The following is a 922,746-nucleotide window of genomic DNA, read 5'->3' as shown; positions in this document are numbered from 1 at the left end:
TTTCATTCGTAAAATGTCGGGCTTTGCCCCCAAACGTTCCCTGCCTGGTATGCATACCATTACCTTACGGAAATGGTTCTACGAAAAATGGCCTAAAGAAATGAAGGGACCTAAAGGAAAACAGCCGGTATATCTTTTCTGTGATGAGTTTACCAATTACAATGATACCCAGATCGGCATTAAAGCGGTACAGCTGCTGCACCGCCTGGGGTATGATGTAAAGATGACCGCTCACCCGGAAAGCGCCCGCGCGTATATGTCCAAGGGACTGTTGCGTAAGGCACGTGAAATTGCCGAACAGAATGTTCGTATATTCAGTACCGTTATAAACGAAAATATTCCTCTGCTGGGAGTAGAACCTTCTGCTATCCTGAGCTTCCGGGACGAGTATCCGGACCTGGTAAGAGAAGGGTTACGGCAGCAGGCCAAAGACCTGGCCCGGCACGTATACCTGATAGATGAATTCCTGGCCAAAGAAGCCGATAAAGGACATATCACCGCGGCCCAGTTTACCAGTCAGCCGCAGCATATTAAACTGCATGGCCACTGTCAGCAAAAGGCATTGTCTTCTGCATTGCACAGTAAAAAAATGCTGTCGCTGCCACAACACTATACCGTAGAAGTGATTCCTTCCGGCTGCTGCGGAATGGCCGGCTCTTTCGGGTATGAAAAAGAACACTATGACCTGAGTATGCAAATCGGTGAAATGGTATTGTTCCCGGCGGTACGCAATGCACCGGCAGATACCCTGATAGCAGCTCCCGGTACGAGCTGCCGGCATCAGGTAAAGGATGGTACCGGCGTAAAAGCCCTGCATCCGATTGAGATCTTATATAACAGCCTGGCATAAACCAGGTAGCTCACGCATATATTTTGCCCGTTTTTTCGGAACAGACAACAGGAAAATACCTGTAATCATCTCCGGAAAAACGGGCAAAAAATTTTCAGACACGGCCGGTATACAACTGTGTTTCATAATGAAACTGTACCGTACCGTTGGCCTGGTATTGCTCAAACAATTCCTGCAAACCTTTCATCATCGGCGCATGTGCCGGTTCACCAGCTTCCGGCACATAGGAAGAAGATAACAACCGGCCTTTCAGTCCGGCGAAATCAAACGTCTGTACATTCTGGATAGTATGCTGCAACATTTCATGTGGCGCAAAAAACGAGGCTAACTCCAACGTACCTACGTTTCTGTGCTGCATACCTTTATAGTTATTGCCATACTGATGTAACAACTGCTCATAGGCTTTTTCGAAGGGCAGTTCAGACCGGCGTACATTCCACATCAGCACGGTATAGGCACCCTTTCGGGCAATCCGCCGGAACTCTGTTTTGGTGGCCTGCTGATCGAACCAGTGAAAAGCGGTACCTGCGATAATCAGGTCTATAGACGCATCCGGCAGGGAAGTACGTTCTGCCGTTCCCGTTATTTGTTTATAGTTCGGATAACGCTGCATGGCTACCGTTCCCGCTTCCTGCATCGCTGCATTGGGTTCTACCGCGAACACGGTATTGCCATTGTCCAGGAAAGGCAGGGCAGCCATACCGGTGCCCGCACCAATATCCGCCACAATAGATGCTCTTGATAAACCGGTCGTCTTTTCCAGATAGGCGATCATAGCAACCGGATAATGGGGCCGGTACTTTACATAATTATCAGCCCGGCTACTGAAACGTTCCGTGTTTTTCATACCATGAAGTTAACTTATTCTCCGAGACCCTGCGGACGTTTCTGTTCACTGCCATGTGCCTCCAGGTCGGCCAGTTTCTTTTTACCATAGGCGAGCCGGGTAATGAGTACATACAACACCGGCACACTGAATATCGCCAGTACGGTAGCTGCCAGCATCCCGCCTACTACGGTGAAGCCTATATTTACCCGGGAAGCCGCACCCGCACCTTTTGCCAGGCACAGCGGCACCACCCCGAGAATGAAAGCGAATGAAGTCATGAGAATTGGCCGGAAACGCAGTTTTACTGCTTCCAGTGTAGCTTCCAGCAAAGGCATACCTTTATCTACCCGCTCTTTACAGAACTCCACAATAAGAATCGCATTTTTGGCGGCCAGCCCGATGAGTGTAATCAATCCAATCTGAGAGTACACACTGTTGGCCTGTTTCGTTAGTACCAACGCCACAATGGAACCAAACAACGCAATAGGCACCGCCAGCAATACGGAGAACGGCACCGACCAGCTTTCGTACAAGGCGGTGAGCAGGAGAAATACAAACAGGATCGACAGTCCGAAGATCAGCACACTTTTATTACCCGCTTCAATTTCCTGCAAGGATACGTTGGCCCACTCATACCCGAAGTTATCCGGTAAGGTCTGCGCCGCCACTTCCTTGAGGGCTTCGATGGCATCACCACTACTGTAACCGGCTTTACTGTCGCCGTCTATTTCCACGGAGCGGTACAGGTTGAAGTGATTGATTACCGGGGCGCCGGCAGATTTCTGCGAGGTAATGAGTGCACTGAGCGGCACCATTTCCCCATTGGCATTTCTGACGTAATAGGTGTTCAGGTTATCGATACTCGTCCGGTACAACGAATCGGCCTGCAATACCACCCGGAAGCTGCGACTGAACTTTGTAAAGTCGTTGACATAAAGTCCGCCCAGGAAAGTCTGCAGGGCATTAAACACATCGCTGACGGCTACACCCAGCTGTTTACATTTATCCCTGTCTACCTCCACATTAAACTGCGGCGTATTGGCGCTGAAGAAAGCGTAGGCACGGGCAATCTCCGGCCGCTGATTGGCGGCCATCAGGAACTGTCCCATTACCTGCATAAACTGTTTGATATCGGGATTACTTTTTTGCTCCAGGATAAAGGAGAACCCGCCGGAAGTACCCAGCCCCCGCAAGGTAGGCGATGGAATACAGATAATATTGGCCCCGATGATACGGCTCACCGCGCCCTGAATACGTCCCAGTACTTTGTTCATATCATCACCGTGGGCATATCGTTCGTCCCAGGGTTTGAGGCTCACAAAAAAGGTTCCGGAGTTAGGTTTGGTGGCATTGGCCACAAAGTTGATCCCCGTGATGCCAAAGAAATGTATCACGGCGCTGTCTTTCAGCAGAATATCGCTGACCTGCCGCACCACCTCCTTCGTTCTTTCCGTAGAAGAAGCCTCCGGTAATTCCAGGGCAATATAGAGTGCGCCCATATCTTCCTGGGGCACAAAAGTAGTAGGTGTTTTCTTAAATAAATAAAAGGCGGCGGCAAAGAGGATACCCAGTATTATCAATACAATCGGCGTCTGGCGGATGGAAAACATGACGCCTTTGCCATACCGGTTGGTGACCCTTGCAAACCATTCGTTGAATTTAAAAAAGAGTTTATTGAGGCCATGTGATTTTTGGGTGAGATGTGCCGGCTTTAACAAGATGGCGGTGAGTGCAGGCGTAAACGTTAGTGCCAGGAATGCAGACAGCAACACCGAAAAGGCAATGGTTAAGGCAAACTGCTGATACAGGCGGCCACTTACACCCGGGATAAATGCCACAGGCACAAATACAGCAGCCAGAATCAGGGCGATGGCAATTACCGGGGCCTGTACCTCCGACATGGCTTTATAGGTAGCGTCGCGCGGCGACATCAGGTTTTCATCGATGTGATGCTGCACCGCCTCTACTACCACAATCGCATCATCCACCACAATACCGATGGCCAGTACAAAACCGAAGAGGGTCAGGGTATTGATGGAGAATCCCAGTAACTGGAAGAAGATAAAAGTACCGATCAGGGAGATAGGAATAACGAGGATGGGAATCAGGGTAGCGCGCCAGTTCTGCAGGAATATAAATACCACCACTACCACCAGTGCCAGTGCTTCCAGGAAAGTATGGATTACTTCATTGATGGAAATTTTCACAAAAGAGGTGGTTTCAAAAGGCACCAGCCAGTTGACATCTTCCGGAAATGATTTGGATAGTTCTGCCAGGCGGGCAATCACGCGGTCGTTTACATCCAGTGCGTTGGCGCCGGGCGCCAGGTAAATGGCCATTCCACTCCCTGTTTTACCATCTGCCTTGGCTTCAATGGCGTAGGTAAAAGATCCCAGATTAATACGGGCTACATCTCTCAAACGTACCAGGCCGGAGCCGGGTTTGTTGGCCACTACAATGTTGCCAAATTCTTCTGAGGTAGCCAGTCGTCCTCTCACACTCACGGTATATTCAAAGGCCTGCGAATTGGACATCGGCGGTGCGCCGATGCTACCGGCAGGTACCTGTTGGTTCTGTTCTGAAATAGCCCGGGCAATGTCTCCGGCCGTTAATCCCAGGGCAGCCATTTTATCGGGATTCAGCCAGATACGCATGCTGTAATCCTGTGAAAAAGCGGTTACATCCCCTACGCCTGGTAAACGTGCCAGTTCCGGTTTCAGGTAGATGTTCAGGTAGTTGTCGAGAAATTCCCGGGTATGTTTTCCCTGGGGAGAATTCAGCGCAATTACCATCAGCATATCATTGGAACGCTTCTTAACGGTAACGCCCACACGACGAACTTCATCGGGCGTACTGGGCAACGCGAGGCTCACCCGGTTTTGTACATCCAGAGTAGCAATATCCGGATTGGTGCCCAGTTTGAAGGTGACTGTAATACTCATGGACCCGTCATTGGCACTTACGGATTGTATATACATGGCGCCGGGGGTACCATTCACCTGGTTTTCGATGGGCGTGGTCACGGTTTCTTCCACGGTGGTGGAGTTGGCGCCCACATAGTTGGCCCTCACGTCTGTTACCGGTGGTGCAATATCAGGCAATTGTGCAATGGGCAGGTTAAACATACAGATGAGCCCTACAATCACAATGATGATGGCAATAACGATCGTGGTATTCTTGCGCTCTATAAATGTTTTTGAGATCATACTGTGCTAACGATTAAGGATTTATTGTTTGCCTGCGGCAGCTCCTGCCACATTCACCGTATCTCCTGGTTTAATCTTCTGAATGCCATCCACTACTACCCTATCTCCTGCCTTGAGGCCGCTGGTAATCAGCAGCATGGTATCCGTTACTGCGCCGGGCACAATATCTGCGGGTTTTACCACATTGTCTTTCGTTAACGTATAAACGCTGGTTTCAGAGAGGTTCTGGATAATGGCTTTTGCCGGAATAGCCAGCTGGGTGGCAGGTGTGGCATACTGCATGATAATCACACAGCTCATACCCGATTTCAATGTTTCATCCTGGTTCTGAAACACCAGCCTTACCCGGATGGTACCGGTTTGCTGATCTACAATATTATTAATGGTCAGTATTTTACCGGTTTCTGCATAGCGTTCTCCGTTGCCAAACTGTATATAAAACCGGTTCTCCGTTTTACCGCCTTCTATGCGGATAAATTCGGGTAGCCGTGCCTGTGGGATATCAATATCAGCATAAATGGGCCGTTCGTTGACGATGGTATTGATCAGTGTCTGACCGGCATTTACGATATCTCCTACTTTGATTTGCACGATGCCTATTCTGCCGGAGAGCGGCGCGCGCAGGAGTGCATGGTTCACATCCGTACCGGCTCTGGCTACCGAAGCTTTGGCGGCTGCCAGATTAGCTTTGGAGGTGAGTACGGCAGTATAGGCCTGGTCTACGGTTTGTTTGGAAATCGCATCGTGATCCAGCAGGGTTTTATACCGTTCGTAGTCGCGTTGTTTCTGGGCCAGGTCGGCTTCTGCCTGTTGCTGGGTAGCAGCTACCTGTCCGTATGCCGCGGAGTAACGGCTCTTATCTATCTCATATAATATTTGTCCTTTGCTTACCCTGCTGCCATCTTTCACCCGGATGCCTTCCAGGAAACCGGTAACATCCGACCGCAGTTGCACGATATCCTGGGCCATCAGGGTAGCCGGAAATTTTTCCACCACTGTATAGGAAGTGGGAACGACTTCTGCTGCCACTACCGTTGCTTTCATTTTGCCTGCCATCATTGCTGCCTGCTGTTGTTTTTTGCTGTTTCCACAGGCAACACATAATACCAGTCCTGCTGCATAAAAGGTCCGCTTGTAATTTCTTAGATGCATATGAAAAATTAATTGCGAATGACGAATTGCGATTAGTTATCTGATTCTGCCCATTGCCTTATCCAGGTCTGTTTTGCTGGTCAGGGTATTGAGCATCGCTTTCACATACTCCACCTGTGCGTCTTTCAGGTCTTTCTCTGCCGACGTAACATCCAGGCTGGTAGCTACTCCCTGTTCAAACTTCATAACAATGCGGTCATAAATGCCCTGGGTTAATTCCATATTGGTTTTCTGTGTCAGGTACTGCGCGCGGTAGTTCTGATAGGCAGTATTGGCATTGGTTACCTCCAGGCTGATTTGTTCCGACAGATAACTTAGGTCATTGTGTGACTTTTCCAGGGTGATCCGGTTTTGCCGGATCTGATGTAATCTTTCTGTACCGGTGAAAATAGGCCATGCGAGGGTTACCCCGAGGGCGGATGCTCCAAAACCGGTTTTATACAGGTCGCCGAACTTAGTAGAGAAATAATTGAAGCCATAATTCACGTACGCCGATAAGGAAGGGAGGTACCCCATCCTTTTACTTTTCAGGCTCAATTCATTCAGGGCAATCTGGGTGAGTTGTATATTGTATTCCACCCGGTCCTGCACCCGGTAGGTAGTATCTGTTATGGCAAGTGCCGTTACATTGAGGTCCTGGATTGATTCTTTCAGCTCCAGCTTACTTTGCTGCGGCATGCCCATCTGGAATTTCAATAACTGCACCGTATATACGAGTACCCGGATCTGGGTGGCAATGTCGGTGATGATATTATTGTAGGAAACGGTGATCCTGTCTACATCAATTCTTTCTGCTACGCCCACGTCATACCTGGCCCGGGTATCTGAAAGGGTTTTCTTTAATTGTTCCATGGTGGATTTCGCCAGGCGGATATTTTCCTCATTGGTCAATACAGCGTAGTAAGCCTTGGTAATGGCTACCCTGGTATCGATAGCGGTGCGGTTGTAGGTTTTTTCGGCCAGACCGCCATACACGCGCGCTGCTTTCAGTCCGAGGAAGTAATCGCTGTTAAAGAGCGTCTGGTTTACCTGTCCGGTTACTGCGGAAGCGAAGCGGGTACCAAACTGTACAGGAATTTTACGGTTGAAGTCACCGCCGGCAATATCGGGGATCAGGGAAGTGGCCAGCTTCATATTATCTGTAAAACTGGCGTTGATGTCGGCATGTGGCAGCAGCTTGCCGGTCGCTTCTTTTACCTGTTCCCTCGAAAAGTTGATATCCAGCCGGGCATTCACTACATCGCGCTGGTGGGCGAGTCCGTATTGTACACATTCTTCCAGGTTGAAGGCATAAGTTCCGGGCAGCGTTGTGTCTACCTGCCCGTAAACGCTTGATATTCCAGACAATAAAACAATTGTAAACAGATTTCGGGTACAACGCATACTTATTACTTTGAAAGTATATGATGATTGATAAGTATTTAACAAAAGTTCCGGCAAAAGGTTCTGGAAAGCTGTGAATAGCTTATCACCAAATGCTGACAGCTATTTTGTATCTTGCTGCAAAAGCTATCGGTATCTATTATGTCAATGTCTGTTATCAAGGAATCCAAACCCGCTCACAGGGAATTTGAACTGGAACGACTCATATTATTCAGCGATGCGGTATTTGCGATCGCCATTACCTTACTGATCATTGAAATTAAACTGCCTCATATCCCAGCCAATACGCCGGTTGCCAATTACGGGGAGATTTTTAAACCACTGATAGGAGAATTTATTGCCTTTGCAGCCAGTTTTATGTTTATCGGTAATTTCTGGGTACGGCATTTACAACTGTGCCGCTTTCTCCAAAATTACAACGAAGGATTGATTATCCGTAATCTGCTTTTTCTGTTTTTTATTGTGGCCTTCCCTTTTTCTGCTTCTGCCATGATGGAGGTGTCCGTACATTTCATGCTGCCCCTGTTCATTTACCTGTGTAACCTGGCGGGTTGTATGGCTACCCTGTTTTTACTTTCCTATTATATTTTTCAACGGAATCCGAACCTGACGATTCCGGGACATGCAACAGAAAAAGAGTTGCTGTACCAACGTTACAAGTATAATTTTCTGACTATGGCCACCGGATTTACGGTGATTGCCATGGTGTATTTTATGTTTCCTGAAAACCTGATGTACCAGCGGATCAGCTACTTCATTATTCCTGTACTGGCTTTATTCAACCATTTTCGTATCAAAATCAAAAAGCGCAATACCCTTCGCCTGGTACACAAGGGTGATAAAAATAATTAGACATGCTGGAAGTAGATAAGCGGGAAGCAGCCTTGCTGCGCAGTGCCATTCATACCTGGCAACAGGAAAAACTCATCACCGAGGAGCAGGCTACTGCCATGCACCAACGTGTTACCGTTCGCAGTACCGACTGGCAAACCATTTCCTTTTACATCTTTATTGCCGCTATCTCCTGTGCCCTGATGGCGTTTGGATCGCTGGTACTGGATGAAAAATGGATTGAAGTGATCCGCAAAAAGCTATCTCTTACCGATGGTATTATTGCCATCATCTTTGCAGGGATCAGTACGTTACTATGCTACCAGGGATGGCGCAGAAGCCGGCACCAGGCGCTCTATTCGCTGAACCGTGAATTATTCTGGCTGCTGCCCGTACTTAGTATAGGCGTTAGCGTAGTCTACCTGGGTAAAAGTGTTGCTTACCTGAACGGCAACTATGGTGCATTCTGGTTGCTGGCCGGCGGCATTTATGCCGCTTTGGGTATCCGCCTGCATTCCAGGCTACTATGGGTGAGTATGTTGCTTTGTCTCATCCCGGCTTATGTAAAACTCACTTATTATCTCACCCAAAACGGCCCCTGGTTCCTGGGTATGAACCTGCCCTGCCGTATGGCGCTGCTGGCACTGTTGCTGATTGCGGCTGCAGCTATTATGCGGCGTACGCGGGTCTATACACCGGTAAAAGAAATTACCTGGAGTGGCGGCTGGCTGCTTTTTATGATAGCGGGGTGGTTGATTTCTATTTTCGGTAATTGTGGTACGTGGCAGGAATGGCAGGATCTCCGGCAGGTACACCTGCTGCTGTGGGTAGTTATCTTCACAGCCCAATGTGCCGCTACCCTCCTGCTGGGTCTTCGGCTTAAAGACAATCTGCTTCGCGATCTGGGCGTCATCTTCCTGTTGCTGGACCTCTATACCCGTTACTTTGAATACCTGTGGGATCATACCAATAAAGGCCTTTTCTTCGGTATCCTGGCACTGTCATTCTGGTGGACAGGCAAATGGCTGGAGAAAAGATTGAAACGGAAAGCGGAAGCTCCCCGTTGATCATTGCAGGCAGCAGATCTTCCGAAAAAGATCTGCTGCAGCAAACATATCCGGTGAGGGCATCACACCGCGGCTTCTTCTTTCATCATGGCACCATAACGTTTGGTGTCTTTCAGACTCCAGTCAAAGTTACCCGAGATCCAGGAGCGTAATACCGCTACATAACGCAGTAATTCATAGTCGGTTTCGCTACCGGTTAATGGCAACAGTTTTTCCAGGGTCAGGAAAATGGCCAGTTCTTCGTTGTGCATACGTACGGCTTCTTCTACGGCCTCCTGCAGGGTGTATTGGTGCGCATGTTGCAATACCAGCACCAGGTTGTGTACATCGCCCTGTATACTTTCCTTATCACAGGAAAACAGGTCGTTGGACCAGCAAACGATATTGTTGCAGGCCAATATCATTCGCTTCAACAAGGCATGCTCCAGTAATTCTTCCGGCAGATAAATTTTCTCTATGATATCGATGGCCACCACGTCGGCAAATAATGCCCCGGTGAAAGGACGCATCTTTACATAGTCGGTAACGGAAGGTACTACGCCGGCTTCCCTGTTTTCGGCCTCCCACAGGCAGGAAGTAAAATAATCATCCATACTGCGGACAAACCTAAGCCGCCAGGCAGGAGAACCCAGGGCGCGCATCCGTTCCCAGATACAGCTCAGCGCGGCCGGCAACGGGCCTCCATCTGCCAGGGTTACTTTTTTGTTCGAGTACAGGATGTCCATCAATCCTGCCATAATACTCTTTAAATAAGCCGTTTTTTTACCGGTCTCCGCTTCATCGCATTGATCATCCAATATAAACAACCAGGTATTGAAATCAGCAATCAGGCACAACTCGTGTAAAGCCGCATCCGGGAAAGCCCTGGCAGCCAGCCAGGCAAATTTGGATTTGTTGAACCGGTTGATGGCTTTTTCCGATTGCAACAGATCAAACGATTTAGCCCACGTTGTGATGTGTTCTTGCGCTTCCAATACATGTTGATTAACGCTGGAGGAAAACGGATACTTAATCCGTGGAAATTGGATCTTTGTCATGGTCTTTGAGGATTTTGAGGGTTCAAGAGTTAACTATTCTGATAATAAATAACACGGGTGTTACCGGGGAATACCGGTAAAACATCTTTATGCAGGCACGCAGAAAGCCTGCCGGACGAAGCAGCTAAGCAGGTGTCAATAGTAGTTTAAACATTAAAACAGCTTCCGGGTAACAGTAATAATCATCCAGCCATACACAACGTACTTCATTGCGATAAAACTATACTTCCGATGTATCGGACTTTGTACGCAGATAGGGTAACACCATCGGTAATGCACGCTGAAACCAGCTGGTAAAGCGGGTTGGGTCTTTTGCAATCAAATCCGGTATCAGACCGGCGGGTATATAGCGATAGTCGTGTACTTCTGTCCTGTCGGGGATTATAGCGCTATTATAAGTACCTAAAAATACGTGGTCATACTCATGTTCCGTAAGTCCGTTATCAAATACGGTCTTGTAGGTAAAAGAAAAGATTTCCCGAAGCTCACAATCAAATCCCATTTCTTCCTGCAACCGTCTGTGAGCAGCCGCTACTGTTGTTTCTCCCGGTGAAGGATGACTACAGCAGGCATTTGTCCACAGGCCACCGGAATGGTATTTATCCAGCGCCCGTTGCTGCAATAACATCTCCCCGGCATCATTCACAATGAATACCGAAAATGCCCGGTGTAATATGCCCTTGAGATGGGCTTCCATCTTCTCCATAGCACCTACTGCTTCATCCAATTCGTTTACTAAAATCACTTCAGGTTTCATAGTGTGACAAAGGTATTTTAATTAAATTTCAGGCCGACGGAAATCAGGACGAAAAATAAAATATTCCGTCAGCATACAGCAAAACTGATTAATTAAGTGGTGATCCGGTTATGTCTTAATGGCTACATTACTAATATACATAATAACGACGAAAGTTTAATTTAAATTATATAGATTCCTTTTAACAAAAAACCAGTACTATTACTACCCGTTGGTGTATAAAGCACCCGGTGAATGTATCGTCTTAATTGTTTTTGAGCTATTTTTACAGTTCCGGTAACACGGAAAAATAACAGGCACTTTATTATTTTAATCCTGTTACCAATATTTTATGGCAGAAGACTTACAAATTGCACAAGGCGATAAAACCGCACAATATACTTCCCTGATTCCGCAGATTAAAGGACTGCTGGAAGGAGAACCGGATCTGGTAGCTAATCTGGCGAATGTGGCTGCAGCATTAAAAGAGCAGTTTAACTGGTTCTGGGTAGGGTTTTACGTGGTAAAAGCATCAGAGCTGGTACTCGGTCCTTTCCAGGGACCCGTAGCGTGTACCCGTATCCGTAAAGGCAAAGGCGTTTGCGGCACCAGCTGGGAGCAGGCTACTACCCTGATTGTACCGGATGTAGCGGCCTTTCCGGGACACATTGCCTGCAGCAGCCTTTCCCAATCTGAAATTGTGGTACCGCTGATCCGCAACGGCATAGTACAAGCAGTGCTGGACGTAGACAGTGAGCACCTCGCCCACTTCGATGAAACCGATAAAAAATATCTGGAAGAGATTGTCGCCCTGATTAACATTTAACCAGGGATCTTTTTTATACCATTATTTATTCGAGATACCTGTATGTTTTTTTTCCGTAGACGTACATCTGCTACTGAATTGCCGGCACAGTTACTGGCTTTTATGGGAACGGATATCCATTCCCACCTGGTACCCGGTATAGACGACGGGGTACAGGAAACCGCAACCGCCGTACATTTCATTGAGCAATTACAGGCAATGGGGATCAACAAGATCATTACCACTCCACATGCCATGATGGACCGCTATCCGAATTCAGCGGACACCATCCGGGCGCCTTTTGCGGAAGTAGCAGCAGCCCTGCAGGCCAAAGGGAATAACATCCCTTTTCACTTTGCGGCAGAATATTACCTGGACGAACAGTTTGCGCCCCTGATGGCCCAACCCCTGCTCACCCTTACGGGTAACCTGGTATTGGTGGAAATCTCTTTTATGGCGCCGCCACCACAACTGCATCAATGGTTGTTTGATTTGCAGGCAGCCGGCTATCAGCCGGTCATGGCCCATCCCGAACGGTATCCTTACTACCACGGGAATATGGAGTATTATCAGCAATTAAAAAATATTGGCTGCCTGTTACAGGTCAACCTGCTGTCGCTGACGGGGTATTACGGCAAACACGTGCAACAGGCCGCACAGCAGCTCCTGCAGGCTGGCCTGGCAGATCTGACAGGCACAGATCTGCATCACGAAAAACACCTGCGCGCCATTACCGGCATCGGCCAGGATAAAAAATTACGGCAGCTCCTGGAGAAATATCCTTTTAAAAATAACAGCCTGTAGTTACCGGATCAACAGAATAGTTCCCTGCTGACGGCGGGCCTGTTGTTTACTGTCGATATAGGTAACCACCCACATATAGGTACCCGTTGGCAGATCCCTGCCATCCCATCCGGCTGCCGGATCCTGGCTTTGAAAAACCGGCCGGCCCCACCGGCTGTATACCATCATTTTATAGTCCCGGATGTCGTCATTGATTTTAGCCCGGAATACATCATTCAATCCATCGCCATTCGGACTGAAAGCATTGGGAATATATACGGCACATACTCTCTCATTCCGGATGATTTCACTGGAACCGCTTACCTCACAATTATTTTTATCCTTTACCCGGTAATAATATTTTCCCTGCTCCAGCTGTGCCCACACACTATCTGACTGCCAGTTGGTACCTTCCAGCTGATAGGCATACGGCCGGGTACCACCGGAAACCTGCAGGGCAATACTGCCATCACGGGTATCACTACAGCTGATATCATGTGTTTTTGCCGAAGCAATACGCAGGAGTGCCGGCTCTGTTACCTTTATATCATTGAGCTGCTCCTTACATTCTGCCTCGTCCTTTACCAATACATCATAATAACCCGGATGTAGCTTTTTAAAGGCAGGGGTATAGGTACTGTGTGTGGAGCCATCAAAATAATAACGATAAGGCGGCGTGCCACCCGTAGTGGTCAGGAGAATCTGGTTTTCGTTGTCGCCGTAACAGGGCGAAGGGATCGTTGTCACTTCACTTTTCACTTCCATGGGTTTCACCGTAGCGGTAGCCGTGGCGGTAGTTCCATTGGGGTGGGTGACCGTCAACGTATAGGTACCCGCCGCCAACCCGCTGATACTGGGGGTGGTTTGTCCGCCCGGGCTCCACAGATAAGTACAGGCAACTGCCACTCCTTTCACGGTGGCGGTAACGGCGCCTTTACTTTCTCCTTTACAGGTAGACGTAGCCGTTAGCGTTACCTGCGGCATTTCCCGGATAGTGGCCGACAGATTATCCATCAGCAAGGCAGAACCATAAATACTTTGATCGCAGGGCGCTGCTGCATCTGCCCAAAAAGAAATATAATCATAGTCGGCAGCGGCTTTAAAAACGGCGGTATATCTTTTCCATTCGGTATGATAGAAAATACCGGAGGTCCAAAACCGCTGGATCGTATCTGTAGCCCGGTTACCGCCATATAGGGCCAGGTTACCGTAACAGGCCTTAAAAGCATAGGAAGGCGCATACGCCAGATCAAAGGAGATGGTATACATTTTTCCTTTCACCAGTGCGGCTTCCTGGGCAATCGCTTCCGGCCAGGTTGGGCCGCTGTGTAAGCCGATATAGGTGGTTCCATCGGAGGGCGGCTGGGTAATCTGCAATACGCCCGGTTGAATATCCGGTGTATTTTTCGCCCGCCAGGGAGGCGGTACTTTCCCCTGTCCCGGTACCCCTTCCAGGGAGGGATTCTGCACGGGAATATCCTGTGCAAAAAGAACATTGCTGCTGACCATCACGAGTACAAACACCCCTCTCAGATAAAAAGAAATTCGTTCACACAACAAACAATGACGCCAACATCCAATACCAATTAACATCCACTGTATTTTTTTCATGGATAGCATGTATTTGCCGGTTAAGCAAAAGGTTTCACAGATAATAACATCGCTACAAATCCGACGTATAAACGCATGGCTATCCCGGCCTGTCTATCAATAACAGACATATACAGGACATACCTGTCCTATTGACTTAGGGCAAAAGATAGTCATCCGTCTAAAAAAAATTCTACTTATATATTTAAGTCACCTACAATTAAGCTCATAACATTCATCTCACGACTATACTGCTTCACATCCGGCAGGTAAGGGAATATGATTCTTCACAGGTATCACAGGAATGGTAAGACACCGACCGTCCTATTGTTTTACAACAACGTGACGGCCGGTTATTTTATTTCCAGCAGGCTTTTATTTTCTCCGCAATCAATATCAGCTGCTCCTGCTGCAGGTTGGAACCGCTGGGTAAACAAAGACCATCTGCAAACAGTTTTTCAGACACCCCGTTCAGATAGGCAGGGGCCTGTTCAAATACTGGCTGCTGATGCATGGGTTTCCACAACGGTCTTGATTCGATATTATCTTTTTCCAAAGTGAGACGTACCGATTCTCTGGTGACGCCGCCACTTTTTTCCGGGTCGATCAATACAGTGGTCAGCCACCGGTTGCTGAAACTACCTGGTAACTCTTTTACAAAAGTCAGTCCGGGTAATCCCGCCAGTTCTTCCACATAGAAGTTGAAATTAGCTCTCCGCTGGGCTACGCGATCGTTCAATACCTGCATCTGCCCACGGCCGATAGCAGCACATACATTGCTCATCCGGTAATTATATCCGATGTGGCTATGCTGGTAGTGCGGCGCCGGGTCGCGGGCCTGGGTGGCCAGGAAACGGGTTTTCTGTACCGCCGCTTCGTCATCGCTGATTAATGCGCCGCCCCCGCTGGTGGTAATGATTTTATTACCGTTAAAACTCAGGATGCCATACTTTCCGAAAGTGCCACAAGCTTTTCCGTCATACGTTGATCCCAGGGCTTCTGCCGCATCTTCAATCACAGGAATATCGTATTCCTGTGCAATCGCCAGTATTTCCTTCATTTTAGCCGGCATACCATACAAATGAACCGGAATAATAGCCTTAGGCTTTTTTCCGGCTGCCAGCCGGTCTTTAATGGCTTTTTCCAGCAGCGCAGGATCCATGTTCCAGGTATCTGCTTCGCTGTCTACAAACACCGGCACCCCGCCCAGGTAGGCAATCGGATTGGCGGAGGCGGAAAAGGTCATACTCTGACAAATTACCTCATCTCCTTTATCTACGCCTGCCAGAATCAGTGCCAGGTGTAATGCCGCCGTACCGGACGACAATACCGCCACATGTTTGCTACCGGTAAAATCAGACAGGTCCTGCTCAAATCCATCTACATGCGGCCCTAAAGGTGCAATCCAGTTAGAATCAAAAACATCTTTTACAAATCCTAATTCTCCCTGTCCCATGTGAGGAGATGATAACCATATCTTAGTACTCATTACAGTATAATTTAAATATTTTTTAAGATGCGGGCAGGATTTCCCACCACGGTAACCTGATCGGGTATATCCCGTATCACCACAGCGCCGGCGCCAATAACAGCCCAGCGACCAATGGTAATACCAGGTATCACAACGGCGCCGGCGCCGATTTGTGTTCCCTCTCCTATTTTTACGTCGCCGCAAAGCGTTGCATGCGGAGAAATGTGTACATAATCTCCCAATACACAGTCGTGATCCACCGAAGCATTGGTATTGATAATACAATGCCGGCCTATCACCGCGTCTGCATTGATGGTGGCGCCGGCCATCACCACGGTACCGCCATCCAGTGTTGCGGTGGGCGATACGGTAGCCCGGGTATGCACCGCCAGCCCGAAACGGGCCGCTGCTTTTTCTGCCAGCTTTTTGCGGATCGCATTGCTGCCAATGGCAATAATCACTTCGTCGGTCCCGCTGTTAAAATCAGCGGGCAATACGGTAACCGGATATTGCCACAGGCGTTGTTTGCTGGTATCATCATCAAACAATCCCTTGACGGTGATCCCCTGTGATACCAGGATTTCGATAATAACTTTTGCATGTCCGCTTGCGCCGTACAAATACATCATATCTTTTTTAATTACCTAAGAAACGTTCCATGGTAGCTGTGGTAGCTGAACTGATACCTTCCGAACGGATCACTTTCTGCAGGGTCATCCCTATAATTTTCAGGTCCAGTCCCAGGCTGATATGATCTACATACCATACATCCAGTTCAAATTTCTGTTTCCAGCTGATGGCATTGCGGCCATTCACCTGCGCCCAGCCAGTGATGCCTGGCCTAACTTCATGCCGCCGTTGCTGTATGGCATCGTACAATGGCAGGTAATCTACCAGTAACGGGCGGGGACCAATCAGGCTCATATCTCCTTTCAGCACATTGATCAGCTGGGGTAATTCATCCAGGGATGTTTTCCGGATAAATTTTCCCACCGGGGTTAACCGGACATCGTCTGGCAAAAACTCCCCGTTGCTGTCGCGCCGGTCGTTCATGGTTTTAAATTTAATGACCCGGAAAACGCGGTCATCTTTACCCGGACGTGGTTGCAGAAAAAACGCCTTTCCATTGTTGGCAATCAGCAGCAACAACGTCAGCAGCACCATTACCGGTGAAAACAGCAATAATGCTACCAGGGCTACGCCGGCATCTATTACGGGTTTAAATATGTTCCTGTACCACTGCATTGTTAATCGGGATTTCTTTGGTAATCTTTTGTCTGATAAAATTCAGGTACCGTACTGCCAGTACCTGCCGGTCGAAATTGGCTTTGGCATACCGGAAACCATTTTCGCCTTCCCGTTGCAGGCGGGTTTCGTCCTGCAGGTATTCACGGATAATCCGGTTGTATTCCGCTATATTCTCGGGTTCCACATAACAGCCGGCTTCGGCAGTTTCTACCAGCTCACGGGACACCCCATCTATCGCCATCAATATAGGCGTTTTGCAAGCCATATAGTCGAAGGTTTTATTGGAGTAAACCGTTTTAAATGTATCGACGCGCTTTAATACAGAAGCCCCCATGTCGGAAGCTAAAATATATTTAAAAACATCCTGTTTCGGCACCGCATCCAGGAAACGCACATTCCGGATATTACGGGAAGCCACCAGCTGTTGCAACCGGGGCTTTTCCATTCCCTGACCTATCAGCAGAAACAGCACCCTCGTATCTTCCAGCGCTTTGCCGGCGTCGATAACCTGCTCCAGGTGATTGGCTACGCCGTGTGCACCTACATACGTAATGACAAAACGTCCTTCCAGGTCATGTTCCCGGCGGAAAGCTTCTCTATTGAAAGACTGCAGCAGGTGATCCGATAAAGAAAAATCAGCCGCATTCGGAATGAAGATGAGTTTTTCTTCCGGCACCTTTTTCTTTTCTTTCAGGGTGTTATAGAAAGCCGGTGTGAGTACATTGATCAGGGCTGCTTTTTTATAAATGAAGTTTTCAAACCAGTAGGCCAGTTTGATAATCAGTTTATTTTTCAGCACGCCGGTATCAATGGCAGATTCCGGCCACAGGTCGCGTACTTCAAATACCAGCGGCATTCTTTTGAAACGCGACAACAGGTACCCCGAAAAGCCCACGAATAAAGGCGGCGAGGTGACAATCACCACATCAAATGAACCTTTCACTTTGGTGAGGCCCGCCCATAAAGAGGAAAACATAAAGGAAAAATACCCCCACAGCCGGCCCATAAAGTTTTTGTTATACGACTCGGACACGTGACAGCGCCATACGTTCACCTGGCCCTGTTGTTTTTTCACAAAATGTTTGCCTTTATACTCGGCCCGCTTTTCGGCGCCATTGGCATGCATCATGCCTGCCAGCACCGTAACGTCTGCGCCCTGGTCGGTCCAGGACCGGGTTATTTCGTTCCATCTGGAACCTCCCGGATCATCTTCTTCCAAAAAATATTGATGAATCAATAAAATCTTCATGACTGCTTAAATTAAACTGATCTCTGTTGTAATGCTATCTGCTGTTGTTGTAAAAATGATTTCTTCCTGTACTTCCTTCACCCCATACAGGGAAGAATACATACCATGTTGCTTTTGTGCGTGCAGTAATATTCCTTCCCGGTCTACTGTTTTCCAGCGGAACTTTTCCGGTACGCAGGTATGCCAGCGTTGCTGTATCATTCTGCCAAAAGGTTTATGCTGCAGGTAATCCCGGACAACCCATACCGGCTCGCCTTTCTTTTTTCTTACCTGCCGGTAGTGCGTAATATCCGGCGCTACATGCTGAAAGGCGCTGATCGTACCTTCCCAGATAATTTCATCTGCCGTTTCGTATAGCTTTGCCCGTGAGGACATGGTCCAGTTGTACCAGATAAACCGCGGACCTTTCTCCATCTGGTCGTAGTCTTCCAGCATCACGGTGTTGTGCGAGGCCGTACCCATGAAGTAACGCAGGGTTTGTTCATCGGTATTGTATTTATAGCTGCCGGCATCCATCAGCACATTTTCTCCTTTGTACCAAACATCCAGGTGCAGGTTATCTGCCTGGGAAGGCCGGTCGTGGTGACTGCCGCAACGCAGGAAGGTGAGGGTATCCGGCTCCCGGCAAACATAGTAACCACCTGCGGGAAACTCATATAATGATTTCCCTTTTTCCAGCACGGGCGCCAGGGTAGCGGTTTGTTTTTTACCGTACCAGTATACATCTTCGTAGGTCTCCGGAAATTCTGCCTCCATGTCCAGCAACACCGCCAGCGCCTGCAACTGCGGGCGGTAATCGCGGTAATGCTGATCACTCAGCCGGAAAAACAAGGCCCCATCATTGGCGCCATAGTTAGGCAACCAACCGTTACTATCGTTCATGCATACACGCAGGAAGCGCAGCGACTTCGCTGCCTTTTCCTTCACGCCAGGCACAAAGGTTTCGTTGTTCAGGGAAGCCAGCCGCAATGCCCAGGTCAGCAGTTGTATAACTACCCGGTGGTAGTTCATGGAAAACTGTAAAAAGGTGCCATCTTCATACACCTGATAATTGATTTCCTGTTCAAACCAACGCTTTCCGGCGGCTTTCCAGGTAGCGGCATCCGGCAGCGACGGATACAGCAGGCCCCCTAAATACAGGGCCAGTGTTTCCGTAATCGCGTGGTTATTCCGGACAGCGATACGCGAGAAATTGATATTGTGATACACATGGTGCAGCTGCCAGTAAATAGCATACTGGATATGATCAAAAACGTCTTCGGTGAGCACCGGGGAATCGCGGTAGTAATACAGCGCAAATGTCCAGTTCAGTACCCGCAGACTTATCTCCTGACTACATTTATAATGCGGACCGCAGTTCACAGCATTGGCTTTGATCCAGGACAGGATATCTGCAAATACCATCTCTGCACAGTCTTCCTTAAAATGATAATCGTAACGGATGATATCATACAGGTAAGCGAAACGGGCTTTTTCCCACACAAATTTAATATCGCCGGCCTCCCGCGAATAGTCATTGATTTCTGTCCAGTGCCGTTTTCCTTCGTATTCGAAACCGGTATCCGGATTCTTCATCCAGTTATTTTCTTTCCCTACCGAAAAAGTAGCGCCGTTAAAGAAAGACAGCTGTCCTGCCTTGATCTGGTTAAAACGGGCAGCCAGTGCGTCCGACGGGTGACGGGGCACGGTGATATCTTCTTTTCGCTGAAAGAAAAAGCGCGCAGGCTGTTCTTTCCAGGTTCTCAAAGAAAGGTATCGCTGAAAAGGCGGCGCCTGGGGGAAACGTTTTTTCAGGCGTCCCGTGCGTTTATTCAGTTCGTGTACCGAACGGAATGCCATATAGCGCCATCCCATATTCCGGGCCACTTTGATACCTTTCATCATTGTATTCAGACTACTCATAAAACCGGTACAGATTGTTGCTTGACTGCAAATATTTCGATCAGTTTGTCTACGATTCGCTGAGAAGTTTTACCATCCCATAATGGCGGAATGCCTCCTTTTTTCCATTCGCCGGCAAACAGCTTTTTCATCGCCGGCGCCAGCGCACGGGGATCAATACCCAGCAGCTCATTGGTACCTACGGTGCAGGTTTCCGGTCTTTCGGTAGAATCCCGCAGTGTCATGCAGGGCACGCCCATCACCGTGGTTTCTTCCGTGATGCCACCGGAGTCGGTAATCACAGCTTTCGCCTGTTCTACGAGGTAGTTGAACTCCAGGTATCCCAATGGTTCTACCAGGAACAACTGCGGATGTTTAACGGCGATCTTCTCCAGGTTTTTAGCGGTACGGGGATGTACGGGGAAGATGACCGGCAGACCGTGACTGTTCTGCATGATTTCATTGATCAGCAGGGCCAGGTTATCTTCTTCGTCTACATTGGCGGGCCTGTGTAAGGTCATCACCAGGTATTGCTGCGGCTGCAGGCCTGCCTCCTGCCATATCGGTGGCGGCGTAAAACGGCTGCGTTGCTTCAGCAAGGTGTCTATCATGGTGTTGCCTACAAAATGAATCTGTGCGGCACTTTTCCCTTCTCTTACCAGGTGTTCTCCGGCGTATGTAGTGGTAATAAAAAAATAGTCGGTGATGGCATCCGTTACCAACCGGTTGATTTCTTCCGGCATGGTAATATCTCCGGAGCGGATACCCGCTTCCACATGCGCTACTTTGATTTTTAATTTCTTCGCTACCACCGAGCAAGCCAGGGTGGAAGTCACATCTCCTACTACCAGCAGCAGGTCGCAGGGGTGTTCTATCAGTTCTTTTTCAAAACGCACCATGATATTGGCTGTTTGCTCTGCCTGTGAGCCACCACCAGATTCCAGATTTGCGTCTGGTTCCGGTATACCCAGCTGTTCAAAGAAAGAGCCACTCATATTTTTATCGTAATGCTGACCGGTATGTACCAGACGGTAACGGATGGCATATCCCTGTTGTTGCTTGTCCTGTATGGCAGCAATGATCGGGGCTATTTTCATAAAGTTGGGTCTGGCACCCGCTATGATGGTTATCTTCATGTTGATATGGTTTATATCGTTTAACTTTTACTATTTCCGGTGATATGGGCTTTCGTTCCTTTCGTTTATAATAACGGGGTACTATATACGATTTCCTCTTTTGTATGCTGCAACGGGCCTTCCAAACAAAAGGTATGCGCTGACGACTACGGTCAGGCTTCTACGGCTAATTTTTCATACAAACGCAACATCGCTTCTCCTCCATGTTTGATATCATGCGCATGCACCCTGTTACCCGTGGGTTGCAGCGCCTGTATGGCTGTCCTGATTTTCTCTTCCTGCAACGGCACCAGTGTTACCCCCGCCGGCCGGCTGATCACATCTGTTGCCAGTACCTGTTTGTGCAGGTACAACGCTTCTTTCACAGACAATGAATCGCCATCTGTAGTGGTAATCCGTAACAACACATCCGACCCTTTCAGGATCTCATAAAAACTATGCGCTTCACTGATCAGCAGGATGTTGGGCGTCATGGTACACCCGGTTTGCTGCAGGAACTTTTTATAATTGCCGGAGGGGTCGGAGATAATCAGTCCTGCCTGCGGCAGCTGCTGAAAGATCTTTATTAACAAAGAAATCTGATAGGTTTCCCGACCTTCCTTGTCTACCGTGTAGTTAGATGCATTGGTAGCACACACTAACCGGCAGGATGCTTTCCATTGCTGAATGCGGTGTTGCAATTCCGGCGACAGGTGTTCTTCCTGCTGCGGCGGAATAAAAGCCGGAGCCAGGCAGGTCCGGGCATTCAGGCGGCGCCCCTGCTCCATGCTTTGCTCATTCAATACAATCGGCATATACGCCATCCGGAAGGCCAGTTTGTCCAGCTGGTTTTTCCAGAAGTTATGACGTCCCAGATTGCCGTGCAGGGTAAAGAGCATCTTTTTACCCAGTAACCGGCCCAGCACCACAGCAGCCAGCCGTACTACGGGGCTGTATATATGAAAATGAATATACCGGTGCCGTCGTATCTGTTGCCACAGGGCTCCTTTACCGGTTCTTCTGATATCCACAAAGGAATAGGCATAGCCATGATGATCCAGGTATTGCTTTAAGCGCTGAATATGAATCGTTACGCCACCGATCGGCGGTGGCATGGTGGCTAATATCAAAAGTTTCGGTGTTCCCATCATTACTTACCTGTTGAATGTTTTGATCATCTTTTCCCGGGCTGCCGCAGCCGCCACAGGGTCATTGGTATTCCGCAATACGTCTGCACAAAGTGCAGCAGCCGCCTGTTGCCCGTTTTTCTTTGCATAGGCTGCCAGCAGCATATAATCTTCCACACCAGCCCGGAAAGCCTCCCAGCGGCGGCTGGGGATGATGCGGTTACCCTCGTCGTAGACCACCGCGAAATCGGCCGAACTGCCGTCGAAGTCGTCCCATACTGATCCCGTTTCTTTGCCATGACCGATATCGGCGTACTGCCAGAAACCGAATCCGGTAGTACCGGCAGCAAATGCCTTCCAGCCCATCAAACGGTAATAGCTATACGGCGACAGCGACTTCGTTGGTTTCTTGGTATCATACATCCATACCTGACAGGCGGATGGTTTATTTTTTCGGTACTCCCGCAATACATTATCATTATAAAATAACTGGCAGGCGTTCAGCTGACCAATGACGCCTTCATATACCGGCGGGTTGGATACAGTGGCAAAAAGGCGCGCTTCTTTCCTGGCGGATTTTATCCAGGTGGAAAAATTGTTCAACGCAGCTACCTGACCAGCTTTCACTTCATCAAACGGATACAGATATACGTTGTCGGAAGCGATACCCTGACTTTTCAATGCCACGAGCATGTCATCATACCATTTCAGGAACGCCTGTTTCCAGGAAGCATCCATAAAAGAAGCCTGTTGCCGGGCTACAGGTGCAGAAAAATCCAGGAACAGCAATACCTTGCTGAACCCTTTTACATAAGGCAGCATGGCGGCCAGTTTCTTATTATCTGCTACCGGTATATTCGGCAACAATATTCCCGGATGGAATACAAACGTGTTTACATAATGCTGCAATAAATCCTGCCGCGCACTTTCTTCTTTTCCTTTCAGCAACGGCTCGTTCAGGTATGCCCATACATTGATGTCCGGGCGCCCGCCCTGCAAGGCAGACAACGCATTGTCCAGCACCTGTATGGTCACTGGTTTGCTGACAGTAGCACTGCCATCTTTCGCCTGTAAGGTATATTTGAAACTGCCGGCCTGTTTACCGGTTATTTTCACCAGCAACAAGCGGGACTCATTTCCTTTTAAAGAGAGGGAACTACCCTCTTTGATTGTGGTGAGCGCATCGGGTACTACTTTAAAGTCGCGGCTTTTCACCGGCTTCGCCCAATACAACTGGCTGCTAACACCGGCCCCTTCGCCGTCGAGCTGAATATTTTTTTCCGTTGCGCTGTTATTGGCCACCACAAAAGCGGCATATTCCGTTAATCCTTTGAGGGTAGTAATATGGGTGCTTTCTTCACCGGGTGTCAGTGCTTCTCCAAAGGCAGATGACAGGGGTGTCAGGTTAATGCCCCCACTGCCGGTACTTTTGGCCGCCATCGTACTACTGGCTGCTGCCATCGGCAGACTTTTCTGATCGGCCCCTGAAAAACGTTTGTTGATAGCCGCTTCCCGGCTGGATTTCACCATGGCCGGCAACGAGGCTTCCGTATATTGTTTGCCGGATGCCGCCGCACGGTTAGCACTCCCCTGCCCCGTTAATACCTGTATTTCATCTGTAAAGAAATAACTGCCATCCGGTACTACTACCAGCTTGATATAACGGGCCGATTGTCCGATGTTTTTCAACGACACCGGGGTGATACGGTAATAATCATTTTTCACCGGCTGCTGTTCCATCAGGTCACCCACAAATTGCCAGTCCTGCTGGTTGTTGCTGACAAAAGCCAGCACATTCAGCGGCAGGTTTACCTGGGCTTTCTGACCGGTTACGGTGTTCAGGTTAATCTGCGCTACCGGCAACGAACGGTCCAGCGCGATGTTAAACGTAATCTTGTCTGCATTCTGCCAGCCCAGTGTACCCGGATCTTTCCAGAAAGAAGGGCCGGTAGTGTATTTACCATCGGTGAGCGAGGATAGCTTGCTCTGGTCTTTCGTCAGCGAATAGTTGGGGTCCGGCGTTACTTTTATATCGAGCCCCGTCACCGCACGCTGCGCCCGGGTGGGAGACATGATTCCCAGCAACAGGCAACAGCCCAGCAAGGTGCTGTTCAGGCAATATCTAATATTCAGATAATTCGTCATCGTGTTGATTTTACTTGATGAAAGCATAAATAAATACCAATCCGAAATATCCCAGTAAGGAAGCGCCAATGAGCTGCTTCCTTTTCAGTTTGGGTAACGATAAAATTCCGCCGCAAAAAATGACATATATCACCGGATAAACGGCCATAATCCTTCTGGTATCTGCATTGGAGCTGGCTCCCAGAATCAGCAGCACAGCAATCAGGAACAATACCCTTAATTCCTTGATCTGGAAAAAAGGATTGCGTGGTTTGAAAGCGGAGGTATAAATAAGCACCACCCACACCACAAACCAGAACAGCGCCGCCAATGCCCAGAAAATAAAAAACGGATTCTCTTCCAGCACCGCATAAAAAGGGAATGGCAAGGTCTGGGAGAATAAACCCACAGCCACATGCCGTACGCCGAAAGGGAGCTTGAGCAGCATACTGCCGAAAGAACCCAGTCCTGCGTTGGACATGGAAGAATCATAGTAGTTTTCACTGGTGCTTTGGATGGTATTGAACCCTTGTTGCAACACCACGATCTGCGTCAATGCCGGCAACGTCAGCAACACCAGAATGGGTATTTTGAATTTATTGGCCGTTACATTGTTTTTATCTGTTACAAACAGGTATACGTAGGCCAGCAGGAATGTTACCGAGAAATACCCATGCTCCGGCCGGAACAAATAAATCAATACCGTCAGCAGGATACCGTACAGGATGCCCCAGAAGCCTTTCCTGAAAATCAGTAATAACGCGTATAATCCAAACAACAGACCGATATGCACATCTCTCAGATATACTGCCGAGAAGAAAAAATTATAGGATAACAACGCATAGATCACGGTCAGTTGCACACTGATCTCATTTACGATATAGTGTGATAAGATCTTGAACAGGATCACCAGGATAAAGGCAGAACAAAATACGATCTGCAGTTTCTGCAGGATGAGGTTATTGGTATCGATACCTTTGGCCCAGAAGCCCAGCACACTGGAGAGATAGGCGAAGCCTTTCCAGTCGCCCGCAAAAAAATCATCTTTATAATAATTACCGATTTCAGATATGCTGTTCATACCGGCAATTTTATCGATGTACGTATAGAAGAGCACCGAATCCTTGGCATAGAAAATATCCTTGAACGGGTCCTGTACATAAGTCTGATTGGTGATCAACATAAAACAGCCATATACCAGGAAAAATACCAGGTACAGGATACCGGCATACTGTCGTTGGGTTTTATCTTTAAACAGTACATTAATCCATAGTAATCCGCCTCCTGTCAGCAAAGCTGCCAGCAGGAAAGTCGTCAGGCTCATAGAGAGCAGGCCTGCGGTACAAGCGAATATAAAATTCAGCAGGAACAGTAAATTAATATTGACACTTTTAGACTTCATCCACTCAGATATTGATTAATTTTTCTGCCATCCTGACGTTGGAGAATTCCTCCACCGTTCTGTTAAAGGCACTGGTCTGCAGGTTTTGCCGCAGCTGTTCATCCTGTAACACCTGTAATACCTTATCTATAATTTCATCTTTGGATACCGGGTTTACGAGAAAACCGGTTACCTGGTCTACGATCGCTTCATTGGTACCGCCCCGGTTACCGGCAATCGCCGTTTTACCACAGGCGGCTGCTTCGAGGTATACCAATCCGAATGATTCATAAAACTGGCTGGGTAATACAAACAGGTCGCAGATAGCGAGGTATTCTGATAATACCGTTCTGTCTACACCGCCGGCAAACAATACATTTTTCTGCAGCCCCCGTTCGTTCACCATGGCTTCCAGCACTTCCTGATGCGGGCCACCGCCTACAATGATATAAAGCAGATCCGGCAGCGCCTTCACCATTTCCGGCAATCCTTCTACGACAACCTCCTGTCCTTTTTGTTTGATGAGGCGGGAAGCACTAAGGAGGATAGGCCGGGTACTGCTGATGCCCAGTCGTTTTTTGATGGCATCAATTTCAGCGGGGTTGCGCCGGTGAAAAATATCGGTATCGATACCATGGGTGATCAGGTGCAGTTTTTCTTTCAGGGAAGTTTTGTTCCACATTTCATGTTCTGCCCGGCTCACTACCACAATTTTTTTCTGCTGCATAAAAAACTGCAGCATCTTATCCTTCATGCCGAAGGTGCGGAGCAGAAAAGAAGGTTTATCAAAGAAACTGTTTTGTTCTCCGCCATGAAATATAGATACAGAGCGACTGAGCAGTTGCTTCAATGATGCCTGGAAGAAGGTACCCATCTTTTTGGAGCGGGCATCGCTGAAGATAATGGTATCATAATGTTGCTGTTTTACCAGCTTCTTTAACTGCCGGAAGAAGAGGTAAAAATGCAGGTATTTCTGATTGGGGATAGTATAACAAGTTACCTGGTATTGCTGTGCGAAACGCTTCAGGAAATCGGTGTTCTCCGGCGAACGGTACGTAAGCAGGCTTACCCGGTGCCCGTTTTTCACGAGCCCGATCGCCAGGTCATGTGCGTATACACCAGCTCCTCCAATGATAGGAGGAAATTCATAAGATAATATCAGTACATTTTTCATAGTCAAGATGCATTACATATATATCCTTCTACTCCTTTTCCTACTGTGATCACAGCAGGATTACCCTTCACCAGCGACCCGGCCGGTACATCCGTGGTGACATAAGCACCCGGGGCTATCAATACATCGTCGCCGATGTTAATGTTGCCCACTATAATGGCATTGGAGCCTATCCATACCCGGTTACCGATAGTTGGTACGCCCTGGGTACGTCCCCGGCTCACCTGGCCAATCACCACTCCCGGGGAGATATTCACGTTATCGCCTATACGGGCATTGCCGTTGATAACAATGTTGCCGAAGTGGCCTATATAAAAACCTTTCCCGATACGGGTCGTAAAAGGTATCTGAAATCCGTATTTATAGGAATAATGCCGTAGCAATACCCGATAAAACACCCTGGAAAAACGGTTAGCACCGGCACACAGTCTCAGGAAAAACATATAGCGGAATCCTTCGATCAACCAGAATGATCTCAGTAAACTCCCCCTATCGGTTCTTCCGTGGTAGCGGTGCAGATCCGATTTGATAAAGTCCCAGCTTTTCATTGCACTATAATTTTATTTGATCGCGTAGCAGCTTATTGAAAGTACCGCTGATCTCTTCGCTGTATTCGCTCACGGGTTTCCCGGAATCGATATACTCCTCCTGAAAGGATTTTAATTTCTGTGAGATCAGGTAGGCTTTCACAGTACACCTGTGTTTCATCGCCAGTATCAAGGCATGCATCCTGCCGGAATAAACGTCGGAAGCCGACACGTATAACTTTTTGAGATCTTCTACAGATGCCAGCCGGGCCACGGGTAAAGTGATCCGGTGTTTACTTTTCACATAATCGCGGAAAGCGATTGTTTCCGCCGCATCTGTAATAGTGGTATAAAAAAGTTCCACGGGCAGCTTCCTGTTCAGATACCGTTGTACCTGCAGGAACCATTCTTCATAATAATCCTCTCTGGACTTAGACGATTTATTGTACTTCGCAAATACTTCCCGGTAGCAGGTAATACCAATGAGGGCTTTCCCTGCACTGGCAGCTGCCGGGGTATGATTGCGGCCATTATAAAAAGCGACGTCCGGTGTCACCACAGCACGGTGTTTGAACTTTTCATACAAACTGCTGCGGGAAAATTCATCCCGGACCCAAATAAAATCAACCCTGGAAAGGGCTTTCCCAAAAAGATAATTTTCCTTTTTGTTAAAGGTGGTACCCACTCCTACCCCAATGACATAAATGCGTGCTTTCGTCATGGTTTTGATGAGCAGCGTCCACCAATATAAAGCAATAGCAAAGCGGCTGGGATAGTCTTTGCCGGATGATTCCAGCAATTGACCGCCTCCTATTACCACGATATCGTAACGATGTTTTTTCAGTTTCTGCCGGATGTGGCGATAGTTGATGCCCATCCAGTAAAAAAATGCCAGTTTCAATCTGGCCTTTGTACGATAGGACAAAGGCTGTTCTACTTTATCTCCTACGGCAGTATCCAGGTATTGATAGGCCGGTAAACCCGGCACACCCGGGTTGGTGAAATAGGCAAAGTCGGTAACAAAGCCGCTGTCCTGTAACAGGCTGGTCATACTCTCACGTATAGCCTGATCTCCCAGGTTATTGGAGAAACCTTCATTAATAATTAGCGCCTTTTTCATTACCTTCTTCTTATAATTTTTCCGATTAATACTCTTTGTTCTTTATTCAGGGTCACAAACCAGGCAAACGGTATGCTGCAACCACCAATGATAACAGCCGATACAAACAATCCTGCCCAGGAGCCCGGCGTTTGCAGATGCCGGCAACACCAGGACACCAGTAATACCCATACAAAGAGTGCACATCCGCGTAAAATACTGGGATAATAAAACCAGTTGGACTGATTCAGTATCCGGGCCGCGTAGGTGGGTGAAAACACCAGGTTTTTCAATGTCAGCAACACCGCCGACGCAATGGCCACACTATAGATACCCAGATCAAAAAAGCGGATGATCAGTACCCCTAATACCAGGTTCAGAATACCACACAGGAAAGAAGTAATCCCGGGGATCTTTACCTTGTTGTATACGGAGTTGATGGATAATATCGGTAACACGGACAGGTTAAAAATCAAATGTCCGGTCAGCAATATCATCAACGGATAAAAACGTACAAACTGCTCTCCTACCCACAACCGCAGGATGATATCGGCATAGCCGACGATAATCCCGATGGGTATAGCCAGCACAACGCCCATCGCCACCACGGTATAACGCGAGAATTTCAGCAGGTTGCTGAAATCATTATCCGCGTAATACTTGTATACCACCGGCGTGAAGATGGCCACAAAAACGCCTGCAAATGCCCGTAACAACGTGTGCCACTGGGCTACCGTGCTGAACTCTCCTGTGGCGGTGGCGCCATAATAATAGTTCAGCAGGATGATATCAATATTGATGAACAGCAGCGTCCCGATCTGGTTAATGATGAGCCAGAAACTCATGGAGGCCACATACTGTACAATACTTTTATCGTAATGCGCCGCTTTCAGTTTCAGGAAAGGGAACTTACGCCAGATCCACACCAGGGCCACCACAAAGGATAACAAAGAGGCCGCAAAAAAAGCCCATCCGATCATGCCCAGTTGTACAGATGCATTCAGTAATAAAAATATCAGCGCCGTTCTTACTACAATATCCAGGATCGCAATAATGCGCTGTATATAAATCTTATTGGAAGCAAATGCCGGCACCAGAAAAAGTCCTCTGATAAACGTGAGTATAAAAGAGGTGATGATCGATAAAAACACCCATCTGATCTCTGGTACCGTATAGCCCTGATAACTGATAAAATCATCTATCCGGTATAAAAAATAACCAATGAGCGGCAGCAGCCCCAGAATCAGCACGCTGGCCGCAATGATGGAAGATGAATAAATGGCACTGGACGACTGGTGGTCTTCTTTCCGCATCGCCAGGGTAAAATTCCTGCCTACAGCAGCGTCGATGGCAATCGTAATAATAGACAGGTAGGAACTGAAAGAAGTGGCCAATGCTATTAAACCATATCCATCTACGCCTATCTTGGAAATGTAGAAAGGCACTACCACCAGTCCCAATAAAATATTTAACAGCAACGCCAGAAAATTAGTCCCTAAGTTCAGCGACATTTCATAGCTAATCCCTTTCCTTGACATCAATCAAATCTGAGTTAATAAAAAATACGGTCATCGTGTTTTACTATCGTTTGCTATAACCTGCCATCTACCAGGTTCCGGTCGAGGCATGCTTTTGTATCGAAGATGACACCGTTGTTACGCTTATATTTCTGGTAATCAAAATTCAGGAACTCATTGTGCGCCACGGCCACGACAATGGCATCATACACCCCGCCTTTATCGAGGCTGTTGATGATATCCACGCCATACTCTTCTTTCACTTCGTGCGGATCTGCCCATGGATCATAGATATCTACTTCCAGCCCAAACTGGGTCAGCTCATGGTAGATATCGACCACCCGGGTATTACGTACATCCGGACAGTTTTCCTTGAAGGTGATGCCCATGATGAGGGTACGGGAACCTTTGATTTTGTGGTCTTTCGCAATCATCAGTTTTACCACCTTATTGGCCACAAAATGACCGATATGATCATTGACCCGACGGCCGGATAAGATTACCTGCGGATGATATCCCAGCGACTCTGCTTTGTGTGCCAGGTAGTAAGGGTCTACACCGATGCAGTGACCACCTACCAATCCTGGTTTGTATTTCAGAAAGTTCCATTTTGTGCCTGCAGCTTCAATGACATCCTGCGTATCAATACCGATGCGGTCAAAAATCAGTGCCAGTTCATTTACAAATGAAATGTTCACATCCCGCTGGGCATTTTCAATGGCCTTGGAAGCTTCCGCTACTTTCAGGCTGGGCGCTTTGTGCGTACCTGCTTCAATAATGGAACCATACAACGCATCCACTTTATCAGCTATCTCCGGCGTAGAACCACTGGTTACTTTCCGGATTTTAGTCAGGGTATTTACTTTATCACCGGGGTTGATACGTTCCGGAGAATAGCCCACAAAAAAGTCTTTGTTAAACCGCAGTCCGGATGATTTTTCCAATACCGGTACACAGTCTTCTTCCGTACAACCCGGATATACCGTAGATTCGTAGATCACGATATCTCCTTTTTTCAGTACGCCACCCAGCATCTCGGATGCTTTCAGCAACGGACGCAGGTCCGGCGCCTTGAACGTATCAATGGGGGTAGGTACGGTTACGATGAATACATTATATTTTTTCAGGTCTTCTGTCTGATGAGAAAAACCCAGTCCTTTACCTGATTTATTTTCTGCTTTCAGCTTGATGACATGGGCCAGATCTTCCAGGCTGGCTTCTTTTGTACGGTCTGTTCCTCCTGCCAGTTCTTTTACCCGTTCTTTGTTGATATCAAATCCGAGTACGTCATATTTTTTTCCAAACTCTACGGCCAGTGGCAGGCCTACATAACCCAATCCGATAACTGCAATATGGATATTCTCTACGCTGGTACTGATTTTAGTCATAAATCAAATGATCTTTCTTTTTACTGATATTTTTAATAATACAGAGATGTTTGTTGTTGGCTTATCTGACAGTTGTTTTATTGACGGGTAAGCGCTCTTTTTTTCAGGCCGGGTAATACACTTTTGCGTTTGGGTTCATTATAACCGTAACCATAGCCATATCCGTAGCCGTAACCATAACCGCCTTTGGTATTCACATCATTGATTACGATGTTCATTTTAGGCAGTTTCCGCTGCAGGTACAGTTCTTTCGGCAGCTGCAGCTGTTGTTTGAACGTAACGCCCTGACGTACGAGGTACAGGGTTGCATCCGCAAAACGGGCCAGCACCTGGGCATCTGTTACCAGTCCGATAGGCGCCGTATCAATAATGATATAATCGAAACGGCTGTTCAGTTCATGGAACAGGGTGGCTGTGCGTTCGAGTAAAAACAGTTCGGTCGGATTCGGCGGTATAGGTCCGGAGCTGATCAGCCAGCAGTTTTCGTGTATGCCGGAAGGTTTGATCAGTGCGTCGATGGAGGTTTTGCCGATGGCGTAGGTGCTAAACCCTTCGTGGTTGGCAAGCCCCAGTTTATCAGAGATCTTAGGCTTTCTCAGATCCAGCTCCATCAGTACTACCTTTTTGCCGGACAACGCCAGGATAGCTGCCAGGTTGGTAGCTACGAAAGACTTTCCTTCCCCACTCATGCTGGAAGTGGTGATAATCACCTTACTGCCGCTATCGGACAGCACAAACTGCAAATTGGTTCTCAGTGCCCGGAACTGTTCCGCTACTACATTACGTGCATCCGTTTGGGTGATGAGGAGGTTATCTGCACTATGGCCGATTTCTCCCAGTACGGGTACCGGATTATTATTGGTGATGTCAAACTTGTTCAGTACGCGTTTGCTCAGCAGTTCCCGCAGGTACAGCCAGGAAGCCGGGAAAGCAATGCCCAGTATCAGGCCCAGTAACAGGATGAGGGAACGTTTCGGAGAAAAGGGTTTCGCATCGCTTTTACCGGCATCAATGATGCGGGCAATCGCCAGATTGGACGATTTGCTGATGGCAGATTCTTCCCGCTTTTTCAGCAGAAACAGGTACAGTTCCTGTTTGATGGCCTGCTGGCGCGAGATATCCAGGAATACCCTTTCCTTGCCGGGTACTTCCCTGATCTTCTGATTGAGGGAGCTGGCATTACGTTGCAGCTCACTGATGCCGATCTGTACGCCTCTTTTGAGAGAAGCCAGGTTGCTGACCAGGTCATTGCGGATACCAGCCAGTTGCTGATCCAGGTTTACGACCACCGGATTGCTCAGGGTGCTGGATAACAGCAGGCGTTCCCGTTCCAGTTGCAGGGTATTATATTTCTGCACCAGCCCAACGAACGTAGGGTCTTGCACCAGCAGCGAGGAAGGCACTACCCGTTTGCTGTTTTCCGCATCGCGGATATATTCTTCGAGCGACTGTACCACATTCAGTTGTACCTGTTGCTCCATCAGTCGTTTTTTGGAATCGCCGGTACCTTCAATCAGCAGTTTAGACTGTGATTCCAGATCAGCCAGTTCATTCTGTTGTTTGAACTGCTGGATATTTTTTTCCACGCCGGATAATTCCTGCGTAACGATCACGAGGCGGTTATCGATGAAGGCGATGGTGCTGTCGGCAATACGGTTGCGGTCTTCTACGCTGGCACGCAGGTAGGTATCCAGCAGGTCGTTGAGCACCTGTTCTCCTTTCTCTGGTATTTTGGCCGACAAGCTGAGATCGATGGTACTTACCTGTTTGTTCGGAATGCGTACATCCACCAGTTTCTGGTAGTTGGCCACGGTTTCATCTACGGCGGCAATTTTGATGAGATAGGCTGGTTTGCTGAAAGGCAGTCCTGTTTTTGTAAATTTCACGAGGCCTTCCGGCAGGCTTACCGTATCATTCCAGGCAGCGGTTTTAGACACCTTGGCGCCGGAAACCCGGAATTGTTCCGTGCCGGCAGGTTCAAAGGTATATGTTGCCCTGTTGAGGGAATCTTTCAGGTAGATCCATTGTACAGCAAAAGGCAGGTTACCGAATTGTTCGGTTTCCTTGATGCGTCCTTCCACAAAAATGGTGGTATACAGTTGCAGGTTACGCACCACTTTTTCCATTAAGGTGCGGGACTTTAGTATTTCCACTTCATTGTCTACACTGCTCTTATTGGAAAACACTTCCAGTTGCTGCAGTATTTCCTGACCGGGAATATCGCCCCCTTTCTGATCATCCTTTACGAGAATCTTGGCGTTTACTTTATAGACGGGCGTGGTATATCTTAAATATAACCATGCCGTAAAAACGCCTGCAATTACGAAGATCAGGAACAGGTACCAGTTACTGATAAAACGGTCGAGGATATAGTTGGGCGTGGTGGTGCCGCCAACGGTAACCGTTTCTGGCTTATGATCATGCATTCCGTTTCCATTCAGATGAGTCGCATTCTTTGTAAAAATATACTCTGGCATATGCGCTGGTATTGTAAATTTTAAAAATTAACTCTTGATACCAATACAATCAAAAGCGATAAGGCCGAGGCTATTATTGAAATCCGTTTTACCTGTGCCATATCTGTGTTGGCCACTTTGGATTTGGCAGGTTCCACATATACAACATCTCCCTGACGTAAGTAGAAGTAGGGAGAAGTAAACAGGTTACTTTCATTCAGGTTAAATCTGACAAATTCTTTTTTTCCTTCCTTGTCCCGGATCAGTAATACATTTTCCCGTTTGCCGTAGATGGTCAGGTCACCTGCCACGCCGATCGCATCCAGCAGGGTTACTTTCTCATTGGGCATGATATAGGTGGAAGGCTTGGCGACTTCCCCCAATACGGTAATTTTGAAATTGCTGAACCGCACAGTGACTACAGGATCTCTATAGTACTGTGCTGCTTTGGCAGTTATTTCATCTCTCACCACATCTGTTGTTTTTCCTTTCACGGGTATTTTACCGATAACGGGTAATACCACATTCCCATCTTTATCTACGAGGTACCCCGTTACACCTGCGGCGGCCGGTGTTGCCGGGCCGCTGCCGTTTACGGGCCAGGAGCTGCCACCTTGCTGATTCAGCAGGGCGGAAGCAGCAGGATCCAGTGTCTGTATATTTACCTGCAGGATATCATCTACCTGAATCACAGGTGTATAATAGGCTGCCTGTGTGATTTCTCTTAATTTAACGGTATCCGGTACGTCTTTAAAATAAGTGATGTTTTTAGAAGTAGAGCAGGAAGACATGTTGATACATATGATCGCTCCGCAAACAAAAAATAAGAGTTTAAAATTTCTGATAAATCGCTCACACATGTTTAATGACTTGATTATAGTTTATAGCTGATTGTTTGAAATAAAATCATGGGATACCCGTTCACCGGATAAAGGAAAATCCTTTCAGCCCGGTGTTGCCAGTTGTTGCAGCGATTAGCCTACATGGCTATTTTATCCTTATCCAGTTCTTCGTAAGCCGAATTTTTACTGATGAATTCAGGCACCAGTTGTTTCATCCGGGCTACTGTTGGTGTGATATAATGTTTTCTGGCAGACTCTATCAGTTGGTTTACTTTGTCGTTTACCTCCATAAAGTCGTAACTGCGTACCTGAGCGATCATGATTTTATCATTGTAAGTCGGCAGCGTGTTTTCAGAATTATTCAACAGTTCTTCGTATAATTTTTCTCCGGGGCGTAAACCAGTGTATACGATATGAATATCTTTCCCTGGCTCCTTGCCTACCATGCGGATCATTTTACGTGCCAGCTCTGCTATCTTCATGGGCTGTCCCATATCAAACACGAATATTTCCCCGCCCTGGCCCATCGCGCCGGCTTCCAGTACGAGCTGGCAGGCTTCCGGGATGGTCATGAAGTAACGGGTAATTTCGGGGTGGGTAACCGTCAGCGGACCACCTTTTTCCAGTTGTTGTTTAAAGCGGGGTATTACGGAACCGTTGGAACCGAGTACGTTGCCAAAACGGGTGGTGATAAAGCGGGTCGGTGGAGGCGCGCCATACACCGGACCCAGTTTTTTATATTGGTCGTTGAGGTAGTCGTTATAGGACTGAGAAAAGATTTCAGCAATGCGTTTGGAAGCGCCCATTACATTGGTAGGGTTTACGGCTTTATCCGTAGATACCATGACAAACTTTTCCACGCCAAATTCGGCCGAAAGTTCTGCCATGATTTTGGTACCCTGCACGTTGTTCATGACCGCGATGGAAGGATTTTTTTCCATCATCGGTACATGTTTGTAGGCGGCTGCATGATATACAATGGCAGGCGCATATACTTCAAACAGTTGTTGCATACGTACATGATCGCATACGCTACCGATGTAGGGAATGATAGAGACGCCACTGTACTTTTCCGTGATCTCCAGTTCCAGTTCATGCAGGGGTGATTCTGCCTTGTCGCACAATACGATTACAGTAGGTTCATACTTCACCAGCTGCCGTACAATTTCACTGCCGATGGAGCCGGCAGCGCCGGTCACCAGTACGCTCTTGCCACGGATCTCTTCAATGAGCTGCTGGTTGCGGATGTCGATAACAGATCTTTCCAGGAGATCTTCGATATTAATGTCTTTCAACTGAACCATTTTATTATGTGTACCATCTGTCCATTGATTCACGGGAACGATTTTCTGTACCCGGATGTTTAAGGCCATACATTCTTCTACCAGTTCATTGAGATGGGCAGCATCCATATAATCGTCTGGTATCAGCAGCAGAGAGATGCGGCCTTCTTTTACCATTTTATACAGCTGTCCTTTACGATAGGCATATACCGGCAGGCCTTCAATAGATTTGCCTGCATGGGATTTTGTATCGGCCAGGAAACCTACTATACGGATGGTAGATTTCGGATCATCGCTGATAGCCTTACTGAGCATGCGGCTGGAGTGTCCGGTATGATAAATGGCGGCGCGGGTGTTACTTACTGCGCGGAAATTGTTGTAGTACTTGAAAGTCCATTTCACCACCAGGCGATAGGATAACAGTAAAAAGGAGGCAATAAAAAAGTTGATGAGGATAATGGAAAGCGGAAACAGATTGGTTTCAGCATTCAGGGCCCATACACTGCCATAGCCGATAGACAGCAGCAGGGCGCTGGCAATAATATTGAGGCAGGCTATACGTCCAATGTCGGCAAAACTGGTAAACCTTACAATTCCGCGGTAAGAATGCAGCAATACGGACAACACCAGGTTAACCGTCAACACGATCAGTGCAATTTTTTCCAGCGGGTAAGGCGTAATGGCCTCTATATCAAAATTCAGCCTAAGCAGAAAGGCCAGATTGATAGCGATAATGGAGCACCCTAAGTCTAGCAGCAAAATCAGCCATGACGGGGTAATCCATGATGATCTACGCACCATAGGTTTCAATAATAAGATATGATATAATATATAATGTCTATTTCCGTTCAATAATAATTGCGCTGTCACTTGGTTTTCATAAGTCTCGCTATTATTATATAATCAGATCGGAAACAATTTGGTTTGCACTCCTTACGGTTTTCAAAGTTAATACAAAGTAAACATTAAAAATAATAAGTTCTGTTATCAAAAAGTAAACAGTTCCAAAATTTTATGACGCTTACCTGCACCTTTGCATGATCTCTTCACAGCATGTCCGAACCGTATATTAATAAACGGTTATGAAAATCAGATACCCCACTTTCATTTTATAGCATACATCACTATTGGCCAGACATCTCAGCTATATAACTACTGTGGACAAACGAAAAAATTACAGGATCAGCAACAACAATTGCTCAAACAGGATGCAGGTGATAATCTCACTGCGATATTGACGTTCCGGTGCTGCTGCGTTAGTGCATTTCCCCTTTCGGCTTTTACACCGACAGGTATTTTTAAATTACTCTTACGATGATACATGGTTCTTCAAATTTATCTTTTTCTGGTTAACTAAATTCTCTAAATAAAATTCTCTAAATGGTTAAAATCTCCGTTCGCATATTTCAACGGTCGATATTGAACAAACTCTATACCAAGTTTCACTAAAACATCAGTCGACGGCAGTAAAGTTAGTGAAGTATTTATTAAATGAGTAGATTTTTTAAAAAATAACAAAAAAGAAGATCTGATAAGTATATGATCTCTATAGGGAAATCCAGCACCAGCAAGGAGGAGAGGAAATACCGGTATCGCAGTTTTTATCACTGCCATACCGGTCAATACTGGTCATAAAAAGAAGACTAACTTCAACGAATCTACGTTAACAGCCAAGGGTGCTGCTAAATCGCCTCACCACTGCATTACAGCCGCTCCGCATTACGGTTGTTCCCCGGTCGTAACAAACACCACCAGGCTCCTGGCGCCATGTGCACCGAGCACCAACGACTGCTCTATATCTGCAGTCTTCGACGGCCCTGCTATAAACACCCCAAAACCGGAAGAAGGCCCTCCAATTTTTGCATAGGCATCATGCATCGTTGCCAGGATACGTTCCTTCGGTAATACAATTGCCAGGTGCTGACAAATAAACGGTAATACCCGCACCCGGATATCGGCTTCCGTTACCCATATCGCTCCATTCTCCGCGATCCCCCATTGACCGGGTATAATCGCCATGTCTACATCCTCCAGTTCGTGCGGATCTGCTGTTACCCAGGCATCCGGCTCCGCAGCCGTAACTATACGTTGCAACGCCGGATAGTGCGTGGCCAGCAATGCTGGTATCTCCCGGCTATCCGTAATTTCAAAAAGCCGCCCGCCCAGGCTTTCCAACACCTTTCCGAAAGCGGCCAATGTATCCGGCATATTACCGGCCAACCCGGTCAGCTCCGGCAACGCGGCAGCTTCCGGTTGATTACTTTTAATGGCGGCTAATATTTTTTCCCTGCTGCTCATGTTGACTGTTTATTTTTTGCATACCATTCAGAAAAAGACTGTGCCGGCGGCGCAGGCATATCCCGCTGCTTATACCAGGGGTTCATCCGGTTATTGACCATACCCGGAAATGCCCGCATCACCCAACGGCCTATTTTACCGGCGGCCCGGAATTTACGTGGCCCCGACAACACGGCACGCATGGCCTGCATACCTGCTGTTTTTGCCGTGGTAGTATGTCCTTCCTGCACCAATACCTGCCGCCATTTATATAACTGCTGGTGAATATCAATTTTCACCGGGCATACATTGGAACAGGACCCGCATAGCGTGGAGGCGAAAGGCAGGTCTGCATACTGCTTCATATCCAGGTTAGGCGCCAGAATAGCACCAATAGGCCCCGCTACCGCCGTGTGGTAGCTATGCCCTCCGCTGCGACGATACACCGGACAGGTATTCATACAGGCCCCACAGCGGATGCATTTCAGCGAATGCCGGAAATCTTCCCGCCCCAGCTGCCGCGAACGGCCATTGTCTACAATTACAATGTGCAGCTCCTGTCCTTTCCGGGGCTGCCGGAAATGACTGGAATAAGTAGTAATCGGTTGCCCCGTGGCACTCCTGGCCAGCAGTCGCAGGAACACCCCCAGGTGTGCCCGGCGCGGTATTATTTTTTCAATGCCCATACAGGCAATATGTACATCTGCCAGGTGCGCACCCATATCAGCATTCCCTTCGTTGGTACACACCACCATCTCCCCGGTAGCCGCTACGGCGAAATTCACCCCCGTAATCGCTGCTTTCGATTCCAGGAAGGCCGTCCGGAGATGCAGCCGTGCGGCATGCGTCAGCAACTGCGGATCCGCGTTACCGGCTGGCGTGCCCAGGTGCTCATGGAACAATGCTCCGATTTCTTCCTTCTTCTTATGAATACAAGGCAATACGATATGACTGGGTGGCTCTTTGGCCAGTTGTACAATACGTTCTCCCAGGTCTGTATCTATTACTTCAATACCATTGGCTTCCAGGTAAGGGTTCAGGTGACATTCTTCCGTAAGCATGGATTTACTCTTCACGATCTTCTTCACCCCATGCTGCTGTAATATGTCATTTACGATGCGGTTATGTTCCGCTGCATCGGCCGCCCAGTGCACGATAGCCCCATTTTGTATGGCCTGTTCCTCAAATTGTAACAGGTAGTTGTGGAGATTACCCAGTACATTTAATTTTATCTGCGAAGCGGCTGCACGCAACTGTTCCCACTCCGGCAGGGTCCATGCCATGCGGTCGCGTTTCGCCCTTACCCACCATAACGTTTCATCGTGCCAGTTTACCCGCGGTTCATTTTCATTGAACTTTTCCGCCAGGGTGGCGTGATCAGCTGTTTGCCTGTTCATGCAAGTTTTGATTGAGGATTTCTGCAATGTGCATTACTTTAACCGGTTGCTGCTGCCGCCGCAGTATACCTTCGAGGTGCATGAGGCAACTGACATCCGTACCGGTTATTACTGTAGCACCGTGTTTAACGTGATCGGCTACACGATCTTTTCCCATCTTCACGGAAACGGCTTCCTCTGTCACACAGAAAGTACCGCCAAAACCGCAGCATTCATCTTTCCGGTCCAGTGCTACCAGCTCTACTCCTTCCACCATTTGCAGCAGCTGTTCCGGCTTGGAAAACGGCGGCGCCACCAGCTCACTCATCTGCGCCAGGCCCAGGCCCCGCTGGCCGTGGCAACTCTGGTGCAACCCTACCTTACAGGGAAAGCGGGCCGGCAGGGAGGTTACTTTCAGTACATCCGTCAGGAACTCCGTTAATTCGTATATCCGCGACCGTATACCGGCAGCGGCGGTAGCCGCAGCCGGATCGTGTAAATGCTCCCGGATATGCAGTACACAGCTGCCGGATGGCCCTACGATATAATCAAAGTCCGCAAAGTTTTTGGTAAACAGCTGGTTGCAATCGTGTGTCAGGTGTTCATATCCGGAGTTGGCCATCGGCTGGCCGCAACAGGTCTGCCCCTGCGGATACACGACCTCGCAGCCCAGCTTCTGCAGCAGTTCCAGGGTGGCAATACCCACCTGCGGATAAAACTGATCAATATAACAAGGAATAAATAATCCTACTCTCACGGGTTAAGTATTTATACAGTGATGCTAACCTGCAAAGGTAGCGGCACGCCCGACAGTATTCCTTCCTCTTTTTTACCGGTTCCTGGATGATTCTTCACTGAAAAAAAGAACGCATGAGATACGGTGCTACCCGATACCTCATGCGTTCCTTTCCTATTGGCTGGTGATGTGTTAGTCGTTCATAATCTGTGCTTCCTGCTGCTTTTTCAGGTACCACTGTACAATCCTGATTTCCGCAAAGCTGGCGGCATCTCCTACCCTTTCCTTGATAGGTCCGGCAGCAGTAGCACCCAATGCCCGGATATGATCTGTGATCAGTTTTACTTTTGCGTCAGAAATAAAGCGGGACATATCCATTTCACCGGCTTCAATACATTGCGCCAGGTGGCTTTCCACGGTACCGATGGCCAGTTGCCTTTCTTTGGCGATGTCTTGAATGGTTTTACCGCCCAGGTACAGCTCGAGGGTGCCCCGGCGACTACTCCCCTTTTCCACTTTTCCTTTGGCCGGCGCTTTCACGGCTGGTGTGGCCGCAGCGGTGGCGGTATCGGTATGCCGCAGTTGCAGATAATCTTTTAACCCGCTGGTAAATACCACGTCGCCATACGACACTTCCCATACCTGCCGTAACTTATTCCAGCAGTCAGACTCGATGGCCATCAACTGCAGGTGGTATTTCTTGGAGCGGGATTTTTTCACATCTTCTATATGCGCCTGTAAAGGTTTGATCAGGTCTTCATAAATACTCTGGGTAAAATAACCGATCGCTTTATTCATGCGCTCCACCAGCTGGGCTGTTTCTCCGGTTTGCACCACAGTATCCAGTATCTGATTCAGCTGACTGACAAATTTATTGGCGACTTCCTGTTGCTGTTCTGTTTTCAGCACCAGGGTACGGCTTAGCTGCAGGGTGGCATCGAAGTCGGGTACTTTTTTATCCTGTATCCATACGGCATGACTGCGCATCATGGCCTGCATGCGGTACCAGTCGAACAGTTGCAGCAAAGAAGACGCCTGGAATTTTTTCCGTTCTATTTCCAGCAATACCACCAGTTCGTTAGCTTCATTTTCCTTTTGAGCAAACTCAATCACCTGCCGGTCTGTTTTAATGCTGCCATACCCGATGCGGGAGTGCAGCACCAGCCCTTCCAGGGAAGTACAGCGGCTGAGGGCTACATATACCTGACCAGGTGCAAAAGCGTAACCAGCATCAATAATAGCCCGTTCAAAAGTAAGCCCCTGGCTTTTATGGATGGTGATGGCCCAGGCCAGCCGGATCGGAAACTGGGTAAAGCTGCCGATTTCTTCTTCTTCAATACTGTTTTCTTCTGCATTGAAGGAATAGCGGATATTACGCCAGGTTTCCTTGCCCAGTTTCAGCTCTTCATGTGAGCCGGCCAGCACGAGGGTAATTTCTTCGTCGTCGATTTCTTTTACGGTCGCAATCTTACCATTATAATAACGGCGGGGTTGCGCGAGGTCATTTTTCAGGAACATCACCTGTGCGCCGATTTTCAGTTGCAGCAGCAACTCCGTCGGCAAGGCCTTATCACTGAAATCGCCTTCTATCTTGCCTTCAAAGCGATATACTTTTCCGGGCATGGCCGCCAGGCGGCGGGTATTGATTTCGTCTGCTTTCCGGTTGTGGGTGGTCAGTACGATATATTCTTCATCTGCTCCGGTAAACTCCGGCTGATAGTGGTCATTGAGTAACTGCAGGTCATTGTGGGTGACTTCATTATTACGTACCCGGTTGAGCACATCAATGAAAGTCTGTTCATTTTGCCGGTATATTTTTTTCAGCTCGATGTATAAAGGAGGCGCCTGTTCAATCACTTTTGCATCGAAGAAAAAATTACTGTTGTAATACTCCTGCAGCATCTGCCATTCTGCATCGGGTACTACTGGCGGCAACTGAAAAAGATCACCGATAAAAAGTACCTGTACGCCACCAAAAGGCAACAAAGGTTTGTTACGGAAGTGACGCAGGATGGTATCGATGGCATCCAGCATATCGCAGCGTACCATACTCACCTCATCGATGATCAGCAATTCCATTTCCTGCAACAATACTTTTTTGTCGTTCGTAAAACGAATGTTGCGAAACAAGGTATGTTTATCTGTAGTACTGATTTCATCCATTCCAAATCCCCGTTTGCTCCCGGGAATAAAGGGACCAAAAGGCAGCTGAAAAAAAGAGTGCATGGTTACACCACCTGCATTGATCGCCGCTACACCTGTAGGTGCTACTACTACCGTATTTTTACGGGTATGTTCCTTGATATATTTCAGGAACGTAGTTTTCCCTGTTCCCGCCTTACCTGTCAGGAAGATGTGGCGGTGTGTCTGGTTAATGAAATCTGCCGCCAGGTGAAAGATGATATTTGTATTATCCGGTTGGGGCATTTTAATGTAAATTGAAATGGCGAATATACAGAAAACCGGCGAAACCATAGTCTTCCAGCGAGTAATGACAAATGCCACGTATCTTCGTTTTCAACAGTGAAATAAAAAACTTGAGATATGGAAAACATCAGAATTGCCACGGCGCAATTTGAAAACAAGAGTGGCGACAAGGCACATAATCTTGCCGTGATCCGGCAGTTAACTGCACAGGCAGCTGCACAGGGCGCACAGGCAGTTGCCTTTCATGAATGTTCTATAACCGGTTACACCTTTGCCCGTCATTTATCGGAAGCAGACATGCTGGCGCTGGCGGAACCTATTCCGGACGGGCCTTCCATAAAAGCATTACAAGAGATTGCAGCGGAATATGACATCGCCGTCCTCGCCGGATTATTTGAGAAAGATGCCGACAATCAGCTGTTCAAAGCGTATGTATGTGTAGATAAAAACGGATTGGTGGCGAAATACCGGAAGCTGCATCCTTTCATCAATCCGCATTTAAAACCAGGTACTGAATATGTGGTATTTAATCTGGGGAAATGGAAATGCGGCATCTTAATCTGTTATGATAATAATGTGATTGAAAATGTAAGAGCCACTGCTTTACTGGGAGCGGAAATTATCTTCATGCCACACGTTACCATGTGCACGCCTTCTCCCCGGCCCGGTGCAGGATTTGTAGATCCGCAGCTGTGGCAAAACCGCCAGGAAGATCCCACGCCGCTGCGCCTGGAATTTGATGGCATGAAAGGACGTTCCTGGCTCATGAAATGGTTGCCTGCACGGGCGTATGACAACGGTATTTATGCCGTGTTTTCCAACCCGATCGGCATGGACGATGATCAGCTGAAAAACGGTTGTTCTATGATTGTAGATCCGTTTGGAGATGTGATTGCAGAATGCCGGCAACTGGACAACCAGGTGGTTACTGCTACCCTCACCCGCGATAAACTGGAAAAGGCCGGTGGTCACCGTTACCGGGAAGCCAGACGCCCTGATTTATATGGTAATATTATTGCGGCGCCCCACGAAGCCGTGCAGAAAGTAGTATGGCTCCAGGAAAAAGAACAGTAATCAATCTGTGTTGTTAAATATCTTCCTGAAAATATCCTGTTCCATCGGGTACGATGTGTACAGGATATTTTCAGGAAGATGACTGTATATCATTAATTTTTCGGAAGATGCCCACCTATTGATTTATTCGGGGGATGTAAGCCATATGGCTATCTTTGATCCGGCCTTCCTTATTTGCTGTTTTGGAATAAAAAATGTTTAATTTCATAGCCTCTCGTCACAGCACATTTTTCCTCCCGACACCCATCTGATGATATTATTTTACCCAAAAAATCCGAAGGCATTCCTGGTGTTAAGGTGGATCATTCGTTTTAGTAAGGTAGTAGTAAGCATTACTGGTAATATCCTATCATTCCTGCGCTATTTCTGTGCTTTACATGGGCCATCCTTACCACGTATATAGATAGTTTTGCAGGCTTGCTTCAGATAGCACGACTTCTTTTCGCCATCATGATTACCCAATAATTTTCCCGGAGAGAGAGATAAATAGCAGACAATTATTTACCGGGATGATGAACAGGGTTTACAGCTGTTTTTTGAAGATATCACGCGGGTGGTTTTTCCGGGAATACTTTTATCCAACAGCCTTTCTTCCTCTTTTGAAAAGATTTTTACAAAGATGACCAACAGGCATTCCGCTCACTTTTTGAGACAGGCCTACCTGTACTGCTTTAAAAAAATGAATAAAAAAAACCGTCCTGGCTAAGCCAGGACGGTTTGTAACAAAACTATTTATAAAATAAGTTATGCCAGTCTTACGTTAACAGCATTCGGGCCTTTTCTGCCTTCTTCCACGTCGAATACTACGCGGTCATTTTCGCCGATGCTTTCTTTAATACCAGATACGTGAACAAAAATTTCTTGTCCAGAACCTTCGATTTTAATGAATCCAAAACCTTTAGCTTCATTAAAAAATTTTACTACACCTGTTTGCATTATATTTAATATTTAATTGTGAACGTGTTCTCGCCATTTTTATGCAGGCGGCTACCTGTGCGACCAGAAGAAGAAGTGTAAATAAAAAGCTGAATGTGAGAGGTGATCTAACTACAGAATTGAAATACAATATTCTTAAGAGGCGAAACGAAGATAGGGGTTTTTCAGTATACAACCCTAATTTATTTTAAGATTTCTCGCTTTCAGTGGGCATACGCACATTATCCGGGATTAAAGTATATTTTTGTCTGTTATATGACTCAACCAGAAACCTGGCGTATTAAAGCCATCCTGACCGGATCTGCCGGCAATCTTGTAGAATGGTATGACTGGTACGTTTATACCACGTTTTCCTTGTATTTCGCGCCTGTTTTTTTCCCGAAAGGCAACTACACAGCGCAATTGCTCAATACGGCGGCCATTTTTGCCGTGGGTTTTCTGATGCGCCCCATTGGCGGCTGGCTTTTTGGCTGGCTGGCAGACCAACGCGGCCGGAAAGCTTCCATGACGTTATCTGTATTACTCATGTCATTAGGGTCCTTACTGATTGCCTTCACCCCTTCTTTTAACAGCATCGGAGTGGCCTCTCCCATCCTCCTGCTCTTTGCCCGGCTGCTACAGGGGCTGAGCGTAGGCGGCGAATACGGCACTTCCGCTACTTACCTGAGTGAAGTAGCCACGGCAGACCGCCGGGGCTTTTACTCCAGTTTCCAGTATGTAACCCTGATTGGTGGCCAGCTGACGGCCCTGGGGGTACAGATGCTGCTGCAACGGGTATTTCTTACGCCCGCTGAGCTGCAGGCGTGGGGCTGGCGCATTCCTTTTGCCATCGGGGCTGTACTGGCCGTACTGGTGCTCTATCTGCGGCAGCATATGCAGGAATCATCTTCCTATGAAAAAAACGCCGGAACGGCGCAAAAAGGCTCCATCAAAATACTGTTCAAACAATATCCCCGGGCAGTACTGACGGTGGTAGGCCTTACCATGGGCGGCACCCTCGCCTTTTACACCTATACTACCTATATGCAGAAATTCCTTGTGAATACGGTGCATATGACCATAGAACGCTCTACCACCATCACGTTCTTCCTGATGCTGATCTACGCCTGCCTGCAGCCGTTATTCGGCTGGCTGTCTGATAAATATGGCCGGAAACCTTTATTACTGGGATTTGGCATATTCGGCACCCTGCTCACGGTACCGCTGCTTAGCGCTATCAGCCACGCTACTACTGAATGGACGGCCTTCTGGCTCATCCTGTTGGCCCTGGTGATTGTTAGTGGCTATACATCTATTAATGCGGTGGTAAAGGCGGAAATGTTCCCAACTGCCGTTCGTGCGCTGGGCGTGGGGTTCCCCTATGCGGTTACGGTGGCGTTGTTTGGCGGCACGGCAGAACCGATCGCCCTGTATTTTAAGAAGATCGGGCATGAGCCTTATTACTACTGGTATGTTACGGGCTGTATCTTCATTTCCCTGCTGGTATATGCCACTTCCCGGGATACTAAAAAGACCTCCTTGCTGGACCGTGGCGAATAATTTCCTTCACTGTACCATCTGCATAGCCAATAATCAGTTTAACGGCGTAGTGGAGAAATAAACCATTCTCCACTACGCCGGGAATACTATTCAGCTGTGTTTCCACCACGGCTGCATCGCGGATCTGCCGGTAGTGGCAGTCCAGTATATAATTACCATTATCTGTTATAAAAGGCTGCCCTTCCTGCTCCCTCCTCACCGGAGCGGCGCCGATAGCTGCCAGTTGTTTGAAGGTCAGCTCCCATGCAAAAGGAATCACCTCCACCGGCAGGGGAAAACGCCCCAGTTGTTTGACCAGCTTGGATTCATCTATCACTACCAACATTTCGCCGGCGGCGGCCGCAATAATCTTTTCCCGCAACAACGCTCCGCCACCACCTTTGATCAGCCGCAGCTGCTCGTCGGCTTCATCTGCCCCGTCGATATCCAGGTCGATGCCCTGTACTTCGGCAAAAGGCACCAGGGGAATCTGCTGTTCCCGCGCCAGTTGTTCCGAATCCGCCGAAGTAGCGACGGCCTGCAATGCCATTCCTCCCCTCACCAGCTCGCCTATACGCAATATGGTGTAATAGGCTGTGCTGCCTGTTCCCAGGCCAACCGTCATGCCCGGCTGAATGTATGCAGCAGCCTTTTCACCAGCTGCTTTTTTAGCGATATTTACTTGCATGAAACAAATATAAGGGGATTACAGGGAATCCAGCACGGCATCCAAATGATGCAGCAAGGCATCCGTATTCGCCTTATTAAATACCATTGGCGGCTTGATTTTCAGCACATTGTGCAAAGGACCATCGGTACTCAGCAAGAAGCCCCGTTGTTTCATCGCTTCTACAATCACGTCGATTTCCGGCACGGCTGGTTCCAGGGTTTCCCGGTCGCGTACCAGCTCTGCACCGATGAAGAAACCATGTCCGCGCACATCGCCGATAATGGCATGTTTTGCTTTCAGTTTCCGCAGGCCTTCCATAAAATAGTTACCGGTCACCCGGGCATGCTCCTGCAGCCCTTCTTCGCGGATGACCTGTAATACGGCCAGTCCTGTTGCCATAGATACCGGATTACCGCCAAAGGTGTTGAAGTATTCCATACCATTATTAAAGGCATCGGCTACTGCGCGGGTAGTGACCACGGCAGCCAGCGGATGGCCATTCCCGATCGGTTTTCCCATCACCACAATATCCGGTGTAACGCCCTGCAGTTCAAATCCCCAGAAGGCGTCTCCTACCCGGCCGAAACCTACCTGTACTTCATCGGCGATACATAATCCACCGGCGGCACGCACCGCAGCATATGCTTCCTGCAGGTATCCCGGCGGTAAAGGTATCTGGCCACCTACGCCCAGTAAGGTTTCACAGATATAAGCGGCTACGCCTTTGCCATTTGCCTGCAACCGGCTGATAATATCCTGCACATCGGCAGCATAACGCGGGCCGGCCTGCGCATCGTCATACCGGTAAGCCCCTCTGTATTGATCCGGATTCAGTGCTTTATGGGTGTGAGCCGGTTGTCCGAAACCACCTTTTCCATCGAATTTATACGGACTTAACTGCATCGCTACCGTAGAGGTGCCATGGTAGGCATGATCCAGTACAATTACATCCTGTTGCTGCGTATAATGACGGCTCATGCGGATCGCAAGGTCATTGGCTTCACTGCCGGAATTGGTGAAATAACATACTTCCAGCGAAGGCGGTAAAGTGCTGATCAGACTATTGGCATAATCTACCAGATGATCGTGCAGGTAACGGGTATTGGTATTGAGGGTAGCAATCTGTTGTTGCATGGCACGAACTACCGTAGGATGGCAATGCCCCACATGACTGGGATTATTGACACAGTCGATGAACGTACGGCCTTTATCATCATAGAGATACTGCAAAGCACCCCGTACTATTTTAAGCGGCTCCTGGTAGCTGATACTCAGGTTCCGGCCAATATGTGCTTTTCTGTCGGCCAGCAAACCTGCATAATCCGCCTCGGCATTGATCAGCGGCGTGAAACCACAGGCCCTGCGGAAAGCATCCTGGGCAGCCAGCGGATTGATAGTAATCAGGTGGGATAATAGCTGCCATGCCGGCGCTTCGGTTACAAAGTGGTAGGCATTGTCGCTGCCTGCCGCTGCCTGGGCGGCGGAGGTAGTAACGCTGATGCATAAACGTGCTGCCACCAGGTAATACAACAAGTCGGTTTCGGCTACCGTCAACGGGTATACGGCATGATAGGCCGCCACCGTTTCTACAGCTGCTGCCAACGGATCTTTGGCCGACAGCATCACATAGGTACAGGCAATCGCCAGGTTATTCACCAGCTGCGTGTACACCATGTCGCCGAAGTCAATCAGGCCGGAGATCTCCGTCTGCCTGATGAGAATATTGTAGTCATTGGCATCGTTGTGAATATAGGCTTTGCGCAGCTGCGGCAATGCAGGCGCTACGACGGTATCGAACTGCAGGAGAAAGTAGCCTGCCAGGCGGCGGTGTTCCGGATCTTTGATATGTACCAGCTGCTGCCCGGCGATAGCCGCCTGCGCCAGGTCCCAGGCATAATGCCGGTGCATGGCCGGGTGACTGAATCCTGCCAGCGCGGCGTCCATCTTCCCCAGGAATTCACCCAATGCGGTATTCAATGCAGTGGCTGGCGGCACGGTGGCCATCGGCTCCCCTTCCAGCCAGGTCAGTACCCGCAGGTGATATAAGTCTCCGTCTATTTCGATCCGGGTAATCCCTTCGCCCCGGGTATTTTTTACTACCTGCTGCAGTTGTTTACCAACAGCACTTGCTGCCAGGTGCTCCAGTATTTTCACCTGCGCATCCAGGAAAGCCACCTGATGGGAAGCATCTGCTATCTTACAGATATAGGCGTTTCCGTTATCTTCCCGCACCAGAAAATTAGCTTCATCATATCCGGTTAATTCCTTTACGGATACAGCGAGGTTAAAGTGCTGCTGCATTAATTCCTTTACCTGGGTGGCTGAAAAAGTATATGACATAGCTATCAATATTATTGTTGTGCGGCCAGCAGCATCAGTACATGTGCGGCTGTCCAGCTGAAATTAGGTGCATTTAATCCTTTACCGGTATGTGGATGGTAGTTTTCATACAAAGGCCTTTTGCCTTGCATTCCTTCTGCATGTTGCCACAGCTTGGTACTCAGGGCTACCGCCTGTTGATGGGCGCCATAGGTCTGTAATCCTGCAATCGCAAAATAGAACTGATCCAGCCATACCGGTCCGCGCCAGTATCCTCTTTGCGGGTCAAATGCTTTTTCGCTTGCATCCAATACCGGCAGGGGCACTAAAGTATTAAAAACAGCGGTATCTTTCAGTTGTTTTGTAACACCGGCCGCCTGTTCTTTGGTGGCAATACCGGCCCACAAAGGAATCCAGGCCTCCGGACCTTTCACCCGGATCAGGTTACCCGCCAGCGTACGGTCGTAATAATAAGCGGTAGTGGCGTCATAAAAAGCCTGGTTGGTTTTCTTTTTCAGGACTACTGCCTGTTGCTGCCATTGCTGCGCGGCTTTGCGTAACCCTAATTGCCGGGCTATCTGTGCCAGTATCATTTTTTCTTTATAGAGATAGCTGTTCAGGTCTACCGACTCCTGGTTCAATGACCAGGCACCCGGATGATTCTGCAACATAGCCGCTTTGTCGAAACGTACGGCGTTGTCCATACCGCTTTCCCAGGCTGCCGCGATGCGGGTACCATCTGTTGCACCATATTCACACAGGCCGTTGCCATCGTGGTCGCGGTCTTTGTACCACCATTCGTGGTAGCGGCATAAGGGGTCGTACATGCTCCGCAGGAATGCGGTATCGCCCGCGGTTTTAAAGACTTCCCATACCGCCCATGCTGCCAACGGGGGTTTGGTATCGCGGTGATTGTTCTCACTGCTATCTGTATAAATACAATCCGGGATCATGCCGTCCGGCTGCTGGTAGGCAAACAGGGTGCGGATATTGGATGCCGCCAGGGCCGGCTCAAAGTAAGCCAGGGCCACGGCTTGTTTCCAGCTATCCCATGACCAGAAGCCATAGAAACCCTGGTAGGAAGCAGACGGGAATACGCCGTCGTGCAGCAGCTGCCGGGCTGCACTGCGCCAGTTGGTGATCAGGGTGACCATACTTTTCACGGCCAGACGGCTGCGCAAAGTATCACTTACGGGAAAGGGCATACGTTGCCAGAGTCGCTGCAGGTAACCATTCCACCGCTGCTCATTGGCGGCCAGTGTGCGGGCGGCATCCGGCATAGTAATCGTTGCCGGTACTTCTTTATTTTCCAGGTAGTAAGACTGCGTCTGCGTTTCCAGTATATGTCCGTTGGCGGGTATGGTCACGGTTTTAACAGCTTTATAGCTGTTGCCGGCCAGGGTAATCTGCCAGGGCTGCGCGGCGCCGTAACGGATCTGCAGCTGTTGTGCCGTACCGTTGATGGTTACCTGCAATCCATTTTCCTGCGGGTGTAATACCGCACGTTTCAAAGCCGCACTGCCCTCCCACTGCAAGGTCAGCTGCCGATGGCGGGGTTGGGTATTGTGCACCAACGCCTGCAACATTGCCTGCCGGTTGTCGGAGAAAACCAGCTGCAACTGCACCTGTATCCCTTCCGCACTACTCACCAGTTGCAGCATACCCGGATAATAACGGGTAGCCGTATCCGTTTGCTGTAATAACAATTCCCGGCCCTCTTCATATATCCGTAACCGTGCCATCATATCAGACAGCCACTCTCCTTTCATATCCATCAGCAAAGGCCCCGTGAATCCGGTGACCTGCCGGTTCACCGGCAATGCATAGGCATGCCAGGCGCCCTGGTCGGAAAAGAAAGTAGCGGTTACATTTCCTGTATCTTTCACGGCATACCTGACATCCAGTACATCGGGAAACTGCTGCCGTTGTGCCTGGGCGCTGCTGTATGCCAGCAACAGCCCCACTATCCATTTAAATTTATTCATAGTTCACTTTCGCTTTATCTGCCGCCTGATCGGTTGCTTGTAAAGGTCTTAAGGTAAAATGATAACTGTAATCGCGGTATGGCAAGGTATAAGGCGCATGTGGTTTTGCTCCCCAGCTGTTGTCGCCGCCTAATCCGGCCTGCTGATAGTCTATATTCCACCAGATCAGGGGATCATTATACATAGAGCCGCCATGGCGGTTTTGCTGACGGTTAAAGTCCAACCGGTGCATATCAAAATGCAGCACGCCCATATTCAATAAGCTGTCTGTACGGGCCATCCAGCCCGCGCCAGCTGCATTACGCAGCGCCATCCACTGTACATCCGACCGGTAGCCGCTTTCCTGGGCACGCGGATAGGGATGAAACAGGGAGTCTGCCGGCAGGGTATACAAGTCTATATCTGCAGCATACTTGCGATCGGCATAGTTATCGAAAGGACCACGTCCCAGCCAGGACACAGTGTTAAAGTCCGGCTGCAGCAACAACCGCATGCCCATACGGGGCAGCTCCGGCAATACGGTATCTCCGGCTATGAACCGTACCTGTACCTGTATATCACCGTTGGATAAAATCGTATAGTCTACGCCGTAGTGTGTTTTCACCAGCGGCAGGTAATACTGTGTTTTCATGATCACCCGCTGGCTATCCGGCCGGGTCACTTCCCAGGACAGGAGTTGCATACTGTCTGCGGCATGCTGCCATACGGCGCAACGCAGCTGGGCACTGTTGCCGATATCATTATCGGTAGCAGCCCGCCAGAAGCTGGGCTGCAAAGATGCTTGCATATAATCCACTCCCTTCACGGTATACTGTTGCAGCCAGCCATTGTTAAATACTGCCCGGAAGGCTGCATTGCCTACTTCTTTGGTATGTTCCGAAGATTTCACCTGTAAGGTGGACTGTGGCAGTTTCGCTACCGGCGCCGGTATAAAACCAGGCAGTTCATATTGTTCGGTGGCAATGGTAAAGCCGGCAGGCAGCAATGCTTCCGCTGTTTTCAGCTGTGCCCGCAGGTGCAGGTAATAATGGGTACCCGGTACTTTGTTGATCACCGGCAAGGGTATACGTACCGTATCTGCCTGATGTGGCAATAATGCCAGCTCCGGCAAAATACCCGTGGCAATGGTTTTCCCATCTCCTTTTACTTCCCAGGAGAGGCGAACATTACGGAGGTCATTAAAATCGTAGCCGTTGCGGATACGCAGCAAATCAGCAGACAACGTTACCGGCGACCACTGTAAAGGCTGGTATACTTTTCTTACCTCAAATGCCTGCGGGTGAGGCGTACGGTCGGCAGCCAGCATCCCGTCTGCACAGAAGCTGGTATCGCTGGTAGCCCCCACGGTTCCCATATCGGCGCCGTAGGCCCAGATAGCTCTTCCCAGAGAATCGCGTTGCGGGAACGTCTGATCGGAGAAGTCCCAGATAAAACCGCCCTGCAGCTGCTCATGCTGCTGTATCAGTTGCCAGTCGTCGTACAGGTTCCCGCCACTGTTTCCCATCATATGTGCATATTCACATTGAATGAGGGGACGGTCGCGGTATTCTTTCACATAGTCCAGCATATACCCGATGGATTTATACATCGGGCAAACGATATCGGTATAGGGATTGTTACGCGCCGCTTCATATTGTACCGGCCGGGTATTGTCCCTGTTTTTTGTCCATTGATAGGTAGCCTTGAAATTATCCCCGAACTGACTTTCGTTGCCCAGCGACCAGGTAATAATGCTGCAATAGTTTTTATCGCGTTCCACCATCCGGCGGGTACGGTCCAGATAGGCCGCCTTCCATTCCGGCTTGTCAGACAAGGTTTGCAACGGGTGCATACTCATGCCGTCGCACTCTATATTGGCTTCATCCACTACATAGATACCATAGCGGTTGCAGAGGGTATACCATTCTTCCCGGTTGGGATAGTGGCTGTTGCGTACCGCATTGATGTTATATAGTTTCATGGTACGGATATCGTTTAACATCCCTTCCATGGTGACTACTTTTGCGGTATGCATTTCATGCTCGTGCCGGTTGACGCCTTTGATTTTAATCGGCATCCCATTTACCAGCAATAAACCACTTTTGATTTCCACGTTCCGGAAACCGATTTCCTGTGCCAGGCTTTCGATGTCGTTGCCTTTTTCATCCTGCAGGGTGAGCAACAGGGTGTACAGGTTGGGTTGTTCTGCGTTCCAGCTGCGGATGTCCGGCAGTTGCTCTGTCAGCCGGTATATACTATCCTGTTGCAGTGGCAATGTGCGGGTGAAGCGGATCTTATCCCCGTCCAGCAACTGCACTTGTATCCTTTTCTGCCGGTCGGCCGGCGCTGGTATTTTGTTCAATGCCAGTTCCAATTGCAGCACACCATCTTTGTAGTGGTTGGTCAGGCCTGCCTTTGCAAAAAAATCGTATAGGCATAACTGTGGTCTTGCCACCAGGTATACACTTCTCTCAATACCGCTGAGTTTCCACATATCCTGTCCTTCCAGGTAAGAGCCGTCGCTGAAACGGAATACCTGCAGGGCAATCACGTTTTTTCCTTTTTTCACATAGGGGGTGATGTCAAATTCAGCAGGTGTTTTACTGTCTTTGCTAAAACCCACATACTGCCCGTTGATCCAGGCATAGAAAAAGGCATTGACCGCACCGAGGTGCAGCCACACCTGTTTGCCGTTCCAATTGGCCGGCAGTTCAAAATCGCGCCGGTAGGATCCTACCGGGTTATCGTCTTTAGGTACAAAAGGCGGATTGGGCGGAAAAGGATATTCCACATCCGTAAAAATATAGGGGGCATAGCCCTGTGGCTGCCAGTTGCCCGGCACCTGGATGGTTTTCCAGTTTTTAACAGAAAAGGCAGGTTGGTGAAATCCGGCCGGACGCAGGCCGGGATGTTTTACCAGCTGAAACTGCCAGGTACCATCGAGTGATAACTGTAATGGCGAAGCAGCCTGTTTCCGGGCTGCTGCAGTAGTAGGATAAGGTATGAAATGCGCGTGCGGTGCTAACGTATGTTCCGATACTTTCGATGGATTTTCCCAGTCATTGGTTTGAGAAAATAACGCCAACGGGAACAACAAAACAGCAAGGAAAATAATTCTCATCATGGTTGCCTGTATAAAACATCCTGCCGGCAGCCGTGCTTACCGGCAGGATAAATGATTATTGTGCCAATGGGTTGTTCAGTGTTTCCTTTTGTGGCAAAGGATAGAAGCTCTTATCTGCCGAGAACTGGCGTTTGGCTGCCTGCATCTGCTGCACCAGCAATCCCCAGCGACGCAGGTCATAAAACCGGCTGCCTTCGAGGGTAAACTCCATTACGCGTTCATGTATCAGCTGATCGAAGATGGCTTGTTTGCCACTTAACGCCAATGCCGGCATACCAGCGCGGGCCCGTACCTCGTTGATCTGAGTCACGGCCTTACCTGGTTCTCCTGCTTCATTCTGTGCTTCTGCATACAACAGTTTCACATCTGCCAAACGCATCAACGGTACGTTGATGGCTACGGCATTACCCAGCTGATTTAACTTAGCAGGTATCCATTTGCGGAAAGCGATGGCGTTCTTATTGTTCTTGAATACGCTATCGAACACCTTTCCGTATACACGCGGATTAGTAGCTTCATTGAAATAAGGATCTTTAAAAAAGATGGTATTATACAAGCGGTGGTCGTAACGCTTGTCCGTAGCCACTTCTCCTTCTTTCTTCATTTCCGTCACCAGGCGCGGCGTACCATAGATTTCTCCGTAACCACCCAGTTCGTAGGCTGCTACCCAGTCGCTCAACTGCGATTTGAAGTAGGCGCCGTTGGACTGATCCATGGTTTGCTGCAGTTCAAATACCGACTCTTTCGAATTACTCGTAGAACCGTCGAACAAACCGAGGTAGTTTTCTACCAGGCCGTATTCATTGGACAGGATTACTTTTTCGAGCCAGGCCGCTGCTTCGGTAAACAACGCCTTGCTATTCGCTTTTTCTTCTCCGGCACGATACATCAGGGCTTTACCCAGGTAAGCCTGCGCTGCGCCTTTGGTGATACGTCCCAATTCTGATGCCGGTCTTTTACTGCGCAATGGTAATACCGGTTCTGCTGCGCGCAGATCTGCCAGGATAAAGTCCCATACTTCCGCACGGGTAGCGGGTGCTTTAGGCAGGTCTGTTTCCTGCTGGGGTACTTTATCGCGGATGATTACCTTTTCAAAGTTGGTCAGCAGCTTAAAGTTGTAATAGGCACGCAGAAAATGAGCTTCCGCCAGGATGGCGTTTTTGCTGGAGTCATCAATCTGCGCCGGTGTCATGATGCTTACATTTTCCAACACCTGATTACTGAAGTTAATCCCCCGGTAATTATCACGCCATAATAGCTCAATGGCATAATTGCTGGCGTCGTAGTTGAAATTGTAAATCTGCATCCACCAGGCATAGTTATAGGCATCGGTGCCTGGCTGTGCAAAGTCTTCGCGGTAAAAATCCCGGCAGGAACGGGCTTCCACATAGTTGTCCCAGTCTACGAAACTTTCCAGCTGGGAATAGGCGGCGGCAAGACCTGTCAATGCACGCTCCTTATTGGTCCAGAAGTTATCGGACGTCAGTTTGTCCGGCGAATTCTGTTCCAGTAATTCCTTTTTACAGCCGGTGCCGGCACATAACGAGAAAAATAAAAACGAAGTATATAACCAAGATTTTTTCATAACCATTTTTTTGAATAGTAAATACGCTTAGAATTCCAGCTGCAGGCCGGCCATAAACACTTTATTCTGTGGATACATCCATAAGTCCAGGCCGGTGTTCAATACTTCCGCGCGACCTACTTCCGGATCCATACCGGAATACTTTGTGAAGGTGAGCAGGTTCTGTGCGCTGGCGTAGATCCTCAACCGGTTGATGCTGGCTCTTTGCAGTAAATGTGGCGCAAAGGCATAGCCCAGCTGCAGGGTTTTCAGGCGCAGGTAATCGCCTTTTTCCAGGAAGCGGGTAGATTCGCGGGTATTACCATTCGGATCACCCAATACCGCACGTGGTACGTCTGTATTGCGATTGTCTGGTGTCCAGGCACGCAGGGTACTTACATCAAAGTTGCGGCCTGCATCCATGCCCTGTTGTTCGTATTTATTACCATTATAGATTTTGTTGCCGGCAACACCTTGCCAGAATAACTGGAGGTCGAAACCTTTGTAGCTGAAATTCATATTCAGGCCATATTCGAGTTTAGGGAACCCGCTGCCTTTATAGGTTTTATCCTTAGCATTGATAATACCATCTCCATTGCTGTCTATAAAACGGATATCTCCTGCTTTGGCATCCGGCTGGTAAGCAACACCATTCGCATTTTTATAGTTGGCAGCTTCTTCGTCAGACTGGAAAATGCCATCTGCTGTATAGAGATAGAAAGCACCTATTTCTGTACCTACCATGGTGGTATTAGGAATGGGGCCGCTGCCGTATTTCAATCCAACACCGTTTATTTTTTGTCCTTCGTTGGCCAGTGCCAGCACCTTATTTTTCACCTGACTAACGGTACCGGTTACACTATAATTAAAATCTTTATGATGATCGCTATAGGTTAATTCCAGTTCCCAGCCTTTATTACTGATACGGCCTACGTTCATCACCGGATTATTTAATCCGGCACTTGGCGCCAGTTCTTTCCGGATCAGCAGATCATTGGTTACGTTGTTAAAATAGTTAAAGGAACCGGTGAGGTTTTTCAACACACCAAAGTCGATCCCGATATTTTTAGATACACTTGTTTCCCAGCGCAGGTCTTTATTTTTCAGTTCCCATGCAGCACCACCGGGCCATACGGTACCACCGCCCTGTACGGAGCCACCACCCATATAGTTATAGATATCAATCAATGCCTGGTGATCGTACTCTTTCAGGGAAATTTCATTACCTAACTCACCATAGCTGGCACGTACTTTCAGTAAATCCAGCCAGGTAAAGCGCTGCATAAAGCTTTCGCTGTGCATATTCCAGCCTACGGATGCAGAAGGGAATACACCATAGCGGCGGTTTTCACCGAATTTGGAAGAACCGTCGCGGCGTACCGACAATTGCACCAGGTATTTGTTATCGTAGGAATAGTTAACACGGCCCAGTGTAGACAGGCGGTTGTATTGCGGCCGGGAGCCGGTAGCATTGAACAAACCTCCTTTAGCACCGTCCATGGTGGTAAAATTAGGATCCAGGAAACCACCCGGTACTTCGGAAATATCTACTTGTCCGTTCTTTACTGTGTATACATTGGATTTTCCGTCTGCAATGGTAATTACCCGGTTACGGATAATTTCCTGTGCAGTATAACCCGCCAGCAGGTTGAGGCTATGTTTACCAAAACTCCGGTCGTAGTACAACAGGTTTTCCATCAGGCGTTCACGTCTGTTGGTACGGCCGTCTGTTAAACGGGCGAAAGGTTGTACCGGATCATTCTGATTGGCACGGTATGGCGGATGATAAGCGTAATCAAAGCTGTTGCTGTTGGCCAGACTCAGGTTGGTCACGAACTTCATGCCTTTGATCAGCTGTACCGACATCCGGGCATTCCCGCTGAAATACTGTGTTTTGTTGTAGTTGTCGTTATAAAAACTAGCGCCTACCGGATTCTGAAACTTAGGCAATTCATTGATCTGCAGGGCGTATCCGTACTTCTCTTTGCTATCATACACCGGTAACAAAGGTGATTGGAAATAAGCATCTTTCAGGCTGAAACGCATTTCGCGGAGCTGTGTTTCTGCATATACCAGGTTGGTTTCTATCGTGAGGCGGCCTTTTTTATATTCGTTCCGGGCACGTAATGATTTCTTGCGGAAATCAGTACCGATCATGGTACCTATTTCTTTGGTGATATTACCACTCAGGCCATAGTTAAAATACTCGCCGCCGCCAGTTACGTTCAGGCTGTAGTTTTCTGCACTTCCCTGCTGTGTTACCTCGTCGCGCCAGTTGGTGTTGGCTGTAACCGGTTGCGTTAAATAAGCCGGTTTTTCAGAAGGATCTATGTCTGGTGCATTATCGTACATCATGCGGTGTACTTTCAGGTATCCTTCTCCATCGAGCAGGTGCATTTTGCCTACGGGATTCACCACGCTGTAATAGCTGTTGAACTCCATTTTAGGTGCGCCTTTTTTCCCTTTTTTGGTAGTAACCAGGATAACACCGTTGGCACTCTGGGAACCGTAGATAGAAGCTGCCGCCCCATCTTTCAGCACTTCAATGGAAGCAATGTCATTATTATTCAGGTAATAAGGATCACCCGGTACCCCGTCTATCACAAACAAAGGCTGATGTTCTCCAAAAGTGCTGACACCTCTTAATTTGATATCTGCCATCGCACCTGGTGCGCCACCTGAGTTTACGACTGTTAAACCCGCTACCCTACCTTGCAGGGCATTTACCGGGTTGTTGCTGGGTACATTCGCAATTTCACTACCTTTTACAGAGGTAATGGCACTGCTGACATTCCGTTTGCTTTGTGTGCCATAACCTACTACCACTACCTGATCCAGTACTTTGGTAGATGTTTCCAGCGTAACAGACAACACGGATTGTCCGTTCACGGCTACTTCCTGGCTATTGAAGCCAATGAAGGAGATTTCGAGTATGGCATCTTTCGGCAGGTCTGTAAACCGGAAAGCACCGGAGGCATCTGTAAGTACGCCTTTGGTGCTACCTTTTACTTTCACGCTTACACCTGGCAATTTTTCACCGGTGGCAGATTGTATCACACCGGTTACCGGTTTTTCCTGTTGTGGTGCTGCCGGCTGCTGTGTTGTAACGATGGCCGATGGTACCTTTACCAGGATGATTTCATCTGTAATTTTAAACTGTAACGTAGTAATGTGGCTGATTTCCTGTAACAGGGTTTCCACGGTACGTTCTTTTTTGTCGATGGTGAGTGGTTTTAATTGTTCCAGGTCATCCAGGTTGTAAGAAAATTTCAGCCGGGTATTTTTTTCCAGGTATTGTAATACCTGCAATACTTTGGTTTGTCTGAAACCTACGTCGATTTTATCTTTCAACCCTTCTGCCACCTGCACCCAGCTTAACAAAAGGAATGATAAGAGCACGGCGAAGCATGCCCCCATAAGGGATATTCTTTTCATAACGGTTGATTTAACTTTACCTAATGTTTGGTTGATTGTATATACAGTGTGTCATTTTTTTCCGTGGTTGAAAGTCCGTTTACAAAACAGATGGCTGTTAATACTTCCTGCAGTGTTTTGTTGGTGAAGGTGCCGTTAAACCGTATGGGCTTATATTTCCCCGGTTGCACCACTACTTTTACGCCATACCAGTACTCCAGTGTATGTGCTACTTCGGCCAGCGTAGCTTTATCAAAAGACAACCGGCCGCTACGCCAGGCTGTTTCCCTGTTTATATCAAAAGTGTGTTTATCAAATGCAGCGCCTTCTTTACGGGTCGTTATCTGTTCGCCCGGCAATAATAACATACTGTCGCCCGCCTGTGCCACCTGTACGCGGCCATTCAGCAGCGATACGGCCATCGTGGTATCAAAGGTGTAAGCCCGGACTTTAAAGGCCGTTCCCAGTGCCTGTATATGCAGGTTACCGGAGGATACAATAAATGGCTGGCCTGCGGCCGCGGCTACCTCAAACAGTGCTTCCCCATTCAGTTCCAGCTGACGTTGTCCGGCATTATAAGTAGCAGGAACTTTCAGGGTGCTGCGGGCGTTCAGTAAAACGGCTGAACCATCCGGCAGCTGAATGTGCCGGCGCATGCTGTCGCCTGCCTGGTATATGGTATAGGCAGCAGCTATGGGACGGGGAGCATGACGCAGGAAAAAACTACCTGCCGCCGCGCCCAGCAGCAGGGTAACCGCAGCGGCTATACGCAATAATCGTTTCCGGTTGCGGGTACGTGGTATAGGGATAATGGGAGTAAGATTGTTTTCGGTGGCAATAGCCGTTTGTAATTCGAGGAAAGCGGCTGTTTTTTCTTCGGGTGTAAGACGGAGATTCAGCTTAAACAACCAGCTTTGTGCTTTGGCTGCTTCGGCCTGTTTATGCGGATGTTTATTCAGCCAGCTTTCCCAGAACTGTACATCAGCATCGTTCGTGCGTAAACAATAACGCACAAAGGAATCGTTTAAAATAAAATCTTCTGCCTTATACTGCTGTAAGTCCATACCGGCCATTTTTAATAAAGAGGCCGGGGTGTCTGTTCTTTTACCAAATTTTTCAGGAATTTTTTTCCATATCTACCAAAAGCAGTAGCAGCGCAATGAAAGAGGCATCTGTATATACTTCCCGGATACGTACCAGGGCATTGTGAATGGTATTGTAAATAGTACGCGGAGTAGCCGCTGTTTTAGCGGCTATCTCTTCTATACTTAAATTATCATAAAACCGCAGGCGGATAAATTCTTTCTGTCGCCAGGTGAGCAGGTCCAGCATACGTTCCAGCTTTTGCTTCACCTGCTGATCCGTTTCCTGCCGGATCAGTATTTCCTCGTACGGCCGCTCCTCCGGCTCTATAAAGAGCAGGCTGTCTTCCTGGCTGGCTGTCTTGTTGTGTTTACTGAGAATTTTATACAACCGGCGTTTAAAACAGATAAAAAGATATCCGTTGATGTTATCCGGCATTTCCAGCTGCTGTCTTTTCCGCCAGATCTCCACAAACACATCGTTGATGGCTTCTTTGACCATAGCCTTATCCAGCACTACCGACACACCGTAATGGTACAGGTTATCATACACCTCGTGGTATATTTTATACAAACCCTGTTCATTATCCTGTTGCATCTCGTGCCAGAAAACGGCATAGTCTTTTTCTTCACGGGCACCATATTCTGCGGAACATTTTGCTTTTAGCATCTGGCTTACTGTTATCAGTGATTGGTTGATTTACATCATTATTTCTTATACATGCACAGGTGAATTCATAGGTGTAGTCACTTATAAGAAACGGCTAGTAGCCCAATACCAACAGCTAATAACCTCAACGAAACCGTGCCGGGGAGAAAGCTTTCAAACTCACGCTGGTAGGCTGTTGACCGGCCAGTTGCGCCAGCAACTTTCCGGTAGCAGGTCCCAGACTTAATCCCATCATTGCATGTCCTCCGGCGAGCAGCAAATTACTATATTGTTGCGAATATCCGATAAAAGGTAATCCGTCGGGAGAGCAAGGTCTGCATCCACTCCATACTGCTTCCTTTTCCGGCATGGTTACCGGCAGGTTCGGAAAATATTGCTGTACAGAATCAACGATACCCGCTACCCGGTTCATATTGATGCGATCATTGACGGCGGCCACTTCCATGGTACCACCATAACGCAGCTGCTGCCGCATAGGTGTAAGGGCTACCCTGGCTTCACATAAAATGGCCGGAATATTTAAATTTAATTTCGGTGCATCCAGCGTTACAGAATATCCTTTCCCTGGCATCATAGGAATACGGATGCCGGCCAGCTGCGCTACTTCCGGTGTCCAGGAACCTGCTGCCAGCACAAAGAGATCCGACTCATAGGCTGTTGTACCGGCCATCACGGTTTTTATTTTTCCCTGTGCCGTTTTAATACCTGTTACTTTTGTATTTGGCAGAAACTGTACGCCTTTTCTTTGCAGGTGTGTAATCAGTTGCGGCATCAGTTCATGCGGGCTCAGGTGAGCGTCACATCGGTAATGCACACCGCCCAGTACATCCATCTCTATTTGTGGTTCCAGTGCCTGTAAGTCTGCCCGGTTCAATACCGCAGCATCCAGCCCCATAGCGGCGGCCTTTTCCGCAAGATGGGCCTCTTCTTCCCCAACGGCAGCTGTTTTGTAATACATGATAATGCCCTTACGTTCCAATCCGAAACCAAAGCCCGGCTGTTTCGCCAGCTGTTCATACAGATGGCGGCTGAGGAGGTTGAGATCCCGCAAGGGCACCGCTGATGCGGCCACGTGTGCAGCATTGGCATTTTTGATAAACTGCAGGCCCCAGCTTATTAGCTGTCTGTTCAATGCTGGTTTTACATAAAAAGGACTCCTGCCGTTGAACATCCAGCGAATGCCCTGTGAAATAATACCCGGCGCAGCCAGCGGCACAAAATGACTGGGCACAATCATGCCCATGTTGCCATAGGAACAGTTCTGCCGGAAATCACCGGTATCCATAACCGTTACCTTCCACCCGCTTTCCTGCAGGTAGTAGGCTGCACAAAGACCAATAATACCGCCTCCTATAATGGTTGTATTCATTTTACAATTACGAATGATGAATAGTACGGAAATAGTTTCCGTTGATTTATATTACCTGAAACCCGTGTACATATGGATCGGCATCGTCCAGCAGAATCGTATTGTATCCTGTTACCATTGCCCAACCTTCGATACCCGGTACAATAGCGGGTTTGCCGGCGACAGTAGCCGTTGCTTCTATCGTGCCGGTAAAGGCAGAGCCAATGATACTTTCATGAATAAAACGATCGCCGGCTTTCAGTTTACCTTTCGCATACCACTGCGCCATCCTGGCGGAAGTGCCGGTACCACAGGGAGAGCGGTCGATGGCCTTATCGCCGTAAAACACGGCGTTGCGGGCCGTTGCCTCCGGATTCAGCGGGGTACCGGTCCATAAAATATGGCTCAGTCCTTTGATATGTTCATTTTCCGGATGTACGAAGGTGTAATTTTCGTTTAGCCGTTTACGTAATTCCCGGCTCCAGGTTACCAGTTGCCCGGCAGTATAGTGTTCCAGGCCAGGAAAATTTTCCTGCGGATCTACGATGGCGTAAAAATTGCCGCCATAGGAAACATCTACCTGCAGCGTACCCAGGTCCGGGCATTCTACAGATAGATTTTCTGCTGCCAGGAAGGATTTTACGTTTGTCAGTTTTACTGATTTCACTTTCTTACCTTCCTGTACGTAATTTATAAGCACCAGGCCAGCCGGTGTTTCCAACCTTAACTGACCTGGTATTTTGGGGGTAATAAGCCCTTGTTCAATTGCAATAGTGACGGTGCCGATGGTACCATGTCCGCACATCGGCAGGCAACCACTGGTTTCGATATATAATACACCTGTGTCATTGGCTTCATCAACGGGTGGATAGAGGATACTGCCACTCATCATATCGTGTCCTCTGGGTTCAAACATCAACCCTTTTCTGATCCAGTCATATTCTGCCAGAAAGTGCAGGCGTCTTTCCATCATGCTGTTTCCTTTCAGCACAGGACCGCCGCCGGCGACCAGCCTTACCGGATTACCACAGGTGTGGGCATCTATACAAAAAAAAGTTTTGGTGGACATCTGCTAAAAAATAAATAGTAAAACCTTATGGATGAACTGCGTCCTGAGTAAGTGTTCCTTTAATACGCCGCCAGATACCTAAAGGGTTGTGATCTTTCAATGCATCCGGCAACAGGTTCTGCGGCCAGTTCTGGAAACACAGGGGTCTGGCAAAACGATCTATCGCCGACGCCCCTACGGAGGTGCTGCGGATATCGGTTGTTGCCGGGAATGGGCCGCCATGATGCATGGCATAGCCTACTTCCACCCCGGTAGGCACCTGGTTGAAAATGATTCTGCCGGCTTTTTCCGCCAGCAGCGGTATCAACTGGCTGTAGGTATCCAGGTCTTCCTGCAATCCCATCACCGAGCCTGTGAGCTGGCCGTGCAAGGAGGTCAGTACCTCCACCAGTTCTGCTGTATCCTTACATACCACCAATAAGGAGGCAGGGCCGAATACTTCCTGTTGCAAGGCTGCCTGTTGCAAGAACCGGCTGCCGCTGACACGGTACAAGGCCGGTGAACCTTTGGTAGCCTCCAGTCCTGAATCACCGGCGAACAGGGTTTCTACCCCTTCTCCGCGGGCCAGCTGTTCCCGGTTTTCGTAATAGTGATAACAGATGCCCTGATTCAGCATGGTAGCTGCCGGCACTGTTGCCAGTTCTTGTTGCAGTCTATCGGCAAATGCTTCGGTGCCAGGACCTTCCAGCGCCAGCAATAGTCCGGGACTGGTACAAAACTGACCTACTCCCTGGGTAATGGACGCCGCATATTGCTGCGCCACCGTTGTGGCTTCGGCCGCCAGCTTACCTGGCAACAGCAGCACCGGATTGATGCTCCCCATTTCCGCATACACGGGAACAGGCTCCGGACGTTGGTTCACGGCATCGAAAATGGCCATACCGGCTTTATAGGAGCCGGTAAAGCCAATGGCTTTAATACCGGGGTGTTTCACCAGCTGCTGGCCCAGTGCGGCACCGGAACCTGTCAGACTGGAAAACACACCATCCGGCATACCGCACTGCTGCGCGGCTTTTTGTATGGCTCGGGCAATGAGTTCGTTGGTACCCAGGTGAGAGGCGTGCGCCTTTACAATCACCGGGTTGCCGGCTGCCAGGGCAGCGGCGGTATCTCCACCTGCGGTAGAGAAGGCGAGCGGGAAATTGCTGGCCGGGAATACCAGTACGGGCCCCAGGGGCACCAGCATTTTACGGATATCTGCTTTGGGCACAGGTGTTGTTGCCTGCGCCGGATCGATAACCGCCTGCACCCACGAACCTTCGCGCAGCACGGTGGCAAACAGCTGCAACTGAGCGATAGTACGACCACGTTCGCCGGTAATACGTGCCAGCGGCAGGCCGGATTCAGCTACCGCTCTCGCTGGCAGCAGATCCCCCATATTCATGATCTCCGTTGCAATAGCTTCCAGAAAGGTGGCCCGGTCTGCCGGCGTGGTATGCCGGTAGGTGCGGAAAGCGGTAGCCGCTTTTTCCACCGCCCTGTTTACTTCCGTGGCGGTTGCAATGGTAAATGTTTCCGCCAGCTGGGTATTACTCACGGGATCGTATGCACGTAATACTTCCAGCCCCGTAGCGGAGGTAGTATAACCTATAATATTTTCTCCTGTTATTTTCATCCTGGCAGATTTAAGTATTCGGGTAATGCCGGGCGTTTAGCCAGTGCATCCTGTATGATTTTAGTTACCCTGTCCAGTTCTGCTCCTGCCAGTTCCAGACGAGGTGCTCTCACCGTAGCACTGCCGATACCGGTAGCGGTAGCAGCCAGTTTGATATACTGTACCAGTTTAGCGTCGATATCCAGTTCGAGTAATGGCATAAACCAACGGTAGATGGCTACTGCTTCCGCAACACGGCCCGCTTTGGCCAACCGGAAAATAGCTACTGTTTCGCGGGGGAAAGCATCTACCAGACCAGCTACCCAACCCTGGGCGCCCATCAGCAGGCTTTCCAACGCCAGCGTATCTACGCCGGTTAAAATATGGAAGCGATCCCCGAAGCGGTTAATCATACGGGTAACGTTGGTAATATCGCGGGTGGATTCTTTCACTGCCTGTATATTCGGCGCTGCTGCCAGTGCTTCGAACATATCGAGGGTCACCAGTATTTTATAGTCTACCGGATTATTGTAGATCATTATCGGCAGGGAAGTATTATTGGCTACAGCCAGAAAATAGGCAACGGTTTCGGCATCATCTGCCTTATAGCGCATGGGGGGTAATAACATCAGACCGGAAGCACCGGCTTTCTCCGCTTCTTTAGCGTTGGCGATGGCCGCGGCAGTAGTTTGTTCCGCAATGTTCATGATCACCGGCAGCTTACCTTCCAGGCGGGCCACACTATGTCTTACCAGCGCGTACTTTTCTTCATTTAACAAACTGCTGGCTTCTCCCAGCGTACCGCCCAGGATAATACCACTTGCACCAGCGGATACCTGTGCAGCCAGGTTCCTGTCAAACATATCATAATCAATATGATCATCGCCTGTAAAAGGCGTCAGCAATGCGGGAAATACGCCTTGCCAGCTGAATTGTACCATTTTCCTCTCTGTTTTTATGTCAACAAAAATAGGCGGCCCTCCCCTATGCCATGCTACTGGAATTAATCAATTATGCACGGATTTTAACCTATAGGTACCCTTTTTGGGGTCCAGGTGTATTAATAATTAAGCAATAAGTGCCGGTAGCAGGTACGCCGGCTTTATCCCGTGGAATTCTTAATTCTTTCTGTAATTTTAGTTTGAATCTAAACCTAAGTCAAATTGAAACGAATCAGTATACTCACTTTTCTAGGCTCTCTCCTGCTGCAGGGATTACAAGCCCAGGACTCCACGGCTATAAAAGCCATCCATGCGGAGAGCTTTGCCGCCCGTATCCGGGTGCTGGCGTCTGATGCCTTTGAAGGCAGAAAACCCTTTACAAGAGGAGAAGACAGCACCATCCAATACCTGGCTGCTCAGTTTAAACAACTGGGATTAAAACCCGGCAACGGCAATAGTTATTTTCAGCAGGTACCCATGGTATCCATCGGTTCCCGGCCTGCCGGCAACCTGGTTATCAAAGGTGCAGGCGGGGAAGTATCGCTGCAATACCTGGATGATTTTGTAGCGGCGACCCGCCGGGTACAGGAACAGGTGCGCATTGATCAGTCGCCACTGGTATTTGCCGGCTACGGCATTGTGGCGCCGGAATATAACTGGAACGACTATGCCGGACTGGATGTAAAAGGTAAAACGGTGGTGGTACTCATCAATGATCCTGGTTTTTCCGACAGTACCCTGTTCAAAGGCCGCACCATGACCTATTACGGCCGGTGGACCTATAAATTTGAAGAAGCTTCCCGCCAGGGCGCTACCGGCGTGATCATCATCCACGAAACAGCGCCTGCCAGCTATCCCTGGAAAGTAGTACGCAGCGGCTGGTCTAATTCCAAACTGCACCTGCAGACACCAGACAACAACCAGCATCGTACCGCCCTGGAAGGCTGGATTACCCGGGATGCGGCCAACAAAATCTTTCAACTGGCCGGGGTGTCGCCAGACATCATGGAAAAGGCCCGGACCAAAGGTTTCCGGCCGGTAGACCTGCACCTGCAAACCTCCGTGGTGCTGAACAATACCATTAAAAAATCGACCTCCCACAACGTGCTGGCCATTTTACCAGGTGCACTCCGTCCGCAGGAATGCGTTGTATATTCAGCACATTGGGATCACTTTGGGATAGGCGAGCCCGTTAATGGCGACTCTATTTACAACGGCGCCGTAGACAATGCCAGTGGCACTGCCGGTTTACTGGAACTGGCCACTGCTTTCACCCGGCTGCCGCAAAAGCCCGCCCGTTCCGTACTGTTCCTCTCTGTCACCGGGGAAGAACAAGGCTTGCTGGGGTCCGAATATTATGCTGCGCATCCGGTATTCCGTCATGAAAAAACGGTAGCAGATATTAACCTGGATGTGATGAATACTTTTGGCCGGACCAAAGACATTACCGTTATCGGCTATGGCCAGTCTGAACTGGACGCCTATGCGCAACAGGCAGCGGCCAAACAAAACAGGATCGTTGTACCGGAGGCCAATCCGGAAGGTGGCTGGTTCTTCCGCTCCGACCATTTTAACTTTGCCAAAAAAGGCGTGCCTGGCCTGTATATCGGCCCGGGTACCCAGGTTACCGGTAAAGCTGCCGGCTGGGGAAAAGAACAGATTGCCACGTATAACCGTTTACGTTACCACTCCCCTAAAGACGAATTCGATCCGGCTACCTGGGTGATGGATGGTATGGTAGAAGATGTACGTTTATTATTTGAAGTAGGCTACCGGTTAAGCAATGAACAAAGTTTTCCCAAATGGAAACCTGGTTCAGAGTTTAAAATTTACCGGAAATAATTTTTTGTAAGATGGTTTTATTTGGATTGATAGCGATCGGATTGATTCTGTTTTTATATTTTAAAAACCTGTATATCCGCCGCCGGCTGAAGCGGTCAGCTGTGCCGGAAGAATACCGGGAGCTGTTGCAGACACATGTACGTTATTACCAGCAGCTGAGCGATACCGACAAGCTGCGCTTTCAGCAAATGGTACAACGTTTTTTGAAAAGAACACATATTGAAGGCGTAGGTACGCTGGTAGAACCGCTGGACCGTACATTGGTAGCCGCCAGTGCTATCATTCCCATCTTTGGATTCAAAGACTGGGAGTACTTTAATCTCACCAATGTGATCCTGTATCCGGATACGTTCAACGAAACATACCAGTTTGAAGGTAATCAGCGCAACATCCTGGGGATGGTAGGCAGTGGTGCTTTGCACGGGCAGATGATTCTTTCCCGCAATGCACTGCGGGAAGGTTTTGCCAATGTAACCGATAAAAGCAATACGGCCATTCATGAATTTGTACACCTGCTGGACAAAACCGATGGTGTTATTGACGGTATGCCTACCAAACTGATGGAGCACAGTTACAGTATTCCATGGATGCAGCTCGTACACAAAACCATTCAGCAGATGTATGAAGGACATACGGATATTAATCCCTACGGGGCTACCAGCCAGGCGGAGTTCTTTGCCGTCATCTCAGAATACTTCTTTGAGCGGCCCGATCTGCTGGCAGAAAATCATCCGGAATTGTATGAGATGCTCACTAAGATATTCCGGCAAAAGCCGATATGAGACAGCGATGCATCCGGCAACAATATAACTAAAAAAGACAGCAGCGATATGATACCGCTGCTGTCTTTTTTTTATCGTCTGCTGAAAAGATAATTAATAAGCTTCCTGTTCGTGCCAGATGCTGGCAGCGCCCAGTATGGCTGCTTTTTCGCCCAGTACGGCGGTTACTACCGGTACCTGCATCTGTTTAGCAGCCAGTTGTGCCGTTACTTCCGGCAGAAACAGTGCTGCTGCATTGGCAATGTTGCCCCCCAGCACTACTACTTCCGGTGATTCCGCTGCTACAAAATCTTCCAGGAAAGCAGCCAGATTCACGGCGAATTCATGGAATATTTTTGTAACCCTATCGTCAACGGCTATACGTTCTACCAGCGCCTTTACATCGGCTACTGTTTCACCACTGATTTCGTGGTAACGTTTCACAAACCACCGGGTAGACAAATAATCTTCTGCCATGCCATCCAGGAAAGGCGTACACCAGAGGTCTGCGTCTTTGGCCAACCCACCGTGATATACGGCAGATCCCAGGCCGGTACCCAGTGTGAGGCCTATTACATGCTGACGGCCGGCCGCTGCGCCACTGAAGGTTTCCCCTTGCAGGAAACAACCTGCATCATTGATAAAGCGGATATGGGTGGCATCCATACCCAGTTTGGCAGCCAGCAACGCTTTTACGTTCAGGCCATATAACGCATCATATTTGTGCTGGTCTTTCATGAGACTGATACCCTGCTCATAATCAAAGGGACCGGGCATACCGATGCCCATATACCGGGAGTCGGTGTTGGTGGCGGCAAATACCTCATTGATAACAGCTGCCCATTCGTCGATGATGTCTGCAGCACTCCCCTGCGAGTTAATACGTTTACGGTTCCACGAACCTTCTTTGATAGCTCTTGTTTCCAGATCTACCAGCGCCGCGGTGATATGCGATCCTCCTATATCAATTCCTAATGCCATGGAACTTCTCATAAATAGATTAAAAAGTGCTTACGCTAAATCGTTTTAGCCTCGACAAATATAAAGATTGTTTGGTTGATTACAGCATAATTAAATCGATTTAGCGCTAAAAATGCAGATAAAACTGCCTCAATATAACATGTTTTTCCAAAAATCAAAATGACGCCGGCAACTTTTCCTGTATAATTATCTTCCTAAATATATTTTGACAGATAAAAAATTATTATCACTTTTACACCGTAATTCATTACATCAAATGGACTCAGATCATTGCTCCGGCAACCAACTTACTACTTTTATCGCTACCAACTACAATACTTCTCCCCCCACTGCCTGAATACAGACATGTAATCTTTTTGCCTGACATCGCGGAACTTATCAGCATGCCTTGCTGTGCCTGTACCTGGCTGTCGGCCACCTAAACCACTCACATAAACAACAACACCCAAATGGAAAACACAGTTTTAAGATGGGCATTGCTCATTGGCGTGCCCCTGCTATGCCTCGTCCTGTACAAGGTTATTCTTCGTATATGCTTCGGCGTAGTCATTGTTCCTGAAGACCGTATTGGTCTGGTTACCAAAAAGTTTGTCCTGATGGGCAAACAGGAACTGCCGGAAGGCCGTATCATTGCTACCGGCGGAGAAGCCGGATTCCAGGGCCAGACCCTGGCGCCAGGCGTTTATTTCTGGAAATGGATGTGGCAATACAGCATTACCTTCCAGCCGTTCACCATCATCCCTACCGGTAAAATCGGACTGGTACTGGCGAAAGACGGTGCGGAACTGGAAACCGGCGCCATCCTGGCCCGGAAAGTACCTTGCGACTCCTTCCAGGACGCGGCCGCATTCCTGCAAAATGGCGGCAGAAAAGGCCGGCAGACAGGCATCATCACGCCCGGGTCTTATCGTATCAACACCTTCCTGTTTGAAATAGAAATTACCGACATGCTGTCCATCCCGGAAAATGCAGTAGGTATTGTTACCACTTTGGAAGGTAAGGCCATCGAAGCCGGCTCCATTGCCGGTAAAATCATTGATCAGCACAACAACTTCCAGGATGTGGATGCCTTCCTGCAGAAAGGCGGCTATAAAGGCTTGCAGGAACAGGTTATCCTGGCCGGCTCCTACTTTATCAACCCCTGGTTTGCCAAACTGGAAATGGTACGCATGACCGAAATCGCCATCGGCCATGTAGGCGTAGTCATCTCCTTCGTAGGTAACGACGGCGTAGACCTCAGCGGTGCAGAATTCAAACATGGTAACATTGTAGCCAAAGGCACCAAGGGCGTGTGGGCAGAACCATTAGGCCCAGGTAAATATCCGGTGAATCCCTATATCATGAAAGTAGAACTGGTACCTACCACCAACCTGGTACTGAACTGGGCCTCTGCCAGAAGTGAAGCCCACCAGCTGGATAAAAACCTGTCGACCATTACCGTGAGAAGCCGCGACGGTTTTACCTTTAACCTGGATGTGGCCCAGATCATCCACATCCCGACCACGGAAGCACCCAAAGTGATTGCGCGTTTCGGTAACATGAGCAACCTGGTTACGCAGGTGCTGGAACCTACCATCGGTAACTATTTCCGTAACTCCGCCCAGGGCTCAGATGTGATCAGCTTCCTGACCAGCCGTAAGGAAAGACAGAACTCTGCCAAGGAACACATCGGCCACGTACTGGATCAGTACAATGTATTTGGCGTAGATACCCTGATCGGGGACATTGTGCCGCCGGACAGTCTGATGAAAACCCTCACCGACCGTAAGATTGCGGAAGAGCAAAAGATCACCTACGATACCGAAAGGCTGGCGCAGGAAACCCGGCAAACGCTGGAAAAAGAAACCGCTATTGCAGAAATGCAACGGGAAATCGTGAAAGCCGATCAAGGTGTACTGATTGCCGAGAGAATTGCCGATGCGGCAGTTAAAAAAGCAACCGGTGATGCCAACAGCGTACGGTTACAAGCCAACGCAGAAAGTGAAAGAATGAAATTGCTGGCAGGTGGTGAAGCAGAAAAGGTACGGTTACTGGCCAAAGCAGAAGCAGAAAAAACCGAATGGATTGCCAAAGCAGATGCGGAAAAAATATCCCTCACCGGTAAGGCAGAAGCGGAAAAGATCCTGGCGATTGGTGAATCCAGTGCAGCGTCGTATAAACTGGCCGTGGAAGCAATGGGTGGCAACAACTTCACCCAACTGAAAATCATGGAATCCATCGGCGCCCAGCAGGTACGTATCATGCCGGACATCCTGATCGGCGGTGGAACTGATGGCCCGAACGGCCCTATCAGCGGGCTGCTGGGCTTAAAGATGCTGGAAGAACTAGCGAAGAAAAAAGAAGCATAACTGCTGATGGTTACGCGTGCAAAGGCCCTCGCAGGATGCGGGGGCCTTATACTTTATTTTCCTTTGTTGTCTATACTGTAGGGACCAGCGCCGAAATAGGTCAGCAATAAGGCGCCACCCAGCATCGATACATTTTTCATAAACATTGCCATCTGCATCTGTGCAGCTCCCGGATCTTTCTCCGTCCAAAACGGATGCAGGTAATAACTGACCGGCACCAGGAAAATAACCAGCAGCCAGGCCCCCCATTTCGTTTTATATCCCAGCAGCACACTTAGCCCTCCCACCAGGGACAATAACCCGGCAAAAGGCACCAGGAATGCAGGAGACGGCACCCCGGCAGCGGCAGCATAGGCCACCCCATCGCCCGTTAAATGATGAAAACCGGAAAGCACGAAGATGAGCGCGAAGAAAATACGGCCCAGTAATGCAAAAATTTTCATAGCCGATAACTTTAATTTTACCTAGAACAATTATTTCCCCCTTTATGTTGCGGGAAACAGGCGGTACAGAAAGCAACGCATTCGCTATCTTTACATAGCAAAGTAAAAACTGAGGGTATGCGAAAAGAGAACTCCACCAATGCCATCAATGAGCGAAAACTGCGGGGCGACTGCGGTACCGCCTATACGCTGCAACTGATAGGGGGGCGCTGGAAACCCACCATATTATGGCGTTTGCTGGATGGCAAACTACGTTACAATGAATTAAAGAAAAGCATCAGCGGTATCTCTGAGCGCGTATTGGTATTGCAGCTGCGTGAACTGGAGAAAGATAACCTGATCAAAAGAATTATATATCCGGAAGTGCCGCCACGGGTAGAATATGAGCTGACGCCCCTGGGATTTTCGATGGAGGCGTTGCTGCAGCATATAGCGGATTGGGGATACACCCACATGCACGCCGATACCAGCGCCCCTGCTGAAACGGCTGCTACACCGGATGCCCCTTCCCTGCCACCGGCCAGGGAAAGAAAGACACGGCGTCTGGCGCCGGCCTATAAAGGTTAATGTTTCCCGGATAAAGGCGGGTACAGCGCACCTGATCTCTATCCGGGAAACAGCTCCTATAATCCTGCGTCTTCTCTGGCTCCGCCAGACAATGCCGTCCAGTCAGCCTCTTTCAATCCTTTAGCGATCACCGTTGTTAACCGGGACTGTACCAGGTTTGCCAATGGCAGCGGGGTATGTGACTTCCGGCCGGTTTGTAATACCAGGTCCATATCCTTTAATCCCAGTGTTGCGCTGAAAGACGGGTTCTCTGTAAACTGCCGGTCGAGGATAATACCGCCATAATTCCGGAAAATAGGCGCTGCAAACAACGTGGTTGTCAGCATCTCATAAGCCAGCCGCGGATCTACATTATTTTTCTCTCCCAGCGTAAACGCTTCTGCCATCATTTCAATAGCGCCGGCAATCATGAAGTTGCCCATCAGCTTTAATACATTCGCACTGCCTGCATCTTCACCCAGGTCGAAGATGTTTTTGGCAAAACCTGCAGACAGCATCGGTTTGATGCGCTCTTTGGCCGCTGCATGACCGGAGATCACCGCTGTACCTACTTTAGCAGCTGCCGCTTCCGGCCGGGCAAAGATGGGGGCTGTTACATAATGTACTCCTTGTTCCAGGTGCTGCGCTGCCAGTGTCCGGGACGTATCCGGCGAAATGGTGCTCATAGACACGTGAATACCATCTTTACCTAATGCCTGCAACAATGCTGCTGTAGCCACCGCTTCCACCGCCTTGTCATCAGACACCAGTGAAAATACAATGCCGCCCGGTGTGGCCGTTTCTTCCGGCGTATTCACCAGTATAGCGCCCTGTGCTTCCAGCGGCAGTGCCTTGTCGCGCGTACGGTTGTAAATTTTTACGGTGTAACCGGCAGCAATCAGGTTAGCTGCAATAGGATAACCGAGATGCCCGGTTCCAATAAATCCAATGGTTTCCATTTTCGAACAGATATATGTGAATAATGGCACAAAGGTATTACTTTACACCCACCGTTGGTGCCGGGAGATAACAGTACTCACGCTGTAGCCTACACGAAGCTGCCAGCCGGCAGCAGCAACGCTTTTCTGCAACTTTACCACCACCGGTGCGAAGCCGGCAACAAGCCCGTCATTTCCAGTTGCTTATATCATCTCCATAAAGAAACATGGTTATTCACAACAAATAAGTTATATTTAAATACACGAAAAACCGCGTCCACGATGAAAACAATACATCAATGGCTGGATGAATATGGCAGCAGCCACCGTAACCATACCAACAAATTGATTCACTGGATCTGTGTGCCCGCTATCTTCTTCAGCATTGTTGGTTTCCTGTATGCCATTGTACTACCGATCAATGGATTACCCGTAGTACTCACCGCAGCACATATCGCGTTACTGCTGCTGATTATTTACTATGCCCGTCTTTCGGCCTCCCTATCCGGAGGTATGCTGATTATTGGAGTCCTGTGCCTTTGGTGCTGGCACCTGATTTCCGTTGCCGGCCTCGTCATCTGGCAGACAGCCCTGGTTATTTTTGTGCTGGCATGGATCGGACAATTCATCGGGCATAAAATAGAAGGCGCCAAACCCTCCTTCTTCAAGGACCTGCAATTCCTGCTGATAGGTCCTGCATGGCTGATGAGTTTTATTTACAGGAAAGCAGGTATTCCCCTGTAAGTCCACCCCGGAAACAGGCGCCCCTCGGGCAAACAACCCGCAGATATCCCGCACCACACGGGTATGTCTGCTGTTATCTTCATCTATTACTCACATAAATACCTGCGTATGTACCTCAAACTTCTACCCTGCATAGTATGTATGCTGCTATGCTACGCTTTCACGTTTGCACAAACCCAGCCCATTAGCGGTAAGGTCACCGACCAGACTACCGGCGCGCCTTTGGAAGGCATCACCATCCGGGTGGTATCGGCCCCTAAAGGCACCCAAACTACCAAAGATGGTATTTACGCTTTAACAGCAACCGCCAGCGATGTACTTGAAATCAGTGCCATTGGCTATAAAACCCAGCAGGTGCATATCAACGGGCGTACCCGGATAGATATACAACTGCAGCCCATGGTAGCGGAACTCACCCAGATTGTGCTGGTAGGCAGCCGCAGCGGCGGACGCGCCAAAACAGAAACACCGGTGCCGGTAGACGTCATCAGCGTCAACCAGGCCGGGCTTCCCAGCGCTAAAATGGAGCTGACTTCCCTGCTCAATGCCGCCGCCCCTTCCTTCAACTACAACAAACAAAGCGGCAGCGATGGCGCCGATCAGATTGACCTCGCTACCCTGAGAGGCCTCGGCCCCGACCAGACCCTGGTACTCGTCAATGGGAAACGCCGCCATCAGACCGCCTTCGTATCTGTATTCGGAACCCGTGGCCGGGGCAATTCCGGCACCGACCTCAATGCCATCCCCGAAGCGGCCATCGATCGTGTGGAAATTCTCCGCGACGGCGCTTCCGCACAATACGGTTCAGATGCGATCGCAGGGGTCATCAACCTGATCCTGAAAAAAGAAGTACATAAACTAAACATCACCGCCGGATATGCCGGCTACTATGACCGCAAGTACAACCCCTACTACAACAAAGACCTGCAGCAATATGAACATGGCGGCGGCATCGATGGGAATGCCCTCTCCATCGGCGCCAGCTATGGGGTACCGATCGGGAAACACAACGGCTTCATTAATTTCGCCGGTAACTTCCTCACGCAAGGCAAAACATTCCGGCAGGTAACAGACACCAACCTGCTACATGCAGGCGGCATGCCTATCAATACCGGTCGCCGGGCCCACGGCGACGGCTCCGTTACCAGCGGCGGCGGTATGGTAAACCTGGAAATCCCCATTGGCAGCAGCCGCACCACCGTTTATGCTTTTGGCGGCTACAACTATAAATCGTCTGACGCCTACGCCTATACGAGAACCTTCCACGGCTTCAATCCATCATCCAGCGCGCACCCGGACCGCTTCCCTACCCGCCCCGACGGTAGCCTGATCTTTTATCCGGATATTATGAAAAGTGTGCCTACGCCTGGTGGCGGACGCGCAGATACCATTTTTGATCCGCACATACAAACCCGTATCAGCGACCTGTCTGTGGCAGCCGGTATAAAAGGCAGCACCAACAACAACTGGAAATGGGACCTCAGTAATACTTTCGGCAGAAATGATTTTCATTTCTACGGCGATAAAACCTTCAATGCTTCCATGGGCGCTGCAACGCCCACCCACTTTGACAATGGCGGCTTCTCCTTTGCACAGAATACCACCAATCTGACCTTCTCCAAAGAGATTCCCGGCATCGGCGCCGGCTTCAACCTGGCACTGGGCGCAGAATACCGGTATGAAAACTACCGCATCTATGCCGGCGATGAAAGTTCCTACACCAACTATGACCCTACTTTCTTCAAAGCTACCGGTGCGCAGGGATTTCCCGGCTACCGCCCTACGGATGCCGTAAAAGCCAATCGTTCCAATATCGCCGGGTATGTAGATGCAGAATGGGATATTACCACCCGCTTCCTGCTGGGCGGCGCGGTGCGTGTAGAGAATTACAGCGACTTTGGCTTCACCAGCAACTATAAACTGGCAGCCCGTTTTAAGGTGGCACCTACTTTTAATATACGCGGTTCCGTTAGTAGCGGTTACCGGGCACCTTCCCTGCAGCAGATCAACTACAGCTCCCAGTTTACCAACGTACAGGGCGGCCGCATCACTGAGGTGAAGATCGCCCCCAACAGTAACGAAATCACCCAGGCTGCCGGTATTCCGGCCCTGAAACAGGAAAAATCCCTGAATGCCAGCCTGGGCTTTTCCTGGAAACCGGTATCCGGACTTACTATAACAGTAGACGGTTATATGGTGAAAGTGAAAGACAGGATTGTATTATCCGGTCAGTTCAATGCCGGCGACACCACACTGGATGCCGCTTTCCTGGCCAAACTCAAAGCCTTGCACATCGACAATGCCCAGTTCTTTGCCAATGCCGTGAACACCACCAACACCGGTATTGACCTCGTGATTGACTACCAGCATAAATGGCAGCAACAACGCGTCCGGGTGTTGTTTACCGGCAATGTGCAACACATGAACCTCGACCAGATCAATGTGCCGGATAAGCTGAATGACAGCTACCTGCACAGGGGTGAATTTTTCAGCGAACGGGAACAACATTTTGTACTCGCTTCTGCTCCTCCGGTGAAGATGGGCTTAAACCTGGAATATGGTGTGCGCTCCTTCACGGTAGGTACCCGCCTGAGTTACTATGGTAAGATAAAATTACTGGGATACGGTTTTACCGGCGATCCGGCGAAAACCGGCAGCGGTCTTCCCGGCGATCCCAATCTGGCCGGTACGGGTATCAGCCCGTTGGTAGCCCTGGATAGCGATGGTACGCTGGTACCGGAAGCTTTCAACTACCGGGGAAAGGTAGTAACGGATCTGTATACCAGCTATCGTATTACCCCGCAAATCAGCTGGTTCCTGGGAGCGGATAATATCTTTAATGTACACCCGGATCTGGGTTATGTGCCGGGCGCCAAATTATCGGCCTACGACGGTGAAACCGGTGGCCCCTGGGATGCCGTGCAAATGGGCTTCAACGGCATCCGTCTGTTTACCAAAGTATCGCTGACCTTCTGATCATCTCCTTACCAACAGGAGCAAAAGCGTTTGCTTTTGCTCCTGTTTTTGGGTAGTTTGCCCTGCTTTAGTAGCTTTACCCACCAACTAATTTTCAGATCCTGCAAATATCCTGGTAAGATGATACAGTTAATCAGAACCGATGCCGGGCATCCCGACTTTCATCAGCTGGTGGCCGCATTAAATAGTTTTATACGCATCCGCGACGGAGAAGAATTACATACCTTTTACGCTCCCTTCAATCAGTTAGATCAGATTAAACAGGTAGTGGTGGCGTATGTAGCAGGTGTACCAGCCGGGTGTGGCGCCTTCAAGCCCTTTGCAGCAGGCGTGGCAGAAATCAAAAGAATGTTTACCGATCCGGCTTTCCGGGGCCAGGGGGTGGCCTTTCGGGTATTGGCAGAACTGGAGCAATGGGCAGCTTCCCTGGGGTATCACACCTGTGTACTGGAAACCGGCGTTGTATTGCCGGAAGCCGTTGCCCTGTATGAGAAAGCCGGTTATACCCGTATTCCCAACTACGGGCAATATGTTGGGGTCGACAACAGCATTTGTATGCAAAAAACAATCGCACCAAGTATCTCTCCCGAAAACTAAACCGTTGTAAAAAAATTAAAGCCCCGATGAATATCGGGGCTTATTTACCTAAACCTACAACTGTTACACTGTTATTGCAACAATATTTTTATGTTGACACCGGATGTTAGTGCATGGCAGAAGCATCCAGCTTACCTTGTTGTTTATTACCTTTTACCATCAATACAAAGGGCACACAGATGAGGAACAGGATACCGAGGTAGAGGAATACGTCCATATAGGACAGTACTGCCGCCTGTTTGCTCACACTGTAATCCAGCATTTTATAGCCTGAATTCAACGCGGTGTGCGGGTCCATACCTTTGGCCACAAAACTGCGTTGCAGGCCATGTACCCTGTTGATGACATCCGGGTTGTTGGTATCGAGTTTGGATACCAGGTCGTTGCGGTGCAGCATGTTCTGGCGCGACATAAAGGTGGTGATCAACGCCACCCCAAAAGATCCACCCAACTGCCGCATCATACCGGTAAATGCAGCTCCCTGCCCGATCTGCTGTCCTTTCAGGGAAGAAAGCGACAATGTTGTAATCGGGATGAAGAGTAAACCCATACCAATACCACGTACGATCAGCATCCAGAAGAAAGCATCGGAGCCGGTATCTGCCGGGGTGATGATCAGATATCCCCAGAAGCAGAAACCAAAGAACAATAACATACCGGCAGCTACCAGGTATTGCTGAGGTACCCCTTTCTCCAATAGTTTACCGATGATCGGCATCATAAACGCTGTGGTCAGCGCCGCCGGAATCATCAGCATCCCGGATTGGGTAGCGGTCCAGCCCAATGAACCCTGGGTGTACAGCGGAATGATAAATGTAGAGCCATATAAACCAAATCCCATGATAAAGGAGAGGATGGTTCCTACCCGCAGGTTCCCGTTTTTGAGTACCCGCAGCTCCACAATCGGGTTTTTATATGTCAGTTCACGCCATACAAAGAAAAAGAGCGCCAGTACACTGGTTACGGTTAATGCCGTGATGGTGGTATCATTAAACCAGTCATCTTCCTGTCCGCGTTCCAATACAAACTGTAAGCAGCCTACTGTGATGGCCAGGAGACCAATACCCAGGAAGTCGACTTCACTGATGGATCTTTTTTCTCCGTATTTAGGGCTGCGCACATATTGCAGGGTGAGCAGCGTAGCGACAACGCCAATGGGTATATTAATGTAGAAGATATACGGCCAGGAGTAGTTATCTGTGATAAAACCTCCTAATGGCGGACCCAGTGTCGGGCCGATGATTACCCCCAGTCCATAGATTGCCTGTGCAATACCCCGTTTTTCAGGTGGATAGCTTTCTGTAATAATGGTTTGGGAAGTTACCAGCAATGCACCGCCTCCGAGGCCCTGGATAAAACGGAATATGATCAGTTCCCACATCACGGTGGCATTACCACAAAGGAAAGACGACACCGTAAATATGATAATAGAAGCCGCAAAATAGTTACGACGGCCGAACTGCTGGGATAACCAGCTGGTCATCGGTACAATGATTACGTTACCGATCGCGTAGGCCGTGATCACCCAGCCGATTTCGCTGAGGGTAGCGCCCATATTACCACGCATGTCATTCAACGCCACATTCACGATCGTGGTATCCACGATTTCCAGCAAGGCGCAGAAGATAGCGGTGATCGTGATGATCACCCTGCGCGAGCCGTATTCTATCAATGATTCTTGTTGCATGCAGCACTTTATATTTTGAATGAAAGCCTCATCACCTGGAGTTAATAATTAATGCCGGGTTAATAAATTCCTTACTTATTTCAAGTTGCCTGATACTAATGGTTTCCGCCTGACGATCCTGCATGGTTCCCATTAATTATTAACTCCGGGCAGTGAAGCTGTTCATGTATGATTAGTTGAGATGCACGTCTACCAGTACGTTCATACCCGGGCGCAGTTGTTTTACCAATTCATTAGCCGGATCTGTGAACTCGATTTTTACCGGTAAGCGCTGTACTACTTTTACGAAGTTACCGGAAGCGTTATCCGGCGGCAGCAGTGCGAATTTGGAACCGGTAGCAGGAGAAAAGGACGTTACTTTTGCTTCCAGGGCTTTACCCGGGTAAGCATCAATGTGCACGGTTACTTTCTGTCCCAGTTTCATTCTGTCCAGCTGTGTTTCCTTGAAGTTGGCGACTACCCATGGGGTGTTGTCCAGTACCACGCTGAAGAGTGACTGACCGGCAGCTACAAACTGTCCTGGCTGTACAAAGATTTTAGACAGTACGCCATTTTCCGGAGCGGTAATCACGGTATAAGAGAGGTTCAGTTTAGCATCTGCCACATCTGTTTCTCTTTGTTTGATACCGGCGTTAGCCAGGTTGATCTGCTTGGAAGTAGCGCTGCTCTGGGAAGTCACTACAGAAGTCTGGCGGCTGGCCGCAGCTTTCTGACGGGCCAATACATCCAGCTGACGTTCTGCAGATTGTTTTGCAGCCAGTGCCTGTTCGTATTGTTGTTGTGTGATAGAGTGATCTTTAATGAGGTTATTGTAACGCTCATAGTCCTGAGATGCTCTCCACAGATTTACTTTAGCGGCTTCAATCTGCGCATCGATGGTACCGATGTTGGCCTGCGCCGTGCTGATACCTGCTTCTGCAGCGAGGGTGGTTGCTTCTGCAGAACCCAGATTAGCCTGGGCAGCATAGAGACCATTTTCTGCCTGTTGTACTTTAATGGCCAGGTCGCGGTCGTCCAGGATCACCAGGGTGTCTCCTTTTTTCACGAACTGGTTATCTTTTACCCGTACTTCTTTTACATAACCGGATACGCGGGGTATTACGGGGCTTACATTTGCATCGATCTGCGCGTTATCTGTTTCCTCGTGGCCCTGGCTATGGATATATTTAGAGATACCGAAAGCACCGCCTCCCAGTACCAGTACCGCCAGTACGATGACGAACCCTTTGCTGCGCTTTTTAGGCGCGGATGTTTCCTGCATGGTTATATTGTTAGTAGGTTTTGTTTGTGTTTGCGTTTCCACAGCTTTGCTATTTATTGGTTTGGTATTTATTTATTGTTCGTATCCAGGACGCCTGCAGCTTTCAACAGTTTCTTGTAAGCTACCAGTGCATCTGCTTTCGCGAAAGCGTAGTTCAGGTGCGACTGCAGGTTGGCTACGTCTGCGTCCAGTAAGTCGGTCGTAGTAGCCAGGTTATTGACCTGTTTGTTTTTAGTGATACGGTAATTTTCTTCTGATTGTTCTATCGCCTTTACGTAAGTATCCATTTTCTTATGGCTCAGGAGATAGTTTTCGTAAGATTGGTATACATCGAGGTGAATGGCATCTGTGAGCTGTGCTTCACTCGCCTGTACCTGTGCCAGCTGTGCTTTGGCGCCGGCTACCTTAGAACCTGTTTTCCACAGGGACGACAGGTTGTATTTGAGTCCCAGTCCGGCATTCACGGCGTTGGTGATGGTCACTACATTGGGTATGTAAGCGGCCACATAACCACCGGTAAAGGCTACAGCAGGGTAATATTCTCCTTTGGCTCCTTTTACACCTGCATTGGCAGCTCTTTCGCGGGCATTTACGGCAGCAATATCTTTCCGGTTGTGGTAAGCCAGCTGTTCGAAATCAGCGGCAGAACGGGCATCGACATTGTTATCTGTAGCAAATACTGTGGTGTCCAGGGCCAGCGGGGTGTTGTCCGGTAATCCGAGCATGATGTTCATGTTCAGGGAGGCTACCTTCAGGCTGTTTTCTGCATCCATGAGGGCCAGTTCGTAGTTGGACTGCTGTAGTTCTGCTTTTAACAGGTCGTTGCGGGCGAGTAAACCATTCTTTTCCAGGTTGGTGAAATCGAATACGCGCTGGGTAGATTGTTTCAGGTTTTCTTTCATCAGTACCACTGCTGCCTGGGCCTTGTACAGGTTACTGTAGGCGGCAATAGTATTCTGCATGATGTCTTCCCGGTCTTTGTCTACATCCAGTTTGGCGGCCTGCTCGAGGTAACGGGCAGCTTCTTTGCCGCTTTGTATCATCATACCTGCAAAGATGGGTACGGATACGCTGGCGATGCCATAAGCAGCGGAATTTACTTCCGGTCCGGCGCCTTTTCCACCGCCTTCTCCTTCACTCTTGCCCAGTTTCAGATCAATATTGGGTTGTGTGAGGCGCAGGTAGGAACCTGATACTTTTACATCCGGCAATTGTTTTTCGTTGGCTTCTTTCAGGGATGCGTTAGCGGCTGCAACTTTGGCCTGACTAACCTTTAACTGTTTGCTGTTTTGTATACTCAGCGATATGGCTTCATTGAGCGAAAGTGGTTTTTCCTGCTGCTGTGCGGAGGCTGTCAGAAAAAACAGCGTCAGCATGACTCCCGATGCAAGCGCATATAATCGTGTGTATATGCTTTTAGAATTCATGTGTAAGGATTGCTTTGAACAATTTTTTTAAATGTTTACTTAATCTTTCTCTCAGGTATTCCCGGAAATCAACATCGCTCATGTTTTGATAAGCGGGATCGGTTCTGAGTATAAACTGAGCTGGTATAACCTGATGAATGGTCCCGAACAATGTTGTCATCATCATCATTACATCCACATCTTTATGAAAAGCACCCGTTTTCTGGGCATTGGTAATAATAGGTTCCATCAACCCCAGCATTTCTCTTTTCAACTGCCATATCAGGTCACGTACCGGACTTTTATCCTTGTTCAGCTGCTCCCGGCTCATAATGCACTGGAAGTACTGTTCTGCCATCATCTTGTTCACAAAACGGTCTATCAGGCTGTATATCTTGTCCAGGGGCGACATGACTTCGTTCTCCACCAGTTCATTGATAAATTTCCGGGAGGCTTCCATTCTGAATCTGAATACCGCTTCCAGTAGTTTATCTTTTGAACCGAAATAATAGGATATCATGGCAATGTTTACATCCGCTTCCTGCGCTATGTCTCTTACTGAAGTGCCATGAAAGCCATGGTCGGCAAACAACCGTTCCGCTACCATTATAATCGAGAGTTGTTTCTCACTATAGTCTTCCATGTTCCTTTTTAATTTGACGAAGCAAAGTTAAACAAACGTTTAATTTAAACAAACGTTTATTCGCAACCTTGTTTAAATTTAATTTTAAAATTTCCCTAATTCACTTATAATCAATAATTTATCAATTTATTTTAATGATTTTTTAATATTTGTTAATGAAACGTTAACAGAAAAAGGGGCTTTTTACGCCTGGCAGCGCTCCTTAAATAGATAGAGAATCCCGTTGGCAACAGCCGGCATACTTTATACCTTGCAGGCAATATACCTACCCTCCTGCCATTTTCGTGCAGGCATGTACGTTATCAACGTCCATGTTGTTTCAACAAATCATTATCAGGAAAAGCAGCGAAGAAAAAAAGCGGCGCAGGGATCGGATTAATTTCGTATATCCTTTCACGTTATCATATAAAAAAAGGGCGGGCGCTACAAGTGCTAAGGCCCGCCCTTGCACATCCTGAACCATTACAGGATGTTCAACCTGTTTATCAACCGTATCTTAAAGTATGTATAGGTAGGAATCTCCGGGAAAAAGAAAGGAGTCTACAGCCATTACTGCCATCATTCTTCATCCGGGTTTTCATGGTGTTACTATCATATTAACAGGTGCGACTGCAAAAAGTTTAATCACCCCACAGGAAAAACGATACCTCATTTCTTATTCGTACATTGTAGCTGTTTACTCACTGTTGTATGCAGGCCATCGAATTAATAGATCAGCAACATTTCTCCCGGGAATACCAGTTCATGGCGCCTTCGCCTGACCTGGCAGAACATGTATTGTTCTACTGGCTGCTGGATCTGCGCAGCCCCCAGCGGCAGGACTGCACTTTTGAAGAAATACTGCTGGCCAATATGTATTCTTCCCTGGTACTGAACCTGGGCGCCCCTTTTGCCATTCATGACCAGACAGATACCTGGGTGCATACCTGCCATACCAGTGAATTAATCGGCTATCATGCCGCCCCCGTAACGTATCGCCATGGCTTCAACAATTTTCTGGTGGGCATCAAGTTCAAACCTGCTTCCCTGAATTATCTGTTTCAGATCAAAGGCGCGGATATTAACCGGCAAACATTGAATGCCCGGGATGTACTGCCCCGTATAGACCGGCTGGAATCGGCCATCTATGAATCCCGCAACCTGGAAGCCATTAAAACATTACTGGAAACGTTTCTGCGGGAACAAGCCCCACTACCCGGAGCGGCCAGGCATTTCCGGTATGTACGGCAATCACTGAATAGTCCGGCCTTACTGGAGTCCGGCTATCAGCTCAAAAAACTGGCCGGACTGCTGTACCTCTCCCCCCGTACGCTGGAACGCTACTTTGCAGATTCGCTGGACATCTCTCCCAAAAAATGCCTCTCTATCCTCCGTTTCCGGCAGGCACTGGAGCACTACGCCCGATTTGGCCACAAAGCCGACTGGGAAGAACTGGGCTATTATGATTTCTCTCACTTCCGCAAGGAATGGCGCCGGTTTACCGGCTAAAACTGTCGCGTTTTTACACCACTTTTCCGGCGTGTGCCTCCTAAGTTTGTAAGGCAATAAAAACACGTCGTACTATGTTTTCCGATCATCGTAAAAATCTGTGCAGCCAGCTGCCAGCCAACTCCGTGGCGATCCTTACCGCCAACGATCTTATGCCTACCAACGCAGATGGTACCATGCGTTATGTTCCCAATGTCAATATCTATTACCTGACCGGTATCAAAGAAGAAGATGCCATGCTGGTGCTTTGCCCCGACCATCCGGACGAAACACTGCGGGAAATACTTTTTATCAAACGGGTAGACCAACTGTTTGTTAAATGGCTGGGAAACCGCCATACCAAAGCAGAAGCGGCCACTATCTCCGGCATTGCCACTGTGTTATATGTGGATGAATTCTGGAGCACGATGAAAAAAGTCATCCCCCGTTGCCGGGAAATCATGCTGCATACCAATGAGCATGCCCGCTCAGAAAGTGAAACACAAACACGGGAAGACCGGCTGATACTGGATCTCCAGCGCCTGTATCCCCTGCATCAATACGGCCGCCTGTATCCTATCATCGCCCGGCTGCGCAATGCCAAAACACCAGCAGAAATTGCCCTGCTCAAAAAGGCCTGCGACATTACGGAGGCTGGTTTCCGCCGGGTACTCTCCTTTGTAAAACCCGGCCAGACCGGCCACCAGATTGCGGCAGAAATGATTCATGAATACCTGCAGCACAATGCCACCTGGGCCGGCTACGAGGCGATTGTAGCCGCCGGCGCCGATACCTGTATACTACATTACCGGGCCAATGAAAAGACATGCAAAGACGGAGACCTGCTATTAATTGATGCCGCCGCGGGCTGGCAATACTACAATGCGGATTGTACCCGTACCATTCCTGCCAATGGCCGCTATACACCCCGGCAGAAAGCATACTATGCAGCGGTATTGCGGGTACATAAAAAAGTAAGGCAACAAGTTCGCGCCGGCATCTATATGCAAGATCTGTGGGCTGCTTCCAATCAGTTTATCCTGGAAGAACTGGTAGGACTGGGTATTTGCAGTACTGCCGACATCCGTGAAAACGGAGAGGCATACTACCTGAACAAATACAGCTACCACAATGTATCCCATTTCCTGGGACTCGATGTACATGATACCGGCGATTTCCGGGAACCGCTGCCAGCGGGCGCTGTACTGACCAACGAACCGGGTATTTACAATGCCGAAGAAGGCATCGGCATCCGGATAGAAAACGATCTGCTGGTTACTACTACCGGCTATGAAGACCTGATGGCTACCATGCCGATAGAGATCGAAGAAATAGAAGACCTGATGCAAGGTCGTTAACAAATTACCCGATATACTGTCACCCACTTTCCGGCAACGGGCCCCTCTCCCTGTTGCCCGGAAAGTGTTGTTTTATTTCAGGCCAAAGGCTGCCAGTGCTTTTAACGTAGTGGGGTAGTCTACATGACAAATACCATTGATACCAAGCCCGTTAGCCACATCCACAAACATGGAGCGGTCTTCCAGGTATACGACTTCTTCCGGCGCCACCTGCGCAATGTCCAGCGCTATCCGGTAAATATCGGCGTCTGGTTTCCGGAAATGTACAAAGCAGGAAGAGATGTAAAAATCTACAAACCGGTTGATTCCAAACTGTCGTATCCGGTGTTCATTCAACTCGCGCCCTTCATTATTTACGATCGCGATTTTCAGCTGATAGGTCGTTTTCAGGCGGCTTACCAGCTCCAGCATTTCCGGGTAGGGCGCTGACTGCGCAAACATAAACTCCTTGAAGGTTTCGCGGGTAAAGGATCTTTCTGTGTAAAAAACCACCCGGCTCAGGTATTCATCCAATGTAAGTTTACCTACTTCATAGGTGTCGAAGGTAAGGTGATGCCGTTCGTCTGTTTCGGCAGCATCCAGATTAAATGTTTGCACGGCCAGCTTGCGGGCCGCTCTGTCCCAGCCATTTGTCAGCAATACGCCGCCTATATCCAGGAACAACGTCGTGATAGCAGTTTGTGTATTCATCTCCCAAAAATTAATTATTTTACTGTATGTAAGTATATCCACCTATCATTCCTTATCCTTCATGCAGATATGAATAGCTACTCCTGATGATATGCCCTGGTTAAAAGACCTTTATTATAATACCATTACACCTATCAATGTCCGCGATTACAATGCAGCGCAGATTGCCGCCTGGGCCAGTACTGCTGAACGTGTAGATGCTCTCCGCCAAAGGATAGAGGACCAGTATTTTTATGTAGCCGAAAATGACGCCAGGCAAATCATCGGGTTTGCTTCTCTCACATCGGATGGCGAAATAGATATGCTGTATGTTCACAAAGACTTTCAGGGCTGCGGCGTGGCTTCCCGGTTACTGCAACGTCTCCTCGATCAGGCCACCGAACTGGGATTATCCGAACTCGTCACCTATGCCAGTATTACCGCCCGGCCTTTCTTTGAAAAAAGAGGTTTTACCGTAGTAGAGCTATACCCTGTCACCATCAACGACGTTACCTGGAATACGTATGAAATGAAACGGTCATGACTGTACGATATTAGTCATCATCAACGTCCGTTTTTCTTTTTCTCAGGTGGTGTTTCCGTGACGTATCCGTTGAAGCTGATCGGTGTGCGATTGGTGCTGATGACCTGTAAAGACGCATATCCGCTGCTGGTTACAGAGAGGCTCAGTGACTGGATTTCCCGCTGATCTTTTGGTTTTACCGTAATCTCCCAGCCGTCTTTTTTGCCGGGCGTTGCGGTGTAAACAAAATCTTTCGTTTTAAAATCCAGCGGTGATTTTGTTTCCCCGATCGTAGCCACAAAGGCACGTCCGAAATAAGGCAGGTAGCTGACGATGGAGTCCGTGGTAACCGTGATGCCATAATCGGGTGTTATCTGACGGGAACGCCCGTTCATCGGCAAGGCCGTCTGCGCTACAAAAACGTAGCTGCGGGCATCTATGAGCGACTTCACCCGGGCGGTTTGGGCCGCTCTTTTTGCTACCTTTGTGTCCTGGGCAACCAGCCCGGCAGGTGATACTGTAGCTGCTAAAAAGCAACACACGATGGCGAATGCAAAGGAACTTTTCATAATACACAATTTTATCCGGAGAACGACAGAAGTTACAGTATTTTGTTCAGCCGGCCAAAATACCGCGCATTGATCAGGGTCAATTGCTTTACCATATATAATTCTTTATTTCGGCTTCCTGATATATAATGTATATTTCACCCATATTTTAAACCCGGAAATCATGTCTAATCCGTATCTATCCTTACTCAAGACAGCCTGGCACTACGCGCACCGGGAACGAAAAAAATACCTGCTGGTATACATCCTGTTTTTCATTGCCAATATCGCCTTTTCGCTCAACCCCGTGTTATTTGGCTGGTTTGTTGGCAAGATCCAGCAGGATCCTGCGCACATCCCCCGCTATACCCTATGGTTTGCAGCAGCCTACGTGGGGCTACGCTTAGTGGAATGGTGCTTTCATGGCCCTGCCCGGGTGATGGAAAGACACCTGGCATTTAACCTCAGTCGTAATTTCCTGCAGGAAAAATATCACCAGGCCCTGCACCTGCCGGTGAAATGGCACCAGGATAATCACAGTGGCGCAGTGATTAACCGTATCCGGAAGGCTTATGAGGCGTTAAAGAATTTTTTTGAACATGGATTCATGTACCTCTATGCCTTTACCAAATTATTTTTTTCCGTAATTGCCATGTTGTATTTCTCTCCTTTGTATGGCGGTATCGGTATCCTGCTGGGCATTTTCTGCATCTGGATCATTCTCCGTTTCGACAAGCCTTTTATTCGTACGCTGGATGAGATCAATGAACGCGAACACGTGGTATCTGCGACCTTATTTGACAGTCTGTCCAATATCATGACTGTGATCACCCTTCGGCTGGAAAGAAGTATGGAAAACGGTTTGATGGCCAAGGTACAACGTATCTGGCGACCGTTCCGGCAGAATACCCTGATCAATGAGTGGAAATGGTTTGTGGCAGATATGCTGGTAGCGCTGATTTATTGCGTGATTGCCGTGGGGTATGTTTTTCAGCACTGGGAGCCCGGCGCTGTATTTTATGTGGCCGGCCTCATCACCCTGCTGGGCTATGTAAACCAGTTCACCAGCGTGTTTCACGATATCGCGTGGCAGTATACCGACATCGTACAATACAATACATCTATAGAAACCGCCCGTAATATCGGGGAAGCCTATACGGAGCATCACCGTGCAGACACCACAGAAAACCTGCCGGTTTCCTGGCAGACGGTCCGGATACAGGACCTCAACTTTTCTCATCTGCCTACCTATGATAATACGCATGCGCCGCAAAGTCTGCATCAGTTGGCCATTGACATTGGTAAAGGAAAAAAGATTGCGCTGATTGGGGAAAGCGGTAGTGGTAAAAGTACCCTGCTGGCTATTCTGCGTGGGTTGTATGAACCAGAGGAACAGGTACAGCTTACGGTAGACGGGGCGCCGTTGTCGCTGGCAACACTCAACGAAACCGTCACCCTGTTTCCGCAGGAACCGGAGATCTTTGAAAATACCATCGCCTACAATGTAACGCTGGGGCTACCTTTCCCGGATGAAGAGATCCTGGAGGTATGTAACAGCGCACACTTTACAGAGGTGATCGACATGTTGCCGCAGGGGCTGGAATCCGATATCCGGGAGAAAGGCGTGAACCTGTCCGGCGGTCAGAAACAGCGGCTGGCACTGGCTCGCGGTATACTGGCAGCCCGCGACAGCCAGATCATTCTGCTGGATGAACCTACCAGCAGCGTAGATCCTAAAACAGAAGCCATGATCTATGATAAGATGTTCCGGACGTTCCACGACAAAGCCATTATATCCTCGATGCACCGGCTACACCTGTTACCGCAGTTCGATTATATCTACGTATTGCACCAGGGACGTATAGCCGCTGCCGGTACCTTTACGGAGCTGCGTGCCCATAGTTCGGTATTTCAGGAGTTGTGGAAACACCAGGAAAACAAATAATTTTTTTAACTAATATTTATGTATCATTGCAGCCGCGTTTTTCATCCGATGGAATGGTTCCCTCCCATTTAATACAATCACACAGGACGCTATATGCAAAAAATTTCTCTGTACGACCTGCGGCGCAAACTAAGAACCAGCCAAGATCCGGACGAAATCATCACTTATCTGAGATTTAACCTGGCCTTTTTTACGCAGCTGGAATTATCAGCATTGCTTTGCGACTTGCTGGAATACCAGGAAATATTTTTTGAAGCAGCGGAACTATTGATTACAGAAGGCGGTGCAGATATTCATTATAAGAAGGAAGACATCATTCCGATTATATTTTGTGCAATCGGGGCCAACAAACCACAGGCTGTACAGTATGCGCTGACAAAAGGCGCCCGGCTGGTGGTAGACAGCCCCGACTATCTTTTTGCCGTAGCCTATATCTTCAAACATTACCGGCTGTCGGCCATCACCGATATGCTGCTGATTCTCATTGAGCACAACATTCATTTCAATTTTGTACTGGATAGCCTGGATACCCCGTTGTTACTGGCTACCCGGCATAACAACAACCACGAAGTGGTGCAGTTTCTGCTGGGCGAAGAAGTGAATAAATATGTGTATGATGAAGATGGTTTTACGGCCATCCACTATGTACCTTTTGCCAAAGCCCCCAACCTGTACAAGATCATGATAACCTGTATGGCCGACATACAGGTAAGACCCCGGTTTGCCACCAGTATGGAGCCGGTATTTGAATGTGTGATCCGGGTAAATGAGCAGCACACCTTTGAAGAATTTATTTATGAGGCCCTGAATGCTTTTCTGGAAAACCGGCACCGTATGTACGACGACATCTTTGAGAAATATTATTACCGGCTGCATCTTATTGCAGAGCATATTTCCCGGATTCGCGCCAATGCCGGGCATCTGCCATGACCCGTCCGTTATTCCCCCCGTTTCCCGGCTGTCCTTTTTTGGGAAGATCCGCCACCAGACTGCCTATATCCGTACCGACCGCCCGCGGTGCTATGATCCGGCAGACTGCAGGACAGTTTCATCAAAAAGTAAGCTTATACATATAAAATTGTTGTCTAAGCAAAAAGGAAATAGTATTTTAGTTTAAGACACCATTTCCTAACCTAAATTAACCATTATGTTTGCGACATTAACCCTCTTGGCGGTCGTATTTTTTGTTGCCCATGTGTACCTTTTATTTACCTCTTTCGGGAAAAAAGGATTTCAGAAAACCAAGTACCTGTGGTCTCACATTACCTTGTGGATAACTGGTTTACTGGCCTGTCTGATTACAGTTATTTATGCCGGCCAGTCTGTGTCCGGTGTGATTGACGTATTTGACACCCCGCTGAAATCCGCCCTGCTGGTGGTAATTGCCCTGGTTTTGTCGGCGGCAGCCCATACAATTGTAAAGTTGTTTGTACTGCCCAAAACCTCCGGTGTAAAGTACTAAACAAGAAAATTTAAGCACGGCGCATTATGCAGCAGAAATTTTTTTGCAAAAAGATGCTGCATAATGCTTATCTTTCCGCCGTAATTCTTCTCCTGAAATTTTCTGATGAATTCGTGATCCATCTTTCATTATTCTTCCTAAATTAGTTAGACGTTAAGAAGTGAACGGATTACTGCATCAGGTAGCAGCGAAATTTGCAGCACTAAAAGTTTCAACGCATTGCCGTTGGCAGGAAGACATACATGAGAACCATCTGTTAAATGCTACTGCGCCAGGCGTAATGCTGAACACCTAATTCTTAATGCTTTCTTTGTAAACCTTCTTAAATTAGTAGACTTTTAACAAGTACTATGCAGGAAGATGGCTAATTTAGCTAGCAAGTAACCGGAGTAATTACGATTTACCATTTACGGATTAACCCAAACGAATTTTGTAGAAGATATCTGCGAAGTTATTTTGCATTTGTCTGTTACACGATACGTTATTTCTGATTTGTAATGTGTAATGCTTAAAAGAGATATAGTTTTATTATGAATAAGAAAGATATCTGGAGATATAAATCTTTAGAGCAATTAGAGAACAAAAGTTGGGGAACTGCTACAGAAGAGGATTCGGGATTGACTAAAAAATGTATTGCCTTAAGTAAAGTACCACTCGCCAAGTTAACCGCAGGCGAATTAAGGATTTTAATCGGACAATCATTTAACCCCACCTACCTGGTACCACTGGCCATCGAAAAGTTAAAGGATGATGTTTTGGTAGAAGCAGGGCTTTATCCCGGAGATCTGTTGAAGAATGTATTGGATGTACCGGCTACTTTCTGGGAAGCACACCAGGATTTGCAAAAAGATGTGAAAGTGATGCTGCAGGAAAGAAGCGTAGAGATTGAAACGGAAATTGATTTACCGGGATACTGGCGCGGGGCTTAACCTGGCTAAAAAAAGGCCAGACGGCGATACGCCGCCTGACCGGAAATAGTCTGCTCTTACAGTATTTCTTTTAGTTTGTTTACCAGGGCATCTCCACGCAGATTTTTTGCGACAATCTTTCCCTGTGGGTCCAGCAGGAAGTTCTGAGGTATACCACTTACGCCGTAAAGCCGTGCCACCTCATTACCCCATGATTTCAGGTCGGATACCTGTAGCCAGTTCAGCTGATCAGTAGCAATGGCACTGAGCCAGTTTTCCTTTTTGGAATCCAGGGATACGCCCAGGATCATGAACCCTTTGTCTTTGTATTGCTCAAAAGCTTTTACCACATTCGGGTTTTCCGCGCGACAAGGTCCGCACCAGCTGGCCCAGAAATCGATCAGCAGGTATTTGCCGCGCAGTGATGACAGACGGACTTCTTTGCCGCTGGTATCTGCCTGCGCAAAGTCAGGTGCTATTGCTCCCACAGCAGTACGCTTGCCTGTTTCAATACTTTTTGCCAGTCGTTTACCTGCCGGTGATTCTTTCAGCGGGGCAGACAGGCCATTGAATGCTTTCTCTACTATATAGGGATCAGCATCATTCATCAATGCATCTGACAAAATTCGTGTAGCGATGCCCGTAGCCGGATGTGCAGCCACAAACTTAATGGAAGCGGCATCTTTTTCTGCCTGCAGTGCCATATATTTTTTCACGAAGCGTTCCTGCTCTGCCCCGTCTTCCCGCTGTGCTTCCGGCAAAGCGCTGTTTTCACGGCGCAGCTGCTCCAGTTTTGCATCTATCGGCCGGGTGATTACCTGCAGCTGTGCATAGTCTGCCTGCGCTTTGGAACCCGTCATGGTCGCGTTTTTCGCGGAATCACGTGATACAATATTCAGTTTACCGCTTTCTATATAAAAACCCTGAAAGTCTCTTGGTTTACTGTAATCACGGCTGTCGTTACCGGTATAATCAAATAAAAGATAGGCCATCGCCGGTGATTCTTTTATTTTTCCGTTAAAGCTGAACGTGCCGTTTTTTACTACCGATGAATCCATTTTCCGGTTCATATCCAGGAAAACTTTTACCGGCGGTGTTTTACCGGTAATACGACCGGTAATGGTAAAGGTGCTGTCTGATGACTGCGCAAAGAGTTGTGCGGCAGGCAACAGGCACAGGAAAGCCAACTGTTTCTTCATAATGCTGTTTATTTGCTTTTATAAATGATATCTGAAATGCGGCCAAAGCCGGTAAATTTATTTTTATACGTACCTCCCTGCAGATCGCCGGTACCCAGCAGTTTAAAAAAGTATACGGAGCCTGCATCCCCTTCATTCACCCCTACTGTCAGTAAGGTATTATCGTCCACATGGCGCCATTCCTTCAACATCCTGATCACAGACACTGTGGCATTACCCGGAAAATCATACAGCTTCTTTGCCGTATTGGCATAGATATCATACATGTAAAGACTATGTCCGCTGGTGAAATATGCCATAGGCAAGGCACCGGATATCACCACCGCAGAAAGCTGCTGCATTTCTGCCGGCTCAATGGCTTGCGTCATCCCCGCAGGTATATCGTTACTACCCGTGTTTAATCCGTATAGCTGCAGCTTCCCGTCGGCATTGCGGAAGATGTGATACGTATAATCGGAGCCCCGTTCAACAAACAACAAGGTTCCTTTTACATTATTCACATCAAATACCGGATCGGGTTTTAATTCCGTGAAAGCCTCCATGGTCACAGCATTGGTACGAGCCGGAAATTTGAGGAAACGGCCATTCTTTTTATCATAGATCGCTGAATAAGCACCACCGGATGCCACAAAAGGCGCCGCTTCATAATTACCTACCAGCGGCAGGCTATATTTACCATTGTTGAGTGTAGCCGCTACAAATATCTGCCCGTTGCTGATGAGATACCGCTGGGTAGCCATATCATTGATGGTGAGTACCTGTGGTTTGACTACACCCGGCATGCTATAGAACATACTAGCTGCATCGCGCAGATAAGTAAATTCCGGATTACGTATCTGCAGAATATTGTTGTCTGTCTGGATATACAATTCATCCTTACCGTTTAAAGAGCCGGTGAGGCTTAACCGCAGCCCATGATCTGTCATGGGTTTTCCGTTGACATTCTCATAAATCCGGCTGTGCACATCTCCGTCCGGTGTTACAATGTCTACATCCGATACATGATTGCGATCGCTCAGTACCAGCCATCCGCTGGCATACGGACTGCTGATGGTGAGCTGAAACCGGCGGAAAACACTTACGCCGGTGGCCTTATCAATGACCCGCAGCACCATGATATACGGGAACTCCCTGGATTCTTTCTTAATCTGTATCCGCAGTACCCGTGTGTTGGCGATCACTTCCGGCTCTGATGGCAATGGTTCAAACACACCGGTCGTAGGCATCATACTCCATTCAAAATCCAATTCATTGAAGTCCCCTTTATCTACTGTAATCACCGGCTCTATAATCAGGGAATCCATGTAGTAACGTTTCACATCCAGGATGGAGTCGATCGTAATTTTTTTCAATGACAAATAATCGTAATTGCCTTTGTCTTTATAACATGCTATCAGCCCCAGGAACAGCAGGGATAATAATATATATTTTTTCATATCTAGCTGGTTAAAGTAAAAGATGAGCATCACGCAGGGAAAAACACCTGGTTACCGGTTTCTGCATCGATCAGCGGCCCGTGTATTTTTTCATAGGCTGCCAGTGCTTCCGCCAGTTTTATTTTATAGTACAGCAGCTGCCCGTTACGTACCATATCATAAGGGAAATCAGACATCCCCAACGTATCGATAATAAAACGGTATTTAGCTTTGCTGTAAACACCCAGGTAAGATGCCAGGTAAGATTCCCAGGAAGAAGGTTTGGTGAGCATGTCATTTATCACCAGCCGGATGACTTTACCATTGCGGCCAAAACCAGGCGTATAGCTACCATTGTCTTCCAGTCTTAATACCAGTACTGCCGCTTTCGTAGCAATTTCCGGCGTCCTTTTTACGAGAATCCGCAAGGTATCGGAGAAATATCCAACGGGTACTGCAAAATTAGCCGGCAGTTCATAATCCTTTCCTGCTTTGGCGGTAGAGGTATCTGCTACGGAGAATTTTACCGGCAAGGCCTGTCGCAACGTCAGCCCGCTATAATTGATACGTACTTTAAAGGTATCTGTGAGCTGTGTGGACGGACGGATCGCAAAAGTAAAAGTGGATTCCTCTCCGTTAAAATATATGCGTGGTTCATCCTTGTATGTTTCCAGCGGTTCTTTGCTGCAGCCGGCAAAAGCCGCTGCCAGGAATAATAGATGATATAGTTTCCAGTTCTTCATGCTAAGTTGATTTGGTTGATTACATCCGTTATCGCAGATCGATCTCGTTGTCTGGTAACGGTAACACATATACGTTTTCAGGCTTTACCGGCACTTCACTGATTTTATTAAGATTCAGCCGTTTGCAGTAGTAGAAGAATTGCCCTTCGCTGTAAAATTCCTTCTGGTATTCTTTACGGATCTCATCCTGCAGCTGCGCGGGATTCAGGTCTTCCGGCAGGCTGGGAATACCGCGGTTGAAACGGATCTTATTCAGTAAAGTAATGGCCGTATTCAGATCCGGCGCCGTTTCCGCTGCGATGTAATACATTTCTGAAATCTTGATCAGCGGCATCAGGTAGCGGAACTTAATATTATAGTTGGATTCATCTTCCTGCCAGAATTTGATATGGTATTGCTGCCCTGTTTGTTCTTTAAACAGATACAGATAACGATAATCGGTACTACCGCCGCTGTTGGTTTCAAACACCCGCTGCGTTACACTTCTGTCGTTTTTCAGTTCATATTGTGTCCGGCCGCTGTTATAAGCTTCGTCTTCATGGTATTTAAAATACTTGTTGACGATATCTTTGATATTCATTACCTGCAGGGCGAAAATATGTTCTCCGGAAAAAGTATAGTCGGTACGGTTAATAATGTCATTGCTGGTGATAAACGTATGTTTACCGGCATCAATCACTTCCTTCGCCCGCTTATAGGCATTCACCTTATCGCCTTTAAAGAGATATACCCGTGCCAGCAATGCCTTCACCGCCAGATAGTTCATACGACCTTTCCGGTTTTTCAGGAACTGGCTGCCATCGTCGGGACCACCATTCAGCGGATCCAGCTTTTCCAGCAACGGCAATGCTTCTTCCAGATCGGCCAGCACCTTTGTGACCACTTCGCCTGTTGTAGACAACTCCGTAGGCACCTGGGTAACTTTTGTTACATAGGGAATAGCAGGCGCACCGGCGCCCAGCTGGTAGTTCTTACCAAACATACGCAACAGATCGAAGTGCATGAATGCCCTTAACGCCAGGGCTTCTCCCTTGATCAGGCCATACCGGGATTTCCCCAGCGCACTTTGGTTTTCTTCGAGATACCGGAGGATATTGTTATTATTTACCAGCGTACTATACATAGAGCGCCAGATATCTGCGATATGTGTTTTTACGGTTTGGTTTTTATACAGGAATACCGCATCGTCCTTAAAGAAATGATAATAGTTGGTGGGCGCATACCGCTGCGCCAGTACGTCCAGGAAACTCATGGTCAGGTAATCGCCATATAACTGCGGACTTACCATTTTCACATAGATGCCGGCCAGGGCATCTTCGAAGCCTCTTTCATTGGTAAAGAACTGGTCTTCCCTGATCTGGGAACGGGGTGTTACGTCGAGCCATTTATTACAGCCTGTACTCCCCAGCAACAGCATACAAATAACGGCTAAGCTTAAACGAAATTTCATAGCACCAGGTTTGGTTGATTAAAACTGAGTTTTTAGAGAGAAGGAGAATGATCTGGCGAACGGATAATCCAGTCCCCGCTCCTGCTCTACTGTTGACAGCCGGAATACTTCATTCATATACAGTGATAAACGCAGGTTCTGCATACGCAGGAAACTGATTTGTCTGCGGTTAAAGTCATATGATAAGGATATTGATTCCAGCGACAGCGTATTTTCATTTTGTACAAAGCGGGAAGAAGGTTTGGTCGTTTCCCGGCTGGCTACGTTTTTAAAGAAGGTAACGTCGCCCGGTCTACGCCAGCGCTGTTCGTATACGCGGCGATCCACGTTCTTGCTGACGTCGGCGTTTTCCACCCGGTCGAGCAGCGTAGCATTGAAAATCTGTCCGCCGTAACGGTAACGCATCAACGCGTTTAAGTTAAATCCTTTGTATCCTACAAATGTGCCAAAAGTACCTTCGTATTGCGGATCCATATTACCTACGGCCTGTTTGTCGGTAGCACTCCAGGCAGTGGTAACGGTACCGTCGGCACGGCGGAATATTTCGGAGCCGGTACCCGGATCAATACCCAGGGAAGGCACTGCCCAGATGGTATTTAACGGATAACCATCCACGAGCAGGGTAACCGGACCGGTTTGCGGTTTGGTATTCTGGTCGGAGTTGAATTTACGGAAGCGATCAGCGATATTGGATACAATGGTGCGGTTACGCACCACAGAGGCATTGATATTCCAGTAGAGATTCTTTTTATTATCGCGGATGATCATGTAACGCAGGTATACTTCTAACCCTTTTCCTTTCAGTTCACCGAAGTTGGTTTTATTCATCTCGAAACCGATGGAAGGTGGCGTACTGATGTCAGCGATGGCATTTTTGGTCACATCACGGTAGTAGTTGACCTCTATGTTCAGGCGGCTGTTGAACAAGGACATATCTGCCCCGATGTTGGCTGTGAGGCGATTCTGCCAGCTCAGCTCCTTGTTGCCCAGCGACATCATATAGGCGCCCAGCATGTCATAGTAGTACACATCATTGTAATAGTTGTAGGTAGCCAGTGCCTGATAGGCCGGTACATTCAGGGAACCACGCGCACCATAGCTGGCACGGAGTTTCAGCAGGTTGATGATTTTGCTGCCCTGCAGAAAAGATTCTTTGTGCATGTTCCAGCCGATACCGGCAGACCAGAATTCACCGAAACGTTTGTTGGCGCCAAACTGAGAAGAACCGTCGATACGATAGGAGAGATCGATCAGGTATTTCTGATAGTAGGCATAGTTGACGTTGGCCAGCACCCCTACCCTGCGGGTAATGGATTCACTACCGGTGGGGTGGCCATTTTTTTCGTATTGTTTGGCGAACCAGCTGGCATCCATCCGGTCGTTCGGGAAACCTTCCACCTTATAGCCGTTGTTATCATCGCGGCTGCCTGCCAGATTGAAACCACCGGAAGCGTAGAGAGACGAACCATTTACCGCACGGCCATAGTTCAGCGTCAGGCTGGTTTCATAGTTGGTTCTTTTACCATGCTGAATCGTATAGGAACCCCGGCGTGTTTTTTCTTCTGCACTATATCCGGAGAAGGCAGTATGTTCTGCCGGCAGGAATTGTTCGCTGCCATTGTCCTGCTTCATCAAACTGAAACTACCGATCACGCGGAACGGCTGGGAAATCTGCCATTCTGCGGAGAAGTTATTGATAAACTCCGTATAGGTACTTTCGTCTTTCACAAACATGGTACCGTTGTACAACGGGTTATCCAGGCCTTCGTCCAGTTTCCGCTTCATACGGCCTTCGTCGTCGTAGATGCTGTAGTAAGGATTCAGCAGGCCGAACTGGCTGAAGCTGCCGAAAGGTGAGTTGGTACTTTTGTTATAGTTAACAGTGAGCGCATTCCGGAAACGCAGTTGTTTGTACTGGTAAGCCAGGGATACTTCTCCCGAATAGTTACTTCTGCCGGAGCCTTTCATTACCCCTTGTTCATTACCTGCAGCCAGTTGTAAGCCATATCTTACATAATCATCTCCTCCTTCTGCATACAGGGAATGGCGATCGTATACGCCGGTACGCACCGGCTGCGACAGCCAGTAGGTGTTCACCCCGCGGCGTACTTCAATCTGCCGGGCCGCATACAATTCTTTCAGGCGTTGAGACTCTTCCGGTTTAGGATAAGGAATAGAAAAACCGGGACCGCTGGTGATATAGGTATAGAGGCCTGCATCTTTTTCCAGCTGCAGTTTTTCTTCTGCATTCAGCAGGTTGTATACGTTCAGATCGGGCGCTGCTACTTTAAAGTCGTTGGTATAGCTAAGGCGCAACCGGCCTTTTTCCGGTCTTACGGTTTCAATGACCAGTACGCCGTTGGCGCCTCTGGAACCATAGATGGCGGTAGCCGCCGCATCTTTGAGCAGGGTTACTGCCGCAATGCGGTTCATGTCCAGGTCGAATACCCGCTGCAGAGAGGCTTCAAAACCATCCAGGATAAACAGCGGCAGGTTGGGACTGGACGTGTAGTCGCCCTTCATATTGGGCAAACTCGCCGCCCCCCTTACCTGGATATCCGGCAAGCGGTTGGGATCTGAGCCGAACTGCAGGTTATCGGGCATTTTGAAAGACGGGTCCAGTGCTTTCAGCGCTTCCAGTACGTTTTTGTTGCTGACCTGTTTCAGCTGTTCTGCCGTAATGGTCGTAGCCGCACCGGTATAGCTGGAAGTCGGGCGTTTATAGACCCCGGCATTCACTTCTACCTGCTGTATCTGACTTACATTTCGTTTAAGCTTTACCGTTAGGACTTCTACTCCTTTTACCGCCATCTTCTGCGACAGGTATCCTACGCTGGTGATCAGTAAAGGCGCTGTATGCGTCCCCGGCAGCATCAGGGTAAAAGCTCCCGACGCATTGCTTGTAGCGCCGATGGAAGTACCCGGCAGCGTAATGGTGGCGCCGGGAATAGGGGAACCATCTTCCTCTGTAATGGTTCCCCTGATGAGGCGGCGGTCTATTACGGTATCCGCCGATAATGGTGAAGGTTGGTTTCCACCTGCTTTTTGCAGGGGTAAAGCAGCAGCCGGCGCGTTGTTAGGCGCGATGATATCATCTGGTTGGTTTTTGGCTGCCGGCTGTGCAATGATGGCAAACTGGCTGTCATCTACTTTAATAAACCGCAGATTGGAAGCGGACAAAATACTACTCAGTACTTCTTCAATACGGGGCTTGTGTTGTGGTGGTTTTACATAAGGTCTTGCATCCGCCATACTCGTTTCATATACCAGCCTTACTTTGTACTGCGTAGCAATTTCTTCCAGTGTATGCCGGAATGTTTTACCTGATTTAGCCTGTACATTGTTGAACGAATTAGCCGGTTCTGTCTGTGTGATGGCGCTGGCATCCACTGTAAAATGCAGCAACAGGATTCCCGCAGACAGCACTTGCAAACAGTGCCGCCTACACGAAAACATCATTTTCATGTTACGAATTTTGGTTAATAAAAAAACTGGTTAATCGTGGCGCGAAGCGCACATTTACCGGGGGGCTACCACTACAACAGAATCCTTCATGCTGATATCCAGGTTAAATACTGCAGCAATTGTTTGCAGTAACATCGTGTCGCTTTTGGCCAGCAAGCGTCCACTGATGGTGCGGTTAGCGGTCGTACTATCGGCTATCCGCACTTTGTACCCGTATATATCTTCTATTTTATTGCCCATTTCACGGAGGGACATATTATTAAAGACGAGTTCCCGGTGTTGCCAGCTGCTATACTCAGCGGGATTTACCCGGCTGGCCTGCAGCTTACGTTGCCTGGAAGTATATTCAATCATATCGCCGGGCTGCATCATCACCGGTGCTTTCCTGGCATCCGGGAAGCCGATACTGATTTTACCGCTGTTTAAGGATACCCTGGTAATACCTCTGCGGGTATTTACATTAAAGGTAGTGCCCCATACCAATACATCGAGGTCGTTGGTATGCACGGTAAACTTCGTACGTTGCTGCCGGGTATTGTACTGATGTGCTACCGTAAAGTAACCTTCTCCCTTCATCCACACCTCTCTGTCCTGGCTGTTATTCCAGTCAGTCGGGTATTCCAGTGAAGAATTGGCATTCAACACCACGATAGTACTATCCGGGAGGGTTAATGTTTTTATTTCCCCATTCTTAGTAAAGAACTTAGCACGTACGGGGGTAGCTTGCTGCAATCGCCACCAGCCGGCAACGAGCAGCATTACTAACAGTACAGCGGCTACCTGATATAACCAGCGATAACTGCGGCGCCGCAGGGTTATCACGGGTGTTGCTTCCTCTTCCAGCAGTTGCTCCAGCGCTTCCCGGCGAACCGTTTTACGGTGTTCCGGGAATACGGTTGTTTTGAACTGCAGCTGCTGCAGGGTGGCTTTTGCATTCATTGCCAGGATACGTTTTTCCGGATATACGGCGAATACAGCTTCCCACAGCGCTTCCTCCTCAGCACCAGGACGCAATGCCCAGCGCTGAAAATCCACATCTGCCAACATAGCAGCCGTATCGTAACTTTCGTATTTACGTATATCCATAACCGTTTTTTCCCGGCAATTACAGGTATGCCTTTAACTTAATTACGCAGGTAATTAAGTTTTTACCCCACGGGAACAATAAATTTATTTATTTTTTTTTAAAATGCCTGTAATGCCTTGCTACCAGCCCGGTTACAGGGGTTGTCCGAGCTGTTCGTGGAGGGCATCCAGGGCCCTGGCCATAATTTTATAGGTAGCCTTAATGGTAATAGAGAGGATCTCCGAAATATCCTCGTACGACATATCTTCATAAAACCGCAGAAATACGGCTTCTTTCTGGCGCGGGGTGAGGTTTTCCAGGGCTGATTTCAGTTGCAGGGAACGCTGGGCAGCCTGCTCATTCGCCATGCGGATATGTTCGGGCGACAGCTCCAGCATAAAGCTGTAATTGCTTTCTTCCAGTTCATCCGGTGCATGCCGTTGTGCCGTCGTAATTTTTCTGATGAGTAAACCCCGCAGTGATTTCAACAGGTAATTCTTTACAGAAGCAGGCTGCCCCAGGTTTTCCCGGTTTTTCCAGAGTTTCAGAAAAAGGTCTTGTATGGTATCTTCTACCAGGGTAGTATCTGCAGTGAACTTACAGCCATAGTTATACAGATAATCGGCATAAGTGTTATAACACGCTGACAGGGCACGTTTGTCGCCCTGCTGAAAGGACAACCAGTCGGCTGTTTCGGCGTTATAATGGTTGGACATCTATTCGGTAAAAGTTGTGAAATCAGGGACAAAGGTAACAGAAATCATTATTCATCAAAATCAAAAAGCGATAACTGCGCCGGATGCTGGTATTTATCCGGAACCGATAGCTCTCCGAAGTTGGATAAAGTAATACCCAACAGCCGGATACGCTTATCTTCCGGCCAGGTGGCCGCCAGCAATTGTTTCGCCGTACTGATAATTGTTTCCAGGTCGCCTACCGGTTGTGCAAAAGATTGATTACGGGTGATCTGTCTGAAATCACTGTACTTTATTTTCAGTGTCACTGTGCGCCCTTTCAGCTGGTACCGCTGTAAACGTTCGTATACAATGCGGGCGATCTTTTCCAGCTCGGCATGCATCTCTCCTGTTTCAGTCAGGTCATACGGAAAGGTATCTTCTGCTCCCAACGATTTTGTTTCCCGGTGTGGCTGTACTTCGCGGTCATCTATTCCTCTTACAATACGATAATAAAAAGCGCCTGTTTTACCGAAATGGGATTTCAGTTCCTGTTCTGATAATTGCTTCAGATCCTTTCCTGTAAACAATCCCATCCGCTTCATCTTATCTGCTGTGACTTTTCCTACCCCATGAAATTTTTCCACCGGCAGCTGCTCCATAAAAGCTTCAATAGCAGAAGGACCTATAAAAGTAAGGCCATCCGGCTTGTTCAGATCAGAAGCTATTTTTGCGACAAATTTATTGACAGATACCCCGGCAGATGCCGTCAGTTGCAGTTCATCCCGGATTGCCTGTTTAATTAATTTTGCAATTTCGATGGCAGACCTGATCTGTTGTTTATCTGTGGTGACGTCCAGATAAGCTTCATCCAGTGACAGTGGTTCTATCAGGTCTGTATAACGGGCAAATATTTCCCGTATTTTCCGCGATGCCTCTTTATAGGCATCAAATCTGGGCCGCACAAAAATCAGGTGCGGACATAACTGCAACGCTCTTTTGGATGGCATCGCCGACCGCACACCAAACTTACGTGCTTCATAACTGGCCGTTGCTACCACACCACCCCTTCCTTCCGGCGAGCCTCCTACTACAATGGCTTTCCCACGGTATTCCGGATGATCCCGTTGCTCCACGGATGCATAGAATGCATCCATATCGATATGAATAATTTTACGTTGTGTACTATTATGCTTGTTCTCCATGTAACCTCGCTGCAACCAGTATAAAGATACATATAAACCCAATGTGCAGTAAGCCTTTTATCAATTTTACCCACGATCTTCCTGATTTAAAAATCGCAGGGTCATGAATACCGGAAAGACTGCTATACAATGCTTTGCCTTTACTCATAGCAGTGATTTTTAATAGATGGATACCCCGTTCATCCGCTGGCTACCGGGGAACAAGATACCGCCACTATCCTTATTACTGCAGGCCTGTAGCTGGCCCTCCAGCCATAAAACACCGGGCCTGAGATAGCTACTGCTACCTCAGGCCCGGTGCCTGATAATGGATGGTATTATATTATTTTATCGGCTTGATCCAATAACTGTATTCCTGATTGCTGAAAGGAATCCGGTATTGTTTCATGGGCATGGAGCCCCAGCTGTCAATACCTTGTACACCCGTCTGCTGCAGGTCGATGTGCATGTAAATGGTTTTACGCGGTACCAGTTCGCCGGAGTGATATTGTTTTTTATCAGCTTCCGGATCCAGGTCATTCAGGCTGTAAGGCAATGCGGAGAAGTTGAGCAGGCTATCGGCATATTCGAAACGCAGGCCTTTGCCTTTTTTATTGGTCATGGTTACCCAGCGTACATCGGATTTGTTGCCGCTTTCCTGCGGGCGGGCATAAGGATAATACTGGTTGTCGACGGTTTGCTGATAGATACCAATCAGGGCAGCCGCTTTACGATCCCAATAATTCTCCCACGGGCCACGGCCGTAGTAGCTGATCTGGCTGAACTGCTGCGCCAGTTGTACATCGTTGCCGACACGTAACAACAACGGATGTTGTCCTTTGATTGCCGTGAAACGGTTGTTGACTTTCACGGTGCCATCGCCATAAATGGTAAAGGTTTGCGTGATGGTGGCATCGCCGTTGAGCAGTGCTTTGGTGATGATCACGTCGTAGTGATCTCCTGTTTGCTGCACTTTTGCTTCCACCAGTTTACCGGCTGCAAAAGCATCCCGCCATGGACGCAGGGAATGGTTAAAGCCGGCGCCGATATCGTTATCGGTAGGTGCACGCCAGAAAGCAGGCTGCGGGCCTTCTTCCAGTAACTGTTCGCCCTGCAGTACATAGCTGCTCATGATGCCTTTCTGCAGGTCAAATGCGAGGCTGAATTGTTTGCCGGTGATCAGTGCCTTACCGGGTGTTTCCTGTACCGTTAAAGCGCCATTGCCAGGATTTACTGCAGGTGCAGCCATACTGCCATGAAGGGCAAACTGGTCGGCTGCCACTTCATAACCTGCCGGCAAAAACGGTTCGGGTTGTTTCAGGAGGTAATGTACATTGAGGAAACGTTCTACCCCTGGTTTTGCCGTGGTTTTAACGGGAAGGGTTATACGCAGTGATTGCTGCGGCGCTACTTTCAGGTCTTTGATGGTACCGGTTTCCACCACTTTTCCTGCTTCCAGGATTTCCCAGTTCAGCTGGTAGTTGGCCAGGTCGCGGAAGAAATAGGTATTGTGTACGGTGATATCCTGATTACCTTCCCAGGTGGTATGGATATACTGATAAATCTGTTTTACTTCTACGGCCATCGGTGTTAAACCACGGTGCGCGGTTACCACGCCTTTTACGCAGAAGTTATTATCGCTAAACGCTTCATTTACCGGGCCACTCAGCGGGAAGTCGCCGCCATAGGCCAGGATACGCTTACCATTTTTAACGGTGTCGATGCCCTGGTCTATCCATTCCCAGATGAAGCCTCCTTGCAGATAAGGATGGTTTTCTATCGCCGTCCAGTATTCGCGGAAGTTACCCAGGCTATTACCCATGATATGTGCGTATTCGCTCATGATCAGCGGCCGGTCGGGGTTAGACTTTGCATATTCTTTCAGCCAGTCCGGATCCGGATACTGTGGCACAATGATGTCGGTGTTATAATCTTCTTCTGCACGTTCGTATTGTACCGGGCGGGTATCATGTACTTTCAGCCAGTCGTAGGCCTCGTAGAAGTTGGTACCGTTACCAGCTTCATTACCCAATGACCAGGTAACTACTGCCGGATGGTTTTTATCTCTTTCATACATCCGCAATACGCGTTGCAGGTGTGGTACACGCCATTGTTTATCATTTGCCAGCGTGTAGCCGAGATCGTAGTAACGGCCATGTGATTCGATGTTGGCTTCATCGATGACGTACAGGCCATACTCATCGCACAGTTGCATCCAGTAAGGATCCGGCGGATAGTGTGAGTGGCGTACGGCATTGACGTTGAGTTTTTTCATCATTTCCATATCCTTCCGCATGTCTTCGCGGGTGAGGGTATGGCCCTGGGTAGCATTGTGTTCATGGCGGTTCACTCCTTTCAGGAATACCCTTTTGCCATTGACGAGGAAGTTGCGGTCTTTGATTTCTACGGAACGGAAACCTACTTTTTGTGGAATCACCTGCAGGATGTTGCCTGCTTTATCTTTCAGGGTGATGTACAACGTATACAGATAAGGCGTTTCGGCAGACCAGGTTTTTACCTGTGGAATTTCCTTTTCGAAATGCAGGTCTGTTTTATAGTTGCCGAGCACTTTTTGTACGCCCTTTGTTTCGTCTTTGAAAATGGTTTTACCATTGGCATCGGTCAGTTCAATCGCTACCGCAAAAGTATCCGGTTTGCTATGATTGGTTTTGCGATCCATCCGGTAGTTATTGACTTCCATGTTCACCTGAAAAACCCCGTTGGTATAGGTTTTATCAAGACCGGACATTACTTTAAAATCCCTTACATCCAGTTTGGGGGTCGCATACAGGTATACTTCCCTTTCGATACCGGAGATACGCCACATGTCCTGGCATTCCAGGTAGGAGCCATCACTCCAGCGGTATACCTGTAAAGCGATCAGGTTTTCGCCTGGCTTCACATATTTGGTGATATCAAATTCAGCGGCCAGTTTACTGTCTTCACTGTAACCTACCTTTTCGCCATTCACCCAAATGTAAAATGCGGATTTCACGGCGCCGAGGTGAATGAATACCTGCCTTCCATCCCAGTTTTGCGGGAGGGTGATTTTTTTACGGTAAGAACCTACCGGGTTATTATCTACCGGAATATCGTAAGGTGGTTTCAGGGCAGCGCCCATTTTGGTACGGCCGGTAAATTCATAGGGATGATTGACGTAGATAGGTAAACCATACCCATTTACTTCCCAGTTGGCCGGCACTTTGAAGGTAGTCCAGGCGGCGTCATTAAAATCTGTTTTGTAGAAATCGGCCGGCCGTTTGCGCGGATCCTGTACCCAGTTGAATTTCCAGGCGCCGTTGAGAGACAGGAAAAAAGTGGATTTCTCCTTTTCCTGTTGCTGTGCGAGTGGCAGATTTTCATACGCGAAAGAAGATGCCCGCATCGGCATCCTGTTGACAGACACCACTTCCGGCGTCTGTAGCTCCGCAGGTAATTCCTGCGCCCACCCCTTTAAGCATAAAGCAGTGAGGGTTGCTAATAATACTTTTGCTTTCATTGTTCAGTTCAAGATTTATATACAGGCTGGCTGATATATTGATAATAAGCGTATAAAGAACGCGTATTTTTTTTGAAAATGCAAATCATGCTCCCGGAAAAATAAGGAATAAAAAAAGCCGCCGGGTACAATGGCTGCCAATGCAGACCCATCGTACCCGGCAGCCGGATATCGTAGATTATTGTTGTACAGGGGGCACGGTTACTTTGGTCCGGGCAATTCTTCTGCCCCGGAAAAAGAGGTACAGGTTCAGGAATAGCATGAGGCCCAGGTATACACAGAAGCCGCCTATTTTAGCACTGAGTATTTCCAGCATAATACGGCCATCCGCCACATCCCGGACTATTTCCATGATCCAGAGTGCGAAGCCGAGATTTAGCAGGTAAAAGCCGGTTTCAAACAGTTTGTTGGTGGCTGCCGCAATATCTTCCTTACCATGGAAAATATCCAGCATAAATACTTTACTGTTTTTAAACAGGGTGTGTGCCACAAACCAGGTCAGCACAATTACAACAGGCAGGTAAATCAGGTAGGCAGTGAAGTTGAAGTTGGGATACATATACTACTGTTTTAAATGATGGAATGTGGTTGTTTTTTTACTGATCAGGTAGATGACCAGCATATTAAAAAAATGCATGAGCGCCAGGGTGAGCAGGATAGTACCTGTCATGGTAATAATACTTTCCAGCAATGCCGTCCAGGTGATGATGGTGTGCCAGGTGCTGATCATCAGGGTAGTGTAGCCCAGGTTGAGTAAATAATAACCTGTGAGCAACAATTTGTTGATAGCATCTGTGAGCGGAACATTTTGCCGGAGTAAAGTGAGGATAAAGATCCGGCCGTTGCGGTAAAAAAGCCAGCCTACCCTGACGGTAATGATATAGGTGATGAAAAGGTAAATAAAGTAAGCAAGGATGTTCATATCAAGGCGTTTACTTTCGGTGTAAAATTATTCAAACTTTCCGAATTTTCAAAATTTATTGAAAGTTTAAATAGTTAAAAACTTTTTTTTGATAGGTCTGGCCACCTTTTTATATTGGGGTTCATAACCTACAACCATGCAAATGAGATCCTTACTGGGCCTGCTTTTTAGCGTTTCATTAACAGCAGGCGCACAAGACAAAAAGGCGTCATTTAAAAATTTATTTGACTCCCTCGAGCACCGCCAAAACTTTAATGGCAGTGTATTAGTGGCCGAAAACGGACGGCCTGTTTATCAACGTTCTATCGGGTATGCCAACCAGGAAAAAAAGACACCTTTAAATGCGCAGACGCTTTTTGAGATAGCGTCTGTTGCCAAACAGTTTACCGCCGTAGCGATCATGCAACTCAAAGAAAAAGGGAAGCTGCAATATGATGACTCGCTGCGGCATTATTTTCCGGAGCTGCCGTTTCCGGGGGTGACCATCCGGCACCTGCTGACACACACCAGTGGTATCCCGGATTTTCTGGCCTGGAACAGCAGCCAGATGGATCCCGGCTTTATCCATCACAATGCGGATATCCGGAAACTATTGCGGAATAAAGGCGGCAACATAGCGTTTGCACCGGGTACCGCCTACCAGTATTCCAACAGCAACTATCTGCTGCTGGCCGACATTGTGGAACAGGTATCGCAGCAATCCTTTGCCACCTACCTGCAACAACATCTTTTTAAACCGGCAGGTATGACTACAACACAGGTATATTCCCGGCGCAGCGCCGCAAAGCCACTCCCCAACTATGCCCTGAGCTATGCCTGGAATCCGGATATCAATGCCTTTCAGGAACCGGATAGTACCGACAACCGGTATTCTTTTATCATGGATGGCATAGCAGGGCCTTATGGCATCAGCAGTAATGTTATAGATCTGCTGAAATGGGATGATGCGCTGTATACGGAACAACTATTAAAGCAAAGTACGCTGCAGGAAGCGTTTGCACCGGTTACCCTGAAAGAAGGCTTCAGCAATGTGAAGGAATTTTTCAAATACGGCTTTGGCTGGATCATCTCTCCTACTACCGGCAACCGGATCAACGTCTGGCATAACGGCGGGCTGGGTGGCTATGTACATCTGATGGTACGATACCCCGATAAAAAGCAGGTCACCATTTTGCTGACCAACCATACCCCGCAGGCGGATATCAATCAGGTAGCAGTAGCCGTGGAAAACATCCTGGAAGGCCGGCCCTACACCTTACCTCCGCTGGTTACCCACCCACGTACCGCAGCGGTACCGGAAACAGCCTTGCAACAACTGGAAGGGGTATACGAAGTAGACGGGCATCCGGCATTCAGCATGACGGTGGTACTAAAACAACAGCATCTGCAGGCCCAACTGACCGGACAGGATTTTTTCCGCATCTATCCTTCTTCCGCAGATACCTTCTTTTATACAACCGTAGATGCACGCTTAACGTTTACACGGGATGCTACCGGCCGCGGGGTAAAACTCACCTTGCACCAAAACGGCAACAGCACGCCGATGACGCGTAAGTAAATCCATCCGGGAACTGATAATACTACATAAAAAATCCCCCATCGCACCGTTACGATGGGGGATTTGCTATACCGGCGTACCGGTTATTATATTACCACCAACGACCCCGGTCGGGATATTGGCGTATATCGGTCATGTTATTGACAACAACGGCAATAAGAAGCATGATAGCCACTCCGCTGGCTACAGGAGATAATACATACCAGTAACCCAGTTTGCTGATGGCAGGCGATCCTGCAATGGCCAGCAAAGCGGTAGCGCCGCCGGGCGGATGTACGGTTTTGGTGATCTGCATCACGATCAGCGATAAGGCCACAGCGATGGCGCAGGCCAGCCACTGCCACTCCGGCCACGGTACCAGGTAGCGGATAGTAACGCCTACCAGCGCACTTAAGATATGCCCCCCTACCAGATTACGTGGCTGCGCCAGCGGACTTTGGGTATGCCCGTAAATCAGTACCGCAGAAGCGCCGAAAGAGCCGATCAGGAAAAGATTATCCTTTACTGCCAGGTAGTAGTGACTGAGCAGGCCTATACTGGCGATTCCAATAAAGGCGCCTATGAAAGACCAATAGATATTTTTTTTATCGATGAGTGTTTCCCGGTACATGACGTAACGTGCCACCCGGAAAGTACGTTTGATTTTATGTTTCATCCTTTTGATTTCAGCGCCGCAAAAGTAATCAATCCTTATTTATATCTGGCGGCAGCCTGTTCCAGTCTTTTTTGTATACGTGTTGCCAGCGAACGCGGCGAAAGCACTTTGATATAATCGCCGAAACCCAGTATTTCCCGCTCCAGTTCATAGTTACAGATCACTTCAATACGGATAATAATATGTTCCGGTGTTTCTGCCAGCAGCTCCTGAGAAGCATGCAGCGGCTTGGTTAATACATAGGGAGCATGCGGCTGGTCTATTTGCAGGACTACTTTGTGCGGTACTTCTTTTTCTGATTTTGTGACGCCGATAACATTTGCATAATACTGTTCGAAGTCTACGCCGTCATAATCCATGAACTTTTCGCGGGGTAATTCCTGAAAGCTGATAATCCTGTCGAGCGCCATGGTTTGCAGTTGCGGCGCATTTTTGGTGCGAGCGAGCAAGAACCAGCGGTTACGGTATTCTTTCAGCAGATAGGGATAACAGATATGTTCCTTTGCCTTCGCCGCTTTGAAAGATTTATATTCCAGCAGCAACGCTTTGCGATGCAAGGCCGCCTGATATAATCCATTGATGTGCTCCAGGCCCTGCAGCCGGTGATTGTTCTCCAGCTGGATACAGCTCCGGTGCTGCGGCCCTGATTTGTACAGGTTATTCTCCAGGCGGGCAATCATATCGCTCATTTCATCGAAATAATGAAAGCCATTGAACTGTTTCAACACCGATACTATTTCTTTCATCTTATCTACATCTCCACTGTTGATAGGCGCATTGGTAATACTAAAATCAGTATCGCTGTAGGTATAGTATTTACGTTCTTTCACGATAATGGGGGCATTGTAGCCCAGCTTATCGCTGCGCATCAGCTGAATGTCGGCCTGAATGGTACGTTTGCTCACCCCGGAGTCGATGCCTTCGTAATTATATAATACCGTCGCTACTTTATCAATCAGGTCTTCCAGTGTCCACTTACGGTAACGGTTACGCAGGCACTCATCGATGGTTTTATAGCGGATCAGGGCGAGTTTATTGATAGACATACATCTTTTTTCTGCAATAAAAATAAAACACTACGCAATATATCTGCGCACTTTTATTCCGACAATAAAATATTTCTTCATAAATATTTGATATTCATCAGTTTAAAAAATATTAAAAATATTTTTTAAACTACGCAGTTGTACTGCGCAGTATCAGGGACATCTTTGAATCATCGGAACGGTCAGGTAAAAGTTACTTCCACTTTAGTTGTTCACTTCTGCGATTACCGAACCGATAAAAAATGTACATCAGGTATAACAAAGGTCAATGGCGGCTTACTTCTTTTGATTTAAAACAGCTACCACATTATCTGGTTATACTTTACGATACCGAAAAACCGTAGTGAAACAGGTATCATATCAGCCTTCAAAGTTCTAATATTACCCGTCAGGGTCAATTAAAACTTACTACTGAGTTCCAGGCTGGCGTTGTTGGTTCGGGTCCAACCGGTTTTTCAAATATCAGGGTCAATGGCGACTTACTTCTTTTGATAACAGTTGCCACATTATCCGATAGCTCTTTATCATATTGGCAAAAGCAGTAGCGAAATGGTGAACGCGCCGGTCATAAAGTTTTAACATTACCTTCCAGGTCAATTAAAACTTATTTCTAACCAGGGGGCCGGAAATGTTGGTTCGAATCCAACCTGCTTTGCAAACATCCGGGTCAATGGTGGCTTACTTCTCTTTTGGAATAAGCAGCTACCACATTACCCGATGGTTCTTTATTTTTTATTAAAGCAGTAGTGTAACGGTAAACACACCAGTAGTTTTAACATTACCTACCCGGTCAATTAATACTTACTTCCAGCATTTGGGCCTGGGACTGTTGGTTCGAATCCAACCTGCTTTACCAAATCGAGGTCAATGGTTGCTTACTTCCTTTTACTTTTAATAAAACAGCAACCGCATTATCTGATTATTTATATCAATATCGTATGAAACAGTTATTAACCGTAAGTTTAAGACAGCAAGCCATCTTTATTCCAGCGTCTTCCACGACAGCTGCCACACATACCCTGACCCCTACTACCAGCCTGCTGGTGGCCAATATGGCTAAACTCGGCTTTGGTGCTACGGAGCCCCTGTTACATGCCCTGAACCATACCACACCTGCCTTTCAGCTGAACATCCTGGAACAACTCCGGGAAGTGATGGGCGTCAGTAAAAACTGGACACCTCTGGTAAAAAACTGGAGCATCCCTACCAACGAATCCATCACGGATCATATCATTACCTTTTTCGTGAATACGTTCAAAGGGAAAGGTACGTCTCTTCCTTGCGGACATATCATTCCCGCTGATACCTTTCCGCTGGAAAGATATAATGGTTGTCCTTTCTGCGGAACTCCTTTCCAGGCCGGTGAGCTGGAAAACTTCGGGCAGGGAAGTAAAATCAAAATGCTGCAGCTGTGGCATATGTCGGATGCGGAGCAATATTTCCGCGACCTGTTAACTTCCAAAACAGCCCTGGACGCCAGCCAGGCAGACAGCCTGAAAATATTACTGGTAGCCTTACCGCTGCCACAGGTAACCATCGGGATGAAAGAAACCCTGATGCTGGTTGTTGACACCCTGATGGCGGCCGACCGGGCACAGGATGCGCAACACCTGTTTACTACGCCAACGGATATACTCCGTTACCTGTGGTATAAACATACCGGCTTCCTGCAGCTGCTGGCGCCTAAAACCATCATTCAGCGCACCACCCGGAACCAGCAGGGAATCTATGGTAAACCAGCTGCTGCGCGGCTGAAAGCCATTGCCGACCTGAAACTGAAATACAACCGTAAAACCGGGATCATTGTGGCTACGTGGTTGAACAACCTGCCAATGGACGTATCGAAAATGTGTGAAACCATGCATCCGAAACGTAACATGTGGGTACGTTTTATCCGTGCCCTGCGCCTGGCCGAATTCAGCAAACGCGCCGGATTTGAACAACTGCGTACATTGATGGATACCTTCTACCGCGAAGATTATGAAGTATGGCAGGGACGTGTAGAGCACTACCGCCTGCGGTATGATGCCGACCAGACCTTAGCGTTGTTGCAGCAACGTCCGGGATTGTTTGCCCGCTCCCTTTTCGCCAACATGCTGTGGTTTGGGGAAGCACCGGTAACGGCGGCCTTTGAAAAGATAGCGGATAAGATACCTGCGCGGTTGTTATTAACCATACAGATGTATGCCGCGTATTATTTCGACCACCAGGCTACCCGTGCGGTAAAGCCACTGGGAGGTGTCAATAAAACCATTCCAGCCAACCGGCTGTTACAGCTGTACGACGAAAAACAATTACAGGAAATGCAGCAGGCAGTCGCCAATCTGTGTCTGGCCAATATCAAACAGCGTTTTGCCCGGGTAACCACCACGGCGACCTCTATTTATATTGATCCGGCCCTGTATAAAATACCGATGGCCATTGGCGACCGGAGTGAACAAATCCAGGACCTGCCTGCGGCCCTGATGGGAACCCGCTTCCCTGTGGAAGGAGATAAGGTACGCCTGTTTATGCAATGGGGAAAAGGATTGCCGGCGCAACACCTGGATATGGACCTGAGCTGCCGGATCGCGTACGACCATACCGTGGACTTCTGTTCCTATTCCCGTCTGTCGCCTACCGGTTGTCAGCATAGCGGAGATATCCGGTCTATTCCGAACAAGATAGGCACTGCAGAATACATCGACATCGATATACCTGCGCTGGCAAAAGCAGGCGCCCGTTATGTAGCCTTCACCTGCAATGCCTTCATCAACGGCGCCATCACGCCTAACCTGGTGGTAGGATGGATGAGCAGCGCCCATCGGATGACCATCTCCGAAAAAACCGGCGTGGCCTATGATCCTTCCTGTGTACAACACCAGGTACGTATCACGGCCGGCCTGGCCAAAGGGCTGGTATTCGGTATACTGGATGTGGCAGCCCGCGAAATCATCTGGCTGGAAATGGCCTTCGACGGCCAGGTGGTACAACAGCTGGATATCAGGAACGTTTCCTCTTTGCTGAAAAAGCTGGATGAAAAAATCACCATCGGCCAGTTGCTGGCAGCAAAAGCGGAAGCACAGCAACTGCAATTGCTGGATCATACCGGCGCAGATGAAGTATATACCATGGAATGGGCGCTGAATACCGCGGCCGTTACCCAATTGCTGATAGATTAATCACGACGGCGTTAACCCCAAATTACTTTCCCGGAAGATGACTGTAGCTGCCCGCTGCTGTTGTCTTTCCGGGAAATGTTTTGCTACCGGAATCCCCATTTTTGGCCAACCCCGCTAAAATCCATATCTTTTAGCCTAAAACTGTTTTAAACGAAGGTTGTTATAGTGGCCGGGTAGCAAACACATGGTAAGAAGTATATTCATTTTTCTATTGATTGGCAGTACGCTCCCCTTGCGGGCGCAAGAACCGGCACCGGCCGATTCGCTGCGGAAAAAACCTTCCGGCGGATTGTACAACCGCATTCTCTACTACCTGGAACATACCCACGAAGAAAAGAAAAAAAGACCTTTCGATGTGAGCTTTATCGGCGGGCCGGTATATACACCGGAAACCAGTGCGGGCATTGCCGTGATGGCGGCCGCCCGTTACAGCACCGACCGGAAAGATTCCCTGTTGCCGGTATCCAGTGCCGCCATATATGCGTCGGGATCTCTCACCGGATTTTACGGTATTGGTCTCAACAGCACCACCATCTTTCCCCGCGACCGTTTCCGCCTGGCCGTCAAAGCATCTTTCAGCTCCAGACCCAACAAGTACTGGGGCATCGGCTACGACGCCGGCAGTAACAAAGACGGCTATACGGAGTTTGTACAGGTAACCGAGAAAATACAGGCAGATATCAGCTATCGCCTGGCTCCCCGGTTGTTTGCGGGTGTCAGTACCTTTCTTCAAAATGTAAAAGCCAATAACATAGATACCGCCGGTGGCGGCAAACCTTATCCTATACCGGAGCAGCGGGCTGGTTTCGGGGCAGGACCTTTTGTGGTATTCGACTCCCGCGATTTCATTCCCAATGCCTACAAGGGCATTTATGTACGCCTGGGCTATAAATACTTCCCCTCCTTCCTGGGGAATAAAACACAGTTCTCCCGGTTCGACCTGCAATTCGACTGGTACCGGCAGCTATGGCAAGGCGCCGTACTGGCCACGGACCTCTATGCAGAAGAACACAGTGGCGACGTGCCCTGGAGCTTCCTCGCCGAAGCAGGCGGCAACCGCCTGCGCGGCTATTACGAAGGCCGCTTCCGGGATAAAAACTTTGTAGCTGTACAGGCAGAACTCCGGCAGAAGATCTATCGCCGCAGCGGTGCTGTTGTATGGATTGGCGCCGGCAATGTGGCCCCATCCTTCCGGGAATGGACATTGCGGCAATCGCTGATCAGCTACGGTATCGGTTACCGGTGGGAGTTTAAAAAACGAATTAATATCCGCCTGGATTATGGCAGGGGTAAAGACCAGAACGGTTTTTACTTCGGCATCAATGAAGTATTCTGATTCGTCGATTATAACAAAATTTTATCATTTTTGCCGGTTATCTTAGTATAAACGGGCATATCATTTATGAAGACCTTCCCCTTTTTTCTCTTATTGGTACTTTGTTCCATGCGGCTCTTCGCGCAGAAAACAATGACGGGTGTTATTGTCAATGACTCCTCTCACCTGCCGCTATCCGGCGCCACGATTATCAATCTGTCGACCCGCCAGACGGTGGTCAGCGATTACCAGGGTGCTTTTACCATTCATTGCCAGCCCGGCGACACGCTACGCTTTTCCATGATTGGTTACTCCCCGCAACTACAGATAATTTCCCGGGAACAGCTATCCCTTTCCAACCTGCGTATTTACATGCGCTCCTATGTACTGAATTTACGGCAACAACTGGTGAGAGGAAAAAATTATACGGCAGACTCCCTGAATTTCCGGGAACAATATGCCCGTTACCTGAATAAAAAGAAAACACCCCTGTTTAAACTTCCCAACAGTAAAGAACCGCTGTTAAGAGATCAGGTACACACCGTAAGCGGCATAAAAAGCATCAATGATATCTATGGGAAATTATCTTTCAAAAAAAACAAACGGATGGCCGCCTTCCGGAAAGTACTGCTGGAACATGAAGCAGATGCCTATGTGCAATACCGTTATGATCCGGAACTGGTACAGCAGGCCACAGGACTGAAAGGAGATAGTCTCGATTTTTTTATGCTTCATTATCGCCCCACTCCTGCCATGCTGCGCAACAGCAGCACGTATGATCTCATGGTGTATATCAAAAGCATGTATCTCCATTACCGCGACAGCGTTCATCATGCTGCCCCGCCGGCGGAGAAATAGGCCGGTACTTATTTTTCCGTGCCCTTGTTGTTTTCCATCTGTTTGATGATGTTATTGACTTCTGTTTCCGTAGCCCGTAATTTCTGCTGACAGAATTCGATCAGTACGGCAGCACGTTTTACTTTTTCAGCCAGTACATCTACCGATACGGCTTCGTGTTCTATTTCCTCGGCAATCAGCTGCAATTCATTATAAGCGGCTTCATATGTTAGCTCCTGGCTCATGGGTATTATTTTTTGCGGTAATAGTGGCATCCAGTAATGCATCCTGCAGGTGGATCTGTACCTGGCTGCCGGGTGAAAGGGTTTGTGCATCCCGTAATATTTTTCCGTCGAGAGAGATCATGGCAAATCCCCTTTTCAGGATGTTATCCGGGCTCATAATTTTAAAGAGGGTATCATAGTGCGCCAGTTGTGCCGCCTTATTCTGCAGGAACATCCTGCTGAAAGAACGCAGCCGGCCCGCCTGATGATCCAGGTCCTGTAATCTGCCTGCCACCAGTGCGCGGGGTTTCGACAACACCATTCCCGACAACGTCATCAACCGCCGCTGGTGCTGCGACAAGGTAGCCGATGCTGTATGCAGGATCACCTGGTTGAAATTATTCAGCTCTTCTTTATGAGAAGCCACCAGGGTTCTTGCCTGGTTAATGACGCTGGCATTCAAAAAGGATAATGCCTGAAAATGTGCCGCACACAATTGCTGCGAACGGATCAGGATCATCTGCTGCAGGTTGGTCACAGATTCTTCAAAGGCCCTGTTGTGGGCGATGATCAGCTCCGCCACCCGCGTCGGCGTTTTGGTGGCTGTATGCGCCATCAGATCGGTGATGGTTTCATTTTTCTGATGCCCGATACCCGTGAGCACCGGTACCGGAAATTTAGCCACCGCCCTGCCCAGGATGAAAGTATCGAAGATAAGAAAGTCTGTTTGTGCGCCACCGCCTCTAATCATCACTACTACATCGTAAGTCTTGCCCGACTGATAGATATTGATCAGTTGCTGCTGAATCAGTTCTGCTTTTGCTTCGCCCTGTACCACGGTAAAATACCCTTCCACCTGAAACGTATAGCCGAAATGGTTATGTTCCAGCGTATGCAGAAAATCCTGGTAGCCGGCGGAATTATTGGAAGTCACCACGGCAATCCGTTGTATGACCGGAGGTAAGGGCAGCTGATTATTACGGGTAATATACCGGTCGCCTGCTTTCCGGATAAAATCCGCACATTCCGTGAGCAGGCGGGCCAGGGTTTGTTGCTTCTGTTGTTCCAGCAGGCCGATGGTAAAGCTGGTATCGATATCCAGCAGGGTTATCCGCAGCCCATGTACCGGGTGATAACTGACGGATACCTTCACCAATACATGAATATCGTTGCGGAACATCTGCCCCGTTACGATTTCAAACTCCTTGATCCGGGTAGCTCCGTTGCCCCATGCCACGCCTGACACCTTAGCTACCATGCCGCCAGCCTGCGTGTCTTTCTCCACCAGGTCGAAGTAGTGATAGCCTTTTTGCGCGTAGTAGGAATAACTGGTTACATCCGCCATCACCCAATATGTTTGTTCTTCAAACACTGTTGCCAGTGCCTGTTGAATCCTGCTGGTGAGTACGGATAGCTTTATGGCGGGAGATGCATGCATGATAAGCCATAAAGGTAAGGAAAAGCAGAAAAACGGCCATTCGCCCTGGCGGGGAAATTTCGTCCCTTTATCGCATACAAATGTTTTAATTAAAAATATCCATTTTTATTAATTCCGTATCAAGTAGCAAATGTTTTGAAGGAAAATATCTTGTGTGCATACAGCTGCTATCGGAATACATTTCCCATGAAGGATATTACAGATACATTGAAAGTTGAACTAACCCTTAACCAATAGTAAAGGCTCACGGCATCCGATCCCTGTAATCAAAAAATCAGACTGTGGCATCAAAGAAAAAGATCGAAAACCCGCAAAGTTAACCAGACAGGTCACACGTTTAAGCGCACTATCATATATACTAATACCAAAGTCTTCTTAATCACTTAAATATTAACAACTATGAAAAAAGCAAAATTCGTATTGCTGCTAGGCATTGCTACCTGCGTTTATTCCGTCATGTCCATCGCTTCCAATAAAACAAATGCCAGTGCAAAGAACATGGGACTTGCCAGGGCGGATAAGATTGAAATAAACAAAGTAGATCTCGCCAGACAAGCCGCTTTTACACCAGTAGCCCTCGCACTGGCTTGTCCTGGAGTAGCTATGGCTGTGGGAACGGCTGTCCTGGCTACAGCCGGGTTGGTTGGCAGGTCTGAACCGGAGAATACAAATCTCAGTCATCCGGAAATTGTAAATGTACAACTGTCTGCGCTCGATTGACCTCCTACAAAATGAAAGGAGGCGGTAAGGGAACCCCGTACAGCCTCCTCCCTATGGTATTTTTTATTGGCCATATCAGCCTTTCTGCATGAATGCCAATATCATCTTAACTATTTAAATACCATCATTATGAAAAAAGTAAAATTCGTATGGTTATCAGGCATTGCCATATTTGTCTATAGTGTGCTATCTGTAGCCTCCGCAAAAACAAATGATCATGTAAAGAACATTGGTTTCGCCAGCGCCGATACCGATTTTAATACCTCCATGTTTACGACATCCGCCATTGCAGCGGTCAGCAGAGATACTGTAATTGAGGTCTCCGTGATAGCGAGCGCAATGTACATGCCACAAGTATCAGTGTTTGTAGCCGGCACAATTACGCTGATTGGACTATCCGGCGAACAAGATCCGGACAGGATACGCACCGGCAAGAGAGAAGCCGTCAAAAATATAAGGCTGTCTTCTCTGGACTGACTGTTAATGATATAAGGCTACAGGAAGGAGTTCGTATTTACTACTTCCTGTAACCTTACACGATTCACCATCACCCGTCGAATAACACATGTTATGAAAAAATTATATCTATATACTATACTTTCCTTTTTCCTGTTTTATTGGGTGAGTACCACGTTATTCAATATGCCCGAGAATTATTTCAAGATCGGGTTTGGAGAACAGTATACCTTCTTTCACCGGCTATTCTATCAGCGCTGGTCGTTCTTTGCGCCACCACCTCAGTTCAACGACCGGTTATACTATATTATCAGGGATAAAAAATCACACCAACAGCGCACATTTGAAGTAATCGGGCAAATAACCCAGCAGAAACAATTAAAAGCCCCCTTTAACCAGGAAGAAAACCTGCTGGATTATGCCGTCAATAATTCTGTGCTGGGAATGAAAAACATTCAGCAGGAAAACATAAAACTGATCAGGTATTTACATCCTGACTCGTCGGATAGTTTTATCAGCAAAGCAACCCTGGCGATGACCTGGCAACATAACAACACCAGTGAGGCGATCAGAACATTGAAGCGATATGGCGCACTGGTGGCTTTAAAAAACAACCTTCCGCCGGCAGACCAGGAATTTAAAATGGTACTCTCTCAAAAGCAAATACCCAAGTTTAAAGACCGAAATAATAAGGATGTCCAAACAGCAGAAGCAGTGGTTTTTGAATCACCTTTCTATTCCGCTTCATTAAATAATTAGCACGATCATGCATACCCTGTTTCATCATCTTACGCAAACAAATACCAGATCTATTTATCTGTCTATCCTTCGTGTCGCACTTTGCCTGTGGCTATTGAAGGAATTGACTATTAACTGGACCAGCCTGGAATTACTGTACGGCACACACAGTTTTCTGGTTGCACAGAATGATATACTGCTAACCAGCATCGGCGTCAATATCCAATACCTGCGCGAGCATTACTTTGTGCTGATCATCCTATATACTACACTGGTCATCCTTTACCTGCTGGGCATCGGCAGGAATCTTACAGCTATTTTTGTTTTCCTTCTGGTAGAGTTGTTCCAGCGGATGAATAACATCAACCTTAATGGCGGCGATAACCTACTCAAGTTTATGTTGCTGTATCTCAGCTTTGCCAATACATTTCAGTACCTGGTGCTTTTCAACAGCCATAAAGTGAAAAAAGATCCGGCCGTCTGCAATATGCTGACTAACCTCGCCGCTTATTCCATTATGTTTCATCTTTGCCTGGCCTATTTTATTTCCGGTATTTCCAAAGCACATGCAGACGTCTGGTATAATGGGGTAGCCACTTATTACACGTTTTCGCTGGAACGTTTCAAAGGCACTTCCTATAACGAAGCAATTGTGTCCAACGGATGGATTGTACTGATTACCACCTATGCGACCCTCCTTTTTGAGCTGTACTTCCCGGTGCTTATCTGGGTCCGGAAGTTAAGAATACCGCTGATAATAGTGGGCATCTGTCTGCATATGGGGATTTATATTTTCATGATGATCTACGGTTTCCAGATTATATTTATCCTCACCTACGGCCTGTTTTTTACCAATGAGGAATACAGCAAGTTATTCGCATTTGTAAAACAACGGCATCCGGCTATCGCTGACTTTGAGATGAAGTACAGACGTTTCCTGGCATAACCGGGAGGGATACCCTCAGGGTGAGAAAGAACAGCCATTCCTCGCCCTATGGAAATTTCTTTAGTTCATCGCGCTCAAATATCCATTCCGGTGTTATCAGCCGGCCGGTAAAACTGGTCGGGTACCAGGGAGTAGCATGCATAGGATTTTTCAGTATATGGATGTTCTGGGCAGGCATATAACTTTGTGCCAGCAGGAATATTTTATGGCCGGCATCATTCTGTGCCACATCCATCACGATCACCGCATGACCGGGGGAACCGCCCCTGATAAATACATCACCCGGCATCAATTCACGTATAGCCGTTACCGGTTGCAGTTCGCGGCTGAGGCTTTGGGTACCGGCATACATAAATACCGTTTGCAGGTATGCCGAAAAACCGGCGGCACTCTTATCCGGCTTTGTCTGTTGTATCCGTTGCAGGCGGCCCTGTTTCAATACAAAACGAATCCCTTGCTGCCAGCTGTGATAATCCATACGGGTGCCATCCGTGGCCTTAAAGGCGATTTTATCTGATTGTCCGGAACTGTACTGGTATTCGGCATACAACCGGATGACCGCGTCCGCGCATTGCTGCAGGTCTTTATCTCCCACGGAGATATCCAGTACCGCATACTGGGCTTCCTGGTTCCGTTTCGGGCGGCCATCAAACAGGTAAACCGTGTGATCTGCTTTCAGCGCGCGTTGACGCAACCAGGCGCCGAAAGATCCGGCCGGCTGCGGCACCCGCCGGTAGCCTGCCGGCAATGGAATATCTTTCACGAAGGTAGCCGGGGGCATAACGGTGGCCGGGCTATCCGGCGGAGGTGTGGTATTTACTTTTCCGTTCGAACAATGACTCCCTAAAAATAGGCTGCTGGTCAATAATAACATCCGGATCATGCGCTGCTGATTTTAGGAGTAGATGCAGCAACGGCATTTTTCCATACATTTTTTTCAACGCTTAGTGGCCGGTTGCAGGATACGCTGTATGGTAGCTGATTTGAGATCTTTGCCGATAAATACCAGGGTGGAAGCCGGCGTTTCCTCTCCCCAGCTGCCCACGGCTGTGATGTGCAGGTATTTTCCGGTAGACTGCACCAGGAATTTTTCGTCACTATCCTGTATGCTTACATACCCTTTGATACGATATAACTGGTCCGGATATACGTTGCAGTGAAAATCGAGTACATATACCAGCATATTGAGGTTAAAAGCATCAGGCGTCGTAAACAATACCGTATTTATTTTATGGAGATGTTCCACTGGTGCGGGTGTATAGGGAATAGGTGACCGCGTTACCGGGGCGTGCAGGTCCCGCAGTTTCAGCTCCCCGCTTTCGGTAGCCGTTACGAATGCCAACGGGTTAATCGCTTCCAGCATTTCGTATACACTTACCAGTTCGGGTACGGTTAATGCCATGATTTTATTGATCACCAATACATCTGCACAGGCAATCTGTTTTCCGGGTTCCGGTTGCTGTACCAGGCGATCCTGTATATTTTCCGCGTCTACCACACATACCGTACGTACCAGCTCATAGTGTGCCGTTACTTCCGGCAGCTGCAACATACCGATGATGTTACCGGTATCTGCAATGCCGGTGGTTTCAATGAAAACGTGATCGGGGGTGTCTTCCATCCGTAACACGTCTCCCAATACTTCCAGCAGTTCATTGTCCAGTGAGCAGCAGATGCAACCACTGGTTAATTCGTACAGGTTATCGATTTTACCGGCGATCAGGGTAGCATCAATATTCACTTTTCCGAATTCATTTTCGATCACTATATTTTTACTGGCCGACAGCTGTTGCAATAAACTGTTTAACACGGTGGTTTTACCGGCACCCAGAAACCCCGTGATGATATATACTTTAATCCGGTTCTCTTTTTCCATATTTTCTTTTAGCATGATATAAGCAATAGATACCGATAGCGATCAACGGTATACTCAACAGCTGGCCCATATTCAGGAGATGACCGTTTTCAAAGGCTGCCTGGTTTTCTTTTATAAACTCCAGCCCGAAACGTACACTGAAAACCGCCATCAGTAACCAGCCGAATATAGTTCCCGGGCGGGACAAGGCTTGTTTGTAGCGGTAGGCATACCACAACCATCCGCCAATGACCGCATAACATAATGCTTCATACAATTGCGCCGGATGACGCGGGATGTTATCTACCCGCGTGAATATAACTGCCCAGGGTAATTGGGTAGGGATACCGATGATTTCTGCATTAAAAAAATTACCGATACGGATCAGGCAACCGGCAAATGGTACTGCCAGTGCCAGCCGGTCCAGCAGCCAGCTGTAAGGCACCTGGTACCGGCGACAGAAAAGCGCGGCCGCCAGTAAAATGCCGATGGCGCCACCATGACTGGCCAGTCCCTGATAGCCGGTAAATACCCAGCCTTGTTCATTGTGCGTAACCGGAAGGATGATTTCCCACAGATGATACCGGTAATAGTCGAAGTCATAAAACAGGCAATGCCCCAGCCGGGCTCCTGCCAGCGTACCCACGAAAATGTATATGGTTAGTTTCTCCAGTAACGCAGGCGGTGTTCCCTCCCGCCGGAAAACAACCGACAGCAATACATAAGACACCAGGAAGGCTGCCATAAACGCCACACTGTAATACCGCAGGGCAAAACTGCCGATATGAAAAATTTCCGGCGCTACCCGCCATTGTAGATATAACATCATCATCTCCTGAAAAACTAAATCGCTGGTGTGCAAACATAACCAAAATATAATTTGCAACAATGTTGCATTTGTTAATTATTTTTTATTTTGCCGCCGCAATTAAACCGACATATGAAAAGAAGGGATTTTTTCCGCAACACCTCTCTAGGTCTGCTGGGTACTGCCATGGTAGCACCAGTACGCACCTTTGCCCGGCAAATCAGCAGCCAGGGACATCATGCCCGCAACATCATCTTTCTCGTGAGCGACGGCATGAGCACCGGCACCTTAAACATGGCCAGCCTGTTGCTGCAGCGCAAAGAAGGGCGGCAAAGCCACTGGCTGCAACTATATGAAACCAACCAGGTCGCCCGTGCGCTGATGAGTACCGCATCTGCCAGCTCCCTGGTCACCGACTCTGCAGCGGCCAGTTCTGCCTGGGGAGGCGGTGTGCGGGTACACAATGGCTCCCTGAATGTTGGCCCTGACGGCACCCACTATACCCCCATCCTGCAAAAATTCAAGGCAGCCGGTAAAGCAGTGGGCTGCGTCACCACCGTACCCATCACCCATGCCACGCCGGCGGGCTTCTGTATCAGTAACAGCCACCGGGGCGATATGGGTGAAATTGCGACCCAATACCTGCCCTTACAGTTTGATGTGATGATGGGTGGCGGCGCCCATTACTTCCGGGCGGATAAACGTAAGGATCAGACGGATCTCTTTGCCCGGTATAGCACCGCCGGCTATACGGTTGTGCGGGAACGCACTTCCCTGCTGGCATTGCCGGAGCAGCACACCCGCCCCCTGCTGGGCGTATTCGACGACGAGGGGCTGCCCTATTCGCTGGACCGGCAGCAGGATACCCGGTTACAGCAACAGGTGCCGACGCTGGCAGAAATGACCCGGCAGGCCATCCGGCAACTCCGGCGTAACAAAAACGGCTTCGTCATGCAGGTGGAAGGCGGAAAAGTAGACTGGGCTGCCCATGCCAACGATGCCGGTGCCTTGCTGTACGACCAGATCGCCTTTGATGAAGCCATAAAAGTTGCGGTTGATTTTGCAGAACAGGATAAACATACCCTCGTGATCATCACCACCGATCATGGCAATGCCAATCCCGGCCTGTATTATGGCGATAACACCGATGTATCCTTCGATCGCCTGCAGCATTACCGGCATACCAATGAATGGATCTTAAATGGCATCACCCGCAACGATACCCCGGCTAAGGTAGCAGAACGCATCGCCTATGCCCAGGGGTTTACCATCTCTCCTACGGATGCCGCTGCCCTGCTGCAACACTACACCCATCTGGACGAAGGAGGCTTGTATAACCCGCGTAAGCTGCCCTATAAAGCGCTGGCGGCGCTGCAAACGACCGCCACAGCCATTGCCTGGGGTGGTATGGATCATACCGCCGATTATGTAGAACTGGCCATGCTGGGGCCTGGCAGCGAACTGCTGCCTGCCTTTGTAAAAAATACCGACCTGCATACCCTGATGCTACGCGCCACAGGCCTGTAACCGATTCACTTTCCGGGTTCCGGCGGGCAGGAATCCGGAAAGGAATGGTTATCTTTGACCGCATGTCATTGTTTATTACATCATTGAATTCGGGAAGCAACGGTAACTGTTATTATATTGGTAATGATACCGAAGCTGTGCTGGTAGATGCAGGGATTTCCTGCCGCGAAACAGAAAAAAGGATGCTCCGTCTCGGGCTTTCCATGCACCTGGTGAAAGCCATTTTTGTATCACACGAACATATTGATCATATCCGCGGCATTACGGTGCTGGCAAAGAAATATCAGCTGCCGGTATATATTACTGCCGGTACCTTGTCGCACGGTGGCCTCGCCCTGAGTGAGCACCTGGTGATGTCTTTCACAGCCTACACACCGGTACAGATTGGCGGCCTTTCTGTTACCGCTTTTCCCAAACTGCACGATGCCGCAGAACCACACAGCTTTATCGTAGCCAATGATGTGGTGAAAATCGGCGTATTTACCGATATCGGTGCGCCCTGTGAACATGTGATCCGCCATTTCCAGCAATGCCATGCTGCTTTCCTGGAAGCCAACTACGATGAAACCATGCTGGATCAGGGACGTTATCCCTACTACCTGAAAAATCGTATCCGTGGTGGCAAAGGGCACCTTTCCAACAAACAGGCGCTGGAGATCTTTACCCTTCACCGGCCGGCTTTCATGAGTCATCTGCTCTTATCTCACCTGTCACAGGATAACAATAATCCTACCCTGGTACAGGAATTATTTGCGCCACATGCCAATGGTACGGAGATTATAGTAGCCTCCCGGTATGCGGAAACACCAGTGTATAAAATTATCGCCTGATCTTTTGTAATTTGCAAGGATTAAAAGCAACTGTATGGGATACGAATTACCCGCTTTTTATGAACGCCTGATGAAAAAATACCCGGTAGTATCACAAGCCGAATGGCAGCTGCTGGATAGTATTGCTACTGTTAAGCACATTAAAAAAGGGGATACTTTTCTGAGATATGGCAAAATAGCCCGTTATTCAGCCTTTGTCATATCCGGGATGTTTAAATTTTCGATACTGGATGATGAAGGCAACGAAAAAATACTGCGGTTCGGATTTGCGGATGATTTTCTCGCCAATTGTGAAAGCTATAATAAGCGGGTGCCGTCTGCCATCAGTATTACTGCTATTGAAGATGCCGTGATCCTGAAAATGAATATTAAAAGGCTGCAGCCCCTGTACGACCTGCATCTCAGTCTCCTGCATGTAAACCTGCAGCTGTACCAGGAACTACTGGAGCAACAGGCAGAACATCAGCAAATACTATCTTTTAAAAGTCCGCTGCAACGTTACCGTTTCCTGTTGGAACGCCGGCCGGCTATCATACAAAAAATATCCCTCACCAACATCGCCCGGTATCTGTATACCAGCCGCGAAGCCTTGAGCAGAGCCAGGTTGCTGCTGATTGACCAGGCCCGCAACTTTTGTGATTGAGATCACAGCCATGCTCCCGGCGAAGCAATAGTTTTGTATCAAAAAAGATATGCGACAACCGATATTGCTTCTGCATGGGCTTTTTGGTGGCTTAAGCAACTGGAAGGATGTAGTCACTCACTTTAACGGCACCTATGATGTCCGTATTCCTCCCCTGCCCATTTATGACCAGTACAGAGGAGACCCGCTGGATTACCTGGTAGGCTTCCTCGAAAACTACATCGAACAACTGAACTGTGAAAAAGTAGTACTGATCGGCAATTCGCTCGGTGGCCATGTAGCCATTCTGTATACACACCGGCATCCTGAAAAGGTAGCTCAACTGATTCTCACCGGCAGCTCCGGACTATATGAAAACACAGGTATAGGCAGCTATCCCAAACGCGGTAATTATGCGTATATCCGTGAACGTGTGGCCTATACTTTTTATGATCCGGCAGTAGCTACCGATACACTGGTAGATGAAGTGTATCGTATTACGACCAACGCCCTCAAATGTTTGAATATCATTCGTACTGCCAAATCCGCCCAGCGGAACTATGTGACCGCTTTGCTGCCAGCTATTACCACGCCTGTATTGCTGCTATGGGGAGAAGATGATAAAATATCGCCACCGGATGTAGCACACGATTTCCTGCGACTCCTGCCCAATGCTGAACTGGTGATGATTCCACATTGCGGCCATGCGCCCATGATGGAAAGACCGGATATATTTAACCGGGAAACCGAGCGCTTCTTAGCTACGGCAATCCCTGCGTAAATACAAAGGATAATGACTGTATAACTTTCCCTATAAACCGCCTGACGGGTTAAAGTTATATCGGTGTGCAGCCGCGATGAACGGCCGCACACCGATAACTTATGCCTGCTTTTTTAATCCGGTCCATTTCCGGTAACCGAAATAGGCCGCACCTATTATCAGCCAGACAGGCCAGATTTCAATCACGAAAAGAATGAGCCCACGAAACAATCCGCCGCCACTACGGAAGGCGGTCAGCAAGGCGGTGCCAAAGCTTGCCTGGCTTACCTGCGCCGGGTTTACCACAATCTGAATATCCGCCACTTCCGGCTGAAAAAGTTGTACATCCAGTGTAGCATAAGCCACATTATCCAATATTTCCAGGTTGTTCATTTTCCGGTCTATTGCCTGCTCCTGCCGCGTTGCTTTATAATCTGCCACATCCAGTGCTGTAGCCGTTTTACCAGGCACTATTTTTCCCGTATCCATTTTTTGCGCCTGGTTTTTTAACGCATTTCCCAGATACAACAGTGTCATATCCTGGTCTTTCAGCAATCGTGAATCAATAAAAGACGACATATCCGTGAGGGCACGCACCACCGCATCCAGCTTATCAGCCGGCACTTTCAGGGTAAGGCCTGCAGTGGGCGTATACAATTGTACTTTCTTTAAAGAGTCTGCCGAATAAGGCAGTTCCTGCTCCCGTACATAGGCGTTCTGCAGGTTGCTTTCTACCACTACACCCGATACTTCCTGCACCAGTTGTTCCAAGCGGGAAGTAGCCTGAAATACATTATTGACGCGGCATTTGATCGTTGCTGTACGTACTCTTTTGCGGGAGGCGCCATTAATCGCCTGCATGTTGTGAGAGAAACCGGTGGAGTCGGCGGAAGCCAGGTACTCCGCTGCATTGGCTCCGGATGTCGTTTGTGCATCTTCTGCATTGTTGACACGGGCGCTACAGGCGAACAGTGCGACCATAGGTACGAGGTAAAAAAAGGTATAACGCATAACAGGAAATTTATGTTTTATACTGCCTGCTGCGAAAAGGTAACCTTGTCAAAATGTTAAAATAAAAAAACAGCCTGCACTTCAATTAAATACTGCTGCCGCATACCCCGATTAATTCAGTAACTTCACGATATAGTATTTGCATGATGACAGTTCCGCAAAAATATCAGTCCCGGCAGGCTGAGATCACCCAGCAGTTTATTACAGCCGTGAACAAACATATCGACAGTATCCTGGATGGCAGTACAGATCATATGTATCACATCAAGGATATTGCCCGCATTATGTTTATCCATCCGGTACATCTCAGTAATACCATCAAGCTGCATACCGGTCATGCACCCTGTTATTATTTTGAAAAAAAATTGATGGAGGAGGCAAAAAATATGCTGGCAGATGACCAGCTGACGATCACGGATATAGCTACCCGGCTTACTTTCGACAATTCAAATTTCACTAAGTTCTTCAAACGGTTTGAAGGGGTTACCCCATCGGCTTACCGGCAGCAGCAGGCTGCCATCGCTGCCCATTTATAGGTATCGTTGTATATAAATCGGTTTCAGAAAAAAATAATTGGCCAGGAATTTATTATCAAACAAATCGCCGTCATCAAAATAAAATCCATTGGTAAACTCTGTTTTTGAGTTGAGGCGTACGATACCGGAAGCATGTTCCACAATATAGTATACGGGAATAATCACGATGTACTTGCCGTTTTTACCTGTCAGTTTCGCCCATTTGATAGGTAATCCCGTCAATGCAGACAACCGGGGCTTCAATGTTCCTGCCACATTGGTGGAAAAGTCGAGCTGTGTGATTTCACCATTTACGCCGATAGCCGCCTTAATGGTAAAAGCCAGGCTCTCGCTGTTCCCTTTGGACGGGGTCATAATCGTATCCAGAAACCGGGAGAGTTGTTGATAAGCACCGTTATTTGCCATCGATTGCTGCGCATAGCTATTCCAGCCTAAAAATACCAATAGTAAGATCAGCAGGGTTGTTTTGGAGCATTTTGATCTCATAGTATCTGTTTTATATACAATCGCATAACGATGACGCCTATACTCTTTTCAATAGTTAAGTTACGACATCTCTTCACTAAAAAGATAGGTCGTGCATAATTTTCCGCATAAAAAAAATGGCGGCAGTCAGTGCTGCCTGCGCATCTACCGCAGCACAGCACTATCATTTTATTGAAAGGTATCTGATTGCATATAATATCAATTCCTTATTTATATATTTTGCCTTCCTTATTAAATTCCCGGATCAGTCCTTCTTCCAGGTCCTGTTTTGTAATAGGCTGCATCTGCCCGTCGGGCTGTATATTTTTAAGGAAACAATACTGCGCCACATTGATAATGGATGCGCCGGAGATCTCGTGAGCGGCAGCTACCTGCTCCAGCATGCCGGGCGTAGCCAGTAATTCGTCTTCCAGGATCATTTTCCAAAGCTTCAGCCTTTCCGGAGGGGTAGGCATCGGAAACTGGATCATCGCCTGAAAACGGCGCGAAAAAGCGGGATCTATGTTATTCTTGAAATTGGATGCCAGTATCACCAGGCCATTATAGTTTTCAATCCGCTGCAACAGGTAAGCGATTTCCTGGTTCGCATATTTATCGTGCGCATCCCGGATGTTCGTTCTTTTTCCGAACAAGGCATCTGCTTCATCAAAAAAGAGTATCCAGTTTTTATGTTCCGCCCGGTCGAATAACCGCGACAGGTTCTTTTCCGTTTCTCCGATAAACTTGGATACTACCTGCGACAGGTCTATCCGGAATACATCGATCCCTTCCTGCGTGGCTGCATCTGCCGGATCAGGCTTTCCCAGCAGACAGGCCGATAAGGTTTTACCGGTTCCCGGCGGGCCATAAAACAGGGCCCGGTAACCGGGTTTCAGGCGTTTATTTTTAGCAGCCAGTTTATCTTTTACGCGTAGCCACTTTTTAAGCTCCTGCAGCTGTTCCATTGTCTGCGCACTTAACACGAGGTCTTCCCAGTCCAGCGGCGTGGTAATACTTTCTGCCGGAAAATCATTACCAAAACGGGGCTTCGCATGTTTACCGGTCAGAAAAAGGTCAATGTATTCCTGCGACAATACGATCTTTCCACTCATGGCTGGTTCTCCTTCCGGTGGCTGTTCCAGCCATAACACCTGCCGCTGTGCAAAAAAATGTTTTTCACTCAGCAATGCCATCGCATTGATGCGGGCTTCCAGGTCTTCCCCTGCCAGTAAAAACAGCAGGGTTTCTCCGGTAGCCAGCATGCCCCGAAACTGTGTACCTTTCACACAGCCAATCAGGGGAAAATCGCCTTTGCTGATCAGATAATCCTGGATGGTTTCTTCAAAGAAAACCGGATTTACATGGGGGGCCAGTGCCAACAGCAGTAATAACTGTTCTTCTCCGTTCAAGTTATTTTTCCGGATAAAATCTGCCAGCGGCATTTCCGGCGAGGCATCTCCTGGTGCATGACTGCCCACCTCCATCGTTGCGGTTTCATCGGCATCCGCTATCTTGAAATAGGTGGCCAGTCTTTTCCGCATTTCCTGCTGCAGCCAGGTTAAGTATTCCTGCAGTACTATAGCATTTTTGTTATTGTTGTTATACATCATCTTAAATCGGGGCTATCAGGTAATCCGGCTATAGGCCGCTTATTTTACATTTGTAGCAGCGGGCGTGGGAACAGGATCTGTGACATCATCTGTCTTCGCTTTACTCAGTGCCTGCATCTTATCGTAATAGGCATTAAACTGCAGCTGCCATTCCGCTAATAACTTATTATACTCCGCCACAGTGACCGGGGCCGCTATGACAATTTCCGGGAAAGGGGTATTTTTTACGTAGTCAATAAAGTCGGTGCCATGGTTGCCTTCATGGAAACCCAACGAGCTGTTACCCGCTGCCTTATCTGTTTCCAGCGCTCCCCGGCCATAGCTGGAATCCATCTGCGCATGAGCACTGGCGCCATACACTGTTTCTACTTCCAGTTTTTTCGTGAAGGTAACCGCAGCTACTTTCTTATCCTTCCAGGTAAGTACCGGCACCGGATGCATATTCCCATAGGTTCTGGCAGCATTGGCTTTTATACCTTCTCCTTTACGCGCTTTTCGGTCCGGCTTTACCACCACGGTAAAAGCACCGGATGGAAAAGTAGCCACCCGTGATTTTTCGTCCGGATGTACACCTGCCGGCAATGGCGTGGATATTTCCCGCTGTACGGCTGGTGCAGCAGATGTAGGGGTTGCGGCAGCCTGTTGCTCCGGCATCGCCGGTGCCGCACCCTGTTGTACCACGTGGGTCAGTTCATGTGCCAGCAAATGTTTACCGGTGGCTCCTGCCGGATCGTATTTACCGCTGTTGAAATAAACATCGTTGCCATGGGTAAAAGCCTGCGCGCCCAGTTCATTGCTGAGTTGCACCGCTGTCGTATCCGTGTGTATTTTTACGTTCCGGAAATCGGCGCCAATCGCGTTACTCATTTCAGCACACGTCTCCGGCGACATATGATCACCTTGTTGTTGCTGCGCTTTCAACTGACCCGATAAGTCACGGCTATCGCCGCCCTTAGCCGTGTCGTTGGGCTGAGCTTTTGTCATCACCAGCGGCTTTCCTCTTTTTTCTTTTTCATCGATTTCTTCTTTGAGGACTTCATCTGCCGGCAACTTTTTTTCCGGTTCTTCTTTCTTTTGTATTTTCTCTTCTTCTTTTTTTCCGGAGATGTCTTTTTTCTGCACTTTTTTCTCTTCCTCGTTTTTATCCGGTGATCCTTTCTTTTGAAGTTTCTTTTCCTCTTCCTTCTTTTCCGGCATGCCTTTCTGCTGCACCATTTTTTCTTCCTCTTTCTTTTCCGGGCTGTCTTTTTTTTGCAGCTTCTTTTCTTCTTCTTTTTTCTCCGGCATCCCTTTCCGCTGTACTTTTTTTTCTTCTTCTTTTTTATCCGGTAATGATTTCTCCTGCACCGCTTCCTCTTCCGGTGCCGCTTTCCGCTGTACAGCAGATATCTCTTTCCGTTGCAGGGCATTTCCTTTCACGCCCTGCCGGCTCACTACTTTACCCGCCACGGCATCCGCTTCTTTTTCATAAGGATCTCCTTCCTGACCAAAAGTCAGTTTAGGCTGAAAAAAAGGATCCTGTTTTGTTTGTATGTTTTGCTGTACGGGATTAAAAAAGGAAGCATCCTGCTGCTCCGCTGTTTCGGGGTTACGATGCCGCCGGTACCGGCGGCTACTGCTTGTTTTCATGACTGTGCGTTTTAGGGGTATATCACGCTGCTTTCCGGCGGCCGTTATGCATAAAACCTGGCCGCCACTTCTGTTGCCAGCCGGTAATAATCTTTGGCTCCATTTGCCTGGCTATCGTAGGTAAATATATCGGAGGCTTCTTCCCGGGCTCTGGCCAGTGCGACATTACTGCGAATTTCTGCAGACAGTACCAGCTCCGGATACATTTTCTCCAGGGCGATACGTACCGAACGATGCATACTTTTATGTTCATCATATTGGGTAAGCACCAGGCCCGCCATTTTCAGTTTTTTATTGAGTTGTTGCCGGATCTGCTGCAGGTTTTTCATAAACTGCTGTACGCCTTTAAAAGGCAGCAACGCGGTCTGTAACGGCAACAATACGTAGTCGCTGGCCGTTAAGGCGTTCACCGTCAGCATACCCAATGCAGGCGGACAGTCCACCACCACAATATCGAATTGCGCCCATACCTGTTTCAGTACCTGCTTCAGGAGTTGCTCCCGGCCGTAGACATTGACCAGCTCCAGCTCTGCACCCGCCAATTCCAGGTTGGCCGGAATCAGCGGCAATACGCCCGTCCGGACAATTGCCTGCTCCACTGCTATGGTTTCGCCGGCCGCTGCCTGCTTCAATAATTCGTATATGCTTAATGGTGAGTCGTCTGTAACACCCATGGATTGGGTCAGGTTGGCCTGCGGGTCGAGGTCTACCAACAGCACCTGCTTTCCTGCACGATGCAGGGCAGCGGCGAGGTTCAAGGCGGTGGTAGTTTTACCTGAACCGCCTTTCTGTATGGCAATGGAGAGGATGAGCATATTTTGGGGGTTATAGTACTTGTTAATTAAAGCGAATCTTCTTTTCTATGCAAAAACCCATCGCTATCGACTTCAAAACTATCGCCTTTCAGATCGGTATCAAATGCGTCCAGCCAATCAAAGAAAGAGGTATAGTCTGTGGCAATAGGTCCCTGTTCCATTAAACGAATAATGATTTGTCCCGGCACCCCTTCCGGCCCCGGATCCATATCAATACAAACCGTATCACCTGCGCTATTCATCGCTATAGGCACCCATTTCTCATGCCAGCCTACCTTTTTTATCCGTGGATCTCCGGACATATTTTTTGTCATTTTATCAAAAGTCCCTGCTTTATTCAATCGATTCATGTCATTTCTTTCCTGTATAATACCTTCCGCATCAAACATATCATACGTACCTAAACTGATACCTTCCTGTTGTATGTTAAAGGATGCTTTAAAATCCAGCGGCAATGTAAAGCCGAGTTCTTTTTCCAATGCGGTGGCAGGCGCTTCACTTCCGGCTGCTTCCAGCTGTCTATTTAAGTCATCGGCTGTATGGACTCCATTTTCCTGAAACCATTCTGCAATCCCACTCCAGGTATTCAACATGGCCTGATAAACAATGTTTTCTGGTTCCCGGGCAGGATCTGCAAATACAATATCCGATCTCCAGATTATCTTCTCTCTTAACTCAGGTACTAACTGCTGTAGCTGATCGGCTTCCTGCTCAAACAATGCAATTACATTTATCAGGCGCCCGGTTGCCTGCTCATCATCTAACCATTGTGCAGATAAATAACCTTTATCCATGATTAATAGGTGCTTCATCCTATCAAACCCGGGAAGCGTTATTTGCTTGTAGATACTTCCTGAAACCAGTTCTTCTCCTGCAATTACTTTATTAAACAGTTGGTAATAAAAATTACCCGTTTCCAATGCCTTTTGTTCTGAAACAGCTCCCATCACCTCTATACTAAATTCAATATCCCATTCTTTCTCTCCTTCCAGCACCGACAAACCCAGAGAAGTGATGGTATTAGATTCATCATCTATCTCCGACTGATTTACTCCCACCTGAAAGGTGCTATTTTTTTTAGTTGCGGGCAGTGTCACCAATAAATCGGGCTTGCCAAAAAAGTCCTCGTAGGCGTTCAGTAAATTTTCCATTATTTTTATTTTTTAAAGTAATCTTTATGATTAACATCATACCACCATGGCTTACTACCCTCATCTTTAGACGGTTCCAAATAAGATTCTGATTCGCTGGCACTCTGGGAAGACACGGTCTTGTCTTCTATACCATGAAAATTATTAGGATCCCGATTCCACTCCAGATTCTGCTTTCTTGTTTGTTTGTGTCCATATCTGTTCCAATGTTCGGATGCCCCCATTTTGATATGATGCCCGAGTACAATACGGTCATAAGGTACCAACAATCTTTCGCCTTTTACAATTCTTGTTCTGGCACATTCATACCGTGCCTGGGCTGAAGATAAATATGCAATATCAAACTCTTTCCCGGGTGCATAACCATATTTATACTTGCTGGGATCTGTTTCATCTTTCTCCATTATCAAACTTTTTCTTAATACAATCAACCCACCTGCACTGGTTTTATCAAAGTTATCGTACCCGTATGCCCTTCGTTTATCAAAATCAACATCCCGCTTTCCTTCTTCCAACAAACTCTTATCAAAGCTTAGTTTACGATAAGAATCTTTTCTATCTGCAATGGAGGAGAACGAAAACAATACCTTCTTCTTTTCCTCCCAAATCCCGGTCCATGTACTGATGGTTGTTTTTTGATAACCCGTTACCGCTTTTAAAAAATCATTTAACTCGGCAATTTCAAATACCTTTCCTTTAAAATGAGCTTGCGCAAGCGCTAAGGCATTCTTTTCTGCTTCTTCTTTAGGTTTACCTGTTTTAGGACTTGCCTGAATATATTCATAATCCCAGGAATCTTTCCCATCAACCACCGTTATAGACTTAAATACCGGGTGTTCTACCTTCACCGTTGCAGCTACCTGCTGCGCTTCGTCTTTCAATATCTCTCCATTGGTAAGATACTTTTTTTCTTCTTTATCAATCGCCTTCAACCCTTTGGCCAACTGATTTTTCTTATCTTTCTCCTTCGCCTTTTCCTCTTTACTTTTGGGTTTATTATCCCCCGGCTTCATGAGGGCCTTTACCTTCACAGTCTGCTTGTTCGGCCGGCCATCCATCACACCGGTTACCACCCATATGTTGTTGCCTTTCGGTGCAATGGTAATACCAGGAACGCTGTATTTCTTTTTAATATTTTCTACCGCGGCATTGATTTCTTCCCGCGTCATCGGTTTATGGCTTTCCAGTACCCGCAGTTCTTTCATGGCCTGGCCAAAGTTGAGGACGGCATCCTTCTTGCCTTTTCCCTTATCATCTTTTTCCTTGCCTTTGCCACCACCTTTACCAGCAGGTGCCGGAACCGGTTTACCTCCTCCAGGCGCTTTTCCTCCCGGAGCTTTGCCGCCCGGCGTGCCACCAGCCGGCGCTTTACCACCAGCAGGGGCTTTATCGCCTCCCGGTGGCGGCGCAGCTGCACCACCGTCTACAAATTTACCTTGTTTTTCGCCTTTATCGCCACCACCTTTCTTCGGTACATGATCCTCTACCAGATCTGTCATAAACTTGGTACCATCGAATTTGGCTTCGCTGAAAGATACTTCCGGTACTTTTTTGGAACCCAGTACATATTCCATATCGGCGCCGATACCAAATTCTCCCGGCAACGGATATTCCAGGGAGCCAATAGGCCAGGTCCATTTTTTATCCGGCAATGGCGACCACCATGGACTATCTACTTCTACAAAGAGATCGCCGCTGAGGCCCAGGAATGGCTGCGCTGCAATTTCCATATGACCTTTGAAGAAGAATTCACCCGGATCGCGGTAACCGATGGTAGGTCGTGCATCAATATATCCTTTTACGCCGGCGTCGGCATTTACACCTACGCCTACTTTTACGTCGTGACCCAGTAATTCCAGACCAGCCCCTCCTTCTGCCCGCAGCCGCAAACCAGCATAGGCAGACATGTTCAGGGAACCGGACAAAGAAATGTTTTTGGCAATATCCGGGTTAGTGGAGTAAGTACCGTTTACTTCTATGTTGTATATCTTGGCAGGTCCTACTTTCGCCAGGGCAATGAGCGCAAGGTTCGCAAATACAAATACATTGCCTATGACCGGCACACCATAGGTGGCGCGGGCTTCCAGCTTAAAGAGTTCCTTGCTGTAATCTTTTTGCGGGAACAGGATAATTTCTTTCGGCGGCGCAATTTTACCCACCACCGTTACGGTGCCTTTGCCATCTACGATCACGGTGACCGTACCCGCAAACCATTCCGTCATGTTGAAGGTGAGCGTACCCATACCAGCCAATGCCCGCGGACCTTTGCCGGTAGCCGGCGGTACCTCTGCCGGTGGTACCACTTCGTCTGCTTTGGCGCCGCCTACCTGGTCTGTTGCAAAGCGGTCGGCCGTTGCTTTGTCGGTCATCACCAGGGTAATGGAACCGCTCAGCTTATCGCCTTCATAACCAACCGATCCTTTTACATCCAGTATGCCTTCCGCGAACTTCGCTTCCACCTTGCCGGAGAAAGATTTATAGCTAACATCCAGCGATCCTTCGCCGGATAATTTTTCTTCTTTCAGTGTAATATTCAGCTGACTCTTTACAACGCCTTTGATATCGATGTCGGCATCTACTTTCGCCGTAGGCTGCATATTAATGAAGCCCATATCCAGTGTGGCGTCTGCAAATCCACCTACCTTTACTTTTGCCCCGTTCAGGGTAAAGGTAAAGGCACCTGCTTCGAAAGTATTGGTAACGTGTGCTGCTGCTTTTTCCACATCAATGCCGGTTAACCAGCCGATCGCCTTGTCGTTGCTGCGTAACCATTTAGGAATAGCATCCGGCAGGTTACTTTTACCAATGGTCGCAAATCCACTGATTTGCCCATTGGACAGTTTTACTGCCAGCACCGGGTTAGCGGCCTGCAGGAAAGGCATATTCATCGGCAGCCAGGCATTGTTTATACTTTCCAGGGCGCCATCTTTTTCCCGTACTGTGAAGGAGCCCGCTCCTGCCAGATTGCCGGCGGTAACGTTTACCTCCATGCCTTCGTTTTTCGCATTGCGGATCGCTTCTTTCAAAGTAGCGGAAGGATTGAATGCACCGGAAGATATGTTTACCACTTCTCCCATGGCCGCAGCCGGCGGCGCACTGGCGGCCGGTTTAGCTGGTGCCGGCGTAGCGGGCTTCGTTTGTACTTCTTCCTGTGGCGCCGGGGTAATGGCCGGTGGTTGTTTTGTTTCCTGCTCTGTAGCCGGCTCCCGCTGTACTTCCGGGGTTGCCTGCTTCTGTACAGCCGCGCCCTGTTGTACCGTATGGGTTAACTCATGTGCCAGCAGGTGTTGTCCGGAACTGCTGCCGGTATTGTATTTTCCATCATTGAAATAAATATCATTGCCGTGGGTAAAGGCCTGTGCCTGCAGATCATTACTCAGGGAAGTGGCTTCACTGCCTGTATGTATTCTCACACCGCTGAAGTCAGCACCTATGGAAGACTCCATAGCAGCGCGGGTATCGGGAGGCAGGGAGGAGCCCGCGCCTTTGCTGCTTTTCAGACGGTGCTCGAGGTTGGCATTACTATTTTCTGTTGCCGGCGGAGCGGTATCATCGTTTGTTTTCCGTTGCAGCTTATCTTCCGGCGGATCGCCCATACTATCGAATATGGGTTTCCGTTGTATTTTTTCTTCCTCTCCGGATTTTTCTTCCTCCACCACTTCTTTTTCCTTCTTTTGTGCGGTAACCGGCGCAGGTGCTGTCACAGGTGTAATACCGGGTAATGCTTTCAGCTGTACCGGTGCAGGAGATTGCATCCGTTGAACCGTCTGATCGGCCACCTGGTCTGCCTGTTTCTCAAAATGATCATCCGGCTTGCCAATGGTTAATTTCCGTTGGACAAAAAACGGGGCAGGCTCCGGGCCTGCGTCGGCATTATATGCCTGATCACTTTCTTTATTGAAGAAAGTAGTTCCCGGTTGCTGTTGCTGCGGCTGTCGGGCCGCCCGGGATGTGCTCTTTGTATCCGCGGCTTTTATCATGATATTATACCCATACAGTTTTGATCAGCCAGGGTGTCCACGACAATGCAACTACACCAAAGCCCCATGGCAAACGATCCAATAAAATATCGTAGGATTGTTGCGATACGCGTAAGTGCCATTCTTCATTTGTCCATTCCAGCTTTCCTTCCCGCAACAGGAAGTTAGCCCGTAAACCATCCGGAGAAGTGTTCCCCAGTGCGTTCCAGTTGGTAATCACTGCTTCCAGCAGTTCTTCTGCGCCTGCTTTTTCTTCCGCAGACAAGGTCACAAACCGGCTAACCGGCTGTGAAGGCGGTATCCCACACAATATTTTGGGGAGTACCAGTTCATATTCCGGCAATTCCATATCACCGGCAGCCAGGTATCCCAACAGGTGTACTGCTTTCTCTCTGGCTGCTTCATCTGTAAAGTGTGCGCCGGTTTTAAGACCCAGCGAATCGAATAAAATACCGATATAGGGATGTAATAGGATCAGCCCCGCCTGCTCCACGTACAAGACCGTACCATCAGCCGGTAGCGGCGCTTCCTCAACAGGAGGTTCCGACGTGTTGTCTTTAGCCCCTGCGGCCGGCTGCGCGGCTGCCGGTGATGACGTAGCAGCAGTCGGTGTACTTGCCGGCTGATCTTCTGCAGCAGTCGTGTCCGGTGAATGTCGTTTAACCGTTTCCGATATAGGTGGAATATTACCAGCCGTTTGTTGGGGTATTTCCTGGGGCGGCGTACGGAGCTCTTTGTCTTTTTCCGGTGGCGATTGCGGTATCTGTTTTTCCAGTTGATGATCTGTTGACAACGAGGTTTCCTGTGGTGGTATACGGCGTTCCTTATCTTTCTCCGGTGACGATTGCGGTATTTGATTCTCCGGTTGTTTTTCCTGTTGTTTTTCCGGTTGATGATCCTCTTTATGATCCGGTTGATGATCCGGCGACGAGGATGTTGCGGTATTGTTGGACAGCTGTTCTGCTGCCGCATCGCGTACAGCCGCCGGAGGTAATAATCTTTCGCTGTGACTGCGCAGTGCCGCAATACCAGTGGCATAATAGCCGGTCAGTGTTTTCAGGGACTGATGAAATACACTACCTGTTTTGATCGCCAGCGTTTCCGGCAGTTGTTGAAAAACGTATAACAAACGTACCACCAGTGGCGCTGTAAAAAACAGGCGGATCATTTTATCCAGTAAATCTGCCGGCCGGATATTTGGTTTCACCAAAATCACTTCCCGGATCAGCCATTCTTTCAGTTGCAGCCGGAAAGCTGTGCGTTCCGGTAAAATGGTATACAATCCTGACCATTGCTGCGACAGTATCTGCTGTACGGTAGGATGGAAACAACAACGTTCCAGCTCATCGCCCAGCGTGTCGGCAAACTGGAAGGCGCCTGCATCGCAGGCCCGCATCCACTGCTGCTGAAAGACGGATGAAAACTGCCGCAGCAATCGTTTGATGGCCACCGGATGCTGTGTCAGCACCTCCCGGCATTTCTCCAGCGCTTTACTGTCGGTAGCCAGCGTTTCCAGTACTCCGGATTCCCAGTCACCGGACTCCCATTCCTGCGGCGACCACCTGGCACTGGTATGCGGCAAGGTACCCTGTTCCAGGAAGTATAACCAGCTGTTGAAATAGCTTTGGGCCAGCGGCAGGCGGGATACTCCTTTTTCGGTCCATAGCGGCTGCTCTGCTATCGGGTAATGTTGATGCATATACGTAATCACCGTATCCGGTATGTCATGCAGGATTTCCAGGGTGCAGGTATCCAGGTTTATTTCCAGCTGGTCTATCTGCAACAGGACGTCTTCATCGGCCCAATCATCAAAAAGGCCGGCCAGCAATGGTAGCAGTTCATGCCGGCACATCGCCGCAATACGGGCATACCAGGCAGGCGCCTCTTCTCTCGAAGGCAGCTGGAGTTCCACGATCAGTTTTCCTATGACATGTTGTTGTATCATGGTTTGAATATGTCGTTGTAAGCAGCAATGGTTGCTTCATTATCCGGCCGGGTAATTTCTACAGTGGTCCATACTGCATTCCATTTCACCAAATCCTTATCATAGCCCTTCATCATGACAGCAGCATCTGCCAATGGTTTTTTCGCAGCAGGAAATATCTCTCCAGGTACGCTCGTCAGCAACTGGTCTATATAATAGGCTGTGGCATTGTACAAGAGCAACTCTAATGGAGATGTTGCCGCGGCGGCCTTTTGTTTTTTGGGAGGTGTTGTTGGCGTCAGTACTTTTAGTAAGGTAGTATAATCAGTAGTCAACACCGTATCTGAGCCTTTTTTATCCAGGAATTTTTTTGTTTCAACAAACCAAGGTTCGGTGCTCGAACCAGCAGCCTCTTTTACTACATCACGATAACGCTTTATACGGGTGTCCATGATGGCGGTATCTACTACGACAGTCACAGTTAATGTTGCTTTAGCTGTACAGTCGGTAATATCCGGGAAGGAATATTCCAGGTTGTAATTGCCGATCTCCGGCTTTTTCACCTGTAGCTTACCGGTTAACAGTCCTTCGTCCCAGGAAATATGGTATTGATCCGCCGGTATTTTAGTTATACCTGCGGTTGTTTCTTTATACAGATGGAATACACCGCCTAATACCAAGCGTTCCAGTGGTAATTCCAGGTCCCCCTCCTTCCATTTCCATTCGGCAGTATCTTCACCGCTACTGGTCAGCATATGTCCTATCCCCTGTGGGCAGATGTCGATTGTTTGCTCGTAGGTACTGTTAAGGGATTCTTTGGAGGCAGTCAGTTTGACTTTATAAGTTACACCCTGGCTCAATGATATAGGGAAGGTCACTTGCTCGCTGACCAATGTCGTATCTTTCTCCTCCAGCAACACACCGTTGTAATCATACAATTCCCAGTGGAAAGCAGTTGCATACAGCGATTGGTTATCCAATTCCAGTTGATAGGAAGTACCTGCTTTAGCATCTGATGGCTCACTGATACGTATCGCCTCCATCTTAAAATAGGCCTGTGGTACCAACTGTTCAAAGACAACCTGTATGGCCGGTACTTTCGAGCAGCAGGTATAAGGCAAACAGAAATCAGCTACTACTTTATAATCCAGCAACGCTGCTGCTTTTTCTTGTCCTGTTGCCCGTTCCTGGTCATCCTGGCTGGCTACCAACTTTACGATATCCATCATTTCGGAAGAGGCTACCGTATCCTTGATGTTCTGGTCGCACACCAATACCAGGGTGCCTCCTTTGGGCACGCCTCCGGTGTGTTCCAGTCCCGGATGTTTTTTGGCGAAATGGGTAAAGAGCAGGTTATTCAGCAATTCGCTTTTGCGGCGTACGTATTCTTCACTTACGGCATTGAGGCCACTCATAAAGTTGATACAACTTGGGCGCTTTTTCTCATCACAGAGTTGATCACACAGCTTTTTTTCCCAACCTACTCCCTGCCCTGAAATATAGCTGGCCAGGTTTTCAAACATCTGTCCTATTTGTGCTCTGTTAAATCCACCCGGGAATATTTTATCTTCCCAGGTATTCGCACAATTCCAGCCAGCACGCAAATCATACACAATATCTTCCAGCATCACACCCAGATCTGTAAAGTGAGCAGACTTATCCTTAATAAGTTCCTGCATAGACTCCGGTGTTCCCAGGTAGACAATTTTTATATCAAAAGGGAGATGATACTTCTTCCGCTCTGCCGCAATATCTTCCTCTATCTTCATCGCTGCCACACCATGATGTCCCTGTATCCGAAAAAACGTATAGGCGTTGATGTCATTCCACATCAATTTATTATCTACCGTATCAACCATACCTGGTATCACCGGCACCCTGCCACGTCTCATCACAGCAGGATTCCAGAAACGCGGCCAATCCGTTGTCTTTACGTAGTAATAGGGAATAGATCTTCTGCTCAATGGCAAATGAATACCTTCATCCGGAATGATATGTACCTTATCAGGGAACTTTACAGTTGCACTAAATACTGTGTTGGACTGTAATACCAGTTGTTTCATACGTGTAATAAACAACCGGGCCGTTTCGATTATAGCACTGTTGACATCAGCAGAAGGCAGGTGGAATAATCCCATACGGTAGTCGTTAATGTCTATCCTTCCATCTGCAGGACTATCTGTATTTGCAGGGCCTAAAGCGATGTAGCCGGGGAATGCTTTTTTATCGGGAAAACTTACCAGTACGGTATTAAAGAAGTCGGAGTTGGCAAATTCTTCATAGGCGCTCACCAGCTCTTTACAATAGTCGTACCACCAGGGCAACCATTTATCATTGTTATCCAATTGTTGCCGTACAGCTGCCAAGGAAGCTGCCAGTCCATCAAAAGGATTGTCTGTATTATCCGGTAACAACAACGGTTGCACCAATGCATATAATTTACGGTAAGCCTCTCCAATACCGGCTTCTGCTTCGGTGCATACCCGTTTAAAACCGTCAGCCACAGTACTCCAGTTAATAAACGAATCGAAAGTAATACCAGCATTTTCGTTCTGATAACCGAAACGATGTACCGCAGGGCCGTCGCCTTCCAACACAGGTGTGATTTGCGGAAACCATTTCTGCCGATCAAATTTATCCAGTTCTGTTTTCGCTATCAATACTGCTTCTGCCTGCACTTCCCGGGTAATTTCGTTACTGTTGTAACCATATAAACAGCTCGACTGAGGCGAATCCTTCCGGGTACTTACCAATACCACGATATAGTCTTTTTCCGCCAATACCGTTGCCAGCGGTTCTCCTTCCGTATTACCGGTGACCAGTCGGCGGATGTTTACCTGTTGGCCCGATAGCGGCAATTGCTCTTCCGTTTTGGCACGGCTGAAAGTGAGGGCATCATCCAATACAAACAACAAGCCATCTGAGGTGACCGCTGTTCCCGGTAATAACCGAAGCGTGTTTGAGGTCTCCTGCCAGTCCAGTGTCAGTCCGTAAAAAACACCGCGTCCCTCCAGGTATATCCGGGTATCCTCACTCTCCTGTTCTGCATAATTAACGATACCGGTCAGGCTGGTGCTTTTCAACTGTTGTCCCTTTGAAAAGAACGGGTAAGGAGAAGAAGTATTAACTATCATTTTATGTAGAATTTATAAGTTGAAATTATCCCAACATCGTCTCATCGAGCATGATCAGGGGTCTATCACCTCCTCCTTCATCATCATACAGATAAGCAGCCGGATATATGTTTTCGAGTGCCAATATTATTTTATTCAGTTGCTGCAGGCTATCGGTGTAATCACAGCTGTTGTCCCTTGACAAGGCGCTGAGCCATTGTTGCCAGGCTTTTTCAAATTGCGACATCTGCTTTGCCCCTATCCACACAATATTGAGTCGTATGTGTGCCGGTGCTTCCTTTCGTAAATTGTCTTCAAAAAACTGCCGGAAACGGGCTAACCGGAAACGTTGCGGCCAGCCGGGTAATACTACGGTAGCGCGGAACGAATAGGGATCTGCTTTAAAGATGGTATTACATAAAGGGTCCTCCTGTTTGGTGAGATCCGCAGGCTGGTTGTCGCAATCACACAAACATTCGTCTACACATGTCTGTAATACACCTTCTTCGCCTGTCGTACAACCCGTTCCCTGTTCACCCGGGCGCAGGAGAATATGTTCCAGCAAGTGGAAACCTTCTGCACTGATGGCCGATTCTACCAGATCCATGGCGGCTTTTCGTGCCTTCATACTTGTATAGGAAAATGGGTGTGTTGCCAGCAAACCATTCGGATCTGTTAATACAATACCAAAGGGGCCACAGGCATCTTCATCGCCGCGTTCATATTGCTGCAGATCTGGTAACAGTTGTCCGCAAACGCCTTTCAATGCTTCAAAAGCCAGATCCGGCGTTTCATACAATTGTATGGCATCCCAGATGGTGGTATAGGTATAGGTGCTTTTATTACCTTCCTGTTCCTGGATCACGTTATTGATTTCAAACGTATAGCCGTCACCGTTTTGCATCACGGGATACATGATTGCATTGCAGATTCTTGTGGCCTGATCATTTTCCAGGATGTCTGCTGTGATACACTCCGGTGCTATCGCGATGATATTTCCATCGATGTCTTTCAGCGACAGCCGGTAAGTATCTTTTTTACCCAGTACCGGTTCATAATGATAAGCTGTAGCAGCACGGGCCATCTCTAACAGATACACGTAGAAGTATTGTTGTTCTTTTTGCGCCAGCGCAGCAGAGGCATAGCGGTTTACACTTTCCCACACCACTTTACTATTTTTGCCGATCAGCTGATAGTAGTACAGGGTAATGTTTCCGGAGAGCGTTTCAGATACCTGTTTCCAGGAGATCTGTTCCTTGGCAAAGCTCCACCACAGATCTGTTGCATTCACCCGTTCCGGATGTTCGAAATAGGCGCCCAGCAATTCCTGTGTAGCCGGTTTTGTGGGCTGTACATACCAGCCATACAGGCGTTTCTTACAAACGATATCCGCCAGTAACTGCAGGCGTGCTGCTTCTCTTTTCTCCATACTTTGATACCAGCTGGCATGGCGGGCTACCCGGTATATATTTTTATCGATCAGCCGGAAGGTATAGCGGCACTCATCTTTGTAATCTGTATAGGGGAAAAACATATCAGCACCTGGTTCCAGGCTATCCAGGAATGATTGTAATCTGTTCCAGGCTTCATCCTGTGGTGGTACTTCCGGTTCTGCTGTATCCTGGGTAGCGGTGTTATCACATTCTTTGGTAACCCGTTGCAGGTCCAGTAATACCCGCCCCAGTGTAATGGGATAATGGCCGGTCTCATTCTTTTCATCGAGGCAATAGTTGCCCCGATAGCGCAGCAGGCGTAAAAATTCCCGCAAAGCTTTGATCGCTTGCTCCGGATCGGGATAGGTATGCACACTGTCCCAATCGCACCGCCCGGCAGTGGTGTTGTAGATGCGGAAAGCATATTCGCCGTTATTGCGCAGGTATATACCGTGGCTTTTCGCAAACCGTAGCCGGGCACGAATGGCTGCGATATAGTGATCATAGGACTCAAAATCTTCTTTATACGACGCTACCTGATTTCCTTTCTTGTCCAGAAGATACAGATACCCGGCGCCTTCCTGCCATTCGCTGTAATGGGTGTTATCCGCAGACAACTCCAGCAATCCCCACACGTCTTTTTCAAAAGCCGTCATGGCAGTTGCGGCATCCGGATAAGCGGCGATGCTTTGCCATAGTACCAGGCGATTACCACGCAACTGATAATAGTATTGTCTGTTCTGTTCTACAATAGCGGCATTTCCTCGTTCTATCAGGGTATATACCGGTGCTTTACGCTGATAATGCAGGAGCATTTCCTCCAGGGCAGCGGCTCTTTTATCTTCCTTGTCAAACAAAGGGCAATAGCGCGCCATGCGGAAAGTACGGTCCCACAGGCGATAGCCGATGGATTTGATGGAAGTACCGTCTGCAGGTGTCAGCAGCCGGCCATTGAACGTGATGTCTCTTTTCAGGAAAGCTTTTTCCAGTTGGTATTTTGCCCAGGCAACCAACCGGTCGGTTGTTATTTCCGCCTGGCCGCGGGTGGAAAAAATCCGGGGATGCAGGGCCACACGTACGGCTCCATTTGTCAGAAAGATCCTGAATTCTTCCCCCTCTCCTTCTACTTTAAAGCTATCCTTTCCTTTTGCTGCCAGGTCCAACAGCTCTTTCAGGGCCGCGGTCGCGGCCTCGTCGTCTTGCTGGTCTTCCAGCCCTTCCAGTGCCGTTTCCGGCCTGAATGCACAGGATAACCACTCCCAGCTATAGCGCCAGGCGCCAGGCATTTTCAGCTGGGAGACTACCTGCCCGTGGTCCTGCAGAAAACGCATGACACGTACAATAGCTATCTCCCGTTCTTCTTCTGTCACATACTCCCGGGGATGTACTGCTATCACTACACCCGCATCATCCACGATTTGAAAACCATAGGTACATTGATGCTGATCATATAGCTGGTAGTATTCTCTTTTTTTGCCAAACTTCACCGTATTGTAAAAGGCAGTACGTACTTCGTGTAAGCTGTTGTAGTAGCGTGGTTCTTCCAACAACAGCCACCCAGATGCTTCTTTTATTTTAAAATAATAGTGTTCGGTGGTAGTGGTCATCCATACGATATTAGCTGTTAGCAGCCGCCATTCTTCTTTTATCAGCTGAATGATGGCATCCCTTTCTGCAGCGGTCTCATACCATTTTACCTGCCGGGCAAAGCGCCTCTTTCCGGCATATACCGTATAACCATATCCGTTACCTTGTTTATAAACCGGTTCCAGGTGCAGGCCATCCGGATGTGAGAGTGCCTGCAAGAGTGCATGCGCCACTTCACCGGCTGTATGCCATACATCGGTACTTTGTAACAAGGCTGTGCAACTGCGCTCCTCCTTCCATACAAAGCGATATACCGTAGCGGTATTTCCTTTGACGCACCAGAGTTCATCTGCAGCCGCCTTTTGCTGAATTTTCTCCAGCAACCGGATAGCTTCTTCCCGGGTAGCTACTGCCGGACTTTCTGCCAGCAATATTCCTTCCGGACTGCGAAGCTGTACTACATACAGGCAGCTGGCGGTGTCTGTCACGCTGTAATTCACGGATAAGTTTTGCGGGTCGGCGGCATAGCGGATAATACTACGGGTAAAAGGCGCTACTTCCGGACCATCCGGCACAGGTTGCAGGGTGGTCAACACCGTTTCACCAGCTCCTTCGCAGCCATCGATATCCTGAAAAATATACCAGGCTGCTGTAACTGCCTCCGGTGTACGACTAACAGTCATCCATAAACGATTGAACAACCCCACATAGTACGCTACCGCATCCTGTACCGCTGCCAGGGAAGCATATCCGGCTACATGCGTAGCCATTACCAATGGCTGTGCGTCCGGTTCTGCAGTAGTACGTACTACTTCCAGGTGGTATATCTCTTCGGCATCTTTCCTCCACTTATAATTAGCTGCATCTGCCGCCAGTTCTACAAAACTGCTCCAGTTCACCGGCAACTGTGTGCGATCATTAAAAGTGAATGCACTTACCCAGGCCGGCAGCTCCTGTTCCAGGGTTTGCCAGCTGTGAACGGTGGTATACTCCCGGGTATATACCAGGTATTTCTTCCGGAAATATTGTTGCAGCTGTATCAACGCTTTATCAGCGTCTGCTTTGCTGTTAAAATTTCTGGGATGTTTTGCCAGTAATACAACAGGTTGTTGCCGGGTATCCAATATCACGATGCTGTAATTAGCAGCAGTCGCATCATAACGGATTTCCCAGGCCTGTCCGTCCTGCAGTATATCGAGGCAGTCGTAACCGGCATCCAGTGCGGCGATATCCGTATCATATCCTACTGTGCTTTTCAGCAAAGTATTACCCTTATCATCCGGCAATAAAAAGTAATGCCCTTCCTGTGATCGGGTAATCAGTTTGTATTGGCCATTGTCCTCGAAGAACTTTACCAGCCAATCGATCAGGGCATCCCTGTCGGCAGCCTGATTACATTCAATGGTGCACTTTGCTTCGATCCATATTTCACTATCCTGCGGTGAACGAACGGTGAAGCCAAAGACGCCTTCACCAGGACAGCCATACGGCCGGTAGTTATGTTTAGCGGCGGCTATTTCCCGGAACAACGTCGTTACTGTCTCAAATTCCGTCTCTTCGTATAAACTGGTACTGATGAACAGCGGTGTATTGAGTCCGGGTAAACTGCAGGCAAATGCTTTTTGTCTGACGGCCTGCACCAGGTCAAAATTATTCAGGGAAGCAGCAGGTTCCTGGCGGATACCCATCAGTCCCGCCATCCGCTGTTGCAGACCGCATACCGGGAAGCCGGCGGCAGGCTGCGTATGGTCGAATGCTTTGGCGCGGTTGGCACTGGTTTCCGGATAGGTGGCCAGGAATGCGGCTTTATCGGCAATGTTGCGGGCCGGATCATTTTGTTTGCCGCTGATGTTATACATCATCAGCGCATAATCCGTAAAATCTTCGGCAAATCTGGCGAGTAAATGGTTCTGGAATTTTTCTTTCCGTTCATTGTACTCTTCTGCTGTTTCATACAGGGCTGCCAGCATTTCCGTATAGCCGGTATTGTTATATATCACATCGAAGCTGTATTCGTCTTCCTCCCGGTTGTTGATGCGGCTATAGCTGCCCTCCAGCCCAGCAAGGAATATAATATCCCGCACCGCCTGCTGGGCCAATTGTTCTGATTCAAAATAGATGGCGCCTTCCAGCAACAGGTCACCTGCCATATCCGTCAGCTGCAGGTACCAGTTACCACTGTCTTCCTGCTGTTCTACAATCCTTTTTACGGTATTATTATTACAGGCTTTCGTGATACGGCGAATCGCTTCATCGCGCTGAAACAGGGAAGGGTATGTTTTTCTGCCGGAGCCGTCAGGCGCTGGTTCATAGGCCAGCCGGGCGCCGGGCGCTACATTACCTGCTGTGGTAACCGGCAGTTTTTTTTCATAGCGGAGTAAGGCCGGTAGTTGGGGCACATGGCTGATATCCGCCGCGAAATAGGTTTGCTGTGTGGCGGGCGTTATTTTGCCCAGCGAAAACAGTTTGCGGATATTGGCCAGCTGGGCAAAATAGTCTGCCAGCAACCGGTCGTAAAACAGCAGGTAGGCCTGTAACTGCAGCGACTGCGCTTTTCTGGCGGCTGTTGCCTTCGTAGGTACTTCATTTTTACCTACCAGGTATACCTGTGGAAATTCATACTGTACAGAGTTGTACTGTGCCAGGTTGAGCTGTCGGCCTTCCGGAATAACGGTATCCAGGGCGGTATTCGATTTGGGAGATTTATTATAATCTGAAATCGCTTTTACATACCGCTGTTTTACTTTTTGCAAATCGGCCGTAAAAGGCACATTATTCCGATAGAAGATGACGTTGGATAGTTCCGGGGACAATACCGGGCGATGGAAATCTTTCAGTTTCAGGCACCACTCTTCTCCATCGTTGGGGATGGGTACATCATTGATATCTATCTGCTCAAAACTATCTTCATCTGCATCTTTCATCAGCAACCGGGTAATACCGGCCACACCGTCTACGGTCATGATAATACGATACAGGTCTGAGGCGTGGATCTCTGTAATGCGTTGCAGGTTTTCCAGTTCTTTGGTATCGATAAACCCATTCTGTTGCAGGGCTTTATTACCTTTGAAATCATAGGGTCTGCCTTCAAAGATTTCTTCCATGGTACGACCTTTCTCCAACAATTCCTGCAGGGTATAAAAGGCCGGCGCCGGTGAAAAGTAGTCCTGTATTTTACTATAGATATTTACCAATACATCTTCCGGATCAAAGTTGGCTTTGAGTTCCACATGCAGACATAAAGAGATCAGTTCTTTCGGCAATACCTTTATTTCTGCAAAATCTTCACACAGGTTACGATGCTGATGCAGTCGTTCCTTTATAGTGGTGAGTATTTTATCGATGGGAAATACATCATTGCCACAGGCATCTTTTTCATAGGCAGCGGCGTATACATCGTCTGGTTCTATGCAAACTTTGTATAGTCCTTTCAGGGGAACCGGGGTATCGTGTGTACCTGTCGGCGGGAGGTTTTGTAATTTACCGGCTTCACAATTCCAGGAGAGGGTATATTCTCCTTTCTGCGGCAGTTCCAGCCAGGCGTTCCGGACACCTTTTATATCTATGAGTATTTTACGTATATCCGTTATCGTGAGTGGATTATTTCCCAGTATCTGCGCAGCGGTAAAAAAGTTCTCTCCGGTATCCTCCTCAGTGGCCGGTGCTGCTACCAGATCTTTGAAATCCAGCCGGGTACGGTAATCCAGGTCGGTCAGCACATAACAAAGCGCTTCCAGCATCGTGATGCCCGGGTCGTGCAGGTTATGGTCCGTCCATATTTTGCCTGAAAAATCAGCGATATGCTGAATCCCTGCTTTACGCAAGGTGGCAAAATCCAGGTATTCCGGGAAGCCACTATTTTTATCTGTCGTTATAAACTTAAGTTCAGGCATGTTGAAATGGTGCTAGGTAAGAGGTATGATGCATCACGGATGATGCAGATGATTCCTGTATCAGGCGTCCTTACTACCTTCCAGCTGAGCCAGTCTGCTTTCCAGTGTGGAGATCTGCACCTGCTGCTCCTGGATAGCTTTGGTAAGAACCGCTACCAGATTAGCATATGCCAGTGTTTTGGTGCCATCTTCATCTGTATTGACCAGTTCCGGAAAATATTCCTGTACCTGATGTGGCAGGAAACCTATCTGTTTTTCTCCTTCCGGGACATTTGCTTTTTTGTTGAAGGTGAAAGATACCGGGTTGAGATTTTTCACTTTATCGAGCACACTATCCAGGGTGGCGTGTTCTTTGATCTTCTTCACATCCGTATCCAGGTATAAACCGAATGCGCGCATCTTTCCTTTTACCTGCAGGTCATATCCTTTGTCGGACAGGCCGCCGATGGTAGTTTTACCTGCTGCTGTAATCGTGATCAGGTCATCGCCCTGATTTACTTCCCGCTCGTTGCCATTACCATATTCCTTCCCTCTTCTGAATACAAATCCTTTACTGGCATCTGTTATAAAAATACTGGTATCGTTATCGGCTCCCAGTGTGAGATAATTTCTCAGGTCTTCCGCATTCGGCCGGTTATTGATAATGGAGAAAGCAGGGTTGGTATTATCCAGGCACATCTGAAAAGCGCCGGCGCCACCGGTTCGGGTGATTTCCACATCGGTCACCGGTGACTCGGTACCGATACCTACGCGGCCTTCGGGTTTGATGGCTACCAGCGTTACACCATTAGCGGTATCTGCTTTTTTCAGGTAGTTTTTGGCGTTATCCAATAACTTACGGAAATAAAATCCTTCCGGTGCATTGGTGGTGAATTTAACCGCCTCGCTGTCCAGTTCTGTCACCAGTCCTGTTACGGGGCTATCTTCACCTTTGTATAGCCATACTGCCTGCGGTGTTACTGCTCCTACGGGATTCAGTGCCAGATGAGAGCCGCTCCGGGTTTGTATATCCAATGCTGCCTGAGGCAGGGTTGTACCTATACCGATCGCTGGTCCTGAATAAGGGGTGGTAATAAATACCTGTCTGCTCCGCACACTCTCTCCCTTATCCTTTTCATTTTCCTGACGCGTAGGATCAAACTGTGCATTGAAAAGAAATCCTTCCGTATTGGTGGTAAACCGGACTTTACTGTTTGTTACAGTTTGAGAAAAATCGCGGCGCTGTCCTTCTCCATTGCGCTCGATTACAAACTCAGGGTCATTGGCCCCATCCGGGCTGAATAAGAAACCCGCATTTAAGTTATCATCCTGAATATGTACCCGTGCCGCGGGATCCTGTGTACCCATTCCTATTTTGCCGAATACTTTGGCATACATGATCACCGGTACCTCTGCCGCATCCCGGATAATTTCCCAATCCTCATCTGTGGCATCAATATCCAGCATGATCCAGTTATCCTTATCTTTTTCGGGATTATCCACAGAACAATGTCCGACCGGACCACCCGGGTCAGTTCCTTTTCCAGCGGTACTGCTCTCGCCTTCACAGCCACAGGGGTGTTGCTGATCGGGGACACAACTATACAGGGCATTATTATACAACACCACATCACCTTCATAATAACAGGTGCCGCTTTGCCATTTACCGAAGAAGGCATCATCCCTTCTTACGAGGGCAGAATCAATCAGATTGATAAAATCCTGTGGGGTGGGTATGGCTCCTGATTTAAACCGGCCTTTCAGCGCGTCTCTTGTTGTTATAGACATGGGAATATCTTTTAGTTTTTTTAGAATGAATGATTGTCTGCTTTAATTTTAAATACGGGTTGCCGGCGGGTACCCGGACAGGCTGTAATCGGGGTATAGGTTTGTTTTCCTGCAATCAGTACCGACCAGGGAGTATCTGCTGTAATCGCTTTCAATGGCGGTCCGTTCACCCCATCCGTAATGACGTACATGGTGAAGTCGGTTACAAAGTCCACGTAACTCAGCTGTTCGATGAATTGCAGTACAGACGACATCATGAGGGTACCTCCAAATACAATATCCTGTGAGCCGGAGTTGATCCACGGCGACATATATTCCTGTACGGCCCTGATCAGGCGGGCCTGATAGTATACCACATCCACTCCTTCCGTAAACCGGATATTACCGCTGAAATTGATGGCCTGGTATTCGGGATTAATCACCTGTACATTGGCAAAAACGGTCGTACGTTCCTGCAGGTAAGCCGCTACTTTTTCCAAGGTAATGCGACTTACTTTCGGGGTAAATTTTTCATCGGCCGGGTAGTCACTAATCCGGGGAATGGCTGCCAGGGTGACCCATCCCGGTGACAACAGCCAGGTAATTTTCCCGGTCTGATCCCGGCACATTTTGGAATGCGGAATACATTTTATTTTGTAGATCGCCGGAAAAGCCTGCAATACGATCCGTTCATAGTCGAATACATTGATGGCTCTTCCTTTATGCCGCAAGCGTTCACTGATGCGTATGTAGAAGTCCTCTTCCACTTCGGGTCTTCTGCCACCAAAAGAAGGCCAGGGCTGCGAAATTTTATTGATCATGGCATCTGGTATCACCAGTCCGCTGATGGTATTGGGTGGTAATCCCGGTACAACGCGGTTGCCATCATTATCTTCATTATGAAAAACGGCGATGGCAGCCTGTGCTACTACATCCACGGCTTCACACACCGCCGCTGTATTGGCTGCAGCGCTTACCCGCAGCCAGTGATAACCGGCAGGCAGTATCGTATGTGTTTTATCTGCCTCCCAGGGTAATGCCAGTGTTACAATACCTGATACCAGCAATTGCTGTGTGGCATCACTGAGGATCTGTGAATTATTCAGCAACGGATGCCACTCATTACCAACCAGGTAATCCCAGGTGACGGTGGCTTTAGGGACATCGGGGTTAGCGGTAAATTCAGATAACTGAAACAGTAAGTTGATATTTGTACCCGGTACAGCATCCTGCAGGCCTATATACAAGTTTCCTTCCTGCGTGAATACCGGCATGAAAGTGGTTCGTTCACCAGCGGGCAACAACTTATAATTACTTTCTTCATAGGGATATTTATGTAACAGCGTGATATCTCCTGTCGTGGTGGCGGCCACATAATCTATCATCACAGATTTGATGGTAGGCGTATAAGGCTGTGGCGGCAATACTCCACCATCGGGTAAACTACCATTAACGTAGTCTGACAGACTGTTCACATTCGTTCTGACGCTATACGTTTTACCTACTGTATCACTAGCGCTGGTTCTCAGATCATCAAACTGTTGATCAGAGCTACCCTTATTGACGGTCCATGCCCAATTATTTGTCACCAATGCTCTACCAACTGTCTCTTCTGCGGCTTTCCTTAACCCCTCATTACCTGATCGTCCTAACTTATCTTTTAACCCATCAAGGAAATTTACTGAGCCGATTTGTAGCACCTGTGCTGCCAGCACCTGTGCATATTCATCGTGATAGAAATCTTTTTGCAGGTTGAGTTTCAGGAAACCATATAAGGACGCATTGCTGTAAGGCGCCAGCGGAGCAGATTGCAACAGACGTGCGATATTTCCGGCTACCGGCTGCAGATTCCACGTCTGTGTGTTATATAGTGTATTGCTACCATCCCAACGGAATAATGACTGATTATTCTCCGGGACAAAGGGTACCCATTTTCCATTATTCAATTGTTGCAGGGTTGCCTTAAAACTCTCATTAGTAACACTCGCATCATACAACTTATAATGTTGTTTAAAATCCGCCGGCAGGCCATCCCATTCCACATTAATTTTCAGATCGGTGAGTCTTTTTCTGAACACCTCATCGCTGCCTATGATAAAACTACTGCCTACAGTAGGGATGGCGGTGAAAGGCAGGAATTTTTTATTGGCATCCAAGCCACCTTCCTCATTACTCAGCAACAATTGTTTGACATTTTTCACAGCTACCTGTATCGCTGGTTGGGTAATGACCAGTTGACTCAGTATATCATACACGCCCTTCTCTTTTAATACGGTTTCGAAGTGCAGCTGATGATTAAAGGTGATACGCAGCAACGGATCGGTTACCGGATAGGTAACCTGCAACACGTCTGCCGGCGCCGGTACGATCGCCGGGGCGTCTGCTGCCAGCGTGCATACTACTTTCAGCTGATTACCGGCAATGGTAAACTGGGGCTTGTACAGCGGATACCATCCTTTCTCCGTTGTCACCGACAGTTGCAGCAATGCCACATAGGCTATTACAAATGCCGGTTTCAATGCGGTGGTATCGTTACCTCCTATGAGGGAGATGAATTCATTTTCCGGGAACCATTTTTCTTTGACACCCGCTCCCGCCAGATGTTTACGTATAGCCGCCACCGTTAATTTATCGATACCTGCTTTTTCAAAATCGGCCAGTATGCCTTCATTCACCCGGTGCCAGGGGCTATTCAACACGGCGGCCAGTCCCAGGCTGGCATTACCGGCAGCCAAGCCTTCCAGCTCCAGGGTGAGGGTTACTTCCCGGGTCCCTTCTTTCAGCAGCAACACCGGTGATGATAAGATCAGACCAGTAGCCGCAAAGGGAAAATGTACGGCCGTTTGTAACGGATTATTTTTGCTGGCATAGGCGCCGGTACCCAATACCGGCCAGCTGTTAAAAGCGGGATTCCGGAATGCTTCGCCCTGTCCGTCGGCACTGTTGGCCACCGGGGCGGCAAACAGGTTGGCCTGCGGATCTTTGAACAGGGTACGTAACTGGTTAACTTTGGCTTTGTTGAGGACCACATCTTTTTCTACCTGGAAAGTAACGGTTTTACCCAGGGCATCTTTACCTGCCTTCAGGCCGGTATCTGCTGCCAGCAGGTAGTCCGGTAATTGCCGTGCCAGTTCGGATACCAGGTGTACGTGATCTGGTATTAACGGCAGCAGTTTCAGCTGCAGTACTTCTTTATAAAAGAAATTCAGGTGCTGGCGGGCGAGGGTATTCAATTGTGTTTTCACCTGTGAAAACAGCAGCAGGAAAGCATATAACAATCCCAGGTGGGGTTGGTGTTTCTGTGCTCCTTTCAATACGGTTTCAAAATCACGCAGGGCAAATGCCTGTACCTGTTGCATCCCCTTAAAGAAAATCACAAAGAGTTCTTCCAGTTGCGCCAGCATTTTCACGCGTTGACGACGGGGATAATCAGCCAGTTTCAGCAGGTATACATCCTGTGCCATCAGGTTATCCATGGTGAGGCCCCATGCCTTGTTCTTTATCAGGATAGCGATACTCGCGGCTACTTCATCCGGGCGGTCGCCGAACGTATTGGCCATGGCGAGGAGGCGATACAGCGCTTTGCTGAAATCGGATTTCACCAGTGTATCCAGCATGCCCTTCAAGCCGGTACCATCATCCAGTTGGGTGTGCCACGTATTTAGTTGCAGCACCATATCGAGGATACGGTAAAACAGTGACCAGAACTGATCTTCGGGTTGCTGTTGCAATAAATCGGCCAGGGCCTGCCGGTAACTGGTGTTAAAACTACCTGTATCAAACTGCTGTACAATGGCATATTGGAAAGGCGGGTTATTACGGAAGAAATCCTGCCAGTCTCCCTGCGCCATTAAAAGTTGATTGTCCTGCTGGTCCGGCTGACGGTCGTCGTAATACAATACATATTTTGCATAACGGAACAGGAATCCCAGCAGTGCTGCGGTACTGCGGCCATCTATGGGCAGGTTGTCCGCATTCAGCGCAGCCATTTTCCGTTGCGCCTGGCTGATGCCATCCCGGACCAGGTTGTTCGATATTTTATCTGTAGCACTCATTATTTTGTGGCTGTCATTGCGTTTACACCATCTGTATTTCCTTCCCGGATATAGAAATCATATACATAGTTGTAGCGGGAGTTGGTGGTTCTGACGGTATAGTCAATGTTGATACGTAAATAACCTTGTATCGCATCCCAGGAATCCGGTTCGGTTACGGTAATACTATCTACCAGTATCCGGGCTTCATAATACAGGATCGCATTTTCTACGAGATCGATGATAAACCCTACCAGGGTGTTACTCATGGATTCAAACTGGTAGTCGGATAGATTACAGCCGTACTGTGGTTGCATCACCCGTTCTCCGAGGCTGGTAGACAGGAGGATGTACAAGCTTTGGTTGATATCCTCTCTTCCTGCTGCCAGTACAGGGTAACAGTCTTCATCCTCATTTTCTTTCCGGAAGGTGGGCGGGAATCCCCAGCCGCTGCCCAGGAAATCATTAGCGTCTGCCATATGCGTTTGTTTTAAGAGGGTTTTATCAACCAATCAGCACTGTGGGACAACCTGCTACGATCACGCCACCGTGAGCGGTACTATCGCCCATTCTGGCGGCAGGTTTTCCACCAATCAATACCGTGACAGAACCACCTACCACCGTATCCGGCGGGCCTACACACATGAGCAGGTCTCCCTTTACGCCGGCGGGGGCTCCTCCGATCAACACCGTAGGTACGCCAGGTCCCAGCAACTGGCCGCCCACATGAGGGACCAGTGCGGTCACCATCGGGCAGAGATGGAAGTCGGTCAATCGTGCTGCAAAAGGCATATAAAACGTTTTTATGATCAGTTAATTTTAACAATACCGCCCTTCATTTCCATCATGGCAGATGCGGTAAACTTCGCCGTAGACTGCGCACTCAGCTCTATTGAAGTATTGGATTTTCCGGCGATGGTCATTCCTTCCAGTGTTACGTCTGTTTTGGCTTTCAGGGAGAACAAACCACTGGCTTCCATCGTGATATCTTTGGCGCTTTTGATGGTGATGCCACCGGCTTCCATTTTGATCATGTTGTTGTGCTGATCTGTAATGGTAATGGCCTTATCTTTTTCACTCAGCTCAATGGAATTGCCCGCGGGTGTTTCCATGCGCATTACCTTATTTTCATCATCAAACATGGTCTTCATCTTGCTGCGGGTAACCAGGCCTTTGATATGATTGGTATCTTTTGCCTGTACCGGTGCCGGTTTGGCACTGCTGTGCAACATGCCCAGCACCACAGCAAAACGGGGGTCGCCATTTACGAAACCAACAATCACTTCATCATTCAGTTCCGGGCGGAAAAAATAGCCCCGTTCCTTACCGGCATCGAGTGATGCCACTCTGGCCCAGGTACCTTTTTCGCGGTTGTCTACCAACGGCATTTTTACGAGGATGCGGTCTTCTCCGTCGGGATCATTTTCCAGCTGTACAACGATGCCTATCTGTAATCCGCTGACAGCGGGCAACAGACCGGCGGCCGGGGTTTCCATCACCTCCGGTTTATGGTGAAACCATTCCGGAGAGATGCCAAACTGCAGGTGGGTGGTCCAGATACCATCGTGGTATTCGTGCCGTACCCCGCTGACATATACCAGGCCGTTGAATCGTTTCCCGAGGCCTTTCAGCTCAATGGTATCACCGGGTTTGGTAGCGGGGGAACCTTTTATTTTAGCACGGCCTCTGATTTTCGCCATCCGGCTTTTCAGGAGGAAGGCGTCGGTCCATGCTTTCAATTCCGGTTCACTTACCTGACCGCTGTGACGTAGTTCCAGCTTCGCCGGCGATACAATACCTGCCAGGGTGCTGCCTTTTAAATTGCCGGCTTCTTTGAATGAGGAGCTGCTGGTGCTGGCTTCTTTCAGGGCCTGGTCTTTATAACTCCAGGCACTGGCATTTACTTCCTGCCATTGTGTACGGGCATCTATCTCTGCTTCAAACTCATCGATGGTAGCGCCGTACACGAGGGTGAGTGCAGGAGATCCGGCCAGTGCGGGTTTGATCATGTTAACCTTTCCTGCATCCGCCAGCAACAGGCAGCCATTCATTTCTGCGCGGCTCATGGCAAAATCCCAGTCCGTGCAGTAATACTGTACGAGTTCCTTATGTTTCACCGCGGTCGCTTCCAGTTTACCGGCGATGGCGCCGAGTACTGTTTTCAGCGCATCCGTGTCGGTAACGTTGGTGAAGTACCTGTTCTTCCTGCCCAATGTCAGCTTTACACATTCATCGCGGCAGTCGATCTGCAGGCAGGCTTCTCCGTTTTCACCGGCTTTGATGCCATGTTTCACGATTACGCCTTTAAATACGCTGGCCTCCTGACCATCCCTGCCTACTTTCACTTCTATCTTGTTGCCGGGAATAAAATCGGCTGCTTCACTTACCGCAAACTTTTCGTCTGCCACATCTCCATCGAGTACGGTAATCCGGGCAAACGGAATCATATTCATTTCCCTGACAACGGTAATGGTGCGCAGGTTATAAGCCGGATTATCCAGCTTGTTGCCATTGATCAGGACCTGCACCTGTGTATAATCGTATACACCTGGTGTGGGAATGATCCGTTCATCTTTGGAGGAGGTTATATCCGGCATATGCAGGGAGTTTTATTGTTCGCCCGTATTTCTCAACGGCGGGAAAATCAGTTCATCATCGGTGTGCAGGTTTCTTACACTGGTCAGCTGATTAAAGTAAGCTACCTGCGTATAGAGGGCCGGATCGCCATAGTTCCGGTAGCAAAGCAGTGGTAATGTATCACCGTCTGCTATCCGGATACTGCGGGTAAGATCGGGAGAACGTTTATCCTCTTTTGCGACCCTTTTTACCGGCTCCACGTACTGGGTGAAGGTGGCGCTGACCTTTGCCCTCAAAGGCTCGCCATTGGGCTTAAAAAGCACATAGCTGATGTCCAGGTTAGCCAGGATACAATCGAAGGTATACAGGCCCCATTTGATTTTCAGTATGGGCGGTTTATGCGCCTCTCCTTTCATCTTGTACACCGTTTCCAGGAGCTGGGTTACCTGTTCATTTACGGGGGTACCATCCAGTATATTACCTTCTATGGTACCGGTATTGTCCAGGGTAAAATCCAGTTTCAGCTGTTCCGGATTGGTGAATTTGTATTCGGGGGCGCTGCCCTGGTTACCACCAGTAGCCTTTTGTTTTGCTTCCACCTTGAAGGCCTGGGCATAACTTTCGGGGTTAATGGGGATAACGAAATCTTTTCCGGCAGGTTTATCCTGTTTTTGATTCAGAAAGGGCCGGATCACGATTTTCTCTACGTTCGCCGTTTCTTTACTCTTTGCCATCAGCGTTCTCTTTGATCTTTCAGGATTTCCATTACTTTTTCCACGCAGGTTTTAATAATGGCTTCCGGGGTATTATCCTGGCTTTCGCCGGCACCGGTATTTCCTTTTCCGGCGGCATCATCTACCGTCATTCGGATCACCAGTTCTCTTATTTCTACGGGCATGGGTATGGTTTTTTCCGGGGTTATTCCAATGTGAAATAGTTGTAATTCAGTTCAAAGGTTTCGATTACTACCTCTCCCTTGTCTGCATTGAAATCAGCTATCTTCCAGTTTTTAGGCCAGGCGCGGTGTACTTTCCAGGTCATGAGCGGCTGATGGGTTTCATTCAGCAGGTTCACGATCAGGTCTACCGGCGAGAAGGTAAATTCCCGGAAAGCTTCCAGACACCATCCGGAGATGGCCGAATCTGCCGGCCGGAAGATGCCCCTTTTCAGGACGAGGTCCGTACATTTGCTTCTCACCGGTATGACATGTTCAAAGCGGTTCTCACCTCCTTCTTTCAGGGTATCTGTTTGCATCTGATAGTTCAGACCTGATACTGACTGAAACAGGATATCATTATCCGTTTGCTGCTGCGTACCGGTTTTACTGAAAAGGAATTCTACCTTAAAATGAAATCCAACGGGGGGATAATAGCTGTTCGCCATGATTATTTGTTTTCTACCACCAGACCTTCATGCACCAGCTCCACGGTTTCTACCGCAATTTCGCCGGCATCTGCTTTTAAGTCGGCACCCTGTACTTTAATAGGCCATGCGTTTTTAATCTTCCATACAACAACGGGTTTATGCATTTCATCCAGCAGACTAATGGTAATGTTGCGACGGTATTTACCATTCTGTTCCTGGAAGAAAACGGTTTCTTTCCACCAGTCGAAGTATTCGTTATCTGACTGAAAAGTGCCGCGTTTCAGGGTGATGTTGCTGTATTTCTGTAAGCCGGGTTGTTTGGTTTTGTGATACTCCGGACTGGCGCCCTGGCGGTACTCGATGGCTTCTGTTTCTACGGTAAGTCCGGTTACTTCTTGAAAGCCTATGTTTTTTCCACCCCATTCTACCTGGAAGTGAAACTTAGGTAACGGATAATTTGCCATTGTAATGATTTTATTCGGTTATGATTGAATACGGATAATGTTTAACTACTTTTTAGTGTCACAGCTTTTGGCAGCAATAGCCGCATCATATGCATTTTTCAGGGCATCATTTTTAGCCTGTGCAAATTCGCGGCGGCAGCTGGCGAGGTCCAGTTCCCGCTGGATTTCTTTCAGGAGTGCGATCACCCTTTCATACTCTTCTTTAGTATGCGTATAGAAATCACAGGTATTGGCATCCATCGGGAAGATGGGCTTCTTGCGGGGATGACAGGAGGCGCATGCTTCCAGATCTGGTTTTACCCCATCGGTCAGGAGTATATACATGCCCGTTACCTGGTATAATAATCCTCTTTCACCGGCTATCTGTTCCAGCAGTTCTTCTTCCAGGTGATATACTGCCAGCAAAGCATTGACTACTTCTTTCACGGCTGTCAGCGCCTCCTCAACGGCTGTTTTCAACGCTGCCAGTACTGCCATGATGGAGTTCGTTCCTTTGGAAGGAATTTTGCAATCGATGCGGTCGGACAAGGTTTTAATCAACCCTTTGAATACTTCGGTACAGTCCAGCACCTTGCGGGTTTCGCAAAGGAGGATTTTGATGGCATCCACACTGAGGGAAGCATTGTGCCCGAGTTTTTCATTTTGTTTCCGGGTGCGTTCCAATGTTCCCATGTAGATGACACCCAGGCGATTGGTTTCGCTGATCAGCGAAAACATGTTGCTCAATACGCCGGCCCATTTTTTGTTTTTATCCAGCTCTCCCTGCTTTTTCAGCTCTTCTGCTTTGGCATTGGTGAGCTCACGGGCTGCCTCCGTATATTCCTGCAACAGGCGGTCGATGTATTGTTGAACGGTATCTTTATTGGTGGCCATAATTATTTAGTTGTAAATGGTACAGTAATGATGTTGAAGGAAGCTCAGTCTGTTGTGCCATCGTCGCCTCCGCAATGCGAGCAGTCATAGGTAGCTTCTGCCTCTTCTGCGATATCATCCAGTGCGTGGCAGTCGTTATGACAGTTTTTCTCTTTCACAAATGCAGTTACTTCTTCCACTGCTTCGATGAGATTAGCCGTTTCATATTTATTGACCATGGCTGTACTGAGTTTTTTCAATGCATCCCCCAGATCCTTGCGGCTGTCGTCATACTTTTTCAGGGAATCTTTCACATTCGCTTCCACATCATTGATGAGGCTCGTTCCCGCAAGTTTGGCGGTAATAGCCAGTCCTTCGAAGCTGTCTACATTTACAAAAGAATTGATACCGGCTACTTTTACTGCTGCCTGGGCCACATTATCAATCTGGTCGTTGATATGATAACCATATTGTACAAATTCCTGTACGCTGTTTTCCAGGTTTCTATTTTCCGGGCTGCTTTTATCTACATGGCCTTTCTGGAGGCATTCCCGGATCTGTTTCAGTTCTTCTGAGTTACAGGAATCTGCTACTGCTTCTTTTAATTTTACTGAGAGGGTGGCCGCCTGGCCGATTTTTTGTTTAGCCGCTTTAATAGCTGCGACGGCCTTATCGAAGGCAGCTTTCACATCACCTTTCTTGGGCTTTACTTTCCCGGTAATGGTTTTAGTGAGTTCTTCCAGATCCTGGCCGCTGTAAACAGTGATACAGTTACTCAGGAAATTATATTGTTTAACTGCCTGGTTGTATTTGTCATTGATTTTACGTTCAATGCATACTGCGTTGCTGGCAGTATCTGCCTGGGTGGATCTGGCCTGGTATTCAGCCTGGCCGGCCTGCAGCTCGGTGGCAAGTATCCCTTCATACTCCTTCAGCAGGACATCAAACTGGGAGGGTGAGGTGGGCGTACAAACACAAGGTCTGTCAACTGGAGGTGTGTAATCAGTCATATCAAAATGTTTTTGGGGGTGAAAATGGGAATATCAGTGGTCACTGGTGATCAGGATTCCTGCATCTTGTGGCTGAACCGCAGGATGATAAATTCTGCCGGTCTTACTACTGCCAGTCCTATTTCCACAATCATTCTGCCTTCCAGGATATCAAATGCTGTCATCGTTTCATTGATACCTATTTTCACATAAAAAGCATGTTCCGGTTTGGCGCCGGCCAGGGCACCTGCCCGCCATTGGTTGATCAGGAAGTTTTCAATCATGGCTTTAACCTTCACCCAGGTATTGGCGTCATTGGGTTCAAATACAAATCCTTCAGAAGCCTTTTTGGTAGATTCTTCCACCATGTTAAAATAACGGCGAACGGATACATAGCGCCATTCATTGGAGTTACCGTCGAGGGTACGGGCGCCCCAGATTTTAATGCCTTTTCCGGAGAAGAAGCGGATAGCGTTCACGGATTTACCGGCGTTGGTATCCACATTCAGGTTTGCCTGGATGCTATCGCTGATATCGCAGGTCACTCCGGAAACAGACAACAGTCCTTCATTGGCAGGCGCCTTCCACACACCTCTCGCATTATCTACGCGGGCGTATACACCAGCTACTGCAGATGATGGCGGGAGTATAATGGAGAAATTGGAGATAGCCAGTTTTACGTTTGCTTTCTCCAGGTTATTCAGCCCCGGGAAGGTTGCTGCGCTACCATTTACGATTTTGATTTTTGTTTCATCATAATCATAATCGAAAGTAGAGCGGATATTCGGGAAATACACGGCGCCATAGCTCAGGTGTTGTTGCGGGCTGCTGATTTTGTTTCTGAATTCATTGGCTGCTTCAAGGATAGCAGCTTCTGTTTTCAGTGTCAGCCCATTGTCGAACAGGTCCATGATGACGAAACGGTCTTTCAGCTCAAAGCACTGTTTCAGTGCGGCTTCCAGCAGTGACTGATAAGTATCCTTAGGCATATTCTGCCCTTCCGGAAAGATGATCAGTGTAGGTTCATCCAGTTTGCGCAGCTCCGTGAGTGCATCTGTAAATGGTTCCTGATCAACAATAGGGAAACCCAGATCCAGGTATTTGCCTACGGAAATGATGTAGCAGGGCCCCCCACCGTTGGCATAGAACTGCTGCAGGGAATAGTACAAAATATGCCGGGAAAGGCCTTTGTCCGGAGCCGTGTCGTAACTCACGGTGTAACGGGTACCGGATTGGTCGGTGCTCAACGTTACAATCAGGTTCTCTTCTTTCTGCGCTTTCCCGAAAATGTTTTCGTATTCCAGCAAAGAGCTGATACGCACCGGCGTACCAATTACTTCCTTGCCGTCATTTACTGCCTGCTGGGTAAAACCAATAAATACAGGGATTGCTGTTTCTACCGCCGTAATGGAAGGCGGGAACTTGGAGACTTCTTCAACATACACACCGGGTGTATAGTATGTGTTTGCCATAGTTGTTTAAATTTATAATTTCACTTTGGTTAGCAATATTTCAGAGCAAATCCGGTTACCATCCCTGGAAAGGGTTTCTCCGTCGGGGTTGGGGAGTGCGATGGTGGCGTAGCTTACATTTCTGAAAGCCTGTGTGAGCGGATAAGGTTGTTTACTGATGATGACCTTTTTCATGCCCACGGGTACCGGTTCAATGTTGTCCCAGGTGGCATCTGTGCCAGGTGGCTCTCCTTTCTGCAGATAGTACTTCCAGTAGGTAGTTCTGTTGAGGAAGCGCAGGTCGAATACCGGCGGATCCGGCAGGGGCAGGGTATTATCTGCATGCATCAACCGGAATGCAGGATCTGCAGTGTACAGTACCAGGTCCAGTACGCCCCAGGCATTGGGTTGATAGAGCTGTGGATTCAGGTATACGGTATATGAACGCTGGTAGTCATTATCACCAACTACCGTCAACGTATATACGCCATTAGCTACCGGTACCTGGTTGTTGCCTGTGGAGAAGTCCAGTTGTAGTTGATCCAGGCCAGCTGCCTCCTGTGCCGCTATCGTTTTGATAACGGCACCGTTTTGCAGCAGCTGAAAAGTAGCAAGGGTAATACCCGGCTTATCAAAGGTATAGGTAAAACGGAGTGGCAGCAATATGCGGTCGTATTCACTGATACAGTGGTAATCCTGTGGCAGGGTTGTCCAACCGGTAGCGGCAGTGCTGGTGCGGGTAATGGCCTGTGAGAGCACCCCGTTTATCAGGGCGGTTTCTCCCATTTCATAGGTATGGCCTTCTATGATGTCGCGGGTAGCGGCAGCCAGGGAAGGATATACTTTACCGGCTGAAAGCTGATCATTGGTGAAGTAAAAATTGGCCGGCAGTACCGGATTGATACGGACATTGCTACGTGTTACCAGTGCTGCATTTTTTAACCGGATGGTAAATTGTAAGCGCAACGTGGTGCTTACCGGCGCTTCCGGCCGCAGGGTATTTCCGGTGCCTGGTGTAGTAGCGATGCCTATAATCAATCCGGTGGCTATCTGACGGTATAGGATTTTATTACCATGCAACACTGCTGCCGTAGCAGGTAATGGTTCAATCGTCACTTCTTCCATCAGCGGATATTGCCGGTCCAGTAACAGCTGTAGGATTTTAGCTGTTTTATCTTCCGGTGACAACCCGTAAAAGATGCTGCTTTCCTCATCGAGATAATAGCTATGCAACAAATTAACGGTTGCCAGTCGCCTGTATGTGATTTGAAATGCCATAATAATAAATACTGGCTATAGATGAATAGTATGGTGTTTCGGGGTGTTGTATCAGGGGAAATAGATACTGTCTTTTGATTGAATTTCTTCGATAACGGTACCTAATCCGATGGTTCTGTTTTCGGTGATTTTCACCAGTCTTATTTTATAGAGTGCAGAAGGCATTTGTTTACCTCCCAGTGCGCCCCACAAGTGATTCAGTTGTTCGAAGGAAAGCGAAAACAACTCCAGGTTCAAACGTAGTTCGCTCACGTCAGGGGTGTTTTGCAGCGGCAGGTCGGGAGAGTTTTTCATCGTAAAAACATTCTTACCCTGAAAGAACTGTATCACCTGCGACAGCCGCGTGAGTGAATGTTCATAGTTCGTATAGTGTGCCGACACCAGCATGTACAGATTCAGGTATATAGGCGGATGCTGATATACGATACCTTGTACATTCCTGACGTAATGCGTGGTATTTTTCAGCGTTGCTTCTTCCTCAATATTCACCATACTGAGTATAATTTTTTCTTCTGCACCGGGCGGTCTGTCCGGTGTTTCCAGTGTTGCAACGTTGTCGAGTACCACATGTCCTTCGGGATCGTTCCCCATAGGATTAAATGACTGGATATACGCGTCCAGCTGGTCTCTCAGTAGTCTAAAAGCCGTGAAAATCATTGTTGATGATTTTAATACAGATCATGTTGTCCGTAAAATGTATTGACAGGGGGGCCTGTTACCGGCACTTTTATGCGCAGTAAGGGGCAAATCATAGGTATAGGGCATTAAGTGCCTTACATCAAACAAACAATCTGATCTTTAAATGGAATACAGCACACAGTAGGCCTATTGGTATCTATACATGATACCGGATGCTTCGGTTAAAGTGTAACAAATCACACTCATTAAGCATGTCATAGGGAGATACTGGTTAACTATGACGATTAATTTTATTGAAATTTACAACGGAAAAATGCTATCTATTAAATCCTGGGGTACATTACTTCTACTTCTTTGAGGTGCTTCATCTGTGCTAATCTTTGTACTTTTTTTGGAGTTGCTAAACTGTTACTATAGTGGAATAAAGCTAAAGAATAATTCGGAAATAAAAAATTATTCAATCCTGATTTAGAAAATTACGTAGAAATACGGAAGAGGGAAATTACTACCTACAAAACGGGTATAACATAGTCATTATCTGTCTATATCATACCCGTTAAACGTTCTCTTTTTATTGCATTTAATTTAATCCTACTGCTATAGGACGCGCCTCATTCCTGCGGCGACAATTCGCTACAACTATCTCCAGCAAAGGGATTGACAGTATGATCAGAAACGTAATCAATACGCCCTGCTGCAAGCCTTTTAAGAAATAATCCGTCTGCAACAACAGCACCTTCACAAAGAAACCGGCACTCACTATTTCGCTGACCTGCGTCTGTAACAATGCATGGCTGATAGTGGGCGCCACGCCCAATTTCTCTTTCAGTATTTTACGGATTTGTTTTTTAACAAACGTGGCCACACCTTTTCCCATCATCCTGTTCTGTACAAAATTGATTAACTGCCCTTGTACACCAGGTTTTGCCGCCTGCTCACTTAACGTACTACCGTATACGTTATACACGACCGTACTTACGGTATCGATCAGCTGACTTCCTGTGAGATGTTCCATCCCGTTTTCTCCGGAACCCGACCCGGTTAAAAGCGACTGCAAAGCCGCTGTCGTTTCTTTTTCTATCCCAGCGGGAAACTGTTGCGCATAATTACCTGCATGGCTTTTAATATCCTGGCGCAGGCTATGGAAGAAACCCCATTTAAAGCCGAAGAAAGCAGCCAGCAATGGCAATACTATAAAATAGGAATAAGCGATCCATTTCATGACCGGGGAAGCCCGGTATACCAGTATAAACCGGCGTAACAGAATAATAAGCACCAGCATGGCAGCAAAGGAAAGCAGGCCGCTGATAACAGCGCCGGCTACAAACCGGGAAGGATTGGTAAACTGTCCGGCAAAATGAAAGTATTCAACAATGGTTTTCATAGATACGTTAATTTGGATAAACAGGTGGAACGTGAAATATTAAAAACGGATACCACAGCACATCATAACGGTGACCTATATACGATTATGAACAAATTCCTCCGGGAATGCAGCCTATGCTATACTGTCATTCCCGGAGGGATTTGCTTATCTTCCGGCATAGCAGACAATACTGCGGGCTTTTACTGCACGCGGATCTTCATCACTACCTTCTTCACAGCTACCGGATCAGTTACTTTGATATTAGGCATATGCAGGTCTTCCGGAAAGAACACGGCAAACATCCCCTGTTGCAGTTTAGAGAAAAATGCCGGCGTTTCAGCAAACAACATGTAGTCATCCGCTTCATCATATGCGCGGGAAGGTTGTTTGTCCTGCTTAAAATCATGGCCAATCAACTCCTCCCCTTTTACGATATACTGTACATCTATATACTTTTTATGGGATTCCATCTGCTCACCGGTAGTGGCAATGGTATCGTATTCGTTGACGATCGCAAAAATATCGTCGCCCGCTACTGCATACTTCCCTTTTTCCAGGGTTGTAAAATCGGTTTGTGTCAGGTATTCAAAAGCCCTGACAAATGCAGGCCCCAATCCATAATAAAGGGGGGCGTTCTGTAGTGTATCGAGTATCATGATGTATATAAAATAAATAAATCTGAGTAGCAAGATACTCAGAAAATATAATTAACCTACTGCATCCTGGCAAAACGGCCCCCCGCATGTTCACCATAGCGATTCCTATTTTATCATGCCGGCTCCGGTGTAGCAGCAGGCCTACTCCACACCGGCTGGTATCTTCCTGTTATTCCCGGGCACCAGCAGACACTAAAAAGCCCCGCCGGTTACCGATGATAACCAGCGGGGCTTTCCACCTATAAAAGTGCGTTTATCTCGGTTCCAGCAGATAGGGTTTCACGGCTGCTTCCCAGATAGCATATCCTTTCCGGTTCATGTGCAGCATATCCCCTACAAACAGTTCTTTCCGCGGCCGTTTGCTTTTATCCAGCATCAGGGAATACAGGTCCAGGAACCGGGTATTTTGTTCGCCGGCCAGAAAACCTGCAATCAGTTTGTTGGCTGCCTGTGCTTTTTCAAAGAAACGTTCCCTCACCGGGCTGGGTTTAATGGAAATATACACAATCGGCACTACCGGCAGTTTAGCGCGGATGCAGGCATACAGGTTTTTAAACCGTGCCAGCACACTGTCGGCCGTAGTGACTTCATCCGGCAAGTCATTTTCACCGGCATAGATGATGATCTGACGGGGATGATAAGGGAAGATGATGTCTTCCGCAAAGTAAGTGACATCGTTTAATTCCGCGCCGCCAAAGCCCCGGTTCAATACTACATAATGACTGAATACTCTTTCCAGGTCATCCCATTTCCGGATAGAGGAGCTACCAATAAAAAGGATGGGATTTTCCGGCGGTGCATAGATTTTATCATAGTTGCGGATCGTTCCGATGTCTTCCTGATAGCTATGCTGGGTCTGTGCCTGCAATACATTGAAAAAGCCTGCTGTCAGCAGTAAAAAGAACGCAAAACATTTATTCATGGCTGTTACTTCATTATCCTGTTTATGCCGGATACGGTTGCTATCCGGCCGGAAAGATTTAATATACCCGTTTCATCATGACATCCCGTTGTACCGATGTACCGAGGGTGAAATAATGTTCATCAAAAGGAACAAATCCGTTTTTTTCATAGAAGCGCATCGCCCGTTGGTTATTTTCCCATACCCCCAGCCAGCTGTATGCGCAACCCTGTTCCGCACCTGCCTGAATCGCCTTGTCCAGTAACAGCTGTCCCACCCCTTTGCCTAACCAGGCGGCCGCCACATAAATCCGCTCCACTTCCATCCCCGTAGCTTCCTTCAGCTCTGTCTGGGCAGTATTAAAATTGACTTTCAGATAGCCGGCAGGGTTACCCTCCTCCAGAACGAACCAGAACCGGGAATCCGGGTTTGCCAGCTCCTGTTGTAATTTAGCAGTAGTAAAAGCCCGATCCAGGTAGTCCTGCATATCTTCGGGTGTATTATGTTGCCGGAATGTTTCTTCAAAGGTTTGTGTGGCCAATACCTGCAACGCAGTCACATCTGCGGTCGTCAGCGCTTTAAATGTAATATGGGTCATTGTAAAATCCTGTTTTATCCTACCAACCCGATAAAGATAACTTTTCTGCAGGGCATTACACAGTCCGGATGAAGGGATTAAAATTTCCGCTCCTGGAAAGGTAACCCCTGTCCTTCTTCACAATAGGATTTCAGGCTGAATAAAAACATGGCCCAGTTATAATTGCAATACCGGTAAAAGGTCGTCAGTTCCCGCCAATATAAATGCCGCAGTAAAACGGTTGTCACCCCGTTTTTTTCCGACAATTCAAAAGTAACCTGGGTACCTACCCATTCCGGATCTGACGCGATACATTCCCACCAGATTCTTTTGTTTTCCACCAACTCCAGTATCTTCATCCGGGTGGCATAGTTATCATTAAAATCAAATGTATTGACAAAACCTACCCGCGGTTCTACCTCCAGTTTATTTGTCCATACTGCTGCCAGGCCGGCAGCGGTGGTCAGTACTTCATAGACTTTTCCTATCGGAGCTTTCAGATAATTAATGTGTTCAATATTTTCCATTGGTAAATTTTTCGGGTAAACAGTTATATGATGATATGGTGGTTATGTTGTCTGTACCGGTTAGCTGGCATGCCGGTTATTGGATGAATGACAGTATTTTCCGGTTATGCAGCTGCTCTAATTTACCGCTTTCTATGGTAATCCTGTTTTATTTTTCCATTGATTTTTGCAGACAACAGCCTATCCTTTACCAGCAGCTGTTATGCTGCTATATAACTGCTATGGCAGACATACTGACGGGTCACATCATTGTATTAAAAACCGTATTTTTGCGCTTTGCGAACCATGCCCGGAATACCATTTTGTTAATACCCGGCTTCACTTTATCTAATAATTATCACACATGAATAATTGGGTTGAAACCATTGCCAACGATATTACCGCTACTGTAAAATCCCTGCTGGAAAAGATGCTGCAGAAAAACCTGGAAGACATCACCGGCAGAACTACCCTGCAGATCGGCGTATATGATACTATTTTCTTCAAATATGTTGCAGGTAAAGTCAAAGGCTATACGGAGGAATGGAACAGTAGCCGGCCGGACCTGCTCACGGAAGGTACCCTTATAGATCCGATGCCTTCACAGGCAGCGATCACATCGGAATTATTGCCTTATCTGCAATCGCAGCTACAGGAGCTGATAGCTACCTGCGACCACCATCCGGTACTGGAATACCGGTTCCGCATCAGCGGTACCATTCAGGCGGCAGATGGTATCTGCAGAGTGGTGGTACTGGATCATATCAATACCAATAAAAAAGCGACGCTGCTGAAAAGAATAACGGAATATGTCACCCATAAAATTGATGAACTGAATTATCCTACGAGAGACCTGGACACCCATTTTCTGGCCAGGCACCTGGTAGATAACCGGCTCTATCCTACCCCCGACATTCCCTGGATCATCCGCATTTTTGACCGGATACAGGAACTGAATAAAAACAACCGGGAGAAACTGGCCGCACACCGGCAGGCAATCCGGTATCAGCTGCAGCAATGGGCAGAAAATACCTTTCTGCCCGTTTACTTCGACATCACGCCGCTTAACTTCGGTCAGAAAACCTATCAGCTGAAAACAGGCGCCCAGGCAGCGAATGACCCGCAAACAGACCTGCTCATTTACACGGCGGTGATGATCATCAAATATGAACCTAACTACAGCCGCCCAACCGGCATCGGTTTTATGGAAAGAGCGCAGGAACTGGGCAGCACACGTGCCGCAGCTATCCTGCAACACGGCAGCGAAAGTTTTCTGCCGGCAGACCGGCAATACAGCGACGAGCATCTTACCGCGGCAGCCAATGATATCTTTGGGACCGTTCATCTTACTATAAAAAAAGAAAGTGCCATCGCCTACAGCGAAGCACTGGACTTCATCATCCGCTTATTACAAAAAGGCTTTCCGCTCAGCTATGCCATCAAGCTGAAATCGGCCACTAAAAATGTATTGCCGCTAAAAGGTATTGGCAAATCAGGTACACATATTTTCTTTGCCAATGCCCTGCAATATCCGGAGCTGCACGAAAAAACAGCACAATATGCCCGCCTGGCTATACGGGAGCAGTATGAATGGTATACGGATGTAGAGGCGGAACAATGCGCCATGCCCGGCACCTATGCCGTATTCGGACTGGCCCTGGCCTCCCCTGAATGGTTCCCTTTACTCACGGAATACATGGCGGTAGTAGATGCGGAACATCAGTCTGTACAAAATGCTTTCATCGGCCGTTTCATAGAACAATACGGCATCGACGCCTCCACTATTCCAGTACTGGTACTTTGCCTGCTACGGGCACAGGACAACAAACCCTTTAAGCAGCTGGCAGCGATAGACACGCCGCCTTATCTGGAAATATTACTGCCCCTGCTGCAGGGTATGGAATCATACGAAGTGGAACATGTAGCCTGGTTTATCTGGGGCGGCAAAGATAAACTGACTACTGTCGCCAAAAAACATCCTGACCGGCAAACCTATCTGGAAGCCATTCTGAAGATGATCGGCTAAAAAACAAAGCACCTCAACGGATACGTCTATCCGTTGAGGTGGCCCAGCTTTGTAACCGTTACTTTAACGGTTGCTCACACACCGATGTTTGGTGACACCCGCCGCCCCGCGAAAATGCGAAACGCAGCAGTATTATATTTACGGCAATAAATGCCACGATCACCGTAATGGTCGCTATTTTAGTCCATTTTGTCAGGCCTGGCTTTTTTGAAAAGCCGCCGAAAACATACCCGATAATAAATACCATAGAGGCGCCAAACAAGACCCTCAACAGCATCAGTAATGCAAATCCCATGATCCAGAATTTTAGCGGTTTACTTATTTATATTTCTCCAACAAACGCAGGTCTTCTGCTTTTCCCCAATGGGGCGTAATACCCGTAGCAGGCACTTTCTCCAGCAGCTGCAGGCTTTGCGTAGCCAGCTGCCGGCCCAGTTGTTTATCGCCGCCCCATAACCGGGGAGTATTACACTTCACCCATGCTTCCAGGTACAAGGTTCTGGGATTGGCAGCATCCAGCTGTTTAGCCTGTTGCATGACCTGTTGCGACAAGGTGCCGAACTTACGCCCGTAAGTCATGGGATTGATGAATACCCGCGTACGGTATACCATGCTTAACACAGTATATATCTCTGCCAGCTCCTTTTTGTGTGTTGCCGTATCCAGCAGGGATATGGCTTTCTTTGCCTGTTCTTCTCCCCGCAGGCTATAAGGCTCTATCTTTTCGCCATCGTCCTGATACAGAAAGCCAATCTGCGCATTGCATAAGGCAGCGTAATAATAAGGCAGCCAGCCAGCCTTCGGCGTAGCAGCGATATGGAGGAATGTTTTTTCCAGCGCCTCATAATCCGCCGCGGTTTTGGTACCATCCAGGCGGGCAACGGCATCCAGCATTTCAGCACCCTGTGCCACCGCTGCCATTTGCCCACCCAATACTGCTATCAGCAGTAACATCAATACTTTTTTCATGTTGTTTTGTTTTTAATTTTAAGCAGTGATCTATAAATTATTATTTAGAAAATCGTCTGTCCGGTCTATTCCCAGGCTGATGAAAACCCCCACGAAGAAACTACGGGTAGCCGGCAGCGTTACCGGCACTTTGTTTTGTCCGTTTACACTGTAGCGGTATCCGAATACCTGTTCCGTTCCCAGCAGGTTATTGACCCCCAATGCTATTCCGGAGAAGTCCTTTCTTTTCCAGTGTTTGAAAAAGGAAGTCAGGTAGGCTACGTGCAGGTTCACTACGCTGTATCCTTTGGTCGTTCCTTCATCCGCCACATATGTATGGCCGGGGGCATCATACCGGATATCGTAATAAGGCCGGCCGGCTGCCAGGGCATAGGATACATTCACGTTGGTGCTGATGGCCCGGAAAAATTTCTTTACAGCTACCGTAGCCGTATGCGGTGCGGCAAAAGCCGGGCGCAGGCTATAGGGATAATCGGCAAAATCCCGTTTGGTATCCAGGTAGGTGTAGGTGACCCAGTAGTCGAGATCCCGTATGGATTTTTTATCCCGCCAGAACAGCTCTATCCCCTGCGCATAGCCGTTACCGTTATTACTCAGTGCCGGTGTTGTTTTCACCAGGTTGGCATACTGTTTATAATAGGCCTCTACGCGGAAAAAGCGGTTACTGAATCGTTGCGTGTAATTCAGGATATAGTGGGTGGCCGCTGAAAACGCTGGCAGCTCCGGCTTGTACAGCCATTCCGCTGCCGGTTGCTGGTAGAAAATGCCATAGGCCAGGTTGAACTGCCCTCCGTGCGGCAACCGGTAAGCCAGGCTGATACGGGGTGCGGTGACTGCCTGCCGCAACAGGGCGGCATATTCCATACGCACGCCTGCTTTGGCCGCCAGGCGGCGCGTGAGGTAAATATCTGCTTCTGCAAAAACGGCGGTCAGCTGATCGGTAAACCCTTTTGCACTATCGTTGGATACACTTTTTTCCCGTGTATAAAAATGTTCCGCGCCCCATCGCAATACCGGGCCGGCAGGGAAAAAATGGGTGAGCACCAGTCTTGCCTGGGCGAAGTGCGTTTGGGTGCCGGTGGCCCTGTTTTTACCGGCATACGGTACGGTGGGCAGTACGACCCGTTGGCCGGCGGTCGTTTGCAGGGATGTATTTTCCTCGTTCTGGTTATAGGTGTAGGCAGCTCCGGCCTCTATCTTCCAGTTATCTGCCAGATAGCTGCGGTAACTGAGGTTGTTGTAAATATTTTGTCCTTTTACCTGCCAGGCAGCTCGTAAAGCCAGGCTGTCGATATCCGGATTTTTCGTCCCCACATCGCTGCTGCTCCAATTGGTATAGAACTTCAGCATGCCCCGCCTGCCTGTTTTCAGGCGAAAGTTGGCCGTACCATCGAGATAGCGGGGACCGCTGAAGTAATCTGGTTGCTGAGGGATGATTTTATTGTATAATGCCTGGTTGCTGTAGCTCAGGTTTACGCCATAACTGCTGCGGTTATTACGGGCAAGGTGTTGCCATCCTGCCCCCAGGTTGGCCGGAAAAATGCTGAAAGAAGCGGAAGTTTTTTCCGGCAGGTCTACACTCTCCAATATCAGGGCGCTGCTCATCGCGGAGCCATACAAAGCAGAATATCCGCCGGAACTGAACAATATACCTTTAAACAGAAAGGGATTTACGCGGGCATATTGCGTAATACCAGGTACCGACGGATAGTTGGGGTATTTCAGCAGGGTTCCGTCTATGAATTGTTTGGTTTCATCGCTGGTGCCGCCTCTCACAAAAAGGCCTTCCTGTTCACCGATTTGCTGGGCTCCCGGCAGGGAACGCAGCGCCTGGGTAATATCGGCATAGCTACCGGCTACGGTTACCGCGTCAATAGGTGTCAATGCCGCGCCTTTGGCTTTATCGCTGGCTTCAAAGGTACCGGCATTCACGACTACTTCCTGTAAGGCACGTGGGTCTGATGGTAATACAATCGCCAACACCAGGGTGGTATCTGCCAGCAGAATGGTTTGCTTAAAAGAACGATAGCCAATAGCGGAAACAGACAGTTGCTGTTTGCCATGCGCACCGGTTTCCAGGGCGAAAGCGCCGGAAACATCGGCTGTGGTACCACCGCCCGTGGCCGGCAGCGTGATGCTGGCTCCTGTTATTGCCTCCCCTTTGCTGTTTTTAACCGTACCGGTGATTTTGTATTGTGCAACAGCCAGCTGACTGCAACAGAGTATACAAAGTAGTGGCCAGCCAAAAGATACCATCGTGTTTTTCATGACCTGTACTATCATTTACAGGCAAAACTATCCGGAAATGGGACCGCTTTTTTACAGAATAGACAACAGGGGAAAGTGTCGCGACAACACCGGAAATTGTGGGTCATCAGTGCGCAGGCTACTGTAGCAGCCGCGTAACATTTTCTTTATAAAATTCACTGACAGGAATATCGAGGGTACCGATAGATACAAAGTCACGCTTGATACGGGTTACTTTGCGGGCGGCTACCAGAAAGGATTTATGGGTACGAATAAATGCCGGCGGCGGCAATTTTTCTTCGATGGCTTTGAGGCTCATACGGGTCAGCACCGGATGGGGCTGACCGGATAAATAGATTTTGATATAATCTTTTAGTCCCTCCACATATTCCACATCTGCCACTACTATTTTCACCTGCGTATATTCCACATACACGAAAAAATCAGGTATCTCAGGAGTAGTGGTTGTAACACCCCGTTGCAACCGCAGCAAATCATTCGCGCGATTACAGGCTTTGAGGAATCTTTCAAATGTAAAGGGTTTCAGCAGGTAGTCTACCGCCTGCAGGTTAAATCCTTCCAGGGCATATTGTTCATAGGCAGTCACAAAAATCACCAGGGGTGGTTGCGACAGGGATTGTACTAACTGTAATCCGCTTAAACGGGGCATTTGTATATCCAGAAACAGGAGATCGATGGAACCGGCTTGTAATGCCTCGCAGGTTTCCATGGCATTCCGGCAGGTTTTTATCAGCTGCAGGAAAGGCACTTCACGAATGTAGTCTTCCAACAATTCGCGCACCAGCTGTTCATCATCGGTGGCAATACAACGTATCATGTTAATATCATGGTTAAAGCTACGTGAAACACCGGATAATCATCGCGTACGACCAGTGTATATTTATTTTTGTAGAGCAGATCCAGCCGGGACTGTACGTTCGCCAGGCCGATGCCGGAGCTTTCGTCTGCACTGGCTGCTGCTGCTTTGGCATACCGGTTGCCTACTTCAAATATCAACCGGTTATCCTTAATGGCTATACGAATGGTGATATGCGGCTGTAAAGCGCCGGCCGTACCATGTTTAAAAGCATTCTCCACAAAAGGAATCAGCAACATCGGTTCAATTGTATACGCCTCTGCTGCGGCATTTGCAGCGGTAAAATACTCAATTTCTATATCACTCCGGAACCGCAGCCGCTGTAACTCTATGTAAGAATTGAGATACCCCAGTTCTTTGGTCAGCGGCACCTTTTCCCAGCGCGCGTCATAAATCATATAACGCAGGAGCTCCGACAGCATGATCAGTGCAGGTTCCAGCTGATCAGACTTTTTTCGGGCCAGGGCTACCAGGTTGGTCAGCACATTAAACAGGAAATGCGGGCTGATTTGCGAACGCAGGAATTTTAGTTCTGAAGCCAATTGGGCTGTTTTCTTTTCTTTCTGATCTCTTTCCTGCCGGATCCTATCCGTTACTTTACAGTATATGAAACTGATAACAAATACGACAATGGAAGGCGCAAATACAAACCGATAGGCAATCGGATCTTTTAATACATCCGGATACCAGGCCGACAGCAGGTAATATTTCAGCTGAAAGGAACCGATGATCAGTACCGCTGTAAGGAAGAGGTATAACCACCACCAACGCCGGTTCAGGAATGTTGGATACAACCAGCCGGCATGGCCGTAAAAGATGCCCATGTGAATGATGCCCGTTACAGTGAAGAACGGCCCGGGCACAGGACCTATTTTATACTGATTACCTGCCGAAGCAACAAAGTAAGGCAATAACAACAGGCTGCTCCAGATCAGTACGTGAAGCGAAACAATAATATAGCGGGATGTACGCATGGCTCTCATCAGCAATAAAGCTAGGCATTTACGATGAATCAACCGGACATGTATATACCAAACGGGAATTTCCTGCTACAAAACCTGCGGTTATCACGCAGTAAGATGATCAGCGGGTACTAAAATATGCAGATATTGTTTATTTTCGCCGGTAAATAATTATACCGGATATGCACACCCGTCACCTCTTCATTTTATCTAACACACCTCCGCCTTCCTATACTATTCTGCAGGCATAAACACCCGTCAGATCAGCTATACGGAGATTTCCCCGGAAGGCGCATACGTCTGTTTATTTTTTGTTGCCCATGGCTAACAAAGCGGGTCTTGATGAGTATGCCTGAATGTAATGCGGGAGATGTTAAAGTTTCCCGATTGTTCCCGTTTTAAGCAGCCTTTAATTATCATGACTAAATATATTTTACTGGTATTTGCCGGAGCATGCAGCTTTGGTATTCTCTCCACTTTTGTTAAACTTTCCTACCGGTCCGGTTATACCGCCGCTGAAATATCCGGTTCCCAGGCTTTTACGGGCATGCTGGTGCTTTGGCTACTCTACCTGTTGCTGGAACGAAAAAAAGTGCCGCAGCAGGTTCCTAAGCGGCAGTACTGGCAAATGCTGCTGACCGGCGCCACCATCGGCATCACTACCTTTGTTTATTATCTTTCTGTTCATTGGATACCGGCATCGGTGGCCATTGTGCTGATGATGCAGTTCAGCTGGATCGGCTTATTGCTGGAATGGATTTTCTTCCGGCAAAAACCGCAACCGGTTCAATTGCTGGCGATTTTACTGATATTAGCCGGTACAGCGCTGGCCAGTGGATTTTCATTTACACACCTGCCGGCATTACCGCTCATCGGTGTGCTCACGGCCTTTGGTTCCGGGGTTTTATATGCGGTATATATTGTGGCCAATGGCCGGATCCGGCATGACCTGCCGTTGTTCAAACGCAGTGCGCTGATGATGACCGGTTCCGCAGCGGCTATTTTTCTTGTCAACAGTCCGGCCCTGATACATAGTACCCATGCAGATGCCGGTTTGCTGAAATGGGCCTTATTTCTCTCGTTCTTTGGCACCATCATTCCGCCTGTGCTTTTTTCAAAAGGCATTCCGAAGATCGGTGCTACCATGAGTGCTATTATTATGACAGTAGAGCTCCCGGTAGCCGTATTGTGTGCACATTTTATTTTACACGAACCCATTGCACCCCTGCAATGGGCCGGTATCGCGCTGATGTTGTTGTCGATTGCACTGGTGAACCTACGGCGAAAACAACCGGCCGCCGGTGAAGGATAAAAATTAGGGTATGTTTTTTACAGGCAGGTCATCTCCGGAGATGACCTGCCTATTTTTTTTCCTGCCTTTTTTGTTTCGGAATGACAGCAGTTGCTTCTATTTCCACCCATACATCTTCCCGGAAAAGTTTACTGACTTCCACGGCTGTACTGGCAGGTGGTTGCTGGGTATTAATAAAGGCATCCCGCACTTTCCTTACTGCCTGAATCTGCGAAATATCGGTTAAAAAATAACCCAGCTTCACAATATCATGCATCGTACCGCCGGCAGCTTCTACTGCCGTTTTTATATTGGTAAATGTTTGCCGGAGCTGCAGGGTCATATCTCCTTTTCCCACCAGATTTCCTTGCTGATCCAATGGTACCTGGCCTGAAAAGATGACCATTACCGCCTGTCCCAGGTCTATTTCCACAAACTGGGAATAGCCTGCCGGCGACGGGTTACGAAATTTTATCATAGCAGTTGAAGGGGATGTTTGTGCAAAACTATTAATGGTAAAACAAAGCAAGCATAAGGTTAAATAATTTTTCATATACTTTTTGAAGATCAATTTACGATTTAAAAGCACAGTTACAGTATCTCTTACACATTACCTTATTGTGATCAGGGTATCGTAACTACTACCTAATTACTGGCAAAAATCTTATGTTTGTATCTACTTAACTGAAAGCCATATGATACAGATAGGTGTTCTGCTTACCCATCAGTACAAACTCTTAAGTCTGGCTGCTATGCTGGAAGTTTTTGAAACGGTCAACAAACTTTATCAGCAAAGTGGCGAAACGATCCCCTACAACATTCAAATACTTTATGCCAGCGAATTTCCACCTACTGATGCTGCTCCTTTTTTCGGTCATGCCATACAGCCGATGCAGACAGCGGAACTACAAAACCTGATACTCATTCCTTCCTTTACCACGGAAGACATGTCGCAAACCATTGCCGCCAACCGGGTATTCATTCCCTGGCTGGCCGAACAGTATCAGGCCGGTGCGGAAATAGCCAGCTTTTGTACGGGCGCCTTTTTGCTGGGTGCAACCGGTCTGCTGAACGGCCGGGTAGCCACTACGCACGTAGATGCCTGTCCTGCTTTTGCAGCGTTGTTTCCGGCAGTACAGCTGCGGCCCGACAAAACCGTTACCCAGGATGGCAGGCTGTATACCAGCGGTGGCGCCACCTCACTGTTTCACCTGTTGCTGCATCTCATACAACTGCATTGCGGAAAGAGTATGGCCATCAGAACGGCTAAAATATTTGCGATCGACATGGACCGGGACAAACAATCCTATTTCAGTACGTTCCAGCCTTCCCGGAATCACAGTGACCTGCTCGTGGCCACTGCCCAGCAAAAGATAGAAAGCAGCTACCACGATAAAGGTACCATTGAAGAAATGATCAAGGATATTCCGTCGAGCAGAAGAAATATTGTGCGGAGATTTAAGCAGGTAACGGGCATCACCCCGATCGAATACCTGCAGCAGACCCGTATGGAAGCCGCCAAAAAAATGCTGGAACAAACCGATTTGCAAATGACGGAAGTCATTATCAATTCCGGCTACAACGACCTGAAAGCCTTCCGGAAAGTGTTTCGTAAAACCGTAGGCATGACTCCCTCCGAATATCGGGATAAGTTTAACATCACTAAATAAAAAAACGGCGCTTTTCAGATCATGCTGAAAAGCGCCGTTTCTATATACTTCTACTGTTATTGCATCATTATCTTTTCTGTCTGCTTCTCTCCTTTTGTATTGGTAAGGGTAATAAAGTAAACACCTTGTGGCAATGATACGGTTTGTTTAGAGATGCCGGAAGGCACACCCCACGTTTTATGCTGCACTTCTTTTCCATTCAGATCCGTAATTAGCAATCGCAGGGGTTGTTCTTTCCAGCTGTTGATTTCCAGCTGAAAGGTATTCCCACTGGCCGGATTCGGATATGCCCGGTAGGAGAAGGAAGCCGCGCCATTTTTAGCCTCGCTGATATTTTGCATTTCTGCTAACGGAGACGCTGCTACGACGTTGAAGGTATCACGCAGACACTGGCCACTGGCTGTAGCATTATCGGTTACCGTAAACACTGTGGTACCGGCCGACGGTGTAACCGTAATGGAACGGGTGGTAGCACCGGTATTCCATTGATACTTACCGATCCATGATGCAGTGAGTGTCAACGGCTGACCCGGCGTTACCGGCAGGGTTGTTTTTTTGTTGGCATCTTTCACGATGGTGAACTGATCTTTGATGGTTTTATCTGCTGCCACAAATTTCGCATCCAGGCGGCTGCCTTCCACTTCCAATACCAGGGAACCACCGGTAGTGGCATTGGCGTAATAGCTGATGGCATGTGGGAAAGAAGAAGACGTACCTCCTACCTGTCCGGCAGATCCGGCCACTACGTATATGGTACCATGATCGGTTTTAGCCGATGTGGTTACATAGGGACAGGAGTTTGCAGAACCATCATATTTAGCACTGCTGTTGCTCAGGGCATGCTGAGAAAAAGAGAACGTATTCTCCAGACCAAAATGACCATGAATCAGGAAAGAACGCTCATAGTCATGGCTATGGCCATTCAGGATGAGATCTACTCCATAACGCTCCAGGATACGGATCAGATTTTTACGTACAGATACCAGCTCACTTTCTGAATCGGAATTATGACTACCCATGGTATACGGAGGATGATGCCAGTAGGCAATGGTCCATTTACGCGTATTGGCTGCCAGGTCTTTTTTCAACCAGATGACCTGTGCACTGGAAGTATCATAAAACCGTTTGCTGCTCTCTTTTCCATAGGAATCGAGGCTGATGAAGTGAATATCGCCGTAATCAAAAGAATAGTATTCTTCTTTTCCGGAAGCCAGGCCACCACATTCTCCGTTTTTCGGCAAACTGAAGTTAGCCAGGTACGGAATGTTGTGGTCATCCTGCCGGGTGGAGTTATTATCGTAATCGTGGTTGCCCGGTGAAGGGAACAACAGGATATTTTTCAGCAGGTTGTCTTTATAGATATTAAAGAAGTTGGTCTGAAACTCTGCATCCTTACCGTCGTCATAGGCATTATCCCCGAGGAGCAGCCACACATCGGTATGGTTGGCGCCCACATAATTGAGGTAAGCGTCTCTTACATTTTTCTGATTGGTAGAATTATTACCGCAATCCCCATAGGCAGCGATCCGTATTTTACGCGGCGTGTTGGTCAATGGCGCCGTATTAAAGTAGTTTTTTTCGCCGGCTTCAATAACGCCTGCGGAAGTACCCACACTGTAGTAGTATTTGGTATCCGGCTGCAATCCGGTAATCCGGACTTCATGTTCCGTTACTACATCTGTATGTACCACACTGTCGGTGAGGTTACCCAACACTGTGCCGTACTTTACTTTACCATTGGCGGCAATGCCGGTACGCCAGCGAACAGATACCGCGGTTTGATTACCCATCTGCAGATAAGGGCCACGGCTGATTACCGGCAGGTTGCTGCTGGAACTGCCTTTCACCTGCAGGTCGAAGGAAATATCGCTGCTGCTTTTATCTGACTGGTGAATTTCCACGGCAATGGTATTACTACCTTCCACGAAATTGCCGGCATTAAGGGTCGCTGTCTGGATATCATCTCCATCATCACTGGCGTCGCTGGCCAGTGTGGTATAAGATACCGTACCGGAAGAGATGTTATCTCTTTTTACTTCCGTACCATTTACATAAATAACAATTCCATCATCACGCAGGTATTCCAATATGAAATTATTGTAATTATTTACGCCTGTGATGTTGAAGGTTTTTCTGAAATAGGTGGTCACATACTTACTGGAAGAACTGCTGCCATAGCTGACTACCGTAGCTTCGTCGCCATCGCCGTAACCCAGCTTTCCGGGACCGGACTTCCAGGATCCATCATTGAAGGAAACTGCGCGCCAGGAAGTACCTTGATTGGAACCATTATCCAGGTATTTCCAGGAAGATCCGAACGGTAGAAGTGTGGTTTGCGCCACAGTGGTCAATACAGGGCCCGCGCTAAACGCAAGTATAGCAAAGAGCTTTTTGAGTTGGGGATTCATGGGATCAGATTTAAGGTTTAGGGTGAAAATAATTTAAAAAAAACTATCTTTTAGCATTATTATCCTGATTTAATACACCCTTAAAACAAACACTATGAAAACCAGGATCATAGCTGCCTGGATCCTCTGGATGACTGCTGTTAACCTGTACTCCGCCCCCGCTCCGATCACCGGAAAAGAAGCCGGTTTACTGGAAATACAATTCCGGCAACAACTGCATACAGTTGCAGACAGTCTTGCAATGCTGCAACAGGCATTGCGTGCAAAGGCTGCACCACAGCACATCCGGCAACGATTTGCAGCCAGCAGACGAGCATATAAGCACACGGAATTTCTGATCGAATATTATTATCCGCATCTTATCCGCGTGATCAATGGTCCTGCACTTCCTTTTGCTGACGGCGAAAATTCACGGGCAGTATTGCCACCGGAAGGGTTTCAGCTGATAGAAGAAAAACTGTTCAGTGGCGGCAATAGCATTGATCATCGGCAGGTGCTGGCATTAACCACCGCATTGCGGGAACAGGTGTTATCGCTGCAGGAAGAATCCGATCCATACGGATTTATGGACCCGTATATTTTTGATGCCATGCGCTTTGAAATTTACCGGATCATTGCGTTGGGCATCAGTGGTTATGACTCCCCGATCGCTTTACATAGTATGTCCGAAGCTGCCGCCGCGCTACAAGGCGTTGCCACCGCACTGCAACTATATGCCTCCCGGCTCAACGATCCGCAACTGTTGCAACAAACGGTCAGTCGCTTTCAGGCTGCACGGGCGTATCTGTTGCAACCCACTGCATTCAATCAGTTCGACCGTTTGCATTTCATTACGCACCATGCCAATCCACTGAGTACCCTGTTACTGCAATGGCAGCAACAACTATCCCTGCAGGTACCCGCTGAACGACGCATTCTATCTCCGGATGCGCCGCATTTATTTGCCATGGCCTATTATAACGCCAATGGGTATACGCCCAACAAGGAATCGGATCCTACACCGGAAAAAACGGCGCTGGGAAAAAAGTTATTCTATGATCCGTTATTATCCGGTAACCGGCAACGTTCCTGCGCGTCGTGCCATCAGCCGGAGCGCGCCTTTACAGATGGCCTGGCCAAAAGCCCGGCGCTGGATGGCGGCGGTACCATTGCCCGTAATACGCCGACCCTGCTCAATGTGGGTTTTCAGTCGCAGTTATTCTACGACTCCCGTTCCATGTTTATAGAAAGCCAGGTAGCAGATGTGGTACACAATAAAAAAGAAATGGGTGGGTCGCTGGAACTGGCCGTACAACAATTGAAAAAGGATACGGCATATACGGCGCTTTTTGAGCGTGCCTTTAATTATACTCCTTCCGCCGTGAGTGAAGAAAATATTACCAATGCCATTGCCTCCTACCTGCGGTCGCTGACCAGCCTGGAGTCGCGGTTTGACCGTTATATGAACGGCGATACCACTACCCTGACGGCAACAGAGAAAAAAGGATTCAATATTTTTATGGGTAAAGGCAAATGCGGCACCTGTCATTTTGCACCGTTGTTCAACGGCGTGGCGCCACCTTATTTTGCAGAACCGGAATCAGAAGTGCTGGGCGTACCGGTGAACGACCACCCCAAAACCAGGCTGGATGATGATCCCGGCAAATATGTATTATACCGGGTACCGATACAACGGTATGCGTTTAAAACGCAGAGTGTACGCAATAGTATGCTGACGGCGCCTTACATGCATAACGGCGTATTTCGTACGATGGAACAGGTGATAGACTTCTACGATAAGGGAGGGGGAGCCGGGCTGGGGATTGCACCGGATAATCAGACATTACCGACAGATCAGTTACGGTTGAACCGCCAGGAAAAACAGGCGCTGATAGCGTTTATGCATTCCCTGACGGATACGACCAGCTATAAAAAGCAGACAGGATCTTATTAACCTTGTGGTACAGCAGTAGGGTCCATGTAAACAAATTCCCAGAGGTGGCCATCGAGGTCTTCAAAACCATTCTGGTACATGAAACCCTGGTCCATTGCTTCTTTAGATGAAGTAGCGCCGGCAGCCAGGGCCTGTGCGATGATGTTATCCACTTCGGCTTTGCTGTCGGCCGACAGCGATACAATTACTTCCGTAGTTTTGGTGGCATCACTGATGTCTTTTTTTGTAAAGAAACGGAAGAAGGGTTCTGTCAGGAGCATGACCAGAATGTCGTCGCTCACGATCATACATGCTGCGTTTTCATCGGAAAAATCCGGATTAAAGGTAAAACCGAGCTGCTTAAAAAATGTGGTGGATTTGTTCAGGTCTTTAACGGGAAGATTCACAAAAATTTTCTTTGCCATGTCTGTAAGTTTTTAAATTTGATACTGCAAACATAGGGTGAATCCCGCTATACAAGGCTGTCCAAAGACGACAATCTCAGGGGCTGTTTCCGACAATTATTTTATACCACTTCCGGTGGCGTACTTTTATCTTCAAACCGATCGCGATAGCAGCGCCCCCAGCTTTCCATGGCATCTACAACTCCCCCGAGCTCTTCGCCGAATGGCGTGAGATAATATTCTACTTTGGGTGGCATCACCGGATAAATGGTTTTGGCCACAATATCATGTTCTTCCAGTTCTTTCAGCTGTTGGTTCAATACTCTTCTGTTGGCGTCCGGAATCAGCTTCTGCAGCTCGCTGGGCCTTTTCACCCCTTTCCGCAAATAACAGATAATATAGGATTTCCATTTACCTCCCAGTACATCCATCGTTACTTCCAGTGCGCAATTATACTTTCTGGGTATTTTCCTGTTATACATTTGAGCTTGTTTATAGGGGTAAAATTATCACTATTCGATTAATTCACCCGTACTTGTTTTGCTGCATAGCTCCGCTCAACTTTGTGGTGTAAAAAATCAATAGGATGAAAGCAGTAAGAACAGCACAGACAGGGATCGCTCATTTAGCCGTAACAGACCTCCCCAAGCCCGTGCCACAGGAACATGAAGTACTCATTCGGATCAAAGCCGTTTCGCTCAATTACCTGGATATTATTTTAGCCAACGGCGATTTCGGCGCAGCGTTACCCATGCCTTATACACCAGCCTCTGATGGCGCCGGGATTGTGGAAGCAGTGGGGACACAGGTAACTACCTGGCAGCCGGGCGACCGCGTAGCCATTCACTATGTACAACGGTGGATCAGTGGCAACGTCAACGCCTATACCAATGCTGTGCGCGTGGCCTGGCAAACACAGGGCGTGCTGGCCGAATATGTATGTATTCCGGCATACGGACTGGTAAAAATACCGGCCTACCTCACCTATGAAGAGGCGGCGACCTTACCCATTGCAGGCCTCACGGCCTGGGAAGCGCTCATCAACCAGGCCGGCCTCCGTATTGGTCAGACCGTGCTGACACAAGGTACCGGCGGCGTTTCCATCTTTGCCCTGCAACTGGCCAAAGCGGCAGGTGCACGCGTCATAGCCACCACCAGCTCCGATCAGAAAGCGGAACGGTTGCTGCAACTGGGAGCAGACCACGTGATCAACTACCATACCTATCCGGAGTGGCCCGATGAAGTAAAAAAATTAACGGCCGGGGAAGGAGTGGATATTACCCTGGATATTGCCGGTACAGCTACAATAGATCGTTCCATCCGGTCTGTTAAACCACATGGCTTTGTTGGTACCGCCGGATTTATTGGTGGCAGTACGATTACCCTGGACATTACCCGGCACCTGAATCTGAATTTCACGCGCATACAAGGCTTTGCGGTAGGCAACCGGGAGAGTTTTGAAGCAATGATAAAGGCAATGGAAGTCACACAATTGCATCCTGTTATAGACCGTGTATTTGCCCTGGAGGAGGTGCAGGCCGCCTATCAGTATGTAGCGGATGGTAAACATCTGGGAAAAGTAGTGATTACCTTGTAACCAACGGGGTATTTATACAAAAGGTGAAAACAGACCGCAGCCTGCTTTCACCTTTGTACTTATTTTTATCGGATCGATTATGCTTCTTCGATCACTTCGATAGATAAAATTTTATCGCCCTGACGGATATCATCCACTACGTCTACGTTCTCGATTACTTTACCAAAGCAGGTATGATTACGATCCAGGTGAGCAGTGTTTTTGCGGCTGTGGCAAATGAAGAACTGGGAGCTCCCGGTATCACGACCCGCATGCGCCATAGACAATACGCCACGATCGTGGTACTGGTTGTCGCCGGTCAGTTCACATTTGATTCTTGTGCCGGAACCACCTGCGCCAGTGCCGGTAGGATCGCCACCCTGTACTACGAAATCAGGAATCACCCGGTGAAAAGTTACGTTATTGTAGAATCCTTCTTTGGCTAATTTGAGGAAGTTAGCTACTGTATTTGGTGCGTCTTTATCAAAGAACTGCACGGTCATATCCCCTTTCTCGGTTTTTATAATTGCTTTACTCATGGGTATTATTTTAAAACGGAGCAAATGTAAGTATTTTTTTCAAAGTCCGGCTACCCCTGATTTTTCAGGCAGATGCCCAACAGGTATATCTTAGCACGCGATCGGGCGGATGACAACACCCGGTATTCATCTACCTAAAAACAAATACATTACACCAAATAAAAATATTATATAATCGGCGCCGGTTTGCCACATCGGATACGGCACCCATCAGCCCGTAAGCCCCCTTTATTGTTCATAGGCACGCTCCAGCGCTGCAATGTCTATTTTCGTCATTTGCATCATGGCTGCCATCACGCGGCCGGAACGTTCCCCGCCCCCCTGCAGCAACGCGCCCAGTGCTGTGGGAATTACCTGCCACGACAGGCCAAACCTGTCTTTCAGCCAGCCACAACGCCCTTCTTCCCCACCGGCAGACAGCTGTGTCCAAAGATGATCTACTTCATCCTGGGTTTCGCAGCTGATGAAAAACGAAACAGCCGGGGTAAAACTAAAAACCGGACCGCCATTCAGCACCATAAATTTCTGGCCATTGAGCAGGAAGGTGGCGGTCATAACGGTATTTTTAGGCCCGGGACCATTGTCGCCGCTACGGATTACATTCAGGATCTGCGCATCTTCAAAAACGGAAGTATAAAAATTCATCGCTTCCTCTGCATTGTTATCAAACCACAAAAACGGTGTGATCGTTTGCATATGATTGTATTTGTTGTAAAGAAATAATGATTCCCGTAATACCTTTACGGCTATACGTATTTCGCCGTAAAAGGTACCGGTTTTTGCCGGTATTCTGCAAATCTTCACCCAAGATTTATTCCTGCTGTCCCCCTGCAATTTATCCTGTTTCAAAAATAACATTTCCTGTTTTGGGCTTAACAGCCCTTTAACGCGGCGCCGGTTATTTTTGAAAAAAAACATTACATGCATAAACTGCTACTCTCCCTTGCCTGCCTGTTTTTCACGTATGGATCATCTGCACAAAAAGCCCTCACCCGCACCTATACACCGGCCCAATGCAGCACGGTGATCCACAAAGCCACCCGCCTGCTGAGTCGTTATCAACCAGGTGTTTACCGCTATCATTCAAAAGCTTCCTTTGACCAGTATGCCGATTCCCTGCTTGGCACGATAAAAACACCGCTTTCAGAACTGGCATTATACCGGAAACTGAAACCGCTGGTGTCGCGCATCGGCTGCCTGCATACAGACCTGACCAGTGCCGTACACTATAAACATAGCCTGCGCAACTCTCCCAGCCTTATTCCCCTGCAATTATACTTTGAAGGCAACCGCGCTTTTGTGATTAAAAACTATAGTGCTGATAAGACGATTATACCAGGTGATGAAATCACGCATATCAACGGACAAAGCATACCTGCCCTGCTACAAATACTGTTGCCGGCCATTCCATCTGATGGTTACAACCTTACCATGAAATACCTCGCGCTGTATCATCAGTTTCCTTCCTGGTACCGGTCTTTCGTGGCAGTAGATACCAGCTTTACCCTCACGGCTATACGCCGGTCGCAATCCTTCACCAGCAAGCTGGCCGGCGTATTGGAAAAGGATCTCGTCAGCGATGGCTTCCTGCGTCCCTTCCGGTATCCGCAGCAACTGGCTTTTCAGATCACAGATCAAACCGGCTACCTGACTATACATACCTTTGCGCAGTCCGACATCAAAAAAGGCGGGCAGGATTTCCATCGCTTCCTCCAACAGGCATTTGATAGCCTGCAGGCGCAAAATATCCGGGACCTGGTGATAGACCTCCGTTACAATACCGGTGGGTCCGACACACATGCTGCTTATTTCAGCCGTTACTTCTTTACGCAACCCTATCGTTACTGGGACCGGATTGAAGTGACGCCGCAACTGGCCAAAAAAATCAAAGGCCTGGCCCGTATCTGGTACCGGTCACCGGTACTACAGGACAGTACCTGGCGCTGGCAAAAGGCGAAGACGGTACACGATTTCGACTTTTATGAATGGCAATCACCGGCAGCACATCCTTATGCCGGTAAAGTATATGTGTTGATAAACGGATTTTGTATGTCGTCCTGTGCAGACCTGACGGCTATTTTAAGCCATCATAAAAAAGCGGTTTTTATTGGCGAAGAAACCGGTGGCGGGTATCAGGGTAACAACAGCGGTATCATGCCGGGTGAAAATCTACGGCCTTCCGGCTTGGTGCTGACGCTGCCTTTACAACAATATTTCAATGCAGTAGATCCCACGATCAATATTGGCAGGGGCACCTTGCCGGACTATCCGGCGCCGATGACGGTGGCCGCGCTGCTGAACGGACAAGATCCGGCCATGGAAACGGCACGGTCCCTGATCCAGGCCAGCCGCACAAAAGCCAGCCATTGATTATGCCGGCGCTGATACCGGACGTATAATCATTACCGTTATACGTCCGGTATATTTTACGGAATTAACCGGTTTTCCTGTAACTGCCGGAATGTAGTCAGCATCAGCGCCACACTGTTACCCTGCATGTCAGCAAAACCATATCTTCTGGCTTTGTTGACATCAAAGAAGGCATCGTGTTTTACACCAAAAATGGCATCTCCGAAATGCCACTGTACCAGGCGTTCAAAGGGAATATCCTGCAGGTCATGCTTTGCTATGATTGCTTTCCATACGGGTGCTTTATCCGCCATGTAGGCAGCCAGTGAAAAAGGTTGCGGATCTTCGCAGGCAACGTCGAAGAAGCGGGCGAATACCGGCCATACCTGACTCCATCTGAACACATCCCCATTGGTGACATTAAATACCTCGTTCTTCGTATTGGTTGCTGTAGCAGCCCATTCCATGGCTTTGGCCAGCAAGGTGGCATCGGTTACATTGATGAGGGCATGGTACGCCTCCGGCGTACCCGGGAAACGGAATGGCACCTCCAATGTTTTACATAAGGTTGCATATACCGCAATGATGCTGGCCAGGTTCATAGGATTACCTACTGCCAGGCCAAATACGATATCGGGGCGTAAAGCGGTCCAGCTCCAGGCCTTCCCGGCAGCTTGTTTCCGGAGATAATCTTCCTGTGTGTAGTAAAAATTAGGGGGAAAATGTCTGGCATCGGTTTCCAGTGCCGGTGTTTTATAAATACCCAGATGAGCGCCGTATGCTTTGCACCCTGTACAAATGTGATGTGTTCCAGATGGGGCGCTATTGCTTCCATACCTGTTACCAGGTTTTCCAGCAAGGCCGTATTGACGGCGGTTTGTTCCGCCAGTGTGGTGCATTCCACGTAGGCGGCAAAAAAGATATGCGTCACATTGCGGAGAACAGCTGCCTGCTGTTGTACCGCACCCGGCTCCAACAGATTCATCTGCACATATTGTGCGGCCGAAGTATATCCCAGTTCAGACTGAGAAGTAATGATGACCTGCCAGTTACCGGATGCAAGCAGGTGCTGTGCCAGGGTACGACCGGTAATGCCGTTGCCGCCCACCACGAGTGCGGTCTGCTGTTTAGGTGTTGTTTCCATGCTGTTTTTTATTATTGTATTGATTTGGATATGCAAGATTAGCACTATCCCCCACAGGCATGAAATAGGTTGATTTATCGTTTCGTATAAATAAATTTATAGTTTTTCAGCTGACGGCCGGCAGACAGATCGCCTGCTTTTTTGTCCTTTCTGGCTATCCGTTTCGGACTTATACCGGGGAAAATCCCGGTACTTAATTACGCATAAAGGGTTTAATATTGTACTCACATGGATGCAGCAGATTAATCCATTCCGCTGCGCCCGGATGTTCATCAAAAAGAGATGATCCGCCTGTAGAAAAAAGTTATACAACGGCTGTCTCTTGCATCATAATGATAGTTAAAGGAAAAACAAAGTAATACAAACCCTCAAAATAACCGTTTATTGATGCGCAACAGTATTCCGGTCGCTTTGTCTTTTTCTGCGCAACACACTGATCCGTCTCTTCTCCCGCCTGGTAAGGCGGTAAAAGGCATTCTCCGCTGCTGATCGCCTTACTTTTCTTATCCGGTTCTATTCCCGGGTTAATCATTATTACCTGTCCGTTTATCCCTATTTCTTTCACACTTCTCACTGCGGCCTGTTTGCCTCAAATCCCCGCTGCTGCCTGCTTATCCCTATTCCTCCTCTCCCGCTGTTATTTTTTTATGTTGGATTAATCAGATAAATCCTACATTTAGGTAAATATTTACGTAAATACTTACCTAAATGAATGCAAATATCATCAACGAACTGGGAGCACTGGCAACAGGGGCACGCATGCGGCGCCTTTACGACAACCTGGCGAAAGATGCTGCCCGCATTTATGCCGCCAATGAACTGGAGTTTGAGATTAAATACTTCACCCTCTTCTACCTTATCAGCAAACGCAAACAAATTGCCATCATGGACATTGCAGCAGAGCTGAGTCTCACTCATCCTGCCATCATCCACCTGGCAAAAGAGCTGGAGAAAAAAGGCTATATCGAATCGGTCAAATCGCCGGATGACAACCGGAAACGCATGCTGCAGCTTTCTGCCAAAGGCAAAAAAAGCCTGCCTGCCTTTGAGAAGGTGTGGAAAAAAATGAGTCTCCTGAATGAGCAGCTCTTCCGGCAACAGCACCAGCTGTTGCAAACACTCGAAGCACTGGAACAGGAACTGGAGGAGAAGTCCTATTACAAACGATTCCAGGATTTATAAACACGCATATTTTCTATTTACAGTAAGTCAACTGAGTATATGACACAGCACCCGCTTCAACTACTGGACAATCCCGTATGGCACGCATTACAAACTACCCATCAGCACTTTGCCCTGGGCACGCCTGCCTGTAAAAGGTACCCCGCCACGGTTTTACCTTTTATGGGATATGATCCCGCTGCACCACAGGCACTGAACGATATGGCTCCCTGGATGCAACCCGATGAAAAAGTATTTATTGTAGGCGACCTGCCACCAATGCCTGCCAGCTGGGAGGTCACCAATCAGCTGGCCTGTTTACAGATGGTATGTGAACACCCCATCAGCAGGCCCGTTAAACATCCGGCGGATATGGTGCTGTTGTCCGAAGCAGACCGCCCGGAGATGTATGCTCTGATTAATCTGGTACAACCGGGCTACTTCAAAACCGATACGCCTTCACTGGGAGACTACTATGGTATCCGGCAGGACGGCAAACTGGTAGCCATGGCCGGACAAAGACTCCGGCTGACCGGTTGCGGTGAAATCAGTGCCGTATGTACACATCCTGATTATACCGGCAAAGGCCTCGCACAACAGCTATTGCAGCACCTGTGCTATCAATTATCAGCGCAAGGTATCCTTCCTTTCCTGCATGTACTGGCCAGCAATACGAGAGCCGTAGGATTATACGAATGGCTGGGATTTGTGACCAGAAGAGATATATTTTTTACACATGTACAATACCACGCCTCCACCGGCGGGTAAAACCAGGCATTTGCCTGTCTGCATCATGACCGGGAGCGATGCAGACAGGCAACAAATCCTGTCGTCAGGGGGCGGCCTCCGCATAGGTAGCGGCTATCTTCAACGCACCTACGTAATTGGTCATTGCCATAGCATCTGCGCCATAGATCCCCCATTTCGGATCACAGTAATCAGCATCCAACGTACGGGCATAATATCGTTTGGTACCATTGCTAAGGGTTTGCGGTACTCCATTGTACCAAAATTCAATAAAGCCAACGGTATCATCCCGCGATACTTTTATCCGCAGCACATAGCTTTGCCATGCATTCACCGTCAACGGTGTATTCCATAATTCTGTCCCGATTTTGCCGGGGGCAAAATGAAACAACCGCAATTTTCCGCCGATAGATTTAATGACAATCGGGAAATTCTGTTGCATATTACTACCATAGGCCTTCCACTGAAACACCGCATTGGTGGTCACATTCACGGGCATCACCACCTTGGAGCGCCAGCCCAGGTAAATATCACTTCCTTCCGCCGACTGATAGCCTTTGGCGCCATGTCCTTCGGTACGATGACTGCCGGATGGTTTATCAAATTTCCACACTTTGCCATAAGCAGGATCTGTTACGGCCGTAATAGATCCGCTGCCTTCAATATTCTGCACCTTCCATACCTTGCTGCTGCCCAGGGCGGCATCGCCATCCCATAGCCATGCGGCGGCGTTGACGGCAGCAGCGGTATTTTCTGTGGTGACAGTGGTGGTGTGTAATAAGTCTGTGTTGTTTTTGGTGCAACTGTTCGTTGTTAGTATACAACTGCAACAGGCGAGTGCCATCAGCACGTGGTTTGTTTTCATCGTTTGAAACGGGTTTAAAAGGGTTAAAAAAAGAAGGGGTCTACGAATATAATCAACCCTGCTTCCCAAACAGATATGATCTTACCCTATCCCGCTGCAATCTTCGCTTTTCCCGGAAAACCTGATGGCAACAGGCTTCCCGGGCACTATTCCTCCTTCACCATTCTTAAAAAGGCCACCATTTTTTTCTTTTGCGCCCAACATTATAATGTGCCGCAGCATTAACAGGGCGATGTTCAAATACACCGCCTTCCGGATGTAACAGCTGCCAGATATACTCCCATCCCGGGAAACCGCCTACGTTCCGGTCATCAATAAAAATATCTGCATGGATCTTCCGGCTGTAATGCCCGGCCTGTATCTCACCGGGATAATTCTCATTCACGGCATCAAACACAACGCCATGCTGCCGGCAATGTGCCACAGCTGCTTCCAGCGGTTTGCCCGTGCGCCATGTCCAGAGAATGAGGCGATGACCTTTCTGCTGCAAGGCCCGCAGCGTCGCGAATGCAAACAACATCTCCGGACCTATAGCCGGATAGGCATGTTCTACAATGGTTCCATCGAAATCTACCGCAATCATCTGCGGCCTGGCTGCAGTACGCATGTTGTTACAAAGTATAGATTATTGTACACCAGCGGCAGTCAGCTGCGCCGTAAGTGTTTGCTCACCTGGCTTCCAGCCACAGGGGGTGAGATCCGTGGTTTGCAGCGCATCCAATACGCGTAACACCTCTTCCACGTTGCGGCCTACCTGCATATCGTGGATACTCAGCCAGCGGATCACGCCTGCAGGATCAATGATGTAGGTAGCGCGGTAAGCTACTTTCTCTGCTTTATCCAGTATCCCCATGTCGGTAGCGAGCGACTTCGACGTATCTGCCAGCAAAGGAATACGCAGGGCCTTTAAGCCGGGATGGTGCGCCAGCCAGGCCAGGTGTACGTGTTCGGTGTCGGTGGATGCTCCCATCACCAGGCAGGATCGTTCCTGAAAGTGACCGGTTGCCGCATTAAAAGCGATAATTTCTGTCGGACATACAAACGTAAAATCCTTTGGCCACCAGAAGAGCACCAGCCACTTTTCTTTCGCCGCAGCAAACTGCTGATCTATACTGATCACTTCATAGCCATTTTCTCCGGGCACTACTGCTTTTTTACAGAAAGCGGGTAATTTGTCGCCTATATTCAGCGGACCTTGTCGTTCGGGGGTATTATATTCTTTCATCAGCGACTTCATGGAGTTGCACATAGTAGGTTACGATTTAAAAGATGAAGGATGATGGGAAGGCGGTATATCCGGTAGTCCCCAGCCAGCCAGCGGCAAGGCTGTACAACAGGGCCGGCCTGACTTTTTACAGAAATCCAGGTAAGCTACCGCCACGCGTGTAAGTTCCCGTAATGCTTTATGTTGTACGTACTGGCTCACCTGTTTGCTTTTCGACAGGGCTTCCATTTTTTCCAATGATTGCAGGAAATAACTTTCACTGCTTTCCAGGTCATTCAATTCCCAATAGCAATAAGCGATATTGTTGCAGGAGATGATATACAGTTCAATCACCGGTATTTCCGCCACCTGATACACAGTATCTATTTCCGTCAGTAATGTTTCAGCGGTTGCCAACGCCTGTTCATAATACGGAATACCTTCGGGGTACCGGTGGAGCTGACATAACCTGTTGCCCGCATCGGTATGCGTTTTCCAGGTATCTTCCTGTTGCAGGAATCTTTTTCTCATGGTGTTACAGATTTAGTTGCTGATGGCAGAAATCCCAGTTGACTACTTCCCAGAAGCCATCAATGAATTTGTTGCGGGCATTCCGGTAGTCAATGTAATAGGCATGTTCCCATACGTCGATGGTTAGCAAGGGTGTTTTACCGGCTGTCAATGGTGTATGTGCATCTTTCAGCGGTAATATTTCCAGGGCACCTTGCTGATTAAGTGCAAGCCACGCCCAGCCTGCTCCAAACAGTTTTACGGCGGCCGTAGAAAACTGTGTTTTAAACTGGTCAAAGCTGCCGAAGTCACGGTTGATCAATGTTTGTAACTGACCGGCTGGCTGGCCGCCGCCATCCGGCGACAAACAATGCCAGAAGAAAGTATGGTTCCAATGTTGTGCAGCATTGTTAAAAACCGCTGCGTCCTGCCGATCGAAACCTGTCTGGATGAGCTGCGGCACCGTCATCTCCGACAGGGCCGTATCTTTTACCAGGCCGGCGAGGTTATTAACATAGGTGGCATGGTGCTTACCATAATGATAATCGAATGTTTCTGCAGTAATGAATGGTCGTAAGGCATCTTTGGAATAAGGCAATTCCGGTAATTGTAAAGTAATATCCATGTTATTTGTTTTATTGCTTCGCTGGCGTACTGATGACATACGGTTGTTATAAATCGCCGGGACTAACCCGGCGATCTTTACCGTCATGTTACTGATTGGTGCAGTAACGGCAAAGCTCCGCCAACACGGCCAGACAAGCCTTGCATTACTTAACACTTATTAAAAATTCATCTCTACAAAAGTATAAAGTTAGATCAATCTAACAAAAATATTTTCCAGAATAGAACCTGGAAACAAAGAGGGATAATATTTGTATTTTTGTTGTATGTATTCCAAGACAGAAGAAAATTATTTAAAGGCCCTGTTTAATCTGGCTGGCAAAAACGGTGAAGTGAATGTGAATGAGCTGGGCAAGAAGTTAAACATCAAGATGCCTACTGTCAACAGTATGGTAAAAAAGCTGGCGGAAAAAAAACTGGTACATTACGAAAGCTATAAGCCTGTACGGCTGACAGAGAAAGGCAAAAAAGCCGCTGCGCTGATCATCCGTAAACACCGGCTCACTGAGATGTACCTGGTAGAAAAAATGGGCTTCGGCTGGGAGGAAGTACATGAAATCGCCGAACAGCTGGAACACATACAATCCCCTGAACTGTTTGAAAAAATGGATGAGCTGCTGGGCTTCCCCGGTGTAGATCCACATGGCTCTCCTATTCCTGATAAAAACGGTAAAATCACCTGGCCCAAAAGCAGCCGGCTCAGTGAAGTGCCCGCAGGAACGGTGGTAACACTAACCGCCGTGGCAGATTCTTCTGATGAATTCCTGAAATTCCTCAACAGCCGGGAACTAAAGCTGGGAATCAAACTAACGGTAACCGCCATTGAAAACTTTGATGGCACCATGACTGTACATTATCACCAACATAAAGGTGTTACACTCAGCCGGGTGGTATGCGATAAACTATTGGTAGCAGCCGTATAATGTATGAAATCAGGAACGGGCAACACTACCGCCATAGGCTGTCGCAGTGTTGGCCCGATTGAGGATAAACAGGTTCCGTCCATTTCTTTTAAAAAAGTTCGCCCGTTATATACACAGATAATTTAAAATTATTGTTGGCATCTGCTTTCGCATTCAGGATATCTACCGTGACGGTATGTGTTGTACCGGCTTCAATATTGCCGCTGATACTGAATGCATGCGACGGTACAACTTCCGAAGGACACCAGTTACGCGGACTCGAAGAAATATCATAACTCCGCATTGTATTAGGGCCACAGGCTACCTTAGATGAAAAAGTACCTACCTGCGTATTATCCCAGCTCACCTGATGCGTGCGATAAGTATACTCCTCTCCTCCCGAACCGGCGCCCCATGCCTGAGAGATGACCACGATCTTTGCATTCTTCAGACGCCGGGGTACTGTAATGGTTTTGTTCAGTGTACGTATATTGTTCCCTGCCGCATCGGCTATCCGGCCAAACTGTACCGCCTGTACGTAGGTCGGATTGTTGTTAACCGTGCCATTATCTGCCGTAATACTAAAATCTGCTGAAAAAGACCGGGGTTCATTCTTACCCACCCAGTCTGACTGATCCAGGTGTGTACCCCAGGCGCTCACGCCCACCCAGCAGGAATCATTACCAGTGAGCAATGCTGCCACATCTTTCAGATCGAACGTATAAGGTACTGACTTGATGGACTGATACCAATAAAAGAAAGGCGTTACATACAGGTAGCCAGTTTTAGGCGCATAGGCGTCTATCTTTGCTTTGGCGGCATCATCAAAAGTTACCTGGTTATTCAGGATGGCTTTCACCACAGAATCCCGCAGGAAAAATACCTGCCCATCGCGGTCATAACCATCTCCCTGCTGATATATCCGCAACTGTCCTTTGAGTGTAGCCGTAGCATCGGCCTTGCCTTTCAGGGATATCTTTTTTATGGCCACAGTGTTATTCAGGTAAATGACCCCGTTGCCATCTGTAAACTGCGCATTGGCATAACCATTGTAAAAATCAAGGCGGGAAAATACGGTTTCCTCATAGGTACCTGTGAGTTGCTTTGTGGTGGCTGCCACAGCACCGGTATCGGGGCGCAGACTTTCCATCCCTTTTTGTGTACATCCCGTGAGGAACAGGCCCACCGCCAGCCAGGAAAACAAACGAATACTTTTCATGATTTATATTTTGGTTAGAAAATAAAAATGGGAATAACCGTAGTGCTATCCGATGGATAACGGTCAACAATCAATATTTACCTTATAAGACAGATTGGAAAAACTAATAGACAAACCGGGTTACTGTTTCATTGTGCTCACCTGTTCTTACAAGATAACCAGGAAAAGTAAAATGCTGAAGAGATGTGAAAATAGTCCTGATAAAGGTGAAAAAAGTATAACCGCCTCTATGCGTTGCTAACGCACGGCAAGGCAAGCTTTGCGGGAAATGAGCGGCAATTTTTATTTTATTTTACGGGATAAAAAGTAACGTATACACTTATACGTTATTCCCTGCAAGTTGGATATATATGCTTGTATCGCCCTGTTACCGCTGGTGAAAAATCTCCTACCGTTCCTTCATTTTCTGCAGGATGCTTGTGATTTGGTTTTAATTTAGGAATAAATGTGCAGCCCTATACTGTACAACACGTTTCACCTGTAATTTAAACCCACATGAAAAAACAAAAACTCGATCTGAGCAAAAAGCTGTTACTTCAGAAGGAAGTACTTATTTCCCTCAATGCTGAAGCCAGCCAGGGAGTATTGGGCGGAGCTGCTTCCGTTCAGGAAATCTGCGTAGCACCATCCCGTCTGCGTCCCTGTGAGCCTGTCAGTCAACTCTCATCGCCTCGTTGCGGCCTTTGCCCGGTGTCTTTTGCTTCACCGGTACAGACAGATCCTTGCATTTGTATTCTCTAAGCTGTCGCTAAAATTGTTCTAGTCGGTGATGCCGCCTGCACTATTCGTGTAGGTTGCATCACTGATTTTGCATATCTACCATAACAACAAGCCTGTTTCCTACCCACTCTTTTTTACTATTCTCTCAGCTTTCCAGGCAGGATACCAAACCGCTTCTTGAAAGCCGCTGTAAAATGTTGCTGGTGCTTATACCCAATCATATCCGACACTTCCCCTACATACATTTTATGATCCAGCAGTAATTGCCGGGCCGTTATCATACGTAACTCCGTGAGGTAGTCGAACACGGTTGTATTAAAAAGCGCTTTGAAGCCACGGGTCAGCTTTCGCTCATTGATACCGACAGCAGCAGCAATCGTTGCAATTGTACAACCCGTATGGTAATGTGTGTCTATATAAGCTTTGGCGGCATACAAACAATCGATATCCGCTTGCTTCAATTGATGAGCAGTCTGGCCATAAGGCGCGTCAAATGCCGCTACCTGCAGCAATAACAACTCCAGCATCTTGGCTTCCAGGTGCAACGATTTCAGGTGGCCGCTATAAGGTGAATGACTCATCGCCTGAATAATATCCTGCATAGCCGGGGTAACCGGTAAATGATAGCCGGGCCATACATGTGCTTTCTTAGTTATCTGTTGCAGAAATAATTGCTGAAAGGTATTGCCTTCCGCAAACAAGTGGGTGAACTGTTCCCGGTTCATCCTGATTTCCAGAAAAGCGCCAGGGGCATCTGTCGGGTCAAAGGCTACTGTTGTCTGAAACCCATCATGATAACAGATGCTATGTTGCTGACTGTTCAGCCGAACGGTTTCTCCTTCAAATCTGTGTGCCGTTGCACCGGCCAGCCGGAAATGCATTTCAAATACTTCTTCCCGGATATCCAAGGCTACCTGTTCCTGTCCGGTCAAGGTATAGTCACAGCGGATAAACTGTAAATTCCGGAACGATACTTCCTGAAAACACATACGATTACCCCTGGCAGCGTAGGCCGACACGTCGTTGCTGATTTCGCGGTAGGCATCAAAAGCGGATTCCCGCAAGTCATTTCGTTGGATGTGTATCTTGGTAAATTCCATGTCCCGATTACGTCAGTTTTAGTCCCTGTTGCGTTAACACCCCCTGTTGTTTAAATCTTTCCTTTGTTCAAAATTACTTAAAAAGATGCTGCAGGAAATGAAGAATATACCCGACGTTATTGTCATCGGAGGCGGACATGCAGGTCTCTCCATCAGCTACCATCTACAACAACAGCAGATCAGTCATATGGTATTGGAACGCGGACAAATCGGTGAATCGTGGCACTCCCAGCGCTGGGATTCCTTTACCCTCAATACGCCGAACTGGATGAATCTCCTGCCCGGCGAAACAGCAGACAGCTACACAGATCCCGATGCCTTCCTCAGCCGGCAGGCCTTCCTCCGGAAGCTGCAGCAATATGTTCAACGGTACCGTCTACCCGTACATACCGGCTGCAACGTTACCCGGGTGCATCCATTACCGGAAGGTTTGTTTCATGTCCAGTATCAGCATATGCGCATTACCTGTGAAGTGGTGTGCCGGCAACTGGTGATTGCCTCGGGTATGATGAGCCGCGGGCAAACACAGGACACTACTTTTTTCCCGCCTGCCATCACCCCATACCATGCCGCTACTTACCGCCATCCGGCGCAATTGCCGGCGGGTAACGTACTGGTTATCGGCAGCGGACAATCCGGTTGTCAGATAACAGAAGAACTGGCGGCTGCCGGCAAAAAAGTATTTCTGGCTACCAGCAAAGTAGGGCGTTCGCCACGTTGGTATAAAGGCAGGGATATGATGCATTGGATGGTTCAAACCGGCTATATGGATATGCCCACTGCTGCCGTGCAGGATAGCAACATGCTGCACGCCCGGCAACCGCAGGTATCCGGTATTGGTGCTTACGGCCATACTATCAGCCTCCAATGGCTGCATGGGAAAGGCGTGGCTATCATGGGTAAATTTACCGGTGCAGATGCCACCCAGCTGTATTTCGATCAACAAGCTGCCGCGCACGTACACTATGCCGATGAGCGCTCGGCCCTGATGAAACAAATGGCAGATCATTACATCGCCAGCCAGGCACTTCCCGATGCCACGATCTTACCAGATGAAGCAGACCTTCCCGATCCGGGTGCGGCTTGTGTGGATGGCCGAACCGCGTTGCATATCGGAGACGAGAACATTACGGCGGTTATCCGCACCACCGGATTTGATACTGATTTTAGCTGGCTGCAATTGCCTATATTGAATGCACAGGGGCAATTGATACATACCAATGGTATTACGCCATTGCCCGGCATATATGCCCTGGGATTTCCCTGGTTGCGCAAGAGGAAGTCGGGGATTATTTATGGGATTGCGGAAGATGCGGCGTTTATTGCGGGAGAGATATTGAAAAACAGGTCATAAACGATCTGTATAGACCTTGTCCGCCTGTTAGAGAGGTGGACAGGGTTGTTATTGTATTTAACATTTATGATGCAATAGGAGCACTCCCATCATTATATTACCTGCTACTTTTTCTTATTGATGATTGCTGTATCAGATCTTCTCGCTAAAAAAATTACTTTACTGCACACCCAACAGTATCTGTTATTTTTGCGGGGCGATATCCATCGTATCTTCCATTAAAAACCGCTGCTGTAGTAACTGTGCGTTATATTTACTTTCTGCAGATTGTTCACCGGCGATTTTCTTTCTCCATATCCGAAACTCCGCCAGCATAGCCCCCCGGATCTCCGGATCAGTGGGTCCCGGGAAAACAGTGGATGCTGCGATTTCTTCGGAAGTATATTGCTTACTCATTTTCTCATATAATTCCATACGATATCGTTCTCTTTATTTAAACAGCATACTAAAAGCGGTACAGGGACCCGGTATCTTTTTCCCAACAGGCATTTATACTAAAAAAGACAATCTTTTACATACGGATAAAGGTGTGAAAAAAATTGACGACCTGTATGATTATTACAAAATTGTAACTGAATAGACCTGTCACTTTCCCCCACTAAAAAGTCGCGTTACCACCTGTTCCTCCTCCCCGATTCCGCCTACCTTTACCCTGTCTCATCCATTCAATACTTCGTTATGAAAAAGACATCCGCTCCCAGTCATTTACTACCTCAATCATTCACCGCTACTTTACAAAAAAGTCCGCAGCCAGGTGGCTGGATTTACCTGGTATGGCCCGAATCTGTTGCTTTCTTTGGTACCCGGGGCCTGGTGAAAGTACGTGGCACCATAGACGGCTATCCTTTCCGCAGTGCTTTTATGGCGCTGGGCGACGGCACGCATAAGCTGCCTGTAAAAGCCACCTTGCGTAAAGCCATTGGCAAAGCAGCCGGCGATACCGTTACCGTGCAATTGGAAGAACGACTATAAAGCTGATGGTTGTAGTGCCATCTGCGGGGTATATCCGGCCTGGAAAGCGTTGACCACCGATGCCGGTGTCAGTACGGTCACTTGCCCGCTTACAGGACGCGGCAGTCCAGGCAGATAACCGGCCGGCGTCCAGGGGTACACCCAATCACCTGCCACGAGACAAGGTTGTTGTTGCCATAGGATAAAGCAACCATCGGGTAAATCCCCCGCGCTATCTTCGTGTAAGATTTTTTCACCGGCTTTATTGATCCGTTCTGCATGCAGGATGTTATCTATTACCGGAAAAGCTACCTTTTCCGGTAATGCATATTGCGGATTGCCCTGTACCCAGCAAGACCGGAAACGGATAGCATCCTGACGACGGCATTCAAAACAGGGTCGATGTCCGGCGGCAAAAGCGGTGGCTTCATCCAGGAAAAACAATTCGGTATACCGGTTCGGCAACATAACGGTTCTTCTCCGTTCCTTGAATGCCAGCACACAGGTGATCCATGCTTTCAGCTTAAAAGCACGGCGTATATTTTTATGTTCATCATGCAACAAACCCCGGTTCCCCATCCAGGCGCCCCGCGCCGGTGTACGGATGATATTCCCCCAGGGATCTACCCGGTTTTGCAACATCAGTGACTGGATTTTAAAGCAGAAAAATAACGTATCTCTCCCGTAAAAAAAATACGGATTGCCCTTTTATTATCTTATTTTCGGGTATCACCAACTGTGAGGTGGTGATAGACCTGTTCATTAACCTAAAACATCGTAACCCACCCATAAAACCTTTTGCCACAGGTAGTTTCAACAGCGCAGCACATTCGCTTATCATCAGCAGACTACCGTTATTTGTTGAAGAGAAACAGCCGGTATGATCCTGCATCACATCGCAACAACCTTATCCTGCGGCAACCGGTGGCATTATCTATTGACGAATCATATTTCAACAGCCACATATGGAAACACACTATCAAACCGCGAAACATCTGGATTTCAGTCTTTTTTACTTTGGCAATGCAGATGTCTATGAAGATGAAAATGAGAAGTATAAATTATTAATTGATGGCGCAAAATACGGTGACCAACACGGCTTCACGGCAGTGTGGACGCCTGAAAGACATTTCAGCGAATTTGCGGGGCTATATCCCAGTCCGGCTGTACTGGGCGCCACACTGGCCGCCCATACAAAACACATTGGTATCCGGGCCGGCAGCGTGGTGATTCCGTTACATCACCCATTGCGTGTAGCGGAAGACTGGTCTGTAGTAGACAACCTATCCGGCGGCCGGGCAGGTATTGCCTGTGCCTCCGGCTGGCAAGCCAATGATTTCGTACTGGCCGCAGACAACTACGCCAACCGCTATGAGGTGATGTATAAAAATATCGCCAGCATTCAGCAATTGTGGAAAGGCGATGCCATTCCAGTCGCCAATGGCAACGGAGAGATCAAAGCTACCCGCATATTCCCCAAACCCTTGCAGCCTAAATTGCCGATGTGGATTACCACCAATGGTAATCCGGCATCCTTCCGTTATGCCGGAAAAGAAGGCTACAACATCCTCACCAACTTCTGGGGCAGCTCACCGGATGAACTGGGCGCCAACATTGCCTTATACCGGGAAGCTTACCAGGCAAACGGTCACCCGGAAGGACAAGGAAAAATTGTACTGATGCTGCACGCCTATATTGCAGCCAGCCGGGAAGCCGCCTATGAAAAGGCAAGAGAGCCGCTGATCCGCTATCTGCGGTCTTCCGTTGGCTTACTCAAACACAATGCCGCCAGCGGTGGCAGCGCTACCACTGCCGCAGCGCTTACACCGGAAGAAGAAGATAAAATGCTGGAATATTCTTTTTACAGATATGCATCCGGCTCCAGCCTGGTAGGCTCCCATGCCGATGCACTGGAGGTATTACACAAGGTGAGTCAGCTTGGGGTGGATGAAATTGCCTGTCTGCTTGATTTTGGCATTGATTACACCGCCATCATGGAAAGCCTGGATCACCTGACCGCTGTTAAAAACGCCTATCAGGACAAAGTGACTGCAAGCGTATCTTCCTCCATTGATTTTGATATACCCGCAGGTTTTTGATATAACGCCAACGGCTATATGCAATAACATTAAAAAAGCAGCTAAACCGGCTATTGGTTTAGCTGCTTTTTATTTCCCGGACGGCTGTTATACCATATACAGCTGCCGTTCATTAATCTTCGCCATACAGTGCCGGATCAATGCTTCCAGGTGCCGGATATAAGCAGCACTCAACATTTTAATCGTCGCCTGCTGGAAGTGATGCGTACTATACAACCAGTCTATTACCAGTTCGTTGTCTGTCACGGTACCATCGATGAACAGTTTAAAGCGCATGGTATAATCCCCGATGAGTTTCAGTTCGGCTGATGTATGGGCGATCGCAATCCATTTGTGGCTGTTGCTGATGTAGTCTATCTGGCCGTGATAATTGAAGATCACATCCCATGGATCTTTACCCTGCAAGCCTGCTTCCTGATTGATATATTTCAATACCCCGAAGCCGATTCCTTTATCCGGTATCGCGTTCAGCTGATCCCGGATACTTTTCAGCAGAAGTCCCGTATCACTGGCCATCCCTGCATCCAGTAAAACCGGCGACAAGGTCGTAAACCAACCGGTAGTATGACTGATGTCCACATCCTGTGCAATATCTTCCCGGCCATGTTTTTCAAAACCGACAGATACCTTACTGCTTTGCATCCACTCAGACAGTGTTAATGACAGTGCTGCCAGCAACAGATCTTTTACGTCTGTACGGTATGCCTGTGATACTTCCAGCAACAGTTGCTGTGTGAGGTTCGCGTCTAACCGTACGCGCCAGGCTGTCATTTCACTGATACGTACCAGGCTATCATATGTTTTATCGGTACGCAATGGCTGGTATTGATCCATTGCCTGCTGCCAGTAGTTCCGTTGTGATAGTAAGCGGTCGCTTTGGCTATACCGGGCAAGTGCCTGATACCATTCCCGTACAGAGCTGCTTTTAGTCGTTAATCCAATAGGCCTGCCGCTTTGCAGATCCTGCAGGATATTATCCAGATCATCCAGCAAAATACGCCAGGAGACTACATCCACACCCATGTGATGAACTGTTATCATCAGGCGGTTGGACGGAACAGCAGCCGGTGTGAGGAATAATACCGCACACACCAGTTTACCTGCCCGCATATCCAGGCTATGGTTATAGTGGTTTTCATACGCTGCAATTTCCACGGCCAGATTATCTACCGGTACCGATTGTAAATCCACTACCACCACTGTACCTTTTTCGTTGCCATACCATTGTTTCCACGAACCCGACGCATTGCTATACGCAAAACGAAGACTATCATGGAAGGACACCAGGTATTCGACAGCCGTGGTGATGATCTCTACCGGTATTGTTTTTTTAATTTCCAAAGGCACACTTTGAATCATGTGATCGGAAACATTGCTTTCATCTCCCAGGTACCATTGTTGCACCGGTAACAGTCCGCTCTCTCCGCTCAGGTATCCCTGCTCCCCTGCCTGGCGCTGTGGTTGCTGGTCTGCCAGTACTGCGGCCAGGCCGGCAATGGTAGGATGAATAAACACATTTTTCGGATGCAGCTGGTAACCGGCATGTTTGGCCCGGTTAACCACCTGAATGGTGACAATAGAGTCGCCGCCCAGTTCAAAGAAATTATCGTGTATGCTTATCGGTGATACTCCCAGCAATTCCTGCCAGATAGCTGCCAGGGTACGCTCCGCCTCATTCCGGGGGCCCTCGTATACCCTATTGGCTGCATTGGTCAAATCGTAATCCGGTAAGGCTTTCCGATCTATTTTTCCATTGGCTGTCAAAGGCAGGTTTGTCAGTTCCACCAGCTGTGCCGGTATCATATACTCCGGCAAACGCGATGTGAGGAAAGATAAAATCACTTCCCGGAGGAAGGCGCCTTCACACAATACATATCCTATGAGCCGTTTGTTACCGCTGTCGTCTGTTTTCACCACTACTACCGCGCGATTCACCAGGATATGTTCTTCCAGCACACTTTCTATTTCTCCCAGCTCAATTCTGTGGCCCCTGATTTTTACCTGTTCATCTGTACGCCCCAGGTATACCAGGTTTCCGTCCGGCAACCAGCGAACCAGGTCGCCGGTTTTGTACAAACGATCTCCTGCAACACCGGTAAAAGGATTAGCGATAAAGCGTGCTGCGGTTAATGTTTCCCTGTTCAGGTAACCACGGGCCACCTGTATGCCGCCCACACACAACTCACCTACGCCTCCTATCGGCGCCAGCCCATTGGCCGCGTCGAGAACATACAAGGAGGTATTGGCCACCGGTTTTCCGATTACGACCGTATTATCGGCCAGCACCGGTGTATCCGTGAGACTTGCACATACAGTTGTTTCCGTAGGGCCGTAAGCGTTAATGAGCCGGATGCCCTGTGCCTGGATATAGGCTGCCAGATTCCTGTTCAGCGCTTCACCGGCAGACACAATGGTTTTCAGACATCCCAGCGTATCTTTCATCGCATGCAGATAGGAAGGCGGTAATACTGCCAAAGTTATCTGATGCTGCAGGATCAACGCTTCCAGCAGCGCACCGGAGAGCAATGTTTCTTTGGCGGCCATCACCAGACACCCTCCACTCAGCAGGGTATTGAATATTTCAAAGCAGGCCGCATCAAATCCAATGGAGGCAAACTGCAGGGTTTTCATTCCCGGCTGCAGCGCCAGCTCTTCCTGCATGCTCAACGCCAGGTTGATCACCCCATCGTGTTGTACCATCACCCCTTTCGGCGTACCGGTAGAACCAGAGGTATAAATCAGGTAAGCCAGCTGCGATGCCTTTACTACCGGATTTCCCCCGTCTGCCGGTGGCAAGGTGTCGATACCTGCCATCATTACACTTGTTTCAACAACTGTCATCTGCTGTTGTACCGGCAAGTGGTCTTTTACATCCTGGCTGCTTACCACGATGCGGGCAGCGGTATCTTCCAGGATATAGGCAATGCGTTCTTCCGGATATTCCGTATCCACCGGTACATAAGCCCCACCTGCTTTTAAGATGGCCAATATTGTTACGATCAGTGCTGCGGAGCGTCCCACAAATACCGGTACCAGCGTGCCGGTGGTTACCCCCACCTGCGTGAGATAATGGGCTGCTACACCAGATAATCTATCCAGCTCCTGATAACTGAGTATCGTATCTCCGAATATCACCGCCGTGGCATCCGGCGTACGGGCCGCCTGTGCTTCAAACACCGCAACGATGGTTTTACCCGCATGGATATCATACTGTCGTTGTTTTTGATTGAATGCCACCAGCAGCTGTTGCCGTTCGGCTTCGCCCAGCATGTCCAGTGCCGCGATCTGTTGTGCCGGCATGTCTGCCACCGCCTGCAGCAGGTGTTCGTAATATCCCAGCAGTCGCTCCATAGTGGATACCTTGAACAGCTCCGTACAATACTCTACATCCAGTTGTAAACCATCCGCCTGTTCTGTCACAAAAAAGCTCATATCGAATAGACTGGTGGTATGTCTGAACGAGGCCGTGGATAGTTCCACGCCACCCAGATCCAGGGCAGGCGCCGCCGGCGTATTCTGTAACAGGAATACTACCTGAAACAGCGGGTTTACGCTCAGGTCGCGGGTATCCAGTACCGCTTCCACCACTCTTTCAAAAGGTGCATCCTGATTCGTATAGGCGTTTAAGGTAGTTTCCTTTACCTGTTGCAGGAAATCGGTGAAAGGCATATCTGCGCGGAGATGACTCCGTATCACCAGGGTATTCACAAAGAAGCCGATCATCTCTTCCGTTTCTTCCTGTGTTCTACCGGCTACGCCACTTCCAACCGCAATATCTTCCTGGCCGGCATAACGGTACAGCAATACCTTAAAGGCTGCCAGCAGCGTCATAAAAAGGGTTACTCCCTGTTGTTGCGACAGTACATTTAACCGGTCGATGAGTGCTTTATCTATCCGGTATGCAATGGCAGCACCCTGGGTACTTTGTACCGGCGGCCGCTCATAGTCTGTGGGTAATGCCAGCTGTGGACAATCTTCCAGTTGTTTTTTCCAATATTCCAGCTGGGTATCGATCACTTTTCCTTCCAGGTGTTTTCGTTGCCACAGGGCATAGTCGGCGTATTGCAGCGCCAACGGTGGCAAAGGCACTGGTACTCCTGTGGTAAAGGCATGGTACAAAACTATCAGCTCATTGATGAGATTAGCGATTGACCAGCCATCGGAGGAAATATGATGTATCGTGAGTACCAGGATATGTTCGTTGTCCTGCAATTGCAGGAGACATGCCCGCATCATATGATCTGTTGCCAGTTCAAAAGGACGGGTAATACATGTCTCCATGGCTGCCTGCAGTGCGGCTGCATCGCCGGCTATACCAGATAGATCCTGCAGCTGTAACTGCCAGGTATCTTTTTCCAGGATGTACTGATACCCTTGCCCGGTGGCTTCATTGATACGGATCACTGTACGCAGTGCTTCATGCCGGTTAACGATGTGTTGCAAAGCTGCTGCCAGTGCTGTTTTATCCAGGTTACCTGTCAGCCGCAACGTAGCCGGCATATGGTATTGCACACTTCCCTGCAACCGGTCAATGAACCAAAGGCGTTCCTGTCCGAAAGACAGGGGCAGGTATTCCGGCCGGACTGCCTTACTGATTTCCGGTAATACTGCGCTGCCTTGTAATCCCTGCAGATAAACAGCGAGACCTTCGATGGTGGGATAGACGAAAAAGTCTTTTACCGTCAGCTGTACTTCCAGCTGTTTCCGAATCGCTGATACGACGCGGGTAGCCAGCAGGGAATGTCCGCCCAGTTCAAAGAAATTGTCTTTTACGCCTACTTTCTCCACGCCCAGTAACCGTTGCCAGATTTCTGCCAGCTGTATCGCAACCGGTGTTGCCGGCGCCTCGTAGGCAGCTGTTCCTTGCCGTGTTCCTTCTTCCCAGGTGCTCAGGAACCGCCGGTCTGTTTTTCCGTTGCTGGTCAGCGGCAGGTGCGATAAGGCAATCAGTTCTGCTGGTATCATGTATGCCGGCAACCGGTGCTGCAACTGTACCAACATGTCTTTTTGCAGTACATTACAGATGTCGCGGAACAACGGGATGTTGGCAGTAGTCGTATGGATACGGTCCGCCTCGGGCAGTACGATAAAATCTTCCGTGGGTATACGTTCCAACAGGATATGAACCTTGAGGGGATCTTCTGCCAACAGGAAACGGCAGTGGTAACCTGCTTCCCGCGCTGATTGCAATAGACCATTTATGGTGATGGTTACTGCATCAGGTTCAACCATCGCATCCGCGAGGTCCCGCGTATACAATACCTGCGCATTTTTCAAACCGGCTTCCATCAGGCGCTCCTGCCACAGACGTGGATGTGGTACGTCCTGTAAGGCTATCACAGGCACTTCCTGCTGCAATTGTTCATACAGGGTATGCGTGTCCGTGATGCTTTCCCAAGGCTGCCAGCCGGGTACAAAAATTGCCTGCGGCTTACCGATCTGCAGCACCACCGTATAACGATATGAAGTAAGTTCATTGATATATGTACTCTGTTTCCATTGTATGGCTACCTGTGTGATGGCAGGATATTTTTCCTGGAGCTGATAGAAATAAGCAGGTGCAAAACACAATTCTTCTTCCCGCACTACTTCCTGATCCGCCTGCCATAAGAAATCTTTGATACCAATACGGTCAGACATTTTATCCAGCAGCAGCCTGCGTTTGAAAGCCGGCAGCAATCGCAGATCCCGTACATCACCGATAACGACACGCCCTTGCCCTTTTAACAGGCCAATAGCATTTTCCATTACGACAGACATATATTGCGCGCCCGGGAAATATTGCACAATGGAATTCAGGATCACCAGGTCAATGTTTTCCGTTGATGGCAAGGTAACTTCATGCGCAGCACATACCTGCAATACCGTTTCCGGATATGGCCGGCTTTGTTTTTGGATATGTTCCTGCAGCTGCCCGGTAGAAACAGGTGAAAAGTCGGCGCCGATATATTTTTCAATATGTGCGGCCAGTTGGTAGTAGATCAATCCGGTACCACAGCCTATTTCCAATACCCGTTTGGGTTGCAGCGATAAGATCAGGCCGGCAATATCATCCAGCCAATCGCGCATTTCCACTGCCGGGATAGCGTCGCCGGTGAAACTATCGTTCCATCCGGTGATATCAAATTCCGGATCTGCGATGATTACCTCCGCAGGTTTACTGAAAGCTTCTTCATACAGTTCTTTCCAGTTGGCCACCTGTTGCAGAAACAATTGTTCCTCCTGCCGGGCCACCTGTGCGGTATCCGGTACATAGCAGGCCACCAGTCGTTTATCGCCGGTGGAGGTTTCCTTCACCACCACACTTACGGTGCCGACCATTTCCAAATCCAGCATCACCCGTTCTATTTCTCCCGGTTCAATACGGTAGCCACGGATTTTCACCTGGTCGTCGACACGGCCGGTATATACGATGTTGCCATCGGGCTGCCAGCGGCAAAGGTCACCGCTGCGGTACCAGCGGCCGGCATGCCCTTTCAGGGTAACAAATTTTTCTGCTGATAGCGCGGCATTATTGATATAGCCATTGGAAACGCCATCGCCGCCAATATACAATTCACCACTTATGCCGATGGGTACCAAGGCGCCTTGCGGATCCAGGATAAGGGCCCGGGTATTGGCCAGCGGACGGCCAATCGGAATCGCGATATCCGTTGCCGCTACTCCATCCACCGGATATGCCAATGCATACACTGTGGTTTCTGTAGGCCCGTATACGTGTACCAGCTTACCTGTCCCCAAGGCCATCAAAGCATTTTGCACATGCGATACGGAAGCTTTTTCTCCACCAAACAACAACTTACGCAACGGACGTAAACCATTGATATCATGATCCACAAAATTGTTGAACAGTGCAGTTGTCATAAAACAAACCGTGATATTTTCTGTGGATATGATACGCGATAACATCTCTACATCTGCCGCTGCATTATCTGGTATCATACACAAACAGGCACCCTGTAGCAACGTACTAAAGATATCATAGGTAGAGCCGTCGAAGGAATAATTAGACCATTGCAACACGCGGTCCGCTGGTTTCACGGCAATCGCGCCGGGATCATACACCAGCTTCACGATATTGCTATGCGTCACAACAATGCCTTTCGGCCGGCCGGTGGTGCCGGAAGTATACATGATATTGACAGGTGTTGTCACTACCGGTACTACCCCTGTAGGGGTTGCAGGATAATGCAGGGCATCTCCCAGCCACCATCCGGTATTATCCGGTAATGCGATGGTAGCAAACAGCTGTTGATCTGTGTATACAACTTTGGTCACACCGGCATCTTCCATCATCAGCTGGATACGTTCTGCCGGGAAGCCGGTATGAAACGGTACATAGGCCGCACCGCTTTTCAGGATACCCCATATCGCGATCAGCATATCGATACCACGATACGATAACAGCCCAATATGCTCACCGGGTTTTACACCAGCTGTAAGCAGCCAGTGTGCTACCTGGTTGGCTTTTTCATTCAGTGTCCGATACGTCAGTTGTACTTCTCCAAAAGTAATGGCCGTTGCATCCGGTGTAGCCGCCACCTGTTCTTCAAATAGCGTCACTACTGTTTTATCAGCCGGATATACCTGAGCAGTATCGTTAAAAGTATATCGCAGCTGTTGTTGTTCTTCTTCCCGGAGCATTGGCAGCGCGCCTACCGGCATAGCAGGGTTTTGTACCACTGCCTCCAATAAGGTAATATAGTGCGCCATCATTTTACGTATAGTCGTTTCCGTAAAAAGATCGGTGCAATATTCCATGGCCACTTCCATATGATCCGGCCGCACGCGGATAGACCAGAACAGATCAAATAAGCTGGTCGTATGCGTAACCGGGTGACCATTCAGTATCACGTCGCCCAGTTGCAGCGTGGGTATTTCCGGTATGTTCTGCAAGGCAAACATCACCTGGAACAGGGGATTGGCGCTGCGGTCCCTTTCTCCTACGGTTACTTCCACTACTTTTTCGAAGGGTACCTCCTGGTGTTCATAGGCATCGAGCATGGTTTGGCGGACTTCCTGTAAAAACCGGGTAAAGGCCGGGTTGCCACCCAGGTTACTGCGCAGCACCAGGGTATTTACAAAGAAGCCGATCAGGGATTCTATCTCTGCCTGCAGCCTGCCCGCGATACCACCTCCTACTGCAATATCTTCCTGTCCGCTGTATCGGAACATCAATACTTTAAAGACTGCCAGCAGCAGCATATACAATGTGCATCCCTGTTCCCGCGCCAGTTGTTCCAGGCGGCCGGTCAGCGTTTTATCGATATGGAATATCAGCAGTTCGCCACGGGTGCTTTTCACCAACGGTCTTTCAAAGTCTGTCGGCAACTGCAACACCGTTACGCCTGCCAGCTGGTGCTTCCAGTAGTTCAGTTTTTTACCGGACGTTTCGCTGTTCAGGTAGGTGCGTTGCCATACTGCAAAGTCGGCATATTGTACCGGCAATGCTTCCAGCTCCGGTTCCTGGTTTCGGGAACGGGCGTTGTACAACGCTACCAGCTCCCTTATTATTACAGACAGAGACCAGCCATCAGCGGCAATGTGGTGCATGCACAGCACCATGATATGTTCCTCCGGCGACAGGGTAATCAGCTGCACCCGCAGCATATGGTCTGTTGTCAGATCAAAAGGTACGCGGATAAGGTCGTCGATGAGGTCCAGCAAGGCCAGTCTGTCGCGGCGATAGCGGCTGCCTTCGATCCGTTGCAGCTGCCAGCCATCTTTATCCATGATACGCTGGCGTGGCGCGCCATTTTCCTGCAGGAATACGGTTCGCAACACTTCATGGCGGTTTACAATCTGTCTCCAGGCATATTCCAGGGCCACCGTATCCAATGCGCCTTTCAAGGTGAAAGCCTCCGGCATGTGATACTGTACAGAACCTTCCAGCTGATCGATAAACCACAAACGTTCCTGGCTATACGATAATGGCAGCGGCGCTGTACGCGGCGCCAACGTTACCGGTGGCAGTAATAAACCGGGCTGTTGCTGTTCCAGATAAGCAGCGAGTTGCGCAATGGTGTTATAATGAAACAGGTCTCTCACCATCAGTTCTACGTTCAGTTCCTGGCGCACAGCGGATACTACCCGGGTCACCAGCAGGGAATGTCCTCCCAGTGCAAAAAAACTATCGTAGATGCCTACACGTTCTACTTTCAGGAAACGCTCCCAGATAGCGGCCAGCTGTTGCTGTACCGGCGTTACCGGTGGTACGTATGCCTGTTGGCTATTGCGCAGTGCTGTTTCCAGACTGGCCAGCAACTTGCGGTCTGTCTTACCGTTAACCGTCAGCGGCAGATAGGGAATGGCTGTTAAAACAACCGGAATCATATAATCCGGTAAACGTTCCTGTAAGGCACGGCGGATCTCCTTTTCTCTGATTTCGCTGATAGCTGCATATAACGGCATGTTGGTATATGCTGTAACAGGCAGGTGTATACGCTGTTGTTCCGGTAGTAACACGGCTACATCACCGGGTGTTTTTTCCAGTAGTATGTTTATGGTCAGCGGATCATGCCCGGTGAGGCAACGTACCTGATAACCCGCCGTTGTTGCGGATTCCAGCAGATTTTGTATAGCTACAATGGTTATATCAGGGGTACTGATTTTCGCTATCACGGCTTCTGTAGTACCTGTCAGCGGTTGTTGCAGGATGTCTGCCAGCAATCGTTCTTTCCATAAACGGGGATGTGGTACCTCCTGCAGGGCAATGACAGCTTTACCAGCAGCCAGCCATTGCATTACCAGGCCGGATTCCTGCCATGGCTGCCAGTCTGGTTGCAGCAGCACTGGCATATGTCCTACATATATAACTACGTCATAAGTAGTTCCTGCCTGTTCTCCGGCGGGTGCCTGTATTTCCACATGTGTAACCGCAGGATACAAGGCCGGCAACTGATAGAAGTAGGCCGGGTCCACAAACAAAGCAGGTTCCTGTCCGGCTTCCACGTCTGCCTGCCAGCTCCACTGCTTCACCGGTGTGCTGCCCTGCAGTTTATTCAGCAGCTGCAGGTGTTTACCCAGGGATAATACACGCAGATCGGGTACACCGGGAATCAGGATGCGGCCTTTTTCTTTCAACAAGGCGATACTGCTTTCCAGGGCGGTAGTCAGGTCTTGTGTCGTGGTCAGCGTCTGCATCTGGTTTAACACTACTTCCTGTTCGTTCAACAGCACCGGGGCAACATTATTTTCGTTTGCCCGTTGCCGTGACAATTCTTCCTCCTGTTGCCGGAGTGCCGTCATATCCATTACATAATATCCGGCTAGTTGTTTATCTCCTGTAATTTGTTCTTTTACGATGATACCAGCGTTGGCAATTCCTTCCAGCTGATTCATCTGCTGTTCTATTTCTCCCGGTTCTATACGGTAGCCGCGGATTTTCACCTGGTCGTCGACACGGCCGGTATATACGATGTTGCCATCGGGCTGCCAGTGACAAAGGTCACCACTACGGTACCAGCGGCCGGCATGTCCTTTGAGGGTAACAAATTTTTCTGCTGAAAGCGCGGCATTATTGATATAGCCATTGGAGACGCCGTCGCCGCCAATATATAATTCACCGCTTATGCCGATGGGCACCAAGGCGCCTTGCTGATCCAGGATAAGGACCCGGGTATTGGCCAACGGACGCCCAATCGGGATAGACATATCTGTTGCCCCTACTTCGTCCACCGGATAAACCAATGCATAGACTGTTGTTTCCGTAGGTCCGTATACGTTTACCAGCTTACCTGCTCCCAATGCCATCAAGGCTTTTTGCACATGCGATATGGAGGCTTTTTCTCCTCCAAACAACAACTTACGCAATGGGCGTAAGGCATTGATATCATGGTCTACAAAATTGTTGAATAACGCGGCTGTCATAAAACAAACCGTGATGTTTTCTGTGGATATGATACGCGACAACGCCTCTACATCTGCTGCAGCATTATCCGGTATCATACACAAACAGGCACCCTGTAACAACGTATTAAAGATATCATAGGTAGATCCGTCGAAAGAATAATTAGACCATTGCAATACGCGGTCTGTTGGTTTCACGGCAATCGCGCCAGGATCATACGCCAGCTTTACGATGTTGCTGTGCGTCACAACAATGCCTTTCGGCCTGCCGGTGGTACCGGAAGTATACATGATGTTGACTGGTGCCGTTACCAGCGGTACCACTCCTGTAGCAGTTACAGGATAATGCAGGGCATCTCCCAGCCATAAACCGGTATTATCCGGTAAGGTGATGGTAGCAGTCAGTTGTTTATCTGTGTATATCACTTTGGTCACACCAGCATCCGCCATCATCAATTGAATACGTTCTGCCGGGAAACCTGTATGAAACGGTACATAAGCCGCGCCGCTTTTCAGGATACCCCATATTGCGATCAGCATATCGAGGCCACGATACGCCAACAACCCAACATGCTCACCGGGCTTTACACCGGCTGCCAGCAGCCAGTGTGCTACCTGGTTGGCTTTTTCATCCAGTGTCCGGTAAGTGAGTGCTACTTCTCCAAAAGTAACAGCCGGTGCATCCGGTGTCGCGGCCACCTGTGCTTCAAACAATGCCACCACCGTTTTATCCGACGGATAAGCCAGTGCCGTATCGTTAAATGTATACAGCAGCTGTTGTTGTTCAGCTTCCCGGAGCATCGGCAGCGCCCCCACGGGGATAGCAGCGTTTTCTACCACTGCCTCCAGTAAGGAAACATAGTGTGCCATCATTTTACGTATAGTCGTTTCCGTGAAAATGTCGGTGCAATACTCCAGCGCGACTTCCGTATGATCTGTCCGTACCTGAATAGACCAGAACATATCAAACAAACTGGTGCTGTGTGTAACCGGATGACTACTCAACGTAACATCGCCCAATTGTAACGCCGGTATTTCCGGTATGTTCTGTAAGGCAAACATCACCTGGAACAGCGGATTTTTGCTACGATCCCTTTCTCCCACTGTCATTTCCACTACTTTTTCAAAAGGCACCTCCTGGTGTTCATAGGCATCGAGCGTGGTTTGGCGAACCGTCTGTAAAAACCGGGTAAAAGCCGGATTCCCCTCCAGGTTGCTACGCAGCACCAGGGTATTTATAAAGAAGCCGATCAGCGACTCTGTTTCAGCCTGCAACCTGCCTGCAATGGGGCTTCCCACCGCAATATCTTCCTGTCCGCTGTATCGGAACAGCAATACTTTAAAGACTGCCAGCAGCAGCATATACAGCGTGCATCCCTGTTCCTGCGCCAGTTGTTCCAGGCGGTTGGTGAGGGCTTTGTCTATCCGGAATACCAGCTGATCGCCCCGGTTACTTTTCACCAACGGCCTTTCAAAGTCTGTTGGCAGTTGCAACGTTGCTACGTCTGCCAGTTGCTGTTTCCAATAGTCCGGATTTTTACCGGACGTATTACTGTCCAGGTAAGTACGCTGCCATACAGCAAAGTCGGCATATTGTACCGGCAATGTTTCCAATTCCGGTTCCTCATTCCGGGAACGGGCATTGTACAGTGTTACCAGTTCTTTTATTATTACCGACAGGGACCAGCCGTCGGCGGCAATGTGGTGCATGCACAGCGCCATGATATGTTCTTCCGGCGACAGCGTAATCAGCCGAATACGCAACATATGATCTTTGGTCAGGTCAAAAGGCACGCGGTTAAGCTCGTCGATAAGCGTCAATAAAGCCTGCTTGTCGTGACGATAGCGGCTGCCTTCGATCTGTTGCAGCTGCCAGCCGTCTTTATTCATGATACGCTGCCAGGGGGTACCATTTTCCTCCAGGAATACGGTTCGCAACACTTCATGCCGGTTCACAATCTGTCTCCAGGCATATTCCAGGGCGGCGGTATCCAATGCTCCTTTCAGGGTGAAAGCCACCGACATATGGTATTCTACGGAACCTTCCAGCTGATCAATAAACCATAGACGTTCCTGGCTATACGATAACGGCAGCGGCGCTGTACGTAATGCCAGCGTTACCGGTGGCAGCAATAAACCGGGCTGTTGTTCTTCCAGATAAGTGGCCAGTTGCGCAATGGTATTATGCTGAAACAGGACTCTTACGGTCAGTTCGGCACTCAGTTCCCGGCGAACAGCTGATACAACCCGGGTAGCCAATAAGGAATGTCCTCCCAATGCAAAGAAACTATCGTGGATGCCTACACGTTCTACTTCCAGCAACCGCTCCCAGATAGTGGCCAGTCGTTGCTGCACCGACGTTACCGGCGCCACATACGACTGTTTGCTATTGCGCTGCGTTGTTTCCAGGCTGGCCAGCAACTTACGGTCTGTCTTACCGTTAACGGTCAGTGGCAGATAGGGGATGGCGGTTAAAACAACCGGAATCATATAATCCGGTAAACGTTCCTGTAAGGCGCGGCGGATTTCATCTTCCCTGATGTCACTGATAGCCGTATACAGCGGGATATTGGTATAGGTAGTAACGGGCAGGTGTATACGCTGTTGTTCCGGCAATAATACACCGGCATCGCCAGCTGCTTTTTCCAGTAGTATATTTATGGTCAGCGGATCCTGCCCGGCGAAACAACGTACCTGGTAACCCGCTGTTGTTGCGGCTTCCAGCAAGCCTTGTATGGCCTCGGTATTGGTATCCGGCGTACTGATCTGTGTCTTCACTGCGTCCGTAGTACCTGTGAGTGGCTGTTGCAGGATGTCCGCCAGCAACCGTTCTTTCCATAGGCGGGGATGTGGTACCTCCTGCAGGGCAATGACTGCTTGCTCAGCAGCCAGCCATTGCGTTACCTGGCCGGATTCCTGCCATAGCTGCCAGGCTGGTTGCAGCAAAGCTGGCATATATCCTACATATATCACTACATCATAAGTACCGCCTGTCTGTTCGCCGGCGTGTGCCTGTATTTCCACATGTGTAACCGCAGGATACAAGGCCGGTAACTGATAGAAGCAGGCCGGATCTACAAACAAATTGGGTTCCTGTGCGGCTGCTACATCTGCCTGCCAGCTCCACTCCTTCACTGGTGTGCGTGCCGGCAGTTTGTCCAGCAGCTGCAGGTGTTTATCCAGGGATAACAACCGCAGGTCGGGTACGCCAGGAATCAGGATGCGGCCTTTTCCTTTCAACGAGGCGATACTTTTTTCCAGGGTGGCCGTCAGGTGTTGTGCGTCTGTCAAGGTCCGGAGCTGGTCCAGCACTACTTCCTGTTCGTGCAGCAACAACGGAGTAACGGTATTTTCGTTTAGCCGGCGCCGGGATAAATCCTGTGCTGTCTGCTGCACCGTTGCCCTATCTATCACATAATATCCGGTCAGTTGTTTATCTCCCGAAGTTTGTTCTTTTACTACGATACCAGCGGCTGTAATGCCTTCCAGCTGGTTCATTACCCGTTCAATCTCTCCCGGTTCTATACGGTAGCCACGGATTTTCACCTGATCGTCGGCTCTGCCTGTATAAACAATGTTGCCATCCGGCTGCCAGCGGCAAAGGTCACCGCTACGATACCAGCGACCCACATGTCCTTCCAGGGTAATAAATTTTTCCGCGGTAAGTACGGCATTGTTAATATATCCGTTGGTGACGCCATCGCCGCCAATATATAATTCACCACTTACTCCGATGGGTACCAACAGGCCTTGCTGATCCAGGATGAGGGCGCGGGTATTGGCCTGTGGCCGGCCAATCGGAATGGCCATATCGGTTGCCGCTACTTCATCCACCGGATAAGCCAATGCATACACTGTGGTTTCCGTAGGGCCATATAAATGTATCAGTTTACCGGCACCCAATGCCGCCAATGCATTTTGTACATGCGATACAGATGCTTTTTCTCCACCAAACAACAACTTACGCAACGGGCGTAAACCATTGATATCTGTATCTACAAAATTGTTGAACAATGCCGTTGTCATAAAACAGACCGTCATCTTTTCTGTCTGTATGATTTGGGACAATGCCCCTACATCTGCAACAGCGGCCTCTTTTATCGTATACAGGCAAGCGCCGCATAACAACGCACCAAAGATATCAAACGTAGATCCGTCGAAGGAATAGTTAGACCACTGCAATACGCGGTCTTCCGGCCTGATGATAATTATTCCGGGATCGGACACCATATTCACGATGTTGCGATGCGTCACTACAATACCTTTCGGCCGGCCGGTTGTACCGGAAGTATACATGATGTTGACAGGCGCAGTTACTGCAGTTATAATCCCGGTAGACGTCGTAGGGAAATGCGTGGCCTCCCCTATCCATAAACCGGTATTTTCCGGTAAGGCAATGGTGGCTGCCAGCTGTTTATCCGTATACACCACTTTGGTAACACCGGCATCTTCCATCATCAGCTGGATACGTTCTGCCGGGAAACCGGTATGAAACGGCACATAGGCCGCGCCGCTTTTCAGGATACCCCATATCGCGATCAGCATATCGATACCACGATACGATAACAATCCGACATGCTCACCGGGCTTTACACCGGCTGTCAGCAGCCAGTGTGCCACCTGATTGGCTTTTTCATGCAAGCCACGATAAGTCAGCTGTTGCTCACCAAAAGCAACAGCCGGAGCATCCGGTCTGGCCGCCACCTGTTCTTCAAACAGCGTCACCACTGTTTTATCTACCGGATACGGGTATACGGTATTATTAAAGCCATGTACCAGTTTTTGTTGCTCTGTGTCCGGCAACAGCTTCAACTGTTGTACCTGTGCAGCCGGTTGCTCCACAGCAGCCTGCAGCAAGGTCTCGTAGTGTTGCAACAGCTGTTGGATAGTAGCTGCCGTAAACAGGTCGGTGGCATATTCCACCATAATGGCAATACCTTCCGGCAGGTCTTCCACTACCCAGGTAATATCTGCAATACTGGTTTGCCGTATCACCGGCTCGTAAGATAAGGTAGCAGCTCCCAACCGGATATCCCGGGCTACGGGAATCTGCTGCTGGGTAAACATGATATGGAGCAACGGATTATCTGCCAGACTCTTGTTACTGATCACCGCATCGGATACTTTATTGAAAGGCACCTCCTGGTAATCATGTGCATCCAGTACCACGTTGCTCACTTTTTTCAACAAGCTGCTAAACGAGGTAGTACCATGTACTTCTGTCCGCAACGCCAGGGTATTGGCAAAGAAGCCCAATAAAGGCGCTACTTCGCGCTGTATTCTGCCAGCAACGGCACAGGCTACCACAATATCTTCCTGACCGCTGTAACGCGCCAACAGCACTTTAAATGCGGTTAATAAAGTGGTGAACAGGGTTACCCCTTCCTGCCGGCCCAGCTGATGAATTTTCGTCGTCAGGGTTTTATCCAGCTGCCACGCAGCCATGGAACCGCGGGTACTTCTGGTTAATGGCCGTTCAAAATCTGTTGGTAACAGCAATGGCGCAGCGCCATCGAGCCTGTTTTTCCACCACGCCAGCTTTTCCCGGAAAGCGGCACTTTCGAGGTAATGCTGCTGCCACACGGCGTAATCTTTATATTGTATTTCCAGTACCGGTATCTGAGCAGTAGTATGATCGATGGCTGCATTATATAGCGCTATCAGCTCTCCAAACAACATTCTTACCGACCAGTCATCTGATACAATATGATGTACCGTCAGTAACAATACATGTTCTTCTTCACCGGCCTGAATCAGATTGGCCCGAAGCATATTATCTCCGGAGAAATCAAAAGGTGTATATATCTGCGCAGAAACATAAGCCGCTAATGCTGCCGGATCATTTTGCAGGTGTATATCATTTGTTATTTTCAGCTGCCATTTACCATTATCGCGGATATGCTGATAAGGCCTGCCGTCTGTTTGTGCCACCACTGTCCGCAATATTTCATGCCTGCTGATGATCTCCTGAAAGGCCTGTTGCAAAGCCTGTTTATCCAACACTCCTTTCAGGCGCAGTGCAATCGGAATGTTATATTGAATACTGCCTTCCAGCTGATCAATAAACCACATTCTTTCCTGGTTGGGAGACAACGGAATCTTGTCCGGTATCGTCAGCTGTCCGATGGCTACCCGGAGGCTTTCCGGTGCGGTTGTATGTTTGCCGGATGGTGGTATATCTTCACCACCGGGCAGGAAACCGCCCTTTTTCAATGCGATGACCGACTCCCGGAATGCCTGTTCTATCCATGCGATATCCGCCGTTGTATGTGCGGTAGACAAGAAACAACTTCTTCCCTCCCAGATGTAAACACCTCTTTCTATCAGGTGATAGAAGAGTAAATCCATATTGCCTGTTACTGCGAAATAAAACAAGGAACCGAAACGCTGTACTTTAACCGGTACCTGATATTGTTCAAACAAGGCATTGATGGTGCTGACAAGACGGGTGGTAAGTGCGGTCAGCTCTTGTTGTAAAGCCGGCCCACGTTGTTCCAGCTCCGTCAGTATTGCCAAAGCAGCTGCCATACTCACCGGATGTTTGCAGAACGTACCTGCCAGGAAAGTAGGTTCTCCCTGCGGACAGGAATCATCTCCATATTTCCACACCCCACCGTCAACTGCCTGCATACACCAATCACGGCCAGCTATGACCCCAATAGGGAAACCACCACCGATGATTTTTCCATAGGTAGCCATATCTGCAGCTATGCCAAAGTGTGCCTGCGCGCCGCCGGGATGAATACGAAAACCGGTAATCATCTCATCAAAAATCAGGATAATTTTTTCTGCAGTTGTCATTGCCCGCAAGGCCTGCAGCAATGCTTTGGGCTGATAATCCGGACGCCGGCTCTGCACCGGTTCCACCAATACGGCGGCCAGTTCATCGGCATGCGCCTGTATTTGTTGTACCACATCCGGATGCTGATAATCAAATACCAGTACATCTGCTACCATGTTGGGTAATACCCCTGGCGCCACCGGTACGCCCTGGGGATGGGTATCTACATCTTCTGCCAGGGCCAGAGTACCATCAAAGTAACCATGATAGGAACCCTGGAAGATGGCTATTTTGGATTTGCCTGTCAGTGTACGTGCTATGCGCAGGGCCGACATCACGGCTTCGGTACCGGAGTTATGAAAGCTCACGCGGTCCATACCGGTCAGCGCTGCTATCTTCGTAGCCACTTCACCTGTCAGCGGTGATTGCGGGCCTAACTGATATCCTTTTTCCAGTTGCCGGTATACTGCTGCCGTTACGATGTCCGGCTGGTGTCCCAGCAGGTTCACGCCAAACCCCATCGTCAGGTCCACGTATTCATTTCCATCTGCATCCGTCATACGGGCGCCTTTGGAAGTATTCACCACAATAGGGTACACCATTTCCTTGGTCATAAAACGGAAGCCTGCCGCAGCACGGATATCCGCCAGTACCGGACGGTATTTTTCCGCGAGGGCTTTGGATGCCCGGGTTTTCGTTGTATAACGTTTGATAAAGGCATCCAGGTAATGTTGTTGCTGTGGCGGTAATAACTGATCGCCCTTTTGGGTTTCTATTTTTGGGAAGATGGTCACCGTTTGTTTACCAGGTGCTGATAGTTGTTTCTTTATTAACGGCGCCTGTTGCGGGGCCACCGTTACCGGCGTATAGCGCGACAGCCCCTGTAATTGTTGCGACATCAGCTGGAACTGCTGTGCCATCACCTCAAACTGTCCTTGTAATACCTGAAAGGGATCAGCTGCCACCGGTGAGCCATTTAATACCGGCGCTATCGCTGGTGCGGCGGCTATCGGTATGGAGGTGGGTACCGCTGGTACTGCCACCGGGACAGCTGCTACCGGCACTTCCTCCACGGGTGTAACGATCGGTGTTTTCGTCGCATGTGTGGCAATATACTGCGCCATCTTGTCTACCGTGGTCAGCTCCTCAAACAAGAGCCGCATGGAGAAATTCAGGCCGTAATCATTTTCTATTTTTCTTACTACACTCGCAAGGACCAGTGAGTCTGCTCCCTGTGAGAGAAAAGGCGTATGTATGTTGACATCTGCGGGAGATATTTTCAGTAACCGGCTCAGGGTTTCTACCAGCACCCCGGTAATATCCGTTGCCGGATGCGCTGCTGATGGTGTAACGGCAGCTGGCAGGATTTCTGGCAGCGGCACAGGTGCTGCTATCTGTTCCCTGACTACTTTTGGTGTGGCCGGTTTATCTGCGTGTATCCAGTACCGTTGGCGCTGGAAAGCATACACCGGCAGCTGTATTTTACGATAATCTGCGTCTGCATAAAACCCGTGCCACCCGATAGGTATCCCCTTCACCTGCAAGGCCATCAGGCTTTGCAGCAGCGTACTCCAGGCAGACTGTCCTTCGCGCATGCTGGGCAATAACGCACCGTCTTCAAAAGACATGGTCAGCTGCGCCATCGATAACAGGTTGGGCTGTGGTCCCAGTTCCAGCCAGATATGGGCGTCCAACGCCCGGATGGCCTGTACGCTGGCCGCAAACTGCACCGGCGCCAGGATATGATGACACCAGTAATCCGCCGTAGTAATATCCGTGGTAATCATACCACCGGTTACATTGGATACCAGCGGAATAACCGGTTCCTGATAACGGATGCTTTCCGCTATCTGCCGGAACTTTGTTATCATCGGCTCCATCAATGGTGAATGGAAAGCGTGTGATACCGCCAGTTCCCGGCTACCTATGCCTGTTTGTTTCAGGGAAGCCAGCACGGTAGCAATGGCTTCTTTTTTACCGGAGATAACGATCAGCGAAGGACCATTGATAGCTGCTACCGACAAAGCATGGCCATAGGGCCGGATAGCTTCCGCTACCACTGCTTCCGATGCAAACACCATTGCCATACTGCCCGGTTCTTCGATCGCATGCATCAGCCGGGCCCGGGCCGTGATTAACTGCAGTCCGTCGTCCAGGCTGAATACCCCGGCTGCGTAGGCTGCTGCAAATTCGCCGACGCTATGTCCGGCTACAACAGCAGGCGTAATACCCCATGACTTCCAGAGTTCTGCCAGCGCGCAGCCAATGGCAAACAATGCCGGCTGGGTATACCTGGTTTCCCGCAGCAACGCATTACCCGTTGCCTTGTTCTCGCCGTACAATAACGTCAGGAGGGAAAACTCCCACTCTTTTTTCAGCCATGCATCGCAATAATCTATCACCTTCCGGAATACCTCACTGTGCTCATACAGTTCTTTCCCCATCTGCCAATACTGAGAGCCCTGGCCGGTAAACAGCCACGCTATTTTATCCGGCGCTACGGTTACGTGTCCCTGCAGGATTTCTTTCCGGGCCTTACCCGCTGCATAGTCCTGCAGCAAGGTACGGGCTGTAGTCATGTCACTCACTTCAAAGGCTATACGATAAGGAAAACTATCCCGTGCAAGCGCAGTACTATATCCCAGTTCCGCAGGCGACGTATGCGCAGGCAGCTGTGCATAACGCGCAGCCAATGCCTGTAAAGCGGCGGCGGATTTAGCAGACAGCAGTACCGGATACGACGGCTTCGCCGGAGGTACCGCCACCGGTTTACGGGCTGGCGCTTCTTCCAGAATTACATGTGCATTGGTACCACTCAATCCAAAGGCGCTTACTGCCGCATAACGTTTACCCTGAACCGGTGGCCAGGCGGTGAGTTTATCTACCACCCGCACGGACATGTTCTGCCAGGGAATAAAACGATTGGGCGTATGCTGGTGGATACTGGCCGGTATCTGGCGATGCTGCAGACACAGCACGGCTTTGATGAGCCCTGCTACCCCTGCTGCTGCTTCCAGGTGGCCGATATTACTTTTCACCGCGCCCAGTAATAAAGGCGCGTCTTTGGTACGATGGCTGGCATACACGGCATGCAAGGCCTGTACTTCCACCGGATCACCCAGGCGGGTGCCCGTACCATGTGTTTCGATATATTGTACGGCGTTGGCGCTGATACCTGCCCGCCGCAACGCTTTGCCAATCAGCTGCTGCTGGGCTACGCCGTTGGGAGCAGAAATACCATTGCTTAAACCATCGTGATTAATCGCCGAACCGCTGATAACAGCGAGTATATTATCGCCGGCAGCTTCCGCATCTGCCAGTCTTTTGAGCACAACAATACCGACCCCTTCACTTCTGACATATCCATCTGCCGCATCATCGAAAGTTTTGCAGGCACCGGACGGAGAGAGCGCCTGCATCTGACACAGTTTCACCGTACCTTCCGGCGACAGCATCAAAGTGATGCCTCCTGCCAATGCCAGCGAACAGTCGTCGTGCAATAAACTCTGACAAGCCTGGTGTATACTCACCAGGGAAGAAGAACAAGCGGTATCCAGCTGCATCACCGGGCCGTGGAAATCCAGCAGGTAAGCGATTCTGCCGGCAGCAATACTTCTTTCTGTACCCAGGCTTGTAAAAGCATCTTCATAATAGGCTGCTGCTTGTTGTTCCAGGATTATATGCTGGTAATCATCGGTACCGAACCCTATAAATACGCCGCTATCACTGCCTCTCAGGTCGGTGGGCCGCAGACCGGCATGTTCCAGGGCTTCCCACGCTACTTCCAGCAATAGGCGCTGTTGCGGGTCCATTGCTTCCGCTTCTTTCGGAGAGATCCCAAAAAACAGGGGATCGAATTTATCTGCATCCGCGATAAAGCCTCCCTGTCGGGTATACATTTTACCGCGGGCACCCACGTTTGTATCAAAATAATCTGCCGTATTCCAGCGATCATCCGGAATAGCAGTAATGGCATTTCTTTCCGCCACCAGCAATTCCCAGAAAGCGGCAGGCGTACTAACGTTGCCGGGTAAACGACAACCCATACCCACAATCGCAATCTTATCGCGGGTAGCTGCAGGTGGCGCTACCGGTATTTTTTCCTGCGGCGGCGCAGCCACGCCGGCTACGTGTGCCGCCAGGCTATTCACATTGGGATAATTATAAATAACGGTATTGTCTACCTCCTGCTGTAAAAAGGTTTCCAGGTCTGCCGCCAGCGACACCGCCAGCATAGAGGTAATACCATACTCCATGAAGGTTTTATGCATGGCCAGTTCTGCAACGGATACCTGCAGCTGTTGTTGCAGCCACGTTTCCAGCCAGCGGCGTACCCTCACTTCCTGCTGCCGTCCGGCCTGTTCCTGGCTGCGTGCCGCCTGCAGTGCGGCGGCTGTCCGCAACTGCTCTTCAATCGCTGCGAGTGCTGCAATGGCTTCGTTGTATACACCGTTGCGGTATTCTTCTGCAAACAGGTATCGTTTCACTTTACCGCTCGTGGTTTTGGCTATTTTCCGTACCGGCAGCACCTGTTTCACCTCCAGCCCCAAACGTGCGGCCACCAAGCGTTTCACCGCAGTCGCCAACGGCGCAAATTTTTCTATCGCCAGTTTAAACACCACAAAGATGACAATCGACTCAGATGCCGCTCCTTCTTCCCTTACCCCACAGGCCAGTACCCGTCCGGTTTCAATCCCATCAATTGCCTCCACGGCCTGTTCTATATCGTGCGGATATACGTTTAATCCGTTGACAATAATAATATCTTTCACCCGGCCTACCGCATACAGGTAGCCATCCCGCATAAAGCCGGTATCACCGGTATTCAGCCAGCCCTCTTTGATGACAGCCTGCGTAGCGGTGGTGTTGTTATAATATTGCTCCGTAACACTCGGACCGTTAACCCAGATGATACCCACTCCGCCATCTTCCATCGGCTGGCCGGCTTCATCCAGTATCCGGATACCCGTATCCGCCACAATTTTACCGACGTTCATTATTTCCACATGCTCCGGTGCAGGTGCTGTTCCCAGCATCCCGGGTTCTGTGATATACCGGCCCACTGTGAGCGTTTCGCGGCGAACGAAAACACTCTCCATCAAGGCGGTCGCAAAGGAAACAATCAAGGTACTTTCTGCCAGGCCGTAAGCCGGACACATCGCGCTGCGGCGCAGGTTATATTTCGACAGCGTATCCATAAACTGCTGGCACAAAGCGCCAGAGATAGGTTCCGCCGCATTGACAATCACTTCCAGGGAAGAAAGATCCAGTCCTGCTACTTTCTCTTCCTTAAACTGATTCAGATAATATTTAAAACCGAAGTTGGGCGATCCGGTAATGGTGACCTTGTGTTCGGCGATCTTCTGCAGCCATAGTAATGGATGGCGGATAAACAGATCCGTAGGCATCAGGAAATGCTGTGCGCCGATGGCTATCGGATACAGGTGAAAAAAGATGAGGCCCAGGTCATGTGTGAGTGGCATCCAGCTTAAGCGGCGATCAATATCACATTCATGCATCGCCAGCGTGGATTTGGTATTGGCGAGCAGGTTACTATGTTTCAGCACCACGCCTTTCGGGTTACCGGTAGAACCGGATGAGAATTGCAGGAAAGCAATATCATCACCCGTAACCGGAAATACGGTACCAGCTGCGGTGTGTGCGTATAAATCTTCCGTAAAGAAAGTATAGTCTGCAAACGGCAGGGTATCATTCGTTTTACGGTCGTCCAGTTTTTCGTAAATGGCCCGGGTAGTCACCAGGTACGGCCGGTGCAGGAACTGCCAGATACGAAATAGTTTCCCGGCGTTTTCTCCCTGATAAGTCACTGCGGCAGGTACCGGTATAATTCCTCCCATAATACAGGCCCAGAAAACCTGGATAAACGTTTTATTATCATCTATCTGGAATACGACTTCATTACCAGGCTGCACACCTTTCTCCTGCAGATATCCCAACATAGACAAGGCGCTGTTATACAGTTCCTGATACGAAACGTATTCTTCCTTGCTGGCGCCGGAAATAAAAGTAATGCCTTTCTCCTGATTGTCTTTCTGTGCAGTCAGCAATGCTGATAACGTTTGAGGGAACGATACTTTTCTCATAACATGATGCTGTTAACTTGATTTACTTTTATTGGTAACCATGGCAGGCAATCATTAGCCGCCGCATTTAATATTATATGGAATCAATGACCCTGTTTAGCGATCATTCCATTGATACATTCCCATTATATCACAAGGCTTGTCTGATATCGGGAGAAAACATTTCCCGATAACACATAGCAAGGCCATTACGGTCAGTGATTAGTTGAACCGATTACAAAAGTGCATAGCATAATTAGCGGTCTGGCTTAATTATTATTTATATACACATTCCCATTTTAGTATACGATTGATTCGTGGTTAAGAAGCAATCTATCCGTATTAATTAATTATCTATAACAAAGTGACATGAACCGGGTACAAAACTGAACAGCATCTCAAATACCGTGTGATCAAGTATTCCGGATCCGTGTTCCATCAGACAGATGAATGCGGCAGGAAAACAAACATAATGATGTATTATATCCGCCGGAAATTTCCGTTCAAAGTGTAATTATTTATTGCCGCTTTATCATCTAATACCTTTCTCTCCATTATTCCTGTCTATCTGTTTACACTTTATCCGGGAAATCATTTTCCTGCCTGCATTCATGTTTTTATATGAAAAGAATATTACTATCGTTTTATCTGCTATACCATATGTTGCCACTGTTTGCAGCCTGGATAGCTATCCTTGAATGAATATTTTATCTGTTTATCCGGGGATGATGGCTCCCCTGTTGACATGATGGATTACTAACAATTGGTTTCCCTTTCTCTTTTACACGAGTTTCTCTAAAAGTTGTTTTAACATAGTGTTTACGGTTATGCTACTATTACTTTAGTTTCCTGCTGCCATCGTTCGTTATTCCTGCTTTCCGCTCTATCAGCTGTATCAAACAGTGATATCCTACCTCAACGGGTCTATTGCTGTATAGTAAAGCAGGATTGTTTTTTAAACGCATTAGCTGGTCACTAAATTATAGTACGGTTCTTTTTCCAGATACATTTTTCACGTGGCAAACAGCGTTACACATCCCGTTCGGGCAAAGATTTTCCGGCTTTCATCATGTTTATTTTGTCATACATGATGAACAGTATACATTTACTATTTTCCGGGCTATCTCACCTGGCAACAAAATGATGATCGGCTATTAACCGTGATACTTCTAAGTTGACAATGTTCTGATTAAAATTTCTGGTCTGATAACAAAGTGGTTTTTAAGCATCTACTAATCATCCAGCATTCATAAAAACTACAGCCAAATCCTGCGGACTCTTATCTATCGCTGATACCGGACATAGGTTCCCTTGTTAAAGGCAAATTCGGATAGCATTCGGATACAACAAACTCCCGGGTTTACAACTGTATTCTTATCAGAATACCTACTTTTCTCACGCAACACCTGACTTTTGTTTTTCATACGCGTTGGTCATCGTTTTTTAAAGAAGGAGGCAGCAGTCAGTAAGCTGCATTTCTTTTCCTTTTTACGGGTTCTTCGATGTTCTTTTTTTTAAAACCTGACAAACAACTAGTTATTAGGGTCTAGGATAATCGGGTTGCGTTGGGTCAACCTTTTAGTTCGTCATATCGCCATACTTTCCAATCAATAGCTGAAAAATATTTGCGTCGTAAAATAAGCAAATAAAAACGAAACAACCAAAAGTCTTCCGTGAACGGAATAAAAACGACCACACTTTCGATAAGTGTCACAACCAGGTCCGATAGTGCTTCCTACATGGTTAAAAAAGTGTATGCATACGGTATACGTACAACTACGTATTTTATGGCATCCGTATTTGGTCCGTTATGTCTGTTTTCGTGATGATCCTTTTTGGGAGCGAGTCTATTAAATCATTGGGCAGCCAATAACAAGTGTATAATCATAAAAAATATACTTTTTATCTCTTTTGGGAATGTGTAAATTAAGATACGTTTTGTTAACCTTAAAATACCCTATGCGGATACCTATGTATAGTAAGCAATCCAGCGGGCATATTAGCCGGCTGTAATCCGTGTAACAAAATCCACCATACACCTACACACGTCCAACAAGATGATAATAATGAAGGAAAGGCGCCATTTTTAACGCTCGTAAAAAATCTACCTTTCCAATATAAAAAACGGATCAAATAATACTGGCTAAACTGTAAATCCCAGATGGATAATTGGCTCAATTAATCAGCATTTTTTGAGTATAATGAATGCAGCAGGCATATTATTCACTCCCCTAACTCTAGCAGGTGTACACCGTCAAATAAAAAACAGCAAAAACAAAAAGCGTATTTTCTACCGAACAGACATCGCTAAAATTGATATATTTAGTCTTTAAAAATATCAGCAAAAAATGCGCAATTCCCATCCACAATCGGGGAAGTAGATTTTTAAGAACTTTATATTAAATTTGGTGATCGGCTATTGAAAGAAAACAACAACTTTTGAGAAGCATTAATTTGAACAATGACACAGTTCACGTTACACTTCCACTCAATACCGCTTTATTGTTCAAATATCTTTAAGGATATCTTCCGACCATATTGGTAGCGGTTTAGGCTTATCCATCGTTCAGGAAATATGCAGGTTTCACAGGTGTAACGTAAAATATAGTTTTGGAAATAAGCACATATCTTTTCCGTTACCTTTTAATACGTATAACAATGGATATTCATAATAATGAATTTCAACCCAAATATTCGGAAAAGTCAGAGAGCGTGACTTTTATGGTGAAAATAGTTGTGTATATGCTGTTTACAATAACGATTATTGCCATAAGTGTCTTTACAATAGCCACCCTCTCTTCAAATAAGATAAATTTTCTTATAAAATTTTCAACAGTAGTAGTCGTCATACTTCTTTTGTTTTTTTTGATAAGAACATTTCTTCAGCAGCTTAGTGAAAATAAAAACAATAAAATCACACATGTAGTTGTTGACAGCAATGGGTTTCATCATTTTCAAAACTTAGAAATTGTTAAATCCATAACTTTTGATTTATTGCGTCCAAACCCTGATAAAAAATATGACATCGACCTGTCGGACGGCGATGATGTACCAATAGACTTACTTGTTCACTATTATAATGCTACATTGAATCAAATAGAATGTAAAGCGATTACCTTTGCTACAACATTTAGCATAAAAAATGGCCGGGAGTTAAAAGTATATTTTATTCAGGGTATCATAAGGTTTCGCCCTGACCTTAGCATTTCACCAGGCGTTTTTGATTTTTTCAGTTTTAAACATGAATAGCTACTGAAAAAAAATAACAAATTTTGAGAAACATTAATTTAAATAATAACACAGTTCACATTACACTCTCAAAAAAAACGCCGGTAACCCCGGCGTTTTTTGGTAGCTCATCAGGTCATTCCACTTCTAAAAAACCAATGGCAATTTTCTCAGCCCACGTATCAGCATATTATTCCGCCATTCCAATACATCTACTGCCGGATCGAATTGTAAGTCTGGAAACCGTTGCAACATGGCGGCAATGGCGATTTCCGCTTCCAGCCGGGCCAGTGAGGCGCCAATGCAAAAGTGCGCGCCAAAGCCAAAGGCGATATGCTTGTTATACTCCCGTTTGATATCAAATACCTGCGGGTCTGTAAATTTGGTGGCATCCATGTTGGCGGAAGAGAGCACCACCAATACGCCATCTCCTTCTTTCATCGTAACACCGCCCCAAACGATATCCGTACTGGCACGGCGCATGGTACTGGTTAATACCGGTCCGCTATGCCGTAACATTTCATCTACCGCAGGTACAATCAATGCAGGATCATTGCGTAGCATGGCCAGTTGGTCCGGGTTGGCCAGTAAGGTATACATGCTGTTACCCAGCAGGTGGGCGGTGGTTTCGTGGCCCGCCACAATCAGCAGGAATACCATGGCATACAATTCTTCCTCACTTAGTTTATCTGTACCGTTCCTCGCTTCGAGCAGGGCGGTCACCAAATCATCACCGGGTTGCTCCCGTCTTAATACAAATACTTCTTTCAAATAATTTCTCAGGCCAATGGAAGCATCTTCCAATGCCTGCCGGTTACTATCAGTGATTCTCAGTTCCATCATCACTTCCGACCAGATACGTAATTTTTCCCGGTCGTGATGCGGTAGCCCCAACAGTTCTGCCAGTACAACAATCGGCAATGGATAGGCATATTCTTCTACAAAATCCATTTGCCCGGTACCTTTTGCCTGGATTTTGTCCAGCAGTTCGTCGGCGACCTGCTGTATACGGGCGCGGAATCCCTGAATATACCGCGGTGCAAAAGCACTTTGTACCAGGGAACGTAAACGGGAATGTTCCGGTGCGTCCCTCGACAACATATTTTCTTCTGTCATTCTGTAAATCGGCGCTTCGTTCTCCGGATCGTACGTGGGACTGGTACGATCCCGGGCGTCTGCAGGTACTTTTGTAAAACGGGGATCTTTCAATACCTGTTGGGCATCATCAAATTTTGTAATTAACCAGACCGGAAAGTTTCCTTCCATGGTAATCTGGCATAGGTTTTCCTGTTGTCTTAATTGTTCAAAAAAGTTGGCCGGGTTGGTCGTAAACACCTTGCTATAGGGTTCATCTTCAGGACGAAGATCAGCTATCACCGGACATTTGGAGATTTTGCTAACTGTCATAAGTGTTGTTCATTTTGAGGGTTAATACTAGCGTTAACTGGGTTATTCATCTCATTGTACAGGCATGGAAACAAGTAGCCATACCAGCTAATATAAACGTAACAGGTACGTTCACTATTGCGGGTATTCTTATAAACGGAACATATAAACCTGGCTTGTATTTCCGGTACACTGCACATAATAATGCCATTAACCGGAAGCGGGTTTTCACCAGGACCTGGTGCCAGAGAGCCGTAGCCTGTTGATAATATAAATGAACTTATTCCGATCGCATATGATGCCGTATGGGGGTTATCTTATTTTATCATTACTCAGAAGATCAGCGGGAGTTTTTTCAAACCGCGTATAAGAATATTACTCCGCCATTCCAGCACATCCACCTCCGGATCAAATTGCAGATCAGGGAGTCGTTCCAGGAGGGTACCGATGGCAATTTCCGCTTCCATTCGCGCCAGTGCCGCCCCGAGGCAAAAGTGTGCCCCATAGCCGAAAGTAATATGCCGGTTATCGGTACGCCTGATATCGAATGTTTCCGGCTCGTGGAATTTGTTTTCATCCATGTTGGCGGAAGCAATCACGACCAGTACCCCATCTCCGGCCGGAATGGTCACCCCATCGACTTCCACATCCACCAATGCTCTTCTCATGGAAGATGTCAGTACCGGACCGCTGTGACGAAGCATTTCTTCTACCGCAGCACCGATTAACTGCGGCTCCTGTTGCAGCAGTTCCAGTTGCTCCGGATTTGTTAACAGGGTGAATATACTGTTACTGATCAGATGCGCTGTCGTTTCATGACCTGCAATCAGCAGCAGGAATATCATCGCATACAGTTCTTCATCCGTCAGGCTGTCGCCCTGGTCCCGCTGGCGGAGCATTTCGCTGATCAGGTCATCGCCGGGATTGGCTCTTCTGTAGTCAAATGCTTCTTTTAAATAGGCAACGAAGTGAGTAGACGCTATTTCCGTCACATTCCGGTTGCCATCTGATACGTGGATGGTCACCAGGTCTGCAGACCATTGTTTTACTTTTTCCCGGTCTTTTACCGGCAGGCCTAATAATTCGGAGATCACACTAATGGGAAGCGGATAAGAAAATTCTTCTACCAATTCTATCTTTCCGCGATGTTGTACTTTATCCAGCAGTTCGTCTGCAATCTGCTGAATACGGGGGCGCAACGACTGTACCAACCGGGGCGTAAAGGCATTTTGTACCAGCGTCCGCAGCCGGGTATGGTCAGGCGCATCTTTTGATAACATGTGATCTTCCCTCAGTTTATAAATAGGGGCTTCTTCTTCCTGACCGGCATCAGGATTGGTTTTGCGTTGATCTACCGGTACTTTGGTAAAGCGGGGGTCCCGTAACACTTTAATGACATCATCATAACGGGTCACCAGCCAAACCGGGAAACCATCTTCAAATGCTACGCGGTGTACAGGTCCCTCTTGCCGCAATTGTTTAAAAAAATGATCCGGATTTGCTGTAAGCACGTTGAAGTTAGGATCTTCACTTTGATTGGAACCGGATAAGACAGGGCATTTTGATCTGTTAACAACTGACATATGATTATCTATTTTGAGGGTGGAAAATAACTGCTGTCAGGGCTATCCTTTTGACGGGGTTCGTTCGTCAGTATCTGTTTTATGGTGTTCCGTTAATACGCCAGGATAATGGTTATTGCTACTGATGATTTCCGTTTAAACGCTACTGCTAATGTACCATTTATTGCGTTAAAAAAACCACCCGCCTTGTGGTCAAAGATGCAGATCAGTCCATGCCCGATTATCTCGGATAGAGGATTCTGATAGCTGTGATGTCACCGGAGGTGAAAGTGCTCCATGGCAATACAGTAGAGTTCATCACGGAGTTAGGATCAGAAGCAGGTGTACCCTGAATAAACACACCCTGGTTCTGATTGGTATGCAGCAAGCCAATGTTGTGGCCCAGTTCATGGGTCAGTGCGAATACTTTCTGGCTTTGGCTGAGACCATCGTGATAACGGTTGATTTCTACGGTAGCTCCTGGTCTGCCATTGGAAGTAGGCAGGTAAGCGCGGGCAATCCAGTTGGATGGTTCATTGGACAGGTCGGTAATGGTAATATGCGCACCGGTAGAAGCAAAAACAAATCTCAGTTTGGATACGCTGCTGATATTGCTGGCATTCCAGTTACCAATTGCAGTTACCACGGCATTGGACCAGGCCGTGTTACTTACCCGGTTATTTACCCGTACTTCGGTAATGATGGAATTGGACACCAGATAGGTACCCCGGTAATGTTCAGTCGTAACGCCGCCGGCTGGTTGTTTGTCATAGTGTTTCTGCAGTTCGTCTTTGTTGATCAGGATGTCGCCATTGGCCGTAAATAATTGTTTCTGCTCATCATAACTGATGTTGGATTTATCAGCGCCGGTAGTTTTGCTCAAAAATTCTGTCAGGGCGGTAACATCTGCTGCAGGTTTGGCCGGAGTCGTTTCGCTTGCTTCGCGTTTACATCCGGTGATAAAAAGTGCTGTTGAAAGTGCTGCTATACAGAAGGTAGATTTGAAATTGGTGATAACATGTTTCATATGGTTAACAGATTTGATTGTAATGAAAAAAGAAATGGTTGTTCATTCAATAAAATAAAAAGGCGGGTGGTTAACTGCATTAAGATATGATAATTTTTTGAGACTATAAAAAACAAAAAGCGGGGCTACCTTACCGGCAGCCCCGCTCTGATACCCTGCTATCACTATAACTTAATCACATTCATTGTTTTCCTCTTACTTCCCTGTATCACTTCCACGATATAGGTACCCGGTATACACCGCTCTCCAAACCGGATTACCCGATCCGCACTGCTGATTTCTTCCAGTCTTTTCCCCTGCATATCATATACCCGGACCGTTACCAACGCTCCACCTTCGGGCAACGTAACGGTAAAATACTGTGTTGCCGGGTTGGGACTGATGGTTACCACCCATCCGGTTTCGTTTTCAGATACCGGCATTTCTTTTCCGGATATATCTCCCCGGTTGCAACTACCCAATCGACAGCCTGCTGCCAGGTGCGCAGGTACTGCCATGGCAGGAATACACAACTCTTTTCCGTTGTCGCCGCAGCCTTTATAATGACATACCCTCACCTTACGGCTACTACAACGTATATCCATGACCGTAACATCCACCGCAGTGTTGGCAGTACAACCATTGGCATCTGTAACGGTAACGTCATAACGATATACGCCCGGTATAGCCGGACTTACCCGTACTGCGGCCGTTGTACCACCGGCAGACCAGCGGAAAGTATAAGGCGCCCTGCCACCGGCTACCTGCGCGGCCAGCCTGATGACACCCGGGCCATAGCCCAGATAAATCGTATGGGCATTCCCGCCGGGACTTACCGTATACGCTGCCGGTATACTCACCGCCAGCTGTCCGCTGTTTACTGTGAGTGTATACTGACATACTGCCTTATTCCCGCAGACATCTTTTGCTGTCCAGGTAATCGTGGTGGCACCGGCATTGAAAGCAACCCCGTTCAAGGTACCGGCGCCGCTGCCTTGCGTAGCACCCTGCAACGTATAGGCATAGCCGATGGCACTGCAATTATCAGTAGCCGTTACATCCAGCTCATTACCTGCCGCCCGGTATGTACAACCGCCACTACCGGCACTCCGTTGCATCGCTGTTTTACAACGTATCAACGGTGCGGTGGTATCTTTCCCGGTGATACGCTGCACCTGTGTAGCCGTTCTGCCGGCATGGTCTGTCACCTGCCAGGTACGGGCGATCACGTCTTCACCGGCACAGGTACCGGCGATCCTGTTATCGATATAACGTATCAGCGGCAAGGTATCCGTGTCATCTTTTACCTGTTGCGGCACACCTGTTTGTGCCGGGTCTGCCTGATAGCGACAGCTATCATCTTTCACTACGACCCTATCTGCCGGCACGGTAAATACCGGGGCTGCATTGTTGGTGGCCACCAGCACCAGCTGGCTGTTACGGATATCGGTGGTCGGACCTGTTACCACCACGCCGGTTGCTGTATCCGGCCGGCCATATCCGCCAGCCTGCCAGGTACCTGTTGCCAGAAAACTACGCTGTTGCAGCTGTTGATTCAGGAGGCTGTCTGCCACACCAGGCCACGTTATCGCTGCAATGGCCGCCGCTGCACTATCCCCGTAATTCCGTACGACCCAATAACCGGCAACCGGCTTATCTCCTACCGGCGCGGCATACGGTGTTGCCTGTAAACGGCTCACTACCACTTCGCCCTTCGGATAACTGCCGGTAGCGGCATAATCCAATACCAGCCCGGTCTGATCAAATACATAACGACCTGCCTGCTGCACGGTTGCCGACCGGCTTACGCCCATCGCTACCGGCACTGCCGACGCTTCCCGTTTTACATCACTGTCTGCCACCACCATATAGGCATTGGGCGATACTTCTGTAAAATAGCCGGCGCCTGGCTGGCCCTGTCCCTGCAGATAAGCCTTCAGGCCCGGTGTACCAGCAGCCACCGGATGGTACATATTTTCACGGATCTCTGTAACCGTACGGGCCGTGCTCCAGATACGGAATTCATCCAACGCCCCGTCAATACCATCTCCCTCCTGGCCGCTTACGTAAAAGCCGGTCCAGCGTGCCGGGAAGGCGGATGCTGTTTGGGTACCGGCCAGTATCCCATCGCGGTAAACATTCACTTTACCCTGATCGAACGTATAGGCATAGTGGTGCCAGGTGTCGAGGTCATTGAATGCACCAGGAATTTCAATGCGGGAAGCCGCATTATTGGCTACGCCCAGGCTCATGCTACCATCGTTATTGGCATGCATCAGAAAACTTCCCCAGCCATTGCCTATCTGCTGGTTCCAATCTCTTGCCGTACGGGCTTTCAGCCACCATTCAATAGTAAATACAGTTGGTTGCCAGCTGAGGTCTTGTAGCTTTAATCCGGTATTGCTACCCTGGAAGGCATAGGCCTGTCCGGCTACCGTATCTACCTGCGACTGGCCACTGATACGGTTGATCGCCAGCTGCCCGAAGACAACGGCAGCATCGGCTGCCGTGAAGGTATACGTTACCTGATGGCCGGCAGCATCCGGCGTACGGCCCTGCAGCTGCCAGGTAGCGCCATCCGCATTAAACGGACGACGATACAACCGGTAGCTGGCCGGCCCTGTAGTTGACAGTCCATCTATATGATACAACGTCAGTTTATTTAATCCGGTAAACGTAGCATTGCTGCCATAATTATTGATAATCCAGTAACTGCTGTCGATAGCCGCAGGTATCAGATTATCCGCAGGCGCCGCGTACAACCGGCTCACCACCACATCGCCGTTGGGAACAGTACCCGTGGCGGCCATCTCCAGGCGTACACCGGTGCGGGTAAAGTCTGTCACGCCGGCAGCGGTGATCGCCTGGGTTTCACTCACCCCTGCGGCTACAGGCGCTGTAGACGCCACTCTTACTGCATTGTACAACCGTACCGGGTAACCATTATTGGAAATATCCACTACGCCCCGCTGTGCCTCCTGGAACTGCAGACATAACTTCAGGTCCGGTTCCGCCCCCGTAAGGGTGAGGTGCATGCCTTCCCGTATCTGTTGCTGTGTTCTGGCCGTTGTCCACATACGGAACTCTTCCAGCTCCCCATCTATGGCATCGCCGGTATTAGCGCCGATACGGAAGATGGACCAGTTGGGCGGCGCCGCCGACCCGGTTTTGCTATCCATCAGTTTACCATCGCGGTAAATTTTCGCCGCACCGTTTTTAAACGTATAGGCGTAATGGTGCCAGGTATTCAGCGCGGTATAGGCGCCTGCCACCTGTAAGCGGGAAGCTGCATTATTGGCCACGCCGATATTCAGCCCGCCACTATTGTCGGCATGCGCCAGGAACGATCCCCAGCCGTTTCCGATGCTTTGATTATAATTCTTGAAGGACTTCGGTTTCAGCCACCACTCAATGGTGAATTCGGTAGGTTGCCAGTTCAGGTTTTGTATCTCCAGGTAATCGCCATTTCCATCAAAGGCAAGGGCCTTACCCGCTGTTGTTTCTACGGCCACGGCTTCCTGTTTCAGGAAGATGCTGTCCAATACGGTAGTACCTGCGAGGATCTGTAACGCCCCTTCATAGCTACCGCCGGCTGCCGGCGCAAAACGCACGAATACTTTCGTGTCTTTCAATGCCCCGCCGGTAGTAGCCAGGCGGAGCGTTTCCGCGGCGTGCATATAGGCGGTATCGTTAGCAGACAGCTGGTAGCCCGCTGGCACTTTCACCTGTATGGTATCCGGCAGGTTGGCGCCGGACAGGCTGAAGTACTGGGACCCCGTCACTGCACCTGCTCTTGCATCAGCCAATACCAGTGAATCTACCGTAGCATATGCAAAAGGATGATCATCTCTCATCAACAGGTATTGCCAATAAGCGGATTGCCGTTGTAGCGTTACTGTATTGGTGATACTGTCTGCGGCATCCGCCGTACCGGTATACTGCCATTGGCCGGCAGCATAAGGTTTACGGGTAAACAATAATATCTTCCCCGGCCGGTATTCGGGCAGCGTATCTTTTAGCTTAAACGTAAGCGCCATCTCCAGTGGTCCGGCGGTAGTTGCATAACGATGACCGATCCAGAAGCTGCTGTCGATGCGTGAAGATGTAGCGGAAAATCCGTTCAGTGGTGCGGAGGTAAGCGCTATTTTGGTGAAAGACACCTGTTGGGCATCCTGTGTTTTGTATGCGGCGGTGACATCCACCCCTGCTCCGAATACCTGACTACCCGCGGCTTCCAATCCGGTGACCGTCTGACCGATACCAAAAGGATAACTGGTTTTTATTTTCTGCAAAGCACCCGTTTGTGCCAGTTCTTTTTTACTGACGATATCATAGCTGAACAACTCCGGGTTATCAAAATTAAGGTAACTCACCAACCCTGACTCTGTACCTGTCAGCGGGTGATGCATATGTTCCCGGATTTCTGCCGCCGTACGTACGGTACGCCAGATCCGGACTTCATCTACTTCTCCGTTGTAATAAAAGGCGCTGCCATTGGAACGCGTACCCAGTCTCATATTGCCGGGTAAGGTAGTCAGCGGGCCACCAGTATTCCAGGTATCCCACAGGATGCCATCGTAATACAGGATAGCCGTCGTATTGGCCGGATCGTAGGTAATGGCCATATGGTGCCATTCGTTTTTGTTGTCCGGCAGTGTATACGTACGCGTTACACTCCACAGCGACAACTTCCACTGGTTATCGGCGCCATTGGTAGCCAGGGTAAAATCGCCCCGGGTGGTACCCGTGCTTCCCGGCAGGGTAATCACCCCTCCATCGGCATTATATACACTTGTTTTTACCCAGCATTCGATGGTTCTGGGTTTGTTGCCATTTACCGCATCATTGGAGCCGAGGGTGATGGTTTCAGCCCCGTTGAACTTCATGGCATTACCCGGCGCCGGCTGGAACGTGCGGTCTTCGCCATACACTGCCTCTCCGTTCAGGGCGCCTTTCAGGCGATAGTGCCAGGTGTCACCGGAGCGTAGCTGTATGGGAACCTGTTGTTCCAATGGGACGAAACTGGTTCCCGTAAACGTTCCCGGTATCGCAAAGGTCTGGCCATATGCAGTAGTAGGGCCATATTCAAACGCCACCTGCGTGAGCGTTTTACCCAGGGCGTTCACTCTACCCGTCAGCAATACCGAATCTTTTCTTACCCCGAAAGCCGTACCGGTAATTACACTGTTGCACTTAAACAACCCTGTACTTTTTTTGACGGCGTTACAACGCAGCCCTACTACACCGCCGGTACCCACCGCCCTTACCGCATACCATTCTTCTGCTGCGGCATCGGGCGCATTGACGCCAAAAATGGTATCCGTGGTGGTACCTATCTGCTCCATGTATTTTTCTCCCAGCTTAAATATTTCGTATTGTACACCGGTCTGCGGCAATTTATTCCACGACAGCTGCAAGGCATTATCACAAACCCAGTCTATTTTAAAACTGGCGGGTACCGGCATTACACTCACGGCGCCGGATACACTGTGCTGGCTCCCTCTTTTTATGCGCACCAGCACCTTTCCGGCCAGCTCAGGAACCGTCCATTTCCATTGGCGGCGGCCGGCGGCAATACCGGTAGCAATGGTATCCCAGGTATTGCCGTTGTTAACGGAATACTCGAGGTCAAAGGTTCCGGGCGTACCAAATGCATCCCAGCGGATATATTCTTCCTGCCCGGCGCCCATGGATTCACCTCCCAGCGGATAACTCAGTACTACTTCTTCCTGCAGGAATTCGTATACCACATAAAATTCCTGTGGTCCCTGCGGCACGTTAAATCCATCTACATATAAAGTATAAGTACCCGCTACCGGCTGATCGATGGTCACCTGTTCTTCGTTGTTGATATGATCTGCTTTTCTCGTGGGTAGTGCATTCAGGCGTATAGCCGTAGCAGTGGTATCCAGGCCCCAGGGTAACGCTACATTGCCACCAGGATCTTCCACCGTCAGATCCAGGTCGTTGACCAATGCCTGCGCAGCGCCAGGCGTAGCTTCATAGTCGTGCCAATAGAGCAATACCCTTACCTGCGTGGTACCTGCTGGTACCGTGATCGGAAAACTTTTCTGTCCGCCCTGGGTGATCTTCTCCGTAGCATATTGCCTGTTTTTGATGGTCTGATAGGCACGGCGCACATTCGGGCGGCCAAACCCCGTTTTATAATCGATACCGGGGTTGTATATATCATCTGCCGTATTCAGTAAGATGGCTTTTATCAGGGCGGCCGGCGCAGTAGCAGCCGCCGTTTCCGTTTTAAACGCCTGGTGCAGGATGGCAAAGATACCCGATACTTTAGGGGCTGCAAATGAAGTACCGCCGACGCCTTCAATGGTCAGCTCCGGTTTGATACGGCCATCATAGGCCGGGCCTTTACAGGTCCATTCCAGGAAATTATCTTCATAGTCGGTACCACTTACTGTGAGCAGGTTTTTCGCATGTTTCGGCATACCTGTGATATTGGCCCAGCCGATTAATCCATTGTATTTGCCGCCAATAGCTGTGTCGCCGCCATCGTTGCCGGAAGAATATACCAACATCGCTTCCGGCCGGGTACGGATGAAATTGTCGTGCTCCGCAGACAGGCTGCTGTAGCTGGCGGCATCATTCGTCCAGCCATAGGACATATTTGTTACGCGGATTTTTTTGGCGGGATCATCATACAACGTATAGGTATTTTGCCCGGATATGCCCAGGATATTGGCGCCCCAGGCATTGGAGCGATCCCGCGGATTGATATTGCCGGCACTGCCCAGATAGCCGGCCACGCCGGAGGAATGGGAAGTGGGTTCTCCTGGCTGATTGGAGCCATCCATCACCCGGCCCTGCAGATCCGGGCCTTTGTGCATGCCGTTTTCACGTACCATTACATTTACGCCGGCGCCATTGTACAATAAGCCACCAAAGCCGGAATTGAGGAAGTTGGAGCGGCCGTGATCATTACTGAAAATGTCTTCCGGCTTTATTTCCTTGTTGTCTTTTTCCGGTTCCGGTGCGGCAGCCACAGGTTCTATATACTTGATGGCCTTTATGCCTGCCAGTTCCGTCAGTTGCTCGGGCGATACCAGCACGGTCCATTGCAAAGCAGTGGGTTTGCCGGTAATGGTACCATAGCGCCCCAATGCCGGTTCTACTTCCTTCGCTACTGCATTGGCATATGACATCACTGTGACTTCTACCTGCCGGCCTTTTTTAGCATGCGAGGGAATCCTGCCAGTATACAGGTCTTCCGCGAGTTTAAAGCTTTCATCTATTGGCAGAATCGTTCTGACGCCGAAGTTGCGCAACCGATCAGAGCGAATTTCCCTGCGAAAGTGTGCATAATAGGCGAGGTTGGGAAAATAATCCAGCAGGGTAATGCCCATTTGCTGTAACTGTTCCCTTTGGCCAGCTGTGGGCAACTGTTCAAACTGTACCAGGAAATACTGATCGCCGGTAAATTGTACCCCGCCGGTACCGGCAGCGCGGATATCTACATCGTTGGCAGTATATCCTTTCGGAGGGGTAAACTTTTTATTGACATGGAGAATACGGTAGTCCTTCTCCCGGGGACCGGGTAGCTGTGCGTGTAACAACAGGGTACACATACAACACCCGAAAAATAATAGTAGCATTTTTTTCATAACGACGTTACTTTTTGATGAGATAAGACTGATAGTGGTGGTACTTCCGGGCAATACCTTTCCTTTTCCGGAAGCGGCTTCCGGAGCAAACACCTGTTACTGACCATTTATTTCAACGGCCGGATAACAGCGGTATAATAGTATCGGTAACGCATACACGAAAAGTACCGGTTACAGGGGCATGTTACTTACATACAGTTTGTTTTTGTGGTGATGAGATACGGATATTTGGTTGACTACAATAAAAAATACCGGCTGCCAATGCACTGGCAACACTACTTCCGACGGGTTTCATGACGACGATATACCACACAGTACCGGGAAATACACGATGATCGGGAATAGGATGTTACAGTAAACAGATCCGGAAAAACAAAAAAGATTCGCTCAAAAAACGTTCATGGACAATGGTACAAATATTTCATGTTCACTTTAATAATAACGGGCTACTACTATTCAAACATCTGCTGTTATCAAAAATAAAGCTTTTCGGGAGAAATAAAACAGGGGAATCAATTTTCCGGAGAAAATACCAACCGTTACTTTTCACTGTACCTGTTAATCAAACGGTATAACGGGGTATAGACAGAATTTTCAGCTTTTGCCGGGGAGCGGCCATTCAAATGCTACCGGGTTCATATAAGGATCTACCACCTGCAACACACAGATGCGATCCGCTTCATATTCCTTTAAAGCCGTCCGTATTTCATCCAGCGAAGTACCTGTTGCTTCACATTCAACCAGGTCATCTATACTAAAAGTACAAGTGTATAGCTGCTGTGCTATTTTTTCTGCTGCCTGCTCTGCTTCCCAGGCAGCGGCAGCAGTGGCTGCGTGCGAGACCAATACATCCAGTTCCCCCTGCAATACCGCCGGATAGGATTGTAATAAGCGCGCCATCCCTTCGAGGTAAGTATGGTTCAATTGGCGGCCACCTTGTTCATATTGCTCCCCGAGGTAATCTATACCGCAAGCGTCTTTTGTGGTATTATCGGCAGGGGGCTCATATAACTCCTGCAATGTTCGTGCATATTGTTCAAACAGCGGATGTTCGGGCTCCAGCAGCTGAATATGATATCCATTAATGGTTACCCAGATAGGTGTGGAATAAATAAACTCAAACCAGACATCTACTTTTACATATTCATTTTTCGCCTCAAAGTGCGTCTCAAAAGCTATTTGCTGTTCTTCAAAATCGGTGAAACCCGCTGCTTTCAAAAAAGCAAAAGCACTTTCCACACTTTCTTTTATATCTGTATACAGGTTCATCAAACGGAGATTTATACGTAAGATAAGCGGAATACTTTATTATGGCAATAGCAACCAGCGCCCTTCCGCTCATGGTATAATTTTTGTGCCTGGCGGGCTACTATGATTTATATTTATACCATTACAGAAAAACCACTGGCTGAAAAAAGTATTACGATAACATTACCAGACAATGCCGGTAGTACACAACAACACCTGGTAGTTGTACAAAGTTATATTTCCTGGCTGGGTCCCTGGTTTCCGGCCAGTTTCAAAACCGTAAAAGTATACGACAACAACAACGTACAGGTTCCAAAGAAAAAATGGACCGCTGCCGTAAAACAGGAAGCTACCGCCTTAAAAGCAACGGTACCCTTTCAGATAGGCTTTTTCAGGAACACCATTATCCTGGCCGTGGTATTGGGTATATTATCCTTAGTGATGCCCCGCATCAATAAACAACGTGCCGCACAGGCGCAGGCCAACATCACCGCACTCAACGAAAAAATGAAACACCTCGCACCGGGCGATATGCTACGGGTATCTTTTATAAAGATGATTAACGAAAATACAGCCGGTGGTGAGATCGGACTGGCTAAAGTAACCCGGATATCGAACGATACGTTGTTTATTGTTCGTAGTACCAACATGGCAGAGAATACCATCGATAATAAAAAAGCGCCTTTCACGGCAACAGGTTTTTCGGCAATAGCGGAAAAGATTAACCTGCAGACACTCATTATCAGTGATGCGGATCGTATCCTGCAAACATATCCGGCACCCGGTGAAAGTTCCGGTAATACCATTGGTACCGTAATTGGTCTGGAAAACTAATATTAATCGCATTTTTTATATACAATAAGGGCCGCGTGTATGCGGCCCTTATTTTTATCACACTTATCAGTTTACCAGTTGCTATTCCCGTGTACCCATACTGGTTATGATCCGGCAAAAGCATTAGCATGATCTCAGCATATTGCCGCCGGATCAACATCAACAGCTGCACATGAGGCTATGCACACATGATAAAAATATCCGGATACACCTCAAAAAAAGCCGAACATGCGTTTAAATATCAGGTGCATTTGCTATTAGGATGCCTCTATATCTGTGGGATCCGGGATCCATTACCTGATAAATACGACTATACCAACACTAACAGTGTATCTGAAAAAAAGCCTGGATATACTGGTATATTTATACTAAAAAAAACTTAAAAAAAATGGTAGTATAGTTGGTACTTTATGGCTGTTGAAACGACCTATAACAACAACAAAATAATGTGTACCTGAATAACTGTTATAACGAAATACTGATACCCCTATACTGACCAACACCTGAGCACTGGTATCCTTTCCGGTACTTTATGGAGGTAAAAAAAACAATACTATGAGCACCTGAAAACTGTAACGAAAGAATACGGGCACACTTATACTGATGAATACCTGAATGACGGTAAGCTATCCGCTACTTCATGGATTTAAAAAAGACCTATACCCCAAAACAACACCATTATGAAAATACCTCCATAACTGTAATGAAAGAATATGCGCACACCTATACTGATGAATACCTGAATGACGGTAGGCTAACCGATACTTCATGTATTTAAAAGCTACCTATACCCCAAAACAACACCATTATGAGAACACCTCCATAACTGTAATGAAAGAATATGCGCACACCTATACTGATGAATACCTGAATGACGGTAGGCTAACCGATACTTCATGGATTTAAAAACTACCTATACCCCAAAACAACACCATTATGAAAACACCTCCATAACTGTAATAAAGGAATATGGGCACACCTCAACTGATGAATACCTGAATGACGGTAAGCTATCCGATACTTCATGGATTTAAAAATAAACCTATGCCCATCAACAATACCATCATGAGCGCCTGAATAATCGTAAAACAGCTGAAATAACTGACACATCTGATTATCAATGACCCCAAAATCTGAGCCTTTGTACCACGTATCGCATAGCCGACATACCATCGCTTCAGCTGTCTGTACAGCCAAATACACCTTACCTCACATCCCGATTATCAAACCCCATTTCAACACCCCAAAAACCTATTTTTATGTTAGTAAAAATGTTAATCACCATCGTAAAATGGACCATCCTGAGCCTCGCTTTACTCCTGCTTGCCGGATTTACCTATGAGCAATATTCCCGTTGGAGCCTTGAAAAAAATCTATACCATGGAAAAACATTTGCAGACGTCAATGGCGACCGGATTCATTATGTCAAAAAAGGAAGCGGCCCGTATACTGTTGTTTTTGTATCCGGTTTAGGCAGCAATTCCTTTATCTGGAAAGAGATCCAGGATAACATTTCCCCTTATGCCGTCACCATTGCCTATGACCGGATTGGTTTATTCCTGAGTCAACCTGGAAAAGACTCGCTCACAAATGCATCCGTTACAGCGGAACTGACTACCCTGCTGGAAAAAACGAATTGTCCCAAACCTTATATCCTCGTGGGACATTCGATGGCCGGCATCTATCTGCGCCCGTTTATTCAGCAGCATGAAAAGGATATCGCGGGTATTGTATTTGTGGATTCCTCGCATCCGCTGATGGTGAAAAAAATGCCGCCGGCGCTGTTTGAATCCCTTACCGCAGAACCGGCATGGCAGGTTTCTTTATCCGTAGCACTGGGATGGTACCGGCTTAAACATATCTGGGAGCCGATTGCTACCGATATTCCTGTCACGCATCCGGTACATATCCATGCCAGGAACTACTTCTACAAATCCTGCAAAACTACTTTGATGGAAGGCCTCAGTGACCTGAATAACATGGAGGATGGAGAGCGCTATACCTCTTTCGGTAATATACCGCTTACCCTGATCATGGGTACCGGCACGATCCGCTATGCAGGTATGTCTGACGAAGCAGCAGCACAGTACCGCGTACTTTGGGAGGATTTACAACACGATCTGCTGAAACTATCTACCAACAGCCGCCTGATAAAAGCAGACAAAAGCGGGCATGTCATTCAGGTAACAGAGCCAAATGTTATCATTGATGCCGTCCGGCAAACGATCGCCGCGGTGCAGTAAGCCTCCGCTGTTATCATCCTGTAAAAGCCGCTGCCGGGACGGCGGCTTTTACTTTCTTTTCCGTAAAAATATCTTCCGTTAACGCATATATTTTTACGGATAGCCTAACTTGTGCCCCGTCTGTTTCAAAAATACCGGCTGCATCTCTATATGAAATCAATCTTTGTTGTTGTTCTGTTATGTCTATTTTGTTATCAATTACCTGCACAACACCTGTATTCCCGGGCATTCGGTAATCCCCGGCATACACCTGTTATTTTCATCCATGGCGGTCCCCGGGGAAATTCCGTACTCTTTGAGGCCACCACGGCAGCACAACTGGCCGATAAAGGGTTTTATGTAATCGTATACGACCGAAGAGGTGAAGGCAGGTCTTCCTACGAAAATGCGACCCTCACCTATCAGGAAGCATTTGATGACCTCCACCGGATCTATCAACAATATCAGCTGCAACGGGCCAACCTCATCGGGTTCAGCTTCGGTGGATTGGTCACCACGCTTTTTGCAGCAAAGTATCCTGAAAAAATACAGTCTATCATATTAACCAGTGCCTTGTTTTCACAACAGGAAACGTATGACCACATTCTTGATTCCGTTCAACAGATTTATCAGCAACGCCACGACACCCTGGAGCTGAACAACGTTGCACTGGTAAAAAAATCCGATCGGAATACCGCCAGCTACAGAAGTGCCTGTTTTACCCTCGCCGGCAAAAACGGATTTTTCAAAGTACCGCAGCCGGATGCTGCAGCCCGGCACCTTTACCAGGCATACGATACCAGCTCCTGGCGCAAGCAGGATATCCGGCATGATGAGGCACCGGCGCTTTTTTATCAGCATGAAAAGCGAAACAATATCAATGTAAAACCACCACTTATTTCCCTGGTACGCCGGCATATACCGGTATATGCCCTGTATGGCAAACAGGATGGTATCTTCTCCTCTAAAATGATTATTGATCTCAAAAATATTGTTGGCGCAAAAAATTTCAGGTACCTGGATAATTGTTCCCATTATCTTTTTGCCGATCAGCAAGCGCTATTCCTGCAATATATGCAGCAGTTCCTCCAATAGCCTCCTATACACTGCATCCGGTAATACTGACAGTCAGGAATATCTTTTCTTGCTTTCCGGATGCAGTTGTTTTATATAAATTACAGTGAGTTTTATCATCAGACGACCCACTTTTACTGCATACTTTATTGCTTTAACAGACAGGCCTTCTCTTTTAACGCCATGCTTCCGGATTCCCTCTCCGGCATGTACCTACCGGGGATATATACCATGAGTGGAAATACCCGCTGCAGTGAATGATACGCCTGAATAACTTTCCTGACCATTTCAACCCAAACAGGTATGGATCTTCCCATAACAGCACTCCTGCAGGAGATTTGCCCTCCAAAACTGCATCCACTGGCTGCGGATGCCGAACAACAAGTACAGGAATGGATAAACGCTATGACTGGTCTCCCTCCGTCTTTTCTCGAAAAATACAGGCATGCCGCTTTTGGCATACTTACCGCAGGCTTGTATCCACAGTGTACGGCAGCCCAGTTGATGATGTTCAGCAGGTATATCCTCTGGATTTTCATGCACGATGATTTTTTTGGTCCCATGCCTCCCGCTGCCATTCAGGCATCATCCGAGGAAGCTATCCGGATATTACGGGGCGCCTCCTCCTTGGACCATCCCATTATGCAGCAGCTGGCAATACTCCAGCAAGAACTGGTACCCTATGTGGATGCAGCCTGGCAAGAGCGGTTTATTCAGCATATGAGCGATTTTTTCACGTCAATAGCCATAGAGCGGGGATACAATTATAACCCATCGCTTACCTATCCGTCTCTTGACACTTATTTAGCCCTCCGGCTACAATCCACGGCCTCCTTCACGCTGATAGACCTGGCACAGGTAGCGGCAGCACAACTGATGCCGGATGCGTTGCTGCATCATCCGGACATCAGTCGTTTAACCATACTGGCCAACAAGGCCACCGGCTGGACCAATGATTATTTTTCCTTTGCGAAAGAAGAAAATCTGGAAACAACCAATCTCATTTTTGTACTCCAGCATACCTGTCAATACTCCCGGGAAGAAGCACTGGCGGCGACGATCCGGCAATACAACGAGGTGATCCTGGAGTTCAAGTCGGTACTGAACCGGTTACCTGATTTCGGCGACCAGCAATCGCTGGTGGAAAACTATATACAAGGATTGAAATGGGTGATTTCCGGTCATCTTAACTGGTACAGCTATACGAAACGTTACCAGATGAATCCCTTTTCTACCACACCCCATCAATAAAATCCTGTTTTGTGCTAATTATACATAAAAGCGGCGCCCAATGCCTGTATCCGGGCTTGCAGATATTTTTTAACGACATTGGTTTCAGCCGCCAGGTCAAAACAATGCGGTACACCTGCCTGAAAATATAGTTCTGTAGACACCCCGGCAGCCATCAGCTGTTGGGCATACTGGATATCTTCATCGCGGAAGAGATCCAGGGAGCCTACGGCCATAAAAGCCGGCGGCAAACCACTTAAATCACTGGCCACAGCAGGAGCTGCATAATAAGGAAGACCGGCGCCTGCCGCTGATAAACTGCCCAGGTAGGCATTCCATGCCCGTTGGTTGATATCCCGGTCCCAGATACCCAGGTCGGTGATTTCATAACTGGAATGCGTGATACTTCTGTAATCCAGCATCGGATAAGCCAATGACTGGTGTATCAGGGCCGGGCCGTTTTTATCCCGTGCCAGCAAGGTGGTGGCAGCAGCCAGTCCGGCGCCGGCACTGTTGCCGCCAATCGCCAGCCGGGCGGCATCTATTCCCAACTCTTTTGCATGGGCGGCTACCCACAGCAACCCGTCATAACAATCTTCCAACGCAGCCGGATAGGGATGTTCCGGGGCGAGGCGGTAATCTACCGCTACCACCACACATCCCAGCGTGGCTACCACAGATTTCAGGAATCCTTCATCCTGTTCCGGAATACCTATTATTAAGCCGCCGCCATGTATCCAATACAAGGCTGGTACCGGTTCGGTGATGGTGGCAGGGGAATAGATACGCAACCGTATATGCCCGCCGGGGTGGTCTGCCGGGATCAGCCGGTCTGTTGCACGTACCTGTTCATCGTACGGCGTAGGCTGCTGTATACCCGCCAGCACCAACTGATTCCAGTTGGCACGGAAGGTATCCAGGTTATCAAAATCTATATCAAATGACTGTTGACGCATGATATCATCCAACACCGCTTTTACTTCCACATGGGGCTCCAGACTGAATTTCATTGTTACTCTTTTTTAAAGTGATAATTTTACAGGGCGAAAGTAAATACGCAAGTGACACAGATCATCAACTTACAAAATTGTAATGCATGCGAAAACAGTCATCCACCAACTTTGAAAACCAGCAGCTGCTGCATGGTTTATGTGATGGAGCGCTCACCTTATCCCTGCTCAGCGGCCGGTGGAAAATTACCATACTGGGACATATCCTGCAGGGAGTCACCCGGTTTTCTGCACTTAAAACCGCTATTCCGGGCATTACAGACCGGATCCTGGCCTTACAGCTCCAGGAGCTGGTAGCTGACGGCATCATTGAAAAAACAGGCCCGCAGGCCGAAAACAATGTACCTGGCTATACCCTTTCCGGGTTAGGCGTGTCACTGCAACCGGTCATCGAGGCTTTAGCGGCATGGGGGAAACAAAACAGAGAACAGATACTACACACCGATTAAATGCCCCCATGCAGACAGGTATCCTACTCCATCCGGACCAGGCAGGACGTGGATAGCTACATCCGGCATTACCATCCATCGTTGCGTATGAAAAAAGCGGTTTATCTTATCAAAGACCGGCAGCTTTATACACCGGAGGCAGGCTACCAGCCAGGGTTTACGAATCCCTGCCATTTCACCGGATTTTTTGCCCGACACGTGAGGCCCCCATACCATGACGGTTTAACCGTAGGCTTATTCCTCTATCCGTAGTGAAAGATTAAAATCTTCCTTGTATCTTGCCGCCATTTCAGTACGTAATTTTAAGGCAGCAGTGAACAAGCAACTATTCCAACCAGATCCGTTAAAGACCAAACAACATTTTGAAATTCTCGACGGCTTAAGAGGTATCGCGGCATTGACCGTGGTGGTTTTCCATTTTATGGAGATGGTGTATGAGCCCAGCAAAAATTTTGTCGGCCATGGTTTTCTGGCAGTAGACTTCTTTTTCTGTTTATCCGGATTCGTCATCGGATACGCTTACGATCAGCGCATGGGCCAAATGGGCCTTACGGCATTTTTCAAATCCAGGATTATCCGCTTACATCCCCTTGTCATCCTGGGTTCCGTGCTGGGATTACTGGCTTTTCTCTTTGACCCTTTTGGTGATCAGGCGACGTTATACAGTGGGGGAAAAGTATTATTACTTTTTTTAGCATCGGCATTAATGATCCCTTTTCCCGTCATGCCTGAACGTAGTTTTAATCTGTTCTCTTTAAATGCTCCTGCCTGGTCGCTCTTCTGGGAGTATGTAGCCAATATCGTATATGCATTTGTACTGGTTAAAATCAGCCGGCGATGGCTGGTGGGGCTGACAATATGTGCGGCAGCCATCCTTAGCGCAGTAGCTTATCGCGCCGGCAATGTAATGGGCGGCTGGGGAAAAGAGAGCTTCCCGGATGGAGGCGCCCGTATTTTTTATTCGTTCCTCGCGGGGCTGCTGATATTCCGTTTTAATCTGATCATCAAAAACAAACTGGGCTTTGTAGGTTTAACGGTATTATTATTAATGGCTTTTATGATGCCTTATGGCGCCTATAACTGGCTGGCCGAGTTATTAGTAGTCCTCTGTTATTTCCCGCTGCTCATTTCCCTGGGTGCCGGCGCGATACTTACGCCGGGATTAAAAAACATATGCGAGTTTTCAGGGAAGATCTCCTACCCCATCTACATGACCCATTATGCCGTCATCTGGATATTCTCCAACTATTACAACAGCCACCATCCGAACACCACACAGCTTACTGTTATAATTATAACAGGTACCCTGCTGTTGATAGGATTTGCCTATGCAGCGATGATCGCATTTGATATACCCGTGCGAAAATATCTGCAAAAGAGGTGGTTAAAAAAGTAACGGCGACGACAAAAAATAAAACACCCATAGATGGGAAGTCCTGCTGACAAAGACTTCTGCAGGATGGCCCCCTACCTGCATCTCTAATAACGGAAAGAGCAGTGTTCGAAATCGGACACTGCTCTTTCCATTCCGCCAATCATCCATCCCCGAAAAGCACTTACTATATAATATACTACAATACCTCACCACAGGGCATTTCAGCCGAATACAAATAGGTCGTAAATACCTGATCACTAACGATAACAGTCCATATAACGATCAAAAAATCAGTAGCCCCTCACAAGACATGTTGGATATATAAGCAGTACTAACTACCATTTCAAAAAAAATAAAATCCTAAAACACTTGCTGCTATTATATTTCCAGCGATTATTTAAAAAATCATCTCAAAAAAATATAAATTTATTTCTCCGGCTCTTGTTTTTTTTATTTTTATTTATTAATATTGATACATCATCATTTAATTATAAATAAAGCTCTTTACTATAATTCCCGTTTATAATGGTATGATAAGTGAATTATGAAAAAGTCAACTAAAGTCTAATCACTTATACCTTATTGTAAGTAACAGTATTAACTCGTGTAACAATAACTCGTGTCAAGGCAAATCAAGTAGAATCAGAATTTAACAAGCCCAACAACCCAAAGAGTATTAACCTAAAAATCAGACCCAGTACAATTATCAAGCATAAAAGATTTTCTTATCCGAAAATTTAACCCATGATAGTTATGAAATGTAGTTTCATCGTGTAAAATACCCTTAATAGTCAGGCAACCTGTGCGATCAGCTGGTAGACAGTTTGAGTAACTTTATTTATATTTTTTTTTCTTCCCGGACATCTAAGAACGGTACCTCATCCCATCAGCAAGTATTATGCGGATGTTGTTCCTATAGTATCTGTATGGCATACACCTTTGCAAAACAGCCAGGGATATAGCTGCTATGGATCTTATCGGATATCCTGTCTGAATAAATTTGTCAGCGGCATATTAAAAATGCCCAGGTGGAGAAACTGTGTCCTATAAAATAAGTACGATCACCCATATCTGTATAGCTGCTATACGGGAAGGGATAGTATTATCCGAACATCAACGACAACAACATGTATTTGCTTAGTAAAAAACACTGCATAAGGCTATTACTGTTACTTTGGGGGCTGTTTCCCAACAAAGGAAATAGTCAGACGATCGCCTACTATTATGTACAGAAGGCAGATACTGTATTTTCTTTATGGCAACAACAACACCTCAATAAAGTCAGCAGTTATTTTCCTTCATACGGCGAACATCCGCTCCTACAGCATGGTGTATTGGTAACTGACAACAGTGTATTTCCTGTTACCAACAGCTATCGCACGGATACTTCCCGCAACATGGTGTTTTTCACGAGGTATAAAACGGAAAATATCAGCAGAATAAAATTCTTGCTACGCACGCACCAGGACACAGTGCTCATTAAGGAAATATCCTTACGGGGAGATGGTATACAAGCCCCACTGACACAGTCCTTTGACAAAATAAAACCAATACCTGCAGGAGATAAATGCACGATGCTCATCGACTATGAGCCGAAAGACAGTAGCAGACCCAGTCAGTTGATTGCGGGAGAAATCTGGATCAGTGATATTCAATATGAGAAAAAAAGTTCGCCGGCTACCTACTTTCAACAAAGGCCTTTTGCCAATGCCTTATTGACTGAAAAATCCGCCCGCAGCAGGTTTGACGCGTATGATGTGTATGCTCACTTTCCCGCAAATGAATACGAAGAAGACTTCAAAGGTACGCTGTTGATTGAAGATAGTATTAAATCCACGCAGCAACTGGTGAGCGAAATTATGCAGTCGTTACTACAGCATTATCCTTTCTATCAGGAAAGAAAACTAAACAAAAAAAATATCCTGCAAGATGCGACAGCGCTGTTGAAAAAATATCAATCCGCCAGCGTGTGTGAACTGGTAGATACGCTCAATAATTTTTTACTCCGCCGGATACAGGACCCACATTTCCTGATCAGATCCAAGTGTCATCCTGAAATCCGCCGGACGCCCGTATACACCTACCGTATCCATGGCAAACACTTTATTGCGGCGGTTGTGGACAACGAATTATCCGACAAAATACCGCTGGGTACAGAAATCATCAGTATCAACCATTCAATGTTAACAGCGCAGATCAGTGATAAAAAAGCAGATGAATGGCTGAGAAATAAAATCAATGATTCCGTATGGCTCCGGTTGCGCCTTCCAAATGACAGCATCTATACCATCGGATACCGGATTAAGCAAAACTATACGATTGCCAAATCCTACAAGCCATTGGATTACGACTACAAAGTCATCAATGATTCTACTATCTATTATAAAGTCAATCAGATATCAGCAGAGTTGCCGGTAAATTTTCTGAACAGAATAGACAGTATCAATCTCCGGAAAAAACTCATCCTGGATTTACGGGGCAATGGTGGGGGTGATTTTTTTGCAGCAGCACAGTTTGCCTCCTGCTTTGTAAAGAAGCCTTTCACCTATTTCAACACGATCAATAATACCAGTGGCCAGATAGATTCCGTGCGGGTTTCCATACCAGGCAATAAAGCAGCTTACCGGCAGGATGGCGCCATCATTATACTGGTAGATAACAATACCGTATGTGTGGCAGAATTGCTGGCCAAGGTTTTAAAATCAAGCTACCCACACGTAAAAATTGTAGGGAAGGAAGCTACCCGGGGAGCATTGGCCTTTACACAGGAAATAAGACTACCACGGGATCAGGTCAGCATTGTTACCAACAGTATGAATACGATCAAAATACAATTCAACAGGTCCTCTATTGAAGGAACGGGATTAACACCCGATGTGCGCGTCAGCATTGAGTCGGTACAGGACCTCCAGCCTTACAATGATAAGGTACTCCACATCGCTATTTCGAAATAGACATACCAATTTATTAACTCTAAACATCTGAAACATGAAAAAAGATCAATTAAAATCAGAACTGCAACAGAAAGAACTGCTGAAAGCAACTGTTACCGAAGCTAGATTAGCAAAAGAAGTTGAAACCTTATGTACTTATTCCCAGAGCGGTGGTGTTAACACTGCCAGAACTTCTGGTGATGTTATTGAGGAAAATGATATCCTGTTTTAATTTCCTCTTCCACAAAAAGGAATTAGGTTAGCCTGCTAACCTAATTCCTTTATCCTTCTTTTTTGTTTGTACATTTTCAATAACATAATATTCTCCTTATGTTAAAACCTAACCCTTACAACGTTTTGATGTACGTTGATGAATACGATGAATTTTTGTTGTTTAATACGTTAAGTGGAGGCATGATGGTATTAAACAAACAAGAGGGTATTATCTTATCTGAACTAATGACCCTTAATCATTTTTCTGCCACCGACTGCCAGGGCATTGAACACCTCTACGACTATCTCACAGAAAAAGAATATCTCCTGAACCGGGAAGTAGATATCATCTCCCTGCTGGACAAACATACGGCATCCAACCAGTTCAGGGATACCGGCACCATTTACCTGACGATTGGTACTACGATCACCTGTAATATGGGTTGCGCCTATTGCTTTGAATTTGTCAAACCCAATCATACCCTGAAGGATGAAAAGGTAAAAAGACAAATCGGCGTTTACATCGAACAGATCATCACCAAATCAGGCAAAGATATACACACCCTGGACATTACCTGGTACGGCGGTGAGCCGCTCATCAACGTAGCAGCCATTGTTACCCTCTCAAAAGATTTACTGCAACTATCAGCGACCTACCAACTGACCTATACGGCTAAAATTATTACCAACGGCATTTACCTGACAGAAGAGAATGTACAGATGCTGATCGACAATAAAGTCGGTACGATTCAGGTAACCATCGATGGCGCCCGGGAAGTACATGACCGGAAACGACCGTTGAAACAGAAACTGGCGGAAAACTATTTCCGGATAATCCGGAACCTCTCTAAAATACCGGAAGGCATCTTTGTCACCATCCGGCTGAATGTAGACAAGGAAGTAGCCGCCTCTATTGATACCTTACTGGATGACCTTTATGAATATGGCATCTGGCCACAGAAATACAAACAGGTAAACCTTTATCCTGCCTGGTTGAGATCTTATGAAGAATTGGAAATCGCGGAAGAAGAACAGGAAAAAAGGTTATTCGCAGATGAGTATTTTGAGTTCAAACAAAATCTCCGCCTGAATCAACTCCGGCGGTTCAATACATGGGCTGATCAAAACAATATACGCAAGGCCAAATTAAAGTGGGACCTGCCGGTTTACCAGTCTACCTGCCCCACCTGGGCCTCTCCTATCAGCCTGGTGGTAGATCCTAATGGTAATATCCACAAATGCTGGGAAACCATACATGATGAATCAGTTGCGCCCAGCTCTGTTTTCCAGGATTATAACCCTGCTCATTTTGCGCCTTATACCGCCTTCAACAGGTATACCCATAACGATGTTTGCCGGAATTGTAAGTTCCTGCCGGTATGTGATAAAATTTCCTGCTCACATGAAGCCATCAACAATGTGACGCCGCAATGTTCTGAGTGGAAATATAAACTGGAAAGTTATCTCAAGTACCAGTACGTTGTTATGCAGGAAGATCCGGCCATCATCACAGCCCCGGAAACAAAAGAAGCTGTAAATACCGGACACTCTAACAAATAAACTATGACTATAGGTGTAATTGACACGGGCGTTGACCTGAACAATGCCATCATCGGACAGGCAGATATAGATGGTATTGTGCTCTTTAAAAACGAAGATGGCAGCATTGTCAGAAAAGATGGATTTTCACAGGATGAAAGAGGCCACGGCACACCGATAATATCCACCATACTATCGCACTCCCTGCTGGCTAAACTATTTGTCGTCAAAGTTACTTCCTTCAACGGCTCCATTTCGGAAGACCTGCTGGAAGCAGCTATTGCCTATCTGATGCAACATACAGACGCTGTTATTATTAATATCAGTATGGGTATCAGAACGGAACAGGTGTCTGAAACCCTGCTGGAGATATGCCAGCAGGCATATGAACAAGGTGTGACGATTGTAGCTGCCGCGCATTCCATGATCAATCAGCCCTGCTATCCGGCGCACTCTCCCTATGTATTAGGTGTAGGTGAAGCCAACACCACGGAGAAAGAGCATTTCTACTACCTGGAAAATGCACCTACCAACCTCTTTACCAAAGGAGATTTCAAACACCTGGCATTTCCCAACCAGCAGTTCGATGACTGTAAAGGCACCAGTTTCGCCACTGCCAACCTTACCGGCCTGATAGCTGCCGCCTACCTGAATAAAGCATGGCACAACCCGCAGACACTAAAAGCGTGGCTGATCAGCCATGCCGTGAATCATAAGGCTACCCGGGCGGCAACGGACAACCTGGATGCTTTACTGCGTCAATGCAAGCAGCTGGCGCAGGATGATAGTGCCACGATTTCCAAACAATACTTCAACGAGCAATACGGATTTCCATCGATACCCGTATTATTCACCCAGGCATTTCAGGACTGGCAAACCACCTACCCCTGCACCTTACCGCACCTCGCCCATCTCCTGCCGCATCAGGAACCTGTTGGCAGCTGCGATGATGCGGTGAAAGGCATAGCGCTCACCCTGAAAAACTACCTGCAACAAGACACCGCCGGATTGCTTTATTATAAAACCAATCAGCCGCTGTCGCATATCCTGGGTGAAGGCTTTCAGACACCTGCTATATTCAATTGCTGGTATAAAAATACGGCCTCCGGTAAGCCCAGTAAAAACCTCTCCTGGATGTATGTAGGCACCCAGGGTACCTACACCGGCCTGCATACGGATATCTGGAATACGGACGCCTGGAATTATCTTTTCAGCGGCCGCAAACTCTGGCTGGTCTACCCTAAAATCTATAATGAATACATCCGCAAAAACATAGACCGGTTCAGAGCCGGCAACCTGCCGGATTTCATGCACCACATGCTGGCAGAAGATTGCAAACCATTGGTATGCATCCAGGAACCCGGGCAAATGATGTATATACCAGGGCATTATCATCATGCCGTCATCAATCTCGATCTTACTATTTCCGTCACGGAAAACTTTATAAACGAGATCAATTATGATTATGTCCGCAGCCACTTCCGCAGTGGCGCCAATAAGAAAAACATGATCGCTATTGAATCAATGATAAAAGAAGGATTCTCAAACCTGGAAAATACAAGTAAATGAAAACAACAACCGCAACTATCAGAACAGAAACCGTAGCCGGTAAAAACATCTACATCATAGATGATGTATTCACTCCGGATGAAATAGATGCATTTTATGATTTTGTTGTATCCTTGCCTGTAAGACGCGCTGAAAAAGATACCTCCTACGATGAATTTCCCATCTATACCACAGAATTTGATCCGGCTAAATTTGAAACAGATTCCTTTATCGGACAAAAAGCCCGGGAGATATTCTTTGACCTGATCAACGAACCTGAAACATATACTTTATGGAGATCCTACACCAACCTCTCTAACTATGGTGATGTAGCCTATCCTCACAGAGACTGTGCCATAGACCGCAACGACATGACGGTATTGTATTACGTCAATAAAGACTGGCATTACAAATACGGTGGTGAAACCATCTTTTATGACGAAAAGGATTCCCGTGTATCTGTATTGCCCAAACCCGGCAGGTTCGTCATATTTCCCGGTTCCATTGAACACAAGGGATCTGTTTCTTCCCGCATCTGCAAAGAAACCAGGATAACGCTGGCCTTAAAATATGTGGTATTCAACGGCTCCACATCCCCTTACGCCTGATACTACCCTGCAGCTAACCTGCCGCCGGCTATAGGCCCTGCAAAGCAGGCCATGAATACCTGAAAGCTATTTGTAAAAGTGTATGTCAGTATATGAAAGTTATGTGGGCTGTTTTTCTGTTGGTACCTGCCTGTCTCCTATGCACGCAGGGGAAAGCGCAGGAAAGCAAAATATATGGGAAAGTAAGCACCGGCCAGGGTACTGTGCCCGGCGCCGCTGTTTCGCTTCGCAGCCTGCCGGCTTCTATACTGATAAAAGGCACTGTCACCAATGACAGCGGGCTATACGCACTACCTGATATTGATACCGGAAAATATCTGTTAAGTGTCAGCAGTATGGGGTCACTTCCCTATACCCGGGAGCTATATATCCGGGCAGCTGTTCACCTGCTCCATAACGTTGTGCTGGTACAGGATACCGCCAAATACCTGCAAGGTATACAGGTAACCGCCCGGAAGCCCTTTATCGTCCGTGCAGTCGATAAAACCATCATCAATATTGAAGGCGGTATGTATCAGCATGGGGAAAATGCGCTGCGGTTGTTCAATGTGATTCCGGGTGTACGGGTGGATCCGGTAAGTGGCATCCAATTCCGGGGCGGACAAGGTGTAACCGTATATGTCGACAACAGGAAAATACACTTATCCGGATCTGCCTTGCTGGATTACCTGCGGGCGATCCCCTCAGAAGCCATCAAATCGTACGAAATACAGGCCGTTCCAGGCGCGGCCTACGATGCACAGAATGCAGGTACGGTTATCAACATTACCTTGAAAAACAACTATAAATATGGCTTATCCGGCAGTATTGGCTCCAGCTATCAATACACCCGTTATCATGAGTTCAATGAAAATGCAGCGCTGAATTACCGCGTTGGCAAGGTAACCCTGCAAGCCAGCTATGCCTGGTACAGGGCCAAACAGTTCCAGGATAACGACGAACGGCAACACTACCCGGCATCAGACCTCTACAATACACAAACCAACCGATGGACCTCCCGCGTGAAATTCAGCAGCGGAAAATTCGGCTTCGATTATAAAATCAATGACCGCCAGACACTCGGCGCCAACTATGATTTCAGTGTAGCGAACTTCCGCTCCGAGAACAACGATTTCTCCGCTTTTACAACAGGTACTGCCGGTAAAGGCATAGATTCCACCACGGCCACCGGCAACAACGGTATAAACCGGTGGAGCAATCAAATGGCCAGTATTTTCTACCGCAACAAACTGGATTCCGCCGGCAGCAAACTGGATATGGGTTATAGTTACATCGGCTATCACAACAGTGTCGGGAACAACATCATTAATAATTACTATGATGCCACCCAACATACCCGGCTTCCTTCAGATACACTCTACATCGACAATCCGCTACAGGTAGATATACACGTAGGCAACATTGACCTCGAGCAAAAATTCGGTAAAACCATTACACTCAATGCAGGTGGAAAATATACCTATTCCACCACGAATAATGCCATCCGGTACAACAGTGGCTTATCCGGTACCCTGCAAAACCTCCGGCTGAAATCCAACGAATTCCTGTATCAGGAAACCATCATTGCTCTCTATGCCAGTATCTGGAAAGACTGGGGTAAATGGTCCACTAAGCTGGGACTAAGAACGGAGAATTATCAATACAGCGGCAACTCCATCACCACGGGAGAAACAATTGGCCGAAACAAATGGGACCTCTTCCCTTCTTTATTTCTGCAACGGAAATTCACCGATGATCATGTACTGACACTTTCTGCTGCCAGGCGTATCAACCGGCCGGACTACCGGCAGCTGAACCCTTTTGTGGATGTATCCAACCCTTATTACATCGAAAAGGGAAACCCTTTTCTGCAACCTTATTTCAGCACCAGTACGGAACTCGAGTATCTGCTGAAAGGAAAATACAGCTTCACTACCGGCTATCAGCGTACCACCAGCGCCATCAATACCGTTTACCGCCATGAAGGCCCTGTAATTATTGCCACTGATGAAAACAGCAACAACAACCGCAATGTATTCCTGAGCATGAATATTCCCGTGAATATCACCAGCTGGTGGGAAATCAGCAGTTCGCTCACCCTCCGGCATACGACGATTGATATAACGGGAACGCAGGCACGCAGGGTATCTAAATTATCACAGGATCTATGGGTATCCAATAAATTCAGTTTACCCTGCAAATATTATCTGGAAGTGAACGGACTGTATGCCAGAAATAATTTCATCGGTATTTACGATTTAAATCCACAGGGCAGGATTGATATCAATATCCGGAAAAATTTCCTGCAGGATAAACTGACCGCCCTGCTGAATCTGGGCGATCCTTTTAACCTGTATAAAATCGGGTGGCAGGTGAATGAAACAGCCTTCACGCGGCTCGTCAACAGAACCATCGCGACCCGGTTTATCAACATTGGTTTAACCTATAACTTCTCCATCGGGAAAAAGCAGACGAACAGAGAAAATGTGGACGCCGGCGGCAATGATGCAAGAGGGCGATTATAAATATCTACCGGTTATGAAGAGGACAATTGTATTCATATTATCACCTTATATCAGTCATATCATTGCTGCTGTAAAAGTAGCCCGGCATCTGCAGCAAAGAGGCTTTCATATCGTGTATGTTTCCAGTCCGCTATTACAGACCGCCATCCACAGATACGGCTTCGACTGTCATCCTACGTCGGTAAAATTCATCGGGCATACCGGCCAGGATCCGGTGGTGATTAAAATATTATTGGAAGAAATAAAAGCGCAGTATGCTCCTGTTGCTTTTATGGTGGAAGTAGGGTTCTGGGAAGCAGCGCTGCTGCTGAAAGGCATGGGTATCCGATTTTTGATGCTGCAATCCTGGGCCTATGGCGACCGATGTGCGTATATGCCGCCATTTTACCGGCATAAAAAGCTACCCTCCAGGAATATTCCCGTGTTTGTATGGAATACGGTGGTATGGGAATGGTCCAACCTTTATCATCGTTTTCTGCAGCGCGGATTCTGGCAGCGTTACCGGGCTGTCGTGCAACTGAGTAATCTACCGGCATCGGTCAGGCACGTTACGTTTAAAAACAGGTCTACCATCTGCAGGGTATTGCATGTACCCGAGCTGGTGCTCTATCCGGCAGAACTGGACTTCCCCCGTAAACTGCATCCGGATACCCGGTTTGCAGGCCCTTTCATTGATGCCGACCGGACAGAAAACGCCTTCGATTTTGAACAAATCGATCTTTCCAAGCCACTCGTTGTTTGTTCATTGGGCTCCCTCACGCACTGGTATGAACAAGCTCCTCTCTTTTATCAAAAGGTGATTGATGCGTTTCGTATATGCACACAGTATACCCTTGTGATGAACGTGGGCCATTGTATAGAACAATTCAAGGATACTGTATTACCGGCAAACGTGCACCTATATCGGGCTATACCACAACTAACCCTGTTGAAAAAAGCCCGCTTCTTCATCACGCATGGCGGGGCTTCTTCCCTGAAAGAAGGCATCCACTTTGCCGTGCCCATGCTCGTTTATCCGTGGACGTTAAAAAGTGATATGTATGAAAATGCCAAAAGAATCGTCTACCACCAGCTGGGAATAGCAGGTGATATAGAACAGGATAGCCCGGCGGATATTGTCCGGCACCTGGAAGCACTTTGCCAGGATCGCATCACCACCGGTATCCGGTATATGCAAAGCATATTCGAACAATACCAGACAGCTGAATCAACTGTTATAGATTTTATTGAATCCGTCATCCATCATTAATTGCATTCACATGAGTACGCCGTTATTTATAGTAGAAGAACACCATGAAGCATTCATCGCCTGGGCCTATGCCTTTCAGCAAGGTATTATTTCCGGCCCCTGCCAGTTGCTGCATTTCGATGACCATTCCGATTTAAATACGCCCGTATTTCATACTTCCATCAACCACCTCCTGCAACAGCCTTTACAAGCTATCAGGGAGCTGGTATATGATGAAATGCGGATTGATACCTTTATACTACCGGCTGCTTACCTCGGCCTGATCAGCGATGTGGTATGGATACGCCAGGATATGCCCATGCCGTTGGATACCCTGATGTATATACGCTCCTTTAACGGAGACGGCAAAAAAATAACCGCCGGTAAAATAAATCCCGGTAATAACACCCCCGGGCTGCAATTAATGCAATATGCCAAAATAGCCACACCGGGCTTCGATACCTATGCTATCAAACCCAACACGGACATTTTGCTGGACATCGACCTGGATTATTTTTCCTGTCAGGAAGATCCTTATTCCAACAACGAAGTAATCATCGAAATTACTGCCAGCGAATACCACGATTTCATCGGCAATAAATATCATTACTTAAGATACCTGGTCAACTCCATCAAGGCCGTTCAAAAAAACGATGATTTTTTTTATATCATCAACCACTTCCCGGATAGCTACCCCAGCAACCGGGAAGTAACGGCTGTGGAAATTACCAAACGGATAGACCTTTTTGCGGAAAGTCTGCAGGCAAAAGGCATTCGACCCACGATGATTACTGTCTGCAAATCCGGCCATAGTGGCTTCACCCCGCCTCACCAGGTGGATAGTATTTTGCAACAGGTACTGGATAAACTCAACGGATTGTATGATGTACAACTGACAGATGTGATCCACACGCCTCATCCCACCTGTTAAATACAGCCAACTGATGAGCGGTGAAAGATTACTGCTGTTTGTCTTACCCACAACATTGCACCATTCCTCATTTTAATAGTTCATGATAAAGTAGCCCGCATGAAAAAAGACAGCATATGGAAGGAGTATATGGCCCTTTTCCGGAAATTCAACAAATACCTTAAACCCTATCATCGACATCAGTTATTACTGTTGCTGTTGCTGATTACTTCCAGCGCAGGTGCGCTGGTGACCCCCTATGCACTGAAAATCATCATCGACGGCGTATTCCAGAAAGGTCAGTACAGCGACCTGGTACAAATACTGTTTATGCTGGTAGGCGTATATATCCTGCGTATTGCCTGTACCATCTTTATTGAAATCATCTACACAAAAGTGAGCAGCGGTATTATTGCCAGTATCCAGCAGGATATGGTGAAATGTATCATGCATAAACCCATCGATTTCTTCCGGACCACCCAATCCGGCGATATCCTGTATACCCTGCAGAGTGATGTCAATAATATCCAGACCTCTTTTCTGTCGAACCTCGTCTCCTACCTGATAGACCTGCTGACTGTGATTGGCATCACCATCATGTTATTGGTACTGAATGTAAACCTAACCGTCATCAGCCTGTTGCTGGTTCCCCTGATTGTTTTTACCCTGCGGGCTTTCACCCCCCTATTACAGGAAAGATTTAAAAAGATACAACTGGAAAATGAGCGGCTGAGTAATTTTTTCATTGAAAAAATAAGAAACAACCGGCTCATCAAAAGTTACAATACCTATACACACGAATTAAATAAATTACGATCCATTCATAGCAGTATCGTATCTGCTAATGTGAGAAGTGCCATCATCAGTGCTTCCAACAGCAGTACGCTTACTTTTCTGGTGGCCATCGGGCCGATATTTATCCTGGCGTATGGCGGTAAGAACGTATTTTCAGGCACTATGACCATAGGCGCCTTAATCGCTTATATTCAATACCTGAATAAGCTCTATTCTCCTATGGTCAATATTACCAACGGCTACAACGGCTTTTCCAAGGCCATTGTTTCCATGAAACGGGTAGAAGCCTATATCGAAGCTATTCCCGACGCCACCACTCCTCCCCTAACAACTCAGGATCCCGCCTGCGAAAACATCTGCTTTGAACAGGTTTCCCTGCACATTAATGGTACCGCTATTTTAGATAATATTTCCCTGCAGTTTGAGAAAGGAAAAATATATGGCCTGATAGGCCCCAGCGGAAGTGGCAAATCTACCATCATCAATTTGTTATGCGGATTCATGCAACCTACCTCCGGTAAGGTTTCCATAGATAACGAAAAAAGCATTCACCAATTGCCGGGATGGCATAACCGTTTAGGATTGGTAGAACGGGAAAACCAGTTATTCCACGATAGTATTCTGGAAAATGTACGTTATGGCGGAGTAGCCAACAGTGAAGAAAAAGCAGCCATGGCCATCGCGTCTGCGCAACTTTCGGGGGTGATAGACAAATTACCGGAAGGGTGGCACACCATGGTTACCGATACCGGTGGCACCCTCTCCGACGGGCAAAAACAACGCATTGCCATTGCCCGCGCCATGGCGAGGGACAATCAACTGATCATCATGGATGAAGCTACAGCTTCCATCGAATCACTGCTGGAGAAAAAAATACTCGAAGCTTTAAGAGAACAATACAAAGACAGTATCATCATTATTGTTACCCATCGGATGGAGTCGATGCAGTTGATGGATTACATCTATGAAATTGAAGAAGGCACAGTGAAATATGCCGGCCAGCCTGCTTCTTTCAACTTTAAAAAAATGACGGTTACTACTTAACAGGCAGCAGCCCAGCCGGCTGCTTAAAACGAAACCAAAGGATATGAAAAAAATGCTCATACTGGCAGATCTGCATGATCTCATCCACTTCCAGGATGTGGACAGGATGCTCGTACAGCAATTATATGTTGCCGTGTATATATCCAGGTACTATCATAACAATATGCAGCTCCATATTAACAACGATAGTGACCTGGACTATCGCTGGCTATGGAAGGAAGACAGCCGCCTGGCAGGCTACCTGGAGTCCTCCATTATCCAACAGCAATGGGCGGATATTAACCTGACAGCGTATGATTATATCCTGTGCTTTCATCACTCCCAACACCTGCTTACATCCTTTCTGCCTGCTGTTCCGACCTCCTGTCAGGTTTTCACTTTTCTGAATCCGAAAGGCGTCCGGGAGCAATATCAGTTTGCCCGGGTAGACAGCCTTTTCAGAGCAGGCGGCGCCATGCAACTGGAGCAGGCATTCATAGAAGGCCCGCTCAGTCGCTTTAAACAGGAGATAAAAGATGACTTCATCGGATTTAACCGCTACCGGCAGGAATCACTTTATGCACCGCTCTTACAAAAGCTGACAACCGCCCATACCCTTCCGCAGAAAAAAGCTTACCGAAACATCCTGATACTCGACGATTACAAGCGTAACTTTTATATCGGTGACTCCACCTTCTGGCTCCGGTCTATCCGGGAAGCCTTACAGATCTGCCCGGGCGCCGAAAAAATTACAATTAACTGCCAGGATAAAACGAAGCGGTCCTTGTTGCAAACTTTATATGCACCCACCTTAGCGGAGCATACACATTTTTCAGATCTGCCGTGGGAGGAGCTTGCATTGGCGACCTATGACCTGGTGTTATTTGAAACGGATTTAATGGCGAAGTTCCTGCAACATGTGCAACGGTATTACCCGGATGGGCTTACCGAAACAGCCGTGTATACGATTACCCCCTTCATTGACTCCGTGGAGAACCCTTTCAAATGTCTGTTCAACATCGACTTTTTTTCCTGCCACGCTAATCAGACAAACCCTATACCTGACACCACCCATGAAATTGTGGTCACAGCAGCAGAAAGACGTGCCGCACTTGCCTGGCTGGAAGGAAAGGGCGTACAACCACATGACCGGTTAATCATTATCCTGAATGGCTCTTCTGTAGATCAGAAAGTCATTCGTTTTGAGGTATTGATTCACTTTATCAAATGGCTGCTGGCAACCGCACACACCAAAGTGCTGTTGTTCGATGAACAACAATCGGGCATCCACGGGCAACTACAGCAGGTACTGGATGCATCCGCCATGAACCATATTATCATTGCAGAAAAACTCGGTATCCGGAAAGACCTGGCGATTCTGACTTCCATACGTACCTCCGCCATTGTAGGACCCTGTACCGGTCTGTTTCACCTGGCAAACGGTGTCTACACCTATTTTCTTCACCACCGGAAAATAAAGCCGGAAAATGTGCCGCTCATGCTGGTCTATACCGGTAAACAACATTTCGATCAGGAGTATACGCCCTGGCGCTGGTGGAAAAACTCCCTGATTGATTGTGTCATTCTGGTAAAAGACGACTCGGCACAACACACCTTTATTCCCCTGGAAGCTTGTCCGGAAGACTACCGCCGGTTTCAGGAAATCAGTGTCAGTCCGCGGGAAATCACGGGAGCACTGCTGACCGCCGCATTTGAAGCAAGATATACCGGGCATGATCCGGCCATACCTGTTGATAACAACTATCCATCTGAATTTTTACAATAAAAATAATACCGCATGAAAATAGTACAGACGCTTTGGTCTAAACCCGGCCTGAATGCAAATTGGCTCGATACCAGATTTCACTACCTGAGCTGGGCCCTTAGCTGTTTGCAGCTGAGAAAGTATTACGATAACGTTGAACTATATACGGATGAACTGGGAAAATATCTGCTGATCGATTGTTTTAAACTGCCTTATACCAAAGTACATATTACCCTGGAAGAGGTACCATATCCCACCTATCTGTGGGCAGTGCCTAAAATCCTCACCTACTCTTTGCAGACTGGCCCGTTTCTGCATATAGATGGAGATGCTTTTCTATTCAAAAAAATACCCGAAGATTTTGTATACGCACATGATTTTATCTTTCAGAATGAAGAGATAGATAGCAGTCAGAAAGATGGTTTTTACTTCAAGATGTTCACCGACCTCTTCACCATCAAACCACAAGAAGCATTGCCAGAATGGATCAGGGCAATAGACATGAAAGAGATCCGCGCATTTAATGCCGGTATCCTGGGCGGTAGCAACATGGCCTTTTTCAAGGAGTATACAGCTGCCGCTTTTGCTTTTCTGGCGGAAGAAAAGACGACCATCGAGCAATTCAAACAGCCGCAATTCGCCACCCATATGTCGGAGCAGGTATTGCCGGCCTATATGAAAAAAGATCCCCGGTTTAAGAGCGCGGTATTATTCGAGCCGGATCATCTGCCTGGATTTTATATCCCGGCCGCAGAAACTATTTTTGATGAAGCGCATTTCCCACAAACGCCACTTTCCTATGATTATACCCGGCTGGACGAATTTGGCATTTCTCCCTATGGCCGCAAATACATCCACCTGACCGGTACCAAAAAAAGATCCCTGCTGGTCTGCAAACAGATTGCCAAACGGTTGCTGAATGACTATCCGGAATACTACCAACGGATTATTGACTTCTTCGATCATACGAAAACACCCGTTATACCGCACCCACCGGCATACCTCAGTAAACGGGGCGACATTAAAAACAATAGCAGCAGCTTTGCTGAAAAAAGAAGTCAACTTAAACCAGAAAACATTTTCCGTCGTACGGTTAAAGTCTGCGAGTTCTTTAACAACGAGAAAGCGCCGGCCTTCCCGGATGCTACCAGTTTACAACACTGGGTACAAGTACAAACAGCATTGGTCAGTGAACCCACCCATCAACTTAAAATAAAAGACATCTTCACCTATGAATCGCTACGTTACGAATTCTCTGCCCACCTCACCAATCAGCAGCTGGAAGAAATAGAAGAAAGATGTAAATATTCCAACGATCTTATTCATGATCCCTTACAGGTATCAGATGATCAGCTTATTTTACGGACGCACCCCTACAGTAAGGTGATCCATAGCCGCTGGAACTGGTGGGATGGCTACATCTACCTGGAGCGGGATATTGAAGAAGAAGCCATTAATATGCTGATCTATCCGGATAAAACTACCTATAGTATTGCTGAATTACGGATCAGCGACAACAATGTGAAATTATTACAATTTTTCGCCGACGGCAATACCATGTTTAAAGCATTTAAAGCCATGCTGCCTTTTATGAACCTGCATAAGAATCATGAGGAATTGCAGCTGGAATTTTTTAAAGACGTGGTATACCTGATGTCGAACGGCGTCCTGTTTGCGGACCTCCCTGATTTATCCAGGCCCATACTGCAGCCGATTATGGCGGAGGTTTCAGGTTCGCCGGAACCGGTTTAAAAGAGGCTGTTAATACGATAAAGGCTGCCACAGGTAATTTGTGGCAGCCTTTATCAATTAGGGTAATATAATTTGATTCTTGCTGATTTATTCCTCCTCCAGGATGGCCGCATAAATAGCTGCCTCCTCTTCCAGTATATTACCATGGTGCTTATCCTGCACCGGTATCACCCGGATCTGATCAGCAGCCGCCACCCGGTCGATATTGTTAAACGGCAACTGCAGAATACCCTGATATAGTGCCAGGATATCTTCCTGCTGGTAACGTTCATCCACCAACATCGCTTTTAACAATATGATCTTTGCAGCACTTAACCGTTGAGAAATGGCCTGTTCCGACAACTGATCTTCCAGCGTATTCAATTCTTCCTGTACATAGATATTTTCCATCTGTGGCTTATCACGGATAATACCGTTACTGCTTGCTGCCGCCTTTTTGAAGAGCTGTTGTAAGTCGGTATCCTCTTCTCTCAACACAGTATCCAACAGATAAACCCTGATATCAGTAACCCCTCTGCTCTCCAGCAAAGCCGCCATTTCAAGTGCTATCTGTCCTCCTAATGACCATCCCAGCAACCTGTAACCTTTGGTGGTGTCAGTGGCAGGTACCTGATCTATCAGATCCAGATAGTGAGCCGCTAATGTCTGCAGGTCGTTTATTTTTTCCTGGTGATACAAATTATACGGTTCAATACCGTAGCAGGAGAAATCATCACTTAATTTTTCTGCCAGCGATGTATACACCTCACTGCCTCCGGCTGCCGGGTGAATCATGAAAATAGGCTCCTTGTCAACAGCCGTATTGAGCTTCGTAATCAGCTGTCCTTTACTGTCGCCTTTACGAATGAGCGTAGCCAGTCCTTTTATCGACTTACTCATCAACAGTGTTGCCAGTCTCACTTCTGTATGTAACCGGTGGCTGATCTGTCTTACCACCCGGATAGCGAGGATACTATTACCTCCCAGGCGGAAGAAGTCATCATTAATACCCACCTGTTGCTGTTGCAGGCCCAATATTTCTGCATAGATATCGCGGAGCACTTCCTCCGTTTCATTCTCTGGCGCCTGATATGGTATATCGTCGGAGAAAACCGGCACCGGTAAAGCAGGATGGTTAAGTTTTCCATTTGCTGTCAGCGGTAATTTCTCCAGGTATACCAGGGTAGCCGGCACCATGTACTCCGGCAGGTAGTCTCCCAGCCAGGTGAGCAACTGCTGGTGGTTGAGCGGTTCCGCGGCCACATAATATCCTACCAGGTACTTCGCACCGGACGGTAACTGCTTCAATACGATGACCGCTCTTTTTACACCGGGGTACCGTTGCAGCTGTGCTTCTATCTCGCCGGGTTCTACGCGGTAACCACGGATTTTTAGCTGAAAGTCGTTTCTACCCAGGAATTCCAGGTTGCCGTCTGGCAGGTATCTCACTAAATCGCCCGTTTTATACAGGCGGCCATTAAATCCATTTGCTTTTTCTTCCTCGCTTTGGAAAGGGTTGGCAATAAAGCTTTTGCTGGTCAGCTCCGGCAGATTCAGGTATCCCCTTGCCACACCATCGCCACCGATGTACAATTCGCCGGCAGCGCCCACGGGAACCGGTACGAGGTATTTATCCAACACATACAAGGTGGTGTTGGCAAATGGCCGGCCTATTCCTGTCGTATAGGCATTGAGGTTAGCCGCTACGGTAACGGTAGCTTCCGTAGGACCGTATGAATTGATAATCCGATAATGTGCACTTCGTATTTTATGCAGTAATGCTGCCGTTAAATGTTCTCCACCGGAACTGATTCTCCGTAAGGTAGAAACAGCGGTTACCGGTAATATTTCCAGTAAGGAAGGGGTGGCGTCAATATAAGTCACCTGCTGACTGATCAGCGTTTGCAGGAAGGCACTTTCATTCTCCCAGCTATGATTATCCACCAGCAGCAGTTTATGCCCATGTAATAAGGCGAGCAATATCTGTTCTATAGAGGAATCGAATACATAGTTGGCCAGTTGCAACACCACTTCGTCCGCTCCAAATCCATACCGTACATGTATATCCTGTATCAGGTTTACTACGCCCTGATGTGGTACCATCACCCCTTTAGGTTTACCGGTAGTACCACTGGTGTAGATCACATAAGCCAGGTGCTGCGGTGTATTTACCTGCGGCTGATCACTGACCGTCTGCGCATCAGGTAATACCAGGCGGGCATCATCTATTACGGTTACGGCAGCCGTCTGACTCAACTGCGTTAATCTTGTTTCAGCCGCAGCATTTGTCAATATCACCTTCGCCTGTGTATCTGCCAGGATATAGGCAATACGTTCATCCGGTGCTTCCGGATCGATGGGCACGTAGGCGCCACCAGCTTTCCATACCGCCAGGATTGCCACCACCATATCTACGGAACGTCGTAAACACAAGGTGATCAATTCATCCGGCTGTACCTGATAAACGGTCTTTAAGTAGCTGGCTAATTGATTGGCCCTGGTATTCAGTTCCCGGTAAGTTAATGCGATCTCCCCATGTGCTACGGCAATATGATCCGGTGTCTTTTTCACCTGCTCTTCAAATACCTCCTGTAACGTACGATCATGCTGATAAGGTTGTGTTGTAGCATTCCATTCCGCTATCAACTGGTTGTATTGCGGCTGATCCAGATAACGGATTTCCCGGTTGGTGATATCCGGCCGGCTGATCAGCTGGTCCAGCAATGTACCAATACCTGTCAGTATCTGGCTTATTTTGTCTGCATCGAATAAATCACCGGCATATTCCAGTTTGACTACAATTTCTCCTGATTTTTCATATGCGGTTACCGCCAGCGGGTAGTCCAGTTTTTCAATACCCTCTTTAAATTCGATACCCAACGTATCACCTGCTGCACCTTTAGGGTCCGGATAATTTTCATATACGAACAAGCTATTGAATAACCGTTCTCCATGCTGTAAGCCTGCCAGACTAATATCGCTGCGGGTACTTACCTCATTGATCTGATCCTGTAGGTTCCGGATAGTCACCAGGATATCCACGTCTTCATGTTCCAGGATCACCGGCAACGTATTGATGTATAAACCTACCGATTCTTCTATATCATCGATAGCCAGGTTACGCCCGGATACGGTCATCCCTACTACCGTGGTGGTAGTGCCGCCGTAAAGGCTTAACTGCTTATGCCACAGGTATTGCAGCACGGCGTTAACGGTCAGCCCATATTGGGCACTCAGTGCTTTCAGTCCCGTGTAACGGGCACCTGTTATCAGTAAAGTATGTTCGAATGGCAACAGTACATGCCGGTATGCCGATAGTTCAACATGGCGTTTATCTGTTCGTAGTAACCCACTCAGGTCTTCCCGGTCGGTCAGCCTGCCAACATATTCCGTCCAGTAATCTCTGTGATGCTGCCTGTGCGATTGCAGATAAGTCTGGGCTGTTGCATAACTTTCATCCAGGCGTACCGCTATACTATACCCATCCTGTAAACGCAGGTAGGTACTATGTATATAATCCAGTAATACCGGCATACTCCAGCCATCCAGAATCGCATGATGATTACTCAGGATACAGCGATAATGGGTAGCAGATAAACGAAGCAGGTACACACGGAATAAATTACCGGCAGATAAATCATACGCTTTCGACCGGTCCGTTGATAAGATCTCTGCAACAGCGTAATCCTGCGCATCTGTAGTAGCTCCCGACAGATCCTCATATTGCCAGTGCAACTCGCCTGTTTTATCGATCACCTGTACCAGCGATTCTTCCCATGAAAAACGCAGGCGAAGGCTACTGTATTTCTCCTGCGCATATAACCAGGCCTGGCGCAGCAAAGGCGCCTGCAAGGCCGACTTATAGTCCCACACCAACTGTACACGATAGGCATCATCTACATCCCCCTGATTTAAGGCGTGATAAATAAATCCTTCCTGTAAACTATTAGCCAGATAAACACCGGCAATCTCCCGGGTTGCCTGCAATTCATGCAGGTAAGCAGCAGACACGATATGATCTACATCACTTACGGTCAGGTAGCTACGCTCCTGCTGCTGTAAATATTGCAGGATATCTGCCAGCGACTGACGGTATTGATTATTTACTGCTTCCAGCACATCTGCTGACAAGCGGCCGGATAAATAAACATGTAACTGGCCGTTCGTCACCATACTGTTAACCGTCAGTATATTATGATCTTCATTCGCATCGGACATTGCTGTTCCACTCCATTCTCCGCTGATATGCCAGTGATTAACGGCATCTGTACCTGTGTTATCCAGCTGTCCCAGATAGTTGAAGCTGATCTCCGGTAACACCTGCGCTACATAACCCAACAGCGCACCATAGCCGATTCCTTTATTAGGAATACTTCGCAGGCTTTCCTTCACCGCCGTGATTACTTCGCCGGTATGCTGCCCGTTGGAAGGCAGCAACACCGGATACAAGGTGGTAAACCAACCAACGGTATGGGTAATATCCAGTCCCGGGAATATCTCTTCCCGGCCGTGTCCTTCCAGCAATACATAGTGTTGTTCGTTGCCTGTCAGTGAAGAGAGCGCCAGACTCAGGCCGCTCAGTAACAGGTCATTGATTGCTGTATGATATACCTGATGGCTATCGCGCAATAAAAACGCCGTAGCTGCAGTATCCAGCGAGAAAGATATTTCTTTAACAGTATTATCTGTCAGCGTTGCCAGCTGTGCATTATAGGCGGCAATACCGGTCGTCACCTGTTCCCACCGCGCTTTCTCTGCGGCCAGGGCAGTTTCATCTGCCGATAAATAACCTTTGATGGCGGTAGTCCATTGACGATAGCTGCTACCTTTAGCACCTAAAATCTGTTCTGCCGATGCAGGCGGATTTTCCTGTGTGGATAAATACGTATAGATACGTTGCAGGTCTTCACTCAGGATACGCCAGCTGACCACATCTATCAGGAGGTGATGCCAGGCAAAATATAAACGGGAACTGCCATCTGCATAACCGGAGAGATAGCCGATCTGCCACAAACGGGTACCAAAAATATCAAAGTCTCGCTGCCACTCCGTCAATACCGATGCCAGTTCTACATGCGCAGGCAAAGACCTGATATCCAGTTCATGGATATTGAACGGCGCCACGGTAGCGGCATACTGTTGTTCGTAACCCGCTGCTGTTTGCTGATACGTGAACCTTAATGCATCGTGATAACTGATCAACAATTCTATTGCGGTATGCAGCAGATTGATATCCAATGCTGGTACTACCACCAGGAAAGATTGATTCCAGTGGTTATATTCCGGTAACAAGCCACGGGAGAGTTTATCAAAGAACCAGGATTGAACTGGTAACAAATCTGATAAGCCTGTCAATACGCCTTGCTCTGTCTGCAGTACCTGCCGGCCGGATGTGCTTTTGGCGATCACCTGGCTGTATAAGCTGGCAATGGTTCTGTGTTTGAATATATCCCGTACACTCACCTGAATGCCTAAACGTTGCCGCAGGCGGCTCACCAGCTGGATGCTCACGATACTATCGCCTCCCATCCGGAAAAAGTCGTCATGTGTACTGATCTTCGCCGGATCCAGGCCCAGCAGTTCACCATAAATATTACACAGGCTGGCTTCTGTTTCATTGACCGGCGCCTGATAGGTATCCTTGTCCAGCAGCTGGGGATCAGGCAGTGCTGCCCGATCCAGCTTACCATTGATGGTAGCCGGCAATTGTTCCAGGTGTACCAGTGCAGACGGTACCATATAATCCGGTAACTGTTCGTTCAGGCATTGCAGTATCTCCTGGTGATCCAGCACGCTGTCTGCCACATAATACCCTACCAGGTATTTGCCGGCGCCCTGTGTTCTGGCCAATACCACCGCTTGTTTTACGCCTGCAAAAGCGATCAGTTTACTTTCAATTTCTTCCAGCTCTATCCGGTATCCACGCACCTTCACCTGATGGTCATTTCTACCTACAAATTCAATATTACCATCCGGCAGGTATCTCACCAGATCTCCACTCTTATACAAACGGCCATTCCTGCCTGCCGCTATTTCTTCCGCTGTCCGGAAAGGATTGGGAATAAACCGGGCGGCTGTCAGTTCCGGTTGACGGAGATAACCTCTTGCCACACCGGCGCCTCCCACATACAACTCTCCGATAGCCCCCACCGGCAACAGCTGCTGCGTAGCAGATAAAACATAGGCGGTACTATTTGCTATCGGGCGACCAATAGGCAGGGTATGTAAGTCCAGATGTGCTTCTTCCAGACATTGATAAGTAGTGGAGAAGGTGGTATTTTCCGTAGGGCCGTAACAGTTATAGACATGTTTAGGACCATGCGACTGTAATGTTATTTTTTCAATCAGCCTTTTGTTCAGCACCTCTCCGCCCACCAATAGATTGCTCAATCCATCGAAAATGTGTTCATCTGCCAGATAGAAGCTATCAAAGAGTGTTTTTGTCAACCATAGGATACTCACGTGATGAGTGGTCAGCAATTGCCTGAATTTACCAGGATCTGCTGCCATATCCAGTATTTCTGCTACGAGTACCAGTTTGGCCCCATTCAGCAAGGCGCCCCATATTTCAAAGGTGGCCGCATCGAAAGATACCGGCGACAATTGTAAGAACACATCCTGCGCAGTAATAGCCTGATAGTTGGTATTGCTGACCAGCCGGTTCACACTTCGGTGTGCTACCATCACCCCTTTGGGCTGTCCGGTAGTACCGCTGGTATAGATCACATAAGCCAGGTTATCTGCCTGTGCTGCCGTATTGAGATTCAACGGCGGATAAGTAGTGGTCAACGTTTCCTGGAAGGTACTGCTATCAATAACCTCAATGGCTGCGTCACTGCATGATTGCAGCCGGCCTACATTACGATCATTGGTCAGTACTACCCGAGGCTTTACATCCGCCATTACAAAGGCAATCCTGGCAATCGGATACTCCGGATCTACCGGTACGTAGGCGGCGCCGGATTTCAATATCGCCAGCGTGGCGATGATCATGTAGGGTGATCGATCCACACAAAGTGCAATCAGATCATCGGGTACAATCTCATAGGTAGCTTTCAGATAAGCTGCCAGGCGATTTGCCTGCATGTTTAGTTCATGATACGTCAGACTTCCACCTTCGAATACAAGGGCAATATTGTCTGGCGTCAGTAACACCTGTTGTTCAAAAAGTTCCGGAATAGTTGCCTGGTCCGGATAAGCAGTGGCTGTTGCATTCCAGTCATGTACCAATTGATGATACTGTGCCTGATCCACATAGCGGAGCTCTCTGCTGGTGATGGCTGGCTGGCTGATCAGCTGATCCAGCAGTGTACCGATTCCGTTCAGCAACGCAGCTATGCTGGCAGCATCAAACAACTCACCGGCATATCTGAGCCACAACACAATCCGGCCATCTTTTTCATAAGCCGTTACCGCCAGCGGATAGTCCAGTTTTTCTATACCTTCAATCAATGCCAGGCCCAGGGCATCGCCCGCTCCTCCTTTGGATTCCGGATAGTTTTCATACACGAATAAACTGTTGAATAACCGTTCTCCCTGTTGCAAGCCAGACAAACTGATATCACTACGGCCACTCATCTCATTGATCTGATCCTGCAAATGGCGGATAGTAGCCAGGATATCCTCGTCCTTATGTTCCAGGATAACCGGCAACGTATTGATGTATAAACCTACTGATTCTTCTATGTGATCGATGGCCAGGTTACGACCGGAAACCGTCATCCCTACTACCGTAGTAGCCGTGCCACCATACACACTTAATTGCTTATGCCACAGGTACTGCAATACCGCATTCACAGTTACACCCTGTTCTCTGCTCAGTGCTTTTAATCCCGCGTAACGGGCATCTGTGATGTATAAAGTATGCTCAGCAGGTGATAATATATGGCGATACTCTGATAATTCTACCTGGCGTTTATCGATCTGTAATAATCCACTCAGATTCTCCCGGTCACCCAACCGGCTGATATATTCCGTCCAGTAAGCGCGGTGATCTTGCCGGTGTGACTGCAGATAAGCCTGGGCCGCTGCATAACTTTCATCTGGATGTACTGCTATGCTGTGCCCTTCCTGTAAACGCAGGTAGGTACTATGTATATAATCCAGCAATACCGTCATACTCCATCCATCCAGGATCGCGTGGTGATTACTCAGGATACAGCGATAATGCGTGGCAGACAACCGAAGGAGGTAAACACGGAATAAATTGCCGGCTGTCAGATCATATACCCTTGCACGATCCGTTGACAGTATTTCTGCAATGGCACCCGCCTGCGCATCTGCTGTAACTGCAGAGAGATCCACATATTGCCAGTTCAGTATGCCTGTTTTATCGATCACCTGTATCAGCGATTCTTCCCACGAAAAACGCAACCGGAGGCTACTGTATTGCTGCTGCGCATATAACCAGGCCTGGCGTAGTAGCGGTTCCTGTAAAGCCACCTGATAATCCCATATCAGCTGTACGCGATAGGCATCATCTACCTCACCCTGATTTAAGGCATGATAAATAAATCCTTCCTGTAAACTATTAGCCAGATAAACACCCGTTATTTCCCGTGTTGATTGTAACGTCTGCAGGTAAGCAGCAGATACCACCTGATCCACATCACTTACAGTCAGGTAGCTACGTTCCTGCCGCCGTAAATAATCCAGCATATCTTCCAGCGACTGCCGGTAATTACTGCTCAATACATCCAGCACAACAGACGACAACCGGCCGGACAGATACAGGTGTAACTGACCGTTGGTTACCATACCATTGATGCTAAGCACACTATGGAAATTATTCGCCTCAGACATGGCTGTACCACTGCGCTCTCCGCTGATATGCCAGTTGTGGGCAATATCCGTACCTGTATTATCCAGCTGTCCCAGGTAATTGAAGCTGATTTCCGGCAACACCTGATCTACGTAACCCAACAGGGCGCCGTAGCCGATTCCTTTGTTGGGAATACTCCGCAGGCTTTCCTTCACGGCCGTGATCACCTTACCGGTATCGTGCCGGTAGGAAGGCAGCATCACAGGATACATGGTGGTAAACCATCCAACAGTATGGGTAACATCCAGACCCGGGAATACTTCTTCCCGGCCATGTCCTTCCAGCAACACATAATGCCGGTCGCTGCCTGTCAAAGAAGACAGCGTCTGACTCAGCGCGCTCAATAACAGGTCATTGATTTCCGTATGATATACCCGATGGCTGTCGCGGAGCAAAAATGCCGTAGTAGCGGCATCCAGCGAGAACGATACTTCTTTGATCGTATCATCTGCCAGCGATGCCAGTAATGTATTATAAGCGGCAATACCAGTCGTCACCTGTTCCCAACGGGATTTTTCTGCGGCGAAGCGGGCTTCATCTGCCGATAAGTAACCTTTGATGGCAGCTGTCCATTGCCGGTAGCTGCTGCCTTTGGCACCTAAAATCTGTGCTGCTGATGCAGGCGGATTTTCCGGTGCTGATAAATGTGTATAGATACGTTGCAGGTCTTCACTCAGTATACGCCAGCTGACTGCATCTATGAGGAGATGATGCAAGGCAAAGTACAACCGGGAACTACCATCTGCATAACCGGAGATATATCCTATCTGCCACAAACGGGTACCGAAAATATCAAAGCCACGCTGCCACTCCGTCAATACGGTATCCAGTTCTTCCCTATCCAACAAAGACCGGATATCCAACTGGTGGATATGGAATGGTGGTACTGCAGCCTCATAATGTTGTTGATAACCCGCTCCTGTTTGCTGATAAGTGAAACGCAATACGTCATGATAATTAATCAGCAGCGTTACTGCAGCATGCAGCAGTTCTATGTCCAGTGCTGGTACCACCACCAGGAAAGACTGGTTCCAGTGATTATATTCCGGCAACAAGCCACGGGAGAGTTTATTAAAGAACCAGGACTGAACAGGCAGGAGATCTGCCGAACCGGTCAACACCCCTTGCTCTGTCTCCAGTACTTTCTGACTGGTCGTACCACTGGCAATCACCTGGCTGTATAAGCTGGCAATTGTCCGGTGTTTGAAAATATCCCGCACACTCACCTGAATGCCTAAACGTTGCCGCAGACGGCTTACCAGCTGAATGCTCACAATGCTATCGCCTCCCAGCCGGAAAAAGTCGTCATGGGTACTGATTTTGGCAGGATCCAGGCCTAACAGTTCACCATAAATACCACACAGGCTGGCTTCTGTTTCATTGGCCGGCGCCTGATAGGTATCATTATCCAGCAGTTCAGGATCAGGCAAAGCGGTGCGATCCAGCTTACCATTGATCGTAACCGGCAATTGTTCCAGGTATACCAGCGCAGACGGCACCATATAATCCGGTAACTGTTCTTTCAGATGCTGTAGTATCTCCTGGTGCTCAAGCGCATTGTCTGCCACATAGTATCCTACCAGGTATTTGCCGGCGCCCTGTGTTCTCGCTAATACCAAGGCTTGTTTTATACCTGCAAAAGTGATCAGTTTACTTTCAATTTCTTCCAGTTCGATCCGGTATCCGCGCACCTTCACCTGTTGATCATTTCTGCCAACAAATTCAAGATTACCGTCTGGCAGGAATCTTACCAGATCTCCACTCTTATACAAACGGCTATTGCTGCCCGTTGCTTTTTCTTCGGCTGTCTGGAAAGGATTCGGGATAAACCGCGCAGCGGTCAGTTCCGGTTGACGGAGATAACCTCTTGCTACACCGTCGCCTCCTACATACAACTCACCGATAGCACCTACCGGCAGCAGCTGGTGCGCCGCAGATAATATATAAGCAGTACTATTCGCTATCGGGCGGCCGATGGGCACAGTAGACAAGTCCAGATGCGCCTCTTCCAGACACAAATAAGTAGTGGAATACGCTGAATTTTCCGTAGGCCCGTAACAGTTAAAGACATATTTCGGACCCTCTGGCTGTGTCGTTATTTTTTCAATCAGCTTCTTGTTCAGCGCTTCCCCACCGGTCAACAGAATGTTCACGCCATCGAAAATGTGGTCATCCGCCAGATAGAAGCTATCCAGAAGTGCTTTTGTCAGAAAAAGAATACTTACTTCATGCGTCGTCAGCAATTGCCTGAATTTACCAGGATCTGCTGCGATATCCATTATTTCTGCTACGAGTACCAGTTTAGCTCCATTTAACAAAGCGCCCCATATTTCAAAAGTAGCCGCATCAAAAGACACGGTAGACAACTGCAAGAGCACATCCTGCGCAGTAATAGTCAGATAGTTGATATTTTTAACCAGCCGGTTCACCCCCTGGTGTGCTATCATTACCCCTTTGGGTTGGCCGGTAGTACCACTGGTATAGATCACATAGGCCAGGCTATCGGCCTGCGTTGCCGTAGTGAGATTTGATGGCGAACAGGTAGTGACTAACGTTTCCCGGAAGCTGCTGCTATCAAGCACCTCAATAGCTGCATCAGAACATGATTGCAGCCGCAATACGTTACGTTCATTGGTCAAAATAACCCGGGGCTTCACATCCGCCATTACAAAAGCAATCCTGGCAATCGGGTATTCCGGATCTACCGGTACATAGGCTGCACCGGATTTCAATATCGCCAATGTAGCAATGATCATGTCTGGCGAACGATCCACACAAAGTCCAATCAGATCATCCGGTACAATATCGTAAGTAGCTTTCAGATAAGCTGCCAGGCGATTTGCGGCTATGTTCAGTTCTTCGTACGTCAGGCTTCCGCCTTCATATACAAGCGCAGTATGATGCGGTGTTAATAACACCTGTTGTTCAAAAAGTTCGGGAATGGTTGCCTGATCCGGATAAGCAGATGCCGTTGCATTCCAATCATGCACCAGCTGGTTGTATTGTGCCTGATCCACGTAACGGATTTCCTGGCTGGTGATGGCAGGTTGGGCAATCAGCTGATCCAGCAACGTGATCATACCCGTCAACAACTGACTAATCTGCCCGCTACTAAATAACTCACCTGCATATTCCAGCCGGAGCGCTACTTCACCCGGAAATTCATACACCACTACTGCCAGCGAATAATCCAGTTTGCCTATCCCTTGTTTAAATTCGATATGCAACTGACCTTCTCCTATGGAAGCCGGCTCCGGATAGTTTTCATATACAAACAGACTAGAGAACAGTCTTTCTCCTCCTTTTTGCAATTTAGAAAGATCGATATTACTATGGCTGTTCACCTCATTGATCTGATCCTGTAAGCGGCTGATACTCGTCAGCACCTGCTCTTCCTCATGCTTCAGCACAACCGGCAAGGTATTGATGTACAGCCCTACCGCTTCCTCTATGCCATCTATGGCAAGGTTGCGACCAGCGACAGTCATACCAACTACCGTAGTGGCGACACCACCATACACACTTAACTGCTTATGCCACAGGTATTGCAGCACTGCATTTAAGGTAAGTCCATGCTGACTGCAGAACGCTTTTAACGCGGTATAACGTGTTGCATTAATTACCAACTCCTCGCTGGCCGGTGCTATGATGTGCCGGTAATCAGGCAATTGCACCTGTCGCTTACCCGGTTTTAATAATCCACTCAGATCCTCTCTATCCGTCAATCCCTCCAGACATCCATTCCAGTATTCCGTATGATTTACACCAGATTGCTGCAGATACAACTGTGTAGCGGCATAGTTATCGGTGGTAATTTCTTCCGGCTGTTCCCCTGCCAGCAACTGCAGATAAACGGTATGTACGTAGTTCATCAGCACCGGCATACTCCATCCATCCAGGATTGCATGGTGATTGCTGAAGATGCAGCGATATTGTTCTGCTGAGAAACGAATCAGGTAAATGCGGAACAGGTTGCCCGCAGCCAGATCGTATCCTATCGCCTGGTCTGCTGTCAGTATCTGCTCTATCGTCTGTTCCTGTTCCTCTTTAGAAAGATGATCGATATTACTATAACGCCAATCTAATGCACCTGTTTTATCTATGATCTGTACGAGGGCTTCTTCCCATGCAAACCGCAACCGTAAGGTGCTATAGCGCTGTTGCGCTTTTTGCCATGCCTGCTCCAGTAAATCTACCTGCAGTGGATTATTATAGTCCCATGTGTGTTGTACCCGATAGGCACTGTCTATATCTCCCTGATTCAGGGCATGATAGATGAAGCCCTGTTGTAAACTATTGGCCAGATAAATACCGGTAATTTCCCGGTCAGCCTGCAACGCAGTCAAGTGCTCCGCAGACACGATGTATTTCACATCGGCAGCAGTCAGGTATCCGCGTTCCTGCGTACTTAAATAGTCGGCTATAGCTTCCAGCTGTTGCCGGAATCCCGTTGCAAATTGCTGCAGGTCTGCTGCCGATAACCGGCCTGTAATATTCAGCTGCAGGATGCCATCAACAGCGATCGCGTTGATATGAATGACATGCTGGTCATTGTTAACAGGCAGTAACGACCAACCGGCGCCTTCTCCTGTTAACTGCCAGGAGGCCTCTTCCGCTGTACGGTTATTGAACTGTCCCAGGTATTGAAAACTGATATGCGGCAGCGTATCACCGGCATGGGGCAATATAGCACCGAAGCCAATACCCTGATCCGGTACTTTTCTGAGCGCCTCCTTCACAGCAACGATCACGGTGGCAAAGTCCTGTTTATCCGTGCTCAGTTCCACCGGATAAATAGTGGTGTAAAGTCCTGTTGTATGGCTGCTTTGCAGCGTTCCTGCTTCCAGCGCACGGCCATCACCTGCCAGCAATACCTGATGCTGTACACTTCCGGTTAAGGCAGATAACGACAGGTACAAACCACTTAGCAACAACTCTTCTGTAGCGGTACGATATATCTTGTTATTTTCATCCAGTAATAACTTGCTATAACGGGCATCCAGCTGTATACGGGTGTGTAACACCGTTGTTGTGGCTATTGCTTCCAGCTGTTGATTACCGGCGGTCGCTGCAGCGGTGACTGCATGCCAGTGGTCCCGCTGGCCGGACTGATATTCCTCCTTCACGAGATAACTGCCGACTGCGTTTACCCATTGCCGGTAGCTGCTTCCTTTAGCGCCCAGGATGTTATGTACATGTATATCTGTTGTATTTCCCGGTTGCGCAGACAGATAACTGTAGATGCGCTGCCAGTCTCTCACAATGATCTTCCAGCTTGGGATGTCCAGCAATAGTGGATAAGCTGCCACCTGCAGGTAGGCATCCGCAGGTGATTCAGCAGCCACATAGGTGATGTTAAACAACCTGTCAGCGGCTTCCCACACCCCGTTATTTTTCCCGGATAATTCCACGTCGTTTAATGTATGGATATGCCAGTCACCTGTGGCATCCGCCGCGGCATAATATTGTTCATAGCCGTTCTTATCCTTTTTGTAGGCCAGGCGAAGTACATCGTGGTAGGCGATCAGCTTTTGCAGGCTTTGTTCCAGCAGGGAGTGATCCAGCTCCGGTACAGCGATGTATAGCAATTGCCGGCCTTGCAGGTCATTATCTGCCAGGTACCATTGCTGTACCGGCGACCAGTTTACCGTACCGGTTAAAATATCCTGCTCCGTCTGTGCCGCCACCGCGCCAGCTGCCTGCTTTTGTACGATATGGTTGTACAACGCTGCGATAGTCCGGTATTTAAAGACATCCTTTACGGTGATCTCCACGCGCAAGTGCTGGCGGATACGGCTTACCAGGCGGATACTCACAATGCTGTCGCCACCCAGGCGAAAGAAATCACTGCCGGTACCTACCGTTCCTGCTTTTAAATCCAGCAACTCTGCATATATATTGCATAGTAATGCTTCTGTTTCATTTAAGGGCGCCTGATATCCATCTGTAGCCGTTTCCAGCTCCGGCACCGGTAATGCCTGACGATCCAGTTTCCCATTTCTGGTCAGGGGTAGTTGTTCCAGGTATACAAAAACAGCGGGTACCATATATGCCGGCAATACACTCGCGGCATAGGCCAATAAGTCGGGATGCGGTAATACCTGCTCTGCGATATAATAAGCTACCAGGAATTTTGCACCACCTTGTTCTCTTGTCAGCACCACCACCTGTTTGATAGCTGGGTGCGTCGTCAGTTTACTTTCAATCTCTCCCAGTTCGATCCGGTATCCACGGATTTTCACCTGGAAGTCGGTACGGCCTACGAACTCCATGGTGCCGTCTGGCAGGTATCGTACCAGGTCACCGGTTTTATAAAGCCGGCCGTTCAGACCAGTGGTTGTTTCTTCCGCGCTCCGGAAAGGATTGGCAATAAATTTTTCGGCGGTCAGCTCCGGCAGATGCAGGTATCCTCTGGTAACACCACTTCCACCAACATACAATTCGCCGGTGGCGCCTACCGGGAGTACCTGCAGGTCTTTACCCAACACATAACAGGTAATATTACCAATCGGACGCCCGATACTGCTTTGATGCCCTCCTGGCTCATAACAATGATAAGAAGTACATACCGTCGCTTCTGTAGGGCCATATTCATTCACCAGTTCTGCGAGCAAGGTACCCGGTACAATGTCGGGCAGTCTTTCGCCTCCGGTGATAATCGTTTTAAGTGCCGGCACCGGTTGTTCCAGGAACTGGGGCAACAGGGCAGACGGAATAACGGAAACGGCTATATTTTTCTGTTGGATATAGGCACGCAGATCGTCCACACTGGTCCGGAGCTGTTCACTATACAGATACATGGTATTCCCATTACAAAATACGGGAAACGCTTCACACACAAAGGCATCGAATACATAGCTGGAATAAATGCCGATGTGTTCATAACGATCCAGCCGGTGTACAGTAATCAGTTCGTGGATGAGGTTCACCACACTTTTATGTTCTACCAATACGCCTTTGGGTTTGCCGGTAGTACCGCTGGTATAGATCACATAAGCCAGGTTGTGGGTATGGCTGCTTTCCAACGGAATATTCGTGGCAGGATAAGTACCGACCAGCGAATTAAAATCATCTGCATCGATGGCGGCTACCGCACTTGCAGCATTCAGCGCAGTCAGTCTTGGCTGATGAATGGCATGGGTCAGTAAAACCTTCGCCTGTGTGTCTTCCCATATATAGGTGATCCGCTCGTCCGGATAAGCCGGATCAAGTGGTACATAGGCTGCTCCTGCTTTCATGACCGCCAATATGGCTATCAGCATATATTCAGAACGATCCAGGCAAAGTGCAATCAGGTCGTCGGGCTGTATATGGTATGTTGCCCGCAGATAAGCTGCCAGTTGATTGGCTTTTTCGTTGAGTGTGCGATAAGTCAATACACTTTCTCCCGATACCAGTGCGATATTATCCGGTGTGCGGTTTACCTGCTGTTCAAAAAAAGCGGGCACCGTAGCTTGCTGCGGATGATTTACCGTTGTATCATTCCATTGCCGGATCAGCTGCTGGTATTGTACGTCGTTCACGTAGTTCAATGCGTGGCTTTCCAATGAAGGATTTTCCAGCCATTGATCCAGTAAATGTACCACTCCGCCTACCATCTCGTTCATCTGTTCTTCGCTGAACAGCTCACCGGCGTAATGCAACGTCATTTTTATCTCCCCACCCCGTTCAAAAGCCATGAAGCCAAGTGGGTAGTCGAGCTTTTCCACCATCTCCCGGAACTCAATCTGCAGTTCTACTTCTGACTCCACCCGTGGCACCGGGAAGTTCTCATAATCGTATAAGCAACAGAATAACCGCTCCCCATTCTTTTGCAATTTAGACAGGTTCATTTCGCCCCGGCTATTTACTTCATTGATATACGCCTGCAGCGTGGTTATTTCCTTCCATACCAGTCCTCCTTTATGTTCCAGAATGACAGGCAGCGTGTTGATGAATAAACCGACTGCCGTTTCTGCATCATCGATGGGAATATTACGGCCGGACACAGTCATCCCTACTACGGTGGTATCTACCCCTCCGTATATGCGCAGCTGTTTATGCCAGAAGTATTGTATCACAGCATTGGGGGTGAGATCATACTTGTAGCAGAGCGCTTTGAGGATGGCATACTTTTCATCTTTCACGTACCGTACCTGTTTGGCAGGTACTGCTACATGGCGATATTCCGACAGGATGGTTTTACGTTTTTCCGGTAACAACAAACCTGTGAGGTCTTCCTTCTCTGTCAGCAACGCTACATAGTCTTTCCAGAAGATTTTATTATCTCCCCAATGATGCTGCAGATACACCTGCGCTGCTTCATAGCTGCTATCAACACTGGTATTCACGGGCCATCCTTTCCGGAGCTGTTCATAGGTATCATGTACATAATTGAACAATACGGGAATGCTCCATCCATCGAGTATCGCATGGTGATGGCTGAAGATGCAACGATAATGTGTATCACCTATTTTAATCAGGTATAGCCGGAAAAGACCTGCTTTCGCCAGATCATATTGCTCCGTGCGGTCATCTGCCTGCAGCTTATTTAAGATTGTTTCCTGTTCTTCCGGGGAAACATGCGTTAAGTCTGAATAGCGCCAATCCAGTGTACCCTGTTTATCTACTATCTGCAACAGCTCTTCCTCCCAGGCAAACCGGAGCCGCATCGTACTGAATCTGGCCTGTGCCGCTTTCCAGGCTCCTTCCAGGTTTAAGACATCCGGTAAAGCATTATATTCCCAAACGATCTGTACACAGTAGGCATCATCCACATCTCCCTGACTCAGGGCGTGATAAATAAATCCCTGATGCAGGCTATTGGCCAGATAAACACCATCCAGCTCCTGCGCGGCCTGTAAGCGGTTCAGGTAATCCTTTGACACAATGCCTCCCACATCGGCCGGCGTCAGATAGGTTCTTGACTGGTCGTGTAAATAATCGATCACCACTTTCAGGTGATGCTGAAAACCGGTAAATAACTGCGATAGTTCTCCTGTTGCCAGGTGTCCCAGCAATCTGACATGCAGCTGACCACCTATGATCAGCGCTGCTATGCTGAGTATATATTGTGCATCTTGGGATACATCCCAGGTAAGATCGTCGGCGCCACGCCAGACCGTGATGGGCGCCTCCGCTGCCGTTTCAAATTCACCCAGATAGGTAAAGCGGATATTAGGCAGTTCTTTCTCTCCTACACCTCCAACAGCCACAAAACGACTGCCATGACCAGGCACATTCCGGATGCTTTCTTTTATTTCAACGATGGTAGCTGCCGGATCATCACCACAGCTGATGGATACCGGATACCCGGGCGTCAGTGCCCCGATGGTACGGCTAAAATCCAATGCCGTTGGTAACGTTTCTCTCAGCTGATCCTGTAATAAAACATAATGCTCCTGATGACCGGTCCAGGAACGCAACAACATACTTAAAGCGCCCAGTATCAGCTCCTGGGTGCGGGTATTGTATACTTTGTTGCCGGTACCTGACAACAAACCGGTATAGTACTGATCCAGCACAAATTCCTCGTGGTGCAAACTGCTGTCTCTTACCACCCCCAGCGATGCATTGCTGGCCGGAATAGCAGTCAGTACTTTCTCCCAATAGATTTGCTCCGCCGCGGCGCCATCCTGCTCATGGGTGAGTGTAACAGATAGTTCGTTTAGCCATTGCCGGTAACTGCCTCCTTTATTGCCCAAAATAGTGGCTGCCTGCACGGTAGCGGCATCTTCCCTGTTTGCGGCCAGATACAGGTAAATACGTTCCAGGTCTTTAATGAGTATATGTCCGCTGGCGACATCCGCTATTAACGCATGCAGCAGGAAATACAGCCGGTCATTTTCCGGTGTTGCTCCTTTCAGGTATACCACCCGCGCCAAAGGAAAGGAAGAGGCAGCAGCATCCTGCAGCTGACCGGTTAACCAATGCTGTAAGGTACCTTCATCGCCTGTTATATAAGTAAGGCTGGTATGATCAGCAGTATCCTGGTAAATGAGCTGCCAGGTGTTACTATCTGAAACAGCGTGTATTCTTAAAGCATCATGCCAGGCGAAAAGTTGCTGCACGCTTAATGTCAGCAATTCCTGGTCTGCCGGCGGTACGATTCCTATGTAGGTATAACCGGACAAGTCCCCGCCTGTTGTTATTTTATTCAGTACGCTGGTATGGAAAGGTAATAATGGTAAGGTACCTGTTAATACCCCTTGCTCCGCTTGTACAGCTGCTATTGTATCATTTTGGGCAATCAGTTCACTATATAAGGCGGCAACGGTTTTATGCTTAAACACATCCATGATCGTGATTTCCACCCCTAACTGCCGGCGTACGCGGCTGACCAGCTGCGTACCCATGATGCTATTGCCTCCCAGCCGGAAGAAGCTCGAATGGATACTGATCTTTTCTGGCTCCAGCTCCAACAGCTCTGCATATATCTGACACAATTGCGTGTGAATCTCATTTTCGGGCGCATGATAATCATCTGTATTAATGAACACCGCTTCCGGCAATGCTTTCCGATCCAGCTTGCCGTTGGTTGTCAAAGGCATTTCATACAGGTGAATCAGTATAGCCGGCAACATGTATTCCGGCAAATGCAATCCCATATGATCCAATATAACCTGCTGATCCAGCGGTGCCGGCGCTACATAGTAACCAGCCAGGAATTTGTCGGCGCCCTCTCCTTTGGCTACTACTACCGCCTGTGTAACATCCGGATAATCTGCCAGCCTGTTTTCTATCTCTCCCAATTCAATCCGGAATCCCCTTATTTTCACCTGGAAATCGTTCCGGCCCAGGTAATCGATTGCTCCGTCACGCTGGTACTTCACCAGATCGCCTGTTTTATACAACCGGTCGTAGATACCCAGCTGCCGTTCCTCTTCCGTTTGAAAAGGATTAGGGATGAAACGTTCTGCGGTAAGCCCTGGCAGGTGCAGATAGCCTCTGGCCAATCCGACGCCGGCAGCATATAATTCTCCCTCAGCACCTACTGGTACCGCTGATAAATTACCATCCAGTATATACACCCGTATATTTGAAATCGGGTAACCGATGGCTACTTTATCTATATCCCTCGCATTACAATCATAGTAGAGGATATCCACCGATGCCTCCGTAGGCCCGTACAGGTTATGTATTTCCGCCGATGGGATTAACTCATGTGATTTAGTAACCTGTTTCAGCAATAAAGCTTCTCCGCTACAGAAGATGTAGCGCAGCGAAGAAAGTCCCTGCTGTAAATATTCCTCATTTTCCAGTACGCCTTCAAAAGCGCTCAACATAGAAGGCACAAAATGCAATACCGTTACGCCTGCCGTATCGATCAATTTTGCCAGGGCCACACTATCTCTATGTACATCAGGCGGCGCTATCACAATAGCCGCGCCGTACCAGTTAGCCCAGAATAATTCCCATACCGACACATCAAATACGTAAGGCGTTTTTTGCAGGATACGGTCTGATGGTACCAGGGGATATTCATTGTTCATCCACACAATACGGTTGATGATACCTTTATGTTCTACCATTACTCCTTTCGGCCGGCCGGTGGTACCACTGGTATAAATGACATATGCCAGATTTTCCGGCTGACTGGAGTCGGTCTGGTTTTCCGTTGAAAAATCTGTGATGATACCAGATAAAAGTATTGGCTTATCCACACTTTCTACCGGCACGGTACCGGATAAACCAGACAATCTTGCAGCATAGCGGCTACTGGTCAGCACTACTTTCGTCTGTGTATCCGCTATGATATAATCAATTCTATCATCCGGGTATCCGGGATCCACGGGTACATAAGCCGCCCCTGATTTGAGAATGGCTAATACTGACACCAGCATATGTTCCGAACGATCCAGGCAAAGCACAATAAGGTCATCTGGTTGTATATCATAGCTCGCTTTCAGATAGTCTGCCAATTGGTTAGCCCTGTTGTTTAATTCACGATAAGTAAATTGCAGGTCTTCATATACCAACGCAATATTTTCCGGTGTCCGGCGCACCTGTTCCTCGAACATGGAATGGATGGTCTGATCTTCCGGAAATTCTTTTTGGGTGGCATTCCATTCATCAAAAATCCGGGTATAATCAGGCGCCTGCAACAATTCATAGCTATGCACAGCATTTCCCGCACCATCATTTAACAGATCTTCCAATACTTTTGTGAAGAGATGCCGATAGACATTGATAAAGTTATTCATCCGTGCGCTGTTAAACTCACGGCTATTGTAGCTTATTCTGAAATCTATCCGTCCTTCTCTGATCTCCTGTTCAAATATCAGCCTGCCAGGTACATACCGGTTCAGTTGACTATTGATATCTACATTGGCAAGCCCCTTGTAAGACAACAACATTTCGTTCAGGTTAGCCTGTGCAAATACAACGGTCAGCAAATCCTTATTGCCTACGTATTGCAGCACTTCCCTGATGGGAATACAACCGGCATTGGCCTGTTTAAACTCCTGCTGATAGGTACTATATTGGCTGATCACCCCCCTCAGGGTAGTAGCCTCATTAAATCTATAATCCCTGATAATATAATTATTGTGCGTATGATATTGAAGGGAGTCACTTTCCAGTATATCGATGGGATTACCGATAGCAATGTCTTGCTGTTGATTGGTCTGATGTAACAATATAGCCAATATCAACTCTGCATAGGCGGCATGATCCAGCTCATATTTCACTGCTACTTTGAGTACATCGGCCAATACAGTTTCATCATAACTGAAACGAATTTCAGCTGTCTTAAATGGTTCCAGCAGCAACGGGCTTTTCACCACATGTGCATTCGTTTTCAGAAAGTCTGTATTAACAGCCGGTAAATTATTTAAATGTTTGGTCCAGAAATCAGACATTTCAGATCGTCCTTCCTGCCAGGCAGCATTCAGCTTATCCCATAGCTGATACTGCTGTAACACCTGATGCTGTACGGCTGTTTCCTTATTATACTGTATATCGCTGTAATAGCGGCTTATTTCATAGATAAACTGATTTTCCGCCATACCATCTATCAGGATATGTGGAATGGTACAGATAAAGCGATAGTTATTACTATCCTGCTTAAGCAGATATAGTCTTATTAACAGGTCTTTTTTAAGATCAAATCGTTTTAAGGTAAGCTGGAGAATATCTTCCGGACTCAAAGGATCAGCATAACATTGTAACAATTGTGCTGTATCTGGTATAGGCGCACGCTGTATCCAGAAATATTGATCTCTTTCTTCAGTGACATTGCTATTCACGAAAACATGATCATTAACAAATTTTATGAGCCGTTGATTGAACCATACAATATCTATATCTCCGGACAACAACTGGTCCCAGATAACATGGTAATCATCCCGATGGATATCCTGTAGATATTTTTGGTATAACATTGCCTGATACGGCGTGAGGGGAACTTTCTGGTCATTAAAAGTCCATGGAATATGCGTTGTGATACTCATAATAGGGTCGACATTTTTATGTTAGCTGCATGAATAATCGGCACAGAGCCTTGGTCACGGCTCTATGTGGGCGAAACAGTACGTTAATGGTCAAAAATCCTGTTACTCGGACAGGAGGTATTACATCCCGTTATTTTCTAACAGTACGTTAATGGTCAAAAATCCTGTTATTCGGACAGGAGGTATTACATCCCGTTATTTTCTAAGGGAATCAGATTCATTAGGATCATCTAAAAAAAATTCTTTGAGATTAATTAATGATATATTTAAAAAATTAGCATGGAGGATTTGGGTTCATAAAGACAAAAATACTGGTGTCGTATTTTACGGTTATCAAAGTTATTCAGCGATACCGCAAGAACACTTCATCGATAAAAAAAAGTACAATTTTACCGCATACTAATCAATATTTAGCCTGCATATTTCATTTCATACTTTTTAAAACAATGCATCGAATTTCATATAATTATCTGATGCCATTCATGACACTTAAAACCAGTAATACATACTACCCTATTAACAAGACAATAGCAAACAGGCACAAACAATTTACATAAAATACATACTGGCAGGCAATTACAGCACAACACAAGCTGGTCTCGTCCGATAAAAAACAACGCTCCTTTTTGCAGGAATATCTCTTCTTTCAATGAAAAAACTACAACACCATCCTAACGCATCACTTGTCAAACAAAAATACACTGACCCACCTATACATCTAATAAAGTATGGATGACTAACTAATACACAGCGCCAATTTATCAAATCATCCGGCACTATTTCCTCTCTCACCAACCAAACCCAACCCGTCCAGGCACATAATAAATAACAATTGATGCTCCTTCACCCAACCATATTCACATTATATTCAGACCGCAATTTAACAGCTTCTGTGATTTAACAAAACACGTACACGTTATCTCATGAAAACAGGCATTCTCACCAGCAATCATATGGCAGTGACCACTACGACGCCACTGCAAAAAAAACCGACTGCACTATTATACACAGCAATGCCCTCACATATACTGCAATTGTATGGAGTATCAAAAGCAGTTTACATTGCAGTCATATCGCAGATATTTTCAAGCTACCGGCAGGTCATGATACTTATCTGAAAAAAACCTTTACTATGGCCCATCACACAACAATTCGCCCCTTCTCATTTCGTAAAATGGATAGTAGCTATATGCTATTATTGATGGAATATTTTTGCAGCGACCGATTTTTATTTTCCAGCCAGACCATCTGCCTCCAGGTTTTTCTTCTTTCATGCACATCAAGTTTTCTAGCTGCACCAACAGCCTCATCATACTTCCTTTCATCCTTTGAACAAAAAAAGGCTGCATACAGCAACCTTTATATCCAACCTGTCATTTTCTATTGTTTACTTAGGAGACCATTCCTGATTATATTCCCTCCTCTTCGATAGGGAAATAGTACCCAGGTCAATCGTAACAGTTCCTTCCCTTTTATCTTCTCCCATATCAAAGGTTAAAGCTAATCCCGCCAGCAACAAGGGATTTACATCCCTATCCAGATCTATATACAGTGTATCATGTTGATACCAGTGAAAGATCTTTTTATTAATACCGGCGATTTGTATATCATTTTTAAAGATAGATTTCAAATGCCTCCGGTGTACATAATAATCATATATATCTTTCCCATCAGTCATTTGCCAGTGTTGTTGCCGGTAGTGCACACAGGTTAAATCAAAGGTGTGTTGCTCCTGCAACAACACCAATCTATATGGCCTGTTTCGTTTCCATTTCCACCATTTATAATCCGTTTCCTTTGCCGTCAGCAAGGGATTCCCTTGTAAATCCGTCAGCAGTAACTGTCTTCCCTGATTCCACTTCCGATACCACTCTCCCACAAAAAGCAGGTCTTCCTGATTATCTTGATAGATTTTATAATTACTACCGCGCTGATAAATAAATAATCTCATAGGTACATATCTCCACACAAAAGTATAACATTCCTGATTTCATGAATAGATGATCCGCTGATATAACGACAGGTAATTAACCGTAAGTGTATTGATTATGACAGCATATCCCAATAAAATAAGCCGGTGGGTAACACCGGCTTATTTGTATAATAGGTCTACACCAACTTCCCATATGTCGGCTGCTTCATCTACATATATAGTAGCAGGGACTCCCGGGTTATTTTGGGTAATTATGGTAACTCCACTTTAACAACATCTTTACCATTCCAGGCAGTACTGAGAATGAGTTGTCGTTTATTTGTGACCGTTATATGATATTGTTTTTTCCGCCGTTCTACCCGGATATCCATATCAGCGCCGAAAGCCCTGACATGTCTCAACCCCATATGGTTCCAGACTGCGGGCAGGCGCGGGCACATACGAAAAGCCCGCAAACCGGCAGGTACAATACCAAAGAGCCCTTCTGTCATGATACGGCAATACAACGCGCTTTCTGCTGAAAGATGCCGCTGGTTACCCTCTGGCCAGGCTTCCACCGCATATGGCACATGCTCACCCAGTAACCGTTGCCGGGTATAATAGGCCAGGTACGTGAGAGCCGTATCGGTAGCGCCGGCAAAGAAAAGTCCTTTGAAGGCATACAAGGTAGACCTGTCCCAGAAAGTGTGGTCGCCGGCCGCCGTGAGGATACCATCCTTACTCCATAGATGCGGTGATAGTAATGCCTGTATCGTTGCTGCTTTACGTTGCAACAACCCCATGGTAAGGGGCAAACAGATCCAGGAACGAAGCACGGTATTTCCTTCATAATACCGGTAAGTATCATACCCCTGTACAACATGCCCGAAATACTGTTCTATGGCTGCTGCCAGTTCCTGTGCACGGGTGCGGTATATAGCAGCGGTATCCGGTTGCCCCAGAGAGGTAGCCAATGCCGCAGCGCTTTCATACGCACCGTATGCCAAAGTATTGGTAGACAGGTTTGCTTTACCTGCCGGAAACCTTCCTTCCAGTTCATCCGCATCAGAGGTAATGATACCATTGGCCATTTTCTTTCGCTCCAGGTATTGCAAACACCACTGCACAAGCGGATACACCTGGCGGGCAGTATTGACGTCGCCGCTGGCCAGTGCAAAACGGGAGGCGCCATAGGCAATCATTGCCTGGTCGCCCCTGTCACCGGCGCCATTCCAGTATCCATCGCCCTCCGCAATCACAGAACTGGGAATAGGCCGGTAATCCGGATTCATATACTTAGCAAACAACCGGAAACTATTGGCAGCAGATTCGTTCCCATTGAGATTCCCTAAAAAAGGGAAAAACGGATTCGCATACTCCGCCTGGTCATTTGCCCAGATAGCCGCATAATAAGCCCCGCCACCAGGGCCATGCATGAGCCCTGCTTTGGTATCATAAATACTTTCTACCGCCCGTATTTTGGCAAAGGCAAAGCCACGATTAATGGTATCATTCGGCGTTTCCAGTACCAGGTCCTGCATCAGACCATCTACAAATGCATTTCTCCTCGCCCATTCATAGGACGAAGCATAATAGTAGGGTGGCACCCGAGCTTTTCCGGCGGTATATATAATGGCCCATTTCAGGCTTCCTCCCGGCGGTATATGGTATTCCCCATGTATACTCCCCGCAACCGTAATATTATAGGCGCCCGCTACGCCTTTAGCCGGATCGGTATGTATACTGGTAGTAAGACTATCAATTTTGACCTTACAGGTCTGTGTGGAACTATTAACGAATTCCCGCTCCCGGATATAAGCAGCCTTGTCAATCGTTGGGAACAGGATATCCGTTACCGTGAGTGGGGTATTCGTACGGGAATGAACCCGGATATATCCTTTCAGGTAAAAATCCTGCGGTATTTCCTGCATCTGTACCCCATTTACCGTAACAAGCGGCGTTTCACTGCCATCAAACTTTGCAGTGAGGCTTGCATGGGTATTGTTGGGAATCGTGCGCAACAGCGGAAATACCAGCTGCTGCTTTAATACCAGGTTACCCTTTTCCCCCGTTCCATAGGTGACAATGGCTGATATTTGTTTGCCGCTCATCTCGATCTGGTCGGTATGTATATCTCCTTCTTTAACGACCCAGCTGATACCTCCATCCTTAGCGAGTGTCCATCGAGGTACCTGCGCCATGACGCCCCTACAGATACATAACAGTATCAGCAAACAGATTCCTTTTCTTTTCATAATAGTGACCATTCAATTATTCAATAATAGCAGCAAATCCACCACCGGGAGCCAGGTGTACCCGCAGGCTGTCGCGGTTGGTAAGCATCTGTACTTCTTTTTTATAATCCGTAGCATTCCTGTCGGCATTGATGCCATCTTTGAAGATGGTAATGCGATGTGTCCCTGACGGCAGGAAGGATAAATCGGTGACGATATCACGGGCCGTCCAATTGGTGAGCGCCCCCAGATAATAGCGGGTTCCTTTTTTACGCGCCATCACCAGGTATTCTCCAATTTCCCCCTGTAGTGGAATGGTTTGGTCCCAGATAACCGGTATCTGTGTAATAAACGCCGTACATTCCGTTTCTTTCTCATAGGCTACCGGATTATCACACAGCATTTGTAAAGGGGCATCATACAACACATACATCGCCAGCTGCTGACAGCGGGTGCCCTGGCCAAAAGGCTTGTCATATATTATTTTAAAATCGCGTTGCTGTGCATTACGCATCGCACCGGGTGTATAGTCCATCGGACCGGCAAACATCCGTATATACGGTAACGTTACTGCCATCTGCGGGCTGGCATTCTTATCGGACCATTTATTATGTTCCATTCCCTGCACGCCTTCAAAGTTGAGCACATTAGGCCAGGTACGGTTGATACCGGCAGGTTTGTGTGCGCCATGAAAATCCACCAACAGCTGATGTTCCGCTGCTGCCGCTGCACAACGCCAGTAGAAATTTACTACAGCCTGATCATCGCGGTCCATAAAATCCACCTTGATGCCTTTCGCGCCCCAGTCCCGGAACAGTTTCATCGCCGGCATCAGCTGCTCATCGAGCGTACGCCATACGCACCACAGGATCACGCCAACGTTTCGTTGCTTCCCATAATCAATAATCGCTTTTACGTCTACCTCCGGTGATATTTTTGTGAGATCGCCCAGTTCATACCAGCCTTCGTCCATGATGATATAGGGGATGTGATTTTTAGCAGCAAAATCAATGTAATACTTATAGGTAGCCGTGTTAACGCCTGCCCGGAAATCCACTCCGGTAATATCCCAGTTATTCCACCAATCCCAGGCCACCTGCCCCGGTTTGATCCAGTCTGTATTGGCCAGCTTATTGGGAGCGCCCAGCTTATAAACAATTTCATTGTTCAGCAATTGTATGTCCGTTTGGGCGAGTGCGAGAATACGCCAGGGGAAAGTACGGCTCCCGGCAGTACGTGCGATGAATGGTTCACTTTCGATCGGAAAAAAACGCCGGTCCCAATCTTTTGTGCCCCGTTTGTTGACACGCTCTGTTTTAACTACCGGCGGATAAATTGCTTTCATCGTCCCGTCGCCGTTACCCGTAAAATACAGGCCGGGGTAGTCATACAGGTCAGACTCTGTAATCAATACTTTTCCGGCCTGTGGTGTAGTTATCAATAAAGGCAGCTGGGTGACGCGGGTAGCTGTCAGGCTATCCACTCCCAGCTGTTCGTAGGTATGCTCATAATGGTTCATCCACTTTTTCACCCATTGAAAATAGGCCTGGCTACCCGCCGGAGGATGTACATCAGCCGTTTCGTGTATCACCGTGATGCTGTCGGGAAAATCTGTTTCAAAGCGGTAGGCCACGCCATCATTATATGCCCGCATGACGAACCGGTATTGGCCACTGAAAAACAGTTTCAACTCATTATACTGATCGTCGATCACACTGTTCTTAACAGGTACCGCAGGTTTGATCTGCTGCTGTACACTTTTTGTTGCCGCCCGGACGACCTTTCCTGCAATACCAGGCTGTTTGCCTCCCGCGAGTGCCAGGTGTGCATCCATTCGCGTAATACAGATTTCCTTGTTATTGCTTACGGAGAAATGTAAACTATCCTTTACAAAGATGGCCACGGTGACTTTTCCATCAGGAGAAGAGAGCCGATAATCCTGTGCCTGCAATCCTGCCGCAAAACCCAGGCAGATAGTCAGACAATACACAAAGTATGGTTTCATATAGTCATGCTTATTTTGAAAAAAAGGGGACAATGGATGAGCTGTTTTACGCGCCTGTTCAATACAATCAGCACAGGTGAGCTGATGATACAACAGGCACGGCTATGGTTCAACGATATCGCGGGCCGTGCGAAATTAGGAGATTACGCTATTAGGCCTGTACCCGTTTTTATCCAGTAATACGCATATTTTAACGTAATTGTCCGGACCATCGGCAACGATTCAAATGCTGTTATAAACATAGCGAAAGCCGTAGTGGCCTACTATTCCCCTTTATGTTGATGGGAAACAGCAGTAGCATGATGAAACAGGTTTTGCGGCAACTTTGCGCGAATAAAATGGGGGTGTTAACGATAAGCGATACGCTGGCAGGCTAGTACTGGCATATTATTCCGGGGTTATGTGGAAATTATGCGGGATTCCCTGCGAAAATACGGATGTGGGAAAGAGAAAGTCCCGGGGGTATTTACTTTATCGGGTAAGTAATTACAACAGATCATTTGTTAAAAGATCTCCTGTAATTACTTACATCAAAGCTTTATTATATGGTTTCATAACCGGATTAAAAAGTACCGGTTAACGAATTGCCTATTCCTGATCTAAGGTCATCACGTCTCTGTCAAAGAGATACAGACCGCTTTTATCTTCACCGATCATCTCCAGCTTGTCATTACATTCCCTTGCCAGTCTTTCTTCTTCCATTTGTTCCATTACATACCATTGCAGGAAATTATGGGTAGCATAATCCTTTTCAGATAACGCTATTTCTACCAGGTTATTGATGCTTTCGCTCACTCTGATTTCATGTTTGAGCAGCTGTTCGAAGGCGCTTTTCAGTGAAACAAAGGTCATTACCGGCTGTTCCAGGGCTGGTATCATGGCAAATCCACCTCTTTCATTCACATAATGGATCAACTTCAACATATGCATACGCTCTTCATCACTATGACGGAAAAAGAATTTTGTTACCCCTTTCAAACCAGGCTGAATCTCAGACCAGCTACCCATTGCCAGGTAAGCCTGTGAGGATTGTGCTTCCATCAGTATTTGCTCATTGAGCGCATCTTTCATTTTCTGTGATAACATACTTTCTTATTTAAACGATTGACAAGACAATTGAGTAATGATAAGGAAAATACTAATTATTACACATTTTTTGGCCGAAAATTTTATTTAACAAAGACTAATAGCCGTTTTCCATGGAAAAAACCGCCTGTAAACAAGCGGGGGCCCTTATCTGGCAATAAGGATGCACGGCCCCCCAATCAAGGCTTCACATTGGATACCGGTGGCTAAAAGCGGAAAAAACGGGGGCGGTTTCCGGTGCCAATAATAGCAGCCTCCGGTACTTATCAGGAGCCGCCATCAAAAACAGGGTATATTCCCAGGTAACATCGGGCTGCTTTTTCCGATCATTCTCCTCTGCTAATGATGAAACAGCCTTGTTAAAATTTGCAAACAAACAGGTAATTTCCATCAGCTACTATTCTGATAAAAGTCGAATATTTGTGTCTGTCAAATGAACATGTCCACTTTTAAAAACCTGCCCGGCAGGAAGCGTTTATCGCGCCGGAAACCGCTATGAACAGACCAACAGCATACCCTTATATAGATGCAAACAATGATTAACCACCTGTCACACCATGATGGGATCTTCCTCCATAACACGGATGATCTCTGCTGATTATTGTATACACGCACCTCTTTGTTAAAAGTCCACGTTTTATTTCACGTCCATTATAAAAACAATTATCCATGAAGAAAAAAATGTCAAAAAAATTAAGTCTGAACAAAATTAAAATTGCTGTACTGCAGCATACTGAAACCATCAACGGCGGGAAAGGCCCACTGACACTGCAACCCAGCATATGCCAGTGCGATAGCTATACTCCCTGCATTTCACAGAATGCGGGTATTTGTTAGTGTAAAACACAAGGGCATTAATAGCACCAGCTATTAAGTGTTTTATAAAAGGCTACTTTACTGTTTTCATTTGCGGTATTCATCCGGGCTATACTGTTAATGAATTTCCAGGGAAGTGTCTTCCTTTCTAACGATGTATTTATGAGCAAATTATTACAGCAGGTTTTAAAAGGAAGCCTGCTGTAATAGTTACCAACAGATCATCTCCATATGGTAAAGCTGTATTTAAAAACAGGCTCCTTCATTCCCTCCCTTTATTTGTTCCGGCAAACATTCAATTAATACCCGTACATTCGTAAGGTAGCGCCTCACTATTTCCATTGCTTCGAAAATGTATTGACACCCCTACTCCCGAAATAGTGCCGGCGTTCTCCGGGCCCCTGACCAAGCATCTAAAATACCCGATCCGCATCCTTGTTTTCAATAAAGCAATACGTTTATGGAAAATAGTCGTCCGTCACTCTTTAAACTGGATTACAATTCTCCGGAATTTCTGAAATCCCCTTTTCGTTATTATCGCATTATGCAGGCCAGGTATCCCCTTTACTTTCATGCGCCTACAAATGCCTACCTGCTCACCCGTTATGAAGATGTGGCACTGGCACTGAAAGACCCCCTCTTTTCAACGGCCTGCAATGATGATCTTTTTGGCCACATGTTCCGTAAAACACTGATACAACTGGAAGGACAGGAGCATATTGTATTCCGCAATATGATCAGCACTCCGCTACGGGGGAAAGACCTGATGCAGCATACCATCCCTGTCATTATCAAACAGGTACAGGCATTGATGGAGGGATTGCTGGGCAGGAAACAGTTCAATTTTGTCAGCGATTTTGCGGCCCGGTTGCCGATTGCTGTCATGACAGCCATCCTGGGTGTAGATCCCAAAGATTTGTCCTTCATTCAACAGTGTTATAAAACCATTGTCCGGAATCTCGGCAACTTCGCCGGAAATCCGGCTATTAAAGCGGAAGGCTCCCGTATGGTGATCGCATTATGCAACTATATGTATCCGCTGATAAGACAATACCGGCTACAACCTGGTCCGGGGCTGATTTCCCTGCTTAGTTCAGCTGAAATACACGGCATAAAAATGACAGACCAGGATATTATTGATGCTATTGGCAGCTTGATATCTGCCGGCATCGAAACGGTGGACAGAACGTTGAGAAGTTTATTCAGAAACCTGATTGCACACCCGGATCAATTGGCGTTGGTACGCCACAACAGACACCTGGTTAGCCATGCGATCGCCGAAACATTGCGTTTAAACGCACCGGCACAAATTATGTTAAGACAACCAATAGAAGATTATTATATAGCTGGTGGTATGATTCCCGCACATGCCAGGGTATTATGTATCATTGGTGCCGCCAACAGAGACAGCAGAAAATTCAGTCACCCTGATACTTTTGATATTAACAGACCAGACCTGGATGTGAACAAAGCATTTATTGGCAGTGCCAATCATGTTGCTTTTGGTACCGGCCGGCATTTTTGTGTTGGCGCCATGTTGGCTAAGGCCGAAATCTCCATCGCTGCCAACATCCTGTTGGATCATTTCTCCGATCTTCGGTTTTTAGATAATAAAATACCCGCAGAAACCGGCTTTTCTACACGTACCGTACTTAGAATGAATCTGGAAACGACCGAACCACCTACTACCCTGCTTCCCTACACATTTGATCCGGCATTACTGGAACCATAATCCTCCTCCATCCGGCAGCAAACATAGCGTGCAGATCATGTCTCTATCCGGACTATTTCTCCATGTGCTTCATGGCCCACCCTTGTATTTCCATCAGCACCGGCTTTAAGGTTAAGCCTTTTTCGGTTAAAGTATATTCCACCGTTGGCGGCACTGTGGCAAAAGCCTCCCGATGAATAATTTTCCTGCTCTCCAGTTGTTTCAGTTCTTTCACCAGCATTCTTGTATTAATGCCCACCACACTTCTTTCCAGCTCTTTAAACCGCATCTTTCCTCCCATCAGGGTATTAATGATGGACATCGTCCACTTTCCGGATATGAGATCCATCGCCTCCTGAAAGGGACAAATCATTTTTTTCATTTTTTCCATCTCCTGTAATGCCATATTTACCTTATTACTTTACTGGATGTTACTATCTACCAAAATGGTAACTACTTGTAAATGTAGGGTAACATGACGAAGTTTGCAATTAGCAACAACACACCTGTTATGTCATTACAAGCCATTGAACAGTACATTACGGAACAGCTGCCCAACGTCACCCGAATGGATAGTTTTGGATATATTTTCTTCTTCTATGGGGCTGATCAGGTACTACCTTTCGTCACCATTGCCACCGCCGACAATGAGTATGATCATCAATCAAACCTGAACCGGGAGGGGGTATTCCGGGTCAATATCGGGCTATCAAAAAACACTTTTCATCAGCTGTTCACAGACCTGACCACCGTATGGGATTATACGACGCTCAACAGCTTTATGCCGCATCCGGATTATGCGGCTCAGCACTTTATCTGTATCCTGAATCCTGATGAAAATAAGTTACCGGCAACAATCCGGTATATAGCGGAAGCCCACGGCGTGGCAAAGGAGCGGTTTGACAGAAAACAGGCGGCTAAAAGGAAGCAGGCGGAATAGTGGCGTTTAATAAGAGAGAAAAATAAACATGCAGCCAACAGTCCGCAGACTTCCTGCTATTTCTTTTACAAACGTGTTTTTATGTCCTGCCTCATAATACGCAGAGGGCGCCGTATTATGAGGCAGGACATAAAAACAAACAATAATAACAATAGCTTGAATCCGTCGCCCCTTGTTAATGGTTATCATAGTCGTCAGTCCCCACCCCATCTCCCCTATTTTTCACCACCTCCTCGTCATTGACAAAGACTTAACATTACTTTAATAATATTTCTCTTTCTTTGCTTTTTTAAATAATGCCACATAGGATCCTACATATCGCCTTACCTGAGGCCAACAACCTTCCTGCACATGAGTTGTTTACACACTTATTTCGCACCTATGGCGCTAAAATCTTCTTTTATTTCAAAAAATATGTAAAAAGCGATGTTGTAGCCGAAGACCTGTTACAGGAGGTATTTGCTAACTTATGGACAAAACAGGACAGCCTTTCAACAGAAAAAAACATCGAAGCCTATTTGTTTGTAAGTGCCCGGAATCAACTATACAACCATCTTAAACAGGCGGTGCTGGCTACTCCGGTAACCGCTTCCCTGGAAGATGATCTATCCGCCTCCTATAATCATGTAGAAGAATCCATGCACCTCAATGAGATGAAAACCTGTTATTATGAAGCACTGGCAACATTACCCGCACAACGTCGCAAGGCTTTCATACTGAGCAGAGAGCAAGGAATGTCTTACCAGGAAATTGCAGCACAGATGAACATTTCTCCCCGTACTGTAGAAAAACATATTTCAGCATCTTTACAATTATTAAGGCATAAATTAACTACGCCCTGCATTGTCAGTTTTTTGTTCATAATTTGGTAACATTGCCGGATACGGGTAGGGATACAAAATTTTGTACTTGTTAGTATAAAGTTTTGTCAACGTGAATATTCAACAGGCACAAGCCCTTACACAAAAAGTACTGGCCGGCGAGGCCAGCCCGGAAGAGAAAGCCATGTTGCAACAATACATGACTGACCATGCGCATTCGCCTGGCTTAGCTGATGACCTGTTGCCTTTAAGTATACTGGAGCATACACCTGGTTACACCCTGCCTGCCGGCATGGAAGAACGTATATTACGGCCTGTCATAGGGGTTACTCCTACCCAAGCAACCAACAAAAAGTCGCCCACCCTGCTATACTACCTCAAACGTGCCTGTGTAGCGGCCATACTCCTGGGTATCTGCCTGCTCATGTACCAGCGCTTTTCTCCCGCTCCTTCCCCACATCTGGCTGTAACGCTACAAATGGATAGCGTGTCAACCGCCAAGGGGACTTCCAAAGTAGTCCTGCTGCCGGATGGTACCCGTATCCGGCTAAACGGCGGAACCACCTTACGCTATCCTGCTGTATTCAGTGAAAATAAACGGGAAGTTTACCTGAATGGGGAAGCATTTTTTGAAGTGAATAAAGACCTGGATCATCCCTTCATCATTCATGCGGCTACCTTCACCACTACCGTACTGGGCACCTCTTTTAATATCCGATCCGCGGGTAAACAGGACCTGGCAGAAGTAGCAGTAGCTACGGGTAAAGTACAGGTAGCAATTACAGGTCAACCATCGCAGGATGCCATCACGTTGCTGACACCAGGCGAAAAGGCTACTTATCATAGCGGGCATTCAACCGGGTGGAAGAAAAGTCAAACGCCCATTGCATCGATCGGCGCATGGAGAAACCGCGAATTCATCTATGACCAGACCCCACTGTCAATTATCCTGAGCGACCTGGAAAACGCCTACGGGTTAAACTTCCAGGTAAAAAACAACCGTGTGCTTTCCTGTACCTACAGTGTAAAGTTCAAACAGATGACTGCCAAACAGATCATGGCAACACTGGCACTCATGAGTGAGGTCCGGTTCCTGACAAAAGATAGTCTGATAGAAGTATCGGGTAACAGCTGCAATTAAATAAAAACCGCCCTGTTGAGACCAGGGCGGGAAAGTCCACAATACACATCATGAACATTTAAATCAATTTCAAAAGTATGCATTTTATCAGAGAATTTTTCTCACTAAAACAGTTACTGCAACTACAGCGGGGCACTTCAAAGTGGTTTCCGGGAAGTATAACCGTTTGCGTGGCAACTGTCACCTTTTGTTGCTGGCTGCTTACCAGTATTCCCTGCCTGGCGCAAAATACAAAAGCACTGATCAGCCTCTCTGCCAGGAATAAAATGTTGCGGGAAGTATTCAGGGAAATAGAACAAAAAACCGGATACTCCATTAACTACCAGGATAATGTACTGAATGCCGAAAAAAGAGTTACGATCGACGTATCCCAAAAACCATGGACCGTTGTGCTGGAGCAATTGCTGAATGGCACCAATGCCACCTTTAAGCAACAAGGCAACATGATCCTGCTGCTTAAAAAGGCAGATACACCTCCGGCGAAGCCAGCAACGGGACGTATCACCGGTAAAATCATGGACGATGAAACCGGTGAACCTTTACCACTGGTAACCATACGTATCGGCAGCACCGGCGCTACCAGTAACTTTGATGGCTCTTTCAATATTACCTTACCCAATGGTAAATACAGTGCTGAAATTTCCTCTATTGGATATGGTACCAAGGTGATAACGGATATCGACGTGAATGGCGACCTGGCTTTTGTATTAAATGCCACCCTTAAAAGATCGAAAAGAACCTTGAATAGCGTAGTGGTTACTTCCTCCGCCAGGAAAGAAACCGCTAACGCACTCTATGCACGGCAGAAAAACGAAGCCGGCATCATCAATGGTATCAGCCGTGAGCAGATATCCGCCTTACCTGATAAAAATATAGGAGAAACGTTGAAACGCATATCCGGGGTGAGTACCAACGATAACCGCCGGGTAGTTGTAAGAGGCATTGCGGAACGCTACAACCTGGCTATGATGGACGGCGCCGTTCTCCCCAGTACGGATGTACAGGTGCGTGATTTCGAGTTCGACATCATCCCCAGCAACCTGATAGATAATGTTATTGTATCTAAGACAGCTACCCCGGATATGAGTTTTGGTTTCGGTGGCGGATTGATACAAATCAATACCTTCGCCATCCCCAACCAGAACTTTACCACCATCGGCATTGGCAGTAAATATACAAATGGCAGTACCGGAAAGGACTTCCTGGGATATGGCCGCGGTAAAACAGATTTCCTTGGGCTGGATGACGGCAGCAGAGATCATTTCCCTAAAGATCTTTTAATCTTTACCCAGCAAAACTATAATCCCACCAAGCCTTATGACGTTCCTTCTACGGGTGTTACTCCAATAAGACCAGACATGATTGCCGCACAAAATAAAAAAATCGGCGGTTTGGAGCGGATAGGCACAAGGATTTATAAAGCACAACCCGGCCAAAACTACCAGGTTAGCTTAGGACGTGTCTTGCGCCTCAAAAACAGCCAGTTGGGTTTTGTAAGCTCCCTGAGCTTCCGTAACGAACAATCGATCGATGATATTTCCCACACGGAGCGTGGTGACTGGGAAAAGGCAGGCAATCGTCGCTATAATGTGGAAACCGGGGAGGAATTGCAACCAACTTACGCCAATCAATACAATTACAACACCACCTGGGCAGCATTACTCAACCTGGGCTGGAGTTCAAAGCACCATAAAATTACCTCCCGCAATTTTTATTCCCGGGTGTTCAATAACCAGTTTACTCGTACCGTTGGCTATGGCGAAGCACTTGGTTATGAGGAAGGCCCGGCCATCAGTGAATTTGATCGCCCTAAATTTCTCCAGCTCCTGCAAAACCGCATCAATGGAGAACATACTTTTGGCGCATTCCGTTTCGACTGGAATATTTCGCGCAATAAACTCACCAACCACGAGAAAGATGCTGTGGAAGCCTGGCTGAAACCTACCAGCACGCTCAACGGCATTTCTTATAATATCATGCCCAGCGCCATTACCAACCCGGGAGGAGGCACCTTTAACCGTGCGCAATACAGCTATGAAGAAACCAATAAAGTAGCCGAAGCAGCATTGAGCTATCGTTTCAAACTACTCGGTCAGCAACAAACCGCCAAAGCAGGCTATCAGTATATGGAACGTCATGGCATTTATGACTGGACACTTTTACCCATCGGAGCTGTGCAAACTACCAATACCGTATACCCCTACATTCCTGTGCAGGAATGGGGTAAATACCTGGAATTCAAAAATCCACTGACCGATCTGTTATACTATCCGGCCAGCTTTTCGCAAAGCGGATATGAAGGAAAAAATACCAACCAGGCATTTTACGGTATGATGGATAACCGCTTTGCCAATTGGTTACGTTTCGTCTGGGGCATACGGGCAGAGTCTTACCAATATGAAAGATTGAAAAGCGGCGCCAATGACCTGGCCATCAGTACCCAGATAGAACAAGGGGAAAAAAACAGGTTTGTTGATCCCGAAACCGGGAAAATAGTTACACCTTTTGCCGATCCGGCCACTGAAGAAAAGAAATGGCGCTATCTGCCCTCTGCCAATCTTACCGTGACTCCCTTTAGCAATTTCAATATCCGGGCTGCCTATGCACAATCAGTAGTAAGACCAGCCCTGATTGAAAATTCCCGCATGGTTCGCTTTGACCCTGCTATTGGGGCGATCCGCCGGAATGAAGGCGTACTCTCTACCCTGATTACCCACTACGACTTCCGCCTCGAGTGGTACCCTAACCCCGGTGAGGTTATCTCTGTAGGTTACTTCCATAAGTATTTCGATAAACCGGTGGAGTTATACCGCACACAGCTGGATGCCAGCATGAGAGTATATGTAGTCACCCAAAACTCAGACTGGGCCAAGGTCAATGGCTTGGAATTCGACCTGCGCAAAAGCCTGGGCTTTATCAATCCCGGATGGAAATTCCTGGATAACATCTTCCTGAATGGAAACCTGACCCTGCAGACCTCTGATGTACAGGCCAGTCAATATATTGGCGCCAGCATGGGCACCGATAAATATGGGAAAAACTATGAGTACCGCACCAAGGTATTGCTGCAGGAAAAAAGACCCTTATTCGGACAGATACCTGTATTATACAACATAGGATTGCAATATGCTGGCAACCGTTTCGGCACCAATGTGGCGTTTAACCATATGGGTTACAAAACCTTTATCACCGGCTTAACACCGGATATCGTAGAATATGAGCGGGCCCGTAACCAATTGGATGCGCAGCTGAGTTATGATTTTCTAAAAGATAAAAAGTTAAAGGTAAAGCTCAACTTCAGTAACCTGTTAAACAGTCCTTACCGGTTCTATATCAACAGCAGCGATACCTATCAGCTACTCGACAAATGGAAAGGCATGACGATGGCGGATATATATGCTACCGGCGCCACCGAATGGAAAGACATCTTTGAATGGAAACCAGGTTTTTCGCAGAAATATGATGAAGGTGAGTACGAGACTTCCCCGGATGGGAAAAGCAAAACAAAAGTTGGAGACAAGGAAACCTTTATTCGCAAAGTCGGTACCTCTTTTAGTCTCTCCCTTTCCTATACCTTCTAAATTTACCTGATCATCAAAAAAACTAAAATGAAACGCAATAATTTCTACCTCCTATTAACAGGCGCCCTGCTGCTTACAATAGCAGCCTGCAACAAAGGTCAGGATAACTTTTTCTCCAAGGAAGATATTATTCCTGTTTCCGTGAAAGGATATAATGCCAGTGATGAACCGCTGGAAGTAAAACTGGATACCTGTTCATTCAAATATCCCTTTGCTTCCAATAGCATCATGGACCAATTAAATGCCTATACCTTCCGGGAAAATCAAGCGCAGATGAAGCTGATGATAAAGGAACAAAACTCAGGTAAAGTAGTATTGGAAAGAGATATACAAAGGAAAGCCGGCGCCATCAGACTCAACTTTCTTTATACAAAAGGTAAAGTAATCGACATACCTGAAAAACAGCCAATACAGGATAAAAAATTAACCATCAGTTATTTTTTCATGCCTACGTTAACTAACTATGCCGATCCCGTGGACATTGTACTAATAAAGTATTATTTCACACCAAAAGTATTTGAAGAAATCGTCAGAATTAAAAATGTAAAACCCTATGAATTCAGTACACCAGTAACCATCCCAACCTTCTCGACTTCCGGGCAAAAATATAATGGACAAAATACTGCCGTATTGTTCAGGGCCTATATTTACAAAGCTGGCACGAATGAATTCTATACAGCCGCCGCTGGATATAACTGGCATCCAACTGCTTCTACTGCCCCTACACCGGTGGCATCAGTCGCTTCTTCTGCTATATATATCTTCAGTGAAGACGAATCAGATCCTAATATCACCTTTACCAAAATACTGGAGCAATAATCAATAAAAAACAACTCATGAAATTAGCAATATATTTAATCATCCCTGCCATCATTGCCCTGCTCATTGCCGGCTGCAACAAGGATGACCTCCGTGTAGAAAAATCAATTCATATCGTAATCAACGGATACAACGGCAGCACCAACGAGCTGGAGGTAGCCATAGATACTACCCGGTACGGAAAAAGTTCATCCCGGGAAAAATCAACGATTCCCCCGGCGGCCGTATCTCCTTTTAATACAGTATATACTTATTATTCAGGACAAAATCCAGGTTCAGTCACCATTACAGATCCTGTTACGCAAAAAGAGCTCTTTAATAAACCGCTTCCGGCCAGTGGAACAAAGGCTTTTTATAATTTTATTTATTTAGATGGGAAAGAACTGGAGATAAAAGTGCCGGCAGCGGATGCCGCTACCAACAAACTGGTTTTTTACATCTATGATGCCACCAACGAAACACCTTTCGATGTTTTCCTCTACAGAATCGATAATAATACCGGACAGGAATTCAGACAAAACCTGGCTAAAAATGTAAAAGCTAATACCTGGTTTTATACAGACTATATTCCATCCGCAGATTTCAACAGCAAAAATATGCTGAGTAGCAGCTACATTTGCTTTACGAAAGCAGGTACGATTGATCAATGGGCATTTCAGGACAGTGAAAGTATGAGCAAACTTTCTGCTTTTGGGATGGCCTTGCCCATCGGAGGCGAGAAAGGTATCGTACAAGCGTATTTTATTGTGCCCGGTAGGTCTCAGTTAGAAAAATCCAGCTTATTTTTCCATCCGGACAGACCCTGGTAAGTATATATGGCTGGTTATCCCGGTGAATGAACCAATTAAAAAGGGGTCGCATACATGTATGTATGCGACCCCTTTTTAATGACGTATACTCAGGCATGAGTTTTCTTGAGCTTCACCTCCACTTTTTCACCGGCTTTATTCACCGTTACCACCTTTTTCACCACGGCGCCCGCGCCGGTACTGTAGTTCCGGTTAACCGTGTTCGTAGAAGTACCCTGGAACATTCCGTTAATATAGTGGTCGGTATAACCTACCACTTCTGCCTGACTGTAGGAATGGTCGTATCCGAACTCCGTATACAAGAGGTAATCACCAGGCATCAGGTTCACAAATTCGAAATGTCCCTGCTCATCGTATACCCGTGTAGTTTTGATACACTGGGCAGCATCATCTGATAAGGCAATACCTTCTCTTCCTTTTTTTCGTTGCGCTTCATTTACCTTGATCCATTCTTTGAAATAATCGTTGTAAGGAATAAGGATTACCTGGGTGCCACGGGGCGCCACCTGCTTAGCCTGCAGGTTCACTACCTGCATTTTGGCCCAGATAGTACCGTTATCAGTGAAATCGCGGGCAAACACCTGACCGGAGATAATGGCATTACCACCTTTCACCATTTTCATCGTTGCTTCTTTATCGAAAGGCGCCTTAATAGAGTTGAAATCTGTTTCTGTATCTACCATCCGGATCTGCTGTCCATTGCTCCACATATCTACCTGCCAGAGCCGGCGGGTTTTCTTATCGATGTAGGAAACAGACCTTTCTTCCGTGGAAGGTTCTACTACGGTCACTTCCCACACATCATGCTTTCCGGTGTATTTACTCACCCAGGTGTTGTTCTTCACTTCTTCTACGATCGCCTTTTTCAGGTTGGTCTTATTCTCCGGCTTGTATTCATACACGGGTAAATCAGTGTTGTAGCCGGAAGTCAGCGGCAGCAGCGACAGCAGAAACGGATAGGTATAACTATCCAGGAAATACTGGTTGCCCGCTTCCTTGATCTGGGTTTTCTTACCCGTTTTCTTATCTACGTGATAACCGGTAACGTGGTCTCCAAAGTGCAGCACCATATCTTTCAGGCTGCTGTGGGAGGCACGGTAAACGGGTTTGAAGTTGTTCAGATTAGAGATGGAAGTATCCATCCATGCTTCCATGCCGGTAAGCGCTGTGATAGTGGTTAAGGCCAGTTTATCGTTGGCAGTATTGATACCGATAGTAAAGGTGCCGATGGCCGATTCGTCGCCATTATTTACTACGTAACAGGCGAGGGTATATTTACCGCTCTTCAGTAATTTGCTATCGAATTTTTCCTGCGCCCGGGCCTTGCCACCCATAGCAGTCAGAGAAAGTGAAGCAAAAGAGAGTAAGATTAATCTACGAAATTGAGACAGCATAGTGTTATTATGGTTGTTTAACTAACAATACAAAAATAGGTAATTCAACAGAATCCGTACACGCCGGATCAGGGGGGATAAACCTACCTGTTTTCGGGTAGATACAACCATGAAGAGCGGGAACGGAAAACCGATGTCCGCTTTATTCATAACCGGATTCAATCTGTCATCAACAAAAAAAGGTTGCCTTAATGCTAAGGCAACCTTCTGTATTAATCACTGATTCTATTAATTAAAAGAGTAGGTAAAGAAAATACCTGCAGGGAAATTAGTATAGTTTTTATAGTTAGCGCTTACCTTAACCCCTTCGTTAAAGTTAAAGGCACTGATATTATTCACCAGATAATTCCAGCCATAACCTTTAATGGTGTTCAGGTAAACTTCACCGGTAAGTGGGTGCACAGCTATATTGTTATATACAATATTGGCATTTTCCACTTTGGTTTTTGCATCCACCATAAACTCCGTTGATCCCAGGCTGAAAATATGACGGTATATTTTAGTGCCTGCACCGCTAAAATAAAGGGTATCTCCTTTTGCCGTAATGCCAGGCGTAGCACCAAAACCAGCGCTTACACTACCAGCGGTGATTTCGTTGGCCTTTATTAAAGAATAATCCCTGAAATTGATCTTGGAAATTTTAGCAGGCGCACCGGTAGTAGATACCCAGATATTGCCATCATTAGCTTTGAGGACACCACTTACCGATGCTTTCATATCCAAAGCATACGTCAGGGTGTCTTTATCCGCCTCCACGACATATACTTTTGAACCAGCCGCCGCAAATAACTTATTATTTGAAACAGCCAACGTCAGCTTGGCAGCAGACCGGGATCCTTTAATAAAGGTCAGCGCTCTGGTAAGCGGATTGAATCGGTATAAACCATTGTTATCGCGGATGATGATGTTTTCTTCATTGAGTACCGCCACATGACTGGGCCAGCTAAGGGTCGCCAGCTCATCATTGTAGGCAGCTTCTTTTTTAAGTGTTTCTGCATTGGCGACGATCAGCATACCATCATTATCAAACGTATTGCCCACGGCATTCTTTTTACCATTTTGAGAAATGATGTAAAGCTTGTTACGGTGGATATATAAATCCTGTGCGACGTTGCCCAGCTGTGTACCATTCGCTTTAAAGTAGGCGCTATCGGTCACCACGCCACCAGCGCTGATAAAGGTCAGTGTCCCGTTCTCCGTTGTCATGTTGCCTTCATTCAACACAAACGTACCGTATTTGTATTTGCCATGTACCGCGATACTTGTCTGAGCAGATACTTGTTTATCCTTTCCGGAGGCGATTACCTTTACCGTATGCTCCCCTAAATCATCGGATACAAATTTAAAGATGGTATCCTGTACTCCAGCATCCTTCCCATCTACAGACCACGCAAAAGTACTGCCTTGTACGGCCTTCACTTTAAAAATCAAGGTATCTTCCTGTGCTACCGTATTCTGCGACAATACATTTACAATAGCTACGGCAGGTACTTCAACAGGCAGTAGCTCCGTGTTATCTTTTTTGGAACAGGAAACTGTTACAACGGCGATCAACGCCCCCAATGCTAAAACGCTTTTTTTCATAATGCTTGACTACTAATTGATGTTCTCTTATCTGTATTTTACTATTTCAAAAGGAGCAGGCTCCATTATCTCATTTATATCATTCATACAGCCATACAGAAGAGTTTTAAGGAGATTGGACAATCCCCATATGTCACTTCTTCTTTACTATTGATTGATGGTGGCGATGTTGGTACCTAACAGGTGCAGGTCTTCGCCGCGGCTAACTTCGGTAGATGCTTCTCCCAGCCAGCCGTTTTCCTGATCTATGCCATTGTATACTTTTATGAAGTCGATTCCCGGCAGATTTACTTTATTACCATTTTTGTCAATGGCCCAGTCGATATCAATACCGGAATTATCATGCGCATTAGGATAATTATCTACATAACCATACCGGAATGCATACAGGACAAAATAACTACCCTGACCACTTTCTTCTATACCATTGCTTGCCAGCCGGATACCTTTGTAGGTGAGCTTATTGTCTTTCATCCATGCCGGATAATAACTCTGTGAGTGATAGGTATTTTTTATTTTGTAACCTTGCCCGCCCTGATTATCTGTCCAAAGAATATAATCGCTGATACCGATGTGGCCTGCCGGTGCACTGGCTGCTTCCGTTTTCGGACGATGATAACTCATTTCATAATTACGTATGGTACGCGTATCATTTTTACGCTGCACAGCGGCGCTGTACCAGGGTTCATTTTCAGCAGTGAAATTACCGCTGCCTTTTATTTCATACCACTCGTCTTCATCTGGTTTACCGTTCTTATTTTTATCATATGCGACCATTATAATGCCGGGCTCGCAACTGCCTCCAAAGGGAGCATTCGGCCGTGGATTGGCATTGGCGCCAAATGCATTGCCGTGGATTCTGAAATCACGCCGGCCGGATACATTCACGATAGTATGGTCAAATCCCATTACTACATAACCACCCCAGCCTCCTAATGTAATGGTATTCGCATCTGCCCCTATCAGGTCTTTGCCCGCTTTGGCCACCATTGTTTCATAAGTATCTCCTTCCACATACTGAGGCAGTTCATTCACAAACTGACCGGGAGCAGGCAGGTAATCAAATACCTTTGCGATATAAGGTGATGGCGCCCGATCAGGTTGCCGCACTGTTATCAGCAGGGTATCTACCAAATCACCGGCGGAAACCTTTAGGTGGTAAGTACCCTTGTTCACCGCAGTAAACAACGCGGTAGCGGCATTGCTAACGGATAATCTGTATAATTCAGAAGACGCCGACAGCACCTCCCATTTCACATCATTCCTGTTCGTAAATTTCTGCGACGCCTCCAGTGTTAAAATCTTATTGGTGGTTGTTTGCCAGTTTAAATACCGGCCCGTGGTAATTTTTATAACTTTCTGGGCAATGTTTCCTTTATTGTAGGCCATGATGATCAGGTTATAGGTACCGGGATCGGCAGGCGCCTGAAAATTGTATTGCAGGGCATTGGCTGCCCGTTGCCCGTTCAACATCCAGACGATGGAGTCTACCCTGTTTTCGATCGTAGGCTTCAACAACAAGGATGTCTTTATCACAACATAATATTCCGATTCAAGCCCGGCAATAGCAGGTGCAGGTTCCGGGCGTTCTGCATCTTCTTTTTTACAGCTGCTGATTAAAACTAAAGCGCAGGCCAGATAAATGAGAAATTTAAACCGAGTATTCATTTTGATAAATTAATTTTTATGCTATCATTAATTGATGGCAGTATTATAGGAAAGCCGGGCACTATATTCACCCTATTATAAAGTCACTTTAACATTGTCTATGCACACATAAGCAGGTGTGTTTAATCCATAGGCGCCGGAATCGTTGCCTTCGAAATTAAACTCCACACGTGTAACCGTACCTAAATCTGACAGGTCGAAATAAGTCCAGGTAGTCAAAGGTCCTGCAACAGCTGTGTGATTATTATACCTTGCCAGGTCAATTTCAACGGGGTTACCACCATTAGTAGGCGTGTTACCATTATAGCCATATGCCAGTAATTTGAAGTATCCTTTTCCGCCAGCGATATCTTTGAGTGGGGTTGCCACACCGGTAGAGCCAAATGTATTACCGTTCTGAATTACGCCATAGGTGTAGGAAGAAAGACATACATACATGCCATCTACCACACCGCTACCGCTGGTAAAATTCATAACAGGACGTGTTGTGTAACTGGAGTTGTAGGAATCTACATAACCAAATAAAACAGCAAAGTTGTTGCTACCACCGTAGCCACCGTTTTTCGCGCCGCTGGTACCGGAATAAACGCTGCACTGATTGAGGTAAGAGTACCACCAATCACCTGTTTTTCCAGGCGTGTTTGCCTTGTAGTTCCAGTCAGAAACAACAAATCCACCATTCCAATAATCAACTTTGGTAGCGCCGCCGGCACCTTTCACCGCAAATCTTAATTTGCTGGGAGTGTGCACATACGGTGCAATCTGCGTACCGCCCCAGGTAGAGTAAGCGTTATCTCCATAGGAAGTAGTATCAGCCATATAGCTGCGCCCAATACCTTCAAAAGTGATGGTGTGGGTAGTAGTCAATAAGGATTTTTGCCCGGCTTTCACGGTGGCTTCTGAAGAAGCAGTTGCTGGTACCAAATCATTTTGTTTGGAACAGGAAGCTGCCACAAAACAAAGGACTGCCGCTATCAGGGATTTACCATAAAGGGATTTTTTCATAAGTCGTAATTTTTGGTTAGATATTAAATCGGGTTGCCCGGCTTTCTTATTTGTTTTTCAGGTGTTTGTCCAATATGGCTGCTACATGTAACATCCGTCCCTCGTCCATATTGAAGTCTATTGGCCCTCCTTCTGCATTCGTGCCGTCCTGTTGCATCGGGTAAACGACCTTCTGCACTTTCACGAAATTGATCCCAGGTAATTGTACCCGCTCACCTTTACTATTTACGGCCATATCAATATCAATATTCAGTGGCTGTGCAAAGGGTGCAGCACCAGTGAGGTTTCTGGTAATACGTTTTCCCTTACGGGAGAATGAACTTTTCCATCCGTCCATTAATGCCACCTTTTTTTCGCCGATATCAATCATGTTGTAACCCGGGAAGAAACCTTTCGTGGAGAAAGTGCCATCTGTAGTCATCGAGCTGCTAAAGGTTTTGGTATGCACCACTTCTCCTCCGGCAGATTTGTTCTGATTATCTTTCCAATCAAAGTAGCTATAGATCCGTCTGTTGTCGGTATCTGTTTTCTTATAGGTAAAAGTGATTTCATACTCCGGCATATCTTCTACACCATAATCATCGTTTTTGATTTCATACCACTCATCTGCATCCGGCTTACCATTTTTGTTACGATCATACGCTACGTATACCGCCGGCAGATCCAGTTTGGAATAGGTAGCTGTCACCTCCAGATCAGTCTTGCCGGGTACGTTGGCCACAGTATGATCAAATTGGAAGGTGGCAGATCCGCCCCAGGAACCTAAGACCAGCGCTTCGTTCGCATTTTCTTTTCTGATGGCAGTTGCTTTGGCTAAAAAGTCAGTATAAGTCAGCGGAAACTCAGCGCCATACTTCCAGAATTCTGCACTGCCTATAATAGACCAGTTGTGCCCTTTGGCAGGTGCAGGTGCATATTCCAGTACCGTAAAGGCATTTCTCACGTATTGCGCCGCCTTCACAGTGATGTTGCGGGTAGAGGTGGCCGTCTGTTTACCGGCGGTAGCACGCAGGGTAAGTGCATATGTTCCCGCTTCCGGTGATATAAAACTCAGGTTACGTTTTTTACTGATTACAGAATCACCAACAGCCCACTCATACTCATAGTCTGTGCGGTCGGGACCTGTAACTGAAGGGGTGATCTCAATAACATCACACATGGTTACAACAGGTAACTCATCTATAGTGATGGCAATCGGCTTCTCCACATATATTTTGAAAGATTGTGCATTCGTGCCGCCTTTACCATTCACCTTAAAGGTGACTTCGAAATTACCCGGTTCCGCAGCTACAAAAGTATAATTGACCTGACCGGAGGATACTTCCTTGCCATTCACCATCCAGGTATAACTGTTATCGCCAACACTGGTAATATTGGGCGCCAGAATCGTTTTCTCGCCAATGTTTAATACAATCGTATCTCCTGTCATACCGGAAATAGCGGGCGCCTCATACGAGTCTTTTTTACAGGCACCAATAAGAAAAACAACGACAATCAGCAACTTTAGAAAAAGGTTGTTACGCATATTTTATTTCTTTAGATAGTATTTTTATGGTTTAGGTAACAGTACAAAATGAGCTGGTATATCACCGGTACGTACACTCCACTTCTTTTTACCCGCTTTCGTAAAACAGTACAATAATCCGGGTGATACATAGTTACCCGCATCTGTGACATAGATATCTTTGGTGTCCGGATGTACCATAATACCATAGGGAATTTCTATTTCCTTATCGGTTCCATCTGTGATAAAGGCACGGCTGACCAACTGGTGTGTAAGGGTATTTACAATACCATAGGTAATCACATTGGAATGGGTAATATGACTCCACGCCGTACTGTATATATATAGGGAGTCTCCGTCCAGATAGTAGTTACTCACCGCAACAGGCAATACATCCGTTACCTGCTGTTTTTCTTTATCTATAAAATAAAGCCTGGAAGGAAGCTGTTTATAATCTCCCCGGGATGTTACCCACAGATCCCCGCGCTTATCGGCTTTTACGTGGTGGAGATTATAATCCACATCGATCCGTCTTTCTTCTTTAAAGGTGGCTACATCAATCACGGATACCGTTCGTTCATATTTCTCGGTATTGCCCGCCCCCATATAACCGCCGGAATTAGCTACGTAGATTTTACCATTGGTTATTTCGATACCGTCGGGCTGGTAGCCAACAATACATTTACCAACGATGGTAAGCGTGGCAGTATCGACTTTAGCTACATATCCTTTTTGCTTATAATCCGGATTAATTTCAATAGGTCCGGCATAGGAAGTGATATAGGCAAATCCCTTATCGAATTTTATATAGCGGCAATTGGGAATGCCAATCTGCCCGATTCTGCGCGCAGTACCGGCTTCCATTACCTCTACTTTATTGGAAGCATTGATGACCGCATACAACCGGTTACCATAAATAGCGATGTCGTTTCCTACATCGCCCAATTCCTTCGGTACATTGGGATTAATGACCGCATAAATATTTCTGCGAAATACACCGGTAGCAAAATCAAAATAGTCCAGTGTACTTTTATTACTGCCCATATTACCTTCATTCAGCAGATAAAAGCCGGCAAAATTGTTTTTAACGGCCGAGTCTACCTTGACGCCATCATTGATGAATACGGCTACATCCTTCCTGCAGGAGGAGATCCCAAAAATCAGCAGCAGTGCGATAAAGCATAAGGAATGCCTGCTCATAGTTCCACGGATAAAATGATTTTATAATTTCGTTTAGGCATCGGGTAATTCAATACCACTTCATAATCCTGACTGAAAACATTGTTCAGCTCTCCGGAAATCCGGAAGCGATATCGTTTAAACTGTATGTTTTTAGAAGCAGAGAGATCGTGTGTATACCAGGGCTGCTCATAGTTCTCCGGTATATTCGCTGAATTATGGTAACGTTCTCCCACGTAAATAAAGCTGTAGTTCAGTCGCCAGGATTTATACTGTACACTGGAGATGAATGAACCACTATGCCAGGGGATATAGGGAATTTGTCCGCCATAGGTGATCTCTTTCAGCGCTGTACTTTTTCTTCCCGTAAAATCCTGTGCCTGCTGATAGGTATAAGCTGTTCTTATATTCAGTAAAATACCTGCCGGAAAAGAAAAGGCCAGGTCTGATACAACATCCACACCTTTTATTTCTACATCTCCCAGATTCATCATCATCCAGCGATACATACCGCTGCCCTTGGGAACGGCGACTATTTTATTGGTAACCTGGTTGTAGTAAAAATCAGTTTGTAGCTGCCACTCCGTTAAAACGGAACCGATGCGGTTTTTACGGTAGGCAAAACCCAGGTTATATTGATGTGTATACTCCGGCTCCAGATTGATATTACCAATATCCGTGTAATACAAATCATTAAAAGTAGGCATCCGGAAAATATTCTTGTAAAAGGCCCTTATATTAAAATCCGCGCGGGAAAAGGGTTTATAGGAGAGAAAAACAGCTGGTGTCACTTCCTGTTTGGATGGGGCGGCAACGGCAGCATTGCCTACCGGCGTATTTCCTTTGACAACCCGCTCATTGACAAACGTACCCAACACGCTGGCCTGCATTTTCAACTTCCCAAATTCTCCTGCTCCGGCCAATGCTACCAGGGAAGTAAATCTCTTCGGGAATACAAAACCAGCCAGATCAGAACGCAACGTATTATACTGGAAGTCCGTCGACAAATTGATATCAATCTTTTTCGACACACTATACTTGTTGGCAATGGAACCATACCACTCCTGCTGATGAAAACTATTATCTATATGCATTAAATCCGGATCCGGATTCAGGTAGCGCATATAATCGTTGGCATACTTTGCATTCACCTGGATATCGTACCCACAGACAACATTTTTTTGAAAAGAGCCCTGCAGGAAGAAGTTCCGGTCCCATTGTCTTTGCGCACGTTTCCAGACATTATTGACGATAGCCCCTGGTATACCTCTTTCCGAATCATAGAAGTACGCTTTGGCATTCCATACCCCCCGATTGATATTACCATATAATCCACCTTCCAGCCTCCACGCATTGATATCTCCATTATGTCTGATAGCAGTGGTATCCCAGGCCACGTCCCCGGATTCAGGGAATACTCTTTTATACCGGAACGGGTAACGACCGGAAGACCTGATATATTCACTGCTGATGGAATAGTTTATATTTTTATTCAACTTCCGCTCCAGTAATACGGAGGGATTGATTAAATCAAACGAACCTGTTTTTAAAACGCCCTTGAAGTTGGTGTTTTTGGCAGAATCGAAGACCGGCTTTCTGCTCCGCAGATAGATACTACCGGAAGATCCGTAATCTCTTGCTGGTTGAAAAATTTCACTTTTCTGACCATTGTACATAGAGATGGATTCAATGTTATCCATTGAAAACTTTCCCAGATCTATCTGTCCGTTTTGTGCGTTACCTAACTGAATACCATCGTAGAATACGCCCATATGGTTAGTCCCCATACTGCGCATATCCACAGTTTTCAGTCCGCCTATTCCGCCATAATCCTTTACCTGCACACCTGCGAAATAGCGTATGGCATCTGCTACAGAAAAACTGTTTAAACTTTTTAAGTTATCGCCGGATAGTTTTTGCGAAGGAATCACTTCTTTATATACAGATGTATAAATAGTAACTCCCCGTAAAGTCTTCACCTTACCGGTATCCACTGGTGTAGTGTTGCGATAGGTTTGCTGTCCGTACAGGTTGGTGCAAATAAATGCTAAAAACGTTATTGGCAACGTTTTTAATGCGTTTGACATACAGGTTAATAGTTGGATTTGTCTGATAGCCTACCAGATGACATACGAAAACAAAAGACCCCGAAATAATTTCAGTGCAAGTTGTATTCAAAGCCTCATCCTCGAAAGCTTTAAAAAATTTAGCTGCATTGGCAGGTCTCCTGGCTTGTTCTCACTTTAGACGGCCTTCCCATTTTTATTCACTAAAAACAGTGGCGAGTAGATGTCAAAGTGTTGTAATAGAACTTACAGTAGCGGGACTGCTCAGGATTTCCACCTGATTCCCTATTAATTCTAACATTGTGAAATTTATGTTAAAAACCAATTGCGGCGTAATATTACGACAAATAATTGATAAAGAAGGAAGAAGTTAAAATATATATGAAAAGCGTAGCAGGCATATACAACCATATTTTAAGCCGCTTAACACAATATCTGTTGCATGCCAGTCTTCCATACCTATATTTATAGGTATGAAATCCTTCTATATTTTCACATTATTATTGCTATCAGGCACCTGGTGTTTTAGTCAGACAAAACAAGATAGCATCGCCATCAAACAAGCCGCACTCGATTATATCGAATCACAGCATACACCGAATCCGGCGCAGATGGAAAGGGCATTACACCCCAGGATGGTGAAGCGTACATTTTGGAAAGATAAAGCCACCAACAAAGATTATCTCCGGGAAACATCTACCGAATCTATGGTACTACTGGCAGAAAGCTACAATAGGAACAAAGATAAATTTCCACCTGTACCTAAGAAAGAAGTGAAACTGCTGGATGTTTCAGACAGAACAGCGTCCCTTAAACTGATCGCAGATGACTGGATCGACTATATGCACCTTGTTAAGTTGAATGGAACCTGGAAAATTATTAATGTGCTTTGGCAATATAATGATAGCTCGCAGCATAAGTAATCGTATACCGTAAAGGTCCGTATGCCTGATGATCCGGCATACGGACCTTTGCTTCATTTGTATTACCGGCACCTGATCAACAGGATCTACCTCCGGTTAAAGCCATCATAAACTCCCCTGCTTTTTTTATAGCCTCTTTTCCTTCCGGCAACAGCGCATGCCACAAGGGAAAGTTATGGATCATCCGGGGCCAGACTTCCAACCTTACATGTACGCCTGCCATAGCTGCATTGTGTGTAAACGTCAGGGCTTCACTCAACATCTCCTCTGCTTCTCCCACGATCACATACACCGGCGCGATACCATGAACAGCTGCATAAACAGGGGAAGCCACCGGCAGCTCCGGATGAGCGCCGCCCAAATACGCGGCAGCCTGTCTTTCAATCACGCTACGGCTTACAATCGGATCTATGCCTTCTCTGGTTCTGTAGGTGGCGCCACTTTGTCCTAAGTCTATCCATGGAGATATCAGGATACCGCCGGCTGGCATTGGTACGCCTCTGTCCCGCGCGAAAAGCAATACATTGATAGTCGCATTGCCTCCCGCAGAATCGCCGCCAATAATAATATTTTCGGCCTTATATCCTTGCTCCAGCAACCATAGATATCCCTCAAATATATCTTCCAGGGGTTGCGGAAACGGATGCTCAGGTGCTAATCGGTAATCCAGGGCGAAGGTTTTCATTTTCCCCGCTCTCCCCAGTTCACTGATTTCTCCCCGATGTGTTGCCGGGCTGCCAATCAGAAATGCACCACCATGTATATAGTACAGCACATGGGTATCGCTGGCACCGGGGGCCATCGTCCATTCACCGGTTAGATTTCCGACGGATACGGTTTCATAAATAATATCAGCAGCCACAGGTAAGGTGGCATACATTTTAGCTGCGGCAATACGTAGTTCAACGATGGGTGCATGCAGATCCAGGTGCTTCTTAAAGTAATCCCTGGCGATTTTCAAACCTTCTTTCATACTGTTATTGTTTTAGTATTTATAACAGCAAATCTCGGATGACAACCACCCTGCCTGTTAGAAAATAACCGGCCAACATTGGTACTTTTCATTCCAAAATATCAAGGTTACCTGTTCAGATATTTTTCGTGCATGCGTTTACGATATGCAGCGGGCGATACGCCTTCCTGTTTTTTAAACTGACGGGAGAAATAAGAAAAGTCCTTAAACCCCAGCTGATCGCTAATATCACCGATTGGCAGGTTACAATAAACCAACATCCGTTTTGCCTCTATCAGGCCCCGATCGCGGATCATCTCCCCTGCCGTCTTACCCGTTAACTGCCGGACAATTTTATTGAGATAATTGGCAGATATATGCAGCTTATCTGCATAAAAGGTTAACGGCGTCGCTTCCCTATAATGTTGCGCTATCAGTTTCTTAAACCTTTTAAGCAAGACCACCTGAAAAGTGTCTTTCAATGCTACGGGATCATTGTGCATGAATCGCTGAATACGATTCAGTAAAACAAACAGTAAGCCATTGATGATTAAAGGCACTTTCACTGGCCGGTCCAGCTCTGCTGTCAGCGGATCAATAATCGCACGCAACTCCTGTTGCATGCTTTCGTCTAAACATAGATATGGTTTAGTGAAGCTATCCTCCAGAAAAGTAAGTTCAAAAACAGATTCCTGTGTATGATGTGCCAGCAGGAATTGCTCGGTGAAAGCGATACTATAACCTTTTACCTTTTCCGGTGTATGCAACAGGTGAATCTGACCAGGAGCAGTGATTAGCAGTGTACCTGTTTGAATAAAGATATCGTGATAATCGATAGTATGTGTAAAGGTTCCCTCCGTGACCCAGATGATTTCATAAAAATCATGTTTGTGCGGCCATTGCAAATCTTTTGGCCACGACAGGTCCTCAAATCGTTCCAATCGAAAAAAATGCGCCAGTGTTTTATGGGAAGGAAAGTCTTCCATCTTATAAGTTGGAATCATGGCATGCATACAATTATCCAACAAACATAAATCATTGGTGGGACATCAAAACGGAACCACCTCCCCGGCTATTCGTACCATTTAATTATTTAACTTTAGCTAAAACCACTTTATGATATTGCAATACCTTACAGGCGAATTCGAACATGAAGTAAACAACACGCGTAAATTATTACAGGCGGTTCCCGAAAAAGACCTCGGTTATAAGCCTTCCGCCGTTTCCTGGACGATGGGAGAACTTGCCCAGCATATTGCCACCATTTATTACTGGTATGTGGGCACATTGACCAAAGATGTGTACGACCTGGCTACAGATCATCTGGAACGGGGAGACACCAATGACATCCAGGCTACACTGGCCCTTTTTGAAAACAATGTTGAAAAAGCAAGGGCTGCATTAGCGACGCTTACAGAGGAAAAACTGCTGGAAAACTGGACGATGAAAGCAGGAGAAAAAGTACTCCTGGGTCCTATGCCCAGAGGCATTGTATCGCGTGGATTTCTTTTTAATCATATCTATCACCACCGGGGCGAATTGATTGTTTACCTGCGTGCAACGGGCAATAAAGTGCCGGGTTTGTATGGCCCTACCTACGAACAAAGTGGCAAAATGTAAATCTCATCCAATATCTAAAGAGGGGGCCGTCTTCTCAGACGTCCCCCTCTTTAGATCAACTATTAGCGATTAGCTGTTTTTCCGGTTCGTATGTCAATTCCACAACGCCTGATTTAAATACGCGTGTGCCGGTCAATATCAGTCCCACGCGTCCTTTCAAGGCTTCAAATAACGGCTTTCCGCTACCCAATGCCACCGGGTGAACAGATATTTTATAGATATCAATAAGGCCCAGGTTGATGAACGTCTTAATCAGACCAGCACCACCGTACAACCAGATATCCTTTCCGTTTTCTTGCTTTATGGCGGTTACTTTGCTGACAATATCATCTGCAATGAAAGTCGCTTTTTCGGCTGTTCGGTCTTGCTTTGAAAAAACAAATTTGTGCTTAGCATGTATTCCCTGCCACATTGCCTTTTCTGCCGGACTGGTATTTTCATCCGGTTGAAAATTTCCCCACGCATCATAACTCACTCTCCCATAGAATATCGTATCAATGCTCTCTATGAAGGCATCAAAATGCATATCTTCTTCCATGATACACCAATCTACTTCTCCGTTGGGGCCTTCAATAAAACCATCTAAGCTAACGGCTAAATTTAAAATTACTTTTTTCATATCCTTCTCTTTTCAGCAAAATTACAGATCAGATGGTAGCCGTCTTTTGGAAAAAAGCGACAAAATTAAAGTTGAGATGGTACAAGCCCGGTGTTTCTTTTGATTTCATTCGTCAAATGTGCATGGTCGTAATAACCACATTCCAATGCAATATCGAACAGGCTTTCATTCGGGTCAGAATTTTTAATCCTGGATAAAGCATGTTGAAAGCGAATAATACAGGAATACGCTTTCGGACTAATCCCTGTTTCAGCTTTGAATGTTCGCTCCAGTTGCCGCACTGTTGTAAAATTCATGCGGGCGATTTCATCTATACTTAATTGCCCTTTCGCGTGGTCAATCGCTTCAATAATTGTTTGTAAGTGTTCGTTTCTTTTTTGTAGTCTGTTTACAAAAAATGTATTCAGATAGTCAACAGGATTTTTTATCACTTTATCCAGGTCAAACGAATACCGCTTTTCCAGTTGAATGGTTTGATCAGTTATTTCATTTTGTGTGACATAATTATAAAAATTCCGAAATACACCGGGTTTCAGACACACACCCAACAGATGCGCATCTGCATCGATGAAACTGTCTTTAAAAGAGGTCATGGCTCCTACCACATATGTTTTGCCAAAATCCATCCTGACTGACCCATTATCCGTTGCACAGGTATCTCCTATATTAACCACCAGCCCGGCGCAACCATCCGGAAAATTCCGCTCCCACTGCTTGTCATTATCTTCCCCTTTCAGCTCCCAGAAGGAATGAATATAAGGGGCTAATGCGGTACATGGTTTTATGATTTTATATTCCATTTCCTGCTGGTAATACTTTTGATGAATTATCAGTGCTGTATAAACAATACTACACTGTGATTCCCTTAATAAAAGACTACAAAAAACCTATCACGCAAGCGTTACCTGGCATATTCTTTCTCGATAGAATGCGTGGGCATATTTATGATAGTATCATAGCAGTTTACGATACACTACAAAACCTGACCGCTCGGCCAATTTATCATACAATTGAATGGCCTGATGATTTGTTTCCTGCGTTTGCCAATAGACCCTGGAACACCCATTTGTTTTAGCAAGGCTATATACCCTCTCAATGAGTTTTCGGGCCACACCATTTCCCCGGGATTCCTGTAATACAAATAAGTCCTGCAGGTAGCAACTTGGCTCCACAGTTATAGTACTGCGATGATACAGGTAATGCGAAAGGCCTATCAGCCTTCCGTTATACTCCGCAACGATGGCATGAACAGGTTCATCAACATCAAAAAAACGATTCCATGTTGTCCGGGAAATCAGCGGATCAAGCATTTTTTCTCCCGATCGTCCATAAAATTCATTGTAGCCCTCCCATAAGACAAACCATTGTTCAAAATCTTCGGGATGCGGTTTTCGGATAATCATTTCCATCATTAAATGTAAAAAAATCCGTGGTTTTATTGAAGCATGTTGTTTGGCGTTATCATTTGGTAGCAACGTCGGCTGATGCGTAGAAACAGCAAGTTGGGTTATAGAAACGCGATTTCCCCACGCATGACGTGGAGGTGTCCATCTTTACATCATTTAAGTATCTATACTACTTGAATCACAGCCATCTCAAAAGCCGTGTAAAATTGGGTTAACTTAACTCTAGCCTGATCTGTTGTCAGGGCTTGAAACTCAATATCAGTCAGATAGGGGGCCAAGTATTCTTTTCTTATGTCTATAATAGGCTCGAAATTCAAGCCCAGGCATGTTAAATCGTGTCGTACTTTTTCTTGCGTTTCGAAATCAAGATTTCGGTTAGGAACAAAAATATGATCGGGTATTTTATATTCAAGGTAAATATTGGGATCAAAGGATATTGCGTCAGGCTTTAATATACCATTGGGACACTTATCCCTTTTGTTTTTTACATTTACATCTGCATCAATAAGAAAGAAATTATCCCAGTCCCATCCCTTGCTATCTTTTAAGGCGGCGTTATAATGATCCAGTTGTCCGGAAAACTGGAATTGCTTAAAGATTCCATCTATCCAATGCTCAGGCGCACACTTGCGGCAGTCTTGCATCTTCCTTTCCGAGTATGCACATAACCCTTCCTGCAACCATACAAGGCTCGCTACTATATCATAATAGTATTTAAAATTAGAAGAGTTATATTTTGGATGCTTTTTCCCTTTTGCGGTTAAATCATCCAACCATTCTTTGTATTTGGTAGCTAACAATCCAGACTTATCAATTTTACGCATAATTGATTCATTCGGTTTTCCAGGCTAACTTTTGAGCCAACAATTTATAACGCGTCAATATTTCTTTTGCTTTTGGGGTTTTCAATTTGCCATCCTGCTTCAGCTGATCTAACTGGTTTTTCAACATGGTTAATTCTACCAATGCTTCCATTCGTAAATCGGTGCTGGTATCCTTCAGATCAAAAACCTTCTTTAGAATGAGATCATAATCCAAGTACCTTGGATCAACAAAGTAATTATCCACATGATTCTCCCCTTCATAATATAGATCACGATAGATATTCCAGTTCTTGTCAAATTTCAATTCCACTATCTCCCAGGGCTCAAAAGAAGAGGCGATGATAGGAGAATGTGTAGCAAAGAAAAACTGGCAATCTGTAGTAAGGCTTTGGTAGTAATCAATAATTGTTCTTTGAAGATCGGGGTATAAAGATCTCTCCGGCTCATCATATAGTATCTGGCATTTTTCAGGTTGCAATAAGTACAAGGGCAGGGCTGATAACATTACCTGCTTGGTACCTGTACTCAACAAACCGTTTGGCACCTCATTGCCCGCAAAATCTTCTATTTTCAGAAATCCTATATCATCTTTACCCTGAAAGTCCAATTTTGTTTTAACACGCAGGCCAAAATTTTTCAACAACGGATCAAGACATTTATCGGCGATATCCTGTACCGGGCTCCGGGTTTCACGACGCCACTTTTCCAGTTTCTTAACAGCATTTTGAATAGATTTTAAATCTATTGCCTTTTCTGCAATATGAGAAATCTCCTGCCGGATTTTTATCTCTTCTTCCTGATAACGCCGGATTTCATTTAATATAATTGTCCATGTATTAGCAGCAGAATAAGAAGAGAAATCTATGTTTTTTTGGTCCTGTAAGTTTAATAAATCATCGTGTTCCACCTCCAGTTTGTAATCCAAATCAGCCGGGAAATATATGGAGGTTTGTTTTATTGACTTGATATAAGTATCCCATTGTAGATTGGCACGCTCAAGTTCAATTGCTGCATCATCCTGGTAAGCAACGTTCCAGTAATAGGCTACCATCTTTTTTTCCGGATCAGCTTCATCGTCAAAAGCAATTGTCTGGGACGCAATCAAATCCTCAAATTCAAAACCAAGAGAGATCTGACTAATTTGGTCCATTGATCCTAACTCTTTGTACAAGCTCCCTCTGTATGAAAGAACAGATATCAACTTCAATAAGGTAGTCTTCCCGGTTCCACTTTGTCCTATGATACAAACCTTATCTAAAGCCTGCCCCGCCTTCGGATGTCCTGCAGGATAAGTAAGGTCCAGATGTAAATCTTTAAAATGATGTAAATCAGGAATCGTAATGCTTCTTACTTTCATTACACAATATTTATCCAGGTACACAATATGATTATGTAAGATAAATTTCTTTCATCATTTCTAACCAAACAACCGCATGAAATTTTTCATAACCACTTTAAAACAGAAAAGCCTGCACAATGTGCAGGCTTTTTTCCAGTGATCCCGCTGGGACTCGAACCCAGGACCCATACATTAAAAGTGTATTGCTCTACCAACTGAGCTACGGAATCATTCCCCGTTTGTGTAAGGGAGTGCAAAGATAGGAATTATTTTTTTTCAACCAAATATTCCAGTGATTTTTTTTATCATTTCCCTGCAAATGTCATCTTATAGCGGATCGCAGCGTCATCTTTTTCCTGACCGCTAAAAATATGCAGCAGATAATACTTACCGGCTGCCCAGTCGCCTACACTGTTATCGTAGTAAGGACTGCCCGGATTACCACTTTGACCGCCAGGATAAATACCATAGGCTTCCGTCTTATCCGACAGCTGCACCACCATTCTCCAGGAAGGACCATGGGTTTTCTGAGAGGCATTCACAATATGGCGGCCACCGCCTGTAAACAGGTGCAATGCACTGAAAGCAGGCAAGGCGCGGGAAAGGTGATTGATATCGGTACCACGAACTTTACCCAGCTCCAATGTACCGGCTTTCTCCCAGGCAGCAGCTTTTTTCGCAGTTGCAATAAAGGCGCCCTGTATCAGCTGCGATAACGTTTCCTTTTGTGGCGTATTGATATTATCCAGGAAGTGGAAAGACGTGTCGCGCAACAACAACAGTAAGGTAGTGGTAGATTGCGGATAGGTCAGGATGGTGGTATCTTTTGGACGCAGCTCATCATGCCAGATGGTATCTTCCAGGCTATTCCACATATAGTTGAAAACACTGGCTGCTTTGCTGTCTGCATTGCTGACACAGTCCCAGGAGGATAACAGCTGCCAGTAACTGCGCTGGGTAGCATCCAGGGAGGTGGTATCGAGGTGTCTGCGGAACAGCGGTATAGCCGCTGCTGCAAACAGGTTCTTGTTATCGTTCTGGAGTGCCATCATATCCTGCGGGGTGATGCCATTCATCACTGCCAGCCGCTGATTGATACGCTCGCCACGGAAGAGGTCAAATTGGCCGTATAAAGGATAAGGATACGTGTTATCAGTAGCGCGCTGGTTGGCGGAGCTCACAAAACCCCGTTCCGGGTTTTTGATATGTGGCAGCTCCTCCCGTGGGATATATCCCTGCCAGGCGTAGGTACTGTCGCTGCCGGGCATGATCCATTTACCCTGGTCGCGCCATCTTACCGGGAAGATACCATTCTGCCAGATGGCGATATCGCCGCTTTTAGCCGCAAATACGAAGTTCTGGGCCGGACAGGTATAGAATTTCAGGGCTTCCAGGTAATCCTCATAATTACGGGCTTTATTGAGCCGGCGGAAAGTCCCCAGTTCATTGGAAGGGTCCAGTGCCTTCCAGCGCATAGCCAGGAAAGATTCTTTGGTCGTTTTATCCGGGAAGGTATTATCATATATAACAGGGCCCCATACAGTATAGGCTACCGTATCTTTTACAGTCTGGCCACCTCTTACTTTGATTTCCTCTATGCGCAGATCGGCCGGGCGATAGTTGCCGTTGAACAGGTATTCCTGCTTACCGTTGCGGAATTGCATGCGGTAGTAGTCTTTCACGTCTACTTCTCCGTTGGTGACACCCCAGGCGACCTGGTCGTTGAAACCAATGATCACACCGGGAGAGCCAGGCAGGGAGGCGCCATATACATTCATATCCGGAGTATGAATCTGTACCTCATACCAGATAGAAGGCAGGCTGAGACCCAGGTGCGGGTCGCTGCAAAGAATAGGTGCGCCGGATCTGGTTTTGTTGCCGCTTACTGCCCAGTTGTTACTGCCATTTTCCGGATTGGGTTTGTCCATCTTGAATTTCAGGATGGCTTCATCTACCGCCAGCAGACTGTCTGGTGGCGCCGTAGCTTTTGCAGTAGCTGCAGCAAACGCCGTTCCTTTGGGAATGATAGGATCCAGTGTATCCTGGAAGTCGGGATACATCAGGTTAAAATCTTCCAGCGAAAACAGGCGGCGTGCATTCGTATATTCGAGGTCGTTAGCAAATCCTGCCAGGTCGTGCGCCATGTATTTCAGGAGCAGGGCTGATTTGATAATATCCCATTTTTCCGGTTTATAGTCCAGTATTTTATATTCAACAGGTAAGGTCGCCGGTGTGAGGGTGGCGATATAGGCATTGATGCCGGCGGCATATGCGGTTACCGCTGTTTTGGTATCCGGGTCACTCATCATGGTTTTCACGGCCAGTTCAGCACCATACAACATACCCAGGCGACGCTGGGAGCGGTCATAGCGGATCAGGTTTGGTCCCAGTATTTCCGACAATCGGCCGGCAGCGGCCATGGTCTGTAATTCCATCTGCCAGAGGCGATCCCGCGCGGTCACAAAACCTTGTACATAATAGGCATCGGCATCATTATCGGCAAAGATGTGTGGCACGGCACGGTCATCAAACCATACGGATGCTTTACCGGATAATCCGGGTAATACCACTTCTTCGTGCGGACGTTGGCCAATAGGTTCTGCATTACGCCAGAAGCCAGTTTGCGGACTTAACAAATTTCCCAGGGGCGGAATATTTCCTAACTTATTGCTGAACGCGTATGTAAGTGACAAGGTAACAGCAGCTGTAATAATAGCGGGGATTATTTTCATATTACTAATCGGATGTAATATGTAAAATACATCAAATTTGACTGAAAACCATCTCCCGATATAATACTTTACATGAACGGAAAATTATCGCTCACGATAATACTTTTATAAGCTGATCTACTTCTGCTGTCGTATTAAAACTATGTATCACGATGCGTAAACGTTCTGTGCCCAGCGGTACGGTAGGATGCAGGATAGGTCGTACATCCAGCCCCGCTTCCTGCAGCGTGGCCGCCACCCGGCGGGTGTTTTCATTCCCCCTTGTCATCACTACCTGTATCGGGTGCGTACCCGGTAAACTTTCCAGGTGTGCTGTGCCTGCGCGGAAACGGGTGATTAATGCCTGCAAGGTATGCCGTGCTGCCTGCATATAGGGGAAGGCGCTATAGCCGGCTGCGATGGCAGCCAGTGCTGCCGGCGGCAATGAAGTGGTATAAATAAAGGAGCGGGAAAAATTGATCAGATAGTCTCTTAATACAGCCGGGCCCAGGATGATAGCCCCATGACACCCGACGGCTTTACCAAAGGTATGTACGCGCGCCAGGCAGGCGTCCTGCAATCCCAGCGCCTGTACCAGCCCGGCTCCTTTTTCGCCGGTGATGCCGGTGGCATGGGCTTCGTCTACAATCAGGTAGGCCTGGTACCGGTGGCAAAGCGCAGCGATGTCGGCCAGTGGCGCTTCATCACCGTCCATGGAGTATACAGATTCCACAGCTACAAATACTTTCCCGGTGGCCTGCCGCAGTTTTTTTTCCAGGTCTTCCGGATCATTGTGCCGGAAAGCAAAGGACCGGGCTACAGATAACCGTATGCCGTCGCGGATGGAAGCATGTATCAGCTGATCATAAATAATGGTGTCTGTTTTTCCGGCGATACAGGAAAACAATCCCAGGTTGGCATCATATCCGGAATTGTAGAGCAGTCCGGCTTCCGCGGCATGAAAGGTCGCCAGATCTGTTTCCAGGTCATTGATCCATTCGTAGTTGCCCGCCAGCAGCCGGGATCCGGTGCTGCCATGCGATACGAAACGTTCCTGCATAAGGGTATGTATATGCGCTCTCACATCTGCATTGCGGGCCAGTCCCAGGTAATCATTGGAACAAAAATCTACTTTACCGGCCGGCAGCCGCAGCTGCCGGAAAGATTGCTGTACCCTGCGTTCATCGAGTAAACGCGCCATAAACGAAGTATCCAATTGATTCATACATGCATATTTTACCTGTGCAGGCAAGCCTGCCCGCACGTTTTGCCGGCAGCAATTGGCAATTTAAACTATTCAATCTTATCTTCGCACAAACAGACGGTATCAGGCCTGATGCCGGCCATTATTATTCAAATGAGCAAAGTATCTATACTCGGATTAAAACTACCTACTGACCCACGTTGGGTAAACCTGGCGGCCATTTCGCTGGAAGACATTCTGACGGACCACGCCTATTGTGAACAGAAAGCAGCATCTTCTGCGATTTCACTGATTCAGCGCAACCCGGAAAGAATCCGGTTGGTAGAAGAGCTGGCGCCTATTGTAACGGAAGAATGGGGACATTTCCGGCAGGTGCTGGCCGAAATGAAAAAACGCGGCCTGACCCTCGGCCGCCAACGGAAAGATGATTATGTAAATGCACTGATGGACAACCGGAGCAAAGGCGGACATGCAGATGATGCCTTCCTGGATGCCCTGCTGATATTTGCCCTGATAGAAGCCCGCAGCTGCGAACGTTTCCGCCTCCTGAGCGAAGGCCTGGAAGATGAATACATGCGGGAGTTCTACCGGAAATTCATGATCTCCGAAGCAGGCCACTACCGCCTGTTCATTGATCTCGCCAATGAATACTTCCCGGAAGAAAAAGTAAGAATCCGCTGGCAGGAGTGGTTGAAACTGGAAGCAGAGATCCTGCAAAACATGACGGTGCGCGGCGACAGAATGCACTAATATATAAAACCGTCTGGCAGCAAACAACCGGTGATACGCACCATGGTTAGCTTTCCGCCAGACGGTTCTTTTATACAGCCAGCTGTATGGATCAGAAATTGAATCCCATATTCACATAAAACTTCAACCGGCCCGACTGATCATTGTACATCAGCGTAGCCTCTACAGGTCCCAGGCGGCTGGTATATGCAGCCCCTACTCCATAGCCGCTGAGGAAAGAGGTTCTTTTAAAACCCGGCATGGAAATCATATTATCATATACGGCCACGCCTACTCTCGGCATCACAAATATATTCCGCACCACTTCCTGTTGCCATGCCATCTGCACTGCCACAATATTAGACGTCACCACTTCTCCTTCATATATACCAATGAAAGGTACCTGGTTACGGCTCAGATCCGCCATCCCGCCTACGATAAAGGCATTCGTCACAAACTGTTTATAACTGTTGTTCAATCCCGCTGTGGCATCAAACTCCAGGGCCGACTTCGTACCAAAAGGAATATAGTATTTCATTTTCAACATTAAACGCTGGTAGTTCCCGAAGTCCAGCCCCAGACTATCCAGGTTGATCGGTAAACTATCCTTGTTAAGGGAGATGCCCGAATGTTGATTATATACATAACCGGCTTCCATATTCAGGTACAATCCTTTGGTCGGATACAGTTTCCGGTTCAGGGAATTGATACCGAAAAATGCATAGGAGTTCAGCTGATTGGTACTGCCGCTCAGTTCCAGAAACGGAGAGTACTGTGGTTTAAACTTGATGTATTCCCAGCGCGTACCCGCTCCCACGGCCATATCGCGGCGGAGCGAATACAGCACATCCATATTTACATTAAAGTATTTATTCCGGTAAGGTTGGAGCTTATTAAAGCTATCATCATAAAACGTGAGGCTGTTATTTTCATAATAGGTACTCAGCCCAAAACCAAAATCACGGGTACGCCCCAGGTATTTGTAATACTCTGCTTCGAATCGCGGATTTTCACTCACCGCCATTCTGACAAAGGAGCGGGAGTTGGGCACAATGAAATTACGCTGGGTAAGGTTCAGGATGGCGCTGGCGCCGGTAAATGAATTATAGTTCAGGGCAAACTTCACATAGGTGAGCGGATTTTCTTCTGCCTGAATATCCATACGGGTTTTGCCATAACCTTCCGGTGTCAGGTTATAGGTGATGAGTTTATAAAAGCGGGTACCATACACATTTAAAATGGCATTCCGGATCTGCGCAGGCGTATAACATTCTCCTGGCTTCAGGTGCAACCGCTGGAGAAAAAACCGCTGATCAGAATGCAAGAGGCCATCTACATGAATACTGCTCAACTCTATGTCTGCGGCAAAAGGCAATCGTTCGGCCGCAAACGGTTCCTGCCGGGGATACAGCGCCTGCAGTGAATCCGCCATATGCTTGAATACCGGATACAGCTCCCGTCCTTTCCGCCGGCCTATTTCAATGATGGAGTCCACACTGTTGAAAGAAGCCGCCGAATAATCTTCCAGCTCTTTGTTGATGGGAATATATACATCACATATTTTCCGGGCTTCTTTAAAATCTTCTGCATCTTTATAAAAGCCCAACTGATACAGGATATCAAAGGGTGTCTGTAACTGCGATGCTTTCCGTAGTCCGCCACTTACATTGGATCCGATGATGATATCGGCGCCCATATCTTTGGCAGTAATGGTGGGAAAGTTACGCACCACCCCACCATCCACCAGTTTATGGTCGCCTATTTTCACGGCGGTAAAAATAGAAGGAATGGCCATACTGGCCCGGAGGCTGGTGACAATTTCACCACTGTCGAGGGTCACGATTTCCCCCGTGGCCACATCCGTAGCGATACATTTAAAAGGAATATTAAAGTCGGAGAACTTTTTCACATCTTTCACCGGCCAGCAAAGTTTCGCCAGTTCCAGCCACAGCGCTTCGCCGGAAATCACACCGGACGCCAGTTTGGGCTTCCCGTATTCAAAGGGAATCTCAATAATATATTTATTAAACTCATCTTTTTCTTCAAAAGAGATATCCGTCAATACCGGCTGATTGGTGAAAAGGCTGGTCCAATCCAGCTTACCGGCAATATCGGCAATGTGTTTGCCGGAATACCCCATGGCATATAAAGCGCCTACGATACTTCCCATACTGGTGCCTGTCAGGTAGTCGACTTTAAGCCCTGCACTGTCTATCGCTTCCAGTATACCAATATGGGCCAAACCACGCGCGCCTCCGCCACTGAGCGTTACGGCCACTTTTGGTTTATTTCCCCCGGTTTTTTGTGCTTGTGTACAGGTGATGGAGATAAAAAAACAACATAGTATCAAACCCGCAACCCTGCTGAAATTGAGTAACTGTCCTGGATTCATTGTTTAAAATTGCGCTTATAATTAAAGATAAGGCTTTATTGATTTCCGGCTTCCATCCATCCCTGATTTAATACAGTTGTTTGCAGGCATAATTTATATTCCTTATCTTTTTCCTGCTAACAACCAAAATCCACAAAACCCTTATGCAACATTTACGCACCACGCAGAATATCTGGCAGGTGATCCTGGCCTCGTCGGCAGGTACCCTGATAGAATGGTACGACTTCTATATATTCGGCAGCCTTTCCGTGATCATCTCAGAAAAGTTTTTTCCGCCCAGCAATCCGGAGCTGGCCTACATCGCCACACTGGCCACTTTTGCGGTAGGGTTCATTGTACGGCCTTTCGGCGCCATTGTTTTCGGGCGACTGGGCGACCTCACAGGCCGGAAATATACTTTCCTGTTAACGTTGCTGATCATGGGCGGGTCTACCTTTGCCATTGGGCTCATCCCCTCCTATCACACCATTGGTATACTGGCGCCCATACTGGTGTTGATACTCCGGCTGCTGCAAGGACTGGCCCTCGGTGGTGAATACGGCGGCGCTGCTACCTATGTGGCAGAACATGCCCCGGACCATCGCCGCGGCTACTATACCAGCTTTATTCAAACCACGGCCACCCTCGGATTGTTCGTTTCCCTGGCCGTCATTCTGATTACCCGTAGCCTGATGACGCCCGTGGATTTCAATAACTGGGGCTGGCGTATTCCTTTCCTGTTGTCGGTACTGCTGGTGATCATGTCGTATTACATACGGATACGCCTGCACGAATCGCCCCTGTTTACCCAAATGAAAAAAGAAGGGAAAACAGCTAAAAATCCGATCAGGGAAAGTTTCGGTAAAAAAGAAAACCTGCGGCTGGTACTGATTGCGCTATTCGGCGCTGCGATGGGTCAGGGGGTTGTTTGGTATACCGGACAGTTCTATGCCCTTTCTTTTCTGCAGAAAACCATGCAGATAGAATTTGTGCAATCCAACATTATCATTGCCGTAGCGCTGGTACTGGGAACGCCTTTCTTTATTCTTTTCGGCTCCTGGTCCGACCGGATCGGCCGGAAAAAAATTATGCTGGCAGGCATGCTGATAGCGGCTTTGGCCTATTATCCCATTTACAGTGCGATGGATCGTATAGCCGACATCAGCCAAAAACAGGAAATTACCGCGCAGTATAAAATAGAAAGTCATGCTACCCGAAATGATTCCCAGCAACTCACGTTGCAAACCACCCGGGTACATACCTATACAGATGGGAGTATCCTGCGGCAAACGAACGACAAAAAAGAATTAACCGTCAGCCGTATACAGGCTATCTGGCTGATAGGCCTTATTTTCATCCAGGTACTGTTTGTAACGATGGTGTATGGTCCGATTGCAGCGTTTCTGGTAGAACTGTTTCCTACGCATATCCGGTATACCTCCATGTCGCTCCCCTATCATATCGGGAACGGGGTATTCGGCGGGTTGTTACCGACTATTTCCACGTTGCTGGTAGCCCGGTACCATCACCACCTGGCAGGATTAATCTATCCGATTGCTGTGGCGCTCCTGTGTTTTGTGATCGGGTTGATCACGATTAAAGACAGAAAAAATGTACCGTTATAAACATTACTGCTCAAAATAAGTGAGCAGCGGCTGCATATCCAGCTGCGGATGATCGGCCATTACCTGCTTTACCTTTGCCGCATAGGTGCGCAAAAACTGCCGGTGATGGCTGCTCTCCGGGTTAAAAGGCCGGTGATGGGCCGCCCGGTTGATCTCAGCAATGGTATGTAGCAATGCCTGGCTATCCGGATGGATACAGGCTTTTACCACCTGTTCCCATACGTAGTTGATAGCGGTAGCGTTGGGATGTACCAGGTCTTCTTTATAAAAACGATAATCGCGCAGATCATCCAATACTAATTCATAAGCCGGGAAGTAATACAGCCGGTTAAATTTATTCACCAGGTGATGTACGGCCTGCAGCAGGATGGCCTTACTCAGGTTATTTTCTACCACTCCATCGCGGATATACCGCACCGGACTAACGGTGAAGAGTATATTAATCTTCCGGTTGCGGAAAAACAGCCGGTGCATCACATTATCCAGTGCCGTGATCACTTCATCTGCCGTCAGCATTCTTTTATAAAAAGCCGCCGCCGGCACTTTGTGGCAGTTACCTACCATCCGGTTGTTTTCCTTGAGTACATAGGCATGGGCGGAACCCAGGGTGAGTATCAGCCAGTCTGCCTGCTCCAGGCTGCGTGCCGCCGCTGCATGCGCCGTATTGATGGCGTCCAGCGTTGCCTCCGGTGTTACTGCCGCAAAACGACTGTGGTGATCCCAGCTGTGCCAGGTATCATTATGCTGAAAAAGATCTTCCTGCGTATATACTTTTCCATCGAGATAGTGATGGAGCGCTTTGGTAATACTTAATGGATTATACAGGATACCATTGGGATTAATAATCGTATTAAACCGGTGTTCCTGTAATTTTTCCCCGATTTCTTCTGCAAAACAGGAACCCATCAGCAATAATTCGTCGCTGTAACGGATCGCTGATTCCAGCGGTTCTACCGGGAAACTCAAATGAAACTGCATGTATAATGGTTAATCTTTAAAAACGATATCTGCCAGGCGCTGCGCTTCCCGCAGAGCGGCCTGGTTGAGCGACAACGGCTCCTGGTGCTGCTCGCAGAATGCCAGCAAATGCTCCGTAGCCAGGTTGCCCACCAGTTCATCTTCTGCCATGGGGCAGCCGCCAATCCCTTTCAGGGAGCTGTCGAACCGCTTGCATCCCTGCTCCCACGCGGCCAGTACTTTGGTTTCCCAATTCTGGGGGGAAGCATGAAAATGAGCGCCGATTTCCACCCCGGGATAAGCCGGAATGAGGTGTTTGAAGAGCGCGGTAATGGTACCAGGATCGGCCAGCCCTACGGTATCTGCCAAGGAAATGGTATTGATCTCCATCTTTACCATCTCTTCTACCCATTGCAATACAATTTCCGGACTGTAAGGATCTCCGTAAGGATTTCCAAAACCCATGGAAATATATACCACCAGCTCTTTATTGTTTTTGAGGCAAAGCTCCTGCATGGTTTGTACCTGCTCCAGCGATTCCGCAATGGTTTTATTGGTATTCCGCAACTGAAAGGTTTCTGATACGGAAAACGGGAATCCCAGGTAGTTGATTTCATCAAAGATGATGGCTTCTTCTGCTCCTCTTACATTCGCTACAATCGCCAGCAGTTTGCTCGCAGTATCATCCAGCTGCAACCGGGGTAATACGTCTTTGGTATCTGCCAGCTGCGGGATCGCTTTAGGCGAAACAAAGCTGCCAAAATCGATGGTATCAAAGCCTACCTTCAGCAGGGCATTCAGGTATTCTACTTTCTCATCTGTACTGATCATCCTGTGCCAGCCCTGCATGGCATCGCGGGGACATTCTATAAGTTTCAGCATAAAAAAACTATAAGCAATACAAATTACGAATTAAGCCGTAAGAAAATACACATTCACGGGAAGATAACAGGGTATCATCTTCCCATAAATGTGTATAGCAGTATTTAACCTGATTAAATAGTTCTTTGCTTCAACGCTTCGTACAGAATAATTCCTGCCGCCACAGCCACATTGAAAGATTCAAAGTTACCGGCCATGGGTATACGGAAAAGGGTATCGGAAGCTTTTATCAGGGAAGGATATACGCCTTTGTCTTCGGAACCCATAATCACAGCTACTGGTTCTTTCAGGTCGAGGTCGTAGAGTTTGGTTTCCGTTTCCATCTCACTCGCCATTACTTTAATCCCGTTGAGATGTAAGGTATCGATGGCTTTGTTCAGGCTATTGACCCGGCAAACGGCTATTTTTTCCAGGGCGCCGGCAGAGGACTTAACGGCTTCCTCATTGAGGGAGGCAATGCCTTTATCCGGGATGATGATAGCCTGTGCACCGCAACAAACGGCACTACGGGCAATGGCGCCAATATTACGTACATCTGTAATACCGTCCAGGATGAGGAACAACGGCGTTTCTCCCTGTTCAATCACATGAGAGATCACATCCTGCAGGTCCAGGTAGGTGACATTACCGGCAATGGCGATACACCCCTGGTGATTCGCCTGGGTAAGGCCGTTCAGTTTTTCTACCGGAACATAATTGATGGGAATATTATTGGCAAATGCTTTTTCTTTGATCTGAGGGATAATATCTCCCGTGGCAGAACGGAGTAAAAAGATCCGTTCTATGGATTTGCCGCTGTTGAGCGCTTCTACTACAGGCTGCCGGCCTATGATCATAGCAGACTGTTTAGGCCGCTGCGTTGGGTACCTTTTCGGGCCGCCTCCTTCTTTTCTTTCTCCTTTGAAAGCGTTGTATTTTCTTTCCATGTGCTGCAAAGGTAACGGGTTTATTGATTTAATACCCCTTCATACAACATCAGCTTCACTTTTTGTATGGCGGCAACAGACAGCGAATCGGTGATTTCGTAGCGTTGCACCATGCGGTAGGCTTCTTCAAAAGGTATTTTTTTCAGGTGCAGCTCCTCCGTATCTTCCGGCTCTGCCGTACGTTGCTCCAGCCCTCTTGCCAGAAACACAACGCCTGTTTCATCACTCACGGAATTAGACATATCCAGCTGCACAATCTCTTCCCACCGGCTGGCCACCAGCCCGGTTTCTTCCAGTAATTCCCTTTTGGCGGTATCCAGTGCTTCTTCTCCCAATGGACCGCCGCCTTCCGGAATCTCCCAGCTGAAACGGTTCACAGGAAAGCGAAACTGTCCTACCAGATAAATGTTCATCTCATCATCGAGCGCAATGACCCCTACTGCCAGATTCTTAAAATGCACCACGCCATAAATCCCCGGGTTCCCCGAGGGATTGAGGCCTTCATGGTGCCAGACGCTGATCCAGTTATTATCGTAGCGGATTTCCCTGGAGTGTATGGTCCAGGGATTTTTTGATGTATCCATGCTGCAAAGTAAATAAATCGCCCGGTTACAGCGACAGATAATAGTAATAGGAGTCGGTATCTTTCTTAAACCCGGTGGCTTCATACAGCGCCTGGGCGCCGGTATTGGTCATGTAGGTCTGCAACATCAGCCAGGCGGCCTGCGTATCCCGACCATGAGCCGCTGCGGCATCTATCAGGGTACGACCAGCACCTTTGCCCCGGTGGGATTCCAGTACATAGAGATCGTTGAGTAACCAGCCACGCTTCATACCCACGGAAGTAAATATCGGATACAGTTGTGTAAATCCTACAATTTCATCCCCTTCCATGGCCACAAATATCACACTGTCCTGCAATGCAATCCGTTCGCCGATAAATGCCAGGGCGCCTTTATAATCCGGAGCCTGGTCATAAAAACTGCGATAGGCGTCAAATAATACAGCTACTTCATTCAAATGTAATTCGGTTGCGCGTATAGCTTTCATAAGATAATTATTTACGTAGAGATTCAATAAGCTTTAAAAGTAGCGCTTTCCGGTATAAAATAAAAGATGCCCGATCCGGTAAAGACCGGGCTGGGCATCTGACTCTTTACTTCTACCTTAAAACGTTAGCTATTACTAAAACGTCTATTATTGTTTAGCAGCTGCCAGATAGGCCTGCTTACTTTTATTAAAGGCATTGTTGACCAGGAATACGCCTCCCACTGTTACCAGGGAACAAAGGCCCATTAACCAGGTCAGTTTTTCATGCAGCAACAACCATCCCAGCAGCACCGCTACAATAGGATTGATATAGGCATATACCGATGCCTGTGCCGGCGGCAGATTATTCAGCGCAAATACATAAGCCGAATAGGATAATACAGAACCTACCAGCACCAGGTACAGCAAGCTTTCCCACAGTTCAATGGTAAAGCTGCCGGCATCCAGGTGTTGTCCCATAAACAGGGTGGCAATGATCAGCATCACCACGCCGCTGAAAAACATCTGGAAACCGGCGCCGTATAAATAATTTACATTCAGCGCCCATTTGGCCGTCAGCACGGATCCCAAAGCCCAGAAAATACAGGCGCAGAAAGACAGGAAAATGCCAAACTGAAAATCAGGATTCACCAGGCTGGATAAATAGTTATAGAAGATACCGGCCACACCGCCGAAACCCAGTATCATCCCAATGATCAGCTGCAGACTTAACCGCGTACGCTGCACCAGGAAATAACTGAATAGCGTAATCCAGATAGGTACCGTGGCGGCAATGATAGCCCCCAGTCCACTGGGAATGTATTGCATCGCCCAGGTGAATAATCCGTTACTGCCGCACAGCATCAATAGTCCGATAACAAATAACTTCGACAACACAATTTTCTCCGGCAGCTTGTGTCCTTTCAGTAAAAAAAATCCGATAATTAAAAACCCTGCGCTTGACTGTCGCAATCCTGCCAGCATCATGCCGTGGATATACCGGACGCCTACGCTGGAAGCCAGATAAGTGGTTCCCCAGAAAATGCTTACAATCGCCAATGCGATGTAGGCATTTGTATGTGATTTACGCATATTAATATTGATTCACGATGGTTGCGGCCAGGTCTTTCATCGTATGATAGGCCAGCAATACATCTTTAGTAGTTGTTCTCCAGTTAACCAATGCCGCACGGATACCCGGTACGCCTTTATATACCGTACGCGTCATACATACCACCCCACTGCTGTTCAATGCTTCCAGGAAAGCATCTACGGCAGCCTCCCGGGAGGCAGCGGGTACATTCAGCGTAAAGCACACCACGCACATACGCACCGGCGCCAGCAAGGTGAAGGTGTTGTCCTGCTGCAATAACATGCCCAGCTCTTTAGCCAGGATAATATCATTTTCCACCAGCCACTTATATCCTTCTTTACCATAGGCCATCAATGAAAACCAGGCGGGCAGGGCACGCAGGCGACGCGAGTTCTCCGGAATGTAATTGATAAAATTAAAGTTGGCCGCCGGATCGCCCAGATAAGCGGCACCTGCATTTTGAAATACGGCTACCTGCAGATCGGGATGCCGGGAAAAAATCATCGCCGAATCGTACGGTACATTGAGCCACTTGTGGGCATCTATGGTAATACTGTCTGCGGCTTCCCAACCCTGCAGCAAATGTTTGTAAGTATCGCTGCAGGCGGCAAATCCACCGAATGCCGCATCGATGTGCAACCAGAAGCCATATTCTTTTTTCAGCGCCACCAATGCCGCGATATCGTCAAAGTCTACGGTATTCACGGTACCGGCGTTGGCCACATATATTAAAGGAACGCCTTTGTTGGCTTCCAGGTAATTTTTCAAGGCGGCAATATCCACACATTCCCGGTCATCCGGTACCGACAGGCGGATAATATTATCTCTTCCCATCCCCAGCATGGATAAGGCTTTGCCGATACTGGAGTGTGGCAGCGCCGATACTACCCGAAGGTCTTGCAGACCAGCCATACCATCACGACCAATATCAATACCACGTTGTTGCCCCAGCCACTGACGGCCAATGGCCAGTCCGGTTAAGTTAGCCATGGTAGCACCGCTAACGAATGCCCCCAGGAAATCGTCCGGTAATCCCAACAGCGATCTTAATAATGTAATGGTCTCCCGCTCTATATGAAAAGCGACAGAGCTTTTATCCGATGAATTCAGATCCATGGCCGATGTAATCCAGTCGCCCATGAGTGCCGCGGGTGTTACGCCACCGGTGACAAATCCCCAGTAACGGGGACCTGCAGGAGCTGCCAGGTCATCGCCATATTGTTGTTGGAATAATTCCAGTGTAGCAGCGCCACCCATCCCAGCTACCGGCAGTGGCAAATGCACAGGCTCCCCAGGTTGTTTATCGGCCGGTAATTGATCTATGGCTGCTAAAAATTTACTGCTAAAGTCTTTGGTCAGCTGCAACAGCTGGTCGGTCTGTTGCAGATCATCCTGTAGTTTCATCTCCATACCTGGTTGTTAATAAATAGGATATTTTGGATTGCTGAATGAACAACAAAATTGCAATAAATAAAGTGGAAAAAACAGATGCAGTTTTGTTTATTTTGACCAGATCAGATTTTCATCCAAACAGGTTTCTTTTTTTCGCAGGCAGATGATCCTATTATTATAACAATCCCGTAAACAGGTCTGTACGTTCATGTGCCAGTAACCAGCGTTTTCGCCACAAACCGCCGCCATAGCCAATCAGGGTACCATCGCTGCCAATCACCCGGTGACAGGGTATAATGATGGCCAGTCTGTTTTTACCATTGGTAGTACCTACTGCCCGGATACTCCGGGGATTATGAATACGATGGGCCAGCTGTTGATAGGAAATCGTTTGTCCATAGGGAATCGTCTGTAACTGTTGCCAGACTGTTTGCTGAAAAGCAGTACCGGGTTGGGCAATGGGGATGTCAAACACTTTGCGGTCACCCTTGAAATATTCCAGCAACTGCTGCGCACAATCCAGCAGCAAAGCCGGCGGCGGCGCCACATCTACCGGCGGGTCCTCCGTAAAGGTGACTTCCCCGATACAGGTGGCCGTACCACTGATCTGCAGCGGACCAACGGGCGTGTCTATACGAAGATGATATATTGTTTCCATGTACAATCATTATTGCGGCAACAAAGAGCGCCACAGGTAAAAGGTAGCGTAAGCGGCGTGTTCTTTCCAGGGAGCCGTATACTGTTGCAGTTCGGCCATCGTGGGTTTGGCTGGCAGCTGCAACCGGGCCTTGATGGCATTCTGTAATCCCACATCTTCCAGCAGCACAGATTGCGGGAAACGACGATACTTCATCAGGGTATAGTTGGCTGACCAGTTACCAATACCTTTCAGTGCGATTAGCCGTTCCCGTGCCTCCTCATAGTCCATGGCAGCGAGCTGCGATTCGCTGAGCCGGCCTTCTGCCAGCTCGCGGGCTGTTGCAATCAGGTATAATGCCTTACTTCTGGAAAACTGCATCGGTGTAAGCTGCTCCGGCGTAAGCGCCGCGATAACAGCCGGATGCGGATACAGATAAAAATCTGTTTCTCCGATCCGGGCATGGTATCCGAAATGCGTAATAAAACGTTGCCGTAATGTATAAGCGAAAGTCAGGTTAATCTGTTGTCCGATAATCGGCCAGCTGATGGCTTCAAACAAATCCGGCATTCCTACCAGCCGCAGGCCATGGTAGGCCTGTGCCAGCCCATTCAGCAACGGATCTGTGAGGGTATAATCATAAAAAGGTTGCAATACACCATCCAGGTGTAGCCAGTGTGTAATATAATCGATGATGGGTTGCTCCGGCACGGGATCTCCGGCAGGAGCCAGTACAGTGGCCTGCAGGTATGCGGCAGTGGTACCGGCTGTAATTTCCACCACTACCGGCTCACCTGCTACCAGTAACATCTTCAGCAATTTGTCGCCCTGTATATAATGCAGGCATTCCTTATCGGATCTGCCCAGGAAAGGTAAGCATGCTGCAAAGGAAAAGTTGGTGGCATCTTTTACCGGTATCTTTATTTTCTGCCTGATCATGCACAAAATTAATCAAACCCTTACATGCAACAAGCCCGATTATTGCTTTTATAGGCGAATGAAAATTATTGCTGCAGCATCCCCCACCAGGGCCTTTTCCGGAAGCGGGTGTCGTTTCCGGAAAAGACAGGCAGGACATTTATTCCGGTATCAGCCGGGTAGTTACCACGATGCGGTTCCAGGAGTTGATTACCACAATCGCCATAATCACTTTGGCCAGTTCTTCCTGTGAAAACACAGCGGCTGCCGCGTTATATACGTCGTCTGGTACACGGGTAACAGACAACAGGGTGACTGCTTCCGTGAGTGCCAGCGCAGCTCTTTCCTTTTCTGTATAGAAAGGTGCTTCCTGCCAGGCTGCCAGATTATAAAGGCGTTTTTCTGTTTCACCATGTTTACGGGCATCTGCCGTATGCATGTTTAAACAAAAGGCGCAGCCATTGATCTGTGATGCCCGTATTTTGATCAGTTCTGCCAGGGTGTGATCCAATCCGCAGTTATCCAGGAAAGCCTGTAGTTCTTTCATGGCTTTAAATCCTGCCGGTAATACACTGGAGATATCCATTCGCTGTTGCATAGGAAAATATTTTTTATCTGAAAAAACAGTGGTGCTGTTGATAGTAGCACGACACAAAATAACGGCAAAAAGGTACACCAAAACAGATACAGAAAAGGACAACTTCAAGCATAACAGATTATCTTTAGGGAGATGAAAAAAAACGACCGCTTTTTATACCTCCGGCTGGCCGACAAGATAGAAACCATGATCCATCAGGGCGTGTATGCTATCGGAGATAAACTGCCTTCTGTCAGATCGCTGCATAAAGAACACGGCATCAGTATCAGCACGGCGCTGCAGGTATATACCCACCTGGAAAAAAGAGGCTGGGTAACCGCCCGGGAAAAATCAGGTTACTTTGTACAATATGCACAGCCGATCCGGCCACAGTTACCACCGGTCACCAATCCGTCGCCGATGGCGGCAGAAGTGCGGATATATGATCAGGTAGAAATGTTTTTACAAAAGCAGAAAGGCAAAAAGTTCATTTCGCTGATCGGAGAATCACCGCATATTTCCCTGCTGCCTACCCTGAAGCTCAACAAAGCGCTGCAACAGATCGCCCGCTCCCATACTACGGCTTATTTGCCCTACGGAGATCTCATCGGCCACGAGCCGCTGCGGCGGCATATCGCCCGGCTATCGTTGCATTGGGGCGGCGCCCTTCATCCGGAACAGATTGTCGTCACCAACGGCGCTATAGAAGGCGCGGGACTGGCTTTGCGGGCCGTCGCCAAAGCCGGCGATACCATCGCCATTGAATCGCCTACTTTCTTCGGATTGCTGCAGGCCATAGAAAGCCTGGGCATGAAAGCCCTGGAAATCCCTACCGATCCGGCTACCGGTGTTAGTCTGGATAAACTGGAACATGCTTTCCGCAAGAAAAAAGTACAGGCTTGTCTTTTTACCACCAATTATAATAACCCACTGGGCAGCTGCATGCCCGACAGTCATAAGGCGCAGCTGGCACTGTTGCTGCAGCAATACCAGATCCCGTTGATTGAAGACGATGTATATGGCGATCTGCACTTTGCACCGGAACGGCCCAAAACCATTAAAACCTATGACCGCGACGGACTCGTATTATATTGTTCTTCCTTCTCCAAAACCATTGCACCCGGCCTGCGCATCGGCTGGATTACAGGTGGCCGCTACCACGATAAAATAGCCCGCCTCAAATTCATGACATCTGCCAGTACCGGCCTGCTGCCACAGCTACTCATCACCAACTTCCTGGAACAGCAACGGATGGACCTGCACCTGAAAACCCTGCGCCAAACCATTCATACACAAATGATGCAGGTAGCCAGAATTGTGCAACAATGTTTTCCGGCCGACACGCAGCTCACCCGCCCGGGTGGCGGTATCAGCTCCTGGGTAGTATTGCCGTCCCGCGTAGATACCCGCCTGCTGCACCGCCAGGCAATGACACATCATTTTACCTTTACACCCGGCGGCCTCTTCTCCAGCCAGGATAAATACCATCACTGCCTGCGGCTTTCCGGGAGTAATCCGGTCAATGAAGACCAAATCTGGGCTTTACAACTGCTGGGAAAACTCATTCATCAACAGTTAAAATAACGGTATAAAAAAATCAGTATAAACAGATGCCGTTTTATTAATTTTGACCAGATCAGATATTGAATGCCATGTTAAAAACTGCCGATCATCTCTACCTCCAGGTAGCCGATAATATAGAACAGCTGATTGAAAAGGAAGTCATGAAAATCGGCGAAAAACTGCCGTCGGTACGTATGCTGAGTAGACAGCAGGGTATCAGCATGACCACCGCCTTCCAGGCCTATTACCACCTGGAAGCCAAAGGCCTCATTGAATCCAGGCCTAAATCGGGCTATTACATCCGTTTCAATACGCGACGCATGCCACCCATGCCCGACACCTGCCAGCCGGTTAAAAAGGCCTCAGAAGCCACCGTGAATGATATGGTGATGGAAGTGTTCAATCATATGAACCGGGAGGATATCCTTAAATTTTCCGTGGCTACACCGCCGGTACAGATCCTGCCGGCAGCCAAGATGAGCAAAGCCGTTATCCATGCTATGCGGCAGTTACATGCCGGTGGCATCGGTTATGAACCCCTCCAGGGGAATGAATTGCTGCGCGGACAAATAGCCCGCATAGCGCTCAGCTGGGGTAGTACCTTTACCGCCGATGATGTGATTACCACCAGCGGTTGTATGGATGCCCTCACACTCTGTCTCGCAGCTACTACGCAGCCCGGCGATACCATTGCCGTGGAAAGCCCCGCCTACTACGGCGCCCTGCAACTGGCCGAAAGTTTGAACCTGAAAGTGCTGGAAGTACCCACGCATCCTGTCACCGGTGTAGACCTCGACTACCTCGACAAAGCCATTCCCCGGCATAAAATCAGGGCATGCCTGTTTTCCACCAACTTCAACAATCCAATGGGCGCCTGTGTACCCGATAAAAATAAAAAGGAACTGGTCAGCATCATTGTAAAACATGATATCGCCCTCATTGAAGACGATATCTACGGGGATCTTTACTTTGGCAAAGAACGGCCGGCTAACTGCAAAACGTTCGATAAACACGGACACGTACTGTTATGTAACTCCTTCTCCAAAACACTCGCACCCGGATACCGCGTAGGATGGACCATGCCAGGCAAATACAAGGAAAAGGTGCTGCTCCTGAAACAGAATCATTCCATCGCCTGCTCTTCCCTCCCACAGGCAGCGGTAGGGCACTTTCTGGAAATAGGCCGTTATGAACACCACCTCCGGAACCTGCGGAAAATCATGCATACCCAGTGTCTGCGGTATTCGCAGGCTATCAGCGAATACTTCCCGGACACCAGCCGCATCTCACGCCCGCAAGGTGGCTGTGTACTATGGATTGAACTGGAAGATCACGTCAATACGTTTGAACTGTTCCAGCAGGCGCTGAAACATAAAATCAGTATCTGCCCGGGCAGGATCTTCTCCCTGCAAAACCGGTACAACAACTGTTTTCGTCTCAGCTTCGGCAATCCCTGGAGTAAATCCATCGACGAAGGGTTAAAAACACTGGGAAAACTGATTCGTAAAATCAGCTGACGGACCGGCCATTATCAGTCCCCTTTACGATCATCAAAGATGGTGATGCTATCAACGTCAACGTATATACGAACATCGCCTCTTCCGGAAGATAAATGCAGAACGTATCCGCTAAAATCTTCCGGAAGAGGCGATGTGTATTGCTTCATGGTTTAACCGTTGAATCCTCGTCTATTCGTAGTGCCAGTCTAAATTAGCTTTGGGGTTTACAACAATTCCTAAACACCTGTAACTGTAAATCAAAAAAAGAAGTCTCTTTTGTCCTGTGCGGCGGACACCCTGCATTGGCTAGCATAAGTGCAGGATACCGCGCCGCTTAGGAAACTATATATTAAAGGATCAACGGATGCACTAAAGCACCTCCGTCTATAGTATATTCTCCACCGTTGATGTAGGTAGCCTCGTCAGAAGCCAGGAAGGACACCAGTCTGGCTACTTCTTCCGGTCTGCCTATTCTGCCCACCGGCACACCACTGACTACTTTAGCCTGCATGGCTTTTGCTTCTTCCTCCGGTACACCCGTTTTGGAGAAAATCGGGGTATCTACCGGCCCTGGGTTGACGATGTTCACCCGGATCTTCCGGGGCGCCAGTTCTCTGGCCAGCGTCCGGCCCAGTGAATTCAATGCGGCTTTGCTGGCGCCATATATAGCAGCTCCCGGCATGCCCAGGTAAGCATTGATGGAAGACAGCAGAATAATGGTTCCCCCTTCATTCAGTAAAGGCAACAGCGCCTGCACGGTAAAAAATGCGCCCTTGAAATTGATATCCATAATTTCATCGAACTCCGCTTCTGTTGCCGATTCCAATGGTACAAATTTGCCCACTCCTGCATTGACAAAAAGAATATCAATTTTTCCATAACGGCTATGTACATACGCTGCCAGTTTCTTCGCGTCTTCCAGGCTGGATTGGTCTGCTGTAAAACCTTCCGCCGCATTGCCCAGATCATGTACAGCCCGTTGTACTGCATCCGGTTTACGTCCTGTAATCAACACCTTTGCTCCTTTCTCCAAAAAATCTGCTGCTGTTGCATAGCCGATGCCGCTGTTGCCTCCTGTAATAACTGCCGTTTTATTTGCGAGTAATGCCATTTTGATTTATTTAAGATAATCAATATATAGTTTCAAAAAAAATAGAGAAAATTTCCTCTATAGATTCATTAATTTAAACAATTGAATATTTTTTCCCACAAAAAAAGCTGATGATAACCCGCCCGGTAGCACCTCAGCTTAACTGTAAAAAGAACATAGACAACTGTTTCATCATTTCCCTGTTCAGCGTTAATTCTACTATCCTGCCGTTCTTAGCGGAGTTTAACACACCGCTGTCTACTAATATCTTCACATGGTGAGAAACCGTTGGCTGCGACAAACATGTAAAGTCACAAACATCGCCACAAACAAGCTTTCCCTTCTTCGCCACTTCCATGATAATATTCAACCGATGCTTATCTGCGATGGCATTTGCTGCTTTTTCAATAACTGCTGCATCCATGAAACAAAATTAGTACTTTTTTTGAAATATAGAAATATATCGATGTTTTTTTTTTTACCGCACCCCTATTTCCGGATGCGCCTGCTGTTCTTTTCGTTGTTTCCGGAACATCGCCGGACTCATACCAAAGTATTTCTTAAATAAACGGCTTAAATGGCTTTCATCCGTGAATCCCAGCTCATAGGCGATCTCTCCGATGGTCAGGTCACTATAGGACACCCGTAGCTCCACCAGGTTCAGTTTATAGCAAATAATAAACTGCTGCAGACTCTCCCCCGTCTGTTTCTTGAAATATTCTCCCACATAATTGGCAGACAGGTTAAACTTCGTTGCCAGAAATTCCAGTTTCAATTCCTGCGGGTAATAAATCTGCTGCTTGATATGGGTGACCATGCGGCTGATCAGCGGCTCACTATCCGTTTTCTCATTCCGGCTACTGTCTCCCGACACATTCCGTGCAACAATATTCAATAACAACGTCACAAAATACTGCAGGTTACTTTCGTAGTAAGCAGGTTTCTGTTCGTATTCTGTCAGCATATTACTCATCAGCGAAGCAATCATCTTACAATCTCCCGGCTGTTTGATCAGTAATTCTTCCTGCTTGTTATGATTGAAAAAGAGATATTCCAGTTGTTTCAGCCATTCTCCGATACGTGCCCGCTCTGCGGTAGCCGTACACTGTCCTACAAATAAATCTGAAAATCTGACCGATATAAAACGGGTGGGAGTAGTCACTTCAAATCCGCGGCAATCCCGCGGCGTAAATAAAAAAACGCTGCCTTTCCGGTAAGGGAACCGGTTTTGATTCACCACCCGGATACCACTGCCCTCCTGGATATGGATGATCTCAAAGAAATGATAGGTCATCGGCTGGTTACTCCAGCTTTCCAGATCTGCCTGCACCATTTCAAACGGTCTGTATAAATTCCGTACGCCCATAACCTCCAAAATTACAACAGAAACCCCGGATTATACCTATTTCATCTTTAGGGCACATCCTAGTTTTGCCTTGTCAAACCTAACAAAATGAAATTACAGGAACCAATTGCCACTACACAACTGACTTTAAAAAACAGGATCGTGATGGCGCCCATGAGCAGAAGAAGAGCACCGGAGGGTATTCCGGAAGATATCGTGGCCACCTACTATGCCCAACGTGCTTCAGCAGGATTGATCATTGCTGAAAGCACCAGCGTCAGCGCCAACGGACTAGGTTACAGCATGCTTCCAGGCATTTATAATGCAGCACAAATAGCAGGATGGAAAAAAGTAACTACAGCAGTACATGATAAGGGCGGGAAAATTTTCATACAACTCGTGCACTCCGGCAGAATGGGACACCCCCTGAACCTTCCTGGCGGCGGCCCGCTGGTAGCGCCTTCCGCAGTAGGTGCCGCCGGCACTGTTGCTACGCCCAACGGTGTGCTGCCTATTCCCGTGCCCGAAGCACTGAGCACTGCCGGTGTAAAAGCCATGATAGCCACGCACCTGCAGGCCGTAGAAAATGCCCTGGAAGCAGGTTTCGACGGTATCGAATGGCATGCTGCCCATGGTTATCTCATGGAACAGTTTCTACATCCGCATACCAATCAACGTACCGACGAATATGGCGGCAGCATCGAAAACCGCAGCCGCTTTATCCTGGAGATCGTAGCCGGTACGATTGCACTGGCAGGCGCCGACCGCGTAGGGATCCGCTTCTCTCCTTTCGCCACCCTCAACGATCAACCGGATTATGCAGAAGAAACGGCTTCTCATTTTTACCTTGCAGCGAAACTAAACAGCATGGCTATACGCTATATTCATCTATCGGATCAATCATCCAACGGTTATCATCCGATACCATCCGATTATATCCGTTTGCTGCGACAACAATTTCATCAGTGGATCATCCTCTGTGGCGGATATGACCAGGCAAATGCAGAAGCAACGTTGCAACGTAATGAGGCCGATCTTATTGCTTTTGGAAGACCATTTATTTCCAATCCGGATCTCGTAGAACGCTTCAAACATGCACAAACACTGGCATTGCCGGATAAAAATACTTTTTATGAAGGCGGCCCGAAAGGACTGATCGATTATCCGGTATGGTTACCTGCGGAATAGTTGTGACCGGCATATTTCATTTTCCCCTATCTTTACGGGCTTGCATGCAAGACAGTCGTTGTCGCGCATCACACTTAAAGTATGCCAAACAAACTATTGCCCATGTCCATGAAAAAGCATTATTTATTGCCGGTATTGTGTTATGCTATGGTAGCTTGTCACGAGCCGGAAAAAGCAGTTGAAAACAGCATCGGCGCGCCGCCGCTGGCAGCAGCGGTGGGCAACATCGCTGGCAACGCCATGCAGCTCTCCGGACCATGCGCTGTTATCTATACACCGGACAGTGTACAAACAGCTGCTTTAAAACAGGAAGAAGGAGAAGAAGCATTTTACAGTATTGCAGAAGATTATGAAAGTCAGTTGGCAGATGCCACCGCTTTCCTGGAACAAAAAGGAATAAAAACCATTCACCCGCAAGGTGGCATTGTACAATTCCGTTCGCAGGAAGGGAATAACATTGCACTTGATCTCAACGATAAAAATTTCAGTTGGGAAATCTGGTTATTCGACGGTAAAGCTTTACACAATATCAACGTTGCTGACTTCGAAAACGAATACCGTAAATATTTCAAATAATACCTGCACACCCGCCCGGCGTTCTTTTTCCGGGCGGTGTTTTAATCTACCCACGCATCCCATACAGCCTTGGCCACAGCTGCAATCACGGCTTCTCTTTTTTCCTGGCTATCGCGGGAGTCTTTAATAAATACGGAAATGGCTATATGTTTTCCGCCTGGCAACGTAATAATACCCACATCATTGGTAGCCCTGGTTAAACCATTTATGGTACCTGCCGTTCCTGTTTTATGCGCCACTACTGTACCCACCGGCAGCTCTCCTTTCAAACGTTTTTTTCCCGGCCCGGATGTAATCATCAGGTGCAATAAAAATTCACGACTGGCCTGACTCAGTACCCGGCCTTCCTGCACCTGCAGCAACAATGCCGTCATCGCTGCCGGCGTTGACCGGTTCTGGTATTGAATCGTATCATTGGCTACCTGCACCTGTTCTGTAGTAGCAATTACGATTTCCCGCCTGCCTAATCCCTGTACATATGCATGCGCCGCAGCCGTACCACCCAGCAGCCGCAATAATACATCACAGGCCGACCCATCGCTTTCGCCCACATTATACCACAACAGTTCCCGTAGCGGCAGCGCTACTTTTCCTTCCGGATATTTATCCCGCACCGGGCTGATGCCGCCGGCCGGTATCATATCCGATTTATAAATCATGATAGGCTGATCCAGTGTTAGCTTGCCTTTATCTACCTGATCTAGTATTGCCATGGCAATGGGAAACTTGTAAACACTCTGCATCGGGAATGCAGTATCTCCGTTCAAAGAAATATGTTTCCCTGTTTCCGGCATTGCAGCATATATACCTATCTTGCCCGAAGCGCCGTCAGCTATTTTTTTCAGTTTATCCATCAATGTTTGTTGCCCGGATACAATCACCGGAAAACCTAAAAACAGTAAGAGACCAGTAAGCCGAAAGTCGCACCCGTATTGATTCATTCTGAACATGAAAAGAATTTTATAACATTATCCTTCAAATGTAATTAAACTATTTACCCTTTTTTAATCTCCCGGATGTGGCTATGAAAACAAGTAACATTTAGAATTTCGCATCCTTAATATTATTTTAGGCTCCAAATCCTTTCAAATTGAGTAAACCTATTCTTGTCATAAAATTTGGTACCGCTGCCATCACCCATCCAAACGGTGACCTGGATGAAACCATCATTGCCGGTATAACCCGACAGGTAGCTGCTTTACACGAAGACTATCACATCGTACTGGTATCATCCGGCGCCGTAGCCGCAGGCAAATCATTCCTGCACCACTACAACGGCACCATCAGCGAGCGCAAAGCTGCTGCAGCCATTGGCAACCCATTACTGCTGAATAAATACAGCCGTTACTTTGCGCCCTATAATATTGCAGTGGCACAAAGCCTTTGCGAGCGTCAGCACTTTTCGCACCGCGACCAGTTTCTCCAACTGAAACGCACCTACGAAGAACTGTGGGCCAGCAATATCATTCCCATTGCCAACGAAAATGATGTAGTCAGCAACCTGGAGCTGAAGTTCTCCGACAACGATGAACTGGCTACACTGATCGCCGTGGGCTTTGGCGCATCGTTGCTGTTGTTCAGCACTTCGGTACCCGGCGTACTGGATAAGAACGGGGACGTATTGCCGCAAATCGATGTGATTGATCAGGCAGCGCTCGGACTGGCCGATAAAACCAAGTCCAGCCTGGGATTGGGTGGTATGGTATCCAAACTCACCTTCGCCCGCCTGGCTACCCGCATGGGCATCAAGGTGGTGATCTTCGGTATCCGCACCAAAGATGGCATTTTGCAGGCCGTAGCCGGCGAAACAGGCACCCAGTGCCTCCCCCAGCCCAACAACATCTCTGCCCGCAAAAAATGGCTCGCCAGTGGCAGTCTGGTAACCGGCAGGATACAGGTAGATGCCGGCGCTCAGGCAGCCCTGGAAAAACGTCACAGCCTGCTCGCAGTAGGCGTATCGGCGGTACTGGAAAAATTCGAATGCGGAGAAGTCATTGAAATTGTAAACGAAGCTAATATTGTCATTGCCGTAGGCCGGTCGAAAATTTCGGCAGACCACCTGGAGTCCCGTGCAAACATCCAGAATACGGAAGTAGCACATGCAGACGATATCGTACTGCTGTAAAGTATCTCATTATGGAAACAATACTGCCCCTGCTGGAACAGGCCAAACAGGCTACCACTGCTATTCGTACGCTGCCCGACACCCAAAAACAGGCGCTCCTGTTACAGTTGTCGCAACGTATCACCGACCAGGCCGACGTCATCATCGCGGAAAATAAAAAGGACCTGGACCGGATGGCAGATAACGATCCCAAAAAAGACCGGCTGTTGCTGAATAAAGCACGTATACAAAGCCTGGCGGAAAGCCTCGCAGACATTGCCCGGCTGCCCGATCCGGCCAACACCCTCCTGCTGGAAAAGCAACTGGAAAACGGATTGCTGGTACAGAAAAAAACTGTGCCCCTGGGCGTGGTAGGCGTCATCTATGAATCGCGCCCCAATGTAACCGTAGATGTAGCCGCGCTGTGTATCCGTTCGGGTAATGTATGCCTGTTACGCGGCGGCTCTGATGCACAGCATACCAACATCATCCTGGTACAACTCATCCGGGAGGTCTTGCAGCAATCCGGTACCAACCCCGACATCGTACAACTGCTACCGCCAGACCGGCGCCTGGTAACGGAAATGCTGACGGCCGTCAAATATATTGATATCATTATTCCGCGTGGCTCCGAACAACTGATTGCCTACGTGCGGGAACAGGCAACGGTACCGGTGATTGAAACCGGTGCAGGGGTGTGTCATACCTATGTGGAAAAAACCGCCGACCTGGCGCAGGCAGCCCGTATTGTGACCAATGCCAAGGTATCCCGGCCTTCGGTGTGCAATGCGCTGGACACCGTATTGGTAGATGAAGCCGTAGCAGCCCCTTTCCTGGCATTGCTGACGCCCATGCTCACCCAACACGCCGTTAACGTATACGCGGAACCGTTAGCCTTTGCACTGCTCGAACAACACCACTATCCTTACCTGTTTCCGGCAACGGCAGCCGATTTCGGCCGCGAATTTCTGTCGTTACAATGTTCGGTGAAAGTGGTACCCGACACCGCAGCAGCGCTGGCGCATATACAAACCTACTCTTCGCGGCATTCGGAAGCCATCATCTCTACCGATCCTGCTGTCAGCGAACTGTTTTTAAATACAGTAGACGCGGCGGCGGTGTATGTCAATGCCTCCACCCGTTTTACAGACGGCGGCGTATTCGGGCTGGGTGCGGAAATAGGTATTTCCACACAGAAGCTCCATGCCCGGGGCCCGTTTGCACTGGAAAAGCTGGTCACCGAAAAATGGTTTGTATACGGTAACGGACAAACGCGATAAGACAATTATGCAACGGTAATCTGCGGATGCAGGTATACATCCTGAATGGCATTCAGCAATGCGGCCCCATCTGCCATCGGACGCTGAAAGGCTTTACGGCCGGAAATAAGTCCGGCGCCGCCGGCTCTTTTATTGATTACGGCAGAACGTACCGCATCCGCCAGATCAGCGTCCCCGCGTGAAGCGCCGCCGGAATTGATCAGCCCAATACGGCCCATATAACAATTGGCTACCTGGTAGCGGCAAAGGTCGATGGGGTTATCGGATGTCAGCTGGGTGTAGATCTTTTCATCCAGCTTGCCGTAGGAAGAGTTGCCTGTATTCAATGCTTTGTACCCACCATTTACTTCCGGCAGTTTCTGTTTGATGATATCCGCCTGTATGGTTACACCAAGGTGATTGGCTTGTCCGGTCAGATCGGCTGCCAGGTGGTAATCCACATCTTTTTTGAAGGCATCATTGCGCAGGTAACACCATAGAATAGTTCCCATACCCAGTTCATGCGCCCGTTCAAAGGCCTGCGCTACTTCCACCAGCTGTCGGTCGGCATTGTCGGAGCCAAAATAGATGGTAGCACCCACCGCTATTGCTCCCAGGTTCCAGGCCTCTTCTACCGTGCCGTACATCACCTGGTCTGACTTATTGGGATAGGTCAGCAGTTCGTTGTGATTCAATTTTACAATAAAAGGGATGCGGTGTGCATAGTTGCGCGATACAGCCGACAATACCCCAAAGGTGGAAGCCACGGCATTACATCCGCCTTCTATCGCCAGTTTCACAATATTCTCCGGATCGAAGTACGCCGGATATCGGGCGAAAGAAGCGCCGGCACTGTGTTCTACCCCCTGATCTACCGGCAGAATGGACATATAACCTGTACCTGCCAGCCGGCCACTGTTGAACAATTGCGCCAGGCTGCGTAATACCTGGGGATTACGGCTGGAGGGCTGATAGATCTTATTGATGGTGTCGGGGCCGGGGAGATGCAGCAGGTCTTTCGTGATGGTTTTACTTTCGTGCTGTAAGAGCGTATCACTTTCTGCCCCTAATAATTCACTGACTTTTTCCAGAGACAACATAAGCATGCTATTTTTGGTTAACGTAATTTAAGCATGAATTATGAATTATGTGGTAAGAATTATGCCCTTCGGGCAGATGCATACCGCTACCGGCCTGCTGCACGGGCTTCTTCTTTTTTTACCTATCTTTCCTTTCTTTTTACGGCTTCCCCTGTTTATCCTGCCACAACTTTACCGGATTAAATAATTTTTATGCAGCAGGTATTTGTTACCGGCGTTACCGGATATATTGGTGGCGCCATCGCCGCACGGCTGATCCAGGCAGGATATGCCGTCAGTGGCCTCGTCAGACAAGAGAAAGATTTTCCGGCCATACAGGCAGCTGGTATTACACCTGTTGGCGGTAGCCTGGATGATGAACAAGTGATTACCCGGCAGGTACAGGCAGCTGATGCCGTGATCCATGCAGCGGATGCAGACAATGCGTTTACCGTAGCCACCATTCTGGAAGCGCTGGCGGGCACCGGAAAAAAATTCATCCATACTTCCGGCTCCAGTATTACCGGTGATAAAGCGCGGGGCGAATACGCCGGTTTGGAACCCCTGACTTTTATACCGGAAAAACCGCGACTGGAAAAAGCAGCACGGGTAGCCATTGACCGGGCTGTACTGGCTGCTGCCGATGTACAGGTACATAGCATCGTGGTATGCCCGACGATGATTTACGGTACCGGCACCGGTATCAAAAAAGATTCTATTCAAATACCCTTACTCACCGCCGCTGCCCGGGAGGCTGGTATAGGTGTACACGTAGGCAAAGGAGAAAACCGCTGGTCCAATGTGCATATAGCAGACCTGGCAGACCTGTACTTACTGGCGCTGGAGAAAGCGCCGGCCGGCAGTTTCTTTTATGCCGAAAACGGCCTGCTTCCGCTGCAGGAAATTGCAGCAGCGATCAGCCGGGCCCTCGGGTTCAAAGGCGCTACCAAAGGATTGTCTATGGAAGAAGCCATCCGGTTGTGGACACCGGAAGGCGCACATTTTGGCCTAGGGTCGAACAGTATTGTATCTGCCTCACCAGCGAGGGAGCTGGGTTGGGCGCCACAATATGATACTTTGCTGGCCGGCATCGCCGGATAATACCTTAATAAGCCGGCCGTGGCTTACCTGGCCGCGGCTTGTCTTCTCGTTCCTCCGACACCGTTTCTGTTCCTTCAAAGGCGCCTCCTGAGCCATCGTGAATAATCGCATCTTCACTACTTGTTTTTTCCTGTTCCTCCGTTTCCGGCTTTCGTTCATTTGGATAGATACCTGTTTGCATATAACAAATGTAATTATTACGAGTTAATCATGTCCGCATCCGCGGCCGGGCTAAAAGTTTTTCTTTCTGCGGAAATAATATACCTTTGAAAGAGGTACCGTAAACCTACAACGACCATTTTTTTGCCGATACCCTGGAAGTGTAATAAATTGGGACATATCACCTCAGAAGATCATTTATACAATAACCAGATCAGCATTTAAAAATATTGTAAATTTAATTAAGGCCTGCAATAAACACACTTTACCCGCACTTCAGCTCTCCCCTGATCTGAACAGCACTAAAGTTACTATTGACTTCATTCTATGAACAGCACGATCATCCGTAAAATAAGAAATGTCATAAATAATGTTATCCGGACAGGAACTGACGGGGTGGTAGATGAAGAACTCGAAATGAGGATTAAACTGGTAAATACCCTTAGTCTGGCATTAGGTTCATTAATCGTTGTTGTTGGTATCATCTTTTACTTTCTTTCAGATCAGTTATCCATACTACTTCCTGCCAGTATTGAATTTGTACTGACCTTATCTGCCATCTGGCTTAACTCCAGAAAACATTACCTGGCAGCAGCTATCATGACCTTTGGTGTACAATGCCTGGCTTCTATTTACTTTGGCATCCTGCTGAATAACATTATTGAATTACAGGCGATGATCATCTTCCTGATCTCAATTATATACCTGTTGTTCAAAGAACGCAGACTCCGCACAGCGGCCCTGATACTCACGGTATGTATTCTGCTGGTGCTGGAAACCTACTATCATTATCAGCTGGTACATCCCGTTCAGCTGTCGCTACACGTATCCTTCGTATTCCGTTTACTGGCCATGGGTGGTGTACTGATGCTGATTATCCTCGTTAGCAAACCTTACGTACACAGTAACGATGTGAATCAGCAACTAAAACGCAGCAATCATTTCAAGAAGATTTTTGTGTACCAGGTAACCCATGAACTACGTACACCCCTCAATGCTATTTATGGTGTAGCACAACTGTTAAAGCGGGAAATCAAGCAGGACCATCATCTGCAAAGTATAGAGCCTATGATAGACCAGCTGTTGCTGGCCAGCAATCATACCCGTAACATTGTCAACAATGTGCTGGATATGGCGCAGATAGAATCCGGCAATTCCGAAGCCCTTTCCAGTGAAGCATTTGAAGTCATTCCTTTTATAGAGAAGATAATAGAGGTAAATAAAATCATCGCACAAACCAGGAATATAAAAATCAAATTGCATGAAGTAGGCATGCCCGGCATTATTTTCAGTGATGCCTTAAAACTGAACCAGATCATTACCAATTTACTGGGCAATGCCATCAAATATGCCGACAGAAATTCGGTAATTGACATTAATATCGCCGGTATCAAAAACCAATGGACCCTGCAGGTAACCAGCAAAGGCGCCCCTATTCCGGCCGCCAAACTGGCCACTATATTTGATCCGTTTATTACCGATAAAAGTAAATACACGGAAGGCACCGGGCTGGGATTATATGTGGTAAAAAACAAGGTAGATTCCATGAATGCCCATATCCAGGTGGAAAGCAGCACTTCCGGATTAACCAGTTTCACCATTACCTTCCCGCTACGGGCAGGTAAACCGGCCGACATACGCCTCGAAGACCTTGCCGATACAGATACCACTGATCTCAACAATGTGCAGGTGATGGTAGCAGAAGATGATGAAATGAGCGCTGCCCTGATGTCCAAATTCCTGAAAAACATCGGCTGTATTGTTACCATTACCAACAATGGAGCAGAAGCCCTGAGCGCCAGCAGAAAAGCACGGCCGGACGTCATCATTATGGACTATCATATGGAAGTAATGGATGGAGAAGAAACCTTACAGCAGTTGAAAAAAGACCCCCTGTTAAGCAATATTCCTGTAATCATCGCAACTGGTGACGCATTCAAAGAATCACGCGAACAATTACTGGCAGCAGGCGCCAATGCATTTATTGAAAAGCCCATCGATTATAAATCATTGATCAAAATACTACACCAGCAATTACATCCTATCAGCGGAGAATTACAGGAATAAGTGCCAAACAGGTTTATGATTGTTGTTATCAGATAGCCGCAGCTATTACCGGTGTCAACTGGGTTTCTTTCCAGATAGAATGATGTCTTTTATAGCGTTTTGTATATACCTGCCACATCCAGCTGGCCTGTACACATCTTTCCAATCCGCCGATATGTGCATCCAGTTTATCGACCGCTTCGGAATGTGTCGGCAGTTGCTGATAGCCCCTGGTTCTTACCTGGTTGACCAGTGTGGTAAACTCCAGCAACAAATTCCGTACGATAGTGGCAGATTGCCGGATCACGGTTTCCAGCGAAAGCGCCGGATCATTCAAGGCCAGTATCATCAACAGGTTGGAATCGGAACCATTGTCGATCACTTCTTTCTCAAAAGAAAACAGGTCATTCATCAAACAGCCGATAGCCGCCGTCACATACTGTAACCGTTTCATATCTGCCAATATACCGGCACTCTCCAGCCAATCCCAGTCGAGGAACTGTCCGTCGCTATACTCTATCAGCTGAATGGTGTGATGCATGCCGGAGATATGCCCCCGCATGTCGATGTATTCATCTATGGAGGGTACCCTTCCTAATGCGTTGGTATTACAGTCCAGGTGCGTCACTTCAATATGATAGTTATACATGTGACAGAACGCGTCGAACCATTTCTGAGGTGAAGTATTATAAATATCCTGCATCATCTCCGCATTCGATACTTCCACCGGATGGGCGGCAGCGATGGTACCGAAAGGCGCTGTAAGTTTACCCATGCGCTCCCGGATCTCGTTGGCGGCCACCTGCTCTCCCGGCGATAAATGACAGAATACCTCTCTGCCCATCGTATCATTCAGGTAGAAATCAATCGCACAATTCTTCAGGATATTATTCATCCGGTAAAGGTTAGCTGTGGGAAACAGATAAATCGCACAGGTGATGTAATGCTCTGCATTCTCCAGCCAGATCTCATATTTTTCTCCAAACTCCTGGGCCAGGCGTTTTAGCTGCCGGGCATAAGGATGGGGGCGGAACGACTGACAAAACTCGTCCAGATTGAATTGGCCATGATTAAACAATTCCAGTAGCGAGAAACTGGTTACTCCGTTAGACATTAAAGCAGCGTACTCTTTTTGAATGATTTGCATTCTGGCGTGTGATGCCAGTTGAACGTTGTGTTTCATACATTTCAGTTTTAAGTAATAAATGAATCCTTAGTGGGTGTTGTGAGCAGGTAATGGTGTAGTTGGGCATGCAGTCTCGAAGCATTCAGGATGAAAGGAGATACTAATAAAAGCTAAAATGGACAAATTTATAATACTTTTAATATAGCGAACGCTGCTGAAATGGCATTGCAATTGCATTTCCTATAATTTGCCACGCCGGATGTCTATATTTGCTCCCTGGAAGTATTTAAAAAAGACCATTACATGACCCAAATAGCGATCATCCGTCACGGAACCACAGCCTGGAACAAAGCCGGTAAACTGCAAGGCCATTCGGATATACCACTGGACGAAGAAGGGAAATTACAGGCCGCCCGACTGGGGCAACGACTGACCGCGGAAACCTGGGACCTGCTCTACTCCAGCCACCTGCTGAGAGCCCGGCAAACAGCCGCTATTATTGCCGCAGAAACAGGCATTCCGGAAGTTATTCAGGACAACCGGCTGGGAGAAGCCGGCGGCGGGCTCATTGAAGGCACCACCGAAGAAGAACGGGTAAAACAGTGGGGAGAAGCCTGGAAAACCATGGATCTGGGTATGGAGAGCAACGAAGCCATCAGAAGCCGGGGCCTCGCCTTTATCCATGAGCTGCTGGCAGAAAATGCCGGTAAAAATATCCTGCTGGTAAGCCATGGCAGCTTCATCCGGCAACTGTTGAGTGTGCTGGTGCCCGATATGCCGGTCACAGCCATGAAAAATACGTCGGTGACCCGCCTCCAATTTGACCAGGACACCTGGAACTGTGCCCTGTTCAACTGCGTTAGCCACCTGGAATAAGGATTTATAAATTAGGAATTACCTTTGACCGGTATGAAACTCTTATTAGTAGAAGACGAACCTGCTGTAGTATCTGTTATCACCCGCGGCCTCGCAGAAGCAGGCTATGAAGTGAGCGTAGCCCTGGATGGCAAAAACGGGCTGCAGATGGCCCTGGATAACCCCGGCTTTTTGCTGATCATCCTGGATGTGATGTTACCCGGTATGAATGGCATCGAAGTGTGCCGCACCCTGCGGAAAGAACAGGTAGCCACCCCCATTCTGATGCTCACCGCCCTGGGAACCACAGAAAACATCGTCATGGGGCTGGATAGCGGCGCTGATGACTATCTGGTGAAGCCATTTAAGTTACAGGAACTGGAAGCCCGTATCCGCAGCCTGCTGCGCAGAAAAGGCAATACCAGCATAGCCGTTCCCGTGAGTCCGGCAGCGCCGGGCATCATGAAACTGGCCGACCTGGAACTGGATACAGACACCAAGGCTGCCATCCGCCAGGGAAAAACCATTCAGCTCACCGCCACCGAATACCGGCTGCTCGAATATCTTTTTAAAAATCCCCGGAAAGTATTGTCCAGAATGGAAATACTGGAACAGGTATGGGGTATTGATTTTAATATGAACACCAAAGTAGTGGATGTTTATATTAATTATCTCCGTAAAAAAATCAATAAAAACAATCAGCCCGAACTGATACAAACGGTAGTAGGATTGGGTTATATGCTTAAAGAAAACCTCACGGATGAAAATACGCACTAAGATACTCGTGCTTTTTGCCGGGCTGACTATTTCTACCATTCTTGCCATGAGCATACTGGTATATTATTTTGCCAATCAGCATTCCTTCGAGGATTTCTATAAACGGCTGGAAATACGCGCTTATCTTACTGCCAAAGCTACCCTCCCCTATTATGAATCTGATTCCGTTATCTATAACGAAATACGGGAAGAACACCTGGAAAAACTACCCGCAGAAAAAGAATACTTTCTGCCGGTATCCAGCGATCACATCGTCACCAAAGATCCCGGGCTGCAATTACCTGATGAATTTTACCGACAGGTAGCCCGCGATAACAAAGCCACCTACCGCGAAGGCGACCGCTTTTATGAAGGCGTACTCTATAAAAGCAAACAAGGGCTTTATATTGTGATTGTATCCGCCATTAACCAATACAGCGTGGAATACCTGCTGTGGTTGCGCAAAATACTGATCATCTGTTCCACCATTTCCGGTATGATCCTCATTGGCGCCGGTATATTCTTCTCCCGCTATATCCTGCTACCCATCCGGCAGATGATGGCACAGGTAAAAAACATCAGCTCCCGCAACTTACACCTACGGCTACACGTAGATGAAAGCGGCGATGAAATCAATGAGCTGGCAGGTACGTTCAATAATATGCTGGACCGGTTGGAAACTGCTTTTGAAACCCAGAATAATTTTGTGAGCAATGCTTCCCATGAGCTGAGTACCCCGCTCACCGCCATCATCGGCGAAGCAGAACTGGCACTCAATAAAGACAGAACGCCGGAAAAATATGTGTATTCCCTGCAAAACATCCTGAGTGAGGCCGGCCGGCTGGAACACATCACCAAAAGCCTCCTGCACCTGGCACAAACAGGCTTCGATGGTAAAAAACAAGACTGGGGCCTGATCCGGATTGATGAACTCCTGTTTACTGTAAAACACACCATTGATAAAATGAACCCGGGGAACTTTGTATCTATTGACTATAGCCTGTTTCCGGAAGAAGAAGAAAAACTGGTGATCTCCGGCAATGCCCAGCTGCTGGAACTGGCACTCAGCAATATTGTGAGCAATGCGGTAAAATATTCCAACAACCAGCCTGTGTCGATGGCACTGGCAGCTACCGATAAAAAAAATATCATCATTGTAAAAGATCTCGGTATTGGGATTCCTGCCAATGATCTGCCTTATATCTTTTCTCCTTTCTTCCGTGCTTCTAATACCGATCGTTTTAAAGGATATGGTATTGGCTTGCCATTAGCCATGAATATTATCCGGATGCACAAGGGAAATATCATTGTAAACAGCCAGGTAAACGTGGGAACCGAGATCAGTATTGAGTTGCCACGGTAACGTCTGTTTTTCTTACCAAATTCTTACCACATTCTTACAACCTTCTAACTGGGCTCTTACTGGTTACTTACCACACAGCAATAATTTTGTTGTTATAAAAGTACCAGATATGAAAAATATACTCATTCCAACAGATTTTTCGATCCGCTCTCTGGGCTACGTACACAGCATTATTGCGCAGCATGCATATGAGCCGGTTAATATCATTTTCATGCATGCCCTGGAGATGCCGGACTCGCTGTTTGACCTGATTACGTTTACCCGTAACAGCAGACATATAGACCTGATCACGGCTGACTTTAAAGATGGCTGTGAAATCATCCGCAACAAGTATTCTTCTGCTATCAACCAGCTGAAAATAGAATTCTTCCATGGTAATACCACGGCTGCATTCCGCAATTTCCTGCTGGCACAGAATATCGATCTGATTATACAACCGATTGATCACGATTATAATCCGCCCTCCAAACGGAGCTATAACCCGGAGAAACTGATCAAAAGATGCAGGTACCCGATGGTTACCACCCAATTGCTGAAGAGTAAACCAAGTGTGGCGAAATCCACGATTTCCGCCCTTTTACTGGCAGAATAAAACAATGTTACTATGCTACTCAAGAAAAACATCCCATTAAAATATGTATTTGGTCAGATCAGGTATGAACTGCTAATGGTGATGGTCTACTGTCTGACGATTAATATACTCTATTATAAATATGATTTCACCAATATTGTCATTCCCATAGCTGTCCCTATGGTGCTAGGAACCGTGCTATCACTGCTGCTCGCGTTCCGCTCCAATCAGGCGTATGATCGCTGGTGGGAGGCGCGTAGCATCTGGGGCGCTATTGTGAATGATTCGCGTTCCCTGACGCGGCAGGTGCTTAGCCTGATGGACAGCAACTATCAGTCGGAAGAGCTGCAACATTTTCAGGAACGTTTTGTAAAGCGGCAGGCAGCCTGGACCTACAGCCTGGGCCAATCGTTACGGAAGACAGATCCACTTAAGGGGTTGGATAGATTACTGAGCAGACGGGAACTAAATTATTTGACAAGATATGATAATGTACCGGCTGCCTTGTTGCTTTTACATGGAAAAGATATACAATATGCCCTGGAACAGGGATGGCTGAATCAATACCAACAGGTAGCGATAGACAGTACCCTCTCCCGCCTGTGCGATGCCATGGGCAAATGTGAAAGGATCAAGAATACCGTATTTCCCTCAACCTATAGTCTGTACACACATTTTACCGTGATCTTTTTCATTCTCCTGCTTCCCTTTGCCTTAATAGATGTATTGGGTTTTATGGAAATTCCTTTGGTAGTGGCCATCGCGGCGTCTTTCCTGCTGATCGAAAAAATGGGTATCAGCCTGCAGGACCCGTTTGAAAACAAGCCTACCGATACACCGGTAACCACCATTGCCCGGAATATCGAAAAAGATTTGCGCCAGATGTTACATGAACAGGATATACAACAGGAAGAACTGGCCCACAAGGCTAAATACTATGTCCTGTAATGACTGATTTGTGTTTACGCGCCATGCAACTAGGCGTAATTTATAGCGTTATGATAACGACCCCGGTATTAACCGGGGTTTTTGTTTTTATATCCGGATCATTGCGTATCATTACATTTTTACTGTCATGATACGCCAACTGCTGAAAAAATCTGCCCGCATCCTGGGCATTACCCTGCTGACCTTTATACTCTTTATCGCCGGCTACCTGCTGGCAGCGTATATCCTTTCCCGTATGAGCACCACACCGGAACCGGTGAGTGACCGTACCGTGGCTGTTTATATACTCACGAATGGCGTACATACCGATCTCGTATTGCCGGTGCGGCACGGCAATACCGACTGGAGCAGCCGTATCCCGTTTCAATATACGGCCCGCCCGGATACCCTGGCCCAATACATTGCCTTTGGCTGGGGCGATAAAGGGTTTTATCTGGAAACACCCACCTGGGCAGACCTCACTTTCCGTACCGCTTACCGGGCACTTTTCGGTTTGGGCGCCGCCGCCATCCACACCACCTATTACCGCCAGCTATCCGAAAATGACGACTGCCGGCGTATCCTGATCAGCGAAACACAATACAACCGCCTCGTTGCCTATATCAGCAACCGCTTCCTGCCCGGTCCGGATGGCCAGCCCATGCTGATTGCCACTCATGCCAATTATGGTAGCCACGATGCTTTTTATGAAGCGCGCGGCCGCTACCATCTTTTTTATACCTGTAATACCTGGGCCAACAACGGCTTGAAAAGTTGCGGGCAGAAAGCCGCCCGCTGGACCATCTTCGACACCGGCATTTTCAGGCACTACCCGCATTAACTAGCCTTTAACTTATCCTGTACAACCCGCCCATATGCAGATATTCCTTATCTTGCCGCGTCATTTATTGCTGCTGTATTAAAATACCTATACTCATGATTCAACAACAGTACACGCCCCCACCGCCGAAACCGGTGCATACCCAGCCCATACTGGCCTACAAAGGAAATGGTGGTACCTTATTCCGTATTATGCTGGTGAATATGTTACTGACCATGGTTACCCTGGGCTTTTATTACCCATGGGCCAAAGCCAAAACACTACAATACCTGTACAATGCCACAGAACTGGATAATTCCCGTTTCGCCTTTCATGGCACCGGTGCTGAAATGTTCAAAGGATTTCTGAAAGCAATAGGTTGTATCGCTGTCATTATAGCTGTAGTAGTAGCTTGTGTGCTGGCTCACCTCCAGATAGTAGGTATTGTCATCTATGCCATTGCCATTTTCACACTGGCTCCTTTTGTGATTCATGGCGCGTTCCGTTACCGGATGTCCAGAACTACCTGGAGAGCCATCCGCTTCGGCTACCGCGGCAATCTGTCTGCATTCGTGAAACTGTTTATGGTGGAAATGCTGCTGACCATCTGCACCTTCGGGTTCTATGCTTCCTGGATGACCATCAAACTGCGTAACTACGTATTAAGCAATGTACGTTTCGGCAGCGGCGAATTCCAATACAAAGGAGATGGCTGGGATTATTTCGCCCTCAACATGAAGGGGATGCTCCTCTCCATGGTCACCTTCGGCATCTACAGCTTCTGGTGGCAGGCAGAACTCTTCCAGTATTATGTCGACAACCTCCGGCTGGTACAAGGTGAACGTTCCTTCACCCTGCGTTCCAAAGCCACCGGCGGCGCTTTTGCCAAAATGATCATCCTGAATACCCTGCTGGTAATATGCACCCTGGGCCTCGGTTTTGCCTGGGCGCAAACCAATACCCTGACATTCCTGATGAACAATGTACATATCGAAGGGGATATTGATCTTGCCAGTCTGGAACAGACAGAAGAAGAATATAAAAATGCACTCGGCGAAGACATGGCCGATATGTTCGACATCAGCTTCATTTAATCGTACCTATGTTCCAGGGAAGTTATTACAATCACCAGACCGCAGCGTCTGTACCTGTAAAAATACAATTGCATCCGGAAAGCCTGCAACTGACCATTCATTCCACTACACGGCCGGCACGCCAGTTAATATGGCTGTATCAGGAAATACAGCCGGAATGGGGCGAGCAGGACTTTATCCGCATCAACAGACCGGGAGAAGAACCCGGTACCCTGGAAGTAAACGATCCGGCTTTTGTAAAAGATTTCCGGCAACATTATAAACGCTATCGGGGTACCGGGCTGAATGGCCTGGTACACCACAGCGGTCTGCTGCTCACCCTCGGTGTAGGCGTGCTGATACTGGCACTGATAGCGGTCGGTTATTTAGTGATACTCCCCTGGGGGTCCCATCAGGCCGCAAAGCTGCTCCCCCGGTCCTTCGATCAGCAACTGGGACAGCTCGCACGGGAAAGCATGCACGAAGATATTGATACCGCTGCCAGCCGGCTGCTGACCGACTTTGCCGCCCAAATGAAATGGCCCACCACCGACAGCCTTACTTTCCACGTAGCCAAAAGTGATATTGAAAATGCCTATGCCCTGCCCGGCGGTTATATTGTTGTATACAGTGGCCTGCTCGAAAAGCTACCTAATGCCGCTTCCCTGTCGGCATTGTTATCGCACGAAGCGGCACATGTGAGCTGCCGGCATTCGGTACAGGCACTTTGCCAGCAACTCAGTACCCAGGTACTGCTGACCGTCATCACCGGCAACAGCGGCGGTGTAGCCAGTGTCCTGTATTCCAAAGCCAATACGCTCCACAACCTCAGCTACTCCCGTAAATTCGAAAAAGAGGCGGATCTCAAAGGACTGGAAACATTGCGCAACAATCAAATTGATCAGACAGGTATGATAACCCTGATGCAGGAACTGCAAAAGATCAGCCAGCAACAACGCGTACCTGAATTCATCAGCTCTCACCCGCTTACCACCCATCGCATTAAATATGTAACCAGGCAAATCAGAAAACATCCGGCAGCAAAAACGGGACACCCGGAACAGGAAAGGATTTTTAACGGATTGTTGCAAGTGGTTAAAAACAACCCCTGACCGACAGACAACTGCCGGCATAACCTGGTATAAACCTGTCATACCGGTTCTCACGGCACCTTTCGACCTATTTTTCAACGAACAGTGTCTTCTATCCGGCTTATAGAGCGGTTAATTTTACCTGTATTATTTTCTTTGCTACCACAAAGTGCGCACGCCTGTTCCTGCCGGCTGCTCCCATTTTATGCCACAGGATTATTCCCGGGGCTTTCGTATTTTGCCACTAAACACGTGCATCCATTTCTCATTTTTAACGATATACGTATGAAAGCAGCGGCTACGCTATTGCTCCTGTCAATGTTATACACTAACGGAAACGGACAAGGGAAAACGTCCCCCACGCCGGTAACCGGTCCTTCCCTCATTGTACTGGGCAATGTACAGGATGGCGGCTCTCCTCATATCGGCTGCACAAAAGCCTGTTGCAGGGATTTGTTCCGGCAGCCCGATCCTACCCGTATGGTGGCCGCATTGGGCGTCGTGGATCCTGACAATAACCGCAGCTGGCTGTTCGACGCTACACCGGATCTACCGCGGCAAATGAAATGGTTGCAGCAATACACGGCTCCCGGCCATCCGGAAACACCCGACGGTATTTTCCTCACCCACGCACATATCGGGCATTATGCAGGACTCATGTACCTGGGCAGGGAAGCCCTTAACACGAAAGCAGTAACGGTATATGCCATGCCGGGAATGCAATCTTTTTTAACGCAAAATGGTCCGTGGAGTCAGCTGGTAAGCCTGCATAACATCCGCCTGCAACCTATTCAGGACGGGGAAGTAAATACCCTCTCTTCCCATATTAAAGTAACCGCCTATCAGGTACCTCACCGCGATGAGTTCTCAGAAACAGTGGGCTACCGCATTGAAGGACCGCATAAAAAAGTATTATTTATTCCTGATATCGATAAATGGAGCAAATGGCGTAAAAGTATCACCGATGAAATCAAACAGGTGGATTATGCTTTTATTGACGCCACTTTTTTTGATGGAGCGGAAATCAACAATCGCCCTATTGCTGAAATTCCACATCCGTTTGTGATAGAAAGCATGGCATTATTGCAGGCATTACCTGCAGCAGAAAGAGCAAAAGTCTATTTCATTCATCTCAATCATACCAACCCTTTATTAAATCCTGCCAGTCCACAAACGAAAACAGTGCTGCAAAACGGTTTTCATATTGCCCGGTTTAATCAGGTGTTAGCCTTGTAAAGAGAAATGTATCTTTTACTATAACCGTTTTTCTACTGCCAGCAGGCTGAGAGCAGCATTATTAAGCCCATTAACGATTGTATCAATTTACTCCTATCAGCCAATACCTTCGCACCGTTTATTTTAACAGGAGTGTCTTTATTAAATTTCCGGTTTCAATTCTCCTATCGGGATTGAATACCCAGTTCGTTAAACTACCTATGTTTGACAAAACTGCATGGTCTCTTCACTAAACAATCATGCATATTTTTGTATTCACTGCACTATCTTTTCCTGGCCTGGCCTCTCCTATAGCTTAGCAGCTGTATAAAAAAAGAGACCAGGTATGATATGTCATCACAGCCTTCATCGTTACCTTTAATTAATTCCTAGTCTACAAGCTTTTGGCCCTAACAGATCATTTAATTCCTTAAATAATCAGCAAAGCATTTCCCGATAGTCTATAACATTCATTCCCATATCTGCAGACATCCGCAGATAAAACATTTCACCTTTTATTCTTTCACTTTTTAAAACAACCCTATGGATAACAAATTCTACCTGTTCAGGAAGATAATAAGCTGTGTCATCCTTTTATTATGCCTGCCTGGCATACATACTTATGCGCAGGTATACGCCAATAGCCAAAGCAATGGTGTTACGGGCATCTGCCTGCTATGCGGTGTAAGTAATCCGGATAATGCAGTCAACAATGCCAACCTTACTGATTTTTCTACGTTAAGAATTACGGCCGGATTACTGGGAGTGACGGTATACCAGACCTTAATATTTCCTTCCGGCAGCAGCATTGGTTGTGATTCACTGATAGTGAGTGTCGGTAGCAGCAGCACAGTACTTTCTGTTGGTCTATTGGCTGGTGTAACCGTACAAACCTTTAATGGTGCCACTCCCAACAATGATCTACAGGCAGTAGGCACTGGTAATCTGCGGCTGCTCAGTTACAATAGAGGGGAAATCATCCTAAAGCCTGCCAACGTTTTTGACCGGGTAAAGATTATCTTGAACAGCAATGTAATCGGGCTGCTCACGGCATTGGATCTTTATTATGCGCAACGAAAATCCGCTATTCCACCACCGGTGGCACCCGATAGTACAGCTATCTGCCAGGGATCAGGTACAACACTCACCGCTACCGGTATCAGCGGCGCTACCATACGCTGGTATAATGCCGCCAATGGAGGCACTGTATTGTTTACCGGCAACAACTATCCGGTAAACCCAGCTGTAACAACCGTTTATTATGCTGCTGCGGAAGTGGGCAATTGCCAAAGTAGCCGGAAAGCAGTAAAAGTAGTCGTTCATCCAAGGCCGGCCAATCCTGCTTATACACTTCCACAAGGAGCGTTATGCGGTACCGTGTCAGTACCGATAACCAATCATATCAATGGCCTTAATTATAACGTGTATGTGTTTTATAAATTTCCGAATAAAAGCGCTGATACAGCCTTTACGGTAATTAACAGGAATACACTTTCTATTCCTGACCCTAACGGATTTCAACATGCACAGACGGAAGTTTATGTGCAGGCTGTTAATCCGATTACAGGTTGTGTATCGGATACCGTACACAAAACATACGTGCTGGGCGGCCATTCAACCATCCCCGATGTAGATGCAGATAGTGTTGTTATTTGTAAATACGATAGTACTACGTTGCACGGGTTTACGCCTCTTTCCACCTTTTCAACCATTCGCTGGTATACGGCTCCTGTTGGCGGAACCCTGTTGCATACCGGTAATTTCTATAAAGTAAGCCCGGATACGACTACCACTTACTATGCGTCGGGCGCAATTGTATGTGAATATCCGGTACGGCGGGCAGTGAAGGTAATCGTCAGGAAATTGCCTGATCCGGATTATACCGTGCCCAGTGGTATGCTCTGTGGCTTTCCGGTTCTCCCTGTGCATAATCACCAACCGGGTTTCAATTACAATGTGAGACTCGTTTACACGCCCATATTTGGGTCAGGCACATTCGACACTTCTTTTGTAGTGATAAACAGTAACAACATTCCCACACCATATTATATCAACGAAGCACCTGCTGTTGTGGACGTGTATGTGCAGGCTACAGACCCTTTAACCGGCTGCAGATCAGATAAGGTGCAGATGGTATTTACTACTGGTGGCTACTCCAGGCAACCCAGTGCAGATGCAGATACAGTAACCATCTGCCGGGGAGACAGTGCCACGTTACATGCATTCAGTGCTGTTTCCAATACGCCTACTATCCGTTGGTATAATGCGCCCAATGGCGGCACATTACTCCATACCGGTAATTATTACAAGGTGAGTCCTCCAGCTGGCACTACCTATTATGCTTCTGCAGCATATGAATGTGAACACCCATTAAGAAAAGCGGTTCGCGTACAAGTAAACAACTGTCTGGGGCAGACAGTATCAACTGCAGCAACCATCAGCAAGACGCCAACAGTAAAACAGTTGAAGTTATTTCCGAACCCAACACAAGGTATGCTCAAACTTTATGAAGAGAAGGAACTGACAGGCAGTATCATCATTATAAAAAATATTGCCGGATTTGAAGTACAACGAGGGGTATTCAGTAATGACACTTTCTACCTATCTGCGCATCTTGCTCCTGGTATTTACTTCGTCCAGGTAATTACGAAAGCTGGTACTGTGCATATGGCAAAAATCATTTACCAACCCTAGATAAACAGACCGTAAAAAGAGGACCTGTGACAATTGTCATAGGTCCTCTTTTTTATGATATAAGATTTTATTTTCAATAGTACGTTACGGATACTATTTATTGACAGCTGATTATAAAAACCCAGCTAAAACACACTGGCTCCTATCCTCCAATAGGTGTCCTTTTGTTATTTGCCGGCTACTACTGCCTGATCTTTCAGTTCGGCAATACGTACTACTAAATCCGCTAAACGGTTGGAATAGCCAAATTCATTATCGTACCAGCCTACTACTTTTACTAAATCGCCTACAATAGACGTCAATAAAGCATCGAAAGTGCAGGAATAAGGATTATCAATGATATCAATAGATACGATAGGATCTTCGGTATATTTCAATACCCCTTTCATAGACGTACCCGCCGCTTCTTTAAACCGGGCATTGATTTCATTGACACTCTGGGGTTGTTTTTTCAGGATGCAGGTAAAATCGGTCAGGGAACCATTCAAAACCGGTACACGTATACCTGCTCCACCCATTTTACCGGTTAAATGCGGGAATATAGACGTGATGGCCTTCGCAGCACCTGTAGAAGTAGGGATGATCGAAGCCGATGCGGCACGTGCCCTGCGCAGATCTCTATGCGGCGCATCATGCAGGTTCTGGTCGCCGGTCATAGAGTGAACGGTGGTAATATAGCCGTCTACGATACCCCAGTTGTCGTCCAACACCTTTACCATAGGCGCCACATTGTTAGTAGTACAGGATGCATTGGATAATACCGGTGTAGTCAGGTCTATTAAATGATCATTCACCCCTAATACAACGGTAGGAATATCCTTATCCGATGATGGTGCAGATATGATTACCTGTCTGGCGCCCGCCTGCAAATGCAGTTCTGCTCCCGCCCGGGTAGTAAATTTACCGGTGGATTCAATCACCAGATCGATATCCAGCTCCGCCCAGGGTAATTTCAGCGGATCACGTTCTGCCAGCACCCGAATTGATTTCCCATCAATCACCAGTGCATCGGCGGTTGTTGTCACTTCTCCCTGATAGGGACCGTGCACTGAATCATAAGCATACAGGTGTGCCAGTGTTGGCGTATCAGCCAGATCATTGATGGCTACTACTTCTACGCCTGTTTTTTGTAGTAACACGCGTAAACATATCCTGCCTATGCGCCCAAAACCATTAATAGCTATCCTCATGTTGATGTCGTTATAACGTGTAAAATTATTTGATAATGCCCAAATAACAAAAGGCTATTGCGGCGACTGCAAACATAGGAGATAATCACTTCATTTAACTGCTTAAATATTAAATCGGAGGATAGTCCATGCCCCGATCCGGCAAGGGATCCGGGCTACTTTTACGGATACGTTGATACCTGAACAAAGCGCAACCTGACAGCAAAAGGGAATGATGGCAAGTATATCTACCTAAAAAAGAAAGCGTGCTACTACATTCCTGGTTGAATGTAGTAGCACGCTGTATAGAATAGACAGGCAGCTATTATAGTAGCACACCTGCTATCTGTTTTAATGTTTTTAAATGGCATGCATGATCCCTACTCATCAGCTGCCATGAATCACCACTCCAGGTAAATGCCGGCCAGACTAAACCTTAACGCCAGCCTAATCCGGGCGCAACATGTTCCAAAATGGAAGACAGGACATGTACATTGTAATCAACACCTAATGTATTGGGTATGGTCAGCAGAACGGTATCTGCTTCCTGAATAGCTTCATCCGCTGCCAGTTCTTTTATCAGCTGATCCGGTTCCGCCGCATAACCTCTTCCAAAAATGGCTCGTTTGTTCGGTTCAATCATACCGATGCTATCGGTACCATTGGCTTCCCGCCCAAAGAAACGGCGGTCCTGATCGGTTACCAAAGCGAAAATAGACCGGCTCACAGAAATTCTCGGTTCACGCTGATGGCCTGCTTTTTTCCACGCTTCTTTGTACAACCGGATCTGCTCCGCCTGTTGCACATGGAAAGGCTTACCGCTTTCATCGAACTTCAGGGTAGAACTTTGCAGGTACATGCCATTTTCGGCCGCCCAGACGGCGGTTGCATTGGAAGCGGCTCCCCACCAGATACGTTCCCGCAATCCTTCCGAATGCGGTTCCAAACGAAGCAAGCCCGGTGGATTTGGAAACATCGGCTGCGGATTAGGCCGGGCAAATCCCACACCTTTTAACTTATCCAAAAATTCCAATGCCTTACGGCGCCCCATATCTGCGTCGGTTTCTCCTTCTCCCAGCTCATATCCAAAATAGCGCCACCCATCGATTACCTGTTCGGGCGAACCTCTGCTGATGCCCAATTGTAACCTACCCTCCGAAATTAAATCCGCAGCGCCGGCATCTTCCACCATATACAGCGGATTTTCATAACGCATATCAATTACACCGGTTCCGATCTCTATTTTGCTGGTTTTGGCGCCGATTGCCGAAAGCAAAGGAAAGGGAGACCCCAGCTGTGCTGCAAAATGATGTACACGGAAATAGGCCCCGTCTACACCAATTTCTTCCGCAGCCACCGCCAGGTCAATAGACTGCAGTAATGTGTCACTTGCGCTACGGGTTGCATAAGCAGGATGGTTAGACCAATGTCCAAACGATAAAAATCCTATCTTCTTCATAATGCTTCTTTCAGATGAAAAATTACTCATTATTAAGCAATAGAAAATCACCAGCAATAAAGTTCACCAGGAACAGTCACTGGCTTCTACAGCGAAAAATTGAGCTGATAGCCCTTTTAGCAGCAAGGTACTACCATTTCATTAAACCTTCATTTACAAAAACTTAATAATGCAGTAATATCCCGGCTGTCAATCGGGTGACTGGAATATGGTGGTGGATGGATAGGAAGCGATGGCGATGTTGCCGACAGGATGACCTCCTGGCTAATGTTTCCCTATTATGTAAGGCGCAAATTCTAGTCAATGGTAATACTCTCAATTGCCTTCTCCATAGCCTGTTCCTGTACTCCCGGTACTTTTAATCCTTCTGCACGTACTACCGTCAAATCTGTCATACCTAAAAAGCCAAGGAAAGCTTTCAGATAAGGCGCAACAAAGTCGTTGGCTTGACCAGGGCCTTCTGAATAAATGCCCCCGGAAGACATAGCGACGTACACTTTTTTTCCTGTTACTTTTCCAACAGGACCGTTTTCACTATAGCCAAAGGTTATGCCCGCCCTGGTTACATGATCAATCCAGGCCTTTAGTGTTGAATGAATGGTAAGATTGTACAACGGTGCACCAATCACAAGAATGTCTGCCGCCAACAACTGTTTCACCAGCTCATCAGAAAAACGGATAGACACGCTTTCTTCTTCCGTCAGCTGGTCTACGGGAATGAAGAAGGTCCGCAGCACAGCAGGATTAAGATGCGGTATTTCGAGTTCGATCAGGTTCACTTCTTCCAGTGTACTCCCCGGATATTTTTCCTGAACTTTCCGGACAATAGCGTGCCCCAGCTGAATGCTGTGTGATTCTTTCCCCTGAATACTTGAAATTAAATGAAGAATACGTTTCATAAAAATTTTACCTGTTTAATAGTATGATCAATTTCAAATTCCGGGGTCGTCTGATTTCTTTTTTGTGTTAACGATGAAAGCATCCTCTCTCCCGGATTATCAAAGGCAAAATTATGGCTGCCGGGAGGTCCAAAGGACGTACTTACATAAAGGGAAGCGGTTACATTCAGGTAATGTAATTACATTCGTGTCTATGAAAACGATTATGAAAGACCCCTTTCCAGCCAGTGAAACATGCAATGCTTCACTCAAGAACGTGCTTGATGCACTGTCGGTTATTAATGGAAAATGGAGACTTGCCCTGATCCTTTGTCTGGTGCAATCATCCAGGCGATTTAATGAATTGCAGCAGGAACTTCCTGGCATCTCTTCCAGGATATTGGCGAAGGAGTTAAAAGACCTGGAATTGAATGGCTTTATCAAACGTATTGTATATCCGACCATGCCGGTTACCATTGTTTATGAAGCCACCGAGTATAGCCGGACTTTAAGAAAACTAACCCATGAACTAAGTGCCTGGGGCGGGCAACACCGGGAAAGAATTAAGCAAAGTATGCGGAGACAATCCTGAGTAGAGAAGGTATCGGGAACTGCGGTTAAACAACGGCGTTTCAAATGACCTACCATTATTATTTTCAATTGAAATCAACAGGATTACAATTCTACTACATTGTCGGTTATACAAAATATAAGCACATCTGGAGGAAGCTCCTCCAGATGTTAAGAATTTCATTATCACATCGAAAAAAACATCCTGCTCAATCCAAGGTCACCGCTTTAAAAATACCCGGACTTGTCTGAATATACAGTTGCTGCATGGCGCCCCATGGCATCTGTACGATACAACCAGTTCCGAATTTGCTACAACTAACTTCTGATTCATAAGGTACATAATTACCGATGACACTCCGGTAATAATAAAGCTTTGAAGTACTTTTTGCACCATAACTTGCGCCGACAGCTGCAATAACGACCAGCAATGTGACGATAATGTGTTTACTCTTTTTCATAAAATAAATTTAGAAGATACAAAATCAACAATCCTATTTATACATGGCTAATACGATAAGCGCTTGGGGTTTCGTATTATGCTATACGCCTATATTGGTTAAGATATTTACAACGCCGCCAGGGCAAGCACAGTCACACTGAACCTTAGGTTAACACGATGTCGTAGTAACTCCTCCTCTTACCTCATCGCTTTTTTTGTTTAGCCCTATGCCTATACAGGCTAATATGGTCATCCCAATGTTGAAGACCAAATGAGTGCTCCATCCCATATCCCGGAAGATTCCGCCGCATGAGCACGGGCGCTTTTCAGCAAAGCATACAACATACGCTACATATAAAGAAAACAGCGTCATTAGAACAAAACTGGCGATTAACCCTTGTTGTCTGTACCTGGGAATAAGCAGGATGATGGCTATCATCAACTCGACAGCTGGAACTGCTACAGATAAGGTGAAAGCAAAATTGCCTATTAAAGGTGAACGACCCAGATCCCGCAAATACGTAGGGTAAATAAAAAGTTTAGCAAAGCTTGCATAAACAAAAAGGAAAAAGAAGGCATAGCAAATGATTTCAATAATTACAGGGCGTCTCACTTGAAATGTTTTAATAGGTTAAACTGCATCAGTAGTGGCATACTAAAGGCATCCAAGAACATTATACTGCTCTCAGCAACAGAAGATCTGCTCTAACAAGGCCGAAAAAACTCAGCAGATACACTCAAAACGGTATCGCCTATTATGATAAAAACAAGATGGTGATATTACAGTATTGGTTCGGAGATAACTTTTATGTTACGATTTAATGATTAAGGGATAAAGGGTAATTCCGGTATTTCCAGGTTAATAGCTCGTACAATGATTACTTCTGAGAACAATATACAATCGTAAAATGAAATGTCAAACTAAAATTATTATTAAAAACGGGAAAACTGCACTCAAATTGCGTCGCCCCCCCGATTATTCTCCGGATTTAATTTGAGCCGGATACTTTTGAAAGCCGCTGTAGAAGGTGCTGCTGAATTTTCCGGGGGGGCATAGTCTAAGGTTATTGCTACTATTTTTACCAGCTCGCCTGCTGCAACAATGCGACAGCATACCTTATAGCAATACGCAACTGATAATGGCAGATGCGATACCCAACTAACACGCTTTTAAGTATATCTATATACGCGCTTAACCAATTTTAACCAATTATTATATGCACTTTATAAAAAAGGCGATCATTCTATTGCTAACCTCATTTGTTCCAACTACGCGCTGCGCACAAACAAATATTTGCTTTTCAGACATAGGTATATTTTGGGAAACATTCGATAGTATATATGCCGTTAAGGACACTGCACAGCAAATACAACTAATACAAACCATCTATCTTGATAAGGGCACCAAGGGATTAAAAGAACTAGCCCACATCAGAAACTGGACACCCGAAATATTTTAGAAAAGTATTTTTACTCATATTTATTTCTGGACATCTATCAGACCCAATACGCTGAAAGTAAAAGAGAATAAAGCAGCAATTGAAAAACTAGTAACAACCTATAAAAAGCTATATCCTCTTTAAAACACCGGAAATCTATTTTATTATTGGATATATTGGAACAGGCGGCACTACGATACAAACGGAGGTACTTGTAGGAACAGAAATTGAGGCTTCGGATAACACCACTAACTCAGTAGGCCTTCATCCTTTTTTTCAGGGCTATAATGACAATCAAGGTATTCTGCAGATTGTGTCACATGAGCTCACCCATACGCAACGCAAAGGAGGAGATATGAAGGATAAAGCCCACACCAAGCTACTCGGGCTTTGTATTGCAGAAGGTTTATGCGATTTTATAGCAGAATTGTTGTTGCAGCACCCAGTACAAATGCCATATATGCGTTACGGTAGGGAACACGAAAAGGAAATATGGCAAAAATTTAAACAGGAAATGCACGGGACGGTATCAAAAGACTGGCTATATAATGGTGTGGATCTGGGATACTTTGTGGGATACGCCATTTGTAAGTCTTATTATGAGCATGCCACGGACAAAGCTAAAGCGATTGACTATATGATAAATCTGGATAATGAACAGATAGCTGATTTGGATAAGTTTCTGGTAGATTCCAGGTATATGCAATAAGAGATGCATGAACTATTTGAACCGTAAACGGATCAAGTTGAATACCAGGGGACTGAAAAACCGGAGACCTGCTTTTCCTCATGTGTTTTTCAAAATTTTCTACACCCTGTTCGTCCACCTTTAACAACGATCTAATACCTCATGCTTTCCGCTTGAATATTCTTCAAATTGCCATGCTTTGCTATTGAATAATCTTCAATACAGCCATAAACCTCCTTTTCCTGATAATGTTATCTTTAGCTATCACCAGTATCATTTGTTATGGCAAAACAGGTCTCTATCATCACTTTCACGGGCAGGCTTGGGAACCTGATTGGTTACAGCCGCAATGGCCAACACTTTCTGCGCAGTATGCCCGCCATCGTCCGGCAGACGGCAGCTACCCGCAGGGCTGCACAACGCTTTGGCATGGCCAGCAAAAAAGCGGCGCTCATCCGCAGTGCTTTCTCCGGTAAACTGAATGTCTGTGGCGACAGTGGGCACATCAACCGATTGACCAGCGCACTCATTCCCTCCGCAGGCAAGGATATTAGCAGCATAACCGGCTTCAGGTTCAACCGGCATATGGGAACAGACAGCCTGCTAACATCGGCGCCTAAGCTTTCACGAAGTGGTATCCTACACATTCCGCCACAAGTAATACCAAACACATAACAGCATCAACATGCTGGAAATAAAAGTGATCGCTGCCCGGATCCATTTTGCAACACAACGGGTAATAGACACAGAAAGCGCTGTATTCTTCGTAAAAACCGGGGAAGTTTTTCATGGGGCGGCATGCCATGTAGATGTACCGGGGACAGGAACATTAGTAGTCTTGCTGCAGGTAAGAGGCATGCAGCAGGATCATACTCCTTCCGGCAACAGGAAATATTTTGCCGCTGATATAATAGCGGTACAGTCATCCCAAATCCTGCCACAGGTTCCGCATAGACAGATCGGCCAGAAGCGGCCACTGTTAAAATTATTATCAGAAGAAATAGCAGTCGTAATAGCTACGCAGCTCCTGCTTTCCCGCATTCAAAGGGAGTAACCTATTTCCTGTCTACAATTGTATACTGGAGACCTGACATTACTGCCATTAAGTTATATATCCAACATTCTGTCTGCAGGCTTAGTCTGTAGTCAGCCCTGGCATGGGCTTATACAGCTTTCCATTCTTTCCTGGTATGATGTACTGTAACTACGCCGCTGCATTACATCCCCCCATCAAGTCCACCTTTACTCCTATATTACTGTATAGACGAGTTACTGATCCTCGTACTTTACTGTCTGATCTACTATTGAACAATATGTTTTTACATAATCCCCCAAATTTTCAACTTGATCCCGGTAAACCGGAACAAACAAATTCAATCTCAAATAAAAAAGCCTTCGGATATCATCCAAAGGCTTTTTACTTTTTCTGCGGAGAGTCAGGGATTCGAACCCCGGGACCTGTTACAGTCAACAGTTTTCAAGACTGCCGCAATCGACCGCTCTGCCAACTCTCCAGACTGCGAAAGTATAAAAGGAAATGATTCTAAAAAAATTTGTGACACTTTTTTTTGAAAAAATTTTCCCGAAGACACCTATCAATGCTTACACCGACAGCCAAACAACGCACAAAACACAATACCAATCTACATTTCACCCATTAATCTTATTTAATATACGCAGTAACTCCCTGCTATTCTACCTTTCCCGATTATCTCCTGTAAGACCTTACTCCCCTACCTGATCTTTCTCTGCTGTATATAATTAAAACCATCAGGATGCAGCCCAAGTGCTACCTCCTAATGGTTTTAAAGACATAGTACACCATATTTGCTGCCCCTGGTACCGGTTAATGAAATCTCCTCCTTTTTCCAATCATCATTGCTCCCAAACGAGAAAGCAGCCCATCTTACCACCGGGGCGCTTCTTCTCCCGGTGGATAATGATAACGGTCGGAGTCCAGAAAAGACCATAGTAAATTACCCAACACCACTTCCTCCATTCCTTTCAATAAACGGTTTACGTCCGGTACGTGATTAAAGCGCCACACAAACTCCTTTCGGATCTTCATATATTTATCAAAAAGTGTATTATGCATGGCAATTACTTCTTTCCGGGCGTTTTCCACGGAAACTCCTTTACTCCGACACGTCAGCAAGACAATGTTCATCTCATCCTTTTCTGCGGCTTCCTTGGGATAAGAAGCCAGATCGTTAATTAATACGACCATGTCACTGCTCAAATTCCTTAATTGAATCATGACCTCATCATAATAGATATCATCCGGTACCTGGAGAGAGGAAATCATCGATGTGTAGTCAAAACAAGGCCGTACCCCCACCGAAAAAGACCGGATAGCCAGGTATTCGCTTATCCCGATTCCCTTCCCCGCTAACCGGTAGATATTCTCCCTTTCATCTGCTTCCATATACTGGGTCATGCTCAAAGCAAATCGTTTCATCCAGATAGGATCTACGCCATTTTGTACAAACTCCTTATGGGCTTGTAATAATAACATCGCTACTTCGTCGGCCTCCTCTTCGCTTACTTCGCCCAGTAATGCATTGGAATAACGGCGTATCACTTCCTTTTGTCCGGAGAAATCCTCACTGACCAACGATTCATCATCATGGATGAAAAAAAAGCCCATAATCTTAACAAAGGCAGATAATTGTTCCAATGTTGCTGTGGGATATAAATAAGCAACCGCAAAACCAAATTTCCCTTGCTTCAATTTGTTACGAAGATTTACATCCAGCGAAGAAACAGAGTCATATAAAAATTTCATCTGCCTGTCTAACTCTTCTGCATAAGGACTCACTAAATGAGGAAATCTATAAAAGGTATGCCCCAGCGATGATATATGATCCATGATGCTGATTTAAAAAATTTAACAAACCAACGATGCATAGCGGGAATCAAAATAATGGTGTTAACCATATATTTAAGGCATGACATCTACCATGATCTGATGTCAGGAAAGCAATACAGTCGCGGTTTGTCGTAAAAAGTAAAGTTAATTCCCGTTTGCATTTACGGCTACTTCATTAGTCTCGAAAGTGATCGGCAATGCAGATAAAGTATTGGTGATCGTACTTACATATATTGATAACTCCACATTTTCTTTGATGCGTATATTTTTCAGGTGCTGCAGCAATACCTCTATGGCAATTTTACCCACCAGCTTTGCCAACACGGAGCCAATACTGGTATGAATACCATGTCCGAACGTAACTATTTTGGTATTATCCCGGTTCATATTGAATGTATCGGGGTTTTCAAATACAGCAGGATCTCTGTTTGCAGCAATAAGCCAAAGGTTCAGGAGGTCATCTTTTTTTATCTCCTGCCCGTTGAGCGTAACATCACGTTTGGCTACCCGGGGAATACTGATAATAGGTGGGCAATATCTGAGTACTTCATTGATGGCCTTTGTAGTGTCCTCCGGTACTGCTTTAATATGCTCCGCTACTTCCGGGCGTTCGATCAGCACAGCCATGGTATTTATTAATAACGCCTTGATGGTTTCCAGGCCAGGTAATAACAATACACCACAAAAAGATAACAGTTCCTCCATCGTCAGCTTTCCTTCCTCAGATTCCGCACTCAGTAAACTACTGATCAGATCATGCTGAGGGGTTATCTTCCTTTCTTCCACAATACCTTCGAAGAGCGTTCTCATATCCTGCATGCTTTTAAAATAAATATCCATCCCTATAATGCGGGGATCACCGGTCAGTGATTTCCCCCATATGGAAAAATCTTCGTAGTTCACAATAGGTATACCTATTAATTTTGCCATGGTACGCATAGGCAATACAGCTGCAAAATTGGATACAAATTCCATTTCTCCCGATTCTAAAAATGGCGCTAACAGCTCATTGCATTGTTCATAAATCCAGGGAGCCATAGCAGTAACGAATGTGGGCGTAAATGCCTTCGTGATAATAGAGCGAAGCCTTCTGTGATGAGGAGGGTCTATCAAACCCAGGTTACTCTCAAAGTTCACGCCTCTTTTGGATATGTACTCGCTGGAAAAAGTTTCGTGGTCGCTCATAACAGCTCTTATATCATCATGCCGGAATAACTGCCATCCTCCCTGCGCACCAAAAAAGAAAGAAAAATCCTGATCAAAATAAATAGGTTGCTCATCCTGCATTTTATGATACCAACCAGTGCGGTTAAATAATGTGGACTGAAACATAATGTGGGTTTTTATGGTGATGAATAAATACGTGTATAAACAGTCAGCATATAACTTTCCGCAGGCTTGCTACATTTATCGTACAAGTGGAATACCTGGCATTGATACTATCACATCCTGCACCCAAGTGAGGTATTGGGTCAAACGAACATACTGCTGTACTCATAGCAAATCCTCCCTGACATCAGGAAGCAGTGACCAGTTACGCCCCTGTTATTATTTCATTGGGTAAAACCAGTATTATAATTTCTGGTGGATGCGGTATGCAATTGCGAGCGGACTTCCTGTTTGTATTCAGGTAAGACTTATTTCATTGTCTACATAATAGTAAGCCACTTCCTTCATGGCTCAAGGAGTTATTTCCATGCTCAGTCATCATTCCTTTTCGCTACTTTTTTTATTAGCCCGTTAATCAAATTTGGATCGAATGAAGCAGTAGTAATAAGTGGGCGTAAAATGTATGGTAATGCCCTTTCTTTAAAGCAGCCCCTATCCTATGGATGAGCAGGCGGATTATTGGAAGTTAATAGGTAAATGTTGTTACGGATGTTTTCCTTAATGGCATTTCCGGAAGCAAGCTATTATCCGTAAACGTATGGCTATTATGCGCGAGCTGTACTATCTGTACGCATGCGACGCTACTGTCGTGTCAGGTGACATTACAACCGGACGGTACTGGTTTTGCCATATGCCTTCGGCCACAGGCCCTTACTATTAGAGCGCTGTCAGTCTTTTCCAGCTGGTTTTACAACATAAACGTTTGGAACATCATCTCTGCCGGCTCCCCACTCAGGGTCCATTCATTCATCCTGGCATCCTTATTCATGAAAACCGGTCATCTTATTGATCATGCCATTACAGCCCTTCAGTAAGGTGCTTATTACAGTATTATTTCATCCTACTTACCATTCCCATACAATGTGATCCCTTTAAGAGGGGATTGTATTGGCTGTTATTATTGATAAGGTTGTAAGTACTATTCTTTGCATCACTTCATTTATGTACGACAGTAATGTATAATTCCTGACATCGGAGAGTTAGTCTGACGAATAAAATATTATGCTGAAAGATAGCACGAAAAAATGCAATACTTCTACAGTTGCATAAAAAATGGATAAATTTTCACGGTCACATCGCAGCTGTTTGCTTATAGGAGCTAAGAAAAAGGGGATATCAGTTTTATTGGGGTAGCATGCAACAAACGTTGTGCTGTTGCGCTGTTCATCCAATGCAGCGATATCCCCGTTGTAACAAATATTATTTCAACTGTAGCATCCATGCAGCCATAGCATTTTCTATTTCTACCGGCGAGTCTTCCTGCAGGTGATGATGACCTGCTACCGTTATTTTGGTCTGATTGGGCCGGCTATCGCAGCTACTTTTCCATGCGGCGATAAGGTGCCTGGTTCATGACTACAGATATTGTTTCAGCTGTGTTATCAGCTCCAGTTTATCGCTGGGTCTTTTGGCATCCCACACCACCACGTCCCCGTTCTTATCCAGGATAATATACCTGGGAATGCCAGTATACCTTGGTAAGTTATCATTTATATCCTGATGCAGCTCATTACTCGTACGCATATTAAGCCCCTTTAAAGGAAGATGCTTCACCATTTCCTTCCACTTTGCATCAGCCGCCTCATTATCCAATGAAAGGTAAAGCGATTGTACCCCCAGTTGATGCAGGGTATCGTGTAGCTCCAGCGAATATTGCAGCTCTGCACGACAAGGTACACACCAGGTAGCCCAAAGATCAATATAGCTAACCTTACCTTTCAGGGCGGCAAACACTTCTTTTAACTGTTTCATTTTATCATATCCTGCTAAAAATTCAGCACCGTTGTTCGGATTGGATGCCGCTTTTTCATAGGCGGTTATCTTATCAATATACCCGCTCAGTAAAGGGGTGAGTTTACTCTGCGGAAATGTTTTCCGAAACTGGTTATAATAGTTTTTCCAGGCTGATTCATAAAGGTTCATATTAATTCCGGATACGATGAAATCTGCCCAGGCATACTCCAAAGCAGGACCTTTGAGTACCTTTCTGAAATAGTCAATATCATCCATGCGGTAATTCCCCTTTTTTTGTGTAAATATCAATCTCCCGCTGTCAGCAATCTCACGGTAAGCACTATACCGGCCTAAAACAGAAAGGTAACCAGTAGCAGGTAGCAGGTTATTGAAGATAGCCTGATCTTCATACAATTTTTTCCATACAGGCAAATACTCTGTACGGAATGCCTTTACGCCTGCTACATTGTCTTCTTTACTTCGGTATTCGAAATAGAAATTGGTGGACAGTAAATCAATATAATATCGCTGAATAGCGGCATGTAATGCCTTAAAAAAGGCATCATTGATTTTACCGGAATCGTGTAATTGTGCCACGGCTTTCTGTTTTTGCCGTATCATATCCTTAACCTTACTAACCCTGCCTTCCGCAGTGGCAATGCCATTCAATAACGTCGCATCTTCACGGGTGTCTTCCGCCAATTTCAGGTCTTGTAACAGTTCCTGTCCTTCCTGCTGGTCACCTTTTAGCATCACCAGTGAACTATCTCCTGTTATGGTATAGACCTTACCCGGCGAAGCAAAAAATTGCCGGGAATTCCAGGCGTTGGTCACCGTAATAAACCCTGGCTGAGACAGTGGAAAATGCTGCCGGAAGGTCCCTGTCAGCGTGTCTATCAGGATACGGTTAGCCGCTCCTTCAAATTGCTTTCCATCTACCGGTAACGCAGCCACGATAACCGGATCGGCAGTATGTTTCCACACGCCTTCAATAGTTACCTGCTGCCCGCTTACCGTAAGTGCAGCAAGTAACAGGTTACAAATAATGATTGGTTTTTGACAATGCATAAAAAAGGATTTTATAATGGGTTTTGTGTAATGTCTGCTGTCAATGCAGTTACCGGAATCAACAGGGTATAACGGTTGCTGCCAGGCAATAAGTCGATGGTAGTACCATCCTTCAGATCATGATGTGCTGTAAATCCAAAGTCAGGATCTTCGTTTAGCCTTCTCATATCCAGCCAGCGGGCTCCTTTGAAAAGCAGTTCTTTTCTTCTTTCTGCCAGTACCATCCGGACCGCTTCTTTGGGAGAAGTGGCACTGAGTATTTTATAATAGCTGGTCTTGATTCTGTTCTTACGCAGCAAATTGATATCGTTCATAGCCGCACCGACATCCCCCTGCCTTGCGGCGCATTCTGCCCGGATCAGTAACATTTCCGGAGTAGTGATGCCAATACACACATAGAAGCCATTCTTCATCATGTAACGATAGGTACTGTCCAATTGGTGGGTAGTGGTATTGGTAGCGATATCCAGGTTTACGAACATCCGCCGCAGGTCGTTGGGCTCAAACAGTTTTTCCGTAGCGCGGCTGATGGCCTGCCAAACCAACCCCATTGTCATGGTATAATGCTGTACGTAGATATGTTCGGGTTGTTTCAACATATCAGTATAAGGCCCATTCTTTACCGGGGCAAACTGGCCGGCTGCTTCCGTATAGGCCGTGTTATAGTCTATCAGTCTGGCATTATACTGCAGGGCATTGCCGGCCATCTTACCCGCTTCCGCGTAATTACCCATCATCAGCCAGGTGCGGGCCAGGATACCGTAACCGGCAGCCCGTGTAAGCTGATAGGGGTCCGGAGCGGATACGGGCAGGTCCGGAATCGCCGCCTGCAATTCCGCAACGATCAGGTTGCAGGCAGTTTGTACATTACCTCTGCCTGGTAAGGCCGTCATAATATCATTGCTCACTACCCATGGTACACCAGGATCTGTACCGGCGGAGGCAACATGATAAGGCTTTGCATATAAGTTCACGAGGTACCAATAACACAAGGCCCTGCCCGCCCGCGCTCTGGCCAATGCTATCTTTTTTCTTTCCGGTGTACCACCACTGGCATTGCCGATACCATTGATCACCGCATTATACTGATAAATACAACCATACAATTTTGTCCATGGTGCGCTATACAACAGCTCATCAGGTGTGGAATACAATTCTGCCAGCCATTGATACGTCCTGCTTCGCGCACTCTGATCTATAGCCAGTGCCGCTTTGTCCACACCGGGAAACAGGAAATCATCTGACAGCACATCCAGGTCTGTCGACAGTATACTGATTAAGTTGTTGTTATTGAGCAACCACTCAAAATCTTCTGTCGTCTGCGGTATTACATACCCTTTGGGCGATACATCCAGGAATTTTTTGCAGGAGGTAAAACTGATCATTCCTGCCACTATAACACTTATAAAAAATAATTGCGACTTCATAACTTCGAATAAAATGATTAGAAATCAAGGTTAATTCCAAATGAATAAGAAGGCATCACGGGCATCGTTCTGACACCGTTTGCAAATGCTTCCGGGTCAATGCCTGCTTTGTTGGTGGTGATGGTTAGTATATTCCTGGCATTAGCCATCAGCTGCAACCCTCTTATAAACCGCCATCTTTTCAATGCCCGTTGCTGAAAGGTATATCGCAGCGAAACATCTCTCAACTTGATATAAGTAGCATCAAATACATTTACATCGAGATAGTTACTGTAATACACATTGGCATAGTAGTTACTGTTATTTTTTATTACATTGGGTATGATCGTACTCCGCTCATCTCCGGGCCGTTTCCAGGCATCCTTTAAACGGCTGTCATAGGCACCGGGTCCTTTGTACACCTCGGGCAACGATTGCCTGGCTACATAATCCGCATAGAAAACAAACATCAGATTCAGATCAAAACCTTTATAGGTAAAATTGTTGGAGATAGCCCCATTATTTATCGGCCGGGTAGTGCCGGTATAATACACCATATTCAGATCCCGATAATATTCATCCCTTGCTATTTTTCCATTGGGGTCTAATATTTGTATTTGTCCTTTATCCGGTGATAATCCGCCAAACCGGAAACTATACAGTGCTCCATATGGATCTCCCAATACATAAGGGTTTCCTGCTGCCAGGGCTTGCGGCGTATTAAAATTATTATTCAGCGAAATCTTTGTTATTTCACTTTTGTTGTGCGCATAAATCAGGGTGGTGCTCCATTCAAAATTTTTGCTCCGGATATTTTTAGTGGTTAACTGCAACTCCCAGCCTTTGTTGGTCATACTCGCAGTATTCACAGTAGCCGTCGTAAAACCCAGGGTAGGATTAATCTGCTGATCCCCTAACAGGTCCGAGCTCTTTCTGATGTAATAATCCACCTTACCGCTGATCCGGTTATCCAACAATGTATAATCTATCCCCAGGTTGGTCACCGCTGTTCTCTCCCATCTTAACGTATTGTTCGCAGGGGTGGTAATCGTATTTGCCGGCAGGTTATTGAGCCAGTTGGTACTGCTGGTAGCAATCATAAAAGGCCCGCTGGTTTTAGGAATATTCCCGTTCAAACCATAAGTGGCCCTTAACTGCAGCTGATCTACAAAATGCACCGGCTCCATAAAGGATTCGTTGGATAATATCCAGCTACCTCCCGCCGACCACATAGGCCGGTAAAGGTATTTGGGGTCTGTTCCAAACATATTGGTCACATCCATCCGGATGCTGCCACTCAATACATATTTTTTCCGGAAGGTATAGGCCGCATTACCAAAAGCAGAAACAAACCGGTCTTCCGTGTAATTAAACCGATCTCCTATCCCATTAAATCCATTCTGGATACTCTGCAGATTACCGGTCAGATTTTTAAGGCGCTGTACATCCACATCAACAAATTGCAGGCTGTTATCATTATATCCATATTTGGTAACTGTATTGCCGTTTGATTTACTTTGTCTTCTTTCTGCTCCCACCACTACTGCCAGGTCATGATCGTCGCCAAACTGCCGGTTAATACTTACCAAAGCACGCAGGGTATAGGCTGAAAAATTGTTCCGCTGTTCCCTGATTTTTCCTCCTTTAGGTATATTGTAAGTGGGATTGAGTAGTGTACCATCTGTATTGGTAAGTATATTTCCTCCGGCATCCCGTTCCGGTACTATAAAATCATTGATCTCTTTTACCAGGGAAGGTTCATTGCTGTGGGTATATACCTTGTTATACGTATATCCATTTTCCAGCTGGTAACTGATGTTCACATCCACACCGGGAAACAAAGCGTATTTCAGCTCTGCCTGAATCCTGTTATAAATATTGTTTGTATTATTTTCTATCAGATTGCTTTCATTCAGCGGGTAATAGGATTCATCATCCAGTCCCCAGCCCTTCCGTTGTGCGATGCTAAATGCATTCGAATTATTTTGGTTGGCATTATCTGCGTCTCTGCTGAATGGTAGCGGATTTCCTTGCGCATCCTGCAGCTGCTGATAAGGTTTCAATCGGTAAATATCTTCCGGCATCACCGCTGGTGTGGTAGCATTCGTGTAAGTCAGGTTTGCGCTTACATTAAATGATAACCGGGGAGAAATGTGGTAGTTGTCTTTGATCAGAAAACTATACCCCTGGTGACGATCCTGCAATGCATAACCACTGGCATCCGTGTAGCGCAAGGAACCATAATAACTGTTTTTCTCACTTCCTCCCATAAAAGATAAACTATGGTTTTGCGTGAAGGGCGCTTTCATTAACAGCTGCCGGATTTGCCTGCTGTTATCTATCTGCGATAAGGCGGCTATATCATGCGCATATTGGGCGGGGGTGATACGTCCTGCCACTGAATCCATATACAGCCCTTCCAGTGCTGAGAAAGCAGTACCCATATCTCTGATGTTTGATTCCATCCCTGGCGTCAGCAACTGCCGGTTGATAGCGATATCTTCCCCCGCTGTCAAACGGTTGAGATACCCCAGATCAGGTTTATTTTCAAACATAAAATTGTTGTTGTAGGTAAACTGTATCTTTCCTTTCTTCGCCGTTTTAGTGGTAATCACAATAACACCATTGGCGGCCCGCGCCCCCCAGATAGACGCCGCAGCCGCATCTTTCAGGATAGTAATACTGGCTACATCATTCGGATTAATGGATTCCATACTACCCTCAAAAGGAAAATTATCGATTACTATCAGCGGACGTTTGGTACCATACAACGTGGAAACACCCCGGATCGTGAGACCATCTCCATTGGGATCACCATTATCCCTCCCTTTCATCAGCAGTAAACCTGGCACCTGTCCTTCCAGGCGCTCCAGTACGTTGGTCTGTACCCGGTTTGATAATTGCCGGGGCCCAATCACATCAAAGGCACCGGTAGCCCGTTCTCTGGGGATTTTCTGATAGCCTGTATTGCCCATTACTTCCACTTCTCCAATCTTGCCGATGGCCATTTTCAACTGTACGCTAATGCGGGTACGGTTTCCTATCGCTACCTCCTGTTGTTCGTAGCCAATCATGGTAAACAGCAGCACCACATTCGCGGTTCCATCATCTTTCAGTATAAACTGCCCGCTTTCATCCGTCACCGCCCTGCTCTTACTTCCTTTCAGGAAAACAGAAACGCCGGCCAGTGGCTTTCCCGTTTCATCCTGCACCGTACCGGTAATACCTGTCCGCACGTCGGTAGCCTGATCTGTTTTTGCTGTTGATTTGGGGTGAATAAAAATCGTTTTATTTTCTATGGAAAAAGTGAGCGGCTGGTTTAATAGTATTTGTTCTAAAGCCGCTATCAATGGGGCGTTCTTCAATGTTACCGTAACCGGATGACTATTATCCAATAATGCTTTTCTATAAAAAAAGACATACCCTGTCTGTTTTTTAATATCCGTGAACACATCGGAAAGCGCTGCTTTGTTACCGGTATAGGAGACCATCTGCGCCATCGTGGCGATGCCCGTATGCAGATATACTGCCAATAATACTAGAGCTTTAAAATTCATCATTTTAATGATTAGGTTGATAATAGGCGCTACACACCAGGTATATAGCAAATGATACCCTGACCGCCCGTATCGGAACAGTTATAGCTGGTGGTTAAGTAGAAAGTTTTGTTGAACCGGTTACATCAAAACCGAAGGATCACAACTGATGTTGGTTGCCCTTTGAGCCGATCCAATTAAATACATCGCATCATCTGCATTGATTATTTTAATGTTGGTTGTTAAATGCCGGTATAGCTATTCCGACACGATTGTTAATATTTTCCCTTGCAGTTCGAAGCGTACATTTTTTTGCTCCAATTGTTTTAAAATAGTTGACAATGGTAGGTTGCGTTGCATTTCTCCTTCAAATCTCACATCGGGAATACTCCCTTTGTATATGACTGTTATATCATACCATCTGGCTAATTCTTCCATGATTTCCCGGATACCTGCATTTTTAAAATAGAACAAACCATTTTTCCAGGCAATGACGGCAGTGGCATCTACATTTTTTATCAGGATATCGGCCAGCGCTTCACCAGACAATGCCTGCTGTCCGGGTTTAAGGACCATCCGGTTACTACCGCTCGCTACAGCGATGCGCCCTTCGATCAGGGTGCTGCTGATGATACCAGCAGTATAGGTATTTATATTAAAACGGGTACCCAGCACCTGTATGGTTGTATTATTCACCTTGACTTCAAACGGCCTGTTTGCATCAGGTGCTATCTCAAAATAGGCTTCTCCGCTTGCCATCACCGCCCGACTTCCACCAAAGGCAACGGGATAGCGCAACCAGGATCCGGCATTTAACCAGACTTTACTGCCATCTGCCAACGTAACCTGGAACTGTGTCCCTTTCGGTACAGTCAGTGTATTGTATTGTAACAACGCAGCAGCATTGTTTTCTGGTGCATAAGTAAGGCTACCTTTTGCCTGCGTTATTATAGAGGTATTCCCCTGTTTCGTCAGCGCGCTGTTATTGGCTGCATCCAGCGGAATTGTAGTGCCATCAGCAAGTGTAAGCATCACGTTGTTGGTACCAGCTGCGTTCCGGGGAATAGCTCCCATTGGTTTTACCGGCTGTTTTATCTCCAGCAGCCACCACATAGCCGCCCCGGTTAACAGCAAAGCAATGATGGCAGCAGTAAGCCACCATTGCTTTTTTCGCTGTGTCTGGGGGGCCTCATAGGTGCCTTGTCCAATTTGCGCCTGCAATTGATGCCATATTTGTGCTCCCTCTTGCCCAACAGGCGCCGGCGCATCACTACAGGCTTCCAGCCGCTGCAGGTATACCTCCAGCAATGCTTTTTCCGCCACCGTTGCTTGCCCGGCCTCACACCGTTCTATCAGTGATATAAATGTCTTTTTGTCCATCGTACTAGTAATAAGACACAACGAAAGGGAGGGTACCCTCCCGGAAGTAAAAAAAAATTTTCAATCCCTAGACTAGGGGCGTAACATATAGAGCAGGTATATGCCTAAAAGATGGTAATGATGTCTGAAATGCTGAAGCGATTTGGAGATACGCTTCTCTACTGTTTTTTCAGCCACCTGTAATCTGACAGCTATTTCTTTGTAGGTTAGGTTTTCTATTCTGCTCAGGCGGAAAGTTTCCCGGCAATCATCCGGCAGCGTCCGGATCAGCATATCCAGGAGCTGCTCATGCTCCCGTAATAATACATGGTTCTCCTGCAGCAGCTCTACTGTAATCTGCGCCAACCGGTTATAAAATTCACCATCTGTTTTAAAGTCGCGAATGGCATTCAACACCCGGTTACGGGTAGCTTGTTGCAGATAGGCTTTCACCGAAACGATATGCAACTCATATCTCTTTTCCCATATCTTAAAAAACACCTCCTGTACAATATCCTGCGCCACATCCCGCAGATGAATCATGTTGATCGCCGTCTGGTAACAATCCTGCCAATATCGCTGGTAAAGTGCAGCAAAAGCCTGTTCATCATCTTCGCTGATCATCTTCATTAATACAATGTCACTATATTCCTTCATACACCCGTTGTAATAAATGTTGTGATAGATAACTGAGGGAAAATATCGGTTATATACTGCTGTAACCTTAATAATAATGTCTGTCGCTAATGTCTTGCCGCTTGCTGTTCGTAAAATGATGCTGCCGAAAACACCGGCGGATACCCATTTGCCGTTCCGGTTATTAGTATAGAGAACCGGAAAAATAAGCAGCTACTTAATACGTCCGTTTATCACCAGCTTTGTTAGGCTACTAACTACAGACTTACATGGTTTATATAGCATTTGGCTACAACTTTCCAGTAGGCATATCTCTCCTATTTACATTTAACTTATCAATAAAATATCAGTGGTGGTGCTGATAGAACAATCAGGGCTCAATGGCTTCAGATCTGGCTCAATACTCCGTAAACTATATCGTTGGTTTATTTCAGCGCTCCTTACATCGACAAATTGCGGCTCCTCTACAGCTGCCAATTTAAAACATTTCGTATAAATTTTAGTAAAATAAAAAATGGGAGATAAATATTTGTCATATAACTGATATCATATCTACAGCAGGTCTGAGATTCGATCTCAGATTTAGGGAAGAAAAACAGCGGCAATGTACTCCAACAAAAAAGCCTGCAGGCAATTACCTAAGGCTTCTTTTTCTGCGGGGTGGAAGGGACGAAATTCGAACCAGTTTATAGAGCGTTAGAAGTTGCAGCAAGCTCACTTTCAACGCACTTGTAATATCCCCATAAATTAATCCTGTAATACCCAATTTATTGCTCTAACTTTAGCGAGGTTACATTTGGCTTCTTCTGATTTAGTTTGGGTGTCTTTTTATTCCTAAGCCCCTACTTTTCAGCAGTATGTATATTTAATTAAAATTATATTTGTGAATATTTTTGTAGGTAATATAAGTGACAGAACAACTGAAGATGAGATATGGTCTTTATTTGACCCATTTGGAGTTGTATATAGTATTAATGTGGCTTACGACAAGTACAGTGGCCGTTCTAAAGGCTTTGCATTCGTTGAAATGCCAGACGATTCCAATGCAGTACTGGCAATTAAAGAATTGAATAATTCAGTAGTTGCCGGACATACAATAGTTGTGTATGAGGCTCGTCCAAAACCTGAAAGACCAGAAAATAATCGTTTCTCCAGATCCAGCCCAAGGCCCGGATTTAGACCCAGATACTAATAGTTGGATGTTTTAAAACGTCGATTACCTTTATCTGTTAAGGGAGCAGAAGAGCAAAGCCGCAAAATATGTTAAGTACGTTTGTAGCTTTGCTTTTACTTTCTATGCACCGGATAGCAGCAACCAAGCTGAATTTTCCACTTAATTTTCTAATTATACCCTTAATAAACCTCAGTAACAAGAACTGTTAGCAACTGAGTTCCGCCCATGAGGTGACGATGAAGATTTGTATCATCATGTTAGTTGTGTGAGTTCGGAAACTTTAGCCTTTACGAGTTCTTCGGTCTGCATGAATAGTGCATTGTTTTCAAAAAGAAACCCTAAGCGGATTCGAAATAATGTGATTTACCACACATTGAACTTGCGATTTAGTTCCTGGGAGAATCACTAACGAGGAGAGAATTAATCGGGGCTCGACTTAATACCCGACTTAAAATAAGAAACCCGCGCAAAATGCGCGGGTTTCTTATTACTTGCGGAGAGTCAGGGATTCGAACCCCGGGACCTGTTACAGTCAGAATCATTAGAGGCGAGACGGACGCAATATCCTAAAAACAAAAAAGCCTTTAGGCAATTACCTAAGGCTTCTTTTTCTGCGGAGAGTCAGGGATTCGAACCCCGGGACCTGTTACAGTCAACAGTTTTCAAGACTGCCGCAATCGACCGCTCTGCCAACTCTCCAGGGGCGCAAATGTATAAAAGAAAATGATGTGAAAGAAATCTGTGTGCTATTTTTTTCAAAAAACTTTCACGGGATGCCGCGTAATGTTCATATATCCCGATTCACTTTTTTCGTAAATTTAAGGATGAACACATTTTTTGAAGGACCGGTATTATGGTCACAGATTGATGCAAACATGCACTTGCGGCATTCTGCCTATGCAGATTTCGCTGCCCAGGCCCGGTTAAACCTTCTGGATCAGTTTGGCCTCACAGCCGCTCAGTTCCAGGCATTGAAAATAGGCCCTATCCTCTTCCGCGAAGAACTGATCTATCATCGGGAGGTTAGTGCAAACGATACAGTACGTGTCAGCTGTGAGATATCCCGTTGCAAAAAAGATGGTTCCCGCTGGTCTATACGCCATGAACTGTTCCGGAAAGACGGTATCAAAGCGGCTACCATTTATGTGGATGGCGCCTGGATAGATATGCAGAAAAGAAAGCTGACGGCACTACCTCCGGAATTAATGGAAAAGTTCCAGACCCTTCCCCGTACGGAAGACTTTACCGAAGACCCCGCATAAGTTATACCCGGGCTATTATAAAAGCTACCCGCTCCATTGCCGGCAAAGCCGGCACCGTCACCAGCTCATACCCGGCTGCGGTATACACGGATACCATTACTTCATAAGTACGTATAGCCGTGGCGAAATCCTGTTTCCGTTCCGTATCTGCACAAAAGATATCTTCCCAGGCCGGAAAGATAAATACGCGTGGGTTATAGCGATAGGGAGGTATCACCAACGCTTCCGGCGGCAGGCCAATCAGTTTCGTATAGCCTATCACGTCAGGAATACCCCTGTCCAGGAACACGGGTGCTCCGGCTGAGGGCAATGCCTCAAAATCAGCGATGGCTGCCTGCAGCATCAGATCGCGAAAGGCTTTTTCATCCGCCCACGGCAAAGCATTGCCGCCTGTACGTACCTGTTCCTGTATAATATGTCTCCCTGATTCCGGTACTGTCGCATATCCCAGCTGCGCCAGTTCCCGGATAACCGTTGTTTTGCCCGCTCCCGGTCCTCCCGTGAACACATAGGCATTTGTTTTCATCATATTTTTTTGTTGAAACAGACCGCTGTAACAGCTGGTCTAAGTGAAGCAGCACAAATATACCAAATCATGACAACAATCATGCATGCACCTGCTGCATATCATTTTCTACGCCTGCAGCCTGCAATAGCTTTGCTCATCGCCTGCAGCCCAGTTGCGGGCAAGGGGAAAACCTGATTTTGTGACCGATAAAATTATGTAAGATGTCTATTGAAACAGCCAACATCAAAGCTTATCTGGTTGGCGGCGGTATCGCCTCTTTTGCAGCAGCAGCTTTTCTGATACGTGATGGCAATATTCCCGGCAAAAATATATACATCCTGGAAGCCGACGATATTACCGGCGGCAGCCTCGACGGCGCCGGACAGGCGGATGCCGGATATGTCATCCGGGGTGGCCGCATGCTGAATTTTACCTACCGCTGTACCTACGACCTGTTAGCAGATATTCCTTCTCTGACGGATCCACGAAAGTCGGTGTATGAAGAAATCATGGCATTTAACGACCAGGTAAAAACCCATGCGCAGGCACGGCTGGTTGATAAAAATGCAGTCATTCAGGACGTATCTTCCATGGGATTCAAGGAACGGGACCGGATAGACCTGATCGAATTGTTTGCGATCCCGGAAGACGTGCTGGGTACCCGGCGTATCGACGAATGGTTTCAGCCCGCCTTCTTTCAAACGAATTTCTGGCTGATGTGGTGCACTACTTTCGCATTCCAACCATGGCACAGTGCTGTGGAATTTAAGCGATACCTGATCCGTTTTATCCATGAATTTCCACGCATCCATACCCTGGCCGGCGTAGACCGTACTCCCCTGAATCAATTCGACTCCATCATACGTCCGATGCAGACGTGGCTGAAAGAACAGGGAGTTCAGTTTATCATGGGCGCGCGCGTAACAGATATTGGCTTTATACCCGGCATCAAAGAAAAGACGGCAGAGAAGATTTTCTACCGGCATAACGGGCAGGCCCATACGATAAGTATGGCGCCGCATGACCTGGTGTTTGTTACAAACGGCTCCATGACTGCCGGCAGTACACTGGGCAGCATGACAACAGCACCGGCGCCGGCAGCAGCCGGCGACAACGGATCCTGGGCACTGTGGAAAACACTGGCAGGAAAATACAGTGATTTCGGCAGGCCTTATGTATTCAACAGCCGCATCGAAGAAGCGAAATGGGCATCTTTTACGATTACCAGCAAAGGCCATCTGTTCTTTCAGCTCATGGAACAATTCTCCGGTAACAAGCCTGGTACCGGCGCATTGGTGACCCTGAAAGATAGTTCCTGGTTATTATCTATTGTACTGGCTTATCAGCCACATTTCCTGCAGCAACCGGAAGGGGTAACTGTATGCTGGAGCTATGGCCTGTTTCCTGATAAAACCGGCGACTACGTCAAAAAGAAAATGAGTGAATGTACCGGTGAAGAGATACTGGAAGAACTGATACATCACCTGCAGTTTACGGCACACAAAGCATCCCTCCTCGCTGAGGCGAATTGTATCCCTTGTATGATGCCTTATATCACCAGTCAGTTCCTGACCCGCGCCAAAGGCGACCGGCCACTGGTGATTCCCAAAGGCGCTACCAACTTTGCCTTCCTCGGACAATTCACTGAAATACCCGATGATGTGGTATTTACCGTGGAGTATTCTGTCAGATCTGCACAAATGGCCGTATACGGCCTGCTCGACCTGGACAGAACGCCTCCCGCCATCTACAAAGGGCAACATGATATAAAAGTGTTGTATCAGACCATGCGTACCATGCACAGGTAATCCGTTATCATCAGGCAACACCAGACAGGAGAAGTAATATAGGCATGACCGGTATACCTGTATTACTTCTTTTATCTGTTACATACGGTTATTTAAACAGTCCTTCCTGCTGCCGGTCTACTTCCAGCTCTCTGATAAAGGGCAATTGTTTTTGCATAAATGCCCGGGAAGATTGTTCCAGATAATTATCCAACTGGAAAAATTTAGCTGCCCTGGTTGCACCCAGCAGCCTGTTCATCCGGCGGAAATAGCGCATTTGCAACCGGCCGAATTCGAGGTCATTATTAATCATTTGTCTGGTTAAAGAATTCATTTTGGGTTCATCAAGCGAAGAAAACTCTTCATTGTACATACGTTGCAATGCGATCCTTTCGGTAAGCCAGGGCTTTTTTTCTGTTTCATATTCCAACAATACCGATTTAAAGGCTTCTGTTTCTACGGTTGAGATTCTTAAAAAATCATTGAGCAATAGCTCTTTGTTTTTTCCGAATATCCGGGTTACCAGATCTTCTTCCCGCTGTTCAGGCAGAACAGCATCTTCATTGGACAGAGCAATAAACTGCTCCTGTGCCTGAGTAAGCTGGCATGCAGCACCCATCACCAACAACAAACAAATCAAGTTTTTCATCGTGTTTTGGTTTTTTGGTTATCGGCTCCGTTGAAATATCCTGTCCCTGACCGGTCTGCAGACAGGAGGTGGTAACGATCGTCGATATGCCGGATACGCTGTTGAAGCAAGGGTTCTCTTTAGGCTGATAGCGGTAATGATACCGTATCGTCACGGTTTCTGATGCATACAATAAAACGTTGTGTTACTTACTATTGCAGGTTTACGACCTGTATCCGGACACTTAAGATCGTTGTGCTTAATAACTAAACAAATATGGATAATGGAAATAATTGGTATGGATGAGATGATGCCCTTTGATTTAAATCATTTCTACCTATCTAGCACCATATACAACAACCATAGCGTCAAAATGGTTTTAAAAATTTATGCGACCTGGCGGGCGCTTCAATAAAGACCTGGGTACCAGCCTAAAAAGTTACGCACCATACGGCAGATGATAACGGATACACGCCGTTTAAATCTGCTGTATGATGCGTATACACTTAAAAATATACGATCCTGTTAATTCATGAAAGCATGATAGGCTTCTTTTGTCCATAACTGGTAATCTTCCAGATGAATACCCAAACGTTCATCCCGAACTACCTCTCTATCATCTCTGCAATCCCAATATCCTTTAGCGAGCGACTGAATATTTCTGGTGGTTTCTCCGGGCGTGGCACCGTAATCATCCGGATAACTTCTGTAGTTGCCAATAGCCAGTGTTTGAATTTCCTGTTTTACGCCTGCGATGTTATGCTTTGCCATGGTTAAAATTTTTGGTTCATGACAGGTAAAACAAAAATGATTCCTCTTTCGTGCCAACTACCTTGTTTTTAAGTTTCCTTTAACAAAAAAAATTGTTAACATACGCCCAAACAAGCCACCACAAAGCATTTAAAAACATGCTGTTATATTATCGCATACACACGGTTATAACAATACTGCTTTAATATAGGGTTTTCCATAACTCCCCCATCCTTTCACAGCCTTTTCCATAGCGGCTTCCAGCTCTTTTTTATTTACCTTCTTTCCTTTTGCAGGTGGTTGCCATGCATTATTATTGCGATCATCCATTAATACCTTGGTAGCAAACCATGTAATATGTTCGTGTGGCATAGCAAGGCCCAGTATCATACCAGGCAGTCCTGTAAAGGATTCCGGCCCGCCAGGGGTAATAATGGCATCTGTATAAAATGCCACTACATAAATAGAATCCATGATAACGGCATTGGCTCTACGACAATCAAATCCTGCTATTTTACGTGTTTCATCTGTTATCTTCCACTTAATCCTGCGGATACTATCCGTTACCAGGTAAGTTTGTTCAAATACTTTTTTTTGTGAGATGCTCTCCTGTTTTTCCAGCAAGGAATAGATAATATTGGCTTCTCCGGGACCATCTTCCATCAATTGACGGCTATTGTCCGGATTGTCGCGACCAGGCTTAAATAGCGTCGTCTGCTGATCAAATAACAGGTCAAAATAGGTTACCTTAAAATTCGGTGTTTCCTTTTTTACCAATTCTTTGATGGACTGGTTGTCATCACCGAATGATTCATCCAGTAAGGCATGCATGTTTTTCCTTTTCTCATATTCAATACGTCCCTGCTGCAAAAAAGTAACATGCTGGGCATATCCCCTGCCAGCACAACACAGCAGGCATAAGAGTATAATGGATTTTATTGTACCTGTTTTCATGCGCGACTATTTTATTATTCGTGAGATGTGCTGCCACCTGTTTTATTGAAGTTCCAGCGGAGAGACAACAATCCATAACGGCCGATGGTGCTGTAGGTATTTTGTGTAACGCTATTGGCATTCACCGATCTGTTAAATCCAATGTTCTGTCCCAGCAGGTCATTGACTGATAATTCCAGCTCCAGGGCTTCTTTTTTTCCCAGCTTCTTACTGATATTGGCATTCCATAGTATCACATTATTATTGGAAGTAAAGACGCTTGTTTTCTGCCTGATTTCGTACACAAGATCCGAACGCAGTATTAATTTCACCGGCAGAAAGAGCTGCAGATTGTGTTCCAGTGTGCCCGTCCAGAAATTGGTTTGTATGGCCTTTTGTACCGAGGAATTGCTGCTGTTATAGGCCGCATTGACCCGCAGATAACTGTCATACACCTTTTCTTTATTGGCTATAAAACTCACACTCAAACCACCGTTATTGGACTGTGTAACATTGAGCTGATCATTGATGAAGTTAGTATTCCGGCTATAGCTACCATTCAGATCGTATCCCAACATCAGGGCAGAAGAGCCCAGCTCCCAGTTCATGCCAAGTCCCAGCCGGGCATTTTTGTTGCCGTCTACATTCACACTCTGTGTTGTTCTCCGGCCATTCTTGTCAATAATACTGCGTTCGCTGAAATCATTGGCGGTAGTGCCATAGTTGAGGCTTACCCACAGGCTGCGGCCTTCCATGACTTTATGATTATTAAAGCTCAGGCTGAAACTGCTGGCAAATGATGGTTTCAGATCGGGATTACCTACATATATATTCAGGGGATCGTCGTTGGTACGTATCGGTTGTAACTGATTGATACCGGGCTGCCGGGTATTACCATTGAAATTAAAGGATAAGCTTTTCATCTGGCTGAATGCATACCGCATACTGGCTCTCGGATACCAGTTGACAAAGCTCCGGTCCCGCGATATATCCCGGTAATTATCCTGCTGGCGGTAGCTCGTAAACTCCACATTATTGCCGAGCGTAATCCGTATTTTTTTCTTCGTATATCCGTAGCTGATACCTCCCCGATGCGACAGCATATTAAACGCAAAATCGTTGCTATAAAGGGAATCCCGGTCATCATACTTCCCTGCAGCATTCCGGTTGAAGGAATTCCGGTTGGAATGGTTGTTGGATATATTGACCCCATAATTGAAAATCAATGAAGCAGCTGCCGATAATGGTTCTGAATAGGTGAGGTTGGCATTTACGTTTACCGTTTCACTATTGCTGGTTTTATACTGATCTGTTTTTTGCAGGGAGTCCGGCACACCTCCCTTATAGAATACAGCTTCCGAATACAGGGATCCGTTGCCATTATTACGACTATAGTTTTCGGCCAGATTCAGGGAAATGGTACGCCCTTTCTTTTTCAGTTTTTTCCGCCAGAGGAGGTTACTGTTCATACTTCCGATATCTGCCGTAGAAGAAAGGTTGCGCCGGTTGCTATTCACCAGGGCGGAATCTCCTCCCAGAAAAACAGACTCATAGCTGCCATTCGTCAGTTTATGATCGAGTCCTCCATCTACCATCAGCTTGATGGAAGATGATGAATCTATTTGCACCTCATAGTTACCACTGGCCCGGTTCCGTAATATGCTGTTGTTAAACTGCCGGGAAACATTGTTATAGTACACTGTATCCGGTAATATATATTGGGTAGTGCTATTGTTACTACCGTCTACATACATTTTCAATGTTTTGTAGCTACCCGTGAAGTTATTTTTATCCTGGTTCCATTTTTTGGAGTAGAACAAGCCCCCGGTTTGTACCAATGGATATCCTTCACTGATATATTGCCCATCCCAGCCTTCCTGGTCATCTATCTGCCCGCCAATCTCGATACCGCCGTCCTCTGTAAAGCCGGAGCCACCTACATTGCCCAATCCAAACTTCTCCCGTTCGTCCCAGTTCAATCCGGTTTTACCCGTATTGGATACAATGCCATAAACAGCCATTTTCTGTTTTTTCCGGAATAGGTTCACCATCGCCTGATTGTCGTAAAACCCACCAGTACCAGCGCCTGCCTCTATTTTTCCAAAGTATCCTTTTTTCTTATCCTCCCGCAACTGCAGATTAATGGTTTTTGATTTTTCGCCATCATCAATGCCGGTAAAAGCTGCCTGGTCACTCTTTTTATCATACAGCTGTACCTTATCAATCATATCCGCCCGCAGGTTTCTGGTGGTCAGGGTGGGATCATCTCCGAAAAATTCTTCCCCATCTACCAGTATCTTTTTCACCTTCTCTCCCTGTGCCGTGATCTGTCCTTTGTTATTTACCTGTATGCCCGGAAGCTTCTTCAGGAGATCTTCCACGGTAGCATTCGGCTGTGTCTTGTAACTGGCAGCGTTGAATTCTGTCGTATCGCCCTTGATCTTTATAGCCGCTACCTTTTGCTGTATCACCACTTCCTGCAGCAATCGGGATTTCAGCGTCAGCATAATTTTATTGAAATGCAGTACGGAGGTATCGGTTAACTGTAAAGGCTCTACGTAATCGGCAAAGGCCGGATAGGTAACCATCAGCAGGTATCTGCCACCCGTCAGTCCGTTCAGCTCAAACTGTCCGTTTTCATTGGTACGGGTAAATTTATATAAGGTAGAATCTTTTGCATACAGCAATGCCACCACTGTCTGCGATAATTTAACGTGATTCAGGGTATCCAGTACACTACCCTTTATTGCAGCCTGCTGGGCATAACAACAATGGGTAATCGTTATACAAATAATGAATGCCAATACTTTTTTCATTATCACGTGCTACAGGTTAAAGATGAAATATGAATAGGGTTAAAATTCTAAAAATAAAGGTATAAAGCAATTTATGCAGCTGATAAACATCTGTTAAAACATGACATTTCTTGTCATGTAAGCACTTGACTGCATGGTAACCGCACTCATCCCTCTGCCATGAGTTCCAGTAACTGCGCGGCATTCAGCCTCGCCGACTGATCGGCGCCTTCCAGGAGCTGGTCTGCCAGATCCCGTTTATTGTTGTGTAACTGCAGTATTTTTTCTTCGATGGTATGCCGTGCCACCAACCGGTAAATCGTCACGGGTCTTGTTTGTCCGATCCGGTAGGCGCGGTCGGAAGCTTGTTCTTCAATAGCAGGATTCCACCAGGGGTCCATATGTATCACATAATCCGCCGCGGTCAGGTTCAGCCCCAGCCCACCGGCTTTCAGGCTAATGAGAAACAGTTGTCCTTTTCCTCCCTGGAAGTCTTTCACCAGTTTTTCTCTTTGTCCCAGCGGGGTACTACCGTCGAGATACAGGTAGGTAATCCCCAGCTCATCAAGGGTTTCCCGCACCAGGTCCAGGTGCCGCACAAACTGACTGAATACCAGGGCACGGTGATTGTTCTCTACCAGTTCCTGTACAATGGTGGCGAATACCTGCATTTTGGCAGCAGGAATGGTGATTTCCGGATCGATCAGCTGCGGATGACAAGCTGCCATCCGTAGCTTGCTGATTTCTGCCAGTGCCCGGATATGCTGCTGGGCCATGTTCTTGTCGTAAGACTGAATATTTTCAATGGCTTTCCGGCGCAAAGCTTCGTAGAAGGCCGCCTCTTCGCCGGATAAATCTACCAGCTTAATGATTTCTGTTTTAGGCGGCAGTTCATCCAGTACAGCGGTTTTGGTACGGCGTAACAGAAACGGCGCCAATAACTTTTTCAGGTGTTGTTTTACACTACTCTCCGGATTACGGGTAGAGGGAAACACAAACTGTTTATTAAAATGATCGAGCGACCCTAATAACCCCGGGTTGAGGAAGTTAAACAGGTTCCATATCTCGCTCATGTGATTTTGTATAGGCGTGCCCGTTAGCATCAATTTAAATCCGGCCTGCAGCGACATGGCCGCCTTAGATGTCTTCGTCTGGAAGTTTTTAATGGTGTGTGCTTCATCCAGCACCACCGTTGTCCATTTTACACCGGCCAGCAACCGTTCTTCCGACTGCAGCAGTCCGTAGGTAGTAATCACAATGTCAAACGGACCCGCCGCATCGATGACTGCTTTTCGTTTACCGTTGTGCAGGTATACCACGCGAAGTGAAGGCGCAAAACGTGCCAGCTCATTGGTCCAGTTGGGCATAACAGAAGCGGGACAGATGACCAGGGCCGCGCCTTGTTCCGCCCGATACAACAATAAGGCAATGGCCTGTATGGTTTTTCCCAGTCCCATATCATCCGCCAGACAGGCGCCGGCGCCCCATGCCGCCAGATAGGCCATCCAGCGGAACCCTTCTTCCTGGTATGGCCGTAAAGTAGTTTGCAGGGTAACAGGTACCTGCGGTGATATACGCATGGCTTCTTTCCGGACGGCCTCAAATGCCTGCCAGGCTGCATCGGTACGGGAACTGCCTGCATGCTGCAATAAGTCTTCGAGCGCCGGCCCTGCCAGCGGATGTACCCGGATATCGTCCCGGTCTATGGTGGCAAAAGCAGATAATTCGTTTAGCCGTTTCCGTAAGTCGGCCGTCAGCGCCACAAACTCCCCGTTATGCAACGCCACAAACCGTTGCTTTACGGTACGGGTAGTATCCAGCAGTTCTTTCAGGGACAATACGGTGGCTTCATCTGCCTGCAGCGTACCTTCGCAGGTAAACCAGTGATCTTTTTCCCGCAGCGTCACATGCAGCTCCGGGAAACCGGCCTGGCGGCTTACTTTATACCGTTCTCCTTCCGGCCACTCGGCCCGTATCAGCGATGCATTTTCCAGGATGATCTCCAACAGCTGCAGACAATCGAGGGGATCTTCAAAAACAAGGGTATTCCCGGCCAGCTCCTGCGGCACTACCGCCTGTACCAGATTCCATATTTCCGTCAGGTTAGCGGCTTCTTTGGCCAGGTCACGTACTGCCTGACACCGTTCCCCGTTGCTGATGCCATACACATTTTTAGCGCCGGTACCCGGTTGGCAATAAGGAGGATCGGCCGTAAAAGGCTTCACAAAAAAGGTAGCTTTCAGCCCCTCTCCCAATGGCAACAGCTGCACCACGATACGGGCATCTCCCGCTCTTTTTGGGATGGCTGTCTGGCTGCTCCCTACATCCGAATGAATGGTGAGGTGAGCGCCTACACTTTGCAATACCTGTAATAGTTTTTCCTTGCCCCCCGGCGGTACAAAGGATACCTGCTCCAGTGTCTGCAACACTTTACGTTGCGGCGCTGTCAACGGAATGACCTTCATCCGCACCGGGCTTTCCCGGATGAATACCGTCTCACTGATAAAGTCTGCTATATTGGAGCTGAATACATATCCCCGGTCTGTTTGCTGCACCTGTAATTCCGGGCGGTCTTTTACGATTTCCACGGATATACCTGGGGCATCTGCAGCAAACAGCAGCGGATGACCGGCAATCGTCTCCCACACCGTACTGTCAAAAGAAAAAGATTCGCCATCATGATTAAAGTAATGGTTTTTCTGTATCGTAGCGGCAATGCGGCTATCCTGCGTTGTCATGCCTTCCACCTTCCCTTCTTTCAGTTTTTTCAGGGCTACATTCCGGCCGGTACTCCAGCTATTCCCCTGTGCCGTTTGCTGTACGGGCAGAATGGTGTAATGATCGAAATCTATCAGGTAAATCAGCCGGTATACCGGTTGCTCTTTTTCTTTTCCTTTAGCCGGCTGGTGAGTGGTCAGCAAGGTATTCAATAGTCGTTCCCAGTCGGGCACCAGCTCCAGCAGCGCAAAAGCGGGATCGTATCCGGTTATTTTCCGGATCTGCTCCATCTCTTCTTTATATCCCAGGTAGTGTTCGTCGCGGAATAAATATAAATATTCGTAGGCCAGTAACCGGTAGTGATGTCGCAGTGTCAATGACAACAAGCGGCCAGCCTCTCCGTGAAAGGTACGCAGCAACTTACTTTTGGGATGCAGCAGCTGCAGACACAGGATAGCCAGGAAACTCAGCAGGTGGCTCTCCTGCCGCTCGAGCAGGAGCTGTAATACCTGTTCCGCCTTTTCTTTTTTACCCGCGTGTAAGTATAACAGGGCTATCGCCGGGGTTATCTCCGGCAATAGTTTCCGTTCATGGGCGCTCATAATACCTGTAATCAGGGGATTACCTTTCTCAGCCGGCAATACAGCCAGGGAGAAGGCGTAATAAAAGGCAAAAAACGGCGATTGCGGCAACTTGCTTTTCTTATCGTATACCCGCTGCCGTTTGAGGCCTTGCTGAAAAGCAGTATATGCTTTATCCTGTTCGCGGCTATACAACAGGCGGATACCATGTATAAAATGCATGGCGGCACTATCATCTGCCGGCGGTGGGGCGAAATCCCCCTGCAACAACGCCAGTTCCGGAATCACAAACTGCTGTTGCCGTTGAAAATCCAGCAGCGCTGCTACCGGCGGCAATTGCAACAGGTGATATTTACCGGCATATGCCAGGATACGCTGCATACTCTCTTCACTGAACAGCTGCAACAGGGCATGATAAACCGGGAAGTACAGCAAATAGGATAATACCGGCTGGTATTCATCTACCTCCAGTCCTATTTTCCGGATGGGTAATCCCAGCAAGGAACGGTCGCCGGTAAAATAGGCAACCAGCAACTGCTGCAGCTCCTGTAAACGGGCGTTGATACTGTAAAAGGCGTAGGCAGGGCGGCGGGCGCCTTCCAATATAGTTGTATAGTGTGGATTTTTAATGACCTCCGGAAATAATGCCAGCCCCAGTACCGGCGATAGCCCATAGCTGCCGGCCACATTTTTCACCACCAGTTTATCGGTCATCAACTCCTGTAGTATGACGGTCACCCTGGCTGTCGTAATATCCGTGAGCCGCCGCAGCGCATCTGTCAGCGTATGATGTTCCAGCGGATACAGGTATATTGTCAGTACATCCACTACCCGTCTTACTTCCGGTTCTTTTGCTGCATATTGTTCCAATAAGGGAGTCGCATTCACCATAGGAACAAAAATACCGGATTATTGCGGGAGATAACAATCAGAAAATCATCCGCATGATATAAAGATGCAGTCATTTTTTCTCCGGCTGTTGTCCTATTTCAGGCCTTACCGATAACTTAGCTGATAATTGTAGTTCACTGTCACAACTTCCGTTCTGAGTAGCATTCCCCCTGGCCACAGACTAACAGCACATTATTTAAGGAGCACACTTATTCAACCTAAATCCCATAAACAAAAACAAAACACATGAGCACACTATCCCTAAGATCCGTTATGTATGCGGCTTTTCTGGCATGCTGTATTTCCTCCTGCAGCAAAAATGCTACAGAAACCACTGCAGTCAACGTCGATGCTGCCAAGGCAGGCAGCACGCTTCGTGGTGGCGGCCAGGACCCTGACGGCAAGTCATTGGCTGAACTGTTTAGAAGTAAAGGACCCCAGTTTGAAACCTACAACATCGATGCCCGGCAAGGTGGAGAAATTGTTTCCAAAAAAGGTACCCGTTACCGTCTCCCGCCTAACTCCCTGATAGATGCCAGTGGCGCTACGGTCTATGGTCCTGTTACCGTAAGCATTAAAGAAATCAGGGATGTCAGCAACATGATTCTGGCAGACAAACCCACTGTCACCACTACCGGCGGCCAGCTGTACACCTATGGTGAATTTTTTGTTCGCGCTACCCAGGGAACACAGGACCTGCGGTTAAAAAAAGACAGCGCTATAGTGGTACAGATACAACAGGTGAAACCTGTCGGTAACTTCCGGGAAGTACCGATGTGGGGTGGCGACACAACCATACTGGTTTCCCTGAGCGGTTACAATTTCATTAATCAATACATCACCATTACACAGCAGATCAGCGCTAACAGAGGCGTGGAATGGAGACAGAATGCAGGTCCCAATAACCAGTTTGCTTTGTTCAACAGCTCCAACGGTTCATTGAGCTTTCGGCTCGATAGCCTGTTGCGTTGGGTAAACTGCGATGCACTTTACAATGGTGGCAATCCTAAAACAACGGTACTGGGGTATTTTACCAACTTCTTTAATCCGGCTACCAGCACCAGCTACGGCGGAGAAGAACCCAGCATGCTGTTTTTCAAACCGAAAAACATTCCTTCACTGATTAAATTCTATAATGTAATATTTACCCCTCCTCCTGGCAAAGCAGGACTGCTGAGCTATCAGAACAGTGTGCCGGTTGGACAGGCAGGAACCTTCCTGGCCATCACTGCCCTGAATGGGAAACTCTATGCAGAACAGAAAGACGTGGTGATTCCTGCTCCTGCAACGGGTACCAACTTCGTTCCGATCAGTTTCAATCTTGTAGAAGTAACCCAATCGGACTTGCTGTCATTAATCAACAGTATGAATTCAAAATAAAATCTACTGTATAATATATCCTGTAGCAGTTGCAGCAGATAATAACGCTGTATAATTGCTACAGGATATTTCATGCTTTAGCTGTAATGTTTAAATCTTAATTCTAAGTCGTATATTGAGTATCCGTAATTGCTACCGGATGACCAGGTTAATTTGACCCGTAATCGTCCCTCACATGAAACAATTAAACAAGGCTGTTGGGCTGATAGTAGCAATCATTGCCCTGTCTACTTTCTTCTTTGGATACTATGCTTATGATGTCCACCGCAAGGGAGCAACCATTAACCAGGCCATTACCATCTCTTATCAACGCATCCATTATCTGCTTACTGCCAATACCGCTATTTCCACTTTGGAAGCTGGTTTGGACAACTATCTGCTCACTGGCAACCGGCAATATACCGCTGGCGCTCCTACCCAAACAGCGGCCATATATACTGCCCTGACAGCGGCGGCACAACCCGTTCCCGAAGCAAACGAAACATCCGCCCTCATTCATACGATCATCCGGTTGGTTACCCAACAACAGGAAATCTATCACCAGCAATTGCAACAACCCCGGAGCAATATTATCTCCCCGCAACTATTACAGCGACAACAACTCACCGACAGCATCCATACCGCTACCAATCGTTTGCTGCTCCACACCCGACAACAGCTGGAGCAGGCCACCCGCCAACAGGCGCTATACAACCGGTACGCCCTGTGGACTACCTGGGCCGGCTTTATCACCCTCTTTTTACTGCTGTGCGGCCTGCTGCTGTATGTACGGCGTATCATGCAATTCAGGGATGCCGGAGAAAATACCCTGCGCAGCAGTGAAGCCCGGTACCGGCAGCTAGTGGAAGATATGCAGGTGGTGATGTTTATTATAGACCTGGGCGGCTATTTTATTTATGCCAATAAACGGGTATCGGAGATGAGTGGCTACAGCAATAAAGAGCTGATCGATAACCACGCCAGCATGTTGCTCGACGATGCCACCTCAGAGCAGCTACGGGTATTTTTCAGTGATCAGCACGGACAAGGCATCGCACAAACCACCCAGGAGTTTCAGATACGTACCAAATCAGGAGACCTGAAATGGATTGAAATGTATACGACCCTGGACATGAAAAATGGCCAGATACGCGGCTTTCAGGGCATTATAAAAGATATTGATGAAAACAAAAAGATGCGCCTGGAAATGGCCCGGCTGGAAATGATTCAGAAGGAAACCCAATACCGGCTCAATGCTATCATGGACCATTCCCCTTCCATTATTTTCATCAAAGACACCAACGGTAAATACCTGATGATCAACAAACAGTTTGAGCTTAGTACCGGACTTTCCAGCGACATGGTCATCGGCAAAAAAGACAGTGACCTCATACCAGGTCATATTGCCGATACCTATGCACAAAGCGACTTACAAGTCATTCAGGGCCGTCAATCCATCAATGTAGTAGAAATCCTGCCGGTAGCCGGTCACCAGCGACACCACCTGCTGACCAAATTTCCCTTGCTCAACAATGAACAGCAGTTGTTTGGTATTGGCGGCATCGGCATGGACATTACCGACCGGGTTATTTATGAAAAAGAGCTGGAAGGAGCCAAACAGATAGCAGAAGATGCCAAAAAGGTACAGGAAATATTTCTCGCCAATATGAGTCATGAGATCAGGACACCTATCAATGGTATTACCGGGATGACCTATCTGCTCGACAAAAGCCTGCTCAGTGCCGAACAACGGGAATATGTAGACACCATTAAAGACTGCTCCCAGCACCTGTTGGTACTGATCGATGATATACTGGACTTTTCCCGGATCCGGTCTGGTAAACTCAACCTGGAAGCTACGTGTATAGATCTCCGTAAAATTATGCTCCATGCGGCCTATCTCTCCCAGCAGGTAGCTGCCAGAAAAGGGATCGGATTTGGCTGCGACATAGATCCCGCCATCCCCGAAAACCTGATCGGCGATCCGGTAAGAATTGCCCAGGTGATCAGCAATTTACTGGACAATGCCGTGAAATTCACTTCCCAGGGCAGCGTATTGCTACGGGCACGCCTGCTGCAGGAAACCAATACTACAGCTACCGTATTCCTGGAGGTAAAAGATACCGGTATCGGTATTCCTCCCGACAAACTGCATGTCATCTTTGAAAGCTTTACACAATCCAGTACTGCTACCACCCGTAAGTATGGCGGTACCGGCCTCGGGCTGGCTATCTGCAAAGAGCTGATCACCCTGCATGGGGGCAAAATAGGCGTCAGCAGCGTGCTGACCGAAGGCGCCACTTTTTATGTAGAGATACCTTTTGTCTTACCAGCCGGACAAGTAGCTCCCACCCATCTGAAAATCAGCGATGCCGAAAATTCATTGCAGGGCACGTACCTGTTACTCGCAGAAGACAACAGTATCAATCAGAAAGTAGCACAGCGAATACTGGAACAGGCCGGAGCAGCCGTGGACATTGTAGCCAACGGCAAGTCTGTCTTAAAACAGGTGCTGGAGAAAAAATATGATTGCATCCTCATGGATATCCAAATGCCGGAAATGGATGGCTATCAGGCCGCCCGGCTGCTACGGGAGATGGGCGTAAAAACACCGATCATCGCCATCACGGCATCTGCTATTGCCGGAGAAAAAGAGAAATGCCTGCGGGCCGGCATGAATGATTATCTCACCAAACCATTTACCCCGAAAGACCTGTTTCACAAAATATTATTCAGTACCGGCGCCGCTACGCCCGGAGACAGTTCCCTTCCAATAGCAACAGGACAACTACCCGAAAATGTACTCGTGCATTTTTCACACATCCGCTCCCTGTTGAATAACGAAACCACCTTTATTATCGAAACCTTGTCTGCCTTTACAGAGCAGACACCCGGCAACTGCGCAGCATTGCAGCAGGCGGCTACTACAGAGCAATGGGAAGAAGTAAAATTCCTGGCACATAAAATGAAATCAGGGGTTAATCTGGTGGGTATTCCGGTCGCTGCTTCCTTATTGGCCACTCTCGAAAAAGATGCCATGGAAAAACAAAACATGCATACCGTGCAGACGCGGATACAACAACTCAGTTTGTTGCTGCAGCAAGCTACCGGCGAAATAAAAGCGGAGATCACCCGTATGGAACAATCCCTTTCGGGAATGCTGTGAATACTTATTTATTAAGAATCGATTAACGCATTGGCCAGCGCAGGCAGTGTATTTTACACTCCATTTTTTACACCTGTGAACCTAAATAACCATCATCACTTATGCGCTGTTACCTGAAATTATCCAGGAACGAACGATCCTTGCCATTTAATTATCAACAATACCTGACAGGAGCGATACACAAATGGCTGGGGAATAATGATGAACATGGGAAGTTATCGTTGTATTCCTTCTCCTGGATCAAAAACCTGCAGCAAACCACGACTGGTTTTAACCTGACGGCCACCTCTTCTTTCTTTTTCAGTGCGCATGAGGAAACCCTCGTCAGGCAACTGCTCAAAGGAGTAGCGGCAGATCCGGCGGTATGCTTTGGCAGCCAGGTAACAGCAGTGGACATTGTATCCGGCAGACAATTTTCTTCACAGGAAAAACTATGGGTAGCCAGCCCGGTATTCATTAAACGGAAAGCCATCAATGAGAAAGTAAAACACTTTACCTATGAACATCCGGAGAGTAGTCAATACCTGACAGAAACCCTGCAGAAAAAACTGCAGGTAGCGGGGTTGGATCATACGGGTGTAGCCGTACGTTTCGATGATCATTTTTCCGGCTCCAAAACCAAGATCTCTACTTACCGGGACATCCATAACAAAGTGAGTATATGTCCCGTTATTATCAACGGCAGCCCCGAACAGATAGCTTTTGCCTGGAATGTAGGCCTGGGTAATTCTACCGGCATCGGATATGGCGCGTTGAGTTAAGGTGACGATGGTTCAGCAACACCATCTAAGCGGCAGATGCCCGGGTGCTTTGACATAAACGGATATTGGTTTCCCAAAAAGGATTACCAAAGTTGCCCCATACAGCCATCAGACAGGGGATACAACATTTACCGACAGCTAGGTATAACTCAACGTCACCACCGCTTTTTTTCCTTCTCCATCATAAAACAGACTAATCTGATCTGCACCATGGAGCTGAAAATCATAACCCGGCATACAGCCGATATAGTCAAACGCTGCCCCGTTGTCTTTCAGCGGAGGTTCCACATCATCTTTATCGGGGTTTTGATCCAACAGATCAGTCAGCACGCCTCCTATCAACCGGGATCTTAATTCCAGCGCATATTCCGTTATGGCATCTTTATGCAGATCTTCCGGACGCAATAGCCTTAACCGCTCCAATCTTCTGATATCATCTACCTGCAAACCCGGGCAGTTAAAATCGCCATCGTACAACGCGCCATATTGCTCATAATATTGCTTCTTAAGCGCGTACATACTGTCATTCATGTTATATTCAATCTCGTGCTCGTCATACGTTTTTCCATAATCTTCCGGCGTGATAATGGTATCCACTGTAAAATACCGCCAGTCTGCATCAAACCGGTATTTCCCATCAATTACATCAAAACCAAAAGTATCCGGCTTTGTATAACGGGTATGCCAATCCGTAGTCATCTCTCCCACACATCCATCATAAATCTCCTTCACAGAAATAAAGTGATGCCATTCATCCTTTTCCGGCATCAGAAAGCGCAGGTTCACAGAGCATACCGGCAGAAAATATCGTTGGTGCATTTCCAGCTCATCATAAAAAACAGCTTCATACTTCGGGAAAAGACGGATACAATCCGCAGGTATATTCATCATGCCAGTACAGTTTAAGTAAGTTCATCCCCCTTCGCGGGTAATGCAATTTAGTATTTATCCGGATAAGCTGATCCGCTCAAAAGCGGATTCTATCGACAGAAACCGCACACCTACCTATAACTGATAACAGGTGACGCCTGATTATACTAATTTTAATGCAGTACCTGGATAGGTCATCACCGGCAAACCATCGCGATTAAAACAGTAATCCGCCAATATGCCTGATTACCTTTCTTCCAACAGACAAAACCTAAGTGATATATTGATTAACCGGGGTATTTTTTCCTGTTTGTTATATAACAGGATATATCCATCTATTGCCTATTAACGGAGGAAGAAACTACTTGTTTCTTCCTTTTCCGTTTTGTTTTCTCTGCCAGCTATTCAGCTATCCCCGTGTTTACGTAATTTTGCAGCATACTTTTATCTTACACAGGTATATGGGAAACCAGGTTATTGTGATCATCGATGTACAAAAAGACTTCACCGGCACGGACAGTCCCTATGCCCGGCGCCATGGCAGTATCCACGCCATCAGGCAGGCCACCACGCTTATTCAGCAGCTGCTCGACACACCAAAGGATACCCCCTTCCTGGTGACACAATCTGCTTACCGGCCGAACCAGTTCGGACCCGGTTTATCTATGTGTATTCCTGGTACACCAGGACATGACCTGGACCTGCAACTTAATACGCCACATACCATCGTTGTAAAAAACGAACACAGTTGCTTTACTGCACCGGATTTTATCCGTTACCTGCAGGATCATCAGATTGATACCTTATTGCTATGCGGGTTGCTGGCGGAATACTGTGTAAAACAAACGGCCCTCGATGCGCTGAATCAAGGCTACAAAATCATCTTGCTACAGGATTATATCAGTACCGGCGATGATGTACAGGAGCGGAAAATGCAGACCTTACAAGCGCTGCAGCAACGAGGCGCCATCATTCAATAAAAATAGTAACCCGATTGAATAATCAGGTCATTTTCCTGACAACCAAAATCTGATATTTCATGCATCAGATTATTTCTGCGCCAAAAGCATGATCGATCACGATCTTCCAGGTACCATCTTCCTGTTGTCGCATCACTTCAATACCTTTTGCTTTTATCTTCACGGTATCGCCATCGGTAATGTTCCACTCTGACCGGCCAACAGCCAGACTACCTGTTTCCAGGCAATACACGGTTTTAATTTCCATGATTCCACCAATAGATAAAATGGCTTTAATGGCTGTTTCAAATGCTTCTTTTCCCGACACAGGATTTTCCGGCTCCGGCACAATAATGCCGGTTACATCATACATACCCATCACAGTGGCCACATCACCGGTATTGAAAGCGGCAGCCAGCGCTGCATGTGCATCAGCAGCTCTTTTAGGTAAGTGCATATATTTATTTTTTTTAGGTTGATGATAAACGAATGATCAGGCAAAGAGACCGGCAAAATGTTGTTCGCTATCTATCCGGTCAGATAACGCACCCACCTGATTATACACCGCCTGATACAAGAAACCACCCATACTCACCCGTTTCACTCCTGCTGCCCGCAGCATATCAAAATCCGGGAGTCCGGGGATGCACATCACATTCAGCGGCAATGTGGTAGCGCCTACTGCAGCTACAATATCTGCCTGCTCCCGGATGCAGGGCAGGAAAATGCCATCTGCACCGGTTGTTTCGTATAGTTTTATCCGGCGGAGTGATTCCGGTAATGCATCTGCCACGCCCAGCAAAAAGGTATCACAACGGACATTGATGAAGAGTGATTGGTTTTCAGCGGTCAGCCGTTCTTTAAGATAGGTAATGGTACGAGCGAAAGTAACGGCATCCTGTAGGGTGCGGCCCGCGCTACCGATGGCGGAATCTTCTATATTGATACCGGCCACACCGAGGTTCACCAGTGTCAGTACCCGTTCATAAATCTCTTCCGGTGTACGGCCATAGCCTGTCTCCAGGTCTACCGACAATGGGATCTGAATAGCGGCCAATATCCGCCTGATCACAAACAGATATTCTTCAAAAGACATTTCCTCTCCATCTCCGTATCCCAGGCTATTGGCTACTGCCATACTGGAAGTGGCGATAGCCGGAAATTGTTTCTCCTGTAACAGCAGTGCGCTGCCGGCATCCCAGATATTGGGTAATGTCAATAAACCACCCGCCTGATGCAGGTCTTTGAATGTTTGAAAAGCTGTAGACATCTTATATTATTTTATACTTACAATAATCCGCCCGTTGAAAAGTGGCATAACAATCCCGTACCATGGATACATTTTCTGTAACCAACAGCAACAGGGGTGTTATCAGCCCTTGTGTGACGGGGATATACTACAAATATAAAATGAACGATCCGCCGCAAATTGTACAAAACGGAACTACTTACTTACCCGCGATAGCCTGAGAAACCGGCAACTGTTCCGGCGCGTATTCAGAAGGGGTAATACCTGCGAAATGTTTGAAATCACGGATAAAATGCGACTGATCAAAATAGCCGCAATCGTAGGTAATCGCTGTCAGCGAAGTGGCATTTTTATTCATCAGCTGCAGGCTGAGCTGAAAGCGGTTTATTTTGTGGTATAGTTTGGGAGAGACACCTGTGTACTGCATGAACAGCTTACGGAGATACCGGGAAGAGATATTATGTTTCACCGCTACGGCTTCTATCCGGTCTGTATCGGTACTGACCTGCATCTCTTTGATGACCTGCCCGATCAGGGTAATATTGTCTGCTTTACGGGCATTTAAAGCCAGCCGGCCTATTAAAAATTGTTCTATCAGTTCTATACGACGATGCAATTGTGGTTGTTCCAGCAGGCGTGCGTGTAATGTTTTCACCGGTTCACCCAGCAGATCGCGCAAATCCGCTATCTGATCATTGAAGCGCCAGAGTTCTTCCCGCAAAAAGTAAGCGGCAGAATGGGCATGAAAACGAATGCCCAGCATAGTATGTTTCCCCAGTGACCGAACGGCCAGCGGCTGGGTGATCTTCCCCCATAACTCCACCGGTGGCGTGGTATGAAACCCTTCACCAGCCGCCGATTGCCAGATACCATTGCCCAGGTTGAAAATGATTTCCATATGGCCACCCGGAAATACCATATCTTCTATCGCCGCCTCCTGCGCAGACTCAAAAAGGTAATAACATTTCACATACGGCCTTAATTTTTCCCCTGGTATAATTTCCTGGTACTTCATATACTTTGTGGTAAACGGATGTTATCACTAAGTTACTTAAATCCGGTTGGGTCTGCACAGTTTTTTCCTATCAATAACTGCTATCTTTTCCGGGGCCACTTTGCCCCATGATACTGTTACCTGGCAGCATCAGTATAAGTAGCTATTACGGCCTGTAACTGAGCCGCGATGTTAGTGGTCATTTCACCACCATGATAACAGATCAAACGTTGTATATCCAGCTGGCTGATCTTTTGCAACGATGCTACTGCAGCCGGCATATCCAATGTAAATGCCGGATTGGCAATGTTCAGCTGTCCGTTTTCTATCACTACTACATCACAGGCAATCAACGTTTTCAGAGAGGGCAGATAAAAAGACAGATGGCCACTGGTATGGCCAGGGGTATGTATCACCACGATCTCTGCTGCTATCTGATCCTGATCTTTTAACAACACATCTATGGAAACTCTTTCTATTTGCTTTAACTGCTGCTGAAAATTCAGCGCCCACGCATGATATGCTTCGGGCAACTGCGGAAATAAATCTTCCGCCTGTTGTAACCGTGCCGACTTCCGCGCTCCCGTCAGCGTTGGGGTCTCTATCTCCGAAGCATAATATACAAGGTCCGGATGCGCTTTCCTGAAAAGGGCTAACCCGCCTACATGATCCAGGTCGTCATGTGAAATCAATATACCCTGCAAATCAGCAATAGCTATGCCCTGCGCGGCCAATTGTGTCTTAAATATTTCAAATGTTTCCACATAGCCCGCATCCACCAACCAATTTTTTGAACCAATACTGATCAGTGCCGGATATAACAAAATATCCTCGTTTCTTATGTTGGTCTTTATTTCCAATACTTTTACCGTTATTCTTTGCGCCATATCCTTCTACATTTAAAACGGGAAAATAATCATTAATCCGTTTTTTCACGCAGTAACAGGCTTCATTTTCTCAAATCTGATTACTTTCGTATCCTGTTCTATTATACACAACTATTTCTGACTTATCATACCCATCCTGCCATGAGAGTAGCTTTAGCCTCCCCTCCGTTTCCCACTTCCATCAACGATGGCTTATATTGGGCGGACCAATTAATACAATCCGCCATTCAAGATAAGGCGGATATTATCTGCTTTCCGGAATCCTACCTGCCTGGTTATCCCGGTATGGGCGCCGGCGCCGCGGAACGCACACCGGAACAACTACAGGCGGCATTGGATAAGGTATGTGAACTGGCCGCTACCTACGCCATCGCTGTGATCATGCCCATGGACTGGCATCACCCGGACGGTCTGGTCAATGTAGCACATGTCATCTCCTCCACTGGTGAAGTATTAGGGTATCAGACCAAAAACCAGCTGGACCCCACAGAAGATAATATCTGGATACCCGGTACCCAGCGTCATCTTTTTGAAATAAAGGGCGTTAAATTCGGTATCACCATCTGCCACGAAGGGTTCCGGTACCCTGAATCAGTACGGTGGGCTGCCCGGCAGGATGCTGCCATTGTATTTCATCCGCATTTCGTGGGTAGCAACACACAGGGCGTTCCTCTTACTACCTGGGGACATCAGGACAATCCCTATTACGAAAAAGCCATGATGATGCGGGCTATGGAAAATACCATCTACTTTGCCAGCGTCAACTATGCCTCCCTTTATCCGGAAGCTGCCAGCTCTATCGTAGGACCGGATGGTAGCTGCGTGGCACATGTACCTTATGGGCAACCTGGTGTAGTGGTGGCAGAGATTGATCCGGCGCGGGCTACCGGTTTGCTGGCAAAGCGGTTCAAAAGTGAGTTGTATAGGTAGGTGTTACCTGCAAGTATCAACCTATCATGCCTATGTGGGTACTTCCCGATACAACCTTATCGCTGCAGTACCCACACAGGCAATACCAATGTAAGATGAAAAGTTTTAAAAAACGAGATTTTTCAAATGGAGTAAACTATTCATTTTTTTGAAATTTTCCCTAAATAGCTATCTATATAAACCTGTGGCAATTTTTCTTGTTCTAACCTGTTATTTTTGTGGAGTGTTTTTAAATGCTGATACATTTCATTTTCCTCTTCAGTGAGTGAGCCTAATCGTTCAGATTTATTCCGGAATCCCTCTACTGCATACTCATTATACAGATCAAATGTTATTCTATCCATCATAATACTGGTAGCTAGTGGATAATAACTCCTCAGTTGATGCAGTATTTGGAAACCATGTTCATCTATATCACCCCAGTAGAAGATTTTTTTATGCTGCAACCACATTACCCTTTTTAGGTAGCTGATGTTAAAACCACCCCCACTCCAGATTGCTATTGTAGAAGGAATCGGGGGTAATGCCAGAAAGTTCATTTGATTTTCTGTAATCAACACATACTCTGCAGTGAATTCAGCTTTTTCAAAATCCGAAAGTGGAATGCTAATATCGGAAAATCTTCCATCTAAAAGTTTGTGGTCGTCTAAAATCCGTATTCTTACCAGAGTTTCGTTATATTTCAGAAAGAATCGTTCCGCGAATCGTTTTTGGGTTAAGTCCCGAATATCGCCAGGAATGAGAAAATCCAATAACGACTTTATCAGAACAGTATTATCTTCAATAAACTTTGTATGAATTGCGATGGGTAACTGCCGTAAGTAAAGGTTGGGACGCGGTGTTTGGATGAAGTAATGACATACCTTCAATACATCCACCCATTTAACATTATGATCTGTCAGCCATAAACAATGTTCCCAAGTCCAATCTTTAAGCGCAGGTATCTCACTCATAATACTTTCGTAGCTTGCTAAGAAAACATTCCACTCTTTTTTCTTACCAGTAAAGAACAAGTAATCCTCCATGGTTTCAAATACAATAGCATCAGGTAATTCATGACTTCCGGTACGCCTGAAGTTATGTCCAGCCGTTTTCACCAGATATCCGATTCCCGTTTGGTTTTTGGAATGATGATAAAGTATTGTTATTTCCTGTTGTAATAATTCGAATCGTTGCGTGATATGATCCGACTTTACTTTTCCTATACGGTCAATTACCTTGGGAAAAAATACCGCTCCGGATATTTTACTTTGCAGCAAAGGTTTCCACCATTTTGATGCCTGTACTTTTATTTCTTCCGGACTTATCATAAGTTTCCTTCATTTTTAAAAAGACCATTATGTCTATTTTTTTCAGTTTCATAGGCTTCTTTCGAAAAATTGTTTACCTGTGAATAGTTACCTTCCCGATTACTGACAAAATGAAAGGAATTTACATGATTTTCTATCACATGTATCTTTTGCAGCGGCGTAACAATAAGCAGTTGAAGATTCAGTTTTCTGAACAACTCTAGTCCATACCTGGTACTTTCATCACTTCCTCTTCCAAAAGCCTCATCAATTACAACAAAACGAAAACTCCGGCTTTTGCTTTCCCCAAACTGCAGACCGAATTGATAAGCGAGTGCACTTGCCAGAATAGTATATGCAAGTTTTTCTTTTTGTCCACCACTTTTCCCACCGGAGCCTTCATAAAACTCCTTTTCGCTTTCGTCAGCTCTATAACGTTCACTGGCGTTAAACTCAAACCATTTCCTTACATCAGTAACCGTATTTGTCCAATCTTTATCTACGCTTTCCATGCTTGCAAAGCGATCCAGGATACGTTTAACCTGCTCATATTTTTCTTCCGTATAAAGTTCATTATTGCTGCTAAAAGAATGGGTATAGCACTTCTTTAACTCTTCCCTAAACAAACGTACTTCTTTACTTGTGGTAATATCCATCAGAATAGTGATATAAGTGTCCTGTGCAGCATTATACACGATTTCTGAAAGATGCTGATTGATGGTCCGTATTTTTTGTTTTATATCCAATTCGTGCTTTTGTAACTGGCTATCAAAAACGGCTATACTATTAATTACATTTTTATTGAGTTCTTCTTTAAAACGTTCTTCATGGCGTTTTAAATCTTCCGAAGCCAGTTTTTCAAATTTGTTTATATATTCTGCACGGGCCTCTATACTTTCAGCGATTTCACTGTATTCAGCTCTTGAATGCTCCTTAATTTCTCTCATTTTTCTCTCTACAGTGGACCTGTGATCCATTTGTTTCCTTCTAAGCCGTTTCAACTCTCCATTCTCTCCTTGAAATTGTTTCCGAAATTCCTCCTGTTTGTTATCGATATTCTTTAGTGAAAACTCCTTTCTTTCCAGCTTTTCTTCAACCAAAGGATACCATTTATCCTTAAGATATTGTTGCAGCTGTTCTATTTGCTGACCAGCATTTCTTTCCTGGTCTTCAAAGTTTCGAATGGTAATTTTTAACGCACCGATTTCCTCAGTGATCTGATTATCCTTTGTTCTCATATCACTAATCTGTCCATCTACTTCTGTCTTATTTCGTTGCAACTGGGCAAGCACATCATTGTTGTTCAGCAGATTGCTTCGTTCCTGTTCCAACACGTAGATTTTCTCCATATGGTAATGCCAGTTGATACGAGAAAAATCTTTCACATAAAGCAAAAAGTCTAAAATTTGTTTTTTCCGATTATTTTGTTTTTCGTCTTCCTCTATTTTATCCACCTCCATCTTCAGCTGATCTATTTTTTCTTCCAGCTTATGGATAGCATCTTCCAATACTTTTATTTTCTCTGTATTACTCCAACCCAACAGATAGTTACGCCTGTCATCTATTCGTTTCCGGTCATCTTTGGTATGGCGTATACGCCCACTTCTAATCAGACCTTTTTGTGTAATACCGAAGGACACATGCTGCAAACCTTCTACATCTGTACAGATATAATCTCCAAAACTTCGCTGTATGTATACTTCGAGCCAATCATAAAAGGGCGTATCGGGCTTGATGTCAACTTTACAAACAATACTATCTTCATCTAATTCCTTTATAACACGGCTATTGGTTCTTAAATCAGCTTCTAAGTAGGTCAATTTAATACCACGGCCATCTGCACTCTTTAAGGGGTTATCATTAACGTACGTACTTACACTTTTATAGTGATGCTGAGGAACCAACAGGCTCATACCGACATCATGAAAAAGTTTCTCAATTGCACCTTCCCATACTATTTCTGCTTCATTGACTTTCAACAACTCACCAGCAAAAGGCAATTCTTCTTCATTAATACGCAGATCTCTACATAATTGAGTACGAAAGCCTATGAGCCAACCAGGTATTTGAGTTTTACGTTCTTTTAGTGATTGTAGTTCTGTATACTCAAACTTATACTCTGTTTCCTGTTTACGTAATTCACTTACAAGGTTATCTCTTTTTTCACGTAGCGTCGTTTCAAGTTGAACACATCGCTCTTGCAGTGTATTGGCGCTTTTAATATTGTCCAGAAAGTCATTTTCATCCTGAATACTCTTAAGTCCTGCTTGGGAAGCGAGGCGTTCATACTCCTCAAATTCCTTTCTTTTAGTACTTTTTTCCTGTTCGTGGCGTTTAATTTCTACAGCGATTTGTTCTATTCTATTGCCGCCATTATTGGCTATATCCTGTATAATACTCTGTCTTCGGAGATCAAGCTCACTCAGCTCTGTTGAAATATCTAATTGTTGTTGTGTTATCTTTCTCAGTATTTCCGTTTCATTTTCAATTGCCTCTTCCAGCAATCTCCTTTTTTTTTCAGAAAACCAGATAGGCATTACCTCCATCATCGCTTCAATATCTTCCATCTCCCGGGTCACGTCTCCATAGGCTATACAAGCCTCTGTCAGCGGTTTTAATATCTGGTATTGTTCTCTTGCATGTACTACTGCAGCATGTGCTTTGTTCAGGTCATCGAATCGTTTCAACAACGTTGCAATCTGGTCTTTTACATCTGTTCGTTCCAACATTTGTTCCCGGACAAAATCGGTGAGACTGCTGACTGACTTCATAGAAACAGTCTGATAAAACAGGTCAATAGCTTTATCGCTATTCATACCAAAAAGCCGTCTAAAATGCTCATTGTATTGAGAAAAATTATCATTAAACAACTGTACTCCCTCAGTATTGCGAAGTTTTTTTCTTAGCTCAGTAATATCCGTAAAATTACCAAAGTGATCTTTGATGGTTAAAGGTACCGTTCCTATAACAAGTAATTTTTCAACTTTTCCTTCCTTACCTATCCAAAAAAATTGAGCCAAACATATATCCTCCCCATACCCTTGATTATGAAAATTTCCGATAACTACCGTATATGTATTGTCATCAGGACGCAAGTACACTTTCTTTGCAACCTTGGTAATTTCTTCCTTTTCTTTTTTATACTCCCCCCTTACATAACTTAGTAAATTACGTTCCTTACCCTCCGCACCAGCTGCTTTATTGAAGATTATTTTGTTATGGGGGACTAAAAGACAAGTCAGTGCATCCACCAACGTAGATTTACCTGAACCTATATCTCCGGTCAGCAAAGCATTATGCCCATTAGGTTGTATCTGCCAGCGTACCTTATTAAAGGTCCCCCAATTTAACACTTCAAGATATTGAAGGCGAAAACCAGCCAACAATATGCCATCCATTGAATCAGGTATAAGTTCTTCCATACAATATAGTTTAGTCTGTTACCTTCTTTTCTTCCGCGTAACGCTGGAATTTGCGTAATGTTTCATCAACGATATCCGCATTGACGAACCCTTTTATAATACGGTGGATTTCATAATTTTTCTCCTGATCTTCCATTTTTCGCAAGAAACCAATTTCCAATACCTTATTAATGGTTGTTATAATTTTCTCTTGCTGTTTCGCTTCATCATGGGTTGTTGGCAGATATACCATTGTACGACTAACAATCTCCTGCTCGCTAATAATAGACCTTACAGATCCACACTGTGCATCATGCTCCAGTAAAAATTTCCTTAATACTACACACAGTAATGACGTTAAAAAATTTAATTGTCTTTTCTCTGTTAGTCGGGGCAATAACTCTTCGTCCTCACTCGATTCTTTTTGCCTTAGGAAAGCGTATCCTTCGCTTTTATCCAGAAATAACTCAAGCCTTACCGGGAGAAAATATTTTTTCACATCGGGCTCATAGCGCAACAGATTGTCCCATACTTCTTTCTGATGATTATACACAATGCCCTTTAATAAGGCAATAAGACTTAAAGCATATTCGTGTTCCATAAGTTATCTGTTAAAAATGATGATAGGCGCCTGTAAACGATATATCTTCCTACTGTCCTTATTTTCTACTATCAATTCTTCTTGTTGATCCCGATTGACATAATGTTTACCTTCACCGGTAGCTATTTGGATATAGGCCAATATCTCAGCCACCCCTTTAGTAGATGGGTAGTGATGCAATAACTCAGATAATGTTACCTGCGATTTATTTCTCAGACAGTATTTAATATTGTTTCTTAAAGCTGTTATATCAACATAAAATTGTTCAAATAAAATATTAGTATCTGCTTCTGATAATCCATCTTCCACCGCTGTCTTCTCAAAAGCGACCTTCATCGGTACTGTAAAAATCGGCCTTTCCATTATAAGCGAAGGCTTAAATAATCCATCAATTTCCATCCAGATAGCCTGAGCGTCTATCGTTTCTTTATGCTCCATTAACAGACTTTCGATTTGCTCAATACTATGCAGAATATGCCTGCTTTCAGAAAGATTCTTCTGTTCAACAAATTTTCTGAGCTGTTCTATTAAGCCGTCATTACTTCGGTTTACTTTATCTCCCGCGTCCACCAGGTTGGTTTTGATCCGGTCCACAGTTTGTTCTTTTTTCACTTCCAGAATCGCCGGTATATTATTAATCTTTTCTAATAACACTTCCAGTTCTTCCTGCATCTGCTCACTCATCAAAAACTCCCAAAAAGCACTAAAACTCTTTCCCTGATCGGTACTCCATAGATAATCCTGTTGCTGAAATACCTTATCAAGCAGGTCAGCCTTGGCAAGGTTACTTTTAATAATCGTTTGCCTTGTTTGTGTATCCAGTTCTCTAAAATTTTCTTCCACCTGCCGGAAATCGGAGAGTAACCTCCGGGCTGTTTCTTCCGCTAAAAAATAATCTTCCTTTACCTGTGTTCCAGAAGGTTTTAGAAAATTACCTTGCTGAATTTGTTCAATCTGCTTATCGATTCTGTTTCGTTCTGCTTGTAATTGCTGTATACGTTCGTAGGGCCCAGATGTAGTATTGACAATTTGTTGTAATAAATGGAAGAATTGAATCAACCGGCTATGGGTTCCGACAAACTGCTGTTTATTGAGATCTTCCAGCCATTTCAGTGCATTTTCCGTGGCAGGTGAGAGTTCATATACGGGCTCATCTGCCGTTTCATAGTACCTGCGCATATATCCCAATTGCGACCATTTCAGCAGATACTCCAGGGAAGGTTTGTTGTAATCAGTAATCCCCTGCCTTTCAAGTGAATAAATATAATCGCCTAAAAGACTCTGTAACTCATTTTGAAAATACGAAATCTTATCTTGTTGCTTAAATGCCAGGTAAAAAAAACCAACTAATAAAGGAAAATGTTCTGCCCTCAGCAGCTGTAATGTTTTGTCATTTCGATACAGGGATAAAGCTTTCTCGTAGTTCATGACCTGGTTATTTTTTTTAAGTTATCACATTTTCTCTAAATAGCTGCGCCCTGGATGCAGATTATTCTTTAATAATTTTAATAATATTATCAGAACTAACCTCTGGAGGGAATTTTATACGCCAGGGAGATAAACAAAAGTACAGGACGGTGCTATGAACAATCAGGGAGTCAAATGCTTGATTAGTTTAGTCAAAACTGGTTCCATCACTACATTTCCAGTCAGGGGCCTTCCATTCACAATAATTCTACCAAGGTTACCAGAATCTCTTAAAACGGTATAAAAAACGAAAAGTAAACTTATGAGACAATTTCTTCTTTTACACCTCCATTAAGTAAGTAATCAAGGGAAGCGTGATATTACCTCCATACCGGGATGTAATATCACGCTTGTCAGCAGGGAGTTGTCCATTGTTCTATGTCGCGCTACATGATCAAAGCCGCGCCGTTCCAACTTATTACAGCTATCATCTGCTGCAAAAAAGGCTGTAATGCCTACCGTTTCAACGGCATCACTTTACCATAGGTCAGCGTTCTCCACATCCACTCAACCGGGCCATTACTGAACCTCGCCATCCACCAGTTACTGAATCCTATCTGCATCATGTATATGGCCATGGTTATGCCCAGACCGGTAACGGGTGATATATGACCATACCGTCCTAAACCGAAACTATAAAAGATAAACACGCAGACAACAGATTGCATGATATAATTGGTAGCAGCCATTTGCCCTACTGCCGCCAGGGGCGTCAGTATTTTACGGCCCCGGGCCAGCTGCAGTATAAGTGCTACTGCACAGATGTAAAAGATACCAAACGCAGGACCTCCCACATAATTACCGATTAACTGAGAGAGTGTATAAGCAAGGCTATCCTGTGGAGTAGCTACATAGGCAAATTCAGCAACAGTGGCAATGACACCCACCAGCAACGCCCATATAGCCAGCCGCTTTATCCATCCAAGATGCGGCTGTATATCCTGAAAAAGCTGTCGCTTACCGGCATAGGTCCCCAGCAGAAACATCGCAAAGATCTGCGGGATGATCAGCGTATAGCCTATCCTGGTAACCCATACGTCATGTCTATTCTGCATAAAAATTTCATAAAAGGTACCGGAACTGTAAGTTACCTGCGCCAGCTTTCCGATAGCTGTATCCGAAGCGATATCAGGTGCAGATCCTGCCAGCAATGCCGGACCACTCAGCCAGTAACCAATCAGGAGTAATATAATGGGCACCAGTAGCAGCGATAAAGCCCATATCAGTACGGTTTGCGGACGACTATTGCGAAAGAAAAGCAGCATAATGCCGGCGATACTATATATACACAATACATCTCCATACCAGATAAAGTGAGCATGGATCAGGCCAATACCCAACAATATCAACAACCGGCGGGCAAACAACCGGGCCGGGTGATTGGTTTTTGCGGCGGCTCTTTGTATAAAAATAGTGAAGCCTAATCCGAAGAGAAAAGAAAACATAGAGATGAATTTCCCTTCCCCGAAAAACCGGATCAGCTGTAACACCAACTGGTCCGACCATGCCGGCCAGCTGGTTACCGGATCAAGATATAATGCCGGGAAGGAAAAAAGTCCCATATTCACGATGAGTATGCCCAGCAGGGCTACGCCACGGATGATGTCGAGTGCTGTTATTCTGTTAGCGGTTTGCATGGCACAAAAGTAGCTTCGGCCTGCAGCCCCGATTTTGACATTTATCAAATATTTATAACTGCGCCCTGATCCGGCTCAGGGTTTCCAGCGTAATACCCAGATAAGAGGCAATGTAACGTAGCTGTACCCGCTGAATCATATAAGGATATTTTTGGAGCAATGACTGATACCGCTCTTTAGCTGTATTAAACTGCAGGCTATGTAAACGTTCTTCCAGCCAGATCGCATAAGCTTCCACCCCTAATAACCATAGTCGCTCGATGGCAGGAAATTGTTGCCGGAGCACCAGCAGGTCATTAAAACTAACGGCTTCAATTACGGTATCTTCCAACGCTTCAAAGCTCTCCGGACAAGGAGTTTGGCGGGTAACACTTTCCAATGAAAACACGGGATCTTCTTCAAAACAAAAAGAAGTGGTAATCTCCTTATCATCTTTTGCGTAATAACTGCGTACCGCTCCTTTAATGATGAAGTAACAAAAACGGCAAACACGCCCCTGCTCTATCAGGAGCTCCCCTTTTTTGAATACCTTTTCTTCCGCTACTTTTACATAAGCGTCGTACAAAGCCTCATCCTGGAAAGCATCTAAGACTAATTGTTTTATTTCTTCTTCCTGATCCATATAAATGTAATATTTGCTGGTTAGAAAGGCACATGTTCCTAATTATAATATCATATTGCCATTCGCTGCAATACAGGTATCCTCATCGATAACACATTAACCTCGCTTATTAATTTCATGCAGCACCAGGAATTTTGAGATAGACATGGCTACGATCATCTCTCTAAAGTTGCTGTAATGAACGCTGTCTTCCGCAAACTTTACTTGTGCTTTTTCACATTTACTGATAATGGAAGCTATAGGTGGCGACGCTTGCTGCAACTCTTCAGCTGTATATTTTCGGGTATGCTCCTCCGTTATCAATGCTATTGAAATGTACATCGCTTTTATTCTGTTCCTAAGGAGGGTATGCTGAGAAGTGCCTTCCGCAAATTTGGGTTGTATTTTTTCACATTTGCTGATAGTGGAAGACACTACCCGTAACGCAGCTAACAATTCTTCTTTTGTATATTTCATCATAGCTCCGCAATAATAATGCAGGTCTAAAATAAAAACTAATCGTTAAGCCAGGAAAACAAATATAGCCGCTTCAAAAAATAACTTACCGAACGTTTGGTAAAATAAAAAATTCGCTTACCTTTGATCCATGAGACCACAAAAAATAGATGATACCCAGCTGATCGAAGGACTGATGTCAGTACTACAATCCAAGGGGTTTGAAGGCGCCAGCCTCAACGACTTTGCCCAAGCAACCGGTTTGCAAAAGGCTAGTCTGTATCATCGGTTTCCGGGCGGAAAAAATGAGATGGCCATCATGATATTGCAATTTGTTAATACCTGGATAAAGGATCATATATACCTGGTACTGACAGAAAAAGGGGCAACGACCGCCACTAAATTGCAACGAGTAGTACAGCACATCAAACAATTATACCAAAATGGAGAGAAAAGTTGCATACTAAATGCGCTGTCGCTGGATTCGGGATTAGTGATATTGGGTGATGAGATCAGCAAAGCAATGCGACTGTGGATGGAGGCCTTTACCGCACTGGGTGTAGAGTTGGGCTATACGACTACGCAGGCAGAAACAAAAGCCAGACAATCGCTTACTTTCGTACAGGGCGGCCTTGTATTGGCCAAAGGATTAGGAGATCCTATCTATTTTCATAAAGCACTCTCCGATCTGAAATCACTTTTTGTCAGGGAGTAAAAATTTTTTCATTTTATATTTTACCGAATGTTCGGTAAATAAATATTAATCTTAAAACAAAATATATGAGCTTAGTAAAACATCACACCACGTCCATAAACGGAATCGACATCTTCTACCGGGAAGCTGGCCAAAAAGGCAAACCTACCCTGGTGTTACTACATGGTTATCCTACGTCATCGCACATGTATCGTAACCTGATGCAGCAACTGGCTAACGATTATTACCTGATCGCTCCCGATTATCCTGGCTTCGGCAGAAGCGCCCAGCCACATATGGCCGACTTCGAATACTCCTTCAGCAATTTTGCCAACATCGTACAAGGCTTACTGAACCAGCTTGAATTGACTCGCTACAGCCTTTATCTGATGGACTACGGCGCGCCTGTTGGCTTCCGTATAGCTGCAGCAAATCCCGAAAAGATCGATTCACTGATCGTTCAAAACGGCTGCGCCTACGACGAAGGACTGGAACAATTCTGGGACCCTATTAAAGCATATTGGAAAGACAGGCACAACAAAGTGGCAGAGCGTACATTGGAAGGTTTTCACAGTATCGAAGGTTTGCAATGGCAATACACCCATGGCGTATCCAATAATGAACTCATTAGCCCGGATAACTGGGAACATGACCTACGGCACTTATTACGCCCTGGCAACGACCGTATACAACTCCAGTTATTCTACGACTATCAAAGTAATGTTGCCTTGTATCCTGAATGGCAGGCATACTTCCGCACACACAACCCCGAAATGCTGATTGTCTATGGTAAAAACGATTACATATTTCCGGTAGCCGGAGCCGAAGCTTACAAAAAAGATGTAAAACACCTGCAATACCATTTGTATGATACCGGCCACTTCGCTCTGGAAACACATGGGGAAGAAATAGCAGCTACGATCCGCACATTTCTTGAAACGAAAGTAGTCCGTAAATCTCCGGTTACAGTCTGATAATAAATTCGCCTTCCCGGAACATGCTTTCATCGTCACTCCGGGAAGGCTATCATTTCCTCCTACTCCATACAATTTACCATGAAGCCACCATTATTTTCCACTATCTTTTTAATCTGTATACTTATGATAAGTACACTAAACACGACTGCAAGTGAGCAATCATACCCGGTTTACCACAAAACTATCGAAGTTGACGGCGTCCATATCTTTTACCGGGAAGCTGGTGATACGACCAAACCTACGTTATTACTACTGCATGGGTTTCCTTCTTCTTCGCACAATTTCAGGACGCTCATCCCCCTGTTGAAAGATGATTTTCATATACTCGCCCCGGATTATCCTGGCTTTGGGTTCAGTGATATGCCGGCGATGTCTGCATTTGATTACACCTTTGAAAACTATGCGCTTTACATTGAAAAATTCCTTTTCCTGAAAGGCGTGCATAAGTGTAGCATGTATTTGTTTGATTATGGCGCGCCGGTAGGCATGCGAATAATACAGCGTAATCCGGGGATACTGGAAAACCTGATAGTCCAGAATGGCAATATATATGCAGAAGGGCTAAGCGACATTCTCAAAATGTACCGGAAAAACATCGATGAAAATACGGCAGCTTCCCGCGCCGAAGTCTATAAAGCGTTTGAACTGGAATACACCATGTTTGAATATCTCCATGGCGTAAGTGACCCCACGAAAGTAGCTCCGGAAAGTTACCAGCTCGATCAGTTCCTGATGAACAGACCTGGCAATAAAGAAATACAGTACAAACTGAAATACGATTATCGTTTCAATATAGCGGCGTATCCGCAATGGCAACAAACCTTGCGTAAAATTGCGCCCAGGGTACTAATCGTATGGGGCGAAAATGATCCAGTATTCCTGAAAGCAGGCGCCCTTGCTTTTAAGAAAGATATCGCCGAACCTGAAATACATTTTTATCCTACCGGACACTTTGCATTGGAAGAATATGTGGTGGAAATAGCGGCAAGGATCAAAACCTTCTTAAAGCCTAAACATTGATGGGTATTGCCGGGTCTGCGCCCTATCAGTAGTACCCGGTTATGTGACTTCCCTTACATGAAAATGATGAAGACACATCCGAAAAGAAAACATCGCCATGAATTTTCCTTTGCCGAAAAACCGGATCAACTGTATCATAGTCTGATCCGGTTTTTCAATGCTATAGCTAAATACAGACAATTCAACAGGGCTATTTATCTTATCTACCTATACCTCTTCTATAATTTTTTCTTTCAACAGTGTGATATCGCTCATATTACGGAATGCCCGTATCAGATAAGTACTTTTGCTTAACTTATCTGCATTTCTGCCATGAATATTACTGACATCGATCAGCGTAGTATATTCCTTCAATCCTTCATCCGTCCAGTCATTTTCAGCCGTATTAAAGTTGGATTTTATGATAATCGAATCCGCATACAAGCCGGAGTACTTGTAGTAATTACCAAAATAGCTGCTTTCATGTGGCTCAAATAGAAGATCCAGTTTATCCTGCAGTAAGTCAACGATGATTTGCAAGTCTGTGGCAGTACTGCCGAAAGTATAATAATAGTTCTTTCTCATTTCTCCGGTTTCATTATGCTATTGTATAAGTTCCTGCCAATCACTCATGGCATCAGCTCTGCCGGCAAAGGCAAAGAATGATAGTAAATTACTGAAATTATTCCCAGGATGATGAACCCTGCTCCCGCAATCAGCAAAAACCATTGTGCTTTTTTCTTCTTCAAAAAAAATGCTGCTACTATATAAGTACATCCGAAAAAGCATAGGGTCTCACCAAACCAATGCGGGTAGATGGTCATTTCATCCAAAAAGGAATAGGAGAACAATAATGCTATAAAAAAGGGGATTCCAAGCAATAAGACCTTCCAGTATATATTTCTGATTCGCGGAACTAACATAGGTATCGTTATTTTTTTCCCATATGCCGGCTATACAGATTGACGGATCATTTTTCTACATCATCTTCCATCTCTCCACTAAATCCATTTTAATTCAACCTATATCAACACCTGCTTGAAAATGAAAAAGCGATACAAAATCCGTCCACGAATTTTGTATCAATTCTTGCAGAGAGGCAGGGTCATTCGTGATGAGACGGACGCAATATCCTAAAAACAAAAAAGCCTTTAGGCAATTACCTAAGGCTTCTTCTTCTGCGGAGAGTCAGGGATTCGAACCCCGGGACCTGTTACAGTCAACAGTTTTCAAGACTGCCGCAATCGACCGCTCTGCCAACTCTCCAGGGACGCAAAAGTATAAAACGAAACTGAATTAACAAAAAAAATTAGCACAAAAACAAAAAATCCGCCATAGTGGCGGATTTACGTTTAAAACAAATAACAAATGGCGGACCTAAGCGAGGTAATCCGGTGCTGTTGATTCCTGGTTTCATCTGGCTAACTATCGCTTTGATCCGCCATTCGCCATTCATTTCAGGAGACGGTTATTTCCAGCCGCCGCCTAAAGAACGGTACAGATCTACCATGGCGCTTAAACGCTGCCGGTCTATATCTGCCTGCCCCAGTTCCGCTTTCAGGGAATTAGCCTGTGCGGTAATTACTTCCAGGTAATTGGCCATACCACTGCGGAACAGCATCTGTGCCTGCTGTACTGCCAGCTGGGAGGTATTCACCTGTTTGGAAGCTATCGCTTGCTGGGTTTTCAGTTTATCTAATTTTATCAGCGCATCGCTCACCTCTCCGATGGCATTCAGCGCAGATTGTTTGAAGGTGATCACGGCTTGCTCGCGCTCATTCTTCGCTACTTCCAGTTGTGTTTTTAAGGCACGGCGCTGGAAGATAGGCTGGGTAATGCTACCGGCTACTGTCCCGAATAAGGATGCCGGCAGATTAAACCAGGTGCTGGCTTTAAAGGAGTTCACACCACCATTGGCAGTGATGTTGAGCGTAGGGTACATATTTCCCTGTGCTACACCTACTTTGGCGTTAGCGGCTACCAGGCCCATTTCGTTGGCACGTACATCCGGACGACGGCTGATCATGGCTGCTGGTACGCCAGCAGGTAATGTTTCGCCTACCTGGAAGTCGGAGAGTTTGCTGCTGCGGGCAATAGTGCTCGGCAGTTCACCAGTCAGGATGCGGATCGCATTTTCCTGGATGGCGATACCCTGTTCCAGCTGCGGCAGCAACAATTCTGCTGTCTGCTGTTGGGAAATAGCCTGTTGTACCGCCAGTTCTGTTACTTCCCCGGCAGTTTTCTGCAGACGGATCATTTGTACGATGGTATCGCTGAGGGTTACATTTTTACGGGCAATGCTCAGCTGATTATCCAGCATCAGCAGGTTGAAGTAGCTGCTGGCAACAGCTGCTACCAGGCTGGTTTGTACGGCATGCTGTCCTTCATAGGTCTGCAGGTAAGTAGCCATCGCTGCTTCTTTCTGGCGACGGATTTTACCCCATACATCTACTTCCCAGGACATCCCTACACCTAAGTTAAAGTCTTCGATATGATCACCAAAGTTGAACTGTTGCATGTTCATACCAGTGAAACTATTCTTGGACGGAAAATTGGTATTACCTGTGGCGGTGGCAGTGAAAGCCGGCAGCCAGGCCAGTTTGGCTTGTTTCAGGTAAGATTGTGCCGACTCTACCCTTTTAACGGCCAGCTGCAGATCATAGTTGCCGGTGAGGGCTTTGTCGATGAGCTGTTGTAAGGTAGCATCTGCAAAAAAACGTTTCCATTCTATCTCTGCTATACTGCTGCTATCGGAAGGGGCAACAGTCGTGTTACCAAACTGCTGGGGCAGCGCCACCGGGGGCCGCTCGTAATTACGACCAACCCGGCATGCTGCTAACCCTACAACTAAGGACAACAACAAAAAATAAAATGTGCTATATCTTGTTTTCATTTGTCGTATTTCTGATTCTGATAATTCTTGTTTTATACAGGTACTAGTGTACCATTTCACCTTCTTCTGCAGCAGCTACCACCGGTTTACGGCTGATTTTCTCCTGCAGGTACTGGAACATCACATACAACACCGGTATCACAAACACACCCAGTATTACCCCGGTTAACATACCGCCGGCAGCACCGGTACTGATGGATCGGTTACCCTGTGCAGAGGAACCGGTAGCACGCATCAGCGGCAACAGGCCTGCAATAAAGGCAAAGGAAGTCATCAGGATCGGACGTAAACGCAGGCTGGCTGCACGGATAGCCGAAGCTACCAGGCCCATACCACTACGCCGCCGCTGTACCGCATATTCCACGATCAGGATCGCATTCTTCGCCAGCAAACCTATCAGCATGATCAAACCTACCTGTACATAAATGTTGTTGTCGATACCAAACAGGTTGATGAATACAAACACCCCGAAGATACCCAGCGGTATAGATAAGATTACCGCCAGTGGCAGGATGTAGCTTTCATACTGTGCTGCCAGCAGGAAGTATACAAAGATGAGACACAGGGTAAAGATGATAGCCGCCTGGTTACCTGCGCTGATTTCTTCTTTGGTCATACCTACCCATTCATAGGAAAAACCTCTTGGCAGGTACTGCGCTGCTACTTCTTCTACCGCTTTAATAGCATCACCACTACTGTATCCTGGTTTCGCCTGACCATTGATGGTAACAGCGTTGAACAGGTTGTTACGGGTAACGGTTTCAGGTCCGTATACTCGTTTCAGTGATACGACGGTGTTGATAGGTACCATTTCACCGTGTACATTTTTTACGTATACGCCATCCAGTGAGGATACTTCCTTACGCAGTTCGGCATCTGCCTGAACAATTACACGGTAGTATTTACCAAACCTGTTAAAGTCAGACGCAAACATACTACCATAGTACACCTGCATGGTTTGCAGGATATCGCCTACCGGTATACCCAGCTGTTTGGCTTTGCGGTCGTCTATTTCTATTTCGTATTGCGGGTGGTTGTTGTTAAAGGTGGTGAAGGCAAACGCAATTTCTTTACGTTTCATCAGCTCACCGATAAAACCATAGGCGGTGTTACCCAGTTTATCCAGCGGCCCACCGGTACGATCCTGGAGGATCACCTCAAAACCGGCTACGTTACTGAAACCTGGTACGGTAGGCATATTGAATACGAAGATGCTGGCTTCCGGAATAGCGGCAAATTTCTGTTGCAGCATTCCCATGATGGCATCCATATTTTTGATGGCGCCCCTTTGCGCGTGTGGTTTCAGTTTGATGAAACCTACACCAGAAGTCGCACTGCTGGAGTTAGACAGGAAGTTAAAACCGGATACACTCAGGTAGTTGTGGGTACCTTCCAGGTCTTTTACGATGTGTTCTACTTTATTTACCACTTCGCGGGTACGTTCCAGGGAAGATCCGGGAGGCATGGTTACGGCATATACCGCAAAGCCCTGATCTTCTGTAGGAATAAAGCCGGATGGTGTTTTACGCATCAGCCAGAAAGTCACCGCACCAATGATCAGCAGTCCGGTAACGGTTACCCATTTATTTTTAATGAGGAACTGTAAGCTACGTACATACTTATTGGTCATGGCAGTGAAACCTGTGTTGAAAGCAGCGAAGAAACGCTTGCCAAAACCTTTGGTCTGCAACTGTACTTTACCTTTCTGTGTATGATGTTGATCGTGATCTGTGCTATGGTTATTTTTCAGCAACAGGGCACACAACGCAGGACTCAGCGTTAATGCGTTCAGCGCCGAAATCAGGATCGCGATAGCGAGGGTAAAGGCAAACTGCCGGTAAAATACCCCTGCCGGACCTTCCATGAAACCTACCGGGATAAACACGGCAGACATCACGAGGGTAATGGAGATAATCGCACCGGAAATTTCCTGCATGGAAGATAACGTCGCATGTCGCGGGTTGGCTCCTTTCTCCATTTTGGAGTGGACCGCTTCCACCACCACAATCGCATCATCCACCACAATACCAATCGCCAGAATCAATGCGAACAATGTCAGCAGGTTGATTGAGAAACCAAAGAGCTTCATGAAGAAGAAGGTACCGATAATCGCTACTGGCACGGCAATGGCCGGGATCAGGGTAGAACGGAAATCCTGCAGGAAGATGAACACCACGATAAATACCAGGATAAATGCTTCTATCAGGGTATGTTTCACCTGGTCAATCGATTCGTCCAGGTATTCTTTCGTACTATAGATATTAAAGTATTCTACGCCGGCAGGAAAAGCAGCAGAGGCTTTTTTCATCAATGCGTTGATGGTTTCCTGTATTTCGTTGGCGTTGGAACCGGAAGTCTGATTGATAGCGATACCGATACCATATTTACCGTTTACACGGGTATCACTACCATAGCTGAAAGAGCCAAACTCTACGCGGGCAACGTCTTTCAGACGTACCACAGAACCATTGGCATCTGCGCGGAGGATGATATCTTCATACTGTTGGTTTTTATTCAGCTTCCCTTTGTATTTGATGATATACTCAAAAGATTCTTTACTGCCTTCTCCGAAACGGCCGGGAGCCGCTTCCAGATTCTGATCGCGGATAGCGCCCAGTACTTCCTGCGGAGACATATTATAAGCAGTAAGTCTTTCCGGTTTCAGCCAGATACGCATGGAGTAATCTTTCGCACCAAATACCATCGCCTGACCAACACCGTTTACACGTTGTATTTCCGGGATGATATTGATTTTTGCGTAGTTCTGCAGGAACGTTTCATTGTACTCCTCTTTATCACTCATCAGGTTCACCACCATGATCATACTGTTCTGCTGTTTCTGCGTGCTGATACCGGCTTGCACTACTTCCGCAGGCAACAGGCTCGTAGCCTTAGCTACACGGTTTTGCACGTTTACAGCAGCCAGGTCAGGATTGGTTCCCAGCTTGAAATAAATATTGAGGGTCATGGAACCGTCGTTATTGGAAGTAGACGTCATGTAAGTCATGTTCTCTACCCCGTTCACGGCTTCTTCAATAGGTGTTGCTACCGAACGGGCTACCACTTCAGCGTTGGCACCCGGATAGGAAGCGGTTACCGCCACACTCGGTGGGGCAATCTCCGGAAACTGGCTCATGGGAAGCGTTACAAGCGCCAGTATTCCCAATAATACCAGAATGATGGATATAACTGTAGCCAGTACCGGCCGTTCTATAAATTTTCTAAACATACGAGCAATAGAATTTAAGCGTCATCAAAATGATGGCGTAAAGAGAATGCTATCACAAAGGCGGCAACGGTGTGTGTACCGCCTTTGCGAAATATTAAAGTGGTCTTACTTTCAGCAAGCTATCCAGTGATACATGCTGCGGGGCCACTACGGTACCATCGTGCAAACGGTCAAGACCTGCATACACGATACTCTGGCCAGCTTTTACCCCTTTATCAACGAAGTAGTAGTTACCGCTTTTTCCGGCGATGGTGATAGGAGTGCCAACTACTTTATTGCTGTCGGATACCAGGAACACCATTACTTTATCCTGCATTTCGTAAGTAGCTTCTGCAGGGATGACTACCGCCTGTGAAAACTGTTCCGGAATACGGATTTTACCGGTATTACCGGAGCGCAGCAAACCGGCTGCATTCGGGAAAGAGGCGCGGAAACTAACCGCTCCCATGGTTTTATCAAACTGACCTTCCATGGTTTCGATCTTACCTTTTTCGGTATATATGCTATTGTCAGCGAGTTTCAATTCTACTGCCGGCAATTGTTTTACTTTTTCTGCGATGCTGTTACCCGCAGTTTCATTTTTGAATTTCAGGAAGTCCGGCTCACTCATGGAGAAGTAAGCATATACCTGGCTTACATCAGACAACAGCGTTAATGGCTGTGGTTCTGCTCTTCCTACCAAAGCACCTGCTTTGTAAGGAATTCTGCCGATATAACCACTTACCGGAGCAGTGATAATCGTGTAGCCTACATTAATACTGGCATTACCCAACTGTGCCTGTGCCTGGGATACGGCTGCTTTGGCGGCCTGATAAGCTGCCTGGGCAGTTTTTAACTGTACTTCAGAAACTACGTTGTTGCTTACCAGTGGTGTCAGGCGGTCTACTTCCAGCTGTGCTTTTTCGAGATTCGCTTTAGCAGCCTGTAAAGATCCATTGGCATTGCTTTGCAGCTCTTTATATACCCGGTCATTGATGCGGAATAAAGGTTCGCCGGCTTTCACATAAGCGCCTTCATCTACATAAATTTTTTCCAGGATACCTTCTACCTGTGCGCGGATTTCCACGTTGGTACGACCTTCCAGCGTAGCGCTGTATTCCCGGTAAGTAGTGGCAGGAATGGTACTTACTTTCAGTACCGGCAGCTGAGCTGCCTGTGGCGCCTCTTCTTTGGCCTGAGAAGTACCGCAACCAGACATTACGGTAAGAACAATAAAACTATAAAGTAAGCCTGCCGGCAAATTTGCAATAATTGGTTTCAATGGTTTCATGTTACTTTTTTTAAAAATCACTAAATAGATACACCCCCTCCTGCTGACGTACACAATAGCAAAATATTGTTGCACGACGCAAGTACAGTTGTAATGATAACAGTCCGGGTGTGGGTATACAGGTAGACAACATCGCGTTACTCACAGGCACACAACTTTACAGCACGTCATGTGTTAGTGGGTAGCAATTAATTACCTCTGTAAAAGGAAAAGAAAGGTTCGCGGCGTTCCGCTAATTAATTCTCATCGGCTTTCAAATTAAGAATGATGCACGGGCGACATCATTAAATTATTACGTTGCAAAAATAGAAATTTAAAATTACCGGAAGTTTAAATTTTTACGGGTTTAATTGTACTTTTCACGGATAGTACGTTGAAATGATACGGGCGTGTAGCCGGTATGCTTCTTAAAAAACCGGTTAAAGTAAGCATCGTCCTCAAAATTCAACATGGCGGCAATCTGTTTTATGGAGTGTTCTTCCCAATACAATAAACGCTTTGCTTCCATTATCCGCTTCTCGTCGATAATGTTTTTTGCGTTTCTGCCCAGGAGTGCTTTTACCGTATCATTCAGGTGACCTGGTGATACAAATAACATTTCAGCATAATCCGATACCTGCGGTTTAACATGGAAATGCTGGTCTACCAGCATTTTAAACTGCCTGGCCATATTATACTGCGAACTCTCCGCATTCATCCAGTTACCACTGGGTTCTGAAATACGTCCACATGCAATCACTAAAGCATTCAGCAAATTCCGGATCACGGCTTCCTTGCGAAGTTTGTTGCTGTTATATTCCTTGGTAATCAGATCGGCATAAGACATGACTTCTGCTATCTGTTCTTCATTCAGGGGGATCAGTCCCGAACTAAAGATACAACGCCAGCAACTTACAATTCCTTGCATTTCCGGCACCAGAAATTCACTGGTAAAATAAATATTGATGATTTCCGCATCGGTGGCCATTTCATGCTGATGGACCTGTTGCGGTTCCATCAGCATGATAGCTGGCGCCTGTACTTCGTATTGTCTGAAATCAATGGCATGCTTCACGCTGCCTTTGACTAATATATCGATACTATATCCATTATGACGATGGGGTACTCCCAGATCATAACCGGCATCCTCACAACTTTTCCATTTCCCGATAAAGAAAGAGGCACCATCCGTATAATCACAGTTATAAACAGGTATACTGGGTTTCTTTGCTACTGTTTCCATCTGCTTTCCGTGTTTAATGAATAATAGAATGCTGCTATCGGAAATAAAGGTAGACGTTTATTCTTGCACCTCAAACTATACCCCGGCATAGATATTAACTATATCTCTGACGTCCGGCGCCACCAATACCCCTACGGCCGACCTTCTGTTTCTGCTTCTTTTGGTTTCTCCTGCACCAGTACCAGATCGCTGAGCTTCACATTAATCGGAATATTTCCGATCTGCACAATCGCCCGTTTGTCGCGGATCTCGATCACCTTGCCGACCTGCCGGTTGGTAACAATTTTTACCTGATCACCTACCTGACATTGTCCGCTGATCTCCTCGAACTTCTCTTGTACCTTACGATCGATCTTCTCATTGATCTGCTTTTCACGACGACGGAACAATAATATCTCCGCCTGCTTCATCACCTTTTCTTTATCGTCAGATCGCTTCCACTCTCCTACAATCTGCTTCAGCTTGCGCTCCATATCTTTCAGGTATTGCAGGTCTGTTTCCTTGATCTGGTTCTGCAACTTCATGAAAGTGATCTGCTGACTCTTCTTCTCTTTATCCGACAGGATCTCATACTCTCTTTTCAGCCGTTCATTTTCTTTCAGTAGTTTCTGCAGTTCTTTTTCTTTTGATTCTACTTTCTGCAGATCCTGTTCTGCTTTATTCAGCAACTTATCCAGCTGGAAATGGCCTTCATCCACGAGTTTCTTGGCCCGTGCAATCAGCGCAGGATTTAATCCGATCCTTTCCGCAATAGAAAAAGTATAGGAACTTCCCGGCTTACCCACCATCAGTTTATACATCGGTAAAAGGGTTTGTTCATCAAAGCCCATCGCGCCGTTGATGATTCCTTTTACTTTATTGGCCATCACTTTCAGGTTAAGATAGTGCGTGGTAACAATACCAAATGCATGCTTCTTGGCCAGTTCCTCCATGATCACTTCCGCAAAAGCACCACCCAGATTGGGATCGGAACCACTACCCAGTTCATCAATGAAGAACAACGTTTTCCCGTTGGCGTTCTCCATGAAATACTTCATGTTTTTCAGATGAGAACTATAGGTACTCAGTTCAAACTCCAGCGATTGGGTATCCCCGATATGAATCATCAGTTGTTTGAAGATACCCAGTTGGGAAGATGGATGCACGGGTACCAGCAAACCGGATTGTAACATCAGCTGAATGAGACCAATGGTTTTCAGGGTTACCGTTTTACCACCGGCGTTAGGTCCGCTGATCACCAGTATATGTGCGTCTTTATCCAGATTAATATTTACCGGGATGGTAGGCTTTTTATTCTTTCTGTTATATAATAATAACAAAGGATGGTAAGCCTGTATCAGGTGTAACTGCGCCTGCGGTAACAATGTGGGATAATGTGCATCCATATCCAGGGCCAGTTTGGCCTTTCCCCGGATAAAATCGTAGGTACCCAGGATATCATGATAACCATTGAGCAAGTGTCCGTAACTGCTGAGGGAAGCCGTCATTGCTTTCAGAATGCGGTATACCTCGCGGCCTTCTTCTCTTTCCAGCGCCTGCACATCATTATTGAGTTCGATTGTTTCTTCCGGCTCGAGGAAAGCCGTCTTGCGGGTGTCTGACTCTCCGAGTATCAAGCCTTTCACCATCCGTTTGTTTTCCGCATAGATGGCTACCACCCGGCGGCCGTTCAGGAAGGCTTCTTCCTGATCAGCGAGATAGTTGAGCTTTTGTAATTTCTGCAGGATACGGTCAAATACCCGGCGCAGCTCATTGCGTTTCCGGAACAGCGACATTCTGATCTTAGCCAGTTCCGGAGAGGCATTGTCGCGTACCTGCCCCAATTCATCGAGTACTTCATCGATGGTGGCCGTGATTTTTTTCTCGTAGTGGGTGTCTTTGATCACTTCAAACAGGCCACCATATTGGGTACGGCGGTCATGATCAAAAAACCGGACGATGCTATGCATGCTTTCTGCCAGTTTACGCAGTAGCATGGCCTGTTCTCCTGTTAGTACGGCGCCTTCAATCGCCAGCAACCGTAACTCTTTTTTCAGGTTCAGGATATAATCATTCGGGAAATTCTCTTGTAACAGCGTCAGCTGTTTATATTCATGGGCTTGTTGCAGCGCTGTTTTAACATAATCTATATGTGTATGCAAACGAAGGTTAGCGGCCATTTCTTTGCCGAGGTCCGTTTTACAATGCTCTTGCAGCAATGCCTGAACTTTATCGAATTCCAACTGCATTAACGCAGACTCAGGAAAATATTTCAAGTGATATTGTATTTAAGGTAATAAGACGGCACAAACATGTTGCCAGCTGTTTGCTGCCAGTTAAAATGAATTAGCATCGCGCGCTTCCTGGCGCGGCCTGTATGGGCGGAGAGGTGCTTATCTGGGAAAAATAATTATATCTTTTTCATCGGCTTTGTCATTATGCTATCAACGTATCCGGTTACCCGGCTTTTCATATATGTTCCTGCTGCTGCTGCTACTGTTGACGTGTACTTTTTGGCCAGGATCGAGGGTCTTCACAGACGCCTGTTAACTGCAAAAGAATGTTAAAGTTACTTAACTTGTTGTTCTCTTGTATCACTTATTACGTAAATTATCGTGGATACAGGGGCTATAAAGATGGCTGATTACACTGCAACACCGCTACAGTACTGCATTTGCCAACGACAAAAAACACCTGCATCTTCAAAAAAATTTTATTTTTATGATAAAATATTCAATATTCATCTTACTGATTACACTGGGTTTAGTCGCCTGTGCCCAACATAAAAAAGGTAAAGTCCCCGATGATATGGAGGTAAATAATAACACAAAAACAGCAACAGCCACTTTCGGAGGCGGATGCTTCTGGTGTACGGAAGCGCAGTTCCAGTATCTGGATGGCGTACTCAAAGTAGAATCCGGCTATGCCGGCGGATCTATCCCCAATCCTACCTACGAACAGGTATGTGAAGGCAATACCGGCCATGCGGAAGTGATACAGGTAACGTATGACCCGGCGAAAATTACCTATGCAGACCTCCTGCAGGCTTTCTGGACAAGCCACGACCCTACACAACTCAACCGCCAGGGCAACGATGTAGGTACGCAATACCGCTCTGTCATCTTCTACCACGACGAAGCACAACACAAAGAAGCTGAATTCTATAAAAAGAAACTGCAGGAGTCCGGCGCCTACGACAAACCTGTTGTTACGGAAATATCTCCACTCCCGACCTTCTACAAGGCAGAGAACTATCATCAGAACTACTATAACCAGAATGGCTCACAGCCATACTGCACCTTCGTGATCCAGCCCAAACTGGAAAAATTCAAGAAAGTATTCAAGGAACGCCTGAAAAAACAATAAGACACCTCCGCATAGCACAGAACATCCGGATTTTATACCCGGTGGCAGTGGGAATACCCTCCCTGATCGCCGCCTGGCATAAAATCCGGAAATTATTTATTAACTTAATGCGTTTTAATTAAAACTATTCCACTATTAATGAATCCTGAACAAGCATGCCCCTGGTGTGGCAGTACAGACCTGGTCCGTACCATACCGGAAAAAGCCCCGTTTGACACAATAGTGATCTGTAATCAATGTCAACGTGCACTTACCGGCCATGAAACGCCCACTACCACCCGTACCTCCTTACTGAAACGCAAGATTGAAGACACCACCACTCAACTGTGCCTGAACCAGGGCCTGGTGGTCGGGATCAAATATTACCTGACAGAATACAACAAAATTCCCGGCAATAACCTTAGCCTCCTGCAGGCCAAACAAGCGGTAGAAGCCCTCCTGGAAGCCCGCGGCCTCACCCGTGCTGTCAAAAAGCCCAATAAAAACGGTTGCGTCATTGTCCTGATCCTGATCCTGCTGGCGATTGCCTCCATCATTTACTTCTACAGTAACCGATAAAATTTTTGCGGTACCCCTAATTAATGGTATTTTTGTACTGTAATAAACTCGATTACAGAATGAACAATGGCCGGTTTCCCATCTCCTTACATATTCTCACACTGCTGGCCAGTGCGAATGGGGAATTATTGTCGTCTGACTACATTGCCGGCAGCATCAATATCAATCCGGTGCTGGTACGCAAAGAAATCAGCAATCTCCGGAACCGGGGCCTGGTGGAAAGCAAGGAAGGTAAAAACGGGGGTAGCACGCTGGCCCGGCCTGCCGGCGACATTCTCCTGTCGGAGATATACCACGCTGTACAACAGGTATCGCTGCTGGGCAACAGTAAAAACACGCCCAACCCGGCCTGTCTCGTAGGCAAACAGATTAACCAGCACCTGGATCATCTATACCAGGAAATAGAAAGTGCCCTGGTACACAAACTGGAGAAAATCACCCTGGCCGACTTCTTACTGCAGTTCGGATAATACTTATTATATCATTAACGGCATTGGTGCCACAGGAGGTAAAACCATGCAACTCAGCGATCTCAGAAACATTACCGGCGACTACGCCCAAACCGGCTCCATGCCCGCTATGTTCATCGGACATGGCAATCCCATGAACGGTATCAGCGACAACGCCTTTACCCGTGCCCTCGGTCAGATGGGCGCTTCACTCCCCCACTTACCCAACGCCATACTGGTCATTTCCGCGCATTGGCTCACCAAAGGCACCCATGTGCTGGTAGCTAGCCATCCGCCTACCATACACGATTTCGGCGGATTTCCGGAAGCCCTCTATGCGGTACAATATCCAGCACCCGGTGCCCCGGAACTAGCCCGGGAAACCAAACAGCTGATCACCTCCACCCAGGTACAGGAAGATGACCGCTGGGGACTGGACCACGGCGCCTGGACGATCTTAAAACATATGTATCCACAGGCGAATATTCCGGTATTCCAGCTGAGTATTGATTATCATCAGCCACCGGAATATCACTACAAACTGGCCGCAGAACTCAAAGTGCTGCGTAATAAAGGCGTATTGATCATCGGCAGCGGCAACATCGTACACAACCTCCGACAGATCAGCTTTTCAGACAATGCCGCTCCTTACGACTGGGCGTTGTCCTTTGATGCTACCGTCAAACAAAAACTGGAACAAAAAGCCTTCACAGACCTGGTCAATTATCATACCCTGGGCAGAGACGCACAATTGTCGATCCCTACCAATGACCATTATCTGCCCATGTTATATACATTGGGGCTGGTGAATAAAGCAGAAGAAATTCAGTTCACCTATGAAGAAATACAGAATGGCAGTATCAGCATGCGCTGTTTTCAAACCGCGTCCTGATACGCCTAAAAGCTGCTGCGATGCGGCTATACACCAAGTAAAAGCCGTATCGCAGGGGTAATAACGGAAACGCCTATACTTTAAGCAGCTCCCCTTCCTGTTGTACTATTTTATTACTTACATTGATATCAATGGCTTTCAGGATTTCTTCGCGGATATCCTCAGTGACCCGGCTATAGCCAAACATCTTCGCAATGAAAGGCACCGCATCTTCCCGCTGGATGGCTACCGCATCTTTCACTACTTTTCCTAACGCTACGCCCATTTCCTCCACAGAGATATAAGTGATTTTACGGGCGTTGGCCGGTAACTGGCTCCGGTTCCGTACTACCGGCTCCGGTAAATTGATGTCCCACAAAAACTGTCCTTTAATCCGGATACGTTTACTGGCATCAGAATGTCGCACAGCATGGCGCAACACTTCCCGGATACGGGGGCCCACCCGGGTAATACCCGCTGCTTCCACCATCCGCCGCGCCACTTCATCGAAATGTACCGGGCTCTCTACCGTCACTACCTGTTCGATCCAGTTGCACAACTGTCCTATCGGAGACAGATGAAATTCCTGGTCCCGGATTTCTTCCGGCAGCACCGCTGTTTCATACACGGGTGTATCCTGACTCACCGGCACCACCGCCTCCCGGGTAAGCACCGGTGGGGCATCGTGCAACGCGGCAGCTTCCACTTCATCTTCTATCCGGGTATCAGCACCTGCCTTTTCAATGGCATCGATCAACCGTTGCAGTTCCCGCTCCGGATAACGGAACCAATCTGTACTCCAGATGCGGTGTATTTTCCAGCCTACTGCTTCCAGCACCTGCTGCCGTAACCGGTCACGGTCGCGGGCAGAACGGGCAGAATGATAGGCGGCGCCATCACACTCAATCCCCAGCAGGTAACGGCCGGGATGTGTGGCGTCTACTACCGCAAGATCAATGTAAAAGCCTTTGGAACCTACCTGTTTCCGGACGATATATCCTTTCGCTTCCAGCTTCGCGGCCACATTTTCTTCAAACGGGCTGTCGGCCGGCAAGCCGGTTTCGGCGGTCATATAGAGTTTACCATGCTGCGCGAAATACAGGAAATTTTTCAGCGCCCGTATCCCTTCACTTTTCGCACGGTTCATATCAATATCATCGGCAGTGATATTGGTAAATACTTCACAGCTGGATTTCGCCCGGGTAATGAGTACATTCAGGCGTCTTTCCCCACCTTCATTATTCAACGGCCCGAATGACATGGCCACATATCCTTCCTCCGTACGTCCGTAACCGATAGAAATAAAAATTACCTCCCGTTCATCTCCCTGCACATTCTCCAGATTTTTTACAAAAAACGGCTCATCTGCATGACTATTAAAGAACGATTCCAGCTCCGGATGTTTACGGCGGCGTAACTCCAGGGCATCGCTGATGGCCTGTCGCTGGGAAGTACTGAAGGCCACTACGCCCAGACTTAACCCCGGTGTTTTACGGGCATGCTCCATCACGGCATCTGCCACTGCCTCCGCTTCCTTCGGATTGGTACGGGTTTTTCCGCGGTCATAGGCGGTATCCTGCAGGTAATTGAATTTCAGCCCTCTTCGTTCTTTAGAACCGGGGCTGGGGAATATCACGAGTTTATTTTCATAGAATTCATGATTGGACAAGGTGATCAACGATTCGTGCCGGCTGCGGTAGTGCCAGCGCAGCATGCGTTGCGGCGCTCCCTGGGCATCACATAACCCCAGTATGCTTTGCATATCTGCCGTTACATTATCCTCATCATCGGTTTCTTTTGTCAGAGAATCAAAGAAGCTTGTAGGCGGCAATTGTTTGGTATCGCCCACCACAACCAGTTGCTTTCCGCGCAGAATAGCTCCCAGCGCGTCCACCGGACGTACCTGACTGGCCTCATCAAATATCACCAGGTCAAACTCCAGGGCTCCTGGTGGCAGGAAATTGGCGATCGACAAAGGACTCATCATAAATACCGGCTTAATAGCCTGAATGGCCAGTCCGGCTTCCTGCATCAGCTTACGTACCGGCATGTGCCGGGCTTTTTTATTGAATTCTGTCCGGAGAATGTTCACCTGGCCGCCGGCATCCATACGGGGCATCTGCTCCCAGTGCTGCAATGCCGCCCGTACCCGGTTGTATTGCAGGTGCAGTACATCTACCCGGCGAAACTGTTGTACCAGCTCTTCGTGGGCCGCACGGTCGAAACGACGCAGCGATGGCCGCGATTTCACGGCTGTTTCCACCAGGTACTCGTACCAGGTTTTCTGCAGGGCAGTTCTCAACAGGCGATGTGCTTCCGGCCATTCACGGGCCGGTGTAATCAAACACTCCATTCCTTCCCGGATGGCTGTTTCCTGCATATTATTCCAGGAAATAGCATGGTGAATTTCCGGCAGCTGTTGTTGCCATTTCTCCAGCAATGGCGTCTGTGCGGCAAAAGATACCGGATAAGCCCTGGTATCCATTTCCAGCTTCTGCATCAGCTGCGCCACACATTGCTGCCATACAGGCAAAAGCCGCAACAACGTATCCCGGTCGGCAGCAGCTACACCAGGATCTTCACCTTTAGCCAGATAAGCCGGCAGCGATGCCGGGCAGGTGCCCGCCGCAATACGTTGGTGCATATCCGTTAGATAGGCCGTAGCTGCTTCCAGTGCCGCCCAATCGGTCTGTGACCGCTGGTAGCGGCTGCCGAACAGTTCTTTCATCAATCCCGCGTGTTCTTTCAGGATGGCATCCTGCCGGCGGAATTCCATGATACTGTCGACATATTGTAGCTTAATATCGTTTTCGGTAGGTAATGGTCCTTTACACAACGCAGCCAGTTGTTTATTGCTGCGTTTATAGGCGCCTATCAGGAATTTATACCATTTATTGCCGTGTGCCAGCAGGTCCTGACGGATTTCCATCACCTGCTGTTCCCAGGCTTCGGGAATCAGGATATCCTGGTATTGCTGTTGTACAGCGGTAGCGCGGCTACCTGCTGTCAGCCATTCGGCAATATCCTGCCGGTTATTCAGCCAGGCGGTATGTGTTACCATCAGCCCTTTCAGATCTGGTTGCCGGGCGGTCAGATCACAGGCTGCTGCCAGGTTCACAATAGCGATACTATCCTGTGGTTGTGCAATACCGGTTTTAGCGGCAATCCCTGCGGCAGTTTGTTCCAATGCTGTCAGGGCGGCTGCTGTTTCTTTCAGCAGTTTTGCCAGCGACTCCTGTTCATGTGGCAATAATACGGTCAGGCGGCTGTCTTTGAAAGTCAGGCTGGCGGGCAGTCCCGTGTCACGCAAACAGGCTTGTATACGTTGTGCCATATCCAGCGCTTTATTAATGGCAGCAGCATCCCAGGTATCGATTTGCGGCAGGTGAATAGCAGGTAATGTTATGCCGGCGATGGTTTCATTCAGGCGTAACAGGTAGCCTGTTACCTGCTGCGCCGTCAATCCACTGCGCTGTACTTCCTCATTCACAGACAAGCAGTATTCATTCAGTTCCTGCTTATAGGCGACGAGTTGTCCTACTTCTTCCTGCAGTTTCCGGATAGCGGGGCGTCCCAGCTCGAGTACGCGCCGCAGCTCCTGGTGCAGTTCTTTTTTATTGGCTTTATGACTATGTAATTCCAGACAGGCTTCTCCCAGCTGGATATTATCGAGCCTACGTTTTACTACTTCCAGGGCCGCCATCTTTTCTGCCACAAACAATACTTTTTTTCCTCTGCCGATGGCATCTGCAATGATGTTGGTAATGGTCTGCGACTTACCGGTACCGGGAGGGCCCTGTATCACCAGGTGACGGCCTTCCTGTACGGCCAGCATGGCTTGTATCTGGGAGCTGTCTGCATCTACTACCTGAAACAGGTCGTGTGCAGTGGTATCCCGGTCAATAAAAGCATCGTCCGGGATGGCGGGTTGCGGATCGGTAAATCCGCCGCCAAAAAGACTTTGTATCACCGGATGCTCCAGTACAGCGCCTTCCTGCTGCCACTTGGATACATCCAGGTCATTATAAAGCATAAATTTTCCGAAAGAGAAAAATCCCAGTTCCACAGTATCCGGCGACACCTTCCAGCCAGGCATCCGGCTGATCGCTTCCGATACCGCGGCAAAATAGGCGTTCACTTCAAAGTCATCTGCTTCCGGTAAATCGGGAATATGGATATTGAAGTCCGATTTCATTTTTGCCTGGAGGGAAATATTGCCTCCTACTTCCTCCAGTGAATAACGGAGCCGGAAACGTTCCCGGGCACTGGACCTGTCCAGCAACACCGGCACCATAATCAGGGGCGCGAGCCGGACTTCCTCACTATTGTCAGCTTCATACCAATGCAACATACCCAGCGAAATATACAGGATGTTTACCCCCTGTTCTTCCATACTCATACGGGCAGCGTAATAGGTATTCAGCAAGCGGGTATGCAGGACGGTTTCATTTTCTGCGGTTTGCAGCCGGGTATCATTCACAGCTTCTTTAGCGGCCGTTTCACTATACACGATTTCCTCTGCTCCTGCTTTTTGATCAGGCTTTCCTAAAAAGGTCATCGACTTATTCTCCCGCACCAGCAATTCATATATGGCGGCAGATTGTTCCGATACAATATGTAATCCTTTGCTGGCGGGCAGCCGGTAATGCAATAAGGGATTTCTGAGGCCCAGATCAAGCAATTCCTTACGGGAAGATTCGAGCCTGGTTAATATGGATGCGATCATAATAGCTAAAGAAGAAATCAAAAAATCCCTACAAATATATCTTATAAACGCTGAAGGTCATGAAGAAGTATATAAAAAGCAGGTGTTGCTGACAGCCTGCACGTATACCGGATAAAAGGCATGATCCCCCCAACGAGGATTTAGGCCTGCTTTCTGCAGTGGTTTTATATATTTGATAAAATTTTCAGTTGCATGAACACAAAATTTTCAATTTTTGGCCTGCTCAGGGTATCGAACAACAGCTTTCCACATATTCCCGGAGAACATTTTTCTCTTTTCAGAATCGGAAACAGTGATTACAGCAGCCGCGAGGAAGCATTGGCAGATCTTAACCTGATTCTCAGCGGAGAACATCCTTCCGGAGATCATTTCAACAGATTTGATAACTACACCATACAGGAAGTCTTTTCCGTTAACAAATAATCATCCTGTTACACATAAAAGACAGGAGGCCTTGCTGTATACAACAGTAAAGCCCAAACAACAAAAGCCGCTGACTGCGGCTTTTGTTGTTTGGGCATGTTCCGGCGCCATGACTCACTATGATGCAATACCATGAAGGCACGGCCTTTTCTATCTACAAGGCACAGCTATTACCGGACGAAGATGCATAAGGATAAATAACATTACCCAACACACTTATGCCATCACCCTGCTCAGCAACAATGCCGCCAGATACAAACCAATTCCATAAATGGTATGCGTTTTCAAACTCCTGAATCTTGCTATAGCGGGATGGGGTGTTTTTGCCGCGGCAATACCAAAACCAAATGCCGGCTGCATCAGGAAGAAAGGAGCTACAGTCGTTAAAATGCCAATAGCCAGAGCAGGCAAAAGCGTGGGATGATATGCCCAGCCGGTTCCCCAGATCAGTAACAGTAAACATGCAAAAGAGATACCGATGGAATAATGCGCTATCCATCCGATAGTACGTTCGTACCGGATCTTCTCTGCCTGTATAATGGTTTTATGGAAAAATATCCCATTTTTAAAATGTCCGATCCAACGCCCTAACAACGCATAATCCAGGGAAGGAATATTAAATAAGCGTTTGAGCACGATGGCATAAATATCCATGATCACGGTAGCACCAATACCAATGATCAATGAAAAAGCTATGAGTTCAAAATATATATTCATCTCTATTTTTTAAGATTAAAATCTGCTGTTGATAAAGCCAGATTGATAGCTGCACCAGCGCCGGTACCTGTCGCAACAGCAGTAGCCACCGCACGCATCGCCGAATTATCGCCACACGCATATACCCCGGGAATGGTCGTCTGCTGAAAATTATCCAGCTTCAACAGTCCCTGTTCCGTCAGTGCGCATCCCATTTCCAGTGGAATTTTGCAATGCTGTTCAAAAGCAGGTCGGGCATAAAGTGCCCGTATCGGATACACCGCTCCATCCTGTAAATGGATACCCGACAATTGACCATTATCATGTATCAGGGCTTTTACCTGTTGTTCCACAATATGGATATTATTTTTACGGATCAATTGCGCCTGGTCTTCACTGAATGTAGCTGCGCCATCGGTAAAAATGAATACCTGTTTGGTCAGGTTAGCTACCAGCGGGGCATAGTGAACAGCCATATCGCCATTTGCCCATATACCGGTTGCCAGTCCTTTTACTTCGTACCCATGACAATAGGGACAATGCAAAATGGATATGCCCCAGCATTCCGCAAATCCCGGGATAGGCGGCATCAGGTCTTTCAACCCGGTGGCGAACAATAATTTTCTGGCGGAGAATACCCGTCCTGATTGTGTGGTCAGCTCAAATATTTCTCCTTTCTTTTTTGCCTGTACCGCTACCGATTCGTAGAACGACACGGTATCGTAATGCTGCACCTGTTCCCGGCCTTTTGCCGCAATCTCCTTTGGCGGTACCCCATCCTGCGTAAGAAAATTATGCGAGTGAGGCGTTTGTCTGTTACAAGGCAATCCACTGTCAATGATCAGTACCTTTCTCAAAGAACGGCCTAATGCCATCGCCGCAGCAAGCCCGGCATAACTCCCTCCTACTATAATCACATCAAAAGTATGATCTGCATTTTCTTCCGGTTTCGCGAAAGACATCAACACACCAGGTACTGCCAGCGCAGCCGATAACAGGCTATTTCGTACTAAAAAATTTCTTCGCGTAATCATTGATAAATTATTTAAACACACATCAACCTGGTTATAGACTGATGCCGGCAGTTATTAATTGTTCATAACAGCATACTCCGTTATACAACTCATGCCGTTCCTGGTAATAATAGTTGAGATACCTACATTCGGTTCCACACAGAAAATACCATTTTTACTGACGCGGGAAGAGAGATAACGTTCCGCATCTATAGCCGCCATACATCCGGAGCCTGCAGCCGTAACCGCCTGCCGGTATTCACTATCCTGTACATCACCACAGGCAAATACGCCCGGAATACTGGTTTTTGTAGTACCTGGTATTGTGCTGATATATCCATTGGCGTCCAGTAAAAGATCGGAAGCAAAGATTTTTGTATTCGGCGTATGCCCGATGGCAATAAATATCCCCTGCACCGCTAAAACATCTTCCTGATTCCGGCTGCTATTGTAGATACGGGCGTCGGTTACCAGTTGATTATCGCCTAGTACATCGGTCAAGGTAGTGTTGTATAACACAGTGATGTTGTCTATATTTTCCAGCCGGTCCTGCATGATCTGCGAAGCCCTGAAAGTATCCTTTCTCACCAGTAAATATACTTTGCTGGCCAGATGCGATAAAAAGGTAGCCTCTTCAATCGCTGTATCTCCACCGCCTACCACTACCACCTCTTTATTCCGGTAAAAATAACCATCGCAGGTAGCGCAGGCAGAAACGCCCGCCCCAAAATATTTCGTTTCACCGGGTAGCCCTAACCATTTTGCTGTGGCGCCGGTAGCAATAATAATCGTATCGGATAACAGCTGTTCTCCGGCGCTGGTAGTCACTTTAAAGGGGCGATCATTAAAATCGATGTGTACGATTTCATCGTTTCTTAGAACAGTACCAAATCTTTCCGCCTGACCTTTAAGATCTTCCATCAGCTGTACTCCTCCCACACCGGCAGGATATCCCGGGAAATTATCTACCTCATTTGTAGTCGTTAGCTGCCCGCCTATCTGCAATCCGGTATATTGTACCGGATGTAATGCAGCCCTGGCAGCATAGATAGCAGCCGTATAACCCGCCGGGCCTGAGCCTATGATTAAACATTTTATTCTTTCCATTGGTAGTATGTTTTCTCCAGCTATGTTTGTTAAAAGTATCCCCCCTCATGGCAGCCCCGCTATTTGCCGTAAGATTTCCTTTTCTGACAGCAATCCGGTATGTCGCCAGTAGATGTCACCGTTCTTATCCAGCAGCACCAGCGTTGGCACACCTCTGATTAAAAAATCACTGGCCAGTTGCTGCTCCTGGTCTATATCTATTCTTCTTACATCCACCACTTCATTTGCGGCCTGCGCTACCTTATCAATAATAGGCGATAATATGCGGCAAGGTCCGCACCAGGTAGCCGTAAATTGCAGTAGTACCGGTCTTTCCAGCTCCTTTAAAGTATTTGAATCATTCATCCGGAAGGTGATTAAGTTAAAAATTCACGATACAACTACTATCTCAACGTGGACAATGCCGTTACCAAAGCTTGTTCCGATAGCAGCGCTGATTTCCGCCATACCTCCTGGTTGTTTTTCAACGCTACAAAGGTTGGTATAGATCGGACATGGTATTTGTCGGCCATATCTTCTTCTCTGTCAATATCTATCTGTTGTATATCTAACCATTGATATTGTTTCTGCCTGATAGATTCCACTATTGGCATCATCATCCTGCAGGGCTGGCACCAGTCCGCATAAAATTGCAATAGTGTTAACGATTCCGTTCCCTGCGCTGTATTTTTTTCGTTTGTCATACTTTTAAATTTGATACCACAAAATTATTCTCCCCCTGGAAATTGTGTTAACACTTATAGGAGGCAAAATGGCACAAATCACATGTATTCGTGTAAGATGTAATGATGGGAGGCCGGCCATCGGGAGCAGTCACTAAAATCGCGATGTCTTTACCAGTAAAGGTTTGACGGTTAAATACCGCGTATAAATAGCGGTATCTAAAAAGCAGCTGGCACTTTTGCCATGTCCGGGCAAGGCAGCGTGAGGCAGGGGTAAGGTACACGGATACCGGTAGCAATCAGGAAGAAAAGTTGGGATGAAGGTAAGCTCTCCCTTATTGATGCTTATGTTGTTTTCTATATTGTACAGGTGTTAAACCCGTAATTTTCTTAAAGAAACGACCGAAGTAAGAATCGTCTATAAAATTAAGCGCTGCAGCAATCATTGATACGGTATCATTCGTTTGTATCAGGCGTGATTTGGCTTCCTGTATTAATTGCTGTTGTATAAAATAACTTGCCGGAAAACCGGAAACTTCTTTTACCACATCATTCAGATAATGTGGATGTACATGCAACATACCGGCATATTCATTCACCTGTTTTTTGTCCAGAAAATGCTGGTTCACCAGCAGCTGAAACTGCGCTACCAGCTGTTCTTTCCGCGACAGGTTATAGGGTTGTTCTGCCGCTTTATGATTATAAATACGCTCTGCTTCCAGCAAGATGATATTCAGAAACATTCTGACGAGCAGGTCGTCATTAAAAGTGGTTTTCTGACATTTTTCACTATTGAGTTTCCAGAACAGGTGTTGCATCATCTGTGTTTCCCGGTCTGATAAGTCTATATAAGGGACTTTATCCAGCTGAAAAAACGGGAACTGATTCAGTTTGATCTGATGTTTGATACAGAGTAAAAAATAATCAGCATCAAACATACACAGGATACCTTGCAGGTCTTCACTCCAGGTTTCAATGGAGTGCAACTGGTTTTCAGGAATAAAATACATGCTTTGCGGGCCGAAATGATATTTCTGATGTCCGATAACTTCTGTTACAGTACCAGCAGTCAACAGAATAATACTGTAAAATTTCCGGCGGGTCTGCAGTCCGATATGATGGGTATGCAATTGCTGCAAATCCTCCAGGGTTACAATTTCCAGGAAACCGTTGCCATGAGAATAGGCTATATGACCACACTCCGGGCAAGAGGAATAGTGGGAATCCTGTAAATAAAATTCCTTGAATTCCTGTGCATTATTAATCTCTTTTATTTTAGCAGAAAGTGGCATTGTTTATGAAATGATTTTTTATACTATGTATACATTACGCGCATCCAGATAATATTTTCCCTGTTAAATTTAATGCGCTTTTCTCATTTCATCATGATCACTGTCCTATATTCAGCTCTTACCAGTCTCTTCCCAGATCTTCTTTCCAATCGTATGGTAAGATCTCAGCCAAGGTAACGATTACACCATCTTTGACCTCAATCGTAGCCTGCAGGTTCTCTTTCGAGAGTTGACTAATCAGCTCCCGGCATCTGCCGCAAGGCGGCACGGCATGTCCATTGGCATCTACCGCTACCAATGCTTTTATCCGGTTTTCTCCATTTTTCAGCATTTCTGCTACCGCACTGTGTTCTGCACAGAATCCCATCGAACAGGCCGTATCAATACTGATACCCGTATAAATGTTTCCACCGACGGTTTCTATCGCAGCCGCCACTCCGCCATATTCAATGAAATCATTTAGCCGTTTACTGCCGGCAAATTTTTGTGCGATTTGTTTTAGGTTACTGTTCTCCATAAGCTTGCTGATTTACAATGATGACTGTCTGGTAGTTCCTATTATTAATACCGGTGGCCGCTCCAGGTGCGGGGCCAGATCAGGCCTGCTTACCAACACTTCCGGCGTGGGTACCGGCTCTGCGATATGATCTATCTGAAAACCTGCCCGTATTAAATCATTAATGATGGTGCTCAGTTTTCTGTGATATTTTATAACGTCTGCTACAAACCAGTGTTGATATCTTATTCCTTCACGGGCATATTCGGCTACCGGCCAGATCTTAGTACCCTCTGCTTCTATCCACCCTTTCAGCCATGCAGTACAAACCGGGTGCTCCATAGAAAATATAAATTGTCCGCCCGGTTTAAGTCCCTTACTGATGTGGCGAAACAATTCCGGTAAGTCCTGTACATAATGCAAGGTCATTGAACTGACGATCAGGTCGAAATGATTTTCGCGGATAGGATAATCTTCTATGGCAGAACAGATCAGTTCAACGGTAGGATGTTGTATCCTGCGGGCCACTTCTGCCAGCATTTTTTCAGCAATATCTACTCCAATGATACTGGCTGGTGACTGTTGCAACAAATAGCTGATCTGATGTCCTAAACCACAACCGATATCCAGGACATGCGCTCCTGCCGGTATTTTCATCAGTTGCCTCATCACTGGTTGCTCTATCCATTCATTGATTCCTTTATCGTTATCCCGGAGGTCTTTGTATTTTTCAAAGAAAACAGGATCATCGTAGATATTTTGTTTCATCGCTGCAATTGATTATTCCACCTGATAATGTTTGGTTCCGCATCCGGCAGGAAGGCATATTTTGTTGCATGATATGCATTGCCAACTTTCCATTTCAGTGTACTTATTTTTCTTTCCCCCGTTGAATGCCTGCTGTCGCTGCCGGATGCATACGAAGATACTCACGAAAAGCGATATCGCATTTCCAGTACCCTACAATGCCACGCGAAAACCGTGGCGATGTAATGCTTCAGGAATGATAAACTTTGTGATGCGTGTTTAGCTTTACGGCAAAAGTTTGCCGCCTCACCCGCGCTGTTTTTCTACTATTTTAAGCATTCTGCTCACCTGGGTCATACCAATACGACGGGCAGCGTGTGCGCTTAACGTTTGTACCCCTGCTTCCCGGAAACCTGTCTTCTCATAAGCTTTCACGGCAACAGTATTAGCCACATCCACGTCCAGCTGTAAATTGGTTACACCGTATTCAACAGCTATTTGCTCCAGTTCTGCCAGCAATATCCGGCTGATTCCCTGTCCCCGGTAAGTGGCTTTTACTGTTACAGCGTCTATGTATATATAAGACATCGGGAATTCATTGGGAAAATAAATGCCCAGCTGTATGATTTTACCAATTCCCTTCACAATCCCGTATTGCTGTATCATGGCTTTCATACCGATAGACAGCATATGCTTTTTTTTATAACTGAATCCGGCAATACCCATTAGCTCATTCGTATCTGAGACAACGGCTATCACCTGAGATGGATTGATTAAAGACGAGATGATTTTTTGTATGGCAGATCTGTCTCCCAGGAAGTAGCTGAATTTGGTTTCAAAAGCCGTTGCGAATAGTGCACCTGCCTCCTTCACAAATTCCGCAGGCAGGTTTCTGTAAATCTTCATGTGTCTGTTAATTGTTTTTCGTTATCAATTTACTTCGTATAGGCGCGTGGTTATTCATTTACTGCCTCAAACGGAGAAAATCAGACCTGAACTATTTAAATGCCTGCTTAAGGGATGGGGTAGCAGGTCATCAGTCAGCTATTATTTTGGTCACTTTGATATGCGCACACGGGTAACATGTAAGCATGGCTTAAATAGCGGTTATAAACGCCTGATTCACTTCAAACAACTCAATCCATAGGTTCACCCGTTAAAAGGCTATACAGCTCCTTTAAACGCAGCAAATGAAAAAAAATTGAAAGTGACCATGCATTGGGAGCAGATATCCTGTTTTATTTTTCGGGAAAGGAGGCTGTTACCTGCGGATTAACGGCAATCAGGGGGGAGATCTGGTCTAATTTAAAAGTATTAACGTATTGATTACCTTTTAAATCGTCGCTTATCGATGCCGATTTCGTAAATTTAAAAAAGCCGCGAATATCGCGGCTTTCTTTTAGTGTGTCCCGGATTGGATTCGAACCAATGACCTACTGCTTAGAAGGCAGTTGCTCTATCCAGCTGAGCTACCGAGACTTACGTCCTTATTTTCCCGTTAATGTGAAATAAATTGCTATATTTATCTCGCGTTTTGGGAGTGCAAATTTATGTAAAAATCTTTCAATAAATCAAATTTAATTTATTTTTTCTTAAATATTGATGTGAATACTATGGATGTACAAATTGAATCTAGCTGGAAAACGGTACTGAAAGATGAATTTCATAAGTCTTATTTCGAGCAGATAGCCATGTTCCTCAAACATGAAAAAGCTTTGGGAAAAACCATCTACCCTCCTGGTAACCTTATTTTCAATGCCTTCGAACAAACCCCCTTCGATAAAGTAAAGGTAGTTATACTGGGGCAGGACCCTTATCATGGTGCCGGACAGGCGCATGGTTTAAGTTTTTCTGTACCCGATGGCGTTAAGCCGCCTCCTTCCCTGGTAAACATCTATAAGGAAATGCATACCGACCTTGGCCTGGAAATACCCACCAGCGGCAACCTCACTAAATGGGCTTCCCATGGCGTACTGCTGCTGAACGCATTCCTGTCTGTACGGGCCAGTGAACCGGCATCGCACAGTAAAATAGGCTGGGGCGATTTCACGGACGCCGTAATCCGCAATATTTCTGATCATAAAAGGGATGTTGTATTCCTGCTGTGGGGCCGCTTTGCCCAGGATAAACAATACCTGATTGATGCCACCAAACATCATATTCTGCAGGCAGCACACCCCTCTCCTTTCAGTGCTGATAAAGGATTTTTTGGTTGCCGGCATTTTTCAAGAACCAATGAAATACTGGCAAAGGCAGGCATTGAACCTGTTGACTGGCGATTATAATTACAGACAGGCAGCTTACGGCTGGCGGCTATTTATGTTGAATTCATCCTATATTAGCGCGGCTAAAAGCTAACTGCTCATCGCTAAAAGCATCACTGCTATGTTAAAAAATATATTAGGCAGAATATTCGCACTGTATGCCCTGCTGCTGTTTGCAGGCACCATGCTGGTTGTATTCCTTCCTATCTGGCTGCTGTACCTGTGGCAGGAACCTATCCGTACTAAAGGCTTCCTGGCCATCGGACGCGTTTGGATGAAAGTGTATATGCCCCTCATTGGCTGCCCTGTCAGCAGAAAAGGCCTGGAACATTTCAAAAAAGACCAGACCTATGTGATTGTCTGCAACCACAATTCCCTCATTGATGTACCGGTAACCACTTCCGGTATTCCCGGCGCCAATAAAACACTGGCAAAGGCATCTATGGGAAAGATCCCGCTATTTAATGTATTATATAAAATAGGCGGCATACTGGTAGACCGCAGCAGTGAAGCCAGCAGGAAACAAAGCGTGGAAGACATGAAACACGCATTAAGCCTGCACCTGCACATCCTGTTGTATCCGGAAGGTACCCGGAACCGGACACCGGAACCGCTGAAACCTTTCTACGACGGCGCCTTTGCGCTGGCCATAGATACACAGCTGCCCCTGATGCCGTCTTTATTGTTTCATACCAGAAAAATACTGCCTGCACATAAAAAGTTCTTTGCCTGGCCGCATCCGATCGAATACCACTTGCTACCGCCCATACCTACAGCGGGGCTCACGAGGGATGATCTGCCGGCTTTAAAGGAAAAAGTTTTTCAGCTGATGTGGCACTATTACACCCATTACGATAAAAAGTGGGATCAGGTAACGGCATAAACCACCGGTATAGCTCATAAAAAAAGACGCATGGTAAGTACCATGCGTCTTTTTTATATAAGAAGGTATTGCTAAAGGTCGTAGAACTGTCTCGATCGGTTTATCCGCAAATCCCGCAGGATACCTGCTTTCGGGTTGATGGTAATACTGAACTGCCGGAAGGTACCAAACGGAATCAGGTTAATCGACATCTGCCAGCAGTGCAGATCCCGCGATATATACATATTCGTATAGGCCACCTGCATATTAGTAAAGTCAAAACCGCTGTTCAAACCAATCTTCCATTTGGGCGTGAGACTAAAGTCACCGTTGAAGCTAACGTACTGGGTTATACGATTTACGACCCCGCCGGAATCCGGCATAATGGTATTCGTATAAGACAAACTGTACGACAGATCTACCCGCCATGGAATATCAAAGTCTACATACTCACCCGGATTATTACGTACCATCTGTAACTGCCGCTGTTGCGCAGCAAAGGCAGCATCTCCGTTCTGTATGTTTTCGATGGAATCTATTTTCTTTTCTTTTCCTTTTTTATCCTTCGACTGGAAGGAGGTACTCATGGAAATGCTGGCATTCGTTAACCGGCCCAGACTGATCTTTCCCTGCTGCCAAACGAATTTGTCCAGGCGCTTTCCGCGTGCATCCACCTGGTAAGGATCGATACTACCGCTCATAGAGATGTTCAGTTTATCGAACAGGTTGGTACGTGCATAGATATTGAAAGGCGACAATTTGAAAGAGTCGGCTACCAGGTTATAACTACCGGTGATACCAAAACCATCCAGCAGTTTTATTTTCTTTTCATGATTGCCGGAAGTATCCTTGCGGGAGAATACCTTCATCTCCAGGTTATTGTCCAAACCGAAGTTAATACCGCCGAAAGCTCCTTCTGCCGGCACACCGAAACCACTCACCCCTTCGTAGTAGGAAACACGTTGTCTGTCTCCGGCCTTATTGTATTGCAGGTCATAATAGTTTTTCGAGTTCAGGTCGGGACGGTAGGTAGCACTCAGTGTAGGACGGGCTACGTGCCGGATGGCTTTCACCTTGGAATGTTTGCTGAAAGCATACATGCCATAGATCGCAGTAGACAGGGAAGCACTGAAACTCACATCACGGGTGGCACTGAAACCTGGTATATAGGAGGTATCAATGGCCCCGAGCTGGTTTAATCCCGGATTCCATTTATTAGGATCCCACTTCCGCACAAATTTTTTGGTATACCAATATTCGGTGTAGTTGATACTGGGTGAAAAGGTCAGCGTTTTTAACACCGGGATGGAAAATGAAATCGGAACGGTATGTTGCATACCCGATTGCATCGCATCCAGCATGGCTTTGGAACCAAACAGGGAATCTTTGAAATTGGCCTGGTTACGCAAAGAGGTCGTATAGGAAACACCCAGTTTATGATACCATTTCGGTTTGCCGATCAGTTCTTTCGGCTGGAAAGGGTAGATGGTATTCACCGTAAAGGTAGCATCCGGGAAGGTGATATTCACATCACGGGTGCTCAGGTTCTGGCCATGGGTAAGCCCCACGGTCAGGTTATACGGCTTCCCCTGCCAGTTCTTGGAAAAACTGATGGAAGATCCGATGGTATTGTTTACACGGGCATTGTAGTCAAAAACATTATAACGGTTATACGTAGAGGTACCAAAGTTTACGTTGGCGCCAAAGTTCACCCCGGGACGTGCCTTGCTATCCATACTGTGGTTCCAGGTAACCCGGAAGTCGCGGGAAGAGCTGAACTCCGATTTTACAGAAGGGTCACCGAAGCGGGTATTGGCGATACTGAGATTCAGTCCCCCGTTGTATTTGTAACGCTTTCGGTAGGTTGGGCTGGCCGTAAGGCTCCAGCTACCGTAGGAGTAAACATCTCCACGCAGGGTGAGGTCCATATGCTCCCCCATTCCGAAATAGTAACCACCGTTTTCCAGTCCCATCCCCTTTTGCTGGTTCACCACATACTGCGGTGGCAGTATACCTGAACGCTGTCCCTGTGTAATGGGGAAGATGGCAAAAGGAATGAAGAGCGGCGTAGGTATCCCTTCAATTTCCAGGTTAGCCGGACCAGAAATAACTAATTTGTCAGGTATAACCTTTATTTTACGGGAACGAAAACTAAAGTGCGGAGTGTCCAGGTTACAGGTAGTATAGCCATTTCTGAACCCGAAGATGCTGTTATCAGCACCTTTCTTGGTTTGTTCACTATGGATATAACCTTCTCCGTACTGGGAACGGGTATTATAGATCTTTGCCTTCTGAGAGCTGAAATTGTAACGCAGTGTATCTGATTCAAAACTTTGTCCGCCGTCATTCATCACGGGGCGGCCATAAACTTTGCCAGCTGTATCTTTGGCATTGGTAGCCTCCAGTACACCAGTTTCCTGGTCAAAGTTCATCTTCTCTGCAGACAGATCGATGCTCTTGTATTTGGTAGTGGCGGTGCCGTACAGATAAAAGCGTTTATCAGGTACCATCAGGATGATGGAATCCTTGGCTTTATAGGTTACCGGTGCATCCAGGGTATCTTTGGATACCTTTGGTACAAACAGGGTATCCACCTTTACCAGACCGGCTGTATCTGCCCCGGGCAACAGCACGGTGCTGTCGGCCCCTTTGGCGGGCAGGCCTTTGGGAGCTATCCGTTTGCTGCTGTCTTTTGGAACCAGCGGCACAGTATCTGCCAAAGTTTTGTTAAAAACCAGCGATGCATGTGGCGTATTGCCTGCAAATGCATCTATAATAAAGGGAACGGCAATCACCACACCTGCAAACGTCAGGTATGTATGCCGAAAAAACTTTTTATAATTATTTTTGTAGCTAGAGCTCATGTGTTAAGGCGGGCACAAACCTACAGGATTTTATACAATTTATTACTATAAATCCGTCGTAAAGTTTGCCTGATAGCACATAAAAAGATTGTGGAAACATCCATGGATCAAGTAAATTATTAATTTATAAGATAAAGTTATTTTTTTATTTTTTGCGATAAAACAGCACCTATTAAAATGAGAAGCATGCGCCGGAACCGATTTTGGATTTTAGGACTGGGAACATTACTGACCTGTACCCTTTTTATTCGGGCAAAAAACAATCCAGTTTTTCCTGAACAAGATAAGCCCATTAAAACTATTGTAATTGATGCGGGCCATGGAGGAGAAGATCCCGGCGCCAAAGGAAGTTACTCCACAGAAAAGCAGGTTACCCTGGAAGTAGCCCTGAAGCTGGGAAAAATACTGGAAGAAAATATGCCGGATGTAAAGGTAGTGTATACACGAAAAAGCGACCGCTACGATGATCCCCGCAAAAAAGCCCAGATTGCCAATGACAATAAAGGCGAGCTGTTTGTTTCCATCCACTGTAATTCTACCGGTAAAATCCGTAAAGTAACCGGCTACAAAACAGTCTATCACAAAAAAGGCCGGAAGAAGGTACCTGTGCAACAGGCCATCTACGCCTATTTCCCCAGCAATGCCAAAGGTACGGAAACCTATATCTGGGCTACCAGTAAGAACAATGCTAAAATGGAATCCCTCAAACAGAATTCCGTTATCGTACTGGATGCCAACTCCGACGAAACCAAACAACTGATGGACGATACCGACCCGGAAACGTTCATCCTGCTCAATACCCTGCGAAACGCCTACTTCGATCAAAGTCTCCGGTTGTCGACCCTCATTGAAGATGAGTTTACCCGGGTAGGACGTATCAGCCGCGGCGCCAGACAAAGAAATGAAAAAGGCATCTGGGTACTATCGGCAACGGCTATGCCAAGCGTGCTGGTGGAACTGGGCTTTATCAGCAACCCGGAAGAAGAGGACTACCTCAACTCCAACAACGGACAACAGGAACTGGCCACCTGTATCTATAAAGCCATCAAGCGTTACCGCGATGAGCTGAACCGCTTTACCGGCCATGGCAAACAACCTTCCAGCAGCGAAGCTGCCGGCTCCAGCCCACAGGCTTACCTGAAACCGGCGAAATCCGGCAAAGGTATCCCTGCAGCCCCGTTACAGGGAGATAATTATTGTGTGCAATTACTCGTAACAGATAAATTTTATACACCAGGAGCTTCCATTTTCAGGAAGCTCCACGGTGATGTAAGCAGGCAACAGATTGTGATGAATAAAAAAAAAATGAATAAATACATCTGGGGGCATTTCAAAACAGACCGCCAGGCTTCTACCGCCCTCCGTAAAGCCCGCAAACTCGGATTTAAAGATGCCTTTGTAACTGCCTGCTAACTTCCCCCAACTTTTCTACCCCTCTCCCGCATTTACCCCGTTTTCTCTTTTTTATTACGAACATTTTTCCACGGCCACTGCCCGTGCATGCTTTTTGATTATTTTTGCGTGAACGTATACGAATCTCATGCTCAAATTATCTAATGAAACTAAAGTAGGCATATTGACGGTGCTGGGAATTACCTTACTGGTACTGGGTTTTAATTTATTGAAAGGAAAAAGCCTGTTTTCAAGTAACCAGACTATTTATGCCGTATATAAGCAGGTAAATGGATTACAGCCATCCAACGCTGTACAGGTAAACGGTTTAATTATAGGTAATGTGACCAAGCTGGATATCATGAATAATGACCCTTCCAGGATATTGGTAACGCTGACCCTCAAAAAGAAAGTTCCGATTCCCCGCAACTCTGTAGCCCGTATCAGCAGCGATCTGCTGGGTACCAAAACCGTACAGATGGACCTGGGTAACGCCAGCGAATATCTGAAAAACGGAGATACCATCTATGCTTCTGTTGATGGTTCCATGACCGACGCACTGAAAGAACAACTGAACCCGCTCGTAAAAAAACTGGAGGGTACCCTGAGTAATATTGATTCTGTACTGATCACGGTAAATAATATCCTGGATACAACTGCCAAAGGAAACCTGCAGGATGCCATCCGGAACCTGAATGTTACCATGCGTAACTTCACCCACACGTCTGCTTCTCTCAATGGCATGCTGGATCCTAAAAGCGGTAATATCCAGCAGACTTTCAATAACCTGGCGTCTATCACAGGCAACCTGAAAGACAACAATGCAAAAATTACCGGCATCCTGGATAATGCCCAGAAAGCAACAGACGCACTGGCAAAAGGGAATATCGACAAAACCTTATCACAACTGCAGCAGACTGTCACCAATCTGAATCAGACCATTGCGAAACTCAATACCACCGATGGTACGGCCGGCCTGTTGCTGAACGATAAAAAAGTGTACAACAACCTGCAATACTCGTTGGGTAACCTGAATAAACTACTGGAAGATCTCCGCGTCAATCCTAAACGTTACGTACATTTCTCCCTGTTTGGCAAAAAAGATAAAACGAAACCATTACCAAGCGACTCCGTAACGGTTCAATAACAAACATCAATGCATCGATACATAAAAACAGGACTTTTCCTGGCTATTATATACCTGGCGGCAATATTGCCCGCCAGGGCCCAGTTTCCGGCAAGACCTGCCCCGAAACCAGGTACCGTAATTGAAATTATCCAGGCCGATACATTGATCACGATCGAACACGACTCTGTGAATGTAACCAAGTTCATTGGCCATGCCATCTTCAAACAAGGTACCACCATCTTTCATTGCGATAGCGCAATAAAAAACAATAAAACCAATATTATCGACGCCTACGGGCACATTCATATTAACCAGGCCGACAGCGTACACATCTACGGTAAATACCTGAATTATGATGCCGGCACGCGCATGGCTACACTAAAAGAAGATGCCCGCCTGACAGATGGTAAAGTAACCATCTCCGGCCCGGAACTGCAGTATGATATGAATGCCAAGATAGGCACCTACCTGCATGGCGGTAAACTGGTAAACGGCAATAGTGTATTGACCAGTGAAGAAGGTTTTTATTATACGGAAACAAAAGAAATGCACTTCCAGCGGAATGTATTACTGGTAAATCCGGAATATACCCTTACCACCAATGCCCTGCTCTATAATACAGATACCAAAATAGCTACCATCATTGAGCCGACTACCATTAACAACAATGGTAGTATCATGTATGCTACCCAGGGATACTATAACACCGATAAAGGTTATGGTAACTTCGGTAACCGGCCCACCATTGAAGATAGTACCGGTACCATTACGGCCGATAATATAGAAATGGATAAACAAACCGGCATGGCGTATGCCACCGGTAATATGGTGTACAGAGACACGATCCGTAAAATGTCACTGCTCGCCAACCACGGTATTGTGAATCAACGCGAAAAAACGATCCTCGCTACACAAAAGCCGCTGCTGATCATGGAAAAAAACAAGGATACCCTGTATCTGGCGGCAGACACCTTATTTTCAGGGGTGATCAAACCGGATGACAGCCTGTCTATTCCTTCCGTAGCCGGCCTGAAAAGAATTCCGGCCTCGCCTACCAAGGATATCCGGCCCGTGAAAACGATCCGGCCACCGGAAAAGTTCACGGCCACCATTCCTTTTATTGCCCGGGGCGACTCTGCTGCACTACGCCAGCAGGCCCATGTACCGGAAAATGTGATGAAGTTTATTGCCGACAGCACGCTGGCCAGCACCAAAAACAGAATAGATTCCGGCATACTCAAAACCGTAAAGACAGCTCCGTTGTCGAATATAGCGGCGCGTGACTCCTTACCGGGCGTACGGCATTTTACCGACAGTATTGCCTTAAAGAAACCAAAAGATACCACCGAACAACGCTATATCCTGGCCTACCACCATGTAAGAATCTTTTCTGATTCCCTGCAAGGCGTGGCCGACAGCGTATTCTATTCCTCCCGCGACTCCATCTTCCGCTTCTTTGGAAGCCCGGTGCTGTGGTCTAACAATACCACCCAACTCAGCGGCGATACCATCCTGATGTATACGAAAAACCAGACAGCCGATAAAATGCTGCTCAATAAAAATGGTTTTATCATCAATGAAGCCGGCCCGGGTATGTATAACCAGATCAAGGGGAATAATATCACCGGCTATGTGCTGGGTGAATCCCTCGACTGGATGCACGTAGAGGGTAATGCCGAAACGATCAATTATATCAAGGATCAGGGAGGAGCCTATATGAGCGTCAACAAAGCCATGTGCGCCATCATCAATATCTATTTCAAAGCAGGTGAAGTGAATAAAGTAGTGATGGTAAAAGATCCGGAAGGTACTGTGTATCCTTTTACACAACGCCCAATGGAACAACTACAGCTGGAGAATTTCAAATGGGACATCCAGCGAAAGCCCAAGACCAAATATGAGCTGATGAAATAATAGCAGCCTTATAGCATAAACAGAAGCCTTATACATTCGTCCGGCAACCGTGTGGAAATTCACCACACTACAAGCCGGAAAATGTATAAGGCTTCTTTCTTAATCCGTAATCCTTATTTTTGCCCCATTGCTCACCTAAATGTTATGCTGTGATTCAGGATGCTGTTAAGAAATTTCGCAAGACATTATTATCTCCTATTTATACCTTTCTTAAAGATAGCCGGGCGGTAGGTATTGTGCTGATCATCTGCACCATTGCCTCTATGATACTGGCTAACTCCGGTGTACAGGAGTCCTACGTGTCTTTCTGGAATGCACTCTTTGATCCGGCAGGCGGACATCATTACCAATACCGTTCCCTGCATTTACCCAACTCCTATCTGTTATGGATAAACGATGGGATGATGGTATTATTCTTTTTCCTGGTAGGGATGGAAATCAAACGTGAGCTGACGGTAGGCGAGCTTTCTTCCGTGCGTAAATCCATACTGCCTGTACTGGCAGCGATTGGTGGTATGTTGTTTCCTGCCCTGATCTTTGCGTTGTTCAATAAAAACACCGCGCATGCACATGGCTGGGGGATTCCGATGGCCACTGATATTGCCTTTTCACTAGGTATACTTTCCCTGTTGGGCAAAAGAGTACCTGTGAGTTTAAAAATCTTCCTGATGGCGTTGGCTATTATTGACGACCTGGGCGCCATCCTGACCATTGCTATTTTCTACACACCACACCTGGATGTACAATACCTGCTGATTGGCGGTGGTGTATTGCTGATTCCTATATTACTGAATTTCCTGAAAGTAGAGCGGCTTATACTCTATTACATTCCTGGTATTGTATTATGGTATTGCCTGTTCAACTCCGGCGTACATGCTACTATTGCCGGTGTGTTGCTGGCCTTTTGTATTCCGCAGCATAAAATTGCGGACCTGGTACATAACCTGCATGATCCGGTGAATTTTATTATTATGCCGGTATTTGCACTAGCCAATACTGCTATCCAGTTACCCGCCGATATCTGGGGCGCCCTTCACAACAACATCAGTTATGGCGTGATTGCCGGCCTGGTATTGGGTAAACCCCTGGGAATTTTCTTTTTTTCTTTTACCGCAGTAAAACTCAAACTAGCATCACTCCCATCAAAAGCAGGCTGGTTGCAGCTCATAGGCATTGGCCTCATCGCAGGGATTGGTTTTACCATGTCTATTTTCATCGCCTCGCTGGCCTATAAAGAAAGGGATTTACAGATTATTGCCATTATATCTGTTATTGTAGCCTCTTTGGTAGCCGGGTTAGCAGGTTTTGTATTTCTGCGGTTGTTGAAACAACCACCACTGATCAAAAAAATGTAGTAAAGCGTGCTCTTGGCATTGTTATTGTTAAGCTATGCTGATCTTTTAAAATCGTCGTCAATCATACTTTAGAGGAACTTATTAACGTTAGTAGACGCATACATTTTTACGTATCTCTTAAATACAAACAACACATCTATGAAAAAAGTCGTGTTACTTTTTGGCCTTATTGCCATGTTCGCAATACAGGTTAACGCGCAGAAAAAGAAAACCTATCGCAACTCCGGAGAAGGCAATTACAACACCGCCCTGGGTATCCGCCTGAATCCATGGGTAGTTGGTTTCACCATTAAACACTTTATTGAAGGACCACATGCTATCGAAGGTTTGGTAACAACCAACCATACGCACAGATCAAACGTTACAATTACCGGTTTATATGAATATAACTGGAATGTGGGTATTCCTGAACTGAATATGTACGCCGGTGGTGGTGCACATATCGGTTTCTACGACCGCAGTGATTACGATTGGGACCGTTACATCAACAAAGGTAAAGGTACCTATGTATCTCCGGGCCTGGATGGTATCATTGGCGTAGAGTATACCTTCAAGAAATTTCCATTGAACATCAGTGCTGATCTCAAACCTTACATTCAGTTTGTTGGTCCGACCAGCTACCTGGGAGAAGAGATCGGCGGAGTGTCTGCCAGATTTACTTTCTAAACCGCAGTCACTTTTATTTTAAACGGATCATGAGGCAAGCATGGTCCGTTTTTTTATGTTCCTTATTTTGAAGTATTTTTATTGTTTAACTATCAGACATGAAAATCTTCACGGCTGCACAAATCAGAGAGGCTGATGCCTTTACCATCCGGGAGGAACCTGTGAGCAGCACCGGCCTCATGGAGCGTGCCGCCGGTAAATGTGCCGCATGGCTGGAAGTACAGTTCGCCCCTACTACCCCTGTTTATATTTTTTGCGGGAAAGGCAATAACGGTGGCGATGGCCTGGTAATAGCCCGGTTGCTGCTGCAAAAGGGGTATCCCGTTCGGGCCTGCATCCTGCAACATAGCGCCAAAGCCAGTGCAGATCATACTTTTCACCTGCAGTTACTGCAACAGCAATACCCGGCATGCCTGTACGAAATTGGCGCCCAGGGAGATTTTCCTGTGCTGCCTGCCGGTGCGGTTATTATAGATGCGATCTTCGGTACCGGTCTGAACAAACCTGTAGAAGGCTGGATGGCAGGCATCATTCACCAGATCAATGACCAAAGAGCCATCCATCCGGTAGTGGCCATTGACATTCCCTCCGGGCTGCTGGCCGACAGCAGCTCCCTGCATACGCCTGTAATACAGGCTCACCATACCCTTAGTTTCGAATGTTACAAGCTGGCTTTCCTGCTACCTGAAAATGCCGGTTTCACCGGGCACGTACATATTTTACCCATCGGCCTACATCCGGACTATATCACCCAAACGCCTACACGCTATCACCTGACAGACCGGGAGATGATACGTACCATTTACCACCCGCGCGACCCGTTTGCGCATAAGGGTACCTATGGTCATGCCCTCCTCATTGCTGGTAGTTATGGCAAAATGGGAGCCGCGGTGCTGAGTGCCAAAGCCTGTTTGCGGGCCGGCGTAGGACTGTTGTCCTGCCACGTACCCCAATGCGGTTACGACATTATGCAGATCAGTGAGCCGTGCGCCATGTGTGTCACCGATGAAGGCAGTACTCACAGTGCTCATTTCCACACCCTGCCCGACGGCGCTACCTATAAAACCATCGGTATAGGCCCCGGACTGGGTACCCAAACGGCTACGGCCCGTTCGCTGGAACGCCTGCTGGAGCATTACCAGCGCCCCATGGTAATAGATGCGGATGCACTCAACCTGTTGTCCGTATATCCTTACCTGTTATCCAGACTGCCCCAGGGCAGTATTCTTACCCCACACCCCAAAGAGTTTGAACGGTTATTTGGCACAGCCGCCAATGATTTTGACCGGCTGACATTATTATCCCAACAGGCCGTTCACCTCCATCTCTATATTTTACTGAAAGGCAGGTATACCGCTATTGCCTGTCCTGATGGTTCCCTTTATTTCAACAGCACCGGCAACCCCGGCATGGCTACCGGAGGTAGCGGCGACGTATTAACGGGCATTCTCACGGCTTTACTGGCGCAGGATTATACCCCCAAAGCAGCAGTTATACTGGGTGCATGGCTACACGGATATGCCGGCGACCTGGCTGCTGAGCAGTTATCGCAGGAAGCGATGACCGCTACTGATATAATAACGCACCTGGGAGCCGCCTTCCGACACGTTATATAAAGCAGTACCCCCGGAAATAACAGATAAGCATAGATTCTGTAATATTCTTAATTTATTACGCCTACAATTAATTATTTATGTTTTATATTTATTTCCGCCACTTTTTGAAAACACTATTTTTTACTTATTAAACGCTTTTATCAACCTTGGAAATTTCGCTACTATGAGTATAGTTTATCTCGTTCCATGTTTTGGAGTAATAGCCTTGTTATTTACCGCTATCCGTAGCTCCTGGGTAACCCGACAGGACGCCGGCAATGAAAGGATGAAAGAAATAGCCCAGCATATCGCAGAAGGGGCCATGGCCTTTCTGAAAGCAGAGTACAAAGTGCTGATCTATTTTGTTATTATCGCTGCCCTCCTGCTGGGATATATGGGCGCTACCCATGAAAACTCACACTGGTCAATAGCCGTTGCTTTTGTGCTGGGTGCTGTATTTTCCGCTACCGCTGGTTTTATAGGCATGAAAATAGCCACCAAAGCCAATGTGCGTACGGCGCAGGCAGCACGTACCAGTCTGGCCCAGGCATTGAAAGTATCCTTTGCAGGTGGCTCTGTAATGGGTATGGGCGTTGCTGGTCTGGCGGTACTGGGACTTGGTGGATTGTTCATCATACTCCAATCATATTTTGGCGCTACCGCCAATACCACTGAAATGATCAAAACCATTGAAGTGCTGACCGGCTTCTCTCTCGGAGCGGAAAGCATTGCCTTGTTTGCCCGTGTAGGCGGTGGTATCTATACCAAGGCTGCCGACGTAGGTGCAGACCTGGTAGGTAAAGTAGAAGCAGGTATTCCGGAAGATGATCCCCGTAACCCTGCTACCATTGCCGATAACGTAGGCGATAACGTAGGTGATGTGGCCGGTATGGGTGCCGATTTGTTCGGTTCCTATGTGGCAACCGTACTTGCTACCATGGTATTGGGTTCGGAAACCACCTCGCAGGACAGTTTTGGCGGAGTGGCCCCCATACTGCTACCGATGCTGATTGCCGGTGCCGGTATTATCTTTTCTATCATTGCCACCTTCTTTGTACGTATCAGTGATTCCGCCGGTTTAAATACCAGTGTGGTACAAAAAGCACTGAATATGGGCAACTGGGGCTCCATTATATTAACAGCCATAGTATCCTGGTTCCTGGTCGATAGCATCTTACCGGATACAGACATGATCCTCCGGAATCACCTGTTTACCAAATCCCAGGTATTTGGCGCCATCATGGTAGGACTGGTAGTAGGTACGCTCATGAGTATCATTACCGAGTATTATACGGCCATGGGTAAACGTCCGGTAAAATCCATTATCCGCCAGTCGGCTACCGGTGCGGCCACCAATATCATTGGCGGGCTGTCCGTAGGGATGGAATCTACAGCTATTCCCATCCTGGTGCTGGCAGGAGGTATTTATGGTTCTTACGCTTTTGCAGGCCTCTACGGTGTAGCTATCGCTGCTGCCGGTATGATGGCCACCACTGCCATGCAGCTGGCAATCGATGCTTTTGGCCCTATTGCCGATAATGCCGGCGGTATTGCAGAAATGAGTGAATTACCAAAAGATGTACGGGAAAAAACCGATATCCTGGATGCCGTAGGTAATACCACCGCTGCTACCGGTAAAGGATTTGCCATTGCTTCTGCCGCACTGACCGCACTGGCCCTGTTTGCGGCCTTTGTGGGGGTAGCTGGCATCAAAGGTATTGATATCTATAAAGCCGATGTACTGGCAGGTCTGTTCATCGGTGGTATGATTCCGTTTATCTTCTCCTCTCTCGCCATTGCTGCGGTAGGCCGTGCTGCCATGGCCATGGTAGAAGAAGTACGCCGCCAGTTCCGCGAAATTCCTGGTATTATGGAAGGTACCGGCAAACCGGAATACGATAAATGCGTGGCTATTTCCACCCAGGCTTCTATCCGGGAAATGTTGCTGCCGGGTGCTATTGCCCTGATTTCGCCGTTGCTGATCGGTTTCCTCGCCGGTCCTGAAGTATTGGGAGGTTTCCTCGCTGGTGCAACCGTGAGTGGTGTATTGATGGGTATTTTCCAGAATAACGCCGGTGGCGCCTGGGATAACGCTAAAAAATCCTTCGAAAAAGGCGTGGAAATCAATGGCGAGACTTACTACAAAAAATCTGAGCCACATAAAGCTTCTGTTACCGGAGACACCGTAGGGGATCCTTTTAAAGATACTTCCGGTCCTTCTATGAACATCCTGATCAAGCTGATGTCTATTGTATCACTGGTAATTGCGCCTACCCTGGCAGAACGGTTTCATACCCGGGATGCGGTACCGGTAACAAAAACCGAAATACATGCACCAGCAACAAAAGCCAGCAGCAGCAAGCCTGTTGCCATGCTGGTGATGAAGCCTTAATATAATGGTATAAAAAGATAGTACCCCGTCCGGCCTGGCTGCGACGGGGTATTTTTTTATTTGGTATACCTCGTTGTCCGGAAACGTCTGCCCTTTCCCCTTCCTCGTAATAAATATTTATTTGGAGATTAAAATATCTTCCCTACATTTGTACTGTAATAATAATAATTACAGTAAAGTCTCTTTTTTTAAGACAAACTGTAATATTTTTCATAACAATTAAAACAATCAGTTAACACGGGCTGTAATTATATCACTATAAAAAACTAAACTAATACACATGAAAGTAGCTATTATCGGTGCATCCGGATTTATAGGCGCAGCCATCCTGAATGAAGCTTTAAGCAGAGGACATCAGGTAACCGCCATTGTACGTAACCCGGAAAAAATTGACCTCGTCAACCCGCAACTGACCATAAAGCAAGGGGATGTTACCAATGAGGCAAGCGTAGCAGAGCTGGTAGCTGGTAATGATGCGGTGATCAGTGCTTACAATTCACACGAGTCTGCCACCTATGTAAAAGCCATCCAGGCCATCCTGAATGGTGTCCGCAAAGCCGGCATCAAAAGGTTCCTGGCCGTAAGCGGCGCTGGTAGCCTGGAAGTAGCTCCCGGATTACAGCTCCTGGATACACCGGAATTCCCGGCAGCCTGGAAAGGAGGTGCTACCGCCACCCGCGATGCCTTCCAGGTAATCAAACAGGCAGGCGACCTCGAATGGACCGTATTAAGTCCCGCAGCCATGATTGCACCGGGCGAACGCACCGGCACCTTCCGCCTGGGCAAAGACCAGTTATTAACAGATGATAAAGGAGAAAGCAAAATCTCTACAGCGGATTACGCCGTTGCCCTGGTTGATGAACTGGAAAAACCACAACACATTCAGCAACGGTTTACCGTAGCTTACTAAGCTATGCCGGCATTATCTACATAAAAAAAGAAACATTTTCAGCAGTTACTGCTGAAAATGTTTCCTATAGCCCAAGAGATTACATCCGCATTTTACCGGGACTTACCCCAAACTTCTTCCGGAAGGCATTACTGAAATGCTGGGGCGAAGAAAATCCGGCCTGTTCTGCAATTTCAGACAGGGGTTTATTGGTATCGAGGAGCAATTTCCGGGATAACTCCAGTCTTTGTTCACTTAAATATCCAAACACTGTATTATCGAAAACATGCTTAAACCCGGATTTGAGCTTAAATTCATTTAACCCTGTTACACGGGCCAGTTGCGCAAGACTAAGCGGTTCCTGCAAATGCTGCAGCAACAGTTCCCGGGCGTGGTGTAGCTTTTCCAGGTCACTGGTGGCTACTTTTTGTGCCGCTACATTTTCTTTATTCCGGGTGCCGTTTTCTATCTGTTCGCACTGCAAGGCCAGCAATTCAATAGCTTTGGACTGCAGGAACAGTTTTTTAAGCCCACCTTTAAACTGGCACTGACGCACTTCCGCAAAAATACTCAGCATCCGGGGCGTGAGCTGCAGGTTAATCTTATCTGCCAGTAAAACAGATTTATTACCCGCTACATTATTGGCAAGTGTGTGGAGTACGCGCCCGCTGTGGTCTGCCAGCTCCAGGAAACGTTCGGGCGTATAACTCAGTCCGAACACCTGGATATCCCGCTGTTTACTGACAGCAGCGGTTTCACACAGATACGGTGTATATAACAGGTTGTGTTCTTTGGAAGAAAAGGCCAGGCTTTTTCTCATCCCTTCCACGCTGGTAACCATATTTCCCTGTTCCACAAACAGCATCATTACCCGTGGTAATATTTCTTCAGAGGCAATCAGTATGTTTTCATACAGGTCGGCGGTACAATCTATAATATGTACGCCATCGAAATGAAATTCCCGCACCTTAGCTGATCCAAAGTGACGGTTTAGCTCCTGCGTTTCCTCTACGATCTCCCGCGACGTCCATTTTTCACTATCAAAGGGTGCTTCTTCCGATAACAACACAACGTTGGCGTCATTCATAATTTTTACACCCATAAAAAATCCGTTTCGTGTAAGTTATAATCCGTTTCGTGTAACAGCTATATGGCGGAACAGTAGCAAATTTGCACAAAAATATTCCGTTTTACCTAAACAATATACGCCATGATGGGAATATTCCGGACAAATATAAACACTGTTCAAGAAAAGAATAACGTGATCAATGCCATCGCCGCCAACTTTACTGTTAATGCCTGTAGTGTAGATATAGAAGATTGTGACAAAGTACTGCGTGTTGTCAGCCCGCAACAACTGGCAGAACAAAGCATTATAGAATTTGTAACTGAACTGGGCTTTAGCTGCGACATCCTCGATTGATCATTATTATAGAATCTGCACATTACTCCCTTTTTGAAAGAATTGCCACCCCGGCAACTCTCGGAAAGGGAGTTTTATCTTCCTATTCCTTTCTTGCGCAAATCTCCTATCTTGCCTGCATGTAATCATATCTACTGTTACTAAAGTGACAACAAAAAATAATATATGCTGATAGGGGTAAGCAGTGCCTGCCACGTCATAATAGCATGTCACAGAATTAGAATTGCAAATTCATCTATCTTAAACTGCATAAACCTTTTATGAAAACAAAGGCACTTACGTTGCTGACCATGCTTTTCTTGTTATTAGCAGGAAACTCAACGATCGCACAACAACAACGATATACTGTTAGTGGCTATGTCAAAGACAAACAAAATGGAGAAAGCCTGGTAGGTATTTCCATTGGCAAACCCGGCACCAGCCTGGGTACCATCACTAACGAATATGGTTTTTATTCCCTCACCTTGCCAGCAGGAGAACATGATCTCCAATTTACCTATGTAGGCTACGCGACATTCAAAACAACCGTAAAACTACAACGTAATATCAATCTCGATGTTAAGCTGGAAGGTACCAGCAGTCAGCTGAATGAAATCACCGTTACCGGCGCCAAACAAGAGAAAAGTGTCAATACCCTGAATACCAGTATCAACAGATTGGATATTCAGCAAATGAAAAAAATGCCCACTTTCATGGGAGAAGTAGATGTACTGCGCGCCATTCAGACACTTCCCGGTGTAAACACCGTAGGGGAAGGTGCTTCCGGCTTCAATGTACGTGGTGGAAACAGCGATGAAAACCTCATTTTGCTCGACGAAGCACCCGTTTACAACTCTACACACATGATGGGCTTCTTCTCTGTATTCAATCCGGATGCAGTAAAAAGCCTGAACCTGATCAAAGGAGGCTTCCCTGCTGAATATGGCGGCCGTACTTCCTCTGTACTGGACATCCGTATGAAAGATGGTAACAACCAGCATTTCAATGTAAACGGCGGTATTGGTAATATATTCAGTCGTTTATCCGTGGAAGGTCCGCTGGTAAAAGATAAATCTTCCTTTATCGTGGCTGCCAGAAGATCTTACATCGACCTGTTGATGAAACCCTTCCTGAAAGGTGATATGAAAAACACCAAACTCAGTTTCTATGATATCACTGCCAAAGCCAACTACAAATTCAATAAAAACAATACCCTCTTTGTAAGCGGATATTTCGGGCGGGATGTTTTTGGTTTCGGAAAAGATGTAAACATGAACTGGGGGAATACCACAGCTACCATCCGCTGGAACCACGTATTCACCAACCGGTTGTTCCTCAACCTCACTACCTATTACAGCAAATACGACTACAGTCTGCAGTTCACCAATGATTCCAAAAAGTCCAATGAGGAATCATTACAGAGCTACGACTGGACTTCCAACATCATTAACTACGGGTTAAAACCTTCCTTCACCTACTACCTGAATACCAATAACAGCCTGCATTTCGGCGTACAGGGTATTTATTATACCTTCAAACCAGGTACCGGTACCAGCACCGAAGGCAGTAGCGTATCACAGAAACAACTGGTAGACAAGCACGCGCTGGAATCTGCGATTTATATCGATCATGAATATAAACCATCCAAAAAATTCGGCATCCAGTATGGTGCACGCTTGTCTTCCTATCAGCTGTTAGGTAAAGGACTGGTCTATACCTTCAATGACACCACACCTGGTATCAGAAAAACACTCAACAGCGTTAAATCATATGGTTCCGGTGAAAACATTAAAAGCTATGTTTATTTCGAGCCACGCATCAGCGCCAAATACGCTTTGTCTGACGAGCATGCTGTAAAAGTTGCCTACAGCAGAACTTCTCAGTTCATGCATCAGTTGTCCAACACCGCCTCTCCTACGCCATTAGATATCTGGACACCGAGCACCAACAACATTAAACCCATGGTATCTGATCAGTATACGGTGGGCTACTTCTACAATGCACCGAATGATGCCTACGAGTTCTCTGCGGAAGCTTTCTACAAAACAACAGACAACCAGCTGGATTATATTGACAATGCCAACCTGCAGCTGAATCCTTTGATTGAAGCAGACCTGCTGCCATCACAGGGACGCGCCTACGGTATTGAGCTGTATGCCAAAAAAGATATCGGCAAAACTACCGGCTGGATAAGCTATACTTTGTCCCGCACCGAAAGAAAAACACCTGGTATCAGCATGGATGAGTGGTTCCTGAACCGCTACGACCGTACGCATAACGTAAACCTGGTATTAACACATACCCTGAACAAACGGACTTCCTTCTCTGCCAACTGGGTATTTGCTTCCGGTACACCGGCTACCTTCGCGGATAACCGCCTGCAGTTCCAGGACTGGGATATTCCTTACAATAGCACCGAGAAACGTAACAACTACCGGCTGAAACCTTTTCACAGACTGGATCTGTCCATGACATTAAAAGGTAAAAATCAAAACAAACGCTGGAAAGGTGAATGGGTATTCTCCCTGTATAACGTATATGGCCGTAAAAACGCCTACACGGTTTATTTCAAACCGAATGAAGACGATGCCACCAAAAGAGAAGCTGTGAGATTATCTATCATTGGTTCTATCATTCCGGGTATCACTTATAACTTTAAGTTCTAACTGTCCAAAATGCACGACATCATGAAAAAATCATTATTCCTCCTCATATTCGCTGCCTTTGCCGGATTAACTGCCTGCGAAGATAAAATAGACCTGGATATCCCTAAAGGGATCTCCTATCCGGTACTGGATGCCTGGATCACCACTGAAACCGGCATACAGAAAATAAAATTCACCATGTCTGTTCCTTATACAGATAACAACCCGGCGCCGGTGATCAATGATGCCACGATTACCTTACACGACCTGACGGCCGGCGTATCTTATCCTTTTCCATTCAAGGATAATGTATATAGCTATGATGCCAGCAATAAAGCCATCGGCGTGATAGGACATGCGTATAAACTGCAGGTCACTTACAAAGGAGAGTCCTTTGTTGCTTACGATAGCATCCTGAGAGTGCCAAAGATTGATTCTATCAGTGTGAAGTTTAAAACAAAAGAAGAATCAGTGACTGGCAAAGAAGGTTATTACGCTACCCTGCACGCACGCGACCTCGCTGGCGGCACTGACTTTTACTGGATTCGCTCTTACCGGAACGATACCCTCAGACGCCTGCAGGATGCCGTTGCTATAGACGGTTCCTACGAAGAGGGCCTGTTTGATGGCAACGCGTTTTCGCTGGGGATAGCGGATAGAATCACGGATTACCAGAAGCCTTTCCTGAAAGGGGAAACCATCATTGTACGGCTGTCTTCCGTGACACGCCGTAGCTACGAGTTCCTGGACCAGCTGCAAAGCCAGCTCAATCAGGGCGGTTTGTTTGCTAAAATTCTGGAAAACGTAAAAACCAACATCGTCAATACCACTCCTAATAGTAAAACCAAAATACTCGGCTGGTTTGGCACCTCAGCGGTGAGCAGGTCAGAGAAAAGTCTCAAGTAGTAATGGTTAATTTGTAAACGGGTTGTTTTACCACAGTGGTAGGACAACCCGTTTTTTTTTGCCCTGAAATGCTTAACTTCAGTACAAAGCCAACGATCTATGCCGCGGGATCTGATTACCTATGCCATCCCAGCATTTGTCTTATTGATATTGCTGGAGATTATACTTACATCTATCGACCAGAAACACCTTTATCGGCCCAAAGATGCCCTTAGCAGCATTGCCATGGGATTGGGCAACGTATTTATCGGATTGTTTACCAAAGCCATTGTTTTGGGTGTTTATGCCTTTGTTTACCAGTTCCGTTTCTTTACCCTCGATTTTGTATGGTGGGTGTGGCTGCTGGCCTTCTTTGCAGATGATTTCAGCTACTACTGGTTTCACCGCACCAGTCATACCGTACGCTTTTTCTGGGCATCGCACGTCATTCACCATTCCTCCGAAAGTTATAACCTGGCCACGGCCCTCCGTCAGACCTGGACAGGAAATATCAGTGGTGCCTTCCTTTTCTGGGTATGGATGCCGCTGGCCGGCTTCCATCCAATGATGGTGATGACCATGCAGGCCGTTAGCCTGATCTATCAATTCTGGATACATACAGAACTGATTCAGCGATTACCGGCCCCGATAGAATATATTTTTAATACGCCTTCGCACCACCGCGTACACCACGGCTCCGATATCGCTTACCTGGACAGCAACCATGCCGGCGTGCTGATTATCTGGGACCGGTTGTTCGGCACCTTTACACCGGAAGTGCAGCGGCCGGCCTATGGCCTTACGTCCAACATCAATACCCACAACCCGCTCCGCATAGCTACCCATGAATGGCGCAGCATCTGGCAGGACATACGCCGGGCAAAGAACCTGCGGGAAGCCCTGCACTATGCTTTTGATGCTCCCGGCTGGAGTGCAGACGGCAGCCGTAAGACAACCAAGCAACTAAGGGCTGCACAGCGATCCGCTTAAATGACCTTTCATCCTATTTGCTGAAAATATATTTCGCATTTACGAAAACTGTCGTACATTCGTTTACGAAGATATTCGTACAACAATAATCATCCTTTAAATCATTGCTTTGAAACATATACGTCCTACAGAAAGTGAATTGGAAATATTGAGCATTCTTTGGGAAAGAGGGGCCAGCACCGTGCGGGAAGTACATGACATTTTATCGCAGACAAAAGATGCCGGCTATACGACCACGCTCAAATTAATGCAGATCATGCATGAAAAAAAGTTACTGGACCGGGATGCCAGCAGCAAAACCCACGTATTTACGACAGCGGTTTCGCAGCAAACCACCCGGCAACAGTTACTGAATAAGATGATAGATACTGTATTTGGTGGCTCTGCCTCCCAGCTGGTCATGCAGGCACTGGGACATCACCAGTCTTCGGATGCAGAACTGGACAAAATCCGCCAATATTTATCTGATATAGAAAAACAGCAAAAGGATAACGGGTAAAATTTATACCATGAACGTATTACCTATTACCGGCGACCTGGTACGCGCCCTGGGATGGACCATCCTTCATTCTCTCTGGCAGGCCTTTTTCATATATGCCTGTCTCAGAATAGTACTGAAACTGTGGCCACAGGCCAGTGCCAGAATCAAGTACAATCTCGCCCTGCTGTCGTTATCCGGTATTTTTGTCTGGTTCCTGATCACCTTATATGAACACCTGGACGCCCTAAGCACCGTTAAAACCATGACGATGCAGCTGGCAGCGGCTCCCATGCCTGTTCAACCCGTGAACATGCCGGCCGTATATCCCAGCCAGGAACCGTTAATGTGGCTGTTTCCCAATCTGGAAATGTGTTTTCCCATCGTCGTAATGCTGTATGCCGCCGGCATGATTGTGATGACCATCAAACTGGTATCCGACCTTTTTGAGTTGCAGCACATCCGGCATCATAATGTAGTACAGATGGACGAAGTATGGGAGAAACACCTGGAAACACTGGCTGCCCGGCTACAGATTCCCCGCAAGGTGAGACTGTTCATATCACCACATGTGATGGTACCGGTGATGCTGGGATTTCTGAAACCCGTAATCCTGCTGCCGGTTGCCATGGTCAACAACCTGAGTGAACAGCAGCTGGAGGCCATTTTACTCCATGAACTGGCCCATATCAAACGCAATGATTATCTGTTGAATATCTTCCAATCAATTGTTGAAATCATGCTCTTTTTTAATCCTTTTGTATGGCTGATTGCTAAAACGATCCGCCTGGAAAGGGAACACTGTTGCGACGATCTGGTTATTGCCAGTACCGTACAACCCCTGCACTATGCCCGGGCATTGGTTGCGCTGGAAGAATACCGGTTAACCGCCAACCCACTGTCCATGGCCGCTGCAGATAATAGACAACATCTGTTTTACCGCATTAAACGTATCATGGAAATGAAAACAACACATCTCAATTATAGTCAACGTTTTTTAGCAGGTCTGATTATCGCTGCCGGCCTGATCTCCATTGCATGGCTGAACCCAGCCAAAGGAGCCAATGAAAAAGCCCGGCCGGAAACACAACTGCAAGCAGTAGATACCCACCCTGCTGATGCAGCCATCATACCTGCGGTGGCAACTGTCAATAAGCCTCATACGCCTGTTTATGTAGCAGCAGTGATGGCAGATACCATTACACCGGCACCCGTAGAACCATCTACTCCGCCTACGCCTCCTACTCCACCAACACCCGCAACACCGACGGCACCGATAACACCTGACACCCCGGAAACACCTAATGATCCGGAGGACGTAATACAGTCACCTGCCAACAAACAGCAAGCGGCTTCCGACGAAAAGATAGATCGTAAAATGATCAAACAACATATCCGCGAAACCCGGGAACAGGTGCGGCAGGCGATGAAACAAATGCGGGACGTGGATTTAAAAAATATACAATCTGAAGTAGACCTGGCACTTGCCAGCGTAGACTGGAAACAGCTTTCTGCAGATATGAAAATAGCGCGCGATTCCGCGTTGAGTAAGGTCAACTGGCATCAAATTAACCAGGATATTAAAATAGCCTATAATAAAGCAGATTGGGACAAGATTAACGAGAACGTCAACCGCACCATCCGCGAAAGTAAATCAATAGCGGATAAAGCCAGAGCCAGTGCTATGGCACAAATAAGCAGGGCACAGCGGGAGCAGGACAGGTCGCAGACAGATGCCCGCAGACAAAAAGCAGATATAGCCCGGGCAAAAGCAGATGCAGCGCGTGAAAGAGCGGATGCGAGCCGGGAAGCGGCAGAAATACAGAGAGAAAAAAACAACGGTGCCCCCACCAAAGAAATGGTGCGGAAAATGACCGCCGAAAAATTAATCAATCCCAGCCAGGGTTTTACGATAGAAAAAAGTGATGCCGGCTTATTTATCAACGGTACCAAACAACCTGCTGCCGTAGTAGAAAAATACAAGCAATACCTGCAACATAAAAAGATCAGCATTCGTGGTTCCAGCAATCAATCGTCCAACGATAGCAACGACGAGCTGCATGTTAGCATAGAAAACTGATTTTCCCATATTTCCGCTTATCGTTACGCATTTTCCGACAGTTCAACGCGAGATATTCCCGCTGTTACCTGCCGGAAAATGCGTAACACGTTATACCTCTCCTGTAATTCTTCCCTTCCGGTGTCCGAGGTTTTAGGTAAAGCACTTATCTTTAGGCTAATCAATCAACCGTATAGTTTATGAAAGTATTTAGTATTGCCTTGTCAATCTTTACTGTAACCACCGCGTTTGCACAGGATAAACAATTGTTACCCGGCAAAATCAATGCAGCCACTCCCGTAAAAAGTCAGGGCCAGACAGGCACCTGCTGGGCTTTCTCTACTACATCCCTGCTGGAATCAGAAACACTGCGAAAAGGCGTCTCTCAAATAGACCTTTCCGAAATCTTTACTGTCCGCAATATCTATCTGGAAAAAGCTAAAAACTATGTACGCCGCCAGGGTAGTGCACAGTTTGGTGAAGGAGGACTGGGGCATGATGTGATCCGTGCTGCAGGTCAGTATGGACTGGTACCGGAGCAGGCCTACAGCGGATTAAAAAACAGTGCTACCAAACATGATCATGCTGCCATGCAAACGACCATGAAACATTACCTGGATAGCATTATCAAAATAAAAGCACCGATCCCGGATAACTGGGTAGAAGGATTCACTGCTATTATGGATAGCTACATCGGTCAGCCACCGGCTTCTTTTACCTATGATGGCAAAAACTATACGCCACAGACCTTTGCCAAAGAAGTGGTAAAATTCAATCCGGAAGATTATGTATTCCTCACTTCCTTTACCCATCATCCGTTTCATCAGTCATTCATTGTAGAAGTACCTGATAACTTCTCCAATGGCGCCTATTATAATGTGCCCTTACAGGAGCTCATCAACATCACCAAATCCACCCTGCAGAAAGGCTACACCATCATGTGGGATGCAGATGTCAGCAACAAGGGATGGTCTACCAATAAAGGTTACGCCGTATTTCCACCTCAGGATGGCAGCTTCCAACGCGACAGCATTACGCCGGATATGAAAGAAGCACCTTATTCTCAGGAGTTACGTCAAAAGTTATACGAAGAACTGTTAACCCAGGATGACCACCTGATGCACATTACAGGCATTGAACAAACCAAACAGGGCAAACCCTATTTTGTGGTAAAAAATTCCTGGGGTACTCAATCAGGACCGTTCAATGGTTATTTCAATGTATCTGAAGCTTACTTTGCAATCAATACCATCACGATCATTGTGCCTAAAGCAGCGCTGGACAAAGACTTACAAAAGAAAATTGCTGCTGCCAGATAATATATCCCAACATGTGGTCATCTGCTGATTACCTGTTGGTACTATTTATAAAAAACGCAAAACAATCGCGCTGGTTGTATAAAGTACGTTACCAGATCGTGTTGTTTTGCGTTTTTATTGCCTGCAGCAAAGTTTACATCAACTGCTGCTGAGGGGGCTTATACATAGAGGATAGTAAATCCTGTCAGATGTTGTACGGTTCCTTCCGTAATTTCCAATGCTGTTACCTCCGCGTTGGGAGATCCGGCTTTACACCACGCCAGAAAATCTTCCATTACCAGTGGCGTTGCTTCCGCACTGATCCACACACTGCCATCGGATAAGTTTTTGATGACGCCTGCTACTCCCATCATGTCTGCAATATTTTTTGCATTAGCCCGGAATCCGACTCGTTGTACGCGCCCTCTTACTATAATCTCTTTATGCACAATAGACCTGGCTACCATAAGTGAAAACAATTAATATTTATAACAAAAGTTTTGCTGCAGGCTACCATATGTGAATGGTCCGCCTTTCCTCCTGCCTGCTCATCATTCGAAAGCAATCATCAGCTGTTTTAAGCTATCATCCAGCGTAGTAAGCTATCTTAAACAGATCAGGTTAACAGGATCCTGCTCCTGCTTCCCCAGCAATCCTGCGCGATTTAAAATATCCTTTAGCACCATACAGGATGGCCACTGCTGCCAGTCTGATCACAGACTGCCAAACAAATCAATCAATAAACAGATAAACAATAGAAACGGGAAGCCTGCAATCAACCGATATCCCTATCCGGTTATTGCGCTGATGTGCTGCTGACCAGCCATGTAATACCTCCTGTTGCTGCAACGACAGCTACCTGCTGCCATAGCTGGAAAACCTGTAACAGTGCCAGTTATCATCCGGCCATAAAGCCATTCCATCATCAATAAAGAAGCAAAAGTGTGTACAGCTTAGCCATTCAACAGTTATACCGGATCTTATGTTCAATAGCACGCTGAAACCATCCTGTTGTGATTCATAAAATGAAGGCCGCTTTTTATCTACTCAGCAAAAGGTAGCTGCTGCACTCATTACCTCATGATGTCGTCTGACACCAGACTTTACGGATCCTGTCTACTATTGCCATCGCTTCAAAACACAGTACACAACCATGATCGTCGCTATTTCAGGTAGTCTTCTTTTTACGAATCATACCCTTGTCATTTAGTCTTCTGCAAAGCAGTATGGTGAAAAGCAGGCCTGCAGGAGCGGATCATTTTGTTCCTGATCAGCAACGCTACTTTCCATGAATATTGCTTCCGCTACCATATGACAGCGATCTTCATGGGTCCGGCCGGACCGTACAATATCTTTTTAAAAGCGCCGAAGCGATTGCCACATGTAAGCTGCTTTATGTTGCCTTGCTTTTCTCTATTTTTCTTTATCCTTCTTTATACGTCGATAGTTTCCTGATCATCATTGACCGCCTGGCCGCTGTAATCCTGCGATCGTCTTTAAAAACAAGGATACTACCATAAAAAAATCCCGATCTGTTCCATATAAGGCGAAGTAATTTAGTGATTTTTAAAAGCCACTGTTCAATATTTCATACCTGTAAAGACGTTACCGTATATCAACCAGGTATTGATACGATCACGATCCATGAAATATCTCCGATGATTTTAAAAATCAACAAAACCATTATCCATAAAGGGATTTCATCGAAAGCCGCTTATTACAAATGTGTGAATACATAGCACCCATAAATGATTGTTACCATAGTAACGGCGCCTACTGACAGATGAATAGCTGTAAATATTTATCTATCGTGTATATGGCGACCGTTCCTACATCCCGGACGTAGTAACACCACTTATCATGTTCCTATTTTCACAGGAGTTTTTCCTTATATTATAACTCAGGAATGCAACATAGCTGTACATCACATGAACTTCCTAAAACATCTCCTACCTGCTCTCTATTTACAATCATTGATCATTGATCACGCATTCATCATAACATCTTTCGGATGGCCATTTGCAGCTATTATTTTTCTGCTGTGCTATTGCCGGGTTACGGTATCCCGGTTGGTAACGCCATCTGCTTACCTATACCTCTTTGTGAAATCAAACCTGTAATACAACCCTTACTAATATCCACATGATATAGTTACTACATAAAACAGGTTATTTGCTTTTATAGGTAATACCAATAGCATAATATAATTGCCCGAACCTGGAGATACCGGCGTAGCGGATCTGCAACATCTCATAAAGACTATAGCAAAACAGCGCCGATAATGATATCATTACATACGATCAGTTGACCGATGCACGACATACATGGCAATGGAAATGAAAGGAGGGTTATCTGGGGGTACATTGATGAAAGGGATATAGGGGCTACACCAAATTTATCGAATCCGGTTTACTATAACATCAATGCTGCGTATCTACCCATCCGGTATTTCCTGGCTCAGGCAAGTATATCACTCTTAAGCGGCATAATTAAAAAGAGATCCTGCCATATGTTCAATATCACCAAACACAAAATCTCTCACACGCTCATACTTTCCGCCGGCAGCGGGCCTTCTGAGCAAACTAAAACAATGGCAATTAAAGCTGCGTACAAACAATTTTTCTGCTAGTAACGGGCCTATTTTATTTACATCCGCTTCCTGCATTCCTCTTGCCAGCATAATATGCGGCCGGAATGACTGCGGTTTTAATTCAAATGTTTCCATAATGCTCCTGTGCAAATCCATTAATGGTTTTGGATTAGCCACATTCACAAAAATACTGTGTCTGCCATCGGCATGTCTGGCAGCATCCATTTTAGCAGTATAAATAGCGAAACCCGCCTGCTTCCTGGCTACTTCCTCCAGCATTGTAATGAAATCGTTCTCATAACGAACGGGAAATGCAGACCTAAACAAGGCTACATGTACCGGACCAGATGTGTGGCCAGGATCGTTCAGTTCATTGGCAATAAACTGTCGCATCCGGGTTACATCTTTCGCTACCAGCACATCCGGATTTACCACCAGCAAATAATCAAATAACTCTTCCGAAATTTCATAATTCGTATTCATAACCTGATATTTTAATTCTTCCTGTTAGAATGACGATACAAATATACAACCTTTTCGCAGAATTACTAATTTTTTTAGCATTTTTTACTAAAAAAATACGCAGACGCTGCCGTTTGCGTATTTTTTTAGTATCAGGAAAGTTTTGTTACAATAGACACAAAGTCGGCCGCCACCAGCGATGCGCCGCCAATCAGGCCTCCGTCTACATCGGGAGAAGCAAACAATTCGGCTGCATTACCTGGCTTAGCACTACCACCGTATAATATGGTTGTATGCAAAGCGGCTTCTCTGCCAAATTTATTGGCAATCTGCGAGCGGATAAAAGCATGCATATCCTGCGCCTGTGCAGCACTGGCGGTTAAACCGGTACCAATAGCCCAGATAGGCTCATAGGCAATCACCACCTGGCTGAATTGTTCTGCAGTGAGGTGATACAGGCTTTCTGCCAGCTGTGCAGCTACATAATCATTCTGGCTTTCTGCCTGTCTGATAGCCAGCGGCTCTCCGCAGCAGAAAATAGGCTTAATACCATTCGCCAGCGCCTGATCTATCTTCCGGGCCAGCATTTCATTGCTCTCCTGGAAGTACTCCCTTCTTTCGGAGTGACCTAAAATAACATAATCCACGCCGATGGATTGCAACATTTCTGCCGCTACTTCCCCTGTGAAAGCACCGGATTTCTCGCTATGGCAGTTCTGTGCCGCTACATAAAAACCAGGATAGTTTTTCAGCAACGCCTTTGCCTTCAACAGGTAAGGAAAAGGAGTAGCGATCACCACTTCCTGGCCTTCTTCCAGTTTCAGGCCTGCCTGTAAAATGTCATTAATCAGCTGCTCACCCTGCGCCAGCGTAAGGTTCATCTTCCAGTTGCCTGCAACAATTTTTTTTCTCATAAATACTGCGATATTAAGTTTTAAGGTCTTTTTCTCTTGTCTGTGTGTATACAGCGGTCAGTATACGGTTATCTGCCGCTGTTAAAGGACTACCTTTCAACGCCATCCAGGCAGCGGCATCCCGCAGGGCTTCCGGTAACCGGTAAACACCCTCCTCCGCGGTACTCCCCCAACTGAAAGAAGGCAGGAACTTGTCCGGGAAACTGCCTCCAAATACATTACAGGATACGCCCACCACAGTACCGGTATTCAGCATGGTATTAATCCCGCAACGACTGTAATCTCCCATCAGCACCCCGCATTTTAAACCTGCAACAGCGGTTGTTCCTTTAGCCTCCAGCCATACCCTTACCGGAGCAACGTTGTTTTTCAGGTTGGAGCAGCTGGTATTGGCGCCCAGGTTACACCATTCGCCTATTACCGCATCTCCCAGGTAGCCATCATGTCCTTTATTGGAATAACCAAACAGCACGCTGTTTTTGATTTCACCACCACCCGTGCTATAAGGTCCCAGTGTAACAGCGCCATAGCTCCGGGTACCCATTTTCAGCACGGCTCCTTCTCCCATTGCCAATGGCCCGCGGATCAGGCAACCTTCCATTACCTGCGCATTTTTCCCGATATAGATAGGCCCCGTGGAGGCATTCAGCACACTGCAGGTAACAGTGGCCCCTGGCTCCAGGAAAATATCTGCCGCGTTGAAAAGTTGATTGGTGGATGATATAGGTGCAGATGTCCGGCCTGCAGTAAGCAGTTGAAAATCTGCCCGGATAGCCCGGTCATTGTATGCAAAGATATCCCAGGGCATAAAAATTCCCAGTATTTCGCCCGGATAATTTTTTCGTTTGCCCGGCGCCAGCAGCTGTACCTCTTTCCCCTTGATTACTTTGGCGATGAGGTGCTGATTGCTATATAGCTCCTCTTCCGGCTCCAGTGCGGCAATAGCAGCCACCAAAGCGGCATCCGGCAGGATATGCCCGCTGATCAGCACATTCACGGTATCTTCGGTCCCTTGTTGTAAAGGAAACTTCTCCTGCAGATGTGGTACGGTAAAGTAACTCACGCCGGTGTGCAGCCAATGTTCCCATTTTTCCCGGATAGTAAGTATACCTACTCTGCAGGCAGCAATGGGTCTTGTATGTGTAAAGGGGTATAACAATTCACGTACGGGCGTGTCGAACAGTATATAATTACGCTCCATAGCGTGTAAAATAAAAAATCCCATCGATAAGCCGATGGGATTCTTAAAAAATATTTGTCCGAAAAACTATGCTTTCTTAGCGTAGCGTTTTTTGAATTTGTCAATACGTCCTGCAGTATCCACCAATACGTTCTTACCAGTATAGAAAGGATGAGAAGTATTGGAAATTTCCAACTTGATCAACGGATACTCGTTACCATCTTCCCACTTTGCAGTTTCTTTGGAAGGAGCGGTAGAACGGCTTAAAAAGCTTTCTCCGTTTGACATATCTTTAAATATCACAAATCTGTAACTTTCTGGATGGATTCCCTGTTTCATATCAAAATTATTGTAAATACAGGGTGCAAAGTTAACTAAATTTCTTTAACACCCAAAGATTATTCTTAAAAAAATTAGGATTTCATGTTTATATACTGCAAAGGTATCCCTAAATTGGCTTCCCTGCACTTTTGTATCACTTCCTGCAGATCATCAATTTTTTTGGCTGTTACCCGTACAATATCATCCATAATGGCAGGCTGTACCTTCAAACCGGAATCCTTGATCAGTTTCACGATCTTTTTAGCATCTTCCTGTTTAATACCATTCCGGATAGGTACTTCCTTCTTATATACCTTACCACTCTGGTAAGCTTCCTTACTCTGGTCATAAATGCTGGCATCCAGTCCCTGTCTCATGGTACGTGTTACCAGTACATCCAATACCTGCGCCAGCTTCATATCACTTTCCACTTCGAGGTTTAAGACCAGCTCTTTCTTATTCAATTCAATTTCCACATGTGAGCCCTTAAAATCAAACCGGTTGGTGATCTCCTTTTTCACTGTGTTAATGGCATTATCCAATGTCTGTAAATCTACTTTGCTAACAATATCAAAGGACGGCATAACTATAAAAATTTAATATTCGAACAACAAATATAGAAAAGAAAAAGCAGGTAGGGAACTACCTGCCGCATATATAATCTAAATCTAAATTGTTCTAATCCTATATTTTGCTGATCTTTCCCATTCCGCTGATCTCTTGCCGAACGGTAGGCTCTCCTTTATATTTTACTTTTCCTAAACCGGAAATATTCACTTCCAGCTTTTTCTGGGCAAATACCTGCGCTTTGCCGGTACCGGAAATACTAACAGCTACGTCCTGTGATTCCAGATCCAGGGCAGCTATATCAGCTGTACCGGAAATATGATATTCTGCATCACTGCTGCTACCTTTCAGTTTTATATTGCTGGCACCGGATAAACCTACTTCCAGGTTAGCCGCTTCAATATCCAGTGTAGCGTCAGCTGCACCACTGAAAGCCAGTTTCAGCCGGTCTGTTTTCAGGATACCGGTGCTGGTAAAACCACTGGCCCCACTGGCAGATAATTTATTGACCTTAGCCATGGTAACATACACGGTTACACTTTTGGTAGGATTGATATTATGTCCTCTTTTGGTATGGATACTTAATTCATTACCGGAAACACTGGTTTCAATATATGGCAACAGATTCTCTTCGGCTTCTATTTTAATACTGTGCGTACTTCCCTGCTGAATCACCACTTTGAATACACCAGAAGTACTGATCTCTTTAAAGCTGCCGGCAGTTCTGTCTTCCTGGCTCACTTTACCATTTCCTCTGATCGTTTCAGTCCAACTAATTGTAAAGGCGGATAAGATACCAGCTACCAGTAAAAATGGTATTGCTACCAGGATGTAACGGGATAGTTTTTTCATGTAGTAGATTTTTTAGATGATAATAATGGTATTAGAATGGTGAGATGGATATTTTATAACACAAGGAATTTAATGTCGCAGTTGGAACCTTTTATTTTTATCGGGGCAGGATCACTACCGGTGCCTGACTGGGCGGAGTAACTAAAGATGTTTCCTTTTTTATTAGAGACGACATTCCGGAATTCCAGTCCCCCGGTGCTCAGATCGCCGTATACCAGGTATATATCCAGCGACAGTGATTGTTTGCGTAAGACGCCGAATTTCAAATCTGAGTAATTCAGCGTCAGGTCGGCTCCTTTTAATCCGTTGCCGGTACGCCGGATCAGCACATCTCCGTACAACATTTTCAGGCTGATATCCTGTTGCAGTTCTCCTGCTTTAATATCAGTATAGGTACAGGTGCCGGTTATTTTACCTACCAGCTCTGTTTTGATATCATCGTAGGCACAATGCAACCGCAGCTGATCAACTTTGGTAAAATTATATTCACTATAGCTGGAATGTAATTCCACCACTCCGACCTGTTCTACACGTACGGTGGAGTAACTGCTTTTCAGATCAAGGTTGTTGGCCCGGCCAACTCTTCCTCTGTCACAATAAGCTATTTTCAGTACCAGGTCATCTGCCTCCCGGATATCAAAATTGCCGTAACTGATACGCAGTTCTACCGGGAAAGAAAACTTATCCGATAATACATCCCCGAATTTGTTTTCAACAATCAGGCGCTCCATACTTTGTGGCACAAATACGTCATAGTCAATATTCACATAATCTTTCGACTCTTTTTTATTTCCCCAGGAAAACCAGCCGGAGCTTTGCGAACCCGGATTATATACCGTGCGTAATATAACGGATGAATTACCTACCTTCTCCTCTGCAATATCAACCATATCGGCTACCTCTTTGGCTTCGGAATCTTTCTTCCCCCACCCTGTAATGGTCACCACTGCTTTAATCTCATTTTTTTCCCACGTATGTAAAACTACTTTTCCATACTTATTGGAAATGTTTAACACAGCTTTGTTACCAACAGCGAATTCTTTTGTGACAACTTTTTTGTACGTGGATTCTCTGTTTTCAGCCTGCACCAGCAAAGGGCACAGCAGAAACAACAAGTATTTAAATTTCAGCTTCATATCGTTTTTTTAATTGCGCAGGAGCGGGTTGTTTTGCCTGCAGTTCTTCCAGTATTTTGTCAAGTAAGTCCAGTTTTAACTGATAATAGCGTATCATGGCGGCACGTATTCTTTCGTTGCCCGGGTTATTTTTAAGCTCTCTTTCGAGCGCCTTGTAAGTATCATTTTTTAACTCCAGTTCCTGCCGGGCAATACTGTCCATTCCCAGGGCTGTTGCCGGATAAGCGTTGATCATTTCCAGCTTCTGATCAATACGGGCAGAATAATACACCTTGGCCTCTGCCACATCGGGAGCCAATGCGGCCAATTCCTCCTGACGCTGCTGTTGTTGCCGGTGACCGGTAAAATAAACCAATGCAGCAGCGTTGACCAGCAATACTGCAATGACTGCAGCTTTGAACCAGTTTTTACGCAATAGCTGAACAACTCTTCCTTTACGGTTACTTTCCAGTTCCTGCTCCAATGCTTCCCAGATACGGGGGGACGGAAGGGCACTATCAAATTCGCTCCTGTTTTGTTGTACAAACCTTTCGAAATGATCCGACATTAACGAGTTACATTTTGCTGTTTTACAATTTGTCTTACTTTTTCCTTTGCCCGCATGTACTGCGTTTTAACAGTAGATTCAGAGATACCCAGCATGGTAGCGATCTCCCGGTGCGAATACTCTTCAAACAGATAGAGATTCAATACGGTCCGGTAACCATGTGGCAGCCCATGAATCGCCGATTTAATGGCGGTAACGGTCCAGGCAAAATCTGCTTCATCAATACCTGAAGTTTCTTCTACTTCTACTTCTTCCACATCTTCAAAATACACTTTCTTCTTACGCAGGTTATTCAGGCAATGATTCACCACTACTCTTTTGATCCAGGCACTCACACTACTGTCGCGTTCCAGTTTATGGATGTTTTTGTGTACCTGGATAAAAGCTTCCTGTAAGGTATCTTCCGCATCAGTAGTATTCCCCGTCATGCGTACACAAATATTGTACATGGCGGCCGCATATGCATTGTACAATTCACGGAATGCGCGTACATCCCCTTTCTTGCAGCGGTCTACTACATGTTGTTCTATCTGCGATTGATTCAAGTTACTGTCTGATGCTTTCATTATAAAGACAATGATTGTAAAAAAGGTTGCATGCTGTTGATTCAGTTTTTTCGGCTCAGGTGCTACTTTGGCTGGTTATCTAACGGGACATTACTCTCTAACTTATTCACTATGAACTAAATATACAGACGAATGAAGGATATCTCTGCCGAAAAAATTTCTTCAAAAATAGTTGAAACATTTACTGCCGGCCTTCCAATTATACCAAACCCCGCTTTTATGTGACGAAACCTGTTCCTTTTTATTTCAATGACTAAAAGAGGGGCAAAACCTGGATTCGGTAAAGGAAACGCAGCCCGCTAAACAGGCCGCGTTTTTCCATCCTTATATTACCTAAAAAACCATCTTAAGTCAGGAATTAATTGCCACCTTGTTTCACACGGTTCTGTTCTGCTTCGAGGCCAGTCTGGCGGTTACGGGCTGCTTTTACCTGGGTATTACCAAAGCGGTAGGTAAAGGCCAGGCGAACCTGCTGCGCATCCCATTTACTGTATACGGAATTGTATCTGCCGGCATTATCAAATGTGCCGCGGAAATAATTGGTCCGGAGTACGTCTGTTATATTCAGTTTCAGGGTACCCTTACCTTTCAGTACTTTTTTCTGCAATCCCAGATCCAGCGAGCACATTGACTTCATACGAAACAATCCTTCTTCAGACACCTGTGGCGAAACATAAAAGAAAGTAGCCTCGGCAGAGATGTCTTTACTTAACGTAAAGGTTTGTTGTGTACGACCAAAGAAACCAGCAGCAGACAGCTTCACGGGATTATTATTCACCACGGTTTCAAACATATTGTAAGCAACAGATACAGTGGTAAAGCTGGTCCACCATTTGGTAATCGGCAGCGGTACAGATATGTTCAGGTTGAAATTATCGGACTTGGCTACGTTCTGGTATTTATACCGAAGTACAGAAGTATCACCGGTTGCTTTATCCACATCGGCTTCCAGTATTCTCGTCATCATATCTTTTGTATGGGAATAGCCAATTGAGGTGATGATGAATTCCTTGAAGGTATGTGTGATTTCAAAATTGTTGGAATACTGTGGTCTCAGGTTGGGATTACCGGCTTCCTTGGTATATCTGTCCAGATAGAACTCAAACGGATTGAGATCTTCATAGCTCGGACGCTGGATACGGCGGCTGTAGGTGAATCCCAGGGTATTGCTTTTGTTCAGGTTGTAGGAAACGGCTACACTCGGGAACAGGTTGAAGTAAGTAGAGTCATTTTTGATCACGGAACTTGTACCGTTTTTTGCTGACTCAGAAGTACCGGTGATATGTGTCTGCTCTCCTCTCAGGCCCAACTGTATGCCTACTTTCTTGAACTGTTTGTTGAAGTTAATATAGGCTGCATTGATATTTTCTTTATAGACAAAGTGATTGGAACGGTTTTCATCCAGTATCCAGATATTACGTTTTAAAGAGTCGAAACGGGCATTGTTATCTGTTTTCACAAAACTTACTTTCACACCTGCTTCCAGCTTAGCCTGATTTTTCAACGGATGTACATAATCAATCTTTGCTGTTTGAATCTCAATATTGGAAGGCTGGTTGTTACGGGAAGTATCACTACCAAACAGTCCTTTACCAGCGGCGTCACGGGTCATCGCAAAGATATCTGCGTTATCCTTATTGGAGTTGCGGGCGTAGTCCAGGTCGATGTTCAGTTCTTTACCGGTAGAATCCAGGATACCGCGGTAGTTCAGGTTATAAGCACCTCTTTTCCAGTTGGAATTGTTGGTGGTATTGGTATACAGAATTGAATCGATACGGCTGCCATTACCAATATTGGTAGTTGCCAATCCCGGGTTATTACGATCCCGGATAGCCAGATCCACCATTACACCAATTGTATGACCTTTCGCCACGAAATAATCTGCGCCGATTTTTCCGCCATGGTAGTTGGATTGCTGGTGCATTCTGGTGAGCTGATCATATTCCCGGTATTGGTTTTTATCAGTCATGGAACGAAACAGGCCTATATCCTGTTGTTGCTCCCGGTGGCTGTAGTTGTAGGAACCAAACAGGTTGAATTTTGCATTCCGGTGGTTCAGGTTTAACCCGCCGTTCCAGCGTGGCCATATACCATAGGAACCTCCCAGCGTAATATTGCCGTTGGTACCGTAGTTCTGATTTTTCTTTAGTTTCAGGTTGATGATACCCGCATTACCTGCCGCATCGTATTTGGCAGATGGATTGGCAATCAGTTCTACCTGATCCAGGTTGGAAGCCGGCATACTTTTCAGCAATTCCGCAATTTCCTGGCTGCTCATATTGGTTTGTTTACCATCAATCATGATAACCACGCCTGCTTTACCTTTCATGGAGATGTTACCATCTTTGTCGACGTTGATAGTAGGTGATTTTTCCAGTACTTCCATGGCGTTACCACCAGCGGCAGTAATACTGCTTTCCACATTTACCACCATTTTATCAGCTCTTTGCTCAATGAATGGTTTGCGGGCGGTTACATCAATTGCTTTGAGGCTTTTGGATGCTGTTTCCAGCGATACTGCAGGCACCATTACGGGTGTAGTGCCTACTTCAAATGCTTTGCTGTATGCTTTATTCATACCCATCGCTACGGCGGCTACGAGGTATCTTCCTTGTTTTACCTGTTCAAATTCATATTTACCATTGATATCCGCAACCGCACCTTTTACCAGCGAAGAGTCCTTTGCTTTTAATAAGGTAACGGTGGCAAATTCAGCCGGCTTATTACCTGTTTGGGTAATCTGGCCTGCTACACGGGGTCCGTTTTGTGCCTGTGAGGTAAATGCAGCGCTAAACACACCTATTGTTAATGTTAACGCTTTGGCAATTGAGTTCATATAAGGGCGGATTTAGATTATTAGTTTTTTAGATTTGGATGCATTCTGTTTTTAAAGAACCTTGGTTACTATACTACAGTAGTTCATCTACTACATTATATTAACTACTACGATGCTAAGGTAGGTATTATGCATTACATAGTACATAATTATACACAAGCGGTTTGTAGATGGTGATGATTGGTAAAAAATATTAAAGTGCTATAAAGACGATCCGCGCGACAATAAGTTGCAGCGGCAGGTGGAGTATATTAGAAAGCGGTATAATTACAGGATAACCGGTACTAAACAAGGATAAACAAAATCGTACAATTATAATATGTATGAGGAAGAGATACCAGCCTTAGTTTAAACGTTCATCTACCTGTATCATTTTACGGTAGGTAGGCTTACGGCGGTGATAATATTGCATGACATAAACGAACAGTACCATTAAGCAGGAAACCAGTACCAGTAACCAGCTGTTACATAACAAAACGAACAGATTGGCTGCGGAGAACATATTACCAGCCATCAAGGCATCGGGGCCCAGGCTGTCAAAAGGATCCGTCAGTGGGTTAAAATCGGCATATCGGTCGCCGTTATCAAAATAAGCCCGTTTCACCAGCCGCCTCATTTCCCTTTTTATCAGCGGCAACTGATCGGCGCTGCCAATGGCAGTAAAGCAAAAGGCACCATGGCGGCCCAGCAGGCGTACTTCATAATTTATGATAGTATGCTGATTATGGCTAAAATGTAGTAATCTCGCCCAGTGCAGGGTATGGTCGTTGGTATCGAAATAAGGGGGAAAAGCCCAATCCATAGCAGTTACCACGCCATATCCATATGCGCGGCGTACCTGGTTCTCTGTTTTTATGTCGTCCTGCATTTCCTTTAGTAACCGCTGGTAATCGATGGCCACTGCATCCTGTGCACTCAGGTATCCGGTAGGTTCAAAGGAAACCTCGATCCCCCATACCTGCCGGTCCAATACCCCAACCGTATCTGGCAGCAAAAAGCCCAATGCATTCGGATTAACCGGATTCCGCCACACTTTTTCCATCAGCAGCCGGTTCTGCCCGGCATCCAGAAAACGATAGCCATTGGGTAGCTCCAGGGTAATACCATGCCCGGGACGTTGTATCCCTTTTTTATAGCAAAAAGGAAAAGAGGGATTGTTCTGTGCTCGACTACATTGCTTATCAAACCTACTCAAGCTGTCTCCCTGGCTTTTGGCAGGCAGACTCCGGGGATTTAACAGGCATATTATCAATAAGCATTGATAAAAGGTACGCATAACTTTAATTAAATAGCCATAGGTTATTACCGACTCAACTACAATGGAATATGTCTAAAGTGTAAAAGTTAATCTATATGGAAAGTACAAAAGCTTAGTGCTACAAATTTTCCGAAAAATAGGATAAATATCCAGTTGCAGCAATAACACGTTTCGCCCATTTATCTTTCTTTCCGGCTGAGGGTGAGGGGGCCTTACTTGTTCCGTTCACTGTAAACTTGTTCACTCCTTGATGGTATCAGGGTTGCCACTGCAGGCTGGCCAATATGTCTGGCAAATGCTCCTGCAACAGCATAAAAAATACACGCTCTTCTTTTCGGATATGTGTTTCCAGGTGCCTGGCCAGTTTATCCATATCTGCATCCAGCTCTTTGCTGCCTGCCAGCACACCATACATGCCTGAAATGATCCGGTGCTCTTCTTCCAGCTCCTGGATCAGGGCATCTATTTGCGGATGTTTACCCGCACATTTCTCAAAAAGATACGTTTCTTTCTGAATATGCGGGACCATTACTTCCTGGAATATTTTTACAACATATGCCAGTTTTGCCTGGGTTTCCAGGGGGAAGCCTTCATAAGGAGCCGCATCTCTTTTCAGATAGCGGCACACAAATAAAAGACGTTTATGCTCATGTGAGAGCGGGATCAATGATAAATGACGTTCCATATGCTACTATCAGGAAAGCGTAGACTCCACTTTATACTTCTTCCGGCAATACCCGATTAATACAATACCTCCTATCACCATTAAGGTAGCAATAATTTCTGCCTGGGTAGGACGGAAACCAAAAATATCATACTTGGTATTCACCCTGATCTTCTCGATGAAAAACCTTTCCGTACCATTTAAAATCAGGTATACACCAAATAATACACCAGGTACAGTTATTTTTTTACGGATAGCCCATAGTACCAGGAACAGTCCGATACAGGCAATGATTTCATATAACGCTGTCGGATAAACGGAAACAGGCAATACCTTACAATATTGACCTTCGCAACCCACCATCTTTACGCCTTCATTAATCACATTATGCGGATAGCCATATGCGAAAAACCAATCCGGCAAAAAGCCCATGGAAGCTGGTTTTTCAAAAGGTGCATGTGGAATATGCGCGATATCGCCATATTGTTGCTGGAAAAAACCGGCATGTTGCTGCACCAGGTCATTAAATGCCGCTGGCGCAACTTTTACCGTATGACCGGTACTGTCAATACCATAGGCACTGTTATAAATACCCCAGTCGCCATCGCCGGAAAAATGACATCCCATTCTGCCGATTCCATAGGCCAGCATGAGGGCGGGTGCGGCACTGTCTATCAACGCGCGCACATTTACTTTCTTTTTACGCGCATAGGTAATGATCACGATGGCGGCCACGATCAGTCCACCGTAAAAGGTAAGTCCGCTGAAGGAAAGCAACGCACCGATCGGGTCCTGTATAAAATCATTCCAGTTTTCGAGGTTGTGAAATACCTTCGCTCCCAGCAGGCCGGCTACTGCCGCCATCACGATGATATCCGGCACCCGGTTATGGGGCATCACCATGATTTCTTTTTCCTGGGGTTTGGGTAACGCCTGTTTTTTCTTCGTGTAATATTTGTTCCAGCCCATGAAAGCTGCCAGGGCAATACCTGCCCACCAGCTACCCTGACTGGAAAAAACAAATCCCTGCAGATCCTGAGAAGCTACACTCCACTGCAGGAAGAGTCCCAGTATTTTATAGCCGAGCAGGAAACCTACAACGGCATTACCAATAATTTCTCCTTGAGAAGCAGGCAGTCCGATCGTGAATTTTTCGGGGATACCTTTCAGCAAACCATTTTTTTCATGGCGTTTCAACTCCAGGGTAAGTACATAGGCAGCAGCCAGAAAAGCAATCGCCACAAAAAAACCAAACGTTTGAAATACTTTCAGCAGCGGAAACTCTATGCCGAGCAAATCTCTGACCGCGTAATATAAATTAGGATACATAGCCGTAAAAAAAATTGGTGATCTGAATCTTCCTATGAACAAAGCCGAATTTAATCAAAAGGAATATCAAACCACCAAAGTACGATGCAATTTCGAAATTCGAATTGCGAATTTTTTAATATTTAGCAATATTGTTCGAATGCATCAGCCAGGTTTGCAGCAATCATCTGCGCGGAGCGGCCTTCAATCATGTGACGCTCGATAAAATGAACCAGCTCACCATCCTTAAATAATGCGATAGACGGGGAAGACGGAGGATAAGGCAACAGGTGTGTACGGATCTGTTGTACTGCTGCGCCGTCGAAGCCTGCGAAGCTGGTGGTCAGTCTGTCTGGTTTTTTCTCACTGTGGGCTACTGCCATCAGCACACCCGGACGGGCAGTACCAGCCGAACATCCACAAACAGAATTGATGACTACCAGGGTAGTGCCTTCTTTTTTCAGGGCAGCATCTACATTATCCGGAGTAAGCAGTTCTTCAAAGCCGTTATCTGTTAACTCTGCCTTCATGGGCAGTACTAATTCTGCTGGATACATATAATTATAATTTTTTTTCAGTTTAGATTTTAGGCAAAGTTAAATATATGGAAGCAGAAAGTAAAAAAATGAACGGCGAAATAGACTTTTTGACACAATAAATACAATCACAACGACAAAATGTCATAATCTGTAACCTTTTTACTAACAAAATAGCAGTTTTTACGGCATGGTATCCCATTTGATCTGTACCCAGTATCAAAACAAAAATTGATTTCACACAAAAAAATTATAGAAACTATGACACACGTAAAATTCAACCACAGCCCACTGACCAAATCTTTTAACGGTATTGTTGACGACATCCTCCATGGTGGATTAAGGTATGTAAAAGACGATTTTCTAACCAATGACTTCTTTACCACGCATCCACCGGTAAATATCACCGAAACCAAAGATGCCTTCCTGTTAGAGGTAGTAGCACCAGGTTTCGCTAAAGAAGACTTCAAAATCAGTGTCAACGAGAAAGTAATTACCATCAGCGCAGAAAGAAAAGCAGAAACCAGAAATGAAGGCGACAAACAGGTACGCCGGGAATTCAACTTCAAATCTTTCAAACGCTCTTTCACTATTACAGAAGTAGTAGCCGCTGACCAGATTAACGCAAAATATGACAATGGCATCCTGAAAGTAACCTTGCCTAAAAAGGAAAACAAACAGGACGCACCTAAAGAAATAGTAGTGGAATAAGGGAAACGCCGGTTCCCGATCCGGAAACCGGTAGTGAAATGGGGTTTTATGGAGAGGTACCTTTTCAGGTACCTCTTTTTTTGCGTATAATTCACACGAACGTTTAATCTCCCGTAGCAGATTAATGCAATAATTTGCCCTCTCTAAGTACGTGGCAATGGCAAAGATCTTCAGGGGAGCCTGGTTATTCACTAAAAACATCTATCTCAGCACAGAAAAGGCTGTGATAGGCAAAGTGTTGCTCCATACCAGCAACACCTACGAACAGGCTAAAATCAAACTGATCTTTGATTACATTTTCTTCTATATAGCCTTACTGATGGCGATTATGCTGCTGGCAATGATCAGTCAGAATGAAATCAACATGATGGTGATTCCTGTACTGATTGCCACCCTGCTGAGTTGCCTGCTGCTGCTGAAGAAAGGCGTATCTGCCGCATTCGTAGGCCTGCTCACTTCCCTGAGCACCCTGAGCCTACCCATGTTATCTTCCTTTTTCAACAACCAGGACCTATCCCCCAAGTATGCCATGATCTGGATGATGAGCATCCTGTTATGCTATATTACCGTAAACCTGCGCACGACCCTGCTCTGGTGCCTGATATTATGCGGATACTTATCTGCCGTCGCTTACATTAAGCTCAATCACCTGCAGGTGTATGTTAGTCCGGGCTATTCACCTACTTTCCAATACCTGTCCAATCCTGTTATTATTGGCCTGTACCTGTTATTCCTGATCCGTGCACTGGGACAGTACTACCGTAATATTATTTCTATGGAGCAGCAACGGACAGCAGAAAAACAAAAACAACATCTCTCTCTCATCAATCAGAATCTGACCAAACAATTTCTGCTGGTGAAAGGATTTTCCAGGTCCGGTAAATCGGCATTTGCCAAAGGAGAACTAGACATTCTGGATGCCTGTTTCAGTGAAATAGAAAAACAATGTGGCACCGCCATCGATTATCTCAATGAATCACAAGAAGAATAGGCCTACACATCCGTGTGATACATCGGCAGATAGCGATCACCATCTGCGGGGTAATGTCACTGCAATATCAGATCATTATCGTATCATTTAAGACCGGCGTGATAATAAATTAATGGTGGGGTATCCTCAAATGCTAAAATAAGGTTAAAAAAAATTACAACTTTCGGGTATTACAGATCCCTTAAGGGAAAAATATCTTTACAGTATCCAATCTTATCTCCTATTTTCCTTATGCAGATGAATGTTATCTGACCTATGCCATCGTAAAAGGGCTTTCATCGTATTGAAAGCCTTTTTTTATGACAAAAAAATAAGCCTCCCGAAAAATCGGGAGGCTTTCAGTAGGATTACTAACCCATTTTTTTAATAACCCAAGATCTTTAACATACTTTGTGCGGTCTGCTCTTTGGCATACAGCCAGTCTTTCAGCTGCCCGTTTTTGTCGTATCCCACAATAACGTGTTTAGGAGAAGGTATCAGGCAATGTTTGATACCACCATAACCACTCAGCTGATCCTGGTAAGCACCGGTATGGAAGAATCCAATATACAGTGGCTCGCCGGAAGTTTGCTGCTTAGGCAGGAATACGGCATTTATATGTTCTTCTGAAGTATAGAAATCATATCCATCGCAGGTAAGACCACCCAGGTGTACTTCCTGGTATTCCTGGTCCCATTTGTTGATGGGCAGCATCAGGAATTTCTCCCCGATACCCCAGGTGTCTGGCAAGGTGGTAATGAAAGAGCTGTCAATCATATACCAGGACTCCCTGTCATTCTGCATTTTCTCCCCTACTACGCTATAAATTACAGCGCCGCTTTCTCCCACAGTGAAAGAACCAAACTCGGTATAAATATGCGGTACCGGCACTTTGTTCTTTTTACACATGCTCTTGATATTCGCTACGATTTCGTTTACAATGTAATTGTAGTCGTAGTCGAAGCCCAGCGAGTGTTTAATCGGAAAACCGCCGCCGATATTAATGCTATCCAGTTCAGGACATATTTTCTTTAACTGGCAGTACAGGTTGAGTACCCGGTTGAACTGGCTCCAGTAGTAAATATCATCCTTGATCCCCTTGTTCATGAAGAAGTGGAGCATTCTCAGCTCGAACTTATCATTTCCCTTGATTTTATCTACATAATATTCAAGGATATCACGTGGAGGAATGCCTAAACGGGAAGTATAAAAATCAAAACTTGGCTCTTCTTCTGCTGCTACGCGCAGTCCCAGCTTCACTTTGTCTTTTACACGTATATTACGTTTGTAATCTTCCAGTTCTTCCTTATTGTCCAACACCGGGATCACATTCTTAAAGCCGCTGTTGATCAGGCGGGCAATCGCACGGGTATAAGCTTTCGTTTTAAAACCATTACAAAGCACAAACGTTTCTTTGTTGATTTTCTTGCGCTCATACAGCTTATTGACGATATCAATATCGTAGGCAAACGAAGTTTCTATATGTACGCCGTGCTTCAGTGTTTCCTCCATAATAAAGGAGAAATGCGAACTCTTCGTGCAATAGCAATAATAATAATCCCCGTCGTACCTGTTTTTCTTAATGGCGTCCTGGAACATTTTTTTTGCCTTATTGATCTGCATCCCTATTTTGGGAAGGTAGGTCAACTTAAAAGGCGTTCCATACTTGTCGATCAATGCCTTTATGTCCAAACCGTTAAACTCCAGGTAGTTGTCTTTCACTTCAAAGCCCTCCTGGGGAAATTCAAAGGTCTGTTTAACGAGGTCTGTGTAGGTGTTGTTCATTTAATACTGCAAATGAATTTTAGGAATTAGTAATATAAAAACCACAGGAAAGTGCTCCTCTTCCCTCACTGGGAAACTCCTGGTTTACACACCTACGTCAGTTCGAACACCCAGCAAAATTGGTTGCAAATCTAAATATTTTGTCGATTGCCGCAGTAATTTTTTTACAGAGGTAACGATTAAAAAAGCACTAACAACTTTACAAATATACAAACAATTATAAGTCAGTTAGTTGAATAATATTATTTAATATTTCAAAGCACCTTTTTAATCACCTCCAGGCTTTGTTTTCCTTCGCAGAAAAGCAGGTCCAGGACACTCAGTCCCGGAATGAATCCGGTACGATCCTGAAACACCTGGGTATATTCCGGCGCATCCGCTGCTACCGTACCCGGCAGTACCTGTTCCCGGAAATCCGTTACGCCGGTTACCTCCTGCTGATAGCTTTCGGTAAAGGTCACCGGGATCTGCAGGCCGAGTTTGCTATGTACCCATTCCAGACATGCCAGGTTCCAGTCCAGCAGAAAATTGAATTCCCGCTGAAACAGCAATTCAAGCTCTGCCTCATAATATTCAAACCAGGGAGAACGCCTGTAAGCAGACACCAGCGTTTTCCAGTGCAGCGCCTGCCATTGTTCTTCATTACTGATTCTTACATCCTTCATCACGGTCCGCTGATTTTTACCCCGGGACAGTGGTACGCTTAAAATCATCCGGCCATTTGGTCCGGCAACATAACAACGGTTCCGGTAACTGAGCTTTTGGTAGTGCTCATATTTCTCTATTTGTAATGTGTCGTACTTAATTAAAGTTTTATACACATCAATTGGTGGAAAATATTGGGATTCAATTAGTAATGTCCCATTACCTGCATTCTCCGTCATATTGTCAAAATTTTAAGTTATTGCACCCCAAAACAGGAGCTCCGATTGTCATTCACTTATAATTAATTACTTAACAATTAATGTTAAATAACTGATTCACAATTCATAGAAAACTAATAAATATGCTAAATGAATTAGTAATGCCCTGCTTTATCTTAAGCAGCCGGCAAATGCAAAAATACTAAAGAATTTAGTGGAAAAAGTGTTCATTTTCAGCGAACACAGGAAGGAATATGAAGATAGCAATTATTTCTAAAGGAAATGTTTTTTTATATGTATTTTATTAACTATTTAAATAAAGGTTTCCTCCCCTTTTGCCACCGTTGCGTTAAAAGTTTCCTAATTCAAACCTCGCTTTTTGATAACTAAAACCTTTATACTAGGTTTGATAAAAATTCAATTAACCTGTTCAGCTGATGAAAGCAATCCGATTATTGCTGGTAATTTTTGCCACCTGGGGACTTACCAGCTCCTGCGAAAAAATGAAGGATATCCAGTTTGTGAGAGTAGCCGGTATCAGTATGGACGAGCTGGGTATGTCCAAAAGTATCGTACGGATGACTCTGGCATATTACAATCCCAATAATTACAAATTACAATTAAAAGACGCCGATTTCGACCTCTTCCTTGATGAAACTCCGGTAGGACATTCCATACAGGACACCATGATTTACATTCCGGCAAGAGATACTTTTTATTTTCCGGTACGCCTCGAAGTAAATATGGCCAATGTATTTCAAAATGCCCTGAGCGCATTTTCCAATAAAGAAGTGACGATTAAAGCTACCGGCAAATGTAAAGTTGGAAAAGGCGGCATTTACCTGCCATTTCCGATAAAATGCGAAACCAGACAAGCCCTAAATTTCTTCTGATAAACGCACACCCACTATTACCATTACCCGGCGCAAATGTTCACTTTCTGCCAGCGACCGCAAAGGAGAAAGTGCCAGTTGTTGCCGTATTTCGTTGATTTGTTCCCGTAAACTACCTACGGGCAACTGCTGCCATTGCTGCTTCATCCGGTAAGCCAGGACCGTTTTTAATGCCGTCGCTTTTATCCGCGTTGTATGCCTGCTATATCTCCCCGGATGCAGATGAATATAGGCAGACTGGTTTGCTGCCAGCCGTAATATCCAGGTGGCTCCATCAGACAAGATCATGTCTGCATAACCACCCTTACCGGCTAACCAGGCCTCAAAATCTGCCTGAGAGGCGATACCTGCCCCATGTAAGCCGGTCATGATTTCCTGGAAAATAGTAGCTACGGACAATGGTCCATGGTACATATCCATCTGGGAATTACCCAATACCAATAATTGTGTGGGAAAAGCCTCCGGCGCAGCCTGCAATAGTATGTCCTGTAATGCAGCCAGGTGGTGCTTCAGCGGATTAAAGAGAATAGGATATGTGGACGAGGAATGAATGGGAAACAAATAAGGGGGGCCATATATAATTCCGGTCATCCCGCGTTACTGCGGGATGACCGGAATCCGAAAAATTAGTTTTTCTTTTTATCCATGCCGCCACCGTCTTCCGGTTTCTTGCAGCAGGTAGGCAGTTTTGCGTATGACTCCGGATTGGCAGTAATGTTATCTGCATCATATCCTGCATTGGCAATACCTGTTTTAATGTTTTCGATATTGGTACGGTCACTCCAGTATTTCACGGTAGTGAGGTGTTTCTTATAATCTACTTTTACGGACTGTACCCCTTCTTCCTGACTGATGTATCTTTCAATACGATTCTTGCAGGATTCACATTGAACGGTAGGTGTACTGATTTTTGCAGTTAAAATAGACTTCTGTTTCTGTTGCGCTACGGCCATGCCAACGCTGGTGACCAACAGCAACATTACTAATTTCAGGATACGCATAGTATAGTTGATTTAACGTCCGAATATACAAAAAAACCTATTTACCCCACTGATCCGGCGCGCTTCTCCAGGATTGCAACGTAGCGATATCATCTGCAGAAACAATACCTTTTTCTGCTGCCAGGGTAATCAATGCATCATAATTACTCAGGGAATGATAAGGTACGCCTGCAGCGGCAAAAGCCTGTACTGCCACATCAAAGCCATAGTTAAAGATAGATACCATACCGATTACTTCACCACCGGCAGCACGGATCGCCTGTACAGCTTCCAGACTGCTTTTACCGGTAGAGATCAGGTCTTCCACTACTACCACCTGCTGGCCGGGCTGCAATACACCTTCGATCTGGTTACCCATTCCATGCTCTTTCGGCTTGGAACGCACGTAGATAAAAGGCAGCTTCAGCTGGTCTGCCACGAGGGCGCCATGCGGAATACCTGCAGTGGCCACACCCGCGATAACAGCTGCATCGGGGAATGTTTCGAACACCACATTGCACAACTCAGATTTAACATAATCGCGCACGTACGGATAAGATAAAATCTTCCTGTTATCGCAATATATCGGCGATTTCCAGCCGGAAGCCCATGTAAAAGGCTGTGCAGGACTTAACTTTACGGCCTGCACCTGCAGTAATCTTTCTGCAACTTGTTTTTCGCTTACTGTACTCATACAAGCATCAAAAATACTATGATTTACCGGAATGCAAACACCTGATGATATAAATGCAGATAATTGAGACGCTAATAACCAGCTTCTTGCAATAATACCACTGAAACAGCCCTTTCCATTTTCACTTAATCTACCTGAATTCAGTCGTTCCTCCCTACATTTGCAGGCATGCAAACAAACCTTACCATCTATCTCAACGAGCGCCCATTGCTGTTAAGCGCTGATACCGCATCCGTACCGGCGCCATTTGCAACAGCCACCGTTTATAATAATCCGGACACCGAAAAAATAGGCAGTGTATTACAGCAACTGGAAGACGGCCGGGCAGCAGCAGCCGTGTTTATTACGGAAGATGTAAAACAGCTTTTCAAAAAAGTATCACTCCATTTTACCACCCTGGTGGCAGCTGGTGGATTGGTCACCAATCCGGCTGGAGAAGTACTGCTGATCTTCCGGAGAGGCAAATGGGACCTGCCTAAAGGCAAACAGGACCCGGGAGAAGATCTGGAAACCTGCGCGCTGCGGGAAGTAGCAGAAGAAACGGGCTTAAGTAAAGTATCCCTCGAACATAAAATCAATGAAACCTTCCATTATTACCCGATGAAGAACAAGAAGGTTTTAAAACATACCTACTGGTACCGGATGCAGTTTACCGGTACAGAGCTGACCGTTCCACAGATAGAAGAAGATATTGTAGACATCCAGTGGATAAAACCGGAAAATATAGAGAAGTACCTGAAGTTCTCCTATGAAAATATCAGGGAGGTATTCCGGGCGGCCGGTATTATATAAAATATAACAGGTATCCCGTGATCCGGTTGTTTTTTACCATTCGGATCACGGGATATGATGTCATCAGCGTTTAGCCAATACCGCTACTGTGAGCCGGCTTACGCATACCAGTTTATGCTGGTCGTCTGTCAGGCGGATATCCCATACATGACTGGATGCGCCGATATGCAAAGGGCGTGCGCAGGCATGTACATACCCGCTCTTAACCCCACGTACATGATTGGCATTAATCTCCATTCCTACACAAATCTGTTTCTCCGGATCAATGATCAGTGCGGAAGCCATACTGCCCACCGTTTCTGCCAGTGCTACAGAAGCGCCACCATGCAGTAACCCATAAGGCTGATGCGTTCTTTTGTCTACCGGCATCATCATTTTCAGATAATCGGGGCCTATTTCCGTAAATTCCATTTCCAGGTGTTCTGCCATGGTACTGCTGTTCATTTCATTCAGCTGGTCCAGTGACACCTGTAGTGAATGCCAGATCGTTTTCATATCGTCAGCGTTTAAAGTATTACGGCTTTAATTTCAGGATGCCTTCCCGCACAGCTGCCGGCAGAAATGGCGCCACATCCCCGCCATACCGGTGAATATCCCTCACCAACGTAGAAGCCACACTGGCATATTGCGGAGAAGTAGTCAGAAATATTGTTTCTACCTGTGGAGCAATGGTGCGATTCACATCTGCAATGGCCTTTTCGTATTCAAAATCAGCTACTCCCCTGATACCACGGAGAATAAAACGGGCGTCTATCTCCTTACAGTAATCAATGGTGAGGCCTTTATAGGCAGCTACGGCTACCCGCGGGTCGTTCCGGTAAATCTCCTGCATCCAGGCGATCCGGTCTTCCAGCGTGAACATAGGTGTTTTATTGCTATTGACACCAATCCCGATGACCAGGCGGTCAAACAGGTCCAATGCCCGGTTAATGACATCCGTATGCCCGAGTGTAATAGGATCGAATGTACCCGGGAATAAACAAATTCTCATAAGGGTTTATCGGTTTTTAAGGTGACTCTTTCCGTCAGCGTTTTAATTCCGGCCGGTTAATAAAAACAGAGAAAACGGTAGATCCGTAGTTCCTTTCGGTACGGTAATAATCATATTCACTGAATTTACCGTGTTGGGTATGCTCTACGACCAGCCATCCTTCCGGCTGCAGCAGCTCTCTTTCAAAAATGATCAGGGGGAGCTGGTCCAGCGTTTCCATCATATATGGCGGATCTGCAAAAATGAGATCAAATTTTTCCGTGCATTGCTGCAGGTATTTGAACACATCCATTTTCACCGTTTTCAGGGTATCGATCTGCAAGGCCTGGGCTGTTTTAATAATAAAAGCAGCCATCGCCGGATCTTTTTCCACGACAGTCATGTCTGTTGCTCCCCGGGAAGCCAGCTCGTAGCTGATACTTCCGGTACCTCCAAAAATATCCAGTGTTTTTAAAGATGAGATATCCAGGTTGTTCTCTATAATATTAAACAATCCACCTTTGGCGATATCTGTAGTGGGCCTGGTATTAGGCATTTTTGCCGGTGGTTGTATTTTTCTGCCGCCACTCGCTCCTCCGATTATACGCATAATGCTAACGCATACAAGTTATGAAAATAATAGCCCGGGATTTCCTGCATTTTCGTAATGTAGTGGAAACCCGGGAGTCTTTGTACCCATTCCAGGCGTGTTATAAATTTATACATCTCCTGATATACCTCGTCGTCTGCCGACACTACACCGGCCACCTTTACCTTTACCTGCTGTTCCTGCAGGCCCAGTTGCCGGAGGGTATTCACCAGAAAATAGACAACATCCAATCCGTGTTGATATTCGCTTTCCTGCTGTATCTGCAGTTCTCCGCCGGTATATACCGTGACAGTAAAAGTGCGCTGCCGCACTTCCACAAATGCGATACCGCCGGGTGCCTGAAAATCCAGGTCCAGCGGATAAGACTGCAGCAGGGCAGTATTGGCATGCAAGACCAGATCTGTAGAAAATTCTTTCCGTAAAAAGCCCAGCAGGTCTTTATCTATACCGTATACATTCACAATCGGTTTCCCCGGCAGCAAATCAGACAGGATTGCTTCCTGCATTTTTTCCGGCTGCGCCAGATGCAGGTAGTCTTTTTTTACGGCAGACATATAATAAATGTCCGGTACCAATACCCCATTGCCGGTATTAAAAGAAAGCAATACTGATTTAAAAGCAGTGAACAACAGTTTATCGGTATCAAATACTTCCTCTATCATTTCCAGATCAGCCAAAGCCTGTTTCTGTGGCTGAAAATGATAGGATTTTAATGCGAGGAACTTTTTAGGCACCGGATCATATACCACATAACTGAATGTACCGCTTCCGATCAGTACCAGCAGGTGACAGGCCGTCAGATCTGTTTCCAGCAGGCTTTCATCGTCTACTGTAAATGCGGGATGGATATTATAAGCCACGGGCATGTTTTACATTTCAAATGAAATACAATAATAACCTTTTTAGTTTATTGGCGATGGGGTTTTGTTGTTTTATAATATCGGGTGCAGGATAAACATATAACTCTATATTTGCTTTCAGACGATAACAGTTTAACCTATGCTTCTGCAGATAACCAACAGACAAATCATTAAAATAGCGGCTCCTATATGTCTGGCACTGATCATCCCTCAGATAAACCACATTACCAATACCGCTTTTCTCGGACGACTGGGTGAATTTGAACTGGCTGCCAATGGCATTGCCGGCATTTATTACCTGGTGATGTATATGATTGCCTATGGCCTGAACAACGGGATGCAGGTACTGATCGCCCGCCGCGCCGGACAACGGCAACTGGCAGGTATCGGCCAGTTATTTTCCAACGGCCTGCTGACCGGCCTCGTTTTTTCTCTGCTGTCTATTCTGCTGACATTGCTGGTAGCTCCTTACTTTTTCTCTAAAAGCCTGCATGATCCGCATATATATGAAGCGGCCGTTTCGTTTATCCGCATCCGTATCTGGGGATTACCTTTCCTGATGGTACTCAGCATGACCAACGCCTTTTATATAGGTAGCGGACATGCCAAAGTACTGGCCATTACTTCCCTGTGCCAGGAAATGATGAACATTTTCTTTGACTATACCCTCATCTTCGGGAAACTGGGACTGCCTGCGTTGGGCCTGAACGGTGCTGCGGTTGCTTCTATTATAGCCGAAATAACCGGCTGCAGTGTAGCTGTCAGCATCCTGTTCATCAACCGGTATCACCTGGAGTACAGCTTATTCCGCTATCTGCGGCCCGACTGGCGTACCATCAAAAGTATCCTGAATGTTTCCGCTCCGCTGATTGTGCAGTTTCTGTTCAGTATTGGCAGCTGGTTTGTGTTTTTCATCTTCATAGAACACCTGGGCGAAAGACCGCTGGCTATTTCCAATATGCTCCGTAGCATATTCGGCCTGTTTGGCATTTTCACCTGGGCGCTGGCAGCTACCTGCAATACGATGGTCAGTAATATTATTGGTCAGGGCCGGCCGGATCTGGTATTTACCATTATTAAAAAGATAGTGCTGATCAGCCTCGGATGCTCCACCTTTATGTGTATTGTGGTCAACCTGTTTCCTTATACCCTGCTGCAGATCTATACCAGTAACAGTGAGTTGATTGCAGCCAGTATTCCTTCCATCCGCATCATTACCCTCAGTACCTTACTGATGGCCATTGCCGGTATTACGCTGAATGCCGTTACCGGTACCGGTAACACCAGAATGAACCTGTTTATAGAATTCACTGCCGTAGTGGGTTATATGGCCTACTGCGATATCGTGATAGAAAAGATGCGTAGTCCCCTGCACCTGGCCTGGGGAGCAGATTTCATTTACTGGATCATTATTCTGATCATCTGTGTGATATACCTGCGGAGTGGTAAATGGAAAGGTAAAGAGATTTAATCCGGTGATTATTGCAGATCATCCAGCATTTTTTTACAATCAACCTTGATGCTGGCATCGTCCTGAGAGATGTTCCGCAGGGTTAAGGCTTTTTTGAGTACTTCGATGGCCTTGTCCTGCTGATCATTTTGTTTATAGGCCCTTGCCAGCTCATAATAGTTGAGGATAAAACCCGGATCAAGCTGGCGGCACTTTTCGTAGTTGTTGATGGCTACCTGCAGGGTACCTTCCGGCAGGCCACCGAATAACATTTTAGCAGCGCCCCGTTCGAACACATTGAGGTTAGCTACTTCAAAATTCCACTTACCCAGTACATGATAAGCCTGCGCCAGGGAAGGATTTAATTTGATGGCTATTTCCGCATATTTTTTAACATCCTTGGAAGCTGCTACTTTATCTTTTGCGCCGGAGATAAGCGCCATACGGCCCATGGCTACAGCCATCGCATTGTTGGCATCCGCATTATCGGGGGCTATCTTCAAAGCTTGCTGGGCATAGCTTTTCGCCTGATTAAAGTAAGTGACTTTATCTGATTTGCTTTTCTGCCGGTTGCCGACACGGGAACACAGCTGGCTCGCCTGGGTGAGTGCCGTGATTTCGTTGGGTTGTATTTTCAGGATTTCTTTATCTTTTTCCAGTGCTTCTGCCTCTTTCATTTGCTTTTCCAGCTGTTTGGCCTCTTCCACCATATCACTTACACTTTGTGCTTTCACAAAATGGGAGGTCATTATCAGCAACGCAATTGCCATGATCCGTTTAAACATAGAACAGATTTTTAAAGCGTACGAATTATTGATTAACTTATAGATATGAATCTACGAAAATTATCAATTAAAACCGCGGGCAGGATCACAAAAATTATTATCAATAATCTTTTTGCAGCGAGACAAGAGAATTACGGATACTGGCGCCCATAGGTGGATTCATCTTACGCAGGGTGACGGTACTGTGCTGAATAGCAGGATAACGTTGTTTCAATGCATCCGTGAGTTCATACACTACTTCTTCCAGCAATGGACGGGGGGTAGCCATTACATCCCGGGCTATTTCATAGATTCCCTGATAGTTGACAGTTTCAGACAAATCATCTACCGGCACGGTACCGGGTATACGTACCGATACGTCCAATATAAATTCATTGCCAATGATGGTTTCTTCCGGATAATAACCATGAAAAGCGTGAAAAGAAGCCTGTTCCAGGGCAATCGTTAACATAGCAAATATTTTGAGTAATGAGGGCGTCTGAAAAACAAAGCATTACGCAGGCTGCAGCAGTTACTGGAAAAGCACAGCGACCTGCTCTTTCCCGATGTACTGCACAACGTGCGTAATGCTTAATATGTAATATTGATTATTGATGTTCTTTAGCAGATAAATATCTTTCTGCGTCCAGTGCTGCCATACAACCACTACCTGCAGCCGTTACTGCCTGGCGATAGATTTTATCCTGTACGTCGCCGCAGGCAAATACGCCTTCGATGCTGGTACGGGTAGAACCGGGTACGGTAACGATGTAATCCTGCTCATCCAGCTCCAGGTAATCCTTGAAGATACCGGAGTTTGGCTGGTGCCCGATTGCTACGAAGAAAGCGCTCACCGGAACATCTTTGATTTCCTGGGTTTTATTGTTGCGGATTCTCACGGCTTCCACTTTCTTATCGCCCAGTACTTCTTCTGTTTCTGAATTCCAGTAAACAATGATATTGGATGTTTTCAACACACGGTCCTGCATTACTTTGGAAGCGCGCATCTCATGACGGCGTACCAGCATATGCACGGTACTGCACATTTTAGAGAGGTACAGCGCTTCTTCCGCAGCGGTATCACCGGCGCCTACAATCGCTACTTCTTTCCCACGGAAGAAGAAACCATCGCATACTGCACAGGCAGATACACCACTACCATTCAGGCGTTGCTCGGAAGGAATGCCCAGCCATTTGGCAGAGGCACCGGTGGCGATAATGATCGCATCGGCAGTAATTTCCTTCTCTTCGTCAATGATTACTTTATAGGGTTGTTGGCTGAAATCCACCGAGGTAGCCATACCATAGCGAATATCAGCGCCCATACGGGTAGCCTGTTTTTCAAAGTCTACCATCATTTCCGGTCCCTGAATACCTTCGGGGTAACCAGGATAGTTTTCAACTTCGGTGGTGATGGTCAGTTGTCCGCCAGGTTGAATTCCCTGGTACAATACGGGTTTAAGGTTGGCCCTTGCGGCATAAATAGCTGCAGTGTAACCGGCAGGGCCGGAACCTACAATCAATAAATGCACATGCTCTTGTTGCTTGTTTTCCATACTTTTTTGCTGTATAAAATTACTTCCTGATAATGATCCATTTAACATGGTCGCTGCCTGGCCGCTGGTTGCCGGCTATCCTTTTTATCGGATGACGGGACGGTTGGTTGGGCAGTTGCTGCCGGATCTGCCGGTGTTTTATTCCGGGCCGGCTGCTACAGGAATTTCAAATGTTGTGCCGTTCGCCGGTTGATATGCTGCTGCCGGATTACATCCGGCCGGGAGCAGGCGGTGCTGCTGTTTACCGGCGTACCCGTTGAAAGAATTATCATGATCAGATCCTTTCTCCTGGCTGGTTACCGCGGTTGATCGGTTATTGCCTGTCCTGCTACCTGATCACCGGACAATATCCGGGAGGAATGACAAGGCAGGATCGTGGTGGCTGGTTTATATGACTTATTGTCAGCGTTTATGCGTAGCCGGTTGTTTTTCTTTTAAAAACAAGTCTGCTGGCGTGGCAGACGTTACAGACTGTATTACAGGTGTACCGGTTATCCTGCTTTCGTAGCCAGCGGTGGCAGTATGTTCCGGTATTTCATTACAAACATCAACGTTGCGTTGCAGGTATACAAAGTGTTTCCTGCGTAGCATGCAAAAATAAGGGCTGTTTCCTATATAAAAACACCGGCCATGTATTTACAAGGCCGGTGTTCTTATAGAATAAAGAGGATTACTAGATTTATAAATTTATTGAAATGCTTCTACTGAGCATAATATCTCTACTTCAGCTATCAAAAAATTCGCGATCAACGATTATCCCAGGTAAGATTTCAGTGCGCCGCTATAACGGGCTTTTTGCAGCCTTTTGATAGCACGTTCTTTGATTTGCCTGATTCTTTCTTTGGTCAGATCGTATTTCTGGCCGATTTGTTCGATTGTTGCTCCGTTTTCTCCATCCAGACCAAAATAAGCATTCACTATTTCTGCTTCGCGGGGACTCAGGGATTTTAACACCCGACGGATCTCTTCACGAAGTGAATCTCTCATAACATCGTCATCGGTAATATCTCCACCTTCCAGTAAGTCGCCCATAGCTACGTCTTCTGCTTCGTGCACAGGTGCATCCAGTGACATGTGACGGGTGTTGCTCTGGAAGATATTGTTAATTTCCGACTCAGACATTTCCAGGATTTCTGCGAGTTCCTCGGTAGACGGTTCCCGTTCGTTTTCCTGTTCAAACGCCATGTAAGCTTTGTTCGCTTTATTATAGGTGCCAATTTTATTCTGCGGCAGACGAACAAGACGACCCTGTTCGGCCAACGCCTGTAAAATGGATTGGCGAATCCACCATACAGCATAAGAGATGAATTTGAAACCTTTCGTTTCATCGAAACGTTGCGCGGCTTTAATCAGGCCGAGATTACCTTCATTGATTAAGTCACTGAGGCTAAGCCCCTGGTGCTGGTATTGTTTCGCAACAGAAACAACAAAACGTAAGTTTCCTGTAGTCAATCTTTCAAGAGCCTTTTGATCGCCCATTTTAATGCGTTGCGCCAAAACGGTCTCTTCCTCAGGTGTTAACAAAGGGATCTTCGAGATTTCCTGCAGGTACTTTTCTACCGCCTGCGAATCACGATTGGTGATCTGGGTGGCAATTTTAAGTTGCCTCATATGAAAAATTGTATTGGTTTATAAATAAAATAACAGAGAAAGAATTATTTTGTTTGCAATTTGAAAATTATTTAACTTACAAAATTTCCCGCTCGTTATTCTTGTTCCAAAATAAGTCTGCAAAGATCGTGCTAACCAACCACTCTACCAAATCCTTTCTTTATTTGCCAGCCATATAACAAAGTACAGTTTTATAACGAATTTTTATAGCCCTTTAGTTCTCGTTTTTTGATGCTTTATACAAATTTTAACAATTGATAAAGAATCATTATTAAATTACCATCTTAACTAATTTATCCGTTCAGCTATTGCAAATTTTTTAATAAGATGATTGACTTTAGAAGCGACACTTTCACACGTCCCGGCCCTGGCATGTTACAAGCCATGTTGCAGGCAGAAACCGGTGATGATGTTTTCGGAGAAGATCCCAGCGTGAACCAACTGGAAGCCATGATGGCAGCTTATTTTGGCAAAGCGGCAGCCTTATACTGCCCTTCCGGCACAATGAGTAATCAGATTGCGATCAAAGTACACACAGTACCCGGCGATGAAGTGATTTGCAGTCACCTTGCGCATGTGTATATTTACGAAGGTGGTGGCATTGCCTTCAACGCCGGTGCGCAGGTACATCCTATTATTGGCAGCCGGGGTATGATCACTGCGGCAGAAGTGCTGGCAGCCATCAATCCGGATGACGTACATAAAGCCCGCACCAGCCTTGTATGCCTGGAAAATACCGCGAACCGCGGTGGTGGCTGTTGCTATGACTGGGAAGAAATGGTAAAGATTAAAGCCGTCTGCCAGGAACATGGCCTCGCCCTCCACCTGGATGGCGCCCGCCTGTTCAACGCCCTGGTGGCTACAGGGCAGTCTCCCGTCGCTTACGGACAATTATTCGACAGCATCTCCGTATGCCTGAATAAAGGTATGGGATGCCCGATGGGCTCTGTATTGCTGGGCAGTCATGAATTTATCAAGGCAGCGCGGCGGATTCGCAAGAAATTTGGGGGCGGATTACGGCAGGCCGGCTTCATGGCAGCTACCGGCATCTATGCCATGGAACATAACCTCGCCCGGCTCGAAGCAGATCACCAGCATGCCAAACAAATTGCACATGCCCTGCTCGAACAAAGTTTTACCGGTCATATGTTACCGGTAGAAACCAATATCCTTATTTTTGAAATAACGGGCGACTGGACGCCTGCTGCATTTGCCCAGCATCTCAAAAAAGCAGATATACTGGTAATGCCGATTTCTGCGACGCAGGTACGGATGGTCACTCACCTGGACATCACTCCTGAAATGGTTAACAAAACCTGCGAAGTAATTGCAGGGATGGCGTAAACACTTAGCATGACAGCTGCCCCGGAAGGCCGGCCAACGCGCCCCTCCTTTCGGGAAACAAAATAGCAAAATATCAAAATTCACCTATTTTTGCAGCCTTATTATACAATATATAGCATATAGCATGGAACTTTCGAAAAATTACCTGCCTGCAACGGTTGAAGAAAAATGGTACCAACACTGGATGGACAAAGGTTATTTCCGCTCTACGCCGGATCACCGCCAGCCTTTTACTGTAGTCATCCCCCCTCCTAACGTCACCGGGGTCTTACATCTTGGCCATACTCTCAACGAAACCGTACAGGATATCCTGGTGCGCCGTGCCCGTATGAGCGGGTTCAACGCCTGCTGGGTACCGGGTTCCGACCATGCCTCCATTGCTACAGAAGCCAAAGTGGTAGACATGCTCAAACGGGAAAAAGGCATTGAAAAATCACAGCTTTCCCGTCAGGAGTTTCTCAAATATGCTTTCGAATGGAAAGAAAAATACGGAGATATCATCTACCACCAGATCAAAAAGCTGGGCTGCTCCTGCGACTGGGACCGGGTTACCTTCACCATGGATGATCACTACTACAAAGCCGTGATCCGTGTTTTCATTGACCTGTATCGTAAAGGAGTTATCTACCGCGGTGCGCGTATGATCAACTGGGATCCTAAAGCCAAAACGGCCCTGAGTGATGAAGAAGTGGAATACAAAGACCTGCAGGGTAAACTCTATCACGTAAAATATGCCATCACCAATGCCGATGGCCAACCTACCGGCGAATACATCACCATTGCTACGCAACGTCCGGAAACCATCATGGGCGATAGCGCTATCTGTGTGAATCCGGAAGATGAAAGATATGCCCACCTGAAAGGTCACTTTGCCGTTGTACCGCTGGTAAACCGCCCGGTACCGGTAATCTTCGACACTTATGTGGACAAGGAATTCGGTACAGGTGCACTGAAAGTGACGCCTGCACACGATATCAATGACTATAACCTGGGTCTGAAACACAACCTGGAAATAATAGATACCTTAAACGATGACGGTACCCTCAGTGCTGCCGCCGTTGTATTTGTAGGCGAAGACCGCTTCGTTGCCCGGAAAAAAGTGATTGCTGCCCTCGATGAGGCCGGCCTGCTGGAAAAAGAACAGGAATACACGACTCGCCTTGGTTACAGCCAACGTAATCCGGATACCGTAGTAGAACCCCGTATCTCTACACAGTGGTTTGTGAAGATGGCAGAAATGGCTAAACCCGCACTGGACGCCGTTGTAAACGGAGACGTAAAAATCCACCCGGGTGATCGCTTCCTCGCTACCTACAAATACTGGATGGAAAACGTAAAAGACTGGTGTATCTCCCGCCAACTGTGGTGGGGACAACAAATCCCAGCCTGGTACGCACCGGATGGTACTTTTGAAGTAGCCGCTACTGCCGAAGAAGCCGTACAGCAATTTGCTGCCCGGAACATTACCCTCACCGCCGCAGACATGTACCAGGACGAGGATTGCCTGGATACCTGGTTCAGTTCCTGGTTGTGGCCAATGGAAGTGTTCAACGGTATTTCCAATCCTGGTAACGAGGATATCAACTACTACTACCCTACTTCCGTACTGGTAACCGGACAGGATATTATCTTCTTCTGGGTAGCCCGTATGATCATGTCTGGTCTGGAATACAAACAGGAAAGACCTTTCCAGGATGTATACTTTACCGGTATGGTACGCGATAAGCAAGGCCGTAAAATGAGTAAGCAGCTGGGGAATTCTCCGGACCTGCTGGAACTGATCCGCGACTTCGGCGCCGATGCCGTTCGTTTTGGTATCATGATTTCCTCTCCTGCCGGTAACGACCTGCTGTACGATAATGCCAGCTGTGAACAAGGCCGTAACTTCTGTAATAAAATATGGAATGCCCTGAAACTGGTGAAAATGTGGGAACAACGTCAGGAAGACGATAGTGCCCAACCTGCTGCTGCCAGCCACTTTGCGGTGAACTGGTTCCAGAGCCGGTTAAGTCAGGTACAACAGGATGTAGCCGCGTTGCACAAAAACTTCCGTTTGAGCGAAGGCCTGAAAGCCATCTACAGCCTCGTTTGGGACGATTTCTGCGGCTGGTACCTGGAATGGGTGAAACCGGGTTTTGAACAACCGATCCCCGCCAGTGTATATCAGCAGACCGTTGGCTTCTTTGAACAACTGATGCAGATACTCCATCCGTATATGCCTTTCATTACCGAGGAAATATACCAGCAGCTTACTTCCCGTGCGGAAGCAGACGTGCTGATGATGAAACAGTTTACCACTCCTGCTGCACCCGTACAGGCCCTCCTGGTAGAAGGTACGCTGGCACAGGAAGTGATCAGCAGCATCCGGGATGCCCGCAATAAACATCAGATCAAACCAAAAGATCCGATTGTATTACATATTGAAACCAAACACCAGCATGCCTTCCAGCGTATTGAAGACATCCTGTCCAAACAGGTGAATACCAAAGCAATTCATTATGTACAGGAGCCGGTGCCGGGTTGTATAACCCTGGTAATACAGAAAGATAAGTTCTACCTGGGTACAGAAACAGAACTGGACACTGCTGCGCAGAAAGATAGTCTGTTGAAAGACCTGGAATACTTGCAGGGATTTTTGGTATCTGTAGAAAAGAAACTGTCTAACGAACGTTTTGTGCAGAATGCCAAACCGGAAGTAGTGGAAGCAGAACGGCAGAAGAAAGCGGATGCAGAAGCTAAAATTCTGGTGATCACCGAAAGTTTAAAGTCCTTATAATTTTTATAATCGCCCGGTCGTTTCTATACCGGGCGATTTATTTTCCCCGGTACTATCATGCAAAAACACCTGTCACTTCTTTTCGCATTCGCTATAGCAGCCAGTGCGCCGGTTTGGGCGCAATCCACTAAAAAGCCTGCTGCAGCTGCGCCGGCGGCCAGTAACAAACGGCCTTTAAAACTCCGCAGCAGCTGGAGTATTTTCCTCAGTGATACGTTGCCTAAAAATGAAGTCATCAAACTGCTGGATTCTGCCGTTATTGTCCGGGACGAAAAAAACATCACCTATCCGGTGCTGTCATTTGCTTTTACCTTCGAACACCATGAGCCCTACCTCAATGATACTACCGGGCAGCTGGCTATCTACAAGGATTTCACCGGCGATGTGTTTAAAACATCCTCCCTTTCTCCGTTATGGAGCAACCGGCTGAAAGAAACCATACAGTCTGGTGATGTATTGTACTTTGATAATATCCTGATCAAATATCCCGGAGAAAAATACTACATCTCCACCTCGCTTAAATTTATCGTGAAGTAATACCTTTTAGTATTTGAACAGCTGTTGGATCGGCAGCATAAACTCCACCCTGTTCTGTGCGTTATCCACCGGGTCTTTATCCAGCAGGTGGCTGAAACGTACGCCCCAGGTGAATGGGATGGTATTGCCTATTCTGGTGTCGAAATACAGTTCTGCACCAGCAGAAGTGAAGCGGGTGTTGGCATCTACCCGGAAGTCATATGCCTGGCTGTAATCATAAAACAGATTCGTTCTGATCCGGCTGAAATAGAGGATCTGTGCAAATCCCCAATCCGGATAAAACAGCGGCAGGTGATAGTTCGCTCCCAGTTTATAGATACGGTTATAGAACGGAGTATTATACCCTCTCGCATATACGAAGTTATCAGAGAAACTATAGTTGAAGACTTTATCCCTTTCCTGGTAGGCTCCTTGCAACACAAGGCTATGGTTGGGCCATAATCCCGGCAGGTATTGATCCAGTCTCGCATACAGCTGCTCAGCATACAGGTCGCCCAGGGAGTGATTGTACTGCAGCACCAGGTATTGTCCGAAATGGGTATTAATATGTTGTTTCGCTCTAGCGCGCTGGTTGTTAAAGATCAACCGGTTGCTGAGGTATTGGAAGCGGTTGTCTCTATACCGGGGATCCTGGAAATAGTCCTGCAGCAGGTTAAATTTGCTACCCAGTGTAATGCTTCTGCTATAGAGACCGGAGGAAAGATTCAGCGGTACACTGAATCCGGCATACCAGGTAGCCTCATTCCAATACACCCTGGCGCCGCTGCGGGTAAGGGCATTTCTATTTATCGTATAGTCTACACCGGTAGTCAGATACGGGAACCAGCCGCCGAACGTGAAATCGCCGCCCAGTCTGGAGTATCCCTCATTCCGGTTATACGTATAGCCGATACTGGTAGACGTGGTATTTAACACGTTTTCTCCCCGCAGGGAAATGCTGTAGTTAGGATCTGCAAAAGAAGGTACCCAGCTGTGGAAGTTGAAAGGCCGGGTAAATAAAGGATATTTCTTTACCGGTAGGGAGTCATGGGTGACCTTATCCAGTATGCTACCCCCTTCGGCAAATTCCGGTTGTATCCAGGCGCTTTGTACCTGTTTATCCAGGGTTACCTGTTTCCAGGCGGTTGCCTGTACCGGTGCGTGATACAGCTTGTATCCCTTAGCGGTAAACTCGCTGAATACCAGACTGTCTTTGTCTGCATCCAGGGCCATATGCAGGGCGCTGTTGCCGCGGTCTGTTATGGCATATGTTTTTTTATCTGATAACGTTAAAGCATATACGTTATTGACATCTTTTCCGCCGGCGGTGAAATAGATGGTGTCGCCGCTGACAGCAGGAATACCAATCACCGTATAGCTAAAGGGCGTAAGCAGGGTTGCTGTGCCATCTGACAGCGATTGCTGTACCAGCGCCATTTCTCCTTTTACATTGCGTACAGCACTGATTACCGCTTCATCTCCGGCTGTAAAACGGGGATAGGTATAATACCAGTTTTCCGGATTCGGTAGTTTTTTAGTGACTGTACCTGTGGCTGTATTAATGAGCTGCAGGCTGTATTGCATATCCGGTGTAATGGCTGCAGCAATCACCTGCTGGCCATTGGCACTGATGTCGGGAGAAAAATATTTGCCGCGCGCCGCTACTGTTTTCGTACGTCCGGTAGCGTTATCCCAGACGCGGATGACGGAGAAGTCTTTCCAGCCCCAGCGTACATCAAAGCGGGCTGCTGCCCATACGATGCGGCCATTTTTATAGCTGAAAAAATCATCGTATACCAGTCCGGGTCTTACCAGTAATTTTTCTTTGCCGGCGGCGTCCAGTAAAAATATACCCGGTATTTTATTGTAGGCGTCTTTCAGCACCACCCATTCGTTGTTACCGGCAGCGTATACATATTTGTAATTGGTAACCGGTTTGGCTACCGACAGTAAGGGTACGGCTGCTGTGGTATCCTTACGGGCGGCGTAATCTTTCCAGGCGGAAGCATATTCTTCCAGGGTAGCAGTATAAAAGGCTGTGATGTTTTTACCGGTTCTTTTTTTCAGGCTGCGGGAAAACGGATAAAAGAGGCCCTTGTAACGTACGGCATCGCTGGTAACGTCTTTCCAGAAGGTTTGTCCGTAATGATTTCTGCCATAGGTATTCAGGAGATAGCCCAGCGGGTAATGATTGGGCACAAAATCACGGTAAGAGCCATTCCGGATCTTCATAAAGCTGTAATCCTTTCCTGCCAGTGTGAGTCCGCGGAAGCCATCAAAAAAGGCCGGCAGCCGACCCCGGCCCTGCGGGCTGAGTGCTGTTTCCATTACTACGGCGTCTCCTTCCCAAAACCAGTTGGGTACGGCAATATTGGTAACGGCCGCCTGTCCCAGTTCACCAAAGACATAGCTGGCTACTTTGGAAATGCCCTGACGGAAATTATTATTCTGCAGTACATGGCGGTATTCGTGCAGGGAAAGCTGTTCTACCCAGTTGAGCGATCCCAGGTCCTGTGAGGCGGGAGCCGGCGCCAAGTAAAATTCTGAGCGGAAGGGGCCCAGCTGTACATACCCATTGGATTCCATGGTCTGGTTTTGCAGTACTATACTGACTTTCCGTTGCTGGTTACCAATAGAAGCACGGGTATAACGGTTGAGATAATCTACAATGTTGGCTACACGCTCCCCTTGCTGCGACATCCCCCGGGGAAATATCACCCGAACGGAATCGGTGTTGATCTGCTGCCATTTGAGCGACGGAGGATTGCCGCCAAACTGTTGCGCTAATAAAAAGGAGAAAGGAAAAAAAAGTAAAAGGGCAGTGGCAAGGATAAAACGCATAAAATAATTACAAATTAGTAATAATGAATGGAGGTGTTAAGCGTATAAAACGAAAATATGTTTCTTTCTTTATATTCCCGACATTAATCTTTGCCTGGCCCACCATTCATTATTACTCCTTTGCTATCTGATTAGCATTCCGGCAAACTGATTGGGATATTCACTGCCAGTCCGCCATCTGAGGTTTCCTTGTATTTGGAATTCATATCCAGTGCGGTTTCCCACATCGTTTTCACCACGGCGTCGAGCGATACTTTCGCCAGTTCCGGGTTGCTTTGCAAGGCCAGCTGGGAAGCTGTAATGGCCTTGATGGCTCCCATGGTATTCCTTTCTATGCAGGGGATCTGTACCAATCCGCCGATAGGATCACAGGTAAGGCCGAGGTGGTGCTCCATGGCAATTTCCGCTGCCATCAGCACCTGGCGCTGGGAACCTCCCAGGCACTCTGTCAGGGCTGCTGCAGCCATTGCGGAAGATACGCCGATTTCCGCCTGGCAGCCACCCATGGCAGCAGAAATAGTAGATCGTTTTTTGAAGATGCTACCTATTTCAGAAGCGGTGAGCAGGAACTGTAAAATCTTATCATCATGCAGCCCATCGCAGAAAGCGATGAAGTATTGGAGCACCGCTGGTATTACACCGGCAGCTCCGTTGGTAGGTGCTGTCACCACGCGGCCAAAGGAAGCATTTTCTTCATTTACCGCCAATGCAAAACAACTTACCCAGTCGAGTGTATAGGTAAAATGGGCGCCACCGGCACGGATAGCCTCAATCCAGGAGTTATAATCCGTGTAGGTTCTGCCTTTCAGTAACTTTTTATTCAATGCAGCCGCGCGCCGGGCTACTCTCAGTCCACCGGGCAATTCGCCACCGGCATGACAGCCGCGGAATGTACATTCCTGCATTACCTGCCAGATTTTCAGTAACCCTTCTCTGGTAGCTGCTTCCGGACGCCAGGCCATTTCATTTTCCATGACCAGTTCAGAGATGCTGTAGCCGGTTTTGATACACCACTGCAGTAACTGACGGGCGGTATCAATCGGAAATGGCAGGTCTACCTGGGTAGTGCCACCGTTGGCTTCTCCTTCCTGCACCACAAAACCACCGCCTATGGAATAATAGGTAGCTGCGATCTGTTCTCCGTCGGTAAATGTGACGAGAAAGGTTAAGGCATTCGGGTGGAAAGGGAGTGATTCTTCGAACAGGAAGTCTATATCTTCTACCGGATCAAAATCGATTTCGTATTTCCCCGCTACCACCATTTTACGGTTGCGGCGGATGCCATCTATTTTCGGGTTAATCTGGTTGACGTCAAAGGTAACGGGATCATCGCCACAAAGGCCAAGCTGCACTGCAATATCAGTTCCGTGACCATGGCCTGTTTTTGCCAGTGAGCCATACAACAATACCTGTAAACCGGCAATATCGGCTAAACGGCCTGCGTCCTCTATTTTACGGAGAAAGCTCAAAGCCGCGCGCCAGGGGCCTAAGGTATGAGAACTGGAAGGACCAACGCCTATCTTAAAAATATCGAATACTGAAATACATTCGTGTGCCACTGCTTTTCTTTATTTGTTTGTAAAATTAATGGAAAAAAGAATTAAGCCTGCATATAATACAGATGACCTGTACAAAGATGTTATACAATCATCTTCGCACAGGTCATCTGTACCATATAATCTTTATTGCTTGCTACAACGGTGGCGGTTATATCCCGTTTACCCTTTATTTCGCAGGGGTAAAATCATGGAGTTTGATTTCAAACACCAGCGGTGAGTTTGCAGGAATGCTACCGGTTGCCCTGGTGCCATAACCATAAAAAGACGGTACATAGATGTGTATTTCTCCACCTTTACCGATTCTGGGTAAAGCGATCTGCCAGGCAGGAATCAGGCGCGGTAATTCAAAGCTGGCGGTATCTTTTCCATCAAACTGGGTTTTATTCAGCAGATAGCCTTTATACCCTACTGTGACGTTACTGGTACGTCTTACGGTATCTTTTATCTCTCCTCTCTTCACAATTTTGTAGAAGATGCCGAAAGAGTCCTGCAATGCCGTGATGTTGTTGGCTTTCAGGTAGGCCTGAATGTTGGTGGAATCCTGTTGATACTGCGGATACGGGTCGTACGGAGGTTCCGGATTATCTTTTTTATTACATGCTACAAATACCAGGGCTAACAGGCAGCCCAATAAAAAAACTTTCCTCATACTTTTTGCGATCGCTATTTAGTGATAAATGAAAACAACATGACCATCAGTGCTATTGACTGTTTATTTAAGATCCACCAGTTCCAGCTCACAAAGCAGGACGGCATTCGGCGGGATCAGGTTATCGATACCTACCGGTCCGAAAGCCAGGTGGGGCGGTATATACAGCTTAATTCTCCCGCCTTTGGTTATCTTCTGTAAGCCTATTTGCCAGCCGGGAATATGATTCATCAGCTGCCGGCCATCAAAATCCGTGGCATCAAAAGAGCTGCCGATTACTTCACCAGACAGCAGCTGGGTATTATAAATCAGCGACGGTACAGAAGTAGCTCTTGCATAATTAGTACTGTCGCCGTATTCCAATACTTTATAATAAAGCCCGGAGGGGTCTTTTTCTGCGCTGAGGTTATTGGCCCTCAGGTAAGTGATAATCTCATCATCATATATGGAAGCATCCCGTCCCTGTATAGCGGGAATACTGCTTTTTTTGGTGCAGGCAGCCAGCAACACCAACAGGCCCGTCATTAAAATCCGTAAAGCTCTATTCATTGCAACGGTTTACTTGTTGTCGTTCTTTTAACGGGTCTGTTGCAGATAAAGTTACAGTATCCTTCATTTTTCTGTATAAAAAAACTCCTGACAGGCAATATGCCTGCAGGAGTTTTTTTATGGTAATAATATCGATTAATAATCCATACCCATACCGTGACCACCTGGCATAGCAGGAGCAGCGGATTTAGGTTCTGGTTTATCAGCAATTACACATTCAGTAGTCAGGAGCATACCGGCAATAGAAGCAGCATTTTCCAGTGCAATGCGGCTTACTTTAGTTGGGTCGATAACACCCGCAGCCAGCATTTTTTCATACACTTCAGTACGGGCGTTGAAACCGAAATCGCCTTTACCTTCTTTTACTTTCTGAACAACGATAGAACCTTCGATACCAGCGTTAGCAGTGATCTGACGCAGTGGCTCTTCTACCGCACGTTTAACGATAGCGATACCGGTTTGTTCGTCTTCGTTTTCACCTTTTAATTTTTCCAGCGCTTCGATCGCACGGATGTAAGCAACACCACCACCTGGAACGATACCTTCTTCAACGGCAGCGCGGGTAGCGTGTAAAGCGTCATCAACGCGGTCTTTTTTCTCTTTCATTTCTACTTCAGTAGCAGCACCTACGTACAGTACAGCCACACCACCGCTTAATTTAGCCAGGCGTTCCTGTAATTTTTCGCGATCGTAGTCAGAAGTAGTTACTTCGATCTGTGCTTTAATCTGACCGATACGGGCAGTGATATCTTTTTTCTGGCCTTTACCACCAACGATAGTCGTGTTGTCTTTATCGATAGTGATAGACTCTGCTCTACCGAGGTAAGTCAGGTCAGCATTTTCCAGTTTGTAACCTTGTTCTTCGCTGATTACGATACCACCTGTGAGGGTAGCGATGTCCTGCAGCATATCCTTTCTTCTGTCGCCGAAGCCTGGAGCTTTAACAGCAGCAACTTTCAGGGTACCACGCAGTTTGTTTACCACCAGGGTAGCCAGTGCTTCACCTTCCAGATCTTCGGAGATGATTACCAGCGGAGCGCCTTGTTGAGCTACTTTTTCCAGGATGTGCAGGATATCCTTCATGGTGCTGATTTTTTTATCGTACACCAGGATATAAGGATTCTGCAGTTCAGCCTGCATTTTTTCGCTGTTGGTGATGAAGTATGGAGATAAGTAACCACGATCGAACTGCATACCTTCTACTACTTCTACAGTAGTATCGGTACCTTTCGCTTCTTCAACAGTGATAACGCCATCTTTGGTTACTTTTTTCATCGCTTCTGCGATCAGTTTACCAATTTCAGCGTCGTTGTTAGCAGAGATAGAAGCTACCTGTTCGATTTTTTTGTTGTCGTTACCAACTTTTTCAGACTGTTTTTTCAGGTTTTCAACGATTGCTTTCACCGCTTTGTCGATACCACGTTTCAGATCCATTGGGTTAGCGCCGGCAGCTACGTTTTTCAGGCCTTCACCGATGATCGCCTGAGCCAGAACGGTAGCAGTGGTAGTACCATCACCAGCCAGGTCAGCTGTTTTGGAAGCTACTTCTTTCACCATCTGAGCGCCCATGTTTTCCACGGCATCTTCCAGTTCGATTTCTTTTGCTACGGTAACACCATCTTTGGTTACACCAGGCGCACCGAATTTTTTCTCAATAACAACGTTACGGCCTTTAGGTCCCAGGGTTACTTTAACAGCATCAGCCAGGGTGTCAACGCCTTTCTTCATTTTGTTGCGGGCGTCTATATCGAAGAATATTTGTTTTGCCATAATAATTACAGATTTTTCTTTTAGAGTTTTGTTGGAATTACGTTGGTCAGTTGTTGATAACCTTGCGACCGGTTGGGCAGCAGGTAATGGTTATCATCTTCCTTAAACGATCGCCAGGATGTCAGATTCACGCATGATTAAGTAGTCGTCACCTTCGATGCTGATCTCGGTACCGGAGTATTTACCATACAGTACAGTATCTCCTACCTTTACAGTAACCGGTTCATCTTTTTTGCCAGGACCGGCAGCTACCACAGTGCCTTTCTGAGGTTTTTCTTTTGCAGTATCCGGGATGATGATACCGCCAGCTGTTTTCTCTTCTGCTGCTGCAGGTTTCACGATTACCCTGTCAGCTAAAGGTTTAATACTTAATTTTTTAGCCATAGTAGTTTTTATTTAAAAAAGTAGTTCATTTTGTGATTGCCATTTCCGCCCACGAGAATTATGCCAACGCACTTTTCGGGTCAAATTTGCAGGTCGCAAATGTAATCCGGTAGCCGGTACTGACAAATCATGACAGGCATCAGGAAAAAATGACAGAAATTCCGGTAAAATTCCGTAATGATTGATTTTCAGGTCCTGCTTTTCGGGCCACCGGGCATTAAAGCTAACATAAAATACCGGGATCTGATATCTTTCCATGGGACTGGCTGCACTAAAATCCCTAAATCTCGATTTTTTTCTCTAGTTTTGCGCCCTTATACCAGTTCTTTTTTATACGATGATCAGTAGAAGAAACATCCGGGTGAAGGTAATGCAGACACTTTATGCCCTGGAAACGATGGAGCAAAGCAGTATTAAGCCGGGCACGGCGACCAGACTTTTAAACGAAAAGCTGGATCAAACCTGCCAGATCTTTACTTACTTACTTTATTCAGTAGTACAGGTGGCACAATATGCTGAAATTGACTCGCAATCCCGCGCATCCAAACATTTACCCTCCGCCGAGGACCTGCAGGTGAATACCAAGATTGCAAACAATGAATTCATTTACCAGATAATTAATGACAAGGGCTTCCAGGTAAACCTGGAACAGTGGAAAATGAAACTGCTGAACGACAGTGATCTGATCAGAAAGCTTTATAACCAGTTGGTCGCTACCGACACCTATAAAGCCTATATCGCTACTGAAGGCCGTAGTAAAGCAGGAGAAAAAGAAATACTGGAGTACATCTATAAAGAGATACTGGCTAAAAGTGAGCTGTTTGTACAGCATATGGAAGACTCTTTCCTCCACTGGGGCGATGATGAAGAAATGATGGCAATCCTTATCAACAATTACTTTAACAAGCCGCATCTCTTCAATTTCCTGCAATTAATCAGTAAAGAAAAACTGGACTATGGCAGAGAACTGTTACTGACAGTAATCGACAAAAAAGATTACTGCCTGGAGCTGATCAAACCTAAATTACAAAACTGGGACCCGGAGCGTATTGCAGCCGTAGATATGTTACTGATGGAGATGGGTGTATGTGAATTCCTGTACTTCCCTACTATTCCTACCAAAGTAACCATCAATGAATACATAGACCTGGCAAAAGCCTACAGCACGCCACAAAGCGGTCAGTTCATCAATGGTATCCTGGACAACATCCTGAAAGACCTGGAAAAAGAATCCCTGGTACAAAAGCAGGACCGTCCCAAAAAATAGACAGATAGCTTATTTTTACGAAAAATAGCGCATACTTAATGAAAAAACTGTTTTGTATCCTGACCTGCAGCAGTTTGTTTTTTGCAGCCTGTAATAATAACCACGCCACAAAAAACAATCCGGCAGGACTCCAGCCCGGTGATACCGTAACTACTGCTAAAAGTGGCCAGGGTGCTGCTTTAGCCTTTGAAGAAACGGTGCATAATTTCGGAGATATTACCCAAGGTGAAAAAGTGGAATATTCTTTCAAATTTACCAATACCGGCACCACTCCCCTGGTCATTGAAGATGCAGTTGCCAGCTGTGGCTGTACTGTGCCGGAATGGCCTAAATCGCCCATCAAACCCGGAGAATCCGGCTTTATGAAGGTGATCTTTGACAGTAATGGTAAATCCGGTTACACCGAAAAGGAAATATCCATCAAAACCAACGGTGCAGATGGATATGTGGTAGGGCCTAAAATACAATGCAACATCATTACAAAATAGCACGCAACTTTAAACAAACTATTAAATCAATTTATAGATGAACATCCTGAACATTTTATTAATGGCGCCTCAGGCAGGAGGACAAGGTGGTGGTAACTCTTACATCTCTTTTCTGTTCTTTGGTGGTATGATCCTGGTAATGTGGCTCTTCATGATCCGTCCTCAAACCAAAAAAGCTAAACTGCAGAAACAGTTTATTGACAACCTGAAAGAAGGCGATAAAATTGTGACCATTGCCGGTATCCACGGTAAAGTGAAAAAAATGAACGACAACAACACCGTAGTAGTAGAAGTTAGCCCAGGCACCAACTTCACTATCGAGCGTTCTGCTATCAGCATGGAATATACCCAGACGCAGCAGAAAGCAGCGGAAACCAAATAAGGGAAAGCATTCGCAATTGCATATTTATTACGCATTTTCCGGAAGATGATCAGGTATGATCTTCGGGGAAATGCGTAATTGTTTATACGTAATTCGTAATTTTATCCAAACTGGTTCTATGTTAAAGATTGGCATTACAGGAGGTATCGGCTCCGGCAAAAGTACCGTCAGCAAAATATTTGAATTACTGGGCGTACCTGTTTATTACGCTGACGACCGGGCCAAGGATATTCTGGTACGGGATGCCGTCCTCGCCGCACAGGTAAAGGAACACTTTGGCGCAGCCGTATATGACGAACAAGGCGCCTTAAACCGTAAATACCTCGGCAATATTGTCTTCAACGACAAAGCAAAACTGGATCTGCTGAATTCTCTGGTACATCCTGCCACCATCCGCGACTCTGAACAGTGGGCACAGCAACAGCAGGCACCCTATGTACTCAAGGAAGCTGCCCTTCTTTTTGAAACGGAATCCTTTCATTACCTCGATAAAATCATTGGCGTATCCGCCCCCCAGCCTCTTCGTATACACCGGGTCATGAAACGGGACAACGTATCCCGTAATGATGTACTGGCCCGCATGTACAAGCAGCTGGATGAAGTGATCAAAATGCGGCTATGCGATTATGTCATCCATAACGACGAGCAGCAAATGGTAATTCCCCAGGTATTGGCGCTGCATAACACCTTATTGCAGCTGGCCACCCAATCCTGACGGTTACCTCTGGTATAGCACCCCTCCCGCCTGACAGGCGTTTTCCCTAACTTTGCGAAAATTTATGTATTATGGAAACAGCCATCAAACCTCCCATCCAACTAACACCTGCCGCTGTAGCAGAGCTGACAAAGCTGTTACAGGGCGCCGTTGAAGCGCCTTTTCTGCGCCTTGGTGTCAAAGGCGGCGGCTGTTCGAGCGGTACGTCCTATATGCTGGGATTTGATGCCCGCATGGCAGATGATGATCTTTTCGATGTTGCCGGTATTCCGGTGATCATCAAAAAAGCCCATGGCATGTATCTGATGGGAATGGAAGTAGATTTCCAAGATACACCGGATGCCCGTGGATTTATATTCCGCGCACCAGCTGTGTAATACAACAGTACCTGCAGGCTGCGCTGCTCCCATACTTAACTGATACAAAAAACCTCCCGGATAATCCGGGAGGTTTTTATTTTATCAAACATCTTTCAGTTTATCTTACTTACTTAGTTGTTGCTTTCTGCGGAGTAGCTGCTACTGCATCTGTTTCCACACCCAGCTGGTTCTTTTTGTCAAAGTCAACCAGTACCGGTGCAGCCACGAAGATGGAAGAGTAGGTACCGGTGATCACACCTACGAGCATAGCGAAGGCGAAACCACGGGTTACTTCACCACCGAAGATGAACAGGATCAGGATGGTCAGGAATACCGTGAGCGACGTCATAATGGTACGGCTCAGGGTATCATTGATCGCTTTATTAATAACGGTATCTCTGTCGCGACCCTGTGAACCGGTTTTGAAGTACTCACGAATACGGTCAAACACGATCACGGTATCGTTCATGGAGAACCCGATCACGGTCAGAATAGCCGCAATGAAGTGCTGGTCAATTTCCAGTGTAAACGGCAGGAAGTGTCTGAACCAGCTGAATACAGCCAGTGTTACGAGCACGTCGTGCAGCAGGGAGAAGATCGTACCGATAGAGTACTGCCATTTGTTGAAGCGCAGCAGGATGTACAGGAAGATCACGACGATCGACAGTACCGTTGCTTTTACCGCACCTGCTCTCAGGTCATCAGAGATCGTTGGAGATACTGTCTGAGAACCGATTACAAAGCGGGAAGTAAAGGCTTCCTGGGTTACGCCTGAATCGTAGAATTTCTTCAGTCCTGCATACAATTTATCCATTACTTCCTTATCCACTTCCAGGCTTTGCTGTTCGATCTTATAAGCAGTGGTAATGTTCAGCTGATTGGTAGAACCGATGGTTTTTACGAATACTTCTGAATCAAATTCTTTGTTCAGTACTTCTCTTACTTCTTCGCGGTTAATTGGCTTTTCGAAACGAACGGTAAAGTTACGGCCTCCGGAGAAGTCGATACCGTGGTCGAAACCATGGAAGAAAGAAGAGATACCGGCAACCATTACGATAGCAGAAACGATATAGGCATATTTACGTTTACCTACGAAATCGAAAGCAGCGTGTTTAAATACTTTACGGGAAATCGGTGTAAAGTATTCGAAGTGCCTTTTCTTTTTCATCCAGAAGTCGGTTACCATACGGGATACCAGGATACCGCAGAACAGGGACAGGATCAAACCGATGATCTGTGTGGTAGCGAAGCCCAGTACCGGACCTAAACCGAAGTAGAACAGGATGAAAGCCGTGAGCAGGGAGGTTACGTGACCATCCAGTACAGGTGCGTAGGAACGCTTGTAACCTTGTGATACCGCATCCGCATAGGATTTACCATGTTCCAGCTCATCTTTGATTCTTTCGAAGATAATTACGTTGGTATCTACCGCCATACCGATAGTGAGTACCAGACCTGCGATACCAGCCATGGTGAGCGTAGCGCCCAGAGAGGCCAGGATACCGAAGGTAAACAGCAGGTTCAATACCAGTGCGATATTAGCTACCCAGCCGGCAGTGTTGTAGTACACCAGCATGAGTACGAAGATGATAGCGAAGGAGATCATGAAGGATTTAGCACCGGCTGCGATGGATTCCGCACCCAGGGTTGGTCCTACGATCTGTTCCTGTACGATTTGTGCAGGAGCCGGCATTTTACCGGATTTCAGGATGTTTGCCAGGTCATTGGCTTCTTCAATGGTAAAGCTACCGCTGATAGAAGAACGGCCACCGGCAATTTCGCCCTGGATAGATGGTGCAGAATACACGATGTTATCCAGCACTACTGCTACGTAGTTAAAAGTAGACGGATCTTTCGGATTGGCAGGCGCCAGTTCACCAGTCAGTTTTTTCCACTCATGGGCACCGATGTTATCCATGGCCATGCTGATTTCCGGCTGGTTGTTCTGATCCATATCCTGACGGGCGTCAACGATTCTTTCGCCGCCTACACGTGGTGTAGGGTTTGCAGGATTTACTTTCAGTACATAAACCGGGATCGGACCATATTTGTCTTCTTTATTTTCCGGACCGAAAGCAAATACGGCATCTTTAGGCAGGATGTTGCGTACAGCAGGTAACTCGAGGTAATTATTAAAGGTAGCAGTATCTTTTGGTAAGATGCGACCGATAGAAGGGCTTGGGTACAGGGTACCTGATTGCGGATCTATGTTCGGGAATAATACCATGAACAACGGATTTTGTTTCTGTTGTTCTTTGATCTGCAGTTCTTTGGCATTTTTGCTGGTATCAGCTTTAGCGCTTTTACCACTGTCTTTTGCGAGGTAGTCGGTCAGGCTGCCGCTTTTGCTGCTGTCGGCAGCGGCGTTAGCTGCTAAGGCAGGTTGAGTGGAGTCTGCAGCCGGTGTAGCTACAGGCGCTTCATGACCGCCCAGGGAGTTCCTGATAGCCTCATTCATTGGATTCAGTACATTCTGGAAGAAGTCGGGGCTGTTTTTGTATACTTCCCGGAATTCCAGGTTGGCAGTTGCCTGCAGGTACTTACGTACACGGGCAGCATTGTCTACGCCAGCCAGTTCCACGGAAATCAGACCTTTGTTCTCATCCAGGTTGATGTTGGGTTGTGCCACACCGAATTTATCAATACGTTTTTGCAGTACGATATAGGTATTCTTAATGGCAGCACGGGATTCTTTACGAATCATGTCCAGCACCTGCTGATTGGAAGAGTTGAAAGTGATCTCTTTCTGGTAGGCATTGGCGAAAATAGTTGCCAGACGGCCCTGCGGTGCTACTTCCGCATATGTTTGCCCGAACAAAGTAACAAAATCTGCCTGGTTTGTTTTTTTACGTTGATCTGCCAGTTCCAGCGCCTTGTTAAACGCAGGGTCCTTGGATTGACCGGATAAAGCGCGGATTACATCTTCCACGTTTACTTCCAGTACAACGTTCATACCACCCACGAGGTCCAGACCAAGATTCAACTCTTTTTCCTTTGCCTTGTTGTAGGTAACATACCACGGAAAACCTGCAATTTGTTTGTTGCTGGTACTATCCACGATCGCTTGTCTCCTTTGTTTAATAAACCCTTTCAGTGTATCTGAGTAGAAGCCTTGCAGCTCCTGGCTGCCCGGATATTTCTTTTCAGGTGTAGGGTACTGTTTGGCCACATCGTTTTCGGCCTGCTGCTCTATCTTCTTCTCATAGTTCCGCACCAAAAACGTGAAGGACAATTGGTACAAAGAGATAAGGATCAGTGCGATGGCAAAAAATCTTACCAGTCCTTTAAGTTGCATGTTGTTTGTTTCGGGTTTATAATAAAAAAATTTTTAGAGTTGCAAAGATAGAATTTAAATTGATATATTAAAGCCCTTGTTAAAAGAGGTGCAAAATCAATATCATACTGGATTTGCGGGCTTTCCGGTGTCCATTTTTCCAAATCTGCGATTCTGGTTTTTTCGTCTTTTTAAGAATATTTCTTTGCTTTACACTCATTAATAACGACAAATATATGCAAACCCAACATTATCCGGTAACAGATAATTTCCTGGACGCTTTGCTGAAAGGTCACCAAACCCGCCTGGGTGCAGTATATCAGCATGCAGCTGCCTACCGTTTACAGATTATTTACACGCAGATCGACCGGGATGCCCGTCAGCGGCCCCGCTTCACGGATTATTACTATGGCACCTCCCCCGCTCCCTACTTCTATCCGGCATCTACGGTAAAACTGCCTGCGGCCCTGCTGGCACTGGAAAAGCTCCGCGATCTTCGTATCCCCGGCGTTACCCGTCATACGCCTATATTCACGGAACCCTTACCCGGGATCAGTACCGGTGTTACCCGTGACCCTTCGGCAGCGGGCAATCTACCATCTATCTCTCATTATATCAAAAAAATATTCCTTATTAGTGATAATGATGCCTATAACCGGCTGTATGAATTTATCGGACAGGAACATTTTAACCGGCGGCTGTGGGAAATGGGTTATGACGCCATACAGATCCGGCACCGGGTAGGCCTGCCATTATATGAAGCCGCCAACAGGCATACCAATGCCATTCGTTTCCAGCAGAATAACCAGGTGTTGTATACACAACCCGCTGCCTGCAGCACCTTGGATTTTTCTCCGAGAGAAGATCTCATCGGACATGCCTACTATGACCACAAAGGGAAGCTGGAACAAGGTCCTATGATTTTCTCTCACCGTAATAAATTACCGCTCCGGGATCTTCATCAGCTGCTCCGCAGTATAATTTTTCCGGAAGCTGTAACAAAACAACAACGTTTCCGTTTAACTGAGAACGATTTAAGTTTTCTTTATCGGTGTATGTCGCAATATCCAGGCGAATCAACAGATCCGACTTATGATCCGGAGCATTATTGTCAGGCTTATACAAAGTTTTTACTTTTCGGAGGCGCCCAACAACAAAGCATTCCAGGTTATATCAGGATCTTCAACAAACCTGGCTGGGCTTATGGCTTCTTAACCGATACCGCCTATATAGTAGATTTTATTCATCAGGTAGAGTTCTTATTATCAGCCAGCATATTTGTAAACAGAGAAGGCATATTGGGAGATGATCAACCGGCATTTGAAACTGTAGGCAAACCTTTTCTCAGGGCACTGGGAGAAATAATTTATCAAATGGAACTGGAGCGGAGCAAAGCACACTTACCGGATCTTTCCCGTTTTATACTTCAGTACAAATAACACCAAGCATAAACGTAGTAACACTTATTAAAAACTGAGTACAGATGCATACAAAGAACAGTCGCATTTGGGTATTAGCAGCCCTTTTTGGTGGAGTAATCGGACTTTCTGCCTGTTTGAAAAACAAAGAGTATGAGCCACAGCGCCAACCTTATTTTGCAGTAGTGATCAATGGAGCCACTGCTCCTGCTACAGTAGATGTATTTAACAATGGTGTAAAACTGAACAGTGACGGCCCTTATAAAAGCGGTTCATCCAGCTTTTATTTTGAAAGGCAGGCAGGTATGCACAATTTTTCTTTCCGCGACAGCAAAGGTGTGGGACTTGACTCTACCCTGAGACAATACGACTCCCTTCAATACTATACCATCCTTACCTATAACACAGGTACCACTTTCAAAACCACTTCCACCCGTGAGAACTTCAGTGAGCTGAGCAACTCCCAGGTTAATTACCGTTTCATAAACCTCAGTAACCTGAGCGACAGCGAACCAGTGGATCTTTATTTCAACAATAAAAAAGTGGATAGCAACAGAACCTTTAGTCCATATGCACCCTGGGTAACTATTCCCACACCCACTTCGTATGTGGAGTACAAAGTTAAACTGAAAGGCACGGATTCCGTGCTGGCCGTAGGTTACGCCCGTGGTTCAGACAGCAACAAACAGATTCAGTTATACCGTGGCAACGTGTATACGTTCTATCTCAGCGGAGATAAAAACGCCACTACCGCGCCTACCAAACTGAAAGTATCTTATATCCCACACACGATCGAACAATAAACCTGTTCATGATAAAAATAGAGAACGGTCGCGGCTTAGCCGGGACCGTTCTCCTTTTACACCTGACCTGCCCCCGGCGACTGCCTGCTGCTTTCGCTTTTTTTCAGTAGGTTTGTTCCGGTCAATAACCATGTTAAGATATGAATCAACTAGCAGAAAGGCTATCACGGATTTCCGAGCCTCAAACAATTAAAATGGCGAAACTCAGCCGCGAGTTGAAAGCCCAGGGAATAGATATTGTTGACCTTAGTATCGGGGAACCGGATTTTGATACCCCCGTACATATCCGGGAAGCAGCCAAAAAGGCCATAGACGAAGGTTTCACCCATTATACACCTGTAGCGGGTTATGCGGATGTAAGACAAGCCGTGATTCACAAACTGAAAAGAGATAACGATCTCGACTACACGCCTGAACAGATTGTGGTATCTACCGGCGCCAAACAAAGTCTCGCCAATGCCGTACTGAGCATCATCAATCCGGGTGATGAAGTGATTATACCTACCCCTTACTGGGTTACCTACTCCGAGCAGGTAAAGCTTTGCCAGGGTGAAGTCGTATTTGTAACCTGCAGCATCGAAAATAATTACAAGATTACACCGGAACAGCTGGAAGCCGCCATTACGCCTAAATCCCGGCTTTTCATGTTCTCTTCTCCCTGTAATCCTACCGGTTCTGTTTATTCCAAAGCTGAACTGGAAGGCCTCGCTGCCGTATTTGCCAGACATCCGCAGATTTTCATCATTTCAGATGAAATCTATGAATATATCAACTATGAAGGGAAACATGAGAGCATCGCACAATTCGGTGATCTTATCAACCGTACCATCCTCATCAACGGCCTGAGTAAAGGTTTTGCCATGACAGGCTGGCGACTGGGTTACCTCGCCGCTCCTCTGGCCATTGCCAAAGCCTGCGATAAAATACAAAGCCAGTTTACTTCTGCTACCTGCTCCATTACACAGCGGGCTGCCATCACTGCATTAACCGGCGAACTGACCACCGCACATGAAATGGTGGCTGAATTCAAAAAACGTCGCGCCTATATACACACTGCACTTAAAACAATCCCCGGATTAGTTGTAAATGATCCGGAAGGCGCATTCTATATGTTCCCGGACATCAGTGCATTTTTCAATAAATCTTTTGAAGACAGCCAGATCAACAATGCAGACGACCTTTGCATGTACCTGTTGCATAAGGCCAATGTATCGGTAGTTACCGGTGTGGCCTTCGGCCAGCCTAACTGTATCCGCCTCTCCTATGCCACAGGAATGGACAAGCTGGAAAAAGGCGTGGAGCGGATGAAAACATGGCTGGGAAAATTAGCATAATAAAGCAATACACATAAAACAGCACACCTGTTCCGGGAGATGTTTCTGCAGCGATGCACGGGTATACGCGCTGATCCCCGCTTTTATCTTCCTGTTAAACATCTCCCGCAGGGTGTATAATGTGCCATGCTCCGGTAATTTATTACCTATAGCATTTATTTATACATTATAATATTATATATTTGTGGGCTTAAAACCTTGGTAAAAGATGAATTCCCAGCAGCTCATGTTCATTGCTATTACGATTGGTGCAGTGGCACTCGTATATATGACCATCAAAGACCTGTTAAAGAAGAATAAACCGGAAACTCCGGCAGAAGACGAAAAAACAGCTCCTTCCCATAACGCCGTTATACTTCCCTTACAGCTGCAGGCCTATGAAAGGCTCGCCCTGTACGTAGACCGTATTACACCACAAAGCCTGATCAGCCGCCTGTATCAGCCCGGCCTGACTTCTGTAGACATGCAAATATCCATGGTACAGAGTATTAAAGCAGAGTATGAACATAATGTAACACAACAGATCTATGTATCCGCCATGACCTGGGAAGCCGTTAAAACATTAAAGGAACAAACTATTTCCGTCATCAACCAGGTAGCCGTACAATTACCGGCAGATGCCCCGGCGATGGATCTGAATAAAAATATTCTGGAAGTATTTATACAAGCCGGCGAATCTCCCGCAGAACTCACGGCCCAGATTATTAACTCGGAAGCCAAAAGGCTGATGAAGTAATTATCTGGCGTTGATCACCTCATTCAACAAATAACCTTTCCCGTTAAACAGCATATACAGCGGCTTTCCCTTATACCAGGGGATACCCGCTTCTTTGCTGTGGGCCTGCATATGCAGGTGCGGTTCGGTACTGAATCCGGAGTTGCCTACACAACCCAGGGCCTGTCCCTGTTTTACATACTGGCCTTCCTGCACCACTACACTGCCCATTTTGAGATGTGCCACAAACACATAACAATGCGTGGTTTCCAGCAATACCTGGTTGGTATTTTTAGGACCACGGTCCATTGCCGGTGGAATATTATCAGGGTTATTACTATAAGCCCGCTGTACCAGCCCATCACAGGGAGCATATACCGTATCATTGAAAATTACGTAATCGTCCAGCTTACGGGAAAATATCTGATTCGCCCTGCCGCCCCACTGGTTTAACTTCACAATATCCATGGCATAGATAGCCCCCCGCAGGCTGTAATGAAATACATTGGTAGGTAGCCCTTTGCCGCCCTGCAACACAAAATACTGTCCCGACCGGAGGGGGAAAGTAAGCGCCACAGTTTGTGGCTTACCGGTAGTACCCGTAAAATACAAGACTACTGCTGTGGTAAATAAGCCCGTCAGCACCAGATTACTGACCCGCCTGTAAAGGGCTGTGGGCACCGCCGGATGCCCATGTCTGTGAAATATCCACCGGTTGCTGCACAACAGCAGCAAAAATCCGAAAATATACTTGGTATAGATAGAAAGGTACACCCAGGTACCGTATAAATAAAGAAAAGCGCCCAATGAAAGCCCCAGCAGCAGATAAGTATAAGTAGCTGCCAATGGTTTGTTTCCGGCTTTCCATACAAGATATAAACTATAGGCAGCCAACGCCAGTGTAATGCCCAACAAAGAATAAATGATCATAACAGCGTACCAGACTTTCCTGCAAATATCAATATTTTTCGCAGCGGTGAAGTACCATAATAATTATGTAACATTGCAACGCTAGTTTCAGAACTATGGAAAAAATCATTCAAACAGATTCAGGTATCACCATTGCTCCGCTGTATACAGAACCCGTAAACATGCAGGAAGAACCCGGTACCTTTCCTTACACCCGAGGCATACATGCTTCCATGTACCGTGATAAGCTATGGACCATGCGGCAGTATGCCGGTTTCAGCACCGCGGAAGAATCCAATAAACGGTACCACTACCTGCTCAGTCAGGGGGTAATGGGCCTCAGTGTGGCATTTGACCTGCCTACCCAGATCGGCTACGACTCGGATCACGCCATGTCGGAAGGCGAAGTGGGGAAAGTTGGTGTTGCCATCGACTCCCTCGAAGACATGGAAATACTCTTCAAGGATATTTCCCTGGAACAGATCTCTACTTCCATGACCATCAATGCCACCGGGTTTATCCTGCTGGCACTCTATATTGCCCTGGCCAAAAGACAAGGCGCCGACCTGCAAAAAATATCCGGTACCATTCAGAATGATATCCTGAAAGAATACGCGGCCAGGGGTACTTTCATCTATCCTCCCCAGCCTTCCATGCGCATTATCACGGATATCTTCGCCTATTGCAGCAAAGAAGTACCCAAATGGAATACCATCTCCATTTCCGGTTACCATATCCGCGAAGCCGGCGCCAATGCCGTACAGGAACTGGCTTTCACCCTTTCCAATGGTAAATCCTATCTGCAGGCCGCCATTGAAAAAGGGCTGGACATCAACGTATTTGCCAAAAGGTTATCCTTCTTCTTCAATGCACATAACCACCTTTTTGAAGAAGTAGCGAAGTTCCGCGCAGCCAGACGTATGTGGGCGCACATCACCACAGAGCTGGGGGCTACAGATCCCAAAGCCCAGATGTTGCGGTTCCATACCCAAACCGGTGGCAGTACGCTTACTGCCCAGCAGCCACACAATAACATTGTACGGGTAGCCATACAAACCATGGCCGCTACGCTGGGTGGCACACAGTCACTGCACACCAACGGCTACGATGAGGCGTTATCGTTACCTACAGAAGAAGCAGCCCGTATTGCCCTGCGTACCCAACAGATTGTAGGCTACGAAAGCGGCATTGCCGATACGGTAGATCCGCTGGCCGGCTCCTATTATGTAGAAGCGCTGACCAACGAAGTAGAAGCCAAAGCATGGGAACTGATTCATAAAATTGATGCCATGGGTGGCGCCGTGAGCGCTATTGAACAAGGCTTTGTACAAGATGAGATTGCCCGCAGTGCCTACCAGTATCAGCGGGAAATCGAAAGCAAGGAGAAAGTCATTATCGGTGTGAATAAATTCACGAGTACCGACAACCAGCCACCGGAAGTATTCCGTATTGATGATAGTATCCGTAAAATACAATCAGAACGATTAAAATCATTACGCGAACGCCGCGACAATGACGCTGTAAATGCTTGTCTGCAGCGCATTACCGAAGCCGCCAGCACCACCGAAAACCTGATGCCGCTGGTGGTGAATGCCGTAGAACAGTTATGTACCCTCGGCGAAATAGCAGATGCCTTAAGAGCGGTATGGGGCGAATACAAATAGACAATTAAGCGTTGCGAAACAATAGAGAAGACGCAATACCCTACAGCAGATGGGTTACTTTTATCTGCCTGGCCGGTAGCGCAGCTTAATTTATAATTCGTAATTCTTTAATTTAGCACTTCAAAATGTAGCATGGGCTCAATTTATTATAGCAGCTGCCCGCTTTGCGGGTCGTCGCAGATTCAGGAAACACTGACAGCAAAGGATTACACTGTATCGAAAGAAACATTCAGCATCTGGCATTGTAACGGCTGCAGCGGCCGTTTCACACAAAATATTCCCGACAACGCGGCTATTGGCCGGTATTATCAGTCGCAGGAATATATTTCCCATTCTGAAACCAAACAGGGACTCATTAATCGTTTATACCACAGCGTCAGGAAGATCACCTTACGTTCCAAACAAAACTGGGTACGTAATGCTGCCGGTATCAAGCAGGGTAATCTGCTGGATATTGGCTGTGGCACCGGCGCCTTCCTGCATTATATGCAAACCGGCGGCTGGACGGTAACCGGGCTGGAGCCGGATGAAAATGCCCGCCGCAACGCGCAGGATATTTATCAGCTGACGCCATTACCTATTGAGGCGCTGTCTACTCTACCACCGCAACAATATGATGCCATCACCATGTGGCATGTACTGGAACATGTACATGACCTGCATCAATACCTGGATCATATCCGTACCTTACTAAAACCGGGAGGCGCCCTGCTGATTGCCGTGCCTAACTATACCTCCCTGGATGCCGCTCATTACGGACAATACTGGGCCGCTTACGATGTACCACGTCACCTCTATCATTTTTCACCGAAAGCCATGGAACAGTTGCTGAACCAGCATCAGATCCAGGTAGTGAAAAAACATCCGATGGTATTTGACGGGTTTTATGTAAGTCTGCTCAGTGAAAAATATAAAACCGGTAAAAGCCGGCTCCTGGCAGGATTTATTCATGGCCTGAACTCCTACCGTAAAGGATTGAAAACAGTAGACCGGTGCAGTTCTATTGTATACGAATGTAAAATTTAATCTTCCGGAATACCTGTTTCCAAAGCAGCTATGTCATCAGATAAAATACTAAAAAGGCGCTGCAGATCCAATGATCTGCAGCGCCTTTTTTAATGACGTTGTATGATGACTTACTGATTATTTTTTCACCAGGTTCATTTCATCTATCAGCCTGGTACAACCGGCAAACTTATCCACGATAAACAATACATACCGGATATCTACCATGATATTACGGCAGATAGAAGGATCGTAGTTGATATCGCTCATGGTGCCTTCCCAGGTACGATCGAAATTCAATCCTATCAGGTGCCCGTTGGCATTCAGTGCCGGGCTGCCGGAATTACCGCCGGTGGTATGGTTGGATGCAATAAAACATACCGGCATTTTACCATTTACACCATATTGACCATAGTCTTTTTTCTTATACAGTTCTATCAGGCGGGCCGGTACATCAAACTCATAATCTCCCGGAATATATTTCTCCATCACTCCATCGAGGTAGGTGTAGAAGTCGTAGCGCACACCATCGCGCGGCGTGTAGCCATCTGCTTTACCATAGGTTACCCGCAGGGTGCTGTTGGCATCCGGATAAAAACGTTTTTTGCTACCCATGACATCTATCTGTGCCTGCATGTAGGTACGTTGCAGCTTATTGATGCCCAGTTGCAACTCATTCAGCGGTTTGCTCACATTCTCTACAAATCCGTTGCGCAGGGCGATTGCCATACCTGCAGCCGGATCTTTCCATACCTGGGCTACTACGGCATTCAGTGGTTGCTGCAGCAACGCTTTCAGTTTATCCATCGACGTTAGTGCGGAAGCAGCGTAGAGCTGATTAGCCAGTGCGCGGCTGTCTTTGTTGCTTACCTGCCAGATCTGGTTGTATTCATTGCCGCTGAAACGGGCCGGTACACCTTGCGCATACAAGGCCAGCAGACTTACACAGATGTCTTTATCTACTGTGGCATTGTAGTTCTGATAAAACGGCGCCATAGATTCCAGGAACTGGCTGCGCAGGGTTTCGTACTGTCCTTCTCCTTTCTGACGGGCGTCGCTGAGGAAGTTGAGCAGCTTATCACTCACAGTAAACAGTTCCACATTACCTACCAGTTCACTATAATAATCGCGGGTTTGTGCATAGGGCTGAATCTGACGGTACAAGCTGTTCAGGCTATCCAGCACACCACCATATTGTTGCTGCCAGGTAGGATTGCCTGCCAGCAGCTGCCGGTAGGTAGCTTCATACTGTTGTTTTCTGGCGATGCCATTGGTTTGTTTTACACCTTGCATCTCTCCCATCCACTTTTTCCAGTAGTTGGCAGTAGAAGCATATTTAGCAGCATATTGAATTTTGATCTGCGGATCTTTACGCATGTAGCTGTCCATGATTTTGAGGGCAGCATCCCGCATCTCTACTTTGGCTGCATCTGTCACCTCTACGGTTTGTTTTACCGCCTCAGAAGGCAGGTATTCATTCGTACGGCCCGGGAAGCCCAGTACCATGGTAAAATCGTTCTGTTTCACGCCTTTCATGGAGATAGGCAGGGCGTGTTTAGGCTTTAAAGGCACATTATCTTTGGAATAAGGCGCAGGGCGGCCATCTTTACCGGCATAGATGCGGAACATGGAGAAATCGCCGGTATGACGTGGCCATACCCAGTTATCGGTATCGGAACCAAACTTTCCGATGGAAGAAGGCGGTGCTCCAACCAGTCGTACGTCGCGGTAGGTTTCCGTTACAAACAGGAAATACTGATTGCCTTCAAACATAGGTTTGATCATGGTTTCCTGCCAGGATTCCTTGCGGGCATTTTGTCTGATTTCGTGCAGTCGCTTATCGATGGCCGATTGGCGTTCCTTCTCCGTCATGCCGGGTTGTACATCCTGCAGGGCGGCTTTGGTAACATCATCAATACGTACGATAAAAGTGGCGAACAGCCCTGGATTAGGCAGTTCTTCTACCGCTGTTTTGGCCCAGAAACCATTTTCCAGAAAGTTGTTCTGTAAGGAGGAGTGTTTCTGAATAACGCCATAACCACAGTGGTGGTTCGTTAACAGCAATCCCTGGGTGGAGATGACTTCGGCTGTGCAGAAACCACCGAAACTCACAATGGCGTCTTTCAGACTGCCTTTGTTGATGTTATAAATATCGGCGGCACTTATTTTCATGCCCATTCCTTTCATCTCTTTCTCATTGAGACCGGAAAGCAGCTGAGGGAGCCACATACCTTCCGTAGCATAGGAGTACTGTGTTAACGCCAACAATGCCAGTACCAGCAGCGGCTTCACGATTCGTTGCAACATATCTGATATTCTTTTTATAAAAATGGCAATTTACTACAATTAACGGAGGCGGGAAAGGATAAAGGGGTGTTTCTCATCATTCATCGATACAAAGCGCGGATTTACAGAGGTGATCTATTTTTTACGGACAGATTACGTCAATTTCATGCCTATATCTGTCCCCCATGTTCCGGTTAAAATATTCCGTGCTCATCACACACATAACGGGATGGCTATTATGTCTGAGTTTACCGTTGTTTTTCATCAGCGGACAAACCAGTAAACAGGATGCTATCACCCTTTTATCTTCTGCAGATTACTATATATTTCTGCTGATCTACATTTCCTTTTTTTATTTCCATGGTGATTTTTTATTGCCCCGGATATATTTCAGGAAACAATACCTGCTATATACCTTAGTGGTACTTTTCTTATTGCTGATCATCAATTTCATGCAGCCATTCACACATTTATTCCCATCATCACCGGCACAAAACAACACTTCCGACAATAAGGTATCCTTACTATCAGATATTAGTCTGCTGAAAACAATACCGGTAGATATTGCAGGATTATTATTACTGCTGTTATTACTGGCGCTCAGCACGGCCATTGGCATTACCAGGCGCTGGCAACAGCAGGAGAAGCAAGCGTTGTACGCGATCAACTGGAAAGTACAGGCAGAATTAACCGTATTGAAAGCCCAGATACAACCGCACTTTCTTTTTAATACCCTGAATAATATTTATTCCCTGGCGATTACGCGGCATGAGCATACCGCAACGGCTATACTGAAACTATCCAATATCCTGCGTTACATTACAGCGGGTAACCGGGATGATTATGTGTTATTACAGCATGAAATTGATTGCCTGAATGATTATATAGATCTGCAAAAGTTACGGTTAACCAGCCATACCAAAGTGAACCTGACGATTACCGGTAGTCCGGATATTAAATGTATAGCGCCCTTACTGTTATTACCCTTTCTGGAGAACGCCTTTAAACACGGCGTCAGTAATCAGGAAAACTCCGTGATTGATATCCGGCTGGATATATCAGCGGCGCACATACTTTTTTGCTGTCGTAACAGACTGTTTTCGCTTGCTCCGGACATCCGGCAAACGGGCAATGGTATTATTACTACCCGGCAGCGGCTGGAACATTTATATCCGGACAAATACGAACTCAGTATATGTACTAACGATGGCGACTATACGATTACGCTACAACTGCGGGCATAGATTACAACTACCTGCAAAGAAGATAGGATGAACCAGAATGCAGCGATGAGATATTCCGGACAGATTTGCTGATCATGTTGTTGGAAAATCGCTGCATTCAGTTCATCCTGCAATGTTTTTACGTGCTCTTATTGATACAGGTATTTCAACGCAATGATGTCATTGGCATTGAAAGTACGGTTGCCGCCATTAGAGCAGGCGAGCATCCAGGAGTTAGGATCAGCCTGAGTAGGCGTACCTGGGATAGGTACGGCACCTACGCCGCCATCACCTTCGTTTACAGCACTACCGCCACAGCTGTAGGCGCGGTTCATGTAGTCGGTATGACGCATACCGATACAGTGACCGATTTCATGCTGAATAACGGAACCCACATACAGTACGTTTGGATTGCTGCCATACGCTGCTGCATTGGTGTTCATTTTAATAGTAGTGAAAGGATTACCACCGCTTGGGAAACCGGCAGAACCTAAAGTAATGTAACCACCGCTTGGGCCTTCGTTAAAGCCTTGGATGGTAATGTTAGCCGTACCGGAAGTGATACGGGAGAATGTGATCCGCAGTCCCAGTCTGTTGTAACGGGCAATAGCGGTGTCGGCACCAGCCACAAAAGCAGCACCCAGGCCAGAAACTTTCACTTTGATAACGCGTGGCAATGCTGATACCAGGTTGTTCGTGCGGTACTGTTCTACTTCAGCAATGCGGAGAACAGGCGAAGTTGGTTTTTCATTCAATTGCGCTGCGGTCAGCAGGATGTCGTTTTCTACCAGGTAACCGTCGTCGGTTTTACGTACATTGTCAGTGCTGAAGCCATTTGCTTTGATTTGGGCTAATACTTCTGCAGATACCGGATCAGGTTTGTTTTCCTGTTGTTTGTCGTTTTTCTGACAGGAAGTGATCATGAAGGCAGCGAGCAGACAGCCGCACACACTGAGGGTTTGTTTGTTCATAGATTCAGATTTTGGGTTTATAAAAAAAGGTATCCCGGTGCCTGTTCCCGCGAACAGACAAATGTTGCAAACAATTCATTTACACGCTGCTGTAATGTGACCGCACTACAAGCTTTCCCGACACAGCGTTATTATTTTACGGCCCAAAAAAATACAGGAAACCTGTGCTCTCTTTTTTGAGACATGATTCGGACTGCATACCTGCTCTGGTATACCGCCTATAGTTCTAATGGATTGGTGATGACATGTAAACCGGTGTTCTCCGGTATCTCAGACTTGCTCTATTCAGATTAACTAACTGTCAGATTAACTTTCTTGTGAAACAGCTCTTCAGATCGTTGTTTAGATTTTGTTGATATTTACAATTCAAATATAACGTTTCAATATTACAACTTTCGGTTTACTTAAAAAAAATATTTTGTTTTTTCTCTCATAAAAAATTGCGACGGAGCATTAATTAGAGTAGATTTAATAACGAACTTAATCCGAAATCCTGATATTTTGCTAAACCCTGACATGAAGCACATAACCTCCAAAGTCTTTTCCCTATTACTTTTGCTGCTTATTTGCTGCAACTTCGTTGCTGCCCGGGAAAAAATGACTACCGATTCTATTTTGTTTCGTTATGCAGCAGATACCGTTGGCCGACTATCTAATCCTGCCGCTTTTCTTGTAAAATTCAGCGAAGCGCCGATAGAAAAAATACTGGACAAATACGGGCTGATAAAAGCGCTTACCCGCCATCATTATATCCTGAAACGATTACCTGCTGATAGTGCTACGCTGAAAAAAACAGTCTATAGTTATATCGCCAACAACAACTGGAAAGCGACCAACACATTACTACAGACACTTGAAAACATGGCGGTCACAGATAGTCTTACTGTGCAGATAGGTTACCAACATGCCGCCATACTGTTGGAACATGCCCGCCTGCAATACGACAGTAAACAATATGCAATTGCCATATTGCAGGTAAGCAAACGGGATTGGCCCGCTTTTATTGCGCAACCGGATGTAATCACCGCCGACATCATACGACGCCCTGTGACAGAAATGATTGTCAACATCAGCAATAGCATCATCAACCGGATCAGTATTGCGCAACAGCAATATCCGGGTATACAGGGAAAAAGTATAACCGTTTCCGTTAAAGAAGACTTATTCGATACCACAGACATCGATTTACAAGGCAGATATATTGCCTCGGCCAAAGCTTCCAATACCCTTAATAGTCATGCCACTGCGATGGCTACCCTTATTGCCGGCGCGGGCAGCAGCGGCAGCAAAGGCTTAGGTGTGATTCCCGCAGCATCTCTCCTGTCAAGCGGCTATAATATAGGGCTCATTCCAGATGATGACCGTTATTTTCAGCAATACCGTATCACGGTGCAGAACCATTCCTATGGTTCAACAGTTGAAAACAAATACGATGGCCTGTCAGCGGCCTTTGATCAGCTGATCGTGACAACCGATACCCTCGTGCAAGTCACCTCTTCCGGCAATGTTGGTACTGAAACCTCCGCCAGCGGCCGGTACCAGGGCATTCCGGCAGTCGCTAACCTATCCAGCAGCTTCAAACAGGCTAAAAATTTACTGATAGTAGGAGGCACCAGCAGCAGCTTTGTAGTAGAAAGACTCAGTTCCCGGGGCCCCACCTATGATGGCCGTATCAAACCAGATGTGACGGCCTATGGAGAAGATGGTACTTCCGGTGCATCGGCCATGACATCTGGTGTTGTTGGCTTGCTGCAGGATGCATGGCGGCAACGTTTTGGCAACGTTCCTTCTTCCGCCCTGATCAAAGCTATTATCATCAACAGTGCCTGGCTACCTAAAGGTTTGCTGCCAGCCTATACCCATGGCTATGGTAACCTGCATGCCCTGGGCGCCATGCAAACCATACAGGAAAACCGATATCGCCAGGGCACCGCCACACCACGCCAGACCAGCACCTTCGACATCAATGTACCTGCCGGTACCCAACAGGTAAAGGTGACCCTGTGCTGGAATGATCCGGCAGCAACAAAAGATGCGCCCAAAGCGTTGATCAACGACCTGGATATGACCATTACCGACGCCGGCGGCCACACATACCTGCCCTGGATACTCAGTTCCTACCCCTCTGCCGATTCGCTGAAAAAAACGGCCTGGCGGGGCCAGGATCACGTAAATAATACAGAACAGATCAGCATTACCCAACCACCGGCAGGACCGCTCAGGATCAGCGTAAAAGCCGATGCCCTCTCATCGGCGTCACAGGCCTTTTATCTGGCCTATGCCTTCACACCGGAAAACACCTTCCAATGGCAAAATCCGGTAGCTGCCCGTGTGCTGCCAGCCGGACAACTCACCCAGCTGCAATGGGAAACGACGTTTAGCGGCACTGGTGATCTTTCGTATAGCCTTGACAGTGGTGCCACCTGGATCACGCTGGCGCAACAGATACCGATACAAAATGGTACCTGGAACTGGAGTGCACCGGATGTATTGAAAAAGGCCTTCCTGAAATTTTCGTTGCCGGATACTGCTTTTATCAGCCCGGCCTTTTATATTTCCCCGACAGCGGATATCAAAGTGGGCTTTAACTGCAGCGACTCTGTTATGCTGTACTGGTCGCCCGTTCCCGGCGCGGCCGCCTACCAGGCATATGCCATGGGAGCCACTACCCTCGTTCCCTACAAACAAACGGTGGACACCTTTGTGTTTATTGCCAAACAACAAACTGCTACCCCCTACTTCGCCGTTGCACCAGTAGCACCTGCCGGCTGGGCCGGTGAAAAAGGCTACACCATCAACTATACCCGGCAGGGTGTAGACTGTTATGTAAAAAGCCTGCTGGCCGACAAAACCACCGATAACAAGGTAGCCCTGTCGTTAAGCCTGGGCAGTACCTATATGCTTAAAAATGTACATTGGGAAAAGCTGTCGCATGGCGTGTGGCAGCCGCTGGGTACGGAGCCTGTCAATCAGGCTACCACATTCAATCACCTGGATGGCGATCTGTGGGAAGGCATTATTAATTACCGCGTGCGCCTGGAAACCGTGGACGGACGTAATTATTACTCCGATTCTGTGTCCATACAGATACTGATGGAAAGTGATATTATCCTCTTCCCGAATCCTGCCAGCACCCATCTCTATATACTGGATAAGGAACCACATGTCCGGCAGGTAGTGATTACCGATATGGCCGGACGTACGGTACTGCTACGTACCATTACCGATATGCAATCCGCTATCCCCCTGCAACAGCTGGCCAATGGCCTGTATTATTGCACGGTTTATCTTGACGGGAAAAAGATCCTGGCTAAAAAATTCGTGAAACAACAGTAGTATACTGCCTGACTTTCCAACATAAAGAAAGCCGTTCAGATCTGGTCTGAACGGCTTTCTTTTGTATTTACAATTACTTGATTACAGGTGAATCGCTTCTCCGTAAGCTACTTCGATCGCGTCTTTTACAGACTCGCTCATGGTTGGGTGCGGGTGGATAGAATCCAGCACTTCCTGGTAAGTAGTTTCCAGTTTGCGGGCTACTACCGTTTCAGCGATGATCTCTGTAACGTTGGCACCGATCATGTGGGTACCTAACCATTCGCCGTATTTGGCATCAAAGATCACTTTTACGAAGCCTTCAGTTGCACCGGCAGCAGAAGCTTTACCGGAAGCAGAGAATGGGAATTTACCCACTTTAACTTCGTATCCGGCTTCTTTCGCTGCTTTCTCTGTATAACCAACAGAAGCAATTTCAGGTGCACAGTAAGTACAGCCCGGAATGTTCATATAATCGATGGTAGCAGGTTTGTGTGCGTATTTTTTCTCGTTGTAAGCGATAGCTTCCACGCAAACGATCGCTTCTTTGGAAGCTACGTGTGCCAGGGCCTGACCAGGAACCATATCACCGATAGCATAAACGCCCGGGATATTGGTCTGATAGTATTTATCTACCAGTACACGGCCTTTATCGGTTTTGATACCCAGCCCTTCCAGACCGATGTTTTCGATATTGGCAGCGATACCTACTGCGCTCAGTACTACATCTGCCTCCAGGGTAATTTCGCCTGTCTGGGTTTTTACTTTCGCTTTCACACCGTTACCAGTAGCTTCCACAGCTTCTACAGAAGCGTTGGTCATGATATCGATGCCTTTCTTTTTGTATATTTTTTCCAGTTCTTTGGAGATGTCTTCATCTTCTACCGGTACAATACGCGGGAGGAATTCAACGATGGTTACTTTCGTGCCGATAGTAGCATAGAAGTATGCAAACTCAACACCGATTGCACCAGAACCAACCACAATCATGGATTTAGGTTGTTTAGGCAGTACCATCGCTTCACGGTAACCGATTACGTTTTTGCCATCAATTTTCAGGTTAGGCAGTTCCCGTGCACGGGCGCCTGTAGCCAGGATGATGTGTTTCGCATCGTATACGGTAGCTTTACCGTCTTTATCAGTTACTTCTACCTGACCTTTGGTTTTTACTTTACCATGGCCCAGGAGCACATCAATCTTATTTTTTTTCATCAGGAACTGTACGCCCCTGCTCATTTTATCAGCAACACCGCGACTACGTTTGATAACAGCATCAAATTCTACTTTCGCATCACCTACGGTAATACCGTAATCTTTGGAATGCTGCGTATATTCAAATACCTGTGCAGTTTTTAATAAAGCTTTGGTTGGAATACAGCCCCAGTTTAAACAAATCCCACCCAGGTTTTCTTTTTCCACGACTGCGGTTTTAAATCCCAGCTGAGAAGCACGGATAGCAGCCACATATCCGCCGGGCCCACTACCAATTACGATTACGTCGTATGCCATATTATTTAATTTTAATTGAAACTTGCCAAAGGTAGAAAATTAATTACGAATTCGGAATTAAGAATTACGCATTGACTGGAAGCGCTTTCGCGATCATCTTCCGGCCAATGCGTAATTTTTAATCTATAATATGTTATAAAATTATCTGAGATCCACTACTTCCACGCCCGGGAATTTTTTAGCGTCGAAAGTAAACGTAGCATCACTCAGGTTGGAATTAGGCGTAAAGCTGGTGATCTCGTAGGTATAATGATTACCATTTTTTTCGAACACTTTCATTCTGGCAATGTTCTGGTTCTTTTTATCTACGGATACAATCACCTTAAAGATGTTTTTTGACTTGTCAGTAGGCGTTAACTCAATGTTTTGCAATACCTTACCTTTTTCGTTGCTTTCTGCCTCGAGGCGATACAGAAAATCCTTATCGTAGAAATTGGTAAAGAGTTTCGCCGGTGTCATGGCGCCGCCGCTCTGGTCTACGTTGTTGATGGTTACTTCATTCACATCCTTGGCATAAGTCCAGGAGGTTTTGTTATCGCTGATGATCTCCTGGCCTGGCAGGGTCACTTTATACTTGGCGCCTTTCAGGTATACGGTTCCTTTTTTGGAATCATTTACACTGTTATTAGCCCCTTCTACTTTTAATATAAAATTCGCTACGACTGTTTTTAATGATTTAAATTTACTACTAACCCCATCCAGAACAATTTTGGCTTTCGGGTCGTTGGTTCCTTTTGACTGCGCCGTGCTGCCGAAAACAATACCGCCCAACAACAATCCCGTTAATACAAATTTCTTCATCATAGTTTTTTTGGTTTCTTACCCGGCATCAGACAAATGCCATGCCGGTATGATCAGGTTTTTTTTACAACACGCGAAATTCGTTTATTTCCAGCGAAATGGATGGCAAATTCTCCGAATACCGACATATTAAAACAAATTATAACAAATTATTAAGGATTTCCTGCAGCTCTGCATCTGTTTTAACCAGTACATCCCGCGCCTTACTACCCATATTAGGCCCTACAATGCTGGCTGCTTCCAGCTGATCCATGAGGCGGCCCGCCCGGTTATACCCCAGCTTCATCCGCCGCTGCAGCAAGGAAGTAGACCCCTGCTGGGTTTGTACAATCACCTGTGCTGCTTCCTCAAATAACGGATCCCTGTCTGCCAGCGTCAGTTCCTTACCATCGGAATCCTTGTCATCTACATATTCCGGCAGCAGGAAAGCATCCGGATACCCTTTCTGGTTGCCGATGAACTCTGCCACATTCTCCACTTCCGGCGTATCCACGAAAGCACACTGTAAACGTACCAGTTCTCCGTTGAAGGACACCAGCATATCCCCCTGTCCGATCAGCTGCTCTGCGCCGCCAATATCCAGGATGGTACGGGAATCTATTTTGGAAGATACCTTAAAGGCTACCCGCGCCGGGAAGTTGGCTTTAATGGTACCGGTAATGATATTCACGGAAGGACGCTGGGTAGCAATAATCAGGTGAATACCTACCGCACGGGCCAGCTGGGCCAAACGGGCAATCGGCATCTCCACCTCTTTACCGGCGGTCATAATCAGATCCGCAAACTCATCCACGACCAGCACAATGAAAGGCAGGTAACGATGACCTTTCAGCGGATTCAGTCGGCGTTGGGTAAACTTATTATTGTACTCCCGGATATTACGTGTACCGGCTTCCTTCAACAGGTCGTACCGGAGATCCATTTCAATACACAAGGCATTGAGGGTATGAATCACCTTCTTGGTATCGGTAATGATAGCATCATCTTCTCCCGGCAGCTTTGCCAGGAAGTGTTTTTCAATCAGCTTATACAACGACAGCTCCACCTTCTTGGGATCTACCAGTACAAACTTCAGCTGCGACGGATGTTTTTTATACAACAACGATACCAGCAAGGTATTGATACCAACGGATTTACCCTGACCGGTAGCCCCTGCCATCAGCAGGTGCGGCATTTTGGCCAGGTCCGCAATGAAGTTTTCATTATCGATCTTCTTCCCGATGGCAATCGGCAGGTCCATGGTACTGGACTGGAATTTTTCCGATGCCAGCATATTTTTGAGCGATACAATCGTCTTTTTCACATTGGGCACCTCAATACCAATGGTACCCTTACCCGGAATAGGCGCGATAATACGGATACCCAGGGCCGACAGACTCAACGCAATATCATCTTCCAGATTTTTGATCCGGGAAATACGTACACCCGCTGCCGGTACAATCTCGTACAGTGTTACCGTAGGTCCTACGGTTGCACTGATTTTCTGGATAGAGATATCATAGTTTTTGAGGGTATCGATGATCTGGTTTTTATTTTTCTCCAGCTCTGAGGTGTCCTGTACAATAACTTTATCGGCATTATGATTTTCCAGGAGGTCCAGGGTAGGATATTGATAGTCCCGCAGATCCAGGGAAGGATCATAAGGATCAGCCGGTACCACCGGCCTTACTGCGGCCACTTCTTCTACCTCTTCTTCCTCATCCTGGAAAGTAGGCTTGATTTCGAATGCTACTTCCTGCGGTGCATTTTTCTTTTTAGGTGTCGGCGCCACTTCTTCCGCAGGCGTTTCTTCTATATACAGCAACGGCCCCGGATCTTCATCCTCCCCTTCTTCCATTTCCGGCAACTCTTTCAACTCCAGCATCAGCTCTTCTCCTTCTTCTTCCTCTTCTTCGGGCTCGTTCAGGATAGGCGCCGGCGGCACTACCGGTGGCACATGCGGTACATGCGAAGGAATCACAGTAATTTCTTCCCGCTCTACCAACTCCATGGGTGAAAACTCATCCAGGTCTTCTTCCGCAGCAGGCGGAATTACCATCACGCCACTATCTTCCCTTAATCCGTTTTTACGGTCGGCCTCTTTTACCGGGGGCGGCGTGGCAGCAGCTGGCGTAACTGCAGCAGCTGCGGCGGCCAACGGCGTTACCGGCGGTGCTACCGGAGCAGGTTTAGGTGGTTTCACCTTTTTTTCCGGCCACTTGAAATCGAAATTGAATTTCCAGATGAGCCAGGAGAAACCGGCTACCAGCAGTAATAACGCCGTACCGGTTTTACCCACAAAACCAGAGGTCCATTTATTCAGTGCATTGCCGAGGGCACCACCCCAGGGGAAATCAAAACCACCGGCCAGAAATGCCAGCGTCATACTGACAAACAGCAATCCGAAAAGAATATATTTCACATTGCGCCAAACCCGGAATACCCGGCGGCCCACTATAAAATTCACACCGATGATAAAAAAGAAATAACAAAACAGGTAAGCTGCTACGCCTACCCCGTTAAAGAAAAAATTATGGGATACATAGGCCCCCAGACGGCCCAGCAGGTTATCTACCTTTACATCGCCAATCAGCAGTTCCTGCGTAGAATAGCGGAATACTTTATCCTGATCATCTTCCCAGGTAAACAGGTATGAAGTGAATGCAATAAAACAATACACGGACAGCAAAAGAAAAAACACGCCCATTACTTTATGGGTACGTTCATCTTTTACCAGCTCCTTTACTTTTACCTCAGGCTCCTTGTCTTTCTTCAACACATCGGGGTTCGGGGCGGCGCCTTTTGGTTTTTTGTTCTCCGGTTTTTCGGTTTTCAATTTATTCTTCGACATAATATAGCTTCAAAATTGGGATTACTTTGCAGTTGGCGGCAACTGCAGTATCCAGTGTGACATGAATTCCGGGACCATCGGATCAATGGTTTGTTCCAGTTCACCGTATTCTTCTACTGTACAGGTTTTACAACGCTGGAACAAGTGGTTTAAACCTTCAAACTTACGGATTGTTACGAGCATATTGCCATTTTCGCGCAATGCCCGTTCTATCGCATTCAGATTGGCATCTGCCTCCACCTGTATATCCCGCGACCCGTTAATAGCCATGACCGGGCATTTAATCTGCCTGAGATATACGAGTGGTTTATATAATAACAAAGAAGACATTTCCGGGGTGAAGTTAATATCTCCCGCAAATACTTCTTCAGATACCTGCTGTTTAATACTATCCGGAGCATGACGGTACATATCCCGCAGTACCTCCGTTGCACGGGCTTTTGCCACTGCGATATTCGTATCACCCGCCAATGCATCCCAGTATGGTTTCAGTCGCAACAACCGGGATTGTGTCAGGCTATCCGGTTCTCCGGCCAGCCTTCCGTTGATGATGATTTGCTGATCTACCAGTTCGCGGCCGGGCAGTCCCGGACCCGCCATGGCTATCACAAATGCTACGGCCGGATTATCTGCTGCCGCTATCTGCGCAATGGCGGCACCTTCGCTGTGGCCCGCCAGTCCGATACTCCGGACATCCACATCCCGCCTTGTTTTCAGATAGGCCATCGCCGATTTTACATCTGCTGCCAAATCGTAAATCGTGGCTTTTGTATGATCGCCGCCGGATGCGCCGGTTCCTCTGTCGTCGCATCGCAGCGAAGCAATGCCGTTACGGGCCAGATAATCTGCCAGTACGAGGAAGGTTTTGTGTCCGGCCATTTCACCATTGCGGTCCTGCGCACCGGAACCGCTGATCAGGACCACTACCGGATATTTACCCAGGGTGGCCGGCCGGGTAAACGTGCCGGCCAGGGTAATACTATCTTTTGTATGATCGAATGTAACGTTTTCTGTATAATATGGATAAGGAGCTACCGGTTCCTGTGGCCGTCTGCTCACGTCTTCCCGGTTGATGACCGTGCGGCTGAGATCCAGCCGGCTCTGTTGTCCGTTCCAGGAAAACAATCCCTTGAACCGTGCCGAGGCCACATCCCACACGCCCGTATAGGCAAACCGGATGTCGTCTATACGCAACAATAAGGTATCCCTGCGGTATACAATCTGATCAAAAGGTAATGCTACCGCTGTCTGGTCAGGACTTTCCAGCTGCCCCGCATACCCTGTACCTTGTTTGGCAAGGGTTACGATCAACCGTTGTTTCTCGCCATAATAGGAAGTAGCTACGCCATACCACTTACCGGTAATAACAGTAGGATCCTGTGCCCGCACCACCGCGCACAGACAAACACACAACAATAGCGCCCAACCGCATTTGTACATAGAAAAACTGCTTTATGCCTTTATCCTGAGCACGCCCAACAACAAGCTAATCCAACCGGCGATAAAAAATACGCCGCCAATAGGCGTAATGATACCGATACCTTTTAATCCTACATTGCCGGTCATCTTCATCAAAGTAAGCAGATACAGTGATCCGGAAAAAAGAATAATACCTGTAATAAAAAACCTGCCTGCCCATTGTAACTGGCTGCCCGGGAGATGAGCAAAGAGAATGCCGGTAATTAACAATGCAAAGACATGATAGAACTGATACGTAACGCCTGTCTGAAAAGTAGATACGGTTTCAACCGGCACCAGCTCCTTCAGTTTATGTGCACCAAATGCACCCAGGATTACTGCCAATGCGCCTAAAACCGCTGCCCAAACTAAAAAACTTTTATGCATACTAGAAATTTTCCGTAAAGGTATCCAATGAAATATTATCAGATGAAATTATATGCCTGGACTGTTGATAAAAAGGTAACCTTTCGGCCAGCTTTTTCTCCACAAACCCACTCAGGTCATCATCATCAAGATCCTGGATTAACGGACGCTTTGACTTTTTCCGCTGCAGCCGTTCTACCATCGCAGCGATAGAAGGGTTGATCCAGATGGTAGTGCCATGGTCATTCATAAAGTCCATGTTGTCCTGGAAACAGGGCGTACCACCGCCACAGGAAATCAGGAATCTGTCCTGGCGCGATAATTCCCGCAGCAACATACTTTCCCGTTCCCGGAAATAGTCTTCCCCTTTTATAGCGAAGATATCACTGATGGCCATCTCTTCTGCCCCTACAATTACTTCATCCAGATCATAAAAAGGCAGCTGCCAATGATCCGCCAATTGTTTTCCCCAATAGGATTTTCCGGCACCCATAAAACCGAGCAGGTATATTTTCATAAAGTAATTCAGGTAATTAATGGTTATCCAGACCTCGTGCAGGAAGCGTCCAGGCGAGGCAAAGGTTGTTCTCTATGATGTATTGCAAATATAACCGGGTATTGTTATCCGGCTTCAAAAATTCGGCACTGATAAAACCGGTATGTTGAAACACAAAGGGATACAGGCGCATATCCGCTTTAAAATCAACCCCTCCCTTGCCATACCATTTATACATGGCTTCTTTGGCGCTCCAGCAAATACTTTTATGCGCCAGGGTTTCGCGCAGGTCCATAAAGCCTTGTTCTTCCGGCGACAGGAACTTATGCGACACCCATTCTATCTTTTCTTTTATTTCTTCAATGTCGATGCCCACCGCGCCTGTTTTGCTGACAATAGCAGCTGCATAATCGCCACAGTGTGAGATAGAGAAATGGTAACTATCGCAGGCCAGTACCGGCTTACGGGAATCAGTTACCGTAATCTGCTGAATAGGGAAATCAGGGAAAAGGGTCAGCAGCAGGTATCTGCCGGCAAAATGCTGCAATCGTTTATGTAAATGATGTATATCCCGGCTGATATTCACCTTTGTCCGGAAAAAGCTTTCGTCCTCTGTTATCTTCCACACCCCCAGCTTCGTATCCGCATCAATTTGTATGGTACGTATTAATGGCATATCTTGCCAAATTAAAGCAAAAAAGCAGAAAAAACCGCTATTTGCTACCAGCTTTTAGCAATTAGTGTTCGCATTCACACTAAAAACAGCAGCTGCTATCAAAAAACCGACAAAAGCTCACTAAAACTAAATAACCTGATCATGATTCTGTCAGACAAACGGATATTGGAGGAAATTGAAAAAGGCACTATCGTGATTGCGCCTTACGACCGGAAATATCTGGGTACCAACTCCTATGATGTACACCTGGGTAAACACCTGGCCACCTACAAAGACCGGATACTGGATGCGCGCAAACACAATGAAATCGATCATTTTGAAATCCCGGCAGAAGGCTACGTATTACAACCGGGTACCCTTTACCTGGGTGTTACGGAAGAATACACCGAAACACATGCCCACGTGCCTTTTCTGGAAGGTAAATCCAGCACCGGCCGCCTGGGGATCGACATTCATGCAACTGCCGGTAAAGGAGATGTTGGTTTCTGCAATACCTGGACCCTGGAAATTTCCTGCGCCCAACCGGTACGTATATACGCCGGCATGCCCATCGGGCAGCTGATCTACTTCGTCGTAGAAGGAGAAGTGGAAACACTCTATAACAAGAAAGGCAACGCCAAATATAACAGCCACACCATCAGACCAGTGGAAAGTATGATGTGGAAGAATGAATTCTAAAGCTCTCAATAAAGATTTTCCGGAAGATGTAAAACAGCTGTTGGCTGTTCCTGCATCTTCCCGGAAATCCTTCCACCCGTCACCCGCTCCCCTACTCAGGTACCACATATACCACTTCATGCGCCTCTGTACTGACCGGTACTTCCAGTTTACTGATCAGCCGTTCCATTGCCAGCGCCGGTACCACTGCTTCCCGCTGCCTGTTTTGCTGCAGTAAAAGCGAAGCCGGTACTTCCACATATACAATAGTGACCGCTGCTTCATAAATGAGCAATAAACTGATCAGCTGTTCCCGCATCTGCCGGGTTATATTAGTGGCATTCCACACAAAAGCACGCTTATCCCGTAAGTATACCCGTGCCTTTTCCTTGGCTGCCTGTATCACGGTGCCATTCCCGCTTTTATCGGTCGGACTTATTTTCATTTCCCGGCGGATATCGTCCAGGGAGATGACCGGCAGTTGCGGATAATGCCGCCGCACATAGGTGTCTTTACCCGCACCCGGCAGGCCGCTCATGATGATAACGCGGAATGCAGGTTGCTCAAACGGTACATAATCCGGGGCACTGTCGCTTCTAAGCAGGTAATGCATGCGGGCATGCGCCGAGGCAAAAGCCCGGGGCTGGCCCCAGCATTGCATGTCCCGGCACAGCTCTTCAAAACAATCCAGGCGGTACAGCAGGTCGGCCTGGTCGCTGCAGATACGGCCCAGGGCATCCGCACGGGCCAGCAATGCCAGCAGCCGCGTATCTACTTCGAGGCTGGCGGCAATCGCTGCTTTCTGCGGGTCGGGCTTATCAAATACCCACAGGGGTAAACCGTGGTAGCGTACCAATGCTACAATCTGCTCCCGGATGTGGAAAGGCGTGACGATATCCCGGTAAAGGATCTGCCGGGCTTTCATAGCGCCTTTCCGGGCATGTCCGGCAGAAGTAATCGTGCCATCCGGTTCGATGACTGTAGTACTGTATTTCTCTACATCATGCAACAACGCGGCAGCCCACAGAATTTCCTGTTCCTGCGCCGGCAGCTCCTGGTATGCCGGCAGCTGTTCCAGCTGCTGCAGTACCAGCTGCGTATGTACGGCCACGTTACCTTCTGCATGATGCCGGGCATCCTGCGGTACGTCCTGCATTACCTGTACCCAATCGAAGGTACGTTCCAGGTATGCCCATGTTTTATTTTCACTGATCTGCCACATGATAGCCTCCTTCATAATTTAGTGCAGCACGTTGCCAGTGACGGGTCCAATGCTGATCGGTTTTTACATGTCCTTTGCGGACATACTTGAATACATTTTCCGCAAATGCCGCTACCGGATAACCGGCCGCATTGCGGGATACAATACCTTCCATCACCGTAGGCTGGCCGGTATGCACATCGTACGGATCAAAAGCACCGCGGCCATTTACCAGGGCCAGGGTATCTTTTTCAAACTCCTGGCGTGTAGCCGGCGGCGTTATCCGTTTGATTTCCGGTACTACCGGTAAATCGAGCATAGCGGCATAAAAGCGGGTTTCCTCCCAGCTCAGCCAGCGGTCGCCTTCCCGGATACCCAATACATAAAAATGATGGTCCAGGTTTTTATAGGTAATAGAGTGTATGGCATATACATTTTCCAGGAAGATCTCGAGTTGCCCCAGGTCATTCCGGATACTTTGCCAGTAACGGCGGATACTTTCCGTCCAGGCGGAAGTAGTGGGGGCCGCATGCGAACGTGCAAACACCCCGTAACGTGAGAGACAATTATTCTCTCCGTCGAGTTTTTCCGTATGTACCAGTTCCGGGATTTTTGTCAGCAACTCCCAGTAGTCGTGCTGAATACGATCATCGCTGGTGGTTCCCGGCGAAAAAGGGTAATGGTACGTACGGCCATATTTTTGTGAAATGGCCATGTTATTTCGTTTTAATCAGACAATATTATCACAGGCCGGCTCCCGGGCGGGAACGGCTGAAAGGAATTATTAATATACCTGTGATATTACATGGCGCAAGTGTTTGCAGTTTTTAATAATGAAGGGCAAAAGTAAATAAAAGATCCGGAAAATCCTGCTCCTATCTTCTTCACCAGGGGATATCCGGGGAGGTACACTCCTGCCAGCCGGACTTTTCCGTCCATCCATGTCTTATCTCTTATTGAAGTATTTAATAGTATATTACGCATGCTTTTGAAATCAACAACAATCAAGTCTAATGAGAAAATTCCTACTATGTGCAACTGCAGCTGCTACGCTGGCCGCCTGTAACAACACCGGTACCGGTAGTAAGGGAGGAGCGTCAGACAGCACGCTCAACGCAGCTTTCAGCAACTACGAGCAACGTTTTATTGATGCCCTCTGGAAAGAGAATCCTGACTGGGCCACCGGTGTGGGTTATCACAATTATGATTCCGTGCTGATTGTACCCGACGAAGCAGCTTCCAAAGCAGCATTGGCTTTTGCCCAACAACAGCTGGACTCTTTAAAATCATTCGACAAATCCAAACTGACGGATGCCAACCAGACCGATTATCAGCTGATTGAAAATTTCCTGCAATCGGCTCAGTGGGGTATTAAGGAGTTGAAAAGCAACGAGTGGGATCCCTCCTCTTTTAATGTGAGCAATACGTTTGCTTTCATCCTGAATGAGAACTATGCCCCGCTGGAATCCCGTCTGCGCAGCATCGCCATTCGCCTGCAAAACATTCCGGCTTACTATGAGGCCGCGAAAAAACAGATCAAAGATCCCGTGCCGGAACTGACCGCACTGGCCATCGACCAGAATAACGGCGGTGTATCTGTGTTTGAAAAAGACCTTTTGGATTCTCTCAACAAAACCAGCATTCCTGCAGCAGAAAAAGCTACGATAGTAGCCCGTGCCAAAGCAGCGGCAACCGCCATCAAAGGCTATGCAACCTGGTTAAAAGACCTGAAACCGGCTAATCCCCGGAGCTTCCGGCTGGGACAGGCTTTATACGAGCAGAAATTTAACTACAGCATACAATCTTCTTTCAGCGCCTCCCAGATTTATGACTCAGCGGTAGCCCGCAAACGTTTTGTACATGGCGAGATGATGAAAATCAGCCGCCAGCTGTGGCCTAAATACTTTGGCAACACACCGGTTCCTACTGATTCACTGGAACTGGTTGGCCGTATGATTGACACGCTTTCTGTACGTCACGTAAAACCGGAAGAGTTCCAATCTGCCATCGAAAAACAACTGCCTTCCCTGATTGCCTTTATCAAGGAAAAAGACCTGTTGTATATCGATCCGAGCAAACCACTGGTCGTACGTAAAGAGCCAGCCTATATGGCGGGTGTTGCCGGTGCTTCCATCAGCGCGCCTGGCCCCTACGATAAAGGTGGTAATACCTACTACAACGTAGGCTCCCTGGAAGGATGGCCGAAAGAAAGAGCAGAAAGCTACCTGCGCGAATACAACCAATACATCCTGCAGATCCTCGATATTCACGAAGCCATTCCAGGTCACTATACCCAGCTGGTATATGCCAATCAATCTCCCAGCCTGATCAAATCACTGATGGGCAATGGCGCCATGATTGAAGGATGGGCTGTATACACCGAACAGATGATGCTGGAAAACGGCTATGGTAATGATGAGCCGGAAATGTGGCTGATGTGGTACAAATGGAACCTGCGTGCCGTATGTAATACCATCCTGGATTACAGCGTACACGTAAAAAATATGAGTAAGGAAGAAGCCATCCACCTGCTGACCAAAGAAGCGTTCCAGCAACAGGCCGAAGCAGAAGGTAAATGGAAGAGAGTAAGTGTAACCAGTGTACAGCTCACCAGCTATTTCACCGGCTACAAAGAAATCATTGACCTGCGCGAAGCTTACAAACAACAGGAAGGCAGTAACTACAAACTGAAAACCTTCAATGAGAAATTCCTGAGCTATGGCAGTGCACCGGTAAAATATATCCGGCAGCTGATGCTGAAAAAATAGTCACGATTATCTGCTTATATATTTACGCCTTGCATAACAGCTGTTATGCAAGGCGTTATGTTTTATAGCCGTTTCATGATAGGATGACACCCATCAGGTATCGCAGGTAACGTCGTCCCATGGCTGGTTACGGTAGTTGATCAACCAGTTGAGGGCATAATGTCTTTCATATACGATGCCCGGGTGTACCGGTTCCTGTTCTCCTTTCAATCGCGCATCCACGCAAGCCCAGTGGGCCCGGTAATACAGGTCGTTGGCATCCAGGATTTCCGTAGCGGAGCGCAGGGAAACAGCATCGTTGAGAAATGCAGCCGGATCTGATGCCGGTCCTTTAAAAGGGAAAGCGGTTTCCGGTACCATATCCAGGTTGCACAGGTCGTTGATATAACCCAAAGAAGGAATTTTATGCAGCGCCCATAACAATACCCAGACATCTTCACACTTCCAGGTTTCCCGGGTTTTATCGTCCGGAGTGGGGTTGTCCAGGAAAGTTTTTTCCGCATCTGTTGTTTTATCCCACAGCTGATTTTGCTGCAGATATTGTACGACTTCGCTCCCATCCAGGTACCCAAAAGCCACCGCATTTACAGCCGCCAGTATGGCTGTTCTTTCCGCCACTTCTCTGGCGGTACGGAGTACTACCGCATTTTCGTCTACAATAACCGGCAGGTTGACACTGGATTTCACCTGCATACCGGTGAGTTGCTCCAGGCTACGATCCTTTCTGGCAGCGGCTTCCGGAGAAGGCCCTTCTGCAGCATCAAAATATTTGGCGTGAATATTTACGGCGAGGTGTGTAGCTGTGGCATGTCCGTTTACATCCAGCAGCAAAGCGCCGGATTTATCCCAGAAGCCCTGCACAGGGGTATTGAAGATAAAATTCTTTTCACTGAAAAAGATACCATCCAGTTCCTGTGCCATTTCCATCACCACTGCCCGGAGTTCGCCGTTGAATGCGGGTTCCGCCTGCATCGCTATTTCCGTATTGATGGTCGTAATTTTAGCCAGCAGCAGTTCTTTCAGCGCCGGGTTATCGGCCGGCAGTTGTTGCACAAAACCATGCATGCCCATCAGATTCGCGGTCACCGGATCATCGCTGTACAAGAGTTCATAGCCGGGCACCGCACGCTGACGATAAGTTATCGAGAGGGTATTTCCTTTACGTAATAATTTTTTCCCTGATCTGATACTGATACTTTCCCAGTTATGGTCCGGTCCTTTTACTGTTACTGCAGATGCGCCAAAATGCGCCCGTACACAGGCCAGTACTTTTTCCATTTCTACTTCATGCGTATAGAGCGTACAATTTTCCATGGCAATTTTTTCGAGTGGCCAAAGTTAGCCCAACCAGCCGAAAAAAGGGCTGGTTTTCTTTTTTTCAGTAATTTAGGTAACCAGGAAAATCCGATTTGTTCACCTTTAAATCAGTTGTATGATGAAGCGGCATTCCTTATCAGCCATCGTACTTTGTATCCTTTTCCTTGCCACTGCCTGCCTGCCACCCAGGCCCCCCAGACCTCCCCGGCCCAGGCATCATATACAGCTTTCCCTATTGCTCCACCTTCCCTCTTTGTTGCAACCGTTTTAATACCTGTTGCAGTTTTACCGGATCGTGCATATAGGGAGAGAGATCAAACAAGGCTACTTTCCGGAAAGCTACCGGATGGCTTTCGCTTTGCAGGCTGATAGAGCCTTCTGTTAACAGTTTTCCATCCTGCTTTACAGCCGGATTGGCATGCAATACGTTGCCACCGCCTATTTGCGGCTTATTATATACCAGTACCGTATCTCCTTCCACGATGTGTTTGATCACGGAATCGCGCAGTACCAGGGCTTCTGCACGTACCCATCCGTCGCCGGGATAGGTTTTGGAAGTAGAACTGATACAATGATCGGTGATCAGTTTTCCATTCATGACTACGTTTGTTCCTGGTGTACACAGATTAGCGGTGCTACGTTCGTCTTTGCCGTTGCCTCCCAGCAGCTGTTCTTCCAGCGATATGGGAAAGTCCTGGTCTTTGGTCATGCTGGCAGCGGTTTGTCCGTGCAGCATCACACCGCTGTTGCGATATGCCCATCCCGGGCCACCTTTCACCTGGTCGCCGGTAAAACGGTATTCCACGACCAACAGGTAGGCGGAGAAATTTTTCTTGTAGAAGATATGTCCGTATTGTTCATTGAAGGCATCGTAATGGTCATAGCTGACTGTCAGCAATCCGTTTTCCACCCGGAAAGTGTTGCCAACATTATCATTGAGATCGTGGCCTGAAATTTTGATATCCCAGTCTTTGAGATCTTTACCATTAAAGAGCTGGAGCCATTGATGGGGTGCTGTTTTTTTCTGTGCGGAGGTATAGAGCCCGGCCAGCAGCAATAACGTGGTCAATAATTTTTTCATGTGTTCCTTTGTTTGACTGATCAAGATAATTGATAGCAAAGAAAAATGCAAGCCATGGTTAGTTTTTGGCTTTCCAGGCCTCCTCACGCGCTTTCATTTCCGCTTCGGTAAGCACTTCCTGGAAAGTACTGATATACCAGGTATTGCCGAAGGGATCTTTTACGCCGCAGGAACGTTCCCCGTAATACATATCCTGTGGTTCCATGGTGCTGCTACCGCCGGCATGTAGCGCCTTCCGGTATACTTCGTCTACGGATTTCACATAAAAGTGGAAATTGACCGTGGTAGGCGGATAAGCCGTACTGGCTTCACTGAGTTCCAGCATGGAGTCGTCCAGCTGTAGCTGTGCATGGCGTACCTGATTGTTTTCATCGGTGGCCACATATACCAGCTTTGCCCCAAATGCAGCCTGCAGAAAGGCGATCAGCTGATGAGCGCCGGTTACACTCAGGTAGGTGTTCAGTGCGTGGAAGCCCGCAGGTCTGTAATCTGTTGCCATGATGGGTGTATTTTTGAGGGGGAACGTATTATACTAAAGTTAAATTATTCTTAACGGGATCGGGATTTAATTTTTCCCGGGAAATAGTGTGTAATAAATTACGCACCGTCCCCATTCCTCCACATGTCAAAATAAAATATCCAATATCTATCCCTATAAAAATCAATCATTTACTATTCCCAATAAAAAAGCAGGGTTTTCGCTGATGCTCTGCAAACCATATGTATGAATACCTACACATCCACATCAGCCGGTTACCAACCGGCAAAGCCAGCAGCAGGGCGTTTTTACGATCGCTCCAATCTTATCAATGTAACAACGGAAGGTCGTCTTGTATCTATTTTTACCGGTTCGTGGCTGGTAGGGGCTGCCATTAGTCAGGTAGACAAAAGGCCACTGGGCAGTTTACTGAAAATACTGACTGCCGGTTATTTGCTTTACCGGGGCGTATCGGGCAACTGTTTACTGAACGGCTTTATGGGCAAAAGGAATACGGACCGGCACACGACTGCTATAAATATCCGCACGACCTTAACCATCGACAATCCCAAGGAAGAAGTGTATTACTTCTGGCGGCAGTTAAATAACCTGCCACTGTTTATGAAGCACCTGATATCAGTAGAGGAAAAAGATCCTTTTCATTCTCATTGGGTAGTAAAAGGTCCTGGTGGCATTGGTACCCTGGATTGGGATGCGGAGATTGTAAAAGAGATTCCCGGTGAAATGATCGGATGGCGTTCATTGCCTGGTTCATCGATTGCTACGGCGGGCAGGGTCGCTTTTTCACATGCGATGAATGGTGGTACCACGATTGATGTGATGATCACCTACCGCCCACCGGCCGGCTATGTAGGCACCGGTCTGGCGTGGTTGCTCAATCCGGCCTTTGAAAATATGATCATTAAAGATATCAGGGGATTTAAGCATTACATGGAAACCGGAGAGCCTATTGTATAACCGGCATGCCGGCAACAAAAAATACGCATGGTGTAAGAGCGCTTATTGCTATACACCATGCGTATTTTTTTATACAGCTGTTCACTGTTTTATGAAAGTACTTCCTGTTTAAACCGATCGTACGTACCCTGACTTTTATTAATCAGCTTGAGTACTCTTTCCCGCACATCATCTTCCAAACCTGATATTTCGTGTTCAAATACATCTCTCAGATCAGACAATTCATCTGTACCTTTCCCCAATAACCCATTCACTTTTTTGCGCCAGCCATCTGCTTTGTTCTTAATTTTTTTACGGGTTGCATTGCCACTATCCGGTGCTACTAAAACTCCGATCACCAGACCTGTAGTTATTCCTGCAAGGGCACCAGCTAAAAATTTGGTAGTAGACATAATCACTAGATTTTTTATGGTTAAACAAATGAAAAGCAGGCGTTGTTCACCTGTACATCTGTTAGCCGATTTTTCAAATATCAGGCCAGGAATGGCCCCGATAGTGATACATAGGCTGAGTTATTCTCTTAAAGACTTTAATAGCATTGATAAAATAGCTGTCTGGGGATCAACCGGAGTTACTGCTCCAAAAATTGAAATACCAATGCCTGTTACTTATAGGGTCGTTTTAGTGAAGTAAGTATATGGGAGGTGTTACGTCATCATAAGTGGGAGAGAAACTGTCCGGAACAACATTAGGCACAACATTGTTCCGGCAGGTGGATAAGGTAAGCGTGTTAGATAATGGAATTCATAAAGTCAAACGGAGCAGTAAAATAGTTAAGTTCTCCAGTTTTTCAAAACTTTTTGAAAGAGATGAAAAAATAAATTTATTTAAAAAGTCAGGCCCTCACTGAAGAATCGCTTCCAGTAAGGGCCTGCGGAAAATTTATTGCTTTTTTAAATATTAAAACAATTCCTATGTGTACGAATTTGCGGTGATCGTTACCATTGATGATGACACTTATTTTTCTTCCAGCAACGTTGTAATCAACCGGTTAAAATCAGATTGGAACTGTGCATAATGTTCACCGGTTCCTGGTCCGGAAAAGCCGGTATGTACTTCTTTCACTTTGCCTTTTTTATCAATGAAGATGGTAGTGGGGAAACCCTTGATACCCGTCAGCTGTGGCAATGTTTTTTCACCTTTCTGCGGATCGCCGGGCGTTACACCGGTAATCAGCACAGGATACTGTACATTAAAACGGCGCAGAAATCCCTGCAGGCTCTGTCTGGATTTTTCGAAATCAGGCGTACGTTCGTAAGCCAGCCCGATAACTTCCACACCCCGGTTTTTATTCTTTTTGTACCAATCGCTCAGGAAGCCTGTTTCATCCATACAGTTGGGGCACCAGGAACCCATGAGCGTAATGACTACTACTTTGTTTTTGAAGCGGGCATCTTTGATGCTCACCTTTTTTCCGTTCATATCCGGGAAAGTGAAGTCGAGTTGTTCTTGTCCGGGCTTCACCGTAGCCAGGGTTCTTTCATCCGGTAATTTTGCGGCATTGTTTTTTGCGGCTACCCAATCTTCCACATGATCTCCGATACCGGCATAAAAACGACCGGCAGTGATGCTATCGCCTTTTACCAGCGCGGTGAACAAATAGGCGTGAGAACCGTCGAAGGTGGAGAGTTTTAAGGTATCTCCGTCTACTACCCCATCCAGGAAACGGTAATCGCCGGTAGGGCTGAGAAAGGTACCGTGTACAGTATGACCGGTTTGTTTGAATTCGCCGATCAGGTTATCGGAACTTTTACCGGTAGCATCTGAAAACCGGCTCTCCCAGCGGCCGGTTACATTGCCGGAGGGCTGTGCTTTCACCGGAAATCTTTCCGGTGTATTGGCCCGCGCAGAAAAAGGAATGCTGACATCTTTATCTGCCAGGTGCCGGATCCATTCACCGGTTACCTCGCCTGCGGATACAAAAGCGGCCTTGAATTCGGAATCAAAAAAAGGCATCTTAATAAAAAGAGAATCACCCGCTATCCGTACCTCATCTACCAGTAACTTGTCTGTTGCATTTAATACATACAACACTTTTTTACCGGCTTTATCTTTCACTTCAAAATTAAAAACAATGTCTGCCCCGTCTTTACGATGCAGTTTTGCCTGCCATACCCCATTGGACAGGTCATGTGCGCTGCCTGTCTGCCAGGCAGTCATCAGGCCGATACCGGCCAGGCAAGAGATCCAGAATTTTTTCATTCGTCTAGTTTTGTGAATAGTTCCTTTCTCCAAACAGCAGGCTGCCAATACGTACCATGGTGCTGCCTTCCTGCAGCGCAATGGTGTAGTCGGCACTCATGCCGATGGACAATTCATGAAAGTACGGTTCGTTGTTAAAAAATTGGTTTTTAACAGACCCGAATAATTGCCGGAGCTGGTGGAACTCTTTGCGGATCTGGGTTTCGTCGGTTGTATTGGTGGCCATTCCCATCATGCCGGTGATACGTATACCGGAAAAGGCAGCAGGGGTAGTTTGCCAGGTTTGCAGCAGTTGCTGTACTTCCTGCTCATCCATGCCAAACTTGGTTTCTTCTGCCGCCACATGTACCTGTAGCAGACAGTTGATAACACGCTGGTTTTTCACAGCCTGTTTATTTATTTCCTGCAGTAATTTCAGGCTGTCCACTGCATGAATGGTATGAACAAAAGGTGCGATGTATTTTACTTTATTGGATTGCAGGTGGCCGATAAAATGCCATTCAATATCTGCCGGTAAAACGGCTTGTTTCTCTGTAAGTTCCTGCACATAGTTTTCGCCGAAGATGCGTTGGCCGGCGGCATAAAAAGCCTCCAGATCGGCTACCGGTTTCGTTTTGGAGACGGCTACCAGCTTTGCCTGGTAAGGTAACAACTGCGCCAGGACTTCCTGGTATGCGGTAAGATTTATAGACATGCAGCAAAGATAGAGAATTGGTATTACGAATGAAGCATTACTGATCCGCCTTCCCGCAGGAGCCGGCTCAGTAATGCTTCATGGGTGATTCTCCTGTTACGACAATATAGACCTGCTGATCACGATCCGTTGTACTTCGGAAGTACCTTCATAGATCTGCGTGATTTTGGCATCGCGCATCAGGCGTTCCACATGATATTCTTTTACAAAGCCATAGCCACCGTGTACCTGCACAGCTTCTGTAGTTACCCACATGGCTGTTTCAGACGCAAATACCTTGGCCATGGAACCACTCAGCGTATAATCGAGGTGTTGATCCTTTTCCCAGGCGGCTTTCAGGCACAACAGGCGGGAAGCCTCAATGCGGGTAGCCATATCTGCCAATTTAAACTGGATCGCCTGGTGCTGGCATATTTCTTTTCCGAATGCTTTTCTTTCCTTGGAGTATTTCAGGGCCAGTTCGTAAGCGCCACTAGCAATACCCAGTGCCTGAGAAGCGATACCAATACGGCCGCCGGCGAGGGTTTTCATGGCAAATTTAAACCCGAAGCCATCTTCTCCGATCCGGTTTTCCTTTGGCACTTTTACATCCTGGAACATAATACTGTGGGTGTCACTACCACGGATACCCAGTTTATTTTCTTTCGCCCCCACGGTAATACCAGGGGTATTTTTTTCTATGATGAGGGCATTGATACCTTTACTGCCTTTTTCCGGGTGGGTTTGGGTAATCACCAGGTATACACTGGCGGTGTTACCATTGGTAATCCAGTTTTTGGTACCGTTTACCAGGTAGTGATCTCCTTTATCTTCGGAGAGGGTACGCTGCGAAGTAGCATCAGATCCGGCTTCCGGCTCACTCAACAGGAAAGCGCCGATGATTTGTCCGGATGCCAGCGGCACCAGGTATTTTTGTTTCTGCTCTTCTGTACCAAATGTTTCCAGGCCCCAGCAAACCAGGGAGTTGTTTACACTCATTACCACGGAAGCAGAAGCATCAATTTTTGAGATTTCTTCCATAGCCAACACATAAGAGATCGTATCCAGGCCTGCCCCACCGTATTTCGGGCTTACCATCATCCCCAGGAATCCCAGTTCTCCCAGCTTCTTAATCTGTTCTGCCGGAAATTTCTGGTGTTCGTCCCTTTCTATTACACCTGGTAATAATTCGTTAACAGCAAAATCACGGGCTGCCTTTTGTATCATCAGATGCTCTTCTGTAAGTTGATAATCCATGGTTATATTTTTAATATAGTGATAGCCCAAATTATTTATAAATCAGCAGGTAAAAAAATGACCTGCTTAAAATTCAACATTCTCAAGCAGAATTAACTATTTTTTGAATGAAATGCTACAATAACGCTACTGTATTGGATTTGGTTCATATATTCCCCCCGCCTCTTTTACCATTATAAGATTTACTGCTTTGGGCGTTCGCATAAATTCCTGTAGCTTGCCTATAATGATGTATTTATGAAGAATATCAAAATAATAGAAGTTAAATCGGAAATAGGTGCGGGTACCCGGGGTGCCAGTTTAGGTGTGGATGCGATAAAAATTGCCGCGCTGGACTTCATGAGCAACTTTTTTGTACATTTTCCTACAGAATCCATTGAAACAGAAAACAAGCTCCTGTTTGAACCCATTGAATCCCCTTATGCCAAAAGAATTAAAGGGACCTACAGCATGTATGAGCGCATCAGCAAGAGTGTATGCGAAACCGTTAAGGCAAACTGGTTCCCGGTATTGCTTTCCGGCGACCATAGCACTGCCGGCGCCACTATTGCCGGGCTGAAAATGGCACATCCCAAGTCCAGGCTGGGTGTTATCTGGATAGATGCCCATGCGGACCTGCATACCCCTTACACCACGCCTTCCGGCAATATGCATGGTATGCCGCTGGCTACCGCTATTGCAGAAGATAACCTGGATTGTAAGGTACATGAAGTAGATGAAAACACAGCTAAAACGTGGAATGCCCTGAAACAGATCGGTAAAATAGCCCCCAAGGTATTACCGGAGGACATTGTATTCATCTCCCTGCGGGATTATGAGAAAGAAGAAGATTACCTGATCAAACAATATGGGATGAAGGTAATTACCACCAGCGAAGTACGCCGGAAAGGACCTGAAAACATCTCCCGTTCTGTATTCCGCTATCTCAGCGAGTGTGAGTATATCTATGTGTCTTTCGACGTGGACAGCCTGGATGCCTCCATTTCAAGAGGTACCGGTACCCCGGTAAGCAATGGTCTGCGGGAGCGGGAAGCAGAAGATCTGGTGGCCAAATTCATGCAACACCGGAAAATCTGCTGTTTTGAGATCACGGAAGTAAATCCTACCCTCGACCGCGAAAACCTGATGGCCGAAATTGCGTTTAACATCCTGCAGCGTAGCGTCAATGTACTGATGATGAACTAGCCGCCGATTCCTTACGGTTTGATCTTAAAATATGCTACCAGCCAACCGGTTACTTCACTGTAGCTGCGAATTCCCTTTTCCTGTTTATTGGCTTTCAGGTAGCTGTCATAGAACAGGGTAAAATACTTATCTGCCTTGCTGGTATATCGTTCATAGAAGTCGATCATGGCTTTGTGATCCGCTTTTACGCCCGGTAAGGTCCTCTTCCACAATGTTTTGGCGAGGGTACTGTCCTGATAGCCGAGCTGCCGCACACTATAGAGGAACATGTCAAAATGGGCGGAATAACGGAAACGGCTATCCGCAATGCTGGTAGCAGCCAGGTAACCAATGAAATTGGCATCTTCCTCCGGGGCATACCCCAGCTGATGGGCTATTTCATGACAGGTGATAAAGGGCTGCAGTACTGCCGGCACCGTTGTATTTACCTGTGCTTCGTTGGTAAAAGGGTTGAGATAACCGGTAGTACCTGCATAGTTCATCCATTCTCCGAAAAGGGAGGGTTTCACGCAGGGGGCTTTGTACCGGAGTGCCGGCCATTTCTCTGCGGCGGCCGCATAAGCAGCTATGGCCTGCTTAAAAAGCGGGGTACCGGTTGTATCCGGCGTCATAATGCCCACGGTATCACCGGTATTATACTTTTCCTTGTTGACCAGCTGCAGCAGGGTATCCGTCAGCTGATACAGCTGGCGGGTATTATAGTCGCCACTTACCACGCCGGTTTCATAAGGAATGGAGTAGCGGTCGTAGTTAAATCCCCATAGTACCAGGAAGGCCAGGTAACAGGCCGACAGGAAACTGATACCGCTCAGTATCAGCAGTAATATGCGCTCCCATGCCAACCGGATCAGGTTATAACATAGTTTTAACAAATAAACTATTCCTGCAATAACCCAAGCGGTATATATTACATCGCCAACACTAAATGGTACTATACCTGTTACTTGTCTAAGTGTCCAACTGCTCCATGCGTACCACCTGTGAAAGTAGAAATCGCAGCACTGATTGCTCCAGGCAAATAATCCTTTTAACAATAGTATAGCCGTAAGTGTTAGTACAATACGGATAATTTTCTTTTTAATTTTGGCTTTTGTTTCCATATTAAGTGGCGGAACATGATGGATGAAAATTTACAAATACAACTGAGTGCGGCGCTTTCCGAACAACTAAAGGTGAAAATACATATTAATGAGGCAAAAAGTGTACATGGGGGTGATATAAATGAAACTTTTCGTATAGCCACCAACGAAGGTTATTATTTCGTAAAACTCAACGATGCCAAGCGTTATCCGGAAATGTTTACCCAGGAATATGCGGGTCTGAATATGCTCCGATCCGTGAAAGCGCTGACACTGCCACAGCCCCTGGCTTTAGGCCAGGCAGGCTCCTATTCCTTTCTGGTGATGCAATTTATGACCAAAGGGGCCACCATTCCTGACTTCTGGGAAGATTTCGGGATTTCGCTGAGCCGGCAACACCGGGTCACCCAAAAAAACTTCGGCTATCCCGGTCCAAATTATCTGGGTACCTTAAAACAATATAATACTCCCTATAACAGCTGGCCTGTATTCTATGCCTTTAACCGGCTCTTACCGCTGATCAGGATGGCGTATGACCAGCAGCTGGCAGACAAGCAGCTGGTACAGCAGGTAGAAAGGCTTTGCCGGCAGCTGCCGCAGTTGTTTCCGGCGGAGCCGCCGGCACTGTTGCATGGCGATCTGTGGTCAGGTAATTTTATGGTAGGGCCGAATGGGAAGGCCTGTGTTTTTGATCCGGCAGTATATTACGGTCACCGGGAGATGGACCTGGCGATGACCCGGCTTTTTGGGGGCTTTGACAATCGTTTTTACCAGGCGTATCAGCAGGCATGGCCACTGGCGACGGGTTGGCAGCAGCGGATCGGCATTTGCCAGTTGTATCCCCTGCTGGTGCATATGCTGTTATTTGGCGGACATTACTACAATGATATCCGGGACGTGTTGCAGGCTTTTTAATCTCCTCCTGCCTCATTTACAAACGCTCTCATCTTGCCATATTCAGCTTCCACCACAGGATAGAACTTCGTGACTTCTACCGTGATTTCATTAAAGAGGCTGGCTATTTCATTGTTATGATATTCCTGATGGGTACGCAGGTAGTTTTCCAGGATCTGCATTTTGGCGCTGATCCAGGTAAGTCCGACCATGGCGAAATTGGGCTTTAATTTGTGTACCTGGAATTTCATTTGTTCCCAGTCATGCCGTTCTACCAGTACTTTCAGCTTGGCGACTTCTTCCCGTATGGTTCTGATAAAAATTTCAAACAGGTCTGCAGCATAGGAAATATTATTTTCATAGAGCGCCGTCAGATAGCGCACGTCCAGATCATTGTTGAATTCATAACCACTTAGGTTCTGCACTTCTTCCATTATTAATTCAGTTTCGTCTTCGTTGAGATATTTATTAAATACTTGTAACAGTTGATCCGGTGTGTAGGGTTTGGTAAGCATATCCGTAATACCGGCCGCTCTTGCCATGCTGGCGGTACTTTCCATGGCTACTGCCGTGGTGGCAATCACCGGGGTGGCTACATTGGGCTGGGCTTCATTTGCTCTGATCTTTTGGGCCAGTTCCAGGCCGTTCATGCCAGGAATGCGGATATCCATCAGGATGAGGTCATATTGCCGGGATTCCAGGAAGTAAACTGCATCGGGGCCGTTGGTAGCCAGCTGATAGTCGATCCTGTATTTTTCCAGTAAGCTCATGATGTAACGGAGGTTCATCGGATTGTCTTCCACCACCAGTACCCTGGCGCCTTCGAAAGAGTGTTGCCTGAATTTCCGGCTTTGTTTTCCGCCGGTGGCAGACAACGGTTTCCGGCTATCCATAAATGGCAGGTTAAAAGAGAGGCAGGTATTAAATCCGGCAGCTTCCTCCACACCGATCGTACCACCCTGCAATTCCACCAGCTGTTTGGCGATAGCCAGTCCCAATCCGGTGCCGCCGTATTTTTCCCGGATATCTCCTTCGGCTTGTTTGTAGTTCCGGAAGATCAGTTCCAGTTTATCTTTTTTGATGCCGATACCAGTATCACATACCCGGAACCGTATCCAGATTTTATCCTCGCGCCAGCTCTCCAGAGAGGCTTTCACCGCTATCTCTCCTTCTCCCGTAAACTTCTCTGCATTTCCTAACAAATTGAGTAGTATTTGGTTCAATAGCATATCATCGCCAATCAGCCAGGTATTCAGGCTGGCTTCCAGTTCCGCGGTGATTTTGATAGGGCGGCGACCCAGTTTCAGCTCAAAGGTATGTCGCAGGGATTGTATTAATTCGCGGAGATTAAATTCGCGCTGATTTACCTGGAATTCGCCCGCTTCTATTCTGGAAATATCCAGAATATCGCTGACGATGCCCAGCAGTATACCAGAGGAATGTTTCAGGATGCTGACATATTCTTTTTGCTGTGCATCCAGGTTGGTTTCATCCAGGAGATGTGCCATGCCAATAATGGCATTTAGCGGCGTGCGGATTTCATGACTCATGCTGGCCAGGAAATCCTTTTGGGCATGCCGGGCTTCTTCTGCCTGGCGGCGGGCCTCTTCCAGTTCCTGTTGCAGTTTTTTCTGGTGGGTGATATCCATGTGGATACCGGCCCCCCCGATGATATTACCGCTATGATCGAAAATATTCGCGGAACTGGCCATCACCCAGCGGCGGGTACCGTCTTTCAGTACCACTTCCATATCGTATACCAGGGGCACGTTATCGTTGATCCGGTGTTTGCGCAGGTTACTGGCGAAGTCGCGGTTCTCTTCCGGCACAAATACCTCCGTGATATTTTTTCCGATCAGTTCTTTTTCCTCATAGCCGGAGAGGCGGCAAAAACTTTCGTATACGCGGGTGATATTGCCCGCTACGTCTGTTTCGCACATGGCGGCGTTGAGGTTGTTGAGTATGACCCTGAATTTCTCCTCATTTCTCCTGATGGCAGCCTGTACATTATGTTTACGGGTGATATCAATAATCTGCCAGATACTACCTTTAAACTGCGGGCCGTCAAAAACGGGCAGGTAGGAGATTTCCCATATCTGACCATTGGTAAAAGGAAGCTGCCAGCCGAAATAAGGTTTTTTATCGCGGGTAAGCGTCTTCATTTTCTTTTCGAAGGCCTGCGGTTCGGAGATCAGGGGTATAAAATACCTGATCAGGGCGGCCAGGGAGAGGCCAACCGGCGAGGGAGTCGTTATTTTTTTTTCAAACACCCCGTTGATCCAGCTACACTGATGCGTTTCACTGGTAACCAGGATGCCGGCGCTGGTATTATTGAGGCAGGCCGTTAATGGCAGGGTAAAGATCGCTGGTACTGGTGTTGGCAGACCAGCAGCAACAGGAGTGCTCTTTTTCCTACTGTTTTGTCCTATGGGCTTCATTTTCGTTTGACAGAATGGGGAAATACAGGTTATTTTCAATTTTTTCCCTGCGTTGCGAAAAACAGGCATGAGATAAAAGTTGAATTGATTACCTTTGCATCTCACTTCTGGTGCCACAAGACAGTAGTATGGCTGACATTTTATTATATAAATATAAGTATATATATAATAGAATATCGATAGTGAACAAATTTATGAAATTTTTGCAATTGCAAATATTTAATTACCTTTGCATCCCTCTAAAAGTGAGGATATTAATATGAAACCACTCCGCGAATTTGAGATTGCCTTTGTAGGACTAAAACCAGGGGTGCATTCATTTCAGTATGAGATAGGAGATAGTTTCTTTGATAACTTTGAAGGTCCGAAAGAATTCAATGATTGTAAAGCCAGTATTAATCTGAGCTTAGACAAGAAGAGTAATTTTTTTCTGCTGAAATTTGAAATAGGCGGCACGGTAACAGTAACATGTGATCGTTGCGGTGAACCCTTCCAACTGCGGTTATGGGACGATTTCAATCAGATAGTAAAACTGGTTGACAATCCGGAAGAAATGGCCAGTGAAGAAGAAGATCCGGATGTATCGTATATTTTAAAAACAGAAAGTCACTTAAATGTGGCTCCCTGGATATACGAATTCATCCATCTGAGTATTCCCATGCAGCGTATACACCCCGACAATGCCGATGGCAAAAGCGGTTGTAATCCTAAGGTGATTGAAATGCTGGAACGAATGAACCAGCAGGCTAAAGAAAATGATAATCCAATCTGGAAAGGATTGGATAAATTTAAGGACAATTAAAAATTAAATAAAATGCCAAATCCTAAACGCAGACATTCTCAGCAAAGATCAGCAAAGAGAAGAACGCATTATAAGGCGGTAGCGGATACATTAAGCACAGACAGCGCAACCGGTGAAGTGCACCTGAGACATCGTGCTCATTGGGTGGAAAACAAACTGTACTACAAAGGAAAAGTAGTATTGGAAAAACAGAGCAGCGCTAAATAATTAATTTTACTAATTTTACCCGAGCTAACAAGAACAAACTTGAGTTACATGAGAATCGGGCTTGATATGATGGGCGGCGACTTTGCCCCCACAGAGGCAGTAAAAGGAGTAAAAGCATTTTTAGACACCGTTGCAGCTGACGTGCATCTGGTGCTGATCGGAGATGAGCAACAGCTCCTCCCATTAGTAGCGGAAGCACAGTTGGACCAATCAAAATATTCAGTTGTTCATTCATCCCAGACCGTTGGGATGAATGAACATCCTACCAAGGCACTGAAAGAGAAGCCACAATCTTCTATCTCTATCGGTTTTCATTTGTTAAAAAATGAAAAAATAGATGCCTTCATCAGTGCTGGTAATACCGGCGCCATGATGGTAGGCACCTACTATTCCATTAAGGCGATAGAAGGCGTGCAACGGCCAACAATCTCTACTTTAGTACCCCGTGAAAACGGAACGTACGGCCTTTTACTTGACGTGGGTATCAACGCCGACTGCAAACCAGAAAACCTAGTGCAATTTGCCATTCTTGGTTCCCTCTATTCACAGCATATCCTGAAGATTGATAATCCGAAAATAGGCTTGCTGAATATCGGCGAAGAAGAAGGTAAAGGCAATTTGCTCGCCCTGGCCACCTATCCCCTGCTAAAAGAAAACAAACAAATTAATTTCATCGGTAATATTGAAGGTAGAGACGTGCTGAGTGAAAAAGCCGATGTAATTGTATGCGAAGGTTTTACTGGCAACGTGATACTGAAAATGGCCGAATCATTCCATGAATTAGCGTTAAGACGCAATATCGAGGATGATTACATGAAAAAATTTGATTTTGAAGCATATGGCGGTACTCCCGTTCTAGGCGTCTCCAAACCAGTGATCATCGGTCACGGTATTTCAAAGGGTCTCGCCTTTAAAAACATGATACTGCTCGCACAACAAATGATAGAAAGTAAACTGCTCGAAAAGATCAAAGAAAGCTTTGTATCTAACGAGAAACAGTAATACCTGCTTTCAAAAAAGACATTAAAAAAGGCGTTCCAATACAATTGGAACGCCTTTTTTGCGTAGTGTCTTATCTTCTTATCCGTGTTGATGCAGTCATATTCCCCTGTTTCTTTGCTCCTTGTACCTCCCGCATCCGGTTTTTCCGGAAGCAGGGAGTATCCTGTCTTCCGGAAAATAACCTATCCCTGATGCCGGTCCTGGAACAACGGTAACTTCACATAAAAAGTAGTGCCTTCATTCAGCTTCGTTTCAAACCAGATCTCTCCACGGGCCTGCTCTGCAATGTTTTTACACATCGCCAGCCCCAATCCCGTACCGGAAGACTTGGTCGTAAAATTCGGCACAAAAATCTTCGACTGCACTTCCGGGGAAATGCCTTCTCCATTATCGGCCACACTCACCATCACCGATTGCTCTACAGCTTTTAACTGCACCACAATATGTCCTTTTTTATTCTCCGGAATAGCCTGAATTGCATTTTGCAACAGGTTGGTGAATAAACGGTTCATCTGGGTTTTATCTGCAAAAACATAAAACTCCTGTGCCGGTGCGATATATTCAATCAGGCACTCTTCATGGCTTTGATATAATCCGGTTAAAGAATGCAATACATCATTCACCAATACCACTTCATTCGCCGGTTCACCGATACGTGCAAAAGCCGAAAAATCGGAGGCGATATTCGACAAGTGTTCTATCTGCTCTACCAGCGTACCCGCCACATTCCGCGACAACTCTTTTACATTGGGCGAATCGCCCGCAATAGCCCGCTGCAGGTACTGGATACTCAGCTTCATTGGTGTAAGCGGATTCTTGATTTCATGGGCTACCTGCCTTGCCATTTCCCGCCACGCTCCTTCCCTCTCGCTCTTCGCCAAACGCGCCGCACTCACTTCCAGCTTACGCACCATTTTATTATACTCCTTCACCAGCGCACCGATTTCATCGTCTTTATCCCACTCTATCTCATCATTGCGCTGCCCCAGGTTTACATGGCGCAGCTTTTCTGTCACCAACGAAAATGAACGGGTAATAGAGTTGGTGATCAGCAATGCTACCATACCGGCGATCAGGAAAATAAAGGCATTAAACGTAATCAGGGCTACCAGGAAGCTGGAAATCTGCTGATTCAGTTCCGTTTGTGTAGCAAAGTAAGGTACATTCAGATAGGCAAATACTTCCCCGTTGCGGTCCCGCAGGGGCGTGTACCCCGACAGGAAAGACATCGTCCCTATTTTCTCTGTCTGGATAGCCTGCACCTTTTCCAGGCGGAACAGCTTGTAGTAGGCCATCGGCTCCATTTTGTTGGAGATCAGCCCCTTGTCTGTCATCATGGGCTGCGTGGTCAGCTGCAGGTTACCGTCATTGTCGTATACATTGATATCCAGGGCACGGTCGTCCGCAATATCGGATAAGGCGCCAGACAGGCGGCTCAGGAAAAAAGAATCATAGAGATCATCTATCTGGTCAGTATCCTGCTGCCGTTCAAAGACCTTTTCTACATCATGTGCCACCTCTCCCATGGTCCGGCTCAGTCTTTCGCGGTTCTGGGATTCGGACCGGTAAATGAAAAATTTAATGGTGGTAATCCCCAGAATAATAAAAGAGAAAATAACGATAAAAATGATGGTGCCGTGTACTTTCTTGCGGATACTAATGCTAATCAGGTTACGCACATTACTCAACCGCATACGGGCCTTGATCAGCAGATCAAATGCCTTGTATATCACAATAATCAACAGAAACAAACAGAACATGCAGGAAAACAACGTAATGAATTCCACGAAGGTGCGGCTCTGTTTTACCACAATCACCACTTTTTCCGACGAAGCCCTGTAAATCAGTTCTGAATGCCCTTCTACGGTTTTCACCGCCATATCGGTGGCTGGTAGTTCATGCGCATACAGCCGGATCGGGAATGGGAAGTCGTTGTTATTACTAACCAGTATGCCTTTATCGTATACCGCATAGGAATAGTTGGCGGCATATTCCCGGCTGAGATCCGTCAGCTCCCCTTCTACCAGCAGCTCCGGATACAATCGTTCACTACTGATTACTTTGGGAGACAACACATACACCAGCCATCCCGTGACGCCGTAATCTGATTTGTTGTGGAATTCCTTTTTGCCAATATAACTGTAATCATTAAAGCTGCGTTCATAATAATACAGGTCGTTGCCGCTTACCTGCAACGGAGAGGCTTCTGACTCAAACAACATTTTCCGGTTGAATGACATCAGGCTCACGGTATCCGACGCATAGACCGGTGCTCCGTTTTCATCATACGGATAAAACGTTACATTGAAGCGACTCAGGTATCCCTGAAAATATTTCTGCGACAACATCTCTTCCAGCTCTCCCTTTCGCTCCCGGTTATTTTTATTCTGGAAGAAATACTGCATGTATTCATCGTGCTCTATCTTCTTCCCTACTTCATTCAGCAACATCTCCAGGTAGGGATCTTTTTGTTTCGACAGGTCTTCTGCCAACCGTTCCCGCGTATATAACTCTTTCTGATTGTTATAATGTACCAGTACCCCGGAGGTAGTGATCGTGAGCAGGAACAACCAAAAGAGGAAGGGCACCGTGGCAGTGCTACTCTCAAAACGATCGGCCAGGAAGTCGAGGATCACGATGTATGCCAGCAACCAGATGACCATCGAAACAGAGAACATCAGCTCCGGATTATGAATACGGAACAACACCCAGATAATACCGACTGCCGCCAGCCAGATGTACTTGGTCCGATACTGGAAGTTGGTCAGTTCATTTAACAGGTAGTTAATGATCTGAGAGAAGAACAGGAAACTGAATGAGATAAAACCCAGTACCATCACGCCAATGACGCTGTATTCATTGAGACTGAAAAAGTTCGTCACATCAAAAGAGATGTGGGAATCGATCACGAGACTCTGTATCAAATCTGCCAGGAACTGCTCTACAATATAGAGAATCAGACTGGCGAAGATGATGATCACACTTTGCAGCCAGCGCTTTTTAATGACCGGCGGATTGATCGTTTTTACGTGTTCGCGGAAGAAGAGAATCATCCAGAAACTCAGCAGCACGTTCACCATGAGATCGCCCAGGGAGAAGAAGATATCATCTTTTGCATAGATCCTCGGGTCAAAGATATTCAGGGCCCGTAGGTTGAACGGGAAAGGATATACGTAGCTGAATACCCGCAAGCTGAATACGATGATGAACAGGAACAGAAAACCGTATAACGGGTTCGTGTTTTTGGCCAGCAGCGTGGCAAACAGGTTCAGGAAAATCAGTACGCAGATACAGCCCAGTATCCGCAGCGCCACACTCAGGTTGTTGGGCGGATGTACGTGCATCCCGGCGTTGTAATCCAGGTAAAACAACGTATCCCCGCGACCATTGAGTACCGGCAGGATAATATGTTCCGGCAGGATCAGCGCCGGTTGTTCGCGGAAGATATTGTATTCCGCACCTAGCTCGGCTTTATCATAAAAATGGCTGACGAGGTAATTATTGCGGATGGCATATTCCATCCGGATGGGGATCACGCCTACCAGAAAACGCTGGTGCCCCGGTACAGACCTGAGTTTGCGGGTAATCACTTCATAATAGCCATTTTTCAGCTTCATGAACTGGTCGCCTTCTTTCAGGGGTGCGCCTTGCAGCTCTTCCGGCTGCACCTGGCTGGTGCTCCAGAAAGTAAGCCAGTTGCCGCCATCACTGGCATCGTAGGCAAAAACGTAGTAATCGCGGTTATTGAGCCGCGCCAGTGTTTCTTCTGTATAGTTGCGCTGGAAAAGGCTGGAGGCTGTGGTGGTATCTTTTACCAGTTTGTCAAATGCCTTTTCCCGTTGGTGGATGCTTTTTTCCAGGCTGCGTTTCACTCCCTGCGGAGAAGAATAGTACGACCAGTAGTTACTGAACAGGAATGCGAAAGTAAAAAGCCATGCTGCAATGATCAGCAGATATCCATGACGCAGGAAAAAAAGTCTTATTTCTTTAGTATCGATCAACTTTGCTGTTTATATGATATACCCGGATAATCGGCTGGTGGCGGTTTTACAACCGGTCTTCAGCAGCCGGCCGTTGCCGGGCAAAAATTATACCTGTTCTGCCGCTTTCACCTGATTCCAAAGTGTATCCATTTCCGTTAGTGTCATATCATTGAGCGTACGCCCCTGTTGCAATGCCATTGCCTCCATTTCCTGAAACCGGCGCTGGAATTTTTTATTGGTACGTTCCAGTGCATTCTCTGCATCTATTTGCAGGAAGCGGGAGTAATTCACGAGAGAGAACATAACATCCCCGAATTCGGCTTCCTTCTCTTCCTGTGACTTGGTCTGTACGGCTTCTTCCAGTTCATGGACTTCTTCCTTCACCTTTTCCCATACCTGATCAGCCGTTTCCCATTCGAAACCGGTTTGTTTGGCTTTTTCCTGCAGTCGCATGGCTTTCACCAGTGCAGGCAGGGAAACCGGTACCCCGCTGAGTACAGATTTTTTACCTTCTTTCAGTTTCAGCTTCTCCCAGTTTTGTTTGACTTCTTCTTCATCCGCTACGGTCACATCTCCATAAATATGCGGGTGGCGGTGAATGAGTTTCTCACATACCCCGTTGATGACATCGTTGATATCAAATTTTTGCTGCTCTGCTCCTATTTTGGCGTAGAATACAATATGCAGCAGGATGTCACCCAGTTCTTCCTTAATGGATTTCCAGTCCTCGTCCGTAATGGCATCTGCCAGCTCATAGGTTTCTTCAATAGTCAGCTGCCGGAGGGTCTGGATAGTTTGTTTACGGTCCCATGGGCATTTTTCCCTTAAATCGTCCATGATTTGCAAGAGGCGATCGAATGTTGGTTTCTTTTCCATATAGTGTAAAAATAGGGAGAGATTTCGGGATTTCTTGATTTTGGGAAGGTCGGATTTTGTTTCTGTACAGGGGCCAAAATGACCAAATCTGAAAATAAAAAAATATACAAATGTTTGAAAGGCATTTTAATTACATTTGCGGGCTGTAAAAATCTAGTGATTTACTGATAGGGATCTTTACATATTTTGCTTTCGTGGTATATCTTCCGGGGCAATAATATCTAAAGATCTGCTCTCAAAAAGATCCCAAAATTTATTGATATGAATCCGAAACACATTGCGCTTATTTCATCGGAACTGGGTATTGCGGCGAAACAGGCTGAAAATACCATGAACCTCTTAGCTGAAGGTTCTACTGTACCCTTCATCAGCCGTTACCGTAAAGAGGTGACCGGCAGCCTGGATGAGGTACAAATCGGCCGTATTGAGGATCTCCAGAAACGCTACAAGGAAGTAGATGAACGCCGTGAGTTTATTATCAAAACCATTACCGAACAGGAGAAAATGACGCCGGAGTTACTGGAGAAGATCGAAGCAACCTGGGTACTGGCGGAGCTGGAAGATATTTATCTTCCCTATAAACCTAAACGCAAAACACGTGCGACCGTGGCCATTGAAAAAGGCCTGGAACCTTTGGCCAAACTGCTGTTTGAGTCGCAGGACGGTGATATTTCCGCAGCTGAAACCTTCCTCAACGAGCAGGTAGCTACTTCGGAAGAAGCCCTGAAAGGCGCCCGTGATATTATTGCGGAATGGATCAATGAAAACGCGGAATGCCGTGATAAACTGCGTAAATTATTTACCCATACCGGTAAACTGACCTCCAAAGTAGTGGAAGGTAAAGAGCAGGAAGGGGACAAATACAAAGACTACTTTGAATTCTCCGAAGATCTCCGTGAGATGCCTTCCCACCGGGTACTGGCCATTTTGCGTGCAGAATCTGAAGGTATATTGTTCAGCTCCATCGCACCTGTTGAAGAAGAGGCCGTGGAACTGATCAACAAACAATTTGTTACCGGTAAAGGCAAAGCAGCCGAACAGGTAGGCAAAGCGGCTGGTGATGCGTACAAACGTTTACTGCGCCCCTCCCTGGAAAACGAATTCCGGGCGGTAGCCAAAGAAAAAGCGGATACGGATGCCATCGAAGTATTTGCGGAGAACCTGCGCCAGCTGTTACTCGCAGCACCGCTGGGTCCTAAGGCAGTTATTGCCATCGACCCCGGTTACAGAACAGGCTGTAAAGTTGTAGCACTCGACAGCCAGGGCAACATGCTGGATAACAACGTTATCTTCCCGCTGGAAAAGAACTATAAAAGAGATGATGCCGAGGCACTGCTGAAAAAGTGGGCCGACCGCTATGATACCGCTGCCATTGCCGTAGGTAATGGTACTGCCGGCCGTGAAACAGAAGAATTTGTGAAGAAGATTGATTTCGGTAAGAAAATCAATGTGTTCATGGTGAATGAAAGCGGTGCTTCTGTATATTCTGCTTCTGAAGTAGCCCGTGAAGAATTCCCGGATCACGATGTAACCGTACGTGGTGCCGTATCCATTGGCCGCAGGCTGATAGATCCACTGGCGGAACTGGTAAAGATCGATCCTAAATCCATCGGTGTAGGACAGTACCAGCATGACGTAGGGCAATCTGCCTTAAAACAAAGCCTGGACCGCGTGGTCGTTAGTTGCGTGAACAATGTAGGCGTCAACCTCAACACAGCCTCCAAACACCTGCTGGCCTATATTTCCGGTCTGGGGCCTTCCCTGGCGGAAAACATTATCAAATACCGGAAAGAAAACGGCGCATTCAGCAACCGGATGCAACTGAAAAAAGTACACCGCCTGGGCGAAAAAGCATTTGAACAGTGCGCGGGCTTTTTACGTATCGAAAACGGAGACAATCCGCTGGATAATTCCGCCGTACACCCGGAACGCTATAGCCTCATCACGGAAATGGCTGCCAAACAGCATTGCACCGTAGGAGACCTGATCAACCAGGAAGACCTGCGCAAAAAGATCAATCCGAAGGATTATGTCAATGAAGAAGTAGGTATACTGACACTGGAAGACATCCTGAAGGAGCTGGCCAAACCAAGCCGTGACCCCCGCGATGAGATTGCAATCTTTGAATATGCGGAAGGTATCCACAAAATAGAAGACCTGAAAACAGGCATGGTATTACCGGGCGTAGTAACCAATATCACCGCCTTTGGCGCCTTTGTAGACATCGGCGTTAAACAGGATGGTCTGGTACACATCTCTCACCTGTCCAATAAGTTCATCAGCAATCCCAATGAAGCGGTAAAACTGAACCAGAAAGTACAGGTGACCGTGTTGGAAATTGATGTGGCCCGCAAACGTATTTCCTTGTCGATGAAAGATCAGGAAAAAGGTGGCGGACAACCTGCGCATAACAACGGTCCGCGTAAGGAACAACGCAAGGAAAAAGCACCGGCAAAAGAGGCGCCGCTGAATGATTTCCAGGCGAAACTGGCCGCGTTGAAAAACAAGTTTAACTAAGATCATCTATATAAAAACGCCGGCATTTTCAGACGCTTATGTCTTTGAAAATGCCGGCGTTTTTTATGTTTGTTACCGTCATCCGCTTTATTCAAATTGCTGCATCCATTGCAGGAATTTCTCCGGATAATCCGTATCTCCTTTTTCACTGAACAGCATCAGGCTTCTGTTGACGGTAAAGCCGAGGTAAATAATATCCCGCTCCATATCCACAGCAATGGCTGCTTCATCATAACCAGACTTCCCTGGCATGTATCCTTCGTTGAATAAGATCCTGTTTTCCACTTCTACCGGCGGCGTTACCTGTAACCGATCGAAAAAAGGCCGTTTAGCCTTATTCAGCAAGATATTTAACCGGGTTTTCAGTGGTTCTGCTTCAAATAGATTTGTTTCCATGGCGTATTTGCCATTGTAATCCCCAAAGGCATTCCAGGATGCCAGCAGGTCCGTATGAATAGTATCGCCCACCGTAATCATCGTATCTGTAGGCGGTAGCCTGGGTTCTTCTGCCAGGACAGTACTTCCAGCTTTCTGCGCAGCACCGTTACAGGCGATCACATAAAAGGAGGTAGATAACAGTAACACTACAGGTATCCGTCTCGCACTCATGGTTAAATTTTTTATTGTTTCATAGTAACGGGGCTCAAAAACCGACAGGGACTCTCTCCTGCTGACCAGCTGCAAGCCTGGTTTCCAGGCTGCCAATGGTTAGGTTAACAACGCAAATAATGGAATGTTTAATGGTTTTTCAATCTGAAGCCATCCTATTTTCCGGTAAAAACGGGCGCTCTTTTTTCAATAAATGCCTGCATTCCTTCCTTCTGATCCTCTCCTGCAAAAAGGAGATAAAAGTTTTTACGTTCGAAATGCAATCCTTCTTCCAGGGTGGTGTCAAAGGCTTTCAATACGGCTTCTTTTGCCATTTTAAGGGCAAGAGGACTCATCGCCGCTGCTTCTTTCGCCAATTTCACCGCCTCCTGCAGGTATAGTTCTACCGGTACTACCCGATTGATCAGCCCTGCCTGTAAAGCTTCCTGCGCAGTAATAAAGCGGCCGGTGAGCACCATTTCCATCGCCAGCGCTTTGCCTACCGCACGGGTAAGCCGTTGTGTACCACCGGCGCCAGGCATCACGCCGAGTTTTATTTCCGGCTGGCCGAAACGGGCCGTTTCGCTGGCCACAATCATATCACATAACATCATCAGCTCACAACCGCCACCCAGTGCAAAACCACTAACTGCCGCGATAATGGGCTTCTTTGTTTTCTTAATGGTATCCCACGTACTGAACTGGTCTGTGGTATACATGTCGATCGCAGATTTTCCTGCCATCTGCTTAATATCGGCGCCGGCAGCAAATGCTTTCTCATTGCCGCTTAATACGATTACACGTACGCTGTCATCCGCATCCAATGCTTTCAGGGCATCTCTTAGTTCGCCCATCAACTGCAAATTCAGTGCGTTCAGCTCTTTTGGCCGGTTTAACTGTATGTGGGCCACATAGGGCGCCACCTCGGGGTGTATGATAATGTGTTCTGGCTGCATATTTTAAAGTTAAAGAAATAAGCCAAAAATGAGTACAATGAATAACATAAAAACAACCATGGTAGTTAGTCCATATAATGTTACCAGCAAGGCGCCTTTGAAAAAGGAAGCCCGTAACGACTGCTGGTAGGTATTTTTCAGACCTGCCACTATATACGCAAAGATGAGCAGACAAGCCATCTGCGTATAAAATTCGCTATGCAGGTAATGCGTCAGACCATTGCCGATCAATAGCAGTATAAATGCAAAGGCATGGGTATGCAGTGCAAAAATGGCATGATCTCCATACACCCAGCGTTTCCTGCTATAAACCAATTTCATAAACCAGGCTGCCAGCGGCAGGATCAGGAACATCATTTTAGGGATGTTGTGCAGGAAGGATTCCACCAATACCTGCTGAAATGCGTCTCCATGCTCCTCCCGCAGCTCCACCATTCTCCGGGAAATACGTTGCTGCAGGAAGCCATCCTGTTTGGCTACCGGCAACGATTCCTGGTAATGATCATATTCCTCTACGTTTTTAAATCCTTTCCAGGTACGGGAGTCATCTTTTTTGGGCGCTACTGCAGCAGTATCCCCGACATTGATGGTTAGCAAAGCATTGTCATGGTGCTCCTTCTTTTTACCATGTGGACTATTTAATGCAAAGAACCCCAGGAAAAAGACAAAAGACACAAATACATACAGCTTAATCGGATTTACATATCGCACCCTTTTGCCAGCCAGGTATTCTTTGGTCAGAAATCCCGGACGGAGCAACAGGTATTTGAATGTTATCAGGAACTGGGAATCATAATGGAAGATATCTGCTACAAAATGTTTGCATAAGTGTCCGAATGATTCGTGTTGCACAGTGTTTTCCTGGCCGCAGTGTGTACAAAATCGTTCCGGTACAGTGGTACCACAGTTAAGACAGTTTTGGTCGATACGAAGCGCCTGTGTTTTCAAAAGTATAAGGTTCTAGTGGTTTAAAGATAGAAAAAAAATCTCCGTAATATTCTATTCCACAAAAACATACATTTAAGAAATTTTAAAATGGTTTTTACGTTTTACCTTTACAGCAATTAAAAATCAGCGATTTTTATTTTCATGAAGCATACGATCCTACTGTCACTGAGCCTGTTGGCATTTACCGGAAAAGCATCTTGTCAATATTTTTTCCAGGATATCTATAATACCCGGCAAACCATCGCCAATATGGCCCTGCTGAAAAACAACAAAGTGAAAACCCAGGTCGTACAAAGCCTGGACGCCAGCATGAACACGGAGAATGACTTCCGTTGCGAAAGAGCCATGAGTCCCACCTACCACCAGATGCGGGCTAAAACCCAGTCAAGGGCTACCGGCTATTCCGTAATGACGTCGTCTTTTTCTTCCAAAGGCTGGCTCACCAAAACCACTGACAGCACGGAAGCCAGCGTCACCACCACCCTTTACCGGTACGACGCCGAAGGCCACCTGCTGTATGTAAGCAGCACCTCCCAGGCCCGTGACAGCAAAATGCGCTTCGATGAAAGCCGCAGCTACAGCTACGACAACGCCGGCAAAGTCACCCAAATGGTACAAAAGAAAGGGAATGACAACGACTCCGTACTGGTACGCTTTAAAACCGACAGTATAGGTCACGTCACTGAAGAACTGGAAACCCGGAAAGGCGTGCGCAGCAAACGTACCTTTTATAACTACGACGCACAGGGCCATCTCACCGATATCTTCCGCTACCACCCTACCAAAAAGAGGATGCTGCCGGACTATATCTTTGAATATGATGCGCAGCAACGCCTGAGCAAGATGACCACCGTTAATGCAGAAACTTCTACCTATAGCATCTGGAGCTATAACTATCTGCCGAGTGGATTACCACAGAAAGAGGAATGTTATGGTAAGGGTAACGAGCTCTTGGGGACGGTAAAATATAGTTATACCTTCAACCCTTAGAGCATGTTAAAATAATGAGATGCATAAAATATTTTCATTCAACGTAAAAAAAATTTTGCAGCTCCAAAAAGATTCCTATCTTTGCAATCCCAACGAAAAAGCGAACAGCTAAAAAACGTTGAAAGTTCTTAGAATAAAAGCGGAAGTAGCTCATTTGGTAGAGCACGACCTTGCCAAGGTCGGGGTGGCCGGTTCGAGCCCGGTCTTCCGCTCCACTGCTGTTGCAAGACACAGTATGTATGATACCCTGGTGGTGGAATTGGTAGACACGCGGGACTTAAAATCCCGTTCGCAGCAATGCGAGTGTGGGTTCAACTCCCATCTGGGGTACTTTAAACCGTCGTAACTATTTGAAAGACAATAGATTTACGACGGTTTTTTTATGCCTGAATTTTCGAGTTTTCTCTCCTACTTTTTACACATTGTTTTCATTTTAGCCACTTACGTGTTCAACTCCCATCTGGCTCAAATCCTCTGCTAAGTGAGATAAGCTAAGGAAGAATAAATCCTGTCCTGCAAAAGAGTAGCAATACTTTTTTCTGTCTTCTTCTTTAATTTGCGAGAAGTCCGTCCAATCAGCTTTTACGGTGGTTTCAATTTTTTTATCACTGAAATGACATTCGTGACTAATGATTAATTCATCGTTTAGCCCTTCCAGTGATACTGTCATATCGAAGCGACAATCCGAGCACTTTTGTGCAGGCATATCATAGCGTCTTCCATCAGCATCCACTATCACTCTGGGCAAATGATCCCTTAAACATTCAAAAACAAATAAGATCGGCTACTCTTCCATATCAAAGAAATAGGTGCAGGAACGCATTCGTAAACCACAAACATCACAGGTGACATGCTTAGGTTTCGGCAACCGATCAATAAGCAAATCCTTCATTTCATCGCTATCCATCATTTCCTGTACTACTAGGTGCTTAATATTACCCCTTTGAATTGAAATCGTTTTGTACAGGTCGAATTCAAGATCGCTGATATTAGGCTCACCTGATACTCCTTGCAACAAGGTGATCGTGTGGTGATCGTGTGGTTATCATAACAGTCAAGATAGCTGCAATCTGCCTTCCGAAGTTTCGCCTTTGTTTTCATCTTTAGGCTGTTTTAAAGTGAGAAGATCATAAAACAAACCCTTTCTGTAGTTGAAAGCCAAAGCTGGATAAATGGCCGAGGTAAGAAATAGTTTACCGTCAAACTCAAGTGCCTCCGGAAAAATCAATTTCATTAGTTTAAATTTTTCCGTCTCTCTGTATGTAGTAAACAACTCATTCAAATGCATTAACATCTCTCCTGCCCTATTGAGCATGTCCAGTACTGGCATTTGTTCTTTTCGCTACTGCCTCCCAATGTGCCTTATGCAGGCTGCAATCGGCATATACGCGATTGTACATACTGGTCGAAATCATGTCATTTATAAGAGCAATTTATAGATAGCTAATTTTTTGATTTGTTGCCTTTATCTGATCAACGCAGTTTTTTATCTCTGCGCTTTGGTGCTTCCCGTATTCCTGTAACCAGGTTACAGCTTTATCCTAACCAGGTCAAAATCCGTTGGTGTGAAAGAAAGCTGCTTCATAATTTTATCAAACCTCAGATGTAATGTTTCCCCTGGGAAATTATAGGAGTGCTCCTTTCCACAGAAATAATAAAGGTATTTTCGTCTGCTACGACCACCAGAATAACTCCCTGAGATCGCAGCTCCACATGGACATCTTAAAATACCACGCAAAGGAATAATCTGCTTATGTTTTGAAGCAATTGGCTTATGCCTTCTATTCAATAGACCCTGAGCGGTATTAAACAGAGATAACGATATAATTGGTTGATGTAGCCCTTTCACAAGTCTTTCCGGTTGACTGGCACTCCTTGCAATCCTAATAAAGCCTGCATACAAAGAATTACCCAGGACATGCTGAATACAATTATTACCTGTTCGATTGAATCCCAGACTCCTAGCCTCTTCGAAAATCAGGGAGAACGGCACACCAGCTATATACTGCTGAAAATAAACCTGATTATTTCGGCTTCCTTAGGCACAATTTCCAGTACTGGTAACCCCTCCCTATCTTTTTTACTCCTATAGCCAAACGGAGCGTGATGCGTAAACCGGCCCTAATTCCTTAGCCTACAACATAGCTTGGGCTGTACGGCTTCGAATAAGGTTTAGCTCATGACTCGCAATAAGTAGTTTTATCCCACGCATCAGAAAACTGCTAGGCGAAGAACTATCTTGCGATATTGGCACGCTCACCGTCACCACTCGGATTCTATACTTTTGATATAATTCGTCAATCTTCTGTAATGCCTTGATTAGCTCTCTGCAGAAGCGGTCTAACTCTACAACAACCAGATATTGGACTAGATCTTTATGTTTTTGGAGAAATTCCTATAAAGCCTTCCAGTTGAGGCGGTCGAAAGTATCACTACTCTCACCGTCGTCACAGAAGAAAGCAATAAGGGTTAGATCGTTTTGTTCACAGTAGCGCTTTATGGCTTGCTCATGATACGTGAGGGAGTAGCTGGATTGATCTTTGATACTGATGCGGGCGTAGCCAATGGCGAAAACGTTGATATTTGTTTTCATGGCTAATCTAGTTTTATCAATAATGAGAAAAGATAACCATAAAACCCCATTTCCATTTCATTTACCGAACTGTATTTCAAAATCACTTACCGACTGCGTATCACTGTTACTGTGGTAAAAGGACGATGATTGGAATATCTATCAAAATATAAAAAAGTAAAAGATCCAAGTCTAGCGCAGTGAAGTAGTGAGCAGTAATATTTCGACCTATTATCTTTTACTTTTGTTGGGTTGCCATACAACACTAAGAACTGAGTCAAACTTTGGGGTTATGATACAAAACTCTTTCATTCTCAGATCCTCATCCTCATCTCTTAATTCAAACCAAGTCGATTTAAAAATATCCTGATCCACCCACTCCTTCGAATAAATCTTGCCTTTCTCATAATATTCGCTTGCAACTGAGCCTGACGGAACTGCTAAATGCCTATTATCAGGAATTCTGGACCAAAAATCGTTAGATTTTTTCCAATACTGAACTATGCCACCCTTACAATAAAATAGGCAAATAGGAAAATTTCCATAGTCAACATACCTAAAAGCGGTAGCAGACAGGGTCGTATCAAAGCTTTCGGCAAGCTTTGATAATACTGAAAATGAAAAATTTTGCCCGATACATGCAGATTTGAATTTTTGCGCTGGCATTAAAAGTTCAGCAGCAAAATCATTGGCTTCCTTCTCCTGGCTTCCCTTTCGATAATCTTCTAAAGTATCGTGGTTATCAGTAAAGCTAGCTTCCCTATCAGGATGGAGTATAATATGCCCCAATTCATGGGCAAGTACAAATCTTCTTTTTTTGGGATATTCGATTTTTGAATTAACCGACACTATCGCTTTCCCATTTTTCATGACCATTCGTCCATCACATCCAGACAAGGGAACCTCCTTTATAATACCATTTTTATAAATAATCAAATCTTCAATATCCACGTCTCTGGGGTCATTTACACTACATTCAAATAATAAATCTTGCGCCGCTTTAGATGCTATCATTGACTATTTTCATTTTCTAGCTGAGACATCAGGTCTAATACTTCCGTATCATTTAATATCTCCTGTAAATTTTCCACCGTAAGATTCTCCAGTTTGTTGAATTGTAGTCGTGGGCTTTTTGCTTGCAGTTGCAGAAGAATTGCCTCTTTGGTTTGAACTGTAGAAACGGCAATCTCTCTTAACATTTTGACAGCTTTTTCATATAAGCCCGAATTATTAATTTTATTCTTCGCTACGACTACTTTAAACATTTGACTCTTAATAAATGAAAGACCTTCTTTCCCGATCTTTTCAGGATCAAATCCTTCGCACCTTAGCATTTCATCCAACCTCTGCTGGTTCTCGCAAGCCATCTCCATTTGAATGTCGATGAGCCGGCCAATATTTAGCTTTTGGGATTCCATGTTATAATATTTTGTTCTTTATAGAAATACAATATCTCTTGCCTTTTTTTATTATATTATATATATCAGATATATCTTTTGAATATTCAACTGAAAGATCTCTTGGCTTTTTACACTCTAAAAATTCAATAAAAATAAGATACTCCTCATCATTTCCAAACGCAGTCTCTAATTCAGCCCAAACTTCGTTGGTGACTTCAATCTCCTCATCCGGCAAATCGTTATCTGGAAGGTTGGTTAAATAATCCATATCGCGGCCAGACACCACGATTTGGTTTCTTCTTTGTGAATTCACCTCAATCCTTCCTGTTTGCTTGAAGTGGTTGCCAATCAGACTCTTAACAACGTGTTTTAAAAAAATGCGGATATCGGGTTTGTCATGAAAATTCCAGCGCCGTCTACCTTCAAAAACCCTCTTGATAGCCTCCTGTACAAAGTCTACAGCGCTTGCTTCAGAATCGGCCTCAAACCGAGTTGATAATCCGGCCTTTTTGAGTTTAAGTTCAGCATATAACACCTGCTCCTTGAAAATAGCCTCCCATTCGGAGTTACTAATATCCTGTAATCGGATAAGGGTTTCGGAGTCAATCATTACAACAATTTTGTCTATTTCATAAATATATATACTCCTTAAAAAAAACTTTTAGCCATTTGGCTAAAAAAAGGAAGTCGGGAGTATATCTAATATAAGGAGTTTTTTCAACTTTCTTGCAATTCGAAAAACAACTCCATCGAGAAGCATAATAAAAAAATTAATACAAAATCCAATGTTAACAACAGAACAACGGGATCAGTTTAGTGAGATATTCGATGAATTGGGAAAATCCTTAGACATTAGCAAAACAGATTATGACAAAGCAGTTACCAGTTATAGGTACGTCGGAGGGTGGCTGGCTGAAAAAGACTCCCCTTTGGCGCCGTACAGCCCTGTCATAAGTCCTCAGGGTTCATTCTTGCTGGGGACTATGATTCAGCCAGTAACGGAGGGAGATCATTTAGATATAGATTTGGTTTGTAAACTGGTAGGTAAGCGATCATACTGGACACAATATGATCTGAAACACGCCATTGGCGACCGATTGAAGGCACACGGCACCTTCAATCGCATGCTTCGTAGAAAAGAAGGCCGTCGATGCTGGACTCTCGAATATGCCGAAGAGGCTAATTTCCACATGGATATCCTCCCGTCCATCGTTGGCCACGGTTTCCAAATCCTCCTGGAAAAAGCAGCCAATCGAAAAATGGAAGATATGACACCTCTTGCCATTCGCATCACCGATAAGGAACTGCAAAACTATAAGACTGCTACAGATCCTTTAGAATGGCTGGTTAGCAATATGTTTGGTTATGCTGTATGGTTTGAAGAACGCTGCAGACTAGCCATAATAAAAGCTGTAAATTTCTCAGAATCTATTAAACCTGTACCGACTTACCAGGTTCGTAAAACACCTTTACAACGCATAGTTCAAATCTTAAAACGTCATCGTGACATTATGTTTAATGGCGACGAAGACAAACCAATTTCCATCATTATTACGACTCTGGCGGCACATGCTTACAAAAAACAAACAAATATTTTGGTGGGCCTACAGGAGGTAATGGCAGAAATGGAACAGTATATAGAAGATCGCTATGACCCAGTCACCGGGCAGTATTATAAGTGGATTGGAAACCCAGTAAATAAGCAGGAGAATTTTGCGGATAAATGGCTCACCTTCCCTCAGCGTAAAGACAATTTTTATAAATGGCTACAGGCTGTTAAACGTGATATTGCATATGTAACTGAACAACGAAGTTTACCCACTATTCAGGAAACATTAAATCGCTCCTTTGGTAAAAAAATAATAACGCAAACATTTTCCAACCTAGCCTCTATGCAACGTGAACGCCGAGAAGCAGGGGTACTAAAAATGGCCGCTTCAACTGGTATATTAGGAGCAACCGGTCGGACGTCATTAGGTAATCACACATTTTTTGGCAGTGAAGAGTAGAATTTCATTAATACATCAGGCAGGTAGTTTACGATCGTATTTTCCGGAAAGTACTATTACCAGAAGTGGAGAAACCAGTCTCACATGGATTGGTAATCTGCGTCCGACAGCGCTCAGTAATATCTACCAGGTAAAACTAAAATATACTGTTTGGGAACCACCCAAAGTGTATGTACTGGCTCCCAAACTACAATTAGCACCGAACTGCATAAGACTCCCCCATGTATACAGTACCACCGAGCAGCAACTCTGTTTATATTATCCTGAATATAGGGAATGGCATCAGGGGATGTATTATGTAAAAACTTTAATTCCATGGGCATCTGACTGGCTATACTACTATGAATTGTGGTTACCCAATGGTGAATGGTTTGGTGGAGGTATTAACCATCATGGTGACATCCCACCAATCCAGTATGAATAAGTCACATTACAATTATTACTAACTATTAAAACTAATAAAAAATGAAAAATTATCATTTAACGAAAAATGCCCACAGCGACTGGCAATTAAAACGTGAAAACGCTGAACGAGCTTCTATTAATTTTGAAGGGTTGAATAAATCGGAAGCTGTACGGCAAAGTGCAGCATACCTTTCAGATTCAGGAAGCTCCCTGAAGATCCACAAAGGAAACGGGCAATTTCAAGAAGAGCGAACCTATCCAAGATCAGCAGACCCTACTAAATCAAAAGGCTAAATGGATACAAAACCTTTCAGAATACTGAGCATTGACGGCGGGGGAATACGTGGTATTTTCCCTGCTAAACTGCTCGCAGAAACGGAAGCGGAGTTAGCCACACGTAACTGCCCGAAGACGCAAATATGGCAATACTTCGACCTAATATCTGGCACATCGACCGGAGGAATTCTCTCCCTCGCATTGTCTTTGGGTATCCCTGCTATAGATATTTATAATCTATACAGAGAACATGCAAAAGGTATATTTGGAAATAAACGGTGGCTATTCCCAACTCAGCTTTTTAAATCAGCCCATAATAGGGAATATTTAGAAAACCTTTTGAGAAGCGAGTTTTCAAAACAATTTGCTGGTAGAGATCCAATACTGAAAGACTGCAAAACAGCGACTTGTATACCTATTTATGATCTCTTCCAGGGAAAACCATCAGTACTTAAAAGCAAATACCATCCAGCATTTGTTCGAGACTTCCATATTCCAGCATATCAAGCTGCTCTCGCCACTTCTGCTGCACCAACATTCTTTAATCCTTACTCCTCCGATTACATCGATACGAATGGCAACAAACAACTTTTTCATAATAAAGTAGATGGTGGTGTTTTTGCAAATAATCCTACTTTATTAGCGATCATTGAGGCACAAAAAGCATTTAATCAACCCCTTTCTAATATCGAAGTACTTTCAATCGGCACTGGACATCAGCGGTTTGTGGATGGCTGTTCCAGATCACGATGGGGGCTACTTTACTGGGCCATAAGCAAGAAAAGAATCATTGATCTATTCATGCAGGGTCAATCCCAGCAAGTACAAAATCTAATTAGCCTAATGAAAAATGGGATTGACAGGTCTGAACCAGACAACTTCAGGTACATGCGTATCGATACAGAATTAGACGATACTTGTAAGGTCGAGTTAGACGATACGAATCCTGTTAAGTTAAATAAATTAGCAGAAAAAGCACAGATAGAGTTTCAGAATCATGGAAATCGTATCTTGAATTTTTTAGAAATATCAAAACATTAAAAATATAAAATGGGAAAATTTATTGCATATTTTGATTATTTAGGGTACAAAAGTTTTATTGAAAACTGTGAGCCGGATAGATTAGATACTAGAATTAGCCATATACTAAGAGACATAGAAATGTCAATGGGAAATGGAAAGTACATTGAATCATCAAGGGGACATTTAGTAGCTGATATCTCATCTTCTATAGTACACTGTTTGAATATCTCCGATACTGTAATTTTTTCTACTAAAGATGACAGTAAGGAAAGCCTGATCGAGCTATTAGAAGTCGCTAAGAAATTCAACTTTCAAAGCAATTTTTATAATATGCCCGTCAGAGGAGCAATTCTGTATGACGAATATGAGATGCTTAGTAGTCAAAGTAAAAATGAGGCAGGATCTACATATAGCGTAAATATGATTTATGGTAAAGGGCTTGTCAAAGTCCATACAAAAGCAGAATGTTTAAACTGGGCTGGAGCTGTTATTGATGATAGTGTCATTTCCAAAATAGCCGAAACTGAGAATGTAGATACATTCCTCACTCCATACGCCAAAAAATACCCGGTACCTTATAAACATGAACCATATATCTTGGAAGAATATGCGCTTAAGTTACTAGCTGATGGCCAAAATGAGACGTCCATCGAAAATATGTGCAGGAACATCAAAGATTCGTTTGCAAGAGACAATAAACCGACAGAATCTGAACGTGTTCAAACTATTATTGCCAATACGGTAGCCTTTGTCAAATCCCATAATTAGAATTGCCTTTGGGGGAAAACACCAAGCCAATATGTTTGGTATCATGTTGGGACATACAAAACAATATGCATATTAGGTAAGGGTAATCGGGTTTCCAGCGATAAAAACACCATGTATTTCAGATAAAAAAGGTAATATTTTCCAAAAATTTACCATCTGGGGTACAGGTAGAACGAAAGTTCTGAAGTTTTGAAAAAAGGCACCGACTATCGTCGATGCCTTTTTTGTTTGTTATACAATACCCTAAGAAGTTTTGGGGCATCCATAATCGATGTAACTTTCTCAAACAAAATAAGTACACTACTCCCATCTAGCTTATGAAAACCAATAATTCAATTGTCTTCTTTGAATATATAAAGACCCGAACTGAAGCTAAGTGGGAAATTATTGACCCCAACGATATTTTTGGCCCATCTATACAACCCGGTAGTAAGTGGAAACCTGGTCTTACTGAAAAAATGTTGCACGCATTCGAACAGGAGATAGGATACACTTTTCCAGAACCACTCTGCAATTTTTATCGCACGATGAATGGACTGGACAGGCCATATCCTCACCTAGATGAGGATAATAACATTATTACCTGCAATGCATTCTATTCCTATCCGGAGGACTTAAATAAAATTCGTAGCCAGATCGAATGGATTTATGCAGCAACAGGTATCACCTCCGCGATATCAAAAGCAAGAAATATTTCTCGCATCTTTCCTATATGGGGGCATCGTTTTATAATGATTGATGAACCAGAACACCCGATATTATCAATGTTCGGAAATGATATTATCTTCTATGGATTCACCCTGGGGGATACTTTTTTAAAAGACTTTCTCGGCACCCACGGTAAGCGACAATACAACGAACCGGTAGTGCCATTCTGGTATCCGGGATGGCGCAAAAATCCTAAAATGCCTAAGTACAAACGCAATAAAGGTGTTATGACTAAATGGATACAAAAGATGAAAAAGCAAGTTATTCTACGAAAGCGAGCATTGGGATGAGGCTTTCATCTATAAAAGGTCATTTCAAATAGATGTTATCTTTTACATCTTCTATTTGAAATGACCTGAACCTTGATATCTAAAGATTAATTATCCTTTGCTGGCATTTAAACTCGCAATGATAGCCCTAAAACTTTCCAACCCGGTCTCCAGGTTTTCAACAATATCTTCTGCTAATTCATCGGGATCAGGTAAGTTATCCAAATCTGCCAGGGACTTATCTTTCAACCAGGTGATATCCAAACTGGTTTTATCCCGGGCTATAATTTCCTCGTAAGTAAACTTACGCCATCTACCTTCCGGATTAGCTTCACTGAAAGTTTCGTTTCTCTTGTGTCGGTTCTGCGGATTGTAGGCAGTGATAAAATCCCTCAGATCCTCCAACTTTAATGGATTCTTTTTTAAGGTATGATGCACATTGGTTCTGTAATCGTACACCCATATTTCTTTCGTCCAGGGATCTTTACTGGCCGGCTTACCATCGAAGAATAAAACGTTTGCTTTTACACCATTGGCGTAAAAAATACCCGTTGGCAGACGCAGTATTGTATGCAAATCTGTTGTTTCCAATAACTTCTTTCTGATGGTTTCTCCGGCTCCACCTTCAAACAACACGTTATCCGGTAATACAACAGCTGCTTGTCCGGTTGTTTTCAGCATGGATTTAATATGCTGTACAAAGTTTAACTGTTTGTTACTGGTAGTAACCCAGAAGTCCTGACGGTTATAGGTAAGATCCTCTTTCTCCTGTTCTCCATCTTCATTGGTAAACGTCATACTGCTTTTCTTCCCAAAAGGCGGGTTCGCCAGGATATAGTCATAGCGGGTTTCGGAAGCGGAAATCAATGAATCATTCGGAGAGATCAGCACCTGTTCACTATCGATGTCACCAATATTATGCAGAAACAGGTTCATTAATGCCAAACGCCGGGTGCTTGCCACAATTTCATTACCAAAGAAAGTATTGAACTTCAAGAATTGCTTCTGTCCTTTGTCTAATGACAGGTTCTTTTCATCCGTCATCCAATCATAAGCGGCCAGAAAGAAACCACCCGTACCACAGGCTGGATCAGCAATGGTTTTCATCGGTTGTGGCCGCAGACATTCCACCATCGCCTTAATCAATGGCCTTGGCGTAAAGTATTGCCCTGCCCCGCTTTTCGTATCTTCTGCGTTCTTCTCCAGCAATCCTTCGTAAATATCCCCCTTATCTTTCACTCCCATTAGTACCCACTGCTCTGCATTGATCAAGGCGATCAGCTTGTAGAGTTTAGCCGGATCTGTTATCTTATTCTGACTTTTAGTAAAAATCTGTCCCAGAATACCTTTCTCTTTTGCCAGCTCCCGTAGTAAATGATTGTAATGAACTTCCAGTTCATCACCTGTTTTGTTCGTCAAAGTTTGCCAGTTATATGCTACCGGAATAGGCATTTTCCTGTTGTGTGGCGGATGGGTATATTCATCTGCCATTTTCAGGAACAAAAGATACGTTAACTGTTCCAGGTAATCACCGTAACCTACGCCATCATCGCGAAGGGTATTACAGAATGCCCATACCTTGCTGACAATACTGGAAGTATTGACAACCTTATTTTCCACTATTATTTTATCTTCGTTTATTGTTGTTGTTTTTTTTGCCATGACTTCCCGCTGTTAGATTAATTTTCCTTCGAATGCTTTTTTGAGAATGGATTGTTTGAGTGATTCTGCTTGCTGCAAGCTTTGGGTAATAGTTTCTTCCAGTTTATCTGCGACGCTGAGACGGGATTCGATGGCTTGGACGATACGGTACTGCTCTTCGATTGAGCAAAATGGCACTTGGAAATTTCTTATTGAATTCAATGATACTGTTTTTTGTGCAGTCCCAGTCGCAGTAGCTTTAGCTTGATCCCAAATTTCCGGGGATTGAAGTACATAGTAAAGCCACTTTTGATTAGCTGAATCTTTTGGTCTTATTAACCCTATATGCCTTTGAAAACAAAATTCTTTATCATAATCTATCAATATAGGAATACCAAAAGAGCCTGTTACTGTATAGAGTATATCTCCTTTGGCTGGCTTTCTATGTTCTTTAAGAGTTTCATAATACTCATTTGACACAAAAAATGTTTCAGAAAAATTAATCTTATTAGAATGCTTATCAACATTTGAAATAGTAATAAAGGGAATTCCACTTTTAGATTTAGGTGGTGGTTGGTGATCCCCATCACTAATTACTATAGTTAATTCTTTCAAAGATAATTTTCTCCAGCCATTCGGCACCGACCCTTCTTCTACCCTATCGTTAGTTAGCTTCCCTTCAAATGCCCATTTCAATATACTTTGCCGATATACTTTCAATTGCTGCTGAGCCGCACGCAGACTTTCAATACCTTTATCTAACTCGCTAAAGAGTTCTTCAATTTTGGAAACGACGGCTTGTTGGATAGAAAGAGATGGTAAAGGAATATGCGTACCTTCAAACTTACCTTTAGTCACATGAACCATCCCTGATCCATGTGCCTGTGTATATAGTACATGAACTATTTCCTCCAGCAAATAGTATAAATAAAGTTTGTCAACACCCTCATTGGGAACAACTTTAAAAATATGTTGATTCAACCATGCATCTTCACCCTTCCAAATATATGCTCCTAGAGATGCAGACCATGCAAACAGTAGATCACCTTTTTTTACTTCATATTTTTTTTCAAATTCATTTCTTGTATAATTATACTTAGCGTCTGGATTATTTAAATTTTGAATTCTAATTATTGGTTTTCCAATTAGCTCCCATTCAGTAGGCTTAAATGCTCTACCATTTAAATAGTTAGCAATATCTCCAAGCCTCTCCCACTTCCAATCTGCAGGCAATTGATTTTTACGTTGCTCTTTGTCCATCTATTTATTTAATTACAAATGAAAGTATCAGATATTATTCTCTAATGACTGATACCCTACGCTGCCAACACCTCATTCAACTCCTCAATAATCTCATCTGTCTTCTCTCCAAACAGCTGCCACATTTTCCCCAGCCCTCCATTTCGGTTAAACGGATCCAGCTCAAAATCCTCTTTATCCAGGTGGAAACTGGCCGCTACGTAATCTTTGATCATGCGTAGCCATTGCATTTGTTCTTCGGTGAATTTGGTGGTCGTACCGGCCTGCTTTTTAAATACCCAGGTCTGGAAGTTTTTATCCACCACTTTATCGTAACCCGTCAGCGTGGTATCGATACCGATTACTTTACGAATCAGGCTTACCAATGCCATCAACTCATTTTTCGGTTCCCCGTTGGCTTGCTTTAGTTGTTCAAAAGCACGCCATACATTTAACGGAGCCAATAACGGTTGTTCCATCGTCAGCTTCTCATAAAGGCTTCTGATCATTGTATAGGTCAGTTCCCGACGGCGATATGGCTGATCATAAAAGATTTCCAGGGCTGTTATTTCGTCTTTGTTAGCCGCTATCCAGGACGTAAAATTACTGATGGTTAGTTCGGCAGCGGTATCCTGGTCTTTCACCCAGCCCATGTTGCGGATCTTATCCATGTTAATATGGTCGATAATCTGATCATATTTTTTACGTACATCAACAATATATTTCCGCAGATCCGGGTTATCGAAGATGCGGATAGCGTCTTCAATGAGTTGTTTTTTTGCCTCCTCAATAGCAGCATTAATTTTCACCGGCGCCTCCCCTATTAACTGTTCCTTCTTATCTTCCTCTATACTATAGATTACATCCGGATCATAGGCGTTCAATAACTTCCTGACAACCTGGTTAATTGTCTGCCCGTTTGCATGTGCCGCGAAGGTAGCTTTTTCTTTATCATTAATCTGTTTTTCGAGTTTTAACAGCCGATTGGCCAATGTAGTAAGGATATCTTCGCTGGTCTTGTTCATGGCCACTTCCTGTAATATGTCTTTCAAACTTATACCAGGTTTTCTCTCCAGCGGGCGACTATCCGTTTTCTGGGAATGCTCTACACCTATGGCATCAATGATAACGAAATGATCCTTGGTGAATTTCGCAGATGGGGTACCGGTAGCTCTCAATTGCTCCAGAGAACAGGTGCGGGTACCACGACCTTTCATCTGCTCATAATAACTACGGCTTTTCACATCCCGCATAAATACCAACACTTCTAACGGACGAATATCCGTACCGGTCGCAATCATATCTACAGTAACGGCAATACGTGGATAGTAATCATTACGGAATAGAGAAAGTACCTCTTTCGGGTCCTCCTCACTACGGTAGGTAATTTTCTTGCAAAATTTATTACCCTCCCCAAATTCTTCCCGTACCATCTCTATGATATCTTCGGCATGGGAATCTGTTTTAGCGAATATCAGGGTCTTGGGTACTTCAAAGTTACCCGTCTGATCTGTCCTGTCCGGAAAGATCGCAGGCAGTGTATCCTTTATCGCCCGGATAATGGTTCTGATTGTGCTGGGATTTACAATATCCTTATCCAACTGTTTCCCGCTATACTCAATGTCTTCATCCACCGCTTCCCAGAATTTTTTCCGGGTCAGTCGTTCGCGCTTATCTACCTTTTCACCTAGTTTGATGGTGCTTCCTTGTCTGGTAATTTCCGTTTCGATGGTAAAAACATTGTACGGCACCAATACGCCATCAATCACCGCTTTTTCATAGCCATAATCACTGACCAGGTTTTGTTTGAAGTAGCCAAACGTTCTATTGTCAGGGGTAGCTGTCAGCCCCACCTGGAATACATCAAAGTAGTCCAATACCTGCTTCCAGAGGTTATAAATGCTCCGGTGACACTCATCTATGATAATGAAGTCAAAGAATTCCAACGGCACCTTTTCATTATACACAACAGGTGGTGGCTCCTTGCTTGGCGATCTTTCATTCGGATTTTGTTCTTCTGTATTTTCGTCCAGCTCTTCTCCCTTTAAAATGGCATACATCCTTTGAATGGTACTGATGTACACCTGATTATCGTCCGGAATAAAACTGCTTTTCAGCCTTGTTACACCATATAGCTCCGTAAACTTCCGGTTATCATCGTTAGGCACATAGGCCATAAATTCCTGCTCTGCCTGTTCTCCCAGGTTCTTGGTATCTACAAGAAACAGTATGCGTTTAGCTTTCGCGTACTTCAACAGCCGGTAAACCGCAGTGATAGCCGTGAAGGTCTTCCCTGACCCCGTAGCCATTTGTATCAAAGCCTTTGGACGGGCCTCTTTAAAAGATTTTTCCAGGTTGACAATAGCGGTAACCTGACAATCCCGCAACCCATCCGGTGATAATGCAGGCAAATCATGAAGCCGTGTTCTTAAAGATTTATCCTGTCGTAGCCATTCTACAAAGGTTTCCGGGCGATGAAAGCTGAAGATCTGCCTGGATCGGGGTTTTATATCCCGGCAATCTGTAAATCGGGTTATCTCGCCGGTACTTTCATAGATAAAAGGAAGCGGGTCATGTTCACAATACTTTAAATGTGCCTGGGCATATCCGCCGCTTTGCTCTTCATGTGTGGACATATGCACTCCTTCTTCTGCCCGTTTGGCTTCAATAACACCCACCGGTTTTCTGTTTACAAACAGTACATAGTCTGCAGGGCCTACATCCGTCGGATATTCACGAATGGCAATACCCATGCCTGCACTCAGGTTAATACTGGATTTATCCTGAATGATCCATCCGCATCTTATCAATTCAGCATCAATTAGTTTTCGGGCTTTTTGTTCAGGGCTCAAGGTGAAAAGGATTAATCTACAAAATAAATAAAATTCCTCACAACGACAGTAAAGTTGTCTTGTTGAGTTATCTGATAGCGCCAGCAAAATTCAAATTATTATTCTTATTCCTCAGATATCAAAGCCCATTCTTCCGGATCAAGTGAGATAGCAACATAGGAAATTAACCCCGCTAATTCCCCCATCGCGACACCCCACACCTTTCCCCCCTTTCCCCTACGCCGCCCAAAAATTTTCCCGAATACATAAACCCTCCCATACAATCCTTCCTACCTTCGCGCCGCTTATTTAAATACAACGGTATCATGAATGGATTTTTTACCCGGAAGGGATTATGGCTGTTAGCCTTGCTGGTATTACCTTTTGCCCTGGCAAAAGCAGCAGTCAGCGAGGAAAACGGCACGATTACAGGCAGTGTCACCAACACGGGCCAGCCATTAGCAGGAGTAACCATATCCATCGCCGGACATAACAAGGCGGTACGTACCAATGATAAAGGGAGCTACCAGCTATCGGTAAAACCCGGCCAGTATAAGGTGGTAGCCAGTTATATCGGATTTATTACCCAACAAAAAGAAATAACCGTCACCAGCGGACAAGCCACCAATGTGGATTTTGCCCTGGAAATAAACACCAGCCAGCTGCGGGATGTGGTCGTGGTATCTTCCCGTACCCCGCAACAGATCAGCAATATACCCGGTACCGTTTGGGTGATTGACAGCACCAGGCTGCAATCCCAGATCAAAGCCGGCGTTACCTTCAAGGAGGCTTTAGGCATCCTCATACCCGGTATAGACCTGGGCGGACAAGGACGTACCAACACCGGCCAGAACCTGCGTGGCAGAGAAGTACTGGTGATGATCGACGGGGTATCGCTGAACAGCACCCGTGGGGTAAGCAGACAATTTGATGCGATCGATCCGTTCAACATTGAAAAGATAGAAGTATTATCCGGCGCCAGCGCCATTTATGGTGGTGGTGCATCCGGTGGTATTGTGAATATCATTACTAAAAAAGGAACCCGCCATGGCGTAGCCTTTGAAACAGAGATAGGTGGCAGAAGCGGATTAGGACATAGTGATGACCACGATCTGCGTATCGCGCAGTCGGTATCTGCCGGCAATGAAAAGATCAATGGCCGTATTGGCACCGCTTTCCAGAAGAATGGAGCAGCCTATGATGCCAACAGCCAGCAGATAAAAACAGATATCACCCAAACCGACCTGCAATACAACCGGTCTATCGACCTCTTTGCCAACGGTAACTGGCGCATTAATGCCAAACAATCACTGCGTGTGGCAGCACAGTACTACGACTCCCGTTTCGATGGCAACAAAGGCCTCTATTTAGGTCCGGACCTCAGTGGTGCTTTCAAAAATAAACCGGAACTGATTGCAGTAAAAGAAGGCTGGGAATCGGATGTAAACCCGGCCTCCAAAAGAGCGATGGGTAACCTGAACTATCACATTTCAGACGTATTGGGCCACCAGGATATCTACGTACAGGCATTCGGCAGATCTGAGCGGTTCAATTTCTATCCGTTTCCGGGCACCCTCTCCTATGTAGATGCTGCCGGCGCTAAAAAAGGCATTCCCAATATGGGCGCTTCCAGTCAGAATACAGACCTGTATGGTTTTAAGCTGGTACTGGCAAAGAAATGGCGCACGGTGCATGTGAACTACGGTATTGATGGCGACCATGAAAATTTTGAGTCCAGACAAACCTACTTCGATCCGGCTACGTCTTATGCTTCCGGCGGACTGGTAAATAAAACCCTGGTGGTAGCCGGCCGTTATCCGCATATCGGTATCAACAGCATCGCCGGATTTGCACAGGCAGGCTGGGATATCCTGCCACGACTCTCCCTCTCCGCAGGTATCCGGCAACAGCGGATTCAGGTGAAAGTAGATGACTTTGTGGACTACCGCCAGCAGGCCCTGATGGCCATGGGCGTAGGTACCACTGCTGATGCAGTACCTGGTGGCGAAAAAAGCTACAACGTGACCTCTTTCAATGGCGGTCTGGTGTTCAAAGCCACTGACCATATGCAAACCTGGTTAAACTTCTCAGAAGGCTTCTCCCTGGCCGATCCTGCCAAATACTATGGTACCGGCTCGTATAAACTGCAGGGACAACACTGGGCATTACAAAATGGCGCCAGCGTAGGTACGTCTCCGTTAAGCGGTATTAAAACCCACCAGTTTGAAGCTGGCTGGAGATGGAAACAACATGGCTGGAATGCACAGACAGCCCTGTTCTACACGCGTTCCAACAAAAACATCCAATACGTGCCAGCTACCCTCACCCTGTTGCTGATAGATCAACCCCGCAGGAATTATGGTATAGAAGGCGCCGTATCCTACGATTTCAATAACGGTATTGAAGCAGGTACCAATTTCCTGTTTATCAAATCCGAAAATAAAAATAACGGCAGCTGGCAAAAACAAACAGTAACAGATGCCAGTCCGTCTAAAGTAGTTTCCTTTGCCGGCTGGCATAACAACCGGTTCAATGTTCGCCTGCAGGATGTACAAAGCTTCCGTCTGACAGATGATGCGGGCAACCAGTTATCTGATTACAATACCCTGGACCTGATCGCTGCTGTTAAACTTCCTTTCGGCAAACTGACTGCCGGCGTACAGAACCTGCTGAACAGAGACTACCAGAGTATCTGGAGCCAACGTGCACAGGTATACTATAAAGCACTGAGTTCCGCTGCCACCTATGAATTCATGGGTCGTGGCAGAACCTACTCCCTGACTTATACCATCAGCTATTAATATATTATCCGGGTGCTGCTTCCCGTAGCACCCGGATATCTCTTTCCGCTACTCTTTTACCCCTCCTCTCCTCACAGCAAGTCACATAGCCCAACGGCGGTAATTCAGAAAGAATTCAGAATTCAGGGCTATTTTTGCCCCATGAAAGTACTCATCATAGAAGACGAGCTACAACTGGCACAAAGCATTATCAGCTACCTGTCCGGGCAAAGCTATAGCTGTGAGCACGCCGGTAACTACGATCATGCCTTAGATAAAATACACCTGCATGAGTATGACTGCATATTGCTGGACCTCATGCTACCCGGAGGAGACGGCTTGCAACTGCTGGAGGCATTAAAAAAAAGGAATCAACATGAAGGAGTCATCATTATTTCCGCGAAAGACTCCATGGATGATAAAATCAAAGGACTACAAACCGGTGCGGATGATTATTTGTCTAAACCATTCCATCTGCCGGAATTGGCAGCCCGCATTTATTCTGTTATCAGAAGAAGAAAATTTCAGAACAACAATATCATTCAGCAAGGTACTTTACAGATAGACCTGCTGGCGAAAACCGTACATGTTGGCGATGTACCCGTATTACTGACCAAAAAGGAATTTGATCTCCTGGTTTATTTTCTGGGCAACAAAAACAGGGTGATCTCTAAAAATGCACTTGCAGAACATCTGTCAGGAGACATGGCTGGGATGCTGGACAGTCACAGCTTTGTATATGCACATATAAAAAACCTGAAACGAAAACTGACAGAAGCAGGCGCCGGCAACTATCTGAAAACAATTTATGCAACAGGCTATAAATGGGAAATATGAGCAAGCTGCTGAACAGATCGATGAAAGCATTTGTGTTATATGCAGGTATTGTTTTCGCCTGCAGTATTCCTGTTTATTATGCGATTGTAGACCTGATCTGGCAACACGAATTAAAAGAACATAACCATATCGTCAGTGAAACGATTAAACAAAACCTGCAGGCGCTTTCTCTTTCTGATACTGCATTGACAGAAAGTGTACTGCTATGGAATAAATTAAGGCCCGAGAACCAGCTACAACTGGCCACCGCGCTTCAACCTGATTCTACCTATAATCTTTACAGAAAAAACAAATACATTCCCAGCAAAGGATATGACCGGTTTCAGGGCCTGGTCACCTACTTTCTGCTTAACAACCAACCATACCGGCTTACATTGGAAACAAACATGGAAGAAACCCATGAAACCATTGTTGCCATTGCCGTTGTTACGTTTACTTTTTTCCTGATTCTGTTAGTCGGTTTTATTTTCATCAACAGAAAAATTTCAGAAAAGCTGTGGCGCCCCTTTTATCAAAGCCTGCGGCAGATACAAACCTTTGATCTGCACAAACCAAATGATATCCGCTTTGCACCTACCGACATTGAAGAATTTACCCTATTGAACCATCAGCTGGATAAATTAATCACCGGTAACATTGCGATCTACAAACAACAAAAGGAGTTTACACAAAATGCCTCTCATGAGTTGCAAACTCCTTTATCCATTGTAAAATTCAAACTGGATCTGCTATACCAGAGTAAAACAATTTCTGATGAACAATCCGAGCTGATAGACCAGGCCCATCAGGCACTGGCAAAGGTGACACGGATTAATAAAAACCTGTTACTGCTGGCAAGAATTGAGAACAGCCAGTTTCCGGAAACAGCTATCATTGATTTACCGGACCTGATAGCCGATCAATTGTTGCAGCTGGAAGATTTTCTACAGGAAAAATCATTACAGGTGGTACAGCAGTTAACACCTGGTGTAAAGATAACAGGCAACCAGCTGTTAGTTGAAATATTATTGACAAATCTGCTCATCAACGCCATCCGTCACAGTGCGGCACACCAGACGATTACCGTAAAACTGACGCCCCACAGTCTGGAAATTTCGAATCCTGGTGCAACAGCATTACAGGAAAGTATTTTATTCCGGCGCTTTGGTACTTTTTCATCTAACGCCTCCGGTACCGGCCTGGGGCTGGCTATTGTGCACCAGATATGCAGTGTATACGGATGGCAGGAGTGCTACCATTTTGAAAATGATTTACACATTTTCAGCATCCGCTGGGCATAATCCCAAATTCCTTCTAAATCATGTTTCAACTTTGCTGATATTATAAAGTATACAGCAGATGAAACATTTTTTTTGCCTGCTACTGGGATTCCTCTCCTGGCAGTTTGCACATGCACAGCAAAATTCCGTCACTGTTTCCGGCACATTGAAAGATGCCCGGCAAAAAACAGCACTTCCCTTTGTGAACGTAACGCTATGTAAAGTACAGGACAGCGCCTTTCTTACCGGCACTATTACCAATGAAACCGGTCATTTCACAATATCCGCCATCAGCAGCGGGCAGTATCTCGTAAAATGTTCCTATATGGGCTACAACGTTCGCTGGATAGCCCTGACAGTAGGACAATTAAGCAACTTCCTGGATATAGGACAGATAGAACTCACGCCTGCTACCGTTCATATCCAAGAGGTAACCGTTACCGGCAAACAGGATGCAGTGACAGATAAAATGGATAAAAAAACATTTTCGTTAACCGCCAATATCAGTCAGGCAGGCGGCTCTGTCATGGACGCCATGAGAAACCTCCCCGGCATCACCAGTCAGGATGGAAAAGTGCTCCTGCGAGGCAGCGATAAAGTCATGATATTAATGGATGGCAAACAAACAGCACTCACCGGCATGGGCGGACAGTCCAGCCTGGAAAACATTCCGGCATCGGCTATCGAAAAAATTGAAATCATCCATAATCCTTCCGCCAGGTATGATGCCAATGGCAATGCCGGCATTATTAATATCATCTATAAAAAAGAAAAGAAAGATGGCTTTAATGGTAAAATAGGACTGATCACCGGTCTGGGCGCACTATGGGAAAGAAAGGCAAACCTGCCGGACATACGGCCACAATACTCCGCTACTCCTAAAATCAATCCTTCCCTATTGCTGAATTACCGGAAAAATAAAGTCAATTTATTTTTCCAGGGAGATAATCTCTATACCCGTACGCTCAACAAAAATGAATATACGGAACGCCTATACGATAATGGTGAACCGATACAGCAACAGTTAAAAAGAAACAGAACCACCAACATCATAACCGGCAAAGCAGGTATGGACTGGAAACCGGATGAACAAAATACGATTACTGTATCCGGTTTATTCAGCAGTGAAAAAATACTCGATCGGGGAGATGAACCATTTTTCACCTCAGATCTTAAAGAAAGAAAACAATTATGGCAGTTTCTGGAAGATGAGTTAAAAACCACGGCCACCGTTTCCGCCGGATGGCAGCACCAGTTCCGGCATCCGGGCCGCACGCTGCAATTGCAGTTTAATTACACTTTTCACCGGGAAGATGAAAAATATTTCTTCACCAACATTATGCCCACGTATACCGGCCTGGATTCTTTTAAACTGCTTTCCGATGAACACGTCATGGATCTCAATGCCGACTATATTCACCCATTAAAATACGGCCGGTTTGAAGGAGGTATCAAATTGCGCAGACGGGATATCCCGACCAACATGCAATTCAAGCCGGGTCTGCATTCCCCGCTGGACACATCAGCCGGCGGCTGGGCCAATTACCGGGAATTTATACCGGCTGCATACGGCGTCTATGTATTTGAAAGCAACCACCTGGAAATAGAAGCCGGCTTAAGAATAGAATATGTAGATCTCCGGTATGACGTCAATCCGGGGCATAATACCTATAAGAGTAACGGCTATAACTATATGCAGCCATTCCCCAATCTGCGGCTATCTTACCGTATCAATGATCAGCATAAACTATCGTTCTTTTACAACCGGCGGGTAGACCGTCCCAATGAAGTGGACATCCGTATTTTCCCTAAATACGACGATGCGGCCATCATTAAGGTGGGTAATCCGGAGTTGCGGCCACAATTTACCAACACTTTTGAACTGGGTTATAAAAGCAGCTGGCGCAATGGTTTCTTTAATCCGTCTGTATACCACAAACGCATGGATGCCACTATTACACGTATCGGCAGTATTGTCAATGGCAGTAACCTGATCTATAATGTATTCCAGAATGCAGGTAAAAGCTATAATACCGGGATAGAAATCAACCTCACCCAAAAGGTAGGCCGCCGGGCTACCTTTAACCTGAACCTGAATGGTTATCAAAACACCATCGCTGCGTTTACTGTGGTCAATAAGTATCCGCAGACCAGTGTATACAGCGCCGACCGGCAGGAGCTATTTTCGGGGAATATCAAATTTAACGGGCTGTTTCAACTACCACGGCAAGTAACCATACAGCTAACGGGTATTTACCTGGCGCCGGATATTATTCCGCAAGGGAAAATAGCCGCCCGTTTTTCTGTTGACCTGGGTATCAAAAAGACAATCGGGAATCATGAATTTTTCTTCAATGCTACGGATATTGCCAATACCCTGCGTATCAAAAGAGAAATTACAGGTAATGGATTCAGCTATACCAGTACTGACTATGCAGAAACGCAGGTAATACGACTGGGATATGGCTATAAATTCTGATCAATAAAAAAGGATCGTGCAGTAATAGCACGATCCTTTTTTGTTTTTTAGTTGTATACTACCAATTGATCACTGCTCCTATATTCGCTACAGCACCACTTCCTTTCACGTAATACCGTCCTTCGTTGGTGGCACCACGCACTTCGGAATGTATCGGATAATAATTTGTATTCAACAGGTTATTGATGGAAAAGTTCAATGTTACCCGTTTGAATTTGTAAGCAGTAAATACATCCAGCAAAGTATATCCTGATATCGGGTATTTCCCGTAATTATATACTTCTTTCGGAAAAACATCCCGGGCACCAATCTTCACCACCTGCAACATCAGGTCCCAATGGCGGGTAATACTAACATTCGCATTGCCACTTATTTTTAAGGGTGAAATAACGGCATTATCCGGTTTCGCGTCATAGTGGCCATTGTTCTTTGCATCTTCTCTCCCATTCATGTATCCTACTGTACTTCCCAGATTAAGCCAGTCTGTTGCCTTAAAGCCCATGACAGCTTCCACACCGTAAATGCGCTGCGGCATCTGTATTAATTCATAATTGCCGGGGGTACTTGTTTCCGCATAGGTAGTACTCTTTCGGGTGGTGCTGTAATAACCGGTTAACTCATAGGTAAATTGGTGGATAGTACCACTTATACCCGCTTCTACATTATTGACCTTTACAGGAGTAGCATCAATGGCATTCAGTGAAATACCATTGCGGAGCACCAGTCCCACGTCTCCTATAGAAAACCCCTGGGAGAAGCTGGCAAAAGGTTGCAGATAAGACAGTTTATTATATCTGGCTCCTGCGTTAAATACCAATGCATGATAGTTGTTGGCAACACCGGGAATCAGTTTCCCTGCTTTCACCAGATCACCTACACGGAAACCCAGTTGTTCAAACCTTACACCGGCTTTCAGTATCCACGAGGAAGCCAGTACAAATTTAGACTGCAGGTATGGCGCTATACTATTCATGTACATTTCCGGGGTGATCAGCTTATTTACAATATCTTTCTGTACAGTATGGTCCTTCAGGAAGTCCATACCATAAATAAGCTGCACATTGCTTTTAGCAGACAAGGTAAACGGTGTATTAAAATTCAGCCGCGCACCCCAGTGGTCTGCGTATATTTGATTGTACGCTTCGAACACTGTATTCATATCGTCGTAATAAGCTGTAATACTGGCGGTTGTTTTACCATAGGTACCCGTATACTTTATATTCAGTGTTTTATTATAGGGCGTACCGCCAGCGATACTTGTGTCGCCCGGTATACCGATAGCCGGAGATATACCCAGCTTTCCGGTAGTACCGATATATTTGCTATCCTGTATACTGTTGTAATAGTTCCCCATTACTTCTATCCGGTGTTTATCCGAGATATCATACCCAATTTTCACCAGGGCATTATAGGTGTTGGTTTCTCCCAGTCCGTAAAAAGGGCTGATCACTTCCCCGTCCGCGGATCTGCTTACACCGGTACGGGCTATTTTTCCCTGTATAACATAATCCAGACGGTGTATTTGCCCGCTGAATACCTGTGACAGGTTATAGGTATAAGTGCCATCTGTTTTGGCCAGATTCAGGCTATTGTTGAAAAAAGTAGTGGCTGTAAACGGTACGTGCCTGACCGGTTTCTTAGTGATATAGTTGATAATACCACCGGCGCCGCCATTCCCATACATCGCAGACGCGCCATTGATTACTTCAATATGATCAATGGCACTGACATCTATTGAACGCAGGTCGCGGCCACCGTTTCTTAAAGGAGTGGATTGCGGTACGCCATCAATCAATACCAGGAAGTTTCGGCCCCGGATTTTTCCGATAAAATTATTCTGACTTTCTTCGCTGGGCGAAATACCCGGCACTTTCTGCATTAAGATGTAAGGCAGATTATTGTTGATCTGCGCCAGCTTTTCTACTTCCTTCCTTGAAATAACCGTTACAGAAGAAGGTACCTCATTAATGCTTTCAGCCACCCTGCTCGCCGTAACAATTACTTCTCCCAGCTGGCTGGTAGTATCTGCCTGGCTTCGGTGTTTTGCAACAGGAGCCGGATGTGTTGTATGGCTGCTATCTTGTGCGGCAACACTTCCTGCGGCCATCATTACAGCTGAAAAGCCCGAAAAAATCAATCGTTTCAAAGTAGTTGGTTTTGTGTGGTGAATCAGTGGTGAATACGGTAGGACAGGCCGGCATTAACAGTAGTGGGCGCCCCGGGAAATATACCTCCCCAAAAATCATAGCGATGGGTAAAGTATTTTTCATTCAGCAGATTATTGACCGTAAGACTAACACCCCAGTTGTTCCAGTTATAGTTTAAAGAGAGATTCAGCAGATTATAGGCAGGTATAGCGCCGTTGCTACCATCTGCTGTTGGTTGTTCGGTATTTAAACCGTCGTTGTATTGTTTACCGGTAAAAGTATGGTATGCATTGACGATTAATTCTCCGGTACCAACCAGGGCCTGATATTTGGCACCTGCAGTCAGGATCTGTTGGGGTGCATACGGCAACAGGTTACCTTTATTGGTTCCTTCTCCGAAAGTTGCCCGTTGTAAAGCACCTATGGCATATAAGCGCATTCCTTTAAAAGGTAAAATATTCAATTCAAACTCAATGCCTTTATGCATGGCTTTACCTGTATTGGAGAATACACCTCCTTCTTCAGTAAGTTTATGATTAAAATCCAGTATATAGCCACTCATACTGAGATCCAGCCAGTTCACCGGATTAGTACGGATACCAATTTCATAGTTATTGGACGTCTCCGCATCCAGGCTGTTACCGTTTTTAACGGTACCCGGGTCCAGGGCTGCGTATAGCACAGGGGGATTATATCCTTTGGAAACAGTGGCATATGTTCTGAATCTTTCTACCGGCTTATATAATAACCCAAACGAATACACGAGTACATTGCTTTGCGTAGCTAACTCCTGACCTGCCATATAATCCTGCTGACCATAGTTAATGGCAGTATAGCGTAATCCGGGAGTAAAGCTGAATTGATCAGAAAAATGGATCTCATTCTGGATATATCCTTCCATCACATTGGTCGGAATGGTAGTAGAGAAAGTAGTTTTCCCCACATGACGCAGCGGGTCTGCTCCCATCACTTTTGTACTGTTGGTTTGGTCTCCCAGGTATTTCAAGCCAACAATCAGTGAATTATCAAAACCCAGTAGTTTATTGGTGCGGTTATACTCCAGCACAGCACCGCCGGTAAAGATGTCTCTTAAATCGCCTAAGATGGATTTTCGATCCCGTTTCGTATCATACCACCAGTTCCGCTTAAAGTAATTGGCAAACACCGATAAGGAAATACTGTTGGTGGTATTGATATTTTTTTTGTAGGTGATGGCAGTAGCATAACGTTGCGCATAAAACTGATCAAACGGGTTCACACTTTGCCGGTAATCATCTCTGTACTGTTGCTCAGAAAGTCCGCCTGGAGTTTCCGCATCTTCTGTATAAATATTACCGGAAACAGATAACTCATCAGTCGAATCCAACTTAGCGCCTATACGAAAAGTAACATCGTTGGTATGAAAGGCAGATCTGTCGGAACGAAAGCCATTTCCCTGCCGGCGGTTATAATTAACATAGTAATTCAGTTTGCCATTATCTCCATAAGCAGATGCATTTGCGTTGAGATAATTATAACTACCAGCTTCAATACTGGCGGCAGCATTGGGTTTTCCCTGTCCTTTTTTAGTAATCAGATTAATGACACCGCCAATGGAACCGGCGCCATATAATACCGGAGAAGCTCCTTTGATTACTTCAATGCGTTCCAGGGAGGCAACCGGCAGCATATAGTATGCACCAAGTTGTCCATAGCTTTGGCCCAGCGGTATTTTCCCATCTACCAGTACTACTACATATCCGTTCCTGCCCGGATCCAGCCCCCGTAATCCAATACCAGGTTTCAGGCCACGACCATCTTCATCCTGGTAGTTAGCTCCCGGAATAAGCCGGATAGCATCTCCTACAGACTGAATCCCCAGTTCTTTGATTTGTTTACTATTGACAATATTGACAGTACTCGCCAGATTTTTTATTTTATTGTTTAAGCCGTTGGAAGTAACGGTAACATCCTGCAAAGATATATTCCAAAGACTATCCTGGTCAATTTTCCTCTTATCCGGAGGAACACTTTGTGCATATCCTTTGATCAGTAAGCTAAAAATTAAAAACAGACAGGCTATATTAAATCGCTTCATAAATAAGTTAGGTCATTAAAAATCGGGGACAAAGATATCCTGCAATCAAAAGGCGGGTTACTCCAATGCGGAAAAAAGGTATACGATTAATAATCAATAAATTATATACGAAAAAGGAGACAGCATTTAAAATTCTAAATTAATTCAAAATTGATTTTCCGGAAACAGGATGCTGTAATACAGGTAGCTGTCACGGGATTAATGACTGGCTGTTGCAATATGCCCGCCCTGATTTCCCTCCTTTTCAAAGCAAGCTGTCTGGCCAACAAACTCAGACAACGGGATAACAACAACAGCGGTCAACCTACAAGCATCACACAAGATAAAACCACTATTTTCCGGTCATCTACCTACAATAATTATTTATTCTTTAATCCCTGAAATAAACATATGTTTACATTTTACCGAATTTAATCCATCTTGCAACCAGATCTAGCTTAATAACATTGGAATCAACTAACAAACAACCTGCTGCGCAGGAACTTAAAAGAGGGTTACAAAACAGGCACATTCAGTTAATCGCCCTCGGGGGCGCCATTGGAACCGGCTTATTCCTGGGAATAGGTCCTGCCGCTGTACTGGCAGGTCCATCTGTCATTCTGGGTTATGCCCTCGCCGGTATTATCGCTTTTTTTATTATGCGCCAACTGGGAGAAATGGTAGTGGAAGAACCGGTATCCGGAAGTTTCAGCCATTTTGCCTATCAATACTGGGGCTCCTTCGCCGGCTTTGCTTCCGGCTGGAACTACTGGGTACTGTATATTCTCGTTAGTATGTCGGAACTGACTGCCATCGGGGTGTATATACATTTCTGGTGGCCGGAGATTCCCCTCTGGGCTTCCAGTCTGTTTTTCTTTGTAGCCATCAATGCCCTGAACCTCAGCTCCGTGAAAGTATACGGAGAAGCGGAGTTCTGGTTTTCTATCATAAAAGTAGTGGCTATCATTGCCATGATTATATTCGGCGTTTACCTGTTGCTGAGTGGCAGTGGCGGCGCCCAGGCCAGTATCGAAAACCTTTGGAACGACGGTGGCTTTTTCCCGAAAGGATTATTAACACCAGATGGGAAAGGCGGCTATCAGGGTTTATTTTCGGCCATCGCGCTGATTATGTTTTCTTTCGGCGGACTGGAACTGATCGGTATTACTGCTGCAGAAGCAGATAAACCGGAAAAAACCATTCCCAAGGCTACCAATCAGGTTATTTACCGTATCCTTATTTTTTATGTGGGTGCTTTGATTATCCTGTTTGCCTTGTCTCCCTGGAAAAGTATTACCACAGATAGTAGTCCCTTTGTGATGGTATTCCAGACCTTAAAAGGTTTTCAGTTTCAGCTGTTTGGCAAAACCATTTATTTCACCAGCCTTATTGCCAATGTGCTGAACGTGATTGTATTAACGGCGGCCCTCTCTGTATATAACAGTTGTGTATTCAGCAACAGCAGAATGTTGTATGGCCTGGCGGTACAAGGTAATGCCCCTCGTTTTTTATCGGGGTTAAATAAAAACCATGTACCGGTAAAAGCTATTCTCGCCTCTGCCGCATTTGCTGCTATTTGCATTGTTGTAAATAAACTGATGCCGGAGAAAGCGCTGGAAGTATTGATGTCGCTGGTGGTGTCTTCTTTGATTATCAACTGGCTGATGATTAGTGTGGTGCACCTGAAATTCCGGGGCAGTAAAAAAGTGGCTGCTATCCGTACTAAATTTCCGTCTTTCCTCTATCCGTTATCCAATTACATCTGCCTGGTATTTCTTATCGGTATTCTGCTGCTGATGTGGATCACGGGGATGAAACTGCCGGTAGCACTGATTCCGGGGTGGGTGGTATTTCTCTACCTTTGTTATCTGCCTATCCAAAGAAAAAAACAACAGGGGTAAAAATCTCCTCAACGATATAAAAAGAAAGCAGCAGGATCATTTCCTGCTGCTTTCTTTTTTATAACTGATATGGAGACACGATTACTATTTGGCGCCTTTTTTAAGAGACCTCCCATCTGCTCTTTACATTAAAATATTAATACTTATTTACGCAGCACATAACCACAATTAAAACTACCCCAGCCCTCTCCATTTCTATAAATCGTTATCTTTAATGAGGGAGTCGTACCACCGGTGACCAAAACACCAACCGACTTTCTGACCAGTATTACCGACATATTAACCTTTGATCGCTGCAGATATCGGCAGACCTTCGCATCGTCACCATACAAACGGCACCCGGTATCTACGACGCAATGATGAAATGACATGGCACAAAAAAAAGAGCACGGCGATATTTACAAACAGGCAGAATTCATGCATAGCAGCGGATTCCGGGAGACGGCGTCAGAACTGGGACTTTTTGTAGTGACGGATATCAATCTGGCCGATTATGATAAGGTAAAAACCTATTTCAGATCCGACTTCACCAGCATTCTGCTGATACAGCAAGGACTGGTAAAAGGTACGCTGGATCGTAAAGTATACCACCTGTCAGACAATGACCTGTTGCTCATTTCACCCAACGCACTGAAAAAAATTAATTATGTAGATAAATCATCTGTTGTTTCCGGCTTAAACTTCACCCTGGACTTTCTGGTGGAAATAGGTATGCCAGCCAACAAAATGGAACTATATGATTATTTCACCACCAAGTATTCACCTCACTGGCGGCTGACCGCTGCTGATGCACAAATACTGGCAGGACATTTCAAACAGCTCACCTTTCGCCTGAGCAATGTAACCAATGGCGTACCGTTTGCCAAAGAATGCCTGCAGCATACCTTTTTTCTGCTCATGTATGAATTGGCATCTATGTCAACCCGGTATACGGAAATAAAAAATCCGAATATCTCCAGAAAAGAAAGCCTGGTGATTAGTTTCACCAACCTGGTACAACTGCATTTCAGACATCAACGGAATGTACAGCAATATGCAGAACTGCTATTCGTTACCGCCAAATACCTGACAGAAACCGTGAAGGAAATTACCGGCAAAAATGCCGGTGAAATCATCGATGACTATGTAATACTGGAAGCGAAAATACTGCTGGAAAATCCCAGACTCAGTATTGCCGAAATAGCAGAAACCCTGCATTTCAGCGACCAGTCATTCTTTGGCAAGTTTTTCAAACGACATACCGGCGTGTCGCCACGCACCTTCCGCGCTACGCATCACTAACGTTTGTTCCTCCCCTGATAATTCTTGTTACTAACAGTGTAACAGTTGTAGGTTTAAAAACAAAGCCGGGGCAGTCTTACCCCGGCTATTTTCGTATATCCATTTCCGTATAACATCAAAACAAACCGACTTTCAGACCAGAATACCCGATTTATCAACCTTTTCCGGCTGCAACACCGCAGCTAATTTTGCTATACGAATTCTCGTATTCCATAATTGTAATAATTCTCTTTATGTCAATGACGTTCAAACCAGTGCCTGTTTTAATGATGGCGGCACTGCTTGCAGGCTGTAGCAGCAAGGAAATCAAAAAAAGTCAGCAGGCACCCGTGAAAGTAAGCATCTTCAAAGCCGGTAATAATGATATGCCCCAGCAACTGTCCTACTCCGGCACCATCGAGCCGGATAATACCGCAGATATTGGTTTTGCAGTGCATGGTGTGGTCAGCAACATAGCTGTAGAAGAAGGACAAATGGTAAAACAGGGACAACTCCTGGCTTCCATCGATGCCACGGAATACAGCAACGCACTCGCGATTGCCAACGCCAGCCTGGATCAGGCAGAAGATATGTATAAACGGCTGCACGAACTGTATCAAAAAGGAAGTTTACCGGAAAAAGACTATATCGATATCCGGACAAAACTTGCACAGGCCAAAGCCAATAAACAAATCAATGCCAAACGCATTGCCGACAGCCACCTCTATGCACCGATGTCGGGCATTATCACAGCCCGCAAAATAGAACGGGGCAGCGCTGCCGCGCCAGGTGTACCGGCCTTCACCATTGTAAAAACAGATATGGTCTATGCCAAAGCTGCCATCCCGGAAAGTGAAGTAGGCGCGATTAAACATGGCAGCAACGCCACGGTATATATCCCTACCCTGCAGGAAAATATCGATGGTAAAATCACCATCATCAACCCACAGGCAGATATCACTTCCCGTACTTATAATATCAAAATAAAATTGGCCAACAACAATGGACAACTGTTACCAGGTATGCTGACCAACATCCGCATCAACACCGGTAAAAATATATCCGCCATCACTGTTCCGGCTACCGCCGTCGTGAGAGATGCAGACGATATCACCTATGTATTTGTTGCCAATGAACAACAGAAAGCTGTCCGCAAACGCATTACCGTAGGCGCACTTACAGGCACCAATGAAGTAGTGGTAACAACCGGATTAAACGGTGGTGAAAAAGTAATTACCACGGGTCTTTCCAATATAAAAGAGGGCACAGCGATAAGCCTGTAGCTATTATCCGGGAAGGTGCGTTAAAAAAATTATTAAGTCTGACAACCTTGGAAGAATGAAAAAAAGAAAGATAAGCTTCATAGAAGCAGCCATGCAATATAAACAGGTGACCATTGTAGTGGTAGCTTTGTTATTATTGCTGGGCGTTTATTCCCTACTGAACATGCCCCGATCGGAGAATCCGAAAATAGATATGCCGATCGCCATGGTATATGCCTTCTATCCCGGTGCGGATGAAGTGCAGATGGAAAAACAGGTGACCAATAAAATAGAACAATACCTGTTTTCCTTTGAAGAAGTAGATAAGAAAAAAACCAGGTCACAGACCAAAGACGGACAGGTATTCATCACGGTAGAACTACACACCCGCATCAAAGACCGCAAAAAATTCTGGAGCACCCTCCAGCACGGATTAAATGTGATGGGGCGGCAAAGCCTGCCGGCAGGGGTGATAGGCCCTGTTGTAAACAGTAATTTCGGCGATGTAACGGCACAGATTATTACCGTATCCTCTCCGCAACGCAGTTATGCTGAAATTGAAAAATACCTGGATAAAATAGAAGACGGACTCAAAACCATACCGGAACTATCCAAAATAAACAGGTCCGGCGGACAGAAACAACAGTTGTATGTTACCATAGATGATCAAAAGATGCAGCAGTATGGTTTTGACCTGTCTACCATTGTGCGTATCCTGCAAACACAGAACATCACAGGCTACTCCGGGGAAATGAAAATCAGTTCCAACATCTTCCCGGTATTTACCAACAGCCAATATAAAACCGCGGCAGATCTGGGCGCGCAGATCATTTATACCACCCCGCAGGGAACGGTCGTCCGACTGCAGGATATTGCCACCATAGAACGACGCTATGAAGAACCTGCTTCGTTTATCCGTTTGGGTGATGATAAGGTAATGATGCTCGCCATAGAGATGCAACCCGGTAATAACATTGTACAGTTTGGTCATATTGTGGAAGATAAGCTGGAAAAACTCCGGCAGGAACTGCCCGACGACGTCAAGATTACGACCATCGTTAATCAGCCGGAAGTAGTAGACGAAAGTATCCGTCACTTTATGAAAGAATTCGGACTGGCCATTGCATCCGTGATTGTAGTGGTGATGCTGCTGCTCCCCTTCCGCGTAGCTGCGGTGTCGTCACTGGCTGCACCGGTATCTATCCTGATTACCTTCGGCCTCATTAACATCATCGGGCTGGAACTTCACCAGGTAACACTGGCCGCACTGATTATCGTATTGGGCATGGTGGTAGACAATGCCATTGTGGTAGTGGATAACTACATAGAAAAACTGGATGAAGACATCACTCCCTGGACAGCAGCCTGGCAGGCCGCCCAGCAGTTATCACTCCCTATTTTTACAGCTACCCTGGCGATCATCTTTGCCTTTGCACCACTCGCCATTTTCATGAGTGGTATCTCCAAAGACTTCATTGCCTCCCTGCCGGTTACCATCGCTGTGGCACTCATTACCTCCATGGCCGTGGCATTGCTGCTCACGCCCTATACCTGTTATGTATTCATCAAAAAAGGATTGAAACATAAAGTAAGTACCACCAAAAAACGTAAAAGTCTGCTGGACTACCTCCAGCATGCCTTTAACAAAGGAGTGGAACTGGCCTTTGCTTTTCCTAAAACCACAGTAGGCATTGCTGTTGCTGCGGTAGTCATCGCCATCTTACTGGCAGGACAGGTAAAGCAGGAATTTTTCCCACTGAGTGAAAGCAAACAGTTTAATGCAGAGATATGGATGGCCAACGGCACTTCCCTGGAAGAAACAGAAAGAGTGGTAAAACTGGTAGAGAAAGAACTGTATAAAGATAAACGGGTATTAGGTATTGCCAGCTTTATCGGCACCAGCTCACCCCGTTTTAACGTGACTTATTCACCAGAGATGCCCAGACGAAATTTCGCCCAGGTATTTATTACCACAGGCGGTAGTGATGATACGAATGAATTGGTAAAAGACTACCTGAAAAAGTTTGAAGGATTTATCCCCAATGGATACATCCGCCTGCGGCAATTGAGTATGCAGGAAGGTTCTCCGCTTGCGGTAAGAATCATCGGAGAAAACCTCCGGGATCAGAAACTGGTGGCAGAACAGGTGAAAGCGATCCTGGAACGCACACCCGGCGCCAACTGGGTACGTTCTGATTATGAAGACGATTACCTGGGTATCAGCCTTAAAATAAAAGAAGACGCCGCCACGCGGCTGGGCGTACCCAATCAGCTCATTACACAAACTATTGGCGCAGGCCTGAAAGGCTATGCCGTATCGCAGTTGTGGGAAGGCGATAAGCCCGTAGACATCCTGCTGCGGCTGGACACCAGCAACCGGAAGGATTTCAGTGACCTGGGCAACATCCGGCTGAATAACCTGTATGGTACTAAGGTACCCTTGAAAGCCGTAGCGGAACTGGCTCCTTCCTGGCATACCGGGGTCATTGCACACCGCAATGGTATCCGCACGCTCACCGTACTGTCGGAAGCACAGATGGGTATCATTGCTTCGGATGTATTGAAAAAAGCACAGCCTGAAATTGAAAAGCTGCAGTTACCGGCAGGCATCAGTATACAATATGGCGGCGATGCAGAATCTTCCGCCGAAAACCAACCCGGTATGAACAAGGCTTTAAGTACCAGCCTGGTGCTGATTCTGCTGACCTTATTATTCCAGTTTAAAACATTCGGTAAAACGCTGATTATCCTGGCCACTTTCCCCCTCAGTTTACTGGGCGCTTTCCTGGGCCTGTATATCACGGGCAATCCGATGGGGATGACGGCCTTCATGGGTATCATCAGTCTGATTGGTATTGTGGTACGTAACGGGATTATATTGGTGGATTATGCCGATGAGCTGGTGCGGGATCATCATTACACCATCAAAGCCGCGGCATTGGGTGCGGCCAAACGACGGATGCGGCCCATTTTCCTGACGTCTGCCGCGGCAGCCATCGGGGTAGTACCCATGATCCTCGGCAAATCACCTTTATGGGCGCCATTGGGCAGTGTACTGGCTTCCGGGTTGATTGTATCCATGATACTTACCCTGTTTGTGATACCGGTACTTTACTACCTGTTTGTACGCCCTGCTCCGGAACCTGCCGTAGCACCGGATGCAGACGTAGACATTATGTATAAACCGGCGCATTAATTCATCAGCGCAGCAGGTGGCACAGCCAGGCCACCTGCTATCTAAAAAAACAACCATGAACTTCAGATTAATATTTTCGCTGGCAACTGTGCTGTCGGGCAACTATGTTGCGGCGCAAACACAGGTATTGTCGGTAACAACCTGCCAGCAGCTGGCATTGGAACAGAATAAAAAAATCAAAGCAGCCCGGTACCAGATTGATGCGGCCGGCGCGGCCCTGCAATCAGCAGTCACCAATGCCTACCCTGCTATTGATGGAAGTGTAATGGGCGCATACCTGGGCAAACCTGTGGGCGGCGCCTTCAACGGTATGATTCCCGAGTATGTGGTGAGTGGCAGCATATCTGCTACCCAGGCCATCTATGCCGGTGGAAAAATCCGTAACGGAAAAAAAATCGCCGAAAAATTTATCAGCATACAGGAAGAACAAAAAGTGCTCACCACAGCAGAAGTTATCCTGAACGTACACAAAGCCTACTGGCAGGTGGTACAGGTAAAAGAAAAAATGGTGCTGGCAGATAAATACCAGACCCTGTTACAAGGCTTGCAACGGGAACTGAAAAACGCGTATGATGCCGGTATCATCTACAAAAATGATTTGCTGCGCGTGGAAGTAAATCTGAATGAAGCCGCCCTGCAGGTATCGCAGGCTGCAGATGGCCTGGTGATGGCCAAACTGCAGCTGGCACAGCTAACCGGTATGCCGGGGCAGGTAAACTTTGCCGTAGCCGATTCTGTAACAGGTGACTTTAATGAACTTACCGGCGACGACTTACTGGCCGCAGCGGACAACAGACCAGAGATACGTTTATTGAAAAATGTCCTGGATGCAGAAGAACTCCAAAAGAAACTACTGAAAGGCGATCTGCTGCCCACCATCGGGGTGAGTGCCAGCGGGGTGGCTGCTGCCGGGAAATCAGTAAATATCAGCAATGGAAAAGATTTTATGAGCACCTATTATGGTCTGGCCAGTATCAGTATGCCGATTTTCGACTGGGGTAAAAGAGCGCATAAAATAAAAGAACAGTCCTTTAAAATCGCGGCCCGGCAACAATTGCTGGAAGATACCAAAGAGCAGATCAATATAGAAGTGCAGCATACTTATCTCGCACTGAACCAATCCGTGAAAAAAATTCACAGGTCACATTTATCGCTCACACAGGCAGAAGAAAACCTCCGGCTAGCCAACGACCGGTTCAAAGCAGGTACTATCACCGGTAAAGATGTACTGGAAGCACAGGCCATCTGGCAACAGGCCTATAGCAGTATTATAGATAGTAAGGTGGAATATAAAATCAATGAAGCGGCTTATCAGAAGGCGATTGGTGCAGCGAGGTAATTTCTTTTATTCAGACACATCACCTGAAAATGATCTTACATGAAAGTAGAATGGAATCAGTTACTTTATACAGGCATGGCACTGTTTACCCGAAAGGGTATCAGAGCTGTGAGTATAGCCGCTATTACACGTAGCTGCGGTCTGACAGAACACGATTTTTATGAACACTTTGAAAGCAAGGAGAAGCTGGTGAATATGATCATAGCCGACTGGATCGATAAATCAGGCAGATACCTGCTGTTAAATCAGCACATCTCTTCTCATGCGATCATAGAAATGAAGCATTTTTTGAAGGGTATCGAAAAGATGGTGCAAACGGTACAACCCATATTTCTGGCAGATCTCAGCAATCATTATACCGACAGCTGGAAAAAGCTGGCCACATTCAAGGAAGAAGCCGTGGAATCTTTCTTGTTGCTCAATCTGCGGCGAGGTATTGCGGAAGAAGTATACCGGCCTGATATAGATACCTGGCTGATTGCAAAAATATATATCACTCAGCTACAGATTATACTGGAAGAAATATGGCTGCAGGGCATTGATGTAGACCGGGTCTGTCGGGAGATGAACCGGATTTTTCTGCAGGGGCTGGTGAGTGTAAAAGGTATGAAGTTGTTATATGGGAAGCAAGGATAGCAGATAGGAATGGCAATCAAAGAGCGGGAGATTTCCCGGACAGGTGGCGAAGACACCGGCATAAGCCGGTGTCTTTTTATGTTTGATGTCTGTTATAAACTCACATCGCTACCGCGGTCATCTTCGCCAGCAGCGAAGGTGCAACTGAAGGCGATACCGTACCACCTACCGTTACACTACATTCTATGCGAATAATAAAAGAGGCTTCCACACCACCGATAGTAGTATGTCCCTGGCCGGACTTAATAAATTTGTCGCCTACCCACTCTACTGGTCCTACGTCCAGAATACCCAAACCGCCATAAGCGAAATTAGGCTGCCCTCTTTTGGTAACCGTGATTTCACTACGCCAGGCACCTGTCAGTTGTTTATAGTATACGACCGTAAAATCCCAGATAAAGTCGGCATCCAGCTGCGACACCCGGAAAGTATTTTTAACCTGTGCAGTGGCCTTGGTTTGCGCTCTCCAATATACGGTTTGTGTATCTTCATAGGGGTCATCACCTGGAAACAAGCCACCGGTAGCTGATACAGGTACTTTTGCTGTTGTGTTTACAGCAGGTCCTTTTGTTTGTCTGAATTCGGTTGTAACTACAAATTTGCCACCGTCTTCCAGAAAACTAAATGCTTCATACGCTTCTTTATACGTTTTGAATGCGCTGCTGCTGCCAGCTTTCCGGGCCGCAGCAGATTTACCGGAAGTCGTTTCCGGTGTCAGGTGAATTAACTTTTCCAGTTTTGCTTTGTACGCTTCCTCTGTAAGTGGCTTTGTTTGATCCAGGGTTTCCTCTTTTTTACAGGAACTGAAGGTGATGGCTGCCAGTGCAACCATCAGGAGATAAATTTTTTTCATGTAGTGATGTTTTAAATAGATTTTTCCGGACCGGCATCTCCGGAACAGATCAATAGGTATAGCGTTGCCGATATTGCTCATTTATATACCAGACACGGAGATACTGCTATCAGCTTTCAACAGGTGAATGATACCTGCCGGCGAATAACTCTTCCTATTATTTCAGGAACACCTGATAAGGTATCGGTTTTTATACGGGTATTGTATTGAAAAAGAAATTGGTTCTGACAGAGATGATTGTATTTACTGTTGCATGCAGTATGGTAATAAAGATGCAGTATATTTTTGAATTAATATCTGTTAACCGGGATATAAATTTTTAGCTGGAAAAGATGTTATAGCATATTTACCCACAACACCTATCGCGTTTATAAAGTTTCACGCCATATCCGCCAATACCTATACACCGGCCCTTCCCAGTCTGCCTAAAGTTAAATGCCTATCTTCGCGCAAATTATTTCGATATGATGAACAATATGACACAACGCCTGTATGCTTTTTTTATCACAGGGTCTTTGGTCCTTTTTTTATCTGTGCTGAGCGCCTGTAACAGTGTTACACCAGATCGTTTTTTTCAGACAGCAGTATTAAACTCCAACATCCTGTCTGGTTTTAATCCGGAGCAATTCGGGCAAGAGCTGGAGCAAAATACCGTTGAATTTCCGGATATTCCTGCCAGCAAAAAGAAGGGAGATGAGGCACAGAATATTGTAAAAAACAAAATCGCCTACATCGAAAAAGTGATTAAAGATGTGAAGGATTTACCGGCTGGTGATGAAGACACCAAAGCCATTAAAGCGGCTTCCCTGCAACTTTTCGAAGCAGCTTTACCTGCCTATCAGCAGGAATATACTGCTTATGCCAAGCTGTGCGATACCCACGGACCTGCCGCAGAAAAGGAAGCTTTACTGCAAAAAATCAATGAGAAATATACCGCTAACGTAGAAAAAGCATATGACGCATTACTCAGCAAAGGGAAAGTATTTGCGGATAAAAATAACCTGCCTGTCAACTGGGGCAAATAAATTCTTTACCGGAACGCCGAAGGCGTTCCGGTAATCTTATCTATACCTGATCTTTTTTGTAGTAATACTACTACAGACAAATCGTATCAAAAGGCCTTAATAGTCCCACTAACCCTCCTTTCCTCCTCCTGCAGCAAGAAAAAATTATATTTTTTACCTTTACAGATAATTTGGCACACAATTATCTATGACCTGTCCCATGATGAATTTTCTAATTGCAGATGATCATGCTATTGTTCGCTTTGGCGTGAAGCAGGTGATATTGGACATGTTTCCCCTGGCAATGGTAACAGAAGCAGCCACTTTTGACGAAACCCTCCAGGCAACCGAAAAACAGGTATACGATTTATTAATACTGGATACCAACCTTCCCGGCGGCAATAACCTGGTCATGCTGGATACCATCAAACTCCGGCAACCTGCTATCTGCATACTGGTTTTTTCTGCCTTTGACGAAAAAGTATATGCCCTCAAATATTTACAGGCGGGCGCAGATGGCTATCTGGATAAAGCCGCGCCGGATACCGAGATCAAAAATGCCATTCAGACGGTATTAAGAAACGAGAAATACATGAGCGCCAATACCCGGGAACAACTGCTTTTCAGCGCCAACAAAAAAACAATACACAATCCCCTTACCGATCTTTCTTCACGGGAAGCAGCCGTCTTGCAACTACTTGTACAGGGGCTACCGGTACAAAAGATTGCGGCCACACTGGAACTGCATATCAGTACGGTCAGTACCTATAAAAACCGGATTTTCACCAAACTGGAAGTCAGCAACCTGGTAGAACTATTGCAAAAGATAGAATTGTACAACACTGACTGATCCATATCCCGGCAGCAGGCTTTACCGCAGAATAACCTGCTGCCAGGACCTTTTTCGTATAGGGGTCTACGTCATCCCGGCATCTCTCCCTATTATCTATGTCTCCTTGCCTGCCGGCATCACCTGCCCGTTATAAAACCACCTCATTTAATACAATTATTTTTTACTTTTAGTACGGAACCCATCATCCGGCACACAACGTTGTACCTCATCATACAAACAACTACCGACAGGAAAAACTATGAAAAAGCATATATTGAATGATCGTACGAAAGGGCTGATCAGTATTATTTTTGTGATGCTGATCTGGGGTAGTTCCTTTACGGTAACCAAAGTGGTCTTGAAAGAAGTGCCGCCTTTCCTGTGTGCTGCCTTACGGCATATAACCGCCTCCCTTATTCTCTTACCTTTTTACTGGCACCGCCGCAGGCAGGTACAACAGCAACTGCCATATAAACAGCTATTCCTCATGGGACTGGCCGGTGTTGCCGTGTATTATACCTTTTTCAACTTCGGGATGTCCTATATCCATGCATCCACCGGTGCATTGATAGAAGGACTGATACCGGTGGCGATTGCCATACCGGCAGCGATCTTCCTCCGCGAGCCGCTGCGGCGCAAAAGTGTGTATGGCATCCTGTTATCTGTTACCGGCGTAATACTGGTAGGATTTGTAGGCGCCGACCATAAAACAGATCATGCGCTGTTGGGCAGCCTGTTGCTGGTAGGTGCTGTCTGCTGCTGGAGTGCCTATACACTTTTATCCCGGCAACTTAAAAACACAGATACCCTGCTCATGACCACCATGGGTATCTTCCTGGGAACCCTTGTATTAATTCCCGTTAGCGGCATAGAAATGTATTACAAAGGCATACCGCATATTTCTCCCAAGGCCTGGGCTGGTATTGCCTACCTGGGCGTATTCGCTTCTGCTGTGGCTTATTTCCTCTATAACAGGGCATTGGAGAGTTTACCGGCTGCGCAGGTTGGTAATTTCCTCAACCTGAATCCGGTAATAGGGGCGTTGATTGCCTATATCTTTTTAAGAGAACAATTTACCACCCTCCAGCTGGTGGGTAGCGTGCTGGTACTGGCAGGCATTTTATTAAGTACCAGCAAAGTAAAAACACCCACCAGTCAACCGGTGTAATCAGTTGAGGAGAATGGCATATCATGGGGGTTAACCGGATTTATTTTTATTAAATAATAAGGCAGATATCCTGTAGAGTTTTCTTTTAAACAACTCTTTGTGCCAGGCGGCTTTCATTTCTTTGAGGCAGTTGGCACACAGACAATCGGTGTACTGTTCCTGGATATAATTACGTTCCTCTGTGCTCAGGGTTACCGCACTACACTGGCAGATCAGTATGGAACCAACCTTACATTCAAAACCGCTGTTACATCGCGGACAATGTTTCCTTTCGTGTTCACACATAATCGTGGAAATAAACCCGGCTACCGGTGGGTACCGGTTGCCGGGCGGGAAATAATACATTACAAAGATGCAGACTACTGCCGCAACTCTTTCGCTGCCGCTACCATTTCTACCAGTGCTTTGCGGGTTTCTTCCCACTGACGGGTTTTAAGTCCGCAGTCCGGATTTACCCACAGCTGTTCTGCCGGGATAACTGCCTGGGCCTTTTTCATCAAGGCTACCATTTCCGTTTTGGATGGTACACGGGGAGAATGGATATCATATACACCAGGGCCGATTTCATTCGGATATTTAAAATCGGCGAAAGCATCCAGCAGTTCCATCTGGGAACGGGAACACTCGATCGTGATCACGTCTGCATCCATATCAGCAATGTGCTGAATGATATCATTGAACTCAGAATAACACATGTGTGTGTGGATCTGGGTTTCATCTTTCACACCACTGGCGGCAATACGGAAAGCGCGCACGGCCCATTCCAGGTATTCCTGCCAGTTTTCCCGACGTAGTGGCAAACCTTCCCGGATAGCTGGTTCATCGATCTGAATCACGCGGATACCGGCTTTTTCCAGATCCACCACTTCGTTACGGATGGCCAGGGCTATCTGTGTACAGGTTTCGCTTCTGGGCTGGTCATTTCTGACGAAGCTCCATTGCAGAATCGTCACCGGACCGGTCAGCATACCTTTCACCAGTTGCGGGGTGAGCGACTGCGCGTACTGCGTCCACTTCACGGTCATAGGCGCCGGACGGGATACATCACCGTAAATAACCGGTGGTTTCACACAGCGGCTGCCATAGCTTTGTACCCAGCCATTGCGAGTGAAGGCAAAGCCATCGAGCTGCTCGCCAAAATATTCCACCATGTCGTTGCGCTCAAATTCACCATGTACCAGTACGTCGATGCCCACTTCTTCCTGCCAACGGATGGTATCGGCAGTTTCTTTCGCGATCAGCTCATCGTATTGCTGCTGGCTCAGTTCCTGCTTTTTCAGCTTCGCACGCCAGCTTCTTACTTCTTTCGTTTGCGGGAAAGAGCCGATGGTCGTAGTCGGGAACTTCGGCAACTGTAAAGCTTCCTGCTGTTTGATTTTACGGGTAGCAAAAATAGCATGACGACGACTATCATTGTCTGTAATGCCCGCTACCTGTGCTTTTACCGCAGGGTTATGGATAATGGCCGATGTTTTACGGTTGGCATTAGCCCGGATGTTCTCCTGCAGCTTGCGTTCCATATGTTCAATATCTTTTCCGGTGGCGAGGTTTGCCAGCGTTACCACTTCCGTAATTTTTTGTTTGGCGTAGGCCATCCACTGTTTGATTCCCGGTTGCAGGGTTTCCTCATCTGTTTCCAGATCCAGGTCGCACGGTACGTGTAACAGGGAGCAGGAAGGCGCCATCCAGAGTCTGTCTTTGCCAATCGCATCTGCTGCTTTGGTGATCAGGGCCAGCGACTGCCGGAAGTCATTCTTCCAGATGTTGCGGCCATCCACTACGCCCAGGGAGAGCTGCAGGGTGGCTGGCAGTGCAGCTGCCAGGATATCATCCAGCTGGGAAGGGCAACGAACCAGGTCGAGGTGCAGGGTTTGTACCGGCAGCTGTAATACGGTAGCCAGGTTTTCACCGTAGCATTCAAAATAGCTGGCCAGGATAATATGCAGTTGCGGGAATCGTTGGTGCAGCTGCTGGTAGGCCTGGGTGAATGCCGCCCTTTCTTTTTCACCAAGATTCAATGACAGGCAAGGTTCATCCAGTTGTACGTGGGTGGCGCCGGCCTGTTGCAGTAAGCCTAATACTTCTTCGTATACGGGCAACAGTTTTTCCAGCAGGGATATTCTATGAAATCCGGCAGCTTTTTCTTTACCTAACAAGAGGAAGGATACGGGTCCGATGATCACCGGTTTGGCCGCAATACCATTTTCTTTCGCTTCGGTAAATTCACGGATCACCTTATCGGAGTATAAGGTGAACTGCTGATCTGCTTTAAATTCGGGTACAATATAGTGGTAGTTGGTATCAAACCATTTGGTCATTTCCATGGCCGTTACATCGTAGCCTTCGCGTTGATAGCCTCTAGCCATCGCAAACAGCAAATCGATGTTGTTCAGTTGTTTCCGTTCAATCAGTGGTTGGTATCTTTCCGGGATCGCGCCTGTCATCAAAGCGGTATCCAATACCTGATCGTAGAACGAGAAGTCATTGCAGGGAATGAGGTCGATGCCTGCTTCCTGTTGCAATTGCCAGTTATGCAGCCGGATGTTTTTACCTTCCTGCAATAATGCCGCCAATGGCAGTTTGTCGGCCCAGTAAAGTTCTGAGGCTTTTTTGAGTTCACGCTGGCTGCCAATCCGCGGGTAGCCTAAGTTGTGCGTTTGCATTGCTTTGGGTGCTTTTAAAATGAGGAAACAATTAAAAGCTCTTTAGCACTTCGCAATGCGCCGTAAAGTGAAGAAAGAAGAAGTGAGAACGGGATGTACACAGTAAAGCCCGGGAAATACCATGGGTATACTGCGTTTGTACATCAGCCTGACTATCTGCTTCAATCCACGAAAGCATTGTCAAATACGGACCAGGCAGGTCTCCTGACTTGTAACATTTTTACCGTCCTTCCCGCTATGATGCAGTGGACAACGAGGGTAAAAACTTGTAGCGTTACTTACAGTTGCGGGACAGTTTGTGATTTTCACACAATTCCCTATTAACCCTGGTTTACCCAGGGACCTTTTCCGCTTGATGAAGAAGTAAATAAAGAACCTTGCGGTGAATGTACAATAATTTGATATCAAACAAACTTTTATTACCTGCCAGCTGTTTATGTTGCTTAATAGCCCGAAAAATAAAAGGTTGTTTTATCCGTAAAATGTACACCTTACTACTGATCTTGTCATGCACAGTTATACGCACTGCGATGACGGCGCATGCAATTGACAACAGTAAGTTATAAAACAGATAATACGCGGCTTCGGGTTATATAATACACCTGTTTTTTTTATGTGTGAGAACATCTATCATTATTTTTCCTGATTAGGTAAATCATTTTCCCATATCCATAAATTATCCACCAACGGGTCGTTTAGTTTTGATGCCTAAAAAACCGATGAAGCTTTGTTTTAATTGTGGGATAGCCACTATCAAAAAAGTCTTCTTAACTACCTTAATACTGATAACAATTGTGGGTAATGCAAATGCGGGAGAGATTTTGTCGGCTATTAAAGGAAAAGTTTCGACTTCCGACGGCAGTCCTGCCGCCTTTGTAACTGTGCGTATTAAAAACTCCAATCATGGCGCCTTAACAGATCAACAGGGTGAATTTGTTATTAAAAGAATTAAGCCAGGCCGCTACACCCTGGAGATATCCTTCCTGGGTTATGAAAACATGACACAGGAAGTAGTGGTGGAAACAGATAAAATCACCCAGCTATCACTGCAGCTGCACACCTCCGAACAGCAGATGAAAGAAATTATCATCACCGGTAATAAGCATAATAAATACAACATCAACGAAGTATCCAATTCCCTGCGCTTACAATCTCCCCTCGTAGAGATTCCCCAAAACATCCAGGTAGTCACCAATGAAGTGCTGGCCGATCAACAGATATTTGACATACAGGAAGGGGTAACCCGCAACGTAAGCGGTGCACAACGTATTGGCCACTGGGACCTCTACGCCAACATCCAGGTACGTGGCTCCCAGATCACCCCCTTCCGCAATGGCATGAACGTACAAATCAGTCCCTGGAGCCCGCTCGCGGAAGATATGAGCATGGTAGACCGGGTAGAATTTGTGAAAGGCCCGGCAGGGTTTATGTTATCCAACGGAGAACCCGGCGGCCTCTATAACATCGTTACTAAAAAACCTTCCGGTATAGAAAAGGGAGAAGTAACCCTTACCCTCGGCAGCTTCGAAACTTACAGAGCCACCGCTGATGTAGACGGCAAGCTATCCAAAAACGGTAAGCTGCTGTACCGCATCAATGTAATGGGACAACTGAAAGGTTCTCACCGCGACTTTGAATTCAACAACCGCTATTCCGTTGTACCGGTACTCAAATATCTGATAGACGAACAAACCAGCGTGACCCTCGAATACAGTCATCAGTTCCTGCAACTGAATGCCATTGGCAGTAACTACGCCTTTTCCAAACGGAAATACGCCGACCTGCCCCGCAATTTTACAACAGCAGAACCCAACTTCGCACCTACGAACATCCAGGATAAAAGCCTCCTCGCCATATTTGAACACCAGTTCAATCACCGCTGGAAACTGACTGCCCAGGCAGCCTATTTCCATTATCAACAGGAAGGACAAAGTATGTGGCCTACTGCTTTTGCTGCCAACAACGACAGCTTACTGCAGCGGAATATCAATATCTGGGATGCCCTCGGTACCAATAGAACCGGACAGGTATTCATCACAGGTAAAATGAACACCGGAACAGTAGTCCACAACATCCTGGCAGGAGTAGATCTGAAAAACAGCAGCTACTTTGCAGACTGGGGTCAGGCTGCACCGCTGGGCGATGCCTCCTTTAATATCTATCAGCCCCAATATGGCCATGTAAAATTGCCTACCTGGGATCGTTCCCGCAACATCCGGGAGAGAGGCGTACAATACAATTATGGCTACAACGGATTTTACCTGCAGGATGAACTGGGCTTCTTCGACAACCAGCTCCGTATTACCCTCGCCGGCCGGTATACCATCAATACCTATAAGAATCCCTACAGCGGGAATAACAAAGACGAAATGTTTACGCCACGTGCCGGCGTCAGTTATTCTTTCGATAAAAATACCGCCGTCTATTTTATATATGATAAGTACTTCCTGCAAAATCCCGGCATGGACTGGCAGAAAAAGAGTTTCAAACCACTTACCGGCTACAACGTAGAAGCAGGGTTCAAAAGAGATTGGTTAGGCGGTAAATGGAATTCTACCCTGGCTGTTTACAGGATCATCAAAAACAATATGCTGGTTACCGATTTTGAACATCCGGATCCCCGGACGAATCAGTTTATCTACAGCCGCCAAACCGGCAAGCAGACTATTCGTGGCGTGGAACTGGATGTAAAAGGAGAGATTATACCGCACCTGCATGCGATGGTTAACTATGCCTATACAGATGCAGCGATATCGGCAGACAGCGATCCTAAATTAGTCGGCAACAAAGTACCTGGTACTGCCACGCATATACAAAATACCTGGCTCAGTTACCAACTGGATAACGGCGTATGTAAAGGCCTGCGGGCAGCCATCGGCTATCAATATGTAGCCGGCCGGGTAGCGGGGCTGATCTCCGACAAGAGTGAAAACTCACTGCCGGATTACTTCCGCCTGGATGGTAGTCTGGGCTATGCTTTCAACAAATTCGACGTAAACCTACTGGTGAATAATCTGTTAGATGCGTACCTGTATTCAGGTGCTCCTTCCGGAGGCCTCTTCTACTGGCAAGCGGAACCCGGCCGTAATGTAAGGTTCAGCGTAGGTTATAAATTCTGACACTTAAAACAACAATCATGATAAAACCCGTTAAACAATTCTTCTTATCTGTTGGCCTGTTATTATGCTGCCACAGCCTGTTTGCCCATGCCCTTTGGATGGAAACTACTACTACCGGTAAAGTAGGTCAGCCACAACAGGTAAACATCTATCTCGGTGAATATGCCGAGAACCAACGAGACTCCATACAACACTGGTTCAGTAATATGGCTTCCTTTGATCTGTGGCTGGTAAAGCCAGATGGTCAAAAGGAAAAGCTGACCTGTGTTCCCAACGGTAATCACTTTACAGCCACCTTTACACCTGCCGCGGAAGGCGCTCACCTGCTCACCATTGATCATACCGTAAAGCAGGTATATGGCGAAAATAAAATTCATTATTACGCACTGGGACTGGTAAAAGTAAATGGTTCCCTGAAAGGAGCGGAACGCCTGAAAGAGCATATCGACTTTGCGCTGCTTACAGACAACGCGCGGTCCGGTAAGCTGAACCAGGATGCCAAAGTACAGCTGCGTTATAAAAATACGCCTCCCACTGGCGGAGACGTTACCGTACAGGCCCCCACCGGTTGGGCCAAAAAATTCAAAACCAATCCTGCCGGCGACATGTCATTTTCTCCGGCATGGGCTGGCAGATATATGCTGGAAGGTACTTTCCTGCAAAATGAAGCAGGAAAACATGAAGGAAAAGATTTTAAAAACATATGGCATTGTGTTACCTATTGTGTGAATATAGATAAGTAATGCACTGCTTGCCATGACCATCAAACAATCATTGAAAAACTTACATCGCTGGCTCGGATTCGCATCCGGGCTGGTAGTGTTTATAGTGGGTATCACCGGCTGTCTGTATGCGTTCATGGATGAACTTAAACCCTGGTTATACCAACAGCGGATGTATATATCCGTACCTTCCGAATCACAACGTTTACCCCTTGCCGTTATACAGGAAAAGGCACAGCAGGCCATCGGCACAGCTTATCCGCTGCAACTGGCGGAAGTGCCGGTACAGGCCAATCGTACGGTTGTTTTCCGTACGTTAAAAATCAACCGGGATCAGTGGTGGTATGGCAACTATATGGCCTACTACTATCGGATATATATGAACCCCTACACCGGGTCAGTCGTTAAAAAAGAATGTACCAAATGGGAATTTTTCACGGTAGTGGTGAACCTCCATATTCATCTGCTGCTGAGTCCTGCACTGGGCGGCAAAATAGTTAACTGGGGAGTAGTGGCATTTGTACTGTTGCTGATATCCGGACTGGTATTATGGTGGCCCAAAAACAAAGCTGCCGCCAAACAACGGTTCTGGTTCAACTGGAAAAAAGGTACCCGGTGGAAACGCAAAAACTATGACCTGCACAACATTTTAGGATGCTATGCCATTTCCGTATTACTGGTCATTGCCATCACGGGGCTGGTATGGTCCTTTGAGGCCGTCCGCGATACTGTGCAATGGGTAGCCAATAGCAGCCACACCTACGCAAAGCCCGCTCCCGTGTTTTCTGATTCCACGAACAGGCGCTCCTTTTCACCGGACAATATCCTGCAGCAAGCCATCCATCATCACCCCGGGGCCACCACTTTTTTAATCAGCCTCCCCACTGATCACAAAAGTGCGGTTTCCGTATATGCGCGCCACGATAAACATCCGCAATACCGGAACGTGATCAGTTTATATGATCAGCATACTGCCACTTTAATTCGCCGAAACACTTTCTCCGGGATGAATAACGGAGAGAAAATATACGCTTTGAACTATGATTTACATGTCGGTAGCATCATAGGACTGCCAGGTAAAATCCTGGCTTTTTTCGCCTCATTAATAGCCGCCTCCTTACCGGTGACCGGCTTGTACATCTGGTTGGGAAGGAAACAAAAACAATCCGGCAAAGTACTTATGCCACTTAAGCGGGCTGCCTGACAGCTTGCTTAAATCATCTACCTGATCTGTCCTTTCCCACCACAGCGTACCTGTGCCCAGTTAAATAGTTAATTAACCTTATTGTCAAACAGGTCATTATTCCATAATAATGAACAGAACAATCATAACCCGTATTATGCTGGCGGATGCTCAACCTGTTTTCAGAGAAGGTATAAAGCGTGTTTTATCCGATCACGAAAATACATTTGTGATTGAAGAAGCAGGCAATATCCGGGAGCTCGGCCCTGCATTAGCCACCTTTCACCCCGACATCCTTATCCTCGATTATAATCCCGTTTATTTTGATTCAGATGAATTGAATCACGCACTGGCTGTTATCCCTGATTGCCGGATCATCATCATCTCCAGTCAGCAGAAAAAAATGGATATACTCAAGTCGCTGGAGTTTAATGTATACTGTTATCTTACAAAAGAATGCAGAACTGCAGACATCCATCATGCCATTCATGCTGCTTTACATGGAGAAAAATACTTCTGCACTTTCGTCGTGGATATACTACTGGATGACCGGAAAAACCCCGCCGCTGCCGGCATTACGGCCGCGCATCTCACGGGCAGGGAAATAGAGATCATCCGCCTGATTGCATCCGGGAAAGGTAACAAGGAAATGGCCACGTTGCTGAACCTGAGTGGTCATACCATTCACACCCATCGCAGAAATATCATGAAAAAACTGCAGCTGCATTCTGTAGCTGCGTTGTGCAATTTCGCGATGGAGAAAGGGATTATATAAACAGGCCGCCAGCCCTGTCTGTACCCCGTCAACTCCCGTTGCTGCCAGACAGGTGCAGCGCTTAAAAACAAGGTAATCCGGGTACAACCGGTACCAGCCGGGATCCCATCGCGGCGGCTACCTCTCCACGCAAACCTGCATGCACTACCGTGGCAGTAAGCTACCATAAAAAGGGTATTCTCTTCTACTCTCCCATCTACCTTCATTATACCCACATCAGGCGATAGTTTACCGTGCCGTTCTCCCGTAATTTTAGACCAGGAGATGTAGCCAGACAAGCGGGTTGATAAGCACCGCACCACATCAGGTTAACCGCCTTACACCACCTGTTGACATACCCTGCCCATTACCGAATCAGACAGCTGTATAATACCGGATATATAAAACAATCTCATGATTATGGATAACAAAATTTACGATTTTGCTGCCGTTGGCGCAGGCCCGTTTAATATTGGGCTCGCCTGTCTTACCGCTCCCATCGAAGGTTTAGAAGGTATCTTCCTGGACAAAAGATCCGGATTCAACTGGCACCCCGGCATGTTACTGCAGGATACCACTTTACAGGTACCCTTCCTCGCAGACCTGGTCACCCTCGCCGACCCCACCAGCCCTTTCAGCTTTCTTAACTACCTGAAAGAACAAGGACGTATTTATTCCTTTTACATCCGCGAAAATTTCAAGCTGCTGAGAAATGAATACAACTACTACTGTCAGTGGGCGATTCAAAAACTACCTAACATCCACTTCAATACCCGGGTAGATGATATCCGGTATGATGAAGCTGCCGGATACTTTTCAGTGCATAGTACGGATACGATAACAGGAACGACTACACGCATAAAAGCCCGTAAAATTGTATTAGGAACCGGCACGGTTCCCAATATGCCCGCATGTTGTAAAGACTACCTCGGCAAAGCCATTCATTCCTCCGCGTATCTCCACAACAAAAAGGAACTGCAGGCCAAAGACGCCATCACCATCGTAGGCAGCGGACAAAGTGCTGCGGAGATCTACTATGACCTGTTACAGGACATAGATACCCACGGCTATGCCCTGCACTGGATCACCCGTTCGCCCCGGTTTTACCCGCTGGAATACAGTAAGCTCACCCTGGAAATGACCTCTCCGGAATATGTGGATTATTTCTACAGCCTTCCACAGGCCAAACGGGACCACCTGATTCACCAGCAGAAACACCTGTATAAAGGCATCAACAATGAGCTGATCAGTGCCATATTCGATCTCCTGTATGCCAAACGGCTACAACACGATATCCGGGTATCCCTGCGTACCAATGCGGCGTTGCAAGAGGTCAGCTATCAGGCAGCAACCGACCGGTTTCGCCTCGTGTTTTTCCAGGAAGAACAGGAGCAACATTATGAGCATACTACCAACGGGCTGGTACTGGCCACAGGTTATACCTATCGTATCCCCGAATTTCTGCAGGGAATCAGGGAATACATTGACCTGGATGAACAAGGCCGCTTTAAGGTGAGCCGCTACTATACCATCGATAAAACTGCCGATAAAATATTTGTACAGAATGCAGAACTGCATACTCATGGTTTTGTAACACCCGATCTGGGCATGGGTTGTTACCGCAATGCCTGGATCATCAAAGCCCTCACCGGCAAAGAGATCTACCCGATTGAACAGCGGATTGCCTTCCAGCAGTTTGCTACCTCCGGCGAAGAACTGATTGTATCACCCGCACCAGCACAGTTGTAATATGCATCTACGGTTTTTTCTCATTTCCATGACCTTGCTCGCGGTAGTCAGTGATTATCTGCTGCACCCTTTTTATCCGCACTTCTTCGCATCCCGGTTTGGTGTTACAGATCCGCGCGAAGTAGGTATTTATTTCAGCGCTATCTGTGGCACTGTGATGCTGGCATTTCCGTTGTGGGCGATGGTATCCAAGCGGTTGCCGGAACTGGATATTCTCGTGTATACACAAACCATCGCCGGTATCCTGGCGGTGAGTTGTTATTTCATTACAGACTACCCCTTATTCTGGGTAGTATCTTTACTCATCATTGTTTTTAAAGGGAGCTACCTGCTGGTATATCCTTTTATCCTGCGCATTACACCCAAGCCACAGCACACAGGTATCATCGGGTTGTTATCCGTGATCATTCATTTCGGCAGTGTGCTGGGTGCCATACTGGGAGGCGTTATCATGGAGTTTATGCCGGCTGCCGGTATCTATCTCGCTATGGCCGCCGGAGATTTTATACAGGCGGGCATGAGTTATTACCTGCTGAAAAAAAATCCACCGGAGCTGCTGACATCACCAACACCGGCTACGCAGGCATCGGTGTCCCTGATTCCTTCCGGTCTCATTTTAAAACTGGGCATCATCACGGGTATATTATATCTCGCGGATTTTATTATCCGCCCCTTTTTTGTGCGCTATTGGGAATATGTAGCCGGTACCCACAGCAAGATACTTTCCGGCGCCGTATATGCCATCCCGGCGGCAGTGGCGCTCACCGCGCTGTGGATCAATAGCCGCCGGAAGGCGCCGGCTACACCCTGGCATGGTATACTGCCGGCATTACTCACCGGACTTATCGGCCTTTCGCTGCAACAGGCGCCCCACCCTGTTACGGTATTACTGGGACGCTGTATCTATGGCTGGGCCTTTTTCCAGGTGGCCGTACGATTCGATGTACTGCTCTTTCATGTAAGCGATCCGGCTTTCTATGCCATCGAATACAGCAAGATTCACTTTTTCCAGAACCTGGGTGTATTGACGGCATCCACCGCGGCGGGCATACTGGTAGAAAACTACCAGCTCAACACGCCATTCCTGGCAGCTTTCAGCGGATATACCCTCGTCACCATCCTGTTCTACCTGGTATTCAGGTACCAGACTGCCGGAAAAACAGCTGTCCCGCAAATGAAATCATCCTAAAAAAAATCACCATCAACGATATACATCTGTTTTTAAATCAGCAAAATCATCTTCTCATGCCAAACGGACAACAGGACTTTATCACTGCTCCCATGCAGGTAATAGCACACTTACAACCCGATATCTGGGCCAAAGCCAATCAGCTGCATGTGTGCAAGATCATCAGTGAATTTGCACATGAGCTGTTATTATTTCCACAGCTGCTGCAGGAAGAAAATGAATGGGGTACCTACCAGCTATCGCCACCACAACATCCGGATATCCTGTATATATTCAGGGCCCGCCTGCTCCCGCTGCAACACTGGTACATAGACAAAGCATCTCTCCGCAAACAGGTGGCCGGCAAGTCCGCGCCACTGGATAGTATCCTGTTCATCACGGAATTTACATCCGAACTGGGTATCAGCGAAGAACAGCTGCCCGGCTATCTGGAAGAAATTACCAGCACCCTTAACGGCAGCGCCTATACGTTATCAAAACCAGGTCTTACCGCCCGGGAACTGGCGCAGGCAGACTATCAGACATTTGAGCATGCCATGAGCAGCGGCCACCCTTGTTTTGTTGCCAACAACGGCCGTATTGGTTTCGACAGCCATGACTATTTTCAATATGCGCCGGAAACAGATCAGGTCATTCAACTGATATGGCTGGCCGGCCACAAAAGCAGAACTGCCTATAGTGCCGTAGCCGAACTGCCTTATGAAACGCTGCTGGCACAGGAGCTGGGACCAGATACCCTGGCTGCTTTCAAGCAGGTACTGATCGGCAAAGGGCTGCAACCCGATGATTACTTTTTCATTCCCGTACATCCGTGGCAATGGTTTAATAAACTCGCGCTGATCTGTGCACCGGATATTGCCACGCACCTGCTGGTATGCCTGGGCTACACCCCGGACGAGTATAAAGTGCAACAGTCTATCCGCACTTTCTATAACATCAGTCATCCTGAAAAACACTATACCAAAACCGCGCTGTCGATTTTAAACATGGGCTTTATCCGCGGGCTCACTCCCTACTACATGGACAGTACCCCACCCATCACTACCTGGATCAGGCAAGCCGTTGGCGGCGACCCTTATATTCAGCAACTGGGTTTTACGTTGCTGTGTGAAGTAGCGACGGTAGGCTATCACAATTTCTACTACGAACCATTCGGCAAACAATGCGCCTATAATAAAATGCTGGCCGGCCTGTGGCGGGAAAGTCCTGCCCGTGTGCTGCAACCCGGACAACAACTGATGACGATGGCCGCGCTGTTGCATACCGACAATCAGGGCAACGCGCTGTTACCGGCATTGATAGCCGCATCCGGACTGGATACCACTACCTGGCTGCAACGGTATCTGCATTGTTATCTCACGCCCCTGTTACATTGTTTCTATGTGCATGACCTGGTGTTTATGCCGCATGGCGAAAACCTCATTCTCGTCATGGAAAAACAGGTACCTGTAAAAGCAATCATGAAAGATATCACGGAAGAAATCGGCGTGTTCCGTTATAATACCGACATCCCGGAGAAAGGACGGCGTATATGCGTAGAGGTGCCGGAAGAATTAAAAATCCTCTCTTTACTGACCGATGTATTTGATTGTTTCTTCCGCTTCCTGGTGCAGGTACTGGAAGAACATGCCGCCTATCCGGCTGAACAGTTCTGGCAACTGGTAGCAGATTGCATCTATGCTTATCAGGCAGATCATCCGCAGTTGTCGGAAAAATTTGAGCGGTATGATCTTTTTGCACCAACGTTTATTCTGTCTTGTCTCAACCGCCTGCAGCTGCGCAATAATAAACAAATGGTGGATCTCGCAGATCCGGCCGGCAGCCTGCAACTGGCAGGCACTTTGCAAAATCCCATTACTGCTTTTAAAAGAACCACCCAACCCGAACAGCTGCTGAAATCAGTATAGCGGGTTTGTTTTTACTGACGATTAATCTGAATCATATGCTGAGCAATACACTGCCGTTATTATTAGGAAAGATACAGAGCGTGTTTGGATATATTGTACTGTCGATGGTGGTGGTAGAATGGGTGGTGCTGGTCATCTCCAAAAAAATGGAAAGTAACCGGGAAGGCTGGGTGAATGTGTTGTCGTATGTACTGGACACCATCCCCTATTTCCTACTGGGTAAAATAGTGATTTTCGGCACCATGGTGTGGATGTATGATATGCGTTTCTTCACGCTGGGATATGCCTGGTACATCTGGATAATAGCCTATCTGGTCTATGACTTTATGTTCTGGCTCGTACACCTTCTCGGACATCAGGTGCGGTTTTTCTGGTGTATACATGGTGTGCATCATACCGCAGAGGAGATGAAACTGAGTGTAGCCGTACGGGGTTCCTTTGTGGGCTTCCTGCATATTCCGCTGACGATCATCTGGCTGCCGATACTGGGATTTGATCCGTTCATGCTTTTTATTGTAGAAGCGATTGCCAAACTATACGGCTTGTATGAACATGTAAACGATCATGCCGATCGTTTCACGGGCAAATTAAAGTGGCTGGAAACCTTCTTCGTGACTCCTTCTGTGCATCGCGTACATCATGCCCGCAACGGCGTGTACCTGGACAGAAATTACGGAGAAACCTTTTCCTGCTGGGACCGGGTATTCGGCACCTTCCAGTCGGAGCTACCGGATGTCTATCCCAAATATGGGTTGCTCCACAGTACCATCAACGGGAAAAACATCTTCCAGGTGCAACTGTATCTGTGGAAAGATCTGTGGCTGGATATAGCCCGTGCCCCCAAATGGAAAGACAAACTGAAATACCTCATTATGCCACCTGGCTGGAATCATATCGACGGTGGAAAAATAGCAGCAGAATATAGATCTGAAGCCTGGAAAGCCTATCATGCAGCACCCAAAAAAACACATCCCGAAAAGCAAATCTATACACCAGATACAGTACCAGAAATCTGACACCACTTCTACTGCATCCCCCTAAAACAAGTATATATGAAAAATCAAACCGCTACTTTACCGCACCCCGACACGCCATCCGGCTTGTCTGTTCCCGAAGATCAGCCCCCATTGGCACCGCTGATTGTTGACGTTACCGCCCGGGAGAGCGCTGCCATACAACATATGAGCGAACGGCTGCTCAAAGAATTCAGCAGCTATGAACATCCTGATTTCATCGCAGAACTGCACCTTTATGCCAGTCAGTTACTGCCCGAACGGATTGCCCGTATACTCAGCCACTTTGGTACCGACTTTTCCGCCAGCCAGTACGGCGCTATTGTTTTCCGTGGTCTTATATCCGTAGACCAGGATGCGCTGGGGCCTACGCCCCCCTCCTGGAAGGAGATGGACTACAGCAAAGTAAATCTGTATGGCTTCATATGCAGTCTGCTGCATGGCGCTGTACCTTCCAAACCGGTACAATATTATGCGCAGCGTAAAGGCGGAGGCCTGCTGCATGCCGTTATCCCGGATGAACAAATGAGTTATTCACAGACCGGCTCGGGTTCCCGCAGCGATCTGTTTGTACATACAGAAGATGCCTTCCTCTTCAATCAGGCAGACTTCCTTAGTTTTCTCTATTTACGCAATGAAGAAAGAGTAGCTTCCACCCTCTATTCCATCCGTTCGCACGGCACTACCAATGACATCATGCAGCCGTTGTTCCGCCCGCTCTACAAATGCCCTAAAGATGCCAATTATGATACTACCGCGGCACAGGGAGAAGAAATTGCAACCGCCATTCTCTACGGCAATGAACAACTCCCCTTCATCCGTTTTGATGCTGCAGAACAGCTTTACAATGAAGATGCCCATCAATCGCCGGAAGCCATGGAATACCTCCGGCAGTTCTGGCAATCGGCCCGGGAGCTGATCTACAATGATTATATCCCTTCCTCCGGCGACCTCGTATTTGTGAACAATCACCTATGTGCACATGGTAGAAACGCCTTTCTGGCCGGCATGCGGGAAGAAAACGGGCAACTCGTAGCCTGCCCCAGAAGAATGATGCTGCGTATGATGAGCAAAACCAGTCTTATTCAGATCCGCGCCGTAACACATCCGGATGATCCCTACCTGGTGATGGAAGAACATTACGGGAGTCTTTTTAAAGAGAAATAATACGCCACATGGCTGATTTACTGATCAACATTGATATTTCACATGAACCCACAAACCTTACGTAACACGCTACCAGTAACTGCTTCGGACACTGATGAATCGCTGTTCCGGGATATTTTCTATGAAGGTACCCTGGAAGAATACCTGACTGCACTGGGTGCTGCCGGAGAAAGAGTAGCCGGCTTTCTGCGCAATAATGTACATCCTTTCAGCGGCATCCGGCCAGCCACTTTGCTGGCCAGTTTCAAGGAAGTAGATTTCGATACGCCGCTACCGGACTACGATGCCCTCCTCGATGAAGTGCAACAGCTATATATACAACATGCAACGGCTTTTCATCTGCCTCAATATATTGCCCACCTGAACTGTCCCGTACTGATTCCCGCACTGGCAGCAGAGGTGATTATCAGCGCCATCAATTCTTCTCAGGACACCTACGACCAGAGCGCCGGTGGCACCTTCATGGAACGTCGCCTGATAGACTGGACTGGAGAACAGATCGGTTACAGCCAGCAATGCGATGGGGTATTCACCGCAGGCGGTTCTCAAAGTAACCTGATGGGGCTACTACTGGCACGGGATTATTATGCCGTACATCATCTCCATCATAATATTAAGCTATATGGCTGCCCGCCAGAGGCTGGCCGGTTCCGGATTTTTGTTTCCGAAAAAGCACATTTCAGCAATCATAAAAATGCCGGCATACTGGGGCTGGGAGAAAAATCAATTGTGAGTATTCCTACAGATACACGTTTCCGGATGGATGCCGTACAGCTGGAAACCGCCATCCGGCAGGAACTGGCGCAAGGTAATATTCCTATTGCCATTGTTGCTACCGCCGGTACTACCGACTTCGGTAACATAGATCCATTACAGGAAATCGCCCGTATTGCCCGGGAATATAGCATCTGGTATCATATAGATGCCGCCTATGGTTGCGGGTTATTGCTCACAGACAAATACCGGCACCTCCTCCATGGCGCCGAACAGGCAGACTCTATTACCATCGACTATCATAAGTCTTTCTTTCAGCCTATCAGCAGCAGTGCTTTTATCGTGAAAGATAAACTACACCTGAACCTGATTAAACACCATGCCGACTATCTGAATCCGCCCGAACAGGATTACGATGCCTTACCGGCACAAATCAACAAATCCATTATCCAGAGTACCCGCCGGTTCGATGCCCTGAAACTATGGTGTACGCTGCGTTTGATGGGTAGGGAAAAATTAGGAAAGTATACGGAAATCATCATCGAAACCACGCAGCAGGCCGCCGTACTCATTGCGGCAGATCCTGAATTCGATCTGCTCAGCGACTCGGATCTCGGCATACTCGTATTCCGCTATCATCCGGCACAGACAGCGATTGACCTTTGCGCCCTGAATCAATATATCAAACAAAGTTTATTTTTCAACGGAGAGATTATTGTAGCCAGCACCAAAGTAAAAGGAGCATTCTACCTCAAGTTTACGATCCTGAATCCGCTCACCACGCTGACGCATATACGCGAGATACTGGCAGCGATTAAAGTACAGGGCGACAACTGGCTGCAACAGCCGGGTAATATTGCGGTCTGACTATATATTCCTTCATCCGGTTTCAAAAAAAATGACCAGGTATGTTATATACCTGGTCATTTTTTTGAAAAGATATTACTAGTAATCCAATTTCGTAATAGACGTTACATCTGCAATACCCTGGAAGTATAATCCTTTGGAGCCTTTTCCGGTAGCCACATCAATCACATACAGATACAGTTTACCATCATCTTCTTTCATCACATAGTACGCTGTTTTCTTATCTGCCTCTACATATACTTTCATATTGTAGCTCATCTGATTGTGTTCCGGTACACCGCTAACATAGTTAACGGTTTTATTCAGTACATCCACAATAGCCAGTTTAACACGGCCACCGGATACACCGCCAATTTCATTGGTAGCATATAAGGTCATCAGGAATTTACCGTTGGCGATATATTCACCACGGGCCAGTTTGGTACCGGTGGCTTTTTCGATATCAAAGAAATAGCTTTGATCAAAAGTTTCGGTGCCTTTTTTAATACGCACGATGGCAGAAGGTTTGGTAGAACGCAATTTACCGGAACCACCTGCAGTAGACCACGCATATACGTCGCCGTCTTCTGTATGTTGTACACCCTGCATACCAAACCAGTTACCGATGGAACCAGTGCGGCCATCCCGGATTACTTTCTGGAATACCATCTGCGGATAAGAGAACACCGCGATCCAGGTGCTGTCTACATATTTGGTCGTTTCGCCATCAGCGCCGGTAGTGCAATAGAAAGGCACAAACAGTTTATTATCTACCTGGCTCAGTCCTGTCCATACGGCCATTTCACCGTTGGCCGTTATTTTCATCAGGTCTACCGCACTGCGGTCTGCTACCTGGTTGCTTATCGCATCAAAACGGTACAGGGTAGCTACCGGATTATCTTTGGAACGGGCTACAGAACCTCCTACATAGGCATCTTTATTTACCGTACCATAGATACCGGTAAATTCAGTATTGATGGCATTACCAGCCTGCTCCAGTTTACCATCCTTATTCAGGCGATAAGGCGTAGTAGGTCCCTGCGCAGCATATACAATACCAAACAGTTTATTATTCTGGCGGATAAAAGAATAGGCTTCTGTTTCTACGCCCACTCCTTTAGTACTTAAAGTACCTTTAGTCACATCTCCGATGGGCACAATATAACGGCCGGCTTCTCCACCGGATCCATCTGTATATACCACAAATACAAAGCTCGATTTGGTACCGTCACCATTGCCGTTACCACCACCATTGTCAGGCGCAGGGCTTTTATCTTTACTGCATCCCATGTTAAAACCGGCCACACCGAGTATACATAAGGACATGAACAATTGACTGAATTGTTTTTTCCTGGTCATCATATTGATTTTGTTATGTTAGCTAAATAGTTGATTACGGAATTAGTGCGCCTGATTTTTAATAAAGAAATAGCGGAATTTCACATGGAAGGCGCGGCCTGGTTTTTGCAGACTGAAATTATCATACAGGGTTCTGTCGGTCAGATTGGAGCCTTCCACGGCAATATTGTATTTACCATTGGCCAGTGCATATACAATACTCATGTCATGCGCCAGCTGTTCGGGGATGATATTTTTGGTATCCTTATCTCCCTTGCTTGGCCATCTTAAATAAAACTCCCGTACATACAACAGGTTGTAACCTACTGTCAGCAAGGTATTTTTCCAGCCTACATTTTTGAAACTGATAGAAGCATTCGCATTACCGAAGAAATATGGCATGTTGGGAATACGATCTCTGTACACATCGCTTTCTTCTGTTTTACCGGGTTCTATACGGGTATTATTACGGAGATTCTGATAGGTAGCATTCACCCCTGCCGTAAAGATATTCCGGTAAGAATAACGGATCTCACCATCTACGCCGCGGTTGGTTACATCCCGGGTATTCACCGGCATCATGGCAGCAAAACCATCAAACCTCACCGGCTGCAACTGATTACGGATATAGTCTTTGGCATTACGGAAAATGAAGTTACCATCTACAGAAAAATGGTGATCGGTATGTACGGCAAAGCTGTAGTTGACACCGATGTTGATATTATCACTACTTTCCGGTTTCAGATCAGGATTGCCCGTCAGGTTCACCACATCTCCAAACAGTTCATCATTATCCGGTAAGCGGTAGGCTTTTTCATAGGAAGCCTTTACTTGCAGCGCAGGTAACAGGAAGTAGGTAGAAGCCAGTCCGTATCCGAATTTGGAAACAGTACCCCTGCTATGGTAATACACCCCATCCATATAGTCGGAGGATTCACTGAGCTGATAATAATGTTTCATAAATACGCTGGTATTCCATCTCTCATTCAGATCCAGGCGATAGCCCAGGCCTAATATATTTTTCAGGGTTTTCTTGGGTTGTTTGTTGGCAATGTTATCCGGATCAAATTTATTTTGTCCTTTGCGGTTGAAGGTAGTGATCACATCATTGAGGGTAACCGCGTGTTTGTTGTTGATTTTATACGACAGGTTTACATTACCGATACCGTTGTTATTGCGGTATGTATAATCCATTCTGCTCAACTCTCCGCCGATGGCATCCGGGTTATTCCGATCTTTATATTGCCAGTCGCCCAGCCAGTTATACTGACGGAACAGGGTATCTATTGCGCGTTCTTCTCCTAGGTTATATTTACCGTGGATACGCAGGTCCAGCCCTTTTACAAACAGGTTGGTTTTGGTGTATTTAACAGATGGCTGAATGATATTGCCTTTTCTTTCTCTGCCACCAAACACTTCATACATCCGGTTGCCGGTTTGTATGTCTGCTTTGTTCTGACCGAGTGTAATGCCAAACAATAACTGGTCTGCCCATTTCTTATTCCCCACACCTACGTTGGCGACTACTGTTTCATTGCGGTACCGGTCATGAAAGCGCCGTACCCGCATCGGTGTATTCACACCTGATTTCAGGTTGGCTACATCCACATCTACCCAATAATTATTATCGGAATAGTTCTGGAAAGCATTCAGCTGCAGGGTGAAACCAGAGTTGGCAGTATAGCCCGCATTGATAGCCGATTTATGGGTATTAAAAGAACCATAGGAATAAGATACATCCAGATAAGTACGCGGGGTAGTATTGGTAACGATATTCACCGCACCACCCAGTGCATCGCCACCCAGCCATACTGGTACTACACCTTTATAAATCTCCACCCGTTCTGCAAAATTTACGGGTATATTATTCAACTGGAAAGAAGAGCCGAAATTATCCATTGGCATCCCATCCACAAAAAACTTCACCTGTTTACCGGTAAACCCATTGAGGGAGAAACTCACGTCAGACCCTACACCGCCTGTTTCCCGTACTCTGGCGCCGGATACCCGGTTCATTACCTGTCCGATATCCAGAGTGGTGTTATATAGTTTTTTGGCATCAATGGCCACTACATTATAGGATTGTTTATTCACCGCTTCGGTGGCACTTCTGCCCCATACCGTTACGGCAGACAACTGGCTCTCTTTTTTCCGGAGCTGAAAAGTAAGGGGTGTAGCAGTGGTAAGAGGGAGATCTATTTGTTGTATCAATGATTTATAACCAACAGCCCGTATTTCGAGGGTATAATGTCCGGGAGGCAAGGCTTTATAACTGAAGACACCAGTGGAAGAAGCAACGGTACCTTTTCCATTTTCCCGGATATATATAACGGCTTCTATAGCCGCGCCTTTTTCATCTTTTATAATTCCTTCAAAGTCTGCGACAGGTTTTGATTGAGCGATTCCGAAATTACCTAGCAGGCATAGGCATGCCATTAACAAAATTCCTTTATTTTGCATTGCTTTTAATGTTTACCACGTTTTAAGCCCCTTTCACAAGGAGGGTGGCCGTGCAGGTGCGAACTGCGCGGCCTTTTTTATGCGTTGTAGTTGTTAAGTGATTATTTTTAGATTGATCAAATAAGGAAATTCTTTCTGTCACAGTGAAACAAAACAGACCCGATATGGCTGCGGCACCTCTGCTATACGATACCTTGTCTGCTACGTATCAGACATCATACAGGCATTGCCAGTACCTTTGGCAATACTACTTTCCACACAAACCCTACGCTGTTTTCAGGATACAAATATCGGAGGTTCTCCCATCAATGGTTTTCGAATATGGGAATTTCTTGAAGTTCCCCTACGCAAAAAGGATTATTTTTTGTGCGGGTATATTATTACGCACAAAAAATAATCCTTTATATCCTATATCCCGCTGAACGCTGCTATGAAGCAGTAACCGGTCGTTTGAGCGGTTTTCGTTTTTTAAATAACCGGGAGCTCATCCCATACAATATGAATCCGGACACCACAGTTACCAGTCCAAAAATGGAAAATAACCGCAACAAGAGATTGCCAAAGTTATCTCTCCCCTGGTAGTCCATGGTGTGCAACATCCACAGGAAATCGAACATCCGCCATTTATTATTCCGGAATTTCTGCACGGTTCCCAACGCTGCCGATACATATACCGTCGTACCGGAACGATGCCCGAAGGTAACCGCATAGGCAGGCAAAGCGCCTTCGCGGTATTCATGATGCCCGTTGGTGCTGGTCAGGTATTCCACAGCCGTAATCGCCGGTGCACCGTTAAAATGTTGTGTGGCCACCTCCACCGCCTCCGTTTGTGTAAGTGCAGGCCGGAGGTTACCGGTAATCGCATCTGCCAGGTAGGATTTCCCTTTTCCCTTGATCTGATAATAGGGTTTATCCAGTATCCGGATCAGTTGTATGGCCATGATGGTATCTGCAGTACCCTGTTCCCGTATATGCGTCAGCGGTACCGAAGGAGAAACAAGTGCAGCAGATACCGGTAAGGGTGCTGCCGGCCGTTTTTGAAAATCACCATGTATTTCATCCATATTGCTCCAGCTGAAATACAGGCCGCCAATGGTCCACAGCAGAAACTGGATGCCCAGCAGCAGGCCCAGATAACGGTGTGATTGACGGATATAATAATGTTTGCTCTTAGCCATGATAAAAATTATTGCCATTGAGGCAGGTCGTCTGCATCTTCCGGTAAAGATAGGTAGAATGCAATTGGAGATTAGGTTGATCGTTATTTTACGGCCAGCAGGCTATCGATCCAGTGGATCATCCGGCTACGCTGCGCCGTTGTAAGGGTGGCCGCCGGATGCAGCCAGGTGTAGGATGACAACGGCATCTGCCCGGTGGTAAGCTGCGTCTTCATACTTTTCAGTTTACTCCGTTGTTTCTTCATGGTGTATTGCCGGAAAGTATCAAAGTTGAGTGCTGCTTTTCCGTCCCGGATATGATGTGCCAGGAACCATCCTGCCGGCTGAATGTGCGCATACCAGGGATATACCGTCTGGTTGCTATGACAGTCATAACAGGCATTTTTCAATAATGTGGCTACCGCCGGTGGTATGCTATCCAACCGATCAGGCGTAGGTTCCTGTTGATTTTTTTCCGGCCGGATCAGCTGTATCAACAAAAAAAGTATGCCCGCAACTGACAAGGCAATTTTTAAGGTCCGCATAACCACTGTGTTTTATAGGCATACAAACCGGCCCGGTGAAGATACCGGGCCGGCGCCAGACAAATACATCTATGCTTCTTATCTGATCATCTCTTTCACGATACCGCAGCCAGACATTTTACTACCCTGGTAAGGATTTTTCACGTCCTTTGCTTCACTCAGCCAGTAAGCGCCTTTATTATCATTATACATCGGGCAGAAGTCCTGGTACAAAGGCTGGCCGCCACCAAAGGCTTTTACCAGCACATATACCTCTTCACTCATGGTTTCAAAATGTTCCCGTTGATGTGCAATGTTACCGGCATTTTGTCCGATATGTGAAGCATGTTCCAACAGGTCTTCTTCATTTTCCTGATATACTTTTGCCTGCTCCGGTGTCAGCAATTGTTTATCCAGTTTTGCCAGTGCCGCAGCCATTTCTTTCCCTGCCTTTGCAGCAGCAGCATCGTCATCTGCTGCCAGACCGTTTTTAAGTTGCAGATAGCTATCCACGACTGTTTTCCAGGAAGCGGCCACCTTGGCATCCAGGTTGGTAAATTGCGGGGCTACCGTGTTCACCGTTTCGGCAGGTGTTTCAGCTGGCGCTGCCGCCGCTGTTGAATCATGCCCATGCCCGGCATGGCTGGTAGCGTTGTTGTTGCTGTTGCAGGCAACAAAAGTGAAAGTGGCGAGGGTGATAACACCTGTGATAATAGTTCTCATTTTGTATTTTTTTGACAGATAAAAATGCAATCGTAACAATCGTCTTTTACAGACCATTCACTTACTGAATCGTTGTTTTCACTTCTCCACAGGTCAGCATCTCCGCTCCGAAATAAGGATTGCTGATGACTTTATTGGCACTCAGCCAGTAAGCGCCTTTATCATTCATCGCCATCGGGCAAAAATCCACATAGAGGGTGCCCCGTTGCAAACCCGACTTTTTCACCAGCGCAATAAAATCTTCACTCAATGCAGCAAAAGCGGTTCGTTGTGTTTCAATATCCCCTGCCGCCATAATACCGGCGGCTGTACGGGCCAGCCCGGCGCCACCGGGTATATTGGCAGCACCGGCTTCGATGGCACTGCCGGCAATTCTGGCTGCGGCTACTTCACCAGCTGTCAGGGCATCTGTCAGCCGCATATAATGTATATAAATGGCATTCAGTGCATCTTCTTTCAACACCACCCCTGCTACCGGTGTAACTGACACCGTATCTTGCTGTGGGGCAGCTGCAGCGCTGTCGGTCGTTGCCTTATTATTCGTACTATCGTTACCGTTACCACATGCCATCCAGAAAAAGGTAACCAGCAGTAACCCTATTCCCGTCATCCATTTTTTTATCATTGTTATCATTTTTTTGCCTGCAAATTGTTTACTTATCCGTGTTGATGACCACCTGTTGCTGCCATCGGATTAACACCTTTCTTCAGGATATACTCACTGTACAACAAATAGGCGCCGGTAATCACTACTTTATCCCCGGCTTCCAGTCCGGACGTAATTTCTACCGCATCCGCGTTTTCCATACCGGTGGTCACCTTACGGGGCTCAAACTTACCCTTGGATTTTTCCACCCACACATGCGTGCCTTTGCCATCCCGGATCACGGCATCTACCGGCAGGCTCAGTGCTTCCCCGCTGCTTTTCAGCGGTAACAGTATATTTGCCTGCATACCTGGCTGCCAGCGGCTGTCCGCATTCGCAACGGTTCCCCGCAACTGCATCAGCTGACTGCCGCTTTGCAAAGCCGGGTTAATAAACTGTATGGTCATCTGCTGCGGTTCATTTTCCCATCCGGCCACCACTACCTTCACCACTTGTCCGGTATGTACGGCTGCGGCTTCCGCCGGATACACATCTGCTTCCACCCATAATTGCTGGTAGCCTTCCAGCCGCATCACAGCGCCACCTTCTGCCACATATTGCCCTTCTGCGGCAGACAGCTCCGATACCACACCACTCACTGTTGCCGGATAGGTCACATAAGGATTCACTTTTTGTGACTGCAACAGCTGATCTATCTGTGCAGGTGATTGATCATACAGGGCCAGCTTCTGACGGGCCGCCGCCGCAATTTGTTTAAAGCGGGCATCCTCCGGAAACTGTTTCACCTGTGCCGCCGCCAGCAGGTACTCCTGCTGCAGTGCTGCCAGCTGCTCCGAATAAATTTTATATAATGGTTGGCCTTTGCTGACTTTTACACCTGTTTCTTTGATATACATCACTTCCATACGGCCGGCCACCCGGCTGGAAATAACCGCTGTATTGGCCGGATCAACAGCCAGGCGTCCATTCAGTTGTTTAAAATTGGAGAGCACCCCTGCCCCGATAGTCGTAGTAGTAATATTCGCCAGTGCCAGCTGACTTTCTCCTAAAGTGAGTGCCAGCTCTTTATTATTCTTATCGAAAGGCACCAGGTCCATGCCGCAGATAGGGCAGGTACCCGGTTTATGCTGTACGATCTGTGGGTGCATAGGACAGGTGAAAGTAGCTGCCGGTGCGACTTCCGTTGCCGGTTTTTTATCTGTATCCTGGCAGGCAGCCAGTAACAATGCCGGCACCAATGCCATCCACCCTGCAGCTTTGATAAATTGTTTTCTTTCCATATCGCTGATTATTGCACTTGATGAGTTGTTTTGATAAAGCTTTCACTGTCTACCAGATAAGCCGCATTGGCCGCCACTTTCCAGTCGCCGGAAACGGTATCCGTGAGTTGTATCCAGTCCTCTGCTTCCACGCCGGACGTTACTTCCACCGGAATAAATACATCCTGTTCCTGTTTAAATACAATGGTTTTGTTGCCTAAGCGCCACACGGCTTTTTTAGGCAGCCACCAGCCGGTAGTATACACTACCGGTACGCTGGCATTGATCAGGGTACCGGGCCGTAAGGTGTGCTGTCCCAGGTATACCCTGCCCAGCATAAAGTTTTGTCCGTTGCGGAAAACCGGTTCAATCAAACCAATATTCCCGGCCTGCATCTGACTATTGTCTGTTGCCGGATAAAAGAGGAGTTTTTGTCCGCGCCGGATATGCGCCGCCAGTTGCGACGGAAAAGCAAATTCTGCAACCAGGTTGGTAGCGCCATACACGGTAAACAATGATTGCCCCGCGCTCACATATTGCCCTTCGCGCAACAGTACAGGCGTAGTTGCCGGTGCCGCTGCAGCACTACCCGATGCAGCGGCCGGTGCACTGCCACCACTCATACCCGACATGCCATCTCCGCCGCCAGCAGCAGCCGGAGCAGCCGCAGGACTCGCCACAGGTGAAGCAGCGGCACTCTTCTCCAGGATATAGCCGTCACTGTTACTATATACCGGTATGCGGTATACAATCTGTCGGGTTTTCAATACCTGGTCGATACCACTGCCCGACATTCCCAGTAACGACAAGCGTTGCCGGGCACGTGCCAGCATATCGGATTGATTGCCATTGGCAGCTACGTATAGGAGTTCCCGTTGTGCCGCCGCCAGGTCGGGCGAATAGATTTCCATAATCAGCTGGCCCTTGCGTACCGGCTGATAATTATACTTGATCAGCAACCTTTCAATACGCCCGCCTACCCGGCTGGCAATACTGGTCTGGTTGCGGGTATCGTAGGTAATGACCCCGTTTACTACCGAAGAAAAAATACGGCTGCCTCCTTCCGGTGAAATAACCGGCATCCTTGCGATGACCCGGGCATTCACCGGCTGTGTCAACCGGGTAATACTGCTATCCGGTAGCTGCTCTTTATGGGCGCCCCGCACGACGGTATCGGCACCTTTACCTGCCGGCTCCGATGCAGGGGTATGTTTATTACTGCCGGCTTTGCAGGCTGCCAGGCCGGTTATACCGCCCAACAGTATCAGCAGGATGTTAACGATATAACTGTTTCTCATAATCCACTATCATTTCGTAGAGTTTCAATTTTTCATCCAGAATACCAGACTGCATCATAGTGAGCGCTTCCCAGGCATCTATTACATTGGTGATGGCCAGCTTATTTTCCTGATAGTTCAGGAAACCGGCATCCAGTGTATGTTGCAGCGCCGGAATAATTTTACTTTCCATGGCTGTAATACGTTGCTGCATAGATTGTATTTCATACTGCATACCGTACAACATTCCCTGTGTTTCCTGCAGCATCGCCGCCCGCTCTTTCTCCATTGCCTGTACATTGTATTCCATGGATTTAATACCGGAGCGGTACATCTTCGATGCCCAGGGCACAATGGGTATACTCACCATTCCCATGGCGCTGAAAGCCTTTGGCATCATGCCACCCAGCGGCGACATATGATCAAAACGCACTTTAAAATCCGGCTTCTTATCCTGCTTCATACTCACTACATTCAGCTGCATGGAACGAATGCTTTCGTTCATCTTCCACACATCTTGCCGTACCGCCGCCAGCGCAGCCGTATCATAGGAAGGCGCCGCTTCAAATACCGGCCGGTAAGTGGTGTCAATATCAAAAGCCTGGTTGCCGGGTACATTCATCAGGCTGTTGAGCCACGACCGTGCTTTGGCAATGGTGCCTTCCTGCATCCGGATCATGTTCCGGTTCTCTTCTATTTTGGCCGTGGCCTTGTATACACCGCTCAGCTGCGACTGGTTATAGGGATACCGTACTTCTTCGATCTGCTTCATCATCACCATGATTTTTTCATTCTCCTGCAGTACGTGTATCCGTTGCCGTGCCACCAGCCAGTTGAAATACAGGCGCTTTGCCTGTGCTTTCAGTTCATTGCCGGTGATGCCGCGGGTAGCCAGTTCTACATTCCCCTGCGAGGCAATGAATTGCTTTTTAGCCCGTAGTTTGGCAGGATTGGGAATGTCCTGTTCCAGCTGCAGCATGATGCTGCCTTTATCTTTTTCATCCATGATGGTTTGGCCGGGATAAGGCGTCATAAAAGTTCCCGCCCCTACCATCGGCGCCATCCAGGCGGTGGCAGCATCTGCACTGTATTTGTAGCTTTCGGCCTTTAGTCCGTAAGACTGCAGCAGGATGTTGTTGCGGTCTATCCGTTGCAGGATGCTGTCCAGCGGTATTACCGGCGCCTGTTGCGCCCATAGTTGTACCGGCACACAAAACAGCAATCCCATGATATATTTAGTGATGTACTTCATGGATCTCTAATTTTCCGTACTTGCGTAATTCATATTCTTTCGTCATCAAGAAGATCAGTGGTGTTACCAGCAGAATATGTGTGGAGGAGGTCAATACCCCGCCAATCATCGGCAACACAATGGGCTTCATCACATCGGTACCTACTCCGCTGGCCCATAACACCGGTACCAGTCCGAACAACGATACACACACCGTCATCAGTTTAGGACGCAGTCGGCGCGCGGCGCCGTAAATCACCTGCACCCGCAGGTCTTCCCGGGTAATGGTAGCGGCGCTGTTGCCTTTTTGTTTCACCAGCTGCTGCATCGCATCATTGAGGTATATCACCATCACAATCCCCGTTTCCACGGCGATACCAAAGAGGGCAATAAAACCTACTGCCACGGCTACTGAGAGGTTCACCCCCCAGAAGTATATCATGTAGGCGCCGCCAATCAGGGCAAAAGGCACTGTGATCAGACTCAGGAATGCTTCGCGGATAGAATGGAAAGCGAAATACAGCGAGAAGAAAATGATGGTGAGTACTACCGGCGCAATCCACAACAGGGTTTGCTGACCGCGGATCAGGTTTTCGTATTGCCCGCTCCACTCCAGGTAATAACCTTGTGGCAGGATGCCTTGCGCCGCATTCATTTTATCGATCGCATCTTTTACGGTACTACCCAGGTCGCGACCGCGTACATTGAATAATACAGCGCCCCGCAGCATGGCATTTTCAGACGTAATCATCGGCGGGCCATCCACAAACTTTACATCTGCTACGGCTGATAAAGGCACCTCTCCCATCGCGGCAGACATCACCGGCATGCGCTTGATCTGCTCTACGCTGTTGCGGTAATCCTGTGCCAGTCGTACGCTGATGGAGAAACGCTGGCGGCCTTCGATGGTATTTCCTACCGGCGCACCACCCAGGGCGGTTTCTACGGTCTGATTGATATCGTCTACACTCAATCCGTAGCGGGCCAGTTCTCCCCGGCGCACGGATATATCCAGGTATTTACCGCCGGTAACCGGTTCCACGTACAGGTCCATCACGCCGGCGGTACCTTCCAGGGCCTTACGTACCCGTTCTGATACCGCTGCAATAGTATCCAGGTTCTGACCATATACCTTCACGCCCACGTCTGTACGAATACCCGTTGCCAGCATATTGATCCGGTTGATGATGGGTTGCGTCCATCCGTTTACCACACCCGGAATCTGTAATTTGGCGTCCAGTTCATCGATAATATCTTTCTTGGTTTTACCTTCTCTCCATTGTGATGTAGGCTTCAGCATAATGATGGTTTCAATCATGCTGATGGGCGAGTTATCGGTAGCGGTATTAGCGCGACCGGCTTTCCCCAGTACCTTCTCTACCTCCGGTACTGATTTAATGATTTTATCCTGTACCTGTAAAATCCGTTTGGCTTCTGCATTGGAGATATCCGGTAACGTTACCGGCATAAATAATACGCTTTGTTCATCCAGCGGCGGCATAAACTCACTGCCCAGGCTTTTCAGCAAAGGGATTGTCACCACCAGTGCAATCACATTGATGGCGATGGTGGTTTTGCGCCATTTCAGTACCCCTTTGATCACAGGTTCATATATCCTTTCCAGGAAACGGTTGACCGGGTTCGCATGATCCGGCCGGAATTTACCTTTCATAAAAAAGGAAATCAGTACCGGCGCCAGGGTAATCACCAGCAGCGCATCCACGATCATGATAAATGTTTTCGTATAGGCGAGCGGGTGAAACAGTTTCCCTTCCTGTCCGGTGAGCATAAATACCGGTAAAAAGGAAGTGATGATGATCACGGTGGCAAAAAATACACCACGGGATACCTGTTTGCTGGAGTCGCCGATCACCCGTAGCCGTTCTTCCTCACTGATCCACTGCGGTGATTTTTTGAATATATTTTTCAGCCAGTTCATAGTTGCTTATTTTTTTGTTGCTCCTCCCATCCGGCATATCGTTCGGCCAGATGTTTATAGGCATTTTCACTCATGATGATACCATTGTCCACAATCACACCGATCGCCAGCGCGATACCTGTCAGTGACATAATGTTGGAAGAAATTCCGAACGCATTCAGCAGAATAAAGCTGGCTGCCAGGGTAATCGGAATCTGTATGATAATACTCAGGGCGCTGCGCCAGTGGAAAAGGAAAATAATCACCACTACCGACACTACTATCATTTCCTCTATCAGCGTACCTTTGATGGATTCTACCGATTCACGGATCAGGTCTCCCCGGTCGTATACGATATCAAACTTTACTTTCTCCGGCATGCCTTTCGCCACTTCTTTCATTCTGGCTTTTACTTTTTCAATCACTTCCGCCGCATTTTCTCCATAGCGCATCACCACGATACCGCCTACACGCTCTCCTTCTCCATCCTGGTCAAATATGCCGAGGCGGGTTTCGCCGGTCATCTGCACGGCTGCCACATCCGCCACCCGGATAGGAATACTGTTCTGTGTTTTTACCGGAATATTTTCTATCTCACTGATGGATTTTAAATAACCGGAAGTTTTGATGATATATCCAATGTCACTCAGCTCAAATTTTCTACCGCCGGATTCGTTGTTATTGGTGCGTACAGCGTTGATCACGTCTGCTACCGACAGGCGATAGTAAAGCAGTTTGTTGGGATCTACCGTAATCTGGTATTGTTTCTGAAAGCCGCCGAAGGAAGCTATTTCACTTACGCCGGCTACATTCTGCAGGGCAAATTTGATATACCAGTCCTGCAATGCCCGTTGCTCACCGAGGTCCATACCCGGTGCATCCAGGGTGTACCATAAGATGTGGCCTACGCCAGTACCATCCGGTCCCAGTTGCGGCGTTACGCCGGCAGGCAGGGTACGCGACACAGTACTTAATCTTTCCAATACCCGTTCCCGTGCCCAGTAAACATCCACATCATCCTGAAAGATGACATAGATAAAACTCATACCGAACATGGAATTACCGCGTACATATTTGATTTTGGGCAGGCCCTGTAAATTGGTTACCAGCGGATAGGTAACCTGGTCTTCTATCAACTGCGGGCCACGGCCCATCCATTCTGTAAATACGATGACCTGATTTTCCGATAAGTCGGGAATGGCATCTATCGGATTTTTCTTTACCGCAAAAATCCCCCACGCAAACAATACTGCTGACAACACCAGTACAATAAACCGGTTGCGTAGTGACCATTCAATAATACGATGTACCATATCTGTGCTTTTCAAATACCGGTGCAGTAGTGGTACTGCACCGGCTATAGATCCTATGCATACGGTGGCTGTCTGCCACCTGTTGATTCCTTAGTGGTGTGGGTGCGCAGCAGGTGTGTCGCCACCATTGCGGTCATACCGGCAGCAACCGGGTAACTGGCTGTATACAGCATCCGCTGCTTTGGCTTTTTCGGTATCGTGCCCCGCAGCAGCCACTTGTTTCTGTACGGCAGCCGGTGCTGTTTTTGCAGCATCATAGGTAACCGTCATCATTTTAGTATTTACATCCCATACGGCTTGTTTCACGCCTGGTATGGCTGTTGCAGCTTTCTCGATCCGTTTTTTACACATATTACAGTTGCCTGCAACTTTGAAGCTATCTGTCTGCGGCGTTTGAGCCAATACACGGGATACACTGAAGAGAGAAAGGGCAGCGATAAAAAAAGAAAATATTTTTTTCATGATATGATATTTTAAAAGTGGAATAATGATCGTTTATCTCCGGCAATACAAGCCCGCCACACATGCACGGTTATAACTAACAGTCATGCACATACGTCATTGGCCATACAATAGCCGGAGCGGATTACACGGTTCACCTGTCTGGCGCCGGTAACTGATGAATAAATAAAAAAGTATTAAATACAGCGGAATGCTGTGAAGTAAAGCATACTGGCAGTGCAGTAGCTATAGGCGCATTTGCGCAAGGGGAGTAAGGATCAGATACGGAAGGTACAATGCCATATATGCGGCGGCACTTTGCCACTGTGAGGCGGCGCATGGGATACGGGATGAGATACAGCCTGTGACAGCAGCTGTATCTGTGGCAGTTCGGGATATGCTATCACCACCGGAATAGCCGGCAGTGAGGTAAAATGTACGGTGCGTTCAGCAGCCTGCTGGTCTTTTTCCAGCTTTACTGTTTTGTGTACATCCCGGCAGCATTTTTTGCGGCATACATTATCATTACGGGAAGCATTATACCCACACCTGGCGCATTGTTTACCGGCATCAGGCCCCCACAGTTTTACATGCACCAGCTTTCCCATGCAGTAATGCATATCGAAAGTGGCACCTGTGGAAGATACCGCGTAAAAGATGGCTAATATCAGGGTGAGTATTTTTTTCATCGCTAACAAATGTAATGGTCGTTTGCAGATCAGCTGTTATATAATTTTGTGTTTCTTTTATATTTTAAGGAGATGACTACCTTTTTACCAGTAGGAATTACCTATAGTACGGCTCTTTTTCGTCAACACTCACCACACGGCGGTACTATATGTAATTCCTGTTTTTTTCATCACAGCTTTTATCCTAACACATCTGCCTTATAGCCTACCTTTTCCAAAGCTTGTCTGATGACATCTTTGTCTGTCTTATCTGTTGAAACGGTTAATACCTTGTCCGGGCTTTGCAGGTCTACTTCCCAGTTTTCCTGGCCTGCCAGTTCGTTTAATACCGGCGTTACTGTAGCGATGCATCCTGCACATTTAATGTTTGTTTTAAACTGAACGGTTTCCATTTCTATCTCTTTTAAAAGTTATTTACATGTATCATTGATACTGTAAAATTACGACGCCTGTAAACCTTCTCCGTTATACAATTGCCACATACTTTTATATAATTACTATTCAATTTCCACCGTTACATCACTGCTAACCGGATAGCTCTGACACAGCAATACCCATCCTTCCGCCAGTTCATTTTCGCCCAGGGCATAATTACGTTCCATCGTCACTACGCCGGAAGTAACCTTGGCGGCACAACGGCCGCAGGTACCGTTTCTACAGGAATAAGGCAGCGGTATCCGGTCTTCCAGGGCAGCCGCCAAAATGGTTTGTCCACCCTGTACTTCAATCAGGTTGGATTGTTCATATAAATGCAGCAACACTTCCTGCATGGCCGTTGGCAATTCCTTTGTTGTGGGCGTTTCATCCGGTGCAAACCATTCCAGGTGCAAATGCTGCGCCGGTACGTCCCAGGTAGTCAGCATATCCTGGTGTTGTTGCATCAGGGCGGCAGGGCCGCAGATAAAGTAACGGGTATCTGTTGCCGGGATACGTGTTATCCATCGTTTAGCAATCAGCTTATTAATCCGGCCGTTGCTGAAAGTAACATTGCTGTTATTAGCGGTAGCGGATGCACGGGACAACGCATGATGAATATGTACCTGATCCGGATGTTGTGCCGCCCAATCTTCCAGTCGCTGTTTAAAAATAATCGCATCGGCATTCCGGCTGGAATAAATCAGTGTGATGGCTGCCGCCGGGAAACGATGTACAAAAGCACGGGCCAGTACATACAAAGGCGTAATGCCACTGCCGCCGGCCAGTAAAACCAGGTGCTGTATTGTATGGGCATCAGGCGGCAACACAAAAGCCCCGTAGGGCCCATCTACCTCCCAGGTATGCACAGCAGCAGCTTTATCTACGATAAAGCTGCTCATTAATCCACCATCTACTTTCTTTACGGTAATCGCAGGAGATTCTCCTGCATCCGGTAAGGAACTGATCGTATACGACCGGGTCACCGGCACCCCGTTTACCGGAATGGTTACATTGATAAACTGTCCGGGGTCGTAATGAAAAGGAATGCCCTGTGTATCAAAAACAATGGTGACGGTATCATTGGTTTCCCGTATTATATCGGCTGTACGCCAGTTATATGTTTGTGTCATGTATCGTATATCATCTGTTTAAATCCCTTCTTATAATCTGGCGGCTTTCAATCGCAGACTGTTGGCCACTACGCTGACAGAACTTAACGCCATGGCTGCACCGGCAATCATGGGGTCCAGCAGGAAGCCATTCACCGGATACAACACACCGGCAGCCAGCGGAATACCAATCACATTGTAGATGAATGCCCAGAAAAGATTCTGTTTGATGGCACTCACGGTTTTACGGGACAGCTTCAAGGCTTTCGGGATGCTGTTCAGGTCGGCGGTAATCAGCGTCATTTTAGCCACATCCATGGCAATGTCGGAGCCTTTACCCATCGCAATGCTCACATCTGCCTGTGCCAGCGCCAGCGAATCGTTGATGCCATCTCCGACCATGGCCACTACTTTTCCGGATTGCTGTAATTTTTTCACAAAGGCAGCTTTATCTGCCGGCAATACTTCTCCTTTAAAGGAAGTGATACCTGTCATGGCGGCTACAGCGGCAGCGGTGTGGGTATTATCTCCCGTCAGCATATGAACTGCTATGCCATCCCTTTGTAAGGCTGCAATCGCCTCTTTGGAGGTTTCCTTGATCTGATCGGCAATGGCTACGATGGCCAGTAATTGCTGCCCGCCGGCGAAATAAATCACGGTTTTGGCTTCTTCCTGCCATTGTGCGGCCCGTGCAGCAAAGTATTCCGTGATCACGATGCCTGTCTGCGTCATTAATTGTTTATTACCCACCAGGTAACTGCTATTGGCATAAGTGCCTTCAATTCCTTTACCAGTAATGCTATTGAACTGTGTAAGCGCTACCGGTTGCACAGCCTGCTGTGATAAATGTTGTACAACAGCTGCTGCCAGCGGGTGTTCAGACTGTTGTTCCAAAGAGTACAATACAGCCTGTTGTATGCTGTGATCTGCTCCCTCTTCCTGCCACAATACATTGGTCACTACCGGCTTTCCGGCTGTAATAGTACCGGTTTTATCAAGAATAACCGCATTAACTTTATGGGCCAGCTCCAGGCTTTCCGCATCTTTTATGAGGATGTTATTTTCAGCGCCTTTACCTACACCCACCATAATGGCAGTAGGTGTAGCCAGGCCCAGCGCACACGGACAGGCAATCACCAGTACCGTTACAGAAGTAAGCAAGGCATGTGTAAAGGCATGCTCGCCACCCAATACCATCCAGGCCACAAAGGTAAGGATCGCAATCCCAATCACCACAGGTACAAAGATACCGGCAATTTTATCTACCAGCTTTTGCACCGGCGCTTTACTACCCTGGGCTTCCTGTACCATCTTTATAATCTGTGCCAGCAAAGTGTCTGTGCCTACTTTTTCTGCCTCAAACTGAAAACTGCTTTTCTGATTAATGGTACCCGCAAAAACGGCCATACCTTTTTCTTTGGCCACCGGTACGGGTTCTCCGGTGATCATACTTTCATCTACATAAGAAGTACCACTCACGACTTTACCATCTACGGGAATCTTCTCACCGGGCTTCACCAGCAGCAGGTCATTGACTTTTACACTGGCGATCGGCACTTCCTGTATGTTACCGGTTGTATCTACCTTCCAGACTGTTTTAGGTTGCAATCCGATTAATTTTTTTATGGCAGAAGAAGTATTCGATTTGGCTTTTTCTTCCAGCAATTTACCCAATGAGATAAAAGCAATGACTACCGCGGCAGCTTCAAAATACACGTGGGCATGTAAACCGCGCTGGTGCCAGAATTCCGGATAGATGGTGTTAAAAGTACTGAACAACCACGCAATACCCGTACTGAGCGCAACCAGGGTGTCCATGTTGGCTTTACCGTGGCGCGCCTGTTTCCAGGCATTTACAAAGAAGTTGCGGCCGAAGAAAAATACAACGGGGGTAGCCAGCGCCATCATAATCCAGTTGCCATAAGGCATATTCATGAAGAACATACCGATGATCACTACCGGCAATGATAACAGCGAAGACCAGATCGTGCGTTGTTTGATTTCCTGGTAATGCTTGCGCTGAGCGGCTTCTTTTATTTCTTCCTGATTTTCTTTCGTGATAACGAGATCGTAACCAATCGCACGTACAGCTTGCTGTAAGGCTTCCGGGGTTACTTCCGGGGCATGTTGTACCCAGGCAGACTGATTGGCAAAATTCACTCCGGCATCTGTTACGCCGGGCACTGTTTTCAGCATGGATTCCACGCTGACAGCACAGGCAGCACAGGTCATTTCCAATACGGGAAACGTTTCTTTAATAATACCTGCCTGTTGTTGCTTTTTAGGAGTTACTTCCTGTTGTACGGATATAGCTGATGACATATTTGCTGATTTTATACAAAATTACGCCCGGTACAACGCGGGAATGTTATACTATTCAGTATAAAATGTATAAAATTTTAAGTCCCGGAGGAGGACCGGGCACGCAGCAACGCCTTGTCATGGCGGATCTTCCTGAAATAAGCGGTATTTAAACCCGTGTATGCCTTTAACTGTGCAGACAGCTGTACGGCATGCTTAAATCCCAGGCGGGCAGCGATGGCTGCTACAGAATCGTCGGTATATACCAGCCATTCCTTTATTTTTTCTATCCGATAGTGCAGGATATAGTTTTCCGGGGTCATACCGGTTGTGGCAGCAAACAACCGGGCTGCATGCGGATAGTCTTCCCCGAGCTGTTCCTGGGCCCAGGGGCCAAAGAGGAAGCCGGCAGTAAAGGGGAAAGTGCCACCATAAACCGTGGCTACCAACGCCTTCACTGCCAGCACCATTTGTGCGGTTTTATCCGGCTCCGGATGATACCCCTGCGCTGCCAGCCGCGCAGTCAAATTCTGCATTTCCTGTGCGGTTAAAGCAGACCGGAGGATGACCAGCCCCGGGTATAGCTGTTTCACCGGGATCTGTAACACCGCCAATAGCTGCTTTACTGCCTGCAGACAGCTTTCATCCACCATTTCCTTTATAACGATTTTATCATTGTGCCACATAGGATCTATGTTTAAATCATTACAAAACTGCGGAAAGCCGGCAGACTACCTGTTACACAATTGTTGAAAAGTGTTATACATTCAGGAGCGGCATACCCTATGCCTTGTTTTCTGCAATCGCTTTTAAAGTGTCGAGCGCCTTCGGCCAGGTAGTCATAAAATACTCCTTATAATCTGCTGCTACATCTATATCTATTGTTACTTCCGTCTGGCCGTTAACAGTCTTGAGGGTATAATTCTCCATGGCGCCGGCCCATTCCTTCACCCGGTCGCTGGTCACGTCTTCTACGCCATCCTTTATTTCTCCGATATGCCGGAAAGACATAAATTCAGCGGGTACACTGGCCGCAATGATGGCCACCATACCATCATTTGTGTCGCCGAGGAAGAGCGCCTTACTGCCCTCTTTCCAGTCTGTTTCTGCCCTGGAACCGGCACAAAAAGCGGCTGTCCAGGCCGGATAGGTGGTATCTCCCCACAGTACTTCCCACACTCTTTCCCGGGTGGCATCAATGGTAACATGAAACTGTTGCTTTTCCATAACGAAACAATTTTAAGGTGATGAATACAGGTTATAATAACTACAGTATATGTGCTGTTTTTGTTGTTATAAAATTACCCATGTAAAATCAATTTCAGCGGGTGCAGGTGTGACAATCTTAAGGGCAGGACACGACAAAATAAAGCCGGAACAATCGTCCTGACGACGCCTGTTCCGGCCTGATATATCGTAGTGATGGTGAGTTGCGCTATTAAAAATTCCAGAGAAACAACAAATAGGCATCATACTGATTACCATATTGCTGTTTGGCAATCTGTTGCCGCGTCCAGGTGGTATAAGCCCCTATGGTAGCGCGTGACCGGACGTTCTTCTGGAAGCCTGCCGTAAGGGAGGTGGAGGTAAAACCTACCACGTTACCAAACTGGAAGTTACGGCTGCGGTCATCCGGTGAAGCCCCGATATTACCGATGAGGGCAATGAAGTCCTGCCGGTCATTCAGGTAAAACCGGTTGGTAAGTGTATACGCCTGGTACCACTGTTGTTCATCATGCGTATAAAAGGCCCGCAGGTTGGCCCAGTAATTACCGAAATATTTCCCGACAGAAAATACGGCGGAATAATTATTACTGGTATCGCTCCGGATATAGCGGGCGCCCACCTCTCCTTCCCAACCTTTGTTGAAGTTGCGGAATAAGGAATAACCGGCCCTGAACAGGGGAAATACTTTCGCATCCGACCAGCCAATCAGTCCGTAGGAATAATAGCGCGGGTTGTGCGTGTAATACGTTTCCGCTTCCAGCTGTATACCGCTGCCGGCTTCTCTCGTAGCATAGTTTACCCTGCCCAGTACGGTACCCCGCTGGTGCCGCCGCATATACTGCAAAGAAACAATACTGGCCGGCTGCTGGTTTTTATCATATACCGATTGCATATAAATAACGCCCGCCTGATTTTTATACGTATAGCCGTTGAGGTGATCCGCATATTCGCGCCACTTTTTTTCGCCGGGCTGTATGGCATACAGCTGCCGGGCTACGCCTGCGGCATCCGCATACCGGTGCAGCTGTTCCAGTGCATGGGCTTTCTGCGCCAGCAGCACCGGCTGTGCAGGCCATAAGGCCAGGCCTTTATCGGCATACATCAGGGTGGTATCATATTGTTTTCGAGCGGTAGCCGTTGTGGTCAGGTAAGTCAATACCGTCGTATCTGCCGGCGCCACCGCATAAGCGGTCTGATAATACTGCCAGGCACTGTCCCACTGTTGTTTTTCCCGGCATTGTTTGCCTTGCGCCAGCAACTGCTCCAGGTATAATTGCCGGAGAGCCGTATCTGCCGGATAACGTTGGTACAGCTGTGCAGCTATCACGCCGGCATCCGTATATCGGCCCAGTTGCTGCAGCAAAGCCGCTTTTTTCTGCAATAACAGCGAGTCGGCTGCCAGCGTATGCAATGCATCCGTGGTATAGGTCAATGCCTGTTGCGGTTGTCCCTGCTGATTTTCGAGGTTAATAAGATATACCCAGGCAGCTTTTTCTGCCGGCATGAATTGTAATATTTCTTGTAAGGCAGCTTTCGCAGCCGGATACTGTTGTTGCTGTATATCCTGTCTGGCTGCGCCCAACAACTGGTCTGCCAGGGTACGGCGGTAGCGCAGATCAGCCGGATAAGCCGTGTGCAACTGCCGGGTAACGCCGGCGGCTGTACGATAATCCTGCATGGACTCCAACAAACCGGATTTCTTATATAACAACGCCGTATCTGCCGGTTGTTTTGCCAGCAGCTGATCCAGCAATGCCACGGCTTCCCGGGGATGACCCTGTAAAGCGTGCATATTGGATAACAGCAAGGTGAGCGACGGTTCACCTGGTACTTGTTGCAAAGCTGATTGTAACACGGCAACCGCCTGTGTAACCTGTTGTTCCCGTATCAGCTTATTGGCATATGCCAGCTGTAATCCGCTGTAACGTTGTGTTTCCACGGAGCCGGGATAACGTTGCAACAACTGCAGGGCGGTACGGGTAGCCGCCGGATAATCGGGCATGGCTTCCTGTATACCCACTTGTTTTTTCAATAGTTCCGCATCGCCTGGGAATACCTGCAGCGCTTTATTACACCAGCTATTCGCCGTAGTATAATCTCCTTTACCATAAGCATGATTGATCAGCTGCTCATAGGCTCCTTTATTGCGGGGCTGCAGTGCAAGCAGTTGCTCCGCATAAGCCGGCGCGCCACCGGGCTGTTGTACCATGGCCATGTACACATCTGTCAGGTGTTGCTTAAACTGTGGCTGCTCTTTATGGTGGCGATACAACCATTGGGCATCTTCCAGTGCAGCTGTGTAGTTGCGTGCTGTCAGCTGCATAGCAGAACGTTTCAGGCGATAGGTGGTATTGTCCGGGAACAGGTGGAGCAGGCGGTCGTAATAAGTGATCGCTTCCTGTGCACGGCCCTGGCTTTCCAATGCAGCTGCCAGGCCTTCCAGCGCATCGCGGTTATCAGGTTCGCGCAGTAATACCTGCTCATACATCCGCTGTGCCCCATCGGTATTACCGGCGCTACGACCCTGACGGGCAGCCTGCAGCTGGTAATCTTTCAGCAGTGCCGCTACCTGCGGATCGCTGGCATAGTGCAGGCGTAACAATGCCATGAGCCGGGCCTGTGTGACCACATCTCCACCCGCAGTGACCATGCCGTATTTTTTCAGCAACAGGTTTTTATCGAGCGGCGATTTTTCCAGCAGCATATCCACGTAACAGATGGCTTCTGCAGGATTACCCTGACTATCATACAGGTTTACCAATGCCTGCAATACCTCTGTATTGCCCGGCTCTTTTCTCAACACTACATTCCATTCGAAAGCAGCTGCCACAGGCTGTCCCGTTTCCTGATACAACCTGCCCAGCAATATGCGGACATCCGTATAGTCCGGACTTTGTGACAACGCTTTTTTACACAGCCGGATGGCTTTTACGTAATCTTTGTTTTCCTTGCGGGCATCGAGTGCCAGCTTATATAACACATCGGAAGATACGAGTCCGCTCCGTTGCGCATAGGTGGCTGTTCCTGCCAGCAGGAAGGCCAATGCTATAAAAATATTTTTCACACTACACTTGAACATGACGCTTGATTATTTTTTTTCAGGAGATGTGGCAGCCTGCACAAAACCTTGCCGCTGCATATTTCCCCAGCTATGTTTTTTTCCGATCAACTGGTTGAAGTAACCCCGGATAGCACAGAAAAGCACCACCGGATGATATACAAACGGTTCCGCCAGTGAAAGCAGACATAACTGAAATACTTCTTTCCAGCTGCTGTAGTAACGGAATATCAGCTGATCCCACAGAATAGAAAGAGAAGTAATGAGTATAGAAAAAGTATAGATGAATACCAGCAGGATGATCGCATAATCCCAGTTGATCAGGTGATTCACCACGATATAGATATAATACAGGATACCTGCAAACTCTATCAGTGGCGCCAGCAACTCAAAGAAGAAGTTGTAGGGAAACATGATCAGCCCCAGTTTCCTGTAGGTAGGGTTGAATAATGCTTTCCTATGTTTAAAGAATATCTGGAACAAGCCCCTCGCCCACCGGATACGCTGCCGGGAAAATACTTTCAGGGTAGCCGGTACTTCTGTCCAGCAAAGGGTTTCAGGAATATAGTGGATACGATAGGGTAACTTTTGTTCGCACATATACATACACATGCGCACCACCATATCCATATCTTCTCCGAAAGAAGCCGGGTCATAGCCACCGGAGCGGATCACAATATCTTTGTCAAATAATCCCAGCCCACCGGATACGTTGGGTACTGCGTTCATAAAAGTCCAGCCCATTTTCCCCAGCAGATAGGAACGGATGTATTCCATTTCCTGGAAGCGGGGCAACAGTGATTTAGGTACGCGTACTTTGGTAATCACACCCGCTTCCACCTCGCAGGAGTTGGCAGCACGTAAAGGCGCACCAGTAGCAATTACCCGCACCGGATCATCCATAAAGGGTTTCACCAGGCGTAACAACGTATCGCGGTTCAGGATACAATCCACATCTGTATTCAGGAAGAAATCAAAAGAAGCAGCATTGATACCGGCATTCACCGCATCTGCTTTACTTTTTCCGTTTACCTTATCCAGTACCAGCAACCGCGAATAAGCCGGGTTGGTGGATTTGAAGAAGCGTTTCACTTCCTGCGAAGGCACCTGCTGCCGGTAGAAGAAATCCACTTCTGTCAGTTCAAATTCATGGATCAGTTGCTCCAGGGTATCATCTTTACTGCCATCATTGACAATCACCACTTCAAAGCGGGGATAGTTGAGGGCGAGCAGGGAACGTACATTCGGAATAATGGTAACGCCTTCATTGTAGGCCGGCGCTATCACGGAAATGCCGGGTGTAAGCGGCGAGGCCACCAGCATCTGTTGCGCCCGTACTTTGTTTTTCCACATGCTGCGGCGGATGGCGATCAATGATAACACGGCCAGCAGAATGTAAAACAGAAAAAGTCCGACGCAATAAATAAATATGGCGCTTTCGTAAAAGTCTGTGATATGTTTAAAAACAGAAGAAAACATGATTAATATTTAATCAGGGGATTAAGACTGTGTTGTAATACCAGTTGTCTTGATCCTGTGAGTGAATGCTGTAAGCGGTTAATCAGCCCACCCGCCAGCGCGTGGTGTGCAACAATGGAATGGGCAGCGTGTTTCATCAGCAACGGTTCATCCGTATGTTCCAGCTCCTGCTGCAGGAAATCGAGGTACTGTCCGGAACCGATACGTCCCAGCGCTTTCAGTATTTCCAGCTTACCCGCAACCGGTTCCTGCGGATACCTGTCGATGAGCAGGGGTTCTGCTTCGATGGCCATCAGCTTACCGAGGCTGTTGATGGCAGCTGCTCTTAAAGATTCGTCGGGGGTATCCAGCAACCGGATAATCGCCGGGATAGCGGCGGGCTGCTGGTAGTAGGTCGCCAGCTTCAGGCAAAGACTTACTACAGAAGGATGAAAGGCCGGATCAATCCATCTGGCAAAGTCAGGTACGGGAATATCTTTCCGCAGCGAGATAATCCGGAACAGTTCAAACTGTTCCCATGGCAACAGGGGTTCCTGTACCTGTTCCAGGAATTCAAACGGCGCATCAGGCGAACATTGTACCATGTAGCAGCGCGCCATTTCCCGTATGTATTTATCCTTGCTGCGGGTGAGGGTAAGTATATAGTCCTTCTCCAGCAATACGCCCATGCCGGCCAGTTCTACCAACGCGGCAATAACGGCTTTGCGGCGGCCGGATTTCAGCGCTGCGGCCATCTGCTGATGTAATCCCAGCTCCAGGTACAACTGCCGGAGCAGATCAGGAATATCTCCGGTGAAATTCATCCGGTATTCCAGCAGCTGGTTCACAAAAATATCCCGGCCCCAGGCGGTTGACAGGGGCAGCTCCTGAAATGCAGCCAGTGGCAGTGCCACCGGCTCACCAGGCGTATTGACAGACTTATAAACGATATGTTCCAGCAACAGGGCATCTCCCAGCTCCCGAACCGGCTGCTCTTTTTGGGAGCGTCTTTCCTTTCGCCACCGGTATAGCATCATATATATGTAGGCTATCAGCGTACCAGCTACGGCAAATACGCTCACCAGAATCGCAATCTGAATAACCAGCGGGAAATAAGCAAAATAGTAGATCAGGTCCGCCAGCCACTGGCGGAACGACGACATGACATTCATTATATTACGGCTATGATTTAGTTCAGAGGGTATGCTTTTCTTTTTGCTCAATCAGGCGGTTTACCCGGGATGTTAACTCAGCAGGGTTAAACGGCTTTTTCAGATAATCATCTACACCGATATCAAAACCTTCCGTTACTGTTTTTTCGTGGGTAACAGCAGACAATACCAGGATAGGCATGCCCAGGTGCAGTTCATGGCGGATTTTACTCACCAGTTCCAGTCCATTCGCATAAGGCAGCATGAGGTCTGTGATGACCAGGTCAAAAGTGGATTGCTTCAAAAACTGTAATGCATCCTGACCGTTTTTGGCAATGGTAACCGTATAAGCCTGTTTCCTTAAAATGATCTCAATGGTTCTGCATACAAACTCATCATCTTCTACCAAAAGAATATTACGCATAGGTGTCTCGTTTTTTCTTAATAATTAATCATACCAATAGCCGTTACAACTGCGGCTTACATGAGTAGTGGTATTTTTCCTACATGCCAGGGTCCTTTACATGCATAAACATGATTCATATATAACAATGTCAACAGATAAAACAGGAACATTCACTCCCGGGATTACTTCTAGCAAACTATGGCAATACTCATAGTCATAACAACAGGACGATCCAATAAAAGATGGTATATTTTTTAAATGACTCCGGACTAACGACCACCCTAAAACACATTTCGTGCCAAGATAACTTCAATCGTTTTTAAAAACAGCCGAAAGCTGCGAGGATGAAGCCTTTGAAAATTTCATCAACAAAACGCATATTAATTTTACAGATATGATAATAATTTAATACCAATAATAAACGTAACGGGAAGACTTTTCCCCATATGTAGTGGTCCAGCCTGCAGAGAGAATTTCCCATAAATACCTCCCGTTTTTTGCCCGGCACTATAACAGATTAATTTTTGATTTATATTTATGCTTCTTTTCCAAGTCATGTTAAAATTCACAAAGTGGAAACCTCTCAACAAACAAAATTATTCGATTACGATCATTGGAATGCACAACTTGCCGGCATAAGTAACGAATACCAGACAGCCAGTCCTTATCCTCATATCGTGTTGGAGGATTTCATGAATCCGGATGTATTGGATAAATGCAACCAGGAGTTTGACAGGTTAAATGAAACCGAAGGATGGATCAACTATGTTCATTACAATGAAAATAAAGCGGGGCTGAATAAACTGGACCTGCTGCCTACTACCATCAAACAAACCATCAATGAGCTGAACTCGCCGGAATTCCTGCAGTTTCTCAGTACACTGACTGGCATCCCCAACCTGAAAAAGGATGATATGCTGGAAGGTGGTGGTATTCACCAGTCTAAAAGAGGCGGATTCCTGAATATCCATGCCGACTTCACCGTACACCCGCATCACCGTCACTGGCAACGCCGGGTAAACGTACTGGTGTACCTGAATAAAGACTGGGAAGAAGCCTGGGGTGGTAAACTGGAATTATGGGATACCGAAATGAAAGCCTGTGAGAAGAAAGTATTGCCCATTTTCAACCGCTGTGTAATTTTCAATACTGATGCAGACTCCTATCACGGTCATCCGGAACCTACTACCTGTCCGGAAGACAGAAACAGAAGATCCATCGCCCTGTATTATTACACCGAAGAAGCGCAGCCTTATCGTCGTGCCACCCATTACATGGTACGCCCGGGTGAAGACAACAAAAAACTCATGGTGAAGCTGGACAATGCGATGGTGGCGGTTTACACCGAAATCAAAGGATGGCTTGGCTCCAATGATAAAGTGGTGAGTAAATTCCTCCGCTTCCTCTCCCGCAAGAAAAAGAAGTAAGAACAACCGCTTTTATAAAGCAAACGCCGTGATCAGCAGCAAAGCTACTGATCACGGCGTTTCCCGTTTTACGGGCGACGATGCAGTCCCCTCCTTTCAGGCGGGATACTTAATAGCTGTATAAAAGTGACGCCCCGGTCAACAACAACGTTGCTGACCGGGGCGTCGTATCATTTTACAGACAGCAACTTAATGCTGTACCGGTTCTCTTTTCAGGAATACGAATCCGTTTTTACGGTATAATTCCTTGAGAGAGGTATACTGTGCGTAATCATTCACCCGGTCTACCTTGGTCACAAAATAAACAGGCTTATCGATGTTGCCGGTCAGCAGCCACTCTTCATTATAGGAATTTTCATTGGTGGGCTTCTCTTTATGAGTATAGAAGAAAGGCGCATAGCTCCAGTAGCCCAATACCTTTACATAACAATCTTCGCCTTGTCTGGCTTCAAAGAAATCGATCGCCGCCCCCTGGGAATATCTTTCTACTTTAGGCACAATGATCGCTGCCGCCAGGAAAATCACCAGCGCAGTACCGCCAAAGTACGTCCAGGCAGCACCGGCATAATTACGTTTTCTCAGCATCCGGATACCAACAATGAGGGTCAATACCATGATAATACCCACCAGTCCTTCGGAACCATTCCAGGTCACTTCCGCCGCCATATTGGCCTGCGCAAAAGTATCCTTTACATAAGGAATCAGTCTTTTGATATTCAGTCCGATCAGCGGTACCGCCAGCAACACAATGGCAATGATACTACCCAGGATCGTCGTGAGTACGCCTACATACTTTTTATAATTCAGCTCCTTCCGTTCCCATTTGTAGAAAGTATAGGCAGCCAGGAAAGTGAGCGGGAACCAGGCCATAGAAGAATAGTGAATGATACGGGACTGTACAATGGTAAACAATAAAGTAACCACCCAGAACAGGATCAGCATCCATACCTTAAAGTCCTTGTCAAAACGGCTGCTGTACTGCGACCGGAAAAAGGAGGGCAACGCAAAAAGCGACGCCGGAAAACAACCGATCAGCAACACCACATAGTGATAGCCCCAGAAACCTTCCTGGCCGGCATCATGCGTGGTAAACAAACGGTATTGATATTTCATGAACTCCGCAATAAACCAGGTACCATTTTTTGCCGTCTCATAACCATACCACGTGGCAGTTACCAGCGAGGCTACTACCAGGAACAATAAAGCATGCCCCCAGCCAAAATAAAAACGGAACCGGTTATAGATAAAATACACACCCAGTACCATCAGGAAGATCATCAGCGCTACCTGTCCCTTGGTCAGGATAGCCAGCCCCATATATATACCGGACCAGATCGCATAGGTCACCGCTGTTTTTTTCAAACCTTCTTTATCCACCCCGTTTCTCTTCCAGGTATATAAAATGAAATAGTAGAGCGACAGGAAAATGAACAGGTTAAACCACGGATCAATGATACCGGATTTAAAGTACATATTAGGAAACAAAGATCCGCCATAGGCCAGCGCCCACAACAAACCAAACTTCCGGTCGTACACCCGGGAACCACACAGATAGATGACCACCAGCGTTACGATACCACAGATGGCATTCGGAAAACGGGCAGCAAATTCATTGACGCCAAAACATTGCATCGCCAGGCTTTGCATCCAGAAAAACATCGGCGGCTTTTCCCAGAACGGCTTAAAGTCTACATACACCCGCGTGTAATCGCCCAGTTTCAACATCTCCCTGGAACATTCCGCAAAATTTATTTCATCCCAGTCGAACAGATGTACCCTGCCCAAAAAGGGTATAAAAAAAAGCGCGGCAATCACCGAAAGCAATATGACATTTAAGGTTTTATTTGAATGCATATTATATTTAGTTAGTTGTAGCTAACAAATATATGAGCATATAATATCTTTTACAAATCCGTTCCGCCGCTCCCCTGTTTTTCTCCCCCGGTATCCACCTGCCAACCTGCGATGCATACGCAGCAGCAGCCGGCATAAATGCCAGCCTGTCTTCCGGATAACAATTATTTAATAACCCTCACGGCTATAGTCAAATCAGGTTCCCTCGTTTTTATGGCCGGCGACATAACCCATTGATACCTTGTATTTAAAATTATGTCTATCTTCAACCGGGATTTAATGCACCGGCAGGCAGCGCGTAAACACAGCATACATCGCTTCCTCCCATTTGTGAACAGAGAGGCACCCATAAATTTATTTCTTCGTTTTAAACACGCATGATACCGATATAGCACTCAAGGCACTACCGGCGATGTTGCCCTCATTGGCAGCACCTGATGTATCCGCAATCATTGATACGATCATCAGGCAGCAGGCAATCAGTACAACACCCCACCCTGCCCTTTTATTCGCCGGACTACACCGGCCACCATCTTACGACTCAAACGGCTCCCATCATAATTATTAATCGAACTGACAGGTATGTTAAAAAACAACATTTTATGCTGCTGGTTTTTCCTGTGCTGGTATACCAGCCTGCAGGCGCAATCCGGCCTTACTTTAAAACAAGCCTTGCACACCGCACAGCAAAACAATCCTTTCCTGCAACCCGCTACCCTGAATACCGGCATCGCACAAAGCGATGTCATTACCGCCGGCCTGCGGCCCAATCCGGTGCTGAATAATCAGACATTGCAACTCATGGACGCCCGAAATTTTGCGGCCAACACCAACTTCGCCAATGCACACAACCGGCAGGTATGGTGGCAGCTCACCAAACCATTCCAGCTGGCCGGGCAACGGAAATACAAACAGGAAGTAGCCTACAAAAATGTGACCCTGGCGGAGAAAAACTACCTGGGCACCGAACAGGGGGTACTGGCCGAAACCGGCAACAAATGGCTGGACGTATGGTACAGTAAAGTAAATCTCGACCTCCTGAACCAGGCGCAAACCAACATCGACAGCCTCCTCAGCACACAGGAAGTCCGGTTGAAGAACCAGGTGATCAGCCAGAGTGACCTGGCCAGAACCCAGCTCTTGTCGGAGCAATACCACCTGCAGCTGCAACAGGCTACCCAGCAATACAACAACGAAGTACAAAACCTGCAGCTCCTCACCGGCAGCAACAACACCCTTACCATCGATACCGATGATCCGGTGATTACCCTGGAAGTAGTGCAGCAGCTGGATAGCCTTACCCGCCTGTCGTACGCACAGCGGCCGGATATGCAGGTGGCACAAACCAGTATTGATGCCGCCAAAAGCAACATCCGCCTGCAACGGTCCCTTGCTCATCCCGTTCCGGAGCTGGGGCTGATTTATAATCCGCAGAACACAGTACCCTATTTCGGTTTCTTCGGTACCATTGACCTGCCGTTTTTTAGCCGCAACCAGGGAGAAATTAAAAAATCAAAACTGTTGCTCCAGCAATCAGAACAATCCCTGGCAGCGACCCGGCAACAGGCGCAAACAGAAGTACGTAACGCCTACAATACTTACCAGGTCAACAAAACAACCATGGAAAAGTATAAAAATATCCTCGACAAATCATCCTGGGTATTACAGTCCGTGAAATACGCCTACGCCCGCGGAGGTACTACCATCATCGATTTCCTGGAAGCGCAACGTACCTGGTTCGATACCGAAAAGATGTACTACACTGCTTTATACGACTACCGTAAAAGCTACCTGCAACTATTATATGTAACCGGATTAATTAATCAACTCTAATGATTCAGATGAAACGCATTATACCCGGCTTAATGATAGCCAGCATCTCCCTGGCAATATTATCATGCGGCTCCCATGAACCGGAGAAAAAAAACACTCCTGCCTCCAATAAACCCATCGTACAGGACAGTGGCCGCGTCATTCAGTTCCCGGCCGACAGCCTTACCCTGAGTTACTTCCATACGGCCGTAGTCACCAAAAGTGACCTCAACACGGCCCTCACAGCTCCTGCCCGGGTAGTAGCCACCATCGTGCCTTCCCGGGAAGACCTCGGACAAAACATCGTCTTATTCGACAATGCCGACCTCACCGCCAACTACACAGAGATGCTGCAACATACCATCAACATCCGGGAAAAAGCCAGCATCATCCAACAGAAGAAAGCGATCGTCAGCCAGAAACAAATTGAGCTGAGTCGTTTTCAGGACCTCGTAGAACACGGCGCCGGTACCGGTAAAGATGTATCTACTGCCAAAACGGATCTGATCTCCGCACAAACGGATGTAGCCGTAGCACAGACAGAACTGGCCAACGAAAAAACAGCGATCATAGAACATGAGTCCAAACTGAAACTGGCCGGTTTCGACCCGCAGGCAGTGCTGCATGCACAACCCGGTAAAGTATGGATCATCTGTGATATGCCCGAAAACCAGGTTAATAAAGTAAAAGAAGGCAGTACCTGCACCCTGCAGTTTACCTCTTATCCGAATGAAACCTTTACCGGCACCATCGAAGATATTGGTGAAGTGGTAGATAACATTACCCGCATGGTGAAGCTACGTATAGGCGTACGGGATGGTAAAAAACAACTGCGGGCCGGCATGTTTGCTTCCGTAAAATTTGATGTCAGCGAAGGCAATACCTTGTCTGTTCCCAGAAGTGTACTCATTACCGTACAAGGCAAAAACTATGTATTCGTAAAAGGAAAAGCGGCCCACTCCTTTGAACGGAGAGAGGTGCTCACCGGCGCCCAGGTGGCAGACCGCGTAGTGATCTACACCGGCCTGCAGGAAGGTGATATCGTAGTCACCGACGGCGCCATGGAATTAAAAGGAATTTCTTTCGGATACTAAACCCCTGCTTTATGTTACAGGCTCAGATTTTTATAGACAAAGACGATCTCTATGGTACCCGTCCTCTGTATGAGTTTATCATGCAGCAGCTGTTGCTGAACAAGGTAAAGGGTGCTACCGTATATAAAGGCATCATGGGATTTGGTGCCAACCAGCAAATGAAACGACCGGATCAGATGTTCTCTTTTGATGATCCCCCTATCGTGATCACCTTTATTGATGAAGATGCCAAAGTGCGGGATGTACTGACCCGCCTGCGGCAGGAATACAAAGGTGGATTCATTATTACTCACCATGTAGACCCATTCGAGGCATGATTCGCAACATTCTTATATTCTCCTTACGTAACCGTTGGGCAGTGATCATTGCTGCCGTAGTGCTTTCCGTCATTGGTTACTGGTGTTTTACCCAGTTAAAAATTGAAGCATACCCGGATATTGCCGATACCAACGTCATCATTGTAGCGCCCTACGAAGGGCGTGCCGCCGAAGAAGTAGAACAACAGGTAACCGTACCCATTGAGCGGGCGCTGAATAATGTGCCCCGGGTATTGGACCGCAGAAGCCGTACTATCTTCGGTCTGTCTGTTGTACAGCTCACCTTCCAGGATGGTACCGATGATTATTTCGCCCGGCAGCAGGTGATAGAACGCCTGTCGTCTGTTTCGCTGCCACCCGGCGTTACCACGGAGCTGGCGCCCCTTACCACAGCAGTCGGTGAAATATACCGCTATGTGGTAGAAGCGCCACCCAACTACACGCCCATGCAGCTGAGAGACCTGCAGGACTGGGTGATACGCCCCGCGATCCTCCAGGTACCCGGCATTGCGGATGTAACCACCTTCGGCGGCCCATTGAAACAATTTCACATTCTAACGGCGCCGGATAAACTCCGTAAATACAACCTCACGCTGCAAGCCGTTATTGATGCGGTACAAAAGAATAACCAGAATACCGGTGGAAACGTCATCGAACGGGGCGGACAAGGCTTTGCCGTACGTGGCCTCGGTAGCGTGAAATCGGAAAAGGATATCCAGAACATTGTACTCACCGCCGTAAACGGTACGCCTATCTATATCCGCGATGTAGCCACGGTGGAAGTAACGCCACCGCCACCCAGCGGGGTAATGGGCTACGCCGTACCGGATGAAGGCATCGATAAGGTAGGTGCTCCGGAAGGCATCATTCTGCTGCGCAGGGGAGAAAACCCCAGCGAAGTGCTGAAAGCCTTAAAAGCTAAAATGGCAGATATCACCGAAACAGAATTGCCGGATGGCATTCACCTGCGTGTACTGTATGACCGGAGTTTCCTCATCAACCACTCCCTGGAAACCGTATCCCATACGCTTTTCATGGGAGTAAGTATCGTGGTGATCATCCTCGTTTTCTTCCTGGGCAGTATCCGTTCTGCACTGGTGGTAACGGCCACTATTCCCTTTGCCTTGCTGTTTGCGTTTATACTGATGCGGCTCACCGGTATTCCGGCCAACCTGCTGTCTTTAGGTGCCATCGACTTCGGGATCATTGTAGATGGGGCCTGCGTGATGGCGGAACACCTGATCCGGCGTTACCGCAATGCCACCGAAGCGGAGAAAAAAGGCGGTATCACCGGCATCACCATGCTGGCGGCACAGGAAGTAGGACGGGAAATCTTTTTCTCCGTTACCATCATCATCCTGGCCTATACGCCCATCCTGCTGATGACAAGAGTAGAAGGTAAACTCTTCTCTCCCATGGCGCTCACCCTGGCTTTTGCGGTAATCGGTTCTATGATCTGTGCCTTGTCACTCATCCCGGTACTGATCTCCTTTGCCTATAAAAAAGCCTTGTCGGCAGATAAACCGATGAAGCCACACCATAATGTGGTGCTGGACTTTTTAGAGCGTACCTATAAAAAATCGCTCAACTTCTTTTTACGTTTCCACAAACAAACCGTCATCGCTGCAGGTATCATGATCCTGTTGCTGATTGGGCTGGGTGGCAAACTGGGAACAGAGTTTCTGCCAGAGCTGGATGAAGGTTCTATCTTCATGCGTGCCTTTTTACCTGCCGGTGTAACCATCCAGGAAAATGCGAAGATTGCCCCGAAAATACGGGAGATCGCCGCCCGCTATCCGCCGGTAAGATACATCATCACACAAACAGGCCGCAACGACGATGGTACCGATCCGTTCCCGACGAACCGTACGGAAATCCTCATCGGACTCAAAAACTATAAGCTGTGGAGTGATACCATTTCCAAAAAAGAACTGGTGAAAAGAATACAGGCCGATCTGGAAAGAAATATTCCGGGCGCCTCTTTCAACTCCGGTCAGCCCATCATTGACCAGGTGATGGAAATTGTAACCGGTAGTGCCGCCGACCTCGCCGTTTCGGTAGTGGGCGACGACCTGGCCATGATGCGCACAAAAGCAGACAGTATTGCCAATATCGTAAAAGCCACACCCGGTGCGGCTTCTGTAAACATAGAACAGGAAGGTACCCAGGCACAGCTGGCCATTAATATCAACCGTGAAAATGCCGCGCGTTTCGGTATCAACGTGAGTGATATCCAGGGAATGATAGAAGCTGCCATTGGCGGGATGCCGGTAGGCACGCTCTATGACGGTACCAAACGTTATGATATCGTGATCCGCTACCTGCCGGAAAACCGCAATTCGGTAGAAGCCATCAAAGCACTGCAGATTCCTTCCGCAACCGGTGCGCTCATTCCCATGGAACAACTGGCAGACATCCGCTTTATCGACGGCCAGACAAACATCTACCGGATAGATGGTAAACGCATGATCACAGTACGTACCAATGTACGGGGCCGTGACCAGGGTTCTTTTGTATCGGAGCTGCAGGAAAAAATAGCGAAGCAGATAAAGGTGCCGAAAGGCTATGATATCATTTATGGCGGCCAGTACGAAAACCTGGAACGCGCCGGCAAACAGCTGTCACTCACCATTCCGCTCACCATTGTTATCGTATTCGTATTTCTGTTTATGCTCTTCAAAAGCATGAAACATACGTTCGTGACCATGAGTTGTATGCTGGTAGCACTGGCAGGCGGTATTGTGGCGCTCTTTATACGGGGTTATCACTTCAACGTATCCGCCGGTGTAGGCTTTGTATCCATCTTTGGTATCTCTGTCATGGCAGGGGTATTATTGGTATCGGCCCTCAACCGCGAAATGTATCGTTCCCCCCTTACCGTTAGAGCCTCGGTACAAAAAGTAGCAGTAGACCAGTTCAAAGCAATTATGATGATGCTGGTAGTGGCCATCATCGGTTTAATACCGGCAGCCATCAGCTCCGGCATTGGCTCCGATGTACAACGGCCGCTGGCTACCGTTATCATCGGCGGACTCACGTTTACCTTACTGTTCACCCCCGTTGTGATTCCACCACTTTATTACTGGCTGGAACGTAAACCACAGGGAGAATAACTGTAATAACAGCAATGCCCTGTGTTATATACGCGAAGAGCATCTTCCTATATATAACACAGGGCATTCTTTTTATATCCGCTCTTATCCTTTCCCCTGCACTTTCACATCATCATTGCTGATTTTTTTCACGCGCCGTTGGTCGAACATCCGGCCAAATTCCCAGTTAACCGTCAGCTTGATGGCGCGGTTATAATACTGGTTCTGCATGCGGGAAGTAAAGGTAGCGGCCTGCAATACTTCTGTTTGTGTAATCGTATTGGAGAACGGATTCACCAGCGATAACGTCATCACTATTTTCTGTGCCGGCAATTCTTTTTTGGCAGAGAAGCTATAGTAATAGCGGGAGGTTTTATGTCCCTGTAAAGTTACCAGGCGGCTGTTGTATTCTCCGAAAGCCTGGAGGGCATAGTTAGCCGGCAGCTTATAGGTAGTATTGATATTCACATCTCCGGCCCAGCCATTGTTGATAATCAGCAATGCGCCGCTTTTATAATCCAGGTGATTGACATTCACATTACCATTCAGGCTCCACTGCGGCAGAATATCTTTGGTAGCACTCACATTCAATCCAAACTGACGGTTGGTAGCCAGGTTTTGTTTGCTGGTGGTAGAGATACCATTCCCGTCGGTAGTGGTATAATCCTCGATGGAATTTTCTGTTTGTTTCCCGTAAAGTGCCGCATTCAAAAACAGACCACCATTCGTATTCAGGCTGTACGTAAACTCTGCCTGGTGGGCAATTTCAGGTTGTAATTGCGGGTTACCAGTAACGATGTTTTTAGCATCGCTGGCGTTGGCATTCGGATTCAGGTCCCAGATATAAGGCCTGGTCAGTCTTTTGGTATAGCTGAGTGACAGCGCCTGTTGTTCATTCAGCTTTTTAGTAACCGTAGCCGTAGGAACGAAGTTGAAGAAGTTGTTATTGAAGGTAGCACCGGATGAGCGGAACTTACCATCAATAAAAGTACCTTCTACTCTGGCGCCGGCTTCTGCATACCAGTCATGACTGAAATTTACTTTCAGCAAAGCATAGGCAGCCAGCACACGCTGCTGATAAGAAAAGTAATCGGTACGGTCAGGCTGCAGCACCAGGTCTTCCGGACGGCCCATGGTACTGGCATCTACCCGGTAATCGTTGTTGACATTCCGGGAGATGGTTTTGATACCGCCCTGTAATATCTGTTTACCGGCAGCAGACAACGGCTGCGTGTAATCTGCCTGCAACGTCCATTCCTTACCTAATGTTTCACTGTTGTTCAACTCACGGTAACGGGTAAAAATATCTTTTTCCGTCTGGCGGGAATTATACCGGGAACGATCCCGTGATGGAGAGAACTGTGCCAGCAACGTCAGTTCCTGTCCGGGTTTGCTGAACTTGCGGTTGTATCCCAGACTGAAATCCGCGCCGAGGTAGTTGGCTTTGGTTTTTACAGACTGGCCGTATTGCTCTGCGAAAGAGCCATCAGGCCGGATGATAGCCGTTGTCTGCTGATTATCTTCCGGCCAGTTACCCAGCCAGGTGTTGATACCCAGACTAAATTCGCTGAGGGAGTCTGCCATATAATCGACACTGATTTCTGCAGATCCATGTGGCATCACATTATCTTTTTCGGTATGCTGACGCAAAGAACCGGCGGGTTTATTATTCGTGAGCGTAATACGTTCCAGGTCGGAAACGGTTTTGGACTGCAGCCTGTGCAGGTGTCCGGCAATATTTACATTCCACTTGTTCTGCGAAAAGGAAATACGTGGATTGAGCGCCTGTTCCCAGTTACTGGCCATTACCTCCAGCGCTCCGCTGAATTGTTTTCTGCCTTTTTTGGTAATGATGTTGATCACCCCCGCTGCCCCTTCTGCATCATATTTGGCAGAGGGCGTGGTAATTACCTCCACGGATTTGATCATATCTGCCGGCATCATATTGAGGGCATCCGCAGCACTGCGGGCCATCTGACCAGAGTATTTACCATTCACCAGTATTTTCAGGTTGGTACTTCCCCGCATGGATACGTTACCCTGTGCATCCACATTCAGCACCGGTGCTTTACGCAATACATCCGCGGCAGTACCTCCTTTATTACTCAGATCATTTTCTGCATTGTATACCAGCATACCAGGCTGCTGCGACACCAGCTGACGTGTAGCCGCCACCGTGATCTCTTTCAGTTGCTGGGTACCTGGCGCCAGGAACAACGTATCCAGACTCACTGTTTTTTTGGCAGCAGGAACGATTAATGGCATTCTATACATCCGGTATCCGATAGAAGTCACTACCACGGTATATTCACCGGCAGCGGGCAGGGTATATTTAAAGCTGCCGTCGGTTTCACTGTAGGCAGCAGCAACCGGCTGTCCTTCTTTATTGAGTACGCCTACGGTTACATAAGCGACCGGTTTTACAGAAAGGGAATCCACAATAGTACCTTTTACGGTATACTGCTTTTCCTGCGCCTGTGCAGCCATTATGGTAAATGGCAGGCTTACCAGCCCAAGCAAGGCTATCTTCCAATTCATCATGTCTGTCTTTTTTTGAACAATGCGCTCCCGTGCGGGCCGGGTCATACAGCCTGCCATTTCAGAGATGGTGTACAGCCGCATACGATACGCCTGTTACCGGGATAACATTAATAAATCAGTGTATTTATTTTCATAGTATCAGCTATCCGTATAGAAATTTTGCTTGCTACAGGTGATTGTTCTATACTTTTTTCAACGGATAGCCTGTTTTCAGGCAGCTGGCATTACACCTGTGGTACAGGGCGTGCAACAGCAGCTTTTGTTTTTACAGCTACAGGTTTCTTCTTCTTTTTCCGTTTGCCCCACCATACCAGGAAACCGGTTATCGGCAGGGTAGCACCGATAAGGCTGGCAAAGAAGGCGGCAAATTTTCCGGGTAATCCCAGTATGCTACCCACATGGATATCGTAGTTCATGCGTCGCAGTTTGTCTCCAAAGCCGGCTTGCGCATAAGGCACTTCATCTCCTTTCAGTTCCGCAAGGGTATACTGATCAAACGCATAACGCTCATGATTGTAATATTGTCCTTTACTGGGATATACTATTACCGTAATCACGCTGGCAGCATCCGCCGAATCCGGGAAACTCATATAAAAGCCGCTGGAAGCCGGATGCTTCTCTGCTACCTTGTCCCACGCCAGGTCCATAGACTGTGCCGGGGTGTATTTTTTATGAGGGGCCTGCAGCGTATCGGAAACCGGCCGACTATCTTTAGATATTGATTTACCACCGGTAGTGGTCCAATACACTCCTTTACTCCACCAGTCCAATCCCCACACCATACCTGTCATACCAATGGCCAGCAATACCAGCAATCCGTAGAAACCCAGTACATTGTGCAGGTCGTAGTTCACCCGTTTGAAACTGGCGCCCCACTTGATTTTAAAGCTTTGTTCGCGGGTATTTTTATTCCATTTTTTAGGCCACCATAATACCAGACCGCTGATCAGGGTAATAACACATATCAGGGTACTGTAATTGATGATAGGACGGCCTATTTTATATGGCAGCCACAGGAAGCGGTGTCCGTTGAGTATCCAGCGGAAAAAGTCCGCTTCACCCGGCTTACGGGTTTCTTTGCTGATTACTTCGCCGGTATAGGGATTTATTTTCAGGGAAGATCCACCTCTTCTGCTACCGACATTGGTTTCAATCGCCCGGCCTTCGCGGTAAAGCATATAGCCCGGCTTTTTACCAGGGTACTCCTTATCCACAATTTCCATAATACGGGAGGGAGATATCACAGCTTTACCTGGCTGTGTAGCCACCACGGTACGTGGTTCGAGGATACCGGTAATTTCTTCATTAAATACCCAAATGCAGCCGGTGATACAGATGATCACAACGATGATACCTGATATCAGTCCCAGCCAAAGGTGCAGCCAGGCAGAAATACGATAGAATAAGGACCGGGAACCGGGTTTATGTGCTGGTTTTGGTTTTTTCATCAGTATTTCATTTTAGCAGTAAAAACGTAGGAAACAGTTATCTCACAGATGCCGGCTATCTTATTAGCACTACCTGGCAACAGGGCAAGGGTGTAATAATTGTTTATCAGTCGTTTTTTCTTCGTATGCATTTTTTTGAATGATATTATAATAATACTTTACGGATAACGCGATTGGCTATACTCAGGGAACAGGCAGGAATATCCGGTATCGTTTATTTCCTGATTTCACGTTGCAGTAATACTTCCCGCAGATGAAGCACCGGTTTTCATCCGGTGATCAGTGCACAAAAGTATTTGAATATTCACGGAATCATTTTCGATATCGGGAAATTTTTAGCGTGCGGAATGGGATATATTTTCCGCATTGATGTAGGGGTGGTGCTGGTTACAGGCGCTTCAACTTATCGTGAAAGGGATCTATCAGGGGGTTTTAACGGATTCAATTCCGGGCCGGATTCCGCTGCTGCTGGTCAGCAGGGCGGAAAACCGGCCTGATAGGGAATTGCAAATAAAAGGGATGCGCTATTAAACGCAGCCCCGGGTTATAGGACTTTCACAGGTTTTTTCTGGTCATCAATGGCCACAAAGGTGAACGTTCCGGAGATCGCCAGCTCTCTCACATCCGAATACATCTCTTCAATAAAAATCTCTACCGATACTTTCAGACTGGTATTGCCTACCTTGGTTACTCTGCCAATCAGCTCAATGATGGTACCGGCAGGAATTGGCTTGGTAAAATCAATCCGGTCAGATGAAACGGTGACTACTTTTTTACGGGTAAAGCGGGTAGCGGTAATAAAGGCTACTTCATCCATCAGGTACATCGCAGTACCACCAAACATGGTATCATAATGGTTGGTGCTTTCCGGGAAGATCGCTTTGAAAATGCGTGTTTCTGATGCCTGGATACGTTCTTCTATTGTCATGTTTCCGATGGTTTGATAAACGAATAAATAATATTTTATCCTGCTATACAGCAGGTATTAACGGAAAAGCCTATACGCTTTTCCGCAATAGTTTTGCTGAATGATATACAAACCGTCAGGGCAACTGCCAATCGTCACCGGCAGGCCATGTGGCTACCCGATTATCATTCAGTCAGGGACAGTGTTTCATGTGGAAGTATCAATGAAGGAAGGCATACCAACAGATAGGTATCATCTGTCAGCATTTACGTGACGGCTGTAGTATACAACCAGGCGTCACTATTATCCTGTGCATTGACACCGCTTCAGTCCACGAAAGCATTGTCAAAAAACAAATAAGGCAGGTATCCTGGCTCGCAGCATTTTATTCGTTCTTCTCATCCTCTCGGACAATGAACATGGAGGAATAAAATCGGGTAGCTGCTTACAGTTGCGGGACAGCCCATGATTTACACATGGTTCCCTTTTAATGCTTTTGCGCGGCAAAAGCAACCTTTATCTGTAAAGAGTGGCACAAATATACACATTAAAACATTACGCAACGGCCCGAAGTGCATACAGTGAATTACTATATGCACTTCGGGCCGTTGCGTACTATATAAAAAATCGTGGTTATTGCTGTTTGCCGGTGAAGGTAATTACGCTGCGCGGAGGCGCTACCACATCGATGGTACCATCTGCGTTGGCAGCCTGCGGTGTACCCTGTGCCCAGCGGGCAGCTCCTTCTGCCGTCAGATAGGAAGTTAAGGAACCTGCACGGAAACCTTTCAGCTGCAGGTGGCAATTCACAGCATCTCCGGTGGTATTGGTCATCACCACGGTGAAGTTACCGGTCTGCGGCTCTTTGTAAGCCGACATCTGCACATTGGCGTTGCTGTTGCTAACACCGATACGTACATAACCCGGATGGATAAAGCGGGAGTATTGTCCCATTACATCGTATGTTTTAGGATATTCCAGTTTACCATCAGCCGTTGTACCAATGAGTGATTCATTGTTACGGATAGCCAGCATTCCCAGCCAGTAAACAAAAGCATTCACATTACACTCTGCCAGGAATTTATGCATGCTGGTCGCAAAGGCCAGTCCTTCCGTCATGCTGTTATCATAGATACCATTATCGTCGCTGATTTCTGTGAGCCAGATAGACTTACCCTGTGTGTTGAAAGTCCAGGGTGCAGGACGTTGGTTGTAGCGGGGCTTTTTAGAGATCATCAGTCCCGGCAGATCTACGATTTCCGGATAACCATGTCCGGCAAAGATATCTACCTGACTGGCATCTATACCGGATAAAAAGCCCTGTGCAGTACCCCACGCTGCATTTTCAGAAGCGATGATTTTTGTTTGGAGTCCATTCGCCTGTAAGGCAGGCCGCAGGTTGTTGGTAATAAATTCACCCAGGTGTTTGCTGTCCCAGTAAGAAGCATCCCAGTCAGATACAACGTTCTCCGGTTCGTTGGTAGGAGAGATCGCGTAGAAGTCGATACCCTGTTGCTGATACGCTTTTACAAAACCCGCCAGGTATTTGGCGAAGTTGGAAGAGCAGCAGTTGAAGTTAAGCCCATTGAACCATTTCGCATTGATCACCGCATTGGTTTTCATATACAACGGCGGTGTCCAGGCACTGGCAATAGCTACCGGTACATTATATCTTTCTTTTACTTTCTTCAATATCCACAATTGCCCTACCTGTTCGCGTGCATCTTCGCTGAGATTTTTGTAGGCAGCGCTGTTGGGATCCATGTTGATATCCGCGCCGGCTGGCAGAATGGTGACCTTACCTGTTTGTGCATCAAAAGGGAAAGTATGCAATACCTTGCTGCGTATAATAGACAGCTGCAACCCGCTGTTGCCGAAGAGCCGCTCCATCACTGTGTCGCGGTTGGCCGATTCAAAAAATGGCATGATACGTCCACCGAAAGTACCAAAACCTTCCATCCGCTGATAGGTTTTATCCCAGTCGAGGGTAACACCCGCTGCTTGCTGCGCCAGTGCGGTACCGGCATGTACGGCCCGGTTATCGTCTTTGTTTACAGTATCCTGTACTGGTTTGGAACAGGCGCTAACAGCCAATAGCATAGCTATAGCAATGCCGGATTGCTTCCATTGATGCTTCATTGTTTACTGATGTGTTTATAGATTAAAGGATAGTATAAACGGGTTTGTGTTTACAGGATATCTTGTTCACCGTACTTGTTCACTGATTGATATATACTTATCGGGATCCAATTTCCGGATTTTTCCCGGAGTATAGCTGGGTTAATAATAAGTTTAAAATTTATTAATACAATAGTACCCGAAATACCCGTCCGGGTTTCTCTCGTCTCTCACAGGCAGCCAGCACTTTAATTTACAAAATGTTATTTGTAATACATATCACCACGCAAAAAAAATCACCCCTTTTCTAAAAAGCCACCTTTTCCATTTATCCTTTTTATGTTTTTCTTAAGAAGAAAAAAAATACACCGGCACTTGTTATCCTGTATTCGGGTATGGATAGAACAACCGTTTATGCCTGCATAAAACGGGTGGTTACCACTCATAACAATTACCATATTTTTTGCAATAGCTACCCAATGAATTAGCGGGTATAACGTTGACGATGAACGCCTGAGCATAGAAATTATTGTTATCAGAAAAGATAGGGGTCAGCCATCTGCTTCGTGTCATTATCCTTGAAACGCGATAGTCAAATATCTGCATAACCTACACGATGAGTTTCGTTAAAACCACATGACATGACAAGCTTCTTATTCTTAAACACGCGTACAGAAAAGCCCGCCGGAAGCCCGCTTACTGCCTCTCCCATCCGCACCGGCATGGCCGGTACCTTACTGAAAAGATATGCGTTACCGTTATGCCTGTCTTTTTTATCTGCCATTCACTATGCCCAGGCACAAACTACTTTTCCGGTCAATGGTGTCGCCTCACCACGGGAAGGATGTTATGCCTTCACCCATGCGACCATTGTAAAAGATGCGCAGAACACCCTCCCGGATGCCACCCTCGTGATCCGCGAAGGAAAAATCACGCAGGTAGCCGCAGCGGCTACGATTCCCGCAGATGCGGTAGTGGTAGACTGCCAGGGGAAATACATCTACCCTTCCCTCATAGACATCTACAGCAACTATGGCCAGGATGCAGCACCACCGGCACGCAGGGTCACCAATGTATTCGCCCAGCTGCCTCAGTTCCTGTCCAACAAAAAAGGCGCCTACAACTGGAACCAGGCGATCCAGAGTGAAGTCAATGCAGCCGCTTTATTCCAGGTCAACAACAGCCAGGCTGCCACTTTAAGAAGTGCCGGTTTTGGCACCGTACTCACCCAACGACCCGATGGTATTGCCCGCGGCAGTGCGGCTCTCGTTACCCTCGCCAATGACCGCGAGCATAAAGTCATGCTCCGCGAAAAAGCCGCCGCCGCCTATTCCCTGGATAAAGGCAGTTCTTTGCAGAACTATCCCTATTCCTTCATGGGCAGCGTAGCCTTGTTACGACAAACCTACCTGGATGCTAAATGGTATGCTTCCCGGCCGCCGGGAGAAGGCGTTAACCTGAGCCTGCAAGCCTGGAATCAGTTGCAGCAGCTGCCGCAGATATTTGCCACTGATGATAAATGGAATGTACTCCGCGCAGATAAAATCGGCGACGAATTTGGCGTACAATACATTATCAAAGGGGGCGGTAATGAATACCAGCGCATACCTGAAATGGCGGCTACGAAAGCTACTTTCATTCTGCCGCTCAACTTCCCCGCCGCCTTTGATCTCAACAGCGTTGCGGATGCGCGCCTGCTCACCCTTACCGACCTTAAACACTGGGAGCTGGCACCCACACAACCCGGTGCCTTCGAGAAAGCACGCATACCTTTCTGCCTCACGGCAGATGGCAGCAGCAACCTCCCTCAGTTTCAGGCCAATCTGCGCAAAGCCATCGCCTATGGACTCAGTGAACAAAAGGCCCTGGAAGCACTTACCAAAACACCCGCTACCCTGCTCCAGGCATATGACCAGGTAGGTAGTCTGGAGCCTGGCAAACTGGCGAACTTCCTCATTACTTCCGGTCCGCTGTTTCAGGAAAATACACGCCTGTTGCAGAACTGGATACAGGGCAACCGCTATATTATTCAACCGGACAACGGACAACCGGCTACGCCCACTACGCCTACACCTCCACTGCCGGTATTGGGTAAATTATATTATCCCTTCACAGGCTATGGCTGGGAAACCGTACCCACGCCACAGGATATACTCATTGCCCATGCCACCGTATGGACCAGTGAAGCCGCCGGTAAACTGGAAGACACTGATGTATTGGTACGTAATGGCAAAATTGTACAGGTAGGGAAAAATATTCCTGCTGGCAACGCCATCGTTATAGATGGTACCGGCAAACACCTGACACCGGGTATAATAGATGAACACTCGCATATTGCCATTCCGGGCGATGGTATGTACGACGTCAATGAACCGGGAAAATCAGTTACCGCAGAAGTACGTGTAGGCGATGTCGTTAATCCGGAAGACATCAGTATTTACCGGCAGCTGGCCGGCGGCGTCACCACGGCGCAGTTGCTGCATGGCAGCGCCAATGCCATCGGCGGACAAAGTCAGCTGATTAAACTCCGCTGGGGCGCCAATGCAGAAGGACTGAAATTTGCCAACCAGGCACCTTTTCTCAAAATGGCATTGGGAGAAGGCACCAAACAAAGCTCCTGGGGTGAGCTACACAGGAACCGCTTTCCACAATCCCGTATGGGTGGAGAACAGGTATATGCAGATGCATTTACCCGTGCCCGTGCCTATATGCAGCAAGGCCCCGACAAACGCCGTGACCTTCAGCTGGAAGCACTGGCAGAAGTGTTGCAACACAAACGTTTTATCACCTGTCATTCCTTTTCACAGAATGAGATGCTGATGCTGATGAAAGTAGCAGACCGGTTCGGATTTACCCTCAACACCTTTACACACGTACTGGAAGGTTATAAGATCGCCGGCAAAATGAAACAACATGGCGTGGGCGCCTCTACCTTCTCCGACTGGTGGACATTCTCCTATGAAACACAGGATGCCATCCCCTACAATGCCCGCCTGATGCAACAAAATGGGATAACTGTTGCCATCAACTCCGATGATCCGGAGCAAGGCAGAAGACTGAACCAGGAAGCTGCCAAGAGTATTAAGTATGGTAATATGCCGGAAGAAGAAGCGCTGAAAATGGTCACCCTGTATCCGGCGAAACTGTTGCACATTGACCAGCTGGTGGGCAGCATCCGGACCGGGAAAGATGCGGACCTGGTATTGTGGAGTGATCACCCGCTCAGCATCTATGCAAAGGTAGAAAAAACCATCGTAGACGGTACCCTCCTGTTTGACCGCAACAACGACCTGCTGGTACAGCAACGTATCGCTGCAGAACGTAACCGGCTGATACAAAAAATGATCGCGGAAAAACGTACCGGCGCCCCCGTGAGAGCGGTCGTGTATAACCCTCCTACGCCACACCAATGCGAATTTCAGCCCGAACAGCACGCGCATGAAACATTAAGCCACTAATCTTCCTAAACTACAACAACCATGAAAAAGCACGTTTTCATATATACGATCGCGTTAGTACTGAACAGCCTCGCAACAATGGCGCAGGAAGCCACGCTCCCCGCCCCGCCACAGGATAAACCCATCTATCTCACCAATGCCACCATACATGTTGGTAATGGCCAGGTGATTCCCAACGGCAGCATTGCCTTCCAGCAGGGAAAAATAACGGCTATCGGCACTGGTATCGCGGCTCCTCCCGGCGCTACCATCCGTGATCTGGGCGGACAGCATCTTTATCCGGGTCTGATTGCACCAGCCACGCAGGTAGGCCTGGTGGAAGTAGACCGCGAACGCCCCACCATGGATTACCGCGAAACAGGCCCCTATAATCCGTCGGTACGTGCCGTCGTCGCCTATAACACGGATTCCAGGATCATCAACACGCTTCGATCTAATGGTGTACTGCTGGCGCACATTGTGCCGCAGGGTGAACTGTTTGCAGGTACTTCCGCCGTCATGCAACTGGATGCGTGGGACTGGCAGGATGCAGCCTACAAAGCCGAAGCCGGACAACATTTCTATATTCCCCGGCCATATCCCGGCATGCCGGCAGCAGCGGTATTGGAGCAACTGGAAGAAGCCAGAACATTCCTGCGGGAAGCAAAAGCGTATCTGTCCAGCCAGCAGCATAGTGTTGTCAACCTCAAATTTGAAGCATTGCAGTCTTTGTTTAAAAAAGAGCAGCCACTCTTTGTGCATGCCACCCTGGTACAGGAAATGATGCTGGCAGTCGGGCTGGCAAAGGAGTTTGATATATCCGTTGTGATAGTAGGCGGCGCCGATGCGTGGATGATTGCCGACCTGCTGAAACAACAGCAGATAGCCGTGATCCTGCAACCGGCCCACTCCCTGCCACTAACGGCAGACGATCCGATTGACCAGCCGTATAAAACAGCCGGTCAGCTGCAACGTGCAGGGGTGTTGTTCGCTATCAGCGACAATGGTTACTGGCGGCAGCGCAACCTGATGTTTCAGGCCGGCACGGCCAGCGCCTATGGATTGAGTAAAGAGGAAGCCCTCAGCGCTATCACGCTCAACGCGGCGAAGATATTGGGGATCGCCCACCAGACAGGTTCTCTGGAAACCGGCAAGGATGCCAATATTGTGGTGAGCAAAGGCGATTTACTGGATATGCGCAGCAACCAGGTGACGCTTGCGTTTATACAAGGCCGTGAGATTGATCTTAACGACAAACACAAAATGCTGTACGAAAAATATAAAACGAAATACGGAATTACCCGATAACGCGTGTATAACACCCTTATAGCAGTACGCCTGGTAACAGTCTGGTATCCGCCATACATCCACTGCGGTTATCAGACTATACCAGGCATATTGTTGAATGCTTTATCAGTAATGCTTACGAGAAAGATTTGGCTGCTTCGTCAATCAGGGCTATGATTTCATCCGGGCGCGACGCCAGGGAGGCATGACTGGCATCCAGGGTGATGGTTTTCTGTGTCTGCATTCTTTCTGCCAGCCAGGCTTCTGTTTCCGGTGGAATCATGTGATCCTGGGAAGACACCTGGTACCAGCTGGGTTTTACTCTCCAGGCAGGTTCTCCGGATTCGTCTGCAAAACAACGACCGGCAATAGGCTTCTGCGATAACGCCATGACCAGTGACTCTTCTTTGTCCAGGTCCTGACAAAAACTTTCATGAAATCCTTCGCGGGCAATCCATAAAAAACCATCGGCATCCGGACGGATAAAGGCGCCACCGGAGGTAGGTGCCGTACGCCCCAGGATACTGCCCAGCGATTCTCCCTTATCCGGTGCAAAGGCCGCTACATATACCAGCCCCACCACATTGGATTCATGACCGGCGCCGGTAATAACGGCCCCGCCATAGGAATGCCCGACCAGCAGTACCGGCCCATCCTGCGCTTTCGCCAGCCGGCGCGTTCTGTCTACATCATCGGCCAGGGAAGTCAGCGGATTCTGTACCGCAGTCACATTGTACCCTTTGGCATCCAGTTGCGGAATCACATGCCGCCAGTGGGATCCATCGCCCCAGGCGCCATGAACAAGAATGATATTCAGTTTAGCTCCCATTACGTATCATATTTAAAGGTGGGTAAATCAGGTTGTCTTTTTAGTATGGCACCCTTATTAACCCATTAGGCTTTCATATTGTTCGCAGGTACGTATACATTAATGGTCATTTTCCCCTAAAAACAGAGGGGGGAAATACCGACATCCGGCTGTCGCATTTTCCTCCTAGTTTGTCGGGGGTCCACCCCTTTTAAGCGATGCAAACGTCCTAATTTTACAGCTATCAGGATATATCATCTGATCAGAAAAAGGTCCTCCATAAACCTCCAACCTAACCGGAAATTCAAGCCGATGGCTGATGTTGCACCCTTCCGGGAACGTTGATCCGGTAACCGGCGCCCTAACGTGCCCGTTCCGGCAGGTACTATTATCACCAGATTTATTTGTCGCATGCAGGGTGGGTGTTGTCGCATGACAATACCTGGTGAAAAATCTGTGTAAACCGGACGCGGTACCCTGCCCAGGTCCGGTAAGGGAAAACTTTGTCTATCACTTTCATCATCAGATAACCATGAATAACCAATACAGCTGCTACCATGCATCTGCGGCAGCGGCATGGCATTACCACCGTATGGCACCACATCAGATTCCCTCTGATAACTATTATTCATCCCCAAAAAAAGTACAGCACATGTATGCAAGCAATGAGGCTAACGGGAATACTTCCGACCGGGAGCTACATCTCACACGTCTTTTTAATGCACCCCGCGAACTCGTTTATCAGGCCTGGACCGACCCCCTTCACCTGGAACACTGGTGGGTACCCGAAGGATTTTCCATTAACAGTGAATACATCAGCGTAAGACCCGGCGGCAGCTGGCGGTTCGTGATACTGGGTCCGGACGGGGGCTATTACCACCATGAAGTCATCTTTTTAGAAACCGTATCTCCGGATCACCTGGTATACATGCACCACAATCATAATGAAACAGACCAATGTACCATCACCCTTCTTTTTACAGCGCAGGATAAACAAACACGGCTCAACATGCAGCTGCTTTTTCCGACCCGGGCCGCCCGTGACAAAGTACTCCGCGAACATGCCACCATGGAAAGCATGAACCAGACCCTGGATCGCCTGGAAAGTTTACTGACTAAAATCATCCACCTGCATTACAAGCTTAAATGAGTTTGTCCGCTGCGCTTTTTTAACCGATACACCTATCTCATCCACCATCTCATCACCCTTTGTAAATCATCGTAAATTTTTTATTCCATGAAAAAAATCAATACTGCTTACTGGATCTTTACCTTGTTGTTATCATTACTCATGATTGCATCTGCCATACCGGATATATTAGCTGTACCGGAGGCAGAAGCCTACTTCAAACAACTGGGCTATCCGGCCTACCTGCTGCCATTCCTGGGTATCGCCAAACTGCTGGGCATTACCGCCCTGCTCTTTCCCGGTTTTCCCCGGCTGAAAGAATGGGCATATGCCGGCCTCGCATACGACCTGACCGGCGCCCTCTATTCCGGCATCGCTACGGGCACCCCCATGAGTGGGTGGACGCCCATACTGATTGGTTATGTGTTAATAGCCGGCTCTTATATTTTTCATCATAAAAGACTGGCAGCAAGAATGCCCGTCAGTATTATATGACCGCAGGAAGCGGTCATCATCTGTCTATTTTTTAATACCGATTTATCTGCTGAAAATGAGAAAAGTGATTCTTTCAATTAACCTGACCCTGGACGGCTTTATGGCCGGACCCAACGGCGAACTGGACTGGCATTTCCCGCACTGGAATCATGAAATGGCAACCTATGCCTACGACCAATTAAGTGCGGCGGATACTATCCTGGCCGGACGTGTCACCTATCAGAAAATGGCCGACCACTGGCCTGTTGCAGCAAGAGATCCTTACAGCAACAGGCAGGATCTGGCCTTTGCCCGGCTGATGAACAGCCTGCCCAAAATTGTTTTTTCCAGAACATTATCCAAAGTCACGTGGCAGCATTCACGGCTGATGAAAGAAAATATCCGGGAAGCCATCATGCAGTTAAAACAACAACCCGGGAAAGATATGATTATGTATGGTGGCGTCACCATTGCTGCTGCTTTTATTCAAATGGAACTGATTGATGAATACAGGATATGGGTAAACCCTGTTGCTATAGGCAGTGGTACCCCCCTGTTCGAAAATGTGGAGCAACACTTAGCCCTGCAACTCATCGATACCACGCCCTTCAGCAACGGTGTGGTGCTATTGCGCTACCGCCCGGTGCTACCAGACATTTCTGCACCACGGTTCAACTGGGATCAGTCCAACCTGTTTCAATAATGATGGCATGGTAGCAGGTAGGATTATTTCAGCTGTTTTTTTTAGCAGATTGCCGGTGACGGGTTTCTGACTTGTGCTTCCCAACTGCAGCAGGAGGTATCGCGGGTAGGTGGGTTTTGTCTATCTTTAACGGGTTACATAAATACATAACCCACTACTGATGGCATACACTATTTACCTGCTTGAAGATCCCCGCCAGCTGACTGCTGTAGTTGATTTTTTTATAGCCCATAAAACAAACACGTATATCTCGCACGGAGAAATCACCGGGGGCCGGGCAGATGATCCCAACAACTGGAACAAAGACCTGGCAGCTATTTTAACGGCCCAGTACAGCAAGGCTTTTGAACAACAGGCCCATGAAGCGCTCCGGATACTCATCGCTGCAGATGATACCGGTACCATCCTGGGCATCGCCGCATTTAATATCATCTATACCCCGCGTAAAAATTATGCGATACTGGAAGATATGATCATTGCACAGGCAGCCAGAGGACAATCCCTGGGCAGCAAGATACTGGCATTTGCACAACAGGCAGACTTCCTGCAGGACGCAGCTTTTATACTGCTGGAAAGTGGTATACACAACGAACAGGCACATCACTTCTTTGAAAAAAATGGTTTTGAAAAAGTGTCCGTGAATTATCTGAAAAAATTAAAATAATAAAAGAAGTGATGGTGAAAAAATGTCCTTGCCGGCCCGCCTGAATGTCTTGTCTGCCCCCGGGCAAAACCGTTGATTCTGCCTAATTTTGTGTTAACAACATAGTAATGGACGGGCTGCCTTTATCCGGCAGCCATTTGCAACAACGATCGTTATTCCCATCACTTCATCTTTAAATTATTTTCAGATGTCAGCCACTATTTCCAACGTTATTGAAGATACTTCCGCTGCATTATTGCAAGCCCTTGCCCGGTTCGATGAGGAACAGTTTAATACGGTTCCTTTTGCCGGCAGCTGGACCGCCGGTCAGGTGGCAGATCATTTACAGAAATCCGTGTTCCCGGGTGTGCTGTATGGTCCTGTTAGCGTTGCCGACAGAGATCCGGAAGAAAAAAATGCTATCCTGGCGAAAATATTTCTGGACTTCGATTTAAAAATGACTGCACCGGATTTTGTACAGCCATCCGCGGCTCCTCATGAGCAGGCAGCTTTATTAAACAGTTTGGAACAAGCCTGGCAGCAGGTAGGTGAAGCGGCAACTACTCTCGATCTCCAGTTGCTTTGTACGGACAGTGCATTACCACAAATAGGTACGCTCACCCGGTCGGAATGGATTCACTTTATGTTATACCATACCCAAAGACATACCCGGCAATTACAAAACATTTATCAGCAGGTAAATGGTGCTGCGGCGTAAGTCACTCACTACTACGCAAGACCTTGCTACAGACAGATAACGTCTTGTTTTTTGTGTTGACTGTTTTTGTATTTTAGCAATATGAAAAAGATATTCCCCGCTGTTTTTTTCGTATTGGCAGGTATGTTGTTCCTGTCTGCCGGATGCAGTAAATCCGGTGCTGTTACCAACTCCGTTCCTCCGGCACCGCCGCCGCATACAGAGATTCCCGCATACAAGGCATTGAATGTGGTATACGGCAGTCATGCACGCAACACCATGGATGTGTACCTGCCGGCCAACCGAACGGACACCACACCATTTGTGATTCTGCTGAATGGTGGCGGATGGACCGGTGGCAGCAAGGAAGACCTGAAAACAACGCAGGAACTTTTACTGAATCGTGGTGCGGGCAGTGCCGCCGTCAATTACCGGTATGTAAATACCCATAACAGTTACAAGGAACTAATGCAAGATGTGTTGCTGGCTGTGAAGTTTTGCCAGTCGCAAGCTGCCGTGTGGAAAATCCGGCAGCAAAAGTATATTATCAGTGGGCCCAGCGCCGGTGGGCATCTCTCCCTGTTATTCGGGTATCACTATGCTCCTCCCGGTAGTATCAGTGGCATCATTTCCTTTAGTGGTCCTACCGATTTTACCACTACCTCCTATCTGGATTTTGCTTCCCTCTATGGGATGATTGACGTACTGAATGAACTGGCAGGCGAACACTATGTTTCAGGGAAACCCATTCCTGCCGGCTTTAATGCGGCCAGCCCGATTAAACATATCAACAACATTCCTACCTTACTGATTCACGGTGATAAAGACCTGGTAGTGCCCTATGAGCAGGCGGAGAGATTAACCGTATGGTTAAAGGCGATGGGGATACGCTATAAACTGATTACCGTTCCCGGATCGGGGCACCAGATTGATCTGGACAATCCGGCCAATGCCGAACTGGTGATTGGCGGCTTCCTGGATTGGGTATTTACGTATAGCCGTTAACGATACAAGCTGGCTGTCAGCAGGTGGATATAGGGTTGAAAGCAGGACTGCAAGGCAGCTTTATTATATTTATCCGCGCCTCTCCACCCGGCCGCCAGTTGCACCTGGTTTTTATCTTTATGGTTATACGCCGGTTGCAACACACCCATACAGGCCAGTACTTCTATCAGCAATTGCCGTTCTGTTTTCGTAACCGGGAATACCGCTTTTAATTTTTTTTCCAGGACCGCAGGTGTATCTCCCGGAAAACTGGCTGCAATCACTTCCAGCAGCGCCGAAAACATTGTCAGGTCTTCCAGGGTAGGCATTGGTACCAGCAACTGCCGGAACTGCTGCAGATCAAATAGAATATAGATAAGATCACGGTGTCGTGTGCCGCCCCATTTCAGTCGCTCAAAGTTCAGCATATTCAGATCTATGTGATGGTACAGGGCTTCGCCTGTAATGCCTCCCTGTTGCCGGCAGATCGCGCATACATTGGGATGATCTGCCGCCTTATCCTCATAAAAAGGATGCGGTTGCAGCTGCTGCGCCATAAAAGCAGAAATGATAGCAGACCGTAATTCCGGCCGTGCTGCGGTAAGGCTGCCTAAAAAAGCACGGGCCGTTATTTCTGGCGTCAGCTCTTCCCGGAGGCTCATAATCTGTGCAATGCAGGCATCGTGCGTGATGCTGTAAGGTGTAAACATCACACCCATGGAAATGGCATAAGCCAGATCTGCCGGATGCGTATAACGCGCAACAGCAGGCAGCCAGCCTTTTTTCCAATATGTATTGAACAATATATTTCGGGCCTTTCTATCCATGTCAGTACAAATAGGGGTAACGAAGGAGGGTATTTCTATTGCAACAAACCGGGTTTCTGTAATAGAATAAATGTAAGCATAATTACAGGAATTCCGGCAGAAAAAACATAGCGAAGACCACCCTATAAAAAAAAGATATGCTCATAAAGAGCATATCTTTTCTGTTCAGATGAACCGTATAATAGCTGGTTTTTTATCGCTGTAATAAAAACTGTTTAGCATTATTTTTACCGGTGGAGATAATATAGGTACCACTCTTCCAGGCAGAAGGCAATCCTACTTCCAAACGGTTGTATCCATTCAATACACTGTGTTGCTGATTGTACAGGACTTTGCCACTGATATCGCTAATGGTAACGCGTTGCAGCTCATTTTTATTGCTGTTGAATTCCACATATACCCGATCGGTAGCAGGTACCGGATATACCGTGATACCAGCCCTTCCTGCTTTTTCATCTTTACTGTTCTTAGAAGCCGGAGGCGCCTGTTTAGGGGTGCTGCTGGTAGCTGCCAGTAATTTATAGCATTTGGTGGTGCTATTGGCGCCGCTATAACCGAATACCTGAATGTAGTAGTTACCTACTGCACCATTGTTGTATACAATTCTTTCATCACTGGTGCTGGCATTCGCAGAACGTCCCAGTTCAGTACCTGCATTGTTGTAGAGAATAACATCGTAGTCACCTGGCAGATTGGTGAGGGTGATTTCAATGTGTTTCTGGCTGCTGGTATTGGAGAATTTATACCAGTCCTTATCCGTAGCAGTAGAAATCTGGGAAGTAACAGTCGTATTGGCACTGATAGCTGCGGCGGCAGTACGGGTTTCATTTGGTTCATAGGATTCCGTACAATTGTTCACCACAGTAGCAGTCGCATTTAACCGGTAGCAGATAGAGTCAGAAAAGGCACCGCCTACACCGATTACCTGCAGGTAATACGTACCAGGGCCTGCATTGTAGTTAATCGCTTCTGCAGTATTACCACTGTTTTGGGAAACGGCCAGCTGTGTACCGTTGGCAGACAACAGACGCAGGTTGTAGTTAGCCGGCAGGTTGTCTAATGCCACAGCAATACGGCTGGTATCTGTCAGTTGGATTTTGAAATAATCGGTATCGGTAGCCGGGCTGATTTTAGCACGTATATCCGTACCCGAAGCAATGGTGCTGGCAGCGGCCAGGGAGTTATTAGGCTCGTATGGATCCGGGCAGGTTTGCGGGTTAGTGGTATCATTACAAGGGTAGTTACTGCCATTCAGTTGCAATACGCCGGTATTATCCGGATCCAGCCATGGTTTCAGCTGATGCAGGGCATCAGTACCGTTGCTGATCCAGCTACGGGCCACTTTACCATAGAGGTCATTTTTATTCGCAGGAGTAGCACCACAACTGGATGGTCCGCCGGATAATTGCCCTACGATCTGCCCCAGGTTATTGAATAAAGGAGAGCCGGAAGAACCACCTTCCGTAATACTCCAGTTGGTTTGTGTTTGTACCCATACCGCTTTCCAGTGGCTATAAGGTGCGGAACCGGTACCACTGTAATTGGATTCTGTTAAAGCAGCTGTATAGGTAGATATTTTTTTGATATCTCCTGCAGGGTGGTGGATGCTTACACCACTTGGGCTGGCTGCGGTGTTGGCATTCCAGCCGGCATAATATACATTGTAGGAAGCAGGAACTGCCTGATTAAATTCCAGCAGCTGGAAGTCTGATCCTTCTACCCCACCGGCGTTACCAGAACGGGCACGTTGTACGCAACCCGTAATGGTATTGGCAGAGGGAGCGCTGGCAGGATTGCTGCAGGAAGGTGCTTCAAAGTTGAAATAAAATATCCACTGGTTAAAATCTGCATCAGAAGCATTTGAACCACAGTGGTTGGCAGTGAGGAAATAAGGCTTACAATTGTTGCGGGCATTATTTACCAGGGAACCGGAGCACAGATAGCTGCTGCCTCCGTTTTTAAATAATATTCTGGCCACGGCTCTTTTCTGGTTTTGCCAGTTGGCGCCTTCCGGGCAGTTAACATTTACATTACAGGAGCCGGCATCGCCGAGATCTTTATCAATGTTACCACTACGGCTTCTGGATTCAGGAAGACGGTTGCTGTAAATATTATTTACGCCGGAGATGGTAAAACGTCCTTGTCCTTTTACGGCATTTGGTTCATAATATTCCAGGATACAGGTATTACCATTGAGAATTTCAGTGGCGAATAATCCGGTTTCCTGATTATTGTCGCTGGTGTAACCACCTATCAGTTGAGAGTGGTCTTCATTATATACAAATAAGGTAGCGCCGGCAGGCAGGTGAAAATTCTGATAGTAGAGAGAGGTAGCCAGCGCACCATCTACTTGAATTTTCAGTCGCCAAACCCTATCGCCATTGGGAAAGCTGGTCCAGGTACCAGTGGTAGCAGGAGAATAGGTAACAGGAACGATCACGCCTACACGCAGCGGTAATCCTTGTTTAAGATTTTTTTCATCTTCCTTCCGTAGCTTGTCTACAGGAGAGGCTGCAATACTTCGGGTATCTATTTTTTCAACAAAGCCGGCTCCGAAACTATATGGCTTTCCGCCCTTGCTCACCTGGGCATGTAAGACAGGAGCTGCGAGCAGTAGCCCCATTAAAATGGATAGTGTTCTTTTCATACAGTTCAATTTTGGTTTTTGAAAATGTTGGGTAAAAAATATCGGGTAAAAGTTCCCTGTCAGCAAACGTCGCGATGAACGTATTGCGGCAGTATGCAGATTGCTCAGAAAAGCCGGGAGTGTCGGGTCTCCGGTAATAGAAAAGAAATGATAAAGGGGAGTTGCGGCAGGCAGTTACCTTACAGAAGCTTGAATCACGGCAATTCCCAGGTTAACGGATATTAAAATTGAGATTGCGAGTAAAAGAATTTTACATAAGATATGATTTAGCTCATTAAAATTAGGTGATCTGACTGCGGTTTAACTGCTATCAGCCCGAAAATCAAAAGCCGGTAAAAATCACGCTATAATGCAGCAGTGATAAGGATTTTATATGTGTATCTACTTGATAATTACATTCTTCTTAATATTAATTTAACCCAAAATAGAACTTATGTTCTAATTTATTGGCGTAACTATCAGGCGGGAAATAAAAAAATTCCCTATCCTATATGTATTATCCAAAGAAGGCCATCGCCCTGATGATGGTAGTAGTCTCTTTAAGCGCTTGCAGTAAAAATGAGCAAGTTGTATCTCCTGTTACACTGGAAAGTCCTGTACATGCTGGCGTCTCTACAGCATCTTATTTTGATTTCACCCGTTTGGAAGCTGCTGGCGTATTACAGTTAAGCGCTCCAAAATCTGCCATGGCACTGGCGTCCTGTGGCAACAAAGTATTTTTCGCCGGCGGATCTGATGAGTATTCTTCCAAAGGTCCCGACAGTACAACATTGGTTTACACTGGTAGTGCAAAATCTACGGTGGAAATCTATGACACCCTCACACACAGCTGGTCTATTCAACAGCTGAGCCAGGCGCGTGATTTTATCACCGCTGTTACCGTAGGTACCAAAGTATTGTTTGCAGGTGGTAGAATGGGCCGTGTTAATCAGTACAAAGCTACCACCGTGGTAGATGTGTATGATGTTACTACACAGCAATGGTCTGTTACTTACCTCAGCGAAGCACGCGCGATGATGGGCGGTGTTGCGCATGGTTCCAAAGCGTACTTCTTTGGCGGTACCGACAATAACGGTAAACAAAGCCGGAAAATTGATGTGTACGATGTAATTACCAACACCTGGAGCGCTTTACAATTGCGCGATGCCAGACGTGAAGCTGGTGCAGTCGTTCGCGGCAATGAAATCATCTTTGCCGGTGGTAGCAACAGCGGCAGTGTTACTTCTATTGAAGTATACAACACCCTCACACAAAGCTGGAGCTTTGGGTACCTGCTGATCCCAAGAAACCGTCCGGTAATGAGCGTGATTGCCAACAAAGTATACATCGCTGGTGGTCTTGCTTCCGGTAATGCACCCAATGCTAAAAAAAGCATCGAAGTATTCAGCCAGACCAATCTGCTCGACAGCATCATTACGCTGCCTACAGATCGTCTGATGCCAGGTGCAGCTATCATAGGTCGTAAGGTGATCGTAGCCGGTGGTATCGCAACGGTTAATGATGCCACTGCTGACATCTACGATGTAGTGACCGGTGCAACGACTACTGTTCCTGTATCTACTGTAGGTATTGGTATCATGCAATCTACGATCACAGTAGGTAAGTATGTATTCATCGCTGGTGGTATTAATGCAAAATTACCAGCTCCAAGCCACCGTACCAACGAAGTAGGCGTATTTGAATTAAGACCTTAATAGCTTCATCCGCTATAGGTCCGCTATAAAAGCAGGAAGCAGCATGGAATCATCCATGCTGCTTCTCTTATTTTGTAACGACGCGCTTATTTTACCGCTTTCGTAATGGTGGTTTGTCCGCCATGTACCAGCTTAAAAATATAGACCCCGGATGGGATCGTGCCCCCATCAAATAAGATTTGCTGTGCACCAGCCGGTAATTTTCCATTGACCAGCACCTGTACTGGTTTACCGTTTATATTATAAACCGTCAGGTTGGTGGCACCTGCCGCTTTCAGGTTAAATGTGATCGTTGTTTTCTCTGCTAACGGATTCGGATATACGTTAACCTTCACCGCTGTCTGTTCATGCAAAGAAAGTTTATTGTTCCACGTAGCTGCCGCTGCCAGGCTGCTGCTGTTTACCTTTACTTCGGTATAGCTGTTCCAGGCATTGAGGTTGTTGCCATGGCCAATGATTTTAACATACTTCGCAGTTACCGGCGTAATGTTAAAGGTTTCCAGCGCCGTGCTGGTACCGCTGGATTGCTTGCCGGTAGCGGCATTCGTCCAGGTAGTACCATTCTGACTCACCTGTATGTCGAAAGAAGAGCGACGGGTATCTCCTTTAAAGAAGGCGATACTTACACTATTCACGGTTACCGGATTGGCCAGGCAAAGCTGTATCCATTCGTTGGTGCCGGTAGCTGACCAACGGGTATTCAGGTCGTTGTCCAGTACATTAGCGGCCACATTACCATCATCGCTGCTGGCAGTAGCCGGTACACACGCAGTGCCACCTGTTACGGTTACATTCACCACAGCAGACACCGTAGTGGCGTTACCGTTATCGGTAGCTTTAGCGGTGATCGCATAACTGCCGCCGCTTACATTATTCCAGGCAATACTATAAGGACTGTTAGCACTCTCTCCTATCTTATTGCTGCCATTAAAAAATTCCACTTTGCTGATCGTGCCATCGCTATCGGTAGCAGCAGCTGTCAGCGTAATATTGGCAGGAGCCGTAAACGATGCGTTATTGGCGGGTGCGGTGATGTTCACCTGCGGCGGTATGTTGGTAGAAGTACCTGCTTCCGGTTTCCACCAGTTACCGGAGATAAACAGCTGGCACAGCAAACCATAGGAGTCACTGTAGTAATCTTCCTTGGCTGATTTCAGATAATTCCAGCCGCTGTTGAGGAATGCCTGATTGTTGCTGCTGATAACGGAAGCGGCTACAAAAGGTCCTACAAATACAGCTTCTGCACTGCTTCCTCTGTTACCACCATTCAGTTTGTACCCATTGACAATGGCAGTAGGATTATTATTGGTTTTCTGTTTGATCCAGGTCACCAGTTTGTTGGAAACATTATAAGCTTCTGTGGAACCATACATGGCATAGTCCATCACAATGCGCAGGGGTACCCGGCAGGCATTATAGTTATATTCATTGGTTTCTTTAAATTCTCCCAGGTAATCTTCCGGTGCCGGTTCTGGCGGATTTTTCACCACGAAGTCGGAGATCAGCCCGGTGCTGGCAGAATATTTATTGGTAAACTGCCAATACACACCATACAGGGTATTGATCACATTCAACCAGGTATTGTCGTTGGTTTCCTGGTAGAAGGCCCGCATGTGGCTCATCATCCAATCGGATGGGCGGGTATTAAGAGCAGACTTGGAGTCTCCGTCACCGATATTCAACCGGTTACTGTTGCTCACATTACTCACCTTGATACCATTGGTGATCATCTTTTTGGCCTCTGCCAGGTAATTAATGGTACCGCCGGACCCCCACTGGTAGTGGGCCAGTATCAGGGCATAGGCAATATCCATATCACCATCGGTAGCAGAGTCATAATGTCCCTGCGCCTTGATGTCGTCTGCCACAATCCAGCCCATCAGGTTATTGTTTTCCGAACTGCGATAGGCACGGGCAGTTTTAAACAAACCGTCGAAGATGACTTTGGCATTGGGATCGTGACCGGCCATCAATGCTGTGATGACCATACCGTAACCTTGTCCTTCCGAAGAGCCTAATGCATTAAAACCTTCCTGTTCCCCCGTCACATTCCCCAATACATAATAACCACCGGGCAACGACGCCAGGTTGTGTTTCAGGTACTTCCCTTTCCAATAGTCGTAGTAGCTGGCCACACTGGTATTCATGGCTGCCTGCGTAACATTGTTGGGTTTAATACAGTTCGGATAATTAACTGCCTGCGGATACGGCTTATTCTGCGCACATAACCGCATGCTGCCGGCACATAGTAATGCGGCAATCATGAATGCATAGCATTTGATCATAAGGGGTAAAATTTAAATGTATAGAACTGATTTTTAGGTTACAAAATCGGGTACTTTGTCAATGCCGGGATAGCGGGTCTTTCAATCGATTGCCAAAAATGGCGCCATGCGGGAATTAAGGTAGAAATTAATTTGCTGAATAAAAAATATTCGGTCAATTTGATAATAGGACATCATCTTACGATAATTTAACATCAAAAAAAGGCACTAACCGGGGCGTGTATACGACTTTCCCTATCCCGGCTCCCGACATAGACTATCGGGCAATATTTATCAGCAAAAAACCTGATAAAATAACATTTTATTAATACAGTTATTTTCCTGCCTTTTTCATCTTTTATTATATTAAACAGTATATAACGGAAACGCACATACGTAATATATTCATTAGCTCTCTGAGGAAACAATCACATCCATTTTCCTACACAGGTCAGTTATTCCCATATGCTCTTTTTTTATTAAATTGATGATACAGCCGGTTGGGAATGCCCGGCAGTAAACAAACAGCCCGCACGCAGGCTGGTTACATTACGGAAGTATAAACACGGAAACATATGAAAGAAATCATGGCGGCCATCAGCTTTTTTCTGAAAGACCGTTTTAATCTGCATGAAGACAAGGCAGATGAAAGCGTCATCATTGAATCCATCAACAAAGGCGTAGAGTTCAAGGGTATCAATGTATGGACGTTGATATTCGCCATCCTGATTGCCTCTATCGGATTGAATGTAAATTCAACGGCTGTCATTATCGGCGCCATGCTCATCTCCCCTTTAATGGGGCCGATTATGGGCGTAGGACTGGGTATTGGCATCAACGATATTGAACTGATTAAAAAAGGCTTGAAGAATCTCCTCATTGCCACTGTGATCAGTATCGTTACCTCTGCGATCTATTTTTATCTGACCCCGCTGCACGAAGCGCAATCTGAGTTACTGGCCCGTACGCAGCCATCGGTATGGGATGTGTTTATTGCCTTTGTGGGCGGCCTCGCCGGTATTATTGCCGGCACCCGTAAGGAAAAAGGTACGGTTATCCCTGGTGTAGCGATTGCTACGGCCTTAATGCCGCCACTGTGTACTGCAGGATTTGGTATTGCCAGTGGAAATATTCTTTATTTCCTGGGCGCGCTATATCTGTTTTTTATCAACAGCCTGTTTATCTGTATCTCTACGGTATTGATTGTACGCTTCCTGAAATTCCGCAAAAAACTTTTCCAGGATGCAGAGAAAGAAAAAAAAGTAAACCGGTACATTCTCATACTGGTGCTGCTCACGGTATGCCCCAGTATTTACCTCGCCTATAAAATAGTAGATAGAAGTCTGTTTGAATCAAATGCCCGGAAATTTGTGGACACAGAATTTCATTTCAGTAATACGCAGGTCATCAACAAAAACTTTTATGTAAAAGGTAAGCACAAAGAAATCGACCTGTTGTTACTCGGACAGGAATTATCGCCTGCTACGATTGACTCTATCCGCAATCGCCTGAAAATATATCACCTGGGCAATACCACGCTTACCTTACACCAGGGGCTGAATGCCAAACAACAGATTGATCTTTCCCAGATAAAAGCCAGTATCATGGAAGATGTATTTAAAAATACCCTCCGATCGGATTCTACGGCACCTGTGCCGGAAAAAATCAATACGCCGTTGCCGGATATCCGGACAGAACTCAACACCCTGTTTCCGGAACTGACATACTACACCCTCGCCTATACGGTAGCTCATCAAACCAGCACCACCCGCAAGGATACATTGGTATTATTTACCGGCAGGGTATCCAAAAAAATGACGCCACAAAACCGGAACCGGTTTTCCACCTGGCTCAAAGAGCGGCTGCAAACAGATTCCCTGCAAGTAATCCTGGAATAATAACGATAGCCGGCAGTAGCAACTACTGCCGGCTATTGCCCTCAGGACGCATGTTCCAGCAATCCATGAATGGTCGCATATTGTAACAACAGGATGGTTTTACCATCTTTGATCTCACCGGTTTTTATCATCTCCAGTGCCTGCGTAAATGGTAGCTCCAGTACTTCTATATTTTCTTCTTCCTCTTCCACCCCGCCACCGGCATGTATTTTCATCTCTTTGGAATAGGCCGCCACAAAAAAGTACAGGATCTCTGTCACCGATCCCGGCGACATATAGGCTTCGAATACTTTCTGTACATCACTGATCTGATAACCCGTTTCTTCCGCTGTTTCTCTTTTGATACAGGCTTCCGGATTATCCTTATCCAACAGGCCCGCACAGCATTCGATTAAAAATCCGGTTTCGTTACCGTTGATATAAGTCGGCAAACGGAATTGCCGGGTCAGGATCACAGTTTGCTGCGCGATATTATACAACAGGATGGCCGCACCATTACCCCGGTCGTACGCTTCCCGCTCCTGCCGCACCACGGAACCATCTGCCCGGATCTGCTCAAAGGTTACTTTCTTCAATGTATACCAGTTGTCGGAAAGAATGTCTGTCTTCAGGATATTTATTTGTTCCATATAAATGATCACTTTTGATCAGTTTTGATTATTTTTGAACAAGTTAATTATTCCGGATGAATTATCAAATTAGAATACAAAAGATCCTCGCACAACTGGAAGCTACCGGTGAAGTCACCATTAAAGGGCTGGCACAAACACTGGGAACCGCTGAAATCACCATCAGAAGAGACCTGAACCAACTGGCAGCAGACGGTATGCTCAGCCGCACACATGGCGGCGCCATCAAAGTAAACCAACCGGAATTGCCGCACCGGTTCCAGAACAAGGCCGCGGTAAACCAGGTAGCCAAAGACCACATCTGCCGCCGGGCCGCCGCCGATATTCAGGATGGCGACATCATTTTCCTCGACTGTGGCAGCACCGTCTTCCGCCTCTGTCCTTTCATCCGCAACAAAAAAATCAAAGTGATCACCAACTCCATCCCGGTTATCTATGCCCTGCAGGACAGCCACGTATCGCTCAATATTATTGGTGGTGAATTTGATGCCACCCGGCAGGCTATACACGGAAAAATGGCCACGCAGCACATTGCCAGCTACCACGCCACCAAAGCCTTTGTGGGGGTGGATGGTATCACGCCCAAAGGTCTCTTTGCCAACAGTGAAAAAGAAGCCACCATTACATTGGCTATGGCTGCACAAAGCCGGCATACCTATTTGCTGTGCGACGACAGCAAGATAGGAAAGGCCACCTACTATCAGTTTGCAGACCTTCGCCTGGTACATACCCTCATCACCAACGCCACATCGGATATACTTAAACCATTTAAAAAGAGTGGTATACAACTGATCAGCACTCCCTGATATCCTATTCTTGCTTACTTTTGCCTGCAAACAACAGACATGGAAATAAGACAAGTAGCAGACCGGCTCAATGATTTATGCAACACCATTCCTGCCCTCATCCGGCAGGAAGATGCCACCGCCTTTGCCCAACGTCCGGCTCCCAGCAAATGGTCTAAAAAAGAAATCCTCGGACACCTGATTGATTCGGCCACCAACAATCATCGCCGCTTTGTAAGCGCCGTTATCGAAAACGAACCAGTCATCGCCTATGATGGCGACCAATGGGTAGCCGCTCAGCAGTACCAGCAACTGGACCTGGAACAGCTGCTACAGTTTTGGGAAAGCTACAACCGGCACCTGGCAGCCATTATTGTACACATTCCGGCAACAGCGCTGCAACGCCCCTGTAAGGTCAACGCACATACCAGCCTGACGATACATTTTCTGATCACAGATTACCTCGTTCACCTGGAACACCACCTCCGGCAACTGGTTGCCTACTAAGCTGCCTGCAGGAAAAGGGTTACATTTGTAGCATCCACATCACCGCCGTAAACATAACATCCGTGAAAATATTGGTAATAGAAGATGAACAACGGGTAGCCGATCTGATTAAAAGAGGATTGGAAGAACAACAGTTTTTTGTAGAACTGGCCTTTGATGGTGCGATGGGTAAAAAGCTGGCCTTGCAATACGATTACGATGCCGTTATCATGGATATCATCCTGCCGCAGATCAATGGCCTGGAACTGTGCAAACAGATCCGGGAACTTAAACCTGCCTTGCCGATTATCATGCTAACGGCATTGGGTACTACCGACGACAAAGTAGAAGGATTTGATGCCGGGGCAGATGACTACCTCGTAAAACCCTTTGAAATGCGGGAGCTGCTGGTACGCATCCGGGCATTATTAAAACGTAACGGCACCCACGTCAGCGCCACTACGATTTTGAAATATGCCGATCTCGAAATGAACCTCCAGACTAAAACGGTGAAACGCGGCCAGACCGACATAGCCCTTACTCCCAAAGAACTCAAGCTCCTGGAATATATGATGCAAAATCCCGAACGGATACTCTCCCGCACGGAAATAGCAGAAAAAGTATGGAACACCCATTTTGATACCGGCACCAATTTCATTGATGTATACATCAATTACCTGCGGAAGAAGATCGACAAAGCATTTAATACGAAACTGATACATACCCGGAGTGGCATGGGTTTCATCTTTAAAGAAGGTACCAGCATATGACCATCCGTAGTAAACTCACCTTGCTGTTTACCCTGCTGTTTGCAGCGTTGTTGCTGGCATTTGCCATCTTCATTTACGTGTCCAGCGCTGCTACCCGGGAAGATGAATACTACAAACGCCTGCAGCAGCAAGCTATCACCAAGGCCAACTTATTGCTGGGCGCAGAAGTAGCACCGGAAGTATTGCAGGTGATCTACAAAAACTCTCCTAACGCCCTTTTTCAGGAAGAAGTAGCTATTTATGATACTACCTTCCACCTGTTATACCACGATGCCGTACACGTGGATAAAATCAAGGAAACCGGGCAAATGATTCAGGACATCATCCGCGAAAAAGAAATCCAGTTTACCCAGGGCGAATTACAGGCGGTAGGTATTCTCTACCATTTCAAAGGCCGCAATTATGTGATCACGGCAGCAGCGCGGGATGAATATGGCTTTACCAAACTACAGAACCTCCGGTACACCCTGATCATTTCTTTCTGCCTCGCCATTATCCTGACGATTATCATCGGTTACTTCTTTGCCCGCAAAGCCTTGCAACCGGTGGCCGACATTGTGGATAAAGTGGAAGACATTACCGCCACCAACCTGGATTCCAGGTTGCCGGTAAACAATGAAAAAGATGAAATAGGGGAACTGGCTGTTACCTTCAACCATATGCTGAACCGCCTGGAAAGTTCCTTTGATGCACAAAAACAATTTGTGAGCAATGTATCGCATGAACTCCGCACACCGCTGGCCATCATCATTACAGAACTGGAACTGGCACTCACCAAAGAGCGCAGCCAGGAAGCCTACAAACAGGCTATCAGCAGCGCCCTGCAGGATGCGCAGCGCCTGGCCCGGCTCAGCAACGGCCTGCTCAATCTGGCCAAAGCCAGTTATGATCAGCGGGAAATCAGCATGAAAACTACCCGGCTGGATGAGCTGCTGCTGGATGCCCGGGAGATGGTGATCAAAGCCAATGAAGATTATAAAGTCAATATTCTCTTTGAACAGGAGATCGAAAATGATGATTACATTTCTGTCACCGGTAATGCCTATCTGCTGAAAGTGGCTTTTGTAAACCTGATGGAAAACGGTTGTAAATTCTCTGCCAACCGGCAAAGCCAGGTCGCCATTTCCTGGTTCGGTAAAAATGTCATCCTCCGTTTTGCAGACACGGGTATTGGTATTCCGGATGAAGAGCTGCCGCATATTTTCCAGCCCTTTTACCGGGGTGGCAACAAGCAGTTTGCAGAAGGACACGGGATTGGCCTTTCGCTTACCCAAAAAATTGTACTCCTGCATAAAGGTACCATCCAGGTTGCTTCCCAACCAGGTGCCGGCACCACCTTTACGGTGGAGATGCCCCACGTATAAGGCTTTCCCCCGCTCTAATAATTTTCTAATTATTTTCTATATGGTCTCTAACAGCTTCCTCCGGGGAGCTGTTTTACTTTTGCACTGCATTTAACACATGCAGCATTCATCAAAAAGTTAAACAAACATGGACAGTTACCATAGTTGTCGCAAACACATTTACTCACCTACCTGCCTGTTGTAAGGACGCCTCCGGCTATTCCCGCAACAGCGGGAATAAAACCGGATGTTATGTTCAAATTTCTTTTCAAACGCCCAGCACCGCAAGACATCAGCCACTATCCTTTAGGGGCAGACTGTATGCCAGGCATTACTATACCCGTACGTATATGGACGATCAGTAATCCTTATACGGCCACTCATCTGCAAATCAAATTCAAATACCGCCAACTGAAAAAAAAGAGGAACCTCCGTCATGCTTACCATCTTTGAATTTACCACCCGGCTGGCGGTTGCCTTGCTGCTGGGCGCCATCATCGGTGTAGAACGGCAATGGCGGCAGAAAAGCGCCGGCCTGCGTACCAACACCCTGGTCTCGCTCGGTGCTGCCGCCTACATCCTGTTATCGATCCGGATAGGCGGGGAAGCTACCGGCCGGGTAGCTTCCTATATCATCAGCGGCATTGGTTTCCTGGGCGCCGGTGTGATCATGAAAGACGGCCTTTCCGTACAAGGATTAAACACGGCCGCCACCATCTGGTGTTCTGCCGCAGTAGGGTCGTTGAGCGGCATGGGATTACTCCCGGAAGCCGGTATTGTAGCAGCTGCCATCATACTGGCGCACCTGCTGCTGCGGCCACTGGGATCTACCCTCAGCAAACCGGCTTTCCGCAAATCGGCCAATACAGTGACGGCCTATCTCTTTACCATCCGTTGTAAAGAAAAAGCGGAGAATCATATCCGGGTATTGCTGATGCAACACCTGGGCGGCGATGATAAACTATTGCTGCGATCTATTACCAGCAGCGAAAACGGCGACCCGGCCTATGCTATCATCACAGCCGAGATAACCGCTGCTACGCCACAGGATCAGCTGATGGAAAAAGCAGCCAGCCGTTTAACCGTAGAACAGGATGTAACGAAAGTAAAGTGGGAAGTCGTCGGGCAACAAACCGATCTGTAATATTTCATCAGATGCAGCATTTTAACCGCTGGCTGAATATTATTTCCGTGGTATTCCTGCTCACCGTAATCATTGACTTAAATGTTTACTGGTGGCGGCATCCCGCCAACAATATTGTTCCGCTGAAAACAGTGATCATCCTCTTATCGCTCTTGCTGACAGGCATCGTGCTAAAAGGATGCTACTATTCCAACAAGAAAAAATAATGTAATGCTATGATCAGCATCACCACCCGTAAAACCGGCAAACGTATGCCATTTCCCATGGAACGTGTGACCCATGAAGGAGATACCCCTGCGATGGCCCGGCTGAAAGCCGCTGCTGCCGCCGACCTGTCCCTCTGCTTTTTGCAGCTGCACAGCAAAGAAGCCGGCCTTACACCTACGCAGGTACAGGAACGTCTCAAAATAACCGGCGCCAATGAAGTCATTCACGAACGCACGCCGGCCTGGTATATACAGCTGTGGCATGCCTTTATCAATCCGTTTATTGCGGTGTTGTTTGTTATTGCCCTTATTTCGCTGCTCACCGATGTATTGCTGGCCGGTGCAGGCGATCGTGACTACAAAACCGTCACCGTAGTTACGGTGATGGTGCTGATCAGCTCCTTATTGCGTTTCTGGCAGGAATTCAGAAGTAATAAGGCTGCTGAACAGCTAAAGAAAATGGTGACAACTACCGCCCTGGTATTACGGCAGGTAACCGGTAAAAAAGAAATCGATATCAAAGGCATCGTACCGGGTGATATTATCTATCTCTCCGCCGGCGATATGGTACCGGCAGACTGCCGGATCATTCACGCCAAAGATCTGTTCATCAGTCAGGCAGTACTCACCGGGGAAGCCCTGCCCGTGGAAAAAAGAGACACTGCGATCACTGTGTCTCCCGGGCAATCGTTGTTTGATCTGGAGAACACCTGTTTTATGGGCACCAATGTGGTGAGTGGCAGCGCTACGGCCATTGTGGTGAATACCGGCCGGGAAACGTGTTTCGGTAACATTAGTCAGTCGGTCACCGGCAAACGGGCGGAAACCAGTTTTGATAAAGGCGTCAACAGTGTCAGCTGGCTGCTCATCCGCTTTATGCTGGTCATGGTGCCACTCATCTTCGTGATCAATGGCCTCATCAAAGGCAACTGGCTGGAAGCCTTGCTCTTTGCCATCGCCGTAGCAGTAGGCCTCACGCCGGAAATGCTGCCCATGATTGTGACGGCCAACCTGGCCAAAGGCGCCGTGAACATGAGCAAACGCAAAGTGATTGTAAAACGGCTGAATGCCATCCAGAATATCGGCGCCATGAATGTGTTATGTACTGATAAAACCGGTACACTCACCATGGATAAAATCATCCTGGAAAGACACCTGAATGTATTTGGGGTGGAAGATGATGAAGTATTGAAATGGGCCTATCTCAACAGCTTTCACCAAACCGGCCTGAAAAACCTGCTGGACGTGGCGATCCTGGAACATGCCGACCTGCACGACTACCTGAAAGTGGAAGAACTGTTTCAGAAAGCCGATGAAATTCCGTTCGACTTCCAGCGCCGTCGCATGTCTGTGATCCTGCGCCAGCAGAACGGCCGGCACCTGCTCATCTGCAAAGGGGCCGTAGAAGAAATGCTCGACCTGTGTACCCATAGTTTTGATCCCGGCAACAACCGGCAACTGCATATAGAAAATGACCACATCATTCCCATGGATGATACCATGCGGCGCATTGTACGCGATACCTCCCGCCGGCTGAACGAAGAAGGCCTGCGGGTGATACTGGTGGCCATCCGCGAGTTCGACTCCCGCGCCCTGACCTACAGCGTGGCCGATGAAAGTGAGCTGGTACTCACCGGCTTCATTGGATTCCTGGACCCGCCCAAACCATCTGCCAAACCGGCGATTACCGCGCTGCGGCAGCTGGGCGTGGATGTAAAAGTACTAACCGGCGACAATGAAATTGTGACGGCCAAGATATGCCGCGAAGTAGGGATTCCCGTGCAGAAAATTATCCTCGGACAGGAACTGGAGCAATACAGTGATGAGGTATTACGGGAACGACTACACGATACCAGCATATTTGCCAAACTGAGTCCGGCACAAAAAAGCCGGGTGGTAAAACTCCTGCAGGCAGCCGGTCATACCGTTGGCTTCATGGGCGACGGCATCAATGACGCCCCTGCCCTGAAAGATGCGGATGTAGGCATCTCTGTAGATACCGCTACCGACATTGCCAAAGAAAGCGCGGATATCATCCTGCTGGAAAAAGACCTGATGGTATTACGCAAAGGCGTGATATACGGCCGCCGTACTTTCGGCAATATCATCAAGTACATCAAGATGACCGCCAGCAGCAATTTCGGCAATATGTTCAGCATGCTGGGAGCCAGTATCATCCTGCCTTTCCTCCCTATGCTGCCCATACAGCTGCTGGTGCAGAACCTGTTGTACGATATCTCTCAGATCACCATTCCCTGGGACCGGATGGATGCTGACTACCTGGAGCAGCCCCGTAAATGGGATGCCTCCGGCATCCGGCGGTTCATGCTGTGTATAGGTCCGGTCAGCTCTTTATTTGACTATGCCACTTTTGCCCTGTTGTTCTTTGTATTCAAAGCCGCTACACCGGCGCAGCAAAGCCTGTTTCAATCCGGCTGGTTCGTGGAAGGACTGTTATCGCAAACACTGATCGTACATATGATCCGTACCCGGAAAATACCATTCCTGCAAAGCAGTGCCGCTTTACCGGTAACTGTATTAACGCTGCTCATCATCGCCATCGGCGTCTTCATCCCGTTCTCCCCTTTTGCCGCCACGCTTAAGATGCAACCGCTGCCACTCAGCTATTTCCCCTGGCTGGCCGCTATCCTGCTGGCGTATTGTCTGCTCACGCAAACTGTCAAAGTCTGGTTTATTAAAAAATTCAATCAATGGCTATAACACCACCTGTTCATCTCCTGCACATGAAACAAATTGTACGCTATACCGGTATCGCCGCCATGATGGCCGCCTGCCACAGTAAACAACCGGCTACAGACAGCCAGGAATATACCATACAGGGAGACACGATCACCGTGCAACAGCAGGCTGCCCTGCAGCATAAGCTCAAACTGGTGACCATTACCGCCCGGCCTTACCAGCTGCAGTTGCAAACAGCGGGTACTGTGAAAGCGATTCCTACCCAGTACGCGGAAATTGCGCCGCCCTTTCCGGGCAGGATACTGCGTTCCTTTACGCGTTTAGGCATGACCGTTACACCGGCCACGCCTTTGTTTGAAATCAGTTCGCCGGATTTCATCGAGGCACAGAAACAATACTTTCAGGCCAGATCCCAGTACCAGCTGGCACAACAAACCTTCAACCGGCAACAAGACCTGATGAAGCATGGCGTGACCAGTCAGAAAGACCTGGAAGAAGCCGGCACCGCTTTCGACATCGCGAAAAAGGAACTGGAAAATGCAACAGCCGGCATCCGCATCTTTAAAGCAGTGCCGGAAAAACTGTCACTCGGACAACCCTTAACCGTATACGCCCCGATCCGTGGCGAAATCATTGACAATAAAATTGTGGTCGGACAATTCATTAAGGACGATGCCGCCAGTGTAGCCACCGTTGCGGAGTTATCGGACGTATGGGTAGCCGGTCAGGTAAAGGAAAAAGACCTGCGCCTGATCAAAACCCTGGATGCCTGTGAAATAGCCATAGCGGCACTGCCGGAAAAACATATCAAAGGCAATATCTACCACATCAATGAAATCGTGGATGAAGAAACCCGCAGCGTACAGGTATTGATTGCCTGCTCCAATGCAGACCATACGCTGAAACCCGGTATGTACGTCACCGTTGACTTTACCGCCACGCCAACAAAAGCCGTGATGGTGCCGGCGAAAGCACTCCTGCAGCTCAATGAGCAAAGCTTTGTATTTGTATGCACCGCACCTGGTAAGTACATCCGCCGCTCCGTCACCACCGGCAGTACCAGCGGCAACGAAGTAGTGATCACGGCCGGCCTGCAGGGCGGTGAACAGATTGTAGCCGAAGGTGGCTTCTATCTCCTGGAAGCAAAATAATACGGATCTATTCAAAACAGCATTCATGAAGAAAATCATATTTACGGCCGTACAAAAGCGCTGGCTTTTTATGGCGCTCTTTATCCTATTGGCATTTTTCGGCTATTATTCCTGGAAACAACTCGCCATTGAAGCGTATCCGGATATTGCCGATGTTACTTCGCAGGTGGTGACGCAGGTACCAGGCCTCGCTGCCGAAGAAGTAGAACAACAGATTACTATCCCTATTGAAAAAGCGCTCAACGGCATGCCGGGCATGCATGTGATGCGCAGCAAAAGTACTTTCGGCCTGTCGATGGTGACGATTGTGTTTGAAGACGGCACGGAAGACTACTGGAGCAGGCAGCGGGTACAGGAACGGCTCAACGAAGTAACGCTTCCCTATGGCGCTACGCCCGGACTGGACCCGCTCACCTCTCCTACCGGTGAAATTTTCCGCTACATCATTGAAAGCAATCAGCATGATCTGCGGGAACTGACCGACCTGCAAAACTGGGTCATCATCCCCCGGATCAAACAGGTGCCCGGCGTAGCAGATGTGACCAACTTCGGCGGTATTACCACGCAGTACCAGGTAGAACTGGATCCCCGTAAACTCGAGCAGTATCATCTCTCTCTGGGAGATGTTACCGCCACCATAGAAAAAAACAACGCCAACACCGGCGGCAGTGTACTCACCCGCGGCGATCTGGGTTATGTTGTACGCGGTATTGGCCTCGTGACCTCCCTGGAAGGACTGGGCGATGTAGTCGTGAAAAGTGTCAATGGCGTTCCCGTATACCTCCGCGATATAGGCCGGCTGAAATACGGCCACCTGGAACGGAAAGGGATGCTGGGTTATACCGACCGCAAAAGAAACTATCCGGAGAGCATAGAAGGCATTGTATTGCTCCTGAAACACCAACCTCCCTCTGATGTATTAAAGGGCATTAATGAGGCCGTAGATGCCCTTAACAACGGCGGGCTGCCGGCCGGTGTGAAGATCCACCCCTTTCTGGACCGTACCAGCCTGGTAGACAGTACCCTCAACACCGTATCCCATACCTTGCTGGAAGGCATGGCGCTGGTGATTGTTGTACTCATTATATTCCTGGGCAGCTGGCGCGGCGCTTTGCTGGTAGCCATTACCATTCCCATCGCGCTGCTCATTGCCTTTATTCTCATGCACTTTACCCACATCCCGGCCAACCTGTTATCGCTGGGCGCCATTGACTTCGGTATCATTGTCGACGGGGCTATTGTGATGATGGAAACCATTCTTAAAAAGCGGGAAGAAGATGAAACGGCGACACTGCAGGAACACACGGTAGGAGAACTGGTGATGGCAGTAGCCCGGCCCATTTTCTTTGCCACCATCATCATCATTACTGCTTACCTGCCACTCTTTGCCTTTGAAAGAGTGGAGAAGAAATTATTTACGCCAATGGCCTTCACAGTGGGTTATGCGCTCCTCGGCGCCTTACTGGTAGCCCTCTTGCTCATCCCGGGCCTGGCGTATGTCATTTACCGTAAACCACAGAAAATATATCATAACCGGTGGCTGGAAAAACTCACGGCTGCCTATAACAGCCGTATCCGAAAAATCATGGCGGCGCCTAAAAGGGTTTTTCTGCCACTGGGTATGATACTGGCAGCAGCAGCTGTACTGACCCTCACAGTAGGCAAAGACTTTCTACCCTCGCTGGATGAAGGCTCCATCTGGCTGCAGGTATCCCTGCCGCCCGGTATCTCCCTGGAAAAATCCAAAGAGATGAGTGAGCAGCTGCGTCGTAAAACCATGACACATCCGGAAGTCACCTACATGATGGTACAAGCGGGCCGTAATGACGACGGCACCGACGCATGGACACCTTCTCACTTTGAATGCAGCATCGGTCTTAAACCCTATCGGGAATGGCCGGCCGGTCAGACCAAAGAAAAACTGATTGAAGCCCTGTCCGCCGAATACGCTGCCATGCCAGGTTATACGGTAGGTTTCAGTCAACCGATGATGGATGGTGTGATGGATAAAATAGCCGGCGCCCACAGTGAACTGGTCGTAAAAATTTATGGCGACGATTTCAAAAACACCCGGCGGCTGGCAGAAGAAGTACTGAACACCCTGAAAAAAGTACCCGGTGCAGCAGACCTGGCCATTGACCAGGAACCGCCACTGCCGCAGCTGCAGGTACAGGTAGACCGTGCCGCCGTAGCCCGTTACGGCTTAAACGTAGCCGATGTGAGTGAGTTGATTGAAGTGGCGATCGGCGGCAAGGGCATCTCTCAGGTATTCATCGGTAACAAAGTGTATGATGTGATCTGCCGCTACACGGAAGAAAGCAGGAATACGCCGGAAAAAATCGCCAACCTGATGCTCACTTCCGCTACCGGCGCCAGTATTCCCCTATCGCAGATTGCTACCGTTAAAACAGCAACGGGCGAAAGTACCATCACCCGGGAAATGAATAAACGGCACCTGACGGTACGCCTGAATCTCCGTGGGAAAGACCTCACTTCTTTCCTGCAGGAAGCACAGACAAAAATTGAAAAAGAAGTGACGTACGATCACGCACATTTCTCCATCAAATGGGGCGGGCAGTTTGAAAACCAGCACCGCGCCTATTCCCGGCTGGCCGTGATCGTGCCGCTGGCACTGGCGGTGATGTTTATCCTGCTGTATGGCGCCTTCGGTCAGTTCCGGCAGGCAGGCCTTATCCTCTGCATTGTACCCCTGGCGCTGTTCGGCGGTATGCTGGCATTGAATGTACGGGGTATGACCCTCAACGTCTCCTCTGCAGTAGGTTTCATCGCCTTGTTTGGCGTAGCCATACAAAACGGGGTGCTCATGATTGCCCGCATCAATGAACTGCGGCAACAGGGAATAGTCCTCCTGGATGCGGTACTGCGGGGTGCGGCCGATCGTTTCCGGCCGGTACTGATGACGGCTACGGTAGCCGTACTGGGATTACTCCCGGCCTCTCTCGCCACCGGCATCGGTTCCGATGTGCAAAGACCACTCGCTACCGTCATTGTATACGGACTATTCACCGCCACCGCGCTGACGCTCTTTGTATTACCGGCGCTGTATTACCTGATGGAAAATAAATGGGGGCGTACCACCGACAAAACCACTACTGCATGAAAAAGAAAATGACTCCCCTGTTCCTGATCGGCTGCCTGGCAGCCGGTTTACAGACTTCCGCACAAACAGCGACTTCGTTTATCCGTATACCACTGACTTACGACAGCTTTCTGCAAGGCGTTGGCCAGCATAACCTGGGCTATGCCGCAGAACAATACAATGTAGCTATGGCAACGGCGAATACAACCGCCGCTAAAATCTTCCCGGACCCACAGTTATCCATGGGGGCTGTAGATAATGGTCAGCGCCGCATGAAAATGGGTTACGGCTTCACCGCCGAATTAGGCTGGACGCTGGAACTGGGCGGTAAACGCCGGGCGCGCATACACCTCGCCACCAGCCAGGAAGAAATGGCCCAAGCCCTGCTGACAGATTATTTCCGGCAACTCCGGGCCAATGCTACCCTGGATTATCTCAACGCCCTGAAACAACAGGCTATCTATGAAGTACGGTATAATTCCTACCAAAGTATGCAGGGCATTGCCGATGCAGACAGCATCCGTTTTAAGCTGGGCGCCATCACGGCGATAGATGCCCGGCAAAGCCGGCTGGAAGCGGCTGCCATGCGTAATGAGGTGTACGAAGGCGACGCCGGCCGCCAAACGGCTTTATTGCAACTCAGCACGCTGCTGGGCAAAGCGCCTGCTGATACGCTATACCAGCCCACTGGCGATTTCAGCGGATTTGAACGGCACTTCGACCTGGCAGCATTGCTCACCGCTGCCCTGAACAACCGGGCAGACTTGCTGGCAGCACGTAAAAGCCGGCAGACCGCCAAAGATGCGCTGCAACTGGCGAAAGCCAACAGGGTGCTGGATCTGGGCCTGACCGCCGGCGTAGGTAATAATGCCGTGGTACGTAACGTGGTAGCCCCTACGCCGTCTACTACTGCCGTAACTGCGGGCATCTCCATTCCCCTGAAATTTTCCAACCGCAATCCCGGAGAGCTGAAAGCCGCCACCTATGGCGTACTACAGGCAGATGTGGTATATGAACAAACGGTGGTACAAATACAACAGGAAGTCAGACAGGCCAGCATCAACTATTACGCCGCCGGGCAACAGGTACGTCAGTTTAAAACAGGACTGCTGGCAGATGCCCAACAGGTATTGGAAGGAAAAAAATACAGCTACAGCCGCGGAGAAACCACGCTGCTCGAAGTGTTAAACGCACAGCGTACCTACAATGAAACGCAGCAAAGCTACTATGAAACGTTGTATAACTATGCAGCGGCGCTGGTGGAGCTGGAAAGGGCCGCAGGCATCTGGGATATTAACTTTTAACCATAACGTCAGTAAGTATGAAATATATCATTACGTGCAGCCTGTGCCTGTTGTTACACATCACCGTGCGGGCACAGCAAAGCAACCTTTCCTTTGGCATCAAAGCCGGCATCAATCAGGCCGGCCTGACCGGAGGAATGATCGATAGCCTGTCTACCGGCGGCGCTACCAGCAAACAAACCGGTATACAAATCGGCGTCTCCCTCAACCATCAATTCAGTAAATATTGCTGGCTGAAACAGGAGCTCTTCTACAGCCTGCGACGGGTACAATTGCAACTGGCGGATGACACCCATCCGGCCTACAACAGTCCCTTCCGCCGCCAGTCTATAGACCTGTTTCCTGCCAGCCCTACCTTTCATTACAAAGGATTCCAGGTATTTGCAGGACCTTTTATCAGCATGCTGCTGACGGCTTCGCTGCAACGCAGGGATGATAACGGGAACACCTATACGGATAAATCACTTTATGGCACCGCTACCGCGGATAATAAGTACAGCCATAAATTTGATGCAGGACTGGCAGCCGGACTGGAATATGAATTCCCTTTGGGTATTAACATCGGCGTGCGTTATATGCGTGGATTTGTGCCTATTATAGAAAACGCGGCTGCCCAGCAACAATGGCAGATTTTTAACCAGACAGCCGCTTTCACAGTTGGATATAGTTTCTAACCCCAACGTATACCCTGTGGGTGGTATCAGGGTAAGGCGCGGAATGTGCCGCTGGTACCATCCCAGGTATATTGTTTACTGCTTTTTTTAATCGTCATGATGGCGTTGCCAGCCTTATCTCTTTTATCATCTTCATTCGTTCCTTCTTCGATCGTCAGCAAAATCTGATCGGGTTGTCCGCCTTTTTCAGCCGGGAACAGAAACTTCTCTGAATGATAGTATACATCTGCATCTCCGACATCTGATCTATCCGGCAATGCTACCAACCGGTTGTCGTTCATCCAGGCATAATAAAAATAATTGGTGGGCACCCCGCAGGCTTCTCCGCTCAGTGTCAGTACCACAATGTTTTTTACGTTGGTCAGACCCAGGCCGCTCATCACCTTGCTCTCTGCATAGCTGAAACTCCCGTCGCCACCACCGCGGCGTTGCATCGCGGAGAGCAATTGTCCGGCTACCACAGCTTTCAGCTTGATCAGGTATTCACTTTCCTCGTATGTTTCTCCGCCTTCTTTGACGGTTTTCACAAAACGCCTGTCTACACCAAACACAAAACGGGTATCTCCCCGGCGCATCTGGGTAAAGGAAATTAATCCCTGCCACAGGAACCCGGTTTTCTCCACGCTGTCTTTTTTATAGGTGATTTGTAACCACGGCGCCGTAAAACCTTTTAAGGTCAGGGGTTTATCCGTTATTTCCCGGATGGTGATTTCATCGCCGGCAAACAACGTATCCGCAATCGCCTGCCGGGTATCGGCGCCGGTGCGCACATAAGCCGTATCGGTAAAAACATACCGGCTATCGCCTGCCTGTATTTGCCACATATAACTGATCTCCTGTGCCTGTGTAGCTGCTCCCCAGCCTAATCCAAGACACAGGAAGAAAAAAAACTGTTTCATATACATCATTATCGGTCACCATGACTGTACTTTTTTGCGGCAGTGCTGATGATGGTTAAATAAAAACTATGCTTTCAAAGGTACCTGCCCCTATGGCAGCGGCCCAAAAGTACCGTTGCCCCCGTTCCAGCCAAATCGTTGCTGGCTCTTTTTGATGATATAGATGGGATTGCCGGTCTTATCTACTTTCTCGTCTTCATTAGAGGCATCTTCTATATTGAGAATAATCTGGTCTGGCTGCCCGCCTTTTTCGGCCGGAAATACAAACCGTTCTTCATGATAATACACGCCTGCATCTGACTCATCTGTCCGCCCGGGCAGTCTTACCAGCCGGTTGTCCTGCAGCCAGGCAAAGTAATAATGATTCGTGGGAATGCCGCAGGCAGCTCCGCTGAAAGTGAGTACAATAATGTTTCTGACATTGGTAAGTCCTAAACCACTCATGATACGCCCGTCGGTATAATTCAGGGTTTCCTCATCAGTGATGCGAAACTCCGCACTGTGAATGGAAGTACCACCCGTCACGGCTTTCAGCCTGATCAGGATTTCGCTGGCTTCATAAGGCACGCCGTTATCCTGATAGGTTTTAGTAAAACGTCGGTCGATACCAAATATAAAACGGATATCTCCCCGCCGCAGGGGTGTGAGGGAAACAAGTCCCTGCCAGAGAAAACCATTTTTTTCTACACTGTCTTTTTTGTAGCTGATCTGTAGCCAGGGGGCGGTAAAACCTTTCAGGGCCAGGGGTTTCTCCAGTATCTCCCGGACAATGATTTCATCGCCGGCAAACAGCGTGTCCGCAATCGTTTGACGAGTGTCAGGGCCGGTACGCACATAAGCCGTATCGGTAAAAATGTACCGGCTTTCGCCTGGTTGCAGATTCCAGGTAGAAGCACGTGTTTGTGCGTAGCTGGTAGCAGCCCCACTTAATACCAGGTATAGGAAAAAAGAAAATCGCTTCATTACAGACAATTACGCAGGATATTGATTCATTTAAAAACAATAGGCATATCCGGATACATCCGGCTGCATTCGCCCTGTAAAATTGCATAAAATCGGGTTAACATCCATACCATCCCCCGGAATATACCTGATTACCGGGAGAAAATACGGTTATAGGGCGGTATCCTACGCCCTTGCTATTGATTAACGGGCTGTGTATGCAGGATATCCGTGACCGTCTGCCCCGGTAAAATGCGGTGTACCGGAATATTGATGGCATATTTATCACAAAGCTGCCGGATATGCCGGTCTATCTGCTCCGGAGTATAGCGGGAAGAAAAATGTCCAAGGATGAGTGTTTGGAGGTGGATGCCACTCACCATTTCCATAACTTCCTCCAAGGTACTGTGTTTATTGCCATGTGCGTGTATACCGGCATCTTCCCGGCCACCCAGGAAAGTAGCTTCATGAATCAGGATTTCTGTATGATCCCATCGTTCCGGAGATTCCACCGGCGTATCGCCGGAATACCCCAGCAGTTTCGTTTCCACGATGGTACTCAGACTTTCTTTTCCCTGTTCTTCGCCTATTCTTCGGATTTCTTCCCCGCTTAAATGCAGGTATGCTGGTTTCAGTTTTTTCTTTGTCTGAATAACCTGATAACTCAGGCTTTTAGTAACCGTATCCGGCACTACTACATGCCCGTTCCGGAAGGTTCTGACCAGCAGATCATCGCGCAGCCGGATGTCGGTGGCCGCAGCTACCGGTTGCCAGACAGTGCCGCCGGTATGCGGATCAAAACGGGCCACAAATTCAGCCATTGCCGGAAAGGATTGGCTGTCTTTCGGGTAGTAGATAACGGGAAAGCCTGTACGTGCATTCAACTGATTCAATTGCAACAATCCCGTCAGGTGATCCCGGTCGGCATGCGAAATAAATACCTGGTTGATTTTCCTGCTTTTCTGCAGCAATGCGGCGGATAATCCATCGCCGGCATCGAACAGCAGCCCCAGTTCTTCCACAAAATACCAGGTGGCAAACAAAGCAGTAGAATAGCCGGTAATCGTTAATGACATCGGTAGCAACAGTTTTTAAAATGATCAGATCAATGAGTGGGTAACAGCTGCGTAGGTCAGCATAGACATCAACCCGTCTGTAGCAACGCAACCAGTCCCCGCACAAGATGCGGTATATCTCCCGGAATATCAAATATGATGCGGTGGTGGTAAGTGGAGGCAGGTACTTTATTATCTCCCGTAAAGCGGTTTTTCAGGGGTATCACCAGCTGCACAGCTAAATAGGATTTGCTAAACAAATCAGTTAAAATAATGTAGTGCATTTTTAGAAAACAAAAAAAATAAAATATAGAGAATGGATTTTATTTTGGTTGACGTTTAACCTGAATTCGATTCCACGTTTCTTTTAAAAAAACTTGTATGACCCATATCCACTATTTGTGAAAACGGTACCATCCGGACCTGGCAGAATTATTTGCCGGAGCATGCCGCTACTCGGTAAATGATTACTGCCACCGGCAAAATCACTTGTTTGTCATCATTCATTTGAACGATACCCGTAACCCGGATTTTAACAGCTGTCTATTGTAGCTGACCGGAAACCCATTGCCAACGGCAGCCGTCCCCATGGCGTCCGTAAAATTCCACTTCCACATTTATGAACACTCAAAAAATCAGTACGCATGTCCAGCAACGTTCAATTCACAAAAGGAAAAGGTATCCGCCTTTACACACCACAGGAGGAAGAGTACATTGATGCCGTATCCGGCACCTTTAACATTGCCCTGGGTTATAGTCACCCGGAACTAACGGAACATCTTAAAACCCAGCTGGAAAACCTGGTGCATGTTTCCTCCTCTTTCAACGGCGACCTGGTGCAGCAGGTACTGACCAGCATCCTGGAACACGCCCCCGATCACATTACCGACGGCTGGCTGCGCGATATCATTGGTTCTACCGCCAATGAAGGCGCTGTAAAAATTGCCAACAAATACAACGGCAAAAATGAAGTCATCAGCCTTTCGATGTCGCACCACGGTCAAACACTTTATGCTACCAGCATTTCCGGCAATGCATTCCGCCGTAAATCTCTTTCCAGTACCCTTTTCATTCAGCATGGTACCGTACCGGCGCCGTACTGTTACCGCTGTCCCTATTCGGCCAAAGGCGCCCCTGCCTGCGGCTTTCTATGCACAGAAGCGATCTACGATTACATCCAGTACAGCAGTTCCGATAACGTTTCCTGTATCATCCTGGAACCCATACTGGGCAATGGCGGCAATATTGTGCCACCCGAAGGTTATTTCCAACGGATCAAAAAAATCTGCGACGAATTGGAGATTGTATTAATCGCTGATGAAGTACAAACCGGCATTGGCAGAACCGGACATATGTTTGCCAGCGGCTACTATGACATACAACCGGATATTATCACACTGGCCAAAGGACTCGGCGGCACGGGCATACCGGCAGCTGCCATCCTCTATCGCAGTGAACTGGCCGTGCTGGAAAAATTCGAGCATTCCTACACTTCCGGTGGTAACCTGTTATCGCTGGCGGCAGCACAGAAAACCATGGAAATTGTTTCCCGCGAAGGTTTCCTGGAAAACGTGCGCACTAATGGCGTACTGTTGGGTCAATTGCTGCAACAGCTGCAGGAAGCCTATCCGCAGGTCATTGGCGACGTACGGGGCATTGGGTATATGTGGGGACTGGAAATCGTCGACAAAGACGGGGCACCCGATGTAGCGCTTACCAACCGGCTCATAGAAATGGCCTTCACCGATCATCAGCTCATCCTGCGGGGATCGAGATATGGGTTCGGCAATGTGCTGAAAGTAAGACCCGCGCTTACTGCTACGGCAGATGATATTGTACTCATCTGCGATCGTCTCCGCCAGTTATTCCGTCAACTATAAATTTATTTTCCATGCAAGCCATTGTATATAACCGTCCCTGGGATGTTCAACTCACAGAAAAAGCAGAACCGGTACTCTCCCTGCCGGATGAAGTCATTGTAGAAATACGCGCCACAGGCATCTGCGGTACCGACCTCAGTATCATCTCCGGCGAATACGACGCCCGCCCGCAGGTGATTATCGGACATGAATCTGCCGGCGTGGTAGTAGCCACCGGCAGCAGTGTGGACAATTGTCGTATAGGCGACCGCGTTATTATTGATCCTACCTATTACTGTGGTTACTGCGAACATTGCAGAAAAGGACTGCGGAATCATTGTCTGCTGAAAGCCGGTACCGAAGCCGGCGTATCAGTAGATGGCACCTTTACCCGGTATTTCAAAACCACGCAGCGGTTTATTTATCCGCTGGCAGATCATATTCCGTTTGAACAGGGCGCCATGTCGGAGCCATTGAGCTGTGTACTCACCGCCGTGAAGAAACTGGCCGTCACGCCGTATATGCGTACGGCCATACTGGGCGGCGGCCCTATCGGATTGCTGTTCTATCAGGCACTATCGCGGCATGGGATCAGAGATGGTGTTATCTGCGAAACATCCCCGCAACGCATCAAACTGATCGAAGGCAATAATTTCCTCGCCAATGGCTGGCAAACAGCACCGGCATTTGTACCGAAGAAAAACCAATATGACCTCATCATCGACACCACCGGCAGCCTGCTGGAAAAGTCGATGCTGGCCATTGCCGACGGCGGCAAAATATCGCTGATGGGATTGCGCAACAATCAGCAAACCATCAACCCCAGAGAAATTGCAGACCGCAGCATTTCCATTATCGGTTCCATCGATTCCGCCGACACCTTTAAACACGCTGTGGACCTGATCAACAGCGGTACCCTGGGGCTGGAAAAACTCATCACCCATGCCTATCCACTGCAGGATTTCCAGGCCGCTCTGCAGGACCTGGGTTGCGATCCGGTAAAACAACAACGGACCAACCAGATTGCCAGTCTGAAATCTGTGATCATGATCTAAGTACGATGTAATAGCTTATTACTGACATTATTTGCTGACACCAAAAATTATCTCCGCATGAAATACATCATCTTCGATATAGATGGTACCCTCACAGATACGACCGAAATAGATGATCATTGTTTTACCCGGGCGCTCTCTGATACGTTCGGTTTTCAACAGTTTGAAACGAATTACGGACATTATGAAAACACCACCGATTCCGGTATCATCGACCAGCTATTCCGTGAACGTAACGGGCGCACCTATACGCTGGCAGAACGGGAAGCATTTATCACCCACTTCTGCGTGCTGCTGGAACAGTCATATGCCCAGGATCCTCACCACTTCCGGGAGATCCGCAAAGCCGGTAAAATCCTGACAACGCTTTGCCGGCAGGAAACCGTGAGTATAGGCTTGGCCACGGGTGGCTGGCGACAGTCTGCCTTATTCAAACTGCAATGCGCCGGTATTGATATCACCGGATGCGCTGCCGCATCTTTCGCACAGGACGCCATTGCGCGCCGCGATATCATCGGGCATACCATCCGGCAGCTCAATGAAAAAAACCGGTATGAAGCGCCTTTATCGGACATCATATATGTTGGCGACGGCAAATGGGACTACCAGGCTACCTGTCAGCTGGGTATCGGTTTCATTGGTATCGACAATAAAAAAATTGCACACCTGGAAGATATTATCCGGCTGACAGATTATGATGAACTATTCCGGCACATTGATGTAGCGGCTTTGTCCTGACATCGCCTGCGGATGAATGATTAAATTATTGATAGCATATGTTGTTAACGATCGAAACAAAACGGACTTACCGTATAGCAGCCGGTATTTATTTTTTCATTGCCGGATTAACTTACTCCAGCTGGGCCTGCCGGATTCATGACCTGAAAGCCTTCTTCGGATTGAATAATGCTTCCTTAGGCAGTGTGTTGTTTGCCCTGCCGGTGGGTCTGCTCCTCAGCCTTCCGGTATCGGGATGGCTGGTTACCCGCGCCGGCAGCCGCAAAGTATTGATAGCAGCGGGCCTGCTCTTTCCTTTTTTCCTTTGTATGATCGGGCTGGCAACACAGTTATGGCAGCTGGTTGGTATCCTGTTTTGTTTCGGTTTTTTAAACAACGTACTGGAGATCGCCATGAACACACAGGCCGTTGGTATAGAAACATTGTACCAGCGGTCTGTGATGGCCTCTTTTCATGGTTTATGGAGCCTGGCAGGATTTGCCGGCGTAGCAGCAGGCACCCTTGCCATTGGGCTGAAATGGCCGATATGGCAGCATTTCGGGCTGATTGCCCTGTTGTGCTGGTTGCTCGTTTTCAGCTCCTGGAAATATTTATTGCCGGCAGATGAAGTACAGGAATCGCCACCACTCTTTGCCAAACCGGATGGTTACCTGCTCAGACTGGGCCTGATTGCTTTTGCCAGCCTGGTAACAGAAGGTACAATGTTCGACTGGAGCGGCGTTTATTTTCAGAAAGTAGTAGCGGTACCGGAAATTTTTACCACGGTTGGTTATATTGCCTTTATGGCCACCATGGCCGGCGGGCGTTTTACGGCCGACAAACTGGTAACACGCCTCGGTACCCGGCGGGTGCTGCAATACAGCGGAATGACCAGTACTACCGGCTTATTGCTGGCAGTATGTTTTCCCGGCATGTATACGGCGACCCTGGGGTTTCTGCTGGTCGGCATCGGCGTATCGGCGGTAGTACCGCTGGTACTGGCCCTGGCAGGCAAGTCGGCTACACTCCCGCCGGGAGTAGCTATTGCGGCCGTATCTACGGTGGGTTTCCTGGGCTTTCTGATAGGGCCGCCGTTGATTGGATTCATTGCGGAAACCACCAATCTCCGCTGGTCTTTTGCACTAATAGCCTTGTTGAGTTTTGGCACCACACTCCTGGCAGGAGGTGTTGACAAAGCCACAAAACGACATTAAAATAAACTGTTTTTTATGCAGATGGAATGGTATAATGAACCCCGGCGCTGGGCTGGCGATCACCGGCAATTACAGGTAACCGTAGAACCGGATACCGATTATTGGCGCGTTACGCATTACAACTTTATCCGCGACTCCGGACCTTTTTGTTTTACGACCGTCAGTGGTGATTTTGAAGCCAATGTAAAAATCAGCGGCGCCTGGCAGGAGCTGTATCACCAGGCAGGCCTGATGATCCGGACAGACGCCGCCAATTGGATCAAAACCGGTATCGAATATGTAGATGGCGTACAACAGGTAAGTGCCGTTGTCACCCGGGAAGTGTCTGACTGGTCGGTAGTACCCCGGCAGGATAATCCGGCCGCCATCTGGATTAAGCTATTGCGGAAAGGTGATTATGTACAGATCTCCTATTCATTTGACCAGGCACACTTTGCATTATTACGGCTGGCTTATTTTACGCCGCAGGTAAGTGTACAGATAGGCCTGGTGGCCGCAGCTCCCGGCAGTCTGCCTTTTGAGGCTTTATTTGAAGATTTCACCGTAGTCCCGGTATCCTGATGCTTTGTCTGACGCAGCGATCATTACAGGAACATACCGCCGGATGCTTCAATGCGCTGGGCCGTGATCCAGCGGGCCTCTTCGGAGCACAGGAAAGTTACGATGCCACCAATATCTTCCGGTACACCCGTTCTGCCCAATGCGGTGTTGCTGGTGATATGTTGAATGACTTCGGGCGCATGTTCGAACGTATCCCTGGTTAAGTCTGTACGGATAATCCCCGGTGCGACTACATTGGCGGTAATTCCTCTCACGCCCACTTCTTTGGCGAGGTAGCGGGTAAATACTTCCACCGCGCCTTTCATGGCGCCATAAGCGGCATATCCGGGTATGACAAACCGTGCCAGCCCGCTGGAGAGATTAATGATACGACCATTGTCTGCCAGGTAGGGTAATGCCTGCTGGGTGAGAAAAAACACCCCTTTGAAATGAATGTTCATCAGTCCATCGAAAGCCTCCATGCTGGTTTCCGCAATACTTCCTCTCGCGTCTGTACCGGCGTTGTTGATGAGAAAGTCAAACCGGGCCACGCCTCTTTCGGCGGTCAGCCAGGCCGCCACTTCTTTAAAAAAGGCCGCATGCGCGTGGCTGTCTGCTACATCCAGCCGGAAGGCTGCCCCCTGTTGTCCGCGCTCCCGGATGGCTGCCAGCACTTCGTCTGCAGCTGCTTTATTACTATTATAGGTGATAATCACATCATGCCCTTTTTCTGCCAGGTGCAATGCCATGTTCTTGCCTAATCCACGGCTACCGCCGGTTATCAATGCTATTTTACTGTTTGTTTCCATCGGAATGTTTTTATACAGCAAAGGTCTGTGGATCGGGCAGTATGATCATGGTGATAGTTTAAGTATTTTGGGGAAATACCAGCTGGTCAAAAACCATCAAATTATTATTAATTCTGCCGGCTACCTATGTAGCAGCAGGGAGATCACTTATCTTTAGTATTATAACCGAAATAACCGAATTGAGGGATCAGGAGATCCCTGCCTGTATATGAAAAACCTGCAACAGCCTATGCTACTCAACTTTCCGGGTCAGGTAATCGGCGCCTTTTATATCCCCGCCTTCACGTTGTCGGCAGGAGAAATTGTGATGGTAAAGCTGCCATCAGGGCCATTCTTCCGCAGCACGATCCGTTCCTTTGTAGATACCTATCAGTCTCCGGGCTACGAACATATACACAGCAGCGTACCGTTCCGGCATGTAACGTATAGGACTAAACGAAAATTCCCGCATTACTTTCCATTAACCGTAGGCGGTTATTGTCAGCAGCATGGCAAACCAGAACACACGTTATTACAGGAGATGTATACCCGTACACACCTGCAGCCACGTACCCGGCTGAGTACCCTCACCAGCAATGACGAGAAATTATTGTCGCTGTTTACCACGCTGATGGAAACGAATAAATTGTTTTTTGATCTGGATGGGGTCAATGCCATGCAGGGAGCGGAAATTTTTCATACCATGCGGCATCATGTAGGACAAACCGGGGCCGCCGTATTCTTTGATTTCTGTGATGAATTTTTGCAACAATGTACCCGTAGTGTATTGGCAGGATATACGGGCAAACTGCCGGTAGAAGAGGCCGCACAGTTGTCGGCAGCGGCGTTTATTCCTGCGGTTGAATAAGATAGGCACAGCGCCGGCTGCCGGATAAAATATGTTCCGCGCGTGTAACCGTTACCGCTGCCCCCAATACTGCCTGGAAGATGGCGAGTTCCGACCCGCATAAACCATTACAATCTTTTGCAGCAACATATATGGGGCAATGATTTTCTACCAGTAGAAAACCTTCGGGTGTTTTCGTGTATTCGGCCATATAGCCTTCCCGGTTACGGATATCTGTTAAAGCCCGGACTTTACTTTCCAGGTCTGCAGCATCGCTCATTTCCTGGCTATACTGCCGGACACCCGCTTTTTCATTGGCCTCCAGGACGGTACGAAAGCCTTCCGCCCCCAGGATCTCCCGCATACTTTGCAGCAATTTCAGGGACAGTTCCTGGTGCCGGTCCGGGAAACGTGCGTTGCCGGCGGCTGTCAGTGACCAGATCTGCTGCGGGCGCCCCCTTCCTTTGGCTACCGTGGTAGCCTGCACCAATCCCTCATTCGCCAGTTTCAGCAACTGAAAACGCGCCCCCTCTGTCGTAATTTTCAGATCGGCCGCAATCTCCTGCAAGGGTAAAGGTCCCCTTGTTTTGAGTATCCGGATGGCTTTTTCATTTTCAGCTACTTCATTAATCATAATAAACAAAGTGTTTATTTGGTTATATGGCAAAGATAAGATTTTCCGGGAGAAGTGAGACCGGGGACTGTAGGGAATGCCAGCGTCGCCCTCCGGATAAGCAGGAGCGACTGCCAGTAAAATGCAGCCACATTTCCGAATTTGCCGCCGTGTTGATTCAGTTAAAAATACGGCCTTCCCACCGTATTTATTTTATCACAATTTTTATGGCAGGGAAATCTAAATCACTTAAATTCACATATCCTAAAAAAGTAGTAGAAGATATGCAAGACATTCAAATACAATAAACCTATGTTGTAGAATATCAGCAACGTAACCCATTCAGCTTATAACATATCGGCCCTTATAAATGTAACAGGTAACCCACCTCCGTGCGTGTTAATGCTACATGTGTAAAAACCGGACACCTGCAATATTATTGATAAGAAGGACTTAACCCCAACCTTTTATCTCATCAAATAGTCGTTGGTACCGCAGGATGGTTCTATATATTGCCATGCCAAAAGCAAACCGGCTGCAATAGTGAATGTGTGGCTGGCCGACTGTCATATAAATAACAGATAGATTTTCCTTCCGGGCTATTCCGGTTCACCATTTAATGTTAGCAATGAAACAACAAACAGGAAACCCTTCTCCTCCGCCGGCTAAACCGCCAGGCATGTTAAGCCTGCTCCGTCCATACCTTGGTTTGGTAACCTTACTGATCGTATTTACCCTGATCAGTAACGGATTAAACCTATGGATACCCAAACTGATCGGAGAAGCCATCGACAGCTTCAATCGCGGGCAATTTGCCTACCGACCGGTTATCATCGCTTTTACTGCCGCTATTTTTGTCATCCTGCTCTTTACTTATCTCCAGAATATTATCCAAACTTATGTATCTGAGCTGGTAGCCAAAAATATCCGTAGTAAAATATCGGAGAAAATAGCTTCGCAAAGCCATGCCTGGGTGGAACAGGCAAACCCTTCCCGGTTACTGAGCAATCTGACCGGTGATGTGGAAGCCATCAAAATGTTTGTATCCCAGGCCATCGTGCTGATTATATCTTCCATCTTCACGGTGATTGGCGCCTGCGTATTATTATTGGTCCTCAACTGGAAACTGGCCCTCGCCATCCTGATCATCCTGCCAATTATCGGCGTCACCTTTTCCATTGTATTGGGCAAGGTGCAGGTGCTCTTTTTGAAAAGCAGGGAAGTCGTTGATCGCCTGAACCGCGTCATCAATGAAAGTATTCTGGGATCTGCCCTGATACGGGTACTGCACTCCCAGCACCTGGAATACCACAAATTCCTGGAAGCCAATACAGAAGCCCGGAACATCGGGGTCGCCATCGTACGGCTGTTTGCCGCGCTGGTACCGGCTATTACCTTCCTGGCATCCGTGGCGGCGCTCACCATCCTGGTCCTGGGAGGCCACCTGGTGATCGATGGCCAGATGACCCTGGGCGACTATGCTGCCTTCGACAATTACATGGCCCTCCTGATATACCCTATTGTGGTGATCGGGTTTATGAGTAACCTCATTGCCCAGGCCAACGCCTCTTATCAGCGTATCCGGGAAGTGCTCAACATGCCGGATCTGCCGGATACCGGCGACCTGATTGCCCCGCTGCGCGGAGATATCACCTTTGAAGATATCAGTGTAAAGTATACCGAACGCGCGGTGTTGAACAACCTTTCCTTTTCACTCAAAGCCGGTACTAAAACAGCCGTGATAGGCCCTACGGCTGCCGGTAAAACGCAACTGCTGTACCTCCTCACCGGCCTGGCCAAACCTACTACCGGCACCGTAAGCATCGACGGTCATCCTGCAGATGCCTACAACCGGGAAAACTTCTACAAACAGGTAGGATTTGTATTCCAGGATAGCATCATCTTCAATATCAGTATCCGGGAAAACATTGCTTTCCGGGAAGCTGTTTCGGAAGAAGATCTTCAAAAAGCCATTGACACGGCAGAACTGACGGAATACATCGCCGGGTTGCCGGATAAGCTGGAAACCCTCGTATCTGAAAGAGGGATCAATCTTTCCGGCGGCCAGAAACAACGTATCATGCTGGCCCGGGCACTGGCCATCAATCCGAAAATCCTGTTGCTGGACGACTTTACGGCCAGGGTGGATACCAAAACCGAAAGGAAGATTCTCGCCAACATACAGGCGAATTATCCCGACATCACCCTCCTCTCTGTCACCCAGAAAATTTCCTCGGTGACGCACTACGATCAGATTATTCTGCTCATAGAAGGAGAAATGCTCGCCTACGGTACCCACCAGGAGCTGATCAATTCCAGTCCTGAGTACATCCAGATATTTAACTCGCAACAAAGCACCAGCAACTATGAACTACAATCTTAATAAACTGACGGAACAGGATGAAGTAGCCACCACGTCGACCTATACGGCGTTGAAGAATCTGATGCAGCTGGTCTCGAATGAAAAGACCAATATGATCGTAGCCCTGGTGGCCATCCTGCTGAACTCTGTTTTCAACCTCGTAGCGCCTTTACTGATAGGCTATACCATTGATACTTACATTGTACATAAACAATATCAGGGCGTACTGCTGTTTTCCGGCATCCTGGCGGTTATATACCTCCTTGCGCTGGGCACCAGCTACCTGCACACCAAACTAATGGGTGAAGTAGGTCAGCGTACATTGTTTAATGTACGGAATACCGTGTTTAACAAGATACAACAGCTGCCCATTGCGTTCTTTAACCAGAACCAGGCCGGCGACCTCATTTCCCGGGTCAACAACGATACCGAGAAACTGAATATGTTTTTCTCCCAGGCGCTGATGCAATTCGTTGGCAGCGTCTTCATGATAGCCGGCGCCGGTGTCTTCCTCCTGATCATCAATCCCCGCCTGGGATTGGCCGGTCTGATACCCGCCCTGCTGATCCTCTTCTTCACTAAAGTATTCTCCCCCTGGGTAAAAAAGAAGAATGCGGAAAGCATGAAAGTGATGGGCGGACTAAGTGCAGAAATCCAGGAGAGCCTGCACAACTTTAAGGTGATCATTGCTTTCAACCGGCGCGATTACTTCCGGAAACGTTTCGAGGAAGTAAACGAAAAGACCTATCGTGCGGCCATCTGGGCAGATCTGGCCAATACCCTGTTCGTACCCTTTTATACCTGGTGCGGCAGTGTGGCGCAACTCATCGTGCTCGGCTATGGTATCTACCTCATTTCCACTACGGCGTTCAGCATCGGCTTACTGGTGAGTTACCTCTCCTACATTGTACTGTTCTATAACCCGCTGCGGCATGTAGCTGCCTTATGGGCCAACTTCCAGATGTCGATGGCAGGCTGGGAAAGGATCTCGGAAATCCTGGCACTGGAAAGCAACCTGGTACAGATACCTGCTGCCACCGCTGCTACCGGCGAGGCTGTGGTGGAGTTCCGCGACGTACACTTTGGTTATCCCGGCGGCACCGAAATCCTGCATAATATCAGCTTTGAACTGGAGAAAGGAAAAACCTACGCCCTTGTAGGCCCTACCGGTGGCGGTAAAACCACCACGGCCTCCCTCATTGCCCGGCTATACGATCCGACCAGCGGTACGGTACTGCTCAATGGTAAAGACATCCGTACCTACAGCGATGCAGCACGCACCGCACAGATCGGATTTATTCTCCAGGAGCCGTTCCTCTTTTCCGGTACCGTGAAAGACAACATTCTTTATGGCAATGAACAGTATGTCAACCACACCGATGAAGAGCTGATTGCTGTTATCCAAAGCGCCAACCTGGAAAAACTGGTGAACGTGTTTGAAAATGGCCTGGAAACACCGGTATCGGGCAACGACAGCATGAGCCTCGGGCAGAAACAGCTGATTGCCTTTATACGGGCCGTATTGCGCCAACCCGCGCTCCTCATCCTGGATGAAGCTACCGCCAATATCGATACCGTTACCGAACAAGTGCTGGAAGACATCCTGGCACACTTACCCGCTACCACTACCCGGGTGATTATTGCGCACAGGCTGAATACCATTGAAAATGCAGATGAGATCTATTTTGTGAACTCCGGTGAAATTACCCGCGCCGGCTCGTTCCAGAATGCGATTGATAAGTTGCTGCATGGTATCAGAACCAGCTAACGACAACATATTACGATCACGCCCACTACTTACAATTGATCAGTAGTGGGCGTTTTTCTGTCGGCAAACACCCGCTCTCCCCGAGAAATACCACAACTGCCATCATATGTGCTGATTATAGTGTATATTCATGCCATGTCAAAACCCAAAGATGTTATCGTAACCCTGTCCAAAAAACATCCGCAGACCGGCGACGCGGCGCAGGCAGGCCACACTTTTGTAATTGGTGTGCTGGGCAGCAAAAAAGGCTGGTATGAAATAGATACAGAGCAACTGAACAAGTTGCAGAACGAAGATCTGCAGCAGGCCCTTTTCAAAATCATACATATCCGGCCGGCACATTGATATACCGGTAAGCCAGCTTTCCACTGTCTGCATAGGTTTTGTACCACGCGGTAAAGAATTTATCTTTGCCGGATAAAAACACAGCTTATGTCAGGCAGGCCTAAAATATTTGATGAAGCAGCAGTGATCGACAAAGCCATCGCGCTATTCTGGACACAAGGGTATGAAGGCACCAGTACCGATGCATTACTCGAAGCCATGGGCATCGGGAAGGGGAGCTTTTATCTTGCATTCAAAGGCGGTAAAAAGGAATTGTTTGAAAAAGCGCTGCTTCAATTCAGCCGCCGGGAGCTGACGATGTTACGGGAAATACTGACTGCCAGTAAAGACCCCATAGCAACTCTCCGGAATTTCTTCCTGGATATTGCGGCCTCTCCTAAAAAAACACATTTGAAAGGCTGCTTCATGGGCAATACCATCGCTGAATTATCCAGCCTTGATCCATCGCTCACCAAACAGGCTGCTCAACTGCTCAAAGACCTGGAAGCCCTTTTCCTGGAAGTCATCCGGAAAGCTGTGGAGAACAAACAACTGAAAACCCAGCAAGACCCGGTAGTGCTGGCCCGCTACCTGCTCAACCTGTGGAATGGCCTGGGCATCACCCGTCGTATGTATCCCGATCAGAAAACACTGACCGACCTCATAGCACTGCAACTGACCCTGTTGCATTAAAAGCCTGCCACCTGCAACGGGAGACAGCGCATCCGCAGGTTTCTCATCATGGGCCATATGCTATACCATACAATTTCGTATAACCATCACCGATATAATTACGCATCCGGTGATGCCGGTAACTGATGGCTGTTATATCAGTAGCCATGGTATTGCTTCGCTATGCCTGCCACACAGACAATACGCTACACCGGCTCCCGCACTATTATCCGGTAGATGCGGGTATCTTGCTAAATTAATTGCTTTACTTCAAAACGCTGCTACATATACCCAGTGCACACCGGTCATCTGGCTCATCATAGGGTATATCAGTCCATCAAAACAAATGAATACCTATCACCGATGGATATGCAGGTAGCAATCAGCTTACCTGCTGTTCTTCCACAGTATACCAACCATTTACCAGGGTGCCCGTCAACCTAACCAGCTTTATTGACCGGCACTGTTCTTATCAGGATCCTGGCAGCCAGGATCCCCTCCGGCTACCTGGTACAAAAAACAATATCTTTGCCATCACGTGCACCAATCGCATCACAACAACATGGACTTACAACAAATCGACATCTATCAGGTAGATGCCTTTACAATGAATATATTCGGCGGCAATCCCGCAGCGGTATGTGTATTGCAGCAGTGGCTGCCCACACCTGTGCTGCAACAGATTGCAGCAGAAAACTTTCTCCCGGAAACGGCCTTTTTTATACCCGGCAAAACAGCTACTGATTTTGAGCTGCGGTGGTTCACACCCGAAATAGAAATGGACCTGTGCGGCCATGCTACCCTGGCCACCGCACATGTACTCTTTCATCATATAGGCGTTCCCGGTAACAATATTACCTTCTCCAGCAACAGCGGCGTGTTGCCCGTCAGTAAAAAGGGCGCTATCCTCACACTGGACTTTCCCTCCCGGCCACCCGAGCCGGCGACCCTGCCGTCCGTTTTCCTGGAAGGCCTGGGGGTTACGCCCACGGCCGTATTTAAATCGCGGGATTACGTGGTGTTATATGAGCACGAAAGCATTATCCGGCAACTGCAGCCCAACCCGGCCCTTATTCATCAGCTGAATATAGATCCCGGCGGCATTGTCGTAACCGCTCCGGGTGAAAGCGTGGATTTTGTATCCCGGTTCTTTACCCCGCAGGCCAGTATTTTTGAAGATCCGGTAACCGGTTCAGCCCATTGCTCCCTCATTCCATTCTGGAGCAAACGCCTTAATAAAACGACGCTGACCGCCCAACAGTTGTCTGCCAGAATCGGGGAATTGTATTGCACCGATCAGGGAGACAGAGTGCTGATTGGCGGCGCCTGTAAAACCTATCTGGTTGGTAAAATTTTCGTACCCACGCATCACTTTGCAGGATAAACTTTTATGATGACCTATCCCTTCCTGCTGCTGTGGAGCTGTTTGAGCAACAGCCCCACAGCAGATAGTACCTTGACGATTCCCCAGGTAGACCGGACCGTACACGCCTATATGCAGCGGTATCAGGTGCCTGGTATGGCGGTTGCCATTACCCTGCATGGCAAACTGGTATATGCTAAAGGTTATGGCCAGGCAGATACCACCCAACATACACCGGTAACACCCGCCAGCCTGTTCCGCATTGCCAGTGTATCCAAGTCCATCACGGCAGTGGCTATACTAAAACTGGTTTCCGATAAAAAACTATCGCTGAACGATTTGGTATTCGGGCCTAAGGGGCGACTGGGTATCCGCTATGGGCATCGGCCCTACTCCCCCTACCTCCGGCAGGTAACTATCCGGCATCTGCTACAGCATACCGCAGGTGGCTGGACCAATAACGCCCGGGACCCGATGTTTCTTTATCCCCAACTTACTGCCGACTCCCTGATTTCCCGCATCCTGGATACCGCTCCCCTGCAACACCGGCCGGGTGCTGTTTATGCCTATTCCAATTTCGGCTACTGTATACTTGCCCGGATCATTGAAAAGGTAACCGGCATGTCTTACGAACAGTATGTACAAACCGCATTGCTGGCGCCGGCAGGAATTTCTACCATGCAGATAGGCGGCAACACCGTCGCCGACCGCAAGCCCGGCGAAGTAACCTACTATGGCCAGCAACAGGAGCAACCCTATATCTACAACATCACCCGGATGGATGGCCATGGTGGCTGGATTGCTTCGGCAACCGACCTTGCCCGTTTCCTGGTACGGGTAGATGGTTTTGCTACGCCGCCGGATTTACTGGACAGGACAACGCTCCGTCTCATGACCACTCCGTCCGCTGCCAATCCCAGCTATGCAGCCGGCTGGCTGGTGAATGCGTGGCAAAGCTGGTGGCATGCCGGCGCCTTGCCCGGTACGGCCAGCGAGATTGTGCGCACCGCCCGCGGATTTAACTGGGTGGTACTTTGCAATACCCGTTCCGACAAAGGATTTTTTAATGACCTGGATGGCCTGATCTGGGAAGCGGTCAATGATCCTGCTACCCGGTGGCCGGAAGCAGATTTATTCTGATCCCGACAGCATAATCAGATAAATATCGTATAGTCATCTACGTTACCTACCACAAAAATACAGGCTCTCTTGCGCAGGATAAGCGGAGGAGCCGCATCTACTATTTCATGGTGCAACATCCTTCGCAGATTCCCCCTTTCAGGAGGCTATATTTGTTTTTATTTCTCCGAATTCCTTATCTTTAACAACTTTATAAATAGCGTATCGCGCATGATCCTGATAAAACAACTATCCGGTTTCAGCCCTGCAGCATTTGCCTCATTTGGGCATAATGGTTACACCTCAGATCAGGCCTTCGAAGTCACCAAAAAAGTTGCTGCAGATGAAATGACCCTTTGTTTAAAACTGATTGACCTACGGATTCCATATGTAAAGGACTGGGAAGAAGATGAAGCCTCTTTTGCTACATATGAACAGCTGATTGCGGAAGGACATTCGTTTGGCGCTTATGATGCAGACCAGCTGGTAGGTGTAGTCATCTGTGAAGCCCGCACCTGGAACAACACCCTGTGGATAGACCTGATGATGATTGCACAATCGCACAGACGGAAAGGCATCGGCGCCCTCTTATTGCAACAGGTATCCAGGCATGCCGTTGGCAAAGGATTCCGCCTCGTAGGCCTCGAAACACAGCATACCAATGCACCCGCAATAAAATTTTACCAGCAGCAGGGATTTGAAATAACAGGTCTTGACTTACGCCTGTATGAACAAGAAAACGAAGTCGCATTTTTCATGAGTAAAAAGCTGAGGGAAAACTAATGGTACACAGTATCGATATTGAAACCGCCCATTACATTATCAACTACTACGCGCACCTGATGACCGATCAGGAACAGACAGCCCTGAAACATGCTTCTACCTCTTCCATGCTGCAGTTGAACCAAAGTATCTTTCAGGACACCAATCCAGCCTACAAACAAAAGTATGACTGGATCTCCGATGACCCGGCCATACTCAGTCTGCTGGCCAATGGCAGCGATGCTTTCCGGATCAGTGCAGCCACCCGGATCCTGCAGGAACATCATCACCGCATTTTTATCAACAGTTGTCCCCGCTGTTCGCAGCTGGCCAGAACCATTGCCGCGCGGCAATGCCGCCATTGCGGTCATAGCTGGCACGACAATACACTGGCGCGGTTTAAGCTGCGGAACTATTTCCGCCCCGATAACAAACCTTTATTTTTGCTGGGAGAAGTCATGAAAGGAGATTTCCAGAAAGGGCATTACATAGACCTCACCATGTTACATATCAATGCACAGCCCAGAATAGAACAGGTAGAGTTTTCGCTGCACCGGCAGCAGGATAACACCTGGGAAAATATCGCGCTGGGTATCAGTGATATCAGTGAAGAAGATCTGGTGCTGCTGAAAAAAGTGGCCCACCAGGATCGCATGATTGATATTATCCGGCAACGGCGGGCATAGGTACCGCCTCCATCCTATCATTTTTATGGCAAGACATACTACCAGCAGGTCATCTTCCCGGAGATGACCTCTTCGCTCGTTATTGTTACAGCTATTTCCTGTTACATACAACAGCTCCTGTCAAGGAAAAATCCCTTTTTTACCGGTAAAAATAGTAACCACAGTTTACCAGCTCTTGCTGATAATGAGCAGAGATGATCTTATCGCCTATAAAAAGCAGTATCCCCTGCCGTCACTTACTCGTGAACGTAAAGGGATACTGCGCCAAAACAGCCATATCCAACCGGTTGTATACGACCAGTGGTTCATCATTGACAGCGGGGTATAATAATACGCCTTTCCCATCCGTGAGAAACAAAGGCGCCCATAACTGGTTGTAGGTCTCCCACGGACTTTCTTCTTTCATCAGGCGGCCGTATGCCAGCCATAATAACAAGAGGGTGCCGATACACATCAGCAGCGTACCTGTTTTACGCCAAAACGCATACCTCCTGGTGCGTTTACGCAGGATGTATTGTTCTACCTGTATCCAGGCTACTGTAGGATCGGCACGGGGGTCCAGTACAGGTAATTTACCTGTACGCAACCACTGACGCAGCGTCACTGCTACCTGCCGGGCATTGGGTATCCGATCCATGAGACAGGTGAGTTCACTGGTCAGCTCGTCTGATGCCTGCTGTTGTTTAGACAGCAAGCCCCGCTTGCCGGAATATATCAGTTTCATACAATTGCATTCAGTGGCATGCCCGACATGACAAAACGGACTGCGTGCAGGTGCATATACGTCAGGCATGACAATCTTCTTCCCGCCGTCTGGCGATGCCTGGCATGATACCTGCAAATCTCTTACTTCTGATACAGTTGGGTTAGTGAGGGAGTAAAATGGATAATGGATTAACCGATGATTAACAATTGAAAATGATTAACATTTCATCCAAAAAAAATGGGTATAACAACCGGGTTAACCAATTACCGGTTTTTTACCTTTTGATACATAGGCTTTATGCAGCCCGCCTGGATCAACACTTGTTGCCATCATCATCGTAAAACCATAGATAGAAGAAAGACCTAATAATAAACATAGGACAAGACCCGCAGCCACTTTCCAATTGTTCATGACAGCCTGTTTACGGCGGCGGATAATGTAGGCCTCCATTTCCAGCCAATCGGCAGCCGGGTCGGCAGAAAATTTACACCGGGGCATCCGGCCTTCTTTGATTAATTGCTGAAACTCTCTGGCAATCAGCTGCGCATTGGGAATGCGGTTCATCAGCGCCGTCAGCTCAGCTGTCTCATCCGGCCCAACGGTTTGCTTCCCCTGTTCCTGTCCTTTTTCCGGAGATTCGTTGAATGTTTTCATACTCGGATGTAATGGTAGTAACTACAGGCAGCGTGCCGCACTGCAGGTACCCAGTTTAAAGTTAAAATGACGGAACGTACCCTGTTAATACCGTGTTCACGGCATACTGAAGGATAGGATTCCCAACTTGCGTGCAGGGTTGACAGCAATGGGTCCCTCATACATTTTTCCATGTGCGAACAGTTTTATAGTGGAATATACGTTAGCGAACAGCAAAAAAGTTTTCCGGCAGCCATAAAAGTTCTTCAAATGTTATTAACATTTCGTTGTAGAAAATTTGGCAAAATGAGCCTAACTTTATCAGACCTGTTATTCAGTTAGTTACACCGCGATTCACCACCGTATCTTTAAAAGCATTTATTACCATGTCGTTTATTTCCGGCTGCCTCAGTGCTTTAGCCACGTTTTTTTATCCAGACGCAGATTCTGTGCCACGTCCGGCGCTCTGTCTGAAAGTGGATACCATCACCGTTGCTGATAACACCCGGCCATTGGCCTATCCTTATCAGCAAGTGATCCGGCAACCAGCGGCCGATTCCCTGGCTACGACCAGTCTCGAAATCCGCAACGTACCCGCCACTTTGATCAGAGACAACAAAATACCAGTTCCCATCTATGACCTGCGCCATGTTATCCTGATCAACATTTACGATCCCGCTAAACCGGAACAAATGATTCAGGCCAGCGACTTTCCACCCAGACAACTACCGGATGCTTTAAAATGGTTGTCATCCCGGGCCATACCCTCACGCATAAACGATCCGGAAGATGATTTGTTGTAGGTAAATAATTGTCATGGCACTGATAAAGTATCGCTCCTGTTACAAGAGCATACCATTATTGCTCATCTATCTGCTAAATAAACGGCGTAGGTGGCAAAATGTATGCATCTCCCTATATCCCTTATTCCAACTCCTTTAACCAGCCTTTCTTTTCTGCATAAGGTATTACGATCTCTGCCACCAACAGCAAAAAGATCATCCCCAACAAAAAAGGAAATACCTGGTACCGGAAAACAGGTGGAGAAGCCACAATACTAAAGCCGGTATTCAACACAAACAAACTACCCGTCAACCACAACAACTGTAACCGGATACCACTGATCAACAACCCTTTGCGGTGCCACCACCATATCAGCAGCGATAAATAAAACAATACATTGATCAGCAAAAACACGATCCGGTAACTCCCCATCAGGAGTCCCTGTACGGCGTTGCTGCCACCCCGCACCTGATCGTCTTTATAACGAAACCATTCCCGGCCGGTGGTTTCCACCGAATCACGGCCCTGGTTATACGTTTGCAATTGTTCCAGCGGCGGCAATAAATATACGCCGCTGTTGGGCCACAGGAAATAACGCACATACGCCAGCGGATGCGCCGCAATCAGTTGCCGCCCGTATGTACCGATCGGCACACTGGAACGGTTGTACGGATATACCATCGGCTTATCCGGAAACAGGTTCCACAGGTTAAACATATAGGCTTTCAAAGGCCCGCGCTGATCCAGCATAAACCAGGCCCCGTCCTGCGGGCCAATGGTCATCGATGGCGGCAGCTCTTCAAAAAAATCCCGCACCATGGTATTGATCCGCTGCAAGGTGGTATCCTTGAAGGAACCCGGATCCACATATATATACGGATACATGTATAACGCATTATTGGTGGTTTGCCAGGAAGAGAAACAGGAGAACGCTTTCACACCGGTTACCGCTTCATTCTTCATCCGGGTATGTTGTACATACCCGCCGATCAGCAATACCGTCAGTAAGATACCGGCTAGTCGCAGCCCCCATGAAACACGGCTGCGCCACAACAGCGGAATAGCCAGCAACGGATAATACAAGGCATTGTACCGCAACGTAAAGGCCGCCGCCAACACCACTGCCTGCAACACGATCTGGTACCATGCCGGCCGGAAGGCCACCCACAGCAACAACGTAAACCACAGGATGCTCAAGGCCGTAAAGATGGCATCACTCGCCACGATATTCGATAAATACAGGTACAACGGATTACAACTGCACCAAGCCAACAGGATATATTTCACGGTAGTGCCGGGCCGGAAAAGATACAACACCGTGCATACCAGGTACCACGTAGCCGCTGTCAGCGACAGATACTGTATACTGATCAACAGCTGATCTCCATGATGCAGCGCATGTACCCAGCTGATAAACCGGGCATATCCGATGGGCCACATATCCACCTCCGCATGCGTGACCGCTGCCTGCATATAAAAATAGGAATCTGCAAAAAAAGACGGAAAGGGATAGACCATTTTAAACAGCACAAATACCATCACTGACAACAAAACACCTGCAGGCAATAACCACCGGTGATGCGGGTCGTGCAACAGGTAATGGCCAAAAGAGGGCGTAGTATGATCTGGCATACGTATCGGATAAGGACTATGAAAATACCCTTTCCTACTGCAACCGGAAAGGAGATGAAACGCCACTGCTTTCCGGCCACAGCATCGGTTGGTAAATTCAGGTATCCACCGATCCCTCACCCAAAAAATATAGGCATGGCCACCACTTTCCGGACATTCGTGCTGGGCAACCCGCTTTACAGAACTTATCTCCTGTATGGAACAGGTATCATGATCATTGGTTTAATCCTTTTTAAACTGCTGTATCCTTTCCCGGACTTTTTCACCGACTCCTTTTATTATGTATGGGTAGCGGGGCATCAATGGGAATACTTTGTGCGCCCATTAGGTTATTCCGGGTTCCTGCAGCTGGTACATCTTTTCACGCACTCCGCTACGGCGCTGGTGATCTTGCAATACCTGTTGCTGCAGGCCTGCAGCTGGTACCTGTTGTTTACCGTCTTATATATTTTCCGGTTGCCGGACAATGTGGCGAAAATTCTCCTGACCTGTGTGATTGCCTGTCCCCTGCCTTATTACCTCGCTAACCTGGTAGCCAGCGATGGGTTATTTATTATACTCAGCATGTACTGGTTTACGCTGTTGCTCTGGATCGTTTATCAACCGCGGCTTTGGCAATTACTGCTGCAGGCGGTGGTACTCGGAGCTGTTTTCTGCGTACGTTACAACGCGTTGTATTATCCATTAGTCTTGTTGGCGGCCTTGCTGCTCAGTCATACTTCGCTGCGGCAGAAAGCCGCCACCCTGGGTTTCAGCCTGTTGCTGCTCGGCGGGGTAATATGGCAACTGCAACGCGTGTATGATACCCACACGGGTATCCGTACGATTTCCAACTATAGCGGCTGGCAGATGGCGAACAACGCCTTGTATATGTATCCGCATATTCAAGTAGTGCCTACCGACTTCTCCGATCCCGTTTCGCAGCAGCTGGACCACATGGTAAAAACCTACTTCGATACCACGGGGCTCGCACAACACAATCATACCCCCCGGGATGGTGCGCAGTTTATGATCGACATCTTTGGCCCTTTAAAAGCCTATTACCGGCAGCTGGCCAGTGAGCCCCCCCGTACCTCCATCCAGGCATTTGGACAGGCAGATCAGGCGCATGGGCGTTATGGCCGCACCCTCATTATGCAACATCCGGTTCCCTTTATCCGTTATTTTGTGTTACCCAATGCCACCGTATATTTATTTCCACCTGAAGAACAGTTTGGTTTGTATGCCGAAGGCCGCACCACCGTACCCGATGAAGTAGCCGCGTGGTTCGGGTGGCCGGATAGTAATATTAGTTGCCGGTTTCCGCAGCTGCAGCATATGCTCTTTATTTTCTTTCCGATCCTGTTTTTATTGCTGCATCTTTTTGTGTTACCAGCCACGTTTATATTTTACCGGTCGGGCATCTACAGAAAATTATCCCTGGCACAACATCGTACCCTTATCCTACTCGCGCTGATGCTGCTCTTCAATGCAGGATTCAGCATACTGGCATCGCCCGTGGTACTGCGTTATCAGCTGTTACCGCTGCTGCTATTGTTCTACGTGGCAGCCGTTATCGCCACCACTACACCGGTGATTACGCAGTTCCTGATCCGGATCAGTAAAAGCGGCGAATGATAATGAAATGTAAATTGTTATTCATCATTCCGGATGAGCAAGGCGACTGCAGTTTTATGTAACTTCGAATCTTGGCATACCCCAAAGGAATGCTGCCCCTGTAGTACACACAACATCATTACTCATCCTTAACAATCTATTATTTCACATGAAATTATTCCATCCAGCGAGCTTAATTGTCACTGGCCTCCTGTTACTATCCGTTCATTTGCAGGCACAGAATGGCGCCTGGCATCCGAAACCTATCAACATTCCCACGCGCTGGGCAGCGCAGGTAAGTCCTAAAAATGCACTGCCCGAATATCCGCGGCCACAGATGGTACGTCAGCAATGGCAAAACCTGAATGGATTATGGGACTACGCGATCACGGAGCGAACAGCAGACAGACCTGCCGCCTTCGACGGGCAGATACTGGTACCCTACCCCATTGAATCTGCGCTCTCCGGTGTGCAACAAGCATTACTACCGGAACAGCGCCTATGGTACAAACGCAACTTTACCGCACCTACACTGAAAGACAACAAACGCCTCATCCTGCACTTCGGTGCGGTAGACTGGCATGCCACTGTTTATGTCAACGGAAAATCTATTGGCGAACATACCGGCGCCTACGACTCCTTTGAATTTGATATTACCGATGCCATCAAACCAGGTAACAATGAACTGGTAGTCAGCGTATGGGATCCTACCGATACCGGTCCGAACATGCACGGTAAACAAACCCTCAAACCGCGTTGGATACGCTACACGGCCGTCAGTGGTATCTGGCAGACGGTATGGCTCGAAACCGTACCCGGCGCCTCCATCGCCTCTCTTTACCTCACGCCGGATATCCGCAGTGAAAACTTATCACTGGTGGTAGAGATCAGAGGAGAAGTAGATAACAACTACACCATCAAAGCCATCGCCCGCAACAATGGCCTGGTAACCGGCAGCATCAAAGGACAGGCCGGCACAACCACCACACTGCAGCTACGCATCCCCAATGCACATCTCTGGAGCCCGGACGATCCGTTCCTCTACGATCTCAACATCCAACTATTGTATAAAGGCAAAATGATCGACAGCGTCAACAGCTACTTCGCCATGCGGAAAGTGGACATCAAAAAAGACAGTGCCGGCGTAAACCGCATCTATCTCAACGACCACTTCACCTACAACCTCGGCGTATTAGACCAGGGCTACTGGCCGGACGGGTTATACACCGCCCCCACCGACGAAGCGCTGCGCTTCGACGTGGCCACCATCAAAGACATGGGCTTCAACACCATCCGCAAACATATTAAAATAGAACCCGCCAGGTGGTACTACCACTGCGATAAACTGGGCATGCTCGTATGGCAGGACATGCCCAGCTGGCGCCAACCCCGCGCACTCCCCGAAGAAGCCAAACAAAACTTCATCAAGGAAATGCAACGGCACCTTAAACAACTACACAACTTTCCCTCGATCATTAGCTGGGTACTCTTCAACGAGAACTGGGGTTCTTTCGACCAGGAGAACCTCACCCTCCAGATGAAGAAACTGGATCCCACGCGTATCATCAACGGGCATAGCGGTCCGTTTACAGACCAGACCTGGGACAACGGCGACGTCACCGACATCCACCTCTATCCCTACCCCGCTATGCCGCCCTACGAGGAGGATAAAGCCATGGTATGCGGGGAATTCGGCGGCATCTTTGTGCCGGTACCCGGACATGAATGGATACCCGGTAAAGGCTGGGGCCACCGCACCGCGCCTGGCCTCTCCTATGCAGACAGCTACCGGCACATGATTGAGCACCTGCAACTATATAAGGCAGAAGGACTTTCCGGCTCCATCTTCACGGAACCCTTCGACGTGGAAATTGAAGAAAATGGTTTGATGACCTACGACAGAGCTATCTTTAAGATCCCGGTAGATACCCTACGCCGCCTTAACGCGACGCTTAAATAATATGCCAGCCAAGAGAAATCCTTACTATCAACATCAGTAAGGATTTCCACCTCCCTCCTCTCTTTATTGCCCTCCCCGAAAAACTTCATCAAAAAATTACAAAAAAATAATCTTTTTTTCATAGTAATCCCTGACTGCTGTTGACTTTCAGTGAAGACATTTAATTTTATATTGTACTTGAAATAGCCATTGATTCAATTACCCTGTTATTTAAACAATGTGTATTATGCCAACAACGTCGTCGCATGTGTAGCTCATTGCTCAAATAAAAGGCATTCAAGCAAGAAAGATCCTGAATAATGAATGAAACGTAATTCCCTGAAAAACTTTTCTGAATGATCCCTTTCTAGTTGCGAGTACTGCCCTGTTCATCAACACTTAAGGCTGATGGAGCAACCGCTGTTGTCTCCTTGAATATACACAATTGGCAATACCGGCTGATTACACAGTCATGCATGGTTCAATACCGTTTTCTATCATATACGACACCACTGATGTCCTGACATCAGTTCCTTATAGACTGTCAACATTTAACTGCAATCCTCTCATTTAACCATATTTGATATGCTAAAATTTAGTGTAAAAAATAAGTCGCTGACGGCAACGAAACAAATACCTGATCATCACAAAGAAAAGATGATCAGATCTGCCCAGGCTGAATACTTTACTTACGACAACGGCCAACTATTATTACAATCATTTAAAAAGAACAACTTTAACCTCTACCTGATCGATCATATGTGCACGGAAGAACAACACCTGCACATCAACAGCAGCGAACCTTTCGGCTTCATGTTATGCGGCCTGAAATCCTGCACGGACTTTAACAACAACCTGATTGGCAACTTCACCATCCAGAAAGGATGCTACAATATCTATTGCCTGCCGGAACTGCAGCTCACCGCTCACTTCCAACCGGTAGAACAACGGATCATCATGATCCAGCTCTCTAAAAAATACATCCTCTCCATCAAATCCATCTTACAACATGCCAAGGGCTTCTTCACCAAAATTACCCGGTTTGAAGCCACGCAGCTCCATAACACCCCCGAGAAAATTGAAGGAGAGATCGGTAACATCCTGCAGCAAATGCTTTATTTCAGTAACATCTTCCAGGGTCAGCAACTGGATCAATACCTGAACATCAAGCTCACCGAACTAATGCTGCAGATATTCCACCTCAGCAACCCGGAGCTCCCCGTGGCGCCCCTGCGTAAAAAAGACCTGGTCCGGATGCAGGATATGGAAGCCTACATGCGCGACAACCTGCATGAAAATCTTACCATCGATAAACTCGTCCGGAAATTTAATCTCAACCACCAGAAAATATACACCGACTTCAAACAGGTATACAAACAAAACCCGATGTCTTACCTCCGCATCCTGCGCCTGGAAAAAGCCTGCGAACTCGTCGTCAACACGACCGATTCGATTGAAGCTATCGCGGAGCAGTTGGGATATACCCGGTCGTCGGCATTTATTTATGCGTTCAGAGAACGGTATGGCGTAGCACCGGCGTGTTATAGGAAGAAAAATAATAGTTGTTGTTTGGAATGAGGATTGAGCAGCAGGGGATGCCGAAAACCTGGAAGAGAGTAGGCGTGGTTTTTTAAGGAGTTTTTGCTGCTTTTTGAGGGATAAAAGTAGCAGTACCTATGAATAAAGTAAAGTTGTTGTTGGCGGTAGTGGCGGCGTTGATGGGAGTTGGGTTGATATCGGAAAAGAGTGAGGCGAGGTGGTCTGGCTTAACATTCAGAGACCCCGGAGGTAGGTATATCACTTCATTAGGTATGAATCCAAGTACCGCAGAAATAGCGATGTTCAGGCAGACCAGTTGCCTTGAATACTCTCCATCAATTTGTGCTTTCGCATACAAAGATGGACTACCGGTTCCATTCCTAGACATCTATGGAAAATATAAAGGGAAGTCCTAAATATAAAACACACGAATAAAGTCTAAATATCTTCTACAAAGAGATACTATAAGTAAATTATCAATAGTGATATAATACTTTAACAGATTATATCTGATGTATTACCAGAAGAAGAAGAATAGTTGCTATTGGAAATGAGAATTGATGCGCAGGGGCTGCCGAAAACCTGGAAGAGAGTAGGCATAAATATTTGAAGAGTTTTGCTGCTTTTTTAGGGATAAAAGCGGAGATACATATGAATAAAGTAAAGTTGTACTTATCAGTAGTGGCGGCGTTGATGGGGGTTGGTGTGATACCGGAAAAAAGTGACGCGAGATGGTCTAATTTAACTTTTAGAACAGCTGGGGGGCAGTTTATTTCTGAATTAGGAGTAAGTCCCTCACCACTTAATATAGCTCTATTTAAAGCAACAAGATGTCATCAAGCGGTGATCATAGTTTGTGCTATTGCATATAAAGATGGGAATAGATTACCAACTCTAAATATTAATGGTATTTATCTCTCCCAATAGCAATTGATAAAACTGAATATTCATGAACTCCTTTCTCATGATCATCTATTAAAAAGTAAAACAGTATCAAGACATTACAGAACAACTACAAAACACTTCCATATCAGTATTTATACATACTTACAGGAATTATAATGGTGAAATCTAGCATGTATTGCTATAATAAGCAGAATAATTATTCATTGAAATTAGAGTTACAGGGGATACCGAAAACCTGCAAAGAGAGTAAGTATAAATTTCAGACAAAGTTTTTTCCGTCTTTTGAGAGATAAAAGCGGAGATACCTATGAATAAAGTAAAGTTATTATTAGCCATATTCGCTGCGTTGATAGGAGTCTCGTTAGTAGCGGAAAAAAGTGAGGCAAGATGGTCTAACTTGACATTTAGGACTTTAAAAGGTCAATTTATCGTGACACTAGGGGTAAATTCTTCATTTGCCCAAATAGCATCTTTCAAAGTATTCAAATGTGCAGGTGGATACCCCTTTATATGTGCTTTTGCTTACAAGGATGGTGAAAGAATACCTAACTCAGATATATATGGTATGCATATATAATTATAGTTTATTAATAGAATTTGAACAATGAATAATAAAATCCAACAAAAGATAGTCTATCGGTAAACCAGAATTAGATAAACTAGAATTAAAACATAGACGTTCATCCAAAAATCAAACATTAGCTACTTCAAACCGCTACAATTTGACATACAAATACCGAATATCTAAAGCAAAGCATTATAACCGTTTTTAGCATAAAAACTGGAGTAACTAGTTTATTATTGAATTGGCTATCTATCAATACACTGGTATTTCACTTAGTCTATTCATATCAAATCTCTATCAATACAGTGATACCAATTGCTACAACGAAATATCTTCAGGAAAATCGCCATTCAGACTTTTAAAAATCAAATAGTATGGAGGTATTACAAATAATAGGAATAATAAAAGCCAAATGGGAATTTGATAAACAACAGGGTATGCCGAAAACCCGTAAGAGAGTAGGCCCATTTTACTTCAAATTTTTCTCGATTTTAAGTGAGAAAATCGGAGACATTTATGAATAAACTAAAATTATTGTTTGCAATACTTCCTGCGTTGCCAGGATTTATACCAGTGATAGAAAGGAGTAATGCCAAATGGTCAAATTTAACATTTAGGGCAGGCGGTAAATTCATTACTGAATTAGGTGTAAATCCTAATCAATCACAAATAAACATATATAAACAAGAACATTGTCCGTCTGGAGAAACAATCTGTGTTTTAGCCTACAAAGATGGAAGCTACTCTCCTATTCACAATCTTAGAGGATCAAGAATTCCTAAATAAAAATATTACAAACCATAAATCAACAAAAACATTAGTAATATATAATATCTGTTACTATTAGCTTTACAAATATTACACATATATTCAAAAATGAATGAGCTAGTATAAGATATGGAACTACTGAAGAAATTACCATACTTCAACTCTATTATCTGTTAATTCAGCCAACAGCATATAAAGTAAAATACCGCTTTGATAAAGACGCATATTTTATGCACAACAAGATATACAGAAGTCCTGCCCTGACTAAACCTTATTTTAAAAGGAAAAATCCATTGATATAACCAAGATTTAAACATTTCTATTAGTCCCCTCGCAGCACAAGTGTCTTTATAAAAATAGATCCCCCAATTATCTTTCTATTTTGGGATTGTTGCTAATAACGTATAAACACCTCTAATGCTGACGACTATCGACATCGCAAATAAATATCATTTTATGAAATACATCAAAAAAATAGACGTAATAAAACACAATAGTATTATTAATGTGGGCGTCAACAAGTATAAATATCAGAACTGCCTACAATCATAATAGTATGTTTTTTCACAAACAAAAAAAACTGATTTATAATACTACCCCACATTAAATAATCAAAAATGTTCAATAAAAGGATAAAAACACAATACTATAAAGGATTTAAAACAACTAACGCTTTCGATACTTCAAATGAAGTTTAAAATAAAATCTTCATTAATTTTGAATTGTCACCTCAAAAAATTTTCTCTATCAATTATTTGATGATTCGTTTGAATAAAAGACCACTACAATATGAAAAAGTCTAATTTAATAATAGAGATCATTTCAGCATTGCTTATATTTTTGTTTGTATATACAGCTACGGCTAAATTAGCTGATTACTCCACCTTTAGATTTCAACTAGGAAAATCACCTTTCATTCAACCTATAGCAGGTTTAGTTTCTTGGGGACTACCGATGCTTGAACTTTTGGTATCAGGACTCTTAATTTTTAGAAAAACAAAAATTTGGGGATTTTATGGCAGTATTTTTTTGATGTCCAGTTTCACTATATACATATACATGATGCTTAACTACGCATATTATGTCCCATGTAGTTGTGGAGGAGTATTGTCTGATCTTAGCTGGGAAGATCATTTAATATTCAATATTTCGTTTTTATTGCTTGCTTTATTTGGTACACTATTAGAATCAAATCAAAATGCAAAATCCATAGTTTTTTCAAAACCATAAAACATCACACAAATAATAAAAACTCATTTATCTAATATACAATTTAAACAAGCAACCCAATTATAAATGGCCTAAGTATGCATTATCAATTATAGAGGTTTTATTTTGGAGAGGAGAGTATATCGTTCCTAAAATCAAAGTTTCCCATTTAACAAAATAATAAATGGAACGCTACTCGAAATTTTTATAATCCTAAATTCAAATATACCACTATTTTAAATCGAAATAATTAGACATTTCTCCATTATTGGCCAATTAGGATTTGTTATATAAAATAATATTTAAACGCTCCTATCATTCATAAAAATACTGGCATTATTAATTCAATTCACATAAAATCTCAGTTTACTAAATAAACAACAAAACAATTATTATCAAGTATTCCGTAAAACCAATAAAGAATATAAAACAGCCTGCATGTCTCATCATTAACTATATAAATGAATAATCAACAGTACCTATTGTATTGTAACACATATAGCATATAGAAATATGAAACGTTATCAATTTATAAAATTACCTAACAAGCAAATTTCTCTATCATTGAATTAATTACTGATGAAATGAAAAAAATTAAGATAGCAATATTTGCCATTTCTACTTTAATTGGAATTTCGTCAATCACAAAAGTAGATGGCTCCAGTAAAGTCAATATTACCTTTCGAACGATAGGGGGAGGACCATCGGGTTTACCAGTCAATCCAACTCTATCTCAAATTGCCACTTTTAAACAAGTTCACTGTTATGATGCAGTACAAGTCTGCGCATATGCCTTCACAGATGGAAATGCCACACCAAGTGCAGACTTAAAAGGAATATTCTTGTAACATTACTATATATAAAATACATTACTCAAGACAATACTATTAATCTACCAACAGTATCACAATCTAACAATACTAATATGAACGCCATAAAATACTTCATATTTGCAGCAGCTACTTTACTTGGCCTTTCTTTGCCAACACAAGGTAGTATTTTTTCAAATGTAACCTATAGAACTCTTGGAGGAAAGTTTATCGCTACCTTAGGTACCAATCCAACAATAAGTGAAATAGCGCAATATGTACTTAATCAATGCGCTCCAGGGCAATCAATTTGTATGCTGGAATATAAAGACGGACAACAACGATCACTAGTAAAAGGAACAAGAATAAGATAACACATTCATAAGAATACTTTATTATCCGGAATAATAAGCCAGGGGAACCCGAAAACCTGTATAAAAGAGTAGGTATTCTCTCATCAAAAGTTTTATTGCTTTTTGATTTAAAAGGCATTAATTACCATGAAACAAGTAAAATTTGCAATCGCTGCAATAGCTGCTGTTATCGGATTTGCATCTCTCACACAAGCTGCTGGATCTAGATTCTCTAACCTGACATTTAGAACTGTTAAAGGTGCTCTCATTGCTACTTTAGGAGTAAATCCAACAACTGCTCAAATCGCACAATATAAGCTTGACAATTGTACTAATGCTCCAACTCAAGTTTGTGCATACGCATTTAAAGATGGTTCATTAAGTGCAGTTGATCATATCAAAGGACAACGTATTCAGCGCTAAACTAAATTTAAAGGCAATCACCAATACTTGGTGATTGCCTTTTTTATTTTAATATATAGATTATGGTCACATTAAAAAAAACATTCTTTATTATCCTATCAATCATTTCATCCTCAGCACTAATTATCTACACTTTATACTCTTTAACCGACATACCTAATACCAACAATAATTTTAAGAGAGATATAATACAACCTCCTGCAACATTACTTCATTCCGCGCCTAAAAACAAGAACATACAAAGTATATGTGGCATAACCGACCAGTATTTATACTTCCAAAATACAGATTTAAAAACACTCACCATTACTCAAAAAAACATTGAAAATCAATACACTAAAGAACTAAAAGTAAATCCCAAAGAAATACTTGACAGAACATTTGAGGTAAAAATAGACTCCCCTTATATATATATATATGTCGACTCCAAACCCATTATATTTTCATATTCTCTAATAAATGATTCTTTATTATCTAGCTTTCATCCACCGGCATTATTTACAAGAGGGGTAGGCATCAATGGCAACAAATTTTTCATACGAGGATTTGATACCTTATTAAAAAGCAGAGATCAAATATTCATGGCAAGTGATTCCATTAATTCCTTTTCAAAAAAAGAAAAAAATATATCAGAAAGGATGGATGATGGAGGTATTGCTACAGACGGAGAGTTGTTATATGATACAAAAAACGGCTTACTTATATATACTAGTTTCTATAGTAATCGGATCTTATGCATGGATACTTCTATAAATATAAAGTACAAAGGGAAAACGATTGACCAAACAAATACATTTCAAGCTCAGAGTGGTGAATTAAAATACAAGACAGGCAAAACAACTATACAGACAAATTCTTCTCCCTCTCGACTAATTAACCTCGCGAGTGTTTTGAATAATGGTAAACTTTATATACTATCATTATTGAAAGCTGACAATCAAACTGAAAAAGAATTCAATCGAAACGATATTTTAGATGTATACGAAACTATAACAGGAAAGTATAAGTATAGCATAAAAATTCCATTTTATAAGCGCCAAAAAATTCTATATTTCGATATAAAGGACAATTTCCTAGTTGCCGTCTACAGAGAATACATAGTAACGTATAGATTACCAATACCCAATCATTAAAATACCGCATAGACAACATGATATTTAACTCCTTACTTGAAGACTATTCACAGTTACTCAAGGAATATGAAATTACATTCATAAATGACTACCCATACCTGCTAATAGGAAGTATTAACTCTGAGCAAGGATGGATTTTTCATATATCTGTAATTAGCTCTCAAATTATAAAATTGTTGGAGGATCTTATACCAATTCTAATATCCAATTCTATCCCATTCAAAATACCTCAGAACAAATTAATAAACGAACAATTACTCGATGGAACACTAGGATACACCAGACAAGGAAAATCCATTTGTATATACCCTAACCACAACGAACAAGCAGTAAAGCTAGCACAGGAGTTAATTATATTAACACATAACATAAAAGGCCCCGAAATACCTACTGACAGACACTTAGGAAACAGCTTATACACACGATATGGAGGATTTAATCCAATCTACATAAAAAGTAATAACGGAATAAATGAAAAACATATTTACGACAACAAAGGACGCCTAGTAAAAGATGAATATAAAATACCATTTAAAATTCCCAAAGGTGTAAAATGGCCATTCGACACGATTAGTTCATTAAAGTCTAATTCATTAAAAAAAATCATTTCCAAACATTATATTCCAATAGAAGTAATTTCCTCTAACAATAAAGGGAGAGTATTAAAAGCATTAAGTATTAAAAGAATATTTGGAATACACCTTTGTATAATTAAGGAAGGAAAAAAAAATATGTGGATTGATGAACATGAACGAGATATGAAAGACAGATTAAAATGGCAATTAAGTCTTCATACTATCTTTGCGAATAAGATAAGAGTTCCTAAAATATTCGAATATACTGAAGAGAATGGAAATGGTTATTTAATAATGGAATATATTGAAGGAGTATCCTTACATAAAAAGATCGACGAACAATTATTAAATAAACCATGGAGTCATGTCACAAAGGAAAAAAAAATAAAAATATTAAACTATTTACATCAAATATTAATCATAATAAAAGAAATACATGCTCTTGGTTTTATACACCGAGATATAGCACCGGAAAACTTTCTTATCAACAAGGATGATCTTATTGTACTAATAGATCTTGAGTTAATGTATAACATTAACTCACCTCAAGAGAACTTTTATTCAGGAGGAACATTAGGATTTATGTCACCCGAGCAAGCAGCGATGTCTATTCCAACAGAAAAAGAAGACATTTATGCAATTGGAGCATTAATGCTTATATCTTTTACCGGACTCAATCCTTCCAGGCTCATTCATACATCAACAATATCATTAAAACAAAAGTTACTCTTTTATCTTCAAGATGAAAGTACGACAGATATTATAACTCAATGTTTAAATCATAACCCACATGAAAGACCTACACTATTAGAGGTAATAAACATAATAGAATTATATATTCAAAATACCACGAAACAAAGTACTCCCAAAGTAATAGCATTTGAATCATATCCCGCAATTACAATAGAAAACATAATTCAAAAATCAATCAATTCTTTATCAACTCCTCTATTACTCCCTCCAGATGGCATATGGGTATCTAATATCCAAGAAATAGCAACAAACTCCTTGATAAGAAACAATCAAGTAGAGCTTATAATAAGCGGGGGATTATTTTGGGGAATCGCCGGTATAATATTAATGTTAAACAATGCTAAAAAAAATGGCTATACCATAGAATTATGCATGTACTCCTACCAAAAAAGTTTAGATTTTGTATATAATGATTACATAAACAACAAGGCAAACAATTTAGGGTTATATCACGGAATATCGAGCTTAGCAACAATCATCACACAGGCCATAAAAATCGAAATACTTGAAAACACGGAATCCATAAAATTATTCATAATGCAGTGCTTTGAACAAAAAAGCTCAAGTATTGACATTGAATTTGGTATATCTGGACAAGCTTTATCCTTATTGGGATGTAATGATGTATTAAACGACAAAGAAACTCATATTTTATTAGAAGAATATAAAAATGCTATTCTAAGCAAACAAAAAAAAGATGGAAGCTGGAATACATCAAAGATCCAAAGATCCAAACTAAAAAAATTCCATATGATAGGAATATCTAATGGCAATGCCGGTATCTGTCTATTTCTCTTAAAATATAATTCAAAAATAACTAAAGACAGACATTCCATTACAAAAGCGCTAAAATGGCTAAGTGTAAAAACAGAAAAACAATTAAATGTCTATAAAAACATTACTGGGATTGATGATTTAATGTCCGCTAGTTCGCTTAGCCATGGGATGACAGGAACTGCTCTTATATTTTGTTATGCATTTGAAATATTAAATGATGTAGGATACAAAGATATAGCTATAAAAATATTGAGCCTCCTGCCTCCTCATATAATGCATGACAACCTATGCCTTGCTAATGGGATAAGTGGCTGGGGGATTGCTTATATAGAAGCATATCGAATATTTAAAGACGCCAGTTGGTTAGAGAGAGCAACGTGGATTACCTCAGTTATCCTAAATGCAATACAGGAACAGGGAGATGGTAATACTTATTGGTTGGCTAATAAAAGTAATACTCCAGCAGTAGATTTAGGAACCGGTCAGTCTGGCATCATATATTATCTTATGAAATACGCTCAGTCTATTTAAAAAAACTTTCAAACGCATTCCTGGATACTTACTTCGCTAAAGAAAAAAATGGGTTATTTTAGCTATTATTTAACTATACAAAAATCTGATTAGCATCATAAATATTAGTTATTACAAATAACCAGCCATAGTAATCCGAAAACCCGTATAAAAATAGAGATTCTCCTCTCATTATTTTTTTTATTTAAAAAGCATTATCAGCATGAAAAAAATAAAATCTGCAATAGCTTTAATAGCCACATTCACTGGATTTACCTCTCTCACTGAAGCTGCTGGATCCAGATTCCTCAATTTGACATTTAGAACCATAAAGGGTACTTACATTGCCGAACTGGGAGCAAATCCTACAACTGCTCAGATAGCACATTTTCATCTTAATAATTGTACTAATGCTCCAACTCAAATTTGTGCATATGGAGTCAAAGATGGTTCTTTTATGCCAGTTGACTTTATCAAAGGAAAATTTCTTTCTCGCTGAATTAAATGTAAGCCTCCATAAAACTAATCTTCCAAAGTGTATTTTTTCTGCCGGTTTCATACAATTCCTTTAGTCTGTAAAAACTATCTACTCTATATTCTATTCCATTACAAATCTAATCCACATTTCCTAAATTTTTAAATGACTAGGGAATATTAATTTTATTTCGATCAATTTTTCATTGCTTTCTATTTCTGATAATTTTAAAGGAATTAAATAATAAATGAGGCAATTTAAAGTACTCCTTTACTGTTGGTGTAAGTCGTGAACTAGTTCAATTCACAAACTTATTGATACAGAATTTAAACATCATTTTACTATGATTATTATATTATTAAATAGAGTCAATACTTATAATCTTTTTTAATCGAATTGTCATTCTTTTTAAATAATTGATACTAAAATGATCTTTATAAAATGGTAAAGATTTTTGTATATCCAATAATAATAATTCCAACTCTTCAGTCACCACCAACCTTTCAGATAAGCTCAATTCTTTATCAAGTAATAAACGCTCGTTATAGTCAATAAAAGCAGTTTGCAAATTCATTCTATATACATCAAACAATCTGTGGGAATAAATTTCTTTCCAAATACTCAATCGCAAATCTGTATATAGATTACTCACAGAATAAGTGTCCTTTCCATTGCTCTTTTCATTTTTAGTCAAATTACTAATTGTCTGAGCAGATAATATCATATACAATACTCCAACTTGTGCCATTTTTATAATAGATATTTTATCATCTCCTGTTATTTTGAGCACCGAATCATTTAACAACCAAGTAGGAGATGTAAAAACCTGATCATCAAAAAACTTTAACATTTTCTGGTGAAAAGACTTCGATTTAAATTTTTCATCAATTATACGATCAGGTACGATCTTCTCATCATAAATGCCACCGACATAATTTGCGACATGTGATGTATAATAACCAAATTGTTTATTTATCCAATCATATATATCCTTTATTTCAAAATATTCACACCTATTTTTCCCAGCCCATTCTAGCAAGTTCGTCAACACAAATTGAAGATTTTTTATTCCTAGTAGACTCGCCTTTATTGGGTCATCACTCAAGTCTTCATTCTGCGCTCTAGAATCTTTAGTATCTTCAGATATACCCCAATATTTTTTTTCCTTCCACTTCGTTAATGTCAATTGCTTTAATACAAGCTCCTCGTCCTCTTTAACATCCACTATTCTATATCCCCATTCAATTGCCCACTTATCATAATAATTAACTCGTGGAAATAAATCATCAGATTGAATGCAGTCCTCCGGTTGCGCTACGTAATTAAATCTGGCGTAATCCATTATAGAAGAACAGAATCCATTCTTATGCACCCAATCAGCACTTCTTAGGCTATCGGTAGGAAACATACTACTTGCTAACATATTGTGCTGCAACCCTAATGTATGCCCAACTTCATGCGCACATAAATACCTTAATAGTTGTCCCATTAAATCATCATCAAAAAAAATAGCTCTAGCTCTAGAATCAGATGGCGAAGATTGTGTAAAATACCAGTTTCTTAATTGTCGACCTATACTGGGCCCCAATCTAATATGACTTTCAATAATTTCTCCAGATCTAGGATCAACAACCGTAGTGTAGGTTCCACCAGTATTTTCCGATGCTTGCCAAACAATTGCCGACCTCCTCGAACTAAAAATCGACCATACTGAATCTTCAAATTGACTGGGAGCAATTTTGCCCAAAATTGCATTTTTAAACCCCGCGCTTTCAAATGCTGCCTGCCAATCATTAACTCCTTTAATCAAGTAGGGAACCCACTTTGAAGGAGTCGCAGGGTCAATATAGAAAATTATGGGATGTTTAGGTTCGACCAAAATTCCTCTTTTATATTTTCCAGAATCTAAGGGATTAATTTCAAGTTTCCATCTTGTGATCATTTTCAGATTACTTGCACCTAACTTTCCATCTAAATCAACAACATCATGAGTAAAAAAACCAATTCTATTATCTGCAAGCCTTGGTTTCATAGGTATATCCGGCAGCAGCATTATTGTTGTATGCAATTCATATGTCAGAAATCCCCCTTCATTTTTCGAGAACGTTTGTGTAAAATTAATATCAACACAATCATCTAAAGAATGTATATAATTAATATAAGACTTATCCTTTTGAAAAGCACCAATCTTTAATGCAGATCTAGTTTCTCTACTCATGAATAGGAAATCATTATCACTACTAATGAATTCATTAACATCTAAAACTAATGATTCTTTATCTCCAGTCGATTTATTATTACTCAATATCTTAAAAACTGCAATAATAGGATATGAACTAGAATTATTAAGCGACTTATTCATACCTTCATCACTACTATTGCTAGCAATAACATTAAATGATAAGCTCTTTAACTCAACCGTATTATTAGGACCTTTATCCAATCTAAATACGCCTTCATTTACTTTATCCCCACCATAGCATTTCATGGAAGCATTAGAATCATTGTACGCAGAATTAGATATTCGACATACTATTATCAAATCTCTTCCAAGTACATCATTCGATATTTCTAAACAATATCCATTTTCCTTTTTAATGAGATTTATTTGGCGTAAACTATGGCAGGATGCATAAATAATATTACAATAAAAAACACTACAAATAAGGGAAGCAATAAGTACTTTCATAATTTAGAATAAAATCATAACAATTTAAAACCGTCTAGTGTATTTACATTGCAGCCATCTTACAGATCAAAACAAAAACATGTCAATTAATTACCAAACTCTTATTTTTATTGAGCTCCGAAATTACTATTACTTCGACTAAAGACTCTTTTTTTACGAACTTTAAATCATATTTTCCTAATTCTTCATTAATAGAATTGATGTTAGACAAATCGCAGTTCAAGACAATATCAATATTTCCACTATAATTAGTATTATCTATAATGGGAATTGGAGACTCTTGTAGATAAGAAATTTGCAAATAGGTCATAAAATACTGAAGGCTTCTATTTTTTAATTCGAAAGTAAAGGCATTTCTATTATCAAGACTACGCCCTCCTTTTGTTTGTATTTTATCTATATTTGAAGTCCTTTCCAGAACCCAACAAAGCATTTTTTTCCTTTCTAAATGCCCTTCAATTCCTAATTTTATTCCGAAATAATTATTCACATCTTTTCTCATCACATCATATCTATTCTTCCTAATCAGTGTATCTAATATTGTCAATTCGTAATTATATAAATTATCTTTATACCATTCATTAATATTCTTATTTCGATTACTAAAACACTCGTCAACCACTGAACTGGAATCTTTAATATCTAAAACAATTCTATTCATCACCAAAAAAGGAGGTCTATTATCTCCAAACGCTACCTGAAAAAGCCCTAATGCAGTACTATTTGTACAGGTCAAAAACTCATCCCTAGTTACATTCATCGAAAGTAATGAGCTATCATACTTTTTAAAAACAGAATAATATTCTAATCCTTCTTTTGGATTAAATCCCGTTTGTACTCCCATATAAATAGGTTTATCACGATCATAATCTTTGTACTTTATATCAACTTTGACAGGTAAATTCAATTTTTTATTATCTAATATTCTACTAACATTTTCGTATGTTACATCAGTGTATCCAGTAATAGCCTTTACAACACGATTCCTATCAATCCAAACCTCATGAGGGAGTGAGTTAAACCAAAACATATTTCGTAAAATAGAATCTTTTACTACAGACGATAAAACTACTTTCTTTTCTTGTTGTATCCTTTTTAAAAAGGGTCCAACAACAGTTTCTTTTTCAGCAGTAACTGGTAAAATTTCTATTCTGTCTTTAAATCTCTTTTTTAGCTCATCAGCCTTAAACATAAAATAAACACAAGGAGCACACCAAGTAGCCCAAAAATCTAGTATAAGTAATTCATATTTTAGATCAGACAACTTAGTAGAAGTGGTTTTATAATTAATAATATTATTTAAGTAAATATCAGGCAAGGTATCACCTACTTGGAAATACTTTCCTGATTTACTCGAATTATACTGACCTTTACAAACATGTATATTCAATACACCTAAGAAAGTTATTACTAATAAAAAATAGTATTTCATTTGATATCAATATTTTTTTAAATAAAATTTTATTTTCAGGGAGATATATCTTCAAAATCTGAGATTAAAATTCATTCTCTTGAATTTTGAGGCATGTTATTTAGCAATATTTCATTCGTAGGAATTGGGTATACATATTTTTTATCATTAGGCAACAAATGATACATTACACCATTTGAAAATCTACTTAACACAATTTTTTCAATTCTTGGATCTTTATTCAATCTTCTCAAATCGCTCCACCTAATTCCTCTCATTAATAATTCTTTTCGTCTTTCTCGTAAAACTATAGACAGGGCTTCACTAGCATCATTAACTTTAATTTCTTTATACGTTCCTTCTTTCCACCTTTTTCTTAACAGAGTATTTAATGATTCGACTCCTTTCTTAACATCCCCTAATCTAATTTCACATTCAGACTTATTTAGATACACCTCATCTAACGCTAATCCTCCAAAACCAACATATGACTGAGTGTAGCTACCTGTAAATCTTAATCTACCATTTCTGATCTTAAAGAAAAAATTTCTGCGCAGATCATTTTGTTGATAACTTTTGTACAAAGTGGTATCAATATCCGAAAGATGAGTTAATCCCAACATAGACATTAGAGTACGATGATAAATTACTTCATCATTATATACATTAAAAGGAAAAATAGGTGTAGTATCAAGTTTATTGTAATCCAACAACTCTCCAAAAATATGGATACATGAATCTGCATACAATAACGATTTATCGAATTGCTGCATAGCTAAATATACCCTCGACAACATTCCGTAACACGCAGATTTAGATGGTCTTATTTTTCTCACTGGTAATAAAGGGAGCATCGCAGTGGCTGTTTTCAAATCATCAATAATATATTGATACGTCTTTTCTAGCGTACCTCTACCAACTCTATCATTTAAATTGACTGTCGTCCGAATAGGAATACCTAAATCTTCATTGGAACTCGTATGATCATATACTTTAGCAAAAATCTGTGATAGATTGAAGTTTGCATATGCCCTATTAAACAACGCACTACCTTTTACATTATCCCACTCTACAATATTACTTGGGATACGATCAATTTTCCCTACTCCATCTAGTGCAGTATTTGCATATAATATTTTCGTATACTGGATATTCCAATCATCAACTGGCTGATTTTCAAATACATCTACTTTCCACAAATAAGCATTTTTCTCGACCAAACCTACTGTAGGAATTACTTTATCCTTTAAAATATAATTATCTGATCCCATCTCTCCTAAAGAAGGATCGTCTAAATTGTTTACAAGTAAGTTATCCAATAGCCCTTGACAATCAGACAAAGTAGTAGGCACCACAATATTACTAATTGGTTTAGCATCCAACCAATCTTTTTGACAGGCACTTATTACTATACTAAGTAAAAACAAGAGCATACCATTAGCTTTCATATTAATTCTTTTAACTGATGAAAATGTATATTCACCGAATCCATACCTTACCTTAAAAAGAAGCTTTTACTCCTAATGAATAAGAGCGAGGAGATGGCATCGATGAACCATAATCAGGATCTATTCCTTGTTTATTCATTCTCCATAAAACGCCTAAATTATTAGCGGTCAGATAAAGTAACATATTATTAAATGGCAATTCCTTAATAATCTTGCGATTTAAGTTAAGTGTTAAATTTATATTCTGAAGTCTAATATGGTCCCCTCTTTCGATGAGTATATTTGATGCATTGTAGAAAAAATCTCTCGCAAAATTAGATTCGAAAAGTTCAGAGGGAACTTGTGTATTCATTTCATCTCCTGGTTGTTTCCATCTCTTAAGATAATCCTTATGTAATCCAGGGCCTACTCCACTCGCAAAATCGCTGTAATTAACAGATTCTCTTCTAAAGTAATACCCGCCTTTATAGATAATATTAATATACAATGAAATATTCTTCCAAATAATTGTATTTTGTAACGAACCTGAATAAACAGGTTGTGCTGGTCCAATATAGTCCCATTGTTCAATTGGCAAATATTGAAAAGCACTATAATTCTCCGTCAGCGTGTCGCCAAGATAGCCCTGTGGATTACCATTTTTCGGGTTTAACCCTCCCCATTTAAAACTATAAATACTATTCACTGGTCTTCCTTCTACAACAGGAATATATGTTCCATTTAGGTAAGGCTGATCATGTGACCCAGAATACTTAGTTACGATGTCTGTAGCATGACTTATCATTAAAGTAGTTCTACAAAAAAAATTTTTACGACCGACATTACTATTAATAGTTAAATCAATCCCTTTTCCTTTCATATTAGAAAAATTCCCCTTAGCCGTAATAAAACCAGTTGAAGGAGGTAGAGGGGTATCACCTATAATATCTTTACCAGATTTTGTAAAATATTCAATTGATCCGGTTATAACATTATTTTTCAACGAAAAATCAATTCCTAAATTCAAAATCCCTATTTTTTCCCATCTCAAATCCGGATTAGCCGCAGAATTAATAGTGCCATATACATACGAACCCAAAGGATCTGTATCAACAGAAAACTCTGCTGTTGTATATGCAGAAACTGCCCTATTTAAATTACCATTATAACCATATGTTGATCTAAGCTGCAACAATGGCAACCAAGCAATTTGACAAAATGACTCTTGGCTAATATTCCATTTCACACCGGTTGACCATAAAGGCACTGATTTTTGATTAGAATTAACTCCAAACAAATTCGATTGGTCAATACGTCCACTAACAGTTAAAATATACTTCGCATTGAAAGTATAGGCTGCATTAGCAAAAAAAGAACGTACCCGATCAATATTTCCATTTATAGTAGGATTATATGGAATGGTCCCCGCATCACCTCTTGGATAACGTGGATATATTTGCCAAGGGTTAATAATAGCTGAGGTGGCATTATTTTCATTGTAGCCATAATATACCCCTGTACGACTATCATTTTTTGATTCTCTAGCTTCAGTTCCCAATAAAGCAATTATGGTATGCTTTTTTTCATTGTAATTGAAGTTCAATTGTGCACGGATACCTTTAGATAACAATTCACTATTCTTGTAATCCATGATATCTCCCAATGGGATATTAAACTTAGTTACTTTATCATTTATTAGAGTTGCATATTGATTAATAAAATTTCTTGTATAATAACTACCCTGCTTATGTAAACTCTGATTATTATTTACTCCTCTTTCATATTGTCCCTTAATATCAATACTAAATCTCTTAAAAAAAGAGTATTTAATACCTGCCGTGATACGAGTATCAAAATTCTTTATTGTATTAACATTCAATTTCTGCTTTAATTCATCCATTGGATAAAATTGCCAGTTGAGAAACCCTTTGGATGGAGCAGAAGCTGTAAAATCAGGTTGATAATCTAAATCAATCGGTAGCTCATTTCCATTTGAGTCAGTAAAACGATTATAAGGATATAAGCTCCTAGCCAATCTTGACACGGTATTATCTGTAGAGCTTTCCGATTGTATATAGTTAACTCCAAAAGTAAACTCTAGCTTTCTAATCGGACTAAAAGTAGTCAGATAATTAAGTGTGAACCGGTTATTTCCCTGCCCTTTCTGACTGCTAGCTACCCTATCATATCCCACTGACAAAAAGTTACTCATCACATTATTTCCCTGACGCAAATTGAGAGCATATTGTTGACTTAACCCATTCCGGTAAAATTGATCCCGCAACTCTTTCCTTGAATCTACATTTCTTAATTCGTTTATCCGTTGTTCACCAATACTTTTAGAGAGACTACCATTCTTTATTTTTTCAAGCATGTTAATAACAGGGGATATAACCGGAAAACTTGGATCTGTAAACTTAGCATCATATACACCTTTATTAAATAAACTCCTTTCTAAATCAATAAAATCACTCGCAGACACAAATCTCGGATTATAATACAAATCCGGCTTCTCTGTCAACGTAAAATTCGTCACCAATTCCATTTGCATGGGCTGATTAAACCGTCCTTTTTTTGTCGTAATCACGATCACCCCATTCCCCGCCCGCACCCCCCAAATAGACGCCGCTGCAGCATCCTTCAACACTGTGATACTCGCGATATCATTCGGATTGATATTCTCAATCATTCCATCATAGGGAAAATTGTCTACCACAATCAATGGCGTAGCACTACCGAAGATGGTACTCCGCCCCCGAATCGCAATCTCCTTCTCTCCCCCGCCCAGCTTACTATTAAAGACCACCCCACTGGCAATCCCGTTTAACTTGCTAAGAATGTCTGTTGCGACGACTTTATCCAACTGCTCCTCACTCACATAATCATACGACCCCGTCGCCCGTTCCTTCGATATATTCTGGTATCCCGAAGAATACACGGACACCGTGGCCATTTCCAGGATAGATTTGTTAAGCTTTATATCCACATGTGACCGGCCATTCAATTTTACTGACTGCATGTCAAACCCCGTATAACTAACAATCAGTGTGGCGGAATTGGCAACATTGGCGAGTTCGAACTTACCGCTGTTGTTGGTGGTAGCGCCTTTCTCCGTGCCAAATACCAGGACCGTGGCTCCTGGTAATGGCTCGCCTTTGTCAGTGGTCACTTTACCACTGATGTCGATGGGAGGTGCCATGTCATTGAAGTTCATGATACCTGCGTTTTCCATTTTAGGCCGGATGGTGATATAATTGTGATTATACACCCATTGCAGCTTTTTTCCTTTCAGCACCGTCTGGAGTACTTCGTCGATGGTGCTGTTCTTGAGTTTTACCGTAACTACTTCCTGGTCATCGATATAACTGTTCGCGTAGGTAACCTGTCTGCCTGTCTGTTCACGGATGATCTCAAATACCCTGCGTAAAGTATAGGAACCCGAAATAGTGACCCTATCATTATTTTTATTATCCTTTGCCTGGCCGAAAGCCATCAGCTGGGTGATCGTAAAAATGATTAATAATAGAGATTGTTTCATACTTAGCATATTATAATGGGAGGTTATTGAATGCTTTTGTCCGAGTTTCAGTTGTTAGTTAATGTGTATATGAGTGCGATTACGACAAAAGAGATGACAACGCTTAATTAAGCTTTTTGTTAATAGCTTGTTATGCAACATAAAATCCGGAATCGGAAAGAGATATCGTTAAACAACCTACTAAATTGCCCCTCAGGAACTTTTGTTAATCCGCAATTAACAGGGTTCATTTCAAAAAAATTGCGGGCAAAAAAACCAAACTTCGTTTACTGACGTTAGTACCTGACAGTACCCTAACGTTTTTAACCTTAAATCTTCAACCAAGCCGATTATGTCTTGTGAAACCGATCCCCTGCTGCAAAGACTGATAGATGAATGCCCCGATGCATTTCAGCAACTCTATATGAAATACTACCGGCTACTGTTCTTCAAGGCCTATAGCATGGTAACAGATGAATCGGTCGCAAAAGACATTGTACAGGAATGCTTTATACAGTTCTGGGAGAAAAAACAATTCCTCCAGGTACATACCAAACTGGAATCATTCCTCTTCGTCATCGTACACCGCAGGTGCCTCCTTTACCTCAATTCCAAAAAATCACAGAAAAAGAAAGAAGATGGCTATATCTCCCTGATCATTTCCGACCAGGACCCGAACGCCGCAGACCATTATATATTACAGAAACAACAAAACGAATCCTTCCTGAAAAACTTTTCCAACCTGAAACAAAAAATTGCCGGACTGTCGCTACCCCAAAGAACCGCTATCAGTCTGGTATACTATGACCAGAAAAGCCACCAGGAAGCCGCTATCGCCACCGGTGTTACCATCAACACCTTCCGCACACACCTCGCCAGGGCTATTAAAAAACTACGCACCATAATTAACCATGATTCACTGTCATCACTTTAGAGAATTTCCAAATCATATAGCTTATAAATTGCCAGGATTATGTATGATCTTGAAAAAGCCAATATTGACCAGTTGCTGATAAAAAAGCACCTGAATCAGCTTAGCCGGGAAGAAGCTGCGGAGTTACAAACATATCTGCGGCAAAATGACGACGCCATCGACATGCACGCCGTATATGAAGCCAGCGCCACGGAAGGACAACTTTCCCCTTCCGCCGCTGCCCAGGACCCCGAAGCGACCTGGCTGGAACTCACGTATAAACGAAAACAACACTCCCGCGGTAAGTACACCCGCTACCTGGCTGCCGCCAGTATCTTCGCCGCCGTGGCCATCGCCGGCATATGGGTATATCAGGTCCGGAAACACATCCTCTCCTCCCAGTATGCTAATGTCATTCGTAAACAAAATGTTATTCAGTTTAAGTTGGGAGATGGAGCCGTTATTAACCTTAAAGACAGTGTGATGCAAACCATCACCAGCGCCCACACCATCCTGAATGCCAACAATAAAGAAATGAATCTCCGTCAGCTCACCCCCACCGGTATGGCCGACAGTATCATCAGCGAATTGAAAATCCCCGCCCAGCGCGACTATACCATTACCTTATCCGACGGCAGTACGGTACGCCTCAATGCCGCCACCATCCTGAAATTCCCGCTGGCCTTCCATGGCAAAGAGCGGACAGTATTTGTACACGGCGAAGCCTTCTTCAATGTAGTCAGCGACCCCAATCACCCGTTTATTGTCAATACCCCCAACGGCACCATCAAAGTGTTAGGTACTTCCTTTAATGTAAATACCTACCGCCCCGGTCAGCTCATCACCTCCCTGACCAGCGGCGCCGTCGCCATCTACCATGGTAACAACAATATCGTCATCCAGCCGGGTACAGAAGCCGTCGTGAAAAAAGCTTCCGCCGCCAGCAACACCGGATTCGCTGTCAGAAAATTCAATAAAACAGTGATCCTCTCCTGGATGAATGGCATCTATAACTTCCACCGCGCCCCGTTACAGGATATCATAGAAATGATTCCCCGCTGGTTCGATGTACAAGTCGTATTCGACGATCCTACGCTCGCCACGGAGTATTTCACAGGCGCCATGGATAAAAACAAAGACCTGCAGATCTTCATGACATCCCTCAAAAACACGAACGCCATTCAATATTATTACCAAGGCAATACCCTGCACATTGCCCGTCGTCAGTAGAAAAACTCCTGTTTACGTACCCCGGAAAATCCACAAAAACACGTACTTCCCGCAAGCTTCTTTTTATTAACTTTAAGTAGATCCCAAAAAGTTAGTAAATGAATAATGCATATCCCGAAAAGCCGGTGCTTCCATATGAGAAGACCAGCGTGCCTATGGAGTCTGTCATTGCATTCCTCCAGGCCAGCGATGCCTCCGTTGCCGTTAAACGTGCTGCTTACTGCTTCTTCCGGCTCGAATCCGGTAATGGAAAAAAAGGCGTAAATAACAACTACGCCGGTATCCAGGCAGATGGCGCCCGATGGCCCGCTCTCTACGACGATCTGATTGCCGGCACCGTCGTCCAGAAAGAAAATGGTACCCGCCGTACCCGGATTTTTGTCGCCTTCCACACCTGGGCAGACAGCGTCAATTTCACCATCGGCAACACCCGGCGCCGGGGCCTCTATGTAGGCGGCCGCACCAGCCACATCACGGAGATGGATGTACGTACACCCACCGACCTTTGCATCGCCTATAAAAGAGAATGGGTCACCGGCAAAGCCAGTTACCGACCCAACAACATCACGGAAGTAAAACCGTTTCTCTCTATCTATGCAAAAGCGGTAACCCTGTTTCCCAATCCATAAGGAAACCCGAAAAGACTTCCGGGTTTCATACCGATTCACACCCGACTTCCGTCATCAACAGGATGACGGAAGCCAATACCACACGGCCTTACAACACCACACTACACACCAGCAAAAGTCCACTTTTCGCCACGCCATCCGTTCATCTTTTTTACTACCCCGCCACCAGAACGTCGTAATTTTGCCCCCTAATTTTTTTGTGCGCATGAGATTTGTCAAAAACCGATACGCCGTACTGGTCGGCTTCATCACGCTATTCCTTATACTGTCGTTTTTCGTTAGAACCGCTCTTTTGATATGGGCCTTTCCACAGGCAGGATTAACCTTCCCCGCCATACTCACCCTCTACGGCAAGGGATTCATTTATGATACCGGGGTCGCTTTATTTTTAACCATCGCCTACGGCCTATACCTGTTGCTGCTGCCCCAACGGCTCAACAACACGGTATTCAACCGGGTATTTACCTATACCGGGTTTTTCCTGGCCACGATGGTCCTTATCTTTTCCTTCTTTGCTGAATTCACGTTCTGGGGAGAATATGCCGGCAGATTTGATTTTATTGCGGTAGATTATCTCATCTATACCTATGAGGTCATCAGCAATATTCATCAGTCCTACCCGCTGCCACTACTGATCGGCGGCGTACTGCTGCTCACCGCTTTCCTCACCTGGCTATTACATCGCCGCGGGGTGTTCCGCCACAGCTTCCACGCCCGTACCGGCTTCCTGCACCGGCTGGGCATCTTTGCCGGCTTGCTGGCCCTCACCATCGGGCATGTACTGTGGGTGAATAATGCATGGGCAGATAAAAGCAAAAACCGCTACGGCCAGGAGCTGGCCAAAGCAGGTATTTACTCCTTCGTATCGGCTTACCTGAATAATGAACTGGCCTACGACAAATACTACCTGCTGGCCACCGAAGGCGCCGTGTTTGCAGATATCCGGAACTTATTATCCGGTCCCGATGCACACTACCTGGAAAACGGCAACAGCGTCTATCGCCATATCGCTGATACCCATCCCGTGTCGACACCCAATGTGATCATGGTCACGATCGAAAGCTTCAGCGCCGATTTCATGACCCGTTTCGGCAACCAGCAATACATCACACCGGTACTGGATAGCATCGCCAAAAACGGGATCCTGTTTACCAATATGTATGCTACCGGTACCCGCACAGTCAGGGGCATGGAAGCCCTCTCCCTGGCGGTGCCACCCACACCCGGGCAAAGTATCGTACGCCGTAAACAAAATGATAACCTGACATCTGTAGGCGGCATCTTTGAAGCCGCCGGCTATGAAAGCACTTTCTTTTATGGAGGTGATGGTTACTTCGATAACATGAACCGGTTCTTCGGCAACAACGGCTATGATATTACGGACCGTCTGCGGCATAAGCTGGTAGATGATCCCATCACCACCCGCCGGACCAACATCCCCGATGAAGCGGTACATTTCGAAAATGCCTGGGGCGTATGTGATGAAGATATCTACGATGCGGCAATCCGCAGCGCAGATGAAAAATATGCTGCCGGCAAACCGTTCTACGATTTCATCATGACCACTTCCAACCACCGGCCTTTCACCTATCCGGCAGGAAAAATCAATATCCCTTCCGGTACCTGCCGCGAAGGCGCCGTGAAATATACCGATTACGCCATCGGACAGTTTTTACAGAAGATCCGGCAGAAGCCCTGGTTTAGCAATACCGTGATTGTTTTTGTAGCAGATCATTGTGCCAGCAGCGCCGGTAAAAATGATATCGAAATCAGCAAATACCATATCCCCTGTATCTTTTATAATGTGCCGGGATATGCGCCACAGGAGATCAACACGATGTGTTCCCAGATAGATATCTATCCTACCTTATTAGGCATGCTGCACTGGTCGTATAACAGCAACCTGTATGGTAAAAACATCCTGGACAACAGCTACCAGCCCCGCGCCATGGTCAGCACGTACCAAAAGCTGGGTTACCTGGAACCAGGCAAGCTGCTGGTGCTAAGTCCGCAGCAGAAAGTAGCCTGTTACAACTGGGATTCCCATAAGGATGAACAACGTCCGGCGCAGCTGGACAGTACCCTGCTAAAACACGCCATTGCTAATTATCAGTCGGCCTACACCCTCTTTAAAACAGGCGGTATGAAACAACGGAGCTAAATCGTAAAAGACAAGATAATGAACAGATAAAAAGCCATACCACTTCGTGGATATCTGTTCATTATTTCGTAATTTTTACTCCTTAATTTTCATTCCCATGCTGGTTACACCCCCTGGCATTATTCCCGCTGATGAAACAACGACGCCCGAAAAGCCCGGCACGTCTGAGGAATGGCGCCTGTTATCCGGGCAGGTCGACTTCCAGCAAAAAATACTGGCCATCCTTTGCCGGATGCACCAGGACTTTGATGCCTGTCAACATATACAGGCCGCTTTTGAACATTGCCTGGCAGATATACTGGCACTTACCAATAGTAGTATTGGTATCTTCGGTGAAGTAGTCCGGGAGCATCATCTCCTGCCCTATCTCCGTACCCTGGCCATTACGCCGGCTACCGGGCAGGCAACCACTCCACCTTACACGCTACTGCAAACACCGGTGCTGCAACTAACGGAATTGCATCCCCTGTTCGGACAAGTCATCCTCAGTGGCGAAGCCCAGATCAATAATGAACCCGTGACCGATACCCGCCATGGCGGACTACCACCTGATCATCCGCCGATACAAACATTGCTGGGGTTACCCATTACCTATCAGCAGCAACTCACCGGTATGATTGGCATCGCCAACAGACCCGGTGGTTATCCGCCGGAGATGATCGCTGGCTTACAACCGCTGTTACAAACCTGGGGCATCTTCCTGCATACCCGCCAGAAAGAGCAGGAACAACGGAAGATGGAACGGTTAAATACGCAGCTCACCCAGGAACTGGATGCCCTGATCAGTACCCTCGATGATATTGTGTTTGAGATGGATGAAAATAAATGTTTCACCAAAGTATGGTGTAACCAGGAAAGCCTCCTGTTCCGGCCCAAAGAACAGGTAATCGGTCAACCTATTTCCGCCGTCATGGGAGAACATGCACAGGCCTTCAACCGCCTGGCCGATGCGGTATTGTTGTCCGGCGCCCCGCAGGAATATGAATACCCCGACATCCGGCAGAACATCGCGCAATGGTATGGCCTGAAAATGAGCCTGATCAAAGGGAAGCCTTCCTCCCCCAAACGCCTGCTGCTCCTCATCCGGAACATTACGGAAAGAAAACGCAAAGACAATAAACTCCTGCAAACACAATCCGAATACCTGCGCGCCAATAACCTGCTCAACATCAGTCAGCAGATGGGTAAAATGGGCGGCTGGGAATTTAATATCAATACCGGCGAACTATACTGGACAGACGAAGTGTATGCTTTACGGGAAGTGCCCCGCCACTTTCCTATCACCTTCGATTCCTCCGCCAGCTTCTATCATCCGGATGACCGGCCCCGTTTTATTTTGGCCCGCAAAAAGCTACTGGAAGAAGAGATGGAGTATGACCTGGAACTCCGGCAAATTTCTGCCAAAGGCAAAAGATCCTGGGTGCGCACCTTAGGGCAACCGGTGTACAACAGCCTGGGCAAGCTGACGCATTTCCGGGGCATCATCATGGACATCAGTTTCAAAAAACTCACGGAGCTGGAACTACTCGATGCCAAAGACTCCGCCGAAAAAGCCGCGCGGGCACGCAGTGAATTTTTATCTGTGATGAGCCACGAAATACGTACGCCGCTCAATGCCATCGTAGGCATCTCCGGCTTACTGGCAGAAAGCCGGCAGCCGGAACATGCGGAAGCCATTCACAGCCTGCAGTTCTCCGCCCATCACCTGCTGGGCCTTATCAACGATATACTGGATTTCAGCAAGATCGAAACCGGCAAAGTGGAACTGGAAAACATTCCTTTTAATCCGCATGCCCTGCTGGATGATATTGCCCGCAACTACCAGCCACTGGCTAAGGCGAAAAATATCAAACTGTATACGGCTATCGACCGCGAACTGCCGGAACAACTGCTGGGCGATCCGGTACGGCTGGCTCAAATGGTGAGTAACCTGGTGAACAACGCCATTAAATTCACGTATGAAGGCTCCGTTAGTCTGGAAGCGCACCTGGAGGGTTATCTGGGCGGCAAATGCCGGATCTGTTTCCTCATCAAGGATACCGGTATTGGCATCGCACCGCATATGCACGAAAAGATATTCGACACCTTTGTACAGGAAGATGCGGCTACTACCCGTCACCATGGCGGCACCGGGCTGGGACTCGCCATCACCCGCAAACTGGTGGAGCTGCACAAGGGACATATTTTCCTCGAGAGTCAGAAAGGCGCCGGCGCTACTTTCCGTTTCACCATCGGCTTCTCCATGCCGGAGCAGCAACATGTATTATATGATCCTACCAACGACCTGGAGCCCGATTTCCTGGAAGGCATGCAGTTACTGATTGTGGAAGATAATGCCATCAACATCAAAGTACTGCAGCTACAGCTCAAGAAATCCGGTGCTACCCTCACCATCGCTACCAACGGCAAACAGGCCTTGCAAAAAATGCTGGAGCAATCTTTTGATGGGATCATCCTGGACCTGCATATGCCGGAAATGAATGGCTATGAAACCATCCCCCACATCAAAATCATGCAGCCGCATGCTTTTATCATTGTACTTACCGCCGACATTATGCCCGAGGTGAGCGAACGCCTTGCGGCACTACAGGTAAAGGATATGCTGCCTAAACCCTATGCAGCGGAAGACCTGTATAAGGTCCTGCTCAAATACAGCCGGTAAATGATTCCGTTGTACCTTCGCCGCGGCTAAATGATTCTAACTATGCAAACATCTTCCCTGTCGGCCCGCGACCAGGAGGTCATCTGGCATCCGTACACACAGATGCAGACGGCTCCCGCTCCAATTGGTATTGTTCGTGGTGAAGGCGCCCTTCTTTTTGATGAAGATAATAACAGCTATATAGATGCTACCTCCAGCTGGTGGGTAAATATTCACGGGCATGCGCATCCGCATATTGCGCAGCAGCTGGCCGCTCAGGCACTGCAGCTGCAACATTGCATTTTTGCCGGCTATACCCATCCACCGGCCGTGAACCTGGCGGAAAGACTCTTACAAATTTTACCGGCCGGCCAGCGCCGCGTGTTTTATTCCGACAATGGTTCTACCGCCGTGGAAGTAGCCCTGAAAATGGCGCTTCAATACTGGGATAACAAAGGCCTGCGCAAACAGAAAATACTGGCCTTTAAAAATGCCTATCACGGCGATACTTTCGGCGCCATGAGCGTTAGCCAGCGCAGTGTGTTCACCCGGGTGTTCGATGACTTCCTCTTCGAAGTACATTTCCTGGATGTACCAACTCCCGATAACGTAACGGATATCATGGCACATATTGAAGCCCTGCAAACAGAGCAGATAGCGGCCTTTATTTTTGAACCGCTGCTGCAGGGCGCCGGCGGTATGATCATGTACGATCGTGCCGGCTTCGAACAGCTGCTGCAATACTGTAGGGCCAAAGATATTTTACTGATTGCCGATGAAGTGATGACCGGCTTCGGCAGAACCGGAACCAACTTTGCGATGGAGCAGGTATCCGTACAACCGGATATGATATGCCTCTCCAAAGGGCTTACGGGCGGATCTATGGCGCTGGGTATCACTACCTGCACTGCTGCCATCTACGATGCTTTTTTGTCCAACGACAAGCTAAAAACGCTATTTCACGGGCATTCCTTTACGGCCAATCCGCTGGCTTGCAGCGTGGCGTTGGCCAGTCTGGACCTGTTCACAGATCCGGCCTGTAAAACCAATCGTACCCGGATCAATGGCCTACATACCCGTTTCCTGGAAACATTACAGGCATCTCCCCTCATTAAAAATGCCCGCCTGCTGGGTACCATTTTAGCGTTTGAAATCACAACACCTAACGCAGATGGTTATACGAATAACCTGGCAGATGAATTACACCGCTTCTTTAAAGCCCGGCGTATTATGCTGCGTCCGTTGGGTAATACCTTATACATCCTGCCACCCTACTGTATCACAGACGAACAGCTGGAACAGGTATACGACAGTATCCGTACCTTACTCGTACAGCTACAGACATCATAAAAAAGAGAAAGGGAGCAGCACCCGCTACTCCCTTTCTCTTTTATACCAGGCTGTGATTATTTCACAGGCACTGTGAATTTCGTATCGTCCCACTCAAATACTACCGCATTCGCTGGTAGGGTGAAAGTCAGTTTTTCTACCGGTTTGCTCAGCGCTTCGCGCGGTACCTGGATGTTCACCACATCTTTATCTTTTACTTTATCGTAGTCATAAGCACCCCATAAACCATGGGAAGTGTTCAGGATAACGGTCCAGGTTTTAGGATCCGGAATCGTGAATAAGGTGTAGGTACCTGCTTTTACGGGTTTACCACCAAATACCACGTCTTTGTTGAAGGTGATTTCAGTAGCCTCGTTGGCGCCGGTACGCCATACTTTACCAAAAGATTCCAGGGTACCAAAAATGACACGGCCTCTTTTGGAAGGCTGGCCATAGGAGATTTTAACAGCTTTGTTTTCTACAGTTACGCGTGGGCTTTTAGGCGCTTTTTCCTGCGCAAATCCCAGGCCTGCGAATGCCAGGAATAACATAGCCAATAAGAAACGTTTCATTTGATAGATTTAAGTGGTTGCTGAAATAGAAGATATATCAGATTTGTCAAACAAATTAAATCTAAAAAAATATGGAAGCCGTTGGAAAAGGACCAGTGGTAAAATAATTACATGATAGCTGTTAACGTTTTTCACAAATCCGGCTCAGCTCCGTCAGGCCCTGATCCATGGAAGGTCCGTAGATCCGGTCCGACAAAAATCCCCGCAATTTCCACCACGGGGCGAGGCCCAGTTTTATTTCCATATGCCAGAAGATAGCAGTGGCTTTGCCGTCGACCGTCGCTTTTACTTCAATGCCGCCTTTTACCGGCCGCATATGTTGTATATCCATGGTATAGTGTACGCCTTTATCCCGGTCGCTGCCGGTAATCGTTACTTTTCCTTTATTCAGTTGCCCTTCCCAACTGTACCAGGCGCCTACGCCCACCGGATTAGCGGCATACACCAGCGTAGCCGTAGTATCCGGCCGGGTCCAGGGATTCCAGCTTTCCCACTCCCGCAGGTTGTTGATATGCTTATATACCGAATCTACCGGCGCCTGTATCACACCGGTACGTTCCACCACGGCAGTGGAAGGAAAAATCAGGGATAATAAAAAAATCAGGCCACCAAAAATGAAGGCACTGATCGACAATAACTTAACAAATCGCATATTGAATAATTACAAGTTTTTTTTTGGCAGATAAGGGGATCATCTTCCTATATCCCTGATCTGATCAGGCTTTACCGGGCCACGATCCTTTTCAGATTGCCCAGTCCTTTTTCAAAATCATCCCCCACCCATTTATCCATCATCAGTCCCATGACTTTCCGCAGGGGGTGTTGTCCCATATCGCAGGTCATACCCCAGGTGACCAGGGTACCACCGGCTACCGTATCCAGGCGGAAGTAGCCTTTTGCTACACCCATTTGCATAAAGTCAGTGGTAGTGGCAATATATTGGTCGGGCCGCGATTCGGTGATCGACAGGTTACCTTTACCAAGGTTACGGTGGTTACTTTCCCAGCTGTAACCGGCGCCAGCGCCACTCTCTTTTTCGCCGTAGGTAATCTTCACGGCAGGATCCAGCGCTTGCCACGGCGACCACTGTTCCCAGTTGTGCACCACATTGATCAAAGGAAATATGGTGGTTGCCGGAGCAGGTATAACCAGGGATCGTTCTACCTTAACCACCGGGGAGAGGAATAAACTGAATATGAAAAGTCCCAGCACCAGTACAATCAACGCCCCCAGAATAATAAAAAAGGCTTGCATCTGTCAGGATTTTAGGTAGCACAAAGCTACTAAAACCCGGCTACTCCCAGCGGAATACTTTCACGGCTACCGCATACACGACTATGCCCCAGATAGTTAGTATCGCCAGATCCCAGCCTACATGCCACAGGTGCAGCCCTTCAAAGGCCACTTTACGCAGGGCATCAATCAGATAGGTCAGCGGCATGATCTTACAAATGGGTTGTAACCAGTTAGGGAAAGAGTCGATCGGGAAAAAGGTACCCGCCAGCAGAAACTGCGGCAGGGTAACAATATTGGCTAAAGGCGGAATGGTACTCTCATTTTTGGCCAGGCTGCTCACCACAAACCCGAAGCCCATAAATACCAGCAAGCCGAAAACAGACAATACCAGCATCTCCAGGAAAGTCACCCAGCCATGCACCAGGGTAAAGCCAAAGGCAAAATGCCCCAGGCCAATGATCACCACAGAGCTGATCAGCTGAAAGATCATCCGGCTGCAAGCTTCTGCCAGTACAATATAGAGGCGCTTGATAGGCGTGGCAAAGAAACGTTTCAGGACTAATGTCTGCCGCAGGCTGTAGAACAGGAAGGCGGTACCAAATACGGCCGCACTCATGAGCGCAAACCCCAGCTGACCGGGTAATATAAAGTCGATGGTTTTAAACATCCGGCCCGGCACTTCTTCGGGAATCAGGGTGGCTACCGATGGCCGTGGATAGGCTTTGGTATCCAGCATACCCGTGACATTCTTTAATACGGAAAACAGGATGCCTTTTTTGCTGACATCCGTAGCCGTGGATGTTTTAATATGTACATCGAAAGCCGGCACCAGTTCGGTACCCTGCCGGGGCACGATATTCAGGATAGCGGTAATACGGCCTTTTCGCAGATCATCTTCCATGGCTTCGGCCGACTGGTCGGTGACCAGTTTAATGGTACCTGCCTGCGCCAGCTCCTTATAAAAAGTACTGTTGATATCTGTATGCCGGTCTACGCCCACTTTCACAGATACGCTGCCTCCTCCTATAAATCCAAACACCAGGATAAATACCAGCGGAAAACCCAGGCTGAACACCACGGCGGAAGGACTCCGGAATATACCTCTCAGACTTCCTTTCGTAATTGCCAGCATCGCTCTCCACTGACTGTACTTAACTCCGTTCATTGATCTCCAATTTTTTAAAAAACCGGGTAAAACTACTATAAAAAAATTACGAATTAAGCATTACCCATGGGAGAGAAGATAATTGCGGATCATCTTCCGTCCGGATGTGTACTACTTAATTCGTAATTCGGTATCTGTAGTGCAGGCTAGAATTTATAGATAAACGGCAGTTTAGCCTGTATCTGGCCATGCATGGACTGTACTTCTTTCAGCTGTTGGAACAGGTCATAATTGATGCCCAGTTCTTTTTTCACGATGCGGGTGCTCACATTATCACCCAGATTTTTCATCAGTCTGCTGAGGTTTTCCTTTACTTCCGGGTATTCTGCCAGGCGGTAGGTAGATAATTTAGCCAGGCGTGCAGCGCAGTCGAGGGCATCATCGATACCACCGATCCGGTCTACCAGGCCAATTTTCTTTGCTTCGGTACCACTCCATACGTGGCCCTGGGCAATGCTGTCTACCACGGCAGGATCCAGTTTTCTGCCAGCTACCACACGGGATTTAAACGCCGCATAGGTGCTGTCGATACCATTCTGGACAAAACGCTTCTCTGCCGGATTTAGGGGCCGGTTGATACCACCCAGGTCGGCATATTCTGCTGTTTTCACGCCATCGAAGGTCACCCCCAGCTTATTGTTGAAGAAGCCTTTCAGGTTAAACATCATACCAAATACCCCGATAGAACCGGTTAAGGTATTAGGTTGGGCAAAGATGCTATCGGCCATGCAGGCGATGTAATAACCGCCGGAAGCCGCATAGTCGCCCATGGACACCACTACCGGTTTAATTTTTTTAGCCAGGGCCAGCTCCCGCCAGATCTGTTCGGAGGCGAGGGCGCTGCCACCACCGGAATTCACGCGGAGCAGGATGGCTTTTACATTTTTATCTTCCCGGGCCTTGCGGATTTCGGCAATATAGTTGTCGCTGGCAATGGTATTTTTCCGGTCAGATTCGCCGGAGATGATATCGCCGGAGGCATAGATCAGCGCGATTTTATTCGCATTGGTGCCATTGCTGATATCGGTGCCGCTGTTGTATTTACCTAAACTTACCAGGTTCAGTTTATCTTCTGCTTTGATGCCGGTTTTGCTTTTCAGTTCGGCCACCACTTCATCATCATACTTCAAACCATCTACCAGCTTGTATTTCAGGGCATCTGCCGACTCCTGGATCAGGTTTTCGTTGGCATAACCATGTAAAGTAGCCGTATCAATGTGGCGGGCGTTGCTGATACCTGTGAGGAAATTACCATACAGTTCACCCAGGAACTGGGTAGTTTGCTGGCGGTTGGCATCCGTCATTTTGGTTTCCCGCAATGGTTCGGTGGCACTTTTGAATCTGCCGGCATAGAATATTTCCGGTTCTATTTCCAGTTTATCCAGCGCCCCTTTCAGGAAGGTGAGCTGCATGGAGAAACCGGTGAAATCCAATCCGCCTTTGGGATTGAGGTATACCTTGTCTGCCACGCTGGCCAGGTAATACGCCTGCTGTGTCATGACTTCGCCATAGGCATAGATGAATTTCCCACCTTTTTTGAAGCGGATCAGGGCATTCCGGATTTCTTCATTGCTGGCAAAACCGTTGGCATTATTGTCTGTTTTCAGGTAAATGCCTTTAATATTATCATCGTAGGCTGCATAGTCAATCAACCTTACGGTTTGGTATAAGCCAGGTACTTCACCTTCTTCATCCGGTAAAAAATTAGCTAAGGGGTTTACCAGTTTCTGTTCCTGGTAGGGTTGACTGGTTTCCAGTACTAATACGCCATTGGGGGATAACGTCACCTTTTCGGAGGTAACTGCCTTTCCGATAAGTATGATGAGGAAGAAGATGCAAAGCCCCGTAAAAACGATAAATGCCAGTAACGCGGCAAAGAAAACTTTAAAGAAACGCATACTTTTTTGTTAAGATAAACTGAGGTGGAAAGATACATTTTTTCAAAAATAAGGAATATGGCTACTTTTGGGCCCTGAATTATACATGAATACAGCAATATTACTTATAGGTGGCAATTTGGGTGACCGCACTGCAAACCTGCAGCAAGCCGTAGCAGCGCTCGCGGAAACCGCCGGAGAAATTATAAAAGTCTCCGCCTTATACCAGACCGCTCCGTGGGGCGTAGTGGATCAACCGGATTACCTGAATCAGGGCGTGGTACTCCATACACAGATGGATGCCCTAACGCTGCTGCATACACTGTTGGAAACAGAACGTAAAATAGGACGCACGCGCCAGGAGAAATGGGGTTCCCGTATTATTGATATCGATATGATATTTTTTAATGACGAGGTGATCTCCCTCCCTGCTTTAAAGATTCCACATCCGCGGATGCATCTCCGGCAGTTTGTACTGGTACCGCTCGCGGAAATCATACCGGATTATATGCACCCCGTGTTGCATAAAACCGTCAGCGAACTGCAACGCAGCTGTCAGGATCTGTTACCGGCAGAACGATTATAGCAAATAACGATACATGAAAGACACCCTGGTGCAGTGACAACAGGATAGCTGGTATATTTTTTAAAAAGATAGCCTGTCAATCCTGTACCCAATGCGGCAACAGCGGATGCTAAAATAAAATAGATGAATTATAAATTTATTACGGTAGAAGGGAATATAGGCGCCGGCAAAACCACGCTGGCGAATATGCTGGCCAAACATTTTTCAGGAAAACTTATTTTGGAAGAGTTTGCTGACAACCCTTTTTTACCGCTTTTCTATGATAAACCACAACAATATGCTTTTCCGCTGGAGTTGTTTTTTATGGCGGAAAGATATAAACAGCTAAAAGAGATGCTGCAGTCCCAGGACCTGTTCCGGGAAACAATCATCTCCGATTACCTGTTTACCAAAAGTCTGCTGTTTGCAAAAATCAACCTGCCGGAAGAAGAATATTCCCTTTATCAGAAACTGTTTGACATCATCAATCCGCAGCTGGTGCAGCCGGAACTGTTGATTTTCCTGCATGCACCAGTACCCAAACTCCAGGAAAATATCCGCCACCGCAACCGCTCCTATGAACAACAGATCCAGGACGAATACCTGCAAAGCGTACAGGATATGTACATGCAATATATCAAACAACACCCCGTACGTACCCTCATGGTGGATATGACCAAAGTGGATTTTATCCGGCAACCCAAAGACTTCGACAACCTGCTGCTGGCACTGGAAAAAGACTATGAACCCGGCGTACACTACCTGAAACTGTAACCACTACATCAAAATAACTGACCGGCCCGGATCTACAGAAAGCATACTGCTGGCTGTTATCCGGGTCGGTGTATCTATCTGCCCTTCTTTTTTATCCGCTACCAACCAAATAGAATACGTCTATATCTAAATAAAAAGAATAATTTTCCTCTATAGATCAACTCCCCTACTTTTGTTATATTCGGTAGCACAAAAAAGCCCCTGGTCAAATGGCGGCAATAAGGACTTCCGAATAAGTACAACACCTGACTATTCTTATTTCATTACGACAAAAATTTAACCTTATGGCTGAAGAAAAGAAGAAGCTCACCACCGCCTCCGGCATCCCCTACGTTGAACATGAAAACTCCATGACAGCTGGTCCACGTGGCCCCATCCTGTTACAGGACTTTATCCTGCACGAAAAAATGGCCCACTTCAACCGGGAAAGGATTCCTGAAAGAGTGGTGCATGCAAAAGGTACAGGTGCCTACGGTACTTTTACGGTTACCCACGACATCACAGCCTACACCAAAGCAAAGATCTTTAACAAAATAGGCAAGCAAACACGCATGATGGCACGCTTCTCCACCGTAGGCGGCGAAAAAGGGTCTGCAGATGCAGAACGTGACCCACGTGGCTTTGCCCTGAAATTCTATACAGAAGATGGTAACTGGGACCTGGTAGGTAACAACACACCAGTATTCTTCATCAAGGATCCGAAAAAATTCAGTGATTTCATTCACACCCAGAAACGTGATCCGCGCACCAACTGTAAAAGTCCGACCATGATGTGGGATTTCTGGAGCCTCAATCCGGAAAGCCTCCACCAGGTGATGACGTTGATGAGTAACCGTGGTACGCCCCGCAGCTACCGCCACATGCACGGATTCGGCAGCCATACCTTCTCTTTCCTCAATGCCGCCAATGAACGCTTCTATGTGAAATTCCATTTCATCACCCAGCAAGGCATCGAAAACTTCACCGATGCGGAAGCCGTGGAAATGAAAGGAAAAGATCCGGACCACGCACAGCGCGACCTCGTGGAAGCCATTGACCGCAAAGACTTCCCCCGCTGGACGTTGAAAATACAGGTCATGCCCGAAGCCGAAGCTAAAACCTATCGCTGGAATCCCTTCGACCTCACCAAAGTATGGCCGCATGCCGATTATCCGCTGATCGAAGTAGGTGTGATGGAACTGAATGAAATTCCGCGTAACTATTTTGCAGATGTGGAACAAGCCGCCTTTGCACCGGCACATGTGGTAGATGGTATCGGTTATTCACCGGATAAAATGTTGCAGGGCCGTTTGCTCTCCTATCCGGATGCACACCGCTACCGCCTGGGTGTCAACTACGAACAGCTGCCGGTCAACCGTTGTCCGTTTGCAGTCAACAACTACGAGCGGGATGGCGCCATGCGCCTGGACGGCAACCAGGGCAGCGCACCCAACTACTTCCCCAACAGCTTCGATAACATTGTACCCGATCCGGCCTACAAGGCGCCCGGCCAGGAACTGGACGGTCTTTTCGCCGACTGGTACGATCGCAATGCACCAGGAGAAGATGATCACTATACACAACCCGGCAACCTTTTCCGCCTGCTGACACCAGAAGAAAAACGGGATGCCATCCACAATATCGTGGGCGCGATGTCTGGTATCAGTGGTCCTAAAAAAGACGAGATTATCAACCGGCAGCTATGCCATTTCTTCCGGGCAGATATCCAGCTGGGCATGAGTATTGCCAGTGGGCTTGGGGTGAAGGTAGATATGCCAGCACACGCGAAATAAAAATAACGACGCATCATAACAGATCCGGTTACGCCCCGCTGCTAAAGCGGGGTAACCGGATCACTTTTTATACTATACTTTGGCGGCAATACTTTGCGCCGCTACAAAGCCACTCGTCCAGGCATGCTGGAAATTGAAACCACCGGTAATACCATCTACATCCATCACTTCACCGGCGAAATACAGGTCCGGTACCAGCCGGCTCTCCATCGTTTCCGGAGCAATTTCACTCAGCGCCACACCGCCACAGGTAACAAATTCTTCTTTGAAAGTAGTCTTGCCCTTTACCGGAAACTCCATGCTCACCAACAGTTTCAGCAGGCGGTTCTGGTCTTTGGCCGGCAGGTCTGCCCAGCGCATTTCTTCCGGTACACCCGCCTGCTGCAGGAGAAACTGCCACAGTCGCTGTACCAGGTTAAACGGATTTTTATTATGTAATTTCTGCTTGCCCAGATCGAAGCGTAGTTGCTGCCACTCGTCGCGCAGGGTATTTTCATTATAGCCAGGCAGCCAGTTCACAATCGCCGTAAAGGTATATTGCAGCTGCTGCAGCTCCCGGGCGCCCCAGGCCGACAGGCGCAATACTGCCGGACCGCTCATCCCCCAATGGGTAATCAGCAGCGGGCCTTGCTCCTGTAATTTGGTACCGGCTATTTTCACATGTGCTTCGGTAGCCACGCCCATCAGCGAGGTAATAGGATTCCCCGGCATGTTAAAGGTAAACAGCGACGGCGCAGGCGGTATAATCTGGTGGCCCGATTGGGCTAACCACGCAAATTTATCCGGTTGTGCAAATCCACCGGCGGCAATACACAGGTAATCTGCCTGTAAGGTCTTACCGTCCTGCAATTCCAGCTGCCAACGGCCGTTGCCAGATTTTTTAAAGGTCTTTACTTCTTTACCTGTTTCTACGGCCACCCGGTATTTATCGGCTTCCCGCAACAGGCAATCGATGATGGTCTGTGAGTTGTCTGTTACCGGAAACATCCGCCCATCGGGTTCTGCTTTCAGTTTCACCCCTCTCTCTGCAAACCATTCAATCGTATCCGGCACAAAAAACCGGGAAAAGCTTTTCTTCACAAAATGTTGTCCCCGGGGATAACGCTTAGACATATACGCAATATCCGGTGCGTGGTGGGTCACATTACAACGCCCGCCACCACTCACTTTTACCTTCGACAACAGCTTGGTAGTTTTTTCCAGCAGGATCACCTCCAGCTCCGGACACAAACGCGCTGCATTGACAGCACAGAAGAATCCGGCAGCACCACCGCCGGCCACCACTAATCGTTTATTGACTGCACTCATTAAAATCTTGTTAAAACCATTGCTTGAACACGCAATAATAACAAACCTGCCGTAATCTTATCGTTTTAATCTTTTGAAGTTTATAAATTTGACAATTATTATATTGGCTCAAATCATATTTCATGCACCCGCACCTGAAGAAAAAGAGACATCACCTGAAATGGATGATTCCTGCTGCGCTGCTGACCGGAGCAATGAGTACGCTGGCTGTTTTGCAACCACCCGGCCATTGGTCTGACCGCATTGTAAAAGCAATACAACAATTCAATAACCGGTTTCCCGTAGAAAAAGTTTACCTCCACCTGGATAAAGACTACTACGCAGCCGGGGAAACCATCTGGTTCAAGGGATACATTACCCTCCAGGGCGGACCAGCCATCCAGGCCACCAATCTATATGTGGAATTACTGGATAAGAATAACAACGTGGTACAGAAGAAGATCCTGGCCATCAGCAATGCCGGCGCTCCTGGTAACATAGAGCTGCCGGAAACGCAGAAACCAGGCGTATACCAGCTCCGTGCCTACACCGCCTGGATGCTCAACTTCGACCCCGCCTTCAGTTACTCCCGCTCCATCGAAATCTTTGACCCGGCTAAAAAGGCAGCCCCGGTAGCCGATACCACGGCCCCCGACTTCGCCATACAGTTTTTCCCGGAAGGAGGTAACCTTATTGCCGGACAAGCCAACCAGGTGGCCTTCAAAGCCATCGACAACAATGGCTACCCCATTGAAGTCACCGGTGTGGTGAAAAACGGAAAAGGCGCCAATAGCGGCACCATCAAAAGTATACACGATGGGATGGGCGTATTTGAAATTACCCCTGCCAACGCCCAGGACAGCTACCAGGCTGTGGTAAAAAGCAGTAAAGGCCAGACCAAAACAGTGGCCCTGCCTGCCGCCCAGCTCACCGGCGCGTCCCTGAAAATATTCAATAAAGGCAGCCGCATCTTTTATCAGGCCGTACCGGCCAACGCCAGCGACACTGCCCTGAATGAACTGGTGGTAGTAGCCCAGATGGGACAGCAACTGGTATACAAAGCCCTGCTGGACATCAGCGAAGGCCGTATCAGTGGCTTCATTCCGGCAGACAAGCTCCCTTCCGGCATTCTGCAGGTAACCCTGTTTGCCAAAAACGGACTGCCGCTGTCTGAACGACTCACCTTTGTACACCGCAACGACCTGATGCAGATTGACGTATTGGAGTCGGATACCCATAAGGAACCCCGCAAAAAGAATACGTTTGTACTGCGGCTGCCGGATACCCTGCAAACCAGTATATCCGTTGCCGTTACCGATGCGGATGCGGTGCCGGTGGATAAAAATGTCAACAGCATCGTATCTACCTTCCTGCTCACCTCCGATATCAAAGGATATGTATACAACCCGGCCTGGTATTTCCGGAACGATTCTGCAGCTACCCTGCAGGCATTGGACCTGGTGATGATGACCAACGGCTGGCGGCGTTTCAGCTGGGAGAAAATCGTCAACGACGAATTTCCTACTGTCAAATTCCCGTACGAACAGGGCCTGCTGATGAAAGGTACTGCCACCATGCCCAACGGCCGGCTGATGCAGGGCGGTAAGCTGGATATGATCATCAAACTGCCCGCCGACAGCTCTTCCATGTTTGCCTCTGCCCCTATCAATGAAAAAGGAGAGTTCAGCCTGGCGAACATGGTATTCCCCGACACCGCCTATATCTATTACCAGGGCAATGACCTCGTGAGAAAAGGTATCGATGTCAATGTGCGGATAGATAACCACTTCTTTGAAAGGCCGACGCAGGTTAAATTGCCTTATCCGCTGCGCATACCGCCGGCGGTAGACAACAACGCCCTGAAACTGTTCCTGGCGAATGCAGCAGAAGGCAACAAGGTAAACCGCGCCGTAAACAATAAAACCGTTTACCTGAAAGAGGTGAATGTAAACGCGAAAAAAGCAGCGCCGGAAGAAACGACCGAAAAACGATACACCTCCGGTATGTTTGCCGGTGGCGATGGGTATACTTTCGACCTCACCAAAGAAGTACCTACTGCCTTTAACATCTTCCAGTACCTGCAATCCAAAGTAGCCGGACTGCAGATTACCGGCGATATGAACAATCCATCGCTCTCCTGGCGGGGTGGCAAACCCGGTTTGTATCTCAACGAGATGCAGTCTGATGTGAGCATGCTCAGCAACCTCTCCATCCAGGATATCGCGCTGATTAAAGTATTCCGTCCGCCGTTTCTGGGTGGCTTCGGCGGCGCCAATGGCGCCATTGCCGTATACACCAAAAAAGGCGGCGACAATGCACAGACGCCGGATCCCAGCATCCGGGGCTTCAAACTGTATAAGAAAGCCGGTTATAGCGTTGTTAAACAGTTCTATTCACCGGACTACTCCGTTAAGAAAGAAGTGCATGCATTACCTGATAAACGCCTGACGCTTTACTGGAGTCCGAATGTAGCCGTGGATACCCTCACCCATACCGCCACAGTAGAATTCTACAACAATGACTTCACGAAACGTTTTCGTTTAGTCGTGGAAGGTATAGGAGATGATGGTAGTGTAGGCAGATTTGAACAGGAATATTAGTCTTACTACATAAACGAAGAAAGCCCGGGCGTCGATGACACCCGGGCTTTTTTATAACAGCAATACTTGTTTTTTTTGTGCAGATAATACCGCTTACATTTTTTTTCGGGAGATGTATACGCAGGTGATACCAGTGATATACTTTCAACCGGCTGCCCCGATCTGTTGAACAACATCGTTGCTACAACACACCGGCCAGGAAAAAGCCCGCCGCTACGGCTACGCCTATACTAACCAGACCAGGCACCATAAAGCTGTGATTCACGAGATACTTCCCGATATAGGTACTGCCCGTACGGTCAAAGTTGATCGCCGCCAGTAAGGTAGGATAACCCGGTAATACGAAGTCACCGTTTACCGCCGGAAACATGGCCACCATATGTGCAGGCAGAATACCCAGCGTCACACCCAACGGCATCAATGCCTTGGTAGTAGCCGCCTGGCTAAAGAGCAACGCACTCAGGATAAACAAGGCGATAGAAAACGTCCAGGGCGCCATACGCACCATCTCTCCCAACGCATGTTCAATAACACCGGTATTCGTTTGCATAAAAGTGGCGCTCATCCACACCACGCCAAAGATAGATACCACCGCCTGTGCACCGGCATTAAACAAACTGGCACTGGCTACCTGCGCTGGCGTGGTTTTACACAACAACATAATAATCGCTGCTGCAGCCAGCATCACCAGCTCTATCACCGAAGCCATTTTAATATGTCCTTTGGCATCCACCGATAAATTGCTGCTGCCTTCTCCAAAAGCCGGCAGCAACTGCGGGAAAGAGCCAATCAATACAATCAGGATGACCGCTACAGTAAAAATCACCACCGATGTTTTGGCCCCACGGGGCAGCGGCGCACGGGCCGCACGGGTATCGGTATCAATACTGGCGGCAAATGCCGGATCTTTCATCTTCTCCAGAAATACCGGATCTTCATTCAGCTCCTTGCCTTTTTTCCAGCATACGGCCACACCGGCCAGGATACCAATCAGGGTGGCAGGAATACATATTTTTAAGAGTCCGGGTAAAGTAATAGTACCATGAAGAATACTGATCAACGCTGCCGTAGCAGCAGAAATCGGACTGGCGGTAATGCCCAGGTGAGAAGCAATCACCGAAACACTGAGGGCCCGTTCCGGGCGGATACGTTTTTTGGTGGCTACTTCTGCGATAATGGGTAACAGGGAATACGTAATGTGGGCGGTGCCGGCAAATACGGTAAATACATAGGTCACGAGCGGACCCAGTAATACAATCAGGGAGGGTTTGCTGCGCAGTACTTTTTCTGCTAACCGTACCAGGTACTCCATGCCACCGGCAGCCTGCAACGTAGCAGCGGTGGTGACCACCGCCAGAATAATCAGCATCACATCTATCGGCGGATCCGCCGGGCGCATACGAAACAGCAAAATGTATACGGTCAATACCACCATGCCCATCACCCCCAGCCCGATACCTTTCATGCGGGCCCCGATTACGATGGCCGCCAATAGCATTAGAAACTGTATCCAGATCATATGAAAAGATGTCTATTCCGGAAGATAACGACTAATATCGGAAAAACATATCCTGTATGATGGCAGTGTTGTTTGTTTTTAATAAAGCGAGTTGCAGTAATACCCGTGCTTTGGATGGGTCCAGGTCGTCGGATACCACGGTGCCCAGCTGCCGGTCGTCAGTTTCGCCCTGCAGGGTAACGCGGCCACTGGCAGTGCGGGAGGCTCTTACCACCGGAATACCCTTACTGGTAGCTTCTCTCACCTTCACGGCCACAGTCGGATACAGGTTGCCATTGCCTACGCCGGCAATCACAATACCTTTGGTGCCTGCACTCAGGAGGCAGTCTACCAGGGAAGCATCCATATTGGCATAGCCATAGAGAATATCTACCTTAGGTAAAGCCGTAACCTGGGAAATATCGAATTCCGTATCAATGGTATGTTTCCGGAGAATACTATGGTACCACGATACTTTGCCATCGTATACAACGCCCAGCGGCCCTGCGTTGGGGCTTTGAAAAGTAGCTGTGCTGGTGGTATTGGTTTTGGTGGCTTCCCGGGCAGAAAAAATCTGCTCGTTCATGGCAATCAATACCCCCCGGTTAGCCGAACTTCTGGTGGCAGCTACGGCAATGGCGTCATAGAGATTTTTAGGTCCGTCAGCAGAAATAGCGGTAGCCGAACGCATGGCCCCTACCACCACCACCGGCTTGATACTCTTCACCGTGAGCTGTAGGAAATAAGCGGTTTCACTTTCGGTATCGGTACCGTGTGTAATCACAATACCATCCACCTCTTCGCGGGCGCATAGCTGATTTACCCGTTTGGCCAGTTTCAGCCAGATGCTGTCTGCCATCGCCTGACTCCCTACCGAAGCAATCTGTTCGCCGCTGAGGTTAGCCAGCTTTTTAGCTTCGGGTACGGCATTCAGCAGCTGATTAACGGGCACCTTACCGGAAGTATAGCCGGCGCTGACACTCGAAGTGCCTGCGCCGGCAATAGTACCACCGGTTGCTAGTACAACAATATTTGGCAAGTTATTGTCCCGTGTCTGAGCGATATTACCCTTTTTCCTTTTGTGCTGTGCAACTGTTTCCAAAGAACACAGCTGTAAAACAGCGGTACTGATACAGCATAACAGTAAGCTATATACGAAAACACGCATCTGGGGCATATACCGGTGAATTATCATTACTGAATAAACTGAGGTCTGATTAAGTTATCAAATGTAAAAATTTCATCCCATTTTTCCTGGGTAATCAGTTGTTGTTCCTTTACCACGATGTCGTGTACCGACTTGCCGGTTTCCAGGGCTTCGCGGGCAATGGCAGAACATTTTTCATAACCGATCACCGGGTTGAGCTGCGTCACAATACCAATACTGTTCATCACCATATCGCGGGTACGTTCGGCATTGGCGGTAATGCCCAATACACATTTCTCCCGCAGGGTACGACAGGCATTGGTCATATAGGTAATGGCGGTAAACAGCGCAAAAGAGATCACCGGCTCCATCACATTCAGCTGTAGCTGTCCGGCTTCTGCAGCCATGGTAACGGTGAGGTCTGCGCCAATCACGTAGAACGCAGTTTGGTTCACCACTTCCGGAATCACGGGATTCACTTTACCTGGCATGATAGAAGATCCTGGCTGCATAGGCGGCAGGTTAATTTCGTTCAGCCCTGTCCGTGGTCCGGAGGATAACAGGCGCAGGTCATTACAGATCTTGGATACCTTTACCGCAGTACGTTTCAGCACACCAGACAATTGCACATACGCACCGGTATCGTAGGTAGCTTCTATCAGATCGCCTGCCAGCACCAGTTCCAGGCCCGTTACTTCTCTTAAATATTGCGTCACCAGGTCTGCATATCCTTTAGGCGCATTTACGCTGGTACCGATGGCGGTAGCGCCCATATTGATTTCAGAGATGAGGCGTTTGCTGTCTTCGATGCGGGAGAGTTCTTCATTCAGGTTGGTGGCAAATGCCTTAAACTCGTCGCCCAGGCTCATCGGCACGGCATCCTGCAACTGGGTACGGCCCATCTTCAGGACATTCCGGAACTCTATTCCTTTTTCTCCGAAGGCATTGGCCAGGTCGCCCAATGTGTTGCTGTAACCAGTCAGTTTATTGATCAGCGCAATGCGGAAAGCCGTTGGATACGCATCGTTGGTAGACTGGGAGCAGTTCACATGGTTATTGGGATGACAGAAATCATACTGTCCTTTTTCCTTGCCCATCATTTCCAGGGCCACATTGGCAATCACTTCATTGGCGTTCATGTTTACCGAAGTACCGGCGCCGCCCTGAATCAGGTCGCTGAGAAACTGGTTATTGAATTCACCGGCGATCACCCGATCACAGGCTTTGATAATGTAAGCAGCAATATCTTTGTCGAGCACGCCTAAGTCACGGTTAGCCATCGCAGCAGCTTTCTTCACATATCCCAGGCTTTGCACAAAAATCGGTTCTACCATCAGGGGAATCCCTGTAATATGAAAGTTTTCCAGGGCACGCAGTGTCTGAATGCCATAGTATACATCATGTGGTATTTCTTTCTCACCCAGGAAGTCATGCTCAATTCTCTTTGACATATCTTTTAATTTAGGCTTGAAAGTTAAACGCTTTTACAACAATATATGCGGTAGGAATGTTGCAGTTTCTCTTAAAAAATTCATCATTCATTATCATTTCATTCGTAATTTGTTATCTGTAATTCGTTATTATCTATGGGTAGCCGTATTTCACTGATTTGTTTTCTATTTTTAGTATCTCTTGCAAAAAATTCTTTTGCACAACATTTAACGCCGCATTTTGATCCGGTTGAATATGGAGAATTGCTGAAACTGGCCGACCGGTTTGGAGATACCCCGTGGACGAAGGTCAAGTCGGAGCCGCCGCGCGATGCCAGGCTGGTTTATCGTTCACCGGAGGTAGGTCTCGTGAATCGCTGGGACTTGTGGTTACGTAACAAAGAGGTAGCCATTATTGTGATACGGGGTACCAATGGTACCGCTACATCCTGGATGGAGAATTTCTATGCCGGCATGATACCGGCGCAGGGTATGCTGCAACTGAACGACAGCACCCGGTTTAATTACAAGCTATCGGCAGACGACCGGGCCTATGTACATGCGGGCTGGATGGTAGGACTGGCGGCTCTCGCCCCGGATATCCTGCGTCAGGTGCATGATTGCTACCGGCAAGGCATACACGAATTTATTATTTTCGGCCATAGCCAGGGTGGTGCGATTGCTTTTTTACTACGCTCCTATCTGCAATACCTCGATCAGCTGCCCAAAGACATTGTGTGGAAAACCTATTGCAGTGCGGCGCCTAAACCGGGCAATCTGTACTACGCCTACGATTTCGATTACATTACCCGGGATGGATGGGGCCTGCGTGTGATTAATCCACGGGACTGGGTGCCGGAAACACCTTTCTCTATACAAACCACCCGCGATTTTAATACTGTGAATCCATTTACCGATATATCCGGTGCACTGAAAAAACAGCAATGGTTCCTGCGGCAGGCGCTCCGCTACACCTATGGCAGATTAGACCGGCCGGCCAAAAGAGCGAGCCGGCGTATGCAGCGGATACTGGGAAAGATGGTGTACACACGGGTACGCAAAGTACTACCGGAGTACCAGCGGCCTGATTTTGTGAACAGTCACAATTACACACCAGCCGGTACGCCGGTTATTTTATATCCTGTTAAAGGCTACGATGAAAAATTTCCGTTTGATGGAAAAAATATCTTCATCCACCATATGCTGGAACCTTACCGCTGGTCGATGGAACAAATCTATCCGGCAGCAAAAGATCATTAATCGTTGCCGGTTTTCTCACCGGTAAACCAATGTTCCTTATCGCGGAATAATACATTAAAGGTGGTTAAAGAACCATAGATGCGGGTAATATATTGTTGCATGTTTATCTTCTCTTCATCGGTCAGTACTTTATGACTGTTGATGTTTTGTTCCAGTACGCGGAGGCGGTCGCGCAGCATCACTATTTTATGGAAGAAGGTTTCTATAGGCACTTCTTTGGCTTTCAGACCGGCATCGGAGGGCTGCAGTAACAGGGTACCGCCTTTCCAGCGATCGCCAAGGGGAACTACTTCTGTAATGCCGCCCCACAGGCGCAGAATTTTCAGCAAAGAGGTTTCCACATCAGAAGCGGTTTCTACTTCGGGGGTTACATTTTCTGCCACCAGTACTTCAAACAAAGGATCTGTTTTATCGATCATCTTGATGCCGTGATCCATAAAAGTAACGCGGTACTGTGCGTATTTCACCGCTATAATTACGCCCTGGCCATAGTGTGCATGTTGTACCCTGGAACCGGTACCGAGTGTTAATTCTTCCATTGCTTTTTTGTTCAAACTTAAGCAATTACCAAAGAATTATAACGCATGAAGGAGAAGATATACGGATCATTTCCGCATACCTTCTCCTTCATCCGAAATACTTAATATGTAATGTTGGTGGTGTGTTATTCCTTTACTTTATTCAGGAAGAACGATAGTTTAAACAACAGTTCATCCTGCAGGCCGGCGCGCAGTTTGGCTTCTTCATCTGTGATGCCTAACCGGCGTAAACGCTGGTAATAAACATAGGAGCCGCCAATCAGTTCCAGACATTCCTGTATTTTACGTTTCACCTCTTCTTCTTTGGTACGTTTTTCAAATTCTTTTTTAGAAAGAATTTTATCCACGAAGTAGAAGTTGTCTTTATCTTCTACCCACTTATTCCCTTCTCGGTGTTGTGGTTTATATACTTCCAGGTAACAGTTGTCGAGTTTCAATACGTTGCCGAATTCAGCGCGTATATCTATGACCGTAGGTTTTTCTGCGGTGGGATTACTCAGACGTTTTTTAATATGGTTGCTGATTTCCACCCCCAGTTCATCGCTGCTCATCAGAATCTGGTTCAGTTCTGAGAACTCCAGGCTGATGGTAATACGGGTATAGCTTCTGCCATTTTTTACTTTACCAAAGAGGCTGGGGGTTGTTTGTTCATCAAAGATGATATCTTCTACCTGCACTTTGGTAATGGTTTTATAATTAGGCTTGTAGCCTTCTTCTGTGGGAGAAGGACGCTTGTTCACCAGCCGGGTAGTTTCCTGGCGGCGGAGGTGCTGAATGAAATCATCCACAAAACGTAATTCCTGTTTTTTGAGCAGGGCATACAGTTCATGCGTGGTATGATTATGTATTTTGCTGAGCAGCATCAGGTCATTCCAACTGTTGTAATGCTGCATTTTTTTCAGTTCCTCCAGAATATCTCCCGCTGTCATATTCCGGCGATAGTATAATTCCCCGACCAGGAACAAGGCATATTCCTGCGAGGGGTAGCCCAGTTCCGGCAGTACGTCATAAGGGCTGCGTTTCTGTTCGCGGGCGCCTTCTAAAAGATCAATATCTGACATAACAGGTGCCAGCAGATATTTACGTGCGGCTGACCGTAGTTTTTTACTTACATAATCCAGCAGCTGATCGCTTACATGTCCGTGATGTACAAAGTCGTGCAGGATTTGTACAAATCGCCGGGAGGTCGGTAATCCAAACTGCGAAAGAATGTCATTTTCCATGTCCAGCACGTCCTCAAAACCAGGCTCCTCTTTTCCAGGTTTCACCCGTTGGTCCATTTGCTGGTAACGCTGATAGTATTCCTGTAACTTCAGTTTTAGCTGATCCATAATGTATATACAATTAAATATTAAGTACTTATAATAAAAAACACTCCTACTAGGGAATTGTCATTTTTTCTGATACCGGGCAAACATTTTCATCGCTGGGATGCCAAAACACCTGAAAACAAGATTTCGTCCATGCGATAGCACAGCATTTAGTTGATAATCAACTACTTATAAAAATGGGAATGAAATGGGAAAGTGCGCAAAGATACGGGATTTCGGGAATCACACCAAACGCATCCACCAAAGGAAAATATATACTGGGCAACAGTTTTACGGGAGATGCCGGCCTGTTGTTTTAAAAGAAAACAGATCGGTTATAAGATGATCCATGTCAATCGTTTTTATAAAGCAGCAAAAAACAATATCTCCGGAAATGTTTTTTGTGGGAAAAATGAAATGGGAAAAACAAGATGCAAACATCTTTTTAAGACCCATATATAACCCGCTGAAAAAAATTTTTAAAAAGTATTTGGAATTTAAAAATACTTTGCGTTATCTTTGCACTCCCAACAACGGAATAACACACACAAACGAAGATAAAACGGTGGTCGTAGCTCAGTTGGTTAGAGCATCAGATTGTGGTTCTGAGGGTCGGGGGTTCGAAACCCCTCGATCACCCTAAAAGCCCGGAAGTTAAAGACTTTCGGGCTTTTTCTTTTTAAATCATCTCTCTCTTTTTTTTGCTGCTTCAAATTTTCCACGGAACAAAAACAGGAACAAAAAACGGAACAAAAAAATGCTGACCGTTAAAATGCACTTCCAACAAAATCAATCGTTCTTTTCCGGCCACACCATTTTTTTCTTTAGTTAAATTTGCCGATGTTTTTAAGCCTTTTTTCCGCCATTAAAAATACTCCCTGAAAAATTTATGGCGCTTTACATGCCCTTATCAAGGTCCATACATCGGCAAAGACCTCCAAATCCCCCCTGAAAGTAGTTTACTATCCGCTCAGCACGCCGGGTTTATCAGGAATAACAGCTGGTATCCCACCATCTGCTATCTGGCTGGTTTATAAAGCTGGCTTTCAAACCAACCTACAGGATATTGAAAAAGGGAATACATAGTCCATATAAAGGGATAAGTAGCGCATGATTGATACTATATTACCAGAAATGCTTACTACTACCTTAGTAAAACGAATGATCCACCTTAACACAATGAATGCCTTTGGATTTTTCGGGTAAAATAATATCAATAGCCGGGAATCAGGAGGAAAAGTTAGTGCGTTGAGATGGCATACGAAAATAAGCATTTTCTACCGCAAAGCAGCAAACAAGAATGGTTTCACAAAAGATATCCATCTGGCGCCGCCTGGCAGGAAACGCTCACCATATTTGTTCTGTAAAACTTCTTACAATCAGGGAGGTAAAACATGGCTGCTTATAAAAGAGCTATTTCGCTTCGCTCATTAATTGAAGATCGTACAACCATTGCAGGGTGCGCGCTTCAATGAATTTTTCCAGCATCTTATTTTCATGTAATAGGCAAGGGCCAAACAATTGGGGTACGTTATAAAGCTTCATCATGCTATACTTTAAAGTAAACTTTGGAACGGTAAGCATAAAATACACCTCAGTACAAACCTACCCATCCCCCTGACGATCTTCCTCAGCCACCTGCCCATTTTTGAGGGGCCGTGTAAAATAACCGGCAACAGATAACCTTGTAAGAGGCAATACCAGGTATTTCTTTTACAATAGCCCACCGGGTTTATTATGAATATTAATCCACACCTGTTAAATTTGTGGGCGCGTAGTATACCATCGCACTATAAATCTGTATCAACTGCATGAGCTATATCATTCCCATTATTGCCGCTATCATCGGCTGGCTGATCAACAGCCTGGCGATTAAATTACTGTTTCATCCCCGGCGGCCGGTTAACCTGGGCCTTTTCACCCTGCAGGGATTATTTCCCAAAAGACAACAGGCACTGGCAGCCCGCATCGGGGCACTGGTAGGCCAGCAACTATTTTCCTTCCAGGAAGTGAAAACCAAACTGACTGACCCCGATAAAATAAAGAATATCATCCCTGTCGTAGAAACCCACCTGGACAGCTTCCTGCGGGAACGCCTGCCGAAAGCCATGCCAGTGTTGTCCATGTTCATCGGCGACAGCATTGTACAACAGATCAAAACACACCTGGTAGCGGAAATGGATACCCTGTTTCCGGTAATGATCGGTCAATACCTGGATAACGTAGAACAGGACCTCGATCTGGAAAAAATAGTAACACAGAAAATAGCGGGTATCTCTGCTGAAAAAATGGAATCCCTCACGCAGGAACTGCTGTCGGCTACCCTCCAACACTTTAAGTGGCTGGGCGCTGTCACCGGCTTCCTGATTGGCCTGATTACACTGCTGCTGCATCACCTGCTATAAGCTACAACCGGCGCCTAACCGGGATCTGCCGGTGCCGGAAAACATCCTTTGTTAACTACTGTTAAGACCTTTTAGCGCTCGTTTTTTTGTGCTGGGATATATAAAAACTCCACTCATCACAATATTAAACCATTCATCTCTTTACCCTGATATTTTTGTCTCCTGTTCTGAGAATAAAGTCCGGACAAAAAATAAGCAGGATGAAAAAAAGCTACGCAGTGCTGGCTGGCATCTTTCTATGGCAGCTACACACTTATGCACAGGCGCCCGAAACAGGAAAAACGCGGACACCACAACCCACCCAAGACCGACCAAACCGACCTGTCATGCCCATGCCAGGACGCTTATATGGGAAATTACTGGATGCACAAACCGGGAAACCTGTTCCCTATGCATCCGTTACATTATTGAAACAGCGCGACTCTTCCCTGGTTACCGGCATGCTCACAAAAGCCAACGGTGATTTCAGCCTGGAAGGACTGGCCTTTGGCACGTATATCATGCGTATCAACTTCATGGGCTATAACAGCGTACAGAAGAAAGTCACCATCACAGGTCAAAGCATAGAGCAGGACCTGGGCAACATCAAATTGCAGCAAAATGTAAAACTGTTGCAAGGCGTGGAAGTAACCGGGCAAAAAAGTGCGTTCACCATGGGTATCGATAAAAAGATATTCAATGTAGACAGAAACCTCACCAGTGCAGGTGGTACCGCTACCGATGTACTGAAAAGTGTACCTTCTGTCAACGTAGACCTGGATGGCAATGTGACTGTACGCAACGCCGCGCCTACCATTTTTGTAGATGGTAAACCCTCTACCCTCACCCTGGATCAGATTCCGGCCGATGCTATTGAAAGCGTGGAGCTGGTCACCAATCCCTCTGCGAAATACGATGCAGAAGGGATGTCTGGTATTCTGAACATTGTGTTGAAGAAAAACAGGAAGGCCGGTTTCAACGGCGTTGTACAGGCAGGTATTGGTAACAACAACAAATACAATGGCGGCGGTAATATCAGCATTCGTCAGGGTAAGTTCAATGTATTTGCCAACTATAACATCAATGCCAACCAAAGCTGGGGCGAAGGTACTACCAACCGCAGCAACTTCGGTGGTAAAGGAGCAGATACCAGCTACCTGCTGCAGCAAAGCAACAGCGAAAGCAAGCCCCTGTTCCAGTTTGGCCGCTTTGGTGTAGACTATACCATCGATAACCGCAATACGATCTCCTTATCACAGAACATTGTGGCGGGCGACTTCAAAAATACCGAAGACCTGCTCAGCACTTTTTCCAACAAGGCTCATCGTATCACCAGACTAAGTGACCGTGCCACAACGAATGATTTCAACTTCCGTAACTATACCACCCAGCTGGGTTTCCGGCATACTTTCGCCAAACCGGAGCGGGAATGGACGGCAGATATCAACTACAACACCACCAACAGCGGTCGTGACGGATCTTACGTTACACAGGCGAAAAATGCCGCCGGACAAGCACTCGGGCAATCCCTGCTGCAGCAGAACACTTCCGCCGGCAGCACCACTTTTGTGACTGTGCAAACAGATTACACCACGCCCATCGGTAAAAAAGGGAAGCTCGAAACCGGTGTCAAAACCACGTTACGCCGCTTCAGCAGCTCGTATGATGTGTATGATAAAGACACCCTGAGCAACCATTTTATCTACAACAACCAGCTTTCCAACAACTATAAATACAACGAGGAAATCTATGCCGGTTATGCCAACTTCGCCAATACCATGGGGAACTTCGGGTACCAGGCAGGATTACGTATAGAGCAATATGTGTATGCCGGCGAAATTCCGGGCAAAGCTACCTATAAGCCTACAAAGGCTACCCCGGGCTTCTTTCCCAGCTTGTTTTTATCACAAAAGCTGAAAAAAGACCAGGAACTGCAATTGAACTATTCCCGTCGGGTAAACCGGCCCAACTTCTTTCAGCTGATTCCTTACCGCGACTACAGCGATCCGCAAAACCAACGCGAAGGGAATCCCAACCTGAAACCGGAATATACCAACAGCCTGGAGTTTTCCTATGTAAAAAACTGGAAGACCAGCAATCTCCTCGCCAGCGTTTATTTCCGCAATACCAATAACATGATCTCCACCATCAGTACACCGATTGGTGCAGACACATTGCTCACCCAGTTCATCAATGCCAACAGGAGCAACTCCTATGGCGCCGAACTGACGATGAAAAACCAGGTACTGAAAGGCTGGGATCTCACCACCAATGTGAACCTCTATCAGACAGATATGAAGGTAAACGCAAACGGAGAAACCTTCGACAACAATGGTTTCAGCTGGATGGCCAAAATCATTTCCGAAACCAAACTGCCCGCCGGCTTTACCTTACAGGTGAATGCCACTTACCAGGCGCCTACTATCGCCCTGCCGGCTTCCGGTGGCGGACGTGGTCCGGGCGGCGGTGGATTTATGATGATCCCTACTTCTGCGCAGGGCACCATCAAAGGATTCAGCACGGTGGATATGGCTGTCAGAAAAGATTTCGGGAAGAAAAAAGCCACCTCGCTCACCCTCAGCCTCTCCGATGTATTCAATACCCGGGAGTATGAGCTGAACCAGGCTACCCCGGCTTTCGCCCAGGACTATGTGCGTAAGCGGGAGTCCAGGATTGTAAAACTGAATTTCAGTTACCGCTTTGGTAAATTTGATACCGCCCTTTTCAAAAAGAAAAAAGCATCAGGCGGCAACGACCAGCCCATGGGCGATCCCATGCAAAGCTTTTAAGTGATGATAAAGAAGGTGAATGCAATACCACACAGGCCGGCAGATGGTGCGTACGCACGCTGCCGGCTTTGTTTTTCCGGCCCTATCGCGGCCTTTTACGGCCTTATCGGGCATCACACTGCCACCCGGCTGCCGTCGGATTTTATCAGCAAAAAATGACTATAACGTAAACGTATGAACGCCTGCCGGCAGGGAGACCCGTTGCTGCCTCCGTACAACGATTTGCTTATTTCTTACCGGCCAGCATGGGCACAAAGGAGAAGTTATCAAAAAGTTCCTGTTCATTTTCGGTATCGCTGATTTTGGTAATCCGCAGCATCCGCTGCACATCATTACCACCCACAGGGATGACCATTTTACCACCCGGCTTCAGTTGTTGCAGTAATTTCTCCGGGATATAGGGCGCCGCTGCAGTAACCAGCACCTTGTCGAAGGGCGCATAGGAAGGCAGCCCTTCATAACCATCTCCATAAAAAAAACGGAGATTCGGGTATTTGGATTTAAACCGGAACAGTTTTACCTGTTCAAACAGTTTCTTTTGCCGTTCAATGGTCAGTACATTCGCTTTCAGTTCCGCCAGCACACAGGCCTGATAAGCACTACCCGTACCTATTTCCAGGACTTTATCGTATGGCTTCACTTCAAGCAGCTGGGTCTGATAGGCAACCGTATAGGGTTGGGAAATGGTTTGTCCTTCACCGATAGGAAAAGCCCGGTCATCATATGCTATACTTTCAAACGCTGTATCGAGGAAAAAATGCCGGGGTATATTGTTAATAGCCGCCAGTACGTTTTCATCTGTAATGCCTTTCTGACGGATACTATCAACTAGCTGTCTGCGTAATCCTTTTTGTTTATAAGTATCTTCATACCGCCTCATACCCACAAAATTAACCAATACGGGCGATTTTCAATGAATTTTAAGATTTGGAATTTCCCACATTCGTTTTTTTATTTTTACTTTACAATCCATTTGAGCAGGATGGCTCATTAAAAAGAAGACCATGGATATTAATATTCAAAACAAAGTAGCGCAGTGGCTCAACGGCAATTATGACGCGGAGACAGTTGCCACACTGAAACAAATGCAGGCAGGCAACCCCGATGAACTCAATGATGCCTTTTACCGCAACCTCGAATTCGGTACCGGCGGGCTCAGGGGCATCATGGGAGTAGGTACGAACCGCATGAATAAATATACCGTTGGTATGGCTACCCAGGGCTTTTCCAACTACCTGAAAAAAGCATTTCCCGGCGAAGTAAAAGTAGCCATTGCACACGATAGTCGTAATAACGCCCGCTATTTTGCAGAAACCGTAGCCAATGTGTTTGCAGCCAACGGGATTAAAGTATTTCTCTTTGAAAGCCTGCGTCCTACACCGGAGCTGTCTTTCACCATCCGCCACCTGCAGTGCCACGGAGGTGTGGTATTAACCGCCTCCCACAACCCGAAAGAATACAGCGGCTACAAAGCCTACTGGAACGACGGAGCACAGCTGGTACCACCGCATGACGCCAATGTGATCCGGGAAGTGGAAAACATTACTTCTCCGGATGAAGTGAAATGGAGCGGCGGCGAAGCCAATATTACCCTCATCGGTAAAGAAATAGATCTCGCTTATCAGCAGGAACTCCTCAGCTTATCCATCAACCCGGATATCAACAAACAACAACACGACCTGAAAATCGTATATACCCCGATTCATGGTACCGGTATTACCCAGGTACCCGAGGTATTACTGGCATACGGCTTCACCAATGTAAACATTGTAACGGAGCAGGCTACCCCGGATGGCAATTTCCCAACCGTGGTGTATCCTAACCCCGAAGAAGCAGAAGCCATGAGCCTGGGCCTGAAAAAAGCCAGGGAACTGGATGCGGATATACTGCTGGGAACCGACCCCGACGCTGACCGTGTAGGCATTGCCGTTAAAGACCTGAAAGGCGAATGGATACTGCTGAATGGTAACCAGACCGGTGCGCTCCTGTTCAACTACATCATTGAAGGCCGCAAACGCAAAGGCCTCGCCAAACCGCAGGACTTTGTTGCCAAAACCGTGGTAACATCTGACCTCATTGATGTATTTGCAGCCAAAAACAATGTCAACTGCTATAATGTACTCACCGGTTTCAAGTGGATCGCTGACCTGATCCGCCGGAAAGAGCCACAGGAAAACTTTATCTGCGGTGGTGAAGAATCATACGGTTACATGATCGGCAACAATGTACGGGATAAAGATGCCGTATCTTCTGTAGCTATGATCTGTGAAATGGCCGCCTATGCCCGTAGTCAGGGCAAATCCCTGTTCGAGCAGCTGATCGATATCTATATCCAGTACGGTTATTATAAAGAGCACCTCATTTCCATCACTAAAAAAGGAATGAAAGGCGCCGACGAAATTGCAGAGATGATGCGTGGCTACCGCGAAAATCCGCCCGCAACCATCAATGGCTCGCCGGTAGTAACCCTCTTCGATTACCAGCTGCAACAGGTAAAGGATATCCGCACCGGTGAAATCAAACCACTGGAACTGCCGAAATCCAATGTACTGCAGTTTCTCCTGGAAGATGGCAGCAAAATATCTGCCCGTCCATCCGGTACTGAACCGAAGATTAAATTCTATTTCAGCGTGAATGCACCACTGTCCGACGTTGCCGCATTTGACGACGTAACGGCGATATTGGATCGTAAAATAGAAGGTATCATTCAGGATATGCACCTGAAATAATTACTGTAACAGTTCATATGGAACCGGGAATGCAGGTGTGTACCTATTAACAACCGCATTCCCGGTCCTGTTTTATACACCTGCATGAAGTATCCGCTGATTATCCTGGCTTTCCTGTTGTATGGTGTGCATCACAGCTCCGCCCAGGAGCGCGTTACTTTCACCACCCTGCCGGATACCACCCTGCCTTCCCGGGTGTGGATGCTCAGCGGCACCACGGCCGTACTGTATACCTCCGGCCTGATGGCCCTTAACAAAGCCTGGTATAAAGACTATCCCAAAACGTCTTTCCACTTTTTTAATGACATGGGTGAATGGAACCAGATGGATAAAGCCGGCCATGTTTTCAGTGCTTATTTTATCGGAAAATATAACCGGGAAATGTGGCGCTGGTCGGGCTTACCACGCCGGCAACAGATCTGGATCGGAGGATTGAGCGGCCTCGCCTATCAGTCGGTGATTGAAATACTCGATGGCTACTCCGGTAAATGGGGGTTTTCCTGGGGCGATATGGGCGCCAATGCCATAGGAGCCGCTCTGCTCATCGGTCAGGAGCTGGCATGGGATGAACAACGGATACAACTGAAATTTTCCTTCCATCCGGTACAATATGAGGAGCCCGCGTTAAAACGCAAGACAAACGAGCTTTTCGGCACTACCTACCTGGAAAGAATGCTGAAAGACTACAATGGACAAACCTACTGGCTTTCCGTCAATCTCCATTCCTTCAACAAAAACAGCTGGCTGCCCAAATGGCTGAATATTGCAGCAGGCATGGGCGCCGCCGATATGTATGGCGGCCGGGATAATACCTGGACCGATCAGAAAGGCGTACACCATGACTACAGCGGCAACCCGCGTATCCGGCAATTTTACCTGTCACCGGATGTGGACTTCACTAAAATCCCCACCCGCCGCAAAGGCGTCAGGGTATTGTTTCAGGTACTGAATATGTTGAAATTTCCTGCACCGGCACTGGAGATCAACTCCCGCGGTCAGGTAAAAGTACATGCGGTCTATTTCTGATTATTCAAAATAAGCGGAAATGATTTCTTCTCCGTTCATCTCCACCAACACCATATCCTGCAAGGTGGTAGCCAGGGAATAACCTACAAAATCCACGGATAAAGGAAATGATTTGTGCCGGCGGTCTACCAGTACAGCCGTTTGTATTTTTTTAGGAAGAAATTGCAACAGGGGTTTCAGGGCATATAACATGGTACGGCCGGAGTTGGCAACATCATCTACCACCACCACTACTTTATCATTGAAGTCAATATCCTCGGAAACCGTTACTTCACCAGGCTGTTGTTTATTCAGCCGCAGCTCAATAATCTGAATCTTCAACGGAGAGATCTGCTGCAGGATGGCAGCAATTTTATGGGCGATGATCACGCCCCGATCCCAGATACCGGCCAGGATGATATCGGTACCATCGCTGTTCAGTTCATAGATTTCGTAAGCGATACGTTCTATTTTTTTCTGAATAATATCCTTCGTAAGAATGATGTTCCTGCTTTCCATGCCCGCAAAAATAAGTAATTCGGCTTTAGCTGTTCGCTTTTGCGCTAAAAATACTGTGGCTAAATGTGGATACCTAAAAAAAACATAAATTAGGGTGTCAAATCTGAAATAATGCGAATAGTACAAGAGTTGTTATTTGTAATTCTCTTTGCGGCAGCCGTTTATCTTTTCTCGAAAAAGGTGCGCCAGATAAGGAGAAATATCCTGCTGGGCCGAGATAAAGACCTGAATGATCACCCCGATCTCAGGTGGAAAAATGTATTCCTGCTGGCTTTCGGTCAGAAAAAAATGTTCCGCAACCCGCTCGTTGCCATCCTGCACTTCTTCGTGTATGCCGGCTTCCTGATTGTGAATATCGAAATCCTGGAAATTATCCTGGACGGTATTCTGGGACAACATCGTTTATTCGTTCCCGTATTGGGAAGTTTATATCCGGTATTAGTCGGTGCATTTGAAGTATTGGCGGCACTGGTATTAGCCGGTTGTGCCATCTTCTTCGTGCGCAGAAATATCCTTAAGCTGAAACGCTTTATCAGTAAAGACCTGGATGGGTGGCCCCGTTCCGACGCCAACTACATCCTGATCACGGAAATCGTGCTGATGGTGTTGTTCCTGACCATGAATGCGGCCGACCAGGCACTGCAGGCAAGAGGTGTGGAACATTACGCCGTTACCGGCAACCTGCTGGTATCCGGCCTGTTTACCCCGCTGTTCAGCGGCTTCTCCGACGGTACGCTGGTACTGATAGAACGGGGTTGCTGGTGGCTGCACATTGTGGGTATCCTGTGTTTCCTGAACTATCTCCCCTACTCCAAGCACCTGCATATTATACTCGCCTTTCCGAATGCTTATTATGCCAGCCTGGAACCGAAAGGAGAAATGGAGAATATGCCGGCCGTACAACAGGAAGTACAGCTGATGTTACAGCCGGAACTGGCCGCCAATGCGCCTGCCAGCGATACCATGCCGAAGTTTGGCGCCAAAGATGTATTTGACCTCACCTGGAAAAATCTGCTCGACGCCTACAGCTGCACCGAATGTGGCCGCTGCAGCGCCGCCTGCCCCGCCAATATCACCGGCAAATTATTATCACCCCGTAAAATCATGATGGATACCCGCGACCGCCTGGAAGAAGTAGGCCGCAACATCACGGCCAACGGCACTTTCACCGACGACAGCAAAACCCTGCTCCGCGATTATATCAAAGAAGAAGAACTGCGCGCCTGCACTACCTGCAACGCCTGTGTACAGGAATGCCCGGTGAGTATCAGCCCGCTGGATATCATCCTGCAGCTGCGCCGTCACCTGGTGATGGAAGAATCCAACGCTCCGGCAGAATGGACCGGGATGTTCAGCAATATCGAAAACAATATGGCTCCCTGGAAATTCAGTATGGACGACCGCGATAAATGGGCCATGGAAATAAACGGATAATCGGCTACCGCCCTTTTCCCTTGTATTCATCTATCGATAAAAACAGCACATGTATATAAAGACAATGGCAGAATATGCCGCAAATGGAGAAACACCGGAAGTACTGTTCTGGGTAGGCTGCGCCGGCAGCTTCGATCAGCGTGCACAAAAAATTACCAAAGCATTTGCTACCATATTAGATAAAGTAGGCGTACAATTCGCCATCCTGGGCAAGGAAGAAAGCTGCACCGGTGATCCGGCCAGAAGAGCCGGTAATGAATTCATCTTTCAGATGATGGCCCAGAACAACATACAATTACTGAATATGTACGGCGTAAAGAAAATAGTAACGGCCTGCCCGCACTGTTTCAATACGCTCAAAAATGAATATCCCGACCTCGGCGGCAACTATGAAGTGATTCACCACACTACTTTCCTGCAGTCGCTCATCGATGAAGGAAAAATCAAACTGCAGGGTGGCGGCACTTTCAAAGGCAAAAAAATCACCTACCACGACTCCTGCTACCTCGGACGGGCCAACGATATTTATGAAGCACCCCGAAAAGTACTGGAAATACTGGATGCAGAGCTGATAGAGATGAAGCGTTGCCGCAGTAAAGGTTTGTGCTGTGGTGCCGGTGGCGCCCAGATGTTCAAGGAAGAAGAAAAAGGAACCATCCGGATCAATGCCGACCGGGGTAAAGAAGCCGTAGATACCGGCGCCACCGTGATTGCCTCCAACTGTCCTTTTTGTATGACCATGCTCACAGACGGCGTGAAGGAATCCGGTAAAGAAGACGATGTGAAAGTATTGGATATCGCAGAAATGATTGCGCAAAGCATGGCATAATAATGCCATATAGGTAGATGCCCGCCAACGAGGCGATACACCAGCAACAAGAGACGAATCAGGGAAGTAAGGGGGCAAATGCGTCCTCCTTCCAGCGTAAATGCCTAAATTTGTATTTATGAACAAGCATACATTTTTTCCTGCAGGCTTTTCTCCGGCCTCCAGGGTTTGGATATACCAGAGTAACAGGCCATTCAATGAGCGGGAAATAGCGGAGATCAACGAACAACTCGAACAGTTTACCGGCCAGTGGAATGCCCACGGTGCGCCGGTGAAAGGATGGGGCCAGGTGATCATGAACCAGGTGATTGTATTACTGGCAGACGAAAGCCAGACCACCGTCAGCGGTTGCAGTACCGACAGCTCGGTACGCATCATCAAAAGCATCGAAAGGCAATATGAAGTAAATATGTTTGACCGGCTGCTGCTGGGTTTTGTGGTAAAGGATAAGATAGAACTGTTACCCATGGCGCAATTGTCTTACGCCCTGGAAAAAGGTTATATCGACGAAAACACCCTTTATCTCAACAACACGGTGCTTACCAAAGCAGAACTGGATAGCAACTGGCTGATTCCTGTAAAGGACAGCTGGCTCGCATCCAAGCTCGCCGCCAGACAGGCATAATATAAAAGAAATTACTTCCTGCGCCTCTTCGGAAAGATAAAAGCGGCTCTACGCTGCCCTTCTTTTTCTGAAGAGGCGTTTTACTTTTGGGAAAGGGTAATTCTATTTCTTTTATCTGCCATTCTGGCATTTTCCCGTTTTTATTGCTTATTTTTGCCCACCAAAATTTTTGTCAGGAAATGCTGTATCAGGATACCAAAGCACATGATGAAAGCCGCCAGGGGGAAGCTTTTGCCCCTGAAACGACTAGTACTCAGGTATTTAATAAGAAGTTTTATATAGAAAGCTATGGTTGTGCAATGAATTTCAATGATAGTGAAATTGTTGCCTCCATACTGAGTGGAGAAGGATATGGTCCTACCCGGAATGTGGAAGAAGCCAGTCTTATTCTCCTGAATACCTGTTCCATCCGGGAAAAAGCAGAACAAACCGTACGCAAGCGGCTCACCGAGTTCAAACAGATAAAACGCGCTACTCCCAACCTGCTCGTAGGTGTATTAGGCTGCATGGCCGAACGCCTGAAAGGCAAATTGCTGGAAGAAGAGAAGCTGGTGGACCTGGTAGTAGGTCCGGATGCCTACCGCAGTTTACCCGCCCTCATCGCAGAGGCGGAAACCGGCCAGAAATCCGTGAACGTATTGCTGAGCAGGGAAGAAACCTATGGCGACATCAGCCCGATCCGACTGGACAACAACGGCGTAACGTCGTTTGTATCCATTATGCGGGGATGTAACAATATGTGTACTTTCTGCGTGGTACCCTTCACCCGGGGCCGGGAACGCAGCCGCGACGCCTATTCTATCGTCAGGGAAGCCAGAGAGCTGTTTGAAAACGGCTACCGGGAAGTAACCCTCCTGGGCCAGAACGTAGACTCCTACTACTGGACCAACGATGCCGGCGATGAAACCGTTACGTTCTCCATGCTGCTCGAACGCGTAGCCCAGATCGATCCGTTGCTGCGGGTACGTTTCAGCACCTCTCACCCGAAAGATATTACCGACGAAGTGTTGTATGTGATGCAACGGTATGAAAACATCTGCAACTATATCCACCTGCCGGTGCAAAGCGGCAGCAGCCGGGTATTACAGCTGATGAACCGTACCTATACGAGAGAATGGTATATCAGTAAGGTAAAGCGTATCCGGGAGTTGCTGCCCGACTGCGGCCTGTCTACCGACATCATCACCGGTTTCTGTACCGAAACGGAAGAAGACCACCAGGATACGATGAGCATGATGAAATACGTGCAGTATGACCTGGCATATATGTACTTCTACTCCGAACGGCCGGGCACCCTCGCAGCGCGCCGCTACCAGGATGATATTCCGGAAGAGGTAAAGAAAAGAAGGCTCGCCGAAGTAGTAGCCATTCACCGCGAAAACTCCCTGCGCAATATGCAGCAGGACCTGGGTAAAACCTTCAAGGTACTGGTAGAAGGCACTTCCAAAAAATCTGCCGAAGAACTCTATGGCCGCAATGATCAGAATAAAGTAATCGTATTCCCGAAAGAAAACTTTAAAAAGGGAGATTATGTTATGGTGAAGGTAGAAAGCTGTACTTCCGGTACACTGATCGGTAAAGCAATCAGCTGATTGTTTTAGCGCCCCTTTGGCATAACACATTTTTAACCATCAAACAGGAGATAAACCGCTTATGGACATACAGGCTATAAAAAACAGGTTTGGCATTATCGGTAATAGTCCCGCGCTGAATTACGCGCTCCAGGTAGCCGTGCAGGTAGCCAATACGGACCTCACCGTGCTTATCAACGGCGAAAGCGGCGTAGGGAAGGAAGTATTTTCACAGATCATTCATGCACTCAGTGCCCGTAAACATAATCCGTTTATCGCCGTTAACTGCGGCGCTATCCCGGAAGGCACCATCGATTCGGAGCTTTTCGGCCATGAAAAAGGCTCTTTCACCGGCGCTGTGGATAGCCGTAAAGGTTATTTTGAAACCGTTAACGGCGGTACCATTTTCCTGGATGAAATCGGGGAAATGCCGCTGGGAACACAGGCACGTTTATTACGTGTACTCGAAACCGGTGAATACATCCGCGTAGGTTCCTCCAAAGTACAGAAAACAGATGTACGCGTGATCGCCGCCACCAACCGCGATTTGCTGGAACGTACACAACACGGTAAATTCAGGGAAGACCTGTATTACCGGCTCAATACGGTCCCCATCCGCGTACCTGCCCTGCGCGACCGCAAAGAAGATATTCCGTTGCTCTTCCGTAAATTCTCGGTAGACTTCTCTGAAAAATATAAAACACCTTCTATCCAGCTGGATGAAGAAGCACGTACCCTGCTGGTAAATTATCCGTGGCGGGGAAATGTGCGGGAACTGAAAAACATTGCAGAACAGATTTCTGTATTGTCTTCCGATAAACTGGTGACCGGCAGTGACCTGAAACGTTTCCTGCCGGAAATACCGGAAGTAAACCGCCTGCCTATGCTCGCCGCGCCGCAGCAACAAAGCGGCAACGACTTTGCCAGCGAAAGAGACATTCTCTACAAGCTGTTCTTCGACATGAAAAAAGATGTAACAGAAGTAAAGAAAATGTTCTTCGATATCCTGCAGAATCCCAGTATGGCGCATCCTACAGAATATCATCATCCCGACAATCATGTACTGCACACCTACCCTTCCACTGCAGAAGTAAATACGCCTGCTGCCACCAATATCGGTAACGCACAGCCGATCATCCTGCAGGATAATAAAATAGACCTGCATGAAGAAGTAGAAGAAACCCTGTCTATTGCCGACAAGGAGAAAGAACTGATTGTAAAGGCGCTGAAAAAACACAAAGGAAAACGTAAAGACGCAGCACTCGATCTGGGTATCTCTGAAAGAACGCTGTACCGCAAACTGAAAGAGTATAACATTGCCGAATAAACGAATTTTAATATCAATACCACAATGATCAAAACTATTTATGTATGCATCGCTTTAGCGGTGCTCGCCGTATGGAGCGGCTGCAGCGTTAATTACTCTATGACCGGCGCCAGCATTGATCAGGGGGCCAGCACTGTGAACGTACGTTTTATTGAAAACAGAGCGCCGATTACCAACCCGACGTTCAGTCAGAAACTGACGCAGAAGCTGCGGGATAAAATCCAGTCGCAGACCAGGCTCACACAGGTAAATGAAAATGAATCAAAGGCAGATTATGAATTCAGAGGTACCATCACCGGTTACTCTTTCTCCAACGCTGCTGTAACCAACGTAGATCAGGCAGCTACTTCCCGTCTGAATGTTACTGTGAATATTACGTTTATCAAAAGAATAGGCGATAAAAAAGGATTCACCCAATCCTTTACCCGTTCTGCTGATTTCAGTGCCAACCAATTACCCAGCTCCGTAGAAAACGGGTTGCTCGACAACAATATCATACCCGGTATTGTTGATGATATTTTCAACCGGGCATATGCAAACTGGTAATTATTGAAATTTCTCAGCTTACACTTATCATAAGTATCATGTATTGGGCAGATGATTACCGCGAATGATTTTCGCGAATATCTTCTGCCCAATGCATGATCCGTTATTCGTAATTTAAATTTTCCTACATTAGCAACATATGACAGCAAACAGGCTCCTTGCACATATCTTTCTTAAGCCGGCACTGCAGCAGGTAGATGAAGCCACGATGGAACAGCTGGTAGCGAACCATCCATATTTTGCTGCTGCCCGGATGTTACTGGCCCGGAAAGTATATGACCGTACAGGTGACCTGCAGGATCCGGTTGTGACAACAGCGTTGTTATACAGCGGCCAGCCTCACCATTTTTATCAGTTCCTTACCGGCAACACTACCTGGCAGGATGCGGATCATCTCCCGACCGCTGCAATACCGGCAGCTGCGGGTAATTCCGAACCTGCTACCGCTGCGACACCGGAGCCACCGGCGATCATCAGCGACGATATAACTATGAACAACGATACAACACTGGCCATTGCTGACTTTGAAACAAACCAACAGACAGCAGCCTCTTCCCTTCCGGAAACAGCCGTGCCGGTACCACCGGTACCTGCTTTGGCCGAACCGGCAGCCACCCATAATGACTGGGTAACTGCCAACGATGATGAAACGATGCCGGCCGAGCCGATTAAAATATTTCCTTTGAAATTTACAGAAGAACCAGTAGCGACAGAACTTACCTTTCAACCTTTATATACGGATGATTATTTTGCTTACAAAAGGCTTAAAAACCCGGATGAAGCAGATGAATTAAACGATCAGGGCATGGCAGAAATGAAAAGTTTTACGTCGTGGTTGCGGGAAATTAAAGACAGCTTTGCCGGAAAAACCAGCAAAGACTGGTATCACCAGCAACTACACCGCATCTACGAAGAAGATGAAGAGCCGGAAGTATCTGAAACAGTGGAAAAGATGGCTATGGGCAGTATCACCTTCAACAATGATATTGTGTCGGAAACACTCGCTGATATCTGGGTGCGGCAGCACCAGTACGAGAATGCCATTAAGATATATCAAAAATTAAGTTTGCTTAATCCCGACAAAAACGCTTATTTTGCGCAAAAGATTTCTGAACTTAAGTCAAAAACAGACAAAAATAAACGGTAATATTTATGTTGTTAATTTTCGGTATCCTGATCATATTAGCCTGTGTGTTGTTAGGCTTTTTTGTGCTGATCCAAAACCCTAAAGGTGGCGGCTTGTCCGGTGCATTAGGTGGTGTTGGTAATCAGGTGATTGGGGTGCGTCAGACCACTGACGTATTGGAAAAAGGAACCTGGATACTGGCTGCTGTGATCGCAGTATTATGCCTGACCGCTCCGTTCTTCATTGGTAAAAGCAGCAAAGGCGGCCCTGTTAGCGCTCCTACTGCCGTAGAAAGAGCTTCTTCAGGCCAGGCAGCTCCGGCACCACAACAGGCGCCAGCTACCTTACCAGGTACAGGTACCCAACCTGCTCCCGCTCCACAGCCTAAATAAACTTATCTGAATAATAATTCCAGAAACCTCGCCGTTAAAGCGAGGTTTTTTTCATAGTGAATGAACGTAGTGTAGCCTTTGCAGTCATTGCTGACTTTTCCGGATAAACTTCATTCGCCGCCCATCATCATCCGTAACCTGTTGTTACATACTATCTATGGCAAAACGAATCAAACAGCCCAGCAAACGGTCCGTTTGGATAAAACGCGCACTGGTTATCACCGGGTGTCTCGCCGCAGGCGCACTCGTATACACCTCCTACCGGGTGTTTGGTCCCAATACCCGATCTTTTGGCGACAACAAATACTTTTATGTACGTACCGGCAGCACATATGCCAATGTACTGGAAGGACTGGAAGAACAAGGTATTGTGCGCAACCGCAGCAGCTTCAACTGGGTGGCGAAAGAACTGGACTATCCTGCCCGGGTAAAAGCCGGCCGGTATAAAATTACGCCCGGCATGAGCAACTTTGATATTGTAAAACTGCTCCGCTCCGGCAAACAGTCGCCCGTACAGCTGGTGATCAATAAATTACGTACCCGCGATGATTTTGTGAGAAAAATATGTAATAACCTGGAAGCCGATTCTGTTGCCCTCCGGGCGCTGATGCAGGACCCCATATACCTCCGCCAGTTTAAACTCGACACCAATACTGTGATGTGCGCAGTATTGCCCAATACCTACGAATTTTACTGGAATACCGGTGCGGAAAGCGTTTTCAAAAAACTGGAAAAGGAACGGGAAGAATTCTGGACGGCAGACCGGCTGGAAAAAGCCCGCCACCTGGGACTTACCCCCAATGAAGTCACCATACTGGGTTCTATTGTAGAGGAAGAAACCAATAAAAACGACGAAAAGCCATTGGTAGCCAGCGTATACCTGAACCGCTACCGCAAGAATATGCGGCTGCAGGCCGATCCTACCGTGAAGTTTGCCCTGCAGGATTTCGGGCTGAAACGCATCCGGGAAAATCACACGCTGTACGATTCTCCGTATAACACTTACCGTTATTCGGGTTTACCTCCCGGTCCGATCTGTACCCCTTCTGTTAAAACATTAAATGCCGTACTCAATACACCGGAAACGGATTACCTGTATTTTTGCGCCAGATCTGACTTCTCCGGTTACCATGCTTTTGCAGCCACCTATGCAGAACACCTGGTAAACGCCAGAAAATACCAGGCAGAATTAAACAAAAGAGGTTATTAGCTAACTAACAGTCACTCAAAAAATTCAGGATAACAATTGGCGTTTAAACCCGAAAACATCATCTTCCGTTCACGTCCTTACCGATGGCTGGTAAACAGGAGTAAAACCCTGATATTACCCGGCTTCGAAGGGCTGCCCCTGTATGATGTACTGAAATATTTCGGGCAGGAAACCAAAAACAGGGGCCTGGGCGACCGGGCACGGGCCATCTCTTTTAACTTCCTCCTCGCCATTCCGCCTTTTTTCATCTTCTTGTTTACATTGGTACCCTACGTACCGGTACGGAATATTGAAGCCACCCTGTACGACCTGGCGCAGGATCTCACGCCCAACTACAACACCTACATGATTGTACGGGGCATGATCCACGACTTCCTGTACACCCACCGCAACGGGTTATTGTCTGTGGCTTTTCTCATGGGCTTTTTCTATTCCTCCAACGGTGTAATGGGCATCCTGCGTTCCTTCAATAAAATTGAAGGCGCCGGCTTCCGCAAAAGGAAATGGTGGCAGAACAGGCTGATAGCCCTGCAGCTGACGGCTATACTGGTGGTATTGCTGCTGGTAACGGTGGCACTCATTATCGCGCAGGGGGCTACCTTGCGTTGGGTATTCAACCTGATTGGCATCAAAAGTACGCTGCTGCGCAATGTGATTGATATTGCCCGCTGGGTACTGATCATCATGTTATTCTATTCTGTCAACTCCGTCCTGTATCGCATTGGCGCCGCCACTACCAAAAAATGGAAATTCATTACCGCCGGTTCTGCCGTGGCCACCATCTTTATGATCGTGGTCACCATCGGGTTTTCCTGGTTTGTCAACCACTTTGGTAACTACAACAAGATTTATGGCTCTATCGGTACCATCCTGGTACTGATGTTATGGGTTTTCTTCAACTCCTTTATTCTCCTGGTTGGCTTTGAGCTGAATGCCAGTATCCGTGCCCTCAGCGATGCTGCCCGGGAAGAAAAAAAGCACCTGGCCAGGTTGTAACAAATATTTTTATTTTTTAATATTTTACTTTATCTTTCTTTATAATTGCTGTTGCCTGTTCAGCAGCATACTGTCGCATTATTTTAATTTTAGCAAGGACCTGAAAACTGTCTACTATGATGAAGTCCGCTCTTTATTTATCCTGTTGTACTGTTTTATTATCCTCTTTTCTGCCCATACGGGAGTTATCACTGGAATTGGGCGCACCTGTACCCCAGGCTAATGTAGCCTGCATGGATGTATCGGGAAAAGAGATTTCCCTGCAAACGGCCAAAGGGCCAAACGGACTGCTGGTGGTATTTGCCGGCAACCGCTGTCCGTATATGATACGAAACCAGGAAAGATTACGCCGGGCCTGCGCTTTTGCCCAACAAAACAATATCGGGGTGGCACTGGTAAACTCCAATGAGGCTACCCGCAATGATGGAGAGTCGTTGAGCATGATGAAAGCCTACGCTTCCCAGCAACAACTGCCGGGTTATTATCTCCTCGATAAAAATGCACTGCTGGCGGATGCCTTTGATGCCAACCACACACCGGAATGTTTCCTGTTTGATAAACACAACAAGCTGGTATATAAAGGAGGGATTGATGATAATCCGGGAAATGCCGATGCGGTAAAAGTACCGTTGCTGCAGAATGCCCTGAATGAAATGCTGGCCGGCAAATCCGTTACCACTGCTGCTTCGGGCAGCCTGGGCTGTAACATTAAACGAAAACTATAATAAACAAACAGGGAACATCATCCGGCATTACCGGCTGATGTTCCCTGTATATCTTTTTAATAGCTGTATTTATTGTCCTACCAGGAATACGGCGTTGCTGAACAACAGCTTACCATTTTCCCAGAAGCTTCTGAACAAAGGATTATCTGCCATAATAACGATCTCGCCATGGCCCATATCCTTTACACCGAAAATAAGTCCGTCTTTCAATTGCTTGCGGGTTTCAGTACCTACAAAACCACTGAGATAACTGTCCTTTTTAAGTACGCCTACATTCCAGCCATCATTGTCGATGAAATCGTACAGGCGGCTGTCCTGTTTCAGCGTATAATAAAAGGCCGGGTAACCGAAGGCCAGCGGATGCGTTTCATCCAGCTGCACTTTATAGATAGCACCAGGAATAAACTGTTTTACGCTTTCCCGCTCGCGGTTAGCATACGGTTTCAGGGCTTCATAAGGAGATTCCTGCGCGGCTTTATCTTTGGCAGCTTTGTTATCTTCTTCTTTTTTCAGCTTAATGCCCCACTCTCCTTCTGTCAGCTGTGCAGCGGCGCCTTCCAGCGCAATCAGCTTACCACCGTTGTTCACCCAGGATTTTAAACGATCCGCTGACGCTTTTTCAGACAGCGAACGATAGTAGCCATCCGGTAAAATCACTACATCTGTTTCTTCCAGATTTACCTCATCCAGATTTCGTTCATTCACCACCGTTAGCGGGAAGTCCAGCTGCTGTTCAAAGAAATGCCAGATTTCGCCGGTACCCAGCGAAGATACTTCATCTCCCATCAGTAAAACCACGCGTGGTGCTTTGATGTAACGGATTTTATCGGACCCGAAGTCCATGCCCTTATCAACAAAACCGCTGGAAACAGCATCCAGGGATATTTTGAAGCGATTGGCCTGTGAGGTAATGAATTGATCGAAAGCAGCGCCTTTAGCAGTATTCCCCGCCCGGGTAATCACCAGCGTACCAGCCGGAAAATCTTTGCTGCCTACTGTGAAAGGTACTTCTGTGAACCTTACTTTGATATCCTGTTGCAGCAATGCCGCCAGGAATTTTACATCCCGCAGGCTATTCCATTTAGCCAGGTAAGCATAAGGATGCTGCGCTACCAGCGGCGTGTTGTTACGTACAGCTGGTGCATCTGCCGCAGGTGTCAGCGGTTGCTTCACGGCATAGGCAGGTAAGCCATACGCGTAAGGCAATGCCCAGGCAGTAATATCGTAGGTAACAGAATCTGTCAGATGAGAAACCGGCTCAAATAATACCCGCAGCATATTGGAATGCGGCTGATAGGCGTTGATGACCAGGTCTTCTTTATCGATGGTAAAGTTTTCTGTTTTGCCGGTGAAGTAGTTGAACCCACTGGAACTGCCGGTGCTGGTACCAAAGCCAAAGGCGATGTTGTTTTTACGCAGCAGTTCAGCCAGGGTATTCAGTTTTTCTGTATTACCCGCCGCTTTGATCACATAGGATTTATAACCACCCTGCGGATCTTTTTTAGCGCGATCAAAGTACTGTACATATTCACTGATAATTTTTCCGGCGTTCTGTGCCGCTACTTCAATGGTAGACATTCCCGTGGTAAAGTGGTGAGCTATACGGTCTGTGAGGGTCAGCGTGTCACCATCCCTTTTCTTCACCGCCACGCCGGCACGGCCACTACCGCCCTGTTCAAAGGTCATACCGATAGCGCCATTGTACATGGGATAGGTATCGCCATAGCTGGGATAAAACAGGTCGAACCGTTCTTTGGTAAAGTACAGCCATCCCTGCTCATCAAAATACTTTGCATTATTTTTTCCGATCATCACCTGTAACTGGCGCTGCCAGGGGGTAATTGCATCGTGGAAAGGTTCTGCTGCCGGCGCAAAATAATACGGCGCTTCTATTTCCTGTTCGTGGAAGTCCACATGAATCTGTGGCATCCACTGGTTATATTTTGCCACCCGTTGCTGGGATTCCTGCTGCGTTTGCCAGGCCCAGTCGCGGTTCAGGTCAAAGTAATAGTGATTGGGTCTGCCGCCAGGCCACGGTTCATGGTGTTCGCGGGAATAGCGGTATACATTGGGTTGTTTGCCCCGGGTTGCATTGTAAAAATTGACATACCGGTCATGCCCGTCCGGGTTCAGACACGGATCGAGGATCACCACCGCATGCTGCAGCCATTGCTGCGTTTGTGCATTACCGTTATTTACCAGTTCATACAGCGTCTTCATAGACGCTTCCGTGGAAACGGCCTCATTGCCATGTACGTTGTAACTCAGCCATACCACTACCGGCTGGCTGCCGTTGCCGTTATCTTTGGCATTGGACATAGCGAGACTGCGTTGTCTGATGTCGTCCAGGCGGGAGAAATTTTCCGGAGAAGCTACCACCGCCATCATCAGCGGGCGGCCTTCATAAGTGGAACCATATTGTTCTAGCTTCACATTTTTAACGCTGGCGGCTACTGTTTTAAAATAATCCACCACTTTGTAATGCGGCGTGAACTGTGAACCCAGGGGATACCCTAGAAATTGGTCGGGAGTCGGCACCTGCGCATGCATACGGGAAAAGCCAAGCGACAGGAAAGCCAATAAAATAAGTCTGCGCATAGAAGCGATCGGTTTGGTTACGTAAGATAGGGATTGTTTTCTTAATTTAGATGCAAACAACTGATCATGCGTTTTCTGATTTTGCTGGGAATAGCCGTGTGCAGTACCTATGCAGCCTGTGCCCAGGAGCCGGTTGCCGCACTACGGCCTTATAACTATAGTATTGATAAAGATATCAAGGTACTGCATGGCGCAGTTGTATCTGCACATCCGCTGGCCAGTCAGGCCGGTAGTATCATCCTGCAACAGGGTGGTAATGCGGTAGATGCTGCCATCGCCACACAACTGGCGCTGGCAGTGGTATATCCGGGCGCCGGCAATATTGGGGGCGGCGGATTCCTCGTAGCCCACCTGAAAGATGGCCGTAACATTGCCATTGATTATCGCGAAACAGCACCAGCAGCAGCCAGCAAGGATATGTATCTCGACTCGCTCGGCAACGCAGTAACTACTTTGAGTCAGGATGGCCACCTGGCCGCCGGTATTCCCGGTACGGTAGCAGGTCTTTTTGCCGCCATGAAATATGCCCGGCTTCCTTTTGCGAAACTGATTGCCCCGGCAATTCTTCTCGCAGAAAAAGGTTTTGCCATTACCACCGCAGAAGCCAATCTGCTCAATTCCTACAAAGCAGATTTTGAAAGACTCAATACCGGACCCACCGCTTTTGTAAAAGCACAGCCCTGGCAAGCCGGAGATACTCTTATCCAGAAAGATCTGGCTCATACGTTAACGCTTATACGTAACAAAGGCGCGGCAGGATTTTACCAGGGAGAAACCGCCCGGAACATCGTCGCTGAAATGCGGCGGGGCAAAGGGATCATCACCCTTAAAGACCTGCAGCAATATAAAGCCAAAGAACGTACACCGGTTACCTTTAACTATAAAGGCTATACGATATTGACCATGCCCCTTCCTTCCAGCGGCGGCATCTGCCTGCAACAAATGATGGGCATGGTAGAAAAATATCCGATCGCGCAATGGGGCTTTCACTCGCCGCAGGCGGTGCAGCTGATGGTGGAAGCAGAACGGCGTGCTTATGCCGACCGGGCGCAATACCTCGGCGATCCAGGTTTTGTAAAGGTACCGGTAGCACAGCTCACCAATAAAAAATACCTCGCTGCCCGCATGCAGGATTTTGTATCCATGCAGCCCGGCTCCAGCGATCACACCAAAGCCGGCGTATTTCCCCAGTCAGAAGAAACCACCCACCTCAGTGTGATGGATGCAGATGGTAATGCGGTAGCCGTGACCACTACTCTCAACGGGCATTACGGCAGCAGAACCGTGGCCGGCAAAGCAGGTTTCCTGCTCAACAATGAAATGGATGATTTCAGTGTAAAACCCGGCGTACCCAATATGTATGGCCTGGTAGGCAATGCCAGCAACGCCATTGCACCGGGCAAACGGATGCTCAGCTCCATGACGCCCACTATTGTATTGCAGCAAAATCAGCCGGTATATGCCCTCGGCACACCCGGTGGATCTACCATCATTACATCTGTTTTTCAAACACTCCTGAATGTGCTGGAATTCGGCCTCTCGCCTGCAGATGCGGTCAACAAACCTAAATTTCATCACCAGTGGATGCCGGATCTGATCTATGTGGAAGCCAGCTTCCCGGACAGCACCGTACAGGCCCTGCAACAAATCGGGTATAAAATAGAAAAACGTGCCCCTATCGGCCGGACGGAAATCATCAAAAGAGCACCGGCCTCCCGCTACCTGGAAGCTTCCGGCGATAAACGTGGAGACGACAGCGCGGCCGGCTACTAAATAACAGCCTTGCTTTACATTATTTAAAACATATTTTATGTCAATCGGTACGACTTATCTCCAGAGTGTAATACTCCGCCTGGAAACCAACAAAAAACTGGGTACTACCACCATCACCCGGCTGGACGCAGCACAGCTGCACTGGCAACCAGATGGAACTTCCAACAGCATTGCCCACATCATCAAACACCTGCACGGTAATATGTTGTCGCGCTGGACCGACTTTCTCACCACCGACGGCGAAAAATCAGGCCGGCACCGGGACCTGGAATTTGAAAACGATCAGCTGACCAAAGAACAACTCCTGGAATTATGGGAAACCGGCTGGCAATGCATGCTCTCTGCTATCGGCAGCCTGGAGGAAGCCGATCTGGAGAAAACGGTATATGTCCGTAGTGAAGCACACAGTGTGATCGATGCCATCAACCGGCAGCTGGCACATGTACCTTACCATATTGGCCAGATCGTATATGTAGGCAAAATGATCCTGCAGGGTAACTGGGAAAGCCTCTCCATTCCCAAAGGACAATCCGAAGCCTTCAACAAAGCAAAAACCGGCCGCTAAATACATGAAGAAACTACGTATCATCTGCACCGTTATCATCCTGGGTAGTATCCTGGGTAGTTGTAACACCGGCAAAACCAATCAGCTGCTGCAAGGCGGCAAATGGCGGGTATATGATGTGAAAGTACCCGCCGGCGACCCTTACAACAATACCCAGCAGATACAGGCCAAAGACCTGAAAAACGGCTACTACGAGGATGTGTACTACCAGTTCCTGCAGGATAGTATTTTTATTGCCACCATCGCCGGCAAACCGGATTCGGGTAAATACTTTATCCTCAGTAATGGTAAGGTCATATCCGTGACCGCGTCCAATGGTTCCCGCAAAACAGAGAACCTGGTATCAGTAGAACAACTGGATGCCACTCATTTCGATATGAAGGTGTTATCCGGAGATTTTCACTTCATCCTGCGTACTAAAAAAGAATAACCCATGTCTATGCATACCGATATAACACCCGGCAGAAGAGTACTTACCGCCGATGGCGACAGCCTGTTTTTCTCCGGATTTTCCTATCTCGGTCTGCATCAGCACCCCGCATTTAAAGCGGTGCTGACCACAGGCATTGAAAAGTATGGTACCTTGTTTCCTTCTTCCCGGGCAGGCAACTTACGGCTAACCCTATACGAAGAAACAGAACATGCCCTGGCCGTGTTGTTACAACAACAATCTGCCGTGGTATTTTCTTCCGGCTACCTGGCCTCGCAGGCAGCGGTACATTACGGCGCCAGCTGCGGCCAGCTGCTGTATGCACCGGAAGCCCATCCTTCGTTATGGCATCACCTGCCGGCATTGCCGCTACCCGACCGGGAAAAATGGCAGCACGACACCATTGTGCGCATCAACAGCCAGCCGGATAATACCTATGTGATTGCGGCAGATGCGGTGAATCCGCTTACCGCCACCATACATGCTTTCGACTGGCTGCAGGCCATTAACCGTAATGTACTGGTCATTATAGACGATTCGCATGGCATCGGTATACTGGGTAGAAACGGCGCTGGCAGTCAGGATTCACTGCCGGAAAATCCGGCCGTACGTTACCTGATTACCGCTTCACTGGCCAAGGCTTACAGTCTGGAAGGCGGTGTGGTAGCGGGTCATGCAGCAGATATCGCCGCTTTAAAACGGATGCCTTTTTTTACGGCCAGTACGCCGCTGATGCCTGCCAACGCCTATGCCTGGCTGCAATCTGCCGCACTGATACAAACGCAAAGACACCTGCTGCAACAAAACATTACGCACCTGCGTCACCTTACGGCAGATACCACCATCGTCAATCCACATGCTTTACCCATGTTCCTGTTGCCAGCTGACGAAAGCAAGCCTCCATTGGCCGATTTCCTGGCAGCACGACAAGTGGTGATCTCCAGTTTTGCCTATCCGCATCCGCATAGTACCCCGGTGAACCGGGCGGTTGTTACTGCCTTACACCTACCCGACGACCTGGTGACACTACATCGCCACCTGCAGGAATATGGTATATAAAAAACATAACGCCTTGCCGGGAAATCATCCTGGCAAGGCGTTATCAATGCAACGATACTCAAGGCTGGTGCATCAACCCGGCACCCGCGTAATTTTATCAATTCTGATTTCCACTACATAAGTACCTGCTTTCATCAGCCGGAACTGGAACAGCGGATTAATCGTACCTACCTTAGCAGATAAGCTGGGATCTATCTTCACAAACTTCATCGGTATCCGGTAATACATCAGGTAATTCCAGTTGGTGCCATTAGCCGAATACTTACTTAAAGGAAACGGCGCAATTTCGAAATTGCAGATCATGGACGTATCGGTATATTCGATTGGATGAAATCTCGCGTAGTTCTCAAAAATAGGACGGTCGCCGCGTTTGATAATCTCTCCGTTTTTCGGATTAAAAGGATTACCCAGTTTATCGGTGATTTTCAGAATCACCATAGCGCCGCTTTCCTTGATTTTAGTAACCGTTAATGTCGGAACAGGCATCGGTACAGTGGGGCTGCCATCGTCCGGGAACATATTACAGCCGGCAGAAGTTTCTTTCACCAGCTGCGGATCCGCGGTAGTAAGGGTACCAATATTTTTGTAGGTTTTGGACCCCGCCACATTGGATACTTCCACATCGTATTCATACGTTATCCCCAATGGCAGACTATCGGTTGCCCCGTTAAATACAAACTGACCACTGGGCAGGAATATAAAAGGCTGCAGACTTTTAAGCGCTCTTTTTTTATTCACCTGTTCAATGGTCGTATCTTTTGCCGGATCTACCGATGCCGTATATACGTAAACCGGGTAGGTTTTAAAAAATTCATCTGCATGCTTTTTATTATCGGCCCGGCGGATGTCCAGCAACTTTACTACCATTGGCTGAGTAGTACCATCCGGCAGAATGGCGGCTGTTTTCTGAAAAGGATTTCCCCGCTCTACGGTAATAGGTGCATCCGGCACATACAAACCCTCGCTCAGAAAACCTTCATCAATTTTTTTACAGGCAGTACCCAGCAATCCAATCATTACGGCAGTACTCAGCAGTTTTCTTATGTTATATTTCCCTGACATGTTTTAATAATTTGTGGATGACGGATTATCTCCAATAAAAAACGTGTGTGTTCTCAATGACATGCAGCACACCGGTTCGGGTGATAATACCCGAAGTCTGTAACATGGATTCCTTGTCTTTGTCTTTATCCGGATAGTCCTCAGGACGTGGCTCCGGATCCAGGCCATTGATCAGTTTTGTAATGGAGAGATAACGTACCGGTTTGGAAAAAACCTTACTATAATCCGTTGATTGTCTCAGGCGGATACCAAAGTCTTCCCCCTTTTGATTTTTATATACCTGTGCATCCAGCGACAGGTCATCCCGCACGATAGCACCTTTAAAGGTATAGGCCAGCAGGGAGTCCCGCAGTTCATTTACCGGAAAACTGTCCAATGTGTAGTAGATATTTTCATCCTTCTTTTCTTTCTGTAATTCGGTGGTCCTGCGTTTCACCAATTCACGGATCGCAAAATCTGTAGGTGCAAAAAAAGTGATGTTGCTGTTGATCTGGTCCTTCAGCCCTGCTTTGTTGATCAGCAGTATCAGGGTATCAAACAGCGGGTTTGTTTTCAGGTAATCGTAGGTGGTCAGGTCAGTACGCTCGTTGGTAATACTGCCGCCCATGAAATGATCATCTTTTTTGCAGGCAGTAGCCAATATAGCCAGCAACAACGCTGCCCATCCATATTTCAAGATTGATATTGTAAGTTTGTTCATACCTGTACTTTTAAGGATTGATGAGGAGGTATCCGGTGTTATTTCACTTTACCCAACCAGAATTTGTTTTGTGTGATGACTGTGTTATTCAGGAATAATTTCCTGGATACCGGCCACTTCCAGCCTTCGGCATTATAACGGCTTTGTCCGAACTTGTTGTTCTCTTCCGTAGCCAGATAACCCGTACGTACCAGGTCATACCAGCGTTGTCCTTCTGCATATAATTCGCGGGTACGTTCTGCAAATACTTCATACCGGATATCTCCGTTCCCATCAGATGGCGAAGCGCCTGCGCGGATTCTTACCGCATTCACATCTTTCAATGCCGCACCAATGTTGCCCTGATCGGCATAGGCTTCTGCACGCAGCAGCAGCAGATCCGCATAACGCATCAGTATCAGGTTGGCATCTACCGCCGCATCAGAAAAATTACCCGGATTTTTATAGTAAATATTTTCACGGTTAGGACCGGAAAATTTACAGATCACTATTTTTTCCGGTTCGGCTGCTTTCAGGCCGGAGAAATAGTATTGCAGCCGCAGGTCGTCTTCTTCATACAAACGGTCTACCAGTGCTTTGTTGAGCACATCCGGTTTGCTGGTTTTATTCTGGATGAAAGGCGTTTTCATGATAGAATAGTAGAAGCCTTTTTGTACCTGTTGCTCTCCGTCAGCTACCTGCATATTCAGTTCAAAAATGCCTTCCGCCGTTTTACCGCGGAATATTTTAGGGTAGGATGCCGCCGGCAACAACTGATACTGGCCACTTTTCTCAAGGGAGTCTACCGCTGCAATGGCATTGGTCCGATCCGTTGCTACCGTGCCTTTGTTCAGGAAGTTTTTCCACATATACACATGCGCCAGTAAGCCGAAGGCTGCACCTCTGTTGGCTCTTACCGCCCGTTCCATCCCATTTTTATATTCCCATGGCAACAGGGAAATAGCTTTTTTCAGGTCTTCCACACAGTTATCCAGCACTACTTTTTCGTTGGTACGCGGTACATTCTGTGCTTGCGCCGGATCACCGTCAAACTTCGTCACCAGGGGTACATCGCCCCATAAACGTACCATATAGAAGTAGCTGTAGGCGCGCAGGAAATAAGCCTCTCCCAGCAAACGGTTACGGGTACGGGCGGGCGACTCCGTGAACTGTTCGTTCGGAATACCCGGCAGATAGTGCAGGATGAGATTCGCCTGGGTCACTACCTTAAAATAAGGCGACCAGTCGTGATAAGCATCCAGGTAACTGCCGATAAAATTTGCCGTAGACAGCTCTCCGTTGCTTTTCACCAGGAAGCCCAAATCATATTGACGATAATCATCAAACTCAAACGCCGGTAAAGTACCATAGGCGAAATGAGACAGGTTCATATCATATTCATTATTCGTAGTCAGCGCCCGGCGTAACAAGGCGTAACCACCGGCTACTCCCTGCTCTGCATCCCGCTGGTTTTTCCAGAAAACATTATTGTAGGGAGAGTTGATCGGCTCCTGGTCCAGTAATTTCTTACAGGCTACAAACGGTGACAACAGCAATCCGGCCGCTACTACTGTGAAAATATTTTTAAGACGATTCATATCAGACTTCTTTTAAGATTAAAAACCAACATTCACACCCAGGGTAAATTTCTTAGGTATCGGATAACCACCACCGGTATACGTACCTCTTTCATCTACGGCTTCCGCATCTGGTACACTGGTCTGCTGGAACATGGCTACGTTATCCATTACACCATATATCTGCAGGTTGCGCAGTTTGATTTTGTCGAGGAATTTGCGATTGAAGGTGTAAGACAGGTTCAGGTATTTGATACGGGCATAGTTGCCGCTTTCTACAAACGCTGTAGAGAAGGGCAGGAACTGGTAGTAGTAACCCGGTGCATAAGGAATCAGTTCGGAATACTTGTTCTGATCGCCCGGTTTACGCCAGGTATCTACTTTCGAAGGATCTATACCTGCAATGGAGCCAAAGTCGTTTCTTAATCCTTTTAACCGGTCTGACATGTATTTATTGTAGATATCGCGGCCCAGCAGGAACGTAACGAATACTTCCAGGCTGACACCCTTATAGGAGAAAGTATTGGTGAAACCACCGGTAACACTGGGGTTGGGATTACCGCCCCGTACTTTATCATTCCAATCCCACACATCAAAATCACCATTCTGATCTACCCAGATAAAATCGCCTGGTTGTACCGTATGGTTGCCGTTCCAATAAGTTAGCTTCTCACCGGTGTAAGGGTTGAAAGGAATATCCTGATCACTGCCATATACGCCATTGCTCTTGATCATGTAGAACTCATTGATCGGGCGGCCTTTGGTCAGGATATAGGTAATGCCCAGATTATCGTTGGACACTACCAGGTCGCGGTTACCATTGGGCAACTCGGTAATCTGGTTTCTGTTGAATGAAAGGATCAGGCGGGAATTCCACTGGAATGGTTTGTTGGGCGCAAAGATGCGGCCCTGGATCGTAAACTCGATACCGGTATTACGCAGCCCCACCGCATTGGTATTTACTTTATCATAACCACTGGTAGCTGGTAACAACAGGTCGAACAGGGTTTTGGATTTACCACGGTTATAGGCATCTACGGTAGCGTTTAAGCGGCCGTTGAAGAAGCTCGCATCAAAACCGATATTGGATTGAATGGATTGTTCCCAGGTTAATCCATCCTGCGCCACCCCATCTGCGAAGTTAGGCGTCACCGCATTCACCCCATTGTAGGTACCGCCGGTAGAACCACCATAGGTACCCTGGTTGATGCTGTAGGTATTGTAAGGCAGATAAAAACCACCGGGCAGGCTACCTGTAACACCATAGCTACCACGGAATTTCAGCATGTCCATCCATTTTTTCACGGGTTCCATAAATGGTTCATCGCTCACGTTCCAACCCACGGATACAGAGGGGAAGTAGCCCCAGCGGCTGTTACGGCCAAAACGGGAAGAGGCATCTGCACGATAGGCAAATGACAACAGGTATCTTTCTTTATAATCGTAGTTAATACGGCTGAAGAAAGACAACATACCTGCGGAAGAATAATTGGAACCGGAAACCAGGTTACCATAAACATCTTCGCGCAACAGGTAATTCACATTATATCCCTGTACTACTTTCACGTTGTCGTTGCCGAGTGCGCCGCTGCCAATACCGGTGTATTCATTTTTCACGTTGTTGATGGTGTTACCCAGCAACACGTTCAGGTGGTGTTCCTTGTTAAAGATGTTAGTGGTATAGTTCAGGGTGTTATCCAGGTTCAGGTTTTCGTAACGGGATTTATTGCTCTGTGCATACGACAGTCCCGCAATGTTCAAGGCGCCCGGCCGGAAGATATCACGGGAATTGACGCTCGACTGAATGGAACCTACCGACGAAAAACGCAGCTTACTGTTGATATCATAGTTAACTGTGAGGCTGGCCGTGATATCATCGTTGATGTTTTTATCGCGGCCACTGCTCAGGTCACCGGTAAAATTCTTCCGGTCAATATCTGTGATGTTCAGGAGAGAAGAAAGGTATTGTCCGTTTTGCAACGGAATCGCATCTTCACCGGGAAACTGGCCACGGCCACGGGATCTGTCGCCACGGCTCAAACGGAAGAGGGCATCCACGCTTAACCGGGATGACATCTTTACCCCCATGGCAGCAGAAATGGTATAACGTTTAAAACCGGTGCCTTTAATGCTACCATCTTCGTTATAATAGTTACCGCTGATCCGGTAGTTCATGAGGTCACTGGCGCCGGAAACAGACAGGTCATAGTTTTGCAGCGTACCGTTTCTGTAGAAGAGGTCCTGCCAGTCTACCGCCCCGTTGAATGCCGGATTCAGGCTGTCTGTCAGGATCATGGGCAGCACTTTACCCAGCAGTTCCGGGTGCAGGTGTTGCTGCAGGTAATCCATTTTGAATCTTCTTTCTTCTGCGCCACCAAATACTTTTTCAAACTTGGGTTTCTTTACCATCCCGGCATAGGTGGAGAAGTTCACCTGCGGCTTACCGGGCTTACCTCTTCTGGTTTTGATGATCACTACGCCGTTTGCGCCGCGGGAACCATAGATGGCTGCTGCCGAAGCATCTTTCAGGATGTCGATGGATTCAATATCGTTGGGATTCAGACCGGCGATGTAGTTGGTTCCGGTATTATCAAATGCCGCTGCATCATCCATGGAAACAGGAATACCATCTATCACAAACAGCGGAGAGCTGAGGGCGCGGGCATTGTCTGCCGACCGGCTGATGGAAGTATTTCCCCTGATCACAAAAGACCCGCGTACACCCGGTTCGCCGGTGAAGTTCTGTACGTTCAATCCGGCTGCACGTCCTTGCAGCAACTGATCGAAGCTAGGGGAAGGCAGGTTTTCAATTTCTTTACCCTTTACGCTGGCAACGGCCGCCGTAACGGTTTTGCGCTTTACTTCCTGATAACCGATAACGACCACATCTTTCAGGCTTTTGGCATCTGCCTTCATCGATATCTGGTAATTATCTCTATCGGTAATTGCAATGGTCTGCGTTTCATAGCCGATGAAAGAAACAGACAGTTTATAGGAAGTTCCTTTTAAGGTAAGGGTAAATTTTCCGTCAGGAGTGGTTGCTGCACCGTTATTGGTACCTGCTTCCTTCACAGATACGCCCGGTAATGCGCCTCCTTTTTCGTCTTTAACGGTACCGGAAATTTTTCGCTCCTGAGCCCATACCTGCAGGCATAGGAATCCCATGAGTGCTAATAATAGCCACTTTTTACACATAGATACTTGTTTAGAGATTACGCTGGAATAATCAGACTGGTTGATGAATGCTAATTGTTGTTCACTGATTTCACTGCCTATTTTTGTTTACACAAGGTGTTCCATTGTTCATGCGAGTTATTGCTATTCACTGATTTGGTTACCTGATTTGACAGATGTGTGCATACCCTGCCCGTCTGTTCATTGGTTTGCATTGTTCACACCGTGTTGTTACTGTTGAATGGTTTGCTACATACGTTCTTCGGTTGCCTGATGCGCCGCTTGTCAATACTGCTCACTGATTTTTTTTGTTACTTTGGTTGTCATCTGCACATCTCCCCGAAATTGCTCACTGATTTTTCCAATACGCCGATGTTCTCTGATGGTTGAATTACTTTGGTTGTTATTAACAGGTAGGTTGCTTGCTCACTGATTGCTTACCTGCTTTTTTATTCGATGCTCACTGGTTGTTCACTACTCCCGATATTCACTTTTTAAAGTGTCCGGGACGAAATTTATAAATGTTAATGTTTTCTTAAAAGCATTGACCCAACTTCTGACCATATCATGACAATTTTATTTTGATTATCGACCACAACCTTATCATGATACAAAAGATTTATTATTAATATTTTAGGGAGATAAATACCTCATTTTTAAAAATAAACAGATCAAAATACTATTATTAAATAGCAATATAACACCATTAAAATAGTCATATCAGGACAATTATATGATATTTCTTTTCTAATTATTGGACATAAAACATCCCCTGCCGATTGTTTACCCGTTGTTCTTCCTGTTATTTTTCTTACTCACCCTACCCCCTACACGAAATCAGGCACACCGTTCTTCCCGGCTTTATACCGCACATGCGATCTTATTTAGTATTTACCGTCCGCTAATTGACATTGACTGCCAACTATTATTTATTTTTGCCGGATAAACTTTGCTGCCTGAAAAAAGTACGGAAAATATTATCGATCGTGTTCCTGTGTTTGTTCGGCCTCCTCATTCTGATAGGGATACTGGTCAACATTCCTGCTGTGCAGAATTTACTGGTACATGAAGTAACCACCCGCCTGTCGGACCGGTTAAAAACAAAAGTCGCCATTGATCATGTGACCTTCCGGTTATTCAACAGCATGCTGCTGGAAGGAACCCTGATAGAAGATAAACATCAGGATACCCTCCTGTATGCAGGAAAACTGCAGCTCCGTATTACAGACTGGTTCTTCTTCCAGGACAAACCGGAAATAAAATATATCGGCCTGGAAAATGCGCGGATCAATCTCCTTCGCCCCCGGAATGATTCTGTCTGGAACTACCATTTTCTGGAAGAAGCCTTCGGCTCTTCCGAACCGGCATCTCCCAACAAATCCTCCAAAGGCATCTCCCTGGATCTGAAAAAAATCGATCTCCGGAACATAGCGTTTAACCAGATTGATGCCTGGGTAGGTGAAGACATGCGGGCCTCTGCCAAACGGATTCTCCTGGACGCCAAAAACCTGGACCTCCAGAAACATAATATAGACATCCAGGAACTGTTGCTGGACCAGCCTTATTTTGTGATCAGCAGTTATGCCGCCTCACCACTCCGCAAAAGACGCCCGCCTGCCGCCAGCGCACCTGCAGCAGATACCGCCAAAGTGCCGGAACTGCGCTGGAACAACGCCAACTGGAAACTGCTGGTAAAAGAAATCAGCATCAAAAACGGCTTATTTGGCGTAGATAACCCCGACGATACTACGAAAATAGAACCCGGTTATTTTGCACCGCATCATATCCGCTTTCAACAGATCAACCTGTCGCTGACCAATACCAGCCTGGTAAAAGACAGTATCATCGGCGACCTGACACTCAGTACCAAAGAGCGTTCGGGCTTTGAAGTAAAAAAACTCACCAGCCGCTTTAAAATGTCGCCGGTAGAAATGGAGTTTTCGATGCTGGACCTGGAAACCAACCGCAGTCACATCGGCGATTACTATACCATGCAATACAGTGATATCAGCGACATGAGTGATTACATCAACAATGTATTCATGCAGGCCCGCTTCAAAAACTGTAAATTGTCTTCCGACGATATCGCCTTTTTTGCACCGCCACTGTCTACCTGGAAAAAAGAAATTACCCTGACAGGCAGGGCCCGCGGACCTGTCAGCAACCTGAAAGCAGCAGATATTGACCTCCAGGCCGGCAACACCACCCGCCTGAAAGGCAGTCTCGAAATGCGTGGCCTGCCGGATATCTACGAAACCTTCATCGACTTCCATACCGACGAACTGGTGACCACCGGTAATGATGTAATGCAGATTATGCCGATCGTAAAAGATGTAAAAGCCATCCGCATGGACCGGCTCACGGCCATCCGCTTTCAGGGTAGTTATACGGGTTTCATCAATGACTTTGTGGCCTATGGCCAGTTCCGGACCAACCTGGGCAATGTCAGCTCCGATCTGAACTTCAAAACCAGCCGGGATGTACCGGTATACTCCGGTAGCCTCACCACCAACAACTTCGACATTGGTGCGCTCCTGGCCAATACCAACGTATCTACCGTTACGCTCGACGCCAAAGTAGACGGGGCCGGCTTCAACTTCCAGACACTCAAAGCCAGCGTAGATGCGGATGTTAAAAACATCAACCTCTATGGCTACTCCTATCGCAATATAAAAACCAAAGGAGAGATGAGCCGTAAGTTCTTCAACGGCTCCCTCACGGCCAACGATCCGAATCTGGATATGGACTTTGCCGGTACCATCGACTTCAATGAAGCCCTGCCGGTATTCCGTTTCAATTCCGAAATCCGGAAAGCAGACCTGAAAGCATTACGCATCACCGGCGACTCCATTACCCTGCAGGCCAAGCTAAACCTGAACTTTGCCGGTAGTAACATCGATAACTTCGACGGGAGCGCCCGCATGTTCGACGTATCCGTACATAAAGATGGCCGGCGGCTGGAATTCGATTCCCTGAATGTATCCACTCATCTGCAGGACAACATCAAAGTATTGGAAATGGCCGGCAGTGAAATGAGTGGCTATGTAAAAGGAGACTACAGTTTCCTGCAACTGCCCGATGCGTTTCATTTGTTGCTGTATAAATATTATCCCAGCTTTTTCAGCGCACCGGAAAACACCAACATCCGCCAGAATTTCAGCTTCGCCTTTCAATTCGGCGAAGTAGATAAACTGCTGAAAGGCTATACCAAACTGTTGTCCGGGTTCAACGGCTCCCGCGTGGAAGGCGCATTGAACACCAATAACGGCGGTGATCTGGCCCTGAATGTAAATATACCGGAAGCGGCTTACCTGCATTACCATGTACAGGACCTGCAGCTGAAAGGCACCGGTAATTTCAATAAAGTCAATATCAGCACCAGCATCGGCAAAGTGTTGTCCGGTAAAAATGTAATCCTGGAAAATCCGCTGATCCTGGCCAGTTCCGGTCATGATACCTCTTTTGTAAAAGTGGATATCCAGGCGCAGGATACCTCCTCCCTGGATGGTTTTTATGCCCGTATCATTACCGTACCGGAAGGCATAAAAGTCAACTTCCTGAACAGTGCTTTCACTGTAAATGAGCGCCAGTGGAATGTTACACCAGGCAATGAAATTTACTGGAGCAAACATTTCCTCACGGTGAAGAACCTGCGGGTTACCCGGAACGATCAGAGTATTACCGTAGAAACCAATGAATTTAATCCGGACGAATCCAAATTCATTGTGACGCTTAAAAATATTAACCTGGCGGATGTCATCCCTGCACAGCTGATCGCTACCCGCATTGAAGGAATTACTGATGGTACCATCAACATCGCAGATCCCACCCAGAACCTGGATATCAATACGGCACTCAGAACCCGGGAACTGCGTATCGACAACGATTCCATCGGGGTATTGAATATAGACGGGACCTATCATCATCGCACCTCCACGGCTACTTTTGCCGTGAAATCCGATAATGAAGGCAAGAGCTTCCTGGCCGAGGGCCGGGTAGGTTTATCTGCCACCAACAACGAACTGGCCGCCAATGTATCGCTCAATGGCATGTCGGTAAGCCTGCTGAATAAATACCTCACCGGGTATGTCTCCAACCTTACCGGCGCTGTCAGCGGGAAAGTAAATGTCAGCGGTACCACCAGCCTGCCTTCCGTAAAAGGGGCCTTACAACTGGATACCGTGGGCGTGACGGTCGATTACCTGGGTACCCGGTATCGTATTCCCAAACTGAACGTCAACATTGATGATAACCTGATCGAATTCGGCAATTTCAGCCTGATCGATAAATACAATACCAAAGGCACCGCCAATGGTTATATCAGTCATGATCATTTCGATAAGCTGAACTTTGACTTTGATGTTACCGGTAGAAAATTCCTCTTCCTGAATACTGCTGCTACCGATAATGAGTTGTTTTATGGAGATGTCATCGCAGATGGTAAGGTATATTTTTCCGGACCGCTCAATGATCTGCAGATGCACATCCTGGCCCGGCCGATCAAAGGCACCCATTTTTATCTGCCGATGTCGGACAGCAAGGATATCGGTAAATATGATTACATCACGTTCAAAACCTACGGTACCGAAATAAAGGAATCGAAGAAAAAGAAAGACAATACCAAACTGACCGTAAAGCTGGATATCGCCGCCAATCCGGATGCACAGATTGATGTTATCCTGGATGCCACTACCGGCGACATCATTTCGGCCAACGGTACCGGTAACCTGCAGATCGTGGTAAACACCGAAGGCGATTTCAGTATGTTTGGTAACTACGAAATCAATAATGGTTCCTACAACTTCACTTTCCAACGGCTCACCAGCTGGAAATTTGATATAGAAAAGAACAGTAGTATCACCTGGAATGGCGATCCGTCGGAAGCCAAAGTAAATATCAATGCCAAATACTCGCTGCCTAAAGTGAGTTTGTACAACCTGGTAGGACAGGCCGCAGCCGTAGCTTCTTCTGCGACCGACAAGCTGGCTACCCGTACAGAAAAAGTGGATGTAGTCATCAATTTACGCGGCGCCCTGCTGAAACCGGATATCGCCTATAATATATTATTACCGGATGTAGGTAGTCTTTCCTATGAGAGTGGGGTGGCTGCTAAACTGAAGGAAATCAACAACGATCAGAACAAGGCTTTGCTGCAGATGTACGGCCTACTGCTCTTCAACCAGTTCCTCCCGGACGATGCCACTACCAACGTCGGCAACGTGGGTATTACGGGTAAGAACAGTGTGGGCCAGGCATTGTCTGCCCAGGCTTCTGCGATCCTCAACAATATCACCAGCGCCCTGCTGAAAGGCAGCGGTATTGGGGTGAATGTAAACTATCGTGCCTATAACGTAGGTAGTCAGGATAATGCTTCCGTAGACCGTAACCAGGTAAGTGCCGGTATTACCAGCACGTTGTTCAACAACCGTTTCCGGCTGTATGCAGGGGGCGACTATGACTGGGGGAAAACGGCTACTTCTGCCAGCTCCAACCGGTTTGCGGGTGACTTCCGTATCGAATACCTGCTGACGCCTGATGGTCGTTTCCGTATCAATGCATTCAGCAAATCAGATTATGATATCTACAACCTGAATAACCGGACCAAATCCGGTGTGGGTATTTCCTATATCCGGGAATACAATCGTTTCAGTGAACTCTTCAACAACCGTAAACGGACGCCACTCCAGGATTCCCTGCGGAAAGCCCTGCCTAAGGAAGAGAAAGACACTGTGCCTGTGAAAAAAGATACCACAGGTACCCGTTAAGCAGCTCCTTATATAATAATATATACAGCCGGCAAGCGCGAAAAAGCACGCACTTACCGGCTGTTGTGTTTACGGCTTCACCGGCAATACTTTCGTATAGCTGTTGTCGTTATGTGTCACTTTTATGGCATAGTTCCCCGCAGGCAGGTTACCGGTATCCAGCGAAATCTGGTGGGTACCCGCTTCCAGATTGGCATCCAGCAGCCGGGCTACTTCCTGTCCGTTTTTATCCTGTACGGTAAGCCGGGTAGCGCCCTGCGTAGCCAGTACCAGGCTGATAGCCGTGATTTGCGGCGATGCCGGGGTTACTTCGATCTGTACAGCCGGCGCGGAGGCTGTAGCATCCGCGGTGGTAGCTGCGGCCGGAGCCGGACTGCTGCCACAGGTAGCATTCCCTTCTGCAATACAGAAATCAGCGAAACGTACCTGCTCATCCCGCATGCCGCTCACCAGTTTGCGATAGATTCCCCATTTGGGGCGGCAGAAGGTAGTACCATCCCGCCACATATCTATGTTATTATTGGTGTAGGTCAGCAGCGTGGTACCATCGCTTACCTTTTTAACGGTAATCTGGTAGGTGCCCGTAGTGGTGTACTTGATTTTCTCTGTTACTTCCACCCAGGTGCCTTTAAAAGCCGACAGCGGAGCCTGTGCCTTTTCGCCGCCACCGGGTTTGCCGGTACCGGGTGTATAGATGACCTGCATTTTCTGCGGGTTGCCGGCGCGGGGGGTGAGCGTCATCAGCGGAGAACCATCGTCGCCATCTCCGGCTTTGATCTGGTGCAGGTGACAGAAGCCGGAAGTCGGAATAAATCCTGCATCTATTTTAAATTTCCAGCGATAGGTAACCGTTTCACCGTAGGTTGCCTTTACATTATCCGGCGATGGATTGAATGTTTTGATTTCATTCCGCTGCCGGTCTGTGTTGGAACCGCAACGGTCATCATCCGGCGTCGTGTGGATATGAAAGACAAAGACATTTTTGTTCAGGTCTGTGTCAAATACTTCGGTGATGTGCCGGCCGAAGGCCTGGTGGCCACAATCCGGTACTTCGCTGGCAGTGCCTTTTCCCAGCACACTCTCTATCCGTTCGTAGGTGCTGCCCGGACCATCGGCGGTGAGGGTCACCTGCGCCTTACCGGAAAAAACGGATAACAGACAACAGCATACACCGGCTGCTGTTTTAGCATAAAGTTGCCATTGCCTTACAGGCGAAGGCAGGCTGACGGGAGATTTCATCAGGTAAATTTTTTGAGGTTTTCGATTCAGATAACGGGCATATGCAATCGATTGCTTATTATCATGAATTTAAGTAATATTATTGATAACACAAAATCAGGAGCTGCAGGAAAGGGTTAATAACAAACGGCTATCACGCCACTGATCAGTGGTGTGATAGCCGTTAAAAAATATCGGGAGATACGATGTACCTGATTATCCTTTCAGGATTTCGTGTCCTAATTTATCCCGTTTGGTCCGCAGGTAATTTTCATTGTGCGGGTTGGGATGAATTTCGATGGGCACGTTTTCTATTACTTCCAGGCCATAGCCACTCAGACCGGCTCTTTTGCGGGGATTATTGGTAATCAGGCGCAACTTGCAGATGTTGAGATGACGAAGGATCTGGGCGCCTACGCCGTAATCACGTTCATCCATTTTAAAGCCCAGTTCCAGATTCGCTTCCACGGTATCGAGGCCTTCTTCCTGGAGTTTGTAGGCTTTTAATTTATTCATCAAGCCGATGCCGCGGCCTTCCTGGTTCATATATAATATAAGGCCTTTCCCTTCTTTCTCCACCATTTGCATGGAAGCGTGCAGTTGTTCACCGCAATCGCAACGGAGTGAATGGAGGATATCGCCGGTTACACAGGAGGAGTGTACCCGTACCAGTACTGGTTCATCCGGTGTCCAGTCGCCTTTTTTCAGGGCCATATGGATTTCGCCGGAGTTGATTTGTTTGAAGGCGATGAGTTCAAAGTTGCCGTATTTAGTAGGCATTTGCACGCGTACTCCTTCTTCAATCAATGTTTCAGTACTGAGCATGTAGGTGATCAGGTCCTGGATGGAAATGAGTTTCAGATCGAACTTAGTGGCAATTTCCCGTAACTGCGGGAGGCGTGCCATGGAGCCATCTTCATTCATGATTTCCACCAGTACACCGGCTGGCTCGAAACCGGCCAGTCTGGCCAGGTCAATGGTAGCTTCTGTATGGCCTGCCCGGCGTAATACGCCGGCCGATTTGGCTTTTAATGGAAAGATATGCCCTGGTTTTCCAAGATCTTCCGGCCGGGTGGCAGGATCAATCAGGGCTTGTACTGTTTTGGCTCTGTCGTGGGCAGATATACCGGTAGTACAACCGTGTCCCAGCAGATCAATAGATACAGTGAATGGTGTTTGGTGTAGTGCCGTGTTATCACGAACCATCAGCTCCAGCCCCAGCTCTTCGCAGCGCTCCTCCGCCAATGGCGCGCAGATCAGGCCACGGCCATGCGTACTCATAAAGTTGATGATCTCGGGTGTGACGTTACGTGCGGCGGTGATAAAGTCTCCTTCATTCTCGCGGTCTTCATCATCTACTACGATTACCAGTTTACCGTTCTTTATATCTTCTATTGCTGCTTCTATTTTATCTAACATATTATATTCCCTCCTGGTCAAATATTGAATTGCGCAAAGTTACGACTTATACCTGTTAAAATGCAGGTTCCGATACACGTGCGGATTTTGTTAAAGAAATGTGGACATTGTGTTAATTATTATATAAACGTTAACACTTAACATATATTTAAAATAAAATATCAATTATACAATTAAACCCCTGTTAAGTTCACTGCCTGCGCCGGTTTCATTAATTAGCAAAATGAGCAATTTGACGAATGCTAAATTTTCTTCTTTTTCTTGAAAATTACTCCTGTTATCAGCCATTACAGTGAATTCCATCCAATTTTTATTGCGTTGTGCGAGTTATTCACAGGGGGCTTAACAATTTGTTAATGTGGAGTTAAATTTATGACAGGAAAATTAAGCAACTTTGCGCCATGAAACAAACTTCTCAAATCATGGGATTTAGAAAATTACTCTTTACCTTCTCATTGTTATTGTCAACTTTCCTTACCTATGCTCAGGTTACCACATCGGGTCTGAACGGTAAGGTAACCGGTACAGACAACGTAGGTCTGCCCGGCGCAACAGTTGTTGCGATTCATCTTCCATCAGGTACCAAATACGGTACAACCACTGATCCGGAAGGCTTTTATCGTTTGCCCAACATGAACGTAGGCGGACCATACAAAGTAAGTATTTCCTATATCGGATTCAACGAATTTACCCAGGAGAATGTCACCCTCGCACTGGGTCAGGCACTCAGACTGAATGCAAAATTGTCTGACAAAAGCCGGGAGATCAAACAGGTAGAAGTAGTTGGACAACGCAACAGTGCGTTCAACGCTAACCGCAAAGGCGCACAAACTGTTGTAAGCCGTTCCCAGATTGAGTCATTGCCAACTGTAGGCCGTAACTACACCGACTTTGCACGTCTGACCCCTCAGGCCAGACTGACCAAAGATGGTAGTGGTAACAACGGTATCTCCATTGCCGGTACCAACAGCCGTTACAACGCTATCTTCGTAGATGGTGCGGTGCAAAACGACGTGTTTGGTTTGTCCGACAACGGCGCTAACGGTGGCCAGATCGGTATCTCTCCTTTCAGCGTGGATATCATCGATCAGATCAACATCAACGTTTCTCCTTTCGACGTTAAACAAGGCGGTTTCGCCGGTGGTTCCATCAACGCGGTAACCCGTAGTGGTACCAACAACGTAGAAGGTTCTGCATACTATTTCTTCCGTAACCAGGACCTGGCCGGTAAAACACCAACCAACCTGAAAGATGTAACCCGTACCAAACTGGCGAACTTCACTTCCCAGACTTACGGTTTACGCGTAGGTGGTCCCATCATCAAGAATAAACTGTTCTACTTCTTCAACGCAGAATTCCAGAATGATGAAACCCCTCAGAACTTCAAATTTGATACCTACTCCAGAAATACAGACGGTACGCCAAAAGCAACTGCTGCTTCTGAAGCACTGCTGGGTCAACTCTCCGATAAACTCATGAAAATGGGTTACGATCCGGGCGGTTACCTCGATAACGTACGTAAAGTAAACGGTACCAAACTGTTTCTGCGTTTAGACTGGAACATCAACAGCGTACATAAATTCACCATCCGTCACCAATACACCAGAGGTGTAAGTACCAGCCCTGCCAACTCCAGCGCAACTACTATTCAGTTTGCCAACAGAGGTGTGTACTTCCCTTCTACTACCAACGCTACGACTGCCGAGCTGAAAAGCCTGTTTGGTAACAAGGCTTCCAACTCCCTCCTCGTTGGTGTGAACATTGTTCGTGACGACCGTAGCGTAATGGGCAACCCATTCCCGAACGTATTCTTCACCAAGGAATCCGTAGGATTTGGTTCTGAAGCCTTCTCCGCTGCCAACCTCCTGGCACAGAATGTTTATACTTTAACCGATAACTTCGAACTGTATAAAGGTAAACACACCATCACCATCGGTACCAACAACGAGTTCTATAACCTGAACAACGTGTTTATCCGTAACAACTTTGGTGCTTATACCTATGCAAACATCCAGGACTTCCTGGACGGTAAATCACCTACCCGTTTACAGCGTACTTTCTCTGCTGTTGATAATGGCGTAGGCGATAAAACAGATGCTGCTGCCAAACTGAAAGCTATGCAGCTGAGCGTTTATGCACAGGATGACTACCAGATCACCGACAACTTCAAATTATCATATGGTATCCGTGCAGATCTCCCGATCTTCCTGGACAAACCACGTGAAAATACCGGTTTCAACGAAAATGTACTGCCTAAACTGGAAGCTGCAGGATGGGATGTAAAAGGTGCACGTACCGGTGGAAAACCAGACAGCAAAATCCTGCTCTCTCCACGTATCGCCTTTAACTGGGACGTAACCGGAGATCAGCGTACACAGATCCGTGGTGGTGCCGGTATCTTTACCAGCCGTATTCCATTCGTATGGGTAGGTGGTATCTACAACAACAACGGTGTTACCCTGGGTGAACTGGATTACAGATACGATGCATCCAAACCAACGTCACCTACCAACCAGCCGATCAGCTTTATTCCGGAATACGATCGCCAGCCTTCTATCACGGCTGTTCCTTCCGGTCAGATCGACCTGTTTGCCAAAAACTTCAAATTCCCGCAGGTTTTCAGAACCAGCCTCGCTATTGACAGAAAACTCCCATGGGGTTTACTGGGTACCTTAGAAGGTATCTATACCAAAACACTGAACAACGTTAACTACTATAACCTCGCTTACGTAAAAAGCGGCGAAACGTTAACCGGTAGCGGCGATGATCACCGTCCTTTATACAAAAAACTGGGTACAGACGTACTGGGTGCATATCCTAACGTTTACTACGCAGAAAATACCAACAAAGGTTTCTCCTATAACCTGACTGCTCAGTTACAGAAATCATTCAACTATGGCCTGAGCGCAAGCCTCGCCTATACCTTCAGCCGTGCTAAAGGTCTGAATGATGGTCAGTCTTCTCAGAACTCTTCCCAATGGCGTATGCCAAACGTAAGAGGTAAAAACGACCTGGATCTTGCTTACTCTATCTATGACGCAGGTTCCAGAATCGTTGCCAACGTTTCCTATAAGAAAGAATATGCTGGTTTCATGGGTACTACCGTGAGCCTGTTCTACACCGGCCAGGCTGGTGACCGCTTCTCTTACGGTTACAGAGACAATGCCGGTAACCAGAACATCAACAAAGATTTACCAGGTAGTGGTGATGCTGGTCTGAGCATCATGTACATTCCAAGAAGTGCAGCTGAAATCAACCTCGTTGATTACAAAGCGAAAGATGGTAGCACTGTTACCAAAGAAGACCAGTGGAACAGACTGAATAGCTTTATCGAAAACGATAAATACCTGAGCAGCCGCAGAGGTGAATACGTTGAAAGAAACGGTGTAAGAACTCCGTTCACCCACATCTTCGACTTACACGTTGCACAGGATTTCTACATCAAACAAAGAAACGGCAGCAAACATATCCTGCAGCTGACCTTTGATGTATTCAACCTCGGTAACCTCCTGAACAAAGAATGGGGTAGAATGTACACCGCACGTCAGGGTATGAGCTACAACAACTATGGCCTGATCGACTTCGTAGGTTTCGAAGCAAACGGTACTACACCTAAATTCAACTACACCGGCCCTGCTGAGAAAAACAAAACGGTTGCACAGATCGATGATATCGGTTTACAGACCGCTCGTTGGCAAAGCCAGGTTGGTATCAGATACATCTTCAAATAATAGTTTACCAACTACATAAGAAAGGCCTCCGTGATATCACGGAGGCCTTTTTGTTTTATCCCCTATGCCCATCCGGAAAATTTTCCGGATGGCGTAAACCATCCATCCCGCTTTTACCTAATTTCGCTCCGCTAAAAAAACCGTCATCACTGAAAACAACAGCAGGCTTGCATATACCCGCTGTATCACCGAAATCATTACAAATAATAGCTGTCGCATCTTCATCATGAGCAACACCATCCACAAAGGCATTTGCCTGTGTCTCTTATCCGGACTGGGTATCACCACTCCCCTGCTGGCACAGCAACCTCCCGCACCAGGAAAAAAAAACAGTGACACCACCCGGCTGCAAACAGCCGCCACCCGCGCCCTGGGCGAAGTAGTGGTGACTGCCAGCCGCAAACCGGTAACCCTGGACAATGTACCGTCTTCCGTGACCATCATCAACCGGAAAACACTGGAAAATGATATGGCCATCAACACCGACTTTACCGACATCCTGACCCGCGAAGTGCCTGGCATGGCGCCCGGCGCACAAACCAACAGCAATGTAGGCCAGGGACTACGGGGTCGCGCGGTATTGGTGATGATAGACGGGATCCCGCAATCTACCCCGCTCCGCAATGCGGAAGTAGACCTGCGCGCCATCGATCCTGCCGTAGTAGGCAGCGTAGAAGTCGTAAAAGGCGCCACCGCCATCTACGGCAACGGCGCCACCGGCGGATTGATCAACTTTATCACCGCTTCCCCTGCTACCGACAAGATCCTCTCCGGTAAAACATCCTTGAATATGACCGGCTCCCTCACCAGCCTGAAAAACAGTGTGGGCGGCCGTATCAGCCAGCAGCTGCAGGGACGGTATAAAAAATGGGACTATCTCGTCAGTGGCGTATACGAACAAACCGGCGAATACAAAGACGCCAAAGGCCAGCTGCTGGGCCCCAATTACAGTCTTGGTGAAACAGACAGCTATAACCTCTTTGCCAAAGCCGGCTACCAGCTAAATTCCCGGCAACGGATACAGCTGATGTACAACTATTACCGCAGCCAGCAAAACTCCAACTATACCCTGGTAAACGGCAACTATGCACAAGGTATTCCTGCTACCGGTATCCCTGGTAAATCAACGGATGCCCCTACCGGTGCACAGGGTAACCATAACGTGCACCTCGTATACCAGGCCGATAGCCTGATCGGGCAAACCTCCCTGACCGCGGATGCCTATTATGCTTCCCGGAATGATATCTTTTATGTATCCCTGGGACGCTTCGATGGCGGCGACGGGCAATCCCATACCCTCGACCGGAAAGCAGGCGTACGCCTGCTTTTCAACACGCCGTTGCTACAGCACCACGGCTTTTCCGGCGCCCTCTCCTACGGGGCAGATGTGCTGCATAACGTCACCTCGCAGCCACTCATAGATGGGCGCGTATGGGTACCGGAAATGAATATGTTGAACTATGCCCCTTTTGCAGAAACTCAATGGAGCCTATGGCAGGACCTCATCGTAAAAGCAGGTATCCGGGTAGAGAAAGTGAACGTAAGTGTGGATGACTACACCACCCTGCGTATCACAGACAGCAAGGGCAAAACCATTACACCCAGTTTCCGCGTACAGGGCGGCGATCTCCGTTATACTGCTACGCTCTTTAATGCCGGCATCCGGTACAACCGGTTTCCTCTGCTGATGCCCTATGCCAGCTTCTCTCAGGGATTTTCGGTAGCAGATCTGGGCCTGGCATTAAGAGATGCCAAAGTGAATGACATTCGTAAAATCAATACCGAAGCGGTACTCGTCAACAATTATGAACTGGGTTTTGTCAGCGAATACCAGCAGCTCCGTTTTGAATGGAGCGGCTTTATCAGCACCTCTAAGCTGGGCGCCGAAATGGTATACGACAGCAAAACCGATCTGTTTAATGTAAGCCGCACACCGGAACGCATATACGGTTTTGAAGCCGCGCTGCAATACCGGGTGCTCCGTAACCTGGACCTCAGCGCCAGCTACAGCTACCTGGAAGGGAAATCAGACACTGGCCGCAGCGGGCACTATGATATGTACCTGAACGGCAGAAGAATTGCAGCCCCTAAAGTAACTGCCGGTATTGGTTACCGCCCCGTTGATGAACTGGAAGTAAGGCTGCAGTATACAGGCGTCAATGCCCGCAACCGTTTTGCCAGAAATGCCGCCGGCACCTACAATGGCAATGAAGGACCTGTGAAAGCGTATAACCTGGTTAACCTGCAGGCCAGTTACAAAGCCAGCAAACGCACCCTGGTCACATTAGGTATCGAAAATCTCTTCAATGAAGACTATTTCCCGGCACGTTCCCAGTGGTTTATGATTCCCGGCTTTTACTCAAAAGGCAGGGGAACCGCTTTTAATATAGGCATTGCTGTTAGCTACTAGCTTTTATATCTGCAGCTGTCTTTCCGCTAAAGAAAGGCAGCTGCAATAATACTTCCATCGCTGTTTTCCAGGTAGGTATATCATGTCTGCCGCCGGGTATTTCCAGGTAGTGCAAGGCAGTTGCCTCATATCCTTTCCTCTCCAGTTCTGCCAGCAGATCCCGGGTATCATCAATACTATCGATAATGCCGTTGTGGTTACGGTCTGCCGTTTCATCCGCAGTACCGCATTCAAAAAAAAATTGTAATCCAGGTTGGTAGCTACCTTCCCGGATCAGCCGGTGCATAATCCGGTCACGGTCATTCCGGTAGCCGGCATCCAGTGCCCGGCTCCGCCACCACAATGCACCGGAGAATACGGCGGCCAGCTGAAATATCTCCGGGTGCCGCCATACGATGTCCAGGGCCGACAAGCCGCCCAGCGAACAGCCGGCAAAAGCCCGCCGCTTAAATACTGCATCCGGATACTGCGCCGTCAGAAAAGGTAACAGTTCCCCGATGACAAAACGGGTGTATTGCCCTGCCAGCCGGCCTTGTCCCTGATAATCCAATATACCTGCCGTACCATATTCCTGCCGTCGTTGCAGACCGGCGTGAATACCCAGTACCCACACGGAATCAGGAATGGCAGATAATAATAAAGGCAGGTCCTGCCCGTCATTCATCAATAACAATACTTCCGGGTCGCCTGCCGTACAATACAGTTCCAGCACTACTTCCCGCTGCAGGAACAAAGATTTAACAAGATGTTGATGTCGTTGCACTGCAACAATTTACCGATAAACCAATAATCTTTTTTAAATTTAGCTAAATACTTTCCCGTGACCGAAAACTATTATAAATGGCATTCTCCCAATCTGGGAAAGGAATTCGAGATGTTGGTATTTGGCGACAGCGGATTTCCCCTGCTTCTTTTTCCTACCTCTATGGGCCGGTATTATGAAAGCAAAGACCGCGGTCTGATTGATGCCATCCGCTGGTTTATTGAAGAAGGCCGTATCAAAGTATATTGCCCGGATAGTGTGGATGCCGACAGCTGGTACAATAAAAATATTGCGCCGCAACACAGGGCGTATAACCATACCTGTTATGATAAAATGCTGGCGGAAGAAATATTGCCCCGCATGCAGGAAGAAACAGGCATTTCGCGTATTGCCGCCGCCGGCTGCAGCTTTGGTGGCTTTCATGCCGCTAACTTTGCCTTTCGATATCCCGACAAAGTATCTTATTTATTTAGCCTCAGCGGCATTTTTGATATCAAATTCCGCCTGGATGGCTATTATGATGATAATATTTATTTCAATAATCCGGCAGACTTTGTGCCGGACAATCAGCACGCAGACCTGTGGCGCATGGGCATTATACTGGGCGTAGCAGACAATGATGTCACCCGGCCGCAAAATGAACAGCTGTCTGGTATCCTGGCTGCCAAAAACATTTCCCACTGGCTCGACATCCGCCCGGATACCATGCACGACTGGCCCGTGTGGCGGGAAATGCTGCCGCACTATCTTTCACTCATCAAGTAACTGTTACATGAAAAAAATAGGCATTCTTTACGGACAGGAGAACACTTTTCCCCAGGCATTTATAGACCGGGTGAATCAGATTAATCCGCCTGGTATTTTTGCCGAACCGGTTACCATCGACAAAGTGATGCAGGGTACAGATAGTGGTTATGCTGTTATTGTAGACCGTATTTCCCAGGACGTACCCTTTTACCGGGCCTTCCTGAAAAATGCCGCAGCAGCCGGCGCAGCCGTCCTTAATAACCCTTTCTGGTGGAGTGCCGATGATAAATTTTTCAACAATGCCCTGGCAGCAAAAATCGGCGTACAGGTGCCCCGTACCGTACTGCTCCCCTCCTACGCACTGCCAGACGATACCACCAACGACTCTTTCCGGAACCTCATCTATCCGTTCGACTGGAATACCATCTTTGAATACGTGGGCTTTCCGGCATATATGAAGCCCTATGCCGGTGGCGGCTGGAAAAATGTATACCAGGTAGCGGATAAGGAAGACTTTTTCCAGAAACATGCCACCACCGGACAACTGGTGATGATGTTGCAGGAAGAAATAGAATTTACCCGGTATTACCGGTGTTATTGCATTGGCGGCAAGGAAGTACGCATTATGCCGTACAACCCCAAAAATGCCCCCCATTTGCGTTACCAGGCCCATTACAACGATACTCCCGCCCTGCTGGAGCTGATCACCCAACAGGTGATCGCCCTGAACCAGCACCTGGGCTACGACTTTAATACTGTGGAAATGGCGGTACGGGGAGAAACACCCTATGCCATTGATTTCTGCAACCCCGCACCGGATGCAGACATTCACTCCATCGGCGCAGATCATTTTGAATGGGTAGTGGAAACCAGCGCCCGATACGCCATTCAACGGGCTATCGCACAAAAACCAGGAAAAGATAATCTTACCTGGGGCAGGTTTATGAAATACCAGCCGGCCCGCTCCTCCAAAGCCGCTGATGCCGGTAGTCATAAAAAGAAGAAAGCCGCGCCAGCAAAAGAAAAAACAGAGACCACCCGGTCAAAAAAAGCAGCCGTGAAAAAAACCACCGTGAAAAAACAACAAAAAGAAAAATGAAATCGTTTTACTGGACTACATTTGCTATTGGCAACGCGTACTTACGCAGCGCCGGAAGCCATACACCTAACAGTATCATTCACGACGAAAGCTGACAGTGACATCACTGACTGCCGATAAAAAAAACCACATGTTTAAGGCGTTTACGCTGGGCATAGAAGAAGAATACATGGTAATGGACCCCTCCACCCGGGAGCTGCGGTCACATGAGCAAAAAATAGTAGAACAGGCACATAAGGTGATCACCGACCAGGTGAAAGCCGAATTTCACCAGGCAGTAGTGGAAGTGGGCACAAAAGTATGTGCCGATATAACAGAAGCCAGAGCAGATGTAGCACTGTTGCGCCGTACCATTGCCCAGATCGCCGGCGACCTGGGATTCAGTATAGGCGCCTCCGGTACCCATCCTTTCAGCAAATGGGAAAAACAACTTATTACGGATCATCCCCGCTATTTCGAAATCGTCAATGAAATGCAGGATGCTGCCCGCTCCAACCTGATCTTTGGCTTACACGTGCACGTAGGCATGGAAAACCGGGAAATGGCCCTGCATATCGCCAATTCAGTCAGGTATTTCCTGCCGCATATCTTTGCCCTCAGTACCAACTCCCCTTTCTGGGAAGGTAGGAACACAGGGTTCAAATCCTTCCGTACCAAGGTTTTTGATAAATTTCCCCGTACCGGTATCCCCGATTATTTTGCCAGCATAGAAGAATATGATAATTACATCAAACTGCTGGTAAAAACCAATTGTATCGACAATGCCAAAAAAGTATGGTGGGATCTGCGCGTACATCCTTTCTTTAATACGGTAGAATTCCGTGTCTGTGATGTACCCCTGACAGTAGATGATACGATCATGCTGGCCGGCCTCTTCCAGGCTGTTTGCGCCAAGATCTATAAACTGCGGATGCAGAACCTGAACTTCATCATCTATAACCGCGCCCTCATCAACGAAAATAAATGGCGGGCTTCCCGCTATGGTATTGATGGAAATCTTATTGATTTTGGTAAAGAGATCGAAGTAAACACACGGGCACTCATATACGAATTACTGGATTTCATCGACGATGTGGTAGACGAACTGGGTAGCCGGGAAGTCATCAACGCCACCGTTCGGCTGCTGGAAACCGGTACAGGCGCGGACAAACAACTCCGTGTGCTCGAAGATACCAACGATTTTGTGGCCGTAACAGACTTCATCCAGCAACAGTTTTTATACAACTGTTAAACCAGAAAGCTTTTACACTTTATGCTTTTACGCATTATGCGTAATTTTGCCGTATGCATCCAATTAAAAACAGCTGGAAGGTAGCGGTGCTGGATATGTATGAAGGTGTGCCGAATGAAGGTATGCGCTGTATCCGGGAGATATTGCTGCAATATGCCACCATGCACGCACTCGACCTGCAATTTGATGAATTTGAAGTACGGCAGCAACAACAGGTGCCCGACACTTCCTACGATATCTATATCTCTACCGGCGGCCCTGGCAGCCCGGTAGACAGCGAAGGAAGTGATTGGGAAAAAGCCTATTTCTCCCTCGTGGAAGCACTGCTCGAATGGAATCATACCCAGGCACAAAAGAAACCCATGTTCTTTATCTGCCATTCCTACCAGATTATGTGCCGTTATTATAAACTGGGGAATGTGTGCAAACGTAAATCCCCCGCATTCGGGGTTTTCCCGGTACATAAAACAGAAGCTGGCCTGCAGGAAAAAGTATTCGGTGCACTCCCCGATCCTTTTTACATTGTAGACAGCCGTAACTGGCAGGTGATAGAACTGAACTACGACAACCTGGCCGCCATGGGCGCTCGCGTATTGGCGCTGGAAAAAGAAAGGCCACACGTGCCGCTGGAACGTGCTACCATGGCCATTCGCTTCAACGACCACTTCATAGGTACCCAATTTCATCCCGAAGCCGATGCTGCCGGTATGCACATGTATCTGCTGCAGGAAGAAAAGAAAAAACAGGTCACCGATCATCACGGAGAGGAAAAGTACAACAGTATGATTCAACAACTCACCGATCCCGATAAGATCATGCTCACCCATGACCGCTTCATTACCGCTTTCCTGGATTATGCCATCTATGGCTGCCTCTCCGACAGACTGGCGGCTATTGAACGACTGGAACAGGTAGCATCGCATACCGACAACGAGCACTCGTTCTTTTAATTTGTACCTATTATGATCACTGCTATCAGAACCTCCTATAATCAACAGTTTACCCCGGAAAAATATCAGCAATTCCTGGCAGGCATTGCGCAGGATGCAGGCATCAGTCCGGCTTTCCGCGTAGCGGAAACCCCTGTCTTTATACCGGCTGATCTCACCGGTAAACTGATACAGGTATGTGAGGAAATCGTCAATGTGTTATTGCGCCCCGACTTTAAAACCATTACCCGCGATGCTATACCCGCTGCTCTAAAAGTGCCGCGGGAAAATGATCATCCGCATTTTATCGTCATCGACTTTGCGGTATGCCACGCGGAAGATGGCTCGCTGGTGCCCCAGCTGATAGAACTACAGGGTTTTCCCACCATGTACGCTTTTCAGGAAGTGATGGCCCGGCAGTTCAAAACACACTTTGATATCCCGGCATCTCTCTCCAACTTTTTCAATGGTCTGGATGAAACAACCTATTACCAGCTGCTTCGCGACGTAATTGTGGGCGATACAGCACCGGAAGAAGTGATTCTGCTGGAAGTAAAACCGGAAGAACAAAAAACACGCATCGATTTTCATTGTACGGAAAAAGCGTTGGGTATTAAAACTGTCTGTCTGACAGCATTGATACAGGAAGGAAAACAATTATTTTATCTGAGAGATGGCGTCAAAACGCCCATCCGCAAAATATATAACCGGATTATTTTTGACGACCTGCAAAGACAGGCAGACAGTCTCGGTGAATATGTCAACCTGTTTCAGGATCTTGATGTGGAATGGATCACCCATCCCAACTGGTTTTACCGCATCAGCAAATACATCATGCCTTTTATACACAGCGAATATGTGCCTAAAAGCTGGTTCCTGCATGAACTGCCGGTGATTCCCACAGACCTGGAAAATTATGTATTAAAACCTTTGTTCTCTTTTGCCGGACAAGGCGTACTGATAGATGTTACGCAGGCTGATCTGGATAATATAAAAGATCCGGAAAACTGGATACTGCAACATAAAGTAAAATATGCGCCTGCTATCGCTACTCCTGACGGCCCTGCCATCTGTGAACTGCGGATGATGTATGTATGGCCGGATGGCGCTGCCCGGCCGATGCTGGTACATAACCTGGCCAGAATCAGTAAAGGGAAGATGATTGGCGTAGGATTTAACAGCCAGGATACCTGGGTAGGTGGCAGCTGTTGTTTTTTTGAGCAACCATAAAATCTTATCTGCATAAAAATAAAGCCCGCTGGTAACAAGATCATTGTTATCTGCGGGCTTTATCATTTATCAGATGGGTTGAATATACCAACGCTGATTGGCCACTCCGGCATACGTCCACTGCACTACTTTACCACCATTATCCTGCGAAGCGCCATATACGTCCAACGCTTTATTGCTGTGACGACTCAGCAACCTGAATGAACCATCCCCGTTGGCTTCCACTTTCCATTGCTGGTTACCAACACCCGCGAAGGCCCACTGTACCACCTCTCCGCCATTATCCGTAGCAGCGCCGTACACATCCAATACTTTACCACTGTGCACACTGGCAATTTTATAGAAACCATTTCCCAGGTACGTAAACACCCATTGCTGGTTTCTCACGCCGGCATACGTCCACTGTACAACAATACCTCCATCAGCTACAGAAGCGTTATATACATCCAATGCCTTGCCGCTATGAACACTGATTATCTTATAGGTCCCGTCGGGAACAGGGTTGGTACCACCGCCATTGTACAGATAATTCAGGGCAATGATATCATTGTTGTTAAAAGGCCGGTTGCTACCAGACCCTATACAGGCCAGCATCCAACTGTTGGGATCTTCTGCGGCAGGCGTACCCGGAATATTGATTGCCCCTACGCCGGCATCGCCTTCATTGGGATAGGGCGACCAGCCGCAGCTATACGTGCGATTAAAATAATCCGTATGACGGAAACCAATCGTATGCCCTATTTCATGGGCTATCACGGTTGCCAGATAGTTTACATCCGGACTACTGCCCAATCCATTGGCATCGGCATTCAGCTGAATAGGGCTGGGCGGATTACCGCTGCTGTTGGGAAATCCGGCAGAGCGACCTAACACACCAGATCCCAGACTGGCGTACTCAATATTTACCTGACCACCACCGGCCACCCGTTGAAAGGTAAGCTGCAGTCCCAATGCGTTGTAACGTGAGATAGCTATATCGGTAGCTGTTGCATAAATAGCCGGTAGATTCGTTACCGAAATAGTAATCACCCGGGGTAAACCGGTGATCAGATTGTTCGTCCGGTATTGTTCACTTTTGGCTATACGTAAAAGCGGAGATGGGGTAATACTGGTTTTAACCAATGCTTCATCCGACAAAAAAATATCTCCTTCCGCAATATATCCACCGGGTGTTTTTTTCACATCAAAAGTACTATAACCCAGTTCTTTGATCTTTAACAAAGTGCGCTCCGGAATACCCATGTCACCCGGTACTGCCGGCCGTGACTCCTTTTTACAGGATTGAAAAACCAAGCTACCGGCTATCATCACCAGACATGCGATGATTGTATGTGTATATTTCATAAATGAAAAATGATTAGGGGATCAATAACAAGGGACTAAAGCACAGGAGGAATCCTCTGATTCCTCCTGCTGTTATAAAAGATAAACTTATTTTACATAGCACCACACCATCAGATAGGCTGAATATACCAACGCTGGTTATTACCTCCATGAGCAGTCCACTGCACTACATTACCACCATCATCCTGCGAAGCGCCATATACATCCAGCGCTTTATTGCTATGACGACTCAACAGGGTAAATGAACCATCCCCGTTAGCTACCACTTTCCATTCCTGGTTAGGGCCGCCATGGGAAGTCCATTGTACCACATTCGCACCATCATCCACAGAAGCGCCATACACATCCAATGCCTTACCGCTATTGATATTGGTGATCTTATAATAACCATTTCCCAGGTACGTAAATGTCCATTGCTGATTCGCCCCGTCATGGTAAGTCCACTGTACCGCATCGCCGCCATCATCCTGAGAAGCGCCATAAATATCCAGTGCTTTACCGCTGTTAACACTGATCACTTTATAGTTGCCATTCGCAACAGGATTGGTACCACCGCCACCATACAGGAAGTTCAGGGCCACCACATCATTGTTGTTGAAAGGCCGGTTGACGCCGGAGCCTATACAAGCCAGCATCCAGCTGTTGGGATCTTCGGCGGTAGGCGTGCCGGGAATGTTGATCGCACCAACACCAGCCTGGCCTTCGTTCGGACTGGGTGACCAGCCGCAGCTGTAATTGCGGTTAAAATAATCGGTATGACGGAAACCTATAGTATGGCCGATTTCGTGAGCAATAACCGTAGCCAGATAATCCACATTCGGATTACTACCCAGGGCATTCGCATCTGAATTCAGCTGAATAGGACTGGGTGGATTACCACCGCTGGTAGGAAAGCCGGCAGAACGTCCTAATACACCCGCACCCAGGCTGGCGTATTCAATATTTACCTGTCCGCCGCTGGCCACCCGTTGAAAAGTGAGCTGGAGGCCCAATGCGTTGTAGCGTGCAATAGCAATATCAGTAGCGGTTGTATAGGTACCCGGCAGGTTGGTCACGGAAATCGTGATCACCCTGGGCAAACCTGTGATCAGATTCGTAGTCCGGTATTGTTCACTTTTGGCAATACGTAAAAGCGGAGATGGGGTAATACTTGTATTAGCCAATGTTTCGTCTGACAAAAATATATCCCCTTCGGCAATATATCCGCCAGGTGTTTTTTTCACGTCATAAGTACTATATCCCAGTTCTTTAATCTTTAACAAGGTGTTCACCGGGATACTACTATCTTCCGGTAACACTGGCTGGGATTCCTTTTTACAGGATTGAAAGATAAGACTGCCTGCCACAACAGCCAGGCATAAAATAAATTTACATTTCATAAGTAAACATTTTGGTTGAAGAATGGTAAAGAGCAAATGACCAGCGCACATCAGGCATTTGTAACGCGCGCCGGTTTTTATAATAAGCAACGTCTGGCTGCATACTGCCATCACGATCAGGCAGGTTGTATATACCAACGTTGATGGGTGCCACCATTAGGTGTCCACTGTACAATTATTCCGCCGTCATCCACAGATCCGCCGTACACCTCTACCGCTTTATTTGAATTACGGCTTAGTATCGTGAAAGTTCCGTCTCCGTTTGCCACTATTTTCCATTGCTGATTCAGCGCATATCCATAGGTATACTGAATAAGATCAGCCCCATCATGCAGATAAGCGCCGGCTACATCCGTAGACTTTCCACTATTCACATTGATCATCTTATAGTAACTCCCTCCCAGGTAAGTAAATACCCATCGCTGACTGGCACTGCCCGAACTGGTTTGCTGAATGATACGGGGACCGTCTGTAGTAGCCGAACCCGCTACATCCAGCGCTTTCCCGCTTTTGACATTAATTACTTTATAAGTACCGTTCGCAATAGGTGCAATATTGGGGCTACCATACAGATACTTCAATGCAGCCACGTCATTGCTGTTAAAGGGACGGTTAACACCCGTGCCAATACAGGCCAGCATCCAGCTGTTGGGGTCTTCTGAAGCAGCAGTACCGGGAATATAAATAGCACCCACTCCTGCATCTCCTTCATTGGGGCTGGGTGACCAACCGCAACTGTAATTGCGGTTAAAATAATCCGTATGCCGGAAACCAATCGTGTGGCCAATTTCATGGGCGATGACCGTCATCAGGTAATCCCGGTTGGGATTACTGCCCAGTGCATCGGCATTCGAATTCAATAAAATAGGGCTGGGTGGATTGCCGCTGCTGGTAGGGAAACCGGCGGAACGCCCCAATACACCGGCACCCAGATTGGCATACTCAATATTAATATCTCCCCCACTCGCTACCAACCGGAAGTTGATTTGTAGCGCGAGGTCATTAAAACGCCCCAATGCCGCATTGGTAGCATCCGCATAAATAGCGGGGAGATTAGTCACAGATACGGTAAATGTCCGGGGTAAACCTGTAATCAGGTTATTGGTACGGTATTGCTCACTTTTAGCAACCCGTAAAATGGGAGAAGGCGAGGCAGCTGTTTTGGCCAATTCCGCATCTGATAGAAAAATATCTCCTTCCACGATGTAGCCGCCGGACGTTTTCTTTACATCATAGGTACTGTATCCCTGGGCTTTGATTTTTAACAGGGTAAGCTCCGGAATAGCCACGTCTGTGTCAGCAGCTGGCTGTGATTCTTTTTTACAGGCAGGCAACACCAGGCCACTTGCCAACAGGAACAGGTAAAGCACTGTTTTTAAACAGGATTTCATGCAGATAGTTTTGGATGAATAATAACTAGAAGGAAATCACCACCAACATCCTGGCATAACATATATTCGTACGATTGTACCAGGGCGGGTACTTCAACAGATTTTACCTTATCCGGGAAAACACCGGCATAACGATGCCGGTGTTTTCTGTAAAGCAATTACACACCTATATACTGTCAGTTTTTTTCACAGGCATTTACCAACAGTTTTTAAGTGCTTAATATAAATAATTCAGGGCGGTGATGTCGTTTGCATTAAACGGCCGGTCTACGCCATTGCCTATACAAGCCAGCATCCAGCTATTAGGATCTTCTTTGGTAGGCGTACCGGGAATGTTGATCGCGCCTACACCCGCATCTCCTTCATTTGGAAACCAGGACCAACCACAGCTATAGTTACGGTTAAAGTAGTCGGTATGACGGAATCCAATAGTGTGGCCAATTTCATGTGCAATTACAGTAGCCAGATAATTTTGGCTGGGGTTACTGCCTAATGCATTGGCATCAGAATTCAGCTTGATAGGGCTGGGAGGATTCCCGGCGCTGGAAGGGAATCCGGCAGATTGTCCGAGGATACCGGAACCCAGGCTGGCATACTGGATATCCACTTCTCCGTTGCTGGATACCCGTTGGAGGGTAAGTTGCAGCCCCAGTGCATTATAACGTTGGATAGCAATATCGGTAGCAGTACCATACGCAGCTGGTAAACCGGTTACAGATATTGTAATCACACGTGGCAAACCACCAATGACGTTGGTTGTCCGGTATTGTTCACCTTTGGGAACACGCAGGATAGGCGTGTTCAGCGCAACTTTGTCCAATGCTGCGGCAGAAAGGAAAATATCTCCTTCTACCAGATAACCATCTGTGGTTTTCTTCACATCGTGTGTACTATACCCCTGTGACTGAATTTTGGCTAGTACGGTTTCAGATATGGCATCTGGTTGGGCTGCTGATGATGTAGCATCTTTTTTACAGGATTGGAAAATACAACTGCCGGTAACTACGACCAGGCACACCAGTGATTTAATAGGGAGCTTCATAATGCTAGATTTTGGGTTTTATAAATGGTTAACTAAATCCTAAGGGTAAAATATGTTTTGATTTTGGTATGATTAAGCCTGTTTCCATAACAGTGCAATAACGGGATGACAGCGCGCAAGAGAATAATTAAGACCACATAAAGTTAATCCGGCTGACCGAAATTGTTTAGCAGTCGCAGGAGCTTCTATAACATGATAACATAAAAAAAGGCGCCGGGACATATGTATCCCGGCGCCTTTCCGCTAATAATTGTCTACTATAGCTATTACTTTATTTTTCTGGCAACATATTCTTCATATTGTTTTTCCGTCCAGAAACCAGACAGTAACGGGCCGCTCTGATATTCATTTTTGGTACCTACGCCAATGGCCACTTCTCCATTGAAGTTGCTGTTGGCAATAATGTAAGGCAATCCGTACTTCTGTTTTGCCGTGAATAATACGGAGATCTCCGCACAGGAAAATACTTCTGTTTCATCGAGTACGATTTCTCTGTTATTATCCAGTACATTTTCTGTTTTGGCATTAAAGGGTTCCCCCTGTGGCAGGTAAAGTTTTTGCCCTACATACGTTTTTTTCAGCCATTCGTAATACCCGTTGAGTACTACTGGTGCATTGCTCAGGTTATTGGCATATACCTGGTAATACAGCGATTTGTAAGCATCGTCCAGCAAGGTAAATACCCACAGGGTTTTCCCGGATTCTTCTTTTTTGTCGCAACCAATAATCTTAAACGATTTATTTTCCAGGGCACGGTAAGGGGTATATAAGCGTCCGCCTTTTAATACGCTTTTGTAGGGAATCAGTACCCCGCCTTTTTTATACACGTTTTCCAGCAGGGAATCTTCTGAGTTTCTCACCTGTCTGTTCGGATTCAGTTTCAGAAAGGTAATCGTTTGCCCCACGAGGGTCATAGGGGCAATGTCATCAGATAAGCGCTGAAAAGCCATGCTGCTGTCGTAAGCTTTCTGCACCGACTTTTTTTCCGTTTCACGGTAACTGATCTGGGCTGTAGCGCTAAAGGCCATAGCTAACAGCAAATACAAGGATAGGTATTTACGTATCATAAGAATAAAATGTTTACAAATATAAAACGGCTTAGGTAATTGCAAATTACAAATACATTGCGTCCTGCTACACTATCTTCGTAAGAATATTTAAATTTATGCCTGTACGCCAACTTAATACCTATCCTTATGTTTAATAACCTGGCCATAGATGTTGCATTGGGCCTGATCTTCATCTACCTGTTATATAGTTTACTGGCATCTATCCTGCAGGAACTACTGGCCCGTATTTTCAACACCCGCGCACGTTTACTTACCAAGGGATTAAGACGGATGCTGGAAGATGATGACCATAGTACCGAACTGGGTGTTTTTGGAAGATTTACTTTTTTCAACTGGATCTATGAACTCGGGTGGAGTGTTGTTTATTTCTTCAGTCCTTTTTATCGCAGTCCGTTCCTGAAAAAATTTTATGCCGCTCCTGCTATCACTTTTCTGGGTGAGAACAGTGCCCGGGCCCGGCCGGCTTATCTGAGTCCGAAAACCTTTTCACAAACCATCGTGCATTTGTTGCGCAGCAGCAACAACGACACTTATGATACCGATTCCGCTGCCCTCAAAGCAGCGCTACTACATAACCAGCTCCTGTTACCACCGGCTACCAGGGCACATATGGAACAGCTTTTTGAAGATGCCGGCCAGGATGTAAAACAATTCCGCATCCTGCTGGAAGACTGGTTCAATGAAACCATGACCCGCACCAGTGGCTGGTACCGCAAACAAACACAAACCTGGCTGCTGGTGATCGGATTAGGTATCGCCGGATCTTTTAACGTGGATTCCATCGCCATCGCCCGTATCCTCATGAAAGATAAAACCGTACGGGAGCAGATGGTACAGCTGGCAGCCAGCCGGAACCCGGGTTATACCCCTATAACCGATACGCTTATACGTAAAAATATGCTGCACCGGGATAGTGCTTACTATCGTCAGGATACGGCTATCCGTATATTCGTTACCGATACTACGCTGATAGGCGTATATGCACAGCTGCGCAACGATGCCGGCGAAGCCCGGAATGTACTGGGTATCAGCCGTCAATGTGTGCAGGATACCAGCAGCGGACGCCTGATCATCCGTTGTGGCTACACCCATCCCTATCAGCAAAACGGCTGGCTGATACTGGCCGGCTGGTTTATTACCGCACTGGCCATTTCGCTGGGAGCGCCTTTCTGGTTTGATTTACTGGGCAGGGTGGTAAAATTCCGTACCACCGTACCACCCAACAGTACTACTACCAATAACGGACAACCGCAACAATTAGTGTAATTTTGTTTATCCTCCTTTACATTTTAAAAGATCTCGCATGAAACGTACGAATTACTCCTCCGGCGCTGTCTGGGAAAATAAAGTCGGCTATTCACGGGCAGTAAGAGTGGGCAATGTGATTGAAGTATCCGGTACAGTAGCTACCGATAACGATAAAGTAGTGGCGCCTGGCGATGCGTATGAACAAACCCGGTTTGTACTGGCTAAAATTGAGGTAGCCCTTATCAATGCCGGCGCAACTTTACATGATGTGGTACGTACCCGTATGTTTGTAACAGATATATCCCGATGGGAAGAGTATGGACGGGCACACGGAGAATTTTTTCAGGCCATCCGGCCGGCCACTTCCATGGTGGAAGTGAGTAAGCTGATAGATCCGCAATATCTGGTAGAAATAGAAGTAACGGCGATTTGCCGGGATGGAGAAACGGGCAAATAAATGTGGAGAACGCCCTGTCAGAGACAATGTTAAACAATTTCCGGAGTAGCAATCTGCTATTGCTACTCCGGGAAAAGATTTATTTGCTGTAGAGGTTCTGCCAGTTCAGCATACCTCCTACCAGGTTCTTTGTATTGGTAAAGCCTAAAGTATCCAGGATCATACAAGCCTGTCCGCTGCGGTTACCGCTACGGCAGTATACAATCAGTTCTTTTTCCTTCAACGCTTCCAGTTCATCTACCTGCATTAATTGTATCTGGCCCAATGGTACAAGTACGCCACCGATGTTGAAGTCTGCATGTTCATGTGGTTCCCTTACATCTACAATGTGAAGTGCTTCCCCATTATCAATGCGCTGTTTCAGCTCTTCTGCTGTTATGTTCTGCATGTTATAAAGAATTTAATATCAATTTACGTCATTTTCTGCTATTCTTCCGCAGCCGGAGGCGGAGCAATGCTGTCTGTTACCGGTTTGGTGGCGGATAACCAGAAATCCACACTCTCACCCGCTCTTACCATATTGAAGTCGCCGATCTCGTTTTTACGGGTAGGCACCTGCTTGATGATAAAGGCATTGGCAGTGTCTTTTACATTCGGATCGATGATCACCGTACCCGGATTCAGGTTGCTGGCATTCAGCATCTCTCTGGCTTCTGCATAGGTAAGTCCCACGAAATTAGGTACGGGGTTCTCAATGCTGCCGGTACCACTACTCAGGATGAGGGTAATGTTGCTGCCTTCCGCTACCGGGGTACCGGGTTTTATTTTCCGGCCGTTCAACAGTTGCTGTAAAACGGTATTGGTGGCAAAGTCCGGTTTATAAATAGTATCTCCTACATTCAGCCGCATGCTTTTCAGCATCATTTCGGCGCTGCGGAAAGTGAGGCCTTCGAGGTCCGGCATTTTGACCATCGGCGCCACCATTTTGTTAACGGTCAGGTAGATGGTTCTGTTTACCTTCACCTGTGCGCCCTTATCCGGCGTTTGTGCGTATACTGCCAGCGGGGGCAGGGAATCCACATAAATAGAGTCTCTCACATCTGCTTCAAAACCCAGCCGCTCCAGGGTGGCAATAGCTTCTTTCACATTTTTGCCCCTTACATCCGGTACCGTCAATTGTTGTCCATGTTTGGTAATAACACCCAACATAGAGAAGAAAAGCAGTGCCAGTGCAAAAAAGAGGGCAATAACTACTAACAGGTTAAATCCAAATGAGCGCTTGGTAATAAAGTCAAACACGATAATTTTATTAAGTGTGATGGTTTATAATCATGATGCAGGAAAACCAGATCGCCCACCCATATACAAGAGCGGCGATTGTTTTATTCCGGCATTACTTGCGTAAACATTCTTCCAGCAATGCACCGTAAAATGCCTCCAGGGTATTGCCTGCGGCTCTTACCTGCTGCGGTACCAGGCTGTTTTCAGATTGCCCCGGCATGGTGTTGGCTTCCAGGAAGAACAACTTACCGGTGGCTTCTTCATAAATAAAGTCGATCCGCACAATTCCCTTACAATTTAGTTTATTATACAATGCGGTGGCAGTTTCCTGTACCAGCCGGGTCACCTCGTCAGCAACGGGGGCCGGGGTAATTTCGTTGGAAACACCGGGTACATATTTCGCTTCGTAGTCAAAAAACTCCTTGCTGCTTACCACTTCGGTAATAGGCAATACCGTCAGGGTGTTATTGGTACGATAAAGTCCGATCGTTAATTCACGGCCTTTGATAAATTCTTCTATTAGTACCTGGTTATCTTCCTGAAAAGCTTTTTCAATAGCTGCAGGTAATTCCTCCGCGGTTTTCACCTTGGACATACCGATGCTGCTGCCCCCTTCTGCCGGTTTAACAAAAACGGGTAAACGCAGTTGCTGTAAAATGCCGGCAGTATCAAAAGCCTGATCCCGGAAGATGTGTGCAGATTTGGAAACATTTACCACATCCAGTGCGGCTACTATTTTATTACAATAGCTTTTGTTGAAAGTAATGGCAGAAGTAACCATACCGCAGCTGGTAAACGGAATACCCAGCATTTCAAAATACCCTTGTAAACGGCCATCCTCTCCCGGCGTGCCGTGGATACCAATGAATACCGCATCAAATTGCACCTTGGTACCCGCTATCAATAAAGAAAAATCATTTTTATCTATTTCATATACCTGACCATCTGCTGCAGTATAGCTCCAGCTATCCCTGGTGATAATGATCTTGTAAACTGCATATTTGCTGCTATCCAGGTTTTTTTCTATGGTAACGGCGCTCTGTACAGATATTACATATTCACCGGAATACCCTCCGGCTACCAAAGCTATGTTCTTCTTCATAAGATGTTTTACAATAAGCGGGTAAAGTTAAAGGTTATTTGTTAATTGTCAACTGCCCCCACAGGTGCGCCTTTATGTTTACAGGGAGGTGGGGCAACGGGCCGGTATAATACAAAAGAACCGTTCTGCCAACGGCCGGAACGGTTCCTGATTAAGCTTCCTTGTAGCAATGAGATATGATCAGATATGCAGTTTTTCCTTCTTACCCATCAGCTCTTCAACTGTTTCCTGGTACATTTCATCGGGTACGCAACAATCTACCGGACATACTGCCGCACATTGTGGTTCTTCATGAAATCCCTGGCATTCTGTACATTTGTTCGGCACAATGTAGTACGAATCAACGCTGATCGGTGCATTACGCTGATCGGCATCCATTTCCGTACCGTCCATCAATGTATAAGGCCCTTTAACAGTGGTTCCATCAGCCATGGCCCACTCTACACCGCCTTCGTATATCGCATTGTTGGGGCATTCCGGTTCGCAGGCGCCACAGTTAATACATTCGTCTGTTATCTTAATTGCCATAGTGTAAAATTTTTGTTTAAGTAGTAAGCCATTAATTTTGTGGACAAAAATAAAATTTCCCTAATTAATTAAGTCAAATATTTATACAGTTTCATGAACATAGCAGAAAAAGAGGCCGCACTGGTGCGCCTGGGCCAGTATCTGGCGGGCAATAGCCCTGAATTGGAGGCAGTAAAGGAACGTGCCTATATCGCTAATGGATGGTTTACCCCGGACTTTATTAACCAGGCGCTGGATAATATTTCCCGGTATTTCCTGGCACCTGCTGCCCTGCAGCAGTGGCTGGCACAATATCCGGCCGCTGCCCGTGAAACTGCTCCCAAAACAGTAGGCATTGTGGCGGCAGGCAACATTCCGCTGGTTGTTTTTCACGACTGGCTCTGCGGCTTTATCAGTGGCCACCACATCAAATTAAAGCTTTCCGGCAAAGATGAAGTGCTGATGAAACATATACTGGCGAAAATGGAGGAATGGTATCCGGAGGTGGCTCAACAAACCGTGGTACAGGACATGCTGAAAGACTGCGACGCCTATATTGCCACCGGTAGCAACAACTCTTCCCGGTATTTTCACTACTATTTTGCCAAATACCCGCATATCATCCGGCATAACCGTACTTCTGCCGCCCTGCTTACCGGTACCGAAACACCGGCACAACTGGAAGCCCTGGCAGATGACATCATGCAATATTTCGGACTGGGTTGCCGGAACGTAACCCGGATAGGGGTACCCGAAGGATATGACTTCACCGCCCTGCTGACGGCGCTGGATAAGTACAAACACCTGGCAGACCACCACAAATACAAAAACAACTACGACTATAACCTGGCGCTGTTGCTGTTGAACAGCAGTCCTTACCTGACCAATGGCACCCTCCTGCTGCGGGAATCGGCAGAACTGTTTTCGCCGCTTAGTGTGCTGTACTACAGCTACTATCAGGATATGGCCAAAGCCCAACAGGAGCTGCAACAAAACGAGGTGCTGCAATGCCTGGTAGGTTCGGCCTTTACGCCTTTCGGGCAGGCACAACAGCCTTCTTTAAGCGATTATGCCGATGGTGTGGATACCCTCGCATTTCTGTTGTCGTTATAATCCCGCACGCATCTGCCGAAAGAACCGCCGGGTTACCATCCGGCCCCCTCTTCCGGCAGATGCATATGTAATTTTGTCAGCCTTTCAATAAAAATCTGTTAAAGTGATTTGCCCCTATTGCCTTTGATTCTTCTCCGTGATTAAATTTGTAGTAAAGGCATATAAATTGATCGTATCCCAATATTATTAGCCTCATACATAATTGACCATTTAGTATTCGTTAAAGCTAAACACACTATAATATGAAATTCAAGCAAATTGTTGCAACTGTCGTTATCAGCACTGTGACTGCCGCTGCCTCCATATTTGTGTACAGCAAATATTTTCAGCCAAGGCAGGCAGGTAATTTTCAGAACGGCTCCGATGCCATCCCTGTAAACTATGCGCGTTTCATGCCCGGTGCAGACAAAGGCGCCAACGTTACTCCCCCTACCGATTTCACTACAGCCGCTAAAACAGCCGTTCCGGGTGTGGTACACATCAAAACAAAAATCAATCCCCGGCAGGTAACCAATGGTAATAACCTGCAAAGAAGACGTAGCATCCTCCAGGATCTTTTTGGAGATGAATTTTTCGGAGATGAATTTAATGGTGGCGGAGATGGCCGCCGGTATTATGTTCCGGGCCAGATGGCTTCCGGTTCCGGCGTACTGATTTCCGACGACGGCTACATCGTTACCAATAACCACGTAATTGCCGATGCAGACGAGATCACCGTTTCCCTGAGCAACGAAAACAAAACCTATAAGGCTACCCTCGTTGGTACGGATCCCAGCACCGACCTGGCTGTTATTAAAATAACCGCCAAAGGCCTGCCCTACCTGTTGTACGGCAACTCCGACAATGTGGAAATCGGTCAGTGGGTACTGGCAGTAGGTTATCCGTTAAACCTGGATGCTACCGTAACAGCGGGGATTGTAAGTGCCAAGTCCCGGTCTATCGGTATCAACAAAAGCGGCGGCAAAATCAATAGTGCCATCGAATCCTTTATCCAGACAGATGCTGCTGTTAACCAGGGTAACTCCGGTGGTGCACTGGTGAATACCGCCGGTGAACTGGTGGGGGTCAACTCTGCGATCGCCTCCCCGACCGGCTCCTATGCTGGTTATTCCTATGCTATTCCGGTGAACCTGATCAAAAAAGTGGTGAATGACATCCTGAAATACGGCAATGTACAACGGGCTTACCTGGGTGTACGTTACGCTTCCCCATCTGCAGTAGCCGCCATGAGCGATGAACAACTGAAAGAGATAGGCATCAGCCGCGATGTAAACGGCGTGCAGATCACCGATGTAATGGCCAACAGCTCCGCTGCCGTTGCCGGACTGCGTAGCGGGGATGTAATCACCCGGATTAATGGCGTGAATATTCCCGGTCCTTCCCAGATGAGTGAGCAGGTAGCCCGCTACAAACCGGGAGACAAGATCAGTATTACCTACCTCCGTGGCAGTAAAGAGATTACCGCAGAAAACGTGGTACTCCGCAACCTGAAAGGCAATACAGACCTGGTAAAAATCACAATCCTGGACCGCCTGGGTGCCGACTTCACCGACCTGGATAAAGAGGAAGCGGCCCAAATGGGCATACGCGGTGGCGTGAAAGTAGGCGATATCGGTACCGGTATCATCAAAAAACAAACCACCATGCTGCCCGGCTTTGTGATCCTGAAAGCAGGCAATACGACCATTACGTCCACAGATATGCTCAGCAGCATACTGGACAAACAAAAAGCTATTCAGCTGATCGGCTTCTATCCGCAAAGAGGCAGCAATATCTATTACTATAACATCAATACCGGCGGCGGCACAGAAAACCTGTAACCGGTACTTATATAAGACTAAAAGAAAAGTCCCGTTCCTGTTACAGGAGACGGGACTTTTACTAAGTCAATACTGGTAGTGTATGAAAAGACGGAACCAGCAATCATCTTTTATCTATGAAAACCCATAATCAAAATAATGTAAGTATATCAGATTCTGTTACACGATCTCGCAAAATGATAAATTCATACAGGGAACGCGCAAAAAAGCCGGTTAAGCGCAAGGCCACCGGCTGAAATATGGTATAAAAAAAATTGATTAAAGGTTAATCACCCCTTTTAACTGGGTAAAGAATTCATCCTTTTTACGGGAAGAGATGGGAATATTTTTCTGATCACTCATCACCACAGCAGTACCCAATCCTTTAATGATCTTGACAATATGGTGAATATTAATGAGGAAAGATTTGTGTACCCGGTAAAAACCTTTATCGGATAACATCTCTTCATATTCCTTCAGTGATTTGGAAATCAGGTGCGATACATTGCTGATCAGCTGTATTTTGGTATAGCTGTCGAATGCTTCACAATAGACAATGTCTTTCAGATCAATCACATTATAGCCGTCGTTTACCGGAATAACGATCTTAGAGAAGGCGTTGTCATTGTTCTTTACATAATCCTTCAGGATAGAAGCCAGTTCGTTGAGACGGCCTTTTTTACTTTTTTTCACCTTTTCCAGCGCATCTTCTACCTCGCTCACCTTAATAGGTTTCAGCAGGTAATCCAGGGCCGCAAACTTAATAGCTTGCAGGGCATACTCCTGGAATGCGGTGATAAAAATGACTTCGAAATTAAGAACCGGAAACATTTCCAATAACTGAAAACCATTGTGAGGTGGCATCTCAATATCCAGAAACAATACGTCAATGGGGTTGTTCTTAATCATTTCTGCCGCCTCATTGATATTCTGCGCCTCTCCAACTACTGTTACATCTTTACAATAGTTCTCCAGTATATTGCGTAAAATATGAATGTTGCGGACTTCATCGTCTACAATGGCAGCTTTTATATTACTCATAACATCTTAACAATGGGAATCAGTATTTCAACTAAGGTACCTTCCTTATTGCCGAAACCAGATTTAAATTTATCAATAATTTCTAACTTTCCAACACTTCCATTAAAAGATTTTATAATCTGCAAGCGTTCTTTAATCACGCTCAATGCAGTGGATTCGTGTTTTATCAGTCGTGCGCTTTTTATACTATTGGACTTATCCCAGCCTATTCCGTCATCATCCACAGAACAATATAACAGGTCGTCAACCATTTCCAGCCTTATTTCCAGATAACCGCTAATGTTTTTGGGGGCTAATCCATGTTTGATGGCATTCTCTACTATCGGTTGTATGATCATGGGCGGAATATAGACGGTATAATCTTTCAAAGCCTCCTCCATGATAAAGTGATAAGTAAACGAATGCGCAAACCTGATTTTCTCCAATTCCAGGTAGCGGGTCAGAAAAGCTATCTCTTCTTCCAGTGAAATATACGATTTCCTGGAATTATTGAGCATTTGCCGCATCAAGGTAGCAAAATCCGCCAAAAAGTTAAGCGCCTGTTTTTCTTCTTTTTCCAAAATCAGGTGCTGTACGGAGTTCAGCGAGTTAAAAATAAAATGCGGATTCATCTGATTGGTCAATGCTTTGGCCTCCAGTTCCGCGATACGCCGGTTATATTCGGTCTTTCGCTTCTCTGCCTGTTTGATACGCTTGATAATAAAGCGCAATACTGCCAGAATCACCAGCAACCCTACCAATAGCAAAATCCCCCTGGCCCACCACTCCTGGTACCATCTGGGCAGGATATGTACATTCACTGCCAGCGGCGGCGACCAGCTGCTTTTATATTTCCGGGCCCTCACCATCAGTTTATAGGTACCGGGCTGCAGGTCCGGAAACGGAATGATATTAGACATGGTGGTGACCCAGCCACTGGTACTATCTCCGGAAAAATTATACTGATACTCTACCAGTTCAGGTAAATCAAAGACAATCGTACCGAATTCGGCTTCAAAAGAAGCTTTCCGTTTAAAAAGATGTTCAAAGGAAGTAGCCGGCAGGAAGGTGCTGTCGCCATACCGGATATAACTCAGGTAGATGACCGGCGGCACAGTATCCTGTGGGATATGATCACCATCAAAATAACAAAGGCCATTGGAGGTAGCAATATACAGTTTGCCTTTATCGGCAAACACACCCCGTATATCGTCCGACATCAGGCCATCATTGGAAGTGATGTTGCGGGTAATAGACTGCTGCGTTACATTAATCACCGATACGCCTTTATTGGTAGCTACATACAGCCGACCCACTCCATCGTAGTACAGTTGCTGACAGATGTCGCTGGCCAGGTTGTTGGCGGTAGACAAGTGTTTGACTACAGAGTCGCCATGCATCACATAAATGCCCTGGTCACTTGTACCAATCCACAGATAACCATTGATCCATTTCAGGTCTTTGATGCTCAGTTTAAATAACTTGCCGGCGCGTATACGTTCCAGCCGTTGCAGGCTGTCGCTGCTGTAAAACAGGCCACTGTTGGTGCCTACGTAATAGGCGGAATCATTAATACACGCAATGGAAGTAACCAGCAGATCGAGATCGCCGATGGTATAATCATCCAGGGCAATAACCTGATTCTGCGCAGCCATTCTGATTTTCCCGGAAGAAGATACATCTACATCCTTCAGCATCTTTACCGCTTTCAGGGGTGAAGAGCGTTGGGTAACGGTATTAAAGTTAAAGAGTCCATTATCGGTGCCGATAATGACATTATTATCTTTATAAGGCAGAATAGACAATACACTGTTACGGCCGGAAGTGGTATCCAGGCTGAAAGTGCGGATCGTGCCATTGTTATCCAGGGTATTGAGGATACCTGCATTCTGTCCGATCAGCAACAAGTTGGTGGATTGATCCTTGAAGATGCTGAAAATAGAATGGGAATACAGACCGTTGGTATTATCCAGATAACCGAAATAAAAATTTTTATAGGGGATATTATATACGCCGTCGCCGAAAGTAGTGATCCAGATGTTACCATCCCGGTCTTTCAGGATGGAGGTGATATAGTGGTTGTCCAGCAGTTTCACCAGTTTCCTTTCTCCCCTGAAATATCCTTTCAGGTAATAAAGGGCCCGTTGGGTACCTACCCAAAGGTTATCATTATCTACACATACATGGCTGATCTCATCGCGGATACCCCAGTCGGATCCGTTGAAAAAGCAGATGGCTTCCGCAGCCGTATAGGAATACAATGCGTTGCGGAGAATAACAATGGCGTTGTTGCGGATACGGGTGTTAAACGCCGGATCATCGAGCGGATAAGGAGATACCGGAAAAATGCGTTGCCCGTTGTTATCCGGGTCTTTGAGACTGTTGACGTGAAAAGAACGTTGCAGCGGATGATAGATATCACTATTCTTTATCAGGAAAAAAAGACCTGCGCCGGAAGCGTCCAGCCGGTCATAAACCGTTTTTTTACCGGTATACTGTATAATGCGGTTATTGGTATTCAGGAACCAGACCACGCCTGCCTTACCTTCAAAAGCATACTGCATATAGTGGCTGCGGCTGTCGAATACCAGGGTGGGATCATTGTCTTCCGTATGGATAACGGACTTGTAGTAATAGGAAGGTTTACCGTTCAGGGTGGTGAACCAGATGCGTCCTTCAGAATCTGCGGACAGTTTAATCACATCATTATCTGTGAGACCGTCTTTTTTGGAGTAATTACGGAAGCGTTTTCCGTCGAATTTACTGGCGCCGGTGGGAGTAGCAAACCAGATAAATCCGTCTTTATCCTGCACAGCAGCGTACACTGTTGCATTTGCCAGTCCATCTTTCACATTATAGTTACGGATCATCAGGCCCTGGGCGTGGATAGCCCCGGCCGTAGAAAAGATAACCAGCATCCATAACACTATGTAACGGATAAAGGGCATTGAATTGTATTAATGATTTACTTCCAGGTATCGGATCAGATGTAGTAACAAATTCCGTCAGGCATTTCGTATAACGAACGGATAAAAAGGTGAAGATTTCCCGTAAGATCTTCCCGTTATACAAAATGCCTAACCGGTCATTGCGTTATTTAATTAATAAGCCCTTGCAAACAACACTCTTTCCTTAGACGGTTTACCGGTAAGGATACAAGTACCTGCTTCCTGCGGATTATTGAGCGGTATGCAGCGTATGGTCGCTTTGGTACGGTCTTTAATCTGCTCTTCTGTTTCCGGTGTACCGTCCCAGTGAGCAGCTATAAAACCACCTTTTTCATCCAGTACCTTTTCGAATTCCTCAAAGGTATCTACGCGGGTAATGTGGCTGTCGCGGTAAGTTTTGGCCCTGTTAAAGAGATTGAGCTGGATTTCTTCCAGTAATTCCAGGATGCGTGTTGGCAAACCATCCAGGGAAAGGCTCATTTTTTCTTTTGTATCGCGGCGGGCAACTTCCGCTACGTTGTTTTCCAGGTCTCTCGCACCGATGGCAATACGTACCGGTACGCCTTTCTGTTCGTATTCAGCGAATTTCCAGCCTGGACGGTTATTATCGGAATTATCGTATTTCACGCTGATACCGGCCTTTTTCAGTTCTGCCACGATTCCATTTACTCTTTCATCGAGGGCAGCTTTCTGATCAGGTCCTTTATAGATCGGTACAATAACTACCTGTACAGGTGCAATTCTTGGTGGCAGTACCAATCCTTCATCATCACTGTGCACCATGATCAGCGCACCGATCAGGCGGGTAGAAACACCCCAGGAGGTAGCCCACACGTACTCCAGTTTATTCTCTTTATTGGAGAACTGTACATCAAAAGCTTTGGCAAAGTTCTGGCCCAGGAAGTGGGAAGTACCTGCCTGTAAAGCTTTACCATCCTGCATCAGCGCTTCCACGCAATAGGTATCTACGGCGCCGGCAAATCTTTCGCTGGCGGATTTTACACCACGGATTACCGGAACAGCCATGAAGGTTTCTGCGAAATCGGCGTAGATGTCCAGCATCTGTTCAGTTTCAGCAATGGCTTCTTCTGCAGTAGCGTGTGCGGTATGTCCTTCCTGCCACAGGAATTCTGCGGTACGCAGGAATAAGCGGGTACGCATTTCCCAACGAACTACGTTGGCCCATTGGTTAATGAGCAACGGTAAGTCGCGGTAAGACTGTATCCAGTCTTTATATGTATTCCAGATGATGGTTTCAGAAGTAGGGCGAACGATGAGTTCTTCTTCCAGTTTTGCTTCCGGGTCTACTACTACGCCACCGCCATTCGGGTCGTTTTTCAGGCGATAATGGGTCACTACAGCACACTCTTTTGCAAACCCTTCCACGTGTGCGGCTTCTTTGCTGAGGAAGCTTTTAGGGATGAACAGCGGGAAATACGCATTCTGGTGACCGGTTTCCTTGAATTTGCGATCCAAAACATCGCGCATGGCTTCCCACAGGGCATAGCCATATGGTTTTATCACCATACATCCGCGCACGGCAGAGTAGTCTGCCAGGCCGCCTTTCAATACCAGGTCGTTATACCATTTTGAATAGTCTTCCGAACGGGCTGTGATCTCTTTACTCATAAAAAATATACCTAATTTATATGTATTTGTTTTTCAACAATTCTGTACTAAACTTCCCTTGAAAAAATTAAGCCTGCTATCCGGCCGCCGGGGGTTGGATTGGCTTAATTTTTGTTCTGATATTTAAAAAGAAAATGTTACAAACATAGATGAAAATCATAAAGGTGCAAACAGTTATCCTAAAATAATATCCCGTTCCACTGTTATAGTAACTTTCGCACTGCCAATTCCGTTTAAAAGAAGTAAATTTACTACACGAATCACACTTAAAACATATTTCAAATGAGGCCTATATTATATATTGCATTGGCCGGATCACTCGCACTCGGGGCCTGCTCCAGCACGTACAAGTCTATGCAGACGCCGGATGACGTTTATTATTCTCCTCGCCAACAGCAGCGTACTTATGCATCCAGCAATGGATCCAATGGCAATTCAGATGATGCCAACTATGTTGAGGATGCCGACGGTGAAGGCAACTACGTAACTTATCAGGATGATGATCAGGGCGATTACCAACGCAGACTGAACCGTTTCGGTAACAGCGGCAACAACTATTCTGGTAGCTACTGGGATGGTTACAATGCAGGCGCCAACGTATATACCAACAACTACTTCGGTTCCGGATTCTATAATGGCTTTGGTATGGGCTACAACTCTTTCTATGGCCCTTCAATGAGTATGGGACTGGGCTGGGGCTTCGGTGGCGGAATGGGTTATTATAATCCGTGGTTTTACGGTGGCTATGGTGGCTGGGGCGCTCCTTACATAGGCAGCTATTATCCTTACTACGGCCATTTCAACCCTTATTATGGTGGCTACTATGGTTATGGTGGTTATCCTTATTATGGCGGCCATTATGGTGGTGGTTATTTTGGTGGCGGTTATTACAGCCGTCCGCGTCCTTCCAACTCCTATGGTCCGGTAAGATCCGGCAACGAAAGAGATCCACGCAGACCAACCTACACCAACAGTGGTGGTAACGGCGGTAGTGGTATCAATAATGGTGGCGGTGGTTATACCCGTCCGGTGAGAGGTTCCTACCAGCCTGTTAATGGCGGTAATACCGGTGGCGTCGTGAATCCTAACAACGGTGGTAATTTTGACAGACCCCGTCGTGTATTCCAGCCTTCCAGCGGCGAAAGACCAGTAGTAAGACCTAACAACAATTACGGTAACGATGGCGGTGGCGGATATTCCAGACCACAGCGCGTAGAATATTCCAGACCTGCACCATCAGCACCTAGCTATACTCCGGCTCCGAGCTCCGGTGGCGGCGGTGGTGGTAACAGTGGCGGTGGTGGTTACACCCGTCCTGTAAGAGGAGGCCGTTAAAATAATTACCAGAAAAGATAAGCGTAGCATTAACAACTACGCTTATCTTTTTTATTACACAAGTTTTTGTCACAGCTGAACGTTATACTACCGCAGTCGTCAGCTGACTTGCCTCAACAAGACAAGACACCTACACAGCAGCTCTCAATTTCTAAGAATACAGCACTATGATTAAAAGAATTTATCCTCTTTTAGGCGGCTTGCTTTTATCCGCAACTGCCATGGCACAAAGCTCTTCAGATGCATTGCTTTACTCCAACTTTCAGCCTTTTGGTACGGCCAGAACCCAGGCACTGGGAGGCGGAGGTGTTGGCCTTGGAGGAGATTACACATCTGCACATCTCAACCCGGCAGGTATCGGCGTATTTAAAACGGGAGAATTCCTGTTTTCTGCCGGCGTGGGCATTACCGGTAACAATTCAACTTATCAGGGCAACAATATCCTGGACAATAAAGGAAACCGCACCAACTTCCAGCTGCCTAACATCGGCGTTATCTTTGCCGCCAACAGAAACAGCGGCAGCAGCTCCTGGAATAACGTCACCTTTTCCCTGGGTATGAACCGCCTGGCCAACTACAATAACAAAGTAGCCATTGCCGGTTTCAACGATGTATCCTCCTACTCCGACTCCTGGGTAGATGACCTGGTAGGTCAGAACACTGACGTTTATAAAAAAGGTTACCCATTGGGAGCCAGTCTGGCTTATCAATCCGGCCTGATCGATCAGTTCAAGAATGCCGCAGGTAATATAGAGCCGCTGAGCAATGCCTCTCCTACCCGTCAGGAAGGAGGCCCGATTGCCTTACAGCAACGCGGTATCCTGGAAACACAGGGTGGCTTGAATGAATTTGCGTTTGCCGTTGCCGGCAACTATGGCGACCGTTTCTATATCGGCGCCAGCGTGGTAGTACCCAGCATTAATTATAAAGAAACGCTCACCTTCATGGAAGATGATGCCAGTGGTAAACCCAACAACGGATTTGCCTTCTTCGATTATAATAAATACCTGAAACGTACCGGACTGGGTATCGGTGGTAAACTGGGGGTGTTATTCAAAGCAACCGACCGGCTCCGGCTGGGCGCCGCTTTCCATACACCTGTATTCTACAGTATGCATGACAGCTATAGCGCTAACATGACGTCCAACACAGAAAATATCAACAGTACCTTAAGCGCCTATTCAGAAGATTTGACCAACGGGTATCCGGTAGAAAATGATTATAACTACACCGCTCCGCTCCGCCTGATGGGAGGCGCGTCCTTCTTCATCGGTGATCTCAGCGATCCATCGAAACCACAGGGCTTCATCAGTGCAGACTACGAGTATGTAAATCAGTCTTCCGGCAAATTCCGGATGAGCAATGACCGGAGTTTTGAAAATGATCTCAACACCAACATTGGTGCATTATACAAAGCAGCTTCCAATGTAAAAGTGGGTGCTGAGCTGAAATTCCTGTCGATCTATGCGGTAAGAGCCGGTTTTGCCGCCTATGGCAATCCGTATAGCAATGACAGTTATAATGCCGGCATCGATGCTTCCCGTAAAGTATACAGCGGTGGTCTGGGCTTCCGTACCAAAGGTATCTACGGCGATCTGACCTACAGCTATGCGCAGGGTAAAGACCGCTGGCTGCCTTACCGCGTAGCAGACGCCGGATATACGCCTAAAGCAGCTACGATAGATTATAACAGAAGTAATATCGTGATGACGATCGGTCTGAAATTCTAATCAGTCGCGTTAATCATCTACCTAAAAAAGTAAAGCGCAAAACGGATATACCGTTTTGCGCTTTACTTTTTTAATACGCTTATATCGCCGCCTGCACCGCAGCCAGTATCGTGGCTTCCTCCCGGGGATCGTACCAGGTAAAGGCCGTATCCTTTCTGAACCAGGTAAGCTGCCTTTTGGCATACTGGCGGGTATGGGTTTTAATATCTGCTGCTGCCTGCTCCAGCGACAACTGGCCATCGAGGTAATCGAAAATCTCCTGATAACCCACTGTACGTAAGGCATTGTGCTGGCGGTAAGGCAATACCGCTTTCACTTCTTCCACCAAACCAGCCGCCATCATTAAGTCTACCCGATGATGGATACGTTCGTGCAGTAATTCTTTGGGTAATGTAATCCCTATTTTAATGACCCGGAAATCTCTTTGCTGCGGCGCTGCTTTACGGAAAGCCGTCACCGACTGTCCTGTAGCGTCCAGTACTTCCAGTGCCCGGATGAGGCGCTGCGGGTTCTGCGTTTCTGCCGTGGCATAAAACGCGGGATCACGCTCCTGTAGCTGTTGCTGCAGCCAGGTAATACCATTTGCGACATATTGTGCATTCAGGTGCTCCCTTATGCCTGGCGGGATGGCCGGCATATCGTCGATACCTTCCGTAAAAGCTTTAATATATAATCCGGTACCACCACACATCACGGCTATGTTGTTGCGGCTGAAAATTTCGCCGGCATATTGTAAGGCCAGCTTTTCGTAGATGCCGGCATTGACTTCTTCCCGGATGCTATGTGAGTCGATAAAATAATGTGGTACTGCTGCCAGTTCATCCGGTGTAGGTTTGGCGGTACCAATGCTGATTTCCCGGTAACATTGCCGGGAATCCGCAGAAATAACAGCGGTATTAAACAGCTGCGCTATTCGTATAGCCAATGCCGTTTTCCCTGACGCCGTAGGCCCCGCGATGATAATAACCGTTTTTTGCATGCCTGGCTGAAATAAAAAAATTACGAATGAAACATGCTGCATTTTCCGGAAGATAAAAACGGGTCATCTTTAGGAAAGCAGCTCATGCCTCATTCGTAATGCCTATAAAAAAATATTGCTGTTAGAAACTGTTCTCTTCTTCTCCGCCGAATTCTTCTCCGCCTTCATTCCCCATTACATCTTCTTCCCCTTCTTCTCCGAAGCCGTCCTGGTCCATACCTTCTTTATTGAGGTCATATTTCTCCTCCATTTCCACCAGCTTATCGCCTACCAGTCCTTTGGTACCATACTGACTAGGTGCCAGTCCTTCTTTACGTACACATACCGGATAGGTGACTTTACTGTTTTCATCTTTGGAAACACCAATGAGTTCTACCAGGAAAGACCAGTTTTTAGCAAAATCGTAGAGGTAAATGAATTTCTGGTTAGGATCCTTTACAGCGGCTGCAATGGCAGTATCGGCCATCAGCAGGGGCGCTACCTTGCGTGGCTCCTGATCCAGTTCCAGGATGATTTCCCGGCCACGTTGCCAGTTATCGTTACTACGGAAAAAAGTAGCTTTATGTTTAGCATCGAATTCAAATGCCTGCAGAATTGCCTGATGAAATAATAAAAACGTCTGATTCGGCTTAATGACAATGTCTCTGTAGACACTTTCATCTTCTTCCCAGTATACTCTGAATTTCAAGACCGGCATGACAAAAAGGTTATAAGTTATAAGTTAGATAAATTATTGAACACCCGGTTAATAAGTGTTCGGTTACTGTTTGTAATGAGTACAATGATCGGTAATTCTCCTGACCCTGTAAAATTACCAATTTTATTTAACCGGGGTAAGATTCAATGCACTTGCTTTTTCCAGTAAAAATGCATACGCTGCATCATAGGTATTGGGGATTTCACCATCCAGGATGGCTTCTCTGATCGCATTTTTCAGTTCTCCTACAATTCTTCCCGGCTGCAGGGCGAATGTTTCCATAATCATTTCACCGGTTACCGGAGGCTGCCAGTTACGAATACGGTCACTTTCCTCTACTTCCTTCAATCTATTGCGTACCAGTTCAAAATTCTCCAGGTACCTTTTAACTTTGGCTTTATTCTTTGAGGTAATATCTGCTTCACAGAGCATCATCAGCCCATCTATATCATCGCCGGCATCAAACAGTAATCTGCGGATAGCCGAGTCCGTTATATTTTCCTTGGTAAGGCTGATAGGCCGGAGGTGTAGTTCCACCAGCTTCTTCACCAGTTTCATTTTGTCATGCAATGGCAGTTTGAAACGGGTAAAGATACGGGTAACCATTTTTGCGCCTACCGCGTCGTGGCCGTGAAAAGTCCAGCCATGGCCTGGTTCAAATTTTTTCGTGGCGGGCTTACCGATATCGTGTAATAAGGCAGCCCAGCGCAGCCACAGATCACGGGTGTTTTCCGCGATATTATCCACGACCTGCAAGGTATGATAAAAATTATCTTTATGCCCTTTCCCCTCATACATCTCCACTCCCACCATATCCACCATCTGGGGGAAAATGATTTTCAGGAGTCCTGCTTTATATAAGAGATCCAATCCGGTTGAAGGTTTGGTGGACAGCATGATTTTATTAAATTCATCCGAAATCCGCTCCTGGGAGATGATACGGATACGTTCTGCATTTTCCTGAATGGCTTTAAAAGCAGCCGGTTCAATGGTAAACTGCAGCTGTGAGGCGAACCGGATGGCCCGCATCATCCGCAGCGGATCATCGCTGAACGTTTGGGCAGGTGCCAGCGGGGTACGGATAACTTTCCGGTCGAGATCTGCCAGCCCGTCGAAAGGGTCGAGCAGGGTACCGTAGTCTGCTTCCCGCAGGCTGATAGCCAATGCATTGATGGTAAAGTCGCGGCGGTTCTGGTCGTCCTGCAGGGTGCCGGCTACCACTTCGGGGTTACGGCTTTCCTGGCGGTAGCTTTCCTTACGGGCACCTACAAACTCTATTTCCAGTTCCTGCCATTTTACCTGGGCGGTACCATAGGTTTTGAAGAAATTCACCGGTATCTTATCCCCCAGACTTTCTGCTACCTTGTGTGCAAGGGCAATACCATCGCCTACACACACCACATCCATGTCTTTTGTTCTTCTTCCCAATAACTTGTCCCGCACAAAGCCTCCTATCAGGTAGGCAGGCACGCCCAAATCCCGGGCAGCCAACGCTATCTTCTCTAACACTTTTCTTTCCTGCAGAGAGCAAGGAATGTCCAATGGCCTGGTGCTGATCATATAAAAATATTCCTGTTAAATTTTAATCCTTCGCTGAAATCAGGGCGCAAATGTAATAAATAAACGATTTTAATCCCGGATTATCGCTACAGAACCATCTTTTCCTATCCTGATAATACGGGAAGCCGTAGCTCCGGCGGCTTCTTCCTGCCGGTGTTTCACCACATAATCCACGCCCTGTATAATTTCAGGGGCGATATCGGTGAACCTGGCCGGAGAAGGGGTACCACTCAGATTAGCGGAAGTAGAAACCAGTGGTTTCCGCCATCTTTTAATCAAATGCCGGCAAAAGGGGTCTTTCACAATCCGGATGGCAATACTGCCATCTTCGTTAATGACATTCGGCGCCAGCCCCAGTGCACCTTCATAGATGACCGTCGTAGGACGGGTAAATTCATCAATCAGGGTGGCGATATCCGGGCGCGGGTTGGCTACATAATGCAGCAAATCCCGTACATCGGCCAGCAATACTACCAGACTTTTACTTTCACTGCGCTGTTTCAGCGCATATACCCGCTTCACGGCCGCTTCATCCGTAGCATCACAGCCAATTCCCCAGATAGTATCCGTAGGGTACAGAATAAGGCCACCGGTACGTAGTACCTGCAAAGCCCCCCTGATATCCTCTTCAAAAATCTCCATACTTCTTTATATTATTTAAGGGCTTCGTACACTTTCATCATCGCCGCTGCACACTTTTCCGGTGTGAACAGGGCGGCATGTACGCGTCCTTTTTCTTTCATTTCTTTTACCAGCTCCGGTTCTGTTACCACCCGCTTCATGGCCGCCGCAATGGCTGCCGGCTGCAGCGGATCTACATACAAGGCCGCATCGCCACCGGTTTCCCCGAAACAGGAACCCGAAGAGGTAATCACCGGCGTACGGCTCCACAATGCCTCCAGGATGGGGATCCCAAACCCTTCAAATACCGAAGGATATAATAACGCAGCAGCTCCCTGGTACAATAACGGCAGCTCCCTGTTGGGCAGGCGCGCCTGTTCATTGAGCCATATCACCTGTTGTTCCAGGCCATGGGCCGCCAGGTATGCTTTTACTTTTTTCTTATAACTACTGCCGCTACCCAGCACCACCAACGGCAAACTGACATCGCCTTTCAGTGTATGCATAGCCGTTACAATCCCCAGCAGGTTCTTACGTTCTATGATAGAACCTACGTACAGGAAGTATTGCGCCGGCAGTCCGTACTTCGTACGTAATGCCGCGATCTCTTCCGGTGTATGGGTGACGGCAAAGGCGGGGTCGCAGCTTTGGTATACAACGTCGATCTTATCTGCCGGGGTCTGATAGTAAGTAATCAGGTCCTGACGGGTCTGCTCACTGATAGCCACGACCCTGTCTGCATAACGGCAGGCATAGCGGGCCTTCCGGCGATAGGTAATCACATCAATCGGATTATATTGCTCCGGATACCGTTCAAAAATCAGGTCATGCATGGTTACGACAGACCGGATCCCGCTTTTGTGGATACCGAAAGGCAACTCATGACTGAGGCCATGATACAGTCCGATCCCATAGCGTTGCAGGTCTTTTACCACATACCGGCTACGCCAGGCGGACTTAAACCAGCGATGCAGGGTCTTTTCCGGCCCCACCACCTCCAGGTTGGTATGGTCGCCAGGTGTAAACATATCCGTTTGTTTTGGTGCAAACAGGTAATAATGGTGCTCCGGGAAGCCTGTTACCAGTGAAGAAATCAATGTACGGCTATAATTTCCCAAGCCCGTATTGTTCTGGTAAGCACGTTTGGCATCAAATCCGATCTTCATATAACAGCAAAACTACAATTAAGAATTAAGAATTACAGCGCAACGGGCGGATCACCGGTAATTATTCATTTCAAATTTGTAATTCCCTTCTATGGGTATTAAGTTTGCAAACAAAAAATAAAACAATGGATTTACAACAACAAATACTGGCAGCCTGGGCCGACCGCGCGCTTTTACAGGAAAACCAGTACACAGATGCCGTTAAAGCAGTTATCGAAGCAGTAGACAAAGGACATCTGAGAGTTGCAGAGCCAACAGAGAATGGCTGGAAAGTGAATGAATGGGTAAAACAGGCGATCCTGCTGTATTTCTCCATTCAGCCCATGGAAACAATGGAACTGGCTCCATTTGAGTTTTATGATAAAATGAAGCTGAAATCCAACTATAAAGACCTGGGCGTACGGGTAGTACCACATGCCATTGCCCGCTATGGCGCCTATATCGCGAAAGGTTGTATCCTGATGCCTTCCTACGTTAACATCGGTGCATTCGTAGACGAAGGTACCATGGTAGACACCTGGGCAACAGTAGGTTCCTGCGCACAGATCGGTAAACATGTACACCTGAGCGGTGGCGTAGGTATCGGCGGCGTACTGGAACCATTACAGGCCAGCCCGGTGATTATCGAAGATGGTTGCTTCATTGGCTCCCGTTGTATTGTAGTAGAAGGCGTTATTGTGGAGAAAGAAGCCGTACTGGGCGCCAATGTGGTGTTGACCCAGTCTACCAAAATCATTGACGTTAGCGGCAGCGAGCCGATTGAATACAAAGGCCGCGTACCAGCCCGCAGTGTAGTTATTCCAGGTACCTATACCAAGAAATTCCCTGCCGGCGAATACCAGGTTTCCTGCGCCCTGATCATTGGACAGCGTAAAGCATCCACTGACCTGAAAACCAGTCTGAATGATACTTTACGTGAATTTAACGTAGCGGTATAAACCATACTTTTTGCAAAGGTGAGCAGTTATTTTTCGTTTTCCGATAAAAAAATTTGGTTAATTTAAAAAAGCGCTTACCTTTGCAATCCCTTTTACGGGAAGCAGAAATGCCCAGATGGCGAAATTGGTAGACGCACTGTGTTCAGGTCGCAGCGTTCGCAAGGATGTGCTGGTTCGAATCCAGTTCTGGGCACAAAAGAGGTTGTAAGTTTAGGCTTACAACCTTTTTTTGTTTTAGGGAAAATCGAACCAATAACCATTAGCCCAATAACCACGACAACACCGTCACCCAATCGAACTCGAACTGTATTCTTTATTCCCGTCTGATAGTGTAACTTACCCGTCGAGTAGGTTATATTACTTTCTCGTCAATAAGCCATCATTATCCTTAACAGTTTTATAACCGTATGATTCGGAAATTTGAAATCATAAAATTGTTTGACCATCACAATCGGGGACAATTTATTGTTACCCGACAAATTGATTTCAAGGAAGCAATTGAGATCAAGGAAGGAGCCTTGTTAAACGGTATCCCCGTATATCATTACCTGGAAATGTATCCGATTTCAAATGAACAGGGAAAATCACAGTTCGATATTTATGTTTTTAGACCAGCATTAGAACGCTTTCCCAAAGGATATTTCCAAGTAGGGCAAATCACAGAACTTGTCACTCAGGAAATCAGCCAGGCTATAGTTTCAACGCCACTTGAGGAGCATATTCGAGAAGCTATTCCGAAATTACTGGAGATGGCAAGGGAGTTGACATGGAATAATATCTCAGACAATTGCAAATTCATTGTAACAGCAATTAAAGACAGCCAGGATAGTTTTCATGAACAACGAAAGTTGAATAAAAAGACGAATGATAATAAAGTTCCTGTGACGCTTACCGAGCTTATACCTACCCTGGAAAGTCTTTACAATTTTTTTTATGAGATCAACCTGCATATTTATAAGGCGACAAAAAGCATGACCATCATCGACTTTCGTTATTATGCAAAGTCATTTCCTGACGGAAACTACCAGGAAAAATTACATAAGCCGCCTATGTTCCATTGCAAAGTTGCAATACCACCGTGGTTATCCGAAAAAAAAGAAAAGTTCGACATTAATTGGGAACATTACAAATGGTTGAATAGATTACAACTAATCCGGATGAAGTTAAAATTGAAACCTTGGAAACGAACAATATGAGGCATTCACCGAGATAATGAGTACTATGAGCATGATGCATATTTTGTTCTGCCAGACATTCACTGTACATCCGTAAAAAACAAATAAAACCTAATGGTAAGCCTATTAATCTGCATAGCTTAATTCATAGGCCACTACCTGATCCTTCAACAAAACATATAAATACATTCCATTCACATAATAAGACAATACCTTCCGCTTATCCAGCGGGAGATAGAAACTGCCGGCATAACTGCCATTTTCAATTTGATAGGTATCCAGCACGGGATGCAAATTGAAGGTATCTGTTTTCTCGTTGTCAGCCAGTAAATCAGATTCTACAAACAACCGTTGATTATTGGCGAAAGCCCGTTTATTCACTTTCGCACGCGGAGCGGCAGCATATAATTTCTGGGTTGCTCCTTTATCTCTCACGGCTACCTGAATACCACTGTTAAAAATCGTATCAATCGTTCGTTGCTGATAGCGTAATTGCAGCTTACTATCCATACAATAAATACCATTCTCAAAATAAGGAATGTAAAACAAGCGATCCCTATCTCCATTACTACATAAAATTCCATCTGTAGATACACCTGCATCTGATTTTTCTGAGAGAAGATCAGCTGTATACTCCTCCTGGCTGCGGATATTGATGCGCTTAAAAACAGGTTGAAAAGATCCTTCTTTAAATCCTCTTATCACCACGATAGAATCTGATAATTGTATAGACTTCAAAAATGGTCCCTGCGATAATTTTACGGTACCGATGGCAGGAGAAAATAACTGCCCGCTGTTATATTCATGCATATAAACATTATTCCCTACCGCAAAGAAAGTCACCGGAGGTTTTAACTGTCTGTTGATATGCAGCGCTATCGTGTCCTGGATATGTAGGTGATCATCGAGGCGGTATACCGACTGGTGTGCAGGCTCGGATAAATACAGGCGATCACCTGTCCCAAATAACCGCTCTGCCGCAAAGGGCAACGGTTGCGCGCGTAGCAGGCGAACTTGCATAGGTAGCCAGTTCCTGTTAAATCCATTCTTTTTATCATTTGGTATACCCGTTACCGTTACCAGTACAAACAGGCATATCAATGCCGATATGATCGTGCAAACAATCTGTATTATGGTGCGTTTCATGCTATAAAAGGGGAACAACCTGAACTACGGTAGCGTAGCCGTAGCTCAGGTTGGGGTGAAATCTTACAAATCGGTCAGGAATACATCCAGTACATAGGTTTTACCTGCTGACTGGAAGGTAGTCGCGCAACAGAAGTATGCGTCGCCTTTACAATTGGCCGAAGAATTTGGATTGGCAAGCGCTTTCACTTCATTACCAAATCCCAGTACGAGATAACCGCCATAAGTGGCCGTACGGTCGACCGGAAGGCTAGGAACCGTTACTGCCCGGTAGCAGACATCCTCTCCTTTTTTGATAATTGTACCGGCATTTACAGATACAGTAAGTACAATAGCAGCAACAGCTACCAGGGCGGCGAAACTGAATTTCATCTTTTTCATTTGTTTGGGTTTAGCGTTGTGAACAATATCGCAAATGCGGTGAGCAAGGTGATAAGAAAATTTACGACCAGATGTTGTTCCCAGGTTAACAGCTCAATAATACCGCCACAGCTACAAGGAAGATCATACGCATAATGCAGCATAATATAAACGTATCCTGTAAACAGGGTCATCAAAAATAAAGAGACATAAAGTCCGACAACTCTGGTACGTTTATAAATAAGTAATGCTGCTATTATCAGCTCGCCAGCAGGCAATGTTACAGCGATGAATGGCGCCAGCTGATGCAAAAAAGGAGAACGGGCTGTTTCAAAGCTGAACTTGTCGTAATGTATTATTTTACTAAGGCCAGTATATATCCATAGGATAAGTAAGAGCGCTATAATCGCTTCAATGGCTAGATTGAGTACCTTGGTTTTCATAACATAGCATAATATTTCCGGGCAACGAGATGAAGATAATAAATAAGGGGAATAATTAAAACATTATTGTATTAATTTTAGTGATGTCATTTCGCATTTTCGCGGAAAACTGATGCTTCTTTATGTCCGTTCAGGCTTACCATCTTTTATACGCATGGCCATCAGATAGTATAATGGTCAATATATGCCCGGAGCACATATCCGGACTTTAAGGTTAAATCAGCTCCATAATAATGAATCAGACACCATCCGTTGGTGTATACTCCTTGCAGATAAACATGGGTGCCATAATTGAGCTTATCAATGATTGTATATTTTTCCCCGGGGCCGGTTCTGACATGCAGGTACTTTCTATTGACATAGTATTGTTCCTGTTGTTGTTTTTTCATCCGCTTTTTTGGCGCGCTCCCGGGACTGTAAAAACTATTGTTTGTACTACCATACTCCAGACCTCTCCCACTATTCCGCTCACTGCTACCATTACTACCACTACTACTGGAACTGCTGCTGTTACTGCTGCTACCACTCATACTACTGCTACGACATACGCCACAGCTGCCACCACTGTTGCAATGTTTACAATAATTGCAGGAGGTGCAGGCGGTACAATAACCTGAACCGACACATTTACCACAACATGCTTCCCATGCATTTACTACATTATCCCTTACGGGCATAAAAGAGAACAACGTTAATAAGATGATCTTAGCATTCATAGGGGTATTCAGCAGGTAATTTATTGGTTATTACAACAGCAAAGTAGTATCCGGATTTCGAAATAAAATACGGCTTCCCGTAATTTACAGCTATTCTTATAATTAAAGCGATGCGATGGACATCAACATCAATATGGGTTGAGACAGGATGTTTTCAATTCAGCGACATAAAGTGTCCGTATCAGCTGCTATAAAATATCAATGCTATAAAAAACCGGCAATTATCGGTCTTTTATAGCATTGACATTTCAGGGATTAGCTGCTTTCAGCCAAAGCGATACGGCTACGTTTTGATGAGATGAATTTCGTTTCCCGATGGCTCAATAGATTCTGTTAAAATTGCCATTTTTGTTTTGTATGATTTGTGCGATACCTGTTCCTGGTCTGTAGATAAATAAATGATTGTCGGTTATCGGCTTACCCGATGAAGTATGAATAGCAGATGAGCGATATGCATGACAAGTATAAACTTATCTACCTGACAAAGAAAAAAGGGGATATTTCCTGCAACAACGGCTATTGTGTATCATACGACGTTACGACAAACGCTCCTGCACTTTTATTCGTCGCCACCGGGTGTATGCCTTGTAAAAAAATACAGCACCCAGCCCTAACAAAAAAGCGAATATGCCCCATTTGCCAACGAGTTTATACAGTAACTGCTGGAAGTCGTTCATTTTGATGCTACCACCCGTTGCTTCCCATTTTTGTATGCGGATCAGCTGATAAACACCGGCGCCGGAAAAAAATAATCCGATCAGGCCCTGACTGATCATCCGGAAATAAGGCGCTTTTTTACGGCCTTCATATAAGTGATCTTCGGCAAAATAGTCGTCGTTTTTGTTTGTTTCCGTTTCCATCTTCACCAAAGTTTATTTCCTGTAAATCATTTGTATATTCCCTACACGCTGTTTGTCAGGTGCGGTAAATCTCCTGCTTCTATAGTCTGTCATAGAAAATGAGGTTTCATTTCCTGGTTTAAAATCTGCATCAGTCGCGGGTACTTCACTGGCATCAGCAGGAACGTCGATGCTTTTATCGGAAGCTATCGCCTTTATCACATCACTGGCAGCATCTACGGCTGTTATTTTGAATAATGTCTGTTTATGGCCATCGAAAAGATATACCAGTACTAAGTCTCCGGGCCGGGGACTGGTGGCCAATTGCGCGGACTGCCGTACCTGCCCCTCCCTGTTTATAGCATTTTGCTTAGGGGCGATACGGTGGTAAATAAATATGCCTGCCAACAACAGGAAAATGGCGCCAAAGAACACGATATTCAGCCAGATCAGGAATTTCCCTATTTTCCCTGCTTTAAAGGAAGTCTTTACCGTTATCTGTTTCTTTTCAGCTTTATAGCAGGTATCCAGCTCCTTATCCCAACGCACCACCGGTACATCCCGGTGGCAATTTTTACAACAGACCGAAGCACTTATTTTTTTTGTATTGCGCACCCAACCAGCCTCCAGCTGGAGTTGATAAAAGCTCATCTCCATTTGCCCCCGGGTGTTACACAACGGACAGCGGACATCAGGCACCCGAATTGTTTTAAGGAAGAGATGATTTTTGTTGACGCGTACAATTACTATCATGGTATTAAAATTTCAGGGGCTTTTCAGGAAAAGATGTAATGGTTTGTCGGGCAATATTGCCAGGTACAAATTTGTACCTGCCAGCGTGTTTTTCCAAGCCATACTATGCTACAAAGCGTCTACTGCTGCTAGTTTGAGCGTCTACAATACGACTACGATTTAAAATAACAATTGAATATCACCCGCTTATGCAGATGATAAATATTCTACCCTTCTAACTGCAGTCTTGTTTTTACCTGCTCGTATTTTATACTTACGTTGATCCGCTTTTATATTCCTGAGATAAATGAGATGGGGTTCGAAACATTCCTCATTACACTAATCCTCCGACCGTGCATGGGCCATCCATGCATCGAAATCATCTTCCAGCCGCTTTGATGCTCCGGAGTCGTGCATATACACCCATACCGAAAAGTTATCCGCTGCATCCAAATAAAGTATATCGCCATTATCTTCCGCAATGGCCACCAGGAAATTTACATGCGCAGACATGGGGTCTGGGGTGATCTTTCCGGTATCTCTCCTGATCTCTTCATATGATTTTAATATTTCCCATGCGCTTCGATTTTCCGTTGCCCCTTCTATTACAGTCAATTCTGCCAATCTTTTCTCTCCCCAAAAGAACCAGGCAACGCCGCTATCGTCCGGGAAATCGTCTCTGTATTCATTGCAAGAAAGATAGACATAGTCCGCTATAAGGTGCAGTAAATGCCTGTAACTATCCGGCAATTGTTTTCCTATTTTTTGTTCAATGTGCGCTATCATCATTGGTCGGGATGGCTGATTTTAAATGATGGAGTTAGTCTCTTTCAACATCAATAAAAGATAAAACAAATTATCAGTTAATCCATATATGGATAGCCATGTTTGATCAGCATTAAGGGTACCGCAAACAGATTGTGCCGACAGCGTCGACACAATTAAAGCGTCAATATGGTAAAACATAAGGTCATGCTTGCAGCAATATACGCGTCAGCACCGCTGCATCCGGCATTTGAAACTTACCTTTGAACATCAGCTTAAAACCTGCCAATCCTTGCGTGGCAGCAATAAAGGTGACCGCCAGTTCAAATGGATCACCTGTCACACATTCACCGGTTTGTTGTCCTTCGCTGACAATCGTAGCCAGGTTATGGATCGATTGCAGCTTTCTGGTCCGTAGCTTTCGGTCTTCCGTTTTATTACCGGTTTCGAATAACTGCGATATCAGGATGAAATAATAAATGCCTGCTTCTTTCTGCACCCCGTACATAAAAGCCGCCAGGAACTGCGTGATCTTCTCTTTTACGGAAATATCCTGCGATTGCAGCTGATCAAATAACGCCTGTGACTTGTCCATTGCCTCATTTGCCAACAGCAGGTACAGCTCCTCTTTGGAGGAATAGTAATGATACATTAATCCCAGGCTGATACCTGTATGTGCAGCAATTTCCTTGATATTAGTGGCAGCCAGACCTTTCCGGGCAAAAAGCTCCAGCCCCGATTTTTTTAACCGGGCAATGGTCTGCTGTCTCATTTCCTCAAATTGCTCCTTTTGCTTTGGCATCTGTATATCTATTATTGAAAATTTTTTCAATAATAATTTTTTTTATCCGGAAAATAAAATCACATTTGTTTTATGATTGAAAAATAATTCAATCATAAATACAATCAAAAATGAACACGACTATCTTTACCTATTCCAGCACCCCGTCTGCAGACGGTACTACTATTGGCTTTCAACAGGGCGGCACCGGTCCGGGACTGATTATTGTACCCGGCACACTCAGTACTTCAGCCGACTATACCCGGCTGGCCCACCTGTTATCCCCCTCTTTTACGGTGTATATTATAGATCGCCGCGGACGTGGTGGTAGCGGTGCGCAAGGGCTTTCCTATGGCATACGTCAGGAATGTGAAGATGTACAAGCGGTGCAGGCAGCCACCGGAGCCACCTATATCTTTGGCCATAGCTTCGGCGGATTGGTAACGCTGGAAACGGCCACCCGCTACCCTTCCTTCAAAGGAATCGTACTTTACGAACCAGGCGTGGCAACGGAAGATAATCCAGCAGCCTGGAAATGGATCTCCACTTATGAACAAGCCTTGCAAAACAAACAGCCAAGACGGGCCTTTACCAGCTTTGTACAGGGCGCCGGACATACCCCACTAAGTAAAATGCCGCGATGGTTTGCCAGCTTCGTACTGCGTATGATGGTACGCGGCACACACTGGCAGGAAACAGCAGCCCTGCTGGAAACAAATCTGAACGAACATAAGGAAACCCAAAAATTACGTGGCACCTATCAGCATTACCAGGGCATTACCAGTAAAGTATTATTGCTTTCCGGAGATAAGAGCCCCGAATTTGTACATCGTACCAACCAGATTTTAGCCGATACCATTGCTGGTAGCCAATCGCAAACACTTCCTGGCTTAAGCCATCTTTCTCCGGAAAATAAAGAAGCACCGGAAGCCATCGCAAAGGAAATACTACGCATTCTAGCCTGATGGCTCAACATGTTGCTGGCGGCGATGCCGGATCTTTAAACGCACGCCCAATTTATCAACTGCTATCGCAATACAGAACCGGATAGTACTTTTGAACAACGCATTTAAATAGTTATTATGCTATTTACCATTACTACCTATATTGATAGCAAGTAATAGACCTCAGCACAGGAAGCAGCATGCTATACAGCCAGCCACCTTCCTAGCAGCTGGTGTATCAGTAATATATTAGCCAAAGCACAGATCAGGCCTGTAGTTATTTATCCATCGGATACCTTTTCCATTTTCCTGCAACCATCCTATAGGTATTGAATACGCAATCGTACCTATTCTTTATTCACCCAAACTACTCCCATGAATATGAACGTTAAACAGGTAGATATCATTATTGTCGGCGCCGGATTTGCCGGATTATATGCACTTTACAAATTACGGCTGCTGAGCCAGCACATATTGGTGATAGAGTCTGGCGCCAACCTCGGCGGATCCTGGTATTGGAACTGTTATCCGGGCGCCAGGTGCGACATTGAAAGCATTGACTACTCTTATTCCTTTTCTAAAGAGATAGAACAGGAATGGAGCTGGACAGAACGATTTGCCTCTCAAACGGAGATACTTGATTACCTCAACTTTGTAGCTGAAAAACTGGACTTGCGCAAAAACATCATTTTCAATACTAAAGTGGTATCAGCAGCTTACAATGAGGAAACTAAGCGATGGGAAGTAGGATTAGATAATGATCAATTCCTTACTGCCGGTTTTTGCGTTATGGCAACAGGCTGCCTGTCCAGCAGTCATATCCCGGAACTACCTGGCAGCACCTTATTCAAAGGGGATATTTATCATACTGCCACCTGGCCTCATGAAACAATAAGTTTTGCGGAGAAACGGGTGGGGGTTATCGGTACGGGGTCTTCCGGCGTTCAGATCATTCCCGAGATCGCACAGGATGCAGCGCAGCTGTATGTATTTCAACGAACCCCCGCCTATACCATACCCGTGAATAACGAAACGCTTTCTTCCGATTATATCAGCTGGGTTAAAAAAAATTACCCGGAGATCAGACAAAAAGCAAAACAACACTTTTTTGCCTGTGGGCTTGACAATGATGATTTGTCCATGGAAGATTTTCTGCCAGCAGATCGTATCTCCGAATTAGAAAGACGTTGGCAAACGGGAGGTGTAGTAGCTTTCTTTTCAGCGTTCAATGATATACTTATCAATAATGAGACAAATAAATTTGTGTCAGATTTCCTTGCCCAAAAATTAAAAGAGATCGTTCATGATCCCGATATAGTGGAAAAACTAACTCCCCGCAGCTATCCTTTCGGGACTAAACGCGCCTGTAATGCGATAGATTACTGGACTACTTTTAACAAAAAAAATGTTTCTCTGGTAGACATCAGGAAAGCACCGATCAAAGCAATAACGGAGACAGGGCTGCTCACAGCAGATGGAAAAACATATGAACTGGATACGATCGTTTTTGCAACAGGGTTTGATGCATTCACGGGAGCCTTGCGCCAAATAAAAATTAAAGGCAGGAACAACACCCTGCTGGAAAATAAATGGAAGGCAGGTCCCCGGACTTATCTGGGCCTGATGACAAGTGAAATGCCTAATATGTTTATTATAACCGGTCCGGGTAGTCCATCCGTATTAAGTATGATGATAGCCGCCATTGAGCAACACGTAGACCTGATATATGACTTCATTCATTACATGCAATTAAATGGTATTACCACCGTTGAACCAAAGGAAGACGCTGAAAAAGCCTGGATGGAACATACCAATGCGATAGCTGAAGGCACCTTATTTATGCAGGCCGAATCCTCCTGGTATCTGGGCAGCAACATAGCAGGTAAAGCCAGGACTTTTTACCCTTATGCAGGCGGTATGCCTGCCTATAGAAAAATCTGTGATGATGTTGTCAGGGATAATTTTAATGGTTTCCTGTTTAGTAAAGCAATTCAGGTATAAGTACTTTTAATAAGTACATCAACTTATAAAGCGGGTCATTAAATTAATGTAAGCCATTTATACATACCAAGCCCCCCAGCCAGTATTTTGACTGAGGGGCTGTAGTAAATCCTACCCTGCTGTTAGCAGTAACGGCAGGGCAGCGATGAACAGATTTACAATTTATCAATCCACGATTTCACGTCTTCTTTAGCCTGACCTGTTTTCTTCTGAATACGTCCCAACAACTCATCTTCCTTACCTTCTTCATATAATAAGTCGTCATCAGTGAGGTCTGCATACTTTTGTTTAATCTTACCTTTTAATTCGTTCCAGTTGCCTTTTAACTTCAAACTAAAACTGTTGTTTTGATTTTCCATAGTAACCTGGTTTATGATGAACAAATATTTAATAGCTTATCTGGCAAATACCAATCCATTCCTGAAAACCTTGATTTCAGGCCGTCCATACAATCAGTAATGACATAAAAATGAGGAAAAATGTTCCCAGCCGTGGTTATATATCGACAATATTGGAAAAGCTGATCGCATTCGTTCCTGCGTATAAGCAATAGCAACTAAACATGTCTCCGATTCATTCACCATTGATTATCGTACTGAGCAGCCAGAGATGCCTGTGCCTGCAATAGATACACCATCCTGCCAGAGTAAATGTTAAACTTCAATCCGGAAAATCAATTATCCCGTACATTAAACCTGGTCTTAAATACTATCCACATGAAACAGCATCATATAGAAATGAAAATCCTGGAATGGAAAGCCCGGCATGGGCTGAATATTCTCCGGGTATCTTTAGGTTTTATTTTTATCTGGTTTGGTATATTGAAATTTTTTCCGGGGTTAAGTGCCGCAGAAATCATTGCAGGAAGAACTATTGAAAAACTAACTTTCGGCTTGCTAAAACCACATGTAGCCCTCCCAATACTTGCTATATGGGAGTGTATTATCGGATTGGGCCTGATTACAAAGTCATGGTTGGACCTAACATTACTATTGCTGTACCTTCAAATGACAGGTACCTTTTTGCCATTGATTTTCTTTCCGCATGAAACATTTACATATTTCATCATTGTACCTACTTTACTTGGACAGTACATTATAAAAAATATTGTTTTACTTTCAGGCGGTATTGTCATTGGCGCAACTGTGCGTGGCGGCAGGTTAACGGCTCGTCCTACAACAGGATTTAAAAACATACGATTCCGTACATTATATACCCATCCCAAAAGAAAACCAAAGTTATTACCACCACACCAGACTTCATAGATGGTATATATTCCGGTACCACTATCTGTACTATAAAAAACCGTGATCCGCATTGCTGATTCTGTCTGCTAATTGCTGTCCCGGATAATCCTTTAACGCCGGAAACTGCCGGTGCCGGTAATATTCATGCCAATAGCTGACAACTCTGCTTTGTGTTTGCTGCCAGTACCGGGGATTCTCTTTGATGAACCGGCAGTAGCTTTCTATATTATCTGCCGTTATCAGTTTATCCAGGATGACTATAATCGGGCAAACATATTCGCCCAGTAGTTGCAACGTATATGGTATGGTCCAGTATTCATGGCTTTCGCCCAGTTGCTCCAATCTTCTCTGTCGGACAAAACCGTTATGATGCCTGAGATAAATACAATGCAATATCTTTTGCTGAATAACCGTTAGTTGGTTGATAGCTGTTGCTGCCGGCTCTTCAAAATAAACACGGTAAGGTATCGTCAACATCTCTCCCTCCAATCTCACCGTTAACAGGGTTGACAGAAAAAAATCCCGCTCCGGTGCTGCATGTAATGGCAATATCTGTATCACCGCCAATACCTCTTTTGTTAAAGATGCCGGAAAGGCATGTAGTAGTATGTTCTTACTTATTTGCTCCATTAAAAAATTCTGATTAATAGACCCCTCCCAACAGTTCTATGCTTCCTGTTGTTTATGTTGCTGGTGAAAATTACGTCACAAAAGTGATGGTTGTTCCAAAAACCTTTCTTAAATTTAAGATGGTTTCAATAAGAGCCATAACCATGTCTTATCCTATTGTTCACCATCTTTTGCCGGGTAGAATTATGTGTGAGCACCGTTTTACGATACACCCCTGCAGACAGGAATTTCCTGATACCTGCTACTATTCACCATAACCGTATATTTTAAACCACATCCAAATGGGAAACAACAACATCGAACAAACAGTCATCTCCGTTATCAGTAACGAAGCGAAGAGACCGCCCGACACCATCACCCGTGATTCACACCTGGGGAATGATTTAGGTATGACTTCCATACTGGCAGCAGCTGTTTTCTTCAAGGTATCAGATCAACTTGGTGTTACCCTGGAGCCGGAAAGTCTGACAGGATTTAACACCGTTGGAGAAGTAATAGATTACTTTGAGAAAAAGGCGCCCCAATAAGTGTTTATCAGCTGGTGATGGTTACCTGGCCGCCATCACCAGTTAACATATTCCGCACAATATTCCTTGTAGTACTACCGGTATGCCCTTACCTGTCTTTCCGTTATCTTTACATCACTATCAACAACGATCGGTATACATGTCTACCCACACACAACAAACAGCCCTGGATCATCTCCGGGCATTTATAGAAAACTTGTCTCCCATTTCAGCGGAGAGCTGGCAGCAGCTCACACCTGCCCTCACCACACTCACTTTCCGTAAAAAGGAAGAGCTCCTGCAAACGGGGCAGGTATGTCAGGCTTTATTTTTTATCAGCAGCGGCTATTGCCGGGCTTTTTATGATAAAGACGGACAGGATATTAATACCGCTTTCTTTTTTGAAGGAGAAATTGCCACCAATATCAACAGCTTTGGAACCGGCGAACCATCTGTATTTACGATCCAGGCATGTGAAACTGTAACTGTCGTAAAATTTGATAAAGCGGCTTTGTATACTGCAGCGAAATAATATGCAGATATTGAAACACTCGGCAGAAAATGCCTGCAGCGGATTGCCGCCAAACAGGAAAGCCACATGGCCCTCTATAAACTAATGAGCGCACAGGAACGATATGCCTACCTGGAACAGCATCACCCGGAGATACTGCAACGGGTATCACTGTCACAACTGTCCACTTACCTGGGCATTGCCCGGGAAACCCTCAGCCGTATCCGCGGCAGAAGATAACCTGATATTTTGTGACGATCGTCACAGGTTTACCCGAATAGTTCGCCCGATCTTTGTAACGTAATCAGGATGACGCCTGTTTCCATTATTAACCGGATAAAATTCAAAGCTATGCTACAAGATCAAAGCACCAGTGCGCGGGCAGTTGTCCTGGCCTTCATTAACGCCTTAAATACAGAAGATTTCGACGCCGCCCGGCAAACTATTCATGACGACCTGCATTTTGCAGGTGTATTGGGGAGTCGCGACGGCGCAGATACCTATCTCGCAGAAATGAAAAAAATGCGGCTCAAATATGATATCAAAAAGGTATTTGCAGATGACGAGGAAGTATCTCTCTTCTATGATATACAAATGGGCGATAAAACTATTTTCAGCAGTGGCTGGTATCAGGTAGAAAACGGAAAGATCAAATCTTTCCGGGTCATTTTTGATCCGCGGCCACTGCTCGAAAATGCCGCGTAGTAAAAGTTTGCAACAGGAGAAAGTCAGCGATGGCGCTACAACTTGGGCCCATCGCTGACTTTTTTCCCCGCTTTGTACACGGCTACAATCTTACGGGTATGCCGGATATCTTTTTCGGGATTGGCAGCCAGGATAATGAAGTCTGCTACCTTACCACGTGTAAGCGTTCCCGTAGTCTGGTCGATCTTCAATACCCGCGCCGCATTTTTGGTTGCTACGCCAATGGCTTCCAGCGGTGTCAGGCCAGCTTTCACCAGCAATTCCAGCTCCAGGTGTTCCGAAAAACCCTGTGCCCGTTCCGGGAAAGCGCCGGAATCTGTTCCCAGGGCAACCAGGATGCCTGCTTTGTATACCTTTTTCACATTACGCAATCCCATGCGGGAGGCAGCTATTTTCTTAGGCAGATCCGGGTCTTTGCGGATCTTCTCTTTATAGGCAGCGGAGGTTATCATACCATATACACCCGGTTCCAGCGATGCTTTGAAGAAATCGTCTTTCAGCCAGTAGGGGTCCTGTGCGTAGCTATAATTGTATACATCCAGCGATAGAGTAGGAATGTATACCACGCCTTTACGTTTCATTTCCTGCAACAACAGTACATCTATTTCTTTGCTGCGCACGCTGTGTGCAAAAACATCAAGGCCGGCAGCAGTCAGCCTGCGAGCATCTTCGGGTGTATACAAATGAGCGGCTACCCGGATCCCCCGCTGATGCGCCCGGGTAATGATAGCCTGGTAAATGGTGCTATCCATTTTAGGGAAACGGCCACCGGCATCATCTACCCACATCTTTATTACGGCAGGATGTACCCCGGCCACACTATCTATCAATGGTGTTACCGCTGCTGCATCTGCCGGACGGAACAACAGATCCATACCTGCGGCCGCAGGTGGAATACCTTTGGGAATTGTAAAGCCATATCCTGCCGAATGCAACCGGGCGCCGGGCAATAAGCCTGCCTGCGAAGAATCTCTTAAGCCGGAAGCAAACAACATGGGCCTGTCTGTTCCCATGGCTAATACATGACTGATGCCATAGTCTTCATATCTTTTCAGTTGCCGTAAAATATTTTCGCGGGTATAGTTCACACCGGCCGTCAGCGTATCTTTCAGGATACCGATGTGTACATGCGTGCTGATCAGGGCGGGCATGATGGTTTTACCGCGGAGATCTATTGCGGTAGCCTTTCGGTGCTGTAGTCCTTTTCCGATGGCAGCAATAGTATCGCCGTTGATCAGTATATCCGTATGGTATTGCGGACGTTTACCGTTACCATCAATGAGTGTTACATTTTTCAATAGTATACTTTGGGCAGCAGCGGGGGTGGTAGCGGCGAGTAAAATAATCAACAGGGTTATCAAAGCAGATCTGGTCATTTTGTTGCTTTTAAAATGAACAATAGGGTTAACCATTTCTGACAACATGGTCAGGTACTAAAATTAAGCATTTATAAAAAGATGTACACCGATTTCGTATGGCAGTGTGGGGTCGGGGTATTTACTTTTCCAGTAGTAAAACTGTCGTTTTTAACATGCTAAAGCCTACTGTAGCAGCAGGCTTTAGCATGTTACTATTCTTATTACATTATCCTTGGGGATTCGCAATATTCACCGGATGGCCATTCACATAACTCAGCACATTTTCAAAGGCTTTGCCGAAATACAATTCATAGCTATCTTTTTCCACATAACCCAGATGGGGAGTACACACCACATTTGGCATATGCAATAATGCATTCGCGGTATCATACACCGGTTCTTCTTCGTATACATCCAGCCCGGCAAATCCGGGTCTGCCATTTTGCAGGCATTGCAGCAAGGCTCCTTTTTCAACCAGTTCTGCCCGGGATGTATTAATCAATACGGCTGTCGGTTTCATCAAACTTAAATCGGCCGCTTTCACGATACCGGTTGTTTGTTCATTCAGGCGCAAGTGTAAGGAAACCACATCTGCCTGACGGAAGAAATCTTCCCGGGTAGCCGCTTTTTCATAGCCATCCTTTACCGCATTTTCACGGGAGGCTTCACTCCCCCACACCAATACTTTTGCACCGAATGCTTTGGCGTAACCGGCAATCATTTTACCGATCTTTCCGTATCCCCAGATACCAATAGTCTTACCTTGTACGGTTACGCCCATATTAATCTGCCATTGTCCTTGCTTCATGCCTTCAATAGCGGCCGGCACTTGCCGGAGGGTATTCATGATCAGTATCCAGGTAAGCTCCGCTGGGGCTACCGGCGAACCTATGCCTTCCGCCACCAGCACCTGGTGCCGGGTACATGCCGCCAGATCCAGGTGGGGCGCTATCTTGCCGGTTTGACTGATTAATTTCAAGGCGGGTAACTGTGATAACAAGGCCTCATTTATTTTCGTGCGTTCTCTTGTCAGTACCAGCACTTCCCGGTCTTTCAGTTTTGCTGCCAGTACTGCCGGATCTTTCTCTGTATCATGCAGGATTAAAACATCTTGTCCTGCCAGCAGCTGAAAACAATCCAGGCGTTCTACGACATGCTGATAATCATCCAGTATAGCTATTTTCATTTCACACTACGATTATATAAACAATGTAAGTTAACTCCGGGTAAAAATAGCCATTCCCGTTGGTTCTGTAAACGACTAAATAAATAAGCCACTGTTTTGTTAAGCCGCTATGATATTTTTCCCGGGAGCTATTCCGGCTGGTTTTAAATACATTATATTCATCAATATGTGTTATACTTGTCTGCTATTTCACCTTTCAGCTTCTTGTACCGTATGCCTGTGAATGAATTTACTACCGAATTATCTGCCCTTGTTAAAGCGCGCTTCCCTATTATTTATATCATTACCTGGGAAGAAAAACGTTTCATTGATACCGTAAAAAGTATGATCCGGGATACCACCCTGTTCAGCAAACCCCGGGCAGTATGGGAATGGACAGTTGTAGATGGTTTTGTCAAAAATGACAAACCGGAAAAAGGCGATATCAAAACCGCTATCCGGGCGCTGGAATACGTGGATCAATCCAATGAAGACGGCATCTTTATCTTAAAAGACCTGTATGCAGATCTGGCCGCTCCTCATTGTGACCAGGCGATTATCCGGAAACTGAAAGACCTGGTGTGGAAAATCAAGGGAGGTGATTATTTGAAAACGGTCATTATCACCGGACATGACAAATTTATTCCGGATGCACTGCAAAAGGAAATCCTGATCAAGGAATTTACCCTGCCCTCCAAAGAAGAGATCCAGCAGGTACTCTTTAGTCTGATTGAACAGAATAAACAAAACCAACGTCTGCGCTTCGATGTTGACGCAGATAATACTGTATCCAAACTATGTGAAGCTGCCTGCGGCCTCACCCTGAATGAAGCAGAAAATGCCTTTGCGCTTTCTATCGTACAGGATGGTATACTGGATGCCAATGATATCACCACGATTGCAGAAGAGAAAAAACAGATCATCCACAGGAATGGTCTGCTGGAATTCAGTATGCCTAAACTAAAGATGGCAGATATCGGCGGATTGGAAAACCTGAAAAAGTGGCTGGAGAAGCGCGCCGCATCCTGGTCGGAACGGGCCAGGCAATACAATATACCAGCGCCCCGGGGCGTACTCATCACCGGTCTGCCGGGATGTGGTAAAAGTCTGACCGCCAAAACAGTGAGTACTTCCTGGAATGTACCTTTATTACGGCTGGACATGGGCGCTGTATTCAGCGGTCTGGTAGGCAGCAGTGAACGGAATATGCGCAACGTGATTCAAACAGCAGAAGCCATGGCCCCCTGCGTATTGTGGATCGATGAAATTGAAAAAGCATTTTCCGGGGTTGGTTCTTCCGGCGACAGTGGTACGGCGACCCGGTTGTTTGGTACTTTTCTTACCTGGATGCAGGAAAAAGAAAAGTTTGTGTTTGTAGTCGCTACTGCCAACAACATTGATTTCCTGCCACCGGAGTTAATGCGGAAAGGACGTTTTGATGAAATATTTTTTGTAGATCTTCCCACCAGTGCTGAAAGAACGATCATCCTGCAGATTCACCTGAAGAAAAGGCTGAACAATGCCACCGTACTGGGCAATACCGTAGTGGATGATACTTTCCTGCAGGCACTGGTAGAAAAAACAGAAGGCTTTACCGGTGCGGAACTGGAACAGGTAGTGGTAGCTGGTTTGTTTGAAGCGTTTTCGGAAAACAGGGCCATCACCCTCGATGATTTCCTGACGGCTATCGACAATACAGTACCATTGGTAGTAACACAGGCAGAGAAAATAAAAGCGATCCGCGAGTGGGCGAACCTGAGAGCGGTTTCCGCTACCTCTATGAATCATAAAGTCGCCTACGAACGGGAACCCGCCACCGGAGCGGCAGCGCCTAAAATGCCAGCACCGGCTTTATCTCCCCGGGGTGGACGTAGTATAGAATTCTAAAAATGTAACGATGAGTGTAATTATATCCGTAGTACCCTTTGTGATTGCGGCCGTTGTTTCCAGCACCTCCGCTTCCATGGCACTGGGTGAAGTACTGCAGGAAGAGGCACCACACCTTACCTTGCCTACCATTATCCGGCAGGAAGCGTTGTTGAAAAAAACGCTCCTCAACCTGGGCGCCAGTAACATCCGGGAGGCTAGCAATCAGGTACAAAGTCATATTGACCAGTTCCATATTGTTTTTGAGAAAGACAACACCGGTCTTTTCCACATAAAATTCATCGGCGACATCGGCCAACAGGAAGCGGCTGATTTTGTGCAGGAACTCCAGGAAGAATACGGCCGCGTCGTTCAGGAATATGTGTATACCCAGCTGAAACAAAAAGCGGAAGAAAAAGGTCTCACGCTGGAACAGGAAGCAGTGCAACGGGATCAGTCTATTGTATTAACCTTCAATCTGAACAGCTGATGGCAAATAGTAAAAAAATAATCATCTCCATTGATAAAGCAGGGTATGTAAAAGCAGAAATTTCCGGCGCCAAAGGTGCTGCCTGCAAGGAATACATCGCCCTGGTGGAAGAACTGGTGAATGGTAAAGCCGTAGATGAGACGCTCACTGCGGAGTATTATCAGCAGGAAACCGGTCAGTCAAACGAATCTCCTATATCGAATCAGCAATAGTATGAATTTTAGAAAAATATCAGGCATATTAGTAGGTATCCTGCTGGGGCTTGTGCCTTTCATCGGGCCACTCGCCTGTTGCATTTATGCATTCAAAAAGAAAAAATTCAGGGCCGTATTATTACTGGTGGTGACCCTCCTTTCGCAGATGGCTGTGGCGTATATCAACAGCCGCGATATCGACAAGCGGGATATGGCCGTGACGCTGTTTTCCGCCAGTGTACACCAACGTATCCTGACGATCAAAATACCTGCCGACGGTACTATTAGTATAGCACAACTGGAAGATTCCATCACGCAACGTATGGAAATGACGGCCGCTGAGTATTCCCGGAAACAGGATGATGTTGCCAAGGGATTTGTTCCGCTTGCCCGGAGTGTACTCAGCGACGAAGAAAATCAGCATTTTCAATATTACCTGATGCGCCTGCATAAGCTGTATGTCAATGACCTGGATAGCCTGCGTAAAGCCGGGCATCCTGCGATGTCATTGGCCGACCTGCCAGGTAGTTCCCAACGCAACACCGTCTCCCATACAAGGGCATTTGTCAGTTTCTACCTGACCAAGGAACTGACGGCTGGAGGCGGCTGGATAGCCATGCTGCTGCTGGCATCTTATACGATGTCCATCGCGTTATGTATTGTCTTCTTTAAAAATGCCTTTACCGGTAATCAGGACAGCCACACTAACAATAACGGTTACACGCCTGTTAGTACGGCACCCGCGAATAACCGTTATCCACCTGCCACGGATCAGGAAATTGCCGCTATCCTGGCGACCGATATACCTGCCACACCGGCTGCCGCCGACATGCCTCCTCCCCTGCCTACCGTCGATGCGGTTAAAATCAATATGGCCAGGGAAGAAGAGATTGCCCCCCTGCCGGGTATTGGCACGGTACAGGCCATGCGCATCATCCAGGAAAGACAGCAACACGGCTTCTTTATCAGCATGGATGATTTTAAAAACCGGATGTCTCTGGCGGAAAGAGTTTATCGTAACCTGGCTGATAAAATTGATTTTACGGTGCCGCAAAACGGCAGCAACGGCCCTAAAGGACGTGTCATTGAATTTTAGTTATGCCGGTACTCTACATCCATGATTTTATTCCTTCCACTGCTGCAGAAGGTCCCGGACAAAGAGCCTGCCTGTGGGTACAGGGTTGCTCCGTCAGATGTCCCGGTTGTATGGTCCCACATACCTGGGATCAACGGAAAGGAAAAGCAACGGATACGCATACACTGGCACAAACCATACTGGCAGTTCCCGGCATTGAAGGGCTTACGGTATTGGGCGGCGAACCTTTGGACCAGGCAGCCGCCCTGTTGCCTTTATTACAAACCGTCAAGGCGGTGGGTCTCTCCCTGATGTTGTTTAGTGGGTATACCAAAGCGCAGCTGCAGGCGGAAGGCTGCCCGGACAAACAAGCCATCATGGACTTATGCGACATTTTCGTGGATGGCCCTTATGTGCAGGCGCTCACCGATTTTTCGCGCCCCTGGGTGGGTTCTTCCAACCAACAGATCTACTTCCAGACGCCCACCTATCAGCACCTGGAAAATAAGCTGTCGGATATCCAAAATAAAGTAGAGATCCGGATCGATGAAAATGGGGGTGTGAAAATCAATGGGATGTTGCCCGCAGAAAAATTCAGGCTGTTGCGGCAACTCGCTGCCGATCTGGGTAAACAGGAGATATAATATTTGATCCGCCCCAACAGGCATATCCGCTATCGCAAACCTGTGCTGAAATAGTTATCTTTGGATCATCACCTTTCTCATCCGGAAAACCATGAAAAAATACCTGATCCTTGTATGTTTACTGAGCCTCGGCATCACCGCCCGCTCGCAGCATCAACCTGCTGCTACCACCGATTCCCTGTCTTATTACCGGCAACAGATTGATGCCCTGGACAGTACCCTCATTGTATTGCTGGGACAACGCATGAAAGTAGCGGAAAATATTGGTCGCTATAAAATCGTGCACCAGCTGGCAGTTGTGCAAAACAACCGGTTCAATGAAGTACTGGAAAAAGCCGTGCAGACCGGCGCCGGGCAAGGACTGTCAGAGGCCTTCATCAAAGCGTTGTATCACAACATTCATGAAGAAAGCCTGCGTAAACAACGGGAGCTGAAAAAGTAAAGCAGTCCCCCTCACAACCATACAGGCTTATTAACAACGATATGGCGCCATCATCCGCGATGATGCAGGCTATACCCTTTTAAAATGCCTGGTATCCTTATCGGCCGGAAAAATTTGGCCATGTAAATGATCATTTTTATATTTACGTAACCAGTTACGTAATCAATTTCAATATGGACTTCTATAATCAACTCGGACAAGTAGCTATAGGCAGCCGGCTCCGCATGCTCACCGACAAAATCACAGCAGATGCTGCCGGTATTTATCAGCTGTATGGGATAGACATGCAACCCAAATGGTTCCCGGTATTTTATGCCTTATCACAGGGAGAAGAGAAAACCATTACCGGTATTGCCAAAGAGATCCGGCATTCCCATCCATCTGTCAGTAAAATTATCCGGGAGATGATTAAAAAGGGATATGTCAGCGAGAAAAAAGATACGGCAGATGGCAGGAAGAATGTGGTGCGGTTGTCGCCCAAAGGACGGGCTATCACGGAAAAAATCAAGGATTCCTATACAGATGTGGGCGCAGCCATCGCTGCGATATCTGCCCAAAGCCGGCACGACCTGTGGCAGGCCATAGAAGAATGGGAGTTTCTGCTGGAGCAGGAGACCTTACTCAAAAGAGTGAAGACCCAAAAACTAGAACGGGAAAATGAAAAAGTCCAGCTCATTGATTACACGCCCGCCTATCATGCTGCTTTTAAAGCATTGAATGAAGAATGGATTTCCACCTATTTCAAAATGGAAGCCGCCGATTATAAAGCGCTGGACAATCCGGATAAATATATCCTTGATAAAGGTGGGTTTATCATCGTGGCGCTGTATGAAGGTCAGCCGGTGGGCGTGTGTGCCCTCATCAAAATGAAGGACCCGGACTATGATTATGAGCTGGCCAAAATGGCGGTGTCACCTACGGTACAAGGTAAAGGTATTGGCTGGCTGCTGGGACAGGCAGTATTGGAGAAAGCACGTGCACAGGGTGCTGCCAAAGTATATCTGGAAAGCAACACCCGCCTGAAACCTGCGATTACACTCTATCATAAACTCGGTTTTCAGAAAGTAGTAGGGCGTATCACCCCTTATGAGCGCTGTAATATTCAGATGGAATGTATCCTGTGATCAGGTAACCAACTACCTGCAGCAGCCCGCGACAGTTGCCCGTCCGCTGCAGGTAATAACGGTCATGTACATACGTAAATATTACATTACGGCATCGGCAACCATTTATACCTGTTGATGCCGCAGAATTTTTTTGTCGATATAGAAAGTACCGAAAGGAATAAAGCACGCCACCAGCACTTTCCATGTAGTAGTGCCGAATCGCCATTGCTGTGCTACGCCTACACTCAGTGTATTGAACACAAACAACAGGAACAGCATACCATGAACAGGCCCCATCACTTTGGTCAGCACAGGATCATGCAGGTAATACTTCAACGGTACCGCAATGAATACTAAGATCAGTAGTGAAACGCCTTCCAGGAAAGCGATGATGCGCAGGCGGCCGACACTGGTTTTTAAAAGCTGTATCATCATTAAAAATTTCTGAATAGCGGTCTGTGTACCCAGGAAAACCAGGGCCAGGGAATCGCCAGTAAAATGAGTAGCAGAGCGATGCCAAACCAAATCAATATGGTCCGGAATTTCTCCGGATCTGTTGGCCGGCGTTTGGCCAATGCAGACCCAATGGTGATCAGGATAATGGCAGTGAACATACACAGGGGATGCAGGATCCCAAAAAAGGTGGCTTCCCGGTACGCCATCGCCTGTTTTCCCTGGCTAAAGAAAAAACGAATGAGCGGGCTGATAAAATATAAGGTAGCTCCCACCATCAGCTGCAGGTGCGCGATCGTAGCAGTGATATGCCGCACTCTATCATCTGTTGCCGTAAAGGAATAACGGAAACGCCATCCCCATAATGCCCTGCCCACGGTGTATACCAGGCTGCATAACACCAGCCAGCGTAACCCTGTATGTAACCATAAACCTATCTGGTACATGCTATTTGTTTTATCTGTAAAAGCCCCTCATAAATCCCACACATGCAAACCCCTGCCCCGTTATAATGATTGCCTATAGCGGATTAGCAGGTTATGATCCTTGCTTATTTTTTTGTGATGCGGAACAAAGGTATTCAAAACATACTAATTAGTATGTTTTTACAGCAAAAAAATTTACCGGAGGTTTTTGAGGTAGGTTTTTAATTCTTTCAGGTATTTATGATAACAGGTCTGTCCGTATAATTTACCCAGGTTCCTTACGCCACTATAACCCGACATCACAAAGAAGGCCACCTGCGCAGTATTCACCTCTTTGCGGATCTGCTGCGCCGCTTTTCCTTTCTTCAGTGTTTTCTCTATCGCCTCCTGCCATTGCAATACCAGCGTAGCAAGTGCCGTATGAAAATCAGCATTCAGGGGGGCCATCTCTTCAATCAGGTTAATAGCCGGACAGCCATACTTTACCTGAAAAAAAGGATTTTCGAGTAACAGTCCGTGCATCATGGTATAAATTTCTGTTACCGGATCTTCCCCTTCCAGCAAAGGCTGTATCAGACCGGTTTGCATACCTGGATACATCACCTCCCGGATCATGGCCAATCCCATCTCCTCCTTATTCTTAAAGTGATAGAAGAACGCTCCTTTGGTCACCTTGGTTTGGGTGAGAATCAGGTCGATACTGGTTCCCTGGTAACCGTTCTGGTATACCAGCTCAAATGCTTTTTGCAGAATATTCAGCCGGGTGGCAGCAGCTTTTGACATAAGTACAACTTAATAAAAATACGAATTACGCACCGGGTGGCAGCGCTACGCAAAGATAATCACGTAAACGTTGCGGCCCAATGCGTAATTCGCCAATAAGGCAACTGATTTCAGTCAGCCATTTATTATTCTACCGGTTGCAGGTATTGCGCATAGGCATACCCTTCTGCACCGCCGTCTGTACGGATCAGCCACCACTGGTCGCTTTGTTTGCTGATCAGGGACACGATTTCACCGTGTGCCGCTTTACCAACAATAGGCTGGTCGGTACCAGGTCCTTTCCGTACGTTCAGGTTAGAAGATTCCGTTACTACTTTCAGCTTAGCGCCGGCCACTGCTGTGGCTACATTGATATTCATCACCACATCACCGGTCAGGTAATTGGGATCTATTTTTCCGTAGATATCCCACAGCTGGTCTTTCACTGCACCAGTAGGTGCTTCTCCATCTATGTGCAATACGCCATCCTGTTCACGTACCTGTAAATTACCGGTACCAGCAGATTTGGCAGCATCAATCAGCTCTTTGTATTTATCCTGTAATGCCATGATTGTATGATTTGGGGGTGAGTAATTATTTTACTTTCAGACCAGAAGCGTCTACTTTTTTAGGCTTCAGTGCATCCAGCGCTATTTTCAGCGTTTTCCAACGGGCTGCATTCAGCTCACCGGCAACAGACACTACTCCGTCTTTCACGGTAGCACTTACACCCGGGAAGTCTTTTACCACACCAGCAACGGCAGTTGTCAGCGCATCATCCGGCGTAGTAGCTACGGGCGCAGTGGTAACGGGTGCTACCGCTACCGTAATGTTATTGGCTACGGTTTTCACATCTTTTACTGATTTCGCAGCTGCTTCTACAGATGCTTTTTCTGCTTCGCTGGATACTTCACCAGACAAGGTAACCACGCCTTCCTTCACATCAACAGCTACCTGTGGTGTAGCCTGCAGGGAAGTCGTAACAGCTGCCTGAATATCCGAATCCTTTGGTTTTCCTTTACAGGCCACCATGAATGCAAGTCCTGCAATAAGGACAGCAGCAGTCAGTTTTTTCATTTTCATAAGAAGATTGTTTTAATTGGTAAAGAAAATTTATTGTAATGAAAGATATGTTTTACAGCGTTATTACTTCATTGCGTTACGGATATCATCTTCCGAAAAAAGATACATTTACAGCACCTCCAACAACAAGACTATCGCGCTTCGCAGCGTGCAGCGAAACAATTTTTTAAGACCCTTAAAACGACAACAGTGAACACATGAACGGGTGTTTCATACAATCTGTCAGGTGGTCATAGCCCCGGCAACAGCCTGTTAAATACGGTTGCATTACCTATCCATAAACAATCACCTGCAACGGGGTACACTTGCTTCTCAGAACAGCTAACATGACATTAATTAGGTTTAATCAACCGGATCAGCCAGATCAACACAACAGCACCAATAAAGGCTACGATCAACGATCCGAGGATTCCGTTCCCCAGATGCAATCCCAGCACCCCAAACAACCAGCCGCCCAGCCATCCGCCAATTAACCCTACTATAATATCCACTATGATACCGAATCCGTTCCCACGCATAACTCTACCGGCCAGCCAACCAGCTATGCCGCCAATGATGATGGTCCATATCCATGACATAAGGAAATATTTTAGTGCTATTGAAAATACGACAATTTTTATCAATCCCCAAAGATTCAAAATTTGTACCAAACAGTATTTCAATACCTGATATATTCAATTCTTTACGTTTTCTTTATTTTAAATCTTCATTACCTCCATCTCCTTCTCTATAAAACATATTATATTAGTAAGCAGCAATTAACCCGTAAAAAATCCTGCATGAAAAAGACCGTAAACCTCATCGTCATTGGTGTTGGCCCGCATTCAAAACGTATTTACCTGCCCGCTTTAATGCAACTCCGTACCACCTGTCCGCTTAACATTTCTCTCGTCATTGATCTTAAACAGGAAGCTGCCGGCGTACAACAATACCTGACAGCAAAAGATTACCGCCTGCCGGCTTTATTTGTAGATCCCTTTAAAGAAGTATTACCGGCCGACTTACGTCTTACGCTGGATACTTTCGTACAGGAAAATGATATCGATGGCGTTATCATTGCCACCGAGCCTTCGGTACACCGGGCTTACGCTTTATGGGCACTGGAAGCCGGATTACATATCCTCATGGATAAACCGATTACCACCCGGCAAAATGTGATCTCTGATGCTGTACAGGCACATGGTATCCTCACCGACTATCAGGAGTTATTACATGCCTACCAGGCATTACAAACCGAACGCTCCACTATTTTTTCCGTGAATGTACAGCGGCGTTATCATCCCGGATTTCAACAGGTATTATCTCTCATCCGGGAAGTAGCCGGTATGACTAACTGTCCGGTAACAGCGATACAGTCTACCCATTGCGATGGACAATGGCGGCTGCCTTCCGAAATGGTATCACAGGATTATCATCCCTACAACCAGGGCTATGGCAAACTATCGCACAGCGGCTATCACATTTTTGATATGGTGAGTCAGTTCTGCCAGGCCCCGCAACTGCCTGCCAAAGCACCCGACGCGATGCAGGTAATCAGTTCAATGGTACAGCCAAGAGGTTTTATCAAACAGTTACCGGAACAGGATTATACCCATTACTTCCGGGACGATTATGAGACGGTAAAAGTATACAACGACGAAACGCTCTTTGGCCTGTTTGAAAATTATGGAGAAATAGATGCCGCTATTCTGGTACGGCTATTAAAAGAAGAAGAAAACATTGCCAACATCACCATTAATTTGCTGCACAACAGTTTTGCCCGCCGTAACTGGATACGACCAGGTATTGATTTATATAAAGGTAATGGTCGCGTCAAACATGAATATCATAACATTCAGCAGGGCCCCTTTCAGAACATTCAGATACATTCCTATCAGGCGAAAGACAAACATACCGACAACAATGAAACCGATTATCTGCCTGGCGGCAATAATCATTTCGATATTTATGTTTTCAGAAATATTGGGATACTGGGCGGCACCCAACCCCTGGAAATTATTACCATGAAAGACCTGGCCAACAGACATGGTATCGATAATTCCAAGCTGCTGACAGAACAGGCCAAGGGAACAGTTGTAAAAGAGTTTCTTGATTTTATCACCGGCGCCATAGGGTTAAAAGACCTGCGGTCCAATATCGACAGCCACCTGCAGGGCGTACAACTGATGAGCGCCGCTTACCTGTCGCATATTCATCAGCAGCAGGCATTGCATCCGATCATAGATATCCGGCACGACAGGCCGCAACAAACATGTACAGCAGCACTCCAGGCAGATTACAACGGGTAATCTGTCCGGCGTGCTGCTGTGTCATACCTGTATATCAGCAGTAATTATTTTCTATGTAATGATGATTAGTGTTGTTGCCAGCTGTATTTTTCCCAGTCGCCGATCACTTCCCGGTTAGCAATCAAAGAAGCAGCGCCTGCATTTTCTGCCGCTACATAACTGTTGCTCACAAATGCCTGGAGACTAACGGAACCATCGCTATTGGTGATCCAACGGAATCTTTCCCACAGACCGATAGCAGAGCGATTGGCAATCAACGGAGAAGCACCGGCTGCTTCTGCGCATACATAACTGTTGTTGGCCAATGACTGCAAAGCAATCAAACCATTACCGGCATCTATTACCCGGAATTGTTCCCATGGGCCTACCGCATCACGGTTGGCGATCAGGGCATTGGCGCCTCCATTTTCAGCACATACGTATTTATTATTGATACGGGCTTTCAGGGAAATGATTTTACCAAGTGGCGCTGTATTACCCGGATAGGTACCAGGATAGGTAGTTACCAGCGCAATTCTGTCGTAGAAAGTGAAAGGCCGGTCGGTGTTGCTGGAGCAAGCCAGCATCCAGGAACCGGCAGAAGGTGCGGTAGGTGTACCCAATACAGGATTGGCGCCTACACCGGCATCTCCCTCACTACCACCGGAACCACAGCTGAACGCCCGGTTCATGTAGTCTGTGTGGCGGTAACCAATAGCATGTCCGATTTCATGCGCGATAACGGTAAGCGCATCGGCACGGTGAGAGCTGTTATTATAGTAGTAAGTATTCAGGCGGATAGGGCTGGCCGGGTTACCACCTACGGGGAATCCTGCGCTATAACCCAGTACATTACTTACTTCATAAAAAGAGAAGATGCTGATATCAGCGGCGCCACTGCTGGCAGCACGCTGAAAAGACAGTCCCAGGTGTTGGGCATTATAACGGCCCAGTGCCTGATCAAATGAACTTTGCATGTAGGCATCAAAACCAGCGTCCATGTATATACGTAAAGTTCTCGGTGAACTTACCAGGTTGTTGGTGGTGTAATGTTCTACCTGTGGTTTTTTATCTGTTTTTTCAGCAGCCAGTGTGTTGATCTGGTCAGCAGTCAGGAAGATATCATATTCTACCAGGTAGCCGTCTTTATATTTTGACAAACCTTCGCTGATGTCAAAACCGGCTGTTTTCAGCTTAGCGCTAATTTCTTCAGGTACGGGGCTGGCAGCTGTTTGTTTGTCTTCTTTTTTACAGGCAAAGAGAAACGCCAGCAGGAGCAGGCAGAGATAAGGTACTATTTTCCGCATTGTATATAATTTTTAGGTAGATTAAAAAAAATTATACTGCTGATAGGATTACAGGCAAGAAAGCCGGAGAATATCTCCGGCTTTCCTTTTTATCTATGATCAAATAGATTATTGATACAGATATCTTAAAGCTGTTACGTCATTACCGTTGAAGCTGCTGCCATTGGCGCCGGTGCAAGCCAGCATCCAGGAACCAGCGTCAGCACCTGATGGAGTACCAGGAATCTGTACTGCTCCTTCCGGATTCTGTGGTTCAGCACCACCGCTACCGCAGCTATAACCACGGTTGAACCAATCGGTGTGACGGAAACCGATACAGTGACCAACTTCATGCTGGATTACTTTTCTCATGAAAGCCACGTTGGTACCGAAGATACCACCTGTGTTCATTACTACCTGTGGGTAAGGATTACCACCGGAAGGGAATCCGCTGTAACCCAGTACGCCGCCACCCAGGTTAGAACCATAGATAACGATATCAGCACCGGAGGTACCTACATACTGAAAACGCAGACGCAGACCCAATGCATTGTAGGCATTCACCATCTGCTGGGTAGCGCTCTGGAAGTTAGCATTTAAGCCACTAACACCAATGGTGATGGTACGTGGAAGGCCGGTAACCAGGTTGTAAGTGCGGTATTGTTCTACTTTAGCAATACTCAGTACAGTAGAGATAGGGCTGGTTTTGAGTTGTTGTTCACCCAGGAAGATATCGTTTTCTACCAGGTAACCACCATCTATTTTCTGTACATTAAAATCACTGAATCCCAGCGATTTGATTTGTGCCAGTGTTTCTTTACTAACGGCAGGTGTAGATTCTTTAGCTGCTTCCTCTTTCTTACAGGAAACAAACAATGCGGATGCACAAAGGCATACTACTAATGAATGTTTGAACATTTTCATAAGTAAATCTTGATTTTGGATTTATGAATAAATGGTAACGCTACAAAGGGCAGACAACAACACACACGGGTAATCACAGTATTACTGAGATGATAGATATTGGTTATATGCAGATATTCTACATGCTCATTTACAGAATAAGAAAATTATGGAGTCAGGAATTACAGTCAATAAAAAGTGCTACTAAAACAGTTAAAATAAGATTGTTTTATTTTGGTTTAAAGCTTTGGCTGAAGGGTCCAGGATGATCGATTCGCTAACAAACTATCGTTATGGCATCAATATTAGGGACTTTTATCAAAACAAAAAAATCAAATTTAAAAATAATTCCGAACGGGCAGCAAACTGACAGCAGTGTGTTTTTTTATAAGACGTATACCCATTAACGTTAGGAATCCTATTACTTTGCGCCTGTCTTACACGTTATCAAAAACCACCCTGCCACGAAATATAACAGCAGGCATATTCTCCTGTCCTGTATACATATTGTACGATACACACAGCTGTCTTTTGTTGCACGGTTATTTTTTTTGCAACATTTATAAAGAGATATTTTTTTTCTGATTAAAAAAGTAATAACTTAATATTCGGATTAGTGATATTCCATTCTTCAACCCAAATAGTACTTTTCCATATTACAGGCGAGCAAATGTTATTGAGCAAACAACAATCAGAGAACCCTTTCTGAATTCACACGAGACCCGACAGCCCTTCGAAAAGTACCGAACAATATGCGCAACTATATTATCCGTGGTATTATCTGTATAAGCCATCGGGGAAACGTATGACTTCCCGCGACATGCTTACCGGATCATCCACCTGTTAACTGCCATATCAACTGATGGCAGGTACTGCATTCGCTATCAGGGTAACCTGTGTGCGCTGGCGTAGTACCCGGCTATCCATATAAAAAGAGCATTAGTACTACAGACGAGCAGCAAAAAATAGCAACAAGATGTAACCATATCAAGCAACACCTGTAACAATGTAACCCATACAACAAACACCATTAGCAGATAAGCAGCCTGGCATATAATCGCAACGATTGTTGGAAAACCTGTATCCATTTTGTAATCCAAAACACCCATCATCATCACATCCGTTCACAAAACCAAAAAGTCTTTCTATGAAAAAAAATCGGTCCATCCTGCTGGCGTTAGCCCTGCTCGCCGGCATGTATTCCTGCCAGAAAAGCGGCACTGTAGCTCCTGACGCTACCCCTGACAACCAAAACAACACCGGCAGTATTCAAAAGCATGGCCTGGGTGCGAAGCTGAACCCCACCGCCTTCAAGAACATGCGCCATATCAACTTTGATGAAGTGAGAGCCCGTATGATTAAACTGGGATTCCAGGATAAATTACCCAATGCAAAACTGGGCGGCCCTGCCGGATTACCGACCAGACTGATTCTGAACCACCCTTCTATTGGTGATCAGGGTCAAACCGGCACCTGTGTTTCCTGGTCTGCCGGATGGGCGCTGAGTGGCACCTTAAACAATGAATTTCCGGCAGCGGGTGTATCCAATCCCCGCAGCCCCTGGTATGTATATCAAAAAGATCACTCTGCCGCCGGCAACTGTGACCCCAACGATGGTATGTACCTCGATGCAGGTCTGAATATTCTCCGGGATTATGGCGTACCTACCTACGCTGCTGATTCCTATCTTGGCTCACCTTGTACTTCGCCTACCGCTGCACAGGATCTGAGTGCCTCATCAGATAAGATTGTGAATTACGCCGCCGTTACCACCGTCAATGAAATCAAAACAGCTATTAGCATGCGGCTACCGGTAATACTGGGTTTCAACGTTTACACCAGCTTTGAAACAGCCTTCTCTTATGGTACTACTTTCAAAAGAATATCTGGTCAATACCTGGGAGGCCATGCTGTTTGTATCGTCGGTTATGATGATGCAAAAAATGCCGTATTAATTCAAAACAGCTGGGGAACCGGCGGTGGCGATCCTTCCAATCGTGGTTGTGTGTGGATTGACTATAGCACCATCACCAATCCTAACCTGGGAGCAGAAATGTATTCCGTTTGGAAATAAAATAAGCTGACAGATTACAAAATGGATACTTTGTTATTGGTCATCAACAGCTATTTCCATAGAAGAAAAGTCAGATAAAAATGCCGGCCGCCAACCCTGATGGATTAGCGGCCGGCAATCATTCGTCACGAATCAGATACCCTGCTTCCTATTTTATGGAAATAGCTTGCTTTCGCACAGGCCCGATAAAGCCTACCGATACCGCGTATCCTATCATCAGGTGAATCTTGGCTTCATCCTGTTGCATCCATTTGAATTTTAATTTTCTGAGCACGGCATTCGTTGCTTCATAACACAACTCATACATATGGCCTGCCTCTTGTTTTTCTTCATTGAACAGGTTGGCCTGCAGGAATAACCGATCAATCAGGTCTTTCTTTGTTTCATATTGTTCCAGCATTTTTTCCAGGTATGTCTGCGTACTGGTGACCGCCATATCAAAACCATAACTGTTGAGATAAGTCGTAAACGCTTCCGCATTCAGCATATGCGGATTCCGGATATGATAGTTTCTGTTCAGCAGTTCCTTTTTGTCAAAAATCTGCAGGATCGCTGCCGATACCTGATCAATGTTTGATAACTCCAGTGCTGAAAATGCATCCGGCATCATGTTAAAGGCTATACAACCTTTGATCTGATTATAGAAAGCATTGTTATCAATATTCTCCTGGAACTTACCGGTAGCTGAGTGGAAAGAGAGGTGGCCGACGCGGTAAATATTTACCTGTATTCCGGCTTTTCTGGCTTCATCCAGCAATATTTCCGCCTCCAGTTTACTCTTCGCATAAAAGTTAGGTACCTCCTGTCCTTTATACACATCCATTTCTGTATACAGGAAATCATCGCTGTCTTTTGCTGCTGCACCAGCTACGCTGGTGGTGGAAATGTGGTGTATCACTTTTACCCTGCCTTCTTTGCAATGATCCAGTATCACCTGTACCGGGCGGGTATTCACTTCCTCAAATTCGCGATAGTTACCATAGTGTTTTACGTTGGCAGCTGTATTCAGGATACAATCGGTTTCGTCCATCAGTGTTTTGAAAACATCAGCCGGCAAACCAAAATGCTGCTGCGACATATCTCCCGGCAACACCTGCAGGCGGTATTGGTCTTTCGCTAACGGCACCCCGAAATAGAAAGCATACTTTTCCGACAGGCGTTTAAAGGCTTCTTCTGCCGAAGCAGCTCTTATCAGCACACAGATGTCGGTATCATTGCGTTGCAGCAAATCATACAACAGGTGTATACCCAGGTAGCCGGTAGCTCCCAGCAACAGTATTTTGTTATACACTACAGTAGCCGTCACATCTGCTTCCTGCAGCGCTTTGGTACGATTGAAATAATCCTGTTGCTGTATCGCGATGGCAGCGTCTCTTTTTGCTGCGGCGGCAGCCATGGCCAGCTGATCATCTGCACTTACGTCAAATTTGGCCATCAATGCAGCCAGCTTATTCTTGAAGTGGTTTTTCTCATAGATCGCATATTTGGAAATTTCTGCCACGGTCGGATGCTGGAAGAGATCATTGATCGACACCTGGAAATCGGCCTTCATCCGGGAAATCAGGCGAATGGCTGTAATGGAGTTACCACCTGCCGTAAAGAAATTATCGTGTACGCTTAACTGGGGTTGGTTCAATACCTCTTTCCAGATCTGCAGCAACTGTTCTTCCATTTCATTGGCCGGGCCATCCGATGCATGTTTGCCTAATAGCTGCACACTTTCCGGCGCCGGCAGGATCTTCCGGTCAATTTTTCCACTGGGTGTCAGCGGGAAAGCTGTCATTGGAATCAGTACAGCGGGTATCATAAAGTCCGGCAGCTTATGTTTCAGGTATGCCATCAGCGCATCCCGGTCAAACTCTTGTTCCGGTACAATATACGCCACCAGCAACCGGTTGTCCTGCGTTCCTTTTACCATTACCACGGCTTCATTCACCAGACTGCAGCCATGCAGTACATTTTCAATTTCACCCAGTTCGATCCGGTAACCCCGTATCTTCACCTGTTCATCAATCCGGCCCATGTATTCGATATTGCCATCGGATAACCAGCGTCCCAGGTCTCCGGTACGGTACATCTTCGTTTCCGGATCGGCAGCGAATGGATTACGAACAAATTTTTCTGCCGTTAATTCCGGCCGGTTCAGGTAACCACGGGCCAGTCCGGGTCCGCTCACACAGATTTCACCGGGCACCCCTATCGGACATAATCCGCCATGGGCATCCTGTATATATATCTGCATATTGGACACCGGTTTACCGATTACCACCACACCATCTTCCCGTACGGGTGCGGTACTATAGGTCGTACAAATACTATTCTCCGTAGGTCCGTAACCGTTAATCATCCGTACGCCTCTCGCCTGCAGGTACTTTACATCTTCTCTGATCAGGGCCTCTCCGCAGGACATGATGGTTTTTACCTTACCCAGCATATCTTTCATCGTATGCAGATAAGAAGGCGGTAAAAACAGGATATCTATTTTACGTTTGCTGATCAGGTTGGCAAAACCGGCAGATGACATCAGTTCTTCTTTCCGGGCCAATACCAAGGTACCACCGGCACAAAGGGTATTGAAAATTTCCGCGCAGGAAGCATCGAAACCAATAGAAGCAAACTGCAGCAGGCGGCTGCCCGGTTTCATCTGTAAAACATCCTGATGTTCCACTACGAAGTTTACCACTCCTTTGTGAGGCACCAGTACACCTTTGGGTTTACCGGTAGATCCGGAAGTAAAGATGACATAGGCCAGGTCCTGTGGAGCCGGCAACGTCTCCGGAGTGGTTACCGGGTATTCGTTTTCGGATATCGCAGTAATAACGGTGATACCATTTGTGATGCCCGCCAGTTTCTCCTGTATGGCAGGGCTGCTGATCATCATACCGGCAGCGGTATCTTCCAGGATATAACCGATTCTTTCCAATGGATATTCCGGGTCCACCGGTACATAGGCACCACCTGCTTTCAGGACGCCCCAGATACTGACAATCATTTCAATGGAACGTTCCATACACAACGGCACCAGCGTATCGGTAGTCACACCTTTAGTCCGCAGGAAATGTGCCAGGCGGTTTGACCGCTCATGCAATTCCCGATAGGTAACCACCTGATCATCCAGCTGCAGTGCCGGTGCATCCGGCATTATCTGTGCCTGCTGTATAAACAGGTCTACCAGCGACAGGTGTTCCGGTACCGGATATACGATGTCATTAAAGCTTACCAACAGCTGCTGCTCTTCTTCCTTATTCAATAACGGCAACGCACATATGTGTGTGGATGGTTGTCCTGCAATACCCCGCAACAACTGTTCAAAATGCCGCCCCATACGCACAATGGTAGCTGTATAAAACAAATCGGTATTATACTGCATTATCAGAGATATCCCTTCCGGCGTTTCTTTCATACTGAAATTGAGATCCACCAGAGAAGTAATGTGTTCCAATGGTTCTTCCGACAACACGACTTCTCCCAGGTTCAGGGCAGGAATCTCCGGTGTATTCTGCAATACCATCATCACCTGGAACAGCGGACTGCGGCTCAGGTCACGGGTAGTTACCACGGCGTCCACTATTTTTTCAAACGGTACTTCCTGGTATTCGTAAGCACTCAGTGTTGTTTGTTTTACCTGTTGCAGCAGGGAACGGAAAGATGGATTATTGCCCATATTACTGCGTAACGCCAGGGTATTGATAAAGAACCCTACCAGGGCTTCCACTTCCTGCCTTGTACGGCCGGAAACCGGCGTACCCACGCAGATATCTTCTTGTCCGCAATAGCGATACAGCAATACATTCAATGCTGCCAGCAAAGTCATAAACAAGGTAGTTCCTTCCTGATGGGACAGCGCCAGCAGCTGATCTGTCAGTTCCCGATCGATATGCAGGAACTCCAGCGCACCATTGCTGGTTCTGATAGCCGGCCGTGTTTTATCGGTCGGCAGCTGTAAGGCCGGCACCTCTGTCAACTGTGTTTTCCAGTATTGTAACTGGTTGTCCAGTATGTCATCAGACATATATTTCCGTTGCCAGATGGCGTAGTCCGTATACTGGATTTCCAGCGCCGGCAGTTTCACCGGTGTAGCCGCGATGTAGCCTTCATACAAGGCAATCAGTTCTTTGAACAATACACTGATAGACCAGCCATCCGACGCGATATGGTGCATATTGAACACCAGTATGTGCGTCATCTCGTCTACCGCCAGCAGGTGTACCCGCAGCATGTGGTCCTCCATGAGGTTAAACGGTGTCCGGATCAAATCGTTGAGCAGCGCATTGAAAGCCGGCGTACCTGGCAAACCAGGCAGCTGGTTGATTTCCTGCAGCTCCCACCGGCCTTCCGGCATTACCCGCTGACCGGAGTGACCATCTTGTTGTACAATGACGGTTCTTAGTATTTCGTGGCGACTCACCAATGCTTTGCAGGCATTGGCCAGGGCCGATTTATCCAATGCACCGTGCATCCGCAATACTACCGGCATGTGGTATTGCACGCTGCCCTCCATCTGATCAATAAACCACAAACGTTCCTGGCTATACGAAAGTGGAATGAGTGCCGGATGTTCCTGTTTTTCCACCGCAGGTAATACGCCGCCTTTTCCATTATCGCGGATGTATGCTGCCAATCTGGCTACGGTAGGATGGGCAAAAATGGTTTTGATCGCAACCTCCACTTCCAGCTGTTTCCGCAAAGCAGATTGCAGGCGCATCGCCAATAGGGAATGTCCGCCCAGCTCAAAGAAATGATCATGTACCCCTATCCGGTCTGCCTGCAACAACGTTTCCCAGATGGCAATCAATTGCTGTTCGGTCATATTGCGTGCAGCCACATACGTTACCGTGCCCAGTGCAGCCATATCGGCTTCCGGCAATGCCCGTTTGTTGATCTTACCATTGTTGGTGAGTGGTAATTCCGGCAGGGAAATAAACAGGGAAGGGATCATGTAATCCGGCAGTTTAGCCTGCAGCCACTGACGGATTTCATCTTTATTAAAATGATTTTGTGGTACAATGTAAGCTACCAGACGTTTGTTCTGATACTGGTCTGCTTTTACCAGCACCACACATTGTGCTACCAGCGGGCATTGCCCCAGCACCGCTTCTACTTCACCGATTTCCACGCGGTTACCCCGGATCTTCACCTGATCATCCTTACGGGTCAGGTAAACGATATTTCCATCGGGCAGCCAGCTACAGATATCTCCGGTTTTATACAACCGGCCGGTACCCTGCGGGTCAAACGGATCGGCGATAAAACGATCGGCGGTAAGTTCCGGCAGGTGCAGGTATCCTTTGGCTACCTGTACGCCGCCAATGTATAATTCTCCGGGTACACCTACCGGGCAAAGGTTGCCATGGGTATCCAGGATATACAGGCGGGTATTGGCAATGGGCGCACCTATCGGCGGTAATACCCTGTTGGTATAGTCACTAGGTTGTACTGTGTAGGCACTGACTACGTGTGCTTCCGTAGGGCCGTACTGGTTATGCAATTGTGCACGGGTGCTGGCCAGGAAGTGTTCCAGGTCGCCACTCAGCTTCAATTGCTCACCGGCCGTAAATACTTCCTGCAGCTGCAATGGATAGGTATTGCTTTCCTGGGCATATTCCACCAGGTTCTTCAATACCACATACGGCAGGAATAACGTCGTAATACCTTGCCTGTTGATCTGTTCCATCAGCACCGACATATCTTTCCGGCGCTGTTCATCTATCAGGTACAGACTTCCCCCATAACTCAGGGTAAAGAATATTTCCTGGAAGCTGACATCGAAATTGATACTGGCAAACTGCAGTACTTTTCTTTTCAGCTGCGGATCTACCTGTTCCCGCTGCCAGCACAACAGGTTGAATAAAGCACTGTCTGGCATTTCCACGCCTTTAGGCTGGCCTGTGGAACCGGAAGTATAAATCAGGTAGGTCAGTTTACCCGGTTGTGTATTTCTGGTGATCGCTGTAGCAGGTTGCTCCCATACATCTCCACCCACCGCTGATAAAACCAGGATACGATCTGTCGTGATATCTTCCGGTAACAGCGTGCGGCTGCGCTCATCTGTGAGCATCAGCAGGAAGCCGGTATCTGCCAGTATATAACGGATACGCACCTCCGGATAGGCCGGATCTACCGGCACGTAGGTACCACCGGCTTTCAGGATGGCCAGCACCGCTGTGATCATCTCCAGGGAACGGGCCATACAAACCGGCACCAGGGCGTTTTCCACTACTCCTTTGCTCCGGAGATAGTTCGCCAGCTGATTGGTTTTTTCATCCAGCTGCCGGTAGGTATACTGCGCTGCTTCAAACACGACTGCCACCGCATCCGGTGTGGCTTTCGCCTGTGCTTCAAACAAATCTATCACAGATTGGTTGGTCGGATAACTGCGGGCAGTATCATTGAATGTTTGCAGCAATGTTTGTTCTTCTGCTGCTGTGAGCAAAGGTAACCGGCTGATTTGCTGATCCGGATCAGCAACTACTGCGTGCAGTAACACGGCGTAATGATCCATCATCCGGGCAATGGTAGCTGCCTCATAGAGATCACTGCAATATTCTACCCGGAAACGTAAACCGGTGGCGGTAATGGTGACATCTACCGTCAGGTCAAATTTGGCCGTAATGTTAGGAATAGGTTCTACGCTCACCTGTACATCTTCCAGTGCCAGGTCTGGTATTTCCGGGATGTTCTGTAAAATAAACATCACCTGGAACAACGGACTACGGCTCATATCACGATCGTGCACCACTGCTTCCACCACTTTTTCAAAGGGGGCATCCTGGTATTGATAAGCTTCCAGCAAGGTATTTTTCACCTGTGTCAGCAACGAACGGAAGGCCGGATCGCCACCCAGGTTACTACGCAAGGCAATGGTATTGACGAAGAAACCAATCAATGGCTCAATAGCCTGCTGCGTGCGGTTGGCGATAGGACTTCCCACACAGATATCTTCCTGACCGCTGTACCGGTATAACAACACTTTGAATGCGGCGAGCATCGTCATAAACAAAGTAGTGCCTTGTTGCCGCGAAAGCAACTGCAGGCCTTCGGTAAGCGTACTGTCTATATCGTAGTAGATGGTATTACCACGGGTACTTTGTTCCGCTGGTCTGGGGAAATCGGTTGGTAACTGTAAGGTTTCCGGATCGCCCAGTTTCGTTTTCCAATAGTGTAATTGTTGTTCCAGGATATCATTGCGGAGATGTTCGCGCTGCCATAAAGCATAGTCTGCATATTGCACTTGTAATGCTTCCAGGCTATGCGGTTTATTGTGATAGGCCGCCGAATAAAGCGCCAGCAGCTCTTTCACGAGCACGGAGGCCGACCAGCCATCTGAGGCAATATGATGTTGTACCAGGATGAGGAAATACGCCGCTTCTCCCAGCTGCATCAGGTGTACCCGCAGCATATAATCTGCTGCCAGGTCAAATGGTGTATTATAAATCACGGCCGCTTCTTCCAGTAAAGCAGCCGTATCGGTTACGTCGCTTCTGTCCAGTTCATGCAGGCGCCAGCCGGCTGCCGGTATTACTTCCTGGTGCACGTCTCCGTCTTCTTCCTTAAATACGGTACGTAATACTTCATGCCTGTCTACAATGGTCTGTAAAGCCTGTTCCAGTGCTTTTTTATGCAGGTTGCCCTGCAGTTTTAACACTACCGGCATGTGATAGGCCACACTGCCTTCCATCCGGTCTATAAACCACAACCTTTCCTGTGCAGACGACAACGGTAGTTTACCCATACGCGGCAATGCCGTTACGGCTGGTAATACGCTGCCTTTATGCTGTTGCCGGATATGTGCTGCCAGCGCAGCGATGGTAGGATAGGTAAATAAATCCCGGATAGGTATTTCCGCTTCCAGCTCGCGCCGAATCGCAGACACCACTCTGGTTACCAGCAGGGAATGCCCACCCAGCTCAAAGAAGTTATCATAGATGCCTATCTGTGTTACTTTCAGCAATTGCTGCCAGATACCAGTCAGCACCAGTTCTGTTTCATTACGGGGAGGAATATACGTAGTACCGGACGTTAGCAGTTCTTCCGGTTCCGGTAAGGCTCTTTTATTCACCTTACCATTACCCGTTAACGGCAGTTTATCCATGGCTACCAGCACCGCTGGTACCATGTAATCCGGCAACCTGCTTTTCAGGAAATCCAGGATAGCGGCTTTATCAAAATTGCCTTGCGGCACCACATAACCAGCCAGGTACTTATTGCCCTGTGTATTGGTACGTGCCATTACCACAGCCTGTTCTACCAGCGTACATTGCTGTAATATCCGCTCGGTTTCACCCGGTTCTATCCGGTAACCGCGGATTTTCACCTGATCATCTGTACGCCCCAGACACACGATATTGCCATCTGGTAGCCAGCAGCCCAGATCGCCGGTTTTGTACAACCGGTCGCCGGTATGTTCGCTGAAAGGATCCGGCATAAAACGAGCGGCAGTTAATGCCGGCAGGTGCAGGTAACCATTCGATAATCCCGCGCCGCTCACATGTATTTCTCCTACTACGCCAACCGGTACCAGCTGACCGCGTTTGTCCAGGATATATGCCTTACGGTTGGCCAGCGGACGCCCGATCGGCAATGGTACTCGCAGCGGTCCTGCTCCCACCCTGTACGTGAGGGAGAACGTGGTATTTTCCGTAGGGCCGTAACCGTTAATAATGGTCAGTGCCGGATATTGCTGCCGCAGTTTGCCCACGTGTATTTCCGACAATGGCTCACCACCTGCCAGTACTACCGACAAGCTGTTGAAAATAGTAATATCCAGATCTATCAGCTGATTAAACCAGCTGGCAGTAAACCACATGATATTCACCCCATGCCGGATGATTTCCGCTTTCAACACCTCCTGATCCAGCAACTGCCGTTCCGGACACAGGATCAGCCGGCCGCCGTTGAGCAGCATGCCCCAATATTCGAAAGTAGCTGCATCAAAAGAAGGCGCTCCGGTAGACAACAAACAATCCGTTGGCTGGAACGTGACATAGTCTGCTTCTTTTACCAGGCTCACCACATTTTGGTGGGTCACCATTACTCCTTTCGGATTACCGGTAGAACCGGATGTATAAATGACATACGCCAAGTGTTCCGGTGTGAGTACTACCTCCGGATTATTTACCGGCAACATATCCAGCCATGCGCTGATATCTTCCATACACACCATTTGCAGGCGGGTAGTAATGTCTTTTATAGCCTCCCGGCCGGTTGCAGATGTCAGCAACAAAGTACTGTTGCTTTCACTCAGCATAAAGCTGATACGTTCTGCAGGATATTGCGGATCCACTGGTACATAAGCGCCGCCGGCTTTTAAGATCCCCAGCAGGGCGATGATCAGTGTGTGGGAACGTTCCATACACACCGGTACCCGCATGCCGGCTACCAGCCCTTGCTCCTGCAGGTAGTGCGCCAGCTGCGCGGCTCTTTCCTGCAAGGCGCGATAGGTCAGGGTATGATCGCCAAAGACTACTGCCACCGCATCCGGTGTCAGGGCTGCCTGTGCATCAAACAGCTCCGTAATACTTTTATCGGCCGGATAAGCAGTAGCGGTCTGATTAAATGTTTCCAGCAACTGTGTGATTTCCGTTGAACGCAACATGGGCAGGGCGCCGATTTCCATCGCAGGCGCTGCAACGATCGCCTGTAGTAACTGCTCATAATGTCCGATCATCCGTTGAATGGTATCGGCATGGAACAGGTCTGTGCAATATTCCACACTGCCGGTTAATCCGGCTGGTGTTTCTTCCAGCGTAAAGTTCAGGTCTACCTGTGCCGTGGTAAAATCTACCGGCTCGCGGGACAGTTCCACTTCTCCGAGGCGCAGTGCCGGAATAGCCGGAATGTTTTGCAAGGTAAAGATGACCTGGAACAACGGGCTATAGCTGAGATCCCGCTCTTTCACGACTGCTTCCACTACTTTTTCAAATGGTACATCCTGGTACTCGTAGGCATTGAGTGTGGTGTCTTTCACCTGTTGCAGCAGCGACCGGAAAGCAGGGTTGTCCTGCAGGTTGCTCCGCAATGCCAGGGTATTCACAAAGCAGCCGATCAGTCCTTCTGTTTCCTGCCGGGTGCGGCCGGATACCGGGCTACCCACCGTAATATCTTCCTGTCCGCTATAGCGGTATAACAATACTTTGAATGCCGCCAGCAGGGTCATAAACAAGGTAGTACCTTCCTGCTGCGACAGTTGCTGCAATTGCTGCAACAGCGCCTGATCCAGGCGGAAGTCCGTGATGGCACCGCGGGCAGTGAATACTGCCGGCCGCACTTCATCCAGCGGCAACTGTAAAGGTGTTACATCTGCCAGACGTTCCTGCCAGTACGTGAGTTGTTTGTCCAATACGGTAGCAGACATATATTCCCGTTGCCATAAGGTATAATCTGTGTATTGGATTTCCGGTGCCGGTAACTGTAATGGTTGCTGTGTATGGAAAGCAGTATACAACGCGATCAACTCTTTCATAAAAATGCTCACAGACCAGCCATCTGACGCGATATGGTGCATAGTCAGCACCAGGATATGTTCCGTTGCCCCACTTGTTAACAGGTGTGCCCGCAATAGGTGATCTGCAGATAAATCAAACGGGGTATCTATCAGCGCTTTGATACGTGTATGCAATACCGTTATATCCGCTCCGTTATCGGCGGTATCCACCACTTGTAACGTCCATTGATCTTTCGTTTGTAAATACTGACAGGGAACATCATCTGCCGTGACAACAACGGTACGCAATACCGCATGCCGGTTGACAATTTCCCGCATAGCCGCTTCCAGGGCTGATATATCCAATGCGCCTTTTAATCGGAACACCACCGGAATATGATACTGTACACTACCTGTCAGGCGGTCTATAAACCACAGGCGCTCCTGCGCAAATGATAAGGGTACATTTACCGGGTTGCCATAGGCACGGATCCCAGACAAGGCATTACCGGCCTGTTCACCGATGTATTCTGCCAGCTGCGCAATGGTTGGATGGGTGAAGATCGCCTTTACCGGCACTTCCACACCTCGTTGTTTCCGCAAGGCAGACTGCAGGCGCATGGCCAGCAGGGAATGCCCACCCAGTTCAAAGAAACTATCGGCTACGCCTATACGTTCTTTATGCAGCAACAGCTCCCATATCTGTACCAGCAATTGTTCCGTAGCATTACGGGGCGCCGTATAGGCAGTGGTAATTTGTACACCTTCCGGCGCCGGCAGGGCTTTTTTATCTACCTTGCCATTAACCGTTAATGGCAAGGACGCCATGGCTATCAGGAAAGACGGCACCATGTAATCCGGTAACGCCGCATGCAGGTAAGCCAGGATGGCTGCTTTATCGAAAGTGTCTTCCGGTACAACATATCCTACCAGGTATTGATTATCATTATTATCGGCCCATGCAGTGACTACCGCCTGTTTTACGCCCGCCATCATTTCCAGCACCCGCGCTGTTTCGCCGGGCTCAATCCGGAAACCACGAATTTTCACCTGATCGTCGGCACGGCCGAGGTAGGCTACATTTCCATCTGGTTGCCAGCAGGCCAGGTCACCGGTTTTATAAAGCCGCTCTCCTGGTTGTGTAGCAAATGGATGTGCGATAAAACGTTCTGCTGTCAGCTCCGGCAAATGCAGGTATCCCTGCGCAACGCCTTCACCTCCTACATACAGTTCTCCGCTTACCCCCACTGGTACCGGCCGGCCGGCTGTATCCAGAATAAAGGCACTGCGGTTGTTCAACGGACGACCAATTGGCAGTTCACCGGCAACCGGTGCATCACCAATCAGATAACTCAGGGAGAAGGTGGTATTTTCCGTAGGGCCATAGATATTACGCAAGGCAATGTGCGGGTGCGCCAGTTTGAATTTATTCACATGTTTTTCCGATATCTTCTCTCCACCGGTTAATATCTCCCGGAGGTGAGCAAAAACAGTGATATCGGTATCTACCAGCTGATTAAACCAACTGGTGGTGAAAAACATTTTAGTCACCTGTCTGCTGTACAATTCCTGTTTCAGCAGTTCAATGTCGAGCAAACTTTTTTCTGCACTCAATACCACACTGCCACCATTCAGCAAAGCGCCCCAATATTCAAAAGTAGTGGCATCAAAAGAGAGGGAACCGGCAGATAATATCACATCTGTTGCCGTAAGGGTAATATAATCTGCTCCTTTCACCAGACTCACCACATTGCGGTGGGTAACCGCTACGCCCTTGGGTTTACCGGTAGATCCGGAAGTATACATGATGTAAGCCAGGTGCTGCGGGGTAATCGGTAAAACCAGCGATGTTGCCGGCTGGGTGGCTGTCAGATCAGCCATATCAGCGGTATACCACAATTCCCGGTCGCCTTTCACTGCGGCCAGCATCGCTGCCTGACTGGTTTCCGTCAGGATAACCGGGCTGTTACAGTCGGCCAGCATCTGCGCCATACGTGTTGCAGGATATGCCGGATCGATAGGCACGTAGGCATTACCGGATTTCAGGATGGCCAGTACGGCTACCATCAGGTGCGGCGAACGCCCCATACACAAAGGCACCAGCATATCCGTTACGCCTTTGCTATACAGGTAATGTGCGAGGCGATTGGCCGATTCATCCAGCATCCGGTAGGTGAGTGTCACCGATTCGAATGTTACTGCTGCTGCATCCGGCGTTAGGAGTGCCTGTGCTTCAAACAGCGTTACCATATTTTCAGCAGCCGGATAGGCAACAGCAGTATCATTAAACCCGATGAGTAATTGCTGCCGCTCTGCAGGCGTCAGCAGTTCAATATCGCCGATACAACGTACCGGCTGAGTGGCGATCTGCAGCAGTACCTGCTCCAGATGACCCGCTATCATTTTTACGTAGGATGGTTGCAGTAAAGAAGCATTGTACACCAGGCCGATACTGATATCGGCTGTTGTCATCACCCGAATGCTTAACGGATAGTTAGCCTGCTCTTCTACCTGCAGGCCTTCTATTTTCAAGCGCCAGTTACGACCGTTTACCGCTTTGTTGGCCGGATAGTTTTCAAATACCAGCAAACTGTCGAACAGGTCATCTTTGATGTTGATCCATTGTTGTATATCCGTCAGTGCGGCATACTGGTGCTCACGGCTTTGCAATTGTGCCGTCTGGATATTTTGCAGCCAGTCTGTAATCAATAGTTCTTCTGTGATCACGGTGTGCAGCGGCAGCGTATTGATGTACATCCCGATGCGGTTGTCGGCGCCGGGCAGGTCATCCGGGCGGCCAGCCACGGTAACACCGTATACAACTTCCGGCCGATGGGTGTACCGGTATAACAGGTACGCCCACACGCCTTGCAGGAGCGTATTGAGGGTAATGCGCTGCTGCTGGGTATATTGCTCCAGTTGCTGACGGGTAGTCACATTCAGTCGTAACAGTTCTTCCTGGTATACGCCGGCGCCTTTTGTGCGGGACAAATGTGTATTTACAAATGGCAGCAATACCGCTTCCTGTACCGGTTGCAGGTACTGTCGCCAGTAAGCTTCTTCTGCGGGTTTGTTGCGCTGTTCCAGGTACCGGATGTAATCCCCGAAATTATCTTCCGGTATGACCGGCAGGGCGTGGCCTGCTGTGAGGGCCTCGTAGGTTTCCAGCAGTTCACCCATCAATACCGGCAATGACCAGCCATCCATCAGCAGGTGATGGTAACTCCATTGCAGGCGGTAACGGTGCTCTTCCAGTCTGATCAGGCAGATGCGCATCAGTGGGGGTGTTTCAAAATCGAATCCTTTGCGGCGGTCGGCCTCCAGGAAATCGTGCAGGGCGGCCTGACGGGCATCTGCGCTCAGGTTGCGGTAGTCCAGCATCGTCACCGGAATGTTCACGCCGTGGTATACGCATTGTACCGGCACGCTGAAGGTGCTGCCATAAAAGGCACTGCGGAAAATACTGTGTTGCTGCAACAGCTGCTCCCAGCTTTGCAGGAATGCTGTTACCTGCAGGTCCGGCAATTCGCAGCCGAATTGCTCTACGTAAGCGCCGCCGGTTTCATCGTACAGTCCATGAAACAGCATGCCTTCCTGCAGACCCGTGAGGCGGTATAAACCAGTAATGGCTCCCCGTTGCGGTGCGGCTGCCAGGAAGTGATCCAGTTCTGCCACCGTCATCGCATCTCCCAAACCAAAGTCTGAGGGCGTGTATACAGGCACGTTAGTGGGTATAGTCGCCTCGGTGGTGATAGTCACCAGCCGGGCCACATAGGCCGCCGCCAGGTCATTGACAGTAGCTTCATCAAAGTGCAGCCGGCTGAATGTCCATTCCACCACCAGTTCGCCTTTGCGCACCATACTGTTCACGGCTAGTTTCTCCGGTACGTGCCGGCCGGCATCGCCACCGGCCTGCAGGGAAGCCAGCGATAGCTTTACTGCACTGTTGCCGCCGGTAATATGATCGCCCTGCCCCAGGTAGTTGAAAGCTACTTCCCAGGGTATTGCTCCTTGTAAAGCGGGCGTTTTGCCGATATATTTCAGTACGCCATATCCGATGCCTTTATCCGGCACCTGGCGTAATTGTTCTTTTATCTCCCTTAATTGCCGCACCGCATCATTTCCGGCACCGACCTCCAGCCACACAGGATATTGGCTCGTAAACCAGCCGATTGTGCGGTTTATAGCGATTCCCGGCACCAGCTCCTCCCGGCCGTGTCCTTCCAGGCCAATGAGGATACCATGGGCACCGTTCCATTCCTGCAGGGCAGCGGTCAATGCGCATAACAGTACGTCATTGATTTCTGTATGACAGGCAGCGGGTACTTCCTGCAGCAAACGCCGGGTATCCGCCGCCGTTAGCCTTACGGTTACCGTGCCGGTATCTGCCACGGTAATGGGTTGTGTGGTTTGCCGGTTGGTACGCAAAGGCGTTTGCCGGATAGCCTGCTGTTCCCAATACCGCACCTGTTGCCGCATCGGTGTTTCCTGTACACAGGTGGCGAGGGCATCGTACCACTGGCGGTAAGAACTGCCTTTAGCCGCTGGCCAGTCAGTAGCACCTGCCAGCAGACCTCCCAGGTCTTCCAGCAGAATACGCCAGGACACGCCATCGATGGCCAGGTGATGTACCACGATGAGCAGTCTGTT

At 46.8% G+C, this 922,746-nt stretch carries 706 protein-coding genes, 11 tRNA genes, 1 pseudogene and 3 riboswitches (2 of these 721 cut by a window edge); of the genes and pseudogenes, 318 read left to right on the top strand and 400 right to left on the bottom strand.

Translation table 11 applies throughout. The annotated features are described in order from the left end of the window. Window positions 1-850: the 3' end of an FAD-binding and (Fe-S)-binding domain-containing protein gene (locus tag OL444_RS14650; protein ID WP_264732237.1), read on the top strand. 2,078 nt of this gene lie to the left of the window's left edge; only the last 850 of its 2,928 coding nucleotides appear in the window; its start codon lies beyond the left edge, outside the window; its stop codon occupies window positions 848-850. Window positions 851-944: 94 nt separating this feature from the next. Here the strand turns inward: OL444_RS14650 and OL444_RS14645 are convergent, their stop codons facing one another. The 4 genes from OL444_RS14645 to OL444_RS14630 are packed head-to-tail and all read right to left on the bottom strand — an operon-like array spanning window position 945 to window position 7,384. Further along, window positions 945-1,697 carry a class I SAM-dependent methyltransferase gene (locus tag OL444_RS14645; RefSeq protein WP_264732239.1) on the bottom strand — a complete coding sequence of 251 codons (753 nt, stop codon included), beginning with the start codon at window positions 1,695-1,697 and terminating at the stop codon, window positions 945-947. 14 nt (window positions 1,698-1,711) lie between these two features. Then, entirely contained in the window at window positions 1,712-4,885 is a 3,174-nt protein-coding gene (locus OL444_RS14640; RefSeq protein WP_264732241.1) for an efflux RND transporter permease subunit, read from the bottom strand. 21 nt (window positions 4,886-4,906) lie between these two features. Continuing rightward, window positions 4,907-6,037, bottom strand: coding sequence for an efflux RND transporter periplasmic adaptor subunit (locus OL444_RS14635; protein ID WP_264732244.1), 1,131 nt, complete (start codon window positions 6,035-6,037; stop codon window positions 4,907-4,909). Window positions 6,038-6,073: 36 nt separating this feature from the next. Then, entirely contained in the window at window positions 6,074-7,384 is a 1,311-nt protein-coding gene (locus OL444_RS14630; RefSeq protein ID WP_264732247.1) for a TolC family protein, read from the bottom strand. A 177-nt stretch (window positions 7,385-7,561) separates the two neighbouring features. Here OL444_RS14630 and OL444_RS14625 point away from each other — a divergent pair, with 177 nt between their 5' ends. Then, entirely contained in the window at window positions 7,562-8,272 is a 711-nt protein-coding gene (locus tag OL444_RS14625) for a TMEM175 family protein (protein WP_264732249.1), read from the top strand. Window positions 8,273-8,274: 2 nt separating this feature from the next. After that, the gene (locus OL444_RS14620) at window positions 8,275-9,318 is read left to right on the top strand and encodes a hypothetical protein (protein WP_264732251.1); all 1,044 of its coding nucleotides are present in this window, start codon (window positions 8,275-8,277) and stop codon (window positions 9,316-9,318) included. A gap of 62 nt (window positions 9,319-9,380) precedes the next feature. Here the strand turns inward: OL444_RS14620 and OL444_RS14615 are convergent, their stop codons facing one another. Then, the gene (locus OL444_RS14615; protein WP_264732253.1) at window positions 9,381-10,355 is read right to left on the bottom strand and encodes a terpene synthase family protein; all 975 of its coding nucleotides are present in this window, start codon (window positions 10,353-10,355) and stop codon (window positions 9,381-9,383) included. A gap of 220 nt (window positions 10,356-10,575) precedes the next feature. Next, window positions 10,576-11,112, bottom strand: a complete 537-nt coding sequence (idi, locus tag OL444_RS14610; RefSeq protein ID WP_264732255.1) for an isopentenyl-diphosphate Delta-isomerase — start codon at window positions 11,110-11,112, stop codon at window positions 10,576-10,578. A 331-nt stretch (window positions 11,113-11,443) separates the two neighbouring features. Here idi and msrC point away from each other — a divergent pair, with 331 nt between their 5' ends. Beyond that, window positions 11,444-11,917 carry a free L-methionine (R)-S-oxide reductase MsrC gene (msrC, locus tag OL444_RS14605; protein ID WP_264732257.1) on the top strand — a complete coding sequence of 158 codons (474 nt, stop codon included), beginning with the start codon at window positions 11,444-11,446 and terminating at the stop codon, window positions 11,915-11,917. A gap of 42 nt (window positions 11,918-11,959) precedes the next feature. Further along, window positions 11,960-12,700: a tyrosine-protein phosphatase gene (locus OL444_RS14600; protein WP_264732259.1), complete on the top strand. Its 741-nt coding sequence runs from the start codon at window positions 11,960-11,962 to the stop codon at window positions 12,698-12,700. Here OL444_RS14600 and OL444_RS14595 read toward each other — a convergent pair whose 3' ends face one another. The 22 genes from OL444_RS14595 to OL444_RS31795 form a co-directional block, all read right to left on the bottom strand. Further along, entirely contained in the window at window positions 12,701-14,290 is a 1,590-nt protein-coding gene (locus OL444_RS14595; RefSeq protein WP_264732261.1) for a T9SS type B sorting domain-containing protein, read from the bottom strand. A gap of 337 nt (window positions 14,291-14,627) precedes the next feature. After that, complete coding sequence (locus tag OL444_RS14590) at window positions 14,628-15,758, bottom strand: DegT/DnrJ/EryC1/StrS family aminotransferase (protein ID WP_264732263.1); 1,131 nt, start codon at window positions 15,756-15,758, stop codon at window positions 14,628-14,630. A gap of 11 nt (window positions 15,759-15,769) precedes the next feature. Beyond that, the gene (locus OL444_RS14585) at window positions 15,770-16,369 is read right to left on the bottom strand and encodes an acetyltransferase (RefSeq protein ID WP_264732265.1); all 600 of its coding nucleotides are present in this window, start codon (window positions 16,367-16,369) and stop codon (window positions 15,770-15,772) included. 7 nt (window positions 16,370-16,376) lie between these two features. Beyond that, window positions 16,377-16,985, bottom strand: coding sequence for a sugar transferase (locus OL444_RS14580; protein ID WP_264732267.1), 609 nt, complete (start codon window positions 16,983-16,985; stop codon window positions 16,377-16,379). Then, window positions 16,960-18,237, bottom strand: coding sequence for a glycosyltransferase family 4 protein (locus OL444_RS14575; protein WP_264732268.1), 1,278 nt, complete (start codon window positions 18,235-18,237; stop codon window positions 16,960-16,962). Before OL444_RS14575 ends, OL444_RS14580 begins: the two co-directional genes overlap by 26 nt. Before the next feature lie 6 nt (window positions 18,238-18,243). Next, entirely contained in the window at window positions 18,244-20,139 is a 1,896-nt protein-coding gene (locus OL444_RS14570; protein WP_264732270.1) for a heparinase II/III family protein, read from the bottom strand. After that, window positions 20,136-21,254: a non-hydrolyzing UDP-N-acetylglucosamine 2-epimerase gene (wecB, locus tag OL444_RS14565; protein ID WP_264732272.1), complete on the bottom strand. Its 1,119-nt coding sequence runs from the start codon at window positions 21,252-21,254 to the stop codon at window positions 20,136-20,138. Before wecB ends, OL444_RS14570 begins: the two co-directional genes overlap by 4 nt. A gap of 152 nt (window positions 21,255-21,406) precedes the next feature. Further along, complete coding sequence (locus tag OL444_RS14560; RefSeq protein ID WP_264732274.1) at window positions 21,407-22,348, bottom strand: hypothetical protein; 942 nt, start codon at window positions 22,346-22,348, stop codon at window positions 21,407-21,409. 39 nt (window positions 22,349-22,387) lie between these two features. Then, window positions 22,388-24,505, bottom strand: coding sequence for a glycoside hydrolase domain-containing protein (locus OL444_RS14555; RefSeq protein ID WP_264732276.1), 2,118 nt, complete (start codon window positions 24,503-24,505; stop codon window positions 22,388-22,390). 10 nt (window positions 24,506-24,515) lie between these two features. Then, window positions 24,516-25,886 carry a hypothetical protein gene (locus OL444_RS14550; RefSeq protein WP_264732278.1) on the bottom strand — a complete coding sequence of 457 codons (1,371 nt, stop codon included), beginning with the start codon at window positions 25,884-25,886 and terminating at the stop codon, window positions 24,516-24,518. Between the two features lie 4 nt (window positions 25,887-25,890). Continuing rightward, the gene (locus OL444_RS14545; protein ID WP_264732280.1) at window positions 25,891-27,039 is read right to left on the bottom strand and encodes a glycosyltransferase family 4 protein; all 1,149 of its coding nucleotides are present in this window, start codon (window positions 27,037-27,039) and stop codon (window positions 25,891-25,893) included. Window positions 27,040-27,041: 2 nt separating this feature from the next. After that, window positions 27,042-27,587, bottom strand: a complete 546-nt coding sequence (locus OL444_RS14540; protein ID WP_264732281.1) for a serine O-acetyltransferase — start codon at window positions 27,585-27,587, stop codon at window positions 27,042-27,044. Window positions 27,588-27,591: 4 nt separating this feature from the next. After that, on the bottom strand, window positions 27,592-28,686 hold the full coding sequence (locus OL444_RS14535; RefSeq protein WP_264732283.1) for a polysaccharide pyruvyl transferase family protein: 1,095 nt from the start codon (window positions 28,684-28,686) through the stop codon (window positions 27,592-27,594). Further along, on the bottom strand, window positions 28,686-30,203 hold the full coding sequence (locus tag OL444_RS14530; protein ID WP_264732285.1) for an oligosaccharide flippase family protein: 1,518 nt from the start codon (window positions 30,201-30,203) through the stop codon (window positions 28,686-28,688). Before OL444_RS14530 ends, OL444_RS14535 begins: the two co-directional genes overlap by 1 nt. A 53-nt stretch (window positions 30,204-30,256) precedes the next feature. Next, on the bottom strand, window positions 30,257-31,570 hold the full coding sequence (locus tag OL444_RS14525) for a nucleotide sugar dehydrogenase (protein WP_264732287.1): 1,314 nt from the start codon (window positions 31,568-31,570) through the stop codon (window positions 30,257-30,259). A 77-nt stretch (window positions 31,571-31,647) separates the two neighbouring features. Beyond that, window positions 31,648-34,047, bottom strand: a complete 2,400-nt coding sequence (locus tag OL444_RS14520) for a GumC family protein (protein WP_264732288.1) — start codon at window positions 34,045-34,047, stop codon at window positions 31,648-31,650. 20 nt (window positions 34,048-34,067) lie between these two features. Next, window positions 34,068-34,817 carry a polysaccharide biosynthesis/export family protein gene (locus OL444_RS14515; protein ID WP_264732289.1) on the bottom strand — a complete coding sequence of 250 codons (750 nt, stop codon included), beginning with the start codon at window positions 34,815-34,817 and terminating at the stop codon, window positions 34,068-34,070. Window positions 34,818-35,005: 188 nt separating this feature from the next. Next, window positions 35,006-36,910: a polysaccharide biosynthesis protein gene (locus OL444_RS14510; RefSeq protein ID WP_264732291.1), complete on the bottom strand. Its 1,905-nt coding sequence runs from the start codon at window positions 36,908-36,910 to the stop codon at window positions 35,006-35,008. Window positions 36,911-37,870: 960 nt separating this feature from the next. Further along, entirely contained in the window at window positions 37,871-38,449 is a 579-nt protein-coding gene (locus tag OL444_RS14505; RefSeq protein WP_264732294.1) for a LutC/YkgG family protein, read from the bottom strand. Next, a complete protein-coding gene (locus OL444_RS14500; protein WP_264732296.1) occupies window positions 38,446-39,825 on the bottom strand; it encodes a lactate utilization protein B in 1,380 nt (459 codons plus the stop codon). The genes OL444_RS14505 and OL444_RS14500 overlap by 4 nt, the downstream gene beginning before the upstream one ends. Then, window positions 39,806-40,561, bottom strand: a complete 756-nt coding sequence (locus tag OL444_RS31945; RefSeq protein ID WP_264732298.1) for a (Fe-S)-binding protein — start codon at window positions 40,559-40,561, stop codon at window positions 39,806-39,808. The genes OL444_RS14500 and OL444_RS31945 overlap by 20 nt, the downstream gene beginning before the upstream one ends. 171 nt (window positions 40,562-40,732) lie before the next feature. Beyond that, the gene (locus OL444_RS31795; protein ID WP_307734873.1) at window positions 40,733-42,967 is read right to left on the bottom strand and encodes a helix-turn-helix domain-containing protein; all 2,235 of its coding nucleotides are present in this window, start codon (window positions 42,965-42,967) and stop codon (window positions 40,733-40,735) included. A gap of 117 nt (window positions 42,968-43,084) precedes the next feature. On the opposite strand from OL444_RS31795, the gene OL444_RS14475 reads away from it, so the two are divergent. After that, complete coding sequence (locus OL444_RS14475) at window positions 43,085-44,041, top strand: nitrilase family protein (RefSeq protein WP_264732299.1); 957 nt, start codon at window positions 43,085-43,087, stop codon at window positions 44,039-44,041. 744 nt (window positions 44,042-44,785) lie between these two features. On the opposite strand, the gene OL444_RS14470 is transcribed toward OL444_RS14475, so the two are convergent. After that, window positions 44,786-44,977, bottom strand: coding sequence for a cold-shock protein (locus OL444_RS14470; RefSeq protein ID WP_079472790.1), 192 nt, complete (start codon window positions 44,975-44,977; stop codon window positions 44,786-44,788). A 255-nt stretch (window positions 44,978-45,232) separates the two neighbouring features. Here OL444_RS14470 and OL444_RS14465 point away from each other — a divergent pair, with 255 nt between their 5' ends. Beyond that, on the top strand, window positions 45,233-46,516 hold the full coding sequence (locus OL444_RS14465; RefSeq protein ID WP_264732309.1) for an MFS transporter: 1,284 nt from the start codon (window positions 45,233-45,235) through the stop codon (window positions 46,514-46,516). Here OL444_RS14465 and rpiA read toward each other — a convergent pair. The 12 genes from rpiA to OL444_RS14405 form a co-directional block, all read right to left on the bottom strand. After that, complete coding sequence (gene rpiA / locus OL444_RS14460) at window positions 46,482-47,183, bottom strand: ribose-5-phosphate isomerase RpiA (protein WP_264732311.1); 702 nt, start codon at window positions 47,181-47,183, stop codon at window positions 46,482-46,484. The two genes, OL444_RS14465 and rpiA, sit on opposite strands and share 35 nt — an antisense overlap. Window positions 47,184-47,201: 18 nt before the next feature. Beyond that, window positions 47,202-49,505, bottom strand: a complete 2,304-nt coding sequence (locus OL444_RS14455; RefSeq protein ID WP_264732313.1) for an aminotransferase class III-fold pyridoxal phosphate-dependent enzyme — start codon at window positions 49,503-49,505, stop codon at window positions 47,202-47,204. Window positions 49,506-49,516: 11 nt separating this feature from the next. Then, on the bottom strand, window positions 49,517-51,469 hold the full coding sequence (locus OL444_RS14450) for an MGH1-like glycoside hydrolase domain-containing protein (protein WP_264732316.1): 1,953 nt from the start codon (window positions 51,467-51,469) through the stop codon (window positions 49,517-49,519). Beyond that, the gene (locus tag OL444_RS14445; protein WP_264732318.1) at window positions 51,462-54,572 is read right to left on the bottom strand and encodes a glycoside hydrolase family 2 TIM barrel-domain containing protein; all 3,111 of its coding nucleotides are present in this window, start codon (window positions 54,570-54,572) and stop codon (window positions 51,462-51,464) included. The genes OL444_RS14450 and OL444_RS14445 overlap by 8 nt, the downstream gene beginning before the upstream one ends. 55 nt (window positions 54,573-54,627) lie before the next feature. Then, window positions 54,628-56,157, bottom strand: coding sequence for a RagB/SusD family nutrient uptake outer membrane protein (locus tag OL444_RS14440; RefSeq protein ID WP_264732320.1), 1,530 nt, complete (start codon window positions 56,155-56,157; stop codon window positions 54,628-54,630). A 27-nt stretch (window positions 56,158-56,184) separates the two neighbouring features. After that, window positions 56,185-59,571, bottom strand: a complete 3,387-nt coding sequence (locus OL444_RS14435) for a SusC/RagA family TonB-linked outer membrane protein (protein WP_264732321.1) — start codon at window positions 59,569-59,571, stop codon at window positions 56,185-56,187. A gap of 20 nt (window positions 59,572-59,591) precedes the next feature. Further along, window positions 59,592-60,614 (bottom strand): FecR family protein, encoded by a 1,023-nt coding sequence (locus OL444_RS14430; protein ID WP_264732323.1) that lies wholly within the window; start codon window positions 60,612-60,614, stop codon window positions 59,592-59,594. Between the two features lie 52 nt (window positions 60,615-60,666). Further along, window positions 60,667-61,302, bottom strand: a complete 636-nt coding sequence (locus OL444_RS14425; protein WP_264732325.1) for an RNA polymerase sigma factor — start codon at window positions 61,300-61,302, stop codon at window positions 60,667-60,669. A gap of 124 nt (window positions 61,303-61,426) precedes the next feature. Further along, window positions 61,427-62,671, bottom strand: a complete 1,245-nt coding sequence (locus OL444_RS14420; protein WP_264732327.1) for an NAD(P)/FAD-dependent oxidoreductase — start codon at window positions 62,669-62,671, stop codon at window positions 61,427-61,429. 46 nt (window positions 62,672-62,717) lie between these two features. After that, on the bottom strand, window positions 62,718-63,719 hold the full coding sequence (locus OL444_RS14415; protein ID WP_264732329.1) for a 4-hydroxyproline epimerase: 1,002 nt from the start codon (window positions 63,717-63,719) through the stop codon (window positions 62,718-62,720). A 25-nt stretch (window positions 63,720-63,744) separates the two neighbouring features. Next, window positions 63,745-65,334 (bottom strand): aldehyde dehydrogenase (NADP(+)), encoded by a 1,590-nt coding sequence (locus OL444_RS14410; protein ID WP_264732331.1) that lies wholly within the window; start codon window positions 65,332-65,334, stop codon window positions 63,745-63,747. Then, complete coding sequence (locus tag OL444_RS14405) at window positions 65,331-66,254, bottom strand: dihydrodipicolinate synthase family protein (protein ID WP_264732334.1); 924 nt, start codon at window positions 66,252-66,254, stop codon at window positions 65,331-65,333. The genes OL444_RS14410 and OL444_RS14405 overlap by 4 nt, the downstream gene beginning before the upstream one ends. 222 nt (window positions 66,255-66,476) lie before the next feature. On the opposite strand from OL444_RS14405, the gene OL444_RS14400 reads away from it, so the two are divergent. Continuing rightward, a complete protein-coding gene (locus OL444_RS14400) occupies window positions 66,477-68,096 on the top strand; it encodes a M28 family metallopeptidase (protein WP_264732336.1) in 1,620 nt (539 codons plus the stop codon). An 11-nt stretch (window positions 68,097-68,107) separates the two neighbouring features. Continuing rightward, window positions 68,108-68,878 carry a M90 family metallopeptidase gene (locus OL444_RS14395; RefSeq protein WP_264732339.1) on the top strand — a complete coding sequence of 257 codons (771 nt, stop codon included), beginning with the start codon at window positions 68,108-68,110 and terminating at the stop codon, window positions 68,876-68,878. 93 nt (window positions 68,879-68,971) lie between these two features. Here OL444_RS14395 and OL444_RS14390 read toward each other — a convergent pair whose 3' ends face one another. Further along, window positions 68,972-69,850: an ROK family protein gene (locus OL444_RS14390; protein WP_264732342.1), complete on the bottom strand. Its 879-nt coding sequence runs from the start codon at window positions 69,848-69,850 to the stop codon at window positions 68,972-68,974. A gap of 437 nt (window positions 69,851-70,287) precedes the next feature. Here OL444_RS14390 and OL444_RS14385 point away from each other — a divergent pair, with 437 nt between their 5' ends. Next, window positions 70,288-72,186 carry an SPFH domain-containing protein gene (locus tag OL444_RS14385; protein WP_264732345.1) on the top strand — a complete coding sequence of 633 codons (1,899 nt, stop codon included), beginning with the start codon at window positions 70,288-70,290 and terminating at the stop codon, window positions 72,184-72,186. 53 nt (window positions 72,187-72,239) lie between these two features. Here OL444_RS14385 and OL444_RS14380 read toward each other — a convergent pair whose 3' ends face one another. Beyond that, the gene (locus OL444_RS14380) at window positions 72,240-72,629 is read right to left on the bottom strand and encodes a DoxX family protein (protein ID WP_264732346.1); all 390 of its coding nucleotides are present in this window, start codon (window positions 72,627-72,629) and stop codon (window positions 72,240-72,242) included. Window positions 72,630-72,746: 117 nt separating this feature from the next. Here OL444_RS14380 and OL444_RS14375 point away from each other — a divergent pair, with 117 nt between their 5' ends. Further along, window positions 72,747-73,196: a winged helix-turn-helix transcriptional regulator gene (locus OL444_RS14375; RefSeq protein WP_264732348.1), complete on the top strand. Its 450-nt coding sequence runs from the start codon at window positions 72,747-72,749 to the stop codon at window positions 73,194-73,196. 56 nt (window positions 73,197-73,252) lie between these two features. Here OL444_RS14375 and OL444_RS14370 read toward each other — a convergent pair whose 3' ends face one another. Then, window positions 73,253-74,134, bottom strand: a complete 882-nt coding sequence (locus OL444_RS14370) for an NAD(P)-dependent oxidoreductase (protein ID WP_264732349.1) — start codon at window positions 74,132-74,134, stop codon at window positions 73,253-73,255. 261 nt (window positions 74,135-74,395) lie between these two features. Between OL444_RS14370 and OL444_RS14365 the strand changes: the two genes are divergently transcribed. The 3 genes from OL444_RS14365 to OL444_RS14355 all read left to right on the top strand — a co-directional run bounded on the left by OL444_RS14365 (window position 74,396) and on the right by OL444_RS14355 (window position 78,430). Then, entirely contained in the window at window positions 74,396-74,857 is a 462-nt protein-coding gene (locus OL444_RS14365; RefSeq protein ID WP_264732351.1) for an Mpo1 family 2-hydroxy fatty acid dioxygenase, read from the top strand. Window positions 74,858-74,965: 108 nt separating this feature from the next. Further along, window positions 74,966-77,833, top strand: a complete 2,868-nt coding sequence (locus tag OL444_RS14360; RefSeq protein ID WP_264732353.1) for a TonB-dependent receptor — start codon at window positions 74,966-74,968, stop codon at window positions 77,831-77,833. Between the two features lie 120 nt (window positions 77,834-77,953). Further along, a complete protein-coding gene (locus tag OL444_RS14355; protein WP_264732355.1) occupies window positions 77,954-78,430 on the top strand; it encodes a GNAT family N-acetyltransferase in 477 nt (158 codons plus the stop codon). Between the two features lie 106 nt (window positions 78,431-78,536). Here the strand turns inward: OL444_RS14355 and OL444_RS14350 are convergent, their stop codons facing one another. The 4 genes from OL444_RS14350 to OL444_RS14335 all read right to left on the bottom strand — a co-directional run bounded on the left by OL444_RS14350 (window position 78,537) and on the right by OL444_RS14335 (window position 83,427). Then, window positions 78,537-80,117 carry a DHA2 family efflux MFS transporter permease subunit gene (locus tag OL444_RS14350; protein ID WP_264732357.1) on the bottom strand — a complete coding sequence of 527 codons (1,581 nt, stop codon included), beginning with the start codon at window positions 80,115-80,117 and terminating at the stop codon, window positions 78,537-78,539. A gap of 172 nt (window positions 80,118-80,289) precedes the next feature. After that, window positions 80,290-81,420, bottom strand: coding sequence for an HlyD family secretion protein (locus OL444_RS14345; protein ID WP_264732359.1), 1,131 nt, complete (start codon window positions 81,418-81,420; stop codon window positions 80,290-80,292). 26 nt (window positions 81,421-81,446) lie between these two features. Further along, on the bottom strand, window positions 81,447-82,754 hold the full coding sequence (locus OL444_RS14340) for a TolC family protein (RefSeq protein WP_264732361.1): 1,308 nt from the start codon (window positions 82,752-82,754) through the stop codon (window positions 81,447-81,449). Window positions 82,755-82,794: 40 nt separating this feature from the next. Further along, a complete protein-coding gene (locus OL444_RS14335; RefSeq protein WP_307734870.1) occupies window positions 82,795-83,427 on the bottom strand; it encodes a TetR/AcrR family transcriptional regulator in 633 nt (210 codons plus the stop codon). A 690-nt stretch (window positions 83,428-84,117) separates the two neighbouring features. On the opposite strand from OL444_RS14335, the gene OL444_RS14330 reads away from it, so the two are divergent. Further along, window positions 84,118-84,915 carry an AraC family transcriptional regulator gene (locus tag OL444_RS14330; RefSeq protein ID WP_264732363.1) on the top strand — a complete coding sequence of 266 codons (798 nt, stop codon included), beginning with the start codon at window positions 84,118-84,120 and terminating at the stop codon, window positions 84,913-84,915. A gap of 74 nt (window positions 84,916-84,989) precedes the next feature. Continuing rightward, window positions 84,990-86,252 (top strand): aminopeptidase P family protein, encoded by a 1,263-nt coding sequence (locus OL444_RS14325; protein ID WP_264732365.1) that lies wholly within the window; start codon window positions 84,990-84,992, stop codon window positions 86,250-86,252. A 72-nt stretch (window positions 86,253-86,324) separates the two neighbouring features. Here the strand turns inward: OL444_RS14325 and OL444_RS14320 are convergent, their stop codons facing one another. Then, complete coding sequence (locus OL444_RS14320) at window positions 86,325-86,942, bottom strand: HAD family hydrolase (protein ID WP_264732367.1); 618 nt, start codon at window positions 86,940-86,942, stop codon at window positions 86,325-86,327. Window positions 86,943-87,033: 91 nt separating this feature from the next. Here OL444_RS14320 and OL444_RS14315 point away from each other — a divergent pair, with 91 nt between their 5' ends. Further along, window positions 87,034-87,465, top strand: coding sequence for a GNAT family N-acetyltransferase (locus OL444_RS14315; RefSeq protein WP_264732368.1), 432 nt, complete (start codon window positions 87,034-87,036; stop codon window positions 87,463-87,465). 20 nt (window positions 87,466-87,485) lie between these two features. Here OL444_RS14315 and OL444_RS14310 read toward each other — a convergent pair whose 3' ends face one another. Continuing rightward, entirely contained in the window at window positions 87,486-88,013 is a 528-nt protein-coding gene (locus OL444_RS14310) for a DUF4251 domain-containing protein (RefSeq protein ID WP_264732370.1), read from the bottom strand. 163 nt (window positions 88,014-88,176) lie between these two features. On the opposite strand from OL444_RS14310, the gene OL444_RS14305 reads away from it, so the two are divergent. The 4 genes from OL444_RS14305 (at window position 88,177) to OL444_RS14290 (ending at window position 92,328) form a co-directional block, all read left to right on the top strand. Then, complete coding sequence (locus tag OL444_RS14305; RefSeq protein WP_264732372.1) at window positions 88,177-89,937, top strand: ABC transporter ATP-binding protein; 1,761 nt, start codon at window positions 88,177-88,179, stop codon at window positions 89,935-89,937. A 93-nt stretch (window positions 89,938-90,030) separates the two neighbouring features. Then, window positions 90,031-90,867, top strand: a complete 837-nt coding sequence (locus OL444_RS14300; RefSeq protein ID WP_264732374.1) for an ankyrin repeat domain-containing protein — start codon at window positions 90,031-90,033, stop codon at window positions 90,865-90,867. 217 nt (window positions 90,868-91,084) lie between these two features. Then, a complete protein-coding gene (locus OL444_RS14295) occupies window positions 91,085-91,399 on the top strand; it encodes a hypothetical protein (protein ID WP_264732376.1) in 315 nt (104 codons plus the stop codon). 530 nt (window positions 91,400-91,929) lie between these two features. Further along, window positions 91,930-92,328, top strand: a complete 399-nt coding sequence (locus tag OL444_RS14290) for a contact-dependent growth inhibition system immunity protein (RefSeq protein ID WP_264732378.1) — start codon at window positions 91,930-91,932, stop codon at window positions 92,326-92,328. A 56-nt stretch (window positions 92,329-92,384) separates the two neighbouring features. Here OL444_RS14290 and OL444_RS14285 read toward each other — a convergent pair whose 3' ends face one another. From OL444_RS14285 to OL444_RS14235, 11 genes are all read right to left on the bottom strand, one after another. Beyond that, window positions 92,385-93,506, bottom strand: coding sequence for a TlpA disulfide reductase family protein (locus tag OL444_RS14285; RefSeq protein ID WP_264732380.1), 1,122 nt, complete (start codon window positions 93,504-93,506; stop codon window positions 92,385-92,387). Window positions 93,507-93,514: 8 nt separating this feature from the next. Next, window positions 93,515-94,942 carry a PKD-like family lipoprotein gene (locus OL444_RS14280; protein WP_264732382.1) on the bottom strand — a complete coding sequence of 476 codons (1,428 nt, stop codon included), beginning with the start codon at window positions 94,940-94,942 and terminating at the stop codon, window positions 93,515-93,517. A gap of 29 nt (window positions 94,943-94,971) precedes the next feature. Next, window positions 94,972-95,664: a DUF4843 domain-containing protein gene (locus tag OL444_RS14275; RefSeq protein ID WP_264732384.1), complete on the bottom strand. Its 693-nt coding sequence runs from the start codon at window positions 95,662-95,664 to the stop codon at window positions 94,972-94,974. A gap of 28 nt (window positions 95,665-95,692) precedes the next feature. Further along, a complete protein-coding gene (locus OL444_RS14270; protein WP_264732386.1) occupies window positions 95,693-97,114 on the bottom strand; it encodes a RagB/SusD family nutrient uptake outer membrane protein in 1,422 nt (473 codons plus the stop codon). An 18-nt stretch (window positions 97,115-97,132) separates the two neighbouring features. Then, complete coding sequence (locus OL444_RS14265; RefSeq protein WP_264732389.1) at window positions 97,133-100,579, bottom strand: SusC/RagA family TonB-linked outer membrane protein; 3,447 nt, start codon at window positions 100,577-100,579, stop codon at window positions 97,133-97,135. A 54-nt stretch (window positions 100,580-100,633) separates the two neighbouring features. Further along, a complete protein-coding gene (locus OL444_RS14260) occupies window positions 100,634-101,665 on the bottom strand; it encodes a FecR family protein (RefSeq protein WP_264732392.1) in 1,032 nt (343 codons plus the stop codon). Between the two features lie 132 nt (window positions 101,666-101,797). Then, window positions 101,798-102,361 (bottom strand): RNA polymerase sigma factor, encoded by a 564-nt coding sequence (locus OL444_RS14255; protein WP_264732394.1) that lies wholly within the window; start codon window positions 102,359-102,361, stop codon window positions 101,798-101,800. Window positions 102,362-102,408: 47 nt separating this feature from the next. Then, complete coding sequence (gene dinB, locus OL444_RS14250) at window positions 102,409-103,524, bottom strand: DNA polymerase IV (protein ID WP_264732396.1); 1,116 nt, start codon at window positions 103,522-103,524, stop codon at window positions 102,409-102,411. Between the two features lie 322 nt (window positions 103,525-103,846). Next, on the bottom strand, window positions 103,847-107,002 hold the full coding sequence (gene lacZ / locus OL444_RS14245; protein WP_264732398.1) for a beta-galactosidase, LacZ type: 3,156 nt from the start codon (window positions 107,000-107,002) through the stop codon (window positions 103,847-103,849). A 178-nt stretch (window positions 107,003-107,180) separates the two neighbouring features. Continuing rightward, window positions 107,181-107,561 carry a hypothetical protein gene (locus OL444_RS14240; RefSeq protein WP_264732401.1) on the bottom strand — a complete coding sequence of 127 codons (381 nt, stop codon included), beginning with the start codon at window positions 107,559-107,561 and terminating at the stop codon, window positions 107,181-107,183. A 3-nt stretch (window positions 107,562-107,564) separates the two neighbouring features. Next, window positions 107,565-107,924, bottom strand: coding sequence for a hypothetical protein (locus OL444_RS14235; RefSeq protein ID WP_264732403.1), 360 nt, complete (start codon window positions 107,922-107,924; stop codon window positions 107,565-107,567). A gap of 136 nt (window positions 107,925-108,060) precedes the next feature. Between OL444_RS14235 and OL444_RS14230 the strand changes: the two genes are divergently transcribed. After that, window positions 108,061-109,482 carry a serine hydrolase gene (locus tag OL444_RS14230; RefSeq protein WP_264732405.1) on the top strand — a complete coding sequence of 474 codons (1,422 nt, stop codon included), beginning with the start codon at window positions 108,061-108,063 and terminating at the stop codon, window positions 109,480-109,482. 91 nt (window positions 109,483-109,573) lie between these two features. On the opposite strand, the gene OL444_RS14225 is transcribed toward OL444_RS14230, so the two are convergent. Next, window positions 109,574-110,137 carry an HPP family protein gene (locus OL444_RS14225; RefSeq protein WP_264732407.1) on the bottom strand — a complete coding sequence of 188 codons (564 nt, stop codon included), beginning with the start codon at window positions 110,135-110,137 and terminating at the stop codon, window positions 109,574-109,576. Between the two features lie 35 nt (window positions 110,138-110,172). After that, window positions 110,173-111,183: a helix-turn-helix transcriptional regulator gene (locus OL444_RS14220; protein WP_264732410.1), complete on the bottom strand. Its 1,011-nt coding sequence runs from the start codon at window positions 111,181-111,183 to the stop codon at window positions 110,173-110,175. A 535-nt stretch (window positions 111,184-111,718) separates the two neighbouring features. Between OL444_RS14220 and OL444_RS14215 the strand changes: the two genes are divergently transcribed. The 5 genes from OL444_RS14215 (at window position 111,719) to OL444_RS14195 (ending at window position 116,517) form a co-directional block, all read left to right on the top strand. After that, window positions 111,719-111,838 (top strand) — tRNA-OTHER (locus OL444_RS14215). Window positions 111,839-111,920: 82 nt separating this feature from the next. Next, window positions 111,921-112,039, top strand: a tRNA-OTHER gene (locus OL444_RS14210). Window positions 112,040-112,121: 82 nt separating this feature from the next. Beyond that, the gene (locus OL444_RS14205; protein ID WP_264732412.1) at window positions 112,122-114,344 is read left to right on the top strand and encodes a hypothetical protein; all 2,223 of its coding nucleotides are present in this window, start codon (window positions 112,122-112,124) and stop codon (window positions 114,342-114,344) included. Between the two features lie 184 nt (window positions 114,345-114,528). Then, a complete protein-coding gene (locus OL444_RS14200) occupies window positions 114,529-115,680 on the top strand; it encodes a BamA/TamA family outer membrane protein (protein WP_264732414.1) in 1,152 nt (383 codons plus the stop codon). Between the two features lie 66 nt (window positions 115,681-115,746). After that, window positions 115,747-116,517 (top strand): carboxypeptidase-like regulatory domain-containing protein, encoded by a 771-nt coding sequence (locus OL444_RS14195; RefSeq protein WP_264732415.1) that lies wholly within the window; start codon window positions 115,747-115,749, stop codon window positions 116,515-116,517. Between the two features lie 8 nt (window positions 116,518-116,525). Here the strand turns inward: OL444_RS14195 and xseB are convergent, their stop codons facing one another. Then, window positions 116,526-116,741, bottom strand: a complete 216-nt coding sequence (gene xseB / locus OL444_RS14190) for an exodeoxyribonuclease VII small subunit (protein WP_264732417.1) — start codon at window positions 116,739-116,741, stop codon at window positions 116,526-116,528. Then, entirely contained in the window at window positions 116,719-118,158 is a 1,440-nt protein-coding gene (gene xseA / locus OL444_RS14185) for an exodeoxyribonuclease VII large subunit (protein WP_264732419.1), read from the bottom strand. The genes xseB and xseA overlap by 23 nt, the downstream gene beginning before the upstream one ends. Window positions 118,159-118,557: 399 nt before the next feature. Between xseA and OL444_RS14180 the strand changes: the two genes are divergently transcribed. The 4 genes from OL444_RS14180 (at window position 118,558) to OL444_RS14165 (ending at window position 121,018) form a co-directional block, all read left to right on the top strand. After that, window positions 118,558-118,878: a hypothetical protein gene (locus tag OL444_RS14180; protein WP_264732421.1), complete on the top strand. Its 321-nt coding sequence runs from the start codon at window positions 118,558-118,560 to the stop codon at window positions 118,876-118,878. A gap of 129 nt (window positions 118,879-119,007) precedes the next feature. Then, window positions 119,008-119,355: a hypothetical protein gene (locus tag OL444_RS14175; RefSeq protein ID WP_264732423.1), complete on the top strand. Its 348-nt coding sequence runs from the start codon at window positions 119,008-119,010 to the stop codon at window positions 119,353-119,355. Between the two features lie 93 nt (window positions 119,356-119,448). After that, a complete protein-coding gene (locus tag OL444_RS14170) occupies window positions 119,449-120,093 on the top strand; it encodes a hypothetical protein (RefSeq protein WP_264732424.1) in 645 nt (214 codons plus the stop codon). Between the two features lie 7 nt (window positions 120,094-120,100). Beyond that, window positions 120,101-121,018 carry an HTTM domain-containing protein gene (locus OL444_RS14165; protein WP_264732425.1) on the top strand — a complete coding sequence of 306 codons (918 nt, stop codon included), beginning with the start codon at window positions 120,101-120,103 and terminating at the stop codon, window positions 121,016-121,018. 46 nt (window positions 121,019-121,064) lie between these two features. Here OL444_RS14165 and OL444_RS14160 read toward each other — a convergent pair whose 3' ends face one another. The 3 genes from OL444_RS14160 to lgt are packed head-to-tail and all read right to left on the bottom strand — an operon-like array spanning window position 121,065 to window position 123,705. Next, window positions 121,065-121,901 carry a DUF4846 domain-containing protein gene (locus tag OL444_RS14160; RefSeq protein WP_264732428.1) on the bottom strand — a complete coding sequence of 279 codons (837 nt, stop codon included), beginning with the start codon at window positions 121,899-121,901 and terminating at the stop codon, window positions 121,065-121,067. A 54-nt stretch (window positions 121,902-121,955) separates the two neighbouring features. Then, a complete protein-coding gene (locus OL444_RS14155) occupies window positions 121,956-122,894 on the bottom strand; it encodes a CobW family GTP-binding protein (protein ID WP_264732430.1) in 939 nt (312 codons plus the stop codon). After that, window positions 122,872-123,705, bottom strand: coding sequence for a prolipoprotein diacylglyceryl transferase (gene lgt / locus OL444_RS14150; RefSeq protein WP_264732432.1), 834 nt, complete (start codon window positions 123,703-123,705; stop codon window positions 122,872-122,874). Before lgt ends, OL444_RS14155 begins: the two co-directional genes overlap by 23 nt. A 108-nt stretch (window positions 123,706-123,813) precedes the next feature. On the opposite strand from lgt, the gene OL444_RS14145 reads away from it, so the two are divergent. The 4 genes from OL444_RS14145 to OL444_RS14130 all read left to right on the top strand — a co-directional run bounded on the left by OL444_RS14145 (window position 123,814) and on the right by OL444_RS14130 (window position 127,441). Next, window positions 123,814-125,208, top strand: coding sequence for an alkaline phosphatase (locus OL444_RS14145; protein WP_264732434.1), 1,395 nt, complete (start codon window positions 123,814-123,816; stop codon window positions 125,206-125,208). Window positions 125,209-125,270: 62 nt separating this feature from the next. Next, window positions 125,271-126,038, top strand: coding sequence for an MBL fold metallo-hydrolase (locus OL444_RS14140; protein ID WP_264732437.1), 768 nt, complete (start codon window positions 125,271-125,273; stop codon window positions 126,036-126,038). Between the two features lie 34 nt (window positions 126,039-126,072). Next, window positions 126,073-126,681 (top strand): Crp/Fnr family transcriptional regulator, encoded by a 609-nt coding sequence (locus OL444_RS14135; RefSeq protein WP_264732441.1) that lies wholly within the window; start codon window positions 126,073-126,075, stop codon window positions 126,679-126,681. Window positions 126,682-126,730: 49 nt separating this feature from the next. Beyond that, window positions 126,731-127,441 carry an alpha/beta fold hydrolase gene (locus OL444_RS14130; RefSeq protein WP_264732443.1) on the top strand — a complete coding sequence of 237 codons (711 nt, stop codon included), beginning with the start codon at window positions 126,731-126,733 and terminating at the stop codon, window positions 127,439-127,441. Window positions 127,442-127,540: 99 nt separating this feature from the next. Here the strand turns inward: OL444_RS14130 and OL444_RS14125 are convergent, their stop codons facing one another. Then, window positions 127,541-128,431, bottom strand: coding sequence for a DUF4349 domain-containing protein (locus tag OL444_RS14125; RefSeq protein WP_264732444.1), 891 nt, complete (start codon window positions 128,429-128,431; stop codon window positions 127,541-127,543). A gap of 143 nt (window positions 128,432-128,574) precedes the next feature. Here OL444_RS14125 and OL444_RS14120 point away from each other — a divergent pair, with 143 nt between their 5' ends. Continuing rightward, window positions 128,575-128,967, top strand: a complete 393-nt coding sequence (locus OL444_RS14120) for a helix-turn-helix domain-containing protein (protein WP_264732446.1) — start codon at window positions 128,575-128,577, stop codon at window positions 128,965-128,967. On the opposite strand, the gene OL444_RS14115 is transcribed toward OL444_RS14120, so the two are convergent. From OL444_RS14115 to OL444_RS13980, 28 genes are all read right to left on the bottom strand, one after another. Further along, window positions 128,962-129,453, bottom strand: a complete 492-nt coding sequence (locus OL444_RS14115; protein WP_264732448.1) for a hypothetical protein — start codon at window positions 129,451-129,453, stop codon at window positions 128,962-128,964. The two genes, OL444_RS14120 and OL444_RS14115, sit on opposite strands and share 6 nt — an antisense overlap. 206 nt (window positions 129,454-129,659) lie before the next feature. Continuing rightward, entirely contained in the window at window positions 129,660-131,042 is a 1,383-nt protein-coding gene (locus OL444_RS14110; protein WP_264732450.1) for an ATP-binding protein, read from the bottom strand. 39 nt (window positions 131,043-131,081) lie between these two features. Then, the gene (locus OL444_RS14105) at window positions 131,082-132,671 is read right to left on the bottom strand and encodes an eCIS core domain-containing protein (protein ID WP_264732452.1); all 1,590 of its coding nucleotides are present in this window, start codon (window positions 132,669-132,671) and stop codon (window positions 131,082-131,084) included. A gap of 44 nt (window positions 132,672-132,715) precedes the next feature. Next, entirely contained in the window at window positions 132,716-133,486 is a 771-nt protein-coding gene (locus tag OL444_RS14100; protein ID WP_264732454.1) for a ParA family protein, read from the bottom strand. A 26-nt stretch (window positions 133,487-133,512) separates the two neighbouring features. Beyond that, the gene (locus tag OL444_RS14095) at window positions 133,513-134,637 is read right to left on the bottom strand and encodes an SMI1/KNR4 family protein (RefSeq protein WP_264732456.1); all 1,125 of its coding nucleotides are present in this window, start codon (window positions 134,635-134,637) and stop codon (window positions 133,513-133,515) included. 5 nt (window positions 134,638-134,642) lie between these two features. Next, entirely contained in the window at window positions 134,643-138,617 is a 3,975-nt protein-coding gene (locus tag OL444_RS14090; protein ID WP_264732458.1) for an eCIS core domain-containing protein, read from the bottom strand. A gap of 4 nt (window positions 138,618-138,621) precedes the next feature. After that, a complete protein-coding gene (locus OL444_RS14085; protein ID WP_264732461.1) occupies window positions 138,622-140,562 on the bottom strand; it encodes a contractile injection system tape measure protein in 1,941 nt (646 codons plus the stop codon). Next, window positions 140,559-143,675, bottom strand: coding sequence for a hypothetical protein (locus OL444_RS14080; RefSeq protein ID WP_264732463.1), 3,117 nt, complete (start codon window positions 143,673-143,675; stop codon window positions 140,559-140,561). Before OL444_RS14080 ends, OL444_RS14085 begins: the two co-directional genes overlap by 4 nt. A gap of 25 nt (window positions 143,676-143,700) precedes the next feature. After that, window positions 143,701-150,567 (bottom strand): baseplate wedge protein, encoded by a 6,867-nt coding sequence (locus tag OL444_RS14075; RefSeq protein ID WP_264732465.1) that lies wholly within the window; start codon window positions 150,565-150,567, stop codon window positions 143,701-143,703. Window positions 150,568-150,627: 60 nt separating this feature from the next. Continuing rightward, window positions 150,628-152,334: a tail fiber domain-containing protein gene (locus tag OL444_RS14070; RefSeq protein ID WP_264732467.1), complete on the bottom strand. Its 1,707-nt coding sequence runs from the start codon at window positions 152,332-152,334 to the stop codon at window positions 150,628-150,630. Window positions 152,335-152,354: 20 nt separating this feature from the next. Then, window positions 152,355-156,368 carry a baseplate J/gp47 family protein gene (locus OL444_RS14065; protein WP_264732469.1) on the bottom strand — a complete coding sequence of 1,338 codons (4,014 nt, stop codon included), beginning with the start codon at window positions 156,366-156,368 and terminating at the stop codon, window positions 152,355-152,357. Then, a complete protein-coding gene (locus OL444_RS14060; protein ID WP_264732470.1) occupies window positions 156,368-156,826 on the bottom strand; it encodes a GPW/gp25 family protein in 459 nt (152 codons plus the stop codon). Before OL444_RS14060 ends, OL444_RS14065 begins: the two co-directional genes overlap by 1 nt. 25 nt (window positions 156,827-156,851) lie before the next feature. Further along, window positions 156,852-157,139, bottom strand: coding sequence for a PAAR domain-containing protein (locus tag OL444_RS14055; protein WP_264732471.1), 288 nt, complete (start codon window positions 157,137-157,139; stop codon window positions 156,852-156,854). Between the two features lie 17 nt (window positions 157,140-157,156). Then, window positions 157,157-158,944, bottom strand: coding sequence for a type VI secretion system tip protein VgrG (gene vgrG / locus OL444_RS14050; RefSeq protein WP_264732473.1), 1,788 nt, complete (start codon window positions 158,942-158,944; stop codon window positions 157,157-157,159). A gap of 12 nt (window positions 158,945-158,956) precedes the next feature. Beyond that, entirely contained in the window at window positions 158,957-159,658 is a 702-nt protein-coding gene (locus OL444_RS14045; protein ID WP_264732475.1) for a CIS tube protein, read from the bottom strand. Then, the gene (locus OL444_RS14040; RefSeq protein WP_264732477.1) at window positions 159,658-159,822 is read right to left on the bottom strand and encodes a DUF5908 family protein; all 165 of its coding nucleotides are present in this window, start codon (window positions 159,820-159,822) and stop codon (window positions 159,658-159,660) included. The genes OL444_RS14045 and OL444_RS14040 overlap by 1 nt, the downstream gene beginning before the upstream one ends. A gap of 20 nt (window positions 159,823-159,842) precedes the next feature. Continuing rightward, complete coding sequence (locus OL444_RS14035) at window positions 159,843-160,307, bottom strand: phage tail protein (RefSeq protein ID WP_264732479.1); 465 nt, start codon at window positions 160,305-160,307, stop codon at window positions 159,843-159,845. Window positions 160,308-160,309: 2 nt separating this feature from the next. After that, entirely contained in the window at window positions 160,310-160,753 is a 444-nt protein-coding gene (locus tag OL444_RS14030) for a phage tail protein (protein ID WP_264732481.1), read from the bottom strand. A gap of 45 nt (window positions 160,754-160,798) precedes the next feature. Further along, on the bottom strand, window positions 160,799-161,626 hold the full coding sequence (locus OL444_RS14025) for a hypothetical protein (RefSeq protein WP_264732484.1): 828 nt from the start codon (window positions 161,624-161,626) through the stop codon (window positions 160,799-160,801). Between the two features lie 44 nt (window positions 161,627-161,670). After that, on the bottom strand, window positions 161,671-162,615 hold the full coding sequence (locus tag OL444_RS14020; protein WP_264732486.1) for a hypothetical protein: 945 nt from the start codon (window positions 162,613-162,615) through the stop codon (window positions 161,671-161,673). Between the two features lie 50 nt (window positions 162,616-162,665). Then, complete coding sequence (locus tag OL444_RS14015; RefSeq protein WP_264732488.1) at window positions 162,666-164,066, bottom strand: phage tail sheath family protein; 1,401 nt, start codon at window positions 164,064-164,066, stop codon at window positions 162,666-162,668. A 12-nt stretch (window positions 164,067-164,078) separates the two neighbouring features. Beyond that, on the bottom strand, window positions 164,079-165,323 hold the full coding sequence (locus OL444_RS14010) for a hypothetical protein (protein WP_264732490.1): 1,245 nt from the start codon (window positions 165,321-165,323) through the stop codon (window positions 164,079-164,081). Window positions 165,324-165,374: 51 nt separating this feature from the next. Further along, a complete protein-coding gene (locus tag OL444_RS14005) occupies window positions 165,375-165,980 on the bottom strand; it encodes a Pvc16 family protein (protein ID WP_264732492.1) in 606 nt (201 codons plus the stop codon). 562 nt (window positions 165,981-166,542) lie between these two features. Continuing rightward, the gene (locus tag OL444_RS14000; RefSeq protein WP_264732494.1) at window positions 166,543-167,346 is read right to left on the bottom strand and encodes a hypothetical protein; all 804 of its coding nucleotides are present in this window, start codon (window positions 167,344-167,346) and stop codon (window positions 166,543-166,545) included. A gap of 182 nt (window positions 167,347-167,528) precedes the next feature. After that, a complete protein-coding gene (locus OL444_RS13995) occupies window positions 167,529-167,984 on the bottom strand; it encodes a NanQ anomerase/TabA/YiaL family protein (protein ID WP_264732496.1) in 456 nt (151 codons plus the stop codon). Between the two features lie 253 nt (window positions 167,985-168,237). After that, entirely contained in the window at window positions 168,238-168,906 is a 669-nt protein-coding gene (locus OL444_RS13990; RefSeq protein ID WP_264732498.1) for a GDSL-type esterase/lipase family protein, read from the bottom strand. 58 nt (window positions 168,907-168,964) lie between these two features. Beyond that, complete coding sequence (locus OL444_RS13985) at window positions 168,965-169,483, bottom strand: GNAT family N-acetyltransferase (protein ID WP_264732500.1); 519 nt, start codon at window positions 169,481-169,483, stop codon at window positions 168,965-168,967. A gap of 77 nt (window positions 169,484-169,560) precedes the next feature. After that, window positions 169,561-169,989 (bottom strand): SRPBCC family protein, encoded by a 429-nt coding sequence (locus OL444_RS13980; RefSeq protein WP_264732502.1) that lies wholly within the window; start codon window positions 169,987-169,989, stop codon window positions 169,561-169,563. Window positions 169,990-170,332: 343 nt separating this feature from the next. Here OL444_RS13980 and OL444_RS13975 point away from each other — a divergent pair, with 343 nt between their 5' ends. After that, entirely contained in the window at window positions 170,333-171,994 is a 1,662-nt protein-coding gene (locus tag OL444_RS13975) for a DUF6138 family protein (protein WP_264732504.1), read from the top strand. Between the two features lie 58 nt (window positions 171,995-172,052). On the opposite strand, the gene OL444_RS13970 is transcribed toward OL444_RS13975, so the two are convergent. From OL444_RS13970 to OL444_RS13950, 5 genes are all read right to left on the bottom strand, one after another. Next, the gene (locus tag OL444_RS13970; RefSeq protein ID WP_264732506.1) at window positions 172,053-172,289 is read right to left on the bottom strand and encodes a hypothetical protein; all 237 of its coding nucleotides are present in this window, start codon (window positions 172,287-172,289) and stop codon (window positions 172,053-172,055) included. Window positions 172,290-172,312: 23 nt separating this feature from the next. Next, window positions 172,313-172,963, bottom strand: coding sequence for a hypothetical protein (locus OL444_RS13965; protein WP_264732508.1), 651 nt, complete (start codon window positions 172,961-172,963; stop codon window positions 172,313-172,315). Between the two features lie 30 nt (window positions 172,964-172,993). Next, window positions 172,994-175,231 carry a TonB-dependent receptor gene (locus OL444_RS13960; RefSeq protein ID WP_264732510.1) on the bottom strand — a complete coding sequence of 746 codons (2,238 nt, stop codon included), beginning with the start codon at window positions 175,229-175,231 and terminating at the stop codon, window positions 172,994-172,996. Between the two features lie 118 nt (window positions 175,232-175,349). Next, entirely contained in the window at window positions 175,350-176,048 is a 699-nt protein-coding gene (locus OL444_RS13955; RefSeq protein ID WP_264732512.1) for a LytR/AlgR family response regulator transcription factor, read from the bottom strand. Then, on the bottom strand, window positions 176,045-177,061 hold the full coding sequence (locus OL444_RS13950; protein WP_264732514.1) for a sensor histidine kinase: 1,017 nt from the start codon (window positions 177,059-177,061) through the stop codon (window positions 176,045-176,047). Before OL444_RS13950 ends, OL444_RS13955 begins: the two co-directional genes overlap by 4 nt. Window positions 177,062-177,467: 406 nt before the next feature. Here OL444_RS13950 and OL444_RS13945 point away from each other — a divergent pair, with 406 nt between their 5' ends. Continuing rightward, entirely contained in the window at window positions 177,468-178,361 is an 894-nt protein-coding gene (locus OL444_RS13945) for an EamA family transporter (RefSeq protein WP_264732516.1), read from the top strand. 49 nt (window positions 178,362-178,410) lie between these two features. Here the strand turns inward: OL444_RS13945 and OL444_RS13940 are convergent, their stop codons facing one another. Further along, a complete protein-coding gene (locus tag OL444_RS13940; RefSeq protein ID WP_264732518.1) occupies window positions 178,411-178,818 on the bottom strand; it encodes a RidA family protein in 408 nt (135 codons plus the stop codon). A gap of 217 nt (window positions 178,819-179,035) precedes the next feature. Here OL444_RS13940 and OL444_RS13935 point away from each other — a divergent pair, with 217 nt between their 5' ends. Further along, the gene (locus OL444_RS13935; protein WP_264732520.1) at window positions 179,036-180,010 is read left to right on the top strand and encodes a GlxA family transcriptional regulator; all 975 of its coding nucleotides are present in this window, start codon (window positions 179,036-179,038) and stop codon (window positions 180,008-180,010) included. Window positions 180,011-180,066: 56 nt separating this feature from the next. Here OL444_RS13935 and OL444_RS13930 read toward each other — a convergent pair whose 3' ends face one another. Beyond that, window positions 180,067-182,418 carry a metallophosphoesterase gene (locus tag OL444_RS13930; RefSeq protein ID WP_264732522.1) on the bottom strand — a complete coding sequence of 784 codons (2,352 nt, stop codon included), beginning with the start codon at window positions 182,416-182,418 and terminating at the stop codon, window positions 180,067-180,069. A gap of 94 nt (window positions 182,419-182,512) precedes the next feature. Between OL444_RS13930 and OL444_RS13925 the strand changes: the two genes are divergently transcribed. Continuing rightward, window positions 182,513-184,351 carry a cytochrome c peroxidase gene (locus OL444_RS13925; RefSeq protein ID WP_264732524.1) on the top strand — a complete coding sequence of 613 codons (1,839 nt, stop codon included), beginning with the start codon at window positions 182,513-182,515 and terminating at the stop codon, window positions 184,349-184,351. Here OL444_RS13925 and OL444_RS13920 read toward each other — a convergent pair. Next, window positions 184,348-184,755 (bottom strand): VOC family protein, encoded by a 408-nt coding sequence (locus tag OL444_RS13920; RefSeq protein ID WP_264732526.1) that lies wholly within the window; start codon window positions 184,753-184,755, stop codon window positions 184,348-184,350. The genes OL444_RS13925 and OL444_RS13920 overlap by 4 nt on opposite strands. 101 nt (window positions 184,756-184,856) lie before the next feature. Then, complete coding sequence (locus tag OL444_RS13915) at window positions 184,857-185,216, bottom strand: winged helix-turn-helix transcriptional regulator (protein WP_264732528.1); 360 nt, start codon at window positions 185,214-185,216, stop codon at window positions 184,857-184,859. Window positions 185,217-185,320: 104 nt separating this feature from the next. On the opposite strand from OL444_RS13915, the gene OL444_RS13910 reads away from it, so the two are divergent. Continuing rightward, complete coding sequence (locus OL444_RS13910) at window positions 185,321-186,331, top strand: zinc-dependent alcohol dehydrogenase family protein (protein ID WP_264732531.1); 1,011 nt, start codon at window positions 185,321-185,323, stop codon at window positions 186,329-186,331. Between the two features lie 77 nt (window positions 186,332-186,408). On the opposite strand, the gene OL444_RS13905 is transcribed toward OL444_RS13910, so the two are convergent. After that, window positions 186,409-186,849, bottom strand: coding sequence for a peptidylprolyl isomerase (locus OL444_RS13905; protein WP_264732533.1), 441 nt, complete (start codon window positions 186,847-186,849; stop codon window positions 186,409-186,411). A 228-nt stretch (window positions 186,850-187,077) separates the two neighbouring features. Next, entirely contained in the window at window positions 187,078-187,545 is a 468-nt protein-coding gene (locus tag OL444_RS13900) for a VOC family protein (RefSeq protein WP_264732544.1), read from the bottom strand. A gap of 225 nt (window positions 187,546-187,770) precedes the next feature. On the opposite strand from OL444_RS13900, the gene OL444_RS13895 reads away from it, so the two are divergent. Further along, window positions 187,771-189,219, top strand: coding sequence for a S41 family peptidase (locus tag OL444_RS13895; RefSeq protein WP_264732546.1), 1,449 nt, complete (start codon window positions 187,771-187,773; stop codon window positions 189,217-189,219). A 56-nt stretch (window positions 189,220-189,275) separates the two neighbouring features. Here the strand turns inward: OL444_RS13895 and OL444_RS31940 are convergent, their stop codons facing one another. After that, a complete protein-coding gene (locus tag OL444_RS31940; protein ID WP_371878159.1) occupies window positions 189,276-190,097 on the bottom strand; it encodes a Rossmann-fold NAD(P)-binding domain-containing protein in 822 nt (273 codons plus the stop codon). A 953-nt stretch (window positions 190,098-191,050) separates the two neighbouring features. Between OL444_RS31940 and OL444_RS13880 the strand changes: the two genes are divergently transcribed. After that, window positions 191,051-191,524: a MarR family winged helix-turn-helix transcriptional regulator gene (locus tag OL444_RS13880; protein WP_264732552.1), complete on the top strand. Its 474-nt coding sequence runs from the start codon at window positions 191,051-191,053 to the stop codon at window positions 191,522-191,524. 39 nt (window positions 191,525-191,563) lie between these two features. Beyond that, window positions 191,564-192,271, top strand: coding sequence for a GNAT family N-acetyltransferase (locus tag OL444_RS13875; RefSeq protein WP_264732555.1), 708 nt, complete (start codon window positions 191,564-191,566; stop codon window positions 192,269-192,271). 64 nt (window positions 192,272-192,335) lie between these two features. Here OL444_RS13875 and OL444_RS13870 read toward each other — a convergent pair whose 3' ends face one another. The 5 genes from OL444_RS13870 to OL444_RS13850 all read right to left on the bottom strand — a co-directional run bounded on the left by OL444_RS13870 (window position 192,336) and on the right by OL444_RS13850 (window position 195,454). Beyond that, on the bottom strand, window positions 192,336-193,115 hold the full coding sequence (locus OL444_RS13870) for a heparin lyase I family protein (protein ID WP_264732557.1): 780 nt from the start codon (window positions 193,113-193,115) through the stop codon (window positions 192,336-192,338). Window positions 193,116-193,281: 166 nt separating this feature from the next. Further along, complete coding sequence (locus OL444_RS13865) at window positions 193,282-193,722, bottom strand: BT0820 family HAD-type phosphatase (protein WP_264732558.1); 441 nt, start codon at window positions 193,720-193,722, stop codon at window positions 193,282-193,284. An 18-nt stretch (window positions 193,723-193,740) separates the two neighbouring features. Further along, complete coding sequence (locus tag OL444_RS13860) at window positions 193,741-194,364, bottom strand: peroxiredoxin (protein WP_264732560.1); 624 nt, start codon at window positions 194,362-194,364, stop codon at window positions 193,741-193,743. Between the two features lie 6 nt (window positions 194,365-194,370). Then, the gene (locus OL444_RS13855; protein WP_264732562.1) at window positions 194,371-194,850 is read right to left on the bottom strand and encodes a tetratricopeptide repeat protein; all 480 of its coding nucleotides are present in this window, start codon (window positions 194,848-194,850) and stop codon (window positions 194,371-194,373) included. A 4-nt stretch (window positions 194,851-194,854) separates the two neighbouring features. After that, complete coding sequence (locus OL444_RS13850; RefSeq protein ID WP_307734857.1) at window positions 194,855-195,454, bottom strand: superoxide dismutase; 600 nt, start codon at window positions 195,452-195,454, stop codon at window positions 194,855-194,857. A gap of 265 nt (window positions 195,455-195,719) precedes the next feature. Between OL444_RS13850 and OL444_RS13845 the strand changes: the two genes are divergently transcribed. Continuing rightward, a complete protein-coding gene (locus OL444_RS13845) occupies window positions 195,720-196,376 on the top strand; it encodes a metal-dependent transcriptional regulator (protein ID WP_264732564.1) in 657 nt (218 codons plus the stop codon). An 88-nt stretch (window positions 196,377-196,464) separates the two neighbouring features. On the opposite strand, the gene OL444_RS13840 is transcribed toward OL444_RS13845, so the two are convergent. Next, on the bottom strand, window positions 196,465-197,574 hold the full coding sequence (locus tag OL444_RS13840) for a peptide-N-glycosidase F-related protein (protein WP_264732565.1): 1,110 nt from the start codon (window positions 197,572-197,574) through the stop codon (window positions 196,465-196,467). 495 nt (window positions 197,575-198,069) lie between these two features. Here OL444_RS13840 and OL444_RS13835 point away from each other — a divergent pair, with 495 nt between their 5' ends. Beyond that, window positions 198,070-198,315: a class I lanthipeptide gene (locus OL444_RS13835; protein ID WP_264732567.1), complete on the top strand. Its 246-nt coding sequence runs from the start codon at window positions 198,070-198,072 to the stop codon at window positions 198,313-198,315. Window positions 198,316-198,431: 116 nt separating this feature from the next. Here OL444_RS13835 and OL444_RS13830 read toward each other — a convergent pair whose 3' ends face one another. After that, window positions 198,432-199,394, bottom strand: a complete 963-nt coding sequence (locus tag OL444_RS13830; protein ID WP_264732569.1) for a helix-turn-helix transcriptional regulator — start codon at window positions 199,392-199,394, stop codon at window positions 198,432-198,434. 97 nt (window positions 199,395-199,491) lie between these two features. On the opposite strand from OL444_RS13830, the gene OL444_RS13825 reads away from it, so the two are divergent. After that, on the top strand, window positions 199,492-200,748 hold the full coding sequence (locus tag OL444_RS13825) for an FAD-dependent oxidoreductase (RefSeq protein ID WP_264732571.1): 1,257 nt from the start codon (window positions 199,492-199,494) through the stop codon (window positions 200,746-200,748). A 183-nt stretch (window positions 200,749-200,931) separates the two neighbouring features. Here the strand turns inward: OL444_RS13825 and OL444_RS13820 are convergent, their stop codons facing one another. Continuing rightward, complete coding sequence (locus OL444_RS13820) at window positions 200,932-201,144, bottom strand: hypothetical protein (RefSeq protein ID WP_264732572.1); 213 nt, start codon at window positions 201,142-201,144, stop codon at window positions 200,932-200,934. A 282-nt stretch (window positions 201,145-201,426) separates the two neighbouring features. Here OL444_RS13820 and OL444_RS13815 point away from each other — a divergent pair, with 282 nt between their 5' ends. Then, window positions 201,427-201,720 carry a DUF1905 domain-containing protein gene (locus tag OL444_RS13815; RefSeq protein WP_264732574.1) on the top strand — a complete coding sequence of 98 codons (294 nt, stop codon included), beginning with the start codon at window positions 201,427-201,429 and terminating at the stop codon, window positions 201,718-201,720. Here the strand turns inward: OL444_RS13815 and OL444_RS13810 are convergent. Continuing rightward, complete coding sequence (locus OL444_RS13810) at window positions 201,715-202,341, bottom strand: hypothetical protein (RefSeq protein WP_264732577.1); 627 nt, start codon at window positions 202,339-202,341, stop codon at window positions 201,715-201,717. The genes OL444_RS13815 and OL444_RS13810 overlap by 6 nt on opposite strands. A 323-nt stretch (window positions 202,342-202,664) precedes the next feature. Between OL444_RS13810 and OL444_RS13805 the strand changes: the two genes are divergently transcribed. Beyond that, complete coding sequence (locus tag OL444_RS13805; RefSeq protein WP_264732579.1) at window positions 202,665-203,798, top strand: MupA/Atu3671 family FMN-dependent luciferase-like monooxygenase; 1,134 nt, start codon at window positions 202,665-202,667, stop codon at window positions 203,796-203,798. 87 nt (window positions 203,799-203,885) lie between these two features. Here the strand turns inward: OL444_RS13805 and OL444_RS13800 are convergent, their stop codons facing one another. Next, window positions 203,886-227,531 carry a non-ribosomal peptide synthetase/type I polyketide synthase gene (locus OL444_RS13800; protein WP_264732581.1) on the bottom strand — a complete coding sequence of 7,882 codons (23,646 nt, stop codon included), beginning with the start codon at window positions 227,529-227,531 and terminating at the stop codon, window positions 203,886-203,888. Between the two features lie 2,637 nt (window positions 227,532-230,168). Here OL444_RS13800 and OL444_RS13795 point away from each other — a divergent pair. After that, the gene (locus OL444_RS13795; RefSeq protein WP_264732583.1) at window positions 230,169-230,759 is read left to right on the top strand and encodes a hypothetical protein; all 591 of its coding nucleotides are present in this window, start codon (window positions 230,169-230,171) and stop codon (window positions 230,757-230,759) included. Window positions 230,760-230,885: 126 nt separating this feature from the next. Here OL444_RS13795 and OL444_RS13790 read toward each other — a convergent pair whose 3' ends face one another. The 5 genes from OL444_RS13790 to OL444_RS13770 all read right to left on the bottom strand — a co-directional run bounded on the left by OL444_RS13790 (window position 230,886) and on the right by OL444_RS13770 (window position 243,586). After that, window positions 230,886-232,145, bottom strand: a complete 1,260-nt coding sequence (locus tag OL444_RS13790; RefSeq protein WP_264732585.1) for a cytochrome P450 family protein — start codon at window positions 232,143-232,145, stop codon at window positions 230,886-230,888. A gap of 311 nt (window positions 232,146-232,456) precedes the next feature. Then, window positions 232,457-233,707, bottom strand: coding sequence for a cytochrome P450 family protein (locus tag OL444_RS13785; RefSeq protein WP_264732587.1), 1,251 nt, complete (start codon window positions 233,705-233,707; stop codon window positions 232,457-232,459). A 220-nt stretch (window positions 233,708-233,927) separates the two neighbouring features. Beyond that, the gene (locus OL444_RS13780) at window positions 233,928-234,713 is read right to left on the bottom strand and encodes a M57 family metalloprotease (protein ID WP_264732589.1); all 786 of its coding nucleotides are present in this window, start codon (window positions 234,711-234,713) and stop codon (window positions 233,928-233,930) included. Window positions 234,714-234,877: 164 nt separating this feature from the next. Further along, entirely contained in the window at window positions 234,878-242,317 is a 7,440-nt protein-coding gene (locus tag OL444_RS13775; RefSeq protein ID WP_264732590.1) for a LamG-like jellyroll fold domain-containing protein, read from the bottom strand. Window positions 242,318-242,911: 594 nt separating this feature from the next. Further along, window positions 242,912-243,586 carry a hypothetical protein gene (locus OL444_RS13770; RefSeq protein WP_264732592.1) on the bottom strand — a complete coding sequence of 225 codons (675 nt, stop codon included), beginning with the start codon at window positions 243,584-243,586 and terminating at the stop codon, window positions 242,912-242,914. A 102-nt stretch (window positions 243,587-243,688) separates the two neighbouring features. Here OL444_RS13770 and OL444_RS13765 point away from each other — a divergent pair, with 102 nt between their 5' ends. The 4 genes from OL444_RS13765 to OL444_RS13750 all read left to right on the top strand — a co-directional run bounded on the left by OL444_RS13765 (window position 243,689) and on the right by OL444_RS13750 (window position 248,946). After that, window positions 243,689-244,399, top strand: a complete 711-nt coding sequence (locus tag OL444_RS13765; protein WP_264732594.1) for a hypothetical protein — start codon at window positions 243,689-243,691, stop codon at window positions 244,397-244,399. Between the two features lie 1,259 nt (window positions 244,400-245,658). Next, a complete protein-coding gene (locus tag OL444_RS13760) occupies window positions 245,659-246,642 on the top strand; it encodes an alpha/beta fold hydrolase (protein WP_264732596.1) in 984 nt (327 codons plus the stop codon). Between the two features lie 150 nt (window positions 246,643-246,792). Further along, entirely contained in the window at window positions 246,793-247,716 is a 924-nt protein-coding gene (locus OL444_RS13755) for an alpha/beta fold hydrolase (protein WP_264732598.1), read from the top strand. A 282-nt stretch (window positions 247,717-247,998) separates the two neighbouring features. Continuing rightward, complete coding sequence (locus OL444_RS13750; RefSeq protein WP_264732600.1) at window positions 247,999-248,946, top strand: terpene synthase family protein; 948 nt, start codon at window positions 247,999-248,001, stop codon at window positions 248,944-248,946. A gap of 14 nt (window positions 248,947-248,960) precedes the next feature. On the opposite strand, the gene OL444_RS13745 is transcribed toward OL444_RS13750, so the two are convergent. Continuing rightward, window positions 248,961-249,935, bottom strand: a complete 975-nt coding sequence (locus OL444_RS13745) for an alpha/beta hydrolase (protein WP_264732602.1) — start codon at window positions 249,933-249,935, stop codon at window positions 248,961-248,963. A gap of 86 nt (window positions 249,936-250,021) precedes the next feature. Between OL444_RS13745 and OL444_RS13740 the strand changes: the two genes are divergently transcribed. The 14 genes from OL444_RS13740 (at window position 250,022) to OL444_RS13675 (ending at window position 268,577) form a co-directional block, all read left to right on the top strand. Beyond that, on the top strand, window positions 250,022-250,384 hold the full coding sequence (locus tag OL444_RS13740; protein ID WP_264732604.1) for a winged helix-turn-helix transcriptional regulator: 363 nt from the start codon (window positions 250,022-250,024) through the stop codon (window positions 250,382-250,384). Then, complete coding sequence (locus tag OL444_RS13735; RefSeq protein WP_264732606.1) at window positions 250,385-250,636, top strand: hypothetical protein; 252 nt, start codon at window positions 250,385-250,387, stop codon at window positions 250,634-250,636. It abuts the gene before it with no gap. Between the two features lie 61 nt (window positions 250,637-250,697). Continuing rightward, window positions 250,698-251,780, top strand: a complete 1,083-nt coding sequence (locus OL444_RS13730; RefSeq protein ID WP_264732608.1) for an acyltransferase family protein — start codon at window positions 250,698-250,700, stop codon at window positions 251,778-251,780. A gap of 1,106 nt (window positions 251,781-252,886) precedes the next feature. Further along, window positions 252,887-254,713: a S41 family peptidase gene (locus OL444_RS13725; protein ID WP_264732609.1), complete on the top strand. Its 1,827-nt coding sequence runs from the start codon at window positions 252,887-252,889 to the stop codon at window positions 254,711-254,713. A 34-nt stretch (window positions 254,714-254,747) separates the two neighbouring features. Then, on the top strand, window positions 254,748-254,924 hold the full coding sequence (flmA, locus tag OL444_RS13720) for a FlmA family RiPP peptide (RefSeq protein ID WP_264732610.1): 177 nt from the start codon (window positions 254,748-254,750) through the stop codon (window positions 254,922-254,924). A 98-nt stretch (window positions 254,925-255,022) separates the two neighbouring features. Further along, on the top strand, window positions 255,023-256,465 hold the full coding sequence (locus OL444_RS13715) for a FlmE/OhkG family radical SAM/SPASM peptide maturase (protein ID WP_264732612.1): 1,443 nt from the start codon (window positions 255,023-255,025) through the stop codon (window positions 256,463-256,465). A gap of 3 nt (window positions 256,466-256,468) precedes the next feature. Then, complete coding sequence (locus OL444_RS13710; RefSeq protein ID WP_264732614.1) at window positions 256,469-258,013, top strand: S8 family serine peptidase; 1,545 nt, start codon at window positions 256,469-256,471, stop codon at window positions 258,011-258,013. Beyond that, window positions 258,010-258,600, top strand: coding sequence for a FlmC family 2OG-Fe(II) oxygenase (flmC, locus tag OL444_RS13705; RefSeq protein ID WP_264732615.1), 591 nt, complete (start codon window positions 258,010-258,012; stop codon window positions 258,598-258,600). Before OL444_RS13710 ends, flmC begins: the two co-directional genes overlap by 4 nt. A 92-nt stretch (window positions 258,601-258,692) precedes the next feature. Further along, the gene (locus OL444_RS13700; protein ID WP_264732616.1) at window positions 258,693-261,104 is read left to right on the top strand and encodes an outer membrane beta-barrel family protein; all 2,412 of its coding nucleotides are present in this window, start codon (window positions 258,693-258,695) and stop codon (window positions 261,102-261,104) included. A 13-nt stretch (window positions 261,105-261,117) separates the two neighbouring features. After that, on the top strand, window positions 261,118-262,353 hold the full coding sequence (locus tag OL444_RS13695) for a glycosyltransferase (RefSeq protein WP_264732618.1): 1,236 nt from the start codon (window positions 261,118-261,120) through the stop codon (window positions 262,351-262,353). Between the two features lie 10 nt (window positions 262,354-262,363). Continuing rightward, window positions 262,364-263,263: a peptide arginase, FlmR/OhkR family gene (locus OL444_RS13690; protein ID WP_264732620.1), complete on the top strand. Its 900-nt coding sequence runs from the start codon at window positions 262,364-262,366 to the stop codon at window positions 263,261-263,263. A 99-nt stretch (window positions 263,264-263,362) separates the two neighbouring features. Beyond that, window positions 263,363-265,081, top strand: coding sequence for an ABC transporter ATP-binding protein (locus OL444_RS13685; protein ID WP_264732622.1), 1,719 nt, complete (start codon window positions 263,363-263,365; stop codon window positions 265,079-265,081). Window positions 265,082-265,124: 43 nt separating this feature from the next. After that, a complete protein-coding gene (locus OL444_RS13680; RefSeq protein ID WP_264732625.1) occupies window positions 265,125-266,846 on the top strand; it encodes a glycosyltransferase family 9 protein in 1,722 nt (573 codons plus the stop codon). Between the two features lie 12 nt (window positions 266,847-266,858). Next, complete coding sequence (locus tag OL444_RS13675) at window positions 266,859-268,577, top strand: DUF6734 family protein (RefSeq protein ID WP_264732627.1); 1,719 nt, start codon at window positions 266,859-266,861, stop codon at window positions 268,575-268,577. An 87-nt stretch (window positions 268,578-268,664) separates the two neighbouring features. On the opposite strand, the gene OL444_RS13670 is transcribed toward OL444_RS13675, so the two are convergent. From OL444_RS13670 to OL444_RS13650, 5 genes are all read right to left on the bottom strand, one after another. After that, a complete protein-coding gene (locus OL444_RS13670; RefSeq protein WP_264732629.1) occupies window positions 268,665-290,807 on the bottom strand; it encodes a non-ribosomal peptide synthetase in 22,143 nt (7,380 codons plus the stop codon). 1,387 nt (window positions 290,808-292,194) lie between these two features. After that, window positions 292,195-292,758 (bottom strand): LURP-one-related family protein, encoded by a 564-nt coding sequence (locus OL444_RS13665; protein WP_264732631.1) that lies wholly within the window; start codon window positions 292,756-292,758, stop codon window positions 292,195-292,197. Window positions 292,759-292,991: 233 nt separating this feature from the next. Continuing rightward, the gene (locus OL444_RS13660) at window positions 292,992-294,974 is read right to left on the bottom strand and encodes a glucosidase family protein (RefSeq protein ID WP_264732633.1); all 1,983 of its coding nucleotides are present in this window, start codon (window positions 294,972-294,974) and stop codon (window positions 292,992-292,994) included. 16 nt (window positions 294,975-294,990) lie between these two features. Beyond that, window positions 294,991-296,958, bottom strand: coding sequence for a glycoside hydrolase family 97 protein (locus OL444_RS13655; protein WP_264732635.1), 1,968 nt, complete (start codon window positions 296,956-296,958; stop codon window positions 294,991-294,993). A 588-nt stretch (window positions 296,959-297,546) separates the two neighbouring features. Beyond that, entirely contained in the window at window positions 297,547-298,044 is a 498-nt protein-coding gene (locus OL444_RS13650; RefSeq protein ID WP_264732637.1) for a ferritin, read from the bottom strand. Window positions 298,045-298,713: 669 nt separating this feature from the next. On the opposite strand from OL444_RS13650, the gene OL444_RS31935 reads away from it, so the two are divergent. Both OL444_RS31935 and OL444_RS13645 read left to right on the top strand, forming a co-directional pair. After that, window positions 298,714-298,881, top strand: a complete 168-nt coding sequence (locus OL444_RS31935) for a class I lanthipeptide (RefSeq protein ID WP_371878160.1) — start codon at window positions 298,714-298,716, stop codon at window positions 298,879-298,881. 439 nt (window positions 298,882-299,320) lie between these two features. Beyond that, window positions 299,321-300,592 (top strand): cytochrome P450, encoded by a 1,272-nt coding sequence (locus OL444_RS13645; protein ID WP_264732639.1) that lies wholly within the window; start codon window positions 299,321-299,323, stop codon window positions 300,590-300,592. A gap of 52 nt (window positions 300,593-300,644) precedes the next feature. Here OL444_RS13645 and OL444_RS13640 read toward each other — a convergent pair whose 3' ends face one another. After that, the gene (locus OL444_RS13640; protein ID WP_264732640.1) at window positions 300,645-300,977 is read right to left on the bottom strand and encodes a winged helix-turn-helix transcriptional regulator; all 333 of its coding nucleotides are present in this window, start codon (window positions 300,975-300,977) and stop codon (window positions 300,645-300,647) included. A gap of 69 nt (window positions 300,978-301,046) precedes the next feature. On the opposite strand from OL444_RS13640, the gene OL444_RS13635 reads away from it, so the two are divergent. The 6 genes from OL444_RS13635 to OL444_RS13610 all read left to right on the top strand — a co-directional run bounded on the left by OL444_RS13635 (window position 301,047) and on the right by OL444_RS13610 (window position 308,682). After that, window positions 301,047-301,511 carry a DUF6194 family protein gene (locus OL444_RS13635; protein ID WP_264732641.1) on the top strand — a complete coding sequence of 155 codons (465 nt, stop codon included), beginning with the start codon at window positions 301,047-301,049 and terminating at the stop codon, window positions 301,509-301,511. Between the two features lie 296 nt (window positions 301,512-301,807). After that, a complete protein-coding gene (locus OL444_RS13630) occupies window positions 301,808-302,383 on the top strand; it encodes an RNA polymerase sigma-70 factor (RefSeq protein WP_264732642.1) in 576 nt (191 codons plus the stop codon). A 61-nt stretch (window positions 302,384-302,444) separates the two neighbouring features. After that, entirely contained in the window at window positions 302,445-303,473 is a 1,029-nt protein-coding gene (locus tag OL444_RS13625; RefSeq protein WP_264732643.1) for a FecR family protein, read from the top strand. A gap of 77 nt (window positions 303,474-303,550) precedes the next feature. Next, window positions 303,551-307,054, top strand: coding sequence for a TonB-dependent receptor (locus tag OL444_RS13620; RefSeq protein WP_264732644.1), 3,504 nt, complete (start codon window positions 303,551-303,553; stop codon window positions 307,052-307,054). Window positions 307,055-307,081: 27 nt separating this feature from the next. After that, the gene (locus OL444_RS13615) at window positions 307,082-307,873 is read left to right on the top strand and encodes a hypothetical protein (RefSeq protein WP_264732645.1); all 792 of its coding nucleotides are present in this window, start codon (window positions 307,082-307,084) and stop codon (window positions 307,871-307,873) included. A gap of 17 nt (window positions 307,874-307,890) precedes the next feature. After that, window positions 307,891-308,682, top strand: a complete 792-nt coding sequence (locus tag OL444_RS13610) for a hypothetical protein (protein ID WP_264732646.1) — start codon at window positions 307,891-307,893, stop codon at window positions 308,680-308,682. 89 nt (window positions 308,683-308,771) lie between these two features. Here OL444_RS13610 and OL444_RS13605 read toward each other — a convergent pair whose 3' ends face one another. The 7 genes from OL444_RS13605 to OL444_RS13575 all read right to left on the bottom strand — a co-directional run bounded on the left by OL444_RS13605 (window position 308,772) and on the right by OL444_RS13575 (window position 319,103). Then, a complete protein-coding gene (locus tag OL444_RS13605; RefSeq protein WP_264732647.1) occupies window positions 308,772-310,076 on the bottom strand; it encodes a DUF3108 domain-containing protein in 1,305 nt (434 codons plus the stop codon). A 228-nt stretch (window positions 310,077-310,304) separates the two neighbouring features. Then, window positions 310,305-311,660, bottom strand: a complete 1,356-nt coding sequence (locus OL444_RS13600; RefSeq protein ID WP_264732648.1) for a DUF5074 domain-containing protein — start codon at window positions 311,658-311,660, stop codon at window positions 310,305-310,307. A gap of 147 nt (window positions 311,661-311,807) precedes the next feature. After that, the gene (locus tag OL444_RS13595) at window positions 311,808-313,328 is read right to left on the bottom strand and encodes a hypothetical protein (protein ID WP_264732649.1); all 1,521 of its coding nucleotides are present in this window, start codon (window positions 313,326-313,328) and stop codon (window positions 311,808-311,810) included. Between the two features lie 75 nt (window positions 313,329-313,403). Then, window positions 313,404-314,333 carry a DUF4465 domain-containing protein gene (locus OL444_RS13590; protein ID WP_264732650.1) on the bottom strand — a complete coding sequence of 310 codons (930 nt, stop codon included), beginning with the start codon at window positions 314,331-314,333 and terminating at the stop codon, window positions 313,404-313,406. A 46-nt stretch (window positions 314,334-314,379) separates the two neighbouring features. Then, a complete protein-coding gene (locus OL444_RS13585; RefSeq protein WP_264732651.1) occupies window positions 314,380-315,858 on the bottom strand; it encodes a PKD-like domain-containing protein in 1,479 nt (492 codons plus the stop codon). Window positions 315,859-315,882: 24 nt separating this feature from the next. Next, complete coding sequence (locus OL444_RS13580) at window positions 315,883-317,037, bottom strand: YncE family protein (protein WP_264732652.1); 1,155 nt, start codon at window positions 317,035-317,037, stop codon at window positions 315,883-315,885. Then, window positions 317,034-319,103, bottom strand: a complete 2,070-nt coding sequence (locus tag OL444_RS13575) for a TonB-dependent receptor (protein ID WP_264732653.1) — start codon at window positions 319,101-319,103, stop codon at window positions 317,034-317,036. Before OL444_RS13575 ends, OL444_RS13580 begins: the two co-directional genes overlap by 4 nt. Window positions 319,104-319,216: 113 nt before the next feature. After that, a riboswitch (cobalamin riboswitch) is annotated at window positions 319,217-319,423 on the bottom strand. 132 nt (window positions 319,424-319,555) lie between these two features. Between OL444_RS13575 and OL444_RS13570 the strand changes: the two genes are divergently transcribed. Further along, on the top strand, window positions 319,556-320,005 hold the full coding sequence (locus OL444_RS13570) for a nuclear transport factor 2 family protein (RefSeq protein WP_264732654.1): 450 nt from the start codon (window positions 319,556-319,558) through the stop codon (window positions 320,003-320,005). Window positions 320,006-320,081: 76 nt separating this feature from the next. Here OL444_RS13570 and OL444_RS13565 read toward each other — a convergent pair whose 3' ends face one another. Together OL444_RS13565 and OL444_RS13560 are read right to left on the bottom strand one after the other, a co-directional pair. Then, window positions 320,082-320,978 carry an alpha/beta hydrolase gene (locus tag OL444_RS13565; RefSeq protein WP_264732655.1) on the bottom strand — a complete coding sequence of 299 codons (897 nt, stop codon included), beginning with the start codon at window positions 320,976-320,978 and terminating at the stop codon, window positions 320,082-320,084. 107 nt (window positions 320,979-321,085) lie between these two features. Then, the gene (locus OL444_RS13560; protein WP_264732656.1) at window positions 321,086-321,961 is read right to left on the bottom strand and encodes an AraC family transcriptional regulator; all 876 of its coding nucleotides are present in this window, start codon (window positions 321,959-321,961) and stop codon (window positions 321,086-321,088) included. Window positions 321,962-322,073: 112 nt separating this feature from the next. On the opposite strand from OL444_RS13560, the gene OL444_RS13555 reads away from it, so the two are divergent. Beyond that, window positions 322,074-322,577, top strand: coding sequence for a DinB family protein (locus OL444_RS13555; RefSeq protein ID WP_264732657.1), 504 nt, complete (start codon window positions 322,074-322,076; stop codon window positions 322,575-322,577). Between the two features lie 55 nt (window positions 322,578-322,632). Here OL444_RS13555 and OL444_RS13550 read toward each other — a convergent pair whose 3' ends face one another. The 8 genes from OL444_RS13550 to OL444_RS13515 all read right to left on the bottom strand — a co-directional run bounded on the left by OL444_RS13550 (window position 322,633) and on the right by OL444_RS13515 (window position 330,701). Continuing rightward, window positions 322,633-323,196 carry a dihydrofolate reductase family protein gene (locus tag OL444_RS13550; protein ID WP_264732658.1) on the bottom strand — a complete coding sequence of 188 codons (564 nt, stop codon included), beginning with the start codon at window positions 323,194-323,196 and terminating at the stop codon, window positions 322,633-322,635. 65 nt (window positions 323,197-323,261) lie between these two features. Further along, window positions 323,262-323,996 carry a helix-turn-helix domain-containing protein gene (locus OL444_RS13545; protein WP_264732659.1) on the bottom strand — a complete coding sequence of 245 codons (735 nt, stop codon included), beginning with the start codon at window positions 323,994-323,996 and terminating at the stop codon, window positions 323,262-323,264. A gap of 153 nt (window positions 323,997-324,149) precedes the next feature. Beyond that, entirely contained in the window at window positions 324,150-324,608 is a 459-nt protein-coding gene (locus OL444_RS13540; protein ID WP_264752021.1) for a GNAT family N-acetyltransferase, read from the bottom strand. Window positions 324,609-324,766: 158 nt separating this feature from the next. After that, a complete protein-coding gene (locus OL444_RS13535) occupies window positions 324,767-325,426 on the bottom strand; it encodes a hypothetical protein (RefSeq protein ID WP_264732661.1) in 660 nt (219 codons plus the stop codon). Between the two features lie 7 nt (window positions 325,427-325,433). Continuing rightward, on the bottom strand, window positions 325,434-326,783 hold the full coding sequence (locus OL444_RS13530; RefSeq protein ID WP_264732662.1) for an AAA family ATPase: 1,350 nt from the start codon (window positions 326,781-326,783) through the stop codon (window positions 325,434-325,436). A 139-nt stretch (window positions 326,784-326,922) separates the two neighbouring features. Next, window positions 326,923-326,995 (bottom strand) — tRNA-Lys (locus OL444_RS13525). Window positions 326,996-327,070: 75 nt separating this feature from the next. Next, window positions 327,071-329,497 (bottom strand): penicillin acylase family protein, encoded by a 2,427-nt coding sequence (locus OL444_RS13520; protein WP_264732663.1) that lies wholly within the window; start codon window positions 329,495-329,497, stop codon window positions 327,071-327,073. A gap of 91 nt (window positions 329,498-329,588) precedes the next feature. Continuing rightward, window positions 329,589-330,701 carry an aminotransferase class I/II-fold pyridoxal phosphate-dependent enzyme gene (locus tag OL444_RS13515; RefSeq protein ID WP_264732664.1) on the bottom strand — a complete coding sequence of 371 codons (1,113 nt, stop codon included), beginning with the start codon at window positions 330,699-330,701 and terminating at the stop codon, window positions 329,589-329,591. 132 nt (window positions 330,702-330,833) lie between these two features. On the opposite strand from OL444_RS13515, the gene OL444_RS13510 reads away from it, so the two are divergent. Beyond that, the gene (locus tag OL444_RS13510; protein WP_264732665.1) at window positions 330,834-331,430 is read left to right on the top strand and encodes a MiaE family protein; all 597 of its coding nucleotides are present in this window, start codon (window positions 330,834-330,836) and stop codon (window positions 331,428-331,430) included. Between the two features lie 91 nt (window positions 331,431-331,521). Here the strand turns inward: OL444_RS13510 and OL444_RS13505 are convergent, their stop codons facing one another. Next, window positions 331,522-333,687, bottom strand: coding sequence for a patatin-like phospholipase family protein (locus OL444_RS13505; protein ID WP_264732666.1), 2,166 nt, complete (start codon window positions 333,685-333,687; stop codon window positions 331,522-331,524). 257 nt (window positions 333,688-333,944) lie between these two features. Between OL444_RS13505 and OL444_RS13500 the strand changes: the two genes are divergently transcribed. Beyond that, window positions 333,945-335,405 carry an MFS transporter gene (locus OL444_RS13500; protein ID WP_264732667.1) on the top strand — a complete coding sequence of 487 codons (1,461 nt, stop codon included), beginning with the start codon at window positions 333,945-333,947 and terminating at the stop codon, window positions 335,403-335,405. Between the two features lie 3 nt (window positions 335,406-335,408). Here the strand turns inward: OL444_RS13500 and OL444_RS13495 are convergent, their stop codons facing one another. From OL444_RS13495 to OL444_RS13450, 10 genes are all read right to left on the bottom strand, one after another. Then, on the bottom strand, window positions 335,409-336,383 hold the full coding sequence (locus OL444_RS13495; RefSeq protein ID WP_264732668.1) for a GSCFA domain-containing protein: 975 nt from the start codon (window positions 336,381-336,383) through the stop codon (window positions 335,409-335,411). A gap of 9 nt (window positions 336,384-336,392) precedes the next feature. Then, a complete protein-coding gene (locus OL444_RS13490) occupies window positions 336,393-337,244 on the bottom strand; it encodes a hydroxymethylglutaryl-CoA lyase (protein ID WP_264732669.1) in 852 nt (283 codons plus the stop codon). Between the two features lie 113 nt (window positions 337,245-337,357). Continuing rightward, a complete protein-coding gene (gene rlmB / locus OL444_RS13485) occupies window positions 337,358-338,170 on the bottom strand; it encodes a 23S rRNA (guanosine(2251)-2'-O)-methyltransferase RlmB (RefSeq protein ID WP_264732670.1) in 813 nt (270 codons plus the stop codon). 20 nt (window positions 338,171-338,190) lie between these two features. Then, entirely contained in the window at window positions 338,191-338,754 is a 564-nt protein-coding gene (locus OL444_RS13480) for an NUDIX domain-containing protein (RefSeq protein WP_264732671.1), read from the bottom strand. A gap of 25 nt (window positions 338,755-338,779) precedes the next feature. Next, window positions 338,780-339,220, bottom strand: a complete 441-nt coding sequence (locus OL444_RS13475; protein ID WP_264732672.1) for a GNAT family N-acetyltransferase — start codon at window positions 339,218-339,220, stop codon at window positions 338,780-338,782. 147 nt (window positions 339,221-339,367) lie between these two features. Then, entirely contained in the window at window positions 339,368-340,291 is a 924-nt protein-coding gene (locus tag OL444_RS13470) for an EamA family transporter (RefSeq protein WP_264732673.1), read from the bottom strand. Window position 340,292: 1 nt separating this feature from the next. Further along, entirely contained in the window at window positions 340,293-341,702 is a 1,410-nt protein-coding gene (locus OL444_RS13465) for a pyridoxal phosphate-dependent decarboxylase family protein (protein ID WP_264732674.1), read from the bottom strand. A 157-nt stretch (window positions 341,703-341,859) separates the two neighbouring features. Next, entirely contained in the window at window positions 341,860-342,342 is a 483-nt protein-coding gene (locus OL444_RS13460; protein ID WP_264732675.1) for a methylated-DNA--[protein]-cysteine S-methyltransferase, read from the bottom strand. Between the two features lie 9 nt (window positions 342,343-342,351). Further along, on the bottom strand, window positions 342,352-343,260 hold the full coding sequence (locus OL444_RS13455) for a DNA-3-methyladenine glycosylase family protein (protein WP_264732676.1): 909 nt from the start codon (window positions 343,258-343,260) through the stop codon (window positions 342,352-342,354). 139 nt (window positions 343,261-343,399) lie between these two features. After that, window positions 343,400-343,837 (bottom strand): carboxymuconolactone decarboxylase family protein, encoded by a 438-nt coding sequence (locus tag OL444_RS13450; protein WP_264732677.1) that lies wholly within the window; start codon window positions 343,835-343,837, stop codon window positions 343,400-343,402. Window positions 343,838-343,969: 132 nt separating this feature from the next. Between OL444_RS13450 and OL444_RS13445 the strand changes: the two genes are divergently transcribed. Together OL444_RS13445 and OL444_RS13440 are read left to right on the top strand one after the other, a co-directional pair. Continuing rightward, a complete protein-coding gene (locus tag OL444_RS13445; protein ID WP_264732678.1) occupies window positions 343,970-345,400 on the top strand; it encodes an aminotransferase-like domain-containing protein in 1,431 nt (476 codons plus the stop codon). A gap of 68 nt (window positions 345,401-345,468) precedes the next feature. After that, window positions 345,469-346,896 (top strand): aminotransferase-like domain-containing protein, encoded by a 1,428-nt coding sequence (locus OL444_RS13440; protein WP_264732679.1) that lies wholly within the window; start codon window positions 345,469-345,471, stop codon window positions 346,894-346,896. Window positions 346,897-347,227: 331 nt separating this feature from the next. Here the strand turns inward: OL444_RS13440 and OL444_RS13435 are convergent, their stop codons facing one another. From OL444_RS13435 to OL444_RS13425, 3 genes are all read right to left on the bottom strand, one after another. After that, entirely contained in the window at window positions 347,228-347,989 is a 762-nt protein-coding gene (locus OL444_RS13435; protein WP_264732680.1) for a glucose 1-dehydrogenase, read from the bottom strand. 133 nt (window positions 347,990-348,122) lie between these two features. After that, the gene (locus OL444_RS13430; RefSeq protein WP_264732681.1) at window positions 348,123-348,392 is read right to left on the bottom strand and encodes an ArsR/SmtB family transcription factor; all 270 of its coding nucleotides are present in this window, start codon (window positions 348,390-348,392) and stop codon (window positions 348,123-348,125) included. Between the two features lie 54 nt (window positions 348,393-348,446). Next, complete coding sequence (locus OL444_RS13425) at window positions 348,447-349,334, bottom strand: AraC family transcriptional regulator (RefSeq protein ID WP_264732682.1); 888 nt, start codon at window positions 349,332-349,334, stop codon at window positions 348,447-348,449. Between the two features lie 87 nt (window positions 349,335-349,421). Between OL444_RS13425 and OL444_RS13420 the strand changes: the two genes are divergently transcribed. Together OL444_RS13420 and OL444_RS13415 are read left to right on the top strand one after the other, a co-directional pair. Continuing rightward, entirely contained in the window at window positions 349,422-350,501 is a 1,080-nt protein-coding gene (locus tag OL444_RS13420) for an alkene reductase (RefSeq protein WP_264732683.1), read from the top strand. Window positions 350,502-350,603: 102 nt separating this feature from the next. Beyond that, the gene (locus OL444_RS13415; protein ID WP_264752020.1) at window positions 350,604-351,077 is read left to right on the top strand and encodes a hypothetical protein; all 474 of its coding nucleotides are present in this window, start codon (window positions 350,604-350,606) and stop codon (window positions 351,075-351,077) included. A 41-nt stretch (window positions 351,078-351,118) separates the two neighbouring features. On the opposite strand, the gene bla is transcribed toward OL444_RS13415, so the two are convergent. Further along, a complete protein-coding gene (gene bla, locus OL444_RS13410) occupies window positions 351,119-352,027 on the bottom strand; it encodes a class A beta-lactamase (RefSeq protein WP_264732685.1) in 909 nt (302 codons plus the stop codon). Between the two features lie 140 nt (window positions 352,028-352,167). Between bla and proB the strand changes: the two genes are divergently transcribed. Both proB and OL444_RS13400 read left to right on the top strand, forming a co-directional pair. Then, window positions 352,168-353,202: a glutamate 5-kinase gene (proB, locus tag OL444_RS13405; RefSeq protein WP_264732686.1), complete on the top strand. Its 1,035-nt coding sequence runs from the start codon at window positions 352,168-352,170 to the stop codon at window positions 353,200-353,202. Between the two features lie 11 nt (window positions 353,203-353,213). Next, window positions 353,214-354,461: a glutamate-5-semialdehyde dehydrogenase gene (locus OL444_RS13400; RefSeq protein ID WP_264732687.1), complete on the top strand. Its 1,248-nt coding sequence runs from the start codon at window positions 353,214-353,216 to the stop codon at window positions 354,459-354,461. 5 nt (window positions 354,462-354,466) lie between these two features. Here OL444_RS13400 and OL444_RS13395 read toward each other — a convergent pair whose 3' ends face one another. Next, a complete protein-coding gene (locus tag OL444_RS13395) occupies window positions 354,467-355,546 on the bottom strand; it encodes a class I fructose-bisphosphate aldolase (protein WP_264732688.1) in 1,080 nt (359 codons plus the stop codon). Window positions 355,547-355,573: 27 nt separating this feature from the next. On the opposite strand from OL444_RS13395, the gene OL444_RS13390 reads away from it, so the two are divergent. Then, window positions 355,574-355,723, top strand: coding sequence for a hypothetical protein (locus OL444_RS13390; protein ID WP_264732689.1), 150 nt, complete (start codon window positions 355,574-355,576; stop codon window positions 355,721-355,723). A gap of 9 nt (window positions 355,724-355,732) precedes the next feature. Continuing rightward, window positions 355,733-356,620, top strand: a complete 888-nt coding sequence (locus OL444_RS13385) for an NAD-dependent epimerase/dehydratase family protein (protein ID WP_264732690.1) — start codon at window positions 355,733-355,735, stop codon at window positions 356,618-356,620. Between the two features lie 4 nt (window positions 356,621-356,624). Here the strand turns inward: OL444_RS13385 and OL444_RS13380 are convergent, their stop codons facing one another. Then, the gene (locus OL444_RS13380; protein WP_264732691.1) at window positions 356,625-356,801 is read right to left on the bottom strand and encodes a hypothetical protein; all 177 of its coding nucleotides are present in this window, start codon (window positions 356,799-356,801) and stop codon (window positions 356,625-356,627) included. Window positions 356,802-357,106: 305 nt separating this feature from the next. Between OL444_RS13380 and OL444_RS13375 the strand changes: the two genes are divergently transcribed. Next, window positions 357,107-358,846 (top strand): ATP-binding response regulator, encoded by a 1,740-nt coding sequence (locus OL444_RS13375; protein WP_264732692.1) that lies wholly within the window; start codon window positions 357,107-357,109, stop codon window positions 358,844-358,846. Between the two features lie 28 nt (window positions 358,847-358,874). Here the strand turns inward: OL444_RS13375 and OL444_RS13370 are convergent, their stop codons facing one another. Next, window positions 358,875-360,008 (bottom strand): terpene synthase family protein, encoded by a 1,134-nt coding sequence (locus OL444_RS13370; RefSeq protein ID WP_264732693.1) that lies wholly within the window; start codon window positions 360,006-360,008, stop codon window positions 358,875-358,877. Between the two features lie 246 nt (window positions 360,009-360,254). Here OL444_RS13370 and OL444_RS13365 point away from each other — a divergent pair, with 246 nt between their 5' ends. From OL444_RS13365 to OL444_RS13320, 10 genes are all read left to right on the top strand, one after another. Next, window positions 360,255-360,827, top strand: coding sequence for a histidine phosphatase family protein (locus OL444_RS13365; protein ID WP_264732694.1), 573 nt, complete (start codon window positions 360,255-360,257; stop codon window positions 360,825-360,827). Between the two features lie 33 nt (window positions 360,828-360,860). Next, window positions 360,861-361,583, top strand: coding sequence for a response regulator transcription factor (locus OL444_RS13360; protein ID WP_264732695.1), 723 nt, complete (start codon window positions 360,861-360,863; stop codon window positions 361,581-361,583). Further along, window positions 361,567-362,925, top strand: coding sequence for a sensor histidine kinase (locus tag OL444_RS13355; protein ID WP_264732696.1), 1,359 nt, complete (start codon window positions 361,567-361,569; stop codon window positions 362,923-362,925). The genes OL444_RS13360 and OL444_RS13355 overlap by 17 nt, the downstream gene beginning before the upstream one ends. A gap of 109 nt (window positions 362,926-363,034) precedes the next feature. Continuing rightward, window positions 363,035-363,517 (top strand): hypothetical protein, encoded by a 483-nt coding sequence (locus OL444_RS13350; protein WP_264732697.1) that lies wholly within the window; start codon window positions 363,035-363,037, stop codon window positions 363,515-363,517. Window positions 363,518-363,529: 12 nt separating this feature from the next. Continuing rightward, a complete protein-coding gene (locus tag OL444_RS13345; protein WP_264732698.1) occupies window positions 363,530-364,444 on the top strand; it encodes a bestrophin family protein in 915 nt (304 codons plus the stop codon). Between the two features lie 127 nt (window positions 364,445-364,571). Continuing rightward, entirely contained in the window at window positions 364,572-365,264 is a 693-nt protein-coding gene (locus OL444_RS13340) for a TIGR02117 family protein (protein WP_264732699.1), read from the top strand. Window positions 365,265-365,359: 95 nt separating this feature from the next. Then, window positions 365,360-366,337: a YjgN family protein gene (locus OL444_RS13335; protein WP_264732700.1), complete on the top strand. Its 978-nt coding sequence runs from the start codon at window positions 365,360-365,362 to the stop codon at window positions 366,335-366,337. Window positions 366,338-366,345: 8 nt separating this feature from the next. After that, window positions 366,346-367,428, top strand: coding sequence for a M48 family metallopeptidase (locus OL444_RS13330; RefSeq protein ID WP_264732701.1), 1,083 nt, complete (start codon window positions 366,346-366,348; stop codon window positions 367,426-367,428). Between the two features lie 264 nt (window positions 367,429-367,692). Next, window positions 367,693-368,643 carry an MBL fold metallo-hydrolase gene (locus OL444_RS13325; RefSeq protein WP_264732702.1) on the top strand — a complete coding sequence of 317 codons (951 nt, stop codon included), beginning with the start codon at window positions 367,693-367,695 and terminating at the stop codon, window positions 368,641-368,643. Window positions 368,644-369,165: 522 nt separating this feature from the next. After that, window positions 369,166-371,316, top strand: coding sequence for an Ig-like domain-containing protein (locus tag OL444_RS13320; protein WP_264732703.1), 2,151 nt, complete (start codon window positions 369,166-369,168; stop codon window positions 371,314-371,316). Window positions 371,317-371,483: 167 nt separating this feature from the next. On the opposite strand, the gene gap is transcribed toward OL444_RS13320, so the two are convergent. From gap to OL444_RS13305, 3 genes are all read right to left on the bottom strand, one after another. Beyond that, the gene (gene gap / locus OL444_RS13315) at window positions 371,484-372,506 is read right to left on the bottom strand and encodes a type I glyceraldehyde-3-phosphate dehydrogenase (protein ID WP_264732704.1); all 1,023 of its coding nucleotides are present in this window, start codon (window positions 372,504-372,506) and stop codon (window positions 371,484-371,486) included. Window positions 372,507-372,921: 415 nt separating this feature from the next. After that, the gene (locus OL444_RS13310) at window positions 372,922-373,944 is read right to left on the bottom strand and encodes an LLM class flavin-dependent oxidoreductase (RefSeq protein WP_264732705.1); all 1,023 of its coding nucleotides are present in this window, start codon (window positions 373,942-373,944) and stop codon (window positions 372,922-372,924) included. Between the two features lie 296 nt (window positions 373,945-374,240). Further along, window positions 374,241-374,843 (bottom strand): FMN-dependent NADH-azoreductase, encoded by a 603-nt coding sequence (locus OL444_RS13305; protein ID WP_264732706.1) that lies wholly within the window; start codon window positions 374,841-374,843, stop codon window positions 374,241-374,243. 193 nt (window positions 374,844-375,036) lie between these two features. Here OL444_RS13305 and OL444_RS13300 point away from each other — a divergent pair, with 193 nt between their 5' ends. Beyond that, window positions 375,037-375,414, top strand: coding sequence for a winged helix-turn-helix transcriptional regulator (locus OL444_RS13300; RefSeq protein ID WP_264732707.1), 378 nt, complete (start codon window positions 375,037-375,039; stop codon window positions 375,412-375,414). Between the two features lie 187 nt (window positions 375,415-375,601). Here OL444_RS13300 and OL444_RS13295 read toward each other — a convergent pair whose 3' ends face one another. Then, window positions 375,602-375,853, bottom strand: a complete 252-nt coding sequence (locus tag OL444_RS13295) for a hypothetical protein (protein ID WP_264732708.1) — start codon at window positions 375,851-375,853, stop codon at window positions 375,602-375,604. A 150-nt stretch (window positions 375,854-376,003) separates the two neighbouring features. After that, window positions 376,004-376,447, bottom strand: a complete 444-nt coding sequence (locus OL444_RS31930) for a MauE/DoxX family redox-associated membrane protein (RefSeq protein WP_371878161.1) — start codon at window positions 376,445-376,447, stop codon at window positions 376,004-376,006. A gap of 947 nt (window positions 376,448-377,394) precedes the next feature. Here OL444_RS31930 and OL444_RS13290 point away from each other — a divergent pair. The 3 genes from OL444_RS13290 (at window position 377,395) to OL444_RS13280 (ending at window position 379,015) form a co-directional block, all read left to right on the top strand. Further along, window positions 377,395-377,982, top strand: coding sequence for a DUF2268 domain-containing putative Zn-dependent protease (locus OL444_RS13290; RefSeq protein WP_371879037.1), 588 nt, complete (start codon window positions 377,395-377,397; stop codon window positions 377,980-377,982). A 261-nt stretch (window positions 377,983-378,243) separates the two neighbouring features. After that, on the top strand, window positions 378,244-378,636 hold the full coding sequence (locus tag OL444_RS13285; protein ID WP_264732709.1) for a hypothetical protein: 393 nt from the start codon (window positions 378,244-378,246) through the stop codon (window positions 378,634-378,636). Between the two features lie 10 nt (window positions 378,637-378,646). Continuing rightward, window positions 378,647-379,015 carry a hypothetical protein gene (locus tag OL444_RS13280; protein WP_264732710.1) on the top strand — a complete coding sequence of 123 codons (369 nt, stop codon included), beginning with the start codon at window positions 378,647-378,649 and terminating at the stop codon, window positions 379,013-379,015. A 375-nt stretch (window positions 379,016-379,390) separates the two neighbouring features. Here OL444_RS13280 and OL444_RS13275 read toward each other — a convergent pair. The 8 genes from OL444_RS13275 to OL444_RS13240 all read right to left on the bottom strand — a co-directional run bounded on the left by OL444_RS13275 (window position 379,391) and on the right by OL444_RS13240 (window position 391,979). Next, window positions 379,391-379,475, bottom strand: a tRNA-Ser gene (locus OL444_RS13275). Window positions 379,476-379,867: 392 nt separating this feature from the next. Then, entirely contained in the window at window positions 379,868-380,830 is a 963-nt protein-coding gene (locus tag OL444_RS13270; protein WP_264732711.1) for a terpene synthase family protein, read from the bottom strand. A 144-nt stretch (window positions 380,831-380,974) separates the two neighbouring features. Further along, window positions 380,975-382,162, bottom strand: coding sequence for a cytochrome P450 (locus tag OL444_RS13265; RefSeq protein ID WP_264732712.1), 1,188 nt, complete (start codon window positions 382,160-382,162; stop codon window positions 380,975-380,977). 1,413 nt (window positions 382,163-383,575) lie between these two features. Then, window positions 383,576-385,021, bottom strand: coding sequence for a TlpA family protein disulfide reductase (locus OL444_RS13260; protein WP_264732713.1), 1,446 nt, complete (start codon window positions 385,019-385,021; stop codon window positions 383,576-383,578). Window positions 385,022-385,032: 11 nt separating this feature from the next. Beyond that, window positions 385,033-386,448, bottom strand: coding sequence for a RagB/SusD family nutrient uptake outer membrane protein (locus OL444_RS13255; RefSeq protein WP_264732714.1), 1,416 nt, complete (start codon window positions 386,446-386,448; stop codon window positions 385,033-385,035). Between the two features lie 17 nt (window positions 386,449-386,465). After that, window positions 386,466-389,987, bottom strand: a complete 3,522-nt coding sequence (locus tag OL444_RS13250; protein WP_264752019.1) for a SusC/RagA family TonB-linked outer membrane protein — start codon at window positions 389,985-389,987, stop codon at window positions 386,466-386,468. 234 nt (window positions 389,988-390,221) lie between these two features. After that, window positions 390,222-391,343 (bottom strand): FecR family protein, encoded by a 1,122-nt coding sequence (locus OL444_RS13245; protein WP_264732716.1) that lies wholly within the window; start codon window positions 391,341-391,343, stop codon window positions 390,222-390,224. A gap of 72 nt (window positions 391,344-391,415) precedes the next feature. Continuing rightward, the gene (locus tag OL444_RS13240) at window positions 391,416-391,979 is read right to left on the bottom strand and encodes an RNA polymerase sigma-70 factor (protein WP_264732717.1); all 564 of its coding nucleotides are present in this window, start codon (window positions 391,977-391,979) and stop codon (window positions 391,416-391,418) included. 862 nt (window positions 391,980-392,841) lie between these two features. Between OL444_RS13240 and OL444_RS13235 the strand changes: the two genes are divergently transcribed. Further along, window positions 392,842-393,150 carry an RNA recognition motif domain-containing protein gene (locus OL444_RS13235; RefSeq protein WP_264732718.1) on the top strand — a complete coding sequence of 103 codons (309 nt, stop codon included), beginning with the start codon at window positions 392,842-392,844 and terminating at the stop codon, window positions 393,148-393,150. Window positions 393,151-393,746: 596 nt separating this feature from the next. On the opposite strand, the gene OL444_RS13230 is transcribed toward OL444_RS13235, so the two are convergent. After that, window positions 393,747-393,831 (bottom strand) — tRNA-Ser (locus tag OL444_RS13230). Window positions 393,832-393,956: 125 nt separating this feature from the next. Here OL444_RS13230 and OL444_RS13225 point away from each other — a divergent pair. Continuing rightward, window positions 393,957-394,394 (top strand): acyl-CoA thioesterase, encoded by a 438-nt coding sequence (locus OL444_RS13225; RefSeq protein WP_264732719.1) that lies wholly within the window; start codon window positions 393,957-393,959, stop codon window positions 394,392-394,394. A gap of 1 nt (window position 394,395) precedes the next feature. Here the strand turns inward: OL444_RS13225 and OL444_RS13220 are convergent, their stop codons facing one another. After that, complete coding sequence (locus tag OL444_RS13220) at window positions 394,396-394,923, bottom strand: AAA family ATPase (RefSeq protein WP_264732720.1); 528 nt, start codon at window positions 394,921-394,923, stop codon at window positions 394,396-394,398. A 200-nt stretch (window positions 394,924-395,123) separates the two neighbouring features. Here OL444_RS13220 and OL444_RS13215 point away from each other — a divergent pair, with 200 nt between their 5' ends. Beyond that, window positions 395,124-396,710 carry an oleate hydratase gene (locus tag OL444_RS13215; protein ID WP_264732721.1) on the top strand — a complete coding sequence of 529 codons (1,587 nt, stop codon included), beginning with the start codon at window positions 395,124-395,126 and terminating at the stop codon, window positions 396,708-396,710. A gap of 88 nt (window positions 396,711-396,798) precedes the next feature. On the opposite strand, the gene OL444_RS13210 is transcribed toward OL444_RS13215, so the two are convergent. From OL444_RS13210 to OL444_RS13190, 5 genes are all read right to left on the bottom strand, one after another. Continuing rightward, window positions 396,799-397,338 carry a hypothetical protein gene (locus OL444_RS13210; protein ID WP_264732722.1) on the bottom strand — a complete coding sequence of 180 codons (540 nt, stop codon included), beginning with the start codon at window positions 397,336-397,338 and terminating at the stop codon, window positions 396,799-396,801. Between the two features lie 504 nt (window positions 397,339-397,842). After that, window positions 397,843-398,088 (bottom strand): hypothetical protein, encoded by a 246-nt coding sequence (locus OL444_RS13205; RefSeq protein ID WP_264732723.1) that lies wholly within the window; start codon window positions 398,086-398,088, stop codon window positions 397,843-397,845. A gap of 165 nt (window positions 398,089-398,253) precedes the next feature. Then, a complete protein-coding gene (locus OL444_RS13200) occupies window positions 398,254-399,021 on the bottom strand; it encodes a GLPGLI family protein (RefSeq protein WP_264732724.1) in 768 nt (255 codons plus the stop codon). A 14-nt stretch (window positions 399,022-399,035) separates the two neighbouring features. Then, window positions 399,036-401,816 carry an outer membrane beta-barrel protein gene (locus OL444_RS13195; protein WP_264732725.1) on the bottom strand — a complete coding sequence of 927 codons (2,781 nt, stop codon included), beginning with the start codon at window positions 401,814-401,816 and terminating at the stop codon, window positions 399,036-399,038. 146 nt (window positions 401,817-401,962) lie between these two features. Continuing rightward, complete coding sequence (locus tag OL444_RS13190) at window positions 401,963-405,985, bottom strand: DEAD/DEAH box helicase (protein WP_264732726.1); 4,023 nt, start codon at window positions 405,983-405,985, stop codon at window positions 401,963-401,965. A gap of 246 nt (window positions 405,986-406,231) precedes the next feature. Between OL444_RS13190 and OL444_RS13185 the strand changes: the two genes are divergently transcribed. The 3 genes from OL444_RS13185 to cas6 all read left to right on the top strand — a co-directional run bounded on the left by OL444_RS13185 (window position 406,232) and on the right by cas6 (window position 411,271). Then, on the top strand, window positions 406,232-407,365 hold the full coding sequence (locus OL444_RS13185; RefSeq protein ID WP_264732727.1) for a hypothetical protein: 1,134 nt from the start codon (window positions 406,232-406,234) through the stop codon (window positions 407,363-407,365). A gap of 175 nt (window positions 407,366-407,540) precedes the next feature. Continuing rightward, a complete protein-coding gene (locus OL444_RS13180) occupies window positions 407,541-410,510 on the top strand; it encodes a PAS domain S-box protein (RefSeq protein WP_264732728.1) in 2,970 nt (989 codons plus the stop codon). A gap of 101 nt (window positions 410,511-410,611) precedes the next feature. After that, on the top strand, window positions 410,612-411,271 hold the full coding sequence (gene cas6 / locus OL444_RS13175; RefSeq protein WP_264732729.1) for a CRISPR-associated endoribonuclease Cas6: 660 nt from the start codon (window positions 410,612-410,614) through the stop codon (window positions 411,269-411,271). A gap of 138 nt (window positions 411,272-411,409) precedes the next feature. Here cas6 and OL444_RS13170 read toward each other — a convergent pair whose 3' ends face one another. Further along, window positions 411,410-412,162 (bottom strand): hypothetical protein, encoded by a 753-nt coding sequence (locus tag OL444_RS13170; protein WP_264732730.1) that lies wholly within the window; start codon window positions 412,160-412,162, stop codon window positions 411,410-411,412. Window positions 412,163-412,602: 440 nt separating this feature from the next. On the opposite strand from OL444_RS13170, the gene OL444_RS13165 reads away from it, so the two are divergent. Then, a complete protein-coding gene (locus tag OL444_RS13165; RefSeq protein WP_264732731.1) occupies window positions 412,603-413,121 on the top strand; it encodes a cysteine hydrolase family protein in 519 nt (172 codons plus the stop codon). A 64-nt stretch (window positions 413,122-413,185) separates the two neighbouring features. Here the strand turns inward: OL444_RS13165 and OL444_RS13160 are convergent, their stop codons facing one another. From OL444_RS13160 to OL444_RS13145, 4 genes are all read right to left on the bottom strand, one after another. Next, window positions 413,186-413,557, bottom strand: coding sequence for a YybH family protein (locus OL444_RS13160; protein WP_264732732.1), 372 nt, complete (start codon window positions 413,555-413,557; stop codon window positions 413,186-413,188). 36 nt (window positions 413,558-413,593) lie between these two features. Then, window positions 413,594-414,370, bottom strand: coding sequence for an isocitrate lyase/PEP mutase family protein (locus OL444_RS13155; protein WP_264732733.1), 777 nt, complete (start codon window positions 414,368-414,370; stop codon window positions 413,594-413,596). Between the two features lie 178 nt (window positions 414,371-414,548). Continuing rightward, window positions 414,549-415,364 carry a helix-turn-helix domain-containing protein gene (locus tag OL444_RS13150; protein ID WP_264732734.1) on the bottom strand — a complete coding sequence of 272 codons (816 nt, stop codon included), beginning with the start codon at window positions 415,362-415,364 and terminating at the stop codon, window positions 414,549-414,551. A gap of 116 nt (window positions 415,365-415,480) precedes the next feature. Continuing rightward, window positions 415,481-416,230 carry an MBL fold metallo-hydrolase gene (locus OL444_RS13145; RefSeq protein ID WP_264732735.1) on the bottom strand — a complete coding sequence of 250 codons (750 nt, stop codon included), beginning with the start codon at window positions 416,228-416,230 and terminating at the stop codon, window positions 415,481-415,483. A 141-nt stretch (window positions 416,231-416,371) separates the two neighbouring features. On the opposite strand from OL444_RS13145, the gene OL444_RS13140 reads away from it, so the two are divergent. Next, window positions 416,372-417,160, top strand: a complete 789-nt coding sequence (locus OL444_RS13140) for a carbon-nitrogen hydrolase family protein (protein ID WP_264732736.1) — start codon at window positions 416,372-416,374, stop codon at window positions 417,158-417,160. A 140-nt stretch (window positions 417,161-417,300) separates the two neighbouring features. Here OL444_RS13140 and OL444_RS13135 read toward each other — a convergent pair whose 3' ends face one another. The 7 genes from OL444_RS13135 to OL444_RS13105 all read right to left on the bottom strand — a co-directional run bounded on the left by OL444_RS13135 (window position 417,301) and on the right by OL444_RS13105 (window position 426,636). After that, window positions 417,301-418,470: a Wadjet anti-phage system protein JetD domain-containing protein gene (locus tag OL444_RS13135; RefSeq protein WP_264732737.1), complete on the bottom strand. Its 1,170-nt coding sequence runs from the start codon at window positions 418,468-418,470 to the stop codon at window positions 417,301-417,303. Beyond that, window positions 418,467-421,871 carry an ATP-binding protein gene (locus OL444_RS13130; RefSeq protein ID WP_264732738.1) on the bottom strand — a complete coding sequence of 1,135 codons (3,405 nt, stop codon included), beginning with the start codon at window positions 421,869-421,871 and terminating at the stop codon, window positions 418,467-418,469. Before OL444_RS13130 ends, OL444_RS13135 begins: the two co-directional genes overlap by 4 nt. A gap of 10 nt (window positions 421,872-421,881) precedes the next feature. Beyond that, window positions 421,882-422,451 (bottom strand): DUF4194 domain-containing protein, encoded by a 570-nt coding sequence (locus tag OL444_RS13125; protein WP_264732739.1) that lies wholly within the window; start codon window positions 422,449-422,451, stop codon window positions 421,882-421,884. A 3-nt stretch (window positions 422,452-422,454) separates the two neighbouring features. Further along, complete coding sequence (locus OL444_RS13120; protein ID WP_264732740.1) at window positions 422,455-423,879, bottom strand: DUF3375 domain-containing protein; 1,425 nt, start codon at window positions 423,877-423,879, stop codon at window positions 422,455-422,457. 494 nt (window positions 423,880-424,373) lie between these two features. Then, window positions 424,374-425,555: a DUF418 domain-containing protein gene (locus OL444_RS13115; protein ID WP_264732741.1), complete on the bottom strand. Its 1,182-nt coding sequence runs from the start codon at window positions 425,553-425,555 to the stop codon at window positions 424,374-424,376. A 52-nt stretch (window positions 425,556-425,607) separates the two neighbouring features. Then, window positions 425,608-426,177, bottom strand: coding sequence for a Crp/Fnr family transcriptional regulator (locus OL444_RS13110; protein WP_264732742.1), 570 nt, complete (start codon window positions 426,175-426,177; stop codon window positions 425,608-425,610). A gap of 96 nt (window positions 426,178-426,273) precedes the next feature. Further along, window positions 426,274-426,636, bottom strand: coding sequence for a hypothetical protein (locus OL444_RS13105; protein WP_264732743.1), 363 nt, complete (start codon window positions 426,634-426,636; stop codon window positions 426,274-426,276). Window positions 426,637-426,763: 127 nt separating this feature from the next. On the opposite strand from OL444_RS13105, the gene OL444_RS13100 reads away from it, so the two are divergent. The 3 genes from OL444_RS13100 (at window position 426,764) to OL444_RS13090 (ending at window position 429,303) form a co-directional block, all read left to right on the top strand. Further along, entirely contained in the window at window positions 426,764-427,327 is a 564-nt protein-coding gene (locus OL444_RS13100; protein ID WP_264732744.1) for a TetR/AcrR family transcriptional regulator, read from the top strand. 65 nt (window positions 427,328-427,392) lie between these two features. Beyond that, window positions 427,393-428,280: an alpha/beta fold hydrolase gene (locus tag OL444_RS13095; protein ID WP_264732745.1), complete on the top strand. Its 888-nt coding sequence runs from the start codon at window positions 427,393-427,395 to the stop codon at window positions 428,278-428,280. A 126-nt stretch (window positions 428,281-428,406) separates the two neighbouring features. Then, window positions 428,407-429,303 (top strand): alpha/beta fold hydrolase, encoded by an 897-nt coding sequence (locus tag OL444_RS13090; RefSeq protein ID WP_264732746.1) that lies wholly within the window; start codon window positions 428,407-428,409, stop codon window positions 429,301-429,303. 207 nt (window positions 429,304-429,510) lie between these two features. Here the strand turns inward: OL444_RS13090 and OL444_RS13085 are convergent, their stop codons facing one another. From OL444_RS13085 to OL444_RS13055, 7 genes are all read right to left on the bottom strand, one after another. Next, window positions 429,511-429,867, bottom strand: a complete 357-nt coding sequence (locus tag OL444_RS13085) for a hypothetical protein (RefSeq protein ID WP_264732747.1) — start codon at window positions 429,865-429,867, stop codon at window positions 429,511-429,513. 596 nt (window positions 429,868-430,463) lie between these two features. Next, a tRNA-Ser gene (locus tag OL444_RS13080) sits at window positions 430,464-430,548 on the bottom strand. Between the two features lie 202 nt (window positions 430,549-430,750). After that, the gene (locus tag OL444_RS13075) at window positions 430,751-432,175 is read right to left on the bottom strand and encodes an efflux transporter outer membrane subunit (RefSeq protein WP_264732748.1); all 1,425 of its coding nucleotides are present in this window, start codon (window positions 432,173-432,175) and stop codon (window positions 430,751-430,753) included. Window positions 432,176-432,218: 43 nt separating this feature from the next. Then, window positions 432,219-435,404 (bottom strand): efflux RND transporter permease subunit, encoded by a 3,186-nt coding sequence (locus OL444_RS13070; RefSeq protein WP_264732749.1) that lies wholly within the window; start codon window positions 435,402-435,404, stop codon window positions 432,219-432,221. Window positions 435,405-435,498: 94 nt separating this feature from the next. After that, window positions 435,499-436,674, bottom strand: coding sequence for an efflux RND transporter periplasmic adaptor subunit (locus tag OL444_RS13065; protein ID WP_264732750.1), 1,176 nt, complete (start codon window positions 436,672-436,674; stop codon window positions 435,499-435,501). Between the two features lie 346 nt (window positions 436,675-437,020). Further along, window positions 437,021-437,896: a helix-turn-helix domain-containing protein gene (locus OL444_RS13060; RefSeq protein ID WP_264732751.1), complete on the bottom strand. Its 876-nt coding sequence runs from the start codon at window positions 437,894-437,896 to the stop codon at window positions 437,021-437,023. A 131-nt stretch (window positions 437,897-438,027) separates the two neighbouring features. After that, entirely contained in the window at window positions 438,028-440,151 is a 2,124-nt protein-coding gene (locus OL444_RS13055) for an endonuclease MutS2 (RefSeq protein WP_264732752.1), read from the bottom strand. Window positions 440,152-440,596: 445 nt separating this feature from the next. Here OL444_RS13055 and msrA point away from each other — a divergent pair, with 445 nt between their 5' ends. The 4 genes from msrA to ygiD all read left to right on the top strand — a co-directional run bounded on the left by msrA (window position 440,597) and on the right by ygiD (window position 443,140). Beyond that, entirely contained in the window at window positions 440,597-441,241 is a 645-nt protein-coding gene (msrA, locus tag OL444_RS13050) for a peptide-methionine (S)-S-oxide reductase MsrA (RefSeq protein WP_264732753.1), read from the top strand. Window positions 441,242-441,379: 138 nt separating this feature from the next. Then, window positions 441,380-441,799: a hypothetical protein gene (locus tag OL444_RS13045; protein WP_264732754.1), complete on the top strand. Its 420-nt coding sequence runs from the start codon at window positions 441,380-441,382 to the stop codon at window positions 441,797-441,799. Between the two features lie 32 nt (window positions 441,800-441,831). After that, window positions 441,832-442,269, top strand: a complete 438-nt coding sequence (locus tag OL444_RS13040; protein WP_264732755.1) for an Rrf2 family transcriptional regulator — start codon at window positions 441,832-441,834, stop codon at window positions 442,267-442,269. Window positions 442,270-442,315: 46 nt separating this feature from the next. Continuing rightward, window positions 442,316-443,140 (top strand): 4,5-DOPA-extradiol-dioxygenase, encoded by an 825-nt coding sequence (gene ygiD, locus OL444_RS13035; RefSeq protein ID WP_264732756.1) that lies wholly within the window; start codon window positions 442,316-442,318, stop codon window positions 443,138-443,140. Window positions 443,141-443,213: 73 nt separating this feature from the next. Here the strand turns inward: ygiD and proA are convergent, their stop codons facing one another. Next, the gene (gene proA / locus OL444_RS13030) at window positions 443,214-447,845 is read right to left on the bottom strand and encodes an anti-phage protein ProA (protein ID WP_264732757.1); all 4,632 of its coding nucleotides are present in this window, start codon (window positions 447,843-447,845) and stop codon (window positions 443,214-443,216) included. A 192-nt stretch (window positions 447,846-448,037) separates the two neighbouring features. Between proA and OL444_RS13025 the strand changes: the two genes are divergently transcribed. Next, the gene (locus OL444_RS13025) at window positions 448,038-448,268 is read left to right on the top strand and encodes a hypothetical protein (protein WP_264732758.1); all 231 of its coding nucleotides are present in this window, start codon (window positions 448,038-448,040) and stop codon (window positions 448,266-448,268) included. A 216-nt stretch (window positions 448,269-448,484) separates the two neighbouring features. On the opposite strand, the gene OL444_RS13020 is transcribed toward OL444_RS13025, so the two are convergent. The 10 genes from OL444_RS13020 to OL444_RS12975 all read right to left on the bottom strand — a co-directional run bounded on the left by OL444_RS13020 (window position 448,485) and on the right by OL444_RS12975 (window position 455,760). After that, a complete protein-coding gene (locus tag OL444_RS13020; protein WP_264732759.1) occupies window positions 448,485-448,985 on the bottom strand; it encodes a DUF2938 domain-containing protein in 501 nt (166 codons plus the stop codon). Between the two features lie 2 nt (window positions 448,986-448,987). Then, the gene (locus OL444_RS13015) at window positions 448,988-449,998 is read right to left on the bottom strand and encodes an NAD(P)/FAD-dependent oxidoreductase (RefSeq protein WP_264732760.1); all 1,011 of its coding nucleotides are present in this window, start codon (window positions 449,996-449,998) and stop codon (window positions 448,988-448,990) included. A 54-nt stretch (window positions 449,999-450,052) separates the two neighbouring features. After that, window positions 450,053-451,084, bottom strand: a complete 1,032-nt coding sequence (gene trxB / locus OL444_RS13010; RefSeq protein WP_264732761.1) for a thioredoxin-disulfide reductase — start codon at window positions 451,082-451,084, stop codon at window positions 450,053-450,055. Between the two features lie 45 nt (window positions 451,085-451,129). Further along, on the bottom strand, window positions 451,130-451,429 hold the full coding sequence (locus OL444_RS13005; protein ID WP_264732762.1) for a thioredoxin family protein: 300 nt from the start codon (window positions 451,427-451,429) through the stop codon (window positions 451,130-451,132). A gap of 38 nt (window positions 451,430-451,467) precedes the next feature. Beyond that, window positions 451,468-451,767 (bottom strand): thioredoxin family protein, encoded by a 300-nt coding sequence (locus OL444_RS13000; RefSeq protein WP_264732763.1) that lies wholly within the window; start codon window positions 451,765-451,767, stop codon window positions 451,468-451,470. A 314-nt stretch (window positions 451,768-452,081) separates the two neighbouring features. Next, on the bottom strand, window positions 452,082-453,038 hold the full coding sequence (locus tag OL444_RS12995; RefSeq protein WP_264732764.1) for a helix-turn-helix domain-containing protein: 957 nt from the start codon (window positions 453,036-453,038) through the stop codon (window positions 452,082-452,084). A gap of 118 nt (window positions 453,039-453,156) precedes the next feature. Beyond that, window positions 453,157-453,555 (bottom strand): cytidine deaminase family protein, encoded by a 399-nt coding sequence (locus OL444_RS12990; protein WP_264732765.1) that lies wholly within the window; start codon window positions 453,553-453,555, stop codon window positions 453,157-453,159. 12 nt (window positions 453,556-453,567) lie between these two features. Continuing rightward, complete coding sequence (locus OL444_RS12985; protein ID WP_264732766.1) at window positions 453,568-454,302, bottom strand: class I SAM-dependent methyltransferase; 735 nt, start codon at window positions 454,300-454,302, stop codon at window positions 453,568-453,570. 285 nt (window positions 454,303-454,587) lie between these two features. Beyond that, a complete protein-coding gene (locus OL444_RS12980) occupies window positions 454,588-455,187 on the bottom strand; it encodes a GNAT family N-acetyltransferase (RefSeq protein ID WP_264732767.1) in 600 nt (199 codons plus the stop codon). Between the two features lie 499 nt (window positions 455,188-455,686). Then, window positions 455,687-455,760: transfer RNA gene (locus tag OL444_RS12975), tRNA-Arg, on the bottom strand. A 134-nt stretch (window positions 455,761-455,894) separates the two neighbouring features. Between OL444_RS12975 and ung the strand changes: the two genes are divergently transcribed. Together ung and OL444_RS12965 are read left to right on the top strand one after the other, a co-directional pair. Beyond that, a complete protein-coding gene (gene ung / locus OL444_RS12970; RefSeq protein WP_264732768.1) occupies window positions 455,895-456,566 on the top strand; it encodes a uracil-DNA glycosylase in 672 nt (223 codons plus the stop codon). Between the two features lie 100 nt (window positions 456,567-456,666). Next, the gene (locus OL444_RS12965; protein WP_264732769.1) at window positions 456,667-457,428 is read left to right on the top strand and encodes a lysophospholipid acyltransferase family protein; all 762 of its coding nucleotides are present in this window, start codon (window positions 456,667-456,669) and stop codon (window positions 457,426-457,428) included. Window positions 457,429-457,499: 71 nt separating this feature from the next. On the opposite strand, the gene OL444_RS12960 is transcribed toward OL444_RS12965, so the two are convergent. Continuing rightward, the gene (locus tag OL444_RS12960) at window positions 457,500-460,271 is read right to left on the bottom strand and encodes a putative LPS assembly protein LptD (protein ID WP_264732770.1); all 2,772 of its coding nucleotides are present in this window, start codon (window positions 460,269-460,271) and stop codon (window positions 457,500-457,502) included. A 186-nt stretch (window positions 460,272-460,457) separates the two neighbouring features. On the opposite strand from OL444_RS12960, the gene OL444_RS12955 reads away from it, so the two are divergent. The 8 genes from OL444_RS12955 (at window position 460,458) to OL444_RS12920 (ending at window position 471,624) form a co-directional block, all read left to right on the top strand. Next, complete coding sequence (locus OL444_RS12955; protein WP_264732771.1) at window positions 460,458-461,684, top strand: N-acetylmuramoyl-L-alanine amidase family protein; 1,227 nt, start codon at window positions 460,458-460,460, stop codon at window positions 461,682-461,684. Between the two features lie 127 nt (window positions 461,685-461,811). Then, window positions 461,812-462,810, top strand: coding sequence for an MlaD family protein (locus OL444_RS12950; protein WP_264732772.1), 999 nt, complete (start codon window positions 461,812-461,814; stop codon window positions 462,808-462,810). Window positions 462,811-462,819: 9 nt separating this feature from the next. Then, window positions 462,820-464,706 (top strand): OstA-like protein, encoded by a 1,887-nt coding sequence (locus tag OL444_RS12945; RefSeq protein ID WP_264732773.1) that lies wholly within the window; start codon window positions 462,820-462,822, stop codon window positions 464,704-464,706. Window positions 464,707-464,855: 149 nt separating this feature from the next. Next, window positions 464,856-466,061, top strand: coding sequence for a Na+/H+ antiporter NhaA (nhaA, locus tag OL444_RS12940; protein ID WP_264732774.1), 1,206 nt, complete (start codon window positions 464,856-464,858; stop codon window positions 466,059-466,061). Between the two features lie 138 nt (window positions 466,062-466,199). Further along, on the top strand, window positions 466,200-466,727 hold the full coding sequence (locus OL444_RS12935; RefSeq protein WP_264732775.1) for a hypothetical protein: 528 nt from the start codon (window positions 466,200-466,202) through the stop codon (window positions 466,725-466,727). A gap of 98 nt (window positions 466,728-466,825) precedes the next feature. Then, window positions 466,826-468,343 carry an NAD(P)H-hydrate dehydratase gene (locus tag OL444_RS12930; protein ID WP_264732776.1) on the top strand — a complete coding sequence of 506 codons (1,518 nt, stop codon included), beginning with the start codon at window positions 466,826-466,828 and terminating at the stop codon, window positions 468,341-468,343. Window positions 468,344-468,506: 163 nt separating this feature from the next. Next, the gene (locus tag OL444_RS12925) at window positions 468,507-470,714 is read left to right on the top strand and encodes a sodium-translocating pyrophosphatase (protein ID WP_264732777.1); all 2,208 of its coding nucleotides are present in this window, start codon (window positions 468,507-468,509) and stop codon (window positions 470,712-470,714) included. A 280-nt stretch (window positions 470,715-470,994) separates the two neighbouring features. After that, window positions 470,995-471,624 carry an NAD(P)-dependent oxidoreductase gene (locus OL444_RS12920; protein WP_264732778.1) on the top strand — a complete coding sequence of 210 codons (630 nt, stop codon included), beginning with the start codon at window positions 470,995-470,997 and terminating at the stop codon, window positions 471,622-471,624. 79 nt (window positions 471,625-471,703) lie between these two features. Here the strand turns inward: OL444_RS12920 and OL444_RS12915 are convergent, their stop codons facing one another. Beyond that, the gene (locus tag OL444_RS12915) at window positions 471,704-472,705 is read right to left on the bottom strand and encodes a helix-turn-helix transcriptional regulator (RefSeq protein WP_264732779.1); all 1,002 of its coding nucleotides are present in this window, start codon (window positions 472,703-472,705) and stop codon (window positions 471,704-471,706) included. 108 nt (window positions 472,706-472,813) lie between these two features. Between OL444_RS12915 and OL444_RS12910 the strand changes: the two genes are divergently transcribed. The 7 genes from OL444_RS12910 to OL444_RS12880 all read left to right on the top strand — a co-directional run bounded on the left by OL444_RS12910 (window position 472,814) and on the right by OL444_RS12880 (window position 481,381). Further along, on the top strand, window positions 472,814-473,026 hold the full coding sequence (locus OL444_RS12910) for a hypothetical protein (RefSeq protein ID WP_264732780.1): 213 nt from the start codon (window positions 472,814-472,816) through the stop codon (window positions 473,024-473,026). Between the two features lie 260 nt (window positions 473,027-473,286). Next, window positions 473,287-475,671 (top strand): TonB-dependent receptor, encoded by a 2,385-nt coding sequence (locus OL444_RS12905; RefSeq protein WP_264732781.1) that lies wholly within the window; start codon window positions 473,287-473,289, stop codon window positions 475,669-475,671. Window positions 475,672-475,692: 21 nt separating this feature from the next. Further along, window positions 475,693-476,556 carry a DUF4249 domain-containing protein gene (locus tag OL444_RS12900; RefSeq protein WP_264732782.1) on the top strand — a complete coding sequence of 288 codons (864 nt, stop codon included), beginning with the start codon at window positions 475,693-475,695 and terminating at the stop codon, window positions 476,554-476,556. A gap of 99 nt (window positions 476,557-476,655) precedes the next feature. Next, the gene (locus OL444_RS12895) at window positions 476,656-477,525 is read left to right on the top strand and encodes a sterol desaturase family protein (protein WP_264732783.1); all 870 of its coding nucleotides are present in this window, start codon (window positions 476,656-476,658) and stop codon (window positions 477,523-477,525) included. A gap of 109 nt (window positions 477,526-477,634) precedes the next feature. Continuing rightward, on the top strand, window positions 477,635-478,024 hold the full coding sequence (locus OL444_RS12890; protein ID WP_264732784.1) for a BlaI/MecI/CopY family transcriptional regulator: 390 nt from the start codon (window positions 477,635-477,637) through the stop codon (window positions 478,022-478,024). 10 nt (window positions 478,025-478,034) lie between these two features. Beyond that, window positions 478,035-480,083, top strand: a complete 2,049-nt coding sequence (locus OL444_RS12885; protein WP_264732785.1) for a M56 family metallopeptidase — start codon at window positions 478,035-478,037, stop codon at window positions 480,081-480,083. A gap of 179 nt (window positions 480,084-480,262) precedes the next feature. After that, complete coding sequence (locus tag OL444_RS12880; protein WP_264732786.1) at window positions 480,263-481,381, top strand: C1 family peptidase; 1,119 nt, start codon at window positions 480,263-480,265, stop codon at window positions 481,379-481,381. 158 nt (window positions 481,382-481,539) lie between these two features. Here the strand turns inward: OL444_RS12880 and OL444_RS12875 are convergent, their stop codons facing one another. From OL444_RS12875 to OL444_RS12805, 15 genes are all read right to left on the bottom strand, one after another. Then, complete coding sequence (locus OL444_RS12875; RefSeq protein WP_264732787.1) at window positions 481,540-481,827, bottom strand: acylphosphatase; 288 nt, start codon at window positions 481,825-481,827, stop codon at window positions 481,540-481,542. Between the two features lie 2,009 nt (window positions 481,828-483,836). Further along, on the bottom strand, window positions 483,837-484,433 hold the full coding sequence (locus OL444_RS12870; RefSeq protein WP_264732788.1) for a 2'-5' RNA ligase family protein: 597 nt from the start codon (window positions 484,431-484,433) through the stop codon (window positions 483,837-483,839). A gap of 131 nt (window positions 484,434-484,564) precedes the next feature. Then, window positions 484,565-485,326 carry a triose-phosphate isomerase gene (tpiA, locus tag OL444_RS12865; protein WP_264732789.1) on the bottom strand — a complete coding sequence of 254 codons (762 nt, stop codon included), beginning with the start codon at window positions 485,324-485,326 and terminating at the stop codon, window positions 484,565-484,567. A 13-nt stretch (window positions 485,327-485,339) separates the two neighbouring features. Then, a complete protein-coding gene (locus OL444_RS12860; protein ID WP_264732790.1) occupies window positions 485,340-486,527 on the bottom strand; it encodes a putative sugar nucleotidyl transferase in 1,188 nt (395 codons plus the stop codon). Between the two features lie 66 nt (window positions 486,528-486,593). Further along, entirely contained in the window at window positions 486,594-486,845 is a 252-nt protein-coding gene (locus OL444_RS12855) for a type B 50S ribosomal protein L31 (protein ID WP_264732791.1), read from the bottom strand. Window positions 486,846-486,919: 74 nt separating this feature from the next. Further along, window positions 486,920-487,411 (bottom strand): YajQ family cyclic di-GMP-binding protein, encoded by a 492-nt coding sequence (locus tag OL444_RS12850; protein ID WP_264732792.1) that lies wholly within the window; start codon window positions 487,409-487,411, stop codon window positions 486,920-486,922. Window positions 487,412-487,511: 100 nt separating this feature from the next. After that, the gene (locus OL444_RS12845) at window positions 487,512-488,246 is read right to left on the bottom strand and encodes a head GIN domain-containing protein (RefSeq protein WP_264732793.1); all 735 of its coding nucleotides are present in this window, start codon (window positions 488,244-488,246) and stop codon (window positions 487,512-487,514) included. A 53-nt stretch (window positions 488,247-488,299) separates the two neighbouring features. Beyond that, a complete protein-coding gene (locus OL444_RS12840; RefSeq protein WP_264732794.1) occupies window positions 488,300-489,382 on the bottom strand; it encodes a hypothetical protein in 1,083 nt (360 codons plus the stop codon). Then, the gene (locus OL444_RS12835; protein ID WP_264732795.1) at window positions 489,366-489,929 is read right to left on the bottom strand and encodes a hypothetical protein; all 564 of its coding nucleotides are present in this window, start codon (window positions 489,927-489,929) and stop codon (window positions 489,366-489,368) included. The genes OL444_RS12840 and OL444_RS12835 overlap by 17 nt, the downstream gene beginning before the upstream one ends. Further along, entirely contained in the window at window positions 489,929-490,495 is a 567-nt protein-coding gene (locus OL444_RS12830) for an RNA polymerase sigma factor (protein ID WP_264732796.1), read from the bottom strand. Before OL444_RS12830 ends, OL444_RS12835 begins: the two co-directional genes overlap by 1 nt. A gap of 358 nt (window positions 490,496-490,853) precedes the next feature. Next, a complete protein-coding gene (locus OL444_RS12825) occupies window positions 490,854-493,331 on the bottom strand; it encodes a TonB-dependent receptor domain-containing protein (RefSeq protein WP_264732797.1) in 2,478 nt (825 codons plus the stop codon). A 343-nt stretch (window positions 493,332-493,674) separates the two neighbouring features. Beyond that, window positions 493,675-494,526 carry a DUF2167 domain-containing protein gene (locus tag OL444_RS12820; protein WP_264732798.1) on the bottom strand — a complete coding sequence of 284 codons (852 nt, stop codon included), beginning with the start codon at window positions 494,524-494,526 and terminating at the stop codon, window positions 493,675-493,677. 319 nt (window positions 494,527-494,845) lie between these two features. Further along, window positions 494,846-495,274, bottom strand: a complete 429-nt coding sequence (locus OL444_RS12815) for a hemerythrin domain-containing protein (RefSeq protein ID WP_264732799.1) — start codon at window positions 495,272-495,274, stop codon at window positions 494,846-494,848. 9 nt (window positions 495,275-495,283) lie between these two features. Continuing rightward, window positions 495,284-496,582, bottom strand: a complete 1,299-nt coding sequence (locus OL444_RS12810) for a prolipoprotein diacylglyceryl transferase (RefSeq protein ID WP_264732800.1) — start codon at window positions 496,580-496,582, stop codon at window positions 495,284-495,286. A 122-nt stretch (window positions 496,583-496,704) separates the two neighbouring features. Next, a complete protein-coding gene (locus OL444_RS12805) occupies window positions 496,705-497,118 on the bottom strand; it encodes a BrxA/BrxB family bacilliredoxin (RefSeq protein WP_264732801.1) in 414 nt (137 codons plus the stop codon). A gap of 240 nt (window positions 497,119-497,358) precedes the next feature. Here OL444_RS12805 and OL444_RS12800 point away from each other — a divergent pair, with 240 nt between their 5' ends. After that, window positions 497,359-497,808: an Hsp20/alpha crystallin family protein gene (locus OL444_RS12800; protein WP_264732802.1), complete on the top strand. Its 450-nt coding sequence runs from the start codon at window positions 497,359-497,361 to the stop codon at window positions 497,806-497,808. Between the two features lie 157 nt (window positions 497,809-497,965). Then, a complete protein-coding gene (locus OL444_RS12795; protein WP_264732803.1) occupies window positions 497,966-498,799 on the top strand; it encodes a hypothetical protein in 834 nt (277 codons plus the stop codon). Between the two features lie 363 nt (window positions 498,800-499,162). Here OL444_RS12795 and OL444_RS12790 read toward each other — a convergent pair whose 3' ends face one another. Together OL444_RS12790 and OL444_RS12785 are read right to left on the bottom strand one after the other, a co-directional pair. Continuing rightward, window positions 499,163-500,563, bottom strand: coding sequence for a type III PLP-dependent enzyme domain-containing protein (locus tag OL444_RS12790; RefSeq protein WP_264732804.1), 1,401 nt, complete (start codon window positions 500,561-500,563; stop codon window positions 499,163-499,165). A gap of 254 nt (window positions 500,564-500,817) precedes the next feature. Continuing rightward, a complete protein-coding gene (locus OL444_RS12785; RefSeq protein WP_264732805.1) occupies window positions 500,818-501,447 on the bottom strand; it encodes a WbqC family protein in 630 nt (209 codons plus the stop codon). A gap of 416 nt (window positions 501,448-501,863) precedes the next feature. Here OL444_RS12785 and OL444_RS12780 point away from each other — a divergent pair, with 416 nt between their 5' ends. After that, entirely contained in the window at window positions 501,864-502,319 is a 456-nt protein-coding gene (locus tag OL444_RS12780) for an LEA/WHy family protein (RefSeq protein ID WP_264732806.1), read from the top strand. Here OL444_RS12780 and OL444_RS12775 read toward each other — a convergent pair. The 3 genes from OL444_RS12775 to pyrE are packed head-to-tail and all read right to left on the bottom strand — an operon-like array spanning window position 502,305 to window position 503,993. Then, entirely contained in the window at window positions 502,305-502,910 is a 606-nt protein-coding gene (locus tag OL444_RS12775; RefSeq protein ID WP_264732807.1) for a hypothetical protein, read from the bottom strand. The two genes, OL444_RS12780 and OL444_RS12775, sit on opposite strands and share 15 nt — an antisense overlap. 35 nt (window positions 502,911-502,945) lie before the next feature. Further along, on the bottom strand, window positions 502,946-503,320 hold the full coding sequence (locus OL444_RS12770) for a heavy-metal-associated domain-containing protein (RefSeq protein ID WP_264732808.1): 375 nt from the start codon (window positions 503,318-503,320) through the stop codon (window positions 502,946-502,948). A gap of 37 nt (window positions 503,321-503,357) precedes the next feature. After that, window positions 503,358-503,993: an orotate phosphoribosyltransferase gene (pyrE, locus tag OL444_RS12765; protein ID WP_264732809.1), complete on the bottom strand. Its 636-nt coding sequence runs from the start codon at window positions 503,991-503,993 to the stop codon at window positions 503,358-503,360. 168 nt (window positions 503,994-504,161) lie between these two features. Here pyrE and OL444_RS12760 point away from each other — a divergent pair, with 168 nt between their 5' ends. Continuing rightward, the gene (locus OL444_RS12760) at window positions 504,162-504,785 is read left to right on the top strand and encodes an NUDIX hydrolase (RefSeq protein WP_264732810.1); all 624 of its coding nucleotides are present in this window, start codon (window positions 504,162-504,164) and stop codon (window positions 504,783-504,785) included. A 63-nt stretch (window positions 504,786-504,848) separates the two neighbouring features. Here the strand turns inward: OL444_RS12760 and OL444_RS12755 are convergent, their stop codons facing one another. Genes OL444_RS12755 through OL444_RS12740 form a run of 4 tightly spaced genes read right to left on the bottom strand, consistent with a single transcriptional unit; the run spans window position 504,849 to window position 507,225 of the window. Further along, entirely contained in the window at window positions 504,849-505,280 is a 432-nt protein-coding gene (locus tag OL444_RS12755; protein ID WP_264732811.1) for a hotdog fold thioesterase, read from the bottom strand. Between the two features lie 19 nt (window positions 505,281-505,299). Then, complete coding sequence (coaD, locus tag OL444_RS12750) at window positions 505,300-505,776, bottom strand: pantetheine-phosphate adenylyltransferase (protein WP_264732812.1); 477 nt, start codon at window positions 505,774-505,776, stop codon at window positions 505,300-505,302. 34 nt (window positions 505,777-505,810) lie between these two features. Then, a complete protein-coding gene (locus OL444_RS12745; RefSeq protein WP_264732813.1) occupies window positions 505,811-506,365 on the bottom strand; it encodes an RsmD family RNA methyltransferase in 555 nt (184 codons plus the stop codon). Further along, window positions 506,356-507,225: a DUF3822 family protein gene (locus tag OL444_RS12740; RefSeq protein WP_264732814.1), complete on the bottom strand. Its 870-nt coding sequence runs from the start codon at window positions 507,223-507,225 to the stop codon at window positions 506,356-506,358. The genes OL444_RS12745 and OL444_RS12740 overlap by 10 nt, the downstream gene beginning before the upstream one ends. A 139-nt stretch (window positions 507,226-507,364) precedes the next feature. Between OL444_RS12740 and OL444_RS12735 the strand changes: the two genes are divergently transcribed. Beyond that, entirely contained in the window at window positions 507,365-508,696 is a 1,332-nt protein-coding gene (locus OL444_RS12735) for an MATE family efflux transporter (protein ID WP_264732815.1), read from the top strand. 8 nt (window positions 508,697-508,704) lie between these two features. Here the strand turns inward: OL444_RS12735 and OL444_RS12730 are convergent, their stop codons facing one another. The 5 genes from OL444_RS12730 to OL444_RS12710 form a co-directional block, all read right to left on the bottom strand. After that, on the bottom strand, window positions 508,705-509,460 hold the full coding sequence (locus OL444_RS12730) for a tetratricopeptide repeat protein (protein ID WP_264732816.1): 756 nt from the start codon (window positions 509,458-509,460) through the stop codon (window positions 508,705-508,707). A gap of 100 nt (window positions 509,461-509,560) precedes the next feature. After that, window positions 509,561-509,911 carry a dihydroneopterin aldolase gene (locus tag OL444_RS12725; RefSeq protein ID WP_264732817.1) on the bottom strand — a complete coding sequence of 117 codons (351 nt, stop codon included), beginning with the start codon at window positions 509,909-509,911 and terminating at the stop codon, window positions 509,561-509,563. Window positions 509,912-510,047: 136 nt separating this feature from the next. Beyond that, the gene (trxB, locus tag OL444_RS12720; protein WP_264732818.1) at window positions 510,048-510,995 is read right to left on the bottom strand and encodes a thioredoxin-disulfide reductase; all 948 of its coding nucleotides are present in this window, start codon (window positions 510,993-510,995) and stop codon (window positions 510,048-510,050) included. Window positions 510,996-511,397: 402 nt separating this feature from the next. Beyond that, a complete protein-coding gene (locus OL444_RS12715; protein ID WP_264732819.1) occupies window positions 511,398-511,586 on the bottom strand; it encodes a hypothetical protein in 189 nt (62 codons plus the stop codon). A gap of 162 nt (window positions 511,587-511,748) precedes the next feature. Next, complete coding sequence (locus OL444_RS12710) at window positions 511,749-512,606, bottom strand: sigma-70 family RNA polymerase sigma factor (protein WP_012793808.1); 858 nt, start codon at window positions 512,604-512,606, stop codon at window positions 511,749-511,751. Between the two features lie 327 nt (window positions 512,607-512,933). Here OL444_RS12710 and OL444_RS12705 point away from each other — a divergent pair, with 327 nt between their 5' ends. The 3 genes from OL444_RS12705 to OL444_RS12695 all read left to right on the top strand — a co-directional run bounded on the left by OL444_RS12705 (window position 512,934) and on the right by OL444_RS12695 (window position 517,263). Further along, complete coding sequence (locus tag OL444_RS12705; protein WP_264732820.1) at window positions 512,934-513,950, top strand: threonine aldolase family protein; 1,017 nt, start codon at window positions 512,934-512,936, stop codon at window positions 513,948-513,950. A 124-nt stretch (window positions 513,951-514,074) separates the two neighbouring features. After that, window positions 514,075-516,726 carry a valine--tRNA ligase gene (locus OL444_RS12700; RefSeq protein WP_264732821.1) on the top strand — a complete coding sequence of 884 codons (2,652 nt, stop codon included), beginning with the start codon at window positions 514,075-514,077 and terminating at the stop codon, window positions 516,724-516,726. Between the two features lie 57 nt (window positions 516,727-516,783). Continuing rightward, window positions 516,784-517,263 carry a hypothetical protein gene (locus OL444_RS12695; RefSeq protein WP_264732822.1) on the top strand — a complete coding sequence of 160 codons (480 nt, stop codon included), beginning with the start codon at window positions 516,784-516,786 and terminating at the stop codon, window positions 517,261-517,263. A gap of 6 nt (window positions 517,264-517,269) precedes the next feature. Here OL444_RS12695 and OL444_RS12690 read toward each other — a convergent pair whose 3' ends face one another. From OL444_RS12690 to OL444_RS12665, 6 genes are all read right to left on the bottom strand, one after another. Continuing rightward, window positions 517,270-520,083: a TolB-like translocation protein gene (locus tag OL444_RS12690; RefSeq protein ID WP_264732823.1), complete on the bottom strand. Its 2,814-nt coding sequence runs from the start codon at window positions 520,081-520,083 to the stop codon at window positions 517,270-517,272. Between the two features lie 131 nt (window positions 520,084-520,214). Further along, window positions 520,215-521,642: an L-serine ammonia-lyase gene (locus tag OL444_RS12685; RefSeq protein ID WP_264732824.1), complete on the bottom strand. Its 1,428-nt coding sequence runs from the start codon at window positions 521,640-521,642 to the stop codon at window positions 520,215-520,217. A gap of 166 nt (window positions 521,643-521,808) precedes the next feature. After that, the gene (locus OL444_RS12680) at window positions 521,809-522,291 is read right to left on the bottom strand and encodes an FKBP-type peptidyl-prolyl cis-trans isomerase (protein ID WP_264732825.1); all 483 of its coding nucleotides are present in this window, start codon (window positions 522,289-522,291) and stop codon (window positions 521,809-521,811) included. Window positions 522,292-522,354: 63 nt separating this feature from the next. Next, window positions 522,355-522,840, bottom strand: a complete 486-nt coding sequence (locus OL444_RS12675) for an FKBP-type peptidyl-prolyl cis-trans isomerase (RefSeq protein WP_264732826.1) — start codon at window positions 522,838-522,840, stop codon at window positions 522,355-522,357. A 135-nt stretch (window positions 522,841-522,975) separates the two neighbouring features. Beyond that, a complete protein-coding gene (groL, locus tag OL444_RS12670; protein ID WP_264732827.1) occupies window positions 522,976-524,610 on the bottom strand; it encodes a chaperonin GroEL in 1,635 nt (544 codons plus the stop codon). 102 nt (window positions 524,611-524,712) lie between these two features. Beyond that, window positions 524,713-524,994 (bottom strand): co-chaperone GroES, encoded by a 282-nt coding sequence (locus OL444_RS12665; protein ID WP_143307325.1) that lies wholly within the window; start codon window positions 524,992-524,994, stop codon window positions 524,713-524,715. 337 nt (window positions 524,995-525,331) lie between these two features. On the opposite strand from OL444_RS12665, the gene nusB reads away from it, so the two are divergent. From nusB to OL444_RS12640, 5 genes are all read left to right on the top strand, one after another. Continuing rightward, window positions 525,332-526,261, top strand: a complete 930-nt coding sequence (gene nusB / locus OL444_RS12660) for a transcription antitermination factor NusB (protein WP_264732828.1) — start codon at window positions 525,332-525,334, stop codon at window positions 526,259-526,261. Window positions 526,262-526,299: 38 nt separating this feature from the next. Next, a complete protein-coding gene (locus OL444_RS12655) occupies window positions 526,300-526,749 on the top strand; it encodes a DUF1573 domain-containing protein (RefSeq protein WP_264732829.1) in 450 nt (149 codons plus the stop codon). A 37-nt stretch (window positions 526,750-526,786) separates the two neighbouring features. Then, on the top strand, window positions 526,787-527,131 hold the full coding sequence (gene yajC, locus OL444_RS12650; protein ID WP_264732830.1) for a preprotein translocase subunit YajC: 345 nt from the start codon (window positions 526,787-526,789) through the stop codon (window positions 527,129-527,131). A gap of 118 nt (window positions 527,132-527,249) precedes the next feature. After that, on the top strand, window positions 527,250-527,846 hold the full coding sequence (gene coaE, locus OL444_RS12645) for a dephospho-CoA kinase (protein ID WP_264732831.1): 597 nt from the start codon (window positions 527,250-527,252) through the stop codon (window positions 527,844-527,846). A gap of 71 nt (window positions 527,847-527,917) precedes the next feature. Further along, the gene (locus OL444_RS12640; RefSeq protein WP_264732832.1) at window positions 527,918-528,223 is read left to right on the top strand and encodes a HesB/IscA family protein; all 306 of its coding nucleotides are present in this window, start codon (window positions 527,918-527,920) and stop codon (window positions 528,221-528,223) included. Between the two features lie 109 nt (window positions 528,224-528,332). On the opposite strand, the gene secDF is transcribed toward OL444_RS12640, so the two are convergent. After that, window positions 528,333-531,500, bottom strand: a complete 3,168-nt coding sequence (gene secDF, locus OL444_RS12635; protein ID WP_264732833.1) for a protein translocase subunit SecDF — start codon at window positions 531,498-531,500, stop codon at window positions 528,333-528,335. Between the two features lie 215 nt (window positions 531,501-531,715). Here secDF and OL444_RS12630 point away from each other — a divergent pair, with 215 nt between their 5' ends. The 4 genes from OL444_RS12630 to OL444_RS12615 all read left to right on the top strand — a co-directional run bounded on the left by OL444_RS12630 (window position 531,716) and on the right by OL444_RS12615 (window position 535,770). Next, entirely contained in the window at window positions 531,716-532,918 is a 1,203-nt protein-coding gene (locus tag OL444_RS12630) for a serine hydrolase (RefSeq protein ID WP_264732834.1), read from the top strand. A 44-nt stretch (window positions 532,919-532,962) separates the two neighbouring features. Next, on the top strand, window positions 532,963-533,700 hold the full coding sequence (locus tag OL444_RS12625) for a DUF4397 domain-containing protein (RefSeq protein ID WP_264732835.1): 738 nt from the start codon (window positions 532,963-532,965) through the stop codon (window positions 533,698-533,700). A gap of 194 nt (window positions 533,701-533,894) precedes the next feature. Further along, the gene (locus tag OL444_RS12620) at window positions 533,895-535,034 is read left to right on the top strand and encodes a pyridoxal phosphate-dependent aminotransferase (RefSeq protein WP_264732836.1); all 1,140 of its coding nucleotides are present in this window, start codon (window positions 533,895-533,897) and stop codon (window positions 535,032-535,034) included. A gap of 208 nt (window positions 535,035-535,242) precedes the next feature. Further along, window positions 535,243-535,770 carry a DUF7935 family protein gene (locus OL444_RS12615; protein WP_264732837.1) on the top strand — a complete coding sequence of 176 codons (528 nt, stop codon included), beginning with the start codon at window positions 535,243-535,245 and terminating at the stop codon, window positions 535,768-535,770. Here OL444_RS12615 and OL444_RS12610 read toward each other — a convergent pair whose 3' ends face one another. Next, a complete protein-coding gene (locus OL444_RS12610) occupies window positions 535,771-536,679 on the bottom strand; it encodes a M23 family metallopeptidase (protein ID WP_264732838.1) in 909 nt (302 codons plus the stop codon). Window positions 536,680-536,774: 95 nt separating this feature from the next. On the opposite strand from OL444_RS12610, the gene OL444_RS12605 reads away from it, so the two are divergent. Beyond that, complete coding sequence (locus OL444_RS12605) at window positions 536,775-538,322, top strand: acyl-CoA mutase large subunit family protein (RefSeq protein ID WP_264732839.1); 1,548 nt, start codon at window positions 536,775-536,777, stop codon at window positions 538,320-538,322. Window positions 538,323-538,454: 132 nt separating this feature from the next. Next, entirely contained in the window at window positions 538,455-539,348 is an 894-nt protein-coding gene (locus tag OL444_RS12600; RefSeq protein WP_264732840.1) for a class I SAM-dependent methyltransferase, read from the top strand. A 117-nt stretch (window positions 539,349-539,465) separates the two neighbouring features. Here the strand turns inward: OL444_RS12600 and OL444_RS12595 are convergent, their stop codons facing one another. Continuing rightward, on the bottom strand, window positions 539,466-541,634 hold the full coding sequence (locus tag OL444_RS12595) for a S46 family peptidase (protein WP_264732841.1): 2,169 nt from the start codon (window positions 541,632-541,634) through the stop codon (window positions 539,466-539,468). 164 nt (window positions 541,635-541,798) lie between these two features. On the opposite strand from OL444_RS12595, the gene OL444_RS12590 reads away from it, so the two are divergent. Next, window positions 541,799-542,857: a sensor histidine kinase gene (locus OL444_RS12590; RefSeq protein ID WP_264732842.1), complete on the top strand. Its 1,059-nt coding sequence runs from the start codon at window positions 541,799-541,801 to the stop codon at window positions 542,855-542,857. A gap of 128 nt (window positions 542,858-542,985) precedes the next feature. Here OL444_RS12590 and OL444_RS12585 read toward each other — a convergent pair whose 3' ends face one another. Continuing rightward, window positions 542,986-543,807 carry a M57 family metalloprotease gene (locus tag OL444_RS12585; RefSeq protein ID WP_264732843.1) on the bottom strand — a complete coding sequence of 274 codons (822 nt, stop codon included), beginning with the start codon at window positions 543,805-543,807 and terminating at the stop codon, window positions 542,986-542,988. A gap of 516 nt (window positions 543,808-544,323) precedes the next feature. On the opposite strand from OL444_RS12585, the gene OL444_RS12580 reads away from it, so the two are divergent. Beyond that, window positions 544,324-547,143, top strand: a complete 2,820-nt coding sequence (locus OL444_RS12580) for a S8 family peptidase (protein ID WP_264732844.1) — start codon at window positions 544,324-544,326, stop codon at window positions 547,141-547,143. A gap of 81 nt (window positions 547,144-547,224) precedes the next feature. On the opposite strand, the gene lpdA is transcribed toward OL444_RS12580, so the two are convergent. The 7 genes from lpdA to OL444_RS12545 all read right to left on the bottom strand — a co-directional run bounded on the left by lpdA (window position 547,225) and on the right by OL444_RS12545 (window position 555,258). After that, window positions 547,225-548,631, bottom strand: a complete 1,407-nt coding sequence (gene lpdA / locus OL444_RS12575; protein ID WP_264732845.1) for a dihydrolipoyl dehydrogenase — start codon at window positions 548,629-548,631, stop codon at window positions 547,225-547,227. A gap of 141 nt (window positions 548,632-548,772) precedes the next feature. Beyond that, entirely contained in the window at window positions 548,773-549,435 is a 663-nt protein-coding gene (lolA1, locus tag OL444_RS12570) for an outer membrane lipoprotein periplasmic chaperone LolA1 (RefSeq protein WP_264732846.1), read from the bottom strand. 136 nt (window positions 549,436-549,571) lie between these two features. Beyond that, on the bottom strand, window positions 549,572-552,262 hold the full coding sequence (locus OL444_RS12565; RefSeq protein ID WP_264732847.1) for a DNA translocase FtsK: 2,691 nt from the start codon (window positions 552,260-552,262) through the stop codon (window positions 549,572-549,574). Between the two features lie 21 nt (window positions 552,263-552,283). Beyond that, window positions 552,284-553,702, bottom strand: coding sequence for an alpha/beta hydrolase family protein (locus OL444_RS12560; RefSeq protein WP_264732848.1), 1,419 nt, complete (start codon window positions 553,700-553,702; stop codon window positions 552,284-552,286). A 12-nt stretch (window positions 553,703-553,714) separates the two neighbouring features. Next, entirely contained in the window at window positions 553,715-554,107 is a 393-nt protein-coding gene (locus OL444_RS12555) for a DUF423 domain-containing protein (protein ID WP_264732849.1), read from the bottom strand. A gap of 1 nt (window position 554,108) precedes the next feature. Then, complete coding sequence (locus OL444_RS12550) at window positions 554,109-554,603, bottom strand: shikimate kinase (protein ID WP_264732850.1); 495 nt, start codon at window positions 554,601-554,603, stop codon at window positions 554,109-554,111. A 16-nt stretch (window positions 554,604-554,619) separates the two neighbouring features. Beyond that, window positions 554,620-555,258 (bottom strand): 4'-phosphopantetheinyl transferase family protein, encoded by a 639-nt coding sequence (locus tag OL444_RS12545; protein ID WP_264732851.1) that lies wholly within the window; start codon window positions 555,256-555,258, stop codon window positions 554,620-554,622. A gap of 141 nt (window positions 555,259-555,399) precedes the next feature. On the opposite strand from OL444_RS12545, the gene dcd reads away from it, so the two are divergent. Further along, window positions 555,400-555,936 carry a dCTP deaminase gene (gene dcd, locus OL444_RS12540; protein ID WP_264732852.1) on the top strand — a complete coding sequence of 179 codons (537 nt, stop codon included), beginning with the start codon at window positions 555,400-555,402 and terminating at the stop codon, window positions 555,934-555,936. 91 nt (window positions 555,937-556,027) lie between these two features. Here the strand turns inward: dcd and OL444_RS12535 are convergent, their stop codons facing one another. Then, window positions 556,028-557,152 carry an AAA family ATPase gene (locus OL444_RS12535; protein ID WP_264732853.1) on the bottom strand — a complete coding sequence of 375 codons (1,125 nt, stop codon included), beginning with the start codon at window positions 557,150-557,152 and terminating at the stop codon, window positions 556,028-556,030. Continuing rightward, entirely contained in the window at window positions 557,121-557,831 is a 711-nt protein-coding gene (locus OL444_RS12530) for an RNA ligase family protein (RefSeq protein WP_264732854.1), read from the bottom strand. Before OL444_RS12530 ends, OL444_RS12535 begins: the two co-directional genes overlap by 32 nt. A 298-nt stretch (window positions 557,832-558,129) precedes the next feature. Here OL444_RS12530 and OL444_RS12525 point away from each other — a divergent pair, with 298 nt between their 5' ends. After that, window positions 558,130-559,884 (top strand): DUF885 domain-containing protein, encoded by a 1,755-nt coding sequence (locus tag OL444_RS12525; protein ID WP_264732855.1) that lies wholly within the window; start codon window positions 558,130-558,132, stop codon window positions 559,882-559,884. A 93-nt stretch (window positions 559,885-559,977) separates the two neighbouring features. Here the strand turns inward: OL444_RS12525 and OL444_RS12520 are convergent, their stop codons facing one another. From OL444_RS12520 to OL444_RS12510, 3 genes are all read right to left on the bottom strand, one after another. After that, window positions 559,978-561,198: a DUF4272 domain-containing protein gene (locus OL444_RS12520; protein ID WP_264732856.1), complete on the bottom strand. Its 1,221-nt coding sequence runs from the start codon at window positions 561,196-561,198 to the stop codon at window positions 559,978-559,980. 235 nt (window positions 561,199-561,433) lie between these two features. After that, on the bottom strand, window positions 561,434-562,282 hold the full coding sequence (locus tag OL444_RS12515; protein WP_264732857.1) for a 3-keto-disaccharide hydrolase: 849 nt from the start codon (window positions 562,280-562,282) through the stop codon (window positions 561,434-561,436). 58 nt (window positions 562,283-562,340) lie between these two features. Further along, a complete protein-coding gene (locus OL444_RS12510) occupies window positions 562,341-562,781 on the bottom strand; it encodes a VOC family protein (protein ID WP_264732858.1) in 441 nt (146 codons plus the stop codon). Between the two features lie 225 nt (window positions 562,782-563,006). Here OL444_RS12510 and OL444_RS12505 point away from each other — a divergent pair, with 225 nt between their 5' ends. Next, entirely contained in the window at window positions 563,007-563,738 is a 732-nt protein-coding gene (locus tag OL444_RS12505; RefSeq protein WP_264732859.1) for an SRPBCC family protein, read from the top strand. Between the two features lie 89 nt (window positions 563,739-563,827). On the opposite strand, the gene OL444_RS12500 is transcribed toward OL444_RS12505, so the two are convergent. The 4 genes from OL444_RS12500 to OL444_RS12485 all read right to left on the bottom strand — a co-directional run bounded on the left by OL444_RS12500 (window position 563,828) and on the right by OL444_RS12485 (window position 567,870). Next, window positions 563,828-564,130, bottom strand: a complete 303-nt coding sequence (locus OL444_RS12500; RefSeq protein WP_264732860.1) for a YtxH domain-containing protein — start codon at window positions 564,128-564,130, stop codon at window positions 563,828-563,830. Window positions 564,131-564,695: 565 nt separating this feature from the next. Further along, window positions 564,696-565,940 (bottom strand): TlpA disulfide reductase family protein, encoded by a 1,245-nt coding sequence (locus OL444_RS12495; RefSeq protein WP_264732861.1) that lies wholly within the window; start codon window positions 565,938-565,940, stop codon window positions 564,696-564,698. Between the two features lie 4 nt (window positions 565,941-565,944). Then, window positions 565,945-566,634 carry a YggS family pyridoxal phosphate-dependent enzyme gene (locus OL444_RS12490; protein WP_264732862.1) on the bottom strand — a complete coding sequence of 230 codons (690 nt, stop codon included), beginning with the start codon at window positions 566,632-566,634 and terminating at the stop codon, window positions 565,945-565,947. Between the two features lie 96 nt (window positions 566,635-566,730). Continuing rightward, the gene (locus OL444_RS12485; RefSeq protein WP_264732863.1) at window positions 566,731-567,870 is read right to left on the bottom strand and encodes an acyl-CoA dehydrogenase; all 1,140 of its coding nucleotides are present in this window, start codon (window positions 567,868-567,870) and stop codon (window positions 566,731-566,733) included. 237 nt (window positions 567,871-568,107) lie between these two features. Between OL444_RS12485 and OL444_RS12480 the strand changes: the two genes are divergently transcribed. Further along, window positions 568,108-569,055 carry an arginase gene (locus OL444_RS12480; protein ID WP_264732864.1) on the top strand — a complete coding sequence of 316 codons (948 nt, stop codon included), beginning with the start codon at window positions 568,108-568,110 and terminating at the stop codon, window positions 569,053-569,055. A gap of 11 nt (window positions 569,056-569,066) precedes the next feature. On the opposite strand, the gene OL444_RS12475 is transcribed toward OL444_RS12480, so the two are convergent. Next, window positions 569,067-570,155, bottom strand: coding sequence for a DUF3810 domain-containing protein (locus OL444_RS12475; RefSeq protein ID WP_264732865.1), 1,089 nt, complete (start codon window positions 570,153-570,155; stop codon window positions 569,067-569,069). Window positions 570,156-570,170: 15 nt separating this feature from the next. Between OL444_RS12475 and OL444_RS12470 the strand changes: the two genes are divergently transcribed. Continuing rightward, on the top strand, window positions 570,171-571,049 hold the full coding sequence (locus OL444_RS12470; RefSeq protein WP_264732866.1) for a fructosamine kinase family protein: 879 nt from the start codon (window positions 570,171-570,173) through the stop codon (window positions 571,047-571,049). Here the strand turns inward: OL444_RS12470 and OL444_RS12465 are convergent. Further along, on the bottom strand, window positions 571,046-573,466 hold the full coding sequence (locus OL444_RS12465; RefSeq protein ID WP_264732867.1) for a PAS domain-containing hybrid sensor histidine kinase/response regulator: 2,421 nt from the start codon (window positions 573,464-573,466) through the stop codon (window positions 571,046-571,048). The genes OL444_RS12470 and OL444_RS12465 overlap by 4 nt on opposite strands. A 259-nt stretch (window positions 573,467-573,725) precedes the next feature. On the opposite strand from OL444_RS12465, the gene OL444_RS12460 reads away from it, so the two are divergent. Genes OL444_RS12460 through plsX form a run of 3 tightly spaced genes read left to right on the top strand, consistent with a single transcriptional unit; the run spans window position 573,726 to window position 575,477 of the window. Further along, entirely contained in the window at window positions 573,726-574,268 is a 543-nt protein-coding gene (locus OL444_RS12460) for a YceD family protein (protein WP_264732868.1), read from the top strand. A gap of 12 nt (window positions 574,269-574,280) precedes the next feature. Continuing rightward, entirely contained in the window at window positions 574,281-574,475 is a 195-nt protein-coding gene (gene rpmF, locus OL444_RS12455) for a 50S ribosomal protein L32 (RefSeq protein WP_106528459.1), read from the top strand. Window positions 574,476-574,523: 48 nt separating this feature from the next. After that, window positions 574,524-575,477, top strand: a complete 954-nt coding sequence (plsX, locus tag OL444_RS12450) for a phosphate acyltransferase PlsX (protein ID WP_264732869.1) — start codon at window positions 574,524-574,526, stop codon at window positions 575,475-575,477. 182 nt (window positions 575,478-575,659) lie between these two features. On the opposite strand, the gene OL444_RS12445 is transcribed toward plsX, so the two are convergent. After that, window positions 575,660-579,478 carry a sensor histidine kinase gene (locus OL444_RS12445; protein WP_264732870.1) on the bottom strand — a complete coding sequence of 1,273 codons (3,819 nt, stop codon included), beginning with the start codon at window positions 579,476-579,478 and terminating at the stop codon, window positions 575,660-575,662. Window positions 579,479-579,565: 87 nt separating this feature from the next. Beyond that, window positions 579,566-580,336: a nucleoside triphosphate pyrophosphohydrolase gene (gene mazG, locus OL444_RS12440; RefSeq protein ID WP_264732871.1), complete on the bottom strand. Its 771-nt coding sequence runs from the start codon at window positions 580,334-580,336 to the stop codon at window positions 579,566-579,568. A 261-nt stretch (window positions 580,337-580,597) separates the two neighbouring features. Between mazG and OL444_RS12435 the strand changes: the two genes are divergently transcribed. Further along, the gene (locus OL444_RS12435) at window positions 580,598-582,853 is read left to right on the top strand and encodes a Tex family protein (RefSeq protein WP_264732872.1); all 2,256 of its coding nucleotides are present in this window, start codon (window positions 580,598-580,600) and stop codon (window positions 582,851-582,853) included. Window positions 582,854-582,940: 87 nt separating this feature from the next. On the opposite strand, the gene OL444_RS12430 is transcribed toward OL444_RS12435, so the two are convergent. The 3 genes from OL444_RS12430 to OL444_RS12420 form a co-directional block, all read right to left on the bottom strand. Then, complete coding sequence (locus tag OL444_RS12430) at window positions 582,941-583,462, bottom strand: Ivy family c-type lysozyme inhibitor (RefSeq protein WP_264732873.1); 522 nt, start codon at window positions 583,460-583,462, stop codon at window positions 582,941-582,943. A 155-nt stretch (window positions 583,463-583,617) separates the two neighbouring features. After that, window positions 583,618-584,397 carry an enoyl-CoA hydratase-related protein gene (locus OL444_RS12425; protein ID WP_264732874.1) on the bottom strand — a complete coding sequence of 260 codons (780 nt, stop codon included), beginning with the start codon at window positions 584,395-584,397 and terminating at the stop codon, window positions 583,618-583,620. Between the two features lie 9 nt (window positions 584,398-584,406). Continuing rightward, window positions 584,407-585,345 carry a DUF3667 domain-containing protein gene (locus OL444_RS12420; protein WP_264732875.1) on the bottom strand — a complete coding sequence of 313 codons (939 nt, stop codon included), beginning with the start codon at window positions 585,343-585,345 and terminating at the stop codon, window positions 584,407-584,409. Between the two features lie 141 nt (window positions 585,346-585,486). Between OL444_RS12420 and OL444_RS12415 the strand changes: the two genes are divergently transcribed. From OL444_RS12415 to OL444_RS12405, 3 genes are all read left to right on the top strand, one after another. Then, complete coding sequence (locus OL444_RS12415) at window positions 585,487-586,335, top strand: hypothetical protein (protein ID WP_264732876.1); 849 nt, start codon at window positions 585,487-585,489, stop codon at window positions 586,333-586,335. A gap of 139 nt (window positions 586,336-586,474) precedes the next feature. Next, window positions 586,475-586,550: transfer RNA gene (locus tag OL444_RS12410), tRNA-Gly, on the top strand. 29 nt (window positions 586,551-586,579) lie between these two features. Then, window positions 586,580-586,665 (top strand) — tRNA-Leu (locus tag OL444_RS12405). A gap of 103 nt (window positions 586,666-586,768) precedes the next feature. Here OL444_RS12405 and OL444_RS12400 read toward each other — a convergent pair. The 7 genes and pseudogenes from OL444_RS12400 to OL444_RS12375 form a co-directional block, all read right to left on the bottom strand. Continuing rightward, window positions 586,769-587,041 (bottom strand): hypothetical protein, encoded by a 273-nt coding sequence (locus OL444_RS12400; protein WP_264732877.1) that lies wholly within the window; start codon window positions 587,039-587,041, stop codon window positions 586,769-586,771. A gap of 348 nt (window positions 587,042-587,389) precedes the next feature. Further along, a complete protein-coding gene (locus OL444_RS12395; protein WP_264732878.1) occupies window positions 587,390-587,569 on the bottom strand; it encodes a hypothetical protein in 180 nt (59 codons plus the stop codon). Between the two features lie 294 nt (window positions 587,570-587,863). After that, on the bottom strand, window positions 587,864-588,337 hold the full coding sequence (locus tag OL444_RS31925) for a hypothetical protein (RefSeq protein WP_371878173.1): 474 nt from the start codon (window positions 588,335-588,337) through the stop codon (window positions 587,864-587,866). Window positions 588,338-588,469: 132 nt separating this feature from the next. Then, window positions 588,470-588,928: pseudogene (locus OL444_RS12390) on the bottom strand (recombinase family protein). A 210-nt stretch (window positions 588,929-589,138) separates the two neighbouring features. Further along, entirely contained in the window at window positions 589,139-589,921 is a 783-nt protein-coding gene (locus tag OL444_RS12385; RefSeq protein WP_264732879.1) for an ImmA/IrrE family metallo-endopeptidase, read from the bottom strand. After that, window positions 589,918-590,325: a hypothetical protein gene (locus tag OL444_RS12380; protein ID WP_264732880.1), complete on the bottom strand. Its 408-nt coding sequence runs from the start codon at window positions 590,323-590,325 to the stop codon at window positions 589,918-589,920. The genes OL444_RS12385 and OL444_RS12380 overlap by 4 nt, the downstream gene beginning before the upstream one ends. A gap of 1 nt (window position 590,326) precedes the next feature. Further along, window positions 590,327-590,917: a sigma-70 RNA polymerase sigma factor region 4 domain-containing protein gene (locus OL444_RS12375; protein WP_264732881.1), complete on the bottom strand. Its 591-nt coding sequence runs from the start codon at window positions 590,915-590,917 to the stop codon at window positions 590,327-590,329. 175 nt (window positions 590,918-591,092) lie between these two features. Here OL444_RS12375 and OL444_RS12370 point away from each other — a divergent pair, with 175 nt between their 5' ends. The 6 genes from OL444_RS12370 to OL444_RS12350 all read left to right on the top strand — a co-directional run bounded on the left by OL444_RS12370 (window position 591,093) and on the right by OL444_RS12350 (window position 595,786). Continuing rightward, window positions 591,093-592,316, top strand: a complete 1,224-nt coding sequence (locus tag OL444_RS12370) for a nucleotidyltransferase domain-containing protein (RefSeq protein ID WP_264732882.1) — start codon at window positions 591,093-591,095, stop codon at window positions 592,314-592,316. Further along, window positions 592,306-592,740: a type II CBASS E2 protein gene (locus tag OL444_RS32095; protein ID WP_264732883.1), complete on the top strand. Its 435-nt coding sequence runs from the start codon at window positions 592,306-592,308 to the stop codon at window positions 592,738-592,740. The genes OL444_RS12370 and OL444_RS32095 overlap by 11 nt, the downstream gene beginning before the upstream one ends. 41 nt (window positions 592,741-592,781) lie before the next feature. Beyond that, complete coding sequence (locus OL444_RS12365) at window positions 592,782-593,015, top strand: DUF2188 domain-containing protein (protein WP_264732884.1); 234 nt, start codon at window positions 592,782-592,784, stop codon at window positions 593,013-593,015. Further along, window positions 593,016-594,038 (top strand): CBASS cGAMP-activated phospholipase, encoded by a 1,023-nt coding sequence (locus OL444_RS12360; RefSeq protein ID WP_264732885.1) that lies wholly within the window; start codon window positions 593,016-593,018, stop codon window positions 594,036-594,038. Window positions 594,039-594,047: 9 nt separating this feature from the next. Continuing rightward, the gene (locus tag OL444_RS12355) at window positions 594,048-594,788 is read left to right on the top strand and encodes a hypothetical protein (RefSeq protein WP_264732886.1); all 741 of its coding nucleotides are present in this window, start codon (window positions 594,048-594,050) and stop codon (window positions 594,786-594,788) included. A 317-nt stretch (window positions 594,789-595,105) separates the two neighbouring features. Next, window positions 595,106-595,786 (top strand): SMI1/KNR4 family protein, encoded by a 681-nt coding sequence (locus OL444_RS12350; protein ID WP_264732887.1) that lies wholly within the window; start codon window positions 595,106-595,108, stop codon window positions 595,784-595,786. 90 nt (window positions 595,787-595,876) lie between these two features. Here OL444_RS12350 and OL444_RS12345 read toward each other — a convergent pair whose 3' ends face one another. Genes OL444_RS12345 through OL444_RS12335 form a run of 3 tightly spaced genes read right to left on the bottom strand, consistent with a single transcriptional unit; the run spans window position 595,877 to window position 601,497 of the window. Beyond that, on the bottom strand, window positions 595,877-597,427 hold the full coding sequence (locus OL444_RS12345; protein WP_264732888.1) for a class I SAM-dependent DNA methyltransferase: 1,551 nt from the start codon (window positions 597,425-597,427) through the stop codon (window positions 595,877-595,879). Window positions 597,428-597,439: 12 nt separating this feature from the next. Beyond that, entirely contained in the window at window positions 597,440-598,666 is a 1,227-nt protein-coding gene (locus OL444_RS12340) for a restriction endonuclease subunit S (RefSeq protein ID WP_264732889.1), read from the bottom strand. A gap of 56 nt (window positions 598,667-598,722) precedes the next feature. Further along, complete coding sequence (locus tag OL444_RS12335; RefSeq protein ID WP_264732890.1) at window positions 598,723-601,497, bottom strand: type I restriction endonuclease subunit R; 2,775 nt, start codon at window positions 601,495-601,497, stop codon at window positions 598,723-598,725. 305 nt (window positions 601,498-601,802) lie between these two features. Here OL444_RS12335 and OL444_RS12330 point away from each other — a divergent pair, with 305 nt between their 5' ends. The 4 genes from OL444_RS12330 (at window position 601,803) to OL444_RS12315 (ending at window position 608,831) form a co-directional block, all read left to right on the top strand. Beyond that, a complete protein-coding gene (locus OL444_RS12330; protein WP_264732891.1) occupies window positions 601,803-604,277 on the top strand; it encodes a TonB-dependent receptor in 2,475 nt (824 codons plus the stop codon). A gap of 141 nt (window positions 604,278-604,418) precedes the next feature. Further along, the gene (locus OL444_RS12325) at window positions 604,419-605,093 is read left to right on the top strand and encodes a response regulator transcription factor (RefSeq protein ID WP_264732892.1); all 675 of its coding nucleotides are present in this window, start codon (window positions 604,419-604,421) and stop codon (window positions 605,091-605,093) included. Beyond that, a complete protein-coding gene (locus OL444_RS12320) occupies window positions 605,090-606,373 on the top strand; it encodes a sensor histidine kinase (protein WP_264732893.1) in 1,284 nt (427 codons plus the stop codon). The genes OL444_RS12325 and OL444_RS12320 overlap by 4 nt, the downstream gene beginning before the upstream one ends. Before the next feature lie 58 nt (window positions 606,374-606,431). Continuing rightward, on the top strand, window positions 606,432-608,831 hold the full coding sequence (locus OL444_RS12315) for a TonB-dependent receptor (RefSeq protein ID WP_264732894.1): 2,400 nt from the start codon (window positions 606,432-606,434) through the stop codon (window positions 608,829-608,831). 58 nt (window positions 608,832-608,889) lie between these two features. On the opposite strand, the gene OL444_RS12310 is transcribed toward OL444_RS12315, so the two are convergent. Next, on the bottom strand, window positions 608,890-610,977 hold the full coding sequence (locus OL444_RS12310; protein WP_264732895.1) for a TonB-dependent receptor: 2,088 nt from the start codon (window positions 610,975-610,977) through the stop codon (window positions 608,890-608,892). A gap of 23 nt (window positions 610,978-611,000) precedes the next feature. Continuing rightward, window positions 611,001-613,055: a TonB-dependent receptor family protein gene (locus tag OL444_RS12305; RefSeq protein ID WP_264732896.1), complete on the bottom strand. Its 2,055-nt coding sequence runs from the start codon at window positions 613,053-613,055 to the stop codon at window positions 611,001-611,003. A 446-nt stretch (window positions 613,056-613,501) separates the two neighbouring features. Here OL444_RS12305 and OL444_RS12300 point away from each other — a divergent pair, with 446 nt between their 5' ends. The 6 genes from OL444_RS12300 to OL444_RS12275 all read left to right on the top strand — a co-directional run bounded on the left by OL444_RS12300 (window position 613,502) and on the right by OL444_RS12275 (window position 622,628). Next, window positions 613,502-614,935, top strand: coding sequence for an amino acid permease (locus OL444_RS12300; RefSeq protein ID WP_264732897.1), 1,434 nt, complete (start codon window positions 613,502-613,504; stop codon window positions 614,933-614,935). Between the two features lie 369 nt (window positions 614,936-615,304). Then, window positions 615,305-616,216, top strand: a complete 912-nt coding sequence (locus tag OL444_RS12295) for an AraC family transcriptional regulator (protein ID WP_264732898.1) — start codon at window positions 615,305-615,307, stop codon at window positions 616,214-616,216. Between the two features lie 233 nt (window positions 616,217-616,449). Next, window positions 616,450-617,478 (top strand): efflux RND transporter periplasmic adaptor subunit, encoded by a 1,029-nt coding sequence (locus OL444_RS12290; RefSeq protein WP_264732899.1) that lies wholly within the window; start codon window positions 616,450-616,452, stop codon window positions 617,476-617,478. Between the two features lie 55 nt (window positions 617,479-617,533). After that, on the top strand, window positions 617,534-620,653 hold the full coding sequence (locus tag OL444_RS12285) for an efflux RND transporter permease subunit (protein ID WP_264732900.1): 3,120 nt from the start codon (window positions 617,534-617,536) through the stop codon (window positions 620,651-620,653). A 55-nt stretch (window positions 620,654-620,708) separates the two neighbouring features. Further along, window positions 620,709-621,992, top strand: a complete 1,284-nt coding sequence (locus OL444_RS12280; protein ID WP_264732901.1) for a TolC family protein — start codon at window positions 620,709-620,711, stop codon at window positions 621,990-621,992. Window positions 621,993-622,031: 39 nt separating this feature from the next. Beyond that, a complete protein-coding gene (locus OL444_RS12275; RefSeq protein WP_264732902.1) occupies window positions 622,032-622,628 on the top strand; it encodes a TetR/AcrR family transcriptional regulator in 597 nt (198 codons plus the stop codon). Between the two features lie 100 nt (window positions 622,629-622,728). Here OL444_RS12275 and OL444_RS12270 read toward each other — a convergent pair whose 3' ends face one another. Beyond that, window positions 622,729-623,481 (bottom strand): hypothetical protein, encoded by a 753-nt coding sequence (locus OL444_RS12270; RefSeq protein ID WP_264732904.1) that lies wholly within the window; start codon window positions 623,479-623,481, stop codon window positions 622,729-622,731. A 464-nt stretch (window positions 623,482-623,945) separates the two neighbouring features. On the opposite strand from OL444_RS12270, the gene OL444_RS12265 reads away from it, so the two are divergent. From OL444_RS12265 to OL444_RS12255, 3 genes are all read left to right on the top strand, one after another. Next, on the top strand, window positions 623,946-624,506 hold the full coding sequence (locus OL444_RS12265; RefSeq protein ID WP_264732905.1) for a hypothetical protein: 561 nt from the start codon (window positions 623,946-623,948) through the stop codon (window positions 624,504-624,506). Window positions 624,507-624,705: 199 nt separating this feature from the next. Continuing rightward, window positions 624,706-625,335, top strand: a complete 630-nt coding sequence (locus OL444_RS12260; RefSeq protein WP_264732906.1) for a response regulator — start codon at window positions 624,706-624,708, stop codon at window positions 625,333-625,335. Window positions 625,336-625,576: 241 nt separating this feature from the next. After that, on the top strand, window positions 625,577-626,485 hold the full coding sequence (locus tag OL444_RS12255; RefSeq protein ID WP_264732907.1) for a DMT family transporter: 909 nt from the start codon (window positions 625,577-625,579) through the stop codon (window positions 626,483-626,485). 30 nt (window positions 626,486-626,515) lie between these two features. Here the strand turns inward: OL444_RS12255 and OL444_RS12250 are convergent, their stop codons facing one another. Together OL444_RS12250 and metE are read right to left on the bottom strand one after the other, a co-directional pair. Next, on the bottom strand, window positions 626,516-626,770 hold the full coding sequence (locus tag OL444_RS12250) for a cysteine-rich CWC family protein (protein ID WP_264732908.1): 255 nt from the start codon (window positions 626,768-626,770) through the stop codon (window positions 626,516-626,518). Window positions 626,771-626,844: 74 nt separating this feature from the next. Continuing rightward, a complete protein-coding gene (metE, locus tag OL444_RS12245; protein ID WP_264732909.1) occupies window positions 626,845-629,148 on the bottom strand; it encodes a 5-methyltetrahydropteroyltriglutamate--homocysteine S-methyltransferase in 2,304 nt (767 codons plus the stop codon). A 177-nt stretch (window positions 629,149-629,325) separates the two neighbouring features. Further along, a riboswitch (cobalamin riboswitch) is annotated at window positions 629,326-629,510 on the bottom strand. Window positions 629,511-629,942: 432 nt separating this feature from the next. Here metE and OL444_RS12240 point away from each other — a divergent pair. The 10 genes from OL444_RS12240 to OL444_RS12195 all read left to right on the top strand — a co-directional run bounded on the left by OL444_RS12240 (window position 629,943) and on the right by OL444_RS12195 (window position 643,532). Next, entirely contained in the window at window positions 629,943-632,267 is a 2,325-nt protein-coding gene (locus tag OL444_RS12240; protein WP_264732910.1) for a TonB-dependent siderophore receptor, read from the top strand. Window positions 632,268-632,284: 17 nt separating this feature from the next. Further along, window positions 632,285-633,010: a DUF4198 domain-containing protein gene (locus OL444_RS12235; RefSeq protein WP_264732911.1), complete on the top strand. Its 726-nt coding sequence runs from the start codon at window positions 632,285-632,287 to the stop codon at window positions 633,008-633,010. Between the two features lie 13 nt (window positions 633,011-633,023). Continuing rightward, the gene (locus tag OL444_RS12230) at window positions 633,024-634,193 is read left to right on the top strand and encodes a PepSY-associated TM helix domain-containing protein (RefSeq protein ID WP_264732912.1); all 1,170 of its coding nucleotides are present in this window, start codon (window positions 633,024-633,026) and stop codon (window positions 634,191-634,193) included. 109 nt (window positions 634,194-634,302) lie between these two features. Further along, on the top strand, window positions 634,303-634,947 hold the full coding sequence (locus OL444_RS12225; RefSeq protein ID WP_264732913.1) for a response regulator transcription factor: 645 nt from the start codon (window positions 634,303-634,305) through the stop codon (window positions 634,945-634,947). A 399-nt stretch (window positions 634,948-635,346) separates the two neighbouring features. Then, entirely contained in the window at window positions 635,347-636,675 is a 1,329-nt protein-coding gene (locus tag OL444_RS12220) for a lysine N(6)-hydroxylase/L-ornithine N(5)-oxygenase family protein (RefSeq protein WP_264732914.1), read from the top strand. 1 nt (window position 636,676) lies between these two features. After that, window positions 636,677-637,864, top strand: coding sequence for an MFS transporter (locus OL444_RS12215; protein ID WP_264732915.1), 1,188 nt, complete (start codon window positions 636,677-636,679; stop codon window positions 637,862-637,864). Window positions 637,865-637,920: 56 nt separating this feature from the next. Further along, on the top strand, window positions 637,921-639,771 hold the full coding sequence (locus tag OL444_RS12210) for an IucA/IucC family protein (RefSeq protein ID WP_264732916.1): 1,851 nt from the start codon (window positions 637,921-637,923) through the stop codon (window positions 639,769-639,771). 35 nt (window positions 639,772-639,806) lie between these two features. Continuing rightward, window positions 639,807-640,787, top strand: coding sequence for a sterol desaturase family protein (locus OL444_RS12205; RefSeq protein ID WP_264732917.1), 981 nt, complete (start codon window positions 639,807-639,809; stop codon window positions 640,785-640,787). Between the two features lie 36 nt (window positions 640,788-640,823). Next, complete coding sequence (locus OL444_RS12200; protein WP_264732918.1) at window positions 640,824-641,951, top strand: Fe(II)-2OG oxygenase family protein; 1,128 nt, start codon at window positions 640,824-640,826, stop codon at window positions 641,949-641,951. Window positions 641,952-641,993: 42 nt separating this feature from the next. Then, complete coding sequence (locus OL444_RS12195; protein WP_264732919.1) at window positions 641,994-643,532, top strand: pyridoxal phosphate-dependent decarboxylase family protein; 1,539 nt, start codon at window positions 641,994-641,996, stop codon at window positions 643,530-643,532. Between the two features lie 78 nt (window positions 643,533-643,610). Here the strand turns inward: OL444_RS12195 and OL444_RS12190 are convergent, their stop codons facing one another. The 22 genes from OL444_RS12190 to OL444_RS12085 form a co-directional block, all read right to left on the bottom strand. Then, window positions 643,611-644,873, bottom strand: a complete 1,263-nt coding sequence (locus OL444_RS12190) for a DUF4374 domain-containing protein (protein WP_264732920.1) — start codon at window positions 644,871-644,873, stop codon at window positions 643,611-643,613. A 39-nt stretch (window positions 644,874-644,912) separates the two neighbouring features. Beyond that, window positions 644,913-647,309: a TonB-dependent receptor gene (locus tag OL444_RS12185; RefSeq protein ID WP_264732921.1), complete on the bottom strand. Its 2,397-nt coding sequence runs from the start codon at window positions 647,307-647,309 to the stop codon at window positions 644,913-644,915. A 428-nt stretch (window positions 647,310-647,737) separates the two neighbouring features. After that, the gene (locus tag OL444_RS12180) at window positions 647,738-648,487 is read right to left on the bottom strand and encodes a PepSY domain-containing protein (RefSeq protein WP_264732922.1); all 750 of its coding nucleotides are present in this window, start codon (window positions 648,485-648,487) and stop codon (window positions 647,738-647,740) included. Between the two features lie 83 nt (window positions 648,488-648,570). Beyond that, window positions 648,571-649,011, bottom strand: a complete 441-nt coding sequence (locus OL444_RS12175) for a heme-binding domain-containing protein (protein ID WP_264732923.1) — start codon at window positions 649,009-649,011, stop codon at window positions 648,571-648,573. Window positions 649,012-649,089: 78 nt separating this feature from the next. Then, window positions 649,090-649,713 carry a DUF3347 domain-containing protein gene (locus tag OL444_RS12170; protein WP_264732924.1) on the bottom strand — a complete coding sequence of 208 codons (624 nt, stop codon included), beginning with the start codon at window positions 649,711-649,713 and terminating at the stop codon, window positions 649,090-649,092. A gap of 61 nt (window positions 649,714-649,774) precedes the next feature. Further along, window positions 649,775-650,338 carry a DUF3347 domain-containing protein gene (locus tag OL444_RS12165; protein ID WP_264732925.1) on the bottom strand — a complete coding sequence of 188 codons (564 nt, stop codon included), beginning with the start codon at window positions 650,336-650,338 and terminating at the stop codon, window positions 649,775-649,777. Window positions 650,339-650,370: 32 nt separating this feature from the next. Continuing rightward, window positions 650,371-651,600, bottom strand: coding sequence for an efflux RND transporter periplasmic adaptor subunit (locus OL444_RS12160; protein WP_264732926.1), 1,230 nt, complete (start codon window positions 651,598-651,600; stop codon window positions 650,371-650,373). Between the two features lie 8 nt (window positions 651,601-651,608). Next, the gene (locus OL444_RS12155; protein ID WP_264732927.1) at window positions 651,609-652,877 is read right to left on the bottom strand and encodes an efflux RND transporter periplasmic adaptor subunit; all 1,269 of its coding nucleotides are present in this window, start codon (window positions 652,875-652,877) and stop codon (window positions 651,609-651,611) included. Continuing rightward, complete coding sequence (locus tag OL444_RS12150; protein WP_264732928.1) at window positions 652,855-654,108, bottom strand: TolC family protein; 1,254 nt, start codon at window positions 654,106-654,108, stop codon at window positions 652,855-652,857. Before OL444_RS12150 ends, OL444_RS12155 begins: the two co-directional genes overlap by 23 nt. Next, entirely contained in the window at window positions 654,092-656,026 is a 1,935-nt protein-coding gene (locus OL444_RS12145) for an efflux RND transporter permease subunit (RefSeq protein WP_264732929.1), read from the bottom strand. Before OL444_RS12145 ends, OL444_RS12150 begins: the two co-directional genes overlap by 17 nt. Continuing rightward, window positions 656,023-657,318: an efflux RND transporter permease subunit gene (locus OL444_RS12140; RefSeq protein WP_264732930.1), complete on the bottom strand. Its 1,296-nt coding sequence runs from the start codon at window positions 657,316-657,318 to the stop codon at window positions 656,023-656,025. Before OL444_RS12140 ends, OL444_RS12145 begins: the two co-directional genes overlap by 4 nt. A gap of 90 nt (window positions 657,319-657,408) precedes the next feature. Further along, window positions 657,409-657,780 carry a heavy-metal-associated domain-containing protein gene (locus OL444_RS12135; RefSeq protein WP_264732931.1) on the bottom strand — a complete coding sequence of 124 codons (372 nt, stop codon included), beginning with the start codon at window positions 657,778-657,780 and terminating at the stop codon, window positions 657,409-657,411. Between the two features lie 257 nt (window positions 657,781-658,037). Beyond that, the gene (locus OL444_RS12130; protein ID WP_264732932.1) at window positions 658,038-658,448 is read right to left on the bottom strand and encodes an HYC_CC_PP family protein; all 411 of its coding nucleotides are present in this window, start codon (window positions 658,446-658,448) and stop codon (window positions 658,038-658,040) included. A 179-nt stretch (window positions 658,449-658,627) separates the two neighbouring features. Continuing rightward, on the bottom strand, window positions 658,628-658,840 hold the full coding sequence (locus OL444_RS12125; RefSeq protein WP_264732933.1) for a heavy-metal-associated domain-containing protein: 213 nt from the start codon (window positions 658,838-658,840) through the stop codon (window positions 658,628-658,630). Between the two features lie 105 nt (window positions 658,841-658,945). Beyond that, the gene (locus OL444_RS12120; RefSeq protein WP_264732934.1) at window positions 658,946-659,995 is read right to left on the bottom strand and encodes a ferredoxin--NADP reductase; all 1,050 of its coding nucleotides are present in this window, start codon (window positions 659,993-659,995) and stop codon (window positions 658,946-658,948) included. Between the two features lie 30 nt (window positions 659,996-660,025). Further along, on the bottom strand, window positions 660,026-662,296 hold the full coding sequence (locus OL444_RS12115) for a heavy metal translocating P-type ATPase (protein WP_264732935.1): 2,271 nt from the start codon (window positions 662,294-662,296) through the stop codon (window positions 660,026-660,028). 77 nt (window positions 662,297-662,373) lie between these two features. After that, on the bottom strand, window positions 662,374-662,961 hold the full coding sequence (locus OL444_RS12110; RefSeq protein ID WP_264732936.1) for a helix-turn-helix domain-containing protein: 588 nt from the start codon (window positions 662,959-662,961) through the stop codon (window positions 662,374-662,376). A 97-nt stretch (window positions 662,962-663,058) separates the two neighbouring features. Continuing rightward, complete coding sequence (locus tag OL444_RS12105) at window positions 663,059-663,502, bottom strand: SRPBCC domain-containing protein (RefSeq protein ID WP_264732937.1); 444 nt, start codon at window positions 663,500-663,502, stop codon at window positions 663,059-663,061. Between the two features lie 211 nt (window positions 663,503-663,713). Beyond that, entirely contained in the window at window positions 663,714-666,581 is a 2,868-nt protein-coding gene (locus tag OL444_RS12100) for a tetratricopeptide repeat protein (RefSeq protein WP_264732938.1), read from the bottom strand. A 9-nt stretch (window positions 666,582-666,590) separates the two neighbouring features. Next, complete coding sequence (locus tag OL444_RS12095; RefSeq protein ID WP_264732939.1) at window positions 666,591-668,039, bottom strand: glycosyltransferase family 2 protein; 1,449 nt, start codon at window positions 668,037-668,039, stop codon at window positions 666,591-666,593. Window positions 668,040-668,041: 2 nt separating this feature from the next. Beyond that, complete coding sequence (locus tag OL444_RS12090; protein WP_264732940.1) at window positions 668,042-669,181, bottom strand: HEAT repeat domain-containing protein; 1,140 nt, start codon at window positions 669,179-669,181, stop codon at window positions 668,042-668,044. 31 nt (window positions 669,182-669,212) lie between these two features. Continuing rightward, complete coding sequence (locus OL444_RS12085) at window positions 669,213-669,593, bottom strand: response regulator transcription factor (RefSeq protein WP_264732941.1); 381 nt, start codon at window positions 669,591-669,593, stop codon at window positions 669,213-669,215. Window positions 669,594-670,147: 554 nt separating this feature from the next. Here OL444_RS12085 and OL444_RS12080 point away from each other — a divergent pair. Further along, window positions 670,148-671,002, top strand: a complete 855-nt coding sequence (locus tag OL444_RS12080; RefSeq protein WP_264732942.1) for a 2OG-Fe(II) oxygenase — start codon at window positions 670,148-670,150, stop codon at window positions 671,000-671,002. A 189-nt stretch (window positions 671,003-671,191) separates the two neighbouring features. Here the strand turns inward: OL444_RS12080 and OL444_RS12075 are convergent, their stop codons facing one another. Then, window positions 671,192-672,856, bottom strand: coding sequence for an ArnT family glycosyltransferase (locus OL444_RS12075; protein ID WP_264732943.1), 1,665 nt, complete (start codon window positions 672,854-672,856; stop codon window positions 671,192-671,194). Between the two features lie 582 nt (window positions 672,857-673,438). Here OL444_RS12075 and OL444_RS12070 point away from each other — a divergent pair. Genes OL444_RS12070 through OL444_RS12055 form a run of 4 tightly spaced genes read left to right on the top strand, consistent with a single transcriptional unit; the run spans window position 673,439 to window position 679,192 of the window. Continuing rightward, window positions 673,439-674,689 (top strand): TolC family protein, encoded by a 1,251-nt coding sequence (locus OL444_RS12070; RefSeq protein ID WP_264732944.1) that lies wholly within the window; start codon window positions 673,439-673,441, stop codon window positions 674,687-674,689. A gap of 8 nt (window positions 674,690-674,697) precedes the next feature. Continuing rightward, a complete protein-coding gene (locus OL444_RS12065; protein WP_264732945.1) occupies window positions 674,698-675,762 on the top strand; it encodes an efflux RND transporter periplasmic adaptor subunit in 1,065 nt (354 codons plus the stop codon). A gap of 11 nt (window positions 675,763-675,773) precedes the next feature. Further along, a complete protein-coding gene (locus OL444_RS12060; protein ID WP_264732946.1) occupies window positions 675,774-676,079 on the top strand; it encodes a DUF190 domain-containing protein in 306 nt (101 codons plus the stop codon). Next, window positions 676,076-679,192 carry an efflux RND transporter permease subunit gene (locus OL444_RS12055; protein WP_264732947.1) on the top strand — a complete coding sequence of 1,039 codons (3,117 nt, stop codon included), beginning with the start codon at window positions 676,076-676,078 and terminating at the stop codon, window positions 679,190-679,192. Before OL444_RS12060 ends, OL444_RS12055 begins: the two co-directional genes overlap by 4 nt. An 84-nt stretch (window positions 679,193-679,276) precedes the next feature. Here OL444_RS12055 and OL444_RS12050 read toward each other — a convergent pair whose 3' ends face one another. From OL444_RS12050 to OL444_RS12035, 4 genes are all read right to left on the bottom strand, one after another. Beyond that, window positions 679,277-681,712: a TonB-dependent receptor gene (locus OL444_RS12050; protein WP_264732948.1), complete on the bottom strand. Its 2,436-nt coding sequence runs from the start codon at window positions 681,710-681,712 to the stop codon at window positions 679,277-679,279. 224 nt (window positions 681,713-681,936) lie between these two features. After that, on the bottom strand, window positions 681,937-683,160 hold the full coding sequence (locus tag OL444_RS12045) for a PepSY-associated TM helix domain-containing protein (RefSeq protein WP_264732949.1): 1,224 nt from the start codon (window positions 683,158-683,160) through the stop codon (window positions 681,937-681,939). Between the two features lie 544 nt (window positions 683,161-683,704). Further along, on the bottom strand, window positions 683,705-684,088 hold the full coding sequence (locus tag OL444_RS12040) for an acyl-CoA thioesterase (protein WP_264732950.1): 384 nt from the start codon (window positions 684,086-684,088) through the stop codon (window positions 683,705-683,707). 323 nt (window positions 684,089-684,411) lie between these two features. Beyond that, window positions 684,412-684,600: riboswitch (cobalamin riboswitch) on the bottom strand. A gap of 100 nt (window positions 684,601-684,700) precedes the next feature. Further along, window positions 684,701-686,206 (bottom strand): glycoside hydrolase, encoded by a 1,506-nt coding sequence (locus OL444_RS12035; protein ID WP_264732951.1) that lies wholly within the window; start codon window positions 686,204-686,206, stop codon window positions 684,701-684,703. A gap of 620 nt (window positions 686,207-686,826) precedes the next feature. Here OL444_RS12035 and OL444_RS12030 point away from each other — a divergent pair. Then, window positions 686,827-689,643, top strand: a complete 2,817-nt coding sequence (locus OL444_RS12030) for an amidohydrolase family protein (protein WP_264732952.1) — start codon at window positions 686,827-686,829, stop codon at window positions 689,641-689,643. Window positions 689,644-689,664: 21 nt separating this feature from the next. After that, the gene (locus OL444_RS12025) at window positions 689,665-690,930 is read left to right on the top strand and encodes an amidohydrolase family protein (RefSeq protein ID WP_264732953.1); all 1,266 of its coding nucleotides are present in this window, start codon (window positions 689,665-689,667) and stop codon (window positions 690,928-690,930) included. Window positions 690,931-691,045: 115 nt separating this feature from the next. Here the strand turns inward: OL444_RS12025 and OL444_RS12020 are convergent, their stop codons facing one another. Next, the gene (locus OL444_RS12020; RefSeq protein WP_264732954.1) at window positions 691,046-691,738 is read right to left on the bottom strand and encodes an alpha/beta hydrolase; all 693 of its coding nucleotides are present in this window, start codon (window positions 691,736-691,738) and stop codon (window positions 691,046-691,048) included. Between the two features lie 631 nt (window positions 691,739-692,369). On the opposite strand from OL444_RS12020, the gene OL444_RS12015 reads away from it, so the two are divergent. The 6 genes from OL444_RS12015 (at window position 692,370) to OL444_RS11990 (ending at window position 696,368) form a co-directional block, all read left to right on the top strand. Beyond that, window positions 692,370-692,867 (top strand): SRPBCC domain-containing protein, encoded by a 498-nt coding sequence (locus tag OL444_RS12015; RefSeq protein WP_264732955.1) that lies wholly within the window; start codon window positions 692,370-692,372, stop codon window positions 692,865-692,867. 87 nt (window positions 692,868-692,954) lie between these two features. After that, on the top strand, window positions 692,955-693,341 hold the full coding sequence (locus OL444_RS12010; RefSeq protein WP_264732956.1) for a DoxX family protein: 387 nt from the start codon (window positions 692,955-692,957) through the stop codon (window positions 693,339-693,341). A gap of 55 nt (window positions 693,342-693,396) precedes the next feature. After that, window positions 693,397-694,023 (top strand): dihydrofolate reductase family protein, encoded by a 627-nt coding sequence (locus tag OL444_RS12005; RefSeq protein ID WP_264732957.1) that lies wholly within the window; start codon window positions 693,397-693,399, stop codon window positions 694,021-694,023. Window positions 694,024-694,183: 160 nt separating this feature from the next. Next, window positions 694,184-694,687: a GNAT family N-acetyltransferase gene (locus OL444_RS12000; protein WP_264732958.1), complete on the top strand. Its 504-nt coding sequence runs from the start codon at window positions 694,184-694,186 to the stop codon at window positions 694,685-694,687. Window positions 694,688-694,874: 187 nt separating this feature from the next. After that, entirely contained in the window at window positions 694,875-695,384 is a 510-nt protein-coding gene (locus OL444_RS11995; protein WP_264732959.1) for a DinB family protein, read from the top strand. An 81-nt stretch (window positions 695,385-695,465) separates the two neighbouring features. Further along, window positions 695,466-696,368 carry an alpha/beta hydrolase gene (locus tag OL444_RS11990; RefSeq protein ID WP_264732960.1) on the top strand — a complete coding sequence of 301 codons (903 nt, stop codon included), beginning with the start codon at window positions 695,466-695,468 and terminating at the stop codon, window positions 696,366-696,368. Here OL444_RS11990 and OL444_RS11985 read toward each other — a convergent pair. Further along, window positions 696,365-697,174 carry a hypothetical protein gene (locus OL444_RS11985; RefSeq protein WP_264732961.1) on the bottom strand — a complete coding sequence of 270 codons (810 nt, stop codon included), beginning with the start codon at window positions 697,172-697,174 and terminating at the stop codon, window positions 696,365-696,367. The two genes, OL444_RS11990 and OL444_RS11985, sit on opposite strands and share 4 nt — an antisense overlap. A gap of 193 nt (window positions 697,175-697,367) precedes the next feature. Then, on the bottom strand, window positions 697,368-699,821 hold the full coding sequence (locus tag OL444_RS11980; RefSeq protein WP_264732962.1) for a pre-peptidase C-terminal domain-containing protein: 2,454 nt from the start codon (window positions 699,819-699,821) through the stop codon (window positions 697,368-697,370). 491 nt (window positions 699,822-700,312) lie between these two features. Here OL444_RS11980 and OL444_RS11975 point away from each other — a divergent pair, with 491 nt between their 5' ends. Then, window positions 700,313-701,515, top strand: coding sequence for a Kelch repeat-containing protein (locus OL444_RS11975; RefSeq protein WP_264732963.1), 1,203 nt, complete (start codon window positions 700,313-700,315; stop codon window positions 701,513-701,515). Window positions 701,516-701,601: 86 nt separating this feature from the next. Here the strand turns inward: OL444_RS11975 and OL444_RS11970 are convergent, their stop codons facing one another. After that, the gene (locus tag OL444_RS11970; RefSeq protein ID WP_264732964.1) at window positions 701,602-703,800 is read right to left on the bottom strand and encodes a glycosyl hydrolase family 8; all 2,199 of its coding nucleotides are present in this window, start codon (window positions 703,798-703,800) and stop codon (window positions 701,602-701,604) included. A 554-nt stretch (window positions 703,801-704,354) separates the two neighbouring features. Here OL444_RS11970 and OL444_RS11965 point away from each other — a divergent pair. Next, on the top strand, window positions 704,355-705,677 hold the full coding sequence (locus OL444_RS11965; RefSeq protein ID WP_264732965.1) for a TIGR00341 family protein: 1,323 nt from the start codon (window positions 704,355-704,357) through the stop codon (window positions 705,675-705,677). Between the two features lie 41 nt (window positions 705,678-705,718). Here OL444_RS11965 and nudK read toward each other — a convergent pair whose 3' ends face one another. Then, window positions 705,719-706,306: a GDP-mannose pyrophosphatase NudK gene (gene nudK, locus OL444_RS11960; RefSeq protein WP_264732966.1), complete on the bottom strand. Its 588-nt coding sequence runs from the start codon at window positions 706,304-706,306 to the stop codon at window positions 705,719-705,721. 56 nt (window positions 706,307-706,362) lie between these two features. On the opposite strand from nudK, the gene OL444_RS11955 reads away from it, so the two are divergent. From OL444_RS11955 to OL444_RS11900, 12 genes are all read left to right on the top strand, one after another. Beyond that, the gene (locus OL444_RS11955; RefSeq protein ID WP_264732967.1) at window positions 706,363-707,112 is read left to right on the top strand and encodes a DeoR/GlpR family DNA-binding transcription regulator; all 750 of its coding nucleotides are present in this window, start codon (window positions 706,363-706,365) and stop codon (window positions 707,110-707,112) included. Between the two features lie 39 nt (window positions 707,113-707,151). Then, entirely contained in the window at window positions 707,152-707,598 is a 447-nt protein-coding gene (locus tag OL444_RS11950; RefSeq protein WP_264732968.1) for a DinB family protein, read from the top strand. Window positions 707,599-707,660: 62 nt separating this feature from the next. Further along, complete coding sequence (locus OL444_RS11945; RefSeq protein ID WP_264732969.1) at window positions 707,661-708,347, top strand: response regulator transcription factor; 687 nt, start codon at window positions 707,661-707,663, stop codon at window positions 708,345-708,347. Further along, a complete protein-coding gene (locus OL444_RS11940; RefSeq protein WP_264732970.1) occupies window positions 708,344-709,711 on the top strand; it encodes a sensor histidine kinase in 1,368 nt (455 codons plus the stop codon). Before OL444_RS11945 ends, OL444_RS11940 begins: the two co-directional genes overlap by 4 nt. A 231-nt stretch (window positions 709,712-709,942) precedes the next feature. After that, complete coding sequence (locus OL444_RS11935; protein WP_264732971.1) at window positions 709,943-710,143, top strand: hypothetical protein; 201 nt, start codon at window positions 709,943-709,945, stop codon at window positions 710,141-710,143. Further along, window positions 710,127-710,834: an MgtC/SapB family protein gene (locus OL444_RS11930; protein ID WP_264732972.1), complete on the top strand. Its 708-nt coding sequence runs from the start codon at window positions 710,127-710,129 to the stop codon at window positions 710,832-710,834. The genes OL444_RS11935 and OL444_RS11930 overlap by 17 nt, the downstream gene beginning before the upstream one ends. An 11-nt stretch (window positions 710,835-710,845) precedes the next feature. After that, window positions 710,846-711,040, top strand: a complete 195-nt coding sequence (locus OL444_RS11925; protein ID WP_264732973.1) for a hypothetical protein — start codon at window positions 710,846-710,848, stop codon at window positions 711,038-711,040. A gap of 9 nt (window positions 711,041-711,049) precedes the next feature. Next, window positions 711,050-713,761: a magnesium-translocating P-type ATPase gene (gene mgtA / locus OL444_RS11920; RefSeq protein WP_264732974.1), complete on the top strand. Its 2,712-nt coding sequence runs from the start codon at window positions 711,050-711,052 to the stop codon at window positions 713,759-713,761. Then, complete coding sequence (locus tag OL444_RS11915) at window positions 713,752-714,891, top strand: efflux RND transporter periplasmic adaptor subunit (RefSeq protein WP_264732975.1); 1,140 nt, start codon at window positions 713,752-713,754, stop codon at window positions 714,889-714,891. Before mgtA ends, OL444_RS11915 begins: the two co-directional genes overlap by 10 nt. A 25-nt stretch (window positions 714,892-714,916) precedes the next feature. Further along, window positions 714,917-718,012 carry an efflux RND transporter permease subunit gene (locus tag OL444_RS11910; protein WP_264732977.1) on the top strand — a complete coding sequence of 1,032 codons (3,096 nt, stop codon included), beginning with the start codon at window positions 714,917-714,919 and terminating at the stop codon, window positions 718,010-718,012. Then, entirely contained in the window at window positions 718,009-719,295 is a 1,287-nt protein-coding gene (locus tag OL444_RS11905) for a TolC family protein (protein WP_264732978.1), read from the top strand. The genes OL444_RS11910 and OL444_RS11905 overlap by 4 nt, the downstream gene beginning before the upstream one ends. A 17-nt stretch (window positions 719,296-719,312) precedes the next feature. After that, entirely contained in the window at window positions 719,313-719,969 is a 657-nt protein-coding gene (locus OL444_RS11900) for a porin family protein (RefSeq protein ID WP_264732979.1), read from the top strand. Between the two features lie 26 nt (window positions 719,970-719,995). Here OL444_RS11900 and OL444_RS11895 read toward each other — a convergent pair whose 3' ends face one another. The 3 genes from OL444_RS11895 to OL444_RS11885 form a co-directional block, all read right to left on the bottom strand. Beyond that, window positions 719,996-720,868 (bottom strand): SH3 domain-containing protein, encoded by an 873-nt coding sequence (locus OL444_RS11895; protein WP_264732980.1) that lies wholly within the window; start codon window positions 720,866-720,868, stop codon window positions 719,996-719,998. 90 nt (window positions 720,869-720,958) lie between these two features. Continuing rightward, entirely contained in the window at window positions 720,959-721,831 is an 873-nt protein-coding gene (locus OL444_RS11890) for a hypothetical protein (RefSeq protein ID WP_264732981.1), read from the bottom strand. 176 nt (window positions 721,832-722,007) lie between these two features. Beyond that, window positions 722,008-722,886 (bottom strand): MBL fold metallo-hydrolase, encoded by an 879-nt coding sequence (locus OL444_RS11885; protein WP_264732982.1) that lies wholly within the window; start codon window positions 722,884-722,886, stop codon window positions 722,008-722,010. 623 nt (window positions 722,887-723,509) lie between these two features. On the opposite strand from OL444_RS11885, the gene OL444_RS11880 reads away from it, so the two are divergent. The 5 genes from OL444_RS11880 to OL444_RS11860 are packed head-to-tail and all read left to right on the top strand — an operon-like array spanning window position 723,510 to window position 728,271. After that, window positions 723,510-724,745 (top strand): aspartate aminotransferase family protein, encoded by a 1,236-nt coding sequence (locus OL444_RS11880; RefSeq protein WP_264732983.1) that lies wholly within the window; start codon window positions 723,510-723,512, stop codon window positions 724,743-724,745. An 11-nt stretch (window positions 724,746-724,756) separates the two neighbouring features. Beyond that, window positions 724,757-725,779 carry a zinc-dependent alcohol dehydrogenase gene (locus OL444_RS11875; protein WP_264732984.1) on the top strand — a complete coding sequence of 341 codons (1,023 nt, stop codon included), beginning with the start codon at window positions 724,757-724,759 and terminating at the stop codon, window positions 725,777-725,779. 57 nt (window positions 725,780-725,836) lie between these two features. Next, window positions 725,837-726,517, top strand: a complete 681-nt coding sequence (locus OL444_RS11870) for an HAD family hydrolase (RefSeq protein WP_264732985.1) — start codon at window positions 725,837-725,839, stop codon at window positions 726,515-726,517. Between the two features lie 38 nt (window positions 726,518-726,555). Continuing rightward, complete coding sequence (locus OL444_RS11865) at window positions 726,556-727,710, top strand: MFS transporter (RefSeq protein WP_264732986.1); 1,155 nt, start codon at window positions 726,556-726,558, stop codon at window positions 727,708-727,710. A 15-nt stretch (window positions 727,711-727,725) separates the two neighbouring features. Further along, complete coding sequence (locus OL444_RS11860) at window positions 727,726-728,271, top strand: DUF1349 domain-containing protein (protein WP_264732987.1); 546 nt, start codon at window positions 727,726-727,728, stop codon at window positions 728,269-728,271. 23 nt (window positions 728,272-728,294) lie between these two features. On the opposite strand, the gene OL444_RS11855 is transcribed toward OL444_RS11860, so the two are convergent. Continuing rightward, window positions 728,295-729,059, bottom strand: a complete 765-nt coding sequence (locus tag OL444_RS11855) for an SDR family NAD(P)-dependent oxidoreductase (RefSeq protein WP_264732988.1) — start codon at window positions 729,057-729,059, stop codon at window positions 728,295-728,297. 229 nt (window positions 729,060-729,288) lie between these two features. On the opposite strand from OL444_RS11855, the gene OL444_RS11850 reads away from it, so the two are divergent. Continuing rightward, window positions 729,289-729,906 carry a hypothetical protein gene (locus OL444_RS11850; RefSeq protein WP_264732989.1) on the top strand — a complete coding sequence of 206 codons (618 nt, stop codon included), beginning with the start codon at window positions 729,289-729,291 and terminating at the stop codon, window positions 729,904-729,906. Here OL444_RS11850 and OL444_RS11845 read toward each other — a convergent pair. Then, window positions 729,887-730,519 carry a helix-turn-helix transcriptional regulator gene (locus tag OL444_RS11845; protein ID WP_264732990.1) on the bottom strand — a complete coding sequence of 211 codons (633 nt, stop codon included), beginning with the start codon at window positions 730,517-730,519 and terminating at the stop codon, window positions 729,887-729,889. The genes OL444_RS11850 and OL444_RS11845 overlap by 20 nt on opposite strands. Window positions 730,520-731,126: 607 nt before the next feature. Between OL444_RS11845 and OL444_RS11840 the strand changes: the two genes are divergently transcribed. The 8 genes from OL444_RS11840 to OL444_RS11805 all read left to right on the top strand — a co-directional run bounded on the left by OL444_RS11840 (window position 731,127) and on the right by OL444_RS11805 (window position 739,554). Then, window positions 731,127-732,881, top strand: a complete 1,755-nt coding sequence (locus tag OL444_RS11840) for an ABC transporter ATP-binding protein (protein ID WP_264732991.1) — start codon at window positions 731,127-731,129, stop codon at window positions 732,879-732,881. Further along, the gene (locus OL444_RS11835) at window positions 732,865-734,628 is read left to right on the top strand and encodes an ABC transporter ATP-binding protein (protein ID WP_264732992.1); all 1,764 of its coding nucleotides are present in this window, start codon (window positions 732,865-732,867) and stop codon (window positions 734,626-734,628) included. Before OL444_RS11840 ends, OL444_RS11835 begins: the two co-directional genes overlap by 17 nt. A gap of 135 nt (window positions 734,629-734,763) precedes the next feature. Further along, window positions 734,764-734,973, top strand: coding sequence for a hypothetical protein (locus OL444_RS11830; protein WP_264732993.1), 210 nt, complete (start codon window positions 734,764-734,766; stop codon window positions 734,971-734,973). A gap of 87 nt (window positions 734,974-735,060) precedes the next feature. Beyond that, window positions 735,061-735,645, top strand: coding sequence for a TetR/AcrR family transcriptional regulator (locus tag OL444_RS11825; protein WP_264732994.1), 585 nt, complete (start codon window positions 735,061-735,063; stop codon window positions 735,643-735,645). A gap of 541 nt (window positions 735,646-736,186) precedes the next feature. Then, window positions 736,187-737,008, top strand: a complete 822-nt coding sequence (locus OL444_RS11820) for a PhzF family phenazine biosynthesis protein (protein WP_264732995.1) — start codon at window positions 736,187-736,189, stop codon at window positions 737,006-737,008. Window positions 737,009-737,014: 6 nt separating this feature from the next. Continuing rightward, the gene (locus OL444_RS11815; protein WP_264732996.1) at window positions 737,015-738,127 is read left to right on the top strand and encodes a serine hydrolase domain-containing protein; all 1,113 of its coding nucleotides are present in this window, start codon (window positions 737,015-737,017) and stop codon (window positions 738,125-738,127) included. Between the two features lie 210 nt (window positions 738,128-738,337). Then, complete coding sequence (locus OL444_RS11810; RefSeq protein ID WP_264732997.1) at window positions 738,338-738,889, top strand: GNAT family N-acetyltransferase; 552 nt, start codon at window positions 738,338-738,340, stop codon at window positions 738,887-738,889. Continuing rightward, window positions 738,889-739,554, top strand: coding sequence for a hypothetical protein (locus OL444_RS11805; RefSeq protein ID WP_264732998.1), 666 nt, complete (start codon window positions 738,889-738,891; stop codon window positions 739,552-739,554). Before OL444_RS11810 ends, OL444_RS11805 begins: the two co-directional genes overlap by 1 nt. A gap of 232 nt (window positions 739,555-739,786) precedes the next feature. Here the strand turns inward: OL444_RS11805 and OL444_RS11800 are convergent, their stop codons facing one another. Both OL444_RS11800 and OL444_RS11795 read right to left on the bottom strand, forming a co-directional pair. After that, on the bottom strand, window positions 739,787-740,278 hold the full coding sequence (locus tag OL444_RS11800; RefSeq protein WP_264732999.1) for a hypothetical protein: 492 nt from the start codon (window positions 740,276-740,278) through the stop codon (window positions 739,787-739,789). A 237-nt stretch (window positions 740,279-740,515) separates the two neighbouring features. Further along, on the bottom strand, window positions 740,516-740,914 hold the full coding sequence (locus OL444_RS11795; protein WP_264733000.1) for a hypothetical protein: 399 nt from the start codon (window positions 740,912-740,914) through the stop codon (window positions 740,516-740,518). Between the two features lie 365 nt (window positions 740,915-741,279). On the opposite strand from OL444_RS11795, the gene OL444_RS11790 reads away from it, so the two are divergent. After that, on the top strand, window positions 741,280-741,696 hold the full coding sequence (locus tag OL444_RS11790; protein ID WP_264733001.1) for a hypothetical protein: 417 nt from the start codon (window positions 741,280-741,282) through the stop codon (window positions 741,694-741,696). A gap of 121 nt (window positions 741,697-741,817) precedes the next feature. On the opposite strand, the gene OL444_RS11785 is transcribed toward OL444_RS11790, so the two are convergent. Further along, window positions 741,818-743,308 carry a hypothetical protein gene (locus tag OL444_RS11785; RefSeq protein WP_264733002.1) on the bottom strand — a complete coding sequence of 497 codons (1,491 nt, stop codon included), beginning with the start codon at window positions 743,306-743,308 and terminating at the stop codon, window positions 741,818-741,820. Window positions 743,309-743,443: 135 nt separating this feature from the next. Between OL444_RS11785 and OL444_RS11780 the strand changes: the two genes are divergently transcribed. From OL444_RS11780 to OL444_RS11770, 3 genes are all read left to right on the top strand, one after another. Next, window positions 743,444-744,925 carry a hypothetical protein gene (locus OL444_RS11780; protein WP_264733003.1) on the top strand — a complete coding sequence of 494 codons (1,482 nt, stop codon included), beginning with the start codon at window positions 743,444-743,446 and terminating at the stop codon, window positions 744,923-744,925. Between the two features lie 148 nt (window positions 744,926-745,073). Continuing rightward, window positions 745,074-746,864 (top strand): glycosyl hydrolase 2 galactose-binding domain-containing protein, encoded by a 1,791-nt coding sequence (locus OL444_RS11775; RefSeq protein ID WP_264733004.1) that lies wholly within the window; start codon window positions 745,074-745,076, stop codon window positions 746,862-746,864. 564 nt (window positions 746,865-747,428) lie between these two features. Continuing rightward, complete coding sequence (locus OL444_RS11770) at window positions 747,429-748,421, top strand: helix-turn-helix domain-containing protein (protein ID WP_264733005.1); 993 nt, start codon at window positions 747,429-747,431, stop codon at window positions 748,419-748,421. A 52-nt stretch (window positions 748,422-748,473) separates the two neighbouring features. On the opposite strand, the gene OL444_RS11765 is transcribed toward OL444_RS11770, so the two are convergent. Continuing rightward, window positions 748,474-748,770 (bottom strand): hypothetical protein, encoded by a 297-nt coding sequence (locus OL444_RS11765; RefSeq protein ID WP_264733006.1) that lies wholly within the window; start codon window positions 748,768-748,770, stop codon window positions 748,474-748,476. A gap of 218 nt (window positions 748,771-748,988) precedes the next feature. Here OL444_RS11765 and OL444_RS11760 point away from each other — a divergent pair, with 218 nt between their 5' ends. From OL444_RS11760 to OL444_RS11710, 11 genes are all read left to right on the top strand, one after another. Then, window positions 748,989-749,309, top strand: a complete 321-nt coding sequence (locus OL444_RS11760) for a hypothetical protein (RefSeq protein WP_264752018.1) — start codon at window positions 748,989-748,991, stop codon at window positions 749,307-749,309. A gap of 286 nt (window positions 749,310-749,595) precedes the next feature. After that, complete coding sequence (locus OL444_RS11755) at window positions 749,596-749,865, top strand: hypothetical protein (protein ID WP_264733008.1); 270 nt, start codon at window positions 749,596-749,598, stop codon at window positions 749,863-749,865. Between the two features lie 362 nt (window positions 749,866-750,227). Continuing rightward, window positions 750,228-750,377, top strand: coding sequence for a hypothetical protein (locus OL444_RS11750; protein ID WP_264733009.1), 150 nt, complete (start codon window positions 750,228-750,230; stop codon window positions 750,375-750,377). Next, on the top strand, window positions 750,370-750,639 hold the full coding sequence (locus OL444_RS11745) for a hypothetical protein (protein ID WP_264733010.1): 270 nt from the start codon (window positions 750,370-750,372) through the stop codon (window positions 750,637-750,639). The genes OL444_RS11750 and OL444_RS11745 overlap by 8 nt, the downstream gene beginning before the upstream one ends. Window positions 750,640-751,410: 771 nt before the next feature. Next, window positions 751,411-751,851 carry a MauE/DoxX family redox-associated membrane protein gene (locus tag OL444_RS11740; protein ID WP_264733011.1) on the top strand — a complete coding sequence of 147 codons (441 nt, stop codon included), beginning with the start codon at window positions 751,411-751,413 and terminating at the stop codon, window positions 751,849-751,851. Window positions 751,852-752,414: 563 nt separating this feature from the next. Then, complete coding sequence (locus tag OL444_RS11735; RefSeq protein WP_264733012.1) at window positions 752,415-752,678, top strand: hypothetical protein; 264 nt, start codon at window positions 752,415-752,417, stop codon at window positions 752,676-752,678. A 77-nt stretch (window positions 752,679-752,755) separates the two neighbouring features. Further along, the gene (locus OL444_RS11730) at window positions 752,756-753,013 is read left to right on the top strand and encodes a hypothetical protein (RefSeq protein WP_264733013.1); all 258 of its coding nucleotides are present in this window, start codon (window positions 752,756-752,758) and stop codon (window positions 753,011-753,013) included. Between the two features lie 126 nt (window positions 753,014-753,139). Next, complete coding sequence (locus tag OL444_RS11725; RefSeq protein WP_264733014.1) at window positions 753,140-753,415, top strand: hypothetical protein; 276 nt, start codon at window positions 753,140-753,142, stop codon at window positions 753,413-753,415. 62 nt (window positions 753,416-753,477) lie between these two features. Beyond that, window positions 753,478-754,548: a hypothetical protein gene (locus OL444_RS11720; protein ID WP_264733015.1), complete on the top strand. Its 1,071-nt coding sequence runs from the start codon at window positions 753,478-753,480 to the stop codon at window positions 754,546-754,548. 17 nt (window positions 754,549-754,565) lie between these two features. Next, window positions 754,566-757,184, top strand: coding sequence for a class III lanthionine synthetase LanKC N-terminal domain-containing protein (locus tag OL444_RS11715; protein ID WP_264733016.1), 2,619 nt, complete (start codon window positions 754,566-754,568; stop codon window positions 757,182-757,184). A gap of 202 nt (window positions 757,185-757,386) precedes the next feature. Then, complete coding sequence (locus OL444_RS11710) at window positions 757,387-757,662, top strand: hypothetical protein (protein ID WP_264733017.1); 276 nt, start codon at window positions 757,387-757,389, stop codon at window positions 757,660-757,662. Between the two features lie 334 nt (window positions 757,663-757,996). Here the strand turns inward: OL444_RS11710 and OL444_RS11705 are convergent, their stop codons facing one another. From OL444_RS11705 to OL444_RS11690, 4 genes are all read right to left on the bottom strand, one after another. Further along, window positions 757,997-760,327, bottom strand: a complete 2,331-nt coding sequence (locus OL444_RS11705) for a zinc-dependent metalloprotease (RefSeq protein ID WP_264733018.1) — start codon at window positions 760,325-760,327, stop codon at window positions 757,997-757,999. 82 nt (window positions 760,328-760,409) lie between these two features. Further along, window positions 760,410-761,759, bottom strand: a complete 1,350-nt coding sequence (locus OL444_RS11700; protein ID WP_264733019.1) for a TlpA family protein disulfide reductase — start codon at window positions 761,757-761,759, stop codon at window positions 760,410-760,412. 71 nt (window positions 761,760-761,830) lie between these two features. After that, window positions 761,831-763,186, bottom strand: coding sequence for a RagB/SusD family nutrient uptake outer membrane protein (locus OL444_RS11695; protein WP_264733020.1), 1,356 nt, complete (start codon window positions 763,184-763,186; stop codon window positions 761,831-761,833). Between the two features lie 52 nt (window positions 763,187-763,238). Further along, a complete protein-coding gene (locus OL444_RS11690; protein WP_264733021.1) occupies window positions 763,239-766,703 on the bottom strand; it encodes a SusC/RagA family TonB-linked outer membrane protein in 3,465 nt (1,154 codons plus the stop codon). A gap of 331 nt (window positions 766,704-767,034) precedes the next feature. Between OL444_RS11690 and OL444_RS11685 the strand changes: the two genes are divergently transcribed. The 6 genes from OL444_RS11685 (at window position 767,035) to bioA (ending at window position 775,606) form a co-directional block, all read left to right on the top strand. Further along, entirely contained in the window at window positions 767,035-767,616 is a 582-nt protein-coding gene (locus tag OL444_RS11685) for an RNA polymerase sigma factor (RefSeq protein ID WP_264733022.1), read from the top strand. Window positions 767,617-767,655: 39 nt separating this feature from the next. Beyond that, window positions 767,656-768,825 (top strand): FecR family protein, encoded by a 1,170-nt coding sequence (locus OL444_RS11680; protein ID WP_264733023.1) that lies wholly within the window; start codon window positions 767,656-767,658, stop codon window positions 768,823-768,825. A gap of 98 nt (window positions 768,826-768,923) precedes the next feature. Continuing rightward, window positions 768,924-769,454 (top strand): hypothetical protein, encoded by a 531-nt coding sequence (locus OL444_RS11675; protein ID WP_264733024.1) that lies wholly within the window; start codon window positions 768,924-768,926, stop codon window positions 769,452-769,454. Between the two features lie 205 nt (window positions 769,455-769,659). Next, a complete protein-coding gene (locus tag OL444_RS11670) occupies window positions 769,660-771,615 on the top strand; it encodes an LTA synthase family protein (protein WP_264733025.1) in 1,956 nt (651 codons plus the stop codon). 97 nt (window positions 771,616-771,712) lie between these two features. Continuing rightward, window positions 771,713-774,277: an ATP-binding protein gene (locus OL444_RS11665; protein WP_264733026.1), complete on the top strand. Its 2,565-nt coding sequence runs from the start codon at window positions 771,713-771,715 to the stop codon at window positions 774,275-774,277. A 42-nt stretch (window positions 774,278-774,319) separates the two neighbouring features. Next, window positions 774,320-775,606 (top strand): adenosylmethionine--8-amino-7-oxononanoate transaminase, encoded by a 1,287-nt coding sequence (gene bioA / locus OL444_RS11660; protein WP_264733027.1) that lies wholly within the window; start codon window positions 774,320-774,322, stop codon window positions 775,604-775,606. Between the two features lie 56 nt (window positions 775,607-775,662). Here bioA and OL444_RS11655 read toward each other — a convergent pair whose 3' ends face one another. The 5 genes from OL444_RS11655 to sppA all read right to left on the bottom strand — a co-directional run bounded on the left by OL444_RS11655 (window position 775,663) and on the right by sppA (window position 780,456). Beyond that, window positions 775,663-776,157 (bottom strand): DUF2911 domain-containing protein, encoded by a 495-nt coding sequence (locus OL444_RS11655; protein ID WP_264733028.1) that lies wholly within the window; start codon window positions 776,155-776,157, stop codon window positions 775,663-775,665. Window positions 776,158-776,278: 121 nt separating this feature from the next. Further along, entirely contained in the window at window positions 776,279-776,809 is a 531-nt protein-coding gene (locus OL444_RS11650) for an SRPBCC family protein (protein WP_264733029.1), read from the bottom strand. Between the two features lie 71 nt (window positions 776,810-776,880). Then, a complete protein-coding gene (locus tag OL444_RS11645; RefSeq protein WP_264733030.1) occupies window positions 776,881-777,411 on the bottom strand; it encodes an SRPBCC family protein in 531 nt (176 codons plus the stop codon). Between the two features lie 40 nt (window positions 777,412-777,451). Further along, window positions 777,452-778,558, bottom strand: coding sequence for an ABC transporter permease (locus OL444_RS11640; protein ID WP_264733031.1), 1,107 nt, complete (start codon window positions 778,556-778,558; stop codon window positions 777,452-777,454). A 146-nt stretch (window positions 778,559-778,704) separates the two neighbouring features. Next, window positions 778,705-780,456, bottom strand: coding sequence for a signal peptide peptidase SppA (gene sppA, locus OL444_RS11635; RefSeq protein ID WP_264733032.1), 1,752 nt, complete (start codon window positions 780,454-780,456; stop codon window positions 778,705-778,707). A gap of 85 nt (window positions 780,457-780,541) precedes the next feature. Here sppA and folK point away from each other — a divergent pair, with 85 nt between their 5' ends. The 3 genes from folK to OL444_RS11620 all read left to right on the top strand — a co-directional run bounded on the left by folK (window position 780,542) and on the right by OL444_RS11620 (window position 783,546). Next, on the top strand, window positions 780,542-781,021 hold the full coding sequence (gene folK / locus OL444_RS11630; protein WP_264733033.1) for a 2-amino-4-hydroxy-6-hydroxymethyldihydropteridine diphosphokinase: 480 nt from the start codon (window positions 780,542-780,544) through the stop codon (window positions 781,019-781,021). A 123-nt stretch (window positions 781,022-781,144) separates the two neighbouring features. Beyond that, window positions 781,145-781,774, top strand: a complete 630-nt coding sequence (locus OL444_RS11625) for a deoxynucleoside kinase (RefSeq protein WP_264733034.1) — start codon at window positions 781,145-781,147, stop codon at window positions 781,772-781,774. 284 nt (window positions 781,775-782,058) lie between these two features. Further along, a complete protein-coding gene (locus OL444_RS11620; protein WP_264733035.1) occupies window positions 782,059-783,546 on the top strand; it encodes a catalase in 1,488 nt (495 codons plus the stop codon). Between the two features lie 72 nt (window positions 783,547-783,618). Here the strand turns inward: OL444_RS11620 and OL444_RS11615 are convergent, their stop codons facing one another. After that, on the bottom strand, window positions 783,619-784,854 hold the full coding sequence (locus OL444_RS11615) for a BaiN/RdsA family NAD(P)/FAD-dependent oxidoreductase (RefSeq protein WP_264733036.1): 1,236 nt from the start codon (window positions 784,852-784,854) through the stop codon (window positions 783,619-783,621). A gap of 122 nt (window positions 784,855-784,976) precedes the next feature. Here OL444_RS11615 and OL444_RS11610 point away from each other — a divergent pair, with 122 nt between their 5' ends. After that, on the top strand, window positions 784,977-787,433 hold the full coding sequence (locus OL444_RS11610; protein WP_264733037.1) for an MG2 domain-containing protein: 2,457 nt from the start codon (window positions 784,977-784,979) through the stop codon (window positions 787,431-787,433). Between the two features lie 181 nt (window positions 787,434-787,614). Here the strand turns inward: OL444_RS11610 and OL444_RS11605 are convergent, their stop codons facing one another. From OL444_RS11605 to aspA, 3 genes are read right to left on the bottom strand one after another with little or no spacing between them, the layout of a single operon-like run. Beyond that, window positions 787,615-788,952, bottom strand: a complete 1,338-nt coding sequence (locus OL444_RS11605) for an anaerobic C4-dicarboxylate transporter family protein (RefSeq protein ID WP_264733038.1) — start codon at window positions 788,950-788,952, stop codon at window positions 787,615-787,617. 31 nt (window positions 788,953-788,983) lie between these two features. Next, a complete protein-coding gene (locus OL444_RS11600) occupies window positions 788,984-790,099 on the bottom strand; it encodes a type II asparaginase (protein ID WP_264735309.1) in 1,116 nt (371 codons plus the stop codon). Window positions 790,100-790,125: 26 nt separating this feature from the next. Continuing rightward, window positions 790,126-791,529, bottom strand: a complete 1,404-nt coding sequence (aspA, locus tag OL444_RS11595; RefSeq protein ID WP_264733039.1) for an aspartate ammonia-lyase — start codon at window positions 791,527-791,529, stop codon at window positions 790,126-790,128. Window positions 791,530-791,664: 135 nt separating this feature from the next. Between aspA and OL444_RS11590 the strand changes: the two genes are divergently transcribed. Next, window positions 791,665-792,768, top strand: a complete 1,104-nt coding sequence (locus tag OL444_RS11590; RefSeq protein WP_264733040.1) for a lipase family protein — start codon at window positions 791,665-791,667, stop codon at window positions 792,766-792,768. Here the strand turns inward: OL444_RS11590 and OL444_RS11585 are convergent. Together OL444_RS11585 and OL444_RS11580 are read right to left on the bottom strand one after the other, a co-directional pair. Further along, window positions 792,765-793,322 (bottom strand): DUF8685 domain-containing protein, encoded by a 558-nt coding sequence (locus OL444_RS11585; protein WP_264733041.1) that lies wholly within the window; start codon window positions 793,320-793,322, stop codon window positions 792,765-792,767. The two genes, OL444_RS11590 and OL444_RS11585, sit on opposite strands and share 4 nt — an antisense overlap. Window positions 793,323-793,432: 110 nt before the next feature. After that, window positions 793,433-794,638 carry a hypothetical protein gene (locus tag OL444_RS11580; protein ID WP_264733042.1) on the bottom strand — a complete coding sequence of 402 codons (1,206 nt, stop codon included), beginning with the start codon at window positions 794,636-794,638 and terminating at the stop codon, window positions 793,433-793,435. Window positions 794,639-795,182: 544 nt separating this feature from the next. Between OL444_RS11580 and OL444_RS11575 the strand changes: the two genes are divergently transcribed. Then, a tRNA-His gene (locus tag OL444_RS11575) sits at window positions 795,183-795,256 on the top strand. Between the two features lie 774 nt (window positions 795,257-796,030). On the opposite strand, the gene OL444_RS11570 is transcribed toward OL444_RS11575, so the two are convergent. Beyond that, a complete protein-coding gene (locus OL444_RS11570; RefSeq protein ID WP_264733044.1) occupies window positions 796,031-796,165 on the bottom strand; it encodes a hypothetical protein in 135 nt (44 codons plus the stop codon). A 263-nt stretch (window positions 796,166-796,428) separates the two neighbouring features. Between OL444_RS11570 and OL444_RS11565 the strand changes: the two genes are divergently transcribed. Both OL444_RS11565 and OL444_RS11560 read left to right on the top strand, forming a co-directional pair. Beyond that, window positions 796,429-797,022 (top strand): DUF445 domain-containing protein, encoded by a 594-nt coding sequence (locus OL444_RS11565; RefSeq protein WP_264733045.1) that lies wholly within the window; start codon window positions 796,429-796,431, stop codon window positions 797,020-797,022. A 200-nt stretch (window positions 797,023-797,222) separates the two neighbouring features. Then, window positions 797,223-799,790, top strand: coding sequence for a TonB-dependent receptor (locus OL444_RS11560; RefSeq protein WP_264733046.1), 2,568 nt, complete (start codon window positions 797,223-797,225; stop codon window positions 799,788-799,790). A 226-nt stretch (window positions 799,791-800,016) separates the two neighbouring features. Here OL444_RS11560 and OL444_RS11555 read toward each other — a convergent pair whose 3' ends face one another. Continuing rightward, the gene (locus OL444_RS11555) at window positions 800,017-800,670 is read right to left on the bottom strand and encodes a protein-L-isoaspartate(D-aspartate) O-methyltransferase (protein WP_264733047.1); all 654 of its coding nucleotides are present in this window, start codon (window positions 800,668-800,670) and stop codon (window positions 800,017-800,019) included. A gap of 124 nt (window positions 800,671-800,794) precedes the next feature. Between OL444_RS11555 and OL444_RS11550 the strand changes: the two genes are divergently transcribed. Next, entirely contained in the window at window positions 800,795-802,519 is a 1,725-nt protein-coding gene (locus tag OL444_RS11550; RefSeq protein WP_264733048.1) for a phospho-sugar mutase, read from the top strand. Between the two features lie 84 nt (window positions 802,520-802,603). Then, window positions 802,604-803,545 (top strand): DUF2279 domain-containing protein, encoded by a 942-nt coding sequence (locus OL444_RS11545; RefSeq protein ID WP_264733049.1) that lies wholly within the window; start codon window positions 802,604-802,606, stop codon window positions 803,543-803,545. On the opposite strand, the gene OL444_RS11540 is transcribed toward OL444_RS11545, so the two are convergent. Further along, window positions 803,546-804,043, bottom strand: a complete 498-nt coding sequence (locus OL444_RS11540; protein ID WP_264733050.1) for a phosphoribosyltransferase family protein — start codon at window positions 804,041-804,043, stop codon at window positions 803,546-803,548. 111 nt (window positions 804,044-804,154) lie between these two features. Here OL444_RS11540 and OL444_RS11535 point away from each other — a divergent pair, with 111 nt between their 5' ends. The 11 genes from OL444_RS11535 to OL444_RS11485 all read left to right on the top strand — a co-directional run bounded on the left by OL444_RS11535 (window position 804,155) and on the right by OL444_RS11485 (window position 814,824). Beyond that, window positions 804,155-805,477 (top strand): 4Fe-4S dicluster domain-containing protein, encoded by a 1,323-nt coding sequence (locus OL444_RS11535; RefSeq protein WP_264733051.1) that lies wholly within the window; start codon window positions 804,155-804,157, stop codon window positions 805,475-805,477. 49 nt (window positions 805,478-805,526) lie between these two features. Beyond that, window positions 805,527-806,306 carry a (Fe-S)-binding protein gene (locus tag OL444_RS11530; protein ID WP_264733052.1) on the top strand — a complete coding sequence of 260 codons (780 nt, stop codon included), beginning with the start codon at window positions 805,527-805,529 and terminating at the stop codon, window positions 806,304-806,306. 118 nt (window positions 806,307-806,424) lie between these two features. Continuing rightward, window positions 806,425-806,931 carry a hypothetical protein gene (locus OL444_RS11525; protein WP_264733053.1) on the top strand — a complete coding sequence of 169 codons (507 nt, stop codon included), beginning with the start codon at window positions 806,425-806,427 and terminating at the stop codon, window positions 806,929-806,931. Between the two features lie 179 nt (window positions 806,932-807,110). Next, window positions 807,111-808,523, top strand: a complete 1,413-nt coding sequence (gene miaB, locus OL444_RS11520; protein ID WP_264733054.1) for a tRNA (N6-isopentenyl adenosine(37)-C2)-methylthiotransferase MiaB — start codon at window positions 807,111-807,113, stop codon at window positions 808,521-808,523. A 61-nt stretch (window positions 808,524-808,584) separates the two neighbouring features. After that, on the top strand, window positions 808,585-809,829 hold the full coding sequence (locus OL444_RS11515; protein ID WP_264733055.1) for a sigma-54 interaction domain-containing protein: 1,245 nt from the start codon (window positions 808,585-808,587) through the stop codon (window positions 809,827-809,829). A gap of 24 nt (window positions 809,830-809,853) precedes the next feature. Beyond that, complete coding sequence (locus OL444_RS11510) at window positions 809,854-810,375, top strand: LptE family protein (protein ID WP_264733056.1); 522 nt, start codon at window positions 809,854-809,856, stop codon at window positions 810,373-810,375. A gap of 139 nt (window positions 810,376-810,514) precedes the next feature. Next, window positions 810,515-811,522 (top strand): DUF8458 domain-containing protein, encoded by a 1,008-nt coding sequence (locus tag OL444_RS11505; RefSeq protein WP_264733057.1) that lies wholly within the window; start codon window positions 810,515-810,517, stop codon window positions 811,520-811,522. A gap of 5 nt (window positions 811,523-811,527) precedes the next feature. Beyond that, window positions 811,528-811,893 (top strand): preprotein translocase subunit SecG, encoded by a 366-nt coding sequence (gene secG / locus OL444_RS11500; protein WP_264733058.1) that lies wholly within the window; start codon window positions 811,528-811,530, stop codon window positions 811,891-811,893. Window positions 811,894-812,050: 157 nt separating this feature from the next. Beyond that, window positions 812,051-813,103 (top strand): endolytic transglycosylase MltG, encoded by a 1,053-nt coding sequence (mltG, locus tag OL444_RS11495; protein WP_264733059.1) that lies wholly within the window; start codon window positions 812,051-812,053, stop codon window positions 813,101-813,103. 36 nt (window positions 813,104-813,139) lie between these two features. After that, window positions 813,140-814,099 (top strand): YihY/virulence factor BrkB family protein, encoded by a 960-nt coding sequence (locus tag OL444_RS11490; RefSeq protein WP_264733060.1) that lies wholly within the window; start codon window positions 813,140-813,142, stop codon window positions 814,097-814,099. Window positions 814,100-814,215: 116 nt separating this feature from the next. Then, complete coding sequence (locus OL444_RS11485) at window positions 814,216-814,824, top strand: redoxin family protein (protein ID WP_264733061.1); 609 nt, start codon at window positions 814,216-814,218, stop codon at window positions 814,822-814,824. A gap of 69 nt (window positions 814,825-814,893) precedes the next feature. On the opposite strand, the gene OL444_RS11480 is transcribed toward OL444_RS11485, so the two are convergent. Continuing rightward, window positions 814,894-817,422, bottom strand: coding sequence for a M14 family metallopeptidase (locus OL444_RS11480; RefSeq protein ID WP_264733062.1), 2,529 nt, complete (start codon window positions 817,420-817,422; stop codon window positions 814,894-814,896). A gap of 66 nt (window positions 817,423-817,488) precedes the next feature. Between OL444_RS11480 and ggt the strand changes: the two genes are divergently transcribed. From ggt to OL444_RS11460, 4 genes are read left to right on the top strand one after another with little or no spacing between them, the layout of a single operon-like run. Next, the gene (gene ggt / locus OL444_RS11475; protein WP_264733063.1) at window positions 817,489-819,195 is read left to right on the top strand and encodes a gamma-glutamyltransferase; all 1,707 of its coding nucleotides are present in this window, start codon (window positions 817,489-817,491) and stop codon (window positions 819,193-819,195) included. Window positions 819,196-819,232: 37 nt separating this feature from the next. Then, entirely contained in the window at window positions 819,233-819,760 is a 528-nt protein-coding gene (locus tag OL444_RS11470; protein WP_264733064.1) for a DUF1572 family protein, read from the top strand. A 4-nt stretch (window positions 819,761-819,764) separates the two neighbouring features. Beyond that, window positions 819,765-820,190, top strand: coding sequence for a hypothetical protein (locus tag OL444_RS11465; RefSeq protein ID WP_264733065.1), 426 nt, complete (start codon window positions 819,765-819,767; stop codon window positions 820,188-820,190). Window positions 820,191-820,199: 9 nt separating this feature from the next. Then, a complete protein-coding gene (locus tag OL444_RS11460) occupies window positions 820,200-821,249 on the top strand; it encodes an aminotransferase class I/II-fold pyridoxal phosphate-dependent enzyme (RefSeq protein ID WP_264733066.1) in 1,050 nt (349 codons plus the stop codon). Between the two features lie 72 nt (window positions 821,250-821,321). Here the strand turns inward: OL444_RS11460 and OL444_RS11455 are convergent, their stop codons facing one another. From OL444_RS11455 to OL444_RS11440, 4 genes are read right to left on the bottom strand one after another with little or no spacing between them, the layout of a single operon-like run. Beyond that, on the bottom strand, window positions 821,322-822,311 hold the full coding sequence (locus OL444_RS11455; protein WP_264733067.1) for a DUF5007 domain-containing protein: 990 nt from the start codon (window positions 822,309-822,311) through the stop codon (window positions 821,322-821,324). Window positions 822,312-822,336: 25 nt separating this feature from the next. Beyond that, window positions 822,337-823,011 carry a fasciclin domain-containing protein gene (locus OL444_RS11450; protein WP_264733068.1) on the bottom strand — a complete coding sequence of 225 codons (675 nt, stop codon included), beginning with the start codon at window positions 823,009-823,011 and terminating at the stop codon, window positions 822,337-822,339. 38 nt (window positions 823,012-823,049) lie between these two features. Beyond that, the gene (locus tag OL444_RS11445; RefSeq protein ID WP_264733069.1) at window positions 823,050-824,588 is read right to left on the bottom strand and encodes a RagB/SusD family nutrient uptake outer membrane protein; all 1,539 of its coding nucleotides are present in this window, start codon (window positions 824,586-824,588) and stop codon (window positions 823,050-823,052) included. An 18-nt stretch (window positions 824,589-824,606) separates the two neighbouring features. Further along, on the bottom strand, window positions 824,607-827,762 hold the full coding sequence (locus tag OL444_RS11440; RefSeq protein WP_264733070.1) for a SusC/RagA family TonB-linked outer membrane protein: 3,156 nt from the start codon (window positions 827,760-827,762) through the stop codon (window positions 824,607-824,609). Between the two features lie 965 nt (window positions 827,763-828,727). Here OL444_RS11440 and OL444_RS11435 point away from each other — a divergent pair. Further along, a complete protein-coding gene (locus OL444_RS11435; RefSeq protein WP_264733071.1) occupies window positions 828,728-833,506 on the top strand; it encodes a translocation/assembly module TamB domain-containing protein in 4,779 nt (1,592 codons plus the stop codon). Between the two features lie 69 nt (window positions 833,507-833,575). On the opposite strand, the gene OL444_RS11430 is transcribed toward OL444_RS11435, so the two are convergent. Together OL444_RS11430 and OL444_RS11425 are read right to left on the bottom strand one after the other, a co-directional pair. After that, window positions 833,576-834,745, bottom strand: a complete 1,170-nt coding sequence (locus OL444_RS11430; protein WP_264733072.1) for a heparin lyase I family protein — start codon at window positions 834,743-834,745, stop codon at window positions 833,576-833,578. Between the two features lie 195 nt (window positions 834,746-834,940). Beyond that, window positions 834,941-836,143 (bottom strand): bifunctional 3,4-dihydroxy-2-butanone-4-phosphate synthase/GTP cyclohydrolase II, encoded by a 1,203-nt coding sequence (locus OL444_RS11425; RefSeq protein WP_264733073.1) that lies wholly within the window; start codon window positions 836,141-836,143, stop codon window positions 834,941-834,943. A gap of 422 nt (window positions 836,144-836,565) precedes the next feature. On the opposite strand from OL444_RS11425, the gene OL444_RS11420 reads away from it, so the two are divergent. Together OL444_RS11420 and OL444_RS11415 are read left to right on the top strand one after the other, a co-directional pair. Beyond that, window positions 836,566-839,874 (top strand): TonB-dependent receptor, encoded by a 3,309-nt coding sequence (locus tag OL444_RS11420; protein ID WP_264733074.1) that lies wholly within the window; start codon window positions 836,566-836,568, stop codon window positions 839,872-839,874. A gap of 226 nt (window positions 839,875-840,100) precedes the next feature. Further along, window positions 840,101-842,284 (top strand): TonB-dependent receptor, encoded by a 2,184-nt coding sequence (locus tag OL444_RS11415; protein ID WP_264733075.1) that lies wholly within the window; start codon window positions 840,101-840,103, stop codon window positions 842,282-842,284. On the opposite strand, the gene OL444_RS11410 is transcribed toward OL444_RS11415, so the two are convergent. After that, the gene (locus OL444_RS11410; protein ID WP_264733076.1) at window positions 842,274-843,047 is read right to left on the bottom strand and encodes an alpha/beta hydrolase; all 774 of its coding nucleotides are present in this window, start codon (window positions 843,045-843,047) and stop codon (window positions 842,274-842,276) included. The genes OL444_RS11415 and OL444_RS11410 overlap by 11 nt on opposite strands. Before the next feature lie 57 nt (window positions 843,048-843,104). Here OL444_RS11410 and OL444_RS11405 point away from each other — a divergent pair, with 57 nt between their 5' ends. The 5 genes from OL444_RS11405 to OL444_RS11385 all read left to right on the top strand — a co-directional run bounded on the left by OL444_RS11405 (window position 843,105) and on the right by OL444_RS11385 (window position 848,283). After that, window positions 843,105-843,812: an esterase family protein gene (locus OL444_RS11405; protein WP_264733077.1), complete on the top strand. Its 708-nt coding sequence runs from the start codon at window positions 843,105-843,107 to the stop codon at window positions 843,810-843,812. Window positions 843,813-843,819: 7 nt separating this feature from the next. Beyond that, entirely contained in the window at window positions 843,820-844,893 is a 1,074-nt protein-coding gene (locus OL444_RS11400) for an ATP-grasp domain-containing protein (protein WP_264733078.1), read from the top strand. 130 nt (window positions 844,894-845,023) lie between these two features. After that, entirely contained in the window at window positions 845,024-846,124 is a 1,101-nt protein-coding gene (locus OL444_RS11395) for a carboxylate-amine ligase (RefSeq protein ID WP_264733079.1), read from the top strand. Between the two features lie 53 nt (window positions 846,125-846,177). Beyond that, window positions 846,178-847,074, top strand: a complete 897-nt coding sequence (locus OL444_RS11390) for a type 1 glutamine amidotransferase (protein WP_264733080.1) — start codon at window positions 846,178-846,180, stop codon at window positions 847,072-847,074. A 12-nt stretch (window positions 847,075-847,086) separates the two neighbouring features. Continuing rightward, window positions 847,087-848,283 carry a hypothetical protein gene (locus tag OL444_RS11385; protein ID WP_264733081.1) on the top strand — a complete coding sequence of 399 codons (1,197 nt, stop codon included), beginning with the start codon at window positions 847,087-847,089 and terminating at the stop codon, window positions 848,281-848,283. Between the two features lie 69 nt (window positions 848,284-848,352). Here the strand turns inward: OL444_RS11385 and OL444_RS11380 are convergent, their stop codons facing one another. The 5 genes from OL444_RS11380 to OL444_RS11360 all read right to left on the bottom strand — a co-directional run bounded on the left by OL444_RS11380 (window position 848,353) and on the right by OL444_RS11360 (window position 854,506). Next, window positions 848,353-849,627 (bottom strand): M57 family metalloprotease, encoded by a 1,275-nt coding sequence (locus tag OL444_RS11380; protein WP_264733082.1) that lies wholly within the window; start codon window positions 849,625-849,627, stop codon window positions 848,353-848,355. Window positions 849,628-849,737: 110 nt separating this feature from the next. Then, the gene (locus tag OL444_RS11375; protein ID WP_264733083.1) at window positions 849,738-851,006 is read right to left on the bottom strand and encodes a M57 family metalloprotease; all 1,269 of its coding nucleotides are present in this window, start codon (window positions 851,004-851,006) and stop codon (window positions 849,738-849,740) included. Between the two features lie 116 nt (window positions 851,007-851,122). Then, window positions 851,123-852,397, bottom strand: coding sequence for a M57 family metalloprotease (locus OL444_RS11370; protein ID WP_264733084.1), 1,275 nt, complete (start codon window positions 852,395-852,397; stop codon window positions 851,123-851,125). A gap of 217 nt (window positions 852,398-852,614) precedes the next feature. After that, window positions 852,615-853,439 carry a M57 family metalloprotease gene (locus OL444_RS11365; protein WP_264733085.1) on the bottom strand — a complete coding sequence of 275 codons (825 nt, stop codon included), beginning with the start codon at window positions 853,437-853,439 and terminating at the stop codon, window positions 852,615-852,617. A 266-nt stretch (window positions 853,440-853,705) separates the two neighbouring features. Next, on the bottom strand, window positions 853,706-854,506 hold the full coding sequence (locus OL444_RS11360) for a hypothetical protein (RefSeq protein ID WP_264733086.1): 801 nt from the start codon (window positions 854,504-854,506) through the stop codon (window positions 853,706-853,708). A gap of 129 nt (window positions 854,507-854,635) precedes the next feature. Here OL444_RS11360 and OL444_RS11355 point away from each other — a divergent pair, with 129 nt between their 5' ends. Then, window positions 854,636-855,775 carry a hypothetical protein gene (locus tag OL444_RS11355; RefSeq protein WP_264733087.1) on the top strand — a complete coding sequence of 380 codons (1,140 nt, stop codon included), beginning with the start codon at window positions 854,636-854,638 and terminating at the stop codon, window positions 855,773-855,775. Between the two features lie 37 nt (window positions 855,776-855,812). Next, window positions 855,813-856,214: a RidA family protein gene (locus OL444_RS11350; protein ID WP_264733088.1), complete on the top strand. Its 402-nt coding sequence runs from the start codon at window positions 855,813-855,815 to the stop codon at window positions 856,212-856,214. 79 nt (window positions 856,215-856,293) lie between these two features. On the opposite strand, the gene OL444_RS11345 is transcribed toward OL444_RS11350, so the two are convergent. From OL444_RS11345 to OL444_RS11330, 4 genes are all read right to left on the bottom strand, one after another. Then, window positions 856,294-856,602 (bottom strand): rhodanese-like domain-containing protein, encoded by a 309-nt coding sequence (locus OL444_RS11345; protein WP_264733089.1) that lies wholly within the window; start codon window positions 856,600-856,602, stop codon window positions 856,294-856,296. Between the two features lie 38 nt (window positions 856,603-856,640). Beyond that, window positions 856,641-857,453 carry a PASTA domain-containing protein gene (locus tag OL444_RS11340; RefSeq protein ID WP_264733090.1) on the bottom strand — a complete coding sequence of 271 codons (813 nt, stop codon included), beginning with the start codon at window positions 857,451-857,453 and terminating at the stop codon, window positions 856,641-856,643. Between the two features lie 94 nt (window positions 857,454-857,547). Further along, the gene (locus OL444_RS11335) at window positions 857,548-858,537 is read right to left on the bottom strand and encodes a D-alanine--D-alanine ligase (protein WP_264733091.1); all 990 of its coding nucleotides are present in this window, start codon (window positions 858,535-858,537) and stop codon (window positions 857,548-857,550) included. A 180-nt stretch (window positions 858,538-858,717) separates the two neighbouring features. Beyond that, on the bottom strand, window positions 858,718-859,065 hold the full coding sequence (locus tag OL444_RS11330) for a 4Fe-4S dicluster domain-containing protein (protein WP_264733092.1): 348 nt from the start codon (window positions 859,063-859,065) through the stop codon (window positions 858,718-858,720). Between the two features lie 93 nt (window positions 859,066-859,158). On the opposite strand from OL444_RS11330, the gene OL444_RS11325 reads away from it, so the two are divergent. Next, window positions 859,159-860,157 (top strand): acyl-CoA reductase, encoded by a 999-nt coding sequence (locus OL444_RS11325; RefSeq protein ID WP_264733093.1) that lies wholly within the window; start codon window positions 859,159-859,161, stop codon window positions 860,155-860,157. Between the two features lie 242 nt (window positions 860,158-860,399). Beyond that, window positions 860,400-861,977, top strand: coding sequence for a trypsin-like peptidase domain-containing protein (locus OL444_RS11320; RefSeq protein WP_264733094.1), 1,578 nt, complete (start codon window positions 860,400-860,402; stop codon window positions 861,975-861,977). 258 nt (window positions 861,978-862,235) lie between these two features. Here OL444_RS11320 and OL444_RS11315 read toward each other — a convergent pair whose 3' ends face one another. From OL444_RS11315 to proS, 3 genes are all read right to left on the bottom strand, one after another. Continuing rightward, window positions 862,236-862,997: a LytR/AlgR family response regulator transcription factor gene (locus tag OL444_RS11315; RefSeq protein WP_264733095.1), complete on the bottom strand. Its 762-nt coding sequence runs from the start codon at window positions 862,995-862,997 to the stop codon at window positions 862,236-862,238. Further along, a complete protein-coding gene (locus tag OL444_RS11310; protein WP_264733096.1) occupies window positions 862,994-865,894 on the bottom strand; it encodes a sensor histidine kinase in 2,901 nt (966 codons plus the stop codon). Before OL444_RS11310 ends, OL444_RS11315 begins: the two co-directional genes overlap by 4 nt. Before the next feature lie 183 nt (window positions 865,895-866,077). Then, entirely contained in the window at window positions 866,078-867,553 is a 1,476-nt protein-coding gene (gene proS, locus OL444_RS11305; RefSeq protein ID WP_264733097.1) for a proline--tRNA ligase, read from the bottom strand. Between the two features lie 282 nt (window positions 867,554-867,835). On the opposite strand from proS, the gene OL444_RS11300 reads away from it, so the two are divergent. Both OL444_RS11300 and OL444_RS11295 read left to right on the top strand, forming a co-directional pair. Beyond that, window positions 867,836-868,888, top strand: coding sequence for a hypothetical protein (locus tag OL444_RS11300; RefSeq protein ID WP_264733098.1), 1,053 nt, complete (start codon window positions 867,836-867,838; stop codon window positions 868,886-868,888). A gap of 221 nt (window positions 868,889-869,109) precedes the next feature. Then, entirely contained in the window at window positions 869,110-870,618 is a 1,509-nt protein-coding gene (locus OL444_RS11295) for an OmpP1/FadL family transporter (RefSeq protein WP_264733099.1), read from the top strand. Window positions 870,619-870,697: 79 nt separating this feature from the next. On the opposite strand, the gene miaA is transcribed toward OL444_RS11295, so the two are convergent. The 5 genes from miaA to OL444_RS11270 all read right to left on the bottom strand — a co-directional run bounded on the left by miaA (window position 870,698) and on the right by OL444_RS11270 (window position 875,641). Beyond that, window positions 870,698-871,597 (bottom strand): tRNA (adenosine(37)-N6)-dimethylallyltransferase MiaA, encoded by a 900-nt coding sequence (gene miaA / locus OL444_RS11290; RefSeq protein WP_264733100.1) that lies wholly within the window; start codon window positions 871,595-871,597, stop codon window positions 870,698-870,700. A gap of 121 nt (window positions 871,598-871,718) precedes the next feature. Then, a complete protein-coding gene (locus OL444_RS11285; RefSeq protein WP_264733101.1) occupies window positions 871,719-872,294 on the bottom strand; it encodes an IS1096 element passenger TnpR family protein in 576 nt (191 codons plus the stop codon). A gap of 123 nt (window positions 872,295-872,417) precedes the next feature. After that, window positions 872,418-873,854: a CCA tRNA nucleotidyltransferase gene (locus OL444_RS11280; RefSeq protein ID WP_264733102.1), complete on the bottom strand. Its 1,437-nt coding sequence runs from the start codon at window positions 873,852-873,854 to the stop codon at window positions 872,418-872,420. 69 nt (window positions 873,855-873,923) lie between these two features. Next, entirely contained in the window at window positions 873,924-874,496 is a 573-nt protein-coding gene (locus OL444_RS11275; RefSeq protein ID WP_264733103.1) for an L-threonylcarbamoyladenylate synthase, read from the bottom strand. An 11-nt stretch (window positions 874,497-874,507) separates the two neighbouring features. Continuing rightward, complete coding sequence (locus OL444_RS11270; RefSeq protein ID WP_264733104.1) at window positions 874,508-875,641, bottom strand: glycosyltransferase family 4 protein; 1,134 nt, start codon at window positions 875,639-875,641, stop codon at window positions 874,508-874,510. A 125-nt stretch (window positions 875,642-875,766) separates the two neighbouring features. Between OL444_RS11270 and OL444_RS11265 the strand changes: the two genes are divergently transcribed. From OL444_RS11265 to OL444_RS11255, 3 genes are all read left to right on the top strand, one after another. After that, window positions 875,767-876,579, top strand: a complete 813-nt coding sequence (locus tag OL444_RS11265; protein WP_264733105.1) for a 2,3,4,5-tetrahydropyridine-2,6-dicarboxylate N-succinyltransferase — start codon at window positions 875,767-875,769, stop codon at window positions 876,577-876,579. Window positions 876,580-876,688: 109 nt separating this feature from the next. Then, window positions 876,689-876,772: transfer RNA gene (locus OL444_RS11260), tRNA-Leu, on the top strand. 214 nt (window positions 876,773-876,986) lie between these two features. Next, window positions 876,987-877,775, top strand: a complete 789-nt coding sequence (locus OL444_RS11255) for a hypothetical protein (RefSeq protein ID WP_264733106.1) — start codon at window positions 876,987-876,989, stop codon at window positions 877,773-877,775. 105 nt (window positions 877,776-877,880) lie between these two features. Here OL444_RS11255 and OL444_RS11250 read toward each other — a convergent pair whose 3' ends face one another. The 8 genes from OL444_RS11250 to OL444_RS11215 all read right to left on the bottom strand — a co-directional run bounded on the left by OL444_RS11250 (window position 877,881) and on the right by OL444_RS11215 (window position 883,557). Then, window positions 877,881-878,900: a hypothetical protein gene (locus OL444_RS11250; protein ID WP_264733107.1), complete on the bottom strand. Its 1,020-nt coding sequence runs from the start codon at window positions 878,898-878,900 to the stop codon at window positions 877,881-877,883. Between the two features lie 63 nt (window positions 878,901-878,963). Further along, on the bottom strand, window positions 878,964-879,281 hold the full coding sequence (locus tag OL444_RS11245; RefSeq protein ID WP_264733108.1) for a hypothetical protein: 318 nt from the start codon (window positions 879,279-879,281) through the stop codon (window positions 878,964-878,966). Then, window positions 879,278-879,703: a MauE/DoxX family redox-associated membrane protein gene (locus OL444_RS11240; RefSeq protein ID WP_264733109.1), complete on the bottom strand. Its 426-nt coding sequence runs from the start codon at window positions 879,701-879,703 to the stop codon at window positions 879,278-879,280. The genes OL444_RS11245 and OL444_RS11240 overlap by 4 nt, the downstream gene beginning before the upstream one ends. A 161-nt stretch (window positions 879,704-879,864) precedes the next feature. After that, complete coding sequence (locus tag OL444_RS11235; RefSeq protein ID WP_264733110.1) at window positions 879,865-880,419, bottom strand: SH3 domain-containing protein; 555 nt, start codon at window positions 880,417-880,419, stop codon at window positions 879,865-879,867. A gap of 536 nt (window positions 880,420-880,955) precedes the next feature. Next, entirely contained in the window at window positions 880,956-881,279 is a 324-nt protein-coding gene (locus OL444_RS11230; protein WP_264733111.1) for a hypothetical protein, read from the bottom strand. A gap of 12 nt (window positions 881,280-881,291) precedes the next feature. Then, window positions 881,292-882,011 (bottom strand): hypothetical protein, encoded by a 720-nt coding sequence (locus OL444_RS11225; protein ID WP_264733112.1) that lies wholly within the window; start codon window positions 882,009-882,011, stop codon window positions 881,292-881,294. Between the two features lie 318 nt (window positions 882,012-882,329). Further along, window positions 882,330-882,779 (bottom strand): SMI1/KNR4 family protein, encoded by a 450-nt coding sequence (locus OL444_RS11220; RefSeq protein ID WP_264733113.1) that lies wholly within the window; start codon window positions 882,777-882,779, stop codon window positions 882,330-882,332. A gap of 181 nt (window positions 882,780-882,960) precedes the next feature. Further along, entirely contained in the window at window positions 882,961-883,557 is a 597-nt protein-coding gene (locus tag OL444_RS11215; RefSeq protein WP_264733114.1) for a TetR/AcrR family transcriptional regulator, read from the bottom strand. Window positions 883,558-883,667: 110 nt separating this feature from the next. Here OL444_RS11215 and OL444_RS11210 point away from each other — a divergent pair, with 110 nt between their 5' ends. After that, window positions 883,668-884,501: an alpha/beta fold hydrolase gene (locus tag OL444_RS11210; RefSeq protein WP_264733115.1), complete on the top strand. Its 834-nt coding sequence runs from the start codon at window positions 883,668-883,670 to the stop codon at window positions 884,499-884,501. Between the two features lie 354 nt (window positions 884,502-884,855). Further along, the gene (locus OL444_RS11205) at window positions 884,856-886,481 is read left to right on the top strand and encodes a flavin-containing monooxygenase (protein WP_264733116.1); all 1,626 of its coding nucleotides are present in this window, start codon (window positions 884,856-884,858) and stop codon (window positions 886,479-886,481) included. A gap of 155 nt (window positions 886,482-886,636) precedes the next feature. On the opposite strand, the gene OL444_RS11200 is transcribed toward OL444_RS11205, so the two are convergent. Then, a complete protein-coding gene (locus tag OL444_RS11200) occupies window positions 886,637-886,840 on the bottom strand; it encodes a CsbD family protein (RefSeq protein ID WP_264733117.1) in 204 nt (67 codons plus the stop codon). 357 nt (window positions 886,841-887,197) lie between these two features. Here OL444_RS11200 and OL444_RS11195 point away from each other — a divergent pair, with 357 nt between their 5' ends. Beyond that, the gene (locus OL444_RS11195; RefSeq protein WP_264733118.1) at window positions 887,198-887,746 is read left to right on the top strand and encodes a hypothetical protein; all 549 of its coding nucleotides are present in this window, start codon (window positions 887,198-887,200) and stop codon (window positions 887,744-887,746) included. Between the two features lie 30 nt (window positions 887,747-887,776). Here OL444_RS11195 and OL444_RS11190 read toward each other — a convergent pair whose 3' ends face one another. Then, entirely contained in the window at window positions 887,777-888,358 is a 582-nt protein-coding gene (locus OL444_RS11190) for a hypothetical protein (protein WP_264733119.1), read from the bottom strand. 281 nt (window positions 888,359-888,639) lie between these two features. Between OL444_RS11190 and OL444_RS11185 the strand changes: the two genes are divergently transcribed. The 4 genes from OL444_RS11185 (at window position 888,640) to OL444_RS11170 (ending at window position 890,080) form a co-directional block, all read left to right on the top strand. After that, entirely contained in the window at window positions 888,640-888,885 is a 246-nt protein-coding gene (locus OL444_RS11185; protein ID WP_264733120.1) for an acyl carrier protein, read from the top strand. 139 nt (window positions 888,886-889,024) lie between these two features. Next, on the top strand, window positions 889,025-889,396 hold the full coding sequence (locus OL444_RS11180; RefSeq protein ID WP_264733121.1) for a Crp/Fnr family transcriptional regulator: 372 nt from the start codon (window positions 889,025-889,027) through the stop codon (window positions 889,394-889,396). Window positions 889,397-889,462: 66 nt separating this feature from the next. Then, window positions 889,463-889,615, top strand: coding sequence for a cyclic nucleotide-binding domain-containing protein (locus tag OL444_RS11175; RefSeq protein ID WP_264733122.1), 153 nt, complete (start codon window positions 889,463-889,465; stop codon window positions 889,613-889,615). A gap of 111 nt (window positions 889,616-889,726) precedes the next feature. After that, a complete protein-coding gene (locus OL444_RS11170; RefSeq protein WP_264733123.1) occupies window positions 889,727-890,080 on the top strand; it encodes a nuclear transport factor 2 family protein in 354 nt (117 codons plus the stop codon). A 35-nt stretch (window positions 890,081-890,115) separates the two neighbouring features. Here the strand turns inward: OL444_RS11170 and OL444_RS11165 are convergent, their stop codons facing one another. Together OL444_RS11165 and OL444_RS11160 are read right to left on the bottom strand one after the other, a co-directional pair. After that, entirely contained in the window at window positions 890,116-891,456 is a 1,341-nt protein-coding gene (locus OL444_RS11165; RefSeq protein ID WP_264733124.1) for an amidohydrolase family protein, read from the bottom strand. Between the two features lie 208 nt (window positions 891,457-891,664). Beyond that, complete coding sequence (locus tag OL444_RS11160; protein ID WP_264733125.1) at window positions 891,665-892,624, bottom strand: D-2-hydroxyacid dehydrogenase family protein; 960 nt, start codon at window positions 892,622-892,624, stop codon at window positions 891,665-891,667. A gap of 177 nt (window positions 892,625-892,801) precedes the next feature. Here OL444_RS11160 and OL444_RS11155 point away from each other — a divergent pair, with 177 nt between their 5' ends. From OL444_RS11155 to OL444_RS11125, 7 genes are all read left to right on the top strand, one after another. Beyond that, the gene (locus OL444_RS11155) at window positions 892,802-894,490 is read left to right on the top strand and encodes an AAA family ATPase (protein WP_264733126.1); all 1,689 of its coding nucleotides are present in this window, start codon (window positions 892,802-892,804) and stop codon (window positions 894,488-894,490) included. Between the two features lie 10 nt (window positions 894,491-894,500). Then, entirely contained in the window at window positions 894,501-894,959 is a 459-nt protein-coding gene (locus OL444_RS11150) for a hypothetical protein (RefSeq protein WP_264733127.1), read from the top strand. Then, window positions 894,959-895,171: a DUF2997 domain-containing protein gene (locus tag OL444_RS11145; RefSeq protein ID WP_264733128.1), complete on the top strand. Its 213-nt coding sequence runs from the start codon at window positions 894,959-894,961 to the stop codon at window positions 895,169-895,171. Before OL444_RS11150 ends, OL444_RS11145 begins: the two co-directional genes overlap by 1 nt. A 1-nt stretch (window position 895,172) precedes the next feature. Continuing rightward, on the top strand, window positions 895,173-896,249 hold the full coding sequence (locus OL444_RS11140) for a ComEA family DNA-binding protein (RefSeq protein WP_264733129.1): 1,077 nt from the start codon (window positions 895,173-895,175) through the stop codon (window positions 896,247-896,249). Window positions 896,250-896,251: 2 nt separating this feature from the next. After that, window positions 896,252-896,872 (top strand): 4Fe-4S single cluster domain-containing protein, encoded by a 621-nt coding sequence (locus OL444_RS11135; protein WP_264733130.1) that lies wholly within the window; start codon window positions 896,252-896,254, stop codon window positions 896,870-896,872. A 91-nt stretch (window positions 896,873-896,963) separates the two neighbouring features. Beyond that, window positions 896,964-897,314, top strand: a complete 351-nt coding sequence (locus OL444_RS11130) for a chorismate mutase (RefSeq protein ID WP_264733131.1) — start codon at window positions 896,964-896,966, stop codon at window positions 897,312-897,314. Between the two features lie 173 nt (window positions 897,315-897,487). Next, window positions 897,488-898,438, top strand: coding sequence for a bifunctional helix-turn-helix transcriptional regulator/GNAT family N-acetyltransferase (locus OL444_RS11125; protein WP_264733132.1), 951 nt, complete (start codon window positions 897,488-897,490; stop codon window positions 898,436-898,438). Between the two features lie 105 nt (window positions 898,439-898,543). Here OL444_RS11125 and OL444_RS11120 read toward each other — a convergent pair whose 3' ends face one another. From OL444_RS11120 to OL444_RS11095, 6 genes are all read right to left on the bottom strand, one after another. Then, window positions 898,544-898,852 (bottom strand): DUF3817 domain-containing protein, encoded by a 309-nt coding sequence (locus OL444_RS11120; protein WP_264733133.1) that lies wholly within the window; start codon window positions 898,850-898,852, stop codon window positions 898,544-898,546. A 2-nt stretch (window positions 898,853-898,854) separates the two neighbouring features. Continuing rightward, entirely contained in the window at window positions 898,855-899,319 is a 465-nt protein-coding gene (locus OL444_RS11115) for a hypothetical protein (RefSeq protein ID WP_264733134.1), read from the bottom strand. A gap of 174 nt (window positions 899,320-899,493) precedes the next feature. Then, the gene (locus tag OL444_RS11110; protein ID WP_264733135.1) at window positions 899,494-900,081 is read right to left on the bottom strand and encodes a TetR/AcrR family transcriptional regulator; all 588 of its coding nucleotides are present in this window, start codon (window positions 900,079-900,081) and stop codon (window positions 899,494-899,496) included. A 125-nt stretch (window positions 900,082-900,206) separates the two neighbouring features. Further along, window positions 900,207-900,629: an SH3 domain-containing protein gene (locus OL444_RS11105; RefSeq protein ID WP_264733136.1), complete on the bottom strand. Its 423-nt coding sequence runs from the start codon at window positions 900,627-900,629 to the stop codon at window positions 900,207-900,209. A 25-nt stretch (window positions 900,630-900,654) separates the two neighbouring features. Continuing rightward, entirely contained in the window at window positions 900,655-901,143 is a 489-nt protein-coding gene (locus OL444_RS11100; protein ID WP_264733137.1) for a BON domain-containing protein, read from the bottom strand. Between the two features lie 332 nt (window positions 901,144-901,475). Next, the gene (locus tag OL444_RS11095; protein WP_264733138.1) at window positions 901,476-901,721 is read right to left on the bottom strand and encodes a GlsB/YeaQ/YmgE family stress response membrane protein; all 246 of its coding nucleotides are present in this window, start codon (window positions 901,719-901,721) and stop codon (window positions 901,476-901,478) included. Window positions 901,722-901,922: 201 nt separating this feature from the next. On the opposite strand from OL444_RS11095, the gene OL444_RS11090 reads away from it, so the two are divergent. Continuing rightward, the gene (locus OL444_RS11090) at window positions 901,923-903,431 is read left to right on the top strand and encodes a Gfo/Idh/MocA family protein (protein WP_264733139.1); all 1,509 of its coding nucleotides are present in this window, start codon (window positions 901,923-901,925) and stop codon (window positions 903,429-903,431) included. A 65-nt stretch (window positions 903,432-903,496) separates the two neighbouring features. Here OL444_RS11090 and OL444_RS11085 read toward each other — a convergent pair whose 3' ends face one another. Together OL444_RS11085 and OL444_RS11080 are read right to left on the bottom strand one after the other, a co-directional pair. Then, window positions 903,497-904,717, bottom strand: coding sequence for a M57 family metalloprotease (locus tag OL444_RS11085; RefSeq protein WP_264733140.1), 1,221 nt, complete (start codon window positions 904,715-904,717; stop codon window positions 903,497-903,499). A gap of 108 nt (window positions 904,718-904,825) precedes the next feature. Then, window positions 904,826-905,620, bottom strand: a complete 795-nt coding sequence (locus tag OL444_RS11080) for a M57 family metalloprotease (RefSeq protein ID WP_264733141.1) — start codon at window positions 905,618-905,620, stop codon at window positions 904,826-904,828. A gap of 1,126 nt (window positions 905,621-906,746) precedes the next feature. Between OL444_RS11080 and OL444_RS11075 the strand changes: the two genes are divergently transcribed. After that, a complete protein-coding gene (locus OL444_RS11075) occupies window positions 906,747-907,673 on the top strand; it encodes a C1 family peptidase (RefSeq protein ID WP_264733142.1) in 927 nt (308 codons plus the stop codon). A 148-nt stretch (window positions 907,674-907,821) separates the two neighbouring features. Here the strand turns inward: OL444_RS11075 and OL444_RS11070 are convergent, their stop codons facing one another. Next, on the bottom strand, window positions 907,822-922,746 hold the 3' portion of the coding sequence (locus OL444_RS11070) for a non-ribosomal peptide synthase/polyketide synthase (RefSeq protein WP_264733143.1). Its footprint extends 3,510 nt past the window's final position; the window shows 14,925 of its 18,435 coding nt (coding positions 3,511-18,435); the start codon falls outside the window, past its right edge; the stop codon is at window positions 907,822-907,824.

It is taken from the genome of Chitinophaga nivalis, from assembly GCF_025989125.1.
GTDB classification, from domain to species: Bacteria; Bacteroidota; Bacteroidia; order Chitinophagales; family Chitinophagaceae; genus Chitinophaga; species Chitinophaga nivalis.
The sequence above is the reverse complement of the archived record's forward strand: the minus strand, read 5'-3'. Positions and strand labels throughout refer to the sequence as shown.

Excerpts from the sequence above, each read along its gene's own strand:
- OL444_RS14645 (WP_264732239.1), bottom strand. The coding sequence starts at position 1,697 with ATGAAAAACACGGAACGTTTCAGTAGCCGGGCTGATAATTATGTAAAG.
- OL444_RS14640 (WP_264732241.1), bottom strand. The coding sequence starts at position 4,885 with ATGATCTCAAAAACATTTATAGAGCGCAAGAATACCACGATCGTTATT.
- OL444_RS14635 (WP_264732244.1), bottom strand. The coding sequence starts at position 6,037 with ATGCATCTAAGAAATTACAAGCGGACCTTTTATGCAGCAGGACTGGTA.
- OL444_RS14625 (WP_264732249.1), top strand. The coding sequence starts at position 7,562 with ATGTCAATGTCTGTTATCAAGGAATCCAAACCCGCTCACAGGGAATTT.
- OL444_RS14620 (WP_264732251.1), top strand. The coding sequence starts at position 8,275 with ATGCTGGAAGTAGATAAGCGGGAAGCAGCCTTGCTGCGCAGTGCCATT.
- OL444_RS14615 (WP_264732253.1), bottom strand. The coding sequence starts at position 10,355 with ATGACAAAGATCCAATTTCCACGGATTAAGTATCCGTTTTCCTCCAGC.
- idi (WP_264732255.1), bottom strand. The coding sequence starts at position 11,112 with ATGAAACCTGAAGTGATTTTAGTAAACGAATTGGATGAAGCAGTAGGT.
- msrC (WP_264732257.1), top strand. The coding sequence starts at position 11,444 with ATGGCAGAAGACTTACAAATTGCACAAGGCGATAAAACCGCACAATAT.
- OL444_RS14600 (WP_264732259.1), top strand. The coding sequence starts at position 11,960 with ATGTTTTTTTTCCGTAGACGTACATCTGCTACTGAATTGCCGGCACAG.
- OL444_RS14595 (WP_264732261.1), bottom strand. The coding sequence starts at position 14,290 with ATGAAAAAAATACAGTGGATGTTAATTGGTATTGGATGTTGGCGTCAT.
- OL444_RS14590 (WP_264732263.1), bottom strand. The coding sequence starts at position 15,758 with ATGAGTACTAAGATATGGTTATCATCTCCTCACATGGGACAGGGAGAA.
- OL444_RS14585 (WP_264732265.1), bottom strand. The coding sequence starts at position 16,369 with ATGATGTATTTGTACGGCGCAAGCGGACATGCAAAAGTTATTATCGAA.
- OL444_RS14580 (WP_264732267.1), bottom strand. The coding sequence starts at position 16,985 with ATGCAGTGGTACAGGAACATATTTAAACCCGTAATAGATGCCGGCGTA.
- OL444_RS14575 (WP_264732268.1), bottom strand. The coding sequence starts at position 18,237 with ATGAAGATTTTATTGATTCATCAATATTTTTTGGAAGAAGATGATCCG.
- OL444_RS14570 (WP_264732270.1), bottom strand. The coding sequence starts at position 20,139 with ATGAGTAGTCTGAATACAATGATGAAAGGTATCAAAGTGGCCCGGAAT.
- wecB (WP_264732272.1), bottom strand. The coding sequence starts at position 21,254 with ATGAAGATAACCATCATAGCGGGTGCCAGACCCAACTTTATGAAAATA.
- OL444_RS14560 (WP_264732274.1), bottom strand. The coding sequence starts at position 22,348 with ATGCCACCGCCGATCGGTGGCGTAACGATTCATATTCAGCGCTTAAAG.
- OL444_RS14555 (WP_264732276.1), bottom strand. The coding sequence starts at position 24,505 with ATGACGAATTATCTGAATATTAGATATTGCCTGAACAGCACCTTGCTG.
- OL444_RS14550 (WP_264732278.1), bottom strand. The coding sequence starts at position 25,886 with ATGAAGTCTAAAAGTGTCAATATTAATTTACTGTTCCTGCTGAATTTT.
- OL444_RS14545 (WP_264732280.1), bottom strand. The coding sequence starts at position 27,039 with ATGAAAAATGTACTGATATTATCTTATGAATTTCCTCCTATCATTGGA.
- OL444_RS14540 (WP_264732281.1), bottom strand. The coding sequence starts at position 27,587 with ATGAAAAGCTGGGACTTTATCAAATCGGATCTGCACCGCTACCACGGA.
- OL444_RS14535 (WP_264732283.1), bottom strand. The coding sequence starts at position 28,686 with ATGAAAAAGGCGCTAATTATTAATGAAGGTTTCTCCAATAACCTGGGA.
- OL444_RS14530 (WP_264732285.1), bottom strand. The coding sequence starts at position 30,203 with ATGTCAAGGAAAGGGATTAGCTATGAAATGTCGCTGAACTTAGGGACT.
- OL444_RS14525 (WP_264732287.1), bottom strand. The coding sequence starts at position 31,570 with ATGACTAAAATCAGTACCAGCGTAGAGAATATCCATATTGCAGTTATC.
- OL444_RS14520 (WP_264732288.1), bottom strand. The coding sequence starts at position 34,047 with ATGCCAGAGTATATTTTTACAAAGAATGCGACTCATCTGAATGGAAAC.
- OL444_RS14515 (WP_264732289.1), bottom strand. The coding sequence starts at position 34,817 with ATGTCTTCCTGCTCTACTTCTAAAAACATCACTTATTTTAAAGACGTA.
- OL444_RS14505 (WP_264732294.1), bottom strand. The coding sequence starts at position 38,449 with ATGAGCAGCAGGGAAAAAATATTAGCCGCCATTAAAAGTAATCAACCG.
- OL444_RS14500 (WP_264732296.1), bottom strand. The coding sequence starts at position 39,825 with ATGAACAGGCAAACAGCTGATCACGCCACCCTGGCGGAAAAGTTCAAT.
- OL444_RS31795 (WP_307734873.1), bottom strand. The coding sequence starts at position 42,967 with ATGCCCCAACCGGATAATACAAATATCATCTTTCACCTGGCGGCAGAT.
- OL444_RS14475 (WP_264732299.1), top strand. The coding sequence starts at position 43,085 with ATGGAAAACATCAGAATTGCCACGGCGCAATTTGAAAACAAGAGTGGC.
- OL444_RS14470 (WP_079472790.1), bottom strand. The coding sequence starts at position 44,977 with ATGCAAACAGGTGTAGTAAAATTTTTTAATGAAGCTAAAGGTTTTGGA.
- OL444_RS14465 (WP_264732309.1), top strand. The coding sequence starts at position 45,233 with ATGACTCAACCAGAAACCTGGCGTATTAAAGCCATCCTGACCGGATCT.
- rpiA (WP_264732311.1), bottom strand. The coding sequence starts at position 47,183 with ATGCAAGTAAATATCGCTAAAAAAGCAGCTGGTGAAAAGGCTGCTGCA.
- OL444_RS14455 (WP_264732313.1), bottom strand. The coding sequence starts at position 49,505 with ATGTCATATACTTTTTCAGCCACCCAGGTAAAGGAATTAATGCAGCAG.
- OL444_RS14450 (WP_264732316.1), bottom strand. The coding sequence starts at position 51,469 with ATGAATAAATTTAAATGGATAGTGGGGCTGTTGCTGGCATACAGCAGC.
- OL444_RS14445 (WP_264732318.1), bottom strand. The coding sequence starts at position 54,572 with ATGATGAGAATTATTTTCCTTGCTGTTTTGTTGTTCCCGTTGGCGTTA.
- OL444_RS14440 (WP_264732320.1), bottom strand. The coding sequence starts at position 56,157 with ATGAAAAAATCTTGGTTATATACTTCGTTTTTATTTTTCTCGTTATGT.
- OL444_RS14435 (WP_264732321.1), bottom strand. The coding sequence starts at position 59,571 with ATGAAAAGAATATCCCTTATGGGGGCATGCTTCGCCGTGCTCTTATCA.
- OL444_RS14430 (WP_264732323.1), bottom strand. The coding sequence starts at position 60,614 with ATGGACTTACAGCAGTATAAGGCAGAAGATTTTATTTTAAACGATTCC.
- OL444_RS14425 (WP_264732325.1), bottom strand. The coding sequence starts at position 61,302 with ATGCTAAAAGCAAAATGTTCCGCAGAATATGGTGCCCGTGAAGAAAAA.
- OL444_RS14420 (WP_264732327.1), bottom strand. The coding sequence starts at position 62,671 with ATGAATACAACCATTATAGGAGGCGGTATTATTGGTCTTTGTGCAGCC.
- OL444_RS14415 (WP_264732329.1), bottom strand. The coding sequence starts at position 63,719 with ATGTCCACCAAAACTTTTTTTTGTATAGATGCCCACACCTGTGGTAAT.
- OL444_RS14410 (WP_264732331.1), bottom strand. The coding sequence starts at position 65,334 with ATGAAAATAACAGGAGAAAATATTATAGGTTATACTACCTCCGCTACG.
- OL444_RS14405 (WP_264732334.1), bottom strand. The coding sequence starts at position 66,254 with ATGGTACAATTCAGCTGGCAAGGCGTATTTCCCGCATTGCTGACGCCT.
- OL444_RS14395 (WP_264732339.1), top strand. The coding sequence starts at position 68,108 with ATGGTTTTATTTGGATTGATAGCGATCGGATTGATTCTGTTTTTATAT.
- OL444_RS14390 (WP_264732342.1), bottom strand. The coding sequence starts at position 69,850 with ATGAGAAGTTCCATGGCATTAGGAATTGATATAGGAGGATCGCATATC.
- OL444_RS14385 (WP_264732345.1), top strand. The coding sequence starts at position 70,288 with ATGGAAAACACAGTTTTAAGATGGGCATTGCTCATTGGCGTGCCCCTG.
- OL444_RS14380 (WP_264732346.1), bottom strand. The coding sequence starts at position 72,629 with ATGAAAATTTTTGCATTACTGGGCCGTATTTTCTTCGCGCTCATCTTC.
- OL444_RS14375 (WP_264732348.1), top strand. The coding sequence starts at position 72,747 with ATGCGAAAAGAGAACTCCACCAATGCCATCAATGAGCGAAAACTGCGG.
- OL444_RS14370 (WP_264732349.1), bottom strand. The coding sequence starts at position 74,134 with ATGGAAACCATTGGATTTATTGGAACCGGGCATCTCGGTTATCCTATT.
- OL444_RS14365 (WP_264732351.1), top strand. The coding sequence starts at position 74,396 with ATGAAAACAATACATCAATGGCTGGATGAATATGGCAGCAGCCACCGT.
- OL444_RS14360 (WP_264732353.1), top strand. The coding sequence starts at position 74,966 with ATGTACCTCAAACTTCTACCCTGCATAGTATGTATGCTGCTATGCTAC.
- OL444_RS14355 (WP_264732355.1), top strand. The coding sequence starts at position 77,954 with ATGATACAGTTAATCAGAACCGATGCCGGGCATCCCGACTTTCATCAG.
- OL444_RS14350 (WP_264732357.1), bottom strand. The coding sequence starts at position 80,117 with ATGCAACAAGAATCATTGATAGAATACGGCTCGCGCAGGGTGATCATC.
- OL444_RS14340 (WP_264732361.1), bottom strand. The coding sequence starts at position 82,754 with ATGCTGACGCTGTTTTTTCTGACAGCCTCCGCACAGCAGCAGGAAAAA.
- OL444_RS14335 (WP_307734870.1), bottom strand. The coding sequence starts at position 83,427 with ATGGAAGACTATAGTGAGAAACAACTCTCGATTATAATGGTAGCGGAA.
- OL444_RS14330 (WP_264732363.1), top strand. The coding sequence starts at position 84,118 with ATGCAGGCCATCGAATTAATAGATCAGCAACATTTCTCCCGGGAATAC.
- OL444_RS14325 (WP_264732365.1), top strand. The coding sequence starts at position 84,990 with ATGTTTTCCGATCATCGTAAAAATCTGTGCAGCCAGCTGCCAGCCAAC.
- OL444_RS14320 (WP_264732367.1), bottom strand. The coding sequence starts at position 86,942 with ATGAATACACAAACTGCTATCACGACGTTGTTCCTGGATATAGGCGGC.
- OL444_RS14315 (WP_264732368.1), top strand. The coding sequence starts at position 87,034 with ATGCCCTGGTTAAAAGACCTTTATTATAATACCATTACACCTATCAAT.
- OL444_RS14310 (WP_264732370.1), bottom strand. The coding sequence starts at position 88,013 with ATGAAAAGTTCCTTTGCATTCGCCATCGTGTGTTGCTTTTTAGCAGCT.
- OL444_RS14305 (WP_264732372.1), top strand. The coding sequence starts at position 88,177 with ATGTCTAATCCGTATCTATCCTTACTCAAGACAGCCTGGCACTACGCG.
- OL444_RS14300 (WP_264732374.1), top strand. The coding sequence starts at position 90,031 with ATGCAAAAAATTTCTCTGTACGACCTGCGGCGCAAACTAAGAACCAGC.
- OL444_RS14295 (WP_264732376.1), top strand. The coding sequence starts at position 91,085 with ATGTTTGCGACATTAACCCTCTTGGCGGTCGTATTTTTTGTTGCCCAT.
- OL444_RS14290 (WP_264732378.1), top strand. The coding sequence starts at position 91,930 with ATGAATAAGAAAGATATCTGGAGATATAAATCTTTAGAGCAATTAGAG.
- OL444_RS14285 (WP_264732380.1), bottom strand. The coding sequence starts at position 93,506 with ATGAAGAAACAGTTGGCTTTCCTGTGCCTGTTGCCTGCCGCACAACTC.
- OL444_RS14280 (WP_264732382.1), bottom strand. The coding sequence starts at position 94,942 with ATGAAAAAATATATATTATTATCCCTGCTGTTCCTGGGGCTGATAGCA.
- OL444_RS14275 (WP_264732384.1), bottom strand. The coding sequence starts at position 95,664 with ATGAAGAACTGGAAACTATATCATCTATTATTCCTGGCAGCGGCTTTT.
- OL444_RS14270 (WP_264732386.1), bottom strand. The coding sequence starts at position 97,114 with ATGAAATTTCGTTTAAGCTTAGCCGTTATTTGTATGCTGTTGCTGGGG.
- OL444_RS14265 (WP_264732389.1), bottom strand. The coding sequence starts at position 100,579 with ATGAAAATGATGTTTTCGTGTAGGCGGCACTGTTTGCAAGTGCTGTCT.
- OL444_RS14260 (WP_264732392.1), bottom strand. The coding sequence starts at position 101,665 with ATGGATATACGTAAATACGAAAGTTACGATACGGCTGCTATGTTGGCA.
- OL444_RS14255 (WP_264732394.1), bottom strand. The coding sequence starts at position 102,361 with ATGTCCAACCATTATAACGCCGAAACAGCCGACTGGTTGTCCTTTCAG.
- dinB (WP_264732396.1), bottom strand. The coding sequence starts at position 103,524 with ATGGAGAACAAGCATAATAGTACACAACGTAAAATTATTCATATCGAT.
- lacZ (WP_264732398.1), bottom strand. The coding sequence starts at position 107,002 with ATGAAAGCAAAAGTATTATTAGCAACCCTCACTGCTTTATGCTTAAAG.
- OL444_RS14240 (WP_264732401.1), bottom strand. The coding sequence starts at position 107,561 with ATGTATCCCAACTTCAACTTCACTGCCTACCTGATTTACCTGCCTGTT.
- OL444_RS14235 (WP_264732403.1), bottom strand. The coding sequence starts at position 107,924 with ATGAACATCCTTGCTTACTTTATTTACCTTTTCATCACCTATATCATT.
- OL444_RS14230 (WP_264732405.1), top strand. The coding sequence starts at position 108,061 with ATGCAAATGAGATCCTTACTGGGCCTGCTTTTTAGCGTTTCATTAACA.
- OL444_RS14225 (WP_264732407.1), bottom strand. The coding sequence starts at position 110,137 with ATGAAACATAAAATCAAACGTACTTTCCGGGTGGCACGTTACGTCATG.
- OL444_RS14220 (WP_264732410.1), bottom strand. The coding sequence starts at position 111,183 with ATGTCTATCAATAAACTCGCCCTGATCCGCTATAAAACCATCGATGAG.
- OL444_RS14205 (WP_264732412.1), top strand. The coding sequence starts at position 112,122 with ATGAAACAGTTATTAACCGTAAGTTTAAGACAGCAAGCCATCTTTATT.
- OL444_RS14200 (WP_264732414.1), top strand. The coding sequence starts at position 114,529 with ATGGTAAGAAGTATATTCATTTTTCTATTGATTGGCAGTACGCTCCCC.
- OL444_RS14195 (WP_264732415.1), top strand. The coding sequence starts at position 115,747 with ATGAAGACCTTCCCCTTTTTTCTCTTATTGGTACTTTGTTCCATGCGG.
- xseB (WP_264732417.1), bottom strand. The coding sequence starts at position 116,741 with ATGAGCCAGGAGCTAACATATGAAGCCGCTTATAATGAATTGCAGCTG.
- xseA (WP_264732419.1), bottom strand. The coding sequence starts at position 118,158 with ATGCATGCATCTCCCGCCATAAAGCTATCCGTACTCACCAGCAGGATT.
- OL444_RS14180 (WP_264732421.1), top strand. The coding sequence starts at position 118,558 with ATGAAAAAAGCAAAATTCGTATTGCTGCTAGGCATTGCTACCTGCGTT.
- OL444_RS14175 (WP_264732423.1), top strand. The coding sequence starts at position 119,008 with ATGAAAAAAGTAAAATTCGTATGGTTATCAGGCATTGCCATATTTGTC.
- OL444_RS14170 (WP_264732424.1), top strand. The coding sequence starts at position 119,449 with ATGAAAAAATTATATCTATATACTATACTTTCCTTTTTCCTGTTTTAT.
- OL444_RS14165 (WP_264732425.1), top strand. The coding sequence starts at position 120,101 with ATGCATACCCTGTTTCATCATCTTACGCAAACAAATACCAGATCTATT.
- OL444_RS14160 (WP_264732428.1), bottom strand. The coding sequence starts at position 121,901 with ATGATCCGGATGTTATTATTGACCAGCAGCCTATTTTTAGGGAGTCAT.
- OL444_RS14155 (WP_264732430.1), bottom strand. The coding sequence starts at position 122,894 with ATGGAAAAAGAGAACCGGATTAAAGTATATATCATCACGGGGTTTCTG.
- lgt (WP_264732432.1), bottom strand. The coding sequence starts at position 123,705 with ATGATGATGTTATATCTACAATGGCGGGTAGCGCCGGAAATTTTTCAT.
- OL444_RS14145 (WP_264732434.1), top strand. The coding sequence starts at position 123,814 with ATGAAAAGAAGGGATTTTTTCCGCAACACCTCTCTAGGTCTGCTGGGT.
- OL444_RS14140 (WP_264732437.1), top strand. The coding sequence starts at position 125,271 with ATGTCATTGTTTATTACATCATTGAATTCGGGAAGCAACGGTAACTGT.
- OL444_RS14135 (WP_264732441.1), top strand. The coding sequence starts at position 126,073 with ATGGGATACGAATTACCCGCTTTTTATGAACGCCTGATGAAAAAATAC.
- OL444_RS14130 (WP_264732443.1), top strand. The coding sequence starts at position 126,731 with ATGCGACAACCGATATTGCTTCTGCATGGGCTTTTTGGTGGCTTAAGC.
- OL444_RS14125 (WP_264732444.1), bottom strand. The coding sequence starts at position 128,431 with ATGCGTTATACCTTTTTTTACCTCGTACCTATGGTCGCACTGTTCGCC.
- OL444_RS14120 (WP_264732446.1), top strand. The coding sequence starts at position 128,575 with ATGATGACAGTTCCGCAAAAATATCAGTCCCGGCAGGCTGAGATCACC.
- OL444_RS14115 (WP_264732448.1), bottom strand. The coding sequence starts at position 129,453 with ATGAGATCAAAATGCTCCAAAACAACCCTGCTGATCTTACTATTGGTA.
- OL444_RS14110 (WP_264732450.1), bottom strand. The coding sequence starts at position 131,042 with ATGATGTATAACAACAATAACAAAAATGCTATAGTACTGCAGGAATAC.
- OL444_RS14105 (WP_264732452.1), bottom strand. The coding sequence starts at position 132,671 with ATGAAAACAAGCAGTAGCCGCCGGTACCGGCGGCATCGTAACCCCGAA.
- OL444_RS14100 (WP_264732454.1), bottom strand. The coding sequence starts at position 133,486 with ATGCTCATCCTCTCCATTGCCATACAGAAAGGCGGTTCAGGTAAAACT.
- OL444_RS14095 (WP_264732456.1), bottom strand. The coding sequence starts at position 134,637 with ATGGAAAATTTACTGAACGCCTACGAGGACTTTTTTGGCAAGCCCGAT.
- OL444_RS14090 (WP_264732458.1), bottom strand. The coding sequence starts at position 138,617 with ATGATAAAAGCCGCGGATACAAAGAGCACATCCCGGGCGGCCCGACAG.
- OL444_RS14085 (WP_264732461.1), bottom strand. The coding sequence starts at position 140,562 with ATGATACAACAACATGTCATAGGAAAACTGATCGTGGAACTCCAGCTG.
- OL444_RS14080 (WP_264732463.1), bottom strand. The coding sequence starts at position 143,675 with ATGATAGTTAATACTTCTTCTCCTTACCCGTTCTTTTCAAAGGGACAA.
- OL444_RS14075 (WP_264732465.1), bottom strand. The coding sequence starts at position 150,567 with ATGCCTGAACTTAAGTTTATAACGACAGATAAAAATAGTGGCTTCCCG.
- OL444_RS14070 (WP_264732467.1), bottom strand. The coding sequence starts at position 152,334 with ATGTCTATAACAACAAGAGACGCGCTGAAAGGCCGGTTTAAATCAGGA.
- OL444_RS14065 (WP_264732469.1), bottom strand. The coding sequence starts at position 156,368 with ATGAGTGCTACAGATAAAATATCGAACAACCTGGTCCGGGATGGCATC.
- OL444_RS14060 (WP_264732470.1), bottom strand. The coding sequence starts at position 156,826 with ATGGCAGACGCTAATGATTTCCTGGGCAGCGGCTGGGGATTCCCGCCC.
- OL444_RS14055 (WP_264732471.1), bottom strand. The coding sequence starts at position 157,139 with ATGCCTTTTGCAGCACGATTGACCGACTTCCATCTCTGCCCGATGGTG.
- vgrG (WP_264732473.1), bottom strand. The coding sequence starts at position 158,944 with ATGCCGGATATAACCTCCTCCAAAGATGAACGGATCATTCCCACACCA.
- OL444_RS14045 (WP_264732475.1), bottom strand. The coding sequence starts at position 159,658 with ATGGCAAAGAGTAAAGAAACGGCGAACGTAGAGAAAATCGTGATCCGG.
- OL444_RS14040 (WP_264732477.1), bottom strand. The coding sequence starts at position 159,822 with ATGCCCGTAGAAATAAGAGAACTGGTGATCCGAATGACGGTAGATGAT.
- OL444_RS14035 (WP_264732479.1), bottom strand. The coding sequence starts at position 160,307 with ATGGCGAACAGCTATTATCCCCCCGTTGGATTTCATTTTAAGGTAGAA.
- OL444_RS14030 (WP_264732481.1), bottom strand. The coding sequence starts at position 160,753 with ATGGCAAATTATCCGTTACCTAAGTTTCACTTCCAGGTAGAATGGGGT.
- OL444_RS14025 (WP_264732484.1), bottom strand. The coding sequence starts at position 161,626 with ATGGCCACCAATAAAGATACCGTTCAACAATACATCGACCGCCTGTTG.
- OL444_RS14020 (WP_264732486.1), bottom strand. The coding sequence starts at position 162,615 with ATGACTGATTACACACCTCCAGTTGACAGACCTTGTGTTTGTACGCCC.
- OL444_RS14015 (WP_264732488.1), bottom strand. The coding sequence starts at position 164,066 with ATGGCAAACACATACTATACACCCGGTGTGTATGTTGAAGAAGTCTCC.
- OL444_RS14010 (WP_264732490.1), bottom strand. The coding sequence starts at position 165,323 with ATGGCATTTCAAATCACATACAGGCGACTGGCAACCGTTAATTTGTTG.
- OL444_RS14005 (WP_264732492.1), bottom strand. The coding sequence starts at position 165,980 with ATGATTTTCACGGCTTTTAGACTACTGAGAGACCAGCTGGACGCGTAT.
- OL444_RS14000 (WP_264732494.1), bottom strand. The coding sequence starts at position 167,346 with ATGAAAACCATTGTTGAATACTTTCATTTTGCCGGACAGTTTACCAAT.
- OL444_RS13995 (WP_264732496.1), bottom strand. The coding sequence starts at position 167,984 with ATGATACTCGATACACTACAGAACGCCCCCCTTTATTATGGATTGGGG.
- OL444_RS13990 (WP_264732498.1), bottom strand. The coding sequence starts at position 168,906 with ATGAATAAATGTTTTGCGTTCTTTTTACTGCTGACAGCAGGCTTTTTC.
- OL444_RS13985 (WP_264732500.1), bottom strand. The coding sequence starts at position 169,483 with ATGACCCATATTACATTTAAAGCGCTGACGACCGCAGATGTGACTGCG.
- OL444_RS13980 (WP_264732502.1), bottom strand. The coding sequence starts at position 169,989 with ATGGAAAATATTGAACACATTAATTATCTGAAAGCTCCGATAGGAAAA.
- OL444_RS13975 (WP_264732504.1), top strand. The coding sequence starts at position 170,333 with ATGAATAATTGGGTTGAAACCATTGCCAACGATATTACCGCTACTGTA.
- OL444_RS13970 (WP_264732506.1), bottom strand. The coding sequence starts at position 172,289 with ATGGGATTTGCATTACTGATGCTGTTGAGGGTCTTGTTTGGCGCCTCT.
- OL444_RS13965 (WP_264732508.1), bottom strand. The coding sequence starts at position 172,963 with ATGAAAAAAGTATTGATGTTACTGCTGATAGCAGTATTGGGTGGGCAA.
- OL444_RS13960 (WP_264732510.1), bottom strand. The coding sequence starts at position 175,231 with ATGAAAAACACGATGGTATCTTTTGGCTGGCCACTACTTTGTATACTC.
- OL444_RS13955 (WP_264732512.1), bottom strand. The coding sequence starts at position 176,048 with ATGATACGTTGTATTGCCACCGATGATGAACAGCTGGTGCGCGAATTG.
- OL444_RS13950 (WP_264732514.1), bottom strand. The coding sequence starts at position 177,061 with ATGCGTACATCCCGCTATATTATTGTTTCGCTTCACGTACTGATCTGG.
- OL444_RS13945 (WP_264732516.1), top strand. The coding sequence starts at position 177,468 with ATGACTAAATATATTTTACTGGTATTTGCCGGAGCATGCAGCTTTGGT.
- OL444_RS13940 (WP_264732518.1), bottom strand. The coding sequence starts at position 178,818 with ATGATAAAATTTCGTAACCCGTCGCCGGCAGGCTATTCCCAGTTTGTG.
- OL444_RS13935 (WP_264732520.1), top strand. The coding sequence starts at position 179,036 with ATGATACAGATAGGTGTTCTGCTTACCCATCAGTACAAACTCTTAAGT.
- OL444_RS13930 (WP_264732522.1), bottom strand. The coding sequence starts at position 182,418 with ATGAATCCCCAACTCAAAAAGCTCTTTGCTATACTTGCGTTTAGCGCG.
- OL444_RS13925 (WP_264732524.1), top strand. The coding sequence starts at position 182,513 with ATGAAAACCAGGATCATAGCTGCCTGGATCCTCTGGATGACTGCTGTT.
- OL444_RS13920 (WP_264732526.1), bottom strand. The coding sequence starts at position 184,755 with ATGGCAAAGAAAATTTTTGTGAATCTTCCCGTTAAAGACCTGAACAAA.
- OL444_RS13915 (WP_264732528.1), bottom strand. The coding sequence starts at position 185,216 with ATGTATAACAGGAAAATACCCAGAAAGTATAATTGCGCACTGGAAGTA.
- OL444_RS13910 (WP_264732531.1), top strand. The coding sequence starts at position 185,321 with ATGAAAGCAGTAAGAACAGCACAGACAGGGATCGCTCATTTAGCCGTA.
- OL444_RS13905 (WP_264732533.1), bottom strand. The coding sequence starts at position 186,849 with ATGAGTAAAGCAATTATAAAAACCGAGAAAGGGGATATGACCGTGCAG.
- OL444_RS13900 (WP_264732544.1), bottom strand. The coding sequence starts at position 187,545 with ATGCAAACGATCACACCGTTTTTGTGGTTTGATAACAATGCAGAGGAA.
- OL444_RS13895 (WP_264732546.1), top strand. The coding sequence starts at position 187,771 with ATGCATAAACTGCTACTCTCCCTTGCCTGCCTGTTTTTCACGTATGGA.
- OL444_RS31940 (WP_371878159.1), bottom strand. The coding sequence starts at position 190,097 with ATGCACCACACTGGCGGAACAAACCGCCGTCAATACGGCCTTGCTGGA.
- OL444_RS13880 (WP_264732552.1), top strand. The coding sequence starts at position 191,051 with ATGAATGCAAATATCATCAACGAACTGGGAGCACTGGCAACAGGGGCA.
- OL444_RS13875 (WP_264732555.1), top strand. The coding sequence starts at position 191,564 with ATGACACAGCACCCGCTTCAACTACTGGACAATCCCGTATGGCACGCA.
- OL444_RS13870 (WP_264732557.1), bottom strand. The coding sequence starts at position 193,115 with ATGAAAACAAACCACGTGCTGATGGCACTCGCCTGTTGCAGTTGTATA.
- OL444_RS13865 (WP_264732558.1), bottom strand. The coding sequence starts at position 193,722 with ATGCGTACTGCAGCCAGGCCGCAGATGATTGCGGTAGATTTCGATGGA.
- OL444_RS13860 (WP_264732560.1), bottom strand. The coding sequence starts at position 194,364 with ATGTGCAACTCCATGAAGTCGCTGATGAAAGAATATAATACCCCCGAA.
- OL444_RS13855 (WP_264732562.1), bottom strand. The coding sequence starts at position 194,850 with ATGAGAAAAAGATTCCTGCAACAGGAAGATACCTGGAAAACGCATACC.
- OL444_RS13850 (WP_307734857.1), bottom strand. The coding sequence starts at position 195,454 with ATGGATATTACTTTACAATTACCGGAATTGCCTTATTCCAAAGATGCC.
- OL444_RS13845 (WP_264732564.1), top strand. The coding sequence starts at position 195,720 with ATGTATTCCAAGACAGAAGAAAATTATTTAAAGGCCCTGTTTAATCTG.
- OL444_RS13840 (WP_264732565.1), bottom strand. The coding sequence starts at position 197,574 with ATGAAAAGTATTCGTTTGTTTTCCTGGCTGGCGGTGGGCCTGTTCCTC.
- OL444_RS13835 (WP_264732567.1), top strand. The coding sequence starts at position 198,070 with ATGAAAAAACAAAAACTCGATCTGAGCAAAAAGCTGTTACTTCAGAAG.
- OL444_RS13830 (WP_264732569.1), bottom strand. The coding sequence starts at position 199,394 with ATGGAATTTACCAAGATACACATCCAACGAAATGACTTGCGGGAATCC.
- OL444_RS13825 (WP_264732571.1), top strand. The coding sequence starts at position 199,492 with ATGAAGAATATACCCGACGTTATTGTCATCGGAGGCGGACATGCAGGT.
- OL444_RS13820 (WP_264732572.1), bottom strand. The coding sequence starts at position 201,144 with ATGAGTAAGCAATATACTTCCGAAGAAATCGCAGCATCCACTGTTTTC.
- OL444_RS13815 (WP_264732574.1), top strand. The coding sequence starts at position 201,427 with ATGAAAAAGACATCCGCTCCCAGTCATTTACTACCTCAATCATTCACC.
- OL444_RS13810 (WP_264732577.1), bottom strand. The coding sequence starts at position 202,341 with ATGTTGCAAAACCGGGTAGATCCCTGGGGGAATATCATCCGTACACCG.
- OL444_RS13805 (WP_264732579.1), top strand. The coding sequence starts at position 202,665 with ATGGAAACACACTATCAAACCGCGAAACATCTGGATTTCAGTCTTTTT.
- OL444_RS13800 (WP_264732581.1), bottom strand. The coding sequence starts at position 227,531 with ATGAGAAAAGTATCGTTCCCTCAAACGTTATCAGCATTGCTGACTGCA.
- OL444_RS13795 (WP_264732583.1), top strand. The coding sequence starts at position 230,169 with ATGGATATTCATAATAATGAATTTCAACCCAAATATTCGGAAAAGTCA.
- OL444_RS13790 (WP_264732585.1), bottom strand. The coding sequence starts at position 232,145 with ATGACAGTTAGCAAAATCTCCAAATGTCCGGTGATAGCTGATCTTCGT.
- OL444_RS13785 (WP_264732587.1), bottom strand. The coding sequence starts at position 233,707 with ATGTCAGTTGTTAACAGATCAAAATGCCCTGTCTTATCCGGTTCCAAT.
- OL444_RS13780 (WP_264732589.1), bottom strand. The coding sequence starts at position 234,713 with ATGAAACATGTTATCACCAATTTCAAATCTACCTTCTGTATAGCAGCA.
- OL444_RS13775 (WP_264732590.1), bottom strand. The coding sequence starts at position 242,317 with ATGAAAAAAATGCTACTATTATTTTTCGGGTGTTGTATGTGTACCCTG.
- OL444_RS13770 (WP_264732592.1), bottom strand. The coding sequence starts at position 243,586 with ATGAACCTGTATACAGATATAAAAGAAAGTGTGGAAAGTGCTTTTGCT.
- OL444_RS13765 (WP_264732594.1), top strand. The coding sequence starts at position 243,689 with ATGATTTATATTTATACCATTACAGAAAAACCACTGGCTGAAAAAAGT.
- OL444_RS13760 (WP_264732596.1), top strand. The coding sequence starts at position 245,659 with ATGTTAGTAAAAATGTTAATCACCATCGTAAAATGGACCATCCTGAGC.
- OL444_RS13755 (WP_264732598.1), top strand. The coding sequence starts at position 246,793 with ATGAAATCAATCTTTGTTGTTGTTCTGTTATGTCTATTTTGTTATCAA.
- OL444_RS13750 (WP_264732600.1), top strand. The coding sequence starts at position 247,999 with ATGGATCTTCCCATAACAGCACTCCTGCAGGAGATTTGCCCTCCAAAA.
- OL444_RS13745 (WP_264732602.1), bottom strand. The coding sequence starts at position 249,935 with ATGAAATTCAGTCTGGAGCCCCATGTGGAAGTAAAAGCGGTGTTGGAT.
- OL444_RS13740 (WP_264732604.1), top strand. The coding sequence starts at position 250,022 with ATGCGAAAACAGTCATCCACCAACTTTGAAAACCAGCAGCTGCTGCAT.
- OL444_RS13735 (WP_264732606.1), top strand. The coding sequence starts at position 250,385 with ATGCCCCCATGCAGACAGGTATCCTACTCCATCCGGACCAGGCAGGAC.
- OL444_RS13725 (WP_264732609.1), top strand. The coding sequence starts at position 252,887 with ATGTATTTGCTTAGTAAAAAACACTGCATAAGGCTATTACTGTTACTT.
- flmA (WP_264732610.1), top strand. The coding sequence starts at position 254,748 with ATGAAAAAAGATCAATTAAAATCAGAACTGCAACAGAAAGAACTGCTG.
- OL444_RS13715 (WP_264732612.1), top strand. The coding sequence starts at position 255,023 with ATGTTAAAACCTAACCCTTACAACGTTTTGATGTACGTTGATGAATAC.
- OL444_RS13710 (WP_264732614.1), top strand. The coding sequence starts at position 256,469 with ATGACTATAGGTGTAATTGACACGGGCGTTGACCTGAACAATGCCATC.
- flmC (WP_264732615.1), top strand. The coding sequence starts at position 258,010 with ATGAAAACAACAACCGCAACTATCAGAACAGAAACCGTAGCCGGTAAA.
- OL444_RS13700 (WP_264732616.1), top strand. The coding sequence starts at position 258,693 with ATGAAAGTTATGTGGGCTGTTTTTCTGTTGGTACCTGCCTGTCTCCTA.
- OL444_RS13695 (WP_264732618.1), top strand. The coding sequence starts at position 261,118 with ATGAAGAGGACAATTGTATTCATATTATCACCTTATATCAGTCATATC.
- OL444_RS13690 (WP_264732620.1), top strand. The coding sequence starts at position 262,364 with ATGAGTACGCCGTTATTTATAGTAGAAGAACACCATGAAGCATTCATC.
- OL444_RS13685 (WP_264732622.1), top strand. The coding sequence starts at position 263,363 with ATGAAAAAAGACAGCATATGGAAGGAGTATATGGCCCTTTTCCGGAAA.
- OL444_RS13680 (WP_264732625.1), top strand. The coding sequence starts at position 265,125 with ATGAAAAAAATGCTCATACTGGCAGATCTGCATGATCTCATCCACTTC.
- OL444_RS13675 (WP_264732627.1), top strand. The coding sequence starts at position 266,859 with ATGAAAATAGTACAGACGCTTTGGTCTAAACCCGGCCTGAATGCAAAT.
- OL444_RS13670 (WP_264732629.1), bottom strand. The coding sequence starts at position 290,807 with ATGAGTATCACAACGCATATTCCATGGACTTTTAATGACCAGAAAGTT.
- OL444_RS13665 (WP_264732631.1), bottom strand. The coding sequence starts at position 292,758 with ATGAGATTATTTATTTATCAGCGCGGTAGTAATTATAAAATCTATCAA.
- OL444_RS13660 (WP_264732633.1), bottom strand. The coding sequence starts at position 294,974 with ATGAAAAGAAAAGGAATCTGTTTGCTGATACTGTTATGTATCTGTAGG.
- OL444_RS13655 (WP_264732635.1), bottom strand. The coding sequence starts at position 296,958 with ATGAAACCATACTTTGTGTATTGTCTGACTATCTGCCTGGGTTTTGCG.
- OL444_RS13650 (WP_264732637.1), bottom strand. The coding sequence starts at position 298,044 with ATGTTATCACAGAAAATGAAAGATGCGCTCAATGAGCAAATACTGATG.
- OL444_RS31935 (WP_371878160.1), top strand. The coding sequence starts at position 298,714 with ATGAAGAAAAAAATGTCAAAAAAATTAAGTCTGAACAAAATTAAAATT.
- OL444_RS13645 (WP_264732639.1), top strand. The coding sequence starts at position 299,321 with ATGGAAAATAGTCGTCCGTCACTCTTTAAACTGGATTACAATTCTCCG.
- OL444_RS13640 (WP_264732640.1), bottom strand. The coding sequence starts at position 300,977 with ATGGCATTACAGGAGATGGAAAAAATGAAAAAAATGATTTGTCCCTTT.
- OL444_RS13635 (WP_264732641.1), top strand. The coding sequence starts at position 301,047 with ATGACGAAGTTTGCAATTAGCAACAACACACCTGTTATGTCATTACAA.
- OL444_RS13630 (WP_264732642.1), top strand. The coding sequence starts at position 301,808 with ATGCCACATAGGATCCTACATATCGCCTTACCTGAGGCCAACAACCTT.
- OL444_RS13620 (WP_264732644.1), top strand. The coding sequence starts at position 303,551 with ATGCATTTTATCAGAGAATTTTTCTCACTAAAACAGTTACTGCAACTA.
- OL444_RS13615 (WP_264732645.1), top strand. The coding sequence starts at position 307,082 with ATGAAACGCAATAATTTCTACCTCCTATTAACAGGCGCCCTGCTGCTT.
- OL444_RS13610 (WP_264732646.1), top strand. The coding sequence starts at position 307,891 with ATGAAATTAGCAATATATTTAATCATCCCTGCCATCATTGCCCTGCTC.
- OL444_RS13605 (WP_264732647.1), bottom strand. The coding sequence starts at position 310,076 with ATGCTGTCTCAATTTCGTAGATTAATCTTACTCTCTTTTGCTTCACTT.
- OL444_RS13600 (WP_264732648.1), bottom strand. The coding sequence starts at position 311,660 with ATGAAAAAAAGCGTTTTAGCATTGGGGGCGTTGATCGCCGTTGTAACA.
- OL444_RS13595 (WP_264732649.1), bottom strand. The coding sequence starts at position 313,328 with ATGAATACTCGGTTTAAATTTCTCATTTATCTGGCCTGCGCTTTAGTT.
- OL444_RS13590 (WP_264732650.1), bottom strand. The coding sequence starts at position 314,333 with ATGAAAAAATCCCTTTATGGTAAATCCCTGATAGCGGCAGTCCTTTGT.
- OL444_RS13585 (WP_264732651.1), bottom strand. The coding sequence starts at position 315,858 with ATGCGTAACAACCTTTTTCTAAAGTTGCTGATTGTCGTTGTTTTTCTT.
- OL444_RS13580 (WP_264732652.1), bottom strand. The coding sequence starts at position 317,037 with ATGAGCAGGCATTCCTTATGCTTTATCGCACTGCTGCTGATTTTTGGG.
- OL444_RS13575 (WP_264732653.1), bottom strand. The coding sequence starts at position 319,103 with ATGTCAAACGCATTAAAAACGTTGCCAATAACGTTTTTAGCATTTATT.
- OL444_RS13570 (WP_264732654.1), top strand. The coding sequence starts at position 319,556 with ATGAAATCCTTCTATATTTTCACATTATTATTGCTATCAGGCACCTGG.
- OL444_RS13565 (WP_264732655.1), bottom strand. The coding sequence starts at position 320,978 with ATGAAAGAAGGTTTGAAAATCGCCAGGGATTACTTTAAGAAGCACCTG.
- OL444_RS13560 (WP_264732656.1), bottom strand. The coding sequence starts at position 321,961 with ATGATTCCAACTTATAAGATGGAAGACTTTCCTTCCCATAAAACACTG.
- OL444_RS13555 (WP_264732657.1), top strand. The coding sequence starts at position 322,074 with ATGATATTGCAATACCTTACAGGCGAATTCGAACATGAAGTAAACAAC.
- OL444_RS13550 (WP_264732658.1), bottom strand. The coding sequence starts at position 323,196 with ATGAAAAAAGTAATTTTAAATTTAGCCGTTAGCTTAGATGGTTTTATT.
- OL444_RS13545 (WP_264732659.1), bottom strand. The coding sequence starts at position 323,996 with ATGGAATATAAAATCATAAAACCATGTACCGCATTAGCCCCTTATATT.
- OL444_RS13540 (WP_264752021.1), bottom strand. The coding sequence starts at position 324,608 with ATGATGGAAATGATTATCCGAAAACCGCATCCCGAAGATTTTGAACAA.
- OL444_RS13535 (WP_264732661.1), bottom strand. The coding sequence starts at position 325,426 with ATGCGTAAAATTGATAAGTCTGGATTGTTAGCTACCAAATACAAAGAA.
- OL444_RS13530 (WP_264732662.1), bottom strand. The coding sequence starts at position 326,783 with ATGAAAGTAAGAAGCATTACGATTCCTGATTTACATCATTTTAAAGAT.
- OL444_RS13520 (WP_264732663.1), bottom strand. The coding sequence starts at position 329,497 with ATGAAAATAATCCCCGCTATTATTACAGCTGCTGTTACCTTGTCACTT.
- OL444_RS13515 (WP_264732664.1), bottom strand. The coding sequence starts at position 330,701 with ATGAATCAATTGGATACTTCGTTTATGGCGCGTTTACTCGATGAACGC.
- OL444_RS13510 (WP_264732665.1), top strand. The coding sequence starts at position 330,834 with ATGAGCAAAGTATCTATACTCGGATTAAAACTACCTACTGACCCACGT.
- OL444_RS13500 (WP_264732667.1), top strand. The coding sequence starts at position 333,945 with ATGCAACATTTACGCACCACGCAGAATATCTGGCAGGTGATCCTGGCC.
- OL444_RS13495 (WP_264732668.1), bottom strand. The coding sequence starts at position 336,383 with ATGCAGTTTCATTTGAGTTTCCCGGTAGAACCGCTGGAATCAGCGATC.
- OL444_RS13490 (WP_264732669.1), bottom strand. The coding sequence starts at position 337,244 with ATGCTGAAACTTATAGAATGTCCCCGCGATGCCATGCAGGGCTGGCAC.
- rlmB (WP_264732670.1), bottom strand. The coding sequence starts at position 338,170 with ATGGAAAGAAAATACAACGCTTTCAAAGGAGAAAGAAAAGAAGGAGGC.
- OL444_RS13480 (WP_264732671.1), bottom strand. The coding sequence starts at position 338,754 with ATGGATACATCAAAAAATCCCTGGACCATACACTCCAGGGAAATCCGC.
- OL444_RS13475 (WP_264732672.1), bottom strand. The coding sequence starts at position 339,220 with ATGAAAGCTATACGCGCAACCGAATTACATTTGAATGAAGTAGCTGTA.
- OL444_RS13470 (WP_264732673.1), bottom strand. The coding sequence starts at position 340,291 with ATGCGTAAATCACATACAAATGCCTACATCGCATTGGCGATTGTAAGC.
- OL444_RS13465 (WP_264732674.1), bottom strand. The coding sequence starts at position 341,702 with ATGGAGATGAAACTACAGGATGATCTGCAACAGACCGACCAGCTGTTG.
- OL444_RS13460 (WP_264732675.1), bottom strand. The coding sequence starts at position 342,342 with ATGGAAACAATATATCATCTTCGTATAGACACGCCCGTTGGTCCGCTG.
- OL444_RS13455 (WP_264732676.1), bottom strand. The coding sequence starts at position 343,260 with ATGATCAGGCAGAAAATAAAGATACCGGTAAAAGATGCCACCAACTTT.
- OL444_RS13450 (WP_264732677.1), bottom strand. The coding sequence starts at position 343,837 with ATGCAACAGCGAATGGATATCTCCAGTGTATTACCGGCAGGATTTAAA.
- OL444_RS13445 (WP_264732678.1), top strand. The coding sequence starts at position 343,970 with ATGAAAAAAAACGACCGCTTTTTATACCTCCGGCTGGCCGACAAGATA.
- OL444_RS13440 (WP_264732679.1), top strand. The coding sequence starts at position 345,469 with ATGTTAAAAACTGCCGATCATCTCTACCTCCAGGTAGCCGATAATATA.
- OL444_RS13435 (WP_264732680.1), bottom strand. The coding sequence starts at position 347,989 with ATGGCATTACTCGCAAATAAAACGGCAGTTATTACAGGAGGCAACAGC.
- OL444_RS13430 (WP_264732681.1), bottom strand. The coding sequence starts at position 348,392 with ATGGATGCAGCAGTTATTGAAAAAGCAGCAAATGCCATCGCAGATAAG.
- OL444_RS13425 (WP_264732682.1), bottom strand. The coding sequence starts at position 349,334 with ATGGGCGTACGGAATTTATACAGACCGTTTGAAATGGTGCAGGCAGAT.
- OL444_RS13420 (WP_264732683.1), top strand. The coding sequence starts at position 349,422 with ATGAAATTACAGGAACCAATTGCCACTACACAACTGACTTTAAAAAAC.
- OL444_RS13415 (WP_264752020.1), top strand. The coding sequence starts at position 350,604 with ATGTCCATGAAAAAGCATTATTTATTGCCGGTATTGTGTTATGCTATG.
- bla (WP_264732685.1), bottom strand. The coding sequence starts at position 352,027 with ATGTTCAGAATGAATCAATACGGGTGCGACTTTCGGCTTACTGGTCTC.
- OL444_RS13400 (WP_264732687.1), top strand. The coding sequence starts at position 353,214 with ATGGAAACAATACTGCCCCTGCTGGAACAGGCCAAACAGGCTACCACT.
- OL444_RS13395 (WP_264732688.1), bottom strand. The coding sequence starts at position 355,546 with ATGCTTATGTTGTCTCTGGAAAAAGTCAGTGAATTATTAGGGGCAGAA.
- OL444_RS13390 (WP_264732689.1), top strand. The coding sequence starts at position 355,574 with ATGAATTATGAATTATGTGGTAAGAATTATGCCCTTCGGGCAGATGCA.
- OL444_RS13385 (WP_264732690.1), top strand. The coding sequence starts at position 355,733 with ATGCAGCAGGTATTTGTTACCGGCGTTACCGGATATATTGGTGGCGCC.
- OL444_RS13380 (WP_264732691.1), bottom strand. The coding sequence starts at position 356,801 with ATGCAAACAGGTATCTATCCAAATGAACGAAAGCCGGAAACGGAGGAA.
- OL444_RS13375 (WP_264732692.1), top strand. The coding sequence starts at position 357,107 with ATGAACAGCACGATCATCCGTAAAATAAGAAATGTCATAAATAATGTT.
- OL444_RS13370 (WP_264732693.1), bottom strand. The coding sequence starts at position 360,008 with ATGAAACACAACGTTCAACTGGCATCACACGCCAGAATGCAAATCATT.
- OL444_RS13365 (WP_264732694.1), top strand. The coding sequence starts at position 360,255 with ATGACCCAAATAGCGATCATCCGTCACGGAACCACAGCCTGGAACAAA.
- OL444_RS13360 (WP_264732695.1), top strand. The coding sequence starts at position 360,861 with ATGAAACTCTTATTAGTAGAAGACGAACCTGCTGTAGTATCTGTTATC.
- OL444_RS13355 (WP_264732696.1), top strand. The coding sequence starts at position 361,567 with ATGAAAATACGCACTAAGATACTCGTGCTTTTTGCCGGGCTGACTATT.
- OL444_RS13350 (WP_264732697.1), top strand. The coding sequence starts at position 363,035 with ATGAAAAATATACTCATTCCAACAGATTTTTCGATCCGCTCTCTGGGC.
- OL444_RS13345 (WP_264732698.1), top strand. The coding sequence starts at position 363,530 with ATGCTACTCAAGAAAAACATCCCATTAAAATATGTATTTGGTCAGATC.
- OL444_RS13340 (WP_264732699.1), top strand. The coding sequence starts at position 364,572 with ATGATACGCCAACTGCTGAAAAAATCTGCCCGCATCCTGGGCATTACC.
- OL444_RS13335 (WP_264732700.1), top strand. The coding sequence starts at position 365,360 with ATGATTCAACAACAGTACACGCCCCCACCGCCGAAACCGGTGCATACC.
- OL444_RS13330 (WP_264732701.1), top strand. The coding sequence starts at position 366,346 with ATGTTCCAGGGAAGTTATTACAATCACCAGACCGCAGCGTCTGTACCT.
- OL444_RS13325 (WP_264732702.1), top strand. The coding sequence starts at position 367,693 with ATGAAAGCAGCGGCTACGCTATTGCTCCTGTCAATGTTATACACTAAC.
- OL444_RS13320 (WP_264732703.1), top strand. The coding sequence starts at position 369,166 with ATGGATAACAAATTCTACCTGTTCAGGAAGATAATAAGCTGTGTCATC.
- gap (WP_264732704.1), bottom strand. The coding sequence starts at position 372,506 with ATGAGGATAGCTATTAATGGTTTTGGGCGCATAGGCAGGATATGTTTA.
- OL444_RS13310 (WP_264732705.1), bottom strand. The coding sequence starts at position 373,944 with ATGAAGAAGATAGGATTTTTATCGTTTGGACATTGGTCTAACCATCCT.
- OL444_RS13305 (WP_264732706.1), bottom strand. The coding sequence starts at position 374,843 with ATGAAACGTATTCTTCATTTAATTTCAAGTATTCAGGGGAAAGAATCA.
- OL444_RS13300 (WP_264732707.1), top strand. The coding sequence starts at position 375,037 with ATGAAAACGATTATGAAAGACCCCTTTCCAGCCAGTGAAACATGCAAT.
- OL444_RS13295 (WP_264732708.1), bottom strand. The coding sequence starts at position 375,853 with ATGAAAAAGAGTAAACACATTATCGTCACATTGCTGGTCGTTATTGCA.
- OL444_RS13285 (WP_264732709.1), top strand. The coding sequence starts at position 378,244 with ATGGCAAAACAGGTCTCTATCATCACTTTCACGGGCAGGCTTGGGAAC.
- OL444_RS13280 (WP_264732710.1), top strand. The coding sequence starts at position 378,647 with ATGCTGGAAATAAAAGTGATCGCTGCCCGGATCCATTTTGCAACACAA.
- OL444_RS13270 (WP_264732711.1), bottom strand. The coding sequence starts at position 380,830 with ATGGATCATATATCATCGCTGGGGCATACCTTTTATAGATTTCCTCAT.
- OL444_RS13265 (WP_264732712.1), bottom strand. The coding sequence starts at position 382,162 with ATGTTTCAGTCCACATTATTTAACCGCACTGGTTGGTATCATAAAATG.
- OL444_RS13260 (WP_264732713.1), bottom strand. The coding sequence starts at position 385,021 with ATGCATTGTCAAAAACCAATCATTATTTGTAACCTGTTACTTGCTGCA.
- OL444_RS13255 (WP_264732714.1), bottom strand. The coding sequence starts at position 386,448 with ATGAAGTCGCAATTATTTTTTATAAGTGTTATAGTGGCAGGAATGATC.
- OL444_RS13250 (WP_264752019.1), bottom strand. The coding sequence starts at position 389,987 with ATGATGAATTTTAAAGCTCTAGTATTATTGGCAGTATATCTGCATACG.
- OL444_RS13245 (WP_264732716.1), bottom strand. The coding sequence starts at position 391,343 with ATGGACAAAAAGACATTTATATCACTGATAGAACGGTGTGAGGCCGGG.
- OL444_RS13240 (WP_264732717.1), bottom strand. The coding sequence starts at position 391,979 with ATGAAGGAATATAGTGACATTGTATTAATGAAGATGATCAGCGAAGAT.
- OL444_RS13225 (WP_264732719.1), top strand. The coding sequence starts at position 393,957 with ATGAACACATTTTTTGAAGGACCGGTATTATGGTCACAGATTGATGCA.
- OL444_RS13220 (WP_264732720.1), bottom strand. The coding sequence starts at position 394,923 with ATGATGAAAACAAATGCCTATGTGTTCACGGGAGGACCGGGAGCGGGC.
- OL444_RS13215 (WP_264732721.1), top strand. The coding sequence starts at position 395,124 with ATGTCTATTGAAACAGCCAACATCAAAGCTTATCTGGTTGGCGGCGGT.
- OL444_RS13210 (WP_264732722.1), bottom strand. The coding sequence starts at position 397,338 with ATGAAAAACTTGATTTGTTTGTTGTTGGTGATGGGTGCTGCATGCCAG.
- OL444_RS13205 (WP_264732723.1), bottom strand. The coding sequence starts at position 398,088 with ATGGCAAAGCATAACATCGCAGGCGTAAAACAGGAAATTCAAACACTG.
- OL444_RS13200 (WP_264732724.1), bottom strand. The coding sequence starts at position 399,021 with ATGAAAACAGGTACAATAAAATCCATTATACTCTTATGCCTGCTGTGT.
- OL444_RS13195 (WP_264732725.1), bottom strand. The coding sequence starts at position 401,816 with ATGAAAAAAGTATTGGCATTCATTATTTGTATAACGATTACCCATTGT.
- OL444_RS13190 (WP_264732726.1), bottom strand. The coding sequence starts at position 405,985 with ATGGTGAATGCGACTCCCTTATTGGAACAATATGCAGCAAAAGAACCG.
- OL444_RS13185 (WP_264732727.1), top strand. The coding sequence starts at position 406,232 with ATGAGCACACTATCCCTAAGATCCGTTATGTATGCGGCTTTTCTGGCA.
- OL444_RS13180 (WP_264732728.1), top strand. The coding sequence starts at position 407,541 with ATGAAACAATTAAACAAGGCTGTTGGGCTGATAGTAGCAATCATTGCC.
- cas6 (WP_264732729.1), top strand. The coding sequence starts at position 410,612 with ATGCGCTGTTACCTGAAATTATCCAGGAACGAACGATCCTTGCCATTT.
- OL444_RS13170 (WP_264732730.1), bottom strand. The coding sequence starts at position 412,162 with ATGATGAATATACCTGCGGATTGTATCCGTCTTTTCCCGAAGTATGAA.
- OL444_RS13165 (WP_264732731.1), top strand. The coding sequence starts at position 412,603 with ATGGGAAACCAGGTTATTGTGATCATCGATGTACAAAAAGACTTCACC.
- OL444_RS13160 (WP_264732732.1), bottom strand. The coding sequence starts at position 413,557 with ATGCACTTACCTAAAAGAGCTGCTGATGCACATGCAGCGCTGGCTGCC.
- OL444_RS13155 (WP_264732733.1), bottom strand. The coding sequence starts at position 414,370 with ATGTCTACAGCTTTTCAAACATTCAAAGACCTGCATCAGGCGGGTGGT.
- OL444_RS13150 (WP_264732734.1), bottom strand. The coding sequence starts at position 415,364 with ATGAAGTACCAGGAAATTATACCAGGGGAAAAATTAAGGCCGTATGTG.
- OL444_RS13145 (WP_264732735.1), bottom strand. The coding sequence starts at position 416,230 with ATGGCGCAAAGAATAACGGTAAAAGTATTGGAAATAAAGACCAACATA.
- OL444_RS13140 (WP_264732736.1), top strand. The coding sequence starts at position 416,372 with ATGAGAGTAGCTTTAGCCTCCCCTCCGTTTCCCACTTCCATCAACGAT.
- OL444_RS13135 (WP_264732737.1), bottom strand. The coding sequence starts at position 418,470 with ATGATAAGTCCGGAAGAAATAAAAGTACAGGCATCAAAATGGTGGAAA.
- OL444_RS13130 (WP_264732738.1), bottom strand. The coding sequence starts at position 421,871 with ATGGAAGAACTTATACCTGATTCAATGGATGGCATATTGTTGGCTGGT.
- OL444_RS13125 (WP_264732739.1), bottom strand. The coding sequence starts at position 422,451 with ATGGAACACGAATATGCTTTAAGTCTTATTGCCTTATTAAAGGGCATT.
- OL444_RS13120 (WP_264732740.1), bottom strand. The coding sequence starts at position 423,879 with ATGAACTACGAGAAAGCTTTATCCCTGTATCGAAATGACAAAACATTA.
- OL444_RS13115 (WP_264732741.1), bottom strand. The coding sequence starts at position 425,555 with ATGCAAACCGCTAACAGAATAACAGCACTCGACATCATCCGTGGCGTA.
- OL444_RS13110 (WP_264732742.1), bottom strand. The coding sequence starts at position 426,177 with ATGGATCAGGAAGAAGAAATAAAACAATTAGTCTTAGATGCTTTCCAG.
- OL444_RS13105 (WP_264732743.1), bottom strand. The coding sequence starts at position 426,636 with ATGATGAAATATACAAAAGAAGAATTGTTAGCTGCGTTACGGGTAGTG.
- OL444_RS13100 (WP_264732744.1), top strand. The coding sequence starts at position 426,764 with ATGAGACCACAAAAAATAGATGATACCCAGCTGATCGAAGGACTGATG.
- OL444_RS13095 (WP_264732745.1), top strand. The coding sequence starts at position 427,393 with ATGAGCTTAGTAAAACATCACACCACGTCCATAAACGGAATCGACATC.
- OL444_RS13090 (WP_264732746.1), top strand. The coding sequence starts at position 428,407 with ATGATAAGTACACTAAACACGACTGCAAGTGAGCAATCATACCCGGTT.
- OL444_RS13085 (WP_264732747.1), bottom strand. The coding sequence starts at position 429,867 with ATGAGAAAGAACTATTATTATACTTTCGGCAGTACTGCCACAGACTTG.
- OL444_RS13075 (WP_264732748.1), bottom strand. The coding sequence starts at position 432,175 with ATGAAAACAAGATATAGCACATTTTATTTTTTGTTGTTGTCCTTAGTT.
- OL444_RS13070 (WP_264732749.1), bottom strand. The coding sequence starts at position 435,404 with ATGTTTAGAAAATTTATAGAACGGCCGGTACTGGCTACAGTTATATCC.
- OL444_RS13065 (WP_264732750.1), bottom strand. The coding sequence starts at position 436,674 with ATGAAACCATTGAAACCAATTATTGCAAATTTGCCGGCAGGCTTACTT.
- OL444_RS13060 (WP_264732751.1), bottom strand. The coding sequence starts at position 437,896 with ATGGAAACAGTAGCAAAGAAACCCAGTATACCTGTTTATAACTGTGAT.
- msrA (WP_264732753.1), top strand. The coding sequence starts at position 440,597 with ATGATAAAATATTCAATATTCATCTTACTGATTACACTGGGTTTAGTC.
- OL444_RS13045 (WP_264732754.1), top strand. The coding sequence starts at position 441,380 with ATGAATCCTGAACAAGCATGCCCCTGGTGTGGCAGTACAGACCTGGTC.
- ygiD (WP_264732756.1), top strand. The coding sequence starts at position 442,316 with ATGCAACTCAGCGATCTCAGAAACATTACCGGCGACTACGCCCAAACC.
- proA (WP_264732757.1), bottom strand. The coding sequence starts at position 447,845 with ATGATCGCATCCATATTAACCAGGCTCGAATCTTCCCGTAAGGAATTG.
- OL444_RS13025 (WP_264732758.1), top strand. The coding sequence starts at position 448,038 with ATGAACACAAAATTTTCAATTTTTGGCCTGCTCAGGGTATCGAACAAC.
- OL444_RS13020 (WP_264732759.1), bottom strand. The coding sequence starts at position 448,985 with ATGAATATATATTTTGAACTCATAGCTTTTTCATTGATCATTGGTATT.
- OL444_RS13015 (WP_264732760.1), bottom strand. The coding sequence starts at position 449,998 with ATGATTACGCGAAGAAATTTTTTAGTACGAAATAGCCTGTTATCGGCT.
- trxB (WP_264732761.1), bottom strand. The coding sequence starts at position 451,084 with ATGGAAAGAATAAAATGTTTAATCATAGGCTCAGGCCCGGCGGGTTAT.
- OL444_RS13005 (WP_264732762.1), bottom strand. The coding sequence starts at position 451,429 with ATGAATGATTCAAATACTTTAAAGGAGCTGGAAAGACCGGTACTACTG.
- OL444_RS13000 (WP_264732763.1), bottom strand. The coding sequence starts at position 451,767 with ATGACAAACGAAAAAAATACAGCGCAGGGAACGGAATCGTTAACACTA.
- OL444_RS12995 (WP_264732764.1), bottom strand. The coding sequence starts at position 453,038 with ATGCCACTTTCTGCTAAAATAAAAGAGATTAATAATGCACAGGAATTC.
- OL444_RS12990 (WP_264732765.1), bottom strand. The coding sequence starts at position 453,555 with ATGGAGAACAGTAACCTAAAACAAATCGCACAAAAATTTGCCGGCAGT.
- OL444_RS12985 (WP_264732766.1), bottom strand. The coding sequence starts at position 454,302 with ATGAAACAAAATATCTACGATGATCCTGTTTTCTTTGAAAAATACAAA.
- OL444_RS12980 (WP_264732767.1), bottom strand. The coding sequence starts at position 455,187 with ATGAAGATTTACAGAAACCTGCCTGCGGAATTTGTGAAGGAGGCAGGT.
- ung (WP_264732768.1), top strand. The coding sequence starts at position 455,895 with ATGGATGTACAAATTGAATCTAGCTGGAAAACGGTACTGAAAGATGAA.
- OL444_RS12965 (WP_264732769.1), top strand. The coding sequence starts at position 456,667 with ATGTTAAAAAATATATTAGGCAGAATATTCGCACTGTATGCCCTGCTG.
- OL444_RS12960 (WP_264732770.1), bottom strand. The coding sequence starts at position 460,271 with ATGAGCTCTAGCTACAAAAATAATTATAAAAAGTTTTTTCGGCATACA.
- OL444_RS12955 (WP_264732771.1), top strand. The coding sequence starts at position 460,458 with ATGCGCCGGAACCGATTTTGGATTTTAGGACTGGGAACATTACTGACC.
- OL444_RS12950 (WP_264732772.1), top strand. The coding sequence starts at position 461,812 with ATGCTCAAATTATCTAATGAAACTAAAGTAGGCATATTGACGGTGCTG.
- OL444_RS12945 (WP_264732773.1), top strand. The coding sequence starts at position 462,820 with ATGCATCGATACATAAAAACAGGACTTTTCCTGGCTATTATATACCTG.
- OL444_RS12935 (WP_264732775.1), top strand. The coding sequence starts at position 466,200 with ATGAAAAAAGTCGTGTTACTTTTTGGCCTTATTGCCATGTTCGCAATA.
- OL444_RS12930 (WP_264732776.1), top strand. The coding sequence starts at position 466,826 with ATGAAAATCTTCACGGCTGCACAAATCAGAGAGGCTGATGCCTTTACC.
- OL444_RS12925 (WP_264732777.1), top strand. The coding sequence starts at position 468,507 with ATGAGTATAGTTTATCTCGTTCCATGTTTTGGAGTAATAGCCTTGTTA.
- OL444_RS12920 (WP_264732778.1), top strand. The coding sequence starts at position 470,995 with ATGAAAGTAGCTATTATCGGTGCATCCGGATTTATAGGCGCAGCCATC.
- OL444_RS12915 (WP_264732779.1), bottom strand. The coding sequence starts at position 472,705 with ATGGGTGTAAAAATTATGAATGACGCCAACGTTGTGTTGTTATCGGAA.
- OL444_RS12910 (WP_264732780.1), top strand. The coding sequence starts at position 472,814 with ATGATGGGAATATTCCGGACAAATATAAACACTGTTCAAGAAAAGAAT.
- OL444_RS12905 (WP_264732781.1), top strand. The coding sequence starts at position 473,287 with ATGAAAACAAAGGCACTTACGTTGCTGACCATGCTTTTCTTGTTATTA.
- OL444_RS12900 (WP_264732782.1), top strand. The coding sequence starts at position 475,693 with ATGAAAAAATCATTATTCCTCCTCATATTCGCTGCCTTTGCCGGATTA.
- OL444_RS12895 (WP_264732783.1), top strand. The coding sequence starts at position 476,656 with ATGCCGCGGGATCTGATTACCTATGCCATCCCAGCATTTGTCTTATTG.
- OL444_RS12885 (WP_264732785.1), top strand. The coding sequence starts at position 478,035 with ATGAACGTATTACCTATTACCGGCGACCTGGTACGCGCCCTGGGATGG.
- OL444_RS12880 (WP_264732786.1), top strand. The coding sequence starts at position 480,263 with ATGAAAGTATTTAGTATTGCCTTGTCAATCTTTACTGTAACCACCGCG.
- OL444_RS12875 (WP_264732787.1), bottom strand. The coding sequence starts at position 481,827 with ATGGTAGCCAGGTCTATTGTGCATAAAGAGATTATAGTAAGAGGGCGC.
- OL444_RS12870 (WP_264732788.1), bottom strand. The coding sequence starts at position 484,433 with ATGAATACGAATTATGAAATTTCGGAAGAGTTATTTGATTATTTGCTG.
- tpiA (WP_264732789.1), bottom strand. The coding sequence starts at position 485,326 with ATGAGAAAAAAAATTGTTGCAGGCAACTGGAAGATGAACCTTACGCTG.
- OL444_RS12860 (WP_264732790.1), bottom strand. The coding sequence starts at position 486,527 with ATGGAGCGTAATTATATACTGTTCGACACGCCCGTACGTGAATTGTTA.
- OL444_RS12855 (WP_264732791.1), bottom strand. The coding sequence starts at position 486,845 with ATGAAACAGGGAATCCATCCAGAAAGTTACAGATTTGTGATATTTAAA.
- OL444_RS12850 (WP_264732792.1), bottom strand. The coding sequence starts at position 487,411 with ATGCCGTCCTTTGATATTGTTAGCAAAGTAGATTTACAGACATTGGAT.
- OL444_RS12845 (WP_264732793.1), bottom strand. The coding sequence starts at position 488,246 with ATGAAAAAACTATCCCGTTACATCCTGGTAGCAATACCATTTTTACTG.
- OL444_RS12840 (WP_264732794.1), bottom strand. The coding sequence starts at position 489,382 with ATGAAGCTGAAATTTAAATACTTGTTGTTTCTGCTGTGCCCTTTGCTG.
- OL444_RS12835 (WP_264732795.1), bottom strand. The coding sequence starts at position 489,929 with ATGTCGGATCATTTCGAAAGGTTTGTACAACAAAACAGGAGCGAATTT.
- OL444_RS12830 (WP_264732796.1), bottom strand. The coding sequence starts at position 490,495 with ATGAAAGCATCAGACAGTAACTTGAATCAATCGCAGATAGAACAACAT.
- OL444_RS12825 (WP_264732797.1), bottom strand. The coding sequence starts at position 493,331 with ATGAACTCAATTGCCAAAGCGTTAACATTAACAATAGGTGTGTTTAGC.
- OL444_RS12815 (WP_264732799.1), bottom strand. The coding sequence starts at position 495,274 with ATGGAACGTCATTTATCATTGATCCCGCTCTCACATGAGCATAAACGT.
- OL444_RS12810 (WP_264732800.1), bottom strand. The coding sequence starts at position 496,582 with ATGTATCCTAATTTATATTACGCGGTCAGAGATTTGCTCGGCATAGAG.
- OL444_RS12805 (WP_264732801.1), bottom strand. The coding sequence starts at position 497,118 with ATGTATCCAGCAGAATTAGTACTGCCCATGAAGGCAGAGTTAACAGAT.
- OL444_RS12800 (WP_264732802.1), top strand. The coding sequence starts at position 497,359 with ATGACACACGTAAAATTCAACCACAGCCCACTGACCAAATCTTTTAAC.
- OL444_RS12795 (WP_264732803.1), top strand. The coding sequence starts at position 497,966 with ATGGCAAAGATCTTCAGGGGAGCCTGGTTATTCACTAAAAACATCTAT.
- OL444_RS12790 (WP_264732804.1), bottom strand. The coding sequence starts at position 500,563 with ATGAACAACACCTACACAGACCTCGTTAAACAGACCTTTGAATTTCCC.
- OL444_RS12785 (WP_264732805.1), bottom strand. The coding sequence starts at position 501,447 with ATGACGGAGAATGCAGGTAATGGGACATTACTAATTGAATCCCAATAT.
- OL444_RS12780 (WP_264732806.1), top strand. The coding sequence starts at position 501,864 with ATGAAAGCAATCCGATTATTGCTGGTAATTTTTGCCACCTGGGGACTT.
- OL444_RS12775 (WP_264732807.1), bottom strand. The coding sequence starts at position 502,910 with ATGACCGGAATTATATATGGCCCCCCTTATTTGTTTCCCATTCATTCC.
- OL444_RS12770 (WP_264732808.1), bottom strand. The coding sequence starts at position 503,320 with ATGCGTATCCTGAAATTAGTAATGTTGCTGTTGGTCACCAGCGTTGGC.
- pyrE (WP_264732809.1), bottom strand. The coding sequence starts at position 503,993 with ATGAGTACAGTAAGCGAAAAACAAGTTGCAGAAAGATTACTGCAGGTG.
- OL444_RS12760 (WP_264732810.1), top strand. The coding sequence starts at position 504,162 with ATGCAAACAAACCTTACCATCTATCTCAACGAGCGCCCATTGCTGTTA.
- OL444_RS12755 (WP_264732811.1), bottom strand. The coding sequence starts at position 505,280 with ATGAAAACGATCTGGCATTCACTACAGGTGTCACTGGACCAGCTGAAT.
- coaD (WP_264732812.1), bottom strand. The coding sequence starts at position 505,776 with ATGAGAATTTGTTTATTCCCGGGTACATTCGATCCTATTACACTCGGG.
- OL444_RS12745 (WP_264732813.1), bottom strand. The coding sequence starts at position 506,365 with ATGCGTATAATCGGAGGAGCGAGTGGCGGCAGAAAAATACAACCACCG.
- OL444_RS12735 (WP_264732815.1), top strand. The coding sequence starts at position 507,365 with ATGCTTCTGCAGATAACCAACAGACAAATCATTAAAATAGCGGCTCCT.
- OL444_RS12730 (WP_264732816.1), bottom strand. The coding sequence starts at position 509,460 with ATGTTTAAACGGATCATGGCAATTGCGTTGCTGATAATGACCTCCCAT.
- OL444_RS12725 (WP_264732817.1), bottom strand. The coding sequence starts at position 509,911 with ATGTTAACGATTGCCCTGGAACAGGCTTCTTTTCACGCTTTTCATGGT.
- trxB (WP_264732818.1), bottom strand. The coding sequence starts at position 510,995 with ATGGAAAACAAGCAACAAGAGCATGTGCATTTATTGATTGTAGGTTCC.
- OL444_RS12715 (WP_264732819.1), bottom strand. The coding sequence starts at position 511,586 with ATGCTACGCAGGAAACACTTTGTATACCTGCAACGCAACGTTGATGTT.
- OL444_RS12710 (WP_012793808.1), bottom strand. The coding sequence starts at position 512,606 with ATGAGGCAACTTAAAATTGCCACCCAGATCACCAATCGTGATTCGCAG.
- OL444_RS12705 (WP_264732820.1), top strand. The coding sequence starts at position 512,934 with ATGATTGACTTTAGAAGCGACACTTTCACACGTCCCGGCCCTGGCATG.
- OL444_RS12700 (WP_264732821.1), top strand. The coding sequence starts at position 514,075 with ATGGAACTTTCGAAAAATTACCTGCCTGCAACGGTTGAAGAAAAATGG.
- OL444_RS12695 (WP_264732822.1), top strand. The coding sequence starts at position 516,784 with ATGCAAAAACACCTGTCACTTCTTTTCGCATTCGCTATAGCAGCCAGT.
- OL444_RS12690 (WP_264732823.1), bottom strand. The coding sequence starts at position 520,083 with ATGCGTTTTATCCTTGCCACTGCCCTTTTACTTTTTTTTCCTTTCTCC.
- OL444_RS12680 (WP_264732825.1), bottom strand. The coding sequence starts at position 522,291 with ATGAGGAAAGTTTTTTTATTGGGCTGCCTGTTAGCCCTGGTATTTGTA.
- OL444_RS12675 (WP_264732826.1), bottom strand. The coding sequence starts at position 522,840 with ATGAATAGAGCTTTACGGATTTTAATGACGGGCCTGTTGGTGTTGCTG.
- groL (WP_264732827.1), bottom strand. The coding sequence starts at position 524,610 with ATGGCAAAACAAATATTCTTCGATATAGACGCCCGCAACAAAATGAAG.
- OL444_RS12665 (WP_143307325.1), bottom strand. The coding sequence starts at position 524,994 with ATGGCTAAAAAATTAAGTATTAAACCTTTAGCTGACAGGGTAATCGTG.
- nusB (WP_264732828.1), top strand. The coding sequence starts at position 525,332 with ATGATCAGTAGAAGAAACATCCGGGTGAAGGTAATGCAGACACTTTAT.
- OL444_RS12655 (WP_264732829.1), top strand. The coding sequence starts at position 526,300 with ATGAAAAAACTGTTTTGTATCCTGACCTGCAGCAGTTTGTTTTTTGCA.
- yajC (WP_264732830.1), top strand. The coding sequence starts at position 526,787 with ATGAACATCCTGAACATTTTATTAATGGCGCCTCAGGCAGGAGGACAA.
- coaE (WP_264732831.1), top strand. The coding sequence starts at position 527,250 with ATGTTAAAGATTGGCATTACAGGAGGTATCGGCTCCGGCAAAAGTACC.
- OL444_RS12640 (WP_264732832.1), top strand. The coding sequence starts at position 527,918 with ATGGAAACAGCCATCAAACCTCCCATCCAACTAACACCTGCCGCTGTA.
- secDF (WP_264732833.1), bottom strand. The coding sequence starts at position 531,500 with ATGCAACTTAAAGGACTGGTAAGATTTTTTGCCATCGCACTGATCCTT.
- OL444_RS12630 (WP_264732834.1), top strand. The coding sequence starts at position 531,716 with ATGCAAACCCAACATTATCCGGTAACAGATAATTTCCTGGACGCTTTG.
- OL444_RS12625 (WP_264732835.1), top strand. The coding sequence starts at position 532,963 with ATGCATACAAAGAACAGTCGCATTTGGGTATTAGCAGCCCTTTTTGGT.
- OL444_RS12620 (WP_264732836.1), top strand. The coding sequence starts at position 533,895 with ATGGCGAAACTCAGCCGCGAGTTGAAAGCCCAGGGAATAGATATTGTT.
- OL444_RS12615 (WP_264732837.1), top strand. The coding sequence starts at position 535,243 with ATGAATTCCCAGCAGCTCATGTTCATTGCTATTACGATTGGTGCAGTG.
- OL444_RS12610 (WP_264732838.1), bottom strand. The coding sequence starts at position 536,679 with ATGATCATTTATTCTTTGTTGGGCATTACACTGGCGTTGGCTGCCTAT.
- OL444_RS12605 (WP_264732839.1), top strand. The coding sequence starts at position 536,775 with ATGGAAAAAATCATTCAAACAGATTCAGGTATCACCATTGCTCCGCTG.
- OL444_RS12600 (WP_264732840.1), top strand. The coding sequence starts at position 538,455 with ATGGGCTCAATTTATTATAGCAGCTGCCCGCTTTGCGGGTCGTCGCAG.
- OL444_RS12595 (WP_264732841.1), bottom strand. The coding sequence starts at position 541,634 with ATGTTGCAACGAATCGTGAAGCCGCTGCTGGTACTGGCATTGTTGGCG.
- OL444_RS12590 (WP_264732842.1), top strand. The coding sequence starts at position 541,799 with ATGTTCCGGTTAAAATATTCCGTGCTCATCACACACATAACGGGATGG.
- OL444_RS12585 (WP_264732843.1), bottom strand. The coding sequence starts at position 543,807 with ATGAACAAACAAACCCTCAGTGTGTGCGGCTGTCTGCTCGCTGCCTTC.
- OL444_RS12580 (WP_264732844.1), top strand. The coding sequence starts at position 544,324 with ATGAAGCACATAACCTCCAAAGTCTTTTCCCTATTACTTTTGCTGCTT.
- lpdA (WP_264732845.1), bottom strand. The coding sequence starts at position 548,631 with ATGGCATACGACGTAATCGTAATTGGTAGTGGGCCCGGCGGATATGTG.
- lolA1 (WP_264732846.1), bottom strand. The coding sequence starts at position 549,435 with ATGATGAAGAAATTTGTATTAACGGGATTGTTGTTGGGCGGTATTGTT.
- OL444_RS12565 (WP_264732847.1), bottom strand. The coding sequence starts at position 552,262 with ATGTCGAAGAATAAATTGAAAACCGAAAAACCGGAGAACAAAAAACCA.
- OL444_RS12560 (WP_264732848.1), bottom strand. The coding sequence starts at position 553,702 with ATGTACAAATGCGGTTGGGCGCTATTGTTGTGTGTTTGTCTGTGCGCG.
- OL444_RS12555 (WP_264732849.1), bottom strand. The coding sequence starts at position 554,107 with ATGCATAAAAGTTTTTTAGTTTGGGCAGCGGTTTTAGGCGCATTGGCA.
- OL444_RS12550 (WP_264732850.1), bottom strand. The coding sequence starts at position 554,603 with ATGAAAATATACCTGCTCGGTTTTATGGGTGCCGGAAAATCCTATTGG.
- OL444_RS12545 (WP_264732851.1), bottom strand. The coding sequence starts at position 555,258 with ATGCCATTAATACGTACCATACAAATTGATGCGGATACGAAGCTGGGG.
- dcd (WP_264732852.1), top strand. The coding sequence starts at position 555,400 with ATGATTCTGTCAGACAAACGGATATTGGAGGAAATTGAAAAAGGCACT.
- OL444_RS12535 (WP_264732853.1), bottom strand. The coding sequence starts at position 557,152 with ATGAAGGAGGCTATCATGTGGCAGATCAGTGAAAATAAAACATGGGCA.
- OL444_RS12530 (WP_264732854.1), bottom strand. The coding sequence starts at position 557,831 with ATGGCCATTTCACAAAAATATGGCCGTACGTACCATTACCCTTTTTCG.
- OL444_RS12525 (WP_264732855.1), top strand. The coding sequence starts at position 558,130 with ATGAGAAAATTCCTACTATGTGCAACTGCAGCTGCTACGCTGGCCGCC.
- OL444_RS12520 (WP_264732856.1), bottom strand. The coding sequence starts at position 561,198 with ATGGAAAATTGTACGCTCTATACGCATGAAGTAGAAATGGAAAAAGTA.
- OL444_RS12515 (WP_264732857.1), bottom strand. The coding sequence starts at position 562,282 with ATGAAAAAATTATTGACCACGTTATTGCTGCTGGCCGGGCTCTATACC.
- OL444_RS12510 (WP_264732858.1), bottom strand. The coding sequence starts at position 562,781 with ATGGCAACAGATTACAGACCTGCGGGCTTCCACGCACTGAACACCTAC.
- OL444_RS12505 (WP_264732859.1), top strand. The coding sequence starts at position 563,007 with ATGAATACCTACACATCCACATCAGCCGGTTACCAACCGGCAAAGCCA.
- OL444_RS12500 (WP_264732860.1), bottom strand. The coding sequence starts at position 564,130 with ATGTCTACTACCAAATTTTTAGCTGGTGCCCTTGCAGGAATAACTACA.
- OL444_RS12495 (WP_264732861.1), bottom strand. The coding sequence starts at position 565,940 with ATGAAAAAATTCTGGATCTCTTGCCTGGCCGGTATCGGCCTGATGACT.
- OL444_RS12490 (WP_264732862.1), bottom strand. The coding sequence starts at position 566,634 with ATGTCTATAAATCTTACCGCATACCAGGAAGTCCTGGCGCAGTTGTTA.
- OL444_RS12485 (WP_264732863.1), bottom strand. The coding sequence starts at position 567,870 with ATGGATTATCAACTTACAGAAGAGCATCTGATGATACAAAAGGCAGCC.
- OL444_RS12480 (WP_264732864.1), top strand. The coding sequence starts at position 568,108 with ATGAAGAATATCAAAATAATAGAAGTTAAATCGGAAATAGGTGCGGGT.
- OL444_RS12475 (WP_264732865.1), bottom strand. The coding sequence starts at position 570,155 with ATGGAAACAAAAGCCAAAATTAAAAAGAAAATTATCCGTATTGTACTA.
- OL444_RS12470 (WP_264732866.1), top strand. The coding sequence starts at position 570,171 with ATGATGGATGAAAATTTACAAATACAACTGAGTGCGGCGCTTTCCGAA.
- OL444_RS12465 (WP_264732867.1), bottom strand. The coding sequence starts at position 573,466 with ATGAAGCCCATAGGACAAAACAGTAGGAAAAAGAGCACTCCTGTTGCT.
- OL444_RS12460 (WP_264732868.1), top strand. The coding sequence starts at position 573,726 with ATGAAACCACTCCGCGAATTTGAGATTGCCTTTGTAGGACTAAAACCA.
- rpmF (WP_106528459.1), top strand. The coding sequence starts at position 574,281 with ATGCCAAATCCTAAACGCAGACATTCTCAGCAAAGATCAGCAAAGAGA.
- plsX (WP_264732869.1), top strand. The coding sequence starts at position 574,524 with ATGAGAATCGGGCTTGATATGATGGGCGGCGACTTTGCCCCCACAGAG.
- mazG (WP_264732871.1), bottom strand. The coding sequence starts at position 580,336 with ATGGAAAAGAAACCAACATTCGATCGCCTCTTGCAAATCATGGACGAT.
- OL444_RS12435 (WP_264732872.1), top strand. The coding sequence starts at position 580,598 with ATGAATCCGAAACACATTGCGCTTATTTCATCGGAACTGGGTATTGCG.
- OL444_RS12430 (WP_264732873.1), bottom strand. The coding sequence starts at position 583,462 with ATGAGTGCGAGACGGATACCTGTAGTGTTACTGTTATCTACCTCCTTT.
- OL444_RS12425 (WP_264732874.1), bottom strand. The coding sequence starts at position 584,397 with ATGCAGCCAGAACACATTATCATACACCCCGAGGTGGCGCCCTATGTG.
- OL444_RS12415 (WP_264732876.1), top strand. The coding sequence starts at position 585,487 with ATGAAGCATACGATCCTACTGTCACTGAGCCTGTTGGCATTTACCGGA.
- OL444_RS12400 (WP_264732877.1), bottom strand. The coding sequence starts at position 587,041 with ATGCCTGCACAAAAGTGCTCGGATTGTCGCTTCGATATGACAGTATCA.
- OL444_RS12395 (WP_264732878.1), bottom strand. The coding sequence starts at position 587,569 with ATGAAATTGATTTTTCCGGAGGCACTTGAGTTTGACGGTAAACTATTT.
- OL444_RS12385 (WP_264732879.1), bottom strand. The coding sequence starts at position 589,921 with ATGATAGCATCTAAAGCGGCGCAAGATTTATTATTTGAATGTAGTGTA.
- OL444_RS12380 (WP_264732880.1), bottom strand. The coding sequence starts at position 590,325 with ATGGAATCCCAAAAGCTAAATATTGGCCGGCTCATCGACATTCAAATG.
- OL444_RS12375 (WP_264732881.1), bottom strand. The coding sequence starts at position 590,917 with ATGATTGACTCCGAAACCCTTATCCGATTACAGGATATTAGTAACTCC.
- OL444_RS12370 (WP_264732882.1), top strand. The coding sequence starts at position 591,093 with ATGTTAACAACAGAACAACGGGATCAGTTTAGTGAGATATTCGATGAA.
- OL444_RS12365 (WP_264732884.1), top strand. The coding sequence starts at position 592,782 with ATGAAAAATTATCATTTAACGAAAAATGCCCACAGCGACTGGCAATTA.
- OL444_RS12360 (WP_264732885.1), top strand. The coding sequence starts at position 593,016 with ATGGATACAAAACCTTTCAGAATACTGAGCATTGACGGCGGGGGAATA.
- OL444_RS12355 (WP_264732886.1), top strand. The coding sequence starts at position 594,048 with ATGGGAAAATTTATTGCATATTTTGATTATTTAGGGTACAAAAGTTTT.
- OL444_RS12350 (WP_264732887.1), top strand. The coding sequence starts at position 595,106 with ATGAAAACCAATAATTCAATTGTCTTCTTTGAATATATAAAGACCCGA.
- OL444_RS12345 (WP_264732888.1), bottom strand. The coding sequence starts at position 597,427 with ATGGCAAAAAAAACAACAACAATAAACGAAGATAAAATAATAGTGGAA.
- OL444_RS12340 (WP_264732889.1), bottom strand. The coding sequence starts at position 598,666 with ATGGACAAAGAGCAACGTAAAAATCAATTGCCTGCAGATTGGAAGTGG.
- OL444_RS12330 (WP_264732891.1), top strand. The coding sequence starts at position 601,803 with ATGAATGGATTTTTTACCCGGAAGGGATTATGGCTGTTAGCCTTGCTG.
- OL444_RS12325 (WP_264732892.1), top strand. The coding sequence starts at position 604,419 with ATGAAAGTACTCATCATAGAAGACGAGCTACAACTGGCACAAAGCATT.
- OL444_RS12320 (WP_264732893.1), top strand. The coding sequence starts at position 605,090 with ATGAGCAAGCTGCTGAACAGATCGATGAAAGCATTTGTGTTATATGCA.
- OL444_RS12315 (WP_264732894.1), top strand. The coding sequence starts at position 606,432 with ATGAAACATTTTTTTTGCCTGCTACTGGGATTCCTCTCCTGGCAGTTT.
- OL444_RS12305 (WP_264732896.1), bottom strand. The coding sequence starts at position 613,055 with ATGAAGCGATTTAATATAGCCTGTCTGTTTTTAATTTTTAGCTTACTG.
- OL444_RS12295 (WP_264732898.1), top strand. The coding sequence starts at position 615,305 with ATGGCACAAAAAAAAGAGCACGGCGATATTTACAAACAGGCAGAATTC.
- OL444_RS12290 (WP_264732899.1), top strand. The coding sequence starts at position 616,450 with ATGTCAATGACGTTCAAACCAGTGCCTGTTTTAATGATGGCGGCACTG.
- OL444_RS12285 (WP_264732900.1), top strand. The coding sequence starts at position 617,534 with ATGAAAAAAAGAAAGATAAGCTTCATAGAAGCAGCCATGCAATATAAA.
- OL444_RS12280 (WP_264732901.1), top strand. The coding sequence starts at position 620,709 with ATGAACTTCAGATTAATATTTTCGCTGGCAACTGTGCTGTCGGGCAAC.
- OL444_RS12275 (WP_264732902.1), top strand. The coding sequence starts at position 622,032 with ATGAAAGTAGAATGGAATCAGTTACTTTATACAGGCATGGCACTGTTT.
- OL444_RS12270 (WP_264732904.1), bottom strand. The coding sequence starts at position 623,481 with ATGAAAAAAATTTATCTCCTGATGGTTGCACTGGCAGCCATCACCTTC.
- OL444_RS12265 (WP_264732905.1), top strand. The coding sequence starts at position 623,946 with ATGATGAACAATATGACACAACGCCTGTATGCTTTTTTTATCACAGGG.
- OL444_RS12260 (WP_264732906.1), top strand. The coding sequence starts at position 624,706 with ATGATGAATTTTCTAATTGCAGATGATCATGCTATTGTTCGCTTTGGC.
- OL444_RS12255 (WP_264732907.1), top strand. The coding sequence starts at position 625,577 with ATGAAAAAGCATATATTGAATGATCGTACGAAAGGGCTGATCAGTATT.
- OL444_RS12250 (WP_264732908.1), bottom strand. The coding sequence starts at position 626,770 with ATGTGTGAACACGAAAGGAAACATTGTCCGCGATGTAACAGCGGTTTT.
- metE (WP_264732909.1), bottom strand. The coding sequence starts at position 629,148 with ATGCAAACGCACAACTTAGGCTACCCGCGGATTGGCAGCCAGCGTGAA.
- OL444_RS12235 (WP_264732911.1), top strand. The coding sequence starts at position 632,285 with ATGATAAAACCCGTTAAACAATTCTTCTTATCTGTTGGCCTGTTATTA.
- OL444_RS12230 (WP_264732912.1), top strand. The coding sequence starts at position 633,024 with ATGACCATCAAACAATCATTGAAAAACTTACATCGCTGGCTCGGATTC.
- OL444_RS12225 (WP_264732913.1), top strand. The coding sequence starts at position 634,303 with ATGAACAGAACAATCATAACCCGTATTATGCTGGCGGATGCTCAACCT.
- OL444_RS12220 (WP_264732914.1), top strand. The coding sequence starts at position 635,347 with ATGGATAACAAAATTTACGATTTTGCTGCCGTTGGCGCAGGCCCGTTT.
- OL444_RS12215 (WP_264732915.1), top strand. The coding sequence starts at position 636,677 with ATGCATCTACGGTTTTTTCTCATTTCCATGACCTTGCTCGCGGTAGTC.
- OL444_RS12210 (WP_264732916.1), top strand. The coding sequence starts at position 637,921 with ATGCCAAACGGACAACAGGACTTTATCACTGCTCCCATGCAGGTAATA.
- OL444_RS12205 (WP_264732917.1), top strand. The coding sequence starts at position 639,807 with ATGCTGAGCAATACACTGCCGTTATTATTAGGAAAGATACAGAGCGTG.
- OL444_RS12200 (WP_264732918.1), top strand. The coding sequence starts at position 640,824 with ATGAAAAATCAAACCGCTACTTTACCGCACCCCGACACGCCATCCGGC.
- OL444_RS12195 (WP_264732919.1), top strand. The coding sequence starts at position 641,994 with ATGAACCCACAAACCTTACGTAACACGCTACCAGTAACTGCTTCGGAC.
- OL444_RS12190 (WP_264732920.1), bottom strand. The coding sequence starts at position 644,873 with ATGATGACCAGGAAAAAACAATTCAGTCAATTGTTCATGTCCTTATGT.
- OL444_RS12185 (WP_264732921.1), bottom strand. The coding sequence starts at position 647,309 with ATGCAAAATAAAGGAATTTTGTTAATGGCATGCCTATGCCTGCTAGGT.
- OL444_RS12180 (WP_264732922.1), bottom strand. The coding sequence starts at position 648,487 with ATGGCTAAGAGCAAACATTATTATATCCGTCAATCACACCGTTATCTG.
- OL444_RS12175 (WP_264732923.1), bottom strand. The coding sequence starts at position 649,011 with ATGCGGACCTTAAAAATTGCCTTGTCAGTTGCGGGCATACTTTTTTTG.
- OL444_RS12170 (WP_264732924.1), bottom strand. The coding sequence starts at position 649,713 with ATGAGAACTATTATCACAGGTGTTATCACCCTCGCCACTTTCACTTTT.
- OL444_RS12165 (WP_264732925.1), bottom strand. The coding sequence starts at position 650,338 with ATGATAAAAAAATGGATGACGGGAATAGGGTTACTGCTGGTTACCTTT.
- OL444_RS12160 (WP_264732926.1), bottom strand. The coding sequence starts at position 651,600 with ATGGAAAGAAAACAATTTATCAAAGCTGCAGGGTGGATGGCATTGGTG.
- OL444_RS12155 (WP_264732927.1), bottom strand. The coding sequence starts at position 652,877 with ATGAGAAACAGTTATATCGTTAACATCCTGCTGATACTGTTGGGCGGT.
- OL444_RS12150 (WP_264732928.1), bottom strand. The coding sequence starts at position 654,108 with ATGAAGTACATCACTAAATATATCATGGGATTGCTGTTTTGTGTGCCG.
- OL444_RS12145 (WP_264732929.1), bottom strand. The coding sequence starts at position 656,026 with ATGAACTGGCTGAAAAATATATTCAAAAAATCACCGCAGTGGATCAGT.
- OL444_RS12140 (WP_264732930.1), bottom strand. The coding sequence starts at position 657,318 with ATGGTACATCGTATTATTGAATGGTCACTACGCAACCGGTTTATTGTA.
- OL444_RS12135 (WP_264732931.1), bottom strand. The coding sequence starts at position 657,780 with ATGAAAAAAATATTTTCTTTTTTTATCGCTGCCCTTTCTCTCTTCAGT.
- OL444_RS12130 (WP_264732932.1), bottom strand. The coding sequence starts at position 658,448 with ATGAAAAAAATACTCACCCTGATATTAGCCATCTTTTACGCGGTATCT.
- OL444_RS12125 (WP_264732933.1), bottom strand. The coding sequence starts at position 658,840 with ATGGAAACCGTTCAGTTTAAAACAAACATTAAATGTGCAGGATGCATC.
- OL444_RS12120 (WP_264732934.1), bottom strand. The coding sequence starts at position 659,995 with ATGACACAAACATATAACTGGCGTACAGCCGATATAATACGGGAAACC.
- OL444_RS12115 (WP_264732935.1), bottom strand. The coding sequence starts at position 662,296 with ATGTCATCAGCTATATCCGTACAACAGGAAGTAACTCCTAAAAAGCAA.
- OL444_RS12110 (WP_264732936.1), bottom strand. The coding sequence starts at position 662,961 with ATGTGGCACAATGATAAAATCGTTATAAAGGAAATGGTGGATGAAAGC.
- OL444_RS12105 (WP_264732937.1), bottom strand. The coding sequence starts at position 663,502 with ATGGAAAAGCAACAGTTTCATGTTACCATTGATGCCACCCGGGAAAGA.
- OL444_RS12100 (WP_264732938.1), bottom strand. The coding sequence starts at position 666,581 with ATGTTCAAGTGTAGTGTGAAAAATATTTTTATAGCATTGGCCTTCCTG.
- OL444_RS12095 (WP_264732939.1), bottom strand. The coding sequence starts at position 668,039 with ATGTTTTCTTCTGTTTTTAAACATATCACAGACTTTTACGAAAGCGCC.
- OL444_RS12090 (WP_264732940.1), bottom strand. The coding sequence starts at position 669,181 with ATGTCGTCGTTCCGCCAGTGGCTGGCGGACCTGATCTACTATTTTGCT.
- OL444_RS12085 (WP_264732941.1), bottom strand. The coding sequence starts at position 669,593 with ATGCGTAATATTCTTTTGGTAGAAGATGATGAGTTTGTATGCAGAACC.
- OL444_RS12075 (WP_264732943.1), bottom strand. The coding sequence starts at position 672,856 with ATGCATTCAAATAAAACCTTAAATGTCATATTGCTTTCGGTGATTGCC.
- OL444_RS12070 (WP_264732944.1), top strand. The coding sequence starts at position 673,439 with ATGTTAAAAAACAACATTTTATGCTGCTGGTTTTTCCTGTGCTGGTAT.
- OL444_RS12065 (WP_264732945.1), top strand. The coding sequence starts at position 674,698 with ATGAAACGCATTATACCCGGCTTAATGATAGCCAGCATCTCCCTGGCA.
- OL444_RS12060 (WP_264732946.1), top strand. The coding sequence starts at position 675,774 with ATGTTACAGGCTCAGATTTTTATAGACAAAGACGATCTCTATGGTACC.
- OL444_RS12055 (WP_264732947.1), top strand. The coding sequence starts at position 676,076 with ATGATTCGCAACATTCTTATATTCTCCTTACGTAACCGTTGGGCAGTG.
- OL444_RS12050 (WP_264732948.1), bottom strand. The coding sequence starts at position 681,712 with ATGATGAATTGGAAGATAGCCTTGCTTGGGCTGGTAAGCCTGCCATTT.
- OL444_RS12045 (WP_264732949.1), bottom strand. The coding sequence starts at position 683,160 with ATGAAAAAACCAAAACCAGCACATAAACCCGGTTCCCGGTCCTTATTC.
- OL444_RS12040 (WP_264732950.1), bottom strand. The coding sequence starts at position 684,088 with ATGACAATAGAAGAACGTATCCAGGCATCAGAAACACGCATTTTCAAA.
- OL444_RS12035 (WP_264732951.1), bottom strand. The coding sequence starts at position 686,206 with ATGAAGCATCAATGGAAGCAATCCGGCATTGCTATAGCTATGCTATTG.
- OL444_RS12030 (WP_264732952.1), top strand. The coding sequence starts at position 686,827 with ATGACAAGCTTCTTATTCTTAAACACGCGTACAGAAAAGCCCGCCGGA.
- OL444_RS12025 (WP_264732953.1), top strand. The coding sequence starts at position 689,665 with ATGAAAAAGCACGTTTTCATATATACGATCGCGTTAGTACTGAACAGC.
- OL444_RS12020 (WP_264732954.1), bottom strand. The coding sequence starts at position 691,738 with ATGGGAGCTAAACTGAATATCATTCTTGTTCATGGCGCCTGGGGCGAT.
- OL444_RS12015 (WP_264732955.1), top strand. The coding sequence starts at position 692,370 with ATGTATGCAAGCAATGAGGCTAACGGGAATACTTCCGACCGGGAGCTA.
- OL444_RS12010 (WP_264732956.1), top strand. The coding sequence starts at position 692,955 with ATGAAAAAAATCAATACTGCTTACTGGATCTTTACCTTGTTGTTATCA.
- OL444_RS12005 (WP_264732957.1), top strand. The coding sequence starts at position 693,397 with ATGAGAAAAGTGATTCTTTCAATTAACCTGACCCTGGACGGCTTTATG.
- OL444_RS12000 (WP_264732958.1), top strand. The coding sequence starts at position 694,184 with ATGGCATACACTATTTACCTGCTTGAAGATCCCCGCCAGCTGACTGCT.
- OL444_RS11995 (WP_264732959.1), top strand. The coding sequence starts at position 694,875 with ATGTCAGCCACTATTTCCAACGTTATTGAAGATACTTCCGCTGCATTA.
- OL444_RS11990 (WP_264732960.1), top strand. The coding sequence starts at position 695,466 with ATGAAAAAGATATTCCCCGCTGTTTTTTTCGTATTGGCAGGTATGTTG.
- OL444_RS11985 (WP_264732961.1), bottom strand. The coding sequence starts at position 697,174 with ATGGATAGAAAGGCCCGAAATATATTGTTCAATACATATTGGAAAAAA.
- OL444_RS11980 (WP_264732962.1), bottom strand. The coding sequence starts at position 699,821 with ATGAAAAGAACACTATCCATTTTAATGGGGCTACTGCTCGCAGCTCCT.
- OL444_RS11975 (WP_264732963.1), top strand. The coding sequence starts at position 700,313 with ATGTATTATCCAAAGAAGGCCATCGCCCTGATGATGGTAGTAGTCTCT.
- OL444_RS11970 (WP_264732964.1), bottom strand. The coding sequence starts at position 703,800 with ATGATCAAATGCTATGCATTCATGATTGCCGCATTACTATGTGCCGGC.
- OL444_RS11965 (WP_264732965.1), top strand. The coding sequence starts at position 704,355 with ATGAAAGAAATCATGGCGGCCATCAGCTTTTTTCTGAAAGACCGTTTT.
- nudK (WP_264732966.1), bottom strand. The coding sequence starts at position 706,306 with ATGGAACAAATAAATATCCTGAAGACAGACATTCTTTCCGACAACTGG.
- OL444_RS11955 (WP_264732967.1), top strand. The coding sequence starts at position 706,363 with ATGAATTATCAAATTAGAATACAAAAGATCCTCGCACAACTGGAAGCT.
- OL444_RS11950 (WP_264732968.1), top strand. The coding sequence starts at position 707,152 with ATGGAAATAAGACAAGTAGCAGACCGGCTCAATGATTTATGCAACACC.
- OL444_RS11940 (WP_264732970.1), top strand. The coding sequence starts at position 708,344 with ATGACCATCCGTAGTAAACTCACCTTGCTGTTTACCCTGCTGTTTGCA.
- OL444_RS11935 (WP_264732971.1), top strand. The coding sequence starts at position 709,943 with ATGTTCAAATTTCTTTTCAAACGCCCAGCACCGCAAGACATCAGCCAC.
- OL444_RS11930 (WP_264732972.1), top strand. The coding sequence starts at position 710,127 with ATGCTTACCATCTTTGAATTTACCACCCGGCTGGCGGTTGCCTTGCTG.
- OL444_RS11925 (WP_264732973.1), top strand. The coding sequence starts at position 710,846 with ATGCAGCATTTTAACCGCTGGCTGAATATTATTTCCGTGGTATTCCTG.
- mgtA (WP_264732974.1), top strand. The coding sequence starts at position 711,050 with ATGATCAGCATCACCACCCGTAAAACCGGCAAACGTATGCCATTTCCC.
- OL444_RS11915 (WP_264732975.1), top strand. The coding sequence starts at position 713,752 with ATGGCTATAACACCACCTGTTCATCTCCTGCACATGAAACAAATTGTA.
- OL444_RS11910 (WP_264732977.1), top strand. The coding sequence starts at position 714,917 with ATGAAGAAAATCATATTTACGGCCGTACAAAAGCGCTGGCTTTTTATG.
- OL444_RS11905 (WP_264732978.1), top strand. The coding sequence starts at position 718,009 with ATGAAAAAGAAAATGACTCCCCTGTTCCTGATCGGCTGCCTGGCAGCC.
- OL444_RS11900 (WP_264732979.1), top strand. The coding sequence starts at position 719,313 with ATGAAATATATCATTACGTGCAGCCTGTGCCTGTTGTTACACATCACC.
- OL444_RS11895 (WP_264732980.1), bottom strand. The coding sequence starts at position 720,868 with ATGAAACAGTTTTTTTTCTTCCTGTGTCTTGGATTAGGCTGGGGAGCA.
- OL444_RS11890 (WP_264732981.1), bottom strand. The coding sequence starts at position 721,831 with ATGAAGCGATTTTCTTTTTTCCTATACCTGGTATTAAGTGGGGCTGCT.
- OL444_RS11885 (WP_264732982.1), bottom strand. The coding sequence starts at position 722,886 with ATGTCATTAACGATTACCGGCTATTCTACTGCTTTGTTTGCCACCTGG.
- OL444_RS11880 (WP_264732983.1), top strand. The coding sequence starts at position 723,510 with ATGTCCAGCAACGTTCAATTCACAAAAGGAAAAGGTATCCGCCTTTAC.
- OL444_RS11875 (WP_264732984.1), top strand. The coding sequence starts at position 724,757 with ATGCAAGCCATTGTATATAACCGTCCCTGGGATGTTCAACTCACAGAA.
- OL444_RS11870 (WP_264732985.1), top strand. The coding sequence starts at position 725,837 with ATGAAATACATCATCTTCGATATAGATGGTACCCTCACAGATACGACC.
- OL444_RS11865 (WP_264732986.1), top strand. The coding sequence starts at position 726,556 with ATGTTGTTAACGATCGAAACAAAACGGACTTACCGTATAGCAGCCGGT.
- OL444_RS11860 (WP_264732987.1), top strand. The coding sequence starts at position 727,726 with ATGCAGATGGAATGGTATAATGAACCCCGGCGCTGGGCTGGCGATCAC.
- OL444_RS11855 (WP_264732988.1), bottom strand. The coding sequence starts at position 729,059 with ATGGAAACAAACAGTAAAATAGCATTGATAACCGGCGGTAGCCGTGGA.
- OL444_RS11850 (WP_264732989.1), top strand. The coding sequence starts at position 729,289 with ATGCTACTCAACTTTCCGGGTCAGGTAATCGGCGCCTTTTATATCCCC.
- OL444_RS11845 (WP_264732990.1), bottom strand. The coding sequence starts at position 730,519 with ATGATTAATGAAGTAGCTGAAAATGAAAAAGCCATCCGGATACTCAAA.
- OL444_RS11840 (WP_264732991.1), top strand. The coding sequence starts at position 731,127 with ATGAAACAACAAACAGGAAACCCTTCTCCTCCGCCGGCTAAACCGCCA.
- OL444_RS11835 (WP_264732992.1), top strand. The coding sequence starts at position 732,865 with ATGAACTACAATCTTAATAAACTGACGGAACAGGATGAAGTAGCCACC.
- OL444_RS11830 (WP_264732993.1), top strand. The coding sequence starts at position 734,764 with ATGTCAAAACCCAAAGATGTTATCGTAACCCTGTCCAAAAAACATCCG.
- OL444_RS11825 (WP_264732994.1), top strand. The coding sequence starts at position 735,061 with ATGTCAGGCAGGCCTAAAATATTTGATGAAGCAGCAGTGATCGACAAA.
- OL444_RS11820 (WP_264732995.1), top strand. The coding sequence starts at position 736,187 with ATGGACTTACAACAAATCGACATCTATCAGGTAGATGCCTTTACAATG.
- OL444_RS11815 (WP_264732996.1), top strand. The coding sequence starts at position 737,015 with ATGATGACCTATCCCTTCCTGCTGCTGTGGAGCTGTTTGAGCAACAGC.
- OL444_RS11810 (WP_264732997.1), top strand. The coding sequence starts at position 738,338 with ATGATCCTGATAAAACAACTATCCGGTTTCAGCCCTGCAGCATTTGCC.
- OL444_RS11805 (WP_264732998.1), top strand. The coding sequence starts at position 738,889 with ATGGTACACAGTATCGATATTGAAACCGCCCATTACATTATCAACTAC.
- OL444_RS11800 (WP_264732999.1), bottom strand. The coding sequence starts at position 740,278 with ATGAAACTGATATATTCCGGCAAGCGGGGCTTGCTGTCTAAACAACAG.
- OL444_RS11795 (WP_264733000.1), bottom strand. The coding sequence starts at position 740,914 with ATGAAAACATTCAACGAATCTCCGGAAAAAGGACAGGAACAGGGGAAG.
- OL444_RS11790 (WP_264733001.1), top strand. The coding sequence starts at position 741,280 with ATGTCGTTTATTTCCGGCTGCCTCAGTGCTTTAGCCACGTTTTTTTAT.
- OL444_RS11785 (WP_264733002.1), bottom strand. The coding sequence starts at position 743,308 with ATGCCAGATCATACTACGCCCTCTTTTGGCCATTACCTGTTGCACGAC.
- OL444_RS11780 (WP_264733003.1), top strand. The coding sequence starts at position 743,444 with ATGGCCACCACTTTCCGGACATTCGTGCTGGGCAACCCGCTTTACAGA.
- OL444_RS11775 (WP_264733004.1), top strand. The coding sequence starts at position 745,074 with ATGAAATTATTCCATCCAGCGAGCTTAATTGTCACTGGCCTCCTGTTA.
- OL444_RS11770 (WP_264733005.1), top strand. The coding sequence starts at position 747,429 with ATGCTAAAATTTAGTGTAAAAAATAAGTCGCTGACGGCAACGAAACAA.
- OL444_RS11765 (WP_264733006.1), bottom strand. The coding sequence starts at position 748,770 with ATGTCTAGGAATGGAACCGGTAGTCCATCTTTGTATGCGAAAGCACAA.
- OL444_RS11755 (WP_264733008.1), top strand. The coding sequence starts at position 749,596 with ATGAATAAAGTAAAGTTATTATTAGCCATATTCGCTGCGTTGATAGGA.
- OL444_RS11750 (WP_264733009.1), top strand. The coding sequence starts at position 750,228 with ATGGAGGTATTACAAATAATAGGAATAATAAAAGCCAAATGGGAATTT.
- OL444_RS11745 (WP_264733010.1), top strand. The coding sequence starts at position 750,370 with ATGAATAAACTAAAATTATTGTTTGCAATACTTCCTGCGTTGCCAGGA.
- OL444_RS11740 (WP_264733011.1), top strand. The coding sequence starts at position 751,411 with ATGAAAAAGTCTAATTTAATAATAGAGATCATTTCAGCATTGCTTATA.
- OL444_RS11735 (WP_264733012.1), top strand. The coding sequence starts at position 752,415 with ATGAAAAAAATTAAGATAGCAATATTTGCCATTTCTACTTTAATTGGA.
- OL444_RS11730 (WP_264733013.1), top strand. The coding sequence starts at position 752,756 with ATGAACGCCATAAAATACTTCATATTTGCAGCAGCTACTTTACTTGGC.
- OL444_RS11725 (WP_264733014.1), top strand. The coding sequence starts at position 753,140 with ATGAAACAAGTAAAATTTGCAATCGCTGCAATAGCTGCTGTTATCGGA.
- OL444_RS11720 (WP_264733015.1), top strand. The coding sequence starts at position 753,478 with ATGGTCACATTAAAAAAAACATTCTTTATTATCCTATCAATCATTTCA.
- OL444_RS11715 (WP_264733016.1), top strand. The coding sequence starts at position 754,566 with ATGATATTTAACTCCTTACTTGAAGACTATTCACAGTTACTCAAGGAA.
- OL444_RS11710 (WP_264733017.1), top strand. The coding sequence starts at position 757,387 with ATGAAAAAAATAAAATCTGCAATAGCTTTAATAGCCACATTCACTGGA.
- OL444_RS11705 (WP_264733018.1), bottom strand. The coding sequence starts at position 760,327 with ATGAAAGTACTTATTGCTTCCCTTATTTGTAGTGTTTTTTATTGTAAT.
- OL444_RS11700 (WP_264733019.1), bottom strand. The coding sequence starts at position 761,759 with ATGAAATACTATTTTTTATTAGTAATAACTTTCTTAGGTGTATTGAAT.
- OL444_RS11695 (WP_264733020.1), bottom strand. The coding sequence starts at position 763,186 with ATGAAAGCTAATGGTATGCTCTTGTTTTTACTTAGTATAGTAATAAGT.
- OL444_RS11690 (WP_264733021.1), bottom strand. The coding sequence starts at position 766,703 with ATGAAACAATCTCTATTATTAATCATTTTTACGATCACCCAGCTGATG.
- OL444_RS11685 (WP_264733022.1), top strand. The coding sequence starts at position 767,035 with ATGTCTTGTGAAACCGATCCCCTGCTGCAAAGACTGATAGATGAATGC.
- OL444_RS11680 (WP_264733023.1), top strand. The coding sequence starts at position 767,656 with ATGTATGATCTTGAAAAAGCCAATATTGACCAGTTGCTGATAAAAAAG.
- OL444_RS11675 (WP_264733024.1), top strand. The coding sequence starts at position 768,924 with ATGAATAATGCATATCCCGAAAAGCCGGTGCTTCCATATGAGAAGACC.
- OL444_RS11670 (WP_264733025.1), top strand. The coding sequence starts at position 769,660 with ATGAGATTTGTCAAAAACCGATACGCCGTACTGGTCGGCTTCATCACG.
- OL444_RS11665 (WP_264733026.1), top strand. The coding sequence starts at position 771,713 with ATGCTGGTTACACCCCCTGGCATTATTCCCGCTGATGAAACAACGACG.
- bioA (WP_264733027.1), top strand. The coding sequence starts at position 774,320 with ATGCAAACATCTTCCCTGTCGGCCCGCGACCAGGAGGTCATCTGGCAT.
- OL444_RS11655 (WP_264733028.1), bottom strand. The coding sequence starts at position 776,157 with ATGAAACGTTTCTTATTGGCTATGTTATTCCTGGCATTCGCAGGCCTG.
- OL444_RS11650 (WP_264733029.1), bottom strand. The coding sequence starts at position 776,809 with ATGCGATTTGTTAAGTTATTGTCGATCAGTGCCTTCATTTTTGGTGGC.
- OL444_RS11645 (WP_264733030.1), bottom strand. The coding sequence starts at position 777,411 with ATGCAAGCCTTTTTTATTATTCTGGGGGCGTTGATTGTACTGGTGCTG.
- OL444_RS11640 (WP_264733031.1), bottom strand. The coding sequence starts at position 778,558 with ATGAACGGAGTTAAGTACAGTCAGTGGAGAGCGATGCTGGCAATTACG.
- sppA (WP_264733032.1), bottom strand. The coding sequence starts at position 780,456 with ATGCGTTTCTTTAAAGTTTTCTTTGCCGCGTTACTGGCATTTATCGTT.
- folK (WP_264733033.1), top strand. The coding sequence starts at position 780,542 with ATGAATACAGCAATATTACTTATAGGTGGCAATTTGGGTGACCGCACT.
- OL444_RS11625 (WP_264733034.1), top strand. The coding sequence starts at position 781,145 with ATGAATTATAAATTTATTACGGTAGAAGGGAATATAGGCGCCGGCAAA.
- OL444_RS11620 (WP_264733035.1), top strand. The coding sequence starts at position 782,059 with ATGGCTGAAGAAAAGAAGAAGCTCACCACCGCCTCCGGCATCCCCTAC.
- OL444_RS11615 (WP_264733036.1), bottom strand. The coding sequence starts at position 784,854 with ATGAGTGCAGTCAATAAACGATTAGTGGTGGCCGGCGGTGGTGCTGCC.
- OL444_RS11610 (WP_264733037.1), top strand. The coding sequence starts at position 784,977 with ATGCACCCGCACCTGAAGAAAAAGAGACATCACCTGAAATGGATGATT.
- OL444_RS11605 (WP_264733038.1), bottom strand. The coding sequence starts at position 788,952 with ATGATCTGGATACAGTTTCTAATGCTATTGGCGGCCATCGTAATCGGG.
- OL444_RS11600 (WP_264735309.1), bottom strand. The coding sequence starts at position 790,099 with ATGCGTGTTTTCGTATATAGCTTACTGTTATGCTGTATCAGTACCGCT.
- aspA (WP_264733039.1), bottom strand. The coding sequence starts at position 791,529 with ATGTCAAAGAGAATTGAGCATGACTTCCTGGGTGAGAAAGAAATACCA.
- OL444_RS11590 (WP_264733040.1), top strand. The coding sequence starts at position 791,665 with ATGGGTAGCCGTATTTCACTGATTTGTTTTCTATTTTTAGTATCTCTT.
- OL444_RS11580 (WP_264733042.1), bottom strand. The coding sequence starts at position 794,638 with ATGGATCAGCTAAAACTGAAGTTACAGGAATACTATCAGCGTTACCAG.
- OL444_RS11570 (WP_264733044.1), bottom strand. The coding sequence starts at position 796,165 with ATGATGAAGCTTTATAACGTACCCCAATTGTTTGGCCCTTGCCTATTA.
- OL444_RS11565 (WP_264733045.1), top strand. The coding sequence starts at position 796,429 with ATGAGCTATATCATTCCCATTATTGCCGCTATCATCGGCTGGCTGATC.
- OL444_RS11560 (WP_264733046.1), top strand. The coding sequence starts at position 797,223 with ATGAAAAAAAGCTACGCAGTGCTGGCTGGCATCTTTCTATGGCAGCTA.
- OL444_RS11555 (WP_264733047.1), bottom strand. The coding sequence starts at position 800,670 with ATGAGGCGGTATGAAGATACTTATAAACAAAAAGGATTACGCAGACAG.
- OL444_RS11550 (WP_264733048.1), top strand. The coding sequence starts at position 800,795 with ATGGATATTAATATTCAAAACAAAGTAGCGCAGTGGCTCAACGGCAAT.
- OL444_RS11545 (WP_264733049.1), top strand. The coding sequence starts at position 802,604 with ATGAAGTATCCGCTGATTATCCTGGCTTTCCTGTTGTATGGTGTGCAT.
- OL444_RS11540 (WP_264733050.1), bottom strand. The coding sequence starts at position 804,043 with ATGGAAAGCAGGAACATCATTCTTACGAAGGATATTATTCAGAAAAAA.
- OL444_RS11535 (WP_264733051.1), top strand. The coding sequence starts at position 804,155 with ATGCGAATAGTACAAGAGTTGTTATTTGTAATTCTCTTTGCGGCAGCC.
- OL444_RS11530 (WP_264733052.1), top strand. The coding sequence starts at position 805,527 with ATGTATATAAAGACAATGGCAGAATATGCCGCAAATGGAGAAACACCG.
- OL444_RS11525 (WP_264733053.1), top strand. The coding sequence starts at position 806,425 with ATGAACAAGCATACATTTTTTCCTGCAGGCTTTTCTCCGGCCTCCAGG.
- miaB (WP_264733054.1), top strand. The coding sequence starts at position 807,111 with ATGCTGTATCAGGATACCAAAGCACATGATGAAAGCCGCCAGGGGGAA.
- OL444_RS11515 (WP_264733055.1), top strand. The coding sequence starts at position 808,585 with ATGGACATACAGGCTATAAAAAACAGGTTTGGCATTATCGGTAATAGT.
- OL444_RS11510 (WP_264733056.1), top strand. The coding sequence starts at position 809,854 with ATGATCAAAACTATTTATGTATGCATCGCTTTAGCGGTGCTCGCCGTA.
- OL444_RS11505 (WP_264733057.1), top strand. The coding sequence starts at position 810,515 with ATGACAGCAAACAGGCTCCTTGCACATATCTTTCTTAAGCCGGCACTG.
- secG (WP_264733058.1), top strand. The coding sequence starts at position 811,528 with ATGTTGTTAATTTTCGGTATCCTGATCATATTAGCCTGTGTGTTGTTA.
- mltG (WP_264733059.1), top strand. The coding sequence starts at position 812,051 with ATGGCAAAACGAATCAAACAGCCCAGCAAACGGTCCGTTTGGATAAAA.
- OL444_RS11485 (WP_264733061.1), top strand. The coding sequence starts at position 814,216 with ATGATGAAGTCCGCTCTTTATTTATCCTGTTGTACTGTTTTATTATCC.
- OL444_RS11480 (WP_264733062.1), bottom strand. The coding sequence starts at position 817,422 with ATGCGCAGACTTATTTTATTGGCTTTCCTGTCGCTTGGCTTTTCCCGT.
- ggt (WP_264733063.1), top strand. The coding sequence starts at position 817,489 with ATGCGTTTTCTGATTTTGCTGGGAATAGCCGTGTGCAGTACCTATGCA.
- OL444_RS11470 (WP_264733064.1), top strand. The coding sequence starts at position 819,233 with ATGTCAATCGGTACGACTTATCTCCAGAGTGTAATACTCCGCCTGGAA.
- OL444_RS11465 (WP_264733065.1), top strand. The coding sequence starts at position 819,765 with ATGAAGAAACTACGTATCATCTGCACCGTTATCATCCTGGGTAGTATC.
- OL444_RS11460 (WP_264733066.1), top strand. The coding sequence starts at position 820,200 with ATGCATACCGATATAACACCCGGCAGAAGAGTACTTACCGCCGATGGC.
- OL444_RS11455 (WP_264733067.1), bottom strand. The coding sequence starts at position 822,311 with ATGTCAGGGAAATATAACATAAGAAAACTGCTGAGTACTGCCGTAATG.
- OL444_RS11450 (WP_264733068.1), bottom strand. The coding sequence starts at position 823,011 with ATGAACAAACTTACAATATCAATCTTGAAATATGGATGGGCAGCGTTG.
- OL444_RS11445 (WP_264733069.1), bottom strand. The coding sequence starts at position 824,588 with ATGAATCGTCTTAAAAATATTTTCACAGTAGTAGCGGCCGGATTGCTG.
- OL444_RS11440 (WP_264733070.1), bottom strand. The coding sequence starts at position 827,762 with ATGTGTAAAAAGTGGCTATTATTAGCACTCATGGGATTCCTATGCCTG.
- OL444_RS11430 (WP_264733072.1), bottom strand. The coding sequence starts at position 834,745 with ATGAAATCTCCCGTCAGCCTGCCTTCGCCTGTAAGGCAATGGCAACTT.
- OL444_RS11425 (WP_264733073.1), bottom strand. The coding sequence starts at position 836,143 with ATGTTAGATAAAATAGAAGCAGCAATAGAAGATATAAAGAACGGTAAA.
- OL444_RS11420 (WP_264733074.1), top strand. The coding sequence starts at position 836,566 with ATGGGATTTAGAAAATTACTCTTTACCTTCTCATTGTTATTGTCAACT.
- OL444_RS11415 (WP_264733075.1), top strand. The coding sequence starts at position 840,101 with ATGAGCAACACCATCCACAAAGGCATTTGCCTGTGTCTCTTATCCGGA.
- OL444_RS11400 (WP_264733078.1), top strand. The coding sequence starts at position 843,820 with ATGAAAAAAATAGGCATTCTTTACGGACAGGAGAACACTTTTCCCCAG.
- OL444_RS11395 (WP_264733079.1), top strand. The coding sequence starts at position 845,024 with ATGTTTAAGGCGTTTACGCTGGGCATAGAAGAAGAATACATGGTAATG.
- OL444_RS11390 (WP_264733080.1), top strand. The coding sequence starts at position 846,178 with ATGCATCCAATTAAAAACAGCTGGAAGGTAGCGGTGCTGGATATGTAT.
- OL444_RS11385 (WP_264733081.1), top strand. The coding sequence starts at position 847,087 with ATGATCACTGCTATCAGAACCTCCTATAATCAACAGTTTACCCCGGAA.
- OL444_RS11380 (WP_264733082.1), bottom strand. The coding sequence starts at position 849,627 with ATGAAATATACACATACAATCATCGCATGTCTGGTGATGATAGCCGGT.
- OL444_RS11375 (WP_264733083.1), bottom strand. The coding sequence starts at position 851,006 with ATGAAATGTAAATTTATTTTATGCCTGGCTGTTGTGGCAGGCAGTCTT.
- OL444_RS11370 (WP_264733084.1), bottom strand. The coding sequence starts at position 852,397 with ATGAAATCCTGTTTAAAAACAGTGCTTTACCTGTTCCTGTTGGCAAGT.
- OL444_RS11365 (WP_264733085.1), bottom strand. The coding sequence starts at position 853,439 with ATGAAGCTCCCTATTAAATCACTGGTGTGCCTGGTCGTAGTTACCGGC.
- OL444_RS11360 (WP_264733086.1), bottom strand. The coding sequence starts at position 854,506 with ATGATACGTAAATACCTATCCTTGTATTTGCTGTTAGCTATGGCCTTT.
- OL444_RS11355 (WP_264733087.1), top strand. The coding sequence starts at position 854,636 with ATGTTTAATAACCTGGCCATAGATGTTGCATTGGGCCTGATCTTCATC.
- OL444_RS11350 (WP_264733088.1), top strand. The coding sequence starts at position 855,813 with ATGAAACGTACGAATTACTCCTCCGGCGCTGTCTGGGAAAATAAAGTC.
- OL444_RS11345 (WP_264733089.1), bottom strand. The coding sequence starts at position 856,602 with ATGCAGAACATAACAGCAGAAGAGCTGAAACAGCGCATTGATAATGGG.
- OL444_RS11335 (WP_264733091.1), bottom strand. The coding sequence starts at position 858,537 with ATGAAGAAGAACATAGCTTTGGTAGCCGGAGGGTATTCCGGTGAATAT.
- OL444_RS11330 (WP_264733092.1), bottom strand. The coding sequence starts at position 859,065 with ATGGCAATTAAGATAACAGACGAATGTATTAACTGTGGCGCCTGCGAA.
- OL444_RS11325 (WP_264733093.1), top strand. The coding sequence starts at position 859,159 with ATGAACATAGCAGAAAAAGAGGCCGCACTGGTGCGCCTGGGCCAGTAT.
- OL444_RS11320 (WP_264733094.1), top strand. The coding sequence starts at position 860,400 with ATGAAATTCAAGCAAATTGTTGCAACTGTCGTTATCAGCACTGTGACT.
- OL444_RS11315 (WP_264733095.1), bottom strand. The coding sequence starts at position 862,997 with ATGAGTAATATAAAAGCTGCCATTGTAGACGATGAAGTCCGCAACATT.
- OL444_RS11310 (WP_264733096.1), bottom strand. The coding sequence starts at position 865,894 with ATGCTGGTTATCTTTTCTACGGCCGGGGCTATCCACGCCCAGGGCCTG.
- proS (WP_264733097.1), bottom strand. The coding sequence starts at position 867,553 with ATGAGTAAAGAGATCACAGCCCGTTCGGAAGACTATTCAAAATGGTAT.
- OL444_RS11300 (WP_264733098.1), top strand. The coding sequence starts at position 867,836 with ATGAGGCCTATATTATATATTGCATTGGCCGGATCACTCGCACTCGGG.
- OL444_RS11295 (WP_264733099.1), top strand. The coding sequence starts at position 869,110 with ATGGCACAAAGCTCTTCAGATGCATTGCTTTACTCCAACTTTCAGCCT.
- miaA (WP_264733100.1), bottom strand. The coding sequence starts at position 871,597 with ATGCAAAAAACGGTTATTATCATCGCGGGGCCTACGGCGTCAGGGAAA.
- OL444_RS11285 (WP_264733101.1), bottom strand. The coding sequence starts at position 872,294 with ATGCCGGTCTTGAAATTCAGAGTATACTGGGAAGAAGATGAAAGTGTC.
- OL444_RS11280 (WP_264733102.1), bottom strand. The coding sequence starts at position 873,854 with ATGATCAGCACCAGGCCATTGGACATTCCTTGCTCTCTGCAGGAAAGA.
- OL444_RS11275 (WP_264733103.1), bottom strand. The coding sequence starts at position 874,496 with ATGGAGATTTTTGAAGAGGATATCAGGGGGGCTTTGCAGGTACTACGT.
- OL444_RS11270 (WP_264733104.1), bottom strand. The coding sequence starts at position 875,641 with ATGAAGATCGGATTTGATGCCAAACGTGCTTACCAGAACAATACGGGC.
- OL444_RS11265 (WP_264733105.1), top strand. The coding sequence starts at position 875,767 with ATGGATTTACAACAACAAATACTGGCAGCCTGGGCCGACCGCGCGCTT.
- OL444_RS11255 (WP_264733106.1), top strand. The coding sequence starts at position 876,987 with ATGATTCGGAAATTTGAAATCATAAAATTGTTTGACCATCACAATCGG.
- OL444_RS11250 (WP_264733107.1), bottom strand. The coding sequence starts at position 878,900 with ATGAAACGCACCATAATACAGATTGTTTGCACGATCATATCGGCATTG.
- OL444_RS11245 (WP_264733108.1), bottom strand. The coding sequence starts at position 879,281 with ATGAAAAAGATGAAATTCAGTTTCGCCGCCCTGGTAGCTGTTGCTGCT.
- OL444_RS11240 (WP_264733109.1), bottom strand. The coding sequence starts at position 879,703 with ATGAAAACCAAGGTACTCAATCTAGCCATTGAAGCGATTATAGCGCTC.
- OL444_RS11235 (WP_264733110.1), bottom strand. The coding sequence starts at position 880,419 with ATGAATGCTAAGATCATCTTATTAACGTTGTTCTCTTTTATGCCCGTA.
- OL444_RS11230 (WP_264733111.1), bottom strand. The coding sequence starts at position 881,279 with ATGGAAACGGAAACAAACAAAAACGACGACTATTTTGCCGAAGATCAC.
- OL444_RS11225 (WP_264733112.1), bottom strand. The coding sequence starts at position 882,011 with ATGATAGTAATTGTACGCGTCAACAAAAATCATCTCTTCCTTAAAACA.
- OL444_RS11220 (WP_264733113.1), bottom strand. The coding sequence starts at position 882,779 with ATGATGATAGCGCACATTGAACAAAAAATAGGAAAACAATTGCCGGAT.
- OL444_RS11215 (WP_264733114.1), bottom strand. The coding sequence starts at position 883,557 with ATGCCAAAGCAAAAGGAGCAATTTGAGGAAATGAGACAGCAGACCATT.
- OL444_RS11210 (WP_264733115.1), top strand. The coding sequence starts at position 883,668 with ATGAACACGACTATCTTTACCTATTCCAGCACCCCGTCTGCAGACGGT.
- OL444_RS11205 (WP_264733116.1), top strand. The coding sequence starts at position 884,856 with ATGAATATGAACGTTAAACAGGTAGATATCATTATTGTCGGCGCCGGA.
- OL444_RS11200 (WP_264733117.1), bottom strand. The coding sequence starts at position 886,840 with ATGGAAAATCAAAACAACAGTTTTAGTTTGAAGTTAAAAGGCAACTGG.
- OL444_RS11195 (WP_264733118.1), top strand. The coding sequence starts at position 887,198 with ATGAAACAGCATCATATAGAAATGAAAATCCTGGAATGGAAAGCCCGG.
- OL444_RS11190 (WP_264733119.1), bottom strand. The coding sequence starts at position 888,358 with ATGGAGCAAATAAGTAAGAACATACTACTACATGCCTTTCCGGCATCT.
- OL444_RS11185 (WP_264733120.1), top strand. The coding sequence starts at position 888,640 with ATGGGAAACAACAACATCGAACAAACAGTCATCTCCGTTATCAGTAAC.
- OL444_RS11180 (WP_264733121.1), top strand. The coding sequence starts at position 889,025 with ATGTCTACCCACACACAACAAACAGCCCTGGATCATCTCCGGGCATTT.
- OL444_RS11175 (WP_264733122.1), top strand. The coding sequence starts at position 889,463 with ATGGCCCTCTATAAACTAATGAGCGCACAGGAACGATATGCCTACCTG.
- OL444_RS11170 (WP_264733123.1), top strand. The coding sequence starts at position 889,727 with ATGCTACAAGATCAAAGCACCAGTGCGCGGGCAGTTGTCCTGGCCTTC.
- OL444_RS11165 (WP_264733124.1), bottom strand. The coding sequence starts at position 891,456 with ATGACCAGATCTGCTTTGATAACCCTGTTGATTATTTTACTCGCCGCT.
- OL444_RS11160 (WP_264733125.1), bottom strand. The coding sequence starts at position 892,624 with ATGAAAATAGCTATACTGGATGATTATCAGCATGTCGTAGAACGCCTG.
- OL444_RS11150 (WP_264733127.1), top strand. The coding sequence starts at position 894,501 with ATGAGTGTAATTATATCCGTAGTACCCTTTGTGATTGCGGCCGTTGTT.
- OL444_RS11145 (WP_264733128.1), top strand. The coding sequence starts at position 894,959 with ATGGCAAATAGTAAAAAAATAATCATCTCCATTGATAAAGCAGGGTAT.
- OL444_RS11140 (WP_264733129.1), top strand. The coding sequence starts at position 895,173 with ATGAATTTTAGAAAAATATCAGGCATATTAGTAGGTATCCTGCTGGGG.
- OL444_RS11135 (WP_264733130.1), top strand. The coding sequence starts at position 896,252 with ATGCCGGTACTCTACATCCATGATTTTATTCCTTCCACTGCTGCAGAA.
- OL444_RS11130 (WP_264733131.1), top strand. The coding sequence starts at position 896,964 with ATGAAAAAATACCTGATCCTTGTATGTTTACTGAGCCTCGGCATCACC.
- OL444_RS11125 (WP_264733132.1), top strand. The coding sequence starts at position 897,488 with ATGGACTTCTATAATCAACTCGGACAAGTAGCTATAGGCAGCCGGCTC.
- OL444_RS11120 (WP_264733133.1), bottom strand. The coding sequence starts at position 898,852 with ATGATACAGCTTTTAAAAACCAGTGTCGGCCGCCTGCGCATCATCGCT.
- OL444_RS11115 (WP_264733134.1), bottom strand. The coding sequence starts at position 899,319 with ATGTACCAGATAGGTTTATGGTTACATACAGGGTTACGCTGGCTGGTG.
- OL444_RS11110 (WP_264733135.1), bottom strand. The coding sequence starts at position 900,081 with ATGTCAAAAGCTGCTGCCACCCGGCTGAATATTCTGCAAAAAGCATTT.
- OL444_RS11105 (WP_264733136.1), bottom strand. The coding sequence starts at position 900,629 with ATGGCATTACAGGATAAATACAAAGAGCTGATTGATGCTGCCAAATCT.
- OL444_RS11100 (WP_264733137.1), bottom strand. The coding sequence starts at position 901,143 with ATGAAAATGAAAAAACTGACTGCTGCTGTCCTTATTGCAGGACTTGCA.
- OL444_RS11095 (WP_264733138.1), bottom strand. The coding sequence starts at position 901,721 with ATGTCATGGATATGGACCATCATCATTGGCGGCATAGCTGGTTGGCTG.
- OL444_RS11090 (WP_264733139.1), top strand. The coding sequence starts at position 901,923 with ATGAAAAAGACCGTAAACCTCATCGTCATTGGTGTTGGCCCGCATTCA.
- OL444_RS11085 (WP_264733140.1), bottom strand. The coding sequence starts at position 904,717 with ATGCGGAAAATAGTACCTTATCTCTGCCTGCTCCTGCTGGCGTTTCTC.
- OL444_RS11080 (WP_264733141.1), bottom strand. The coding sequence starts at position 905,620 with ATGAAAATGTTCAAACATTCATTAGTAGTATGCCTTTGTGCATCCGCA.
- OL444_RS11075 (WP_264733142.1), top strand. The coding sequence starts at position 906,747 with ATGAAAAAAAATCGGTCCATCCTGCTGGCGTTAGCCCTGCTCGCCGGC.